The sequence below is a fragment of the Xenorhabdus sp. SGI 60 genome (genome assembly GCF_056632175.1).
Genome location: NZ_CP196860.1, coordinates 3,029,953 through 3,952,698 on the forward strand (window position 1 = coordinate 3,029,953; position 922,746 = coordinate 3,952,698).

General features: G+C 43.9%; 804 protein-coding genes, 14 tRNA genes, 1 other RNA gene, 85 pseudogenes, 1 CRISPR repeat array, 2 riboswitches and 1 other annotated feature (2 of these 908 cut by a window edge). Of the genes and pseudogenes, 388 read left to right on the forward strand and 516 right to left on the reverse strand.

Annotated features, from left to right (window positions below; genetic code table 11):
• The 13 genes from ACSJJG_RS14135 to ACSJJG_RS14195 form a co-directional block, all read right to left on the reverse strand.
• A protein-coding gene (locus tag ACSJJG_RS14135) for an autotransporter outer membrane beta-barrel domain-containing protein (protein WP_282885613.1) crosses the window boundary here: on the reverse strand, positions 1-1,641 show its 5' portion. It extends 900 nt beyond the left edge of the window; only the first 1,641 of its 2,541 coding nucleotides appear in the window; the start codon lies at positions 1,639-1,641; the stop codon falls past the left edge of the window.
• A 248-nt stretch (positions 1,642-1,889) separates the two neighbouring features.
• A complete protein-coding gene (locus ACSJJG_RS14140) occupies positions 1,890-2,285 on the reverse strand; it encodes an acetyltransferase (protein ID WP_189757985.1) in 396 nt (131 codons plus the stop codon).
• Positions 2,279-5,089 carry a conjugative transfer ATPase gene (locus tag ACSJJG_RS14145; protein ID WP_189757984.1) on the reverse strand — a complete coding sequence of 937 codons (2,811 nt, stop codon included), beginning with the start codon at positions 5,087-5,089 and terminating at the stop codon, positions 2,279-2,281. Before ACSJJG_RS14145 ends, ACSJJG_RS14140 begins: the two co-directional genes overlap by 7 nt.
• Complete coding sequence (locus tag ACSJJG_RS14150) at positions 5,086-5,502, reverse strand: TIGR03751 family conjugal transfer lipoprotein (protein WP_189757983.1); 417 nt, start codon at positions 5,500-5,502, stop codon at positions 5,086-5,088. The genes ACSJJG_RS14145 and ACSJJG_RS14150 overlap by 4 nt, the downstream gene beginning before the upstream one ends.
• Positions 5,503-5,513: 11 nt before the next feature.
• Positions 5,514-6,968, reverse strand: a complete 1,455-nt coding sequence (locus tag ACSJJG_RS14155) for a TIGR03752 family integrating conjugative element protein (protein ID WP_189757982.1) — start codon at positions 6,966-6,968, stop codon at positions 5,514-5,516.
• Positions 6,958-7,857 carry a TIGR03749 family integrating conjugative element protein gene (locus tag ACSJJG_RS14160; protein WP_189757981.1) on the reverse strand — a complete coding sequence of 300 codons (900 nt, stop codon included), beginning with the start codon at positions 7,855-7,857 and terminating at the stop codon, positions 6,958-6,960. Before ACSJJG_RS14160 ends, ACSJJG_RS14155 begins: the two co-directional genes overlap by 11 nt.
• Positions 7,858-8,508 (reverse strand): PFL_4703 family integrating conjugative element protein, encoded by a 651-nt coding sequence (locus ACSJJG_RS14165; RefSeq protein ID WP_189757980.1) that lies wholly within the window; start codon positions 8,506-8,508, stop codon positions 7,858-7,860.
• A gap of 14 nt (positions 8,509-8,522) precedes the next feature.
• On the reverse strand, positions 8,523-8,873 hold the full coding sequence (locus tag ACSJJG_RS14170; RefSeq protein WP_189757979.1) for a TIGR03750 family conjugal transfer protein: 351 nt from the start codon (positions 8,871-8,873) through the stop codon (positions 8,523-8,525).
• Positions 8,874-8,889: 16 nt separating this feature from the next.
• Positions 8,890-9,261: a TIGR03745 family integrating conjugative element membrane protein gene (locus tag ACSJJG_RS14175; protein WP_189757978.1), complete on the reverse strand. Its 372-nt coding sequence runs from the start codon at positions 9,259-9,261 to the stop codon at positions 8,890-8,892.
• A gap of 14 nt (positions 9,262-9,275) precedes the next feature.
• Complete coding sequence (locus ACSJJG_RS14180) at positions 9,276-9,521, reverse strand: TIGR03758 family integrating conjugative element protein (protein WP_189757977.1); 246 nt, start codon at positions 9,519-9,521, stop codon at positions 9,276-9,278.
• Positions 9,521-9,847, reverse strand: coding sequence for an integrative conjugative element protein, RAQPRD family (locus tag ACSJJG_RS14185; RefSeq protein ID WP_189758074.1), 327 nt, complete (start codon positions 9,845-9,847; stop codon positions 9,521-9,523). The genes ACSJJG_RS14180 and ACSJJG_RS14185 overlap by 1 nt, the downstream gene beginning before the upstream one ends.
• A 247-nt stretch (positions 9,848-10,094) precedes the next feature.
• Complete coding sequence (locus tag ACSJJG_RS14190) at positions 10,095-10,388, reverse strand: hypothetical protein (RefSeq protein ID WP_189757976.1); 294 nt, start codon at positions 10,386-10,388, stop codon at positions 10,095-10,097.
• Positions 10,389-10,438: 50 nt separating this feature from the next.
• Positions 10,439-11,014 carry a recombinase family protein gene (locus ACSJJG_RS14195; protein WP_189757975.1) on the reverse strand — a complete coding sequence of 192 codons (576 nt, stop codon included), beginning with the start codon at positions 11,012-11,014 and terminating at the stop codon, positions 10,439-10,441.
• A gap of 315 nt (positions 11,015-11,329) precedes the next feature.
• Here ACSJJG_RS14195 and ACSJJG_RS14200 point away from each other — a divergent pair, with 315 nt between their 5' ends.
• The 6 genes from ACSJJG_RS14200 (at position 11,330) to ACSJJG_RS14225 (ending at position 13,487) form a co-directional block, all read left to right on the forward strand.
• Complete coding sequence (locus tag ACSJJG_RS14200) at positions 11,330-11,521, forward strand: hypothetical protein (RefSeq protein WP_189757974.1); 192 nt, start codon at positions 11,330-11,332, stop codon at positions 11,519-11,521.
• 132 nt (positions 11,522-11,653) lie between these two features.
• Complete coding sequence (locus ACSJJG_RS14205; protein WP_189757973.1) at positions 11,654-11,953, forward strand: fimbrial protein; 300 nt, start codon at positions 11,654-11,656, stop codon at positions 11,951-11,953.
• Between the two features lie 52 nt (positions 11,954-12,005).
• Entirely contained in the window at positions 12,006-12,248 is a 243-nt protein-coding gene (locus ACSJJG_RS14210; protein WP_189757972.1) for a hypothetical protein, read from the forward strand.
• Between the two features lie 101 nt (positions 12,249-12,349).
• The gene (locus tag ACSJJG_RS14215; protein WP_189757971.1) at positions 12,350-12,607 is read left to right on the forward strand and encodes a hypothetical protein; all 258 of its coding nucleotides are present in this window, start codon (positions 12,350-12,352) and stop codon (positions 12,605-12,607) included.
• Between the two features lie 217 nt (positions 12,608-12,824).
• Positions 12,825-13,175, forward strand: coding sequence for a hypothetical protein (locus ACSJJG_RS14220; protein WP_189757970.1), 351 nt, complete (start codon positions 12,825-12,827; stop codon positions 13,173-13,175).
• A gap of 72 nt (positions 13,176-13,247) precedes the next feature.
• Positions 13,248-13,487, forward strand: coding sequence for a hypothetical protein (locus tag ACSJJG_RS14225; protein ID WP_189757969.1), 240 nt, complete (start codon positions 13,248-13,250; stop codon positions 13,485-13,487).
• Between the two features lie 91 nt (positions 13,488-13,578).
• Here the strand turns inward: ACSJJG_RS14225 and ACSJJG_RS14230 are convergent, their stop codons facing one another.
• Genes ACSJJG_RS14230 through pilL2 (ACSJJG_RS14265) form a run of 8 tightly spaced genes read right to left on the reverse strand, consistent with a single transcriptional unit; the run spans position 13,579 to position 20,127 of the window.
• On the reverse strand, positions 13,579-14,346 hold the full coding sequence (locus ACSJJG_RS14230; protein WP_189757968.1) for a TIGR03747 family integrating conjugative element membrane protein: 768 nt from the start codon (positions 14,344-14,346) through the stop codon (positions 13,579-13,581).
• Complete coding sequence (gene traD, locus ACSJJG_RS14235) at positions 14,318-16,471, reverse strand: type IV conjugative transfer system coupling protein TraD (protein WP_189757967.1); 2,154 nt, start codon at positions 16,469-16,471, stop codon at positions 14,318-14,320. Before traD ends, ACSJJG_RS14230 begins: the two co-directional genes overlap by 29 nt.
• Positions 16,468-17,034 carry a restriction endonuclease gene (locus ACSJJG_RS14240; RefSeq protein WP_189757966.1) on the reverse strand — a complete coding sequence of 189 codons (567 nt, stop codon included), beginning with the start codon at positions 17,032-17,034 and terminating at the stop codon, positions 16,468-16,470. The genes traD and ACSJJG_RS14240 overlap by 4 nt, the downstream gene beginning before the upstream one ends.
• Positions 17,034-17,552 (reverse strand): integrating conjugative element protein, encoded by a 519-nt coding sequence (locus ACSJJG_RS14245; RefSeq protein WP_189757965.1) that lies wholly within the window; start codon positions 17,550-17,552, stop codon positions 17,034-17,036. The genes ACSJJG_RS14240 and ACSJJG_RS14245 overlap by 1 nt, the downstream gene beginning before the upstream one ends.
• Positions 17,549-18,115 (reverse strand): transglycosylase SLT domain-containing protein, encoded by a 567-nt coding sequence (locus ACSJJG_RS14250; RefSeq protein WP_189757964.1) that lies wholly within the window; start codon positions 18,113-18,115, stop codon positions 17,549-17,551. Before ACSJJG_RS14250 ends, ACSJJG_RS14245 begins: the two co-directional genes overlap by 4 nt.
• 12 nt (positions 18,116-18,127) lie before the next feature.
• Positions 18,128-18,850: a TIGR03759 family integrating conjugative element protein gene (locus ACSJJG_RS14255; RefSeq protein WP_189757963.1), complete on the reverse strand. Its 723-nt coding sequence runs from the start codon at positions 18,848-18,850 to the stop codon at positions 18,128-18,130.
• A gap of 9 nt (positions 18,851-18,859) precedes the next feature.
• Positions 18,860-19,543 (reverse strand): hypothetical protein, encoded by a 684-nt coding sequence (locus tag ACSJJG_RS14260; RefSeq protein WP_189757962.1) that lies wholly within the window; start codon positions 19,541-19,543, stop codon positions 18,860-18,862.
• Positions 19,540-20,127, reverse strand: coding sequence for a PFGI-1 class ICE element type IV pilus protein PilL2 (gene pilL2, locus ACSJJG_RS14265; protein WP_189757961.1), 588 nt, complete (start codon positions 20,125-20,127; stop codon positions 19,540-19,542). Before pilL2 (ACSJJG_RS14265) ends, ACSJJG_RS14260 begins: the two co-directional genes overlap by 4 nt.
• Before the next feature lie 465 nt (positions 20,128-20,592).
• Here pilL2 (ACSJJG_RS14265) and ACSJJG_RS14270 point away from each other — a divergent pair, with 465 nt between their 5' ends.
• On the forward strand, positions 20,593-20,865 hold the full coding sequence (locus ACSJJG_RS14270; protein WP_399477578.1) for a hypothetical protein: 273 nt from the start codon (positions 20,593-20,595) through the stop codon (positions 20,863-20,865).
• A 102-nt stretch (positions 20,866-20,967) separates the two neighbouring features.
• Here ACSJJG_RS14270 and ACSJJG_RS14275 read toward each other — a convergent pair whose 3' ends face one another.
• From ACSJJG_RS14275 to ACSJJG_RS14370, 20 genes and pseudogenes are all read right to left on the reverse strand, one after another.
• Positions 20,968-21,258: a hypothetical protein gene (locus ACSJJG_RS14275; protein WP_189757960.1), complete on the reverse strand. Its 291-nt coding sequence runs from the start codon at positions 21,256-21,258 to the stop codon at positions 20,968-20,970.
• 14 nt (positions 21,259-21,272) lie between these two features.
• The gene (locus tag ACSJJG_RS14280) at positions 21,273-21,599 is read right to left on the reverse strand and encodes a hypothetical protein (RefSeq protein ID WP_189757959.1); all 327 of its coding nucleotides are present in this window, start codon (positions 21,597-21,599) and stop codon (positions 21,273-21,275) included.
• Positions 21,596-22,060: a hypothetical protein gene (locus ACSJJG_RS14285; RefSeq protein WP_189757958.1), complete on the reverse strand. Its 465-nt coding sequence runs from the start codon at positions 22,058-22,060 to the stop codon at positions 21,596-21,598. The genes ACSJJG_RS14280 and ACSJJG_RS14285 overlap by 4 nt, the downstream gene beginning before the upstream one ends.
• 96 nt (positions 22,061-22,156) lie before the next feature.
• Positions 22,157-23,227: a DGQHR domain-containing protein gene (locus tag ACSJJG_RS14290; protein ID WP_189757957.1), complete on the reverse strand. Its 1,071-nt coding sequence runs from the start codon at positions 23,225-23,227 to the stop codon at positions 22,157-22,159.
• 71 nt (positions 23,228-23,298) lie between these two features.
• Positions 23,299-23,589, reverse strand: coding sequence for a hypothetical protein (locus tag ACSJJG_RS14295; protein WP_189757956.1), 291 nt, complete (start codon positions 23,587-23,589; stop codon positions 23,299-23,301).
• A 191-nt stretch (positions 23,590-23,780) separates the two neighbouring features.
• A complete protein-coding gene (locus ACSJJG_RS14300; RefSeq protein ID WP_189757955.1) occupies positions 23,781-24,269 on the reverse strand; it encodes a single-stranded DNA-binding protein in 489 nt (162 codons plus the stop codon).
• Positions 24,270-24,280: 11 nt separating this feature from the next.
• Positions 24,281-24,484 (reverse strand): hypothetical protein, encoded by a 204-nt coding sequence (locus ACSJJG_RS14305; protein ID WP_399477574.1) that lies wholly within the window; start codon positions 24,482-24,484, stop codon positions 24,281-24,283.
• A gap of 81 nt (positions 24,485-24,565) precedes the next feature.
• Positions 24,566-25,021 (reverse strand): STY4534 family ICE replication protein, encoded by a 456-nt coding sequence (locus ACSJJG_RS14310; RefSeq protein ID WP_189758072.1) that lies wholly within the window; start codon positions 25,019-25,021, stop codon positions 24,566-24,568.
• Positions 25,022-25,518: 497 nt separating this feature from the next.
• Positions 25,519-25,845 carry a hypothetical protein gene (locus tag ACSJJG_RS14315; protein ID WP_189757954.1) on the reverse strand — a complete coding sequence of 109 codons (327 nt, stop codon included), beginning with the start codon at positions 25,843-25,845 and terminating at the stop codon, positions 25,519-25,521.
• Positions 25,846-25,932: 87 nt separating this feature from the next.
• Positions 25,933-26,259, reverse strand: a complete 327-nt coding sequence (locus tag ACSJJG_RS14320; protein WP_189757953.1) for a hypothetical protein — start codon at positions 26,257-26,259, stop codon at positions 25,933-25,935.
• Between the two features lie 592 nt (positions 26,260-26,851).
• Positions 26,852-28,885: a DNA topoisomerase III gene (locus ACSJJG_RS14325; RefSeq protein WP_189758071.1), complete on the reverse strand. Its 2,034-nt coding sequence runs from the start codon at positions 28,883-28,885 to the stop codon at positions 26,852-26,854.
• Positions 28,886-28,907: 22 nt separating this feature from the next.
• Positions 28,908-29,459 (reverse strand): hypothetical protein, encoded by a 552-nt coding sequence (locus tag ACSJJG_RS14330; RefSeq protein WP_189757952.1) that lies wholly within the window; start codon positions 29,457-29,459, stop codon positions 28,908-28,910.
• A gap of 37 nt (positions 29,460-29,496) precedes the next feature.
• Positions 29,497-30,192: a PFL_4669 family integrating conjugative element protein gene (locus ACSJJG_RS14335; protein ID WP_189757951.1), complete on the reverse strand. Its 696-nt coding sequence runs from the start codon at positions 30,190-30,192 to the stop codon at positions 29,497-29,499.
• Positions 30,193-30,291: 99 nt separating this feature from the next.
• Positions 30,292-31,545, reverse strand: a complete 1,254-nt coding sequence (locus ACSJJG_RS14340) for an STY4528 family pathogenicity island replication protein (protein WP_189757950.1) — start codon at positions 31,543-31,545, stop codon at positions 30,292-30,294.
• A gap of 88 nt (positions 31,546-31,633) precedes the next feature.
• Complete coding sequence (locus ACSJJG_RS14345; protein ID WP_189758070.1) at positions 31,634-31,879, reverse strand: ParE family toxin-like protein; 246 nt, start codon at positions 31,877-31,879, stop codon at positions 31,634-31,636.
• A 2-nt stretch (positions 31,880-31,881) separates the two neighbouring features.
• On the reverse strand, positions 31,882-32,484 hold the full coding sequence (locus ACSJJG_RS14350; RefSeq protein ID WP_189757949.1) for a DUF2857 domain-containing protein: 603 nt from the start codon (positions 32,482-32,484) through the stop codon (positions 31,882-31,884).
• On the reverse strand, positions 32,456-33,094 hold the full coding sequence (locus tag ACSJJG_RS14355) for a DUF7168 domain-containing protein (RefSeq protein WP_189757948.1): 639 nt from the start codon (positions 33,092-33,094) through the stop codon (positions 32,456-32,458). The genes ACSJJG_RS14350 and ACSJJG_RS14355 overlap by 29 nt, the downstream gene beginning before the upstream one ends.
• A complete protein-coding gene (locus tag ACSJJG_RS14360; RefSeq protein WP_189757947.1) occupies positions 33,084-34,754 on the reverse strand; it encodes a ParB family protein in 1,671 nt (556 codons plus the stop codon). The genes ACSJJG_RS14355 and ACSJJG_RS14360 overlap by 11 nt, the downstream gene beginning before the upstream one ends.
• A gap of 3 nt (positions 34,755-34,757) precedes the next feature.
• Positions 34,758-36,137, reverse strand: coding sequence for an SPI-7-type island replicative DNA helicase (gene dnaB-PI, locus ACSJJG_RS14365; protein ID WP_189757946.1), 1,380 nt, complete (start codon positions 36,135-36,137; stop codon positions 34,758-34,760).
• Positions 36,134-37,017, reverse strand: a pseudogene (locus ACSJJG_RS14370) (ParA family protein). The gene dnaB-PI and the pseudogene ACSJJG_RS14370 overlap by 4 nt, the downstream one beginning before the upstream one ends.
• Here ACSJJG_RS14370 and ACSJJG_RS14375 point away from each other — a divergent pair.
• From ACSJJG_RS14375 to ACSJJG_RS14395, 5 genes and pseudogenes are all read left to right on the forward strand, one after another.
• On the forward strand, positions 36,900-37,166 hold the full coding sequence (locus ACSJJG_RS14375) for a hypothetical protein (protein WP_481090488.1): 267 nt from the start codon (positions 36,900-36,902) through the stop codon (positions 37,164-37,166). The pseudogene ACSJJG_RS14370 and the gene ACSJJG_RS14375 sit on opposite strands and share 118 nt — an antisense overlap.
• Before the next feature lie 142 nt (positions 37,167-37,308).
• Positions 37,309-38,579, forward strand: a pseudogene (locus ACSJJG_RS14380) (tyrosine-type recombinase/integrase).
• Positions 38,580-38,720: 141 nt separating this feature from the next.
• Entirely contained in the window at positions 38,721-38,927 is a 207-nt protein-coding gene (locus tag ACSJJG_RS14385) for a helix-turn-helix transcriptional regulator (protein WP_481089746.1), read from the forward strand.
• A gap of 111 nt (positions 38,928-39,038) precedes the next feature.
• The gene (locus tag ACSJJG_RS14390) at positions 39,039-39,698 is read left to right on the forward strand and encodes a primase-helicase zinc-binding domain-containing protein (protein WP_481089747.1); all 660 of its coding nucleotides are present in this window, start codon (positions 39,039-39,041) and stop codon (positions 39,696-39,698) included.
• On the forward strand, positions 39,665-41,143 hold the full coding sequence (locus ACSJJG_RS14395; RefSeq protein ID WP_481089748.1) for a helicase RepA family protein: 1,479 nt from the start codon (positions 39,665-39,667) through the stop codon (positions 41,141-41,143). Before ACSJJG_RS14390 ends, ACSJJG_RS14395 begins: the two co-directional genes overlap by 34 nt.
• Before the next feature lie 331 nt (positions 41,144-41,474).
• Here ACSJJG_RS14395 and ACSJJG_RS14400 read toward each other — a convergent pair whose 3' ends face one another.
• From ACSJJG_RS14400 to ACSJJG_RS14450, 11 genes are read right to left on the reverse strand one after another with little or no spacing between them, the layout of a single operon-like run.
• Positions 41,475-41,738: a PAAR domain-containing protein gene (locus ACSJJG_RS14400; RefSeq protein ID WP_481089749.1), complete on the reverse strand. Its 264-nt coding sequence runs from the start codon at positions 41,736-41,738 to the stop codon at positions 41,475-41,477.
• Positions 41,739-41,740: 2 nt separating this feature from the next.
• Complete coding sequence (locus ACSJJG_RS14405) at positions 41,741-42,481, reverse strand: Imm52 family immunity protein (protein WP_189757941.1); 741 nt, start codon at positions 42,479-42,481, stop codon at positions 41,741-41,743.
• Between the two features lie 26 nt (positions 42,482-42,507).
• Positions 42,508-42,867 (reverse strand): restriction endonuclease fold toxin 5 domain-containing protein, encoded by a 360-nt coding sequence (locus ACSJJG_RS14410; protein ID WP_223281533.1) that lies wholly within the window; start codon positions 42,865-42,867, stop codon positions 42,508-42,510.
• Positions 42,868-42,874: 7 nt separating this feature from the next.
• Positions 42,875-43,906 carry an IS630 family transposase gene (locus ACSJJG_RS14415; RefSeq protein ID WP_282885471.1) on the reverse strand — a complete coding sequence of 344 codons (1,032 nt, stop codon included), beginning with the start codon at positions 43,904-43,906 and terminating at the stop codon, positions 42,875-42,877.
• A 42-nt stretch (positions 43,907-43,948) separates the two neighbouring features.
• Complete coding sequence (locus ACSJJG_RS14420; RefSeq protein ID WP_189760587.1) at positions 43,949-44,266, reverse strand: hypothetical protein; 318 nt, start codon at positions 44,264-44,266, stop codon at positions 43,949-43,951.
• A 1-nt stretch (position 44,267) separates the two neighbouring features.
• Positions 44,268-44,615 (reverse strand): hypothetical protein, encoded by a 348-nt coding sequence (locus tag ACSJJG_RS14425; protein ID WP_228011602.1) that lies wholly within the window; start codon positions 44,613-44,615, stop codon positions 44,268-44,270.
• Positions 44,612-45,106 (reverse strand): DUF4123 domain-containing protein, encoded by a 495-nt coding sequence (locus ACSJJG_RS14430; RefSeq protein WP_189760588.1) that lies wholly within the window; start codon positions 45,104-45,106, stop codon positions 44,612-44,614. Before ACSJJG_RS14430 ends, ACSJJG_RS14425 begins: the two co-directional genes overlap by 4 nt.
• Entirely contained in the window at positions 45,103-45,882 is a 780-nt protein-coding gene (locus ACSJJG_RS14435) for a type VI secretion system Vgr family protein (protein ID WP_481089750.1), read from the reverse strand. The genes ACSJJG_RS14430 and ACSJJG_RS14435 overlap by 4 nt, the downstream gene beginning before the upstream one ends.
• 22 nt (positions 45,883-45,904) lie before the next feature.
• Positions 45,905-46,069 carry a hypothetical protein gene (locus ACSJJG_RS14440; protein WP_481089751.1) on the reverse strand — a complete coding sequence of 55 codons (165 nt, stop codon included), beginning with the start codon at positions 46,067-46,069 and terminating at the stop codon, positions 45,905-45,907.
• Entirely contained in the window at positions 46,053-46,937 is an 885-nt protein-coding gene (locus ACSJJG_RS14445; protein ID WP_481089752.1) for a type VI secretion system Vgr family protein, read from the reverse strand. The genes ACSJJG_RS14440 and ACSJJG_RS14445 overlap by 17 nt, the downstream gene beginning before the upstream one ends.
• Positions 46,938-46,948: 11 nt before the next feature.
• Positions 46,949-47,122, reverse strand: coding sequence for a hypothetical protein (locus ACSJJG_RS14450; RefSeq protein WP_481089753.1), 174 nt, complete (start codon positions 47,120-47,122; stop codon positions 46,949-46,951).
• Between the two features lie 1,052 nt (positions 47,123-48,174).
• Between ACSJJG_RS14450 and ACSJJG_RS14455 the strand changes: the two genes are divergently transcribed.
• Positions 48,175-49,044 carry an integrase domain-containing protein gene (locus ACSJJG_RS14455; protein ID WP_481089754.1) on the forward strand — a complete coding sequence of 290 codons (870 nt, stop codon included), beginning with the start codon at positions 48,175-48,177 and terminating at the stop codon, positions 49,042-49,044.
• A gap of 260 nt (positions 49,045-49,304) precedes the next feature.
• Positions 49,305-49,571 (forward strand): helix-turn-helix domain-containing protein, encoded by a 267-nt coding sequence (locus tag ACSJJG_RS14460; RefSeq protein WP_481089755.1) that lies wholly within the window; start codon positions 49,305-49,307, stop codon positions 49,569-49,571.
• Positions 49,572-50,202: 631 nt separating this feature from the next.
• Here the strand turns inward: ACSJJG_RS14460 and ACSJJG_RS14465 are convergent.
• From ACSJJG_RS14465 to ACSJJG_RS14500, 8 genes and pseudogenes are all read right to left on the reverse strand, one after another.
• Positions 50,203-51,221: pseudogene (locus ACSJJG_RS14465) on the reverse strand (tyrosine-type recombinase/integrase).
• Positions 51,222-51,532: 311 nt separating this feature from the next.
• The gene (locus tag ACSJJG_RS14470) at positions 51,533-52,360 is read right to left on the reverse strand and encodes a TraI domain-containing protein (RefSeq protein WP_481089756.1); all 828 of its coding nucleotides are present in this window, start codon (positions 52,358-52,360) and stop codon (positions 51,533-51,535) included.
• Between the two features lie 225 nt (positions 52,361-52,585).
• Positions 52,586-53,253 (reverse strand): annotated as a pseudogene (locus ACSJJG_RS14475) (N-6 DNA methylase).
• Between the two features lie 116 nt (positions 53,254-53,369).
• A complete protein-coding gene (locus ACSJJG_RS14480) occupies positions 53,370-54,293 on the reverse strand; it encodes a DUF1281 domain-containing protein (RefSeq protein ID WP_481089757.1) in 924 nt (307 codons plus the stop codon).
• Between the two features lie 90 nt (positions 54,294-54,383).
• Positions 54,384-54,689 carry a TA system toxin CbtA family protein gene (locus ACSJJG_RS14485; RefSeq protein WP_481089758.1) on the reverse strand — a complete coding sequence of 102 codons (306 nt, stop codon included), beginning with the start codon at positions 54,687-54,689 and terminating at the stop codon, positions 54,384-54,386.
• Between the two features lie 16 nt (positions 54,690-54,705).
• Complete coding sequence (locus tag ACSJJG_RS14490; protein WP_481089759.1) at positions 54,706-55,182, reverse strand: hypothetical protein; 477 nt, start codon at positions 55,180-55,182, stop codon at positions 54,706-54,708.
• Between the two features lie 186 nt (positions 55,183-55,368).
• Positions 55,369-55,833 carry an antirestriction protein gene (locus ACSJJG_RS14495; protein WP_481089760.1) on the reverse strand — a complete coding sequence of 155 codons (465 nt, stop codon included), beginning with the start codon at positions 55,831-55,833 and terminating at the stop codon, positions 55,369-55,371.
• 154 nt (positions 55,834-55,987) lie between these two features.
• Positions 55,988-56,371, reverse strand: a complete 384-nt coding sequence (locus tag ACSJJG_RS14500) for an antirestriction protein (RefSeq protein WP_481089761.1) — start codon at positions 56,369-56,371, stop codon at positions 55,988-55,990.
• Positions 56,372-57,007: 636 nt separating this feature from the next.
• Here ACSJJG_RS14500 and ACSJJG_RS14505 point away from each other — a divergent pair.
• A complete protein-coding gene (locus tag ACSJJG_RS14505) occupies positions 57,008-58,012 on the forward strand; it encodes a hypothetical protein (protein ID WP_189760599.1) in 1,005 nt (334 codons plus the stop codon).
• A 156-nt stretch (positions 58,013-58,168) separates the two neighbouring features.
• On the opposite strand, the pseudogene ACSJJG_RS14510 reads toward ACSJJG_RS14505, so the two are convergent.
• The 5 genes and pseudogenes from ACSJJG_RS14510 to ACSJJG_RS14530 form a co-directional block, all read right to left on the reverse strand.
• A pseudogene (locus ACSJJG_RS14510) lies at positions 58,169-58,252 on the reverse strand (integrase domain-containing protein); the annotation flags it as partial.
• A 700-nt stretch (positions 58,253-58,952) separates the two neighbouring features.
• Positions 58,953-59,357 carry a DUF2251 domain-containing protein gene (locus tag ACSJJG_RS14515; RefSeq protein WP_189760600.1) on the reverse strand — a complete coding sequence of 135 codons (405 nt, stop codon included), beginning with the start codon at positions 59,355-59,357 and terminating at the stop codon, positions 58,953-58,955.
• 257 nt (positions 59,358-59,614) lie between these two features.
• Positions 59,615-60,409 (reverse strand): annotated as a pseudogene (locus ACSJJG_RS14520) (integrase domain-containing protein); the annotation flags it as partial.
• Between the two features lie 13 nt (positions 60,410-60,422).
• Positions 60,423-61,319 (reverse strand): annotated as a pseudogene (locus ACSJJG_RS14525) (IS982 family transposase).
• 244 nt (positions 61,320-61,563) lie between these two features.
• Positions 61,564-62,211 carry a thiamine pyrophosphate-binding protein gene (locus tag ACSJJG_RS14530; protein ID WP_223281911.1) on the reverse strand — a complete coding sequence of 216 codons (648 nt, stop codon included), beginning with the start codon at positions 62,209-62,211 and terminating at the stop codon, positions 61,564-61,566.
• Between the two features lie 274 nt (positions 62,212-62,485).
• On the opposite strand from ACSJJG_RS14530, the gene ACSJJG_RS14535 reads away from it, so the two are divergent.
• Positions 62,486-63,520, forward strand: coding sequence for an IS630 family transposase (locus tag ACSJJG_RS14535; RefSeq protein ID WP_282885470.1), 1,035 nt, complete (start codon positions 62,486-62,488; stop codon positions 63,518-63,520).
• 12 nt (positions 63,521-63,532) lie between these two features.
• Positions 63,533-63,817, forward strand: a pseudogene (locus tag ACSJJG_RS14540) (STY4528 family pathogenicity island replication protein); the annotation flags it as partial.
• A 60-nt stretch (positions 63,818-63,877) separates the two neighbouring features.
• Here the strand turns inward: ACSJJG_RS14540 and ACSJJG_RS14545 are convergent.
• Complete coding sequence (locus ACSJJG_RS14545; RefSeq protein ID WP_189761352.1) at positions 63,878-64,510, reverse strand: hypothetical protein; 633 nt, start codon at positions 64,508-64,510, stop codon at positions 63,878-63,880.
• Positions 64,511-64,573: 63 nt separating this feature from the next.
• Between ACSJJG_RS14545 and ACSJJG_RS14550 the strand changes: the two are divergent.
• Positions 64,574-64,954: pseudogene (locus tag ACSJJG_RS14550) on the forward strand (DUF3577 domain-containing protein).
• Here ACSJJG_RS14550 and ACSJJG_RS14555 read toward each other — a convergent pair.
• Positions 64,935-65,362, reverse strand: a pseudogene (locus ACSJJG_RS14555) (type VI secretion system tip protein VgrG); the annotation flags it as partial. The pseudogenes ACSJJG_RS14550 and ACSJJG_RS14555 sit on opposite strands and share 20 nt — an antisense overlap.
• 871 nt (positions 65,363-66,233) lie before the next feature.
• Positions 66,234-66,428 (reverse strand): annotated as a pseudogene (locus tag ACSJJG_RS14560) (IS1 family transposase); the annotation flags it as partial.
• A gap of 298 nt (positions 66,429-66,726) precedes the next feature.
• On the opposite strand from ACSJJG_RS14560, the pseudogene ACSJJG_RS14565 reads away from it, so the two are divergent.
• Together ACSJJG_RS14565 and ACSJJG_RS14570 are read left to right on the forward strand one after the other, a co-directional pair.
• Positions 66,727-67,251 (forward strand): annotated as a pseudogene (locus tag ACSJJG_RS14565) (conjugative transfer ATPase); the annotation flags it as partial.
• 619 nt (positions 67,252-67,870) lie between these two features.
• Positions 67,871-68,778, forward strand: a pseudogene (locus tag ACSJJG_RS14570) (IS982 family transposase).
• On the opposite strand, the gene ACSJJG_RS14575 reads toward ACSJJG_RS14570, so the two are convergent.
• The 3 genes and pseudogenes from ACSJJG_RS14575 to ACSJJG_RS14585 all read right to left on the reverse strand — a co-directional run.
• Positions 68,765-69,115 carry a hypothetical protein gene (locus ACSJJG_RS14575; protein ID WP_481089762.1) on the reverse strand — a complete coding sequence of 117 codons (351 nt, stop codon included), beginning with the start codon at positions 69,113-69,115 and terminating at the stop codon, positions 68,765-68,767. The pseudogene ACSJJG_RS14570 and the gene ACSJJG_RS14575 overlap by 14 nt on opposite strands.
• A 14-nt stretch (positions 69,116-69,129) precedes the next feature.
• On the reverse strand, positions 69,130-69,786 hold the full coding sequence (locus tag ACSJJG_RS14580) for an IS110 family RNA-guided transposase (RefSeq protein ID WP_481089763.1): 657 nt from the start codon (positions 69,784-69,786) through the stop codon (positions 69,130-69,132).
• 65 nt (positions 69,787-69,851) lie between these two features.
• Positions 69,852-70,261, reverse strand: a pseudogene (locus ACSJJG_RS14585) (transposase); the annotation flags it as partial.
• A 493-nt stretch (positions 70,262-70,754) separates the two neighbouring features.
• Here ACSJJG_RS14585 and ACSJJG_RS14590 point away from each other — a divergent pair.
• The 5 genes from ACSJJG_RS14590 (at position 70,755) to ACSJJG_RS14610 (ending at position 84,821) form a co-directional block, all read left to right on the forward strand.
• Positions 70,755-75,203 (forward strand): C-type lectin-like domain-containing protein, encoded by a 4,449-nt coding sequence (locus ACSJJG_RS14590; protein WP_189760105.1) that lies wholly within the window; start codon positions 70,755-70,757, stop codon positions 75,201-75,203.
• On the forward strand, positions 75,196-76,479 hold the full coding sequence (locus ACSJJG_RS14595) for a hypothetical protein (RefSeq protein ID WP_189760106.1): 1,284 nt from the start codon (positions 75,196-75,198) through the stop codon (positions 76,477-76,479). Before ACSJJG_RS14590 ends, ACSJJG_RS14595 begins: the two co-directional genes overlap by 8 nt.
• 15 nt (positions 76,480-76,494) lie before the next feature.
• On the forward strand, positions 76,495-77,151 hold the full coding sequence (locus tag ACSJJG_RS14600) for a hypothetical protein (protein WP_189760107.1): 657 nt from the start codon (positions 76,495-76,497) through the stop codon (positions 77,149-77,151).
• 4 nt (positions 77,152-77,155) lie between these two features.
• Positions 77,156-79,630: a pentapeptide repeat-containing protein gene (locus tag ACSJJG_RS14605; protein WP_189760108.1), complete on the forward strand. Its 2,475-nt coding sequence runs from the start codon at positions 77,156-77,158 to the stop codon at positions 79,628-79,630.
• 64 nt (positions 79,631-79,694) lie between these two features.
• A complete protein-coding gene (locus ACSJJG_RS14610) occupies positions 79,695-84,821 on the forward strand; it encodes a type I polyketide synthase (protein ID WP_189760109.1) in 5,127 nt (1,708 codons plus the stop codon).
• A 93-nt stretch (positions 84,822-84,914) separates the two neighbouring features.
• Here ACSJJG_RS14610 and ACSJJG_RS14615 read toward each other — a convergent pair whose 3' ends face one another.
• The gene (locus ACSJJG_RS14615) at positions 84,915-85,460 is read right to left on the reverse strand and encodes a recombinase family protein (RefSeq protein ID WP_189760110.1); all 546 of its coding nucleotides are present in this window, start codon (positions 85,458-85,460) and stop codon (positions 84,915-84,917) included.
• Positions 85,461-85,464: 4 nt separating this feature from the next.
• Positions 85,465-85,746: a hypothetical protein gene (locus ACSJJG_RS14620; protein ID WP_189760111.1), complete on the reverse strand. Its 282-nt coding sequence runs from the start codon at positions 85,744-85,746 to the stop codon at positions 85,465-85,467.
• A 26-nt stretch (positions 85,747-85,772) separates the two neighbouring features.
• Between ACSJJG_RS14620 and tssI (ACSJJG_RS14625) the strand changes: the two are divergent.
• The 10 genes and pseudogenes from tssI (ACSJJG_RS14625) to ACSJJG_RS14670 all read left to right on the forward strand — a co-directional run.
• Positions 85,773-86,706, forward strand: a pseudogene (gene tssI, locus ACSJJG_RS14625) (type VI secretion system tip protein TssI/VgrG); the annotation flags it as partial.
• A 180-nt stretch (positions 86,707-86,886) separates the two neighbouring features.
• Complete coding sequence (locus ACSJJG_RS14630; RefSeq protein WP_481090448.1) at positions 86,887-87,240, forward strand: DUF4123 domain-containing protein; 354 nt, start codon at positions 86,887-86,889, stop codon at positions 87,238-87,240.
• Positions 87,185-88,533 (forward strand): annotated as a pseudogene (locus ACSJJG_RS14635) (DNA topoisomerase); the annotation flags it as partial. The gene ACSJJG_RS14630 and the pseudogene ACSJJG_RS14635, both read left to right, overlap by 56 nt.
• Before the next feature lie 314 nt (positions 88,534-88,847).
• Positions 88,848-89,312 carry an STY4534 family ICE replication protein gene (locus ACSJJG_RS14640; protein ID WP_189760113.1) on the forward strand — a complete coding sequence of 155 codons (465 nt, stop codon included), beginning with the start codon at positions 88,848-88,850 and terminating at the stop codon, positions 89,310-89,312.
• 210 nt (positions 89,313-89,522) lie between these two features.
• Positions 89,523-90,035, forward strand: coding sequence for a single-stranded DNA-binding protein (ssb, locus tag ACSJJG_RS14645; RefSeq protein WP_481089764.1), 513 nt, complete (start codon positions 89,523-89,525; stop codon positions 90,033-90,035).
• A gap of 282 nt (positions 90,036-90,317) precedes the next feature.
• Positions 90,318-91,706 carry an Abi family protein gene (locus ACSJJG_RS14650; RefSeq protein ID WP_481089765.1) on the forward strand — a complete coding sequence of 463 codons (1,389 nt, stop codon included), beginning with the start codon at positions 90,318-90,320 and terminating at the stop codon, positions 91,704-91,706.
• Positions 91,624-91,881: a helix-turn-helix domain-containing protein gene (locus ACSJJG_RS14655; RefSeq protein ID WP_481089766.1), complete on the forward strand. Its 258-nt coding sequence runs from the start codon at positions 91,624-91,626 to the stop codon at positions 91,879-91,881. Before ACSJJG_RS14650 ends, ACSJJG_RS14655 begins: the two co-directional genes overlap by 83 nt.
• Before the next feature lie 177 nt (positions 91,882-92,058).
• Positions 92,059-92,601: a PFGI-1 class ICE element type IV pilus protein PilL2 gene (pilL2, locus tag ACSJJG_RS14660; RefSeq protein ID WP_481089767.1), complete on the forward strand. Its 543-nt coding sequence runs from the start codon at positions 92,059-92,061 to the stop codon at positions 92,599-92,601.
• A pseudogene (locus ACSJJG_RS14665) lies at positions 92,601-92,891 on the forward strand (TIGR03759 family integrating conjugative element protein); the annotation flags it as partial. The gene pilL2 (ACSJJG_RS14660) and the pseudogene ACSJJG_RS14665, both read left to right, overlap by 1 nt.
• Before the next feature lie 124 nt (positions 92,892-93,015).
• A pseudogene (locus tag ACSJJG_RS14670) lies at positions 93,016-93,775 on the forward strand (TIGR03747 family integrating conjugative element membrane protein).
• Here the strand turns inward: ACSJJG_RS14670 and ACSJJG_RS14675 are convergent.
• Positions 93,772-94,092: a hypothetical protein gene (locus tag ACSJJG_RS14675; RefSeq protein WP_481089768.1), complete on the reverse strand. Its 321-nt coding sequence runs from the start codon at positions 94,090-94,092 to the stop codon at positions 93,772-93,774. The pseudogene ACSJJG_RS14670 and the gene ACSJJG_RS14675 sit on opposite strands and share 4 nt — an antisense overlap.
• Positions 94,093-94,801: 709 nt before the next feature.
• Here ACSJJG_RS14675 and ACSJJG_RS14680 point away from each other — a divergent pair.
• The 11 genes and pseudogenes from ACSJJG_RS14680 to ACSJJG_RS14730 all read left to right on the forward strand — a co-directional run bounded on the left by ACSJJG_RS14680 (position 94,802) and on the right by ACSJJG_RS14730 (position 101,569).
• Positions 94,802-95,130: pseudogene (locus ACSJJG_RS14680) on the forward strand (integrative conjugative element protein, RAQPRD family).
• Positions 95,127-95,363: a TIGR03758 family integrating conjugative element protein gene (locus tag ACSJJG_RS14685; protein ID WP_047684760.1), complete on the forward strand. Its 237-nt coding sequence runs from the start codon at positions 95,127-95,129 to the stop codon at positions 95,361-95,363. The pseudogene ACSJJG_RS14680 and the gene ACSJJG_RS14685 overlap by 4 nt, the downstream one beginning before the upstream one ends.
• A 125-nt stretch (positions 95,364-95,488) precedes the next feature.
• Positions 95,489-95,773, forward strand: a pseudogene (locus ACSJJG_RS14690) (TIGR03745 family integrating conjugative element membrane protein); the annotation flags it as partial.
• 10 nt (positions 95,774-95,783) lie between these two features.
• On the forward strand, positions 95,784-96,140 hold the full coding sequence (locus ACSJJG_RS14695) for a TIGR03750 family conjugal transfer protein (protein WP_481089769.1): 357 nt from the start codon (positions 95,784-95,786) through the stop codon (positions 96,138-96,140).
• On the forward strand, positions 96,137-96,793 hold the full coding sequence (locus ACSJJG_RS14700; RefSeq protein WP_481089770.1) for a PFL_4703 family integrating conjugative element protein: 657 nt from the start codon (positions 96,137-96,139) through the stop codon (positions 96,791-96,793). The genes ACSJJG_RS14695 and ACSJJG_RS14700 overlap by 4 nt, the downstream gene beginning before the upstream one ends.
• 46 nt (positions 96,794-96,839) lie before the next feature.
• Positions 96,840-97,617: pseudogene (locus tag ACSJJG_RS14705) on the forward strand (TIGR03749 family integrating conjugative element protein).
• Complete coding sequence (locus tag ACSJJG_RS14710) at positions 97,607-99,361, forward strand: TIGR03752 family integrating conjugative element protein (RefSeq protein ID WP_481089771.1); 1,755 nt, start codon at positions 97,607-97,609, stop codon at positions 99,359-99,361. Before ACSJJG_RS14705 ends, ACSJJG_RS14710 begins: the two are co-directional and overlap by 11 nt.
• Before the next feature lie 32 nt (positions 99,362-99,393).
• A complete protein-coding gene (locus ACSJJG_RS14715) occupies positions 99,394-99,750 on the forward strand; it encodes a TIGR03751 family conjugal transfer lipoprotein (RefSeq protein ID WP_481090449.1) in 357 nt (118 codons plus the stop codon).
• Positions 99,750-100,751, forward strand: a pseudogene (locus ACSJJG_RS14720) (TraC family protein); the annotation flags it as partial. The gene ACSJJG_RS14715 and the pseudogene ACSJJG_RS14720, both read left to right, overlap by 1 nt.
• A gap of 51 nt (positions 100,752-100,802) precedes the next feature.
• Positions 100,803-101,144, forward strand: coding sequence for a hypothetical protein (locus tag ACSJJG_RS14725; protein ID WP_481090450.1), 342 nt, complete (start codon positions 100,803-100,805; stop codon positions 101,142-101,144).
• Between the two features lie 44 nt (positions 101,145-101,188).
• On the forward strand, positions 101,189-101,569 hold the full coding sequence (locus tag ACSJJG_RS14730) for a hypothetical protein (RefSeq protein ID WP_481089772.1): 381 nt from the start codon (positions 101,189-101,191) through the stop codon (positions 101,567-101,569).
• Positions 101,570-101,690: 121 nt separating this feature from the next.
• On the opposite strand, the gene ACSJJG_RS14735 is transcribed toward ACSJJG_RS14730, so the two are convergent.
• The 7 genes and pseudogenes from ACSJJG_RS14735 to tssI (ACSJJG_RS14765) all read right to left on the reverse strand — a co-directional run.
• Positions 101,691-102,122, reverse strand: coding sequence for a T6SS immunity protein Tdi1 domain-containing protein (locus tag ACSJJG_RS14735; protein ID WP_189760692.1), 432 nt, complete (start codon positions 102,120-102,122; stop codon positions 101,691-101,693).
• Positions 102,123-102,216: 94 nt separating this feature from the next.
• Complete coding sequence (locus ACSJJG_RS14740; RefSeq protein ID WP_189760693.1) at positions 102,217-102,426, reverse strand: GAD-like domain-containing protein; 210 nt, start codon at positions 102,424-102,426, stop codon at positions 102,217-102,219.
• 62 nt (positions 102,427-102,488) lie between these two features.
• On the reverse strand, positions 102,489-103,124 hold the full coding sequence (locus ACSJJG_RS14745) for a GAD-like domain-containing protein (RefSeq protein WP_189760694.1): 636 nt from the start codon (positions 103,122-103,124) through the stop codon (positions 102,489-102,491).
• On the reverse strand, positions 103,117-104,388 hold the full coding sequence (locus tag ACSJJG_RS14750; protein ID WP_189760695.1) for a polymorphic toxin type 15 domain-containing protein: 1,272 nt from the start codon (positions 104,386-104,388) through the stop codon (positions 103,117-103,119). Before ACSJJG_RS14750 ends, ACSJJG_RS14745 begins: the two co-directional genes overlap by 8 nt.
• A 4-nt stretch (positions 104,389-104,392) precedes the next feature.
• Complete coding sequence (locus tag ACSJJG_RS14755; RefSeq protein ID WP_047962748.1) at positions 104,393-104,755, reverse strand: DUF4150 domain-containing protein; 363 nt, start codon at positions 104,753-104,755, stop codon at positions 104,393-104,395.
• Complete coding sequence (locus ACSJJG_RS14760; protein ID WP_189760696.1) at positions 104,748-105,983, reverse strand: DUF2169 family type VI secretion system accessory protein; 1,236 nt, start codon at positions 105,981-105,983, stop codon at positions 104,748-104,750. Before ACSJJG_RS14760 ends, ACSJJG_RS14755 begins: the two co-directional genes overlap by 8 nt.
• 11 nt (positions 105,984-105,994) lie before the next feature.
• Positions 105,995-106,951, reverse strand: a pseudogene (gene tssI, locus ACSJJG_RS14765) (type VI secretion system tip protein TssI/VgrG); the annotation flags it as partial.
• A gap of 172 nt (positions 106,952-107,123) precedes the next feature.
• On the opposite strand from tssI (ACSJJG_RS14765), the gene ACSJJG_RS14770 reads away from it, so the two are divergent.
• On the forward strand, positions 107,124-107,444 hold the full coding sequence (locus ACSJJG_RS14770; RefSeq protein WP_189761345.1) for a hypothetical protein: 321 nt from the start codon (positions 107,124-107,126) through the stop codon (positions 107,442-107,444).
• A 9-nt stretch (positions 107,445-107,453) separates the two neighbouring features.
• Here ACSJJG_RS14770 and ACSJJG_RS14775 read toward each other — a convergent pair whose 3' ends face one another.
• The 3 genes from ACSJJG_RS14775 to ACSJJG_RS14785 all read right to left on the reverse strand — a co-directional run bounded on the left by ACSJJG_RS14775 (position 107,454) and on the right by ACSJJG_RS14785 (position 109,548).
• Positions 107,454-108,305 (reverse strand): DUF4225 domain-containing protein, encoded by an 852-nt coding sequence (locus ACSJJG_RS14775; RefSeq protein ID WP_282885609.1) that lies wholly within the window; start codon positions 108,303-108,305, stop codon positions 107,454-107,456.
• The gene (locus tag ACSJJG_RS14780; RefSeq protein ID WP_189761346.1) at positions 108,271-108,750 is read right to left on the reverse strand and encodes an Hcp family type VI secretion system effector; all 480 of its coding nucleotides are present in this window, start codon (positions 108,748-108,750) and stop codon (positions 108,271-108,273) included. Before ACSJJG_RS14780 ends, ACSJJG_RS14775 begins: the two co-directional genes overlap by 35 nt.
• 276 nt (positions 108,751-109,026) lie before the next feature.
• On the reverse strand, positions 109,027-109,548 hold the full coding sequence (locus ACSJJG_RS14785; RefSeq protein WP_189760724.1) for a type VI secretion system baseplate subunit TssF: 522 nt from the start codon (positions 109,546-109,548) through the stop codon (positions 109,027-109,029).
• Between the two features lie 268 nt (positions 109,549-109,816).
• On the opposite strand from ACSJJG_RS14785, the gene ACSJJG_RS14790 reads away from it, so the two are divergent.
• The 5 genes and pseudogenes from ACSJJG_RS14790 to ACSJJG_RS14810 all read left to right on the forward strand — a co-directional run bounded on the left by ACSJJG_RS14790 (position 109,817) and on the right by ACSJJG_RS14810 (position 114,502).
• Complete coding sequence (locus ACSJJG_RS14790) at positions 109,817-110,218, forward strand: TIGR03757 family integrating conjugative element protein (protein ID WP_481089773.1); 402 nt, start codon at positions 109,817-109,819, stop codon at positions 110,216-110,218.
• A complete protein-coding gene (locus ACSJJG_RS14795; RefSeq protein ID WP_481089774.1) occupies positions 110,215-111,183 on the forward strand; it encodes a TIGR03756 family integrating conjugative element protein in 969 nt (322 codons plus the stop codon). The genes ACSJJG_RS14790 and ACSJJG_RS14795 overlap by 4 nt, the downstream gene beginning before the upstream one ends.
• A gap of 39 nt (positions 111,184-111,222) precedes the next feature.
• Positions 111,223-112,617 (forward strand): annotated as a pseudogene (locus ACSJJG_RS14800) (integrating conjugative element protein); the annotation flags it as partial.
• Between the two features lie 172 nt (positions 112,618-112,789).
• The gene (locus ACSJJG_RS14805) at positions 112,790-112,954 is read left to right on the forward strand and encodes a hypothetical protein (protein ID WP_481089775.1); all 165 of its coding nucleotides are present in this window, start codon (positions 112,790-112,792) and stop codon (positions 112,952-112,954) included.
• 33 nt (positions 112,955-112,987) lie between these two features.
• Positions 112,988-114,502 (forward strand): annotated as a pseudogene (locus ACSJJG_RS14810) (conjugal transfer protein TraG N-terminal domain-containing protein).
• A gap of 334 nt (positions 114,503-114,836) precedes the next feature.
• Here the strand turns inward: ACSJJG_RS14810 and ACSJJG_RS14815 are convergent.
• From ACSJJG_RS14815 to ACSJJG_RS14865, 11 genes and pseudogenes are all read right to left on the reverse strand, one after another.
• Positions 114,837-115,307, reverse strand: coding sequence for a GNAT family N-acetyltransferase (locus ACSJJG_RS14815; protein ID WP_189760730.1), 471 nt, complete (start codon positions 115,305-115,307; stop codon positions 114,837-114,839).
• Positions 115,308-115,397: 90 nt separating this feature from the next.
• The gene (locus ACSJJG_RS14820) at positions 115,398-116,681 is read right to left on the reverse strand and encodes a hypothetical protein (protein WP_189760731.1); all 1,284 of its coding nucleotides are present in this window, start codon (positions 116,679-116,681) and stop codon (positions 115,398-115,400) included.
• A 169-nt stretch (positions 116,682-116,850) separates the two neighbouring features.
• Positions 116,851-117,678 carry a nitroreductase family protein gene (locus ACSJJG_RS14825; protein WP_189760732.1) on the reverse strand — a complete coding sequence of 276 codons (828 nt, stop codon included), beginning with the start codon at positions 117,676-117,678 and terminating at the stop codon, positions 116,851-116,853.
• Positions 117,657-118,847 carry a YcaO-like family protein gene (locus ACSJJG_RS14830; RefSeq protein WP_189760733.1) on the reverse strand — a complete coding sequence of 397 codons (1,191 nt, stop codon included), beginning with the start codon at positions 118,845-118,847 and terminating at the stop codon, positions 117,657-117,659. The genes ACSJJG_RS14825 and ACSJJG_RS14830 overlap by 22 nt, the downstream gene beginning before the upstream one ends.
• Positions 118,848-118,850: 3 nt before the next feature.
• Entirely contained in the window at positions 118,851-119,624 is a 774-nt protein-coding gene (locus ACSJJG_RS14835; RefSeq protein WP_189760734.1) for a SagB/ThcOx family dehydrogenase, read from the reverse strand.
• Positions 119,605-120,699 carry a SagB/ThcOx family dehydrogenase gene (locus ACSJJG_RS14840; protein ID WP_189760735.1) on the reverse strand — a complete coding sequence of 365 codons (1,095 nt, stop codon included), beginning with the start codon at positions 120,697-120,699 and terminating at the stop codon, positions 119,605-119,607. Before ACSJJG_RS14840 ends, ACSJJG_RS14835 begins: the two co-directional genes overlap by 20 nt.
• 10 nt (positions 120,700-120,709) lie before the next feature.
• Positions 120,710-121,810 carry a SagB/ThcOx family dehydrogenase gene (locus ACSJJG_RS14845; protein ID WP_193836407.1) on the reverse strand — a complete coding sequence of 367 codons (1,101 nt, stop codon included), beginning with the start codon at positions 121,808-121,810 and terminating at the stop codon, positions 120,710-120,712.
• The gene (locus tag ACSJJG_RS14850) at positions 121,797-122,729 is read right to left on the reverse strand and encodes a hypothetical protein (protein WP_189760737.1); all 933 of its coding nucleotides are present in this window, start codon (positions 122,727-122,729) and stop codon (positions 121,797-121,799) included. The genes ACSJJG_RS14845 and ACSJJG_RS14850 overlap by 14 nt, the downstream gene beginning before the upstream one ends.
• Before the next feature lie 185 nt (positions 122,730-122,914).
• Complete coding sequence (locus ACSJJG_RS14855; protein ID WP_399478402.1) at positions 122,915-123,187, reverse strand: MBL fold metallo-hydrolase; 273 nt, start codon at positions 123,185-123,187, stop codon at positions 122,915-122,917.
• 199 nt (positions 123,188-123,386) lie between these two features.
• Positions 123,387-123,572, reverse strand: coding sequence for a hypothetical protein (locus ACSJJG_RS14860; protein WP_189760739.1), 186 nt, complete (start codon positions 123,570-123,572; stop codon positions 123,387-123,389).
• Between the two features lie 138 nt (positions 123,573-123,710).
• Positions 123,711-124,585, reverse strand: a pseudogene (locus tag ACSJJG_RS14865) (IS982 family transposase).
• 81 nt (positions 124,586-124,666) lie between these two features.
• Here ACSJJG_RS14865 and ACSJJG_RS14870 point away from each other — a divergent pair.
• On the forward strand, positions 124,667-125,851 hold the full coding sequence (locus ACSJJG_RS14870) for an MFS transporter (protein WP_481089776.1): 1,185 nt from the start codon (positions 124,667-124,669) through the stop codon (positions 125,849-125,851).
• 1,620 nt (positions 125,852-127,471) lie between these two features.
• On the opposite strand, the gene ACSJJG_RS14875 is transcribed toward ACSJJG_RS14870, so the two are convergent.
• Positions 127,472-128,169, reverse strand: a protein-coding gene (locus ACSJJG_RS14875) for an IS1 family transposase (RefSeq protein ID WP_223281913.1) whose coding sequence is annotated in 2 segments (ribosomal slippage) — positions 127,472-127,920 and positions 127,920-128,169 — 699 coding nt in all. Because the reading frame shifts where the segments join, the coding sequence is not laid out codon by codon here.
• Positions 128,170-128,491: 322 nt separating this feature from the next.
• Here ACSJJG_RS14875 and ACSJJG_RS14880 point away from each other — a divergent pair.
• Positions 128,492-128,953 (forward strand): hypothetical protein, encoded by a 462-nt coding sequence (locus ACSJJG_RS14880; protein WP_481089777.1) that lies wholly within the window; start codon positions 128,492-128,494, stop codon positions 128,951-128,953.
• 20 nt (positions 128,954-128,973) lie between these two features.
• Here the strand turns inward: ACSJJG_RS14880 and ACSJJG_RS14885 are convergent.
• The 12 genes and pseudogenes from ACSJJG_RS14885 to ACSJJG_RS14940 all read right to left on the reverse strand — a co-directional run.
• Positions 128,974-129,119: pseudogene (locus ACSJJG_RS14885) on the reverse strand (IncC plasmid conjugative DNA transfer DtrJ family protein); the annotation flags it as partial.
• Positions 129,120-129,240: 121 nt separating this feature from the next.
• On the reverse strand, positions 129,241-129,738 hold the full coding sequence (locus tag ACSJJG_RS14890) for a hypothetical protein (protein WP_223281597.1): 498 nt from the start codon (positions 129,736-129,738) through the stop codon (positions 129,241-129,243).
• Positions 129,739-129,751: 13 nt separating this feature from the next.
• Complete coding sequence (locus tag ACSJJG_RS14895; protein ID WP_189758629.1) at positions 129,752-130,456, reverse strand: coiled-coil domain-containing protein; 705 nt, start codon at positions 130,454-130,456, stop codon at positions 129,752-129,754.
• A gap of 33 nt (positions 130,457-130,489) precedes the next feature.
• Complete coding sequence (locus tag ACSJJG_RS14900) at positions 130,490-132,025, reverse strand: SUMF1/EgtB/PvdO family nonheme iron enzyme (protein WP_189758633.1); 1,536 nt, start codon at positions 132,023-132,025, stop codon at positions 130,490-130,492.
• A 28-nt stretch (positions 132,026-132,053) separates the two neighbouring features.
• Positions 132,054-133,301 (reverse strand): ABC transporter permease, encoded by a 1,248-nt coding sequence (locus tag ACSJJG_RS14905; RefSeq protein WP_282892749.1) that lies wholly within the window; start codon positions 133,299-133,301, stop codon positions 132,054-132,056.
• Positions 133,282-133,980: an ABC transporter ATP-binding protein gene (locus tag ACSJJG_RS14910; protein ID WP_223281596.1), complete on the reverse strand. Its 699-nt coding sequence runs from the start codon at positions 133,978-133,980 to the stop codon at positions 133,282-133,284. The genes ACSJJG_RS14905 and ACSJJG_RS14910 overlap by 20 nt, the downstream gene beginning before the upstream one ends.
• Entirely contained in the window at positions 133,977-135,968 is a 1,992-nt protein-coding gene (locus ACSJJG_RS14915) for a vWA domain-containing protein (RefSeq protein WP_189758628.1), read from the reverse strand. The genes ACSJJG_RS14910 and ACSJJG_RS14915 overlap by 4 nt, the downstream gene beginning before the upstream one ends.
• Before the next feature lie 23 nt (positions 135,969-135,991).
• Positions 135,992-137,005 (reverse strand): hypothetical protein, encoded by a 1,014-nt coding sequence (locus ACSJJG_RS14920; RefSeq protein WP_189758627.1) that lies wholly within the window; start codon positions 137,003-137,005, stop codon positions 135,992-135,994.
• Between the two features lie 6 nt (positions 137,006-137,011).
• Positions 137,012-139,699 (reverse strand): putative virulence factor, encoded by a 2,688-nt coding sequence (locus ACSJJG_RS14925; RefSeq protein WP_189758626.1) that lies wholly within the window; start codon positions 139,697-139,699, stop codon positions 137,012-137,014.
• On the reverse strand, positions 139,699-142,722 hold the full coding sequence (locus tag ACSJJG_RS14930) for a virulence factor SrfB (RefSeq protein WP_189758625.1): 3,024 nt from the start codon (positions 142,720-142,722) through the stop codon (positions 139,699-139,701). Before ACSJJG_RS14930 ends, ACSJJG_RS14925 begins: the two co-directional genes overlap by 1 nt.
• Before the next feature lie 4 nt (positions 142,723-142,726).
• Complete coding sequence (locus ACSJJG_RS14935) at positions 142,727-144,634, reverse strand: SrfA family protein (protein WP_189758624.1); 1,908 nt, start codon at positions 144,632-144,634, stop codon at positions 142,727-142,729.
• Between the two features lie 269 nt (positions 144,635-144,903).
• Positions 144,904-146,310 (reverse strand): VWA domain-containing protein, encoded by a 1,407-nt coding sequence (locus tag ACSJJG_RS14940; RefSeq protein WP_189758623.1) that lies wholly within the window; start codon positions 146,308-146,310, stop codon positions 144,904-144,906.
• A 207-nt stretch (positions 146,311-146,517) separates the two neighbouring features.
• Between ACSJJG_RS14940 and ACSJJG_RS14945 the strand changes: the two genes are divergently transcribed.
• Positions 146,518-146,664, forward strand: a complete 147-nt coding sequence (locus tag ACSJJG_RS14945; RefSeq protein ID WP_282885607.1) for a hypothetical protein — start codon at positions 146,518-146,520, stop codon at positions 146,662-146,664.
• 47 nt (positions 146,665-146,711) lie between these two features.
• On the opposite strand, the gene ACSJJG_RS14950 is transcribed toward ACSJJG_RS14945, so the two are convergent.
• The 4 genes from ACSJJG_RS14950 to ACSJJG_RS14965 are packed head-to-tail and all read right to left on the reverse strand — an operon-like array spanning position 146,712 to position 158,727.
• Positions 146,712-153,011 carry a TcdA/TcdB pore-forming domain-containing protein gene (locus ACSJJG_RS14950; protein ID WP_481089778.1) on the reverse strand — a complete coding sequence of 2,100 codons (6,300 nt, stop codon included), beginning with the start codon at positions 153,009-153,011 and terminating at the stop codon, positions 146,712-146,714.
• 36 nt (positions 153,012-153,047) lie between these two features.
• Positions 153,048-155,213: a type I secretion system permease/ATPase gene (locus ACSJJG_RS14955; RefSeq protein ID WP_481089779.1), complete on the reverse strand. Its 2,166-nt coding sequence runs from the start codon at positions 155,211-155,213 to the stop codon at positions 153,048-153,050.
• Positions 155,213-156,598, reverse strand: coding sequence for an HlyD family type I secretion periplasmic adaptor subunit (locus ACSJJG_RS14960; RefSeq protein WP_481089780.1), 1,386 nt, complete (start codon positions 156,596-156,598; stop codon positions 155,213-155,215). The genes ACSJJG_RS14955 and ACSJJG_RS14960 overlap by 1 nt, the downstream gene beginning before the upstream one ends.
• Positions 156,598-158,727, reverse strand: a complete 2,130-nt coding sequence (locus tag ACSJJG_RS14965) for a type I secretion system permease/ATPase (protein WP_481089781.1) — start codon at positions 158,725-158,727, stop codon at positions 156,598-156,600. The genes ACSJJG_RS14960 and ACSJJG_RS14965 overlap by 1 nt, the downstream gene beginning before the upstream one ends.
• 404 nt (positions 158,728-159,131) lie before the next feature.
• Here ACSJJG_RS14965 and ACSJJG_RS14970 point away from each other — a divergent pair, with 404 nt between their 5' ends.
• The 4 genes and pseudogenes from ACSJJG_RS14970 to ACSJJG_RS14985 all read left to right on the forward strand — a co-directional run.
• The gene (locus ACSJJG_RS14970; RefSeq protein ID WP_481089782.1) at positions 159,132-159,998 is read left to right on the forward strand and encodes an AraC family transcriptional regulator; all 867 of its coding nucleotides are present in this window, start codon (positions 159,132-159,134) and stop codon (positions 159,996-159,998) included.
• Positions 159,999-160,138: 140 nt separating this feature from the next.
• Positions 160,139-160,552, forward strand: a complete 414-nt coding sequence (locus tag ACSJJG_RS14975) for a GNAT family N-acetyltransferase (RefSeq protein WP_481089783.1) — start codon at positions 160,139-160,141, stop codon at positions 160,550-160,552.
• Between the two features lie 4 nt (positions 160,553-160,556).
• Positions 160,557-161,246, forward strand: coding sequence for a helix-turn-helix transcriptional regulator (locus ACSJJG_RS14980; protein WP_481089784.1), 690 nt, complete (start codon positions 160,557-160,559; stop codon positions 161,244-161,246).
• Between the two features lie 24 nt (positions 161,247-161,270).
• Positions 161,271-161,429 (forward strand): annotated as a pseudogene (locus ACSJJG_RS14985) (cytosine permease); the annotation flags it as partial.
• Positions 161,430-161,605: 176 nt separating this feature from the next.
• Here the strand turns inward: ACSJJG_RS14985 and iolB are convergent.
• The 7 genes from iolB to ACSJJG_RS15020 all read right to left on the reverse strand — a co-directional run bounded on the left by iolB (position 161,606) and on the right by ACSJJG_RS15020 (position 171,998).
• The gene (iolB, locus tag ACSJJG_RS14990) at positions 161,606-162,436 is read right to left on the reverse strand and encodes a 5-deoxy-glucuronate isomerase (RefSeq protein ID WP_481089785.1); all 831 of its coding nucleotides are present in this window, start codon (positions 162,434-162,436) and stop codon (positions 161,606-161,608) included.
• Between the two features lie 23 nt (positions 162,437-162,459).
• Positions 162,460-163,350, reverse strand: a complete 891-nt coding sequence (gene iolE, locus ACSJJG_RS14995) for a myo-inosose-2 dehydratase (protein ID WP_481089786.1) — start codon at positions 163,348-163,350, stop codon at positions 162,460-162,462.
• Between the two features lie 53 nt (positions 163,351-163,403).
• Entirely contained in the window at positions 163,404-165,308 is a 1,905-nt protein-coding gene (locus tag ACSJJG_RS15000) for a bifunctional 5-dehydro-2-deoxygluconokinase/5-dehydro-2-deoxyphosphogluconate aldolase (RefSeq protein ID WP_481089787.1), read from the reverse strand.
• A gap of 59 nt (positions 165,309-165,367) precedes the next feature.
• Positions 165,368-167,080 carry a solute:sodium symporter family transporter gene (locus ACSJJG_RS15005; RefSeq protein WP_481089788.1) on the reverse strand — a complete coding sequence of 571 codons (1,713 nt, stop codon included), beginning with the start codon at positions 167,078-167,080 and terminating at the stop codon, positions 165,368-165,370.
• Between the two features lie 122 nt (positions 167,081-167,202).
• On the reverse strand, positions 167,203-168,189 hold the full coding sequence (iolG, locus tag ACSJJG_RS15010; RefSeq protein ID WP_481089789.1) for an inositol 2-dehydrogenase: 987 nt from the start codon (positions 168,187-168,189) through the stop codon (positions 167,203-167,205).
• Between the two features lie 340 nt (positions 168,190-168,529).
• Positions 168,530-170,464 carry a 3D-(3,5/4)-trihydroxycyclohexane-1,2-dione acylhydrolase (decyclizing) gene (gene iolD / locus ACSJJG_RS15015; protein ID WP_481090451.1) on the reverse strand — a complete coding sequence of 645 codons (1,935 nt, stop codon included), beginning with the start codon at positions 170,462-170,464 and terminating at the stop codon, positions 168,530-168,532.
• Between the two features lie 22 nt (positions 170,465-170,486).
• Positions 170,487-171,998 (reverse strand): CoA-acylating methylmalonate-semialdehyde dehydrogenase, encoded by a 1,512-nt coding sequence (locus ACSJJG_RS15020; RefSeq protein WP_481089790.1) that lies wholly within the window; start codon positions 171,996-171,998, stop codon positions 170,487-170,489.
• 171 nt (positions 171,999-172,169) lie between these two features.
• Here ACSJJG_RS15020 and ACSJJG_RS15025 point away from each other — a divergent pair, with 171 nt between their 5' ends.
• Positions 172,170-173,009 (forward strand): MurR/RpiR family transcriptional regulator, encoded by an 840-nt coding sequence (locus ACSJJG_RS15025; RefSeq protein ID WP_481089791.1) that lies wholly within the window; start codon positions 172,170-172,172, stop codon positions 173,007-173,009.
• A gap of 480 nt (positions 173,010-173,489) precedes the next feature.
• Positions 173,490-175,163 carry a condensation domain-containing protein gene (locus tag ACSJJG_RS15030; protein ID WP_481089792.1) on the forward strand — a complete coding sequence of 558 codons (1,674 nt, stop codon included), beginning with the start codon at positions 173,490-173,492 and terminating at the stop codon, positions 175,161-175,163.
• A 91-nt stretch (positions 175,164-175,254) separates the two neighbouring features.
• On the opposite strand, the gene ACSJJG_RS15035 is transcribed toward ACSJJG_RS15030, so the two are convergent.
• Positions 175,255-175,989 carry an SDR family oxidoreductase gene (locus ACSJJG_RS15035; RefSeq protein ID WP_481089793.1) on the reverse strand — a complete coding sequence of 245 codons (735 nt, stop codon included), beginning with the start codon at positions 175,987-175,989 and terminating at the stop codon, positions 175,255-175,257.
• 415 nt (positions 175,990-176,404) lie between these two features.
• Here ACSJJG_RS15035 and ACSJJG_RS15040 point away from each other — a divergent pair, with 415 nt between their 5' ends.
• Positions 176,405-177,442, forward strand: a complete 1,038-nt coding sequence (locus tag ACSJJG_RS15040) for a zinc-dependent alcohol dehydrogenase family protein (protein WP_481089794.1) — start codon at positions 176,405-176,407, stop codon at positions 177,440-177,442.
• 180 nt (positions 177,443-177,622) lie between these two features.
• On the opposite strand, the gene hpaR is transcribed toward ACSJJG_RS15040, so the two are convergent.
• A complete protein-coding gene (hpaR, locus tag ACSJJG_RS15045; protein ID WP_047768160.1) occupies positions 177,623-178,072 on the reverse strand; it encodes a homoprotocatechuate degradation operon regulator HpaR in 450 nt (149 codons plus the stop codon).
• Positions 178,073-178,459: 387 nt separating this feature from the next.
• Here hpaR and ACSJJG_RS15050 point away from each other — a divergent pair, with 387 nt between their 5' ends.
• The 13 genes and pseudogenes from ACSJJG_RS15050 to dtpB all read left to right on the forward strand — a co-directional run bounded on the left by ACSJJG_RS15050 (position 178,460) and on the right by dtpB (position 192,600).
• Complete coding sequence (locus ACSJJG_RS15050) at positions 178,460-179,092, forward strand: fumarylacetoacetate hydrolase family protein (protein ID WP_481089795.1); 633 nt, start codon at positions 178,460-178,462, stop codon at positions 179,090-179,092.
• A pseudogene (locus ACSJJG_RS15055) lies at positions 179,089-179,852 on the forward strand (fumarylacetoacetate hydrolase family protein). Before ACSJJG_RS15050 ends, ACSJJG_RS15055 begins: the two are co-directional and overlap by 4 nt.
• Complete coding sequence (hpaE, locus tag ACSJJG_RS15060; protein ID WP_481089796.1) at positions 179,849-181,315, forward strand: 5-carboxymethyl-2-hydroxymuconate semialdehyde dehydrogenase; 1,467 nt, start codon at positions 179,849-179,851, stop codon at positions 181,313-181,315. The pseudogene ACSJJG_RS15055 and the gene hpaE overlap by 4 nt, the downstream one beginning before the upstream one ends.
• 32 nt (positions 181,316-181,347) lie before the next feature.
• Complete coding sequence (gene hpaD / locus ACSJJG_RS15065; RefSeq protein WP_481089797.1) at positions 181,348-182,211, forward strand: 3,4-dihydroxyphenylacetate 2,3-dioxygenase; 864 nt, start codon at positions 181,348-181,350, stop codon at positions 182,209-182,211.
• Between the two features lie 30 nt (positions 182,212-182,241).
• The gene (locus tag ACSJJG_RS15070; protein WP_481089798.1) at positions 182,242-182,631 is read left to right on the forward strand and encodes a 5-carboxymethyl-2-hydroxymuconate Delta-isomerase; all 390 of its coding nucleotides are present in this window, start codon (positions 182,242-182,244) and stop codon (positions 182,629-182,631) included.
• A 21-nt stretch (positions 182,632-182,652) separates the two neighbouring features.
• Positions 182,653-184,125 (forward strand): NAD-dependent succinate-semialdehyde dehydrogenase, encoded by a 1,473-nt coding sequence (locus ACSJJG_RS15075; RefSeq protein ID WP_481089799.1) that lies wholly within the window; start codon positions 182,653-182,655, stop codon positions 184,123-184,125.
• A gap of 5 nt (positions 184,126-184,130) precedes the next feature.
• Positions 184,131-184,934: a 2-oxo-hept-4-ene-1,7-dioate hydratase gene (gene hpaH / locus ACSJJG_RS15080; RefSeq protein WP_481089800.1), complete on the forward strand. Its 804-nt coding sequence runs from the start codon at positions 184,131-184,133 to the stop codon at positions 184,932-184,934.
• Positions 184,935-184,952: 18 nt separating this feature from the next.
• Complete coding sequence (gene hpaI / locus ACSJJG_RS15085) at positions 184,953-185,720, forward strand: 4-hydroxy-2-oxoheptanedioate aldolase (protein ID WP_481089801.1); 768 nt, start codon at positions 184,953-184,955, stop codon at positions 185,718-185,720.
• A gap of 170 nt (positions 185,721-185,890) precedes the next feature.
• Positions 185,891-187,258: a 4-hydroxyphenylacetate permease gene (hpaX, locus tag ACSJJG_RS15090; RefSeq protein WP_481089802.1), complete on the forward strand. Its 1,368-nt coding sequence runs from the start codon at positions 185,891-185,893 to the stop codon at positions 187,256-187,258.
• A 53-nt stretch (positions 187,259-187,311) separates the two neighbouring features.
• On the forward strand, positions 187,312-188,229 hold the full coding sequence (gene hpaA, locus ACSJJG_RS15095) for a 4-hydroxyphenylacetate catabolism regulatory protein HpaA (protein ID WP_481089803.1): 918 nt from the start codon (positions 187,312-187,314) through the stop codon (positions 188,227-188,229).
• Positions 188,230-188,466: 237 nt separating this feature from the next.
• Positions 188,467-190,029, forward strand: a complete 1,563-nt coding sequence (gene hpaB / locus ACSJJG_RS15100) for a 4-hydroxyphenylacetate 3-monooxygenase, oxygenase component (RefSeq protein ID WP_481089804.1) — start codon at positions 188,467-188,469, stop codon at positions 190,027-190,029.
• A gap of 20 nt (positions 190,030-190,049) precedes the next feature.
• On the forward strand, positions 190,050-190,568 hold the full coding sequence (hpaC, locus tag ACSJJG_RS15105) for a 4-hydroxyphenylacetate 3-monooxygenase, reductase component (protein ID WP_481089805.1): 519 nt from the start codon (positions 190,050-190,052) through the stop codon (positions 190,566-190,568).
• Positions 190,569-191,148: 580 nt separating this feature from the next.
• Positions 191,149-192,600, forward strand: coding sequence for a dipeptide/tripeptide permease DtpB (gene dtpB, locus ACSJJG_RS15110; protein WP_481089806.1), 1,452 nt, complete (start codon positions 191,149-191,151; stop codon positions 192,598-192,600).
• A 163-nt stretch (positions 192,601-192,763) separates the two neighbouring features.
• Here the strand turns inward: dtpB and fbaA are convergent, their stop codons facing one another.
• The 5 genes and pseudogenes from fbaA to ACSJJG_RS15135 form a co-directional block, all read right to left on the reverse strand.
• Positions 192,764-193,840: a class II fructose-bisphosphate aldolase gene (gene fbaA, locus ACSJJG_RS15115; RefSeq protein WP_481089807.1), complete on the reverse strand. Its 1,077-nt coding sequence runs from the start codon at positions 193,838-193,840 to the stop codon at positions 192,764-192,766.
• A gap of 57 nt (positions 193,841-193,897) precedes the next feature.
• A complete protein-coding gene (pgk, locus tag ACSJJG_RS15120) occupies positions 193,898-195,064 on the reverse strand; it encodes a phosphoglycerate kinase (protein ID WP_481089808.1) in 1,167 nt (388 codons plus the stop codon).
• A gap of 74 nt (positions 195,065-195,138) precedes the next feature.
• Positions 195,139-196,158 carry an erythrose-4-phosphate dehydrogenase gene (epd, locus tag ACSJJG_RS15125; RefSeq protein ID WP_481089809.1) on the reverse strand — a complete coding sequence of 340 codons (1,020 nt, stop codon included), beginning with the start codon at positions 196,156-196,158 and terminating at the stop codon, positions 195,139-195,141.
• A gap of 289 nt (positions 196,159-196,447) precedes the next feature.
• The gene (tkt, locus tag ACSJJG_RS15130) at positions 196,448-198,442 is read right to left on the reverse strand and encodes a transketolase (protein ID WP_481089810.1); all 1,995 of its coding nucleotides are present in this window, start codon (positions 198,440-198,442) and stop codon (positions 196,448-196,450) included.
• Positions 198,443-198,983: 541 nt separating this feature from the next.
• Positions 198,984-200,136, reverse strand: a pseudogene (locus ACSJJG_RS15135) (IS3 family transposase).
• Positions 200,137-200,851: 715 nt separating this feature from the next.
• On the opposite strand from ACSJJG_RS15135, the gene ACSJJG_RS15140 reads away from it, so the two are divergent.
• The 6 genes from ACSJJG_RS15140 to ACSJJG_RS15165 all read left to right on the forward strand — a co-directional run bounded on the left by ACSJJG_RS15140 (position 200,852) and on the right by ACSJJG_RS15165 (position 206,021).
• Positions 200,852-201,709 carry an SPASM domain-containing protein gene (locus ACSJJG_RS15140; RefSeq protein WP_481089811.1) on the forward strand — a complete coding sequence of 286 codons (858 nt, stop codon included), beginning with the start codon at positions 200,852-200,854 and terminating at the stop codon, positions 201,707-201,709.
• A 19-nt stretch (positions 201,710-201,728) separates the two neighbouring features.
• The gene (gene dynB / locus ACSJJG_RS15145) at positions 201,729-201,896 is read left to right on the forward strand and encodes a dynobactin A family peptide antibiotic (protein ID WP_189761225.1); all 168 of its coding nucleotides are present in this window, start codon (positions 201,729-201,731) and stop codon (positions 201,894-201,896) included.
• A 243-nt stretch (positions 201,897-202,139) separates the two neighbouring features.
• The gene (locus ACSJJG_RS15150) at positions 202,140-202,607 is read left to right on the forward strand and encodes a hypothetical protein (protein WP_481089812.1); all 468 of its coding nucleotides are present in this window, start codon (positions 202,140-202,142) and stop codon (positions 202,605-202,607) included.
• The gene (locus tag ACSJJG_RS15155; protein ID WP_481089813.1) at positions 202,600-202,971 is read left to right on the forward strand and encodes a hypothetical protein; all 372 of its coding nucleotides are present in this window, start codon (positions 202,600-202,602) and stop codon (positions 202,969-202,971) included. Before ACSJJG_RS15150 ends, ACSJJG_RS15155 begins: the two co-directional genes overlap by 8 nt.
• 90 nt (positions 202,972-203,061) lie before the next feature.
• Positions 203,062-203,904 carry an HlyD family secretion protein gene (locus ACSJJG_RS15160; protein ID WP_481089814.1) on the forward strand — a complete coding sequence of 281 codons (843 nt, stop codon included), beginning with the start codon at positions 203,062-203,064 and terminating at the stop codon, positions 203,902-203,904.
• 2 nt (positions 203,905-203,906) lie between these two features.
• Positions 203,907-206,021 (forward strand): peptidase domain-containing ABC transporter, encoded by a 2,115-nt coding sequence (locus ACSJJG_RS15165; protein ID WP_481089815.1) that lies wholly within the window; start codon positions 203,907-203,909, stop codon positions 206,019-206,021.
• Between the two features lie 120 nt (positions 206,022-206,141).
• Here the strand turns inward: ACSJJG_RS15165 and ACSJJG_RS15170 are convergent.
• Together ACSJJG_RS15170 and dnaQ are read right to left on the reverse strand one after the other, a co-directional pair.
• Positions 206,142-206,218, reverse strand: a tRNA-Asp gene (locus ACSJJG_RS15170).
• Positions 206,219-206,355: 137 nt separating this feature from the next.
• A complete protein-coding gene (dnaQ, locus tag ACSJJG_RS15175; RefSeq protein WP_481089816.1) occupies positions 206,356-207,105 on the reverse strand; it encodes a DNA polymerase III subunit epsilon in 750 nt (249 codons plus the stop codon).
• Position 207,106: 1 nt separating this feature from the next.
• Between dnaQ and rnhA the strand changes: the two are divergent.
• Positions 207,107-207,639: pseudogene (gene rnhA, locus ACSJJG_RS15180) on the forward strand (ribonuclease HI).
• Positions 207,640-207,647: 8 nt separating this feature from the next.
• Here rnhA and ACSJJG_RS15185 read toward each other — a convergent pair.
• Positions 207,648-208,364 carry a class I SAM-dependent methyltransferase gene (locus tag ACSJJG_RS15185; protein ID WP_481089817.1) on the reverse strand — a complete coding sequence of 239 codons (717 nt, stop codon included), beginning with the start codon at positions 208,362-208,364 and terminating at the stop codon, positions 207,648-207,650.
• A 52-nt stretch (positions 208,365-208,416) separates the two neighbouring features.
• On the opposite strand from ACSJJG_RS15185, the gene gloB reads away from it, so the two are divergent.
• The 4 genes from gloB to ACSJJG_RS15205 all read left to right on the forward strand — a co-directional run bounded on the left by gloB (position 208,417) and on the right by ACSJJG_RS15205 (position 212,643).
• On the forward strand, positions 208,417-209,172 hold the full coding sequence (gene gloB / locus ACSJJG_RS15190; protein ID WP_481089818.1) for a hydroxyacylglutathione hydrolase: 756 nt from the start codon (positions 208,417-208,419) through the stop codon (positions 209,170-209,172).
• Positions 209,173-209,244: 72 nt separating this feature from the next.
• Positions 209,245-210,576 carry a murein transglycosylase D gene (mltD, locus tag ACSJJG_RS15195; RefSeq protein ID WP_481089819.1) on the forward strand — a complete coding sequence of 444 codons (1,332 nt, stop codon included), beginning with the start codon at positions 209,245-209,247 and terminating at the stop codon, positions 210,574-210,576.
• A 58-nt stretch (positions 210,577-210,634) separates the two neighbouring features.
• Positions 210,635-211,099, forward strand: a complete 465-nt coding sequence (locus tag ACSJJG_RS15200) for a MepB family protein (protein ID WP_481090452.1) — start codon at positions 210,635-210,637, stop codon at positions 211,097-211,099.
• 446 nt (positions 211,100-211,545) lie between these two features.
• Positions 211,546-212,643, forward strand: a complete 1,098-nt coding sequence (locus ACSJJG_RS15205; protein ID WP_193836458.1) for an ISAs1 family transposase — start codon at positions 211,546-211,548, stop codon at positions 212,641-212,643.
• 141 nt (positions 212,644-212,784) lie between these two features.
• Here ACSJJG_RS15205 and ACSJJG_RS15210 read toward each other — a convergent pair whose 3' ends face one another.
• Positions 212,785-213,144, reverse strand: coding sequence for a winged helix-turn-helix transcriptional regulator (locus tag ACSJJG_RS15210; RefSeq protein ID WP_189761389.1), 360 nt, complete (start codon positions 213,142-213,144; stop codon positions 212,785-212,787).
• A 118-nt stretch (positions 213,145-213,262) separates the two neighbouring features.
• Here ACSJJG_RS15210 and ACSJJG_RS15215 point away from each other — a divergent pair, with 118 nt between their 5' ends.
• Positions 213,263-213,817, forward strand: coding sequence for an NAD(P)H-dependent oxidoreductase (locus tag ACSJJG_RS15215; protein WP_189761388.1), 555 nt, complete (start codon positions 213,263-213,265; stop codon positions 213,815-213,817).
• Between the two features lie 848 nt (positions 213,818-214,665).
• On the opposite strand, the gene ACSJJG_RS15220 is transcribed toward ACSJJG_RS15215, so the two are convergent.
• Positions 214,666-215,360 (reverse strand): IS1 family transposase gene (locus tag ACSJJG_RS15220; RefSeq protein ID WP_282885603.1). Its coding sequence is split into 2 segments (ribosomal slippage): positions 214,666-215,111 and positions 215,111-215,360, totalling 696 coding nucleotides; the frame shifts between segments, so codons are not numbered across the junction.
• Positions 215,361-215,748: 388 nt separating this feature from the next.
• Positions 215,749-215,920 (reverse strand): annotated as a pseudogene (locus ACSJJG_RS15225) (IS5/IS1182 family transposase); the annotation flags it as partial.
• A 602-nt stretch (positions 215,921-216,522) separates the two neighbouring features.
• Between ACSJJG_RS15225 and ACSJJG_RS15230 the strand changes: the two are divergent.
• On the forward strand, positions 216,523-217,473 hold the full coding sequence (locus tag ACSJJG_RS15230; RefSeq protein ID WP_189761257.1) for a hypothetical protein: 951 nt from the start codon (positions 216,523-216,525) through the stop codon (positions 217,471-217,473).
• A gap of 440 nt (positions 217,474-217,913) precedes the next feature.
• Here the strand turns inward: ACSJJG_RS15230 and ACSJJG_RS15235 are convergent.
• Positions 217,914-218,882: pseudogene (locus ACSJJG_RS15235) on the reverse strand (IS30 family transposase).
• Between the two features lie 54 nt (positions 218,883-218,936).
• Complete coding sequence (locus ACSJJG_RS15240) at positions 218,937-219,566, reverse strand: radical SAM protein (RefSeq protein ID WP_282885604.1); 630 nt, start codon at positions 219,564-219,566, stop codon at positions 218,937-218,939.
• A gap of 6 nt (positions 219,567-219,572) precedes the next feature.
• On the opposite strand from ACSJJG_RS15240, the gene ACSJJG_RS15245 reads away from it, so the two are divergent.
• Both ACSJJG_RS15245 and ACSJJG_RS15250 read left to right on the forward strand, forming a co-directional pair.
• On the forward strand, positions 219,573-219,737 hold the full coding sequence (locus ACSJJG_RS15245; protein ID WP_193836450.1) for a hypothetical protein: 165 nt from the start codon (positions 219,573-219,575) through the stop codon (positions 219,735-219,737).
• 75 nt (positions 219,738-219,812) lie between these two features.
• A protein-coding gene (locus ACSJJG_RS15250; protein WP_282885603.1) for an IS1 family transposase occupies positions 219,813-220,507 on the forward strand; the annotation gives its coding sequence in 2 pieces (ribosomal slippage) (positions 219,813-220,062 and positions 220,062-220,507; 696 coding nt in all).
• 54 nt (positions 220,508-220,561) lie between these two features.
• Here the strand turns inward: ACSJJG_RS15250 and ACSJJG_RS15255 are convergent.
• The 8 genes and pseudogenes from ACSJJG_RS15255 to ACSJJG_RS15290 form a co-directional block, all read right to left on the reverse strand.
• The gene (locus ACSJJG_RS15255; RefSeq protein ID WP_189761202.1) at positions 220,562-220,858 is read right to left on the reverse strand and encodes a type II toxin-antitoxin system RelE/ParE family toxin; all 297 of its coding nucleotides are present in this window, start codon (positions 220,856-220,858) and stop codon (positions 220,562-220,564) included.
• 162 nt (positions 220,859-221,020) lie between these two features.
• Positions 221,021-221,368, reverse strand: a pseudogene (locus tag ACSJJG_RS15260) (phage portal protein); the annotation flags it as partial.
• Positions 221,358-221,519, reverse strand: coding sequence for a hypothetical protein (locus ACSJJG_RS15265; protein ID WP_189761201.1), 162 nt, complete (start codon positions 221,517-221,519; stop codon positions 221,358-221,360). The gene ACSJJG_RS15265 and the pseudogene ACSJJG_RS15260, both read right to left, overlap by 11 nt.
• Complete coding sequence (locus ACSJJG_RS15270) at positions 221,516-223,252, reverse strand: terminase large subunit (RefSeq protein ID WP_189761200.1); 1,737 nt, start codon at positions 223,250-223,252, stop codon at positions 221,516-221,518. The genes ACSJJG_RS15265 and ACSJJG_RS15270 overlap by 4 nt, the downstream gene beginning before the upstream one ends.
• A 3-nt stretch (positions 223,253-223,255) precedes the next feature.
• The gene (locus tag ACSJJG_RS15275) at positions 223,256-223,726 is read right to left on the reverse strand and encodes a phage terminase small subunit P27 family (RefSeq protein ID WP_189761199.1); all 471 of its coding nucleotides are present in this window, start codon (positions 223,724-223,726) and stop codon (positions 223,256-223,258) included.
• Positions 223,727-223,917: 191 nt separating this feature from the next.
• A pseudogene (locus ACSJJG_RS15280) lies at positions 223,918-224,264 on the reverse strand (HNH endonuclease).
• 92 nt (positions 224,265-224,356) lie between these two features.
• Complete coding sequence (locus ACSJJG_RS15285; protein WP_282885602.1) at positions 224,357-225,076, reverse strand: PP2C family protein-serine/threonine phosphatase; 720 nt, start codon at positions 225,074-225,076, stop codon at positions 224,357-224,359.
• Positions 225,073-225,852: a serine/threonine protein kinase gene (locus tag ACSJJG_RS15290; protein ID WP_189761198.1), complete on the reverse strand. Its 780-nt coding sequence runs from the start codon at positions 225,850-225,852 to the stop codon at positions 225,073-225,075. Before ACSJJG_RS15290 ends, ACSJJG_RS15285 begins: the two co-directional genes overlap by 4 nt.
• A gap of 285 nt (positions 225,853-226,137) precedes the next feature.
• Between ACSJJG_RS15290 and ACSJJG_RS15295 the strand changes: the two genes are divergently transcribed.
• Positions 226,138-227,172 (forward strand): IS630 family transposase, encoded by a 1,035-nt coding sequence (locus ACSJJG_RS15295; protein ID WP_282885601.1) that lies wholly within the window; start codon positions 226,138-226,140, stop codon positions 227,170-227,172.
• Positions 227,173-227,236: 64 nt separating this feature from the next.
• Here ACSJJG_RS15295 and ACSJJG_RS15300 read toward each other — a convergent pair.
• The 4 genes and pseudogenes from ACSJJG_RS15300 to ACSJJG_RS15315 form a co-directional block, all read right to left on the reverse strand.
• A protein-coding gene (locus tag ACSJJG_RS15300; RefSeq protein ID WP_223281913.1) for an IS1 family transposase occupies positions 227,237-227,934 on the reverse strand; the annotation gives its coding sequence in 2 pieces (ribosomal slippage) (positions 227,237-227,685 and positions 227,685-227,934; 699 coding nt in all).
• Between the two features lie 24 nt (positions 227,935-227,958).
• The gene (locus ACSJJG_RS15305) at positions 227,959-228,255 is read right to left on the reverse strand and encodes a lysis system i-spanin subunit Rz (protein ID WP_189761108.1); all 297 of its coding nucleotides are present in this window, start codon (positions 228,253-228,255) and stop codon (positions 227,959-227,961) included.
• A pseudogene (locus tag ACSJJG_RS15310) lies at positions 228,230-228,439 on the reverse strand (helix-turn-helix domain-containing protein); the annotation flags it as partial. The gene ACSJJG_RS15305 and the pseudogene ACSJJG_RS15310, both read right to left, overlap by 26 nt.
• 76 nt (positions 228,440-228,515) lie before the next feature.
• Positions 228,516-228,752, reverse strand: coding sequence for a YdaS family helix-turn-helix protein (locus ACSJJG_RS15315; RefSeq protein ID WP_189761107.1), 237 nt, complete (start codon positions 228,750-228,752; stop codon positions 228,516-228,518).
• Between the two features lie 193 nt (positions 228,753-228,945).
• On the opposite strand from ACSJJG_RS15315, the gene ACSJJG_RS15320 reads away from it, so the two are divergent.
• The 3 genes from ACSJJG_RS15320 to ACSJJG_RS15330 all read left to right on the forward strand — a co-directional run bounded on the left by ACSJJG_RS15320 (position 228,946) and on the right by ACSJJG_RS15330 (position 230,866).
• The gene (locus ACSJJG_RS15320; protein ID WP_189761106.1) at positions 228,946-229,557 is read left to right on the forward strand and encodes a helix-turn-helix domain-containing protein; all 612 of its coding nucleotides are present in this window, start codon (positions 228,946-228,948) and stop codon (positions 229,555-229,557) included.
• A gap of 277 nt (positions 229,558-229,834) precedes the next feature.
• A complete protein-coding gene (locus ACSJJG_RS15325) occupies positions 229,835-230,185 on the forward strand; it encodes a hypothetical protein (protein WP_223281860.1) in 351 nt (116 codons plus the stop codon).
• Between the two features lie 495 nt (positions 230,186-230,680).
• The gene (locus ACSJJG_RS15330; protein WP_189761110.1) at positions 230,681-230,866 is read left to right on the forward strand and encodes a helix-turn-helix transcriptional regulator; all 186 of its coding nucleotides are present in this window, start codon (positions 230,681-230,683) and stop codon (positions 230,864-230,866) included.
• A gap of 402 nt (positions 230,867-231,268) precedes the next feature.
• Here the strand turns inward: ACSJJG_RS15330 and ACSJJG_RS15335 are convergent, their stop codons facing one another.
• The 3 genes from ACSJJG_RS15335 to ACSJJG_RS15345 all read right to left on the reverse strand — a co-directional run bounded on the left by ACSJJG_RS15335 (position 231,269) and on the right by ACSJJG_RS15345 (position 233,267).
• Positions 231,269-231,652 (reverse strand): hypothetical protein, encoded by a 384-nt coding sequence (locus ACSJJG_RS15335; protein ID WP_481089820.1) that lies wholly within the window; start codon positions 231,650-231,652, stop codon positions 231,269-231,271.
• A gap of 228 nt (positions 231,653-231,880) precedes the next feature.
• On the reverse strand, positions 231,881-232,147 hold the full coding sequence (locus ACSJJG_RS15340) for a helix-turn-helix domain-containing protein (protein WP_481089821.1): 267 nt from the start codon (positions 232,145-232,147) through the stop codon (positions 231,881-231,883).
• 244 nt (positions 232,148-232,391) lie between these two features.
• On the reverse strand, positions 232,392-233,267 hold the full coding sequence (locus ACSJJG_RS15345; RefSeq protein ID WP_481089822.1) for an integrase domain-containing protein: 876 nt from the start codon (positions 233,265-233,267) through the stop codon (positions 232,392-232,394).
• Positions 233,268-234,015: 748 nt separating this feature from the next.
• On the opposite strand from ACSJJG_RS15345, the gene ACSJJG_RS15350 reads away from it, so the two are divergent.
• The gene (locus tag ACSJJG_RS15350) at positions 234,016-234,180 is read left to right on the forward strand and encodes a DUF7706 family protein (RefSeq protein WP_481089823.1); all 165 of its coding nucleotides are present in this window, start codon (positions 234,016-234,018) and stop codon (positions 234,178-234,180) included.
• A gap of 325 nt (positions 234,181-234,505) precedes the next feature.
• On the opposite strand, the gene ACSJJG_RS15355 is transcribed toward ACSJJG_RS15350, so the two are convergent.
• Positions 234,506-234,949, reverse strand: a complete 444-nt coding sequence (locus tag ACSJJG_RS15355; RefSeq protein WP_223281859.1) for a YwqG family protein — start codon at positions 234,947-234,949, stop codon at positions 234,506-234,508.
• Between the two features lie 178 nt (positions 234,950-235,127).
• Complete coding sequence (locus tag ACSJJG_RS15360) at positions 235,128-235,346, reverse strand: DUF7716 domain-containing protein (RefSeq protein WP_189761102.1); 219 nt, start codon at positions 235,344-235,346, stop codon at positions 235,128-235,130.
• 46 nt (positions 235,347-235,392) lie between these two features.
• Here ACSJJG_RS15360 and ACSJJG_RS15365 point away from each other — a divergent pair.
• Positions 235,393-236,090 (forward strand): IS1 family transposase gene (locus ACSJJG_RS15365; RefSeq protein ID WP_223281913.1). Its coding sequence is split into 2 segments (ribosomal slippage): positions 235,393-235,642 and positions 235,642-236,090, totalling 699 coding nucleotides; the frame shifts between segments, so codons are not numbered across the junction.
• A 130-nt stretch (positions 236,091-236,220) separates the two neighbouring features.
• Here the strand turns inward: ACSJJG_RS15365 and ACSJJG_RS15370 are convergent.
• Entirely contained in the window at positions 236,221-236,601 is a 381-nt protein-coding gene (locus tag ACSJJG_RS15370; protein WP_189760843.1) for an HNH endonuclease, read from the reverse strand.
• Between the two features lie 131 nt (positions 236,602-236,732).
• On the opposite strand from ACSJJG_RS15370, the gene ACSJJG_RS15375 reads away from it, so the two are divergent.
• On the forward strand, positions 236,733-237,038 hold the full coding sequence (locus tag ACSJJG_RS15375; RefSeq protein ID WP_481089824.1) for a SymE family type I addiction module toxin: 306 nt from the start codon (positions 236,733-236,735) through the stop codon (positions 237,036-237,038).
• A gap of 69 nt (positions 237,039-237,107) precedes the next feature.
• Here the strand turns inward: ACSJJG_RS15375 and ACSJJG_RS15380 are convergent, their stop codons facing one another.
• From ACSJJG_RS15380 to ACSJJG_RS15405, 6 genes and pseudogenes are all read right to left on the reverse strand, one after another.
• Positions 237,108-237,431, reverse strand: a complete 324-nt coding sequence (locus ACSJJG_RS15380) for a hypothetical protein (protein WP_189760844.1) — start codon at positions 237,429-237,431, stop codon at positions 237,108-237,110.
• A 1-nt stretch (position 237,432) separates the two neighbouring features.
• The gene (locus tag ACSJJG_RS15385) at positions 237,433-241,626 is read right to left on the reverse strand and encodes an RHS repeat-associated core domain-containing protein (RefSeq protein WP_223281828.1); all 4,194 of its coding nucleotides are present in this window, start codon (positions 241,624-241,626) and stop codon (positions 237,433-237,435) included.
• 12 nt (positions 241,627-241,638) lie between these two features.
• Positions 241,639-242,064, reverse strand: a complete 426-nt coding sequence (locus ACSJJG_RS15390; RefSeq protein WP_189760845.1) for a DcrB-related protein — start codon at positions 242,062-242,064, stop codon at positions 241,639-241,641.
• A 597-nt stretch (positions 242,065-242,661) separates the two neighbouring features.
• On the reverse strand, positions 242,662-245,085 hold the full coding sequence (locus tag ACSJJG_RS15395) for a DUF5906 domain-containing protein (RefSeq protein WP_481089825.1): 2,424 nt from the start codon (positions 245,083-245,085) through the stop codon (positions 242,662-242,664).
• Positions 245,086-245,214: 129 nt separating this feature from the next.
• Entirely contained in the window at positions 245,215-245,394 is a 180-nt protein-coding gene (locus ACSJJG_RS15400; RefSeq protein WP_481089826.1) for a helix-turn-helix transcriptional regulator, read from the reverse strand.
• Positions 245,395-245,609: 215 nt separating this feature from the next.
• Positions 245,610-246,823 (reverse strand): annotated as a pseudogene (locus ACSJJG_RS15405) (tyrosine-type recombinase/integrase).
• 367 nt (positions 246,824-247,190) lie between these two features.
• On the opposite strand from ACSJJG_RS15405, the gene ACSJJG_RS15410 reads away from it, so the two are divergent.
• Positions 247,191-248,408 carry a tyrosine-type recombinase/integrase gene (locus ACSJJG_RS15410; protein ID WP_189760848.1) on the forward strand — a complete coding sequence of 406 codons (1,218 nt, stop codon included), beginning with the start codon at positions 247,191-247,193 and terminating at the stop codon, positions 248,406-248,408.
• A gap of 766 nt (positions 248,409-249,174) precedes the next feature.
• Here the strand turns inward: ACSJJG_RS15410 and ACSJJG_RS15415 are convergent.
• The gene (locus tag ACSJJG_RS15415) at positions 249,175-249,960 is read right to left on the reverse strand and encodes a DUF2829 domain-containing protein (protein WP_282885493.1); all 786 of its coding nucleotides are present in this window, start codon (positions 249,958-249,960) and stop codon (positions 249,175-249,177) included.
• Positions 249,961-250,513: 553 nt separating this feature from the next.
• On the opposite strand from ACSJJG_RS15415, the gene ACSJJG_RS15420 reads away from it, so the two are divergent.
• The gene (locus ACSJJG_RS15420; RefSeq protein WP_189761386.1) at positions 250,514-250,858 is read left to right on the forward strand and encodes a hypothetical protein; all 345 of its coding nucleotides are present in this window, start codon (positions 250,514-250,516) and stop codon (positions 250,856-250,858) included.
• A 25-nt stretch (positions 250,859-250,883) separates the two neighbouring features.
• Positions 250,884-251,006, forward strand: coding sequence for a hypothetical protein (locus ACSJJG_RS15425; protein WP_262985625.1), 123 nt, complete (start codon positions 250,884-250,886; stop codon positions 251,004-251,006).
• Between the two features lie 51 nt (positions 251,007-251,057).
• Here ACSJJG_RS15425 and ACSJJG_RS15430 read toward each other — a convergent pair whose 3' ends face one another.
• From ACSJJG_RS15430 to ACSJJG_RS15555, 26 genes are all read right to left on the reverse strand, one after another.
• The gene (locus tag ACSJJG_RS15430) at positions 251,058-252,317 is read right to left on the reverse strand and encodes a phage tail fiber protein (protein WP_282885600.1); all 1,260 of its coding nucleotides are present in this window, start codon (positions 252,315-252,317) and stop codon (positions 251,058-251,060) included.
• A 17-nt stretch (positions 252,318-252,334) separates the two neighbouring features.
• Complete coding sequence (locus ACSJJG_RS15435; protein WP_189761369.1) at positions 252,335-253,387, reverse strand: hypothetical protein; 1,053 nt, start codon at positions 253,385-253,387, stop codon at positions 252,335-252,337.
• Complete coding sequence (locus ACSJJG_RS15440; protein WP_282885599.1) at positions 253,384-256,185, reverse strand: phage tail tip protein J-related protein; 2,802 nt, start codon at positions 256,183-256,185, stop codon at positions 253,384-253,386. Before ACSJJG_RS15440 ends, ACSJJG_RS15435 begins: the two co-directional genes overlap by 4 nt.
• A complete protein-coding gene (locus tag ACSJJG_RS15445; RefSeq protein WP_189761217.1) occupies positions 256,185-256,583 on the reverse strand; it encodes a DUF6950 family protein in 399 nt (132 codons plus the stop codon). The genes ACSJJG_RS15440 and ACSJJG_RS15445 overlap by 1 nt, the downstream gene beginning before the upstream one ends.
• 154 nt (positions 256,584-256,737) lie before the next feature.
• Positions 256,738-257,175, reverse strand: a complete 438-nt coding sequence (locus ACSJJG_RS15450) for a hypothetical protein (protein WP_189761216.1) — start codon at positions 257,173-257,175, stop codon at positions 256,738-256,740.
• Between the two features lie 104 nt (positions 257,176-257,279).
• The gene (locus ACSJJG_RS15455; RefSeq protein ID WP_189761215.1) at positions 257,280-257,861 is read right to left on the reverse strand and encodes a hypothetical protein; all 582 of its coding nucleotides are present in this window, start codon (positions 257,859-257,861) and stop codon (positions 257,280-257,282) included.
• Positions 257,861-258,463 carry a hypothetical protein gene (locus ACSJJG_RS15460; RefSeq protein WP_223281877.1) on the reverse strand — a complete coding sequence of 201 codons (603 nt, stop codon included), beginning with the start codon at positions 258,461-258,463 and terminating at the stop codon, positions 257,861-257,863. Before ACSJJG_RS15460 ends, ACSJJG_RS15455 begins: the two co-directional genes overlap by 1 nt.
• A complete protein-coding gene (locus tag ACSJJG_RS15465) occupies positions 258,464-261,844 on the reverse strand; it encodes a tape measure protein (RefSeq protein ID WP_282885598.1) in 3,381 nt (1,126 codons plus the stop codon).
• Between the two features lie 10 nt (positions 261,845-261,854).
• Positions 261,855-262,127 (reverse strand): phage tail assembly protein T, encoded by a 273-nt coding sequence (locus ACSJJG_RS15470; protein ID WP_189760966.1) that lies wholly within the window; start codon positions 262,125-262,127, stop codon positions 261,855-261,857.
• Positions 262,127-262,534, reverse strand: coding sequence for a phage tail assembly chaperone (locus ACSJJG_RS15475; RefSeq protein WP_189760963.1), 408 nt, complete (start codon positions 262,532-262,534; stop codon positions 262,127-262,129). The genes ACSJJG_RS15470 and ACSJJG_RS15475 overlap by 1 nt, the downstream gene beginning before the upstream one ends.
• A 3-nt stretch (positions 262,535-262,537) precedes the next feature.
• Entirely contained in the window at positions 262,538-263,011 is a 474-nt protein-coding gene (locus ACSJJG_RS15480; RefSeq protein WP_189760962.1) for a phage tail tube protein, read from the reverse strand.
• Between the two features lie 59 nt (positions 263,012-263,070).
• Positions 263,071-263,406, reverse strand: a complete 336-nt coding sequence (gene gp17 / locus ACSJJG_RS15485; protein ID WP_189760961.1) for a tail completion protein gp17 — start codon at positions 263,404-263,406, stop codon at positions 263,071-263,073.
• Positions 263,403-263,852, reverse strand: a complete 450-nt coding sequence (locus ACSJJG_RS15490) for an HK97-gp10 family putative phage morphogenesis protein (RefSeq protein ID WP_282885597.1) — start codon at positions 263,850-263,852, stop codon at positions 263,403-263,405. The genes gp17 and ACSJJG_RS15490 overlap by 4 nt, the downstream gene beginning before the upstream one ends.
• Positions 263,849-264,169 (reverse strand): phage head closure protein, encoded by a 321-nt coding sequence (locus tag ACSJJG_RS15495; protein ID WP_189760960.1) that lies wholly within the window; start codon positions 264,167-264,169, stop codon positions 263,849-263,851. The genes ACSJJG_RS15490 and ACSJJG_RS15495 overlap by 4 nt, the downstream gene beginning before the upstream one ends.
• A gap of 9 nt (positions 264,170-264,178) precedes the next feature.
• Positions 264,179-264,481, reverse strand: a complete 303-nt coding sequence (locus ACSJJG_RS15500) for a head-tail connector protein (protein ID WP_189760959.1) — start codon at positions 264,479-264,481, stop codon at positions 264,179-264,181.
• An 84-nt stretch (positions 264,482-264,565) separates the two neighbouring features.
• A complete protein-coding gene (locus tag ACSJJG_RS15505) occupies positions 264,566-265,789 on the reverse strand; it encodes a phage major capsid protein (protein WP_189760958.1) in 1,224 nt (407 codons plus the stop codon).
• Positions 265,790-265,798: 9 nt separating this feature from the next.
• Positions 265,799-266,398 (reverse strand): HK97 family phage prohead protease, encoded by a 600-nt coding sequence (locus ACSJJG_RS15510; protein ID WP_189760957.1) that lies wholly within the window; start codon positions 266,396-266,398, stop codon positions 265,799-265,801.
• Positions 266,391-267,611 carry a phage portal protein gene (locus ACSJJG_RS15515; RefSeq protein WP_189760956.1) on the reverse strand — a complete coding sequence of 407 codons (1,221 nt, stop codon included), beginning with the start codon at positions 267,609-267,611 and terminating at the stop codon, positions 266,391-266,393. Before ACSJJG_RS15515 ends, ACSJJG_RS15510 begins: the two co-directional genes overlap by 8 nt.
• Positions 267,601-267,762, reverse strand: coding sequence for a hypothetical protein (locus tag ACSJJG_RS15520; protein ID WP_189760955.1), 162 nt, complete (start codon positions 267,760-267,762; stop codon positions 267,601-267,603). Before ACSJJG_RS15520 ends, ACSJJG_RS15515 begins: the two co-directional genes overlap by 11 nt.
• Positions 267,759-269,489 (reverse strand): terminase large subunit, encoded by a 1,731-nt coding sequence (locus tag ACSJJG_RS15525; protein WP_189760954.1) that lies wholly within the window; start codon positions 269,487-269,489, stop codon positions 267,759-267,761. The genes ACSJJG_RS15520 and ACSJJG_RS15525 overlap by 4 nt, the downstream gene beginning before the upstream one ends.
• Positions 269,486-269,980 (reverse strand): phage terminase small subunit P27 family, encoded by a 495-nt coding sequence (locus ACSJJG_RS15530; protein ID WP_189760953.1) that lies wholly within the window; start codon positions 269,978-269,980, stop codon positions 269,486-269,488. The genes ACSJJG_RS15525 and ACSJJG_RS15530 overlap by 4 nt, the downstream gene beginning before the upstream one ends.
• 184 nt (positions 269,981-270,164) lie before the next feature.
• Positions 270,165-270,368, reverse strand: a complete 204-nt coding sequence (locus ACSJJG_RS15535) for a hypothetical protein (RefSeq protein WP_189761339.1) — start codon at positions 270,366-270,368, stop codon at positions 270,165-270,167.
• Complete coding sequence (locus ACSJJG_RS15540; protein ID WP_189761340.1) at positions 270,365-270,715, reverse strand: HNH endonuclease; 351 nt, start codon at positions 270,713-270,715, stop codon at positions 270,365-270,367. Before ACSJJG_RS15540 ends, ACSJJG_RS15535 begins: the two co-directional genes overlap by 4 nt.
• A gap of 3 nt (positions 270,716-270,718) precedes the next feature.
• Positions 270,719-271,084, reverse strand: a complete 366-nt coding sequence (locus ACSJJG_RS15545; RefSeq protein WP_189761341.1) for a hypothetical protein — start codon at positions 271,082-271,084, stop codon at positions 270,719-270,721.
• Between the two features lie 140 nt (positions 271,085-271,224).
• A complete protein-coding gene (locus ACSJJG_RS15550) occupies positions 271,225-271,425 on the reverse strand; it encodes a hypothetical protein (RefSeq protein WP_189761342.1) in 201 nt (66 codons plus the stop codon).
• The gene (locus tag ACSJJG_RS15555) at positions 271,422-272,009 is read right to left on the reverse strand and encodes a BRO-N domain-containing protein (protein WP_282885596.1); all 588 of its coding nucleotides are present in this window, start codon (positions 272,007-272,009) and stop codon (positions 271,422-271,424) included. Before ACSJJG_RS15555 ends, ACSJJG_RS15550 begins: the two co-directional genes overlap by 4 nt.
• Before the next feature lie 131 nt (positions 272,010-272,140).
• On the opposite strand from ACSJJG_RS15555, the gene ACSJJG_RS15560 reads away from it, so the two are divergent.
• Positions 272,141-272,278, forward strand: coding sequence for a hypothetical protein (locus ACSJJG_RS15560; RefSeq protein WP_481089827.1), 138 nt, complete (start codon positions 272,141-272,143; stop codon positions 272,276-272,278).
• A gap of 77 nt (positions 272,279-272,355) precedes the next feature.
• On the forward strand, positions 272,356-272,805 hold the full coding sequence (locus ACSJJG_RS15565) for a hypothetical protein (RefSeq protein ID WP_189761325.1): 450 nt from the start codon (positions 272,356-272,358) through the stop codon (positions 272,803-272,805).
• 53 nt (positions 272,806-272,858) lie between these two features.
• Here the strand turns inward: ACSJJG_RS15565 and ACSJJG_RS15570 are convergent, their stop codons facing one another.
• The 14 genes and pseudogenes from ACSJJG_RS15570 to ACSJJG_RS15635 form a co-directional block, all read right to left on the reverse strand.
• Positions 272,859-273,239 carry a hypothetical protein gene (locus ACSJJG_RS15570; protein ID WP_189761326.1) on the reverse strand — a complete coding sequence of 127 codons (381 nt, stop codon included), beginning with the start codon at positions 273,237-273,239 and terminating at the stop codon, positions 272,859-272,861.
• The gene (locus tag ACSJJG_RS15575) at positions 273,205-273,672 is read right to left on the reverse strand and encodes a lysis protein (RefSeq protein ID WP_189761328.1); all 468 of its coding nucleotides are present in this window, start codon (positions 273,670-273,672) and stop codon (positions 273,205-273,207) included. The genes ACSJJG_RS15570 and ACSJJG_RS15575 overlap by 35 nt, the downstream gene beginning before the upstream one ends.
• 10 nt (positions 273,673-273,682) lie before the next feature.
• Positions 273,683-274,252: a phage antirepressor N-terminal domain-containing protein gene (locus tag ACSJJG_RS15580; RefSeq protein WP_189761327.1), complete on the reverse strand. Its 570-nt coding sequence runs from the start codon at positions 274,250-274,252 to the stop codon at positions 273,683-273,685.
• Between the two features lie 167 nt (positions 274,253-274,419).
• Positions 274,420-274,820 (reverse strand): annotated as a pseudogene (locus tag ACSJJG_RS15585) (structural protein).
• A pseudogene (locus ACSJJG_RS15590) lies at positions 274,817-275,138 on the reverse strand (phage holin, lambda family). The pseudogenes ACSJJG_RS15585 and ACSJJG_RS15590 overlap by 4 nt, the downstream one beginning before the upstream one ends.
• 646 nt (positions 275,139-275,784) lie before the next feature.
• On the reverse strand, positions 275,785-276,564 hold the full coding sequence (locus tag ACSJJG_RS15595) for an antitermination protein Q (RefSeq protein WP_189759593.1): 780 nt from the start codon (positions 276,562-276,564) through the stop codon (positions 275,785-275,787).
• The gene (locus ACSJJG_RS15600; RefSeq protein WP_189759594.1) at positions 276,509-277,054 is read right to left on the reverse strand and encodes an HNH endonuclease signature motif containing protein; all 546 of its coding nucleotides are present in this window, start codon (positions 277,052-277,054) and stop codon (positions 276,509-276,511) included. Before ACSJJG_RS15600 ends, ACSJJG_RS15595 begins: the two co-directional genes overlap by 56 nt.
• Complete coding sequence (locus tag ACSJJG_RS15605) at positions 277,051-277,542, reverse strand: toprim domain-containing protein (RefSeq protein ID WP_481089828.1); 492 nt, start codon at positions 277,540-277,542, stop codon at positions 277,051-277,053. The genes ACSJJG_RS15600 and ACSJJG_RS15605 overlap by 4 nt, the downstream gene beginning before the upstream one ends.
• 140 nt (positions 277,543-277,682) lie before the next feature.
• A complete protein-coding gene (locus tag ACSJJG_RS15610; RefSeq protein ID WP_481089829.1) occupies positions 277,683-278,015 on the reverse strand; it encodes a primase-helicase zinc-binding domain-containing protein in 333 nt (110 codons plus the stop codon).
• A gap of 49 nt (positions 278,016-278,064) precedes the next feature.
• Positions 278,065-279,635: pseudogene (locus ACSJJG_RS15615) on the reverse strand (DEAD/DEAH box helicase family protein).
• The gene (locus ACSJJG_RS15620) at positions 279,629-280,156 is read right to left on the reverse strand and encodes an NUMOD4 domain-containing protein (RefSeq protein ID WP_189759597.1); all 528 of its coding nucleotides are present in this window, start codon (positions 280,154-280,156) and stop codon (positions 279,629-279,631) included. The pseudogene ACSJJG_RS15615 and the gene ACSJJG_RS15620 overlap by 7 nt, the downstream one beginning before the upstream one ends.
• Positions 280,149-280,976 carry a hypothetical protein gene (locus ACSJJG_RS15625; RefSeq protein ID WP_189759598.1) on the reverse strand — a complete coding sequence of 276 codons (828 nt, stop codon included), beginning with the start codon at positions 280,974-280,976 and terminating at the stop codon, positions 280,149-280,151. Before ACSJJG_RS15625 ends, ACSJJG_RS15620 begins: the two co-directional genes overlap by 8 nt.
• A 173-nt stretch (positions 280,977-281,149) precedes the next feature.
• Positions 281,150-281,494 carry a hypothetical protein gene (locus tag ACSJJG_RS15630; RefSeq protein WP_189759599.1) on the reverse strand — a complete coding sequence of 115 codons (345 nt, stop codon included), beginning with the start codon at positions 281,492-281,494 and terminating at the stop codon, positions 281,150-281,152.
• 173 nt (positions 281,495-281,667) lie between these two features.
• Complete coding sequence (locus ACSJJG_RS15635) at positions 281,668-281,868, reverse strand: helix-turn-helix domain-containing protein (protein WP_189759600.1); 201 nt, start codon at positions 281,866-281,868, stop codon at positions 281,668-281,670.
• Positions 281,869-281,976: 108 nt separating this feature from the next.
• Here ACSJJG_RS15635 and ACSJJG_RS15640 point away from each other — a divergent pair, with 108 nt between their 5' ends.
• The 15 genes from ACSJJG_RS15640 (at position 281,977) to ACSJJG_RS15710 (ending at position 289,544) form a co-directional block, all read left to right on the forward strand.
• The gene (locus ACSJJG_RS15640) at positions 281,977-282,606 is read left to right on the forward strand and encodes a helix-turn-helix domain-containing protein (protein ID WP_189759601.1); all 630 of its coding nucleotides are present in this window, start codon (positions 281,977-281,979) and stop codon (positions 282,604-282,606) included.
• A gap of 358 nt (positions 282,607-282,964) precedes the next feature.
• A complete protein-coding gene (locus tag ACSJJG_RS15645) occupies positions 282,965-283,294 on the forward strand; it encodes a transcriptional antitermination N peptide (RefSeq protein ID WP_189759602.1) in 330 nt (109 codons plus the stop codon).
• Positions 283,295-283,442: 148 nt separating this feature from the next.
• Positions 283,443-284,213, forward strand: coding sequence for a 3'-5' exonuclease (locus tag ACSJJG_RS15650; protein ID WP_189759603.1), 771 nt, complete (start codon positions 283,443-283,445; stop codon positions 284,211-284,213).
• 175 nt (positions 284,214-284,388) lie between these two features.
• Positions 284,389-284,796 (forward strand): hypothetical protein, encoded by a 408-nt coding sequence (locus ACSJJG_RS15655; RefSeq protein WP_189759604.1) that lies wholly within the window; start codon positions 284,389-284,391, stop codon positions 284,794-284,796.
• A gap of 270 nt (positions 284,797-285,066) precedes the next feature.
• A complete protein-coding gene (locus ACSJJG_RS15660; RefSeq protein WP_223281691.1) occupies positions 285,067-285,483 on the forward strand; it encodes a hypothetical protein in 417 nt (138 codons plus the stop codon).
• A gap of 72 nt (positions 285,484-285,555) precedes the next feature.
• The gene (locus ACSJJG_RS15665; protein WP_189759605.1) at positions 285,556-285,891 is read left to right on the forward strand and encodes a hypothetical protein; all 336 of its coding nucleotides are present in this window, start codon (positions 285,556-285,558) and stop codon (positions 285,889-285,891) included.
• On the forward strand, positions 285,888-286,166 hold the full coding sequence (locus tag ACSJJG_RS15670) for an ANR family transcriptional regulator (protein ID WP_189759606.1): 279 nt from the start codon (positions 285,888-285,890) through the stop codon (positions 286,164-286,166). The genes ACSJJG_RS15665 and ACSJJG_RS15670 overlap by 4 nt, the downstream gene beginning before the upstream one ends.
• Positions 286,153-286,341 (forward strand): PerC family transcriptional regulator, encoded by a 189-nt coding sequence (locus tag ACSJJG_RS15675; protein WP_189759607.1) that lies wholly within the window; start codon positions 286,153-286,155, stop codon positions 286,339-286,341. Before ACSJJG_RS15670 ends, ACSJJG_RS15675 begins: the two co-directional genes overlap by 14 nt.
• Positions 286,341-286,832: a hypothetical protein gene (locus tag ACSJJG_RS15680; RefSeq protein ID WP_189759608.1), complete on the forward strand. Its 492-nt coding sequence runs from the start codon at positions 286,341-286,343 to the stop codon at positions 286,830-286,832. Before ACSJJG_RS15675 ends, ACSJJG_RS15680 begins: the two co-directional genes overlap by 1 nt.
• A 10-nt stretch (positions 286,833-286,842) precedes the next feature.
• A complete protein-coding gene (locus ACSJJG_RS15685) occupies positions 286,843-287,631 on the forward strand; it encodes an ORF6N domain-containing protein (protein ID WP_189759609.1) in 789 nt (262 codons plus the stop codon).
• Between the two features lie 10 nt (positions 287,632-287,641).
• Positions 287,642-287,884, forward strand: coding sequence for a hypothetical protein (locus tag ACSJJG_RS15690; protein WP_481089830.1), 243 nt, complete (start codon positions 287,642-287,644; stop codon positions 287,882-287,884).
• Between the two features lie 82 nt (positions 287,885-287,966).
• Positions 287,967-288,494, forward strand: coding sequence for a hypothetical protein (locus tag ACSJJG_RS15695; RefSeq protein WP_481089831.1), 528 nt, complete (start codon positions 287,967-287,969; stop codon positions 288,492-288,494).
• 207 nt (positions 288,495-288,701) lie between these two features.
• Positions 288,702-289,058: a hypothetical protein gene (locus ACSJJG_RS15700; protein WP_481089832.1), complete on the forward strand. Its 357-nt coding sequence runs from the start codon at positions 288,702-288,704 to the stop codon at positions 289,056-289,058.
• Complete coding sequence (locus tag ACSJJG_RS15705; RefSeq protein WP_189759613.1) at positions 289,048-289,362, forward strand: hypothetical protein; 315 nt, start codon at positions 289,048-289,050, stop codon at positions 289,360-289,362. Before ACSJJG_RS15700 ends, ACSJJG_RS15705 begins: the two co-directional genes overlap by 11 nt.
• Positions 289,362-289,544, forward strand: a complete 183-nt coding sequence (locus ACSJJG_RS15710; RefSeq protein WP_189759614.1) for a helix-turn-helix transcriptional regulator — start codon at positions 289,362-289,364, stop codon at positions 289,542-289,544. The genes ACSJJG_RS15705 and ACSJJG_RS15710 overlap by 1 nt, the downstream gene beginning before the upstream one ends.
• A 71-nt stretch (positions 289,545-289,615) precedes the next feature.
• Here the strand turns inward: ACSJJG_RS15710 and ACSJJG_RS15715 are convergent.
• Positions 289,616-289,692 (reverse strand) — tRNA-Arg (locus ACSJJG_RS15715).
• Between the two features lie 190 nt (positions 289,693-289,882).
• Here ACSJJG_RS15715 and folD point away from each other — a divergent pair.
• From folD to sra, 3 genes are all read left to right on the forward strand, one after another.
• Positions 289,883-290,758: a bifunctional methylenetetrahydrofolate dehydrogenase/methenyltetrahydrofolate cyclohydrolase FolD gene (folD, locus tag ACSJJG_RS15720; protein WP_481089833.1), complete on the forward strand. Its 876-nt coding sequence runs from the start codon at positions 289,883-289,885 to the stop codon at positions 290,756-290,758.
• The gene (gene ybcJ, locus ACSJJG_RS15725) at positions 290,758-290,970 is read left to right on the forward strand and encodes a ribosome-associated protein YbcJ (protein ID WP_481089834.1); all 213 of its coding nucleotides are present in this window, start codon (positions 290,758-290,760) and stop codon (positions 290,968-290,970) included. Before folD ends, ybcJ begins: the two co-directional genes overlap by 1 nt.
• 324 nt (positions 290,971-291,294) lie before the next feature.
• Entirely contained in the window at positions 291,295-291,531 is a 237-nt protein-coding gene (gene sra, locus ACSJJG_RS15730) for a stationary-phase-induced ribosome-associated protein (RefSeq protein WP_481089835.1), read from the forward strand.
• 150 nt (positions 291,532-291,681) lie between these two features.
• On the opposite strand, the gene cysS is transcribed toward sra, so the two are convergent.
• A complete protein-coding gene (gene cysS, locus ACSJJG_RS15735; RefSeq protein WP_481089836.1) occupies positions 291,682-293,064 on the reverse strand; it encodes a cysteine--tRNA ligase in 1,383 nt (460 codons plus the stop codon).
• A 270-nt stretch (positions 293,065-293,334) separates the two neighbouring features.
• Here cysS and ppiB point away from each other — a divergent pair, with 270 nt between their 5' ends.
• From ppiB to ACSJJG_RS15765, 6 genes are all read left to right on the forward strand, one after another.
• On the forward strand, positions 293,335-293,829 hold the full coding sequence (ppiB, locus tag ACSJJG_RS15740; protein WP_348987240.1) for a peptidylprolyl isomerase B: 495 nt from the start codon (positions 293,335-293,337) through the stop codon (positions 293,827-293,829).
• 24 nt (positions 293,830-293,853) lie between these two features.
• Complete coding sequence (locus ACSJJG_RS15745) at positions 293,854-294,576, forward strand: UDP-2,3-diacylglucosamine diphosphatase (protein WP_481089837.1); 723 nt, start codon at positions 293,854-293,856, stop codon at positions 294,574-294,576.
• Between the two features lie 135 nt (positions 294,577-294,711).
• Positions 294,712-295,278: a 5-(carboxyamino)imidazole ribonucleotide mutase gene (gene purE / locus ACSJJG_RS15750; protein WP_481089838.1), complete on the forward strand. Its 567-nt coding sequence runs from the start codon at positions 294,712-294,714 to the stop codon at positions 295,276-295,278.
• Complete coding sequence (gene purK / locus ACSJJG_RS15755; RefSeq protein ID WP_481089839.1) at positions 295,275-296,345, forward strand: 5-(carboxyamino)imidazole ribonucleotide synthase; 1,071 nt, start codon at positions 295,275-295,277, stop codon at positions 296,343-296,345. The genes purE and purK overlap by 4 nt, the downstream gene beginning before the upstream one ends.
• Positions 296,346-296,815: 470 nt before the next feature.
• Positions 296,816-297,604, forward strand: a complete 789-nt coding sequence (locus tag ACSJJG_RS15760; protein WP_481089840.1) for an outer membrane protein OmpK — start codon at positions 296,816-296,818, stop codon at positions 297,602-297,604.
• Between the two features lie 54 nt (positions 297,605-297,658).
• Complete coding sequence (locus ACSJJG_RS15765; RefSeq protein WP_481089841.1) at positions 297,659-298,936, forward strand: MFS transporter; 1,278 nt, start codon at positions 297,659-297,661, stop codon at positions 298,934-298,936.
• Between the two features lie 125 nt (positions 298,937-299,061).
• Here ACSJJG_RS15765 and ybbP read toward each other — a convergent pair whose 3' ends face one another.
• Positions 299,062-301,494, reverse strand: a complete 2,433-nt coding sequence (ybbP, locus tag ACSJJG_RS15770; RefSeq protein WP_481089842.1) for a putative ABC transporter permease subunit YbbP — start codon at positions 301,492-301,494, stop codon at positions 299,062-299,064.
• Positions 301,491-302,177: a putative ABC transporter ATP-binding protein YbbA gene (ybbA, locus tag ACSJJG_RS15775; protein ID WP_481089843.1), complete on the reverse strand. Its 687-nt coding sequence runs from the start codon at positions 302,175-302,177 to the stop codon at positions 301,491-301,493. The genes ybbP and ybbA overlap by 4 nt, the downstream gene beginning before the upstream one ends.
• On the opposite strand from ybbA, the gene tesA reads away from it, so the two are divergent.
• The 5 genes from tesA (at position 302,148) to ACSJJG_RS15800 (ending at position 306,035) form a co-directional block, all read left to right on the forward strand.
• Positions 302,148-302,780, forward strand: coding sequence for a multifunctional acyl-CoA thioesterase I/protease I/lysophospholipase L1 (gene tesA / locus ACSJJG_RS15780; RefSeq protein ID WP_481090453.1), 633 nt, complete (start codon positions 302,148-302,150; stop codon positions 302,778-302,780). The genes ybbA and tesA overlap by 30 nt on opposite strands.
• 67 nt (positions 302,781-302,847) lie before the next feature.
• Positions 302,848-303,627, forward strand: coding sequence for an SDR family oxidoreductase (locus tag ACSJJG_RS15785; protein WP_481089844.1), 780 nt, complete (start codon positions 302,848-302,850; stop codon positions 303,625-303,627).
• A 71-nt stretch (positions 303,628-303,698) separates the two neighbouring features.
• Entirely contained in the window at positions 303,699-304,577 is an 879-nt protein-coding gene (locus ACSJJG_RS15790) for a tetratricopeptide repeat protein (protein WP_481089845.1), read from the forward strand.
• A gap of 48 nt (positions 304,578-304,625) precedes the next feature.
• Positions 304,626-305,555 (forward strand): SPFH domain-containing protein, encoded by a 930-nt coding sequence (locus ACSJJG_RS15795; protein ID WP_481089846.1) that lies wholly within the window; start codon positions 304,626-304,628, stop codon positions 305,553-305,555.
• A gap of 18 nt (positions 305,556-305,573) precedes the next feature.
• Positions 305,574-306,035, forward strand: coding sequence for an NfeD family protein (locus tag ACSJJG_RS15800; protein WP_481089847.1), 462 nt, complete (start codon positions 305,574-305,576; stop codon positions 306,033-306,035).
• Here ACSJJG_RS15800 and cueR read toward each other — a convergent pair.
• Positions 306,026-306,430 (reverse strand): Cu(I)-responsive transcriptional regulator, encoded by a 405-nt coding sequence (gene cueR, locus ACSJJG_RS15805; RefSeq protein ID WP_481089848.1) that lies wholly within the window; start codon positions 306,428-306,430, stop codon positions 306,026-306,028. The two genes, ACSJJG_RS15800 and cueR, sit on opposite strands and share 10 nt — an antisense overlap.
• Before the next feature lie 79 nt (positions 306,431-306,509).
• On the opposite strand from cueR, the gene copA reads away from it, so the two are divergent.
• From copA to ybaK, 3 genes are all read left to right on the forward strand, one after another.
• Positions 306,510-309,278, forward strand: coding sequence for a copper-exporting P-type ATPase CopA (gene copA / locus ACSJJG_RS15810; RefSeq protein ID WP_481089849.1), 2,769 nt, complete (start codon positions 306,510-306,512; stop codon positions 309,276-309,278).
• Between the two features lie 141 nt (positions 309,279-309,419).
• Positions 309,420-310,232, forward strand: coding sequence for a TraB/GumN family protein (locus ACSJJG_RS15815; RefSeq protein WP_481089850.1), 813 nt, complete (start codon positions 309,420-309,422; stop codon positions 310,230-310,232).
• A 75-nt stretch (positions 310,233-310,307) separates the two neighbouring features.
• On the forward strand, positions 310,308-310,784 hold the full coding sequence (gene ybaK, locus ACSJJG_RS15820; protein ID WP_481089851.1) for a Cys-tRNA(Pro)/Cys-tRNA(Cys) deacylase YbaK: 477 nt from the start codon (positions 310,308-310,310) through the stop codon (positions 310,782-310,784).
• A 270-nt stretch (positions 310,785-311,054) separates the two neighbouring features.
• On the opposite strand, the gene ushA is transcribed toward ybaK, so the two are convergent.
• The gene (gene ushA, locus ACSJJG_RS15825; protein WP_481089852.1) at positions 311,055-312,716 is read right to left on the reverse strand and encodes a bifunctional UDP-sugar hydrolase/5'-nucleotidase UshA; all 1,662 of its coding nucleotides are present in this window, start codon (positions 312,714-312,716) and stop codon (positions 311,055-311,057) included.
• A 240-nt stretch (positions 312,717-312,956) separates the two neighbouring features.
• Between ushA and ACSJJG_RS15830 the strand changes: the two genes are divergently transcribed.
• Complete coding sequence (locus ACSJJG_RS15830; RefSeq protein ID WP_481089853.1) at positions 312,957-314,177, forward strand: MFS transporter; 1,221 nt, start codon at positions 312,957-312,959, stop codon at positions 314,175-314,177.
• 233 nt (positions 314,178-314,410) lie between these two features.
• A complete protein-coding gene (gene ybaL, locus ACSJJG_RS15835) occupies positions 314,411-316,123 on the forward strand; it encodes a YbaL family putative K(+) efflux transporter (protein WP_481089854.1) in 1,713 nt (570 codons plus the stop codon).
• Positions 316,124-316,207: 84 nt separating this feature from the next.
• On the opposite strand, the gene ACSJJG_RS15840 is transcribed toward ybaL, so the two are convergent.
• From ACSJJG_RS15840 to apt, 9 genes are all read right to left on the reverse strand, one after another.
• Positions 316,208-317,518: an inosine/guanosine kinase gene (locus ACSJJG_RS15840; RefSeq protein ID WP_481089855.1), complete on the reverse strand. Its 1,311-nt coding sequence runs from the start codon at positions 317,516-317,518 to the stop codon at positions 316,208-316,210.
• A 171-nt stretch (positions 317,519-317,689) separates the two neighbouring features.
• Complete coding sequence (gene wzz(fepE) / locus ACSJJG_RS15845) at positions 317,690-318,802, reverse strand: LPS O-antigen length regulator Wzz(fepE) (protein ID WP_481089856.1); 1,113 nt, start codon at positions 318,800-318,802, stop codon at positions 317,690-317,692.
• A gap of 164 nt (positions 318,803-318,966) precedes the next feature.
• On the reverse strand, positions 318,967-319,932 hold the full coding sequence (gene hemH / locus ACSJJG_RS15850) for a ferrochelatase (protein WP_481089857.1): 966 nt from the start codon (positions 319,930-319,932) through the stop codon (positions 318,967-318,969).
• 159 nt (positions 319,933-320,091) lie between these two features.
• On the reverse strand, positions 320,092-320,739 hold the full coding sequence (gene adk / locus ACSJJG_RS15855) for an adenylate kinase (protein WP_481089858.1): 648 nt from the start codon (positions 320,737-320,739) through the stop codon (positions 320,092-320,094).
• Positions 320,740-320,909: 170 nt separating this feature from the next.
• Positions 320,910-322,799 (reverse strand): molecular chaperone HtpG, encoded by a 1,890-nt coding sequence (htpG, locus tag ACSJJG_RS15860; protein ID WP_481090454.1) that lies wholly within the window; start codon positions 322,797-322,799, stop codon positions 320,910-320,912.
• Between the two features lie 201 nt (positions 322,800-323,000).
• The gene (recR, locus tag ACSJJG_RS15865; RefSeq protein ID WP_481089859.1) at positions 323,001-323,609 is read right to left on the reverse strand and encodes a recombination mediator RecR; all 609 of its coding nucleotides are present in this window, start codon (positions 323,607-323,609) and stop codon (positions 323,001-323,003) included.
• Positions 323,609-323,938, reverse strand: coding sequence for a YbaB/EbfC family nucleoid-associated protein (locus ACSJJG_RS15870; protein WP_481089860.1), 330 nt, complete (start codon positions 323,936-323,938; stop codon positions 323,609-323,611). Before ACSJJG_RS15870 ends, recR begins: the two co-directional genes overlap by 1 nt.
• Positions 323,939-323,985: 47 nt before the next feature.
• Positions 323,986-325,959: a DNA polymerase III subunit gamma/tau gene (gene dnaX, locus ACSJJG_RS15875; RefSeq protein WP_481089861.1), complete on the reverse strand. Its 1,974-nt coding sequence runs from the start codon at positions 325,957-325,959 to the stop codon at positions 323,986-323,988.
• A gap of 97 nt (positions 325,960-326,056) precedes the next feature.
• Positions 326,057-326,608: an adenine phosphoribosyltransferase gene (gene apt / locus ACSJJG_RS15880; RefSeq protein WP_481089862.1), complete on the reverse strand. Its 552-nt coding sequence runs from the start codon at positions 326,606-326,608 to the stop codon at positions 326,057-326,059.
• A gap of 158 nt (positions 326,609-326,766) precedes the next feature.
• Here apt and priC point away from each other — a divergent pair, with 158 nt between their 5' ends.
• Entirely contained in the window at positions 326,767-327,312 is a 546-nt protein-coding gene (priC, locus tag ACSJJG_RS15885; protein WP_481089863.1) for a primosomal replication protein PriC, read from the forward strand.
• A gap of 20 nt (positions 327,313-327,332) precedes the next feature.
• Positions 327,333-327,497: a pleiotropic regulatory protein RsmS gene (rsmS, locus tag ACSJJG_RS15890; protein ID WP_072059730.1), complete on the forward strand. Its 165-nt coding sequence runs from the start codon at positions 327,333-327,335 to the stop codon at positions 327,495-327,497.
• Between the two features lie 32 nt (positions 327,498-327,529).
• Here the strand turns inward: rsmS and ACSJJG_RS15895 are convergent, their stop codons facing one another.
• Complete coding sequence (locus ACSJJG_RS15895; RefSeq protein ID WP_481089864.1) at positions 327,530-327,778, reverse strand: hypothetical protein; 249 nt, start codon at positions 327,776-327,778, stop codon at positions 327,530-327,532.
• Entirely contained in the window at positions 327,775-328,425 is a 651-nt protein-coding gene (gene acrR, locus ACSJJG_RS15900; protein ID WP_481090455.1) for a multidrug efflux transporter transcriptional repressor AcrR, read from the reverse strand. Before acrR ends, ACSJJG_RS15895 begins: the two co-directional genes overlap by 4 nt.
• A 142-nt stretch (positions 328,426-328,567) precedes the next feature.
• On the opposite strand from acrR, the gene ACSJJG_RS15905 reads away from it, so the two are divergent.
• The 4 genes from ACSJJG_RS15905 (at position 328,568) to ACSJJG_RS15920 (ending at position 334,188) form a co-directional block, all read left to right on the forward strand.
• A complete protein-coding gene (locus ACSJJG_RS15905; RefSeq protein ID WP_481089865.1) occupies positions 328,568-329,767 on the forward strand; it encodes an efflux RND transporter periplasmic adaptor subunit in 1,200 nt (399 codons plus the stop codon).
• A gap of 14 nt (positions 329,768-329,781) precedes the next feature.
• The gene (locus ACSJJG_RS15910; protein WP_481089866.1) at positions 329,782-332,931 is read left to right on the forward strand and encodes an efflux RND transporter permease subunit; all 3,150 of its coding nucleotides are present in this window, start codon (positions 329,782-329,784) and stop codon (positions 332,929-332,931) included.
• A 637-nt stretch (positions 332,932-333,568) separates the two neighbouring features.
• Entirely contained in the window at positions 333,569-333,937 is a 369-nt protein-coding gene (gene tomB / locus ACSJJG_RS15915) for an Hha toxicity modulator TomB (RefSeq protein WP_047766792.1), read from the forward strand.
• Positions 333,938-333,984: 47 nt separating this feature from the next.
• Positions 333,985-334,188, forward strand: a complete 204-nt coding sequence (locus ACSJJG_RS15920; protein WP_047766794.1) for an HHA domain-containing protein — start codon at positions 333,985-333,987, stop codon at positions 334,186-334,188.
• Between the two features lie 89 nt (positions 334,189-334,277).
• Here the strand turns inward: ACSJJG_RS15920 and ffs are convergent.
• An RNA gene (gene ffs, locus ACSJJG_RS15925) (signal recognition particle sRNA small type) lies at positions 334,278-334,374 on the reverse strand.
• Positions 334,375-334,917: 543 nt separating this feature from the next.
• Here ffs and tesB point away from each other — a divergent pair.
• Positions 334,918-335,775, forward strand: coding sequence for an acyl-CoA thioesterase II (tesB, locus tag ACSJJG_RS15930; protein ID WP_481089867.1), 858 nt, complete (start codon positions 334,918-334,920; stop codon positions 335,773-335,775).
• A gap of 72 nt (positions 335,776-335,847) precedes the next feature.
• Here the strand turns inward: tesB and amtB are convergent, their stop codons facing one another.
• The 5 genes and pseudogenes from amtB to ACSJJG_RS15955 form a co-directional block, all read right to left on the reverse strand.
• Positions 335,848-337,128, reverse strand: a complete 1,281-nt coding sequence (amtB, locus tag ACSJJG_RS15935) for an ammonium transporter AmtB (protein WP_481089868.1) — start codon at positions 337,126-337,128, stop codon at positions 335,848-335,850.
• 14 nt (positions 337,129-337,142) lie between these two features.
• The gene (gene glnK / locus ACSJJG_RS15940; protein ID WP_047766799.1) at positions 337,143-337,481 is read right to left on the reverse strand and encodes a P-II family nitrogen regulator; all 339 of its coding nucleotides are present in this window, start codon (positions 337,479-337,481) and stop codon (positions 337,143-337,145) included.
• Positions 337,482-337,648: 167 nt separating this feature from the next.
• On the reverse strand, positions 337,649-339,418 hold the full coding sequence (locus ACSJJG_RS15945) for a SmdB family multidrug efflux ABC transporter permease/ATP-binding protein (protein ID WP_481089869.1): 1,770 nt from the start codon (positions 339,416-339,418) through the stop codon (positions 337,649-337,651).
• A pseudogene (locus ACSJJG_RS15950) lies at positions 339,411-341,158 on the reverse strand (SmdA family multidrug ABC transporter permease/ATP-binding protein). The gene ACSJJG_RS15945 and the pseudogene ACSJJG_RS15950 overlap by 8 nt, the downstream one beginning before the upstream one ends.
• A gap of 58 nt (positions 341,159-341,216) precedes the next feature.
• Positions 341,217-341,690 (reverse strand): Lrp/AsnC family transcriptional regulator, encoded by a 474-nt coding sequence (locus ACSJJG_RS15955; RefSeq protein ID WP_481089870.1) that lies wholly within the window; start codon positions 341,688-341,690, stop codon positions 341,217-341,219.
• 122 nt (positions 341,691-341,812) lie between these two features.
• On the opposite strand from ACSJJG_RS15955, the gene ACSJJG_RS15960 reads away from it, so the two are divergent.
• Positions 341,813-342,865, forward strand: a complete 1,053-nt coding sequence (locus ACSJJG_RS15960; RefSeq protein WP_481089871.1) for a PLP-dependent cysteine synthase family protein — start codon at positions 341,813-341,815, stop codon at positions 342,863-342,865.
• Positions 342,866-342,897: 32 nt separating this feature from the next.
• On the forward strand, positions 342,898-343,596 hold the full coding sequence (gene queC / locus ACSJJG_RS15965; RefSeq protein ID WP_481089872.1) for a 7-cyano-7-deazaguanine synthase QueC: 699 nt from the start codon (positions 342,898-342,900) through the stop codon (positions 343,594-343,596).
• Positions 343,597-343,669: 73 nt separating this feature from the next.
• Here the strand turns inward: queC and ACSJJG_RS15970 are convergent, their stop codons facing one another.
• From ACSJJG_RS15970 to bolA, 9 genes are all read right to left on the reverse strand, one after another.
• The gene (locus ACSJJG_RS15970; RefSeq protein WP_481089873.1) at positions 343,670-344,077 is read right to left on the reverse strand and encodes an acyl-CoA thioesterase; all 408 of its coding nucleotides are present in this window, start codon (positions 344,075-344,077) and stop codon (positions 343,670-343,672) included.
• 149 nt (positions 344,078-344,226) lie between these two features.
• Positions 344,227-344,619 (reverse strand): ComEA family DNA-binding protein, encoded by a 393-nt coding sequence (locus tag ACSJJG_RS15975; RefSeq protein WP_481090456.1) that lies wholly within the window; start codon positions 344,617-344,619, stop codon positions 344,227-344,229.
• A 148-nt stretch (positions 344,620-344,767) separates the two neighbouring features.
• On the reverse strand, positions 344,768-346,648 hold the full coding sequence (gene ppiD / locus ACSJJG_RS15980) for a peptidylprolyl isomerase (protein ID WP_481089874.1): 1,881 nt from the start codon (positions 346,646-346,648) through the stop codon (positions 344,768-344,770).
• A 174-nt stretch (positions 346,649-346,822) separates the two neighbouring features.
• Positions 346,823-347,098 carry a nucleoid-associated protein HU-beta gene (gene hupB / locus ACSJJG_RS15985; protein WP_167400581.1) on the reverse strand — a complete coding sequence of 92 codons (276 nt, stop codon included), beginning with the start codon at positions 347,096-347,098 and terminating at the stop codon, positions 346,823-346,825.
• Between the two features lie 243 nt (positions 347,099-347,341).
• Positions 347,342-349,696 carry an endopeptidase La gene (lon, locus tag ACSJJG_RS15990; protein ID WP_047766816.1) on the reverse strand — a complete coding sequence of 785 codons (2,355 nt, stop codon included), beginning with the start codon at positions 349,694-349,696 and terminating at the stop codon, positions 347,342-347,344.
• Positions 349,697-349,903: 207 nt separating this feature from the next.
• Complete coding sequence (clpX, locus tag ACSJJG_RS15995) at positions 349,904-351,175, reverse strand: ATP-dependent protease ATP-binding subunit ClpX (RefSeq protein ID WP_481089875.1); 1,272 nt, start codon at positions 351,173-351,175, stop codon at positions 349,904-349,906.
• Between the two features lie 140 nt (positions 351,176-351,315).
• On the reverse strand, positions 351,316-351,939 hold the full coding sequence (clpP, locus tag ACSJJG_RS16000; protein WP_481089876.1) for an ATP-dependent Clp endopeptidase proteolytic subunit ClpP: 624 nt from the start codon (positions 351,937-351,939) through the stop codon (positions 351,316-351,318).
• 271 nt (positions 351,940-352,210) lie between these two features.
• On the reverse strand, positions 352,211-353,515 hold the full coding sequence (tig, locus tag ACSJJG_RS16005; RefSeq protein ID WP_481089877.1) for a trigger factor: 1,305 nt from the start codon (positions 353,513-353,515) through the stop codon (positions 352,211-352,213).
• Positions 353,516-353,908: 393 nt separating this feature from the next.
• Complete coding sequence (gene bolA, locus ACSJJG_RS16010) at positions 353,909-354,232, reverse strand: transcriptional regulator BolA (RefSeq protein WP_481089878.1); 324 nt, start codon at positions 354,230-354,232, stop codon at positions 353,909-353,911.
• 261 nt (positions 354,233-354,493) lie between these two features.
• On the opposite strand from bolA, the gene ACSJJG_RS16015 reads away from it, so the two are divergent.
• Both ACSJJG_RS16015 and ampG read left to right on the forward strand, forming a co-directional pair.
• Complete coding sequence (locus ACSJJG_RS16015) at positions 354,494-355,072, forward strand: lipoprotein (RefSeq protein WP_481089879.1); 579 nt, start codon at positions 354,494-354,496, stop codon at positions 355,070-355,072.
• Between the two features lie 71 nt (positions 355,073-355,143).
• A complete protein-coding gene (gene ampG / locus ACSJJG_RS16020; RefSeq protein WP_481089880.1) occupies positions 355,144-356,673 on the forward strand; it encodes a muropeptide MFS transporter AmpG in 1,530 nt (509 codons plus the stop codon).
• A 72-nt stretch (positions 356,674-356,745) separates the two neighbouring features.
• Here the strand turns inward: ampG and ACSJJG_RS16025 are convergent, their stop codons facing one another.
• From ACSJJG_RS16025 to ACSJJG_RS16040, 4 genes and pseudogenes are all read right to left on the reverse strand, one after another.
• Positions 356,746-357,162 (reverse strand): hypothetical protein, encoded by a 417-nt coding sequence (locus tag ACSJJG_RS16025; protein ID WP_189759811.1) that lies wholly within the window; start codon positions 357,160-357,162, stop codon positions 356,746-356,748.
• Positions 357,159-357,481: pseudogene (gene tnpB, locus ACSJJG_RS16030) on the reverse strand (IS66 family insertion sequence element accessory protein TnpB). The gene ACSJJG_RS16025 and the pseudogene tnpB overlap by 4 nt, the downstream one beginning before the upstream one ends.
• A gap of 260 nt (positions 357,482-357,741) precedes the next feature.
• Positions 357,742-357,978 (reverse strand): hypothetical protein, encoded by a 237-nt coding sequence (locus ACSJJG_RS16035; protein ID WP_189759812.1) that lies wholly within the window; start codon positions 357,976-357,978, stop codon positions 357,742-357,744.
• 17 nt (positions 357,979-357,995) lie between these two features.
• Positions 357,996-358,223, reverse strand: coding sequence for a TNT domain-containing protein (locus tag ACSJJG_RS16040; RefSeq protein ID WP_189759813.1), 228 nt, complete (start codon positions 358,221-358,223; stop codon positions 357,996-357,998).
• Between ACSJJG_RS16040 and ACSJJG_RS16045 the strand changes: the two genes are divergently transcribed.
• On the forward strand, positions 358,215-358,457 hold the full coding sequence (locus ACSJJG_RS16045) for a SymE family type I addiction module toxin (RefSeq protein ID WP_282885594.1): 243 nt from the start codon (positions 358,215-358,217) through the stop codon (positions 358,455-358,457). The two genes, ACSJJG_RS16040 and ACSJJG_RS16045, sit on opposite strands and share 9 nt — an antisense overlap.
• A gap of 264 nt (positions 358,458-358,721) precedes the next feature.
• On the opposite strand, the pseudogene ACSJJG_RS16050 reads toward ACSJJG_RS16045, so the two are convergent.
• Positions 358,722-358,935: pseudogene (locus ACSJJG_RS16050) on the reverse strand (RHS repeat-associated core domain-containing protein); the annotation flags it as partial.
• A gap of 24 nt (positions 358,936-358,959) precedes the next feature.
• Between ACSJJG_RS16050 and ACSJJG_RS16055 the strand changes: the two are divergent.
• Positions 358,960-359,082, forward strand: a complete 123-nt coding sequence (locus ACSJJG_RS16055; RefSeq protein ID WP_262985604.1) for a hypothetical protein — start codon at positions 358,960-358,962, stop codon at positions 359,080-359,082.
• A 159-nt stretch (positions 359,083-359,241) separates the two neighbouring features.
• Positions 359,242-359,670, forward strand: coding sequence for an IS200/IS605 family transposase (tnpA, locus tag ACSJJG_RS16060; RefSeq protein ID WP_189761458.1), 429 nt, complete (start codon positions 359,242-359,244; stop codon positions 359,668-359,670).
• Positions 359,671-359,749: 79 nt separating this feature from the next.
• Here the strand turns inward: tnpA (ACSJJG_RS16060) and ACSJJG_RS16065 are convergent, their stop codons facing one another.
• The 6 genes and pseudogenes from ACSJJG_RS16065 to ACSJJG_RS16090 all read right to left on the reverse strand — a co-directional run bounded on the left by ACSJJG_RS16065 (position 359,750) and on the right by ACSJJG_RS16090 (position 363,617).
• Positions 359,750-360,169 (reverse strand): hypothetical protein, encoded by a 420-nt coding sequence (locus tag ACSJJG_RS16065; protein WP_189761459.1) that lies wholly within the window; start codon positions 360,167-360,169, stop codon positions 359,750-359,752.
• Positions 360,170-360,299: 130 nt separating this feature from the next.
• The gene (locus tag ACSJJG_RS16070) at positions 360,300-361,565 is read right to left on the reverse strand and encodes an IS4 family transposase (RefSeq protein ID WP_282885521.1); all 1,266 of its coding nucleotides are present in this window, start codon (positions 361,563-361,565) and stop codon (positions 360,300-360,302) included.
• 455 nt (positions 361,566-362,020) lie between these two features.
• Positions 362,021-362,104 (reverse strand): annotated as a pseudogene (locus ACSJJG_RS16075) (RHS repeat-associated core domain-containing protein); the annotation flags it as partial.
• Between the two features lie 518 nt (positions 362,105-362,622).
• Positions 362,623-362,838 carry a hypothetical protein gene (locus ACSJJG_RS16080; RefSeq protein WP_481089881.1) on the reverse strand — a complete coding sequence of 72 codons (216 nt, stop codon included), beginning with the start codon at positions 362,836-362,838 and terminating at the stop codon, positions 362,623-362,625.
• A gap of 19 nt (positions 362,839-362,857) precedes the next feature.
• Positions 362,858-363,445, reverse strand: a complete 588-nt coding sequence (locus ACSJJG_RS16085; protein ID WP_481089882.1) for a tyrosine-type recombinase/integrase — start codon at positions 363,443-363,445, stop codon at positions 362,858-362,860.
• Positions 363,378-363,617, reverse strand: a complete 240-nt coding sequence (locus ACSJJG_RS16090) for a tyrosine-type recombinase/integrase (protein WP_481089883.1) — start codon at positions 363,615-363,617, stop codon at positions 363,378-363,380. The genes ACSJJG_RS16085 and ACSJJG_RS16090 overlap by 68 nt, the downstream gene beginning before the upstream one ends.
• Between ACSJJG_RS16090 and ACSJJG_RS16095 the strand changes: the two genes are divergently transcribed.
• Complete coding sequence (locus ACSJJG_RS16095) at positions 363,550-363,840, forward strand: hypothetical protein (RefSeq protein ID WP_481090489.1); 291 nt, start codon at positions 363,550-363,552, stop codon at positions 363,838-363,840. The genes ACSJJG_RS16090 and ACSJJG_RS16095 overlap by 68 nt on opposite strands.
• A 448-nt stretch (positions 363,841-364,288) precedes the next feature.
• On the opposite strand, the pseudogene ACSJJG_RS16100 reads toward ACSJJG_RS16095, so the two are convergent.
• Positions 364,289-366,940: pseudogene (locus tag ACSJJG_RS16100) on the reverse strand (CHC2 zinc finger domain-containing protein).
• Positions 366,941-367,475: 535 nt separating this feature from the next.
• Here ACSJJG_RS16100 and ACSJJG_RS16105 point away from each other — a divergent pair.
• Positions 367,476-367,796, forward strand: coding sequence for a SymE family type I addiction module toxin (locus ACSJJG_RS16105; RefSeq protein WP_481090457.1), 321 nt, complete (start codon positions 367,476-367,478; stop codon positions 367,794-367,796).
• A gap of 325 nt (positions 367,797-368,121) precedes the next feature.
• On the opposite strand, the gene ACSJJG_RS16110 is transcribed toward ACSJJG_RS16105, so the two are convergent.
• Positions 368,122-368,505: a hypothetical protein gene (locus ACSJJG_RS16110; protein ID WP_481089884.1), complete on the reverse strand. Its 384-nt coding sequence runs from the start codon at positions 368,503-368,505 to the stop codon at positions 368,122-368,124.
• A 131-nt stretch (positions 368,506-368,636) separates the two neighbouring features.
• Here ACSJJG_RS16110 and ACSJJG_RS16115 point away from each other — a divergent pair, with 131 nt between their 5' ends.
• Entirely contained in the window at positions 368,637-368,831 is a 195-nt protein-coding gene (locus ACSJJG_RS16115) for a hypothetical protein (protein WP_481089885.1), read from the forward strand.
• Positions 368,832-368,991: 160 nt separating this feature from the next.
• Here the strand turns inward: ACSJJG_RS16115 and ACSJJG_RS16120 are convergent, their stop codons facing one another.
• The 4 genes and pseudogenes from ACSJJG_RS16120 to ACSJJG_RS16135 form a co-directional block, all read right to left on the reverse strand.
• Complete coding sequence (locus ACSJJG_RS16120) at positions 368,992-369,291, reverse strand: tyrosine-type recombinase/integrase (protein WP_481089886.1); 300 nt, start codon at positions 369,289-369,291, stop codon at positions 368,992-368,994.
• A complete protein-coding gene (locus ACSJJG_RS16125; protein ID WP_481090458.1) occupies positions 369,213-369,503 on the reverse strand; it encodes a tyrosine-type recombinase/integrase in 291 nt (96 codons plus the stop codon). Before ACSJJG_RS16125 ends, ACSJJG_RS16120 begins: the two co-directional genes overlap by 79 nt.
• 1 nt (position 369,504) lies before the next feature.
• The gene (locus tag ACSJJG_RS16130; protein WP_481089887.1) at positions 369,505-369,900 is read right to left on the reverse strand and encodes a hypothetical protein; all 396 of its coding nucleotides are present in this window, start codon (positions 369,898-369,900) and stop codon (positions 369,505-369,507) included.
• A 237-nt stretch (positions 369,901-370,137) separates the two neighbouring features.
• Positions 370,138-372,878, reverse strand: a pseudogene (locus ACSJJG_RS16135) (CHC2 zinc finger domain-containing protein).
• Positions 372,879-372,979: 101 nt separating this feature from the next.
• Here ACSJJG_RS16135 and ACSJJG_RS16140 point away from each other — a divergent pair.
• Positions 372,980-373,144: a hypothetical protein gene (locus tag ACSJJG_RS16140; RefSeq protein WP_481089888.1), complete on the forward strand. Its 165-nt coding sequence runs from the start codon at positions 372,980-372,982 to the stop codon at positions 373,142-373,144.
• A 282-nt stretch (positions 373,145-373,426) separates the two neighbouring features.
• Positions 373,427-373,747, forward strand: coding sequence for a SymE family type I addiction module toxin (locus ACSJJG_RS16145; protein WP_481090457.1), 321 nt, complete (start codon positions 373,427-373,429; stop codon positions 373,745-373,747).
• A gap of 512 nt (positions 373,748-374,259) precedes the next feature.
• Here the strand turns inward: ACSJJG_RS16145 and ACSJJG_RS16150 are convergent.
• The 5 genes and pseudogenes from ACSJJG_RS16150 to ACSJJG_RS16170 form a co-directional block, all read right to left on the reverse strand.
• Entirely contained in the window at positions 374,260-374,658 is a 399-nt protein-coding gene (locus tag ACSJJG_RS16150; protein ID WP_481089889.1) for a hypothetical protein, read from the reverse strand.
• Between the two features lie 29 nt (positions 374,659-374,687).
• Positions 374,688-375,041, reverse strand: a complete 354-nt coding sequence (locus ACSJJG_RS16155; RefSeq protein WP_481089890.1) for a tyrosine-type recombinase/integrase — start codon at positions 375,039-375,041, stop codon at positions 374,688-374,690.
• Complete coding sequence (locus ACSJJG_RS16160; protein ID WP_481089891.1) at positions 375,025-375,264, reverse strand: tyrosine-type recombinase/integrase; 240 nt, start codon at positions 375,262-375,264, stop codon at positions 375,025-375,027. The genes ACSJJG_RS16155 and ACSJJG_RS16160 overlap by 17 nt, the downstream gene beginning before the upstream one ends.
• A gap of 177 nt (positions 375,265-375,441) precedes the next feature.
• Positions 375,442-375,591: a hypothetical protein gene (locus ACSJJG_RS16165; protein WP_481089892.1), complete on the reverse strand. Its 150-nt coding sequence runs from the start codon at positions 375,589-375,591 to the stop codon at positions 375,442-375,444.
• Positions 375,592-375,916: 325 nt separating this feature from the next.
• Positions 375,917-378,603 (reverse strand): annotated as a pseudogene (locus ACSJJG_RS16170) (CHC2 zinc finger domain-containing protein).
• Positions 378,604-378,725: 122 nt separating this feature from the next.
• Between ACSJJG_RS16170 and ACSJJG_RS16175 the strand changes: the two are divergent.
• Positions 378,726-379,136 carry a helix-turn-helix domain-containing protein gene (locus ACSJJG_RS16175; RefSeq protein WP_285810511.1) on the forward strand — a complete coding sequence of 137 codons (411 nt, stop codon included), beginning with the start codon at positions 378,726-378,728 and terminating at the stop codon, positions 379,134-379,136.
• An 84-nt stretch (positions 379,137-379,220) separates the two neighbouring features.
• On the forward strand, positions 379,221-379,541 hold the full coding sequence (locus tag ACSJJG_RS16180) for a SymE family type I addiction module toxin (protein WP_481090371.1): 321 nt from the start codon (positions 379,221-379,223) through the stop codon (positions 379,539-379,541).
• A gap of 85 nt (positions 379,542-379,626) precedes the next feature.
• On the opposite strand, the gene ACSJJG_RS16185 is transcribed toward ACSJJG_RS16180, so the two are convergent.
• The 12 genes and pseudogenes from ACSJJG_RS16185 to ACSJJG_RS16240 all read right to left on the reverse strand — a co-directional run bounded on the left by ACSJJG_RS16185 (position 379,627) and on the right by ACSJJG_RS16240 (position 388,543).
• Complete coding sequence (locus ACSJJG_RS16185; RefSeq protein WP_189758919.1) at positions 379,627-379,998, reverse strand: hypothetical protein; 372 nt, start codon at positions 379,996-379,998, stop codon at positions 379,627-379,629.
• A 2-nt stretch (positions 379,999-380,000) separates the two neighbouring features.
• Positions 380,001-380,432, reverse strand: coding sequence for a hypothetical protein (locus ACSJJG_RS16190; RefSeq protein WP_481089893.1), 432 nt, complete (start codon positions 380,430-380,432; stop codon positions 380,001-380,003).
• Complete coding sequence (locus tag ACSJJG_RS16195; protein WP_481089894.1) at positions 380,417-380,917, reverse strand: RHS repeat domain-containing protein; 501 nt, start codon at positions 380,915-380,917, stop codon at positions 380,417-380,419. The genes ACSJJG_RS16190 and ACSJJG_RS16195 overlap by 16 nt, the downstream gene beginning before the upstream one ends.
• Before the next feature lie 105 nt (positions 380,918-381,022).
• Entirely contained in the window at positions 381,023-381,358 is a 336-nt protein-coding gene (locus tag ACSJJG_RS16200) for a hypothetical protein (protein ID WP_481090459.1), read from the reverse strand.
• Entirely contained in the window at positions 381,292-381,543 is a 252-nt protein-coding gene (locus ACSJJG_RS16205; RefSeq protein WP_481089895.1) for a hypothetical protein, read from the reverse strand. The genes ACSJJG_RS16200 and ACSJJG_RS16205 overlap by 67 nt, the downstream gene beginning before the upstream one ends.
• 32 nt (positions 381,544-381,575) lie before the next feature.
• Entirely contained in the window at positions 381,576-381,890 is a 315-nt protein-coding gene (locus ACSJJG_RS16210; protein WP_481089896.1) for a hypothetical protein, read from the reverse strand.
• Positions 381,839-384,574, reverse strand: coding sequence for a DUF6531 domain-containing protein (locus tag ACSJJG_RS16215; protein WP_481089897.1), 2,736 nt, complete (start codon positions 384,572-384,574; stop codon positions 381,839-381,841). Before ACSJJG_RS16215 ends, ACSJJG_RS16210 begins: the two co-directional genes overlap by 52 nt.
• A gap of 33 nt (positions 384,575-384,607) precedes the next feature.
• A complete protein-coding gene (locus ACSJJG_RS16220; protein WP_481089898.1) occupies positions 384,608-384,943 on the reverse strand; it encodes a DUF4150 domain-containing protein in 336 nt (111 codons plus the stop codon).
• Positions 384,936-385,379, reverse strand: a complete 444-nt coding sequence (locus ACSJJG_RS16225; RefSeq protein WP_481090460.1) for a DUF2169 domain-containing protein — start codon at positions 385,377-385,379, stop codon at positions 384,936-384,938. The genes ACSJJG_RS16220 and ACSJJG_RS16225 overlap by 8 nt, the downstream gene beginning before the upstream one ends.
• Complete coding sequence (locus ACSJJG_RS16230) at positions 385,324-385,764, reverse strand: DUF2169 domain-containing protein (RefSeq protein ID WP_481090461.1); 441 nt, start codon at positions 385,762-385,764, stop codon at positions 385,324-385,326. Before ACSJJG_RS16230 ends, ACSJJG_RS16225 begins: the two co-directional genes overlap by 56 nt.
• Before the next feature lie 19 nt (positions 385,765-385,783).
• On the reverse strand, positions 385,784-386,140 hold the full coding sequence (locus tag ACSJJG_RS16235) for a DUF2169 domain-containing protein (RefSeq protein ID WP_481089899.1): 357 nt from the start codon (positions 386,138-386,140) through the stop codon (positions 385,784-385,786).
• 15 nt (positions 386,141-386,155) lie between these two features.
• Positions 386,156-388,543: pseudogene (locus ACSJJG_RS16240) on the reverse strand (type VI secretion system Vgr family protein).
• 1,077 nt (positions 388,544-389,620) lie between these two features.
• On the opposite strand from ACSJJG_RS16240, the gene ACSJJG_RS16245 reads away from it, so the two are divergent.
• From ACSJJG_RS16245 to ACSJJG_RS16275, 7 genes are all read left to right on the forward strand, one after another.
• On the forward strand, positions 389,621-390,388 hold the full coding sequence (locus ACSJJG_RS16245) for a nucleoside-specific channel-forming Tsx family protein (protein WP_481089900.1): 768 nt from the start codon (positions 389,621-389,623) through the stop codon (positions 390,386-390,388).
• Positions 390,389-390,738: 350 nt separating this feature from the next.
• Positions 390,739-391,704 (forward strand): cytochrome o ubiquinol oxidase subunit II, encoded by a 966-nt coding sequence (gene cyoA, locus ACSJJG_RS16250; RefSeq protein WP_481089901.1) that lies wholly within the window; start codon positions 390,739-390,741, stop codon positions 391,702-391,704.
• Between the two features lie 4 nt (positions 391,705-391,708).
• On the forward strand, positions 391,709-393,691 hold the full coding sequence (gene cyoB / locus ACSJJG_RS16255) for a cytochrome o ubiquinol oxidase subunit I (RefSeq protein WP_481089902.1): 1,983 nt from the start codon (positions 391,709-391,711) through the stop codon (positions 393,689-393,691).
• Positions 393,691-394,302 (forward strand): cytochrome o ubiquinol oxidase subunit III, encoded by a 612-nt coding sequence (locus ACSJJG_RS16260; protein ID WP_481089903.1) that lies wholly within the window; start codon positions 393,691-393,693, stop codon positions 394,300-394,302. Before cyoB ends, ACSJJG_RS16260 begins: the two co-directional genes overlap by 1 nt.
• On the forward strand, positions 394,302-394,634 hold the full coding sequence (locus ACSJJG_RS16265) for a cytochrome o ubiquinol oxidase subunit IV (protein ID WP_481089904.1): 333 nt from the start codon (positions 394,302-394,304) through the stop codon (positions 394,632-394,634). The genes ACSJJG_RS16260 and ACSJJG_RS16265 overlap by 1 nt, the downstream gene beginning before the upstream one ends.
• A gap of 12 nt (positions 394,635-394,646) precedes the next feature.
• On the forward strand, positions 394,647-395,531 hold the full coding sequence (gene cyoE, locus ACSJJG_RS16270; protein WP_340613439.1) for a heme o synthase: 885 nt from the start codon (positions 394,647-394,649) through the stop codon (positions 395,529-395,531).
• A 140-nt stretch (positions 395,532-395,671) separates the two neighbouring features.
• Positions 395,672-397,039 carry an MFS transporter gene (locus tag ACSJJG_RS16275; protein WP_481089905.1) on the forward strand — a complete coding sequence of 456 codons (1,368 nt, stop codon included), beginning with the start codon at positions 395,672-395,674 and terminating at the stop codon, positions 397,037-397,039.
• An 80-nt stretch (positions 397,040-397,119) separates the two neighbouring features.
• On the opposite strand, the gene ACSJJG_RS16280 is transcribed toward ACSJJG_RS16275, so the two are convergent.
• Entirely contained in the window at positions 397,120-397,611 is a 492-nt protein-coding gene (locus ACSJJG_RS16280) for a YajQ family cyclic di-GMP-binding protein (protein ID WP_481089906.1), read from the reverse strand.
• A 126-nt stretch (positions 397,612-397,737) separates the two neighbouring features.
• Between ACSJJG_RS16280 and panE the strand changes: the two genes are divergently transcribed.
• On the forward strand, positions 397,738-398,679 hold the full coding sequence (panE, locus tag ACSJJG_RS16285; RefSeq protein ID WP_481089907.1) for a 2-dehydropantoate 2-reductase: 942 nt from the start codon (positions 397,738-397,740) through the stop codon (positions 398,677-398,679).
• Positions 398,612-399,208: a protein deglycase YajL gene (gene yajL, locus ACSJJG_RS16290; protein WP_481089908.1), complete on the forward strand. Its 597-nt coding sequence runs from the start codon at positions 398,612-398,614 to the stop codon at positions 399,206-399,208. The genes panE and yajL overlap by 68 nt, the downstream gene beginning before the upstream one ends.
• A gap of 87 nt (positions 399,209-399,295) precedes the next feature.
• On the opposite strand, the gene thiI is transcribed toward yajL, so the two are convergent.
• A complete protein-coding gene (thiI, locus tag ACSJJG_RS16295; RefSeq protein ID WP_481089909.1) occupies positions 399,296-400,744 on the reverse strand; it encodes a tRNA uracil 4-sulfurtransferase ThiI in 1,449 nt (482 codons plus the stop codon).
• Positions 400,745-400,996: 252 nt separating this feature from the next.
• Between thiI and xseB the strand changes: the two genes are divergently transcribed.
• From xseB to pcp, 9 genes are all read left to right on the forward strand, one after another.
• Complete coding sequence (xseB, locus tag ACSJJG_RS16300; RefSeq protein WP_273583256.1) at positions 400,997-401,254, forward strand: exodeoxyribonuclease VII small subunit; 258 nt, start codon at positions 400,997-400,999, stop codon at positions 401,252-401,254.
• Positions 401,255-401,258: 4 nt separating this feature from the next.
• On the forward strand, positions 401,259-402,176 hold the full coding sequence (ispA, locus tag ACSJJG_RS16305; protein WP_481089910.1) for a (2E,6E)-farnesyl diphosphate synthase: 918 nt from the start codon (positions 401,259-401,261) through the stop codon (positions 402,174-402,176).
• Positions 402,177-402,285: 109 nt separating this feature from the next.
• The gene (gene dxs / locus ACSJJG_RS16310) at positions 402,286-404,151 is read left to right on the forward strand and encodes a 1-deoxy-D-xylulose-5-phosphate synthase (RefSeq protein WP_481089911.1); all 1,866 of its coding nucleotides are present in this window, start codon (positions 402,286-402,288) and stop codon (positions 404,149-404,151) included.
• Between the two features lie 479 nt (positions 404,152-404,630).
• Positions 404,631-405,803: a KamA family radical SAM protein gene (locus ACSJJG_RS16315; RefSeq protein WP_282885589.1), complete on the forward strand. Its 1,173-nt coding sequence runs from the start codon at positions 404,631-404,633 to the stop codon at positions 405,801-405,803.
• A gap of 53 nt (positions 405,804-405,856) precedes the next feature.
• Positions 405,857-407,944, forward strand: a complete 2,088-nt coding sequence (locus tag ACSJJG_RS16320) for a 2OG-Fe dioxygenase family protein (protein WP_223281627.1) — start codon at positions 405,857-405,859, stop codon at positions 407,942-407,944.
• Between the two features lie 17 nt (positions 407,945-407,961).
• Positions 407,962-409,179, forward strand: coding sequence for an MFS transporter (locus tag ACSJJG_RS16325; protein ID WP_481089912.1), 1,218 nt, complete (start codon positions 407,962-407,964; stop codon positions 409,177-409,179).
• Between the two features lie 437 nt (positions 409,180-409,616).
• A complete protein-coding gene (locus ACSJJG_RS16330; RefSeq protein ID WP_481089913.1) occupies positions 409,617-410,345 on the forward strand; it encodes a DUF969 domain-containing protein in 729 nt (242 codons plus the stop codon).
• Positions 410,342-411,361: a DUF979 domain-containing protein gene (locus ACSJJG_RS16335; protein ID WP_481090462.1), complete on the forward strand. Its 1,020-nt coding sequence runs from the start codon at positions 410,342-410,344 to the stop codon at positions 411,359-411,361. The genes ACSJJG_RS16330 and ACSJJG_RS16335 overlap by 4 nt, the downstream gene beginning before the upstream one ends.
• Before the next feature lie 20 nt (positions 411,362-411,381).
• On the forward strand, positions 411,382-412,044 hold the full coding sequence (gene pcp, locus ACSJJG_RS16340) for a pyroglutamyl-peptidase I (RefSeq protein WP_481089914.1): 663 nt from the start codon (positions 411,382-411,384) through the stop codon (positions 412,042-412,044).
• A 41-nt stretch (positions 412,045-412,085) separates the two neighbouring features.
• Here pcp and pgpA read toward each other — a convergent pair whose 3' ends face one another.
• The 11 genes and pseudogenes from pgpA to queA all read right to left on the reverse strand — a co-directional run bounded on the left by pgpA (position 412,086) and on the right by queA (position 422,115).
• A complete protein-coding gene (pgpA, locus tag ACSJJG_RS16345) occupies positions 412,086-412,577 on the reverse strand; it encodes a phosphatidylglycerophosphatase A (protein ID WP_481089915.1) in 492 nt (163 codons plus the stop codon).
• On the reverse strand, positions 412,570-413,616 hold the full coding sequence (gene thiL / locus ACSJJG_RS16350) for a thiamine-phosphate kinase (RefSeq protein ID WP_481089916.1): 1,047 nt from the start codon (positions 413,614-413,616) through the stop codon (positions 412,570-412,572). The genes pgpA and thiL overlap by 8 nt, the downstream gene beginning before the upstream one ends.
• Positions 413,617-413,717: 101 nt before the next feature.
• Positions 413,718-414,134 (reverse strand): transcription antitermination factor NusB, encoded by a 417-nt coding sequence (gene nusB, locus ACSJJG_RS16355; RefSeq protein WP_047766861.1) that lies wholly within the window; start codon positions 414,132-414,134, stop codon positions 413,718-413,720.
• Between the two features lie 29 nt (positions 414,135-414,163).
• A complete protein-coding gene (gene ribH / locus ACSJJG_RS16360) occupies positions 414,164-414,634 on the reverse strand; it encodes a 6,7-dimethyl-8-ribityllumazine synthase (RefSeq protein WP_348987191.1) in 471 nt (156 codons plus the stop codon).
• Between the two features lie 101 nt (positions 414,635-414,735).
• Positions 414,736-415,842, reverse strand: coding sequence for a bifunctional diaminohydroxyphosphoribosylaminopyrimidine deaminase/5-amino-6-(5-phosphoribosylamino)uracil reductase RibD (gene ribD / locus ACSJJG_RS16365; protein ID WP_481089917.1), 1,107 nt, complete (start codon positions 415,840-415,842; stop codon positions 414,736-414,738).
• A gap of 43 nt (positions 415,843-415,885) precedes the next feature.
• Entirely contained in the window at positions 415,886-416,335 is a 450-nt protein-coding gene (gene nrdR, locus ACSJJG_RS16370) for a transcriptional regulator NrdR (protein ID WP_092510219.1), read from the reverse strand.
• A 123-nt stretch (positions 416,336-416,458) separates the two neighbouring features.
• On the reverse strand, positions 416,459-417,427 hold the full coding sequence (gene secF / locus ACSJJG_RS16375) for a protein translocase subunit SecF (protein ID WP_481089918.1): 969 nt from the start codon (positions 417,425-417,427) through the stop codon (positions 416,459-416,461).
• Between the two features lie 10 nt (positions 417,428-417,437).
• Complete coding sequence (gene secD, locus ACSJJG_RS16380) at positions 417,438-419,285, reverse strand: protein translocase subunit SecD (RefSeq protein WP_481089919.1); 1,848 nt, start codon at positions 419,283-419,285, stop codon at positions 417,438-417,440.
• Between the two features lie 28 nt (positions 419,286-419,313).
• Positions 419,314-419,646 (reverse strand): annotated as a pseudogene (gene yajC / locus ACSJJG_RS16385) (preprotein translocase subunit YajC); the annotation flags it as partial.
• A 128-nt stretch (positions 419,647-419,774) separates the two neighbouring features.
• Positions 419,775-420,899, reverse strand: a complete 1,125-nt coding sequence (gene tgt / locus ACSJJG_RS16390) for a tRNA guanosine(34) transglycosylase Tgt (RefSeq protein WP_481089920.1) — start codon at positions 420,897-420,899, stop codon at positions 419,775-419,777.
• Positions 420,900-421,041: 142 nt separating this feature from the next.
• On the reverse strand, positions 421,042-422,115 hold the full coding sequence (gene queA, locus ACSJJG_RS16395) for a tRNA preQ1(34) S-adenosylmethionine ribosyltransferase-isomerase QueA (RefSeq protein WP_481089921.1): 1,074 nt from the start codon (positions 422,113-422,115) through the stop codon (positions 421,042-421,044).
• Positions 422,116-422,219: 104 nt separating this feature from the next.
• Between queA and ACSJJG_RS16400 the strand changes: the two genes are divergently transcribed.
• The 3 genes from ACSJJG_RS16400 to ggt all read left to right on the forward strand — a co-directional run bounded on the left by ACSJJG_RS16400 (position 422,220) and on the right by ggt (position 425,538).
• On the forward strand, positions 422,220-422,807 hold the full coding sequence (locus ACSJJG_RS16400) for an acyl carrier protein phosphodiesterase (protein WP_481089922.1): 588 nt from the start codon (positions 422,220-422,222) through the stop codon (positions 422,805-422,807).
• A 182-nt stretch (positions 422,808-422,989) separates the two neighbouring features.
• Entirely contained in the window at positions 422,990-423,592 is a 603-nt protein-coding gene (locus ACSJJG_RS16405) for a peroxiredoxin C (RefSeq protein WP_481089923.1), read from the forward strand.
• A gap of 185 nt (positions 423,593-423,777) precedes the next feature.
• A complete protein-coding gene (gene ggt, locus ACSJJG_RS16410) occupies positions 423,778-425,538 on the forward strand; it encodes a gamma-glutamyltransferase (protein WP_481089924.1) in 1,761 nt (586 codons plus the stop codon).
• A gap of 100 nt (positions 425,539-425,638) precedes the next feature.
• Here the strand turns inward: ggt and brnQ are convergent, their stop codons facing one another.
• The 3 genes from brnQ to phoB form a co-directional block, all read right to left on the reverse strand.
• On the reverse strand, positions 425,639-426,979 hold the full coding sequence (gene brnQ / locus ACSJJG_RS16415) for a branched-chain amino acid transport system II carrier protein (RefSeq protein ID WP_481089925.1): 1,341 nt from the start codon (positions 426,977-426,979) through the stop codon (positions 425,639-425,641).
• Between the two features lie 355 nt (positions 426,980-427,334).
• Positions 427,335-428,660: a phosphate regulon sensor histidine kinase PhoR gene (gene phoR, locus ACSJJG_RS16420; RefSeq protein WP_481089926.1), complete on the reverse strand. Its 1,326-nt coding sequence runs from the start codon at positions 428,658-428,660 to the stop codon at positions 427,335-427,337.
• A gap of 19 nt (positions 428,661-428,679) precedes the next feature.
• Positions 428,680-429,369 carry a phosphate regulon transcriptional regulator PhoB gene (gene phoB / locus ACSJJG_RS16425; RefSeq protein ID WP_481089927.1) on the reverse strand — a complete coding sequence of 230 codons (690 nt, stop codon included), beginning with the start codon at positions 429,367-429,369 and terminating at the stop codon, positions 428,680-428,682.
• Positions 429,370-429,638: 269 nt separating this feature from the next.
• Between phoB and sbcD the strand changes: the two genes are divergently transcribed.
• The 5 genes and pseudogenes from sbcD to ACSJJG_RS16450 form a co-directional block, all read left to right on the forward strand.
• Positions 429,639-430,856: an exonuclease subunit SbcD gene (gene sbcD, locus ACSJJG_RS16430; protein ID WP_481089928.1), complete on the forward strand. Its 1,218-nt coding sequence runs from the start codon at positions 429,639-429,641 to the stop codon at positions 430,854-430,856.
• 17 nt (positions 430,857-430,873) lie between these two features.
• Complete coding sequence (locus tag ACSJJG_RS16435; RefSeq protein ID WP_481089929.1) at positions 430,874-434,554, forward strand: AAA family ATPase; 3,681 nt, start codon at positions 430,874-430,876, stop codon at positions 434,552-434,554.
• Positions 434,555-434,683: 129 nt separating this feature from the next.
• Positions 434,684-434,920, forward strand: coding sequence for a hypothetical protein (locus ACSJJG_RS16440; RefSeq protein WP_481089930.1), 237 nt, complete (start codon positions 434,684-434,686; stop codon positions 434,918-434,920).
• 112 nt (positions 434,921-435,032) lie between these two features.
• A pseudogene (locus ACSJJG_RS16445) lies at positions 435,033-435,175 on the forward strand (transposase); the annotation flags it as partial.
• A gap of 125 nt (positions 435,176-435,300) precedes the next feature.
• Positions 435,301-435,524 (forward strand): annotated as a pseudogene (locus tag ACSJJG_RS16450) (IS5/IS1182 family transposase); the annotation flags it as partial.
• Here the strand turns inward: ACSJJG_RS16450 and ACSJJG_RS16455 are convergent.
• From ACSJJG_RS16455 to ACSJJG_RS16470, 4 genes and pseudogenes are all read right to left on the reverse strand, one after another.
• Positions 435,517-435,627: pseudogene (locus ACSJJG_RS16455) on the reverse strand (ABC transporter substrate-binding protein); the annotation flags it as partial. The pseudogenes ACSJJG_RS16450 and ACSJJG_RS16455 overlap by 8 nt on opposite strands.
• 129 nt (positions 435,628-435,756) lie before the next feature.
• Positions 435,757-437,391, reverse strand: a complete 1,635-nt coding sequence (locus ACSJJG_RS16460) for an ABC transporter substrate-binding protein (RefSeq protein WP_481089931.1) — start codon at positions 437,389-437,391, stop codon at positions 435,757-435,759.
• A gap of 125 nt (positions 437,392-437,516) precedes the next feature.
• The gene (locus ACSJJG_RS16465) at positions 437,517-439,151 is read right to left on the reverse strand and encodes an ABC transporter substrate-binding protein (protein ID WP_481089932.1); all 1,635 of its coding nucleotides are present in this window, start codon (positions 439,149-439,151) and stop codon (positions 437,517-437,519) included.
• Positions 439,152-439,580: 429 nt separating this feature from the next.
• The gene (locus ACSJJG_RS16470; protein ID WP_481089933.1) at positions 439,581-441,524 is read right to left on the reverse strand and encodes a bifunctional 2',3'-cyclic-nucleotide 2'-phosphodiesterase/3'-nucleotidase; all 1,944 of its coding nucleotides are present in this window, start codon (positions 441,522-441,524) and stop codon (positions 439,581-439,583) included.
• Positions 441,525-441,892: 368 nt separating this feature from the next.
• Here ACSJJG_RS16470 and rdgC point away from each other — a divergent pair, with 368 nt between their 5' ends.
• Positions 441,893-442,804 carry a recombination-associated protein RdgC gene (gene rdgC, locus ACSJJG_RS16475; protein WP_481089934.1) on the forward strand — a complete coding sequence of 304 codons (912 nt, stop codon included), beginning with the start codon at positions 441,893-441,895 and terminating at the stop codon, positions 442,802-442,804.
• A gap of 45 nt (positions 442,805-442,849) precedes the next feature.
• Here rdgC and ACSJJG_RS16480 read toward each other — a convergent pair whose 3' ends face one another.
• Positions 442,850-443,998: a porin gene (locus tag ACSJJG_RS16480; protein ID WP_481089935.1), complete on the reverse strand. Its 1,149-nt coding sequence runs from the start codon at positions 443,996-443,998 to the stop codon at positions 442,850-442,852.
• 679 nt (positions 443,999-444,677) lie between these two features.
• Between ACSJJG_RS16480 and ACSJJG_RS16485 the strand changes: the two genes are divergently transcribed.
• From ACSJJG_RS16485 to ACSJJG_RS16505, 5 genes and pseudogenes are all read left to right on the forward strand, one after another.
• Positions 444,678-445,304, forward strand: coding sequence for a TetR/AcrR family transcriptional regulator (locus ACSJJG_RS16485; RefSeq protein WP_481089936.1), 627 nt, complete (start codon positions 444,678-444,680; stop codon positions 445,302-445,304).
• A gap of 382 nt (positions 445,305-445,686) precedes the next feature.
• Positions 445,687-446,253, forward strand: coding sequence for a tail fiber protein (locus ACSJJG_RS16490; RefSeq protein ID WP_481089937.1), 567 nt, complete (start codon positions 445,687-445,689; stop codon positions 446,251-446,253).
• A 345-nt stretch (positions 446,254-446,598) separates the two neighbouring features.
• Positions 446,599-446,894 (forward strand): annotated as a pseudogene (locus ACSJJG_RS16495) (Thoeris anti-defense Tad2 family protein); the annotation flags it as partial.
• 277 nt (positions 446,895-447,171) lie between these two features.
• Complete coding sequence (locus ACSJJG_RS16500; protein ID WP_481089938.1) at positions 447,172-447,399, forward strand: hypothetical protein; 228 nt, start codon at positions 447,172-447,174, stop codon at positions 447,397-447,399.
• A gap of 448 nt (positions 447,400-447,847) precedes the next feature.
• Positions 447,848-448,399, forward strand: coding sequence for a Thoeris anti-defense Tad2 family protein (locus tag ACSJJG_RS16505; RefSeq protein WP_481089939.1), 552 nt, complete (start codon positions 447,848-447,850; stop codon positions 448,397-448,399).
• Positions 448,400-448,757: 358 nt separating this feature from the next.
• Here ACSJJG_RS16505 and ACSJJG_RS16510 read toward each other — a convergent pair whose 3' ends face one another.
• From ACSJJG_RS16510 to ACSJJG_RS16525, 4 genes are all read right to left on the reverse strand, one after another.
• Positions 448,758-449,801 (reverse strand): acyltransferase, encoded by a 1,044-nt coding sequence (locus ACSJJG_RS16510; RefSeq protein ID WP_481089940.1) that lies wholly within the window; start codon positions 449,799-449,801, stop codon positions 448,758-448,760.
• 12 nt (positions 449,802-449,813) lie between these two features.
• The gene (locus ACSJJG_RS16515) at positions 449,814-450,470 is read right to left on the reverse strand and encodes an SGNH/GDSL hydrolase family protein (protein ID WP_481089941.1); all 657 of its coding nucleotides are present in this window, start codon (positions 450,468-450,470) and stop codon (positions 449,814-449,816) included.
• 384 nt (positions 450,471-450,854) lie between these two features.
• Positions 450,855-451,907 (reverse strand): alpha-xenorhabdolysin family binary toxin subunit B, encoded by a 1,053-nt coding sequence (locus ACSJJG_RS16520; RefSeq protein WP_189760332.1) that lies wholly within the window; start codon positions 451,905-451,907, stop codon positions 450,855-450,857.
• Between the two features lie 42 nt (positions 451,908-451,949).
• Positions 451,950-453,164, reverse strand: coding sequence for an alpha-xenorhabdolysin family binary toxin subunit A (locus tag ACSJJG_RS16525; protein ID WP_276529791.1), 1,215 nt, complete (start codon positions 453,162-453,164; stop codon positions 451,950-451,952).
• A 259-nt stretch (positions 453,165-453,423) separates the two neighbouring features.
• Between ACSJJG_RS16525 and tnpA (ACSJJG_RS16530) the strand changes: the two genes are divergently transcribed.
• On the forward strand, positions 453,424-453,852 hold the full coding sequence (tnpA, locus tag ACSJJG_RS16530; RefSeq protein WP_189761458.1) for an IS200/IS605 family transposase: 429 nt from the start codon (positions 453,424-453,426) through the stop codon (positions 453,850-453,852).
• 434 nt (positions 453,853-454,286) lie between these two features.
• Here tnpA (ACSJJG_RS16530) and ACSJJG_RS16535 read toward each other — a convergent pair.
• A protein-coding gene (locus tag ACSJJG_RS16535) for an IS1 family transposase (protein ID WP_223281913.1) occupies positions 454,287-454,984 on the reverse strand; the annotation gives its coding sequence in 2 pieces (ribosomal slippage) (positions 454,287-454,735 and positions 454,735-454,984; 699 coding nt in all).
• 201 nt (positions 454,985-455,185) lie between these two features.
• Here ACSJJG_RS16535 and ACSJJG_RS16540 point away from each other — a divergent pair.
• Complete coding sequence (locus ACSJJG_RS16540) at positions 455,186-455,386, forward strand: antitoxin (RefSeq protein WP_311062224.1); 201 nt, start codon at positions 455,186-455,188, stop codon at positions 455,384-455,386.
• A complete protein-coding gene (locus tag ACSJJG_RS16545) occupies positions 455,386-455,760 on the forward strand; it encodes a type II toxin-antitoxin system PemK/MazF family toxin (protein WP_189761259.1) in 375 nt (124 codons plus the stop codon). The genes ACSJJG_RS16540 and ACSJJG_RS16545 overlap by 1 nt, the downstream gene beginning before the upstream one ends.
• A 146-nt stretch (positions 455,761-455,906) precedes the next feature.
• Here the strand turns inward: ACSJJG_RS16545 and ACSJJG_RS16550 are convergent, their stop codons facing one another.
• The gene (locus tag ACSJJG_RS16550; protein WP_481089942.1) at positions 455,907-457,820 is read right to left on the reverse strand and encodes a BglG family transcription antiterminator; all 1,914 of its coding nucleotides are present in this window, start codon (positions 457,818-457,820) and stop codon (positions 455,907-455,909) included.
• Positions 457,821-458,000: 180 nt separating this feature from the next.
• Here ACSJJG_RS16550 and ACSJJG_RS16555 point away from each other — a divergent pair, with 180 nt between their 5' ends.
• The 6 genes from ACSJJG_RS16555 to ACSJJG_RS16580 all read left to right on the forward strand — a co-directional run bounded on the left by ACSJJG_RS16555 (position 458,001) and on the right by ACSJJG_RS16580 (position 462,230).
• On the forward strand, positions 458,001-458,315 hold the full coding sequence (locus ACSJJG_RS16555; RefSeq protein ID WP_193852365.1) for a PTS sugar transporter subunit IIB: 315 nt from the start codon (positions 458,001-458,003) through the stop codon (positions 458,313-458,315).
• A 75-nt stretch (positions 458,316-458,390) separates the two neighbouring features.
• Entirely contained in the window at positions 458,391-459,623 is a 1,233-nt protein-coding gene (locus ACSJJG_RS16560; RefSeq protein ID WP_481089943.1) for a PTS transporter subunit EIIC, read from the forward strand.
• A 29-nt stretch (positions 459,624-459,652) separates the two neighbouring features.
• Complete coding sequence (locus ACSJJG_RS16565) at positions 459,653-459,994, forward strand: PTS sugar transporter subunit IIA (protein ID WP_481089944.1); 342 nt, start codon at positions 459,653-459,655, stop codon at positions 459,992-459,994.
• Positions 459,995-460,005: 11 nt separating this feature from the next.
• Positions 460,006-461,445 (forward strand): glycoside hydrolase family 1 protein, encoded by a 1,440-nt coding sequence (locus ACSJJG_RS16570; protein ID WP_481089945.1) that lies wholly within the window; start codon positions 460,006-460,008, stop codon positions 461,443-461,445.
• A gap of 71 nt (positions 461,446-461,516) precedes the next feature.
• Positions 461,517-461,777, forward strand: a complete 261-nt coding sequence (locus ACSJJG_RS16575) for an HPr family phosphocarrier protein (protein WP_481089946.1) — start codon at positions 461,517-461,519, stop codon at positions 461,775-461,777.
• Positions 461,778-461,840: 63 nt separating this feature from the next.
• Positions 461,841-462,230 carry a cytidine deaminase family protein gene (locus ACSJJG_RS16580; RefSeq protein ID WP_481089947.1) on the forward strand — a complete coding sequence of 130 codons (390 nt, stop codon included), beginning with the start codon at positions 461,841-461,843 and terminating at the stop codon, positions 462,228-462,230.
• Between the two features lie 43 nt (positions 462,231-462,273).
• Here ACSJJG_RS16580 and ACSJJG_RS16585 read toward each other — a convergent pair whose 3' ends face one another.
• The 3 genes from ACSJJG_RS16585 to exbB form a co-directional block, all read right to left on the reverse strand.
• A complete protein-coding gene (locus tag ACSJJG_RS16585) occupies positions 462,274-462,519 on the reverse strand; it encodes a type II toxin-antitoxin system RelB/DinJ family antitoxin (RefSeq protein ID WP_481089948.1) in 246 nt (81 codons plus the stop codon).
• Between the two features lie 187 nt (positions 462,520-462,706).
• Entirely contained in the window at positions 462,707-463,132 is a 426-nt protein-coding gene (exbD, locus tag ACSJJG_RS16590; protein ID WP_481089949.1) for a TonB system transport protein ExbD, read from the reverse strand.
• 6 nt (positions 463,133-463,138) lie between these two features.
• Positions 463,139-464,116 (reverse strand): tonB-system energizer ExbB, encoded by a 978-nt coding sequence (exbB, locus tag ACSJJG_RS16595; RefSeq protein WP_481089950.1) that lies wholly within the window; start codon positions 464,114-464,116, stop codon positions 463,139-463,141.
• A gap of 464 nt (positions 464,117-464,580) precedes the next feature.
• Between exbB and metC the strand changes: the two genes are divergently transcribed.
• The 4 genes from metC to ACSJJG_RS16615 all read left to right on the forward strand — a co-directional run bounded on the left by metC (position 464,581) and on the right by ACSJJG_RS16615 (position 468,310).
• Positions 464,581-465,774, forward strand: a complete 1,194-nt coding sequence (metC, locus tag ACSJJG_RS16600) for a cystathionine beta-lyase (RefSeq protein ID WP_481089951.1) — start codon at positions 464,581-464,583, stop codon at positions 465,772-465,774.
• A 161-nt stretch (positions 465,775-465,935) separates the two neighbouring features.
• Positions 465,936-466,607 (forward strand): DedA family protein, encoded by a 672-nt coding sequence (locus tag ACSJJG_RS16605; protein WP_481089952.1) that lies wholly within the window; start codon positions 465,936-465,938, stop codon positions 466,605-466,607.
• Positions 466,608-466,850: 243 nt separating this feature from the next.
• Positions 466,851-467,681: a 2,5-didehydrogluconate reductase DkgA gene (gene dkgA / locus ACSJJG_RS16610; protein ID WP_481089953.1), complete on the forward strand. Its 831-nt coding sequence runs from the start codon at positions 466,851-466,853 to the stop codon at positions 467,679-467,681.
• A gap of 311 nt (positions 467,682-467,992) precedes the next feature.
• A complete protein-coding gene (locus ACSJJG_RS16615) occupies positions 467,993-468,310 on the forward strand; it encodes a hypothetical protein (protein WP_481089954.1) in 318 nt (105 codons plus the stop codon).
• 7 nt (positions 468,311-468,317) lie between these two features.
• Here ACSJJG_RS16615 and ACSJJG_RS16620 read toward each other — a convergent pair whose 3' ends face one another.
• On the reverse strand, positions 468,318-468,983 hold the full coding sequence (locus ACSJJG_RS16620; protein ID WP_481089955.1) for a YtjB family periplasmic protein: 666 nt from the start codon (positions 468,981-468,983) through the stop codon (positions 468,318-468,320).
• Between the two features lie 116 nt (positions 468,984-469,099).
• Between ACSJJG_RS16620 and serB the strand changes: the two genes are divergently transcribed.
• From serB to ACSJJG_RS16640, 4 genes are all read left to right on the forward strand, one after another.
• On the forward strand, positions 469,100-470,077 hold the full coding sequence (gene serB / locus ACSJJG_RS16625) for a phosphoserine phosphatase (RefSeq protein WP_481089956.1): 978 nt from the start codon (positions 469,100-469,102) through the stop codon (positions 470,075-470,077).
• A 39-nt stretch (positions 470,078-470,116) separates the two neighbouring features.
• On the forward strand, positions 470,117-471,499 hold the full coding sequence (gene radA, locus ACSJJG_RS16630) for a DNA repair protein RadA (protein ID WP_481089957.1): 1,383 nt from the start codon (positions 470,117-470,119) through the stop codon (positions 471,497-471,499).
• 611 nt (positions 471,500-472,110) lie between these two features.
• Complete coding sequence (gene nadR, locus ACSJJG_RS16635) at positions 472,111-473,337, forward strand: multifunctional transcriptional regulator/nicotinamide-nucleotide adenylyltransferase/ribosylnicotinamide kinase NadR (RefSeq protein WP_481089958.1); 1,227 nt, start codon at positions 472,111-472,113, stop codon at positions 473,335-473,337.
• Between the two features lie 675 nt (positions 473,338-474,012).
• The gene (locus ACSJJG_RS16640; protein WP_481089959.1) at positions 474,013-474,741 is read left to right on the forward strand and encodes an ATP-binding cassette domain-containing protein; all 729 of its coding nucleotides are present in this window, start codon (positions 474,013-474,015) and stop codon (positions 474,739-474,741) included.
• 76 nt (positions 474,742-474,817) lie between these two features.
• Here the strand turns inward: ACSJJG_RS16640 and ettA are convergent, their stop codons facing one another.
• Positions 474,818-476,485 carry an energy-dependent translational throttle protein EttA gene (ettA, locus tag ACSJJG_RS16645; protein WP_481089960.1) on the reverse strand — a complete coding sequence of 556 codons (1,668 nt, stop codon included), beginning with the start codon at positions 476,483-476,485 and terminating at the stop codon, positions 474,818-474,820.
• A gap of 264 nt (positions 476,486-476,749) precedes the next feature.
• Here ettA and sltY point away from each other — a divergent pair, with 264 nt between their 5' ends.
• Positions 476,750-478,669, forward strand: coding sequence for a murein transglycosylase (sltY, locus tag ACSJJG_RS16650; protein ID WP_481089961.1), 1,920 nt, complete (start codon positions 476,750-476,752; stop codon positions 478,667-478,669).
• Positions 478,670-478,723: 54 nt separating this feature from the next.
• The gene (trpR, locus tag ACSJJG_RS16655) at positions 478,724-479,047 is read left to right on the forward strand and encodes a trp operon repressor (protein WP_481089962.1); all 324 of its coding nucleotides are present in this window, start codon (positions 478,724-478,726) and stop codon (positions 479,045-479,047) included.
• Between the two features lie 83 nt (positions 479,048-479,130).
• Here the strand turns inward: trpR and yjjX are convergent, their stop codons facing one another.
• Complete coding sequence (gene yjjX, locus ACSJJG_RS16660; protein WP_481089963.1) at positions 479,131-479,658, reverse strand: inosine/xanthosine triphosphatase; 528 nt, start codon at positions 479,656-479,658, stop codon at positions 479,131-479,133.
• 54 nt (positions 479,659-479,712) lie between these two features.
• Between yjjX and gpmB the strand changes: the two genes are divergently transcribed.
• Positions 479,713-480,360: a 2,3-diphosphoglycerate-dependent phosphoglycerate mutase GpmB gene (gpmB, locus tag ACSJJG_RS16665; RefSeq protein WP_481089964.1), complete on the forward strand. Its 648-nt coding sequence runs from the start codon at positions 479,713-479,715 to the stop codon at positions 480,358-480,360.
• Here gpmB and robA read toward each other — a convergent pair.
• The gene (gene robA / locus ACSJJG_RS16670; RefSeq protein WP_047766740.1) at positions 480,357-481,238 is read right to left on the reverse strand and encodes an MDR efflux pump AcrAB transcriptional activator RobA; all 882 of its coding nucleotides are present in this window, start codon (positions 481,236-481,238) and stop codon (positions 480,357-480,359) included. The two genes, gpmB and robA, sit on opposite strands and share 4 nt — an antisense overlap.
• Before the next feature lie 637 nt (positions 481,239-481,875).
• Here robA and creA point away from each other — a divergent pair.
• Entirely contained in the window at positions 481,876-482,352 is a 477-nt protein-coding gene (gene creA / locus ACSJJG_RS16675) for a protein CreA (protein WP_481090463.1), read from the forward strand.
• 114 nt (positions 482,353-482,466) lie between these two features.
• Here the strand turns inward: creA and arcA are convergent, their stop codons facing one another.
• Positions 482,467-483,183: a two-component system response regulator ArcA gene (gene arcA, locus ACSJJG_RS16680; RefSeq protein ID WP_481089965.1), complete on the reverse strand. Its 717-nt coding sequence runs from the start codon at positions 483,181-483,183 to the stop codon at positions 482,467-482,469.
• A 706-nt stretch (positions 483,184-483,889) separates the two neighbouring features.
• Positions 483,890-484,008: a sequence feature (Thr leader region), on the forward strand.
• Positions 484,009-484,033: 25 nt separating this feature from the next.
• Between arcA and thrA the strand changes: the two genes are divergently transcribed.
• Genes thrA through thrC form a run of 3 tightly spaced genes read left to right on the forward strand, consistent with a single transcriptional unit; the run spans position 484,034 to position 488,735 of the window.
• Positions 484,034-486,508, forward strand: coding sequence for a bifunctional aspartate kinase/homoserine dehydrogenase I (thrA, locus tag ACSJJG_RS16685; protein ID WP_481089966.1), 2,475 nt, complete (start codon positions 484,034-484,036; stop codon positions 486,506-486,508).
• Positions 486,490-487,440 carry a homoserine kinase gene (gene thrB / locus ACSJJG_RS16690; RefSeq protein WP_481089967.1) on the forward strand — a complete coding sequence of 317 codons (951 nt, stop codon included), beginning with the start codon at positions 486,490-486,492 and terminating at the stop codon, positions 487,438-487,440. Before thrA ends, thrB begins: the two co-directional genes overlap by 19 nt.
• Before the next feature lie 2 nt (positions 487,441-487,442).
• Positions 487,443-488,735 carry a threonine synthase gene (thrC, locus tag ACSJJG_RS16695; protein ID WP_481089968.1) on the forward strand — a complete coding sequence of 431 codons (1,293 nt, stop codon included), beginning with the start codon at positions 487,443-487,445 and terminating at the stop codon, positions 488,733-488,735.
• Positions 488,736-488,806: 71 nt separating this feature from the next.
• Here the strand turns inward: thrC and yaaA are convergent, their stop codons facing one another.
• Positions 488,807-489,583, reverse strand: a complete 777-nt coding sequence (gene yaaA, locus ACSJJG_RS16700; protein ID WP_481089969.1) for a peroxide stress protein YaaA — start codon at positions 489,581-489,583, stop codon at positions 488,807-488,809.
• 170 nt (positions 489,584-489,753) lie between these two features.
• Here yaaA and tal point away from each other — a divergent pair, with 170 nt between their 5' ends.
• Entirely contained in the window at positions 489,754-490,707 is a 954-nt protein-coding gene (gene tal / locus ACSJJG_RS16705; RefSeq protein ID WP_481089970.1) for a transaldolase, read from the forward strand.
• A gap of 122 nt (positions 490,708-490,829) precedes the next feature.
• On the forward strand, positions 490,830-491,405 hold the full coding sequence (mog, locus tag ACSJJG_RS16710; RefSeq protein WP_481089971.1) for a molybdopterin adenylyltransferase: 576 nt from the start codon (positions 490,830-490,832) through the stop codon (positions 491,403-491,405).
• 58 nt (positions 491,406-491,463) lie between these two features.
• Here mog and ACSJJG_RS16715 read toward each other — a convergent pair whose 3' ends face one another.
• Together ACSJJG_RS16715 and ACSJJG_RS16720 are read right to left on the reverse strand one after the other, a co-directional pair.
• Positions 491,464-492,864: a glycoside hydrolase family 1 protein gene (locus tag ACSJJG_RS16715; RefSeq protein WP_189758321.1), complete on the reverse strand. Its 1,401-nt coding sequence runs from the start codon at positions 492,862-492,864 to the stop codon at positions 491,464-491,466.
• Positions 492,865-492,935: 71 nt separating this feature from the next.
• Positions 492,936-494,321, reverse strand: a pseudogene (locus tag ACSJJG_RS16720) (PTS transporter subunit EIIC); the annotation flags it as partial.
• Between the two features lie 227 nt (positions 494,322-494,548).
• On the opposite strand from ACSJJG_RS16720, the gene ACSJJG_RS16725 reads away from it, so the two are divergent.
• Positions 494,549-495,820 (forward strand): MFS transporter, encoded by a 1,272-nt coding sequence (locus ACSJJG_RS16725; RefSeq protein ID WP_481089972.1) that lies wholly within the window; start codon positions 494,549-494,551, stop codon positions 495,818-495,820.
• 72 nt (positions 495,821-495,892) lie between these two features.
• Here ACSJJG_RS16725 and satP read toward each other — a convergent pair whose 3' ends face one another.
• A complete protein-coding gene (gene satP / locus ACSJJG_RS16730; protein ID WP_481089973.1) occupies positions 495,893-496,465 on the reverse strand; it encodes an acetate uptake transporter in 573 nt (190 codons plus the stop codon).
• Positions 496,466-496,813: 348 nt separating this feature from the next.
• On the opposite strand from satP, the gene dnaK reads away from it, so the two are divergent.
• Both dnaK and dnaJ read left to right on the forward strand, forming a co-directional pair.
• On the forward strand, positions 496,814-498,724 hold the full coding sequence (dnaK, locus tag ACSJJG_RS16735) for a molecular chaperone DnaK (protein ID WP_481089974.1): 1,911 nt from the start codon (positions 496,814-496,816) through the stop codon (positions 498,722-498,724).
• A 104-nt stretch (positions 498,725-498,828) separates the two neighbouring features.
• The gene (gene dnaJ, locus ACSJJG_RS16740) at positions 498,829-499,965 is read left to right on the forward strand and encodes a molecular chaperone DnaJ (RefSeq protein ID WP_481089975.1); all 1,137 of its coding nucleotides are present in this window, start codon (positions 498,829-498,831) and stop codon (positions 499,963-499,965) included.
• Between the two features lie 99 nt (positions 499,966-500,064).
• On the opposite strand, the gene ACSJJG_RS16745 is transcribed toward dnaJ, so the two are convergent.
• Positions 500,065-500,910, reverse strand: a complete 846-nt coding sequence (locus ACSJJG_RS16745; protein WP_481089976.1) for an EamA family transporter — start codon at positions 500,908-500,910, stop codon at positions 500,065-500,067.
• Between the two features lie 207 nt (positions 500,911-501,117).
• Between ACSJJG_RS16745 and nhaA the strand changes: the two genes are divergently transcribed.
• Positions 501,118-502,302: a Na+/H+ antiporter NhaA gene (nhaA, locus tag ACSJJG_RS16750; protein ID WP_481089977.1), complete on the forward strand. Its 1,185-nt coding sequence runs from the start codon at positions 501,118-501,120 to the stop codon at positions 502,300-502,302.
• A gap of 213 nt (positions 502,303-502,515) precedes the next feature.
• Positions 502,516-503,442, forward strand: a complete 927-nt coding sequence (nhaR, locus tag ACSJJG_RS16755) for a transcriptional activator NhaR (RefSeq protein ID WP_481089978.1) — start codon at positions 502,516-502,518, stop codon at positions 503,440-503,442.
• Positions 503,443-503,518: 76 nt separating this feature from the next.
• Here the strand turns inward: nhaR and rpsT are convergent, their stop codons facing one another.
• Positions 503,519-503,779 carry a 30S ribosomal protein S20 gene (rpsT, locus tag ACSJJG_RS16760; RefSeq protein WP_237385345.1) on the reverse strand — a complete coding sequence of 87 codons (261 nt, stop codon included), beginning with the start codon at positions 503,777-503,779 and terminating at the stop codon, positions 503,519-503,521.
• Positions 503,780-504,127: 348 nt separating this feature from the next.
• Here rpsT and ribF point away from each other — a divergent pair, with 348 nt between their 5' ends.
• The 5 genes and pseudogenes from ribF (at position 504,128) to ispH (ending at position 509,945) form a co-directional block, all read left to right on the forward strand.
• Positions 504,128-505,072, forward strand: coding sequence for a bifunctional riboflavin kinase/FAD synthetase (gene ribF / locus ACSJJG_RS16765; RefSeq protein ID WP_481089979.1), 945 nt, complete (start codon positions 504,128-504,130; stop codon positions 505,070-505,072).
• Between the two features lie 26 nt (positions 505,073-505,098).
• Complete coding sequence (gene ileS / locus ACSJJG_RS16770; RefSeq protein WP_481089980.1) at positions 505,099-507,912, forward strand: isoleucine--tRNA ligase; 2,814 nt, start codon at positions 505,099-505,101, stop codon at positions 507,910-507,912.
• On the forward strand, positions 507,912-508,424 hold the full coding sequence (gene lspA, locus ACSJJG_RS16775; protein WP_481089981.1) for a signal peptidase II: 513 nt from the start codon (positions 507,912-507,914) through the stop codon (positions 508,422-508,424). Before ileS ends, lspA begins: the two co-directional genes overlap by 1 nt.
• A 117-nt stretch (positions 508,425-508,541) precedes the next feature.
• Positions 508,542-509,012, forward strand: a complete 471-nt coding sequence (fkpB, locus tag ACSJJG_RS16780) for an FKBP-type peptidyl-prolyl cis-trans isomerase (RefSeq protein WP_481089982.1) — start codon at positions 508,542-508,544, stop codon at positions 509,010-509,012.
• Positions 508,993-509,945 (forward strand): annotated as a pseudogene (gene ispH / locus ACSJJG_RS16785) (4-hydroxy-3-methylbut-2-enyl diphosphate reductase). Before fkpB ends, ispH begins: the two are co-directional and overlap by 20 nt.
• 119 nt (positions 509,946-510,064) lie before the next feature.
• On the opposite strand, the gene ACSJJG_RS16790 reads toward ispH, so the two are convergent.
• Together ACSJJG_RS16790 and ACSJJG_RS16795 are read right to left on the reverse strand one after the other, a co-directional pair.
• On the reverse strand, positions 510,065-510,715 hold the full coding sequence (locus ACSJJG_RS16790; RefSeq protein WP_193836328.1) for a GNAT family N-acetyltransferase: 651 nt from the start codon (positions 510,713-510,715) through the stop codon (positions 510,065-510,067).
• A gap of 131 nt (positions 510,716-510,846) precedes the next feature.
• The gene (locus ACSJJG_RS16795; protein WP_189758306.1) at positions 510,847-511,524 is read right to left on the reverse strand and encodes a GNAT family N-acetyltransferase; all 678 of its coding nucleotides are present in this window, start codon (positions 511,522-511,524) and stop codon (positions 510,847-510,849) included.
• A 539-nt stretch (positions 511,525-512,063) separates the two neighbouring features.
• On the opposite strand from ACSJJG_RS16795, the gene dapB reads away from it, so the two are divergent.
• The 3 genes from dapB (at position 512,064) to carB (ending at position 517,725) form a co-directional block, all read left to right on the forward strand.
• Positions 512,064-512,885 carry a 4-hydroxy-tetrahydrodipicolinate reductase gene (dapB, locus tag ACSJJG_RS16800; protein ID WP_481089983.1) on the forward strand — a complete coding sequence of 274 codons (822 nt, stop codon included), beginning with the start codon at positions 512,064-512,066 and terminating at the stop codon, positions 512,883-512,885.
• Positions 512,886-513,322: 437 nt separating this feature from the next.
• Complete coding sequence (gene carA, locus ACSJJG_RS16805; protein ID WP_481089984.1) at positions 513,323-514,483, forward strand: glutamine-hydrolyzing carbamoyl-phosphate synthase small subunit; 1,161 nt, start codon at positions 513,323-513,325, stop codon at positions 514,481-514,483.
• Between the two features lie 17 nt (positions 514,484-514,500).
• The gene (carB, locus tag ACSJJG_RS16810) at positions 514,501-517,725 is read left to right on the forward strand and encodes a carbamoyl-phosphate synthase large subunit (RefSeq protein ID WP_481089985.1); all 3,225 of its coding nucleotides are present in this window, start codon (positions 514,501-514,503) and stop codon (positions 517,723-517,725) included.
• A gap of 83 nt (positions 517,726-517,808) precedes the next feature.
• On the opposite strand, the gene ACSJJG_RS16815 is transcribed toward carB, so the two are convergent.
• From ACSJJG_RS16815 to ACSJJG_RS16895, 17 genes and pseudogenes are all read right to left on the reverse strand, one after another.
• Positions 517,809-518,084: a helix-turn-helix domain-containing protein gene (locus tag ACSJJG_RS16815; RefSeq protein ID WP_047766705.1), complete on the reverse strand. Its 276-nt coding sequence runs from the start codon at positions 518,082-518,084 to the stop codon at positions 517,809-517,811.
• Positions 518,085-518,102: 18 nt separating this feature from the next.
• The gene (locus ACSJJG_RS16820; RefSeq protein ID WP_481089986.1) at positions 518,103-518,939 is read right to left on the reverse strand and encodes an MrpH family fimbial adhesin; all 837 of its coding nucleotides are present in this window, start codon (positions 518,937-518,939) and stop codon (positions 518,103-518,105) included.
• 64 nt (positions 518,940-519,003) lie between these two features.
• On the reverse strand, positions 519,004-519,564 hold the full coding sequence (locus ACSJJG_RS16825; RefSeq protein ID WP_481089987.1) for a fimbrial protein: 561 nt from the start codon (positions 519,562-519,564) through the stop codon (positions 519,004-519,006).
• Between the two features lie 114 nt (positions 519,565-519,678).
• Positions 519,679-520,431, reverse strand: coding sequence for a fimbria/pilus periplasmic chaperone (locus ACSJJG_RS16830; RefSeq protein ID WP_481089988.1), 753 nt, complete (start codon positions 520,429-520,431; stop codon positions 519,679-519,681).
• 123 nt (positions 520,432-520,554) lie between these two features.
• Complete coding sequence (locus tag ACSJJG_RS16835; protein WP_481090464.1) at positions 520,555-523,215, reverse strand: outer membrane usher protein; 2,661 nt, start codon at positions 523,213-523,215, stop codon at positions 520,555-520,557.
• 494 nt (positions 523,216-523,709) lie between these two features.
• Positions 523,710-524,255: a fimbrial protein gene (locus ACSJJG_RS16840; protein WP_481089989.1), complete on the reverse strand. Its 546-nt coding sequence runs from the start codon at positions 524,253-524,255 to the stop codon at positions 523,710-523,712.
• 724 nt (positions 524,256-524,979) lie between these two features.
• Positions 524,980-525,696 (reverse strand): purine-nucleoside phosphorylase, encoded by a 717-nt coding sequence (gene deoD / locus ACSJJG_RS16845; RefSeq protein ID WP_047766699.1) that lies wholly within the window; start codon positions 525,694-525,696, stop codon positions 524,980-524,982.
• A gap of 74 nt (positions 525,697-525,770) precedes the next feature.
• Positions 525,771-526,994 carry a phosphopentomutase gene (deoB, locus tag ACSJJG_RS16850; protein ID WP_481089990.1) on the reverse strand — a complete coding sequence of 408 codons (1,224 nt, stop codon included), beginning with the start codon at positions 526,992-526,994 and terminating at the stop codon, positions 525,771-525,773.
• Positions 526,995-527,071: 77 nt separating this feature from the next.
• A pseudogene (deoA, locus tag ACSJJG_RS16855) lies at positions 527,072-528,455 on the reverse strand (thymidine phosphorylase).
• Positions 528,456-528,539: 84 nt separating this feature from the next.
• Positions 528,540-529,319 (reverse strand): deoxyribose-phosphate aldolase, encoded by a 780-nt coding sequence (deoC, locus tag ACSJJG_RS16860; protein WP_481089991.1) that lies wholly within the window; start codon positions 529,317-529,319, stop codon positions 528,540-528,542.
• Positions 529,320-529,427: 108 nt separating this feature from the next.
• On the reverse strand, positions 529,428-530,693 hold the full coding sequence (locus tag ACSJJG_RS16865; RefSeq protein WP_481090465.1) for a NupC/NupG family nucleoside CNT transporter: 1,266 nt from the start codon (positions 530,691-530,693) through the stop codon (positions 529,428-529,430).
• A gap of 297 nt (positions 530,694-530,990) precedes the next feature.
• The gene (locus ACSJJG_RS16870; protein WP_481089992.1) at positions 530,991-531,761 is read right to left on the reverse strand and encodes a TatD family hydrolase; all 771 of its coding nucleotides are present in this window, start codon (positions 531,759-531,761) and stop codon (positions 530,991-530,993) included.
• Positions 531,762-532,874, reverse strand: coding sequence for a patatin-like phospholipase family protein (locus tag ACSJJG_RS16875; protein WP_481089993.1), 1,113 nt, complete (start codon positions 532,872-532,874; stop codon positions 531,762-531,764).
• Between the two features lie 252 nt (positions 532,875-533,126).
• Entirely contained in the window at positions 533,127-533,534 is a 408-nt protein-coding gene (locus tag ACSJJG_RS16880; protein WP_481089994.1) for a BON domain-containing protein, read from the reverse strand.
• Between the two features lie 205 nt (positions 533,535-533,739).
• The gene (prfC, locus tag ACSJJG_RS16885; RefSeq protein ID WP_481089995.1) at positions 533,740-535,329 is read right to left on the reverse strand and encodes a peptide chain release factor 3; all 1,590 of its coding nucleotides are present in this window, start codon (positions 535,327-535,329) and stop codon (positions 533,740-533,742) included.
• Between the two features lie 672 nt (positions 535,330-536,001).
• Complete coding sequence (gene rimI / locus ACSJJG_RS16890) at positions 536,002-536,451, reverse strand: ribosomal protein S18-alanine N-acetyltransferase (RefSeq protein WP_481089996.1); 450 nt, start codon at positions 536,449-536,451, stop codon at positions 536,002-536,004.
• A complete protein-coding gene (locus ACSJJG_RS16895) occupies positions 536,420-536,830 on the reverse strand; it encodes a DNA polymerase III subunit psi (RefSeq protein WP_481089997.1) in 411 nt (136 codons plus the stop codon). Before ACSJJG_RS16895 ends, rimI begins: the two co-directional genes overlap by 32 nt.
• A 129-nt stretch (positions 536,831-536,959) precedes the next feature.
• Here ACSJJG_RS16895 and rsmC point away from each other — a divergent pair, with 129 nt between their 5' ends.
• The 3 genes from rsmC (at position 536,960) to ACSJJG_RS16910 (ending at position 538,411) form a co-directional block, all read left to right on the forward strand.
• Positions 536,960-537,973 (forward strand): 16S rRNA (guanine(1207)-N(2))-methyltransferase RsmC, encoded by a 1,014-nt coding sequence (gene rsmC, locus ACSJJG_RS16900; protein WP_481089998.1) that lies wholly within the window; start codon positions 536,960-536,962, stop codon positions 537,971-537,973.
• Between the two features lie 218 nt (positions 537,974-538,191).
• A tRNA-Leu gene (locus ACSJJG_RS16905) sits at positions 538,192-538,278 on the forward strand.
• 46 nt (positions 538,279-538,324) lie between these two features.
• Positions 538,325-538,411: transfer RNA gene (locus ACSJJG_RS16910), tRNA-Leu, on the forward strand.
• 471 nt (positions 538,412-538,882) lie between these two features.
• Here the strand turns inward: ACSJJG_RS16910 and ACSJJG_RS16915 are convergent.
• The 3 genes from ACSJJG_RS16915 to ACSJJG_RS16925 are packed head-to-tail and all read right to left on the reverse strand — an operon-like array spanning position 538,883 to position 542,120.
• Positions 538,883-540,376, reverse strand: a complete 1,494-nt coding sequence (locus tag ACSJJG_RS16915) for an aldehyde dehydrogenase family protein (protein WP_481089999.1) — start codon at positions 540,374-540,376, stop codon at positions 538,883-538,885.
• A gap of 14 nt (positions 540,377-540,390) precedes the next feature.
• Positions 540,391-540,771 (reverse strand): cupin domain-containing protein, encoded by a 381-nt coding sequence (locus tag ACSJJG_RS16920; protein WP_481090000.1) that lies wholly within the window; start codon positions 540,769-540,771, stop codon positions 540,391-540,393.
• A 47-nt stretch (positions 540,772-540,818) separates the two neighbouring features.
• The gene (locus ACSJJG_RS16925; protein WP_481090001.1) at positions 540,819-542,120 is read right to left on the reverse strand and encodes an NAD(P)/FAD-dependent oxidoreductase; all 1,302 of its coding nucleotides are present in this window, start codon (positions 542,118-542,120) and stop codon (positions 540,819-540,821) included.
• Between the two features lie 434 nt (positions 542,121-542,554).
• Between ACSJJG_RS16925 and uriH the strand changes: the two genes are divergently transcribed.
• Positions 542,555-543,505, forward strand: a complete 951-nt coding sequence (uriH, locus tag ACSJJG_RS16930; protein WP_481090002.1) for a uridine-preferring nucleoside hydrolase UriH — start codon at positions 542,555-542,557, stop codon at positions 543,503-543,505.
• Between the two features lie 65 nt (positions 543,506-543,570).
• Here the strand turns inward: uriH and ACSJJG_RS16935 are convergent, their stop codons facing one another.
• On the reverse strand, positions 543,571-544,356 hold the full coding sequence (locus ACSJJG_RS16935) for a sulfite exporter TauE/SafE family protein (RefSeq protein WP_481090466.1): 786 nt from the start codon (positions 544,354-544,356) through the stop codon (positions 543,571-543,573).
• 276 nt (positions 544,357-544,632) lie between these two features.
• The gene (locus ACSJJG_RS16940; protein ID WP_481090003.1) at positions 544,633-544,803 is read right to left on the reverse strand and encodes a helix-turn-helix domain-containing protein; all 171 of its coding nucleotides are present in this window, start codon (positions 544,801-544,803) and stop codon (positions 544,633-544,635) included.
• Positions 544,804-545,021: 218 nt separating this feature from the next.
• Here ACSJJG_RS16940 and ACSJJG_RS16945 point away from each other — a divergent pair, with 218 nt between their 5' ends.
• Positions 545,022-545,234, forward strand: a complete 213-nt coding sequence (locus ACSJJG_RS16945) for a helix-turn-helix domain-containing protein (RefSeq protein ID WP_374052541.1) — start codon at positions 545,022-545,024, stop codon at positions 545,232-545,234.
• Between the two features lie 39 nt (positions 545,235-545,273).
• Here the strand turns inward: ACSJJG_RS16945 and sugE are convergent, their stop codons facing one another.
• Both sugE and efp read right to left on the reverse strand, forming a co-directional pair.
• A complete protein-coding gene (sugE, locus tag ACSJJG_RS16950; RefSeq protein WP_099133150.1) occupies positions 545,274-545,588 on the reverse strand; it encodes a quaternary ammonium compound efflux SMR transporter SugE in 315 nt (104 codons plus the stop codon).
• Between the two features lie 202 nt (positions 545,589-545,790).
• On the reverse strand, positions 545,791-546,357 hold the full coding sequence (gene efp / locus ACSJJG_RS16955; protein ID WP_481090004.1) for an elongation factor P: 567 nt from the start codon (positions 546,355-546,357) through the stop codon (positions 545,791-545,793).
• 40 nt (positions 546,358-546,397) lie between these two features.
• Here efp and epmB point away from each other — a divergent pair, with 40 nt between their 5' ends.
• A complete protein-coding gene (gene epmB, locus ACSJJG_RS16960) occupies positions 546,398-547,429 on the forward strand; it encodes an EF-P beta-lysylation protein EpmB (RefSeq protein WP_481090005.1) in 1,032 nt (343 codons plus the stop codon).
• A 137-nt stretch (positions 547,430-547,566) separates the two neighbouring features.
• Here epmB and ACSJJG_RS16965 read toward each other — a convergent pair whose 3' ends face one another.
• The 4 genes from ACSJJG_RS16965 to ACSJJG_RS16980 all read right to left on the reverse strand — a co-directional run bounded on the left by ACSJJG_RS16965 (position 547,567) and on the right by ACSJJG_RS16980 (position 550,724).
• Positions 547,567-547,908 carry a DUF4156 domain-containing protein gene (locus ACSJJG_RS16965; RefSeq protein ID WP_481090006.1) on the reverse strand — a complete coding sequence of 114 codons (342 nt, stop codon included), beginning with the start codon at positions 547,906-547,908 and terminating at the stop codon, positions 547,567-547,569.
• Positions 547,909-548,004: 96 nt separating this feature from the next.
• Complete coding sequence (gene groL / locus ACSJJG_RS16970; RefSeq protein ID WP_481090007.1) at positions 548,005-549,651, reverse strand: chaperonin GroEL; 1,647 nt, start codon at positions 549,649-549,651, stop codon at positions 548,005-548,007.
• Positions 549,652-549,712: 61 nt separating this feature from the next.
• Positions 549,713-550,006 carry a co-chaperone GroES gene (locus ACSJJG_RS16975; RefSeq protein WP_481090008.1) on the reverse strand — a complete coding sequence of 98 codons (294 nt, stop codon included), beginning with the start codon at positions 550,004-550,006 and terminating at the stop codon, positions 549,713-549,715.
• Between the two features lie 175 nt (positions 550,007-550,181).
• Positions 550,182-550,724 (reverse strand): FxsA family protein, encoded by a 543-nt coding sequence (locus ACSJJG_RS16980; RefSeq protein WP_481090009.1) that lies wholly within the window; start codon positions 550,722-550,724, stop codon positions 550,182-550,184.
• Between the two features lie 379 nt (positions 550,725-551,103).
• On the opposite strand from ACSJJG_RS16980, the gene aspA reads away from it, so the two are divergent.
• The 6 genes from aspA to ACSJJG_RS17010 all read left to right on the forward strand — a co-directional run bounded on the left by aspA (position 551,104) and on the right by ACSJJG_RS17010 (position 557,225).
• On the forward strand, positions 551,104-552,528 hold the full coding sequence (gene aspA, locus ACSJJG_RS16985) for an aspartate ammonia-lyase (RefSeq protein WP_047766674.1): 1,425 nt from the start codon (positions 551,104-551,106) through the stop codon (positions 552,526-552,528).
• 140 nt (positions 552,529-552,668) lie between these two features.
• A complete protein-coding gene (locus ACSJJG_RS16990; protein ID WP_481090010.1) occupies positions 552,669-553,970 on the forward strand; it encodes an anaerobic C4-dicarboxylate transporter in 1,302 nt (433 codons plus the stop codon).
• Positions 553,971-554,117: 147 nt separating this feature from the next.
• Entirely contained in the window at positions 554,118-555,890 is a 1,773-nt protein-coding gene (locus tag ACSJJG_RS16995; RefSeq protein WP_481090011.1) for a protein-disulfide reductase DsbD, read from the forward strand.
• A 24-nt stretch (positions 555,891-555,914) separates the two neighbouring features.
• On the forward strand, positions 555,915-556,487 hold the full coding sequence (gene dicD / locus ACSJJG_RS17000; RefSeq protein ID WP_481090012.1) for a division control transcriptional repressor DicD: 573 nt from the start codon (positions 555,915-555,917) through the stop codon (positions 556,485-556,487).
• Positions 556,488-556,616: 129 nt separating this feature from the next.
• Positions 556,617-556,692, forward strand: a tRNA-Phe gene (locus ACSJJG_RS17005).
• Positions 556,693-557,000: 308 nt separating this feature from the next.
• Positions 557,001-557,225: a helix-turn-helix domain-containing protein gene (locus tag ACSJJG_RS17010; RefSeq protein ID WP_223281563.1), complete on the forward strand. Its 225-nt coding sequence runs from the start codon at positions 557,001-557,003 to the stop codon at positions 557,223-557,225.
• Here ACSJJG_RS17010 and ACSJJG_RS17015 read toward each other — a convergent pair.
• On the reverse strand, positions 557,162-557,770 hold the full coding sequence (locus ACSJJG_RS17015) for an NAD(P)H-dependent oxidoreductase (protein WP_189758267.1): 609 nt from the start codon (positions 557,768-557,770) through the stop codon (positions 557,162-557,164). The genes ACSJJG_RS17010 and ACSJJG_RS17015 overlap by 64 nt on opposite strands.
• A 92-nt stretch (positions 557,771-557,862) precedes the next feature.
• On the opposite strand from ACSJJG_RS17015, the gene ACSJJG_RS17020 reads away from it, so the two are divergent.
• A complete protein-coding gene (locus ACSJJG_RS17020; protein WP_189758266.1) occupies positions 557,863-558,480 on the forward strand; it encodes a TetR/AcrR family transcriptional regulator in 618 nt (205 codons plus the stop codon).
• A 55-nt stretch (positions 558,481-558,535) separates the two neighbouring features.
• On the opposite strand, the pseudogene ACSJJG_RS17025 reads toward ACSJJG_RS17020, so the two are convergent.
• Positions 558,536-558,649: pseudogene (locus ACSJJG_RS17025) on the reverse strand (IncC plasmid conjugative DNA transfer DtrJ family protein); the annotation flags it as partial.
• Between the two features lie 88 nt (positions 558,650-558,737).
• On the opposite strand from ACSJJG_RS17025, the pseudogene ACSJJG_RS17030 reads away from it, so the two are divergent.
• The 8 genes and pseudogenes from ACSJJG_RS17030 to ACSJJG_RS17065 form a co-directional block, all read left to right on the forward strand.
• Positions 558,738-559,157 (forward strand): annotated as a pseudogene (locus ACSJJG_RS17030) (transposase); the annotation flags it as partial.
• Positions 559,158-559,223: 66 nt separating this feature from the next.
• A pseudogene (locus ACSJJG_RS17035) lies at positions 559,224-559,990 on the forward strand (IS5 family transposase).
• 24 nt (positions 559,991-560,014) lie between these two features.
• Positions 560,015-560,479: pseudogene (locus tag ACSJJG_RS17040) on the forward strand (IS110 family RNA-guided transposase); the annotation flags it as partial.
• 349 nt (positions 560,480-560,828) lie between these two features.
• On the forward strand, positions 560,829-561,143 hold the full coding sequence (locus ACSJJG_RS17045) for a transposase (RefSeq protein ID WP_481090013.1): 315 nt from the start codon (positions 560,829-560,831) through the stop codon (positions 561,141-561,143).
• 43 nt (positions 561,144-561,186) lie between these two features.
• Positions 561,187-561,435 (forward strand): hypothetical protein, encoded by a 249-nt coding sequence (locus ACSJJG_RS17050; protein WP_481090014.1) that lies wholly within the window; start codon positions 561,187-561,189, stop codon positions 561,433-561,435.
• A gap of 25 nt (positions 561,436-561,460) precedes the next feature.
• The gene (locus tag ACSJJG_RS17055) at positions 561,461-561,844 is read left to right on the forward strand and encodes a DDE-type integrase/transposase/recombinase (RefSeq protein ID WP_399478485.1); all 384 of its coding nucleotides are present in this window, start codon (positions 561,461-561,463) and stop codon (positions 561,842-561,844) included.
• Positions 561,845-562,099: 255 nt separating this feature from the next.
• Positions 562,100-566,797, forward strand: coding sequence for a hypothetical protein (locus ACSJJG_RS17060; RefSeq protein ID WP_189761012.1), 4,698 nt, complete (start codon positions 562,100-562,102; stop codon positions 566,795-566,797).
• Positions 566,794-569,025, forward strand: a complete 2,232-nt coding sequence (locus ACSJJG_RS17065) for a hypothetical protein (protein WP_189761013.1) — start codon at positions 566,794-566,796, stop codon at positions 569,023-569,025. The genes ACSJJG_RS17060 and ACSJJG_RS17065 overlap by 4 nt, the downstream gene beginning before the upstream one ends.
• A gap of 449 nt (positions 569,026-569,474) precedes the next feature.
• On the opposite strand, the gene ACSJJG_RS17070 is transcribed toward ACSJJG_RS17065, so the two are convergent.
• A complete protein-coding gene (locus ACSJJG_RS17070; RefSeq protein WP_223281845.1) occupies positions 569,475-569,630 on the reverse strand; it encodes a hypothetical protein in 156 nt (51 codons plus the stop codon).
• A 476-nt stretch (positions 569,631-570,106) separates the two neighbouring features.
• On the opposite strand from ACSJJG_RS17070, the gene ACSJJG_RS17075 reads away from it, so the two are divergent.
• From ACSJJG_RS17075 to ACSJJG_RS17090, 4 genes and pseudogenes are all read left to right on the forward strand, one after another.
• Positions 570,107-570,340: a hypothetical protein gene (locus ACSJJG_RS17075; RefSeq protein ID WP_189761014.1), complete on the forward strand. Its 234-nt coding sequence runs from the start codon at positions 570,107-570,109 to the stop codon at positions 570,338-570,340.
• Between the two features lie 350 nt (positions 570,341-570,690).
• Positions 570,691-571,385, forward strand: a protein-coding gene (locus tag ACSJJG_RS17080; protein WP_189761441.1) for an IS1 family transposase whose coding sequence is annotated in 2 segments (ribosomal slippage) — positions 570,691-570,940 and positions 570,940-571,385 — 696 coding nt in all. Because the reading frame shifts where the segments join, the coding sequence is not laid out codon by codon here.
• Positions 571,386-571,480: 95 nt separating this feature from the next.
• A pseudogene (locus tag ACSJJG_RS17085) lies at positions 571,481-572,381 on the forward strand (IS982 family transposase).
• Positions 572,382-572,462: 81 nt separating this feature from the next.
• Positions 572,463-573,233, forward strand: a complete 771-nt coding sequence (locus ACSJJG_RS17090) for a hypothetical protein (RefSeq protein ID WP_189759885.1) — start codon at positions 572,463-572,465, stop codon at positions 573,231-573,233.
• A gap of 366 nt (positions 573,234-573,599) precedes the next feature.
• Here the strand turns inward: ACSJJG_RS17090 and ACSJJG_RS17095 are convergent, their stop codons facing one another.
• The 7 genes and pseudogenes from ACSJJG_RS17095 to fes all read right to left on the reverse strand — a co-directional run bounded on the left by ACSJJG_RS17095 (position 573,600) and on the right by fes (position 590,758).
• On the reverse strand, positions 573,600-574,913 hold the full coding sequence (locus tag ACSJJG_RS17095) for a sodium-dependent transporter (RefSeq protein WP_481090015.1): 1,314 nt from the start codon (positions 574,911-574,913) through the stop codon (positions 573,600-573,602).
• A 38-nt stretch (positions 574,914-574,951) separates the two neighbouring features.
• Positions 574,952-575,113 (reverse strand): annotated as a pseudogene (locus tag ACSJJG_RS17100) (branched-chain amino acid transport system II carrier protein); the annotation flags it as partial.
• Between the two features lie 425 nt (positions 575,114-575,538).
• Positions 575,539-578,660 (reverse strand): annotated as a pseudogene (locus tag ACSJJG_RS17105) (autotransporter outer membrane beta-barrel domain-containing protein).
• Between the two features lie 530 nt (positions 578,661-579,190).
• Positions 579,191-580,465: an enterobactin transporter EntS gene (gene entS / locus ACSJJG_RS17110; RefSeq protein WP_189759888.1), complete on the reverse strand. Its 1,275-nt coding sequence runs from the start codon at positions 580,463-580,465 to the stop codon at positions 579,191-579,193.
• A gap of 48 nt (positions 580,466-580,513) precedes the next feature.
• Positions 580,514-589,108 (reverse strand): amino acid adenylation domain-containing protein, encoded by an 8,595-nt coding sequence (locus tag ACSJJG_RS17115; protein ID WP_282885584.1) that lies wholly within the window; start codon positions 589,106-589,108, stop codon positions 580,514-580,516.
• Between the two features lie 44 nt (positions 589,109-589,152).
• Positions 589,153-589,407, reverse strand: coding sequence for an MbtH family protein (locus tag ACSJJG_RS17120; RefSeq protein ID WP_189759889.1), 255 nt, complete (start codon positions 589,405-589,407; stop codon positions 589,153-589,155).
• 46 nt (positions 589,408-589,453) lie between these two features.
• Complete coding sequence (gene fes / locus ACSJJG_RS17125; protein WP_189759890.1) at positions 589,454-590,758, reverse strand: enterochelin esterase; 1,305 nt, start codon at positions 590,756-590,758, stop codon at positions 589,454-589,456.
• A 308-nt stretch (positions 590,759-591,066) separates the two neighbouring features.
• Between fes and ACSJJG_RS17130 the strand changes: the two genes are divergently transcribed.
• The 8 genes from ACSJJG_RS17130 (at position 591,067) to xni (ending at position 601,306) form a co-directional block, all read left to right on the forward strand.
• Positions 591,067-593,253, forward strand: a complete 2,187-nt coding sequence (locus ACSJJG_RS17130) for a TonB-dependent siderophore receptor (RefSeq protein WP_189759891.1) — start codon at positions 591,067-591,069, stop codon at positions 593,251-593,253.
• Between the two features lie 116 nt (positions 593,254-593,369).
• Positions 593,370-594,560 (forward strand): isochorismate synthase, encoded by a 1,191-nt coding sequence (locus ACSJJG_RS17135; RefSeq protein WP_282885583.1) that lies wholly within the window; start codon positions 593,370-593,372, stop codon positions 594,558-594,560.
• Positions 594,557-596,179 carry a (2,3-dihydroxybenzoyl)adenylate synthase gene (locus tag ACSJJG_RS17140; protein ID WP_189759892.1) on the forward strand — a complete coding sequence of 541 codons (1,623 nt, stop codon included), beginning with the start codon at positions 594,557-594,559 and terminating at the stop codon, positions 596,177-596,179. The genes ACSJJG_RS17135 and ACSJJG_RS17140 overlap by 4 nt, the downstream gene beginning before the upstream one ends.
• Positions 596,180-596,199: 20 nt before the next feature.
• Positions 596,200-597,078: an isochorismatase family protein gene (locus tag ACSJJG_RS17145; RefSeq protein ID WP_189759893.1), complete on the forward strand. Its 879-nt coding sequence runs from the start codon at positions 596,200-596,202 to the stop codon at positions 597,076-597,078.
• The gene (gene dhbA / locus ACSJJG_RS17150; protein WP_189759894.1) at positions 597,075-597,839 is read left to right on the forward strand and encodes a 2,3-dihydro-2,3-dihydroxybenzoate dehydrogenase; all 765 of its coding nucleotides are present in this window, start codon (positions 597,075-597,077) and stop codon (positions 597,837-597,839) included. The genes ACSJJG_RS17145 and dhbA overlap by 4 nt, the downstream gene beginning before the upstream one ends.
• A 371-nt stretch (positions 597,840-598,210) precedes the next feature.
• Positions 598,211-599,056 carry an NADPH-dependent 7-cyano-7-deazaguanine reductase QueF gene (queF, locus tag ACSJJG_RS17155; protein ID WP_481090016.1) on the forward strand — a complete coding sequence of 282 codons (846 nt, stop codon included), beginning with the start codon at positions 598,211-598,213 and terminating at the stop codon, positions 599,054-599,056.
• A gap of 104 nt (positions 599,057-599,160) precedes the next feature.
• The gene (gene ppnN, locus ACSJJG_RS17160) at positions 599,161-600,528 is read left to right on the forward strand and encodes a nucleotide 5'-monophosphate nucleosidase PpnN (RefSeq protein WP_481090017.1); all 1,368 of its coding nucleotides are present in this window, start codon (positions 599,161-599,163) and stop codon (positions 600,526-600,528) included.
• A gap of 22 nt (positions 600,529-600,550) precedes the next feature.
• Positions 600,551-601,306: a flap endonuclease Xni gene (gene xni, locus ACSJJG_RS17165; protein ID WP_481090018.1), complete on the forward strand. Its 756-nt coding sequence runs from the start codon at positions 600,551-600,553 to the stop codon at positions 601,304-601,306.
• 105 nt (positions 601,307-601,411) lie between these two features.
• Here the strand turns inward: xni and ACSJJG_RS17170 are convergent, their stop codons facing one another.
• From ACSJJG_RS17170 to ACSJJG_RS17210, 9 genes are all read right to left on the reverse strand, one after another.
• The gene (locus ACSJJG_RS17170) at positions 601,412-602,539 is read right to left on the reverse strand and encodes a TolC family outer membrane protein (RefSeq protein WP_481090019.1); all 1,128 of its coding nucleotides are present in this window, start codon (positions 602,537-602,539) and stop codon (positions 601,412-601,414) included.
• The gene (locus tag ACSJJG_RS17175) at positions 602,521-602,808 is read right to left on the reverse strand and encodes a hypothetical protein (RefSeq protein WP_481090020.1); all 288 of its coding nucleotides are present in this window, start codon (positions 602,806-602,808) and stop codon (positions 602,521-602,523) included. Before ACSJJG_RS17175 ends, ACSJJG_RS17170 begins: the two co-directional genes overlap by 19 nt.
• Before the next feature lie 11 nt (positions 602,809-602,819).
• Positions 602,820-604,157 carry an HlyD family type I secretion periplasmic adaptor subunit gene (locus tag ACSJJG_RS17180; protein WP_481090021.1) on the reverse strand — a complete coding sequence of 446 codons (1,338 nt, stop codon included), beginning with the start codon at positions 604,155-604,157 and terminating at the stop codon, positions 602,820-602,822.
• A 51-nt stretch (positions 604,158-604,208) separates the two neighbouring features.
• Positions 604,209-605,969 carry a type I secretion system permease/ATPase gene (locus ACSJJG_RS17185; protein WP_481090022.1) on the reverse strand — a complete coding sequence of 587 codons (1,761 nt, stop codon included), beginning with the start codon at positions 605,967-605,969 and terminating at the stop codon, positions 604,209-604,211.
• A gap of 1,130 nt (positions 605,970-607,099) precedes the next feature.
• Positions 607,100-607,420, reverse strand: coding sequence for an AprI/Inh family metalloprotease inhibitor (locus ACSJJG_RS17190; protein ID WP_481090023.1), 321 nt, complete (start codon positions 607,418-607,420; stop codon positions 607,100-607,102).
• Between the two features lie 170 nt (positions 607,421-607,590).
• The gene (locus ACSJJG_RS17195) at positions 607,591-609,024 is read right to left on the reverse strand and encodes a serralysin family metalloprotease (protein ID WP_481090024.1); all 1,434 of its coding nucleotides are present in this window, start codon (positions 609,022-609,024) and stop codon (positions 607,591-607,593) included.
• 527 nt (positions 609,025-609,551) lie between these two features.
• Positions 609,552-610,649, reverse strand: a complete 1,098-nt coding sequence (gene rlmM / locus ACSJJG_RS17200; RefSeq protein ID WP_481090025.1) for a 23S rRNA (cytidine(2498)-2'-O)-methyltransferase RlmM — start codon at positions 610,647-610,649, stop codon at positions 609,552-609,554.
• A complete protein-coding gene (locus ACSJJG_RS17205; RefSeq protein ID WP_481090026.1) occupies positions 610,642-611,037 on the reverse strand; it encodes a DUF423 domain-containing protein in 396 nt (131 codons plus the stop codon). The genes rlmM and ACSJJG_RS17205 overlap by 8 nt, the downstream gene beginning before the upstream one ends.
• Before the next feature lie 30 nt (positions 611,038-611,067).
• Complete coding sequence (locus ACSJJG_RS17210; protein WP_481090027.1) at positions 611,068-611,991, reverse strand: transcriptional regulator GcvA; 924 nt, start codon at positions 611,989-611,991, stop codon at positions 611,068-611,070.
• Positions 611,992-612,411: 420 nt separating this feature from the next.
• Between ACSJJG_RS17210 and csdA the strand changes: the two genes are divergently transcribed.
• Both csdA and csdE read left to right on the forward strand, forming a co-directional pair.
• Complete coding sequence (gene csdA, locus ACSJJG_RS17215) at positions 612,412-613,620, forward strand: cysteine desulfurase CsdA (protein WP_481090028.1); 1,209 nt, start codon at positions 612,412-612,414, stop codon at positions 613,618-613,620.
• A gap of 367 nt (positions 613,621-613,987) precedes the next feature.
• Positions 613,988-614,446: a cysteine desulfurase sulfur acceptor subunit CsdE gene (gene csdE, locus ACSJJG_RS17220; protein WP_481090029.1), complete on the forward strand. Its 459-nt coding sequence runs from the start codon at positions 613,988-613,990 to the stop codon at positions 614,444-614,446.
• A 6-nt stretch (positions 614,447-614,452) separates the two neighbouring features.
• On the opposite strand, the gene tcdA is transcribed toward csdE, so the two are convergent.
• Positions 614,453-615,265, reverse strand: a complete 813-nt coding sequence (tcdA, locus tag ACSJJG_RS17225; RefSeq protein ID WP_481090030.1) for a tRNA cyclic N6-threonylcarbamoyladenosine(37) synthase TcdA — start codon at positions 615,263-615,265, stop codon at positions 614,453-614,455.
• Between the two features lie 75 nt (positions 615,266-615,340).
• Positions 615,341-616,438, reverse strand: a complete 1,098-nt coding sequence (gene mltA, locus ACSJJG_RS17230) for a murein transglycosylase A (RefSeq protein ID WP_481090031.1) — start codon at positions 616,436-616,438, stop codon at positions 615,341-615,343.
• 225 nt (positions 616,439-616,663) lie between these two features.
• On the opposite strand from mltA, the gene ACSJJG_RS17235 reads away from it, so the two are divergent.
• The 3 genes from ACSJJG_RS17235 (at position 616,664) to ACSJJG_RS17245 (ending at position 617,081) form a co-directional block, all read left to right on the forward strand.
• Positions 616,664-616,740: transfer RNA gene (locus ACSJJG_RS17235), tRNA-Met, on the forward strand.
• Positions 616,741-616,861: 121 nt separating this feature from the next.
• Positions 616,862-616,938, forward strand: a tRNA-Met gene (locus ACSJJG_RS17240).
• A gap of 66 nt (positions 616,939-617,004) precedes the next feature.
• A tRNA-Met gene (locus ACSJJG_RS17245) sits at positions 617,005-617,081 on the forward strand.
• A 205-nt stretch (positions 617,082-617,286) separates the two neighbouring features.
• Here the strand turns inward: ACSJJG_RS17245 and amiC are convergent.
• Complete coding sequence (gene amiC, locus ACSJJG_RS17250; RefSeq protein ID WP_481090467.1) at positions 617,287-618,534, reverse strand: N-acetylmuramoyl-L-alanine amidase AmiC; 1,248 nt, start codon at positions 618,532-618,534, stop codon at positions 617,287-617,289.
• Between the two features lie 239 nt (positions 618,535-618,773).
• Between amiC and argA the strand changes: the two genes are divergently transcribed.
• Positions 618,774-620,105 (forward strand): amino-acid N-acetyltransferase, encoded by a 1,332-nt coding sequence (gene argA / locus ACSJJG_RS17255; protein WP_481090032.1) that lies wholly within the window; start codon positions 618,774-618,776, stop codon positions 620,103-620,105.
• 66 nt (positions 620,106-620,171) lie between these two features.
• On the opposite strand, the gene recD is transcribed toward argA, so the two are convergent.
• The 4 genes and pseudogenes from recD to recC all read right to left on the reverse strand — a co-directional run bounded on the left by recD (position 620,172) and on the right by recC (position 632,058).
• Positions 620,172-622,079: an exodeoxyribonuclease V subunit alpha gene (gene recD, locus ACSJJG_RS17260; RefSeq protein ID WP_481090468.1), complete on the reverse strand. Its 1,908-nt coding sequence runs from the start codon at positions 622,077-622,079 to the stop codon at positions 620,172-620,174.
• A 5-nt stretch (positions 622,080-622,084) separates the two neighbouring features.
• Positions 622,085-625,734 (reverse strand): annotated as a pseudogene (recB, locus tag ACSJJG_RS17265) (exodeoxyribonuclease V subunit beta).
• Entirely contained in the window at positions 625,731-628,616 is a 2,886-nt protein-coding gene (ptrA, locus tag ACSJJG_RS17270) for a pitrilysin (protein WP_481090033.1), read from the reverse strand. The pseudogene recB and the gene ptrA overlap by 4 nt, the downstream one beginning before the upstream one ends.
• Before the next feature lie 19 nt (positions 628,617-628,635).
• A complete protein-coding gene (gene recC / locus ACSJJG_RS17275; RefSeq protein ID WP_481090469.1) occupies positions 628,636-632,058 on the reverse strand; it encodes an exodeoxyribonuclease V subunit gamma in 3,423 nt (1,140 codons plus the stop codon).
• A 724-nt stretch (positions 632,059-632,782) separates the two neighbouring features.
• On the opposite strand from recC, the gene ACSJJG_RS17280 reads away from it, so the two are divergent.
• Positions 632,783-633,541, forward strand: coding sequence for a glycoside hydrolase family 19 protein (locus tag ACSJJG_RS17280; RefSeq protein ID WP_189760580.1), 759 nt, complete (start codon positions 632,783-632,785; stop codon positions 633,539-633,541).
• 1 nt (position 633,542) lies between these two features.
• Positions 633,543-633,965, forward strand: coding sequence for a hypothetical protein (locus ACSJJG_RS17285; protein WP_189760579.1), 423 nt, complete (start codon positions 633,543-633,545; stop codon positions 633,963-633,965).
• Positions 633,966-633,989: 24 nt separating this feature from the next.
• Here the strand turns inward: ACSJJG_RS17285 and ACSJJG_RS17290 are convergent, their stop codons facing one another.
• Entirely contained in the window at positions 633,990-635,024 is a 1,035-nt protein-coding gene (locus tag ACSJJG_RS17290; protein ID WP_282885582.1) for an IS630 family transposase, read from the reverse strand.
• Positions 635,025-635,232: 208 nt separating this feature from the next.
• On the opposite strand from ACSJJG_RS17290, the pseudogene ACSJJG_RS17295 reads away from it, so the two are divergent.
• The 3 genes and pseudogenes from ACSJJG_RS17295 to ACSJJG_RS17305 all read left to right on the forward strand — a co-directional run.
• Positions 635,233-635,502: pseudogene (locus tag ACSJJG_RS17295) on the forward strand (type VI secretion system tip protein VgrG); the annotation flags it as partial.
• Between the two features lie 2 nt (positions 635,503-635,504).
• Complete coding sequence (locus tag ACSJJG_RS17300) at positions 635,505-635,954, forward strand: DUF4123 domain-containing protein (protein WP_481090034.1); 450 nt, start codon at positions 635,505-635,507, stop codon at positions 635,952-635,954.
• Position 635,955: 1 nt separating this feature from the next.
• Positions 635,956-636,384, forward strand: a complete 429-nt coding sequence (locus ACSJJG_RS17305; RefSeq protein ID WP_481090035.1) for a hypothetical protein — start codon at positions 635,956-635,958, stop codon at positions 636,382-636,384.
• A 71-nt stretch (positions 636,385-636,455) separates the two neighbouring features.
• Here ACSJJG_RS17305 and ACSJJG_RS17310 read toward each other — a convergent pair.
• Both ACSJJG_RS17310 and ACSJJG_RS17315 read right to left on the reverse strand, forming a co-directional pair.
• Positions 636,456-636,926 (reverse strand): annotated as a pseudogene (locus tag ACSJJG_RS17310) (transposase); the annotation flags it as partial.
• Positions 636,833-637,096, reverse strand: coding sequence for a hypothetical protein (locus tag ACSJJG_RS17315; protein ID WP_399478465.1), 264 nt, complete (start codon positions 637,094-637,096; stop codon positions 636,833-636,835). The gene ACSJJG_RS17315 and the pseudogene ACSJJG_RS17310, both read right to left, overlap by 94 nt.
• Positions 637,097-637,208: 112 nt before the next feature.
• On the opposite strand from ACSJJG_RS17315, the gene ACSJJG_RS17320 reads away from it, so the two are divergent.
• The 7 genes and pseudogenes from ACSJJG_RS17320 (at position 637,209) to ACSJJG_RS17350 (ending at position 642,469) form a co-directional block, all read left to right on the forward strand.
• The gene (locus ACSJJG_RS17320; RefSeq protein WP_189760923.1) at positions 637,209-637,481 is read left to right on the forward strand and encodes a hypothetical protein; all 273 of its coding nucleotides are present in this window, start codon (positions 637,209-637,211) and stop codon (positions 637,479-637,481) included.
• Entirely contained in the window at positions 637,462-638,244 is a 783-nt protein-coding gene (locus ACSJJG_RS17325) for a hypothetical protein (protein ID WP_189760924.1), read from the forward strand. Before ACSJJG_RS17320 ends, ACSJJG_RS17325 begins: the two co-directional genes overlap by 20 nt.
• A gap of 169 nt (positions 638,245-638,413) precedes the next feature.
• Entirely contained in the window at positions 638,414-639,190 is a 777-nt protein-coding gene (locus ACSJJG_RS17330) for a hypothetical protein (protein WP_189760925.1), read from the forward strand.
• Between the two features lie 169 nt (positions 639,191-639,359).
• A complete protein-coding gene (locus ACSJJG_RS17335; RefSeq protein ID WP_189760926.1) occupies positions 639,360-640,142 on the forward strand; it encodes a hypothetical protein in 783 nt (260 codons plus the stop codon).
• Positions 640,143-640,311: 169 nt separating this feature from the next.
• Entirely contained in the window at positions 640,312-641,082 is a 771-nt protein-coding gene (locus tag ACSJJG_RS17340; RefSeq protein WP_189760927.1) for a hypothetical protein, read from the forward strand.
• Between the two features lie 527 nt (positions 641,083-641,609).
• Positions 641,610-641,870, forward strand: a pseudogene (locus tag ACSJJG_RS17345) (helix-turn-helix domain-containing protein); the annotation flags it as partial.
• A 173-nt stretch (positions 641,871-642,043) separates the two neighbouring features.
• Entirely contained in the window at positions 642,044-642,469 is a 426-nt protein-coding gene (locus tag ACSJJG_RS17350; RefSeq protein WP_189760928.1) for a hypothetical protein, read from the forward strand.
• Between the two features lie 239 nt (positions 642,470-642,708).
• Here the strand turns inward: ACSJJG_RS17350 and ACSJJG_RS17355 are convergent, their stop codons facing one another.
• From ACSJJG_RS17355 to ACSJJG_RS17405, 11 genes are all read right to left on the reverse strand, one after another.
• Entirely contained in the window at positions 642,709-642,840 is a 132-nt protein-coding gene (locus tag ACSJJG_RS17355; RefSeq protein ID WP_481090036.1) for a prepilin-type N-terminal cleavage/methylation domain-containing protein, read from the reverse strand.
• The gene (locus ACSJJG_RS17360; protein ID WP_481090470.1) at positions 642,788-643,060 is read right to left on the reverse strand and encodes a type IV pilus modification PilV family protein; all 273 of its coding nucleotides are present in this window, start codon (positions 643,058-643,060) and stop codon (positions 642,788-642,790) included. The genes ACSJJG_RS17355 and ACSJJG_RS17360 overlap by 53 nt, the downstream gene beginning before the upstream one ends.
• A 20-nt stretch (positions 643,061-643,080) precedes the next feature.
• Positions 643,081-643,539, reverse strand: a complete 459-nt coding sequence (locus ACSJJG_RS17365) for a YgdB family protein (protein WP_481090037.1) — start codon at positions 643,537-643,539, stop codon at positions 643,081-643,083.
• A 23-nt stretch (positions 643,540-643,562) separates the two neighbouring features.
• Entirely contained in the window at positions 643,563-644,174 is a 612-nt protein-coding gene (locus tag ACSJJG_RS17370) for a prepilin peptidase-dependent protein (protein ID WP_481090038.1), read from the reverse strand.
• Entirely contained in the window at positions 644,171-644,677 is a 507-nt protein-coding gene (locus ACSJJG_RS17375; protein WP_481090039.1) for a prepilin peptidase-dependent protein, read from the reverse strand. The genes ACSJJG_RS17370 and ACSJJG_RS17375 overlap by 4 nt, the downstream gene beginning before the upstream one ends.
• Before the next feature lie 757 nt (positions 644,678-645,434).
• Complete coding sequence (gene thyA / locus ACSJJG_RS17380; protein WP_481090040.1) at positions 645,435-646,229, reverse strand: thymidylate synthase; 795 nt, start codon at positions 646,227-646,229, stop codon at positions 645,435-645,437.
• Positions 646,226-647,116, reverse strand: a complete 891-nt coding sequence (gene lgt / locus ACSJJG_RS17385) for a prolipoprotein diacylglyceryl transferase (RefSeq protein WP_481090041.1) — start codon at positions 647,114-647,116, stop codon at positions 646,226-646,228. Before lgt ends, thyA begins: the two co-directional genes overlap by 4 nt.
• Positions 647,117-647,642: 526 nt before the next feature.
• Positions 647,643-648,038: a DUF1240 domain-containing protein gene (locus ACSJJG_RS17390; RefSeq protein ID WP_282885579.1), complete on the reverse strand. Its 396-nt coding sequence runs from the start codon at positions 648,036-648,038 to the stop codon at positions 647,643-647,645.
• Positions 648,035-648,373 (reverse strand): hypothetical protein, encoded by a 339-nt coding sequence (locus ACSJJG_RS17395; RefSeq protein WP_282885578.1) that lies wholly within the window; start codon positions 648,371-648,373, stop codon positions 648,035-648,037. Before ACSJJG_RS17395 ends, ACSJJG_RS17390 begins: the two co-directional genes overlap by 4 nt.
• A gap of 504 nt (positions 648,374-648,877) precedes the next feature.
• A complete protein-coding gene (locus tag ACSJJG_RS17400) occupies positions 648,878-649,273 on the reverse strand; it encodes a DUF1240 domain-containing protein (protein ID WP_189761455.1) in 396 nt (131 codons plus the stop codon).
• A 243-nt stretch (positions 649,274-649,516) separates the two neighbouring features.
• Positions 649,517-650,214, reverse strand: a protein-coding gene (locus tag ACSJJG_RS17405; protein ID WP_223281913.1) for an IS1 family transposase whose coding sequence is annotated in 2 segments (ribosomal slippage) — positions 649,517-649,965 and positions 649,965-650,214 — 699 coding nt in all. Because the reading frame shifts where the segments join, the coding sequence is not laid out codon by codon here.
• A gap of 66 nt (positions 650,215-650,280) precedes the next feature.
• On the opposite strand from ACSJJG_RS17405, the gene ACSJJG_RS17410 reads away from it, so the two are divergent.
• Positions 650,281-650,370 (forward strand): hypothetical protein, encoded by a 90-nt coding sequence (locus ACSJJG_RS17410; protein ID WP_399478120.1) that lies wholly within the window; start codon positions 650,281-650,283, stop codon positions 650,368-650,370.
• A gap of 17 nt (positions 650,371-650,387) precedes the next feature.
• Entirely contained in the window at positions 650,388-651,290 is a 903-nt protein-coding gene (locus tag ACSJJG_RS17415) for a hypothetical protein (protein WP_481090042.1), read from the forward strand.
• Positions 651,291-651,527: 237 nt separating this feature from the next.
• Here ACSJJG_RS17415 and ACSJJG_RS17420 read toward each other — a convergent pair.
• From ACSJJG_RS17420 to ACSJJG_RS17435, 4 genes and pseudogenes are all read right to left on the reverse strand, one after another.
• Positions 651,528-651,701 (reverse strand): annotated as a pseudogene (locus tag ACSJJG_RS17420) (hypothetical protein); the annotation flags it as partial.
• A 194-nt stretch (positions 651,702-651,895) separates the two neighbouring features.
• Positions 651,896-652,609, reverse strand: coding sequence for an acid phosphatase AphA (gene aphA, locus ACSJJG_RS17425; protein ID WP_189759758.1), 714 nt, complete (start codon positions 652,607-652,609; stop codon positions 651,896-651,898).
• A 149-nt stretch (positions 652,610-652,758) separates the two neighbouring features.
• The gene (locus ACSJJG_RS17430) at positions 652,759-653,295 is read right to left on the reverse strand and encodes a type 2 periplasmic-binding domain-containing protein (RefSeq protein WP_189759759.1); all 537 of its coding nucleotides are present in this window, start codon (positions 653,293-653,295) and stop codon (positions 652,759-652,761) included.
• A gap of 40 nt (positions 653,296-653,335) precedes the next feature.
• On the reverse strand, positions 653,336-653,611 hold the full coding sequence (locus tag ACSJJG_RS17435; RefSeq protein WP_282885577.1) for a LysR family transcriptional regulator: 276 nt from the start codon (positions 653,609-653,611) through the stop codon (positions 653,336-653,338).
• 501 nt (positions 653,612-654,112) lie between these two features.
• Between ACSJJG_RS17435 and ACSJJG_RS17440 the strand changes: the two genes are divergently transcribed.
• The 10 genes from ACSJJG_RS17440 (at position 654,113) to ACSJJG_RS17485 (ending at position 664,235) form a co-directional block, all read left to right on the forward strand.
• Positions 654,113-655,276: a serine/threonine protein kinase gene (locus ACSJJG_RS17440; RefSeq protein ID WP_223281708.1), complete on the forward strand. Its 1,164-nt coding sequence runs from the start codon at positions 654,113-654,115 to the stop codon at positions 655,274-655,276.
• 90 nt (positions 655,277-655,366) lie between these two features.
• Positions 655,367-656,461 (forward strand): tRNA pseudouridine(13) synthase TruD, encoded by a 1,095-nt coding sequence (gene truD / locus ACSJJG_RS17445; RefSeq protein WP_189759762.1) that lies wholly within the window; start codon positions 655,367-655,369, stop codon positions 656,459-656,461.
• A gap of 11 nt (positions 656,462-656,472) precedes the next feature.
• Positions 656,473-657,816 (forward strand): B12-binding domain-containing radical SAM protein, encoded by a 1,344-nt coding sequence (locus ACSJJG_RS17450; RefSeq protein ID WP_189759763.1) that lies wholly within the window; start codon positions 656,473-656,475, stop codon positions 657,814-657,816.
• On the forward strand, positions 657,813-658,442 hold the full coding sequence (locus ACSJJG_RS17455; protein ID WP_189759764.1) for a 2OG-Fe(II) oxygenase: 630 nt from the start codon (positions 657,813-657,815) through the stop codon (positions 658,440-658,442). Before ACSJJG_RS17450 ends, ACSJJG_RS17455 begins: the two co-directional genes overlap by 4 nt.
• A 21-nt stretch (positions 658,443-658,463) precedes the next feature.
• Positions 658,464-659,075: a 2OG-Fe(II) oxygenase family protein gene (locus ACSJJG_RS17460; protein WP_189759765.1), complete on the forward strand. Its 612-nt coding sequence runs from the start codon at positions 658,464-658,466 to the stop codon at positions 659,073-659,075.
• Between the two features lie 16 nt (positions 659,076-659,091).
• Positions 659,092-660,402 (forward strand): hypothetical protein, encoded by a 1,311-nt coding sequence (locus tag ACSJJG_RS17465; RefSeq protein WP_189759766.1) that lies wholly within the window; start codon positions 659,092-659,094, stop codon positions 660,400-660,402.
• A 24-nt stretch (positions 660,403-660,426) separates the two neighbouring features.
• Complete coding sequence (locus ACSJJG_RS17470; RefSeq protein WP_189759767.1) at positions 660,427-661,578, forward strand: pyridoxal phosphate-dependent aminotransferase; 1,152 nt, start codon at positions 660,427-660,429, stop codon at positions 661,576-661,578.
• Positions 661,556-662,230: a tyrosine-protein phosphatase gene (locus ACSJJG_RS17475; RefSeq protein ID WP_189759768.1), complete on the forward strand. Its 675-nt coding sequence runs from the start codon at positions 661,556-661,558 to the stop codon at positions 662,228-662,230. The genes ACSJJG_RS17470 and ACSJJG_RS17475 overlap by 23 nt, the downstream gene beginning before the upstream one ends.
• Positions 662,231-662,367: 137 nt before the next feature.
• Entirely contained in the window at positions 662,368-662,901 is a 534-nt protein-coding gene (locus tag ACSJJG_RS17480) for a P-loop NTPase family protein (protein WP_189759769.1), read from the forward strand.
• 95 nt (positions 662,902-662,996) lie between these two features.
• On the forward strand, positions 662,997-664,235 hold the full coding sequence (locus ACSJJG_RS17485; protein ID WP_223281710.1) for an MFS transporter: 1,239 nt from the start codon (positions 662,997-662,999) through the stop codon (positions 664,233-664,235).
• Positions 664,236-664,338: 103 nt separating this feature from the next.
• Here ACSJJG_RS17485 and ACSJJG_RS17490 read toward each other — a convergent pair whose 3' ends face one another.
• The 10 genes and pseudogenes from ACSJJG_RS17490 to pepA all read right to left on the reverse strand — a co-directional run bounded on the left by ACSJJG_RS17490 (position 664,339) and on the right by pepA (position 678,168).
• The gene (locus tag ACSJJG_RS17490; RefSeq protein ID WP_189759770.1) at positions 664,339-665,673 is read right to left on the reverse strand and encodes a hypothetical protein; all 1,335 of its coding nucleotides are present in this window, start codon (positions 665,671-665,673) and stop codon (positions 664,339-664,341) included.
• Between the two features lie 102 nt (positions 665,674-665,775).
• Positions 665,776-667,020, reverse strand: a complete 1,245-nt coding sequence (locus ACSJJG_RS17495) for an ATP-grasp domain-containing protein (protein WP_189759771.1) — start codon at positions 667,018-667,020, stop codon at positions 665,776-665,778.
• Between the two features lie 40 nt (positions 667,021-667,060).
• Positions 667,061-668,950 (reverse strand): hypothetical protein, encoded by a 1,890-nt coding sequence (locus tag ACSJJG_RS17500; RefSeq protein ID WP_189759772.1) that lies wholly within the window; start codon positions 668,948-668,950, stop codon positions 667,061-667,063.
• A gap of 83 nt (positions 668,951-669,033) precedes the next feature.
• Positions 669,034-669,699, reverse strand: a complete 666-nt coding sequence (locus ACSJJG_RS17505; RefSeq protein ID WP_189759773.1) for a 2OG-Fe(II) oxygenase — start codon at positions 669,697-669,699, stop codon at positions 669,034-669,036.
• Between the two features lie 44 nt (positions 669,700-669,743).
• A complete protein-coding gene (locus ACSJJG_RS17510) occupies positions 669,744-670,679 on the reverse strand; it encodes an aldo/keto reductase (protein ID WP_189759774.1) in 936 nt (311 codons plus the stop codon).
• Positions 670,679-670,894 (reverse strand): hypothetical protein, encoded by a 216-nt coding sequence (locus tag ACSJJG_RS17515; protein ID WP_189759775.1) that lies wholly within the window; start codon positions 670,892-670,894, stop codon positions 670,679-670,681. The genes ACSJJG_RS17510 and ACSJJG_RS17515 overlap by 1 nt, the downstream gene beginning before the upstream one ends.
• Before the next feature lie 603 nt (positions 670,895-671,497).
• Complete coding sequence (locus ACSJJG_RS17520) at positions 671,498-672,085, reverse strand: GrpB family protein (RefSeq protein ID WP_189759776.1); 588 nt, start codon at positions 672,083-672,085, stop codon at positions 671,498-671,500.
• Positions 672,086-673,193: 1,108 nt separating this feature from the next.
• Positions 673,194-676,090, reverse strand: a pseudogene (locus ACSJJG_RS17525) (valine--tRNA ligase).
• A gap of 13 nt (positions 676,091-676,103) precedes the next feature.
• The gene (locus ACSJJG_RS17530; RefSeq protein ID WP_481090043.1) at positions 676,104-676,580 is read right to left on the reverse strand and encodes a DNA polymerase III subunit chi; all 477 of its coding nucleotides are present in this window, start codon (positions 676,578-676,580) and stop codon (positions 676,104-676,106) included.
• A gap of 79 nt (positions 676,581-676,659) precedes the next feature.
• Positions 676,660-678,168, reverse strand: coding sequence for a leucyl aminopeptidase (gene pepA, locus ACSJJG_RS17535; protein ID WP_481090044.1), 1,509 nt, complete (start codon positions 678,166-678,168; stop codon positions 676,660-676,662).
• A 280-nt stretch (positions 678,169-678,448) separates the two neighbouring features.
• Between pepA and lptF the strand changes: the two genes are divergently transcribed.
• Positions 678,449-679,546: an LPS export ABC transporter permease LptF gene (lptF, locus tag ACSJJG_RS17540; RefSeq protein WP_481090045.1), complete on the forward strand. Its 1,098-nt coding sequence runs from the start codon at positions 678,449-678,451 to the stop codon at positions 679,544-679,546.
• On the forward strand, positions 679,546-680,622 hold the full coding sequence (gene lptG / locus ACSJJG_RS17545; protein WP_481090471.1) for an LPS export ABC transporter permease LptG: 1,077 nt from the start codon (positions 679,546-679,548) through the stop codon (positions 680,620-680,622). The genes lptF and lptG overlap by 1 nt, the downstream gene beginning before the upstream one ends.
• Positions 680,623-680,694: 72 nt before the next feature.
• On the opposite strand, the gene ampH is transcribed toward lptG, so the two are convergent.
• Positions 680,695-681,900, reverse strand: a complete 1,206-nt coding sequence (ampH, locus tag ACSJJG_RS17550; RefSeq protein WP_481090046.1) for a D-alanyl-D-alanine-carboxypeptidase/endopeptidase AmpH — start codon at positions 681,898-681,900, stop codon at positions 680,695-680,697.
• Between the two features lie 403 nt (positions 681,901-682,303).
• Here ampH and ACSJJG_RS17555 point away from each other — a divergent pair.
• The 5 genes and pseudogenes from ACSJJG_RS17555 (at position 682,304) to ACSJJG_RS17575 (ending at position 686,432) form a co-directional block, all read left to right on the forward strand.
• Positions 682,304-682,388: transfer RNA gene (locus tag ACSJJG_RS17555), tRNA-Leu, on the forward strand.
• Positions 682,389-682,552: 164 nt separating this feature from the next.
• Positions 682,553-682,756, forward strand: a pseudogene (locus ACSJJG_RS17560) (Arm DNA-binding domain-containing protein); the annotation flags it as partial.
• Positions 682,757-682,758: 2 nt separating this feature from the next.
• A pseudogene (locus ACSJJG_RS17565) lies at positions 682,759-683,115 on the forward strand (primase-like DNA-binding domain-containing protein); the annotation flags it as partial.
• 536 nt (positions 683,116-683,651) lie between these two features.
• A protein-coding gene (locus ACSJJG_RS17570) for an IS1 family transposase (RefSeq protein WP_282885575.1) occupies positions 683,652-684,349 on the forward strand; the annotation gives its coding sequence in 2 pieces (ribosomal slippage) (positions 683,652-683,901 and positions 683,901-684,349; 699 coding nt in all).
• A gap of 52 nt (positions 684,350-684,401) precedes the next feature.
• Positions 684,402-686,432 carry a hypothetical protein gene (locus tag ACSJJG_RS17575; protein WP_189760893.1) on the forward strand — a complete coding sequence of 677 codons (2,031 nt, stop codon included), beginning with the start codon at positions 684,402-684,404 and terminating at the stop codon, positions 686,430-686,432.
• Positions 686,433-687,124: 692 nt separating this feature from the next.
• Here ACSJJG_RS17575 and ACSJJG_RS17580 read toward each other — a convergent pair.
• On the reverse strand, positions 687,125-687,406 hold the full coding sequence (locus tag ACSJJG_RS17580) for a hypothetical protein (protein WP_189760892.1): 282 nt from the start codon (positions 687,404-687,406) through the stop codon (positions 687,125-687,127).
• Between the two features lie 519 nt (positions 687,407-687,925).
• Between ACSJJG_RS17580 and ACSJJG_RS17585 the strand changes: the two genes are divergently transcribed.
• Both ACSJJG_RS17585 and ACSJJG_RS17590 read left to right on the forward strand, forming a co-directional pair.
• The gene (locus ACSJJG_RS17585; RefSeq protein ID WP_189760891.1) at positions 687,926-688,465 is read left to right on the forward strand and encodes a YopT-type cysteine protease domain-containing protein; all 540 of its coding nucleotides are present in this window, start codon (positions 687,926-687,928) and stop codon (positions 688,463-688,465) included.
• Positions 688,466-689,220: 755 nt separating this feature from the next.
• Positions 689,221-689,466: pseudogene (locus ACSJJG_RS17590) on the forward strand (hypothetical protein); the annotation flags it as partial.
• Positions 689,467-689,864: 398 nt separating this feature from the next.
• Here ACSJJG_RS17590 and ACSJJG_RS17595 read toward each other — a convergent pair.
• The 7 genes from ACSJJG_RS17595 to ACSJJG_RS17625 form a co-directional block, all read right to left on the reverse strand.
• A complete protein-coding gene (locus ACSJJG_RS17595) occupies positions 689,865-691,010 on the reverse strand; it encodes a Wadjet anti-phage system protein JetD domain-containing protein (protein ID WP_189760890.1) in 1,146 nt (381 codons plus the stop codon).
• Positions 691,011-691,014: 4 nt separating this feature from the next.
• Positions 691,015-692,409 (reverse strand): SbcC/MukB-like Walker B domain-containing protein, encoded by a 1,395-nt coding sequence (locus tag ACSJJG_RS17600; RefSeq protein ID WP_399478451.1) that lies wholly within the window; start codon positions 692,407-692,409, stop codon positions 691,015-691,017.
• A gap of 1,702 nt (positions 692,410-694,111) precedes the next feature.
• Positions 694,112-694,294, reverse strand: a complete 183-nt coding sequence (locus ACSJJG_RS17605; RefSeq protein WP_223281830.1) for an ATP-binding protein — start codon at positions 694,292-694,294, stop codon at positions 694,112-694,114.
• A complete protein-coding gene (locus ACSJJG_RS17610) occupies positions 694,291-695,055 on the reverse strand; it encodes a DUF4194 domain-containing protein (protein WP_189760889.1) in 765 nt (254 codons plus the stop codon). Before ACSJJG_RS17610 ends, ACSJJG_RS17605 begins: the two co-directional genes overlap by 4 nt.
• A gap of 5 nt (positions 695,056-695,060) precedes the next feature.
• Positions 695,061-695,993 carry a DUF3375 family protein gene (locus tag ACSJJG_RS17615; protein WP_228011605.1) on the reverse strand — a complete coding sequence of 311 codons (933 nt, stop codon included), beginning with the start codon at positions 695,991-695,993 and terminating at the stop codon, positions 695,061-695,063.
• Positions 695,990-696,756 (reverse strand): IS5 family transposase gene (locus tag ACSJJG_RS17620; protein WP_282885508.1). Its coding sequence is split into 2 segments (ribosomal slippage): positions 695,990-696,381 and positions 696,381-696,756, totalling 768 coding nucleotides; the frame shifts between segments, so codons are not numbered across the junction. The genes ACSJJG_RS17615 and ACSJJG_RS17620 overlap by 4 nt, the downstream gene beginning before the upstream one ends.
• Positions 696,698-697,402 carry a DUF3375 family protein gene (locus ACSJJG_RS17625; protein ID WP_282885574.1) on the reverse strand — a complete coding sequence of 235 codons (705 nt, stop codon included), beginning with the start codon at positions 697,400-697,402 and terminating at the stop codon, positions 696,698-696,700. Before ACSJJG_RS17625 ends, ACSJJG_RS17620 begins: the two co-directional genes overlap by 59 nt.
• Before the next feature lie 126 nt (positions 697,403-697,528).
• Between ACSJJG_RS17625 and ACSJJG_RS17630 the strand changes: the two genes are divergently transcribed.
• The 3 genes from ACSJJG_RS17630 to ACSJJG_RS17640 all read left to right on the forward strand — a co-directional run bounded on the left by ACSJJG_RS17630 (position 697,529) and on the right by ACSJJG_RS17640 (position 700,216).
• Positions 697,529-698,223 (forward strand): IS1 family transposase gene (locus ACSJJG_RS17630; protein WP_282885557.1). Its coding sequence is split into 2 segments (ribosomal slippage): positions 697,529-697,778 and positions 697,778-698,223, totalling 696 coding nucleotides; the frame shifts between segments, so codons are not numbered across the junction.
• A gap of 381 nt (positions 698,224-698,604) precedes the next feature.
• Positions 698,605-699,501 carry a BrxR family helix-turn-helix transcriptional regulator gene (locus ACSJJG_RS17635; protein WP_189760354.1) on the forward strand — a complete coding sequence of 299 codons (897 nt, stop codon included), beginning with the start codon at positions 698,605-698,607 and terminating at the stop codon, positions 699,499-699,501.
• A gap of 187 nt (positions 699,502-699,688) precedes the next feature.
• The gene (locus ACSJJG_RS17640) at positions 699,689-700,216 is read left to right on the forward strand and encodes a GTPase (RefSeq protein WP_189760355.1); all 528 of its coding nucleotides are present in this window, start codon (positions 699,689-699,691) and stop codon (positions 700,214-700,216) included.
• Between the two features lie 128 nt (positions 700,217-700,344).
• Here the strand turns inward: ACSJJG_RS17640 and ACSJJG_RS17645 are convergent.
• The 3 genes and pseudogenes from ACSJJG_RS17645 to ACSJJG_RS17655 all read right to left on the reverse strand — a co-directional run.
• Positions 700,345-700,488 (reverse strand): annotated as a pseudogene (locus tag ACSJJG_RS17645) (IS1 family transposase); the annotation flags it as partial.
• Between the two features lie 213 nt (positions 700,489-700,701).
• Complete coding sequence (locus ACSJJG_RS17650) at positions 700,702-701,451, reverse strand: FCD domain-containing protein (protein ID WP_481090047.1); 750 nt, start codon at positions 701,449-701,451, stop codon at positions 700,702-700,704.
• 120 nt (positions 701,452-701,571) lie between these two features.
• The gene (locus ACSJJG_RS17655) at positions 701,572-702,564 is read right to left on the reverse strand and encodes a TRAP transporter substrate-binding protein (RefSeq protein ID WP_481090048.1); all 993 of its coding nucleotides are present in this window, start codon (positions 702,562-702,564) and stop codon (positions 701,572-701,574) included.
• Positions 702,565-702,825: 261 nt separating this feature from the next.
• Here ACSJJG_RS17655 and ACSJJG_RS17660 point away from each other — a divergent pair, with 261 nt between their 5' ends.
• The 9 genes and pseudogenes from ACSJJG_RS17660 to ACSJJG_RS17700 all read left to right on the forward strand — a co-directional run bounded on the left by ACSJJG_RS17660 (position 702,826) and on the right by ACSJJG_RS17700 (position 712,002).
• Positions 702,826-703,332, forward strand: coding sequence for a TRAP transporter small permease (locus ACSJJG_RS17660; protein WP_481090049.1), 507 nt, complete (start codon positions 702,826-702,828; stop codon positions 703,330-703,332).
• A gap of 24 nt (positions 703,333-703,356) precedes the next feature.
• A complete protein-coding gene (locus ACSJJG_RS17665) occupies positions 703,357-704,655 on the forward strand; it encodes a TRAP transporter large permease (protein WP_481090050.1) in 1,299 nt (432 codons plus the stop codon).
• A 14-nt stretch (positions 704,656-704,669) separates the two neighbouring features.
• Entirely contained in the window at positions 704,670-705,854 is a 1,185-nt protein-coding gene (gene uxuA / locus ACSJJG_RS17670; RefSeq protein WP_481090051.1) for a mannonate dehydratase, read from the forward strand.
• 66 nt (positions 705,855-705,920) lie between these two features.
• Positions 705,921-707,384 (forward strand): fructuronate reductase, encoded by a 1,464-nt coding sequence (locus ACSJJG_RS17675; protein ID WP_481090052.1) that lies wholly within the window; start codon positions 705,921-705,923, stop codon positions 707,382-707,384.
• 17 nt (positions 707,385-707,401) lie between these two features.
• Positions 707,402-708,834: pseudogene (gene uxaC, locus ACSJJG_RS17680) on the forward strand (glucuronate isomerase).
• A 3-nt stretch (positions 708,835-708,837) separates the two neighbouring features.
• A complete protein-coding gene (locus tag ACSJJG_RS17685) occupies positions 708,838-709,791 on the forward strand; it encodes a sugar kinase (RefSeq protein ID WP_481090053.1) in 954 nt (317 codons plus the stop codon).
• Between the two features lie 21 nt (positions 709,792-709,812).
• Entirely contained in the window at positions 709,813-710,445 is a 633-nt protein-coding gene (locus ACSJJG_RS17690) for a bifunctional 4-hydroxy-2-oxoglutarate aldolase/2-dehydro-3-deoxy-phosphogluconate aldolase (RefSeq protein WP_481090472.1), read from the forward strand.
• A 154-nt stretch (positions 710,446-710,599) separates the two neighbouring features.
• Positions 710,600-711,117: direct repeats of the CRISPR family, unit length 29 nt; unit sequence CTGTTCCCCATATGTATGGGGATGAACCG.
• A 2-nt stretch (positions 711,118-711,119) separates the two neighbouring features.
• A pseudogene (locus ACSJJG_RS17695) lies at positions 711,120-711,359 on the forward strand (IS110 family transposase); the annotation flags it as partial.
• Positions 711,360-711,615: 256 nt separating this feature from the next.
• A complete protein-coding gene (locus ACSJJG_RS17700; protein WP_481090054.1) occupies positions 711,616-712,002 on the forward strand; it encodes a cupin domain-containing protein in 387 nt (128 codons plus the stop codon).
• Here the strand turns inward: ACSJJG_RS17700 and ACSJJG_RS17705 are convergent, their stop codons facing one another.
• Positions 712,003-712,692, reverse strand: coding sequence for a helix-turn-helix transcriptional regulator (locus ACSJJG_RS17705; RefSeq protein WP_481090055.1), 690 nt, complete (start codon positions 712,690-712,692; stop codon positions 712,003-712,005).
• 567 nt (positions 712,693-713,259) lie between these two features.
• On the opposite strand from ACSJJG_RS17705, the gene ACSJJG_RS17710 reads away from it, so the two are divergent.
• From ACSJJG_RS17710 to ACSJJG_RS17735, 6 genes are read left to right on the forward strand one after another with little or no spacing between them, the layout of a single operon-like run.
• Positions 713,260-714,048 (forward strand): SDR family oxidoreductase, encoded by a 789-nt coding sequence (locus ACSJJG_RS17710; protein ID WP_189760366.1) that lies wholly within the window; start codon positions 713,260-713,262, stop codon positions 714,046-714,048.
• Positions 714,049-714,086: 38 nt separating this feature from the next.
• The gene (locus tag ACSJJG_RS17715; protein WP_481090056.1) at positions 714,087-715,331 is read left to right on the forward strand and encodes a styrene monooxygenase/indole monooxygenase family protein; all 1,245 of its coding nucleotides are present in this window, start codon (positions 714,087-714,089) and stop codon (positions 715,329-715,331) included.
• A 41-nt stretch (positions 715,332-715,372) separates the two neighbouring features.
• The gene (locus ACSJJG_RS17720; RefSeq protein ID WP_481090057.1) at positions 715,373-715,894 is read left to right on the forward strand and encodes a flavin reductase family protein; all 522 of its coding nucleotides are present in this window, start codon (positions 715,373-715,375) and stop codon (positions 715,892-715,894) included.
• A gap of 40 nt (positions 715,895-715,934) precedes the next feature.
• Positions 715,935-716,735, forward strand: a complete 801-nt coding sequence (locus ACSJJG_RS17725; protein WP_189760369.1) for a cyclase family protein — start codon at positions 715,935-715,937, stop codon at positions 716,733-716,735.
• Positions 716,732-718,333 (forward strand): phytoene desaturase family protein, encoded by a 1,602-nt coding sequence (locus ACSJJG_RS17730; protein ID WP_189760370.1) that lies wholly within the window; start codon positions 716,732-716,734, stop codon positions 718,331-718,333. Before ACSJJG_RS17725 ends, ACSJJG_RS17730 begins: the two co-directional genes overlap by 4 nt.
• Before the next feature lie 59 nt (positions 718,334-718,392).
• A complete protein-coding gene (locus ACSJJG_RS17735; protein ID WP_189760371.1) occupies positions 718,393-719,298 on the forward strand; it encodes a SphA family protein in 906 nt (301 codons plus the stop codon).
• Between the two features lie 215 nt (positions 719,299-719,513).
• On the opposite strand, the gene ACSJJG_RS17740 is transcribed toward ACSJJG_RS17735, so the two are convergent.
• Positions 719,514-719,909, reverse strand: a complete 396-nt coding sequence (locus tag ACSJJG_RS17740) for a DUF1240 domain-containing protein (protein WP_254851503.1) — start codon at positions 719,907-719,909, stop codon at positions 719,514-719,516.
• Entirely contained in the window at positions 719,906-720,829 is a 924-nt protein-coding gene (locus ACSJJG_RS17745; protein WP_481090058.1) for a hypothetical protein, read from the reverse strand. The genes ACSJJG_RS17740 and ACSJJG_RS17745 overlap by 4 nt, the downstream gene beginning before the upstream one ends.
• Before the next feature lie 311 nt (positions 720,830-721,140).
• On the opposite strand from ACSJJG_RS17745, the pseudogene ACSJJG_RS17750 reads away from it, so the two are divergent.
• A pseudogene (locus ACSJJG_RS17750) lies at positions 721,141-721,320 on the forward strand (IS1 family transposase); the annotation flags it as partial.
• A 29-nt stretch (positions 721,321-721,349) separates the two neighbouring features.
• Here ACSJJG_RS17750 and ACSJJG_RS17755 read toward each other — a convergent pair.
• Both ACSJJG_RS17755 and plsY read right to left on the reverse strand, forming a co-directional pair.
• A protein-coding gene (locus ACSJJG_RS17755; RefSeq protein WP_189761441.1) for an IS1 family transposase occupies positions 721,350-722,044 on the reverse strand; the annotation gives its coding sequence in 2 pieces (ribosomal slippage) (positions 721,350-721,795 and positions 721,795-722,044; 696 coding nt in all).
• A gap of 111 nt (positions 722,045-722,155) precedes the next feature.
• Entirely contained in the window at positions 722,156-722,815 is a 660-nt protein-coding gene (gene plsY / locus ACSJJG_RS17760) for a glycerol-3-phosphate 1-O-acyltransferase PlsY (protein WP_481090059.1), read from the reverse strand.
• Between the two features lie 109 nt (positions 722,816-722,924).
• Between plsY and folB the strand changes: the two genes are divergently transcribed.
• Entirely contained in the window at positions 722,925-723,278 is a 354-nt protein-coding gene (folB, locus tag ACSJJG_RS17765) for a bifunctional dihydroneopterin aldolase/7,8-dihydroneopterin epimerase (protein WP_481090473.1), read from the forward strand.
• Positions 723,279-723,334: 56 nt separating this feature from the next.
• Here the strand turns inward: folB and ACSJJG_RS17770 are convergent, their stop codons facing one another.
• Both ACSJJG_RS17770 and ACSJJG_RS17775 read right to left on the reverse strand, forming a co-directional pair.
• Positions 723,335-724,492, reverse strand: coding sequence for a multifunctional CCA addition/repair protein (locus ACSJJG_RS17770; RefSeq protein WP_481090060.1), 1,158 nt, complete (start codon positions 724,490-724,492; stop codon positions 723,335-723,337).
• 16 nt (positions 724,493-724,508) lie between these two features.
• The gene (locus ACSJJG_RS17775; protein WP_481090061.1) at positions 724,509-725,129 is read right to left on the reverse strand and encodes a TIGR04211 family SH3 domain-containing protein; all 621 of its coding nucleotides are present in this window, start codon (positions 725,127-725,129) and stop codon (positions 724,509-724,511) included.
• Positions 725,130-725,417: 288 nt separating this feature from the next.
• Here ACSJJG_RS17775 and ACSJJG_RS17780 point away from each other — a divergent pair, with 288 nt between their 5' ends.
• The 3 genes from ACSJJG_RS17780 to hldE all read left to right on the forward strand — a co-directional run bounded on the left by ACSJJG_RS17780 (position 725,418) and on the right by hldE (position 730,786).
• Positions 725,418-726,386 carry a CYTH domain-containing protein gene (locus ACSJJG_RS17780; protein ID WP_481090062.1) on the forward strand — a complete coding sequence of 323 codons (969 nt, stop codon included), beginning with the start codon at positions 725,418-725,420 and terminating at the stop codon, positions 726,384-726,386.
• Positions 726,387-726,429: 43 nt separating this feature from the next.
• Complete coding sequence (gene glnE, locus ACSJJG_RS17785) at positions 726,430-729,276, forward strand: bifunctional [glutamate--ammonia ligase]-adenylyl-L-tyrosine phosphorylase/[glutamate--ammonia-ligase] adenylyltransferase (RefSeq protein ID WP_481090063.1); 2,847 nt, start codon at positions 726,430-726,432, stop codon at positions 729,274-729,276.
• Positions 729,277-729,361: 85 nt separating this feature from the next.
• Positions 729,362-730,786, forward strand: coding sequence for a bifunctional D-glycero-beta-D-manno-heptose-7-phosphate kinase/D-glycero-beta-D-manno-heptose 1-phosphate adenylyltransferase HldE (gene hldE, locus ACSJJG_RS17790; RefSeq protein WP_481090064.1), 1,425 nt, complete (start codon positions 729,362-729,364; stop codon positions 730,784-730,786).
• Positions 730,787-730,873: 87 nt separating this feature from the next.
• On the opposite strand, the gene ubiK is transcribed toward hldE, so the two are convergent.
• Positions 730,874-731,149 carry a ubiquinone biosynthesis accessory factor UbiK gene (ubiK, locus tag ACSJJG_RS17795; RefSeq protein ID WP_481090065.1) on the reverse strand — a complete coding sequence of 92 codons (276 nt, stop codon included), beginning with the start codon at positions 731,147-731,149 and terminating at the stop codon, positions 730,874-730,876.
• Between the two features lie 155 nt (positions 731,150-731,304).
• A riboswitch (FMN riboswitch) is annotated at positions 731,305-731,491 on the forward strand.
• A 117-nt stretch (positions 731,492-731,608) separates the two neighbouring features.
• Here ubiK and ribB point away from each other — a divergent pair.
• Both ribB and ygiD read left to right on the forward strand, forming a co-directional pair.
• The gene (gene ribB / locus ACSJJG_RS17800) at positions 731,609-732,262 is read left to right on the forward strand and encodes a 3,4-dihydroxy-2-butanone-4-phosphate synthase (RefSeq protein WP_481090066.1); all 654 of its coding nucleotides are present in this window, start codon (positions 731,609-731,611) and stop codon (positions 732,260-732,262) included.
• Between the two features lie 210 nt (positions 732,263-732,472).
• On the forward strand, positions 732,473-733,249 hold the full coding sequence (gene ygiD, locus ACSJJG_RS17805) for a 4,5-DOPA-extradiol-dioxygenase (RefSeq protein WP_481090067.1): 777 nt from the start codon (positions 732,473-732,475) through the stop codon (positions 733,247-733,249).
• Positions 733,250-733,254: 5 nt separating this feature from the next.
• Here ygiD and ACSJJG_RS17810 read toward each other — a convergent pair whose 3' ends face one another.
• The 3 genes and pseudogenes from ACSJJG_RS17810 to tolC all read right to left on the reverse strand — a co-directional run bounded on the left by ACSJJG_RS17810 (position 733,255) and on the right by tolC (position 736,639).
• Complete coding sequence (locus tag ACSJJG_RS17810; RefSeq protein ID WP_481090068.1) at positions 733,255-734,415, reverse strand: glutathionylspermidine synthase family protein; 1,161 nt, start codon at positions 734,413-734,415, stop codon at positions 733,255-733,257.
• 6 nt (positions 734,416-734,421) lie between these two features.
• Positions 734,422-735,085: pseudogene (locus ACSJJG_RS17815) on the reverse strand (DUF1190 family protein).
• Positions 735,086-735,271: 186 nt separating this feature from the next.
• Positions 735,272-736,639, reverse strand: a complete 1,368-nt coding sequence (tolC, locus tag ACSJJG_RS17820) for an outer membrane channel protein TolC (RefSeq protein ID WP_481090474.1) — start codon at positions 736,637-736,639, stop codon at positions 735,272-735,274.
• Between the two features lie 208 nt (positions 736,640-736,847).
• On the opposite strand from tolC, the gene nudF reads away from it, so the two are divergent.
• The 8 genes from nudF (at position 736,848) to folA (ending at position 746,528) form a co-directional block, all read left to right on the forward strand.
• Complete coding sequence (nudF, locus tag ACSJJG_RS17825; RefSeq protein WP_481090069.1) at positions 736,848-737,489, forward strand: ADP-ribose diphosphatase; 642 nt, start codon at positions 736,848-736,850, stop codon at positions 737,487-737,489.
• Between the two features lie 97 nt (positions 737,490-737,586).
• Positions 737,587-738,429, forward strand: coding sequence for a 3',5'-cyclic-AMP phosphodiesterase (cpdA, locus tag ACSJJG_RS17830; protein ID WP_481090070.1), 843 nt, complete (start codon positions 737,587-737,589; stop codon positions 738,427-738,429).
• Entirely contained in the window at positions 738,429-739,037 is a 609-nt protein-coding gene (gene yqiA, locus ACSJJG_RS17835) for an esterase YqiA (protein ID WP_481090071.1), read from the forward strand. Before cpdA ends, yqiA begins: the two co-directional genes overlap by 1 nt.
• A gap of 73 nt (positions 739,038-739,110) precedes the next feature.
• A complete protein-coding gene (gene parE / locus ACSJJG_RS17840; protein WP_481090072.1) occupies positions 739,111-741,006 on the forward strand; it encodes a DNA topoisomerase IV subunit B in 1,896 nt (631 codons plus the stop codon).
• A 39-nt stretch (positions 741,007-741,045) separates the two neighbouring features.
• Complete coding sequence (gene parC / locus ACSJJG_RS17845; protein WP_481090073.1) at positions 741,046-743,301, forward strand: DNA topoisomerase IV subunit A; 2,256 nt, start codon at positions 741,046-741,048, stop codon at positions 743,299-743,301.
• An 83-nt stretch (positions 743,302-743,384) separates the two neighbouring features.
• Complete coding sequence (locus ACSJJG_RS17850) at positions 743,385-744,116, forward strand: 1-acylglycerol-3-phosphate O-acyltransferase (RefSeq protein ID WP_481090074.1); 732 nt, start codon at positions 743,385-743,387, stop codon at positions 744,114-744,116.
• A gap of 260 nt (positions 744,117-744,376) precedes the next feature.
• Positions 744,377-745,798 carry a cell division protein FtsP gene (gene ftsP / locus ACSJJG_RS17855; RefSeq protein WP_481090075.1) on the forward strand — a complete coding sequence of 474 codons (1,422 nt, stop codon included), beginning with the start codon at positions 744,377-744,379 and terminating at the stop codon, positions 745,796-745,798.
• A gap of 244 nt (positions 745,799-746,042) precedes the next feature.
• Positions 746,043-746,528 carry a type 3 dihydrofolate reductase gene (gene folA, locus ACSJJG_RS17860; RefSeq protein ID WP_481090076.1) on the forward strand — a complete coding sequence of 162 codons (486 nt, stop codon included), beginning with the start codon at positions 746,043-746,045 and terminating at the stop codon, positions 746,526-746,528.
• A 67-nt stretch (positions 746,529-746,595) separates the two neighbouring features.
• Here folA and apaH read toward each other — a convergent pair whose 3' ends face one another.
• The 6 genes from apaH to lptD all read right to left on the reverse strand — a co-directional run bounded on the left by apaH (position 746,596) and on the right by lptD (position 753,365).
• On the reverse strand, positions 746,596-747,414 hold the full coding sequence (gene apaH, locus ACSJJG_RS17865; protein ID WP_481090077.1) for a bis(5'-nucleosyl)-tetraphosphatase (symmetrical) ApaH: 819 nt from the start codon (positions 747,412-747,414) through the stop codon (positions 746,596-746,598).
• 2 nt (positions 747,415-747,416) lie between these two features.
• Positions 747,417-747,794 (reverse strand): Co2+/Mg2+ efflux protein ApaG, encoded by a 378-nt coding sequence (gene apaG, locus ACSJJG_RS17870; RefSeq protein ID WP_481090078.1) that lies wholly within the window; start codon positions 747,792-747,794, stop codon positions 747,417-747,419.
• Between the two features lie 36 nt (positions 747,795-747,830).
• A complete protein-coding gene (rsmA, locus tag ACSJJG_RS17875) occupies positions 747,831-748,646 on the reverse strand; it encodes a 16S rRNA (adenine(1518)-N(6)/adenine(1519)-N(6))-dimethyltransferase RsmA (RefSeq protein WP_481090079.1) in 816 nt (271 codons plus the stop codon).
• Positions 748,639-749,631, reverse strand: coding sequence for a 4-hydroxythreonine-4-phosphate dehydrogenase PdxA (gene pdxA, locus ACSJJG_RS17880; protein ID WP_481090475.1), 993 nt, complete (start codon positions 749,629-749,631; stop codon positions 748,639-748,641). The genes rsmA and pdxA overlap by 8 nt, the downstream gene beginning before the upstream one ends.
• Complete coding sequence (gene surA, locus ACSJJG_RS17885; RefSeq protein WP_481090080.1) at positions 749,621-750,934, reverse strand: peptidylprolyl isomerase SurA; 1,314 nt, start codon at positions 750,932-750,934, stop codon at positions 749,621-749,623. The genes pdxA and surA overlap by 11 nt, the downstream gene beginning before the upstream one ends.
• Positions 750,935-750,998: 64 nt before the next feature.
• Entirely contained in the window at positions 750,999-753,365 is a 2,367-nt protein-coding gene (gene lptD / locus ACSJJG_RS17890; RefSeq protein ID WP_481090081.1) for an LPS assembly protein LptD, read from the reverse strand.
• A gap of 182 nt (positions 753,366-753,547) precedes the next feature.
• On the opposite strand from lptD, the gene djlA reads away from it, so the two are divergent.
• Positions 753,548-754,357: a co-chaperone DjlA gene (gene djlA / locus ACSJJG_RS17895; protein WP_481090476.1), complete on the forward strand. Its 810-nt coding sequence runs from the start codon at positions 753,548-753,550 to the stop codon at positions 754,355-754,357.
• 6 nt (positions 754,358-754,363) lie between these two features.
• Here djlA and rluA read toward each other — a convergent pair whose 3' ends face one another.
• From rluA to ACSJJG_RS17910, 3 genes are all read right to left on the reverse strand, one after another.
• Complete coding sequence (rluA, locus tag ACSJJG_RS17900; RefSeq protein WP_481090082.1) at positions 754,364-755,017, reverse strand: bifunctional tRNA pseudouridine(32) synthase/23S rRNA pseudouridine(746) synthase RluA; 654 nt, start codon at positions 755,015-755,017, stop codon at positions 754,364-754,366.
• A 116-nt stretch (positions 755,018-755,133) separates the two neighbouring features.
• Entirely contained in the window at positions 755,134-758,043 is a 2,910-nt protein-coding gene (gene rapA / locus ACSJJG_RS17905; RefSeq protein WP_481090083.1) for an RNA polymerase-associated protein RapA, read from the reverse strand.
• A 220-nt stretch (positions 758,044-758,263) separates the two neighbouring features.
• Positions 758,264-758,518: a hypothetical protein gene (locus ACSJJG_RS17910; protein ID WP_481090490.1), complete on the reverse strand. Its 255-nt coding sequence runs from the start codon at positions 758,516-758,518 to the stop codon at positions 758,264-758,266.
• Between the two features lie 138 nt (positions 758,519-758,656).
• On the opposite strand from ACSJJG_RS17910, the gene ACSJJG_RS17915 reads away from it, so the two are divergent.
• On the forward strand, positions 758,657-759,850 hold the full coding sequence (locus ACSJJG_RS17915; RefSeq protein ID WP_189761394.1) for an IS4 family transposase: 1,194 nt from the start codon (positions 758,657-758,659) through the stop codon (positions 759,848-759,850).
• A 74-nt stretch (positions 759,851-759,924) separates the two neighbouring features.
• On the opposite strand, the gene ACSJJG_RS17920 is transcribed toward ACSJJG_RS17915, so the two are convergent.
• The 3 genes from ACSJJG_RS17920 to ACSJJG_RS17930 form a co-directional block, all read right to left on the reverse strand.
• On the reverse strand, positions 759,925-760,359 hold the full coding sequence (locus ACSJJG_RS17920; RefSeq protein WP_189761451.1) for a DUF1240 domain-containing protein: 435 nt from the start codon (positions 760,357-760,359) through the stop codon (positions 759,925-759,927).
• A 70-nt stretch (positions 760,360-760,429) separates the two neighbouring features.
• Positions 760,430-761,464, reverse strand: coding sequence for an IS630 family transposase (locus tag ACSJJG_RS17925; protein ID WP_282885470.1), 1,035 nt, complete (start codon positions 761,462-761,464; stop codon positions 760,430-760,432).
• A 98-nt stretch (positions 761,465-761,562) separates the two neighbouring features.
• Positions 761,563-761,766: a hypothetical protein gene (locus tag ACSJJG_RS17930; protein ID WP_189761009.1), complete on the reverse strand. Its 204-nt coding sequence runs from the start codon at positions 761,764-761,766 to the stop codon at positions 761,563-761,565.
• A 97-nt stretch (positions 761,767-761,863) separates the two neighbouring features.
• On the opposite strand from ACSJJG_RS17930, the gene ACSJJG_RS17935 reads away from it, so the two are divergent.
• Both ACSJJG_RS17935 and ACSJJG_RS17940 read left to right on the forward strand, forming a co-directional pair.
• Positions 761,864-762,319 carry a GNAT family N-acetyltransferase gene (locus tag ACSJJG_RS17935; protein ID WP_189761008.1) on the forward strand — a complete coding sequence of 152 codons (456 nt, stop codon included), beginning with the start codon at positions 761,864-761,866 and terminating at the stop codon, positions 762,317-762,319.
• 351 nt (positions 762,320-762,670) lie between these two features.
• Positions 762,671-764,374: an ArnT family glycosyltransferase gene (locus ACSJJG_RS17940; RefSeq protein WP_481090084.1), complete on the forward strand. Its 1,704-nt coding sequence runs from the start codon at positions 762,671-762,673 to the stop codon at positions 764,372-764,374.
• A 158-nt stretch (positions 764,375-764,532) separates the two neighbouring features.
• On the opposite strand, the gene thiQ is transcribed toward ACSJJG_RS17940, so the two are convergent.
• From thiQ to thiB, 3 genes are read right to left on the reverse strand one after another with little or no spacing between them, the layout of a single operon-like run.
• A complete protein-coding gene (thiQ, locus tag ACSJJG_RS17945; RefSeq protein WP_481090085.1) occupies positions 764,533-765,243 on the reverse strand; it encodes a thiamine ABC transporter ATP-binding protein ThiQ in 711 nt (236 codons plus the stop codon).
• Positions 765,236-766,840 carry a thiamine/thiamine pyrophosphate ABC transporter permease ThiP gene (gene thiP, locus ACSJJG_RS17950; RefSeq protein ID WP_481090086.1) on the reverse strand — a complete coding sequence of 535 codons (1,605 nt, stop codon included), beginning with the start codon at positions 766,838-766,840 and terminating at the stop codon, positions 765,236-765,238. Before thiP ends, thiQ begins: the two co-directional genes overlap by 8 nt.
• A complete protein-coding gene (thiB, locus tag ACSJJG_RS17955; protein WP_481090477.1) occupies positions 766,816-767,802 on the reverse strand; it encodes a thiamine ABC transporter substrate binding subunit in 987 nt (328 codons plus the stop codon). The genes thiP and thiB overlap by 25 nt, the downstream gene beginning before the upstream one ends.
• Positions 767,803-767,963: 161 nt before the next feature.
• A riboswitch (TPP riboswitch) is annotated at positions 767,964-768,068 on the reverse strand.
• A 116-nt stretch (positions 768,069-768,184) separates the two neighbouring features.
• Between thiB and rppH the strand changes: the two genes are divergently transcribed.
• The 3 genes from rppH (at position 768,185) to ACSJJG_RS17970 (ending at position 771,861) form a co-directional block, all read left to right on the forward strand.
• A complete protein-coding gene (rppH, locus tag ACSJJG_RS17960) occupies positions 768,185-768,715 on the forward strand; it encodes an RNA pyrophosphohydrolase (protein ID WP_481090087.1) in 531 nt (176 codons plus the stop codon).
• 9 nt (positions 768,716-768,724) lie between these two features.
• Positions 768,725-770,977, forward strand: coding sequence for a phosphoenolpyruvate--protein phosphotransferase (gene ptsP / locus ACSJJG_RS17965; protein WP_481090088.1), 2,253 nt, complete (start codon positions 768,725-768,727; stop codon positions 770,975-770,977).
• Positions 770,978-771,163: 186 nt separating this feature from the next.
• A protein-coding gene (locus ACSJJG_RS17970) for an IS1 family transposase (RefSeq protein WP_223281913.1) occupies positions 771,164-771,861 on the forward strand; the annotation gives its coding sequence in 2 pieces (ribosomal slippage) (positions 771,164-771,413 and positions 771,413-771,861; 699 coding nt in all).
• A 313-nt stretch (positions 771,862-772,174) separates the two neighbouring features.
• Here the strand turns inward: ACSJJG_RS17970 and ACSJJG_RS17975 are convergent.
• Positions 772,175-772,510 (reverse strand): AzlD domain-containing protein, encoded by a 336-nt coding sequence (locus ACSJJG_RS17975; protein ID WP_481090089.1) that lies wholly within the window; start codon positions 772,508-772,510, stop codon positions 772,175-772,177.
• The gene (locus tag ACSJJG_RS17980; RefSeq protein WP_481090090.1) at positions 772,507-773,187 is read right to left on the reverse strand and encodes an AzlC family ABC transporter permease; all 681 of its coding nucleotides are present in this window, start codon (positions 773,185-773,187) and stop codon (positions 772,507-772,509) included. The genes ACSJJG_RS17975 and ACSJJG_RS17980 overlap by 4 nt, the downstream gene beginning before the upstream one ends.
• Before the next feature lie 245 nt (positions 773,188-773,432).
• Here ACSJJG_RS17980 and ACSJJG_RS17985 point away from each other — a divergent pair, with 245 nt between their 5' ends.
• The 5 genes from ACSJJG_RS17985 (at position 773,433) to ACSJJG_RS18005 (ending at position 777,818) form a co-directional block, all read left to right on the forward strand.
• The gene (locus ACSJJG_RS17985; protein WP_481090091.1) at positions 773,433-774,200 is read left to right on the forward strand and encodes an amino acid ABC transporter substrate-binding protein; all 768 of its coding nucleotides are present in this window, start codon (positions 773,433-773,435) and stop codon (positions 774,198-774,200) included.
• A gap of 163 nt (positions 774,201-774,363) precedes the next feature.
• The gene (locus ACSJJG_RS17990) at positions 774,364-775,071 is read left to right on the forward strand and encodes an amino acid ABC transporter permease (RefSeq protein WP_481090092.1); all 708 of its coding nucleotides are present in this window, start codon (positions 774,364-774,366) and stop codon (positions 775,069-775,071) included.
• Entirely contained in the window at positions 775,049-775,813 is a 765-nt protein-coding gene (locus tag ACSJJG_RS17995) for an amino acid ABC transporter ATP-binding protein (protein ID WP_481090093.1), read from the forward strand. The genes ACSJJG_RS17990 and ACSJJG_RS17995 overlap by 23 nt, the downstream gene beginning before the upstream one ends.
• Before the next feature lie 38 nt (positions 775,814-775,851).
• Positions 775,852-776,625, forward strand: a complete 774-nt coding sequence (locus ACSJJG_RS18000) for an amino acid ABC transporter substrate-binding protein (RefSeq protein ID WP_481090094.1) — start codon at positions 775,852-775,854, stop codon at positions 776,623-776,625.
• Between the two features lie 218 nt (positions 776,626-776,843).
• Complete coding sequence (locus ACSJJG_RS18005; RefSeq protein WP_481090095.1) at positions 776,844-777,818, forward strand: methyltransferase; 975 nt, start codon at positions 776,844-776,846, stop codon at positions 777,816-777,818.
• Positions 777,819-778,695: 877 nt separating this feature from the next.
• Here the strand turns inward: ACSJJG_RS18005 and rraB are convergent.
• Positions 778,696-779,121, reverse strand: a complete 426-nt coding sequence (gene rraB, locus ACSJJG_RS18010) for a ribonuclease E inhibitor RraB (protein WP_481090096.1) — start codon at positions 779,119-779,121, stop codon at positions 778,696-778,698.
• 233 nt (positions 779,122-779,354) lie between these two features.
• Here rraB and argF point away from each other — a divergent pair, with 233 nt between their 5' ends.
• Positions 779,355-780,368 carry an ornithine carbamoyltransferase gene (gene argF / locus ACSJJG_RS18015; RefSeq protein WP_481090097.1) on the forward strand — a complete coding sequence of 338 codons (1,014 nt, stop codon included), beginning with the start codon at positions 779,355-779,357 and terminating at the stop codon, positions 780,366-780,368.
• Positions 780,369-780,894: 526 nt separating this feature from the next.
• Positions 780,895-782,175, forward strand: coding sequence for a bifunctional O-acetylhomoserine aminocarboxypropyltransferase/cysteine synthase (locus ACSJJG_RS18020; protein ID WP_481090098.1), 1,281 nt, complete (start codon positions 780,895-780,897; stop codon positions 782,173-782,175).
• Positions 782,176-782,289: 114 nt separating this feature from the next.
• On the opposite strand, the gene ACSJJG_RS18025 is transcribed toward ACSJJG_RS18020, so the two are convergent.
• The 11 genes from ACSJJG_RS18025 to ACSJJG_RS18075 all read right to left on the reverse strand — a co-directional run bounded on the left by ACSJJG_RS18025 (position 782,290) and on the right by ACSJJG_RS18075 (position 794,993).
• Positions 782,290-782,640, reverse strand: coding sequence for a hypothetical protein (locus ACSJJG_RS18025; protein WP_481090099.1), 351 nt, complete (start codon positions 782,638-782,640; stop codon positions 782,290-782,292).
• Positions 782,641-782,649: 9 nt separating this feature from the next.
• A complete protein-coding gene (locus tag ACSJJG_RS18030) occupies positions 782,650-785,346 on the reverse strand; it encodes an inverse autotransporter beta domain-containing protein (RefSeq protein ID WP_481090100.1) in 2,697 nt (898 codons plus the stop codon).
• Between the two features lie 577 nt (positions 785,347-785,923).
• Positions 785,924-787,201, reverse strand: a complete 1,278-nt coding sequence (locus tag ACSJJG_RS18035) for a F390 synthetase-related protein (protein ID WP_481090101.1) — start codon at positions 787,199-787,201, stop codon at positions 785,924-785,926.
• A complete protein-coding gene (locus ACSJJG_RS18040) occupies positions 787,198-788,004 on the reverse strand; it encodes an MBL fold metallo-hydrolase (RefSeq protein WP_481090102.1) in 807 nt (268 codons plus the stop codon). Before ACSJJG_RS18040 ends, ACSJJG_RS18035 begins: the two co-directional genes overlap by 4 nt.
• Positions 787,997-789,016: an NAD-dependent epimerase/dehydratase family protein gene (locus tag ACSJJG_RS18045; protein ID WP_481090103.1), complete on the reverse strand. Its 1,020-nt coding sequence runs from the start codon at positions 789,014-789,016 to the stop codon at positions 787,997-787,999. Before ACSJJG_RS18045 ends, ACSJJG_RS18040 begins: the two co-directional genes overlap by 8 nt.
• Positions 789,013-790,011 (reverse strand): 3-oxoacyl-[acyl-carrier-protein] synthase III C-terminal domain-containing protein, encoded by a 999-nt coding sequence (locus ACSJJG_RS18050; protein ID WP_481090104.1) that lies wholly within the window; start codon positions 790,009-790,011, stop codon positions 789,013-789,015. Before ACSJJG_RS18050 ends, ACSJJG_RS18045 begins: the two co-directional genes overlap by 4 nt.
• A 564-nt stretch (positions 790,012-790,575) precedes the next feature.
• Entirely contained in the window at positions 790,576-791,628 is a 1,053-nt protein-coding gene (potD, locus tag ACSJJG_RS18055; protein WP_481090105.1) for a spermidine/putrescine ABC transporter substrate-binding protein PotD, read from the reverse strand.
• Positions 791,629-791,815: 187 nt separating this feature from the next.
• Positions 791,816-792,595, reverse strand: a complete 780-nt coding sequence (gene potC, locus ACSJJG_RS18060; protein WP_481090106.1) for a spermidine/putrescine ABC transporter permease PotC — start codon at positions 792,593-792,595, stop codon at positions 791,816-791,818.
• A complete protein-coding gene (gene potB, locus ACSJJG_RS18065; RefSeq protein WP_481090107.1) occupies positions 792,592-793,452 on the reverse strand; it encodes a spermidine/putrescine ABC transporter permease PotB in 861 nt (286 codons plus the stop codon). The genes potC and potB overlap by 4 nt, the downstream gene beginning before the upstream one ends.
• Positions 793,436-794,551 (reverse strand): spermidine/putrescine ABC transporter ATP-binding protein PotA, encoded by a 1,116-nt coding sequence (potA, locus tag ACSJJG_RS18070; RefSeq protein WP_481090108.1) that lies wholly within the window; start codon positions 794,549-794,551, stop codon positions 793,436-793,438. Before potA ends, potB begins: the two co-directional genes overlap by 17 nt.
• Before the next feature lie 88 nt (positions 794,552-794,639).
• Positions 794,640-794,993: a hypothetical protein gene (locus ACSJJG_RS18075; protein ID WP_481090109.1), complete on the reverse strand. Its 354-nt coding sequence runs from the start codon at positions 794,991-794,993 to the stop codon at positions 794,640-794,642.
• A gap of 37 nt (positions 794,994-795,030) precedes the next feature.
• Here ACSJJG_RS18075 and ACSJJG_RS18080 point away from each other — a divergent pair, with 37 nt between their 5' ends.
• The 3 genes and pseudogenes from ACSJJG_RS18080 to ACSJJG_RS18090 form a co-directional block, all read left to right on the forward strand.
• Positions 795,031-795,180 carry a PLP-dependent transferase gene (locus tag ACSJJG_RS18080; RefSeq protein ID WP_481090110.1) on the forward strand — a complete coding sequence of 50 codons (150 nt, stop codon included), beginning with the start codon at positions 795,031-795,033 and terminating at the stop codon, positions 795,178-795,180.
• 45 nt (positions 795,181-795,225) lie between these two features.
• A pseudogene (locus ACSJJG_RS18085) lies at positions 795,226-796,660 on the forward strand (Na+/H+ antiporter NhaC family protein).
• Between the two features lie 145 nt (positions 796,661-796,805).
• Positions 796,806-797,021, forward strand: a pseudogene (locus ACSJJG_RS18090) (pyridoxal-phosphate dependent enzyme); the annotation flags it as partial.
• A gap of 317 nt (positions 797,022-797,338) precedes the next feature.
• Here the strand turns inward: ACSJJG_RS18090 and ACSJJG_RS18095 are convergent.
• Positions 797,339-797,491 (reverse strand): hypothetical protein, encoded by a 153-nt coding sequence (locus ACSJJG_RS18095; protein ID WP_481090111.1) that lies wholly within the window; start codon positions 797,489-797,491, stop codon positions 797,339-797,341.
• A 144-nt stretch (positions 797,492-797,635) separates the two neighbouring features.
• Between ACSJJG_RS18095 and ACSJJG_RS18100 the strand changes: the two genes are divergently transcribed.
• The 8 genes and pseudogenes from ACSJJG_RS18100 (at position 797,636) to ACSJJG_RS18135 (ending at position 805,956) form a co-directional block, all read left to right on the forward strand.
• Positions 797,636-797,845, forward strand: coding sequence for a hypothetical protein (locus ACSJJG_RS18100; protein WP_481090112.1), 210 nt, complete (start codon positions 797,636-797,638; stop codon positions 797,843-797,845).
• 23 nt (positions 797,846-797,868) lie between these two features.
• Positions 797,869-798,192 carry a hypothetical protein gene (locus ACSJJG_RS18105; RefSeq protein WP_481090113.1) on the forward strand — a complete coding sequence of 108 codons (324 nt, stop codon included), beginning with the start codon at positions 797,869-797,871 and terminating at the stop codon, positions 798,190-798,192.
• A 222-nt stretch (positions 798,193-798,414) separates the two neighbouring features.
• Positions 798,415-798,897, forward strand: a pseudogene (locus ACSJJG_RS18110) (ribonuclease Z); the annotation flags it as partial.
• A 33-nt stretch (positions 798,898-798,930) separates the two neighbouring features.
• Positions 798,931-799,359 carry a carboxymuconolactone decarboxylase family protein gene (locus tag ACSJJG_RS18115; protein ID WP_481090114.1) on the forward strand — a complete coding sequence of 143 codons (429 nt, stop codon included), beginning with the start codon at positions 798,931-798,933 and terminating at the stop codon, positions 799,357-799,359.
• A 299-nt stretch (positions 799,360-799,658) separates the two neighbouring features.
• Positions 799,659-800,600, forward strand: a complete 942-nt coding sequence (gene pyrB / locus ACSJJG_RS18120; protein ID WP_481090115.1) for an aspartate carbamoyltransferase — start codon at positions 799,659-799,661, stop codon at positions 800,598-800,600.
• Between the two features lie 688 nt (positions 800,601-801,288).
• Positions 801,289-804,129 carry a toxin VasX gene (locus ACSJJG_RS18125; RefSeq protein WP_282885573.1) on the forward strand — a complete coding sequence of 947 codons (2,841 nt, stop codon included), beginning with the start codon at positions 801,289-801,291 and terminating at the stop codon, positions 804,127-804,129.
• A protein-coding gene (locus tag ACSJJG_RS18130) for an IS1 family transposase (protein WP_189761441.1) occupies positions 804,053-804,747 on the forward strand; the annotation gives its coding sequence in 2 pieces (ribosomal slippage) (positions 804,053-804,302 and positions 804,302-804,747; 696 coding nt in all). The genes ACSJJG_RS18125 and ACSJJG_RS18130 overlap by 77 nt, the downstream gene beginning before the upstream one ends.
• Positions 804,748-805,203: 456 nt before the next feature.
• Positions 805,204-805,956 (forward strand): hypothetical protein, encoded by a 753-nt coding sequence (locus tag ACSJJG_RS18135; protein WP_189761395.1) that lies wholly within the window; start codon positions 805,204-805,206, stop codon positions 805,954-805,956.
• Here the strand turns inward: ACSJJG_RS18135 and ACSJJG_RS18140 are convergent.
• A protein-coding gene (locus ACSJJG_RS18140; protein ID WP_223281913.1) for an IS1 family transposase occupies positions 805,950-806,647 on the reverse strand; the annotation gives its coding sequence in 2 pieces (ribosomal slippage) (positions 805,950-806,398 and positions 806,398-806,647; 699 coding nt in all). The genes ACSJJG_RS18135 and ACSJJG_RS18140 overlap by 7 nt on opposite strands.
• Before the next feature lie 123 nt (positions 806,648-806,770).
• On the opposite strand from ACSJJG_RS18140, the gene ACSJJG_RS18145 reads away from it, so the two are divergent.
• From ACSJJG_RS18145 to ACSJJG_RS18155, 3 genes are all read left to right on the forward strand, one after another.
• Positions 806,771-806,971, forward strand: a complete 201-nt coding sequence (locus ACSJJG_RS18145) for a hypothetical protein (protein WP_189760529.1) — start codon at positions 806,771-806,773, stop codon at positions 806,969-806,971.
• A gap of 460 nt (positions 806,972-807,431) precedes the next feature.
• Positions 807,432-807,806: a hypothetical protein gene (locus ACSJJG_RS18150; protein WP_189760528.1), complete on the forward strand. Its 375-nt coding sequence runs from the start codon at positions 807,432-807,434 to the stop codon at positions 807,804-807,806.
• A gap of 137 nt (positions 807,807-807,943) precedes the next feature.
• Positions 807,944-808,786, forward strand: a complete 843-nt coding sequence (locus tag ACSJJG_RS18155) for a hypothetical protein (RefSeq protein WP_481090116.1) — start codon at positions 807,944-807,946, stop codon at positions 808,784-808,786.
• 139 nt (positions 808,787-808,925) lie between these two features.
• Here the strand turns inward: ACSJJG_RS18155 and ACSJJG_RS18160 are convergent, their stop codons facing one another.
• From ACSJJG_RS18160 to ACSJJG_RS18170, 3 genes are all read right to left on the reverse strand, one after another.
• The gene (locus ACSJJG_RS18160) at positions 808,926-811,244 is read right to left on the reverse strand and encodes an FdhF/YdeP family oxidoreductase (RefSeq protein WP_481090117.1); all 2,319 of its coding nucleotides are present in this window, start codon (positions 811,242-811,244) and stop codon (positions 808,926-808,928) included.
• Between the two features lie 494 nt (positions 811,245-811,738).
• Positions 811,739-813,004 (reverse strand): DUF819 family protein, encoded by a 1,266-nt coding sequence (locus tag ACSJJG_RS18165; RefSeq protein WP_481090118.1) that lies wholly within the window; start codon positions 813,002-813,004, stop codon positions 811,739-811,741.
• Positions 813,005-813,073: 69 nt separating this feature from the next.
• On the reverse strand, positions 813,074-813,820 hold the full coding sequence (locus ACSJJG_RS18170) for a M15 family metallopeptidase (protein ID WP_481090119.1): 747 nt from the start codon (positions 813,818-813,820) through the stop codon (positions 813,074-813,076).
• 226 nt (positions 813,821-814,046) lie between these two features.
• Between ACSJJG_RS18170 and pyrI the strand changes: the two genes are divergently transcribed.
• From pyrI to nrdG, 4 genes are all read left to right on the forward strand, one after another.
• Entirely contained in the window at positions 814,047-814,511 is a 465-nt protein-coding gene (gene pyrI, locus ACSJJG_RS18175) for an aspartate carbamoyltransferase regulatory subunit (RefSeq protein WP_481090120.1), read from the forward strand.
• Positions 814,512-814,637: 126 nt separating this feature from the next.
• Positions 814,638-815,024: a 2-iminobutanoate/2-iminopropanoate deaminase gene (gene ridA / locus ACSJJG_RS18180; protein ID WP_189760521.1), complete on the forward strand. Its 387-nt coding sequence runs from the start codon at positions 814,638-814,640 to the stop codon at positions 815,022-815,024.
• A gap of 249 nt (positions 815,025-815,273) precedes the next feature.
• Positions 815,274-817,196, forward strand: coding sequence for an anaerobic ribonucleoside-triphosphate reductase (gene nrdD / locus ACSJJG_RS18185; protein WP_481090478.1), 1,923 nt, complete (start codon positions 815,274-815,276; stop codon positions 817,194-817,196).
• Positions 817,197-817,200: 4 nt separating this feature from the next.
• Positions 817,201-817,662 carry an anaerobic ribonucleoside-triphosphate reductase-activating protein gene (gene nrdG, locus ACSJJG_RS18190; RefSeq protein WP_481090121.1) on the forward strand — a complete coding sequence of 154 codons (462 nt, stop codon included), beginning with the start codon at positions 817,201-817,203 and terminating at the stop codon, positions 817,660-817,662.
• Here the strand turns inward: nrdG and ACSJJG_RS18195 are convergent.
• Entirely contained in the window at positions 817,659-818,090 is a 432-nt protein-coding gene (locus ACSJJG_RS18195) for a YhbP family protein (protein ID WP_481090122.1), read from the reverse strand. The genes nrdG and ACSJJG_RS18195 overlap by 4 nt on opposite strands.
• 117 nt (positions 818,091-818,207) lie before the next feature.
• Entirely contained in the window at positions 818,208-818,459 is a 252-nt protein-coding gene (gene bhsA / locus ACSJJG_RS18200; RefSeq protein ID WP_481090123.1) for a multiple stress resistance protein BhsA, read from the reverse strand.
• Positions 818,460-818,739: 280 nt separating this feature from the next.
• On the opposite strand from bhsA, the gene ACSJJG_RS18205 reads away from it, so the two are divergent.
• Positions 818,740-819,096 (forward strand): GIY-YIG nuclease family protein, encoded by a 357-nt coding sequence (locus ACSJJG_RS18205; RefSeq protein WP_481090124.1) that lies wholly within the window; start codon positions 818,740-818,742, stop codon positions 819,094-819,096.
• Here ACSJJG_RS18205 and ACSJJG_RS18210 read toward each other — a convergent pair.
• The 5 genes and pseudogenes from ACSJJG_RS18210 to ACSJJG_RS18230 form a co-directional block, all read right to left on the reverse strand.
• The gene (locus tag ACSJJG_RS18210) at positions 819,059-819,568 is read right to left on the reverse strand and encodes a GNAT family N-acetyltransferase (RefSeq protein WP_285808700.1); all 510 of its coding nucleotides are present in this window, start codon (positions 819,566-819,568) and stop codon (positions 819,059-819,061) included. The two genes, ACSJJG_RS18205 and ACSJJG_RS18210, sit on opposite strands and share 38 nt — an antisense overlap.
• A pseudogene (locus ACSJJG_RS18215) lies at positions 819,562-819,750 on the reverse strand (ubiquinone anaerobic biosynthesis accessory factor UbiT); the annotation flags it as partial. The pseudogene ACSJJG_RS18215 and the gene ACSJJG_RS18210, both read right to left, overlap by 7 nt.
• A gap of 121 nt (positions 819,751-819,871) precedes the next feature.
• Positions 819,872-821,125 (reverse strand): ABC transporter permease, encoded by a 1,254-nt coding sequence (locus ACSJJG_RS18220; RefSeq protein WP_481090125.1) that lies wholly within the window; start codon positions 821,123-821,125, stop codon positions 819,872-819,874.
• Complete coding sequence (locus ACSJJG_RS18225; protein WP_481090126.1) at positions 821,125-822,270, reverse strand: ABC transporter permease; 1,146 nt, start codon at positions 822,268-822,270, stop codon at positions 821,125-821,127. The genes ACSJJG_RS18220 and ACSJJG_RS18225 overlap by 1 nt, the downstream gene beginning before the upstream one ends.
• A gap of 17 nt (positions 822,271-822,287) precedes the next feature.
• Positions 822,288-823,259 (reverse strand): HlyD family secretion protein, encoded by a 972-nt coding sequence (locus ACSJJG_RS18230; protein ID WP_481090127.1) that lies wholly within the window; start codon positions 823,257-823,259, stop codon positions 822,288-822,290.
• 1,045 nt (positions 823,260-824,304) lie between these two features.
• On the opposite strand from ACSJJG_RS18230, the gene ACSJJG_RS18235 reads away from it, so the two are divergent.
• The 3 genes from ACSJJG_RS18235 to btsR all read left to right on the forward strand — a co-directional run bounded on the left by ACSJJG_RS18235 (position 824,305) and on the right by btsR (position 829,995).
• Positions 824,305-827,382, forward strand: a complete 3,078-nt coding sequence (locus ACSJJG_RS18235; protein ID WP_481090128.1) for an inverse autotransporter beta domain-containing protein — start codon at positions 824,305-824,307, stop codon at positions 827,380-827,382.
• A 187-nt stretch (positions 827,383-827,569) separates the two neighbouring features.
• Entirely contained in the window at positions 827,570-829,279 is a 1,710-nt protein-coding gene (locus ACSJJG_RS18240; protein ID WP_481090129.1) for a LytS/YhcK type 5TM receptor domain-containing protein, read from the forward strand.
• Entirely contained in the window at positions 829,276-829,995 is a 720-nt protein-coding gene (gene btsR / locus ACSJJG_RS18245; protein WP_481090130.1) for a two-component system response regulator BtsR, read from the forward strand. The genes ACSJJG_RS18240 and btsR overlap by 4 nt, the downstream gene beginning before the upstream one ends.
• A 199-nt stretch (positions 829,996-830,194) precedes the next feature.
• Here btsR and ACSJJG_RS18250 read toward each other — a convergent pair.
• The 16 genes and pseudogenes from ACSJJG_RS18250 to rlmE form a co-directional block, all read right to left on the reverse strand.
• A pseudogene (locus ACSJJG_RS18250) lies at positions 830,195-832,110 on the reverse strand (DEAD/DEAH family ATP-dependent RNA helicase).
• A 170-nt stretch (positions 832,111-832,280) separates the two neighbouring features.
• Positions 832,281-833,165, reverse strand: coding sequence for a lipoprotein NlpI (gene nlpI / locus ACSJJG_RS18255; RefSeq protein WP_348988131.1), 885 nt, complete (start codon positions 833,163-833,165; stop codon positions 832,281-832,283).
• 207 nt (positions 833,166-833,372) lie between these two features.
• Positions 833,373-835,511, reverse strand: a complete 2,139-nt coding sequence (pnp, locus tag ACSJJG_RS18260; RefSeq protein WP_481090131.1) for a polyribonucleotide nucleotidyltransferase — start codon at positions 835,509-835,511, stop codon at positions 833,373-833,375.
• A gap of 263 nt (positions 835,512-835,774) precedes the next feature.
• A complete protein-coding gene (gene rpsO / locus ACSJJG_RS18265; protein ID WP_481090132.1) occupies positions 835,775-836,044 on the reverse strand; it encodes a 30S ribosomal protein S15 in 270 nt (89 codons plus the stop codon).
• A 183-nt stretch (positions 836,045-836,227) separates the two neighbouring features.
• Positions 836,228-837,169: a tRNA pseudouridine(55) synthase TruB gene (gene truB, locus ACSJJG_RS18270; RefSeq protein WP_481090479.1), complete on the reverse strand. Its 942-nt coding sequence runs from the start codon at positions 837,167-837,169 to the stop codon at positions 836,228-836,230.
• Positions 837,169-837,579: a 30S ribosome-binding factor RbfA gene (gene rbfA, locus ACSJJG_RS18275; protein WP_481090133.1), complete on the reverse strand. Its 411-nt coding sequence runs from the start codon at positions 837,577-837,579 to the stop codon at positions 837,169-837,171. The genes truB and rbfA overlap by 1 nt, the downstream gene beginning before the upstream one ends.
• A 74-nt stretch (positions 837,580-837,653) precedes the next feature.
• On the reverse strand, positions 837,654-840,431 hold the full coding sequence (gene infB, locus ACSJJG_RS18280) for a translation initiation factor IF-2 (protein ID WP_481090134.1): 2,778 nt from the start codon (positions 840,429-840,431) through the stop codon (positions 837,654-837,656).
• 25 nt (positions 840,432-840,456) lie between these two features.
• Positions 840,457-841,965 (reverse strand): transcription termination factor NusA, encoded by a 1,509-nt coding sequence (gene nusA / locus ACSJJG_RS18285; RefSeq protein WP_481090135.1) that lies wholly within the window; start codon positions 841,963-841,965, stop codon positions 840,457-840,459.
• A 21-nt stretch (positions 841,966-841,986) separates the two neighbouring features.
• Positions 841,987-842,439, reverse strand: a complete 453-nt coding sequence (rimP, locus tag ACSJJG_RS18290; protein ID WP_481090136.1) for a ribosome maturation factor RimP — start codon at positions 842,437-842,439, stop codon at positions 841,987-841,989.
• A 226-nt stretch (positions 842,440-842,665) separates the two neighbouring features.
• Positions 842,666-842,742, reverse strand: a tRNA-Met gene (locus ACSJJG_RS18295).
• A 59-nt stretch (positions 842,743-842,801) separates the two neighbouring features.
• Positions 842,802-842,891: transfer RNA gene (locus tag ACSJJG_RS18300), tRNA-Leu, on the reverse strand.
• An 85-nt stretch (positions 842,892-842,976) separates the two neighbouring features.
• Positions 842,977-843,315 (reverse strand): preprotein translocase subunit SecG, encoded by a 339-nt coding sequence (gene secG, locus ACSJJG_RS18305; RefSeq protein WP_481090137.1) that lies wholly within the window; start codon positions 843,313-843,315, stop codon positions 842,977-842,979.
• 179 nt (positions 843,316-843,494) lie between these two features.
• The gene (glmM, locus tag ACSJJG_RS18310; protein WP_481090138.1) at positions 843,495-844,832 is read right to left on the reverse strand and encodes a phosphoglucosamine mutase; all 1,338 of its coding nucleotides are present in this window, start codon (positions 844,830-844,832) and stop codon (positions 843,495-843,497) included.
• Between the two features lie 129 nt (positions 844,833-844,961).
• Entirely contained in the window at positions 844,962-845,822 is an 861-nt protein-coding gene (gene folP, locus ACSJJG_RS18315) for a dihydropteroate synthase (protein WP_481090139.1), read from the reverse strand.
• Between the two features lie 66 nt (positions 845,823-845,888).
• Entirely contained in the window at positions 845,889-847,808 is a 1,920-nt protein-coding gene (gene ftsH / locus ACSJJG_RS18320) for an ATP-dependent zinc metalloprotease FtsH (RefSeq protein WP_481090140.1), read from the reverse strand.
• 48 nt (positions 847,809-847,856) lie between these two features.
• Positions 847,857-848,486: a 23S rRNA (uridine(2552)-2'-O)-methyltransferase RlmE gene (gene rlmE / locus ACSJJG_RS18325; RefSeq protein ID WP_481090141.1), complete on the reverse strand. Its 630-nt coding sequence runs from the start codon at positions 848,484-848,486 to the stop codon at positions 847,857-847,859.
• A 134-nt stretch (positions 848,487-848,620) separates the two neighbouring features.
• On the opposite strand from rlmE, the gene yhbY reads away from it, so the two are divergent.
• On the forward strand, positions 848,621-848,914 hold the full coding sequence (gene yhbY / locus ACSJJG_RS18330) for a ribosome assembly RNA-binding protein YhbY (protein WP_481090142.1): 294 nt from the start codon (positions 848,621-848,623) through the stop codon (positions 848,912-848,914).
• 91 nt (positions 848,915-849,005) lie between these two features.
• On the opposite strand, the gene greA is transcribed toward yhbY, so the two are convergent.
• Positions 849,006-849,482 carry a transcription elongation factor GreA gene (gene greA / locus ACSJJG_RS18335; RefSeq protein WP_193850831.1) on the reverse strand — a complete coding sequence of 159 codons (477 nt, stop codon included), beginning with the start codon at positions 849,480-849,482 and terminating at the stop codon, positions 849,006-849,008.
• 293 nt (positions 849,483-849,775) lie between these two features.
• Between greA and dacB the strand changes: the two are divergent.
• Positions 849,776-851,235 (forward strand): annotated as a pseudogene (dacB, locus tag ACSJJG_RS18340) (serine-type D-Ala-D-Ala carboxypeptidase).
• An 89-nt stretch (positions 851,236-851,324) separates the two neighbouring features.
• Here dacB and cgtA read toward each other — a convergent pair.
• From cgtA to rplU, 3 genes are all read right to left on the reverse strand, one after another.
• Positions 851,325-852,494, reverse strand: a complete 1,170-nt coding sequence (gene cgtA, locus ACSJJG_RS18345; RefSeq protein WP_481090143.1) for an Obg family GTPase CgtA — start codon at positions 852,492-852,494, stop codon at positions 851,325-851,327.
• Between the two features lie 130 nt (positions 852,495-852,624).
• Positions 852,625-852,882 carry a 50S ribosomal protein L27 gene (rpmA, locus tag ACSJJG_RS18350; protein ID WP_011148617.1) on the reverse strand — a complete coding sequence of 86 codons (258 nt, stop codon included), beginning with the start codon at positions 852,880-852,882 and terminating at the stop codon, positions 852,625-852,627.
• Positions 852,883-852,902: 20 nt separating this feature from the next.
• Complete coding sequence (gene rplU / locus ACSJJG_RS18355) at positions 852,903-853,211, reverse strand: 50S ribosomal protein L21 (protein ID WP_010845219.1); 309 nt, start codon at positions 853,209-853,211, stop codon at positions 852,903-852,905.
• Positions 853,212-853,460: 249 nt separating this feature from the next.
• Between rplU and ispB the strand changes: the two genes are divergently transcribed.
• The gene (gene ispB / locus ACSJJG_RS18360) at positions 853,461-854,432 is read left to right on the forward strand and encodes an octaprenyl diphosphate synthase (RefSeq protein ID WP_481090144.1); all 972 of its coding nucleotides are present in this window, start codon (positions 853,461-853,463) and stop codon (positions 854,430-854,432) included.
• Between the two features lie 27 nt (positions 854,433-854,459).
• Here the strand turns inward: ispB and ACSJJG_RS18365 are convergent, their stop codons facing one another.
• Together ACSJJG_RS18365 and ACSJJG_RS18370 are read right to left on the reverse strand one after the other, a co-directional pair.
• Positions 854,460-854,840 carry a DNA-binding protein gene (locus ACSJJG_RS18365; RefSeq protein ID WP_047766256.1) on the reverse strand — a complete coding sequence of 127 codons (381 nt, stop codon included), beginning with the start codon at positions 854,838-854,840 and terminating at the stop codon, positions 854,460-854,462.
• Between the two features lie 75 nt (positions 854,841-854,915).
• A complete protein-coding gene (locus tag ACSJJG_RS18370; RefSeq protein WP_047766257.1) occupies positions 854,916-855,263 on the reverse strand; it encodes a DNA-binding protein in 348 nt (115 codons plus the stop codon).
• A 187-nt stretch (positions 855,264-855,450) separates the two neighbouring features.
• Here ACSJJG_RS18370 and ACSJJG_RS18375 point away from each other — a divergent pair, with 187 nt between their 5' ends.
• Positions 855,451-855,717 carry a helix-turn-helix domain-containing protein gene (locus ACSJJG_RS18375; protein ID WP_099132640.1) on the forward strand — a complete coding sequence of 89 codons (267 nt, stop codon included), beginning with the start codon at positions 855,451-855,453 and terminating at the stop codon, positions 855,715-855,717.
• 110 nt (positions 855,718-855,827) lie between these two features.
• Here the strand turns inward: ACSJJG_RS18375 and mdh are convergent, their stop codons facing one another.
• The gene (gene mdh, locus ACSJJG_RS18380; protein ID WP_481090145.1) at positions 855,828-856,766 is read right to left on the reverse strand and encodes a malate dehydrogenase; all 939 of its coding nucleotides are present in this window, start codon (positions 856,764-856,766) and stop codon (positions 855,828-855,830) included.
• Positions 856,767-857,175: 409 nt separating this feature from the next.
• Between mdh and argR the strand changes: the two genes are divergently transcribed.
• Positions 857,176-857,646 (forward strand): transcriptional regulator ArgR, encoded by a 471-nt coding sequence (gene argR / locus ACSJJG_RS18385; protein ID WP_047766260.1) that lies wholly within the window; start codon positions 857,176-857,178, stop codon positions 857,644-857,646.
• Positions 857,647-857,719: 73 nt separating this feature from the next.
• On the opposite strand, the gene mpl is transcribed toward argR, so the two are convergent.
• A complete protein-coding gene (gene mpl / locus ACSJJG_RS18390) occupies positions 857,720-859,090 on the reverse strand; it encodes a UDP-N-acetylmuramate:L-alanyl-gamma-D-glutamyl-meso-diaminopimelate ligase (protein WP_481090146.1) in 1,371 nt (456 codons plus the stop codon).
• Between the two features lie 184 nt (positions 859,091-859,274).
• Here mpl and fbp point away from each other — a divergent pair, with 184 nt between their 5' ends.
• The 3 genes from fbp to ppa all read left to right on the forward strand — a co-directional run bounded on the left by fbp (position 859,275) and on the right by ppa (position 864,542).
• Positions 859,275-860,279, forward strand: a complete 1,005-nt coding sequence (gene fbp / locus ACSJJG_RS18395) for a class 1 fructose-bisphosphatase (RefSeq protein ID WP_481090147.1) — start codon at positions 859,275-859,277, stop codon at positions 860,277-860,279.
• Positions 860,280-860,772: 493 nt separating this feature from the next.
• A complete protein-coding gene (locus ACSJJG_RS18400; RefSeq protein ID WP_481090148.1) occupies positions 860,773-863,298 on the forward strand; it encodes an inverse autotransporter beta domain-containing protein in 2,526 nt (841 codons plus the stop codon).
• Between the two features lie 713 nt (positions 863,299-864,011).
• Complete coding sequence (ppa, locus tag ACSJJG_RS18405; protein ID WP_285808774.1) at positions 864,012-864,542, forward strand: inorganic diphosphatase; 531 nt, start codon at positions 864,012-864,014, stop codon at positions 864,540-864,542.
• Between the two features lie 88 nt (positions 864,543-864,630).
• Here ppa and ACSJJG_RS18410 read toward each other — a convergent pair whose 3' ends face one another.
• Genes ACSJJG_RS18410 through tamA form a run of 3 tightly spaced genes read right to left on the reverse strand, consistent with a single transcriptional unit; the run spans position 864,631 to position 870,505 of the window.
• Positions 864,631-864,978, reverse strand: coding sequence for a gamma-glutamylcyclotransferase family protein (locus tag ACSJJG_RS18410; protein WP_481090149.1), 348 nt, complete (start codon positions 864,976-864,978; stop codon positions 864,631-864,633).
• Positions 864,979-864,980: 2 nt separating this feature from the next.
• Positions 864,981-868,766 carry an autotransporter assembly complex protein TamB gene (gene tamB, locus ACSJJG_RS18415; protein ID WP_481090150.1) on the reverse strand — a complete coding sequence of 1,262 codons (3,786 nt, stop codon included), beginning with the start codon at positions 868,764-868,766 and terminating at the stop codon, positions 864,981-864,983.
• The gene (tamA, locus tag ACSJJG_RS18420) at positions 868,763-870,505 is read right to left on the reverse strand and encodes an autotransporter assembly complex protein TamA (protein WP_481090151.1); all 1,743 of its coding nucleotides are present in this window, start codon (positions 870,503-870,505) and stop codon (positions 868,763-868,765) included. The genes tamB and tamA overlap by 4 nt, the downstream gene beginning before the upstream one ends.
• 138 nt (positions 870,506-870,643) lie before the next feature.
• Here tamA and msrA point away from each other — a divergent pair, with 138 nt between their 5' ends.
• Positions 870,644-871,291 (forward strand): peptide-methionine (S)-S-oxide reductase MsrA, encoded by a 648-nt coding sequence (gene msrA, locus ACSJJG_RS18425; RefSeq protein WP_481090152.1) that lies wholly within the window; start codon positions 870,644-870,646, stop codon positions 871,289-871,291.
• A 104-nt stretch (positions 871,292-871,395) separates the two neighbouring features.
• On the opposite strand, the gene ACSJJG_RS18430 is transcribed toward msrA, so the two are convergent.
• On the reverse strand, positions 871,396-871,602 hold the full coding sequence (locus tag ACSJJG_RS18430) for a DUF1107 domain-containing protein (RefSeq protein ID WP_481090153.1): 207 nt from the start codon (positions 871,600-871,602) through the stop codon (positions 871,396-871,398).
• Between the two features lie 324 nt (positions 871,603-871,926).
• On the opposite strand from ACSJJG_RS18430, the gene ACSJJG_RS18435 reads away from it, so the two are divergent.
• Positions 871,927-872,499, forward strand: coding sequence for a YtfJ family protein (locus tag ACSJJG_RS18435; protein ID WP_481090154.1), 573 nt, complete (start codon positions 871,927-871,929; stop codon positions 872,497-872,499).
• A gap of 726 nt (positions 872,500-873,225) precedes the next feature.
• Here ACSJJG_RS18435 and cysQ read toward each other — a convergent pair.
• The 18 genes from cysQ to tsaE form a co-directional block, all read right to left on the reverse strand.
• On the reverse strand, positions 873,226-873,969 hold the full coding sequence (gene cysQ / locus ACSJJG_RS18440; RefSeq protein WP_481090480.1) for a 3'(2'),5'-bisphosphate nucleotidase CysQ: 744 nt from the start codon (positions 873,967-873,969) through the stop codon (positions 873,226-873,228).
• A gap of 143 nt (positions 873,970-874,112) precedes the next feature.
• Complete coding sequence (bamJ, locus tag ACSJJG_RS18445) at positions 874,113-874,733, reverse strand: BamJ family beta-barrel-assembly machinery protein (protein ID WP_481090155.1); 621 nt, start codon at positions 874,731-874,733, stop codon at positions 874,113-874,115.
• Between the two features lie 214 nt (positions 874,734-874,947).
• On the reverse strand, positions 874,948-875,400 hold the full coding sequence (rplI, locus tag ACSJJG_RS18450) for a 50S ribosomal protein L9 (RefSeq protein ID WP_189758653.1): 453 nt from the start codon (positions 875,398-875,400) through the stop codon (positions 874,948-874,950).
• A gap of 38 nt (positions 875,401-875,438) precedes the next feature.
• On the reverse strand, positions 875,439-875,666 hold the full coding sequence (gene rpsR / locus ACSJJG_RS18455) for a 30S ribosomal protein S18 (RefSeq protein ID WP_000135199.1): 228 nt from the start codon (positions 875,664-875,666) through the stop codon (positions 875,439-875,441).
• A 4-nt stretch (positions 875,667-875,670) separates the two neighbouring features.
• Entirely contained in the window at positions 875,671-875,988 is a 318-nt protein-coding gene (priB, locus tag ACSJJG_RS18460; protein WP_481090156.1) for a primosomal replication protein N, read from the reverse strand.
• Between the two features lie 5 nt (positions 875,989-875,993).
• Positions 875,994-876,392: a 30S ribosomal protein S6 gene (gene rpsF / locus ACSJJG_RS18465; protein WP_481090157.1), complete on the reverse strand. Its 399-nt coding sequence runs from the start codon at positions 876,390-876,392 to the stop codon at positions 875,994-875,996.
• Positions 876,393-876,524: 132 nt separating this feature from the next.
• On the reverse strand, positions 876,525-877,262 hold the full coding sequence (rlmB, locus tag ACSJJG_RS18470; RefSeq protein WP_481090158.1) for a 23S rRNA (guanosine(2251)-2'-O)-methyltransferase RlmB: 738 nt from the start codon (positions 877,260-877,262) through the stop codon (positions 876,525-876,527).
• Between the two features lie 107 nt (positions 877,263-877,369).
• Positions 877,370-879,817, reverse strand: a complete 2,448-nt coding sequence (gene rnr, locus ACSJJG_RS18475) for a ribonuclease R (RefSeq protein WP_481090159.1) — start codon at positions 879,815-879,817, stop codon at positions 877,370-877,372.
• A 44-nt stretch (positions 879,818-879,861) separates the two neighbouring features.
• A complete protein-coding gene (nsrR, locus tag ACSJJG_RS18480; RefSeq protein ID WP_481090160.1) occupies positions 879,862-880,281 on the reverse strand; it encodes a nitric oxide-sensing transcriptional repressor NsrR in 420 nt (139 codons plus the stop codon).
• Positions 880,282-880,458: 177 nt separating this feature from the next.
• Positions 880,459-881,757: an adenylosuccinate synthase gene (locus ACSJJG_RS18485; protein WP_481090161.1), complete on the reverse strand. Its 1,299-nt coding sequence runs from the start codon at positions 881,755-881,757 to the stop codon at positions 880,459-880,461.
• 190 nt (positions 881,758-881,947) lie between these two features.
• Positions 881,948-882,937 (reverse strand): protease modulator HflC, encoded by a 990-nt coding sequence (gene hflC, locus ACSJJG_RS18490; RefSeq protein ID WP_481090162.1) that lies wholly within the window; start codon positions 882,935-882,937, stop codon positions 881,948-881,950.
• Between the two features lie 2 nt (positions 882,938-882,939).
• The gene (hflK, locus tag ACSJJG_RS18495; RefSeq protein ID WP_481090163.1) at positions 882,940-884,151 is read right to left on the reverse strand and encodes an FtsH protease activity modulator HflK; all 1,212 of its coding nucleotides are present in this window, start codon (positions 884,149-884,151) and stop codon (positions 882,940-882,942) included.
• Positions 884,152-884,473: 322 nt separating this feature from the next.
• Entirely contained in the window at positions 884,474-885,754 is a 1,281-nt protein-coding gene (gene hflX, locus ACSJJG_RS18500) for a ribosome rescue GTPase HflX (RefSeq protein WP_481090164.1), read from the reverse strand.
• A gap of 95 nt (positions 885,755-885,849) precedes the next feature.
• Positions 885,850-886,152, reverse strand: a complete 303-nt coding sequence (hfq, locus tag ACSJJG_RS18505; protein WP_047766282.1) for an RNA chaperone Hfq — start codon at positions 886,150-886,152, stop codon at positions 885,850-885,852.
• A 122-nt stretch (positions 886,153-886,274) separates the two neighbouring features.
• Positions 886,275-887,216: a tRNA (adenosine(37)-N6)-dimethylallyltransferase MiaA gene (gene miaA, locus ACSJJG_RS18510; protein WP_481090165.1), complete on the reverse strand. Its 942-nt coding sequence runs from the start codon at positions 887,214-887,216 to the stop codon at positions 886,275-886,277.
• Positions 887,209-889,074, reverse strand: a complete 1,866-nt coding sequence (mutL, locus tag ACSJJG_RS18515; protein ID WP_481090166.1) for a DNA mismatch repair endonuclease MutL — start codon at positions 889,072-889,074, stop codon at positions 887,209-887,211. Before mutL ends, miaA begins: the two co-directional genes overlap by 8 nt.
• A 60-nt stretch (positions 889,075-889,134) precedes the next feature.
• Entirely contained in the window at positions 889,135-890,448 is a 1,314-nt protein-coding gene (gene amiB / locus ACSJJG_RS18520; RefSeq protein ID WP_481090167.1) for an N-acetylmuramoyl-L-alanine amidase AmiB, read from the reverse strand.
• A gap of 14 nt (positions 890,449-890,462) precedes the next feature.
• Complete coding sequence (gene tsaE / locus ACSJJG_RS18525; RefSeq protein ID WP_481090168.1) at positions 890,463-890,927, reverse strand: tRNA (adenosine(37)-N6)-threonylcarbamoyltransferase complex ATPase subunit type 1 TsaE; 465 nt, start codon at positions 890,925-890,927, stop codon at positions 890,463-890,465.
• Positions 890,928-891,133: 206 nt separating this feature from the next.
• Between tsaE and queG the strand changes: the two genes are divergently transcribed.
• The gene (gene queG, locus ACSJJG_RS18530; protein WP_481090169.1) at positions 891,134-892,291 is read left to right on the forward strand and encodes a tRNA epoxyqueuosine(34) reductase QueG; all 1,158 of its coding nucleotides are present in this window, start codon (positions 891,134-891,136) and stop codon (positions 892,289-892,291) included.
• Positions 892,292-892,969: 678 nt separating this feature from the next.
• Here the strand turns inward: queG and ACSJJG_RS18535 are convergent.
• Positions 892,970-893,045, reverse strand: a tRNA-Gly gene (locus ACSJJG_RS18535).
• A 384-nt stretch (positions 893,046-893,429) separates the two neighbouring features.
• Between ACSJJG_RS18535 and ACSJJG_RS18540 the strand changes: the two genes are divergently transcribed.
• On the forward strand, positions 893,430-896,810 hold the full coding sequence (locus ACSJJG_RS18540; protein ID WP_481090170.1) for an indolepyruvate ferredoxin oxidoreductase family protein: 3,381 nt from the start codon (positions 893,430-893,432) through the stop codon (positions 896,808-896,810).
• 345 nt (positions 896,811-897,155) lie between these two features.
• Here ACSJJG_RS18540 and ACSJJG_RS18545 read toward each other — a convergent pair.
• The 3 genes from ACSJJG_RS18545 to orn form a co-directional block, all read right to left on the reverse strand.
• A tRNA-Gly gene (locus ACSJJG_RS18545) sits at positions 897,156-897,231 on the reverse strand.
• A gap of 54 nt (positions 897,232-897,285) precedes the next feature.
• Positions 897,286-897,361 (reverse strand) — tRNA-Gly (locus ACSJJG_RS18550).
• A gap of 217 nt (positions 897,362-897,578) precedes the next feature.
• Positions 897,579-898,124: an oligoribonuclease gene (gene orn, locus ACSJJG_RS18555; RefSeq protein WP_481090171.1), complete on the reverse strand. Its 546-nt coding sequence runs from the start codon at positions 898,122-898,124 to the stop codon at positions 897,579-897,581.
• Between the two features lie 123 nt (positions 898,125-898,247).
• On the opposite strand from orn, the gene rsgA reads away from it, so the two are divergent.
• From rsgA to ACSJJG_RS18575, 4 genes are all read left to right on the forward strand, one after another.
• Positions 898,248-899,306 carry a small ribosomal subunit biogenesis GTPase RsgA gene (gene rsgA / locus ACSJJG_RS18560; protein ID WP_481090172.1) on the forward strand — a complete coding sequence of 353 codons (1,059 nt, stop codon included), beginning with the start codon at positions 898,248-898,250 and terminating at the stop codon, positions 899,304-899,306.
• Positions 899,307-899,401: 95 nt separating this feature from the next.
• Positions 899,402-900,307, forward strand: a complete 906-nt coding sequence (asd, locus tag ACSJJG_RS18565) for an archaetidylserine decarboxylase (RefSeq protein ID WP_481090173.1) — start codon at positions 899,402-899,404, stop codon at positions 900,305-900,307.
• A gap of 40 nt (positions 900,308-900,347) precedes the next feature.
• Positions 900,348-903,692 carry a miniconductance mechanosensitive channel MscM gene (mscM, locus tag ACSJJG_RS18570; protein ID WP_481090174.1) on the forward strand — a complete coding sequence of 1,115 codons (3,345 nt, stop codon included), beginning with the start codon at positions 900,348-900,350 and terminating at the stop codon, positions 903,690-903,692.
• Positions 903,693-903,694: 2 nt separating this feature from the next.
• Positions 903,695-904,090: a hypothetical protein gene (locus ACSJJG_RS18575; RefSeq protein ID WP_189759856.1), complete on the forward strand. Its 396-nt coding sequence runs from the start codon at positions 903,695-903,697 to the stop codon at positions 904,088-904,090.
• Between the two features lie 95 nt (positions 904,091-904,185).
• Here the strand turns inward: ACSJJG_RS18575 and ACSJJG_RS18580 are convergent.
• The 9 genes and pseudogenes from ACSJJG_RS18580 to recQ all read right to left on the reverse strand — a co-directional run.
• Positions 904,186-904,335 (reverse strand): annotated as a pseudogene (locus tag ACSJJG_RS18580) (IS1 family transposase); the annotation flags it as partial.
• A 381-nt stretch (positions 904,336-904,716) separates the two neighbouring features.
• Positions 904,717-905,148 (reverse strand): carboxymuconolactone decarboxylase family protein, encoded by a 432-nt coding sequence (locus ACSJJG_RS18585; RefSeq protein WP_481090175.1) that lies wholly within the window; start codon positions 905,146-905,148, stop codon positions 904,717-904,719.
• 426 nt (positions 905,149-905,574) lie between these two features.
• On the reverse strand, positions 905,575-905,928 hold the full coding sequence (locus tag ACSJJG_RS18590; protein WP_189759854.1) for a DUF805 domain-containing protein: 354 nt from the start codon (positions 905,926-905,928) through the stop codon (positions 905,575-905,577).
• A gap of 473 nt (positions 905,929-906,401) precedes the next feature.
• A complete protein-coding gene (locus ACSJJG_RS18595; protein WP_189759853.1) occupies positions 906,402-907,376 on the reverse strand; it encodes a nucleoside hydrolase in 975 nt (324 codons plus the stop codon).
• Between the two features lie 2 nt (positions 907,377-907,378).
• On the reverse strand, positions 907,379-908,395 hold the full coding sequence (locus ACSJJG_RS18600; RefSeq protein ID WP_189759852.1) for a LacI family DNA-binding transcriptional regulator: 1,017 nt from the start codon (positions 908,393-908,395) through the stop codon (positions 907,379-907,381).
• 153 nt (positions 908,396-908,548) lie between these two features.
• Entirely contained in the window at positions 908,549-909,946 is a 1,398-nt protein-coding gene (locus tag ACSJJG_RS18605; RefSeq protein WP_189759851.1) for an MFS transporter, read from the reverse strand.
• Between the two features lie 770 nt (positions 909,947-910,716).
• Positions 910,717-911,517: a sugar/pyridoxal phosphate phosphatase YigL gene (gene yigL, locus ACSJJG_RS18610; protein WP_481090176.1), complete on the reverse strand. Its 801-nt coding sequence runs from the start codon at positions 911,515-911,517 to the stop codon at positions 910,717-910,719.
• A gap of 21 nt (positions 911,518-911,538) precedes the next feature.
• Positions 911,539-912,510, reverse strand: a complete 972-nt coding sequence (gene pldB, locus ACSJJG_RS18615; protein WP_481090177.1) for a lysophospholipase L2 — start codon at positions 912,508-912,510, stop codon at positions 911,539-911,541.
• A gap of 45 nt (positions 912,511-912,555) precedes the next feature.
• Complete coding sequence (gene recQ / locus ACSJJG_RS18620) at positions 912,556-914,382, reverse strand: ATP-dependent DNA helicase RecQ (RefSeq protein WP_481090178.1); 1,827 nt, start codon at positions 914,380-914,382, stop codon at positions 912,556-912,558.
• A gap of 284 nt (positions 914,383-914,666) precedes the next feature.
• Between recQ and ACSJJG_RS18625 the strand changes: the two genes are divergently transcribed.
• The 3 genes and pseudogenes from ACSJJG_RS18625 to rarD all read left to right on the forward strand — a co-directional run bounded on the left by ACSJJG_RS18625 (position 914,667) and on the right by rarD (position 918,792).
• Positions 914,667-915,152 (forward strand): thioesterase family protein, encoded by a 486-nt coding sequence (locus ACSJJG_RS18625; protein ID WP_481090179.1) that lies wholly within the window; start codon positions 914,667-914,669, stop codon positions 915,150-915,152.
• Between the two features lie 148 nt (positions 915,153-915,300).
• Positions 915,301-917,496, forward strand: a pseudogene (locus ACSJJG_RS18630) (toprim domain-containing protein); the annotation flags it as partial.
• A 405-nt stretch (positions 917,497-917,901) separates the two neighbouring features.
• Positions 917,902-918,792, forward strand: a complete 891-nt coding sequence (gene rarD, locus ACSJJG_RS18635) for an EamA family transporter RarD (RefSeq protein ID WP_481090180.1) — start codon at positions 917,902-917,904, stop codon at positions 918,790-918,792.
• A gap of 209 nt (positions 918,793-919,001) precedes the next feature.
• On the opposite strand, the gene corA is transcribed toward rarD, so the two are convergent.
• From corA to yigB, 3 genes are all read right to left on the reverse strand, one after another.
• Positions 919,002-919,952 (reverse strand): magnesium/cobalt transporter CorA, encoded by a 951-nt coding sequence (gene corA / locus ACSJJG_RS18640; protein ID WP_481090181.1) that lies wholly within the window; start codon positions 919,950-919,952, stop codon positions 919,002-919,004.
• An 88-nt stretch (positions 919,953-920,040) separates the two neighbouring features.
• Entirely contained in the window at positions 920,041-922,206 is a 2,166-nt protein-coding gene (gene uvrD, locus ACSJJG_RS18645) for a DNA helicase II (protein ID WP_481090182.1), read from the reverse strand.
• A 46-nt stretch (positions 922,207-922,252) separates the two neighbouring features.
• Positions 922,253-922,746, reverse strand: partial view of a 5-amino-6-(5-phospho-D-ribitylamino)uracil phosphatase YigB gene (gene yigB, locus ACSJJG_RS18650; RefSeq protein WP_481090183.1) — the 3' portion only. 223 nt of this gene lie beyond the right edge of the window; 494 of the gene's 717 nt are visible here — the last part of the coding sequence; its start codon lies off the right edge, out of view — the gene reads right to left on this strand; the stop codon is at positions 922,253-922,255.

The following is a 922,746-nucleotide window of genomic DNA, read 5'->3' on the forward strand; positions in this document are numbered from 1 at the left end:
ATTTAACCCTAATTTTGATTCAGGTTTTTGCTCCGGCTCAGGCTGTGGTTCTAGCTCCGGCTCAGGTTGTGGTTCTGGCTCCGGCTCAGGCTGTGGTTCTGGCTCCGGCTCAGGTTGTGGTTCTGGCTCCGGCTCAGGTTGTGGTTCTGGCTCAGGCTGTGGTTCTGGCTCCGGTTCAGGTTGTGGTTCTGGCTTCGGCTCAGGTTGTGGTTCTGGCTCCGGTTCAGGTTGTGGTTCTGGCTTCGGCTCAGGTTGTGGTTCTGGCTCCGGCTTAAGTGGAATCACGTTAACAATGATAGATTCTTTGCCATTTTCTTTTTTTTGTTTTTCTAACCCAAATGTTAATAAAGTCGCTGTACCTAATGTTGTCTCTGAATTAACGAGTTTTACATCTCCTATTATATTACTCATTAGCGTAACTATACCGCCACCATTTACTAGCTTTGAGCCTTTATGAATACCGTCAACTGTTACTGTTGATTTATTCATATCGATAGTATCAATTGTGTTGAGTAAAACATCTTCATCTTTTACATTTTCATTTAGAAAAAATTTATAAACTTCAAATCCTGATACAGATTTCAACTTCAGTGGGTCTGCTCTAAAATTAAACACATTTCCTGTCAACCTATCTCTATCACCGAAGTTTCGACCAGCTAAAATTGTTGAACGCTCTGGAACATTAAACTCAATATGACCATCCACGGTTACGTTCACGCCATTTATGTCCTGAGAGTGAGATGTTTTGATACCTAAGATGTTTACGCTGGAGTTAAAAATGACATCTTTTAGATGCACGAAAACTGAGGTATAAGTAGGAGTTATGCTTGAAATTAAACCTGTAATATCTACTAAATTGTTAAAAATTGATTTTTCAATGCTTACTAAATTATTTTCATTATTACCTTTACTGGCTAAATTCATTGCCCCATAAATTCTGGCGTAACCATTAAAAATAGAATTTTTGATATTAATTTTATTATCAATTAAACTTGCACCACTTATGTTAGCAGCATAACCACCCAGAAATAGAGCATATTTATCAAATTGTGATTGATCAATATCAATCAAATTATTCCTCAAAAAGGCATTGTCTCTAGAACTTTCTCCACCATATGCCCCCCGTATCTCAACCTCGTTCATTAGATGGGAGTTTTTAACCGAAACAACAGAATTTTCTATTGTAGAATTAGCGCTTCCTTTAGTAAATGTTCCCGTTAAATCAGCGTTACCTCTAATTTTCACTCCATCTAAGAACACATTATTCTCTTTAGCGTACAGGCTGTTTCCAGAATGGATATAAGCCCCCGCTGAAGTTAGCTCTCCAATTTCGCCATTAGATATAAACACATTATTATTTCCAATGACATTATCACCATGCATTGCCACAGTATTTCCACCATACAATATGAAGTTTTTATCTGACACGACCTCCTGCATCATTAAATTATTATTACTCATGCCTTTTAGTTTAGTTTTTCGGGAGTAACCCGCCATAAATGTTCCATCCAAATCTTTTTCAACCACACAATTATTATTGTGCGTTCTTTCTATTTCAGAACCACACTCTACAGCTAATATCTCACCACTAAAAATAGCAGAGCTGATCAAAATAGAAAGCAATGTCCTTCTATTTTTCATAGAACAAGTTCACCTTACTGTTTAATTTAAAATATATAATTCCATGATGAACTGTATGGGGGTACGATTCACCATAGCCATTTTTGTAGACCTCTGAAACTCCTATAATTAACAAAAACACTCGATCACAGTCATAAAAACTGCTAATTTAAATAGCGTAGTTTTCATAGAATTAGTTCACCTTACTGTTTAATTTAATGATATGAAGCTACATGGTGAGTCGTATGGGGGTACGACTCACCGCTTTGCTATTCTTTCATCCGTTGATAGATCAACAGGATCAAATAGATTGCATCTGTTGTATCTGCTACATGAATAAACCATCTAGGATGCTTGTATTCTTCTGGCTTGGGCCAATAATGTTCGCCGGACACAGTTATCAAAAGGTTAACATCGTGCCCTTTTCCATCTTCTAAGTTAATTGAAATACAATTACTTTTTCCTATACGATGCGGGTGACAAGTCATCAAATATACATTTTTCAATCTCCGCCGTATTTCCGTTAATAAACGCCCCAAAGAGCGAACGTTTTCCTCAGATATAGAAGGGCATGACTGTGGTTGACAATCAAAGACAGAAAATAAATTGATATCAGAATCAGCTTTACACCTAGTCATGGGAACACGATATTTCAGAGTTAACATTCAGATATTACCTCACCAACACTACATTCACGAGATGGCAAACCGCGAGCTTTATCCAACTTTGCAGCAACTAAAAAAGCGGCTTCCAGTTCACTGCAATTGTGTTTCTTCATTAATTCCCTACGTTCTGCCTTTTCTTCTTTTTCTGTCATTCCCAGAGCCAAAAATAAGCTTGGCGGCACAACCCTAAATAGTGCTTCGACTTTTTTCGACAATACCACTCCTTCAGTATAACAACGTGGGAGTTTACTGGCGGAACGTAAGACAGCTTTTTGATCCTCACTCAATGTCTTAAATCGAGCGATATTCTCTATTTCTTTTTGTGGCATGGTGAGACAGACCCACCATTCCGCCATATTGAGCATCTTAGCGGCAATACTAGGGTAGTCTTCTAGGTTTTGAGTAGATAACCATAACCAAGCCCCTAATTTTCTCCACATTTTTACAACCTTAGTCATATATGGGGATAACAAAGGATTGGTAGTAAGAATATGGGCTTCATCAACGACGAAATTAATATCGCGTTCTAAATATTGATCTCGTTCTGCAATATTATTAATAGTATTAATTAACGATACCATTGTTAACGCCATCGCAGCTTCATACCCTTCACGAGCTAAATGAGCAAGGTCAATCAAGGTAATGTCAGCTTCTGGCCAAGCAACACCAGGCTGATTAAAAAGTTCGCCTTCAAATCCTTGGGTAAACAGGCTCATTGCTTCCGCCATCTCAGCAGCACGGGCACGACGGCGGTTATCACGGTTAACATCACTAGAAATTTCATTAAGAGCACTTTGCAAATCTTCAGCAAGCATTTGCCTTTTTTGCTCAAAGGTATTTTTCGCAGCCAATAAAATGGCTTCGCGGATCATTCCCCTGTCCGCTCTGGTTAACCGTTTTTCTTCGTCGGGTTCACCTCCTGTGATCATCATGCGGGCGGCAATCTCCATCTCCCCTAGAATATCGCGTTCTTCATTTTCTTCATCAGCATTAATATCTGGTAAATCTTCGAGTTCCAAAGAAGCAATATCTGCTTGTAGCAATTTATGCGCATCAGCAAATGGAGGTAAGCTCACTTTAGAGCCAGGCTTAACACTAATTTTATGAACACTAAGTCCCAGACTTTCAAAGTAGTCAGCCAGCAAACCGAAGCTATTTCCAGCTTCAGCAATAAATAATCTGGGGCGATGCACAGCTACCAACTGTGATAACACAGAACATAATGTTGCAGACTTTCCTGCACCTGTTGGGCCAAATAACAACAAATGAGCGTTTTGCGAACGATCATTTTTATTCTGCGGATCAAATGTCAGAACATCACCACCACGGTTAAAGAAGGAAAACCCAGGGTTTCCTGTGCCAGTTGAACGCCCTGTAATGGGTAACAACCCAGATAAATGTTGAACCCACGATAGACGGGTATACCAATGCTTTTTATCGAGTTGTGGATTAAAACACATCGGCAAGGCTCTTAAATACCCATTAAGCGGTGCAACATCATATTCTGGTTTAACCGGTTCTAATCCAGCCGTTAGTAAGGTGGATGTAATTTCAATACGTTTACGATTCAACTCCTCAATATTATTTGCCCGTAATAAAAAAGACAAAGAAGCTCTGTATAGTTTATGGCGCCTTCCTAAATATTCTTTGACTGTCTTTACATCTTCCCGGACACGCCCTGATTCAGTATTCTCACCAACTGCATTTTTTGCTAGTTTTGTAAATTTTTCTTCCAATGTATCTTGCGGTTGCACAACTATAGTAATAGAAACAACCGTTCCTTCTGGAAATAGATCCATTAATGTATTAATGTTTCTATCTCCACGCCGCTGTTCTCCAGTTAAAAGCCCAGGATTTGGTGCTTTCCTCAGGCGTTCGACGTTAACTACTCCATGTGCTTTATTATCAAACCACCAGACTCCGTTCGTAGTATCTGAACGGGGCGGGGTAAACCACAATGTTTCAGCGAAATCATTATGTACTTCTAGGTTGTTTGGTTTTTCATCCTGCTTACCCCAATATGCTCCCTCCCGATACAGTACCTGTTTATCTATCCAGTCAGGTTCTGGGTTAAAAAGACGCAGCAACCAATCATGAATTTGATAACCATTCTGACGAACACAAACAATACCTGCATTTCCCAAGGCGCTGCTTAAACGATCACATGTTTGGTTCAACATGCCTATTGGTGGCATCGGGTCGCGGGGATTTTTTCCTAACCAACGATAAATTACCATACGAGTACGGCGTTGCTGTCCGCGCCATGGTTGCCCTGTTACTAACGTATCATCGAAAAGCCCCTCTGGACGTGCAATACCCTGTAAGTGGTTTTCAGTTTCACACAACCACGCTTCAGTAAATTTCGTACCTTGAGCCGCAGGGCGAACATAATTGCGTAGCCTATTCAAATAGGCTGTTACATTACTTTCATCTTGGCAAAAAAACTGAACAATCCAAGGATTTTCATCATACTCTTCAAGGCTATCCTGCAACGCGTCTTCAACAGTATCCCTTATTTCTTCCAGACGACTTTCTGGTCGCCCTTCTGTTGGTGCTGGCTCTATTGCATATACGGCTCCTACTGAAATACCGTCATCCAATAACAAACATTGCTCATCATCTAGATATTCAGCCCATGGCAAGTAATCAATAATTGATGGATTGGCGTGATAAAGTTTTTTCTCATCTGGTAACGTCATTTTTTTTGGTCGTTTTAATGGCTGGCGTTCTTCAATATTAGAATCATCTTGAACTGGCTGTATTTTTATTGATGGCTTTTCTTTTTTACTGAAAAATTTCATCATAGCGTTTCTACCCTTTCACCTGGCATTGCATACTGCACTTGTTGGTAAAACGAAAATACAGTGCTATACCCTGGTACGGGTAAATTCCCTTGAGATAGGTGAGGGAAAACATACATAACCATATCTGGATTAGGTAAGCGGGGGAATTGCTGACTGATTTCAGTTTCCTGTGTACGAGAATAAGTGTCAGGCAGCATCATTTTATTTTCTTGTCCATACATCTCCAAAGGCCGTAGCTGAGTATTTCGAGCTTGTTGTATCAGTTGTCCACTCGATGCCTTTATACCAGCTTTACCCTGCCAGATTTCTATCATGTTATGTTCGCCAGCAGGCATCAATTTCTCTTTAGAAGTAACGCACCCCATTAGAAGTGTTGAGGCAAAGAAAAGAACAGTAAATGTTTTTAATTTCATGTGTTTTCTCCTTAATCCAATTCACTTTCCATATCACCAGCTAAGCTGAATTCATAATTTACCTTGCGCCCTTTGCCTTCATAATCAATCGGGATTTGACGGGTAATATGCACAGCAACTGTTTTACCTGGCGGAACGTAAACGGCATCAAACGTTTGCCCATAACGAGATTTCACCCAGTCAGCGACATCCTTAAAACCTCCGCCAATCGCTTTTCCTAAAGCTGCTTGTCCTGCGTCTCCTGTAAGCGCTGACGTTATTCCGCCACTACTATTAGTTTGATTTGTAAATTGGTTCTGCGAAAAAGCATCTCCGGCAGAGGCTGCTGCTGTTAAAGCAAACAGCGTCGGTAAATATGTACCCGCGTTAGTCTTGCGCTCACCGCTGATACACGGAATACCGCTCTCATCAGAAAGCCAACCAATCGCACCACCATTATTGCGCCCACTGTTATTACTGCCATCAGTGCGGTTGCTGGGCTGTGGAACAGTGCGAACAGTTCCATCAGCAAAAACAAACGTAATTGATGTAATATCTCCACGAACACAGGAAAGTGTCCAATCTCCGGTAGCTGTCCCACTTATCACAGCACCTTCTACATCTGGTAAATCAATTCCATTAGCAGTTAAATTATCTTTACCAACGACCACCTTGAATGGATATGGATCAGTTACTTTTCCATCTATTGGAACCCTGCCGAGTAATGCAGTCATTGCTTGGCTTCCGACTAGTGTAGAATTTTCTGGTAATGTATAAGCAGGTTCAACACCCTCATCAATAGTTCTTTGATTTTTAGCTGTCCTATCTAATTCAGCTTTTTGACGAGTAATTTCATTGTCTTCTAAAAATGACATAGGATAAGTGGGTTTGGCTGGATAACCACTTGTATTATTACTTGGGTCTACTGGTTGAGCGTCCTGGGGGTCTACCCAAAGAACACCTCCTTTATAAGACACAGAAGACTCTCTTTGTTGGTCTAATCCCAAACCAATTGGAATATCACTTGATGAATTTGTAGATTTATTGCCTAAATTGAATGAGTCCCCTAAATTTTCCAATCGTGCCATTAAAGTTTGCTGTTCTGTCTGTAATGCTCGCTGCTTTCTATCAGCTTCTTCACGAACTTCAATAACCGCAGCATTAATTTGGCCTGATATATCTTGGCTCTTTGTCCGTAAATGTTCATTTTCTGCGACTAATTTTTGATTCTGTTCATCTAAAATATTTTGCTTATCACGGACTTTTTTCAACGTGCCAACCAACGTACGTAAAGTATCTTCTGGAGTATCACCTTCAATACCCAATGCTTTCAGTTCATCAGCATCTAAATTTTTCAGCGACTGATCTATATTCTCTGTAGATGATGTTGGCTTATCTGCCCCACAGCTCTTAATGCCGATGAGGATAGCAACCACCAAAACAGATGGAACTAGCACTTTTACTAAAGTATTAGATTTAACTTTCATCGCTGGCTCCTTTTGTTTTATTTTTAGATACTTTTTTCGACAAAACAGGTTCAGCAATGAAGGAATTCTCTGGCTTTCCTTTCATCACCAGATACAAAGCTGTTGTATCTTCAGGTGTACCAGTTGGCCCTAACCATTGATGCTGAAATGTAGCTGTCAGAAATTGACCTTGTAACATACGAGGATCAAGCACGACTTTTTCGGTAGTCAGGTTAGTGAGTTTCAATGCAACGACAGTTACACCATTAGCACGCCACCCAGCTAATGGTATTACTTGAATACGAGCACTTGGGTACAATGTCGTAATACATTTAGACAACGATAACGGTATAGATTGGACACCAGGGACAGCTTCAACGGTCCGTAATGGTGCATATAAATTCTGTGCCGCATAGCGTGTTAGTAGCGCTGGGAGTGGAGCACTATAGGAAGCCTTCTGTTTTTTCTTATTTTGGGCATTGGTATTACTCGGACTCTGATTGTTATCTCTTGAAGAACGCTGCTGTGTTACTTCTCCTGAATAAACAAGCCTAATTGGTTCCAGTGTTCCTTTATTAGGTTTAGTAGTTACATCTAATAGAATAATTTCACCGTTTTGCACATCTTGTAATTGCAAACGAGTCGTTTGAAATTCTCCCTCTGCTTTCAAATACACAGTTCCGCCAGTACTTTGAACACGCAATTTACCATTCAGCTCAGGTGGAAAACCGACACGAACATTTTTTTCGACAAAAATAATTCGTTCCACTCCAACGTTAAGGTGAACTGGTAACGGAATACGCTCCCACTTCACAAGCTCTACCGCATTCGCTGTAGTAGACACCACTAATGAAATTGCAGGTAAAATTAATGATAAAATCAGAAGTGCCGATGAAGAGTAACATTTCATTTATTTATTCCTCTTAGCGTCTTGGGCTTCAGAAATAGCTTCTAAACGCTGCGGTATTCCATCATAACAATCTAAAGCCAATCCAAATGGGTTCGACTCTTGATCTCCTTCCCAACGAGTTACTTTAATCGGGTAACGTACAACTGCACGTTTAACTGGCTCTGCATGATAATATTCATCAACAACAACATCTAATTGAACTATCCAATTATCTCTATTTACAATAGAGACTTTATTTTCACTATATCCACGACCAGGAATTTCATATATAACCCTAACTCTATCTCTTAACTCTCCAATATCAGTACGATATTGTGCTTCTTTTTGAAAGAAAGCCTTACATGATGGAGTTAAATAAGGTGATAGCATTTCAATTTTTTTAGGGAAATCCGTCTCCCCATCCTTAGCCCAGGCATTAATTTGTTGGAAAATATAAAAAGTAAAAGCATATACTGTTGAATCAGGAATTTCCCACCATGCGCGAGTACTCCCCGCCCGTAAATCTGGAGGGTTATGAATAGTCAAGTTACGAGGGGCACTGAACCACCCTCCAAATGCCACGAAAAGGAGTAAAATCAACACACAACAAATAACACGTAAAGTTAAAATATGTTGATCACGATTTAATAAGGCATGACGAAACTGACTCATAATTTACATTCCTTTTATTTTGTTCGACGTAATGACCATGCCTGATCATGGACAATTAAGTTAGTAGCATCTCCCATTCCCCATTTCCTTTTAATCAAAGCTAATTGACGATAAATATAGTTTTCTGGTTTTCCTCTTTTAAGGCGAGTTAGATATCTTCCACCAAAAAAAACCACTAATAAAGGTATAATTAAAATGAAGGTTGGGATAATTACCCAACCTACTAAAGGAACGAAAAATAAACTAATTACAAAACCCACAACTGAGCCAAACAATGCAGCCAAGCCCAATTCAGGCATAGTAAGACCCCGATAAACAACTGGTTCAGAATTTAATCTATCCGGCATAAATTGTATGGTCTGCATTTCGATCTTTTCTCTATTAAAAAATAACGCTTGCTGATTTTGTAATAAGCCAGATAACAAGCACAAGCAAAATAACACCAACTACCAAAATACCTGCAAATTTACCCCATCCAGCTTTTTCATCACGAACTTCCTGAAATGTCTTTAATGCTGCGCCAGCAACAACAACAAATGCACTTGCCGTTACAACTAACCCTAATAAAACGATCCCATCATTAAAGTATCCAGTTAAATCTCCCAAAAAGCCACCTTTACTACCTGATGTTGGAGGCTCAACTTTTGGCAAAGCTGCTAAACCAGGCGTAGTAACGCCCATTGCTCCCCAAAATATCAATGCCCACGTTACAGAACGTTGTTTAACCCGGTTAAGTACCTTTTTTATTTCCATAAAGTTTTCTCTCACTAATTAATAAACATCCAAATACAAATCAATATAAGAAAAACTGCCCTGATACAAAATTGAGTTAGAACAACCTCACGAACTTTCTCATTAGCCCAACCTTTATATACATCCACCATTCCCCATGCAGCCCATATAAACAGAAGCGCAATTAAAAGACCGATACAAAAAATTTCAAGTGAAAATGGCTCTATACCTCCCCCGCTTCCCGCTTTAAAAGCTTGTTCCTGGACGCTATCCATCGCCATTAACGTTGTTCCTTACGGTAGTCACCGCTAATTTGATATTGCGATTGAATAGGAATGATAGGTTGTGCTCTTGACGGTTCTAAATACCTACTAATTCCTTGGCGAATAATTTCAATGTCTTTAGAGGCTTTTAAATAATCAAAATAAAAACGACGACTGACGTCTTGATTTGCTAAAGTTCTAGCACGCTCAAGACTCGCTTGGATTTGTTTAAGTTGTTTCATCGTTAATGCCAACTCATCTTTTTCTGCCGCCCATGCAGAATTAGCAAAAAAAGAACTTAGAGTTAATATTAACGTAATTGGTGCTGGAGAAAACAAACGCATATTCATAACCTCTTAGCGAATTACCTTTGCGTTTAGGATAAATTTTTTAAAAATAAATTCAGCAATAAACTCTTATTAGAAAAAATAAAAAATTGAATTTTTCTATCATAGAATAAACGTAGCCTGGTAGTAGGCTACGTTTACTCAATATGGGTCGGTGATTGTTATAAGCGGAGGTAGTTATAGTGGGAAAATCGCCAAATTCACCAAGGTAACGTAATTGATTTTCTTATTTTTTATAAAGTTATCAACGAGTATAAAATCCATCACAGGTACGGAAGAAATCTATAATCAGGTTTTTCAGATCAATCCGATGTGTAAGCATAAGCCTTCCACTTCCCAATTTATCCAATAACGTACATGCCTCAATTAAGTCAGCAATTTTTCGTGCTATTTCTGCGCTACCTTCTGCGGAATCACAAAAATGCCGATTATCAATGAACTGTTCCATTTCTTGGATATCCAGAATTTCATACCAAACACCGTTTGGTAGTCCTATTGTTAATTGGTTGGTTTTTTTATCTACTAATGATACGGCCACAATAATCCTCCCGCCGCAAGAGCTATAGCGTAAATGTAATTCATTTGTACTTATTTAGTAGCTAACTTTTTATGCCTATTGTATATAGTCTGCCTACTCACATCGTACCGCCTAGCTATGTCACCTATCGTAAATACTTCTGATGCAACTAATACATCGATTTCTTTGATTTGATCCGCTGACAAGGAAGGTGGTCTTCCTCCAATTCTTCCTCTTGCTCGCGCAGCGGCTAAACCTGATAGAGTCCGTTCTCTGTTACGATTGTGCTCAAAATTAGAAAAAATAGCTATCAATTGTAAATATAACTCGCCAGCAAATGAACTGGTATCAATGTTCTCTTTCAGGCTTTCAAAATTAATTTCACGTAATTGCAAATCTTCCATTAAGTTGACTAAATCGCGTAAGCTTCCCCCTAACCGATCTAATGCCCAAACTACCAGTGTATCACCAGTGCGTAATGCTCTTAGGCAGTTATCTAGTTCAGGGGTTCCCGATTTTCGCCTACGTTCACCACCTCGCGAAACCTGTTCTTGATATACTTGTTCACAGCCTGCTTCATATAACGCATCAATTTGATGCGCCAAATCCTGTTCTACTGTTGACTTCCGAGCGTACCCTATACGCATACTTTCCTCTTAGTTATACACCTTTATTAGACATAGATAATTTTACAGGTTTTTTGACATTTTTCCTGAAGAAGAAGTCCCAAACTAAAAAAGTTTGAAGCATGTCAAAAAAATCATGGTTTTTTTGACATTTTAGAATAAAGCATTTTGCTTTATCATGTTTTTTACTTTATCATGTGTTTTGCATGATAAAGAAAACTAACTATAGGAGATAGCAACAGGTACAAAAATGCAGTCTATTCATTGAATATTTTGATATTATGTAGACTGTATTATAAATTAGCTGAACTAAAATGTTCATCAAAAGAGTACATTATGGAAGTTTATAGCCTAGAAGATTATATAAAAGTTTATTACCAAGGAGTAAAAGCAGAGTTCGCACGTAAACAGGGGGTATCACCCCAACAAGTTAGCCAATGGATTAAACAAGGTTTTATAGTAACAAAAGATCATAAATTGTATTCTTGGCGCAGGGATTTAATAAAGCCACTAAACAATAACAATTAAAAATAAATTACTTTAGGGAGTTTTTATAGAAAAAAAACAAGTAGTGAAATGATGAGTTGTACCCCCATACGGCTCATCGTGTAGTTTCATGTTATTAAATAAAAAACCGAACAACAGTAAGGTGAATAACTTATGAAAACTAGGCTATTTAAATTAGCAGCTTTTAAGGCTGCACTCATTTCATCTTTATTAGTAAATTCAGTATTAGCTAATTCTGGCACTGTTCAATTTTCAGGTGAAATTGTGTCCCCTCCTTGTGTAGTGCATACCAAAGATGAAAAAGCTGAAGTGCGTTGCTTTATTGAGAATAAAGAAACAATAAAAGCAGTAAACCCTCAAACATTAAAAGGAGTATTGAAAACTAATCAAAGCAATATTTCCGTTAACCGCCTAAGTAAAAATGTAGCAATTTTAATTATTACGCATCATTAGATGGCTGCATAATACGGAGGTTTTTTATTACCTGAATATAGGAAAAACAATAATGAGTGAGAAAATAAAAGTAGTAATTTCAGCGGAAGCTCGCGTTCATTTTAGAAAAATCGTCGAAATGGATGTAACTGACTACGATAAATATTGGGAGCTATTGGATTCTAATAAGCGGAACAGTGAAATTGATAGTGAGTTAGCTGGAATAGTATATAAATATGGTTTTGATACGCACGCTGACCGCATTGAGGACAATGACGAATTAGGAGAAATTCAATTCGATGCTGTGGATGAATAACAGGAGGGCTTATGGAGTTGGTTAAATGTTTCGATAGGTTGCCTGCCTGACTGATTTAGATACACCAGCTTTTGGCGGGCAAAGGGACGTCATGTCCGTGGGTGACTGACGAAGAGCAAATGATTTTAAAAACCGTGAATAAAATGAAAATAAAAGGAAATTTAAAAAATTGTCCTAAGTGTGAAAGTACAGCGGGTTTTTATGTGTTAGTAAAAATAGTTCGACACTCATCAGACCATTTTAATTTTGATGGGGAATATTTAGATAACACTAAGATTTGGGACACCATTAAAACAACACAAGAAAAAATAGCATATTGTAATCAATGTAACTGCAAAATAGGTATAGCTAGATCTTAATAGGGGGGTAAAATAAGTATCGAGAAATTAGCTGAGTTCCAAAAAACCAAACCTGTAGCCTACATGGTATTTGATGAAAAATATAGCGAAGTTCTTGCATATAGAACATGTGAACAATTGGCAAATAAAGCGGCTGAAACTTATAACTTATCACCAGGATATTGCTGCAAAGTTATCCCACTGTACAGCTATCCAGGAAAATAAATAGGACAGAAAAATGATGAATACCACATTTAATATAAATAAAAAAGAAGCTGAAAAATACCTTAAAGTAAAACCAGAATTTTTTAATATTGAACAGTTAAGAGATTGGGTGACAGATATCGTTGCATTAAATCTTCAAAAAATAAAGTTTCCAGAATCCGGGATTACAGTGAACATCACTGAGCTGTATCTAAATCAAAATCAAATTGATGTAACCAGAGAGGAAGCCGAAAAATACCTTGAAATAAGACCTAATTTTTTTAGCGTTGAACAACTAAAGGATTGGATAACAGATAGCATCGTACTAGTCCTTCAAAAGGTAAAATTTCCAGAATCAGAAATTACAGTAAACATCATTGAGTGACATAATAAAAGAGACGGCGGGGATGCACCCCCGCCGTAATGATAAAACCATATTTTATTATGGAGACTAAAAATGCCACATAGTTATTGTATCAGTAAAAAAGCATATCACCAACAACCCACTAATCTAGATAACCCACGACTATCTGATTTACCATTATTAAGTGTTGAACAGTACGAGGAAATCATCTTTAAAAGACCGATGATGATTGATGGTATAGCCAACATGATGAATTTAGCTATGGTATACCAAAAATGCAACAAACGTTTTATCACTAATGACAATTTTGTTTCGGGGGGAAACACGGTATAAAAGAGTAAAAGAACTGACGCGCCTAACGGCTTGTCTGCTGACTCAGGCAGGCAAAAACAAGTTTTACCTGCCTGAGTCCAGCTCGATCTAACTACAAATACTTTTTAAATGATGCCGTCATCACTGTAACCGCCGTCCCTAACAAAATTGCGGCTGGTAACAGCAATAAATTGGGATATACCGCAGAAGGCCAGGACAGATAAGTCATACATGGCACATAAAAAGCAGGTTTCACAAAACGCTTAGCGTGATGATAAACAAAACTCGATTCATACCCCGCCCCGTAACGCCGTAGATCCCGCCGACCCAGCCCTTCAACCATAGCAACTAAAAGTACCAGAATAAACAAAGGAATGGACAAAACTAAGATGGTGACTCTAATCAGGAAAGTGACGGTAACAAAAACTGATGCCAGAAGATAAGATTTAAGTATTTCAAATGCCTTTTGGCTCCAACCGGTTAACTCCCTAACGATTCCATTATTGCTTGTTGCTTGTTCCTGGTAAACGCTTTGGAACCAAGCCATAATTCCACTATCTACAAATAGCCATGTATAAACAGACTCAATACCGTAGCTAAGAGTTTGTGAGGGGGAAGACATGAATAAGCTACGAGTAAACTCTGATGATAAATACCCACCTTCAGTTAGCATAACTTGCCGACTATGTTCAGCGCCTTGTTCTGACCAAAAAAAAGCGATTCCTATCCACTCAATAATGCAGCTAAAGAGTAATGATGCTAGCAGCATGCCAATCAGATTCAGAGGAAAGTGCCATAGCACTTTAGCAAATACACCTGGTTCCTTTACTGGGCGGGAAGATTCTGAAACACTAGGCTTTACCTGTTGATGCTGAGCCATTTCCCTCTCCTTCATCATCTTCTGATAACTGAATGGTTACTTCTTCCTGCATATCATTAGATATTCCACTTGCAGACCACCAAGAATCACCTGTGCGATAATTCTTACGCATATACTCTTCTATCTTTTTCAGGTTCTCCGGCATTAATACATCATCTTTACCATCAGGAAGAGGCATTCTAATTTTCCATAATTTTCCCCCCTCCAATAATGCGAACGCTTGCCCTTTCGGTAACCTGATGATATCGGCTGGAGTTAATACGGGTTTAGCCACCATACTCACCCTATCTTGTGTATTAGATGTAAAATCGCTTCCTTGCCCTGGATTAGAAATATCAGTAATACCTGATACCAATGTCTTAGTGTATACATCAACTTCTGGCAACTGCTCAGTAAGCAATTCAGCCGTGGCCTTTTCCCTGACTCGCAACATGATTAGTGTATTGAAGTTCCCAGTTACCTGAGCTGATTTTGCCGCGTTCCCAAGGCGGGCTTCTATATCAGACCATGTTTGTGTATATGCTGTAACCTCAATACCAGCACCACCGCTTTTATTCAATAATGGAATAAACTCATCGCCCATTAATTCGTTGAATTCGTCACAATGTAAGCTAATAGGTAATTTTTTTATCTTATCGCCGTCGGGTAAACCGTCATGTACTCCAAATTTATATATGTGCCCAGCATATGAGACAAGATCCGCAAACATTGAATTGCCTACTGCCGCCGCCACTTCAGCATCAGACAAAGCATCAAGCCCGATATAAACGATGCCTTGTTTTCTGATAACCTGTTGCCAATCAAACATTGGACGAGGATCACTCATATCATCATAATCTGGTGATAAAAGTGCAGCAGTTTTTCCCGTTGTTAGCTTTTCTAGCAAAGGCAGAAGAGAAGCTACGATCTTATCAAAATAAGTACGGTCATAGCGTATAGCACTGCGTAAACCGTCCAGAATGGGATCATATAATTTTTTTCCCTCTTCTGAAGTTAAGGCCAATTCAATAGCCCAGATAGCTACACCAGTTGGATCACTCTGCATGTGGCGAGGAATATCATTTTCTGTCAATACATTCTTCGCATTTTCTATTTGCGCAAACAAAGCAGGCAATCTTTCTTCAATGATTTTTAATGAATAAGTTTGATAAAGTTCGCCAATGTTAGTGACATAACGCAAAATCAATCCGTAATCAGGGCGTTGTCCTAGTGCAACCAGTGCCCTAGCAACAATATTCACAAATCTCCATGCAAATGCACGAAACGCCGCACTGTTACCTTCCCCTGATAACTGCCCCGCAACCCTACTTGCTACCTCTGAAACACGTCCAAATCGCCCTACGGCATTGTAACGGGCGCTAATATCAGGCCAACCCAAATGAAAAATATAAAGTTCTTCACTGCGCCCAGCACGGTGAGCTTCAGCCCATACACGTTTTAAAAGATCCGCGTCTCCTTTTGGATCGAATACAATAGTAACATTGCCACGTCTAATATCTTGTGTAATCAACAACTCTGCTAGTCTTGTTTTACCAACACGAGTCGTCCCCAATATCAAAGCATGGCCTACACGTTCGCGTAAATCCATAGAAACATTAGTTTCATCTGGTTCTATACCGTGTAAAACCGGATTACCACCGACTGGCGGTAATGGGCGAACCGGGTTAAGTATGCTATCCGACTGTAATAAGCGACAAATACGCGGGTAACGAAATTCGAAACGTTGTTCAAATTTTCGTGCTAATTGGTAATGTTTCGGCGGTTGAATGTAATGTTCAACTTCAGGGCGCTGTGTCTCTAATAACCTCTGTGTGTGTTTTTGTAGCCATATAAAGCCCTTACCTAAAAACAGTCTTTGATTACTAATTGGGATTTGGTTTGATGACATAATATATAGCGGTAACCTGCGTAAGTTACACCTATAGCGTAAAACTCGCCATCCTTGATGGGCACGGATAGTAGCAAAACAGGCAAATGCTCCTGCTGTTACATAACTAACTGACGGAGCCAGCGCCACAGCCCAGGGAGCAACTACACAAACATAAGCAGCCCCCATCGCTGCAATAGCTGAATTAAATTCGACGGCCGGACGTAATAGTGCCTCAATAACATAACGATCACTCATAAAATGAAATCCCCAGACAGTAAATTTAACAACCGCTTTCCACTGATAATATAGATTGGGTAATTAATGCTGTAATAAATACTTTTTCCCCCAGTTCTCCCTGCATGAATAAATAAGCCTCCACAGTTCATTTGTTGCAAAATTTCGCCGAATTCTTCAATGTGTTTAGGATTAATCGCCTGACTATATCTTTTAGCTTGAATAAGAAAGCACTTGCCTTTTATCCAAACTTTCCCATCTATTTCTCCACCTCCGCTATAGCTTTTATTACGCTTAACTTTAAAACCCTGCTTCTTAAATGCCAGTAATAACAACTCTTCAAATACATAAGGATTAATTTGTCGTAAATACTTTAATCGACTTCCGTCATTTCTAAGACTTGGTAGCTTTTTCAAAACCTTCTCTGCTGTTTTATAATAGCTACGATGTCTGGTTGATTTTTTAGAAAAAAAATGTTCAGTAACATGGTTAATAATCAAAACAACACAAATAAATAAAATACCCAGCAATAAGAAAAACAACGAGTTTTCAACCACCGCCGCATGTAAAGGAGTCGGAATCATTATGGAACCTGCTGAGTTAGCCCCGTTTCAGTGATCAATACAGGGTAATGTGTTAGTTGCAATCGAATGGCTAAATCACTACCGGATATAGGGGAAATTACACCTTCTTTATAAAGGTGTTTTAACTTATAAAAAGAATCAGCGTTATCAACGTTGACTACCATCCCCACCGCATTTAATGCCTGTAATTTATCAGCATTCTGGCTCAACCAAGTTAGAGATAGTTCATCATCACCAACCAGAAATAATGCTCCTATTCCTGGTAAATTTAAAAGCCGATTTTGTACTATCCCAGGAACCATTTCAGGTGTTTTTATTGGCAAAACCATCTCAAATGACGGTAATTCTGGAACAGCCTTATTAAGGGGTGACTCGCTCCATTCATTTAGTTCATTATTTATCGCATCAAAATAATAGGAAGTACTGTCCCCTCCAAAATCAGCAACTACTTCCAACTCTGATAAGGCTGTGAAACTTATTGCATACAGTAATAAAGCAGAAATTAATTTAAGTTTCATTGTGTTACCTTTGGTTCGATCCATACCACTTCGGCCATTACCGGAGCTAATGAAGATAATTTTTTCTTCACCCCAGACTTATACCTATCAGCTGGGGCGCCACCTTTAGGATGGTGATAACAACCAGCCGCTTCTACCCAGCTTCCTGGATTAAGTTCATAACAAAAACGTAATATACGGGCTGCTACATGGAGGTTGGTATAAGGATCAAATGCTTCCCATGTAGAAGAAAAATGGTGTCCATTCCAACCCCAATTAACTTGTGCAATTCCAATATCAATTCTTTTCATAGAGTGTGTTTTAGAAAAAGTTTTTAATGCTTGCCATGCTGCTAAACGGGTTTCATAGCGATACCCCTTACCTGCTACATTAATCGTCCATGGCCATGGCCTCACTCCTTGAGGTAATTTGTAAGAAGACTCAGCTAAAGCCAGTGAATACAACATTTCGGGTGGTACTCCTTCAGTCTGAGCTACTTGGCGATAGCCTAGGGGTACTTCCTGCTGATTTGCCGTGCAGCACGAGGATATAAACAACACCCCATAGAACCATAGGTGTTTCATAATATTCCCTCATTAAAATGCTGCGACTTGCCAGCCACCATTAGAATTTTGCTGTAAAACAATTGGCATTCGCATTTCGCCGTATTTCATCCAACGCCCTTCATCATGATTTAATGTAATTTCTTTTGCTTTCACTCGTTCAATAGGAATTTTTTTTGCATTCGCCCATTCTCGAATACGGCTATCGTCACCTCTGCTATCAACAACATAAATATCAACAGGGCGCCTCTCTGCTAGAATAGCAGCTAACCGAGCATCACATTGTGTACAATCATCTATACGAACAAATAGCGCTAATCTTCCTTGTGTATCATTCGCAATACCCGCAGGGCTTCCTAAATTAACAGGCAAAATGCTAGGGTATAAACGTTTCCAAGCAGCATCCACTTCACGTTGAAAGCGCAGTTCTTTTTCAACACGCAGATATTCTTGCTGAACCCATAGCTCAGCCAAACGCTTACGTTCTGCATCGCTTTGTGCTTCAATGCCTAAAACAGTTATCGGATCTAACCCTGGTGATTGAATTCCCCTACGACCTTTCATTATTCCCTGATAACGAGTGTAATCTTCTGTATTGAGTCCCCAATCTTTTCCGACGTTCTGTGATTTTAATTGGCTCAACACTTCTTTCAGGACGTTCTCCGTAGACGTTGATACAGAATCATTTTTCTCTGCCACTGCACAAGGAACAATCCCTAATAGGAAAACCGTTAGTGCAATATTTTTCATTTTCATGTGGTTACCTTATTTAGCAGGTAGTATTAGTGAACGTCCTTTCGAAGTAAATTTAGCACTTTCACCAGACATATGAATCAATTTCCAGCCTTGAACTTCTTCACCAATATCAATTAACTGGAGCTGTGACAGGGACGTAACATTATTAGGAACAACAACAGCAAATGCGTTTCCACCTCTGTACTCGATGCCAGAAAAAGTAAAGGGCACCTGTGACTGAGATAATTGGCGAGGTTTATCACTGGTACTTTTATAAACAGGTCTTATTGTTTTTTTGGCCTCTGAAATACCAGATAACTTCTCTTTCAAAACTTCTAATTGTTTTTCATATTTTTTCTGACTACTCTCCAATAAAGACAACAAACTTTCCATTTCCTGAAAACGGACCTCCCAATTTTTGGAACGAGAATTAACCTCTTCTATTTTTTCGCTTAAAAATGAGAGTGTTTTGCTTTGTTTATTAATACGCTCTTCCAAAGCCAAAAGTTGATTCTCCCACTGTTTCTTAAACTGAGAAAATTCACCTTCATTGATCAATTTCTGCTGATTTAACTCTAAAGATTTAAGGCGGACATCAACCTCAGACATTTTTCCATTCATATTTGAATCTTTTTTAACAAACATCAACACAATAAAAACAACAAATAAAACTAATACCAAGCATAAAATGGTTTTCTTTATTGGAATACTCATTTTTCTAACCATCCCCCTTTATTTTCTCTTTTTTCAAAAGTCTGTTTAATATCAACTAAAGGAGTAGAATTAGATGGTGCAGTATCGGCTACTTGCCATTGATATTTGGGTCTTAAACTGTGACATACAACACGCTGAACATCATCTACGTCTAATTTCCAAGCAGCTCCAGCCAACAGTTGCAATGCAACATTCAATTGCACTGGTCCTAATTGATAATGGGGAGCTGGCAAAGATTGTTGATAAAGCGTGTTAACTTGCCCACTTACACTACACAAGCGATACCCTGATTGTCGTAAAGCATAACGCATTGCCTCACCAACAGTAACAGTCGGTTTTAGTGAGTTTGGCATCCTCAATTGAACCACTTGTTTTAGCGGATAACGTTGTGCTATTTCTGGGGAGGTATCAACTAACAAATAACGATCATAGCGAACTACTTCGGGAGAGGATTGGTAAATATCAGGAAATTCAGAGGATACGTTATCTAAGGAAGTAGCCGGAGGTGCCACGGTAGCAGTTTGTTGCTTTACACAAGCCGTCAGAGTAAACGGAATTAATAACATTAGGGATAGTTTTTTCATGATCCTTTATCCTGTTCCTATATAAAATATGCCTAACTTTGCTTAGGAATGGGATTAAATTCAACAAACAACTCTATCTGAAAAAAATAAAAAAAATCACACAAAAAAATTAATTTCAAATTGTTCGCCATAACCTTCCAATAAAATATTTAGCTCATACTCCATTTTTGCTAGCATCATTGTTAATCTATTTCTTTGTGAATATTGCTACCATAACAGGACATAATAGAAATATTTGGTACTGATTGCTCACTTTTAAAGTTTTGCCATGTGTCCAGATCCTCGTTTTTGTCCGTTCTAACCAGTACAACGGAAGCTGTTTTTTGTTGTAACATGACAGCAGCTATTTGAACCAAAAACAATAATCATTGCTTAATTTATTTTTAATAGGGTCATAGTTCATGAGCAAAGTACCAGGATATTTTTATGGATATCGAAGATTTGCCGTAGACAGAGACTGGTTGCGTGAGCAGGAAGAACTGCGTTATCAGAAACGAACAGTTTGAAGCATGGTCAAAAAAATGGATCACTATCACCCGACTTAAACAAGATCGTTTGTGGACTGACGGCGCGATTAAGCGTTGGCTGGGTCAGCCCCAAAAACAGGGTAAATACAAGGTGTTCTCGGTTGAGGCGGTGATAGCAGCAGAGAAATTAAAAGAATTTCAGGAATGGCGACAGCCTCGGATTGAAAAAATGATCGCCCGTTTCAACCACTACATGCTCCCGTTTGTGTAAGATTCGGCGCACCTCAATGCTACTGGAGACATCATTGTCAATCCGCCGATCCCCCTTCACCCTGCCAAGCCGTCTTTTAGCAGGCTGTCTTCTATTTTTTTACTATTCTGTTTTGTCACCTCTATAAACAAAATAAAGAAATTCTTGCAAAATATCACAAAGCTTACTATGGTCATCAAAATGTGTTTGTGTTTGTGTTTGTGAGCATAGTTTAAACGCAATTTTATTCCATAGAGTAAATATTCCTGTAGCTATGAGATAATGCTCTTCGGCAAATCTTTTATTAGCTTTAGCATTAGCATTAGCTTTAGCTTTAGCTTTAGCTTTTGTAAATTGTTCCATTAACAATTGCTCAGTGATTATTGTAAAATTAGTATAATCAGATTCTTTCATATTCATTCACCTATTCAATATCTTCTAAACAAAAGGAGAACATCTTCCGATAATTGATAATTTGATTTGGTATTTAAACGGCTTTTTCTCTCATGATATATAGTTCCATCCGGCGTTATATGCTTAGTCATTAAAATACCAACTTTACTTAAACGACTACATAAACTTGACAAATTTTCCTTTGTAGCTTTAGTTACATTGGCTAATTCATCAATGCTAACCAAGTTCACACTACCATCATCATCACATTTATCAAGCATATAAAAAAGTACCGCTATAGCAGTTCCCTTTCTGCCCGTGTGGGAAAAAATTTCACCAATCTCTGAAAAGCTAAATCTCATGCAAACTTACCTAATTTCTTCTCATACCATTTGACAACGTTAAAACGTTCCATTTCCTCAATTGCAGCACATAACCACCCTGTAACCGCAACATGAGAAGCAAGACGCTGAGGCAGCAGCATAAGTAAGTCTGCTAGCTGTGTTGATTTATTCATTGTTAAAAATAGAGTTGCGAAACCTGCCCACTCTTCATCGTTTGAAGGCATCCATTCGGACTCAAGTAACATTGACAATGCTGCTTTAGCCGCCCATAATGGAGTTTCGACTTTTCCTATATTCCATGATGTTAGAGTTGTACCCAATACTGATTTATCACGTCTGATAAAACCATTTGTAACAGCAACTTCAGTTAATCGCATAGCTCCCTGGGCAGCAGATAAGTCCGTCCCCATAATCCAAATTTTAACAACCTTAGCCCGAAACGATCTGGACATTGTAATTAGTGGAGTTTGATTTATCATAATTCAACCTTGTTTTTTAACTGTCGACTAGTCTTCTTACCAGGTTCTGACTGGTAGGCACATTTACGTTCCTGCCAGTCATATGAACTTAGTTAATCAGCAACCAATATTGCAATTGATAAAACTTAATAAATGACTCCCCGCTGCACGTTGCGACTTTAGATCAGCTCTGATTGTTCCACGCTCAGGGTCAACACAAATACCTTTCCAATTTTCAATACGAAAAAATGCATCACGTTTAGTCTCATTCATTATACATGCGACCCCATTGATTTTAACAATAACATCTTCAATACACTTCTCCTCCTTCAACAGCTCACATACAGCAAAGGAAAACGCATTAACTAATACACCATGAAATGTTATGTGTCCTTTTCGGTAATCTAAGCTGTGAACTTTACTATGTCCCTCAGTCAAACCAGTCAGGTAGGCCCAAGAACTCCATATTGCAACAGCTTGAGTTTTAATAGTTTCTGATAAAATGTCTTCAGTAGGTACACAAAATATACGTTTAGTAGCATCATATAATGCTTTGAAGCTAATTAGCATATTGCTTTTGCTAGGAATAACGTTATGTTCATAATCAACCCACTCAGAAACAGCTTTAATTTCTTTTATCCAATATCGGGTTAAATGGCTGTAATCCTCACGATTATTATACGCAAGATTAATTGCAGCTGAAGGTTTTGACGCATTACTATTAATATCTGAAAAAAATTGTTGTCGTGTTTCAAGATCTAAATTTTCAGTAAGTGTTATTGAAATATAATCATTAACATCTCTCTGTTTGCAAAATTCAATAATTCCATACGCCCTATGTTGCCCATCAAATAGAGTAATATCGGCATCCATTGGAATTTTTAAAATTCCAATACGTGTATCATTTCCCACTTCGTCAAATTCAATATCACTGTCAATATTACCAACAAGAGGAGGAAGAATATAAGGGATTTTATTATCAAAAGATTTAATCAAATACTGAGATATTTTTTTAGCTCGATTTTTATTTAATTCTCTTTGAGAACGTGACATTACGTGCTGACTATTATCAAAAGCAAGCAAACGTTTTAGTTGCCTCATAGGAATAACTAATGAATATTGTATTTCACTAGCCTGAAATGAACGAATGGCAGGAATATTCCAAGTATATTTTTTATTTTCCAACATAATATGTTTCTCCTGTGAGAAGTGCTGCCGCGAAATATGTTGCAGTGGCCTTCCACTGCAACAAGACGTTATCAAAAATTATATACTACTTTGAAATCTATACAGTTTGGCATTAATTGCAAAATCTGCTGAACACTAACAACATTATGGCAGCAATAGTTTGCACTCATAATATCCTCAATGGCCCTAAAAAGATCACAGTGACCAACCGCCCTAAACAGATCCATAGGATTAGCGCTATAACTACCTACAGGAACCCATAAGTCGCTATTAGCTCCACTTAACACAGAATGATTACAGAAATGGATTGAAGGTATCTCATTTTGTACAGCCAAATTAACTATAATAGATTTACGGGACATAATTTACTCCTATGAGAATGGCTTTTGCCAGGTGATCAAAAACGGCCTTCCGTTCTTGATAGTTTAAGTATACAACAACACGAATTAATAAATCAATATTGATTATATAAAATAATAATAAAAAATGCATAAAAATTTCCCCCGAACTAACAGGGGAAATTACTATTCTATCGTGAGTCCGCAAGTCACCGTCAAAATGGAATATCATCATCGAAATCCATTGGCGGCTCATTGTTCTGTGGCATAGGTGATTGAGCCGAACAAGATGGAGCACTACCACTGAATTGCTGAGAGACTTGTGGCTGCCCCCAATTCTCCTGTGCCCCACTACGATTGCCCAACATCTGCATTTTACCACCAGTACTTACCACAATTTCGGTAGTGTAACGATCTTGACTGCTCTGATCTTGCCATTTTCGAGTTTGCAAAGATCCTTCTATATAAACTTGTGAACCTTTTCTGAGATACTCACCTGCAACTTCAGCCAGCTTTCCGAAGATCACCACACGATGCCATTCCGTTTTCTCTCTTATTTCACCAGATTGTTTATCTCGCCAACTCTCAGATGTCGCCAGAGTAATGTTTGCCACTACCCCGTTATTATTTGGCATATAACGGATTTCTGGATCTGCTCCCAGGTTTCCTATCAAAATAACTTTGTTAACGCCTCTTGAAGCCATAATATTTCTCCTCAGATGTATTCGCGTTGCGTCCAATTTCCTTGTTTTAGAGCCTTAGATGCAATTTTATCCGATTTGAAATATTCGACGGACTCCCGAGACACAGGTCCTTCTTCATTCACCGTTCCAATATAATAACCAACACGGCTATATAAAACCTGTAACGGTAAATTTTGCCCTGCAAGTTTTGCAGCAAGCATACCAGTTTTCATCATAGCATGTTCCTTTATTGATAAGGCAGAAACATACTTCCCTGAAAGAAATATATTTTTCCCAGGGAAGTAAAATTATGTGATTTAGAATGAGTCTTCCGCGTACTGTTTTGCAGGAACCTTTTCTTCACTAGGTGGTGCTGATTGAGATTTTTCGGCCTTATATACCATCTCTTTTCCAACTTTGATCCAGTCAATATTAATTAACCGAGCACGCAGGCTAACACGCTGTTCTCCGGCATGTTCCCCACTATTGAGTGTAAAAATCTCAGTAGACGGGTTACTTAAAACGAATCCAATCAACACTTTTTTATCTTCATCCACGGCTTTCTGACAGCGGTTTATAAGCTTAATGGCGTTTTCTCCAGCAACAGTAGTATCAAAACGAACGTATGCCGGACTATCAGTAGGACCACTTAAAGCGTTAATCACAACCGACAAGAAACGCCCATTAGATCCGTTTATATGGCGAATATTGCTTAAATACCCGATGCCATTGATATGAAGATTGAAGTATTTGTTTTCATTTTTGCTATTCATCATGATGTTTCTCCTAGGAAATAAGGTAAAAAAATGAGAAACATCACCCACAATGGGATAATTGTTTCCCATTGGGAAGTCAGTCTGATGGCTAACTTGATATCGCGATATGATATATGTGAAGAGTTTCTTAATCGCTTTAGCGATCCCCGTTTTCAAAGAATAAACGGGTTTACCCAGAGTATTTACTGTCTGCCTTTTCAGGTATGGCAGATGGCGTAGTCACCCGAAGGCGTTCCTCTCAGACTACCGAAACATTGTTAATACAGCCACTCGAAAGCGCTCCTTTCAGGCTGCTGAAGCATTAATAGGTTACATAGAGCAACATAAAACAATGTATATAATTAAACCAAAGTGCAACAATGTCAATAATTTAATACTAACTTTTAACAGATTATATTGCGGTCAGGGCAAGAGCGTTATTAGTAAATAAGCATTCGTACTCTCACCCTGATACCAGGTTTAAAACGAAACATAAAAATAATGTCGAAACTTCGTTATTTTAAACGAGATTTTTTTATCCACTCACCATCATATTCGGCAGCATAATATGTTGGACCACCACCAGGTAAATCATCCGCTAGTTGGCATTCCGCAACTTTTCCGGTGAAATACCATTTTCTATAGCCATCTTTATCTTCAAATGATTTCGCAAAAACTCTCGCTGAATGAACAACCCACATCGTAAGCCCTTTACCTGAAACCTGATCCCAAATCGTACCATATCCAGGACAGTAGTATTTTGTTCCTGCTGCCGATGCAATCCCAATTCCTCCGATTAATGCTACTACTAATGTCCCAATTGTTAATAATTTTCTGAACATGAGCATTCCTCTATAATGTATTACATATAAAATTGAGTTTTATAGTTCATGTTAAATATAAATTAGAAATTTATAAGCTAATTTATTTCAGCGAGGCTTATTTACCCACTCACCACCATATTTTGCAGCATAATATTTTGGACCTCTGTCTTTATGTTCATAACCACGATCTAAATAACATTCCCAAATTGTTCCTGTGAAATTCCACTTTCTACCAAAATCTTCAAATGAATTCGAAAAAACCCTAGTCGAGTGAACAACCCACATCGTAAGTTCTTTACCTGGAGCCTGATCATAAATACGCCCTCCCATGCTTTCTGGACAATAGTATGCCGTCCCCAGTGCAGATGCAGTCCCAACTCCTCCGATTAATGTTGCTACTAGTGCTCCAGTTGTTAATAATTTCTTGAACATAAATATTCTCCTGAAATAATTTCATAATTTTCATGCTAAATAAATCACATATAAAATTTAATTTTATAAGGCATATAAAATATAAATCATCATGAGATGATGTAACAATTTTAAATTTTATAAGTAATATGTAAATTTAATTACAAATCAAAAAACTTTTCTATATTATTATTTATTAAATCATTTTATTGATATGAAATTTATTTTAATTACAGCCTAACGTCATAAAATAACCATGTTATTATAAAAAACGTCTGAAAATGAAAATGTAGATAAGAGTCTCAAATTTTTCGTTAAATAATACTTTCCTTACTCGCCCGATTATCGGAATAAATTAAAGGCGTTACCAGAGGTAACGCCTTTAGCAGTTGTACCAGTTCTGCGAAGTTAAGAATGAAACTCCGAGGCCATTCAACAAACCCGGCGTGCTTTTCACGGAGTTGGATACGCCTTGAAAATCTACTGTGTCGAAGCAGTAATTTTCTGAACTGTTAGGGTTAGGACGCTTTTCAACGTTTCCCCTCCGCAGCTACGGGGTACTATTTCCTAACTGGAAAACATTACCAATAACGTAGGTAACTGTAAACCTAAGTTACGAAAAAAGTGTTTTCAATGTATTACTTTTTTTCTTCTTACCAAGTTGGAGTTTAGCACCTTTCGCCTTATTCAGTGTATCCAAAGCAACAATACCATTACATTCAGGATAACGCTGACAGCTCCAAAAACGCCCTTTTTTGCCTTCACGTAATACCATTCTCCCCTGGCATTTTGGGCAAGAGGGCATAGTAGGTAGGTTCAGCTTTAATGGTATATTTTGCGCTTTCTCCAACAAATGGCGAACCCAAGCTTCTTGCTTTTGCATGAACGAAGCCAAGGACATTTTACCCTCAGCAACTTCTTCCAGAGCCTGTTCCCATAATGCTGTCATGCCTGGGTCAGTTACCACAAATGGTAGTGCATCAATAAGCTGAGAGCCAATATCCGTAGCTAACAGAAACTTCTTCTGACGAGACAAAAAGTTTCTTTCCTCCAATTTAGCAATAATTCCAGCTCGTGTAGCCTCCGTTCCTAACCCTGCATTATCTTTTAAGACTTTCTTTAAAGCTGGATCAGTGATAAATGCAGACGCATTTTTCATGGCAGCAATTAATGTACCATCAGTGTAGTGTTGGGGAGGTTTAGTTTCCAATTGCTTAAGCTCCCCGCTTTTAACTTCGCACACTTCACCTTGAGATAAAGCGGGGAGCTTTTCTGTGGGTTCTGTATCATCTTCATTCTCTTCTTCTGAGTTTGAGAATAGCAGTTTCCACCCTTTAATAACTTCAACGTTGCCTTTAGAAATAAACAACTGGCCCCCTATGTCAAAAGAAAGAGTCGTTACATCAATTTCTTGTGCAGGTAAAAATTGAGCCAAATAGTGAGTACGAATCAATTCATACAACTTTCTTTCTACTGCATTCATATCTGACAACACTGGAGGATGTTTAGTTGGGATAATCCCGTGGTGCGCCGTTATTTTCTTATCATTCCAAACACGTGAAACTAATTTGATATCCAGTTTATTTAATAATGGAGATATCGAGGGATCACTTACTGCTAGTGCCTTTAAGACTTCAGGAATTTCCGATTGCATGGAGGTAGGCAAATAGCCACAATCAGTTCTTGGATAAGTGGTAGCTTTGTGTTTTTCATATAAGCTCTGAGCTATTTCTAGTACCTGGTTAGCACTGAACCCCCAACGTTTTGATGCAACTTGCTGTAACGTCCCTAAATCAAAAGTAAGAGGTGGTGAATGTTTTGCACGCTGTTGTTGAGCCTCACATACTCGCGCCTGCTTATTTTGATTACATAACTGAGTTGCAGCTTTCGCTATTGGTAATTGATTACAACGTTTTTCATCATCACAGTATTGCTCAGCCGCTACCCACCTAGCCGTAAAGAGTATCCCTTGGTGTTGTAATAACGCATTCACTTGCCAATATGGTTTAGGTGTAAATTGGGCTATCTCACGATCTCTTTTTACTAGCAACGCTAATGTAGGTGTCTGAACCCGCCCAATTGAGAACAAGCCCCCATACCCGTGTTCTCGTGCCGATACTGTAAAAAAACGAGTCATATTCATACCAATCAACCAATCTGCGCGGGAGCGTCCTAGTCCCGCCTGATAAAGCGGTTCTGTTTTTTTACCTGGCAACATTGAACGAAGCGCTTGCCTAATGCTCGCATCATCCAGTGCCGATAACCAAAGCCGCTGAATGGGGCCTGTATAGCGGCACATATCCAATATTTCTCTCGCAATGACTTCCCCTTCTCTATCGGCATCAGTGGCAATGATTACTTCAGAAGCATGTTTCAGCAATCGTGAAATAGTCTTAAACATTGATGATGCGTCTTTTTTTACAACCATTTTCCATTGAGATGGAATGATAGGTAAGGCGTCCTTACACCAGGGGATACCAAACTGCTCACCATAAGCATCAGGGGACGCATTTTCTAACAAATGCCCCCTAGCCCATGTAACAACTAGATCACTCCCCTCATAAAAACCATCTTTTTTAGTGTTTGCTCCTAAAATCTTTGCAATATCTTTACCTTGAGATGGCTTTTCACATAAAAAAAGACGCATAGTCATTCCTTGTTGATTAAAGTTATTGGACTTTACCCACTGATACGTCATTAATTTGTTTAAATAAACGTTTCAGATAGTTATCAGTTAGATGTGCCGGGTTAGCTGAACTATAAGTAATAAACATCAGCGTACCTTTACCTTTTTTCTGCAATTTAATATTCAAATGATCGTTATCGTTCCAATTTTTTCCCATACTATAATAACTGCCTGGGCTGGCTCCCCATGTGTATCCGGCAGCTTTTATAGCACTTACTGTCCATTCATCTTGTTTATTACCACTATTCTTCAATGAATCTATTTCATCTTTAGATACAAACTCATAGAAACGTCTGACTCTTGCTGCTGCTGTATCTACATCAACCGAAACAGTTACTTCCTGCTGGCGACTATTGCGCTTTTTTCCTACATCAGCATTTAATCTAGGCATTCCATCATCAGCGTCAGAAACCGGACCTTTTGTTATAGATAACCCAAAATCACTAATTTTTTTATTAATTTCAGAAAGTTCTGTTCCAACACAACCCTGAAGCAGCACAAAAAAGAAAGGAACAGTAAATTTATAAAAAGACATAAGTACTCCTCATATAGTTAACAACTGTTAAGTGCTACTACTTTAAGGAAGCCAGTGGCGGAGAAAAAGACGAACGCTTCTTTCCAGTTAAAATATCGTGATCCAAATCACCCATTAGTTTTACGGCAGCTTGATACTCTTCACTTTCTTTAACCAAATTTGCTCGTGAAATGGGCAGCCTACGGTAAAGATTCACGATCCCAAAGGCCCTACGAACTTGATGACCAGCAATAGCAAGTACATCGGTCTTTTTTTTTCTGGAAATTAACCCATAGTGATATGCTTGATATGTACGCATAGCTAATTGGTCAACTCCCACCAATAACCAAACACATTTATAACCCAAAGGGGTTCGACTAAAGACTCCCAGATCTAGCGGTTCAGAAGATGCAACTTCGGATATATATATTTGTGCAGGAATTTGCGTTAACCACTTCCCAGCTTTATCTAACTCAGATTGCAACAGCTCAATACTTTCATCCAATGATTTTTCTATACGATACAAAAACATATCAGCAAATGGATTATTCTCCAGTGCGTCATAATGAATCCGTGTCACTCTTCCGATGAAAACGGGCATACTAATGATGTCCCACCTTTCTTTCTTATTAACATCATTTCTATGCCGACCTTCCCATATTTTCATAGCAAAATGTGTATGAAGTTCAAATGAAAATTCAGATCTCAATGCTCCCGCTGTTTTCTTTTCAGCACTTACATCTTTAGCAGTCATAAAAAATCACTCCATTATTTAGCATATTTAAAAAATAGTAACTAAATGCATTTCTCATCAATGAAAAACTCTTATTTAGGAAAAAGTAATTTCTAAAAACTAATTATGTTTCGGGGGGAAACACAATTTTTTTCGAATGTCAGAAATATGTTCTTTAATTTGCTTGGTGTTGGCAGCTGGGTGCTTTTTCCTTTCGACTTTTTTTCTTTCTTCTATTGTTTGTTTTTTATTTCCTTCCAAGTTTTCTCTTTCTGTTACTTTATTGTTCTTATAATTAGCGTTATGTGAATAACGCCCCTCTCTAGCTGATTTCAACAGCGCCAGAGCATATCCTACTGGATTCCTAACAGAACCAGATTCAAAACCAGACTCTAGCTGATTTAAGATTAACTTAGCTTGTTCAGTAGGTAAATCACACAACTGTTCTAACAGCATATTACTGTCCTGTTTACCCAACCGTTCTTTCAGTTTATCCGAAAAAATTAATACTGATGTTTCAGATACGTACGTTTCTTTTACACCATGTGTAAAATTACGTACGTAGTGGTTCGAATTTCGAACTCCATTGTAACCATTTGATTTTACGCTTAGTTCGATTTTCGAATTTGGTTCCAATGTAGGCTGTGATTGACTTAGTTCGATTTCCGAACTAAGTGATTTTGACTGTTTTGACTGAGTTCGATTTTTATTTTTTGGTGAAATATTACTACCTGACAGTATAGCCTCTTGCTCCGCTGCCACTTGTTGTGGTGTCTGTGCTGTTCCTAAACGATTTTCTATTATTTTTATTCGAGAATGTTGATGTTTCATAAGAGGATCGTCTTTTACTTCCTGTAAAATAGCCCTAGCTGTAAAACGGACACTCTTATTTTCATGGGAACAGCTTTTTTCTAATATATCTAACCAACGAGGATCTAATATTTCAGCATCCAATGCGCTAATCGGCTCGTCATGTTGCATATAAATATTGCCACGTATACACCCAGAATTATCCCGAACCCGTCTACACAAACTTAACCATCCGGTAATTCGTAACACTAATAACGCCCTGCTTATTGTTTCTCTTGATGCTTTTTTATTGTTAGGAGCCGCTAATTGTAATTGCAATTCATCATACGTAGGAAAAGTCGCACCATCATTTTGTTGTGCATATAAACGTATCATCATCCATGTTAGTTTATCGAAAGGCGAGAGACGGTTATCCAGTATTAGCTGGCGAGGTATAGAGTCATGGATATTTCCAGCATAAATTAAACCACTACGTATCGTTCCCGTGGGTTCTGATATGCACGTTAATTTTTGCTGCATTTTTTCTAGTGTAAAATTAATTAGACTCTCTTTTGAAATAGCCATATGTCATCCATACTACTTTATGATTCATAAATTAAATCGTTTTTTTACTGCGCCCAGTGAGCAGGCGCAGAGAAAAACGACTCACTCACTATTTGAATATTTCCTTGTTATAACGTTCGTGCGTCATTAGTTCCCAGTTTCTTCCGTTGTCTCGACTTAACAAACGCCAAAATGTACCTACATTAATTTTCAATACCCCTCCCTGTTTTCCCGCACATTTCATTTTTATAGAAATTCGCTCCCCCTGCTTAAAACGAATTAGTTGTTTTGTAGCTTTATTGATAATTTTTTCAGGAATCCTGGCTCGATACATTAATCTGTAGTGTTCACTCATCTTCACACTAGGTTCCTTATTTTACGTTTAAGACTCCTTTTTTTAGTATTTACAGGTGAAACTTCTAGCAAATCTTGAAGATTATTCCAAACAGCCGTTAGTGATAATGCTAATTCTTCTGCCAGTAACATCATCATTTCAAATCCTTCTGCACTGTTTATATTTTGAATGTCGGATTTTTTCCAACGACTCCAAAGAGCTTCTCTATCTTGCTCACTCAAATTAGAAGAACGTCCAACAGATACTCTTAAATTCGCTAATCGTCTGCGAGTGCTGACGTCTACAGGAGAAAGTCCAAAGTAGTGATGCATCATTTCTATAGATGCACCTAATGCTAATGCCCTATCAATACACTCGTTTCTTTTTTGTTCTAACCGCGATTGTTCTAAAATTAAGTATAGGTTTTCATGATGTATATGGTATGTAATAACAGATACTTGACTTTTGGAAAGATAATATAAATCCTCAAGTGTCAGATTATTCAACATCCGAATTTCGTCTGGACTTAGTCCTAATGAATCACAACGCCTTAAGTTGCCAGACTTAATTTCCATAATAAGATCAGTCAATAAATTATTACCTGACATTGATAATTGCTTTGTCATTGTTTTGATCCCCAATATAAAAACCAACAACAGAATGACCATAAAATTCAACTTTCCAATCATTCATATGATGGATTTCATTGCAATGTAGCTTTAAAGGTGACATTTCAATCCACAATTGCCCAACCCACTGCACACAAAACTTATGCTTCATTTGTTTCCTAAGCAGAGAAAAAGGCGTTGATTGACAACGTTCAACTTCTAAATTTTTTCTTAAATGACGATATGTTGCCAACCTCAGCCTATCTTTCAACTCAATAAACAATATCTTAGCTATTTCAGAACGGTGACCTAATCCATAAAAAATAACATCAAATGACCGTTCAGATAATTCACTTTTTTGAAGCAAAACACCCGAACCTGTAACTTCTGAGCAGAGCATTAACAAAAGATTCCAATCTATTTCATGTTTAGCCAATTCCACTAATTGAGTTGAAAACATTTCTTTTTGTGTATTTTTCATAGCAACAGCCTGAAATTCACGTATCAAAAAGATAAGTTTTTTCAACTCTTTTTCATCATGATCTTTTTTATGCCGCCCTGTATTGAAAAAGGGAGGCATAGTATTAATTAGACGTTTGAGATATTGTAAATTATCTTCACACATCATTAAGATTCGTGACTCCATCATATTGATATATTGATTGCAATTCACGTAACCTTCTTAGCAAACGCACGATTTTTATGAACTGTAAGATCGCTTCATCATCAAAATCTGGGCTTTTTATTTTATCAGCAGTACATGAACCAACTAACACTTCACAAAGATAACCATGATTAAGTACCTCTCCATCATGACCAGATAACAATTTCAATAAAGTTAGAACAGGTGCATCACCTTCATTAACTCTAAACCCAGAGGATCTCATTTCAGAATTATCTTGGCTAATAAACTCAGACATATCTAATCCATCAACAAGAGAAAAAACAGAGCGGAATATTTCTACTTGTAGATGTTCAATATCGTCCTGTAATGGCGAAATAGGGTATAATGCACTTAACGTTACCGGTTGACTTTCTTTACCTTGACTTGGCAAACTTTCAAAATATGGTGATATGAATGTCTCTATTGGTTCGTTTTCTGATTCACTATTAGGAGTATTATTTTTTTTCGTGCTATAAAAATCGTTTTCTTTTACTAAAGCTTTTTCGGTATTTTCCTCCTCATTTGAGTTATTAACGTCAACAAAATCAACTTGCTCATCTTCAATTGTTTCTTTTATCTGTTTTACGTTTTCCGCAATTTTTGTTTCTGGTGCTTCATTGTCTGGAAAAGATATATCGTCATGATGTTCTTTGGTTATAGATTTACCTTTTACTTCACCTTCAGCATTATTTTTCGTTTGGTTTATATCTACATTATCAAAAATTCCTTTAGATTGCGTTTTAGGATCTAATTCAAATAACCATCTATCATAATTTAACAATGAATGAGGGCAATTTTTAATTAATTCTCCGATTAGCTCATCTCGAAATACATCTAATGAAAATAATTCTGGGGAATCAAGCTGAGCGCAAACATTAGAAAAAACGTCAACAGGTAAGTTTTTGTCATCGCTATCTGAAAGAAATTCTTTTCCCACACGTTTAGCATTAGAACGCAGTAAAAGTAGTGATTCAATTTGACCTCTACCCATACCGTTTTCTAATAAGGTCGGCATATATGGGTACAAATAATTTAATGCATCTTCCATTTTACTGATACTGGAATAATGGACAGGAAATCCTTCTTTATCTAATAAATTAGAAAGTTCACGTAATGTTACTTTTTTACTCAATTTATCTTCAAACAATGCCCTGGCTTTATGAACTCCTTGCGCTTTTTCTATGAAGGTTAAATCGCCACGCATATCATTTTCTGCCAAATGGCCTATTACACAATGTAAACGACCAGGCCACGGTTTGAATAAACAGTGAATTCGAAAAAAACGCTCATCACCTGTTTCTTGCCATAGTTCTGAAAGAATTTGATAGCGGGTATTACCACCATCACTAAATATATATGTATCGTCACCATCAGGATCACGAGTCACTTTAGGTACTGTATCTAAGCCACGTGCTTTAATAGACGCCTTAATATCATCGTAACGGGGATTCCTCACCTTTCTAGGGTTATCTGGGTTTGGGTTAAGCTGATCTAGCGTTAATACCATAGGCATTTCACTCACTGGTATAACTGGATTTTCAGGAACATTAGAAATATTCGCATTCGGTGAAAAGCTTCCAAGTAATAAAGCATCACCTAATTTTTTATTTTTTTGCTTTTTCATATATTACCCCCTCATCCCAAAATCATATCCTTGTGGAAAATCAGAAAAACGAGTGTATCTTCCATCAAACTGAACTTTAATTACCCCTAGCGGCCCTTGTCGTTGCTTACTAATAATAATTTCTGCTATTCCTTTATCTAAGGAATTGGGGTCGTAAACCTCATCACGATACAAAAACAATATAAGATCCGCGTCTTGCTCAAGGGAACCAGAATCACGAAGATCACCATTGACAGGATGTTTATCTTTACGTTGTTCTAGTTGACGATTTAATTGAGATAAAGCAAGCACAGGGCAACGTAATTCTTTTGCTAATGCCTTTAAACTACGGGAAATTTCACCAATTTCTAGCGTACGATTTTCTTGATCTGGACTACGCATAAGTTGCAAGTAGTCAATGACAATAAGCTTAGGTTTACCAAATTTACGCGCATTACGACGAGCGCGAGCACGTAGTAGAGCAGGTGTCATATTACTACTATCATCAATGACTAATCTGTCTTTCCAATCTGATATAACCTTTAAGGCTTCGGTGATTTTATCCCAATCTCTATCATCTAAATTTCCACTACGTATTTCCTCAAGTGGCACTGAAGCTAATTCACTAACCAATCTCTGAATTAACTGTTCCGCTGGCATTTCGATGCTATAAAACTGCACAACCCCTTCTGTACCATTAAGGGCACCTTGAGATATTGCCATTGCTAGCGCGGTTTTTCCCATAGATGGGCGCGCACCCAATAAGATTAAATCCCCAGGCTGAAACCCACAGGTTTTTTTATCGAGATCAGCAAACCCTGTTGGAGTTCCTGTTATTCCATTGCTCTGAATAGCGTTTTCAAGATAATCGATAACATTCGATACGACATCCATTAGTGAGTGTTGTTCAGCAACTGCCCCTTTTTCCGATAAAAGGAATAGTTGCTTTTCAGCCTGTTCGCAAAGCTGAAGTGCATCTGTCCTAAGATCTGCGCTCTGAATTACCAGTGTTTTTCCAAGGTCCATCAGTCCTTTTGCACGACTTCGTTTAGAAACTATTTCAGCGTAATGAACTATATTAGCTGCACTTGGTGTATATTTTGATATCGTAGCTAAATATGCAAATCCCCCTACGTGCTCAAGCTGACCAGATTTTTCCAGCGCATCTTGTAGTGTTATTAAATCAATAGGAAGATTGGCATGGCACAACTCAGCCATTTTTTGCCAGATAATACGGTGCGCACGTGAGAAAAAATCTTGAGGTTGCAATAGTGGAGCCACTTCGTCCCAGCGATCATTTTCTAACATTAAACCGCCTAATACAGATTGCTCCGCTTCTTCAGCATAAAACGCCAATGGGTCTATATTTTTAGGTATTCCTAATATTTCTAAATTATCCATCATTCGTCTCCAATTCCATCTGGTTGTTCAATCAACACGGCATCAAATTTCTCCTGCCATTCGGGAAACAGTTCACAGGCCAGACTGTGCATGGTCTGGGCGGCGGCGGGACTTTTGCGGGGAGTTTTATATTCCAGGCGATGAACAGGCTGGGCGCGAACGTGACCCAGTTTGTAGATATCCAGTAGATCTATCCGGGTGTTCAGCAACTGATAAACCTTTCTGCCACCCAATGCTGACGTATCGTAGCGCTGCTGGTCGATAATATCGGTCAGTTCATTGAGCGTGTCCCTGTCCAGATTGGTGCCTTCAATGCCATTGGCCAGTATCTGGATCAGCGGCAGCTGAATACCGTAATTTTCAAAGGATTGCAGTCGGGTCAGCATCCGCAACGTGCCCCGCAAAAACTCACGGACATCCGGCAGGATAGGTTTAATTATCCCCAGCACAAACTGAGTTGCAGTCAGTACCACCAGTTCCGTCATCACCCCGGTCGCGCCTTTGGAGTCAATAATAATGACATCGTATTGATGAAACAGTGGATGTTGCAGAATATTGCGCAGGCGAAGGCGCCCGTCAGGGGCGTGCAGCATCGCTGTCGACAGCAGTTCATCGGGATCGTTGGAAACAAGGATATCAAGGTGTCTGATCGTCGAACGGGAAATAAACTGTCTGGCTGACTCAGATCCACCGTCTGCATCAGCAATTCATACAGCCCGGCGGGCGCTTCATAGTCCAGATTAAAAATACTGCTGGATGTGGGTTGTGAGTAATCGGCGTCAATCAGGAGAGTCTGTAGACCGGCATCGGCAAAAAAGCCGGCCAGATTTGCAGCATGGGTGGATTTACCTTCGCCGCCTTTGGGAGAAATTATCGGAAGAATTATCATTTTGTACACTCATTAGAGTTAAGCGTACAAATCGTCAGATTAGGAAATTTTACATTGAATTAACTTACGATGGGATTGAAAATCCCCGTGTCGGTGGTTCGATTCCGCCTCCGGGCACCACTTCAACTTCCCGTGAAGTCTAGCTCAGTCAAATAAATTTTGTCAACTCCAGCAAAATCAACATCCTTTCTTATTTTTACGTCTCGTTTAGTCTGTTGCAATCAAGATGCAGCGAGGGGCATAATTCGGGGCACTTACCGTTCGATTACAGGGATGCCCTTAATAATGAAACTCACCGCACGACAGGTCGAAACCGCAAAACCCAAAGAAAAAACCTACAAACTCGCCGATGGCGGTGGTCTCTATCTGGAAGTCTCGTCACGCGGCTCTAAATACTGGCGCATGAAGTACTATCGCCCCACCGATAAAAAAGAAGACCGGCTGGCGTTTGGTGTCTATCCGGCCGTGTCCTTAGCCGAAGCCCGTGCCAGACGCGATGAAGCTAAAAAGCTGATGGCGCAAGGCATCGACCCTAAAGCCGAGAAAAAAGGCACGCCTACGCCCGCCAAAGTCAACACCTTTGAACAGGTCGCCCGTGTTTGGCATGCCAGTAACAAACGCTGGAATGACAGCCACCGCCAGATAATACTACGCAGCCTTGAGCAGTATATTTTCCCCCATATCGGCTCTCGTGATATTACCACATTACGCACCAGCCAACTGTTAGCGCCAGTCAAAGCCATTGATGAACAGGGCAAGCATGATATTGCCCAACGTCTGCGCCAACGTATCACTGCCATCATGCGCTACGCTGTCCAGAATGATATTCTGGAATCCAATCCCGCTAACGACATGGCCGGCGCACTCACCACCACAAAATGCCGCCACCGCCCGGCGCTGCCCCATGAAGATTTACCTGACTTCCTGAGCCGCTTATCGGCCTATCGTGGACGCTTACTGACCAAAATCGCCGTAGAGCTGACGTTGCTGACCTTTGTTCGCTCCAGTGAGCTGCGATTCGCCCGCTGGCAGGAAATCGACCTTGAAAATGCCGTCTGGAAAATTCCTGCCACACGAAAAGCTATCGAAGGCGTTCGCTTCTCTGAACGCGACATGAAAATGAAAACTGAGCACCTCGTGCCCCTGAGCCATCAGGCGGTGTCGCTGTTACTGCCCTGCACAAACTGAGCGGTAACTGTGACGTGATGTTCCCCAGTGCTCATGGTACTGCGAAAGTCATGAGTGAAAACACCGTCAACAGAGCGTTACGCGCCATGGGCTACGACACTCAAACCGACGTCTGTGGACACGGCTTCCGCACAATGGCGCGCGGAGCAATGGGCGAATCCGGCTTGTGGAGCGATGACGCCATCGAGCGCCAGCTCAGCCATATCGAACGCAACAACGTCCGGGCGGCCTATATGCACACCTCTAAACATCTGGACGAACGGCGGCTGATGGTGCAGTGGTGGGCGGATTATCTGGACGCCAACCGGGAAAAATCCATCACGCCCTATGACTTCGCCAAACCACTGTGCGACCGAAAAAACCGTTAGTACAATCTGCAACCTATTAATTCTCATCGGGAGAAAAACAATTAACGCTGTTCATTATGTCTTGTCTTTTTCAATAATCCGCCTGTCATCCAACAACGTCCACGATGAGCGCTCAGGGACTCGGTAACAGGAGAATATAACATGACAATGGCAGCATTGAAAACCAGTCTGATCCGTCTGCCGGAAGTGCAGCGCAGAACGGGTTACAGCAAAGCGTGGATCTACAAACTGATTAGCGACGGCGCATTCCCACAGCAAGTTAAAATTGGCCCGCGCTCAGTCGCTTTTATTGAAACAGAAATTGATCACTGGATCGCCCAGCGTATCGCCGAATCACGGGCGGCATAACGCATAAGAGAACATGACATAAAAGAAACGCACTATAAAACACAACGCCCCGAAGTGCGTCAGACACATGTGAGGCGTCTGACCAACAACCATTAAGCAAGGTAAAAAATTATGGCTGATACACAGCATACCCAAACTCGCCCTAAATTTACAGTCCAAAAAACAACGGGCAACCAAAAACCGCTTGATCTGATCCAGACCGTGAAAACCTCCGCCATGTATTCCTGGTCAAACCTGCTACCTGCGTGTGGTATTGATATCCCTGCAAAGGGAAAACATGGCGCTTGCCCGGTCTGCGGCGGCACCGACCGTTTTCACTTTATTGACGATCATCATCATGGCAACTGGCATTGCCGCCAGTGTGACGTCCCGAACTATGGTGATGGACTGGATTTAGTGGCAAGAACCAAAGGGATCTCTGTTACTGAGGCGGCAAAAGTTGTCGCTAATGTACTGGCGCTACCTTTGCCAGAACCCAAGCCAGCCAAAGAAACCCATTATCCCACACAGCCGATTGCTGAAAGGGTGGCGGCACTGATGGCGCAAACTGTCGCCGGGCAATCGCCCTATCTGGCGGCAAAAGGTCTGCAACACCTTGACCAGCGACTACTGTTCGATAATTCGATAATGCTGGCACTGACAGCACTGGATAAAAAAGTCACAGGTGCGCAGATCATCAAACCCAATGGTGAGAAAAAACACTCTCTGGCAGCCAGAAGAAAGGCGCATTTATTGCCGTGTCAGAACTGGAAGCGTATCCCGATACGGTAGTCATTACCGAAGGTTACGCCACAGCACTCACGGTTAACCAGCTCTATGAAGGCACAGTTCTGGCGGCGCTGGATGAGGGCAATTTGTATTCTGTTGCCAAAGCCGTTCGGGAGCGGTGGCCGGACACCAAAATTATTCTGGCTGCGGATAATGACTGGCATCACCCTGGCGAGCTGGATAAGCACGGTAAACCCAAAGTGAATATCGGCAAGCTCTCGGCAGAAAAAGCGGCTATTGCGGTGAATGGTTGGATCACGTTACCACCGGATGCTGTCAAAGCCGATTGGGATGATTATCGCCAGCATTATGGTATTGAGGCAGCAAAGCAGGCATTCAGTAAGGGTTTGTATCAAGTGGGGAAATCAATGAACAGTCACGCAACAGAAAACCACAATTATCACAATGTAGAAACGCTTTATCCAAAGCGTAAGACAAAATTACCCCTATCCGTTGGCTCAGAAGGCTTTGATGCTCAATTGGATTATATTGTTAAAGGCATTATTCCGGCACATTCCCTGTGCAGCATTTATGGGGCGAGCGGGTCATATAAGAGTTTTCTGGCAGGCGCATGGGGCTGTCATATTGCCACGGGTAAAGCATGGGCAGGGAAAGCCGTTGCTCAGGGTTCCGTGCTGTACGTTGTCGGTGAAGGCGGGATCGGCGTACCACGGCGCATCAAAGCATGGGAAATCGTCAATGATCAGACGGTTGAAAATATGTATCTGATCAATACCCCGGTATTTCCGGCCTCACCAGCCGAAGTACATGAACTGGTGATTGCCGCCCAGCAGGTTGAGTCTGAAACAGGCGAACCGGTACACCTGATTATTCTGGACACTCTCGCCCGTTGTTTTGGTGGTGCTGATGAGAATGATTCAAAAGATATGGGCGCTTTTGTCCGGGGTTGTGACGAGCTGAAAGCTAAAACAGGCGCAAGCATTCTCGTGGTTCACCATTCTGGCAAGGATGAAAGCAAGGGTGCAAGGGGTTCCAGTGCCTTTCGTGCCGCGCTGGATGTTGAATATCGGATCAGCCGGGAAGGGAAAAAAGGCGGCGCGCTGGTTATCACCTGTACCAAAATGAAAGATGCCGAAGAACCGGAAACCAAAGCCTATGACATGCGTGTGGTTGAACTTTTTACTGATAAAGACGGTGAGGATATTACGTCACTGGCTCTGGTTGACAGGCCACGTGATCCGGTTGAAGAGGAGGACATCGGGCATGTCTCCAATAAAACCGATAACCATACAGCATTATGGCAGTGTATTCGGTCACGTACCGCCCTGAAAGAGCCTTGCAGCATTGCCCTTGTCCGTGATGATTTAAAGGCGATGGGGGTGAATGTGAAGAATTTCAGCCGTTGGTTAACCAAGTTAGAGCAAGACGGACTGATTACCCGCAACGGGCAGGAACTTACCATCATTAACCAAAACAATGAAGACTAAAAAGTGAGTAAAAAAGTGAGGAGCGGTGAGGCGAGGGATTTTACGGCTCACCTTTTCCTCACTTTTTTCACATATATACAGAAAAAGTGAGGAGTAAAAAAGATATTGATTTTTAAGGATAAATAAATCTCCATTCCTCACCTGTTTTTATCGTGAGGAAAACAAAAAGTGAGGAGAAAAATGAGGAATGGGTGAGGAGGTAAGTTTTTTTCTGGTAGGTTGTTTTCAGCTCTCCACGTTACCGGGTTAATGTATTAGCCCGGTAACGTGGAGAAGACAAGCGCAGCGCGTCAGTGTTGCACCAAATAAACCAAAATGATTTGTCATCCCATTAAGCGAGAAACTCTTTCTGACTGGCAATCAGTTTAGCACCACACGCTGTGTGCATCCCCTCTACTGCAATAGCTTTCCCATTATTCTTTAAATTCTCACTGCCCTCAACAATAGGAAAAATCCCCTCACATTTGGGACACTCGACTAAATTCGTTTCTCCAGCAACGGGAACACCTTTATATGTGTAACCACTCATAGCAGTAATTACTTTTCCACCATGATCGGTGGTATCGTTTAATAAAATAACGGCTTTACCAGCCATATTTATACCTCAGAGTATAATGGTAATAATCCTAAGTCCCGTAGACAGATTTCAATATCATTAGCTTTATTGATATGGTTTTGGTTTCCGATGTCAAAAATCTCTTTTGTCGTAATAAGTAACGAGCCTTTTTCACCATCTTTATCGGTAATGGGTATTATTTCTTCTGCCATTGGAACTAAGGAATAATCTATTTCTATTGGTAAATAAAGCATCCAGCCTGCATGTATTCTATCTGGAAAAACTTGCTTTTGTTTTAAAGAATAACCTTTGATATCCGTCATGATGAATGGAGAGCATCTCTGCGAAATCAAATTTTTTATAAAGTCAATAAATCTTGATAAATTGAATTTTTCTTTTTCAAGAGTAAGGTTAATAGATATATTGGTTTTTCCTAATCTATTCGGATTTGAATAAACATCATCTCGACACATATACATGATAGTATTTTTTTGCTTCACATCCCCAGGGGCATCAAATAACGTTTTTATTATGGACTTCATATTTTTATCAAAATCTTTTTTATACCATTCAATGGCATAATCAGTTAATCCATTTTCATTAAACACATTATTTTCTTGAATTTCTTTTAAAGTATACCCCGGCAAATGCCAACCACTTGAACTATTACTAAGTTTATTGATTTCTTTCATTATCTGATACGTATCAGATAATACTAATTCAGGTGTTATTCCCTCTCTAAGATCATAAAATAGTTTCATTCTTGGATGTATAAATGACATGTTTAAAACCCTTTTAAATTTTATTATCAAGACATTAGTGTGTTAAATGTTATAATATTAGTGAATCCGAAAGAAGAAAAAGCCCCAGTAAAATATATATAAGAAATTGGCTGTAAAAAATGCCAATGGGACTTTGGGATACTATTTAATGAAGTGCATACTTCATTTTGTCTACTAGCTTGCGAAATCATACTTTCAAGTCCAGTCATATCTGTCGGTTTTTTTCTAAAGTGTTCATAAAACCACTTAGGTTCACCATCTTCGAAGAATTGATCATATTTAGCCTTAGCCTCAAGAAATAAACATTTACCCGGTTTCCAACCATCAAAATTTACACTTTGGCATAGCCATGTTTCAATTAAGTTTAATTCAGGATTATATACCAATCTCACTTCAAGATGATGGTTTTAAAATCTGGAAATTATCAGTCAGTCGAGTCGTCAATTCTTTTGCTTTTTCTGGCAAAGTGACATGAAAAAAGTGACGAAGGGTTTCACGAAATGTTTTCGTATCCGGAAAATAAACATTGTTACGCACTTGCTCATTCATATACTTCCACAATCGCTCTATCGGATTGAGGTTTGGGCTATAAGGCGGGAGGTAATGCAACTCAATATTTAGGACATACGCCATCTCTTTCACCAACTCGGCGCGGTGGTAACCCGCACCATCCAGAATAAGATGGATTTTTTGCGAAAGCGGGTAAGTTTCCCTGAGCACCCCGAAAAAATACGCGATGTTTTCAGCATTGATACTCGGATATTCACGGATCACCGTGTCTTCAATGCGTTGTAAATTGAGGGCACCCAGAATATTGAGACGAGTACGACTACCAGTGGTTTCGACGACTTTTACCTGATTTTCTCCGGCTTTCATCCAGCCATAACTGAGCGTTGTGGACTGGGAAGGATGCACCGCATCAATAAATAAGATCGGCTCATTCTGACCCGCTCTACTTTTCAGCGATTGGTAGTCATCAATAAATTGTTGCTGTTTATCTGCATCGAATTTATGCGGCACGCCCTTGGGTTTTTTGTAGCTGAAACCCTGGCGGTGAAGCCATTTCGTCATGCCAGCCACACTGAAAGAAACCTGCCAACGCACTTGGACATAGGCCACAATTTGGGTGGTCGTATGCATCAAATTTGTCGTCAAATAATCAATCAGAGCGGCAGTTTGTTCGGCAGAGAGATGGCTTTCCGAGCCACCATTTTCCGGCGTGAGCTTTTCCTGTGCGATAAAATCTTTTAGGTGACGGCTTACCGTACTCTCATGAATACGTAGAGCCTGTGCAATCATCTGAGCTGTCCAGCCCTCTGAAGCCAAAAGCACGGCCTTGATGCGATCACAGACTCGACTGTCTCGAGTGGTGTCATGCATCAATTCAAGGGCGCGTTTTTGTTCTGGTGTCAGATGAATTTTCATGGTCGCAAGCATGATCGGATTAGGATAAAAAATCAAGCATCTTCAATGACGATTGGTATACATCGTACCGGCAATTTTTGTCTGATAAGCAATAGTAATTTCAGAATATGATTTCGTAGTTTCCCAAACCATCGCAACTTGGCCTATGGCTGGACACTTATCGCACTTTTCTCTTGTCGTACTAATAGCATCAGTCTGAGCTTCCGCCTTGTCTTTTTCGTCTGTTTTTTCTTTATCTTTTGTAGCTTCATTGATACCTACTCCCACACCAACACCAATCGCTATCCCAGCAAGTGCAGTTAAGGTATATTCAGCCGCTGCCAGAATAGCAGGGCCAGCAAGAACTAAAGGTAATGGCATATTAATGTTTCCTTTTCATTAAATTATCCAGCGCTAGCAGATAGTCACGATATTGTTGTTCTGGGTTATCACCCGCTTTCAGCATATTTTTAATTTCAGGCGAATCATGAAAATTGCGGTTAAATGCAGCGAAATGGAGGTAAGAGCGGATCAATTTTTCCTCTTTAAACTCCATTGAAATCAAATCCAAATACGCAGCTTTGAGCCGTTTATGCAGGCTGTGCTCACTTTCATCCCCGATTAATTCAGCATGTTCCGACTGAACCTGTTTCCGAACTTTGGTGATATAAACCTCATCTTCGGCATCAATAAATTTACCCACCTGTTCCTGGCTGAGTTTTATCATCATTGTGCTCCTTTTACCGAATAAAACTGACCATCCAGCCAGTAATTCCATTCATCAATAGGTTGTGTGAATTCGGTTAATTGTTCCTGACTGAAAATATCCCGAATTTGATGCAGAATGCGGGGATCATAAAAACGTAACAGCGCCGTTTCACCGCTTTCCAGTTGAACATTCAAATAGGGTTCGAAATGACGGGTCAGCGCATCCAATGAGAGTGTGGTGTATGACCATGAAACGGCAGGAAAAGTTTTTTCCAGTTTTAAAAATTTCTCCACGAATACGATGTTATGGGTTATGTCAAACAACCACGGCCCGGCAAAGGCGATTTCTGCATCCGGGTATCGCCTAAACAGCGGGTTATTCAGTCCCGCAATGTAAGTCAACTCCGCGTCAAAGAGGCGTTCATACTGTAACCCATCAATCAGTGCATACCTGTTCATATCGGGATGTGTTTTTTGGTATTCCTGCCATGTTTCCTGTGATATCGAGATCATGATTGCCCCCTGATGACCATTGCAGAACCGCTTAACGCGGCTTTCATTAAGCAACTGAGACAAATTTTCTCCGGTGGCGATGTTAAGATTGCCTCCGTAGCCTGTGCTGCGTTGATTTGTTTTAGCTTATCCAGCATATCCGGCAACTTGCCGCCCCAGCCGGAGCCATTGCCCGGCGCACCACTGCCAAAGTTAACCACAGCGCTGCTGGTGATCCCGCCTGCATCAATTTTCAAGAAATGCCCTGCGGCCTGAATGGTCAGTTCAGAACCCGCATCAATCACAACTTTAGCGCCAGAACTCAGATGAATTTCATTGCCACTTTGTGTCAGCAAGGCATCGTCCGCCTTGATATGGAGCTTTTGCCCGGTTGACAGCGAAATGTCATTGTTTGCCTGGACACGGTATTCATTATCCACGCGTAAATGCGCATCATTTTTAATGTGGTGTGTGCGGTTATGACCAATATTGCTGGTTTCGTCATTGAGTACCTGGCTTTTCATATCCTTCTGGGCATGGATATAAACTTCTTCACTGCCTTTGGCATCTTCAAAACGCAGCTCGTTAAAGCCTTCACCTTTGTGCGTTTTGGTCTTGAACGTGGTACGGGTTTTTTGGGCCGGTAAATCCAGCGGCGGGCTGTTGACGGCGTTGTAGACGCACCCCGTGACCATGGGTCGGTCAATATCGCCATTGAGGTAAGAGACAATGACTTCTTGTCCGATGCGCGGTATCGCCATAAAACCAAAACCGTTGCCGTTCCAGCCCTGTGCCACACGTACCCAGCAGGACGCGCTGTCATCCGGCTTTGTCGTAGCGGTTCCAGTGAAAATGCACTTTTATCGCGCCTTCTTTATTAACGAAGATTTCTTCCCCTTCCGGCCCCACCACCGTGGCGCTCTCATCACCGTCAGCCAGCGGTTTGTAGTGAAAAGGTGGGCGCCAGTCAGCCAGGCCATCCATAAAGCCGAATTGGCTTGCTCAGCGTCGTGCCTCCGCCGCCATTGTCTCCCAGTACCTGCGGGCAGCGTCCGTGGTGGCTGATTGTGATAATCTGCCAGCGCGCATTCAATGGTGTGTGCGGGTGATTGTCGATTTCGAAGATTTTGCCCGGCATCAGTTTGATGCAGTTGCTGCTGCCGCTGCCGTTTTGACGCTGAGCATCAAACGCCTCATGGCGATATTTAACAAACGGAAGCGCCGCCGCATCGCGTTGAAAACGGCCATAGCTTTCATAGATGGTATACGGGCTGGTTGCACCAAATTCCCGCAGCGCCGGGCTGCTTTCCATGTGGGACAGGGCGTAAAACGGGTGGGCCGGTGTGTAATCTTTATGGATACTGCGCAGCGGTGCCATGCCGACCCCCAGACGCACCTGATAAAGTGTGTCGATACCGTGGGCTGTTTCCGGCTGCGGTTTGTATTGTAGCGGCAGGTTGGCTGTCATCCCCAGATGGCTGTCACTGAAAAACAACTTTTCATCCTCAAACCAGAAACTAATACCTTCTTCCGCGGCCAGCCGACAGAAAAACGCATAATCGGATTCCCGTTTCTGGGTCGTGTATTCCCGGCTCTGATGCGCGTCTTCCAGTTGCGAATCTGCCCGGACATGGTGCTTTTTCAGCAACAATTTCATGATATCCGGGACACTCTGCTGATGGTAAATATGGCTGTCCTGATTGAGGGTCAGCCGCCAAAGAAACGGACGCACGGTAAAGGTGTACAGGGTCTTGTTGCCATCGGTGCCGCACCAGTCAGCATGGGCAATAATCCCGGTGATTTTGCGTTGTTCCGTCTCACCGTGGAAGATTTGCAGCACCGCTTCCTGCATCAACAGCGAGGTTAAATCGATTTCCGGCCTGGGCTTAAAGGGATTGGCGGGTGAGACTGAACCAACGTCAGGTTCAGGGTAAAGAGGTCAGAAAGCCCTTCCCGCAGGGTAAACTCCGCCACGGCAAAAATATTTTCGGGTAAATTCCCTATCCGGCAAACAAAGCGTAATCCACTTTTTGGCATGGTTATCTCCTATTTTTGTTTTTATTTCACTTTTCTTGCACAAATATTGTGATGAATAATCTATCGGCATTTAATTGAAAACCTTTATGAATAACAAAGAAATCAGGATTGAATAGGCTATTATAGGGGGATTAACGTTAATTAAATTAATAAATTTTGATTTTTGTCTCACATAACAAAATTTTTAAAAAAACAGGCTAAATACCCCTTTGACCTTACCCGGTTAAACCGTTAACATCTTTCATGTAACCTAATGATCCATCGCCTGCAAAGATCGCCTTCGGGTGGCGAACGAAAACTCCCGTAGCCTGAAAGGGAGAGCAAGATTGTGGTACATCTGCCCACCTTTGGAAGCAGATATTGTCAGACATAAACCCCTTGTCTGGTGATGAAGGTTTCTTAAACTGAAAAATACACCCAAAAGGTGTTTTTATCCTGTCTCTGAAGTGTGTTGGATGTTGGTTCATGCACTTACTTTTCATATCAGTACCAGATCACATTTCATTTATCTTCAATAAACAACCGGATGTCTTTCACGCATCCCTTTCATGTTTCTGACTATTCCTGTTTGAAATATTCAGCAGACTACTTTCTACACCTAAACGATTAACTCATTGCTTCCGTTTGAACCCTAACCTTACGGCGTTTTGCAGTGCCTACTGGCATTTTAACGCTTGTACGACTTTTGCTGACTGTTTGCGGATTTAAGGCGTCACTTTTTGCCGGTTTACCGCTGAAAGTGACGCCGCAGCCAAAGAACAACCGAATCCTGACAGGCTCACGCCTGCTTCACCACGCAGTGAATCTGACACTGCATTTTTAGATTGAAAAAGGAGAACTTGACGATATCGAGGCTGGCTTTTAGCCGGTGGGGATGACCTGTTAACACAGGCGGCAGTACTGAGTACTCAACCGATACCCCGCAATACCTCAACCTTGCGTTCACTCTGGTGCACAGATATCGATCAAGGGCAAGGCAGGTATCTTCTGTTTTGCCAGAACGGTCGCGCGCCAGAGATCGCATGTTGTCAGGTATCAGTGGAGAGAAGCTAATGAGCAAATTTATTAAGGAATTAAAATTTTTTGCCCGGCAGGGTGGCGGCAGCCATAAGGCCTGCCATGATCGCATTCGGATTGCGGAACGTTTGGGAGCTTTGTTATTGAGCTTGAATATTCAGATTAAAAGTCTCACCCATGTGAAAACCAAGCATGTGGAACAATACGTTGACACCCGTTTATCTCAAGGGATTGCCAAGCGAACAGTACAAAATAAAATGTCCGCGCTGCGTAATATTTTTCGCATGGCTGGCAGGAAAAAACTGGAAACCTCGCCACGTTTAAGCAATCAGGCACTGGGATTAAGCGGAACCAGCCGAGCCGGAACGAAACAGGCAATTCCTGATACTACATTTCAGGTTGTTTATCAGAAGGCACTTGAACGTGATGCCGGATTTGCTGTCACACTGAAACTTGCCCGATTACTGGGATTACGTTCTCAAGAAGCGGTGCAATGCAGTGCTTCACTGAAAAGCTGGCGTAAACAATTAGAACAACCAGAACCGAAACTGCATGTTGTTTTCGGTACAAAAGGCGGCCGACCAAGGCAAACCCGTGTATTGGATATTGCTGCGGTCAAAGTTGCTGTCGAGCAAGCGATTACTATCGCAGAACAACGTAACGGCAGATTGATTGATAAACTCGATCTCAAACAGGCCATGAACTACTGGAGAACGCATACCACAAAAATCGGTTTAACCGGTTGCTATTCTTCCCACAGTTTACGCTATGCGTGGGCGCAGGATGCACTGAGATTTTATCAACAAAATGGGTTTAATCGTCAGGAAGCACGGGCGCTGGTTTCGATGGATTTAGGGCATGGTGATGGTCGCGGGCGTTATGTTGAGCGTGTTTATAGCCGTTAAACTTAGCTGTTCAGTTATTGTGTCCGATAAGACAATCAGTTAAAGTATTCCCGCCATTAGGCAAATACTGATGGTCAGGGATTTGCAGCCTTGAAGAGATACCCCACTGGTAGGATGCTTCTACCAGTGTGCCTGCTTACGCCCTTTCAATGGCGGTTCAGACGGGGGAGGCTTCGGCCTCGCCGGTCGGTAGTTCCCGGTACTGCGAACCCTGTCTGAATCGCCACCATCAATATTAATTAATGGAAGGGGTAGCAGGAATGAATGACAACATTAAAAATGACTGGCATCAGGCCGATATTATCGCTGCATTACGTAAACGTGGTACAACCTTAGCCGCTCTCTCGCGTGAGACGGGACTCAGTTCATCCACCCTCGCAAATGCACTCAGCAGACAGTGGCCTAAAGGCGAATGGATTATCGCGAACTATCTCGGTGTCCATCCTTCAGAAATCTGGCCTAGCCGCTATTTTGATAAGCACGCCCGATTAATTGAGCGTAACGTTCGCAATAATCCACAGAAATAACCCGCTCAATTTTTTAGCCATGTCGTGAAAATGAAAATTTTTTATCTTAAGCCGTGAGCTTTAAATGACAGCCTGATTCGACCATTTTTAACCCTCACGGCTTTTTTGCTTTAAGATGATTGAAAAGCACACAATTAGTGATATAAATAATAAAAATCAGTCAGATATAGAAGAAAAAGCAAGAAAAATAACCTAGGGGCATTAAAAGGGGCATAAAAGAAAAGCAAGGTTATAGACTTTTTATATTCAACCAGTTACAATGTTTTTCGATTCCGCCTCCGGCACCAAATTTCCAGGCTGATTTGTCTTAGGTTGTCATAGATTTCTTGACAAGTAAGCGTAAAAAAGAATCAATCGTTAATAAAATGTTAAACCTCAATCAGTCCTAATTTGTACTGTTACGTTGATAAGAACATTTAAGACAAGATGACAGGGTAGCTGTTTTCACAGTTGCCCTTTTCTCGTGCAAGGTAATGATTTCAGTAATTGATTCTGATGTCAAGTCAGGTGTAAACTTCACGGGTGATGCCAGTTCGGTATCAATGATCTTTTCATACCATCAATTGTTGATGCAGGGCAGTTCAATCCATGCCATCCTCCTAAACCCTGATTGAAACCCGCCCTGTTTTTTTTAACTCATTTTACTCTTTTCACCGACACTTTCGTCAGAACGATCGGTATACATCGCCAGCTCGCTCTCCAGCGTTTTACCTGCCATGTCCATATCGATATCAATGTACTCCATCGTGGTCGCCAGACTACGATGCCCCAGCAGGCTTCTGACCAGTGGCATGTTACGGTCGGGCGCTTTCATCAGCGTCGTTGCCAGGGTATGACGAAAACGGTGGGGAGAGACAGCAAAACCACACTCTTTCGACAGCCAGCGATAAGAAAGAACGGAGCTGCTGTTTTTCCGTGTCGATATCGTACTTGTAACTGGTCAGCCGCCCGTGATGAGGCACACCCAGACGGCTTAGATCAAACAGCGGATCGTCAGCTTTGGCACCCGCAGGCCTTCGCTCTCTCCACTAGTTGCGCCAGCCGGGGCTTGAGCTGCGGGATCATCGGTACCCCCCACTCACTGTGATTTTTACTGCCTTCCGGACGCAATTCAATATGGTTGCCTTCCAGATTGATATCCCGCAGCCGCAGGTGCAACAACTGGTTTTGGCGCATGCCGGTTAACCGGAACGTCGCCAGCACGGCCGACCAATACCAGGTCGGATATAGCGCACAACGCCCTCCCCGGGGTTTCACGCCGGTTCTTTCTTCCTGCGCATACTGCTGCATCACCAGATACATTCGGGTCAGCTGCGGTTTACTCAGAATCTTCTTCTTTTTCTTCTCTTTTTTGACCACGGCATCCAGAAACGGGTTTTCTGTCTGCGGTAGTAGCTTTTGCGCTATGCCGAAGTTAAAAATTGCCCGCAGATGGGTCACCTTATTATTCCAGGTATGGCTCGACTGCTTTTTCTCCTTCAGTAGACGACGCCGCCACCGGAGCACATCCCGGTGAATCGCCTGCGCCGGTGTAGGCCTCTTCCCCCATAAACTGGGTAAATCCCTTAGTCACTTTCTTATAACTCCACTCTGATCCGGGCTCAACATATGCGAAAAAAAGTACTCCTCCAGTAATGCTTCCCAGCCCATTTTTTCTTCTTCCGTACATCATCTTTTTCCTGTTATCAACAACATAACAAGACTGCTTATCGCTCTAGTAAGCCGTTAATCATTCCGTAAAAACCCATCACACATCGAAATTATTTCATTGTTAATATCATGACGACTGACTCCCGGTAGGAGCAATATTTTCTGACACCGGCCTGTGCGTTTATGTAATTTCAAATCGTTATCGTTCTCATTTGCATTAGTTGACAATAAAACTTCATCATTTGATTGAAATAATGACAATAATGTCTGTGTATCATCAGCTGTCGGTTGAGACGGATGATACATTTCTCTTATGGGAGCAGCCGATGGGGTTTCCGACCTTGTATCAGCTTGGGAGCCAGGGCCGTTCGGCTGCCGGTGGCAAAGACCGCCTGTTTCACCAATGGGGACTGCACCTGTGTGGCGGCCTCCTGAAGCAGTGCATCAATCAGGGGCACGGCGGAGGGATGACCATTGAGCTGTAACGCCAGGCAGTGCCAGGCTTCCGGCACAGGAATAACCAGCTCACATATCGCCTCTTCCGGCAGCAAGCGGGCAGCCATCATGGCTTCCTGTGGCACAGGCAGCGCATTTTCAGGCTGTACGAAACCGGAAACGAAAACGAGCTGCGGGCATCCGAGACCCGGCTGCCAGTGATGTCCGTCTTCCAGCTCCCCGTCCAGTTGCCGCAACAACGGCAGGTGGTAAAACAACGCCGCCCAGAACACGACGGTCTGCCATAACACACTCTGGGCGGCCTGCGTTTCCGGTGCGGCCCCCGGCGGTAACAGATGCCCTTTAGCCAGCCGCACGGCACAGGCGGTAAATTGCAGCGTCAGGTCAGCAAATCCGCCTGCCTCTGACCAGTCGCCTTCCGGTGTGGCGGGCACCTGCTGCACACTGCCCAGCAATTGCTTCACCGGCGCGAGATAAAAACGCTGATACAGCCCTTCCGGCAAGGCACTGTTCTGCCATAATTGTTGCAGGTACTGACGGCGCAGCGGGGTGGCCAGTAACTTATCCACCGATTGCGGCCGGAAATAGCCCCGATTGTCACGAATGGCTTCCGGTTGTTGTTCGGATGATGTTTGTGGTGTGGCAGACTGGCGGGCAAAATGGGATTTAAAACGCTGAAACATAGTTTTTCTCCTTCGGTTCAAATTGGACCCAGTGTCGGTGAATCCCAGTCTGAAACAAGGAAAAACTCTTTTTGCTGAAATGAAAATTAATCTGACTCGATCCATCCATTGAACCCTTACTCAATCACCTTAATTTTCATCGTAAATTCAATAAATTAATGTGATTTGAAAATAAAAAAGCGCCCCGAAAGGCGCAGATGAGAGTGAAAAAATTCAGGCTGCTTGTTAATACTCCTGCAAACGTTGAGACCAGTTACCCAGATAATGGGCGGGTGTGTAGCGTGTCCGTTTGCTACCGGGATCATTCAGTACATCCCCAATAGTCACCGCAGCTGGAATGCCCGTCAGGGCAAGCTGGATGTAAGCCATCACTGCGGCCAACGGGTCAATATCAATGGCAGAGACCCACAGGCTTGATAACGGATCATGCCCCTGCTCTCTTAATACCTCAGCAGCAGCTAAAGTCATACAGCCCGCACCACAGCAAGGCTCATGGAAGGTGACAAAGGGTTTTCAATAAAGTCAGACACATCCTGCAACTGCATCTCTGCCATCATTCTGGCCACGCTCCAGGGCGTAAAAAACTGATTGAGGGCTTTATCCCCCAATCCCAGCTGCATAAACACACTGCCCAGAAAATCACAGGGTTCCTGCGCCAGCCCCAGCACCACATGGGAAAACAGCTGCACAATCCGGTCAACATCTTCCCGTTCGTACTTCTTGATGGTTTTCAGGTAATACTGCTCCAGCTCCTCGCTGTAACAGTATTTATTGTGAATGGCGGCCATCGCACAATTACAAAAATCCTGAAAGACCTGATAACGACGGTGATAACGCGCCGTCTGGTTAAACAGTGCGATAAATGCTTTCTGGTGATCCGGTTGTGATGACATCACGTGTTTTCCTTGCAAAAAATAAGGGGAAAACACGTTCCGAAAAGGGAACCTGTTTTCCCCTTTCGGTTGAAGTGAAGATAAAACAATCAATTAATGATGAGTCAGCCAACGCGCTATTGCCCGACGGCGATGACCGGCACGGGCAGGTTCACCGCCCGCTTTTCCTCGTTGACCAGATAAAGCGCCGGCCGGTTTTCCCGTCCTGACTGCCCGTTGCCGCTGTCCACATGCTCGCCCTGGTCATAGCAATCGTAGCCTTTGAGCTGGCCTGACGATGCGCTGTACCCGTGGCGGATTTCACAGTCAAACACCGATGACAGCTCGCCCATCAGCTCGGCCGACGGCGGTGCCCAGGGGGAGTCAAAACGCACGGTCAAGCTGCTGACATTCCGGCGCTCCCAGCGGACATGGTGACCCAACGGCCATTCCATACCGTATTGCCCGTCGTAAAACTGCGCCGTCGTCGCAATGCCTTTCAGCAACCCACTGTTACCGTTAATCTCAGTCGCCAGCCGGGTCGGCATTATCATCAGCATATCGCAGGGCTGCGCCGACTCCGGATAAGTGTTCAGCTTATCCCAGCATGCCCCGATATCGGGCGTCTCAGACCAGCCCACCATCCCAAACCAGTCGGTATACTGGCGGGTCAGGAGACGGGCGATACTGTCACGCGCCGGCGCCGGGATGTTTTCCCAGCGCACCAGGCTGAGACCGGACTGGCGGTACAGGTTATCTGTCCGTTTAATGTTGTCGCTGTTTAACGGCACATTATCCTGCAACAGTTTCAGCCACTGCTCAAACGCCAGGCTCTGCGCTGTCGGCGCCGCCGTGCCACGCACTAAATCGGGGTAAGGCGCATAAGTTTGCGGTTTGGCCGGTTTCAGTATCCCCGCACAGCCGGCCAGAAATAACCGCAGGCTTTGCAGCACGGCCTGGCGGTAACGGGGAATTTCTTCACCGCAGACCCATTGTTGCATGACGTCAATACACACCGATTTGCCGGTGATGTCCAGTTGATTGGTGACCCATTCTGCCATGGTCAGGTTCCTCATTGGATTGATAAGCATAAACCGGAGGAACCGCGCCATCAGGGCACCGTTCCCCCGAGGGGTGATTAAAAAAAGGGGTTACCCAGATGGTGACCCGTTGTCCTGACTGAGCAGCGTCTCGGTAATACCGCTGTCGAAAATCACCCTCAGCTCATCATGAATACCCAGATACGGTGTACTGCTCATACTCTGCGCATTCAGCCGGGTTAAATCGTATTTATCCACTAACGCGTTAATGGCTTCAAAGGGCTGGACGCCATGGGCCATCAGTTCAGCCACCGTGTCCGCTTCACACAGGGCCGTATCATCCAGGTTCAGGCCAAAATGCCGCTTCAGCAACGCACCGGCAATCACCTGCCAGACGGTTAAACGTAAAGGTGCCATAGTCATACCTCACGCGTTAAATGCTGACGGTCGTGCCGTGCCGGAGAATCTCCTGCACGTCACGGCACTGTTGATAACCGGGCGAAACCACATGCAGAGACAGTAAGTGCGCCTCATGCCACAATGCCCGGGCCGCCTGCGTATTCTGCCAGCCCTGCTCAAGCACGGCTGACTGACACAACTGCTGCTGTTGCTTTTCCAGTGACAGGCGTTCTGATGCCCGTGTCACCGGCTGCGCCCAGACAATCTCGTCATAGCATCGGCCGCCGAGCACTTTTTCATCCCGGGCGTCATAAATCATGACAGTCAGCGGGAAAAAAACGCACTTCGACTGGTCAGATGACGTCTCCGGCACCGGCCAGTCGCCCAGCAGATGGATAACCTTCAGCCGCTGCACCGCTTCGGTGACCGAAGCCGCTTCACACACGGTCAGGGTTTCTTCCCGCAGCGACTGTGGCATTTGCGGGTGCTGCATCAGGCCGGTGACCTGCACGGTAAAAATGTCTTCATGCTATGCCGGACCGGTGTCATCCGGTACCGGTAAAAAAATCGGGTTCATCGGTATTTCCTTGATTGGAGGTCAAATAAAGAAAACACCCGCCCGAGGACCGGGAAGGTGTTTTCGGCTCCCGGGTCAGGCGCTTAAGAAAAGGGTTAACAGCATCATGGGCTGATAACGTCAGTGAGAATGATTATTTTGATTTTCGATTAATGACGGACTGATAAAGTCCTCGTGGGGTCCCAATGTCATGACTGACCTTATCAGACCGTTTTCCGGATGCTGATCCACATATTCCCGCAATTCGCGAAACCGGCTGGCATCCACATTCGGCTCATTCAGCGCGGCAATACGGGCAAGCACGATTGACGTCACCGCCAGCCCGAACGCATCGGCAGACAGCGTGACCGTTAACGCACTGTCCGGCAGACAGACAGAATAGGTGGCGGCGGATGTCGGCACCAGATAGGTCAGCTGTTCAGAAACATCCCGCCTGTCCCAGTATTCATACTGAGATTCACCACATAACTGTGCGGCGGTATTGGCAATCAGAAACCCCAGAAACAACCGTTCCAGCGGTTTTTTGCCGGGAAATGCCGCAGACAGCGCGGGACTGTCCAGCATGATAAGTTCACTTTTTTGCATGATGTTCTCCTGTAAATAAAAAAGACGGAGAACACCCTGCCCGACGGGAAGCATGTTCCCCGTCCGGGTGACTGGCGTGTGGCCAGGGTGGATTAAATTATTGTCATGACCCCGCTAAACCTAAAGCCGCCCGAATACACGGGGCCTGGGGATGTTACAGCGCGTATGCCCGCAAATCACACAACCGTTCAGCAATTTCATCGTGCTTTATCAGTGCCGTCAGATAGCCCAATACGGTCAACGTGACCATCAGCCCGAACGTATCCGCTGACACCTCGCCGTGAAAGTCAGTGGTCTCGATTTTAACAACATACGTGTCAGCACGTGTCGGCACGGCATACGCAATGTTGTCCGACACTTTCCGCCACTGCCATTTATCACACCGGTAATCCTCACACAGCGTGACCGCCGCTTTAATCACCGTGTGTTCCAGCAGCATCAATTCCAGTGGGTTGGTTCGCGGAAAAACGTCCTCAAAAGGGGACAATTCAGGCGCCGGTACAGAATGCACCGTTGTCCTGGTTTCGTTTTGTTGCATTGTGGACTCCCTGAAAACAACGGAGAACACATTGCCCGACGGGAAACGTATTCCCCGTTAGGTGGCTGGCGTATTGGCCAGGGTGGATTAAATAACCTTCATCATCAACAACGATGATATCTGCTTCCAAAGGTGGGCAGATGTACCACACAGTGTGTACTCCCTTGCAGGCTACGGGAGTGTGGGTGTCGCTGCCCGAAGGTGATCCTTACAAGCGACTGGATCATCGATAAGTCTTACCACGCTAATGAACGGAAATCATAAGGTCAATGGGTAATTCATTTTCCGAGACAAAAAATAATGCCAGAAGGGTGATGGCCTCAGTCACTATCACTATTTTGATAATACACCTATTTAATATAGTGACCTCACCCATCTCCGTGCTTGGTCTTTTCTCCGCTGCTATGTTTCTTTAGCGCCCCACTAAATAACTAGTAAAATGGTTGCCATTCTTAAAATCCTTTGTATTCAGGAACAGACTTTCTCACAATAGTAATAGTACATACGCCAAACAATACCCATTCAACGGAATGTTCTAGGATTTTAGCGTACAACCCCTCTTGCCTACCTGGACTTTAAACTGTATATTTAACAAACGGTTAATGTTAAACCAGAATCACTATATCAGGAGCTTAAATGTCAGAAAAATCGGAGTTTTTTTCAAGTTTTATTGAAATTGAAAACCGCCCTGCATTTTCAAATGAACAAGAAATTAGTCCGGAAAACTTCAAAGAGTTAATTGGCCAGTATAAATTTGATGAAGATGTGGCTTGTCAGGTTAAGGGGCATAAAGGAATTTGTCATCAAAATCATAAAAGTGGATGGCTCGGTATCACTACAGATGGTAAAGAAGCTTTAATTGGTGGTCATTGTGCACGAAATTATTTTAAGGCGGATAAAAATTTTATCCTTGAAAGAAAGCGTGTCAAAAAAGAAATTGAAAGGAAAAAAACGCTAGATAAAATACAAGAATATCGTGATCAAGTTTTAATTTGGAATGAAGAGCTTTCAAAGCTAAGATCTAATCTTATTCAAACGCGAGAAAAAGCAGATCTATTTTATAAAATTTTTCCTAATGTAGTACTACAATTTATTCACAGCGCACAAAAAAACAAAAACTGGGAAATAAAGATAGATATATTAAAAAAATCACATTCCGATATTGAAAAAAACAAATCCCAGTGGGTTGTTGGTACCTTATGTAATTTAAGACCAATACCAACAATGCAAAAAATAATTAGCCTTATGAATAATATAAAGTACCTAATTGATACTTACCATGAAGTGTGCAGTATTAAACCTGAAGAAATAAAAACACCTAAGCTAAAAAAAATGCATGAAATATTATCTGAAAAAGAAAACTATGAAAATGAATGTAATTTATATAAAAACGAAATAAAAAATTTTTTAGAACCCAAAAATCTAGATGCACTAATCTATGTATGTAATGATTCTGAAGAAGAATTTTTAACAACAAAATCCATCCTATCCATATCAAATGCTAAGGTTTCATCTGATGCACACATAAATTTACGAATTAAGCGTATAAAGGAAAGAACCGAAAAACAATTTGATGGTTATAAAATAAGAAAGAATCAAATAATCGAAAAATATCAAAAAAGAAATGCATTTTCTATTTGATTTTTCAGTGTCATGTAGGGGCTGTATACACAATCCCTACAATCCGAATAGGAGACAGACAGTGAATTTATATAATTTTCGAATAGCTACAGTGGCGATTTGAATAATTAACAACCTGTCAGTACAGTAATAATATCTTTGGCAGGAAAAAACGCATTATTCAACCTCGCCGTTCTGATAATACACCTGCCTGATATAGCGTCCCCGTCCATCACCGTGCCCTAAATCCATTGATGCCAATGTGACCAAATCAGACAACTTGCTCCAACTCACTTCTGGACAAAAGCGAGTGAGTTGTACCAACTAAGACTCGATCTGACACTATTAATGATCTGATCGAAATCCAATCAGAAAGTCGGCTTTGTGCCAGGAACGGACATTGGCAGATAACCTTGTATTACCGCCACCTTTTTGTCTGTCGATTTCAGCCTGGACAGGGCGGGATACTATCAAACAAACTTCATCATATTCTTTCCATTTTAACCAGTTGAGTTCATGGGGGTGTCCATTTCATTATGACCCATGGAGTGGCTTGCATTAGATAAATATGTTTGTATCTGGAAACTGATAGATTTTTGAGTTCAAAATTTCATTCCATCTTATGTGTTTTTAATTACCAAGGAACTATGGGATTCTCCCTATCTATCGCATGCCGTTAACTCTGGATCACCCAGTACTTTCAGTATCTTACTCGCTGTCATTTTGTACAGTGTAACCTTCAAATTTGTACAAACCAAGCTCGGTACGAAAATCAGAATAGCAATTTTACGTATCTTTCTGGTTTTAGGACTGGACCTTGCCGAGTGCGCAAGCCTGTTTACGCCATTGAAAGCGGTGTGAATGACTATACCTCGCTCATTACCGACATTGCCAGAAGCGGATATTTGAAACACCACAGCGTGCTAGCCAATGGGGAGTTTAGCAATAGCCTATTCATAAGTCATCTGAAAAAATTATCAACGGCATCATTCCACTCGTGCCCCGAAATAGACCACTCCCGATTAATTGGGGGTGGAAAGCCGCTCCGACAGTATCCATTTTTAGTATCGAAATTAAACACACCGTGCGGATAACCATTAATCAAAAGCACACATTTCCTGCTGTCTTCTGACCAGCCAATCTTTACGTCAGATGGAATTTGCCCGTCTGAAACTTCTTCTGCATTGTAAATATGCAGAGCATCCTGAATGGGGTTACCATCAACAGTTTCATCAAGAGCATAGAAATACCCAGTTTCTCCATCGTCTTCAAACACTGCAGCAAATGAACTTTCCGGAGCCAGACTTTCTATCACCTGCGCTTCACCGACAATGAGTTGAGCCTGAACCGTAACCAGTATTGCCATTTTGAATCTCCTTATAATCTATACCTGTGTACTCTCCAATATTGCAGGTTTCAGTGTAAATAACTAGGACCTACTCCCCATTGATTAACGCAATTTATTGGTATTGATGTTCTCATTTAATCTCACATCCATTGCTTACCCTGAATCACCTAACAGTGTAATTCTTAGGGTGTGAATGACAATACCTCGCTCATAGCTGACGGTCAGGCAGGGTAGCGATTAATCTAGATAATTACCTTTATCGGAGGAAAATAACGCTATTCCGTTTCCCCGTTCTGGTAATACACCTGCCTGATATAGCGCCCCCGCCCATCGCCATGCCCCAAATCCATCGAGACCAGTGCCTGTGCTTCCTGCTCGCTGAAACCCTGCGCTTTGTAATGTTCACCGGATTGCCGGGCAAAATGGTAGCGCATACTGTGCGGGGCTTTCTTGCCCGTCAGCCCTGCACTTCTGACAATATAGCGGTAACGATCGATGGCCTGCATGACCGTCGGTTTATCAATCAGTTTGCCGCTGCGCCCTGTCAGCTCGCATTCGGCGTAGGCAATGGCGTGTTGTAGGGCTGCCCGATCCCGTATCAGCGTCTGTCTGGGCTGCCCGCCTTTGGTGCCAAACACCACCCGCACAGACGTATGCCCGTTTTCCAGCGCTTTTTTCCAGGTGGCTAGGGATTTATAGGCTTCCACCGCTTCTTTGGTACGTAACCCCAGCACATAGGCCAGTTGCATGACCGCCGCCACGCGCCGGTCTTTTTGCTCAACCTGCTGGAAGACCGCCTGAAATTCCGCAGGCATTAATGCTGTTTTAGTGCCTGTGCGACTCGTCTCGGCAATACCCAGTGCCCGGTTACTCAGGCGGGCATTATCCGGTGCGGCCAGTTTATGCTTGCCCGCCTGCCTTAAAATCGTCCGCAGGGCTGACATCTCATTTTGCAGGGTTCGGTGGCTGATATTGCTGGCCTTACGCTCAGCAATATAGCGCTCAATGTATTTGGTTTTCAGGCTGTCCATTTGTCTGAGCCTAATGCCGTTATCTTTCAGAAAATTAACGCGATGCTCGACTTTAACATCCTATAACGTTGGCTTGTTGAAGCCAGTCGCGTTGACTTTTACCTTGTTTAAAATTGGCAAAAATACCCAACGTGTGAGAAAGCAGTTTTCTGGCAATTCGATTACCCAAATGCCACAAATCCCGCGCCCAGCACTTCTCGATAGCAAATTGCCCGGCGAGTTGACCAATCACGGTTTCAATTAAACGGCGTTTGTCATTAATACGCTTTCTGATTTCCCTGGGGATCGGATTATCCATATTGGCACGCACCGGCGTAATCATCTCAATGCCCTGCTTTTTCATTTCCTGTTAAACTCAACGCCTATATAATCATTGCCCAGCAAATAGCCTTTTTCCATCGGGACGGACAAATCCCAGGCCGCTTCACGCTCACTGACGCTCGCAGGTGTTAACGTGAGCCCCGTGACTACGCCGGTTTCATCTATCATCAGATGCCCCTTAAAGCCGTAGTATGTTTCGTCTGGCTGGCACAATATCCATAATCCGCTTGCCCTTTAAAGGGTTGGCGCTGCCTTTCGCTCTTTGTACTGACAGACGGGCAGGGGATTTGTCGATAATATGCACCGGTCCGTCGAGCGCGCCCAATAACGTCGCCAGCTGCTCTTGCAGCTTTTGTTTGACAACCCAAAGATTTGCCGCCTGTTTAGCAAAATTGGCGCGTGAGCCCAGTCCCGGAAACCACTCGCGCCAGTGGTCAAAAAAGTATTTCCAAATCCCTTTATCTGTTGAAAACCCTAAGAATTCACCAATCACTTCCATCGTGATCGACTCGCATCGCTCATCTTAGGTGGGTGCCCCCGGCTTCGTAATCGTGTGCCTTGCTGTAACGCCGTTAAATTATCGTCTACCTGAACAAAACACCCAAATGATAAAATCTTGCTGTGACATAGCCTTTTGTTCCTTTATTTCTCTATTTTTGGCGATTTAAAGTTATAAAAGGAGCGGCGATGCCATTTCAACTCATCATAAAAGTCGAGCATCTCGTTAAAATCTATAGAAAATAATCCCAATACCAGTATAACGCACGAATTGATGATAATGAGTTTTGACTTCATGCCTTTTCACCTTTCATACGAGTGGGAACGCTTTTATGCGTTTGTTATATTCTTTATTTGGCGTTGTGTGTTAGTTGTCACATTTGAGCTTCAGGTCTGCGGACGATCCAATGATGACCAAAAAATGATCGGCGCTCACCGGAATCAACACTGACTATTCCATTTTCCGGAAAATGTTTCTGGAGGATATTGATATAGGATGCTGGGTGTTTTGTTGCATCGCCTGTTGCGCTAAAATCAATAGGGAAATACTTGGGAATGATACTGAGATACTGTAACCATTTCTCCCGTTTGGAGCAGCCTTGAATGATAATATTAGGGTAATGTTCATCAAGAGCTTTCAAGAATGCACTACTGTTTGCTGTGATCCCACAAGTGATATCAAGACCCGCGAGAATGATGCAATTATGGGTTTTACTCATGAAATTTTTAAATTCGGGTGAACGTATTTTATTGATATCGACCGGACGATTTTTCCAAGAATCAGAAATGCTTGAACTAATGTCGGGGCGATTTTCATCATATTCATTTAAAATTTCCTTACTGACGCCCAGATACACAGGACCCCTTTCAATTCCTTTCATTGCTCGGAGTGATTCTCTCAGAAATCGGCTAATTGATTGACCCGCTTTAACTTCAAATTTTGCGCGAGTCACCGGAGAAAAAATGGCTTGTTGGTTAATTCCAGATTGGGTACTGTCCTGTAATACATTGTGCATTTCCATTCAATCAACTTATTTTTATTTATCATGTAAATCATAATCATTCTACTTTGAAGATACTAAACAGCTTATATACAAATTTAAAATTTAATTAATTCAATTTTATTTGATTTATTTATCATTTTATAATTAAAGATTATAAAAACAAAAATATAAAATATTAATTTCTTTAATTATAAATAACTTTTCAAAATGGTAGGAGTGTCGAAGAAACTCAGTCCAATTTTTGCGAATTTTGATTTTCCACAAACAAAAAAGCAAAAGAGAGGACTGAGTCATGCTTATCTTACCACCAACTTTCCGTATTGAACGCCGTTTGATGAAAAAAATTGCCCAAAAAACGCAAGATAAAGCCTATGCTATCCGGGTTATGGCCGTGCTTGCACTTTACCGAGGTGAATCAGTTTCTGTCGTAGCTAAAGAATTTTGTATCGCTCAATCTTCTGTATGGCGTTGGATTAAGCGTTTTAGAACATATGGTTGGATAGGATTGAAAAGTAAGCCAGCGGGCCGCCATCGCCAATGGGATCTGGCCCCACTTTTACCTTTTATTCTTCATTTACTGGAAATTTCGCCACAACAACTCGATTATGTCCGTTCTCGCTGGAGTCTGGAGCTTTTTATTATTCAGATCAACAAAATAATAAACATGAAATTTTCAATCAGTACACTTTATCGATTTCTCCATAAAAATAAAATCGTTTGGCGACGGGTAGCCCCTACCGTACATAAACCAGACCCTAACTATGAGGAGAAAATGGCACGTATTAATCAGGCATTATCACAGGCATCAGAAGAAAATCCCGTCTTTTATGAGGATGAAGTGGATATTAATTTCAATCCCAAAATAGGTTCAGACTGGTATTTCAAAGGGCAGCAAAAAAGGCTCATTACACCGGGAAAAAATCAAAAATACTACTTTGCTGGTTGTTTTAATATTCAAACCAGAGAAATTGTCTATACGGGTTATAATAGAAAGAACTCTCAATTATTTATCAAAATGTTAGAGAAATTAAAGCACCATTACCGTCATGCAAAAACGCTAACCGTCATTTTAGATAATTACAGCATTCATACCAGCAAACAAGTCAAAGCCTGGTTGGAGCTAAATCCGACAGTAACACTGTTATTTCTTCCTATTTACTCTCCATGGTTGAATAAAATAGAACGGTTATGGCAATCATTGCATGAAACGGTGACACGAAATCATTATTGCCAATATATGTGGCAGCTAATCAAAAAAGTTAAGATTTTTTTGAATGCCGCTTCAGCAACCACATGGAAAGGAATAGGAAATATGAAACTCTCATGATTATGAAAAGTTATATATAATTCACATAATAACTATATGATGGCTTCACCCTATAAAGGTAAGGCGTCCCGTGAAACCGTCAGCCGGGTATTACTGATGCTGCGAATAACTGGCTGGCTGAGTTTATGCAAGCGCATCCGCGATGAACACGGGCGGGTGCGGGGCAATATCTATGCTCAACACGATGAGCCGCTGACCTGCCGTGATGCCGAAATTCTCGATCCCCACTGGTTGGATACCTTGTCGGAAGCCTGTCGCAGTAAAAACCGCACCATCAGCCAGACGGCCTGGGACGTCTGACCGCGTTTTCGGGCAGATATCAGCGGATGGAGATCAATCACATATATAATAAACATGTCAGAGAATATGATGTGGTACATAATTCCGCCATAACACAGCCCCGTTTCCTGTCCAGGGTGGGGGTGTCAGTTCTCTGTTCAACCAGAATAATATTTTTCGTTGTACCTGTGGGTGGTCTTTGTTTCTGTAGATCCACCTTAACTCTCTGGCTGTCACGTTTGTTTCAAGATCCGGATTCCCCGGATAGGGTTTTTTATTCACGACATATTCCATATTGATACCATCGAGGAGGAAATGAATATGCATATTTTCAGTCAACGCATTATTACCCAAGGTAACCCATGATAATGCGCCTTTACACTTTCTGCCTGAGATTCGGGAGTTGTTTTCATTCGGGTATGTGAGCGCAGTATGATATTTAGGATGGTCTGCTAAATAAGAAATAAAATTCTGAAAATACAGTATATTTTTTGGTAACGTCATATTATAAAATCGACATCTCCCTGTTGTTGATAGTTCCACTTCCCGTGGAACGACATATTGATCAATGGTTACTGCCTGAACATCAAATGCATCCAGATTTATTTTAAGGTGTAAAAAATCGGCGTATCTGGCTATTTCACGACGTAAGCCATAAATTAAATCACCGGGAGCAAACTCTTGATTGAAATAAACAGTGGGAGGTAACATTTTTCTTTCCTCATAGTTCTGATTAATTCAGATAGTGTACTCCTTTGCTTTATGCTCGTGTAAATAAATATCCGCCATGTCGGCACTGCTAATGGCACATTCCTGAGCTGCGCGATCAATGCGTTAAATGGTCCGAGTGATAATCCGGTCTATGTGCATTTTTGATATTACCGTGGTCGGCAAGGAGACTACCAGTCTGGTTAGTCGTTGCCAGAAGGCTGTTGACGAGGAAAAAAAGTGTTGCTGGGGTTTACCTTAAGCAACCCGTCAACCGATATTTTTACCCTGAAACGGAGGGATCGCTATTCAACGGAAGTGGTGGTGAGTGTCAATGGCACAATGCAGATGCTGGGAAGCCGTGGCGAGGCAAAACAGGCGGTGGCTCAGCAGACTGGGTATAAGCAGCATCGAAGCTACAGTCTTCTTTGTGGGTTTTGGTTTTAAACGTGGTGCGGGTCTTCGGGTCTTCGCGGCGGGTAAATATAGCGGCGGACGGTTGACGGCGTTATAGACACTGCCGGTCACTATCGGTCGGTCAATATCGCCGTTAAGGTAAGAAACAATCACTTCCGGCCCGACCACTGTGGCACTCTCATCCCCATCCGCCAGGGGCTTGTCATGAAATGGCGGTCGCCAGTCGGCATAGCCATCGATAAAGCTGAAGTCATTGCTGAGTGTGGTGCCCTCGCCGCCATTGTCACCCAGTGCCTGCGGGCAGCGACTCTGATGGTTGATCCCGACAATCTGCCAGCAGGTATTGAGCGGGGCATGAGGATGGGCGGCAATGTTGAAAATTTGCCCCGGCATCAGTTTGATGCAGTTACTTTGCCCGTTGCCGGTCTGCATCTGGTTTTTTTCAAATCAGAAGATAATGCTTTCTTCACGTATGGTTATAATACGTGTAGCATGTAGGCATAGAAAAATAAGTGCGCGGGATTATAATTTTCATCGTCAACCTGACATAATATTCAATTTCCATGTCAGCGTTTTGCATATATGACAAAATTATTAAAGGTGAGTGAAAATGGAAAAAAATATAGTGTCATTAATGATTGAACATGGTTTTACTTCAAAGGATATTAGCTTGATAAAAGCTGCTTCAGAACGATCCGGTTATTAAATCATGCAGGGAATATATATTTTAAAAAGAAAATATTATGGTGTTGTTGTTGTTGTTGTTGTTTTATTACTCTTTCTTTTTTTATTTGCATGTTATTATTCGCTCATGATATCGATGATTATATTAATACTGCGCTTACATTTTTTATTGCAATGCCAATAGTGTTATATTTTTCATCTGTTCTGTATATATCAAGAGTACAGTCCAACTCTTAATTATTTGATGTTGCGACTCCTAATAATGGAGTTGATTTATATTTTCGAAATTATATAAGTGTAAACTATATACTCTATTTATAATAATGAAATTATCAGTAGTTATTTTCCTTATTCCGCGTATCAAGTGGGGAAAGAAATACTCATCTCATTTTGAAAATCTATTGAGATAGTTGTACCAGCAATTATCATTTAATGAATTGAGATTGCAGAAATCTGACCTGCTAGTGATCAGTAACCGCGCCCGTTTGGCGCAATGTCACAATGATCTTGCTGTATTCCCGTGTCCTGTGTTTTTTGGATCTACTTATCCAGGACAATGAAAGGCTCAATATGTAGGGGACGACAGGTGCGGAACCGTAAGGTGTATTTCCCCTCAGCGGTGGTTACCCCCATTATTTATCACCATATCAACGATCTGTGCTTTTACTCCGGGGTTGCAGGCTTGATAGGTGTAATTTAATTGAAAGGTTTTATGGCAGGCATAGCAGTGATAACGATGATGACTACTGCTGCCTTTTCCATGTCTTTTGACATTTTCTGTTTTCTGACAATAACGACAAACCACATCAACTTTCGCCATATCTTACCTACCATAAAAAACGAGGATCTGACCACAACATCTAATTATTGGGTGCATGACCCGAAAAACATCGCATCCTCAGCATTCTGAAATCATAACGAGGTGAATGTTTATGTGGGATAATGTTTCAAATGCCGGTTCGGTCTGTCTACTCAGTCTGGCTGTCTTATGTACTCCTCAGGTACAAGCGGCGGAGAAAGATGAACTGGCGAGTGCCAAACGCCTGATTGAGCAGGTACAGATTGTGCTAGAGCGCGCCCGTATTGCTGAGCAATCTGCTGACAACACCCAATCACCCCGTTATACCTTTGATTATCAGGATCGGGAACTGCAACTGGTGATCGACGAAGGGCATATCACCACCACTAACCCGCTGCTCTCCCCCTATATGACCAAGGTTGTGAAGATGTGGCGTAAACTGGGCGCCTGGCTGTGGCTGGCCACGCAGAACCTCGCCGATTACCCGGATACCGCTGAGAAAATGCTGAATATGGCCGAATGGTGGTTGTGTCTGACCATGCCGCCCGATGAAGTCGAACAAATCGCCCGTTTCAAAAAACTGAATGAAGAGCAGAAAGCCGTTTTGCTCTCCGCCAGTAAACTCCCCCGCTGTTATACCGAAGGGGTGGTGCTGGCGAAAAAAATCGAAGCCTTGTTTCGGGTGGTGCCACCGAGTCTCTATCTGGCGCTGGGGATGACGGAAAAAGAAGAAAAGGCCGAACGGCGGGCGTTAATGCGCGAGCACCAGTGCAGTGAACTGGAAGCGGCGATTTTGGTGGCAAGAAGGATGGATAGTGCACGGGGGATTGAAAGCAGGTTTTGAATATTCTTAATAAAAATTCCTAATGGAGACAGAAACTCTTATTCTCTTGTAATAAGTAGATAAAGGATAAGAGTTTTTTCTCATAAAACTTTTCAATTCTATAAATCTATTCTTCTGCATTTATTCTTTATGACTCATCGTGGAATGAACGAGCTTATACTCCAAAGGTAGAAAGTACTGCTTTGGTGCAAAAAATTACTCTTTATCAAAATCGTTAAAAAATGCCCTGCAATGTATAAAAGCGCAAAAAAGGTACTAATTACCACGATCATGTAGGTATTTTCGTGAAAAATCCCTATAGTTGGAGCGGATTGACGGTTATATAATTTTGTCTTTTAATAAAACCATTTTTGAAAACTACGCAGTAATAGTTAGAACCACCATTGGTATGTACCCGATTTCTTCCCGTTTGTTTAAGGTATTGTTCGACAAAAGCTCTGTTACTTCCATTATTAAGATAACGCTGATAAATATCGTTATGTCTAAAATTTATGTAAACTGAACCTACATATCCTTTAACTTCACGCGATGCTCGACTTTCGAGGTGAGTTGAAATGACATAGCCGCTCCTTTATAACTTTAATTGCTAAAAAAATAGAAAATAAAGGAACAAAAGGCTATGTCACAACAAGTATTTACTATTTGGGTGTTTTGTTGGGTAGACCATAATTTAACGGCGTTATAGCAAAGCACACGATTCCCCAAGCCGGGGGCACCCACCTAAAATGAGCGATGCCGAAGTCATCACGATGGAAGTGATTGGTGAATTCCTTAGGGTTTTCAACAGATAAAAGGGATTTGGAAATACTTTTTTTACCACTGGCGCGAGTGGTTTCCGGGACTGGGCTCACGCGCCAATTTTGCCTAAACAGGCTGCAAATCTTTGGGTTGTCACACAAAAAGCTGCAAGAGCAGCTGGCGACGTTATTGGGCGCGTCCGACCGACCGCTGCATATTATCGACGGATTTCCCCTGCCCGTCTGTGGATTCAAAAGAGCGAAAGGCAGCGCCAACTTTAAAGGGCAAGCGGATTATGGATTTTGTGCCGCCAAGAATGAAACATACTACGGCTTTAAAGGGCATCTGATGAAAAGATTAAACCGGCGTAGTCACGCGGTTTATATTAACACCTGCGAGCGTCAGTAGCGTGAACCTATCCCCGATTTTGTTCCTCCCTATAAAAGGCTATTTGCTGGGCGATAAAGGGTATTTAGGCGTTGAGTTTAAACAGGAACTAAAAAAAGCAGGGCATTGAGATGATTACGCCGGTGCGTGCCCAGACTCATGATCCAATTCCCCAGGGAAATCAGAAAGCGTATTAATGACAAACGCCGTTTAATTGAAACCGTGATTGGTCAACTCGCCGGGCAATTTGCGATCCAGAAGTGCTGGGCGCAGGATTTGTGGCATTTGGGTAATCCAATTGCCAGAAAACTGCTTTCTCACACGTTGGGTATTTTTGCCAATTTTAAACAAGGTAAAAGTCAACGCGACTGGCTTCAACAAGCCAACGTTATAGGATGTTAAAGTCGAGCATCGCGTTAACTTCAGTATCTTGTATTATTCTTGATACTTTTGCAGCCAGAGAAGCGATATCATAATTCGCTGAATTGCAGGCAAGAATATGGATTTTATGCAATCGACTTACTATTGTTTGTGACTGAATGTATCTGGCTACTACATCGTAAGTCCAGAGTTGACCATCTATAGCAAGACTTTCCGGCCTTCCATTAAAAACTGCCAGTCCGTGGCAAGCAATTGTAAATTCGTTTATTACATACCCATCATGAAAAGTTGATGTAATGTACGTGTGGGCATCTGGATAGATATCTATAAGATGAACTCGTTGTGTCCAGTCGTTCATACGATATTTCCTCTTTAGAAGCTGAATGAGTAGCGATAAATTTTCATATTTGGAAACAAATTAAATGTAGCACTTGAATAGATTCTTTGTATATTACCTTTCCGTAGGTCTTCCCCCAAAGTATGAAGCAAACGTCGTAGTACAGAGGACAGGTCATCGCTCTCCTCTTCCAGGATCTCAGGCAGGTGCTGTTTCAGTTTCTGAATACCGGTGGGAACAATCACTCCCTGCTCAGCGAGGAAAGCCCGAATCTGATTGGCGAGTGCGGTACGTTGTTCTACGATGAGTTGCTGGGCATTGCGCAGTGCCTTAATATCTTGCTGTTCCACCGTCTTGACCGGAACAAAATGGATACCGGGTCGGTAGGCGGTTTCGCAGATAGCCTGTGCATCCTTGGCATCATTTTTTTGATGATGACTGAAAGCTTTGACATGCTGGGTCGGCACAAGCCTGATGACAAATCCCATCGCCTGAAGGGTTCTGCCCCAATAGTGAGAAGTTGCACAGGCTTCCATAGCAATGAGGGTTCCTGGCGAAAAAGTGCGTACAGTATCAAGCAATTTTTGCCGTGAGATTTTTCGGTTCGAGGCGACTGAACCGTCTTCCATCCAGACACAGACTTGAAAAACGTTTTTGGCGAGGTCAATGCCAACGACTTTGATCGTATTCATGAGATGTTCTCCCGAAATTCAGTGCATCGGAAAAAAAGATGGCACTGTTTGCTGCTGAAAAAGGGGACGTCCATCACATCACTACAAGTTAAAGCTGGCCTGCGATATCGTCCGGTGGCAGTAAGGGTATGCGCGATATCAACTTTTTTGCCTTGGCAATCTCCAGCGCTTCTTTCAGGATTTCCGTTTCCATCGTTTTACGGCCGAGCAATTGCTCAAGCTGCTTGGCCTTTTTCTGCAGCGCTTTGTATTCAGCTACACTGACGACTTCATCACGGGATTGAATCGCTGACATACCTCCCTCTTGCATCAGTTTTTTCCACTTAAACAGTAAACTCGGCGTAATGCCGTGTTGTCTCGCCACTCGTGATACTGAAACGCCTGGTTGCTGAGCCATGGCAACAAACCGGGCTTTCTCTTCGGCAGAATAACGACGACGGTGCTGTGCACCAGTAACAATTTCAATACGTTCTATGGACACTCCTTCAGAATAGGTTTGAGCCTATCGCTTAATTTAATTATAGGGTGTCTGTTTTAATTAGGGGGTATTACATAAAGATTTTTTTATTATTGAATATAGGTTTTATAATTTTAGAGGGTTATTTTTACTCTTAATTTAACTCATACTAATAACATCGGATAATAAAAATTGAAACCATTAATTAGCTAAAATTGAAAGTTAGCTATGCGTCACATAAATATCTTCTTTAACTATGAAAAAAGTTTTAAATCGCATTAATGTTATTAATTGCGTAGCTTAAATGTCACATTCAATTGATTTTTGTAAAGTAGACAAATCTTTTTCTACTTAGTTTTAGATGGTTATCATTTAAAAAAAATAAGTTTATAGGAGGATGTATTCATTCTCATGGGGATTGTTTTTTCGGGATTTTCCGCCGAATTATTTATACGGTTATTGAGTATTTATTGTGATAACGAAAATAGTCATTTAGAGAGATAAAATCCAAATGAAAACGCATATTCTACATTTTGACCTAGCTCAAAGCCATTTACGTACCCAAGCCAGTCAATTAAACCTTTGGGTTGGTGAATATAATATACCGTTGCAAGAACATGATGAGTCAAGTTTAGCCAGAGCAGCTGGAGAAAATCCTGCAATAGATATGGTTCTGCGTTACGGTTCACACAATATCAGCCATTTCGCCGAGGTACCTGAACACTATTTTTTACCTCATCACGTTACGCTAATTAAAGTGGTTGGTGATAAATCCGGGCCTTATCGTTCTTCATTACCGGTTCTTTATCATCTTTCTTATCATATTCCCAATGCTCATTTACATCGTTATGTCAAACGTAATAGAGAAAAACTGGCAGTAAATAATGTAGAGATGGCTTTGCCGGGTAAACTTAGTGCTCTCGGTGTTAATAGCCAACATTTAGCGCGAAATTCTATTCATTGCGGCGATTTGTGGGTTGCGACTAATGAAATGAAAACACCGTGGGATGTTGCTTGCTCTATTGTGTTTTCCCATCCGGAATTGTCTAACAGTCAGGCTTATGCAGCATCAATTGTCATGAATGCACATATTGCCCCACCGGAGGCAATAGACCCACTGCAATATAACCGAGTTTATGAACTGGCTATATCAATATCGAGTCAGGGACCTGCGACAGATACAGGCGGTTTTGCCACTTATGGCCAATTGGTTGACCCTGATGGCAACGCAATGTTTTACGAATTTGACTGGGTAGGTCAAGACGGACAGGTGATTTTCGCTGAAGGTGATCCGGTGATGCAATATAACCTATCGGATGAAACGGAGAATTATTCTGGTTCGCCAGCATCTAATGCGCTGAAAACTTCGCATAATGATGGTCGCCTGCAAAATCACAATTGGAGTGTCAGCCAAAGTGCGTCTTTGGACGTTGCCGAATTCAAAGATCAGGCTGCAGCATTGGCTGTTAAGCGGGACACCAACCAAATTTGGACTGCCACCAACCGTACTCCTAATCACGGTATGGATGTGTATGCCGACAGCATCCGTTACGATAGCAGCCAAAGCCATTTTTCCATTGATTTTAAGAACAATTACTTACGTCAGCTAGGTGTCTATATTCAGTTCTTTAAAGACACTAAGATGGAACAGCCGATCGATAATCCAAAGGTTGACGGTGATTGGCCGTTTTATTTCCCTCAAGAGCTGGCTGCGTTATTCGAAACGCCATCACAAAAGGCCCTGGGTGTATTGGCTAATGTCAATACGATCATGGGGATCCCGATGCCCACGGATCCCACTAACTTTGGCTTGCCCTGGCCGGCTGAAGCTCAGGCAGCTAAATTCTTGTTTGGTGGCCTGGGAACCTCCCGTTGGGAGAACCCGATTGTTTGGCCAGGTGTGATTTTGACCGGTATGTTCCAATACGGTATTCCGGCCCTGATGATGTTAGCTGGAGCCATGGTAACTAACAGCCAGTGGTATAAAGATTTTATTTCTAATAAGGATAACGTTGCCATACTGGCCGGTATTGCTTTCCCATTGATTGGCGGTGGCGCCGCTGTCGGTTCAGCGTTATTCAATACTAAAAAGGTGCTAACCAGTTTAGCCAGTATTGCCATTGGTATTCTGGCTAAAAAAGGGATGGAAGCGTTAGCGACTTATGTTACAGCCCAGGTAGCAGCCAGTGCGGCTGCGCAGGCGGTTCCGGTGGTTGGTTGGGCGTTCCGGCTAGCTGCGATTACGCTGGATGTGGCACAGATCGCTGTAACCACGGGTGAATTACTTTCCTCGCCCGCCACATTGGAAGTGGATATCAAGCGTCAGATGACACTTGCTTTTACTCTGCATCCTGATCCTGCTCATGGTGAAGCGGGCCGTCCGGAAACCGCAATCTGGCCACCGGTGGCAGTGCAGTGCCAGGTGACCGTTGAATATACCAACGGCACCTACTATACCCAGACTATTCCATTACCCGCGACAGGTTCCAATACACCACTATCCTTTAATTTCAATTTGGTTGGCTGGGGTGGAACACTCAAAATCAAGGCTAATGTCTATTCAGCCACTGGCTGGTTAGCGGGGAGCTACACCAGTGATCTGCTGAATGCGCAGCCAGACGACCCTAATGAAGGCATCATGCGCGTCAGCGGTAATATAAAAGAGATGTTGGTGCCGCTGACTCAGGTGACTCAATACGAATATTGGGAACAGTTGTCTTACGATAGCGGTAAAAAAGAGTACCAGTGGATTGAAGGCAGCGTGCCGTTGGAAACCCAGTCTTCAACCAATTGTAGCAATGTAGGCAATAACATCTGCAAGCTGGTCAATATGACAATCCTGAATTCAGATTATCAGGTTGGTTATTGCTATCAGGCTTCTGGTCAGGATATTCCACTGGAAGATCCATTAAGTCCACCAAATAGCGGCCAGATGTACGTGTTGCAAAACATTTCCACTTTGAGCAACGACTCGTTGAATGAGCGTCTGAAATTATCTGCGGTAGGTTTCAAAGTACAACCACTGATCAGTTATAACAGTTTTGGCGAAGGACCGGACGAAAAAACCATCACGCCTTATAACTTTATTATTGATTCACGGTTTGGTGAATATCACTTACGTCGGGTGGACTTGCGTGATGGCAGCCATAATTTTGGTTTGACGGATAATCCGCTTTCGTGGGGAACTTTCACCATTCCACATCTTGATGCGATGGTGGTTCATCCGAGCGGTTATGTCATTGCAGTCAGTTGGCAATATAGCAAGATGCAGATCCTCGCGTTGGGTGATCAGGGCTATCCGGATGCTCAGGCTCCAGCGGCACAGATTGTCTCTGGAGAAGGGGTTCGGCAAGGGCTAACCCATGGACCAATTGCCCTGACCGTAACGCCAGATGGCCGCATACTATTATTGGAGACAATCAATACCCGTATTCAGGCGTTTGATACTAAAGGAAACCCATTCCCGAGTTTTGCGGGTGCAACACTGTTTCAACTTACTACCGCTGATTATCGGGCAACACTGGATGCGCAGGAGTTTTCCCCGGCATTACAGCAAGCATTTCGTGAGCAGGGGTTGACATTCCTGTTCAGTAACAGTGATCCGAACTTTATACGTTCGCTGAATGCTGGAGTACTGGACGAGCAGATTATTGCCGCCTTTGCTGAAGATGGGATCTACCTGAGTTATAACCAGACGGCGGACGGTAACATTGATCCAGTCGGTAGTACCGTTGTTAACGTAATACAGCAAGGGCAGAGCTGGTCAGTATATGATCCGCAAAAACCCGCTACTTACACGCTGACAGCCAAGGGACAAACGGTATCTGTATATAACGATTTGAGTAATGTGCGGGTTATCGCTATCGGTCAAGGCGTCAAATGGCAAATTGATGATCTCAGCGGCGCTCGATCCTGGCTGTTAACCCTTAATGTAACGAATCCTGCTCAGATTACGGTAGCGGATTATCTATCCTATATGCCGCTGAATAAGCCAGCCGGGATAACTTATCTGGATGTTGCGGTTGAGTCGAAGGGATATATTTATGTCTTGTCATATCGTAACGAAGGACGGGATCCAACGGATTATGTCCTTGATATATATAATCCTGACGGTACTTTCCTGGTAACTGTCCCTGATTCGACATTAGTGCCTGATCCAGCTAAACGCCAGCATATTGTCGCTGCGCATCTAGCGATAGATTCGTTCCGTACTCTGGTGGCGATGAATTACGGCAAGTTCTTGGGTGAGAATCAACGTACCCAACCACAGATCAGCCAGTGGAAGCCAACTACACCAATATTCGATCTGGGTATCGATCAATTAACGATATTCCAGCAACACGATATGGATAAAATTCACGCAGTTTTTGCTGGCAACAAACACCCTCTTAGTAACAAAGCAACTATCGAAACTATCAATGAAAATGGTTATTTCATCATTACTGATGTTAATACCCGTTACCCAGTCATTTGCACCGTGGATGGCGATAATCAGCAGATTATTTCTGTTTACAGTTTCTCGGAAACAACTATGCCATTAAAAAACTATAGCTCAGGATTTAAAGAGGTCTTGCAATTATTAGGTATCCCAGAGAGCGATGTAACGGAGAAAGTTGTTGTTGCATCTTCGTCGCAAGGCTCTTTACGGCCTGACGATCCACAGTCGCTGGCTCCTTCTTATACGGCAGAAGTGTCGTCAGCAGCGGAGCTGTTGACCCTTTCTGGTATCCCCCCGGTTGAAGCGCCGATATCTTTTCCGGCAACTGTTGATGTTTTTGCGATTGCTGAATTGGAGATTGCTGATGACGGGGTTCTGAACATTAGCAATCCGACTTCAAGACCGATAGTGGTGGTGGTTGACACGTTGGCCCTTAAGCAAGGTGGGCAACTGATATGTGACGCCGCTGTGATTCTAAACGTACAAACTTATACCAAAACTCAGGAGAATTCCCATGAATAAAATGAAAACGGTTAACGAAACTTTGGCTGAATTGCGTGAGCATTATCATTTGACCGGTACCGAGCGGCAGCCAAAGCAATTGAACACTTCGGACTTTGACGGGCCAGTCATATTTTCTAACGATCCGAAAATAGCCACTGTGCCGCCTGCGTTTTTTATCGTACAAACCATACAAGAGCTGAAGGAGCTTGGGGGAGTGCCTGACAGTGAATATGGACCAGGCGGAATGGAACCACACCATCCATTACCTGAACCCTATTCTGCTGAACGGTTGGCGAATGTCACCGGTAATCATGCTGATATATGTAAAGCTTTCCGCGCTTATATCTATGGTTATTCTCCTTTGGTTAAAGATTATGAAGATATTCTGAACGCTAAACGTTTCCCGATGAAAGTCGCGTTATACAGTGGTGAAGATATCGTTGTCACTGCCAGTAATCCATTGATTGTTGGAAGTAAAGAGAGTCACGGAGAACCTGTTAACTTGAGTTTTAATAAGATAACGATTGAACCTGGCGGTAAGATTATTTATTTGACCAATGGCACGGTTGAAGCGAACGAAGTTGTCGTAGTTAATTCTCCAAATCCATATCTATCCCCAGGTGATAATGATGGCCCGAACTTCGAAAATATTGGCAGTAACGGAGGCGATGGCGGGAGTGGAAACAATGGGGCCAATGGAAGAGACGGCAGTAATGGTAGTGCTGGTAAAGATAATAAAAACTCCTGTGCAACGTCGGCTACCAACGGTACCGCTGGTGGCAATGGTACTGATGGCGCCAGAGGAAGTGATGGCGAGAAAGGTGGGAATGCAAATGATATTAATTTTAAAACAGATACCCTTAGCGGCTTTGTGAATATGCTGACGCAAGGTGGAAATGGCGGTAACGGTGGTAACGGTGGGAATGGCGGTAGTGGTGGAAAAGGAGGGAATGGCGGCGGCTCTACTGACAACTGTAATGCTGGATATGGTGGTAATGGGGGGAATGGCGGCAACGGTGGTAGCAGTGGAAATGGCGGTAATGCGGGTGACGGCGGCAACATCTATTTTACTTACCAGGAAGGCGGAAGTGCGACGTTCCAGGCCAAGGCAGTTGGTGGTAACGGTGGTAAAGGCGGCAATGGTGGTTCTGGGGGCGCTGGTGGTGCCGGTGGTTCTGGTGGTAAGGGTAGTAGTGGGGGTAGCCCAGGTAAGGGGGGGGCATCGGGGACCACAGGTGCAGCCGGAAAAGCCGGATCTATCGGTGCAATTTATATCAACGGCAAAAAACAATAACTGCAAGGGGAAGTTATGGTCGCAGATATTCAAATTTTGGGTATTAACGGTGTAAATGGTGCCGATGGGGCTAATGGCGCTGATGGTCAACGGGGTGCTGATGGTCAGAATGCTTCTCGTCGTAAGCCACCCACTGCCGGTAGCCCTGGTGGCGATGGTCAGTCAGGCCAGAATGGCCTAGATGGTCAATCCGGTTCTAGCTGGTGGTTTGCCCTGCGTTGTACCCGTTTTGACTTACAGAATATCGTACGGATTAGCAATAATGGCGGTAATGGCGGTGATGGTGGCATAGCGGGTTATGGTGGCAATGGGGGTGATGGCGGCAATGGTGGCCGTGGTAATTCGTCATCGTCGGGCAAGCCGGGGGGTATCGGCGGTAACGGGGGTAATGGTGGCAATGGCGGCAATGGGGGTGATGGCGGCGATGGGGGGCATGTTTGGGTCAGATATAACCAAACTAGCTTACCAAAACCGGTATCTGCCACTTCTAATGGCGGGAACGGAGGACTTGGTCAGCCCGGTGGTGCAGGAGGGATCGCCGGGCGCGGTGGGGTAAATGGTGACGGCTCACATGCACCCGATGGAGAATATGGTATTGGAGGGATTAGTGCCAGCGGTGGTCAGGCTGGGAGAGCTGGGAAGGTTTCTGTAAATCACTTGCTGCGAGGATAATGGCATGAGCGAATCTAGATCTTTTGCTGGCAAATGGCAATTTGCAGCGGCTTCTGGCCAACTGATTACTGTTCAGGAGGATGGTACGCTTAGCCTGTCAGCCAAGCAATCAGGGGCGATAAATCAAATGATTAATGCTTATGGCATGACTAGCTTTTGGTTACAGGCGGGCAATGGTCGATATTTGGTTGCGAGCGGTAATACTCCTCAAGCTAATCAACCGCGTGATGGGACGGTTGCCGAGATCCGGTTGGAAGAAGTAGGAGGATCTGGATTTCGCCTGCGTCGTATTAGTAGCAGTGGTGACAGCTATTTGGTGGTGCAACAATCTGGGCTGATTTGGCAAGCAGTCACTAGCAGTCCGCCTCTGTCAGCCCAATTTACTCGTACCGTCGTGACAAAAAGCCTGGAATATCTCAAAGATTGGGGAGCCATGGGCGCCGATCTACGTTTTGCCTATCTCGCCGAAGAGAATTTGAATGAAATGGTGATGATGGCCGTCGATTTGTCCAATGCTGACCTGCGTGGCTCCACATTGCTTGGCGCTGATTTAACTAATGTCAAAGTTGATAATTGCAATTTTAGCAGTTGTGATTTAAGTAAGACTGATCTAACGCATGTTCATGGTAAAAATGCACTTTTTGAAAAGTGTATCGTGGGTAGTGATACCAATATGCCTGATGCTGAGCTACCGAACGCCATTTTCCGTGGCTGTAAGAGCAGTGGGGGTCAGCCAGTATTAAATCGTCTAAAAGCGCCCGGGGCGAATTTCTCTGGTGCGTTGTTACCTTCGGTGATCATGGAGAATGCTGATTTATCGCAGGCGAATCTGGTTAATGTTGATCTCAGCGGCGCCAGTCTGGCTTCCTGCAATTTTACTGGGGCGATTATGACGTTGGTGAATTTGCAAAATACTACCTTGCAGACCTCGAATTTTAGTCAAGCCACGTTAGTAGGGACGGATTTTACTGAGGCGAATATCAATCATGTTAATTTCAGTGGCGCTAATCTGACCAACGCCCGGTTATCGTTAACCACCGGTTATAGTCAGCTTAACCTTAGCGACAGTACCTTATTAGCCACGGTGCTGACAGGGATGGATCTGGTCGATGCCACGATTACCGCTAAAACCAATTTTACTCAAGCACAGATGGATGGGGTCAATCTGAGTAAGCAGAAGTTGGATCAAGTCGTATTCCTGATGGCGTCAATGAAGAAGGTAAATTTGGATTATACATCACTCAATGGCGCCGTTCTGGTAGGCGCCAATCTGGCTGGTGCTACTGTCTTGGGTAATGTCTCCTTAGTGGGTGCGAATTTGTCCAATGCGAGTTTGGAGAATATTAATCTGACCGGTGCTCAATTTGGGGCCTTATCCACAGTGGCATATCTGGATGAAGCTGAGGTTCAAGCGCTGGATAATCAGCAGCTGCCTGAACAGTTACATCAAATGCTGTATCAGGGAAAGATGTTAATCAACGGTCAAGCAGAGGTGTTGGTTCGTCAGCCGGGCCAGAACTGGCTGGTGGAACATGATGGTAAACCGTTATTTATTCACTATCAGGATGGGCAATTAAACGTTGCGCAAGATAATGGCGGTAATGCGGCAATTCTTGCCAACACATTTATGCCTAATGCTATCCTGACTGGCGCTAATCTGTACGCGGTTGATATGTCTGGCGCTCATTGGTACGGCAGTAACGCCAGAGCCGATAACGCCAATTTGGAACAGGTCAATTTGTCGAATGCCAACTTAGCGACAATGAATTTCACTCAGGCTCGATTGTTTGGTGCGAATTTGTCCTATGCTAGTCTTGTGAATACTGATTTCAGCAAGGCAATGTTAGAACCCACCGAAGGTCTTAAGCCGGCATCTCTGGCCTTTGCTTCAATTCAAGGCACTATCTTTACGGAAGCTAAATTGACCGGCGCTAATCTGACCAATGGCGCGGTGGCTTTACCGTTTGAGGAAACAGGCAATAAGTTAACAGGTGTGCCTTTATTCAGTGCGGCGCTTGAGCTGATGAGTTCATTAAATAGTGGCACAGTCTCAAAAGAGTTGCGTCAGGTATTCACTGATAACGGCTACAGCCTGTTATCTAATGCCAAACTCATTGAAAAGCAAAGTGATCAATATTGGATTATTTCCAACCAGCCGCCAGACACCGATCTGAATTATCGAGGATACTGTAACTTTATGGTGATTCGGGTGAGTGAGGTCGGTAATAACCATCTGCAAGTTTGTGGTGGATCGCCATTACGTATCATCCGTACTGCGGCTGACAATACATTGCAACCGGTTAATGTCGCTTTTGGGGTGACAATTGATATCACTCAGGCAATGGATGAAGACACCACCTGCCCAAGTGGTTTGCGTTATCAGTTACTCAATACGGGTATCAGCTATCAGTCATTGATGATGCCGGGATTACCACCTCATCCGCCAAAATGTATTCCCAGTCCGGCGACTTGGTGTTGATAAGTAAGCACGATGATCTGGCAAACAACTAATCGGAGTAAAGAATACCACTATGGATATTAATATGATGAGAAGCGATAATATGCCGATTGCCATTATCGGTATGAGTTGCCGTTTCCCGGGGGGTGTTAGCTCTCCAGAGGAATTCTGGCAGCTGTTGTGTGGTTCAAGTGACGCAATTACCCCAGTCCCCCCTGAACGCTGGTCAACTCAGGCTTATAGTTCCCGAGATCGCAATTTGCCGGGGAAAATGGTGGCGCGAGAAGGCGGATTTATCGCTGATGTTACCGGCTTCGATGCGGCTGTGTTTGATATCAGTAATACAGAAGCGCCTTTTATCGATCCACAGCATCGTTTAATGTTGCAGGTGACTTGGGAAACACTGGAACGGGCGAGAATAGCGCCAAAATCGTTGGCGGGTCAGGCGGTTGGTGTCTATATCGGTGCTTTCACTCATGATTATATGCACCTGCAATTTACTGATTTGCGTCAAACTACCGGTTATACCTCAACCGGTGCAATGGGAACCATGTTGTCAAACCGGATATCCCATGCGTTTGATTTTCAAGGGCCATCCTTGACTATTGATAGCGCCTGTTCATCGTCCCTGTTAGCGGTCCATTTGGCTTGTGAAAGTTTGCGGCGCGGAGAATCACAACTGGCGCTAGCGGGTGGCAGCCAGTTAATGTTGATGCCTGATTTTTCGGTAGTAGAAAGCCGTACTGGTTTTCTATCATTGACCAACCGCTGTCATAGCTTTTCAGCTAATGCTGATGGTTATGTGCGTAGTGAAGGAGTCGGTGCTGTTTTGCTGAAACCTTTGAATGCGGCTTTACAGGATGGCGATCCCGTTTTGGCGGTGATCCACGGTTCAGCTGCCAATCAAGACGGCCGCACTCCCACGATTACTCAGCCAAGTGGCATCGCACAACAACGAGTGATTCGGATGGCCTGTGCTCAGGCGGGGATTTCCCCGGAAGAGATTGATTATATTGAGGCCCATGGTACTGGGACTGGGGTAGGTGATCCGATAGAAGCAGAAGCACTGGGGCTGGTCTGTCGGCCCGAACCGACAGACCGCCCATTGTTGATTGGTGCTTGTAAATCCGTAATTGGTCATACGGAAGCTGCGGCGGGCATTGCTGGATTAATTAAAGCGGTATTGTGTTTACAACGAGGACAGGTACCGGGCAATTTACATGTCGAGCCGCCTAACCGTTACATTCGTTTTACTGAGTTGGGATTGCAAGTTCCACAGCAGTTAACTCCATTGTCTGAAGGAAAAGTGATAGCTGGGGTGAATTCCTTTGGTTTTGGCGGAACGAATGTCCATGTGGTGTTAAGTAATAATGCAGAATCTTCCGTACAACTTCGGACGACGCAAGGACAAGCTTTCATGCTGCCATTGTCTGCGCAGTCTGAGTTTTCTCTGAAGCAACAAGCGCAGAGCATTGCTGATTTGCTGCAACAGCAGCCAGATATTGCCCTTGATGATTTGTGCTATAGCTTGGCGACGACTCGTCACTGCTTTCCGTTACGTAAGGGGATCGCATTCAGTAACCGAGAACAGTTGCGACAGCGGTTGACTAATCTGAATGTGTCGTCGGAGCATAACAATAAAAAAGTTGATCGTCTGGCTTGGATATTTGCGGGTATTGGCAGTGAAGATTGGCAAGACTCTATCGTTTGGTTTCAGCAATTTCCCGAATTTACTGAACAATTCGAGCGTTGTGAGGCAATTTGGACGGGATTTTCTGCACCTTCCTTATATGCGGCATTGATCTCTGCCGATGAACTGATGGAGCCGCCAATGCAGTTTGCTGTACAAATATCAATGGCTGCGCAGTTGCAGAAGTGGGGGTTCAAACCAGCGGCGTTACTTGGTCATAGTTCCGGTGAAATGGCGGCTTGTTATCTGGCGGGAATTTATGATCTGACGCAGGCACTGACACTGTTACATCAGCGTTATCATTATCTGGAACGTGTGTTGAATAAAGGCGGCGGATTATTAATTGTGGCGGCGACAGTTGAGCAGATATTGCCTCATTTGTCTGCCCCCGGTGCCGAGCCTGCCGTGGTGATAGCAGGGCGTAATAGTATCAATCGTTGTTTACTGTCTGGGCCTATAAGTGAATTAACCGCTGTTGCTGAGCGCTTAAAGCAGCAGCGTATCGCCAGTAGTGGGCTCAATTATAGAATTGCTTCTCATTCCTATTATATAGAGTCAATCAGGGCTGGGTTGACTGCGGATGCGGCAACCGTTCCCGCGGCAGAACCTTTGTTGCCAGTGTTTTCATCAGTCACCGGGGAGTTGATTAATGGAAAGTTGAGTCCCGATCATTGGGCTGACAATGTCGTCTCGTCACTCCGTTTTGACGATGCGGTAGAAAACATGCTCAAAGCGGGTTTCCACCATTTTCTGGAAGTTTCACCTAAATCCCTACTGAGTGCAGGATTAAAGGATTGGAGCCAGCCTTATCGAGGACAGGTGTTTGCTTGTCGCTCAGGGCAGAACTGGCCACAACTGTTAGGACAGCTGTTTGAAGCTGGGGTTGAACCGGACTGGCGGACTCTGATGCCTACCGCTTGCCCAATCGATCTACCCACTTACTCCTGGCATCAGCAATCTTATTGGTATGAACCAGAGATTAGCCGTCGCCGCCGATTACGTATATTGAGAGGTGTATTATTGGGCGAAGCTCAGCCGGGCAGCGATAGTTGGCAAGCTGAGTTGGCTGTAGAACAAGTGCCTTGGTTACTCGATCATGTTGTCATGGGAAATGCAATGTTTCCGGCTGCGGGCTATATTGAAATCATGTTGGCGGCGGCTCGTATCTGTTTTCCTGACGTTGGATTAGCGCTTGATAATATTGTGTTGCAATCGGCTTTACTGCTAGAGCCAGGCATAGAATTCAGGTTAAAGACACAGCTAGATCGCCAGCGAATGGAAGTGCAAGTACACATTACCCGTAATCTGGATGAGAGTGTACATTACCAACTTGCAGCCAGTGCACAGGTGAACATCGTTGTACCGGGTGCTACTGCTTGTGCTATTCCTCCATTAGCGGTAAATGATCGCTATCCTTGCATGTGGAACCAAGAGATGTTGTATCAGGCATTTCAACATCTACATTTCAGTTATAGTGGTGTTTTTTGTAATCTGCGCCATGCGTTTGTTGGTAAAGAAGAAACAATCTGTGAGATTGAATTACCACCTGCTCCGGAGGGAATGAATTTTCACCCAGCGGCTTTGGATGGTATCTTCCAATCATTGTTGGCGATTCAGTCTGCTGATGTTCACGCGCCAATTCCTGCTAGCGAGTTCCGTATCCCGGTCAGTATTCAGCATTTGCGTATCAATGGTAAATTGTCAGGTCGGGTTCATGCCCATGCCCGAAATACTAAGCAGACGCAACAACAATGGATTGGTGATATTGACGTCTATACTGATAGCGGTATGTTGCTTTGTCAGATCAGCGGGTTTTGTGTTCAGCGTGTTGGTAATAGAAAAAACAGCTTGTCTGCCAAACTGCACAATCTGGTTGTCGGCCAACCACAGTGGCGTAAACTGCCCGCTCAGCCATCAACAGAGTCTGTGACGCAATGGGCTATCCTTGGGGGTGAAAACGCTCTGGCAGAAGAGTTAGTTGATGAGTTGCAACGCCGTGGTGGGTGTGCCTCGTTGTATTCTGGTCTGCCTGACAGTTATCAGAAAATTCAAGAATTAGTTGATACTCTTCCTGTTGAAACCGAAAGGATCCTGATCCTCTGGCCGTTGCAGGCTCCGCGGATGGCTTATCATTCGTTGATCCATTTGTGTGCGGCGCTGGCCGAACGGTCGATAAAACCACGTTTGTGGATAGTGACTCAATGTGCTCATCAAATCACTGAGCAGGATCAGCCAGATCCATTTGCCGCCGCATTATGGGGAATGATGCGCGTTATTGGTCAACAAGAGGCAACTGCATTATGGGGTGGATTACTGGATATTGACAGTATCACGGCTCCAGCCAAATGGTGGGACGCGCTATTGATAGGTGATGGCGAGGATCAATTAGCTCTGCGCCATGATCAGCGTTATGTGCTACGCCTTGTGCCATTACCTGAAATACCCGCACTACCACCAGTGCGTTTTCGTCCAGATGGCTGCTATCTGCTGACTGGTGCTTTTGGTGATATGGGGCGTAAATTGATCCCCTGGATGGTACAGCATGGTGCTCAACATTTGTTATTGGTCGGGCGTCGTTTTGCCCTTGATACGGCTGATCAAAAGTTATTGGAAATGCTACATCAACAAGGGATCGAAGCTAATTATCTGCCGGTTGATCTCGGTGATGTGGAAAGGACCCACATTTGTTTGGCTGAGTATCGACAACAAGCCAGCCAGCCGCTGCGTGGGGTGATTCATTGCGCTGCGCATGTTGAAGATCAGGGATATCGTGAACTCAGCCCCGAGGCGTTTGATAGAGTATTTGCCACTAAAGCATTAGCAGCCTGGACATTGCATCAAGCGTTGGCTGATGCACCTTTAGAGCATTTTGTTATGTTTTCCTCGTTGGGGGCATTATTGGCTTTACCGGGTATGGCATCTTACGCAGCGGCTAACGCTATGTTGGATAGTCTGGCCTGTTTACGGCGTCAGCAAGGTTTACCTGCGTTAAGCCTTAATTGGGGGCCATGGGAAGCGGGGATCGCTTTGCGGGATAGTCGAACGCTGCCAATATTGGAAAATAGTGGCTTACAGCCATTTGGTTCAGAGGAGGGATTAGCTGTTTTAGACCGCTTGTTTGCTCGGATTGAGCCGCAACTGGTGCCATTCTTGACGAATTGGTCAAATTTGCTGTCCAGCCAGATGCGTCACCTACCGCTATTGCGTGATATTCAGCAAGAAAATGTGGTTCAGACTTTACCCATAGAAGCGGCGCTTGCAGTGAGTGATCTGGACGATGTCGTTAGCTTGCTACAAACCTTTTGTGGTGAGATTGTTGGGACGTCAACAGAAGTATTCCATCCCGACCTACCTTTGACTAACAACGGTATTGATTCATTGAATGGTTTAATGTTGGTACAAAAAATCAACAAACAATTACGTTTGGATATTCCGCTGGAATTGTTGTTAAGTGATAAGCCGCTGGCTGAACTTGCATCATTGATTACATATCGATTGCAAGTTAAGGCAATTACGAAGTAGGACTAGAGGGAGCATTTGAACAGAAACTTACGGTTTCACCACTGATAATGATGCCCAAACCGTAAGTTTCTTCACGCAGATGACAGAAAAATATTATGACTGCTTTGACGCTGACAACCAGCGGTACAGCGTGGGGATTGACACTCCAAGGTTATTGGCGACGTTTTTTGGAGGAACACCGCCTGCCAGCAGTTTTTTAGCGGATTCCAGCTTGCTGTTGGTCATTTTGGGCTTCCGCCCAAGTTGCCGGGCCGCGTCCAGCCCAGCACGAGTGCGTTCTATAATCAGTTCACGTTCCATTTCAGACAGACTGGCCATCACATGAAAGAAAAACCGTCCTGATGGTGTGCCCGTGTCAATTGCATCAGTGAGACTTTTAAAATGAATCCCTCTTTTGTGAAGTTCACTAACCATATCAATAAGCTGTTTTACGTTACAGCCCAGCCGGTCGAGTTTCCAAACAACCAACGTATCGTCTTCGCGAAGTATTTCCATTGCCATCGCTAAGCCTGGGCGCTCAGTACGAACGTCGCTTACTTTATCTTCATAAATTTTTTTACATCCAGCTTGGGTTAACGCTTCAATCTGTAAATCAAGGTTCTGATCTCGCGTTGACACTCTTGCGTAACCTATCAGCATAAAATCACCATCCGAGTAGTTGTATCCACGGCCAGAACTCTTGCCCATGTCTGTCTTTAATTTTTTTAACTATCTCAGTGGAAAGACGATTGTCGATCCCATTCAACAAGCTCTGTTGGCGGTTTGAAATACGTTTCCGAACCTCATAATCGTTTTCACTAAACAGTGCTTCTTGGCATTTCATCAGTGATGCCCGCTCAGCTATCACACTGGAATGATTGAATAGCCAACGCACGAAAGCAAAACTATCCGGGTGATGAAACCACAGGTTGCCGCACATTTTCATATAATCGGTGGCGGTAACGTAATTTGCGATTGGTCCAGATAGCCGATGGGGATGAAACCGCCATCGTGGTCGGGCCGGAAGGGGAGGAAATTTTCGTCAATCAAGACGGTGCGATTAAAGTGCATTTTCACTGGAACCGCTATGACCAGCCGGATGATGGCGCTTCGTGCCGGGTACGTGTAGCACAGGGCTGGAACGGTAACGACTTTGGTTTTATGGCCATCCTCCGTATCGGGCAGGAAGTGATTATCTCTTACCTCAACGGGGATATCGACCGACCGATAGTCATTGGCTGCGTTTATAACGGTCTGAACCGCCCGCCGCTGGATTTACCGGCAGAAAAAACCCGCACCACCTTTAAAACCAAAACCCACAAGGGCAAAGGCTTTAACGAACTGCGTTTTGAGGATGCAAAGGGCAGTGAAGAAGTGTTTATTCATGCGCAAAAGGACATGAAAAGCCAGGTACTCAATGACGAAACCAGCAATATTGGCCATAACCGCACACACCACATTAAAAATGATGCGCATTTACGCGTGGATAATGAATACCGTGTCCAGGCAAACAATGATATTTCTCTGTCAACTGGGCAAAAGCTCCATATCAAGGCAGACGATGCCTTGCTGACACAAAGTGGCAATGAAATTCACCTCAGCTCAGGTGCAAAAGTGGTGATTGATGCGGGTTCTGAACTGGACCATTCAGGCCGCAGGGCATTTCTTGAAAATTGATGCAGGTGGGATCACCAGCAGCGCTGCGGTTAACTTTGGCAGTGGTGCCCCAGGTAATGGTTCAGGCTGGGGCGGAAAATTGCCGGATATGCTGGATAAGCTAAAACAAATCAACGCAGCACAGGCTACGGAGGCTATCTTAACATCGCCACCGGAGAAAATTTGTCTCAGTTGCTTAATGAAAGCCGCATTAGGCGGTTCTGCAATGGTCATCAGGGGGCAGTCATGATCTCGATATCACAGGAAACATGGCAGGACTATCAAAAAACACATCCTGATATGAAAAGGTATGCACTGATTGATGGGCTACAGTATGAACGCCTTTTTGATGCGGAGTTGACTTAACATTGCGGGACTGAATAACCCGCTGTTTAGGCGTTACCCTGATGCAGAAATCGCCTTTGCCGGGCTGTGGTTATTTGATATAACCCATAACATCGTATCCGTGGAGAAATTTTTAAAACTGGAAAAAACTTTCCCTGCTGTTTCATGGTGGTACACCACACTTTCATTGGATGCGCTGACCCGCCACTTCGAACCTTATTTGAATGTTCAACTGGAAAGCGGTGAAACGGCGCTGTTACGTTTTTATGATCCCCGCATTCTGCATCAAATTCGGGATATTTTCAGTCAGGAACAATTAACCGAATTCACACAACCTATTGATGAATGGAATTACTGGCTGGATGGTCAGTTTTATTCGGTAACCGTACTGGCAGGTCACGGCAAAGCTGGAAAAAGATACTATCTGCTTTCCAGCTAAATGGCTGCCCACAGCGGATGACTGCGATGAAGAAAAACGCTGTATCCGACAGGCCGTGGCGCAGGCTGTGCAGCAACGTTGCCAGCAGGCAGCGCACGCCACTGTGATGGACGTCAGCAAAAAGCGGGAGAAAACCCCGCCGCCGCTGTGTTTTGATTTAGGCACACTCCAGCAGACTGCTTCCCGTCTGTGGGCTATGGGCGCGAGTCAGGTACTGACGATTGCCCAGTCCCTGTATGAAACCCATAAAGCCACGACTTACCCGCGCACGGATTGCGGCTATCTGCCTGCGTCGATGCAGGCAGATATTCCTGTCGTGTTGACAGCGCTGGCGCGAACCGACCCTGCCATGACCACCATTATCAGCCAACTGGATAAACAATGTGTCTCCCGAATCTGGAATGACACAAAAATCACGGCACACCCTGCCATTATTCCCACGCGTCATGTTTTTGACATCACCCGGTTAACGACTGATGAGCTAAAGGTTTATCAGCTTATCCGCCAGTACTATCTGGCGCAGTTTCTGCCTAATCAGGAAACCGATGTGACGCTGGATATCGGCGGGCAATATTTCCGGGTAAAAGGTCGGGTGAATGTGATCACGGGCTGGAAAGCGCTGTTTATGGAGAATGGCGGAAGAGGAGGAAAAAAAAGAAGACGATTTACCGCTACCGGCACTTAATCAGGGCGATCGCTGTCAGGTGATTGAGGCAAAAATTCAGTCACTGCACACCAAACCGCCGGCACCGTTTACTGAAGGTACGCTGATCGCCGCGATGAAAAATGCCGCCAGTCTGGTCAGTGATCCGCAATTAAAGCAGGGTCTTGCGCGAGAGTGCCGGGTTGGGTACGGAAGCGACCCGGGCCGGGATTCTGGACACCTTGTTTAAACGCCAGCTGATTGAGCGGAAAAAGAAAGCGATCCACGCGACGCCTTTGGCGCAGGAACTGATTGCCGGGCTGCCTGAGGTACTGACCAGTCCGGGCATGACCGCGTTATGGGAGCAGTCGCTGGAGGATATTGCGCAGGGCAAAGCGTCGCTGACGGTTTTTATGCAAAAACAGGCGCAGTGGCTTCAGCATTTAGTCGAGCGGGGTAAGACACAACCCCTTCATCTGACATTGCCGAAAACCCCGGCCTGCCCGAACTGTGGCGGCCGGATGCGGCAACGGCAGGGAAAAACCTCGCCGTTCTGGGGCTGTGTGAACTATCCGGCCTGTAAAGGCATGCTGAATGATAAAGCGGTCACGCAATCGCGTAAAGCCAGGCGGGCAAATCAACGGACATGAAGATCTGGTTGTTGATTGACGTGCTGATGGGATGCTTTAAGAATCAACCTGTTTCTTAAATGATCGGTGAGCCTGTAACGATCGCCTCCGGGTGGCTGTAAAACTCCCGTAGCCTGAAAGGGAGTGCCTCAACGCGGTACATCTGCCCACCTTTGGAAGCAGATATTGCCAACCCAACGGCAATGAAGGTTCATTATTCTTTATCAGAACGTCAGCAACGTACATGTCTGACACCCGGCGGGGAAAATCATTCCCGTCAGGGGAGGGGATTTTCTCCGTTACACCTTATTCTTGACCTCCATGGAGAAAATCGTATGTCTGAGAACACAACATCGTTAACCAAAAATGACTATTTCAACCTGAATATTAAAGGACTCGGCTATTTGAATAATATCCGCCATGTCAGTACGGCCAATGGCACGTTCCTGAGCTGCGTGATCAATGCGTTAAATGGTCCCGGTGATAATCCGGTCTATGTGCGTTTTGATATTACTGTTGTCGGCAAGGAGGCGACCAGTCTGATTGCCCGTTGCCAGAAATCGGTGGATGAGGACAAAAAAGTGTTGCTGGGTTTCACCTTAAGCAACCCGTCCACCGATATTTTTACCCTGAAACGCGGGGATCATGCCGGTGAACAGCGCGTCAGCCTGAAAGCCCGTTTGATCAAGGTGGACTGGATTAAAATCGGTCAGGACAAGGTCTATCAGGCCGAACAGTCCGACTCGACGCCACCACAGAACGGTGTCGCACAAACCGAATATGCAGAAAACTCTTTCTGATATTTGTTATCCCCCTGACTTGCTCTGAATCGTCGTATTCAGGGCAGGTTCCTTTATCAAATAACAGGATACAGTCATGAAATTGCACCGATTGTGTGCCCTGCTCCCGTGAGTCTATGGAATATTTTGCCAGCCGTGAACAGGCGGAATTTGCCCTGAAACAAGGGCGCTGGACACAACGTCAGTCATCGTAACAGAGAGGAAATGGGTATGTCTTCACGTGGAGTAAACAAGGTTATTTTAGTCGGGCATCTGGGGCAAGATCCGGAAATCCGTTACCTGCCCACGGGCGGCACTGTGGCAACGCTGTCACTGGCCACCTCAGAAAGCTGGCGGGATAAACAAACGGGCGAAATTCGGGAGAAAACCGAATGGCACCGGGTGGTGATCTTCGGCAAGTTAGCGGAAATTGCGGCGGAATACCTGCAAAAAGGCGCTCAGGTCTATATTGAAGGCCAGTTGCAAACGCGTAAGTGGCAGGACCAACAGGGGCAGGATCGCTATTCAACCGAAGTGGTGGTGAGTGTCAATGGCACGATGCAGATGCTGGGCAGTCGTGGCGATGCAAAACAGGCGGCTGCTCAGCAGGTTGGGCATAAGCCAGCACCGAAGCCACAGCCTTCTAAACCCGTCAATAAGGAGAGAAAGACGACTCGGGCGGTACAACCTGCTGCTTTACCGGAACAGGAAGAAATGGATTGGGATGATGAGATCCCGTTTTGACGTGGTTTTTATCATCAACAGATTTGCCCTGTTGCAACAGGGCTTCTTCATAAAATCGGTCAAAAAAATGAATAAAAATCAAACTCTCAGAGTTTCTTGGTATTATGTGTTATACTAATGAATTAAAAGCATTTTTAAATTTAAATAGCATTTTTTGTTAAAAAAACATGCGGTACATATGTATACTTAAACACAAGTACACCTGCCACGCTGAGTCCCTTATCAGGGAATGCGCAAATTGGCGGGTTTTTTTTTACCTGAATTTTACTTTCCAGACACTTTATGACTACCCCTACGCAAAAGAAGATTTATCAAAAGCGTCCTGAAAATATTTCTTTTCTTATAAATAAGCTCCAGGAACGTGGCCTGCTTATAAAAGATCGCAAAGTGGCAGAAAATGCCCTGACATTTATCGGTTATTACAGATTGCGGGGTTATTTTTATCCTTTTTACATTATGGATGATCAGCGTATACCACAACCGATTGAACCCAAGAATTTTGTCGAAGGAACTACGCTGGAAGATGTTATTCAGCTTTATGAATTTGATCGCAAACTACGTTTAATTATACTCGAGCAAATACAAAAAGTTGAAATAGGGTTGCGAACCTGTTTGTCTGAGCATATGAGTGGAAAATATGGAGTCCATTGGTTCATGAACTTATCTGTTCTGAGCAATGACTACCACTATGAAAACTTTTTTGGTCAAATTAATGAAGCCAAAGAAACGTTTATTGAACATTATAAGAAAAAATATCACACCCCAAAATATCCGCCTTCCTGGATGATTACAGAAACATTGAGTTTTGGTTCATGGTCGAAAATGTATAAGTCGTTATTACCTGTTGACCAGAAAGCGATCGCACACAAGTTTAATGTTAAAAATTATGAAGTCATGGCATCCTGGTTTCACACATTAAGCCATATTCGTAATCTCTGTGCACATCATAACCGTATCTGGAACCGATCTTTTCGTGCATTTCCGCCTAAAAAAGGCAGTGAATTAGAGCAACATATTATTAATCCATCCACGCTTTACAGTAGACTGGTTGTGTTGAAATATCTTTCAGATCAAGTGTCTTACAATGATGGACTTAAAACACAATTAACAGAATTGATGAAGGATAAACCCTGTTGTGTGAAATGGGAAAAGATGGGATTTATTGATAATTGGGCTGGGACTCCACTTTGGCAGCAAGAGATGATATCGGCCCTTTTCGGGAGAAAGAATAAGTTAATGAGGATGCCGCCAGTGTTATGTGCAGTGATAAATGTATCCCATGTTGTGGAATGGTTTATTCAATTTAAATGCGCTAATAACTTAATTTACTTGTTAAACTTACCTGTTCGATTATTGAATTCGATAACACAATCAGTTAAAGTAAAAAAGCTATCGGCTAATCTGATAGTCAGGGATTTGCAACCTCGTTATGAGTTATCCACTGGTAGGATGTTTCTACCAGTGTGCCTGCTATCATCCTTTCAATGGTGGTTCAGGCAGGGGAGACTCACGTCTCGCCGGCTGATAACTCCGGTATCGCAAACCCTGTCTGAACCACCACCAATAATCAACAGAAGGGGAAGCAGGTATGACTCAACAAGACTGGCACCCAGCCGAAATTATTTGTGCATTACGCAAACGTGGTACGACACTCGCCGCTTTATCCCGTGAATCGGGACTCAGCTCTTCTACACTGGCAAATACCTTATCCCGCCCATGGCCTAAAGGGGAGTTTATCATCGCTGCCCGTTTGGAGATGGAGCCTGCTCAAATCTGGCCCAGCCGCTACTTTGATCATAATGGCAATTTGATTGAGCGGAGAAGACATAAATCGGTTGCTGAATAATGCTTCGTTATCACCCATGACACTGAATACGATAATATTTGTTCAGGGTTTATCCGTTATTTTCTATACTACAGCATGTTTATTTTCAGCAAACACAGTTGAGTTGTTCATTGAATACATCACAGGGTTCCTTGCATAGTCAGGATTATTTTACGACTGAGCAGGAACCTATTTGGCATGAAAATAAACGCGTTAATGGGCCTGATAGCGGTCATAGTGACCGGATGCACGGCTCCCGTAAAACAACCATCCTCTGCTTCCTCAAAAGATACCTTTCCTTCCGTCACACTGACACGCAACGTTCAGCCGGTTTCACCGGATATTTATGGGCAAAAACCTGAAGTGGTTCGTTATGGCCGCTATTTGCTGGTCAGTACCGACCCGACAGCGGCACAGCGTGACCCGCTTTCCCAATTAATGGATATCCACATCCCTGTCTCGCTAAAACCCACCGTGGCTGATGCCATGCGTTACGTATTACGTCAATCGGGTTACTCGTTATGTGCGCCTGAAAAAACCAATGACATCTTATATCGTCAGCCGCTGCCGTCTGTGCACACGCAGTTAGGCCCTGTCCGGTTGCGTACCGCGTTGCAGGTGATGGCAGGCCCGGCCTGGCAACTGGACGTCGATGAGGTGCAGCGTGTGGTGTGTCACCATTTGCGGCAGGGCTATCAGTTACCGACTTCGGTTCAACCATCTCAGCAGGGAGGACGTTGATGAAATGGCATCGTTTCGGTTTATGGGCATGGTTGCTGAGCAGTTCAGTCTGGGCAGCCACACTGATACCCTTAACCTCGCAGCAGACGCAATTGAGGGAAAACCAACCGCAGTCCCTGAAAAGTCAGGCTGAACAGTGGACGTTAAGTGCGGCTGAATACCGGCGTTATCAGCAACTGATGCATGGACCACGGGGTATCCAGTCGCCGGGGCTTGATCCGCTGACCGCATTAGGCATTGAAGCTGACAGTGATGCTGAACGTCGCCGTTATGCTGAACAGTGGGTTAAATTCGGATGCCTTTACCTACCGGGGATGACGACGATGCCCTGATGCCGGCGAGTTTGCAGAAAATCGCTGAACAGATGCGACGGCACTACCGTACCCGTGAAGCCTGGTGGGAAGAGAAAGCATAATGGCACAGTCAGAAAAGGCTTCCCGTCAATCCACCCAACCACCGCGCAAGCATGGCCTGCTGTATCGTGTGTTATGGGAATGGCCGTGGCAAATCGTTGGGTTTATTGTGATGTCCTGGCTATTCAGCCTGTTACTGGAATATCTCGGGATGACCTTTCTCTGGCAGGATGAAGGAGCTTCTCACAGCCAGAAGATGATGAACACCGAACTGCAATTTTTATCCACGGAATTTACCCAGAGCCTGCTGTTGTCAGAACCTTCACAAACGGTCTCTGACTGGCTGCTACAGGCGTATCAATGGCTGTTTGTGGACAGTGGTTTTCTGCACTGGATACAGGGGCAGCGGCAATATCCACTCAATCACAGCCCATGATTTTATGCGTGAATTCAATGCCGTATTACAGGGGGTATCGGGCTATTTGCAGGAATATGGGCTGGCTACGGTGTTTATCACGATGGTGACGCTGATCCGGATAGCGATCCTGCTGTTATCCGTTCCGCTGTTTGTGATGGTGGTTTTAGTCGCAGGGGTTGACGGGCTGGGACGGCGGGATTTACGGCGTTATGGTGCGGGGTATGAGTCGAGTTTTGTCTATCATCATGCCAAGAGGGGCATTAAACCGGCCTGCACTATTCCCTGTGTGTCGTATTTATCCTGGCCGGATGAGGTGTATCCGACGGTGATATTGTTGCCGGCGGCGATAGTGTTGGGTATGGCGGTGGTGATCACAACCTCGATGTTTAAAAAATACCTTTAATGCGCTGGACGATGGAATGCAAAACGGTTTTTTTTGTTTTGTATTCCATCGTCAGCAGACAAGCCGCACAGCGGCGCGTCAGTTTCTTCCCGGTTAATGCAATACTTTGTACTGAACATTAAAAGATGATCTGTTATCCGTTCAAACCGATACGCACTGTCGGCACCTTCTTCAAAAAAAACGCTCGCCGTTTTCCATAAGATGAAACGGCGGGGATTATCCCTGACAATAGCCCATAAAAAAAGGCTCGTCGATGCGATGAGAGAAAGCTGAATGGCGGCGGCTTCTTTACGGAGGAAGGAAAAAACGCGCCGCACACACAACTTTTCCGCAAGAAAACATATTCGGCATCATCCTGAGCTGAGCGCCACAGTGTTCGCAGTGATATTATCCAGTGCGTTCGGCGCAGTATTACGTCGAGGCCCACTGTTTTGCGCAAAGTATGATGAAAAGAAAGCCACAGATAATACGTTGCGCACGGTGGTGGGAATATCGCGGAAACATAAAAGAGAAATGCCGGACTGCGCCTGCTTCTTCGTAGTTCAGAAATTTAAAACAGCGTGGGTTTCTTCGTCATCCTCATACTTCATCACCTCCGCTTTCCAACATTTTATGCCCGGCAGGCAGCATAAAAACGCCGTGACGGTAGTGTGTTCATGGCAGTGCGGGTACGGTGTCCGGGTTTGAGGAGAGATCCACGAGATTCAGCATGGACATTGTAGAAACGGTAACCAGTTCAATAAACGAGGATCAATGAAAACTGTTGTCGATATACCAGGTTTGGCGGCCGCATCCCCAGCGCGCACCAATTTGCGTAGCCTTCTCGTATTCATAGTAGAGAAAGAGAGACATGTAAAAATCAATCCGCAGCATTTGTCTTGCCCTTCATTATTAAACCAGTTAAATCGAATAAATTAGTCCAACTATTTAGCTAATTTTCACCAAAGCATAAAGAGTTTATTGCTGACCTGATATCAAAAACGCCGCATCCTCGGCATTTTGGAACCCATCATAAGGTGAGTGTTTATGCGCGGTGGCTTTTCGATATCCTGTTCTGCCTGCCTGTTGGGGCTGGCTGTGTTGTGTATGCCGTTGGCCCATGCGGCCGAAAAAGACGAACTGGCGAGTGCAAAGCGTCTGATTGAGCAGGTGCAAATGGCACTGGAACGTGCAAGCATCGCAGAAAAGCAATCTGATACCTCAAAACTCCCTCGTTATGACTTTGATTATCAGCGTATCCAGGCTGATCTCAACACCATCAAAGCCGGTATCGATCACTATCTCACGCCTTCCCGCGACCAGCCCCATGATCCGGCGCGTTATCCGGCCATGACCGTCAGGAAAACCCGCAATGACTGACGCCCAACGCAATGCGTTTGAAGTGGCCTCCGGGCATTTTGATATCACTTTTCTGTATCTGGTGTGCGTCGGGTTTTTCCTGGCCACCTTGTTTTTCTGGGCGGCCTGGGCTGCAGTGGATGTCTGGCATGGCTGGGCGAATGAAAAAGTGCGTAATCAGACCCTCAGCCAGTTTGCCCTTCGAACCGCGGTATTGCTGGTCGTGGCTGTCTGGATGTTTGCCAGTTAATGCAGCGAGCATAATGAAAAGGAACAGAGTCAATATGAAGCAAATTTTTACCGTCTGCCGGCGTATCAGTACAAGCCTGATGACCAGAATAAGCGCTTTCTCTTTTATTCTGCCTTTCCTGTGGATCCGCCTGGGCCGATTTACCCGCTATCGAACCGCCGAAAAGTGGTGGCGGGGGCGGATTGCTGGGACAGGCGAAAGGGTACGCGCAGGATGGCATTGTGATTGGCGGGCTGATCCTGTCGGCGGTGGCCTTCTTTAAAGTCGCCTCGGCCGCCGTCGAAACCTTCTCCGAAGTACGGGATGGCAAATCGACCTGGACCCAGTTTGGCGCCATCGTCGTGGTCGGCGTGGTGTTGTTGGTGGCCGTGATTTGGCTGCTGTCGAAATCGGCCAGTATTATCTTTTAAGGCCGCCACCATGCAAACGATCGCTTTCTTACCTGACCGTTTAAACGCCGAACCGGTGGTGTTTCGCGGGTTCACCACGCCGGAGATGGGACTGGCCGCACTGGCCGGGATCGCGCTCGGACTGGCCGTCAGTCTTCCCCTGATCCCATTAGCCGGTTGGGTCATGCTCCCGACCGGCATGTTGGTGATGCCCTTGTTACTGATGAGCTTTGGCGGGCGCTGGCTTGCGCAGGTTAAACGTGGCAAGCCGGAGAATTATATCTGGCTGAAACTGGAAGAGAAAAAGCGCCGGTTGGGTCTCGGTGATCCGGCATTGATTATTGCCGCTCAGGGCTGGTCGTTGCGCCGAAGCAGGAGAGCGCGATGAGCCGGTTTCGTCATGCAGTGAAAAACCGGGACCAGCATATTCTGACCCTGCGAGTGGCGTGCGGCATTCTGGTGCTGGTATTGCTGCTGAGCCTGACGGGCTGGATGGCGTCACCACGCAATCTCACCATCCATAACCCGCCAGATTTACGCACCGGCAGTACGCGCCCGTGGTGGGAAGTGCCGACACCCAGCGTCTATAGCTTTGCCTTTTATATTTTTCAGCAACTGAATGCCTGGCCGAAAAACGGGGCACAGGACTATCCGGCTAAAATTTATGCCCTGTCGCCTTATCTGACGCCGGCGTGTCAGGATTTTCTGCGTGAAGATGCCAAAACCCGTGCCGACAGTGGTGAACTGCTTGACCGGGTACGGGTGGTGTATGAAATTCCCGGCCGCGGCTATGAGACGCGCAGTGTGACGGTGCGTGACCGGGATAACTGGGTAGTCCGGCTGGATTTGGTGGCGGATGAATATTATCACGCTGAACCGGTCAAACGGGCCCTGGTGCGTTATCCGCTGAAAGTGGTGCGCTGGGAGGGCGATGCCGAGCGTAATCCCTTCGGGCTGGCGCTGGATTGTTACGACGGCATGCCACAGCGGCTGGAAGCGATGCCACAATTGGCAGAAGAGAAAAAGGGCGTGTTTCAATGAACAGAGGTGTCATTTGGCCGCCGTATTTTGGTTAGGACTGGTCAGCATGTTGCTGTTCAACGTCAGCGCAAAAGCTGATGAACTGATGACATGGGAACGCATTCCGTTATCCATTGCGCTCAAGGTCGGTCAGGAGCGGATTATTTTTGCTGACCGGAATGTCCGTATCGGTTTTCCGCCAGCGCTTCGCGATACATTGCGGGTACAGAGCGCGGGCGGGGCGATTTACCTGAAAGCCAACAGTACCTTCCCGCCAACCCGTCTGCAATTGCAGGACAGCGAAAACGGCGAAATCATTTTACTGGACATCACGGCGACCAAAGCGGGCCCAACGGAGCCCGTACGTATTATTTACCCGGATGAAAAACCTACTGCCTCAAAATCACAACTCCCAGAGCAACGTCAAATTATCGGCGCCCGTTCCGGTCGCCTTAACCCGTTATGCCGCGCAGCAACTCTATGCCCCGTTGCGTACCGTCGAGCCGGTGGCAGGCATCCAGCCCGTGAATCTGCATTTGCCTCCGTCTATCACCACACTCTACCCGTCAGAGCCGATTGCGATTACGCCGCTGGCAGGCTGGCGATTACACCATCACACCGTCATCGCGCTGAAACTGCGCAATACGGCCAAACGCACTATCACCCTCGACCCGCGAGGATTACAGGGGCAGTTTGTGGCCGCTACGTTCCAGCATCGTTGGCTGGGTGAAACGGGGTCACCGGAGGATACAACGGTATTGTACCTCGTCACCAAAGTACCGCTGGATAATGCTTTTATCCCTGAGCCGGCATCGGTGAAACCGGGAGGCCGTCATGGAGGTTAAGTCCAATGCGTTGGTGAAAATACTGGTGCCGACAGTGCTGGTTATTGGCGGATTTATCGGCATCAAAAGTTGCAGTTCAACGGAAGGTGCCGCGCCCAGCACGACGTCGAATAATGTATTGGCCACGCTGTCACCGGAGGAGTTGCAGGCGCTGGGGGTGGGTGGCGATACGCCGGAAGATACCCTGCGTACCCTGATAGGGGCACTGAATAAAGTGCGGGCAGAGCAGAAACGCCTAAGCCAGCAGAATACCGATATCCTGAAAGAAAATGACCAGTTAAAGCACCAGCACCTTGATGTTGCCGGCCAAATCGATGCGGCGGTTGCCACCATCCGCCAGGAAGATGAACAGCGTCAGCGCACGTTGCAGGATGAGCAGCAAAGTTTGCTGGCACAAATTGATTTGCTCACTGAGCGGTTAAATTCAACCCCTTTGTCTGTACCGGAAAGCCAAAGCGCATTGAGCAGTCCGTATGCGGCCCATCCAGTCAGTGGGCAGGATGAATTTATCTGGGTCAATCCGGCGGATGAAAAACGCCGCAGCGTTGCAAGCGATGGGTCATGGTCAATCGACACCGCAATATCCCACTTCTTTTTTAAGCGAACAACCGACAGCGGGGCAAAATGCAGAGCGAAGGCCGCGCTGAAGGAAAAGAACGAAACCCCGGTCTATACCCTGCCGGAAAATGCCACGCTGGTCGGCAGTCAGGCGATGACCGCGTTATTAGGCCGGGTGCCTGTCAATGGCACCGTGACCGACCCTTACCCGTTCAAAATTCTGATTGGCAAAGACAACCTGACCGCCAACGGTATCGAACTGCCGGAAGTGGAAGGGGCGGTGGTTTCCGGTTCAGCCAGTGGTGACTGGACCCTCTCCTGTGTGCGCGGGCAGGTCAATTCCATCACCTTTGTGTTTCAGGATGGCACCGTGCGTACTTTGCCGGGCAAAGGGCAGAATCAGCAGGGTATCGGCTGGTTGTCCGATGAAAACGGCATTCCCTGTATCAGTGGTGAGCGTAAATCCAACGCCACGACCTATCTGCCGACGCTGTTTGCCCTGTCGGCCATGAATTCGGCCGGGGACGCCTTGAACGAGAGTCAGCGAACCGCCCAAACCAACGGCGCTGGCGGCATCACGTCTGCGTTAACGGGCAACGCCGGACAGGCGGCATTAGGAAAAGCCCTGGCCGGAGGCATGAATGACATCACCGACTGGCTCAAACAACGTTACAGCCAGACGTTTGATGCGGTCTACGTGCCGCCCGGCGCCGGTGTTGTGGTGCATATCACCCAAAGTCTGGCGATGGATTACGAAACGAAAGGCCGTAAGGTGCGCTACGACTTTAGTGAACCCGTTCAACATGAATACTCAGGAAGCCTTAGATTAATGGAAACGCCTGTCTTTCGATGGCTGTTCAGTGCCAGCCAGCCTTATTGCCTACAAGTCAACAGCTCCCCACACGCTGAACCTGTACCGGTTCAGCTCTACTGGCGGCCTGTCCATCAAAAAGCGTCCCGACTGTATCTTGCCATCGGCAATGCGTGTCAACAACTGGGTGACGGTGATTTTACGGTCTGGCGCCTGTCAGACACACAGTGGCAATCCATGATGGCAGGCAACAACGAGGCTGAGCCTGAACAGTGGGAGCGCCTGCCGTTTACGGTATCGGAGCTGGCCGTCCATCCTGAGTTTGCCACCTTTACCGCTATTGGCACTCCGGAGGTTCAATTGTGCGAAAAATAAACGCTCTTGTCGTGCTGTGTCTGTCAGGGCTGATGGCCGGCTGTTCAACCTCGAAAGACACGTTGCTGCCTGCCGGCGAGCAGACGGTGCTGGCGATGTGGCAGGGCAATAAAGCCGGTCATACTACCGTGCAGGCGAGAACCGCATTGCGTAGAACGTTGACCGAAACCGAACGGCATCGGGCACTGGAAGAGCCTGACCATTACAGCCGTTCGGCTGCGCAGGAAATCAGCCAGCAATTTCCCCGTCTCCCCAATCCCGATATGGTGATGTATGTCTTCCCGCATCTGGCCGCCGGCAATACACCGATACCGGGCTACAGTACCGTGTTCCCGTTTTATCAGCAGGTGCAGTACGCCCTGCCGGGTGAACGCACGGAGGCACGGTAATGGAAAATCCCAAAGCCCTGCATCGCCCCGGCAAGCTACGTGAAGCCGATGAAGCCGCGATTTACCGGGCCAATCCCTCCATCATCGACTACCTGCCCTGGGTGGAATATCTGGAAGACGGGCAATGCCTGTTGCTGGATGACGGGGTTTCTGTCGGTGCGGTCTATCGCATCGAACCGGTTGCCACCGAAGGGCGTCCGATGGAACGGCTGATTGAAATCCGGGATCAGCTGGAGGATGCGATCCAGGACAGTCTGGAGGAAGACGATATTTCACCGTGGGTGGTGCAGTTTTTTTGTCAGGATGAGGATGATTCAGCCAGTTACCTCAGCACGTTACGGGACTATGTAAAACCGTGGGCGCAAGGTACCGCGTTTACGGATGCCTTTCTGGCCGAGTCCGAACGCCATCTGAACAGCATTGCTCAGCCTGAGGGGATATTTCACGACAGCTTAATTACCGGGCAACCGTGGCGGGGACAACAACGCCAGACGCGTATGGTCGTCTACCGCTGGCTGCCGGCTCACAAATCGCAGACACACAACTCAACCGTATCCTCGGTGGCGGCACTTAATCAGGTCTGCGAGCGGCTGGTGTCGTCACTGGCGGCGGCGGGTATTGTGGCCGTCCGGCAGAATGGCGAGCAGATCCACAGCTGGTTGTTACGTCATTTTAACCCATCCCCGGACTGGGGCATGGCAAAAGCCGATTTTTACCACACGGTGAGTTATGAAACGCCCATGCAGCTCGATCTCCCGCTCCATAATGACTTTGCCGAAAGCCTGTGGTTTACCCCACCGGTGTCTGATCCCGAAAACGGACTCTGGTGGTTTGATGGCCTGCCGCATAAAGCGGTGCCGGTTGAACGCCTGCGCCGCCCGCCTGAGCCGGGCACGCTGACGGGCGAAGTGAAACGGGGGGATAATATCAATGCGCTGATGGATATGATGCCGGCAGGCACCGTGGTTTCTTTGACCATTGTGGCGCAGGCACAGGATAAAACCCACGCAACCGCCGATGGCACCGAGCAGGTGACGTTCACCGTCATGGTGATGGACAGCCGTGGCTGGGGGCTTTCGGATCAGATGGTTGAGTGGTCAGGGGACTTCAGCGAGATGATGTCTGCGGAAACCCGGACAGACCACTGGGGAAATGTAACTGCGACTGTTGTCAGCCACCATCAGGGAAAGGGGGTGGTTAGTGCACGGATCGGTGATCAGCAACAAATATCGCCGGTGATCGAATTTGTTTCGCCGTTGCGCCTGGTTGATACCGTTGCCGTTGACCGCCAGGGCGGCAATGCCAACCAGAAATCGTTTGGCCCCGGGGACCCTCCGTACTCTGGCGTGGCGCGAAATTCCGTCTTATCACGACAGGCAATACAGGCCGGGTGAACTGGCAGAGTAACTCGCCCTCGGTGACGGTATCGGGGGATGTGGTGACGGTACAGCAAAATCCTGACGGAGTCAGGCTCACGGGTACTGATGAGACCGGGCAGCAGGTCGAGCTGACCTTGACGGTTCACACCTGGTTTGAGCGCTCCGGCCTGACGAAAGATTTTTATTCAAATGCGAAACAGCTTTGCAAATCACTCGGCAGCCGGATTGCCTCCAAATATGCGCTGGAACAGCTCTATGAGGAATGGGGGAACTTTTATCTTTATGATGGCTGGACGCGGGAATTTTATGTGACCTCGACGGATTATCTGGCCGCCAGCTCAGGTTTTGCAGAGCATCAGGCAAAATGGGCGTTTTGGGCAGAAACCGACCGGTGGATGCGAAATGGCTGGGCGATGACCGGATTTGCGTGTAGTCGTTAATTGTATTGGCCTACCCGAATTCTTCAATAAAGCTATCGAAATATTTATCACGCATTATTTATACTCATAATAAATATATAAAGTGACTGTTAAAACAGTCACTTTAGCAATGGGGAAATAATCAAATCTCTTGAATATCTGGATCTGCAAATTGACGAAGAATATCTAGATGAATATGCATATCCAGTTTTCTGATATTTTCTAGTTTAATCTCACCGCCTAATACAATGGCAGGTTCGAAACCAAAAATTTCATTTTCATTTAATGGGCCATGTTTTTTTACGGCTTGGGCAAAAATACCTGTTTTTTTGCCACCTTTTAAGTCAAAATGGCTAATTGATTTGCTTGAGAAGAAACTGACGATATCAAGTTCTAAATCTTTTTCATTTTTATTAAAGTTGTTGTCTTTATCGTATGTGATTTTATTAAAAATACAAGATATTGATAAATTTATCCCCGTTTTTTCACCACAAAGATAGATTTTACCAAATCCACTTCTAGCAATAACATGATAAGCATCCATTGACTCAAATGGTGTATCTTCTAACCACATAAATAGGTTTTCATAATACTGAGAGTATCAGATGTTGGGGTTCCTTACCCCGCGCGGCGCGCAGGGTAAGGAATACTCCTATTATTTTGAAACGCTATTTATCAACAATGTCTTCATAATCATCGGGATTGACAATGCTAAATAATCCATCCTGATAGCTATTCCAGCCTTCTGTTTTCCAATAATGTAATAGTTGGTTGGGTAACTTTCCTCGCCATTTTTCTATCGATTCAGAAGGTACGGCTATATGCTGAGTAGCTTCCCCGAATTCTTCAATAAAACTATCGAAATATTTATCACGCATTATTTATATTCATAATAAATAAAGTGACTGTTAAAAACAGTCACTTTAGCAATAGGGAATAATCAAATCTCTTGAATATCTGGATCTGCAAATTGACGAAGAATATCCAAATGGATATGCATATCTAATTTTCTGACATTTTCTAGTTTAATTTCACCGCCTAATACAATGGCAGGTTCGAAACCAAAGATTTCATTTTCATTTAATGGGCCATATTTTTTTACGGCTTGGGCGAAAATCCCTTTTTTTGTACCACCTTTAAGATCATTTGACTCTGGTGTTTCAGCTGAGAAACAACCTGAAATATCTAGAGAAAATTGGTTATCATCTTTTTTATAAAAGTTATCTTTATCAAATGTAATGGTATTGAATAAACATGATATAGATAGATTTGTTCCTGTTTCTTCCCCACAGAGATATAGTTTACCAAAACCACTTCTAGCAATAACATGATAAGAATCCATTGATTCAAATGGAGTATCTTCTAACCACATATCAACAATGTCTTCATAATCTTCGGGGTTTACTATGCTAAATAGTCCATCATGGTAATTATTCCAACCTTCAGTTTCCCAATAGTACAATAGTTTTTTTGGCAGTTTGTCTTGCCATTTATGTATGGAACTCATAGCAACACTTCTATGTTGAGTTGCTTCGCCCATTTTTTTAATAAAATATTCAAAGTATTTATCACGCATTACTTTTCCCCCTTCCCCTGCATAGTTCTAATTGAACGTTCATCTTAGCGTCACCCAATCCACTGTCAACAGCCTCTTTCGCTGCATTATCAAGAGCTTTTATTCTTCCACCTTTCCAGCTACCGCCTATAGCACTGTTAATTCCAGAATCACCCATTTTTTTAGGTGCATATTGCCCATAACCTCCTGCTACCATATCGGGTTCATGTAATGCAGCTAATCCTTGAAGTGCCTCTTTAGCATTTTTTTCTGCTATTATATCAGCCTTATCAGGATCCATCCCTTTTGAAACTAACTTTTTATGTATACTTTTTCTTATATCAGATTCTGTTTGGTCTCTAAAATCTCCTTGAGCATTTGCTGCTTTGCCATTCCGCTTATGTTTCTTATAAGCATCCCTGGCAATTTTGAATTCTTCAGGTGACATACTATTAATAGCATCCTGCTGTCTTCTTAATTGCTCGGAATACTCATCTAAAAATGCTTTTCGCTCTTTATCCGTTTTTAACTTCTTATATCGCTTGCTGTCATAAGGATTAAAACACGGCACCTTAGTCTTCTTAACCCCTTTGACTTTACCCCCTTTATTTTGCTGTTTTTCTTTCAGTTCCTTTTTAAGCTCGTCTGGGTCTTTGGAAGGTGTTGTTTTATCTCTTTCAGCCGCCCGGGTCTCTTGTCGTTTAGCTCTGGAGTTTCTTCGCGCAACTCCCTTTTCCTTGCCAGCGATGATCGACATGGCCTTTGACCCGCCTTGAGCGATACCTTTCACCGCTTGCTTGAATACCCCTTTGGGGTTTAAGTCAGCGAGGGTATCCCCCAATTCTTCTGCCGCGCCTTCTGGCTTAAATCGGTATTCGTCCAGATTCGCGTTTTCCATGAGCGCATCAGCCTTATTCGTTAATCTATTGGCTTCTGCTTCATTCCCCGCGGCTTTATGTGCTAATGCTTCCAGTTGCATATCCACCGCAGCATTAGCCTGATGGCCTTTATATACCACTTCAGCAATATCAATGGCCGTATTTCCCAGATTTTTCAGGATACCGGTTCCCACATCGCCGACTTTTCCCCAAAATCCTTCCTCACTCTGGGTAGTCGGCTTGATAACGGGATTCGCTTCTTTAGGCACCTCAGTCGATTTCGGCGGTTGCCCGGTAATTTCCCCTAACGTATTACCCTCACCGGTCGGGGCATCGTCATGCGCCCGTTTTTTCCATAATGCCTCATTACTCGCCGGTTTCGGCGGGATTTTTTTGATTTTTGCCATGTCCTTATGCTCCGTTCATCCAGAATTTGTCACCGTGGCGCAACAGCAATTTATTGCCGACCCGCACACTTTTTGAATGCTCCTGCGCTTTGGGGTGGCATTTCCCCCCCACTGTGCCGCTTTTGACGCCATTCGCCACACCGGGTTCATCGCCCAGCGTTTGGGGAACAAACGACTGTGCAAAAACCACAACAGGTTTGCCATTGGCGCGCACGGATTTTACCGGCACGGAACTGTCTGCCAGTTTGGCCATCACGGGGTAAGGGATTGGGGGCGTGGAAGAGCCCATCGGGGTTTTGCAGACATCCGGTAAAATGCCGATGACCATCCACTGGGTGCCTGTCCGGGCAAGGTAATTATCAGCCATAAATATGTATCTCCGTCTCGTCTTTGTCATCCGGTGAGGCAATTCTTATCAGCGGTGCTGCCGGGTCCATTTCAAAACGGGCTTCCATCACCCGAAGGGGCGATGTTGCCTCAATGTGGTAACGGTAAGTCATGGTGAGCGTGAGCGCTTCGCTGTCGATAATGAGGGTATCGGCGTACATCCGTTCCGGGAGCATTTCACCACTGAGCATTCTCAACAGGATCAGCGGCCGGTGCCCCGGCAACTGGACATGCAGTTCACCATCTGGAGTCAGGTTGAACAGGCTGATACGGATATCAGGAGCAGGAAAGTCAATTTGCTGGTCGTCCGGCGCGTTATTCCAGTAACGAAAACTGAAATCATCGGGGAGATAAGGATGGCGTTCTGTCAGCCACTGCTCATCATAGGTGCCTGCCAGTGTGCGGCGGGGCAGCCAGGCACGCCCGATAATTCCCAGTCCCGCAGGCTGACAGACCTTTTCCGTGATGGACGGCGGCGAATTCAGCCACTGCGCAAAGTGGGCTGCCGTTATCGGCGCATCAGGGTGTTCAATGCGCGGTGCCGGGTAGCGGGAGAGGTCTTTTGCCTTCGCATACCACGGGGTGATAAAGCCCGTCCCCAGCGGATTGTATTCCCATGTGGCATGGGCAATGGGGGCATTGTCTTTTTCCGGATGCTGTTCCCGCTGGGTGTCGGTCAGACGGGCCTCTTCGGGCACGGAAGCAGCCGCATCATCCTTTTCATATACTTTGCATTCCCCGCCAAAGGCATCGCAGTAATCCACCGGTAACGTCGTGAATTTTTGGGGCGGCGTCAGTTGCCATTCGCCTTGTGAAGCACGCTGAAACTCCCGCTCTCCCCAGACATGCAGGGTTTTATCGATCAGCGCTTGCCCGTCACGCGTGGTGACCTGTAACCGGACAGGCACTTTTTCACAGGCTTCACCCCCTGGGGCGTAGGCGACACCATTGACTATCACGTCACATTTAAATTTCAGCGGCGCTAAATCACTTTCCTGCAAAACCGATGACCGGTTCATTTCGCCGGAAAAGGTATCCTGTACCGTCAGTTCGCCATAAGGGGCGGCCAGTACAGGCTGGTAATGCCCCGCACCCACCGGCTGGAGCTGGTAGACGATTTTCATGGCAACAACATGATATTCCTCGTCTTCAGTATCCAGCATTTTGTAATTAATGACAGAAAACGGGGTCAGGTTTCTGAATTCCATTGTTTGGCTCCTTAGTTCAGGTCAATGTCTTGCGCACTGATTTGGATGGCATCCGCGGCGTCAAACAGGAATTTGGTGCTCTGGATCGTGACATTGCCGAACTTGTCCATCCGCAGACAGCTGCTGCCGCAACGTAGTTCAATCACATCGCCGACCGTAATGGCTAACGATTCGCCCACCGTGTGCGTATGGGTGATCCCGACGTCCTCTTCCTTGTGCTCGAAGACATTGATGGTCTGGTTTTTTTCGACGGTTTCACTGTGGTTAGCCAGCACATGGGTTTCGCGGTTATTGAGTACGGTGGTTTTCATGTCTTTTTGCGCATGAATAAACACTTCCTCACTGCCTTTCGCATCCTCAAAGCGCAGTTCGTTGAAGCCTTCCCCTTTGTGGGTTTTGGTTTTAAATGTGGTACGGGTTTTCGCGGCGGGTAAATCCAGTGGCGGGCGGTTGACGGCGTTATAGACACTGCCGGTCACTATCGGCCGGTCAATATCGCCGTTAAGGTAAGAAACAATCACTTCCTGCCCGATACGCGGGATAGCCATAAAGCCAAAGCCATTGCCACTCCAGCCCTGAGCCACCCGAACTCAACAAGATGCGATGTCATCGGCTTTGTCGTAGCGGTTCCAATGAAAATGGACTTTAATCGCACCGTCTTTGTTGACGAAGATTTCTTCGCCTTCTGGCCCGACCACGGTGGCACTCTCATCCCCATCCGCCAGGGGCTTATAATGAAAGGGCGGGCGCCAGTCGGCATAGCCATCGATAAAGCTGAACTCATTGCTGAGTGTGGTGCCCTCGCCACCATGGTCACCCAGTGCCTGCGGACAACGTCCTTGATGGCTAATCCCGACAATCTGCCAGCAGGTATTGAGCGGGGCATGGGGATGGGCGGCAATGTTGAAAATTTGCCCCGGCATCAGTTTGATGCAGTTATTTTGCCCGTTGCCGGTCTGCATCTGGTTTTTTTCAAATCAGAAGATAATGTTTTCTTCACGTATGGTTATAATACGTGTAGCATGTAGGCATAGAAAAATAAGTGCGCGGGATTATAATTTTCATCGTCAACCTGACATAATATTCAATTTCCATGTCAGCGTTTTGCATATATGACAAAATTATTAAAGGTGAGTGAAAATGGAAAAAAATATAGTGTCATTAATGATTGAACATGGTTTTACTTCAAAGGATATTAGCTTGATAAAAGCTGCTTCAGAACGATCCGGTTATGAAATAATGCAAGAAATATATATTTTGAAAAGAAAATTTCATGGTTTTGTTTTTGTTTTTTTTATTACTCTTTCTTTTTTTATTTGCATGCTATTACTCGCTCATGATATCGATGATTATATTAATACTGCGCTTACATTTTTTATTTCAATGCCAATAGTGTTATATTTTTCATCTGTAAGACTAACATATAAATCCTTTATGTTTATAAAAAAACATAAAGGATAGATTAAATTATTACTTGTTGTAGTTTGGATTGTTGTATATATCATAGGCCGATTTTATCGTAAGACCATCGGCCGTTATTTCGAAGCCTAGTGCGTATCCACTCATAAGTTTGTAACCATGTACATAATCTTCATTAATGTGATGAAATAATCGCCATGCATCAGGTTTTAAGGTACGCGATAATAATGCATGAGTAGACAGTGATAAATCTACTCCTGCATAAACTAGGCTTCCTGTTGTTTTACTAGAGCCCAAATATTCAAAGGTATTTTCATATCCTAATCTGACCAATCCTTTGTAGTTTGGATCATCTTTAATTAGAGCCATAGTATTCTCTTGAATGGCACCAAAACCATGAACTACTAATCCTGCTCCTGCCACATAACCAACAGGTATCCCAAATACAGTAATAGTTGCTCCTGATATCAGGCCTATTCCTGCAACTATTTGTGATAAACCTACGACTATGCCAACTCCTTTTAACACATAATCAATATTATCCATTCCCCGATTATTTGTCTCAATGAGGGCATATTGTTGATAAAGTTTATATCTGCACAAATGCTCTTGATATTCTAAGTGCTTTATTTCATTTCCCATCATTTGAAGAATGGATTCCCTTTCTTCAGCGTTGTCTGAACTAAATATATGACGCTCATATAAATCAGTTAAATAATTTAACTCGTCAATATATTTTTTTCTTAATATATTACTGTTAATGAATATTGATGTAGAGAGTACCAATTGCCGCATTCTTGTTTTTTTATGCAATGCTTGTGTTCTAAAGTAAGACTCTCTACCAGAGCGACCGTATAAACCATACATTTTAGTAAATCCTATCTTCCCAGAAGCTATATCCACTAGTTCCCGCTAATCGATGTTGCCATGTAATACTTTTATATTTCAATGAAATTATTTCTTGAGGTTGGGAATCATTATGTGTTAATGAATTAGGACAAATAATATCAATATTACTTATTGTTGCACCTGTTATTTTTATTGTGAAATAATGAGATAATCCACCATTTTCATCTGTTCTGTATATATCAAGAGTACAGTCCAATTCTTCATTATTTGATATTGCGACTCCTAATAATGGAGTTGATTTATCTATTGGTTTTTTTATAGTTATAGGAAGATGGTTTACATTCTGATCTCTAGATAGTGAATGGTTTAGTTCATAAACATATATTTGATCTTCTCGCCCAATTTGATAGATATTTCCTATAGAGTCTTTTGATGAGCACCCAGAAGATATCAAACCTTGTTTTTTGCCATTTACTGTTAAGTAAATTATATTTGCCATTTTAAAAATCCTTATGTTATTTTAAGTTAAATTATAAGATCATGATTTTATTGTCAATGAATATTAAAAATAAATATCATTTCAAATTGAAATAATAACAATTATAAATTTTATTTCAATAATATATATTTTCGAAACTATGTCAGTGTAAGCTATATGCCCTATTTATAATAATGAGATTATCAGTAATTATCTTTCCTTATTCCGCGTATAAAATTGGGAAAGAAATACTCATCTCATTTTGAAAATCTATTGAGATAGTTGTACCAGCAATTATCATTTAATGAATTGAGATTGCAGAAATCCGACCTGCCAGTGATCGGCAACCGCGCCCGTCTGGCGCAATGTCACAATGATCTCGCTGTATTTCCGTGTTTTTTGGATCTGCTTATCCAGGACAATGAAAGGCTCAATATGCAGGGGCCGACAGGTGTGAAACCGTAAAGTGTATTCCCCCTCAGCGGTGGTTATCGGTACGCCCTGGGGGATATCGACGGCACCCTGATGAACGCCCTGATGGGGGGTGAATTGGATGACAGTTGTCGGTGGCACAGGGCGCAGGGTATGTGGCCAGATGCGACCCAACATTTCATGGGTTATTTGCGGAAAGTCGTCTTCAACGGTGCTGCGCACATTTGAAGACAGCAGTGCAGTCCCTTCCAGCAAACGCTGGATATCCGGGTCATTGGGATGATCCAGAAACGGGGCTAAATGCGGATTTTCGGCGGCGGTTAACTTAATCTTTTCGCGCAGATAAGCCAGTTCTTGCAGGTACAATGATTCCTTGTTGTTTTTCATTGATTGCTATCCCTTATGTTACGACGAATAATTGATCGGCATTTTTTTGAGGAAGTTTATATTAAATGAAAGTATTAAAAGGAAAGGTTGCCTGCCACACAGATTGATTAATTAAAAATGTTAATTTCATTATTTTTTATAATATGGGGGGATTTGATGGGCGGTGTCGGTTCTTTTTTGCCATCGGCAAAAAAGAATTGTTTGCTGACTTATCCGGATTTTTTCCGCACGCTTTCCGTCTGTGTTCAGAGACGACGGGCAGGTGGGAATGAGAAAGCGCTATACCTTATTGCTCTGGGTGGGAGTGCTCGCCGCATCATCGGCCAATGCCAAAACGGTGATTTATACTGACAGCCAGCATCCTCCCGTCAACTTTTCCCCGGACACACACATTGTCTGGCTGGAGGCGGCTGAACAACATCAGAGACAAATCTTCGCCCACCTGTCTGCCGACCCGCAACAGGCTTTGATACAGACACAGGCGATACTGCAATCTCCCCAATGGCATCAGCAGGAACCGCAACTGATTCAGTCTTATCGTGCCGTGGTTGAAGCCTGGCAATCCGGTGTGCGCAAGTACCCTGCCGTGGTATTTGATGACCGGGATGTCGTGTATGGTACGGCGGATGTGGCAAAGGCGAGCGCCCTCAGGGAGCAAAATCAACGATGAAGACACCCCGCCTTGCTTTTCCTGTTGTCATCACGCTGATAGCGGCGTTTGTTCCCTTTGCGCAGGCTGCCCTCAACACGGCCCAGATTGTGGCCAGCAGTCTCTCACCCGCCTGTATTCAGTGGCGGGTCAGCGGCATTTGTTACTGGCTGTTTTGTTCCTGGCATGGCTGCACGGTAAAAACCTCGGTCAAAGTCACCCATTATCTCCCCGAAGCGGTCGTATCCACCTATCATGCGCCCGGCGGCAATCCGTGGTCAGAAATGGCCCAGGTCAGCCGATTATCCGGCGGACTGGAAAATGCCGTCACCGGGGCGTTATCCCACCTGACTGCCGGTGGCGGCAACCATAATAGCCAGATGTCAGGCCAGCGTCGTACCAGTCTGCGTTTCAAATATGCGGATGCCATCGGGCATCCCGCCACCAGTCTGATTGGCGGACAAATCCCCGGTTATTCCTGCCGCAGTGCGGCCACCCCGTTGATGCCTTATTTTCTCAGCACACTGGATACCGTGGCGTGGCGCACCGGTTTGCCGGAATCGTTCTATCCGGAAGCGCTTATTCCCGGTCAGCGGGAGCTGGGCAGCCAGATGGCCGCCAATCTGTGGGGCACTATTTACCCGCGCTCAGGCTTTGTCAATCAGACCGATGATGACAAGGCATCTGCCGTGGTGGCGCAGCGGGTGGCGGATATTATCACCCGTGCCGGGCAGCCGCATGTTTATCAGGCACTAAAAGGTCAACGCGCTGACGGTTATTGGCCACCCGAACCGGTGACAGAAAATACCGGCAAGAAAAATCACCACTGGCAGCGGTTATCACCGCAGTTAAGCCAGTCCTGCGCGGTGTTTCCTGACGGAGAACATACGGCTGCGGTCAATGGCAATCAGGCGTATGCCCTGTGGCAACCCTACAGCTGTTGTCAGCGCCGGGGGCAGCGTTTTTTCGGCAGTACCGATATTTAAAAAGGAGGTTCTATGCCGAAAAGAAAAGCCTTATGGCTGATGGTCAGCTTACTGGCCAGTGGAGTATCGCAAACGGGATGGGCTGAAAACGGGTTGACGGTTTCCCTGCCCCAGGTCAATCGCGGTGCTCTGGGCTATGGTGCTGAGGTCAGTGGCGCTGTCTCCGATACCCTGTTTTATACCCTTGGTGGGGGTTCGGTGATTTCACAGCCGGCCACCCGCAGTTCCCTGACCCAACTGGGCGGGCTGGAACTTGGCTGGAGTTCGGATTTGATGTGCGGCAATTTTGATTTGAAAACCACGGTCGGTAACCAGCTAAACGGTATTACGGCCGGGTTTAAGAACCTGATGAGTGAGGTGATCCAGGGGGCCACCGGCGCGGTGGCGAGTTTACCTGCCATGGTCATTCAGCGTGCCAATCCGGGTCTCTATGACATGCTGACCAATGGAGTTTTGCAGGCCAATGTGGCGTTCGATAAGGCCCAGTTTAATTGCCAGAACATGGCCAAACGGATGATGGATTTTGCGCAAAACAGTAAATGGACACAATCGGCCGCGATGCAGGAATACAAAACGCAGGTGAACAGCGGGGATGCGGATGCGGTGAGGGTGAATAATGCCGGCAGCAAATCGACCGGCACAGGCGGGCATCAATGGATTGGTGGGAAGAAGCAGGGGGGTAAGGGGCAGAGTGCTATCCGGCCCACCCGTGATTTAGCCAGCGCGGGGTTTAATATGATGAATCATCTGCCGGTGCTGAGCCAGTCTTCAGTCAGCCCAACAGTGTGATGGCGGTGCCTGCACCAATTCCAGAATGCCACCGAAGCGGCGGAGGCCGTGGTGAAAGTGCTGGGCGACAGCGCTATCCGTACCTGTGCCAATGCGGCGGAATGCACCAGCGGCGGGGAGTCCCAGCAACCGGGTGCGACGGTGGCCGGCACCGGCTTTGCACCGATGCTGGAAGAAAACACCAAAGCCAATATTGAACAGCTGGTGAAACTGGTCAATGGCACGGAAAAACCGACCGCCGCCAATCTGGCCAAACTGAAAACCGGCAGTCTGGCCGTGACCAAAGGGGTCATTCAGGCCTTGCAGCGAGACCCGGACAGTGCCGCATTGACAGCGCGTCTGGCGGGAGAACTGGCGATGGCCGAGACCACCGAGACGGCCTTGCTGATGCGGCGAATGCTAATCACCGGCATGTCAGAACCCAATGCCGCCGCCCAGCCGGAAGCCCTGGCAGAAGGGGAGCGGCGGATTGATGCGCTGGATAGGGAAATCAATGCGCTGAAAAATGAAATGGTGCTGAAACGGGAACTGTCGCGCAACGCTATCCTGACCATTATTGAACGGGAAAACCGCCGCATTGAAGCCCATCCACAAAAGCAGGTGCCGGACAGTACCGATGCGCGTTTTTATCAGCTGGAATGCCCCACAGTGAGCGGCGGTAAGGTGATCATGGCAGAAATCCCAAATGACATTCATTCAGATATTAAGAAAAAGTTTCAGGGTATTACTGATTATCGCTTTGGTGATGGTTATCACACTAGTGATAGGCTGGCCAGGCCTGCCGCATCCAGAGAAAGTGTCAGAGCTTCACCAGTGGATGAAGAAACACCGGTATTGTCTGGTTAATCTGGCGGTTATGCCTGTATGCCGTGCTGGGCTGGGGCGGCTGGAAAATCTGGCAGAGGACACCACACCAGACGGAATATCGTGCTACTTTAATTCGAATGATGGTCGTCAGTCTGTTGTTCATCCTGCTGTGTGAATATGCCCTGTCAGGCTCGATTGAGGGAACACCATGACCACCAACAGCTATCTGGAATACTTTCTGACCCTGCTCGGCTGGGTGGTCAATAACGGGTTATGGCAAATTCTGATTGCGACCGGGCTGTTTACGGCGCCTTTAGTGATAAAGGTCATCGCCGTCTGGCTGAAAGTGAGAGAGTGTGGTGAAGAGGACGGCCAGTGGTGGGTTACAGTCACTTGCCCGGATTGAAAATACCTTGTACTGCGCCTTTTTCGTGATGGTGGTGTGCTGTGTTCCACTGGTGAATGTCAGCCTGACCACCCTCCAGTATGACCCGTCCCGCGCCAAAAGCTGTGGCACCTGGACGCCGCAAGCACCGGACAAAAGTGGTTATGCGCCGGTGATCTCCAGCCTGAATAACCAGACGGCTGCCGTGCCGCTCTGGTGGGCCGTGGTACACCGGCTGTCAAAAGGCTTCACGCAGGCAGCAGTTGCCTCCATTCCCTGCCGGCCGGATCTACGGCAACTGCGTTTTGAAGTGCAGCACACCCGTATCAGTCATCCGGCACTGGCGGCGGAGTTGCAGGATTTCACCCATGACTGTTATGCGCTGGCATTGTATCAGTGGAAACAACGGGATCAGGGACAAACCACCGATGCGGCCAGGCTGAATGATATCGACTGGCTGGGCAGTCGCACCTTCTTAGCCGGTGATTACCGTACGCTGCAATCCCGAACGCCCAGGTACCATTTCCGTGGAATGAAAGCCGGGACAGTGGGCGGCCCTATACCGGGCAGGGCGGTTATCCCACTTGCCAGGCCTGGTGGTCAACCCCCAAAACCGGACTGGAGGCCCGGGTACTGGCGCAGGCCGATCCGGGATTATGGCTGCGTCTGTCGGCCACCCTCAAAATGCTGGGCAAAGAATCACAGGAATATAAAGAAGCGGTGCTCCGCCGTCTGGTCAGCCCGGTAAATCTGACGGTTTCTCAGGAAGGCTATGTTTACGCAGGCTATGGCGGCAACGCTGATCTTACCCTGTTGGATGCGGGCAATCGGGTCGGTGCGTCGGCGGGGACGATATTGGGGGGATTGATCAGTACCCCGATGTTTGATGCGGTGCGTCAGGCTCTGCCCATGATGCAGGCGGTGATCCTGATGGCGTTGTATATCCTCATCCCGTTGATCCTGCTGTTTGCCGCCTATGAATTTAAGACGGTACTCACACTGACGTTCGCCCTATTCGCATTGAATTTTCTGACCTTCTGGTGGGAAACCGCTCGCTGGCTGGACAGCTATTTACTGGACGCCCTGTATGGCTCAGACACCCATAGCCTGTTGAATCTGGCAGGGTTTCAGAATACCTCGGACGATTTGATTATGGGGTTGGTGATGGGCACGTTGTTTATTGTGCTGCCGATGGTCTGGCTGGGGGCATTGGCCTGGGCCGGTGTACGGATGGGTGATATGGCAGGCATGATGAGTCAGGGCGTGGGACAGGTCAGGCAGTCCGCCGGCATGTTCGGGCAAATGGTGATGCAGAAGATGTTGTCGAAAGGAAAGTAGTGAGACATGTTTTTTGTCATAAAAGGGGGATCGTTGCCCCGTCAGAATACTCTGAAAAACGTGTCACTTATTACTCTTCCTCATCATATTTGTCGTGCTTTTGTTTTTTAAGCAGACTAAATGCAGATGAATATAGAGCTGCAATCTACCGTCGATGTCAGCGTGATTTTGGTCTTGCAAACGGGATGTGTTCATATAGTCGTATCATGCATCAATTCGAGGGCTTCTTTTTAGGCATTTGTCAGATTAATGTTCATGGGCGCGATTCTGATCTGATACGAATGAAAAATCAAGTATCTTCAATTATGATGAGGATATTGAGATAGGCTATAAGTTATATTTTCTTAATTAAGCATATCTCACGAATTTTGCAACCAAGAATATTAACATTTTTATATTTTCCAGAGGGAGTGAAGCCAATTTTTTCATAGAATTTTAAAGCTCTAAAATTATCTTTTATAACCCATAGTGTAACAAATTTGAAACCTGATAATTTCAATTCTCCAAGGGCAGCATATATTAATTTTTGGGAATAACCCATTCCCCAATACTTCTGATAAAAATAAATGGCAAAAATTGATCCAGTATTAGGGTCATCTCTTGAAACACCAAATGAACAAAATCCAAACATTTCATCATCATATTCAGCAATAAGAGTTTTAGGAAAACCAGTGTCAGAACGATTTAATCTTTTATACCAAGATTCTGCTTTCTCATAGACAGACAGCTTCCCAAGTTTCTTTTCTGGAATAACATGTTTATAAGCAGCTTGCCATGATTTAACATGTAATAATGCAATTTTCATTACATCATATACACATGCTTTTCTGATTTTACATATCATAATAATAAAACACTCTGGTATTCTCTGTGAGAATAAAATTGTTAGAAAAAATCAAAAAATAGTATTCAAGTCTAAATGAGTTGGATACAGAGATAGGATACTGTTAAAATAAGACTGATGTTCAGTATAACCGAACTTATCTTCCATGAAATGGAAATAACGCATGCGAAGGCGTTTTGCAAGTTTTAATAAAATTTCTTGTCCACCATCTGTTTGTGCAGCATTATTTTCTGAGTTATAAATTTCATCAAGGATTTTGAATAAAACACTGCTAATTTTATTAATATCAACGTTGATAGAGATATTATCAATCTCAGCAACGTTATTCTGGATAAGACAACTGAACCAAAAAAGACCATTCTCAGCATCAGAACTAGCTAAGATGCCGCCAGATGATGAATTTTTCCAATATCTACCTCGAAAAGAACGAAGTAGGCGTTCAGCTAAAATTAATTCTTGAGTGATAGGTACTAATTCACCGAATAAATCCTTACATGATTCCAGTAAGAGCCAGACAGACATATCAACGCGAAACTCTTCAATACCGGCATACTCCAAACCCAAGGGTATTTTTTTTACAGCTGCACCGAATAAAGGGATAGGTCCAGAACCATGTAGTAATTCATGAAGAGTCAACCACAAAACAAAAGCTTGGTCTAATTTTTCTTCGGAAACATTAACCAAAATACTGGGGGCACCATTAACTATAAAATGATCGTTAAGTAATGGAGCAGTTAGATGATTAAATCGAATTTTGATAATGTTATGAAAAAGAATTGAGCGACGATAGTTAATTTGTCGTGTAGAATCGCTCCAACCAGAAAAATAAAACGGGCTAAATAGAGCTATATATTGCCCAAGGCCACGCCTGAACGCTCCTTCGATTAATCCAATATCATAAAACTCAATATGACGCCCATGAAAATCGAGCGAGGTTCCAAAAATACGGCTACCCAGTATATCAAGATTATTTTCAATAATATCAACTAAGTATCTGATTTTAGCTGTACGACATGCTGCTAGCAAGCCCTGTTCAGCAGGTTGACCTTCCATTGCTCTCATTAATCCCAGAAACACAAAACATTGAGCATCTTGAAGCTGCCCGAATTCGGCAACAGCGTCATCCCAAAAGCCACAGTTCAGTCCATTGAGGATACATTGATTAAGTTCAGTTTGAACCTGTAATACAGGAGAAGGCAGAACAGCCTGAAACAAATTTGCTACGTTAACATAATCGCCTTCGCGGACTGCAAGACAAAGTTCATGCCAAGGAAGAGAAAAATTTAAATCTAATCCTACAGGTAATTCGATAATTGCATTAGTTAAATTTTTCATTTTGTGTCTCCAACGATAAACACCAAGTAGTAGCCGTTTCGTCAATAAGAAGGTTAGGGTCTTGAGCATCGATTAAGTAGTCAATAGATAAGTTTAATCCCAATGTTTTTGCAACAAAGCGAGCTTGCTCATTAAGATGGCCTAAGTCTAAAAAAAGGTCTTTCCAGGTCTAGGAATGACGATAACGCCATTGATATTGTTCAAAATTCCATTTAACCCGAATGAAGGCAAAGAAATTTTGACCATCACATTTTTCCGAAGAAACTAAAATTAATGAATGATATCGCATATTATATTCATAAATTTCAACGTAATTATTATTGCTAGTGGTTACGTTTATCCTGAAAGGATGACGGCATCCCTTTGACGGCACAGCTTTAAGAACTACATCTAAAACATCTAGAAAACGTGCTACCCGAAGTTTCCCAAATGTCCAAAAAAGTAAAAAACCAAGCTTCTCAAATTTTGCTATCGGTTTATAACTTGATGGATAAAATGCTGGATGAGGAAGGCGACCTGTTTTAATATGAGAGTTCAGTAAATAAGTGGGTGGTGGAGGCGATATATTTAAATATTTTTCCATTTGATGTCGATCTTGATTATATACATCTGGTTCTGAGTAGTTTGCATGGTAAAGAATAGATTTACCACAAATATAACCAGCAACATCAGTTCCAGATAATGGAAAGGAAAACGTATCTGTCCAAACTGATTCTCTATCAGAAAGGTCAAATAACCCGAGTTGTGCTAACTGGTCAATAATAGGCCACCATAACTCTTCATTCCAATTGAGATCAACCCTAATTGATTCTAAGTTTATTAAATTATCAGTCTGGCATAATTTATTTATAAGCCGAAAGATTTCATCATTTGGCTCCGATATCTTAGCTTTCCTTAATTGGGCTGGATTACAAGTATACCATTCACCAGATATACTAATCATAGTGAAAAACTTACTAATTTTAATATAGTTACTTATGAAAAAGGGTGAAGGCATTTTATTCCTCCTTTCCAACAAAAAGGAAGATTGGCAGGAAGGAAGCATTGTACTGACTGAAGCCCCAATAATTCAGATAATGGTGTTGAACGATCTATAATAAAACAATCATTTATATTTTTCTTATTTACATTAGAAGAAATAAATGAACCAATATTATTCTTGCACGCATCATGAAATTTTAGTTGCTTAAGTGTTTCCTGAGCAACTTCCTTCATCATATTAGCTTCAAAGCCCGAAGATATTTTGTATTTATCTTCGTGGACTAATTTTGGCCATATTTCAAAGGAATGTACAAGTTGTCCATACAATTCGTTGATAGCATGCAATCTTGCTTGCTGGTCAGAAGTATCAACACCACAGCCTGTGATTAAAGCAGGGCTGTTGATACCATCTCCCAAAAATAATGCCAGATAAAAATTGCAAGCGTTTTCTAGATTGATGTGAGAAAGCCAGATAGAACCACCAAGCTTCTCAATGTATGAAGCCAGTTCGTTTCCTATAATATCAACATTTGCCATATGTACAGAAGGTAAACCGCTTCGCCAAATATCTTTCAAAATAGCTCGTTCCAAAGCTTCATGGAATCCGTTCTGTACTGCATTTTCATATAAAGAATGTACGGCCATTCCAGTAGAGTCGGGGAAAACCAAAGGTTCTTTGACAGTAGCCAAAGATTCGATCTGTACATATTCGAGAGGTAAGAAACTTTGGCGATCATCTATTTTATTTTTGCATGTTATCCACCAACGTGGATTATCAGTTTCATGGCGAAGCTCTAAAAGATTAGCTACTGAAGAATGTATATGTCCTTTTAATTCTCTTGATGATGCAAAATGAATTTCTTCAGCAGGCCGACAAAAAGCGCCTACCCGTTCTATCGCCTCTGCACGAGCTTTTAAAAGAGCACAATCAGGGTTGGAATCTATACCTCTGCCAACCAATAAACGCGCAGTGCCATCAAAACATGAGACATTCAATATAGCTATAGCTATATGTAATAATACTGTATTTGAGATATTTGATTTTAACCACATCCTGGCATAATCACTGGGCAAGGTTCCATCAGGCCAAGAATATCCATATTCACGGTAAACTGTGGGAAGTTGACATAATGGATTATCAAACCATGCTGATAAAAAGGCACGGGTTTTATTATCATTAGACATAGATCACCCTTCTATTTTCTTGCCTAAAACCATGGCATAGAGCACACACTCCCATGGGAAATCAAGACGTAATGTTGAAGCGCAGAATTCATCGTCAAAGCCACCAATAACAATGTGTGGGACACTCATCTTAGTCGCGGCTAAACAAGCATTTTGGGCTATATGTCCTGTTTCTAATAGTATGTAGCGGTAGCCACGATCACCATATTTGGGACAAATTTTCAACAATTTTCCTACCCACATGATAATTGCTGATGCAGATGAATAATCAATATGGTGTGTATGAAAAAGTAGAGAAAAATCGGATGGTAAGCTTATTTCTTTATTTTCAATTAGCTGAGTAGTGAGTGGATCGTAAGTAAAAGCTGCCATTGGCAAATCCTCTACTTCCCGGCAAAGTACTAAAGATGAAACAGGAAATAACCCCCCAGCTGAGGGAGCAGTGCGACATAGCCCTACAGGACTATCGTGTATAATACCATTAGCACACCATAAAATATCTAACAAATCATGAAGTGTGAGTGGTATTTGACCAAATCTGCGTGCGGACTGTCGAGAACGCAAAGTCTTTGAAAAATCAGATAATCGAGCATCATAGGGTGAATAATCTGTTTTTACATTGTTTCTTTTCGACTCAAAAATTAAGTCCTCGAATGGAGAAGATGGCTCATACAAATGACCGAAACTTGATATAAAGTGAAAAGCCAAGCTTGCTTTCGAATGTTTTGGAAAGCGATCATCAGAAACATCATTCCTATCAACCGATTGCGACGACATATAGAGGTGCCTCCTCATAGCCATTCATACCCATGATACGGTTAGCATAGTCATCCTCAAAAGCTGGAGTCAAAAAAGTACTGAAATGAAAAGCCGTTCCAAGGAGTATATATTTTTGAGCTAATTCAGCTGTATTTATCATTAGAGTTCGATATGCTCTAGGGTGACGATACCTATACATATAGCGCAACCAAATTGCAGATATCACAAAAGCACAAGCACAACCCCGTATACGTTCTTGTCCAATACACATTTGGATTAATTCGTCACATAGATCGCCATGACGTATGAGTGCTACGCGATGATCTAATGGGTCATAGTGATAGATACCTGGTTCTAAACCAGATACATTGAATGCGAAGAAATAGCTTTCTAATGCTGAGAATGATGAATTAAACAGCCTTTCAGGCTGATTTTCGAGATACTGTTCTGCTTCTTTCCTTAATCTGCGCGTTTCAATATTGGCGAAATGCAGGATTGTGCTTAACTCATTTTGATCAATTTGTTTTTTTTTCCAGGGTTGGTTAGATCGCCGCCGTAGAAGTAATTGCTCCATGGGTTCTTCAGGAAGAACGTTGGGAGAAGGAAGTGCAATATATTTCTTATCACTGTAAATTTTCCAAAAATCCGGTATAGGTTCTTTTTTGATTAAATCAGACAGCATCTCACGTTGTTGTTTTATTGGATCTTCCGATTCTCTATCTAAATAAGGCAAGTTTCTTGTGCATAAGTGCATCACAAGTGCTTCCAGCCAACCACGATCGATCCAGTGCGCAACTGCTTTTTCTTGAGGGTTGGCTATTGATGCATCTTGAAAAATATTAGATTCATAGAGATTTAAAATGACATCCAATGCAGTATCTACATCAACTTCAAGAATATTCGCGAACGTTTCTCTGATAGCAGAAATTGATTGAGTATTGGAAATACTGGCTAACGCACTTAATATTCTTACATCTGGCATGACATATGTTTCTCCCTGTAACAGGAGATCTATGTGAATTTTTTTACCAAATCGAATACGGAAAAATGGATTTAGCTTAAGTTCATTCGGCATTTCTATTACATTTGTCATATCTTTCACCCTAACCAATGAATGCAAATGAGGAGGCAGCTTCATTGAGTCCATCAATTCCCAAGAAAGCTTCAACTTCCTTCTCTGAAAGGGAATATCCACGAAAAGAACGACGTTCAAGTGATGAAGCCAGGTATGCTAATGTTTGCATGACATGGCCAAGGTCATGTTGCATAACACGATACGAGCGACCTTCTCGATAACGGAACATGCTTCTTTCAAATATTGTACTAAAGAGAAAGACCAGGATAGGTTCGAAGCTGAGCCGCGATCGGTGGCCTAGTACTTTTTCGAATAGTAGTTCGCTGTGATCCCCCGGAATGAGCAAAGATAATCCATGGTGCTTGACGCTATAATGGTAAAGGCCTTTGGCTATGTTTTGGCAGTGTAAAATTACAATGTAAGCCTCAGTTGGATGCCGACTACCACCAGAAGGTGAGGTTTTTGCCACATGGACTCCAGTGAGAGGTAGGCGTCTTGTTGCAGTTTGACCGACGCTTAACTTCAGCAGATAAGCTAGTTCATTAATACTAAATTCTCCTGTTCTATTACCTCTTGAAACTTCTGCTGAAAAAATTTCATTTAGTCCGATTATTTTTTTTTCATTTATTTCATTAAGTTCAGGCAGTTTGATGAATGGTAAATTTTCATAGAGCTTATAATTAGATGGTAGCGACTCTTTTTCCAAATATTCGCGCATTTCGGCTTTATCTTCGAGTCCCTTTGGATCTGCAAGGTAATCCATTCTAATCAATCTAGTTGTATAGAAATGATATTGAATCGCTTCTTCCCATCCGTGTTCTCTCCAAGTTCCTCTAAACTTATCAATATATTTATGAAGCGGATCATCTTGCTTAATTACCATCTTTATTTCTATAAGTTGATTAAAAGAAGCCTCAATTGTTTTCTTGGGAAAATCAAATTTCATACTAATTTGGTTTACAGCATCATCTAAATAAACCCAATCAGACAATATACTTTGCATAACTAAAAACAAGGGTTGTGTGAGAAGGTTACTAAAGTAAGTATCTAAATTTGATATATTTCTAATGAAAAACCCTTTTGGTGTATTAATTCCATTAACACCCATAGCCATTCTAATTTTCATCATATTTAACCTTCATTAATCGATTAGCTTCTCTTTTCACCCATCGGTTAAAGTGAGTTTCTGGATCGTTATTGAAATATGAAAAAATAGGATCTCTTACATCGTATCTCTGTGTTTTAAATACACCATCATTCGATTGAAAAATACGATGTAATGTTGAATAGACTCTTGAATGAAAGTATAAGACAAAATAAGGTATTTCAGCCGATTCGCAGGCCAATAAAGCAGAGGCGCTAACTCTAATATGCAATGAAACATATGGAATAAATAATTTGTCTAACTTTATTCCTGACGGAGAAAATTCTACAACATACTCTCTTATTGTATTTGAAGGAAGTATAATTTCTATTCCATATCTAACTTGTTGTTTGCACAATATTGCAATAGAACTATCAATACGTTCTTTTTGCTTTTCTAGCCATGGAACAAACTTATTTTGCAACCAAATAGAAACTGCTTTTTCTAGCCTGTCAATTCCAAGACATTTAGGGTCATCATCTTGGAGCGGAGATAGACTCTTTGTCGGGTCTACTCTTGGGCGGTCAAAATTACCCGTACTTTTGACTATTTGAGAACCCTGTATATCTAGCTTAGGTATTCCATTGACCACTGAAATTATATCACCAGGTAGTAATGTAACCATTTCTATCCCTGGTAGATAAGGCTTGATCTCTTCTATAAAATCCTTTGGGTGCATGGGGAAACTATAATAATTTGCCCAATCATATTTCCCAACGTATTTCATCCCAGAACAACTTGGAGCAAAAAATAATGGTTCAAGTGCTTTTATTCCTGTTAAGATATTCTCAATGTCAGTACTAGGGAATTCTATGTCCCAATATGTTAAAAACCGATGTTGTACATCTGGATAAGCACCTATCAGTACAGGATTATTACTGCAAAATGTTTTTATATACTGCACTTCATTAATATCTAAATAATGATCGCCGGAATATACAACCGCATCTTTTCCATCTTTAATGGTAAACCTAAATTGGAAATCCTCAAGGATTTTCTCACCAGTAAATAGAATTTTTAGTGAGTTTATTTCTATTGTTTCACCTGTTTTTGCAATTTGAAAGTTACTAAAACCGAGAATACTGAGACCTAAAATTTGATGCTCTGCGATGGGGGGTAAATGACTAATGCATCGCGATTTATCATCGATAAACTTTCTAGCTCGAAATGCCCTGGATGTTGATGAGTAATAATTATTACATCTATTTTTGGTAGTTTATCAATATTTATAGTTCGGTTTGGACAGACTTGTGCAGTTCCAGCTTGAAACACAGATTTAAGCAACGGTTCTACCAATATCGTTAGATTGGTTGTTTCAATAAAATAACAAGTGTGACCCAAATATGTCCATTTCATAGGCATAACCTATTTATTAATGGTGGAATTCCTGATTATAAGAATTAGCCACCTTGTGTTAGTAATTTTCTTTTTTGTCTTAGAAATATGCCCTTAAGATACCTTTCTTTTCTAAAGAGCATATTTCCAGAATAATTTCAGACAATATTTAGCACAATCCATATTTATGAATATAGATTAGTTGAATATGTAAGCTGAATAAATTTCAGCGAATACAGCACTGTTCCATTAATTTTGCGTCTAAAGGATCAGTTTTCGATTTGATAACAAACAAACCTTTTGGTTGGTCTGTTCCACTTGGCTTGATCATCTGTGTTGTTCTACTGAGGCTTACCGAAATTTTTTCAAGATCACTACTCGATACTTTGTTTAGTGCGTCAGAATCTTTCATTTTTCATTCCTCATGTTTTTGAATGAAACCATCAAGTTATTCGTTTCTGCATTGTTAACAGAGTTAATATAATTATTTTTTAACAATTTATTTACTCTCAGATAACAACTGTATATAAATCTAACGCGATGCTCGACTTTAACATCCTATAACGTTGGCTTGTTGAAGCCAGTCGCGTTGACTTTTACCTTGTTTAAAATTGGCAAAAATACCCAACGTGTGAGAAAGCAGTTTTCTGGCAATTCGATTACCCAAATGCCACAAATCCCGCGCCCAGCACTTCTCGATAGCAAATTGCCCGGCGAGTTGACCAATCACGGTTTCAATTAAACGGCGTTTGTCATTAATACGCTTTCTGATTTCCCTGGGGATCGGATCATCCATATTGGCACGCACCGGCGTAATCATCTCAATGCCCTGCTTTTTCATTTCCTGTTTAAACTCAACGCCTAAATACCCTTTATCGCCCAGCAAATAGCCTTTTATCGGGACGGACAAATCCCAGGCCGCTTCACGCTCACTGACGCTCGCAGGTGTTAACGTGAGCCCCGTGACTACGCCGGTTTCATCTATCATCAGATGCCCCTTAAAGCCGTAGTATGTTTCGTTCTTGGCGGCACAATATCCATAATCCGCTTGCCCTTTAAAGTTGGCGCTGCCTTTCGCTCTTTTGAATCCACAGACGGGCAGGGGAAATCCGTCGATAATATGCACCGGTCTGTCGAGCGCGCCCAATAACGTCGCCAGCTGCTCTTGCAGCTTTTGTTTGACAACCCAAAGATTTGCCGCCTGTTTAGCAAAATTGGCGCGTGAGCCCAGTCCCGGAAACCACTCGCGCCAGTGGTCAAAAAAGTATTTCCAAATCCCTTTATCTGTTGAAAACCCTAAGAATTCACCAATCACTTCCATCGTGATGACTTCGGCATCGCTCATCTTAGGTGGTTCCCCCGGCTTCGTAATCGTGTGCCTTGCTGTAACGCCGTTAAATTATCGTCTACCCAACAAAAACCCAAATGATAAAATCTTGCTGTGACATAGCCTTTTGTTCCTTTATTTCTCTATTTTTGGCGATTTAAAGTTATAAAGGAGCGGCTATGTCATTTCAACTCATCATAAAAAGTCGAGCATCTCGTGATCTTTATAATCCGGCACTGCCTATAATAAAAACCGCACTCGCAATTACTGACAATCAGGCACAAAGCCTTGTTGTTTATTATCTCGTTGGTTTCGCTGTATCCCAACTTTTTTATGGGCCTCTCTCCGATAAACACGGGCGTATTCCTGTCATTGTATTTTCCTTATTATTTTCCGCTATCGGCAATTATCTGACTTCTACGGCTGGATCATTTCACACATTATCTCTATTCCGGCTTCTGACCGGTATTGGTGCAGGCGGATGTCCGGTTATTAGCAGAGCTATACTCAGTGATACTTTCCGGGATAAGACGGAATTATCTAAATCTCTGGCTATTTTTTCGATGGCATCACAAGTTTCACCTGCTTTTGCACCTGTCATTGGGGGGTATATTACGGAATATCTGCCGTGGAAGTTTAATTTTATCGCTCTTACCATAATGATGCTGATAGGTGCATTTTTTGTAAAAATGACGTTGCCGGAAACATCACCGATGAAATCAACAGACAATGGTCGGATAACAGGTTTTCGAATTCTATTGTCTGACATTAATTTTGTTGTATATAGTGTTGTCTCTGCCGTTTTGTTCGCTATTACCATTGGTTATTTTACTGCCAGCCCTTTCATATTCCAGACACAATTTGAATTATCTTCATCACAGAATGGATATCTGTTTATGGTTTATTCTGCCGGGATCGTAATAGGTTCGTTGCTGACAAAAAAATGGTTGTCACATTCCACACCAGAAAGAATTCTGAAATTTTCACTCCCATTATTAGTGTTGTTTACAGCAATGGCGCTCATTTTTATTTATTTTACTCGGATATTGTCGATTGAATTTATCATTATTTATAGTTTTGCGGTAGGGCTAGGATGTGGGCTGTCTTCTCCATTATTACTTGGGATAAGTTTGCATGAGCATCCAGAATTGTCCGGAACAGGCAGTGCCTTACAAGGAGCACTAAAAATGGCCGGAGCAGCCGTTGTATTATGGTTTTTCTCGAGTGGGCATACAACAACTGCGGCTGGTTTAATGTGGGGACTTTTTATTCTTGCCTTGATTTGTTTTGTTTTCATTACCTTTACTCAGTATAGGGTATCCGAGCAACCAAAATTGATAATGTTATCTTCACTGTCATATTAACGGAGAGAATATGGATCTTGGAATCGCGGGTCGCTGGGCTGTCATATGTGCAGCCAGCGAAACGAGAACAAACAACAAAGATTGATTTAACCGTCCATATTTTCCTCTGAGTTTGTGCTCTCTTGAGAGGAATTATAGCCATTAAACTTAGTCGTTTAATTATCAAACAATTAGTTAAAATATTCCCGCCATTAGCACAATCTAATGGTCAAGGCTACTAAACCTGTCTGAATCGCCACCATCAATATTAATTAATGGAAGAGGTAGCAGAAATGAATAACAACAATGTTCAAAACGACTGGCATCAAGCTGATTAATTGCTGCACTACGCAAACGTGGTACAACCTTAGCGGCTCTCTCCCCCGTGAGATGGGACTCAGTTCATCAAAATTAGCCAATGTACTCAGCAGGCAGTGACCTAGAGGTGGGTGGATTATCTCGGAATCCATCCCGCTGTAATTTGTGATCGATGTCGTAAAAATGAATATTTTTATTTCAAGCCCTGAACGTAAAATGGCAGCCAGATTTGACCATTTTTAACCCTCACGGCTTTTTTGCTTTACGATGATTGGAAAACACGCAATAAGCAATATAAATAATTTAAATCAGTCAGATAGGAAAGCAGAAAAACAATCAATAGTTAATTAAATGTTAAAGCCTAATCAGTCCAATTTGCACTGCTATGATGTTTAGGAACATTTAAAACAAGAAAAGGGTGACTGTTTTTCAGTCACCCTTTTCTTGTTTAAGGTAATGATTTCAGTAATTGATTCTGATGTCAAGTGAGGTGTAAACTTCGCGGGATGCCGATGCCAGTTCGGTATCAATTATCTTTTCGTACCATCTACTGTTGATGCAGGGCAGTTCAGTCAAACTCCATCCTCCTAAGTGACTGAAACCCGCCCTGTTCTTTTTAATCCGTTTTATTCCTTATCATCAGAACAATCGGTGTATAGCTCCAGTAGTCTTTTCACCAACGGCAGATTCCGCTACGACGCTTTCAGCCGGCTAAGGTCAAAAATCGGATCGTCGGTTTCGGCACCTGCCACTCACAGTGATTCTTACTACCTTCAAGACCAGTTCAATATAATGCCTTCCAGATTGATATCCCACATCCGCAGGTGCAACAACTGGTTCTGGCGTATCCCCGTAAAACGTAATGTCGCCAATAGCCACATCAAATCTGAATGGTAATGATAAAGATCGCCACTAAGTTAATAATATATTCAAATAATTACTGACATAATCACTATCAACCACAAGCCCAATGAATCTTGTTCGTTAACAAATCTATTTGAGCCACACCATCCCCGCCTATATTGGGATCACCCAGAGTTTCATCAAATTCAAAATAAAACTCACTCAATTCATCTGGAATAGATTGTGCTGGATGTGCGGATCCTCAAAATGGTGATTATAAAAATACTTATCTAAATTAAGATTCAGTTTTTCACTGACTTCATGAAATATCGGTATATAACCCTGAATATCTCCTACTTTCAAGCTATCAATGGCTTAGTATCTTCAATAGCCTCCAACCAATCTGGATATTCTTCTGGCTTAATTCCTACATTCATCTTGAAGTTAGATTGGTATATAAGATTTGGTCATGATTCCAATTTATTGATAGTGACGAATGTTCAAATAATACCCAATGACTCTGTCATGCATTTCTATGGATTTTGAAAAAGATAAGGTCTTGCGAGTCAGTCTTGCCAAATGCTGACGAAGATTCAGGTTATGCCTCTCTATGCGTTGTGTATAACGCTTGCTGACCACATGCAGTTTACCGGCCAGTATTTTTTCATAACTTCTCCAACCATCTGTCATATAGACCACTATGTTAAAAGGCGCCAGCAAAGCCATCAGACGCCCCAAGGTCCTCTTTGTTCTCGGGCCAAAAACATGGGCGATCACTTTTCGTCTTATCCTGTCGTAGGCATAAAAGAGCCAGCGGGGCTGATTCTTTGACTTCACGTACGACCACTGCTCATCCATTTCACAGCAGACAATCACTTCAGTGCCAGGAGCAATGGTTTCGGTTACCGATTTGGGTTTGAGCTTTTTAAATGGCGAAGAACGGTATTCAGGCCAATTCCCATCACTCGTGCTGTCGCCCGACATCCCATGCCATTCATGGCCATATCGACGATTTGTTTATGTGTACCGGGACGACAAGCGGCATAAGTGAATTCGAGTTGCCAGGAGTGACGGCAGGATTGGCAAAGATAACGTTGCTGACCAGAACGTGAGCGCCCATTACGGTGGATCCCTTTAACTGCACAACAAGAGGGACAGGTCACATCAATCTTTGCCATCTGAATGTTCTCCAAATAGGCATACTATACATGATTCAATAAATTGATGTCACGACCCTATACATGATTCAATAAATTGATGTCACGACCTAAGATTTAAATCTTTTTTCATTTTTGCTGATAGCCTCTTTATCACAAAAACTAATATCTGTTGCAAACTGACGCGCCGCAATGCGGCTTGTCTGCTGACATGAAAGGCAAAACAAAAACCTTTTGCCTTTCATCGTCCAGCGTATCAATTGAACTGAGATAATCATTACTATCACTAATAAATTCTTTGAGCTAACTTTATGACTAAGGCAACAAAATGAAGGTAATTGTTATGCGTAGACCTCTATTAAAAACAGTAGCTTTGTTATCATTATTTAGCCTGGCCTCTTCAGCGATAGCCGCATCGCACATAGTGACCGTGTTTCAATGCGCTAACAAGAACCATAAAATGGTCAATGTGAGCCTGTATAATGGAAAATACACATATCGATTTGGTAAAACTAACCAAAAACCCGATATCGAATTACAGAAAACGCCAGAACAGTTATCTCATCGATTTCATAATGTCAGTGCAGCCGATACTGACACAGGGAAAGCACAAATTCATGAGCTAGATTTTAAGAATGGCGAATTCACTTATACTGTAACTTCATCATATCTTGGGAGTAAGTATGTTGCTGGTGTCGATGTTTATAAAAAAGATAATTTATTAACAAGTATAAAATGTCTACCTGATACCATAATCGATCACCTGGCTGACCACATTTTTGACTTACCGGAAAGTGACGCTTAAACGTGCTATCACACTTACAACTATTTCTTAAACATTGACGTTGCAATCACCACCGCTATACCCAACATTATCGCTGCCGGCAACAATATTACCGTCGGATACAACAAGGGATCGTGCTGGCCGGTTTAATACTCCGTTTGGCATGATGATGGACAAAACTGGACTCTTACCCCGCCCGGATAACCGGACAGAATAATCCCTAAAATAACTTCAGCCCATTTATAGTGATCGAATTGTCAACAATAAATGAGCTGAGTATTAATCCAACTTACTGGTAATTAGTCTGATTATTGTAACAACAGGCTGTTTTGAAGTTCATTAAGTTGACTCTGTAACTGTTGTAATTCCAATTGCTTTTGCATTTCAGATGGTGATGGTTGGTTTTGCAAATTATGCAAGCGTTGCTCTAATTCAGCGATCTGTTTTTCCATTTTCACTTTGCCCGCAGATTTGGTTTTCAATTGACCCAACAAGCTGTTTATAGATTTCTGCAATGCGGTGTGAGAACGCTTTTTGCTTTCCAGACTCTCCTTACCCGATTTTTTCTCACGTTCAATCGCTTCATAAATTGCCTTAAACTCTTTATTCAAAGCCTGTTCGTGTTGTAGTTCTTGCTCCTTTTCCACTACACGTTGATCCCAAGTTCCTGAGTAATTACAGTTAAACTTCGCAATAATACTCATATCGCCCAATGTCGGATCACAGTCTTTTGTCTTCGTTACACAACCAGCCAATGCGACACCAGCTGCTAACATAACTAATCCACGCATCATTAATACACGCATAAGAACTCCCTTATCAGCTCACTTTAATTGCGGTACGTTGTTCATAAAGGCTGTCGAGCTCTTGTTGTAACGTGCCAATGTTTTTTCGCATCTGGACAATTTGATTATCCAAATCTTTCGTACGAATTTTATCTTTTACCATCAAAGAAGAGACTTCATTCCACTGCTTTTCATGCGCTTTCATTTCCTTAATAGTATTGCGCAGATAAGCAATATTGGCGTCAAGGCCTGCCAGCTCTTTTTGCATCTGGTCTCTTTTCACTGTCTTCGCAACGATATTTTTTTTGAGATTTGCTAAAGTACGCTTATCCGCCGCAATAACTTCCCTAGCTGTAGCCGTTACGTTCTGGATACGTTTGTTTTCTGCTTTAACATCGTTAATTGAAGCAACCAGTAACTGCTCTTTAGTTGCATATTGTTTACGCTGGTTATCCAGATAAGCATTGGCTCCCACACCAACACCGCAACCCAAAATAGCAGCGGCAGCAATACATATTGCTTTATGGTCACTGGCGAGCGCACAAGCCAATGCTCCTGTCGCAGCACCAGCTATACATGCCTGCCATCCCGATTTATTAAAAAATTCAACATCTTTATTCTGGGTTAAACGAGAATCCACTCCCCCACTCTGGGCAAAAGGGCTTTGCAAGGTTTGGCAGCCCGCCAGAAAAAAAATCATGCAGATAGAAACCATAGAACGAATAGATTTCAAAACCATTCCTTATTATCCTTTTTTTAATCTGATTGATTATTAATTATTTTTCTTACATGCATCTAACCAACTGTCTCGTGCAACTTTCCCGTTGTTCCAATACCCTTTAAGGTTGTCCCAATAAGTGTTGAGGTAACGGTTCAAATTCGTCTTTCCGCGTGCTGACATTTGCTGTTGAACAATACGAAGTTGCGGGGCAATAAGCTCAACATTATAAGTTATTCCCATATCCACCAAGGTATCAGCATAATAATTAACAATAAAACTCAGCGCTTTTTTATGCTGTTCTAGCTGTGTTTGGCGACGCGAGCAATTAGCATCTAGCTCACTGCCCGCTTTACAGGTTTTTTCATATAAACTAACCAAGCGATCATAAAATTCTCCGTCATCTTTTAATTTGGTACATAAGAATGCCCCAAGCTGCAAAGAAGTGCGTATTGCCTGATCGCGCTGTTCATCACGCAGCTGTGCATTTGCCCGCAGATCAGCTCGCAATTGTTCCAACTGCTTTTTTACCGTCGTATCCTGAACCTGGGCTGAGATATTACTCAAGTTATCAATAGAATCAGCTGCTTTTTTCTCCTTGGCTTGTATATTATCTGTACCTAATGCTTTCCACTCTTTGGCAATCTCTTTGATACGTTCTCGGGAAGTCAATGTCGGAGAAACCAGCACCAAACGAAAGCCAATGGTTTTATTTTTATTATCACCTTGTCCCGAATAATAAGGTTCTTCACCACGCAATGCGCTACGTATGTCGTTTTGTGGTGTCAGAAAGTTTCCGCCCCTAACGATATATCCCCCTGCTTTACCATGCTGGCGATCTAATTTATTTAAGCGGAAAGGTTCAAACATCATCTCAGATGCATTGCCTAACATATCATGCAGCCCCAGCGGGTTAGGTTTAAGTAAGCCGGTAAGTTGAAGTTTGCCATTGGAGGATTGGGAGCCTGCAAACCAGACATAATTGGTTATCCCTTCTGGCATTGGGAAACGTTGATCGCGGAATTCAGCCGTGGAAACAGCCAAACCACCACGGGCAGCAAACTCCCATTCAGTTTCTATCGGCAAGCGTAAGAAACCGGGTTTACCATCTTCTACGGGTAAGGCCTTAGGCTGATTATTCAATAACCAAAGGTTATATTGGTTCGCCAGATTCATGGCATCTATCCAACCAATATTCACTTTAGGCAGACGCAGTTTCATATTTGGTGTCGGACAGTTGCCCATAATGGCCTGATATTGTAAATCTGTTATCTCGTACTTCGCCATCAAGAAGTAGCGCCCCTTGACAGACCGGCCTTCTGCGAAACTTCCCGCAATATGTTCAGCTCGCGCTTGCTCCAGATATCCCCATTCATCGTTACCTTCCCCGCCCAATATAATGCTGTAATCCTGCAATGGTTGGCTAAGGGGAATGGAGATCTTGCGAAATACCATCGCACCACTACAAGGCATAGGTAATATCACATCATCCGCCAATGGCTTGGGATTATAATATTTTTCTTCCCAACTCACATTGGCTGCATTGGCAGAAAGTGAAAATGTTCCAAGCAAGAATCCTGACAAGACCATACCCACATAAGCCCCCCTCACACAATGATTAAATCTCACGTAAACTCTCCGCAGGTTCAATTTTCAATGCGCGTAATGCCCCTATTGCAGCAACCCCCAACGCTACGGCTAAAATCACCAATAATGCGATCAATAGATGCGAGGGTTCCAAATGGCACACAAATGCCGTTTCAGGTAGTGAAGCCCCCAGTACACTGTCAAATAACTGGCTGGCGCCAAAATAGAGAAATAAGCCTATTCCCCAAGCACTGCCGGTAAGAAACAAAGCCTGGATCAGGATAAACAACACAACAGCCCGACGACGGAAACCCAATAATCTAAGCACAGCCATATCTTTTCTCTTACGATCGATATTTGCCATAAAGGCCCCCACCAGCGACGCGACACAACCTGAAGCAGATATCCAAGCGATAACGCTAAAAATCAAGCCAAGTACATAATCGATGGCACGTACAGATTCAATCTGTGCCTGCTGGGTCACCGTTTCAATATTTTGCTGCTGTAGCCAGTCAGCTAATTCTTCTACCGTATCAATGCTACTAGCATATAACCGAGCTTTGGCAAAAGATGTACGTCCATGGACTTGCTTCCCATCGTGGGTATTGAATAGCTCTACCTGATAACCATCACGGTAGTCTTCCATCGCAACCAAAAGAGGCAGCGTGACGAAAGCGGCAGGGCGGGAAAATTTCGCTCCATCAATTACATCAATGACAGTTAATGTATGTTGTGCGCGTTCGTTCAGCCCATCTCGTTTACGGGTAATCACTAAACGTAAGCTATCCCCTATTTTTACCTGCAACTGCCCTGCGGCACTAGCACTAAGCACGACTTGTTGAGGACCCTGCGGTATCCGCGCGTTAACCAACAAGGGATCATGTGGGGCTGTGGGGATCACTTCAGCATTACTGACAAAATGCCGATTATCTTTAACCAGATCAGCCTGCGTGTTCAATGAACGCGTTAATGGCATAACAAAACTGACATCGGGACGCTCCGCAAGCTGCATCAGCCAAGTACGGTCATAGTTACCATTTCCCAACATACGAACTTCGAGTGTACGTGGATCATCCAATAGGATATGGCGAAGCTGGCTGACTATGCCATTTTTCAAACCAAACAGCAGTAAAAGAGGCGTGATTACAGCAATCAACGAAAAGATGATACAGAACGCGACCTTGCGATCATGAACCAAATCTGCCAACGCCATACGGGGCAGAAGCCAACGAGACGGTCGCATGGTAGAGCCATTACTATTAATAGATTGTGAAGACACTTTGTTTTTCATCCACTTTCGCAGCATAACGTTTAAGGCTCAAATCTGTGACCCGCTGCCAATCATGACTCACAATAATCGCAACTAAACCCAGTGAGTTTACCATTTCAATTATCAGGCCAAAAAGTGCCTCCGCATTATGGGGATCCAGCGCTGCTGTAGGTTCATCTGCCAATAATAGTTGAGGTTGATGAGCAATGGCACGAACAAAGGCGACACGCTGGCGTTCCCCAATTGAAAGTTGGGAAGGCATTTTTTTCATCAATCCCCCAATTTTCAGGCGCGAAATAGCGGTATCCAGCCAATCGGAGTGAACCACTAACCCTGCTATTTTGCGAGGCAATTGAATATTTTGCTCCACTGAAAGCCAAGGAAGCAGGCCACCATGTTGCAAAACAAAACCGATATCTTTCGCCCGTATCCCAGCAAGTTGGCGCTCTTCCCCTGCCAAAATCGGCGTGGCAATATCACGTGGTGGCATTCCTAATCGGTAACACATGAGATGATCAGGTTGCAATATCCCCCCAATCATCTCCAGTAAAGTGCTTTTACCACATCCACTGGGACCTGTTAATGCGGCCACTTCTCCCGCATCCAGCGACAACGACGGCAAACTAACGGTAAGACCTTGCTCTTCCTGCCCACGCTGTATCTGCATCGACTCAATGTGCAACATCATGGAAGATTTTCCAATGGTACAGGGTAGACGTTATCACGCGGATCGCTGTCTGGTGCCAATGAAATCCAGCGATCGACATCTTCGTTATAACGCTGGTAATACTTAAGTTTGGTATTCAAACGACGAATAAAACGCTCTTGCTCCAATCCATCCCAACTTTTCCACGTCTCTTCATCCAGGCTCAGCACTTCGCTCAAATAAGGCAATCCTTCGATATATTCACCCAGCAGCCCCATTTCACCAAGTTTGGTTGCTTGCTTATTTTTTGCCTGTTTTGGATCATTCCCCATAGTCGCAGCTAGTGAACGCAAACTGGCAAACATATCATCCGGAGAAATCAGGCCTTCATTGGCTGCATCCACGATCTTCTTCATGATTTCACTCAGATCACTTAACTCGCTCTTGGTCAACAGTACCTTGACCTCTGTCGCTGGAATATTTTGTTTCACCAAATCTCGGTCACTAATCCAAGATTTAAATACCGGCGGTGCTTGGATTCCCTGTTTCTCGCCAAGGTATGCCAATTGCATGGCGTGCCCTAACAAAGCAGCATCACGCAGTAAAGGTCCCTGTAATAACGCCTCTTTTTCTCCCGCATCAGAAGAATAGGATTCATCAGCGCCAAGTGCGCTACCAACCGTCTCTTTTCCACTCCATGCTGTTTTAATCTGCCCTGTGATCGCATTGGCCAAGCTGTCAACTATCGTACCAAAACTGTTCACATCGCCTGAGTCAATCGGGTAATACAGCGGTTTATGTAAGAAGGCATTGAGCGTTAACTCACGGTACTGGCTCTCTGCGGAAGCATGGTTTTTACGCCCTGCTGGTGTTTTCAAATGAAGTGCATACAATGCCACACCGCGATAAGTAGCCTCCAAACGCACCTGTGTAGCATCCAATTTAGTGGTGGATAATTTATCATCACCTTCCAATGCACCTGCATCCGTCACGAGGATCACATAACGCGCACCAAATTTCGTCCAGTCCACTTTATCCAATGCCGTCATTACGCCTGCATAAGCGTCTTCATTGACTTTGCTACTGGAAACTTTGGCTTGTTTGAGGTCACGAACTTTTGCCAGAAAATCTTTTCCATCTTTGACCGTATTGGGATCGACATACAGTTTGCTGTCATATTCCAAGCCTGGAACCGCCGTAACATTGGAGCGATAAGCGATAAGGCCAAATTTCACCTGCCCAAGCAAATTCTCTTTTTCAATTTGCTGGTAAATTTTCTCAATGGCTTGTTTAGTACGATCAATATAAGGCCCCATCGATATAGTGGAATCAATCACGAATACCACCGATGCCGAGAACCCTTTCATCATATTTTTTTCTTTATCGGGAGAGATGTTACTTCCCTTATCTTGCTCTGAATTAGGCGTTTCACTTACGGAAGCAACATTAAGTATTCGTACTTGATAACCTGTGTTGGTAAAAATATCATCCGAATCCAACACGGGCAGCAGATAAAAATTCTGGTGCTGATTGATCATATAATCAGGTTCACGCGCCAACACAGAAGAAACGGATTTCCCCTCTTTCAGCCCACTCAATAATGGCTGCAATTGCGCAGCCGGATTCGGTTTGTTCAAAATATCTTCTACATCCGTTTTATCACGGAAGAACAACATTGGGCTACGCCCAGAAGGGTTGGTAAAAGCCAAAGTCAACTGCATTTTCCAATCTACGGTACAGCCGGATTTCATCCAGCCACGAGGATAACCGTAACTATCAGGACCTACATGTAACCATTCTTCGTTTCCTTGCTGCTGGCGCTGGTAGACGTAAAAACGACTAAAGGCAGGTTGTTCTTTGCCTTTTTCACCGATCTTCGCCGATAATTCACAACCAGGATAAGTTAGCACCCGCTGATAGAGCGTTTGTTTCCCTTCCTGCAATAACGGTGTTTGTGCTGACGCCCCAGTCGATACCACCAATGCCAGAGCGGGGAAACCCGCCACCAGCCAGCCAAGATATTTCATCATGCCATTCCTATTCCTTCAGCACGCTATTTTTTCAGTTCTTCTAAACGAGCTTTCGCTTTACGATTTTGTGGATCTTGATTAACCAGTATTTCGTACCAATAAATGGCCGTTTGAGCATCCGCAACAAAACACCCTTTTTTCGTTGCTGTTTTCGGATCATATTCTTGGGCATAACGTAAAGCGATGTTTGTATCACCCGATTGTGCCTTATAGGCATAAAGGCGCTGGGCAATATCACACTGTTTTGCCTCTTTTGCCTGATTAATGATTTCCAACACTTGCTGGCTGGAAGGCTGGCTACGTAAACAACTTTTAACAAAATCCAGCCCACTGCCTTTAGTCATATTTTCACCTGCACAAGGCGCTGTTTCCGACGCGCTGGCAATCACTGGTTCTGGCTTAGCTTGTGGTTTCAACCACCACCAAAATGCACCAGCAACGACTACAATCAACAATACCGCCAGAGCTATCAATAAATTTTTGTTTGATCTTTTTGCCGATACTGGTGGCACAGGTGATGGGATATTATCCTTTTCATTGAACGACAATGACTGCGCCTCTGATTTCGGCAATACAGTATTTTGTGTTTCAACAGGCGATGTTTCGTCAGGAAGCACGGCTGTTTCCTGCGTTGAAGATACATTGTCACTAAGCTCACGTTCTTTATCTGTAGGGACATAGTCTCCTTTTGCCAAGGAACTTAGCACCCCATCGGCAATTTTCAGCACCCCGATATTTTGCAGACCATCACAGTCTTTTGCTGTGACACGATATGCCACCTGACGCTCAGCCAACAAAGCATCAACCAATGCAGGGCCTATTTGCGCTTCCACCGCGCCATCCACTTCCTGCAATTCAGGAAGCATTAACCACACTTCATTGCTGATCCATTGCCCTCGCTCATCTACAAAACAGCGATCCTGATTGCGCTGGACTGATACCTTGATGCCCTCAGTGGCTCCCTGCCAATCTTCAATGCGCAATATGGCATATCCCGGCTCAACCGGTTCATGAGGTCTCAGTTCTGGTTTAATCACAACTCGTTACTCCGACGACAATTGAATACGTTGAATAATGGCGCCCAGCTGTTCATTTTGGATGGCAGTAATTTCACGCCCAGCAGAGTGACCGGCATTTTCTTTAATCACGTCCTTCAGGCCGATCAGCCAATCAAAAACAAACATGGCGCTATAGTTCAGCGTCTCGTTTGTTAATCGATAAAGCCGTTCATCACCTCTCCACAATGCTGGATCTTTTTTATCTGGGCGGGAAAAAATAGGTTGGCCTTTGTTAAAACGGCTATCAGGACGTTTTTCATTCGGTATGTTCTGATAACCCAACCAAGTGACAAAATCATTCATAACGTGCATCACACGGGAAACCTGACGCTCCATCATTTTTTCCCGTCGGACACCTGCTTGCTCCGTGTTTTCCAGCACTTTCAGCAGATCCCTCTCGACGTTCATTCTCTGAATAGCCGTAATTAATTCATCCACCAACATTTCAACAATAGGGCGAGGTAGACCGATAACATTCGCCACATCCAGCTGTTCCGGGACGGTTCGCAGGTAATTGATCCATAATTTAATCACGCGATGGGCAAACTCTTGTTCATGGCTGTGAACAGATACCGTTTCGTCTGGTGTATCACCGAACAGATCAAAATCACTACCAATGCCGAAGTTGGCTATCGATTCATCCGCTTTATTATCTTCAACAGACAACTCCACTTCCGTTTCCTGCATATACAGTTCTTGCAGTGCCTTGCGCGAAGGGATAAAACTTACCAACAGTTCACCGTGCATCTCCATACGGGTTTGCAATACCTTAAGAATATCATCAGCAATCAGTTCTTTTCTCGCCACGTCTTCAGCCCCATTTGGCTGATACCAAGCATGTAAGTTCCCTTCCACCAGTTCATGACGAGTTTCATCTAGCTGTTCCGCTATACGCATCAACTTAATTTCATGTTGTGAGGCGCTCCCCAAATAGTCGGCCAATCGACGCATACCACCATCGTCAAGTTGAAGCATGGCATCCCATGCCTCCTCAGGTGAAGCAATGTGACGCTGAATCGCAGTATCCTCAAGGAACGTTTTTTTCATCAAGGTCAACTTAGGTGCAGTTTGTTGATTGAATCCTACTTCACTGTCTGCTTGCATCATGATAAATGGTGTAGCCTGACGCGGTTTACGCACCAAGAAGGTATTGTTAAAAGCTCGCCCTGGTTGCCATTCCTGCATCCACGGAAAATGACCAAAACGTTCTGTCATAGTGATTTTAATCATGCCACCCTTGCCCCAGGCTTCGCGCAGCATGTCTTCTGACTTGGTTAACTCTTGTGTGATACGTAAGTCCAGCTTAGTGATCGCCCAAACTAATCCCGATGGACGACGAGCACGGCTACTAGCATCAGCGCCTTGGGTATAACGAATCCACTCATCCAATACACTACCAACATCTTTCACGTTGGATTGTTCATTTGAAGGTGTGCAAACCACCAATACGTTCATTTCTTGGTTGAGCGTATAACGTTCAAACAAATAAGCTACCTTGCCCCGCAGGATTAATTGCGCCAGCGGGTTACTGTCTTCATTTTCTGTTTCTGCCGCGTTTTGGAAATAATCCAGTGACTCTACGCCAAGGCGACCGCGGTAACCGGGAAAATCTAGCAAGTCGACATTTTCAAACAACCTTTCCCGTGTAGAAGAAAGCAATGGTACATGCAGTTCGACTGTTAGTGCGGTAAGTTCTGCCAAGGAGAGGGAAACAGGGGCAGACAGTCCATTTTCCAGCTCAGGACAAACTTCAACCTGCAAGTCATTGCTCTTGTTCAGGCGCTCCAGCATATCAACATTCATTATGCTGCTGGTTTGTACCAATCGATTATTCTGCTCAGTGACCAAAACACTCAGTGGTGCCCTGACCAAACTGGCACCTCCCAAACGCTGTAACGTATAGGCAAAACGTCGATAGGTATCGCTGAACTCACGAATATTGCCCCATAGTTCGCCAAATAACTGGGCACGATCATCAATTGATAGCCAAGGTGCCAGCTCTACTGCCGTTGGCCAGTATTGCAATGCCATTTTGCTTTGGCTTTTTTCCGCATGACGAACTAAATAATCCCATAGTGCAACAACATCCTCTTCCGTCATGCCCGGCTCTTTATGAGGCTGGCGTCGTCCATTTAGCGTGGTAAGCAGCGCATTAATGCGTTTTTCATCATAACCCCAATCAATCCTTTCCTGATTGAAGTCATGAATAAACGTATTAGCAAGAATTTTGGCGATTTCCGCTTCATTAAATAGTTGTAATTCAATCGGCCAATCTGGATTGACTGGGAGTGTATGACGACTAAAACGAGTAACAAGGCCGGTAGCCTCTTTGCCTCCACCACGAGGGTTAATATGTTCGATAAAATCAAGTTTATGGTGACCCATTTGGGTTTCTAAACGCCCATTTTCCCCCGCAGCCAGCGAGGAGATAAGATAGGACTTTCCCGCTTGGGACAAACCGAAGAAACCAATAGTCATCGGACGCATGGCCGCCGTCGCCAAACGGTGCGCTGTATTACGGCTCCGACGCAATTTCAGTTTTAACCGATCGGCTTCTGTATTCAGGCGAGGGGCATTGCCACGCACATCCTCTATCCATTCAATCGCTTGGCCCGCTCCTTTTGCTACATCAAGCCACGCTTGTTTTAATTGTTCGGGAGTAAGGTTATTCATTAGATTTTTATGCTCCCACTGTCGAGCCAATAATAAGTTTCACCCAAGCCACTTCCAATCAGGGTATTAAGTTTGAAGCTAACGTCGTTAGGGCGCGTGTTTTGCTCAGATCCGACAATTTCCATCTCATTAATGCGGAATTTTTCTGGGCTACCGTTAGATTCTGCTTCGCGCCCCTGCCCTTCTTCCACTTCCAATTTCAGGCGTAATATCGCATCACCAGCTAATGCTGCCGCTACCCGAGCGCCCTGAATTTTCAGGGTATACAACGGGGTTGCTGGCCAACGTTCATTATCGAGTTGACGGAAACCTAGCCGCATTTCCCCACGTGATTCAAAATATTGCTCGCGATCCAGTTGGAACCCTGGTTTATCCAGATCTATGTCTCGATAAAATATATTGCTATTTTTCAACAAGTTATTACTGTCAAGCATGCCAAAATAACGAATGGTTGAATAAGGTTTGAAATTGGCAGTACGGAAGTAGAAATTACTCAGCCGTGATTTCTCCGCCAACAAGCACAGCATCGCCCCAACCGCAGCAGTAGATTTAGGATCTTCAATCAACCCGTTCTTATTGAATGGATACCAACCTCCGGTTTCATATCCATGCAGCGGGAGAATACGTGCAGGCGGCACTGGTTGTAATTTGCACAGCAATGCCTGAATTCCTGGCAAGCGGGAAGGACGTCCAGTTAACAGCAAGATATCGCAGCTATAGTGCCAAAGGACTTCACTCAATGAACGCAGGCTTTGGCAGATATTAATGCGGTTATTGCGGAGATCAATAAACTCATTATGCAGTTTCATCAAGCTAATGTTTACTGGGACATTTAGAATAGAGAATTCATTTTTTATTCCGGCTGGCAGATTACGTTTAACTTCTTCATCCACGTATTCAAGCAATTTATTCGTTGGTGGAGAGGGAAGCAGATCACTGAACGTAGCGCTAATTACCTGCTCACCTGTTGCGAGATTAAATTTTTCATAATGATGCAAAATGGCAAGCGCTATCGGAGCAAATATTTGCAATGTCAATTGTTGACGCAGCACTTGCTTACCCGCTTCCAGTGCCTCACTACCAAACAATCGAGACATGATTGCTTCTGCATCTAAATCTTGATAACCGATGTCCAACAAGGCAGCCTTGAATGCCGGCTGTAAGTAAAGCTGGATCACGTCCAACAAAATATCATCACCGGCGACTTTAAAACCCTCGCGGAATAATTGCGTTGGAACAATACGCACATTACTGCCACTACCTTCATCCAAGGTATAGCGCGTGATAACCAGATCCGTCGTCCCACCACCAATGTCGATGGATGCGATTTTCAATGTGCGTTTATCACCAGTTTCCAGCTTGTTGTCAGGCCGCACAGTGGCAGCAAAAAACTCTTCACTACGACCACAAAAATAGTTTTGTGTCTCGTTATAGAGGTAAACTAATTGGCCACAAGTCGCCTCATCCCATTTCACATGCACTTCTGGCAATATGCGCTTGCGTTCGACGTTCTTATCTTCCCGCCCACTTTCATCAATACCTTGATCTCGATCTTCCCAGCTCAGTGCTTTCCACACCAATCTGATGGCTTGTGTCATTGCCTGTTGGAAAATAGCACGCTCAGGCTTTGGCATAGCTGGCGGAACAGTAAGAATGATATTTTTTAACTGGCGTGGTGTACTGGCATGGGTCATCTTCAAGCGTTGGGCTGGGCTATTAATCTGCATTAACGCTTGTGCCAATACCTCTGACAACATCATAGTCATCAAAGAGCGACGACTATAGTTCGGTGTAAACACTGGCATACGTTCAGAAGGCTTGAGTGCATAAAGCGCTTCACCCTTGTCATTGATCATGTAGGTCATCGGTGCCGCTGTTGCCTGTGGTTCACGATCCGATTTAACAAATGCACGACTAAACCGCCAGCCGGGGGAATATGTTGCTTCATCCCATAAATAACGTTTTGGACTGGAAAGCCCGGTTGATCCTTCCGTTCCTAAACGCTGTGATGCCATGCGGAAGGCTTCTTCTCCCAAGCGGCCAATAGTTGGCCAAGTAAAGGCATCACTACGTCCACTCTTCGCGGAAAAATCCTGCTTGCCAAATTCAGCCTGGGCAAATTCCAATCGGCTTTCAAAAGGTTCTGTATAGACATATTGAGGTTCACTCAAGTCACGTAGCTGCAACTGATAATGATGAGATAAGCCTTGGTTATCATCTTTGTGGTCTTCAATCAAAATCCCACAACTGCGTGAGTTACCTATATCTAGCACCAAGTCAACGTCAATAATCGGGTTATCATTTAACCTGACATCATTAAGCTGAATTTCAGGAACGCCCAGCGAAACGTTCAGTGCATTAACCAAATTAAGATAATGCGCCTGATGTTCCTTTTGGTTCAGGCTATTATCGATATCTTCATGATAATGGCGCCATAATCCAGTAGCCCGCTCGGTATAGGTTTCCCGCAACCAATCGTCCACCCATTTCAGCAACAAAAAATCACCCATTTCATGATGGTTTTCTGCCAGCGCAAAACCGACACCAGAACGTACATCGTCATCCCCCGGTGCCAAATATTGGGTATTCGTTCTGTCTGGAAAAACTTTGGTATCAAAAGCCAGCGTCACACGCCAGGTGTTTCCCTGTTCATCCGGTGTATCAAGTGCATGAAACTTCACCCGCGACCAGTTGGTCGGTCCTTGTGCAAAACTCCCGGGTGAATTAAAACGGAAAAATGGTAACGGTAGCCAAATGTCGTTATAAAGCTCAAGGGATTTTTCCAATGACAATGAGTAATCTGATTCCGCTGCAAACGCAGAAACTCCCGACGGTGAGGGCACCAGGAAATTGTTATCTCGCTCGTTATATACCAAGCGGATCACTGGATTATCTTCTCCAGCCAGTAGAAATTCACCGTACACTTTGTGCTTAGGTAACGCAAAAGCAAAATCCAGAAACTGAATACCACTGTCACGGATCAGTGTGACTTTCTCTTTGAAATCAGTAATAGTTGCCAGCATGTGGTTAATTTGCCTCTCGCTTCATCGACATAGGAAATAAAGTTTTTTCGTCATAGCGTCCTTTGCACTCTGCCATATTCTGTGTGCCCTGCTGACAAACAACATCAGGCATAGTGTAATTTGAACCATCAGTACATTTTGCTTCACCACTGTTATTTAACTGCAACATTTCAGTGTTCATGGCCGCCCTGACTGGAGCTTGACAACGAATTCCATCACCTCGCACTACTTCAACTTGCCCTTTGCCATTATGGATCTGATAAGTCAGCCTCAATGGCTTACCAGTACGGCTATCCTGGATCCCCGCCCCCGCATGCCAACGACCATTGAGAAAATCAATGTTGTTTTGTTGCAAAGCGCTAGCAGGAATTGTCATCTCTTCAGAAGAAGATGTTGGTGTCCCAGATAATGATGAGTTATTGGATAGATCAGTACTGGTTGATGGTATCGATTTACCAGAATCAATTGATTCAGAAACACTTTTTTCCAACAAAGAATCTTTTGCCGATGGCATTCCATCAGCCGCAGAATTTCCTGCTTCCAGCTTAAGGGGGGGATTCAGTAGCTGGGAATTACCCATATTATTGCTATTTATCGTGTCACTACGTTCTAATATACCGCCACTGCTTGTAACACCATGAAATGAAATCACTTCATCTTGATGTGAAGGCGTAGTGTGAGTTGACGATACTATTCCCCAAACAGGCATTTCGGGCATACAACCACGCAATAACAAAAGGGAAAGTAAAATCAGTAACAAAGGTAATAACAACCATAACCAACGACGTAATCGCCGACGTTGTGTACGCTTAGCCATTGACGCAGAGGCAGAAGAAGATAGCGATGCAACAGAAGCTACCGGCTCAATTGCAAGTTTTGATGCATTGCCTGAAGTAATTGGTGATTCTGAAACAATTGCTGATTTAGCAGGCCGCATTGGGCGCAAGCCATCAAGGGTATTGGCGTTTTTCTGCTGCGTTTTTATTTTTCCTAAATTCGCACTCGCTTTTCCTAAAAGCGTTAATATAGGCTTACCATTAACCAAATAAATACAATCCTGAGCTGGAGATTGGATGGTATTATTCAGCAAGCCTGCAAGCTGGCGCATTTCATGTGCTTTTTGCTCAGGCAGTTGCGCACTGAGTTGTTCAACAGCAGATTGATTTTCCTTTAACTGTTGCAGTGCAGACTGACGCTCATCAGCTGTTGCCGCCGCCCAAGGAACAGCCTTACCGGAAAATCCCGCATACCAATCAATACGCTCCCCCTGTCTATTGACCTTTGGAATTGCCAGTGAATCAGCAACCCCAGGAAGCTGATGTGAGCGTAAGCTTTCGCGTAATCTCAATGGAAAAAGGTGAGCTACTTGCCCACTTTCTTCCATGGGCAGAGGGCCTTCGAGTTTATCACTACGTAAAAAAGTCTCCTGATGCGATTGACGTAAACAATCGAGAGGTTTTGGGCGTGCTTGCTGCTTCGCATTCACAAATCCCCAAAAGGTTATTACAGGTTTGCCGTCAACCAAATAGATATGATCTTGGTCGGGAAATTGGATAGTTTTACTCAGTAAGGCACCAAACAAGCGCATTTCATGTGCCTTTTGGTTAACCATTTGCGTACTAAGTTGTTCAATGGCGGCTTGGTTTGCCTCCAGTTGTCGCAATGCAGATTGACGCTCGTCATCTGTTGCCGCCGCCCAAGGAACAACATGACCGGCAAATCCCGCATACCAATCAATACGATCCCCCTGTTCATTGCCCTGTGGAATAGCCAGTGAATTAGCAACCTCAGAGAGCTGGCGTAGACGTAGGGTTTCTCGTAATTGCAGGGCAGAATGGTGAACAGCTTGACCATTCTCTCCCATGGGTAAATAACTTTCGAGTTTGTCACCACGTAAAAAAGTTTCTTTCACAATAAGCCATTCCTTGCTATCAAAAAATACAACACTAATGTATTTATTTCGCTAATTGGGCCAAGAGAGCAAATATACCTTTTCCAAAAAGATAAAATAATGCTACGGAATAATCTGCGCTGCGCATTAAAACGGAAGATGGTTCCCAAGAGTCTATTGTAACTATTACATAATAAGCAGTAAAACCTCGTGCCCTTATTACGCTACCACATCCACTAAAAACAGATAAAAATGCAAAAATACATTAAATTTATTGCATTTTATTTCTACTAATTACAATTGTCAGGGATATATTCTTGTATCGCTTGGTTTATTACTTGGGTAAACTGGCTGGCATTATTAGCGGCAAATACCTTTCCACCTGTTTGTTTAGCAATGCAATTTCCTGCTCCAGTATGCATGATATCCACGACATTGACTTGTAAACGGGGTTTCTGTTTTTTAAGCGCATTAGCCACAGCGCAAGGATCGCCACCGCACGTTTCATCCCCATCGGAAATTAACAAAATGATCGCGTCACGATCCACACCATCTACCAAAGAACCCGCTGTTTCTAATGCCAATGCCAGCGGCGTTTTTCCATACGGTTCAATACGGTCAATCGTTCGTTTTAACGCCAGCCGCTGCCCAGATGTCAATGACGATGAAGTCGAAATACGCTGGCAATCAGAAGCTGCCACAAGGCTAATTGCCATATCGGAAGGCAGTTTATCGATAATTTTCTTGGCAGACTGTTTTGCTACCGTGATACGCCTTGGCTCCCTCTGGACGTTTTCGAACGATAGACCTTGTAGCCAAAGTTGTACTTCACGTGGTGTAACATCTATGCCAAGAAACATGGATTCTGAGGCATCAAAAATCAGCACAACTTCAGGGGCCTGATTTTTACTGCGTTGAGCAGGGCAAAGCTTTTTCACATCCATTGAGGGTAATTTTGCTGTGACGCTCGATTTTACTTTTGACTCCACCTGCTCTGGTTCTACAACAGCAAATGCTTCCAATGGTTCTGGTATTGCCTCCCCTATAGATTCACCAGCGATCGTTTCAACAACAGGTTGCTGTATCGGCAATGTTTCCACAGGAAAATTGGCTGATTTCACTGGAGAAAGCTTCGGCGATATACAACCTCTCAATAACCATAGTAATAATAATGCGAACAGTAATAATAGTAGCCACCACATCCAGCGAAATTTTCGTTTCTGCTCTGGTAAAGGCGCATCAGGAGACATCGTGTTACCCGTTACAATATCTTGATATTGCGAGGCAGGTGAAATAGTTTGCCCCCAGAGGATAACCGGTTGATTATCTATGCTCCAGATATTTTCTTCCGCAGGAAAATGGCTAATTTTCTCCAATAGCGTAAAGATTTCTGTATTTACTTCCCCTTTTTCACTCAATCGTTCACGTAATCGGGCAATAACGGCGAGTTGGCGGGTAATTTGTGCATGAATTTTTTCGCGCCCAATATCTGATAACTGGGAAAAAGGTTGAGGCTGGCCTTGCAAATCACTATACCATTCAATGGCATCATCACTGCTTTTGATCGGCCTGGCAAACAATAAAGAAAAATTTATAGGTAGATGTTGAACCAATACTGACTGCAGCAAATCATAGTGGCGCAATGCATATTCGTACTGCTCATATTTATTGGCTAAACTACGCGTTATTCTTATCATGCATGATACCCATTTGCAGGACTGTATTCCTTTTTATTCCCATAAAAACACTTATTTTCTTAAAAGCACAAAATATTTTTTAATCCTGAACATTACTTTTGCAACAATAGGTTAAGATCATACATAACAATTTCATGTGTTGGTTTGACCTGTCTGATATTAATCAAGTACAAAATAAATAATGTCATTAAGAATGATCCTACAATAATGGCGGCAAGGTTCAATAGCTTCCTGTCAGGGTTTTCAACTCTGGCTAAAGATGGAATTCCTCTGGTGGTTCTCGCGTCATCCATTACGCAAATAATGAAAGTTTGGGTATTAGAACTGAACATCATGAGCAGTTTTGTTGAGTAAGCACAGAAACAGGAGAGACATTTAGCCTCTCCTGTTATTTCTCGTTCTTACCCTATGGTAGAGTTGGCGTTAGGCAACAAAAGCGGCTGTTCGGCCTTAGCCGGTTGTATCGTTTGCCGTAGGTGTTCGTAAACACCTCCCATATCAGGGAATGAAGCCATAGCCTCGCTCAATTTCACCAGACTCGGGCTTTCCGCCTCTGAAACAGTAGTGACGGTATGAGCAGCAATATTTGGATTTGGTTGCCTGCTGGCCCAAGATAAATCCATCAACATATCTCCTTGCTGACTCATGTTCTCGACTAAATGTGTCACATTAATCGCCGACGAAGCCCTTTCCAAATTGATATGTAAATGCTGATGAGATTTGGCCTGGTTACCAAATACCTGACGCACCACCAATGCTGTTCCATTACTGGAGTCGGTCAACATCAGGTCATCATCGCGTCGGTTAACGAGAATACTTTTCGGATTAGCTATCGGTAAGATCAGACGATCTAAAGACTGTTTAGGATCGTCATTGTCGATGATCACCGTACGGTAGTGAGTCCACATCTCTTTGCTGAATCGATAGGTATCGTGATTGGCTCCACCATACAGCACCAGACTATCGATACCATCAATGATCGGTAACGTTAGATTATCTCTGGCCTCACCGCCTTGAAGTAATAGGGATGACTTGATTCTCCCTATTCCAATGGCTTTATTGAGCACTTTTACCCCACTGCTATCGCTCTGGTATAACTCCTGAGTCATCTGGTTATACACATATGCCGCCTTATTTTTGGCGTCGATTCCCAAGAAGTGCAGATTACCTGAGACGGGAATTCCCTTGCCTGAAAATACCTGACCGCTATCAACATTAAACCAGTCTTGCATATTGTTATTTTGTAAGGTCAGTACCCCTTTGGCATGCCACCGAGCGGCAAGTTCAGTGAGTGCCAGTGACAAATTAGCCGCATTGTTCTGATGCCAATCTTTATCAACGCCAACTAACCGCAATTCACCATTATTAGCTCGTACCAATATCTCACCCTTGACTGTGATCAGACGTATTCCAGCATCGACCTGTTGTGCCGCCTTAAGAGACAACTCAGGTGTTAACTCACTGGCAACGGGAAGTTGTGCCGAAGCATTAAGTACAAGGCCAGAACCAAAGGCAGTAGCCAATGCGTTCGTAGTCATAGCGGGTTGGTGATATAACTTACCACTTTCAGGTTCAAAGAGCCGCGCAACGGTGCCATCCGCTTCGAATCCCAGGAATTGTAGCGATTTATCCTGTAGTGTTGCTGAAGCGACTACCACTTGTCCATTGTGATACCACACGGGCAACACGCTTTTGCCATCGGTGCCCTTGACTCCAAATACCGCCAGAGTGGCCCCTCCATTTGTGACACTAGCCAGATCCTGCCACCAGTGAGTACGCCCCTTGAGCCAATGCTCGTTAACCGCTTCGTAGTTGAGCTGCCCCAATGCATCAAGTTGCGCTACACGCCCATCCTCAGTGATGGCAAGCAGGTTACCATTCAGGTTGACTACGTTGGCTAACGGTGGTGTGTTGACACGCAAGGCAGTGGGTTGATTAGCGTCAAGAACCGCCTGACCTGGGCCTTCCTGACGGAACAAAGCATTCTGCTCTCTACTGTAGAAGAAGAACACTTCCGTGCCTACGGGACGGGAAATAGTGCCCGCTAACACAAGGTCAGCCGGGATCTGCCAGGCACTGCGGATCTGTTCGTGCTCTTTAACGTACAAGGTCTGTTCCTGCGGCGGTGCCAGATTTGGTTTGATCAGCGTACCATCACTGGTACGTATCCAATAACGGTGTGCCACACCAGCCGCATCCGTACCGAATAGGGTGACCAACTCGGCACTGGTCGGTTGGATCAGCCGAGCGCCCAGTGTATATACCGAAGTCTCACGTTGAGTGCTATTGCTCTCGTAACCTCGGAGTATAGTCTTAAGCTCGTCACCATGCCGATCTCTGTTTGCCGAAAGCTGGAGTAACTCATCATCACCCACCGCACTAACTAACTCCATGCGGTCACCGATGATCCGGTAGCTTAACTCAGCTTCTCTCTCCTTCAACTGATAACGGCGCGCCAGATAGACTGCATCACCTTCTTGCCATAACCGACTAATCTTGCCTGCATTCTGGTTGAACCATGGCTCAAACTGCGCGTTAACTTGTCCAGTGGCAATGTCTACCCGCCACGCGACCGCGTTATCGGCGTCGTAGAAATAAGCATAGTCACCCATCACCGCCCCCAGTTGGGCATGTTTAGCTTGTTCGTGAGGAGTATCGGTGAATAGCATCCGCTTCCTGGAGACGTCATAGAAAGCCCGACCAACATCATGCCCGTTGTGATTGTAGTTCTCCACTACCACATACTGCCCGTGCAACTGATGCGCCTTGGCCAGATCATTTAGGTGTTGCTCAATTTGTTGGCCAGGCACTTGCCACTTGCTTGCATCTTCGCTTATCACCTGAGTTGTCAGATTGGAAAAATCGATTTCACGAACTTCATTCTTGCTGTTGACCACCAGCACTTGCCCGTTCTGAGAGGGATCGAGTTCGACCACTACACCACCGACTACCAATCGGTTTTTCGAGACGCTGATAGTATCACTGGTGAGTTGGCTGCTATCGATGATCCAGCGCGACGGTACATGACTGCTGCCATCTGGGTTGGAAACGTCACTCATGAGCTTCACGCTGGTGCCTTTATTCAACCCGATCAGGTACTCACCACCGGCACCTTTGATCTCGTAATGCAGATAGCCATACAGTTCCCTAGGGAGTCTGGGTACGACCAGTTTTCTGTTGCACCGATCGAGTACTACTTCGATCGGTGTTGCCACATACTCCTGATGGATCCGTCGGATCGTCGCCTCCCCCGGGAAGATGTAAAAATCGTAATCGAAGCGCTTATCCTCTTCGAGTCTGCGAATAACATCAAAACCCGTATCATGACGCGTTGTTGCCCCAGGAAGTTGCATATATTCGTACTTGATGAAGGACTTAGGTGTCCCTGGCAGGATTAACACGTTACTGTCACTGTGCTCGAGTTTATGAGAGACATCCTTGTAGCCGATTCCGCTACGTACTTCAATCGCCTGGCTGCGATCATGAACCATCTTCGGAAAATCGCCGATCCAGAAGAAATAATTGATTTTTCCTGAACCAGTAGAGCCTGAATGGGTGCGATAAATGTACTGGCTGTCAAAATCAATCTGATTATTGCGCAGATCCAAAGTCTTAATCACAGCCCCAGCTAATGGTATCAGCACCTTTTTCTCGCTGTCATACCGGTAGCCATTGCCCTTGTAGGCTTTGTCGAGCATATCGAAGTAACGGCCCACCGCTTTTGCATCCTCAGCAACGGCACCAAACGCTTGCGCCAGCGCGGTAAAGCCCACGGCTAGCCCGCCAAGGATCACGCCTGCACCACCAAGTACAGCAGAGGCCGTCGAGGCACCAACCAGCCCGGCACCAGCCCCGGCAGCACCTGTAACGAAACTGGCCGAATCGAATGCTAGCTGGGTTCCGAACACGGCCTTCTGTGTATCCGTTTCGGCATGGGCTAGCTCATAAGCATCCAACCCAACCAAGGCGCCACCAAGAAGCACACCTATGCCTTCATTGGCAGTATGAGCCAGGGTTGAAGAAAACTGATTGAGCGAGGTTTCAGCAACTATCACTTCACCGCGTAATGCCGTGCGCACCAACTTGATTACGTTAGTGACATCGTTCACGCCTGCGTGAATCATCTGGGCGTAGTTAAGGTAACTATGGATCCTGAGTGCGGTGGCCAGATCAGGCGAAGCGTTCCCGTGTGCCGCGTCATTGCGCTTCTTGTCGGCAAACCACTGGATTAGCGTCTGTACTGCAAATCCAGCATTCAGTCCATCAACCGGAGCTGCTTCACCGCCAACTCCATTGGATCGTAACTGGCCGTGTTCAAGGTTAAAATGCTTGCCCAGAGTGAGTATATGTCCATCGACGAAATGGCGGAATTCGAAAAAAGTGGCATCGTTACTGCTCACCAAACGCGTCTCTTCCAAGTGATCGCGATTGATGAATTGGACACTGTAACGACCTTCCCCCTGTTCCTCAATACTGCCAATTACTGGCATCCAACGCGGGTCAAGCTTATTTTCCTGAACAAGCGCTGTAATGGCCTTATCGAATTTTGCTCCCCACTGTTCAGTATCAAGGATGGCCAATGCGGTGCGTAACTGAGTATCCTCGGCAATTTTCACTTGGGCATTGACTGCTTGCTTGACCCACTGCCGTTGTTCTATCACAGTGGCAAGTTCGTCAGGACGGGTCAAATCAGCAACATCTAAGCCATTGTCTACGGGTACTCTTGCCATCTTGACAGGATCGATCTCCACCAGATTGAAGGTAGGAGCAGACTTACTACCAAACGCACTATAGTGAACAGCCAGGCCACGCTTCACTAAATGTTTTTCCATAGCACGTAAAAAATTGGCTGAGTTATCGAATGCAAAAATCCCGAAATTTGGATCATAGAAATAGTAACGATGTCCTTTCGCGCCGACAGTACTCCCCACCATCATGGCATGGTTTTGGGTATTGAGAGCGAACGTCGACGTTCCAGTCGCTTCCTGTAACAAAGAAACAACCTTAGACAAGGTAACCTTCTCTTCCAGAGCTTTTGACGCTTGACTGGCCTCAACATTAGAGTGCAGTCTTGCCAGACTGTTTTTGAGCAGCGTGGAACTGCCAGCCTGAGGGGAAGCCGCGGCAAAGAAGAGTTTTTCTACCAGACTATTGATACTTGCTTCACCACCGCTGGCTAGTGCTACCGCCATGGCTCTGACCAGGGGATAACAGCGACCACCAGATGCGTCTCCAACCAATGACAGATAAAAATCTTGGGGTATCAGACGACTGAAGCTGCTACCGGCACGCTGAAAGTCCTCGCTGAACACCGCTGTCTGTTTCAATACTTTGTCGATATATTCAGCCCGGCTAACTTCAGTGATGCGACCGCTCAACGCCCCTCGTTGTTTAGGGGTAAGCGGGCTGTCAAGAAACAGTTTTTTCATCTCCAGGATTGACATTCCATCGTTAAAACCTGGAATGGGAGTATCCTGAATGTTCTGCAAGCCATCGGAAAATTCAGTACTTCTTGGCCCACTTCGCTGGTAAGCTTCGGCAATAGCATAACGCTCGCCCACGTTATAATCGCGTTTCTGCCCGCCGCCTTGGATAGAGGTATCATCAATCCGCACTACCGCATCTATACCGTTTTTGGACTTGATCTGCTGCCATAACCAGCTTTGTTCCACGGAAAACACTTCACGCAAAACTGAGTCGTATTGCTGCTTGTAGTATTCCAGCGTGATATTGATATACCTTATCTTTTCATCAATCCGAGCAATCTCAGAACGGTCTCTGGTTTTTCTTCGATTTTCATAGAGTTTATTTCGGGTATCCACCAACGGCTGAGTTTCTGTTCCGATCGCAGCCTGGAGCCGGTCACGCAACCCAATCCATCCAACAATTGCCGGATGATGGGGAGAAAATTCTCCCTGTTCATATACCCCATCAGAGATCCCTTCAACTGACACGCCAAACTGTGCAGCAGCCTTTTTCAGTTTTTGATGGATCTGCTCATGATAAGTGGCAAATTGAGCCTTGCTACGCTCAGTCGCTTGACTGTCAGCGTCCTGAATCAATATTGGTTCCTCACCACCACGCAATTTCGGCCAGATATTCAGACCTTCCCGCTGATACTCCTGACGCTGGAACACCAATTGCCATTTACCCTCAACGTATTGCATGTATGCCGCGGCGAGACCTTCAGCGGTGTTTGCTACCTGATAATCCTTAAAGTCCACCGCCATGACCACGTTATCATATAGCAACGAACTGTTGACCCGTCCGTCGTGATAGACTCGGTAAGTATCAGCATCAAGATCGGTCACCACCAGTGAACATCCTGACAACGATCCCGTGAACAGAAAACTTCCCGGAATTGCATGCTTAGGAATATCTACATAAGCTGGCAACGTATTAGCCTGGTTTGCACCGTTGTAGCCAAGGAAATAGGCTGGCACGCTGTTAGCATCACTCCCGGCTATCTCATTCGGGCTTCGATCAGCGTATTCAATCTCATATAAGCCTGACTTAACTTTCACCAATTTGGCATTTCCCTCTGCCGGAAGCCGCCCTGCTCTAACCAGTGTCTCGGCACTGATGGTGTTGGATTTTGCAAATAATTCAGGATCGATAGCAAACTGCTGGATATCAGCGCTACCTTGACGGGGTATCGCCTGAGCGGAAACAAGCAGCAATTGGTCGCTGTTATTGGGCATGACAATTTTCCTTATAAAAAATCCTACTGATGATCTTTACGGGGTTACTTTTTCTTTCATCTGCAAGGCCCACAGCCGGGCATATAGCCCGTCTAAGGCGAGCAACTGCTCGTGGCTACCCTGCTCAACGACTTGCCCCTGATCGAGTACCAAAATCCGATCAGCATGGCGCAAGGTATTGAGGCGATGAGCAACACTGATCACAGTGCGACCTTGAGCAATGTGCTGCAAGTTAGCTATCACCGCCGCTTCCGATTCATAATCCAAGGCACTTGTGGCCTCATCCAGCAGCAGAATGCCTGGATTAGTTAGCAAGGCCCTGGCCAGAGCAATGCGCTGACGCTGTCCACCAGACAAGAGCACTCCCTTCTCACCAACCTGGGTGTTGTATCCTTGTGGCAGACTGCGAATAAATTCGTCTGCTCCAGCCAAAGTTGCTACCTGAATCACTTCAGCATCACTGGCTTGCGGCCGACATTGGCGGATGTTTTCTGCGACTGAACCTGAAAACAGTAAACTCTCTTGTGGTACAACACTCATGTTGCGCCGCAGCTCCGCCGGATCTGCAATCGCCAGGTCGATCCCATCCACTAATACTTGTCCGTGCTGGGGAATATAAAGGCGCTGTAACAACCGCGTCAGGGTGGATTTACCCGAACCTGATGGCCCTGTAATACCAACAAATTCACCGGGACTCATTTCGATATTGAGGTTACGTAATACTTCCTGACCTTCCTCATTGTAGCGAAAGCGCACACCTCTGAAGCTCACTCCACCTTGTAATCTGGGGATTGAAGCCAGACTTCCGCTACCGCTTTCTCCCTCCTCATCAAGGATGTCTCCAAGCCGATTTAGCGAGATTAAAGTGTGTTGAAAGTCCTGCCAGACCTGAGCTAACCGCAGGATCGGTTGAGTAACATGCTCCGAAAGCATATTAAAGGCTATCAATTCCCCCAGACTGAGTTTTCCCTCCATCACCATAATGGCCCCCCACCACAGTAGCAGGGCGGAGGTCAGTTTCTGGATCAGCCCTATCCCCTGCCCGGCGAGGAGTCCTACTACTTTGGCGCGAAATGAGGCACGGACAAACGCAGATAGCTGGCGCTCCCAACGGCGCGAGAAACCCGCCTCAGTAGCGCTGGTCTTAATCGTTTCAATGCCGGTAACTGATTCGATCAGGAAAGCCGTGTTGTCAGCCCTTAATTCATATTCCCGTAATACCCTGGTACGCAGCACAGGTCCAACTACCATCCAGAATAGGAAATAGAGCACCAGAGAGCCGAGCACCAGCCATGTTAGCTCAGGGGCATAGAAGAACATCACTGCCACAAACAAGCCGACAAAGACCAAATCCAGTACCATCGTCAGTGCCGAACCGGTAAGAAACTGTTGTATCTGGCTCATTTCGCGCACTCTGGCGATGATTTCTCCCGTTTGACGCTGCCGGAAATAATCCATTGGCAGGGTGATTAAATGCTGATAGAGACGACTGGAAAGCTCAGAATTGACTTTACTGGCAAGGTTAGCGAACAGCCAGGAGCGGAGAAAACTATAAACAGGCTCGCACACGGCCAGGATAAGCATGGCAAATCCTAGCACCTGTAAACTTGACAGGCTGCGACTGACCAGAACCCTATCGATCACATTCTCGAACAACATGGGGGTGACTAAGGCAATCAACTGTAACATCAAAGACACGAGGAGCACGTTTCTAAACTGGGCGGCATGTTTACGAATGGAAGGTATAAACCAGCTAAAGCCGAATTTCTGTCGTTTCGGTTGCTCGACCGCCTCCGCCAGTAACACAACCCTGCCTTGCCAATGGTCGACGAGAATAGTCCGGGGATAATGTTTCTCTTTACCCAGGTTTGGCTGATACAAGACAACAAACTCACCTTCAACCCTTTCCAGTACTAACCAACCCTGTTCTGTATCCAATAAGACAGGCAGGGGAAGATGTTCAAGACGGCTCATATCTGTGGTGATATAGCGTGCCCTCAACCCGATCCACTGGGCGCAACGGCAAAGGTCTTGGTAGTCTGTGCTCCCTTGGGTACGTCCGAGACGGTGACTCAATAACTTTGGCTCCACTGCCACATTGAAATGGCGGACGGCGTAGGCCAGAGCCAAAAGACCACTGTCTACAATTGTAGACTCGTCTCCGCTAAATGGCTCTAATAGGGTAGATTCGATAGTTGGCATTATCGTTCCTTCAATGCTTCGGACTGGTACTGTTGCAGCGGACTGATCAGGTAGTCGATCACCCGTCTATCCCCGGTACGGATTTCGACGGTAACACTCATACCTGCTTGTAATGGGACTTCACGCTCATCTACTGCAATAGCGGTTCGTTCCATTCGAACCCGTGCCGGGAATACCAGCCCCAGTTGCTCATCCTTAACTGCATCCTTAGAGATATGAGCCACCTTGCCCCGTACAGTGCCATAACGGGTATAAGGGAAAGCATCGACCTTAATTTCCACCGGCTGACCTGCGTGCACAAACCCCACATCCTTGTTCAACACCATCACTTCGGCTTCAAAGAGAGTATCATCAGGTACGATCACCATCAGTTGTTGGGCCGATTGCACTACGCCCCCCAGCGTGTGGATCGTCAATTGCTGCACCACTCCATCAACCGGCGCCCGCAGGGTATACAATCGCAGCCTCTCACGGGTTTTAATTAACTGCTGTGCCATAACAGCAATTGCAGCCTGCGCTTCATTCAACTGGTCATAATATTCACGGTTTATCTTCGCCAAGTAGCGTTTGCGGCTTTCCTGCAATCCCTGATATTGCTCTTCAAGGACAGCCAATTCGGCATGTTGTTGAGAAAGGGAACGTTCTACTTCCAGTCTTTCTCTCTCTTGCCCCAATAGTTCAACTTTTGATAGCAGCTTTTTGGTGGCCAGAATCCGGTGCGCTTCAAGGCGTACCTTGATATTGGCTGCAAGATGCTCCAACGCGGAGATGTCGGCACGACGGGCGTACTGGTTCGCTTGGTTAACCTTCATTTCGCCATCCAGACTATTTAGATTGGCAACCACTTCTTTCCAGGTACTGGCCAGATGCTCTCTCGCTTGCATTGCCTGTGCTGGCGGGGTATTTTGCGGAACCACAAAATTTTCGATAGGGGCATCGGTCAGCAGGGCCTGTAACCTCGCCTGCTCCAACTGTTTGAAGTTAAGTTGCTCCTGCAACTCCTTCAATTCAGCTTCAACGCCTATGGTGTTGAGTTTAATAAGTACATCTCCCGCTTTTACTTTCTGGCCGTCGCGGACCAATATCTCTGCAATTTCACCGACCTCAAGGGGCTGAATTACCTTCGAATTGCTGGACACAAGTAATTTTCCCATAGCATTAGCATGGATATCCAGACGACCCACAATTGACCAGATCAAGGCTATCAGAAGTAACAGCGTCAGGGCCGCCGCAGTGAACCTTGCCCAAGGTGCTGGAGGGCGTTCGACGATCTCCAGATAACCGGGTTGAAACTCATACTCGTCACGGGTACGCTTCGGTGCCTTGGGTACACAACGTTCTTGACGCCAGGCCAAAAATGCGGTTTTCAGGTGCCTGAATGACATCACACCACCTCCTTGCGTAATTCCTGTTGCAACTGCCACAGTCTGGCGTAGCAACCTCCCTTAGCCAGCAACTGGTGATGGCTGCCTGATTCAGTGATCTGGCCCTGTTCTAAAGTGATTATGCGGTCACAATCACGCACCGTAGACAAGCGGTGAGCAATGGTGATAACGGTGCGTCCCTGGGAAATCTCAGCCATATTGGCCTGGATTAAGGCTTGAGACTCATCATCAAGGGCGCTTGTCGCCTCGTCGAAAATCAGGATACTGGGGTTAGCCATCAACGCCCGAGCGATAGCAATGCGTTGGCGCTGCCCCCCGGACAGAGAGCTACCCGCTTCAGCCAGCACGGTGTCATAACCCAGAGGCAACTGGAGGACAAAATCATGAGCACCTGCTAATTTGGCCGCAGCTATCACTTCCTCCAACGAAGCGGTGGGATCCTTGAGTGCAATGTTATGGCGTACACTACGGTTGAACAGGTAATTCTCCTGCAACACAACCCCGATCTGGCTACGCAGGCAGGTGGGATTGAGTTGATGTAGAGGAATGCCATCGAGCAAGATCTCTCCTCCATCTGGAGCATAAAGTCTTTGTAGCAAGCGGGCCAGAGTACTTTTTCCTGAGCCGGAAGGACCGACTATTCCCAAAGACTCGCCAGCCCTGATATGCAGAGTTATCCTTTTCAGTACAGGCTCTTGATCGGGTTGATAACGGAACACCAAATTACGCAGCTGTAAATCACCGTTGAGCGGCTTCTGAGGATAAATATCTCCCTGTACCTGTTCAACAGGCAGGTTGAGTATGTCGCCAAGTTTGTCAACAGCGACTCTGGTCAGGACAAACTGCTGCCACAGGTCGATCAACTTAGCGATAGGTTGGCTGATGTGTGACACCATCATATTGAACGCGATTAGCTGACCAATGGTGAGTTCCAGAGCAATAACCATATTCGCCCCTAACCAGATAATCCCGACACTCGTTACCTTCTGTAGCAACATCACTCCGTGGCTGACGAAGCTATTAAGAACCTGAGTACGAAAACTGGCTTCAACCATATTTGCGGTCTGGGATTCCCAACGCCGCTGCATATTGGGATCCACCGCCAGACTTTTGATGGTTTCGACACCGCTAACGGATTCGTTCAAAAAGGAGGTATTGCAGGCCGCAGTCTGGAACTGCTGTTCAATCCGTTGTTGCAGCGGTTTTGAACTCAACCAGGCCAACAAGAAATAGAGAGGTAATAACGCCAACACTACGCAAGTCAGAGGCAATGACAGCCAGGCCATTACCCCGAAGAAGACAAAGGTGAATGCAACATCCACACACAAGGTCAGCATAAAGCCAGTCAAAAAGTCACGAATACTGTCAAGCTCTTGCACCCGAGTGATGATAGATCCTACCTGGCGGTGCTTAAAGTAGAGCAGAGGCAAACCCAGCAAATGCCGGAATAGTTTAACGCCCAAGGCAATATCGATGCGGTTAGCGGTATGAGCGAACAAGTATTCACGTAATCCTCGAAGTATCACCTCGAACACTCCTACCACTATTAGCACTATCACCAGCACATCCAGGGTGGACAATGCCCTGTGTACCAACACTTTGTCCATCACTACCTGGAAAAGCAAAGGCACCACAAGAGCAAGTAGTTGCAGCATCAGGGAGAAAATCAGTACTTCACCGAGGAGGTGGCGGTGATGAATAAAGGCAGGAATAAACCAGGAAACATCGAACCTGTGGCAACCTTCCCGCAGCTGGATCACTTCGCAACTCCATCTGGCTTCAAGCTCATCAATAGGAAGTACTTCAGGTGAAGCGGAATAAGGAGACTGGATCAAAGCCTGATCAGGAGAGAGGCGTACTAATACAACAAATCCTCCCTGTTTGTCTCGAAAGGCCAAAGGTAACTGCTTTGGTGTTAGCTTATGGAATTTTAAACGGCATAATGCCATATCAACATTATGTATTTTACCGTAGTCTTTGACTGCAAATTTCAGCTTGCGATCAGAAGATAAAGCAGGCGTTTCTTGAGCTTCACCTTTAATCAACTGCAACAATAATCGACAACAGTCAAGGGCAGAAGACAACGTATCGGCAGATATATTGTCCTTATCAATCGTAGCACCCATCATGTGATTCCATTCTCATTTTATTGGAAAAAACATATTAGTAAGATGGTTAATCCAAATTGATTAACGATATCTATATGGCTGTGGAAAAAAATTTCTCATAGTCAAGATAACCAAAAAATATGATAACCACTGGTAATAATTATCAATACTATAGTCATTATTAATTTCAATCCAGAAAAATAATTCACCTTTAAATCAATAAGTTAATTTAAAATGGTCATGTTTGTTATTGGATTGTTTTCTATTTTTTCCTGTTTTGTATCTAAATATGGTGCAATAAATAAATCTCGAAGAGAGACCATTTATTGGCAGGAACATCCATGAAAAATATAAGTCAGCAATAATCATCATGTCCTGCTACAGGAGACTATATAACATCTCCTTGTCCCAAATAGGTTGGATATATGACGATGATTAAACAACGATTGAATGCTCTCCTTCATTACATTGATGAACATATCGATACACATATGGATGGAGAAAGTTTGAGTAACATTGCAGCTTGTTCTAAATATCACTTTCACAGATTATTTTCTGCAACTTATGGTATCGGCGTTGCTGCATATATCAGGCAAATTCGATTGAAAAGAGCGAGTTATAAGTTGGCGTATAACGATGATTCAGTAATAGATATTGCTCTTGCATGTGGATATGAAAGTCCTGAAGCATTCTCCAGGGCGTTCAAAAGTTCAGTTGGTCAAAGTCCTATTGAGTTCAGAAAAAAACCTGATTGGTCTGTCTGGCACAGGCACTACCAAATCATAAATAATATTAGGACTAAAATGATGAATGAGAAATTATCCCATGTTGAAGTAAAAATCGTCAATTTTCCAGAAACCACCGTGGCAGTTATGGAACACAAAGGTTCATCATCAAATATTGGCAATACAATTAGAGAGTTCAAAGAGTGGAGAATAACTAATAAGTTATCCCCAGAGCGTCACCGAACTTTTAATTTTGTTTATGCAGATCCCGCAAGCATTGACCCGCAAGAGTATCAGTTTGATTTGTGTGTAGAGATCTCGCCAAAGTTTGAGGTTAAGAACGAAAAAATTACATTAAAAACAATCCCATCAGGAAAATGTGCTTATATTAGCTACACGGGTTCAGATGATGGAATCACCTCCATAGTCAATTATTTGTATACAAATTGGTTATCGGAACACAATCAGGAAGTTCGGGATTTCCCGCTCTTTTTTGAACGAGTAAAGTTGTTCCCTACTGTGACTGAAGCCGAAGCTGTCACTGATATTTACCTGCCTCTGGCGTAAGACACCTTGCAAGTTATCGTTACATTAGCTTGTCGTATATTGGCTCGATAATAGTTCCAGTTTCTTAATCAGACATCTTCGATTAAGAGACTGGCCACTATAGCTCAAAAAACGATCCATCTATATGCCTTTTCATAATTATGAAAAGGCATATAGATGAAACATGTGTAATTCAAAATCTCTGGGCGCATAACCAACAATATAGTGATGTTGATATCCGATCTCTATTTCTCACTATCACTGATGATAATAACCAAATTATTGCCGGTCTCGTTGCTAAAACCTGGTGGGGAGGCCTTGAAATTCAATATCTTTGGGTGGATGAGAAACACCGTAAAAAAGGTTTTGGAAGACAACTCATGTTACAAGCTGAAAAGGAAGCATTAAAAAGACACTGCCATATGGCTTATGTTGATACTTTTAGCTTTCAAGCCAGAGGTTTTTATGAAAAGTTAGGATACAAAGTCTATGGAGAGCTTGGAGGATACGCCCGCAAGTACACTCGCTTTTATCTCGCGAAAAAATTCAGTGTGTCCAACCATAATATGAAATAAAAAAATGAAGTTGCCTTACAACAATAATGATTCCTATCTAAAGGGATTAATCGCCATGATGGAACATCTGAGCGAACCTTGGGGAATTAAAGATTTGAACTCTCGTCATATCTACATGAACAAAGCGGCATACTTCTACACTAATACCCCCAAAAATTCTGATATAGAGGGAAAGTTTGATAATGAGTTTCCGGCTGACTGGGCTGAATTGGCCGAAGATCTAATAAACCATGATAAAATGACTGAAGAATCTCAAGATAAAGTTTCTATTATAGAAACACATTATTGGTATGGTAAAGACCGTTTAACACCATGCATTAGTGAAAAGTACCCAATATACAACAACGAAAAAAAATGTATTTGGATCGTATGGAATGCTAATCCTCTAAATACATTGTCCCCTTTACAATATATCAATCCACATAAACCCAGCGTTTTGACTACAGAAATTGATACCAAACTGTTTACCAGAGCCGAGATGGATATCATTTTTTTTATGCTTCACCGATTTTCAAATAAGGAAATAGCCAAAATATACAAGGTGAGTAACAAAACCATAGAAAACAGAATATATAACATTTACCAAAAAGCCAATGTCCATTCTCTTCAACAAGTTGAGGCATTTTGCAGGCATTTACATCTGGATAACTACATCCCTGAACGCCTCATTGAGAAAGGTATTCTCTTTATCTGAACGCCAAAGGAATCACGAAATATAATGGTCAAAATTGAAAATTATCCATTGAGTCGAATACCACAAACACAACGTGTATCACTGTTAAGCGTGGCTATTGTGCATATGGGCATGTTGACGGCATTAGATCAATTTATGCTTGGGGCTGTGCTCGGTAACTCTATGGCTTTGATCGATGCATTTTGCTGCCATTATTGCCAGTGTTATCGGCAGCGTGATTGGTCTGGAGGCAGAATAGGGTGTTCCAGCAATTAATTCATTATTGCTAGCAAGTTTAGCCTATGGGTTATTCAAGTCAGTTTGTAAACGCGTTTAGCATAATGCATCTATGATATTGCTCCCCAAATGGGGAGCAATACCTAACGGCTAGCATGTTTCTCCGCATATTCTTTGCCATTAACCCATTGATGATCTTTTTCCCAGGTAAATAACCACTTGCGTGTCGGGCCAGCCATAACATTTAAGTAATAACTGTCATAACCCGCGATGGTCGCCACGGGATGATACCCTTTTGGCACCATCACCACATCCTTGTTATAAACCGCTATTGTTTCATCCAACGAGCGGTCATCAGTATAGACTCGCTGGACACAAAAACCCTGTGGTGGATTCAGGCGATGGTAGTATGTCTCTTCCAAATAAGTTTCTTGCGGCTCGTTGTCAGTATCGTGCTTGTGGCTAGGGTAAGAACTGGTGCATCCTTCATCGGTATAGACTTCAACAACCAGTAGGCTATCCGCCGGTTGATCATCTGGCAGGATATTATGAACATAGCGTCGATTATGACCATTGCCACGCTGTTCAGCCCCAATATCTTGTGGGGCGATTAAGCGGGTGGAATAACTGCCTTTTCCTTTCGCCTGACATACAGCCAGTTCAAGTTGAGTCTCGGCAACGATTTCCATCGTTTCATGAGGTGCGACATAGACGGCATAAGGCTTTTTGCGCTCAAATGGTTCCATGCGCTCCCCAATTTTTTCAAACCGTTGCTGAGGCGTCACTACCGTGGCTTTTCCTGCCACCAGCACCAAACACGTTTCATTTTCCGAAGCAGGTAAGGTGATAGTTTCCCCTACATTCAGTTCATAAACTGCAAAATGAACATATCCCCAATTTGCTGTTTCCGGCGTAATATGTTGCGTCCGTTTGCTCTGATTTGGTGCGTGGTATTTTGACAATAGTTTAGACATTTAACCTCCCCCAATCTCCGCATTTAAATTAATCCCGCTTCTTTGGCAAATTTATGCAAATTGCGATATCCCAGCGTGGCATAAGTCAGTGGATGGGCAACAGCGGGATCTTGTTCTGCTTCAACCACCAGCCAACCGCGATAGTTATTCGCTTTCAAGATCGCAAAAATGGCTGGATAATCGACACAACCATCTCCTGGTACGGTAAAAACACCACTTAATACCGCATCAAGAAAACTGGTTTTACGGTTTTTGACATCTTTTAACACGTCAGGACGAATGTCTTTGCAATGCACATGATTAATACGTGAGTACCAACGTCTTGCCACTGCTAACGGATCATCCCCCGCAAAGGTCAAATGCCCGGTATCCAATAACAACCCCACTTCTTCACCTGTATTTTCCATCAGGCTATCGATGTCTTCTGCACTTTCAATCACCGTTCCCATGTGATGATGATACGCAACCTGTACGCCTTGTGACTGAGTATAACGGGCAAATTCTGTTAGTTTTTCACCGTATTCCTGCCAAAGCTCTGCCGGAAACAGTGGTCGAAGATGCACTGGCTTATCCTGATTGCCATGCACGCAATAGGTCACTTCGGCAAACACCATCACAGTAGCCCCCAATTCCCGCAACAGGGTCAAATGCGGCTGAACTGCGGCAATCTCTTCTTCAACACTACGTGTTAGTAGTTCGCCGGAATACCAGCCAGACACGAGTTTCAAATCATGAGCGGCCAGAATGGGGCCTAAAATCTGTGCCTGGCGAGGGAATTTATTGCCCAGCTCAAAACCTGCAAACCCTGCTTGTCGCCCTTCTGTCAGGCAAGCTTCCAACGGTGTTTCTGCCCCCAAGGATGGCAAGTCATCATTGGTCCAGGTCAAGGGGTTGATGCCAAGTTGAACAACCATGAGGCTCCTCCTGTAAGATGAAAAAAGTGATGTTCTTTAGCTTTGTTATTCAGCTATCCACGCTGACGCCAGTCGTTAATCAGGTTGTGATAGTTAATTTTTATTTTCTGGATAAGCGTTTCATCATCTATTTCTCCCGCCAGCCATTGCAGTGACGGCTGCCCGAACAGCGTTCTGCCAACGGCAAAACCTTTGACGATAGATTTACCCGCCACTGCATTGAAACTGGCCTTTAAGATCGTTTCCGGTGCATCAAGGCCAAGGATCACAACCCCACGGCAATAAGGATCACGCTGTTCAACTAATGCAGCGATTTGGTCCCAGGTTGCAGATTGCATCGGTGGCAATTTCCACCAGTCCGGTTTAATACCAAGATTGTAAAAACGCTGGAGCGCTCGCAGATAAAGCTCATCAGAATGGGGCATATCGACTGGTAAGATAACTTCCAGCAACAATTCATGACCAGACTGACAACAAGCGGCATAAACTTCTTGTATCGTTTTTTCCTGTTCCAGACGCAATGGGTGACTATCTTCTGGATGAAAGAACACTAAACATTTCACAATATGTTCCCGCGGCCAACTAACCAGCTGGGAACCAATATCACCGTGTTCGAGGCAAAGTGGTCGGGAGCCGGGCAGTTCAATCGGACGACCAATCCATAACCCTTTCCCTGTTGCAGCATTCAGTACATCTTGACCGAAACTGCTGTCACATAATATCCCCGCTTTTCCTGCCAAATGGGCTTCTGTGCTGACTTCCTGACTGGCACGGAACAATAGTTTTTTCAACTGCGGAATTCGCTCGAGACCAGCATTCATCTTGCGTGCTATTTCGACAAACTGGATACGATGGTCAAATGCCATGACACATAGTTCATCCCATTGTTTATGACGATGGCTAACCCGATGCAGGTGATTGAGATGTGGATCTAAATCTGGGCATCGTACTTCCGTTGCTCGCATTAAATAGTTATCCAACTCCGTTTTATCTGGCATGGCGGGCGCACACCCATGACGGGAAACAACCAAAGCGCCGCAAGCATTGGCATAAGTGCAAGCCTGTTCCCAACTTTCGTTATTGAGATAGCCACGCAATAAACCGGACATAAAGGCATCACCAGCCCCCAAAACGTTCAAGACGTCTACCCTGACGCCCCGTACAGTGACCCCCTTGTCTAAGATATCGGGAATATTGGCAGTGAATACCGAACACCCTAATGCTCCACGTTTGCAAACCAATGTTGCAGCCGTCAGTGTCCGTATTCGACGCAAAGCTTCGACAGTATTCGTAGAGCCACCAGCAATATGAAATTCCTCTTCGGTTCCCACAATTAAGTCAAATAGGGAGAGCACTTCCTGCAATTGTGCTGTCACTTGCTTTGAAGCGATATAGCGAGTTTCACCGTCACCCAATGAAGTCAATCCCCACAATACCGGACGATAATCGATATCAATAACCGTCTTGACACCATTGCGGCGGGCGTAAGTCAGTGCAGTCAAAACAGCATCACGAGTTTGTGGATGAGAAAGGTGAGTTCCGGTGATCGCCAGACAACGGGCAGATGCAATATAGTCTTCACTGAAATCATCTCGGGTGATCGCCATATCAGCACAATTATCACGGTAAAAGATCAGCGGAAAAGTTTCGTTATCTTTAATGCCGAGTAAAACCAAAGCCGTCAGCCGCTCTTTGTCGGTGATCAGGTGGCTGGTATCACAACCCACCCGCCCCAATTCTTCACGTAAAAAGCGCCCCATGTGTTCATCACCAACCCTTGCCAGCATTGAGGATTTTAATCCCTGACGCGCTGTTCCATAGGCGACATTCCCCGAAGAACCCCCTAAGTATTTTGCAAAGCTTGCCATGTCTTCCAGACGGGAACCAATTTGTTGACCGTACAGATCAACCGCGATACGTCCCATGCAAATCACATCCAACTTTCTATGCTGTTCCATTGATTCACCTCTTACCGGATACGCTATTTTGCTGAACGCGTTATAGGGAAAATCAGTTTTTATTTCTCCGATGCGCCTGTTTTGTCTGATGTACTTGCCACTACTGGATGTTTAAATAACTCCCTGCCTATCTGGTAGAAAACATAACCCAATATGCTGGCGGCAAATACATAGTAGAGCGCCATCACATAAGCTGGTACGTTCTCAGCAAGGAAAACATACATGGAAACAACAATCAGTGTAATAAGACAACCTGCCGGTTTAACCATCGACCAAGGGGTAATATCCACCTGTTCTGTATACACTTCTTGATAAGATTCGGCAGGGAAAAAATACCCAATCGTCAACATGAAAATGATATTCAGGACAAACAGAATGCCAACCAGGTGGAAGAAGTGAATATTGAAGTCCAGGATAAAGTGACAAATGATGTAAGCCGACATACCAAACAACAACCCCAGTTTTGCTGCAATCGGGGGAACCCGTTTTGTCATCAACCCAACCAGAACGACACTGAGGATCGGGGCATCGAAGATCCCTTGTAGCTGCTGAATCAAGTAGAACAAGCCATCAGGTGCGCTAGCGACAAGTGGGGCAATGAGCATCGTTGCCAGTGCAAGCCCGATGCCTAAATATTTACCGACTGTCACAGCCTGTACTTCAGTGGCATTCGGGTTGATCCGTGGCTTGTAAATATTGACGGTAAATAATGTTACGGAAGAGTTAAGTCCGCCGCTGAATGTCGAAAATACGGCTCCCACAACCACTGCTGCAAAGAAACCAACCAGCACTTTGGGCAATACCAGTTGCACTAACGCAGGATAGGCATTATCTGGATTATCTATTTGGCCATTGAAAATATGGAATGCAATTATCCCTGGTAAGATAATAATGGAAGGAATAATGAGCTTAAATAAAGCACATAACATTACGCCTTTTTGCCCTTCCGCCAGATTCTTCGCGCCCAATGATTTCTGCACAATGGATTGGTTAGTACACCAAAAGAACATGTTGGAGATAAGTAGTCCTGTGAACAGGGTCGAGAATGGAACAAGTGAATCTTCACTGCCGATGGAATTAAATTTCTCTGGGTGAGTCTGATAGACATCAGTTAACCCTTTCCATACACTGCCATCCCCCACATACAACAGGGCAAACACCGTTACCATCAAGCCGCCCACAATCAAGCCTACGCCATTAATGGTATCGGCAACTGCAATTGCTTTGATCCCACCAAAGATTGCGTAAATTGCCCCCAACCCTCCCACGCCCCAAACCATAATCCAGAGTGCTGTGGTTTTATCAACCTGAAAAACTTGGGAAACCTGAAACAGATTGTCCAAGGCAATAGCGCCTGTATACAGCACAATCGGTAATAATGAGATCACATACATCGCCAAAAATAGGATGGATGTGATCAGCAATGTGTTTTTATCAAACCGGCGCTCAAGATATTCTGGGATAGTCGAAATGCCTAATTTCAGATATTTCGGCAAAAAATAAATAGCAAATAGAACAATAGATAAAGCCGCAATCACTTCCCAGGCCATAACAATAAATCCGGTTCTGAACGCCAGCCCATTCAAACCGACCAAGTGTTCTGTAGACAGATTCATGAGTAGCATGGAGCTGCCGATATATATTCCGGTCAAGGAACGTCCGCCAAGAAAATAGCCTTCGGTGGAATCACTTAAGTTTTTGTTTCGCGTTTTGTAATAAGCCAATCCGGCGACCAGTAAGGTAAAACCAATAAAAGAAAGAAAAGCTGACATATACCTTCCCCCCTGAAATCTATTGGGTACAAAACGGTCTGCCACAGTTATGGCTGCTGGAACAGACAGGATGATTTTTATGAAATAAATATTCCAACAATGTTTGTTGTTGAAATTTATCGTTATAGTCTGATTTCTTTACCGGATTGCAGGGATTCGAGCGCCTTGTCTGCGAGGTATAAAGCCCGCTCTCCATCAATACCACTCGTCTCAGGTATTGCCCTGCCAGCCATGACATCAACAAAATGGTCCCATTCCGCGATATAGGCCTCCCGATAACGTTGCAAGAAGAAATGCTCAGGCTTGGCGGTGGTACAACCGTTTTCTCCCCAGAACTCCACACTGTTTTCCTTGATATTTCCGGCGGTCAGAAGCCCCTTCTCACCATGCAGTTCCAATCGTTGATCATAACCATATCCAGAACGACGGCTGTTAGTGATGGTCGCCATTGCCCCCGATGGAAATTTCATAACAATAAATGCGGTATCAATATCGCCCACCGTACCTATAGCAGGATCGACAAGATTGCTCCCCTGAGCATAAATAGCACATGGTTCTTCACCAATGATAAAACGAGTCATATCTAAGTCATGAATGGTCATGTCCCTGAACATACCACCAGATACACGCACATATTCAGCGGGTGGAGGAGAAGGATCACGGGAGATAATAAGCAGAGATTCTGCCTTGCCAACGGTTCCGGCATCAAACAGGTTTTTCAGCCGACGGAACTGCGGATCGTAGCGGCGATTAAACCCGACTATCAGAGGAACCTGACACGCTTTTACCGTCGCCAGGCATTGACGAACCCGAGCCAGATCAAGATGAACCGGTTTTTCGCAGAAAATCATTTTATTGTGTCGGGCAGCCAGTTCTATCAAATCGGCATGGGTATCCGTTGCTGATGCAATCAGGACACCATGAACAGCAGGATCTGACATCGCTTCTTCGGTGGTCTGTACGTTAGCCTGATAGTGGTGTGCCAATGCCTTAGCACTTGTCAGATGTGGATCTATCACAGAATAGAGGCAAGTTTCTTTATGGTTAGCAATGTTAACCGCGTGAACCTGCCCAATTCGTCCAGCGCCAAATAATGCAATATTGAACATGAATGCTCCTTGATACCTCGGTATCTGCTTTTTGGTGTGGATAAAACATATCAAATAAAACATTTATTTCAATTTAGTTTTATTTGAAAATTTTATTTTTTAGAGCTGGCTCATAACTTTCATCTGGGGGGTATTTTGCCGACAATTTTTACCCTGCTTAACCGTCTTCCGTGTCTTATGAGCAAAATCGAGGGACAATCTGCCCATTATTGAGATAAGCATATTTGGGCCACCTTAAAACTTCAACACGGACTGAGCATAGAAACCGCAGCGCATGCATAGTACATCAGGATTTTGCGCCCAGCCCCAAATACTCTGATCAATAAATCCCGTATCGCAGCTAATACTGACGCACTTTTTTCTCCACATATTCCCTGATTTTTTCCGCTGATGCTGCAATGTCTGGATTATCAGCAACCTGCGCGGTTCCTATTCTCCACCATGATTCATAATCATGCGTCATGGTTTTAGGTAATACTTTAATGTCGATTAATGTCGCACAGGGCTGCTTCTGCGCATCCTGCAAAGCAGCTATTAATTGTTGTTCATCATGCACTCGATAACTTTTGCAGCCGTAACTTTCCGCATTCTTGGCAAAATCCACCGGTATCAAACTACCGTCCAACCTGCCATTTTGCGGATTGCGATAACGATTTTCCGTGGCAAAACTTCCCATACCTTGGCTCATCTGTAAGTTATTGATGCAACCAAATCCCGCATTATCAAACAGCAGCACAGTGATTTTAATACTTTCCTGAATAGCCGTTTGTAATTCACTGTGCAACATCAAATAGGAACCATCACCAACCATTGCGTAAACCGGTTGTTCAGGACACGCGAGTTTTACCCCCAATGATGCAGCAATTTCATATCCCATACAGGAATAGCCATATTCAAGGTGATAAGTATCAGGCACTTTCGGTTGCCAAACGCGCTGTAAATCGCCCGGCAGAGAACCCGCAGCCCCCACAATGATGGCATTGGGTTCCAAATACTGATCCATCAAGCCAAGTACACGGGTTTGAGTCAGATTGGTTTGCAATGTTTCACTGTACTCTTCCAATTTTTCATCCCAATGCCCCGCAATCTCTGGCTTGAATCCAGCCTGATATTGAATGGAAAACAATCGTTCTAATTCCTGCTGCCAGGCTGCCTTCACCTGAACAATTTCTTGCTGCCACTCCGAACGCCATGCTGTTGTTGACAGGGCCTGTGCAATGGCATTGAGTCCTTCTCTGGCATCCGCCAGAACGCCTACGGCATCCAATTTGCTGGCGTCAAATTCTGCGACATTGATGGTAAGAAATTCCACGTCTGGGTGTTGAAACAGCGATTTTGAAGCCGTCGTAAAATCAGTAAAACGAGTGCCAACACCGATAATCAAATCGGCTTCCTTAGCTAGCTGATTCGCCGCCAAACAACCTGTCGTGCCAATGCCGCCACAATTCAGTGGATGGGCAGCCACAATCGCACTTTTCCCCGCCTGCGTTTCAGCAAATGGGAGATGGAAAGTTTCAGCAAAATGGCGGAAAGCTTCATGAGCTTCGGAATAACGCACGCCACCACCACAAATTAACAGCGGCTTTCTCTTGCGCTGAATCAGTGCCATTGCCTCTTGAATACGCACCTGAGAAGCTGGACGACGTTCAATTTGGTGAACCCGTTTCTGGAAGAAGTAATCTGGATAATCCCATATTTCTCCCTGAACATCTTGCGGAAGACAGATCGTGACAGCCCCCGTATCAGCCGGATCCGTCAATACTCGCATGGCGTGGAGCATGGCTGTCATCAACTGCTCCGGTCGCGAAATGCGATCCCAATAGCGGGACACTGGACGGAAGCAATCATTGGTACTCATGGTGCCATCACCATATTGTTCAATCTGTTGTAAAACGGGATCAGGCTGGCGGCAAGCAAAGATATCTCCCGGCAACAATAGTAATGGGATACGATTCGCGGTTGCCGTTGCGGCTGCCGTCACCATATTGGCCGCACCTGGCCCAACAGAAGAGGTGACGGCAAAAATCTGCCGACGTTTTTTCTGTTTGGCAAATCCCGTTGCAATATGTGCCATCCCCTGTTCATTACAACCTTGATAAACGCGAAGATGCCCAGGCTCCTGCTCCAATGCCTGCCCTAATCCCACCACATTACCGTGACCAAATATTGTGAACACACCTCGAATAAGGGGAACTTCTTCCCCATCAACATTGATATATTGCTGGTTAAGAAATTTGACCAAGGCTTGAGCCATCGTCATTTTCTTCGTATTTATTGCTCTGTTTTTCATTGCATAGCTACTCCATCGTCGGCATCACAAAATGGCTATCGTGCTGTTCTAAACGCACACTGGCGGGCCAACGGCTGGTGACGGTTTTCATGCGGGTATAGAAGCGCACCCCGTCATGACCATGTATATTCAGTGGCCCAAAAATGGAACGCTTCCAGCCACCGAAGCTATGAAATGCCATCGGTACTGGGATGGGGATATTCACACCGACCATACCAGATTGAACGTCTTCATTGAACTGACGAGCCGTTTCACCATCGCGGGTAAAAATTGCCGCCCCGTTGCCATATTCATGCTGATTAACCAACTTTAATGCCGTGTCATAATCTGGTACGCGCACAATGGCAAGCACAGGGCCGAAGATCTCTTCTTTATAAATTTTCATGTCTGGCGTGACATAATCAAACAGGGTCGGTCCCACGAAATAGCCATTTTCATAGCCTGCAACCTGATACCTTCGCCCATCAACCAACAATTTTGCACCTTGCTCTACCCCACTACAAATGTAGTCAAAGATTTTTGCTTTGTGTTGCTGTGATATCACGGGTCCCATGTCGTTTTCTTTTCCATCGGTAATACCAGGGCCAACCGACATTTGACCTATTTGCTGCCGGAGTTTTTTTACCAATGTATCGGCAATTTCATCCCCGACCGCCACGACAACCGACAATGCCATACAACGTTCCCCCGCCGCCCCAAAGGCCGCCCCCATGATGGCATTTACGGCCATGTCCATCTCTGCATCTGGCATCAAGACACTATGATTTTTTGCACCACCCAATGCCTGACAGCGTTTGCCGTGCGCTGAGGCAGTGGTATAAACATACTCTGCGATCGGGGTTGAACCGACAAAACTCACCGCCTGAATGCGGGGATCGGTCAGCAGTACATCAACCGCTTCTTTATCCCCTTGCACAACATTAAACACGCCATCCGGCAATCCGGCTTGTTGCAATAATTTCGCCAGTTCAATCGAAAGAGAGGGATCTTTTTCAGAAGGTTTCAGGACAAAGGTATTTCCCGCCGCCAATGCGATAGGAAACATCCACATTGGCACCATAGCAGGAAAGTTAAATGGCGTGATACCCGCACAGGCACCTAATGGTTGCATCAGGGAGTGACTGTCAACTCCCGTTCCCACGTTGGCAGAGTGTTCCCCTTTTTGCAGATGAGGGATACCACAAGCAAACTCGACCACTTCGAGGCCGCGAGTTAATTCCCCCACAGCATCGGAATAAATTTTTCCATGCTCTTCAGAAATCAGCCTTGCCAGTCTGTCCTGATTTTCTTCAAGCAATGATTTGAATTTGAACAAAATCCGGGCGCGTTTCAATGGTGAGTTTTTTGACCATTCCTTAAAGGCCAGATGGGCAGATTCAATGGCATGTTCAGTCTCATGAACTGTGCTTAAGGCAATTTTCCGAATCTCCTGCCCTGTGGCTGGATTGAAAATGAGTGCAATGCGATCACTTTGGCTATCAACAAGTTGCCCGCTAATAAAGTTTTTAATCTGTTCCATTCTGAGCCTCTCTAAATTCAATTAAGATTGAACTAACAAGTTGCTATTGAACTATAAGCATTTAATCACGATGCTACAGATATATGAAATATATATTTCGTTTTCAATTGAATTTGAAATGCGTTTTAATTAATGTGATCAACACGCTATTTTTACGCATATGGGGGCATGATGTCTGCTGCGTCTAATCTGAATGAACTTCAAGAACAAGTACGATCCCGTTATGGTGAGTTAAGTAAACGGTTACAACAAGTTGCAAGATATGTACTGGATAATACTAATAGTGTCGCATTTGATACTGTTGCTGTTATTGCCAAAGAGGCCAATGTTCCGCCTTCCACCTTGATCCGCTTTGCTAATGCTTTTCATTTCAGTGGATTCAATGAAATGAAACAATTGTTTCGCCTGAATCTGGTGGAAGAAACCGCCAGCTATACTGATCGGGCACGGCTGTATAAAGAGCTGGATAGCGATCATCAGATACCGGAAGATCCTCAGCATATTTTGCAGGCGTTTGCCCATTCCAACGCTCAAGCCATGCAGCAACTCGCAGCCCGCACTCCCGCAGAAGATTTGAATAAGGCAGTGAGTTTACTGGCGAATGCCCACAATATTTACATTATCGGCCTGCGTCGCTCTTTCAGTGTCGCCTCATATTTTGCCTATGCCCTCAGTCATCTGGAATGCCGTCCCCTGCTCATCAATGGCTTAGGTGGCATGTTCCACGAGCAGATGAGTATGATTGGCTCTCAAGATGTCGTGGTATCTATCAGTTTTACGCCGTATGCTGAAGAAACGGTGATGGTCAGTGAAAAAGCGGTACAGGCAGGTGCAAAGCAAATTGTCATTACTGATAGCCAAATTAGCCCGCTCGCAAGTTTTAGCGATATTTGCTTTGTGGTAAAGGAAGCCCAGGTTGATGCCTTTCGTTCTCAATCTGCCACCTTGTGTTTGGTGCAATCCTTAACGGTAGCGCTGGCGTATCGGCAGGGACAATACGGATCGAGGTAACATGTTGCCATAAAATCAGCAATAAGTGTAAGCGTGATCATAAGGTATTAAGGCATATTGATCACGCCTATCATGATCAACACAGCTATTAAATAACCGCCACTAAAATTATAGTTCTTAATATTTTATGGATATTGATTTACTTAAAATAATCTTTAATTGTTTTCAATCTATAGGTATCCTTTCCAAACAAATAGCTAATAATGGCACAACTGCATCAATGAATAAGTTTATTACAAATCAATGCACTGACAAAAAATTCCCTCCTTTGCCAGACAAAATAATCAAATTATTAGAATGTCATGAAACAATGACATTTAATGTCAATAAATGACTTCCTGCAATAATGATTAACTTCATTATTGGAATGGATTTAACTAGCTGTTTTTTTTATCTAACAAAAATACAGGCTGAGTATGCTCAATAAGCAGATGTCAAGCTTGTATTGAATATAATTTAGAATCATAGCGGAGTATTCACATGGATAAGATTCTAGCCTCTCCATTTATTCATTTTTTTTGGAAGTCATGGGTTCTCGAACCTCACTCACCTAAATATAATCTCGTTATAGAACAGAGTATTAAAGGAGATTTAGATGAAAGTAGATTAAAATGGACTCTGCAAGAATTTATTAATATTTATCCTTTATTCAAATATCGGATTGAAGAAAAAAATGATGAGTTATATTGGATATTAGGCTCAGATAATATTGAGTTTACCTACCTTTCTAATAATGAAGAACAATTGAATCAGTTTGCTCTGCGGCCATTTGACCTCAGAAAAGGACCAGTAGTTCGTTTTGGTTTACTCAAAGAGGCAAAACAGCAATTTCACTTATTCATTGTACTGCACCATATCATCGGTGACGGGCAGGGTATAGAAGAGTTTTTTCATAATATCGCTGATCTGTACAACCAACGTCCTCTGCGCCATTCCCCCATGACGCTGCAACAAGCGTCAGAAAAATTTGAACAAGATCGTCAACTTTTACAATTATTGGGCAAATATAACCCCGAACAATATTGGAAAAAGTGTCTGTCAGGCATGACTACCCATAATCCATTACCCTATTTGCCTCAACAAGCGATAGGTGAGCCTGAATTGCCTAATGAATTTCGTTTCAACTTGCCATTGGAAGATTGGGAGAACCTCTCAAAATCTTTATCCCCTTGTAAACCGTTCCTCGTATTTAAAACGTTATGGGCAACATTAGTGGCCCAGTATACTGGAACGGGTGGCGCTCACCTTATCTATCCCGTTGCAGTCGCTGGTGGGGAGTCTGTTTCGCTTGGTGCACAAATCAATGCCGTTGTTTTTCCTCTGTGTTTTAATGAGATGGATAGTTTTAATTCTCTCTATCAGGCCACGTTAAACTATAGTACATCATTAAAAGTGCAGCCTGATCTGCGTTTTTCAAGTTTGCCTATATTCCAGGCTGTACCCACCCATCTTATCAATAAGCTCAATGTCGGTATCAATCAGGCCAGTTTTAAGGATCTCAATCTGGAATTAGACGGATGTGAGGTCCATTACGGCAGTCGTTTCAATAACGATTTAGCCGTTACAGAATGGATACTGGAATATCATCTGGAAGAGGGTCATTGGGCTTTTCGTATCCGCTACCATCCTAACCTTTTCCATGCAAAACAAATCAAAGCGTTAGGTGAACAATTCCAGCAATTGTTGGTTAATGCCCTGTCTCATCCCGAAACGCCAATATCGCAGTTTTCTTTGCTAACCCCTGATCAGGCGCAGACCTTACTGGAATACGGTAGTTCACAACAACCAGGCGACACAAGGTCAGCACGACACAATCCTCTGGTGATCGATTTGATACGGAAACATTATCAACAGGCAATCGGACAATCACAATCTGCTGAAATATCAGGTATCCAAGTCTATGTGTTGAATGAACGATTACAGATGGTGCCAATGGGGTTAAAGGGCGAACTTTATCTCTCTGGGCCAGAATTGGATAATAAATATTTGGAGCAATCAGCATTAGCAGAAAAACAGCTTATTACCAATCCATTTGTTCAATATACCAAGGATAAGTGGCTCTATCGCACTGGCGAGCAAGTACGCTGGTTGCCGAATGGAGAGCTGGAATATCTGGGGACAGAGAACTATGATTTTCTGAAAGAGGCGAGTTAATCTAACCGTTAGGTGAAACAACGGCGTGATCGTTATGCTAACCAGACCTATGAATCACGCCAAATTATTACTCCTGTTTATTTACCACCACTTATTCAAAATCCTGAAAAGTCGGTCCCTGGAAATAAATAGCTTTAATGTGACAACTACGGGGTTGGGTGATAACAAACCGGATGGTTTCCCATACTGAACGGCCATTAAGCAATTGCTCCCCCATTTTTTTCTGGTTATCCAGAACTTCATCAAAACCATTAAGTTCAAAGTCAGGCGGATAAAGCCCGGTCACACGAATATTTTCTTTGCTTAAATAATGGGCTAAATTCTGGCTAAAGCCACTCATGGCATGTTTGGCGGCGAAGAATGCCGGATGAGCGACGGATTCGTTAAATTGGGGAATACCACAAACCGATACCATAGCAACAATATCGGCACCCTGTGATTGACGCAAGCTCGGCAATAGCGCTTTGGTCAGCAAGATAGAACCTGTTATACCTGAATTCACCGTACTGACAATATCGGCGTCATTGTCACCTTCCCCTAAACGCCCTTCCAGCCATTGAGCTGCACTTAAGATCAAAATATCAATGGGGTGATTGTCTTGTAGTAACTGAATAGCAAAATCGCTAACGGATTGAGCATTACTCATATCGCATTGATAACCTCTAACGATGCCACCTTCACGGCGAATAATCTCACATGTTGCTTCTGCACTGGCTAATTGGCGGGCACAGAGATCAACATGTGCACCTTCTCGTGCCAGCCAAACAGAAACCGCTTGTCCAAAATCGCGTCCTCCGCCTGTTACCACCACTCGTTTACCCTGCAAAGCACTCGATCTCGTTCACTTCATTAAACATCATGTTGGCTTTCCTTATATCAGTTATCAAAGCTGGATGAGGAACCGTCACTTTGTCGGTCAGATTTATTGATAATTTACTGTTTAGAAAGACAATCTTACTTGGGAGTTTCCACCCTGGTTTTATCATTTGGTGCTCACTGCGCTTATTGCAGAAGATAACATTCAAGAAAGAAAAAAATAAAGAGCCAATCAGCATCTATTGGGCCCAGCCAGCCCGGCCATCCCATATTCTACTTCACGACTGACTCTGGAAAGCACTCTGAAAATCGAAAATGTTTACATCTGCTAAACTTTAGGCAACAGATAACGTCAATCGTGTGCTCTGGGTTACTGTCATTCTTAACACCATAAAATCACAACCATTACCTGTGAAGGGGGTTATATGAAAGCACTTGTTTATCATGGAGCCGGAAAAAAACGCTGGGAAGAAAAAGCACCACCCCAACTCATTGAACCAACAGATGCTATCGTCCGCATCGTCAAAACCACCATCTGTGGTACAGATCTGCATATCCTTAAGGGAGATGTTCCTACTGTCGAGCAAGGCCGAACATTGGGTCATGAAGGTATTGGGATCGTTGAATCAATTGGGGAATCGGTCCGCAATATCAAAGTTGGTGATAAGGTGATTATTTCCTGTATCACCGTCTGCGGCAGTTGCAGCTATTGTAAACGCCAGCTTTATGCGCACTGTAAAGATGGTGGCTGGATCCTGGGGCATAAAATTGATGGTACACAGGCAGAAAAAGTGCGTATTCCTCATGCTGATAATAGCCTGCATCGTCTGCCAGAAGGTGTCGATGAAGACGCGGCATTAATGCTCAGTGACATCCTGCCAACAGGTCTTGAAATTGGTGTTATCAATGGCAAGGTCCAGCCGGGCCAGACTATCGCCCTAATTGGTGCGGGACCCGTCGGGCTATCAGCATTACTGGCATCACAATTTTACTCCCCGGCACATATCATCATGATCGATACTGATGATAACCGCCTTAGTGTTGCCCGGCAGTTTGGGGCTAACACGGTTATCAACCCGGCAAAACAAAACGTCGTAGAAACTATCAACAAACTGACTGACGGTATTGGTGTCGACGTCGCCATTGAGTGTGTGGGTATTCCCGCAACTTTCAAAATATGTCAGGACATCATTGCAGCAGGTGGTTTCATTGCTAATGTTGGTGTCCACGGCAAATCTGTTGACCTGCATCTGGAAAGCCTCTGGATAAAAAACATTACCATTACTACTGGACTGGTAAACACAAGCAGTACTCCCATGCTGCTGAAAAGCGTTCAATCAGGCAAAATTGCACCTGAAAAGCTGGTCACTCACCATTATTCATTGAGTGAAATAGAGACCGCTTATGAAATATTTGGTCATGCAGCTCAAGAGAAAGCACTGAAAATTGTTTTGTCGGCATAGTGGGTATAGCAGGAGACAATTTTTCCAGCTAAATGATGAAATTGCCATTCGACAGATACAGAAAAGCCGCCGCAATATACTGCATCAATGCGCTTATGCAATTCATTACGGCGGCCTTTATACTGTACTTGGTACTACGCTTGATTTCTTGGTTTGTTAACTAATTAATAAACCTTCAACCTACAGTTTGCATTCTTCATCCAAATCTGCCTGAGAGAGGTTCCCGATAGTAATAAATTCATCCAATAGCCCTAAAAGTTGGGCCAATTTTTCTGGAGAAAAAGCGTTCTCAATCGCCTTATATCCCTCAGCAATCTGCCCTTTTGCTTGCTCGTAGAGTTCCTGGCCTGCCGGAGTCAAAGAAACATACAGCTTACGCTGATCATTCATAGGCTTCATGCGGAAGATAAGTCCATCACGCTCCATACGTGTCAAAATGCCTGTCAGGCTTGGACGCAAGATACAAGTAAGACAAGCTAAGTCATGAAAATCAATAGAACGGCTACTCGCAAGTACACGAATAATACGCCATTGCTGTTCAGTTAAATTATAGCTCTTCAAAATAGGCCGAAAAAAACCCATAGCAGTTTCTCTCGCTTGAAGCAATGCAATTGTCAAGGATTCATGCATAAGTAAAAGTGACTCTTTAGTTAATCGCTAGTCATTCTTTATAAGTTTAACGCCCATGCTATTTATTATAGACAACATGAACACCAAAAAGCCTAACATGCTCAAAATCATCCACAAAGAGGAAAGATTTCAACATTAACAAATAAATAAAATCATCCCACCCACAAAAAGTTAATTAAAAGTTAAATCCAATCTCAAATGACCTTGATTAAAAATATAACAGGCTGATCTTTATGTAGTAAAAATGATCAACAATAAAGTGTTGTTACATAGATCACAATTAAAATTAACAATCCACTTAACATATTGAAGATTGCCAACACATGGTTTATTAATATATTAATAAGTGATCTTGCAACACGTCATTCAGGTTTCAAGGAGCTGTCCATGAAAGGCACTGTCTTTGCCGTTGCCCTCAATCATAGTAGCCAGATCAGTTTCTGGCATGAGGCATTTAACAAAGAACCCTATAAAACACCCCCCAAAACGCCTATTTGGTTTATCAAACCCCGCAATACCGTGATTAATTCAGGGGATGTTATTCCGCATCCTGTCGGGGAAACGGTACAAAGCGGCGCAACTCTGGCGCTGTTGATTGGAAAAACAGCACGCAAAGTTTCAGTTCAGGATGCCGAACAGTATATTGCTGGTTACGCATTGGCAAACGAAGTCAGCCTGCCTGAAACGTCATTCTACCGTCCTGCCATTAAAGCAAAATGTCGGGACGGTTTTTGTCCGATAGGTCAAATGACCAAGACCAACTCGGTTGAATCACTCGATATTGTGACTGAAATCAACGGCCAGGAAGTTGATCGTTGGTCTACTCAAGATCTCGTCCGTTCAGCAGCTGAATTATTGGCAGCATTAAGCGAATTCGCCACTTTAAACGAGGGTGATGCAATTCTATTGGGAACGCCCCATCAGCGCGTTACTCTTCATCCTGCCGATAAAGTCACAGTCAAGGCCAAAGGCTTCCCTAACTTAGAAAATACGGTTGTATTGGCAGGAGATCAGGCATGAAATACGCCAAAATTCATTATCAGGGCCAGGATCTCACTGTTACTGTTGACGCACAGGAAAATGTCTTCTTGCCAGATGGAAATACGATCAGCGGTGAAGAGGTTGTCTGGCTTCCCCCACCCGCGGCACACTGTTTGCATTGGGGCTAAATTATGCTGATCACGCAACAGAGCTGGAATTTAAGCCACCAGAAGAGCCACTGGTATTTATCAAAGCAGCCAATAGCTTAACCGGACACCGTCAGGTTTCTGTCCGCCCTGATAATGTGGAATATATGCATTATGAAGCAGAATTGGTTGTCGTGATGGGTAAACCTGCTCATAAAGTTTCCAGAGAAGAGGCCATGAACTACGTTGCGGGTTATACCGTTTGTAACGATTACGCTATTCGTGATTATCTGGAAAATTACTATCGTCCTAACCTGCGGGTAAAAAGCCGCGATACGCTCACCCCAATCGGTCCGTGGATCATCGATAAGCAGCATATCGCGGATCCGCATAATCTAACCTTGAAAACATGGGTGAACGGTGAACTCCGTCAACAAGGTACAACCGCCGCTTTGATCTTCGACATTCCTTTTTTAATTACCTACCTCAGCGATTTTATGACATTGCAACCCGGCGACATGATCGCCACCGGAACCCCCAAAGGGTTGTCTAATGTTGTTCCCGGGGATGAAGTTATCGTGGAAGTCGAAGGGGTTGGGCGCTTGGTCAATCGTATTGTCAGCCAGCAAGAATATGAGGAGAGTTTGTCATGACCATGATTAACCATTGGATCAACGGCAAGAATGTCGGCAGTAAAACCTATTTCACAACGACCAACCCTGCAACAGGCGAGGTGCTGGCTGAGGTTGCATCAGGCGGGCAGGAAGAGATTACCCAAGCCGTGGCAGCGGCCAAACAAGCTTTTCCCAAATGGGCAAATACTCCAATGAAAGAACGCGCCCGTTTGATGCGCCGTTTGGGTGAATTAATCGACCAAAATGTTCCCAATATTTCTGCGCTGGAAACCAAGGATACGGGTCTTCCCATCCATCAGACACAAAATGTCTTGATCCCACGGGCTTCGCAAAATTTCAATTTTTTCGCTGAAATTTGTCAGCAGATGAACGGGCGTACTTATCCCGTCGATGACACCATGCTCAACTATACATTAATCCAGCCTGTTGGCGTTTGCGCACTGATTTCCCCGTGGAACGTGCCTTTTATGACGGCGACGTGGAAAGTCGCACCCTGTCTGGCGCTGGGTAATACGGCGGTTTTGAAGATGTCCGAACTTTCCCCGTTGACAGCCAACCGTCTGGGCGAATTGGCGTTGGAAGCCGGCATTCCGGCTGGGGTATTAAATGTGGTACAGGGCTACGGTAACACCGCAGGCGATGCGCTGGTAAAACATCATGATGTGCGCGCAGTCTCTTTCACCGGTGGAACCGCAACGGGTCGCCTGATCATGCAAAATGCCGGACTGAAAAAATACTCTATGGAATTAGGCGGAAAATCCCCTGTCCTTATTTTTGAAGATGCAGATATTGAACGCGCACTGGATGCCGCCCTGTTCACCATTTTCTCTCTCAATGGCGAACGCTGTACGGCTGGTTCCCGCATTTTTATCCAGGAAAGTATCTACCCCGAATTCGTCAAACGCTTTGCTGAACGCGCTAATCGGTTACGTGTCGGTGATCCCCAAGATCCGCAAACCCAGGTTGGCAGCCTGATAAGTCAGCCACACTGGGAAAAAGTCTCCAGTTATATCCGCTTGGGGATCAAAGAAGGCGCCACACTGCTGGCCGGAGGCCCCGATAAACCTGCCGATTTACCTGCCCATCTAAAAAATGGCAACTTCTTGCGCCCTACAGTATTGGCGGATGTGGATAACCGTATGCGTGTGGCACAGGAAGAGATTTTCGGTCCTGTCGCTTGTCTGCTGCCGTTTAAGAGCGAAGAAGACGGGCTGCGTCTGGCCAATGATGTGGAATATGGCCTTGCCTCCTATCTCTGGACACAAGATGTCAGCAAAGTCTTGCGTCTGGCACGTGGCATTGAAGCTGGCATGGTGTTTGTCAACGCCCAGAATGTTCGCGATCTGCGCCAGCCATTTGGTGGCATAAAAGCTTCCGGTGTCGGGCGTGAAGGAGGGGAATACAGTTTAGACGTGTTTGCCGAAGTGAAGAACGTTTGTATCTCAATGGGAGAGCACCCTATTCCTCGTTGGGGTGTTTGAATAACTGCCATCCTGATACCAAGTGAGGGTTTATGGGAAAGTTAGCGTTAGCAGCGAAAATTACACATGTCCCTTCTATGTACCTGTCTGAATTGCCAGGCAAGCATCACGGTTGCCGACAAAGCGCTATTGACGGACACAAAGAGATCAGCCGGCGCTGCCGTGAGATGGGCGTTGATACGATTATTATTTTCGATACGCATTGGCTGGTTAACAGCGCCTATCATATTAACTGTTCCGACCATTTTTCCGGCATCTATACCAGTAATGAGTTGCCACATTTTATCCGCGATATGACCTATGAGTATGACGGCAACCCGGAGTTAGGCAGGATGATTGCAGAAGAAGCGCGTCAGATGGGCGTTCGTGCTCAGTCACACGAGATCCCAAGCCTGAAACTGGAATATGGCACGCTGGTGCCCATGCGTTATATGAACAGCGACCGCCATTTCAAAGTAATTTCAATTTCTGCCTTTTGTACTGTCCATGCGTTTGAAGACAGCCGTAAACTGGGAGAAGCGATTTTACGGGCGATTGAGAAATACAATGGCACGGTTGCGGTACTGGCAAGTGGTTCGCTGTCACACAGTTTCATTGACGATCAACGGGCCGAAGGGGGCATGAACAGCTATACCCGTGAGTTCGATGAGCAGATGGATCGCCGTGTCGTGCAGCTTTGGAAAGAAGGCAAATTCGAGGAATTTTGCAAAATGTTACCGGAATATGCGCAATATTGTCGGGGAGAAGGCAACATGCATGATACCGTGATGTTGCTGGGTCTGCTCGGATGGGACAAGTATGATGGCAAGGTGGAATTTTTGACGGAATTGTTCGCCAGTTCAGGGACCGGACAGGTTAACGCGGTTTTCCCGCTGCCAAATTATTTTGTTAACTAAAATAAAACAGATGCCTGACAGGAGAAAACCGTGCCACATTTTTACGCTGAGTGTACTGAAAATATCCGTGAAGAAGCCAGGTTGCCGGAATTATTTGCCAAAGTGAACCAGGCACTGGCAGAGACGGGCATTTTTCCGCCGGGCGGTATCCGCAGCCGTGCCATTTGGTTAGACACCTGGCAAATGGCGGAGGGTAAGCAAGATTACGCCTTCGTTCATATGACACTGAAAATTGGTGCCGGACGCAGCCTTGAAGATCGGCAAAAAGTCGGAGAAATGTTGTTTGACTTAATCAAGGCGCATTTTAGTGAATTGATGGCACGGCGTTATCTGGGCCTCTCTTTCACGATGGAAGAACTTGATCCGGTGCTGAATTATAAATCGAATAATGTTCATAGCCTGTTTAAAGCAAAAAAGTAACGATTTGAGTGAGAAGAAACTATGACAAATCATCTGGATATACCATTGCTGCGTCAACAGGCCTATATCAACGGTCAATGGGTTGACGCAGAAAATAAAGCGACTTTTGAAGTCATTAACCCTGCCAGTGATAAGATCATTGCCAATGTCAGTGATTTGGGCGCCAAAGAGACACAGTCTGCCATTGAAGCCGCCCAGAATGCCCTGTCTGCATGGCGGTCGTTGACAGCAAAACAGCGTAGCCAAAAGCTCAAGCAATGGTTCCATCTGGTGATGGAAAACCAAACCGCCTTAGCAGAAATACTGAGCATGGAACAAGGCAAATCCCACACCGAGGCAATGGGAGAAATTGCTTACGGTGCCAGTTTTATCGAATGGTTCGCGGAAGAAGGCAAACGCATATATGGCGAAACATTGCCTTCTCCAATGCCGGGCCGCCGTCTCGCCACCATCAAACAACCGATTGGTGTCGTTGCGGCTATTACACCGTGGAATTTCCCCAATGCGATGATCACCCGTAAAGTTGCACCTGCGCTGGCGGCGGGATGTACGGTGGTTCTGAAACCTGCTGCTGAAACTCCCCTTTCTGCGCTGGCTTTAGTCGTCCTGGCGGAACAGGCGGGCATTCCGGCTGGCGTCTTCAATATCGTCACGGGAATGGATGCCAAAGCGATTGGTGAAGTGCTGACCTCAAGCCCTATCGTACGCAAACTTTCGTTCACCGGCTCTACGCGGGTTGGCAAGTTATTAATGGCACAAAGCGCCGATACTGTGAAAAAACTCTCCCTCGAACTGGGTGGCAATGCGCCTTTTATCGTGTTTGATGATGCCGATCTTGATACGGCGGTAGAGGGCGCAATGGCTGCGAAATTCCGTAACAGCGGGCAAACCTGTGTGTGTGCCAACCGTATTTTGGTACAGGAAGGTATTTATGAGGCTTTTGCCGAACGTCTGACTCATGCAGTGAAACAGCTTCGGGTTGGGCCAGCCACTGATAGCTCATCACAGCAAGGCCCGCTGATTAATCAAGCGGCTGTAGAAAAAGTACGGGCGCATATCAGTGATGCAGTTTCCAACGGCGCACGCATCCTGACGGGAGGAAAATCTCACACTCTGGGGGGGTTGTTCTTTGAGCCAACGGTACTGACAGATGTTACTGAATTCATGTTAGTTGCTCACGAAGAAACCTTCGGTCCTCTGGCGCCACTGTTCAAATTCCGTGATGAAGACGAGGCCATCCGTATTGCTAACAGTACTGAATTTGGCTTGGCTGCTTATTTCTATTCCCGTGACATTGGCCGAATTTACCGTGTAGCGGAAGCATTGGAAAGTGGCATGGTAGGTATCAATGAAGGTTTAATTTCTAACGAAATCGCGCCATTTGGCGGTATCAAGCAATCGGGGCTGGGACGTGAAGGTTCACGCTACGGTATTGAGGATTATCTGGAAGTGAAATACCTCTGTTTTGGCGGGTTGGAAGCGAAAGGAGCTTAACCCCTATGCTACAGCAAGAAATCGTATCACGAGTTGCCCGCCGTTTACATCAGGCAGAGCAAAGCTGTGAGCAAATCCGACAAATCTCACTGGACTATCCAGCGATAACTATTGAGGATGCTTACGCCATTCAACGTGAATGGGTGGATTTAAAAATCAAAGAAGGCCGAATTCTCAAGGGACATAAGATTGGTCTGACATCCAAGGCCATGCAAGCCAGTTCACAGATTAATGAACCGGATTATGGTGCCCTGCTGGATGATATGTTTTTTCAAGACGGCGGTGATATTCCTTGTGAACGCTTTATTGTGCCCCGTATTGAGGTCGAATTGGCTTTTGTGCTGGCAAAACCCTTGCGAGGTCCGAACTGTACGCTGTTTGATGTGTATAACGCAACAGATTACGTCATTCCCGCTCTGGAACTGATTGATGCCCGTTGTCACAACATCGATCCCGAAACGCAGCGTCCACGCAAGGTATTCGATACGATTTCTGACAATGCCGCCAATGGTGGGGTGATTCTTGGGGGGCGGCCAATCAAGCCAGATGAACTGGATCTGCGCTGGGTTAGCGCCCTGCTCTACCGCAATGGTGTGATTGAAGAATCCGGCGTGGCAGCCGCAGTTCTCAATCATCCCGCCAATGGTGTGGCATGGCTTGCCAATAAACTGGCACCACATGGTGTTCAACTTGAAGCAGGCCAGATCATTCTGGCTGGATCTTTTACCCGTCCAGTCCCTGCACGTAAAGGTGATACCTTTCATGTGGATTATGGCGTGTTAGGTTCAATTAGCTGTCACTTTGTTTAAATATGTCGAGGTAACACCATGGATCAGCTAACAAATAAATTTAAACATGCCCTGAAATCAGGGAAACCACAAATCGGATTATGGCTTGGGTTATGCAGCGGGTATAGCGCGGAAATACTGGCAGGAACAGGATTTGATTGGTTGTTGATTGATGGTGAACATGCTCCCAATGATATTTCCACCATTCTTGCCCAATTACAAGGCATGGCCCCTTACCCAAGTCAGCCGGTTGTTCGTCCGGCATGGAATGATCCGGTGATCGTCAAACAGTTGCTGGATATTGGTGCACAAACGTTATTGTTCCCGATGATTCAAAATGCGACGCAAGCGCGTGAAGCGGTCAGGGCGACTCGCTACCCCCCCGCAGGTATTCGTGGCGTAGGCAGTGCTCTGGCACGCGCTTCTCGTTGGAACCGCATTCCTGACTATCTGTCTCGTGCCAATGACGAAATTTGTGTATTAGTACAGGTAGAAACCCGTGAGGCCCTGCAAAACCTACCGGAGATAGCGGCTGTCGAAGGCGTTGATGGCGTGTTTATCGGCCCGGCCGATCTCAGTGCGGATATGGGCCACATCGGTAACCTGCAACATCCTGAAGTTCAGGTTGCCATCGAACAAGCCATTGTTCAGATCCAGTCTTCCGGCAAGGCTGCTGGCATTTTGATGACCCATGTCGATGCAGCTAAACATTATCTTAATTTGGGTGCGCTGTTCGTTGCCGTAGGGGTTGATACCATCCTATTAACCGGAACAGCCAATGCTTTGGCAAAGCATTTCGGCAAATAATCAGTCAATCATCGACAAAAAACAATGCCCCAGAATGGCTGATGTTTATCGCGACACCAGCCATAGTAATTGAAGTTCCTAATCTCTGAGCAAACAAGTACATATAACTAATAGATTTCAAATCCCCGCCCAAAGGAAAATCAAGCCACTAACAAAACAAGGAAACAGCGATGAGCATTTCACCTGACACTATACCAAAATCCGAAAATCCTCCCCGTCAACCTAAAAAACTGACCGCCCAACAGCAAAGTGTCATCAATAAATTATTCCGACGCCTGATCCTCTTTCTCTTTGTCCTGTTTGTTTTCTCTTTTCTGGATCGTATCAATATTGGATTTGCTGGTTTGACGATGGGAAAAGATCTCGGTTTAACATCCACCATGTTCGGCTTGGCTGCTACGCTGTTTTACGCCACTTACGTTATTTTCGGCATTCCCAGTAATGTGATGTTGAGTATTGTGGGGGCTAGTCGCTGGATCGCTACCATTATGGTGTTATGGGGGATCGCTTCCACCGCTACAATGTTTGCCACTGGTCCCACGAGTCTGTATATCTTGCGTATGCTGGTGGGTATTGCGGAAGCTGGCTTTTTGCCGGGTATTTTGGTTTATCTGACTTATTGGTTTCCAGCCTATTATCGCGCGCGTGCCAATGCGCTGTTTATGATTGCCATGCCCGTAACAATGGCGTTTGGTTCACTCATCTCCGGTTATATTCTGGCAATGGATGGCATCTGGGATCTGCGTGGTTGGCAGTGGTTGTTTTTGCTGGAAGGCTTCCCTTCCGTTTTACTGGGTTTTGCTGTCTGGTTTTATCTGGATGATTCACCAGAAAAGGCCAAATGGTTAACTCGTGAAGATAAGCAATGCCTTCAAGAAATGATAGAAAACGATAAGCTTTCTATCATCCAGTCCAATGAACAGATTCAACAACAAAAAACCCGCTTGTGGCGCGAGGTTTTTACCCCAATGGTATTGATGTACACCTTCGCTTATTTCTGCCTGACCAACACCTTAAGTGCCATTAATATCTGGACACCACAAATTATGCAGAGTTTCAATCAGGACAGCAGCCATGTAACCATTGGCATTTTGACCGCCATTCCACAATTCTGCACGATTTTGGGCATGGTTTACTGGAGCCGCCGTTCAGACCGCCTGCAAGAACGCAAAATGCACACGGCCTTGCCCTACCTGTTTGCTGCCGCTGGCTGGGTTTTAACTTCACTGACGGATAACAGCATGGTGCAACTGTTGGGGATCATTATGGCTTCCACCGGATCGTTTACAGCTATGGCGGTATTCTGGACAACGCCGGATCAATCGATTAGCTTGCGTGCCCGCGCAGTGGGGATTGCCGTGATCAATGCTACTGGTAATGTGGGATCTGCCGTCAGTCCTCTGCTGATCGGCTGGTTAAAAGATCAAACAGGTCATTTTAACGCTGGGCTTTATTTCGTAGCAGGATTACTAATCATCGGTGCGTTAATCGTTTTTCTAATCCCAATGAAACATTCACGGCCACAGGCAAGCTCATAAATAACGATCAACTATTGATACCTTAGCCAACAATAAGATACAGGAGGAAACCGATGACTGTATCCAATGCACTCAAAGCCAATAAATCCATCATCACCAATATCGATATCAGCAAGGACTATGATGAAACTCAAGGATCGGATGATGTTCACTATCAAAATTTTGGTCGCATGGCGGCATTTTTCGGGCGTGATATGCAGGCACATCGCCATGACGGTTTTTTCCAACTGCATTATCTGGTGACAGGGCGGATCGAACTGCAATTAGACGAGCAGCATTATTCCGTACAAGCCCCTCTGTTTATCCTGACCCCACCTTCTGTTCCCCACGCCTTTTTTACGCAGGAAGATACTGACGGTTATGTACTGACCGTCCGTCAGGAGCTGATCACACCATTGCTCGGTTCACTTTATCCCACCCATCGAGAACTGGTTGATATTCCGGCGATTTGTCTTTCTGTCGCGGATAAATACGATGAATTGGAAACATTTAACCATTATTGGGCATTGATTGGGCGTGAGTCTGCCAACCAATTCACCGGACGAGAACAATCGCTGACTTTCCTGGCTCAATCTCTGTTTACCTTTTTGCTGCGTAGTATTCCCCTTGACGATCATCATTCCGGTGGTGTCAAAGGAGAATTGAAACTGTTTCAGCGTTTTAACCAATTGATTGATCAACACTATCACCAGCATCTTGTCGTGCCAGAATATGCAGAAAAATTGGGAATTACAGAATCACGCCTAAAAGATATGTGCCGACGTTTTGCCAATCGGCCACCCAAAAAGCTGATCTTTGACCGACTACTGCGGGAAGCAAAACGGTTATTGCTGTTTAGTGATAGCCCCGTATTTGAGATAGCATATCAGCTTGGGTTTAAAGATCCTGCTTACTTTACCCGATTTTTTAATCGGTTAGTGGAATGCCCACCGAGTGTTTGGCGGGAAAGGAGTTTAGATGGACATATTTAAGTTTTTCAGGCCCACGTAATAATGCAGAAAAATCATTATTACCAAAACACAAAGCCGGTCACATTTACGCAACAAACTCTCTGCTTTTATCGAAAAGTACCAGTAAATCCTCCGAAAGTCTCTTCAAAAAGAGCCGTTTAATCGCTTCAATCAAACAGTGAAAGAAACATAAAATTAACAACCACCCCATATGGATAACAAATCAAAATAAGGGGTTTTTTGGAGCATGAGGTTGCTATGAGACTAGAAAATTTGCGTGCTGATCATAAACGCCCATTTACCAGTAAAGAGTACCTGAATTCACTTCAGGATAGCCGTGAAATTTATATCTATGGTGAACGGGTCAAAGATGTCACAACACACCCGGCTTTCCGCAATGCGGCTGCTTCAATTGGTCAACTGTATGATGCCCTTCATGCCCCGGAAACCCACGACGCACTCTGTTGGGATACCGATACCGGCAGTGGTGGCTACACGCACAAATTCTTCCGTTTCGCCACCAGCGCTGATGATATCCGTCAGCAGCGCGATGCCATTGCCGAATGGTCACGCCTGACTTACGGCTGGATGGGACGTTCACCCGATTATAAAGCAGCATTCTGCTGCTCATTGGGTGCTTATCCTGAATATTATGGACAATTCGCTGACAATGCCCGTATCTGGTATAAGCGCATTCAGGAAAGCTGTGTCTATTTCAATCATGCGATTGTTAATCCACCGATTGATCGCCATAAACCAGCTGATCAGGTCAAAGATGTTTTTATCCAGATAGAAAAAGAGACAGATGCCGGGATTATTGTCAGTGGCGCCAAAGTCGTCGCCACCAATTCAGCCCTGACTCACTATAATTTCATCGGCTTTGGCTCTGCGCAGGTTATTGGGGATAATTCTGATTTTGCCCTTATGTTTGTTGCACCAATGGATGCCGATGGCGTGAAATTAATCTCCCGCGCCTCTTATGAATTGGTGGCCGGTGCTACTGGTTCCCCCTTCGATTATCCCCTTTCCAGTCGGTTTGATGAAAATGACGCCATTCTGGTCATGGATAAGGTATTAATTCCGTGGGAAAACGTGTTAATTTATCGCGATTTTGATCGCGCCCGCAATTGGGCGGTGCAAAGTGGTTTTGCGCGGCTGTTCCCCATGCAAGCCTGTGTACGCCTTGCCGTTAAGCTCGATTTCATTACGGCATTGTTGCAAAAAAGCCTTGAATGCACTGGCGTGGTGGAATTCCGCGGTGTTCAGGCCGATTTGGGAGAAGTCGTTGCATGGCGCAATCTGTTCTGGTCACTGACAGATGCGATGTGGGCAGAAGCCAAGCCGTGGGAAAATGGCGCTTACCTGCCTGATACTCAAGCGATTCAGACTTATCGCGTGATGGCTCCCATGGCTTACACAAAAATCAAGAATATTATTGCAAGCAATGTTACCAGCGGCTTGATTTATTTGCCATCCAGTGTGCGTGACATGAATAATCCTGATATCAACAAGTATCTTGAAAAATATGTCCGTGGCTCTAATGGTATTGATCATGTGGAACGAATCAAAATCTTGAAATTAATGTGGGATGCCATTGGCAGTGAGTTCGGTGGTCGCCATGAATTATACGAAATTAATTATGCCGGCAGTCAGGACGAAGTTCGCCTGCAATGTCTGCGTCACGCCTATGGCTCCGGCAATATGAAGAAAATGATGGAATTGGTCGATCGCTGTCTTTCTGACTATGATGTGAATGGTTGGACCAGTCCCCACTTACACAATAACTGTGATATTAACCTGTTAGATAAGCTGCTGAAATAAATCAGGAGCAGGAGCTTAGTATGTCTGTAGAAAATAAACATCGCTTGCGTTTCAGGGATGCGATGGCAAGCCTTTCCGCTGCGGTGAATATCATCACCACGGATGGTCCAGCAGGACGTTGCGGTATGACTGCAACGGCGGTGTGCTCTGTGACAGATACGCCTCCGACTCTGATGGTATGTATTAATCGCAATAGCGCCATGAATCCGGTATTTCAGGAAAATGGCCATCTGTGTGTCAATATCCTGAATCATGAACAGGAATTGATAGCACGCCATTTCGCTGGCATGACGGGTATCAGCATGGAAGAGCGCTTTAATTGGGATATCTGGAAAACTGGCATACTGGGACAACCCTTGCTACAAGGGACACTCGCCAATTTAGAAGGATGTATTACGCAAGTACAGGAAGTCGGTACTCACTATGTCTATCTGGTAGAAATAAAACAGAGTATTGTTCGTGAAGAAGGTCATGGCCTTATTTACTTTAAGCGTAATTTTCATCCAGTGATGGATGAAAATATGGTAACCGTTGTTTAAAAACAGCGCATTAAAACAGAAGTATTCTTAATACAACCTCCTAACATGAAGGCTCCTTAACAAAGAGCCTTCATCTCTAAATTCTTATCAATATCTTTTTAATTAATATCTAATAGACTTAGCACTGAATATTGGCCAAAAATTTCAGTCTGAAAATTCTCAATCTCATTTCAAAATACATAATGAAAATTTCATATATAGATAAAAGAGATTCAATTTCATAGCCACTTTGATTTTATCTACCTCCTTTAAACAAATAACAAACAACAGAGATTAAATGACAATCAAATTGATTTGTTTGCGAGCACAAAACCCCCTTATTAATAATTTTTGATATTAATTTGGTGAATATTCTGTCAGATCTGGTATTACTTTTTTTCGTTCGTGTGATCAATCGTTGAGAAGATGTCATACCAGTATATTAATCTCCCTCGCTTGACAATCACCTTGAATAAATAAACAAAATCACAACCTACGCGATACATTCAAGTTATAAATATGTTAACAACAGTATAATTATCTGAATATATTTTTATCTGAGTGTATTGCCCATCTAATGATAGCAAACAGAGGCGTCACTATGAGTAAAGCTCCGATCGGTTTATGGGATCAACCCAAACCTTTCTTCATGATATTTTTTGTAGAACTGTGGGAACGATTTGGCTACTACGGTGTTCAAGGCATTCTGGCTGTTTACTTTGTTCAACAGCTCGGTTTTTCAGAAGCACAATCATTTATCACTTTTGGTGCATTTACTGCGCTGGTCTACGGCCTGATTTCCATCGGTGGTTATGTTGGTGATCACTTACTGGGGACAAAACGAACCATTGTTCTGGGCGCCATTGTACTGGCAATAGGCTATTTTATGATTGGCCTTTCTATCCTAAATCCTGAGCTGATTTTTTATGCCCTGGGAACCGTCGCTGTCGGTAATGGCCTTTTCAAAGCCAATCCTGCCAGTCTGCTGGCAAAATGTTACCAGCCGCAAGACCCACGTTTGGATGGTGCATTCACGCTATTCTATATGTCCATCAATCTTGGCTCTCTGGTTTCCCTCTCTTTTGCCCCCGTTATTGCCGAAAAATATGGTTATGCAGTCACCTATAATATCTGTGGTATCGGTCTGATTATTGCCCTGCTGGTTTATATCGCCTGCCGTCGTATGGTACATAACATCGGTTCAGAGCCAGACCATGCCCCTTTGCGCTATACCACCTTGTTTTTGGTCTTGATTGGTACAGTAACTATGATTGGCATCTGTACATGGTTATTGCACAACATCAAAATTGCCAATATTGCCCTCATGGCAATCTCAACCATTGTTGTGGTGATTTTCTTCTGGCAGGCATTCAAACAAGACAGAGTCGGCCGCAATAAAATGTTTGTGGCATTTATTCTGATGCTTCAGGCTATCGTGTTCTTTATCCTGTATAACCAGATGCCAACTTCCCTCAACTTCTTCGCCATCAATAATGTTCACCACCAGATTCTGGGTTTTAATGTCAATCCCATCAGTTTTCAAGCACTGAACCCATTCTGGATCATCATCGTCAGCCCTATCTTGGCCGTGGTTTACACTAAACTGGGTAACAAAGGTAAAGATTTTTCCATGCCAACAAAATTCACCTTCGGCATGTTCTTATGCTCCCTGGGCTTCCTGACCGCCGCCGCCTCTGGTTTATTTGCCGATGAGAATGGTATTACATCCCCATGGATTATCGTACTGGTGTATCTGTTCCAGAGCATCGGGGAGTTAATGATCAGTGCATTGGGATTGGCAATGGTGGCAACGTTTGTTCCTAGCTACCTGACGGGTTTTATCCTGGGCATGTGGTTCCTGTCACAAGCCACGGCATCAGTATTGGGTAGTTATGTAGCAACCTTTACTGCCGCACCAGAAGGCGTGACGGATCCACTGCAAACCCTGCCAATTTATACTGGCGTATTTGGCAAAATTGGGATTGTCACACTGATTGTCGCCGTGATTATGGCCTTTATGGTGCCGTGGTTGAACAAGATTATGAAAGCGTAACTTGCCTAACCCTGCTTGATTAAACAAGATTAAACAAATGTTCAGCTTGTTGATAATTCAAATAACGGGTGGGGAGAACACCCAGTTTAGCTGGCTAATTCAAAAAGAACTTAGCCAGCTTTCACATGAACTAAATAATAAATTTCATATAAATAACAATTTATTACAGCACATCAACCGCATTCAGTTCTTTAAAGGCCTGCTCCAGACGAATAACCATAGAAGCCTGAGCAGCACGCAGCCAAACACGTGGGTCGTAGAATTTCTTGTTAGGCTTATCTGCGCCTTCTGGGTTACCCAACTGGCTTTGTAGGTAACCTTCGTTCTTTTTGTAGTAGTTCAGAATACCTTCCCAAGTTGCCCACTGGGTATCGGTATCAATATTCATTTTCACTACACCGTAGCTCACGGCTTCCTCAATCTCTTCTGCGGTAGAGCCAGAACCACCGTGGAAGACAAAGTCCAGGCTGTTGTGTGGCAGGTTGAATTTTTCAGAAACGTAATCCTGTGAGTTGCGCAGAATTTTTGGCGTCAGTTTAACGTTGCCTGGTTTGTATACACCGTGAACATTACCGAAAGAAGCCGCGATGGTGAAACGTGGGCTGATAGCGTTCAGTTTCTCATACGCATAAGCCACATCTTCCGGCTGAGTGTACAGGGAAGAGCTGTCCAGATGGGAGTTATCAACACCATCTTCTTCACCACCAGTACAACCCAGTTCGATTTCCAGTGTCATGTCGATTTTCGCCATACGTGCCAGATATTGGCGGCAAATCTCGATATTTTCTTCCAGAGATTCTTCTGACAGGTCGATCATGTGAGAGGAGAACAGCGGCTTGCCAGTTTGTGCATAATGTTTCTCACCCGCATCCAGCAGACCGTCGATCCATGGCAGCAGTTTACGTGCACAATGGTCGGTATGCAGGATAACCGGCACACCATAATGTTCTGCCATCTGGTGAACGTGGTGAGCACCCGAAATAGCACCAATAATTGCAGCTTGTTGACCTTCTGCTTTCAGACCCTTACCGGCAATGAAAGAGGCACCACCGTTGGAAAACTGGATAATGACCGGAGCACGTACTTTTGCCGCCGTTTCCAACACTGCGTTGATGGAATCAGTACCAACGCAGTTAACCGCTGGCAACGCGAAATTGTTTTCTTTAGCGATGGCAAAGACTTTTTGAACATCATCACCAGTGATGACACCCGGTTTTACGAAATCAAAAATTTTAGACATGTTACGTGGTCCTGTATTGACATTAAACAGGCAGCCAATGCTGCCTGTTATCACAACTTAATTACTTTTAGCGCGTTCTTCCAGCATCACAACGGCTGGCAGCTTTTTGCCTTCAACGAACTCAAGGAAAGCACCACCACCAGTAGAGATGTAAGAGATCTTGTCAGCAATTTCGAACAGATCGATTGCCGCCAAGGTATCACCGCCACCTGCGATTGAGAAAGCATCACTTTCGGCAATTGCACGGGCAATAATTTCGGTTCCTTTACGGAAGTTAGGGAATTCAAACACACCGACCGGGCCATTCCACAAAATGGTCTTGGCGCTTTTCAGGATTTCAGCCAGACGTTCGGCAGAAGCATCACCCAGGTCAAGGATCTGCTCTTCATCTTTAATTTCGCTGGTGGATTTCAGCGTCGCTTGCGCAGTCTCAGAGAATTCTGTCGCAACACGAACATCTGTAGGGACTGGGATGTCACAACTTTCCATCAGTTTTTTCGCTTCTGAGATCAAATCATCTTCGTACAGCGAACGGCCCACGTTGTGCCCTTCTGCGGCAACAAACGTATTAGCAATCCCACCACCTACGATTAGCTGATCGGCAATTTTGGACAGAGAATCAAGGACTGTCAGTTTGGTTGAAACCTTAGACCCCCCCACAATCGCCACCATTGGGCGGGCAGGGCTGTGCAGTGCTTTACCCAGAGCTTCCAATTCACCAGACAGCAACGGACCAGCACAAGCAATTGGGGCAAACTTAGCAACGCCGTGAGTGGATGCCTGAGCACGATGTGCAGTACCAAAAGCATCCATTACATACACATCACACAGTGCAGCATATTGCTTCGACAACATTTCATCGTCTTTTTTCTCACCTTTGTTGAAGCGAACGTTTTCCAGAACAACGAGTTCGCCTTCCGCCACGTCAACACCATCCAGATAGTTTTTTTCCAGACGAACAGGAGAAGAAAGTGCTTCTTTCAAATATTCAACGACAGGTTGCAGTGAGAACGCTTCGTTGTATTCTCCCTCAGTTGGACGTCCCAGGTGAGAAGTAACCATGACCTTGGCTCCCTGACTCAACGCAGCCTCAATCGTCGGCAAAGATGCACGGATACGTGCATCAGAGGTAACTTTGCCATCTTTTACAGGCACATTCAGATCAGCACGGATCAAGACACGTTTACCCGCCAGATCTAAATCAGTCATCTTAATTACAGACATGGTGAATCCTCTCATTGATTCTTTATAAAATTACTCAATCTTCTGCTGTGTGCCGTTTGTGACACAACAAATGATTATTTGAAACCGGTTGCGGCCATTGTCAACGTCGTATCAATCATACGATTGGCAAAGCCCCACTCATTGTCACACCACACAAGGGTTTTAATCAGGTGTTTCCCGCTCACCCTCGTTTGTGTGCCATCCACAATAGCACTGTGGGGATCGTGGTTAAAATCCGTTGAAACCAACGGCAGATCCGTGTAATTCACTATACCACGAAACTCCCTGACCGCTGATTTTTGCAGGATCTGGTTCACATCTTCAACATTCACTGCCGAGCGGACTGTGACACTTAAATCAATGGCCGTCACATTGATAGTGGGCACCCGAACAGAAATCGCCTCAAACCGATCATTGAATTTAGGAAAAACACGTGTGATCCCCGCAGCCAGTTTTGTATCAACAGGAATAATGGATTGACTGGCCGCCCGGGTTCGACGTAAATCACAGTGATAAGCATCAATCACGGGTTGATCATTCATTGATGCGTGGATGGTTGTCACCGTACCTGATTCAATATTGAACGCATCATCCAACACTTTGATGATTGGAATAATGCAGTTTGTTGTACAGGATGCATTAGAAACAATACGATCTTCGGCAACCAATGAATGGTGATTGACACCATATACCACGGTCGCATCCAGATTATTTCCCCCTGGATGTGAAAACAGGACCTTTTTAGCCCCACTAGCGATATGAGACTCTCCGTCTGCCCGCTCACCATATTTACCCGTGCAGTCAAGTACAATATCAATATCCAGCGCTTTCCACGGCAGGGCTGAGATATTCGGTTGATGAAACAACCGAATACTGTTTTCTCCTACTTGCAGTAAATCATTATTCAGGCGTACATCCCATGCAAAACGCCCATGACTGGAATCGTATTTCAATAAGTGAGCAATGCCTTGTGCATCGGCCAACTCATTGATAGCGATCACTGAAATTTCAGCTTGACGCCCGGATTCGTAAAGAGCACGCAACACGCTACGCCCAACTCTCCCGAAACCGTTAATCGCTACCCTGATAGTCATGTTACTCCCTGAATTTCTCTGTAGTTACGCAACCGCTTAGGATAACTGAGCAATGTCTGCTTGTACTGATAATTCATCACAAAATTAACCAGATTGTGACATACAAGACATTTTATAAACTAAATCACACACCTAACTGAAACGGTTCAGCCACTATGAAAGCAGATTACGAGAAAACAAGAGTGATGGCAAGCGCCATTCGTCACATGATAGAGGAAAAATTGAACAAAAAAAGAGCGCATTCGCTCTAAAATTGATACGAATGCGCTTAATATGGATTATTTGCCGGTTATTTCAACAAATCCGTTGCCTTGGCTACTACATTTTCAACCGTGAAGCCAAACTCTTTGAACAGAAGATCAGCAGGTGCAGATTCACCGAAAGTATTCATACCGACGATAGCACCATTGATACCAACATATTTGAACCAGTAATCAGAGATACCCGCTTCGATGGCAACACGGGCAGAAACTGCCGCTGGTAATACGGCTTCACGATATGCAGCCTCTTGCTTATCGAAAGCATCGGTAGATGGCATAGAAACCACGCGAACCTGACGACCTTCAGCGGTCAGTTGCTCGGCCGCCTTCACCGCCAATTCCACTTCGGAACCCGTTGCAATCAGAATCAACTCAGGCTGGCCTGCACAATCTTTCAGGATGTAAGCCCCTTTCTCGATATTCGCTAATTGCTCAGTAGTACGATCCTGTTGTGCCAGGTTTTGACGGGAGAAAATCAATGCAGTTGGACCATCTTTGCGCTCAATGGCATATTTCCACGCCACCGCAGATTCAACCTGGTCACATGGACGCCATGTGCTCATATTTGGCGTTACGCGCAGGCTGGCAATTTGTTCGACGGGTTGGTGAGTTGGGCCATCTTCACCCAGTCCGATGGAATCGTGGGTATAAACGAAGATGCTACGCACTTTCATCAAAGCCGCCATGCGTACAGCGTTACGGGCATATTCCACGAACATCAGGAATGTTGCGCCATAAGGCACAAAACCACCATGTAATGCGATACCGTTCATGATGGCAGACATACCGAATTCACGCACACCATAGTGAATGTAATTACCGTCCTGAACGTCGTTCAAAGGCTTAGAACCAGACCACATGGTCAGGTTACTTGGTGCTAAGTCAGCAGAGCCACCCATGAATTCTGGCAGAACTTTACCGAAGGCTTCCAGTGCATTTTGTGATGCCTTACGGCTCGCAATAGAAGCTGGGTTCTGTTGCAGCTTTTCAATGAATGCCTTGGACTCAGCTTCCCAGTTTGCTGGCAACTCACCGCGGGTACGCCGGTTAAATTCAGCAGCCAGTTCTGGGTAAGCTTGCGCATAGGCAGCAAATTTTTCTTCCCAAGTGGCTTCTTTGACTTTGCCTGCTTCCTGGGCGTTCCAGCCAGCGTAAATGTCCTGAGGAATTTCAAACGCAGGATATTCCCACCCCAGTGCCTTACGGGTTGCTTCAATTTCAGCATCACCTAGCGGGGCACCGTGACATTCTTCTTTGCCTGCTTTGTTTGGTGAACCAAAGCCGATGATGGTTTTGCACATCAACAGGGATGGCTTACCTGTCTCTTTGCGGGCTGCTTCAATAGCCGCCGCAATCGCATCAGAATCATGACCATCTACACCACGGATAACATGCCAGCCATAGGCTTCAAAACGTGTTGCGGTATCATCAGTGAACCAGCCTTCTACCTCACCATCGATAGAAATACCGTTGTCATCATAGAATGCGATCAATTTGCCCAGTTTCAGTGTACCCGCCAAAGAACAAACTTCATGGGAGATACCTTCCATCATACAGCCGTCACCCATGAATACATAAGTATAGTGATCGACGATATCATGGCCTGGACGGTTGAACTGCGCTGCCAGTGTGCGTTCTGCAATCGCAAAACCGACTGCATTGGCAATACCCTGTCCCAATGGGCCAGTCGTAGTTTCTACGCCCGGAGTATAGCCATATTCTGGGTGGCCTGGAGTTTTAGAGTGTAGTTGACGGAAATTCTTCAAATCGTCAATAGAAACATCATAACCCGTCAGGTGCAGAAGGCTGTATATCAGCATGGAGCCGTGGCCATTGGATAACACGAAACGGTCACGATCAACCCAGCCAGGATGAGAAGGGTTATGGTTTAAATAATCACGCCACAGCACTTCGGCAATATCAGCCATTCCCATTGGTGCGCCAGGATGCCCTGATTTTGCTTTCTGCACAGCGTCCATGCTCAAGAAGCGGATAGCATTAGCAAGGGTTTTACGAGTGGTCATTCTTTACTCCAAGTCGGATAAAAGCGTTAGTGAACTAAGAACTAATTTTCGCAGCGCAGCATACAAACCGCAATCATTAATACCAGAAATTAATGCCAGATGATAAGGAGAACTATCTTAATTTCTCCTTGACAATAATTCTTTGATTTACCTCGTTGTTTTGGTGCCCTATCGAGATCGAGTGGACAACTGAAGGTGTTATTGCGCAAATAGGGAATAATTTCCCAGCGTGACTTGCGCAATAAAAAACTACGTATTAGACACGATACCCAATAGGTTAATCAAGGCCAAAAAGGCGAGTTTTTCAGCCAAATTAGGATTAGGATCAAGATTTAATAAAAAACATCCCGAAGCTCTTTGCTACTGCCCAACAGTGGATAGAAAATGGAAGCGATGAAGAGAGTCAGTGTGGTTTTGATGTGAGCATTAAACCAGGGGAAAATAATGCCGATTATACAGATAGATCTTCCTGTCGATTATAGTCAAAACGCAACTTTTACTTATAATCAAGAGGATCAAATCATTATAAAAAATGTAGTGGTCAAGAAATACTGGACACATTTTTAGCCTCTTCCCACTGCTTTTCATATTCAACCGGTGAAGTCCCACCATTAAAACTATGCGGACTATGGTGGTTGTAATAGCCGCCCAAATATGGCGTGATATCCCGTATGGCATCATGGATATCCAGATACCCTTCCGGCGGAACCCATTCACTCTTCAGGCTGCGAAAGACTCTTTCCATCGGGGAATGATCCCAGCAATTTCCCCGTCGGCTCATACTCTGGATGATTTTGTTTCTCCATAATAAACGCCGGAACTTATTGCTGCTGTATTGGCTTCCCTGGACGTCCCTCAATATGACGGGTTTCGAGTGCATTACTCAAGGCTCTGCACACCAACTCGGCATCCGGTGAAGCCGATATCGCCATGCCGACAACACGGCGGGAGAATAAATCTATCACGGTCGCCAGATAACACCAGCCGTCACGAATTTCGAATATACGTCATGTCACCGCACCACCGAATATTCGGTGCGTCGGGCGAAAACTGTGGCTTTAACAGATTGGGGGAGCGGGGGCCTTTCCCGGCTAGGCGATAGCGATGAGCCCCCGGTTGGCGACTTTGTAATCCACATTCCTGCATCAGACGCCGGGCCAGCCAACGTCCAACCGGTTTCCCTTCATGGGTCAGCAAATGACTCAATGTCCGGCTGCCTATCGCTCCGCGACTTTGGTTATACAGTTCACGAACCCGGATGCGCAACTGCATACGTTCCGTGTCGACAGGCCGTTGTCGCCAGTCATAATAGGCACTGCGTGACACTTGAAGCATCTGACATAATTCCGTGATTGCCCATCGAGGGCTCAGCCGTGTGATCAACGCATAGCGCCACGACGCATCTCGCTCATCAGCACGGCTGCCTGCTTTAGGATTTCTTTTTCCATTTCCAGACGTTTCACCTGTTTTTCTAATGCCTGTCTCTGGCGTTGTTCAGGCGTCAGGGCCTTGCCTACAGGCGTAATTCCCTGCATTTCGGCTCTGTATTGGCGAACCCATTTTCCCAGGGTGCTGGCATCAATCCCCAGTGAACGGGCGACTTTAACAACCCGCTGCTGATGGAGAACAACCTGTTGAACCGCTTCCAGCTTAAATTCAGCGGAATATTGATGTTTGGTGGGTTTCAATTTCATCGTCACACCTCATTGTCATGTTAATAACATTAGCAGGCCTTTGACGTGTCCGAAAATAGAGTTAAAAAAGAATAACAATTAATTTAAAATTTAAATTAAATTTATAGAAATAAGAAAATATTATTTATTTCATGATGCCTTGTTATTATTTAATATTGGAAATATATATGATTATAACTTATGGTTTCATCAATGAAATTAAATTTCAAGTAAATTTTAAAAAAATAAACATTAAGTTTATTTGATTTGAATCAATATTCACATCTTTATTAATTTGTTGTTAATATGCTATATTTCAACTCAACGAATTATGAGAACCCTAAATTAAACTGAATATTTTTCTTACGTCAGTAATGGGATGTGCAATGAAAATTAATATGCAACTTGTAAATATAATAAAACCAACCCATAGATGTAATTTAGCATGCAAATATTGTTATAACGAAGACATAAGACATCCTGTTATGACACTGGAAATTCTTGAAAAAACAATTAAAGATACGTTCGACTATGCCAATGATAAGAAAATATTTGCTTATGTTCATTTCATATGACATTGTGGTGAACCAATGTTACCCGGTATTAGTTTCTATGAAAATGCTGTCGCTTTTCAGGAAAAGTACAGCAATGGTATAAGGTACTTAAATGCCCTTCAAACAAATGGAACATTTATAACTCAAAGATGGTGTGATTTTATTAAAAAAATAAATTTTTCATGTCTATATCTATTGATGGACCTAAAGATCTAAATGATAAAAATAGAGTTACACATAAGGATACTGGGAGTTTCAATAAGATTATTGAAGGAATCAATAAACTAAGGAAAAATGATATTGATGTTGGTTGTGCTTTAGTAATGAGCAAGACAAACATTAATCATACGGATGAAATATATGATTTCATGTTTGAAAATAAATTACCATTTAACGTGATTCCATTAAATAAATCAGGAAATGCCGTAGATAATTATCAAGATCTCGGATTAGACCCTGATGAATATTATCTACCATGGAGTAAATTATATGATAAATGGTTTTATGCAGAACCTGAAAATTACATTTTTGTTTCTGATTTTGTAAGGAAAACTCAGGAAATTCTAGCAGGAAGAGCGGCTGATTGTATAGGAATGGCCCAATGTGGAAATACCTCCTTTTCTGTTGATCCTGTTGGAGATTTATATCCATGCGCAAGTCTCTCTGCCCAACCTGATATGAAATACGGTAACTTACAGAATAATTCTATTTTAGAATTAATGAGTAGTACAAGGGCAACAATATATAGAACAAGAGAAGGCACTGATTCGTGTAAAAAATGCAAGTGGCAACATGTCTGTCATGGTGGTTGTCCTGCAAGGGCATATAAATATCATGATAATGATATATCTCATAAAGACTATTATTGCCCAAGCTTGTATAAAATGTATGAACATATAGAAAAAAGATTAAATGGAAGAGGGCTAACTGCAAGTAAGCCATATAGTAAACATATGAGTGATGGTCTGCTTGGAACTAGTGCTTTTTTAGAGATAGAAAAGCATAAATCCAAGTTAATAGAAGTAGTAAATATTAAATAAACATGATAAGGAACTTACTATGAAAGACTTAAAAAAAAGTAATTTATGGAATAAAGCGCTATTAGATTGCGTAGGTGGAGCAGGAAAAGATGTTGGTCAGTCTGTAGAACCTAAGCAGGTAAACAAACTTGTAAAACGAGCAGCTAGTCCTGGTTGGGATGGTAATATATATAAATATAGTTTTTAATTAGTTATAGGGAGAGAGAGTATCCTCTCCCACTCATATTTTTATTGCGCATTTAAACATTCATAATAAAAAACCTTCCTATTGACCCGTTAAGTTTACGTAATTCTTTGGCTTTAATCACAGATGGAGTTGTTTTCAGATGGATCGAAGATCTTTATTAAATATATAAAAATTAATTTTTGAAATTTTTAACAAAATGATTAAACTATATAATTATTATGATCATAAATTTTAGAGGCTTATGTGATGGGTAACGAAAAAAAAGTAGTGTTTTTTATTATTTTAATTGTATCTATATTTACTGCGCTTATTGGATTTATAGTTCATGTTATTAACGTTGAATGGTTAATACCATACATTAGAAGTGAAGTAAATAACGTATCTGTTTTACCCTCTTGGGATGTTAGGTACTTGGCTGCATTCACAAGTATAGAAACAGGTTTTGGTATAACAATATTGTATATACTCATAAAAAGGAGCATGCCTACATATAACTCTTTCACAAGAGGAATTATTATGTGGTTACTTGAATTGGCGATCATGGGTAGACTAGTTCGGCAACCATTAATGGATTTTGCTATAGGAAACCCTTTCTTGATATCTATATTGCAAAACTCAATATCATGGGTTAATTGGTTTCTCATTTGCTTTATAACTACATTTTTATATGATTATTTAATTAAATCATGGTGTAAAAATAATAATGAATGAAGGAATTTTCAGGAATATAAATCAAGAAAATAATGAGAGGAAATGGGTTCCTAATACGATAATTAGGATTTACCCACCCTCAGTTATTTTGTATGTAATAACAGTTTTTTTGATGAACTTTCTTCTTATTTTAATTTTTGTATTAAAGATAAGTAATAGAATTGAAATAGAGGGTGAAGTTAATTCATTTCCTTCAACAGTAATAGTAAGATCGCCGATAACAGGATATATTGAATTCTCAAATGTTAGTATATTGGAATCTTATAAATTACTTAAAGGTGATGTTGTTTTAAAAGTAAAAAACATTGATGAAGATATCAACGGAGATTTAAAAACTCAAAAACTTAAAAACTTAAAAACTTAAAAACTAAAACTATAAAAACTTAAAAACTTACATTCAATAATAGATAAATTAAATAAAAATATAAATGATAAAAAGGAATTAAAAATAAAAGTGGATGAGTTTTATGAAAAAAACATAACCTTTACTGACCAAGAAATAGAAAGCCTAAGAAACGAATTAAATGAATCAAATAAAATTATCCAAGAGCATAATGATACTAGAAAAAAATATGAACTTTTCTTGAAGAAAGGATATGTAACTATAGAACAACTAAATTCAATAAGTAATAATTATGCTCAGAATAAAATTAGTTATATAAATATACATCAGCAATTAAATTCCTTATTGGAGAAAAAGTCTCAATTTTTTATAGATAGAGATAGCAAAACAAATGAAATAGATAATAAAATTTCATTATTGCAAGAGCAACTCAATGAAATTGAACTAAAAAAAATTGATATAAACTCTGATACTAACAGGATTATAACATCTCCTATTGATGGAGTTTTGGATTATCAATATAAGACATTAGGACAGGAAGTAATTAAAAATGATCCGCTACTTAAAATATCACCCCAAAAAGTAGAATCATACTTTATTGTTTTTAGTATAAAGAGTGAGCATTATCCTTATGTGAAGATAGGTGAAAAAATCAATATAAGATTTCAGTCATACCCGTTTCAAAAGTATGGCTCCTTTAATGGAGTAATAGATAAAATTTCTCAATCTATTGTAAATAATGAGAATATTACTTCACAGCAATTAAAAAATGATACTAAAAATACTGGTGATAATCTTTATTCTATACAAATTAAAATAACTGACAAAAACATAGATAAATTAAAGTTAGTTGCAGGAATGAAAGCAGAAACATCTTTAATAATTGAAAATAAAACCATTTATAATTTTATGGTAGATAAAGCTAAATATAATTTTAAAAAACACATGGAGTAATTATGACAAATAAAGATTCATTGTTTGACTTTGTTCCCAATATCTTTTTTAACAGAAAAATTAACATTATCTATCAAGAAAATATTGCAGATTGTGGAATTGCATGTATTGCCATGATATTGTGCTATTATGGACATGATACGACTCTAAAAGAGTTAAAAGAAAATAATAGCCTTTACTCAAGAGGGTTACGCTTAAAAGATATGTTAAGTATATCAGAAAACAATAAATTAAATACTAATGTATATTCTTTAGATGTTGATGAAATAAATCTTTTAAAAAAACCATGTATACTGCATTGGGATATGAACCATTTTGTAGTTTTAGAGAAAGTAACTAAAAATAAATTCTTTATATTTAATCCTGAAAAAGGAGAGGAAGTATTATCTATCCATGAGATTTCAAAGCATTTTACGGGAGTAGCAATAGAATTAACACCAGCCCCAGAATTTAAAAAGAAATCAGACAATTATAAAAAAACAATTAAATTAATAGACCTTTTCAAGAGTTCCAAAGGCTTGGCAAGTGCTCTTTTTAAGATATTTGCAATTTCTATTCTTATAGAAAGTATCGCGCTTACTATTCCAATTGGAATCCAGTTAATAATGGATCATGTTATAGTGACAAAAGATACACTATTGTTGTCATCAATCTGCATATTCTTGATCTTTTTTACTCTAGTTAAAACTTTTTCTGATGTAATAAGATCTTATATGTCCCTTTCTATAAACGTCCTTTTGGATATGCAATGGAAAAATAGTCTGTTTGGACATTTGTTGAAAATTCCTCTTGATTATTTTTCAAATAGAAAATTAGGGGATATTCAATCTAGATTTAATTCAATAGAAGATATTAGAGAAACATTTTGTAATAATATAGTGAATTTAATCATTGATTTTTTGATGATACTAGGTTTGTTGAGTATGATGATTATTTATGGTGGAGGTCTAACTTCTGTAGTGATATTATTCTCAACTTTATATTTTATGGTTAAATTAATTGTATATGGAATATATAAAAAATCATCAGATAAAAAAATCAGAAATGAGGCTGCTATAAATTCTTTCTTTATGGAAAGTCTTTACAGTATGCCAACAATTAAATCCCTTGGTTTGCTTAATAATAGATTAAGAAATTATGGTGATAAAGTTAAGAGTTTAAATAAATCTGAAATAAAAAAGAAAAAAATAGAAATTATTACTAATGCGTTAAGCTCTATAATTATCTCTCTAGATCAAATCATCATTCTTTGGGTTGGTTCATATTTAGTAATAAATAATTCTATAACTATAGGAATGTTTATAGCTTTCAATACTTATAGAGGGCAATTTTCAGATCGTGTTACTAATGTCATTAATAAATCCGTAGAATTGAAGTTACTCTCATTACATAATGAGAGATTATCTGAAATTGCTTTGCAAGAGAAAGAAGTTTTCAAAAATGATATTGATGTTGAGAATAATCATATGGCATCTTTAGAGCTATCAAATATTTCTTATTCGTATGATGGTGCAACTTATCCAGTAATATCAGATTTTTCAATAAAAATTAATGAAGGAGAATCTGTAGCAATAATAGGTCCATCCGGCACAGGAAAATCCACTCTTATTAAAATAATGTGTGGGCTTATTCAGCCTCAATCAGGAGAAATATTATTCAATAATAATGATATATATTTTTTGGGAATTAATAACTACAGAAAAAATATCTCTTGTATTTTACAGGAAGATAAGCTTTTTTCCGGATCAATTGCAGAAAATATTTCAGGATTCGATGATAATATAGATATGAATTATGTTATTGAATGTGCAATTAAGGCCAATATACATAGTGAAATAGCTAATTTTCCAATGGGATATTATACACAATTAAGTGAACTAGGAGGAAGTATCTCAGGTGGTCAAAAACAAAGAATAATGATAGCTAGAGCACTCTATAAAAAACCTAAAATTATTTTCATGGATGAAGCAACAAGTCATTTAGATACAAATAATGAGTCATTTATTAATAAATCAATTGCAAATTTAAATATGACTAGAATAATAGTGGCACACAGAGAATCTACCATTAAAAGTGCGGACAGAATTATTCATTTAAATGCTGAGCTAGAACAATGAAATGCGCATTTTTTCAATAATGGCTAGAGTTTTATAAAAATTAGCGAGCCTTGCTTTTACGTATATTCAGATTTTCAACAAAAAAAAGCCCCGAGTCAAAAACTCAGGGCTTATAAATTCTGGCGGTGCGGACGGGACTCGAACCCGCGACCCCCGGCGTGACAGGCCGGTATTCTAACCAACTGAACTACCGCACCGCGTGGTGTTCTGGTTAAGAACGGGGTGGATAATACGAGCTACGATAAAATCCGTCAATCTCTTTTTATAACAAAATAGTTTCCTTGCACAGTTTTTCGCCTCAATTATGCATTTACCACCATTTTGTCGCTGTTTCTCAATGTGTCTGTTCAGGTTTTATACGCCAAAGACAGCTTCCCCCCTTCTTTTTCACCAAATCCAAACGAGATTCATGCTGAATTAATTCTTCATCGGAAGCATAAACAATTTTCAGCCCTGCCTGTGGGCGAGTAATCTTCTGGATTTCTACAACCTGCGTACTGCCTAACGTTTCTCCTTCCATCGAAAAAGCCAATGATGTCTGACCACCTGTCATTGACAGATAGACATCTGCCAGAATCTCAGCATCGAGCAACGCCCCGTGGAGAGTACGTTTTGAGTTATCGATATGGTAACGGTCACATAACGCATCAAGATTATTACGTTTGCCAGGGAAAAGTTTCCTCGCCAATACCAAACTATCTGTAATGGTACAAAACTCAGCAGTTGGTGGAATATCTCGATTCAGTTTACGGAATTCATAATCCATAAAACCGATATCAAACGTTGCGTTATGAATAATCAACTCAGCACCACGGATAAATTCAATGAATTCATCAGCAATATCAGCAAATTTCGGTTTATCCTGCAAAAATTCATCACTAATACCGTGAACTTCAAACGCTTCGGGATCAACTAAACGTTCTGGCTTGATATAAATATGAAAATGGCGCCCTGTCAGACGACGATTGATAACCTCCACGGCACCAATTTCAATGATGTTGTGCCCCTCATAGTGAACACCTAACTTGTTCATACCGGTTGTTTCGGTATCGAGGACTATTTGGCGGGTAATAGCAGTGCTCATAATGTTTTTTTGTGTCAGACTTAGATTTTTGATTAAAGACAATATAGGAAGAGTCTACCAAAAATGAACAAACAGGTAGAAATTTTCACCGATGGTTCTTGCCTCGGTAATCCTGGTCCTGGCGGATATGGCGTTTTACTCCGCTACCAACAGCAAGAAAAAACGTTGAGTGGCGGTTATTTTCACACAACCAATAACCGCATGGAATTAATGGCAGCCATAATAGGATTGGAAGCGCTCAAACGTCCCTGTACCGTAATCTTAACGACAGACAGCCAGTATGTGCGTCAAGGGATCACCCAATGGATCCATAACTGGAAAAAACGCGGCTGGAAAAAAGCAGACAAATCGCCCGTCGTCAATGTCGATCTCTGGCAGCGGCTCGATAAAACTATCGCGCGGCATGACATTGATTGGCGCTGGGTCAAAGGCCACGCCGGACATCGGGAGAATGAACGGTGTGATGAGCTGGCTCGCACAGCCGCGAATAACCCTACTCAAACGGATGATGGCTATATCGAAAGCGAAAATTAACCCACCAACTAATCGTGTCGGTGAATATTTTTCGCCGCCCCCAGTGCATTACTGAATCTTGGTTTCATCAATGTTGCCCGCATAGGGTTTAATGTCAACGGTATTGTCCGTTTGCGGGCAATAATCACATTCAGACAACCCAATATTGACATGCAGGAGTTATCAAAACGCGTTCCGCTTTGCCACGGTAAAACCTGGAAGTTGGCATGATGGATAACTTCATAATTAAGAAGACGCAGCCAATCCAATTGACGCAGCATTGAAAACATTTGAGCTTTGCAAGATTGCCGACGATATACCGGAGCAATCATTTTCTTGAAACCTAATATACTCATTGGATTAAAACCACTGAAAACCAACCAACCATCATCTATCATGATCCTATCGACTTCTCTCAAAAGCCAATGTGGATCAATACTATAAGTCAACATATGCGCCAACAAACAAGCATCAACAGATTTAGTTGCAAAAGGGAGGTAATTGGGATCAGTAATGACATCCATATTTTGCCCTTGTAACCCTATATTAACTTGATGGCTGACCAAACAGGAACGAGTATCAATTTCGGCACTTAAGTTACCGATTTTCACTAAATGAAAACCAAAGATTTTGGGCCACCACGGTTCCAATTGACGTTCCAGGGCGACGCGGTAATATTCTCCCCACGGTAACGCGGCCCAAGAAGAAGGGAGGGTTATTTGCTTAATTGAACGTGCTGATCGCATGTCATCTTCCTTTCAACCTACTTATAAACCTACTATAAAAATGAGGCATATCATGGAGCTTATCAGGATACCAGCCCTTTCAGATAACTACATTTGGTTACTTTGTGATGAAAACAAACATTGCACCATTATCGATCCTGCTGAATCACGACCTGTAATTGATATTCTAGCAGTAAATCAACTTATTCCGGCTGCGATTCTACTAACACACCACCATTATGATCACGTTGGCGGTGTTCCCGGGCTACTCAAACAATACCCTGAATTACCTGTATATGGCCCTGAAGAGACACAAAACAAAGGAACTACTCATATTGTCCATGAAGATAACACCGTTGAAATAGGACATTTTTCTTTCCGGGTCATAGCACTACCAGGACATACACTTGGCCACATTGCATTCTATCAGGCTCCCTATCTGTTTTGTGGAGATACGCTGTTTTCTGGCGGTTGTGGACGACTATTTGAAGGTACAGCCGAACAAATGTTTTCCTCTCTGGAGAAAATTTCATCATTACCCGATGATACGTTGATCTGCTGTGCTCACGAATACACGGTGGCAAATATGAAATTTGCAAAAACAGTATTACCTGACAATCAGATTATTCACGATTATTATCAAGAAATTCTTAAATTACGTGAAAATAACCAAGCAACAATCCCAACAGATTTACAAACAGAGAAAAAAATCAATGTTTTCTTAAATTGCCACGATATTGATTTACAAAAAAATATCGGTATCAAACCTAATTCAACGCCACTTTCCTCTATTTTTCAGCGATTAAGAACTTATAAAGATCGATTTTAATTTTATTGGGTTGTCTTCCACGTAATAGGCCAGTATCATTGCTCACCTTTTAGACAGGCATTAGAAAAGAACATGAAGACAAAAACGATCTTGTTCACCTCTGTTCTTCTTGCTGGGTGTCAATCGAGTCTGCAAACAGAGGCTCCTTCCCAGCAACAAGCACAGAAGATGTCTTCAACGAATCAGAAAGCAAACGGTATTGCAGAATCAGATGATCCTGCAAACTGGAAGGTGAGTCCGACAGCCCAACAAGATTTGTGGGGACATATTCGCGATGAGTTGAAGATGGAAACTCCTGATAATAGCAGGGTGAGCGAACAACAAAGTTACTATTTGAAACACAAGGGCCATATTCAAAATGTCATATTGCGTGCAGAACCGTACATTTATTGGATAGTTGAGCAGCTTGATAATCGACATATGCCAATGGAGCTGGTATTGCTGCCCATCGTGGAGAGTGCCTTTGACCCCCATGCGACTTCCTATGCCAAGGCGGCAGGATTATGGCAGATTATCCCAAGTACTGGCCGTCATTATGGACTGAAACAAGATAAATGGTACGATGCCCGTCGTGACATTGCGGCATCAACAACCGTTGCTCTTGATATGCTTGAATATCTTAACACACGATTCAATGGGGATTGGCTTCTGACCATTGCCGCTTACAACAGTGGCGAAGGCAGAGTTATACGTGCAATCAAAGACAATAAAGCCCAAGGGAAACCAACAGATTTCTGGTCGCTGTCACTGCCACGGGAAACAATGCACTATGTTCCCAAGATATTGGCACTGAGTAATATCATTCGCCATAACAAACAGTTTGGTTTCAAACTTCCTGAGCCTGACAACCAACACGCTTTGGCAAAGGTTGAAGTAGGGCAACAGATCATGTTGTCACAAGCGGCTGAACTAGCTGGGCTATCATTGACATCAATCAGGGCATATAACCCGGGCTATAAACAAGGTATGACGTCTCCTTATGGACCGCATTACATCATGCTACCAAGGAAGAACGTTAATCAATTTAAGGCGTCCCTGGCAAATAAAAACGTCTTGAATGACATCCGCCTGGCGGTTAAACACAATACCTACAAATTACAGCAACAAAGTCACTATATTGTTCGTGCCGGAGATACATTGTCAGCGATTGCAAAGCGCTTCAAGACCACTCACCGAGAGCTACAAAGACTGAACAGCTTAAAAACGGCTGATCGGCTTAAGATCGGGCAAGTGCTGAAAATCGATAACAGCGGCCCAGTCACCTATCAAGTGCGCAAAGGTGATTCATTTTTCAGCATCGCCAAACGTCATGGTGTAAATCTTAATGATTTGATCAATTGGAATAAAAACATTAAGGTCAAAGAGATAAAACCAGGTATGGCTTTGACACTTTATCTTGAGTAAATAATTTTATTCTCGCCAATACATGACTCCCTGTCCTTTTGGATAGGGAGTTTATTTTATAACGTCCACTCCCTACCTCGAAACAGAAAGCCGTGATTATAATGCTATGCGTTTTCAACTGGATGGTAAATCTATAGTTTTTCGTCAAGCTAAAACAACGCCGAATAAACAAGGGCAATTTGTCACTCTTTGGAAAAGGCCGACTCCAGATGCAGAAATAATGCCTTTTGAAAAAAGTGATGACATTGATTTTTGTCTAATAGCGACTTTTTCGGAGCATCGAAAAGGTCTTTTTCTGTTTGACTCACATATTTTGATAAAACAAGGGATTTTCTCAAGTCAAACTAAAGCAGGTAAAAGAGGTATTCGGGTCTATCCTGAATGGGTATTCCCTGCATCAAAACAGGCAATGCAAACACAAAAATGGCAATCTTCATATTTTATAAGTTTCGATAACCAAGATTCTGCCATTGAGCAATTTAAGAAAATTTTCTTAAATTATAATAACAAAAAAAATAATTAAATTGAGTTATTACCGCCTATTTAATTATTATAGAGCTTGGCGTTTTGTCGATTGAACGTAAGGATGCTACGCAGGGAGCCATGCTGCGTACGTGGCTGGAGCAACACGTTTTGCCGGAGTTTTCCGGGCGAATGTTGCCGTCGATACCACTGTAGCGCAACGCTGCGCCCGGTTACACGTCTCAGGCTAGTGCAGCGAGCGGTATGCGCCATTTAAGCACCTACAGGATTCGATAAAATTAGTTATTTTGTTGTTTTTAAATTATTTTATTTAGTTCAACTATCTACCATACTCCCGTATTATTTTGCCTCTGTTTACCCAGGGCTAGATCTCACAATTTCCATAGGGTTATTTAGATTAAATAAAAGTCAGTCCCTAATTTTTTTAGGTACTTTTCTCATTAACACGTTAAGATCTTGCCATTCTAAATAATCACGATCCCAATAATGAGTATTTTTAATTTTATCAGCAAGATAGATGACCACCGCTCTGACATTAATAAAAAACATGAACTTATCGAGGTGATTTTTTTAGCTTTTTCTGCTGTATTGTGCGGTGCGTCGGGCTGGAAAGCCATTCAGGAATTTGGTGAGTTACAAATTGAATGGCTGAGAAAATACACGCACTTTACCCATGGTATTCCTCGCCGTCATTGTATTGCGAATATTATCAAACTGATAGATCAAGATGTGCTCGTCGAAGCCTTTTATAGCTGGATTAACCAACGCCGGGTTAATGCCGGAAAAAGTGTTATTGCCATTGATGGAAAAACGATGCGGGGAACCTGCAAAGGCACGCTGTTTGAAGCGTTACATATCGTGAGTGCGTACGATATCGAATCGGGTGTTGCGCTGTATCATCGGGCGGCGGAAAGCAAGGGAAAAGAAGGCCCTGTTGCCCGAGAACTGATTGAATTATTGGCGCTTGATGGCGCTATCATTACGATGGATGCCCTGCATTGCCAAAAAGAAACACTCGCATTAATCACCCAACGCGGCGGTGATTTTATTGTCGGTCTGAAAAGCAATCAAAAAAATCTCTATGAATTTGTTAAATCTCATTTTTCTTCAAATTACGAGAAGGATGAACTGGCTGAATTTACCGAAAAAAGTCGGGGTCATGGCCGGGAAGAACTGCGCCATGTGATGCAGCTCAGCGCGACATTACCGGAACCCCTTCAGCAACAATGGCCGTCAATAAAGAGTGTGATTGAAGTTGTGAGCGAACGAACAGTCAAAGGCAAATCTTGCCACCGCGATTCTCGCTGGTACGTGAGTTCGTTGCCACTGGATGCAGAAACTGCGGCCAGAGCCATCAGAAGACATTGGTCGGTGGAAAATGAGCTACATTGGGTTTTGGATGTCACGTTCAGGGAAGATGCTATCTCACTTAAAGATCCCGATGGTGCGGCACAGATGGCGCTTTTTAACCGAATTGCGTTAAATGTGATTAAACAAGATACCAGTATTAAGGACAGTCAAAAAGCTAAGCGCCGAATGGCAACATGGTCAGGGAAATTCCGCAGTCAGCTTATCTTTGGTTAAATTAAGAGCAAAGTGGAATCCCGCCCTGTCTGTTTACCCGATTGCCTTCTGGCCGGTACTATTGAAAACAGCTTTTGTATTGCAAAAATATCCTCAATAAAATAAATTTTGTTAAAAATGCAATGAAAATCTCAGGGTAACCTATACACCTCCAGATATTTCATGCGACCATGCCGATATAGCTTCCAAAACGGGTTTAAGTGACTCCCCAAAGTCCGTCAAAGAGTAAATAACCTTAATGGGTGGTTTATTTCCATATACTTCCCTTAAAACTAATCCATCTTTCTCTAATTTCTTGAGTTGTATGCTTAAAGTCATCTCAGTAATATGAGGGATATCCTTTTTTAACTCACTGAATCTTTTACTTTTATCTTTCAGGTAATACAAAATGACTCCTTTCCATTTACCACCAATCAAATCCATAGCCATACTGACAGGACAAGGGTAACTCTTCCCATTCAATGAAACTTGGCAGCCCCCGCCTTTCGTAACTTCAACCATAAACTCCTCCCTACTATCTAACTGGATAGTTATTGTCATAGAAAAAAATCATCATAAACTAATTATAGTAACTATCAAATTGATAGCCTTTAAAAAATATAACTTAAGGAAATTTAATATGTCTTTAATGATATTGGCCCACCCAAATTTTGAACAATCAATTGCGAACAAAACGATTGTTGAAGAATTAAAAAATAGTAGCATTGATCTTGAGATCCGTAATATTCATCAATTAAACCCAAATTACAACATTGATATTAATTCTGAACAAGAAGCATTATTAAGACATGATTTAATCATTTTACAGTATCCGATGTACTGGTTTAATATGCCCGCAATTCTTAAAGCTTGGTTTGATCAAGTTTTCACATATCAATTCGCTTATGGTTCAAAAGGGAATAAATTAAAAAACAAAAAACTCCTGCCCAGTCTTACAATAGGGCAATCAGAGAAAAACTTCAAACAAGATAACAGCCAATTTCTTATAGATAGCTTTCTTAAATCCATCAAAAAATCAGCAGAATATTCACAAATGAAATATATAGATCCAGTTATTCTTTATGATATAGCTACTGTTAACGGACATACTGAGCACGAAATAAAAGAAAAAGCTAAAGCTCATAGTGAAAAAATAAAGAGAGTAATTCAAAGAAATATTAATGCAAATTACTGAAACAATAATTTATGGTTAACATTTAAATAAATCTAAAATTATAAGAAATAGCCAAGATCATCAAAGAATAGATATCAATATTCCTTTGCTTCATGGCTATTTCATAAGCATGAACCGCAGAGGCAACTGCTATGATAATTCACCGATGGAACGGGTACTCCGGAGTTTGAAAAGTGAATGGCTCCCGCCGGAAGGCTATCGTGTAAAACCTTACAGGTTAATTGAGCGCTTACGTCCATCCAGACACAGACTTGAAAAACGTTTTTGGCGAGGTCAATGCCAACGACTTTGATCGTATTCATGAGATGTTCTCCCGAAATTCAATGCATCGAAAAGTCGGAAAGAAAGATGACACTGTTTGCCGCTGAAAAAGGGGACGTCCATCTGCTCTGGACGTTGACGCTTGGCGGCGTCACTTGGTAATCGCTCCGCTTTAACGCAAGTGACGCCGCGAAGTTTTCAGGACGTTTATCGTGATGAATACAAAACGTAATTAAATGTTGTACCGGTTAAAACAGTATTGTTCAGCGTGAGACAGGAATATTCTGCTCTATTGAGTGGTCAGCCGGTTTTACTTTGAGACCGGGAAACTTTCATCGTCGGACATGGGTTATGGGTCTGATAATATCTGCTTCCAAAAGTGCGCAGATGTACCGCATGGCATGCACTCCCTTTCAGGCTACGGGAGTTTTTTTTCGCCACTCGTAAGCTGATCCTTGCAGGCAATGGATCATGAGTATTGACAATTGAATATTGTATCGGTTGGGTCGAGCAAGGTCAATTTTTTTTCAGCAATTCTCAATGAACAACTGCAAACTGAGGTCACGTATTCAAAATGTTGATTGGTCTTAAATATAATATTCTCTTTCGATAAAAGTCCCGATGACTTTGTCATGCATTTCCGGTGATTTTGAATAGCCTAATGTTTTACGATTCAGCCGCTTAATTCGGTTTCTAAGGGTGAGGTTTTCACGTTCAATACGCTGCGTAAAACTTTTTCCGATGAGGTGTTTATCCGTGGGCAACAAGGTGTAAGCCTTGAATTTATCGGTACACCAAAAAGCGACGTTAAAGTGCGATAATTTTTTGAGCAGTTTCTTCAACGTCTTTTTGCTTCGTCGGCCGAAAGTATGGGCAATAATACGCTTCAGACGAGGCTCCCAAGCATACCATAACCAACGTTGTTGCTTTTTATTCCCAACAAATGACCACATCTCATCGACTTCACAGATGAGCTCAATTTCCACCTGTTCCAGCGGTAATGTGGTTACACATCGTGGGGACAATTTTTTAAAGTGCGAACGACAGCATTAATACTGATATGTAGTGCCCGTGCAGTGTCACGGATACCGGCATTATTCATGGCAAGATCCACAACTTGTTCTTTTATGCCCGTCCGGCAAGCACGATAAGCATATTCAAGCTGAAAAGTACGGCGACAAGACAGGCAACGATAACGCTGACGTTCACCTTGACCCGTGCCATGTTTTCTTACCGATTCGGTTTGTTGACAACATCGACATTTCACTTCTACCGTTGCCATCTGATTTCCTGAAAAAGTGAGGAGTATACATGAGAAACAACAAATTGAATACGTGACCGAAATAACCCTTAGTATTCCAATGAAATTTTACATTAAAATATTTTCTCTTCTTCAACGAGATGGAGTGGTTCGGAAAACCTCAGCAAGATTAAAGATTATTACAAAATAGACTTTTTATTAAAAAATAAGGATGTAGTTTCTTTTATTCATAAGCTAACCGAAATGGAAAATAGAATCACAGATGGAAAAGACGGATTGAATAAAATAATAGAAAGGTTAAAAAATGCACAAACCAGTTCTATTGGGGTTAGTAGTGACTGATTTATAAATCAAAAGCCGGAAAGATCCTATGATCTTCCGGTTTTTTTAGAGACTCTGCAGTATCTTTTCTACGAAATAGCAAAACAAGGAATGCCAAATTGACAAATTGGAAACTGGTATACAAATACATTTCACAATTGTCAGCACTTTTCATACCAACCAAACGAACGCTCAACCACCTAGCCTTTAGGTGTGACCGTAAAGGTGTGCAGTTCATTACGCTTGGCTATTTGCACACTGGCACCACACAATAACTTGATCGATAATGTAAATTTATCTCATGTGTAGCCATCGCCTGCAAGAAAACATTTTCAGAAGGTAAAAAAATAAGGAATTAATATGACAAATAAAGCCGTTATTTTACTAAACGACACTACCTATCACGGTAGAAAAGTGATTATCCCCCTGTAATACTCATATTATTTTTCCTCTGTTTATCTAATTTATGCTTGGCTGGCGCTGTGTTAGAACAGAACTTTTATTGCAAAAATATCATCAATTAGATTAATGAAGAAAAAAATGCAATAATAATTCCAAGATAGGCAATACAAGGCACAATATTCATGTATCCATATCAATTACAATTTTCAAGGTAGCTTATATGTATAAAATATAATAATATCAATCAATAATAGATCTAACGATGTTATACCTAAACTCCATCTCATATTTTTCTTTACTGAAATTAATATCAGTAGGAGAATACTTCTGAACTAAATAGCATTTCAAAATGATAGGAGACTTTCTTACCCCGCGCAGGGTAAGGAACCCCAACATCTGATACTCTCAGTATTATGAAAACCTATTTAGGATACCCTTCAATTATTAATGAGGCTTTATTATGATCGAATCCATTTTAAATAACGCAGTAAGACATTCCAGAGAATTGCTAAAGGCGAAAGCAGGGAATAAATATTATTTTGATGATAATATTGTTAAGGAAAAAGGAACATATAAAGAATCATTATATAGTGACGAAATGAATTTTCATAAATGTAACGAGTTTTATAAAGCAAGAGAATTTGTAGATACATTAAAAATAAAAAATGAATCTATCATTAAAAAGAACAACACAATCAAAGACAAAATTTATAAAGATTTTTATGAAAATATTATGTATGAAAGAGGAATAAGCAAACAAAACATAAAAAAAACAAATGAAATAAGAGCTGGTTTTCGTGAACAAGAAGAATATAGAAAATCATATAAAATCCATGAAGCAGAGCGAGAGGCTAATATTTATAAAGAATTATATAATTATACATTGAGTAATAAAGAAAACTTCTTAACCGGAAATTGTCCTGATTACTGTAACTGTGCCTTTTATTATTTAATAAATCACTGTATTTCTGATATTCTAAAATTTTTTAATGCTGATTCGGTAATTTCTAATCATATCTATATTCAAGTAGTTGGCACGTTAGGAATATATGATCATGTATTTATAACAATAGGTGATTTTAATCACGATGTGTTTAAACCTGTATTGGGTAGACTATATCATAATCTACCAAAGGAATTATGGATATGTGATCCTTGGGCAAATATTGTTTGTCCTGCTGAAAAATATAATGATCTGTGGAAAAATAAAATGAATAAATGGCATTACATGGGTAAATGCCTTACATTAGCAGAAACTCCCATTCCTAATGGGCAGGTAATTCCTCCTTCTGCTAACTGTTACTCTCCTTTAAAGAAAAGTACATATCTTACGATTCAAAATAGTGTAAAAAAAGTATTTAATCTAGCAATTATATCACCTGACAAAAACGTAAGAATCACAGCCCTATGACGATACGAAGAATTTCTAATTAGATAAATGTTTTATATAATTAGAAATATTTAATAAAACCATTTTTACTAAGCAACCTTATATCGCTATTATTATATTTTAAATTTTTGATCTAGCTACCTCACAATAAAAATAAGCCCCACATGGTAACTATTTTGCCGGTAGCTATAGAGATGATAGCAATCACAAGCATTCTTACCGGGAGAGAAGATATCCATTATGGTTAGAGTTCATTTTGATTGAAAAAAATGAACTCTAACCATTTTTATAATTTATTGCGAATCTTACGTTCAATAAGCTGACAATTCATATCAAAATACCGACTATATGACTTTTCAAAATGGGATTGAATTTCTTTGACACTCCTACCATTTTGAAAAGTCATATAGGATTTCCTGAGTTTTTCTTACAAAATCAGAAACAAAACTCGAATTCACATATTAAGCGCAACACTGTAATGAACGAAGTAAATGAGTCGATGTCCCTTTAAATAATTCATTCGGTGTTTTGTAACCTCGCGTTTTACGGGGGTGATTATTTAATCGGTTTGCCACAAGGTTAACCTCCAACTCTGATACCTTATTAAAATCGGTTCCTTTTGGGAAATAATCTCTGATTAATCCATTCGTGTTCTCATTTATTCCTCTTTCCCAGAGGGGATACGGGTGAGCAAAATAAATTTTTGCTGAAAAGTTCATGTTCGGTAAATTAGAGGCCATTGTCAAAGGTAATTGTTTTAACTTTATGTTTTATCAGTGATAAATGTCTTGTTACCGCTTTTGCGACACCTTTTGCTGTTTTATCTTCAAGTTTAATGATGACAGTAAATAACGACTTTTGCTCAACTAATGTCAATAATGCACTTTTATGATCTTTGCCTACTATGGTATCTCCTTCCCAATCACCAATACGTTGCTTTTTATCAACAAGTTCTGGGCGATTATCAATACTGACTCTATTTTTAATTTTTCCTCTTCGCTCATAACTTCCATAGCATTTAAGATACGGTTTTCTCGCAATCCTAAGATGTTGCCATAAATCACCGCTATTTTTTTATCTTTATAAATCAATCGATAAATCGTCTCATGATGTAAAGATATTTTCGCTTCCCGCTTGAGATAACTCACAATTTATTCAGGACTTAAATCTTGCCAAATTAACTATTTGACCCAAATTTCTATTTCTGATGTTATTTTTGCCGCTTTTATCGCAAAATGTCGGCAAGCTGCAGCCTTAATCTGAGCCTGCTTAGGATCATATTTCTTGGCCTCCCCATTTCGTCTCAATTCTCGGCTAATTGTTGATGGGGCTCGATCAAGCGACTTTGCCATAAAATGTTGTGTAAAGCCGGCTTCTTTTAAACTGAAAATCTGATATCTTTTTATTTCGGTCAGTTGCTTATAGGCCATAGTGCATTTCCCTTTGGCGAGAAAGATGCCTACTATAGCAACTGACCGCCTTTTTCAGAAATTGCACTTATCATGCGAATCCAAGAAAATGTAATTTTCAGGTTCTGCATAAAACCATTTATCATATAATTTACTCCATGGTAAATAATATTCATCAGGACCTAATCCGAGATCTTGATAATTATCTACAGAATTTCCTGATTTATTTAATGAAATTACGTTAAATGTTAATTTATTTTCAAGCATGAAATCATATATTCCATCCGTATGATTTATATTTGTTTTGCTCATTACTAAAGCACAACCCACATCAATATCATTTTTTCTTAGTTTATTGATTCCTTCAACAATCTTATTATAACTCCTAGTACCCTTATGTGTAACTCTATTTTTATCATTTAGATCTTTAGGTCCATCAATAGATATCGACATGAAAAATTTATTTTTATTAATAAAGTCACACCATCTTTGAGTTATTAATGTTCCATTTGTTTGAAGAGCATTTAAGTACCTTATACCATTGCTATATTTTTCCTGAAAAGCGACAATATTTTCATAGAAATTAATACCGGGTAGCATTGGTTCACCACCATGCCATATGAAATGTACATAAGTAAATACTTTCTTATCATTGGCATAGTCGAACGTATCTTTAATTGTTTTCTCAAGAACTTCCAGTGTCATAACGGGATGTCTTATGAATACAGTGGTCGTTCATATGACCCAACTAAAGCAGGTAGCCCTATTCAGGACTTAGATTGGAGAAATGCTGAAATTACTCAAGAAGGTATTGGTAAAGTTAAATTGCATACCAGTAGATTTGAAAAATCTATTGAAAATAAAATCATAATCTAACGCTTAGAGAAAATTCTGGTCACGTATTCAATTTGTTGTTTCTCATGTATACTCCTCACTTTTTCAGGAAATCAGATGGCAACGGTAGAAGTGAAATGTCGATGTTGTCAACAAACCGAATCGGTAAGAAAACATGGCACGGGTCAAGGTGAACGTCAGCGTTATCGTTGCCTGTCTTGTCGCCGTACTTTTCAGCTTGAATATGCTTATCGTGCTTGCCGGACGGGCATAAAAGAACAAGTTGTGGATCTTGCCATGAATAATGCCGGTATCCGTGACACTGCACGGGCACTACATATCAGTATTAATGCTGTCGTTCGCACTTTAAAAAATTGTCCCCACGATGTGTAACCACATTACCGCTGGAACAGGTGGAAATTGAGCTCATCTGTGAAGTCGATGAGATGTGGTCATTTGTTGGGAATAAAAAGCAACAACGTTGGTTATGGTATGCTTGGGAGCCTCGTCTGAAGCGTATTATTGCCCATACTTTCGGCCGACGAAGCAAAAAGACGTTGAAGAAACTGCTCAAAAAATTATCGCACTTTAACGTCGCTTTTTGGTGTACCGATAAATTCAAGGCTTACACCTTGTTGCCCACGGATAAACACCTCATCGGAAAAAGTTTTACGCAGCGTATTGAACGTGAAAACCTCACCCTTAGAAACCGAATTAAGCGGCTGAATCGTAAAACATTAGGCTATTCAAAATCACCGGAAATGCATGACAAAGTCATCGGGACTTTTATCGAAAGAGAATATTATATTTAAGACCAATCAACATTTTGAATACGTGACCCAAATTTTTTTGGTTCTGTTTTCATGTTAAAATCCCCATTCTATCGCGAGTTGTTTAGCTTTCTTTATATCGGCCTGCTGGCTGCTTTTATCTCCGCCACAGAGTAATAGTATTATTTCGTTATTTTTATGAGCAAAGTAGACACGATAGCCCTGCTCGTAATGTATTCTGAGTTCCGAAACGCCGTTTTCCACCGGTTCAACATCACCAAAATTTCCTTCTTCCATTCTCTCAATTCTGATTAAGATCTTGGCTTTTGCTATCCTGCCTTTTAAGGATTTTAACCATTTTTCAAAATCTTGAGTCCTTTCAATGGTTATCATGCTCATTCCTCATTATTGTATATAAATAACGCAGTTCGTCAACTACAGTTAACACTCCAACACCATCAGCAATAAAAAAGGACAACATGATTCAGACGAGTATCAGGTCAGATCCCGTCATCAGCATAATCTTGCCATAGCCGAGGGCAATTTGAACGGGATTACCCACGAGTAACCATTCCCCCAGCCGAGAATATGGCGCTGTTTCAGCTCCCGCCATTTATAGCTGGTCTGCCAGAGTTTCGGCTCATCATGCACCAGGTAAAACACCGGATGGTCACGAGCCATTTCCACCGATTGCCCCGCCTTGCGCATCACATGCAACGGCATCTGAGCGACCGACGAGGACAATACATAGATACAGGCATACACGGCGGCCAGTTTCATGGCGGTTTCGGGACTGACATACACATCCGCATTGAACAGGCCGTCATGATCCGCCGCTTCGGTCGTCAGCGGGGTTTTGGGGTTTTCCAGCGGTTCACTGCGAAACAGGGCATCAAGCAGCATGTTTCCCCCTTCTGGCGACCGCCAGCGCATAGGTAATCAACAGACCGCCACCAATAATTAAGGTATTTGCCAGCCCGTATTTCAGGTAACAACCCGCCAGTACCGCCCCGACACCCGTCAGGGCAGTGATATCAATCAGTAACTTTTTCATAGGAATAGAATTTCTTCGTCAGGGTCCAGAGAGGAAAGAAAGTCGGAACCACCGCCGCCATTCACCATCTGGCGTGATTTGACAGTAAACAGGGCGAACGGACCGTCAATTTTGTTTTCCGGTGTCGATTTGTTCGGGAAGATATTGTCATTCCTGTCCGGTTTTACCGTCACGTTTGACATCATCCAAGCCATCATCGGATTGTGATCGTGGTGAAATTTGCCGGAATACACATCGGCCTGTACTGTTTTCATGGATTCAGACATGTTTTTCACCGTCTGCGCCGCTTCCACCAGCGGGATACCCTCTTCCGCCAGGCGGCGGGAGAACTGAACGGCACTCCACGGGTCAAAACCAAGTTCACGCAAATCCTCACCTTCACACCACTCCAGAATGTCAGCTTTGATAATGTCGTGATCGATAACCTCACCGTCCGTCAGTTCCAGATAACCGGCAGCGCCCCATTTACGGTACAGCTCTGCAATGTGCTTAGGTGCAGTTTCTATCCGGCCTTCCGGTAACCAGAATTTGCACTTAATATGAGTCTGCCCGCGATTATCTTCGTACACTTTGATCGCGGCAGTCACATCGATTTTGTTTGACAGATCCACGCCGACCCAGACCGGATATTCCTTCAGTTCATCATCCGGTGCGTTCTCAGGGCAACTATCCCACTTCCCAGAATCCATCCAGACGGACTCCGCATTAACCCACATATTGAGGTGTTTGGTCAGAAAGTTAGGTCGGGCGGCAATCTGCTCTTTTGCCTTCTTCGCCAGGCGGCGCATATCATCAAAGCGCTTACAGGCACCCAGCCCCGGATTGGCTTTTATCCAGATACTTTCATCGAACGGGTCATCACCTTCATCCGGCGTGTAAATCGCCGCGAAAAAGGTGTCATCATCCACCACGCCCCGCACCACCTTGATAGCGTAATCCCGCAGTTCGTAACAAATTCCCTCACGGTTAAACCCCGACGTGGTGATCGCAAACAGCAGTGACTGTAGGCGGGCACCGGTCGCGGTTTCCAGCACATCCCATACATCACGGGTTTTGTGCGCGTGGAGTTCATCGACAATACCGCAGTGAATATTGAGACCATCCAGATTGTTGGCATCACTGGACAGTGGTTCAAACTTGGATGCGGATTGTTCCTGATAAATCGCGAGCTTATTAAATTCAAGCAACCGGCCCAGTGTCGATTTCGCCTTTTTGAGCATGTTTTTCGCATCCTCAAACACGATACGCGCCTGATCGCGGGTTGTGGCCGCCGAGTAAACCTCTGCACCACCCTCACCGTCAGCGCCGGTCATATACAGACCGATACCGGATGACAGTGTGGATTTAGCGTTTTTGCGCGCTACCTCGTTATATGCTGTCCGGAACCGGCGAACCAGCACCGGCTCACCATCATCATCGTACTGAACCTCTCCGCTCAGTTCATCAACCAGCGGAACCACAAAACCAAAAATGTTAATCAGAATAAAGGTATGCCACGGCATCAGCTCAATAGGCTTACCTGCCAGCGCTCCTTTGACATGCGGGATAAACTGGTAAAAATCCAGAATATGCTGGGCGCGTTCTTCAATGAAAAAGATGTCGCGCTCAGGCCCACGATCCAAATCATCAAGAAACCGCTGACACGCCAGGCGTATCAGTTCGCCCGTAACTATTTCTCCGGCGACCACCTGTTCGGCGTACCGGATCCCATCTGCTACTGCTACGGTTGCCATTCATCATTTGCTTTTTTTCAGAAATGCCTCGAAAGGGTCTTCTTCGGCTGGTGTGTTAATCGTTACCTTCGAGCGGGCTGCCGGTGTCATACCAAATTCACCGAGCATCGCCCGGATCCGTTTCCAGGCATCCGCTTTCATTGCCGCTGCTGGGTGCGCTTTTATCAGCGGTCCGCCTTCACTCTGTGTTGTGTAGGTGTAACCTTCTTCATCCAATGTGTCGCAATGCTGTCTGTATTCGGTGTATGCCTCGATCAGCAATTCCAGCGCTTTGGCATCCATCGAGCTCATGACGCCCAGTGCGTCGAGTTCCTCCCCGATCCGTTTGAACCAGTATTTCCTCTGCTTGGTAAAATGCTTCGGCGTTGGGGGCACCCCTGAAGGTGGTTTCGGTTCTTTTTTATTAATCGGCCGTTTTGATGGGTTCCCCCTGACCAAACGCAGGTGTGACGGGGTTTTCGGTGGTCCCGACATAATCGTTTTCTCCTATTGATACCCATCCGGGGATCCCGGAAAAAAGTTTTCTAACCTGCGACGATGTGAAAAGAGGCAAGGCGGCGGTCCTTAAGGGTGAGAGTGGCAGGGATTTGACCCGCCCTCCCTATGAGTGGCTATGACTCACGCGATGATTGCATTGAGAAAATAATATTCTCTTTACTTATACCTCATCGTAGTCTCTCCGTGGCTGTCTTACGTTTATGGCAAGACCAGCTAATTGCAGATTAGGTAGTTCATCCGTGCCACCCTGTGCCTTGGGTGTGATATGGTCAACGGTCACACCTGTTGTCGCTCGCCCCTCACGTAAGCATTGCTGGCACAACTGTTTATCCCGTTGCTTAACACTGGCGCGTAACCTGTCCCACTTGCTGCCATAGCCGCGTTCATGTCGGTTCTTGCCTTGCTGGTGAGTCTGCCAGCCTGTGTGCAGATGGTCAGCACAGTAACCTGAGCGGTCGGTGGTGGTCTTGGGGCAGCCACGTTTGCGGCAGGCTCTGGGGATGCGAGGTGGCATGTTCTGACCTCCATAAAACAGAAAACCACCAGCTATTAACTGATGGCTATTAAGAATATTGTAATCGAGTTGTCATTAATTTTTGATTAATACTATATTTTTAGCTTAATACCCAAAAAGGTATAATCGTCAATTATATCTTTCTCTATTCGACGCCTCAAGCTTGCAGAAAATGCCGATGGTAACGCCATTGTTCTTTCTGAAAATCTAGGTCTTAACTCCCAGTGTTTGTATGCACCATCCGACATTAATGTCAGAATGACATCATTTCCATTACTGATATCTTTGATGTCTTTAACTAAGATATCAAAATGTAATTCAATATCATTAGATAAGGCTGATGTAAGGATAGTAGAAAGTCTCTCTTTATGATTCTTTAAGTTCCGCATGCTATGCTCACCAGAATCCAAGAGTTCTTGAAATTTTGTATGATCTTTAGTTAATTGAACTAACTTATTCCCATTTTTAAAGTAAAGCCGACAATCTCCTACATGCCCTATATAAACCTTGGTATTAACTACATGCACGATAGTGAGTGTAGTTGCAACGCTAAAATCAAAGTTATCTATAGCCTGCTTAGCCTGTGAAAACGCCTTTTCTATACTAAAATTCGGCTCTGTTAATGCGTTTTGAATTGCTTGTATTGCATACTTTGATGCCAAATTCGCTTGTTCAGTCGAACCAACTCCATCGGCTACTGCAAATACAATATTTGAATCACTATCACAAGTAGGAGGCAAGAAATAATCTTCATTTATAGCTTTGCCTTTTGCAGCAGCGCTAAAGCAGGACATGTCAACTATTCTATTCACGGTGTTACCCCCATAGCTCTACAAAAATCAAGTAATAACTCATTAGCGTCTGCATATCTATTTTCAGGCCAATGCGCCCTACATTTTGATATGACGTCTTTTAACTTCTGGGGAAGGTTTTTTGAGTACACGTCGTTAATGACCTGACCTATAGCAAAAATATCAGACTGATTTGAAAACAACCCGCTCTCTGTTATTTCTGGGGCTCTATAACCGTCAGTTCCTATCCCATTTGGTTGAAATTTTGTTTTTACCTCAGCTCTGACATGATTTAAATCTTTCACTAATCCAAAATCACTGATTTTGTATCTTCCATCACTGTATTTTAGAATATTAGCTGGCTTCAAATCGCGATGAACATAACTATTGTCGTGTATTGTTTTAACACCCTTAATTATTTGTCGCACCGCCATAATTTTTTCTTCCGCGGACATCCCGATCTTAATGGCTTCCAATAAGTTAGCTTCGGCCTTCTCCATAATAAAGTAAGGCTTGTCTCCTGCGGTGTTAAAAAGCACTATAGGTGCTATAGAGTCATAATCAATTATGTTCAATGTATATTGAGTTTTAATTTCAACCAGAAATCTCTCTCTTAAGTCAGCAATTTCTTTTATAGCTGTTTTATCATTTTCAGGAGAAGGTGAGAAATATTTTCTAGCATACCTTCGCGAGTGAGTCATTCTTAAATTGTGTACATTAACTTCATACACTTCACCGAAACCACCACGTCCGAGCCTGTCTAAATCCTCAATAAAGTAATTACCACATCGATCCACACTAAATCCTCAGATAAGAAGCTACGGAATTATGAGCGCTATAACTAATCAGAAAAATCAATATTTATAAGTTGTAGCTTCATAATACTAGGCTTAGTGAGCATAGAGAATAATTAATTTAATAATATGCTGAATTTTGACTATCTTCAGAGTTTATACTTCCTCTTTTTCTCTGATGAAACTCTATATGCCTTTTCAAAATGATAGGAGTATCAAAGAAACTCAGTCCAATTTTTGCGAGTTTTGATTTTCCAGAAACAAAAAAGCAAAAAGAAGGACTGAGTTATGCCTATCCTACCACCAATCCCCCGTAATGAGCGGCGCCAGATGAAAAAAATGGCACAAAAAACACGCGATAAAAAGTACGCCATCCGGCTCCTGTCCATTCTTATGGCTCTTCAGGGAAAGCCGGTCTATCAAATCGCTGAGGTACTTTGTACTGCACAATCTTCAGTATGGCGCTGGATAAAACGCTTTAAAACTTACGGCTGGATAGGCTTACAAAGTCGACCGGCGGGACGCCCTCGCCGATGGCACTTAACCTGTCTTTTGCCCTTAATTACCCATTTACTGACGCTTTCTCCCCAGCAGTTCAACTATGTCCGTTCTCGTTGGAGTCTTGAACTTTTTGTATTACAAATCCAAAAAATAGCCAATGGGAAAATATCAATCAGCACACTCTACCGGTTCTTCTGTAAAAATAAGATAGTTTGGCGGCGAGCCGCCCCGACATTAAATCAGCCTGATCCGGAGTATGAAGAAAAAATGGCGCGTATCAATCAGGCATTATTGCAGGCATCAACAGAAAATCCGGTGTTTTATGAAGATGAAGTGGATATCGATTTTAATCCCAGGCTCGGTTCAGACTGGTGCTTCAAAGGCCAGCAAAAAAGGCTTATTACACCGGGCAAAAATCAAAAATATTACCTTGCCGGTTGTTATAATGCCCAAACCCGAGAAATCGTTTATACGGGGCATGGGAGAAAAAATTCTGAGTTGTTTATCAAAATGTTAGAGGAATTAAAAAAGCGTTATTGTCACGCAAAAACACTGACTCTTATTTTAGACAACTACAAAATTCACACCAGCCGGTTGACTGAAAATTGGCTGGCACAAAATCCAACGATAAAGCTGTTATTTCTTCCCGTGTATTCCCCTTGGCTGAATAAAATAGAACGGTTATGGCAATCATTGCATGAAACAGTCACACGGAATCATTGTTGCCAGTACATGTGGCAACTCATTAAAAAAGTGAGAGTTTTTTTGAATTCAGCATCAGAAAACAGTTGGAAAGGAATAGGAAATATGGAAGTCTCATAATTATGAAAAGGCATATAGATATGTCATCTTTACCGCAAACACTCCGTTCGGTCATGATTCCAATTTATTGATAGTGACGAATGTTCAAATAATACCCAATGACTCTGTCATGCATTTCTATGGATTTTGAAAAAGATAAGGTCTTGCGAGTCAGTCTTGCCAAATGCTGACGAAGATTCAGGTTATGCCTCTCTATGCGTTGTGTATAACGCTTGCTGACCACATGCAGTTTACCGGCCAGTATTTTTTCATAACTTCTCCAACCATCTGTCATATAGACCACTATGTTAAAAGGCGCCAGCAAAGCCATCAGACGCCCCAAGGTCCTCTTTGTTCTCGGGCCAAAAACATGGGCGATCACTTTTCGTCTTATCCTGTCGTAGGCATAAAAGAGCCAGCGGGGCTGATTCTTTGACTTCACGTACGACCACTGCTCATCCATTTCACAGCAGACAATCACTTCAGTGCCAGGAGCAATGGTTTCGGTTACCGATTTGGGTTTGAGCTTTTTAAATGGCGAAGAACGGTATTCAGGCCAATTCCCATCACTCGTGCTGTCGCCCGACATCCCATGCCATTCATGGCCATATCGACGATTTGTTTATGTGTACCGGGACGACAAGCGGCATAAGTGAATTCGAGTTGCCAGGAGTGACGGCAGGATTGGCAAAGATAACGTTGCTGACCAGAACGTGAGCGCCCATTACGGTGGATCCCTTTAACTGCACAACAAGAGGGACAGGTCACATCAATCTTTGCCATCTGAATGTTCTCCAAATAGGCATACTATACATGATTCAATAAATTGATGTCACGACCCTCCGTTCTAACATATTCCTGAAAATATCTCAGTTTTGCCCGGTCGTTGGTAATACCTTCTCGGATATCGAGAACAGTTGATCCAGCTTCTCCAGTGAGTTCGACGGAGGCTGCATCACTCATGCTGCCGGAGGAAGAGGTTTCTGGCACGGGACAGATGGCCTGGATGCGCAGCTTGCGACGACCAACGGCAATATCAGCCCGAAGAGTGTCGATTTCAGTCCTGGCATGAGTGAGTTTCCTTGATAAGCAGCCCCATCTCAATCAGGGCATCAATGTGACTTCGCACTGCGCTTTTGCTACATTCGCAATGATCCACAATATGCTGATACGAGGGCCAGCACTCCCCTTTGTCGTTTGCATTGTCCGCTAATTTAATAAGCACCAGTTTTCTCAGAGGGTTCCCTACTCTGATACTCATGGCCTTAGCCATCAGACTCATACTCATGCCGTTTCCTCCCTGCTACCGTACGCTAAACAACATCCACATGTTCATATCGGGTTCATCCAAAACGCCATGCATATTATTCATGGATCTTGGTTTCAGGCGGTGGGAAAACTTTAGGCAGGTCAGGACGCAGTTCATGGGCCTGGACTGTGCCGTTTGAAAAAACCACAATATCGGGTACCAACGACACTGAAACCCGTTTTTTTCCGTATAGCCATGCGCTGATAAGCGATTGCGCACACCCCAGTACCTGAGCCAGCTTGGCCTGGCTACCTGCGATCTCTATCACTTTTTTTATCACACTGTTTTTCATTAGTTCCTTTCTCCAACACCACGGCAATAACAATATCACCAGAAGTCAATATAAATCACTATTGGAGTATTTGTAAAGGTATCACTTTAGAGATAGAATAAGAAAAAAATGTTCCAAGACAGCGGTTCTTGGGCTTATCCCCGGTATTTCACGTAAATGCGGGAACCACTTATGAGGCATTTATGAGGCACTTATGACACTTGCTGATAGATTAAAAGAAGCCATGGCAGATAAGGGGCTGACCCAATCTGCGCTGGCAAAAAAAGCCGGCATGGCACAATCCATGATATGGAAATTACTTTCCGGGAACGCCGTCAAAACAGGCAGACTCGTTGATTTGGCCAAGGCGCTTGACGTGCGCCCAGAATGGCTCAGTGATGGCAGTGGTCATAAATCGCAGTCGGGTGATACTGAATTTGCTGTCAGGCATGACAACCGTTATGTACCGGTAAAAATTTATGAAGCAGAACAAGAAACCCCGGAGTCCTTCATGGTGCCGGCCTTTTCTGAACAGCAGCCCCCTATGGAATCCTGCCGGGCTTATCGCATCCCCCAAAATACCGGCTGCGCTGAAGCGCCGGAAGGAACGGTGATCGTGGTGGATACACAGGAAGATATCGCCAATGATGATTTAGTCTATGCACGCATCGGAGAACATTATTCGGTTTATCGTTATAAACAAGGGGGGGCTGTCAGTTTTTTATCTGTTGATGACTCGCGTATCCCCTTGATAACCCTTTCTCCTGACATGGAAATCGTCGGTGTGATTGTTTATTTATTTCGAAACATGAAGCGAAAACGATAACATTCTCATCCCTACTTGAAACACCGCCAAATCCTGCCTATCTTTACGACAAGATACTGTTTTTTAGTGCAGTATCTTCAATACCGTTGAAATTGTTATCACCCTCAAGACTCAAAATCATTCAGATGATATCAAATTAAAATTACTTTATATCAATAAGATAATTAAAAAAATTGATTTATATCACTATAGGTATGGATTTAATGGAATTTAAGTGATAATGTTAGCGACATCAAAGTGATAGGAATAATCACTAAAATAGTCAGCGAGAGGATTTATGAGTACCTTTACTTCTGCCACCATCAAGGAACCGGCAACAAAACAAAAAAAGGCTATCAACATTAAAGGCATTGTTGCCAATATCGCACAAGCGAACAGCCAGCATATAGGCACAACACCGATTACCTTTTTGGCAGGCCAGTGCCCAAAATACAATAATCGAAATAACAGCATGGGCACAAAAAATAAAGATGAATTTAAACATCATCTACTAACGAGCTATCGGGTCAGCCCAAAACATACAGAGCCTGTTCCTTACTATAATCTAGAACCCATTGTCGATTACGGTTATGCGCTCTATAAGAGAAAAGGACGATATATGTATTTAGTTGATATTATCCCTCATTAAGATAGAAACGAAAATGCTGTCGGTCATCGAAAATCGTCATACCACAGACTAATAAAACAAAAAAACAAAAGCCCTAAATTTTTATAAGTATAAAAACTTAATTACAGCGCCTGCGCTGGGGAATGTTTCATTCTAAATTTAGAACGGTTACACAGAGAATACGAAAGAAGCCTATTATATGGAAACTGCGAATAAAGTGGTTCAAATGGAGACAGAAGAAAAATATCATCTTGCATCTTTATATTGGGACAAGTAAAACACTGAGCAATTCATATCAGTAATCAGCTATGGCCTGAATACCACCTGAAACATAATGAAGTAAGGTGGTTATACAAAAAATCATCAAATGAACAGACGAAAAAATTATGCGGTGCCTTATCCAAGTCATCAAAACAACCAGGAACACGCCCTGCTGATACTACAGATGTAGTAAGGCAAGCCTGATACGCAGGCAAGGGGGTTTTGAAAAATGGTTATCAGAAAGGGAGGCAAGTAGTGGCGATAAGATACATTAAGCGTGAAGAGATGCAACAACTAACAGGAAAAAGCAAAACAACCCTTTGGAGAATGTACGCAAAAAGAAATGAGTTTCCTAAACCCGACAGGACTGCTGGTGGAACATTTCTTGGATGGCCTGAAGAGGTCTATGAGGCTTGGGTGAGAGAGAAGAAGCAGAGATAACTTGACCCATTACCTGACCCGTTGTTATGACGGGCTTTAATTTTTTTATCGTAACCCATTGATTTTAAATGGTCCCTACAGGATTCGATAAAATTGATTATTTTATTGTTTTTAAATAAGTTTTATTAGTTCAATTATATACCATACCCCCTGTAATACCCCCATATTATTTTTCCTAATTTTTGTTCGGTTGTTGCTGTTGAGAACAGTCTTTTTATTGCAAAAATATCATCAATGAAATAAATGTTGCCAAAAATGCAATGATATGCCAATCAAGCTCCACATCGCCGTTTATAGAACAATGTGCGATGAGATATAGGAGCATCTTGAAGAGCGATTGATATAACTTCAAGATAGTCTGTCCATTTTTTTCACATATATAACACATCCATTAATTTTCTATCACACACCTTCAATTTTGTTTAGTATGAAAAGATTAACTATATAATCAAAGTTTTTATTAAATAAAATCTGATAGATAAATGAACCTGCAAGAAAAGTATATCCAGATATAAATTTCCAATTTCGTTTAATTACATACCAAGAATTCCAAATACTTCTAAATTTTTCAACGTTATTTAATTTTTTAAATAAAATGCTTCTTTCATCATCAGATATATATGAACTTATTATTTTTCTTTTTATGCTCTTCTTATTTTTTGTGAAGTTAGAATTAGAGTCAATCAAAAAAAGTTTATTAAAAAAGAATATCATGCTAAGTGTAAAAGCGATTATTTGAGCTACTTTATTAGGAATACCCCAGCATCCTATACCTATAATGCCCACTCTGCAATTGATGCACCCTGTAAATCATCCCACCATTTATTAATATCTCTAGCATGCTTTTTTATATCTCGTTTTATTTCTGAAAAATCTGGGGATCTTTGACAACGTTTCAAAATGTATTCCTTTATATTGATAAAATAACCTAATAAAAACATATGGCCATGAATATAAATTTAATAATTACAGATATTATTTTATAGTTTCATGGCTTATTTCATTGAAATCAGTCTATTCAACAGACACTTTGCGAACCTTACGCTCAATCAATTGGCCTCGTTTATCAAAATATCGGCTCGGCCAGATTTCAGAGGGATGGATTTCAAGATAGTTAGCAATTATCCACTCGCCTTTAGGCCACTGTCTGCTGAGTGCATTTGCCAATGTTGATGAACTGAGTCCCGCTTCACGAGAGAGAGCGGCTAAGGTTGTACCGCGTTTGCGGAGTGCTGCAATAACATCAGCTTGGTGCCAATCATTTTTAACGTTGCTATTCATTCCTGTTACCCCTTCCATTAATTAATATTGATGGTGGCGATTCAGACAGGGTTCGCGGACCGGCACTCTAACCAGCAAGGCTATGCCTTCCCTGCCTGAACCACCATTGAAAAGGCGATAACAGGCACACTGGTAGAAATTTCCTACCAGTGTTTCATCAAGGCCGCGACGCCTTGACCATTAGATTTTGCTAGTGGCGGGGTTACTTTAACTGATTGTTTTATCTAACTCAATAACTGGGCGACTAAGTTGAACGACTATAAACCCGTTCAACATAACGCCCACGTCCATCACCATGCCCCAAATCCATTGAAACCAGTACTCTTGCTTCCTGACGGCTAAAACCATTTTGTTGATAAAACGCCAGAGCTTCCTGCGCCCAAGCATAGCGCAAACTATGGGGAGAATGTTGGCCTGTTAAACCAATCTTTGTGGTATGTGTTCGCCAATAGTTCATGGCTTGTTTGAGGTCTGGTTTATCAATCAATCTGCCACCACGTTGTTCTGCGATAGCCATTGCCTGTTCGACAGCGGCTTTTACCGCTGCAGCATTCAATACACGGGTTTGCCTTGGCCTTCTGCCTTTTGTACCGAAAACAACATGTAGTTTCGGCTCTGGTTGGTCTAACTGTTTCCGCCAACTTTGCAGTGATGCACTGCATTGCACCGCTTCCTGAGAACGTAACCCTAGCAATCGGGCAAGTTTCAGTATGACGGCAAATCCGGTATCACGGTCAAGGGCTTTTTGATAAACAACCTGAAAGGTAGCATCAGGGATCGCCTGTTTCGTTCCGGCTCGGCTGGTTCCGCTTAATCCCAGTGCCTGATTGCTTAAACGTGGCGAGGTTTCCAGTTTTTTCCTGCCAGCCATGCGAAAAATATTACGCAGCGCGGACATTTCATTTTGTACTGTTCGCTTGGCAATCCCTTGAGATAAACGGGTGTCAACGTATTGTTCCACATGCTTGGTTTTCACATGGGCGAGACTTTTAATCTGAATATTCAAGCTCAATAACAAAGCTCCCAAACGTTCCGCAATCCGAATGCGATCATGGCAGGTCTTATGGCAGCCGCCACCCTGCCGGGCAAAAAATTTTAATTCCTTAATAAATTTGCTCATTAGCTTCTCTCCACTGATACCTGACAACATGCGATCTCTGGCGCGCGACCATTCTGGCAAAGCAGAAAAGACCTGCCTTGCCCTTGATCGATATCTGTGCGCCAGAGTGAACGCAGGTTGAGGTATTGCGGGGTATCGGTTGAGTACGCGGTACTGCCGCCTGTATGAACAGGTCATCCCCACCGGCTAAAAGCCAGCCTCGATATCGTCAAGTTCTCCTTTTTTAATCTAAAAATGCAGTGTCAGATTCACTGAGAGGTGAAGCAGGCGAGAGCCTGTCAGAATTGTGTGGTTCTTTGGCTACGGCGTCACTTTCAGCGGTAAACCTGCCAAAAGTGACGCCTTGAGTTCCGCGAGCGGTCAACGAGAATGATGCAAGAGTTGAAATGCTCGTAGGCACAGCAAAACGCCGCAAAGTTCAGTGTCAAACGGTTGAAATGAGTCAATAGTTTGGTTATGGGAAGTTTATCCGCTGAATATTTAAAACAGAAATAGTGAGCAATATGAATGTGATGGGTGAAAGTAAGTCTATGATTAATTAAGTGAACCAACCAACGTTCAGTACACTTTGGTGACAATATAAAAACACCTTTTGGGTGTATTTTTCAGTTTAAGAAACCTTCACTGCCAGACGAGGGTTTAGGTATCTGACAATATCTGCTTCCAAAGGTGGGCAGATGTACCGCAATCTTGCTCTCCCTTTCAGGCTACAGGAGTTTTTATAGCCATTACAGCTATGTGACCATCTATGATGGTGTGTAAGTCGGTTCAGATTAGCGAATTTTCTGAGTTGTGGCAAGAGGAACATCTGAACTATGAACAGACGATGGCATTGACGCAACTGTTCAAAAGGCTGAATTGGTCAGATATTCGGGCGTGTGCAGTGAATAATGAAGAAGAGTGGCAGAGGTAATAGGGCAGCTTCTGTCAGCGTTGACGTGGCACAGGTATTCCACAGTAAAAAAACAATCAAGCTAGGAAGTATGTGTGATCTTCCGGCTTGATTGTTTTATAGGTACTGAGTGAATTATTTTCACTCATTTGTTCCAGATGATTATTTCAAAAAAATCATGCTGTTTGTACAAAAAAGATACCTTCTATTTCATTATCTTTATTTTTGATGAACAAGTAACCAATAGCATCAGATAAACCCAATGCATCTTGAAATGGTTCAGGGAAATCTGCTGAGTATATCTGACATACAAAATGATAATCTTCCCCAATATCACCAATATCGTCTAAACATTTGGAGTTTTTTTTGAAAAAAGCGAAATCATTGGATATTCATCATCTTCCATTTCCATATCTAAAAGACTAACACTTCTTTCTGGTATAAATTTATCGTTGTTTTCCAAGGTATCTTTAGTCAAAGAATATGGAACAAACGTAAATCCAGACTTAATGAGGTTAAGCTCTTGTTCATCACCAAAATAAGTAATGTTATCAAGAAAGTAGTCAACATCAGAATAAGTTGAAAACACAGATAAATATCCTGATGTTGGCAACATTCTTTCAGGTATTTTAGGAGATAACTTTTCACAATCTATAGAAAAAAGATGAAGTAATTTTTCGCCATCTGGATTTACAGGCCACTGTGAAACATATCCTCTTTTTCCACCAAGAATAAAACCGGAGTCATTATTCGAGGTTTCCTCTACAACAATTCGTGTAAGACTATACATGCAACATTTCTCCTATTTATTACAAGTGCCAGCATTTTTAGCCTTGTTTGCTAATCCTTTTAAGAATTTTCTAGCTTGATTTCTCAACTGTTTTACTCTGCTGGCAGGAACACCAGATTTTCTTAACCCACCAGAGGTTATATCTAGTTCTCTCTTCGGTGTTGATGCAAGATCATTTTTAATCTAAGAAATCATCTTCTTCAAGATAATAGATAACGGCTTCTAACAGATCATAGCGGGTTGCATTGGGGTGATGTTTGAATTTATTGTCGATAATATCTAAGAATGTTGCATATTCCAGCCAACCTTTATATTTATCATCCATGTCTTCTTCTCTGGTTTCAGGAAGATAATAAGTTGCATTGTTAATACAGTTGATTTCATTCGGTCGTGACATCAATTTATTGAATCATGTATAGTATGCCTATTTGGAGAACATTCAGATGGCAAAGATTGATGTGACCTGTCCCTCTTGTTGTGCAGTTAAAGGGATCCACCGTAATGGGCGCTCACGTTCTGGTCAGCAACGTTATCTTTGCCAATCCTGCCGTCACTCCTGGCAACTCGAATTCACTTATGCCGCTTGTCGTCCCGGTACACATAAACAAATCGTCGATATGGCCATGAATGGCATGGGATGTCGGGCGACAGCACGAGTGATGGGAATTGGCCTGAATACCGTTCTTCGCCATTTAAAAAGCTCAAACCCAAATCGGTAACCGAAACCATTGCTCCTGGCACTGAAGTGATTGTCTGCTGTGAAATGGATGAGCAGTGGTCGTACGTGAAGTCAAAGAATCAGCCCCGCTGGCTCTTTTATGCCTACGACAGGATAAGACGAAAAGTGATCGCCCATGTTTTTGGCCCGAGAACAAAGAGGACCTTGGGGCGTCTGATGGCTTTGCTGGCGCCTTTTAACATAGTGGTCTATATGACAGATGGTTGGAGAAGTTATGAAAAAATACTGGCCGGTAAACTGCATGTGGTCAGCAAGCGTTATACACAACGCATAGAGAGGCATAACCTGAATCTTCGTCAGCATTTGGCAAGACTGACTCGCAAGACCTTATCTTTTTCAAAATCCATAGAAATGCATGACAGAGTCATTGGGTATTATTTGAACATTCGTCACTATCAATAAATTGGAATCATGACCAGTTGATTTCATTCTTAAAATCAGAATCAGCGAAAAAATATCATGCTTCTGGACGTTCTTTATAAATGGATAGCAATCCATCAAAGCCTTTGATTGTTCTAATTACTTTTTCCTTTTAACGACAACCATTACCACCGCCCCATTTCTTGCGGCCACCGGAGCCATCGGGGTGATAAACTTTGTGATAAGAATTATGATCTTTACGGTCAACCAGACTCAACTTATCTGATTCATTTTCATGATGCCAAGTCATACCTGGAGGCGCATCACCTTTAAAGTTACCATGTTTGCTTGGCTGGACATGCTCAACCGTTCCCGGATATTTGGTTTGCATTTCACGCTTGAACTCAGGATCACGCTGCATACGTTCATAGACAGATTGATTGCCACGTTTAAAATGGGTTCTGTCAGATAACTCATATTCAAACGGCTTCAACGTATATTGATGGAAGATATGATATTTCCCTAAACCGCGCTCACCTTTGTATAACCCCAACGGATCTATCCAAGATAACGGATTGGGCGCATACGTATAAACATTCAACCCACCGTTTAGACCGATCGGATCTTAGGGACTATCCCGACACGACCATACTTTTTGACCTGGACTTTTTCTTTAATAACAACATGTTAAATATCCACTTTATCCCTTTGCACTCACCGCCGCGAACCCAAAACCCCCGACGGACACTTTGCCGATATGACAAGGAAGCTGCACCACCTGTCATTCATCTGAAAGGCCAGTGGCTTAAGGCCGCCGGGTTTGATAAGGGTTGTACCCTGACCGTCAAGATTATGGATGGCTGTCTGGTGCTTATTCCTGACAGTGACGACACCCGCAGCATTAAGCAACAGTACCAGCGCCAGCAAGACCAGCTCAGTGAGATTAAGCTCAGAATGCGGGAACTGCTTGGCGACTACAACAGCAACTAAGGGCAGGGACTGAGCCGCTCTAAAATAAGAAAGCCGGAAGATTACAGGGATTATCTTCCGGCTTTTCACTTACTCTTTTAGAGCAAACATATTTATATCATCCAGAGCATCTTCTACACGACCAGCGAAGCATGGATCTGTTGCTTTTTGTTGTAATGCTGGAATAACTTTGGACTCATTAATTTTGGAATAAATACGTGCTATATGTCCCAAACATGTAATTGCCAAACTAGCGATATCTTCATCGCTATTATTAAGTAGCTGCAAACATTTTTCTTGAATCCATTCGTAATCATCAATATTGAATGTTGAATACAAAATGGCATCCGTTACTATTTGAGTATCATCAGAGTTAAATAATAACTCTAATTCAGGTTTAGAGTATTTTTTCATATCAGCACGTTATCTTCCCTTTCTTGTTAACTTTTCCAGCTTTTCTCAATGCGGCTTGTTGATCAGTATGTAACGCATCCCAATCTCTAACATGACCGTGGAATAATTCATCACCATTGGATAATGTTCGCGTCTTATCCATCACTACAATTTCATTGTTTTTTGCATCTACACCAACTCTACGAGGTGAAGTAGGCTTCACTTGAACTGAGTTATCTAGTGCCGTCTGACCATGCACCGGAGCCTTGCTTTTTACTGCATTATCAGTTTTACCGTGATAAGGAGCATCTTCATAAATCCGCTTCGCTAAGCCCAGTGGGTCGATCCAAGACAACGGATTGGGCGCATACGTATAAACATTCAACCCACCGTTTAGACCGATAGGGTCAGGCGTAATAAACCGCCCAATTTCCGGTGCATAAAACCGATAAGTATTAAAGTGCAGCCCCGTCTCTTTGTCAAAATATTGCCCGGCGAAACGCAGGTTTTGGTCAAAGTTTTTTGGTGAACGCTCCGGTTCGCTAAAGAATGCGGCGGTGATACTGTTGACCGCACCAAAAGCATCATATTTGCCTGACCACGCAATCTTGCCTGTCTCATCCGTGACTTCCAGTGGTGCCCCATTGATATCGGTGTGATACCAGAAATAATCACGTACCGTACCCTTAGCCACAATGCAGGCTAACGGCGTATAGCTGTCATGGGATTCATAACAATAAGTCTGGATTTTGCCCGTATTGATATTGCGTTCCTGCAACAGTTTCAGACCGTGCCAGACAAAATCCGTTTGTGCCTGCTGCGGTGTACCTGTCGGCCGAGTGGTGACGACTTTGCGAATACGTCGGCCAAGGGCATCATAATGATAGCGGGCTTGCATACTGCACCCTTCAGCGCTGATCAGGCGGTTATCCCCATCATAACGGTAAGTTTGTTTATCGCCAGAACGGGTTCCCCGCGTGATGACATTGCCGTGTGCGTCATATTCATAACGCCACTGATTCCACTGTATCAATCTGTCACCTTGTGGCGTCAGGAGCTGAGGCGTTTTCGCCTCTTGTTCCATCATGGATTGCGGGCGTTCGAGCAGGTTATCGGCACGGTCGTACCACAGCATTTCTTCAAAGCTGTCCACGCTAGTGACTTTTTTCAGCCGACTTTCCGAGTCATACAGATATTCCACCCAGCCACGGTAGTGGTCTTCCATCAGGCACAGATCATCCTGTTGGTCATAATGCCATGCCCGCCACGGTTTGCCCTGCCCGATGGCGGCGGATTTATCCCTGCCACTGTATTGGCTGATGCGGCGCCCTAGTGGGTCATAGTCACGAAACTGGAACAGGTTGCCTTGTGTGCGGCTGGTTTCACGGTGCAGGTTATCGCGCTCAAATTCGGTGATTATCTGCTGGTTATGGCGAATGGCGCTGAGATGGCCTGAGCCGTAATAAAGCCAGTGCATGCTATCCCCCTGTGGCAGAGTCAGTTCTGCCAGATTATCCATTTCATCATAGCTGAACTGGAGTACTTCTTCGCCGTTCTGCTCCCGAACCACCCGTCCTAATGCATCGTAGGCAAAACTGACCGTATTCGGCAGCAAGCCAAGCTGTTTTCCGGCAGCATTAGGTTCACGATGCGCTTCCAGCAACCGCCCCATGTTATCCCATTGATACTGGTAGCTATCCGTTCGGGTTTCCCGTTGAGTCAGGTTGCCCGCAGGATCGTAATACAAGTGAACCGAATGAACAGGTTGCTGGAATACCCGGTCACCCATGCGTTTTTCCACACTCAACAAACCGGCGGCGTTATATTCGTATCGGATCAAGGTATCATCAGGAGGGATTTCTTCAATCAGACGCCCTTCAGCATCGCGGTTCAGCAAATAACGCCCACCGTTTGCGTTCTCAATCTGGAGCAGATGCCCTTCGGGGCTGTACTGATAATGTACCTGTCGTTGCCGGCGGTCGGTTGTGCAAACGATTTGTCCCAGCGGATTGTATTCCCAGGCACGAGGGGAATTTTCATTACGCTGGTGATAAATCAACTGGTCAGCACTGTCCCAGGCCATGTGTTCTGTCGAACCGTCAGGATAGGTGACGAGCACTAACTGACCGTTTTCATCATAGCTATAGCGGACGGATTCCATCAGCGCATTGGTAAAATGGCTCAACCGATTTTCATCGTCATACTGCCAGCCACTGCTCAGGCCGGAACAATCGGTATGGCGGATCAATTGCCCCTGACCGTTCCACATAAAACGGCTCTCTCCACCTTTGGCATCAATGCGCTGATAAGGCCTCAGGGTATTTGGGCTGTAGTGATAACGGGTAGTTTGTTTGAGTGGTGAGGTTTCACTGACTAAACGCCCGAATTCATCATAATCCAGCACGGTTTCTGTACCATCCGGCCAGAAAATAAAGGTCAGTCTGTCAGTGTCATTCTGGTATTGCCATTGGGTCTTATCACCGTTGCCATCGGTCAGGCTCAGGAGACGCCCCAGCTTATCCCATTCACTCAGACGGGTATGGCCTTCGGCGTCTTTGTACCCGTTTGGCAGGCCGAATTCATCCCATAAAATATGGTGTTCAGTGCCGTTACGGTCAACACAGTGAATAATTTGATGTTCATCGTTAAGCGTCCAGACGGTGCGGGAACCATCATGCCAGTGCGCGGTACGGGTCAGGTTTTTATCATCATAATCCAGCCGATAACCTGCACCCTCACTGGTTTTTTGGCTAATCACCCGCCACAATCCGTCTTCTGTCTGTTCCCATCCATAGTCGCAGCGCAGGCCGCGTTTATCCTGATGCCAGGCCATGATGCCGTGCTCTGTCCAGCCAAATTGACGCTGGAAGTGATCACTACGGTGATTGACGCCCGTCAGCCGGGCGTTTTCATCGTAATGATAGCGGCAAAGACGAAGGCGCTGGCCGTTATACAGTTCGCGCCAGACTGTGGTTAAGCGGAAAACTGTGTTGCCGTCAATTTCCATAAGGCCATAATCACAGTGCAGGTTTAATCCACCGTTGCCGGTGATATTCACCATCTGTTGCTGGTCGTTATAATGGAATCGCTGTTCGTTGCCGATATTATCGCGAATATGGCTTAATCGACTGGTACCAGCATGATCAAAATCTGTATAGTGATAAACCAGCTCCCCCGTATCACGGATTTCCCACTCACCGTCTTCGGTGTGTATCAGCCAGCTTTGTGCCTCCGGGCAGAAACAGCGATGGCCTTCCGGTACATCCGGAAACGGAACGATATCACCGGATAAATCACGCCAGAGTATGCCCTCTTCCACACGGGTTAACCGGCTTTCCCAGAACAAATTCCAGCCCTGCCCCAGCACGCTGTCATACTGATAGCGGCTCAGATAACTGCGTTGCCAGTAGAGCGGGAACTCAGCTTCAAAAATAAAATCCAGTTCATCGTCATCGTTCAGGAATTTCTGGCCGGCAATGACTTCCACCGGCCTTGACATGATACCGACAAGCGAGGCACCAATGGCTAATTTACCCAATCGGCAAAGGGTCTTGCCAATTTTGGCGGCATTCGGAATTTTACTGAACAGTTTTGGCAATGCCCCTGATGCCTTGTATGCCGCCCCACCAAAACTGGTCAGCCCGGCCAAAAACATGGTGGCGTCTGAGATGTTATAAGCCGATTGGGGAATTTCCGGCGTGATTTTAGCTTCGGTTCGCGTTCCGCCGCCAATGATGACATTGGAAGAGCCTGTCATGACTGCTGCGTCACAGGTGGTTTTATCTCCCACCCGTGAGGCGGGTAAACCATTAATAAAAACGGAGTCAGAGCCTTGCGCCATCTGGCGAACGCCGTCTTCCTTACTGCATACGACGGTACTCTGTTTTGCGATAGCCGCCGGTTTACCATTGATAAAAACATTGGCGGAACCACGGGTAATGGTTCCGCTGGGACTTCGTGATGAAGCCCCCGCCGAAACACAGCCATCACGCGCCATATCGCCCAGTTTGCTTGCCAGCATCCCGACCGCAATGGCAGCGCCGATTAATAAAACACCGACGCCAATACAGGAGGCAGCCAAGCCGACGGCAAAAAGCGCGCCGGCTGCAATACCTCCTGCGGCTGAAATCAATGAACCAATGATCGTACCTGCAACTAATCCGGCCATTGCACTGGAATGGCCTATCGTATCCCCCAGCCTTGCCGCTTCTGGCATGATGTCCTCTCCCTAGAACTGGAAACTGTTCAGGCAGTCATTCAGCCACTGCCGTTGGGTTTCCGTAAATGCCTGCGGTGATGACATCGTGAAAATCAGCACCTTGCTCTCATCCCGCAAAAAGACGGCCTGATATTGATAGACTTGCTGGCCTTTTTTCGGGCGGTAACGGGAAAGCAGTAAAGCGCCCTGCAACAGGTTGTCACCTAATTGAGCGTCTTGCTCTTCAAGTAATTGCCAGTCACGCAGGCTTTTTTCCAGTAACCCCTTCTGGCGGGTAAGATAGCGGGTGAGATCTTCCCCTTCATGCAATTGATCGCGGCTAATATTCAACGCAGGGGCATCCGGGGCTATGATGATATTAACAGTCTGCTCCTGATAACCATCCGGTAGGGTGATACTGCCTTCTGTGAACTGACAACGTGGGCGTATATCCATTTTCCTTGCCTCATTAATGACAGGTTTGTTTTTAGCATGTTAATAAAACAGGGTATAACGGGGCAGCTTAGTGATTCTAGGGTAAATAACATAAGATGAAGGAAATTGTGATTAATTTATCTTCTTAAATAAAATCAGAACATTAATTCATTTTAATTTTCTATAACACAACATATTCAAACCACACTGACGCGCTGCGCTTGTCTTCTCCGAGTGACCGGGCTAATACATTAACCCGATCACTCGGAGAGCTGAAAACCACCGGCCGGAGAAAAAAGATGCTTATTTAACCCACCCTATTAAACAATTAGTGATAAAACTGTTCACCTATTCACTTTTAAATATTTTTGTTTAAATTCATATCATTAAAGGATGATGACTTGAAATAAAACTCATCATCACTCTTCACCCAACCATTCACCTTAGATCTGAAAAAGGTGAACAGGGTTGAATAGTTGTGAACAGTTTAAAAATAACTATTCACCTTATAATGCATTGATATATCCGATTTAAATTACAAGGTGAACAGTGGTGAACACTTTTTATATTTCTTTGAAAATTATCACCAATAAAGAAAAAAATTATTCTTCTGGCAGGTTATCTTGTCAGTTTTGGCATCCACTCAATGGCGGTGTCGATATTCAGGCTCAGATTGCTACGAATGCCGTATTTGCTTTTCTTGCGCAGGTAATGCTGGCTGTACTCAGCCAGTGCGCCCGGCATATCCATGCCAAAACGAGTTACGGAAACGGGTTTATTCAGGTTATTGCCTTTCATATAAGCAAGATAGGCGTGATAAAGGTACTTACGGGGATTGAACGGCATAATTTCCGCATTACCGATTAACAATCCATCAGCTTCATCGGATGCAATCAGGTGGCCGCAGAAATCGACCAGTGGATCGGTGCCACGTTTGATATCCAGTGCTTCCTCAGATTTCTGTTGCTCTGCCAGTAAGCGTCTTGCGGCTTGAGGATCAGCGAACCGATGCAGCAGGTGCCGTATAATGACAGGCAATTCTGCCGCAATTTTATCCCGCAAAAGTGGATCACGTTCATTTTCTGGTACAACTTCGGAAAAGTTGAAAATGACCCGACGTCGTGACACGCCACCACTGCGATCACTGAAACTCATGGCGTTATTGTTCAGTGCCATCACCACCGCAGAAATACGGGTTGAATAGGGTTGTTTGTGCTTCGGGTCAATGGCAACTTCATCACCACCTGTAATGGCCTTGATACCGGAACCATCGCCCGCATAACGGGTCTGGTCTGGCAAAATAATCAACGAATAGCCCACAATCAGCGCCCGTTCCCGTGGGTTTTCCAGTGCCGCCATACTGGCAGAAACGGTATTGCCTTTACCTGCCAGCATAGCGCAAATTTCAGCAAAGATGCTTTTTCCACTGCCTCCGGCACCGGTGACTTCCAGAAAAAGCTGCCAGTCATAACGGTTCGCCAGCACCATAAACAGTGCCGCCAATACGCGACTAAACTTGCTTTCACAGTTGGCTGTTGCCCGATTCAGCCAGTGCCAGAACTGTGGCGCATGGTTTTTCAGGGTTTCCCCCGAAATGGGGGAATTGAATTCAACATCATTAGCAAGTAGCAGCCAGTCACTTTTACGATGCGACCGGAACTGGCAGGTTTTCAGGTCAAACACGCCATTATTGAACCCGATTAAGTGGCGCTTTGGCGGTTGCATCATGGGAAGCTGTAATTTCAGGGCATCCACAGCAGAACTAATACCATGCGGTGAGTACGGCAGTTTTTCTTCCATAAAGGCCGCGACCATTTCCCGTTTTAAATCACGGTCACTGACCGGACGCCAGACAATACCGTCATAGTGATGAACGTTTTCCGAAGTGCCATCCAGTGCCAAATTACCGTCATAACGTGCCAGTAGCACTTCCCCGCGCTGGCTGGCTCCCATCTGGCATAATGTCAACTTTGGTGGCTCGGCATCATTGGGCTGAGTGGTTGCTTTCTTCTTGGTTGATATCGGTTGATAAAGTGCCTGAAAAAAGGCCAGCTTTGCCATTTCCACACCGTGTTGCTGGCGATAATCGTCCCAATCAGCTTTATACTCTGTAGGTGGCAATGTGACCCAACCATTAACCACAAGGGCAGCTTTTTCTGCCGAGATCTTGCCGATATTCACTTTTGGTTTACCGTTCTTATCCAGTTCGCCGGGGCTGTGCCAGTCATTATCAGCAGCAAAGATGATTTTCGTGTCAAACCATCGTTCCCGAACTGATTGAGCGACAGAGAGCAAATTACCTGCATCCAGTGCCGCCAGAACAGTACCTTTATAGAGTTGGTTAACTGTGAGCGCAGTGGCATAACCTTCGGTAATGATTACTGTATCGGAATACTCTTCTAGCTTTGCTAAGGCAATAAATGATCCTTTCTTCTGGCTGCCAGAGAGTAATTTTTTCTCGCCATTGGGCTTAATGATCTGTGCGCCTGTGACTTTCTTATCCAATGTTGTCAATGTCAACACTATCGAATTATCGAACCGCAGCCGCTGACTAGGGCAATGCAGCCCTTTTGCGGTCAGGTAGGGAGATTGCCCGTCGATAGTTTGCACCATCAATGCTGCTACTTTTTCAGCAATCAATTGTGTTGTTTGAATAGTTTTACTGGCTGTCTTGGGGTCGGGCAAAGGTAATGCCAATGCGTTTGCAACCATTTTAGCGGCTTCAAAAATTGTGATCCCATTGGTTTTCGCTACTAAATCCAAACCATCACCATAGTTTGGCCCATCACACTGGCGGCAGTGCCAATTGCCATGATGGTGATCATCAATAAAGTGAAAACGGTCAGTGCCACCGCAGACAGGACAAGCACCATGTTTTCCCTTTGTGGGAATATCAATGCCACAGGCAAACAATAGGTTTTCCCAATGATACATAGCGGATTTTTTCACGGTCTGGATCAGGTCAAGCGGTTTTTGGTTGCCTGTGATATCTGAAGATGTAAATTTAGGGCGAGTTTGGTTATGCTGTATATCAGCCATCATCGTTACTCCGTATAACGGTTTGGTTAGACGCCTCAGATGTGTTCGCGCACACTGGGGCGTTGTTTTTTATATTACATTTCTTATGTCATGTTCTTTTCTGTGTTATGCCGCTCGTGATTCAGCGATCCGCTAGGCAATCCAGTTATCAATTTCTGATTCAATAAAAGCGATGGAGCGGGAGCCGAGTTTGACTTGTTTCGGAAACTCCCGCGGCCTAATCAGTTTGTAGATCCACGCTTTGCTATAACCTGTTCTGCGTTGAACTTCCGGCAAACGAATAAGGTTTTCCTTCGGTGCTGTCATTGTCATATTTTTTCTCCTGTTACCGAGTCCTTGAGCGCTCATCGTGGACGTTGTTTGATGACAGGCGGATTATTAAAAAGCAAGATTAAATGAACAGCGTTAATTGTTTTTCCGATTTGTTGAATTTATTTTTTTAGGAACTTCTACCTTTTTATCGGTATTCTGTATGAAAAGCATACTTTGCTGGCACTGCCAATAAAGTATGAAAAATCACCACTTCTTTACGCCCTTTTTCCGAATTTTCCGATCAGGACATTTTCGCCCCGTTCCAGCATCTCCAGATGATCCGCATACCATTGCAGCATTTCCCTACGACCATCCAGATATTGGGCGTGGTTGTAAGTGCCACGGATGCTGTTCTTGTCAACATGAGCAAGCTGGGTTTCAATCCAAGCGGTGTTATAGCCTTGTTCATGCAGGATTGTACTCATGGTATGGCGGAAGCCGTGGCCTGTTGCCCTGCCATCATAGCCAATACGCTTAATAACCTGATTGATGGCGGCCTCGCTCATCGGCTTACCCTCATCATTCCGACCGGGGAAAACGTATTTCCCGCGTCCTGTAATCTCATGTAGTTTAATCAGAATGGCTTTAACCTGATTTGATAGCGGCACGATGTGCGGGCGGCGCATTTTCATTCGCTCGGCGGGGATTTGCCAGAGATTGTTATCGAAATCGAATTCCGTCCACTTCGATTCTCTCAGCTCGATGGTGCGTACTCCGGTCAGCATCAGCATACGTGTCGCTGATTGAGTGACCAGACTTCCACTATAACCACTCAAGGCGATGAGGAAATCACTCATCTGGTCGGCTAAAAGATGGGGGAAGTGTTTTTGCTTGGCGCCTTAAGTGCGCTGGCAAGATCGGTAACAGGGTTGAACTCTGCCCGTCCGGTAATAACGGCATAGGTGAAAATTTGCCGACAAGCCTGTCTGGTTTTCTTTAGTTTATCCAAAACGCCGCGTTGCTCCATTTTTCGCAGCACAGCCAGCATTTCAGCAGGTTTTATCTCGGTAACGGCACGTTTACCAATATACGGGAAGATGTCTTTTTTCAGATATTCCAGAATGTCTTCGGCATAGCCTTTTGACCAATTAGGGCGTTTATACTCGTGCCACTCAATAGCGATGGATTCAAAACTATTGCTGACCGCAAACACCTTAGCAGCCTTTTCAGCTCTCTTTTCCTCTATCGGGTCATTACCATCCGATAACATCCGTCGTGCTTCATTTCTCTTGGTTCTTGCTTCAGCAAAGGAGATTTCAGGATATACCCCCAATGCGAGCAATTTTTCTTTGCCTGCGATCCGATACTTTAACCGCCAATAGCGAGAGCCATTAGGGTTAACCAATAGATATAGGCCGCCACCATCGGCAAGTTTATAGGGTTTTTCTTTCGGCTTTGCAGTGTCCACCTGTCGGGCTGTTAGCTTCACTTAGGGGTATCTCACTTCATTGAACCTGAACGTACCCCTAAATATACCCCTATAAGATCATCGATTTCAACATACCTGACTGGACTACAGGAGAATGGAAAAAGGCTAATATGGTATATTTACTGGGATTTTGTAGACTTAGGAAGACGTTGAGATATGAAAGGATGGTACGCCCTACAGGATTCGAACCTGTGACCTACGGCTTAGAAGGGCAAAAACTATAGATTTCAGGTGGTTTCCTCTGGTTTCAATCAGTTTCATCATCATGATTTAAAATGATTTTTATACCTTGCGCGGTTTCATATAGTTTCATATCATTTCATCATAACTTGACCCGTTACTTGACCTGTTGTGAGGAGTGTTTCCAATGGCTAGCACCTTATTGACTGATAGCAAAATCCGTGGCCTGAAACCCAAAAAGTCAGCTTATTATACATGGCAAGCATCAGCAACACGAGGGACTGGTAGATTAGGAGTCAAGATATATCCATCAGGAAGAAAAGTTTTTATCTACCGTTATTTCAATAATGGGAAAGAGAAATTTATTAACTTAGGTGATTTCCCCGCCCTTTCCTTGGCAAAGGCATTATCTAAATCACAAGATGCTGCTGCTAATATTTCGGCTACTGAAAAAGTTATTATAAATCACGCTACAATCGAGCAACTATTTAAAGATTATATCTCTGATCAAAAACGTCGAGGTAAACGATCATACGACAAAACCGAATACAGGCTGAATCAAGTATTGGATAGTCAGCATATTGATAGAAATGCTCCAGCAAAAGATATAACCCCAGACCACATTAAAAGAGTATTAGCTGAGTTTATTTCACGTGGTGCTGTTGCTGGTTCAAATAAAGTACGTTCAAATCTTCATGCCGTATTTAATTTTGGTCTATTTGCTGATAACGATCCAGCTAAGCTGAACGAGAAGGTTATTTATGGGCTTGACAGAAATCCTGTAACTGTCGTTCCGCGGCAAGAGGGAGTAGATAAGGCACTGGATAGATTCCTTTCATGGGATGAAATCAAGTCGATTCTAAAGCTGTTTAGAGTTTCAGCGTCAATATTTCCAATCCATCCAGATTACGGTCGATTGTTATTACTCTGTATCTTCACGGGTGGTCAGCGTCCTTGGGAGATAATGACCAATACAAGAGATAACTGGGATAAAAATAATAATACGCTGACAGTACCGCCCCATATTTCAAAAAATAGTGACTACCACGTGATCCCGTTATGTAAATCCGCCACCGAAATATTAGAGCACCAAGCCAAACAATATCCAGACTCGGGATTTTTATTCCCCGGAGAAACAAAAGAAGGTCACTTACTAACTGCTGAGTATGCCAAGCAGATACGCAAATTTTGTACTCGCTATGACTTTGAGAAATTTACGCCAAGGGATATCAGACGGACATTTAAGACACTTGCAGGAGAGATGGGGGTCAGTTCGGAGATGAGGGATAAAGTGCAGAACCATAAGAGGCCCGGTGTTTCATCTAAGCATTACGACCGCTATAGCTACCTAAAAGAAAAACGGGAAATTATAGGGCAATGGGAACGGAAGCTGCTATCACTATAGAACAGAAATCTGCCCTTTAGCATATGGGAATCAGACAAACATTTGTCCGATTTGAAATCGGGAAAATACCCCAGAGGAGGGCTTGAATCTGAGTTGTCCAGTAAAAGCACTGGAAAAAAGGATATATTCTTTCTTTTTCAATGTGTTGCTTGGACATAACGGGCTGGACAAAACGACTTAACCCATTGTTTTTAGGCTGTTATTTTGTGCGCACCTCTTAATGAGGTATGCAAATTCTGTGAGTAAATATCATTTACGCTCAATAGTCTGATAATGGGGCATTGGATTTTGCATCGACGAATTTCGTCGGTAGTGAGTTAATGGGCTTTTAAATCCCATTAGCTAAAATTTCAGCCGATGATTGGAAAACCAAAGTGACGGCCTCGGAAGAATCAAAGGGTTATCGCCAAAGTGGGAATTCCCGCTTAGAGGAACTTTTAACCAACCCTAAACTAAAGTAATTCCTATAGTTAATTCCATACCTCCGTTTGAAACGGAAGAATCAATGGCCTTTATTTATCGTGACACGTCACGAATAACGCGATCGGTGAGTAACGGGTTAAAGGTGAGGAATCCCACCTTTATCTAAGTCGTTGATTTTGCTTAATTCCTGCTCAGGAACGGAATTCAATTAAATCAAGGGGTTAAAATAGGATAATTATCCTATTTAACGTAACATTTTGATTTTACTTATTTCTGTCAGAAAAACGGAAATTAAGGAGATCAAGGGGTTGGGGAAGTCCACGCGGTGCGCAGCCTAAAAAGATTAATCATGCCAGTTGAGATGGAAACGGAATTTTTTATTTTCTTGTTTTAGCAGGTTAGAAATTTTTTCCACATCGCTACCTTTATACCATGGAATATAAATAGGTTGAGGCCAATCTGTTTTTTCAATAGGATACCCGAGTTCATATTTTGTTCCATCCACAGTAATTGTTAGTAGCTTCGCTCTTATATTATTTAATGTTTCCATATCGTTTGCTAGATTTAAATGTGAAAAATTTACAGTGATTGCGTTATAGTTTTTTTCAAAATAAAAAGCAAAAATTGGATCATTACCTATATTATCTTCAATCCTAACTAAGTTACCATTTGCTACATCACCTCCATATGCGTTTGTATATTTCTGGGAGGTAGTCAAATCAAAGACTAAATTATATTCTGATGTCTCTGGTTTAATCTCAGACTTCGCCGCCTCTTCTTCCACAAACTCCCAATCACACGCCATCATATCTTCCTGTGTCGGTTGCCACGGTACGAAGTTACCGTGTTCATTGCGCAGATCAATGTGTGTCAGATAATCGTACTGAGTTCCAACCGCTACACCATCAACCGCGTAAGCACTGCCTTCTTCTACGATTAAGTTACTCACACGTGGTGTAATCGCCAGATACATTCCTTTGTCACCCCAGACAGAACGGGTAACACGTTTGCGAAGTTTTAATTGAATCAACGCCCAAGAGAAAGAACCTACTGGGGCAATAAAGCAATCACACTGATATTGTTTTGGATCGAATGGACATTCACATTCGGGCTTAATAACGTCAGACATACTATTTCCTTGTTTAATTATTAATTGCTGGACAGCCCGAATATATTAACGAATGGGGATAGTTGAATAAATTGATGGGGATTGTGTGGGGAGTGGGACAAGTGGGTACAAGGCAATAATATAACTAGTGATACAGTTTTGAGTTGAAATAATATTTTTTATTTAGTTCTGTGTGAATTAATTATGGCAGTTATCTCAAAAATCAGACAATCTCCTATCAAATATCAATAAAAGTAATGTAGTGTATGATGCCCTGCACAGGCGCGAAGTGATGCTTAGTAGCATTATTTAGTAGGATGATAGTAGTGTTTCTGAACGCTTGAGCATAAAGAGGTAAGCTACAAACATAATATTAGTTAATAATCTGTTAAGTAACTGACAAATATAAGTTTGCAGAATTTAAATTCATTAGAAGTTAAATTAAACAAAATCAGTTGATTGAAATTCATTGGTGTTGTTTCACCTCTTTCATTATTGGATGCGTAGTTAATGATTATTTACCAGACATACCTTGCAAAATACATTGTCAAGTATTATATATGGAGTATAATTTGTGACCCATCAATTTCATAATGCAGTACTTAAGGATGATGCTCAGGCGTCTGTTCAGGAAAGACAGCTATATGGCATAAAGAAAGCTGTAGCTGGTTTAGTTGAGTTTGTGACTGTAAGTCTTGCTGAGCTAGGGATTGATAAATTACATGAAATAACTGACCCATCCTTAGATGATTTGGCTGATATCGTCTCGCAACTGAGCCATGAAGCTAAACAGCATGACGATCTTAATCTTCAGCAAATCCTGTTAATTGCACAAATGCTAATAAACGATATCAAAATTAAAAATCCAGAAATGTGTGCTAATAGTGCAATGATGTTGAAAAAATCACCGCTATACTAATATAAATATACCTAGGAGACTATCAATGACCAAACAACAGAGCATTAATAAAATGCTAGCACTTTCAAGGCGATTAGATAAAATTGTAACAGAATTATATGCTCGCAAAGAAGAAGTACTAGCACGAACTTATCATAAAGTTGCCTGAATTAAATACCCTTGCAGAAAGCCATCTTATGGTGGCTTTTTGCTTATTCATCTACCATGTCACCTGTTCACCATCCTCTGTCACCTTCCCCTGCCTCAAATTCCACACCGAATCCTCCGGCATCTGGACACGAACATCTAATCGACAGCCTTCGGGAATATCACAAGGTTCAGCATCGGCATAGTAGACCTTTTCACCATCGACAATGTCTTTTATCCGCTTGTTCTGGAACTGCTTAGGTAAATGAGTGTGCTGACGGTGGAATGTCTTGATGGTGATGCAACCGTCCTTTTGCACCTGGTCATCAATATAGATGAGTTCCAGTCCGTTATTGTTCTTAGGCGACGAGATGCCGCCGTGAACACCCCATGCCCCGTCAGCGTTATAGCCCAGCACACCAGATATTTGATAATGACCGATGCCGAGTTTAGTGACGGTAGCCCCCTCGGATTCGTCGTTGGTGGTGAACTTGCCATCGGGGTAGATTTGGATGAGAGGGGAGGATGCTCTCAGGTAGCCGTTACTATCTTTCCATGCATTTTTATTAGTCCACAAATAACTCACTTTTGTAGAACCACCATCATCACTACCATGGACGACTGCAACACCCCGATTATAGTGTGCAACGAATCCAGCCCATGTATCCCCCGCTCGTGTTACATAACCACATGACCATTTGTAACCTATTTCCCCGTCATGCGCTCCAAAACGGAATGCATGTCCACCATTCGGTAACGATTTAATCCACGACGTGAACTCGGTAAGGGCGGTCGGAGCAATTGGTTTATATTGGATAAACCCAGAACCATTATCTATTACCCATTGCTGAGTTACCAAACCAAGGTTTTTTACAAATTCCGATTTGTTCGGGATGTCTGCCCCGTTTTTATTCTTATCCAGCATCGCCGCCTGTAATGCCCGTATAGACTGCAATGACACGGTCTGTCCATTCGGTAAGGTCACATCAACCACACCATTCTGTGACATCCATTTGTCCATGTTCTGGAGAAATTGAGTGACGTAGGTGGTGTTGGCCACAATATGCCGGACGGCATCGGAGGCGGAATCAGGAACGGTCACCTGAATCTGGTATTTCACATTATTCAGGGTGACAGCAACATTATCAGCCAGTACCAGTTCGGTATCCGAGTTCACCGCCTGTATCATGTGGATTAAATTACCGTTGCCGGACTGGATCAATATAATCTGTCCGGGTGCAACGCCGTTGATGTTCGAGATAAATTTGGTGCCCGTGCCGCGGACAATAGCCGAGCCGGACACGGTGGAAATCGTGCCTTGTTTATAGAGCATAGTGTGTTCCTGAGAAATTAAAAATTGAAATAACTGGCAGCGTCCAAGATAAGAATGGGTTGTTTTGTGGTATAGTTGGTCGTTCCCCACTGGCTCGCCTTATGGTATGCGCTCCTTCCTGAACCAACAAATAACGCCCCCTCCCCATTGCAGGTCAGTGACAAATCTCGGCTGTAGGCGGTACTCCCGTCCATCCACAGATGATGTCCTATCCAGGCAGGCACCAACATCGGGCGTTGTATCCCCGCTGTGGGGATGATGTCACCCAGCTTTCTGTTGCTGACATCCAGACTTACGGGTTTGGTCAGCACACCAACGCCGGAGTTAAAGGTAATAACCCCGTCCTTGTTTCTAAGTTTAAGGCCATATCCCTTACCTTCGAGCCGCTCCTTAACGCCGATGTCAGAAAAAACCACAACCCGATACCACCCCGCCCTGTCACCGCCATCGTACCTGTTACAGCTGTAATAACCTTCTCGGTGAACCAACATGCACGCCGGGTCTTCATTGTAAAAAAACATCAGACAATTTCCGTAATTGAGTCTGGGATCTATTGACGCCGGGTTAAATCGCCCCTGTATATACACACGCGCTTTATGGGAAACATAACCAAATCCGGCAGGCGGAACGCTGGTATTAAAATTACTGTTGTTTAATATTTTTAATCCCGCCCTGCCACCCAACATCAGCGGGTACGCGATAATTTTTATCAGCTCCGTGAGCCAATTATCAAAAACATTCTGTAAACTCAGGCCATCGACGATGACGTTTTCCCCATTCTGAGAGAACCGAATTCGCTCAGAAAACCCCGTTAATCTGAATCCATTTCCTGAGCGATCTTGATGAAATTCTGTGAACCCAACGGGATAGACATGTGCCTGATAGCCCACCGGGATTTTGATTTGACACTCCCATTCATAATGCCGCCAGTCAGTCGGGCTTTGATGAATCCCCTGTGTATTTTTGGCGACATAATCAGTCCATACCAGGCTGGCAGGTGTTGTTTTCTCATTAAAAATAAAGCTGGTCCCATCGTGTGGATTGACAATTTTTAGCCCGTAACCACTCATAAGAATTCCCCCAGTTCAATGATTGCCCTGCCGTTGTTGTCAAACATATACCAGCCTGAATCTTTGATCTGCACCCGGTAACCATTTCCTGAACCGTTTATCTCAATGTATCCAGTTTTAGCGTCAATCCGAAAGCCCCGCTGATTGGGAATGTAATTCGTGGATTTAATATCCAGTCCAACCAATAGTTGCCTGATATTCGCCATATCAATAAACGCCTCTCTGACAAACAACTGTCCATTTTTAACCACCATAAATGGCTCCATCCTGCCATTAACGGGGTTATAGAACGCAAAGTTATTGGCAGAAAATCCGATATACGACTCCAGATTACCGTTCTTCACTTCACCACTGATCACCATGCCCGCCGCGTTGTAATTCCGGCCATTGTGCTTGATGGTGATATTCACACTATGGATGGCATAACCGTTACCGGACTGGTTAAATTCCGCCTGCATTTTGCTGTTGATGATGGCCTGCTGGTTCTTAAACTGCGCCTGAAACTGCTGTGTTGATTCAGCCACGGCTTTCTGTGTATTGGATACTGCCTGCTTATTGTCTATTACATCCGCTGCAATCCGGTTGACGTTGTCGTCAGTGTTCCCGATATTGGTACGCAATTCCGTGAGTTTCTGCGCCCACGCCTCATTGTCCGTCACTCTGACCTGCCATAGCTCGCTGATTTTGGCTTTATTCTCCCCGTCGCGCACCATCAGCTCTCGGGATAGTTTCTGCTGGGCGCCAGCCAGAATAAGGTCGGTTTCATTGCTCCAATTCATGTCGGATTGCAGGCGTTTTCCGGCTTCGGCGGTCATGAATTTGTTGCCTAATTCACCCAAAAGCTCCCTGGTGTTGTCATTGGGTTGGCCGGAACCTTCAATAAATGGTGACTTGCCATAGGTATTGATGGTTCTGACGTAGAACCAGTAAGTTGTCCCTGCCTTTAATTGATCTTTTATCCAGAAGTTACCCTGCCCCAGTCGATCGGCATGGTTAATAACCATTGATTCATGAGTAAAATCCAGTTGTTTCTCGCTGAACCAGAATTCAAACGTGTGACCGAAAGAGGCAACATCCCCCTGACGGGGAACAATAGTCAAAGAAAAGAAGCCAGGGGTGATCTCTACATTCACAGGCGGAGGTGGTGCTTGAATGGAAAACTCAAAAACAGCAGGGGCTGACATAGCACCGGCTGCATTCACCGCCCTGACCTCGGCACGATAGTTACCCCGCACCAGCCCTGAAATATTGACCGATTCGCCAGGGACCTGAATAGTCTGAATAATGCGATCATCCTGATAGATAGTGACACGATTAAAAGCCACCTCACTGACATTGCGCCATGACAGTATACCCTGTATCACATCCCCCAACGTTTGCGGGATAAAACTCAGTGACATAGGTGCACCTACGCCCCCGACAGGCAGTCGTGTAAAAGGCGGGCGTTCGAAGGGTTTACCAATGACGTCCTCATACACATAGGCGCCGTCTTCCTCCAGCGTCAACTCCGCACCGTCCAGTGCACTAAATCGCCAATCAATCACCCTGAATTCTAAATCAGTGATCCCCAATGTCGGCAAATTAAGCCTGACCACCTGACCAGGGCGATAAGCGTAGCCGTCCAGATTCATTTTCAACTGTACCCGCCGCGCTAACCGCTTACGGCGTAAATATTGATGAGCCAGTCGCTGCGCCTGGTAAGGGGACGTAACAAATCGAAAATCAATGTTTTCCTTAATTTCCAGCCCGTCTTCTGCAACCCATTCGCTCCTGATAATCGGGGGAAAATCGGTTTTGGTGTAGATTTGCTCCGCATCAACAAACGTGCCATAAATAGCATTGGTGGCGTCTCTTAGGCCCACTTCCGGTGTTAGAGTGACAGTGTCAATGATTTGGGATTCATGGATATCCAGCACCGCAGGACCATTGTATGCTCCTACTAAAATCCCGTGTTTACCTGCCATATAGGTTGGATCTGCCGATAAGCAACGATGCATAGCATCCAAAATAGCCGATGGGCTTTCTTCCAGTTCATAAGCCCCGTTGAGGGCATACCGTGGTTCACGTCCACCATCCGGTGTATCTACGCCCTCACTACAGATATCTGCCGCCCGTTTGAATGCCTCCCAGTCGATATCAGAATCAGGCACCTGTAAATAACTGCGGTAGTAATCCAGAATGACCAAGGCCCCATTATTACTCCACCGCGTCTCACCGGTTCGGGGGTCATGCAGCTTCTTCCCCCAGACCTCACATTTAATATTAGGCAGCCCATAGGGAAATTTCTCCGCATCAAATTTAAGAGTGACGCGCAACCACGCCATATTGCGACCTATCATATCCGGCTTCCATGACGGGCAGTTTTCCAACATAAAGGGATCAGCTTCCGCCCTGCCGTTATGCAGTTCCCACTCGACATAGCCACCAAACGACTCTATCGGGTCATCACCCAGCCAGATACGGCCAATTTTTTCAATCGGGTGGCCCGCCAGAGCTAGAGTCAATGTGATCCGCTCGTTTTCATCCTGCTCACCCGGTTCCTCCTCGGCAAAAAACAGTAATCCAGATGCAACCGTATGACCTATAACTACCGTCTCTGAGGCTGTGGAAGAGCGTAACATCTGTTTTCGCTCGCTTTGGTCTCGCCCCATCATTGGCAGTTTAGGCTTATACATCTGACTAGCGGCAAACTGGACGGCCATCCCAGCTGCAATGAGTGCCGCGCCGAATGGTCCCGTAACAACCGCACCCACTATCATTAATCCAGCAGAGACCACATTGGCAACAGTTTTCCCCATTACTCCACCCTCCAAGCAGTCAATGGACTGACATCGACCGGACGCACACCAACACGAGTGACCGCCCAAATCTTCCCTGCCCACAATACCCCCAGCGTTTTTCCTTCTTCCGCCTCAAACATCACGATATCCCCGCGCCCTGCGGCTGTGACCGGAGTGCGGTCAAACAACCGATCCAGTGCCTGCTCCAGTGTTCCAAACTCTGATTTCAACACTTCGGCTGCACCTGTATGTGTGCTATAACGCCCACGCACGGTTTCGCATGGGTCAAAATCACATACCGCCTGAACACAGTCAGCAGCAAACAAGCAGCAGTCATGTTCGCCCCATAAAAAAGGGCGACTCATGGCCGCCCTGAGAGTTTCGGGTAATCGTAATGTCCATTGTCGGTGTCTCATTTCGGGATCTCCGTGAAATAAAAAACCCAGCGCGAAGCTGGGCTTGGATTGGTTCAGGCTGGATTAATGTTTACATCTGCGTACGCGGAGGTGCATATTATCCTAATAATCTGTATTTATTGAGCTTTATAACAAATAATCAAAAATAAAAATGCTAGCAAGTTATATCATGTCCAATAAAAATTTTCCTGTATGGAAATTTAGTTGTATCCTGAACTCTCATAACTGAATTATTTTTTGTAAATATCCAATACAAATGATTTCCCGTGTACCCACCATAGGAATTTTTAGCGTTTATATTGACACATAACGAGTAACCAAATACCGGCAAATGGTCTTTGATCATTACCTCTTGTTTTGGCTCAGTCCACCCTGAAAACTTCGCTGATTCTGGATCTACTAATACCGTTTCAAAATAGTCTTTAACAACTCTTTCATAATTACTTGGTCTTACCCCGTAATCTGCCCTGCTAAAATCAATAGTTGATATTAACGAAGGTTCTGATTGCTTAACGGCAGTGTTCATGGAACAACCCACCAAAGAAATACTAGAAAAAACTACTCCCCAAAAAAATAGTAAAGTATTTTTCATATCCTATTCTCCCAGTGAAAGCTAAAAAATTCTAGTCTGTAAGATGCCGCATTAAAAGAGTAATGCTATTTTCTTGTGCAACGCATCATGTTATGACATCAATTTTATTTATAAACAAATGCAGGCGCATCTTTTTTACTCCCCCAATAAATGGCTCGTTCTGCCATCTGTGCAACATACCGAAATATCCGGTCCCCCTGCCGTCTGGCTGACCATGATTCATCGGTAAATCGGTCAGGCAACCCCATTGACCAGCGTTCAAAACGATTGGAAATTGTGACGCTGACTGCATTTTCATTTCCGGCCACCACATTAATGGTTGAAATTTGTCCAGCAAATAACACCTCTGCTAATATTGGGCGGCCGTCATCACCGATAGTTACCATCATGACACGGGCGTCCCTGCCGCGTCCGCGCTCATTTAACACCGTTCCGACCAGTCCGCGATCAAACCCTGTCAGTTTTAAGACTAGTTGCGTTGGGCTGGTTGTCATATTTTCCGAAACTGCCTCAATCTCACCCAAGTTTCCTACACCCAAGTAATTTTCGCCAGCAATCACCAAGTTCCCAACACCTGTATGAGCGCAGACCACGCCAGACACCAGATCCAGACGAGCAGCCAGCACAATATGTGCACCTTCGTTAATGGCGCGTACCATGTCATCAGAAAATGGATGATAAAACATCAGAATAATGCCTCCTCAAAAGACAGGGTGGCATTGGTAAATATACCCGGCTTACGTTGAAAATTTCCCTGATCACCGCCTGTCTGTTTAAAAATCCCAAAGGGACGCTCTGTTTCGATTTTGTCATGTCGTCTTGGTGAATAACGCAGCATAGGTGAAATAGGAATAGTCGCTGCTCCTGCACTATCGCTGTCCACATTCTCCGTCACCATCTTTAACTCATTCCCTACCGTTAGGTAATCACCTCGCCTGATAACTCGCGTATTTTTACGCCAGCCCTCCGTTTTCAGATAATATCCCAGCTGGTTGGGTTCACTGATTTTAGGATTACCCATACCTACAAGTCCCGGTCTCGCCCAGTCAAACAGGCGCACCCTGCCTGATTCCCCGTCTAATTGCGCGACCAATACTTCCAGAATGCGCGCCTTTTCATCATCCAGGTTATTAAACATTAACGTACAGCGCCAACGACTGCCGGGGAACCGTGCCGTTTGAGTGCTACCATTGAAGACGGATGTGAATGTCTTGCTGTTACTAATTAATTGCCAGTTAAGCGCACTGGGGATAATTTCTTCCGGCCAGTCTAAAATCCTAATCGTCATCTACACCCCCAATGTTTTTCTCACCTGTCCGTTTGACTGAAAATCCCGAATCAAATCAGCTTTAGCCATCGCTGCTCCCTGCGCAGCCCCGCGTCTGGCGGCCTCTTCCATCGCAGCCAGTAATGCCTGATCGCCGTTGCCTGACACTTGAATGGTTTGATGGATGTGAATTTCTCCTGACGCTGGCGTGGGCGGAATAATAGCCCGTACACCCAAAGAACCATCAGGACCGCGCTTAAGCGGCATAATTGCCTCGGGACCTGCCTCACCCATTAGCCCTGCGCCTTTAGCGAAGGCAAACAGTGTCGGACTACTGACAACGTGATTACTGTACGCGCTGAGACTGGGTGAGTTATAGACACCCCCTTTCGCGTTAGGGATAAAATCACGCCAGCTGGTAGATAACCCCATCACTCCCGTATTGCTACCTGCCGAAGCTAAAGAGCTGGTGCCTACGTTTGACATTCCTCCACCAATTCCACCAAAGAATCCAGAAATTGCCTTGGTAATCATAGATTGCATGGCAATACGAACCAAATCTTGAATGATGGATTGCGCCAATGACGCGGACAGCTCTTTCATGGATTCAGAGAATGACTTAGTACCCATCAACATCCCTGTTAGGGCGTTCCCCGTCCGCTGTTCGACAACATCCAACAGGTTCATTTGCATTTTCTGAAAATCACCCTGGCTAGCATACAATTCTTTAGCCGCTGCGAATTGCGAATCTCTAGAACGAATACCAGCTGCGGCGATCAACTGCTCGTAACGTTCTTTTTTGATAATGCCGTTTTGATAATAAGAATCATACAGCGCGGTTTGCTCTGTTAGCTGGTTTTGCAGGTCTTGCAGGGGATCAACATTGCCCACCAATTTCGCTGTAGAGGATACCGCATAACGCTGATTGGCTTCCGCAACGCTGCTCAGGTATCTGGCCTCAATCTCCTGTTTGCGTCGCACAACCTCTTCGGCACTTTGAATGGCGTTGGCCGCAATCTGGCGCTGCAATTGCTCTTCGGCTTTCAGGCGGGCATGGAGCGCCTGTCGATAGGGATCGGCGGCGATAGCATCCTGCAAATCTTGGGTGCGTTGTTTTGCCAGAATACTGGCCTGACTGAGTTCAATCAGCTCCTCACGCTGCTTTCCGGTGTATTTTGCGCTGATTTCCATTGAGGCGGCAAAGAGCGAAGCGGCAACTTCCCCCTCTTTCATACGCACCTGCTCTATCTGAATTTCCCGATTTAAATCAGCGACTTTGTTTCGGTAGCTTTCCTGTGCGCTGGCAGCCTCCCTTGCCGCCTTTGCTGCATCACTGGCCGCTTTTGATGCCGCCGCCTGCGCCGCTTTGGCTTTTTCACCATTTTGATAGATGGCTATCGCATTATTGATATATTTTTGATAATTATCATGATGCTGTGGCTTATTTAGCCCCTGATCGGCGGCGGCAAATTCCGCCTGCTTTCGGATTCTGGCCTCACCCTGCAACGTTGACAGTTCAAGATCACGGGCCGATCTCTTCAAAAAATCCTGTTGCTTATCGTCCAGTGGGGCTTGAGGCAGCGCAAAGGGAACCTGAGCATATTGCTGACGTTCTTCAAGCAAGCGGTTACCCGCAGCTAACACCCGGTTGAAATCCGAGCCTGCCAGCGTCAGCATCGGCAAAATATCGCTCGTTCTGAGCATTTCCACATAATTATCACGCAACAGACCTGACTGGCTGGCCTGTAACATATTGAGTTCTTTCTGTTTGCTACTTAACCCCTCCTGCATAATAGCAAGGTTATTCACTTCGTTGTTATAAACCCGGATAGCCTCCGTGAGCTGCTCAGTCGGTGAGGCGGAATACAGGGTTTTGACCCCTTTTTCAGCCACAATCCGCGCCCGCTCCATATCCATTTTTCGGGTTTCGACTAACTTTTTTTGCGCCTCTACGGCTTTGTTCTGATCGGTTATCTGGTCTTGGGTGTCAAAAATTCGCTTTTTAACCTCCAGCGAATTCATGGTCTTCAACGACTCAATCAACAGATCGGTATTTTTCCCCAATTCCAGGGCGGATTGCTTGGCCTGCTCCTGACTCTGGTGAAGGTAATAGATAGCAGCGCCTGCCAGCATCGCGGCACCAAAAGGCCCACCAATCAGTCCCAGCGCACCGCCCATCACGCGCGATCCCAGTGAGGTGACTTTATTCAGCCTGTCCTGTGCCGCTGTCCGGGCATCAATATTACGCGACAGAGTTGCCTGCGTTCGGGACAGGCGCTCTTCCGCCTGCGTTTGCCTGTCGGTGCCTTTTGCGGCTGCTAATGCCTGCTGTGCCCGATAGACCGCAGCCCGTGCTCTGGCAGTCGATATCTGGGTTCCCCTGACCTGCTCATTCGCCAAATTCACTTCCGCGCGGTAGGTTTTCCAAATGTTGCCTGTCGCCGTCACAGCCCCAGAAGCCATATTGCCGAAGAAACGGGCTGCGCCGACAGCGACCAGTGCCCCGCCTGCCACGGCAACGGTATCAATATTTTTCGCGACCCCATCCAGTACCCCGGATAAGGTGGCGGTGACCGAGGTGGTCCGGTTGGTTTCGCCGACCCACTGTTGAAAGGCGTTCGTCACCCGTGTTGACGCCGCACTCACGCTGTTCGGCATCGAATCAAACTCTTTGCGCAAGGTTGCCAGCTGACTGACCAGGGCGGGCACAATCTTAGGTGTGGTCAGCTCACCCGCATCCGCCAGTTCTTTCAGGTCCTTCTGTGCTACCCCTAACCCATCTGACAGCGCTTTCATGATCCGCTGCCCGGACTGCGCGACGGAGTTAAAATCCTGCCCCCTGAGTACGCCGCGTCCAAGTGCCTGGGATAACTGGACAATCAGGGACGAAGTTTCAGCCGCCGTTGCCCCCGAGACTTGTAATCCGGTCGCTAACGCATCCGTCAGGGACAGGATATCCTGAGTCGTATAGCCATATTCACGCAGTGAACTGGATACACGGGAAAAGAGAGCGGCATTGGACTCAAAGGTGGAGCCGGTATACTGGCTGATTTGCAGCAATCCCTGCTTGGCGTGGGTAAAATCTTCCACTGAGGTTGTCGCCAGCTTGATACGGGCATTTAATGAGTCGTAACTGTCCGCCAGGTTGATAAGCTGTCCGGTAGCAAACATCCCCGCAAAGGCGCCCGTCATGCCGACCGCTGACGCCTTGACCGAAGCCAGCTGGCTATTGAGTTCCCGCAACGCCTGCTGACTGTCACGGCTGGCCGCCGCTGCCCCGCGCCCGCCCTTTTCCATTGTTCGGTAGTAATCCGCCCCCATCCGTGAGGCACGGGCAATCTCAGCCTGAAATGAAGATGAATTGGCTGAGATTTTAATAATCAGTTCACGCAGTTTTGCCATAGAAAATCACTCAAGACAGGTTAGACAGGAAAGCTTCCAAACCGGAGTTATCGTTATCGCTGTCTTCTTCGGGTTCACCCCATTGCAGCAGGATATCAGGCAGGGCGACTTTGCCGCCTTGCGATTGGTACACGGCGGTCGCAATCTGGGCGGCCTGAATATCACTGCGCCGATCCCCTATTGGGCTGATGGTGTCATACGCCAGCCAGTACAGTAGCTCACTGGCGCTCATCTCCCGTTGCAGCTCATGCAGGGTCTTACCGAGCCGCAATGCCAGTGTCATCATGAAGAAGGTGGCGGGGTCTTTGACTTTTTTTCTGCATCCGCCTGTGAGACCATGAGTTCCAGGGCCTGCTGTAACAAGCGGCTGTGAACCGGTCCATAAATCCCCGCCACGGTATCGATATCTTCATTCGTGAATACGGGATCGCCGTTCTTATCCCGCAGCACATCAATAAACAACACGACATCACCGCGGATATTACGGTGGGTTTTCTCAGCAATGGACAGGGTGCCGTCTTCCTCCCCCTCTTTGGGGGATATGATGTCCTGCCAGAGTCCCCATGCCCCCGCAGAGGGTTCGCGCAACGTGACTGTCACATCATCCCATTCCGGTACGGTGATCAGTTTGCTGCGAAAGCCGGCATTGGGAGCCAGTGCCAGTGCTCTGAGGTTCATTTTTTTAGCCATAATTTATTCTCCCTGGGGGGTATTTTTGGTTAACGGGACGGGTTTCAGGGGAAGTGGCTTGCCTTTTAGCCGCAAGGTAAATGACGCGGTCACTACCCCACTGGTGGCGACACTCCATGAGTTTTGGCGTACCTCGGCGAGAAAGGCGTAACCGTTCCCGGTCGGAAATTCCACCTTAAAGGCATGCAGCTCATCGGTATCGTAGGCATGACGCAGGGTATTTTGCCCCACCTCATTCGCTGACCAGTTGCCGGACAGGGTAATTTCCCCCGGTGCGGCAAGGCCGTTCGTCATTTCCTGTTCCGTGGAGCACAGGGTAGTGACCTCAATGTCCGACTTTTGTCCGCCGGTGTAGCTGATCTCCTTGGTGGTACAGTCAATCGCCTGCCAGACGGCATTGGCGGGATTCGCCTCAGTGGCAGGATGGGCCGAAATACTCACTTTCGTGCCCTGGGTTTTTTCGTATTTGCTTGACATAGCTATTCTCCAGAAATAAAAAACCATCCATGATGGATGGCCAGGTAAAACGGTGGGGGTTATTGCCAGAGCTGGCATTCCAGTGTGGTGCGGTACAGGGCCGTATCGGACTCGTAGCTGTTGGTTTCACTCAGTTCCGTGGGGTGCAGTCCGGCAAGGGCGACCCGCGCCTTATCCCGTATCGCCCGCGCCTCATCAATGGTGTTAGCATAAACATCAATTTGCAGGGTGGTGAGGTTTTCCGCCTGCCCGCTCAGGACATCCTGATCGAGGCTGTAGAACGAAAAGACACACCACGGCGGCATAACAGGCGGCTCCCGTTGCGGTGCTACGTAAGGAAAAACCTTATCCGGCAGTACCGGGTCCAGCAGCGGGAAAATGTCAGCCTCGGTCATTTCGACAGCACCTCATCAATCGCCTGATTCATCCGTTGTATCGCGGCGTCAGTGGCAGCCTCCGATTTCGCATCAAACGCCGGGCGGATAAATGGCTGCGGTGCCATTTTTGATGTCCCGTTCTCCAGAAAACGCCAGTAATAGGCATTACGGGGATCGTTTTTCTTCATGGTGGTGTCGCTGTTGGTGCCGGATGGGTTTGAACCCCGCACATACACCCCCGCGGACGCGGTGCCGTTTTGCGTTCGCCGATTGGCCGCCACGATATTACGCGTCAGCTTGCCTGTCCGTTTGGGGGCCTTAACCCGCGCTTCATCGCGTAAAACACCCGCCGCTGCATAGGTAGCTTTTCGCAGGACCTGATTATTTTCGGCTTTGCTGAGCAGCTCTAAATCTTTCGCGATGGCCTGCAAGCCGGAAAAGTCCAGATCCGTATGAATACTCACGGTTTCACCCCCTGTTTACATAACAGTTCAAGCTGAGTGCGTTTGGGGTCAGGAATGACAGCCTGAATATCGTAAACCTGTCCCCTAAACACCATACGAAATGCACTGGTCACATCGGCACGGTAACGCAGCCAGACACGGACCGTGGTTTCTGACAGATTGGCGCCAGACGCCAGTAATTCCCGCCCGCTAATATGCCTGACCTCCGCCCAAACCGTCGCCACATCCTGCCATTCCTGCCTGCGCTGGCCTGACGGTAATTTGATCTGGGTAAAATTCTGTAGCGTGATGCGGTGACGCAGTCGTCCTGCTTGCATATTAATCTCCTAGAGTGGAATGAAACGATACGGTTCTAATAGTGCCTTGAATCCGGTAGGTAGGGACTGGGCTTCACGGTTTTCGTACCAGTACCCCACAGTCAGCATAATCGCCAGTTCAATATCATCAGAAATCATTAAGCCATCCGGATCGATTTCTGGTATTTCATCTTCATACAATGTCCGGTTGAGGTAGTTTTCTGCCCGCTTCTTTGCTGCCCCCCGATAGGTCAGCAGCAAATCATCGTCAAGGTCATTACCCCCATCAATCCGGCACTGTTTCCTGAGTTTTTCCAATGTCGGTAACGGCATAAAATCTCCTGAGTACCCGCAACCCTTGCAGATTGCAGGCACAAAAAAAACCGCTATGAAGCGGCCTAAGTTCCTCACTGAGAATTAACCCGCAGAAGCGGTGCCCTTGCCGATCAGCGCCTTGATGGCAGCGGTATCTTCCAGAATGCAGTCAAAACGGTGGAAGGCTAGGAAGGCGGTCTGATCGTACTCAGCATAACGCTCAACCAGCCGCTTCAACGTCATGTAGGCCACGCGGCGCACGATAAAGCGGTTAAAATCCCCGCAGTAGATGAATTTCTTACCCGCGCCCATATCCGCAATCGCTTGATCAATCACATACGGCACACCCAGCACGGTAGACGGCACCACGCCCGCGATTTCAGGTAACCACAGCGGACGCCCCTGTGCATCTTCCATCTCGGTGATGAGTTTCAGCGTGCTGTCATTGAACGCCCAGCGGAAGGTCCCGACATTGCGGTACGCGGGGTCAAGGGCGTGCTTCAGGGCATTCATGTCTTTCCAGCTAAATTTGGCGGCGGCATCCACCGTCCCCGTCACCGAGGTTTCCAGCCCCTTGGGTTGTTGCGGACTGCCCGTGCCGGTGCCTTTGACCAGATACCGGGCTTCACCGCGCCCGATACGTTGGGCGATGCGTTTCGCCAGATAGGCTTCCATATCAATACCGGAATCCTGCAACAGCTCATTGGAGACCCGAATAATTTTGGAGGACAGTTTTTTCGCCCCCAGAGAATCAGTACCGAACGTGGTGTCTTCTTCACTGGCTGCGGTGTTTTCACCCAACAATTCACCTTCTTCTGTCGTGCCATCGGCGGTCGCCCATTCGATAGTTTGCCCGGTAGACGTACTGAGGATTTGCGCCACACTGGCGATCCCCCCGTAGGCTTTCATGGCCTCAACCACCTTGTTCAACATCTGGGTGGGGACGGTGTAGCCGCCTTTTTCATCGGGGGAAACACCCTGTGCGCGCAACTCTCGCAGCGCCTGACGCTCTTCGGCGGTCATTTCCCCCAGACCGTGACGCAGGAACTTGTCAAAGGCGGCTGCGCGTCGCTCCTGCTGCTCCGTTTCGGGGTGAGTCGGCTGCTTGCGCTGTTCCGGTTCGGTGTTGTCCACCAATTGTTGATCCAGACTGCGCAACGATTCTTCGCGCTGGATTTGCTCGTTGAGAGTATCCAGCTCCGTTTTAGCTTTGTTCCATTCGGTGCGTTGCTCTTCCGTCCAGGCGTTATCCCCGATTTTCTCATGCAGGGCACGCATTTCAGTAGCGATGGTGTTACGGCGTTGTTTCAGTTCATGTAATTTCATGATCCCATCCTAAATATTGAGTAAAGTTAGCAGGCGTTCACGGGCCTGTTTTTGATTGATAGCTTTGGTTAAATCGCCACTGGCGCGAGCTTCTTGCCATGCGGTCAGCGAGCGCACAGCAGAATCCGCCTCCTGATACGCCGGATAGGTGACCGGACTCACGTCATACAAACGAGAGAAGCGGCTAATTTCCCGGATAACGATCCCTTCTTCATCCTCGTACCAGTGATCGCCGTCACGGGCGACCCGAAAGGCAAAGGACGACTGGGTAATGTCACCCCGTTGCATAGGGGCCAAGACCAGATCGCGGATAGTCTGGGTGTCCGGAGCCTGAATGGTGTATTGCAGCCCGCGCTCATCCACAGAGAGCGACAAGGTGCCAGCGGTGCTGCGCCCCAGAATAAAGTTGGGGTCATGGTTAAACAGCCCGCGCACATCGTCATTCAGTACCTCATCAAAGGCACCGGGTTTGATGATTTCACGAAAGCCCCAGAGCGGCTCAGAGCGACTGTTAAACACCGAACCGTAACCGACAATGCGCGTCGGCTGGTTTTCCTGTGTTTCTGTGCGCACCTCACCGGGGTAACAGCGCATTTCCCTGTCACACATCAGTTTTATCCTCCTGTTTGGGTGGAGTCGGGTTAGTAGGGTGAGCCGCATTGACACTGACCAACATCTCGTCCAGTCCCTCAACTGGGTTCATGTCTTCAAAGGCACGGGCCTCATTGCGGCTCATCCAGCCATCGGTGATAGCAAAATGGTAGAACTGAGCGCGCTCCTGGGGGGTACCCCGCAAGAGTCCCGCCAGATTGAACCGCACATAAAATCCGGCCAACCGCTCCTGACGGGTAAACAGACGGCGGTTCAGCTCCTGTTCCCAGTTTGTCACCCACGGCATCACCGTATAGCGGACAAACTGAATGGCCTGTTGACTGATATTGGAAAAAGTTGCCTTCTCCAAGTCGTTGATCATATGAGCGGGCACATTGAAGATACCGGCTATCATGGAACGGTTCAGTTTCATCATGTCGATAAGCTGAGCATCGACTGGGGAAACCGTCAGGGCTTTGTAATCCAGTTCCGCCGGGATCAGCAAGGTCTTATTTTCCTCACTACGCAGGGCGGCAGCGGCTTTTTTCCACAGTTGCTTGAGCCGTTCCCAGCCCTCCGGCTTCATCTCTCCCTTAACGGAAACAATCCCCGCCGGACGGGCATTGCCGCCAAAAAAGGCACTGGTGTATTTCTGCCCGCTCATCCCCATACCGATAGTTTCCGCATGTTGCAGGATGGGGCTTAAGCCCATTTTTCGGTTATTACCCAGGGCGCGAATGTGGATCATGTCATCAGGGCTAATCGCAAAGCTGCCGTCTTCGTTATACACGCCATAGGTATAGCGCCCGCCCGTGTTGAGCAAGGTGGTTTCCCACGGCATACAGGCCTCAATCGTGGTCACCTCCCCGCGGCGGTTACGTTTTACCCATGAGTAACCATTCCCCCAGCCGAGAATATGGCGTTGTTTCAGCTCCCGCCATTTATAGCTGGTCTGCCAGAGGTTCGGCTCATCATGCACCAGGTAAAACACCGGATGGTCACGGGCCATTTCCACCGATTGCCCCGTCTTGCGCATCACATGCAACGGCATCTGAGCGACCGACGAGGACAATACATAGATACAGGCATACACGGCGGCCAGTTTCATGGCGGTTTCGGGACTGACATACACATCAGCATTAAACAGGCCGTCATAATCCGCCGCTTCGGTCGTCAGCGGGGTTTTCGGGTTTTCCAGCGGTTCACTGCGAAACAGGGCATCAAGCAGCATGTTTCCCCCTTCTGGCGACCGCCAGCGCATAGGCAATCAACAGACCGCCACCAATAATCAAGGTATTTGCCAACCCGTATTTCAGGTAACAGCCTGCCAGCACCGCCCCGACGCCCGTCAGTGCAGTGATATCAATCAGTAAATTTTTCATAACATTAACAGGTCATCCGGGTCGAGGTTAGAAAGAAAGTCGGGTTCTTCGTGTAAAATGGCACGCCCCATCGCCATAATCAGGGCGACGGCGCCATCAATTTTGCTGTCCTTTTGTTCCTTGATAGGGCGCACAATGTCATCATTGCCGCCCAGGGTTTTTCCCACCACATTACCGATACACCAGGACAGTATCGAATTGCCGTCATGATGGAAGCGACCGGACTGGATAGCCGCCTCCAGCTCCTTCATCGGATCACTCATATGGGTAAAGTTCTGGGTCACGATAATGGGGTTAATCCCCTCATCCGCCAGGGCATGGGATAATCCTGTCGCCCCATAGGGATCAATCGGGGCTTCATTAACCGGGTTCAGATGGCAGGCAAGTTTGGCTTCTTCCAGGATATAACGGTAATCCACTTCGGCGCCTTCCGTGACGGTCAGTAACCCCATTTCCACCCACTTCTGGAATCGTTCAGCACTGCGACGATTCTCATTCTGCTCTACACTGTAAACGGTGTCATACGGCACCCAGAACCGCGGGGCAATACTGTAGAAATGCCGCTTGCCGTCAATCTCACGCACAAAGAGCCGTGCCATGCTGTTCATATCCAGCTTACGGGCGAGGTCAAAGGCCAGAAAACAGGGCTGCCCCTCGAACTGCTCCAGCGTCAGTGAGGTATCTTCGCACTGTTTCCAGCTCACCATATTGAAGTAAGCCTCCCGCGCAGAGACCCAGATATTCAAGTGCTTGGTCTTGAACACGCTGGCTAAACGCGGGTTATTCAGGGCGCGTTGCTGCTGACTCAGTAAAAAATCAGCATAAACCGATACGCCCATATTCGGGTTGGCCTTACGCAACACCGCCGGTGAGGTCCAGTCGTCCCCCTCATCTACGGTGTAAATCACCCCGAACAGTTCCTCATTGGGGACATTGCCGGACAGCATTTCAATGACCTCACGGCGCTTGTCATAACAGGGGCCTTCAATGTTGTAACCTGCCGTCGTAATGGCCCACATCAGGGGCTGACGCCGCGCCCCCATCCCCGTGAGCATGGTGGTATAGAGATCATCGGTATCATGTTCATGGTATTCGTCCACAATGGCGCAACTGGGGGACTGGCCGTCACCGGGATTACCAATTAACGGCTCAAATCGGGCATCGTCTGCCGGACGGTTCAGGTTCGACGCATTCACCTCAATGCCGAATGCCTCAACCAACATTGGAGTACGTTTACACATCAGCCGGGCAGGCCGGAAGACTTCCCATGCCTGTTTCTCCGTCGTGGCGCCGGAATAAACCTCCGCCCCGAACTCGTCATCACAGGTAAAACAGTAAAGTGCCACCCCCGCCGAAATCGCAGATTTGCCATTTTTACGGGGAATTTCGGTATAGACTTCACGAAAGCGGCGTAACCGACTGCCTTTATGCACCCAGCCAAACGCCGAGCAGACAATAAATAACTGCCACGGCTCCAGCGTAATAGGCATCCGCTTAAACGCCCATTCTCCCTTAGTGTGGGGTAATAACTGAATAAACTTGGCGGCCCGTTCCGCCAGGTCTTTATCGAACCGGTACTTAAATACCCTGGTCTTTTCCTGATTCAGGTTATCCAGGTGGCGCTGACAGGCTTCCCTGACATAGCGGCCTGCCTCAATTTTGCCTCGTACCACATCGCGGGCGTACTGGTTGGCCGCATTGACATTCGGGTAGGCTTTACGGCTCATGATGAAATCATCCTCATAAACGGGTTGTCGTTTTTGGCCTGACCCGCCGCCCCGATCAAACGCTGGCGACTGCTGGGATCTAACCCCAGCATCGAACCGGTGGTATCCATCTCAGACTGTTGCTCTTTTTTGGCGGTCAGTTCTGGGTTTTTGATGGGACCCCCTGTCGCTCCGGTCACGGAGTTACCCTGCCGGGCGATATTGGCAACCGCCCGGCGCCAAAACTCATAGGCCACGCACCAGCGTTCCAGTACCGCCAGATCGGTGACACACAATAACCCCTGCGCGCACAATTCCTGACTGGTCAGCTCCCACATCACCACCGCCAGCGGTAAGTCGTTTTCCACAAACCAATCAGGGGGTGACACGCCGGTCAACGGTGTGAAGGTCGGCTCATCGCGGTTCAGTTTTCGTTTGCCTGGATTGCCTGCCAGTTCTTTTCGTGCCGTCGGCTTGGGGCGACGGCCTGACTTACCCGCCGTACCGGCCATACTCAGAACCTCCTGTATTCAGGAAACAGTGAAAAAGGGATACAAAAACACCCGATTTAAATTTCATTTTTCGCGGGTATAAAAAAAGACCTAAGGCGGCGGTCCTTAAGGGTGAGAGTGGCAGGGATTTGACCTCCCCCTACCGCTTCATGACCATTCCTGTTGATACGGTTTTATCGTGAAACTAAATATAAATATCAGTTGCCTCATCTGCCATTTCATTGGTCACCGCAAAGGTCACCGTCAGTATGGGATGAATATCTTTCGCCTTAGTCTCAACAGTTACGTTCTGCTGGTTGGATAACAATAGGCCATCGACACTCAAGGCATAGCCCATAAAGCTACCGCCTTTGAATATCCGTGATAGTTTTACTTGTCTCTCACTCATCGTAGTCTCTCCGTGGCGGTCTTACGTTTATGGCAAGCCCAGCATAATAATTGCAAATTGGATAGTTCATCCGTGCCACCGTGTGCCTTGGGGATGATATGGTCAACCGTCACACCTGTTACTGCGCGCCCCTCACGTAAGCATTGCTGACACAACTGTTTGTCCCGTTGCTTGATGGTCGCTCTTAACTTGTCCCACTTGCTGCCATAACCGCGTTCATGCCGGTTCTTGCCCTGTTGGTGAGATTGCCAGCCTGTGTGCAGATGGTCAGGGCAGTAGCCGCTGCGGTCGGTAGTGGTCTTAGGGCAGCCACGTTTGCGACAGGCTCTGGGGATACGCGGGGGCATACATCACCACCGCGAAAACAACCCGCCGCGCTCGCTCTCACGGGTAACGAACTGGCGTATCTCTTCGCGCACTATCTGGCGGAGGTGTTCATCACGGGCTTGATTTATCTTCGCAGAGTCAATAGTGGCTGATTTAATGTAAGGCCCACTCGCGGCGTGGAAGACCTTGAAGCTATCGCAAGCCATAGTTGCCTGTTCCTTTTCTGCCTTCGGTTCGAATGCATTGTGAATGACAAGTGTTTCGGGGATTTCAGAAATAGCTTTAAAACAGCCTCTGGCTAGTTTGAGCTTCCCATTCTTACCGTAAGACGCCGTGCATCTATTCGTCCTGACTGTGATGCTACCGTCTTCATTAATACGAATTTTCATAATAGTTTTTGCCTCATTCAGAATAATCAACTACCTCAATTTATATAATCCCGTAGGATCTTGAGACCACACCAGACCAAAACTTACACAAAACTCTATCAACGCCACTCCTAGAATGACGTTTGCAGAATTTTATAAAATCACCGTCTTGTGTACTTGCTCGCCCATGCCTTAGCGATACTTAAACAATCATCAAACAGCTTACCTTTCCCGCTGGGTGAACTAGAGCAGCGATAATGTTCAACTGCTCGGTCACTTGCCATCCCCGCGATAGATGAAGAAAAGCCGAGCTTAATTAACTCGGCCTGTATATTTTTCTCGATAAACTGTTCGTGGTTCATGCGGGACCTCCCTCTTCATCAGGGAAGTCACCCAGATCAGGGATGGAAAACTGTGTAAGCTCTAAAGCTAGCTTTGTGGCTTCCTTGATTTTTTTGATATCCCGCTTACGTTGTGCCATTAGGCCGCTTCCTTTCTGTCCACGATGTTTTAAAGAAGCCTTATTAAAGACATCTATTAAATCGTGCATCTTTTGCCCTGCAAGTTGAGTCATGGCAGCAATATCAAGCGTACCGATATCAATATTTGATTCCTTCTCCGCGAGATCCAGTAACCAAATGCGAAGTTCTTTGGCTACCTTGGTTCGGGAAAACATGCCGATAAGATATGCACCACGAAGAGAGTACAGTCTAATGTCAGACATAAGATGTTCGTAACCTATTGATTCTTCCGAGGTCCTCACTTTGGCAATGGTACTCATGCTCTCAGTAAATTCATCTTTATGCCTGCTATAAAGATTCGCCACTTTCTTACTATCTTTGTAGCCCAGTAATTCAGCCAAGTGCTCACCCGTAAACCAAATCTTCCCGTCCTTATTGTCAAATGGAACGATTTCATGTTCTTTGAAAGTTAATGCTGTACTCACGATGCTTATCCTTACTTAGGTAATGAACCTTTGCCGCAATAGGAGATCAGCCCATCGAGTAGCATCAGTTTTAGCTGATTCCTCAAAGGCTCATTCCTAAATAAAGGCTCGATGTTTAGATTGGCGCTGCGGTGCGCGTTAGATACAAAAATGCCACCATCCCGTATGCGTTGGGTACGCGATGGGAACGGGTGGCAGCATGGGTTATTTCTGTAGCCACTCAGGGAATGGATAGAGAAATATTGGGTTTAGTTTCAGTGAGTAACTAATTGTTAAGCATTATTCGCTTGTTGTTGGGTGAAGATGGGTTTATGTGTTGCTGTACCTAATCTTTGAGGGAATTATTATGTCTCAGTTTCACCAAGCAGCTTATAACACACTCAGACAATCTATTCGCATGTTTGAACGTGCTGGTGTCTCGTCATTATGTGTACCGATTGCAATCAGTAACTTACGGGCTCAATATCCCCATGTTTTTGGTGGTACCTACCATCGAACAAATACATTGCTCAACGAATTAGGATTTGTTTCCAGAAATGTAGACTCGTTGATTGCAGATGGTGCATCTTTACAACTTCGTACTATTGCCGGCCGTAGCCAACGAATATTAACCTTACTTCCCCACCGCTGCGATATAAGTCAGAGAATTTACGAGCAAGCAATACTTCCCTATATAGTCAATGGTCTCAATGGGGTCAGTGTGGATTTTGCTACGATTGTCCAGCTCCAATACAGCGATATTGTAGCGGCAGGAGTGATGACTTATTTGAGGCGTTCAGGAAATTATAACTTCTGATAGTTCAAGATATTCACCACCTCAGAACAAATGATACTGAGGTGGTGGCGTGCCTATTTGATAAGCGCAGCCGCATACTCAATTAACCAGACTTTGGGTGCTACAACTATCTGAATGACAGTAAACGCACAACGTAGGGAGGTAAAACCAAGCGCACAAACAACAGCAAAAAGAACTATATACACGCCACCTTCATTGTAAACATAGCTCTCTGTCGCTCTCTTCCATATGTAGCCAGCCAATAACGCCAGTGCCAGAAACAAGATAAACAACAAACCATTTACCCATAGCTGCCAAAGCATCAATTGTTCTATAACCACAGGCAGCTGATCTTTGCCAAACCCTATCATGCCGTCGATGCCAGACAGTGTCTTGTTAATTAGTTCGGCTAATGCCTTGTCAGTGTTTTCCATCTTTTCCTCTGCATTCAGCATTCACATACTCCTGCAAATATCTCAGTTTTGCTCGGTCGTTGATAATGCCTTCTCGGACATCGAGAACAGCTTGTCCAGCTTCTCTACTGAGTTCGACGGTGGTGTCATTGACCACGCTGCTGGAGGAAGCGGTTTCAGACACGGGACAGACGGCTTTGATGCGCAGCTTGCGACGGCCAGCGGCAACATCAGCGCGCAAAGTATCGATTTCAGTCTGGGCATTGGCGAGTTCCTGAGTGTGTTTGGTGTCCAGCTCGTGGAGTTGCTGAATTCGTGCTTGCTGGTTGGTGTTGATGGCGAGTTGTTCGTCATACTGTAGCTCTAACCTACGGTATTCTTCGGCCTTGTTCTGATACTCACTGTAGTAGAACCAGAGCAGGCCAGCGACAATCACCATTGCACCCAGAGTGAAGTACTGGCTATTGAGTTTCATATCACCCACCTTATTCAGTGCGTGTTGTTTTACCCTTACCTATTTCAGTCAGAACGAGATCCAACACTAAGTCAGTGGCTTGCCCGACCAATCCCCTTATCTTGCTTTCATGTTCAGGCCTGACAGACTTCCATGCATTAAGGCCCGTACCAAACACACTAGCGAGCTGCTTGTCTCTTTTTAACTCAGCACAGGCCTGATTTAGTTCTTCCATCACGTTACGTTTACGGGGATTAATCACTACACCCTTTGTCCAGTATTCATAAAGCACATCGTCGCATTCATCCTGATAGCGGATCACCTTATCCCTAATTTCAGGCTTAACTTTATTGGGGCTAATCGTGGCTAACCAGCCAGCCAACTTACGAAGGGCAAGGCAGGTCATTAATTGTAAGCCACCTTTTGTAGGTATTGAGATTTCCTCAACACCTTTACTAAATCTTTGTTTTAACTTGGTATATTGACCTGCCCAGTCCATCCCCATACCTTCGACAATAGGTCTCATTGGCACGTAGGGTTCATTGTTGTATTCCACTACATAAAGTTCATCATCATAAAAAGGGACTGTAATTGTATGCATCTTGCGTATTCCTATAGAAATAAGAGCCTGCTGACGTAGAAATATCGCCCATGAGAGGTCGCCACCTGGCGATAATTCTCAGGCTCTATTTCTATAAGCTCATGATTGGGTTTCGCGCACGTCAGTACGCAGATAAAAAGAAGCCCCGCAGATACGAGGCTCAGGATTCAGATTAAGCTGTAGGCTTTTTTGAATGTTTCTTCGGGGTAAGGCTGCTTGCCATTCTCCATCTGGATCATCGCCTTGACTAATGCTGTCATGACACGCTGATTGTTAACATCAATCACCGCATCGCGAGAGATATCCACCATATCGCTGACATAAGCGATATAACTCTCGGTATTATTTTCATTCGGTGGTGCCCAGCGGGAAATAAACTGGCGAATAGTATTGTCCCCGTATTTGCGTTCGTAGTTGCGCAGAATTTTTAGCATCGCCCGTATGCCATATTCCGGTGCCACAAATTGACAAAATGATTTGTCTGTCTGCGAGATATCACGCAGAAGCCCTGCCATTTGTCTCTATGACGGATATTGCCGGGATTGTGGTTACGAATTCCTCTGCTCACTGTTTATCTCCCAGCCGTTTAGTGATGGCACGAACAGCAAACTCGCGTATTTTCTCAACGCCCATAAAACCAACAGCACCGCCGATAGCGGGTGCAAAACTGGCAGGAATGCCAAACATATCTAGACCACTGGATACGCTCCATGACAACGCGCCACAGAGTAAAGCCTCTACCCAGCGGTTCTTCCGTTCCACACCGTCGTAAATCAGGCGACCGTAACAAATGGCGATTGCCAAAACTGAGCCGGATATTTGCGGCCATGAGTTTTAAGCCATTTAACATGTCAGCCCATAAATCAGGATTTTCTTTCATCTTCATATTCCACCCCATTTGAACAATGGGCGTCCGTGGGGTGAGCTATGATCGCCCCTGTGATTGGTTAATAGGTTGCCAGCCGCAATAGCGATACTGACGTTCTGTGAGTGATTGCGGTGGCGAATGTGAAAAAGGCCGCCTCAGTGACCTCCTGAATTGATGCAGGTGTTGTTTATCTCGTCGTTATCACGAGGTGGCAGAATCCTGCAAACTGCGCCTCTGGAAAAGGCCACGCCACGCGCAGCCTTGAATTTATAACCGATTGAATTTATTCCGTTATGGGATTTCCCATATCGGGATTTTGAACTACCTGAAAATCCTCGGTAGTTGAATAAAACCATCGAATTCATCTTGCATGAGAGTGATCTCTTTTTCGCTGAAAATCAGGTTAACCATATGATTTATATAGCATGTTAGAGTGTTCTCTATACCAATCCGAGGTGTTGCTCGAAATGGTTAAAATCGCACCTAATATATTGATTTAACTATGATGTAAGGTGCTGCCTCTGATCGAGCTGTCAACTCTGAGTTGACTACTGGTAGATACAAAAAAGCCCGCGAGTGCGAGGCTTGAAAAGTCGTAGTGAGTATAGCTACAAGTTCCCACTATTTGAAGATGTTAGACCAAGGCCGGACAAAATGCAACGGTTTATTTTGTCACCGCTTCAAATGCCGCTTCTGCCTGTTTTTCTTCCGTGTAACACTTCTCCACCAATTTTTGATAAAAGGGCTTCCAGTTCCGCCGCCACGTTCTTTCATTCAGTTCAGGTAAGTATGCCCTGATTGCGGTATAAGCGACTGACGAGGGCACCTTGCTGTAGCCCCGTCCTGAACATCGCGGACAAATTTTATGCACTGGTACACCTTGCAATGCCGTCTGCTCCTCATCAACGACCATACCCCGCCCCTTGCAGCGACAACGATTTGACAAAGTACCTTTGCCGTTGCATTTCTGGCAGAGTTCGTCAACCCGCTCTTTTTCAATCCACGGTTCAAGAACTACCGTTCCATCTGTGCGGATAATGCCAGGGTGTTTTACTACTTCCTTCTTGGAGTAAATCAGTCCTTTCCCCTGACATTCTTGGCACTGGCAGGTAGACGCGGCTGAACGGGAATAATCCTCAAAGGCCATTCTGGCTAAAATCACCAGACATTGCCCTAACTTATTTCCTGCCGCTTTCGAGATCAGTTTCGGTACAGTTCGCCTTGCGTAACGTGTCAATTCTTCCACGGTGCTGAACTTGTCTTCATTACTGACCTCGTTCTTGGCAAAAAAGGCCGTCATGCCAAATTTAGCCTGTGATTCAGTCATGCCTAAAGCCGCGGCGGTATCCATGCCCTTCATTCTGCCCGGTGCGGTACTGGATGACGAGTCACTGAAATTGGGCGACTTCGGATGAAAGTGTTTTAATGCTGATTCCAGTTTCATTATTATGCTGTCTCCGCTGTTTGATGACGATGTCTTTTGCTCTTTTGTATGCTTGCGCCGCTTCTTCAATATGGTGATATCTTCCAAGGTGGTGGTATTTATCGCCAACTTGTATCTTTGCTCTCCATTTCTTGGTGTCATGACACCATGAGACACCTCTATAACCTGATTTCGATGATGACTTTTCCCTTGTGTTGAGACCGTTTATGCTGTGCGAGACATCACGTAAATTAGAGATTCTGTTGTCATCCCTCACTCCGTTAATATGATCTATTACCTCACGAGGCCATTCTCCATACACATATAGCCACGCTAATCTGTGCGCCCTCATAAGACGCCCGTGTACTCTGATATCTATGTACCCTTGATCATTAACAGAGCCTGCGATATCGCCAATTTTCACTCTATTGCTATTTCTTTTTATCCATGTAAATAAGCCTGTTTCAGGGTCATAGCTCAGCACGCTTTTTAACTCTGATTGAGTGATCATTTTTTTCTCCATAGCTTGTGTTGATAAACTTCAGCCCCGTCTACTAAAAGATCATTAAAATCACACTCCCCCTCAGGCCATCGGATACTGACAACCTCAACATCATTGCTACTGAGAATATTTCTGTTTCCGCATTTAAAAGCCGCTGCTAATCCAGTACCGTTACTATCGTTATCAGCAAAGACGATGAGGTGTTTAACGCCTCTTGGTGCAATAAATTTCGCCATGTGTCCGGCATTCATGGTTGACCACGTATTCACCCCGTAAATTTGTTTACAGGACAGCGCTGTCTCAATGCCTTCGGCGATGCCCAGCGTGGAGGCCACCGGAAACATCCGAATCGCCACCGATTCAGCGTGCGCCAGATAGTTGTCTTCCTGTAGTGACATCATTTTCTTTGTAACGTCCAGCGGCTTTCTTATCCCCGTCCAGATAGGTTCGGTGCAGGTAACATAATTGCCGCGTGAGTCTGTTGCCAGTGCCCACATCGCCTGATAATCCCCCTGGTATCAGGCTGCTTCAGGTGCATTTGTTCACGTTATCTGTGTGCTGTACATGATTCCCCGGCTTTGAAGGTATTTTTCTGCCGGGGTGCCTTTCAGGCATACGTGAGTAAAGGGTGATTATATTAGGCTGTTACTCTGTTTCTGACCGTGCTGACCCTGGGCTTCGTTATGACCTTATCGCGATGAAGACCCAGTAGCTGATCAATTTCATCGGCCAGCACTTTGAATTCTTTGCCCTGCGTCAATCTCAGTAGTTCCCAGCCATCCCCAGCATTGCAGGTACAGATGAAGGTTCCCCGCCCGTCACGATCATCAATACGGAACTTGCCTTTCCGCTCGCATATCGGGCACTTGCCTTTAAAGTGGTTTTTTCCTGTCACGGGGGGCAATTTGTAGTAAGCGAAGATTTCAGGCCAGTGACCTATAACGGCATCAGCCGTTTTTATTCTGTTCACAATGCGTCTCCCTGATATGATGGTGCACCTAATTTTTCACGTATTTCACTCACCTTCTGGCGGCCATTTCAAGGTTTAACCCTTGCTGTTCATGGCCGGATGGCTGACCTGCTTTCTTGCGGCTTTTCGCCCACGCAATTTGCTTATGTTTGATGAAGTTATTCACTTCGGGCGTCAGTTCCTGTGGGGTATCGTGGAACCCGCGAGGCCAGATGCCGAACTTATCTTTAAAGGTATTGGATACCCAGCCATCACTGATGGTCTTACCTTGTGTGGCGCGTTGGTTCTGGTAATACTTCAACTGGGAGTAGAAGCTCTGCTTTTCAGCCTGAGTGTAGACGCGCGCTTTCTTGCTGAGCTTCTGGATATTGCGGCTGGTATCCACCTCAACATCCTCGCCCGTCAGTGGCTTGAAGCCACATTTTGGGCAAACGTAAACTCCTGCTGGCTTCATGTAATGGCAGGACGAGCATTCTTTCGGCAACTTCTCTCGCTTTTCCTGCTCCCGGTAACTGGCACTGGACTTCATGCCATCATTTTTATTGGGCAGCTCGTCGTATTCGATATCGTCAGGGTAACCGAGGCGGTGGACAGAGCCGGAGTGATCCAGAATGATGCACCGATCTTTACCTTTGGCGGTACGTAGGCCTCTGCCGATTGACTGGAGCCAGCGGATTTCAGATTTAGTTGGTCTGGCGTAAATAATGCACCGGACATCACTATCAAAACCGGCCACCAGCACGCCCACATTGACGATAATTTTCGTTGCACCTTGCTCAAAACGATGAATAATCACATCACGCTCATCATGAGGGGTGCTGGCGGTCATCACCTCAGCATTCACGCCAGCACGGTTAAACTCCATCGTGACATAATTGGCATGACTCACATTCACGCAAAAACACACGGTTGGCAGGTTTTCACCCAACTTAAGCCAACTGCTGACCACATCGCCGACCAAATCAGCCCCACACATGATCTCGGCGATGTCATCTTCTTTATAGTCACTGCCGTACTCCTTGCTGGTGGATGATTTCACCCCTGACAGATCGGGCTTGGCTGGAGCATAAAACTCATAAGCACTCAGGTCACCTCGCTGGATTAACTCTTTTATCGTGGTTGGCTTTATCAGCCTTTGGTAGTAGTGACCCAAGAACGGTGAAAAAGGCGTGCCCGACAACCCAATCACCTTACAATTCGTTTCGGTGGTCAGCCGGGTGATTTCTTCCAGTATCTTTTTACGTTTCAGGTGTGCTTCATCAATCACCAGCAGATTAATATCTTCGGGAAAGTCACGGCGGATCAGCGTGTCAGCCGACGCAATCTGAATCAGTTTTTTCGGGTCTTGATTGGGGTGATCACGCCAGCTAAAGCAAAATCATCCCCGGGCAGGCCATATTCGGCAAACTTTTTTGCGGTTTGGTCTACGAGGATCGTATACGGCACACAGAACATGACACGCATCCCACGAGAGACATAACCGTCAGTGATAAAGGCCGCCAGTCCGGTTTTACCTGAACCGGTCGGGCTGTACACCATGAAAGTACGGTGCTGTTTCCAGTGCTGTCGCAACAGGCTTAAGCCACGTTCCTGTGCAAAGTTAGGGGTAATTTCTAGCATGATTTACCCTCCAACGAGATGCGCTCAAAACGATAACCTTTATGGGTTTTGGCTCGCCCATTAAGACAGGCATAAACCGTTGAGGAATCAAAACCAGCAGCAAGTAGTTCACTCTTGCCTACGAAAACCAAATGACTGTCGGTTTCTATATCTATGGCTAATATCGCACTCCTGAGAACACCATTAGATGCAGAAGTCCAAATCAAGTTGGATGCCTGATTATTTAAGATGTTACCGTCCCAATGCCTTACACCCGGTAAAGCCATAGGATTAGGCACAAAAACCATAGCAACCAAACGGTGAACAGAAAAATCAGCCCATATTCCATTTAGAGAAAGTTTTACTGAGTGATATCCGTCGTGGTGGATTTTACCTTTCAATACTCGATTACTGTGCAGGCTATGAATGCGGCCTAAATTACTTACCCGATAAAAATCGGAATAACTTGCAATCGGTACGGGCTGCCATTCCTCCGAAGAGGAATTAGTGTCATAATCGGCTATGGAAATTTGGTTATTCATAGTTTCCCTCCGCAAGAACCGGATCAGTTGTGCTCGCCAAAGTTTCGCTGCCCGGTTTCTTGCCTCCTTTAATTTTCAATTCTTTTTTCCATTCATTGATAATTCGCTTACTGTCCTCAGAGTGCTCATGCGCAGGCATTTCACTGTACTCGCGCGCATAATCAATTTCGTGGAAATAAGGATTAACTATTGCCGGTGCGACGATACCCACGGTACGTTTGACATCTTCATCAGTCGGCACACGATCAAGGTATTTCTTGAGAGGCAGTGCGCCAGATTCCGCCAGACCATCAGTGATTTTTTTCAGTTGCTTAACTGCACGAAAAACATCTTTCACGCGGTCGTTATCTGCTGAGGGCATCTCTTCACCGTCGATCATCTTCCCGTCAATAAACAGCGGAATACTGCCAATGAACGCGCCACGGTTGAGGAACTTATTCACCTCAGCTGTGGTGATGATTGGGTATGCTTTGACTAATCCGAATAGAGTTACTGCCATTGACTCATCATGTCGTGAGCATTTTCCTTTGCCGTTTCGAATGGCGGCGATCAGTGCATCTTGATGATTGAGGCTCAGCAAATCGTAGTCCCCAACCACGATGTAGTGAGCACTCAGTGCTTCCAGATTCACCGGCTTTGCATGGCTATTGTGCGGTTTGTGTGCTTTCCGTTCCGGTGCGTTTGCTTTGGTCATTGCTGCTGCTTCGGCTTCTGACATCCCCGCCGCAACCAGTTCAGTCACGATGCGTGCTGGTTTCCAGCTCACGAGAGCGCGGTGTTTTTGGATAATCTTTTCTGCTTTTCCGTTGTTGATAATCATTCTTATTTGTCCAAAAAAATAGGGGGGTTCTTATTTAGTACTCTTCCGTAATGACCCGCTTTTTTAGCTTCCCCCATTTTGATAATCATTCTCACTTAGCTGCTTTTCATGCTCAGCCTTAGTGATCCCTTAGGAATCGTTCCCACAGCCAGAAGACACAGCCATTTTCGGTGTTACCTGTCAGTTCTCTGCTCTAACGCGTTCCCCGAATAGGGCTTGTCCTTTGGCTGTGCTTTCGGGGCTAACGGTGGCGCTTCTGTATAACCTTTCATCGATCTATGATTCTTTTTGAAAAACAATCTGAGCCACGTATTGGCGGCTCTGGCACCTGTGTTATCCCGCCGATATGGGATGGGATCTTCATCTCGCCGAAGTTTGTAGACGCGTGCGTATTTATCCCTTGCATACTCCCGCATAGTTGGGTTGGTCATGGCGGAAAGAATCTTCTGAATAAATTCCGCATCACCCGGCTGATAAACTTCGGGCATTATTACGTTATGGATTGGATATATATTCACGGTTGAAATTTGCCTTTCTGCGCATTGGATAGGTGCGTTCTATGTGCAAAATTACTGAGGTTAGATTTTGATTAAGTTTTGTTTGACAAAAATACAGAATTGTCATCTATCCTAAGATAGGTGATGTTGTGGACGTGCTTTTTCAGCACAGAGATGTTAAAGAGCAATAACGATTATTTTGAACCGTATTGAAGCCATAATGGATCGCAATCTAAGGCTTTAGAAATTTCTAAAATAAATCTAGGGCGTTTAGTGATCCCAGCTTCAATTCGCTGAATTGATTGTTGTCTTGTTCCAGATAGTTCAGCTAATTGAGCTTGAGTCATATTCATCTCATGTCGTCTGGTTTTTAATCGCTTGGATATAGTTTCCATCCTTGCAAATCTCCTTTATACAAATTAGATTGTATTTAATAACACATTATACTGTTTGTCAAATACAGTTTTTATTGTAAGAATCCTACTTTAATTAAAGGAGGGGTTATGAGTCTTGCAGACAGAGTCAAGAACAGAAGGCTTGAGTTAAAGTTAACTCAAACGGAGGCGGCTATGATTGCTGGCATTAGTCAGCAATCTTGGGCTGTCATTGAAGATGGGAAAACTCTGAGGCCACGGAATATAATAAGCATAGCTAAGGCTTTGAAATGCGATGCTGAGTGGCTAATTACAGGTGGCGATTTCCAGCCCCTTTGTGATGTAAACATTCGAAAAGTGCCGTTAATAAGTTACGTACAGGCAGGGAAGATAGCGAGAGGCTTTCCTATACGCGGCTACGATGACTTAGAACACATTACAACCGAGATGAATTGGTCAGAACGTGCATTTGCATTGCGTATAGACGGGGACTCAATGGAACCCGATTTTAAGGCTGGTGATATTGTTGTTATCGATCCAGAAGTTACTCCCAATCCCGGAGAATTCGTAGTAGCAGTAAGCTATGAACGGGAGGCGACATTTAAAAAATATAGGCCAACAGTTATAAATACTGGTGGAGTACAGCACTTTGAACTCATCCCGCTAAATAATGATTATCCAATTTTGGATAGCCAGCGGATGGAAATCATCATTATAGGAACAATGGTTGAACACCGAATCTACCGCAGAAAACGATAATTTTTATTAGCTCCCCCCCCTTTTTTCTGCAACCCGCCCCGCGCGGGTTTTTTTATTAAAAATTCTTATAAATACAACAAAGTGCAAAAAAATAACAATAAATACAACTTTGACTGTTGTCATCAAACAATTTTAATTGTATATTCTAATCATCGAACAGGCAGGATGCCCACGAAGTAGCCGCCAGTGGCATATGAAGAACTGGATGATTCGATAATCAACTATACCAAATGCACAAATAAGTTTTTAGCTATGCCGATCTTTAACAGACAGCGCTGAAAAAGCGCACCATTCTTACCAGTTGGTTACTGACTGAGATGTAAAGACTACTCAATCACAAATCAACTAAGGGGAATATATGCACAATTTTCATGGCTACAATAATGCAAGAAAAAGAAGGCATGAGCGCAGAAAAGAACTGCAAGAAGCGCATAACATCAACACTCAATTACAAAAAGCATTCAGTAATATTGATAGTATTAAATCAGAAATAGCAGTAAAACCAGCGCGCCCAATATTATCACTAAACAGAAAAGCAATGGATCGGGTAGAGAAGGCAATATCAATTAAAAATACTCCGATGCATGATAATTTAAGTAATTGCTGCTTACCTAACACAGCAATTTATTCAACTAAAACAAAATTCCGCCGCAGTTCTAAAGCTGGGGAGATTACAGCGAGAGCGTAAGCATGGAAGCCGAAAGCTAGTATACTGGCTATTTTTGCGATCGATAAATTTCTCTATGTGACAAAAGTCTCTTTAATCAATAACAATAATACGAACAAAACGACGCATATGTACAATAACCTATTATTTCATTATATAGGTTATAAATATGCCAAATCGTAAACAGGTAAAATTATTTACAGAGACATTATTAGAGGAAGATACTATTGTATTGGATACAGAAACAACGGGCTTAAAAAACGATGATGAAATCATTGAAATTAGTATTATAAATTCTCATGGTGATATTTTATTAGACACGCTAATTAAACCACAAAAAATCATTCCTTCTGATGCTATAAAAATACATGGCATCACAAATGAAGATGTTAAACATGCGCCAACATGGAGTGATATTTATAAAAAATACAGAGAAATAGTTAAAGGAAAAACAGTTATTATTTACAATAAATCCTATGACACAAGGATTATTAGGCAAACATGTAAAAAATATGAATTACCTACACCAAGAATAAAATCAGAATGTGCAATGCTATTATACGCAGAATATTACGGTGAAATAAATAAAAGAACGGGTGATTACAAATGGCATAAACTTACTGACGCAATTTATGACAATGATATATTAGTTTTTGGTGAAGCTCATAGAGCGCTTACAGACGCTCGAATGACACTAGAGCTAATAAAGTTTATGGCCTACAAAGATTGCAAGATTCCCGACAATACATTGCGTTCAATATATCCCCCCATTGATCATGAATCTTATAAACATGAACGTGAAATTAAGGAGATAGAGCGACAAACGCGTGAAATTAAAGAAAAATTGAGAAAAGAAGAAAACGACAAATCGTTTTCAAAGCTCTTTAATATGATATTTGTTTTTTTATTTATATTGTTTTCAATTTGGCTCTTTGCTTAAAGGCAAAAAAGACCAGATTATCTATATAAGTGCCGTAATGTTTTCAATTAAATCCCACCGATGATTGTTAATCAACTCCAGCTCATTTCAAGGTAAGCTGGAGTGAGTTAATAATTGATACAAAACAGAATAAATTAATTTTAATTTATAAAGAAAATAAAAAAGGATAAATGACATGAATAGATTAGTTGGAGCTAAATCTTATTTGCAGAGCGCACTTGAAATTAATGAAGAAATGCAGGCTGTATTACTTCCGTTATTAAAAACGGTTGAAAATGAAGCCAGCGATGATACTCATGCAATGTTACGCGCTGTACGCACATTATCAATGAATCAGTATCGGGATATTAATGAATTAGATTGTATTCTTGATTCAGTTATCGAAACAAAAAAAACAACCCCTGATTTAAAGATAGAATTAGAACCAGCTTGTAACGCAATAAAGAAACTAATGGCATTATTGAATACAATGATTGATTCTGGAGGTGAAGATAGAGACTTGGACTTACTTTCTATTGCGACAGATTTAACTCAGCAAGCTGGCAAAGAAATAGCGCGAGTCAGAGGAGTGGAATATCAATGATGAATAATATCCACCGCCTAAATCTTAGAATAAAAGTAATTTGTGAGGCAACATGCAAGCCCCCCCCCCCTAAATACATAGAAGAGTTTTATCAAACTTGTAATGGCTGGGAATGCAGATTATCTAAACATAATAATAAGACTGGTAGCTATGACTTAGTTGACTCATTCTACAGTTATGAAGATGCTTCAAATGAAGCAAAAGAAATTATTATTAACAACCAGATAATAAAAGAAAGAATTATCGCAGCGTTAACCTTAAGGAATAACCATGAAAACATTAAAACCCATCGAAGTAGCAACTGCTTTAGAAATATTGATCGAACCGCGCGAGGTCTATGTCGTCCGCGGTGCTAACAAGGCGTATCTGAGTGAGGGCGGCGCACTGAATAAATTAGCTTACGTTCGTGCACAGGAGCAATTTAATGAGGAGGGCAAGGAAAGTAACTTTCCCGCCAAAAAAGTTAAACAAGAAGACGGTACAACTAAAGTTATTCTTGGCTCTATGCGCCCTGAATTTATAGCACGCCATGCTCAGGTACTGGAAGAACTGAAAGACAGTGTTAAGCGAGAAAGAGATTTAATTAGAACTAAAAAGGAGCATCTAAAGGCAATAGAAAAACACAGGAAAGCACAGGATGAATTAATAGCCATAGAAAGAAAAATTCATCAATTACAATCAAAATAAAAATTAACAAAACAAATTTAATTACAGCGCCATCGCTGGGGAATCGCTCACGCTGAAAACAGGAAATAGAAAATGACATCATCAACGTTGCTTGAAAGAAAACGAAAGGCATTTATTAACGTTAAATTGAATGCATTACAAAAAAAACATGGTTGTCATTCTGTTGTTGTAAAGGTAGGAAAATTTAATTACCAACTGGATTTAGACGAAGAGATATTGAATATCGCTTTAATTCGCTTCTTTGAGTTAGATGTGTTTGCACTTAAAAGAAAACAGGAAGCAGAGGAACTTATCGTAAGAACATACAACAGCTTTTATACCAAGTTCGGCAATTTAACCGAAGAAGGTAATGAATTCATGAATGAGATATTAAAACTGATTGCTAAGAAAACGGAGCCAATAACATGATAAATAAATCCTATTTAGACTTTGCTAATGCAGCTATCCAGAAAGAGAAAGAAGAAAAGTACGACCTTGCAGCCGAATATTGGGGAAAGGCTAAAAATTTAGCCACCACGCTTAATACGCAACTATGGGCTGAATATCGCCAGTTACATAATGAAAAAAGACACTCATTACATAACAGTTACAGCAAGGTATTAAGAACCAATGAAAATAAGCGCACGGCTTCTGAATTAAAAAAGCATATGAAAAAGCAGGCGGTGAATAATGACTGCATATGAACAAGTAAAGGAATTAGCACGATTCTTAGAATATAGAAGTTTATTTCGTCGTGCCGCTGAGAAGTGGGGTGAGGCTCTTTCATTATCTCACGATAAAAAACAAGAACAGGAATGTATCAAAAATAATTTGCGTTGCGTCCGAAAAGCGAAAATCAAAATACAGGAGAGGTGGTAATGAGTAATACAGGAATGACAATAAAAGAAGTAATTGCCATTTTGAGAAAAAGTAAATTCGGATGCCCTGATTTCCTTTTAGATGAAGAAAGGGCGAGAACTAACTACCCGCCATTAACCGATGCGGAAAAAATGGAATGGGCTGAATTATCAGTAAAACAACAAAGAGCCATTGTTGCTAGAGAATATCTAGTTTCATGCGGTGAGCGATTTGGAAAACTTGAAAACGGCAATGTCATATTTACCCACGAAAATTGCGTAGTCGAGCTGGATGCTGACGTAATTGAAACACTACTTATTCACCAAATCGAAAATACGATTCTGGAAATTAATCCAGTCGAAAAATATATCGCCTTGTGGCGCTTCTATCTCGGTAATGAAGTGAACGAGAAAGAAAACAACTCCACATGGATGCGGGATTTTATCGATGACGTATTTATCGGTGGATTCAAATTATTTACCGCTGAACCAGCATCACCAACCACACATTGAGAATCAAAATATGAGTAAGAAAGACGAATTAGTAACTATCGACTCAAGCCACTTACCAGTGATCGAGTGGCAAGGCGTCCGTGTTGTTACCACAGAAACATTAGCGGCTGGGTATGGTACAGAACCGACAAATATTCGCTCCAATATCGCTAACCATCGTAGTCGTTTTATTGAAGGTGTTCATGTATTCACCCTTAAAGGTGATGATTTTCGAGCATTTAAGAACCAAGGCAATAATATTGACTTGGTTAATAAACACGCAAATCAAGTCGCTCTTTTCACAGAGAAAGGTGCTGCCCGTATGTCGAAAATCATTGATACCGACGAAGCGTGGAGTTTCTTTGAGAAGATGGAGTTCGCTTATTTTCACCAGAAAAAGCCGACAACAAATCCTTCCGCCTTACCCGGTAATTACATCGAAGCTCTAGAAGCACTACTGACAACGGAAAAAGAAAAGCTAGCCATTGTTCAAGAGCGTGACGAAGCTCGTCGCACCAAATCACAGATTAGTCGCCGTCGTGAAGCTCAGGCACTTGGTAAGCTCGGCGCTGTCACCCGTAAGTGTCGGGAACTGGAAGAACGTCTGGGGGAAAGCACCAAGCACTCAACAATCACCAGTGTGCAAAAAGCCACGGAGAAAGAATACAAATTCGCTCCACTCCGCAAATGGTGCCGTGAGAACAACATGGAAGCCACAGACGTTCCTGACCCCAGATACGGAAGCGTGAAGTCATGGCCTGCCGAAGCATGGCTGGCTGTATACGGCGTAGATCTCAAAAAATTGTTTGGCAAAAAGTGAGGTGATGGAAATGAAAAAGACAAAATATGTTGTGACTTATCTGGCTGATTATCCCTGTGGGCATCGCCACACACTGAGAGTTGCTATGGAGGCTCATGATGCAATAGACGCTATCGAAAAATCGCAGGCAGCATTCACCGATGATCGACTGACATCAACTAACCACACCCTCTTTTCTGTCATGCCGGAAGAGTTCAACGAAAGCACGGTTGCTAGCATGGATTTGTGCCCAAGTGCGGAGGTGAAGTCATGATCATTGATACCAATTTATTACGTGCGGCTTTGGTTTGTGTAGCCAAAGGAGAGCAGGCGGAAAAACACCCCGGGTTAACTGGGTGCATTTCACCCGGCAACATCTCGAAGCCACTAACGGGCATGTACTGGTACGCATGGAACTTACAGAGAATAGTGGCACTTTCTTTGATGATGGAGATCCTACCAACATCAACCTGATTGTCCGGTTCTGCGGTGATATTCCAGAACAGGCTTGTTTCACTGAAATCCAATTCGATGATGCAACAAGAGCCTTTCATTTGGATGAAGACAATAAGACTTTTAGCCTCACTCGACTGGAAATAATCAAGGGGCGTTTCCCGGATTTGGATAAAGCTATCCCGACAGAGAAACAAAATGGGACGCCGCTCTTCCGCCTTGAATATCTGGCTTACCCATATTTGATGTTTCGCAACGGCGTTGTATTTATGGAGCCATCCGGCATGGAAGCACCCTGCCGATTCCGGTTTAGCCCTTTTACAAACAGACTGTACGGCAACCCTATTTTTGTGGTTCAGCCACTTTACGAAAACGCCTTCGAGCTTGCCGAGCAGAAAATAAAAGAAGTGGAGGCAGAAAGTGACCAATGAGCACCGCCAGAGGGTGGACATCAACGACGAACTGGTCAGAACGGTAGTCCACATCGACGATGGCAGGGATCACACACAGCGGCATATCCACCACATGAGACGTATTCAACATATTCAAGAGGGCGTCTGCCCTCCCCTGCCACCCGCCCCCAAAGTGGCAAGCGTGAAGATAACACCATTGAAGAACGGCAAGAGGGGTAGAAAATAATGATCAGCATCGATAACGCACAGAATGACATTGGTTTAATCGGACACATTGACGATGGGCGCGAGTGGGCAGATTGGTTATTGAGGAAGGCGAATGAAAGTAAGAAATCTCAAAGAATTCCTATGAGATTCGAGGCTGACGACACTGAGGATTTTGATAATTACTCCATGTCAGCATTAATGAAGCTCAGTAAAGAGAAGTTAACCGAGTTCTACGCTATCGGGAAATCATTACCTGCTAACGAATATTATCAAATAACAGGCATAGACGTAGCTCGTATGGCATTTGAACTGTTAGAGGCACGGGAAAAGCTCGCTGAATATGAAATAGGAACAAGGGAAAAAGATGATCAATAACTCATTCCACCTCACACAAATCATCGCCTCAGTCTGGGGCGATCCAGCTGATATCACCGATGTGGTATGGAAAGCCGGATACCGTAAGCCAGAGCGGGGAGAAAGGGAAATCGTCGCATTGGTTATTGATGTAATGAATGGGGTGCCCGATGAGGTGCCCTACTCTGAAAGGCCAAGAAATTTGGACGATATTCTGACTACGGAGCTGTATAACATTATTTTTGAGGCAACACTCAGTGACCTGGCAGCACCTGAAATGGTGGCAAAAATGGTTTTGTGGAACGGGTACGGGAGGAAGGAATAGTGGCTACAAGATACATTGACTACAAAGAAATGCAAAAACTAACAGGGAAAAGCAAATCAACCCTTTGGAGAATGTACGCAAAAAGGAATGAATTTCCTAAACCAGACAGAACAAAAAGTGGAGTTTTCCTTGGGTGGTCAGAAGAAGTTTATGAGGCTTGGGTAAAAGAAAAGAAGGAGTAGTTACTTGACCCGTTACTTGACCCGTTGTTATGACGGGTTTTTCATTTTCTTGATGTAACTCTTTGATTTTATGGTACGCCCTACAGGATTCGAACCTGTGACCTACGGCTTAGAAGGCCGTTGCTCTATCCAGCTGAGCTAAGGGCGCATTATGGTATGTAGAATAAGAAACATTATTAATGCCTTAACGCAGCACCGGATTATACGGGCATAATGGAATGAGTCAATGCCCTTTTCGCTCATATGTTCATTTTATGATTATTAATAAAACTGACAGGCGGTTCATGTTCTGACAAAATAGCCCCCATTCCTATACTTGATAATGGAATCTTAAATACATGTCAGCAAAAATTATTGATGGGAAAACGATTGCGCAGACAATCAGAAACGAAGTTACAGAAAAAGTTAAACAGCGCGTTGCCGCCGGAAAACGAGCACCAGGTCTTGCCGTCGTTTTAGTGGGAGAAAATCCTGCTTCTCAAATTTATGTCACCAGTAAACGCCGCGCCTGTGAAGAAGTCGGGTTTATGTCCCGCTCTTATGACCTACCTGATACTACCAGCGAAGCTGAATTGCTCTCCCTGATAGATGATCTGAACGCCGATGCGCAAATCGATGGTATTTTGGTTCAACTCCCCTTACCTGCCGGCATTGATAATGTCAAAGTACTGGAACGCATTCATCCCGATAAGGATGTGGATGGTTTCCACCCTTATAATATCGGTCGTCTATGTCAGCGCGCTCCGAGACTGCGCCCTTGTACTCCCCGCGGAATTGTAACCTTGCTTGAACGCTGCAATATCAATACCTATGGGCTAAATGCCGTTATTATCGGCGCTTCTAATATCGTTGGGCGCCCAATGAGCCTTGAATTACTGTTGGCAGGCTGTACAACTACAGTAACGCATCGCTTTACCAAAAACTTGCGCCAGCATGTTGAACAGGCGGATTTACTGGTCGTTGCTGTTGGTAAACCCAACTTTATTCCTGGTGAATGGATTAAGCCAGACGCGATTGTGATTGATGTTGGTATCAATCGGCTGGAAAATGGCAAAGTCATTGGTGATGTGGATTTCAATAAGGCGTCTGAACGCGCAAGTTGGATTTCCCCTGTCCCCGGCGGGGTCGGACCGATGACCGTTGCAACATTGATTCAAAATACCTTGCAAGCTTGCGAGGAATATCATGATATAGATACAACTGAAGGTTATTGATGGAAATTTTTTATTTAGATGACCACCCTTATGTTGAGTTATGTGATTTGCTGAAATTTCAAGGATGGTGTGAAAGTGGTGCTGCGGCAAAAGCCGTGATTGCAGAAGGTTTGGTACAGGTTGATAACCAACTCGAAACTCGCAAACGCTGCAAAATTACTGCCGGTAAGGTTGTTGCCTTTAATGGCGAATCTGTTCGCGTTGAAGAGTAACTCAGTAAGTAAACATTATCACTAATACTTTTCAGAAAGACAGTACCTTTTATATAAGTTATATTAAGGTATTGTCTTTTTATTTTATAAATAGAAATTAATTATTTTATATAAACCAGTATAAGGTGATATATAAATATTAAATAATATGATGTCAATAATAACACCAACATTATTGGTAGATATCTTTTTTCCTGATTACAGATTTATCTGTTTTTATTCAAAAAATATGTGACATTGACGATATATTGACAAACAATCATATCAATTTTCTAATAAGTCGCTATACTGAGAAGCTTATGTACAACTGAAACGGAGTTAATTATGTTAAGTAATAGAGCTGCAAGAAGGTTGTTAGGTTTGCCTTATAAATTAAGTAATTCTAAACGTAGAGTAAAAATTTCTCTTCTTAATCCTGCTTCCAGTGATAACACCCATCAAATACCAGAACATCTGAGTCATTCTTCTTTCGTTGCCATGAAATGGGATGCGGTTTCTGGAGAAATCACGTATCACGCTGGAAATGCTTTCTATCCTGAGCACTTAAGTAGTCACCAATAAATCGGTCGGTTTTTATTCCGCTCATTTATACCACTAAGTACGACAACTAAGTACGACAACTAAAAAAATCTCGCTATAAAAGCGCAAAGACATTAAAGACTGAACCGCCCATCTAAGGGGCGGTTCTGGTGTTCAACAAAGCAAAATCGATTATTTACGACGCCATGTTGTTCCTTGTGGGCCATCTTCCAGCTCAATTCCCATTTCATTTAACTGGTTGCGCGCCGCATCAGCCAATGCCCACTCTTTATTTTTACGGGCATCGTTACGCTGTTTGATGAGTGCTTCGATTCGGGCAACATCGTCGTCCGCCTGTGTTCCACCTTGCAAAAAGTGTTCTGGATCTTGTTCCAAAAGACCAAGAATCCCTGCCAATTTACGTAGCCTTGCCGCCAGACCATTAGCCGCAACCATGTCTTCTGTCTTCAGACGATTAAGCTCACGCGCCATATCAAACAAGGCTGAATACGCTTCTGGTGTATTGAAATCATCGTCCATTGCTTCAACGAAACGGACTTCAAATGTTTCTCCACCAGCAGGCTGAACGGATTTATCTGTACCACGCAGGGAAGTATACAAACGTTCAAGGGAAGTGCGCGCCTGTTTCAGGTTCTCTTCCGTATAATTCAACTGGCTGCGATAATGACCGGATAATAAGAAATAACGCACGGTTTCAGCATCGTAATAGGCCAATACATCACGGATGGTAAAGAAGTTATTCAACGACTTGGACATCTTCTCTTTATCCACCATGACCATGCCGGAATGCATCCAATAATTGACGTAAGGACCATCATGGGCACAAGTTGATTGGGCAATTTCATTTTCATGGTGCGGGAACATCAAATCAGAACCGCCACCGTGGACATCAAAGTGATGACCCAGCGTCTTGCCGTTCATGGCGGAACATTCAATATGCCAACCTGGACGGCCTGCTCCCCACGGAGATTCCCAACTCGGCTCACCCGGTTTGGACATTTTCCATAATACAAAATCCATTGGGTTACGTTTTACATCTGCCACTTCAACACGGGCGCCAGCCTGCAATTGTTCCAAATCCTGGCGGGAAAGCAGGCCATAATTAGGGTTGGTGCCGATGGAGAACATAACGTCACCATTAGCGGCAACATAAGCGTGCCCGCGCTTAATCAACTCTTCCGTGATTGCAATGATCTCTGGGATATGTTGCGTTGCACGAGGCTCTAAATCCGGGCGCAGAATATTCAGTGCATCAAAATCGCTGTGCATTTCTGCCAACATACGTGCGGTCAAATCGTCACAACTTTCATTGTTTTCGATGGCGCGTTTAATAATTTTATCATCCACGTCAGTGACGTTACGGACATAGGTCAGATCATATCCCAGATAACGCAGGTAACGAGAAATCACATCAAATGCCACAAATGTTCGGCCATGACCAATATGACACAAGTCATAAATGGTAATGCCACACACGTACATGCCCACTTTCCCTTCGTGAATCGGCCTAAATTCTTCTTTTTGACGGCTGAGAGTATTGAAAATTTTTAGCATCAGTGGGTTTCCGTAAAAATTATGTACGTGTAATAAAATCAAATAAATTGACTGATTATAGGCTTCTTTATCAGCAAGATAAATAAATGAGAATATAGAGAAGCCAGATCAGATATTTCACCTTGATATGCAATGCTTTGCAAGTGCCATAAACCACCTTGTTCTGATACTTTCCCTGAGTACTGACTCAAAATCTGAGATATGATATAACAGCGGTTGTTCAAAACCCCCTATACAGGGTCAATCAAAACTATTACTAGGATTTTTATTATGGTGACTTTCCACACCAATTTTGGCGATATCGTAATCAAAACATTCGCTGATAAAGCACCTGTAACCGTTGAAAACTTCTTGAGTTATTGCTCGGAAGGTTTTTATGATAACACTATTTTTCACCGTGTTATCAATGGCTTCATGATTCAAGGTGGTGGCTTTGAACCTGGCATGACGCAGAAAACAGCTAAAGCGCCTGTCAAGAACGAAGCCAACAATGGCCTGAAAAACAGCCGTGGCACTCTCGCTATGGCACGCACCAATGATCCACACTCAGCAACTGCCCAGTTTTTCATTAACGTTGTCGATAACGATTTCCTGAACTTCCGTTCAGAGCGCCCGGATGGATGGGGTTATTGCGTATTTGCCGAAGTCGTCGAAGGCATGGATGTAGTTGATAAGATCAAAGGTGTTTCTACTGGCCGCAGCGGTATGCACCAAGATGTACCACATGAAGATGTGATCATTGAACGTGTCACTGTTAGCGAATAATTACCGTTAGAGAATCATCGCTGCATGAGTACACTGTTTATTGCAGACTTGCATCTCAGTGAACAAGAACCGGCAATTACTGCCGGTTTTCTGCGTTTTTTACGTGAAGATGCAATCCACGCTGAAAGTCTTTATATTCTCGGTGATTTTTTTGATTACTGGATTGGTGATGATGATCCCAACCCATTGCATACTAAAATTGCCCGGGCACTTAATGAGCTGAAACAACAAGGTATTCCCTGTTATTTCATTCATGGCAATCGTGATTTCTTGCTCGGCTCCCGTTTTGCCAAAGAGAGCGGTTTGATTCTGCTTCCACAGGAAAAAGTACTGGAGTTGCATGGTAAACGTATTTTGATTTTGCATGGCGATACGCTATGCACCGATGATATCAACTATCAACAGTATCGTAAGCGAGTGCATACTCCGTGGATACAACGGCTATTCCTGTTTCTTCCTTTATTTATCCGTTTGAAAATTGCCGCCAAAATGCGAGCAGGTAGCCAATATGCCAACAGCCAAAAATCTTCATCTATTATGGATGTCAATCAAGAGGCTGTTACCGAACATTTTAAAAAATATCAAACAGATTGGATAATTCACGGCCATACTCACCGCCCAGCAATACACGATATTCAGATTGGCGATAAGACCATGCATCGCGGTGTATTAGGGGCATGGCATGAGCAAGGTTCGATGTTCAAAGTTACAGAAACGGCTATTGAGTTAATATCCTTCTCCTTCTAAGCTCCTTGCTTATTTTGTAAAAATCGATAAATCAAACGACGCAAACGTTTTCCTCGTGCTATTAGCATGATATGATCCGCCGTCTGAAATTTCATCTTTGTTCTGGTAGACACCCAATACAGGAGCATCTGATTTATGACGTCCAGCTCTGATCCCATAATAGCTATTACCCCTACAATAACTTCTCCAACAGAAATAGAACCCCAAAACCACGCCAAAATCGCCATTGTCATGGGTTCTAAAAGTGACTGGGCAACCATGCAACATGCAGCCGATATCCTGACCGAACTCGCTATTCCTTTTCATGTTGAAATTGTTTCGGCACACCGAACGCCAGATAAGCTTTTTCGTTTCGCAGAACAAGCGAAAGAAAAGGGTTTTGATGTGATTATCGCTGGTGCAGGTGGAGCAGCACATTTACCGGGGATGTTGGCAGCTAAAACCTTAGTGCCTGTGTTCGGGGTTCCTGTACAAAGCGCGGCGCTTAACGGTGTTGATAGTCTGTATTCTATCGTCCAAATGCCAAAGGGCATTCCCGTTGGTACATTGGCTATCGGCAAGGCAGGAGCAGCAAATGCCGCATTGTTGGCGGCTCAGGTGCTGGCGTTGCATGACAGTGCGCTGTTTCAACGTTTATCAGATTGGCGCAGTGAACAAACTCAGGCTGTTCTGGATAACCCAGATCCACGGGAGGATGCATGAAGCCCGTTTGTGTATTGGGAAATGGTCAGTTAGGCAGAATGCTACGTCAAGCCGGTGAACCGTTGGGGATCGCTGTTTATCCTGTTGGGTTGGATGCTGAACCGGAAGCAGTGCCCTACCAAAGCAGCGTGATCACCGCAGAAATTGAGCGTTGGCCCGAGACCGCATTAACTCGCGAACTGGCTCATCATAAGGCATTTATCAATCGTGATATTTTTCCACGACTGGCAGATCGCTTGCCACAAAAACAGCTCATGGATACGTTGGGTCTGGCAACCGCGCCGTGGCAACTGCTTTCCTCTCCCGAACAATGGCCACAGCTATTTGCAGAGTTAGGCGATTTTATCATTGTCAAGCGACGGACAGGGGGCTATGACGGGCGCGGTCAATGGCGTATTCGGCCGGGTGATGAAACCACGCTTCCACCTGAAATTTATGGTGAATGTATTGTAGAACAGGGTATTCCGTTTTCGGGAGAAGTCTCGCTGGTTGGAGCCCGTAATGCCAAAGGTGAATCAGTATTCTATACCCTGACTCACAATTTGCATCAGGAAGGTATCTTACGTACTAGTGTTGCTTTACCTGATAGTGCCGATAAGCCATTTCAACAGCAAGCAGAGCAGATGCTGTCTGCCATCATGAATCACCTGAACTATGTTGGTGTTATGGCGATGGAGTGTTTTATTGTTGGCGATAATTTGCTGATCAATGAATTGGCTCCACGAGTTCACAATAGCGGTCACTGGACACAAAACGGCGCTTCTATCAGCCAGTTTGAACTTCACCTACGGGCGATTTTGAATCTTCCTATGCCACAACCCGAAATCTTTGCACCATCCGTCATGATCAATCTGATCGGCACAGAGGTGAATCACGCATGGCTGAGTTTGCCGCTGGTTCGTTTACATTGGTATGAAAAAGAAGTTCGTCCTGCACGTAAAGTAGGCCACTTAAATGTGACCCATGCTGATAAGGGAACATTAAAAACGACGTTGCAAACATTAGCCTCCCTATTGCCAACAGAATACCGAAGCAGCCTTAAATGGGCACAAGATAAATTAAGTTAACCGGTTATTTTAGGAAGTGGTAATGATTAAAATAAGCTACCACTTCCCAGTCCAATCCAGTTGGAAATTATCACATTCTTGATAGCGTCCGGGATAGTGTATCCACAATTGCAAACGATAATACCTTTTCCTTGTACAATACTGTATACTGTCCCTTGACTGTACAATACCTTTAATACCTATTTTTTCTAAAAATAAAGTTATTGCAATCTCAATATTTTTATCACTATTGAAACATATTATTTAATTACAATTAAATAATTGTGACGCACGCCTGAATAATAATATGTGTAATAACACCTTGGAAAATTTAAAAAACTATACTCTAAAAACAATTTATTTTACTGGTGATATGAAAAATATTTTTAATTTATTTCCGTTTTCTAAGGAGAATCTTTTTTGACAAAATTACCTTGTTAAGAGGATGCTACTATCCATAGCCAAGTCATAAATGTGAAAGGAGAAATCACTTGCGATTTACCAACAACCCCAAAAACTATACAGCCAGGATGGTTTTATCTCCTGTCTTATTGTTATCCATCGTCAAGTACGCCCAGGCAAGTGACTTCGTCAATTTTCAATCCATTGACACCAGCCTTTACTTCCAATTTGAGAATAAGGTTGCTCCTCAAAAAACCCTTTCTCCGATTGTGGAAGCGTTTGGTGATTACAAAATTGGCGATATGTATGTTTACAGTATTTGGCAAAATTCGCTGCAACACGACTACCAAGGTGATAAAAGCACCTATTACTATAAATTTGTGCCAAGGCTCAGTGCTAGCAAAATCACAGGGTATGATCTTTCCTATGGCCCATTAAAAGATGTCCTGTTTACCCAATGGATAGCCAAAACCAAAAACGTAAAATACGACTATTTCCCCGGTATCAGCTTTGATTGGCAAATAGGCGGGTTCAGTTGGCTGCGCACTATCTTTTATTTTGAAAATAATGCTAAGGGAAGCTGGAACGATCAGCGTATCCATATCGATTATGGCATTCCTTTCAGGAATCGATTGGGAGATTTCCGTATCGTGGGAACGTTCGATTATACACTAGGGTTAGGTGATAACCCTGAAATGATCGATTTTAAGCCCGAATTGCATTATGACTTAGGCAAAAAATTAGGCTATCAAACCGGTCATCTGTGGACTGGGGTTGTCGTGAATCCTGTCAAAAATAAGTACAAAATAAAAGATACGTCTGGCTTTCGCACGGATCAATTTAGTTATGGCGTGTTTATTCGATACAGCTTTTTCTAATAAACACATAAAATAGTGCCGCTTTTAATCGTTTACATCCTTGATGGAGTCACAATGTCCATTCAACACGACAAATTCGGACGTACTTATCAGTGGTTTTTGCTGATACTTTTAGGCATGGTCTATTTTCTATCCACAGCAACAACCTTTACGTCATTGGGTGTTGTCCTGCCAAGTATGATTAATGAACTGGGCTGGAGTTGGACAAATGCAGGGTTAGGGTTCACACTGCTTGGCCTGACTTGCGGGCTGTCCAGTTTTCTGCCAACGGTATTTATTCGTAAAATTGGCGTTCGTTTTACCCTGTTTATCGGCCTGCTGATTTTTCTGGCGGGTTTCTACAACCTTTATCATACATACGCTATTTCATCCTATTTTATCGGTACGGCTTTAATGGGTATCGGTTTTACTTTTCTGGCAACCGTGCCGGGTACTTATGTGATTTCACGGCTATATGAGAAACAATCCCTTGCTTTTGGTTTCTATTTCACGATAGGGGGACTAGGTGGGGTAATTGGCCCGTGGATCTACTTTCTGGCGACCCGTATTTGGGGAACCTGGCGAATGCATTGGATGATTTCCGCTATTATCCTCTCCATTTTCGTTATCCTGACGATTATTATTCTTCAGGAAGGTAAACGGGAAATCGCCCACGCCAAGGCCGTAAACCAGAAACATAACAATCAGGATACTCCCAGCATTTATCGTACCAAGCAACGTTGGACTGCACATCAAGCACTGCGGACATGGCAGTTCTATATGATTGCTGCAACTTACACCGCATTTTTATGGTGTGGCATTACCGTCAACAGTTTTGCGGTTGCTCATATTATCGAAAATGGTTTCAGCGAAGCTATCGCCGCAGGGTTACTGAGTACAATGGCTTTTATCAATGCATTTTCCCGATTAGCTGGCGGTGCAGTTGGGGAATGGGTAGAACCGAAAAAGTTACTGATTATCAGTCTGTCCATTATTATACTTGGTTTGATTGCACTGAGTATCGCCTCATCATGGCCGTTCTTGATTGCGTTCACACTGTGTGTCGGAATGGGATATGGCATGACCTTCCTTGCATCCAGTGTATTGCTGGCTAACTACTTTGGCCGCAAGCCTTATCTGGAACTGTTTTCTATCATGAACCTGATATCCACTCTGGCTTGTCTGGCACCTTTTTTTGCCGGTGCCATCAAAGATTATTCAGGCAGTTTTACCGCTGCATTCTTGATTATTGCCATTCCCGTATTTGTTGTTCTTGTCGTAACATTAATGATGAAACCACCTGCTCATAAAATGAGAAAACACGCGGTTGAAAGCACCAAATTTACTGAATAAGGTAAAAATGAATTGAAATAACGTACAAACAAGGAAATTAAGAGAAGAATTTGTCTGATAATATCCGGTCAGATTGCTGATAAACCTCGTTTGAATTCCAACGAGGTTTATCAAAGAGATGGGAATTATTCAGTCAAACGTCGATATTGCCCTTGCCTCCGTAATAATCTAACGCCCAACCAGCCACCGCATAGTGAAAGCAGTAAGCTACTGATGATGGGAAGCAGAAACCACATCTGCCATTGTGGCTGCCACGGGAAATCAAAGACCTGAGTCTGTAACAACCAAAGTGCAACTTCTGCACCAAATGCTGCCGCTAAACCCGCCATAAAACCTAGCAGGGCAAATTCACTCCATAATGTATGACGCAAAAGTTTTTTGCTCGCCCCTAACGTGCGATATACCACCAATTCAAGTTGTCGTTGGCTCATACCGACCTGAATTTGTGCCAATAACAGCAAACCGCCACAAATCATCACCAAAACAACCATTATTTCCAATGCCTTGCTAACTTGCTGCAAGATGCCTTGTACTTGTTTGAGTATCGAACCAATATCCAACATACTGATGGTTGGGAAATGGCGGTTAATTTCCGTTAACAGTTTTCCATCTCCTTCATAATGAAAGCTGGTTAACCACATTCCGGGCTGATTTTCCAATGTCTCTTTGGCGAAAATAAAAATGAAGTTCGGGTTTATGCTCTCCCAATCCACCTTACGAATACTGCTGACCGTGGCATGAAACGTTCGGGTATCTCCGGTGAATGTGAGTCTATCTCCCAGATTTATTTGTAACCGTTCAGCGACGCTTTGCTCCATAGAAACTTCGTTCAGTTTTGGCGGCCACGTTCCCGCAATCAGGGTATTAAACGGCGGCAGTTCTGCTTTCCATGTTAAGTTCAGTTCGCGACGCACGGTAGTACTATTAGGCTGTTTTTTATCCGCCCATTCCAGCGCAGATTGCCCGTTCACTTCCGTCAAACGTGCCAATACCACTGGATAAAAATCGGTCGGTTTCACCTGATATTTATCCAATAAGTCATTGACTTGAGCAGTTTGTGGTTGGGTCATGTTAATCAGGAAATAATTAGGGCTATCCGGCGGTAATTGCTGTTGCCATTGGTTCAATAAATCTCCCCTTGCCATAATCAGCAAAGCCAACAACATAAATGACAGGGAAAATGCCGCTAATTGGGTCATGGTCTGAAATGGCCGACACAGTAACCGATTGACCGCCAGACGCAGGCTTAACTGACGGAACGTCACACGGCGCAGTAGCCATAATCCGCCCCATCCCAATAACGCCAAAAACAACGCAACAATCGGCACTCCCGCTAACAGCGACCATAACAACGGCTTAGTGCCTGCCAGTAATACCAGTCCTCCCGTTATCATTAATGCCACCGCCGGTAAATAATAACGTAATGGCCAGATGGATGCCGTCACATCACTTCTCAATACCCGTGAAGGCTGGGTAGCCATAAGTTGACGATAAGGGCGAATACCTACCAACACGGCAATACCAAACAGAGCGGCTATCGCCCATACCCACGGCCACATGCCCGCCGCCGGTAACATCTTAGGTAACATTTCTGCCAGGATCCGAATCAATGCAGATTCAAAAGCCAACCCTAAAATGGAGCCGACTACTATGGCGGCAAGTAATATCACCAGCCATTGTCCAATGATCCATTGACGCAAGGCCCAACGCCCTGCTCCCAGTGTTTTCAGGATAGCTATCAGGTTATGCCGGCTGCGGCAATAATGCGCCATCGAAACTGCCATCGCAGCAACAGCGAGGAGTAATGTCAACAAAGCTGACAGCAGTAAAAATTGCTGGGCACGTTCGATGGATTGAGCCATGACGCCATTATCCTGTTTCAATGTCAGCCAGCGTTGATCCGCTTTTAGTTGCGGCTCAACAAATTGCTGGAATGATTGGATGGCGGCAGGAGAACCCGCAAACATATAACGGTAAGTCAGGCGGCTACCGGGTTGAATCGCCCCTGTTAACTGAGCATCATCAATATTGATTAAAATTCGGGGAGAAATCTGGAAGGGATTGAAACCGCTGTCAGGCTCTTGCAGCAATTCGCCGCTAATCTTCAATGTGGTATCTCCCACATCAATATTATCCCCGACTTTAACGCCCAATAGTGCCAACAATCGTGGGACTACCAGCACTGAACCTTTTTCTGGTGTTAACCCATGTGGATGGGTTTCCAGTTCGCCATACAGAGGATAACGCTCATCTGCGGCTTTCACCTGAGCCAGTTGCGGAATATCTCCCGCATACGTCATCGTCGAAAATGAAATTTGCCGACTCAAGGTCAAACCCTGCGCCTGTGCCCTTTGCAACCAGGTTTCATCAACGGGATACGAAGCCCTTAAAACCAGATCACCCGCCAGAAAATCACGACTTTGATAATGCACACTTTGATCAATACGATCACTGATACGCCCTAATGCCAGTACACAAGCCACTGCCAACGTCAGAGATAACCAAACAATCAAGAGAGAAGGTGTGCGCCATTCACGCCAAAACCAGCGCCAGATCATGCTTCCTCCCGTAATTTTCCGTCCACCAGACGTAAGCGACGTTGGCAACGCGCTGCAAGCTGGCTGTCGTGCGTCACTAATATCAAAGTAGTGGCGTAATCATGATTAAGAGAAAACAGCAGGTCGACGATGCGATCACCTGTCTGGCGATCAAGATTACCGGTTGGCTCATCAGCAAACAGAATTTTGGGGCGGGTACAAAATGCCCGTGCCAAAGCCACTCGCTGCTGTTCTCCTCCAGAAAGCTGGGCAGGCATGTGTTTCAGGCGTTTTCCTAACCCTAACTGTTCGAGTAGTTCAATAGCTTGTTCACGGCTTTGGTTTTCCGATTCGCCACGCAATAGTGCCGGAAGCTGGACATTCTCCAATGCATTCAGGGTGGGGATCAACATAAATGACTGAAAAACAAAACCTACATTTTCTGCCCTTAACTGCGCGCGCTGCTCTTCATTCATGCGACTGATATTTTGCCCCAATAGATGAACTTCGCCTCCACTACCATCATCCAATCCGGCAATAATGCCCAGAAGTGTTGATTTACCTGATCCTGATTCGCCAATTAATGCAATTGTCTGTGCTGGCTCGACAACCAACTCAATACCTTGCAATATATTAATTACCTGTTCCCCTTGACCGACATGTTTAGTGAGATGATGAACTTCAAGAATACTTTCTACAGCCATGTATTTTTCCTTTTATTGTTGGTGCTATGCAGTGCCAGAGCAGCGGCGGCAGATACCCTGCTTATATTAGGTGATAGCCTTAGTGCGGGATATCGTTTACCAGTTGAGCAATCATGGCCCGCACTGATGGTAAAACAGTGGCAACAAACGGGCAAAAAAACCGTCATTATTAACGGCAGTATTAGTGGCAATACTGTTGCGCAAGGGCTTGAACGTTTGCCTGAGTTATTGAAACAGCACAATCCAAAATGGGTTTTGATAGAGCTTGGTGCTAATGATGGACTGCGTGGTTTTCCCATTCAAAACATAGAACAGGATTTGCAACAGAGCATTCATTTGATCAAACAAACCGGCGCACAACCGTTATTAATGCAAATCCGCATTTCACCTAATTATGGAAAGCGATATACCGAATCCTTTGCCAAAATTTATCCCACACTTGCTGAACGCAATCAAATTCCTCTGCTGCCATTTTTCATGGAGCACGTTGCTATCAAACCAGAATGGATGCAAGATGACGGGCTACACCCCAATCAAGCTGCACAACCCTTTATTGCTGATTGGATGTCCAACACATTGTCGACATATATCAACTCTCCTTAAGTAAAAAATATTTCTTAATAGTAAATCATTTATTTCCATAAATTGATGCAGGTAAACAGGTAAAGTTATGCAAAAAGCCATTTTTATTACTGGGTGTTCTAGCGGGATTGGGTTAATCGCGGCCAAAACCCTCCACCAACGTGGTTACCGCGTACTCGCAGCTTGCCGCAAACCCTCTGATTTGGCCCATATGCATGAGTTGGGGTTCGAACCCATCGAATTGGATTTAGATGATAAAGAGAGCGTAGAGCGCGCCGCCAAAGAAGTGATCGAATTAACCAACGGTCGTCTGTTCGGGCTATTCAATAACGGGGGATTTGGTGTTTACGGTCCATTGGAAAGTATCTCCCGCGAACAGATGGAAAAACAGTTTTCCACCAATTTCTTTGGCACCCACCAACTGACGTGCCTGTTATTGCCCGCTATACGCGCTTATGGCGCAGGGCGGATTGTTCAGACCAGTTCTGTGATGGGATTGATTTCGACACCTGGCCGTGGCGCATATGCTGCCAGTAAATATGCTCTTGAAGCCTGGTCGGATGCCTTACGTGGCGAATTGGCTAAAACCGATATTAAAGTCAGCCTGATAGAGCCTGGCCCAATCCATTCCCGTTTTACGCACAATATCAACCAAACACAGCAGGATCATCCGGTTGAGAATCCAGGCCTTGCTCGTCGTTTTACGTTGATGCCTGAGGATGTCGTCTCTAAACTGATTCATGCGCTGGAAAGCGCCAACCCGAAATTACGCTATTCGGTTACGTTATTGACTCATGCAGTAAAAGTAATGCGCCGTCTACTCCCTGAGCGATGGCTCGATAGAATCTTGCGCTGGCAAAGTAAATAGACATTGAAAAACGGACAAACAAGTCTTATTTATTCATGTAATCACCTTACAACGACTCAGAGAAAAATCCCATGGAACCAACCGTGAATACAAACAACAATACTGCCCATATCATTAATATTGATGAATCGAATATTACCCAGGTTGTTCAGCACTCTCTCACCCAGCTTGTCGTATTCTACTTCTGGTCTTCACAGGACCTGCATTGCCATGAATTAGAAACCACGCTTGATAAAATAGCCCATGAATATGCCGGGCAATTTGCCCTGGCTAAAGTCAATTGTGACCAACTTTCACACATCGCTGCACAATTTGGTGTGCGTAGCTTGCCTACCGTACTGTTCGTAAAAGAAGCTCGCCCTGTTCAGGGTTTTGAGGGTATCCAGACAGATGAAGCCATCAGAAAGATTTTTGCCACTTTCCTCCCCCAAATGGCAAAATCACCCTTAGAGCAAGTTGACGAACTACTTGCAGAAGGTAAAGAGCAGGAGGCACTGCTTTTACTAAAAGAAATCCATCAAGAAAATCCGCAAGATACAGAGATTACCTTATTGCTAGCCCAAGTGAATCTTTCACTCAATCATCTTGAAGAGGCCCAAAAAATACTGGATTCCGTGTCATCAGAAGCACAAGATGAACACTATAATGAGTTACTTGAATACCTTAAGTCCCAACAAGAGGCGGCTGATTCCCCTGAGATTCGACAACTACAACAAGAGTTGGCAATTCAATCAGAGAATGCAGAATTAGCCGTACAACTGGCTGCCAAATTACACGAAGTTGGCCGTAATGAAGAAGCTCTGGAATTGCTATTTAGTTTTCTGAAAAAGGATCTTTCTGCTGCCGAGGGTGCAGTGAAAAAGACGATGATGGATATTCTTTCTGCACTGGGCACCGGAGATACTCTGGCATCTAAATACCGTCGTCATGTATACTCTTTACTCTATTAAGTAAAGAAATTTTATATATTCCATAATTAGCTAAGTAAGGGAATTGTTATGGATTTACTCTCTTTTGGTGCTGTACCGATTTTAATCGTTATTGCGGTTGCTATCGTCTTTACCTGTGTCAAAACCGTTCCACAAGGCTATCAATGGACTGTTGAGCGCTTTGGACGTTATACCCGTACATTAACACCAGGCCTGCACATTATCATGCCATTTGTTGATCGTATCGGCCGTAAAATCAATATGATGGAACAGGTTCTGGATATCCCATCGCAGGAAATTATTTCTCGTGATAATGCCAATGTCACTATTGATGCCGTCTGCTTTATTCAGGTCGTCGATCCCGTACGGGCTGCCTATGAAGTCAGCAATCTGGAACTGTCCATCATCAACCTGACCATGACTAACTTCCGTACCGTGCTGGGTTCAATGGAACTGGATGAAATGCTGTCCCAACGCGATTCCATCAACAGCCGATTGCTGGCAATCGTCGATGAAGCGACTAACCCGTGGGGTGTCAAAATCACGCGGATTGAGATCCGCGATGTGCGTCCACCTAAGGAGTTGATCTCCGCGATGAACGCCCAAATGAAAGCAGAACGTACCAAACGTGCAGATATTCTTGAGGCGGAAGGTATTCGTCAGGCAGCCATTTTGAAAGCGGAAGGGGAAAAACAGTCGCAAATCCTGAAAGCAGAGGGTGAACGCCAGTCAGCCTTCCTGCAAGCGGAAGCTCGTGAACGTGCCGCCGAAGCAGAAGCGCGTGCAACCAAAATGGTTTCTGACGCGATTGCTAATGGTGATATGCAGGCAATTAACTACTTTGTTGCCCAAAAATATACCGATGCCCTCACCAACATTGGTGCCTCAAATAACAGCAAAGTGATTATGATGCCACTGGAAGCCAGTAATTTGATGGGAGCCATTGGTGGTATTGCTGAATTAATTTCCGAAAGCAAGAAGAGCAAACAGGATAAATAGCCATACAGGATAATTGTTATGATTGAACAGATCGCCGCTCAACCAGCTTGGTTCTGGCTCTGTTTTGGTGGCCTGCTTCTGATTGCAGAATTGCTGGGAACGGGAGGATATCTGTTGTGGACAGGAACCGCAGCCGTTGTTGTTGCCCTGATCACATGGATTTTCCCTAATATGGGCTGGGAATTGCAAGGTACTCTGTTTGCTGTCTTGACCTTGCTTTCTGTTATTGCATGGCGTAGCTGGCTACGCCATCGCCCACGCCAGGCTAGTGATAAGACGCTCAATCAGAAAAACCACCAATTGATTGGCATGCGGACCCGTTTAACCACGGATACCGAAAATGGTTTTGGGCGAGTCAAACTGGCCGATGGCAGTTGGCGCGTTCATTGTGACCGAGAACTTCCGGCCAATACCGAAATTGAAGTCATCGCCGTTGACGGAATCACATTAAAGGTGAGACCGGTTCCCCATCAACCGTGATGCTGACAGCAGCCAGATAAATGCTCAATGATGGGACAATCAGCCCCATCATTTCCCGGGCATTCAGCCACCAATACCAGTAATTTTTCCTTTATCTTTTGCAATTCCAACACCGTTTTTTCTATTTCCGCCACTTTTTGCAGGGTCGCCATTTTTACATCGGCACTGTGACGGTGAGGATTGCGAAATAATCGCAGCAATTCGCGACACTCCTCCAACGTAAATCCGACCTCTTTCGCCTGACGCAAAAGCATCAGTTCGTCAATGTGCCTTTTCTGGTAATGACGATAGCCATTATCTCCCCGCTCCGGTGCAGTAATGAGATCTTTTTCTTCATAAAACCGAATCGCTTTGCGGGTTAAACCGGTCTTACGGGCAATTTCACTGATATTCATTATTTCCCCTTGACCTTCCCCTTGCAGGAAGGTTTAGCCTTAATGATAAGTATATCACTCTGTATCAGGAGATATTGTTATGTCCACAACCACCATTCTCGCACTTCAAGGCCTGACTTGTATGCATTGTGTCGGCCGGGTCAAAAAAGCGTTGGAAAAAATACCCGGCGTTGAGCTGACGGATGTGAACCTCAATTATGCCAAAATTATCAGTAACGTTTCATCTGATGAATTGATTGCCGCTATTGTTGCCGAAGATTATCAAGCCACTGTTGCCACCCGGCCCGATGTTGTATTGCGCCTGTCAGGTTTAAGCTGCATGAAATGTGCAAATAAGACACAAAAGGCATTGGAAACAGTAGAAGGTGTTATCGCCACAGAAGTTGATACCCAAACAGCAAAAATCTACGGTAAAGCAGAGAACAGTGCTTTAATTCATGCAGTCGAACAAGCCGGATATAACGCTAAATTAGCCACGGAAGCCGATTGCCCAAAAACTGAGCCGCTGGCAATACATATTCCACAGATTTCGGAGTCTTTGGCAGCGGCAATATCTTCGACTCCGGTAGAAACAGTTTCGGTTGAGTACAACAACAAAAATAATGCGAGTGCTAAGAGTGCTAAAAATAGTAATAGCGACAGTATTCAGCTCCTGCTGGATGGCATGAGCTGTGCAAGCTGTGTCAGCAAAGTACAAAAAGCCCTGCAATCCGTTAATGGCGTGGAACATGCCAGAGTCAATCTCGCGGAAAGAAGCGCATTGGTCACAGGCCATGCATCACCAAATGCCTTAGTTGAAGCAGTCATCAAGGCCGGTTATGGGGCGGAAATCATTCAGGATGAAACAGAACGCCGTGAACGCCAGCAACAAGTAACGCAAGCTAATATGCGCCGCTTTCGCTGGCAATCGGCCCTTGCGTTAGTAGTTGGGGTGCCTGTCATGGTATGGGGTATGATAGGCGACAATATGATACTCACACCAGCAAACCACGCCATTTGGCTAACTATTGGTTTGATGACGCTGGTTGTAATGATATTTGCAGGCGGGCATTTTTATCGTAACGCGTGGCAAAGTCTAAAAAATGGCAGTGCGACAATGGATACCCTCGTAGCTTTGGGTACTGGCGTAGCGTGGCTCTATTCAATGAGCGTCAATTTGTGGCCAGAAATTTTTCCACCCCAAGCCCGCCATCTTTATTATGAAGCCAGTGCCATGATCATTGGTTTGATCAATCTTGGCCATGCCTTGGAACAACGTGCCCGTCAACGTTCTTCCAAGGCACTTGAGCGATTATTAGATCTAACACCACCAACAGCGCGGGTAGTTACCTGTGGAGGTGAAAAAACAGTGTCACTGGCCGATGTTATGCCCAATATGGTACTGCGCCTGACAACAGGAGATCGTGTTCCGGTTGATGGTGAAATTACTCAGGGTACAGTTTGGCTGGATGAAGCCATGCTGACAGGTGAACCTATCCCTCAGCAGAAAACAACTGGCGATACCGTCCATGCCGGCACTGTAGTTCAAGATGGTACGGTACTGTTTAAAGCCAATGCGGTTGGTAGCCAAACAACCTTAGCACGCATTATCAAATTAGTTCGTCAGGCACAAAGCAGCAAACCTGAAATCGGCCAATTGGCAGATAAAATATCTTCAATATTCGTGCCTGTTGTTGTTGCTATCGCCCTGATTGCCAGCGCGATTTGGTTTTTTATCGGCCCTGCCCCACAAATCATGTACGCTCTGGTCATCATGACAACCGTTTTGATTATCGCCTGTCCTTGCGCGCTTGGGCTGGCAACCCCCATGTCCATCATCTCAGGGGTCGGACGGGCAGCCGAATTAGGTGTATTGGTGCGTGATGCTGATGCCCTGCAACATGCCAGCCAACTGGATACGATTGTCTTCGACAAAACGGGCACCTTAACTGAAGGTATGCCGCAAGTCACAGAGATCCACACCTTTAATGGTTTCACCGAAGAGCAAGTGTTACTATGGGCCAGTGCATTGGAAAATGGCTCTAATCACCCTTTGGCAAAAGCTATTTTACTGAAGGTTGAGAGACAAAAATTACCCGAAGTACAAGCATTCCGTACCTTAGCGGGATTGGGTGTTAAAGGGGAAGTCGGCGATATTACTCTGCTATTGGGTAACCAAAAATTACTTGAACAGCATCAGATTGAAACCACAGAATTAAAGCCATTAGTGGCAGCACAAGCAGAAAAAGGCATCACGCCTGTTATTCTGTCAGTCAATGGCAAAATCGCTGCCTTGTTTTCTATTCGTGATCCCTTGCGGCAGGACACTGTTTTTGCCCTGCAACGCTTACATCACCAAGGCTATCGTTTGGTCATGCTGACGGGGGATAATCCCACCACAGCGAATGCTATCGCCCAAGAAGCGGGTATTGATCAGGTGATTGCCGGTGTTTTACCTGATGGCAAAGCCGCAGCCATTCAGTCGTTGCAATCCGAAGGCAGAAAAGTAGCAATGGTCGGCGATGGCATAAATGACGCCCCTGCATTAGCGCAAGCGGATGTCGGCATCGCAATGGGAAGCGGTAGTGATATCGCCATAGAAACCGCAACAATGACCCTGATGCGCCATAGCCTGCACGGGGTTGCTGATGCAGTTGAATTATCCCGTGGTACATTGCGCAATATGAAACAAAACCTATTTGGTGCCTTTGTCTACAATACATTGGGTATTCCAATCGCCGCCGGTATTTTATTCCCTTTCACTGGCACCTTACTAAACCCTGTCGTTGCAGGTGCGGCCATGGCATTGTCTTCTATTACTGTTGTTAGTAATGCCAATCGCTTATTGCGCTTCAAGCCTAAATCCTGACCTAATATTCAGGAAATTTTATTTTTCCCATGAAAAGCTAAACATATTTCGTTTAGCTTTTCATCCCGCACTTTTCCCTCTTTCTTGTTGGCGATTAACAGGTTAGCATACCGCCCAATGCCAGCTATTGGAGTATGCAATATGGGAAAATTAATGACATATTTCAGTAAAATATTGGGATTCAATTCCCAACGGCATTACCCTTATCCTGCTTTTGACATCAATTTAAATAATAACAAACAATTACATATTGTTGGCAGCATTCATATGGGTACTAAAAACATGTATCCACTTTCTGAAGTATTGTTGGAACAGCTAGAGCAAGCGGATGCGCTGATTGTCGAGGCAGATATCACTCAGGTCAATTCCCCTTTCAAGGAAAAGTTTCCTGAACAGCCCAAACTATCACAACGTTTATCACCCGAACATTTTGCCTGTTTACAACACTATTGCCGAGAAATCCAACATCCTGTCACGTTGCTGGATCCATTGCCATCGTGGCAAGTCGCATTGATATTACAGGCTGCCCAAGCCCAATATTTGGGGTTACAACCTCAATATGGTATCGATTGTCAATTACTGAACTGTGCAAAAGCTACCAATAAACCCATCATTGAGTTGGAAGGCACTGATGCACAAGTTAACCTTCTCACCAATTTGCCAAATGGTGGGATCTCTCTACTGGAAGATACCATCACCCATTGGCATACCAATGCCCGTGCTTTACAGACTATGATTAGCTGGTGGATGAATTACAAACCTGAGAAACAAAATCAGGTAATACCAATGACATTCTGCGAAGAGATTTATCAAACCCTAATGGCTGAACGCAACCATCAGTGGAGTGAGCAATTACATGGTTTACCAGCAGGAAAATATTTGGTTGCAGTAGGCGCCTTACACCTCCACGGCGAGAACAACTTACGACATATGCTGGCAAAACCACAAACATAGCAACTTCATCTGTTTCATTCTGAAAACTAATCATTACGGATAAGCAGTTATAAATTGATCGTTATAGGAAAAAATATGACCCCCGCTGTTATCTTGCTGGAAAAACAAAAAATTAATTTCAAACTTCATTCTTATGACCACGATGTCAATGAACATAATTTTGGTGATGAAGTGGTGAAAAAACTCGGTTTAGATGCTAATCAGGTTTTTAAGACACTGTTGGTCTCATTGAATGGTGATCCTAAAAATCTCGCTGTCGCCGTTACGCCGGTCTCTGGACAACTCGATTTGAAAAAAGTGGCTAAAGTTTTCAAGGCCAAAAAGGCAGATATGGCCGATCCCCAACTGGCACAAAAAGTAACGGGTTATTTAGTAGGTGGCATTAGCCCGTTGGGACAGAAAAAACGTCTACCTACCGTGATTGACAGCCAGGCGCAAACCTTGCCAACCCTGTTTATCTCTGGTGGTAAACGTGGCTTAGATATTGAATTGTCCCCCATAGACTTATGCCAATTACTTAATTGTTCATTTGCTGATATTGCTAAAATTTGAAAATTTATTGCAATTCTCGCTGAATTTTTTCGAGCTGGCTCTGTTTTCTCTAAAACAGGGCCTTGTGATAAACAATAATGTCGATATACTTTCCTCACAGTGCAAAAATCATTAATTACCCTGTTAGTTAATAATTAAATTATTATTCAGCTTCAAGCGTTCCTATGATAGATTATGCATAACATTCCTTATTGATAATAAGTAAAAGACCATCTGTCCTGCTGATGGTCTTTTTATGCAAATAACTAACAACAATCTATTGATCAGTTGTTAGTTATTTATATCAATTTCACCTTTCGGTTCATAATCAGAAGCTTTTAATGGAGAATGTTTTTCAATATATCCTTTCAATACTTCAGCATCGACAAACCCTGTATCAACATAACCAGGCAAATTATCAATCCGTGGATAACCATCTCCGCCAATCGCATTAAAGTTCAAAGTTGCCATGCGGTAAGTTTTGTTTGGATCCAACGGCTTACCACCGATTTTTACCTCACTGATATTCTTACCATTCTTCACGAAGTTCACATTATAGAACTGACCATAAGCGCCAGAATCCTTTTCCATATTGGCAACAGCCGTCAAATAGGACAAAACTTCGCTACCTTTGAAGTCCACATAAACCAGTTGGTTAGCAAATGGATGAACTTTCATAACATCCTTGTAAGTAATATCCCCTGCTTCAATAGAGTCACGAATTCCACCACCGCTCATCACTGCAAAATCAGCGTTTGTCCGTTCCATTTGGGCAGCCAATACAAGGTGTGCCATATTCGTTTGCACGAAACGTACCTTGCTGCGATCACCTTCTAATTTGTTATCTACTGAGCCTATTTTCACATTAAGTATCTGGCTGCCCTTGTCTTCATAAGGTGTCAGCAACTTAAGCATTTCAGGATTTTGCTTAATTTCATGGGTATAGTAAACACGTTCCGTACTGCCATCTTCTTTTGTCACTTTTTTCTTTAGGTTAATAGGGATCAATTGATAATGAACCAACTTGAATTCACCATTGCGGAATTGAAAATCCGCCCGGCCTACATATTTCCCCCATTCGTGAGCTTGGACAATCCATGTGCCATTTTGTCTATCGGGAGAACAAGGTGTACCCGGAACATAATCCACTTGTTTATAGTTTTTATTCTCCGCAGACATACACACCGGATCTTGTGAATGACCACCCACAATCATATTCAAATAACCCGCAGGCAAACTACGTGCCATTTCAACATCTCCCGGCGCATTCGTGCCATGGTGACCATCGTCATAGTGCCCCATGTGGGTTGCCGCAATAATCACGTCCGGCTTCTCATTCTTTTTCAGCTCTTCAATAACTTTTTTAGCTTCTTCGGCCGGAACGCGGAATTCAACATCTGGAAAATTAGCCGGATTACCTATTTTCGCTGTATCATCGGTTGTCAGGCCAAGAACCGCTATTTTCACGCCTTGCTTATCAAAAATAACATATGGCTTGAACAAGCGCTTGCCTGTACTGGTTTGGTAAATATTGGCAGAGAGGAATGGGAAGTTTGCCCATTTTTGTTGCTGGAATAACACATTCAAAGGCTTATCAAATTCATGATTCCCCAATGCCATTGCATCGTATCCTACCAGATTCATGCCCTTAAAATCTGGTTCAGCATCTTGCATATCTGATTCCGGTACACCGGTGTTAATGTCACCACCTGACAATAACAATACGCTACCTCCTTTCTTGGCAACCTCCTGACGAATGGAATCTACCACCGTTTTTTGAGCCGCTAAACCATACTCACCATAATCGTTATGCCAGAAGTGACCATGGTGATCGTTAGTATGCAAGATGGTAATGTCATAGGTTTTATCTTTTTCCCAAGCGTTTGCAATTAACGGTGCCAGTGACAGCGAAACTGCAAGGGCGCAAATTGACGCTTTAAACGATAATTTCATGGGGTATCTCCATGTATTTTAAAATTTTATTAGTTATATGATGGTGGTGGTTTATCCCTTTCAAGCCGCTGCTTAAAAGATTTCACCTTTTTGAGATTGCGGTCAAATTATATAGGTACAAATAAAAAGTTTGTTAATTATCTAAGATGTATTATGGTGTAAAAATTAGACAACAGCTCAACAAACCTAAAAATTTACCCAACAAATTTTGTTGATAATGATATCGATAAGCGAATAAATATGAGTGAAAAAAATCAAACAGCCCCTTTTCCAACTTCACCAACAAAAACACATCGGACAGTTTTTTCAATTCTCGGTGCCATCAGCTTATCCCATATGCTGAATGATATGATTCAATCGTTGATTCTGGCTATTTATCCACTGCTGCAATCTGAATTTACTCTCAGTTTTATTCAGGTTGGAATGATAACTCTGACCTATCAGGTAACAGCATCCCTATTGCAGCCTCTTATCGGTTTGTATACTGATAAACATCCGCAACCCTATTCACTGCCTATCGGTATGGGATTTACCCTATCTGGTTTGCTTCTATTAGCTTATGCTGAAAGTTTCCCAATTATATTAATGGCTGCCGCATTAGTCGGTACGGGGTCATCCGTTTTTCATCCAGAATCGTCACGAGTCGCACGCATGGCTTCAGGTGGACGTCATGGTCTGGCTCAATCTTTATTTCAAGTAGGGGGAAATTTAGGCAGTTCATTGGGTCCACTGTTAGCGGCTATTTTCATTGCGCCTTACGGCAAGGGAAACATCGGTTGGTTTTCTCTGGCAGCACTGCTGGCTATCGTGATCCTCTTGCAAATCAGCCAGTGGTATAAGATGCAGCATCGGGTCACCACTCCCCTGTCTTCCAGAACCCCTTCTCTGCCAAGCCTACCTAAAAAGACCGTCATAAATTCTTTTGCCATTCTTCTGCTACTTGTTTTTTCTAAGTACTTTTATCTAACCAGTATCAGTAGCTACTATACCTTTTACCTGATGCAAAAATTTAGTGTGTCAGTGCAAAACGCCCAGATTCACCTGTTTATCTTTTTATTTGCCGTAGCGGCAGGCACCCTGATTGGAGGGCCGATTGGAGATAAGATAGGTCGGAAATATGTCATTTGGGGTTCAATTCTTGGCGTTGCACCTTTTACTCTGCTGTTACCTTATTCCTCCTCCTTATTCTGGACAAGCATACTAACGGTTATTATTGGTATAATATTGGCCTCTGCGTTCTCTGCTATTTTAGTCTATGCCCAAGAACTAATTCCCGGCAAAACAGGCATGATCGCAGGTTTGTTCTTTGGCCTGGCCTTCGGTATGGGTGGCATTGGGGCTGCCGTACTTGGTTATGTCGCAGATAAAACCAGTATAGAATTGGTTTACAAAATTTGTGCTTTTCTGCCACTTCTTGGTATTTTTACGCTGTTTTTGCCAAATATAGAAAAGAACGCTTGAAAAAGACAAGAAAAACCCTAGATAAACCCCATAATTATTAGACTATTTCTCTTTGTAAACTAGCGTAAACAATGGCAAGATCTACATAAAATTACATTAAAATAGTATTTAAGTAGATCATTATTGTTTTTACCACTCAATATATTTTTTTGTAATCTTTAACTATTTATAAAACATATTATTACCTCACCTAACTACACAATTTATATACTCGCTACCCAGAAGGAGCCTTGATGGAGCACTCGACACCTCTTATCACGACCATTGTTGGCGGTTTTGTTCTTGCTTATCTGCTTGGCATGCTTGCACAGCGCCTGAAAATTTCACCTCTGGTAGGATACCTCGTAGCAGGTGTACTAGCGGGTCCCTTCACGCCTGGTTTTGTTGCCGATACCTCTTTAGCTCCAGAACTTTCAGAAATTGGCGTGATCTTACTGATGTTTGGTGTCGGTCTACATTTTTCACTTAAAGATTTGTTAGCCGTCAAATCAATTGCCATTCCTGGCGCTATCGCCCAAATTGCAGTTGCAACCTTATTAGGTGCCGGATTATCAATGTTGCTCGGTTGGGGATTACTCAGCGGCATTGTATTTGGTCTTTGTCTGTCCACCGCCAGCACAGTAGTATTGCTCAGGGCATTAGAAGAACGACAGCTCATTGATAGTCAGAGAGGGCAAATTGCCATCGGTTGGTTAATTGTTGAAGATCTGGCGATGGTACTGACATTGGTATTACTTCCTGCGGCAGCAGGAATTATGGACAGCCACAACGCCAATATGGGCCAATTGTTATTGAAGATATTCCTTACCGTTGGCAAGGTCATTGCCTTTATTTTGTTGATGATTTTCGTCGGCCGCCGTGTCATTCCTTGGTTACTGGCAAAAACGGCGGCTACAGGCTCGCGTGAACTGTTCACGCTGGCTGTACTTGCCATTGCATTAGGTGTTGCTTACGGTGCGGTAACACTATTTGATGCTTCATTTGCCCTCGGTGCATTCTTCGCTGGCATGGTATTGAATGAGTCAGAATTGAGTCACCGGGCTGCGCAGGATACTTTACCGTTACGGGATGCTTTCGCGGTTCTTTTCTTTGTTTCTGTTGGCATGCTGTTTGACCCTATGGTTCTGCTCCAACAACCTCTGGCGATTATAGGAACCCTTGCCATTATTATCATTGGCAAGTCATTGGCTGCTTTGCTACTGGTCAGAATGTTTGGGCACTCACGACGTACAGCCCTAACCATCTCTGCCAGTCTCGCCCAAATTGGTGAATTTGCCTTTATTCTCGCCGGACTGGGTGTCACGCTGGGATTCTTGGATGGGGAAGCCCGTAACCTTGTACTGGCTGGCGCCATCATTTCAATCATGCTGAATCCTGTTCTATTCAGTTTACTGGATCGTTATCTGGAAAAAACAGAAACCATTGAAGAACAATTACTCGAAGAAACACTGGAAGAAGAAATCCAGATCCCTGTCGATATTTGTGGTCATGCTATTGTGGTGGGTTATGGCCGAGTGGGGCATCAGCTTTGTCAGCGTTTACAAGAAAAAAACTGCCCAGTTGTGATCATTGAAGATACACGTACCCGATTTGAAGAGTTAGGCGAAATGGGTATCAGTGCCATAATGGGTAACGCCGCCAATAAAGAGATAATGGAACTGGCAAGGCTCGATTGCGCTTGTATTTTATTCCTGACAATCCCTAATGGTTATGAAGCAGGTGAGATCGTTGCAAATGCCAGAGAAATCAGGCCAGATATCAATATTATTGTTCGAGCCCATTATGATGATGAAGTCACTTACATTACAGAGCGTGGCACTAATCACATTATCATTGGTGAACATGAAATAGCACGGGCAATGGCTGATGCATTACCTGAATATGAAGAGGGTTGCCCAGTAGAGTCACCATCATTACATTCACCAGCGACTTCATCTCCAACATAACTTACGAGCCAAGGATATCCCCATAACGTGGGGATATTCCCATAAAAACAGTGAAAACAATATCTGGGGCTCAGGCTAGCAGAATCAACGTTCCCAGTAAGACTCTTCCAGACTATCTTCTTTCTCCGGCAACCCTCGGGTTAGACGCGGAGAATGCTGACTCAATACCTGATAACTCACTCTATTAGCGTACTTACATACCTGAGCCAAAGAAGAATAGGTTAAATAAGAGCGCGCATGTTTACTGGAATTCGGTACATTCATGCGATGGTAGCTGTTGGCCGTGATATCATGCAGTAATGCAGATAATGCGCCATCCCCAGCACCATTGGTATTCATGATTTTTTCAGGTCCCCCCATATATGGCTCAATATGGGAATAAACTCGCATTGGGTTTTGGCAATCCACCTTATGCATCACCCGGCTGAATTCATAACGGTTAAATTCTGCAATCGCACCAGGTAGCAAAGGATGCAATGTTTGGCGTTTGTGTTCTTCCTCAGTGTAACCCGCCATATATAATCCAGCAGGTCCTGCGGTACATAACACCAAATCCACCCAATTTAGCGCCATGTCAGCCGCTAATAAAGGATCACTGAAACCTGTTAATTCACAAGCTTCATCTTCATTCATTGCAACAACAGAAACATTTTCAGCCAGAAAATCGCGCCACCATTGTGGATCATCCGCAATGACGTATTTTGTTCCTAACGTCAATACAACAGGTACGTTATGCTTCTTCGCATATTCAATAGCTTTCATTGTGGCTTCTGGCATTGGCTCACCCGATTTACAACGCACCAAATATGCAGTGATCACCAAAGCTGACGCTTCTGCAATAATATGTTCAGGAATACTTTCAGGACGAAGCTGATTCATTAACCCCGGACTGATGGCAAATGTTCTCTCACCATTTTCCGTCACTAAGGTAAAACAGCGGCCAATTGGGCCATCAACCCCCTGGAGGTGATTCAAATCCATACGGCTGGATGTATTACAAAGATAACAATACGCATAACTTCCTATTTGGATGTTATTACACATCGCACCAAGCAGGACGGATTTATCATCAGCCAGCACAGAATAGTTATGCAAAGTATTACCGATGGTGCCGCCTGCAAATTCGTGGCTGATAAGATTCTTATCCGTCAGTTCCTTGTAGAGAGCCTCTGCTACACCATCTTCAATGACTAACGAATGTCCCTGGCTCAGGTTATAACGCTGGATAAAATCCTCATCAACTTTGGCTTCAATATCAACCAGTGTCTGGTCAATACCAACAATATAGGCTTGATTATTTTCGGTATCCATCATCTCTTTGATGGGTTGGAGCAGAGGATCTCTTAAACTGACAGGAAAATAGTGTTTAGATTTACGTTTACCGGGGAATTTCATAATTAATTGTTGCGGTAGAGCTAAAATATGCGGCATGTTAGCATAATACGGTGTGCCACAATACCAGAGCAAAACAAAAAAATATGGAGACAACAAATGAAAACAGCCAATGCTATTACAACATTGGCTGTCGAAACGTTAGCTATCAGAGCATTATCTATAATAGATAATTTAAGCCTCTTGTTTCTGGCGACTACGTACCATGTGGCGCAACAGAACATACATGGTGGATAAAATAAATCCGATAAAGCCAGCGCCAATCAAAATCAGCAAACGCTTAGGTGAATCTTTTGAAGTTGGCTCATAAGGTTCCTGCATAAACCTGAATGGCACAAAATCAACGGTATTCACATTCACTTTTTCCAGATTTTTGATATACAACTGACGGTTACGCAGGTCTGCATCAATTTTAGTTGGGTCAGTAATTTCTTCAGTAATCTGTAATTTACGTTGCAGTGCATCAGAACCCAGCGCAATCGAATAATCTGGATCATCCTTGATCATAGCTCCGCCATTCGATACTGGTTTTTTAATTCCAGCAGAATTAGCAAGAGAAATCGCATACTTCAATCGCTCAATATCTACGCTGCGCATATTGGCGATACGCTCCAAATCGATAGCATAAAGCTTTTGCGAATATTCCAGTTTCCCATGAACCATATCACTCAGTTCCTCCTTCACTTGGTCACGAACCACCGAAGAGACAAATTTGATATAGCCATTTAATAGATTGTAAGCATCTTTCGCATTGCCAGCACTGAAAGAGAGTTTAGCTTCATCGACAACGTCATCGTCTTTTTCTTTCTTAGGTAAAGATATCACAATGTTTTTATTGACAACTTTCTCGATAAGCTTTCTTTTTTCCTGCTCAGAACTATCTTGATGCTTAGCCAGCAACGTTTTGAAGTAATCGGTATTAACCAAATATTCTTCACGTAATACACGTGAGTTATAATTTTCAATAAACCGCTTATACAGTGACCCTTCTGTCACTTTGGGATCTATGCTCAGAACATGTAAATCCGTTAACGCATTTTTCAATGGCTGAAATTCCTCCAGCCCCGGTTTCACTACAGCCGCTGTACTGGTCCATTTTTGTGGTAAAAATAATGCGATACTGAAACCAATAATTGCAAAGACGAAAGATACTGCAATGATCAAGTATTTTGATTGGAAGAGTACAGAGAATAGTTCAAGCAAATCAATTTCATCCTCCCGCGCGGGAGGATAATAGTTTGCATGTTCTTGATAAAAATCAGGGTGTTTAATAGGTTTATTACTCATTATCTATATGTCCAATCCAAATAATTTTGCTTTTCATTGATATGCAAGCCCTTTCTCTCGCTTATCGTATTCATTGGTTAAAAAACCATATCCTTAAAATCATACGACGATCAATGTCTGCTATTCATCATGTGTGATAATGTCCCATAACCAGCAATTGCAAGTTATTTCATGACATTATTTACCAACTGTTCAAGCAAAGAAATGTGGGCGTTATTATCATTAAGTGCAGAGATATATTCAAACTTTTTCCCACCAGCCTCTAAAAAGATAACTTTATTCTGTTGCTTAATCTCTTCCAACGTTTCCAGACAATCTGCCGCAAATCCCGGACATATCACTTGAACATGTTCTACTCCTTGGCTGGGTAATGATGCCATGGTTTTATCTGTATAAGGAGATAACCACGGTAAGCAACCAAAACGCGACTGATATGTCATCATAATTTTATCTGCGGGATAATCCAGTGCCTGACTCAACAGTTCAGTTGTCGCCTGACAATCTTGCGGATAAATATCTCCCATCTTTACCAAACGTTCAGGAATACCATGATAGGAAATAATTAACCGATCAGGCTGACCATGTTTTTCAAAGCTTTGCTCAATGGTTTCCTTTAGTGCCGTAATATAAGCAGGATGGATGGCATAACTACGAACAAAATGCAGGGTAGGAATTGTCCGATACTCCCGCAATATTTTACTGATCCTGTCAAAAACTGCTGCCGAAGTTGTACTGGAATATTGAGGATAAAGTGGCAGTATAATGAGAGTCTCAATGCCCTGCTGTAACAAACTTTCTACGGCCTGAGATAAAGAAGGGGAGCCGTAAGTCATTCCCAAAGCAACAGGGATATCCGCCAACTTTTCATCCAGCAATTTCTGCTGACGATGACTATAAACTAATAAAGGAGAACCTTCTTCCATCCAAATTTCTTGGTAAAGTTTAGCAATTCGAGAAGCACGAAAAGGAAGAATAAGACCATTCAAGATAGGTTTCCAAATAAATGGAGGGATATCAACTACCCTTCTGTCACTCAGAAACTTTGCCAGATAACATCTTATTGCTGCTGGTGTTGGCGCATCAGGTGTACCAAGGTTCACTAACAGGACACCATACTTCTTGCTACTCATTCCTCAGAGTTCCATTAAAATGACTGACAATCTAGTATAAAACATGAATGATAGTTACATGTAACATTTCATGGAGTAAATTTCTCTAGGGTAACGTGAACTACAAAAAATTCAGGCGGTATAAAAGCCGCCTGTTATAACAACTCAAGAGAACACGAATCATTCACCCAGAATATTAGCCAGTTCTGCACTAACTTCCGCTACTTGGCGAGTACCATCAAGTTTGAAGTATTCTGTGTTACCGGCCTGTGCTTCTTGCTGATAGTAAGAAACCAGAGGTGCTGTTTGTGCGTGGTACTCAACCAGACGTTGACGGACAGTATCTTCCTGATCATCTTTACGGATAGTCAGCTCTTCACCTGTAGCATCATCTTTATTCTCCACTTTTGGTGGATTGAATTTGATGTGGTAAACACGGCCGGACGGCGCATGAACACGACGACCAATAATACGTTCAACGATGATTTCATCAGGAACATCAAATTCCAGCACATAATCAACCTTGATACCGACTGCTTTCATGGCATCTGCCTGAGGAATAGTGCGTGGGAACCCATCCAACAAGAAGCCATTATGACAATCATCTTGTTTGATGCGCTCTTTAACCAATGCAATGACCAGCTCATCAGTTACCAGCTTGCCATTATCCATCAGTTCTTTTGCTTGCAAACCCAATTCGGTGCCAGCTTTTACCGCAGCACGTAACATGTCACCTGTCGAAATTTGGGGGACCCCATATTTCTCCATGATAAATTGTGCCTGAGTCCCCTTACCGGCGCCTGGCGCGCCCAGTAGAATAATACGCATTGCGTAAATCCCCTTGCTATCTGCTTTTCATATTTTTAAGAAAACGTACTACCATACCATTTGAATAGGGGATGGCTCAAGAAAACAGGTAAACGTTTCCGCATTAACTAAAAAATAAACCACGCCCCATTTTTCGTTGAAGCGTGGTTTTTATCATTATCTCAATAAGTTTAAGCTTTTTCAGCTAATAATAATTGATTCATACGACGAATAAACTGGTTTGGATCATCCAATGTGCCACGTTCAGCAAATAATGCTTGATCCAACAGCAACTCTATCCAATCAGCAAATTGAGTATCATCATCAATATCAGCCGCTTTCTTAACCAGAAGGTGTTCAGGATTCAGCTCAAAGTTATAACTGACTTCTGGCACAGACTGGCCCGCTGCCGCAAATAGCTTCGCCATTTGGGTGCTCATCGCATTAGCATCAGTTGTTACAATAGCTGGAGTATCTGTCAGACGGTGAGTTAGCTTCACTTCTTTCACGCGTTCACCCAACAGAGCTTTCACGCGCTCAACAAATGGCTCCAGTTTTTTGTCTGCTTCTTCTTGCTCAGCCTTGTTTTCATCCGCCAGTTTGTCGAGGGATTCATCAGCCTTGCTGACAGATTGGCATGATTTACCATCGAATTCAGTCAGGTAGCTCATCATCCATTCATCAATGCGGTCAGACAGTAACAGAACCTCAATGCCTTTCTTACGGAACAGTTCCAGGTGTGGGCTATTCTTCGCCGCAGCATAACTATCCGCAGTAATGTAATAAATCTTCTCCTGCCCTTCTGCCATGCGGCCAACGTAATCTTCCAGAGAAACTGTTTGAGCGGAGCTATCATTATGAGTCGTAGCAAAGCGCAGTAACTTAGCAATAGCCTCTTTGTTTGCGCCATCTTCGGCTGGACCTTCTTTCATCACCAGGCCGAACTGCTGCCAGAAAGTCTGATATTTTTCTGCGTCGTCTTTTGCCAGTTTATCCAACATTTGCAATACACGTTTAGTCAGCGCGCTGCGCAGATTACGTGTGATTGAACTATCTTGCAAAATTTCACGGGAAACATTCAATGGCAGGTCGTTGGAATCGATCAGACCACGAACAAAACGCAGGTAATTTGGCATGAACTGTTCAGCTTCATCCATGATGAAGACACGCTGTACGTATAGTTTCAGTCCATGTTTATGTTCGCGGTTCCCCATATCCCACGGTGCCTGGGAAGGGATATAGAGCAGGCTGGTGTATTCCTGCTTACCTTCAACGCGGTTATGGCTCCAAATCAGAGAGTCAGTAAAGTCATGGGAGATGTGCTTATAAAACGCTTGGTACTCTTCATCACTGATTTCAGCTTTATTACGCGTCCACAAGGCCTGGGCTTTGTTGATTTTTTCCCATGTAACGGTAACCGAGTCGTCTTCTTCGTTTTTAGTTTGGGTTTCAATTTCAACTGGCAAAGCAATATGATCAGAATATTTGCCAATGATAGAACGCAGACGCCAGTCATTGAGGAATTCGCTTTCCCCATCCCGCAGATGCAGGGTAATTTCTGTACCACGACTTGCTTTTTCAATATCAGCAACAGTGTAGTCACCTTCTCCCGTTGACTCCCAGAATACACCTTGTTCAGCAGGTGCCCCTGCTGCACGGGTACGTACGGTGACTTTATCAGCGACGATAAAGGCAGAGTAGAAGCCTACACCGAATTGACCAATCAATTGGCTGTCTTTTGCTTGATCAGAACCAATGGATTCAAGAAATGCTTTAGTACCAGATTTTGCAATCGTTCCCAGATTATCGATCACCTCATCACGGGACATACCGATACCATTATCGCTTATGGTGATAGTTTTCTGTTCTTTATCAAGAGCCAGACGAACACGCAATTCACCATCATTTTCATACAGCTCAGGGGCAGACAATGCACGGAAACGTAATTTGTCAGCCGCATCAGATGCATTTGAAATCAGTTCACGGAGAAAGATTTCTTTATTGGAATAGAGAGAATGGATCATCAACTGCAACAGTTGTTTGACTTCAGACTGAAATCCACGGGTTTCCTGATCTTTCATACTCATTTATTACCTCAATCTAAATCCAGTTCAGATATGTACAATAGGACGATGTTCATCAAATGGGGATAGATACGGAGAGTTTCAAGTTAAGACAACAATAAGAATGTAAAATTAGTTTGATAAGCGGGTAAATCAGCTATGGATGGCGGCATAATCAGCAGCACCATCCATAAAATCACCCATTAATCGGGAACAAAATCACAAGTTCGTGATTTTTTGACGGCCAGCCAGCGAATGAGACAGTGTTGTACCATCCACCATTTCAAGCTCTCCGCCCACAGGGACGCCGTGAGCAATTCGGCTGGCTGTCACACCATATTGAGAGCACATTTCTGCAATATAGTTTGCCGTTGCCTCTCCTTCGACCGTTGGATTAGTCGCCAGAATGATTTCTGACAAGGTTTCAGAAGATAAACGTTCTTCTAAACGATCTAAACCAATATCCATTGGCCCGATACCATCCAGTGGCGATAAATGCCCCATCAGGACAAAATAACGTCCCGCAAACTGACCCGTTTGTTCGATGGCATGGATATCTGCGGGGCTTTCCACTACACAAACCTGGCCATTCTGCTGGCGACGGGAATTAGCGCAAATCGTGCACTGTTTCTGTTCCGTGAATGTCCGACAATCCTGACAGTGACCAATTTCAGACATCGCTCGTATCAGTGCCTGTGCCAATCGCATCCCACCACTGCGATCTCTCTGCAAGAGATGAAATGCCATCCGTTGTGCAGATTTTGGGCCTACGCCGGGCAAACAGCGCAAGGCTTCCATCAGAGATTCAAGAAGAGGACTGGTTTGCATTAGAATGGCATCTTAAACCCAGGTGGTAATTGCATTCCACTGGAAACACTGGCCATTTTTTCTTTCTGAGTTTCTTCAATACGGCGAGCGGCATCATTGAATGCCGCTGCGATCAGATCTTCCAGCATATCTTTGTCATCGTCCATTAAACTTGGATCGATTTCAACCCGACGGCAGTTATGTGCACCATTAATCGTGATTTTTACCAGGCCCGCGCCAGATTCGCCTGTCACTTCCAGCTTTGCAATTTCTTCCTGCATCTGCTGCATTTTTTCTTGCATCTGCTGGGCCTGTTTCATCAAATTGCCCAAACCACCTTTACCAAACATAATTCTCTCTCTTCGCTATAGCCACAGCATAAAATACACTACGGCAGTTAAACAGGCCGGATACTGTCTTCATCCAATTCTGCATCGAATAGCTGCTGAAGTGTTTGAATCGTTTTATCCGAAATAATGGATTGACGCGCTTGTGCCAATTTTTCTTCATAAATGGCTTGTCGCCATTCCAGAGGCGTTTTTACCGCAGGATTATCATCTTCAATGATATTGAGTTCAATAGGTTTTCCATGTAATTCACTTAATGCTTCGGTCAACACTTTCTGAGCCGATGCTGAATTAAGATGGCGCTGCTTTGAACGTAAATGCAGACAAAGACGATTTTCATCAATCTGTTCTTTAAATGCATTCAGCGCTACCTGCTGAACCAATTTTGGAATATGCAGTTTATCAATTTCCGCAGCCCATGGGTCCCTTTGTTTCGATTCAATAGCCAGCTTTTCTACCAATTCTGCTGTTTTCTCGTGTTCCAGCGCCGCTTTGATCGTTTTTGGTGTCGCTGTCGGGCGCGGCTTCTCCTCTTCTCCAGTATTGGTTGCTCGCCAGCGATAAGCTTCTTTTTTTACCGGATTAGCCGACTTAGACTCCCGTGTTTTAGAGATATGAGATTGAGACCGTTGTTCGGCCACCGCCACCAGTCTCTCCAACGCCGAACTTGCCGGCTTCGCCTTCGCAGACTCTGCCGGCTCAGGCTTTTTTGGTGGCGTATTTCCTTGACGAGTCAGCGAACTTCTCGCTTGCAATAGTTTCGCTGTTGGAGTGTTTGCAACGAAAGACTCACCGCCCGTTGATTGTGGTATTGTCTGCCCAAGACGCTCATTTTCTTCATTATTTGAAGTAAATTGATTTGAAGATAACTGGGGGGCTATTCCAATTGGCGCTACAGGGTCTTCCACAGTAGATGGTAATATTTCCTCAATGACTGTTTTGGGATGAAAAGCCAGGGCGCGCAATAACGCCATCTCCACACCCATCCGTCGCTCTGGTGCATAAGGAAGCTCCTTGCGCCCCACCAGTAGCGCTTGATAATAAAGCTGCAAATCAGTCGGGGAAACTGATCTTGCCAGCAAACGCAACCGCCCTTCCGTTGAAGAAGGCTCGCTTTCAGGTTGCTGAGGCAATAGCTGGAGCATGGCAATCCGATGCAGCAGCGACAATGTTTCAACCAGCAGATTTTCCCAATCTACACCACGAGTTGCCACTTGTTCCACCAGTGCCATCATTTGTTGACCATCTGCCCGCACCAACGATTCAATCATCGCTAATGGTTGGTCATCATCCAGCGTTCCCAACATCTGGCTGACGATATCCGATGTCAGCTTCCCTCCACCAAGAGCAATGGCTTGATCCGTTAAACTCAAGGCATCACGCATACTGCCATCTGCTGCACGGGCAAGTAGCTGACGGGCACGAGCATCGCTTTCTATTTGCTCTGCATTGAGGACATGTTCCAACTGGCTACTAATTTGATCCACGTCGAGTGTTTTCAAATGGAATTGTAGACAGCGTGAAAGAATAGTTACTGGCAATTTCTGTGGATCGGTTGTTGCCAAAAGGAATTTCACATGTTTTGGTGGCTCTTCCAATGTCTTCAACAATGCATTGAAACTATGGCGAGAAAGCATGTGTACTTCATCAATAAGGTAAACTTTGAAACGACCTCTGGCAGGCGCATACTGGACGTTGTCCAACAACTCACGGGTATCTTCTACTTTTGTTCGGGATGCAGCGTCGATCTCAATCAGATCCACAAACCGCCCCTGCTCAATCTCAAGACAATTGGTACACTGACCACACGGAGTCTTGGTTATACCCGTTTCGCAATTCAGCCCCTTTGCCAACAGACGTGCAATAGTGGTCTTTCCCACGCCACGAGTGCCGGAAAAAAGATAAGCGTGATGAAGGCGTTGGTGTTCGAGACCATTCGCCAATGCAGTCAGCACATGTTGCTGACCAATCACATTAGAAAATATTTGTGGGCGCCACTTACGGGCAAGTACCTGATAGCTCATGAATACCGAGGAAATTGAACATGACTGTCTAACATGCTAGCACAGCCTCACCATTAACGGCGAGGCTGATGTATCAATAATGCAAAAAACAGAATAATCAGTGGCCGGGGAATTCAACGAGGGTATAGCTGTCAACACCTTGTTTTTTCAAGCGTTCGGCGCCACCTAAATCCGGTAATCCAATAATGAAAGCCGCTTCAGAAACTTGACCACCTAAACGACGAATCAAACGTACCGTCGCTTCAATGGTTCCTCCCGTTGCCAGCAAATCATCAATAACCAGAACTTTATCCTCTTCCTGAATGCTGCTTTTATGGATTTCTAATGTATCTGTACCATATTCCAGATCGTAAGTTTCGCTCAATGTTTCACGCGGTAATTTACCTTTTTTACGAACAGGAACAAAACCAACCCCCAGACGCAGTGCAACAGGTGCTCCGAATAAGAAGCCTCGTGCTTCAGTACCAACAATTTTCGTGATACCTGTATTCTGATAACGAGCTGCCAATAAATCTATCGTAGCTTGATAGGCCGCTGGATTATCGAGTAATGTGGTAATGTCACGAAAAAGTATTCCCTTCTTTGGATAGTCAGGGATTGTTTCGATACTATCTTTAATTAATTGCAGTTGTTGTGCGTTAGCGGTCATAATCAATGCCAGCCAGGTTATAAAAAGAAAACGGTAAAATCTATTCAAACTACCGAAAAAAAGCAACTGCCAGGTAAGCTACTGCTTATATTTTTTACTTAATCAAGCTCCATACCTGAGTACTTTAACAGACAGATTATTAATGATAATGAGTGCTAATGGGCATACAAAATTTATTAAGTGCACTAGAAAAACAAGTCAGTACTCTGGAAAAAGAACTCGCTTTACTGCCTGATACCCCTTTTTCCACTGCCCGTTTTGATCAAGTGTTATTTCACCACCACCGCAGCAATAAACTCAGTGGATACATGCAAGAGATCAGGCAAAATCTGGAACAATTGAAAGCCTGTATAAGCGATTATCGGATTGAACAAGTGAAATTCCTTGCCGAGCGTTTAGTAACACAAATCGAGGCACTTAAGCGCGAGATATCCACCCAAACGCTGCGAAAACAGGAAGATAAATTTGAGCGCCGATCACAAAACCAGGATCTTTATCAACGTCTGGCAGAACATCAAGATTATGAACGTCGTTTAATGGCAATGATTGATGACAGGGAATTACAGTTAAATAAACAAACTACACTTGCTGATAAGCACAAACTGCAAAAAGAAATTGCCGCCTTGGCGGGTAGGCTCGCCCGCTGCCGTCAAGCATTAATGCGAATCGAGAAGTCGATAGAAAAGCAAGAGCATTCAGATTAATCACAAAGGAAGCAGTAGCTATGGCTCTGGAACAAGCACCACCTGAAATACAACTCGCAGTAGATCTTATTTATCTGCTTGAATGTAACGAAATTTCTCCTGCTATCGCACTGGCAGCACTAGAAATCGTCAAACACGATCTTCAAGGGAAATTGAAAAAACAGGCCCGGCAATCTGAAGAATAAGCCTAACTAATGCTTGCCCCTCATTTGTCTGGCTATTGGCTCCCATCATTCAATGGCTTCTGTATTTCCTGCAATCTCTGCATGTTACGGAACAGCACATTTTTCCTGAGTAGATCACAATCCAGTTTCAGTGGATCTATTTTGTCAAAGAAAGAGAGCGCCTTTTCCAAATCAGCTATCGATACCTTTTCTTCAACTGTATGCTCCTTACGTTCCGTCAGGATTTTAAGCTGATTTTGAATAGCATTACGGGTTGGAACATCGCTGCGGACTTCCTTCAAGATTCGTTTTCTTCAATGTTCCGCAAATGGCGGCTGTATTTAAGTGTATCAATGAAACTATCCACCAAATGAACAGATTGCTCTTGAATATTAAAACTGCCCGGTGAGAATGACCAGTTCTCAAATATTCCTGTCATCAATGCTCTCAACATGATAGCAGAACGTCTGAAATCAAGATCATAGGGCAGCTCTCCAGATTGAATACAAGAAAATAACATTTTTTCAATCTTCTTGTAATCAGAAATGCACATTTCCCTAATATCCTCTATTAGTGGAGATATTTCCCCAACGAATTCACATTTATGGAAAAAAATTTCCATTAATTGTCGAATCTGAGCATCATCAATCATCATTTTTAACATGGAAATTAATAAATATCTCAACGCAATAAGTGGATTATCAGGATATTTTGATTGATACTCTTTCTCTAGTTCGTCTATTTTATGCTCTGGCATTCTACAAACAACAGAAAGTAGATCTGTTTTATTTTTAAAGTGCCAGTAAATTGCTCCGCGCGTTACACCAGCGGCAGTTGCGATATCGGATAGCGAGGTAGCAGAAACACCACGCTCAGAAAAGATCTTTATCGCAGCATCTATGATTTGCTGACGAGTTTGGTTTGCTTGCTGTTTAGTTTTTCGTGCCATTTTAGTGCCATAAACTTTGTTTTTGACGGAGGCTGATTTACATACATTCATGTATGTTTGTACTATAGCACCCATTAACCAACGAAGTAATGATTTCACTTGTTAGATTAGCGAATCAACATTGAAAAATTGAGGTTTACTTATGCGAAAGAACAGGGGAGTTTTGCCTCTGGCCACATTACTGGTAATTTCAGGCAGTTTCATTCTTTCAGGATGTAATGACAATAAAAATACACAGCAAGGGGCTGCTGGCCAGCATGTTCCTGAAGTGGATATCGTAACGCTGAAGGCAGAACCTCTAACGGTCATCACAGAATTACCCGGCCGTACCTCGGCTTATCGTGTTGCCGAGGTTCGTCCCCAAGTCGGCGGCATCATACTGAAACGTAACTATAAAGAAGGAAGTGATGTGGTTGCTGGTGAGTCGTTATACCAAATAGATCCCGCAACTTATCAAGCAGAATACAGTAAAGCCAAAGCAAACTTAGCCAGAGCGCAAGCCAATGAGAATGTTTCCCACTTAACCGTTGAACGTTATCAATCCTTGCTAGGCACACAATACGTGAGTAAGCAGGAATTTGATAAAGCAAATTCAGAATATGCTCAGGCAAAAGCAGATGTTCAGTCCTCTCAGGCTGCGTTGGAAAATGCCAGAATCAACCTGGCATACACCAAGGTAACCTCCCCTATTTCTGGGCGTGCGGGTAAGTCCACCGTCACAGAAGGAGCACTGGTTTCTGCGGGTCAGCCAACAGCCCTAACGATTGTTCAGCAGTTAGATCCTATCTATGTTGATATTACTCAATCCAGTGACGACTATCTGCGGTTCAAAAATGAAATTGCAAAAGGAACCGTTCAAAAAGAGAGTAAAAAGACCAAAATCCGTCTAATAACTGACACCGGACAAGAATACCGTCAAGAAGGTTACCTTGAGTTTTCTGACGTGACGGTTGACGAAACAACAGGCTCTATCACTATGCGTGCTGTGTTCCCAAACCCGGATGAAGAATTACTGCCAGGTATGTTTGTTCGCACTAAGTTAGAAGAAGGTGTGCGCAAAAATGCGATTTTGGTTCCTCAGCAAGCTGTTACCAGAACACCTCGTGGTCAAGCAACCACACTGATTGTTGATAAAGATAACAAAGTAGAATTGCGCAATATCAATGCTACTCAGGCAATTGGTAACAAGTGGTTGGTGACAGAAGGTCTGAAAGCTGAAGATAGAGTAATCGTCACGGGATTGCAGAAAATAGCGCCGGGAATAACGGTCAAGCCAACGGAAACAGATTTGAATGCTAATCCTACGGCTAATCAAACTGAGTCTGCAAAAAAGCCTCAATAAGGAGTCGGTGATTCATGCCTAAGTTTTTTATCGAACGGCCAATATTTGCATGGGTAATCGCGATTATCACCATGCTATCTGGCTTGCTGGCAATCATGAAATTACCCGTGGAGCAATATCCCGCCATTGCCCCACCTGCTATTTCCATTTCAGCGGTTTATCCAGGAGCTGACGCGACAACAGTACAAAATACTGTAACACAGGTTATTGAACAGAACATGAACGGTATCGATAATCTCGTGTATATGTCTTCCAGCAGCGATTCTGCGGGACACATGAATATCATGCTGACCTTTGAAGCAGGCACAGATCCAGATATCGCGCAAGTTCAGGTTCAAAATAAATTGCAATTGGCAATGCCGCTATTGCCTCAAGAAGTTCAGCAACAAGGTGTTAATGTTGATAAAACCACCAGTTCTTTTTTGATGGTAGCGGGTTTCATCTCTCAAGATGGTTCCATGACCCAAGATGATATCGCTGACTATATCGGGGGCAGAGTCAAAGATAACTTGAGCCGTGTTACTGGTGTGGGCGAAACAATGCTCTTCGGTACGCAGTATGCCATGCGTATCTGGCTCAACCCTGACAAATTGCTCAACTATAAAATCACCACTCAAGATGTTATCAGTGCAATCGAGGCTCAGAATAATCAGGTTGCGGCCGGGCAATTAGGAGGAACACCACCGGTTCCAGGTCAGCGTTTAAATGCTTCGATCATCGCCCAAACTCGCCTGAATTCGGCAGAAGAATTTGGCAACATTTTGCTGCGCATGAATCCCGATGGTTCACAAATTCGTTTGCATGATGTCTCTATTATTCAATTAGGCGCGGAAAATTACAGTATCATTGGTCGCTTTAATGGCAAACCGGCAGCAGGAATTGGTATCAAACTGGCAACTGATGCCAACGCCTTAAATACTTCCAAAGCCGTTAAAGAAGCACTGGCTGAGATGCAACCTTTCTTCCCACACGGGTTAACTATTGTCTATCCGTATGACACCACGCCATTCGTTAAAATTTCTATTTTCGAAGTGGTGAAAACATTGGCAGAAGCCATTCTGTTAGTGTTTATCGTCATGTACCTGTTCCTGCAAAACTTCCGAGCTACCTTTATCCCAACGATTGCGGTTCCGGTTGTACTGCTTGGTACATTTGCCATTCTTGCTGCGTTTGGTTATTCCATCAATACATTGACCATGTTCGCTATGGTACTTGCCATAGGCCTGCTCGTGGATGATGCCATTGTTGTAGTGGAAAACGTCGAACGAATCATGCAGGAAGAAGGGCTATCACCGAAAGAAGCCACCAAAAAATCAATGGGGCAAATCCAAGGCGCTCTGGTCGGTATCGCACTGGTGCTTTCCGCTGTATTTGTACCAATGGCATTCTTCGGAGGTTCAACAGGAGCGATTTACCGCCAGTTCTCAATCACGATCGTTTCAGCAATGATACTGTCTGTGCTGGTGGCCTTAATCCTGACTCCGGCATTGTGTGCCACGATGCTCAAGCCTGTTACCAAAGGCAGCCATGGAACTCACACAGGATTCTTTAGTTGGTTTAACCGTCTGTTTGAAAAGAGTACACATCATTATACTGATAGTATCGGTCGGATGTTACGTGGCACTGGGCGCTATTTGGTGATTTATGTCATGTTGATCGCTGGTATGGCCTGGATATTTAAGAGTCTGCCATCCTCCTTCTTGCCTGAAGAGGATCAGGGGGTTTTACTGGCAATGGTCCAATTACCACCTGGCTCTACTCAGGAACAGACACAAAAGGTATTGAATGAGATCAATGACTACTTCTATACCAAAGAGAAAGACGTTGTTAAATCTGTATTTACAGTTAATGGCTTTGGTTTTAGTGGTCAAGGGCAAAATACTGGCCTGGCATTTATCAGCTTAAAAGATTGGGAACTACGCAAGGATTCGAAAGATAAGGTTCCGGCCATTGTTGCCAGAGCAAATGCGAATTTTGCTCAAATCAAGGAAGGTCTTGTCTTTGCGTTCAATATTCCTTCAATTGTAGAGTTAGGTTCTGCCAGTGGATTTGACTTCCAATTGATTGATAAAGGAAATCTGGGGCATGCAGCACTGACAGAAGCACGCAACCAATTGCTTGGTATGGTTGCACAACACCCAGATATGCTGACAAGTGTCCGCCCCAATGGGCAAGATGACACACAACAGTATCGCCTTTATATCGATAAGGAAAAAGCAGAAGCCTTGGCTGTATCCACAACAAATATCAACTCAACCCTGAGCACGATGTTTGGCGGTGTTTACGTCAATGACTTTATCGACCGCGGTCGAGTCAAAAAAGTCTATATTCAAGCTGATTCTCCTTATCGTATGTTACCAAGCGATATCAGCAAGTTGTATGTTCGTAACTACCATGGAGAAATGGTGCCGTTTTCTGCGTTCATAGATGCATCAAAAGAGCCTTGGATTTATGGTTCACCACGTCTGGAACGCTACAATGGTCTTCCTTCTATGGAAATTGTGGGCGAAGCAGCGCCTGGCCAAAGTACTGGTGACGCAATGGCGCTTATGGAGCAACTGGCAGCACAATTACCGCCAGGAATTGGCTATGACTGGACCGGAATGTCTTATCAAGAACGTTTATCCGGTAACCAGGCTCCTGCTCTGTATGCGCTGTCATTGATTGTCGTATTCCTTTGCCTGGCAGCATTATATGAAAGTTGGTCTGTTCCGTTCTCGGTCATGCTAGTCGTCCCTCTGGGGGTTATTGGTGCATTACTGGCAACATCAATGCGTGGACTGGATAACGACGTTTACTTTAAGGTTGGCTTATTGACGACCATCGGGTTGTCTGCGAAAAACGCCATCCTTATCGTCGAGTTCGCCAAGGATTTGATAGAAAAAGAGGGCAAGGGATTAATAGAAGCAACTCTTGAAGCAGCCAGAATGCGCTTACGCCCAATCCTGATGACTTCTTTAGCCTTTATGCTTGGTGTTATGCCTCTGGTATTGAGCAATGGCGCAGGTTCAGGTGCACAAAATGCTGTAGGAACGGGAGTATTGGGTGGAATGATCGCAGCTACATCGTTAGCAATTTATTTCGTCCCTGTATTTTTCGTTGTCATTAAGCGGCGGTTTACGAAGAAAAATGAGGAGCTTGAACACATTTCACCCCCTCACTAAATTCAGTTATGTTAAAAAGGCCACTTATGTGGCCTTTTTAACGAATAAAAACGCCTTCAAACAGCAAATTACAGGATGACAATATCAGCGTTAAAATTCATTCATAGTCTAATTAAAATAAATACTTATGAATGAAAAAGTGGGTTTAAAAGACAGCATCTTCTGTTTTTTATAAAAAACAGAAGATAAGTTGGTAACTTTCCTTGTTTTTTTCTTGATTACACCTTTAATGGTAAAAAGTGTTCCATCTCGATGGTGACATATGTAATAATGACGCAATATTGGTTTTGAAAGTCTCAATACAATCGCCTATAATGATTGTTGTGCTATTGCTGCAGCATCTACTGTATTAGTATAATTTAATATATTTCACAACATATGTGGATATGATTATCCTTCATAGCAGAATGCTAGTGCTTGCCAGAAACGGGACTTTGCCAGAATTTAGTGTTTTTGTCATAACTAAACGTAAATGAGCTATTGTTAAAAAAACAGTTGGCAGATAGGTAAAATAGAGCATTAACATTAATAAATAATAATCATGTTTTGATAAGCTCTATTCTAAAAGAATGACTATAATAATTAGTATGTATAAGCCTTAGTTCAAATAAGCTGTGCATCGTTTACGGAGGTGATTATGGATGAATATTCACCAAGAAGACATGATATTGCTGAATTAAAATACTTATGCGAAAATTTAATTCATGAGGCTTTTTCCGTCCTGAATCGCACTGATAATCATTGGATTCACGACCTGACCTCCGAGAAAAGTTTAAAACTAAACGAATTGATTGAACACATTGCAGCTTTTGTTTGGAGCTTTAAAATTAAATACTCAGACAACCACACTCTGAGCACCTTAATTGATGACTATCTAGATGAAACATATAATTTATTTGGAAGTGATAAGATAAGCTTTCTTGAACTTACAAAATGGCAAAAAACAAACGAACACTTAACTAACGTTTTGTTACATGATTTGAACGCTTCTTTAAGTAGAATCTGATAAATATATTACTAACTATTTTTTATACCAAATAAGATAAGGCGATTATGACTAAAACTGACTATCTGATGCGTTTAAGAAAATGCACTTCTATTGAAACACTGGAACGTGTAATTGAAAAAAATAAATACGAGCTTTCGGAAGATGAACTTGAATTGTTCTACTCCGCGGCTGATCACCGTTTGGCTGAACTTACCATGAATAAACTCTACGATAAAATCCCATCATCTGTTTGGAAATTTGTCCGCTAAACTGTAATGTTCAGATAGAAAGTGACTTGAGCCGGTAGCTATTATCGGCTGACAGTATAATTTTATGATGAGCTTGGAATTGGTGAGGGCTCTGCCAGCTACATCCCGGCACACGCATCCCTTGCTATGGCTGCTTCTTTCCAGACCTGACCAAGTTAACAAGTTAGCGTTGCGGGAGAACCAACAGAGCCCCCATTGAAGTTAGCTTCAAATTTCGAAGCGGTGGTCATTATCTTTCAAACATGATGAAATAGCAAGGCAACTTCATTTGAATGCTGCTTTATTACTCATAACGTTGTAAAAAACATCAAAAAATTAATAATCTTACTAAACAGAATACCTTTAGCATTTTTTCAAGCTATAACTCACAGTAGACGAACAGCAAACAGGTGCAACAATAGATATATTTAATAACACTGATGAATCATTGCCATGTCATATAAAAACCACATAATTTCACAACTTTAACCTAAGTTAAATAACAATTCCCCTATCCTTAGCATTTAAAATAAAAATAATCATACAAATCAAAAGATAAACCTACAAAACAATACATTCGCATTATTTGATAAGCATTAATGAAATTAACAGTGATAATTCACATCTAAAATAAAAACTCAAGGATAATTTTATTTACAACTTAATTCATTTATTTTCAAATAAATAAAAACTTATTATCCATAATCTTTCATTTATACTTTTCAAATGCGCTAAAAGTAAAGGCATGTTATGAGTCAAGCATTACAAAACTTAATTAACTTGATACATTTAGAAAAAATAGAAGAAGGGATTTACCGAGGACAAAGTGAAGACTTAGGATTTCCTCAAGTTTTCGGCGGGCAAGTAATAGGCCAGGCGCTATATGCAGCAAAACAAACCGTCGTGGATGATAGAATGATCCACTCCTTTCATAGCTATTTTTTACGTCCGGGTGATAGCCATAAGCCCATTGTTTATGATATTGAAATATTGCGCGATGGAAAAAGTTTCAGTGCCCGCCGCGTCAGCGCAATACAAAATGGTCATCCTATCTTCTACATGACCGCGTCCTTTCAAGGACATGAAGCAAGTTTTGAACATCAAAATACTATGCCCCTGGTCCCTTTTCCCGAAGAGTTAGATTCCCAAGAAGAAATTGTAAAAAAAATGGCTAACTCACTCCCGACAAAATTAAAAAAAGTTTTTTCCATGCCCCCCTTGGAGATGAAATTCGTTCCTCTTCAAAATCTACCTAATCATTCATCCCAAGTCCCTGTGCGTTATGTTTGGTTCCGTAGCAATGGAAAAATGCCAGAAGATCCATTCATTCACCATTGTTTGCTGGGCTATGCCTCAGATTTCAATTTTCTGCCCACAGCACTACAGCACCATGGCGTAAAATTTATGGCGGAAAATATGCAAATAGCCACGATTGATCACTCAATGTGGTATCACCGCCCTTTCAATATGGATGACTGGTTACTCTATTCAATCGAAAGCCCATCAGCATCAGGGGCGCGTGGTTTTGTCCGTGGGCATATCTATAACCGTACAGGGGTGCTTATCGCTTCTGCGGTTCAGGAGGGAGTAATCCGTAAGCTACGATGAATTGAATCAATAGCCGTATGCCGTAATCAACTTTTCTGTTACTACGGCATACCTATTTGCAAATAAACGTGCTCAGTTATAAGCGCTTTCACCATGTGAAGTAATATCAAGTCCTTCTCTTTCTGACTCAATGCTAATACGTAATCCAACCAATTTATCAGCGATCTTAAATGAAATATAAGCCGCTATTGATGACCAAACTATACAGACCAATATGCTAATAACCTGAATACCGAGCTGCCTTAGCATTGTCATTCCTTCAGCAAACCCTGTTCCACCTAAAGCCGAGGCAGTAAAAACAGCAGTCAATACACAACCAACAATGCCACATACTCCATGTACCCCAAACACATCACAAACATCATCAACACGTAACCACTTCTTCAGTATGACTACCCCCCACAAACCTGCAATTCCTGCAATCAATCCCATCACCAATGCACCACCGATACCCACTGTTGCAGCAGCAGGCGTAATGACCACTAACCCCGAAATACATCCAGAACATGCCCCCAGAAGCGAAGGTTTCTGGCGAAATAACCACTCACAGAAAACCCATGACAACACGGCTCCCGCTGTTGCCGCCACCGTATTCACTAGAGCCAGTGCCGAAATAGCATTGACTTCACCGGTCGATCCCACATTAAAGCCAAACCATCCAATATAAAGGATCGCTGTTCCAATAAAAGCCATTGGTAGGTTATGAGGTTTAAATGCTTCCCGCCCAAAGCCTGAGCGCTTCCCAAGTAAGTAAGCACCAACCAAGCCTGCTGCTGCCGCATTAATATGAACGACAGTCCCGCCAGCAAAATCCAAGGCGCCATCCTGAGCAAGCCAGCCTCCACCCCACACCATATGCGCCATAGGGATATAAGATGCTGTCAGCCATAACACACTAAAAATCAGCAATGCTGAAAACCGAATTCTTTCACATAACGCTCCCACCACCAAAGCAACAGTAATACATGCAAATGCACCTTGGAAAACAACATGAATTAACTGATAAAAATTACCAGTTAGATCAGTTATGAATATATTTTTTAACATAACCTGACCAAAACCACCCCAAAAAGCGTTGCCTGTCTCAAAGGTCATGCTGTATCCATAAATAATCCAAAGCACACAAACCAATGAAAAACTGACAATCACCTGTGACATGAGTGACAACACATTTTTGCTGCGTAGTAATCCCCCATAAAATAGGGCAATGCCAGGTATTGTCATAAAAAGTACCAGTATCGTATTTATTAACATAAATACAGTGTCTGCTTTATTAAAATTACTTTCCGCAGCAAGCGCAAACGAAGGAAAACTGGCCGCAATACACGCTATAGATAAAAATTTATTCTTCATTTTTCCCTCCTCATTTACAGTGCTGCATCATTCGTTTCACCCGTCCTGATCCTGACGGCATGCTGCAATTCAAAGAGAAAAATTTTTCCATCCCCCATTTTTCCGGTGAAAGCAGTCTGTTGAACAACATGGATAATTTCTTCAACTCGTTCGTCATTGGTAGCAATATCAATCTTAACTTTGGGCAAAAAATTAACGTTGTATTCAGCACCTCGATAAAGTTCGGAATGACCTTTTTGACGCCCAAATCCCTTTACTTCTGTTATAGTCATACCTTGTATACCTATATCAGCAAGTGCTTCCCGCACTTCCTCCAGCTTAAATGGCTTTATGATGATGGTGATAAGTTTCATATTTCCCCCGTTTTTCGCTACGTTTGTACAAGGGAATATCTGCAAGGGATATGCCAAAAGTTAAAAATGATGTGTAATCAGTTTGTTATCGAAAAGCATCGCTAAAGAACGGATAAAAAAGGGAACAGAAAATACATCTGTTCCCTATACGCAGCCAAATATGCACACTAAACGTGCACTGATTCATTCAACGTCTCGCCAACTTGCTGGAGTTGGTACATTTGATAATAGCGTCCACGCTTTTCCAGTAGCGGTTGATGCTGACCTTGCTCAACAATTGCACCACAATGCAGCACTAATATGGAATCAGCCTCAGTAATGGTTGAAAGACGATGAGCAATTACCACCAATGTCGTCTGTTTGCGGATCATGCTCAGAGCTTTCTGTACTGATTGTTCTGTCCCAGAGTCAATATTCGCGGTTGCCTCATCCAAAATAAGGATCTGTGGCGTTTGCACTAAAACTCTAGCCATGGCTAAAAGCTGCTTTTGGCCTGCTGAAAGTGTATTCCCTTGTTCTCCCAAAACGAAATTCAAACCATCTGGTAAATTACGAACAAAGTCAGCTAATTGAACTAATTCTAGTACTTCCCATATTTTCTCTTCGCTGATATCCCGCCCTAGCGTGATATTGTTGAGGAATGAAGCTGCCAAAACAACAGGATCTTGCTGCACCATTGCCACCCCATTACGTAACACGGCGTGAGAAAGCGAAGATATGGAGCGCCTGTCAAGATAGATCTCACCGTCTTGCCACGGATAGTACCCCATAATCAAATTAGCCAGGGTGCTTTTTCCACTCCCTGTATGCCCAACCAAGGCCACAAACCCATGTGGAGGAACATGCAGGTTAATATCGCTTAAAACTAGTTTGTCACCACGATAAGCAAAGTTTAAGTTTTCAATATCAATTCTGCCACTTTCTAACGCCCGCAAATCATTGCCATATTGCTGTTGTGGACTATCCATCAATTCGAAAACACGTTCTCCTGAAACCACCGCTTGCTGCAATACCGATTGCTGTGAAGTCAACTCAATCAGAGGTTCATTTAATCGCCCAAGATAGTTAATGAAGGCATACAGTACACCAACGCCGATAATCTCAGTGCCTTTGATACCAAACACTAAGAGCAAACCACATAATATTGCGGCAGAAAAGAAACTCAATAATGGCCTTAATAAGATGCCATCTAACCGTAAAGCCTGCATACGAGCCTGATAATGTGCTCGGTTGGTCGCTAACATTTTCTCGCCAAAACGAGCTTGCTGACGAAACTGCTGAATTACAGTCATTCCATTAATAACTTCATTGAAACCATCATTAATATCAGCCAGATAACCGCGAACTCGCCTGACGATTGGGGCGCTAAGCCGCTGGTAGATTACCATTACAAGTAATACCGCTGGAAATATCACAATCGCAACACATGCCATACGCCAATTCAAAATAAACATAGCTATCAACATGGCACCAATTAGAGCCACACAGCGAAACACCGTTGGGATCACATTAACAAACAGATCTTTAATGACCTCAGTATCATTTGTTACGCGAGATATCAGTTGTCCAACGGGTTGAGTATCAAAAGCACTTAATGGCTGACGTAATGCTGAATTCATCACATCAGTACGAAGTTTCTGCACCACTCCCACAGATGCCTGATTAAAAAATAATGTTTGATAATAGTGTAAAGCCGCAGAAAGAAGCTGCAAAATCAAGAATATTGCGGCAAGCCCACCGACAATATCGAGCGGTAAATTTCCCGTTGCCACCATATTGTCGATAAAATAACTCACAAGCAGAGGTCCGCTTACCTCTGCCAATGCAGCAATCCACAGCATCAATACAGCAATCAGCATCGGTTTACGGTAATTTTTGCCGTAAGAAAGCAAGCGCTTTAATGACGGCCATAGCTTACCTATATGAGTTTTAGTCATTTTCTCCACCCAATGCAGCTTCTAGTTGTTGGTAACGGTACATATCGGAATACCAACCTGATTGGGTGATAAGCTGTTTATGCTGGCCGTGTTGTATAACCAAGCCATGTTGCATAACCAAAATGTTATCTGCTTCCGTTAATGCCGACAACCGATGCGCACTGATAATAACAGTGCGCTGTTGCCGCCATTGGCTAAGATTTTTCATAATCTGGTGTTCCGTTTGACCATCAACGGCTGACAGGGCATCATCAAGGATTAAAATCTCCGCCTCTAACAGCAAAGCCCTGGCAATGGATATACGCTGTTTTTGCCCCCCTGAAAGCATGACACCGCGTTCTCCCACTTCCGTTTGATAACCTTGAGGCAATCTCAAAATATCATCATGTACACTTGCTAAACGAGCGACTTCTTCTATTTGCTCTTGGGTTGCATCGGGTCGTCCCAATGCAATATTACCTGCAACCGTATCCGAAAACAGGAAAGGAGTTTGGTTGACAATAGCCAATCGTGAACGCCACTCTTCCATTCGAAGCGCGGAGATATTTTTTGATTGGAAAAGAATAGCTCCATCGGTTACATCAAACTGCCGTTGTAACAAAGCCAATAAAGTACTCTTCCCTGCACCAGTTGATCCACAAATCCCCAATAACTGACCAGACTCTAGTTGAAAATGGATATTTTCCAAAACAGGTTTGTCACTTTGAGGATAGGTAAATTTGTTGATATTTGCCCGCAAACCCCCCGCTCTGAAGACAAAGACAACACGCCATCTTCGGTTACCAGTGGTTCCTGCAACAAACTGCGGATACGTGTATAAGCAGCACTTCCTCTCTCAACAATGTTGAACATCCATGCCAATGCCAACATAGGCCAGATCATCAATCCCAGATACATGACAAAACTGGTCAATTCACCAAGAGTCATGGAACCATTCACCACCATCCAACTCCCTCCACCAACTGCTAAGAGGTTTGCAACAGTAATAGCAATGAAAATGGTGGGGTCAAAACGTGCATCTACACGCGCAACATGCATATTCTTACGCCCAGCATCAATAGCAACTTCTTCAAACTGGTTAGATTGAAGTTTTTCCAATCCAAACGCTTTTATCATACGGATACTCGTCAAACTTTCCTGCGCATGGTTATTCAGTACAGAAAATGCGCCTTGCGCAGATTTAAAACGATGATGAAGCTGATTACCATAATGCTTAATCGCCACGGCCATAATGGGCATCGGCGCTAGTGATAACAATGTTAATTGCCAACTGATCTCCACGCTCATTACAATTAGGACAGAACACCCCATAACTAAAGCATCAACCAAAGTAAGGACTCCCTCACCTGCGGCAAAAACAACTCTGTCAACATCATTGGTTGCGTGCGCCATGAGATCGCCTGTTCTATGACGCAAATAAAATTCAGGATTCTGACTACTCAGACGCTTGTAGAAATCACTACGCAGCTTAACAGCCAACCGATAAGAAGCACCGAACAACCATACACGCCAAACATATCGCAGACCATAGATTGCCAAAGCAATGAACAGCATTAACCCCAGCAACATTAATAGCTGACGGAAGGTCATTGTTTTTGTGCTAATGCCATCAACGATAACTCCAACCAAGCGGGGAGAAATGAGTTGCAGTACTGCGATCAAAAAGAGGAAAATGACAGCCCCCAAATAACGCCGCCATTCGCTAATAAAATACCAGCTCAATTGTGAAAATAATCTCACACACCTATTCCTAAGGTAAAGAAATGAAAGAGTTAGCACCTACCGACCAAAAGGATCTTTATGATGTTACTGAATCTGGTATTGGCAGTACCGTTGTATATTTGATCTTTTCCATGGCAAAGTTAGAGGTAACATCAATCAAACCAGAAACCCCATTTACCATGCGTTTGTAGAAATGATCATAACTCTTCATATCAACAACTTCTATATGCATCAGGTAATCATATTCACCAGCCATGCGATAAAATGTTAAGACTTCTGGCATCTCTTTTATAAAGGAGACAAACTGTTCATACCACTCACTACTATGTTGCTGAGTTTTAATCATCACTATCACTGTCAAACCCAGACCAAGTTTTTCTCCATTTAACAAGGCAACCCTGCCAACAATATAACCTTCATCTTCAAGTCGTTTAAGGCGCTTCCAGCAAGGTGTCGAAGTCAAATTAACGGCTTCAGCCAGTGCATTCAAGGATAGACTACAATCCTGTTGGAGCAGTTCCAGTAGCTTACGGTCTATTTTATCTAACATATCTAAATCCTATAGAAATATTTCCCAAATATAACGGATATTCTCAGAAAAATAATAATCTATTTCTCCAAATGTAAGGGTAATCTATATACCACTACGGTATTATTATTTAGGGTCAATTTATGTCGTCTTTATGGGCTACAAATGCCATAAAAGCTATCCAAGCTGATTATCAACGCAGCGCTGATACACACCTTATTCGTCTTAACTTCCCAATATTTCCGGGTATTTACCTCTATCTCAAAGATGAAAGCACTCATCCCACTGGTAGCCTCAAACATCGACTTGCACGTTCCCTATTCCTATACGCACTTACTAATGGTTGGATCCAGGAAGGAACGCCTATTATTGAAGCTTCATCTGGAAGTACTGCTGTTTCGGAAGCTTATTTTGCCCGCTTACTTGGTTTACCATTTATTGCTGTTATGCCTTTCTGTACTGCTAAACGCAAAATTCAGGAGATTGAGTTCTATGGCGGTAAATGCCATTTTGTAGAGCATTCCGCCTTGATTTATCAAGAATCAGAGCGCCTGGCAAAAGAGCTTAATGGCCATTACATGGATCAGTTTACCTATGCCGAGCGAGCAACTGACTGGCGAGGAAACAATAATATTGCAGAAAGTATTTTCCGCCAGATGCAACTAGAGCCTTTTCCTGAACCAACTTACATCGTTATGAGTGCAGGAACGGGTGGCACATCTGCGACACTTGGTCGTTATATACGCTATCAGGGATATAACACTAAACTCATTGTTGTCGATCCAGAGAACTCCGTCTTCTACGATTGCTACCATCAGAACCGCCGTGATATTTGCGGAAGTACTGGCAGTAAAATAGAAGGAATTGGCCGCCCACGCGCAGAACCTTCTTTTATTCCTACGGTTATCGATGACATGATCCAAGTTCCCGATCTTGCCACAATTGCTACCATTTATTGGCTTGAAAAACTAATTGGTAGAAAAACGGGAGCATCAACAGGAACTAACGTCTGGGGAGCTTTACAACTCGCCAAGCAAATGCACGATAACAACCAACAAGGGGCAATTGTGACATTACTCTGTGATAGTGGAGAGCGCTACCTTGATACTTATTACAACCCAGAGTGGGTTCGAAATAATATCGGTGATATCACACAGTATCTAACACAACTACCCAAGTTAGACGGTTATAAGTAACATATCTCCTTCAATTTACAGAGGTAGGTATCATGAAACGAGCCGTTGTTGTATTCAGTGGTGGACAGGATTCCAGCACTTGTTTAATTCAGGCACTCCACCAATATGACGAAGTTCACTGTGTCACCTTTGATTACGGACAGCGTCATCATGCTGAAATTGATGTCGCTTGTCGTATAAGCAAAGAATTGGGCGCTGCTGCCCACAAAGTACTTGATGTGACTTTATTGAACGAACTCGCCATCAGTAGCCTGACAAGAGACAATATTCCCGTACCCGATTTCAGTGAAAGTGAAAAAAGTGGCCTCCCAAGTACTTTTGTGCCTGGCCGTAATATATTATTTTTAACTCTGGCGGCAATTTATGCTTATCAGGTTGAAGCTGAAATCGTTATTACTGGCGTTTGTGAAACCGATTTTTCGGGCTACCCAGATTGCCGTGATGAATTTGTCAAGGCACTTAATAAAGCAGTCAGCCTTGGTATCGCTCGTGATATTCGTTTCGAAACCCCTCTAATGTGGTTAAACAAAGCGGAAACCTGGGCATTGGCAGATTATTATCAAAAATTGGATTTTGTTCGCAATAAAACCCTTACGTGCTATAACGGTATTCAGGGTGATGGATGCGGTGAATGCGCTGCCTGCCATCTCAGGGCTCAGGGATTAAAGCATTATTTAAGCAATGCCCAAGCCACGATGTTAGATATGAAATCCAAAACCCATCTCAGTTAATCAAAACGATTTCTCATTAACGTGATCTGTGAGAGGTTCGTGGAACCTCTCATTCCACATTTTTATTTTGTCGTTATTCGGCATTGTTTTTATAGGCTTCCATCCTTTCTCGTAATTCACCTTCTAAAACTAACGCTTTTTGCGTTTTCAAATCAATACAAGCAAATGTAGTTAAAGCATCTGCAATAATTTGATTATCACCCCGGCGTATAATTTCCTGAAAAAATGTACCGCTTTTGTTACGTAACTCTCGCAGCGAAGATTTCACTTCCAGCTCATCTGTAATCACGGATGGATGGCGATAATTAATATTGATATTCACCACAACAAAACCAATATTCTTACGATTTAACCATTCCAGCGTGTCATCTTCAGTAAGTAAATCCCAGCGAGCTGCTTCCATAAATTCCAAATAACGAGCATTGTTTACATGCTGGAAAAGATCGATATGGTAACCCCTGACTTTGATAATCGTGCTCATTGCTATTTTCCCCTCACACTCATCCGACCAGACAAAATGTAACAATAGCAAAACAATTTAATTACAATAGCATTTAATCAATTATTCTTGATCGGTATCACAACCCTCTTGAACAAATTACTGATGAATGCACAAGAGGGCCTTAATACTTAGTAAGTTAATTTATCTCGATTTTTATCTATGAAAATCGGACCAATACCTTGTACTTCTTGCAATTGTTCTATTGCTGTAAAAGGGCCATATTTTTCACGATATTCAACAATTGCCTGTGCTTTTTTAGCGCCTACCCCATTGAGTTCTTTCGCTAACTCTTCAGCATTCGCAGTATTAATATTAACAACTCCTTTTTCTTGTATCTGCTGGCCTGGGACTTGCTCTTCCCCCTCTTTCACCTTACTGTTTTCAATGGTAGTTTTATGTTGGCCAACAGGTTGTTTCACCATCTTATCAGTAGGTTCATTAACGGTAGCTGCATGAGATAACGGCATACTGATACACAATGCCATCATGAGTGAGTTAAATACTATCCTTAAATATTTCATATAAATCTCTCCATGTTTTATTGGTGAAAGAAAGATTGCCACAACAATATTTCCGGGCAACAGGCAAGGTTCATATATGCGAAAGGCCACGAAAGTGGCCTTTTTCAATTACTATTTTGCAAAAGAAGATGCGAGTAACTTCGCAATTTTATTCCAGTTGACCGATCTTAATATCCGCACCATCACGTAAGTTCATGATTAGTGACTCGAGCGTGATATTACCGGTCTGATACTGATAACCCACCATATACTGTTTAAGCAGATCATCAGTGACAGATCCCGGAACAACTTTATCCAACTGGATAAGTACAGCGTTACCCAGTTCATCTTGAGCTAATCCATATACAGGCTTACCCGCTTTAGGATGAGGTAAAGTGAATGCCACATCGGTAGCCTGATTGGTTTGTGGCAGATGTTTTATCACGGTAGGTTGCTCAAACTGAATTCCCGCAGTTTTCAATGCTTGCTCACCTTTACCTTCTTTCAGGGCAGCCAGTAGTTTTTCACTTTCAATCTGAAGTTGTTTTTCTGCTTTCTGACGTTTTACCAATTCAGTAACTTCAGGTTTGGCCTGTTCAAACGATTGGACTGTCTCAGGCCTAACATTGTCAACACGCAGAATAAAAGCTTTATCGCCTTCAACCGAAATAACATCAGAGTTAATTCCTGTCGCACCTTTATCATCAATCAAATTACCAGAGAAAATAGCCTGAACAACTTGGTTGAAATTAATCTCAGTGGGAACATGATCGCGATCAAACCAGTCCGTGGTCAGGGCTTGATAACCCGCCGCTTTCTCTGCTGCTACCAAAGACTCATTATCATTCGCTGCGGCATCACTCACTTTCCGCTGTAATGCATAAAAAGCATCAACTGCTTTTTCCTGCTTAACAATTTTTTCTATTTCCGAACGCACATCCGTCAACGGCTTGACTTCCTGAGATTTAATATCATCTAAACGGAAAATGGCATATCCATTAGATAATTTGACCACATCTGAAAGCTGCCCTTTCTGTGTCAAATTCGCTGACTTAATCTCATTAGGCAGAGAGCTTTCTGCCATCCAGCCTAAATCACCACCTTTTTGAGCAGAAAATTTGTCAGTCGATTTTTCTGACGCCAATTGACTAAAATCAGCCCCTTTTTTTAACTCATCCAAAACTGATTTAGCCACAGAGTCTGAATCCAGTTGAATAAAGCTATACTTCTTCTGTTCAGGTTTTGTGTATTTTACCAGGTTGTTTTTATAAAATTTTTCGATATCAGCATCAGATACAGTGACATCTTTTAGTTCATTGGCAGCATCCATTTTGATATAACTGACTTTCACTTTTTCTGGCACAGTGAAATGCTTACTATTGGCGTCATAGTATTTTTTCAGTTCTTCATCGGTAACTGTTTGTTTCTCTTCAATTGATTTTAATTCAAGAGTCGCAAAACGTACTGTCCTTTCTTGCAAAAGTAATGCTGCTTCCTGTTTTACTTCGGTCGGTAACGCAATTTCCGCGCCTATAACAGCTTGCTTCAATTGACGATTAATCAATTCTTGACGAACCTGTTCCGCGAAATTGTCAGGGCTGATGTTTGAATGAGCGAGCCAGTTTAAATACTCCTGATATTTGTTGTTATCAAATTGGCCGTCAGTCTGGAGAAACGGTAGGTTACGTATCTCCTGTGCAACCTGATTGTCGCTTGCTGATAAACCCAGCTTACGGGCATATTGTTCAATCAAAGTGGCATTGATAAGTCTCTCCAATGATTGGCGCCGAAGCTGCTGTAGCATCTGTTCATCGCTTAATAAAGTTGAGAATTCATCTCCCAGCTTCTCCTGCTGAACATTTTTTTCTTGCAAAAATGCCTGCTCTAGCTGAGCACGACTAATGGTTTGGCCATTAACTTTGGCTGCATAATTACCGCTTTCACTTGATAGGTAACCAGTTACCCCCGTTACCAGGAAAGTCAGGATAATTAGAGCCAACACAATTTTGAGCACAGGACCGTTCGCCGCCGTGCGTAGGTTGTCCATCATAAAGACGTAAAACTCCGCTTTAGTGAAAAAGAAACTGTCATATTACGACAATTCAAACGCTAAGAGAAAAAAAGCGCACCAATCAATTGATGCGCTTATATTCTAGCCTATCAACACGACCTAGTCAGTTGAAGTTTATTGCAATAATAAAAACCAGAGTCTGTTTCCTACTCATTAGCCATTAACAGCGTCTTTTAACCCCTTTCCAGCTCGGAAAGCAGGTACTTTTGCTGCTGCGATCTTGATTTCCTTGCCTGTCTGAGGGTTACGTCCTGTACGCGCAGCACGCTCACGTACAATAAACGTACCGAACCCCACTAAAGCGACATCATCACCGTTTTTCAATGCACCAGATACGGAAGAAATGAATGCATCTACTACACGTCCAGCTGCTGCCTTAGAAATATTGGCATCAGCAGCAATTTTGTCGATCAGTTGTGACTTATTCACTCTTATCATCCCCATTTTAGTATTACTCTCGTAACGGAAACCGATTTACAACAGATAACACGACAGTTATACCGTCATATCAATCCTTTTCCAGTATTAGCAAGAAATCATGGAACAGCAAAATTTTTAATCAGATAATTAGACTAATCTAACTTAATGACACAAAAAAAGGCTGGCAAGCCTGAATGTGCTCACCAACCTGAATCTTATACACAGTTCTTGAGTTAGCCCACTATTTTTGTACTATTTTAGTGATACAACTTCTGCGCCAAATGTGGGTTCCTGCAAAGCGATAGATAAAACATCTTCTATACGTTTAACGGGATGGATCTCCAGATCTTGGATCACATTCTGTGGGATCTCTTCCAGATCTCGTTTATTGTCATCTGGGATCAAAACCGTTTTAATTCCCCCACGATGTGCTGCCAGCAGTTTCTCTTTCAAGCCACCGATTGGCAGTACTAAACCACGCAGAGTAATTTCCCCTGTCATGGCTACGTCAGCACGAACTGGATTACCCGTCAGGCAAGAGACCAACGCTGTGCACATTGCTATCCCCGCACTTGGGCCATCTTTTGGGGTCGCTCCTTCCGGTACATGAACATGAATATCACGTTTCTCATGAAAATCAGAGCTGATACCCAACTTATCAGCACGAGCACGAACGACTGTCAATGCCGCCTGGATGGATTCCTGCATCACTTCACCCAATGAACCGGTATAAGTCAATTTACCTTTACCTGGTACACTGGCTGTTTCAATCGTCAGCAAATCACCACCAACTTCTGTCCATGCCAGGCCAGTTACCTGACCAACTCGATTTTCTGTATCAGCACGACCATAATCCACTTTTTGCACACCCAGATAATCTTTCAAGTTATCCGCATTAATTTCGATGTGCTTAAGTTTCTTATCCATCAGTAATGCTTTAACCGCCTTACGACACAATTTAGAGATTTCACGTTCTAAACTACGAACGCCAGCCTCACGAGTGTAGTAACGGATAATGCCAATAATGGCACCATCATCGATAGTCAATTCGTCTTTCTTCAGAGCATTACGCTCGATCTGTTTTGGCAGCAGATGACGTTTGGCAATATTCAGTTTTTCATCTTCGGTATAGCCCGATAGACGAATGACCTCCATACGATCCAGTAATGGAGCAGGAATATTCATGGAGTTAGATGTTGCCACGAACATAACATCGGAGAGATCGTAATCAACTTCAAGGTAGTGATCGTTAAATGCTACGTTTTGTTCAGGATCAAGCACTTCTAACAATGCTGAAGCGGGGTCTCCACGCATGTCGGATGACATTTTATCGATTTCATCTAGCAAGAACAGTGGATTTTTAACCCCTACCTTGGACATTTTCTGGATTAATTTGCCCGGCATTGAGCCAATATAAGTACGACGATGTCCCCGGATCTCCGCTTCATCGCGTACACCACCCAATGCCATACGCACATATTTACGCCCAGTTGCGCGTGCGATAGAACGGCCCAATGAGGTTTTTCCCACACCAGGAGGTCCTACTAAACAAAGTATTGGCCCCTTAAGCTTGCTAACGCGGCTCTGTACCGCAAGATATTCAAGAATACGCTCTTTGACACGCTCCAAACCATAATGGTCTGTATCCAGTACTTCCTGAGCTTTTATTAAATCTTTTTTTACCTTGCTACGTGAAACCCAAGGAACTTGCACCATCCAGTCAATGTAACTACGAACAACCGTGGCTTCAGCCGACATCGGAGACATCATTTTTAATTTCTGCAATTCAGCTTCGGCTTTTTCGCGAGCCTCTTTCGGCATTTTCGCGTCTTCGATCTTACGTTTCAGCGTCTCATATTCATCAGGTGCATCATCCATCTCACCCAACTCTTTCTGGATCGCTTTCATTTGCTCATTCAGGTAGTACTCGCGCTGGCTTTTTTCCATCTGTTTTTTAACGCGATTACGGATACGTTTTTCTACCTGTAACAGATCGATTTCTGATTCCATCATTGCTATCAGATATTCAATGCGCTCAACAACATTAGACATTTCTAAAACTGTCTGCTTATCGTTGATTTTTAAAGGCATATGTGCAGCGATGGTATCTGCTAATTTTGCCGCATCTTCAATACTGTGCAACGAAGTCAATACTTCTGGTGGGATCTTTTTATTCAGTTTGACGTAACCTTCAAACTGGTTAATAACCGTTCTTACCAGAACTTCTTGCTCACGTTCATCAACGTCAGGGGATTCAGAGTATTCAACTTGTGCATAGAAATATTCGCCATTATCCGTCAACGTGGTAATGCGAGCACGCTGCAAGCCTTCAACCAGAACTTTTACTGTGCCATCTGGCAACTTTAACATCTGTAAAACAGAAGCCACTGTACCTACGGAGAAAAGATCATTGACTCCTGGCTCATCAGTAGATGCTTCTTTTTGCGCGACCAACATGACTTGTTTGTCATGCTCCATTGCTGCTTCCAGGCAATGAATCGACTTCTCACGCCCAACAAACAGAGGGATCACCATATGTGGATAAACCACGACATCGCGCAAAGGCAATACAGGGATTTCTATGCGTTCAGAACGCTCAGGATTCATAGAGCTCTCTCTTCGTTTAGCTTTCGCCAGTTTTAGGAATCTCGTGAAACACGGTTTTCACGAGTTTCACTTCAAAGAATATAAAATATATGGGGACAGGAATCTGACATTCAATAGCCTATATCGGCAAAAAACAAAATGAGGGAGAATCCCTCATTTGTTTTTTCAATGCGTATTGATAATCGGTGCTTCCTATACCCCATTTCTTCACTCACCAGAAACTTGGGCATCCGGCTTGCTATATATCAATAATGGTGCGGAGTTATCTTCAACAACCGTTTCATCAACGACGACTTTCTCTACATGTTCCATTGATGGCAGATCGTACATTGTATCCAGTAAAACATCCTCAACAATTGAACGAAGACCACGAGCACCCGTTTTACGTGCCATTGCTTTTTTCGCTATGGCAGTCAATGCTTCTTTTCTGAACTCCAGTTCAACACCCTCAAGGTTAAACAGGGCCTGATACTGTTTGGTCAGCGCGTTTTTCGGTTCCTGTAGGATCTGGATCAGTGCTTCTTCATTAAGTTCGGTCAGCGTTGCCACGACGGGCAGACGACCAATGAATTCAGGAATTAACCCAAATTTAATCAAATCTTCCGGTTCAACCTCAGACAGCAATTCACCTTCTGTCGCTTTCTCTGATTCACCCCTAACTGTAGCACTAAAACCAATACCTGAACTGACATTCAAACGCTGGCTGACAACTTTATCCAAGCCGGCAAACGCACCGCCGCAGATAAACAGAATTTTGGACGTATCAACTTGCAAGAATTCCTGCTGTGGATGCTTACGACCACCTTGAGGAGGAACCGCTGCCACAGTGCCTTCAATCAGTTTCAACAGGGCCTGCTGAACCCCTTCTCCTGACACATCGCGAGTAATTGATGGGTTATCAGATTTACGGGAAATTTTATCAATTTCATCAATATACACGATACCACGTTGTGCTTTCTGCACATCGTAATCACATTTTTGCAGCAGTTTCTGGATAATATTTTCTACATCTTCCCCGACATAACCCGCTTCGGTTAATGTCGTGGCGTCAGCCATAGTAAACGGAACGTCTAAATAGCGAGCTAATGTCTCTGCCAACAACGTCTTACCGCTACCTGTCGGGCCAATTAACAGAATATTACTTTTGCCGAGTTCCACACCGTTCGTGGAGTCACCATTACGCAATCTTTTGTAATGGTTATAGACCGCAACTGCTAACACTTTTTTCGCTGTTTCTTGGCCGATAACATAATCATCCAGATGTTGGCGAATTTCATGAGGAGTCGGCAATGCGCTACGCTCACGATGTGGTATTAGCTCTTTAATTTCTTCGCGAATGATATCGTTACATAAATCGACACATTCATCGCAGATATACACTGACGGGCCGGCTATTAATTTCCGTACTTCATGTTGGCTTTTCCCGCAGAAAGAGCAATACAGCAGCTTTCCTGAACCGTCTTTGCGCTTATCTGTCATCAGTCAACCTCACTTTATGAACTGTTATCCCAGTTTGTCTGGCATAACAGAAAAAACGCTATTACTCCGCCTAGTTTGGCGTCAACATCAAGAAACGCTTAGAGAAAAGGCTAGCATCGGAGTAATAAATTAATTAATAATTAGCTGCGCTGGGTGAATATACTATCAACCAACCCGTATTCTACGGATTCTTCGGCTGACAAGAAACGATCGCGTTCTGTATCCTTAACGATCTTCTCAAGTGGCTGTCCGGTATGTTTCGCCATCAATTCGTTCATACGCGTTTTCACCTTGAGGATTTCCTGCGCATGGATCTCAATATCAGTCGCCTGTCCCTGGAAACCACCTAATGGCTGGTGAATCATAACTCTGGAATTTGGCAGACAGAAACGCTTCCCTTCTGCTCCAGCGGTCAGCAGGAATGCTCCCATTGAACAGGCCTGCCCCATACAAATAGTACTCACATCGGGTTTGATAAACTGCATCGTGTCATAAATAGACATGCCTGCCGTAATAACCCCACCTGGTGAGTTAATATATAAATGAATATCTTTTTCTGGGTTTTCTGCTTCCAAGAATAGCATTTGGGCAACGATCAAGTTCGCCATATGATCTTCAACAGGCCCAGTCAGAAAAATAATACGATCCTTTAATAAACGGGAGAAGATATCAAATGCACGCTCGCCACGTGCTGTTTGTTCAACCACCATCGGCACCAAAGACATGTTAGGTGCATATTGATCTTGCTTGCCACTGTATGACATTTCCGTCTCCTAATAGAACTCACGCTGGTGCCACTCATAACTGATTCTACTTGAGATAAGTGATGATGACCATGATCCAAAGTTAACTAACAAGGGGCTTTTCCCCTTCTAAAAAGTAGTAAGCCCTTACATAATAGTAAGAAAGGATATGAGGTTAAATCTGTTTTTTTCAAGAACAATAAAAAAACCCGCAAGCATAGCCTGCGGGTTTACTTCGATTCACTTCATTGAGAGTGAGGTTTCATCATCTCAGGCAATCAATAAATGAAACTTATGCCAATTGATTTTGATTCATCAGTTCATTGAAGCCAGTTTCTTTTTCAGAAACTTTCGCTTTGCTCAGAACAAGTTCAACAGCCTGCTCTTCCAGAGCAATGTTGCGAATGTTGTTCATCATTTCGTTATTTTTGCTGTAGTATTCTACAACTTCTTTTGGATCTTCATAAGCGGCTGCCATCTCTTCGATCAACGCAGTAACGCGATCTTCTTCGACTTTCAGCTCATTACTACTGATAACTTCGCCTAACAGCAAGCCAACAATAACACGGCGTTTAGCCTGCTCTTCGAACAGTTCACGTGGCAGTTCCAGAGCTTGTGTTTCGCTACCGCCAAAACGTTGAGCAGCCTGACGACGCAGTACATCAATTTCACCATCAACAACAGCCGCAGGAACTTCAATTTCGTTAGCCTTAACCAGACCGTCCAGAATCTGAGTTTTGATGTTGTTGCGAACAGCATTTTTCAGTTCACGTTCCATGTTCTTGCGAACTTCGGCACGCAAACCGTCAACAGTACTATCAGCAATACCAAAACGCTTGATGAACTCTTCAGTCAGCTCTGGCAGTTCACGCTGTTCAACTTTTTTCAAGTTGATCACGAACTTTGCAGCTTTACCTTTCAGATTTTCTGCATGGTAATCTTCTGGGAAAGTCACATCGATAGTAAATTCTTCGCCTGCTTTGTGACCAACGATACCATCTTCAAAACCTGGGATCATACGGCCCTGGCCCATTGCCAGAACGAAATCAGTTGATTTACCGCCTTCGAATTCTTCACCCTCAATGGAGCCAGTGAAATCAACAGTGACACGATCTTCCGCAGCCGCTGCTTCATCGGTTTCTTTCCAATCTGCCTGCTGTTTACGCAGCGTGTCCAGCATGTTGTCAACGTCTGCATCTTTTACTTCAACAACAGGTTTTTCAACTTCAATTTCTTCTAAACCTTTCAGTTCAATTTCTGGATAAACTTCAAATTCAACTGCGTAAGTGAAATCTTCACCTTCTTTAAACTGTTCAGGTTTGTAGCTTGGTGCACCTGCTGGAGTGATTTTCTGCTCAATGATCGCATTGATGAAATTGCGCTGCATCAGATCACCCAGAACATCCTGAAGAACAGAAGCGCCATAACGCTGCTTAACGATCTTCATTGGCACTTTGCCCTTACGAAAGCCATCAATACGGACTTTCTTTGCTACATTAACCAGTTCACTGTCAACTGCTTTTTCGATATCGGCAGCAGGAACGGTGATTGACACACGACGCCCAAGGCCTTGAGTGGTTTCAACAGAAACTTGCATCTTGTTACCTCAAAAAAATCATAGTGCTCGGTCAACTTCAGAATGGCTGCAAAGCTTAAAACAAGCGGATTGCAGTACTCTTTAAGAACCGGGGCGGTCGCATTTAAAAACCGAGAATCCCTGTGATCAGAAGCGTCCCGAAACCATTCTAAAAATTTAGACGCAGCATTATAGCGGCGCAGACAGTATGAGTCGAGAATTGCAGACAAAAGCATGCATGATTCGTTAATTTATGTGATAAACGTTGCTCAATGACTACGTCATGATATTGTTTATGATGATACTTTTATGCAATATGCATATAAACAAAAATACAGCCCGAAGGCTGCTAGCTAAAATTAAATCGAGATTAATAAAATAGAGACAAACAAGCTATGAGATTAACTCGAAAAATCACAAGTTTGATGTCGTCGTACTTCCACCGCGACATGCCGGAGAAGCCAGAACAGTGTCTGCTAGTTCTGCCCACTCCTTTTCCGTATAAGTATGCAGTGCCAAAGCATGTACACCTTCCTCTAATTCTTTAGCCAAGACGCTATATACTGAGCGGTGGCGACTAAGCATTCTTTGTTCAACAAATTCATTGCTTATGATAATAATTTTAAAATGGCTTTCAGAACCCGCTGGCACATTGTGACGATAACTTTCATCGGTCACTTCCAGATGAGAAGGCTGAAATGCCGCCTGTAACTTTGTTTCTATTTCTTGACGAACCATCCCATTCTCCTAAAACACCAAAGGTTATTTATCAACCACATTATTGATTTTAGATTATTTCCCGTGATTTATAACATCAGGGTAATCAAATCTCCTTAACAGAATTTACGTCAGGTATTTCTCTCGATATTTCAAACCATGTTTCAATCATCAGGGATATGCCGTTACCCATGGCGATGCTATGATTACGGCGGTTTAAACTACGGTTTAAATTATCAGTATTAATATTGAATATCCGAATCTTGAATTGAGAAAACCTACATGCTAAAGAAAATATTTATTCCATTGATTACGCTTTTCTTTTTATCTGGCTGTGCAGACTCAGGCAACACATTAGCTATTCAACCTAAAATTGCTCTGCCACCAGCAGATCCAACCATGAAAGCGATTACCGTCAGTATTAGTGGGGTCGACCATCGTCAATCTCAAGCCCTGGCCCAAATTAATCGTAATGCGCGATTAGTTACCTTGGTTCCTTCCCGTGATTTACGCTTCTTACTACAAGAAGCGCTGGAAAAACAAATGGTAGCTCGCGGCTATATGATTGGCTCTCCCGCCAATGCCAATTTGCAGGTCGTTGTCAATCAACTCTACGCCAATGTGAAAGAAGGCAGTCTTCGTCATGATATTTCAGCCAAAGCTGAAATCTCTATCATTGCTTATGCTCAAGACGGTAGTAAACAAATCAAAAATTATCGTACCAACTACAATGCTCAGGGACCATTGGCAGCAACAAACACAAAAATTGCTGATGCAGTCAATACTGTCTTATCTGATGTGATTGCAGACATGGCTCAGGATGCGTCAATCAGCACCTTTATCAAACAAAACGTCCACTAACAGGATAATGAACAAACTTTCTGCCTAATTCTGACAAAATTAGAGAGTATGCGGAAAGTTTTGGGAGGCCCATGACTAACCACCGTTATTTAAACCTATCTGCATTACGCAACTATCGAACCCTTCTGTTACTGGGCTTTGCCTCAGGTCTACCTCTTGCGCTCACGGCTGGCACGTTACAAGCATGGATGACTGTCGAAAATGTCGATATCCGAACTATCGGTTTTTTCACTTTGGTTGGTCAAGCCTATGTTTTTAAGTTTCTCTGGGCGCCCGCAATGGATCGGTATACCCCGTCCTTTTTAGGGCGCCGACGGGGATGGATGCTCACAACTCAACTTTTATTGATAGTCAGTATTGCCGCAATGGGGTTTCTTCAACCTTCTCAACATTTATGGTGGCTTGCTGCATTGGCTGTTGCTGTTGCATTCTTCTCCGCTTCCCAAGATACTATTTTTGATGCCTATAAAACCGACTTACTGTCACAAGAAGAACGCGGATCAGGTGCCGCCGTTTCCGTACTGGGTTATCGGTTGGCTATGCTGGTTTCTGGTGGGCTTGCCTTGCTGCTTGCCACCTATATCGGCTGGCAAAATATGTATTGGGTTATGGCAGGCCTGATGCTGATTGGTGTTTATGCCACGTTTACCGCCAAAGAACCAGAAATTAATACAGCACCGCCAAAAACATTACGTCAAGCGGTACTCGAACCATTGTCTGACTTTTTCGGCCGCAACAATGCCTGGCTTATTCTGCTACTGATTGTACTGTACAAACTGACAGATGCTTTTGCTCTCTCACTCAGCACCCCTTTCCTGATTCGGGGTGTTGGTTTCAATCCAGCCGAAGTCGGTATGATCAATAAAACCCTCGGACTCGCCGCAACCATTATCGGCGCATTGTACGGTGGTTATTTGATGCATAGGATGAGTCTGTTCCGTGCCCTGATGATATTTGGCATTCTTCAAACCATTTCAAACTTGGGTTATTGGATACTTGCTGTTACGCCTAAAGACATCTATGTCATGGGAGCTGCGATTTTTCTGGAAAATATCTGTGGTGGCATGGGAACAGCCGCTTTTGTTGCCCTTCTCATGACCTTGTGTAACAAATCATTTTCGGCAACACAGTTCGCGTTACTTTCTGCATTATCAGCAGTTGGCCGCGTTTATGTTGGCCCTGTAGCGGGATGGTTTGCCGAAGCCTATGGCTGGTCAACGTTCTACTTATTTTCTGTTGTTATCGGGTTACCGGGGCTTGTGTTGTTGTTCGCTTGTCGTAAGACACTGGCTTATTCTGAAAAAAATGATAGCTTTATTCCCCGAACACTATTCAAGAATACTTATAAATTTACTTTTATTATCATGGCATTAGCTGCTCTGATGTTTGTAACTTGGTTAATTATCAGCAGCATACTGTTTATCATCATTCATTTAGTATCTCTGATATACACTATATCGCCGGAATATATTCTATATCTGCATAAAATCAGTGAGTGGATATCCCCACTGTTATCCTGGAGCATAATCATAGGAATTTTAGGCCTTCTTTCAGGAGGAATATTGGATTATTTGGCATTAAAGAAAAGTAAGCTCACTTAATCTACTGAGCAGCTCTAAAAAAGAAAGCCGGAAGAGCACGGGGATCTTTCCGGCTTAATCTACACTAATGAATCAGTTTTTGTGTCGGAATGATTCAATCCATTGATAGTGAAATCCTCTTTGTTCTTCTGGAGTAACATCAACATCTTTATCTTCGAAATCAAATATATGAACTGTATCTTCAGATTTGGCTCGCTGACCTAATGTATTTTCATAGGCTACTTTACCTAAGCCCATATCTATCATCATGCCAGATGGGTATACATTTATTTTTGCACCCTTGCAAAGAAAAATTATATCTTTTAATTGGTTTCTTAAATCAACAAAACATGAAAAATAATCAGCATTATTTGATTCCGCCAACTGATTATTATTATGAAATATTCTTAAGCAACAATGCCTATCAGGAGAAGTGATCAAATGCAATTCAGCTTCTTCTGTTTTTCCGTTTACGATTATTTTGATTTTTCTTTTATCAATGTCCGTCATTTTCCATACCTCTTTGGATTTAAAATAGTATAGTCCCACATTTCCCCATCGGCATTGACTGGTCTTGCACCTAATATGTTTTCAGGTTTAAGCCAGTCAAACTGAGCGGGCGTCATCACCCAGCTGCGTTCCCCCTGTTTTGGCCAGACAAAATAGGCCCGGTGCAAACGGCGGGTGCACAACCAGACCCCATGGCGATCCCAGCGCAACACCTTGAGGCGGGAGCGGGCCTTGTTGCAAAAAACAAACGCCGCTTCTTCCTGCCAGCGCAGGTTTAACCGTTCAATAGCTGGGTCAGGGCATCAATTCCCCGGCGCATATCGACGGGTTTAGGCGATTTATGTGCTACTCCTGAAGTACCTATATTTAAGGCTTTAGATGTCTGGTGCTCATTCCTGACAGCGACGACACCCGCGCCATCAAGCAACAGTACCGATGCCAGCAAGACCAGCTCAGCGATATTAAACTGAGAATGCGGGAACTATTGGCGACTACAACAGCAACTAAGGGTAGGGACTGAGTCGCTCTTAAAAAAGAAGAAAGCCGGAAGATCACGAGGATCTCTTCCGGCTTTGTGTTTTATCCATACATTTTTTTTGTATCAGACACATATTCCCAAAAACGTTGGCATGCATCTTCTTCTTTTTCAAATGATTCTACCCAACTACGCGCCCCTCTTTCTGCATGATAGACTAGCCAGTATCCATCTTCATAAGTAAGGCAAATTCTATTATCAGGAGCTCCTCCCTCAAGTGAGTAGTAAGATGATGAGATTTTATTTTCTTTTAAACGTGTTCTCAGTTCTTCTTTATTCATTGATATGCCTAATTAATTTAAAATGGAATGGGTTTACCTGTCACTGAGATTTTTTCTAATGAACCATCAGCTATTAATTCATTAACTTTTTTAGGTAAATCGTACTGTATTCCTCGTCCCGGATAACCAAACCAAGGAGTGATCTCTCCTGCATCAACAGTTATAGGCTTTTTAACTACAAAAACCGCGCGGTAAATAAGGCCGCCAAAACCGAACGTTATTACACCGTGGGATACGTGCCGCAAAACGGCAGGCCGAACCCCAGACCCGCGATAAATTTAGCGGGAAGATGGCTTAAACAGGCTGGATTCGATATTGGCGGCACACTGACCGTTAAAATTATGGACGGCTGTCTGGTGCTCATTCCTGACAGCGACGACACTCGCACCATTAAGCAACAGTACCAGCGCCAGCAAGACCAGCTCAGTGAAATTAAGCTGCGAATGCGAGAACTGCTTGGCGACTACACAAGCCGCTAAGGGCAGGGAGTGAGCGGCTCTTAACAAAGAAAGCCGGAAGGATCTTCAAGATCTTCCGGCTTTAATCAATAAATAGCGTTTCAAAATAATAGGAGTATTCCTTACCCCGCGCGCCGTAAGGAACTCCAACATCTGATACTCTCAGTATTATGAAAACCTATTTAGATATCCACCAATCCTCTTTTCTATATTTTGAAAATCAAAAGATCCATTAAGCATATCTCTTTTTATGCCGTCTATTTGTTGTGGATTCCTAAATCCAGTTTGAGTGCCTCTTATTTCTGGAGGAGGACAACTTTTTATTAATCCCAGTGGATCTACATACTTAACCGGGTTATCAACATAGCCATACTGGTTAAATCCGCCTGCCAGCCCCAAGGGGTCCGGCGAAATATACTGCCCCGTCTCCGGCGAGTAATATCGAAACCGGTTATAGTATAACCCCCGATTCCGTATCTTCGCACTGCCCCATAAACCGGAAGTGATACTGGATCGCTGTTTAGTGCTCATTCCTGACAGCGACGACCAACGCACCATCAAGCAACAGTACCGGCGCCAGCAAGACCAGCTCAGTGACATTAAGCTACGGATGCGGGAACTGATTGGGGAATACAAAAGCTGCTAAGGGTAAGGACTGGGCAGCTCTAAAAATGAAGAAAGCCGGAAGATCACGGGGATCTTTCCGGCGTTATTTCATAGTTTATTCTTCCATATGAAAGGTTAAAACCACCGACTTTAGTCGGTCAGCTTTAGCTGCAATACTGTGTTGTACTGGAGGTGCAACATGGATTACAGATACGGCAGTCACACAGTATTCCAGATTGAATATCATTTTGTGTGGGTAACAAAATACAGGTACAAAGTGCTGACAGGTGAAGTGGCTATACGGGTACGGGAATTAGTCCGTCAGACATGTGAAACGTTTGAAATCAGGATATTAAAGGGCGTAGTAAGCAAAGACCATATTCACATACTGGTGAGTAGTCCTCCGACATTAGCGCCCTCAGAAATCATGAGGAGACTGAAGGGAAGGACAGCGAGTAAGTTGTTTGAAGAATTTTCGCATCTGAAAAAGCGATACTGGGGTCAACATTTTTGGGGTAGAGGCTATTTTTGTGCCACGGTGGGTCAATTAACGGATGAGATGATAAGGGCCTATCTGGAGCATCATTTTGAACCGAACCCGGATGATAATTTCAGAATGGACGATTGACGCGTCGTTTAGCCGACGCGTATCCGGACTTTCAGTCCGTTAATCACTAACCCACCGACTTTAGTCGGTGGTTGTTCAGTTATCTTGGGTTAAATTCAAAATATTCACCCATAAAAGCAACAACTTTAGATAGATTTAAGCCTAAAAACCCTAGAACCTCAAGGAACCATGATAGATGCTCACCTATTTCTGGAATATCTTTTTCTTTTATTGATAAAAAGCAGATAGCTAATCGCGCCATTACAAGCGGTTTATCTTTAAAATTTCTAATTCCATCATTGCTATCAATATAATTCCACCAAAATGATAGCACAGCTTCTCTCTCATCTTCGGTTTTACTATCTTTTAAGTATTCACGTGTAATTTGAATAGGATCATTCTCACAACCCTCAAAATTTATATTTAACATATCAGTTACTTTTAGTAAGAAATTCAAATATAACTGAACACATGACTTACTATCTTCAGGCCATTTAATTAAACCAATACTTACTGTCATTCAAATTTTACCCCAAAATATTTCAACACATAACTACAACTTGCACACGCGGGTTTAGGCGATTTATGTGCTACTCCTGAAGTACCTATATTTAAGGCTTTAGATGTAGCCGTTGTTCATATACCGGATCTTAAGAATTAAGCCTTTCAAAACACGCCTCCAATGTTTTGTTTTTACATGATTTTCTTTGCGGTGTTTTGAAAGCATTCCGGCATAAATATTCCCTCGCCTTTTCCAGTAAAAAACCGGTTTCCGACCACGCTCGTTGGATCAAATTTTCTATTATTGGCCGTAACCACATATCCGTATTTTTTGCTGCTTTTAGCAAAGAAGCGTCTGGAAATAGTCGTCTTGCCATTGTCCGCCTGACCAGCAACGCGAGCAAACTTGACCAGACAAGCCCAGTGACTAACGACGCTTTTCGGGTGGTAAATCCGTGCCAGTTTGTGTGTGATTTCAATTCCTTGAATAACAACTCGACCTGCCAGCGGCAACGATAAATGTCCATAATGTCATTCGCGGTAAATTCCTCTGGTGGTAAGTTTGTCAGCCAAATACAGAACCGCTTCTTTTCTGCAAACCAGCGACGGATGATCCGGAATTCATAGCCCTTTCTCCGACAGCACAGATCCAAGACTTCTGAACGGTTGGTTCTGCGGGTGACTTCTTTTAAGGTTTTTCCGGCCAGTTTCCGCAGCGGTTTCCCTTGTCCAGTGTGCGCGGTGATAATCTGAGAATTCAGCGATTGGCTTCCCCTGACAATAAATGCCGCGCCAAAATGGGAGAGTTGTTCAAAATAATCAAAAGCCGGATATCCTGCATCCGCAAGCAAGAGTTGCCCGCGTAATGTGGCCGGTGCAGGCAAATGAGCGCGTTCAGACGCGGTATCGGCCGTCACCGCCATTCCTGTTGGTGTCTGGCTCAATAACGACATCGTCATATGGCATTCAATGGCGGCAGAGGTTGTTTTGAATCGAGAGGGGAAAACTTCCGCGAGCGCAGGATGCACTTTAAATGAACTCCCATCTTGTAAAATAACATTTTGAAATTGAGCTAATTTTTTCGGTATCGCGACGTGTTTTTCAACCCACTGTGCCATGACAAACCTGACAATAATTTTCACAAATTCCTCAAAGGCCGGTTTACGTAATTGATTGTAAAAGGGTCGGTAACTGACTTGTTGCCGAATCTCAGGGCACAAGCCATTAAACTTCTGATGTAATTGGGCAATGGAGGTGATTTTATCTGTGCTGAGCGCCGTAATCAGGCTAAGCAGCAATGTGCGGGGTTCAATATTTCTAATGCGTTGAGTAAATCCGCAGCCAAACGCTATCTTTTGCAAAGAAACATCACTAAAAAATTGCATTAACTGGTGTTTTATAGCAATAATCGTCACAGGCTTCATCCGTGGTTTTGGTATTAGTTTGGCGACGATTATCAGATCATAAATGAAGCCTTTTTTCTATCTAAAATATACAGTTAATGCTTAAGATCCTGTATATGAGCCGTTGTTAGATCTTCAACTTTAACTCCAGCATTAAGCGCCTGATCAAGACAGGATATTTCAGCACATCCACCATGCCAAGGTGCTCGGTGGGTAGGTGGTGTTCCCATTAAGACACCTGTAACTTTTGAATTTTGGGGAACTGTTTCCCCACTAATACCAGTAAAGACTCGGTTTCCTATTCTTAGTTCAGCCGATGCACCAGACACTTTTCCTGCTGCCAGAGCACGATCGGCTGCTTCTTCTGCTGATCGCGGTGCTCTAGGGAAATGAGAAGACTCTCTGGCAGTCTTACTTGCTGCAATATTATCAAGAACATTCTGTTTGATATTGCCACAATTGTCGCCTGCTAATCCAAATGGATCAATAAAATTGGTAGGGTTGTGAACATATCCGTAAGGATTTAAGCCTCCCATCAACCCTATCGGGTCTTAGGAACGATTCCGGTGCGGTCATACTGTTTTAAGCGATTTTTTCTTTGACTATCAGCTTGTTAAAGAACCATTTTTACCTGTTCCGTCCATCCCCGCGAACCTAAAACGCCGATGTGCACTTTTGGCCTGTTTTGCGATGTTGCCCCGGTGCGCTTTTTGCCCTGCTACCGCCGCAAGCTGTGGTGCAGTATAGCGCCCCTTTTCCCTTGTGATTGACTGAACAGCCGGTTTTTGTGCGGTTTTTCATCGGCAACGGGCGAACGCGGCCCGGCTTGCTGGGCGGTGGGCGCTCGTTCTGCGGGTGCGGGTGGCATAGAGCCTGCAAGCGGCGCCCTGCGACGCTCTGATGCACGATAGCCTAAGAAGGTATCGGTTTTGCATGACCGCGCCGGGTTGCTAAGGGAAGCCCCCTGCGGGGGCTGCACGGGGCGGCGATGGCGAGCACGGTAACGAGCAAGGCGCCTGCGACTGCGAGCCGCGCGCAGTCAGTCGCAGCGGGGTCGGGGCGGGGGAGGTCAACGCGGAGGCCGCAGGCCGACTTGCCTACCGGGTTGTTGGCCTGAGCAAGGCAAGGCCGCTAAAGAAGAGGTGTTTTTGCTATCGTCTGGCTCGGTGCTCAGGGTCGGCGCGGTTTTTGGCAGGCATGGGTTCCGGCGGTTAGAGCAGAAGGCGTAGCCTTGTGCGCCACACCCTCCGATGCCGATCAGCGGGGGCGCCAGACATAATGTCAATTATACGCTGCGAGCCGCTCTACGATGCCGCTGGCTGGCGGCGGCGCTGCCCGGTGAGTGGCGTATAATCCCCCCACATTATGTTGAGTGGGCTTTGGGCGGCCTGCACTGACTGAATGGCAACGGGGACACTACCGCCCATGGCCCATTTACCCCCGCTGGCACCGTGCATGCCGGTACGGTCTGCCCCGCCACGCGACTCACGGGGACGGCCGGGCTGTCCGGTGTTCTGTGGCGTCGGTTCGGCATCCGGCTCACTGCTGGCACGGGCAGAGCGGCTCTCTGGCGTCCGCTCTGCCGGGTGGGTCTGCTTATGCACTTCTTTTAAGTGTCCGACGGCAACATGGGTATAAATTTGCGTCGATTCCAGACTGGCATGACCCAGTATCGCCTGAATGTGCCGTGTATCTGCCCCGTTTTCTAACATCTGGGTCGCCATGCCATGCCGGAACAGGTGACACGCGCCCGGTTTATCGATCCGCCCGGCACGATGCAACGCATTGCGCACTATCTGGGTCAGGGTGCCATCGGCCAGCGCATTACCTTGTTGTGACACAAACAGATAGCCGCGGTCTTTTTTCCCAGACCAGACGCGGGCGCACCTCATTCAGGTAACGTTGCAGCCAGTGGCGCGCCGACTCGCCGAAGGGAACAACCCGGTCTTTGCTCCCCTTGCCCTGCCGGACAAACAGCGCGCCGGCGGCAAAGTCAATGTCACTGACCTGTAACCGCTGGACTTCTGAGCGCCGCATGCCTGTACTCCATAACGTTTCCATCATGGCGCATTCCGCACCCTCAGCGGGTGATTGTCCTCAGTCAGGGCTAAAACCTGCCGGGTTTCCTGCTCATTCAGCACTGCCCCATGGCAGACGCCGCTCCTGCCGGGCAGCTCCAGCCCTTGCGCCGGGTTGTACAGCAGGTGTTGCCGCTTCGCCAGCCAACCGAACAGATTACGCAGGTGGGTCAGCTTTTTCGCTGATGGTGCTTCCCGTGAGCGGCTGAGCCCGTTTTTTCGGGGCAGACAGTCCCCGCTGCCAGCTTTCCAGCCGGGAAAGCTCACCTGCTGAGCTTTGCAGGGTTATTCCCCGTTCGTTTTCACACCAGCCGCAACTGCATCAGATTGCTTTCAGTTGGTTTCCCGAGTGCGTGCCGGGTTTGCCAGTGTGTAGCGCAGGGCGTCAAGGTGTTTCCAAGTAGTCCTCGGGGTTGTCGTGTGATGTTGTCGATGCCGAGAAGCTCCTTTCTGTGTGAGCAGGAATACGGTTACGATGGGGTAAATGAAGGTGCCGGGAACAGTGTTTTTTGAAGTTGTCCGACCGCTTTTCGATAAAGCCTTACTGTGCCTACCGTTGTGATAATTTTGCTATTCCGACCGACTGCCGACTGAACCCCGACCAGAGGGCGACTGCTTAGCTATTTAACCCGACCAGAGCACGTCATACCTGCCCTGTCAGGGTTCAATCAGGCCGCACAGGTGCGCGGTGTCGCTGTCGTCGCCGTCAAACAGCAGTTCATAGACGAACGTCAGGCCGCGACGGTGCAGCAACAGGTATTCCATTTCAACCAGTCGTGAGAGATGCACTTTGAGCTGGGTATCGCCCCACTGTACCGCTCCCGTAATCCTGGTTGCGGGTAAACCGCATTTCATGGTGGAGCTGGCCGCTGTTCCTGACCCACGCCTGGATCAGCAATAACAGCTTGCGCGTCTGCGGCGGCATTTCGTCCAGTGTCCGGCCTAAGATTTCATGCGCCAACTGATTGGCAAGCCGGATATCGTCTTGGGTCACTTCGATGTATTCTAGCTTCTTGCCGCGATGCTCAGCCGTTTTGATGTCCCGCTGGTGCTGGTGCAGCAGGGCAATGCTCTGAATGAGCGTCAGGTATTTCATATGGTCGCGGCGGGTACGGGTTTTGTCAGACATAAAGGTCAGTCGGGCGGCATAGGGGTTGACCACATTCAGCGGTTTCAGCAGCCGCTGGGCGTTCTGGTGAAGTTGTGTCAGATAGTCGCGCTCGTTCTCAGCCAGCAAGCCGGCGAGTGTCTGCTTCTGGCGCTGTACCGCATGGATAGCTTCGGTTTGTTCGCGGGATTCGTTGACCGTCAGCACCAGACAACGATTGAGCAGCTCTTCATCCACATCAATGGCGGTGGTGGTGAGCATCAGCATCACCGGACCTTTGACGGTGTAGCTTTTCGTCACCAGATTGCCCGTCGCTTCGTCTTTACCCGTGCTTGCCATCGTTAGTTCGCCGTCACTCTGCAACAGCTTGAGCGCATACGCTGCCTGCCGCACACCTTCTTCTTCCGCGATAGCTAAAATCTTGTGCTGGAGAGGGGTTTCACCGAGATAAAACAGGCTCTGGCCGGTCATGGCGCTGTACTGGATGCGTTCTTCTTCCCGGATCAAATTGAGCACCGCATCCATCAGGCTGCTCTTGCCGGCGGCGCTGCTGCTCTGGATCAGGACGGCTAAGGGTTTGGGCAACTTTCGGCTCACCGCCGCCAGATAAGCGGCCAACAGGTTGGTCGATTCACCCACCACGCCACAGGCGGCTAAATCAGTGGTAATACGGCTGACCAACGCCGGATCTTGCAACAACATCAAAGCGACTGCTGCTCACCGACACTCAAATTGGCGGCCTGCGCCGGCTGCCGCGCCGCCATCTGCTGCCATTGCTCCAGCACCAGTAACACCCGCCCCAGTGACCGCTTGATCAGCGTAGCCAGTGCCAGCTCCTGACTTGCCTGCCGCACGAAACCCCAACGCGCCCGGGCGCTCAGGATATCGAGACTATCGACGAACAGCGCGCCGCTTTTTTTGTCTAATAACTGCACATTGATTTTCATTACCGCCCCGATTTTCGGCGTCACCCCGCGCAACCGCCACTCCTGTCGTCCTGCCGGATAACGATATCGCCGTTGGCCTCCAGCGTTGTCACCACGCCCGGCTCCGGCACTAATGGGGCTGGCGCAGTCTGACGCAGCGGATCTGGCGTCTGGCGCCCGGGCCGTCTTTCTGCCGCATCGTGCCATTGTGCGGACGCCAACACCTGACCGAAGGCCGTTTCCGGGTTCGCCACCTCGCAGCTAAAACGATTGGCATCGCGGCCTTCGGGGAACACCACGCCAGACATTATGCCCGGCCAGTTGCAGCTCTGACGCCAGCCGCACCGCCGCGTCATTGCCCGCGTTATCATTGTCATAGGCAATGTAGACCTGTTGCACCCATGTTGCTCGGAGGGCTTCCCGATGGGCGTCGGTAAAGCCGTGAACGCCATAGGAACAGGTGACATTGCGGAAGCCCGCACACCAGAAGGACATGGCATCGATCAGCGATTCACACAAGATAACGGACGCCGAACCGATCAGCCCCGCTTCATTCCAGACGCCGCCATGCTCACCCGGTAAATACAGATGCAGCGGTGTGCCTGCCCGCAAGCGATCGGAGATTTTACGCCCGTACATCTCCAGCACCTGCCCCTCCAGACCGATCACCGGCACAACCAGCGAGCCGCTGAAGTGTTCGTGCCCGCTGTCCCGCAATAGGCCAATGGTCTGCAACTGCGCGCGGATCTCCGCTCCGGCCTTGGTTTTTTTATCCGGCAAGCGATAACCCAGAGTGCGGTTGGCAAAGCCCAGTTTAAACTGGCTGACCAGCTCAGGATGATCAAGGCGGCGTTTTTTCAGGTAGGCCAGCGCTTCCGGCGCATTCAGCAGTGTCTGGTGATAAAAGGTGATCACCCGCTGCAACAGCGCCTGCCGCCCGTTCCCCTCCGCCACCGACGGCACCGCTGCCAGCGGCTCCACCGCCGGATTGTGTCCCAGCACGGCCTTTAAGCGTTCGGCGGCATGGCGCAGGCTTAAATTCTCCGTTTTCATCACCCAGTCGAGCACCGACCCGCCCGCATCGCAGCCAAAGCAGTGATAGAGATTTTTCGACGGGGTAATGACCATCGAGGGCGTTTTCTCTTCATGGAACGGGCACAGCACGGTCATGTCTTTGCCGCGCTTAAACAACTGCCGTCCCTGCTGCTCAATAACGGCAACTAAGGAGACAGCGGATTTCAGGTGCTGTAATTCTGCGTCGGGAATGCGAGCCATTTCATAGTCCTTTAAAAACCTGTCAATAGACATTGAAGTGGCATTATTAAAGTACTATTATGTATACATCGTCAAGGGTTTTTTAGAGGCAGGGTTACCATGACCGTATCATTTCAAAATTGGTTAAGTGAGAACGGTATGGTACAGTCTCATCTTGCCTCCGTGAAGCAAAAAGGTTACGCAAGATGACTCAGGCACGACTGGCGGCATTTATTTTGGCAGTAAAACGCTATGAAGGCGGGATTTCAGTACCATAGCTTGATACGGTGGTATAAGATTGCTCAGATACTCCAGATGAGAGTTGATGCTCTGGTTATTTGAAGTCATGACCCAAAGCCTAGATAGCGATTTAACCCTAAGTTTCAGGCTTTGAGCAACATTCAGCTAGAACAGCTGCTGGTGTTTAATGGAGAGCTTGGTAACAAGGAGCAAAAATGGAAAAACTGGCAAGTAGGACAATGAGATAATTTCGCGGCGATTGTGCTGGTAACACACCAACGCCGCTCACCACAACCAACTAATTAGGAGTTGAATGATGGCTAAGGCGCATTCTAAGCAAAACCGTGCAGTAAATAAAGCGACAAAAACAGAACGTTATTACACCGTGGGATACGTGCCGCAAAATAACAAGGCCACCGCTCCGCCTGCGATACACCTGAAAGGCCAGTGGCTTAAGGCGGCTGGGTTTGATAAAGGTTGTACCCTCACCGTCAAGATTATGGACGGCTGTTTGGTGCTTATTCCTGACAGTGACGACACCCGCACCATCAAGCAACAGTACCAGCGCCAGCAAGACCAGCTCAGTGAGATTAAGCTCAGAATGCGGGAACTGCTTGGCGACTACAACAGCAACTAAGGGCAGGGAGTGAGCTGCTCTTAAAAAGATTTGTTTCTGGTTTTTATTTTTCTTTATTTTTCGAAAGATTTTTTGTTTTTTTAACATTAAAATTAATTTCTTGTTTTTGTTTATTTTAATCAATATTCTCTTTTTTATATCATTTTAAGCGCACTCATTGCTATGTCCTCTTTTTTTTGTTTTTTTTTTTTTTTTTTTTATTTTCTAAGGGTCAATTCATCTCGGAGGTCAGTACATACCCGCCGGGCTTCACCCCAGCCCGCAGCAGGGGTCTGAAGGCTTCCGAAGTGGTCAGACGGTTTTGACCCGATTTATTCTTTGCCTATCATCTTTGAATCATTTTTATTCCGACCCCGCGGCTACGCCGGTGTACATTTGGCCTATTTTGGGATGTTTGGCGCGTTTGCCCTGCTACCGCCGCAAGCTGTGGTGCAGTATAGCGCCCTGTTTCTTGTGATTGACTGAACAGCCGGTTTTTGTGCGGTTTTTCACTTTCGGCAACGGGCGAACGCGGCCCGGCTTGTTGGGCGGTGGGCGGACGTTCTGCGGGTGCGGGTGGCAAAGAGCCTGCCAGCGGCGCATTGCGACGCTCTGAGGCACGAAAGCCTAAGAATGTGATCGGTTTTGTTGAGCGCACTTTACTAAGGGAAGCCCCCTGCGGGGGCTGCACGGGGCGAAGATGGCGAGCACGGTAACGAGCAAGGAGCATAGCGACTGCGAGCCGCGCGCAGTCAGTCGCAGCGGGGTCGGGGCGGGGGAGGTCAACGCGGAGGCCGCAGGCCGACTTGCCTACCGGGTTGTTGGCCTGAGCAAGGCAAGGCAGCTAAAGAAGAGGTGTTTTTGCCTATCGTCTGGCTCGGTGCTCAGGGTCGGCGCGGTGTTTGGCAGGCATGGGTTCCGGCGGTTAGAGCAGAAGGCGTAGCCTTGTGCGGCTACACCTCTGCGATGCTGATAAGCGGGGGCGCCAGACATAATGCAATTATACGTTGCGAGCCGCTTTACGAGCCGCTGGCTGGCGGCGGCGCTGCCCGGTGAGTGGCGTATAATCTCCCTACATTATGTTGAGTGGGCTTTGGGCGGCCTGCACTGACTGATGGGGAACTGGGGACAATACTGCCCATGGCCCATGTACCCCCGCGGGCACCGGGGCTTACGGGCAGTCCGGCCACGGTCTGCCCCGCGCCGAACCCAGCGACTAACGGGGACGGCCGGGCTGTCCGGTGTTCTGTGGCGTCGGTTCGGCATCCGGCTCACTGCTGGCACGGGCTGAGCGGCTCTCTGGCGTCCGCTCTGCCGGGTGGGTCTGCTTATGCACTTCTTTTAAGTGTCCGACGGCAACATGGGTATAAATTTGCGTCGATTCCAGACTGGCATGACCCAGTATCGCCTGAATGTGCCGTGTATCTGCCCCATTTTCTAACATCTGGGTCGCCATGCCATGCCGGAACAGGTGACACGCGCCCGGTTTATCCGATCCCGGCACGATGCAACGCATTGCGCACTATCTGGGTCAGGGTGCCATCGGCCAGCGGAATTACGTTGTTGTGACACGAACAGATAGCCCGGATCTTTTTCCCAGACCAGACGCGGGCGCACCTCATTCAGGTAACGTTGCAGCCAGTGGCGCGCCGACTCGCCGAAGGGAACAACCCGGTCTTTGCGCCCCTTGCCCTGCCGGACAAACAGCGCGCCGGCGGCAAAGTCAATGTCACTGACCTGTAACCGCTGGTTTTTGGCGCCGCAGGCCTGTACTCCATAACGTTTCCATCATGGCGCGATCGCGCAACCCCAGCTGACTCTCATCAGTCAGGGCTAAAACCTGCCGGGTTTCCTGCTCATTCAGCATGCCCCATGGCAGACGCCGCTCCTGCCGGGCAGCTCCAGCCCTTGCGCCGGGTTGTACAGCAGTTTGGTGTTGCCCGCTTCGCCAGCTCAACCGACAGTACGCAGGTGGGTCAGTTTTTTCGCTGATGGTGCTGCCCGTGAGCGGCTGACCCCGGTTTTTCGGGCAGACAGTCCCCGCTGCCAGCTTTCCAGCGGAAATCACCTGTGACCTGTGCAGGGTTATTCCCCGTTCGTTCTCACACCAGCGGGCGAACTGCATCAGATCGCTTCTATCAGTGCTGCCGGGTTGTGCCGTGTGTAGCGCAGGGCGTCAAGGTGTTTCCAGTGTCCTCAGGTTGTTGTCTGATGTTGTCGATGCCATGAGAAGCTCCTTTCTGTGTGAGCAGGAATACGGTTACGATGGGGGTTAAATGAAGGTGCCGGGAACAGTGTTTTTTGAAGTTGTCCGACCGCTTTTCGATAAAGCCTTACTGTGCCTACCGTTGTGATAATTTTGCTATTCCGACCGACTGCCGACTGAACCCCGACCAGAGGGCGACTGCTTAGTTTTTAACCCGACCTGAGCACGTCATACTGTTGGGTTCAATCAGGCCGCACAGGTGCGCGGTGTCGCTGTCGTCGCCGTCAAACAGCAGTTCATATGGCGAAGATGCACGTCGCCCACGGTGCAGCAACAGGTATTCCATTTCAACCAGTCGTGAGAGATGCACTTTGAGCTGGGTATCGCCCCACTGTACCGCATCCCGTAACTGCTTGCGGGTAAACCGCATTTCATGGTCTTGGAGCTGGCCGCTGTTCCTGACCCACGCCTGGATCAGCAATAACAGCTTGCGCGTCTGCGGCGGCATTTCGTCCAGTGTCCGGCCTAAGATTTCATGCGCCAACTGATTGGCAAGCCGGATATCGTCTTGGGTCACTTCGATGTATTCTAGCTTCTTGCCGCGATGCTCAGCCGTTTTGATGTCCCGCTGGTGCTGGTGCAGCAGGGCAATACTCTGAATGAGCGTCAGGTATTTCATATGGTCGCGGCGGGTACGGGTTTTGTCAGACATAAAGGTGAGTCGGCTGGCATAGGGGTTGACCACATTCAGCGGTTTCAGCAGCCGCTGGGCGTTCTGGTGAAGTTGTGTCAGATAGTCGCGCTCGTTCTCAGCCAGCAAGCCGGCGAGTGTCTGCTTCTGGCGCTGTACCGCATGGATAGCTTCGGTTTGTTCGCGGGATTCGTTGACCGTCAGCACCAGACAACGATTGAGCAGCTCTTCATCCACATCAATGGCGGTGGTGGTGAGCATCAGCATCACCGGACCTTTGACGGTGTAGCTTTTCGTCACCAGATTGCCCGTCGCTTCGTCTTTACCCGTGCTTGCCATCGTTAGTTCGCCGTCACTCTGCAACAGCTTGAGCGCATACGCTGCCTGCCGCACACCTTCTTCTTCCGCGATAGCTAAAATCTTGTGCTGGAGAGGGGTTTCACCGAGATAAAACAGGCTCTGGCCGGTCATGGCGCTGTACTGGATGCGTTCTTCTTCCGGGATCAAATTGAGCACCGCATCCATCAGGCTGCTCTTGCCGGCGGCGCTGCTGCTCTGGATCAGGACGGCTAAGGGTTTGGGCAACTTTCGGCTCACCGCCGCCAGATAAGCGGCCAACAGGTTGGTCGATTCACCCACCACGCCACAGGCGGCTAAATCAGTGGTAATACGGCTGACCAACGCGGATCTTGCAACAACATCAAAGCAGACTGCTGCTCACCGACACTCAACGAGTTGGCGGCCTGCGCCGTCTCTGCCTGCCATCCACGAACGTTGCTCCAGCACCAGTAACACCCGCCCCAGTGCCCGCTTGATCAGCGTATCCGGCAGTGCCAGCTCCTGACTTGCCTGCCGCACGAACCCCGAACGCGCCCGGGCGCTCAGGATATCGAGACTATCGACGAACAGCGCGCCGCTTTTTTTGTCTAATAACTGCACATTGATTTTCATTACCGCCCCGATTTTCGGCGGCACCCCGCGCAACCGCCACTCCTGTGTCCTGCCGGATAACGATATCGCCGTTGGCCTCCAGCGTTGTCACCACGCCCGGCTCCGGCACTAATGCGGCGCTGGCGCAGTCTACCCGCGGATTGGCGTCTGCCCGCTGGGTCTTCGTTTCTGCCGAGCATTGTGCTGGCACGGACCAACACCTGACCGAAGGCCGTTTCCGGGTTAGCCACCTCGCAGCTAAAACGATTGGCATCGCGGCCTTTGGGGAACACCACCTGCCAGACATCCATGCCCGGCCAGTTGCAGCTCTGACGCCAGCCGCACCGCCGCGTCATTGCCCGCGTTATCATTGTCATAGGCAATGTAGACCTGTTGCACCTCATGTTGCCGGAGGGCTTCCCGATGGGCGTCGGTAAAGCCGTGAACGCCATAGGAACAGGTGACATTGCGGAAGCCCGCACACCAGAAGGACATGGCATCGATCAGCGATTCACACAAGATAACGGACGCCGAACCGATCAGCCCCGCTTCATTCCAGACGCCGCCATGCTCACCCGGTAAATACAGATGCAGCGGTGTGCCTGCCCGCAAGCGATCGGAGATTTTACGCCCGTACATCTCCAGCACCTGCCCCTCCAGACCGATCACCGGCACAACCAGCGAGCCGCTGAAGTGTTCGTGCCCGCTGTCCCGCAATAGGCCAATGGTCTGCAACTGCGCGCGGATCTCCGCTCCGGCCTTGGTTTTTTTATCCGGCAAGCGATAACCCAGAGTGCGGTTGGCAAAGCCCAGTTTAAACTGGCTGACCAGCTCAGGATGATCAAGGCGGCGTTTTTTCAGGTAGGCCAGCGCTTCCGGCGCATTCAGCAGTGTCTGGTGATAAAAGGTGATCACCCGCTGCAACAGCGCCTGCCGCCCGTTCCCCTCCGGCCACCGACGGCACCGCTGCCAGCGGCTCCACCGCCGGATTGTGTCCCAGCACGGCCTTTAAGCGTTCGGCGGCATGGCGCAGGCTTAAATTCTCCGTTTTCATCACCCAGTCGAGCACCGACCCGCCCGCATCGCAGCCAAAGCAGTGATAGAGATTTTTCGACGGGGTAATGACCATCGAGGGCGTTTTCTCTTCATGGAACGGGCACAGCACGGTCATGTCTTTGCCGCGCTTAAACAACTGCCGTCCCTGCTGCTCAATAACGGCAACTAAGGAGACAGCGGATTTCAGGTGCTGTAATTCTGCGTCGGGAATGCGAGCCATTTCATAGTCCTTTAAAAACCTGTCAATAGATCATTGAAGTGGCATTATTAAAGTATCTATTATGTATACATCGTCAAGGGTTTTTTAGAGGCAGGGTTACCATGACCGTATCATTTCAAAATTGGTTAAGTGAGAACGGTATGGCTACAGTCTCAACTCGCCTCCGTGAAGCAAGAGAAGCTACGCAAGATGATCAGGCACGACTGGCGGATTTATTGGCAGTAAAAGGCTTTTATGAAGAGTGGGATTTCAGTGCCACAGCTTGATACGGTGGTAAAAGATTGCTCAGGTACTCCAGATGAGTGTTGATTCTTTGGTTATTTGAAGACATTGAGCCACAGCCTAAGATAGCATTTAACCCTAGAGTTTCAGGCTTTGAGCAACATTAAGCCAGAACAAGCGCTGGTTGTTTAATGGAGAGCTTGGTAACAATGCTTAGCAAAAATGGAAAAACTGGCAAGTAGGTACAATGAGATAATTTCGCGGCGATGGTGTGCTGGTAACACACCAACGCCGCTCACCACAACCAACTAATTAGGAGTTGAATGATGGCTAAGGCGCATTCTAAGCAAAACCGTGCAGTAAATAAAGCGACAAAAACAGAACGTTATTACACCGTGGGATACGTGCCGCAAAATAACAAGGCCACCGCTCCGCCTGCGATACACCTGAAAGGCCAGTGGCTTAAGGCGGCTGGGTTTGATAAAGGTTGTACCCTCACCGTCAAGATTATGGACGGCTGTTTGGTGCTTATTCCTGACAGTGACGACACCCGCACCATCAAGCAACAGTACCAGCGCCAGCAAGACCAGCTCAGTGAGATTAAGCTCAGAATGCGGGAACTGCTTGGCGACTACAACAGCAACTAAGGGCAGGGAGTGAGCTGCTCTTAAAAAGAGGGCATCATCTCGGAGGCAGTCATACCCGCCGGGCTTCACCAGCCCGCACAGGGCAAGGCTTCCGAAGTGGCAGATTTTGAGCCGATTTTTCTTTGCCCCGATTATTAATCTTTTTACCCCGACTGCCCTTTTTGGGATTGTTTGGCGCGTTTGCCCTGCTACCGCCGCAAGCCGTTATGCAGTATAGCTTCCTGTTTTCCTTGTGATGAGCTGAACAACCTGATTTTGTGCGGTTTTTCACTTTCGGCAACGGGCGAACGCGGCCCAACTTGTTTGGGCGGCGGGCGCACGTTCTGCGGGTGCGGGTGGCAAAGAACCCGCCAGCGGCGCATTGCGACGCTCTCAGGCACGGAAGCCGAAGATTGTGATCGGTTTTGTTGAGGGCACTTTACTCAAGGGAAGCCCCCTGCGGGGGCTGCATGGGGCAAAGATGGCGAGCACAGTAACGAGCGAGGAGCACAGCGACTGCGAGCCGGGCGCAGTCAGTCGCAGCGGGGTTGGGGCGGGGGAGGTAAACGCGGAGGCCGCAGGCCGACCTGCCTACCGGGAAGTTTGCCGGAACAACGCAAGGCAGCTAAAGAAGAACGGGTTTTTGCTGAGGACTGGCTCAGAAGCTGACAGCAGAAGGCGCAGCCTTGTGCGGTGCACCTTGCGATGCTGATAAGCGGGGGCGCCAGACATAATGCAGATTGTGCGTTGCGAGCCGCTCCCCAAGGGGGTTCGGGACAGTGTGGCCCCCCGGCGAGTTGCGCACAATCTCCCTGCATTATGTTGAGTGGGCTTTGGGCGGCCTGCACTGACTGAACGGGGACACTACAGCCCACGCTGCCCATTGCCCACGTACCCCCGCGAGCGCCGGGGCTGACGGGCAGTCCGGCCACGGTCTGCCCCCGCGCCGATCCCAGCGAACTCAACGGGGACGGCCGGGCTGTCCGGTGTTCTGTGGCGTCGGTTCGGCATCCGGCTCACTGCTGGCACGGGCTGAGCGGCTCTCTGGCGTCCGCTCTGCCGGGTGGGTCTGCTTATGCACTTCTTTTAAGTGTCCGACGGCAACATGGGTATAAATTTGCGTCGATTCCAGACTGGCATGACCCAGTATCGCCTGAATGTGCCGTGTATCTGCCCCATTTTCTAACATCTGGGTCGCCATGCCATGCCGGAACAGGTGACACGCGCCCGGTTTATCGATCCCGGCACGATGCAACGCATTGCGCACTATCTGGGTCAGGGTGCCATCGGCCAGCGCATTACCGTGTTGTGACACGAACAGATAGCCCGGATCTTTTTTCCCAGACCAGACGCGGGCGCACCTCATTCAGGTAACGTTGCAGCCAGTGGCGCGCCGACTCGCCGAAGGGAACAACCCGGTCTTTGCGCCCCTTGCCCTGCCGGACAAACAGCGCGCCGGCGGCAAAGTCAATGTCACTGACCTGTAACCGCTGGGCTTCTGAGCGCCGCAGGCCTGTGCTCCATACCGTTTCCATCATGGCGCGATCGCGCAACCCCAGCGTGACTCTGCTCAGTCAGGGCTAAAACCTGCCGGGTTTCCTGCTCATTCAGCATGCCCCATGGCAGACGCCGCTCCTGCCGGCAACACCATTGCGCCGGGTTGTACAGCAGGTGTTGCCGTTCGCCAGCCCAACTGAACAGATTACGCAGGTGGGTCAGCTTTTTCGCTGATGGTGCTGCCCGTGAGGGCTGACCACCGGCTTTTCGGAAGTACGCAGACCGTCCCGCTGCCAGCTTTCCAGAACACCGGTGATACCTTCAGGGTTATTTCCCGTTCGCTCTTCACACCAGCGGGCGAACTGCATCAGATCGCTTCAGTAGGTTTGCCGTGTGCGTAGCCGGGGCTTGTGCCGCAGTGTGTAGAGCAGGTCTTCAAGGTGTTTCTCAGTGTCCTCAGGGGTTGTTGTGTGATGTTGTCATGCGAGAAGCTCCTTTCTGTGTGGGAGCAGGAATACGGTTACGATGGGGTAAATGAAGGTGCCGGGAACAGTGTTTTTTGAAGTTGTCCGACCGCTTTTCGATAAAGCCTTACTGTGACTACCGTTGTGATAATTTTGCTATTCCGACCGACTGCCGACTGAACCCGACCAGAGGGCGACCGCTTAGCTATTTTAACTCAGACCTGCCTTATCACGGCACGATAAGGCCGCACAGGTGCGCGGTGTCGCTGTCGTCGCCGTCAAACAGCAGTTCATAGGCGAACGTCAGCCCGCGCTTGTGCAGCAACAGGTATTCCATTTCGACCAGCCGTGAGAGATGCACTTTGAGCTGGGTATCGCCCCACTGTACCGCATCCCGTAACTGCTTGCGGGTAAACCGCATTTCATGGCGGAGCTGACCGCTGTTCCTGACCCACGCCTGGATCAGTAATAACAGCTTGCGCGTCTGTGGCGGCATTTCGTCCAGTGTCCGGCCTAAGATTTCATGCGCCAACTGATTGGCCAGCCGGATATCGTCTTTGGTCACTTCGATGTATTCAAGCACCTTGCCACGATGATCGGCGGTTTTGATGTCCCGCTGGTGTTGGTGCAGCAGGGCGATACTCTGAATGAGCGTCAGGTATTTCATATGGTCGCGGCGGGTACGGGTTTTGTCACTCATGAAGGTGAGCTGGCTGGCATAGGGGTTGACCACATTTAACGGTTTCAGCAACCGTTGGGCGTTCTGGTGAAGTTGTGTCAGATAGTCCCGCTCGCTCTCAGCCAGCAAGCCCGCGAGTGTCTGCTTCTGGCGCTGCAACGCATGGATCGCTTCGGTTTGCTCGCGGGATTCGTTGACCGTCAGCACCAGACAGCGATTTAATAATTCTTCATCCACATCAATGGCGGTCGTGGTGAGCATCAGCATCACCGGGCCTTTGACGGTATAGCTTTTGGTGACCAGGTTGCCGGTTGCCTCATCCTTGCCCGTGCTCGCCATGGTCAGCTCGCCATCCGACTGCAACAGCTTGAGCGCATAGGCCGCCTGCCGCACGCCTTCTTCTTCCGCGATGGCTAAAATCTTGTGCTGGAGAGGGGTTTCACCGAGATAAAACAGGCTCTGGCCGGTCATGGCGCTGTACTGGATACGCTCTTCTTCGGGGATCAGATTCAGGACGGCATCCATCAGGCTGCTCTTGCCTGCGGCGCTGCTGCTCTGGATCAGGACAGCTAAGGGTTTGGGTAACTTTCGGCTCACCGCCGCCAGATAAGCCGCCAACAGGTTGGTCGATTCACCCACCACACCACAGGCAGCTAAATCAGCGGTGATACGGCTGACCAACGCCGGATCTTGCAACAACATCAAAGCAGTACTGCTGCGCATACTCGACCCTCAATGATTGGCGGCCTGCGCCGTTCTGCTGCCATCCATGAACGTTGCTCCAGCACCAGTAACACCCGCCCCAGTGCCCGCTTTATCAGCGGCTTATCCGGCAGTGCCAGCTCCTGCGAAGCCTGCCGGACGCCCAGAACGCCCGGCGCGGGCGCTGATGATATCGAGACTATCGACGAACAGCGCGCCCCTGTTTTTGTCTAATAACTGCACATTGATTTTCATTACCGCGCCGCCTTTATTGCACCCACCCCGCGCAACCGCCACTCCTGTGCATCCTGCCGGATAACGATATCGCCGTTGCTCAAGCGTTTGTCTTACCACGCCCGGTGTCGCGCTAAGGCTGCGGGCACAGGCGCTAAAGAACCTGCGGATTTTGGTCTGCCGAGTGGCCATTTTTGCCGCTCATCCCAGCCATTGCGCGGATTCCAGCATCGCCATCCCCTCCAGCAACGACCGAAGGCCGTTTCCGGGTTCGCCACCTCGCAGCTAAAACGATTGGCATCGCGGCCTTCGTCGGGAACACCACCCGCCAGACATCCAGCCCGGCCAGTTGCAGCTCTGACGCCAGCCGCACCGCCGCGTCATTGCCCGCGTTATCATTGTCATAGGCAATGTAGACCTGCTTGCACCTCATGTTGCCGGAGGGCTTCCCGATGGGCGTCGGTAAAGCCGTGAACGCCATAGGAACAGGTGACGTTGCGAAAGCCGGCACACCAGAACGACAGCGCATCAATCAGCGATTCACACAGGATAACGGACGCCGAACCACAGCCCCGCTTCATTCCAGACGCCGCCATGCTCACCCGGTAAATACAGATGCCGCGGTGTGCCTGCCCGCAAGCGTCGGAGATTTTACGCCCGTACATCTCCAGCACCTGACCCTCCAGACCGATCACCGGCACAACCAGCGAGCCGCTGAAGTGCTCATGCCCGCTGTCGCGCAACAAGCCAACGGCCTGCAACTGCGCGCGGATCTCCGCTCCGGCCTTGGTTTTTTTATCCGGCAAGCGATAACCCAGAGTGCGGTTGGCAAAGCCCAGTTTAAAATGGCTGACCAGCTCAGGATGATCGAGACGGCGTTTTTTCAGGTAGGCCAGCGCTTCCGGCGCATTCAGCAGTGTCTGGTGATAAAAGGTGATCACCCGCTGCAACAGCGCCTGCCGCCCGTTCCCCTCCGCCACCGACGGCACCGCTGCCAGCGGCTCCACCGCCGGATTGTGCCCCAGCACGGCCTTTAAGCGTTCGGCGGCATGGCGCAGGCTTAAATTCTCCGTTTTCATCACCCAGTCGAGCACCGATCCGCCCGCATCGCAGCCAAAGCAGTGATAGAGATTTTTCGACGGGGTAATGACCATTGAGGGCGTTTTCTCCTGATGGAACGGGCACAGCACGATCATGTCTTTGCCGCGCTTAAAGAGCTGCCGCCCTTGCTGCTCAATAACGGCAACTAAAGAGACAGCGGATTTCAGGTGCTGTAATTCTGCGTCGGGAATGCGAGCCATATCGTTATTCCTTTAAAAACCTGTCAAGATTTATTTTGATTCGCTATGCGATATATTATATAATCGCAACACGATAGTAAAGCAAGTCGTTTTAATAACACACCTTATACTCGGAGCACTTTATGGCTGATATGACAGAAGAGATTATGCAGACCGAAGAACAGCGCCGGGCATTTGGTCAACGGCTAAAAGCATTGCGTAACCAACAACGGCGGACACAGAAAGAAGTCGCTGGCCTGATTGGGTTGCAACTTTCGCAGTACAACAAGTACGAATCCGGGATGCACATTCCGCCTGCGGATAAACTGATACAACTGGCTGAGTTATTTACGACGTCGATTGATTATTTGTTATTAGGTTCGTCTGACGAGCAATTACCGCTGAGTAACACGCGGTTAATCGAGCGACTTAAAGCCCTTGAGGAGTGCCAGCCGGAAGAACAAGAAACGGTGATTAAACTGATTGATGCCGTGATTATGAAGAGCCGGGTTGAATCAGCGATGCGCCCGGTTGAGCAGGAGAAAGGCAGCTAAAGAGAAAGCATTTTTAACGCAGCTCCGGCGCGCTTGCAACACGCCGAAGTTGCTCACCACAAGCAACTAGATAGGAGTTGAATGATGGCTAAGGCGCATTCTAAGCAAAACCGTGCAGTAAATAAAGCTACAAAAACAGAACGTTATTACACCGTGGGATACGTGCCGCAAAATAACAAGGCCACCGCCCCGCCTGCAATACACCTGAAAGGCCAGTGGCTTAAGGCCGCCGGGTTTGATAAGGGTTGTACCCTGACCGTCAAGATTATGGATGGCTGTCTGGTGCTTATTCCTGACAGTGACGACACCCGCAGCATTAAGCAACAGTACCAGCGCCAGCAAGACCAGCTCAGTGAGATTAAGCTCAGAATGCGGGAACTGCTTGGCGACTACAACAGCAACTAAGGGCAGGGACTGAGCCGCTCTAAAAAAGAAGAAAGCCGGAAGATTACAGGGATCTTTCCGGCTTTTGAAGAGAAAAAAGAGCTAATTAAAGGAAAGAAACAGTAATTCTATCTGGATAAATTTTGACATATTCATTTTCTAAATATGAATATTCATACAATAATTCATCTTGAAATACTAAATTAGATAAAAATAGTTTGTCTTCTACCAAATAACCATTCATTTCATAAGAGAATGTATTTCCTTGCTGTTTTAATGACGTATTTTTGTCCTTGGATGGTTCAATTTTTACATCATCTAAAAACATCAATCCAAGCTCAACTAAGTGAGCATCACCAACTTGTAAAGATTTTGGAAAGTCATTGATAAAACAGCATATTTCATGCTCTCCAAATGATAAAGTAACTTCTTCTTCAATATTTTCATTCAAAGAAATAATTTTCGCATAATATTTCATGATTATAAGCCGTTGATATCCCTTGGAACTAAATTAATAACTTTGTTATTTTTATCACCGTTAAGTAATTTCCAAATATCTTTGCCACTCTTAGTATGGATTGTCGCTATTTGACCTTGAGGATTAACGCCAACGAATGCCATTTGAGTATCCCCTTTTTTAGTATTTCTCATATACATAACATACCCAATACGATGTTGATCTAACGGCTTATAATAATATTCAATTTTGTGGCCATTCTTCATTACATCTCGGCCAATTTGTAAGTATTCAGCCTCAGAAGTAGCTCTAAATTCATGACCATGCTTTTCAAAATGTTGAGTTAACCTTTGTTGATCAGGGAAGTTAGCATTATCAAAAGGATTTGGTTTTATATCTGGGCAATCCTTTCCTGCTAATCCTAATGGATCAACTGAACCTACGGGGTTATGCACATACCCGTAAGGATTACCCCACCCAATAATCCAATGGGATCACTCGAGATGTACTGCCCGGTCTCCGGCGAGTAATAGCGGTGCCGATTGTAGAATAACCCCGACTCCTCATCAAAATACTGGCCTAAAAACCGGAAGTTGCACTGAACATGGTGATCCGGGTGATGGGACGGCACACCGCCCCGGTTTTCGGCTTTGCCCCAGGTGCTCAGCCGCTGGCTCCAGATCAGTTCGCCTTGCTCATCTAAAATCTCCCGTACCGTACCTTGATGGTCACTGATGGCGTAGTGCAGTTTGCCCCGCTCAAAACGCGCCGATGGTGTTAATGAACCGGGTTCATATAACCAGCGGACGCGTTTGTCTTCCCGCCTCGTACCGTCAAGCTGATACGGCACTTCCTCAATCAACTGATCACCGCTCCACAGGTAATCATAGCCGCCCAGCGCCTTCGGGTTGTCGGGTAAATCAGGCTTACCCGAAGCCACAACTGTAAATTATCTGCGACCCGTTTTCCATCGTGGGTTTTTTGTTTCTGGATACGCCGCCCAAAGGATCGTATTTGTACTGCCAGCGCGAGCCGTCCGGGGTTTCTAAATCGGTGAGCTGGTTTTGCGTATCCCAGCGGTAACGCCAGACCTGGGACGAAAACCGTCACACTGCTCGATTTTTTCGATGAGTCTGCCGTTATCATCATAGTGATAATGCGAATCACCCCGCTGCACGACCCGACCGGCCTGCTGGCGTTGGGTGAACTGTTCCATCGCGCCCTGCGCATCGGTGGGCAAATGTTGGCGCAGGTTGCCGTTGGCATCGTAACTGAATTGCTCTTCATTTGAGCGGAACCCACTGAATTGGGTGTTCAGGATCTGGTCGTTGGTATTGTAACGATAACGGGTTTGCCCCCAGCGACTGTCGTCAATGACCAGGACGTTACGGGCACGGTCATATTGCCAGCTCCGGTTGACGGCAGTGGCCTGTGGCGGGAAGTGCGGGTCGTTTTGAGCCAGTGCTTCCCGGAAAAAGGCCTGTCCCGCCCGGCTGACTGATGGGCCAGCAAGCCGGTTGCGGTGTAGCGGCTGGCGAGGATAAACCCGTTGGCACTTTCGCGCACCGTTTCCTGCCCCAGCGCATCATGCCGGAGCGTCAGCGGCGCATGCTGGCTGAACTGGAAATGATTGAGTGCCCCCGACAGAGGGTGATAGCCGAAGTGCAGGGTGTGACCATCCAGGCTTTCACTGACAGCGCCCCGTCAGGCTGTCCCATTCGCCGGGTGATTGCTCGCCCGTTGATACGCTCACAGGTCGGCAGGCCGTAGTCTTGTCCATATTGATATTCCACCACCGCATCGGCATTGGTGGCTTTCACCAGTTGATGCCGTTGGTTGTATTCGTAAGTGGTGGTCGCTTTCAGTACCCACTGATGCTCTTCCGGCTGCCAGCTTTCCTGTCTGACCAGCAAGCCGGCAGCGGAATAGTGCCAGCGGAGTTGCTGACCATCGGGGTACTGCACTTGCGTGCGACGCCCCAGTTTATCGTACTGATAATCAAGGATACGTCCGGTAAAATCGATTTCGCGGGTAATCTGCCGGCAGCATCCCGCTCATAACGGTAAGTTTCGCCGGTGGAGGCCCGTGACTGAATTAAGCGGGTCAGGCGGTCATAGCCAAAGCGCAGCGTGGTGCCATCCGGCCGGGTCACCTGGGTCAGCAGGTCAAATGCGCCGTAAGTGTAGCGTGTGGTGCGCCCTTCGCCGTCAGTTGCCGCCACCACACGCCGTTCACTGTCATAGGCCAGTTGCTGCGTGGTGCCATCCGGCAGGGTGATTTCGGTCAGGCTGCCATTGAGACCGGCATGGTCGTCGCTGTAGCGGTAGCGGGTCTGTTGTTTGAGGGCATCGGTGACGCCGCGCAGCCGCCCCAGTGTATCCAGCTCCAGCCCGGTATTTTCACCATCCGGGGCCATGATGTTGGCCAGGCGTAGTTGCCTGTCGTAGGTATAGTGCCACTCGCAGCCATCGGGGAGGAGGCGCCGGCGCAGTTCACCGTGGGCGCCGTAGTGGTACGCCTCCTTGTGCCCCAGCGGGTTGGTCAGCTCGGTGAGGTTACCTTGCTCATCATAGTGATACCGCCAGCGCTCTCCCCCGGGCAGCACGCTTTCAATCAACTGGCCGCGGGCATCATAGCCATAGTAAAAGGCGTCGCCGGTAGGCAGGACGATTTCGGTCAGGGCGCCGTCGGGATTGTAAGCAAAGGTAGTGACATGGCCGGCGGGATCTTCTTCCCATATTTTCTGGCTGTTTTGCCACTGGCGGCGGGTGACGCGTCCCAGCGGGTCAATCTCCCGGATAACCTGCCCGTCCGGGTTATAGATGAACCGGCTTTCGCCGCCTTCCGCATCCAGATAGATGGTGGTGCGGGTGCCCTCTTCATAGCGAAAACGGTCACACCAGTAACCACTGGACGAGGTAGTGCTGAGCACGCGTCCACGCTCATCGTAGGTCACCGACAGGTCGGTCTGGTCGGTGTCGTGCCAGCGGGTCATCCAGCCCTGTGCGTTGTATTCATGCCACAGGTGGTTGTGCTGGAAGGCATTGCACTCTGCCAGATAGCCGTGTGCATCATAGCCGCAGGTGACCCAGCGCTGTTGGTGGTCACCATCAATCAGATCAATCGCTTGCAGTTGCCCGTCCTGATAGTCCAGTACCAGCCGGATGCCGTCATTGCGCACAATTTCCGCCAGATGACCCTGTTTGTTGTAATGAAAATGAATCGTGTTCTGACGACGATCTGTTATGGCAGACAAACGGCGGATATTGCCCGTCATGGCGTTGAAATGATGGGTGAGCTGGGTTTGGTTGTCGGTCAGGCTCAGTGCGCCGTCCCGTTCGCCGGTCAGCAGGCAGTGGGGCAGGTGCTTGTTTCGGGACGAGACGGTGTTGTCCGGCGTGGGGTAGTCGTAGACCACGCCGGCGGCATCCGTGTAAAGTACCTTGCCACCACTCAGCACCAGTTGGCGCGACCAGTCATCGGCCCATTTGGGGCCGAATAGCCCCTGAGGATTGGCGGTAGAGCGGTAGGTACGGGTCAGGGTGAGGGGCAACAAGCCGGGGATAGCCATGACCGGCCAGACCTGCAGGAAGTCACCGGTGGCCATATCAACCGGGTCACCGCCCCCCGTGGTTTTTTCCGGGTTATTGCCTTGTTTGTCGCTGGACGTATTTTTGGCCTGATCCGGGGCGTGGTTTTCCGGTTTATCGATAGTTTTAGCGTCTGTTTTCGACTCCCTCTTAATGCGAGCCCCGCTCCCATCTTTAGTTTTTCCTGCTGCCTGAGTTTTCGCTTTCGCGACTCCTTTGACTTCTTGTTTGGCAACCTCCTTAGCGGCCGTTTTGCCGAGGGTAAAAAAGGAGCTAATGCTTTTAAGTATATTGGGTATTTCGCCTGCTAAAGATACCGTCATACCGGTATCTACTGCCATTGCTCCGCCTTCCTGCATCGGATTATCAAAACGCTTTCGTTTGGCATCCAGATTAAATTCTTGAGTATTTTGGGCGATGGCAACACTCGTGTTACGTAAACCTTCGGTCGCGCGTTTTTGTCCCAGAGCTTCCAGTTCAGCCGCACGAGCCTGTGCTTCCAGTGCAGAGGCATTCCCCTGGAGTTTTGTTACCGCTTCTGCGGCATCGACAGCCATGTTATTGACACGTTTCGCTGCGCCAATAGCCATATCCGTCGCACGAAATTTATCAGCATTCTGCCGGGCGTTCTCTGTCACAGCCTGTAAGTTTTCTGCGGCTTTTGTCTGACCGGTCATAGCTAATATAGCGGCGCGTTCTTCTGCATCGGCATTCACAGAATTTATCATACCCGTGTCAAAGTAATCTCTTATCTGCGACCAAAGCCCTTTTTCTTCTTTGGTTTCCGGTAGTATTACCGCATTAGCTTCATGCGGCGGATTGCCTGCCTGTGGTGCCTGACCGACAATTTTACCGATGGTATTGCCTTCCCCTGTCGGGCTGTCATCCCGTACCTTTTGTGGTAACGGGGAGTTTGGTTTGAGCGGTTCAATAGGGATATCAGGCGCTTTCGGGCTGGTCGATTCTTCTGCCTGAGTATCTGCACTGGCTCCGTTGTTTTCTGCCATCGTTTTTTTCCTTATGCCCCGTTCATCCAAAACTCATCCCCGTGGCGCAGCATCAGTTTGTTGCCGGCGCGTACGGTCTGGGGTGTGTCCTTTCGGGTGGCATTTGCCGCCCACGGTGCCGCTTTTGACGCCATTGGCTACGCCCGGTTGATCACCGATTGTGGCAGGTACAAAACTGTGGGCAAACACCACCACTGGCTGGCCGTTGGCGCGCACGGTTTTCTCCGGGGCTGAGCTGTCCGCCAGTTTCGCCACGACCGGGTAGGGGATCGGCGGCGTAGAAGAACCCATCGGGGTTTTGCAGACATCCGGCAGCATGCCGACAATCATCCAGTCACCTGCGGTACGGGCGGTGTAGTTATCAGCCATCTTTTTTCTCCCCTTCCAGTGGCGCCAGTTTGAGTAATGGAGCATCCGGGTTAATTTCAAATCGCGCTTCCGCGACCCGTACCGGCAAGTCAGCCCTGAAATTGAGCCGGCAGGTCAGGTGCAGTGTTTTGGCATCGCTGTCGATAATGAGCGTGTCCGTGCGCATCGGCACGGGCAGCAACAGGCCGTTGTGCATCTGCAGCAGGATAAACGGACGATGCCCCGGCAGATGCAGTGTCCCATCCGGTGTCAGGCCGTTCAGGGTGATGGAAATATCCGTGGCTGGCCAGCCAATTTGTTGATCCGCCGGCGCGCCGTTCCAGTAGCCGAAATCAAAATCGTTCGGCAGGTAAGGATGGCGATGTGCCAGCCAGTCAGCATCATAAGTGCCGGCCAATGTGCGACGGGGCAGCCATGGGCGACCAATAAACCCCATGCCCTGTGGCTGGCAGGCTGGTGTATTGGAGGGCAATGTGCCATTCAGTTGGGCGGTAAAATTGCACTGTAAACGGCGCATCCGGTCGGGTGATACGCGGTGCCGGATAGCCGGTAAGCTGTTTAGCTTCGGCATACCACGGGGTGATAAAACCGGTTCCCAGCGGATTGGTTTCGCAGGTGGCGTGAGCGATGGGGGCTTTTTCCCCGTCCGGGTGCTGTTGGCGTTGCTCCGGGGTCAGGCGATCCCTCGTGATACGCTGGCTCGCTTCATCATGGGCCCAGATTTTGCATTCACCGCCAAAGGCGTAACGGTAATCCAGCGGCAGGGAAATAAAAGGTTTTGGCTCACTCAGTTGCCAGTTTCCGTCACCATGCGAATAAATTCCCGCTCGCCGGTCACGGTCAGGGTTTTGTCGAGCAAGGTTTGTCCCTTTTGCTTTGTATCAGCAACCGCACCGGCAATTCAGTACAGGGTTTATTTTCCGGCGCATACGCCGTGCCGTTGACAATCACGTCACAGCGCGGTTTGAACGGGGCGAGGTCGCTTTCCTGCAACACCTGTGAGGTATTCATCGTGCCGCGATATTCATCCTGCAAACACAATGGTGGTACCGGCAGTAATTCGGCGCTGTATTCCCCCTGCCCGGCAGACAGAAGCTGGTAGCCGATTTTCATCACCGCGACATGGTGTTCAGCATCCTCCACATCGAGCATCGAATAATTCATGACCGCAAACGGGGTCAGGTTACGAAATTCCATCTCAGGGTGTCCTTATCAGTTCAGGTCGATATCTTTACCGGTGATTTGTACCGCACCGCTGGCCTCAAATTTGAACTCACTGCCCTGTACCGTGATTTTGCCCGCACTGTCCATACGCAGGACACTCGCGCCACAGCGCAGCTCAATCACATCCCCGGCCGTGATGGAAAGGGTATTGCTGACGTTGACCTGCTTGTGCGTCCCGACCGTGATAATGTAGTCCTTGCCCGTGGTGAGTTTGCGCACCTCCTGCACCGTTTCCGTGCTGTTCAGGGTGACGGTCTCCGCTTTGTTCTCATGGATCTCGATGGTCTGGTTTTTCTCCACCGTCTCGGTGTGGTTGGCAAGCACATGGGTATTGCGGTTGTTGAGCACCTTGGTGTCCATGTCTTTTTGCGCATGCAGCGCCAGCCGCTCGCTGCCTTTGGCATCCTCAAACAGCAGTTCGTTATACCCTTGTCCCTTGTGGGTTTTGGAGCGGAACGCCATCTGGGTTTTGCTGCCCGGCAGCCCGCCCGGTGGGAGGTTGCTGGCATGGTAGGTGCGACCGGTGACGATGGGCTGGTCGGGGTCGCCGTGCAGGAAATCCACCACCACTTCCTGCCCGATACGCGGGATGGCGAGCATCCCCCAGCCTTGCCCGGCCCACGGTTGGGTGACGCGGATCCAACAGGAGCTTTGGTCATCGCTCTTGCCATAGCGATCCCACGGAAATTGCAGGCGGATACGGCCGTACTGGTCACAGAAAATCTCTTCGCCAGCCGGTCCAACCACTTTGGCGATTTGCGGGCCATCAATCACCGGTTTGGGTAACGGCGCCGGGCGCCAGTGCTGGTTCTGGCGGATAAAGTAGAAGTGGCTGTTCAGGGTGGTGCCGGAGCCGGAGCTGGCCGTTTCCAGTGCCTGCGGCTGGCTGCCGCTGTGACTGGTCGCAACGGTCTGCCATGACTGATTCAGGTCTTATCGGGGATGGTTATCGAGAATGAACAGTTTGCCCGGTTGCAGGGCTATCGCATTGCCGCTGCCCTCTCCGGTCACAGCGTCGCTGCGCAGCGCCTCCAGCCGGTAGCGGGTGAAGGCCTTGCCGTGCGCCTCATCCTTGAAGCGCCCCGGATAATCGTAGTGTTCGTAGTATAGCTGTTGCAGGTTTTCGTCCCGTATCTGCTGGTGAAATTCGGCCGGCCAGGCTTGGGTTCTTGAAGGTGTAATCCTTCAGTTGCACCTGAGCCGGACGCACCTGGGCGCTGTGGGTCAGGCTGCTGACCGCCGGTTCGCCCAGCGTGCTGCCCTCGCCCGGTTGATAAGGCAGGCGGATGCCCGGAGGCACCGAGCCGCAGTCATCGGCAAACACCAGCGTGTTACGCCCGTTGCTGCATTCGAAGAAGTAGAAAATCCCCTCTTCGGCGGTCAGCCGTTGCAGGAAATTGAAGTCACTTTCCTGGTACTGTACGCAGAATTCGCGCTCTGGATGCGGGTGGCGCAGGTTGAACACCACATCGCGGATACTGTGCTCTTTGAGGATTTTGGTGATGATGCCGGCGATATTGAGTTGCTGGAAGATACGCGAGTTCTGCCGCAGGGTGGTACGCCACAGGTCGGGGCGGATACTCATCCGGTAGGTGGTCTGGTGCAACCCGGTGTTGCCCTGCTCAAAGCGGGTGACGATGCCCGTGACGCTACGTTGTTCAACACCATTGTGCAGGACAGTGAGTGTTGCCGTGCGGTCAAGCACCAGCGGAAAGTCAATGGCGGAGTCGGCACTGGCCAGCCCCACTTCCAGCAGGAATGGACGCGAGAAATGTTCGTCCAGACTGAAATCAGTGACGACAAAGGTTTGCGCCGGTAATCCGCCCGCCGTCAGGGTGAACAGCAGGCCGCTGGGCGCTGGCCCGTCACCGCCCAACCCCAGTTTTTGGCCCAGTAGTTGCAGGATTTTTCCTGCCCCCAGATTACCCGCTGCGGCTTTGGCGGCCAGCCCCGGCGCGCCGAGTGCCTTGCTGGCCCCGCCAGCAAAACCCCCACCGGGAAGCAGGCTGTCGGCACTGAGACCCCCAGGGCTTTGCCTGCCCCGCCGGCAAAGCCCCCACCGGGGAGCAGGCTGCCAGTACTGAGACTGCCAAGGGCTTTGCCCGTTCCGCCCGTCAATCCGACTTTGCCGGCAATTCCGCTCACAGAATCGAGCATAGCGGCGGCTTTGCCCGCCCCATCCGGTAATCCGACTTTACCGGCTATTCCTGTTACGGAACGGAGGAGGTCACTGGCGTTACCGCTTGTATCCGCTAACAGTTCTTTAGCCTGTTTTGTTATTGCTTCCTGTCCCTGTTCTAACAGCGCTTTTCCTGCCTGCGATGTTGTGAGGGGCTTTTTCTCTTTCTCTGACACGGTCTGTCTCCCTGAAGTCATGCCGATGGAATATAAAATGGCAATGGGCTTAACGGGGACATCGTCATATTCGGCAGGAAGGGAAAACCTCTTTTGCACACCTGCTTTTCCCGTCTGACAATAAGCTGAAAATAGGGGAGCTTCCTGTACTGAATAAGGCAGACATGTCCGGTTAAGCCAGAATGATTGGTTCCGTTCGTGATAAAAAATTCTGCCGGAAATAATAAGGAGTGGACAATTAAAAACCAAATAAAATCAAGTGGAAAAAAAAGGCGCGTTGTACAATCACAGTGTAAAAAGTTAAAAACATTGCCGTTGTAAAATAAATTTTCGCAAGATTCACTCTGGTGAGTGCATTATACTGAGTGATTTTGTGCCAAAATCGAGGGGGGTTTTATAACATAATGAATTACAAATAAAAAAATAGGTCTGGTTTTTAGAATAACCCTGATCATTTCTATTTTGTGAACTTATTCACAAAATAGGTTATTTTGAAAAAAAAATTTTTGGCGAATTCAACGCCAAAGTGCAACCCAATCCCGAATGTCAAAAGGCCGGTTTCTGTTGTGCTTTAATAAATTCAGGCACTTTAATAAAGGAATAAAATGACTTTAATTACATAGGTTTTCATAATACTGAGAGTATCAGATGCTGGCGTTCCTTACCCCGCGCTCCGCGCGGGGTAAGGAATACTCCTATCATTTTGAAACGCTATTTAAAGTTGTCTTTATGAAACGAGAATCGCCCCCAAAATTTACCGATAGCTTTAAGAAACGCCGTCAATCTGGTTGTTGAACAGGGTCATACCGTCCCGCAGGCGGCTGATGCCTACTCGACAGAGATGATTTCCCCCATAGAATATGAAATGGCCTTCGTAAAAATGTCCGATTCTTCTTGAGCAGAACAGGTTATGTTGATTTTGCTATAGTGACAAACTTCACAAGAAGAGTAAAAACTCACAATTATGTGGCCTGAACAACATCTTTTTCAAGGTGAAATTATTTATATTTGAACTAACAAATATTATTATTTGGGCGCATATTATTTCGAACTATTCGAAATATCGTTCACCATCTTAAAACCATATAAAGGGAATTTATGAAAAGACGTATTTTGACACTCACCGCAATTGCCGCAGCCCTAGTTTCTGCTTCAGCCTGCGCGGAATACCAGGGGGGGTTTGGCAATGTCAGCATGAACTACCTTGACTGGAGCAAACATACTACTCATAAAACCGGACAAACCTCACATAAGGATGATTTTGCTTATTTAGAACTGGAAGGTGGAGCAGGATTTAGCTGGGGCGAACTATATGGTTTCGCTGATTTAGAAAATCCTTTCAACAGTAAAACAGCTCAACCAGGTGATAACCAACGTTATACTTTCAAGACAACGGGTCGTTTCTATCTAGGCGATACGGGTTTCAACCTTTATGGTCATGTTTATGGAACCTATTCATTACCAGGCAAAGCGAACGGTGGAAACTTCCATGAAGTTAATACCCTCTATGGATTAGGCTATAATGCTAATATTGCTGGCCTGTGGTTCAAACCTTTTGTCGCACTGCACTATGTTGACCAAACTTTCTATTCAGGCAATAACGGTTATGTCGTGGGCTGGGTTGCAGGATACGATTTCAACCTTTGGGAACAAAAATTCAGCGTGACAAACTGGAATGAAATTGAATTGAACCGCAATGAACGCTACGGTAACGGCGGACGCGAAGGTGTCAATGGCGCTGTTGCGTTATGGTGGACTCCACATCCTTCTTTTACAACCGGAGTTCAATACCGTTATGCGGATAACAAACTGGGAGAAGATTTCTTGCAGGATGGTATTGTTTATAGTGTAAAATATAACTTCTAATAATTAGTTTAATCGATGAGCAGCTTGGTGTTGCTCATCGAAATCAATAAATAATAGTTATCTCTCCGATAACAAAGCATATTTTCGGATTTTTTCTTTGGTTTTTATCAAGACTTTTCCTTTTAAAATAGAGGGTTATTTGAAATTAATTGTCTATTTTGATTTCTTAGCTAAGATAACTAACCGAAATTAACGTTTTGTTAAATTTAGAATCACATGTGATCCCTCTAACATAAAAAGCCTACAAGCCAACCTGCTTCTATTACAATTGTTTACACTCCGGTAACCTTACCGTAGAATGCCCGCACTGATGAAACGACAATAAAGCTTTTGTTATCTGGGGTCGCTCAATGAGACTTATGAAATACAAAAAAACTATTGGGTTATCGTCATTACTCGCAGCCACCTTAATGCTAAGTGGTTGTGATATGGTATTGATGAATCCCAAAGGGGCGATCGGCGTCGAACAAAAAACGCTGATACTAACAGCGTTTGGTTTGATGCTGATCGTTGTTATACCGGCTATTGTAATGGCAGTTATTTTTGCCTTACGTTACCGGGAAGCCAATAAATCTGCAACTTATCGTCCAAACTGGGCACACTCAAATAAAATTGAGCTTGTCGTTTGGACTGTGCCTATCCTGATTATCATCACCTTGGCGACGATTACATGGAAAACAACGCATGAACTCGATCCCTATAAGCCATTGGACAGTGATGTCAAACCGGTGACGATTGAAGTTATTTCCCTTGACTGGAAATGGCTGTTTATCTATCCAGATCAGGGTATCGCAACTGTAAACGAAATCGTATTCCCTAAAGATGTTCCAATTAACTTCAAAATCACCTCAGACTCTGTGATGAATTCTTTCTTCATCCCACAGTTGGGTGGTCAGATTTATGCAATGGCGGGCATGCAGACAAAATTGCACCTGATTGCTAACTCAGCGGGTAAATACGATGGGTTCTCAGCAAGTTACAGTGGTCATGGCTTCTCAGGCATGAAATTCACTGCAACCGCGACTGATGATCGTGCAGGTTTTGAAGAGTGGGTGCAGAAAGTGAAAACATCACCGAAAACCCTGGATACCGTACAAGCATTCAATGTGTTGGCTAAACCTAGCCAAAACAATCCCGTTGAATACTTCTCAAGCGTGAAACCAAAACTGTTCCAAGAGACTATCGCCAAATTCATGGGTGACATGGGCCATGGTGGCATGCATGGTATGGCTGCTCACGGCAAAACAGAACATGGTGAAGCTGCGGGTCATAATATGAATATGAGTCAGCCGGCTCATTCAGGTGTTGAGGAATAAAAGCATGTGGGGAAAATTAACACTGGATGCGGTCCCATTACATGAACCCATTATTGTGGTGACATTACTTGGGATCTTGCTTGGGGGACTGGTAGTTGTTGGTTCCTTGACTTATTTCCGTAAATGGAAATGGCTTTGGAGTGAATGGTTAACCAGCGTTGACCATAAAAAAATTGGTGTCATGTACATCGTCGTTGCCATGGTGATGATGCTCCGTGGTTTCGCTGACGCCATCATGATGCGTGGACAGCAAGCCTTAGCTTCCACTGGTGAAGCCGGTTTCCTGCCCCCGCACCATTATGATCAGATCTTCACCGCTCACGGCGTTATCATGATCTTTTTTATGGCGATGCCTTTCGTTGTCGGTCTGATGAACATTGTTGTTCCTCTGCAAATCGGCGCGCGCGACGTTGCATTCCCATTCTTGAACTCTTTGAGCTTCTGGTTATTTGTTGTCGGTGTCGCATTGATCAACCTCTCTCTGGGAGTCGGTGAGTTTGCACAAACTGGTTGGTTGGCATACCCGCCGCTATCTGGTCTGGAGTACAACCCGGGAGTCGGTGTTGACTACTGGATATGGAGCCTTCAGCTCTCTGGTGTCGGTACATTGCTGACCGGTGTCAACTTCTTTGTGACCATCCTGCGTATGCGTGCACCAGGTATGTCCATGATGAAAATGCCAGTCTTCACCTGGGCTTCACTGTGCACCAACATCCTTATTATTGCTGCGTTCCCAATCCTGACAGTAACCATCGCGTTGCTAACCCTGGATCGTTATCTGGGCACCCATTTCTTTACCAACGATATGGGCGGCAACATGATGATGTACATCAACCTGATCTGGGCTTGGGGCCATCCTGAAGTTTACATACTGGTTCTACCTGTCTTCGGTATTTTCTCCGAAGTCACTGCAACCTTCTCGAAAAAACGCCTGTTTGGTTATACCTCACTGGTGTGGGCGACAATCGTTATTACCATCCTGTCGTTCATCGTATGGTTGCACCACTTCTTTACCATGGGTTCCGGCGCGAACGTTAACGCCTTCTTTGGTATCGCCACGATGATTATCTCCATCCCAACCGGGGTTAAGATCTTCAACTGGCTGTTCACTATGTACCGTGGTCGTATTGAATTCAAAACCCCAATGCTGTGGACTGTTGGCTTCCTGGTCACCTTCTCTATTGGTGGTATGACAGGTGTTCTGCTGGCCGTACCTGGTGCAAACTTCGTACTGCATAACAGCCTGTTCCTGATCGCTCACTTCCATAACGTTATCATCGGTGGTGTAGTATTCGGCTGCTTCGCCGGTACAACTTACTGGTTCCCGAAAGCATTTGGTTTCACGCTAAATGAAAAATGGGGTATCCGTGCATTCTGGTTCTGGATCACAGGTTTCTTCGTTGCCTTTATGCCTCTGTATGCACTGGGCTTTATGGGCATGACCCGTCGCCTGAGCCAAGATATCAACCCAGAATTCCATCCTTTGCTGGTGGTTGCAGCAGGCGGTGTTGTTCTTATCGCTCTTGGTATTTTGTGTCAGGTTATCCAGTTCTACGTCAGTATCCGTGACCGTGAGCAGAACCGTGATCTGACCGGTGATCCATGGGGTGGTCGTACTCTGGAATGGTCAACTTCATCTCCACCGCCGTTCTATAACTTTGCGGAAGTTCCACACATCCAGACTCGTGATGCGTGGTGGGATATGAAAGAAAAAGGGACTGAATATAAGCGTCCTGCTAAATATGAAGAAATTCATATGCCTAAAAATACCGGCGCAGGTGTGATCATCAGTGCTTTCTGTCTGACCTTAGGCTTTGCTTTGATCTGGCATATCTGGTGGATGGCTATTGCAAGTTTCGCTGGCATCATCATCAGTTGCATCGTGAAAAGCTTTGACGAAGACGTTGATTATTACGTTCCTGTAGCTGAAATCGAAAAAGTTGAAAATCAGCGTTATGAAGATCTGAGAAAGGCAGGTGTGAAATAATGTCGACTCAAACCCTTAACAACACAGCCGCCCATGATACTCATGGGCACCACGATACAGGAGCCAACAAAATATTTGGCTTCTGGGTCTACCTGATGAGTGACTTGATTCTGTTTGCAAGTCTGTTCGCTACCTATGCCGTGTTAGTTAACGGCACTGCGGGTGGTCCGTCTGGTAAAGATATTTTTGAACTGCCATTTGTACTGGTAGAAACCTTCTTGCTGCTATTTAGTAGTATCACTTATGGTTTCGCCATGCTGGGCGTGAACAAGGGTAAAGCGGGTCAGGCTAATTTTTGGCTATTCATTACCTTCCTGTTTGGCCTTGGCTTCGTTTCAATGGAAATTTATGAATTCCATAAACTGATCTCAGAAGGCTTTGGTCCTGACCATAGTGCATTCCTGTCTGCCTTCTTCACACTGGTTGCAACTCACGGTCTGCACGTGACCATCGGTCTGATTTGGATCGTTATCATGATGGTTCAAGTTTCACGCCGCGGCCTGACTGATGTGAACCGTATGCGCCTGAACTGCCTGAGCCTGTTCTGGCACTTCCTTGACGTTGTCTGGATTTGTGTATTTACTGTCGTTTATCTGATGGGAGCTATGTAATGAGTCATCCAAATACTTCTCATTCCGGCGCAAGCCACGGTAGCTTCAAAACCTATCTAATGGGTTTTGTTCTGTCAGTCATACTGACCGTGATCCCATTCTGGATGGTAATGGATGGCACTGCTTCACACAGCACAATTCTGGTGACAGTAGTCGCTATGGCTGTTATTCAGATTTTTGTTCATTTCATCTGCTTCCTGCACATGAATACATCATCTGAAGAGCGTTGGAACCTCGTTGCCTTAATATTCACATTACTGGTCATCGCTATCGTTGTTGTTGGCTCCCTGTGGATCATGTACAACCTGAACATCAATATGATGGTTGATTAAGGGTTGATTTGAATGATTAAGCAATACCTGCAAGTGACCAAACCAGGAATTATTTTCGGAAATCTAATTTCTGCGATTGGTGGTTTTCTACTCGCTTCCAAGGGCGTAATAGATTACCCCTTGTTCTTTGCAACGATGGTCGGGGTATCGCTGGTGGTAGCATCAGGTTGTGTATTCAACAACTATATCGACCGCGATATTGACCGTATCATGGAAAGAACGAAAGAAAGAGTCCTTGTGAAAGGACTTATCGATCCGAAAATCAGCCTGATTTACGCCTCAGTGTTAGGTATTGTTGGCATAGTGCTGCTTTATGTAGCAGCCAATGTCTTAGCAATGCAGTTAGCTCTCATCGGGTTTATCGTTTATGTTGGGGTTTATAGCCTCTACATGAAAAGAAAATCTGTTTATGGCACGCTGGTTGGTAGCTTGTCAGGCGCAGCCCCTCCCGTGATTGGTTACTGTGCAGTAACAGGGCATTTTGATACAGGCGCGTTGATCTTATTGCTGATCTTCAGCCTGTGGCAAATGCCCCACTCTTATGCCATTGCTATTTTTCGGTTCAAAGATTATCAAGCGGCCAATATTCCAGTATTACCCGTGATTAAAGGGATTTCCGTCGCGAAAAACCACATCACTCTGTATATTCTGGCCTTTATGGTTGCCACTTTGATGCTGACCATCAGTGGTTATGCGGGTTATAAATACCTTATCGTCGCTGCCGCAGTGAGCATCTGGTGGTTGGGTATGGCATTATCAGGTTATAAAACCTCTAATGACCGTATTTGGGCCCGTAAGTTATTTCTGTTTTCTATCGTCGCTATCATGTCATTAAGCGTCATGATGTCTGTAGATTCAACAGCATCTCCAGAAAACCTACTGACTTACGTCTGGTAATATTTAAGATGGCAGGGTAAGTCCTGCCATCTTTTTCCTTTCTTTTATCTCTATTCAATGACAACTTATTCGGTGACAAACGCTTTTTTTCGTTTGCTCTCACCTAATTGAAATGTCATACCAGATTTTTTGAGGTATCCATGAACGATAATAAAATGACTCCGCTTGAACTTCGGGCAACATGGGGCTTAGGTTCTGTTTTCTCCCTGCGCATGTTAGGCATGTTCATGGTTCTGCCTGTTCTGACAACCTATGGTTTAGCGTTACGTGATGCGACTGAAGCGCCTATTGGAATTGCCATTGGCATCTACGGCTTAACACAGGCAATATTCCAGATCCCATACGGGCTTCTTTCAGACAAAATTGGTAGAAAACCTTTAATCATCGGTGGACTTCTTATCTTTGCATTAGGCAGTGTTATTGCCGCTTTAAGCGACTCTATTTGGGGAATTATTATCGGGCGAGCCTTGCAAGGTACGGGAGCAATCTCTGCTGCTATCATGGCATTACTTTCAGACCTGACTCGTGAGCAGAATCGAACAAAAGCAATGGCATTTATCGGCATTAGCTTTGGCATTACATTCGCTTTTGCAATTGTCGTCGGCCCTATTATCACCCACCAAATCGGTTTAAATGGCCTATTTGGAGCAATTGCAATCCTTGCTGGCTGCGGGATACTTATCACACTGTTTGCTGTACCAAATACAGATAAGCATTTATTAAATCGTGAGTCAGGTATCGCACGCGGCAGCTTCAAACGTGTACTTTTCGATCCCCAACTCATCAAACTCAATTTTGGTATTCTCTGCCTGCATACCTTATTGATGTCGAGCTTTGTTGCCCTTCCCCTTATTATGGAAAAAGTAGGTTTTCCGCCACAACAACACTGGAAAGTCTATTTAATTACTACACTTATCTCTTTTGTCGCCGTTTTACCTTTCATTATTTACGCAGAAACAAAACGTCGCATGAAGCAGGTATTTTTGCTGTGTATCGCTATGCTATTCATCGCTGAAGCTGTTTTATGGTTTCAGGGATCGCATCTTTGGGGGATCTTTGCAGGCATTCAAATTTTCTTCCTTGCATTTAATATCATGGAAGCTATCTTGCCTTCACTCATCAGCAAAGAAGCCCCTGCGGGTTACAAAGGCACGGCCATGGGCGTTTACTCGACCAGTCAATTCCTTGGCGTGGCTTTGGGCGGTTTCCTTGGGGGAATACTTTACGAATGGCAAGGTGCATCACTCGTCTTTATGGGAGGCGTCGCGCTGACCGCACTCTGGTTTATTATCAGCCTGACCTTACAGCAACCCCCCTATGTCAGCAGCATCAGGCTCATTTTGCCAGAACAACTCAACAACCCTGAGGTTTTGGAGAAAAAGATATTGGCGCAAACTGGTGTAAAAGAGATTGTCATCGCACCAGAAGAACACAGTGCGTATATCAAAGTCGATACTAAACTCACCAATCGCAAACAGTTAGAACAACTTGTATTATCCCATCAATAGCTGGGGTATTTATAACAAGTACGGTGTTGCCAAACACCGTACTATGATTAATTATTCACTATTAGTGATAATGACGGAAATTAATCGCGGAAATTAGTAAACTGGAAAGGCTGCCCAAATTCTGCACCACGAACCAATGCCATGACACTTTGCAAATCATCGCGAGCCTTACCTGTTACCCGCACTTGCTCACCCTGAATCTGGACCTGTACCTTCAGCTTACTGTCTTTAATCAGCTTCACAATCTTTTTCGCTAACGGCGTATCAATACCTTGCAATAAGGTCGCTTCTACACTGTACGTTTTACCGCTATGAACCATATTTTCAGGAATATTGATGACAGAACCATCAATTCCGCGTTTAGAAAATTTTTCACGCAAAATATCAACGAGTTGGTTCACCTGAAAATCAGACTCACTGGCAATTTTGATCGATTCATTCTTTTCGTTTAATTCAAAACTCGCGGGGACGTTACGAAAATCCCAACGATTGCTTAACTCACGCTGTGCATTTTCTACTGCATTACGCACTTCTTGTATATCAACTTCAGAAACAATATCAAATGATGGCATTACCCGTCACCTCCAGCTAATCAATAAATCGGCATGATAACCGCTTTCCATTATTGGCAAAAGCTCTATACTCGGGAAACTCAACGAGCTTTTTGCAATTATCCTATTTTCAGATCAGGAAGAAATATGAAAATAACCGTTCTTGGCTGTGGTGCTATAGGCAAACTTTGGCTTGCTGCCTTATCCCTACAGAATCATAGTGTTCAGGGATGGCTAAGGGTTCCACAGCCTGTTATTTCCGTCCAGATCGAAAACTTTAATGGTCAGGCTTTTAATCAACAGTTTCCTGCCAATGACGAGAAACACCTTGCTGAAAGCAAACTACTTCTCGTTTGTTTAAAAGCGTGGCAAGTCTCTGACGCAGTCAATCACCTTGCTGACAAACTGTCTCCCCATTGTCCAATCCTGTTATTGCATAATGGTATGGGAACCCAGGAAGAATTTGCGCCTCTGCCCAACCCCATTTTACTTGGCGTAACGACACATGGAGCCTATCGAAAAAATAACATTGTGCACTATAAGTCACATGGGATGACTCATATTGGCGCCATCACAGCCAATACCACCAAACTTAACGCTCTGGCCGATGTTTTACACTGCGCCTTGCCCGATGTAGCATGGCACAATGAAATACAGGCTATCAGTTGGATGAAACTTGCCGTCAACTGTGTCATTAATCCTCTCACCGTCATCTATAACTGCAAAAATGGTGACTTACAGCATCACCTGGTACAAATACAAGCATTATGTGACGAAATTTATCAGGTTATGAAACATGACAATATTCATACCACCAAACAAACCCTGGTTGATTACGTCATGAACGTGATCGAGCAAACCGCTGAGAATTATTCATCCATGCTGCAAGATATACGGGCACAGCGACATACAGAAATAGACTACATCACCGGTTATTTAATACGTCGGGCCCGTACTCACGGTTTGTCTGTCACCGAAAATACCACTGTTTATCATTATATTAAGCGCAAGGAGGAAGAATATGAGCACCTCAGCCCTTATTTGTCTCGCTCACGGCAGCGAAGAGATCGAAGCTGTTACGACGATTGATTTACTCGTTCGGGCGGGAATTCATGTTACCGTAGCCAGTGCAGAAACCGAGGGTTCTCTCATATTAACCTGCTCACGCGGCGTCAAAATCGTTGCCGATGTCCCTTTGGTTAATGTCGTTAACGAAGATTTTGACGCCATTATTCTGCCGGGAGGCATAAAAGGTGCAGAATGTTTTCGTGACAGCTTACTGGTAGTAGAAAAAATTCGGACCGTACAACGTCAGGGAAAAATCATTGCGGCAATCTGTGCTTCTCCGGCGATCGTATTGGAATATCATCAACTTTTTCCTGTCGGAAATATGACTGGCTATCCGAGTATGCAGGATAAGATTGCGCCAGAAAAATGGATTGATAAACGGGTTTATTTTGACGAGAGGGTTAATTTACTGACCAGCCAAGGGCCTGCCACTGCCTTTGACTTTGCCTTGAAACTGATTGAATTGTTGAAAGGAAAAGAAAAAGCCGCAGAAGTTGCTGCGCAACTCGTTTTACCTCCCGGTATTAATCATTACCAAAACATCCAATAATCGTCTCACCCTATAAAGGGGAAGAAGATACAACATAGGCTGCTTATCGGATCGATTCCGTAAGCAATCTTATGCCTTAAGAGCAAATTAAGGTCGATACACCTTAACATTGCCGAAGCCTTGTTCACGCAGATAAAGTGCCTGTAAACGGCTCATCACACCACGCTCACAATACAGCAGATAAGTTTTTTCTTTCGGCAAATCACCAAACTGGGTGCCCAGTTTATAGAAAGGCAATGACTGAATTTCAATACCTTCTATATTTAACGGACGATTATCCTGTTCATCGGGAGAACGGATATCCAATAACACATCATTAGGGGAAAGTGCAGAGACCATTTCCACTTCCACCACTTGCTCACTGGATTGCTCTGCAATTTGGCGGATATCCAGATTCTGGGCTTCACTCACCACGCGTTCTAAGATGTCAAAGTCAAAATTGTTTTCTTCTGCTTCAATTTTGGCTTTAACGGCTTTCACTGTCGGGCTTTTTGAGATAACCCCACAAAATTCCGGCATGGTACGGGCAAAATCTTCGGTGCCAATCTCACGGGCCAGCTTAATAATGTGCTCTTTATCATGGGAAATCAGGGGACGGAGGATCAACGTATCTGAAACATTGTCAATCAACCTTAAGTTCGTCAAAGTCTGGCTGGATACCTGCCCCAGGGCTTCACCGGTTACAATCGCCTGCACACCGTAGCGTTCTGCAACTCTGGAAGCCGCTCTGACCATCATTCTTTTCAGCACAACCCCCATCTGCCCGTCATCAACTTTTTCCAGAATTTCAGCCACGACAGGTTCAAAATTCACAGCAACGAAACGGACTTTATGCGAGCTGCCAAACCGGTTCCACAAATAATGGGCAACCTGCTTTACGCCAATTTCATGGGCTGCGCCACCAAGATTAAAGAAACAGTAATGCACACGGCAGCCACGACGCATCAACATATAGCTGGAAACACCGGAATCAAATCCACCGGAAATCAATGACAGTACATCTTCCTGCGTACCGATAGGAAACCCGCCAATCCCTTCATGACGGGCTTTAACCAGAATCAGCTTATCCTGATCAATTTCCAGATTCACGGTGACATCAGGCTTGGTCAGTTTCACCTTGGCTGATTCAATATGCTGGTTCAAGCCGCCACCAACATAGCGTTCAACTTCATTGGAAGTAAAACTGTGTTTACCACGGCGCTTTACGCGAACACAAAATGTTTTACCATGCAGCAAATGACCGTAAGTTTCGTAGGTTTGTTCAAAGATATGATGCAGATCACGAAAATCCCGCTCTTCTACTTGCAGGATATGGTGAATACCTGGAATACGTGTCAGTGCGTCACAAATTTCCGCACCGAGGTTATCATCCTTAACCCGAACTTCGATATTATCCCAATGGCGAACCACAGCAATGCCTTCTCCGAAGGCCTTCAACACATTGCGGATATTACTGGCAAGAATTTTAATAAAGCGCAACCGGACGGTCTGGCTCTTAATCGTAATTTCTGGGAATAATTTAATGATAAACTTCATAGTAAGATATAGTAGTCATTCAATGTTGAACTATCATCAACAATAGCAATGATTGTTCTTAAGTGTTCAGTTGGATAGGGCGCAGAGTATAACACCATCTGGCTTATCACCTGTAAAAAATCGACTGCAAAAACCGACTATAAAAAAATAGTGGTAACACATGATTTATTTTTCTTGGTGTAGTAGGGTACTCTGCAATTCTGTAACGAACTTGCTTTGCTAATTCGTTAAATAACCATATGTTAAGTCATTATGTCTAAAGCAAATCAAACATCAGCAACCGAACAAATGCCAACATTCGAGACCTCTCTTAAAGAGCTGGAAGAAATTGTTATTCGGCTGGAATCCGGGGAACTCCCATTAGAAGATGCGTTGAATGAATTTGAACGTGGTATTCAACTTGCAAGACAAGGACAGAAAACGCTTCAACAGGCAGAACAACGAGTGCAAATTTTACTGAACCATGATGCACAATCGCCTCTTGATGAATTTTCGTCCGATGCTGAGTAAATTTATGTCTGAACAATATAATGTTCCTTTTGAAGAAAGACTGCGCACTTGTCAGCAACATATTAATGACAAACTGATGGCAATATTTTCTTCATTGCCCTTTTTAAACAGCCCACTAGGTACAGCAATGCAATATGGTGCAGTACTGGGTGGAAAACGGCTACGGCCATTTTTAGTTTACAGCGTGGGAGAAATGTTTGGCCTCCCTAAAAAGAGTCTGGATGCCGCAGCCATCTCGATAGAGTGCATTCATGCCTATTCATTGATCCATGATGATTTACCCGCCATGGATAACGACGATTTACGTCGTGGGCAACCCACCTGTCATATCAAATTTGGTGAAAGTCAAGCTATTTTAGCTGGTGATGCACTACAATCACTGGCCTTTGAAATTCTGGCAAAACAGGATATGCCCAATGTGGCCCTATCCGATCGCCTTGCGATGATCGCTGAACTGGCAAGTGCCAGTGGCTTTGCCGGCATGTGTGGTGGGCAGTCGCTGGATTTGGCGGCAGAAGGTAAACAGATCGACCTTGCTTCACTAGAACAGATCCACCAACATAAAACCGGTGCATTAATACGTTCAGCCGTCCGATTAGGCGCTTATAGTGCAGGACAACGTGGCCATGAAGTGCTGCCGTTGCTGGAGCAATATGCCCAAGCCATCGGTCTGGCATTTCAGGTACATGACGATATTTTGGATGTCATTGGCAATACTGAAATTATTGGCAAGCGTCAGGGCAACGATCAGCAACTCGGCAAAAATACTTACCCTGCATTATTGGGTTTAGCACAAGCCCAACAAAAAGCCAGAGATCTGTATGAAGAAGCGCGCGCCGCCCTTACAGAACTGGAAAAACGGTCATATGACACCGCAACCTTAAAGAAATTGGCTGGTTTTATCATTGAGAGAAACAGCTAAAGAAACCGGTAAAGCGCCTTACGGGGTGAACCTAGAAATTACACACTGATAATAACAGGGTTCTTACTATTTAACTTTTAACGGATATAGCATTTTACACAGGCATAGTATGAGCATTGATATAGCGAAATATCCAACATTGGCATTGGCTGAGACTCCAGAAGAGCTTCGCCTGCTACCCAAAGAAACCTTGCCAAAGTTATGCGATGAACTGCGTCAATTTTTGCTGAACAGTGTCAGCCGCTCCAGTGGTCACTTTGCTTCCGGCCTTGGCGCTATCGAATTAACCGTCGCACTCCACTATGTTTATAAAACCCCCTTTGACAATTTAGTCTGGGATGTTGGTCACCAAGCCTACCCACACAAAATTTTGACTGGACGCCGTGATCGCATTGATACCATTCGGCAAAAAAATGGCCTTCATCCCTTCCCATGGCGGGAAGAAAGCGAATATGACACCTTGTGCGTCGGTCACTCATCCACCTCAATCAGTGCTGGCTTAGGTATGGCGACTGCTGCCAAACACGAGGGCAAAGGCCGCAAGACGGTATGTGTTATTGGGGATGGCGCCATTACTGCGGGCATGGCTTTCGAAGCGATGAACCATGCTGGCGATATCGATCCCGACATGCTGGTTATTCTCAATGACAATGAAATGTCTATCTCTGAAAACGTGGGAGCATTGAATAACCATCTGGCACAGATTCTGTCAGGCAAACTGTATACCACCCTGCGTGAAGGTGGTAAAAAAGTGTTTTCCAACCTACCTCCTATCAAAGAGTTATTGAAAAAAACGGAAGAACATCTGAAAGGCATGGTGGTTCCCGGAACGCTGTTTGAAGAACTTGGGTTCAACTATATCGGGCCGGTTGATGGTCATGACGTACTGGCGCTAACCCAGACTTTGAAAAACATGCGCGAACTGAAAGGGCCACAATTCCTGCATATCATGACAAAAAAAGGTCGTGGTTATGCCCCAGCGGAAAAAGATCCTATCAGTTGGCATGCCGTCCCAAAATTTGATCCCTCAACGGGTTCTTTGCCCAAAAGCGCAGAGACTCGCCCGACATTTTCCAAGATCTTCGGTGACTGGCTGTGTGAACAAGCCGCTCATGATAAAAAACTGATGGCGATCACCCCAGCCATGCGCGAAGGTTCCGGTATGGTGCGCTTCTCCCGCGAATATCCTGAACAATATTTTGATGTCGCGATTGCCGAGCAGCATTCTGTCACCTTTGCCGCAGGTTTGGCTATTGGCGGCTACAAACCTATCGTCGCCATTTATTCCACCTTCCTGCAACGCGCTTATGATCAGGTGATCCACGACGTCGCCATCCAAAATCTGCCTGTCTTATTTGCCATCGACCGTGGCGGCATTGTCGGTGCAGATGGTCAAACCCATCAAGGGGCTTTTGATCTTTCTTTCCTGCGCTGTATCCCGAATATGGTGATTATGGCTCCCAGCGATGAAAACGAATGCCGCCAGATGCTGCATACCGGATATCATTATCAAGCAGGTCCTGCTGCTGTTCGTTATCCTCGCGGTACAGGGACAGGCGCTGAACTCCAACCGCTGGAAACATTGCCAATCGGCAAGGGCGTAATCCGCCGTCAGGGAGAGCGCATTGCGATCCTTAACTTTGGCACATTATTAACCTATGCGCTGCAAGCGGCTGAAGCCCTGAATGCAACCGTTGTGGATATGCGTTTTATCAAACCGCTGGACAAAGAGCTGGTGCTGGAAATGGCAGCCAGCCACGAGCTGCTGGTGACTTTGGAAGAAAACGCCATCATGGGTGGTGCAGGCAGTGGTGTTAACGAATTGCTGATGCAAGAAAAGTTATCAGTTTCCGTATTGAATCTGGGTTTACCTGATGACTTTATCCCGCAAGGAACACAACAAGAGCTGCATACTGATTTAGGGCTGGATGCGGCGGGTATTCAAAATAATATCGAGAAATATCTGGCTAAATAACCTCTCATAAAGGATGGATGGGTGTTTAAAATAAAAACACGCATCCATTTTACTTCCTATACGAATTAAACTTCAAGTTGCAATTTACAACGTTATATGAAACGTGATTTCTCCCCGCTTCGCGGGAAAAATCACATGTATCTTGAAATTAGATTGGTATATTTCAATTCTTATCTCCCTTAATATTCCCCATTACCAATATATTATTTTTTATCAACTCATCTTTTATAATTTCAGAAAGCGACCATTAATATTTGATATAAATAGTGTTTCAAAATGATATTCTCAGTATTATGAAAACCTATTTATCAATAGCCAAAGATTATTTCCTATATCTCAAATTAAGCATATCAATTTGACTCAATACAAATACTGTGATACCCATGCTATTTAAATGGTTATTTTCTTTGCTTACGATAGCAATAAAAAATAAAAAGTAATAAAAAACATCAAATAAGACTAATAAATATTAAGGAATAATGATGGATAATATCAATACCATATCTAATTCACAACAACGCCTTTATGACTTTAATGAAAACTGGACTGATTGGCGTTGGCAACAAAAAAACGCATTACGTGATGAAAAATCTTTACGTATCGCCTGTGGTGGATGGAGTGAGGAAATAACTCAACGTATTCAGCAAAATTTGCAAGGCCAAAAAATACAAATAACTCCCTATTATCTCCGCCGGATATTAGCCACCAACCAATCAGGCGATATCACGACAAACCCACTTTGGCGACAAGTGGTTCCATTTTGGCGTGAAGAGCAGTCCAATGGCTATGATGGGGAATCTGAAAATTGGGAACTTAATAATGAAATGAAAACTCCCATCTGCCAGCATAAATATGACAATCGGGTGATCTTGCGCATGGTTAATGCCTGTAACTCCTACTGTCAATTTTGCTTTGAAGCTCTAAGAACATTGAAAGTTGATTCAGGTAAATCAAACGCTGGCCGAACTTCCTTCCAACAATCCCTTGAATACATCAAAAATACCCCCTCTGTGGAAGAGGTCATTCTGAGCGGTGGCGATCCCTTGATGCTGACAGATAACAAATTGGATGAATCGCTGTCTGCTATCAGAGAAATCAGAGAAGACCTGTTAATCCGCGTTCATTCCAGGGCTCTGACATTCAATCCCTACCGTATTACCAATGCGTTAATCGAAACACTGAAAAAACACCGTGTTAACGCCTTTGGTGTCCATATCTGTCATCCACTTGAGTTAAGTGAAGAATTTCAGTCTGCCGTGCGCCGCATCCAGAGTGTCGTACCGATTGTTTTTTCCAATATGCCCTTCCTACGCGGCATCAATGACAAAGAAGAAATCCTCCATAAACTGTTTATCGATTTATATCGCATAGGGATTAAACCTTACTATCTCTACCATTTTATGCCTTTCTCTCCCGGCTCCTCAGAATACAAAGCCTCAATCCATGATGCCATTGCTATCATGAGTAAACTCAAGCGTCGAGTTTCCAATATCGCTTTACCGGAATATGTTCTGCCACATATGAAAGGCAAATTCACCGTGCCTTTATTCACTAATCCGGAAGAAATACCTTATTTTGAATCCATAAACGGCAAACGTTATTACCGATTTATCAACTGGCAACAAGAACAATGTGAATGGCTAGATAATTAATTTACTTATTATTTTCAGCGAATGATAAAACCTATTTATTTCAAGGATGCCAAATGAAACCAAATGCGATTTTGTTTGTTGATATCGATGATGCCCAAATTCCGCGCTATAAATATCGTGAAGCCCATTTCACTGCAGCAAAAAAAATGGGAATGAGTTGCCTAACGGCAGCGCTGAAAGGACGCCAGCACACAGAGCGTCTTTATATAGATAGCGATGATGTTTTTTACTTAGAGTCACTGACACAAGATGCCTTACAGGATCTTGTCGCCATTTTGCAACAAACCTATAGATTACGAGGTATTTTGTGTTATGCAGGCCATGCGTCTACTTACGGCCAAGTTGGCTGCATTGTTGCAGAAGTTTGTCGCAATATTGGCTTGCCAAATACGTCTGCTTCTGCGATTGCAACCTGTAACAACAAGTTCTTAATGCGCCAGGCACTACAAAAATATGGCGTCAGATCAATACACCATGCCTTGTGCCATACCGAAGAGGAACTCTATTCACAAGCTAAAATAATTGGTTATCCCTTAATTGCAAAACCTCCATTTGGGGCAGCTTCAGTCTTCATCAAAAAATGCCGTGATTGGTCTGAACTTAAAGCACATTATCACGCATTTACAACCCACTATGACCACTCGATTTATATCGATTTTATGGGAAATAAACAGGAGTGTTTCACTTTAGCGGGTGAGAAACATATCAACATACCGGGCAAAAGCCTGCTATTGGAAGAGTACCTTGATGGCGTGGAAGGCACTGTCGAATGTGTTATCAGCCAGAACAAAATACATCCGGTGCTGATCAATGAAAAATTGATCCTGACAGAAAAAGAAAACACCGTACTGGAAAACTTGCTGATTTGTCCCCCTGTATCATTTTCTCCTGTTGAGCAGGAACAGATTAGGGACTATGCCAGAGCCTGCATACAAGCCGTTGGATTGAACTATGCCATTGCTCATCTTGAATTTCGTATGACCAAAGATGGCCCGATAGTGATTGAAATTAATCCACGCCTTGGTGGACTCTTTGTAAATTCATCCTTCCGTGATATCGCAGGGCTCGATCCATACCAGCTATATCTCTCCATTCTCTTGCAGGGACAAGACATTGATACACAGATAAGCCTCGCCCAACAACGGGCTACAGCGGCTAAACAGCATTATTCGATGTTAGCTATGTACCCAGACAAGAGCGGGCACTTTCGGGGTATTAAAAACATCGAACACATGAAAAACCATCCAAACGTGATCGAGTGTATTTCCCAACCCACTGATTACTATATCAACGCAGAAACTGAAGAACATTACTTGCTCAGGTGCTGGGCAAAAGTAGACGATGCGTCCGATGCCTACTCATTACACCAGGAAATGTTAGAACACGTTTATCCCATTATTAACCCAACACCAAAAAGTAGTCAGGATATGCAAATTGCAAATATATCGGCACGTTTGATGAATGAGCACTATTGCCATATTCCACATTTCAGTGAACTTATTTCCCGTGATTCAGAAGAAATAAAAACCTTTAAAGATTATTGGAATGAATTGGTTTTAGATCAAAATTTTAAAGACTATACCCATAGGGAAAGACGTATCCTGCGCTATTATTACCACCCTGATGAAGAGAATCCACTTCAACTAAATCGGGACAATGAATATCATTCATCCGTTACCTATGACATTGAGTACAAAAAAGGTTCCAATCAACTCAGCTATGTTAAAGAAACCTTTATTACTCATCCCATCATGCAGCATATCCTTGCAACAGATATAGCGATTTTAGGTGACCAATTAACGAAAAAGCATCACTATGCGATTGATATTCACCAATTTCGGGTAAAAGCGCAAGCCGGTAAAGACAGTCCGACAACCTCCGGGATTCATCAGGATGGTCAGCATTGGATTTTTATGCACTTTATCCAAAGCCACAATACAGAGCCGGTGATTTCCGAAGTTCACGCAACCGCCCATGAAGCTCCGCCCTTGCTACACACCGCAATGGAGCATTTTCTTGAAACACTCGCAATAAATGATAAACGACTTTATCATCGGGCAAGCAGTGTTCGACAAGTATCTTCTACAAATGCAGCATTTCGAGATCTATTGCTGGTAACTTTCCGACAATTGCCTAAATAATAAGTGAGCGAATAATCATGCCAAGCCAGGAAAATAGTTTGGGTTTGCGTTGTTCTAGCCTTAATGCCTTATTGATCGTCAGTGCTCGGTTCGTCTCCGATTTTGGTGCATTCCTGAATATGGTGGCCCTCTCCACTTATGTTTATCTGCTCAGTAATAGCGTCATGCACGTCAGTATTTTTCTTGCCTGTCGTGTTGCTGGCGGTATCATTGCCAGCTTGATCGGAACCCCTTTTTTCAGACGATTTACAGGCAGATGGCCGCTGGTTTTTTTTGATCTGGTACGTGTCATTTTACTGTCCCTATTATTGTTGATCCCCGCATCACAGCAGCTACTGATCTTACCGGTGATCGCCTTCGGCATTGGCTTAGGTAATTCAATGTTTGCTATCGGATTAAACAGTCAACTGCCATATTGGGTTCATGCTTCCCAACGTATATCAACTAATTCCTGGCTTACCTCTGTCGCTGCCACAGGAGCCGTATTTGGCAGCCTTGTATCGGGACTTTTGGTCGCAAGTAGTGGTTATGAAATAGTATTTACCGTCAATATCATGACTTATCTGCTGGCGGCGATCCTGATTATGCCCCTTCGTTTTCTCTCCTTGCCAGAGCTGAAAATATCAAGAGAACTGGGTAACGAGTGGCGTGAATTGCGCCACGGGTTGCGCGGTGCGCCCATGCTGGCAGGTATGCTATTTCTCAGTCTGGCAGATACATTGGGTAGCGCTGCCCATAACGTCGGTTTTCCCATCATTTCAAAACTGCTTACCCCCGATAACGCCAGTACCACGATGGGATTACTGCTGGCAACATGGGCGATAGGAAAGTTCGGAGGCGCGCGATTGGCTAGTTACCGGCTGCGTAGCCGCAATCTGTTGAAGATGGAGAAACTATTCTTTATCGGTGTCGCTCTGATGTCGACTGGGTTTATCCTCACTTTCCAACAAAGCAGTGTATTCTGGCTACTGCTATTCGCAATCTGGGCAGGAATAGGTGACGGGATCGCGGAAGTGAGCCTAATATCACGGGCACAAAGTGAACCGGAAAATTTACGTTTGCCAATTTTCAGTTTACTGACTCTGTTACAAATGACGGGCTTTGGGATAGGAATGTTGCTGGTCGCCCCGTTCTATCCACCTCCCATTGTCATTCTAATATTCCACGGCTTGCCACTGACAGTATTAGTACTGGTCTTGTTGTGGGTAAAGCGTTTTACTGCAAACGAAGTGTAATTATTGCAAATTAAATAATCAGTATTTTTTAAAAGCACAATAGTTATATACGCATTAAACTTCAAGTTGCAATTTACAACACGCTATGAAACTTGATGTCTCCCCGCTCCGCGGGGGAGACATCACACGTATCTTGAAGTCAGATTGGTATAGTAACCACGTTAGTGCCGATATTTAATGCCCGTATGGTATCACAGATATCGGTTTTATCCCTTTTGGTTTCCAATCCGTTTAGCAAAACCTTCTCATCCAATAAACGCTTTTTCATCCAAGAAGTGATCTACATTCCACTTTTACAATCCATTGCGAATTTTATTTGCTTATTTGTTAATCGAAGTTTATTTATTGTTCAACAACATGAAAACAATGCATTAACAATAAATACAGTCTAAACCCACAATAAAACAACAATACATTTATTCATGGGGAAATAAAATATGCAGCAAACCATCAACTTTTGGCCCCTCATCGGGATCGCCGTCATCATCATCGGTTTTGTCATCAGATTTAATCCGGTTCTGGTCGTCACCATTGCTGGTCTTGTCACGGGATTGGCTGCTCACATGCCGATAACCGATATTTTGGAGAAACTAGGTTCTGGGTTTGTTAATACCCTAAATTTGACACTGACCATCCTGTTTCCTTTAGTCATCATTGGCCTATTGGAAAGACACGGTTTAAAAGAACGGGCCCAGAAATCCATTGCTCATATCAAAATGGCGACAACCGGGCGTCTATTGATTGTCTATCTGTTTATACGAGAAATCTCTGCCGCATTAGGTTTAACCAGTTTAGGCGGGCATCCGCAAATGGTTCGCCCCCTGTTAGCTCCTATGGCAGAAGGGGCGGCTGAAAATCAATATGGAGAGTTGCCGGATTCAGTTCGTCATCGCATTCGCGCTATGTCCGCAGCAACGGATAATACCGGTCTGTTCTTTGGGGAGGATATTTTTGTCGCCTTCGGGGCAATTATCTTTATGCACAATTTCATGCTGGAATCAGGGGGTATTCACACCGAACCACTGCATATCGCCCTTTGGGGGATCCCTACCGCCATTTGTGCTTTTCTCATCCATTCAGTTCGGTTATATCGCCTTGATTACCGGATTGCCAACGAATTGAATGCCTTGAATCACATCAAACTGCACAGCAAGGAGGAGAAATAATGTTTCAATTACAGTATCTCTACGTGCTGGCTGGAGTGCTCTTGCTGGCTGTCGCTATCATGTCATGGCGGGATATTGCTAACCCTCGCCGTTTAACGACCGGTCTATTCTGGGCACTTTACGGTTTGATCTTCCTGATGGGGAAATGGAGTCATCATATAATAGCTATCTGGATTAGCGATGAAGCCCATGCCCAAAGAATTGCCCATATTAGTATCGGTGTGCTGGTCGTCCTTATGGCGCTATTGGCAGGGTTTGGTGGGGTTCAGCTGGGAAATTATCATCAACGCCCCCCAGAACAACGGCTGGAAGGCGCTGATCGTCTTGGCAATCAACTATTTTTTCCCGTCTTGCTGATCCCCGTTGTCACAATGATTGGCGTATTGATGTTTAACCACATTCCAGGCTTACAACAAGCAGTCTTTGGTGAGGGAAATCATGCAACGCTGGTGACTCTCTTTTCAATTACTCTCGGCTGTCTGATAGGATTAATTATGGCATTACGCATAAGCCGTGATGCCATAACACAGCCAATACAGGAGACCCGCCGCCTGCTGGACTCCATTGGTTGCGTATTCATCCTGCCACAACTTCTGGCTACGCTCGGATTGCTGTTTACGACTGCCGGTGTCGGCACAGTGATTGCCCACCTGACCGAAAGTTATATCGCTGTCGATAGTCGCTTTATCGCCGTGGCAGCTTACGTATTAGGTATGGCTCTGCTGACCATGGTTATGGGTAATGCTTTCGCGGCTTTTCCCATCGTGACTGCCGGTATTGGCATTCCCATTTTGATCTTACAGCACGGTGGCAATCCTGCCGTTATGGCTGCCATTGGTATGTTCTCCGGCTATTGTGGTACGTTGATGACACCCATGGCGGCAAATTTTAATCTCGTCCCTGCTGCCCTGTTAGAGTTGCCTGACCGCAATGCTGTCATCAAGGCACAAATCCCCACAGGATGTGTCTTATTACTTACCAATGTATTCCTGCTCTATTTTCTACTCTTCTTATAAAACAACAATAAGGAACCGTCATGAAAGCTATCGCCACAAAAACCATTCTCGTCACTGCTTTTGAGTCTTTCGCTGGTGAAACCGTCAATCCATCATGGGAAGCTGTCAGACCATTGCAGGGATGTCAAATCGCGGATGCAAATATTGACGTTCGCCAACTGCCTTGTGTTTTCGATACTTCTCTGGAACAGCTTTATGCGGCGATTGAACACATTAAACCAGAAGTAGTAATTTCAGTCGGAGAAGCTGGAAACAGATCAAATATCAGCGTAGAACGTGTCGCAATCAATGTTAACGATGCCCGTATTCCAGATAATGCAGGCCAACAACCCATTGATACCCCTGTCATTGTCGACAGCCCTACAGCTTATTTTTCTACCCTACCCATCAAGGCGATAGTCAATGAATTAAATAATGCAGGAATTCCTGCAACAGTATCCCAAACTGCGGGAACCTTCGTTTGCAATCATGTTATGTACGGTTTGCTGCATTATTTAAACCAACGTACTCCTGCTGTGCGTGGTGGCTTTATCCATGTTCCTTATTTACCTGAGCAGGCAATAAAACATTCTGGTGCGCCAAGTATGCCTGTAGAGATGATGACAACAGCCTTGAAAATCGCTATTGAGTCAACATTGAAGCATGAAAAAGACATGACCATCTCTGGCGGAACAACAAGCTGAAAAACGAAAAATAGCCACCTGAATCCCAGTGGCTATTTAACTTAGAAAGGTAACAGTTGGTAGAAATTCAGTAACCAGATGACTATAACCGCAAAGATTGCCGCGATAATGTCATCCAGCATGATGCCAATACCACCTTTCACATAACGGTCAAACCAGCGAATCGGCCACGGTTTCCACATATCAAAAATACGGAATACCACAAAGCCAACCAAAACCCATTGCCAATTGAGCACAGGGATCGCCATCAGCGTGATCCACATTCCGATGAATTCATCCCAAACGACACAACCGGGATCTTCCACCTTCATGGCATCGGCCGCTTTCTGGCAAATCACACAACCAATGACAGTTCCCAACACAATAACCAACCAAATTCCCCATGTCGGTAGCTGCACCAACAGCAACCAGAAAGGGATCGCCGCCACTGAACCCATGGTGCCGGGTATAATCGGCGATAAACCACTACCGAATCCCGTAGCCAATAAATGCCAAGGATTACTCATTTTTAAGTGGCGTTTTGCGTCATCCATGCGTTCCCTCCGTTTGATCGTTTTCTTCCTTGTGTGCAGCAGGACAAGGTACTATCAGTTTTTTATCCGTTTTAAAGTGGTCAAAGCCGTTCAGATCCAACTCAATTTCTTCGTTATTGTTAAAATAGCGGATGCCTTCTGATTCTGGCCTGATTTGCCCAATACAGCAAAAACTTGCCCCCGAATGGGCCAATGCCATATTTAACGCGCCACGGTTAAGCTCAGGTACAGTAAAGCACAACTCATAATCTTCCCCACCACTCAGCGCCCATTTCAATGCCTGTTCCGCAGGAACATATTGTTGCGTCGCTTCTGAATAAGGCAGCGTATCCAGATTAATACGCGCACCGCATTGGCTAGCTGTCAGAATATGGTTGAGATCAGAAATCAATCCATCGGACAGATCAATTGCGGAAGAAGCAAGATCACGCAGCGCCTGCCCTTGTAAAACACGGGGTTGGGGACGGAGATGGCGCTTAACCAGCCAATTGTAGATCGCAGGATCTTCCACAATCAGACGCTCTTGCAACAAAGCAAGCCCTGCTGCGCTGTCACCCAATGTTCCGGTGACATAAATCCAATCACCGTTCTTTGCCCCCGCACGACGTAACGCCCTGCCAGACGGCACCAATCCATGTACGGTCAGCGTTAAACTCATAGGGCCTTTTGTCGTATCCCCACCAATCAACTGCATACCGTAATAGTTCAATTGTTCAAACAAACTATCACTAAAGTGTTTTAACCAATCCTCATTAACTTCAGGCAACGTTAACGCTAATGATGCCCAAGCAGGATCTGCCCCAACGGCAGCCAGGTCACTGATATTGACAGCCAGTGCCTTATAAGCCAAATCTTCCGGTGAGATATCAGGAAGGAAATGGACATCAGCGACCAACGTATCCGTTGTTACTGCTAATTCTTGCTTATCTGCAACGGTCATCAGTGCACAGTCATCACCAATCCCTAGACTTACATCACGTCGGCGGCTGAGAGGGCGATTGAAGTAACGTGCAATGAGGTCAAATTCACCACATGCCATAATAGAATTCCAAAAAGTGACCAACGATGAGTACATGAGGCCGGAAATCCGGCCTCATGTGTAAAATCATCGAGTTAAAATGGGGAACTCCTGGCAAGCAATCACTTTTTCTTACGTGCTGCCGGGCCAGCTTTATCCAACACCCCATTCACGAATTTATGACTATCTTCAGCACCAAATGTTTTTGCCAGTTCAATGCCTTCATTAATAGCCACTTTGTAGGGAACATCATCACGAAAGCTTAGTTCAAACATCGCAACGCGCAAGATGGCTTTTTCTACCTGACCTAACTCTTCGAGCTGGCGGGAAAGATAAGGCGCCATCAAGGCATCCAATTTTGTAGCATTGACTGCTACCCCGGACAGCAATTCACGAAAATAGGTGACATCAACACCGGTTACATCCTGCTCTGACAAAAACTGCAATTCAACATCAGCAATGCTGTTTTTGGATAATTGCCACGAATAAATTGCCTGAACAGCACACTCACGAGCACGACGACGAGCAGCAGGTTTCACAAAATTCCCCTTAATTAAAACTAAAAAATTCAGCCTTTAATGGCTTTGATTACATTGATCATTTCCAACGCGGTCAAGGCGGCTTCCGCCCCTTTATTGCCCGCTTTAGTCCCGGCGCGTTCAATCGCCTGTTCAATATTTTCTGTTGTCAGAACACCCAATGTAACAGGAATGTTGCTAGACATTGCCACGCTGGACAGGCCTGAACTACATTCGCCGGCAACATATTCGAAATGGGCTGTTCCGCCACGGATAACCGTACCCAAAGCGATAACCGCATCATATTTCTGGGACTCCGCCAGCACCTTGACCGTCAATGGCAGTTCATAAGCACCCGGCACCCATACTACGGTGATATTGTCTGAAGAAACCTGGCCGATGCGTTCCAACGCATCAACGGCCCCTTCCAGCAGGCTGTCATTAATGAAGTTGTTAAAGCGAGCAACTGCAATAGCAATGCGGGCTTCAGGAGCTGCAACAACACCTTTGATTACGTTCATAGCCTTCCTTATACTTTATTCATATCCGCAGGGGCGCGGATCTTATCACATTATTTTTGATTTAGGATTTTTGATTTAGGGCGATCCCAAAATCAAAACACTTAACACGGCCGTAAGCGAAGACGCACATCAGGACCAATCTGTTGAACATCAAACAGAGTAAATCCAGGCGCATCCGATAATTTTTGCAATTCAGGGATATCGAACAATCCACGGGCACAATTTCCCAATACTTTCGGTGCGATATAAAGGATCAATTCATCCACCAACCCTAGCGATAATAAAGCCCCGGCCAAAGCAGGGCCGCATTCTGCCCACACAGAATTTATCTGACGCTTTCCAAGTTGCATCATCAGCAACACTAAATCAACACCGACACCATGTTCTGGCAATAAAATCTGTTCGGTATTATCAGGCCATTTTTGCTGATCTTGCTTAGTACGTGCTAACCAACATTCCCCTGGTTGCCGGACAACTTGGTGCTGTGGCGTCACTCGATTTTGGCTATCCATAATGATACGGATGGGTTGGCGGAGCAATGCTTGCGGATAAACCGCTTGTGTTTCCGCATCCAGTTCATTCCAACGGACAGTCAGGGAAGGATCATCCGCCAATACCGTTGCGCTGGAACTCAAAATGGCGCTGCACTGCGCCCGTAATTTCTGCACATCCTGACGGGCTTCCGGTGAGGTAATCCACTTACTTTCCCCCGATGCCAGCGCAGTTCGGCCATCCAATGATGCGCCCAGTTTCAATTGCAGGTACGGGAACCCTGTACGCATACGTTTAAGAAAACCCTTATTCAAGGATTCCGCCTGTTCCATCATCAAACCATGTTCAACGGTAATTCCGGCCTGCTGCAATTTATACAAACCACGCCCGGCAACTTGAGGATTGGGATCTTGCATCGCTACCACAACACGGCTTAAGCCTGCGGTAATTAAAGCATCAGCACAAGGGGGAGTTTTACCGTGATGGCTGCATGGTTCAAGGGTAACGTAAGCTGTAGCGCCTTTAGCTTTTTCACCAGCCATACGCAAGGCATGGACTTCTGCGTGAGACTCGCCTGCCCGTGCATGAAAACCTTCCCCGATTATCTGCCCATCTTTAACGATAACGCAACCTACATTCGGATTTGGGGATGTTGTAAAACGTCCCTGATACGCCAGCTCCAGCGCTCTGGACATATATATTTCATCAAGTGTCATAGCGTTTAATCCGTGTTATGGTTTTTAGTAAGAGTTACAACGTTTAATCTTGTAGTCTGGCAATCTCTTCACCGAATTCGCGAATATCTTCAAAGCTGCGATAAACAGAAGCAAAACGGATATAGGCCACTTTATCCAGTTTTTTCAGCGCATCCATGACAAAGTTTCCGATCATTTTGGACGGAATTTCACGCTCTCCTGTTGCCCGTACCTGTGACTTAATGTGACTAATTGCGGTTTCCACATCATCAGAGCTGACAGGGCGCTTTTCCAGTGCTTTCTGCATTCCACGACGCAATTTTTCTTCGTCGAAAGGCTCTCGAATGTCATCACTTTTAATCACTCGCGGCATCACCAGTTCCGCAACTTCAAATGTAGTGAAACGTTCATGACATTCCAGGCACTGACGGCGACGGCGCACTTGTGAGCCATCCCCTACCAGACGGGAATCAATAACTTTAGTATCAACGGCTGCGCAAAATGGGCAATGCATATCGTTTCCTGACAGAGTTAAGCGAAGGGATAACAGTGTACCTTGAAGTGATGACGAAAAACACCCTGTCAGTAAGTACTCACAGGGTGTTTAAGCAATACCAGTGCTCGATCATGCAAATAATTAAGGAAGAATAGAGGGCTGATCTGCCCCTTCTTTCTCAACTTTTTGCTGGATCAAATGCTCACGCTTCATACCCAATTTCAAAGCCAGTGCAGAAGCAACATAGATAGAAGAGATTGTACCGATAGAAACACCGATTAACATGACAAGTGAGAAACCTTTCAGCATTTCACCACCGAAAATGTACAGCATCAATACAACCAACAAGGTGGTTGCAGAAGTCATGATGGTACGGCTCAAGGTCTGAGTCAGGGAAATGTTGGTGATTTCATACGACGTACCACGGCGTATCTTACGGAAGTTCTCACGAATACGATCTGACACCACGATACTATCGTTCAATGAATAGCCGATAACGGACATCAACGATGCAACAATAGTCAGGTCAATTTCGATGTGGAACAACGACAGAATACCCAATGTAATAATCACGTCATGCGCCAGTGCAATAACTGCCCCCAATGCCAGACGCCACTCAAAGCGGAAACCGACATAAATCAGGATACAGATCAGTGCAATCAATAACGCCATCGCTCCGGTTTGTGCCAGTTCGTTCCCGACACTTGGGCCAACGAATTCGACACGTTTAACCTTGGCATCTTTATCAATATCCTGGTTAATCACCGAGATAATCTTATTGCCAAGCTCTTGCCCTGCATTACCTTCCACAGGTGGCATACGAACCATCACATCACGGCTGCTGCCAAAATTTTGCAAAAGTGGATCAGCGAAACCATTCTGGCTCAGGCTCTCACGCATCTTGTCCAGATCCGCTGGTTGACTCAGCTTCACCTCAATGACCGTACCACCGGTAAAATCAAGCCCCCAGTTAAACCCACGAGTCCCCATCATAATGATGGAAGTGATCAACAGCAGGAACGAAATCCCAAAGGCAACGTTGTCCCAGCGCATAAAGTCGATAACTTTACGCCCATAGTTTAATTGTTCAACACTATAATCCTGTGCCACAACGTGCTCCTTAAATTGACAACTTATTGATACGCTTGCCACCGTACAGCAAGTTCACGATTGCACGTGTTCCCACAATAGCAGTGAACATTGAAGTCGCCACACCAATACTGGTGGTGATCGCGAAGCCCTTGATAGAGCCAGTACCTACTGCATACAAAATAATAGCCGTAATCAGCGTAGTCAGGTTTGCATCGATGATACTGGAGAACGCCCCTTTATAGCCTTCGTAAATTGCCTGCTGCACCGTACGGCCATTGCGCAATTCTTCTTTGATACGTTCGTTGATCAATACGTTCGCGTCCACGGCGACGGCAAGCGTCAAGACGATACCCGCAATCCCCGGCATGGTCAGGGTCGCCCCCGGCAGCAGGGACATAATACCAACGATCAGCACCAAGTTAGCCAGCAGCGCAGAACTCGCAATCAGACCAAACTTGCGGTAGTAAATCACCATAAATACGACAGAAGCAATCAGGCCCCACAAACACGCTTCAAGGCCCTGCTCAATATTCTGCAAGCCCAGAGTTGGCCCAATCGTACGCTCTTCCACAATCTGGATTGGTGCAATCAACGCTCCTGCCCGCAGTAACAGAGATAATTGACGAGCTTCTGCCGGATTGTTAATACCGGTAATGCGGAAACTGTTACCTAAGCGTGACTGAATCGTGGCAATGTTGATAACTTCTTCTTGCTTAACCAAAATCGCACGACCATTGGCATCTTTCTTGCCACTGTCCTTATATTCCACAAACAGCGTTGCCATTGGCTTTTGCAGATTATCTTTGGTGAAATTAGACATTGCTGTGCCGCCAGCGCTATCCAGGGAAATATTCACCTGTGGATAACCGTTCTCATCAGTACTGGAGGTCGAATCGGTGATATGGTCGCCCGTCAGAATAACGCGCTTGTAGAGTACAACAGGGTTACCATCACGAGTATCTTTCACTTCTGAATCAGCCGGAATGCGGCCATATTGCACGACATTTTGATCAACACTGGTATTGACCAGACGGAATTCCAGAGTTGCGGTTGCCCCCAGGATTTCTTTCGCGCGGGCAGTATCCTGAATACCAGGCAGTTCAACCACAATGCGGTCTGCACCTTGGCGTTGAACCAGAGGTTCTGCAACCCCCAATTGGTTGACACGATTACGCAAAATAGTGATGTTCTGCTGTACTGCATAAGAACGAGCTTCACGCAGACGTTCATCACTCATCACCACTTTCAGCGTGCTGTTGGCTTCATTAGAGAACACCAAATCACGGTGACGAGGTTCAAGATAGCTTTCTGCTTTAGAACGTGCATCGTTATCACGGAAACGAACTTCGACGCCATAATTATCCGTTTTGCGGATAGTCGAATAAGGGATGCCTTGATCACGCAGTTCAGAGCGCAGACCATCAATATTCTGTTCCTGCAATTTACCCAGCGCGGTTTCCATATCCACTTCCATCAAGAAATGAACACCACCACGCAGGTCAAGACCCAGTTTCATCGGTTCAGCACCGACTGCCCTTAACCAGACAGGTGTTGCAGGCGCGAGGTTCAATGCGACAACATACTGTTCACCCAGTGCAGAAACTAACGCTTCACGCGCACGAAGCTGCACATCAGTGTTATTGAAACGAGCAAGAATTGCGCCATTTTCCAATGCAATGGACTTGCTCTTGATTTGATCTTTTTCTAAAACATTACGGACTTGGTCCAGCGTTTTTTCACTGGCGGCGATGCCTCGCGCGCCAGTGATTTGTACAGCCGGATCCTCACCATAAAGGTTGGGAAGTGCATAAAGCAAACCGATGAGGATCGCAGCGATCAGCATCAGATACTTCCACAAAGGATAACGGTTCAACACGGCAGTTCCCTTCGGGAAAATCGGAAAATTAAATAGCCTTCATTGTACCTTTCGGCAAAATGGCAGCAACGAAGTCACGTTTGACAGTTATTTCTGTGGTGTCATTCAAGGCAATAACCACATAGCCGGTGTCAGACACTTTAGAGACACGACCCACCAAACCACCAGAAGTCAGCACTTCATCCCCTTTGGAGATGGAATCCATCAGTTTTTTATGTTCTTTGGTGCGTTTTTGTTGTGGACGCAGGATCATGAAATAGAAAATCAAACCGAAAACAACCAGCATGATAATCAGAGAATATGGGCTTCCCTGAGCTTGCGTTGATGCGCCAGCAGCTGCCGCAGCTTCAGAATAAAAAAACTCATCAAATTTCCCTCATTGTTATCGAAAATGTGACTGTCGAGAACATTGCTATTAAAATCGACAGTGGCTCGATCAAAAACCAGCCCAATATGCTACACATATTGAGACTGATTAGTCACGATAAATTATATATTTAACGGCGGAACGGGTTTACCGATCTGCTGATAAAACGCTTCAACAAACTGTTCCAGTTTGCCTTCTTCAATGGCCTGACGAATTCCAGCCATCAAGCGCTGATAATACCTTAAATTATGTATCGTATTCAGCCTTGCACCAAGAATTTCGTTACAACGATCAAGGTGATGGAGGTATGCCCGGCTATAATTGCGGCAAGTATAGCAGTCACAATGCTCATCCAGGGGAGATGTATCTTCTTTATGTTTGGCATTGCGGATTTTGATAACCCCTTCGGTCACAAACAGGTGACCATTGCGGGCATTACGAGTTGGCATCACACAGTCAAACATATCGATACCACGACGAACACCTTCAACCAAATCCTCTGGCTTGCCGACTCCCATCAAATAGCGAGGCTTATCCTGTGGGATCTGAGGGCAAACATGTTCCAGAATACGGTGCATATCTTCTTTCGGTTCACCGACGGCCAATCCCCCTACAGCGTAGCCATCAAAGCCGATTTCCACCAGCCCTTTTATGGAGACATCACGCAAATCTTCGTAAACACTGCCCTGAATAATACCAAACAAGGCATTTTTATTATCCAGCTCATCAAAACGTTGACGACTGCGCGCAGCCCAGCGCAATGACATTTCCATAGAACGCTTCGCATAATCCCAATCAGCGGGGTATGGCGTACATTCATCAAAAATCATGACAATATCAGAACCCAAGTCATACTGGATTTCCATGGATTTTTCCGGGCTGAGGAAAACAGGCGTTCCATTGATTGGGTTACGGAAGTGAACCCCTTCTTCCTTGATTTTGCGCATAGCGCCGAGACTAAAAACCTGAAAACCACCAGAATCAGTCAGAATAGGGCCTTGCCACTGCATAAAATCATGCAGGTCACCATGCAATTTCATGATTTCCTGCCCCGGACGCAACCAGAGGTGGAAAGTATTCCCTAATAGGATCTGCGCTCCCGTTTCTTTCACCTCTTCCGGTGTCATACCTTTTACCGTGCCGTAAGTTCCCACTGGCATAAATGCCGGTGTTTCCACAACGCCACGATCAAAAATCAAACGACCACGACGGGCATTGCCATCCGTCTTTTGTAACTCAAATTTCACTTAACCTCCAGACATCAGAAAAACAGTCTGATGCTTGTTTAGATATTATTCAAATCAGCGGGGCTGAAATGAAGAATATTTTGATTTTAAACTCTTTTATTACAAAATATTTAATTGATTTCAGCACCGTTTCTTCTGGTACTCACTCTTTTAATACTCGTTCTTTTGCCGCCATTGTATTGCGATTAATAAACATTGCATCACCATAACTAAAAAAGCGATATTCTTTTGCTACCGCTTCTTTGTAGGCATTCATGGTGTTTTTATAACCGGCAAACGCAGAAACCAGCATGATAAGGGTGGATTCCGGCAGATGGAAATTGGTAATCAGTGTATCTACGACCTGATATTCAAATCCGGGATAGATAAAGATTTGGGTATCATCAAAAAATGGCGCGATAATCCCATCCTGACAAGCTCTCGCAGCACTTTCCAGCGAACGGACCGATGTTGTCCCTACCGCAATAACCCGATTACCACGCGCCTTACATGCCAGCACCGCATCCACGACATCCTGTGGCACTTCCGCATATTCGGCATGCATCACATGATCTTCAATGGTTTCCACTCGCACAGGCTGAAAAGTACCGGCACCAACGTGCAAGGTGACAAAGGCCATCTCAATGCCTTTTGCACGCAAGGCAGCCAAAAAGGGTTCATCAAAATGCAATCCGGCCGTCGGTGCAGCCACTGCGCCCGGACGCTCACTATAGACAGTTTGGTACAACTCACGATCCGCATCTTCATCAGGACGAGCGATATAAGGCGGCAGAGGCATATGACCAATTTGATCCAAAATGGTCAATACATCACGCTCATCATCAAAACGGATTTCAAACAACGTATCATGACGCGCCAGCATCGTTGCCTTAATGCTCTCCGCTTCACCAAGGATAAGTTCAGCGCCTTCTTTCGGTGCTTTGGAAGCACGAACGTGAGCAAGCACTCGCTTATTATCCAGCATCCTTTCGACTAAAACTTCCAACTTTCCCCCCGTCGCTTTGCGGCCAAACAGGCGCGCAGGGATAACGCGGGTGTTATTGAAAACCAATAAATCTCCGGCTTCCAGCTTCTCCAGCACATCAGTAAAAACACCGTGTGCCAGCTTGCCTGTTTCACCATCAAGGGAAAGCAGGCGGCAAGCACTTCGCTGTGGCTGGGGATAGTGAGCAATCAGCTCTTCTGGCAGTTCAAATGTAAAATCAGCGACACGCATTTTATCTGTATCATTCAAAAAAACAGGCGGACTAGTCTAGTGCTGCAAGCGCAAGTGTGCAACAAAGAAGCACCTGGTTTAACTATTTACGGTATACTCTCGCTATGAATTTTCTCGCACACCTTCATTTAGCTGCATTAGCGGAAAGTTCCTTACTGGGGAATTTGATGGCAGATTTCGTCCGCGGCTCTCCAGAAGGCGCATTCTGTTCTGATATTGTAGCCGGTATCCGTATGCACCGTCGGGTAGACAGCCTGACGGACAAGCATCCACTTGTCCTGGAAGCTCGCAAATTATTTCGCCCCGAATATCGGCGCGTCGCCCCCATTACCCTTGATATCATCTGGGATCACTTTCTTTCTCGGCATTGGGACAAATTTGAAAAAAATTACTCCTTGCTCGAATTTGTCAATCTTGCCCGCCACAATATAGAACCTCATCTCGCTTCAACCCCTGAAAAATTTCGGGAATTGAACAACTACCTCTGGTCACAAAACTTATTCATCCGTTATGCCGATATGTCATGCATCGCCAATGTCTTGCAGAGCATGGCACGCAGGCGCCCAAAATTATCTGCATTGGCAGGATCGTATCAGGATATTGAAAATCATTACCTTGATTTTGAAACCCTATTTTGCCAGTTCTATCCAGAAATGATGTCACTAGCAGCAAATAAGCATCTGTTTGAGTAGCAACTATCTTGAACTTTTCACAAATAGCTTTATCTTATGTAGTCTAAAAGGAATTAAAAACAGTTTATTGATAGGTAAAAACTATTATAACGATTGGTATTTTATTCTTTATTGCTATAACCTAATTCCTTATGCTGTAACCCGTTTTTACATAACACCTTTTAAAATCACAGGAGTCAATTATGGTTTTAGTCACCCGCCAAGCCCCTGACTTTACAGCTGCCGCCGTTCTCGGTAACGGTGAAATTGTTAATAACTTCAATCTGAAAAAACACCTGAATGGCCGTGCTGCTGTTATTTTCTTCTGGCCAATGGATTTCACTTTCGTTTGTCCTTCTGAGCTGATTGCTTTTGATCATCGCTATGAAGAATTCCAGAAACGTGGTGTTGAAGTTGTAGGTGTCTCCTTCGACTCTGAATTCGTTCACAACGCATGGCGTAAAACTTCAATCAACGAAGGTGGCATCGGCGAAGTCAAATATCCAATGGTTGCTGACATCAGACGTGACATCATGAAAGCTTACGGTATTGAGCACCCAGAAGCGGGCGTTGCTCTGCGTGGTTCTTTCTTGATTGACAAAAATGGTGTTGTTCGCCATCAGGTGGTTAATGATCTGCCACTGGGCCGTAACATTGATGAAATGCTGCGTATGGTTGACGCTCTGCAATTCCATGAAGAACACGGCGAAGTTTGTCCGGCACAATGGGAGAAAGGCCAGGAAGGTATGGGCGCTTCACCTGAAGGCGTAGCAAAATACCTGACCAAAAACGCTGATAAGCTGTAATCCCATTAGGATTCAATCAGTTCATAACATTATGTTATGAAACATTCCAAACCAGCCGCCCAACCGGCTGGTTTTTTACTTTTAAAAATCCTGAGCATTAGATAAGGTGAACCACTCATTCGCAACAAAAACACCACAAACACCTAAACTAATTAACAGTTGACCTATTCTCAGGAGAACAACACATGTTCAAGGCATGGAAAATAACACTTGTCGCTATATCCCTACTTATTTCCACCCCACTTTATGCAGCCACTGAGCTGGCTGTTGAAGCTAAACAAGGTATGGTTGTCAGCTCACAACGCCTTGCTTCACAAGCTGGCATCGATATTCTAAAAATGGGCGGGAACGCCATTGATGCGGCGGTTGCCGTTGGATATGCCCAGGCAGTGGTTAATCCCTGCTGTGGCAATATTGGTGGTGGTGGCTTTATGACCATCCATCTTGCCAATGGAAAAGATACTTTCATTAATTTCCGTGAAACAGCCCCTGCCGCAGCCAGCGCTGATATGTATCAGGATAAAAATGGAAACGTTATCAAAGGTGCCAGCCTGTACGGTTATAAAGCAATTGCTGTACCGGGTACAGTGATGGGATTTGAAGAAGCATTGAAAAAGTACGGCACATTAACTCGCGAACAAGTCATGGCTCCGGCCATCAAACTGGCACGCGAAGGCTATATACTGACCCGTGGCGATACCGATATTCTGGACACCACAGTTAAGCGTTTCGCTCAAGATCCAGAAGCTGCCCGTATTTTCCTGCGCAAGGATGGCACACCATTCGAACCCGGGGACAGACTTATTCAAACCGATTTAGCCAACACGCTGGAAATGGTTGCCAAACATGGACCTGATGCTTTTTATCACGGCAAAATTCCCCAATTAGTTGCAGAAGCATCAAAAAAATCAGGCGGAATTATTACCGCAGCGGATTTCGCCAATTATCACATCACAGAAACCGCTCCTGTCACCTGTAGTTACCGAGGCTATAAATTCATCTCTTCTCCGCCGCCCAGCTCTGGTGGTGTTACGTTATGTGAGATATTAAACGTCATTGAAGGCTACGATCTTAAATCCATGGGATTCAACTCTGCTGCTTATATTCACACATTGACAGAAGCCATGCGCCACGCCTATATGGATAGAAATACCTATCTGGGCGATCCAGTTTTTATCAATAATCCGCTTGATCGACTGTTGAGTAAAAGCTACGCCGAATCAATCAGAAAAGAGATTCAACCCAATAAAGCCACCCCATCAGTGAATATTCAGCCAGGCATTGGTCCTCATGAAAAACCAGAGACTACCCACTATTCCGTGGTAGATAAAGAAGGGAACGCAGTATCAACAACTTACACCATCAACGGACGTTTTGGTGCTGTCGTGATTGCCCCAGGAACTGGTTTCTTCCTCAACGATGAAATGGACGACTTCACCACTAAAGTCGGTGAGAAGAACCTGTATGGGCTAGTACAAGGTGCAACCAACTCAATCGCCCCGGGTAAGCGCCCACTATCATCAATGAGTCCAACACTCGTGACCAAGGGTAATAAAATCTTTCTGGTCTTAGGTTCTCCGGGAGGCTCACGCATTATCTCCATCACACTACAAACTGCCCTGAATATCATCGAATTCAACATGCCGCCACAAGAAGCCGTCAATAGCCCACGGATCCACCATCAATGGCTACCTGACGAAGTCTATTATGAACAACGTGGCCTGTCGAAAGACACACTGAATTTACTGGAAAAAATGGGTTACAAAATGGTGGAACAGACACCTTGGGGAGCAGCAGAATTAATCATGATTGGATTGCCAGGTGCCGCTGGGGTGACTCCACAATCGTCAGGCAATGATTCAGTCGTATCAGGTATTGTCCGTGAAGGCTATATCTACGGTGCTAACGATGCACGGCGACCTGCCGGTGCCGCCATTGGTTATTAATCCAGCACAAATCAGCAAAAAAGGTGGGCTGCTTTCAACAGCTCACCTTTATCATCTTATAACATCACTTATCCATGTTTATCATGAATAGACTTCATTCCTACTTCTCTTCAGGCTGCACTTCATACTTTGGGAGCTTTACGCCTCCTACGATGCGGTCATAAATAGCGCACACAACAATCGTCAGTAAAGTAGGCAGTAACCAAGCCAAACCTTGATCCGCTAATAGCAGATGCTTCGCCCACTCAGGCAGTAAATGGGTGAGGTACCCAGAAACTTTTATGACATCCAAAACCCCAAACAGCAAACTGACAGACATGGCAGGAGCCAAAATACGGGTGCAGTTATTCCACCAACGGATTGTAAAGCTCAGTAATATCAGCACGATACAGGGAGGATAAATGGCCGTCAGTACGGGAAGTGAGAACTTAATCAAGTGGCTTAAGCCCATGTTAGAAACCAACATGGAGAATGTGCCTAAAATCAGTACCAGAGTACGATAGGATAATGGCAAATAGCGGCTGAAAAATTCAGAACAAGCACACGTCAAGCCAACAGCAGTTACCATACAAGCAACGAAAATCAGTACCGCGAGGAAGAAACTGCCGTAGTTACCAAAAATGCTTTGGACATAGGCGTGCAAAATCGCAGCCCCATTATCCGCGGTAGGCACTAATGTGCCACTGCCTTCCCCAAGTTTGAACAAAGAGAGGTATACCAGCGTCAAGCCAAGACCGGCAATCACGCCAGCCCACATAGCATAGCGCGTCAACAGGGAAGAAGCCGCAATTCCTCTGGAACGAACTGCGTTAACAATAACAATACCGAATACCATTGCAGCCAGTGTGTCCATGGTCAAATAGCCATTGACAAAGCCATTTGAGAACGGAATTTCCCGATAAGTTTCAATAGCAGGAACAGGGCCACCTGCCGGCCACAACACAGCCGCAATTCCTAAAATGGCTAACGCTACGATTTTGATTGGAGCCAATATATGGCCAACACTATCCAGTAGTTTGCCCGGATACAATGAAATCAGTACCACGAGTGCAAAATAGATCACACTATAAATAAATAGGGGAAGATCACCTGTTCCGGTAAGTGGTGCAATACCCACTTCAAAAGAAACCGTTGCAGTCCTGGGGGTTGCAAACAAGGGGCCGACAGCTAAATAGCAGACAGTTGCCAGAATCAGACCTGCCGTTTTTCCAATCGGTGCACTGAGTGCTTCAATGCCCCCCCCCACTTTTGCCAACGCAATGACAGTAATGACTGGCAAGCCAACAGCGGTTAGCAAAAAGCCTGCGGCTGAGATCCAAACGTTCTCTCCTGCCTGCAAGCCAACCATAGGCGGAAAAATAATATTTCCCGCACCAACAAACAAGGCAAAGGTCATAAAACCTAATGCCCAAATATCCTTAGATGATAAACGGTATGCCATAATGATTGCTAATGTATTATTGCCAAAAGAAATGCATCTGCGACAGTAACTATCGCAAGTACTTGAATTTTCACTGGCGAGACCGAATTCTGATTTAACAGTCAGTGATCAACATAATATTCACTGATAATCGCAAGATACAGAATGATAGTAGTAATAACAGCTAGAATCGCCAACAACTGCCCCCAAGTAAAACTTTTATAGCGCTAAAAGGCAAGCAGTAAACCAAAAACCAGAATAATGTACTGAACTGGTTTTTAAAATCAGTTATTATTGTTATCTATCATTGAATACACACTATATGATTTGTTCATTTTCCGCTCGCGCGCATTTTTTGTTCATGCTAACTCATAAATCATTTTGTCATAAAACGGTTTTTGGCAGAGGCAATAAGCCGAGATGCCAATAAAAAGCTAAAAACGGAGCCTTTCCCTAAAGTACTCGCAATATCAAGATGGGTATTGTAGTGATGCAAAGCATGTTTCACTATCGACAAACCTAACCCATTCCCCCCAGTTTGACGTGAGCGGGCCAGATCGACGCGATAAAAACGTTCTGTCAGACGTGGTAAATGTTCCGCGCTAATTCCACCGCCATTGTCTTTCACTTTGAACTGTGCGCCTTGGGAAACATCTCGCCAGCTCACCTCAATCCTTGTGCCCGGAGGGGTATGTCTAATGGCGTTATAAACAAGGTTGGACATTGCACTGCGCAGCTGCTCTTCATTACCAAACACTTTCAGCTTTTCATCAATATCAAACACAATATCGTACTGCTCATTTCCCAAAACCAATACTTCCCGTTGCAATACTTCCCGTTGCAATACTTTCAATATGTTGGGAACATCCACAACTTCATTCACGTTCACTTGTGGCCCCCCTTCAATTTTGGAAAGATGCAGCAGTTGTTGCACCAAACCATCCATTCTTCGTATTTGTTCCCGCATCGTACCGATGACTTTCTGGTTTACGTTATTGTCGAACGCCTGATCCTCCATCATTTCCAGATAACCTTGCAGTACAGTGAGGGGGGTTTTGAGTTCATGACTTACATTGGTAAAAAAATCCCGTCTGGCATTTTCCAACTGTCGTTTTTGGGTGATGTCGCGCGCGACCATCAATAATTGCTTCTCAGAATAAGGCATAATGCGGAACTCTATCATATTGCCATTATTCAATTCGATGGACAGAGGGTGGGAAAAATCATTCTCGGTAATATAACGGCTAAAATCAGGATAGCGAAGCAGGTTGAAAATATGCTGACCATTATCCTCAGGCCAGCGGAACCCAAGTAAATGCTGTGCCAAACGATTACACCAAAAAATATTGCCCTCCGTGGTCATTATCACAATGGCATCCGGCAATGATTCAGCACCACTGCGAAAGCGTTTGATGAGTAACGCGAGTTCACGACGTCGTTTGCGATTGCGTTGCTGCAACTGATAAATACCATAAAAGATAGGTTCCCAGCCGCCACGACCGGCGGGCGGTAACATATTGCGATCCAGCCATAACCAATCGGATAATTTCAGCAAATTATAGCCATGCCATATCAGGGCCAAAAATAGCGCAATAACCAGCAACCATGCTAACTGACCGATAAAAAGAGACAAAATGACAGCGGGCAAGCAAAAAAGCACAAGCCCCCATACCAACTTTTTCCAAGATAAACGCTCAAGCACGTGACCTTACTCCAAACAATCAATAGCGGGTAGAAAAGCGATAACCCGTACCACGCACTGTTTGTACCATCTTAGCGTGATCCCCTATCTCCAACGCCCTACGCAAGCGTCGAATATGTACATCAACCGTACGATCTTCCACATAAACATTTGTTCCCCACACATAGTTGAGTAACTGTTCACGACTATAAACACGCTCAGGATGAGTCATAAAAAAGTGGAGAAGTTTGAATTCAGTTGGCCCCATTTCCACATCTTGTCCATGACTGGAAACGCGGTGGGATGATGGGTCTAGCACCAATCCATCCATATCAATAATCTCTTCCGACTCTATAGGTGAAAGGCGGCGCAAAACAGCCTTAACCCGGGCAATCAATTCCTTCGGTGAAAAAGGCTTCGTTATATAGTCATCCGCACCGACATCTAAACCACGCACTCGATCTTCTTCTTCCACCCGAGCCGTAACCATAATGACAGGGATCGCCTTAACGTTATTATCCCGCTTCATTTGCCGGATAAGTTGTATCCCAGAGCCTCCTGGCAGCATCCAGTCCAATAATACCAAATCAGGATAAGGTTCAGACAAACGTCTTATTGCCGTATCGTAATCTTCCGCTTCAATGGTCTGATAACCGTTTTGTTCCAGTGCAAAACAGACCATTTCACGAATCGGCACTTCATCTTCAACTACCAAAATGCGTTTAACCATGGTTAATTCCGTTAATGTCATTAAGGCTAGTGACTTTCGCTGCAAATATTATGAGTCAATTTTATGACACTTTTATGAAACCTCTTACTCCTCAATTAGCAAGAGACAAACTGGCTCCCAAAGAAAATTTTGCAACTTTGTCATATTTCATTGTGGATGCGAAGTAGCTCGAAAATTCAGTAAAGAATGTCGAATTGCACAGGACATCCCTCAAACTGCCATTATAATTAACCCCTGCAACAAGCAAGGAAGTAACGGGCGGGAAAATCATGCGAATTATTCACACATCTGACTGGCATCTTGGCCAATATTTCTTTACTAAAAGCCGCGCTGCTGAACATAAGCATTTTTTGCAGTGGCTGATTGAAAAAATAGTGCAATATCAAGTTGATGCACTAATTATTGCCGGCGATATTTTTGATACCGGTTCGCCACCCAGCTACGCACGTGAACTTTATAACAAATTCATTGTGGCATTACAGCCTACAGGCTGCCAGCTTGTCATTCTTGGTGGAAACCACGATTCTGTTGCCACACTTAACGAATCAAAATCCCTTCTCTCTTACCTGAATACCATTGTGATTGCCAATGCTGAAACTGAAGATATCACACAGCAGATAAAGCTTCTGAATAACAGAGATGGCAATGCAGGGGCAATTCTCTGTGCCATTCCCTATCTGCGGCCACGGGATATCATGACCAGTCAGGCGGGGCAATCTGGCGTACAAAAACAGCAGGCACTACAGGATGCCATCTCCGGGCATTATCACAAGCTCTACCAACAAGCCTGTGCATTACGAGAACAGCTCAGCCAGCCATTACCGATTATCGCCACTGGTCACCTCACTACGGTGGGCGCTTCCACTACGGATTCCGTTCGCGATATTTACATCGGCACATTAGAGGCCTTCCCCGCACAGTCATTTCCTCCTGCTGACTATATTGCACTAGGGCATATCCATCGCCCGCAAGTCATCGGTAAATCAACGCATATCCGCTACAGCGGTTCTCCTATTCCACTCAGTTTTGATGAAGTGGGGCAGGAAAAAAGTGTCTGCTTAGTGGACTTTAAATCAGGCAAACTCGATAACATCACACTGTTACCAATCCCACATTATCAGCCTATGCAGCTTATTCGTGGTAATTTGAAACAAATCGAAGAGCAATTACACGTTTTCAAGGAACATCAGGGAGAGCGCCCGGTTTGGCTGGATATTGAAGTCGCAACCCAGGATTATCTGCACGACATCCAAAAACGCATTCAGGCTCTCAGTGAAGGGTTGCCTGTTGAGATCATCCTGCTACGCCGCAGCAAAAGCGCTCGCCAACGGTCACTGTCAGAACAAAATAAAGAAACGCTTACCGAGCTAAGTGTAAATGAAGTCTTTGAGCGGCGTTTGGCGCTGGCAGAAATCGATGATCTTGCCCAAAAACAACGCCTGACCACTCTATTTAAACAGACGCTGGATGATATTTCTCAGCAATAACCTGAAGAGAACATGCCATGAAAATTCTTAGCTTACGGCTGAAAAATATCAATTCCCTGCAAGGTGAATGGAAAATTGACTTTACGGCAGAACCCTTTGCCAGCAATGGATTGTTTGCCATTATCGGCCCTACAGGTGCAGGAAAAACATCTTTATTGGATGCCATTTGCCTCGCCCTTTATCATGAAACACCAAGGCTCAACACTATTTCTGCCTCGCAAAATGAACTCATGACCCGTCATACCGCAGAGTGCCTTGCTGAAGTAGAATTTGAAGTCAAAGGCGTCGCTTATCGGGCATTTTGGAGTCAGCGTCGTGCTCGTAACCAGGCAAATGGCAAACTCCAGCCCCCAAAAGGAGAATTAGCCCTCAAAAAAGAGGGAAAAATCCTGGCTGATAAAATTCCAGAGAAAAAAGAAAAAATAGCCGAAATAACTGGGCTGGATTTTAGCCGTTTTACCAAATCAATGCTTTTGTCACAGGGGAATTTTGCCGCATTTTTAAATGCACAAGATAAAGACAGAGCCGATCTACTGGAAGAGCTAACCGGTACAGAAATTTACGGCATCCTGTCCCAGGAAATTTATCAACGCCATAAAGAGGCACAATCTGAGCTGAATATCCAACAAGCCAAAGCCTCTTCCATTGAGTTACTCACGCCAGAACAACAACAGACATACCAAAACCAACAACAACAGCTTATTGCAGAAGAAACCCAACTCAGCCAACAAATGAAAGCATTGCAAACAGCCGAACAGTGGCTTTTGCGACAGAATGAGCTACAGCAATCACTGGTCAGCAGTGCTTCACTTTTACAACAAACTGAGCAAGCAATTCAAGAAGCACAACCTCAATTGCAGCAACTTGCTGCCGGCGAACCAGCAGAGAAAATCCGTCCATTATGGGATGCACAAAACCGAGCCATCCATGAAAAACAGAGGATCACAGAACAACGCACAAAAATAGAGCATGAACGCCAACAACAGCTGGCAATGCTGCAACCTGCCGAACAGCACCTGGCACAACTGGAAAAAAAGCGGGAAGAACATCTACAGCATCAAAACCAGCAAGAAACGCTCATCTCAGAGCAAATTGCGCCGCTCGATCATAAAATTGACACTCAATCCAAGGATTTGCTGAAACTTGAACAAGAGATTGCAGGACAAAACCGTGACCTCACAGACATCTTATCCCAACACCAAGCGACACAGGATCGAACAGCTGCTTTAAATAGCGAACAAAAGGAGTTGGAATCCTATGATGAGCAGCACCCTTATTACCGCAGTTTGGACAGCAAACTGCCTGAATGGAAGCAACTATTCACCCGCCAGAAAGAGCGACAAGAAAAAATAAATCAGCTTACCCAAAGCACCCAACAAATTGCCTCAGAGCTTGCCCACACAACCGATTATTTACATACCTTGAATGCAGAGTTAGCCAAACACCAAGAACAGAGCCAAATGCTGCGCAACAGCCTTGCCGCTGCTGCAAGCCAACTCACAACTTTGCAGCAAAAGCATCCATTAGAACAATTACAAAAAAATTTAGAAAATTATCAGAAACAATGGGTATCACAAAACCAACTGGAGATCTTACTTCCCCAGATCCAGCAGTTACATACCACGATCTCAGCTGATAAAAACCAATTGATCCAATCTCAAGCATTGGTAAAAGACTTACCTGATCAAACCGCAATCCTCAATCAACAGTTGGCAGACAAGCAGCAACATTATGACGATCTCACCAATCGAATTCGTTTAGAACAACAAATAGTTAGTCTGGAAAAAGAACGGGCACAATTAAAAGCAGGTGAATCTTGCCCGCTGTGTGGTTCAACTCATCATCCTTTAATCAACGAATACCAGAATATTGCCCTACCACATTCAGAAGAGCGTTTGAAAAGTCTGCGCCAACAGATTGAACAATTGCAAGAAAATCGTGCGACCCTACAGCAAAAACAACAGATTCAACAGCAGCACTGCGAGCAATTGCAGCAAAATATTGCACAATGCACTATTAAATTAGCAGCATTGGTTAAACAGTGGGAACACCATTGCCAGCAGTTACAAGCTACAGAATTACCGATGGAAGCAGACACGGTTAATCACTTTATCAGTCAGCGACAATCTACTTATCACCAATACCAAGCACAACAAGAAGCACTTTCACAGGCAGAGAAAAACTATCAAGCAGCCGAAAAAGCACTTGCTGGCAATCGGGAGCAATACCAAGCTTGTGAAAAGAATATTGAATTGGAAAAGTTCAAACAGGATTCAGCCCAAAAGCAATTGGCAGAAAAGGCGGGAGAAGTTCAACAAATAGAAGCTAACTACGCAGCGACAGCACAACAGTTAAACACGGAATTACAGCTAACACCTTTCACACTCCCAGCCCCCGATGAAACAGAAAACTGGCTGCAACAGCGTGAACAGGAATTAAAAAATTACCACAATTCACGAGAAAAGTGGCAGCTGCTACAAAAAGAACAAGCAGCCTTGCAAAGCAAACTGGGTGAACTAGACAAACAAAAAAATAAGCTCTCCACTCATCTTCATGCTTTGAATGAACAGCAGAAACAACAAATACAGTTATTGGAACAAACACGCCAGGAACGTCATCGTTTATTTGGCGAACAATCCATCATTGCCGTTCGTCAGGCTTTGCAACAAAAAACCAATGAACTGGAAACAAGCCACAAACAAGCAACTTTCCATCTGCAAACCCTGCAAAATAAAATGAGTCAATTAATCGGTGCTGCCAGTGAAATAGAAAAAAGCCACATCGCCGCCGAAGCAAACTACAAACTTGCTGCCAGCCATTTCCAAACAAGCTTAGAACGGCAAGGCTTTCCTGATCAATCATCCTTTGAACGTGCTTTATTGGAACCGGAACAGCGGGAAAAATTACAACAATTACAAGAAAAACTTGAACAGCAACAATTGCAAGCCAAAACACGCCATCATGAATCAGAAGTGGCCTTACAGCGACATACAAAAACACAGCCGCAGTTACTTAACCAGTATGAACCTCAACAATTAGCCGCCCTATTGACCGACGTTACGGCTCAGTTGAAACACAACAACCAACAACAAGGCGAAGTCAGAACCCTATTGAACAGTGATGCAACTCGCCGCCAACACCAACAGGAATTACTGGCACAGATCGCACTTTTACAACAAACATATGATGACTGGAACTATCTCAATAATCTTATTGGCTCCGCCGATGGCGCTAAATTCCGCCGTTTTGCTCAAGGCCTGACATTGGATCATCTCGTGCATCTGGCCAATATTCGATTGGAAAAATTACATGGACGCTACTACTTGCAACGCAAGGATGACGGTGGGCTGGAATTACAAGTCGTTGACACCTGGCAAGCGGAAGCCATGAGAGATACCAAAACACTTTCTGGAGGTGAAAGTTTCCTTGTCAGCCTGGCTCTTGCACTTGCCTTGTCTGATCTCGTGAGTAACAAGACACAAATAGAATCCCTGTTCCTTGATGAAGGGTTTGGCACGCTTGATCCTGAAACCCTGGATATCGCTTTGGATGCACTGGACCACCTTAATGCATCAGGAAAAACTATCGGGATAATTAGCCATGTAGAAGCATTAAAAGAGCGGCTCCCTGTTCAAATAAAAGTGGAAAAAAAGAATGGATTAGGTTTCAGTCAATTGGCAGCAGAATTTCGAGTTTAAACATGGAAATCAAATAGTAACACCCGCTTGAGCAATGTGTATGGTGTGTATGTAATATTAGGCTGTGCCCCTTAATATAAATTGATAGTATTATTTTATCCAGTTGATTTTAATAGCTGGGACAAAAAGATGGCACGCTACGACATTTCTGGGCATGACGCCTGGAGAGTGATAGAACCTTGTTTACCGCCTGTCCGTTCAGCGCAGGCAGGACGTCCACATGTTGAACACCGTCGTGGGATACAAAAATGGGCAATGGTTTCTGGTTTATGTTCAGGTGCGCCTGTGCGCTGCTTCCGCCTCGCACGCAGGCACAGAACGGGGGGGGAGGGCGGAAAGGTAAACGATACCGGGAAAAATGAGTGAATGATGAAGATGTTCTGGTTTAAGTGTCACATGCGGAGAGGGAAGAGGCTATTGTTGGAGGAGCAAAGAGAAGACGCGCGGGGCGAAAAACATCCGGGGGGGGGGGGGGGAGGCGCCCTGGCGCGATTTGCCTGACTGCGCTACGACGGTCCCTGGAAAACGGTTTATAACCGATTTAACCGTTGGTCAAAATCAGGCATTATCAACAAGGTCTTTATTACCACCGATTACTGTCCATTGCTTGACAGAATGGTTCTTTAAAGGGTGGGATGCAGCAATGTGTGAAGCATTGGATGAAAGAGACTGGTCTTAAATTTGTCTGGATGGCAGCAACGTGCGAGGTCAGTAAAGAATTAACGCCGCCGGGGCCAAAAAAGGGTTAACATCCTGATATCGCTGACGATAATGGCGTTGGGTCGCTCACGCGGTGGTTATGGCGCCAAAATCCCACTTCTACTCGGAAAAGGGTTCCCACTCAACCTGATGTTGACGGCGGGCCAAGCCCATGAAAGCCAAACCGCAGATCCCCTTGCTCGACGGCATTGGCGTACAACGCAAAAATGGCTTTATGAAACGGCGTGGCAAAGCCGTATTACTACGGAAGCATCAGCAAAATAGCGGCCATATGGAGAAAGCGTTTTAGGGTTTGTTAACCATCGCCAGCTAAATACCACATCATGCGCGGTAATTGGCGTACCATCAGACCATATTTATAGCTATGTATTTATACACAATAGTTTTCAAATTTCATCACAGAGGCAAAAGTTACCCTAAAGGAAAAGCAATTCTTGCTTTTCCTTTGAATAGATATCACGAACCACTATGGTTATCAATGTTCAATGTTCAATAACATAGAGATCTTTTGTAGAAATATAATCCATTGGGGTAACGTAAAATCCACCAATATAAGGTTTAACCAAGCGATTACTGACATAATAATAAACAGGGATAACTGGCGTATCATGATTAAAAATGGCTATCGCTTTTTGGTAATAAACAATGTCATTGGTTTCACCTGCTTTAATAACTGCCTGATCAAAATCATTATTGCCATATTGTGGTATATTATGACTGCTTCCCGTCAGGAAAGTATCCAAAAAAGACATTGGACTGTTGTAATCCGCTGTCCATGCGTATCTGACGACATCGAACTTGCTCTGGTGCATATTATCCAGCATCACTTTCCATTCCTGATTTTGCAAACTTGCCTGAACACCAAGATTCTGTTTCCACATTGAAGTGACAGCAATGGCAAGTTTTTTATGGGATTCTCTCGTGTTATAAAGTAAGTTGAATTTGAGCGGATTTTTCTCATTAAAACCTGCTTCGTTCAATAATTCTCTGGCTTTTTTAACCCGCTGCTTCTGTGTCCAAGAGGCATATTCTGGTGGGGTTAAGGTGATACCGCCGATATTAGGAGGCAAAATATCGTAAGCGGGCAGTTGTCCCATTCCCAATATCTTATGAGCAATTACATCTCTATCTATAGCTAAACTTAATGCTTTCCGAACCCTAACATCATTAAACGGCGATTTTTGCGTATTAAACACGTAATAGTAAGTACTGAGCATAGAACTCACATGAATTTGATCACCCAATGTTTTCTTTAATGATGCAAAGGAATCCAGAGGAATAGTCATGGTAATATCAATTTCACCGGCAAGATAACGGTTTAAATCTGACTTGTCTGATGTAATGGCAAGATAAGTCACTTTATTAATGACGGTATTTTTATCATCCCAATAATGAGGATTTCTGACCCCAATAACATTTTCGTTCACTTTCCATTCAGAGAGTTTAAATGCACCACTGCCAACAAAAACATCGGGATGTGTCCATTTATTACCATATTTTTTAACCGCTTTTTCACTCACCGGAACCAAAATTGGATGGGTCAGCATCTGCAAGAAATAAGCCACGGGTTTATCAAGTTTCACTTCCAATGTGAAATCATCCAGCGCTTTCACACCGAGTTCTTCCAATTTTTTCTTACCTAGCAGTATATCGTTTGCATTAATTATGTGGGCGGTTCCAAGGTAGCTGCCATAAGGAGAACCCATTTCTGGATCAAGCAGACGTCGCCAGCTAAATACCACATCATGGGCGGTAATCGGCGAGCCATCAGACCATTTAGCGCCTTTTCTTAAATGAAATAGCCAGGTTTGGTTATCATTCGTCTCCCAACGTTCAGCCAATCGAGGCTCAATATGACTTTTTCTGTCGGTATAAACCAAACCATCAAAAAAATCATGGATAATATTCAACTCAACATTACTCTCTACTTTATGTACATCTAAAGAGGCGGGGAAAGCGCCATTATTACGTACAATTTCCTGATTTTCAGCTAATTGTGTTCCTGGAGGAACAACGGCAGCGTAAGAAAATGTGATGTTTGTTAATAATACTCCCAGAGAACAGGTAAGAATTTGAGTAAGCTTCTTTTTCATTAAACCCGCTATGAGTTTTTTCATGTTTTGAGTCTCCATTAATTGCTGCTTTTATCATTACATTACGCTGCCATTTTATTTACTTGATAATTTCAATTAACTTATCAAGTAATAGAAGCCTGTTTAAACAGGCTTCTATTATCAAAAAATCAGTGTTTAATAATATAGAGATCTTTTGTCGGGATATTTCCCATTGAGTCAACGTGGAATCCACCAACATAGGGCTTGACTAGTTTTACACGGACATAATAATAAACGGGGATGGCAGGTATTTCTTGATTGAGAATATCAATGGCTTGTTGATAATCGGCGGGATCATTAGTTTCATCTGCTGTTAAAACCCATTGATCGAATTCCTTATTTTGATATCTCATATGGTTATTGGTATTCCCTGATGTGAAAATATCTAAAAAGCTGGTCGGGCTACTATAATCCGCATTCCATGCGTATCTTGTCAGCTCAAAATTGCCTTGCGTCATACTGTCATTTTGTGTTTTGGTTTCCTGATTTTGTAAGATAACTTCCACACCTAGATTCTTTTTCCACGCCGAGCTGACAGCAATGGCAATTTTTTTATGGGAATCGGAGGTGTTATATAACAAGGTAAACTTGAGTGGATTCTGTTCGTTAAAGCCAGCCTCATTCAGTAACATTTTGGCTTTGGTAACGCGCTGTGCTTGTGTCCATAAGGCATAGTCAGGTTGTTTTAAATAAATACCTCCGGCCCCAGGAAATACCACATCATAAGCAGGTTTTTGACCATTGCCTAATACCTTATCAGTGATAATGTTTCTATCCAGTGCTAAAGCCAGCGCTTGCCTGACCCGAATATCATTAAATGGCGGCTTTTGTGTATTAAAGAGATAGTAATAAACACTCATTATGGGTTTAACATGCAATTGATCACCAAATTTCTTCTTAACGGTTGGCAAAAACTCCGACGGCCCTCCGTTAGATATATCAATTTCTCCTGTCATATAGCGGTTTAGATCCGCTTTATAATCTGATAATGGCAAGTAAGTGACTTTATTAATTAGGGTATTTTTATCATCCCAATAATAAGGATTTCTGACACCAACAATTTTTTCATTCACTACCCATTCAGAGAGCTTAAAAGGCCCATTGCTGACAAAATTCTTTGGCTGGGTCCATTTGTTGCCATATTTCTTAATAACCCGTTCACTGACAGGAGACACTGCGGGATGCGCCAACATTTGCAGAAAACCTGCTTTTGGCCTTTCCAAGGCGATTTCTACCGTTACATCGTTCAGCGCCCTAACGCCGAGTTCTTCCGGTTTTTTCTTACCAGACAGTACATTATGAGCATTCACGACATTGGCTTGAATCAGGTAGCTACCATAAGGAGAAACGGTGTCAGGAGTCACCAATCGCCGAAAAGAAAAAACCACATCATGGGCAGTAATCGGTGTATCGTCCGACCATTTCACACCTTTTCTTAAATGGAAGATCCACGTTTTATTATCTTTGGTTTCCCAGCGTTCAGCCAGAGCAGGGATAATATTTTCTTCTTTATCTGTATCCACCAAACGCTCAAAAAAATCCCGCAAAATATCAAATTCACTGCTCCCCTCAGACTTATGCGGATCTAAAGAACTCGGTTCGGAAAAATTATTGCGGGTAATTTCTTGCTTATCCGCCAATTGTACATTGGGAGGAACAATCGCAGCATATGAGAAAGTGATATTTCCCAGCATCAGACTGACAGAACAGATAAATATTTTAGCTATTTTATTTTTTATTATTCTTACCAGCATTTTCTGCATATTAACGGTCTCCATAATTGTTTTCATTGCTAAATAATCAATACATATACCACTATTACCTTATGACTATTACCTTATGACTATTACCTTATGACTATTACCGATATGAGAATGACTATATTGAGTAATATATTCGAGTAAATTGAAATTTATGCTAATGCAGAAGTACAACGCATGATAATTAGCGTTGCATTTCTGATCTGGATCAAACAACCGTTACAATATCTTTGATCTATAGGTTTTATCTACGCTGATCTGCGGTATCTTTTATCTCTGTCACACTATCTCTTAGATATCTGGCCAACTGGCATCCTAAACAACCAATCATTGCAAAATTCTTGCTATCACAGATAAATGCTATCACAATAACTTGCCTGCCCTTTAGCCAGGCAGAAGAGCAGGCATTAATACAATTACGTTCAGTCAGTTTTATTTTTTCTCTGTCAAATTAATTTGATAGATAGCAAAACCAGTATCATCATTTTTTAAGTACTTCATCGGGTATTGGGCGTGTTCCTTAACGAATTTCGCTGCTTTTTCTGTTGGGGAAGTTTCGAAACGGATATCTAATTTTTTATCTGTTTTGATTGGCAAGAATGACCAATTGTTTTCCGCTTGGGTTAATACTACCCCCTTCTCTTTGGTGATTCTGGCAATGTAAGAAGCTAAAATAGTACGGTTTTCATCCGGTGAAGCAAATGCAATGTGATCTTCTCCGGTTCCGGCAAATTTGCCACCGTAACCACGGTAGTTATTGGTGGCGATCAAGAAAGTGGTGTTTGGATCAATTGGCTTACCCTGATAGGTAACATCTTTGATGCGGTTCGCACCTTTATTGATAAGCTGGCAATCAGTGTCATATTTGGCGGGTTGAGTCAGGTCTATCTTATAGTTAACCCCTGTGATGGTATCGAAGTTATAAGTGCGGAAACCCTCCCAGTTCAGCAATTCTTGCGGTTTGGTGGAGTTTGCATCAATCTGGTTAAACATGCCCGCCGAGCATTCCAGCCACTCAACCACATCCGCCCCCGTTGCTTTTACCACCACCAGCGTATTTGGGTAGAGGTATAAATCAGCGGCGTTACGGAAAGTCAGATCCCCTTTTTCCACTTCCACAAAGTCAGCCGGTGAATTTTTACGCCCGCCTGCTTTGAAAGGTGCCGCCGCCGCTAAAACAGGCAGTCCATCCAAGTTTGGATCACCCTGAATAAAGCGTTTGGTGTAATCTACCTGCGCATCATTGACGATCTGAACGGTGGGATCGCTCTGGATCAGCGCCAGATAGCTGTACATGTTGTCAGAGGCTTTACCAATGAATTTACTCACGAATTTGCGCGTTCCCAGATGATCTTTTTCGATGATGGAAGCCAGTTTATTATCGCGTTCAACCAATGCTTTTTTATGGACTTTGTCATAGATAGGGCGGGCTTGCGCTTTGCCAGATTCGACTTTCCATTCACCACTGTCGTTATTGATCACCATATCAACAACACCCAAATGATCCCCCCACTGCCCCGGCATGACGGCAGGAATGCCATTAATCGTGCCATTAGCGACATTAACGCCCTTGATACCTGTATATTCCTTGCCTGGGAATACACCGTGAGCATGACCAAACATAATGGCATTAATACCGGGAACTTCACTCAGATAGTAAACCGAGTTTTCTGCCATCGCTTTATAAGGATCTTGAGAAAAACCGGAATGGGGAATGGCGATAATCAGCTCTGCCCCCTCTTTCTTCATTTGCGGGACGAATTTTTTTGCGGTTTCAGTGATGTCATTAACAACCACTTTGCCATTGAGATTGGCTTTATCCCAAATTGTGATTTGTGGTGGCACAAAACCGATATAACCGATCTTAATCGTATGCTCGTTACCTTCGCGATCTTTCACTGGAGTATCAACGATAATATAAGGCGTAAAGTAGTTTTTGCCGGTTTTGGCATTGATGATATTCGCATTGATATAAGGGAATTTAGCACCGGCGAGAGCCTGTTTCAGATAATCCAAGCCAAAATTGAATTCATGGTTACCCAAGTTACCAACGGTATAACCCATAGTATTCATCAGCTTATAGGCCGGATGAACCTCCCCTTGTTTCAATCCTTTTGCCACCATGTAATCCGCAAGCGGACTGCCTTGAATCAAGTCACCGTTATCTACCAAGATCGCATTGGTTGCTTCCGCTTTGGCCGCCTTAATTAAGTTCACAGTACGAACCAGACCAAATTGCTCTGTGGATTTATCTTTAAAGTAATCGAAATCCATCAGATTGCCGTGAATATCCGAGGTTTCCATCACCCGTAAATCAACGGTTGCCGCGTTCACATTGAATGCCACCAGCATTGCCAAGGTTGATATTTTCAACATGTTTTATTTTCAACATGTTCTTCATCATGCTATTCCCCTTTATAGAATAATACGGGAGAACTCAAACAAGCTCCTCCCTAAATTACAAGCTCCGGCAATTTACTTAAAAAAGACAAACGTGCTCCGGTTAGGGCGGTAAGTCGCCACATAGCTGCACTTTTAACATTGCCTTGCTATCGTTGGCGATAGCGGATACGCATAGCTGATTTTTCCTATTTAGCCGGATGACGCTTTTTATTATATGAAAATGAGAGAGTGATTATATGGGACTCATGAAGTTCTAGGGCTTCGTCACATGATTCGTTATCATGCACCCTTATATTTTAAGATGACCTTTATCACGATGCGCAACAATATGGGGTAACTGCATGTTATGGTTCAAAAATTTAATGATTTACCGTTTAAACCGAGAGATCTCCCTTTCGGCGGATGAACTGGAAAAACAATTAAGCCCATTGGCATTCACCCCATGCGGCAGCCAGGATATGATGAAAACTGGCTGGGTTTCGCCAATGGGTTCCCACGGTGAAGCATTAACCCATGCTTCCGGCAATCAAATTCTGATCTGCGCGCGCAAAGAAGAAAAAATGCTACCTTCTCCGGTGATTAAACAGGAATTACAGGACAAAATAGCCCGTCTGGAAGGTGAACAACACCGCAAGCTGAAAAAGACAGAGAAAGATTCACTGAAAGATGAAGTGATCCATACATTGCTGCCACGCGCATTCAGCCGTTTCAGCCAAACCTATATTTGGATCGATACCGTCAACCATTTGATCATCGTTGATGCCGCCAGCGCAAAACGGGCTGAAGATAATCTGGCCCTGCTGAGAAAGACATTGGGATCACTGCCTGTTGTTCCTCTTACTTTCACCAATCCCATTGAATTGACGCTAACCGAATGGGTACGTTCAGGTGATCTTCCTACCGGTTATGCCCTGATGGATGAAGCCGAGCTAAAAGCCATTCTGGAAGAAGGTGGGGTGATCCGCTGTAAGAAACAGGATTTGGTCTCAGACGAAATTGCGGCGCATATTGAATCCGGCAAATATGTCACTAAGTTGGCCTTGGACTGGGAAGAGCGTATTCAGTTTATGCTGTCAGACGATGGCACTTTCAAACGGATTAAATTCAGCGAAACTTTACGTGATCAAAATGATGATATCGATCGTGAAGATGTTGCCCAACGATTCGATGCTGATTTTACCTTAATGACAGGGGAACTCGCTGCGCTCATCAAAAACACGATTGATGCACTAGGCGGTGAAGCCGAAAGGTAATCACAAGAGAACTGCCTCAATGGGTTTGAGGCAGTTCGATAACTATTAGAAGCGATAAACCAAACCAACACCAAAGACATCGTCAGTACTGATCTTCGCTTTCTTAGTGAAATCATTATCTTTCAATAAGTTAAATTGATATTCAGCATACGTACCCATGTTTTTGTTGAAATTATAGAAGGCACCGACTGAAACATATTTCACCAAATCTTCAGATCCCTTGTCTGTCAATATACTCTTATCAGCCAGGTCATTACCCAGATCTTTACCTTTGGAATAAACAAAAGCGACAGAGGGGCGTAAACCAAAATCAAACTGATACTGAGCCGTCAGCTCAATATTTTGGGTTTTATTGGCAAACATCGTGTAGTTATTCACAGAGCTGCCAAATCTGGTCATATTACGGGTTTCACCATACATGGCGGCCAGATAGACGTTATCTTTGTCATACTTGGCAGAAACGATCCACGCTTCGGCTTTATTCCCTTTTGCCAGAACATTAGCGGCATCAGAACCCAGTTTCTGTACCGAAGTACGGTTAGAGTTGCCGTATGACGCCCCAATATTTAAACCATTACCAAAATCATAAGTGCTGGAAAGGCCAAAACCATCACCATTCTGTCTTGCAACATCTTTACGGCTATTTTTAGTACCGCTATCATTTTTAGCCTGATACTGCAAGGCAAAATTCAGGCCATTCACCAGACCAAAAAAGTCAGTGTTGCGGTAGGTTAATAACCCTGTTGAGCGCCCCATCAGGAAATTATCGGTTGCGGCCATAGAATCGCCACCAAAGACCGGCAATGCATCTGTCCATGCGTTGGCATCATAAACCACACCATAATTACGCCCATAATCCAGCGAACCGTATTCACCAAATTTCAACCCAGCGAAAGCTAAACGTGTTCTGGTATTGGCTCCACTTTCCACTTCTGTACCATTGGCGCCCATATTGAATTCCCAGCGCCCGAAGCCAGTTAGTGTATCCGTAATTTGGGTTGAACCTTTAATACCGATACGACCGACAGAACCATCACCAGTCTGGCTATCTGATTTGGAGAAAGTTCTTTGCACATCGGCTTTTCCGTATAAATCTATTTTATTGCCATCTTTATTATAAATTTCAGCGGCATTTGCGCCCCCCGTAATGAGAAGTACCGGAATTGCCATTGCGAGTGCGTTGCGTTTTATCATTATCATAATCCTCATTAGTCTTGTTATTATTTAGCCACCGCCAAAAGATTCATATCCCAAGAACAATTTGCTCTGGAATAGTCAATAATCAGGTGGGCGGAGTATTTTACTTGTTTTAGTTAATTTAATGTTAAATTTGTAACAAGCAATGACGATACTAAGATCTAAACAAACCTTTTGCTAACAAAAATTAGCAAAAAATGCCATCTTGTGATGAACGTCACATCATAGAAATATTCCCTATAACTCAGCAATATCAATTATGACAATAACTTAATAAAAACAGTAAGTTATAAATAATGGCGGGGTAATAAAAAATGCCATGATTCGAGCATGGCAAACAGGCAAAACACAACAAGATTCCGCTCATCACGAGTGATAGCAAGCTAATAGATTTTGTCAGCGATCACATTACCGTAATCCCTAATAGATGACGCTGCTCTCCAAGTGGGACCGTGGTCCCACTCTATTCTGCTATTTTTCGTCAACATCCGGCATTGACGTCATAATTTCATGAACGGGTAATCACGCTTTAATCGGGTTGACAAGCCTCTGCGAATTCTGTACTTGGTGAAATGTGATTTAATTCTTCCATTTAAACTTAAATCAAGTTGTTCTGTTTATTAATGGGATCACGCCGGCGTAATACAAATATTAATAACTTATTAAGGTACTAAAAATGGCAGAAAATCATCCACGTCCACGAGGCCGCCCCACTATTCCAGAGCAAGAAATACGCCAAAAAATTCACGACGTCACCTTTTTACTTCTTATTCATCAAGGTTATAACAAAACAACCATGGATGAGGTTGCCAAAAAAGCCGGTATTGCCAAAAAAACGCTCTACCGTTTTGTCAAAAATCGGGAAGACTTGCTCGAAAAAATGGTCACACGTTGGGAAGATTATTTTATTCCCTCTTTTAAAAAAGAGGCTAATAATTTTCAGCAGTTGATGACGTTATTTAAACTATTTTTAATTAAAATAGCAGAAAAACTTTTATCTATGGAAGCGGTGGGATTATTTAAATTATTACAAACCGATTTTCCTTATCGTCAAGCAATGTTAGATAAATATCAGCAAGCTGGAATTGAAAGAGGCCGGAATATATTGGCTAACTGGCTTGAACGCCAATATCAACAAGGATTACTGAAAAAAATGGATTTTCCCATTATCAGTGAATTTGTCATTTCGATGGTAATTGCAGAACCACTCAGGAAAATGGCACTGGGTATTCTTCCACCATTGCCAGAAACAGATATTACACCTCGGATTAACGCAGCAATGACTTTGCTTAAGTATGAGTAATATTTATTATTAAGGCTGAGAAAAAGATTCTCAGCCTTTTATTTATCAGAATATTAATCTTTTACACAACCTTATTATCATTCTATATTACAACTGTATGTAACCAACGCCATAAGGTTGAAATAAATCAACTCGCACAAACTCTCTATCTACTGAGGTGGAAAATCTCACTTTTTTCGTAATTAGTTTTATCAGTCAATTGATACATTTTATTATTTACCAGCCTAATATTTTATCTCATCCTGCTATCCAAATATGTAACTTACCAAACATTAATCAACTGAATTTAATTAAACTGTACTATCAAATATTAATGAACAGATTTTATTAATTTTCACAGTCGAAGAAATATCCCATCATTTAATATTAATCAGGAAATAATATGAATAATCAAGATAAAAAGTCTGAAATAAAAACCTTAGAATTAGAAAATGATGACCTTGTTGTCGTTACAACACCGGAATATGTCAAAAATTCGATCAAAGAAGCAATAGAAGAACACGCTCAAAGCCGCAATCACCCTTACGCAACATTGGAAGATAGAGGCTTTGTTACCCTCAGTAATGACGTTGATAGTGATAGTGAGACTCATGCGGCAACATCTAAAGCAGTTAAGGCGGCATACGATCTCGCCAATATTGCCAACCAAAATGCCCTCAAAGAGAATATAATCGGTGTTGGACAAAATTGGCAAAATGTCACCAATGCCAGAACACCCGGCACAATATACGTAAATGAAACAAGTTCGCCTATTCAGGTTGTCATTTCTGCTTACCCAGGAAGTCAGTATTCTAGAATTTTTGTTAATGGAGTACATATTGCCACACTAGCAACATTAGACAGTAGCCCACACACGTTTAGCAATATCACGTTTATTGTTCCGGTCGGCATGACATACATGATTGAAAAAACGAGACTCATCATCGAAAACTGGAGTGAATTACGATAATATGACAAAGAACAATATGGTTTAGGCCTGTGAATTTAACAAAATAATCAATATCCAAATCCTGAATCCAAGGCTATGCTTCCGGCATAGCCTTTTTGTTTTTCTGTAATAAGGTGAATAAGTTATAATAAAAAATATCAGCAGCAAATATTTAATTCACCCTCCAGAAGATTATTTACTCGTCGAATAAACGAATTCCATAATACAACGCCAGATATTAATGCGAATTAATGGCGGTGTGACTGCATCCTATTGAGATTAAATTTAACTTAAGTAATATCAACGGGTGGTTTAGCAATAGAATGAAATAACCTTTTACTCTAATGATAAATAAGTGAGGAAATTATGTCTGAAACTAAACAATGCCCATTTGATCCTGAGCAATATAAGGTTAAAGTCACGACTAGTATTGACAATGATGTCGCTGCACCCGTTGGCTCTTCTCCGTGGGCACTGATTCAGGTGTATTTAGAAAAACAGTACATCGTAGTGGCTGGAATGCTCCTATAGAACATATGCGCCTTGCCTATGAATCAGAAGTGGGCACTGATAAAGGAAATCCGTATATTGAGAAGAGTGATCAAAATGGCATGTGGGCACCCTGGAAGCCAACGTTGGAAGATTTAATGGCTTGTGACTGGACGAAACGTTAAACCTGAAAAGTTAACTGAATGTTTCGCTGTCTTTTGATCTCAAATTTGGTTTTAATTCTTTTTTTGCATCTATGCGATATTGGGGCCTTATACGACTATTGGGTTATGCAAGTTGTGACAAGCTTTTGGTTCTTTAACCGGACTGCAAACCACTGACAAGGGAATTGAAAATGTTATAGAGTTTAGATGATTTAAGTCTCCTCCGATGGCTATGACAGGTTAATACTAACTATATCCTGTAAAGATGCTGCCGAGCTGTGACGAAGTGATCGGCATTGCATCACTGCAAAGATTGTATATCACTGTTGATGGCAATACCTATAACCTTGGTAAATTTGACCTTGTTTTTATAATAATGGCAGTCAAAATGATGTCTCTGAGATCAGGAGTTGTTTCTGACGCCGAGTTTTTTGAGATATTAAAAAAAAAAAACCAACCAAACATTTTAGCCTCAAGTGGAGTGCACAATAACTTCCCTAAATTTATTTTCTGAATCCAAGGCTATGCTTCCGGCATAGCCTTTTTGTTTTTCTATAATAAGGTTGGAAATTTATAAGAAATTGATCGTGAATACTTCGAATTTAAATAAAAACAATATTATTAAAAAATCATAATAGCACTTTGTTAGAGTTTAATTTTTATATTACTATTAATGTATATTAATCCACATATTATAATTGTTAGTCATTCATTTAATAAAAAATATCAGCAGCAAATATTTAATTCACCCTCCAGAAGATTATTTACTCGTCGAATAAACGAATTCCATAATACAACGCCAGATATTAATGCGAATTAATGGCGGTGTGACTGCATCCTATTGAGATTAAATTTAACTTAAGTAATATCAACGGGTGGTTTAGCAATAGAATGAAATAACCTTTTACTCTAATGATAAATAAGTGAGGAAATTATGTCTGATCAAAACAATCCCGAGGCTAATGCAACTAAACAATGCCCATTTGATCCTGAGCAATATAAGGTTCACGACTAGTATTGACAATGATGTCGCTGCACCCGTTGGCTCTTCTCCGTGGGCACTGATTCAGGTGTATTTAGAAAAACAGGTACATCGTAGTGGCTGGAATGCTCCTATAGAACATATGCGCCTTGCCTATGAATCAGAAGTGGGCACTGATAAAGGAAATCCGTATATTGAGAAAAGTGATCAAAATGGCATGTGGGCACCCTGGAAGCCAACGTTGGAAGATTTAATGGCTTGTGACTGGACGACGTTACCTGGTTCTGATGTTTCGCTGTCTTTTGATCTCACATTTGGGTCTGTTAGTCTTGTTTTCAAGCAAGCTTATACGCTATTGGGTTATTCAAGTGGCAAGTTTGGTTCTTTAACCGGACTGCAAACCACTGACAAGGGAATTGAAAATGTTATAGAGTTTTATATAGACCATACCCCAGATGATTTAGGAGTGTACTCCTCCGATGGCTATGACAGGTTAATACTAACTATATCCTGTAAAGATGCTCCGCTGTGACGGAAGTAATGGCACCACTGCAAAGAACTCTGTATATCACTGTTGATGGCAATACCTATAACCTTGGTATACTGAGCCTTCTTCATATTATTCATATAGTTAAATGTGCCACTTAAATGTTTTCTGTGGTTCTAGTAGCCGATCTGATTCTGGCCGAGTTTTTTGAGTATATTACAACAAAAAGACCAAACCAAACATTTTAGCCTCAAGTGGAGTGCACAATAACTTCCCTAAATCTATATTCTGAATCCAAGGCTATGCTTCCGGCATAGCCTTTTAGTCTTAATATCTTAGCGCCGTTCCGGACTGAATACGGCGCTTTTTTAAGCCTGTCATATATGCCCTTCAATTTATCACATTAAATAGTGATGATTGATGAGGTTATCTTAAATTTCCGCAATAAAACACACAATATATATGAGAGGATAAAAGCCAGTAATGAATACACTATTATATAAATATATATATTTACGTTATGAAATACCCTTAACAAAAACTCATGGATAAAATCATTATGTATCTCAACAACAAAAATATTGTGAACGAGATATATCCCCAGTATATTCTTGCTTATGCCTGCTGTTACTCCTGATATTTTACTGATATTTAAATTAATCATAAATAAAAATAAGCATACGGAAGAGACTTGAAGGAATATATTATAAAACTTCCCATAAAAGAAGGTCATTCCTGTTCTGACAGATATCAGTGACAGCACTATCAATGAGATAATGGATAATACCAACAGCGTTATGTGTTTCAAGGAAAAGGATTTTATTTTAGGGTTTGTCAGCCCGATATACCCGCCTATCAGAAAACTAAGTAACCCTTCAACCTGAAATGGGAGCAAAATATCAAAGGGTACAATGGAAAGGTTATACTTATACTCGGTCAATGCATTCAGCAATGTAAAATTAGAAATAATAAACATGATGAATATTATCTTTGTAAGCCCCTTGGCATTCCCTGAATTAAATGAATTGCGTATTAACGGGGATAATATATAAAGAGAAATGATCGCAAATATAAACCATAAATGAGTGGCATCTGATATAACCCGGCTAACGTTAACATAATTTAAAAAATTAACACTAGAAACCGTTGTGAATTGACTAATAAAGAAATTATCATAGATATAATAAAAGACCAACCAAAACAACAATACCATTAAAACTTTCTTTACTTTATTAATTGCATAAGTTGTTTGGTTTTCATATTTATTATTCAGCAAAAAATAACCACTGCACATAAAAAATAACGAAACACCCAACTGGCCTGCCTGCCGATACAAATACAAAATTACGTCATTATCATGACGTAACAAGAAGAACAATGTAACGTGGGATACGACAACAAAAAAGATAGACATTATCTTTAATAAATCTATAGACAGAACTCTCATTCAAAATCCCTCTTAAATTGACAACATAAAGTTTGATATTTTAGGAGCCAGTTTTTCCATGCCTATTTTTGACGGATGTAACCCATCGGATTCCGTACCTGCGCTATTGCTCGTCATGATATCCATATTTTCTTCATTAAAACCGGAATTTTTCAATAAATCCAGATACGGAATGGAATAGCTTTCGCAGACTTCCCGGCAAACATGGCAATAATCCGATAAATAGTATCCTTTCAGATTTTTCTGGTTCATTCCTCTTTTTATTGAGACAGGCGTTGTTATGATGAACCCTATCCTTGATAAGGGGTATTGCTTTGTGACTCCTGCCAGCAATAAATTCATCGCGCCAATAAATGTTAATGGCGTTTTTTCTTTACTGTCACCTATTTCTATTCCTCCATAAGAGCCAAAATCATAGCCAAAATCGTTAACCCCTCCCCATATGGTAATGATGTCTGGGTTGTTGCCCATTTCTTTATACCTTAAACAAATAGCAGAACTATCATCTTTATTTTTTTGAGCTATACAGGTTCCTCCAATGCCGTAATTAACAAATTTTCTTAAGCCTGACATTTCAGTCACGATGGGTTGATACCACCCTCTTTCTGTTATGCTGTCTCCGAGTGAGAACCAAACTTGCCCCGCTAAATGAGATTGAATATAAGACATTTCCTTTCCTCTGCTTTTTCTGGAATGATCATCTGGTCGTTTCTGGAGGTATCCTTCTCAGGAAAAAACACCAGAACCATTAAAAAATTAACAGTTAAATCCGTAAAATATTGTGTGCAACTTATCATTCTGTAATTATTTATATCCCAATTTAACTTCATGATGCGTGTGATGTCTCCCCGCGAAGCGAGAAGACATGGCACAGATTGCCGATAAAGCAGTCGTGTCACGTGAGGCGCTATATCGAACACGGTCACCTAAAGGTCAAAGACTTTACGCAATATCAGTTTTCTCATATTGCGGCAATGATTTAATCTGGTCAGATACAATTTATCAAAACGAAGGCTGAGAATATTTATTCCCAACCTTTCTTTATCAGAATGCTTATTTCAACATATTATATTGTGAGGTTAAATTAGCTAAAAAATCCAATTGGTCATTTATCAAACTGGTTAAATATTTCTGATCAACTTTATTACCTGATAAACGATGTAATTGAGTCGCGAATGTGTTCCACGCTTGTTCCAGTTTAACCGCCTCAGCAAGCATAATGGTGCGTTCTGCTTCGATTTGCATTACATCTTTTAAGCCAGAAAGCCGTTGTTCCGTCTCGTGTAATGTCACTTTCAGGGCATCAGTTTCTTTTATCACTTGATCGATTTGATCACTCAGTTTCATTCTGGCATCGGCCAGATCGATATATTTCAATCCTTCAGAAACTTTACCTAATATTTTTCTGGCTATCTCAACACCTTGTTTTATAGCCTGTTTAATAGCCTCTTTTTTAGGTTGAGTAAAATCCAGGCCATCAATATCACTGGCACTAGGGATAAAATATTTAAACATATCCGCAATATTATTTTCACGGATCACATCCTGACTTTCGATAATTTTAGCCCGTTCAGCATCCAATTTATTTCTTTTTTCGGCTTTACTTTCAATATCACTCAGCAATTTTGCTTTCTGTGATTCCGTTTGTGTCAAAAGCTCCCCCAAACGCTCCGCAATCACCATATTGCGAATATCGTTGATTTTTCCATCCAATTGCTTAGTGCTGTTACTGAAATTAACAATCACATGGTCAATATCTTGCGATAACTTTTGGATCAATTGATCACGTTCTGCCAACAAAGCTTGACGATCATCGTCACTCAAATCAGGAACTGCCAAAGCCTCATCGATTTGGTTGATTGTTTGGAAAGTCTCTCCCGCTGCAAGCTGGCTAAGTATCGGCGTTAATTGCGACAACGAACGACGCACCAGTTCATCAAGGTCACGGCTATAAAGCCTGATTCGTTCAACTTTTTCCCCGATAATTGCAATACCGGATGTTTGTCGTTGTGCCAAAAGCCAAATAGCATTTACCGCCTGATTCATGGCTTTGATATTAATTTCTGGATACAAAATTTCTTTTTGTAAGATACTATCTTCAAACATTTTAATATTCCTTTTTATTTTATAAAATTTTCTCAGAAAAAATTAGTTGTAGAGTTTCTTATATTCAGCCAATGCTTCATCAAAAGTCTTCACTAATTGCACAGCAGAGCCTTGAACTTCTTTCCAGGGGCTAATAACTTGCTTAAATGTTGCCACAAAAGAGGTCAGCTTCAATGCATCATTAATTTCAGCAAATTTATCTTTTGAAGACGTAATTTGCGTTAGCATTGTATTCCACATAAAATCTAAGTGATTTAAGGCAGATTCCGCATCCAGCATACAAATATGGATATTGTTAAAATTAAGGGAAAGATTTTGAATGGCTGTTTGCAATGCACTTTTATTTTTCACTTGATCTTGCAATCCCTTAACTTCCTCGATCAGTTCATTTTTTCGTTTACGGGCTTTTTCTGCTTTATCACCAAAAATACCCCCCGTAATCGCCCAACCAATTATACCTCCGGCCATGCCAGAAAATGCCAGGCCAACGTATTTATCATAGTCTTTTTGGAGTTGTTCAATCTCTTTATTCTTCTCATCAATCTTATCTTGCAGATCTTTAATGGTTGCAGAAAGATTATTATCATCCATCAGTTTTTTCTTACTATTCACCTGTGGCTCTAATCCTTGTGCAATTTCGCCATTTGTTAATTTCCCACCAATTAAAGTGATCTTAAAATCGGTTACCGCATTTTTAACTTTCTGAGTATTTTCCTGTTGTTTTTTAATATCTTTCTTCATGCTCTCAAGGATATTACCCAATTCAACAGCGATTTCTTTATCATCATTGGTATAAGTTATTTCCGCTAATTGCTCATCAGTTAAATCACCTAATTCTGTTTTTACTCGTTCAATAATCGGCATTTGTTCAATGACACTGATTATTTCTCCTCCAGTTTCGGTAATTTGCCGGCCGGCATTTTCCAGATCGATACTTTGCTGTTGGACGTTACTTTCTACATCACTCCAACTAAGTGCATGATCGTGAATTTCTTTAAACAGAGCGGTAATATTCGCGGGTTTCAAACCATCAATATCAATATCGTTATAACCGATATATTCCTTGACGCCCTGTAAAGTAAATGGAAGTTCCAAACTATGTTTAACATATAATTTGATATTAATGAGATCTTCTTTAGTAAAGATACCGCCTGGACGAGCAACTCCTTCTATCTGGCTGGTTAACATTTTTAAGGTCACTGCGGGAACTTCTGTAACAGGTATCTTATTTTCTGCTAAGCGTTGATTTAATGACATATCGTTCTCCATTCGTGTTGCAGGTTTAATTTAAAATTAATTTAACTTCTCATTTCCCCATCTGAAAACCCTTTTATTTCGATATAATTTGAATTCGAACACTTACATTAACCTTAATGTGAAAAGTTGATATTTTTATCGGTAAATTTACTTTAATTCATCCTTTTTATTTTATTTATTCTTCCATATGAAAGGTTAAAACCACCGACTTTAGTCGGTCAGCTTTAGCTGCAATACTGTGTTGTACTGGAGGTGCAACATGGATTACAGATACGGCAGTCACACAGTATTCCAGATTGAATATCATTTTGTGTGGGTAACAAAATACAGGTACAAAGTGCTGACAGGTGAAGTGGCTATACGGGTACGGGAATTAGTCCGTCAGACATGTGAAACGTTTGAAATCAGGATATTAAAGGGCGTAGTAAGCAAAGACCATATTCACATACTGGTGAGTAGTCCTCCGACATTAGCGCCCTCAGAAATCATGAGGAGACTGAAGGGAAGGACAGCGAGTAAGTTGTTTGAAGAATTTTCGCATCTGAAAAAGCGATACTGGGGTCAACATTTTTGGGGTAGAGGCTATTTTTGTGCCACGGTGGGTCAATTAACGGATGAGATGATAAGGGCCTATCTGGAGCATCATTTTGAACCGAACCCGGATGATAATTTCAGAATGGACGATTGACGCGTCGTTTAGCCGACGCGTATCCGGACTTTCAGTCCGTTAATCACTAACCCACCGACTTTAGTCGGTGGTTGTTCAGTCTTATTACACAAGCATCATAACAAAATCAAAATTTTATTTATTTATGATTAAATTAACTAAAATAATTGAATTAATGATTCATTATTAATATTTGTTTTAGTATACTATATAATATGTTGTTATTTTTCCTCCGCTTCCATGTCATAATATATATTCGTTATAAATAAAAACAACAGAAAAATATCCTAACCCAAAGCTAAACAGAAGCATTTCAATATAAAGCAACATAGTAAAAACAATCTATATTTTACTTTTTTTAATACAGAGGAATAAACCAAACATCCCTAAATAAAACAAAAAATATAATATCAGCACAAATAACATTATCTAAGAATATTGGTCATGATTCCAATTTATTGATAGTGACGAATGTTCAAATAATACCCAATGACTCTGTCATGCATTTCTATGGATTTTGAAAAAGATAAGGTCTTGCGAGTCAGTCTTGCCAAATGCTGACGAAGATTCAGGTTATGCCTCTCTATGCGTTGTGTATAACGCTTGCTGACCACATGCAGTTTACCGGCCAGTATTTTTTCATAACTTCTCCAACCATCTGTCATATAGACCACTATGTTAAAAGGCGCCAGCAAAGCCATCAGACGCCCCAAGGTCCTCTTTGTTCTCGGGCCAAAAACATGGGCGATCACTTTTCGTCTTATCCTGTCGTAGGCATAAAAGAGCCAGCGGGGCTGATTCTTTGACTTCACGTACGACCACTGCTCATCCATTTCACAGCAGACAATCACTTCAGTGCCAGGAGCAATGGTTTCGGTTACCGATTTGGGTTTGAGCTTTTTAAATGGCGAAGAACGGTATTCAGGCCAATTCCCATCACTCGTGCTGTCGCCCGACATCCCATGCCATTCATGGCCATATCGACGATTTGTTTATGTGTACCGGGACGACAAGCGGCATAAGTGAATTCGAGTTGCCAGGAGTGACGGCAGGATTGGCAAAGATAACGTTGCTGACCAGAACGTGAGCGCCCATTACGGTGGATCCCTTTAACTGCACAACAAGAGGGACAGGTCACATCAATCTTTGCCATCTGAATGTTCTCCAAATAGGCATACTATACATGATTCAATAAATTGATGTCACGACCCGAATATTTCAATTCAGGAAGCTAAACTAAAGATACAGTTTTGTATTCTATAATCGGTTATGAGGCATGATCTAAACTCAACGGAATATGATTAATGATGTATATGTTATATACACAATTCTTTATAATGATGTTGCAACAGTAATGGGATGGTCTGTAGGCATGACATTGGATATAACACCATCAGGCGACACAATAAGCATCAAACCAACGGGTAGAATTGCCAGAGGCCGGAAGTCTCTTTCTGAACTGTTGCAGGGCATCGATGAAACAGAAATACAGACTTTCAACGAAGCAACAGCCGACGACATAAATTCTCATCCTGTTGGTAATGAGGTGATTTAATGGTACGTAGAAGGAACTTCCCAAGTAAAGGCGAAATCTGGCACGCTAATGGCGATCCCGTTAGCGACAGAGAGTTTAAAGGGGCGCATTACTACCTGGTTATCTCTGAATTTGCACTAAATCAAAAGCTAGGTACTGCACTTTGCGTTCCAATTACCAGTAGAGGAGGAATAGCACGTTCTGAAGCTGTCACCGTATATCTTGATGGCTCAAGTACCGATACTGGAAAAATTACCGGTGTTGTGCTTTGTTACCAAATCCGCTCACTTGATTTGAATGAACTCAAAGCTACCTATTCAGCGCAGGCTACGCCTGGCATTGTTGATGAAATACTCACTAAAGTAATAGATATTTTAGATCCTCAATTAAACTAACTGCGAAAAACTTTGTCCCACAATCTGAGCAGTTATCGAAGAAAATCTATGATCAGCTCTTTTGTCCATCGAAAAAACCACTTTGGTAGGTGGTTTTTTATTTTATATCAACCAAATAGCCATTATACTTCTGGGAATTCATTTCTTTAATGATGTTTATATTCAATTAAAATATTTCGGAATTTTTCGAAGTCAGTAATTTTACCCAGTGCACCAATAACACCATCGCGATTGAAGATATCCAACAACGCATCATAACTCTCCGCAAAACATGTTCTATCTATCCGATTTATTGCACTCAAAAACACCACATGTACCCGTCCATCGCTTCCCCAGCGTATCCCTTTCGGGCTGATAACAACGGCGATACAGGTTTTCACCGCATCCGGTTTTACCGAGTGAGGTAACGCTAAGATACCAAAAGCCGTCGAAGATGCATGTTCACGCTCATACACATAGTCGATGAAATCAGCTTCAACATATCCCTTCGTTAACATTTTCCGGCAAACACTTTCGATAAGTTCATCCCGATTGCGAAAATCAGGGTTAAAGAGAAAAAGTTCAGGATCAAAAAATAAGTCAATATTTCGTATTAACGTCGCCCATTTCCGATTTGCCTTGGCTATATCAATTTTGTCCATCAATTCAGAATGTTTATCTCTTAAATGGAACGGTGAAATATAAATAGTTTCATAATATCGTTGTGGAGAAAAAGTTATCGTCGTAATCAATAATTCAAACTCTATGCCCTCCAATTGAGCAGGTTGAGAAATGACCTTAATAAGGTTAATCTCATCACCAAAATCACGTAATAACTGATGGTAAATTTTATTTTCAATTCCACGATAGCTTGGACACAAAAGCACGGATCTCACTTTAGTAATATTCCTTTTTTGCCGTTCAAATTCTGCTCCAACATGTAATGCAATGAAAGAAATTTCATCTTCATTCAATTTACTGTTGAAAAACGCATTGAGTTGCAAAGAGATAAATATAGCAATATCAAAGATAATTCTGCATTCCTTTTTGATTATCTCCAGCATGGGGTTTTTAGTCCATATTTTATGTTTTAGTCTGGTTTGTAATCCCGATAAATGTAATGACAATAAAGAAATAAAATCATCGGAAGACACATTAATCAGATAATTTTCTTGTACGGACTCAGCAAGTTGCCGAGTAAATTGATAGAGTTTAGCACCAACGGAATCAATGACTTCATTATCTGCCTTATTAGAATTTATGTTGGTTTTCAGAAAAAGATAGCAAGATCTTCTTTCACTTTCAGGAACAACAATCCCAAAACAGCATTGAAGCTTGTCGCATAATTCATCTGAGATCAATTTTAGGGTGCTATTTTCTATAGGTAATCTATGATTACCCAGATATCTGCCTTTCTTCAATCGTTTAATCAATATCAGGAAATGCAAAATAAGGTTGGTAGATGAAAAATCACTAAGATACAGTTCCCACTTATCAAAAACGCTTGTCATTATTTCAATAACAACTTTAATTTGGTTACTTTCAAATATTTTTTCCAATGCTTTTGTATCAATGAAATGATAATTGGTTTGTTCAAAGATTGCATAAGAAACTAATTTTCTTAGATCATGTTCTGCGCCTAATATTTCAACATGACTGTTTTTACATACAAACTTCACATTAAAACGTTGAAATGATGCATTCATTTTATAAATCAATGCTTTTAATGTAGAATCACTTATACATAAATCACTACTGAGGTCATATATGTTACTGCTTTTCTTAAATAACAAGATCGCTTTGATAACAAAGTGTGCTCTTTCCTGATACGTTTTAGGCAGATTGTTTTTCTGATAATGTAATTTATTGACGATATCGTGTGATAATAAATTGTGTGATAACAAATAGCCTTTCCGACTGGAAATGATAATTTTTTGTTCATGGAACTCATTAATCTCTGCAACATAATTTTTTACAGTTCTTATTGATACCGCTAATATTTGAGATAATTTTAATGCTGAGACAGGTGTATTTTTAGTTAATAGATAGTCTAATAACTCTTTCTGTTTAATTCTTAGCATAATAATACCTATAAAATTTAAAACAATGGCTTAATATTACTTTTAATGTTGTCATTTAAAAATAAAAACCTGCCCTCTATGAGTGCAAATATTAATTTGAATATACAAGAAAAAGAGTGGAAATTGTATCTTCATCGAAGAATAGAAATCAATAAACGACTGAATAAGTAAGAGGGTGACATGAAGAAGATATTTATTATGTTATGCTGTGGAGCCGGTATTTCCAGCGGAATGCTGGCAACCAGAACCCGCAATGCAGCAAAAGACAAGGCTATCCCTGTCACGGTTGAAGCCAGAAGTGAAAGTGAGGTTGCAGAATATTTTTCTGTAATCGATATTTTATTCCTTGGGCCACACTATGCTTCCCAGCAAAAAGAGTTTCAGAAACATGCCGACCGTTATCATATTCCTGTCATGGTTGTTCCACAAGAAATCTATGGAAGATTAGATGGTAAAGCATTACTTGAGTTAGCCATCAATACCCTGAAAAACTAACTTACTCATTGAATTTAAATTTCACCAGGGAATTTTAGAAGAAAAAACAGAGAGAGATAAAAAATGCAAGCTTTTATGTCTTGGTTATCTGACTCATTTGCACCTGCTATGCAAAATTTTACCAAACGACCTTGGGTGGCCGCCATTTCCGGTGCGATGCAAAAAAATATTCCTTTTATCTTAGCCGGTTCACTTATCTTTTTTTATAACGTATTTCGTTCTTATTTTTTATTCCTGCCTGATCTTGGCAAGATTGCCAATTATTCCTTCGGCATGCTCGGCTTAATTACGGCTTTTATGATTGCCAACCAAATGATGGAGAAGCTATATCATTTTCGTTATACGCTGATTGCCGGACTCACTTCGATTTGTGTTTATATGATGTTCATTAAACCAGAATTTATCGATGGCAATATGCTCGTCAGTTTTGATCGCTTTGGCCCGGCGGGAATATTATTAGGTATTATCACCGGGCTGTTTGTTTCTTATCTCTTTCATTTATATACCAAATTAGGATTATTGCAAGAGAGTGCTTTACCTGATTTCGTTGTCGGCTGGATACATGCGATTATTCCTATCTTGATTTCCATCGGCTGCGGCACATTGCTGGTCTTTACTTTTGATATTGATGTTTTTTCTAAACTGCTGTCGCTCTTTTCTCCTATCGCTGCATTCGGGCAAACCCTGCCCGGCTTTATCCTCATGGCGCTAATTCCTGCCATAGCCATGTCTATGGGGATTTCCGTCTGGACGTTTACAGGCCTGCAAATGCCCATCTTCATGCTTGGGATTACGGCCAATATAGCGCAGGTGGCTGCCGGTCAACCGCCGACGAATATCGTGACTTACGAAACCTTATTCACCGCGGCTTTAATTACCATGGGCGGAACAGGTGCAACACTTGCCCTGAATCTTTTAATGCTGTTTTCAAAATCCAGAGAACTGAAAACAACCGGCTATATCTGTATCGGCCCTTCTTTTTTCAATATTAACGAACCGTTGGTATTTGGTGCGCCCATTGTCCTTAACCCGCTCTTAATGCTGCCAATGTGGATCAATGCAATTACCAGCCCAATTATTGTATGGATTTTCATGCGCTCAGATTGGCTAAATATCCCCGCGAAAATGATCCAAGTCGGACAGATACCGGCTCCGTTTTCCAGTGTCATTATTACGGAAGACTGGCGGGCAATTATCTGCTATGGCGTGCTTATGGCGGTTTTCCTTATCACTTGGTATCCCTTTTTTAAGGTTTATGAAAAAAAACGTATTGAGGAAGAATATGCCAATACAAGTCAACATAATTAATGTGTTTAATTTCATCAGGAAGTTTAAAAATGAACCGTGAGGACAATCTCTTAACTCCCGTTGCTCTGGAAATTATTCTCAATGCAGGTAATGCAAGAGAAAAAAGTGAAGAAGCCATTAAATATGCGCATGTTGGTGATTTTAAAAATGCCCACTTATATCTGGATAAAGCCAGAAAAATGATGTTATCTGCTCATCATGCACAAACTGAGATTATTCAGAAAGAGACTCAAGGGGAAAATTTTTGTTTAGATCTGTTATTTATCCATGCTCAGGATACATTAATGACCATCCGCAGTGAGCTTAATTTGAGAAAAGAAATAATTAGTCTTTATGAATTTATTCATAAAATAACCAATGAAAACAAGTAAAGGAAAATGCCATGATAAAAAATAGTGATTTATTTCCAGAGAATTTTCTTTGGGGGGCATCAAGTAGTGCTTATCAGGTTGAAGGCGCCGCAGAAGAATACGGTAAAAAACTGTCACAACAAGATGTTATTAATAATAATCCAGGTTTTGCCGATACCCATATAACCAGTGATCATTACCATCGCTATAAAGAAGATATTGTGTTAATGAAAGAACTTGGTTTGAAATCTTACCGTTTTTCTGTTGCCTGGTCGCGTGTTTTTCCAGATGGCATCGGGAAAGTGAATGATAAGGGAGTCGAATTTTATCATAATCTTATCGACGAATTGTTGAAAAATGGAATAACGCCAATTCTGACGCTATACCATTATGATATGCCTATGGCGCTGGTCGAAAAATATCATGGTTGGATTAATCGGCAAAGCGTAGAAGATTTTGCCTATTATGCCGAATTTGTCATTAAAGAATTTAGTCAGAAAGTACAATATTGGCTAACCATCAATGAACAAAGTATTATTGTGCAATTCTGGACGAAAAAGTGTTTAATTCCAGAGAACTATCTGCATGATGAACAAATCAAATATCAGATCAACCATCATATGAATCTTGCCCACGCTATCGCCTGCAAATTAGTTCATCAGTGGGTTCCCAACGGGTTGGTCGGCGCTGCCTTGGGCTATTCCGCCATTTATCCACTCACCAGTAAACCAGAAGATAATTTAGCGGCTCAAAATGCTAATGACCTGCGTAATTACTACTTCACCGATATCTACCTGAAAGGGCACTATAATCAGTCAGCACTCATCTATCTAAAAAATCAGGGGCTAGCACCACATATCGAAGCGGGTGATATGGAGTTGATTAAAGAAGGTTATTCTGATTTTCTGGCAATTAATTATTATTGCAGCCATGCCGCTGCCGCCGCACCAAAAGATGCTCAACGGAGAATGGATGGCTTTAACCCAACCGGTGTTAAAGGGCAAATTGATGGGCATGAAATTCAGCCTGATTTCTATCAAATCCATAAAAACCCACATCTTGATACAACCGACTGGGATTGGGCAATTGACCCCATTGGATTGGAATATCTTTTGCGTGATTTGTATACCCGTTATCAGAAGCCATTGATGATCACAGAAAATGGTTTTGGTGCCGATGATAAGTTGGAATCTGATGGCTCGATTCATGATGATTATCGCATCAACTATATTCAACAACATATTAATGCCATTAAGCGAGCAATGGATTATGGCGTTAAGGTGATTTCCTATAACCCGTGGAGTTTTATGGATCTACTTTCTACCAGCAATGGATATAAGAAAAGATATGGTTTTGTTTATGTTAATCGAACAGATGATGACATTAAAGATCTTTCCCGTTATAAAAAAGATTCGTTTTATTGGTATCAGAATGTTATTCAAACTCAGGGCAGTTCATTAAAAAAATCCTGATCTTATTTTTATACCGAATAAATTTCGAGCGATAGCTTTAAAGATAAAAGATATATAAGCAGGTAAATTTTATGGTTGAATATTCGGTGGTTGTTACCGCTCCTTCAGGTCTGCATACGCGGCCTTGCGCCCAACTCTGTAATTTCGTTAAAAATTACAGTGGCAAAATTGAAATGATTAAAGGAGATAAACGTGCCAATCTAAAAAGCATGTTTAAAGTGATGTCGATGGGAATCAAAAGTGGTATGGAGGTGATTATTCGGGTTGAAGGCGATAATGAGCAGGAAATGGCAAAATCGGTCGTGGAATTCATCCGTAATATAAAAGACTGAGTCATTTAATTTATTAATCCATTTAAATTATTCCATTTAATCATAAATAAGGAGTATTATTTTGTGATTTCTTTTGACGAAATGGAGTATATTGCACATTGCTTAATATCCCCGACACAATTAAATAAATATATTAAATACGGTCATGTCAGCGCCGTGATTCAAAGTAAATCTGGACATATTTATACTGGTATTAATATCGATACGGCTTGCTCTATGGGGTTTTGTGCAGAGCACGGTGCAATTTCTGAGATGATAAAGCAGGGTGAAACACAGATAATCAGGATTATTGCTGTCAATCGGCATGGCAATATCATTCCTCCCTGTGGCCGTTGTCGGGAATTTATCAGCCAAATAAATCCAGAAAATATCCATGCAGAAGTAAAAGTCACACAGGAAAAAGTTTTGTTTCTTAGTGAGCTATTGCCTTTTGACTGGAAGAATCAATCTTAGTGCTTTCCCAAAACTGCCCGATTAACGATTCGGGCAGTTCCAATTAAAATAGATCGTCAACATCTTTCGCTTTATGGATATTTATACCGTTTTCACTATCAGCAATGGTTTTTGCCGTCAGTGCGTTAGGAATACGCATATCGAACGGTAACGCCTTCTCTTTGGCGACTTTGGTCAAAGTCATTCTGATTAAGTCAGATACAGTTAAACCCATGCTAGCCAGCACTTCAGCAGCTTCATTTTTTAGTGTTTCATCTATACGAGCACGAACAAACGCATTTGCAGCCATGCTAAACCCCCTGTGTTGGTCAATAAATATACTGTAGCTCAATTGAGATACACAATCAAATATGAATACATTAATCGAAATATGCAGATGCAGCCATTAGGGTTGAAAGAGACAATATGGGAGTGATGACTTAAAACTGCCCGATTAACGATTCGGGCAGTTCATATTTCTGGTCATCAAAGAAAAGTTATTGCGCGGAAACTGATTCCATCCCCACTAATCCCACTTTGAGATAACCCGCTTTACGTAGAGAATCCATGACGCTCATCAGGGTTTCATAATCCACGGTTTTATCAGCCTGGAAGAAAATTGTCGTGTCTTTGTTGGATTGCGTGGTTTGATCCAATACCAAAGACAAGTTATCACGATCAATCGCCTGCTCTCCCACATACAACTGCTTATCTGCTTTCACAGTCAAAAATACCGGTTTTTCTGGTCGTGGTTGCGGTTTAGCGGTTGATGCCGGCAAATCAACTTTGATATCTACCGTTGCCAATGGTGCTGCCACCATGAAAATAATCAACAGGACTAACATCACGTCAATAAACGGCGTGACGTTAATTTCATGCAGTTCGCCGTTATCGTCCAAATCTTCATTAAGACGTATTGCCATAATTTATTACCTTGCTTCTGCTTTTTCTGCTTTGCTTTCAGCCAGATCAAGATCACGCCCCAGCAATAGGATTGCTTTAGCGGCCATGTCACCCACCTGACCGCGGTATGACGAAATAACGCGGGCAAAGACGTTATAAATCACTACCGCAGGGATCGCTGCCACCAGTCCCAATGCTGTCGCTAACAGGGCTTCCGCAATGCCTGGTGCAACCACAGCCAGGTTAGTCGTTTGTGAATGAGCGATGCCGATAAAACTGTTCATGATCCCCCAAACAGTACCAAACAGCCCCACAAATGGAGAAATTGCACCAATGGTCGCCAGATAACCGTTACCACGCCCCATATGGCGACTAATTGCTGCGACGGCACGTTCCATACGGAACGACGTTCGCTCTTTAATTCCAACCTTGTCAATGCTGTCAGCAGACAGGGCGCGCTCTGACTGTGCTTCACTCAACAACAGGCGACTGACGCTGCGATTGCCAAAATCTGCGGCAATTTTCACTGCCACATCCAGATTGGCAACTTTAACCAAAGCCAATTGCTCCTTGCACAAACGACGGCGGGCCATTAAAAGTTCAGCCCCTTTGGAGAACAGCAGCGACCATGTGATAACAGAAGCAATCACCAGTCCCACCATGACGGTTTTTACTACCGCATCTGCATTTTGGTACATGCCCCAAACAGATAAATCCGTTGCAAAGCCGCCGGATGGGTTGCCAGAAACGTCTTCACCAAGCGCCACGGTTTCTGTCACGGTTACATTTTCCGCTGTATCCGCTGCCACAATTGGCGCATCTGCGGTTGTTGGTGCATCAGTTGTTGGTTCAGCCGCTTGTGGCGCTGCGGAAGATGTTGGTGCTGCCGGAGAAGCGGCTACCTGAGCAGCAGCCTGATTTTCTGGTGTGGCTGGCGTGGTCTCAGCCCATGCTGAACTTGTTAATCCGAGTGCCAATAGAATAGAAGCTGTCAAATTACGCATCAGTTAGCCTTACTCTCTTTCTTATAGATTCTGTTACTTAGCAGTGAATCGCGTTTACTCATCTTGCTAATCCTAATATGTCCTGCGTCATGGCTCACCTTTTAACCTTGTATCTTCGCCCTCTTACAGCTTGATAACGGCACTGCAAGGTAAATTCAGGAAGATGCTGGTTTCGTTTGAACCCTGATCTATGCCTCTTACCTCGAAAGAGGAAAAAGTCCGCTACAAATGATATCAGACATTTGGCGATTTGATAGTAATTATCATTACTATTTAATAAAAAAGTACCACTTAATGATGTTCTTTCATTAATCGATCCTGGTTTACCATCACCCGCTCACCGTGAATTTTCGTCAAGTTGCTCGAATCTCTTTGGTAAAACGCCCCAAATCTTTTAACTTGCTAATCATTATTTGAACGATTCTATTTAGATACAGGCAAGAAATAACTTGGGGAATAATGCCATGACAGAAAAAAAACTAGAAACCTTATTAGTTAGTGCCGGGAGACAAAAAAGATATACGCAAAGTGCCGTTAATCCCCTGATTCAACGCACTTCATCTGTCATTTTCGATACTGTTGAAGATTTAAAACACGCCTTGAAGAACCGTGCTAAGGGTGAATTATTTTATGGACGTCGTGGCACACTGACCCATTTTTCTTTCCAGGCAGCGATGGCTGAACTGGAAGGTGGCGCCGGTTGTGCACTCTATCCTTCCGGTACGGCCGCTATTACCCATTCAATTCTGGCATTTGTGGCAACCGGTGATCATGTTTTAATGACAGGTACTGCCTATGAACCTACCCAAGAATTTTGCCACCATGTTCTGAAAAAAATGGGGGTTTCCACCGATTATTTTGACCCCATGATCGGAGAGAACATTGCTTCGCTGATTCAACCTAATACCAAAGTTATCTTTCTTGAATCACCCGGCTCCCTGACGATGGAAGTGCAGGATATTCCTGCCATCGTGCGTGCTATTCGGCAAGTCAATTCTGAGATTGTAATTATCATTGATAATACATGGGCGGCTGGCGTACTGTTTAAGGCTCTGGATTTTGGCATCGATATTTCCATCCAATCCGCCACCAAATATATTATTGGTCATTCAGACGGGATACTGGGTACAGCAGTCGCCAACGCACGATGTTGGGATCAGCTCAGAGAAGGATCATATCTGTTCGGGCAAATTGCCGATCCTGATACGGTATATATGGCAAGCCGAGGGCTACGAACGTTAGCGGTTCGTTTAAAACAACACGAAGAAAACAGTATCAAAATTGCCAAATGGCTTGCACAGCGGCCGGAAGTTGCCGAAGTTTATCACCCTGCCCTGCCTTCTTGCCCGGGGCATCCGTTCTTTCAGCGCGATTTCACTGGCTCCTGTGGGCTATTTTCTTTTCTCCTGAATATCCAGCTGACACCTCAACAAATTGCAGATTATCTCGATAACCTGAATCATTTTAAGATGGCCTTTTCGTGGGGAGGTTTTGAGTCATTAATTTTGGGCATTCAACCAGAAATGCTGCAACGACTGCGTCAATACCCTTCGCCGCAAAAAACGGGCACCTTATTCCGTCTCCATATCGGGCTGGAAAATCCACAAGACTTGATTGATGATCTGGAAGCAGGTTTTGCTCGTTTGGCAATTCGTTAACTTTCATTTTTAAATTGTGGCTATCTCTTTACTGCGTATTTGCAGATAGCCACGGTTTTCCTGATGCTGAATCAAATCACCCTCTATCTCATCATTTTGCGGTACACTGAGGCAGATCTGTTCGTTAATTATTTTTACTCGCAAAAGTCACAGGATAAACAATGGAAACGTTAAGCGAGATCGTGCATGCACTCTGGCATCATGATTTTAACCAACTTGCCAATCCAGATGTCATCTGGGTTATTTATGGCGTCCTCTTTGTCACGCTAGTGTTGGAAAACGGGCTACTGCCAGCCGCCTTTTTGCCCGGCGATACTCTTCTGGTGCTTTCCGGTGCCTTAATTGCCAAAGGTGTCATGAGTTTCATCCCCACAGTCGTTCTGCTAACCATCGCGGCAAGCCTGGGTTGTTGGCTGGGTTATTTACAGGGGCGCTGGCTCGGCCATACCCGTATTGTCAAAAACTGGCTGGCTCAACTTCCCTTGCAATATCGCCAACGTGCCAATGTATTATTCTCTAAACACGGTCTGTCTGCCCTGCTTATCGGACGCTTTTTAGCATTTGTTCGCACTCTCCTGCCAACTTTTGCCGGGATTTCTGGCCTAAATAATAAACGCTTTCAATTTTTTAACTGGTTAAGTGGCTTCTTATGGGTCATTATTATCGTGGGTTTTGGCTATATCTTGAACCAGATCCCTTTCGTTAAAGCACATCAAGATATGGTCATGAATATTTTGGTGATTTTGCCTGTCATTTTGTTAATCAGTGGGTTATCTGCTTCTCTATTGATGTACTGGCGTCATAAGAAAGCAGCAGCAAAGAAAAAAAAATAACACGCTTATCGTACTTACAATTGCAAAAACCACGATTTTACCTATTTACTTGATTATCAACTTACTGGATTATCAACTAGGAATTGCACAATCAGCGTCCATTCCAACAGGCACTGTGACTACCAACTGTTTGAATTCCGCCCAAATTTAATCACTTGCCTTGAGTGGAATGGACAACCTTATCTTTCTGATTTTTTTATTCAAGCCATGATCAAAAAATTCCAAACCTAAAGGAGAGTAAGAATGGGTCAGCAGACAATGATTAAACTCGCTGATGGAAATCACATGCCACAACTGGGGCTTGGGGTTTGGAAAGCGAGTAATGAACAGGTTGTTAAGTCTATCCATACCGCATTAGAAGTCGGTTATCGCTCCATTGATACAGCAGCAATTTTTCATAATGAAGAAGGGGTGGGAAAAGCCTTGCAGGAAACTGATATTCCACGCGAAGAAATTTTCATCACCACCAAACTTTGGAATGATCGCCACCTGGATGCTCGTGCAGCATTACAAGAAAGCCTGGACAAACTCCAGTTAGATTATGTTGATCTCTATCTCATTCAGTGGCCAGTGCCCGAACAGGATCATTATGTTGATGCATGGGAGCAACTGATTGAACTGAAAGAAGCTGGCCTGACTCACAGTATCGGTGTATGTAATTTTCATATCGAGTACTTACAAAAAATAATACAGGAAACGGGGGTGGTTCCCGTCATCAACCAAATTGAATTGCACCCCTTACTACAACAGCGACAACTTCACTCATGGAATGCCACCCATTATATTACAACCGAGTCTTGGAGTCCGTTATCACGGGGTGGAAAAGGCGTTTTTAATTCTTCATTGGTTGAACGTCTGGCGCTTAAATACGGCAAAACGCCAGCGCAGATTGTGATTCGTTGGCATCTTGAATGCGGTATGATTGCCATTCCTAAATCGGTTACACCTTCCCGTATTAAAGAAAATTTTGATGTATTTGATTTCAGACTGGAAAAAGAAGATTTAACCGCTTTGGCTGTACTGGATATTGGGAAGCGAATAGGCCCAAACCCCGATAGTTACAATCAGTTATAATTAGAAAACGCACACCATAAATTTTTCATTCATTCTATTCCAACAGGCCTGGATTCTGTTTTCAATAGGGTTCAGGTCATGTAGGTATCGGAACAGATGCCTTTTTTAAAACACTATAACTTATTAACAAAATCAAAAACATTAATAATAACTATGTTTACTATTTATGTATAAACCATGTTATAGACTTACTTCACATTGCTAAATAACAGGCATATTAAATAGATAATTGAAACACGCTACTTGTTTATGACAGCGTTCAATCTATCTACTTACATCAACATTCCAAACAAAAACTTAAGGAAATGATAATGGTTTACGTGGTTATTTCTTTATTAATGCTTATTCCTTTTTTCTTCGCCTTAAAATGGTTACTGCTGTCACATCGGATCCACCACAACGCAGCGGGGATCTTATTGGCAATCGCAGCGATGGCCTTTCATATGTATATCTTTCGTTTTAACAATATTCCGATTGTGCATATTAGTGTTGCCCATCAGCCGATTGTGTTTTACGGCGCAGTCATGATTGCACTTCTACACGGCGTACTCTATTCCATTTGTTTCAATCGGTATTATGGAAAGAACATTGATAATGAGGAGAGTTATCCGCACAATAACCAACGGTAATGTGACATTACCGTTGGTTATCATCATGTTGTGCTTTACTTTCTGCTTCATCAGAAGATTTAGTATTGGCCGTCAGCAGATAAGGGGATTGTTGCCAGCGACTAGGAGACAGTTTCAGCAAGTTATGAGCCAGAATAAACCCAATCGCCAAAGAGAGCAGGAGCATTATCCTAAGTAAGTTCGTTGTGTTATCGACCTGTTTAGCCTCGGTCGCCAATCGATGCGTATCCAGTGTCAGGCGAAGAAAACCTTTTGGATGATTTTCTCCTGGTATCGGCACAACAATTTGTTGGTTGAAATAACTACTGGATTTTTTGCCTTCCAACGATAATCGTTCACGAACAGAAATCGGTTCACCACTTCGTGCTATCTGTGTGCCATTTTCCAGATAGACACTGGCATCCAAAATGCGGCTATTATTCGTCAAGTAATCTAAGTTAGCGACAATCTTTTTATTATTAAGATCTTTGCTACCATTATCCATATAATCAGACACGCTGAATGCGACCTGTTTTGCCAATGTTTTCGCCAGATCTTCAAATTGATCCATATGCGCCTGTTGTTGAGAACGGCTGAAATAGGAAACTCCCTGCATCAGCAGTACTAGCAGTGCTATACATATTAATATAATCGCCGTCTTGTGCAGTCTGATTTTTAGCTTGGCTTTTATCATCGTTATCTCGTCCTATGTTCAGAAAGCACATGTTGCCAGATGCGGTAATGATAGGATAGTTTGAAAAGCGTTTTTTGCCTGCACCAAATTATATGGAATTACAGGAGTCAATGTTCATGTCTAATAATCTGGCCTATCGCTACTTACCGGATGAGATCCATAAATGGCCCGGATTACCCCTATCCCTCAGTGGTGATGAAGTCATGCCTCTGGATTACCGGGCAGGAGATAGCGGCTGGTTGCTGTATGGACGTGGTTTGGATAAACAGCGTATCAGCGAGTTCCAGCACCGATTGGGAGCCGCCATTGTGGTGGTCTCTTCATGGCGGATCGATGATTATCAGGTTGTCCGTATTGCCGGTAGCCTTTCGCCTCGCATTAAACGGCAGGCAGATGAGTGTCGTTTGGATGTTGTTCCCTTAGGGCAGATCCCTCGCCTCCGCTCACCCGGCCTATTGGTGATGGATATGGATTCCACCGCTATCCAGATTGAGTGTATTGATGAAATTGCCCGTCTGGCCGGAGTCGGTGATAAAGTGGCAGAAATCACGGAGCGGGCGATGCAAGGTGAACTGGATTTTTCAGAAAGTCTGCGCGGGCGAGTGGCCCAGTTAGCAGGCGCCGATGCCTCAATCTTACAGCAAGTGATGGAAACACTTCCGCTCATGCCAGGGCTAACCAGCCTTGTTCGCAAGTTACAATCATTAGATTGGCACGTTGCGATTGCCTCCGGCGGCTTCACTTTCTTTGCTGATAATCTTCGCCAACAGCTACGTCTTTTTGACGCAGTCGCCAATCAACTGGAGATAAAAAATGGCAAGCTGACCGGTAAAGTCAAAGGGCCGATTGTTGATGCAAAATACAAGGCAACCACTCTGATCAGATTGGCAAAAGCACTGAATATTCCGCTGAGTCAAACCGTCGCTATTGGGGATGGTGCCAATGATCTGAAAATGATCCGCAAGGCAGGATTGGGGATCGCCTATCATGCTAAGCCAAAAGTTTACGCTCAGGCCAAAGTTGCTATCCGCCATGCAGACTTAATGGGCGTCCTGTGTGTATTGAGCGGTGGTTTGAAACACGAAGAACGCTAATGCTCACAGGCAAAAGTCATTATATTGAGGGAGTACAAAGTGGCAAAAGCAGCAAAACGGGCATTTGTCTGTAACGAGTGTGGCGCAGATTATCCCCGTTGGCAGGGGCAATGTACCGCATGTCACGCATGGAATACCATTACGGAAGTGCGTTTAGCCGCAGCTGCATCATCCCGTACTGAGCGTCTCAGTGGCTATGCCGGGAGTGCCGGGATCAGTAAAGTACAGAAACTGTCTGATATCAGCCTGGAAGAGCTGCCCCGTTTTTCAACCGGATTTAAAGAATTTGACCGTGTTCTCGGTGGTGGTGTGGTTCCCGGCAGCGCCATTTTGATTGGCGGTAACCCGGGAGCGGGGAAAAGTACTTTGCTTTTACAAACCATGTGCCAACTATCAACCCAGATGAAAACCTTGTATGTGACAGGGGAAGAATCTTTGCAACAAGTGGCGATGCGAGCACATCGGCTGGGGTTGCCGGCAGATCAACTGAATATGCTATCAGAAACCAGCATTGAGCAGATTTGTCTGATTGCAGAGCAGGAACAACCCAGACTCATGGTGATCGATTCAATTCAGGTCATGCATATCGCAGATATTCAATCATCACCAGGCAGTGTTGCACAAGTCAGGGAAACTGCGGCCTACCTGACACGGTTTGCCAAAACCCGTGGTGTTGCCATTATCATGGTCGGGCATGTGACAAAAGATGGTACTTTGGCCGGCCCTAAAGTACTCGAACACTGTATAGACTGTTCCGTCATGTTGGATGGTGAAACCGATTCCCGTTTCCGCACCCTGCGCAGCCACAAAAACCGCTTCGGCGCCGTGAATGAACTCGGTGTATTTGCGATGACGGAACAAGGATTACGGGAGGTAAGTAATCCTTCCGCCATTTTCCTGAGTCGTGGGGATGAAATTACCTCCGGCAGTTCGGTCATGATTGTCTGGGAAGGCACGCGCCCGTTGCTTGTTGAAATTCAGGCATTGGTAGATCACTCCATGATGGCAAACCCGCGTCGTGTAGCAGTAGGGCTTGAACAAAACAGGCTGGCTATTCTACTTGCAGTTCTGCACCGACATGGCGGTTTGCAAATGTCTGATCAAGATGTATTTGTGAACGTTGTCGGTGGGGTAAAAGTCACGGAGACAAGTGCTGATCTGGCGTTATTGCTCTCTTTGGTTTCCAGTTTCCGCGATAGACCTCTGCCCCGTGATCTGGTGGTATTTGGAGAAGTGGGATTGGCAGGAGAAATTCGTCCCGTTCCCAGTGGACAAGAACGCATTTCAGAAGCCGCTAAACACGGTTTTAAACGCGCTATTGTTCCTTATGCTAACATGCCGAAAAAATCACTGCCTGACATGAAAGTATTTGGTGTCAAAAAGCTGGCCGATGCGTTATCTGTTCTGGATGATCTGGATTAAAAAAGAATCTTTTATTCCCGTTATACCCTATGGATGTACAAGTTGCCGCTGACAAAGCGGCAACTTGACATCTCCGCTGCAAAGCGGTGACATTAAACAATAATCTAAGTGTTTTTCCTAAATTAGCGAGAAATTTCTGCCGACCATCACATATCAAATGAAGCAGATAATAAAAACAATTTTTTTATACCTGTTTAAATTTCAAAAAATTGCATACTAAAAGAAAAATTCAGATTTTTCTGAAATAAGGTAAAATTAAAGGGAACTATTTTTACTTATTCTACTTAAATAAAAAATTTAAATATAAATAGTTAATCACCTTATTATTTAAATTTTTTCTATTCCTACTATACGTATAATCATTATAAATTAAATAATTGTTATTTATTGATTACAATTATTGGTTAAATTTAAACCACAAATAGATATGTAAATATTTATACAACGAATAAAACCAAACAACCTGCTCAATAACCACCCAATTTTAAACAATTATGGTTTACAAACTAACAATATTTAACCCCAAAGAATCAATAAACGCTCAATTTTGTTTTTACCTTTCACGACTATCATGCTATTTTGTTTAGTATACTAAACATATAGGAGGTCTTATGGGACAATTTGACTATTTGAAAGAAACGATCAAACAGGCAGGTTACACGTTGCAGCAAGTTGCTGATGCCAGCGGAATGACCAAAGGCTATCTCAGCCAACTAATTAATGACAAAATAAAAAGTCCCAGTGCACAGAAACTGGCATCTCTTCATCAATATCTAGGATTAGCATATCCCATGGAAAAGAAAACTGTCGGCGTTGTGTTTGGTAAATTTTACCCATTACATACCGGACACATTTATTTGATCCAACGGGCATCCAGTCAGGTTGATGAGTTACATGTGGTTCTTTGTTACGATGAAGTGCGTGATCGTGAGTTATTCATCAACAGTTCGATGTCTCAGCAACCAACGGTAAGTGATCGTCTGAGATGGTTGCTGCAAACATTCAAATACCAAAAAAATATTCATATTCATGCATTTGATGAACAGGGAATGGAGCCTTACCCGAATGGCTGGGAATCCTGGAGCAACGGCGTTAAGTCGTTTCTGGCAGCAAAAAGCATCAACCCTAATTATATCTATTCCAGCGAAACACAGGATGCTCCTCGTTATCAAGAATATTTCGGCGTTGAAACTGTGCTTATCGACCCACAACGCTCCTTCATGAATATTAGCGGTAGCCAAATCCGTCAGGCTCCTTTCCGTTACTGGGAATATATCCCTACAGAAGTAAAGCCATTTTTTGTACGTACAGTGGCCATTCTTGGCGGAGAATCGAGCGGAAAATCGACATTAGTGAATAAACTGGCCAACATGTTTAACACGACCAGCGCATGGGAATATGGGCGCGAATACGTATTTTCCCATCTGGGAGGCGATGAAATGGCTTTACAATACTCAGATTACGATAAAATTGCATTAGGCCATGCTCAATACATTGATTTTTCTGTTAAATATGCCAATAAGGTTGTATTTATCGATACTGATTTTGTCACAACACAGGCATTTTGCAAACGCTACGAAGGAAAAGAACATCCTTTTGTTCAGGCAATGATTGATGAATATCGCTTTGATTTAATTATTCTTTTAGAAAACAACACACCGTGGATTGCAGATGGTTTAAGAAGTTTGGGTAGCGAGCGAGATCGCAAAGAATTTCAACATTTGCTTGAAAGTTTGTTGAAAAAAAATAATATCGGTTATATCTGTGTCAATTCACCGGATTATGATCAACGTTTTCTACGTTGCGTTGAGTTAGTTCAACAGATGTTAATGGAATAACTAACCTTTATATATAAAATAGATTACACTTATATTATTATCACGGTTAATTGATAGTAATTTATTATTCAGTGTAATCTTTACCTTATTATAATTACCCTGTCTTAACAATGAGTTAAATGTTTACTTTGGTTATTTTAACAAGTGTAATAAAATAAATTGTGATAATAATATTTTTTGATACTTTAATTTTACTGTTTTGACTTGAATTACAGGGGAATAAGTCATTTAATGAACAGGCCTATTGATTTATTTATATAAAATTTATTAGTTACTAATAAACCCACAAATATTCTAGGTGTTTTTATCAATAACGGAGGTAATAACAAGTAACATTAAAATATTAACGAAATATGAAATGACTTTTTCCCTTATTATAAAAGTGGAATAAAAATAGAAGAATTTATGCTATTTTTATTTTTTCATTGTTACCTTAGCATAATTCATTAATATTATTGATTTTTTATTCCAAGACTAAGAAACATCTCATTTATTAGATAGTCATAGTAAATAATAATTGACATAAGATGAGTATATTCTTGATGAAGATGTTTCACATATATACTATTTTTATTCGTACAATACCATAAGGATATCAGTGTCGCTACGAATGAATTTAGACAGCATATGTTTAAGGAAAAAGCTTTAATCTTTTAACCTAATTGTGTTGAGAATATGAACTTGAATCAATTTAAATCGATTGAGGTTATCAATATTTCATATGGTTTAACTGACGCTACAGTTAATCATGAAATGATTTCAAATATCACATTTTCTATTATACCAGGTGAAATTACTTTGATAACAGGGCCGAAGGCATCGACTAACCGTATAGTGTTGTCGATTGCATCGGGTATGTTACAACCAGATCAAGGAGATGTATTAATTAATAATAACAAGTTGAAACTAATGAATGATGTGGAATTAGGAAAGTTTCATCATGAAAATAGTGGGTTTATTTTCCAAGATTTCAACTTATTTAGTGAACTCACTCTTTTAGATAACTTATTATTATCAACGTCTTATGAATTGTCACTTGCTCGCGAGCAAGCCGAAAAAATCGCGCAAAAATCGCTGGATATTGTAAAATTAGGCGATAAAACCCGTTATTATCCAGGGGAACTGTCTGAAAACGAGAAACAATTGGCAGCAATGGCGAAAGCCATAGTCAGAAGACCTGAGTATTTATTTGCAGATGACCCAACACGCAATTTAGATCATCAGGCATTTCAGACGTTCATTAATATCTTTAAATTTATTGCCCATGAACAGAAAGGTACGGTTGTCATTGCCTCCCAAGACAGACGCCTGATGCAACATGCAGATAGCGTTATCACTTTAGCAAGTGGAAAGGCAACTAAGACTTATGAATCCATACAGGAACAACGAGTTTTAGTCTCGTAACAGCATAGTAATGACAATGAGTTAGTTATTATCAAATAAAAAACGGCCTGATATCAGGCCGTTTTTTCTGGCAGGCTTACTTGCTGATCTTTTTATATTTAATGCGGTGAGGTTGCAGTGCTTCCGCCCCCATAGTCCGCTTCTTGTAATCTTCGTATTCGCTAAAGTTTCCTTCAAAGAAGGTGACTTTACCTTCATCCTGATAATCAATAATGTGTGTTGCGATACGGTCAAGGAACCAACGGTCATGGGAAATAACCATCGCACAGCCAGAGAATTCCAACAGAGCATTTTCCAATGCGCGCAACGTTTCGACGTCTAAATCGTTGGTTGGTTCGTCAAGCAGTAACATGTTGCCGCCAACTTGCAACAGCTTAGCTAAATGCAGACGACCACGCTCACCACCAGACAATTCACCAACACGCTTGCCTTGATCGACGCCTTTGAAGTTAAAGCGACCAACATAGGCACGGCTCGGAATTTCAAAGTTGCCGATACGCATAATGTCTTGACCACCAGAAACCTCTTCCCAAACGGTTTTGCTGTCATCCATACTATCGCGGAACTGCTCAACAGAAGCCAATTTAACCGTCTCACCCAGTGTCATTGAGCCAGAATCGGGCTGCTCTTGTCCTGACAACATACGGAACAGCGTTGATTTACCCGCACCGTTCGGGCCGATGATCCCAACAATCGCCCCTTTCGGCAAAGAGAAATTCAAATTGTCGATCAGAACGCGATCACCGTAAGATTTGGTCAGATTGGTGACTTCCAGCACCTTGTCCCCCAAACGAGGGCCTGGCGGAATGAACAATTCGCTGGTTTCATTACGCTTCTGGTAGTCAACGCTACTCAGTTCTTCAAAGCGAGCTAAACGTGCCTTACCTTTTGCCTGACGTCCTTTGGGATTTTGGCGGATCCACTCAAGCTCTTTCTCAATGGATTTACGGCGAGCCGCTTCTGACGCAGCTTCCTGTGCCAGACGTGCATCTTTTTGTTCCAGCCATGAAGAGTAGTTGCCTTCCCATGGAATACCTTCACCACGGTCAAGCTCCAAAATCCAACCAGCAACGTTATCAAGGAAGTAACGGTCGTGGGTGATCGCAACCACTGTGCCTTCGTAATCGTGCAGGAAGCGTTCCAGCCATGCAACAGACTCAGCATCAAGGTGGTTTGTGGGTTCGTCAAGCAGCAGCATGTCTGGTTTTTCCAATAACAGACGGCAAATTGCCACACGACGGCGTTCACCACCGGACAAATGTTCAATCTTCGCCTCCCATGCCGGCAGACGCAAAGCATCAGCCGCTCGTTCAAGCTGATTGTCCAGATTGTGCCCATCATGAGATTGGATAATCGCTTCCAGCTCACCTTGCTCTTTTGCCAGCTTATCGAAATCCGCATCTGGATCAGCATAAGCCGCATAAACTTCATCAAGACGAGTCAGCGCATTTTTAACTTCGCTAACAGCTTCTTCCACAGCTTCACGAACAGTATGTTCAAGATTAAGCTTAGGTTCTTGCGGCAGATAGCCGATTTTAATACCCGGTTGTGGACGCGCTTCTCCCTCAATATCTTTATCAATACCCGCCATGATGCGCAGTAAAGTCGATTTACCGGCACCATTGAGTCCGAGAACACCTATTTTTGCTCCAGGGAAAAAACTCAGAGAAATATTTTTCAGAATATGCCTTTTAGGGGGAACAACTTTTCCCACCCGATGCATACTATAAACATATTGAGCCAATGTAGTTTACCTTTTGATTAATCAAGAAATTTTAAAAATCGTTTGTGTTTATCTAGTTTGGATGGCGTATTTTACCTATCCTCTTATCAAATAGCACTTTTTCAGCGTTTTCCATTTGGTATGACAATTGTAATAACTCATATCAATAATATGATTATAATTACATAACATCTTAACAATTCACTTGGACTACGCACCTGAGCAAAGCATTTAGACACAGGGCATTTGGACACCGATAGTAGTCTTCCGAAGGGGTATGTGGCAATGAGTAAGTGGCAGCATTTCGTCATGGCTGTGAGTATGGTTTCTGTTATTGCTGGAGCGGCACATGCTGATTCTCTGGATGCCCAACGTCAACGATATCAAGCAATAAAGCAGGCATGGGATGCCCAAAATAGGGAGGAAGTGGCGCGTCTGATGCCAACGCTGAAAAATTATCCCCTGTATCCCTATCTCGAATATCGTCAATTATCTCAGGATCTGGCAACTACCACTCCTCAGCAAGTTCAGCACTTTATTCACACTCACCCTACCTTGCCGCCAGCACGTTCGCTGGCATCTCGATTTATCCGTGTACTGGCAAATAATGGTGACTGGAGCGGCATCCTGACATTCAGTCTCAACCCGCCAAATACAGTTGCAGAACGCTGTGATTATTACTTTGCGCAATGGGCCACGGGACACCAACAAGTCGCCTGGCAAGGCGCCCAAGAAATTTGGCTCCATGGCAACTCATTACCTGATAGTTGCGATAAACTACTCACCGCCTGGGATCAGGCTGGATACCTGTCTGCAAATTTAATTTTACAGCGTATCGAATTGGCGATGAAAACCAATAACACCACACTTGTTACCTATCTTGTCAAACGCTTGCCATTGCGTTATCAAAGCTTGAGTACGAACTTACTGAAGCTACAACATGATCCTGTATTCATTGAACAATTTGCCACAACTGCCACACCAACCGACTTCACCCGCTCGGTTATCATAACGAACTTTTCCCGATTTGCCCGCACAAATGCTGAATTTGCCAGAGTAAGCATCCCTACCCTTGTCCGCTCACAAAAGATGAATGATGCCGAACGACAGCAATTAAAAGATATCGTCGCATGGCAATTGATGGGAGACATTACACCAGAGCAAGCAAAATGGCGGGATGAGACCATTCGCGATTCACACTCTATCAAATTAATTGAAAGGCGTGCCCGCTTGGCATTGAGGGATGGCGATCTTTCCGGGCTTGAAAGATGGATTTCGTTGCTGCCGCAAAAAACGTTGCAACAAGATGAGTGGCAATATTGGCATGCTATTATTCTGCTCAATCAAAGGAAAAGCGCAGAAGGTAATGCGATATTACGTAAACTGACCGAACATCGTGGTTTTTATCCCATGGTGGCAGCCCAGAAATTACATATTTCTTATCCCCTGACCATCAATAAATCAGAAAGACCCGATCGTTCCATTGCCAATATGCCAGCAATTAAACGTATCCGGGAGTTGCTGTATTGGAATATGGATAATTTGGCACGCTCAGAATGGCTTCTCCTGGTTTCTTCGCAAGATCGCGTGAAACAAGAACAGTTGGCCCGTTATGCATTTGAGCAGCACTGGCCCGCATTCAGTGTACAAGCGACTATTGCGGGAAAAATGTGGGACCACCTTGAAGAGCGTTTCCCGATGGCGTGGCAAAACGAATTTGCAAACTTCACGTCAGATAAAAATATTTCACAAAGTTATGCCATGGCAATTGCCCGTCAGGAAAGTGCCTGGGACCCACAGGCCCGTTCTTCCAAAGGAGCCAGTGGATTAATGCAGATCATGCCAAAAACCGCCGAACATACCGTGAAGAGTGAGAAAATTCAGGGTTATGCCAGCAGCAATCAATTAATGAATCCGATGACGAATATTAAAATTGGCACCGCTTATCTGGAATCCGTCTATCAGCGTTTTGACTATAACCGTATTCTTGCCAGTGCCGCTTATAATGCCGGCCCTGCAAATGTTGAGCGTTGGTTAGCTAACACCGCTGGGAACATCGATCCCATCGCCTTTATTGAGAGCATTCCTTTTGCAGAAACGCGCTCTTATGTCAAAAATGTTCTTGCCTACGACATGTTCTACCATAATTTTATGGGGAAGATGCCAAATGTGCTGACAAATGCGGAATGGCAAAGACGTTATTAATTTAAGATTAATATGGTATGCTACTGTACTAGTTAAATAGTATGGTAGTTAATTATGGCACAAAATCATTTGATTGATCCGGCGCTTTCCCCGGAAGATGGTGATGACTGGCTCACTTTTGTTGAGTTGTTAAAAATAGCATTTGAACAAAATTTGCAACATTCTATTTTGCAGCTATTATTGACTCCCGATGAACGTACCGCTTTATCAACTCGGGTTCGGATTATTCAGGAATTGATGCGTGGGCAAATGAACCAGCGCGAACTGAAAAATGAGCTGGGCGTTGGTATTGCGACAATTACACGTGGTTCCAATAGCTTAAAGAACGCACCGGTTCATGTTAAGAAATGGCTGGAAAATCAGTTACTAACTGATTGACAATAACCACGATAAAATAACAAACTAAATAATGCAGCGGGGGCCGTCTAATCACGCCCCCAAACAGCTACGTACCGTTAAGATTAAGTATTCGACTCTTTGTAAATTTCATGATGGATAGGCACCAGAGCCAATATCAGAGCTTGATGATAAACGCTGGTACGCGTCAGTATACCATGGGTAAAAAAGCCAATCGCACCACCTTTCTGCTTGATATTATTGACGCCAGTGACATCCGCCATTTCATGGCCAAGTTCTCGTCCTTTACGAATGCCTTCCAAGACTTTTTCTGGCAACATCAGGCTAGCAGAACGCGATTCTCCCCGAGTTTGTTTATGCTCAACGACCATCCAGGCAAACGTCATATCATCTTCAATTCCTGCTTCAACGCCAACCCAGAAATCCGCTTCTGGCCGGACCTGACGAGCAGCCATAACTCGATGACGAGCACCTGTACGAGTCTCAGTATTACCAATGGGTTGTTGAGGTACGCTACTGTCTACATTAACATCTTCTATATGGTAAGTGCCTGGGCCAAAAACATCATCGAATGCAAGGCTAATCGCTTTTATCTTCGCAGGGTTAGTTGTTGCTGCAATAACGTGGTACATATAAATAAATTATCCTTTGAATTATTTCATGATGCAGTATAACGGAAAATAACTATGTTACAGGTCTATCTTGTTCGTCATGGCGAAACCGAATGGAATGTGGCTCGTCGTATTCAGGGGCAATCTGACAGTCCTTTGACTGAAACGGGTCGGCGCCAAGCTCACTTGGTCGCGCAGAGAGTTAAATCAGAAAACATTACCCATGTTATCACCAGTGACCTTGGTCGGACACGCCAAACAGCAGAAATCATCGCGAGAGCCTGTGCTTGCGACGTCATACTGGAACCACGCCTGAGAGAGTTAAATATGGGCGTTCTGGAAAATCGCGAACTAACTTCCCTCACACCAAAAGAAGAATCCTGGCGTAAAAGTCTTGTTGATGGTACACCAAATGGACGGATCCCAGAAGGTGAATCGATGCATGAAGTGTCTACCCGTATGCGGGCCGCACTGGAAAATTGCCTTAACCTGCCTGCGGGTAGTCGTCCATTGTTGGTCAGTCATGGAATAGCTCTCGTCAGTTTGATCTGCTCTATTCTGGGTCTTCCCGCTAACTCAGAACGCCGTCTACGGTTGAGAAACTGTTCCATCTCACGGGTGGATTATCAGGATAGCCCGTGGCTGGCCCCTGGTTGGATAGTTGAAACAACGGGCGATATCACTCATCTGGATATGCCCGCCCTGGATGAATTACAAGGTTAACGTTCAATTGGGATGAGATACTCAAATTCCACAACATGATTTTGTGTCTCATCCCCAAGATTTTTCCATTCAAGATTGGTGAGGTAATATCGCTCGACATCGTATCCCTTTCTGCGAGTTATGTTTAGTGTAGGCAAACAGACGCCATAAACTGTAAAGAGAAACTCTTGTAGCTGCTCTTTATCACCGAAATAACTGAATGAAATGTAATCCCCACTCGGCAAGACGACGGGATGGCTATCTTTGGTATCAAAGGTAGCATATTCTGGTTCTATGGCTGTGGTATAGAACACTGTCTGTTCATCTTCACTCTCCATACAAGGGGTCGTATGGTGTAATCCATAAAGCCTCGGTGGTAATACTTCCGCATCTTGTAGATAGTTAATCCAAAACTCATGGCGCATATTCTTGCAATCTTCTGACCATTGCTCAAGTGTGTAACTGCAAGTGTGCTCAGTGCCGATAAGTGATTTCTCTTCCAATGTGACAAATTTGTGCTCTGGCAGAGGTTTGTTATCCAGCAGGATAGGAGGACATATTCCTTTTGCGCACCACTCTTCGCTTCGACGATAGGCTGCTGGCGTTCGGTCAAACTGTTTTTTGAAAGCTCTTGTGAAAGTTTGTTGAGAATCAAAGCGATATTGCAAGGCAATGTCCAGGATAGGACGGCTGGTTAAACGTAATGCAACGGCAGCCCTGGATAATCTTCTCGCACGGATATAAGAACCTATTGCCTGGCCTGTTATCTCCTTGAACATGCGCTGTAAGTGCCATTTGGAGTAACCTGCTTTTGCTGCAACGTTATCAAGAGACAATGGACGATCCAGATTATTATCCACCCAATGCAGCAAGTCTCGAATGATGTTGGTTTGATCCATACATCTCCCTCAGTCATTAAGACAAAAAGAAAATCATATAAATGTAAAACAACTTATTAGTCTGAAAACTAAAAGTTTTTTCCTAAAAACAGATATTGTGTAGTTTGATCAATAATCAACACCTATACTTTTCCCAAAATAAACCTAGATTACAATTTCCCTGAGTGTTGTTGCCGTACACCTATCCCGGCAAATTGATTACCAATGTTTACTATAACTATTGGTTAGTTATTCTTTAGGTACAATATGCCAAGATGATTTCATTAGGCATATTGATTGTTACATTGAGATAATCAACAAACTCTCAATGAATTAAACAAGTTTTTGCTTGGAATAAATTAATAGCAGAATCGGTAATATGTCAAGCATTGTCTTGATAAATAAGTCAATGATATGAATTATAATAGAAAATACATTGATTACTGACGTGCTGGATGTTGACCTAACTCCAATGGCATAACGTTTTAAAGACCATTACTTACTCGTCTTGGATGCGTATTCAGCTATAATGTCCTGATTTTCCATCACAGATACATTCACATTGGAAATAATTTAATTAAATTTATTGCGTTACATTATATGTGAATGATAGATATTTTCACTGTATTTATTTAATTCAATTGGACTATATATGGATATGGCAACAATGAAGAAAATAGTGATAGCGGCTACCTTACTCTTTTCTCCTGCGGCTTTGCATGCTGAAGAGATCGGTTCTGTTGACACAGTGTTCAAACTTTTTGGTCCCGATAACAAGATAGTGATAGAAGCCTTTGATGATCCTGACGTTAAAAATGTCACCTGTTATCTGAGCAGAGCCAAAACTGGAGGGCTTAAGGGAGGGTTGGGATTGGCAGAAGATACATCTGATGCCGCCATATCCTGCCAGCAAATTGGCCCGATTGCATTGGCAGATAAGATAAAGAAATCCCCTAAGAAAGGACAAGTTGTTTTCCAGAAACGCACTTCTTTGGTATTTAAAAAATTGCAGGTTGTACGCTTCTACGATCCAAATCGTAATTCGCTAATTTATTTAACTTATTCTGACAAAGTGATCGATGGTTCCCCTAAAAATGCAATCAGTGCTGTACCGATTATGCCGTGGAAAGAGTGAATAACTCATCACTGAGGCAAGCACCAACTAAAAGAAAAGCCCTGATGCCATAAGACATACGGGGCTTTTTGACAGAGACGCCATGTCGAATATATACCTATAAAAAGGTATCAATTAGTCTTCTAAATCACCACAGAAACGGTAACCTTCACCGTGGATGGTCGCAATGATTTCCGACGTATCGGGTATCGATTCGAAATGTTTACGAATACGGCGAATCGTCACATCAACAGTGCGATCGTGAGGTTTCAGTTCGCGGCCCGTCATTTTTTTCAACAATTCTGCACGAGTCTGGATTTTTCCTGGATTCTCACAGAAATGAAGCATCGCACGGAATTCGCTACGTGGCAGTTTGTAATGATCTCCCATCGGGCTAACCAAAGAGCGGCTATTAATATCCAGCTCCCATCCATTGAACTTATAACTTTCAACCTGGCGGCGCTCTTCTCCTGGAGGACTCAGGTTCATTGTCCGAGAAAGTAAGTTACGCGCACGGATGGTTAATTCACGTGGGTTAAATGGCTTAGTTATATAATCATCAGCACCGATTTCGAGACCAAGAATTTTGTCCACTTCATTATCACGGCCTGTCAGGAACATCAACGCAACATTTGCCTGCTCACGTAATTCACGGGCAAGCAGTAAGCCATTTTTACCTGGCAGATTGATATCCATAATGACTAAATTGACATCATTATCTGACAGAATGTTGTGCATTTCTGAACCGTCATTGGCTTCATAAACAACATACCCTTCGGCTTCAAAAATGCTCTTAAGGGTATTGCGTGTGACAATTTCGTCTTCAACAATCAAAATGTGCGGGGTTTGCATGGTTGCTACCTAAAATCGCTAAAAAACAGAATCTGTATGACACAAGCTGTTATTATTAAAAGAAAATACGCTGATCTTGTTCTGAGTGACAGAAAATCAGCTTATGCCCGAAATAAACGTTTTGATATGTTTTACACTAAAAGCTGGCGTCGCTTTCCTGGAGGGTACATACCCGAAAAAACCCGATTTAAACGAGGCTTCTATATTAGTCTATTAACAGCAATATAACAGCCAGTAATGCATTTGCCTTCTAAAAAAACTAACTTTTGTTGATACATATCAAAATCAATTGTAGCACGTTAACATTAATTGTAATTGTTAATTTTAATCCAGGCCATTTGTTATTAAATTGAATAAATTATGTTAATGGATGTTAAAATATCGTGAATACTTGAAGAGATTCGCTCGACACTGAAATTATCCAGATGACACGTTTTTATCATAAAGACAAAATAATTACAAAATATGTTTTTTGTAAAATTAAATGCTATTAAATAAGCTAACTAACCAAATAATGATTTGTCATTTGGGTTATATTTTGAATAATTTCGATACGGATAATGATGTTTTTTTCTTCTTTTGCTATAAAAAATATTTGACATTGACCACAATTTAATTTAACCAATAGGGAGTCAAACGAATTAAAAAAGACAGACAGAAAACGATGCAGCACATCAGCTCGAAAAAAGGGTTCTTACAAGCATGATTATAACCGTCATTACTACAACCACGATTACCACCGGAACCATGAGTTGCGGTGCGGGCTGACGCATACACATAAAACAACAATAAGCCCGTATCCCACAAGATACGGGCTTTTTTTTGGACAGAAATCAGGAGAAGAACGTTAATGCGCGTATTGAAATTTGGCGGAACCTCAGTTGCAAATCACCAACGTGTACTGAGTGTTGCAGATATTGCCGAGAATGAGTTATCCCTTGGGCAAGTTGCCTTAGTACTCTCTGCACCGGCAAAAATCACCAACCATCTGGTGGCGATGATCGAAAAAACGGTTGCAGGGCAAGATATTGTTTCTAATATGAGCGATGCTACCCAAATCTTTGCTGATTTGCTGTCAGGATTGAAAGAACAACAACCCGGGTTTGATTATGCACGTCTGAAAGGGCTAGTAGAACGTGAGCTAGCCAGCCTTAAACAGACTCTGCACGGCATATCCTTGTTAAAACAATGCCCAGATAACATTAATGCATCCCTGATCTGTCGTGGCGAAAAACTGTCGATTGCCATCATGGAATCCGTGCTACAGGCTCGTGGTCATAAAGTGACAGTCATTGATCCGGTCAAAAACCTTTTGGCGCATGGGCATTGTCTCGAATCCACCGTCGATATCCATGAATCCTCCAAACGCATTGCGGCACTCAACATTCCTGCTGACCACCTCATCCTGATGGCTGGTTTCACTGCGGGCAATGAAAATGGCGAATTGGTCGTATTGGGACGCAACGGCTCTGACTATTCAGCCGCAGTATTGGCGGCATGTCTGCGTGCAGATTGTTGTGAAATCTGGACAGATGTAGACGGTGTTTATACTTGTGATCCAAGGGCAGTGAAAGATGCACGCTTGCTGAAAAGCCTGTCATACCAAGAAGCGATGGAATTGTCTTATTTCGGTGCGAAAGTCCTTCATCCTCGTACTATCGCCCCTATTGCCCAGTTTCAAATTCCTTGTCTGATAAAAAATACGGCCAATCCCGATGCACCGGGTACTTTTATTGGTGATGCACCCATTGATCATGGGCAAAAAGATCAGGACATGCCAATTAAGGGCATTACCAATCTAAATCATATGACGATGTTCAACGTCTCCGGCCCTGGCATGAAAGGTATGGTCGGGATGGCGGCACGGATCTTTTCCGTCATGTCACGCAAAGGTATTTCCGTTGTATTAATCACACAGTCTTCGTCAGAATACAGCATCAGCTTCTGTGTACCGCAAAAAGAGTTGATAAAAGCACAAAAGGCACTGACAGAAGAATTTTATCTGGAGCTGAAAGATGGTGTGCTTGATCCCATCGACGTGATCGATAATCTTGCCATTATTTCTGTCGTTGGCGATGGTATGCGTACTCAGCCAGGGACTTCTGCCCGCTTTTTCTCCGCATTGACACGCGCCAACATCAACATCATTGCCATTGCGCAAGGTTCTTCTGAACGTTCCATTTCCGCCGTCATTGAAAATGATGCCGCGACTACGGCTGTTCGTCTCTGCCATCAAATGCTGTTTAACACCGCTCAGGTTGTTGAGGTCTTTGTTGTCGGTGTAGGTGGTGTAGGCAGTGCGTTGATCGAGCAAATACGTCGTCAGCAAACCTGGCTCAAACAGAAACACATCGATTTGCGCGTCTGTGGTATTGCCAATTCCCGCGCTTTATTGACTGATGTGCAAGGCATCTGTCTGGATAACTGGCAGCAGGCACTGTCAGAAGCCACTGAGCCTTTTAGCTTGAGTCGTCTTATCCGTCTTGAAAAAGAGTACTATCTCCTGAATCCAGTCATTGTGGACTGTACCTCCAATCAGTCGATTGCGGAACAGTATGCGAGTTTCCTCAGCAATGGCTTTAACGTTGTCACGCCTAATAAAAAAGCCAATACCTTATCGATGGCTTATTACCGCCAAATCCGTCAGGCCGCAGAGAAATCGAAACGTAAGTTCCTGTATGACACTAACGTAGGTGCTGGATTGCCAGTTATCGAAAACTTACAAAATCTGCTTAATGCCGGTGATGAATTAGTGCAGTTCAGTGGCATCCTGTCGGGTTCTTTATCCTCTATTTTCGGCATGCTGGATGAAGGAATGACGCTGTCACAAGCGACAATGCTCGCCAAAGAGAAAGGCTTTACAGAACCCGATCCACGCGATGATCTCTCTGGCATGGATGTTGCCCGAAAGCTGCTGATCTTAGCGCGCGAGGCGGGTTATGAACTGGAACTGGAAGATATTCATGTCGAACCCGTTTTACCTATATCGTTCGATGCCAGTGGCGATGTTGACCATTTCCTGCAACGTTTACCACAACTGGATCAGGCATTTAGCCAACGTGCGGAACAAGCCGCAGAACAAGGAAAAGTCTTGCGTTATGTTGGCTTGATTGAGCAAGGCCGTTGTACAGTGAAAATTGTCTCTGTTGATGGCAACGATCCACTTTATAAAGTCAAGAATGGCGAAAACGCGCTGGCTTTCTACACCCGTTATTATCAGCCCATTCCACTGGTATTGCGTGGTTATGGCGCAGGAAATGATGTAACGGCAGCCGGCGTTTTTGCTGATATATTACGCACTCTGTCATGGAAATTGGGGGTTTAATGGTTATCAGGGTTTATGCGCCTGCCTCTATCGGGAACGTTGGCGTCGGATTTGATGTGCTTGGCGCAGCAGTTTCTCCCATTGATGGCTCGTTACTTGGAGATTGTGTCTCCGTCAGTGAAGCTGAAAGTTTCAGCCTGAATAATAAAGGGCGATTTGTTAGCAAGTTACCTGCCGATCCCAAACAAAATATTGTCTATCAATGCTGGCAGCTTTTTTGTCAACGACTGGGAAAAAAACTGCCCGTTGCCATAACATTAGAGAAAAATATGCCGATCGGTTCAGGATTAGGCTCCAGTGCCTGCTCTGTCGTCGCCGGTTTAGTGGCATTGAATGAATATGCTGGCCGCCCATTTAACCAACACCAGTTACTGGAGATGATGGGAGAATTAGAAGGGCGCATTTCCGGTGGTGTTCATTATGATAATGTCGCTCCCTGCTATTTGGGAGGATTGCAATTGATATTATCTCAAGAAGATACCACCTGCCTGCCTGTTCCCACATTTGATAATTGGCTATGGGTAATGGCTTATCCCGGCATCAAAGTATCGACAGCAGAAGCCCGTGCAATCCTGCCCAGTCACTATACCCGTAAGGACATCATTGAGCATGGCCGTCACTTTGCGGGTTTTATCCATGCCTGCCATACCCAGCAATCAGGACTGGCGGCCAAATTAATGCAAGATGTTGTAGCGGAACCTTATCGCACCCAACTCTTACCCGGCTTTGCCAATGCACGTGAAGCTGTCAAAAAATTAGGGGCGCTGGCGTGCGGCATTTCCGGCTCCGGCCCAACACTGTTTGCCATTTGTCATGAAATGGCTGTAGCAGAAGAAGTTACACACTGGCTGCAACAACATTACGTACAGAATGATGAAGGCTTTGTACACATTTGCCGTCTGGATCTCGCAGGCGCACGACAGGTAAAGTAACCATGAAATTATATAACTTAAAAGATAACAGCGAGCAGGTCAGTTTTTCACAGGCGGTAAAGCAAGGGTTAGGTAAACAGCAAGGCCTCTTTTTTCCACAGGATTTGCCAGAATTCAGCCGTAATGAAATTGACGATTTATTGAAATTGGATTTTGTCAGCCGCAGCCAGCGCATTCTCTCTGCCTTTATTGGCGATGAAATTCCCGCAGAACAATTGACAACCCGCGTGAAAAACGCGTTTGCCTTCCCTGCCCCTGTAGCGATTGTCGAAGATGACATCGCTTCACTGGAGCTTTATCACGGCCCGACACTGGCTTTCAAAGACTTTGGTGGCCGTTTCATGGCACAAATTCTTGCCCAGATTGCAGGAGAACAGCCCGTCACTATTTTGACTGCAACATCCGGTGATACCGGCGCCGCAGTGGCCCATGCTTTCTATGGCTTAAATAACGTACAGGTTGTGATCCTTTATCCCGAAGGCAAGATCAGCCCATTGCAGGAAAAACTCTTTTGCACTCTGGGTGGCAATATCCATACGGTTGCTATCAAGGGGGATTTCGATGCTTGCCAGGCATTGGTCAAACAGGCTTTTGATGATGAAGAACTGAAACAGGCTTTACATCTTAACTCAGCCAACTCTATTAATATCAGCCGCCTGCTGGCACAAATCTGTTATTACTTTGAAGCGGTTGCGCAGATCCCCGCAGAAAAACGTGAACAATTGGTGATTTCCGTGCCAAGCGGCAATTTCGGTAACTTAACCGCAGGGCTACTGGCAAAATCGCTGGGACTGCCGGTAAAACGTTTTATCGCGGCAACCAATGTCAATGACACCGTTCCTCGTTATTTAGCAAAAGGCAAGTGGCTGCCACATCAGACCATTCCGACGCTGTCCAATGCCATGGATGTCAGCCAGCCCAATAACTGGCCACGCATTGAAGAATTGTTCAAATGCAAAGACTGGGTACTGAGTGATCTGGCAAACGGCGTTGTGGATGACGCAACCACTCAAAGCACCCTGCGCGAACTGGCGGCAAAAGACTATATTTCCGAACCACATGCTGCTGTCGCTTATCGTGTTTTACGTGATCAATTACAAGAAGGGGAATATGGCTTGTTCCTGGGTACTGCTCATCCAGCTAAATTTAAGGAAAGCGTCGAAGCCACTCTCGGTCAACCATTGCCTTTGCCACAAGCGTTGGCTGAGCGCGCAGATCTGGACTTGTTATCCCACTTTATGCCTGCTGATTTCTCAACATTGCGTGAATTTTTGCTGAAAAAACAATCGAAATAATATGGCACTTATCACTCCGCCTATTATAGGTGGAGTGATATCATTTTGAACTCTATATATTGAAAATTAAATTAATTCTGCTCAGAACGCGTAAACACCAACTCATCTCCCCTGGAGAGAGATTCATCAAAAACGTATCCTTCCAGATTGAACTCTACCAGCCGTGCCGGATCGGTCAGTTGGTTCTGAATAATAAAACGGCTCATCAGGCCTCGGGCTTTTTTAGCATAGAAGCTAATGACCTTGTATTTGCCATTTTTTTCATCCAGAAAAACAGGTTTGATAATCCTGGCTGCCAGCTTTTTGCTATTTACTGATTTGAAATACTCATCTGATGCCAGATTGACCAGAACATCATCACCTTGCTGTTCCAGTGCTGCATTTAAATTTTCAGTAATGCAATCGCCCCAAAACTGATACAGATCTTTACCGCGTGGATTTTCCAGCTTAATCCCCATTTCCAAACGATAAGGCTGCATCAAATCAAGAGGACGCAAGACCCCATACAGGCCAGATAGAATTCTTAAATGTGTTTGGGCAAAATCAAAATCGTCAGCAGAGAAAGTTTCAGCCTGCATACCGGTATAAACATCGCCTTTAAATGCCAACATCGCCTGACGGGCATTTTCTGGCGTGAAATTGGGCTGCCATTCTGCAAAACGAGCAGCATTCAATCCCGCCAGTTTATCACTAATACGCATCAAACTGCCGATTTGCGCAGGCGTTAAAGTCCGGCAAATCTCGATCAGTTGCTGGGATTCCGCCAATAACAGCGGTTGGCTAAACTTTTTTGTTGCCAGTGGACTTTCATAATCGAGTGTTTTCGCTGGTGAAATGGTAATAAGCATTATTTTTTCCTAATAATCCAGACTTCTCCCACTTTAGCAAAAAAGACAAAAAGAGGAGAATCTCAACGAGAGAATTTTCCTACCTTACAGCCGCGCTTGACCATGTTATTATCACAAGATGGCGAGGCAATGTTGCCAAAGATTTTACGTATAACGATGAGATATTAAACATGACCGATAAACTGACTTCCCTGCGTAAACTGACAACAGTAGTAGCAGATACCGGGGATATCGAGGCGATGAAACTGTACCAGCCGCAAGATGCGACCACCAACCCTTCCCTGATTTTGAATGCAGCTCAAATTCCAGAATATCGCCCACTGATCGATGAAGCTATTGAATGGGCGCGCGGTCAAAGCGATTCCCGTGAACAGCAAATTATTGATGCCGGCGATAAATTGGCTGTCAACATTGGTCTGGAAATTCTGAAACTGATCCCTGGCCGTATCTCCACGGAAGTTGATGCACGCCTGTCTTATGACACCGAAGCGAGCGTAGCGAAAGCAAAACGTTTGATCAAACTGTACAACGAAGCAGGTATCAGCAACGATCGCATTCTGATCAAGCTGGCTTCCACCTGGCAAGGTATCCGTGCTGCGGAACAACTGGAAAAAGAAGGCATCAATTGTAACCTGACTCTGCTGTTCTCCTTTGCCCAGGCTCGTGCTTGTGCAGAAGCAGGGGTCTATCTGATTTCTCCATTTGTTGGCCGTATCCTTGACTGGTACAAAGCCAATGGCGACAAGAAAGAGTTCGCACCGCATGAAGATCCAGGTGTGGTTTCTGTTTCTGAAATTTATCAGTACTACAAAGAACACGGTTACAACACGGTTGTTATGGGTGCAAGTTTCCGTAACTCTGGTGAAATTCTGGAACTGGCAGGCTGTGACCGCCTGACAATCTCTCCATCACTGCTGAAAGAGCTGTCAGAAACAGCTGGTGAAGTTGAGCGAAAATTGGGTTATGAAGGCGAAATCAAAGAGCGCCCAACGCCAATGACTGAAGCTGAGTTCTACTGGAACCACCACCAGGATGCAATGGCGACTGAAAAACTGGCGGAAGGTATCCGTAAGTTTGCCGTAGACCAAGGCAAACTTGAAAGCATGATCGCTGATTTGCTGTAATCTCAGGCGATACGCTATTTTCTCTTGCACTAAAGGCGACATAATGGGTCGCCTTTTGTTTATTTCACGTTGCAGCCAACAAATTTTTATTTTTCCTTTTATTATAATTAATTGAGGTTTGTATGAATGTATTGCGCATTGGCCTCGTGTCTGTTTCTGATCGCGCTTCAAACGGCGTTTATCAGGATAAAGGGCTGCCCGCACTGGAAACATGGCTGAAAAAAGCGATTATCACACCTTTTAGCGTAGAAACCCGGCTGATCCCTGATGAGCAAATCCTGATTGAACAAACATTGTGTGAATTGGTCGATGAACTGGGATGCCATTTGGTACTAACCACTGGAGGGACAGGGCCTGCTCGTCGCGATGTCACGCCGGATGCAACACTGGCAATTGCGGATCGGGAAATGCCCGGATTTGGGGAACAGATGCGTCAAATCAGCCTTCAATTTGTGCCAACAGCCATTCTGTCCCGACAAGTCGGCGTGATCCGCAATCAAGCGCTGATTCTCAACCTTCCCGGACAACCGAAAGCCATCGCAGAAACACTGGAAGGATTAAAAGACGAAAATGGCAACGTGTTGGTAGCGGGAATTTTTGCCAGTGTTCCTTACTGCATCCAATTGCTGGATGGCCCTTATGTGGAAACGGATGAAAGCGTTGTCACCGCATTCAGGCCGAAAAGTGCACGTCGTTAAAAGCCCATACCATAAAGGTTCTGAACAGGCTCAGAACCTTATGGATAAAAAAATAGAATTACTCACCCAAACTACTACCATTGGTTTCAATCACCCGCTTATACCAATAAAAACTCTTCTTACGACGCCGCTCCAATGAACCGGTTCCCTGTTCATTCTGGTCAACATAGATATAACCGTAGCGTTTGCTTATCTCACCTTTTGAAGCACTGACCAAATCAATAGGCCCCCAACTGGTATATCCCATAATATCCACACCATCTTCAATCGCTTCTCTGACCTGGATAAGATGATCGCTAAGGTATTGAATACGATAATCATCCCGAATACTGCTATCCGCTTCCGGTGTATCTTTCGCACCCAAGCCATTCTCAACGATAAACAAAGGTTTCTGATAGCGATCCCATAACAAATTCAATATCGTGCGTAACCCAAGGGGATCTATCTGCCAACCCCATTCTGAACTGGGTAAATAAGGATTAGCCACCATATGCAGAATATTACCCTGCTGTTTCTGGTATTCCGCTTCATCTGCGGTCATACAGCCGCTCATGTAATAACTAAATGAGATAAAATCGACCGTATTTTTCAGATCATGCTTATCTTGCTCTGTAATTGTCAGTTCAATGCCATTCTCGCGAAAATAACGCAACATATAGCCAGGATAATTCCCACGGCTTTGGACATCGCCAAAAAATAACCACTTTTGATTTTTCTGAAGCGTTGCCAATACATCTTCGGGTTTACAGGTTAATGGATACATCAAACCACCCAGCAACATATTACCAATCTGGGCATCAGGAATGATCTCTCGGCACAATTTCACTGCTCTGGCGCTGGCAACCAATTGATGGTGAATAGCTTGATAGATCTCTGATTGAGTGCTGTTTCTCGATAATCCAACACCTGTCAGCGGTTCATGCAGCGACATATTGATTTCATTAAATGTCAGCCATAACTTCACCTTACTCTGGTAGCGATTAAATACCGTGCGCGCATAGTGTTCAAAAAAGGCGATCAATCTGCGATCTCCCCACCCGCCATATTTTTTGACTAGCGTCCACGGCATTTCATAGTGAGATAATGTGATCAAAGGTTGGATGCCATATTTGGCCATTTCGTCGAACAACTGGTCATAAAATGCCAGGCCCGCTTCATTGGGTTGCTTTTCATCGCCATGAGGAAAAACCCGGCTCCAGGCAATCGAGGTACGTAAGCATTTAAATCCCATTTCTGCAAACAGGGCGATATCTTCGGGGTAACGGTGATAGAAATCGATAGCAATATCTTTGAGATATCGCGTTTCATCCGCAGGATCACGTTCAACAACGGGGCCAGTAATCCCTTGTGGCAAAACATCTGAAGTGGAAAAACCTTTTCCATCCGTCAAATAAGCACCTTCAACTTGATTGGCAGCAATCGCGCCTCCCCATAAAAAATGCGTTGGAAACTGTTTCATGCAAACCCTCCTCTCATGGATATTTAAGGCTTATGTAGGAATTCAGATTGGTTTTTATCGGTGTTGTTTTCTGTAGGTGAACTGGTAACAGCAGGCAGGCCAAATAACCACGTCAAAATGGTCGCGATAATAAACGCTAGCAATGTGCCAATTATTGCGCCCCATACGGTATTATCGATTCCTGATGGCGGGATCATTTGAGTAAAAGTAAAAATATTGCTTAGTCCTATTGAATAAACAGCACTTTGGTAATAACCAACCACAGAGCCACCAATCGCACCAGCAATACAACCAAAGATAAACGGCCGACGGTAAGGCAGGGTAACCCCATAAACCGCAGGCTCAGTGATACCAAAGATACCAGCGGTAACAGCAGAGCCAGACAACATTTTTAATTTAGCATCGCGGGTACGCAAGAAAACGCCCAATGCAGCCCCCGTTTGCCCTATTACGGCCGGTAACAACAAGGGGGTTAACGTATCATGCCCCAAAACCGTTAAGTTGTTGAACATGATTGGTACTAATCCCCAATGCAGCCCAAAAATGACACAAACTTGCCAGATTGCTCCCATAATTGCCCCTGCCAGAGCCGGTGCAAACTCATATACTGCCTGATAACCATAAGCCAATGAATAGCTTAGCGATGTCGCCACTGGCCCAATGACAATAAAGACGAGTGGAACAATCAATATCAGGCAGACAAGGGGAGTAATGAAGGTTTTAATGGTGACGGGCAGGCGTGAATCCAATTTTTTCTCTATTTTACAGCTTATCCAGGAGGCAAAAATAATTGGGATCACAGAAGAGCTATAATTCAAAAATGAGAGTGGGATACCCATAAAGTATTCAGTTGTGCTGCCAGCAACTATAGATGCCTCGAAAGCAGAGATAATCATGGGATGTACCAAGGCTCCGCCAATTCCCATTGTAATAAATGGATTGCCCCCAAACTTTTTACCTGCGGTATAGCCAAGTAATAAAGGGAAAAAATAAAACAGCGAGTCACTGGCAGCATACCAGATACGATAAGTACCGCTGTCAGGTGTTAGCCAATGAAATGCAATGGTAACGGCAAGCAAGCCTTTTAAGATCCCGGAAGCTGCCATTACCCCCAAAAATGGGGTAAAGATACCCGAAATAATATCGATAAAATGGTTAAATAAGTTATCGTGCTTGCCAGTTGGATTTGGCATTGCAGGTGTTTCATCAGAAGGTGCTAACACTTGTTGGATAACCTGATATACCTCTTTGACTTGATTACCAATCACAACCTGAAATTGTCCACCACTTTCGACAACCGTAATGATATCAGGATGGGCTTTTAGTTTATTGATATCGGCGAGTGAGCGATCCCATAGTTTAAAACGCAGCCGAGTCGCACAATGAACGAGACTGACAATATTTGCTTTACCACCAACACCCACAATGATTTCCTGGGCCAGTATCTGGTATTTCATGCCACTTCCCTCATTTTCCGCACTGCCTGTGCTTTAAAAAAGATAGTATGCGTGTGATTTTATTCGACATGGAAGTGACATAACATGTGGGTTGGGTTCTTTTTAAAAGTTGTAGAATAAATATCTTTTAATATAGCATAAGTTTTATTTTCATCTATTTTGAGTCTGACCAGAACATTGAAAATAAACACCTTAGAACCCATTTTATAACTATAAATCGGTAACTTATGTCACAATATCACAATCGTCCATTAAATAAACAAGATTATAAAACGCTGTCCTTAGCGGCTTTAGGTGGCGCTCTGGAATTTTACGACTTTATTATCTTTATCTTTTTTGCTGTTGCGCTTGGGGAACTCTTTTTCCCTGCGGATATACCTGAATGGCTCAGACAACTACAGACATTCGGTATTTTTGCAGCGGGTTATCTGGTTCGGCCTTTAGGTGGGATCGTCATGGCCCATTTTGGCGATCTCATTGGGCGTAAGAAAATGTTTTCACTCAGCATATTGTTGATGGCTGTACCCACTCTGGCCATCGGCCTGTTGCCCACCTATGACGCCATAGGTATTGCTGCTCCTATCCTGCTGCTACTAATGCGGATTATGCAGGGAGCCGCAATTGGGGGGGAAGTACCCGGAGCCTGGGTTTTTGTGGCAGAGCATGTTCCTCATAAACGCATCGGATTTGCCTGTGGTGTTTTAACGGCAGGATTGAGTTTGGGGATTTTATTTGGTTCTCTCGTCGCAACCATTATTACTTCGATTTATTCCAGGCAAGAAGTCTTGGATTGGGCATGGCGTCTGCCATTTTTCTTAGGCGGTATTTTCGGTTTATGTGCCATGTATCTGCGCCGCTGGCTGCATGAAACTCCTGTCTTCAAAGAAATGCAGGAACGCAAAACGTTGGCAGAAGAGCTGCCACTAAAAACTGTCGTGTTTAATCACAAACGCGCCATCGCTATTTCCATGCTGCTGACATGGCTCCTTTCTGCTGGCATTGTCGTCGTTATCTTGATAACACCAACCTATATGCAGACAGTATTTAATCTGGAACAATCACTGACTTTGCAAGCAAACAGCCTGGCAATCATCTCATTGGCAATTGGCTGTATCTCTGTCGGATATTTATGCGACAAATGGGGAGCCGGTATCGTGCTGATTATCGGTTGCATTCTATTGGCTGCCACAACATGGTTTTTCTATCACAATATCAGCCATGAACCGCTCAAACTATTTAGCGCTTATTCCTTCGCTGGTCTGACTGTTGGTGTGATTAGCGCTACGCCTTTTGTTATGGTGAAAAGCTATCCGCCAGAAGTCAGGTTTAGTGGCATTTCATTTGCCTATAATTTGGCTTATGCCATTTTCGGTGGACTGACACCGATCTTCGTCACCATACTGTTGGTATATACTCCTCTGGCACCTGCCTACTATATGCTGACCTTATCGGCGGTTGGTCTGTTATTGGGGGTTTACTTGCGGAAGAAATCTATCTGAAAAAGTGGGCAGGAAATTAGAGGATTAATAAAACACAGGATGAGCATAAATCACCCATCCTGTTAAAAACGGTTAAGCGTGTTTCACTTCACCAATTGGCAGAACAGTACGGCCATATTGTTCATTCAGAACTTCGGCCATTGCCAGATAGAAAGCACTCGCACCACAGATAACGCCTTCATAACCCGCAAAGGTCAGGATGCGGGCATCACCGGTGATATTGCCAATTGCCAGCAATGCAAACAGCAGCGTCAGGCTGCCAAATACAAATTGCAGGACACGGTTAGCTTTCAACGTACCAAAGAACATAAACAGCGTGAAAATTCCCCACAGGGCGAGATAAACACCAAGGAACTCTTGGCTGGTTGCTTCAGCCAGCCCCATCTTCGGCAGGAAAAGCAACGCGATCAGGCTCAACCAGAACAAACCGTAAGAGGTAAATGCGGTTGCAGCAAACGTATTTCCTTTTTTGTACTCAAAGATGCCGGCCAGCACCTGAGCCAAACCACCGTAAAAAATTCCCATACTCAAAATTGCGGATGCCAATGGGAAAAAACCTGCATTGTGCAGATTCAACAAAATGGTTGTCATGCCAAAACCCATTAAACCCAATGGGCCTGGGTTCGCCAACTGATTAGAATGCATACTTCCCCTAGAAAATACAAATAAAACAAAATATTAAAAAGCTTTCATGGCACTTTACCGCGCCAGGAAATCATAAAAGGCGGCGAATCATAATGTGATGGCATCAACTACACAATGGTCTGCGAAAAATTTTTTTGTTAAATCTCAATTTTTTTTCAATTCTCCCCTTGATGATGAGATGAATGACCCCATCTAAGTCTCAACTACAGTTACTACTGAATATTTCGGCATTAGCTGGAAAATAAAATGAGGAATTTCTGGCGAACAACGCCATTGAAAAGCAAACATTCGTCCTCATATAGCTTAGTAACTTGACCGAATATATGAATTCTTTGTGGAGGCGTTTAGATGGGTAAAATCATTGGTATCGACTTGGGAACTACCAATTCTTGTGTAGCAATTATGGACGGCACAACCACTCGTGTGCTTGAAAACAGCGAAGGTGACCGTACCACACCTTCTATCATCGCATATACTCAGGATGGTGAAACTCTGGTTGGTCAACCAGCTAAACGTCAGGCTGTTACTAACCCCCAAAACACGTTGTTCGCCATTAAGCGTTTGATTGGCCGTCGTTTTCAGGACGAAGAAGTACAGCGTGACGTCTCTATCATGCCATACAAAATCATGGCTGCGGATAACGGTGATGCATGGCTGGAAGTGAAAGGCCAGAAAATGGCACCACCTCAGGTTTCTGCTGAAGTTCTGAAAAAAATGAAGAAAACAGCGGAAGACTATCTGGGTGAACCCGTAACCGAAGCGGTTATCACTGTTCCTGCATACTTCAACGATGCACAACGTCAGGCAACTAAAGATGCTGGCCGTATCGCTGGTCTGGAAGTTAAGCGTATCATCAACGAACCAACTGCGGCTGCGTTGGCTTACGGTCTGGACAAAGAAGTGGGTAACCGCACCATCGCGGTTTATGACTTGGGTGGTGGTACTTTCGATATCTCTATCATTGAAATTGATGAAGTTGATGGCGAAAAAACGTATGAAGTTCTGGCGACCAATGGTGATACCCACTTGGGTGGTGAAGACTTCGACAGCCGCATGATCAACTATCTGGTTGACGAGTTTAAGAAAGAACAAGGCATCGACCTGCGTAATGACCCACTGGCAATGCAGCGTCTGAAAGAAGCAGCAGAAAAAGCGAAAATCGAACTTTCTTCTGCACAGCAGACTGACGTAAATCTGCCATACATCACAGCAGATGCGACCGGTCCTAAGCACATGAACATTAAAGTTACCCGTGCAAAATTGGAATCTCTGGTTGAAGACCTGGTTAAACGTTCTATCGAGCCATTGAAAGTTGCACTGAATGACGCCGGCCTGTCTGTAACTGACGTTCAGGATGTGATTCTGGTTGGTGGTCAGACTCGTATGCCACTGGTACAGAAAGCAGTTGCAGATTTCTTCGGCAAAGAGCCACGTAAAGACGTGAACCCAGATGAAGCGGTTGCAATGGGTGCAGCGGTTCAGGGCGGTGTACTGGCAGGTGACGTGAAAGATGTTCTGCTGTTGGACGTAACTCCACTGTCTCTGGGTATCGAAACCATGGGCGGCGTAATGACTTCCCTGATTTCTAAGAACACCACTATTCCAACTAAACATAGTCAAGTGTTCTCTACAGCGGAAGACAACCAGTCTGCGGTAACGATCCACGTACTGCAAGGTGAACGTAAGCGTGCCGGCGATAACAAATCTCTGGGTCAGTTCAATCTGGATGGTATTCAGCCAGCAATGCGCGGTACTCCGCAGATCGAAGTTACTTTCGATATTGATGCTGACGGCATCCTGCACGTTTCGGCGAAAGACAAAAACTCAGGTCGTGAGCAAAACATCACCATCAAGGCATCTTCTGGTCTGAATGAAGAGGAAATCCAGCAGATGGTACGTGATGCAGAAGCAAACGCAGAAGCTGACCGTAAGTTTGAAGAGCTGGTTCAGATTCGTAACCAGGCTGACCAACTGATCCACGGCACCCGCAAGCAAATTGAAGAAGCAGGTGACAAGCTGACAGCAGACGATAAAGCAGCAATCGAGAAAGCAACTTCTGAACTGGAAACGGCGGCGAAAGGCGAAGACAAAGCTGAAATCGAAGCGAAGATCCAAGCTCTGGTTGAAGCCTCTCAGAAACTGCTGGAAATTGCCCAACAGCAAGCCCAGGCTGGTGCTGCCGATGCAGGCGCAAGCAACGCAAAGAAAGATGACGACGTTGTAGACGCTGAGTTCGAAGAAGTTAAAGACAAAAAATAATAGCCCTTAGCGGGCAAAGTAACAGGGCGCCTGTTACTTGTTAACTGGCACGGGCGTTGAGGTAACTCCACGCCCGTGCGTGCGTGTTAAGGGTAGACAATACGATGGCAAAAAAAGATTATTACGAAGTTTTGGGAGTTTCCAAAACCGCAGACGAAAAAGAAATCAAAAAAGCCTATAAACGGCTGGCAATGAAACATCACCCTGACCGTAATCAGGGGGATAAAGAATCAGAAAGTAAATTCAAAGAAATTAAAGAAGCGTATGAGATCCTGACAGATCCTCAGAAACGTGCCGCTTATGACCAATATGGTCACGCTGCCTTTGAACAGGGTGGCATGGGCGGTGGCGCTGGTGGTTTCGGGGGCGGAGCTGACTTTAGCGATATCTTTGGTGACGTTTTCGGAGATATTTTCGGTGGTGGCCGTCGTCAACAGCGTCCTAGCCGTGGTTCAGACCTGCGTTACAGCATGGAATTAACTCTGGAAGAAGCTGTCCGTGGTGTGACCAAAGAGATCCGCATTCCAACACTGGAGTCCTGTGATACCTGCCACGGCAACGGAACCAAATCGGGCGCTTCCCCAGAAACCTGTCCAACCTGTCACGGTGCCGGCCAGGTACAAATGCGCCAAGGGTTCTTCGCAGTCCAGCAGCCTTGTCCTCAATGTCACGGACGCGGAAAAATCATCAAAGAGCCTTGCGGTAAATGTCATGGACATGGTCGCATTGAAAAATACAAAACACTGTCCGTTAAAATTCCAGCTGGCGTCGACACCGGTGATCGCATTCGCTTAAGCGGTGAAGGTGAAGCAGGTGAACACGGTGCACCATCCGGCGATTTGTACGTTCAGGTTCAGGTCAAATCTCACCATATCTTCGAGCGTGATGGCAGCAATCTCTATTGTGAAGTGCCGATCAACTTCGCAACGGCGGCATTGGGTGGCGAAATTGAAGTCCCAACTCTTGATGGTCGTGTCAGCCTGAAAATCCCTGCGGAAACCCAGACGGGCAAGCTATTCCGTATGAAAGGCAAAGGGGTTAAATCCGTTCGCGGCGGCGTTCAGGGCGATTTGCTGTGCCGTGTCGTAGTAGAAACACCGGTTAAACTGAATGAAGAACAAAAAGAATTAATGCGTCAATTAGGCGAATCCTTTGGCGGGAAAAGCGGTGAAACCAATAGCCCTCGCTCCAAGAGTTTCCTTGATGGCGTGAAAAAATTTTTTGATGATCTGACCAAGTAATTTAGATCTCTGATAAATCCCGCCTGATTATCTTGCTCATATATTGATAATCAGGCGGGATTCCTAATCTGTTAATCCACCCTCAATTTTAGAGGGAAGTTACCCTAGCTTCGTAGTAATAACCCCAGCCACAATCACAATACAAGCCAATAATCGCATTTTGCTAAACGGCTCTCGCAAGATAACCACAGACAATAACATCGCAAATAACACGCTAGTTTCGCGCAATGCAGCAACCAGCACGATAGATGCATGGCTCATAGCCCAAATCACGATGCCATAACTGAGTAATTGCATTAGCCCACCCAATAGCCCCTGTTTCCAATATTGGTGAAGCTTCCTTCCGGCGGTACTCCAATATTTGCAATACATCATCGCCCCCATGACCCAACCATTAATAGCAAACAGCCATAAGATATAGGCCAAAGTATTATCGCCAGCTCTGGAGCCAGCGCCATCGGACAAGGTATAACCGGCGGTAAATGCCGATGTTGTGATTGCCGCAAGTAACGTTTTACGATCCAGATGAAGAGCATTTTTCCCATGTGGAAAAGCAATTAGCAGAATTCCCACGATAATGAACCCGACTCCCAGCATGGCAAGGGGCGGTAACATTTCCTGCAAAATTATCCAACTCAATAAAGCGGTAATGAGTGGCGCACAACCTCTGGCAATGGGATATACCTGCCCCAAATCTCCCGTCGCATAAGAGCGGCTTAAAAACAGGCAATAAGCCGTATGTAAAATAACAGATAAGATTAACCACGGCACAGAAGATAATGACGGTAATCCAACCCAAAACAATCCCAATGTAGCAATAATTCCGGCAAAAAAAGCAATAATTGAAATGCCTAAAAACCGATCAGCGCTAATCTTAACTAAGGCATTCCAACTGGCATGTAACAAAGCCGCGCCAAGGACAAACAGGAAAAGTAATGTTGTCATGGAGTATCTTACTCATCTCGTTATCACAAATAATGATTAAAACTTCTTCTGTTATGCAGTGTAATTTATCAATATGTCGAAAAATATTATTTCGTTATGTTATAATTCGAATAAAACGATTAATATAGCATAAATAATCTACTTTTTCCGATATCATGACTAGCATAACATGCATGACCTTGATCAATTTCATAAGTTAATTTATCCATGACTGCAATCATTCGCCAATTTTTAAAATTAGAAGCCGCAGGAGGGATCTTTCTCATTATAGCGGCCATTATTGCGCTGGTTATGGCGAATACGCCATTACAGGGTATTTATCATCAATTTCTCAACCTTCCTGTTGCAGTGCAATTCGCCGCGCTGGAAATCAATAAGCCATTATTACTATGGATAAATGATGGATTAATGGCGGTGTTTTTTCTCATTGTCGGGCTGGAAGTAAAACGGGAACTCATGGAAGGCTCACTTGCGGGTCGCGATAAAGCTATTTTCCCAGCCATTGCTGCGCTTGGGGGAATGTTGGCGCCAGCATTGATCTATCTGCTGTTTAATGGCAGTGACGAGATCACCCAACAAGGTTGGGCAATTCCCTGCGCAACAGATATTGCTTTTGCACTAGGGATCATGGCGTTGTTGGGGAAGCGTGTTCCCACCGCATTAAAAGTATTTTTGCTGGCGTTAGCGATTATTGATGATTTAGGTGTCATCTTCATTATCGCTTTGTTCTATACCAAAACTGTATCTTTGACAGCATTAGGCTTGGCTACCGCCATGATTGGGTTACTGGTTTGGATGAATTGGAAAGGAATAGCTAAAACATCCGCTTATCTGATTGTTGGTACTGCTTTATGGGTGTGTATCTTGAAATCGGGCATTCATGCCACACTGGCTGGCGTTATTGTCGGGTTCTTGATCCCCCTTCGAGATAAAAAAGGTGAGTCACCTTCTGAAACGTTGGAGCATGAACTGCATTCATGGGTTGCTTATTTAATTCTGCCACTGTTTGCTTTTGCCAATGCCGGTGTTTCATTACAGGGCGTCACATTAGATGGCTTAACCAGTATATTGCCTATAGGCATTGCCATTGGCCTGTTTATTGGCAAGCCATTGGGTATTTTCCTGTTTAGCTGGATTTCGGTAAAACTGGGAATTGCTAAATTGCCGGAAAAAATTGGCATGAAACAAATTTTCGCTGTTTCCGTACTGTGTGGGATCGGTTTTACCATGTCTATCTTTATCTCAGGTCTGGCATTTGAAGGTCTCAATGACACCTTCAGTACTTATTCCCGCTTAGGAATATTGATAGGTTCTACAACCGCGGCTGTTGTCGGTTATGGACTGCTAACCATACTATTACCGAAGAAAAAAACCGTAGTCAAAAACAGATGAATAGACTAATTTAAGCACAGATATAGAAAGAATTTCCGAGGTAACTCATTCTATTAATATTCGTGGCAAAACGTTTATAACTGCGATGCTGCGAATATTTTCATAGTCATAGAAAATAGCAATAGAAAAATAGGAAAACGCCATAATCTGGCGACCTGAAATGTATGGTCACGACTGTTATACAGATGTGAGGCGATACACAAGGATAAATATATGCGGGTTTCACATTTAAATTTTAACCACCTCTATTATTTTTGGCACGTTTGCAAGGAAGGTTCTGTTGTGGGGGCAGCAGAAACGCTCTACCTGACACCACAAACCATTACAGGGCAGATAAAAGCGTTGGAAGAGCGTCTGGGTGGAAAGTTATTCAAGCGTCAAGGAAGAGGTCTAGTCCCCTCAGAACTGGGGCAACTCATTTTCCGCTATGCGGATAAGATGTTTACACTCAGCCAGGAAATGATGGATATCGTGACTTACAGCCGAGAATCAAATCTGTTGTTTGATGTAGGGGTCGCTGATGCGCTGTCTAAACGTTTAGTGAGTAAAGTGCTGGAAACAACCGTTGTGGAGCACGAAAAAATCCACTTGCGTTGTTTTGAATCGACACATGAAATGCTGCTTGAACAGCTCAGCCAGCATAAGCTGGATATGATCCTATCCGATTGTCCAGTGGATTCTTCTCAACAGGAAGGATTGTTTTCAGTGAAATTGGGGGAATGCAATATCAGTTTTTATTGCCGCCAGCCGATCCCAGAAAAGCCCTTTCCAGCATGCTTGGAAGAGCGCCGTTTATTAATCCCCGGCCGCCGTTCTATGTTAGGCAGAAAGCTCCTGACGTGGATACGCAATAAAAATCTTGAAGTTGAAGTGCTGGGCGAATTTGATGATGCCGCTTTGATGAAAGCGTTTGGTCTGTATCACAACGCCATTTTCATTGCGCCTTCTTTCTACGCCAATGATATTTTTGCTGATAGTGATATTGTTGAGATAGGTCGATTGGATACGGTACAGGAAGAATATTACGTTATCTTTGCCGAGCGCATGATCCAGCATCCGGCAGTCCAGCGCGTGTGTAACAAAGACTTTTCTGCATTATTCAGCTCGCCCCCCAAAAGTCGCCCTGAAAAATCAGGTTAAAATCAGCATATTAAAATCAACAGATACAAAAAAACCGGCTTAGAGCCGGTTTTTTTAGCATCATCAAAACCAATGATTACATTGCTTTGATTTGTGCTGCCAGTGCAGATTTATGACGTGCTGCTTTATTTTTGTGGATCAGACCTTTGCAGGCGTGACGATCAACAATTGGTTGCATGTCATTGAAGGCTTTCTGTGCAGTTTCTTTATCGCCAGCAGCGATAGCCGCGTAGACTTTCTTGATAAAAGTGCGCACCATAGAACGACGGCTCGCATTGTGCTGACGGCGTTTCTCAGACTGTACGGCGCGTTTCTTAGCTGATTTGATATTAGCCAAGGTCCAACTCCCAAATATATTCTATCGAGGACAATTCAAAGGCCGAGGAATATGCCTGTTCAGCCTTCTTTTGTCAATGGATTTGTGCAAATAAGCGTCGTTGTACAGCGACGCCGATTACGTTGTGATGGGGCGGGATTTTATCAGCTTACTCAGAGGGAATACAGTCTTTCGCAATAAAAAACTGAATGAATCACAGAGAAATGCGATAAATTAAATATTTTTCGGGCATCTAGCCTATTTTTATTGTATGAATCAGTTTATTAATTAAAACCCTTTGTGATCGTGGGTTAACCTTGAGCTTTGTACAAGGTATAATCCGGCAATTTCCACGGTATTGAGCCAGCTATGGAGCTAATTCGCGGTATACACAATATCCGGGCGCGTCACCATGGTTGCGTGCTGACGATTGGTAATTTTGATGGTGTCCATCGCGGGCATCAGGCTTTACTAAAACACTTGAAGCAAGAAGGGCAGCGTTTCGGATTACCGACGATGGTCATGATTTTCGAACCGCAGCCTCTGGAAGTTTTTGTGGCAGATAAAGCACCAGCTCGCCTGACCAGGCTGAGAGATAAAATAAAGTATCTAGCTCAAAATGGCGTTGATTATCTGTTATGCGTGAAATTTGACAAACATTTTGCAGCTAACTCACCTGAAGCTTTTGTGTCACAGTTGCTCATTGAAAAACTGGGTGTTAAGTTTCTGGCAGTAGGTGATGATTTCCGTTTTGGCAAAAATCGCCGCGGGGATTTTCACTATTTGCAGCGAGCAGGTAAGCAATATGGTTTTGATATTACCAGCACAGACAGTTTTTGTGACAGCGGTCTTAGGATCAGCAGTACAGCCATTCGTCAGGCACTGCAAAGTGATGATCTGGCTTTGGCTGAAATATTATTGGGGCATCCTTACAGTATAAGTGGCAGAGTTGTTCACGGTAAGCAATTGGGACGCACTATCGGTTTTCCTACTGCTAACTTACCGTTGAAACGTCTGGTTGCGCCTGTTCAGGGCGTTTATGCTGTTGAAGTCCATGGATTGGGTGATAACCCCCTACCAGGTGTTGCAAACATCGGCAATCGCCCTACCGTTGCGGGTCAAGGCCAACAACTTGAAGTGCATTTGATTGATACCCAAATGGATCTGTATGGGCGTCATATTGATGTAGTATTACGTAAAAAATTGCGTAATGAGCAGCGATTTGCTTCTCTTGATGCGCTTAAACAGCAAATCGCAAATGATGTGGTTGCTGCGAGAAACTATCTCTTGCAGCGATCCAAGTCATGTATCTAGCGGAAAATTGGAACTGAGAATCTATAATGAGTGACTATAAAGATACCCTGAATTTACCGGAAACAGGGTTCCCTATGCGCGGGGATTTAGCTAAGCGCGAACCAGATATGTTGAAACGTTGGTACAAAGAAGGTTTGTATCAGGCAATTAGAAAAGCAAAATCTGGCAAGAAAACGTTTATTTTGCATGATGGTCCTCCTTATGCAAACGGCGATATTCATATTGGTCACTCAGTTAATAAAATTCTCAAAGATATTGTTATTAAGTCCAAGGGGCTATCAGGCTTCGACTCGCCTTATATTCCAGGTTGGGACTGCCACGGTTTGCCTATTGAGCTTAAGGTTGAGCAAATTATCGGCAAGCCAGGGGAAAAATTTTCCGCCGCTGAATTCCGTGCTGAGTGCCGTAAATATGCCATGACTCAGGTCGAAGCACAGAAAGTGGGCTTCAAACGTCTGGGTGTCCTGGGTGATTGGGATAAACCTTACCTGACCATGGACTTCAAAACGGAAGCCGACATCATTCGTGCTCTCGGCCGCATTATCAAAAATGGGCACTTGCTGAAAGGCGTAAAACCCGTTCACTGGTGTACTGATTGTGGTTCCTCCCTCGCCGAAGCGGAAGTGGAATACTACGATAAAACGTCCCCTTCCATCGACGTGCGCTTCGCGGCCGTTGATGCTGATGCCGTGTATGCCAAATTTGCTGTACAACCACAAGGTCTGCCTGTTTCTTTAATCATCTGGACAACCACCCCGTGGACATTACCAGCAAACCGTGCGATTGCCTTGGGTGCAGAAATCACCTACCAATTGGTCAAAATCAATGACGAATGTATCATTCTGGCGGCTGAACTTGTCGAAAACGTTATGCAGCGCGCGGGTATCACTGCATGGGAAGTTTTAGGCGATTGCTCAGGTGCGGTTCTGGAACTGTTGCGCTTCAACCATCCATTCATGAGCTACGATGTTCCCGCCATCCTCGGTGATCACGTAACGCTTGAAGCCGGTACAGGTGCAGTCCATACTGCGGGTGGTCACGGTCCAGAGGATTACGCTATCAGCTTAAAATATGGCCTTGAAATCGCCAACCCGGTTGGCCCGAATGGCTGCTATATCTCTGGTACTTATCCTTCTCTGGATGGACAATTTGTCTTCAAAGCTAACGATATCATTGTTGAATTGTTGCAAGAGAAAGGCGCATTGCTGAATCTGGCAAAAATTCAACACAGTTACCCGTGCTGCTGGCGCCACAAAAAACCGATTATCTTCCGTGCAACACCACAATGGTTCATCAGCATGGACAAAAATGGTTTGCGCGAACAATCGCTGCAAGAGATCAAAGATGTTCAGTGGATACCTGGCTGGGGACAGGCACGTATCGAATCAATGGTAGAAAACCGTCCAGACTGGTGTATTTCCCGCCAGCGTACATGGGGCGTGCCAATGTCTCTGTTCATTCATAAAGAGACCCAAGAGCCACATCCTCGCACCGTTGAATTGATTGAAGAAGTCGCCAAGCGCGTTGAAGTCGATGGCATTCAAGCATGGTGGGATCTGGATGCAGCAGACCTGCTGGGTGATGAGGCCGCAGATTACACCAAGGCGTCAGACACACTGGATGTTTGGTTTGATTCAGGAAGTACCCATTCTTCGGTTGTAGATGCACGTCCAGAATTCAACGGCAATTCAGCCGATCTGTATCTGGAAGGTTCTGACCAGCACCGTGGCTGGTTTATGTCTTCACTGATGTTGTCTACGGCGATTAAAGGCAAAGCCCCTTATCGTCAGGTTCTGACTCATGGTTTTACCGTTGATGAACAAGGGCGTAAGATGTCCAAATCCATCGGTAATACCATCAGCCCACAAGATGTGATGAATAAACTGGGCGCAGATATCCTGCGTTTATGGGTGGCAGCAACTGACTATACTGGCGAAATCGCGGTTTCTGACGAGATCCTGAAGCGTTCTGCTGATGCTTACCGTCGTATCCGTAACACCGCCCGCTTCCTGCTGGCAAACCTGAACGGTTTCAACCCGGAAGAGCACATGGTAAAAGCAGAAGATATGGTTGTTCTGGATCGCTGGGCAGTTGGCCGTGCTCAGGCAGCACAGACAGATATCCTCAAATACTATGAAGAGTATGATTTCCACTCAGTAGTTCAACGCTTGATGCAGTTCTGTTCTGTGGAAATGGGTTCGTTCTATCTGGATATCATCAAAGATCGCCAATACACCGCGAAAAGTGACGGTCTTGCTCGTCGTAGCTGCCAGACTGCCTTGTTCCATATTGCAGAAGCCCTGGTTCGCTGGATGATGCCGATCCTGTCGTTTACTGCCGATGAAATCTGGCATGAATTGCCCGGTAAACGTACTCAATACGTCTTTACCGAAGAGTGGTACAACGGACTGTTTGGTCTGGCAGATGGCGAAGATATGAACGATACTTTCTGGGCTGATCTGCTGGCAGTACGTAGCGAAGTGAACAAAGTTCTGGAACAGGCTCGTAATGACAAACATATCCGCAGTTCATTGGAAGCAGCCGTCACACTCTATGCAGATGAAGCACTGGCAGAAAAACTCAACAAACTGTCTGATGAACTACGCTTTGTCCTGCTGACATCTCAGGTTGACGTTGCTGCTTATGCAACCGCCGGTGAGGATGCGCAGCAAAGTGAAATTACGGGCCTGAAAGTGGCCTTGCGCAAAGCAGACGGAGAAAAATGTCCACGTTGCTGGCACTATGCTAAAAACGTGGGCCAGGTGGCGGAACATGCAGAACTTTGCGGCCGCTGTGTGACTAACGTTGCCGGTAACGGTGAAGAGCGTAAATTTGCCTGATGAGTAAACCCATTTGTTCCACCGGACTTCGCTGGCTTTGGCTGGTTGTTGTGGTATTAATACTGGATTTGGGCAGTAAGCACCTAGTGTTGCAGCATTTCACACTGTATGAATCCGTTCCATTGATACCTTATTTCAATCTGACCTATGCCCAGAATTTAGGGGCGGCTTTCAGTTTTCTGGCCGATAAGGGCGGCTGGCAGCGTTGGTTCTTTGCATTGGTGGCAACTGCCATCACGGTTGTACTGCTGGTCATGATGTATCGTTCCCATGCCAGGCAGAAACTGAGCAATATTGCCTACGCCTTAGTGATTGGTGGGGCTTTGGGAAATTTGTTCGACAGGCTGGTACATGGCTTTGTTGTCGATTTTATCGACTTTTATGTCGGAGAATGGCACTGGCCTACCTTTAATATTGCCGATTCTGCAATTTGCATCGGGGCAGCTCTCATTATCATTGAGAGCTTTATCAGCCCTGATGACAAGGACAAGCAAGCGGTCTCGAAAACTTAGTCATTGAAAGAATGATAATAAAACCAGCTCCGGCTTAGTTAACTGGGGCTGGTAACTCCGTCTATACCCAATAGTGGTATATTTGCAATCATTTTTTAAGTAAAAGGCTTGAGCAATATGTCAATGCAGGTGCAAACGCACAGTGCAGTTTTATTACATTTCACATTAAAGCTGGATGATGGCTCTACAGCGGATTCGACTTACAACCAAGGTAAACCCGCATTATTCCGCCTCGGTAATGGTAGTCTCTCTGCCCCATTAGAAGAGCAACTTCTTGGTTTGAAAGTCGGTGATAAGCATCAATTTACTCTGGCTGGAGAAACCATTTTTGGCAAACACAACCCTGATTTAGTCCAATATTTCATTCCTCGTGATTTTTCCGATGCCGGTATCCCAGAAGTAGGCACCATCATGTTATTTACAGCCATGAACGGCAGTGAAATGCCGGGGTTTATCAAAGACGTGGCTGAAGGTTCCATTACTGTTGATTTTAACCATCCGCTGGCTGAACAAAACATCACTTTTGAGATTGAAGTGCTGGAAATTGACCCTCAGTTGGAGGAAAACCATGCAAATATTGCTGGCTAACCCTCGTGGTTTCTGTGCCGGTGTTGATCGTGCTATCAGCATCGTGGAACGGGCGCTGGAATTGTACGGCGCTCCCATTTATGTTCGCCATGAAGTGGTACATAACCGCTATGTGGTTGACAATCTCAGAAATCTTGGCGCTATTTTCATTGAAGAAATTTCAGAAGTGCCCGATGGCGCCATTCTGATCTTTTCTGCTCATGGCGTATCTCAAGCCATCCGTGCGGAAGCCCGCTCCCGTGATTTAACCATGCTGTTTGATGCTACCTGCCCATTGGTCACCAAAGTTCATATGGAAGTCGCAAGAGCCAGTCGAAAAGGTAAAGAAGCGATTTTAATCGGACATGCTGGTCATCCTGAAGTAGAAGGCACCATGGGGCAATACAATAACCCCAAAGGGGGCATGTATCTGGTGGAATCACCGGAAGAGTGTGGAAACTGCAAGTTAAGGATGAAAATAACCTCTGTTTTATGACACAAACGACACTTTCGGTTGATGACACCTCCGAAGTAATTGATGCGCTTAATGCAAGGTTTCCCAATATTGTCGGCCCACGCAAAGACGATATCTGCTATGCCACAACTAACCGTCAGGAAGCCGTGCGTGATTTGGCATCAGGGGCTGATGTCGTGTTGGTTGTTGGTTCTAAAAACTCATCAAATTCGAACCGCCTGGCCGAACTTGCACAACGCGTAGGCAAGCCTGCCTATTTGATTGATTCAGCTAAGGATATCCAGGCAGAGTGGATCACAGGTGTGAACGCAGTAGGTGTCACAGCGGGGGCATCGGCACCGGATATTTTGGTACAACAAGTGATTGAACGCCTGAAAACGTTTGGCGCAGAAACAGTTATCGAGCTGCATGGCAGAGAAGAAAATATCGTTTTTGAAGTACCAAAAGAGTTACGGGTTGAAGTGAAAGAGGTTAATTAACTCAGATAAGCTTTTTTAAGTTATAAAGATGGGTTGGGAAGGATAAGAAATAAATCCCGACCCGATCTCCCACAAAAAATCCGAATACATGACGATGTCTTGAGTGCTCTGATTGAAATTTAGATAAACTTATATCGATAAGTATTAGTTATCCCATCATATTTCCATTTGTCATTGCACTCAATCGGGTGTAATTCCATGTAAGATTCTGTCACAACAAATCCCATCTTCATATATGCCGGTACAGCGTCAATTACTGCTCGAAGTTTTAGATTACCGTTCTTCCCCAATTGTTGCGATTTATTTACTGCCTGTTCAATCAGTAAAACCCCACAATCTCGAATACCGCAATGAGTCGCTAAATAATTAACTTTAGGAAAATCAGTGGAGGTATTATCACTTGAAGACATCTGTAATCCCCCTATGGGAGTCCCCCTAAAATAAGCAACAAAAAATGATGAATTCTCTCCTGGTATAGGTTGTCCTGCATTTATTCCTATGCCACCCAATATACTATGTGCTTTAGCAAACCGACTATTCCATTTTTTCTGCTCACTATCACCATTACCACATTTCCAACCATTACTCGCCATTTCTTCTCTTATCTGACGCACTGCAGCTAACGCTTCTTGTGGATTAACCTCCTTAATAACGATGGATGCTCTTACATTGACTGAGCTTGGCCATTTCTCTGAAAAGGATTGTGTTCGGGTTAAAGAGCCAGATGCTAAAGGTTGATGAGTATTAAAAGATTTTGATCTAAACATCATTTTCTCCTAATAATTCCGTATGCACTTGATAAACTTCAAGTTGCAATTTACAACATTATATGAAACCTGATTTTTCCCCCGCTTCGCGGAGAGAAATTACACGCATCTTGAAGTTAGATTGGTATATTAAGTCAACATGTTATATATCTATAGCCCTTATTTCTAAGGTTAAAACGCCATTTATGACTGTTAGCAGGATCTAACACCCAGTATCCTAAATCACCACGAGAAAATCCCATGTTAATGTATGCCGGCGTAGCTTCACTTAATGGAAAAAGTTTTATCTTACCATTGTTTCCTAATTGCTGTGATTTATTCACTGCATGTTCCATTAGTAAAACACCACAATTTCTAATACCACAATGTGTTGCCAAATACTCAACCGTAGGCAGCTCAGAAGTTATGTCATTTGCAGGAGTAAATGCTAAAATTCCAACAGGAACACCTTTAAAATAGGCAGCAAAAAATAATGAATCCATTCTTGATAATTTTTTTCTCCTAATAAAACGCTCGATGTTGTTATGTACAAGCTCAAACATAGAATATGCAGAATCATATCTCATGTTCCATTTTTCTTGTTCATTATCACCAGGCAAGTATTCGGAGCTACTACATTTCCATTCAGTGTTCATGGTGGTTGTCATTATTATATTAGTTACATTTAATGCTTCATGTGGGCTAACTTCCCTGATTGTTATAAAAATGCTGACATCAATCACTGCTGAGGAGATATCTGAAACAGACTTAGCATGAGTTAAGGAATCCAATGTTGCAGGCCGAAGAATATTAAAAGATTTTGATCTGAACATGATGCTATCCTATGCAATAATTTAATTAATTGGATTTTTATTATTCCAATATCATGATATACAACCAACTCTACTTTATTAAAAAAACTTATGGCTCATATTAACATAAAAATAAATTAACTTTGTCAGGCCATGGTATAAGACGGAATAACTTACTGTTTTTATAAAATACCACCAAGATATTTTATTGTAAAAAAACATATAAGCTCGTCAGAATATCAATTAAATTTAAACATAAACTAAAAGTGTTTATTATAATAAGTGAATCACAGTGGAAATACTACATTATATACCAATATAACTTCAATATGCGTCTTATATCTCCTCCAGCCTCAACATACGTATTTGGTTAATCAGTATAATATGGTTTTTCATTAGACGCTGACGAACCCTGAATAGATAAATTTTATAATTTCCAACATGATCCCTGTTTTTCTTATGAACAAGCTATAAATCTGGCGCTGCCAGTCCTTGCCAGTTAAGCTGTAGAACAGTTTCCTTTGTCACCTCAATTAAAAATGATTTACAGAGAGGGCCTTATGGCTGATACAGATATTCGCGTCGCTATCGTCGGTGCTGGCGGGCGCATGGGACGCAATCTTATTCAGGCCGTCCAGCAGTTGGATGGTGTTATACTTGGTGCAGCATTAGAGCGTTCCGGCTCTTCATTGGTAGGCACCGATGCTGGAGAGCTGGCAGGCATGGGTAAAAACGGCGTGATGATTAATGATGACCTGCACCGGGTTATTGAACACTTTGATGTACTGGTCGATTTTACCCGTCCAGAAGGCACACTGGCGTACCTCTCCATTTGTCGGCAATATCGTAAATCAATGGTCATTGGCACAACAGGTTTTGATGATGCCGGTAAACAAGCGATTACAGAAGCCTCCCGTGAAATCCCCATTGTTTTTGCTGCAAATTTTAGTGTCGGTGTCAATCTGGTACTAAAACTGCTGGAAAAAGCCGCCGCAGTGATGGGGGAATATACTGATATCGAGATTATTGAAGCCCACCACCGCCATAAAGTGGATGCTCCGTCGGGAACCGCACTGGCAATGGGAGAGTCTATCGCTAATGCATTAGGCCGTGATCTCAACACCTGCGCCGTTTATACCCGTGAAGGCCATACGGGAGAACGCGATCCTAAAAGCATTGGATTTGCCACCATCCGAGCAGGGGATATCGTTGGAGAACATACCGCGATCTTTGCCGATATCGGTGAACGTGTAGAAATAAGCCACAAGGCCTCAAGCCGCATGACTTTTGCTAACGGTGCAATTAAAGCAGCAATGTGGTTAACAGGGAAAAACAGTGGCCTTTACAACATGAAAGACGTCCTAAACCTTGACAATATCTGATTTAAAAAAATAAATAACACTATGTAATTACGCAATTATTTTTAAAATAGTTGCGTAATAATGACATACAAATATCTTATAACAAAAAATCTAAATTAATGACCGTTTTTATAATAATGCTTAGCCTTTTTGTTATCTTTTTCCTATGAACACGAGAGAAGCCATACTTTTTTTCTGTTTTCAAGTTATCTCTCACCGTAATCGATTATCTATCCCACTTTTCTTATATTTTTCAGCTATGTTTACTCAATATAAGACCGAGAGTTATAAAAAAGCCAATAAAAATGCCATTTTTTCTAGACAACCCCCACTCTCATCATTAGAATGCGCGCAATTTGCCAAAATTTTGTCAAAAATCAGGATTGGCATTGATTTTAAGGACTAACCCTGAATTAATATGCATTGGATGCAACTAATTATTCATTTTGGAGGGCGTTTTGATTAAGTCAGCTATATTGGTTCTGGAAGATGGAACCCAATTTCACGGTCGCGCTATTGGTGCAGAAGGTGTGGCTGTTGGAGAAGTGGTCTTCAATACCTCAATGACCGGATATCAAGAAATACTTACCGACCCTTCCTATTCCCGCCAAATTGTTACTCTTACTTATCCCCATATTGGTAATGTCGGCATCAATGCCGCTGATGAAGAATCCCCCGCCATTCAAGCCCAAGGCTTAGTTATTCGTGATTTACCCTTAGTGACCAGCAATTTCCGCAGTGAAGAAAACCTGTCTGATTACCTGAAACGTCACAATATTGTCGCTATCGCAGATATCGATACACGCAAGCTAACCCGCCTGTTAAGAGAAAAAGGGGCACAGAACGGCTGTATTATTGCAGGTAATGAGGCTGATGCCGATGTTGCACGGGAAAAAGCACATGCATTCCCTGGCCTGAAAGGCATGGATTTGGCAAAAGAAGTCACGACAGCACAATCTTATCAATGGGTACAAGGAAGCTGGACATTAGCGGATGGGCTACCCGAAGCACGTAAAGAGCAAGAATTGCCTTACCACATTGTGGCCTATGATTTTGGGGTGAAGCGCAACATCCTGCGTATGCTGGTCGATCGCGGCTGCCGCGTTACCGTAGTACCGGCAAAAACGCCCGCCGATGAAGTACTGAAAATGGCACCGGATGGCATTTTCCTGTCTAATGGACCTGGTGACCCAGAGCCATGCGACTATGCTATCGAAGCAATCAAATCCTTCCTGAATACTGAAATTCCTGTATTTGGTATCTGTCTGGGACATCAATTGCTGGCACTGGCCAGTGGGGCAAAAACCGTGAAAATGAAGTTTGGTCACCATGGCGGCAACCATCCCGTCAAAGATCTGGATCGCAATGTTGTTATGATCACCGCCCAGAACCACGGTTTTGCTGTTGATGAAAGCTCACTGCCAGCCAATCTGCGTGTAACGCATAAGTCACTCTTTGATGGCACCTTGCAAGGCATTCATCGTACTGACAAACCAGCATTCAGTTTTCAGGGACACCCTGAAGCCAGCCCTGGTCCACATGAGGCCGCTTCACTATTCGATCACTTTATCGAGTTAATTGAGCAATATCGTCAGGCAAACGTTCAGAACACCAAATAATCAGGAGAAGAAGAAAAATGGCAAAACGTACTGATATTAAAAGTATCCTGATCTTAGGGGCTGGTCCCATTGTTATCGGCCAGGCTTGTGAATTTGACTACTCTGGCGCACAGGCTTGTAAGGCGCTGCGGGAAGAAGGTTATCGTGTCATTCTGGTAAACTCGAACCCGGCAACGATAATGACCGATCCTGAAATGGCTGATGCGACTTATATCGAGCCGATCCATTGGGAAGTGGTACGCAAAATCATTGAAAAAGAGCGCCCGGATGCCATTCTGCCAACAATGGGCGGGCAAACGGCACTCAACTGTGCATTGGAACTGGAGCGCCAAGGCGTACTGAAAGAATTTGACGTTACCATGATTGGTGCTACCGCTGATGCCATTGATAAGGCAGAAGATCGCCAGCGTTTTGACAAGGCGATGAAAAAAATCGGCCTGGACACAGCACGTTCTGGTATTGCCCACACGATGGAAGAAGCGCTGGCGGTAGCCGAAGAAGTCGGTTTCCCTTGTATTATCCGCCCCTCTTTTACCATGGGTGGAAGCGGTGGTGGTATCGCTTACAACCGGGAAGAGTTCGAAGAAATCTGCGAACGCGGCTTAGACCTCTCTCCAACCAATGAATTGCTGATCGATGAATCCCTGATTGGCTGGAAAGAGTATGAGATGGAAGTAGTGCGGGATAAAAACGATAACTGCATTATCATCTGCGCCATTGAAAACTTCGATCCCATGGGTATCCATACCGGTGACTCCATCACCGTAGCGCCAGCACAGACACTGACCGACAAAGAATACCAAATCATGCGTAACGCTTCGATGGCGGTATTGCGTGAAATTGGCGTAGAAACCGGGGGTTCAAACGTTCAGTTTGCAGTGAATCCGAAAAATGGCCGCCTGATCGTCATTGAAATGAACCCACGTGTCTCCCGTTCATCAGCATTGGCTTCCAAGGCAACAGGTTTCCCAATCGCAAAAATCGCCGCAAAACTGGCGGTCGGTTATACCCTTGATGAATTGATGAACGACATCACGGGCGGACGTACTCCAGCCTCTTTCGAGCCTTCCATCGATTATGTTGTGACGAAAATTCCTCGCTTCAACTTTGAGAAATTTGCCGGTAGTAATGACCGCCTGACCACCCAGATGAAATCTGTTGGTGAAGTGATGGCGATTGGCCGTACTTTCCAGGAGTCCATGCAGAAAGCTCTGCGCGGTCTGGAAGTCGGCGCGACCGGATTTGATCCCAAAGTCAATCTGGATGATCCACAATCCCTGACCAAAATCCGCAGTGAATTGAAAGATGCTGGCGCTGAACGCATTTGGTATATCGCCGATGCTTTCCGCGCTGGCATGTCTGTTGATGGACTCTTCAACCTGACCAATATCGACCGCTGGTTCCTGGTGCAAATTGAAGAGTTGATTCGTCTGGAAGAACAAGTTGCAGAGCAAGGTATTAACGGACTGACCTCTGATTTCTTGCGTCATCTGAAACGCAAAGGTTTTGCTGATGCGCGGCTGGCGAAACTGGTAGGTGTCTCCGATAAAGAGATCCGTAAGCTACGCTATGACTACAACTTATATCCAGTCTACAAGCGGGTTGATACCTGTGCGGCAGAGTTCTCTACTGATACTGCTTACATGTACTCCACATACGAAGACGAATGTGAAGCCAACCCGAACAGTGACAAGCCAAAAATCATGGTATTGGGCGGAGGTCCGAACCGCATCGGACAAGGTATTGAGTTCGATTACTGCTGTGTACATGCTTCGCTGGCCCTGCGTGAAGACGGTTTTGAGACCATCATGGTGAACTGTAACCCTGAAACGGTTTCTACCGATTACGACACTTCCGATCGTCTTTACTTTGAACCTGTTACACTGGAAGACGTGCTGGAAATTGTGCGGGTTGAACAACCCAAAGGGGTTATCGTGCAATATGGCGGCCAGACACCACTGAAACTGGCTCGTGAGCTGGAAGCGGCGGGGGTCCCTATTATCGGCACCAGCCCTGATGCCATTGATCGTGCAGAAGACCGCGAACGTTTCCAGCAAGCGGTTAATCGCCTTGGCCTGAAACAACCCGCCAATGCCACAGTATCCACTATCGAGCTGGCGGTTGAAAAAGGGAATGAGATTGGTTATCCGCTGGTCGTTCGTCCATCGTATGTGCTGGGTGGGCGTGCAATGGAAATCGTATACGACGAGTCAGACTTGCGCCGTTACTTCCAGACTGCGGTTAGCGTATCCAACGATGCGCCAGTCCTGCTGGATCGCTTCCTTGATGATGCGGTTGAAGTCGATGTAGATGCCATCTGTGATGGTGAACGTGTCCTGATTGGCGGCATTATGGAACATATCGAGCAAGCGGGTGTTCACTCCGGTGACTCAGCCTGTTCTTTGCCGGCTTATACCTTGAGCAAAGAAATTCAGGATGTCATGCGCCAGCAAGTTGAAAAACTGGCCTTTGAACTGCGTGTCCGCGGCCTGATGAACGTCCAGTTTGCGGTGAAAGACAACGAAGTTTATCTGATTGAAGTGAACCCACGCGCAGCACGTACCGTCCCCTTTGTTTCGAAGGCAACGGGTATGCCGCTGGCAAAAATAGCGGCACGTGTGATGGCTGGTCAGTCTCTGCTTGAGCAAGGGACAATTGAAGAGATTATTCCACCTTACTACTCCGTAAAGGAAGTGGTACTGCCATTCAATAAATTCCCAGGCGTTGACCCAATTCTGGGACCCGAAATGCGTTCTACCGGTGAAGTCATGGGGGTTGGCCGGACTTTTGCCGAAGCTTTTTCAAAAGCAATGTTAGGCAGTAATTCTACCCTGCGCAAAAAAGGCCGGGCGCTACTGTCTGTGCGCGAAGGTGATAAAGAGCGTATTGTCGATTTGGCTGCTAAATTACTTAAACACGGCTTTGAGCTGGACGCAACGCACGGTACAGCAATTGTGCTGGGTGAAGCCGGGATCAACCCACGTTTGGTGAATAAAGTTCATGAAGGGCGTCCGCATATTCAGGACAGAATCAAAAATGGTGAATATGACTATATCGTTAATACCACCGCAGGTCGCCAAGCGATTGAGGATTCAAAACTGCTGCGTCGCAGCGCACTGCAATATAAAGTGCACTATGACACAACGTTGAATGGCGGCTTTGCAACCACGATGGCTCTTAGCGCTGATCCTACTGAACAGGTTATTTCTGTACAAGAAATGCATGCTAAGATGACTAAATAATCAAATAAGATACCGCCATTTTTGGCGGTAAAAAAGCAAAGCCATTCCTGAATTGGAATGGCTGCTATCAATATAAGATCGTGTTACAAACCCAATATTGTTTCTGCTACACAGGTATATTGATTATTCATATGAACCTTAGGGGGCATAAAACAATCCTCTAAAAACCAGTTTGCGGGCGTTTCCAGGGCAATAGAAATAGCGACCAAATGCTCCAGACTGATTTTATTGGTTCCGCGTTCATAACGTGACAATTGCTGATGACTCACTCCTATTTTGTCTGCCAGCTCTGCTGCTGTCACTCCAATTTCTTTTCTTTTCATTTGGATTCTTTTTCCTACCAGCATACTGACTTGCATAATATCTTTACTCTCAATTTATAAATAAGTTAAATAAACTATTGCTGTACCTTCATATTTTCCGGCTTTCGGTGGATTTCGTGCGTGCAATACTGACGTCAGTGTGAAAGGCGTGACAACATTCCTCCCATCCGTAGTAACATTCACTCCATTTGCTGCATTTTTTTTATTAATCTGTAACGTCGAATATATTTCCTTATCGGAATCGAGATAAACGTTTGCTTCATTATTAGTTGATCTGGCATGCAACATAATTTTGTTGCTACCAACAGCGCATTCAAATGTACCATTAATTGTGCGGGTGGCATTATTGACTTCTGCCGCAGTTAATTCCCCATAAGCAATTTCAGAAGGTAATTCAATGCGACAATTTTGATTTGGTGGCGGCATTTTATTGCAAGTGGAATTGGGAAATTGTTGTGCAATACCAAATCCCGATTCTATCCGAGTTGTATAAAATAAACCGATACAATCTGCCATTGTGTTCATGATGGTAAATGTTACCCGTTTAGGAATACCAAATTTGCGTTTATAAGCTCGCATAACGTCAGCGGTTGTCCGATAATTATGTGCATCCAAACATACCCTTGCATCCACGCAAGAGCCGTACATTCCCGGCCGATGCCCATTCTTATACATCACATCTGGGCCAACATAGCATGTGGTATTGCCATAGCAAGGATTCGGTATCCCTTCTTCCTCTGTCCATGCAATGATTTCCATGGTCGTAATAGCTTGATTATATGAGGGAAGCGTATTCACCGGCATAACATAAGCTCCACCATAAACATGCGTGGCACTGGCTAAAAACAACAGGGCTGCTAGCTTCAACAACGATTTTTTAATATGGCGCATAACTTATTTTCCAATAACATCAAACTCTGACTAAAGATCGTGGATGAAAAACCAGTCAGCATGACTAGTCGTAATTAACTTCAAAAGTCGCGACAGCAGTAAATGGACCAAAACCAATCTTTTTCTCTTGAATAGCATGGGGGGTGGCTTGTATATATGCCTGAAATGGAATCACATTATTTTGACTATCGGCTAATAACGGGAATTCACTGGTTTTATTAAACGGTATCGGCGTACCGTCAATTTTTTCCATACCGATGGCAACACCGCGAATACGGCCATCAGATCGAATTGCCAACAGCCCCGGCAGCCCTTCGCTTTCCTCTCCTAAGAATTTGACTTTAATACGTTTTATACGAGGATCACAATCCTCTAAATACAGTTTAAATTGCTTGCCTTTTGTCCGATGTTGCAGATAAAGATCACGGTTAAGAACATTGCCAAAATCCACTTCTATATTTTTATTTTCTGTCTTAATCGAACAAGTAGGAGCAAATACAGTTAACGTAATTCTGACATCCTGACGCAAATTATCCCGTGCATACGCACTTTGCTGACTACCAAAGCCGAAAAAAAACAGCATCGGCAATACATATCTGGATAATCTGATACTTAACGGATTCATTATTATTTACCCTACATTTATCCAACTCATTACCGAAAAAACGTATCGTATTTCGGCTAATTCTGTGTTGATGCCCCGTCAACACCTTGATTGATGAAACACCATCTGTACAACTTAATCAGTAACAACTTTTGTCACTGCGCAGGTATTGCCACTACAGTTGAATGTTAACTGTGGACGTCCACCATAATCATTGACATACGTCAGTACTGGCGTATTACCTAATGAGTTAGCGCTTCCTCCCAGTTTTTCACTGCTTCTGGGTGCCAACATAAGAGGCTCAAACCCCTCGACACTTTTACCGTTCACCTTATTCGATGCTTCTGAAATCGTGACGTAATAAGGTGTTGGGTTATTCACTACATATTGATTGCCTTCGCGGGTTAAGGTGAGTTTTTCCTGCCAGGGATTATCAAGATCGATACGGCGTGCCATCACTGTTTCCGGGCGATAGAACAGCTTGACGCGTGTCTGCAAGGCGATTTGCAGCACATTGGATTTTTCACTGCGTGGTGGAATTTCACGTAAGTTGAAATAGAACAAGCTTTCCCGATCTTGTGGCAATTGGGCTATCGCTGGCAGTGTTTGAATTTTGACCTGGCTCTTCGCTCCAGCTTCAACACGCTGTACTGGTGGAACAACGACAATCGGACCATTGATCTTATTTCCCTTATCATCTTCAATCCATGCCTGTGCCAGATAAGGCAAATCAAGATGCTGATTTTCAATGTTCAGGCTGACGGATTTTGTATTTCCATTAAAAATCACGCGAGTGCGATCTAGCGCTATCGCTGCCGTTGCCTGATGAATTGGCATCAAGCAACTTACCGTCACAGCGGTTATCATTAGAATATTTTTCAGTTTCATAGTGTCATTTGCTCAAGCTCAAAAAAGACTCATGTTTATATTTGCTGTACCAGCCGCATTTTTCAAATCAAACAAACATAATACTCTATTAAATAAAGATTTTTCAGATCGTTTCATTACAATTTATTTACCATCACCTGTTAAAAACTGGCAAGGTAGTAAAAGTGAAGTTAAAGATTCTGATGTTATTTCATCTGGCACCGTAATTTCACACTGAGCACCACCATCCCAATGGACTTGCAGTTTTTCACCCTGATTTATTCCACTCAGATAAGCATATCCGTCATCGCTGACAATCCCGATTTCACGTTGGGTACTATTCATGACTGATGCACCAAACGGCGGGGATGAACCATCAGATAACCTGATAATTGTCATCGCTTTAATACCTGATATCACCTGGAATTTACGATAACCAATCGCGCCTTCTGTTAATGTTGCCTGCTGAACAGAACGCAATGCCTCTACATCATCGGGCAAGTTATCTAAGTCAATATTTGCTCTGTTGCGATAGTAGTTGTTCACATCGGACAGCACCGCTTTACCAAAGTAGTTGGTATGCACCGCTGAACCAAATCCCCGGACAGGCACATTGCTAACCCCTTCTGTATCTACCATCAAGCGCGTCGCGCCAGGCATATTAGTACGGTGCAGTGCAGCCCCTTTTGCCGTTACAGTCACCCCACCTTGCAGGCCAAGGGCTGCCGTCGTATTGCCACCATCCCGATAACTGGCACTGGCAGTGAGCAACGTCTGGTCGCCATAATGGTTGTAATAACCGTCAACTGATGCCCTGCCATCAATACTTGTCCCCATTGAAACACGATAGTTATTGCGATCATCAATACGGTCAAAATAACCCACTGTATGCGCATTGCCCTGACGATTAACCAACCCGTTATAGCTGACAGTGCCACTTTCTCCCCACGGAATGGAAAGATTCAGATACATGCCGTCATCTTTTTTATTGTCAAAATTGTTACGATAGGCTGACAGATTGACGCTGATATTTTTATAACGCCCAATATCAATATACTTAGATAAGGAAATGTTATAGCGATCGTTTGTTGGCCGATTCCAATAAGTTTGATGGCTATAGTTGAGATAGGTACTTAAGCCAATATCAGTAAATTGTTTGTTGAAAGTAATGGTATACATCTCTTTACCGCTATTGGAAGAAACGCTGCGATAGCGGCGATCGATATACTGCCCCATATTCATGAAATTGCGCTCAGAAAAACGATATCCGGCAAACGTCACCTGACTGTTATATTGATCAAAACGTTTCGAATAACTGAGACGATAAGATCCACCGGTAAGGTTTTTATTTTCCCCCGGTAATCTTGCCCTTGATTCCGTTACATCAAACGACAGTGCACCAAACATCATCAAGTCGCGACCGATCCCCAGTGACAAAGCGTTATAATCTCCCGCGGCTAAGAGACCGCCATACAGCGACCAACCGTTGTTAATTCCCCACGAGAATTCACCCAGGCCGAACGCAGGCCCTTCACGACGGTGCTTATCATTCGTGGATTGACCACCAACAAATTTATACTGTATTCGTCCGGGGCGGGTCAGATAAGGGATCGTCGCAGTATTAACCTGAAACTCTTGCACACCACCGTCTTGCTCTTCGACCCTGACATCCAGCGTTCCTACCACCGCATCACTAAGATCCTGAATACGGAATGGGCCAGAAGCGACCTGAGTTTCATACAGTACTCTCCCCTGCTGTCTAACCGTTACCTTGGCATTAGTCCGTGCTACCCCTGTGACTTCAGGCGCATATCCACGTAAATTCGGGGGCAACATATTTTCATCAGTCACTAAACTGACCCCCGTATAGCGGAAACTATCGAAAATGCTGGAATTGAGGTAATCCTCACCCAATGTCAATTTCGCCTCCAGACGAGGGATCGCACGATACATGTAGTAACGGCTCCAATCCCAATCACGTTCTCTTCCACCAGAAGAGCCTGATTTATCGCCACCCTGGTTTTTGAAACGATTATATCTGGCCTGCCAATCAGCCCGAAAACGCCACTCCCCTGCATTAATGCCCGCTGTTCCGATAGCACTTATTTGTTGGCTACTACTCCCGTGAACAGGTTTAGAGGTTTGTGCGTTAACGTTATAATCAAACAGTAATCCGGGGATCCCATGATCCCAACGAGCAGGGGGGTCCCAATCCGGTAAGTCATATTCCAGATAAATTTTAGGTATGATTAAATAAAGCGTATAAGTAGCGAGATCACCTCTGGCTGACGTACCTGGCAACGTATTGAGATCAAGACATTTACCTTCATTCTGCCACCCTAATTTTTCTACCCACTGTTGTTTCAGTGCGATTTGTTTCACCAATTCAGGGGAGATACAGGCTTCACTGTCTGTTGGTTCATCAGGCGGTGCAATGAAATCGATAGAATAGGTATCCGGGAGTTCATGCTGATTCATCCGAACACTCATCATATAGTTACCCGGCATGATGTAACCTGCACGTGCAAATTTATCCAAATCAATATTGGCACGTTCATTGACATCCAGTGCACCAATATTGAATTCAATTGATGGCCTGGAATGAGTAACCTGAATACCAGACAATGCAAACAGTATAAGAGCAAAAAGAGGATTAATTCCGAATAGTAAGTGCTCTGTTTTTATTTTATTAGCTGTTCTTTTTTGATTAATCACATTATTTCTATTAAAGATATTTTTCCTATTACTGTTTGTCTTTTTATTACTGATTATTTTTCTATAATCAGATAAAAAATTATGATTCATAGCATCTGAAAACAAAGCCATAGCATCCTCTGAACAATGAATCGTTAATCATCCAGTTTGAATTTAGCCGCTACCTGACGCGACCAAGTCTGTAAGCGCACAGGCGTTCTTACCTCATACATGGCGTCATTAAAGTTCATCGATCTAAATTGAGGACCCTGACCGATACTGAGGTTGCAGAGATAGCCACATGTCCTGCCTAACCGTAATATATTAAGTTCTCTGTTTGTGCTTCACTTATTAAATAAAAAAAGGGTATTTCAATTTACCACTACAGGGATCACTTTGTTAATGACACAATCTGCTTATTCAATCATGAATAATATTGACCTGCATCAATAAAACAGTTCTTGTTACAGAATATTGTAGTCATATCTTACTTACACGCGCTATCCCAGAAATACCCTAAATATATTATCAGGAAAATCGAGGTTAACAATTAAAGTGAATTTCCTGATATTCAAGCATTAAAAATTATCAGATAGCTTGCAATATTACTGGTAGCTTAAAGTAAAGTTTGCGATCGCAGTGAAATCACCTGCTACGACTTTCACCGGCGTTACACCTTCTTCTCCAGCCTGACTTGTCAGACCTTTCAGGTGTGCTGCGAAATTCAGATCGTTGTTGCCATCATGGATAGACATGCTGTCTGACGCTTCACCCAAAGGAATGACTTTGTTGCCATGGTTAGTGATTGCGATTGCTGCACCTTGTGCTGTGCCTTCAATAGCCAGCAGACCTGCCTCAGAAGCTGGCGCACCAGTAAAGGCAGTTTTCACACCTGATTTAGTCCCAAGAGTACAACCTTCTAATTCAATTTTGAAAGGCTTAGACGCTGAACGGCCACCATCTTTCAGAACATGACTGGAAACGGCGCCCATATCAACTTCAACATTGGTGTTTTTAATTGAGCAAGGTGCATCAATGATAGAGCCTCTGAATTTAACTGTACCGTTACCTTCAGTGGGTGCTGCACTTGCAGCGCCAGCAGTCAAAGCTACACCAAAACCTAAAACCATCGCCAATTTGTTAAGTTTCATAATTTAACTTATTCCTTTAATAATAAAGTAGATATTCATAACCAAAGGGAAGCCGCAGCACAGAAATTAATTTCTGACACTTAGGCTAATGATTATTTAGTTTTTTGACAAAAATCATAACCTGTCAAAATAAACCAAACCGGCAATATCATTCTACATAATAAACCCTAAGTCAAATTTCAGCCGATAAAACCACCTATGCACCTTAACATCATATGAAATATGAATTTTTGCAAAAATTTGCGGATTATGAGTAGTATATTTTACTAATAATTTTTCAATTTTGGGTTATTCCCCTGAGTTATATCGAACAATGTTTAGTAATTTAGTATCTTAATTGGCGTTGTTTTATTGCTCTGTTTTATCTTCCTGAAAGACAGGCGCATTTTATTATCCCGTCATAACCATAACAATTGGTTTTTATTATCATGATTATCGTTAATGTCAATATAAAATAATGGTATTTATCTAAACAACATAATTACCAAGCTAATTGTTAATTGGGAATATCACTTAAAAAAACCGTTCAAATATTGTTAAGTTTATTATTTTTCATTCGTTTTCCAGTCAAATTAAGCAGAAAGGAAATACCGATTAAATAAATAGATAAAAGTTGCTCTTAATAATAGATATCAATTGGCATGTAATTTATAAAAAAAGCCCTTTCCAATAATGGAAAGGGCCTGTAATTTTTTAATGAAAGACTAAAACTATTTACACTTTTTTAATTGTCACCCATCAGGATGGATTCAAGCGCAATCTCGATCATGTCATTAAATGTATTTTGGCGCTCTTCAGCCGTGGTTTGCTCACCAGTACGGATATGGTCAGACACAGTACAAATCGCTAACGCTTTTGCGCCAAATTCAGCAGCGACACCGTAGATACCCGCCGCTTCCATTTCAACACCCAGAATGCCGTATTTTTCCATTACGTCGAACATTTGAGGATCTGGCGTATAAAACAGATCGGCAGAGAAGATATTACCGACACGCACGTTGACATCCTTTGCCTTCGCCGCATCAACTGCATGACGAACCAGATCAAAGTCAGCAATAGCAGCGAAGTCGTGATCTTTAAAACGCAGGCGGTTTACTTTGGAATCGGTACATGCCCCCATGCCAATCACTACATCACGGATTTTAACATCTTTGCTGACCGCACCGCAGGAACCGATACGGATGATTTTTTTAACACCAAATTCCGTGATCAGCTCTTTGGCATAGATAGAGCAGGATGGGATACCCATTCCATGACCCATAACAGAGATGCGGCGGCCTTTGTAAGTACCGGTAAAACCCAGCATACCGCGAACATTGTTAACCTGACGAGCATCTTCCAGAAAAGTTTCCGCAATGTATTTTGCACGCAGTGGGTCACCAGGCATCAAAACAACATCAGCAAAATCGCCCATCTCAGCATTAATATGTGGGGTGGCCATAAATTATTTCCTTGTTTTTATTACGTATCAAAATGGATGGGAAATTGGGGAGACCCATTGGTCTCCACCAAAAATTAAAACATCGCTTTACCGTAATCCATTGGCGTCAGATCAAAGTATTTCGCTACTGTCTGACCAATGTCAGCGAACGTTGCACGATGCCCTAATGAGCCTGGTTTCACTTTAGACCCGTAAACCAAAACGGGGATATGCTCACGAGTATGATCAGATCCCGCCCACGTTGGGTCACAACCATGGTCAGCCGTGAAGATAAGAATGTCGTCTTCTTTAACCAATTTCAGCATTTCTGGCAAACGGCGGTCAAACAACTCCAGTGCGGCTGCGTAACCGGCGACATCACGGCGGTGGCCGTAGGAAGAGTCAAAATCAACAAAGTTGGTAAATACGATGGTGTTATCCCCTGCCTGCTCCATCTCAATCAGCGAAGCATCAAACAGGGCATCGATTCCCGTCGCCTTGACTTTTTTGGTGATCCCGACATTCGCGTAAATATCTGCAATTTTGCCAATGGAAATCACTTCTCCCTGCTTTTCATCAACCAATTTTTTCAGGACAGTTGGCGCGGGTGGTTCAACGGCCAAGTCATGACGGTTGCCTGTACGCTGGAAATTCCCGGCTTTATCACCAACAAATGGACGGGCAATCACGCGGCCAATGTTATAGTCACCAATATTTAACTCTTCACGAGCGATTTCGCACAGTTCATACAGACGATCCAGGCCAAATGTCTCTTCATGGCAAGCAATCTGGAAAACAGAATCCGCAGAGGTATAGAAAATCGGCTTACCGGTTTTCATGTGCTCTTCACCCAATGAGTCCAGAATAACCGTACCGGAAGAGTGACAGTTTCCCAGATAACCCGGCAGATTTGCGCGTTCGACGAGTTTATCTAACAACGCTTGTGGGAAACTATTTTCTTGATCACTGAAATAACCCCAGTCAAACAGAACCGGAACGCCCGCAATTTCCCAGTGACCTGACGGCGTGTCTTTACCAGAAGAAAGTTCACTCGCGTAACCATAAGCGCCAATAATTTCGGCATCTTTATCCAGACCTATCGGGAACGTTCCGCAAGACTCTTCCGTTGCCTTGCCCAATCCCAGACGACTCAGGTTTGGCAAGTGCAGTGGTCCCTTACGGCCGATATCAGCCTCACCACGGGCACAGTGTTCTGCAATATGACCCAAAGTGTTAGATCCTTTGTCGCCAAACTTTTCAGCATCAGCACTTGCACCGATACCAAAGGAATCCAATACCATGATGAATGTACGTTTCATTATTTTCTCCTGCGTCAATTCACGCTATCAATGCGGAAACTGCCAGCTATTAAAATCAATTCCAATGTTTGTATGATTTATCCACGGATATAACGATAAACCATCGGTATGGTGGCTTGTGTCTCGCTTTCCTTAAAAACGGTTTCCTTATCCTTCAAAACAAGAGCCTTACGTACTGCCTCTGCGGCTTCATGCCAGGTATGCTCACTATTGGCATGAATCATTGCCAAGGGAGTATCCGCATTCACGTTTGTGCCTAGCGCAACGATATCACTTAGACCCACACTGTAATTAATAGGATCTGTCGCTTTACGACGTCCTCCGCCCAATGCAACAACTGACATTCCTAAGACACGGGTATCCATTTCTGCAACAATGCAATTTTTTCCCGCTAACATCTGTTCAGCTAACACTTCTCCAGCCAATACTGGCTTGACAAATTCCGCAGTCGGGAGGTAGCGGGAGTAATTTTCAACAAAATCAGTCGGCCCTTTCTGCGCTGCCACCATGCGACCAAATGTTTCCGCTGCCCTGCCACTGTCCAGTGCGACTTGTAATTTATGGTATGCATCGTCACGATCAATAGCCAAATTACCTGACACCAGCATTTCAGCAGATAATGCCATGGTAACTTCTAACTTCAAATAACCGAGGATTACGGTATTCCCCCGTCAGGAATTGGACAGCTTCACGCACTTCCAAAGCATTACCCGCGCTGGATGCCAAAACTTGATTCATATCCGTCAAGAGTGCCGTCGTCTTACATCCCGCACCATTGGCGACTTCAACGATAGCTTCGGCCAGCCGTTCCGATTGTTCGTAGGTCGGCATAAATGCCCCAGAACCCACTTTCACATCCATGACTAAAGCATCCAGCCCTTCGGCTAATTTTTTACCCAAAATAGAGGCGGTAATCAAAGGGATAGAATCAACGGTCGCCGTAATATCACGCGTCGCATAAAAGCGTTTATCCGCAGGGGCCAGCGAATTTGTCTGTCCGATAATGGCAATACCGACATTGCGAATAATATCGCGGAAACGGTACTCATCAGGGAAAATGTCAAAACCGGGAATGGATTCTAATTTATCCAGCGTTCCTCCGGTATGCCCCAAGCCACGTCCCGATATCATCGGTACATATCCCCCGCAAGCCGCCACCATTGGACCCAACATCAGGGAAGTGACATCCCCCACACCGCCCGTCGAGTGTTTATCGACAATCGGGCCGGGTAAATTCAATGTCTTCCAGTCTAAAACCGTACCAGAATCACGCATCGCTAATGTCAGTGCGACGCGTTCTTCCATCGTCATGTCATGGAAGTAGATAGTCATTGCCAGTGCAGCAATCTGCCCTTCGGAAACCGTATTATCGCGGACGCCGTTAATAAAGAAGCGGATCTCTTCTTCATTCAATGGATGACCATCACGTTTTTTGCGGATAATTTCCTGTGCCAGAAACAAAGCTACCTCCCAATCATTAATACCTGAAAAGAATGGCAGTCATGCACACTATCTTAGCGTGTGTGCAGTGAGTTATTATTGATCTCAATAACCACTACTCTGCTTTTGACTCTGGTGTCCAAGAGTAGTCAACAAACTGTCCAACAAACTGGAAGCACCAAAACGGAAATGACGGGAATCAACCCATTTGTTTCCCATAATACGTTCTGCCAACGCCAAATATTGTGCCGCTTCTTCGCTAGTACGCACACCGCCCGCCGGTTTAAAACCAACGCTATCACCTGCGCCCATATCACGGATCACACTCAGCATAATTTCGGCACTTTCCAGCGTCGCATTAACGGAAACCTTACCGGTTGAAGTTTTGATGAAATCCGCTCCAGCCTTAATGGAAATTTCAGATGCTTTGCGAATCAAAGCCGCTTCTTTTAATTCCCCCGTTTCAATGATGACTTTTAGCCAGACGCCTGATTCAGTACAGGCCGTTTTACAGGCTGTTACCAAATCAAAACCAGTCTGCTCATTACCGGCCATCAATGTACGATAAGGAAAAACAACATCCACTTCATCAGCACCGTAAGCTATGGCAGCACGCGTTTCAGCCAGTGCAATGTCGATATCATCATTGCCATGTGGGAAATTAGTCACCGTGGCAATGCGAATATCAGGAGTTCCCTGTTCGCGTAATACTTTACGTGCCACGGGAATAAAACGTGGATAGATACAGATAGCTGCCGTCTTTCCGGCAGAGCTGTTTGCCTGACGACAAAGTGCTGCCACTTTCTCATCGGTATCATCATCATTAAGTGTAGTTAAATCCATCAAACTCAGCGCCTGTTGAGCGGCGGCAGTTAAATCGGTCATAAAACTCTCCAACGGTATTATTATCGTCACTGAATCAGACAACAGACTTAAAACAAATACAGGTGAGAAATCTCACCTGCATTCAACTTGATACAGACTTCCTGTGTCTTACAACGAGAGGAAGAATCCGGCAATTGTTGCACTCATCAAGTTAGAGAGTGAACCCGCCAATACAGCTTTCAAACCGAAACGGGCAATATCACCGCGACGGCTTGGTGCCATCCCCCCTAAGCCGCCCAGAAGGATCGCAACAGAAGACAAGTTAGCGAAACCACACAGAGCAAAAGAGATAATGGCTTTAGTATGGTCAGAAAGTACTTGCAGACCCGCAGCCTGGACAACATCATTTGCTTGCAGGTATTCACTAAAGTTCATGAATGCCACGAATTCATTAACAACTAATTTCTGCCCGATGAAAGAACCCGCAACTGTTGCCTCATTCCACGGAATACCGATCAGGTAGGCGATTGGTGCAAAAACCCAACCCAAAACCAATTCCATCGATAATTGAGGATAATCAAACCAGCCACCGATACCGCCTAAGATACCGTTCAGCAAAGCAATCAATGCGGTGAATGCCAACAACATGGCACCAACATTCAGGGCTAACTGCATACCGGATGCTGCGCCCGATGCCGCAGCATCAATAATATTCGCAGGACGATCTTCTGCCGCAACCAACGACATCGCATCAGCCGTATCGTGAGTTTTTTCTGTTTCCGGCACCAGCAATTTTGCAAACAGCAAACCCCCTGGTGCAGCCATAAATGAAGCCGCAATCAGGTATTCCAATGGAACCCCCATAGATGCATAGCCCGCCAGTACAGAGCCGGCAACAGAAGCCAGGCCACCACACATCACAGCGAACAACTCAGACTGGGTCATAGTTGCAATGTACGGACGAACAACCAGAGGGGCTTCAGTTTGGCCTACGAAAATATTTGCAGTCGCAGACAAAGATTCAGTCCGTGAGGTTCCCAATATTTTCTGCAATCCGCCACCCAATATTTTGATGACGAACTGCATAATGCCCATGTAATACAACACTGCAATGAGTGATGAGAAGAAAACAATCACTGGCAGGACACGCAGGGCAAAAACAAAACCGCCGCCACCGAATAATTCAAACATTTTGTCGGACACCAGACCGCCAAAAATAAAATCTGTTCCTTTTTGTCCGTATCCAATTACATTGGAAACGCCTTTTGACATTCCCCCCAGAATGTCTTTGCCGGCGGGGACATAAAGTACAAATGCCCCAACGGCAACCTGCATCAGAAAGGCGCCCAAGACGGTGCGGATTTTAATGGCTCGATAATTACTGGAGAAGAGTACTGCGATAAAAACCAGCACTACCATTCCGATCAGGCTCATAAGGAGTTGCATTGGAAGGATCCCTGTTCACTGAATAAATAATAAGAAAATATGTCAGTTATCCTATAAATTCCTACTGACATTGTGTGTGAGCCGATTATACCTAGGACTAAAAAGGAACAAGCAACTAACATCACAAATTAATACCGCAAAAAGTAATATAAAAATACAAAATGAGACATACATCACATAAAACCACCTGATTCCGGTGGGATTAGATGATTTAACGGAGAAAAAGGTAAAAGGCAGGATAAATAGGCAAAGAATATAAGTTAAACATTATTAATATGTTATAAGTCAACTCAATGCAAATAGGATAGTGCTATTTTGGTAAAGCTGATTGGCAATTTCATCTGACGACTCCCGACGCAATTCACATAATACAGAAAAAACCTGTGCAACCCTTTCTGGTCGGTTTGGCTGCCCTTGAAAGCCCGATAACGGCATATCAGGCGCATCCGTTTCCAACACCAAAGATGACAAAGGCAATTGTGAAATAGTGTTCCGGGTCTTTTGCGCCCTATCGTAGGTAATTGTTCCCCCGACACCAATGTAAAACCCCAGACGAATAAAGGCTTGGGCTTGAGATAAACTCCCCGCAAAACCATGAATAACCCCTGTTCGCGATAATTTGTGCTTTCTCAAGATTGCCGCCAACGGGTCATGGCTTTTTCTGGAATGGAGTATCACCGGTAGATCGTATTGTTTGGCGAGTTTTAGCTGTACTTCTAACATGCTTTTCTGCTTTTCAAACTGCGGAGCTGGCATATAAAGGTCAAGACCGATTTCGCCTACCGCCACGCATTTGGCCTCTTTTTCTTGTAGTTTTTGCTCCAATTCATCCAGATGAACCGCTTGGTGTTCAGCAATATAAAGTGGATGTAAACCAAATGCGGCATAAATCGGAGAATAAGCCTCAGCCAACGCAGAAACTCTCTGGAAGTTTGTTTGACTTATTGTGGGAACGATAATTTTTTCCACGCCCATTTGTCTGGCTTGTTGCAGGCTCGCTATTTCATCACCAGCAAAAGGAGGGAAATCAAAATGGCAATGTGTATCAATAAGCATCTAATCCAACTTATCTATCATGAGAGTTCTCGTTTGCACATGCTCCACCATCTCAGGCGCCGGGGACTCCACTGGCAGGCAATGATTACCACTGTTCAGGAAATGGTTGCGCCGAAAACAGTTGCGATCAGAACTTAACCCTGTACGGCATACCCCATAACTTTTACGTTCTGTATGCCCAAATTTGCCTTCAACAAAAGTATGTCCAATCGTTGCCAGAAAATATCGTCCGCAACGCCGCCCCAAATGATAATCCTGATTTAACGCACTGAGTCGACTGCCCAGAGCCATTGTTGCCAAGGGTGCGGGTGGATAAATTTCGAAGATTTGCACATCATCCGGTGGATTTTCGATAAATTTCTGGGTTCGACGGTAACTTTGTGCATGGAGATTGAGCATCTTGACCATTTTTTGCAAACTACTAACTTCTAACCAGCGCTCCATGCGCCTGAACCACTGAGGCGTATAGTAAAGCTGTGAAGGCACTGTGCGAATCACAACGATAGTATCAGCTCCTCGGCGATAGGCCTCCTGCACTGGGATCGCATCACAAATACCACCATCTTGATAAACCACATCACCAAGGGTAACGCCGTTACGATAAAACCCCGGAATGGCGCTTGAGGCCTTGAGAATATCCATCCAATTTTTGTCATCTGGATGCAGGTAACTCGGCTCAAAATTATCCGAGCGGCAAGCACACATGTAAAATTCACGTCCAACATCAAACTGACGCATTGCGACAGGAATATTGAGTGGCAACTGCTCAGATAGGGTATCAATATACCAATCTAGATCGATCAAATGCCCACCGCGCACAAAGCGTAATGGATTAAAAAAAGCGGGGTCGGTGGTATAACGGTTGATTACCTTGCGTGCATACCCCCTCTGACCACAAATATAGGCAGAAAGGTTTTGCGCTCCCGCCGATGTCCCAAGGAACAGTTCAAACGGATTAAAACCAAGACGGAGAAATTCATCCAAAACACCGGCGGTAAAAATACCTCGCTGACCACCACCTTCACAAACGAGAGCAATTTTCCCAAGTTTAATCTGTGAGTTATAAGCTAAAGGTTCGATATTACCTAATGTTATTGAAATATGTTTCCCCACTCTTCTCTCCCTCTGAAAGCCGCCGAATACCTATCAGTATATCGTTGCTCAGACAACTTGCTTGTAACATTTTTATAAAAAGTGAAGAAATAAAGCATCAATAGTTAAATTGATATGAGAATAGCAAGTGACCAGAATGCCGCCAGCGAATGAATAATCTTGTCACTTAACAAGATATTATTTGAGGAAAAGAAACAGAAAGAGCGGCTATTATCAGCCACTCTATTCACAATATCTGTTATTTTTTTCAGATTAAGATTGTTTTTTAATCTCTATCGTGCTTTTTACTGATTTGACACCTTTTATTCCATGAGCAATCTTAACTATCTTCGCCGCTTGATGTTTGTTTTTGACAAAACCGGAAAGATGGACAACGCCTTTTTCCGTTTTCACCGAAATGTCATGACTATTTATACCCTTATGTTCCAGCAATTTTTCCTTCACTTTTGCTGTAATGGCACTGTCGTCTAAATAAGCATCTGCTTTTTGCAAGGAGTTATCAATTTTGTTCCCTGCACTGTCTAGAGATTTATCGATTTTTTGTCCTGTACTCTCCAATGTCTTTCCCACAGAAAGATCTGCTGCCAGAGCACTACTACTGGCCAATACCGAGCCTAGAACAACAGCCAGTAGTGAATGTGTAAACTTAATATTTTTCATCCTACCACCTTTTTTAATTTCAGCCTGAACCGCCACCAAAACAGTATGCAGTATGTCAATTAGGCAATGGTGATAAAATGAGATTTACAAAAAATAACGTACATTTTCATTAACAGAGAGAGTTATTCTTTTATTGGCAAAAAAACAGAATATACAGATAGAATAAATCATAAGGGCCAACAGAATAGCTGGCCCGGAAAAGGGATTAATGTTCCCGTGTCTTGCGGAAGGAAACATCAGGATAGCGTTCACTGGTCAAGTTTAAATTGACCATGGTTGGTGCAATGTAAGTTAAATTATCACCACCATCAAGAGCCAGATTCAGCTCATTTTTACGCTTGAATTCTTCCAATTTCTTCACATCGCTGCATTCTACCCAGCGAGCGGTGGACACGTTAACCGGTTCATACAGTGCTTCAACGTTATATTCACTCTTCAAGCGGGCAACAACCACGTCAAACTGAAGCACACCTACCGCTCCAACAATTAGATCGTTATTGGACAACGGACGGAATACCTGTACAGCACCTTCTTCTGATAATTGCACCAGACCTTTCAGCAACTGTTTCTGCTTCAACGGATCACGCAGACGAATACGACGGAACAATTCAGGTGCAAAGTTAGGGATGCCGGTAAACTTCAACTCTTCACCTTGAGTGAAGGTATCGCCAATCTGAATAGTGCCATGATTGTGCAGACCGATAATGTCCCCCGGATAAGCGTGCTCAACATGAGAACGATCTCCCGCCATAAAGGTCAGCGCATCAGAAATGACAACGTCTTTCTTAATGCGAACCTGGCGCAGTTTCATGCCTTTTTCATATTTACCGGAGACAACGCGCAAAAAGGCAACGCGGTCACGGTGTTTCGGGTCCATATTAGCCTGAATTTTAAACACAAAACCGGTGAATTTCTCTTCACCCGCAGCCACTTCACGTGCATCAGCCTGACGGGGCATTGGGGTTGGAGCCCATTTAACCAGGCCATCCAGCATATGATCAACACCAAAGTTACCCAATGCAGTACCGAAGAAAACCGGTGTTAATTCTCCCTGTAAAAAGGCTTCCTGATCAAATTCATGGGATGCACCTTTGACGAGTTCCAGCTCTTCACGCAATTGATTCGCCAGCTCTTCACCCACTGCCGCATCCAATTCAGGGTTGTCCAATCCTTTGATAGCGCGAACTTCCTGAATAGTATGCCCCTGACCTGATTGGTACAGGTAAGTTTCATCAAGGTAGAGGTGATAAACGCCTTTAAAGGACTTACCACAACCGATTGGCCATGTAATCGGGCTACAGGCAATACTCAGTTCATTTTCCACTTCATCCATTAGCTCCATCGGATCACGAATATCACGGTCGAGCTTGTTCATGAATGTCAGGATCGGCGTATCACGCAGGCGAGTCACTTCCATCAGCTTGCGGGTACGATCCTCAACCCCTTTCGCGGCGTCAATAACCATCAAACAGCAGTCAACGGCAGTCAAGGTGCGGTAAGTATCTTCCGAGAAGTCTTCATGTCCTGGGGTATCCAGTAAGTTAACCAAACAGTCAGCATAGGGAAACTGCATCACGGAAGTGGTAATGGAAATACCACGCTGTTTTTCCATCTCCATCCAGTCTGATTTGGCATGTTGGTTGGAACCCCGACCTTTTACTGTGCCCGCTTTCTGGATCGCCTGTCCGAACAGTAATACTTTTTCGGTGATGGTTGTTTTACCCGCATCAGGGTGTGAAATGATTGCAAAAGTGCGCCGTGTCGCGACTTCTTGCTGAAATGAGGAATTTGACATCAATGGTAATCTTCTGGTTGTACGGGTTGATATCACTTGGAAAACACCTTCTGATAGCGCTCCACTTTCAAATCCGTCGAGTTAATCGTGATTGGCGCTTATTTTGGCTGAACTTGGATTTATAAACAACCAATGATGTTCGAGATACAATAATAATCAGCCCAACATTCTTTATATCTGGTTGAATTAAGAATCTCTTGTTCTGGGAAATCATATCGCCCTTCCTCTACACGTTTCTTTCACTGTCAATAAATCCATTAATTTTTTCATTCATTACTTTTCTCATTTCGAGATCTAACGCTCAAACACCATATCCCTTTTTCAACAGGCTCATCATGCGAAACACGGTACAGTCGGGGACAAATCAACTTTGGCCCCTGAATTCACGCCAGGAATTTCCCGTTACATATTCTGTTTTAGCAATAACTTTTCGTATGATATTGAAGTTTACGTTGGCTCCAAGTATGGATGTTTTACTTTACCATTTACAATCCTTATCTCTTGTAACCATTCACCATCTTTCCTCCCTTAGCCGAGGATTTTTCATTTCATCACTTTACAACTCACCTTACAACCACTTTTCTTTCATTTTAACGACATCACTATCTTTTTCTAAATTTTCCTGTCGCTTCTTGCAAGAATTTTTATACGATTTTTTTCTCATCCCCGTTCTTACCTACCAAACAACGGCAATGCCATAATAATGGCATCTTCCTTACCTGCCGCAGTCGGGTAATAATTCTTGCGGATGGAAACTTCATTAAAGCCCATATCTTCGTATAAACGAATGGCGGCTTGGTTAGAGCGTCGGACTTCAAGCCACAATGTATTGATCTGTTTTTCAGGCAATATGTTGATAAGATGCGCCAGCAATGCCCTGCCATAGCCCCGTGATTGATATTCAGGATGAATAGCGATATTAAATAGTGTTGCTTCATCCATGACATACTGTGTTATCGCAAAACCGATAATCTGGTCATTCTGCGTTATCTTATAGTTGAGATAACGCTCTCCCTGATTGGAGTAAAAGGTTTTTTCACTCCACGGAAACGCATGGCTGGCCTGTTCTATTTGAAATGCTGCGGGAAGATCAACGGGAGTTAATAGAGAAATATTCTTCATAATGGTAAATTTGTTGCCAAAGAGCACGTTTTGCATGCCCATCAAGAGATAAGTCATTTAATGCTGGGCTTCTCAAAGAAATCCCTTGTACTGGTAAGGTAATATCAACCCCCAACAGCCAGCTTGGGCAGTGGATTGATTCCGAAAGTAGCTCAACATCTTTGGTCGTGATGCAATATACCGATGAGGCATCGATCCCCATGGCTGTGAAAATATCAGCAAACAATGAATGACTTAAGTCAATGTGATCATGACTAATGATCAATAGACGGGTTGAATCAGGGATGAGGACAGATAATTCACCTTGCAAAGCCATTGGGCTACGCAAAACCCATTGGGTGATCCCCAACCGGGAGAGTAATCTGTCACGCTTTGTCATCGTGTTTTATTCCATCTGCCATAAAAAAATAACAGGTAATATATTATCAGAGGGTTTAACTCTGCGCCAATCGGCCTGTCAGTACCGCCCACTGATATTCAGATAAAGTTTATAAGGAGCTATACATAGATGTCAGTATTAACCCCGGCCAGCGAAGTTATCCTGCGCCATCATGAGCAATTTCGCTCCCATCATCTGCTTTTTGCCGGTGATCTTCAGGATAACCTGGCAACGGAAATCGAAGCGGCAAGTGTGCGTGTGCATACTAACCAATATCACCACTGGCAATCCTTGATCCGCCAGCTTGGTGATAATGCCTGGTTTGGCCTTGTAGCAGACAGCGAATTTATCAGAGAATGTGATACGTTGATTTATTACTGGCCAAAAAGCAAACAGGAAGCTCGTTTTCAACTCCGCAATCTGTTTTCCATCCTGTCCCCCGATACTGATATTTTTATTGTGGGTGAAAACCGTAGTGGTGTGCGCAGTGTTGATAAGCTAATGGAAGGCATCGCTACTTTCCGAAAAATCGATACAGCACGCCGTTGCAGCCTGTTTTACGGTCAATTGAAAAACCAGGTGCAATTCGACCAAAACAATTGGTGGAACAGCTATCAAGTGGAAGATGTCGCCGTCAATACGCTGCCCGGCGTATTTAGCCAAGATAATTTGGATATCGGCAGTCGTCTGCTGCTTTCTACTTTCGATGCCCCTATTTCTGGCAGTCTGTTGGATATGGCTTGTGGTGCTGGGGTATTGGCAGCCGTGTTGGGTAAAAAGAACCCTGATTTGTCCCTGACACTGAGCGATGTCAATGCCGCTGCTATCATATCCAGTAAGGCGACACTGCAAGCTAATAAACTGAAAGGCAATGTAATCACAAGTAATGTGTATTCTGCCATTGAAGAAAAATTCGACTGGATTATTTCTAATCCCCCCTTCCATGATGGCCTGAAAACCAACCTGGCGGCGGCTGAAGATATGATCCGCATGGCACCCAATCATCTGAAATCCGGCGGTAAATTGCGGATCGTTGCGAACGCTTTCTTGCCTTATCCTAATCTGCTGGATAATGCCTTTGGCAGCCATGAAGTTATTGCTCAAACAGGTAAATTCAAAGTATATCAAGCAACTAAGAAATAATTTGGGTAGCAAACGCAATCCTGTGTTGCCTGCCTCAATTTAACGGGCAGGCAATTTCTATTTTCCGGCATTTCATTTCTGCCCTTGCCAACCATATCAATATGCTGATTTTTACACCAATTACACGTTTTCTCCCTAAATAATGATTGACGCCAGCTATAAAATCTCTAGAATGCGCCTCCATGCTATGGATCGTTTAAGTGATAGTGTCTGAGTATGCGAGGGTGGCGGAATTGGTAGACGCGCTAGCTTCAGGTGTTAGTGTTCTTACGGACGTGGGGGTTCAAGTCCCCCCCTTCGCACCAAATCAGATAACTATCGATTAAACAAACCAGATAAATGGCAGTACCTGCGAGGGTGGCGGAATTGGTAGACGCGCTAGCTTCAGGTGTTAGTGTCCTTACGGACGTGGGGGTTCAAGTCCCCCCCTTCGCACCACTGTTACATTTTTCTTCTCGTCCCTAATCTTGCTTACTGTTGTCATCCTCTTAAAGATGTCCCAGATAGTGCGAACAAACTGCATATCACAGCAATACCAGCAGGGATCAATGAAAATGACGTGCATTACGATGCAGTAGCAGAGCAAGTGTCAGCAGCAAGGCGCCTGGAAAAAAAGACGCCCCACGATCTTTTATATCAAATATATCAAAGCATTGCGGCGTCAGTATTAATTTATCTTGTTACTGGATATATAAATTTTCAATCAATTCAGTGCGATCAATATTCCAGACATCAGGGATTTCCTGACGGGATAACTGACGGATATACCTCATTTGTCACCATGCTTATTTTAGGTTCATTGCATCACGTAGCTGCATACCGGTATGTTTCTGTCTATCCCCTTGCGAATCAGTCATGACTGCGCCATCTTTTGAATAAAATAAAAAAAGCCAATTATTAACGCATCCATCAATAACGCATCATGACCGATTTCAGCTCTGTATAATGCTCAATGAATGCACTGCCAAACTCACGACCAACCCCTGAAGATTTAATCCCACCAAATGGAACCGCAGGATCCAGAAACGTATGCATATTAATCCATAGCATTCCCGCTTTAATGCAGGGGATCATACGCATCGCCTTGCTCATATCGTTCGTCCATAGGCTGGCAGACAACCCAAATGGTGTCGCATTCATCATGGTAATTAATTCCTCCTCATTCTCATAACTGAGGAAAGTCCCAATCGGCCCGAATGTCTCTTCGTTCATTAATGTGTCTTCAACACTCTTGGCTTTAATCACTGTTGGTACGACAAAAAATCCCGCTCCCTCCAAAGCATAGCCTCCGTAGACGATTTCATTGCCCTCCTGACGTGCTTTTTCAAACATAGACAGAATTTTTTCGTAATGTTCTTTGTTTGCCAAAGGTCCCATGTCCGTTGATTCATCAAGGGGAGAGCCAATTTTCATCGCCGATAAGCGTTCAGACAGTAACACCAAAACAGCATCCATATGAACGGATGGAATATAAAAACGTTCCGCAGCCGCACAAATCTGCCCTTGATATACATATCCCGCTTCCAATATGCCATCAACGATCTTTTCAACTGTCATATCAGACAGAAAAGCCGCTGCATTTTTACCACCAAGCTCCAATGTTGTGCGTTTCAGCCCTTGCTCCAGGGCCAATTTTCCCACGCTTATTCCTGTTGGAACAGAGCCTGTCAAAGTGACTTTGGCACATTGAGGATGATTAATGAGAGAAGTGCCAACGCGAGCACCTGAACCATTGACGATATTGATGATCCCATCCGGGACCCCTGCTTCTTTTGCCAGTTCAACCACACGCAGCATGGTTAAGGGAGTATATTCACTGGGTTTAAGCACAATCGTACAACCACACGCCAGTGCCGCCCCCAATTTCCAAATCGCAATCATGATGGAGAAATTCCACGGAATAATGCCAACCACGACGCCAACAGGCTCACGGCGCGTGAACGCGGAATATTTTTCCCCTTTAAGCGATGGCAATGAAACATTCAGTGTTTCACCCGTGATTTTGGTCGACCATCCGGCAAAATAGCGTAAATAATCAGCTGATGCTCCCACATCCAACATACGGGATAATTGAATCGGTTTGCCGGAGCATAAACTTTCCAGTTGTGCTAACTCCTCACTATTTTTTTGTAATAGATCAGCCAACCGATTCAGGCAATTCCCCCGTTCCATAGGAGAAGTCTGTGCCCACACGCCGAGAAAAGCCTCTGATGCCGCCTGCATTGCCTGATTAACTTCGTGCTCTCCTCCTTGATTAACCGTCGCTATCACTTCACCAGAGGCCGGGTTAATAACAGAGAAAGCTTCATTTTCCTGACCAAGAACAGAGACTCCATTAATATAATGACCATGAGGGCGCTGCAAAAAGGTTGTAACGGACTCCAGCAAATTAACTTCACTCATCACTTTTCCCCTGTTTAGTCAGGCAATTGCCCATTTATACAAGCCATATAATGTTTGACGAAACGTTCGCTGGTGATTTCCCACAATACTTCACTCCCTTTTACCGCAAACCACGAATCGCCTTTATGATATTCAACCATCACCCCTGTTTTGACATCAGTCAGCATCACTGAACCTTCATGCACTATTGCCATTTCATCAAAGGGATAGATCATTTTAAATTTACCCTTGGTACAGGCAAAAATGCCACATGTCAGGTTATCTGATGGTTCCCCGTAGATCATGGCTACACTTGCCTGCGGATCGCCTTCCACCACAACAGAACCAAGATTGGTGACACTGCCCATTGGCATTAATTCAGGAAGCGCTTTATCTAATAATAATGGCTTTATCATGACTTTTACCTTTAACTGTGACCGTTCCAAAAATGTAAAAAGAAAAACTAACAACGCCCTTTCCAGTAACCTGAAGCCTGGTGCCAGGTTTTACCGACAGAGAGCAATACATTTCTCAGTTTATCTTTCCCGATAATATCGAGGTGTGGAATTGAACTCAGTAGCGAATAACGCTCCGAGCCTTCGCTCATCCCCTCAGCCAAAATTTTGCAAATGATGTGGCTTGGCGTTACACCAAAACCCGAATAGCCTTGAACATAGAACACATTTTTATGCTTAGGCAGAGAACCCATTTGCGGAAACAGGTTAGCGCTACAACATAATGGCCCACCCCATGCCAGCTCTATCTCCACATCTTTCAAGTACGGGAAAGTCTTGAGCATGAGATTGCGATTCCATGCTTTTAAATCGGAAGGGATATATTCAATAAAGCGTGTCGCGCTGCCATATAACAGGCGATTTTCTTTGGTAACACGGTAGTAATCAATGACCGGACTAATATCACTGTATGCCCCACGAATTGGGCTGATCCTTTCAATCAAATCGTCCGACAATTCTTCTGTCATCAATTGAAAAGCATAAGTATTGATTGTTTTTCTATAAATAGTCGGTTCGAGTCCATCTAAAAAGGCATTACATGCCCACAGCATCTTATTGGCACGAACCGATCCTGTTACTGTACGTACTGTGACCCTGGGGCCATACTCTACGCTCACAACCTGACTGTTTTCGAAAATTTTGACGCCATATTCAGTGACAGCTTTGGCTTCTCCCAGCAGCAAATTGAGTGAGTGCACATGCCCACCCCCCATATGTTTTAGTGCACTGGTATAACGGTCTGAGCCAATGACTTTTTTAACATCTGCCCCCGTATAAAGCTCAATTTCTTTCTCAGGGGAAGCCGAACGAAATTCCTGTAACCAACTATGCAGGGTTTTATCATGCCGAGAATTCCAACCAAGATAGGCATACCCCTGGCAAAAATCGGCCTGAATATCATACCTGGCAATTCGATCATGAATAATTCCTGCCCCCAAGCTGCTGATTTTAAAAATGGTTTCCAGACCTTTTTTACCCACATGGCGTTTGATCTTATCCAAATCATGACCAATACCCGTCATCACCTGTCCACCATTACGGCCTGTACCGCCATATCCCAAAGTCCGGCCTTCCAAAATAGCAATATTAGTGATGCCTTTTTCTGCCAGCTCTAATGCGGTATTGATACCAGAAAAACCGCCGCCAATGATAACGACATCAACATCCAGATCTTCTGTCAGCATTGGAAAACGAAGATCATATTTTTTCGTCGCCGTATAATATGTTAATGAATCAAGTTTATTATTCATGTTATACCCCATGAGCATCTGCTTATTCCCTGATGGTGTAACCTTGCTACTCCTTTCATCAGAGGTGTTTATTACATTTTTTGAACATTAGTTGTTCAGGTGTATTAACAAAACAATAAATAACAAAATATTAATAAATTAATAAAAATAGACATCTATGCATTTAATGTCTCGGTATATATATGAATCATATGTACTTGAAATGCTCAAACCCTTTGTTGTTTTCATGTTAATTAAATCACAATTATTAAGATATTTATTAACAAATTGTCATTTTTACCTTTTCATTTTGTGATGGAGTTGGAAGGAATTTTTTCTGTTAGTAAATTATTCTGAACGTAAATATTTACATATGTACTTAATAGGTTTCGAGTTGTGGCCGACAAAACAACAACTTGAGAAATGAAGGTCATAATCACTGGAAAGGAATAAATATGCTACCCAAGAAAATTATCCTTGACTGCGATCCCGGGCATGATGATGCCATTGCTCTCCTGCTTGCCCACGGAAACCCCAATATTGAATTGTTGGCTGTAACGACAGTTGTTGGTAATCAAACCCTGAATAAAGTAACCCGCAATGCGCTTTGCGTTGCACGCATCGCTAATATTCATAACGTTCCTTTCGCAGCAGGTTGCCACCGTCCACTTGTTCGGGAGATCAATACAGCCCCAGACATTCATGGTGAAACGGGTCTGGATGGCCCTATTCTTCCTGAACCTAACATGAAACTGGATGCGCGCCACGCAGTTGATCTCATTATTGATGTGATTATGGAAAATCCCCCCAAAAGTGTCACTTTGGTGCCAACTGCGGGTTTGACGAATATCGCTATGGCTGCACGCAAAGCACCGCAAATTGTTGAGCGGGTAAAAGAAGTGGTATTAATGGGAGGGGGTTATCATAAAGGAAACAGAAGCGCAGTTGCAGAATTCAATATCGTGATCGATCCAGAAGCCGCACACATTGTTTTTAATGAAAAATGGCCGCTGACGATGGTCGGTTTAGATCTCACTCACCAAGCGCAAGCAACACCTGAAATTATCGAAGCTATCGCTAAGATTAAAACACAGGCCGCCCAGTTCGTTTTGGATGCACTGAAATTTTATGGTGACAGGTATCGTGAGCATCAAGGATTTGGCTATCCTCCTGTGCATGATCCCTGTGCTGTAGCCTATGTGATCGATCCTGATGTTATGACGACCCAAAAAGTCCCCGTTAATATCGAACTGATGGGAAGCTTAACCACAGGAATGACAGTTGCAGATTTCCGTTTTCCACCACCTGAAGATTGCCATACGCAAGTTGCTGTCAAATTGGATCATGCCAAATTTTGGCAATTAGTGATTGATGCTCTGAAAAATATTGGTGAAACAACTTGCTGATATTATTAATTTATTCTTTGACTATTGAGGTTATCTCTCTGCCTCAATAGTCAAAAGAATTTCTATCAAACTAACCGGATGCCCATCAACACAGCACTACATAAGATCAGGAATAATGTGGCGTATTGTAGTGTTTTGTCAGACAAATGCTTTATCAAATAACTGGCAAAAGGGATAGCCAGCAAAGAGCCAACAAACAATACCAACGCCAATTTCCAATCCGTATGCCCTCCATAGGCATAAGCAAAAGCAGATGAACCGGATAACATCATCGTGATAAAAAGGGAAACACCAACCGCTTGTTTAATACTCATTTGCCCATAGCGTAATAATAGTGGCAATACCACTATGCCACCAACTCCTGTCGCCCCAAGCACCAATCCAGCCCCCGTACCAGGCAGCAAGAAAGGCTTAATCAACCCAGATTGTAATCGTGGTTGCGTTTGATTCCTGTGTAACTGTGGCTGACGTATTCGGCGGTAAAAAAGATAAAGGGAAAACAAGATAGCCAACAAAACCAGTAAATTAATTCCCCATTCAAGTTGTACCCGATTATGGCTTAAATGACTCAGCATTGTGACGCCATAACTGGCGAATATCGTACCGGGTATCATGATCAGCAGAATAGCCAAAGATTGGCGTAATGGAATATTTCCCATGCGAAAGTGCATATAAGAAGAGGATATTTTCATCAACATGGAAAGAAAATTAGCCGTCGCGACAGAAGCTAATGCATCTAATCCAAAAAAATAGGTCAGGATCGGCAAAACTATCACTCCACCACCAACACCGGTAGTACTGATAATCAAACCAACAATCGCCCCAATCACAAGTTCAGGGATCACTAACATCATTTTGTTCCCAGCTGATATCTAATCAAAGATTATTTTCTTACCAAATTTCAGCAAGCCTTGCTTATAATATGACAAAAATAAATATCATATTCAAAAATAGAATATATCTCTCAGTTTGGTACTAAGGCCAAACGACAAGGAAACATGATTCTTTCAAGTCGCAGCTTTATTGGCTGCAACTTTGCAATTGAAAGTAAAGAAGATGAAAATATAGGAGATTAGTTGCTGAAATTTATATTTCTAACGATCTGTATTTTATCTTGATCATTGGTTTTAATGGGGAGGGTGTATTGTCCCAAAATCGAACAATTCACTGAGTTCAATCTGTAATCCATTTGCTATCACATAAATAATTTCCAAAGTAGGGTTCCTGACACCACGCTCGATGCCACTGACATAAGTGCGATCCAGTCCACACTTATCGGCAAAAGCCTCTTGTGACATCCCAGCTTCTCTCCTGAGATACCTAATTCTTTGACCAAAAAGGGATCTGATGTTGTTCGATTTTTTCATCCGATAAGTATCGATTCATGTTACTTATCCGACCACGGACTATAAGTCACGTTTCAGCTAAAGTTATGCTATGATGTGTGACTTATAGTCTACTGAACACTCACTTACTTTTTAATCAAAAAGATTATTGATAACTGGAGAGTTTAAGGATGGAAAAAAAAGACTGGCATTCTGCTGATATTATCGCCGAATTGAAAAAACGCGGGACAACACTGTCAGAAGTATCGCGAGCAGCAGGGCTGGCGTCATCAACTCTTGCCAATGCATTGCAACGACATTGGCCAAAAGGCGAGCGTCTTATTGCAGCAGCGCTGGGACGCACGCCAGAAGAAATATGGCCTTCGCGTTATGAAAAGAAATAACCATAAGCCCAGCACTATGCTGGGTTTATTTATAAGTAATCAGCTCGCCAACTTTAAGCCAATAATGCCAATCACAATCAAGCCAAGGCTTAATATCCGCGTGAAATTTGCAGATTCTCCCAGCACCATGATGCCGAAAATCGCCGTACCTACCGCGCCAATACCTGTCCACACTGCATAGGCAGTTCCTGCCGGTAGATTTTTCATGGCATAGGCTAGTAACCCCATACTGACCACCATCGCGCTGATCGTAATTAAACTCGGCACCAAGCGTGAAAAACCATGGGTATATTTTAGGCCTACTGCCCACACTACTTCCAACAAACCAGCAATAAGAAGGATCAACCAAGACATGTCTTTCCCTTTATATGATGACAAGTGGGGCCGTCCCCGATGAGATGACGTTTATCCAGGTCGTCCGGGATAACGATAAGAAATGAAATTGGATTATAGCTACCCGATCTGATAGTCGCAATGATAATAACCAATGAGTTATAACAAAAAAGCCGCAGCCTCTGGACAAAGAGGCTGCGGCTTTTTAGAATAACAAACGCGATTATTTCACGCGAGAAACGTATTCGCCAGAACGAGTATCAACTTTGATCACTTCGCCGATCTGTACAAACAAAGGGACTTTAACGACAGCGCCGGTGCTCAAGGTTGCAGGTTTACCGCCAGTACCAGCAGTATCACCTTTCAGACCTGGATCCGTATCAACGATTTCCAGTTCAACAAAGTTTGGTGGAGTTACAGCGATAGGACGGCCATCCCACAGAGTCAGAATACATTCTGCCTGATCGATCAGCCATTTTGCATTGTCACCAACGGCTTTCGCATCCGCAGCCAACTGCTCGAAAGTTTCGTTGTTCATGAAATGCCAGAATTCACCGTCGTTGTATAAATAAGTCAGGTTGATATCCATGACATCCGCACTTTCAGCAGAATCTGTTGATTTAAAAGTTTTTTCCAGCAGTTTACCAGAAATCAGTTTACGAATACGGACGCGGGCAAATGCCTGTCCTTTACCTGGTTTAACAAATTCACTGTCAAGAATAGCGCACGGCTCGCCATCTAACATGATTTTAAGACCTGAACGGAATTCATTGGTACTATAAGTAGCCATGGAGATCCTCTAATTTTTAACAAAATGGCTTAGCCAAAAAATGGCACATATTATAACTCATATCCACCCTGTCAGAGAAGCCTGGCTGCAACAACTTGCGGATGTTATTACTGATCCCAATGAGTTATTGCAATTATTATCCTTAAACACACATTCGATATTGCAAGAAGGCAATGAAGCAAAACGCTTGTTTCCTCTGCGCGTACCAAGAGCATTTGTAACACGAATGAAAAAAGGCGATCCCCGTGATCCTCTTCTATTACAAGTCCTGACTTCACGGAAAGAGTTTGCAATATCCCCTGGTTTCTCCAATGATCCTTTAGGTGAACAACGTAGCGTTGTTCCTGGTCTATTGCACAAATATCGCAATCGGGCTTTACTTTTGGTCAAAGGAGGCTGTGCGGTTAATTGTCGCTATTGCTTCCGTCGTCATTTCCCTTACGAAGATAATAAAGGCAATAAAAACAACTGGCAGCTTGCCCTGAATTACATTGAGCAACACACTGAGCTTGACGAAATTATCTTCTCTGGTGGTGATCCGCTCATGGCCAAAGATCATGAGCTGGATTGGTTAATCAATCACATTGAATCCATTCCACACATTAAGCGGTTACGTATCCATACGCGTTTACCCGTTGTGATCCCCGAGAGAATTACGCTTTCGCTGTGCAATCGTTTAGCACAAACTCATTTACAGGTGATTATGGTGACCCATATCAACCATGCAAATGAAATTGATGAAGCGTTTCGTACAAGCATGATGCGGCTAAAACAAGCTGGAGTGACACTTCTGAATCAAAGCGTAATGTTACGTGATGTCAATAATAATGCAGATACTTTGGCTGACTTAAGTCATGCACTCTTTGACGCAGGCATATTACCTTACTACATTCACGTTCTGGATAAAGTCCAAGGTGCCGCACATTTTCTCGTGGACGATGAAGAGGCAAAAGCTATTATGCGAGAATTATTGACTAAAGTATCCGGTTATCTGGTTCCGAGCCTGACCAGAGAAATTGGTGGAGAGCCAAGCAAAACCCCGCTGGATTTAGGCCTAACACATAACTCGTGATAGTTCCTATGCCAATCGATCACTGATTAGGTTAATTCCATCATTATTAAGCTATTCTAAATGGGCAGCGCACAGAAACTGAAATTCTTTCTGGGCATTGCCCAAACCACTTTCCCACTAACCCCATCTATTAATACCTAAGGGCACTTATAGACCTGACCAACCATTTTGCTATCAAGGGGGACAAAACTAGCCAGCAATCCCTCTGAGGGACTATTTATCCCATAAATAACATTGCCGCCCATTTCAGCCGCTTTATTACGTAAATCATTGGCTGCACTACGCATAGAACTGCTTTCATTGCTAACGCCATTGAGCCAGTTGCTTTGAGTGCCAGTAACTTCACCTAACCGCTGGCATTCACTACCTGGTTGAGTGTCCGCAAAACGCACATTAGCACCAGCGGAGGTTAATTGATGAGTTGTTGTGCACCCTGCCAACAGCAATATTGACGCACCCAATAAAATTTTAATTCGCATAACTTCCCTCATTAGTTATAGGAACAATAAAAAGGCGAGCAAGTTTTCCCTGCTCGCCTTTAAAGACTTTATCCTAACGGATGGGCAATGCCAGCATTACATCATGCCGCCCATTCCACCCATACCGCCCATGCCACCAGCAGCACCTAAGTCAGCTTTGTCATCTTTAGGCAGTTCAGTTACCATTGCTTCGGTAGTGATCATCAAGGCAGCGATGGAAGCTGCGAATTGCAATGCAGAACGGGTTACTTTAGTTGGATCCAAGATACCCATTTCGATCATATCGCCGTACTGTTCAGTTGCAGCATTATAACCGTAGTTGTCTTTACCCGCTTTCACGTTGTTTACAACAACAGAGGGTTCTTCACCTGCGTTGTCTACGATCTGACGCATTGGCGCTTCCATTGCACGCAGTGCAACACGGATACCGACGTTCTGATCTTCGTTGTCACCAGTCAGGTTAGAGATCGCGCTGGCAACACGAACCAGAGCAACACCGCCACCAGCAACAACACCTTCTTCTACAGCCGCACGAGTTGCGTGCAGTGCATCGTCAACGCGAGCGCGTTTTTCTTTCATTTCAACTTCAGTTGCTGCACCTACTTTGATGACAGCAACACCGCCTGCCAGTTTAGCGACACGCTCTTGCAGTTTTTCACGGTCATAATCAGAAGTCGATTCTTCGATTTGCTGACGGATCTGAGTAACACGTGCAGCAATTGCGCTTTCTTCACCTACACCATCAATGATAGTTGTGGTGTCTTTGTTGATAACAATGCGTTTTGCCTGACCCAGATCTTCCAGAGTCGCTTTTTCCAGCTCCAGACCAATCTCTTCAGAGATAACAGTACCGTTAGTCAGAGTAGCAATATCTTGCAGCATCGCTTTACGGCGATCACCGAAGCCTGGTGCTTTAACCGCAGCAACTTTCACGATACCACGCATATTGTTAACAACCAGCGTTGCCAACGCTTCACCTTCAACATCTTCAGCAATGATAACCAGAGGTTTGCTTGCCTTGGCTACACCTTCCAAAACTGGCAGCAGTTCACGGATGTTAGAGATTTTCTTGTCAACCAGCAGGATGTATGGGTTTTCCAGCTCAACAGCACCTGATTCAGGTTTGTTGATGAAATAAGGAGACAGGTAACCACGGTCGAACTGCATACCTTCAACAACATCCAGCTCGTCTTCCAGACCAGTACCTTCTTCAACGGTGATTACACCTTCTTTACCGACTTTGTCCATCGCTTCTGCGATCAGTTTACCTACGGTTTCGTCGGCGTTTGCAGAGATTGTACCAACCTGCGCAATGGCAGTGGAATCAGAGCAAGGTACGGACAGTTTTTTCAGTTCCTCAACGGCAGAAACAACAGCTTTATCGATGCCGCGTTTCAGATCCATTGGGTTCATGCCAGCAGCAACAGCTTTCAGACCTTCGGTGACAATAGCTTGAGCCAGTACGGTTGCAGTAGTAGTACCATCGCCCGCCGCATCATTGGCTTTAGAAGCGACTTCTTTAACCATCTGCGCACCCATGTTCTCGAATTTGTCTTCCAATTCGATTTCACGTGCTACAGACACACCATCTTTAGTGATAACAGGTGCACCGAAAGATTTATCCAAAATTACGTTACGGCCTTTAGGCCCCAGAGTGACTTTAACTGCGTCAGCCAGTACATTCACACCGCGTAACATTTTGCTGCGAGCATCATTACCAAATTTTACGTCTTTAGCTGCCATTGTGTCTTTCCTTTAAATTCGTTCAATTAAGAAGATCTAAGCGTAATAAGATTTTCAATGATTACGCTTCAACAATTGCCAGAATGTCGCTTTCAGACATGATCAATACTTCTTCATTATCGATCTTTTCTGTTTTAACGCCGTAACCTTCATTAAAAATGACGGTATCACCCACTTTTACATCCAGCTCCTTCACTTCCCCATTTTCAAGGATGCGACCATTGCCGACGGCCAAAATTTCGCCACGGGTAGATTTGCCCGCAGCAGAACCAGTCAGAACAATCCCGCCAGCGGATTTTGATTCAACTTCTGTACGCTTGATGATAACGCGGTCATGTAATGGACGAATTTTCATCGATAGATCTCCTATAAATAAAGTCCATATCAGGTAAGAGGATTGATACCAGAACCCAACAGAACCAGTATCATGAAGCTACAAATTGGGGCTTGAGATCATGACTTCAAGGGTGAGTAACAAAAATATTTTACTTTTTTCTTACTCACTGAAATCTCAGCCAACACAGTGGCAATCATTTTTTATTGCGCTCACTGCCAGACTCACCATAATGCTTTTGCTCTGCGGATTTTTGGTCATTCGATATACGGGAGTCGCCGTCTTGCCTACGCTCATATTCTCCCTCAAAAGTCTCTCCGTTCTGCCCAGAACCGCCATTATAATGACTATAATTACCGGAACCATAAAAAGTATTCGGACGGTAAAACTTAATATGAGGCAATAACTTCGCGGTCAGAAGTTTCTGTACGGGAGACAATAACAACAGTAATCCGAGAAAATCGGTGAAGAAACCGGGCAATATCAGCAAAAATCCAGCCATGACTAGAGAAACACTTTTAACAGCTTCTCCCGCAGGACTCTCACCGGCGGCGAGTTTTTGCTGCATAGAGATAAAATTCTTGATGCCTTGATTACGCACGAGGGATACACCAAGACAAGATGTAAGAATAACCAATAACAGAGTCAACAAGACCCCAACTTCAGAGGCAATCCGAACAAACAAGACAGACTCGATGTAAACCAGAAGGCATATAAGGATAAGCGGGAGCCAACGCACGTGGTTCTCCTTTCATTATTATTGAAGGTTCACACTATTCGATCATTCACACTCTGTGTGACACCTAATATCGGGTTAGATCACATAATATGGTGTTAGATAACACATGTGGGGGTAATCGTGACCGTTTTCAATACTTCAAACTCTTAACTTTCTTTTTCCATAATCGTGACCTTAGTCACACATATGTTATTTCATCAATAAAATAGCGCTATAAAGTGATCTAGGTTCAAGGCATTTCTCACAAATCCACATATGATCGCGCCAGCAATTTCATGATAAGTGTCTAATATCAGGGAAATTGTTTTCGGCAACATTATTTTTCAACAAACACGTAATAGAACAGTCAAAAAACGTATCCAATTTTAAGAAGGTTCTCATGTCAAACAACATTCGTATCGAAGAAGACCTGTTAGGTAAACGAGAAGTTCCTGCTGAAGCCTACTACGGTATTCACACTCTACGTGCGATTGAAAACTTTTATATCAGTGACCGTACCATAAACAGTGTGCCTGAATTCATCCGCGGCATGGTGATGGTAAAGAAAGCTGCGGCACTGGCAAACAAAGAACTCCATACTATTTCTGGAAAAGTGGCAGATATCATTGTCAAAGCATGTGATGAAGTTCTCATTAAAAGCAAATGTATGGATCAATTCCCTGTTGATGTCTTTCAGGGTGGTGCCGGTACTTCACTCAACATGAACACGAATGAGGTGCTGGCAAATATCGGCCTGGAGTTGATGGGACATCAAAAAGGTGAATATGAGTACCTGAACCCAAATGATCACCTAAACAGAAGCCAGTCAACCAATGATGCTTATCCTACAGGTTTCCGCATTGCTGTTTATAACTCCCTGATGCACTTAATTGATTCCATTGAATTGCTGAAAGAGGGCTTCGACAAAAAAGGCGTTGAATTCGATGACATCCTGAAAATGGGCCGTACCCAGCTGCAAGACGCTGTCCCCATGACACTGGGCCAAGAATTCCGGGCTTTTTCTGTGCTGTTGAAAGAAGAGATCAAAAACATCATCCGCACGGCAGAACTGCTGCTGGAAGTGAATCTTGGCGCTACCGCTATCGGTACTGGCTTAAATACTGCACCAGGTTACCAAAAACTGGTTGTTGAAAAATTGGCCGAAGTCACAGGTTTGCCTTGCCAACCAGCAGAAGATTTGATAGAAGCCACCTCTGACTGTGGCGCTTACGTCATGGTTCACAGCGCGTTGAAGCGTCTGGCCGTTAAGCTGTCCAAGATTTGTAACGACTTGCGTCTGCTCTCTTCCGGCCCTCGTGCTGGCCTGAATGAAATTAATCTGCCAGAATTGCAGGCGGGTTCTTCCATCATGCCAGCGAAAGTTAATCCTGTGGTGCCAGAAGTTGTTAACCAGGTTTGCTTCAAAGTCATCGGTAACGATATCTGTGTCACTATGGCAGCAGAAGCCGGTCAGTTACAGCTTAACGTAATGGAACCTGCGATTGGTCAGGCTATGTTTGAATCTATGTCTATCCTGAACAACGCATGCCGTAATTTAGTTGAAAAATGCGTCAGCGGCATTACTGCCAATAAAGAAGTTTGTGAAAACTTCGTATTCAACTCTATCGGGATCGTGACTTATCTGAACCCATTTATTGGTCACCACAATGGCGATATTGTGGGTAAGATCTGTGCTGAAACAGGCAAGAGCGTCCGTGAAGTCGTGCTTGAGCGCGGTTTACTGACCGAAGCTGAATTAGATGATATTTTCTCTGTTGAGAACCTAAAACATCCAACTTATAAAGCAAAACGTTTTGATGACTAATTAAATGATTATAATAACGAGTTCGTCTTAATTATTAAGGCACGCTATTCCAACCGGAAGCGTGCCTTTTTAATTTTCCGCAAACACAAATTATTAACTATAGATTTTCATAAAACTAAATAAATGAAGGAGTATTTAACATGTTAGCCGTAGAATTGGTTATTGTTCTGCTGACCATTTTTTTAGGGGCACGGCTAGGGGGAATAGGTATTGGCTTTGCTGGTGGGATTGGTGTTCTCGTCCTCGCCGCCATTGGTGTTAAACCAGGCAGTATTCCATTTGACGTTATTTCAATTATCATGGCCGTTATTGCTGCGATATCAGCTATGCAAGTGGCTGGGGGACTAGATTATCTCGTTCAACAAACTGAAAAATTACTGCGCAAGAATCCCAAATACATCACAGTTCTTGCACCTATCGTCACGTATTTTCTGACGTTATTTGCAGGTACGGGGAACATCTCACTGGCAACATTGCCTGTTATTGCAGAAGTTGCCAAAGAGCAAGGCATAAAACCATGTCGTCCACTCTCTACTGCCGTTGTCGCTGCCCAGATCGGGATCACTGCTTCACCTATTTCTGCGGCGGTTGTTTATATGGCATCGACTATGGAAGGGCAAGGCATCAGCTATATCCACCTGTTAATGGTATTACTGCCTTCAACATTTTGCGCCATCATCCTCATGTCATTCATTATTTCATGGTTTTTTGATGCCAAACTGTCGAATGATCCTGTTTATCAAAAACGCCTTGAAGAGGGCTTGATAAAAATGCGTGGTGCCAGCCAGATTCAAATCAAACCCAAAGCAAAATGCTCTGTTCTGTTGTTCCTGCTAGGTGTTGTTGGTGTTGTCATTTATGCGATTATTAATAGTCCAAGTGTCGGCCTGGTTGAAAAACCTCTGATGAATACCACAAATGCGATTTTGATCATCATGCTCAGTGTCGCTACGCTCACCACCATTATTTGCTCAGTCGATACCGATGCCATCCTGAACTCAAGCACTTTCAAAGCAGGCATGAGTGCATGTATCTGTATCTTAGGGGTTGCATGGCTGGGGGATACTTTCGTACAGGCCAATCTTGATTGGATCAAAGAAACCGCAGGTAGTTTAATTCACGCCCAACCGTGGCTGCTGGCAGTCATCTTCTTCTTCTGTTCAGCCTTGCTCTATTCACAAGCCGCAACAGCGAAGGCATTGATGCCAATGGCTCTGGCACTGAATGTCACGCCATTAACCGCGATCGCTTCTTTCGCTGCGGTCTCAGGCCTGTTTATCCTGCCAACCTACCCGACACTGGTTGCAGCCGTACAGATGGACGATACCGGAACCACCCGTATCGGGCGTTTTGTCTTCAACCATCCATTCTTTATTCCGGGTACTCTTGCCGTTGTATTGGCGGTCACATTCGGTTTTCTGTTTGGTGGAATGATCTTATAACTTCACAATTTCGATTATTTGACATCATTATTTCAGGGGCGTGCCAGTCCCTGAAATCTTCCAGCCACATCTTTTCCTGTAAAAAACTCTGTATTGTCTTAATATTAGGGATCAAATCCACGATACAGGCAGGCTAAAGATTATCTTATGATGAAACGTATTCTTATGTTGCTTCTGCTGTTCAGCGGTATCGCTCTGTCGCCTAACAAAGCTAGCGCACTGTTTGAGCAACCCGGGAAAAATCTCTACCTTCCTGCTGATCAGGCATTCATGTTTAATTTTCAGCAAAAAGGAAATAAACTCACGCTAAACTGGGATATCAAACCCGGTTATTACCTTTATCGAAAACAGTTCAATATCATTCCCAATCAAGAAGCATCATTGGGTAAAATTACGTACGCCAAAGGCGTAGATCATGAAGATGAGTTTTTTGGTAAGACAGAAGTCTATTTTCAATCGACACGGATTGATGTTCCCATTCTGTCTGCCACCAACGCCAGCTCTCTCCAGGTCACATATCAAGGATGCGCAGAAGCGGGTTATTGTTATCCACCTGAAACCTTAAGCGTACCATTGCAAGCCGTTGCTGCCTCGACCCTATCAGGCAATGAAACCGCGACACCAACCAATATAGCGACAAATAAAGAAGACGGCTCCTTACAAGCACCTTTGCAACAGGGAGATAGCCCATCTGAATCCCATGATGTGCCCTTTTCGCCACTCTGGGCGTTGTTAATTGGCATTGGTATTGCTTTTACTCCCTGCATACTGCCCATGTATCCGCTGATTTCCAGCATTATTTTGGGTCAAAAACGTCCTGAAAGCCTGAAACGGATCTTTTGGCTCGCCATGAGTTACGTTCAGGGAATGGCGCTCACTTACACAATACTTGGTTTGGTCGTCGCAGCGGCTGGCTTGCAATTTCAAGCTGCCCTGCAAAATCCTTACATTCTCGTCGGGCTGTCAGTGCTGTTTATTTTGCTCGCCTTATCCATGTTCGGGCTATATACCTTACAGCTTCCTTCTTCACTCCAAACTCGCCTCGCGGATTGGAGCAACCAACAACAAAGTGGCTCTTACATTGGCGTATTCGTGATGGGAGCCTTAGCCGGGTTAATCGCCTCTCCCTGCACTACCGCACCGCTCAGTGCTATTTTGCTTTATATCGCCCAAAGCGGTAATACATTGGTCGGTGGCTTAACTTTGTACCTCTACGCTTTGGGAATGGGCTTACCGCTTATCGCTGTCACACTATTTGGTCACAAACTCCTGCCACGCAGTGGCCCGTGGATGCAATACGTCAAGGAAGCCTTCGGATTCATTATCTTGGCTCTGCCCGTTTTCCTGCTGGAACGCGTACTTGGTGACACATGGGGCATAAGATTATGGAGCCTATTGGCCGTTTCTTTCCTTGGTTGGGCGTTCGCATTAACCTTAAACAGCAAAAACGGCTGGGTACGAACTTTACAAGTTATCTTACTGGCTCTGGCACTTATCGCTTCACGTCCTTTGCAAAATTGGGTATGGGGAAGCCCTGCGGCAGAACAGCAAAAAGCCACTTTAAAATTTCAACAAATCTCTGATTGGCAAGAGTTAAGGCAAATTCTGACTAAAAATCATCATCAACCAACTATGTTGGATCTCTATGCTGACTGGTGTGTAGCCTGCAAGGAGTTTGACAAATATACTTTTAGTGATCCAAAAGTACAGGCACAATTAAGTCAATTCCTCTTGTTACAGGCAAATGTCACGGATAACGCCCCAAAACAAAAAGAATTGTTGCAAAAACTGCAAGTGCTGGGACTCCCCACTATCTTGTTTTTCGATAAAGGAAAAGAGCTAACCGGTGAGCGAATCAATGGATTCATGGATGCTCAACGTTTTAACCAGCATGTAAAACAATTACAACATCGACAATAAAAATAATCTGGAAGGAGAACCACTGTGCAACGTGAATATGTACTGAGCCATGTCCTGAGTTTATTGGAAAAACATGGCCTGTCAGCGACACTGGAGACACTTTTAACGCCTTTCGATATTGATACCGGCCATATAAAACATTTTTGGCCTGATCGTGAAGCCTTACTCTACGACTGCCTGCGCTACCACAGTCAGCAAATTGAAATCTGGCAGCGTCAAACTCTATTGGATGAATCCTTAAATCCTGAGCAAAAATTACTGGCACGCTACGACGCTCTCAAGGAAAAAGTACAAGAACAACGTTATCCAGGCTGTCTGTTTATCGCTGCTTGCAGCGCTTTTCCTGACGTTGACCATCCAATCCATCAATTAGCAGAATTACAAAAACAAAACTCTTTCCATTACACGGAAGAATTATTACAACAACTTGATATTGACGACAGTAAGCAAGTTGCCCAACAGATGGAACTTATCCTTGAGGGATGTCTCAGTAAGCTATTAGTGAAAAGAGACCTTGAAGATGTGATCATTGCGAAAATTTTGGCTCAAGATATTCTAACCATCGCAAAATGCCGAAAAAATGGGGCGTTAAGTTAATAAAAAACGACATTAGCTGAATTACCACACCAGATTGGTATAAAAATACACCAATCAATCATCTTTCGTGGTTTTTTCGCAGAAAGTGTTTGACGGATTTGGCTGAATACGGTTTAATGCGCCCCGTTAGCCCGGATAGCTCAGTCGGTAGAGCAGGGGATTGAAAATCCCCGTGTCCTTGGTTCGATTCCGAGTCCGGGCACCACTTCAACTTCCAGTGAAGTCCAGCCCAGTCAAACAATTCCTGCTAAATCCAGCAAAATCAACATCCATTCTTATTTTTACGTCTAGTTTCGTCTGTTGCAATCAAGATGCAGCGAAGGGCATAATTCGGGGCACCTACCATTCGATTACCCAAACACTGGTAGGATATTTCTGCCAGTGCGCTTGCTATCACCCTTTCAATGGTGATTCAGGTGGGGGAGGCTTCGGCCTCGCCGGTGGGTACTCCGGTCTGCTAACCCTGTCTGAATCGCCACCATCAATATTAATTAATGGAAAGGGGTAGCAGGAATGAATAATAACAATGTTCAAAACGACTGGCATCAGGCCGATATCATCGCCGCATTGCGCAAACGCGGGACAACCTTAGCAGCGGTTTCTCATGAGGCAGGACTCAGTTCATCAACACTCGCATGGCAGAAAGTTGGCTTTGATTCTGAGTTAACCGGACATTATGCTTCTGGAGCGTCAGCCATGATGAAAATACGACGACCAATTCTGTATGCAGCTTCTTGATACGCATTTGTCTCTTTTAATTCAGGATGAAGCAGTAATTCTGAAGTGATGACAGGGGCACCACAATAATCAAAAATGCCATGATCAACCTGTGTTCTCATAGCTTCCCAAAAACCATGTTTTAAATAAGTCTCTCTACCAGCCGCTCCAATAGCAACCAAATGTACCGGAAGATGCTGGAGTTTTTTTTCGAGTCTTCCATCAGGATGTTCGTTATAAGCCCAACCATGACAAAACACACGATCGATCCACCCCTTAAGTAAAGCAGGCATTGTCCACCAATAGACGGGATAGACCAAGACAAGCGCATCAGCCAGCGCAATTCGTGACTGCTCAGCAATGACATCAGCTGGAGGTAAACTTTCTCTGTAAAAAGCCGCAATATCCGATTCAGTAAAGCTTGGATCAAATCCTTCTTTTGCAAGATCGGCAATCTCGGCACTATTTTCGGAGTTTGACTGCGTGATTCCATCGGCAATATATTGAGCCACATGACCACTGAGAGAGTCAGAGATAGGGTGTGAGATAACGATAAGTGCGTGCACCAAATGCCTCCTTCTTGATTATGAGAAAAGACAAGCGTAATCTATATACCAAAAGTAGGTTACCATCAGTAAGTTACCTTTGGTATATAAATATGTCAAGCAACAAAGCCTATCCAAAACTGGCTAATTCGCAAACACGTGTTCGCCTCACAAGAGAAGAACGCTATCAGCAGCTAATCGCCATTGCCTGGCAGATCATTAGGGACGAAGGAACAGAGGCGCTAACTCTGGGCAGGCTGGCTAAAAAAGCGAGTGTGACAAAACCGGTTGTTTATGACCATTTTGGTACACGTTCTGGTCTATTGGCAGCACTGTACATTGCATTTGATAGCAACCAAACTGAGATCATGGACATTGCTATTCAACAAAGTGAACCCACTTTGGAAAAAAAAGCCGCGGTTATTGCATCCACTTACATCAATTGTGTGCTTGTTCAGGGGCGTGAAATACCCAGTGTTATTGCCGCCTTAGCCGGCTCACCTGAACTCGAAAAGATCAAACGCGAATATGCACGGCTTTTCGTAGAAAAATGCAGAATAACACTGATGCCATACACCAAAGGCGGAAAAATTACCGCAGCACGTCTCTGGGCAATGCTGGGAGCGGCTGAAGCTTTATCTTATGCAGCCGCTAACGGAGATATTACTGCAACTGAGGCAGAAACCGAACTTTTTTCAGTCATTATTGCGATGGTTGAAAGAAGTCTTTAATGACCAGACTGACGCGCCGCGATGCGGCTTGTCTGCCATCGTCCAGCGCCGACTCTCATAGATACTTTTTAAACATCGAGGTGGTGATCACGACCACCATCCCCAAAAGTAATGCTGCCGGCAACAATATTACCGCCAGATACACTACATCCGGCCAGGATAAATACAACTTGTAGTGATGTGATGGACGTCCCCTTTTTCAGCAGCAAATAGTGCCATCTTTTTTTCCGATGCACTGAATTTCGGGAGAACATCTCATGAATACGATTAAAGTCATTGGCATTGACCTCGCCAAAAACGTTTTTCAAGTCTGTGTCTGGATGGAGGACGGTTCTGTCGCCTCGAACCGAAAAATTTCACGGCAAAAATTGCTTGATACTGTGCGCACTTTTTCGTCAGGAACCCTCATTGCTATGGAGGCCTGTGCAACTTCTCACTATTGGGGCAGAACCCTTCAGGCGATGGGATTTATCATCAGACTTGTGCCGACCCGGTATCCATTTTGTTCCGGTCAAGACGGTGGAACAGCAAGATATCAAGGCACTGCGCAGTGCCCGACACTCATGGTGGAACAACGTACCGCACTCGCCAACCAGATTCGGGCTTTCCTCGCTGAGGAGGGGGTGATCGTTCCTGCTGGTATTCAGAAACTGCAACAGTACCTGCCTGAGATTCTATATAGTGTCGTCATAAATAAATTCATGTAATAATAACTCTATATTACATGAATGGATGACTTAACCATGAGCACACCCGTACACCGCCGTCACGATATTTCCGATCATATTTGGAGTTTGCTTGAACCTCACCTACCGGGGCGTAAGGGGGCCTGGGGGCGTGTTGCTTATGATAATCGATTATTTATTAATGCCGTGTTCTGGATTTTACGGACAGGCGCACCCTAGCGAGATTTACCGCCCGATTATGGCGACTGGAAAAATACGCATCGCCGTTTTTGTCGGTGGCGGGACAAAGGCGTATGGGAAGGACTGCTTGAAGAACTCATCTTTGAACCCGATTTCGAATGGCTGATGATTGATGCCAGCCATATTAAGGTTCATCCCCATGCCGCAGGGGCGGCTGGAGGCAATCAGGATATGGGGCGCACAAAAGGGGGCTCAATACAAAGATACATCTGGCCGTGGATGCGCATGGTATGCCGATCAGAGCGCTTATTACAAGCGGTCCCACAGCGGATTGCTCACAAGCTGCGGCCTTGATTGACGGAATAGATGCAGAACATTTATTAGCGGATCGGGGTTATGACAGTAATACCGTGGTTGAACAAGCAAAAAAACAAGGCATGGCAGCGCAAATTCCCGACCGAAAAAATCGCAAAGTAAAACGAGAATATGATCGGGACCTCTATCGACTCAGGCATTTAGTTGAAAATGCGTTTCTTCATCTTAAACGCTGGCGGGGTATAGCGACCCGTTATGCCAAAAATAGTGCCTCATTTCTTGCTGCTGTTCAGATCCGCTGTCTTGTTCTTTGGTTAAATATCTTATGACGACATTATCTAGAAGAGGAGAGCCATGAGCTGTCCTCTGCACTACGACGTTTGCTTCATACTTTGGGGGAAGACCTACGGAATCTGAACATTCGCATTCATGAAATGGATAATGAAATAGCGGCACTTTCCCGTCAGCAAAGCGGTTATCACTATCTGCTCACAATCCCCGGAGTCGGTCCCCTTATTGCGGCAGCCTTCGTGAGTGAAGTCAGTGCGCCTCAATTTGCCAATGGCCGGCAACTTTCTGCCTGGTGTGGCCTGGTTCCCCGACAACACAGTTCAGGTGGAAAAAACCGGCTGTCTTCCCTGAACAAAAATGGAAACCGTCATCTCCGAACGTTAATTATCCACGGTGCTCGTGCAGTGATGCGCTGTGTCCAAAATCGTGATGACTGTCTAGGAGAATGGTTGAGAAAACTGATTGCCCGATGCGGGTTTATGAAAGCCACGATCGCTTTAGCCAACAAACTGACCCGGATTATCTGACGTGTTCTGCGGGATGAAGTGGATTTTAATATGGAAAAAGCTTTTACTATTAATTAATTGAGCAACAAAAATAGACGCATTATCGAGTTTGCAAACACTGATGAGAAAACGGCTACCGTCCCTGTAATAGCCTGTTCTTATACAAGGTAGTGATATACCGATGTAGTGAGAAGGAAACAGGGTGCGGATGACATCATGGCGCGGATAATTTTTCCATTATGACGCCGGATATATGGTCGCAAACCGTATAACTTAGTGCTTGCACAACTGGGGCGTCCATATATGGTATAATAATCCCAGACACTTTATAATCCTGCTAATGTTATTAACATGACAATGAGGTGTGACGATGAAATTGAAACCCACCAAACATCAATATTCCGCTGAATTTAAGCTGGAAGCGGTTCAACAGGTTGTTCTCCATCAGCAGCGGGTTGTTAAAGTCGCCCGTTCACTGGGGATTGATGCCAGCACCCTGGGAAAATGGGTTCGCCAATACAGAGCCGAAATGCAGGGAATTACGCCTGTAGGCAAGGCCCTGACGCCTGAACAACGCCAGAGACAGGCATTAGAAAAACAGGTGAAACGTCTGGAAATGGAAAAAGAAATCCTAAAGCAGGCAGCCGTGCTGATGAGCGAGATGCGTCGTGGCGCTATGCGTTGATCACACGGCTGAGCCCTCATGGGCAATCAAGGAATTATGTCAGATGCTCAAGTGTCACGCAGTGCCTATTATGACTGGCGACAACGGCCTGTCGACACGAGCTATGCAGTTGCGCATCCGGGTTCGTGAACTGTATAACCAAAGATGCGGAGCGATAGGCAGCCGGACATTGAGTCATTTGCTGACCCATGAAGGGAAACCGGTTGGACGTTGGCTGGCCCGGCGTCTGATGCAGGGAATGTGGTCTCAAAAGTTGTCAACCGGGGGCTCACCGTTATCGTCCGGCCGGTGAAGGCCATCCCGCTTCGCCGAATCTCTTGCGGCAACAGTTTGCCCCACTATGCCCAAATACCTCTTGGTGCGGAGACATCACGTATATTCGTACAACAGAGGGATGGTGCTATCTGACCGTGGTAATAGATTTATTTTCCCGCTGGGTTGTGAGATATCCATTCATGATGTCGTCCGCCAGGAAATGCTCACCATTTATCGAGAAGGCGACTACCGCATCATCGTTGGCGATCGCAAGGCCGATTTTGCCAACTCCGCTACAAGAGGCCTGCTTGATGAGGGGCTGCACTGTTTTCGCAACAATAATCTGGTTTCGGAATGTTTTATTTAGCAGGGGCAGCATGTCTACATTCTCCCCAATCTGGGCGAGTAAACACGTTGTCGGCATTACTTATCCAGCGCGGTCTTAAAGCGAGATCATTTGCCAGTGTGATTGAAGTTGAAAAAAACCACGGTCGCGGAGGTTAAACAGGCGTTATCCAACGCACTTCAAGAAGGTTTGCCATTAGAATCCTGTTTGCCGTAAGCATCGCTGAAAAGTGCCTCGAAAAATATGATGAGTTCTTACCAGAGGCATTGCTGACACAGGAGTATGGATTACGCGCTTTTGATGTTGAACAAGTGACAGAGTGGTTGCGGGAATATTTATATTAAGGGGTAGAAAAATGAGAAAAAGTTGGACTATTGAGGAAGATTGTAAGCTGTTAACCTTAGTGCGCCAGCACTTTTCCACACTGGCCAGGCATGAACGGCTGAATGCCACGATGCCATTTAGCCAGCAACTCCACACTGCATTTGCCTCACCTGACCGCGATGCCCCAGCGCTGTTATTTCGCCTAAAAGATGCCGGTATTCTGGGCTTTGCCGGGCAAACTGGCGTTGGCCCAGAAAAACAACCCTTCCGCTGCCTGATAAACAATGATTTGGTGCTCTATGATTACAGCCTCACCTTTCCAACGCTCAGGAAAGCATTGCATCCAGATACCGTTGCAGCAGCGCTAAACCACTTTACTGTTAGCAATCCGCACGAGCCGCTATCCGATACTATAAGTGAAATCGCGACTGATTTGCACCTTGCCCCAATGCAAGTGGAAAAGGTTCTGATCGAAAGCGGCCAAATAACCATCAATAGTTACCGTAAATATGAACGTACTGGAGAGAAAACTATCGATAATAATCTGAAAGACCTTATATCCAGCCAAACTCCTGACGCAAAGCTGATTGAAGATATTAACACTTGTCGCGCCCGGGCTTCCCAACTTTATCACGTGCATGAACGTGATGGCGCTGAGGTCATCTTCAGTTCCGACGGCACGGGATTCGGCAAAAGCTATGGTGTGATTCAGGGGTATGTCGAATATCTGGAGCGCTTTGCTAAAACCCAGAAGCCAGGTTATCTGTTTCCCGAAGGTGGCTTTACCAACCTGCTGTTCATATCGCCGCAAAAATCACAAATCGACCTGGACAGCAGCCAGAAAAACAGAATTCAGGCAGTTGGAGGAGAGTTCATTTGCGTTCTTGCCCGTAAGGATATTGCCGACCTCGACTTTATGGATTGGGCATCCGGTCTAAAAAACCGCGACCGCTATATTCAGTGGTACGAAGGGGCGAAAGGCAGCGCCCTTATCAAGGTTGCTATGCGTTCGCTCAATTATCTTGTCTCACAAGTCGATCGTTGTGAAGAGCAACTGGAAAAGCTGGCGACATACAGTTCCCAGGATACCAACTACGACAGGGAAATGCTCGAAGAGCAGCTAAAAAACTGCCGCCACAGCATCCGCAATACGATTGAGTCAGCCTGTAAATCACTATTTGGTTCGGATAGTGAAAAAACTTCCATTAAAGAATACATTCATCGCGGACTTCTTGCTCGTAGAAAGCGAGAGCTTAACGCTATGCAGGGAAAACCTTCGTCAAAAATGAGCGTACACGAAGTCTACTTCGAGCTTATCAAGCAGGTGTTACCTTTCGAAGTTTGCCAGTACCGCCCGTCTGTGCTGTTAATGACCACTAACAAGTTCGACACATCAACTTATCGCCTGGCACCTCGCCAACGAGGTGAAGGCGTGCGTTTTGAGTCTGTGGGTTTTGACTTGTTGGTTGGCGGCAAGCTGAAGCCAGAAGATCCGCAGATCAGCACCGTTGCGGCTACTGGTCATGCTAGGCAAGTAGCCTATCTTCGCGACGAACACTTCAGACGCAATCCAGGCTGCCCTTTCCGCCGAAATAATATCCGCTTTACAGTGATAATTGATGAACTTCATGAAGCCTACACTCGCCTTGAAGAAACATGCCATGTAAAACTGGTTAAACAGGAAAACAACCTGGCGCACGTTATCTCAGTAACAGGACGTATTCACAACGCGGTATGTAGTCTGGAGCACCGAAACAAGCCCAAAGAAGCTCAAACCACCTTTGAGCAAGAAATGGTCAAATTCATCGCCACCCTGCGCGAGTTACTGGAAGAAAAATGCGAACTTTCATCCGGTGTGACGCTGGGAGCGATACTGGAAATGTTTCGGGACCAGTTAGGAGCATTTGAAGTCAACGGCGACGCCGCCGAACGTATTATCTCAATTACCCGCAACGTCTTCAGCTTCAACGCTAAAATGTACGTCAATGAAGAGGGGCTTAAACGAATTCGTATGCGCAACAGCGAAGGAGACATAACGCGTACCGAGCTGTATTACGAAGTCGAAAATGATACCAGTGATACTAACCCCACCTTACACGATCTGTTCCAGTTGGTATCCGTCATCCTTGTCGCATGCGCCCAAATCACCAACCGCCACTTTAAGCGCTGGGTGAAAAATGGCGGCCAGGATAATTCCAGCAGTCAGAACACGCCGTTAGGTCAGTTTGTTGACGCAGCCAATAATGTAGCTGGTGTTGTACGCCATATCTTTGATCGCACCACCGATGAAAATTTGTTGATTGATCACTTCTACACTTATCTGCAACCTAAAACCGTGTTCACGATGACACCGGTAGCCGAACTAAATTACGTCAATGCGGGGGCAGAGCGCACAATAATTCTGGCGTTCGAGATGGATCTGGTACAAGAGTTGCCCGAAGCCATGCTACTGCGTTTGCTCACTGGCACTCACAATAAAGTAGTAGGACTTAGTGCAACCAGCGGTTTTAGCCACACCAAAAACGGTAACTTCAGTCGTCACTTCCTGGAACGCTATAGCCACGACCTTGGCTACCGGGTTGTTGAACGCGAAATGGCAGATATCGATATGCTCAAGGAACTGCGCAAACTACGGGCCCGTATTCGCGACGTCAAGTTCAAGGTGTTTGATGATGAGTTACCGGCATTGACCGATATCCACCAAAACTGCGAGATCTTCCGTAAGGTGTATAACGACTTTTTTAAAGCACTGAAGGAACCGCTGGAAAACACTCTGAAAAATCCCTATAAGCAGCGTCAGTACCACCGAGAACTGGAAGCTTTATTGCTTGCTGCCTACGAGGGTAGAAACAGCCTGATTCTGTCACTTTCAGGAGGTTTTAAGCGAGCCTTTATTCGTGCCTGGAGCACTCATCGTACAGCGTGGCGTCAGCTGTACGGGATGAAATCCCAGTGCGATGAAAAAACGGATAACAGTAAGAAGCATGACCAGATCCTGACCTTTACTCCCTTTCCAGAACGTCACACTATCCGTCTGGTGTTCTTCGACTCACCGTTGGCTAATATCGAAGATATTAAGAGTCAAACCTATATTGATGACAGCAACACCGTGCTGGTATTTATGAGTACCTATAACAGCGCGGGCACCGGTCTCAACTACTTCGTTAAGTACCACGACGGCAATATTAATGATACGAATGCGCCGCGTCTGGATGTCGATTTTCAACGCTTAGTGTTAATCAATTCATCGTATTATAGCGAGGTGAAGGGCAATGGCGCAAATTTCAATACATTGCCTAACTATGTTACCGTTCTTAAACATTACGCCGATGATGATATTGCCGTCCACAAGCTGGCAGATTTCAGCGTTAATTTCGCCCAAGGTGAAAATTATCGCCTGTTGATGGCCGAACATGATATGAGTCTGTTCAAAGTCGCCGTACAAGCCGTAGGTCGAGTCGAGCGCCGCGACACTCTATTGAAAACAGAAATCTTTTTACCCCGCGACGTGTTCCGTAATGTTGCATTTCAGTTCGCCGCTCTCAGTGAAGATAGCGGCAACGAGGTGGTATCAGAAAGCATGTCCTTGCTTAACCACCGCCTCATGGAGGAATGCGAAAAACTTATTCAGAGTCAATCATTTAGTGATAAAGGACAGCGACATACTTTTGAGCAGGCTGTCATAGCAAATGGTCGTCGCATAGATACTGTTCACAAGCGAGTCCTGAAAACTGGCTGGATAAATCAGGTACGCGCAGGTAATCTCGAATATCTCGAATTATGTAATTTGTTCCGCGCGCCTGAATCCTTTACTAATCCAGAGCGCTGGCTGGCAAAACTTCAAGCCAATCCTCTGTATGCTGCCAATCGGCAAATGCAGTCTATCCACAACGTCCTGTTTATTCATCGCCAGCAGGACAATCAAACCATCTTACTTTGTCACAAGCGCGGGCCGGATGGACTTGCCCACAGCGATTACTCCGCCCTGTCGGACTTCGTTGGAGGTGCCAGGGAATACCGACCAGAGCTAACCATCTTCCCGCAGTATAGAAACGATGTCTATTCCGGCAATCTGGTCGGTGAGTTGATTCGTGAATGCGCAAGGCTCCAGGAAACAGCATTCGAAAAATGGGTGCCCAACCCCATGCTAGTTCCGTTGCTCAAAGGTAACGTCGGAGAATATCTTTTTGATAAGGTACTGAAAAATTATGGTGTTGCCCCACTCTCCGACCAGCAAGTATTTGAGCGCCTTGAACCGTTGGTATATGAGTTCTTTGACCGCTTTATTGAAGTGGGTGATGACCTGATATGTGTCGATGTCAAGCGCTGGGCGACTCATCTGGACGATTTGACGCGGGCAGAGGAAGCGCTTGAGAAAAGTAGCAATAAGATTCGCCAGATCCGAAATATCGCTAGCCAAAAGGCTGATACAGAGGGGCAGAAACAGCTACAGGCCGCGTTAGCTGGTCGTTACGAGTGCATTCGGTTTGTTTATCTGAATGTCGCCTACAGCCAGAATCCCAATAATTTGATGTGGCAGGATAACGCTGATCACACGATCCACTACCTCAATCTGTTTCAAACTGACTATCAGTATTATCAACCCAAAAATCGAGAGAGTGGACGTCCTCTGGAAAAATCGAAACTAGGCACCACTCTGGACATTAATCCGATGTTACAAGCCCTTCTAGGTATAGAAAAGTTGCCGACTAAAGGAAAATTTTCATGATCCCTAATCTGAATAAACTGACAGATACCCCGATTGCCCGCACCAATTTGATCAAGCTTGAAGAAGATCAGTTGACAACAGTTCAACGTTTATTAGCCCCAATATCTAATTTATATACGATAGACTTTATGGTTCAACGCTTCATTAAAGAAAGAAAAGAAAAATCCGCTGATTACTATGCACGTATTCATCAGGAGGTTAAATCTTGTGTGCGGCAGAAGCTTGGGCTAGAGGCCAATCAGGACGTAAAATATGAGCTACATCGCTTACCCAATTACCAGCATGTCTTTTTTTTCTTAGCTCCTGCATCTGCACTAAACAGTTCGGCTTATCTCTCGCTGACAGAACGCATTAAAAAGCTTTGCCAGCAACTCATCGCCGAAAACCACGACTTGTCTCGCCTGATTCAGGGCTTGTTCAGCTTGCATCTGAAAATGGTGATGCTGGAACAAGCCCGTGAGCGTTTTTCAGTATCGCCAACCTATTTTAATTCGACGCTCTATCTCAATGCTCGCCTGAGTCAGCCCATCACGCAGAAAAGCGGCACCGGCGTGATGGAGGCATTCGAACTCGGCGTTTATGCTTCGGAACATAAAGAGCTCGCATTTACCTTGCACAAACAAAAATTCCTGGTTGAGCCAGCTGATGAATTGTACCTCTCTCTGGATGATACCAGCGTGTGGTTTAATATCGATAATCGTCGGCTCAAAGCCAAGCGCAAACTCGATGCTCGAGATAGCAAACTGGACTTTTTCCGTGAACGCAGCGGCTATGGTGAATGCCAGGCCTACACCTATAATGTGGTAATGAATGCAGCCTGCGAGCGCCTTACAGAGCTGGAAATTTCACACTACCCCATCCCGTTTCAGGCCACCCACGAAGTCAATCAGTTCATTACCGACCTCGATCGAAATCTGGCTAACACTTTGTTGGTGGTTAACAACGGCGTCGAATTCAGCGCCACGCAAGAAGCTTATTTCTTTGACGCGTTAGCCTCCCAATTTCTTGGATATCAACTATGGCCGCTAGAATCGCTTAAACATTCTCAGCAAACCGGTTTTTCTGAGTTGCCGGCCAATACTTCCATTCTGGTACTCAACACAGTAGATGAAGAACGGAGCAACAGCATCCGTCAGCAAGATGATGAATCTGCTGAGTACAGTGATTTTTATGCTGTATTTGATGCTGCCCGGAAACAACCTGAACTCGACTGGGATACCTACACCCAGCTTAAACTAGCTCGCTTGCAAGGATGGTTACATCAGAGGCCTCTGCCCGTAGTCTTGCAAGGTATGAACATTGATTGCAAATTACTGGATGCAATCGACCTTATTAATGAACTGTCAGTAAATAATCCTAACCAATACAAAGCTGATCTTGCAAAGCCTCGTAGCCGCCTCAAATCGGCAGTTAACTTGCTAAGTAGCAAGATTCGTCGGACAAAAACCGAGCTGTGGTTCAAAGAGAGCTTACTCAATGAACACCACATCTCACTACCAGACCTGACGGATGGCCACTATACTGCCTATGCGGTACGTAATACGAAAAACAATTTCCCCTTGCTTGGGCATGTTGAACTGAAAGTAGAAGGCGGCCATCTTAAGGTGGTAAATACAGGTATCACTGAAGGTAAACTAGACTGGCTATCGGTTGAACATCCCCCACTGGAACGATTAAAAAAAGTATTCGACAAAAGCTTTTATCTTTACGACCACGCTGCAGATGTTCTACTTACCACCTACAACAGCGTGCGCGTGCCGCGCCTGATTGGTCCAGCTCAACTTAATGTCGTCGATTTGTACGCTTATCAGGAGCGAGAAAAAGAGCTGGCGGAACGTAAAGGGGATAATTTTGATAAGTACACCATTACTCGCTCGGCAAAATCTGATCAAAACATATTGCCTTATCTGATATCACCAGGCCGTTCGAAGCACGACCCGCTGACCAAATCGCAAAAAATGAAGCATCACCATACCTACCTGCAGCCACATGAGAATGGAGTATTTATCCTGGTGAGCGACGCTCAACCTACAAATCCTTCAATTGCGCGGCCTAAGCTAGTGGAAAATCTACTGATATGGGATGCCCAGGGCAATGCCGTGGATGTATTTAACCACCCGTTAGCTGGCGTTTACCTCAATAGCTTTACCCTGGATATGCTCAAGAGCGGCGAGAGCAGTAAGAGTTCGATTTTTGCAAAGCTTGCCCGGTTGGTGCTGGAAAATTAGAGGAAAGTGGAGCGGAACGGTGACTGCCAGAACAGATCTGAGCCGATACAAAACCGAGAAAAGCTATCTTACCGTTCGACTATGCAAAAGCAAATAACCCCATGCAGCAACAAATAATTACAACGACTGAGCAGCATTCGTAATCTTTACCACTACATTAGGCAACTATATCGAATTGCTAGTAACCATTAAAACAAGGAATCCGGAGTTACCGGATTCCTTGTTTCAACGCAGTTGTTTATTTGTAAGCATATACATTTATGTTTCACGCACTTTTTGAGATTTCCGATTTTCGGTCATCAACCTGACCTGCTCCTAATAAACTTTACTTTCCATTTAAGCTTCGCTCCTCTTGAAAAAAGGAGCGTGAGAGTTGGAGACAGTACAATCCCACTAGATTGTTCATTAGTTCAATTAATGCACGATTTCCTGCGACCAACTGTTTTCCATTAGCATTCGGAATGACATACCACCAGATGCTCTTCCAAAGTGGGTTCTCCCGCATCCACTGCTGTTTTAACGTGTTCGGTCAACAGTTCAAACAAGCGACGTTTGTACTCAGTGTCATCATTCCCTTTCAAATGCTCGCCCTTGGTCTCCAACACTGAGTTACGGTACCCTCTATAGAGGCAGCTTTCCTTGCATGATAGAGTCATAGGGCATTATCTGAACATTCATCATGATCAATAAATTGAGGGCATGATCAATTTTTATTATATAAATTCTATTGTTCTAACTGTGATTATTTATCATGAAAAATCGAATTCAATTTGACCGTTGACGATTTCCCATTTGAAATGAAAGAGTGTTATTATAATATTAATTAAAACAAAATTTAGAATGTTATTCTATTTATCATATACACATTAAACTTCAAGTTGCAATTTACAACACTCTATGAAACCTGATTTATTCCCGCTTCGCGGGAATAAATCACACGCATCTTGAAGTTAGATTGGTATATGTTTTATTTTTGTTGAGTGACTATTTATTTTTTTATGATCATTTGGCTCTAACATAAATGCGCAATATTCCGATGAATGTAAGCTGGAAGCAATTCAGCAGGTTAATTGCTTCCATTATGAAAAGTACTAATCTGGATAAATCAGTTTCCATGACACACTTTGGTATGGATATACCAGTGCACTATGTTTTGCGCAAGAAAAGCAAACAGGACATTTGCAGCAATCTGAATATTGATACCACCATCAAGTGGATGCCGAAACTGACAAGGGAGGGGTTAGTTAAAAATGACTTTCCTGACGAGAGCTTTTCCAACTCGCCGTGTTATCAGGTTAATGTATTAGCCCAATAACACAGAGAAAACGAGCATAACACGTTAATGTGATTTTAATCCGTTGTGATCCGTGAAATTTAAATGACGCAATTAATTGATTTTATTTAACAGTAGATATCAATCACAATTTTCCTGATGTATTTTTATCCGCGGTTGTATTTATAAATAGTTCTATTATATTCTGCTCCGTAATGTACCCAAAATATGCAATAGTAATTTTATTACTAAATTATTTTCACCAATATTAACTAAGGATTGATTCACCCAAATATTATGGAGCGTACAAATGAGCAGGGTAATGGATAAAATCGGTCACGTATTCAATTTGTTGTTTCTCATGTATACTCCTCACTTTTTCAGGAAATCAGATGGCAACGGTAGAAGTGAAATGTCGATTTTGTCAACAAACCGAATCGGTAAGAAAACATGGCACGGGTCAAGGTGAACGTCAGCGTTATCGTTGCCTGTCTTGTCGCCGTACTTTTCAGCTTGAATATGCTTATCGTGCTTGCCGGACGGGCATAAAAGAACAAGTTGTGGATCTTGCCATGAATAATGCCGGTATCCGTGACACTGCACGGGCACTACATATCAGTATTAATGCTGTCGTTCGCACTTTAAAAAATTGTCCCCACGATGTGTAACCACATTACCGCTGGAACAGGTGGAAATTGAGCTCATCTGTGAAGTCGATGAGATGTGGTCATTTGTTGGGAATAAAAAGCAACAACGTTGGTTATGGTATGCTTGGGAGCCTCGTCTGAAGCGTATTATTGCCCATACTTTCGGCCGACGAAGCAAAAAGACGTTGAAGAAACTGCTCAAAAAATTATCGCACTTTAACGTCGCTTTTTGGTGTACCGATAAATTCAAGGCTTACACCTTGTTGCCCACGGATAAACACCTCATCGGAAAAAGTTTTACGCAGCGTATTGAACGTGAAAACCTCACCCTTAGAAACCGAATTAAGCGGCTGAATCGTAAAACATTAGGCTATTCAAAATCACCGGAAATGCATGACAAAGTCATCGGGACTTTTATCGAAAGAGAATATTATATTTAACGAGATGCTCGACTTTCATGATGAGTTGAAATGACATAGCCGCTCCTTTATAACTTTAAATCGCCAAAAATAGAGAAATAAAGGAACAAAAGGCTATGTCACAGCAAGATTTTATCATTTGGGTGTTTTGTTGGGTAGACGATAATTTAACGGCGTTACAGCAAGGCACACGATTAAGAAGCCGGGGGGAACCCACCTAAGATGAGCGATGCCGAAGTCATCACGATGGAAGTGATTGGTGAATTCTTAGGGTTTTCAACAGATAAAGGGATTTGGAAATACTTTTTTGACCACTGGCGCGAGTGGTTTCCGGGACTGGGCTCACGCGCCAATTTTGCTAAACAGGCTGCAAATCTTTGGGTTGTCAAACAAAAGCTGCAAGAGCAGCTGGCGACGTTATTGGGCGCGCTCGACAGACCGGTGCATATTATCGACGGATTTCCCCTGCCCGTCTGTGGATTCAAAAGAGCGAAAGGCAGCGCCAACTTTAAAGGGCAAGCGGATTATGGATATTGTGCCGCCAAGAACGAAACATACTACGGCTTTAAAGGGCATCTGATGATAGATGAAACCGGCGTAGTCACGGGGCTCACGTTAACACCTGCGAGCGTCAGTGAGCGTGAAGCGGCCTGGGATTTGTGCGTCCCGATAAAAGGCTATTTGCTGGGCGATAAAGGGTATTTAGGCGTTGAGTTTAAACAGGAAATGAAAAAGCAGGGCATTGAGATGATTACGCCGGTGCGTGCCAATATGGATGATCCGATTCCCAGGGAAATCAGAAAGCGTATTAATGACAAACGCCGTTTAATTGAAACCGTGATTGGTCAACTCGCCGGGCAATTTGCTATCGAGAAGTGCTGGGCGCGGGATTTGTGGCATTTGGGTAATCGAATTGCCAGAAAACTGCTTTCTCACACGTTGGGTATTTTTGCCAATTTTAAACAAGGTAAAAGTCAACGCGACTGGCTTCAACAAGCCAACGTTATAGGATGTTAAAGTCGAGCATCGCGTTAGATTTAAGACCAATCAACATTTTGAATACGTGACCGCGTAGTACGTATTAATGGCATGACAGCTATGGATAATTTAGATGCTCCCCATGGAATTCAATCCAGCGGTATAAATTCAACCGCTTTTTTAGAAAATGGATCTAATACCATAGAGTTACTATTTGGCAGTCGCTCTTTTGAAGAAGAACTTATGCCTGAATCTCGATGTGAAGCAACATTAAAAAAAGTGTCAGCTTATGGAGAAAATGATGACGTCATTAGTCGCATTAAATTAGTCGCTGATAAAGATGGCAATCCAGTCACTGAAGAATCACTCAAGAATATACCTAATGAGAAGGCGGGCTTTGATTTTACTGGTATGTCCACAATACCAGCAGAAGAAGGTTTATTTTCTGCGAAAAAAACATATTCAATTGATGGATTGCCTGAGTGGATGTGGACAAAAGCCCAACCGGTGACAGAAAAAGATTTGCCAATTATAAAATCTTTCTATCAGGAAATAATTCATTCATTTGCTCAAAAGGATTTGGATAAAATATGGCGCATGAGTAAACCTGCCTGGGAGGAATGGGCTATTGCAGATAACAGTAACGCTAAGTTTTTTTTCCATTCTATGGTGTTTGAAGATAAAATCGATAGTGATAAATATATAGTCAGAGTAGATCCAGAATGGAAAAAATTCAAATTAGTCAGTTATAGAAATGGGCGTCTATTCCGTCTGGAAGCTGGTGCTCATGGTCGTTCACCTATACTGTTCGACAATAAAATCACCGGTGATACTGCAACTTATAGCCCTTATTTATCCATTATTAATGGTAAGATTGTGATAGCAAGGTAATGAATTTAATTTGGCTAATCAGTTATTATCTTGATTAGCCAAATATTCAATATAAATCTATACCAATCTAACTTCAAGATGCGTGTGATTTATCCCCGATTTGCGGGGGAGAAATCACGTTTCATATGGTGTTGTAAATTGCAACTTGAAGTTTAATGCATATAAACTCCATATGAAATTTCCCATCAAACATTTGAGTGCGTTAAAGGATTAAAATTGATTCAAGGCATTTTGATGACAGCTAACGGGCGGTTTTGGTGGATAAACTCGCCCGTTTAAATTTTTACCTAAAATGCAACAGTGTCGCAAAATTGCAGTATCATTCTCTATCAAATAAAAATGGATGAAAGATGATGCTTAACACAATCAAACAAGTCCGTGTACCAAAATCACCCCGATACATAACGGTCCGACATATCGCCATATAAAGCGTAAACACTGACGCTTCCGCAATGACAGATTATCCGGTATTAGTGCATTGACCTTACGTGACCAACCAAATACAAGGCAGATGATAATCCCGAATAATGGCATGAGAACATTGGAAGTAATAAAGTCCAGCATGTCGAAGATGGATTTTCCACCTAATGTGACGTGACTTAGAGGACCAAAAGATAAGGAAACAGGTATCCCCATTAACATAATCGATGCCGTGACTATTAAGCTTGTTTTACGGCGCGTCCATTGAAAACGCGTCTGAACATAAGCAACGATATGCTCAAGTAATGAAATTGCTGAGGTCAGTGCGGCCATTAATAATAATAAAAAGAAAGTGACTGCTAAGATTGAGCCACCAGGAAGACTGGCGAAATAAATTGGCATCGTCATAAACGTTAAACCAGGTCCCGCATTGGGTTTTAAACCAGCAGCAGCCAAAGCAGGAAAAATCATCAGACCAGCCAATATACAAACCAAGCAGGAGAGACTTACAACCCAAATACTCGATTTACCAATGCCTTTGTTATTAGGCAAATAGGAGCTGTACGTAATGTGGATCCCTAAACCAATAGACAGTGAAAAAAATGCCAACCCTAATGCATCTAAAACACCTTTTCCGGTCAAGCTACTAAAGTCTGGGTATAAGAATAATTTTAACCCTTCTGCTGAGCCTGGTAAACGGATGCCAACAATAATTAACACTATCATGATCAAAAATAACATTGGCATCATGACTTTAACTGATTTTTCCAAACCTTTTTGCACACCTGATAATACAACGAAACAGGTTAGCCCTGAAAATGCCAGATGTGCGATTATCGGCCACCATGGATTGCTGATGAAATTGGTGAAAATAGATGTCAGTTGAGAAACATCTGTAATATTCAATTTTCCTGTACTTGCCATCACTGTGTAGCCTATGGTCCAACCACCGACAACACTGTAGAAGCTATAGATACACCATGAACTGAATACACCTATAAGGCCAACCCATCCCCAGTGTTTACCAAGTAATTTTTTAAACGCATTAACGGCCACTTCACCCGTACTGCTTCCCAGCATGTTTTCAGCTAACAGAACCGCTAATCCAATCACAAAGCTAAACAATAAAAATACAACCAGAAATGCACCGCCGCCATTTGTTGCTGAAACATACGAGAATTTCCAAATAGCGCCAATGCCAACGGCAGATCCGGTTGCTGCTAATATGTGCCCCAGACGGGATGTCCATTGTTGACTCATGCTAACCCCCGAATAAATACAGTGTTAGCACATGTACCCAGCCCCATAGCCGTGAGCAAAAAACCAGCCGCAGCGCTCCAAACATGCTCACCGGTTTGCAGGTTAACCATAGGCAGGATGATATTTCTTGTCCCGACGAACAGGGCAGAGGTTATAAAGCCCAATGCCCAAATATCTTTTGATGATAAACGGTATGTCATAATAATCGTTAACTTATTGTTGTAAAAATAATTGCAAATGTAATAGTAACTATCACAACCTCTTGAATTTCCATTGGCGAAACTGGATTCTGATTTAACAGTCAGTGATAAACATCCTATTCACTGATATTCGCAAGATACAGAATGATAGTGGTAACATCAAAGAGATTATCTTGAAGCATTAACGGAGAAGAGTTCGCTGAACATATTTAACGCCCCATCGCCAGACGCCAATTTTGGAAAAGTTCACATGCAAGCCTTGGATTAAAGTGAAAATGAGACTCTTCAATTATGCAAGAGGATAAAAATTAAAGGGCATTAATAGAAATGGCATTTAATACACTACAATAAAACTATAAAAAATATTGTGAAGCCAGCATCACTGACTCCACATATTTTATCGAATATTTACATCCCGCCCATCATCAGAATTGCCATCTAAAACCGATATTCATACTATTGTCCTGATGACTGCTGGAGAGCAATCCACTATAGCCAAGCGTGAATGAAACGTTATTACTTGCACTCATCTCCGCATTAGCTTTTAGCACCACGCCATCACGAGAAGCAGGCACGCTGTGAGTCACAAACGTCGTGTTACTGCCACGGAACGATAAACCTGTTGCTCGTTCACGTTCACCGTATTGGTGCTGCCAGCCTAATTCTCCATTTAGGGTAATTGAAGAACCCCATGCAGCCTGCCAGCTATGATTGGCACGTAATCCCAATATGGAAAGAGTTGCTTCCGTATGTTGGCTGTTACCACGAAGTGCGGCAGCGGCACCGTCTTCGTTAATGCCTTCATTACGGAAATTGACGTAAGCCAAGTTAACGAATGGCTCCAAATTCACAACCCCTGTCGGCAGAGGGTAAGCAAGTTCAGCGGATAATTGTGTTGTTCGTCCACTGTACTTGGCATTCTCACTATCACGCTGACTGCCATAGCTGATAAAGCGTTTGGTATCAATACGGTGCCACGTGAATCCGCTATTGGCTCGCAAAACGAAGTCACCAAATTGACGGTCACCATAAAGAGCGAGGTGATAGTTATTACTGTCAGCAGTAGCACTGTTACCACCATCAAGGGAAGTACGAGTGTAACCAGTTGCGATACCAAGACGGCTGTATTCATCAATAAGAGCATCCGCGCCAAGGAATAAACCATAGTTGGAAGCCTGATAGCCCGTCGCATTCGTTGTACCAGAAGCGTGGCTCCATGCACCAAGCAGTCGAACCCATGCACCGTTCTTGTCTCCATGAATATCAGACGAAGGTGAATAGCCTTCAATCTGACTCAAACGAGAATTCAAGGTATCACGCAAATAACGGCTGTCATTAACCAACTGGGACGCAATATCAGCATGGATTTGTCCATCAAGCTGACGGAATGCAAAGCGGGCTTGTTCCGCAGAACGACTGGCTAAGATACTTTCGTAAACCGGATTACCCATGCCAAGGGTATCAGCGGCAGCAGCCACTGCACGTTCATTCTGTGTCTTAGCAAAATCGACAAAAGCAGTCTCATTACGCCCAACATGGAGAGTGACTTCACCAGGCTGATAAGACAATCCAGCACCAAGGAAGAGGTAATTCGGAACGACATCATCAAAACGACCATTGATATTCTGCTTCGCACTAAGAATAGTGTATTGCTGACCCGTCAGGCTTCGCACCTCTTCAAAAGAAAGCAAGTTAGCCGTATTCTCAAGGGAAATGGTAACTTTTCCGCCATCGATCTGTGCCCTTTTTTCAACCTGAATGTTGTCACTGCGCCCATCGGAAGCAATTTCCACAGCGTAATGAGAACCGGGTTCAAAGGTAATTTTTTCGGCAATCTTAAGCGTACCCATAGAGTTACCCGGTGCTACCGTACCGCCACGCAGCACATTGAGCGTCCCCACCGTACCATTCCCACCAAGAATGCCACTTTCCATTACTGAAACGCCAGAAGAGACACTACCGCTAACGTTCAGTAATCCCTGTTTGACCAGTGTTGGACCAGAATAGGCATTCTGGCCACTGAGAGTCAGCGCACCTCGACCTTGTTTGGTTAATCCACCATGACCACTGATATCATTGCTCCACTGATCCTGAGCACACTGACCAGCATCACAGATGCGTTCAGTCGGTTTACCCTTATCGAGTACGGCACCAACCCCCGGAATATCAGCGATAAACTGCCCCTTGCCGTAGGCGACTCCGTCAGGATCGGGTATACGGAGTTTTTCAGGAATATCCTCTGCGGTATAGAACATGCCAGGGCCATTTACTGCTTTACCGAGGTTGATCAATCCCCAGCCGTAAAGCTCATCAATACCCTTTTCCCCCATATCAGTAGCCGTAGTACGAAGCACGGAGGCGACTTGCTCGCCGCTCATATAGGGAAAACGCTCCATCAATACCGCAATACTACCACCAGCGTGTGGCGCAGCCATTGAGGTCCCTCTATAACTGTCATAGCCGGTAGTAATATCATCTATTCCAGTTCCCTTAATAACTGAGCTATAGATCCCACTACCAGGTGCACTGACACAAAGACTGGCCGTATAGCCACAGCGGGAGGAAAAATCGCTGATGGTATAAGGCTCGCTATTGGTACTATTTGGATCTTTTTGCAAGCTCGCGACTGTCAACCAGTTTGGTGCAATCTCTGGCACAAACCAAGCCAGACCCGCAATAGCATCTGGATTACTGTAGTTATTACTATTGCCAGCAGCAAAAATTGTCACAATACCGCTACGGGCAGCATCAATCGCCCCCTGATATGCACCTCCCGGTTTTGTCCCCAAAATCGGTTTGATTTCATCAAACTGCTGCTGAGCCTCTGCTAAGGTAAAATGGGCTGCGTTCGGATCTTCCCGCCCCTCTCAAGTTCTCTATCAATACCAATCCCCCAGCTGTTGTTAATGATACGGGCGCCACTGTCTATCAGTGCATTCCAACCAGCCTGATAAACACCACCATCATTGCCTAAGATAATGCCATCTTCAGGGCCGGGATCGCCGTTATCCGCAGTGAGTATTTGGGCGTTATAAGCCACGCCATGCATCTCTCTGCCATCCCTGTTAGCTGCCGCTATGCCTGCAACATGGACACCATGTGTTCCTAGTCTCCCGTACCTATCCACGGACGGCGTACCATCATAAGTGAATGAATCACCTTTCTTCACCGGAATATAGGGATCGGTATACTCACGTATCCCAGAAGTTTTTAAGTTGATGACCTTATCTTTTCCCATAAACTCAGGATGTTTGGCATAAACTGCCTGATCAAATATGCCTAATTTGATCCCTTTACCGGTATAGCCTCTGGCATACGCTTCATCAGCGTGAATAGCACCAAGCCCCCATTGGCCCGAAAACTCACCGGAACGCCAACTGGCAGGATCACCCATCCGTCCTTTCTCAACATAATTTTCCGCATAGGTGCCTGCGCTGGCCGCGACCAAACAGCAAGCTATAGCGTGATAAAGTACTCGTGGTTGGGTTTTGACTGATAGACGTGTGGAAACCAGAGTGTTCAAAGGTATTCTGTATCTCTTATTCATTTTAGTCACCATCCATTGTTGATTTGCAAAAATACCAGCTCTTATGTTTTTTATTGTGTAGGCAGCTTGAAACCATCAAGGTGATAGTTGTCTAAAAAGCAGGGACAGACTAAAAAGGCGTGCTGATTTTTAGATTGTTATCAAAAGAAAGCGGGTTTAATCAAAGCCATCACCTACCCTATTTACACCACCAACACACATTATAAAATGCCACATTTAATTAACCTTTATTTTAATAAATTTTAACCCAATCATAACAATTCATGTCATAGTGTTATTTTGAAACATTGGAATAGTTCTTTATTTCCGTTAACCAATCTAACTTCAAGATGCGTGTGACATCTCCCCGCGGAGCGGGGAGATGTCAGGTTTCATATCGTGTTGTAAATTGCAGTTTGAAGTTTAATGCGTATATACCCAATGAATTTCAAGTTGCAGCTTGTAAGTCAATGTAATTGTTTATATCTCCCCGCATAGCGGGGAGATATAAGACGCATCTTGAAAGACGATTGGTATAACCCTGGTTTCAATTAATTATCATCTTGCTGCAACCTTTGCTCTAAGGTGCTTGTTTCTCTGTCACGCAGGGTAGAATGACGTAAAGGTTTTACTACTGTTGCAAGCAACAAGCAGGTAAGTGCAGCAAAAGTTCCAAACGAAAAAACAGTGATTACCGGAGATAACAAACGGCCCATAAAACCTAATCCCAATGCTCCCAAAGAATCGCCAGTAACATCTTGAGCAGTGACAAAACTGTTCACTCGCCCCAGTAAATGATCCGGTGTATGACTCTGAACAAGGGTAAATTGCAGTAAGGATGCAAATGCATTCAAATATCCATAACAAACCAACACAAGTAATGCCAGAATGATATTGGTCACGATCCCTAGCAGGGATAACGTGATAAAGGAGCACAGGGCACATATAACAAGCAGAACACCAGGTCGGGTACTGCGTCCTATCCAGCCGCTGGTAAAGGCGCCGAGCATGGCTCCCAAGGGAACAGCGGAATACATCAACCCCGTTGCTGACGGCCCTTGGTGGTAGACTTCCTGAGATAAGGCAGGAAACAGGATACGCACGGCTCCCGCGATACTAATCATCATCCCTACCAATATGACACTGCCCACAATTTTATGCTGACAAACAAATTTCACTCCGCTTATCAATGCACTGATTGGATGCTCCTGCTTACTTGGTTGGGGCTTCATTTCAGGGAGCCTCATCAGGGGTAACAACGTGGCTAATGTACCGATGGCTGCCACGGCAAAGTTCCATCCTGGTCCACCAACAACAATAATAATCCCTGCCAATGCCGGTGAAATAATGGCACCGATGCGAACAGTAATCATACTCAAGGCCCCTGCCGCCGCCAGATTCTCCCGCCCGACTAAATTGGGGATGGCTGCCATTAATGCCGTCATCCCCAACGCACCAAAAAAACCATCCCAAACAGAAAGAAAATAGAGCATATACAGGGACGGAGAGTCTAGAAATGCGTTAACACTCAGAGCGACAAAACCGAGACCACAGGTGCCACGGGCAAACAAAATAAGTTTACGTCTATCATAACGATCAGCCAGTATTCCACCCAAGATTAACCCGATGAACATACCAACGCCATCCAGTGCCACCACAATCCCGACCTGTAAGGTAGATCCTGTCAGAAACTGCATTTGGACAGGCACACCAACCGTCAGCATCCCTAATGCAAAGACAGATAACATACGGGCAATAAAGATAGCGCGAAAATGGGCATTATTTTTAAGTAAACTAAAATCCAAAAAAATTGATGAAGTAGCCATAATGTTCCATACGGTGCGTTAAATACGATAAAATCAATTGCTGCAAGCTTAATTACGGCGTTTTTTCAACAAGTTATTGAGCAGTGGCCCCCACTGTTTCAATGAATCTGGAGAAAGAATATCGGCATGTTCACAATCTTGCCGATAAACCCGTAAATGGCGAATCCAAGGTGCCCATGTCTCCTCGACATCCAATTCAGGCGGCAATGTTCGGGTAGCCACAAACAACGTAGCTTCGCCATCATATTTCTGGTTAACAGCGGATAATAAACTGCGGACAGCATCTCGATAGTTAGCCACGATATCCTCAAACATAGTCTGCTTTTCCTTACGCAGTTGCGGATCATGCTCATCTTCTGTGGCCGCCATAAACTCTGCCTGTTCACGGGCAATTTCCTGTTTGGCCTCTTCTTCGCTTAACCCTCCCCAATCCTGACCTTCTGGAGGATAAGCGTCCAATAATCCCAAGAAAGCAACTTCCTCACCTTCTTGCTGTAAACGGATAGCCATTCCTTGAGCCAACATTCCTCCCAGAGAATAACCCAGCAAGTAATAAGGCCCATGAGGTTGGATATTTCGTAAGGTCGCCAAATGGCGTGTACACATTGCGTCGAGACTGTCGCAGTCAGCAATGACACCATGAGGACGAGGAGATTGTAAGCCGATAATCGGCCAGTCGCCCTCCAGATAACGCAAAAGCCCACTGTATTGCCAGGCAAAACCTGACGCTGGATGCACACAGAAGAGTGCTGGCCCCGTTCCTTCCCTCAACGGTAAGACTTCACCTATTCCGCCGTTTTCGGCCGAATTTTTCTTCTGTTCATCTACCAGTAGTGCACTCAATTTTTCTACACTTCGCGCGACCATAATATGACCGACTGAAACACGGAGATTAAGGCGTCGATGTATTTCGGCTGCCAAACGCATTGCCAGCAACGAATGCCCGCCCAAAGCAAAGAAATCATCATCAGCCCAAACAATGTCGCACGCTAAAATCTCTGCAAACAACTTAGCTAGCTGACTTTCCAAACCCGCCTGCGGTAACCTGCCTGTTGTTAATTTCTCTGGCATCGGAAGTGCCTTGCGATTCAATTTTCCATTAGCACTCAGTGGGAATTTTTCCTGTATTACATAGCTGACCGGCAACATATAAGCAGGCAATCGTTTCATCATTGTTTGTTGCAGCGCTTGAATATCCAATGTCACATCTGCTTGCGGGATCACCCAGGCAATTAGCTGACGCGCATCAACATTCTCAATTGCCTGACTTGGCTTACCTAACTCACGTGCAGCAACCGCAGCCTGGGCGATTTCTGGCTGTTCTAGTAACACTTGTTCAATTTCACCCAGTTCAATACGCTGACCACGTATTTTTAATTGATCGTCACTGCGGCCAAGGTATTCAACCTCACCGTTTTCTGACCAGCAGGCAATATCCCCCGTTCGGTACATCCGCTCACCCGATGCAAACGGATCGGCCACAAAACGGCTGGCTGTCAAATCAGCTCGGTTCAGGTAGTTTGTGGCTAACTGGATCCCACTGAGATAAAGATCACCCGCCACCCCAATGGGAACAGGGCGCAACCAAGGATCTAAAATACGCAATTGGGTATTCCATACCGGCCGACCGATAGGGACACCAGAGCTACTGCAACGCTGCAATGCCTCACCAAACGCAGGTTGCCATGTCACATCCACCGCCGCCTCTGTTGGCCCATAAAGATTATGCAAAGGTGCAGTAATCAGCATTTGATAGCGATGCGCCAGTTCACAGGACAAGGCTTCTCCACTACAGAAAACACGTCTCAAGCTACGGCAGAAAGGTGCTTCTTGTTCTTGTAACGCGAAAGAATCAATGAAAGTTGCCAGCATTGATGGCACAAAATGCAATGTCGTGACGTGATAATCATCAATCAGTTGCCGAAGGAGTGTGGGATCACGATGCGCTTCCGGTGGTGCCATCATTAACTGAGCACCGGTCATCAATGGCCAGAAAAACTCCCATACAGAAACATCAAAACTACAGGGCGTTTTCTGCAATACCACATCATCTGTCGTCAATGAATAAGCATCCTGCATCCACAATAAACGGTTAACAATGGCTTGGTGGCTCACCACCACTCCTTTTGGCCGCCCTGTAGAGCCAGAGGTATAAATAATGTATGCAGCCTGTTCAGGCGTCACATTGGCGGCTGGATGGATAGGCTGTTGTGTTTCATCTGCCAGTGTATCCAGCAACAACAACGGTGCCTGATTGGCAAAACGTGCCTGATACTCATTTTCTGTAATCACTACTCGAGGTTGCGCATCTTCCAGCATGATGGTTAAGCGTTCGTCAGGATAGCCGATATCAAGAGGCAACCACGTCGCCCCTGCTTCCAAAATCGCCTGTAACGCCAGACTTAGCCGAACTGAACGCGATAATGCAACCCCAACAATGTCCCCTGCCTGTACACCCGCATCAATTAGACGATCAACCAATAACCGAGTTTGAAGACGCATTTGCTGGTAAGTCAGACGATGATGACAATCCAACAACGCCAAAGCGTCAGGCGTTTTGCTTGCCTGCTCAATCACAGTCTGATGAAGTGTTTTGGAAGGAATATCATGATAAGTGTTATTAACTTCCTCAATTAGTGCGGCTTCATCGGCGAATTGTAACCCCCACTCCCGCAGTGCAACTTCTGGCCGTTCGATTAATTGTTGGAACAAGAACAGTATGCGTTGAGCCAAATACTCAGGCTGTTTAACGCTTTCACGATATTCCATTAATAAACGCAGACGCTTACCCGGCAATACCAGTAATGTCAAAGGGTAATGGGTATAACCACGGTTATTGATGCTTTGGCAGATGATGCCTGCAATATTTTCTTTATTCCCTTTGTCCTGTTCCACATCAGGATAATTTTCAACCACCAATAAAGTATCAAAAAGTGTACCCGTACCTGCAATTCGCTGGATCTCGCCCAGACCAATATTGTCATGCTCAATCAATTGGATCTGCTGTACCTGTAGCTGTTTTAGTTGAGGTAATAGCGGTTGTTCCATATCCAAAATAACGCGAACGGGTAAGGTGTTACTGAACAATCCGATATGCTGATCCAACCCGTCAATCTGCCCAAACCGCCCCGATACCGGAGAGCCGAAAACAACATCAGATGAGCCACTTTGTATACTCAATAGCAGCGCCCAAATGCCTTGCATCAAAGTATTGAGCGTTAAACCACGTTGCTGACACAAGTCAGTCAATGCTTGCTCCATCTCTGGTGCGAGTAATATCTCAAGCTCTTTAACCTCACCAGTACGGTGTTGTTCGCCGAATAAACACGTTGGTTGAACATCTTTCAATACCTGTTGCCAACATTGACGAGAAGGCTCCGTCTCACGCGCCAATAATTGCTGAACTACGTCTTGATAACGTATCTCAGGTTTATGCAAGGCTTGCTCTCCTTGATTCAACAAGGTCAAAAGGTTTTGAACCAGAATAGGTGTTGACCAGCCATCAACGATCAGATGATGAACATTTAGCAATAGCGTATGGCGTAAGCTTTTACCGTGGCGTACCAGTAATGCATGTAACATCGCTGCTGGCTGCTGAAAGAGGTTTCGCGTGAGTTCTGCTTTTTCCAGTTCCCGTAATGCAGCCTCTTCCTCTTCCGCTGTCAACTCAGGCAGTTGATGGAAATCAAGTGTCCAATAATCTTTGTCATCAGAAATAATGGGGATCAATTGCAGTGGAGAGAGGGATTGTTCAGTATCAAATTTCGCAACTATCTGCGGATGATGCCGAACTAAAACTGACAGTGCCCGTCGTAATTCAGCCACAGGCAATGCCCCAAACAGGGAAAGACGTGTCAACGAGTTATAGCTCCCCTGTTCGGTCGCTGTCTGTGCATGGAATAATAACCCTTGTTGCAGTGGCAGTAACGGTAATACGGCAGATAGTGGACCGTAACGCTCAGTCAACTGAGTGAGATCGTTCTCTTCAATATCTGATAGCCCAGTTTCTGCGGCGACTAAAGTCGCCATGGCCCGTAAAGGCTGCTGTCTGGCGAATTGGATTAAGCAATCAGCCGCCCATGCCATACCGCGATGTAACTCCGCAATATCTTGCTGGCTAAAAATACCATCAACCCATTGCCAATTAATCACCAACTGTGGTGTATTGCCCTGCTCATCCACAAACAAATTGATTTCTAAGCTATGGCTTAGGGACATTTCGGGATCTTGATAAACCGCAAAAGCATCCTGGAAAAGATGTTTAGTTCGTCGTGGTGACCATAAGTGATCTGTCTCGACAAAACGCCCCAGATAATTAAATAAGATCTCTGGTGTCTCTTGCGTTGCCAGTATTTCCCGCCCTGTTTGATCAAGGTAGCGCAGCAAGCCATAACCGACGCCACGATCCGGCACTGCACGTAGAACGCTTTTCACCGCTCTGACGATGTCAGAAATAGCGCTATCAGAACTCATGATCGCAGCAGGTTGGTGTTCTCCTGTCAGCGGTAAATTGACCACTATTGGATATTCAGCGGTTAACCAGCCAACAGTCCGGGCTAAATCGCCGGTTTGATCGAATTCAATACGGCCATGAGACTCTAACTGGAAACGTAACTTATTGACGTTAAAACGACGATAACAAGCCATTGCCAACATTGTTAATAAAATTTCTTCAATATTCGCGTGGTATTGCTTTGGCAAGCTCCCTAATAATGCGGCCGTTTGTTCGCCACTCAATAATGTTCGCTGGTTGCAGGAAATTATTTGGCGATCCCGCTGGATATCCAGCGGAAGCTGCCCTAAAAGGGGCGTTTTTTCATTTAACATTTGTTGCCAAAAAGGCAATTCAGCTGCACGTTGTGGCAGATTTTGGCGTAGATAGTCATTCCAATCGTACAACGTGTACTCTTCTGCCGGCAAAACTACGGGCTGACCGGCGATTGCTGCTTCTACTCCTTGACGTAACTCATCCAATACTATTCGCCACGAAACACCATCTGTTGCCAGATGGTGAATAACAAGCACTAATCCTTTAGACACACCGTTATGTTGTAATAAACAAGCATGGAATAATTGACCATTCGCAGGTTCCAAACGCATAACGGCATCGTGGAAAGCTTGCTCAGCACAAGCTTCAATATCTTCGCAATCTTGCCATAGGCTGTAATGAGCGGTTTTGGATAACGGAATAGACTCACCTACAATCAGCCGACCATCACGAGTCAATGCGCGCAGTACAGGGTGCGCTTGCTCTAAGGCAACCAATGCTTGTGATAAGTGTTGCGGCTGCAATTCTGCCGGAACATGTATAAATACACCGTGGACAAAACGGGTATTAATGCCATGAGTCTCAGCAAACCACTGTAAAATAGGCAGGCTATCGATCGCCCCTTCCTGAAGGCGTGTAGGAGCAGGTTTAACAATGGCAATAGGCGTCATCTTCAATGCCATACGCACAGGTGTACGTTCACTGAAAATATCCCGCGGACGTAACTGCCAACCAAGGCGACGCAATTGCGTTCCCAGCGCCATCGCAGAAATACTGTCTCCTCCCAGCGCAAAAAAGTCATCATCGGCACTGACTTCTTGCACACCTAACAAGCTGGAGAAAGCTTCACAAATGGATTTTTCCTGCTCACTTTCCGCTTTTCTGCCTACTGGCAATGGAAGTTGTTGTGGTTTAGGTAATGAATGACGGTCTATTTTGCCATTGATCGAAATAGGCAAGGTTGCCAATACCATCAAGAGGGAAGGAACCATGTAATCAGGCAGTTTCTTTGCCAATGCCGCCAGCAGCAGAGCAGAGATATTAGGTAAAGCACGTTGTTGCTCATCAGGTACAGCACAATACCCCACCAACCGATATGTTGCGCCGATAGGTTCAGCAATCACAACCGCAGAACTGACTTCCGGCAAATCAACCAGAGCATTTTCTACTTCGCCTAATTCAACGCGAAAACCTCGTACTTTAACCTGATGATCCACGCGGCCAATAAATTCAAGTAATCCATCAGGGCGCCAACGCATAAGATCACCACTGCGATACATTACTTCGCCATGACGGAATGGATTAGCGACAAAACGTGTTGCCGTCATCCCTGGGCGATGCAAATACCCACGGGCGATACCCGCGCCAGAGAGATACAATTCTCCCGCTGCACCTATTGGCACAGGTTGTAAGTAACGGTCTAAAAGCCAGATATCGGTATTAGCAACTGGACGTCCAATCACCGGTTGATCGGCCAGCCGAATACTGCTTCCCAGCGTATCAATCGTATATTCTGAGGGGCCATAATAGTTGTGGACATCCATTTGCGGCTGCTGTTTGAGTAATTCCCACAACCGCGGTGTCGCCGCCTCACCACCAATCATAATAAACGCAGGTTGGTGATTACCTTTTTCCAACAACCCACTATCGATAAGTTGGATCAAGAAGGAAGGCGTAATATCCATGATATCAATCGGTAGCAGATTCATCTGCTGTACCACACCCCACGCATCCCGCCTCAGTTCCTCATCAAAAATATAGAGTTCACTGCCTAAGATCATACAAAACAGTGGCTCCCAAGAGGAATCAAAGGAGAAAGAGGCAGTATGTCCTGCACGCGCTCGTCGGCCATATTGCCGGTAAAAATTCTCAATGGCAGGCCCAAATAAATGCGTTGCATGGGAGATTAATAAATTCAGCAATCCGCCATGTGTACTCATCACCCCTTTTGGCTTACCGGTAGATCCCGAAGTGTAGATCATGTAAGCCAAGTGTTCACCGCGCAGTTTTTCGCGGCGTTCTTCGTCTGTGACGGGTAACGGGGATAAACGGGAACACTGCGTCGCTATCTGTGGATCATCCAGACAGATGGCTTTGAACGTTGCAGGCATTTGTCCCAGTGTAGTCAAGTGAGTGATCAGCAAGGCTGGCTGAACATCGTCACACATTAACTGCAAACGTTCCTGCGGATAATCGAGATCAAGGGGAATATAAGCTGCACCGCTGGCCAAGACGCCTAAAATAGCAATAATTGAATCCACTGAACGAGGAATGCCAATGGCAACCACATCTTCAGCCCCCATTCCCTGTAATAGCAAGAAACGTGCAAGTTGCATCACTTTTACCATCAATTGATGGTAAGTCAGCTGTTCATTATGACAACGTATCGCGATAGCATCAGGCTGCTGTTCGACCTGTTGCAAAAAGAGATCCAGTACAGAAACACTATCTACAGGCAATTGAGTTTTCGGCCCGCATGACCAGCTATCAAGCCGTTGTTGTTCTTGTGGCGGAATCAAAGGGATGAACGCAATGGATTGCTGCGGCTGCATAAGCAATTGATTCAACAAATAGCTGATCCGTTCACTGTGCCACTGTAGCGTTTGTTCACTGTACTTGTTTCGATTCGCAATCAGTGTCAGATGAAGCTGATCATCATAACAACATAATTCAAACTCTAAATCATCCACTGGTCCCATCGCGAGTGTATGCGTCTTGATGGGTTTTCCGTCTAGTTTCAATGCCTCATTATAGATTTTGTAATTGAAAACAGGCCCATAAAGCGCATTGTTGCTACCGGATAATCCCAGATCACAACGCAGTTGTTCGGCTTCATATCGCTGGTAACGACGCACTTGCTTCATTTCATCCACAAACGCCTTTGCTACTTCTGCCAGGGACATCCTGTCTTGCAATTTTATTTGCAGCGGTAAGAGATTGACCACGGGGCCGAGCGCACAAAGCGCTTGTGATCCCAAACGCCGCATAAAAGGAAAACCGATCGACAGATGTTTTTCTCCACTCATGCGATAGAAATAGATGCAGAGTGTAGCCATCACAATTTCAGCTGGCTGGAATGGCCGCAGTAAATCATCGTTCTTTACTGAAACAAACTGGGTAAGCGGAAAATGACAATGATGATTAAGAGGTAATGCATTGTTATTATTATCAATATTCTCAGTAGAAAGTGAAACAGCAACACCTCGTTCACGGGTATGCTTTTGCCAGAACGTAGCTGACTCTGCTTTCGCAGCAGATTGCTCCCAACTCAGGTACTCTTTGACGACTAATTCAAAGGAACAGAAAGGATTTTCAGTTGGCTGGCGACCTGCTCTGAATGCATTATAGATATCAATAATGCGTCGAGTCAGAGCATCAAAACTGAAGCCATCCAACATTAGATGGTGAAAACGCTGATACCAGTACCAGCGCTCTGGTTGAGCATCAACCTGCATGATCACTTGTCGATATAGAGGACGTTCTCCATCGGCAGGTAACTCAGCAGCCAGATCTGTCCGCATTAATTCCTGTGATAGACGTTCTCCCTTTCCGCTTTGTCCATGAGAAAAATCAAACCACTCAGGAGCAATTACTTGCTGTGCATTACAGAAGGCTGGAATTTGCTGTACAGGCTCTCCCTCTTCATTAACAAAATATCGCGCGTGAATGGTATCGGCTTCAGCCAATCCCTGACGAATAGCGGCGTCAAATAGGGTGCGATCCAGTCTCCCATTAATTTCAATATAATGCGCAATGGTGAACACATTACGGCGGTTGGCAAGCTGATCAGCCACCCAAATTCCAGGCTGAGCAGCAACGAGTGGCAACGTTAAATCGACTGACTTAATTTCAGTACATGGCAATACATTGGGCACGTTTAAATTTCCTTTCTTATCGACAGGTTAAACCATCAGCATTATCAGTTTGATTTATCTGTGGTTCGCGCAGATGGTTGACGCAGATCGAAATTGCGCAGACTAGCCGGACGCATATCCACCCAATGCTCTTCTATGTATGCGATACAAGCGGCCCGTGAATCTGGGCCAATAACCCGCTCCCAGCCGGCGGGTTGTGCGGCAAAAGTCGGCCAAAGGCTATATTGTTGTTGATTATTTATCAGTACATAAAAAGTGGCTTCGTCATCATCAAAAGGATTCTTTTGTTCCAAATTCATTTTTAATTCTCATCAATTCTTGGATTACAATAATCGGTTTTTCATATCATTTTTTAGCCAGTAACCAACCAAGGCCATCAAATAACCCACCACGCCAGCACAACACATCGTGTCCACCATTAAACACGCGATAATTCACGTTGTGCCCAGCCCCTTGCAACGCGGCATACATTTGATCATTAACAAAATGGATATCTGCTTCACGGGAACCTGCTTCCTGAAAAATTTTTAACGACGAAGGAATAACTTTTTGCCCAAGAACCTGCTGTGTCAGCCAACCTGGTTTATGGTCAGAAGATGGCATAAACTGCCGAACAATTTTGCTATCAGGCCACCAGAAAGATCCTGACTGTGTGAGAACACAACCAAAACGTTGTGGCCAATGGAGCGCGGCATACAATGCCGCCAGCCCACCGTAACTCTGCCCTGCTATCACTGTTTGTGCAGGATCATCGCTAAAAGCTACATACTGTGCGACAAGCGGCAGCAATTCATCCTGAATCGCTTGCCAAAAATCGGGATTGCAAGGAAGTTCCCGCTCTCGATGCGGCATATCAATAACATCAATCAACAGCCAAACCGCCTCTGGTATCTGCTGTTTTTCAGTTGCTACCTCAATCACCGGAAAAACTGGAGTTCTTTCCGCCCAAGTCAACCCATCCAGCAGAATGATAAGAGGACGGGAGGGTGCGGTTTCTTCCCCCGTGGAATAAAGCCAAACACGCCTTTGATTGTTAAGCCGATCACTGTGCCAGTGCAAAAGCAAAGGCTCACGTTTATCCGGCTGCGCAGTATGATGTGGACGGCTCCCATCAATTAATGACCATGCGGTCTGTGCAGGTGCATGGGGCATATGGATCGCTGATAAAGGCAAACCAAGCCCATTACGATGACATTCCTGTAGATTCAAAGGATCTGAAATAGATAATGGAAAGAGTGAAATCCACCATTCACGTTGCTGTTGATTACGCTGCTTGATTTCGTCTGAAAATTGAGGGGGCAAATGTGCGTCAGTCACGGGTATAAATCGATAACTTCCTCTCCAGTTATCTTCAAGATTCACTGACCAATACCAGATATCCGTTTCAGGCAATCGTTGTAGACTCTGAGGTTGCGGACAGTGATGATCAGTGATGCCATTGATATCGATGTAGACTTGGCGAAAAGGTGAATTTTGTTCGTCCCCATTAGGATCTCGCCAAAAGAAGGTTGTTTTAACTTGATGATTATTCGTAATTTCTATAATGGGCGTTCCCAAAATAGCAATATTTTTCCACCACAACTCACTGCCAACATGACGCGCAGCTAATAAATGAGCTGCCGTACCTGGTGGCTGAAAAACTAATGTCATCCCTTTATCCCCTTCAAAAAAATCCGCTCACAAATGACATATCCATTTGATACACCACACCAGCAATGATCCTAGAAAATAAAAACGATTATCATTCACCAATGATATTGATAATGATTTTTGTTTGCAATATTATCCAATTTATTTTATTAATCTTAATCACTGGCTAACAGAGTTAATGAAGCATTATCAGGAGTAACGAGGCAGGAGGCCCTCACTATTCAGCTTAGCCATAGTGGCGTCGCCTTAATTATAACTTTGATTTTTATCAATTATTTTAAAAGTATCTATATTGAGAGATGAAATCCATGGTATTGCCTAGCAAGAATAAGATATTGAAAACCGCAAAAAGAACAAATAGAAACTATAACTATAATAAATTATTCTTATCGCTTACTTCTGTCTTACTGTTATCTCCCTATGCCTCAGCCAATAATGGGACTTCCAATAACAGCGAAGATACCTTAATCGTCACAAGCAAGACGGAAGGGTATTCTGGAAAAAACATTGTAGAATCAGACAGTGCCGCAGGCACCAAAAGCCTCACTCCGCTTATCAAGACTCCCCAGTCAATCAGTGTCATCAATCGCGCACAAATAGAAGCACAAGGCGCAACGAGCGTTGCCGACGCCCTGAATTATTCAAGTGGCGTTGTGACTAACTACCGCGGCTCTTCTAACCGTAATGACGAAGTGATTACCCGTGGTTTTCGTTACGCGCCTAAATTCCTTGATGGCTTGAGTTATGGTAATCAGCTCGATCCTTGGTTATTGGAACGTGTAGAGTTAGTGCATGGGCCGGCATCTGTGCTATACGGTCAGGTCAGCCCTGGCGGTTTGATTAATATGACCAGCAAAAGGCCCACAGCAGAGGCCATTCGTAAAGTCCAGATGAAAGCAGGTAACCAGAGCCTGGGTGAATTAGCCTTTGATTTTGGTGGGGCATTGGGTGATGACATTCCCGTTCTTTATCGTTTAAATGGTATCGTCAGCACCCAAAAACAATTTGTCAAAGATTATAAAAAAGAGCGAATTGCCATTGCTCCAGCTCTGACATGGATACCAAACGACAATACAACTTTCACGTTGCTGAGCAGTTATCAGTACGATCCCAAAGCGGGATTCCGTAATTTCTATCCTAAAAAAGGCACCGTAACAGCTGTTCCCAATGCAGGCTATATTCCCTACAAGATGAATCTCAGTGAACCTTCTTTTAATCAGTCCAGACGGGAACAATCCTCTATCGGCTATATTTTTGAGCATGACATTAATGATGTTTTCTCTTTCCAACAAAACCTGCGTTATTCAAGAGCAAATGAGCGTTTTAAGCTTTTCGTTTATGTATCGGATGTAAAAGACCTACCAACCAGTATCCAACGCCGTCCACAGAGGGAATACAACAAAACGCAATCATTTAATGTGGATAATCAGCTGAAGGCACTATTCTCAACCAGTAACATTGATCATAACGTTATTAGTGGAATCGATTACAAATGGGCGGATAGCCTTAGCAGAAGATGGTATAAAAGCGGTAGTCAATACGACTTTGATTGGTCAAATCCAGTTTGGGGTATCCCCGTCAATGAAAATGAGTTATCTCTTTCTTTAAATGACAAAAAGAAACTTTACCAGTTAGGTGCTTACGTACAAGATCAACTCAGTTGGGAAAACTGGAATTTAGTTCTGTCCGGCCGTTATGACTGGACTGAAACCAAGCAACAAAACCTGCTCAAAAACACCTCAACAACACAAAAAGACCGTGCATTCACAGGACGTGCGGGTTTGTTGTATGCCTTTGATAACGGCATTTCGCCTTATATCAGTTACAGCACCTCCTTTGAACCTAACTTGTCTCAAGGAGCACCTGGTACACCGGCATTCAAACCTACAACAGGTGAACAAACTGAAATCGGGATTAAATTCCAACCCAAAGATAGTGATACGCTGTTAACACTTTCTCTGTTCGATATCACCCAGAAAAACGTAACCACCAGTAACCCAGTTACCCGCTTTAGCGAGCAAATTGGCAAAATTGGTTCAAAAGGAGCAGAGGCTGAAATTCATTCCCAAATCACACCAGAAATTAACCTGATAGCAAGTTATACCTATACAGACACTAAAACTAAAGACGATGGCAATACTTCACGTATTGGCAAAAGAATCCCTTCAGTGCCTGAACATGCAGCTTCTGCCTGGGGGAGTTATAGCTTCACGCAAACTGCTCTGAAAGGATTCACTCTGGGAGCCGGTATACGCTATACCGGATCGACTTCCGGTGATTATGCCGAAACATTCCACGTCAAGCCCTATACCCTCTATGACTTGATGGCGAAATACGATCTTGGCGAAGCTTCCCCACAGTTAAAAGGCGCGAATGTACAACTAAACGTGAATAACCTGACCAATAAACGTTATGTTGCTTCATGCTCAAATGTAGAAGCCTGCTTCTACGGTAGCGGGCGCAGCATCGTTGCCACAGTGGAATATACTTGGTAAGACAAAATCTTTACTCCAGTGGCATAAAGCAAACGCTTTTGCCACTGTGAATTGCGTCTATCAACATTAATGCGTATTAAATGACTTTTTTTATTAAATAGTAACAGGGAAATATCGTGCTTAAGTTAATGACTGAATATCACACATCCGAATTATCGGATTTTAGTTGTGATGATTTTGTGTTCCTATCTTCAAATAAAAGCCTACATGCACGAGGACGTTTTGCCAAAGTAACCACTCCCGCCAATCATTATGATGATATTGATAATCTATTAAGTGACCATCTATCTCAATTATTCCTTCAAGCTCAACAAGCGGGAATTAAAAATCCTATTGCAGTCGGGGCAATCCCTTTTGATAAACGCCAACCTTCCGCCCTCTATATACCTTATGAATACCGTTGGCTGGAACAGGAAACCGCGCATTTTTCCACTCGATCCTCTATGCCACCGTTAAAAATGCAACAGTGGTATTTATGGCCAGAAAAAGAAGAATTTTGCCAGATGGTTTCTCAAGCTGTTGACGCCATCCATCATGGCTTGCTTGATAAGGTCGTCCTTTCGCGTCTACTGGATATTGAATTTGCTCGAAAACCTAACTCTATTCAGCTTTTTACGCAGCTTAATGCCCAAAATCCTTATAGCTACAACTTTCATATTCCACTAGAAAACAGCACGTTAATTGGTGCTAGCCCAGAACTTCTACTACGTAAACAGGGTAATACCCTTATTTCTCAACCACTGGCAGGCTCGTCACGCAGAAGCCACAATATTCTGGAAGACAGTGCGTTGCGTCAATCACTACTCCATTCAGCTAAAGATCACCATGAACATCAATTCGTGATTGATGCAATCCGAACCGCGCTCACTAAACACTGTACTGAATTGATGATCCCAGACTCTCCGTCAATATTCAGCACGCCTTTACTTTGGCACCTCGCGACAGAAATACGCAGTGAATTGCGCAATAAACACACTAATGTCCTCTCCGTTGCTGGCTTACTTCATCCAACTCCAGCACTTTGTGGAACACCGAGAGAACGAGCCTACGAACTCATCGCTCAGCTCGAACCCTTCGAGCGCAACTATTTTGGCGGTATTGTCGGTTGGTGTGATGCTAAGGGCAATGGTGAATGGGTTGTTACCATTCGCTGTGGTGAATTATTCGAAAACCATATTCGACTTTTTGCCGGAGCCGGCATCGTTGCTGACTCACAACCCCATGCTGAATGGCAAGAAACAGGGGTGAAATTGGGCACCATGCTACAAGCTCTAGGATTATCTGACAGTAAGGAACGTGTGTTATGAGTATTGAGTTTAATCGCTGGCCTGAAACCTTATCACAACGCTATCGCCAGCGCGGTTATTGGCTTGATCTTCCCCTTTGCGACATACTTAGGCGTCATGCTGACAACGAAAATATTGCTCTGATTTGCTCATCTCAACAATATACTTATCGCCAACTCAATCAACTCGCGGATAATCTGGCCGCTTCCCTCAAGCGCCGCGGTGTTCAGCATGGACAAACCGCATTAGTGCAATTAGGGAATATTGCAGAATTTTATATCACCTTTTTTGCTTTGCTGCGTTTAGGCGTGGTTCCCGTCAATGCCCTATTCAGCCACCAACGGAGTGAACTATTCGCTTATGCCGAGCAAATTAAACCATCACTATTGATCGCAGACCGTAGCCATTCACTCTTTTCTGACAATACCTTTATTCACGAACTGCATAGACATTACTCTTCACTGACACACATATTCCTGCGGGGAGATAGCGACCGTTCGATAGATTTAACGACATTGATTAATGAAAAAGAAAACACTTTTATCGCGACGCCCACTCCAGCCGATGAAGTCGCTTTTTTCCAATTATCGGGCGGGAGTACAGGTATGCCAAAACTGATCCCCCGAACTCACAATGATTACTACTACAGCATTCGAGCCAGCGTTGATATCTGCCATTTCAATCCTCAAACATGCTACTTATGTGCTCTTCCTGCCGCACATAATTATCCGATGAGTTCACCAGGCGCATTAGGGGTTTTTTATGCTGGAGGCCAAGTGATTATGGCCAATGATCCCAGTGCATCAAGTTGCTTCCCGTTGATTGAACAATATCGGATTAACGTTGCTGCTTTAGTTCCTCCTGCGGTAAGCCTGTGGCTGGAAGCTATTGCTCTGACAGGGGATAAATCACCTCTGGACAGTCTGGCGTTATTGCAAGTAGGAGGTGCCCGCCTGAGTGAATCGCTGGCACGAAGGATACCTTCAGAATTAGGTTGTCAACTGCAACAGGTATTTGGCATGGCCGAAGGATTAGTTAACTACACACGTTTGGATGATGACCAACAAACTATTTTCACTACTCAAGGTCGCCCGATAAGTGATGATGATGAAGTGTGGATCTCCGACAGCCTGGGTAATCCACTACCTCTCGGTGTTCCTGGTTTACTGATGACTCGTGGACCTTATACGTTCCGTGGATACTACCAAAGCCCTCAATATAATAATCAAGTGTTTGATGAAAATGGTTTTTACTGTTCGGGTGATTTAGTCATTCAAACAGAGAAAGGTTATCTAAAAGTTGTAGGCAGGGAAAAAGATCAAATTAACCGTGGTGGCGAAAAGATTGCGGCAGAAGAAATAGAGAATTTACTGTTACGCCATCCACTGGTGATCCATGCAGCACTGATCGCCATCCCTGATTCAATCATGGGAGAAAAGAGCTGTGCCTATGTCGTCACCCGCAAAGAGGTAAAATCAGCCGTATTACGTCGCTTTTTACGCGAGCAAGGTATCGCGGATTACAAACTTCCCGACCGCTTTGAAAATATGCCTTCCCTTCCCATGACGCCAGTCGGAAAAATCGATAAACAAAAATTACGTCACATCGCACATAGCACGTTAATTCATACAGCACCTTAAACGTATCACAGAGGGACAAAATGAGTATTCCAACACTAAATGATTACCTTCTTCCCACTTCTCAAGAATTACCAACCAATAAAGTGAATTGGCCATTTGATAGCAAGCGTGCCGCCCTACTCATTCATGATATGCAAAATTATTTCCTCAATTTCTGGCAAGCTGACAGTCTGCTCGTCAAGCAGGTTGTTAATAACATTGTGCATCTAAAAGCAATGTGCAAAAAACAGGGAATACCGGTTTTTTACACCGCCCAACCTAAACATCAGGACGATGCAGAACGTGGTTTGCTGAATGATATATGGGGTGCGGGGATAAATCGGTATCCTGAGCAGCAAAGCATTACTCCTGTGTTGACGCCCGAAAGCGATGACACTGTATTAATAAAATGGCGTTACAGTGCCTTTCAACGTTCAGATTTGGAACAACAGCTGAAAGACATGGGGCGTGATCAATTAATTATTTGCGGTATTTATGCTCATATTGGTTGCATGATAACGGCGACAGATGCTTTTATGCGTGATATCCAGCCTTTTTTTGTCGCTGATGCACTGGCTGATTTCAGTTACGATGAACACATCATGGCATTAGATTATATTGCCGGCCGCTGTGGTCGTGTACTAACGACAGAAACATTACTCAATGAAATATCTCCGCAACCTGAATGGACTCGCGAACGTCTCCGCGCTGAAATTTTACCGCTGTTGGATGATGACTGTGGTGATATTGATGATCATGAAAACATGCTGGATTACGGTCTTGACTCAGTAAACATAATGTCACTGGCAGCACGCTGGCGCTATGAAAACCATAATATTGATTTTATCTCACTAATGAAAACCCCAACGCTGGCAAATTGGCTCAGTTTGTTGACGACTAACTCAGAATCAAAACTATGAATATAGCTTTTGATTTCAGCAATAAACATGTTTGGGTGACAGGCGCCGGCAGTGGTATTGGTTATCACATTGCCAGCCGATTTAGTCAGGCCGGAGCGAAAGTCATCGGATTAGATCTGGCATTTCCCGATTCTGCACTTCCTTTTATTGCTTATAAGTTAGATATCAGTGATCCTATCGCCGTCAGTCAGCTTTGCCGCAAATTACTCGTAGCAGAACCTCACCTGGATGTATTAATCAATGGTGCTGGCATTTTGCGAACAGGACGAACAGAAAACCTGAGTTGGGAAGATTGGCAACAATGTTTCAATGTCAATGCTGGTGGCGCTTTTAACCTCTTTCAAGCCGTAATTCCACAATTTCAACAACAACGCAGTGGAAACATCGTTTCTGTTTGCTCTAACGCTGCTCATGTTCCACGAGTTGAAATGTCGGCTTATGGTGCTTCTAAAGCGGCAATGCGTAGCCTGTGCCAAAGCGTTGGGCTTGAATTGGCCCCCTACGGTGTGCGTTGTAATCTGGTTTCTCCTGGTTCAACGGATACGCCTATGCTACGCAATATGTGGCAAGGCGCTGCAACTACAGCCAGGCAAAATATCATTAATGGTTTTCCTGACCAATTTAAGTTAGGTATTCCTTTGAAAAAAATTGCCCTACCGGAAGAAATTGCAGATACAGTTCTTTTTCTTGCCTCAGATCTCGCCAGCCATATTACCTTGCAGGATATAGTTGTTGATGGTGGAGCAACGTTGGGTTGTTAATAAATAGCAAGATATATACCAATCTAACTTCAAGATGCGTGTGATTTCTCCCCGCAAAGCGAGGGAGAAATCAGGTTTCATATCAAGAAACAATAAGTTATGTTGTCTTACTAATGAGCAACTTGAAAGGTAACGCGTATATACCTGCTATTTAAGTTCAATAACATTGATGCCCTTACTTCACCCATTACGCCAATAAAAGCGACAATGATATTTGTTCAGTAAACTGGTGGGGGGAATCAGGTGTAATAAAAATAAAAATACGAACCATCAGGATTCCTTGATACACTACAGATGCTTTTAGTCATCAAGACGCTTTTTGTCATAAAGACTAGCTCAATGATAAGCTTTTTTAGCCTTAAGGAATCCTAATGTCTTTATACCAAGATAATCATGCGCTTTCCCAACTCACATTGGGTAAACCAACGCCCTACCGCGATAACTATGATCCTACTTTATTGCAAGCAGTTCCACGCAGTATGAACCGTGAACCGCTTGAGCTGTTTCCTGATAATCTTCCTTTTCATGGTGCAGATATCTGGACAATGTACGAACTCTCTTGGCTCAACGCACGCGGCGTTCCTCAAGTTGCCATCGGTCACGTCAGCTTAGATGCGGCCAGTGAAAACCTTATCGAATCAAAAAGCTTTAAACTTTATCTCAACAGCTTTAACCAAACTCGTTTTGCGGATTGGGAAACAGTACAAAAAACGTTGCAACAGGATTTATCTGCTTGCGCCAATGGCAATATTGAAGTTGTTCTGCATCCCCTCCACACTTTCAGCCAACAGCCAATTGCCGAATTTGAGGGAAAATGCATCGATAATCAGGATATTGACATTGATGATTATCAGTTCAGTCGCGATTATCTTAACCAGGCAGCAACGGGTCCTGTCATTGAGGAAACTTTGGTTAGCCATTTGCTAAAATCGAATTGCCTGATCACCCACCAACCCGATTGGGGATCAGTGATGATCCGCTATCAAGGTCCTAAAATCGATCAGGAAAAACTATTGCGCTACTTAGTTTCTTTCCGCCATCACAATGAATTTCATGAACAATGTGTTGAGCGCATTTTCAATGACGTAATGACGTTATGCGCGCCTGAAAAGCTGACGGTTTATGCACGTTATACCCGTCGGGGAGGATTGGATATCAACCCGTGGCGCAGTAACGAAGCGTTTACTCCGGCAACCGGAAGATTAGCTCGCCAGTAATCATCGTCTGTACCCTAACCGAACTGCCGGATGAAGTCAGTTATACCCAACAGGGGTATAAATCATTATTGAGAAATCCCCATAAGAGGTAAAAGGAGTCGTTTTTGATTACGCATGTCAATCCATTAGGATCAATGAATTTACTCTCTCAGCTTGAAGTAGATATGCTTAAGCGTACCGCAAGCAGTGATTTATACCGCCTTTTCCGTAACTGTTCACTGGCGGTTCTTAATTCAGGCAGTCAAACAGATAACAGTAAGGAATTACTATCAAAGTATCAAAATTTTGATATCAACGTACTGCGCAGAGAGCGTGGGGTAAAACTGAAACTGATTAATCCCCCCGAAGAAGCCTTCGTCGATGGTAAAATCATCCGTTCCCTGCAAGCCAATCTTTTTGCAGTACTGCGCGATATTTTATTTGTCCACGCACAAATTACCGATGCACAGAAGGCAAATAATTTGGATATGGGAAATGGTATGCACATTACCAATACCATTTTCTCCATCCTGCGCAACGCCAAGGCACTGCATATCTCAGAAGATCCTAATATGATTGTTTGTTGGGGCGGCCATTCCATCAATGAGAAAGAGTACTTGTATGGGCGCAAGGTAGGCAATGAGCTGGGACTACGTGAACTGAATATCTGTACGGGATGCGGCCCCGGTGCAATGGAAGCACCGATGAAAGGCGCCGCAGTGGGACATGCCCAGCAGAATTACAAAAAGAGTCGTTTTATCGGCATCACAGAACCTTCAATAATTGCAGCAGAGCCACCTAATCCGCTGGTGAATGAGCTAATCATCATGCCTGATATTGAAAAACGCCTGGAAGCCTTTGTCCGTATCGCCCATGGCATCATTATCTTCCCCGGCGGAGTGGGAACGGCAGAAGAATTGCTGTATTTGTTGTCTATCCTGATGCATCCTGAAAACAAAGATCAAGTTCTGCCTCTGGTCTTGACGGGTCCCAAAGAGAGCGCCAATTACTTCCAGGTGTTGGATGAATTTATCGTTAATACTCTGGGGGAACAGGCACGCCAGCACTATCGCATTATTGTGGATACCCCCTCAGAAGTCGCCCGTATTATGAAAAAAGCCATGCCGAAGGTCAAAGAAAAGCGCCGCGCAACCGGAGATGCCTATAGCTTCAACTGGTCACTGAAAATCAGCCCGGATCTACAGTCGCCATTTATTCCAACCCACGCAAACATGGCTGACTTGAATTTATACCCAAACCAGCCAGCAGAAAAACTGGCCTCAGCGCTACGACGTGCCTTTTCTGGTATTGTGGCAGGCAATGTCAAAGAAGCGGGTATTTACGCCATAGAAAAACAAGGGGCATTCAAGATCCACGGTGATGCAGATATCATGCATCGCATGGATGACCTGTTGAAAGATTTTGTCGAGCAGGATCGCATGAAACTCCCCGGAGGCACTGCTTATGAACCCTGTTATGAGATAATCACATAAAGCGCGGATACCTTTTCTCACCATGATACATCTTCTGATTGTAGACGCCTTAAACCTGATTCGGCGCATCCATGCAGTACAGGGCAGCCCTTGCATTCCTGCCTGTGAACATGCGTTAAAGCAGTTAATCACCCATGCATCACCGACTCACGCGGTAGCGGTATTTGATGAAGCTGATCGCAGCCATAGTTGGCGCCATCAGCTGTTCCCGGATTACAAAGCGGGCCGCTCTGCCATGCCGGACAACTTACAGCAAGAAATGCCCTTAATTAAGCAGGCATTCAACGCGCTGGGGGTTGCTTGCTGGCACGCTCAAGGGCATGAAGCGGATGATTTAGCCGCAACACTGGCAACAAAAGTCGCCAATAGCGGGCATCATGTCACCATCGTTTCAACAGATAAGGGCTATTGCCAGCTCCTTTCCCCTAATATCCAAATTCGTGATTACTTCCAAAAACGCTGGCTGGATCTGCCTTTTATTCAGCAGGAGTTTGGTGTTGAACCTCACCAACTTCCCGATTATTGGGGGCTTGCCGGTATCAGTAGCAGTAAGATCCCAGGTATTCAGGGAATTGGTCCCAAAACGGCCGCCCTCCTGCTGCAACAAGCGGGTTCGTTGGATAATTTATTCCAAAATCTGGACGCCCAACCGGATAAATGGCGAAAGAAATTAGCGTCTCACAAAGAAATGGCTTATCTCAGCCGTGAAATTGCTTCACTAAGAACCGATCTGTCACTACAGGGTAATTTGCAGCAATTGCGACTCATCAATAGATAAGAGAAATACCGCCTACGGGCGAAATAAACGGTGTTCACTGTGCGTACTTATCATCTCAAGCGAATAAATTATATTGTTCTTCTGTGTGACCCGTTCTCCCATATTTCAACCAAAATAATCAGCAATTAACTTAATATGTTCAGCTTGTAGTTGACCGGATTCATTTAATAACCCAATCCACGCTTTCATATAGTCATATTTTGCCTGAGAGAGTTCACGATGGGCGGTATAAAGCTGTTGCTCGGCATTCAAGATATCGATATTCACCCTCTGCCCCAATGCCACACTTTTTTGCGTCGCCTTCACTTGTAATGCAGCCGCTTCCACCGCCGTTTCATAGGCGCGTATCCGCTTTTCACCATTCACACAAGCGTTATAATTGCGCCGCAGTGCATTCAGGATTTCCCCCGTCTGTGCATCCATTTCGAATTTAGTCTTGCCATAATTTGCGGCTGATTGGCGCACCGCTGCCGCAGTGCCTCCACCATTATAGAGATTCATGGAGAGTCGCAATCCAATGGAATCCGTCCGGTATTTTTGGTCAATACTGTTATCGCTACTGGATTTATTTTCGCTATGGGAAGCGTATAGCTCCAGTTTCGGCAGATATCCCGCCCGGTTACGCTCGATATCGTGATATGCGACATCCACTTTTTGGCGGGCAGCAGCCAGCTGTGGATTCTGACGTAATGCCCGTTGTTCCCAATCGGCGTAGTGTTCTAAATCCAGTTTGATGGTTTTGAACTGCGGTGAGTCGGATAAACGATTAACCGGCACATCTACTGGCAACGGTATGCCGACTAATAACTGCAAGTCACGGATAGCGGCATCCAGCTCATCTTGCACCGCTAACTCATCAGCCAATACCTGACTGTAACGCGCCTGAGTTTCCGCCACATCGGTGCGGGTGCCTTCACCGGAAAAAAACAATTTCTGGTTATGTTCCAGTTGCTCTTCATAGGCAATCCGCTGTTGAGCAACCTGTGCCAACCGATCCTGCGCATAAGCGACCGCCACATAACTGTTCACTACCCTGACCGCCAATTGCTGACTATCAGCCCGAAAACGGCTATCACTCATCAAGGTATAAGCCTGACGGGTTCGGTAACGCGCCCATGCCTCAAAATCGATCACCGGCTGGGTCAAAATAATCGCACCACTATAGCTATCATACTGCCGGTCACGGCTCTCCTTGACGACCCTTCCCCGCTGGTCTAAAGATTGTGAGTCCATCTTTTGCCAATTCTTGGGACATTCTGGTAACTAAAAGATAGCTTGGGCAACAATTCCGCCAGCCCAAGGTTTTTCTCCTCCTGCCCCGCTTCCTGTTCTTTGATCGCAGCCTGAAACGTTGGATCGTGCTGCAAGGCCAGCGCATAAGCCTCCGTTAAGGAAAGCGCACTGGCAAAACGGGGAAATAACACCAGCAGCCATAATAATATCGATACTGGCAATACCTGCTTAAAAAATAGGGTCCGGCTATTGGCAATATTGTGATACATCAACATCCCCATTACTCCTCAATCAGCGAGGTAGACGCCCTGTCCATTAATGGCTTGAACAGATAACTCAACAACGAACGCGAACCTGTTTTGATGAATACCTCAACCGGCATCCCCGGTTTGATATTTAATCCTGCCAGTTTCTCCATGCCTTCAGGACTGACTTTCAATCGCATCTGATAATATGGCTCTCTTGTACGCTCATCCACCAAACGGTCAGCCGAAACCACCATCACCTTGCCCGTGACTTTCGGTGTCCGGTTCTGGTTAAACGCCGTAAACATCAAATCGACATCTTGCCCTACGGTAACTTTATCAATCAGGTTCACCATCAAACGCGCCTCAACTTCCAGCGCACGCTGAGTTGGCAGGATCTCCATTAGTTTCTCACCAGCAGCCACGACACCACCTTGGGTAAATACGGTTAATCCAACCACTGAGCCATCCACTGGCGCAATAATAGAAGTGTGTGACAAATCAAATTGTGCCGTTTCCAGCTTATTTCTAAGCTCATTCGCCAGAACCTGTACATCGGCCAACTGGCTGCGCACTTCACGTTGGTAATCTGCCTGACGCTGGATAATCCGCTGCTGCGTTTCCTGCCGCTGCTTTTCAAGCTGGCCAATTCTCCCTGTCATCTCCGCCATGCTGCCACTTAATTCACTTTGGCTACGCAGTAATTCCAGATAACGGTTACGGGGAAAATAGCCCTCTTCAGTCAAAGGCCGCAAATTTGTCACCTGTTCTTTAAGCGAAACTTGTTGCTGCTGTTTACTTACCAGCGCTTCCCGCAATCCCCTGATTTGAAAATTCAGTCCCTCTTCGGCCTGCTGCATTCCCGCCAGATCACTACGCAGCATCTCACGACGTGATAAAAAGAGCTGTTTCTGCAAGGCCAGAATTTCATTGATGCGTGGCTCCGACTGCTGATTCAGTAGCGTAGGCGGAAAAACAACCGCATCCTGACCTCGCTGTTCTGCCAAAAGCCGGGCTTCTGTAGCCAAAGTGGTATAAAGCTGCTGTTTCAGGGAATCAATTTGCGCATTAACCTGTACCTGACTGAGCTGAACCAAAACCTGCCCGGCCTTGACGTGATCCCCTTCTTTCACCTGGATTTGTCTGATAATGCCATTAACAGGGGATTGTACCGTTTTGCGATTGCCATCAACCACGACAGCACCAGAAGAAGCCACCCCTTTATCGAGTGGCGCAAATGCTGCCCAGATGAAAAACCCGACAATGCCGATCCCTATAATCAGCCAACCTATTCGCAGGTAACGATTTGCATCCAGCGGCAATAATTCCGACACCTCGTTTTGGGCATCCTTTGCGTTAGTCTGATAAGACATCTTTACTCCCAGATCGAAATATCCCAAGGATTGAAATATGGCTGAATCATGTTACGAGGCACGTTCGACCGCTTTTAACTGTGACTGTGACGAAGATTGAGACAGCGCTGCCATCACTTGCTGGGAAGGGCCAAACATTTTCATTTTCCCCTGCACCAATAGCAAAATTTTGCTTGTTTGCGAAAGCAATGAAGGCCGGTGAGTGATAACGACCACGGTTTTCCCCTGCTCCCGCAATTGTGCGATTGCATGACTGAGGGCTTTTTCACCCACATCATCCAGATTCGAGTTAGGTTCATCCAACACCACCAGCGATGGGTTGCCATACAAGGCACGGGCCAAACCTATACGCTGTTTTTGTCCACCGGATAAACCCATCCCTCCCGCGCCGATTACCGTGTCATAACCCCGCTCAAGATTGAGCACCAATTCATGGACACCGGCTTTTTTCGCCGCCTCAATAACTTTTTCAGGTTCAACAGCATTAAAACGGGCGATATTCTCCGCGATCGTACCGCCAAACAGTTCAATATCCTGTGGAAGATAACCAATGGATGCCCCTAACTCATCTTTATTCCATTGGTAGATATCCGCATCATCAAGCCGGACAACGCCTTCTTGCGCGGGCCATATCCCCACCAGCAAGCGAGCCAACGTCGATTTCCCCGATGCACTGGGACCAATCACGCCCAGCACCTCACCGGCATTCAAGGTAAAGCTGATATCCTGCAAGACATATTGGCTATTGGGTGATGAGCCATTTTGCGAGGCTTGAGCCGCCCGTGTTTTACCCGGCGGCATTGCGGATACTTTTTCCAGCAACAACACGCCTTTAGGCGCGGGCAATGACATGCCACTTTTGCGTTCTGGTTGAGTTTTCAGTAGCTTGTCCAGCCGTTGCCAGGATAAGCGGGCAGCACTCCAGCTCTTCCATGCCTGTATCAACTGTTCAATCGGCGACAGCGCTCTTCCCATCAAAATGGAACCTGCAATCATCATCCCAGGTGTAATACTCCCTTCAATCGCTAACCAGCCACCTAAGCCAAGAATCAACGACTGCAAAGCCATACGTATCGTTTTGGTCAACGCCGTGATAGCGGCCGAACGTTCACTGGCAATACGCTGAAAATTGAGAAAACGCTGATGCAAACCAAACCAGCGGTGACGCAATGCCGGCAACATGCCTAGCGCTTCAATCACTTCGGCATTGCGTAAGTTGGTACTGGCTAAATTGGCTGAGCGTAAAGAAAGATGGCTGGCTTCCGCCAAAGGCGCTTGGGATAACCACTGGTTCAATACTGCCAATGTGATCAAAATGATCGCCCCAACCAATGCCAACAACCCCAAATACGGGCTGAACAGGAAGATGACGCAAAGATAAACCGGAAACCAAGGGGCATCAAAAAAGGCAAACAGGGCATTGCCGGTCAGAAACTGGCGGATAGTTGCCAAATCATTGAGCATCTGCCCGGCATCGGTGGAACCGTTTCTCAAGTTGGATTCATACGACGCGGTATAAACCCGCTGGTTCAGGCACATATCAAACTGGCTACCAATGCGGATCACCACCTGACTTCGGATATATTCCAGCCCGCCCATCATGGCGAACATCCCCAGTGTGATCAACGTCAGCATCAGCAAGGTTATTTCATTACTGGATGGCAGTACGCGATCATAGACTTGCAGCATATAAATAGTGGGAACCAGCATCAGCAAGTTGATGCATGCCGTAAATAATCCAATAGTCCAGAAGACCTTACTGCGTGCACGGATAACATCCGTGATTTCATCCTTCGGAAAGTGTAGTTTCACTATAATCCCTTCGACATCACTAAAGGACTTGCAAAAATATCATTCAAGCGAATATGAGTTAATTAAGCCTAGTACTTTTCCCCCTTTTTTTTTACAACGCATTAACTGGCTACTTGATATGTTTACCCACAATACTATTTTTCTTTTTAAAAACAACAAGATATATTAACAACAAAAAAAACAATAATTAAATTTTTAAAACACGTTTTTTTTTTCATTAGGGGGGGGATAACCTTCACCTCTGTAAACAGTAATGATTTATAAGAATTTCAAAAACCCAATATACTATATTTCTTAAATTACTAAATTTATTTTCCTGATTTTTTTAATTTAACGACATGATTCCAAGTGTTAATAAAATACGTGCACCCAATACAACCAAGTATACTTGCATTCTCCTATACTGAATCATGGTTTTATAAAATTGTTTTACACGTCAAACAGAGAAAAATAAAATTGCAGTAAAGTTCTGAAAAATTCAAAATACCTATTTTACAGAGGGGGTAGAAAAAAGGGAGGATTACTTAAATTATATATATTCTTCAAGAAAAAATCCTAAACTAAGGCTAAAAACAATCCTATATGTATCTATAAATGTTATATATATAGTAAATCTATTACTCATAGCCTGACGTATACCGACATACTGTAGGTTTTCATTTAGCATCGAACTATACTTGTTATGCAAAGCGAACGCCTTAATTATTTACTAACATTATTTATATATGTACTTTGTAATGCTAATAAAAAAGTAATATAAAAATTAAATTAATTGGATAATATAATATACGTGATGTTATGTTAGACTCTGTTATAAATAAGCTCAATAAAATATAAAATAAATATAATATTTATTATATTCTTTTTTTAATTCAAAAAAAATATAGCGTATTAAAGAGTATTTAAAAAGATATAACATTTATGCTACTAGGAACTTAAGTAAGTAAACTAATTTAGTTATTTTAATTTTATTCATTGACAATATAAGTTAAAGTTCCTTTATCAAACAAACTTACTAATGAGAAAACATATCCAGAACATACAATAGTTTTAAATTCTTCCATCCCCCCATACTGCACCTCTCACCAGTTTTTTTTTTTTCTTTTTCCCCACCCTACCATAAAAAATGGTTACTTATATGCGCCGCTAAATGTCATAACCAGTTCCCTGCCATCAACAAAGTAAGCAATCCACTGTTCTGATTCATGGCTAAAAAAGGCCAAGCTATTACCCTCATTATCGGTCAATGTGATGCCATCTGGAGATGGATACCATCCCTCAACAGGTTGCCCAACCAACTCAGTTACACACGCATTACCTTTCAAAGCCCAAAGCGAACCTTCGGGTAAACGGATATCGGTCAGTTCAATACTGCACTGCTTATTTCCATCGGAGAGTTGCCATAATCCTTTCAACTCACCCGCGCTTGGAAGCCTTAAACTACTCGCCATACATCCTCCGACAAAAAAGAGAGCTAAAATTATTGATAAGAGCGATTTTGATCGATAAAACCGACAGCCACAAAGCAAGAAGTCCACCTTTTCCCCCTTTCCATCATCTCCATAATACTGCCGTATCCTGAGCGGAATACGGCGGTATTCTATTAACGTGATGACATCAATTAGACGATGAAATCTGCCTCAGTCAACGGTTGACCGATAACTTTCACCAGAAAATCGTTGCCAGCCAGATCACCACCAAGACTGATTTCCAGATCGGTTACCTCATTCACTTCATCATAAGTGAACAGCACTTCGCCCGCCTTACCTGAGAAGGAATCGACAAATTTAATATCGCTATTACCCCCGAAATTGAACTCAGACAGATCGATCTTGTCTTCACCAGAGACGAAATCGTGGATCCAGTCTGGATTGTCTTTCAGTGATTCTTTGCCATCCAGGTAAACAAAGGTATCGTTACCTTCACCCCCCCACAGATGATCACCGCCCAGCCCCCCATAAATGATGTCATTGCCTGCGCCACCTTTCAGGATGTTGTCTGCACTGTTACCTACCAGAATATCATCGCCGCTGCCGCCAATCGCGTTCTCAATAACAACACCACGGGCGATAGAAACGTTGCCTTTCAGACCGCCAACATCAGAGAAAGCACCTTCATTCAGGTTGATACGCTGATTTTGAGTAAAACCAGAGAAATCAAAGGTATCTTCACCACCCGCATCCCAGACACTGAATACCAGTTTGCTGTCAGCGTCAGTAGCGGTCATAAAGTCGCGGTCAGTATTGGAATTGAAACCATATATGGTATCTCCCTTACGGGTTTCCATATTCGCACCATACAATTCCTGAATGGCAGAGATATCATTCACCAGGGGCGCCGATGAATATTCATATTTAAAATCTTGGCCGGTATATTTTTCACTGAAATAACTCATGACCGTATAAGCACGAGTATCTTCGAAATATTCTGCTTTAGTGATATAGCCTGGACGCACTTTATCAGAAGCATCATAATCGGCAGGATGTTCCAGTCCTAATGCATGACCAATTTCATGAGTGAAAGTCTGACGGGCATAACCATTCACATCAATATCATTGTCTACAAAAGTATGGCTTTTAGCGTGATACCATGTAAAAGCGTTTTTTTGTCCTTGTGGCAAAATTGCAAAGGCATAATCATCGTTGTCACTATGATCAAAGAAACCAAAAGTGATATTCGCTTTTTTAGCACTACTTACTTCGGTAAATTTAATATTGGCAACATCAGACCAGGATTGTAAAGAAAGTTTCGCTGTTTCTTTTTGTTCTTCATTAAAAGCACTGAAGCCAGAAATTTCAAACAGCGGCATTATAGCCGGTGTCGATTCCATGAAATGATACGATAATTCCAAAGTGCCAGAAGAATCAACATACTTATTGGACCACTTATAATGACCCCGCAGAAGCTCATCAGGCGCATTATCTCCTAATGGATCATGAGCAACCCGAATAGAGGTGTCGTAATTTGGAACATAGGCTTTAAGAAATGAATTAACTTCCTGAACGGAATTGGAATCAGATAACTCCGTATAGGTATGCTTTTTCTTTGAGGCCATATAAATCTCCTGTAAAAACAAGATAAACATCCTAAAAACCCGAAATTTTGATAATAACGGAGGTAAGAGTTTTAAATTCTTTCTAAGGCCCGCCTAGAAATAAAACTCCAGAATAAAATAGCGTTAGTTACTGTCTATGTAAAAATAATTAATATACTTTTTTAGAATACATATTGAACAAATTTAATTTATGTAATTAATTATTAATTTCTCAATGAAATTTTTTTGATAATAAAAAAACAACATGATTTAGTAATAAATAATGTTGTCTTTATCTGCTAGAAATTGATCTTAAGAAAGAATTATCTCTTTACCTGTTTTTTCCCTACTTTTTTAAAGATGGGTTATTTTTTATTCAACCTGAAATTAATTCCACATCTCTGGGTTTCACATTGTGTATCTGGGATAAGGGTAACTGAAATAGTTGAATTAAGTGGTATGACAACAGATAAATAGGATAATAAGACGATAGATAGAATAAATAAGTGCTGCCAATAAGGCAGCATACTTAACAATAAAGGATTGCATCAATAATCCCGACTGGTTGCATACACAGACCAGATACGACGGACATGTACCGTGATCTCTTCACGATCGTGATACAGATGTTTCGCCTGAATCTGTGCATTCACACCATTTTCTTGCAATTGCTGTTCTATTTCCCGCAATATATGCGCCACTTCCTCATAACGCTTCTTCATCGGCAATTTAAGATTAAAGATCGCCTCACGACACCAACTGTTTACCAGCCAATCCGTCATAAGTTGGGCAACTTTGGCCGGTTTCTCAACCATGTCACAAACCAGCCAGTAAATGTTTTTCACTGCCGGCTCAAACTTAAAGCCATCGACACGATGATGCTTCACTTGGCCTGTTTCCATCAGGCTATCCGCCATCGGGCCATTATCTACCGCATGAACCATCATACTGCGTTTTACGAGCTGGTAAGTCCATCCTCCCGGACAAGCACCGAGATCCACTGCGTGAAGGCCGCTACCCAGACGCTCTTCCCATTCATCATAAGGAATGAATATATGAAAGGCTTCCTCCAGTTTCAGCGTTGAACGGCTTGGTGCATCTGAAGGGAATTTCAGGCGAGGAATGCCCATATAAAAACGGGAGTTATTATTGCTGTAGGAATACCCGGCATAGCAGCAGCCTGGAGCGATGAAAAAGACATGGATCACAGGGCGATTATAATTTTCCTTTGCCAGCAGAAGTTTTTCCTGACGCATCGCATTACGTAACGGAACAGTAAACTTCCGGCAAAACTTCATCAACTCCTTGCTTTCATTGGTATCCGGCACCTCGACACGCAGCTCACCCGCCTTCTCAATGACACCGATCAACATGGCAACAATCGGGGTAATGCGATCTTCCTGCGGCAAATCTTTCAGCAATTCGCCCACAACCAACATTTGACGAGCAAAAACCAATTCACCAAACGGTATTTCGCGGATCAGACGATCCGCATCATCGGGCTGATAACATTCAAACAGCACATATCCACTGTTCTCTTTCACACGGGCGAAACCGTAAATTTCTTTTTTACCCGCTTTATCGGTAATCTCTGCCGCACACTCTTTTTCAAAACCCGGGCGGCAATATAAAGCAACTTTATTCATGGCTAAGCGCCGATTTCCTTAGACGCAGAGCGCCAATTAATACACATAACCAACCAATGAGAAAACTGAACCCACCAATTGGTGTCAAATAAACCAGAAATTTTAGCGGTAAAAAGGCCAGACAATAAAGACTGCCACTAAACAGCACAATTCCCACCGTGAAAAAAATCCCACTCCAACTAAACGGCGCTACAGGCTGGCGCATTGACAAAGCTGCCAGAGCCATCATGGCGAGTGTATGTAGCCCTTGATATTGCAGGCCGGTATGAATCCATTCCATCTGACGTGGTGTCAGGATAGGTGCCAACATATGCGCCCCCATCGCGCCTAATGCCACGTAGAAAAAACCACTGATCCCAACAAAAATAAGCATAGTTCGACTGCTCATCACACTGCTCCTGTTTCTATTTGTCAGCTATTAGGTGTGTTGAGTAATAAATCCTAACCTTTCTTGCTCAGTTGCAGCCTGGGTTAGTATCCATTTGCGAAACGCCGCAATCTTGCCCAATTCTGCCTGATTATCGTGACAAACCAAATAAAATGCATTCTTGCTGACCAAAACATCATTAAATGGGCAGACAAGACGCCCTGCATCAATTTCATTTTGTGCCATAACATTATTGGCTAGCGCAACACCTTGACCATGCACAGCTGCCTGAATCACCATCGCACTATGGCTGAATATTGGTCCCTGCTGAACATTAATCTGTTGCTGCATATCAAGCTGGCGAACATAGGCTTGCCAATCCCGGCGAGATGAATCATGCAACAAAGTATGCTTGCCAAGATCTGCGGGAGTTTTCAATGGGCGATCCCCCGTCAGCAGCGCAGGAGAACAGACAGGCAGCAGATATTCGGGATAAAGGCGATCGGTGCGCAACCCCGGCCAGTTGCCTCTGCCATAAAAAATCGCGACATCAACATCATCAGCCAGTTTATCTTCTTCCCGATCCACTGCCTGAATGCGAACATCAATCCCCGGAAAACTCTGATTAAAACCTGAAAGCCGGGGTACTAACCACTGAATCGCAAAACTGGGGGATAAACTGACCGTTAACGCGCCTTTGGCACTGCGAGCCTGAAGTTTACGGGTTGCGTCATTGATAGCAGTAAAAATTTCCTTGATATCGAGATAGTAACTCTGTCCATCTTCCGTCAACAATAACGAACGGTTACGACGACGAAAAAGCTTTAATCCCAGAAAATCTTCCAGACTTTTCATTTGATGACTAACAGCAGCCTGAGTCACAAATAATTCTTCTGCCGCTTTAGTAAAACTTAAATGACGGGCCGCGGCATCAAAAACGCGTAACGCATTGAGTGGAGGTAAACGTTTAGACATATTCGTTTCTTATATGTTCTTTTCCTATATAGTAGTGACGATACCGGTAACTCTTTTCATTTAATTATTAGTTTTTGTAATCCGAAGCATTATAATTTGTCCATTGATGATATACCAGCAAATCCCTATAGTGTGCGCACTTCCTATAGCCGGAACGAAAAGTCTCTTTGTAACGATACATTGAAGCTTTTGGCTTTGTGGTTGTGATGTTGTGTTTGCAAGTTGTCTGGGAAACCAGGCTTTGTAGCATAAGCTACTGTTTTTTCACTTCCTGTACATTTACCCTGTCTGTCCATAGTGATTTTTTATTGCACCGCTATTGCGGTGCTTTTTTTCCCTGCTTTCTCCTGTAGAATTCCTTATCTCTTGATTAAAGAAAAACTTATTCTTTATCACACAACGATTAAATTAGCAGCGTTTATGAAAGCTTTTGACTCAGAAAAATTCCGCCAGCAATTTCCTGCCTTGCAACAATCCACCACATTTCTGGACAGTGCAGCCACAGCATTAAAACCGGCATGCATGATTGAGGCGAGCGGGCACTATTACCAAAACCACAGTGCAACAGTACACCGCAGTCAACATGCCACGGCGCAGGCCATGACTGCTCGTTATGAGCAAGCTCGTTCACTGGTGGCGGAATTGATCAATGCGTCATTACCTGAAGATATCATCTGGACAAAAGGGACTACTGAGTCCATCAATCTGGTTGCCCAAAGTTACTTTCGCCCTCGTCTGAACGTTGGTGATGAAATCATCGTCAGCGAACAGGAACACCACGCTAACCTGTTACCGTGGCTGATTCTGGCGGAACAAACCGGCGCCAAAATCGTTAAATGGCCGATTGGCAATCGACGCCAACCAGAAATCGATACTCTGGCAGAACTATTGAATGAAAAAAGCCGCTTGGTTGCCATCAGCCAGATGTCTAACGTTACCGGTGCCGCAGTAGATTTGGCAAAAGTCACCGCTCTCGCCCATCAATATGATTGCCGTGTTCTGGCCGATGGTGCTCAGGGTATCGTTCACGCGCCTGTCAATGTGCAACAACTGGATATCGACTTTTATGCCTTCTCTGCCCATAAACTGTATGGCCCAAATGGATTGGGTTTGTTGTATGGCAAAAGTGAATTGCTGAATGCGATGTCACCGTGGCATGGCGGCGGAAAAATGCTGACTCAAGTCTCGTTCGATGGTTTCACACCGGAAGCCGTACCTTACCGTTTTGAAGCGGGAACACCCAATATTGCTGGCGTGATTGGCTTTGCAGCGACCCTGGAATGGTTGAAAACGATTGATATCCAGCACGCTGAATCCCACGCGATTGCGCTGACAGATTACACCGAACAACAACTTAGCACTCTGGCGGGCTTTAACAGTTACCGTGTGGCGGGTTCCAGTTTGCTGGCTTTCAATATCGCCGGAATACACCATAGTGATTTAGCGACGCTGATTGCCGAACAAAATATCTCCCTGCGTTCAGGCCAACACTGTGCCCAGCCATTGTTGGATGCACTTGGGATCAGCGGCTGTCTGCGCGCTTCATTCATGCCTTATAATAACCAGCAAGATGCGGATAGATTGATCAGTGCCGTAAAGTTTGCACTATCACTGCTGATGGATGATTGATATTGTCCTGTTATCAATTACCTCATTATAAAAGCCTATCAAATATATTTTGATAGGCTTTTAACTTAATGGCGGATAACTATCGAACTTTAACGTTCTCTTTTGCTGATCAATATTTAATTAAATTATTTTAAGTGATTAATTAAACCAATATAATAAATACAGCATCATATAATGGGGCCACCTGGTTAACCCTATGGTTTACTACAAAAGTTTAAAGAATTGTTTATGTGATTATATTTTAATCGATGCAAGCACTATAAAATTTCATTTTTAAAGAATAATCATCTTAAAAAGATAACTGCTATGATCCTGAAACCTCATCCACAGGAAATCAGCACCAAGCCCACTGTAAGATAAATAACCCATGACACAACACTCAGACACTATCCTGGCTCCGCATCCATTTGGAACCGAAATCACGGAACAGCAACTTATTGAAAACTTTCAGCAATGCAAATTGTGGGAAGATCGTTATCGGCAGCTAATCAGTCTCGCCAAAAAGCTGCCTCCTCTAGCGGAGGAACTAAAACAACAAAATATCGAAAGATCAGGCTGTGAAAATCGCGTCTGGTTGGGATATCAACGTATTGCAGACGGCCGATTGCATTTTTATGGCGATAGTGAAGGCCGTATCGTCAAAGGATTATTGGCAATCCTGCTGACTGCCGTAGAAGGCAAAACCCCAGAGCAGGTTGTGCAAACGCCTTTGGCCGAGCTATTCCAACAACTCGGCCTGGAACAACAACTCAGTGGCTCAAGGCTCAATGGTGTGAAAGCCCTGATAAATACCATTCAGGAAATAGCGAACACTTACATTCATTAGGTTCGCTTAAAGCGTATTTTCCCGTTCAGCTTTCGCCACCATCTTTTTCAATGCGTGGGATACAGCAACAAAACCAAAAGTCGCCGTAACCATCGTTGCGGCACCAAAACCAGAAGCACAATCCATTCGCCTGGAACCCTCCGCAGTGCTTTTGGCCGCGCAAACTGTGCCGTCAGATTGTGGATAAACTAACTGTTCCGTTGAAAAAACGCAGTCAATGCCTAACTTACCTTTGCCGTTTTTCACTACGCGGTAATCCGACTTCAAGCGCTCCTTCAATTTTGCCGCCAATGGATCTTGCACCGTTTTTGCTAAATCCACCACCTGGATCTGGGTAGGATCAAGTTGCCCGCCCGCGCCGCCAGTTGTCACAAGCGGGATCTTATAACGGCGGCAATAAGCCAATAACGCCGCTTTTGGTCGCACGCTATCAATGGCATCAATAACATAACTAAACCCTGTGGACATCAATTCAGCCACATTATCAGGGGTAACAAAATCATCAATGCAAGTGACCTGACACTCAGGATTGATCGCTCGTATCCGTTCGGCTATGACTCCCGTCTTTGGTAAGCCCACATTCTGTATCAAGGTGTGCAACTGGCGATTGGTATTGGTGATGCAAACATCATCCATATCAATCAACGTAATAGCACCAATACCGGTACGCGCCAGCGCTTCTGCCGCCCATGAACCCACGCCGCCAATGCCTACAACACAGACATGGGAACGGGCAAATAATGAAAGCGCTTTCTGGCCATATAACCGCGCCGTACCAGCAAAACGCTGAAGATAAGCATCAGAGAGAGAAACTTGCATTGCTAAATAAATCCTGCCTAAAACCTACCTCTATTGAGATAGGTTATCGATTGATGGTTTAAACTGGAGGGGATCTTACTGGTTTGCCGCCAAAAAACCAGATGATGCTTTCTTCAATACCCAAACACGACCATAGTGATTATAAAAACCGGCCATTTCACCCGCGTTCTCTCCAACACCGTGATAAATATCAAAATGGTTCCCTTTGATGGCACCACCAACATCCAGTGCCACCATCAGATGCATCCGATACTGACCGGTAAATTTACCCTTTTCATCCAGTACCGGCACTTCCGCCAACAATGCCGTTCCGGGCGGGATCAATGACTTGTCAGACGCTACCGAGGCTTTTGCAACAAGAGGCACAGCGCTGGCTCCCCTCACGAGGGTATAGGATTCAGGTTTAAAGAAAACAAATGAAGGATTCTGCTCAAGCAACTCTCTCACTTCGGCTTCGCTGTGCTGTTCTCCCCACTGACGGATAGCTTTCATCGACATTTTTTCGCCCGGGACTTCTCCACGGTCAATCAGCACCTTGCCAATACTACGATAGGCATGTCCATTTTTCCCCCCATAACCAAAAAAGGTCAATGGACGTCCATCCCCAAAATCGACATAGCCACTCCCTTGTACTTCCATCATAAAGTTATCCATCAGGGAGTTACTGTACCCGATAATAAATTTCTTGCTCAGGGCGCCTCTATATATCTCTGCACGACTCGGCAAGCGGGAACGTAAATGAGTTGGCATACGATACAGTGGATATTTAAACTCTCCTTGCCGGGTATGTCGTGCTTGCAAAACAGGTGTGTAATAACCGGTAAACTTCACGTTGCCGTATTTATCTTCACCTTCCATCTGATAAGCCAGTAAACCAAATTCATTTAAATCACAGGTATCACCACCAGACAGCATCCAGTGCTCAATTGCATTAAATAATTCACGGTTATTGTCATAAAGACGAGGAGAAGCTTTGCTGATATATTCAACTTGGGTGGCAAAGTCTCTGGCATTAACGGGAGTGCCTTCGGCATTAGGGGTATTAACCAACTGGAGGTTTTGGCTAATTCGCCCATCCTTATACTGCTGAGCCTGATCAGTGGGTCGAAAATGGCATCCCGCTAATATCGAAATGACAAATCCAACTAAAAGATATTTACCCCAAACTCTCATATTAATGCCTTATCTCTAGCCATCACTTACTCGGATCACGAACAATATCAAACACTAATAAATAATGATATGTAGTTAAAAAAATAGCTTGCTGTTTCAACCCAGTCTATAGCACAAAAATAAAACGATAAGTCCACTTTTAAACCAAAAGACAAAAAAATTAGTCACTTTCAATAAAAAAACTTGCAACCTCTCCGTTCCAGAGTATAGTGTGCCGACATCGAACGCGGGGTGGAGCAGCCTGGTAGCTCGTCGGGCTCATAACCCGAAGGTCGTCGGTTCAAATCCGGCCCCCGCAACCAATTCGATTAGGTGTTGTTGTCGATATGATGTAGCATCGACGCACTCTAGAAAGGCAGTAAATAGTGTCATCATTGAGTATTTGCATTCACGATTAATTATCAGGATATGTAGATAAACGGACGCGGGGTGGAGCAGCTTGGTAGCTCGTCGGGCTCATAACCCGAAGGCCGTCGGTTCAAATCCGGCCCCCGCAACCAACCTTTATGATATTATTGCTCAATATTTGCATTCATCGATTAGATCAAAATATGCAAATAGACGGACGCGGGGTGGAGCAGCCTGGTAGCTCGTCGGGCTCATAACCCGAAGGTCGTCGGTTCAAATCCGGCCCCCGCAACCAATTTTTATTTTTCATTTTACCTCCGCAATTTTACCTCATTTTTATTCCAGCGTTTGCTATTACCTTATTTCCACTGATTTTAAAATCTATGTTTAAACATTATTTCATTCCGATTTAAATATAAATATAAAGCCAACAACCAACATTACATCATAAGCAATAAATTCTTACTGGTATTACTCAATAGTTTATCAAGACGAATATTTCACCGCCTCGCCAATTCAGCGCCATTTTTGAAATACGCCTTTATGCCCGCAAAAATGGATTCCGCCACTTGTTGCTGGAATTTTGCGGTCTTAAGTTTGCGCTCTTCTTCCAGATTACTGATAAATGCAGTTTCTACCAAAATGGAAGGGATATCTGGCGCTTTCAATACCGCAAATCCCGCCTGATCGACGCTATTTTTATGCAGTTTATTGATTTTCCCCACCCGCTTGAGCACTTCTTTACCAAATTTCAGACTATCATTAATCGTTGCGGTTTGAACCAAATCCAACATGGTATGATCCAAATATTTATCTCCGCTTTTACTGACTCCACCAATTAAGTCTGCCTCGTTCTGAGTTTGGGCGAGAAAACGGGCCGTATTGCTGGTAGCCCCCTTAGTGGAAAGCGCAAACACGGATGACCCCCGTGCAGAGCGATTTGTAAAGGCATCCGCATGAATAGAAACAAAAAGATCAGCGCGCATCTTACGCGCTTTTGCCACTCTCACCGTCAAGGGAATAAACACATCTTCATTTCGCGTCATGTAAACTTTCATGCCCGGCTCACGTTTGATGAGTGCCTGTAAACGACGGGCAATCTGCAACACGACATCTTTTTCACGAGTTTTATATTTCCCAATCGCCCCAGAGTCTTCACCACCATGACCGGGATCGAGCATAATCACAATCGGTCTGTCTTTACCTGCCTTACCGGGTTTGCGTGTCTGTGCAGGCAAATGCTGTTCTAAATTCCCACTGTTATACTCTTCAAGCAGAGCCAATAAAGGATCATTAGCCACATCAACAGCTTTTTGGGGATACAGATCGAGCACCAGACGATGTTTAAACTTTGCAATTGGTGGCAATGTGAAAATATGCGGGGAGACGGGCTGTTTAATTTCAAAGACTAAACGCACCGTTTTAGGGTTAAATTGCCCTGCCCGCACTAATTTTAAGTAAGGATCACGCCGCTGAACCTGTGCCCCCATACTGCTCAAAATGCGATTAAGCTGCATACCCTGCAAATCAATGACAATACGATCAGGGTTTGCAAGCGAAAACTGGCGATATTTAAGTGGAATATTAGACTCCAGCGTCACTCTGGTATAACTTGATGCAGGCCAAATACGAACAGCAATAACTTGTGAAGTCGCTGCATAACCTATTGGGCTGATGCTTAATAACCATACAGCGGCTGCGCCTTTCAGCAGGCGACGACGTGAAATATTATGGCCTGAGTGACTCATCATTTATTCCATTTAAAAACAACCAAACGCAGTAATCTTTATCAAACATAATAGTCAGGCAGGAACTCTAATTAATTAGCAAACTTCTGTCATCAAAAAATGTATTTTTTGATGACCTGATTTATTTATACCAATATAAATAATAACGTTATTTTTATCCATGTTTCCTCTTGCCATTTCCCTTCAAAAAGAATAAAAATACAAAAAATACGAATAAAAATTCAATTAGAGAGGATTTCATGAAAGAACGCAATACCGAATTGGTTGAAGTCTTACGCCACTCGGTGCCGTATATCAATGCACATCGAGGTAAAACCTTTGTCATTATGCTGGGAGGTGAAGCCATCGCCCATGAGAATTTTTCTAATATCGTCAACGATATTGGATTACTGCATAACCTGGGCATTCGTTTAATCGTTGTTTATGGTGCCCGTCCACAAATTGAACAGAATATCGCCAAACACCATTGCCAATCGATTTACCACAAACACACCAGAGTAACCGATGCCAAAACACTGGATTTGGTCAAACAGGCGGCTGGCTTATTACAGCTAGAAATTACAGCACGCCTTTCTATGGGTTTAAATAATACCCCATTACAAGGCGCTAATATTAGTGTTGTCAGCGGAAACTTCGTTATCGCCCAACCTTTGGGAATCGATGACGGCGTCGATTATTGCCACAGTGGCAGAGTCCGCCGTATTGATGAGAAAGCAATCAACCAACAACTGGATAATGGTGCTATTGTGCTGATCGGGCCAGTTGCGGTTTCCGTTACAGGAGAAAGTTTCAACCTCACTTCCGAAGAAATTGCAACACAACTGGCAATCAAATTAAAAGCAGAAAAATTAATTGGATTTTGCTCATCTCAGGGCGTACTCGACGCCGAAGGTGACACTTTATCAGAAATGTTTCTTAATGAAGGAGAAGCTCACCTGCACAAATTGGAAAACTCGGGTGATTTTCATTCAGGAACCGTGCGTTTCTTAAGGGGAGCGATTAAGGCCTGCCGCCATGGCGTTCGCCGCAGCCATTTGATCAGTTATCAAAAAAATGGTTCGTTGGTTCAGGAACTCTTTTCCCGCGAAGGTATCGGCACTCAAATAGTGATGGAACGTTCCGAGCAGATACGCCGCGCCAATATTAATGATATTGGTGGCATTCTTGAACTTATTCGCCCATTGGAGCAACAAGGTATTTTGGTACGCCGTTCACGTGAACAACTGGAAATGGAAATTGATAACTTCACCCTGATTGAACTCGATAATATCACTATCGCCTGCGCTGCCCTATATTCCTATCCCAATGAAAAAATTGGAGAAATGGCCTGCGTTGCGGTACATCCAGACTACAGAAACTCTTCCAGAGGTGAAATTCTGCTAGATTCAATTTCTAATCAGGCGAAACAAAGAGGGTTGGAAAAACTTTTCGTACTCACAACCCGCAGTATTCACTGGTTTCAGGAGAAAGGTTTTAAGCCCGCAGGAATAGATATGTTGCCCGTGGAAAAACAAGCGCTGTATAACTATCAGCGCTGTTCCAAAATTTTGATGCTGGATTTACAGGCTTGATGAAGTTTGCTTACGTCAAGCTAACTATAGACATTCCAGCCATATAATCCTTGGCCACATTGCTTTTTATTGCGGGTTGAACCAATCTGCCAACCCGCTCCGCCGCTGTGTTGCTGTAGCCACAGCTTTATCCCAAACTGGCTTATTGGCATAAATTGTCAATTTTTCCCTCGCCCGCGTCAGTGCGGTATACACCAATTCCCGACTGACTATTGGTGAGTGTTGGGTCGGTAACACCAAGGCCGTATGCTCAAATTCAGACCCTTGAGATTTATGCACTGTCATCACATAAGCCGTTTCATGTTGAGGCAACCGGCTTGGCTGAAATCCTTTAATCTGTCCATCAGACAACTGGAAATAGGCTTTCAGTTCATTATCCTGATTTTTGAGCATAATCCCGATATCTCCGTTAAACAGTCCAAGGGTGCTGTCATTACGCAATATCATAATAGGGCGCCCGACATAACCACGGTTCTCTACGTTTTTGGGCAGGGTAATGACGCCTTTCCTGTGCAGCAATTGTTCCATTCGTTGGTTCAGTCCCGTAACACCAAAGGGGCCTTCCCTTAACGCGCACAACAATCGAAAACGATTAAACGCCGCCAAAATGGCTTCTTCCGCCATCCGTTCATTTGCCATGGTTAAATACTGAGAGTAACCCGCAGCGGTTTCTGTCAACAGACGCTGATAATCTTCATCCGCTGCAAGTGGGTAAAAATCAACATCGGGAAAAGACTGATTCAGCACTGCCGCGACGCCTCCGCGATCTCCTTGATTCACAGCCGATGCCAATCGCCCAATGCCGGAAGCCGAGTTGAAGCGATAACTTTTGCGCAGCAGACACAGGCTATCCCGCACGGCAGGCGTATTTTTATCGGAATGTAAGGTGGAATAAGATGTTAGCTGACATCCAGTTAAGCGCTCCAATTGTTCAGCCCGCTTGGCGCTATAACCTTGTTCAGCAAAACGGCAAATATCGCCCAATACCGCTCCGGCTTCAACCGATGCAAGCTGGTCTTTATCCCCCAAGAAAATCACTTTCGCCCGTGGCGGCAAAGCATCAACCAAATGCGCCATCATCGGTAAATCCACCATCGAGGCTTCATCAATGATCAAAATATCAAGGGACAGCGGATTATCACGCCCATAACGCAGTTTCTGGCTATCGGGTTGCGCCCCCAGTAAACGATGGATAGTTTGCGCCTGCTCTGGAATGCTATGCCACTGTTCTGGCGTCAAATCGAGTTTCTTGACCGCTTCCCTCAGCGATTCAGTTAATCTGGCCGCTGCCTTACCGGTTGGCGCAGCTAATTGAATACTTAATTTTTTCCCTTCATGCAACTTGATCAAGGCAGCCAACAACTTAGCTACTGTCGTGGTTTTGCCGGTTCCTGGCCCACCAGAGATCACCGAAATACGGCTCGTTACAGCCACTGCTGCCGCAACTTTTTGCCAATCAATTTCTCCTTTAACAGTGACACCAAAAAGTTCATCCAAAATGCGACGTAACTGGATTTCATCAACAACCGTTTGATCATGGGAAGATTGAGCAAAAGTATCGGTTAACTCCACAGCGGCAAAAAAATCCGCCACCCTCTGTTCACTTTGCCACATGCGTTGTAAATACAGGCGGTAATCACTCTCCCTTTGATGGAAAAGGATCACCGGTGCCGGAGTTTCCCCCATACTTACCGCCGGACATGCCTGTAAAACAGCCAGAATTTGCTGTTGATCGGGTTCTCCGGCCAAAGACCAAAGCGTTGCAGCTAACTCCGGCTGCCTGCCTTCAAAAAAATATTTTGGCGAAACCCGCTCCAATGGCAAACAGACATGCCCCGCGCCCGATTCAGCGCTTAATAAGGCCGTAATCAACAGTAACAGCGGATTTTCATCCTCAATCATCGCATAAGCAAACTGTACATCCAAAGGGCGCAGCAGCTTCTGGTTCACCGCCTGTTGCAATAATGACATCATGGAATTCATACGCTTTTTTCCTCACCAACAGCACTGAAAAGCGTATCCAGTTCGTCAATAAATTCAAAGGGAGGCAAGTAAGAGTAAATGCCATGCCCTGGGTTATCTTTATCAATACCCCGCAGGAACAGATAGATCACGCCACCAAAATGGCGGCGATAATCATAATGAGCTAACCGATGACGCAAATAACGGTGCAGCGCTAAAGTATAAAGCTGATACTGGAAATCGTAACGATGCTCTATCATGGCTCTTGCCATCGCCTCTTGCGTATATGACTGGCTGTTTTCACCTAACCAGTTTGATTTGTAATCCACGACGTAAAACTTATCTTGCCAGCAAAAAACCAAATCAATAAAACCTCTTAACATGCCTTTGACTTGATGAAAGGATAACGGAGCACATTGCGCAGACAGTGGATCATAACGACGGGCTAGTGCATCCATTTCCTTTGCATGTAATAACTTATCTACTGGCAGGTAAAACTGCATTTCACTTTGCTGACGATGACGAGGCACACCGACAAGTTTCATTCCTTGCTCATTCAGCTCTGCGCCCAGAATATCCTCTATCCACTGCGCCAATATGGGTGCCCAGTTTTCATCAAATCCTGACGCTGTCAGTTTTTCCACCAGCCACAACCGATCCGGGGGATTGCCGAAATCCAGATCTTCTAAAATACTGTGCAGGAATGTACCCGCAGACGCCCCTCGCGGAAAAGTATGCGGAGTCATCTGTAACGATTGTTCTTCCTGCTTTTCACCACTAGCTTCAATATCCAGCTTCGGAGCAATGGATTGCACGATCACATCAACTGATTCCCCAAATGTACCAGCATAAGTGGAGGAAGTGGCGTGGGAAGCGGAATATTGTAACCCCGAATAACTCGTCACCCGCCAGTCATCCCGAACGGAACGTTGCAATTTTCTGGCTTCCAGCGACAGTGTATTTTCACTTTGTGGACACCATTGCAAGTCAGTGGTATCTCCCACTTGCCTTATTTCTATGCTGTCATTACAAAGCTCATTCAAGCTGTTAACCAGTAATTCTGCATCACCTTTTTGCCCCTTTTGTAGCAGGTATCCAAGGGCAGATAAGTGCAAATCAGTATCACCTGCTTTTCCTCTATTCCCTTTAATAAGCGGGCTACCCCGACGCTACAGTGATAAACCGAACGTGTTAATGCAACGTAGAGCAAGCGTAAATCCTCGGCCAGGCGTTCTTCATCAGCCAGCGCCAAAGCTTCTTTCAACGCTTCATCATCATGAGAAATATTAAGATAAGCCTCAAAGTTATGGCGATCATGATACACCGCCAGTTTCTGCTTCCTGTAACCACAAACAAAAGGCAAGCAGACCAACGGATACTCCAATCCCTTAGATTTATGAATGGTACAGATCTGCACCAGATGTCGATCACTCTCCAGCCTCAGTTGCTGGCTTTCTGATTGCGGATTCGGGCGTGAAATCTGTTGTGCCAGCCAACGGGCAACAGCATGTTCGCTATCTAGTTGTTGAGATTCCTCCTGCAACAACTCACCAATGTGCATAACATCGGTAAGCCGACGTTCACCGTCATCACCTGCCAGTAGATTTTCTGCTATCCGGTATTTCACCATGACTGCCCGCAACATGGGTAATACGCCACGAGTACGCCATAAACGGGCATAGCCATCAAATTCATCAACCAGACGATCCCACGCCCTTTCGTCGTTATTCAACTGGTCAATTTGTTGTGCACTTAAGCCAAATAGACTGCTGGCTAATGCACTGCGCAATTCGCGTGCTTTTTCCGGTGCCAATACTGCCTGTAACAACCACAGCAAATCTTTCGCTTCCGGGGTATCAAACACACTTTCTCTGTTGGAAAGATAAACCGATGGTATTCTCAGTGCGTTCAATTCGTTACGGATCAATGCGGCTTCCCGCCTATCACGCACCAACACCGTAATATCTGCCGCCACCACCGGTCGGCTTGCTTCTGTCGGTTTATTTTTTGCCTGATGTAAAAGTGCCTTTCCTTCTTGCCCTGCCTGCAACCAATCCCGTATTTGGGCAGCACATTGTCGGGCCATAGTTTGCTCATATTCCCCTTTGGAAACACCATCACCAGACTGTAACCAAAATCGTAAGGCAACTTGATCCTCACCATGTAAGGAGAATCTCAGCTCACGATTTTTCTCTGCGGCATCAACGTCAAGAAATGGGATTTGTGCAAACAAAAACGGGAATTCCGGGCGAGAAAACAGTTTATTGACAGACTGCACCATTGACGCAGAAGAACGCCAGTTTGTTTCCAACGTGTAATGGGCTTTAACGTTAGAACGAGCACGAATGTAAGTAAAAATATCTGCCCCCCGAAACGCATAAATCGCTTGTTTGGGGTCGCCAATAAATAATAAGCCCGTTTCGTTTTCAGCCCGTTCATTTTCTGATTGATGGCAATATATGGCCTGAAAAATGCGATATTGTTGTGGATCGGTATCCTGAAACTCATCAATCATTGCGACGGGATAGCGCTGCCGAATAGTTGCTGCAAGCTGCTCTCCTCCTGCACGCCGCAAGGCACTGTCCAGACGAGTCAGCAAATCATCAAACCCCATGTAACCACGGATCAGCTTCTCCTGATTAACCGATTGGCGAACTTCAACAATTGCTTTGGACAGGATGATATCTTTCAATGTCAATGGGTGCTGATATAAACCCTCAATTGCTGCAAACAGCGCGTGCTGCGGAGCTTCCCCTTTTTTAGTCTTTTCTAATAAGCGCGATTGACAAAATTTATCCAATTCTTTGGGTAACAGGTAATCTTTGGTTGGTGATTTAGCCCATTCAGAAACACTATGCAGCCAGTTAGGTAAATGCTTTTTGCTGTAGCTGCGCTTATCAACACCTGAATGAGTAATCAATTCTTCTAACCCAAAAACAGCATCATTCCACTGGCGTTTTATCGCTTCAATCTGCTCAATGATTTTCTGATGGCGGCTAAACAGCGTTTCATCACCATCAGGGGCATTAAGGATATACGGCATATCTCCGTGTAAATAGTCTGAAATATCTTTCAATAATGCTTCCGGCCCACTCCATATCCGGCTGACTTCCGCAGCAATTGGCAATGGCAGGGGATAACAGTGACGGCGCCAAAAATCAGCACAGCCTTGTTTACGTAACTGGTTTTCATCCTGAATTAAGGTCTGATCAAACAGGACACCTGACTCAAATGCATTGTGGATTAACATGCGCTGGCAAAAGCCGTGAATGGTATAAATCGCCGCCTCATCCATCTGGCGTTCAGCGGCTAATAACCAACTGGCCGCACTTTCTTTATCAGGAATTTCATCCAGTAATTGCTGATAGATCGGATCGCCAGCCGCGGTTTCTTCCCGTATACAAGCCAAGCGGAGTTGGTGGATGTTTTCACGGATACGTCCACGCAATTCATCTGTTGCAGCTTGTGTAAAAGTCACAACCAGAATCTCTTCGATACTCAGCGGGCGGGAAAAGGCGGCAGAACCGCCCAATCCCAGTAATAGCCGGAGATACAACAAGCCTATCGTATAAGTCTTCCCCGTCCCTGCGGAAGCTTCGATCAGCCGCTGACCATACAGCGGCAGAGTTAACGGGTTAAGCTTATGAGAGGGTATTTCTTTGCTCACTGAGCATTCACCTTAACCGGTAAGTGTTTCTGGAAATCTGACACATAGTCGTAAGTTTTCCAGCCTTTCAGCTCGGCATATTGATGAGCCGTCCCTTTTTTCCCTGTAATTTGGGAAACCAGCGCCAATCCCTGACGTTTAAGAACGGCTTTTTCATAAAACGCAATAATCTGCGCTTTGGTGGCTTTTTCCATCGCTGCGATGATTTTCTCACGGGTATCAAATTTGAAATTATTACGCCCAAAATCTGCATCAAAGCGAGCCACTTCTGAATAGAAAGTCTGTGGCGGCTCACGCATTTCTATTAACAATGATTTTTTATACTGTTCAAACTCAGCATCAGACATCGCTTTCAGTTCTTTATCAGCCTGTTGATAGAAGCTCTGGTAACGTTGATGCAGGTAATCCGGTTGCTTGTTGTTACTTTGCAACAAGAAACCCAATCCCCACTGTTTACCGATATTTTGGTTGAAAGCAAAAACCGCATAACCAAGTTGTTCTGTCGTCCTCAATTGATCATAGAACCACGGCGATAAAATGCTACTCAGCAAATTGGAATAAACCGATCCCTGGATACGGTCATACCCCGTTGGAATAAAGATTTCTTCCAGAGCATTATCCGTGCTATTCGCCGTGCCATTGAAATTAACCGCATAATTCCGATCAATGACAAGATGCTCGCCAGTCCACCATACCGTTCCTTGGTTAGCGAGCTGCTTCTGTGCTGATTGAACGATATTAATACTCTGCTGTTCAGTGAAATTACCGAAGACCAAGGCCTGTAGTGCCGAGTGTTGGATCATGCTTTGACGGTAGTTGACAATATCGTCAACAGTGATGGTATCCAGCACCTTTAATTTTTCTGCCTGTTCAAAGTAAGGCACACCAGAGAGGCGGGAAATGGGTTGCATCGCCATTTGAAAGGCTTTGCCATTATTGGCGACTTCCATTTGTTCCCGATACCACGATTTCGCCTGATCCAGTTCTTCCTGAGTCGGTGTAAACGAAATATATTGATCAATTGCTGAAGTTAACAACTCTGGTAAGTGCTGTGTATAACCATTGACGCCGATTTTCAAACCATCAACATAACCTGTATAAACGCCCATTCCCCCAACCGATGCCTGATAACTCAGTTGATCAAGTACAAGTCCAGACAAATAGCTCAATAAAGTATCTGAAACCTGATCTTTGATTTTTTTCAATCCATTCGGGTTGCGCATCTCCAGTGCAATACTGCCTTTAGGTTCATCCGCAAAATATTGGCTCGGCATATACAGCAAGCGAACATTTGGCTTTTCCAAAATCATTTTAGGGTGTGTTTGGCTGCCAGATGTTTTAACCAAGGATAAATCATCAGGAATATAAGGATTCAACTCAGGTAAAGAAAATAAGTCTCCTTGTTCGAGTTTTTTCCATTCCTCCAGCTGTCTTGGCGTAATTTTATTGACTTGGTACGGCGCCTGCACAAAGTAAGCTTCTTTGTTATGTGGCTCTGTTGGGCTGATAAACCAGATACGTGCATTTTCAGGCGTTAATTCGTCCAGACGGCTAGCTATCGCCTTTGGGTTAAACTCATTTGCAACATAACCCGCATCCAGCACATGGGATATAGGTAATACCAACATGGCATCAGACAGCCCTTCAATGTAGTTCATATTGCGTACGATTGATGCATACTGGAACGACAAATTCAGGACCTTATCCATTTCATCGAAATAACTCTTGTTGATACCCTGTTGTTTCAGCAGGTTAATGTAAGAAAAAACGGCGGCGATAACTTGATCACGCTGTTCAAGACCCTTATCCGTTAACGAAACATAAATATCAAACGTCCCAGAATTACCATCAGTTTTGGGATTAGCCCCAGCACTGATACTTTCGATTAATCCCTGTTTTTGTAACCAATCAGACAAGGTATTTTGGCTGCGATTGCCAAGCAAATACCCGACATAGGCATCCGTCTTACTGCGAAAATCTGCACTGTTGTCAGCAATGCTAAACTCCAGTCGCAACGCTTTGTAAGGCTGTGCTGGCACATAATGGATAATGGTGCCTTTTTCTTTATCTGTGATTGCCGGCACGGTAATGGCAGGCACCGTTGCATGTCGGTTCGGAATACGGCCAAAGGTTTCTGCTGCAATCTGAGCCAATTTATTGATGGATTGATTGCCATACACAACCCCTTTCATCAGATTAGCGGAGTAATAGCGTTGGTAAAAATCAATCAGGGCTGTCTGTAAATTGCTGTCGGGTTTATCTTTGAGCGTCTCTAAATTTCCGCCGGCAAAGCGGGCATTAGGGTGAGCCGGATTGATGGTCTCGGAACGAATTTGCCATAAACGATGCGCTTCCCCCGCACGAGCGATGGTCATTTCATTATCAACGGCATGACGTTCACGATCAGCATTGACTGGCTCCAGCAAAGGTTCAGCAAGCGCATCCGCAAGGCGATCAACCGCTTCTGCTAAGGCGTCATTTTCAACTTCCAGATAGAATGCCGTACGATTGGCGGTAGTACTGGCGTTACGGCTTCCCCCATGTTTTTGCAAGAATTCAGCAAATCCTCCGGGTTGCGGGTAACGCCTGGACCCCATCAATACCATGTGTTCAAGATAGTGGGCCAGACCAAGCTGATTATCTGGATTTTCCATATGGCCAACCGGAAGAGACACGGCAGCCAATGATTTAATCGCTTTTTCATCAGAAACCAGCAGAACTGTCATGCCATTTTGCAATTGAATCGCTTTATATTGACGAGGATCGCGATCACTTTTGTGGATCGTATCTGCCAATGGCTGCCAGGGCGATTGTGCATATGCAGTAACCCCAAGAAATAGCAAAAAGAGCACCGTCATGATGCGGATAAGACATTTAGGCATAACCTAATATTCTCCCTAATTATTTAAATAATGATCCATTGGAATAGCGTGCTATCGGCAGTAAATAACGCTGAGTTTCACGCTTCATTCGCTCCAAAAGTGATTGATCAACTTGCCGGAAAGCTCGTTGTACGTAATGATCAGCGCTTTCCCCTTTCCTGTCATGTGTTCCTAACCAGTGTTCCATTAATTTATTTTCAGCACTTTGTTGAACCTCTTCACAAAAATCGATTTCACGAGTTTCCTTATCAAAACAGTCAACTAACCATGCCCAGCCGCTTCGGCAAAATAAGGGAAGAGGTTCAGACATTCCTTGAAAATAGCCCTCTACCATCTGGTTCAAATAGTGTTTCGCCTCCTCCGGTTTTAACGGTAAGAAACGATATTCTGACACTTTTTTATCTTCCTTCTCTTTTTTTCCCTTTTTACCTGTTCCATACATGCGGCTTTCACTACTTCCACCTGAAAGACAATAGGCAAGGTGTTCAATCCATAATTGGATACCATCATTGGCCGTTAAGTTCGCTGGCCGCCAACGTAAAATGCCATCAGACTGTACCTGACTGATTCTGCCAGCCAACATCACCGTGTCTAATGGCTCATATAAGTCAATAGAAGAAGAGGCTGTTCTCTCTTCACGCACCCTGGAGGCCAAAGGCTGCATGGACTCCAGTTGCTCCATCCAATAAACTTCACCAAAGGAACCATATGGCAGCCCTCCCGACGCACGGAGGTGGTAAAACAGAGATTCAGGCGCTCCCTGTTCAATCAGAATACTTAACAACAGTTGGTTAAATTGGTAACGTTGCAGGTTATCCAGCACAAAAGGTTCTTCTTCAGGTAACTCCATCTCTTCAATGACAAAATGCACCTTCAGCCTTTGCTGAAAAAACGCCCGGACAGGGTGTCGATAAAAGCGGATCAGTTCATCTAATACAACTTCTTTTACCTCACCGCGATCAAACGCAATCGGCTGACAAAAATCAGTTGCTGAAACACCTTGTTGTGTCGCAGCTGGCAACCATTCTGCGGCATAACTTTGTAAGTGATGGTCAGGTAAGAAATTTTCTTTCGCAAAAGGCACACGAGTATGCTGTGACAGCAGATGTTTTCTGACATTTTTGGCACTGTCATCAACATTCAACATTTCATCGCCGGATAAGCAAAAACTCTGGCAAATATAATCCAGTAACTCGTTGACCAATACAGAGGGATTGCACTCAGTATCATCGCGGATCGATTTGCCGATATAGCTAATATAAAGAAATTGTTCAGCCGAAACCAACGCTTCCAGAAAGAGATAACGGTCATCGTCACGCCGTTTTCTATCCCCTCGCTGAGTTTTTTCTGCCATCAGATCAAACCCAAGTGGCGGGATAGTACGTGGATAAACTCCATCATTCATTCCCAACAGGCAAACAACCTTAAAAGGAATAGAACGCATAGGCATCAGAGTGCAAAAATTGAGGGCGCCGGCCAAAAAGCGCTGGCTGATCTTTTCATCATCCAAACGAAGCGCCAGCTCATCGCGCAGCAGCACCAAAGGGATGCTTTCGTCATAATGTGCATTCAGTCCATTCTCAACTACTTTTTGCCATTGCTGCGTAATAAGCGCCAGAACCAGTTCAACTTCGTCATCCGCTACAAAAAAAGTTTCCAGCAGTTGCGGACATACAGCCAACCAATCCGTCAATCGCTGTTCTTTACCCAAAATTTTACGCCAGCGATTCAGTGCCATTAAAAACTCAGCTAATTGCCCTGCCAGTTCAGCTGCAAGACCACTGGATTCATCATAAGGCAAAACATCATTCCACGGCCCGGCATGGCTATCCATCGCATAACCCAATAGCATACGCGTCAGGCCAAAGCGCCAGGTATTCTGCCCTGTAGCGGGCAACGATAATGCTTCAATATTGTCATCATCCAGCCCCCAGCAAATTCCCGATTCTTTTACCCAACGCCGTAATAAACGCAACCCTTCTTCCTGAATCGCGAATTTGTTAGCTAAAGCAGGGACTTCCAATAATGCCAACACCTGTTCTGCCGTAAACCGACTCTGCGGCAAATCCAGCAAGGTAATAAACGCCTGCAAGACAGGATGCGCCTGACTAACTTTACGGTCAGAGATGGCAAAGGGGATATAACGATCATCGGGCGCATTACCAAAAACAGCCTGAATATAGGGGGCATAACTATCGATATCCGCCATCATCACAATGATATCCCTCGGTGTCAGTGAAGGATCATCATCCAATAAATGCAGAATTTGATCCTGCAATACTTCGATCTCCCTCTGCGGGCTATGGCATGAATGAAAAGACAGCGAGCGATCTGCCCCATCAAATGGGTGCTTTTTCAGGCTGTTTTTGAAGGAATTGTCGGTAGAACCAATCTGGGCATGATCTTCAAGGTTAAGGATATCTCGCTGGATTTGGTGCAAGACAGAATCAGGTTCTAATTCAACAAAAGCATGAATATCGGAATCTGGCTCCAATTGTGACAGCAGGTAGAGGTTATCCCTTCCCAATTTTCCCCAAGATGCCAGCAATGGATTGTTCAGATCCTGTTCTCCTTCTGCATTAAACAGCGATGGCACCTCTTCGGGTTTTTTGAATCTTTCCAGCAATTGTTTGCTTTTATAATGTCTAGGCTTACGGCTATTTAACTTAGCAAGAAAGGCATAACTCTGGATATCGCCCCAATAATATTGGCATGGATTTGTGAACATAAGATGAATATCAATATGTTTACCTAATGTCTTCAATACTTGCAGATAAGCGGGAGGCAATACAGATATGCCACAGATGAAAATACGCGAGGGAAGAGCCGCCAATGGAAAACTCCCTTCTTCCAACTTCGATATAAATCGTTGGTATAAATTGGCGCGGTGCCACAAAGGTTGTTGTAACTGGCGGGTATATGCTGTCAGTTCAAACCATAGCTTTTTTTGCCATAACTGGTTACTGCCCAAGCCATCAATTAATTGACCATTTTCCCAGCTTTCCAACCAGTGGGGGCGATAAACCAGATATTGGTCAAACAGATCGGCAATTCGGCCAGCTAACTGGTGAATTTTGCGTTTATCAATATCTTGATCAAGATAATGCCTGAGTGCGGAAAACTCCGGTTCCGTCAACAAATCGGGCAGTAAGGTCATCAGCTTCCACTTCATGGCATCCTTACTGAAAGCACTGTCTTTGGGAACATCAGGCAACACTTGGGTAAACATCTGCCAGATAAAGGTTGCCGGCAGTGGGAACTCCATGTTCGCAGCAATACCCAATTTTTCTGCCAACTGAATTTGCAACCACTGTGACATCCCTGGGCTTTGAACCAAAATCACTTCTTTGCCAAATGGGTCCGAAAGGGGATCTTCTCCAATCAATGTCGCCATCAACTCCTTGAGAATATCGAGCTGATTTGAATGATAAACTCTAAACATCAATGCCCCACTGGAATAGAAACCACCAATTAAAACATCCAAGAATAACCCCCTCTGTAAATTATCCTCTATTTTGTCACGCCTCCGTTTCAAACAATATCGTGATTTTTCACTACTGCGATTTGAAATATCAGTAAGTGGTTAATCAGCTCGCTTCAAACGTAATAATAGCAACCGGAAAATATTTTTCATCTGACAAACGGCCTAAACAGCCTTTTAAAGAGGGTTAGTGTATCCACTCACCTGAATTTGCCTGCGTATTCCGTTCATTGCCTCATATTTCACCAAAAAACGATAAAATAGGATTTAATTCATTAATTAATTTGATGAGTTTATGCGTAAAATAACCGTATTTTGCTGACTGAAAATCCGTTTATTGCACAGCGATTCCCTTACGGATTGAAAGTATTAAATAGCGCATTGCATGACGATTTATAGGAAACCACGGTGCAATGGCAAAACAACCAGATCAGCCAGTAGGAAGACTGGAGCAACAAACATAACACTGGCTATGGCAAAACTCGAAACCGAACAGCAAATTGAAAACATCTCTGGGGAACAAGAAAAGAACAGGAACAAAATTTATGAGTAATGAAAATTCAGTGTATTGTCACGATTGTCAGAAGATACTGAAGAACTGGATTGAATTTCAATTAGTGGATGAACAGGGAAAACCGTTGGCTGGGATAACTGTGCCTGTAATCGGGATATTACGTTGGAGGAATTGAAAAAAATAGCACCTAAAGCACCATCAAAAATATTAGAAGATAACTTAGGGGCATTTAATCAAGGGCTTAGGCGATTTGGTATTACAACATGTCGGGAAAAAGCCCACTTTTTTGCTCAGATTTATCATGAAACCGGTGGAATGCGGCTTATGAAAGAAAATGGAGGTGAAACAATGTGGTATAACCCATGGTATGGACGGGAATTTATACAATTATCACGGATAGAGAATTATCAAGCTTATGAGAAATTTATTAAAGAAGATGTAACATCTTCTCCTCAGGCTAGGGATAAACTATTGTCTCCACCACATAGTGTCTTGTCTGTATTTTGGTTCTATAGATTATGTATTAACTCAGGAAAAAATGATGATTTTAACAAGGTGACAGCAATTATTAATGGAGGATTCACAGGTTATGATGATAGGTTAAAACATTTAAAAAGAATTATTGATATATTAAGGGCAGAACATCTTAATCAGTTATTAGGTGATGGGAAATTCGAGTTTACTCATAGCTCTATTTACGATAACAGGGTTAATTCTCTCGCATGGGGACTTTGGCATGATCCTACCACAAAGAAAAAAGGAACAGTAAAAGATAAAAATGAGGCTTTGAAAGGCTATGAGAGAACACAACAACTAATAATGGAGAAACCTTACAAGACTAGTCAGAAAGATAATAAAATATACGGCATTAAATATTCTGATGTTCTTACTTATGTAAATAAAAAAATAATTCTTTTAAAAGGTAATTAAGATGATTAAAAATATTGTTTTTCTGTCATTACTTTCATTTTCAGTAAATTCTTTCGCGTTTGATATATATTCTGAAATAATATGCCTGAGTTCACATGGTGAAAAACCAATCAATATAAAATATGTCAATGTATATTCCCAAAAATATAATGCCAGACTTGGGTATATTAAATATGAGAAATCAGCTACCGCTATACCTATTGTTCTCGTTGATGAATACTATGAAACATTTGAAGATGAACCCTATGTTACTACAACAGTATGGAATGAAATAATTCAAGGAAAATTTAATGGCACTTATACAGTTGTTATTCATGGGCCACTATTTAGCTTTAATTATATGAATAAAAATGGGAAACAAATCGAGTTTGAAGAAAGAATGGACTCTTATGCTGAAGGAATGAAAAAATGTGCTTGGGAATAAATAGTTCTATATAACTTTTCATAATCATGAGAGTTTCATATTTCCTATTCCTTTCCATGTGGTTGCTGAAGCGGCATTCAAAAAAATCTTAACTTTTTTGATTAGCTGCCACATATATTGGCAATAATGATTTCGTGTCACCGTTTCATGCAATGATTGCCATAACCGTTCTATTTTATTCAACCATGGAGAGTAAATAGGAAGAAATAACAGTGTTACTGTCGGATTTAGCTCCAACCAGGCTTTGACTTGTTTGCTGGTATGAATGCTGTAATTATCTAAAATGACGGTTAGCGTTTTTGCATGACGGTAATGGTGCTTTAATTTCTCTAACATTTTGATAAATAATTGAGAGTTCTTTCTATTATAACCCGTATAGACAATTTCTCTGGTTTGAATATTAAAACAACCAGCAAAGTAGTATTTTTGATTTTTTCCCGGTGTAATGAGCCTTTTTTGCTGCCCTTTGAAATACCAGTCTGAACCTATTTTGGGATTGAAATTAATATCCACTTCATCCTCATAAAAGACGGGATTTTCTTCTGATGCCTGTGATAATGCCTGATTAATACGTGCCATTTTCTCCTCATAGTTAGGGTCTGGTTTATGTACGGTAGGGGCTACCCGTCGCCAAACGATTTTATTTTTATGGAGAAATCGATAAAGTGTACTGATTGAAAATTTCATGTTTATTATTTTGTTGATCTGAATAATAAAAAGCTCCAGACTCCAGCGAGAACGGACATAATCGAGCTGTTGTGGCGAAATTTCCAGTAAATGAAGAATAAAAGGTAAAAGTGGGGCCAGATCCCATTGGCGATGGCGGCCCGCTGGCTGACTTTTCAATCCTATCCAACCATATGTTCTAAAACGCTTAATCCAACGCCATACAGAAGATTGAGCGATACAAAATTCTTTAGCTACGACAGAAACTGATTCACCTCGGTAAAGTGCAAGCACGGCCATAACCCGGATAGCATAGGCTTTATCTTGCGTTTTTTGGGCAATTTTTTTCATCAAACGGCGTTCAATACGGAAAGTTGGTGGTAAGATAAGCATGACTCAGTCCTCTCTTTTGCTTTTTTGTTTGTGGAAAATCAAAATTCGCAAAAATTGGACTGAGTTTCTTCGACACTCCTACCATTTTGAAAAGTTATTTAGGTTAAGACACCAATTTATTGATGATGAATAAATTGGCGTTATACCAATCTAACTTCAAGATGCGTGTTGTAAATTGCAGCTTGAAGTTTAATACGTATATAATCGAATCCACCTGAAAAGCGGCGGCAAAGTGGTACTGGAAGCGGCAGCCGAAATTACGCTGAAAGTGGGCGGCAGTTTTCTTAAAGTCACACCAGCGGGCATTTTGTCTTCAATGATTAATGTCGGGCAGGGTTCAGCAGGCAGCGGACACGGGCTGGCACTACAATTACCGGAAGGTGTGGAGCCATTGCCGATGGTAGAGTTTCCGGCTAAACCGCCTTGCGCCATTCTTGCGCAGCAAGAAGAAAACTGGATTATCACTGGAGCAGAATAAGCATGATGGAACCAACTGATTGGAAAACCTGGCTATCACATCAGGACAGAGGGGATTGTTATTTTTTGGTCAACAGCCTGGCGGAACCGAACCCTGTCCAGACTTTTTACCTCAACGGCTGGGCAGAGCAGGCATTTCCGCTCTACAGCGGCACCCCGATGAATGCCATGCTGGAACAAAGCCCGTGGCTGATCCAACCCAAAGCCAAGAGCCTGCCAGAACTGGCTCTGCTGCTCGATAAACACGAACTCAGCGATGCCAGTTGGGGCTGGGGTTATCGCAGCACACTGCCGTGGTCATTTCAGCTAGAGCATTGGCGGTTACATCAACAGGTGTTGCTGCGTGGTCAGATTGTGGTACTGCGGCTGATGGATGTCCCAGCCTACATAAACAGAAGAATCGCTGCCCTGAGAGAGGAAGAAAGAAGGGAAGAAGGAAGGGGAAGAAATTAAAATGTGTAAAAAAATCATTTTGTTGCTGTTGGTTATACTATCTTCTAATGCTTTTGCTTCTGAATTATCTATTTCAGTTGCTTGTTATACTAATGGTGATGATAAACCGATAAATATAAAATATGTCACTCTGTATTCAAAAAAAGATAATGCTGAAATTGGTTATGTTAAGTATGAAAAGTCTGATACAGCTATACCGATTGTTTTCGTTAAGGACGATATAATATTAAGTGAGATTAGGCCATCTATCGATACAACAATATGGAATGAAATGATTAAAGGGGAAGTCAATGGAACCTATATGGTTCTTTCACAAGGAACATACTACTCTGGTTTAATATATAAAAATAAAAAAGGTAAGCGGGTTGACTTTGTAGAAATTGAAGATGCTTATGATGAAAAAATAGGTGATTGTGTCTGGAAAAAATAGGATCTTGTTTCCGAAGAATTTGAGACATACCGACCCTGTTCCCGATTTTGTGTAATCACCATTTTTCATTTTTAAATGTGACCGTCTAAACGGTCACCGAATTCAATAATAAACCGGCTCATTGCACGAAGCCAATCCTAGATCGGCATTGTCCACTTTTTCGATGCCGCTTGGATCGCCAGCCAGACGACTTTTTTCACTGAATTATCTGATGAGAATATTTTTCGCCGTTTGATGGCATGGCGGATCACACTGTTCAGTGATTCGATAGCATTTGTCGTGTAGATAACCTTCCTGATTTCAGGCGGATAAACAAAAAAAGTGGATAAATGAAGCCAACTTTCCCGCCAACTCTTACTGATTTGGGGATAACGTTCATCCCATTGTTGGGAAAACGTCTCCAGTGCTTGCTGAGCGAACTCTTCTGTCTGTGCCTGATAAATCTGTTTCAGGTCTTTAACCACGGCTTTCGCGTCTTTCCAGGACACATAGCGCAGATTATTGCGGATACATAGCTGAACTTTAGCATGAGGATATTCGAGCCAGATTTGAGCTGGTGCTTTTCATGACCCAAATGCGTGGTCAACTCTGCTTTCAATGCTGCTTCAACGGTCAATTTTTTGAGGAAACGAGAAAGCTGGCTTAAATCTTCAGGGATCTTTAGATTTTTAGCCAGCTCAGTGACCAGCACCTGTAATTGTTTTTCGTCCATTTTGTCACCTGTTTGAGTTGATTAATTAAAAATAATCGAAACAGGCAATTACACAAATTTATGGACAGGGTCTGATTTAGATACGATTATAACGACAGCAACAGACCACTTTATGGGCAGTAAATATCAAGCCATCATAAATAATCAATTGCTCAGTTTCTTAGAGCCAACGAAAACGCCTAAGCTAATAGCTTCAAAAGAAAAATTTGATAAATTAATACATCATCAAGATGCCGCTCCACTGAGTGCAAAACGTAACACTACTTTTATGGCACTCGAAAATAAACTGCACGATGTTTTTGAACAAGATGTTAACCAAGATGAATTATTGAAATGCGCTCTTGAGCGATATAAGGAAAACACCCATGAAATCTCTATGCAATAAAAGCGTATTATCCTCCCTACTTGCTGTGTTTTTCATACAAGGGTGCACCCAAAGCGAATCATTATCTCCACCGATTAATGGAGAGAATATTCATTTTATGGCAACTCTTCCTGATGAGTTGGATGCCTTACCCCTTTCAGCCATGTATCGTTCTGAAATTTGCCGCAAAGAACGCCGAACCGCGAATATGAAGTCGTATTCTGTTCCGGGTTTTCATCGTGCCACCTACCCTCTATCAATCGGTCAGTCAAATCAAGTTGAGGTCAGTGTCCCTAAGGAGGGGGGAGGGAAGTGTGGTTGGAAACTGAGTAATATTACTTTTGAAGTCAAGCTGAAAGATACGTCAACAATTGCATCTCTTATTAAAAATAATTTTGGATTTAGAACGACATTTGTTATTGATGGTAATGCACCCCAAGAATTCGATGGTGGGTATATAAAAAAAACAGGTAATTTAAATGAAGAGATTACTCTATTTCCTTTACTAAGAGAAAGGTTCTTAGGGGGGGGAAGTAAATCATTTTATTTGGTAGGAAAATATGATGTTATGACATATAAAATGGATAATGGTAGAAAAATTCATCTTAATGTCTTATATGAAAAAAACTTTTTAACTCATTGGCAGGGAAGAAAAAATCAGGGTGCAGATACATCAATGACTTACCCTGACGGAACAATAATATACAATGGTGATGTAACACCAGACTTTGATAAATTAATGCGTATTCTTGAATCAAGAAACAGCAAACAAACTAAGATGTAGTCATTCAGACTTAATCTGGCAGTCACCCACTTTGATTTAGTGCCTGTCAGATTAAATTCGGAATGCCTAAGCTAATAGCTTCAATAGGGTCATTTGATGAAATAATGCATCCTAACGATGTCTATCTGAATTATTGAATACGCTCTTGAGCGATATAAGGAAGGTGCCAATGAAATCTCTATGCAATAAAAGCGTATTATCCTCCCTACTTGCTGTGTTTTTCATACAAGGGTGCGCGCAAAGTGAATCATTTTCTCCACCGATTAATGGAGAGAATATTCATTTTATGGCAACGATTCCTGATGAGTTAGATGCTTTACCCATTTCAGCCATGTATCGTTCTGAAATTTGCCGCAAAGAACGCCGAACCGCGAATATGAAGTCGTATTCTGTTCCGGGTTTTCATCGTGCCACCTACCCGCTCTCAATCGGTCAGTCAAATCAAGTTGAGGTCAGTGTCCCTAAGGAGGGAGGAGGGAAATGTGATTGGAAACTGAGTAATATTACTTTTGAAGTCAAGCTGAAAGATACGTCAACAATTGCGCCTTTTATTAACAAAAATTTTGGATTTAAAACAACATTTGTTATTGATGGTAATGCACCACAAGAATTTGATGGAGGTTATTTAAAAATAAATGGGGATGTACATGAAAAAATAATTTTATTTCCCCTTATAACAAAAAGCTTTTTAAATGGCAATGAGAATACATTTTATCTTATAGGGAAAGGAAGTCCGTTAACGTATAAAATAGGAACGGCTAAAAACATTAATCTAAATTACATATATATAAAACAAATGCTTTCAGTTTGGACTGGTAGAAAGAACAATGACATGCCATTTATGACATATCCTAATGGTGATATTGTTTCTGGCGAGGTTAGACCTGAATATAAAAAGTTAATGGGCATTCTTGAATCCAGAGACAGCAAACAGACTAAGATGTAGTCATTCAGACTTAATCTGGCAGTCGCCCACTTTGATTTAGTGCCTGTCAGATTAAATTCGGAACGCCTAAGCTAATAGCTTCAATAGGGTCATTTGATGAAATAATGAATCTTAACGATGTCTATCTGAATTATTGAATACGCTCTCGAGCGATATAAGGAAAACACCCATGAAATCTCTATGCAATAAAGGCGTATTATCCTCCCTACTTGCTGTGTTTTTCATACAAGGATGCGCGCAAAGCGAATCATTTTCTCCCTCAGTTAATGGAGAGAATATTCATTTTATGGCAACGATTCCTGATGAGTTGGATGCCTTACCCCTTTCAGCCATGTATCGTTCTGAAATTTGCCGCAAAGAACGCCGAACCGCGAATATGAAGTCGTATTCTGTTCCGGGTTTTCATCGTGCCACCTACCCTCTATCAATCGGTCAGCCAAATCAAGTTGAGGTCAGTGTCCCTAAGGAGGGAGGAGGGAAGTGTGATTGGAAACTGAGTAATATCACTTTCGAAGTCAAGCTGAAAGATACGTCAACAATTGCGCCTCTTATTGACGATAATTTTGGATTTAAAACGACATTTGTTATTGATAGTAATGCACCCCAAGAGTTCGATGGTGGATATATAAAAAAAACAGGTAATTTAAATGAAGAAATTATTTTATTTCCTTTACTAAGAGAAAGGTTTTTTGGGGATCATAGTAAATCATTTTATTTGGTAGGAAAATATGATGTTATGACATATAAAATGAATAATGGTAGAAAAATTCATCTTAATGTCTTATATGAAAAAAACTTTTTGACTTATTGGCAGGGAGGGAAAAATAAGGATAGAGAAACATCAATGACTTACCCTGACGGAACAATAATATACAATGGTGATGTAACACCAGACTTTGATAAATTAATGCGTATTCTTGAATCCAGAAACAGCAAACAAACTAAGATGTAGTCATTCAGACTTAATCTGGCAGTCGCCCACTTTGATTTAGTGCCTGTCAGATTAAATTCGGAACGCCTAAGCTAATAGCTTCAATAGGGTCATTTGATGAAATAATACATCATAACGATGTCTATCTGAATTATTGAATACGTTCTTGAGCGATACAAGGAAAACACCAATGAAATCTCTATGCAATAAAAGCGTATTATCCTCCCTACTTGCTGTGTTTTTCATACAAGGGTGCGCGCAAAGTGAATCATTTTCTCCACCGATTAATGGAGAGAATGTTCATTTTATGGCAACTCTTCCTGATGAGTTGGATGCCTTACCCCTTTCAGCCATGTATCGTTCTGAAATCTGCCGCAAAGAACGCCGAACCGCGAATATGAAGTCGTATTCTGTTCCGGGCTTTCATCGTGCCACCTACCCGCTCTCAATCGGTCAGCCAAATCAAGTTAAGGTCAGTGTCCCTAAGGAAGGAGGAGGGAAGTGTGATTGGAAACTGAGTAATATTACTTTTGAAGTCAAGCTGAAAGATACGTCAAAAATTGATCCTCTTATTAACAAAAACTTTGGATTTAAAACGACATTTGTTATTGATGGTAATGCACCACAAGAATTTGATGGCGGTTATTTAAAAATAAACGGGGATGTACATGAAAAAATAATTTTATTTCCCCTTATAACAAAACTCTTTTTAAATGGCAAGGAGTTTTCATTTGACCTTATAGGGAAACACGATCCGTTAACGTATAAAACAGGAACAGCTAAAAACATTAACCTAAATTACATATATATAAAACAAATGCTTTCAGTTTGGACTGATAGAAAGAATAATGACAGGCCATTTATGACATATCCTAATGGCGATATTGTTTATGGCGAGGTTAGACCTGAATATAAAAAGTTAATGGGTATTCTTGAATCCAGAGACAGCAAATATCACTGACGCGCTGCGCTTGTCTTCTCCATGTTACCGGGCTAATACATTAACTCGGTAACATGGAGAGCCGAAAAAAATACCTGCCAGAAAAATATTTCCTCACTGCAAAAACAGATGAGGAATTGAGATTTTTAAATGGTAAGTGCCCCAAATTATGCCCCGCACTGCATATTGATTGCAACAGACTAAACTAAATAGGTTTTCATAATACTGAGAGTATCAGATGTTGGGGTTCCTTACCCCGCGCGGCGCGCAGGGTAAGGAATACTCCTATTATTTTGAAACGCTATTTAGATGTAAAAATAATAGTTCACACTGATTTTATTGTATTTTATAAAAATTATTTTACTTAGCTAGACTTCACTGGAAGTTGAAATGGCTCCAGTATCAGAACTAAATAAGCTTTCAAAATAGTAGATCACTTGGAGGGAACTCAGTCCAATTTTTGCGATCTGATTAATCGCCAAATCAAAAAAATCCCAAAATGGACTGAGTCATGCGAATCATAGCACCAATCCCCCAAAGTGAACGACGCCAGAATCCTTCATTGTTCACGTTCTTCCGTTCATCGTTGGATAAATGGGTTAACATTATATGGGCTGGAAGGATTAAAAAGCTTGCCGAGAGGCAGACCTGCTCGATGGAATTTAGCCCCGATTTTTAGCTTGCTGTCGTTCTTGTTATCACACTCCCCGCAGAATTTTAACTGTTTGCGTTCACGCTGGAGTATTGAACTTATCACTCAGATAATCAATGAATTATTAGGATTGTCACTGGCGAAAAGTACGCTTTATATGGAATATACTATTCTGATGTTCTTTCCTATATATACGCATTAAACTTCAAGTTGCAGTTTACAACACGATATGAAACCTGATTTCTCCCCCGCTTCGCGGGGAGAAATTATACGCATCTTGAAGTTAGATTGGTATAAACAAGAGAATTATTAATCTAAAAGGAAATGGAAGTGATTAAAAAAAACACTCTTTTTTTGTTGGTACTATTATCTTTTAAGGCGTTGGCTTTTGAAGAGTCTACTGAGATTATGTGTTTTACTTCATATGGTGAAAAACCAATAAATATAAAATATGTCACTTTGTATTCAGAAAAAGATAAAGCCTATCTTGGCTATGTTAAGTATGAAAAATCTGATACAGCCATACCTATTAATTTTGTTAAAGATAATGAAATACCAATAGAAACAAGGCCATCTATTTATACTATAGTATGGAATGAAATAATTAAAGGAGAAATTAATGGAACATATACAGTTATTTCACAGGGAGCAAGATTCTCAGGTTTCACATATAAAAATAAAGAAGGTAAAGAAATTGAGTTTAATGAAAATTGGCATGCTTATGATGAAAAAACAGGTGATTGCATCTGGAAATAGGAGCTTGTATCCGAATTTGTGTGATCCTGTTTCTCATTTTTGACCTATTCAGATTGACACTGACGCGCTGCGCTTGCCTTCTCCGATTGATCGTTCTAATACATTAACCCGATCAATCGGAAAGCTAAAAAACACCTGCCAGAAAAAACCTTTTTGATTACCCTTCTATTAAAGAATTAGGAATAAAACTGTTCACCTTTAAGTATTTTTATTTAATTAATATCCTTTAGTAGACTATATTAGACGTCGGTTTTATGTCTCCCACTTGCACAAAACCAGCGTTCTAATTTACTTGGCTTATTGTAATGTACTGTCAGCTTAATCGTTACCTGATAGCACCCCCAAGAACGAAATTCTCGCTGAATTTCCATTTTCCATCCCCGCTGTATAGCTGTCTCTTCTCTCTTTCTGCAAATCAATCTGGCCTGCCAAACGTTCATACTGTTCCAACTGATTATGGACATATCGTACTGCCTTAAGCTGCCCCCAATATTGTTGAAAATTAGCTGACAGTGCTTGGTGGTAACGCATTAAACCCAATAAAGAGATCGCAAATACGGCAGACGCAATCATGACCTCAGGTAAACTCATCCCCTCTTGTCTTCTGGTTTTCATAAACAAAATTCAGCCTGAGCAACCGGGCAAAAATCCAGCCAACCGCTTTCAATAGGAATCAGTTCAATAGGAATAAGTGTATCTTGATTTAAAGGTTTCATCTGTTTCATCCATTGATAAAGTTCAAGCTTTTCCCCTGATGCAAATTGAGCAATACCTTTTAATAAAAAAAGATTGTCTGAATAGTGCTTTAGGCAACTTTTCAAATTAAATTCAGTATGTTGCAGGCAAATCCAAGCCCCTATTTCTTGCTGATTGATCTGCCACGACTGCGCCTTGCCCCATATCAATGATGATTCAGCCCGCCAAAAAGCCTGCAAATAATTTTGTTCATCCATCATCATAAGCATCGCACTTTCCTGTTGGTAATGGAGCGCTTTCAACATCATCAAACTCAGCGCCAATAGCATCATTATCGATATCAGCAGAATATTCCCCTGTTGTTTATCTGCCATCTATTTTTCTTTCCTTGATATATTTATCCCCTGATATTACGCAGCCGAATTGTAGCTTGATGGCGGTACACAATTGATGGGGATTTCAACCAATGGGCATCAATGGACAAAGTGACAAAAATCACCCCATCTTTTGCTTGTGATTTCTCAAGATGAAAGGTATCAATGACAATCTCTTTTGGATCAAATAGCCTTTCCCAACCACTTTCCTGACAATCGCCTGCCCCTCTTCCCCACTCAAGTGCTCGGTTATTTAAACGATAACCAAAAAACTCAGATTCAATGTGTCCCGGTTTTTCCCATTGATTATTTAAATTAAGATCAAAAGCAACAATAAAACAGGAGTTGGCCATTTCTGTATTTTTATTGTTAATTACCAATGGATCACCCTTGCACTGTTCTCTATCCCGACAATAACCTGCCCGCCGAATATCTTTCTCTATCAAATAAGCCGTTCTGTTCACCAAATAATGCAATCTATATTTACGATAGAGATCGAGAATTTGGACTGATAAAACCGGATACGTTTTTGTCATAGCAACAAAAATCACGCTACTGATTAGCAGAGCTACCATTATTTCCAGCAATGAGAATCCTGCCTGTTTTTGTTTAAAATAAAAGTTAGTCAGAATCATGGGGTTTTTATTCCCTCACAATTAGGAAACGAGTTAATTGTATTACTGCATGTCCTGATTCGCCCACGTCCAGAAACGATGATACTCATTTCACCTGCCGAGTTTGCCAGCATAAAACTGGCTGGCATTGCCGTATTTCTGATCCCGTAAAAATCAATGCGATCAGTCGTAGAAAATGACAAAAATACATCTTCATGAGGAGAATCAACGCGTTCTCCATCACCTTCATCACAAGCAACAATTTTGGTGACAGACGATATTAAACACCAGGGCTGTCCTGTCACTAACCATAAGGTACGATCCTGATTTAAATAATTTGCTAAAGCCTGCTGTCTTTCCATAAAAGACAACACATTATGTACCGCTGATTGCAAACGCAGGCGGCTTTGATATTTCTCCCAATGATACAATCCCCAGGACAAGCTAATCGAAATGATAAGCATCGCTATCATTAATTCTAATAAGCTAAACCCATCATTATTGTTAATGTATCTATATTTCATTGTTTTCTGGCTTCGATATCCTGCTCAATTTTGTCAAAGGGAATATCTACTATTAGAAATTCAATGAACAGTACCACTATTTAATTATGCGAAGAGTTTTGAAAATTAAGTCGCTATTTTATTTTTTTTACATTTTAACTGCGTGATAGTTCACAAAATTAATCAATACTTTCACCACACAAGTAAAAATCCGCCTTCATAGAAGGCGGATTTTTTATTAGCCCCCTTTTTAAAAGCAAAGACATAAAGTGAGACATACTATTTGGTGCACCCATTTTATGGTTGGCTTCAATAATAACGGACAATTTAACTTTTTTACCAACCAAAAAATAAAAATCCAAGCCATTTAAGGACCTTAAAAAATGGTGGGGAAAAAGGTTTTTCTTCTATTTATATTTTGTGGGGTTTATATGGTTAAAAATAAATTTTTCTACGAGGAGGACCGCCTAAGAAGTGATAATATATAATATAGAGGTTTTTAAGGGGAGGAAAACAAAAAAACTTTTTTTTTGGGCCGACTATAGTTTTTTGGGTGGAAAAGAGGTAACTATTATTAGTAAGAACGATCCATCAATAATTTTGGAGGATTGCATGGATATTAGTTCCGACCAAAATTAGCCCCCCATAAAAAAAAAGAATAAATAAAAAAAAAGGTAAGAATGTGTAGGATGTAATGATCTAGCAAAGTGTGTTAAAGGAATAATTAATTCAGGCAAATAAGCTTTCCATCCCCAGATTTGAGGATGGAAAAAGAGCATTAAATGGCAACAGGTGCTTTAATACCGGGATGCGGATCGTAATCCACAATTTCAAAGTCTTCGAATCGATAATCAAACAATGAGTCGGGCTTACGCTTAATCACTAACTTAGGTAACGCACGCGGCTCACGACTTAATTGCAGTTTGGTCTGTTCCAAATGGTTGCTGTAAAGGTGAGTATCGCCGCCAGTCCAGACAAAATCACCCACTTCAAGATCACATTGTTGAGCCATCATATGCACCAATAAAGCATAGCTGGCGATGTTGAATGGCAACCCTAAAAACACATCACAAGAACGCTGGTAAAGCTGGCAGGAAAGTTTACCGTCGGCCACGTAGAACTGGAAAAAAGCATGGCACGGCGCCAAGGCCATTTTATCCAACTCCCCTACGTTCCATGCAGAAACAATGATCCGACGTGAATCAGGATCACTTTTCAATTGCCCAATAACTTGAGTTAATTGATCGATTTGACGACCATCCGCAGTACCCCAGGCACGCCATTGTTTACCATAAACAGGCCCCAAATCGCCATTTTCGTCAGCCCATTCATCCCAGATAGATACGCCATTGTCGTGCAAGTATTTGATATTGGTGTCGCCATTCAAGAACCAAAGCAATTCATGGATAATGGAACGAATATGACAACGCTTGGTTGTTACCAGTGGGAAACCTTTTTGCAAATTGAAACGCATCTGATGACCAAAGATAGAACGTGTTCCCGTTCCCGTACGGTCATCTTTTGCTGTGCCCTCTTCCAGCACTTTTTTCATTAAATCCAGATACTGTTTCATTTTGCCTCTTGTACTTTGTTATTGCGAGTTTTGTTACCAGAGCATTTATATGCCCATATCATCATGATTATTCCCAATAAAATCATTGGGACAGAAAGGATTTGCCCCATACTTATCCCGTCAAACAACCCGAGCTGCGCGTCAGGCTGGCGGAAAAATTCGACTATTATGCGGAATGCGCCGTAACCAATCAGGAATAAACCTGAAACGCTCCCCATCGGACGCGGTTTACGGATAAATAAATTGAGGATGATAAATAATACGATACCTTCAAGCACCATCTCATATAACTGTGATGGATGGCGGGGCAGGACACCATATTTTTCCAGAATAGGCCATAACGAAGAATGGGTTGTGGCCAGTGCAATATCTTCACTGCGGGAACCCGGGAATAACATTGCCCACGGCGTATCAAGCGTAACACGCCCCCACAATTCTCCATTAATAAAGTTACCGATACGCCCCATTCCCAAACCAAAGGGAACTAATGGCGCTACGAAATCCGCGACCTGTAAGAAGTGACGCTTAGTACGGCGCGAAAACCACCACATGGCGCAGATAACCCCTACCAGCCCGCCGTGGAAAGACATTCCTCCATCCCAAACTTTAAACAGATAAAGAGGATTATCAAGGAACATTGGGAGATTATAGAACAAAACATAACCGAGGCGTCCACCGACGAAAACCCCGACAAACCCTGCATACAGCAAGTTCTCAACTTCGGTTTTGTTCCAGCCACTGTTTGGTTTTGCCGCTCGACGATTTGCCAGCCACATGGCAAAAACAAAACCAACCAGATACATAAAACCGTACCAGTGGAGGGATAACGGCCCGATTGAAAATATGACTGGGTCAATATTAGGAAATGCCAGATAGCTAGTACTCATCGTTCCCCACTAAAAATAATGTTGTGTGAATGAATGATCTTATGCGAGTAAATTATATGACTTGAATGGCTTAAGACAAATAATCGCAGATAATAACACAGGCAAGTGACGTGCTCCCACCACTAAACCGCAAGTGACTGTCGTGGCACTTCTTATGAACCTTGGTAGAGACTACAAACTCGGTTAAGGGTCATGCTCCCAATGATTAGATGTTGTGGTAATCCGAAGAGATGCACGATAAAGTGATAGGAACGTTTATTGAGCGTGAATTCTATCTCAGGTAATAAATCTAACTATTGGGAGCATGACCTGGTTTTTATATGCTTTATACCAATCTAACTTCAAGATGCGTGTGATATCTCCCCGCGAAGCGGGGAGATATCAGGTTTCATATTGTGTTGCAAATTACAACTTGAAGTTGCATGGGTATAAACACTATTTAGCATTATGAAAAACAATAAAAAAGCCCCTGACATTCAGAGGCTAAACTTGCGAAAACACGAGGACAGAATATTTACAAACTTTTTCATTTACACAGTGATAAATCTTTTACATAGGTGGTTGGTGACATCCACGATAATTTATCGCATGTCAGATAACCATCACTTTTTAACTTATAATCAACATAAAAAGAGATAGGAAAACCAATTATAAATGATGCAATCATCAACCTACTAAGATATTTAACAACTATCTTGTTAAATTTAGGTAGTCTATCAAAGATAAAGAAAAAAACAGAGCCTGATAACGAATATAATAATAGAGGTGAAGACATAACAACCATGACAACAGTGGCAGAAAATCTTATTTCATCTTTCATTAATATTAATGAAATAGCATCGTCAATAATGAAAGCAACTATAAATGTCATTAACAATAATAATATCAGCACACCTAATGCTTTAAGGTATTTACTATTCACCTAAACCTTCCTAATTCATTAAAAAAGCTCTTAAATTCTCTAACAACATCATGGAATCCACGTGAATCATAGATATTTCCTGCGTCCATACCTCTTGCAAATGCTTCTCCATGATTTGGACTTTGTGGACGGCGGGGACTGATATCCTCAATAATGCTTTGAGCTTCTGATAATGTGAGAACAAAGTGATACTGGGTATTATCCCTCAATACTTTTTCTAGACCAATAGCATCAAAAAATTCATGTTGAGGCTTTAGCTGATTAATTCCCACATTCCCCCTTAAAACATCCCCCATATAGCCATCCCAAGTGGGATTATATTTCTTATGTATCATTCCTCAATTCTCCATAATATTCGTCATGAATAATTTCATTAATTACTATTAAGACATGTAACAATCAAGTGATTTGTGTCACGATTTCCATATAGCATCAATTAAACAGGATATAACAGTAAGCCTTATCTATTCCAGCATGAATAAAAGATCACCAGAAAAATTGTAATTAACCTCTCTTCTTAAATAAAACTCCAAATCCGAAGAGATGCACGATAAAGTGATAGGAACGTTTATTGAGCGTGAATTCTATCTCAGGTAATAAATCTAACTATTGGGAGCATGACCTGGTTTTTATATGCTTTATACCAATCTAACTTCAAGATGCGTGTGATATCTCCCCGCGAAGCGGGGAGATATCAGGTTTCATATTGTGTTGCAAATTACAACTTGAAGTTGCATGGGTATAAACACTATTTAGCATTATGAAAAACAATAAAAAAGCCCCTGACATTCAGAGGCTAAACTTGCGAAAACATGAGGACAGAATATTTACAAACTTTTTCATTTACACAGTGATAAATCTTTTACATAGGTAGTTGGTGACATCCACGATATTTTATCACATGTCAGATAACCATCATTTTTTAACTTATAGCTAACATAAAAAGAGACAGGTAAGCTGATGATGAATGATAAAATTGCCAACCAAACCATAAAGTTCACAATCACTTTATTAAATTTAGGTTGCCTATTAAAAATAAAGAAAAAAATAGAGCATAATAACGCGTAAAATAATAGAGGTGAAGTCATGATACCAATAACAACAGTGGCAGAAAATGTTATTTCATCTTTCATTAATATTAATGAAACAGCATCGCCAATAACGAAAATAACCGTAAATATTACTAACAATAATAATATTATCACACCTAATGCTTTGAAGTATTTACTATTCACCTAAACCTTCCTAATTCATTAAAAAAGCTCTTAAATTCTCGAACAACATCATGGAATCCACGTGAATCATAGATATTTCCTGCGTCCATACCTCTTGCAAATGCTTCTCCATGATTTGGACTTTGTGGACGGCGGGGACTGATATCCTCAATAATGCTTTGAGCTTCTGATAATGTGAGAACAAAGTGATACTGGGTATTATCCCTCAATATTTTTTCTAGACCAATAGGTCATGATTCCAATTTATTGATAGTGACGAATGTTCAAATAATACCCAATGACTCTGTCATGCATTTCTATGGATTTTGAAAAAGATAAGGTCTTGCGAGTCAGTCTTGCCAAATGCTGACGAAGATTCAGGTTATGCCTCTCTATGCGTTGTGTATAACGCTTGCTGACCACATGCAGTTTACCGGCCAGTATTTTTTCATAACTTCTCCAACCATCTGTCATATAGACCACTATGTTAAAAGGCGCCAGCAAAGCCATCAGACGCCCCAAGGTCCTCTTTGTTCTCGGGCCAAAAACATGGGCGATCACTTTTCGTCTTATCCTGTCGTAGGCATAAAAGAGCCAGCGGGGCTGATTCTTTGACTTCACGTACGACCACTGCTCATCCATTTCACAGCAGACAATCACTTCAGTGCCAGGAGCAATGGTTTCGGTTACCGATTTGGGTTTGAGCTTTTTAAATGGCGAAGAACGGTATTCAGGCCAATTCCCATCACTCGTGCTGTCGCCCGACATCCCATGCCATTCATGGCCATATCGACGATTTGTTTATGTGTACCGGGACGACAAGCGGCATAAGTGAATTCGAGTTGCCAGGAGTGACGGCAGGATTGGCAAAGATAACGTTGCTGACCAGAACGTGAGCGCCCATTACGGTGGATCCCTTTAACTGCACAACAAGAGGGACAGGTCACATCAATCTTTGCCATCTGAATGTTCTCCAAATAGGCATACTATACATGATTCAATAAATTGATGTCACGACCCAACGTGAAATAGTAGAAAACAAAACCCAAGTAACTAATTCAGATAAGAATAAAGCACAGCGCAAAGAACTTGTCGATAGTCTGCTTATCCGAAAATAAAAAAGTGAGCTGCGACAATGGTAAAATTTAATTATTGGTTAGCAATGCTTTCATTTTTTGTTTTTGCCACATTTTCAGAAAGTTCCCTTGCTAATATAAAAAGATCCGTAACACTAAAACTGAATTTTGATGAATATTCTGTTCCTTATACAACATTTGTAATTGATGGTCAGCCAGTCTATGCAATGGTTGATACAGGCTCTTCTATGGGCTTTCACCTTTATAAATCTCAGATAAATAAAATAAAAGAACTTAAAAAAGAAAGTGCTTATCACAGTATAGATTTAACTGGAAAAGTTCAGAAAAATATAAAGTATCTGGCACGCTATCTGGACGTAAATAATATGATCTTTAAAGATGTGATCGTAACTCCATTTAAGCAATGGGGGCTGTTGGTTTATAACAAAGGAAAGTTACCAAATACACCTGTTGTCGGTCTCGGCGCTTTTAAAGATAAACAGATAACACTGGATTATATATCTAATACATTAACTATAGCGGATAGTCTTACAGGTAAAAAGAAGAAGGCTCCAAAAGGTTTTACAGAATTTCCTTTCCAAATATCCTATGAAGGAATGACATTTTATGTCGAGCAATCTGGTCATAAATACCGCGTGATTCTGGATACGGGTGCGACGGTATCTATAATATGGCGTGAGAGACTTAAAGCCTACACACCTATAAACTGTCTCTCGGTTAATCCGCAAATGGATAACAAAGGATGTGAAGCTACAATGCTCACAATGAAATCGACAACTGGAAAACCGGAGCAGTTTAGCGCAGTCATTGTTGAGGGACATTTTCAACATATGGGAAAAATTGACGGCATTATAGGAAACAGCTTCCTTAAAAACCGAAAAATAATTATAGATTTTAAGAATAAGAAGGTTTTTGTTTCTGATGAGTACAGAAAAGAATGAAAATTTAATCTATCGTGACGAAGCCCTGCAATACAAAAGAGAAGGATGGCTTGGTGCATCTTTCTAATCAAACCTTTCATATATAACCTAAAAAAAACCTTTACAAATTTGAAAGAAAGTCTGGAGCAAACACGTAAGACAAGGTGATTTTGAAGAAAAATTAAAAAGATTACGAAAAAAAACCACTGCAAATTAAATTACAGTGGCTTTACATGAATAAATTTCAACTAAGAAAAATTACAGTGCAGCGATAGTCACTTTCTGCGCCAGTAACTTTTCTTTTGCGGCATTGTTAGTCGCCAGACGTTCACGCTCTTTCGCAACAACGGCTTCTGGTGCACGGCTGACAAAACCTTCGTTAGCCAGTTTGCCTTCAATGCTGCTGATCTCTTTATCCAGACGAGCCAGTTCTGTATTGTCATCTCTAAATAGCGTTTCAAAATGATAGGAGTATTCCTTACCCCGCGCTCCGCGCGGGGTAAGGAACGCCAACATCTGATACTCTCAGTATTATGAAAACCTATTTAGATACCAGTTACAGAATTGGTTCCGTGTGAATTTGTAAAGAATGTTCGCGGCGATGTCGAATATAAAATGCCATCAAGTTAATAATCAGATTTAATAATTACCTCTTCTCCAAATTTTCCAGCTTTGGGCAAGGGTTGATAAGATGAATTTGATGCCCTCAAGATACGAATGCCGCGAATATTTGATTCATGAGCTGCTATAATATCTTCATCAGCATCTCCATAATATATTTCCAATTTGTATTTTTTTATCCAACTTGCTTTGTCATTCTTATTTTTATCATCACCTGCAAAAATGACGGAATGCATTTTACTATCAGAAATATGCATCATCTTTTGTATCTGTTTAGTAATGGATTCTATTTTCGTTTCTGTACGACCAGTGATGAAATAAATATCATCACCTCGTTTTTTATGCATCTTAATTAGTTCAATGCCTATTTTTTTAGGCATACTGAATTTATTCCATTCATTGTTCATTTTTTCCCAAAACTGTTGATTTTTTAGATAACTTTCATCATTGGGTGAATACTCTATCTTTCCTCGATAAAAACCTGGGCTAGAAAATATTACCGTATCATCAATATCAAATCCAACAGCTATTGGGGGTTTTCCTTCCAGGCTTTTTTCTATTTGCCTAACTGAAACCCAATGTACAGTATGGCATAGGGGCAAATCAGTTGAATTTACTCCAGATTCAACTTGATCAAGAGTAAAGACTTTTGCTTGCAATACATCATTGAAACCCAAAATGAGTATAATTGAGGTGAGTGCCGCTGTTAATTTATTCATGATTGTTCCTTATTTATATATCCCATTATGGTATATACGCATTAAACTTCAGGTTGCAATTTATAACACGATATGAAATCTGATTTCTCCCCGCTTCGCGCGGAGAAATCACACGCATCTTGAAGTTAGATTGGTATATACTCAATAAATTAGATCATTAAATTACAAAACTCTAACTCTCTTCTCTTTAAATAATAAAGATAGCTAGATGATTTAGACTGGAAAATATTATTAGGGATAAGTTTTACATCAGTATTTTTTAGACATCTAAAGTTCAATTTTGAACTATTTATTATAGAATATCCAACATCAGAGCAAATGAAATCTATAATGTTGTTAATTTCTGGAATAATTAATATTTGAGTGTTGATCTTATGTTTTTTCCTATATTCCAATAAGTCGAAAAATAATGGAATGTTTTTTGATTCAGAATGGATAATCATCTTTTCGTTACGAATTATATTACTCAATGAGTTATTTTTATCGAAAATTTTCTTTGAAGAAATAAAAAAATTAGTTTCATGGTCATACTTTTTAAAAGAAATTCTCTCTAGTCCATCTTCTATTGGTGGATGAGTTGAGACAAAAACATCTAATTCTCCTGAAAGGAGTTTACTACAATGTTCCCCAAATTGATATCTTTCACTTATAAAATCAATTTTTCCGTTCTCAATTATTTGGTTCATCAATCTTTCAAATAATTTATTGTAACCATCTGTTCCTACTTTAAGTTCTTTTTTTTTTACTTTGTAAAAAACGTGATCTTATGCTCTCTACATTATCACGTATAGGTAATAAATATTTGTATAAGTTTTCTCCTTGTGCCGTTAAAGTTGCTCCTTTATTAGAACGATTGAATAGTTTAACCTCCAATATTTCTTCTATGTCAGAAATACTTTTGCAAAGCGCTGGGGGGCTTATATGAATTCTTTTAGAGGCATTTTTGAAAGATCCACATTCTACAACACTAAAAAAATGATTTATTTTTTTTGATAAAATCATAACAACTCCATTTATATGTGACAACATAAAATTAACAATCTTGAGGCTATATTGATTATATTGGAATGTCAAGATTACCTTTTGGTTTAAAATTATATTATAAATTGGTTTTTTAGTTTAATTAACTATTTTTATCGTTTGAAGTGGATTATTATACTATATATAAATAAAGTTTAATTATTAAATATCGGCAAATTAAAAATAAAGAACAAGTAATTTAATTTTTAATAACTCAATAATAAAATCAAGAACTCAATGAGTAGTTAATGATTCAATTTTAGGAAATAACACCTCTACATAGTTCTTAAAACTCATCGTTAACTTTTAATTAACAAGAAATAATTTTTTTGAATTGACTTTAGGCTCAATAAGCATCAATTTAAATAACAATAACATTTAATTTTACGAAGTAATTATCTTATTGGAAAGTAAATTTTAATTCTTTATTTAATTCATGACAATGTTACTCTTCATTATATGAATGCGAGAAAGGAAAATATTGTGACTAATTCTGTTAACGCCAATAATAGCTCAAAATCAGACAATTTTCCTATTCATGTTGAATGTCATACAGAATGGGGAAAATTACGGCATGTCATTGTCGGTCGTGCAGATAATGCTTGTATTCCTCCACCAGAACCTGCATTTATGGCCCGCATCCCAGAAAATTCAGATATGCGAGGTCGTTATGGCCCAAGAAGCCAAGAATCCGTTGATGCTGCCAATGAACAATTGGATGGTTTATCTTCGATACTGATTTCACGTGGCATTCGTGTTGATCGGCCAACCCCATTAGATTTTAACTCTCCTGTACAAACCCCGGATTTTATCCAAGGCACCATGTTCGGTTGCCAGCCACCGAGAGACGTCCTCATCACTATTGGCAGGGAAATTCTTGAAGCAACAATGAGTTTCAGATCCCGTTTCTTTGAGTATTTATGTTATCGCCCTTTGATTGCTGCTTATATGCAAGAAGATACAACTATGCGGCATGAATCAGCCCCTCGTCCTCGGCTTTCGGATAGGAGTTACCGGAATGGTTATTTATCTGAAGAGATCAGCATGGAAATCCGAAAAGAGTGGGTAATGAAAAAAGAATTCGTCACGACAGAAGAAGAACCCATTTTTGAAGCTGCGGATATTTTCCGATGTGGGAAAGATCTTTTCGTACAGCATGGCTTTACTACAAACATGAAAGGCATTGATTGGTTACGGCGTCATTTTCCTAATTATCGTATTCATACTGTCAATTTTCCCGGTGATCCTTTCCCAAGCCATATAGATTGTACTCTGCTACCTTTGCGTCCCGGCTTAGTTTTAAATAATCCTGACAGGCCGTTACTGCCTGAATCCAGAGAATTATTTATTCGTAATGACTGGCAGATTATCGAAGCAGCTCCTCCTGCACATCATCACTCTCCCCCGTTATGTTATTCAAGTACATGGCTGTCAATGAATATATTGTCACTTGATGAGAAAACAGTATGTGTAGAAGAAAGTGAAATTTATCAAATAGAACAATTGGATAAGTTAGGATTTGAAGTCATCCCTGTGCCTTTCCGCAATGCGTATCCTTTTGGTGGTGGTTTGCATTGTGCCACGACGGATATTTGGCGAGAAGGAAACTGTGATGATTATTTCGCTATAGAAAGTTCACCGTATTAACATATAACGTGTTGGTACATTGAGCATACAAAAACAATTAGTCTTATTTTGACCATTGAAAATCATGGTCTGAAAATTAGAGATCTTTCAATGAATAATATAGAGCTCAATACAGACTTTTCCAAATATTTACCGAACACCTTTCTCTGCAAGGATGTTCAATATTGCCTTAAAAAAGTACCTGCTGATTTTCTCGTTGAAGAAGTTTCAAACTTCTATCAACCCTCGATAGAAAAACAGATCTGGCATTTCCAATTACGTAAAGAAGGAATGACAACCTCTGAAGCAGTTACAAATATTGCCAATATATTAGACATACCAGAAAGCTATATTGGATATGCGGGATTAAAAGATGAAGACGGAATAACAAGTCAGAGAATATCTATTCAATCTTTATCACGGAATATAGATACCCGTGCCATCAATGCTCATTTGGATATGACTTCGGGAAAATGGTTATCATTGCATGAAGTTGGTTGTTTTGAAGAAAATATCAAGATTGGCCAACTCGTAGGTAACAGCTTTCGAATTGTCATACGTAATTTAGATAAGCCTATTGCACAAGCCTTGGCAAAACAGACATCTCATAACCACGCTTTCATTAACTACTATGATACGCAAAGATTCGGTGTACCTGGTGGCCCGTCTACAACTCATCTTATTGGGCAAGCCTTTCACCACGGCAAATGGGAAAAAGCCTTGTCATTGATATGCCAATCGGCATCACCAGAAGCACAAGCAGCCCAAAAATGGCTAGGTAAAGCCGAACACTTTTTTCATCAGTTAGATCCCAGGCGACTCTCTTTTTATTATGCTTCCTACAGTTCTTATCAATGGAACAATCTCGTCGCCCAAGAGTTCCAACAATATCACCAAGGTCTACAAGTGATGCGATCATCAATACCCTATGTTTTACCCACAGCTTATTCTGATGTCATGACATTTGCCGCTACGACGCCTTGGTATCCCTTTATTCGATTTAATATCGTTGATGGAAAAAAAGTAGAAAAACAAAGTCTTCGCCCAACCATTGTGCATACCTTTATAAAAGTTACTGATCTCAATGAAGATCATGAATTCCCTGATCGTTCCTGTTTAACAATCGAATTTTTTCTTCCATCTGGCTGTTACGCAACGATGGCCGTTTGTCAATTTATTTACTTGGCAAATGCATATTTAACTTAGGAGGTTTGCATATGCGTATACTATTACTTATTCCTCCCTATATTCCCTCTTATTTTAATGCCGGTCATCACTTGCCTTTATTTCAAGTTGCAACCTATATCAGGGAAAGAAACTCATTATGGCAAGTTACTGCGTTAGACGGTGGAGCATTAAATCTCACTTGGCATGATTTAGCTCAGGAATTGGCAAAAGGCTATGACTTTATTGGTTTATTTAATGATTTTGATGCTGTGGATAGTTTCAGCCGCACAGCAATGTATTGTCGAGAGATTTTACCCCAAGTGAAAATATTTACTTTCGGACGATTATCAAAGCAAGTTCCTGGTTGGTTTAAGCAATTTAATTTTGAAGGTATTGTTTTCAGCGGTGATTATGAAAGTGGTGTTGAGTCTTTCCTACTAAATTATGAGTCCGACACAAAGAGTATTCCCGGTCTTATTGTGAAAACCCCCCTTGGTTATTTGCAGGGGGATGTCGGTCAGATGCTGAGTCCAGAAGAGTGGATACTTCCCGATACATTGGAGATCCCTTACGCTGCATATGATCGTATGTATAAGAATGACTTAAACAAATTTTGTGGTATTCCTGATCGACGCGAACTCGTTATTCCTGTCGCACGAGGATGCCCGGTGGGTTGCGAATTTTGTGATGTCCCTCCCATGCAAGGTAAAAGCGAACGACGGCTTTCAGTTGATCGTGTCATCGAATATATCACGGAACAACAGCGCATCCAGCCATTTGATTATGTCTCTTTTTATGCTCCTACCTTTACCTTGAATCGTCGGTGGGTAAAAGAATTGTGTCATAAATTCATCGAATTAAAACTGCCCATTCGATGGAAATGCGTGACGACAATTTATCATTTGAATAAAGAATTGATTGAATTGATGGCACAAGCTGGTTGCATTCGGATCAGTCTGGGAGTAGAAACCATTTCCGTCTCACCAAATCTGCACTTACCCAAAATAAAGCTAAATACTGAGGCTAAGGTTGAAGAATTACTCGCTATTTCCAAGAAAAACGGCATAGAAATCAACGCATTCATTATTCTTGGCTTACCCGGAGATACAATAGAAGCATCAATTAAGACAATCGACTGGTTGATCGCTGAAGGTGCCAGAATTCGTCCCACTGTTTATACCCCTTACAACGAATTACACGAAAATTCCTCAATAACAGAGATGGGTAAATATAATCGCCAACTTTTTCACACATTGCCTCAATTCCTAGAAGAACGACAAAGAGGCTACTCATTGCTATTTGCTAATCAAAAAGATCGTGCCACTGAAGTCATGAAGAAAATTACACCGCAAGCGGGATATGAGCAAAACCTCACATCAGGAGATCACATATGAATATCCGATGGCATTCACCTGATTTCAAAAAGAAAAAAGAGCCGTTTAAATGGTTTTGTTCAGATCATTTTTTATCTCCGAACGTATTCAAACGATTACAAGCAGAATTTCCACATACAGGTTACTGTAAATCTCACCGTGAAGAAGGTGATGGAAAACACTATAGTACTTGGGATCTACTGGCTATTGATAATGGCATTCCCGTGCCGGAAACATGGAATACCCTGAGCGCTGCATGGAAAGCAATGCTGAAAGTTATATTAAGTGATGATTATCGCCATTACTTTTCAACATTGGTGGAACGCGATCTCTCAAAAACTCTCTTACACGTGCGTTTTACTATTTACCATGAAAATTGCTGGCTGGCTCCCCATTGTGACCGTCCCGATAAGATCCTGACTCAAACCCTTTATTTTCCGACGGGTAGCATAGAAGGGGGAGAGTTACTTATTCTCGGTTCATCTGATCCTGATGATATCAAGGAAACCGTTTCACCTTCTCCCAATCGTTCAGTGATCCTCCTGCCTTCTCCCTGCTCCTGGCACAGTGTTCGTAAGGTAGCGTCTGGTTCACAACATGCACGGCGTACCCTACTCCTGCATTACGTATGTCCTGATAGCCTTTAAATAATAAGGATAATGAAATCCATGTTTAATTTATTACTACCCCAAGCATTAACAAACACCCCTTACCGCTGGGGAATGGTATCTCCTTTTATTGACGAGGAAATAGCCAATAGATTGATGGAAACATTTCCTCATGAAGGCTTTATCATTGCAGAAAAAATGGCAGAAGAGGCCGATGATAAAAAAACCTACAGCCTGGAAGCATTACGCATTGAAAAGGATACTTATCTTTCTCCTGTATGGAACGAATTTTGCGAATATTTAAGAAGTGATCAATATCGGGATCGAATGGGAAAATTGATCGGCAAAGATCTCAGCTCGGCTCGTTTGAATTTAACGCTATGGCGATATCATTCTTCGCAATGGTTAGGGCCACATACAGATAAAACCGAAAAAATTGTGACTCAAATCTTTAACTTCAGCCGAAACTGGTCTCCTGATTGGGGAGGTTGTCTGCGTATTTTATACTCTGATGATTCACAAGATATTTATCGTGAGATCCCGCCTGAACTGAACACGTCAGTGATACTACAACGTTCAGATCAATCATGGCATATGGTAACGCCTATTTCTGCTTTTGCGCCTGAAGGGACTTACCGACGTGTACTCACTGCTGTTTTTATTTCGGAATAAGCACTGGAGAAATAATATGCAACAGATTGAAGTGACGGGCGGCAATCAATTATCAGGGCGTGTGCACATTTCAGGTTTCAAGCATGCTTTTCCACCGTTGTTTAGCCTAGCATTGTCAGCAAAACAACCTTCTTTAATCAAAAATGTTCCTGATATTGCAGACATCAGGATATTGGGCGAAATAGGTCAATTACTGGGCGCCAGCATATTGTATGAGCCAGAAAAACGCACCATGCACATTGACCCCCGTGGCTTAAGTAATCCCAAAATCCCCGAACATTTAAGTACGTTGATCCATGGTGCGTGGTATCTTGCCCCTGGGATACTGGCCCATGTGGGCCAGGTCATATTAGGTGAAACCGGTGGCTGTAAGATTGGAGTAGGTCAAGGAGGAGAGCGCCCCATTGAACAACTATGTACCGTTTTACAACGATTCGGTGCTAAAGTCGAAACCATAGGAAATATGATCCAAGCCACTGTATCCCGCTTTTCCTCCACTCAAATCGATATGGCTGACTTTGCCGTCGTTGAAAAAAGTACTGGCAAATTGACTGGCCCGCTTTATTCTGGCGCAACAAAAGCTGCATTGTTATGCGCCGCAAGGGCTGAAGGTATTAGTGAAATTATCAATCCTTATTCTAAGCCTGACGTTGCGGCATTAGTTGAAGCCATCAAATGTCAGCAGGTTGATATAGCGTGGGAAAAAGATCGAATCATAATTGCGGGGAAACCTGATGCGGATGGTTTTAAAACGACCCTTGGCCCTGATCTGATCGAAGTCATGACGTATTTGACCCTCTCCGCTTATTGCAACGCTCCAATTTCTATTACTGGCGTTTCGCAAGATGCTATCGAAACCGGGCTATCGGCTGAAATAATTTGTCTGGAAAAATTGGGTTATCAGCTTCAATGGGAAGAAAATACTCTCACTATCACCCAGGTGTCTCCTGCATCCCGATTGAATATTCAAGTTACCTCGCACGGAATATTCAGTGACAGTCAACCCTTTATGGCTCTTTTACTGATGGCATCCCAATTAGGTGGAAGTATTACAGAGCAAGTTTGGGTCAAGCGTTTTCAATATATTGAAGAATTGGAAAAGATGGGAGCCAAAATTATTCGCAATGCCAGATCAGTAGACATTATGCCCCATATTCCCCGCAAAAGTGGGAGAACCGTTCAAGCCGCTGATTTACGCGGAGCCGCAGCCCTAGTTATTGCAGCATTAAAAATATCAGGAACAACACAAATAAGTGGTATTAATCACCTTGAGCGCGGTTACCCAGATTTATTAGGGCAACTTCGTATATTGGGAGCCGAAATTTAAAAAAATCTGCTATGGAGTGTATTAATGGCGAATACAACATCTGTTAATAATAATTACCCGCTACCTTTGGCCCCCGAGCGTCCTTCTCGTCAGCGAGAATTTTTATCTGGTGGAATAAACTTACGTAGTGGTGAATTACACCATAAAGCATTAACAAAAATACTTCAGGAGATTATTGTTCCACCACAAAGATATCAATTTTACCCTTATCCTCAAGTTGAACATGAACATGCCGCCAAAATATTAGGAATTAACTCGTCTTCTATTTATTTCACCCCAGGATCAGATATCGCCATTGGTCTACTATTACGTTTGATTGCATGTACAACAAAAAGATTAATTATTCCTATACCTAACTATTTCGGCTGGATTGATCACGCCAATCTTAATCAAATTGATATATTACCCATTTATTTTGATGATCAATGTGCGGAAAATTTTTGTATAAAAACATTATTGGAGATAATCCAAGCAACTCCACCTTCTATTGTTGCAATATCAAATCCCAATAGCCCAACCGGGATAGAATTTGATAATAATACGTTATTAGAAATTTCTCATTATTGTGCCAAGCATGGTCACTTATTGGTTATTGATGAATGTTTTATAGCATTTGGTAGCATTAACCATTTAGAGCTTTTAGGCCAACCTGAACACATTATTTATGTTCGCTCATTTTCTAAAGGTTACGGTTTAGCAGGCGCTCGTATTGCCGCCATAATAGCCTCTTCTGCAATTATAGATATCTTGTCCCAGGAGAGGACTGAATCAGCTATCTCAGGTAGTACTTGGACATTACTTCAGAGAATTCTGGCGAAAAAAGAACATTTTCAAAAAATTTGTCAATCCATTATTCAAACACGAGAATATGTTATTGAAATCATCATGAAATTACGTCCGAATTGGCAAATTCTTCCTTCAGGTGCCAATTTCATCAATGTTAAAACTATTGGTGATCATCCCGCCAAATTAGTAGAAACCGCTGCTTTAGGTGGGTTTTACATCCGTGATATGAGTTCACAAGAAAGAATGAATGGGTATACCAGAATTGGTATTGGAGAGTTAGATCTCATGGTAAAATTTCTCAAGCAAATTTTCCCATCAGAATATTATTTTGACGAACAAATATACAGTAAATCAATTACAGTGAATAATGATGAAAAAACAGTTAAATAATATCAGGAAACTAAAGATTTACCCGATACATCACTCTGATATTCTGAATGGGAGAATATTAAAAATAAAACATACAACTAAAATAAACTGTGGAACGCTCATTCGTTGTGGTATACAGAGAGGGAAAGAAAAAGCAACATACAATAAATTATCAGAAATGTTACCCATCAATATCTTGGTAGATTTACGCACACCTGAAGAATATGGTCAGAAATTTAATCATCATATTCACACATCAACCAAGTACCTCAGTCGTCCCATTAGATTTAAACCACCAGAGAATAATCAGACACGTATTGTCACAGAATCTGATTATATTAATCTTTATTTCACTATGAGCCATACGGTATGGAAAATTGCTCAGGAAATCACAGGATTACTTGGTACAGGAAATGTGATGCTTCATTGCAGCTTAGGAAAAGATCGCACAGGACTTGTTACGGCTGCCATTCTTCACCAGCTCCAATTTTCCACTTTAGAAATTGCCCATGATTTTGCGCTGTCTGCTAGATTTCTCCGCCGCCAATATCAACTGATCGAAGATAAAGCCAGAAAAAATGGTGTTCCTAATCACCTGCAAGCACGCCGTTATGAACTATCGGAGAAAACAATCATCCCTATATTGAATGAATGGAAAAAAATAATCTTATAGGTGGATATATATTCAATAGATTTCGACTTGCATCTCGGTGGAAAGGGAATGAATCCTAGGGAGCATAAATAACTATATGACAGGGCAGAAAGAGCGCAACCAAAAAAGAGGCAACTTGAAAGATGAAGGATATAAATATGATTGATAATATGCAACGTATCTTAATAATAGGCTCTCCTGGAGCAGGAAAATCAACCTTCTCCAGGCAACTAAATCAAATTTGTTCGATTCCCTTATTTCATCTTGATAAAGAATATTGGCAAGAAGGATGGATAGCCCCTTCATCAGAAGAATGGCAGCAAAAATTATGCTCCTTAACGAATCAATCATCATGGATTATTGATGGTAATTATGGTTCAAGTCTGCCACAACGTTTAGAAAAAGCAGATACTGTCATTCATCTCTACATACCAACTTATATTTGTTTATTCCAGGCCATAAAGCGTATAGCTAAATGGCATGGAAAACAACGGCCTGATATGGCTCTTGGTTGCTATGAAAAAATAAACTTAGATTTTTTACGACAAATCATAAAATATAGAAAATATCAATTTAAAAAAGATAAGTTATTATTGGATGATTTTGATGGGAATTATATTCAATTGACATCAAGAGCAGAAATGAAAGCGTTTTTACAAAAAATAGCTCGGGGTTACAAACATAATCATTGACCTAATGTTTTGAATCTGTCTAGGTGAGTGCAGCCAACAAAGAGGAAACTTGAAAGAAGAAGGGTATAGTTCATTAATTGAATGAGAAAAAAATTATGGTTTTAAATCGTCAAGAACAACTGTTTTTGCTGGCTATGGCAATTGGCAGTATGGGCGGAGGAATCTGGCGCCCTATGGCAATCTTTTATTTAGTGTTAGTGCAAGGGTTAAATATCGTCGATGTTGGGCTGGCAATGACGATAGGTGCGATGATAGCATTACTTATTGCTGGTTACCCAGCAGGACTATTGGCTGATAAACTAGGGCCAGCTAACTCTACACTGGTAGGTAGTTTACTGCGATTTAGTGCATTTCCTTGGATGCTGGTTGTTTCAACACCCTGGCAAGTCACTATCATCGTTATATGTGTTTCCATCGGTGAACGTATTTACTGGTGTGCTAACCCTGCTGCAATAAGGGTTCTATTTCCTATTAAAAATACTCAGATGAGTATTTTTGCTATTATAAATAGTTGTAGAAATATTGGCTTAGGTTTTGGAGCTTTATTCTCTCTACTCTTCATTGATAAAGATGGGATATCTAACATCATAGTTAAATTGATTATTTGGGGAAATGCTTTTGGTTATTTTATATCAGGAATTATTATTTTTATAATAACGCGAAATGTTATCATACAATCTAATAAGATTATTCTAAACCCAATACAAACTGAGCAAGATCACATCTCCTCTTTTTCTATACTCCAGGATAGAAAATATCTTATTTTCGTTTTTTTGATAGGTATACTCCTATTGGCAGGAAAAAGTATTGAGCTTGTATTACCTTACTACTTTCTGATTGAACGTACTTTACCATCTTGGTTTGCCGCTTTTGTGTTTACTGGTCTTTGTTTTGGTATTCCTTGCTTTCAGCAAGTTGCGTTGAGATTAGGCAATAAACTTGGATGTCTGAGATCTTTAGCTTGCTCTGGCTTCTTACAAACGATCGCCTATAGCATCATTTTATTTCTTCATGGTGATTTTGCATTACAATTTATCTTAATTTTGATTGTAACCTTACTGCTTAGCCTTGCTGAAGCCATTCTCGGAGCACAAATAGGAATCGCTATTTTAATTTTTTCTCATTCAGGTTATGAAGGGCGTTATTATGCTGTTCTTCAATTTGCTTTCGGAGGGGCCTCTGTAATATCTCCTTGGTTATTCACCCAACTTCTCAGTTTTTCCAGCACTATATTATGGGGGAGTATTATATTATACGTTACCTTAACAGGCGTTGGGTTTATTATTCTAAATCGATATCACAATACAAGTGAAGAGTTGATGAAGAAAAGATAAAATAAGCTTAAAGAATATTTCACCTTTAAGCTATTAATATATTCTACACTTCTTATATTTAGTATATTTAAGATTACAAAATAGAGCTTGGAACATTAAAAAATTAGTCATTTTTTATATTATGATCGACGAAACTTACATAATGGCGATTGGAGACTCGACTAACCAGTTCGGCTACAATATTCCCAAGTAATTTTTCCTGCCCCAGTGGACGATAAATAAGAGCCTCAATACCTTCAGAAGGAACTCCCAATGCAATCATCTGATCATTCACTTCGATTTCAATCACCTTTTGATGTTTTTCATCTCTATCCAATACAGTGATATCTTGGCCTGAATAATTTCGGATCATATCACGCCAGATTGTTTCAACCTGAAAAGGGTCAAGCTCCGCAATAAAAGCACTATTTTCCTGAATAGCCCGATTAAATAGATAATCAGGAAACAGAGGAACTGCGCGATTGAGTCCCAATCCAGACGCATGGCGAGGATTAATTTCTGTCGCAAAAAACTCACTGCCCGTCCATATTCCATCAAGGCTGAAGAGTCCTCGATAACCGACTTCTTCTGCCAGTTTTTCTCCCGCTAATCGGGTATAATCACGCATAATTTCTGCATTTTTTCCCGGTCGCCAACGATTCGATGAACCACAAAACAAAAGCTGACTAGTTGATTTTTCAAAAACCGTTAATATTTCTATCGGATCGAAGACAGCAACACCATTGGGCAAAACCATCGCCAAGATACTGCATGGAATTCCTTGTATAAATTCAGCCATACGAAGTTTTTCAGTTTGATCGTGAAATTTATCCAACGCCTTAGCAAGTTTATGGTGATCTTTAATCCAAGACAGACCTTCTGAACCTGCCTTAAATGACTTTGAACTATCGGCAGCCAATATAACACCTTTACCTTTATTAAGAAGGTGAAATGTGGCTACCGCATCGTTAAAGTCAGGTGCAATGATTTTATAAGGAGGTGTATTAATTCCCCATCGGTGAAAATTTTCATCAATATAAGTCTTATCTTCAAATTTTGCCCATTCAGGTCTTTGCCAACCATAAACAGAACGGCCTGCTAATGGAGAAAGTGCTAATCTCACTCCCCCTAAGAAAGTGATATTTTTCTCTGGATCAATTTTATCCAACCAATGTTTTATACAAACAAATTCTTTTTTTAATAACTCTGATAGAGGACATTTTTCAATATTAACTATATGCCAACACAATACCCCCTTAGGCCGCCACACTTTATCCGATACGGATATTAACGCTTTTATTTTAGCACCACATATTTGTAGTTCGAACATCAAACTTTTCAACGCATCCAGACTATCTGAACAATCAATTAAAAACCCAACTTCACGATCTTTCCAATACTCCTTCAAATGTTTTTTTATTTCCGTAAACCAATTATTTGATCCCCGTTGTATCGCCATTGACTTCCCATCCATAAAGCATGAAAAAAAATATACCTTTTATCTTTCAAGCTACTATTTTATTGGCTACACCATATCACTTGAAATCTATCAGGCTTTCCTCTAATGATTTGGTTTATTCGCTTCATTGCACCAAATTACATTAGTTTTCCACCAGGTATCAATTTCAGTAATAACCTCAGCGGGATCACAATCAATCGGCTGTAAAGCAAATGCCTTGGCAATGTGATCTGAAATCGAGCGAGGAGCTTGATAGTATCTGCCAGTGCGCGCTATTAATTGATAATCAACAATACCAGAAACAGGACAACTGTTTGGTGCATAATGAAATACTCCCTTTTTGGGGGGAAACCAGGCAAACCCTGCCATCGCATGAGGATAAATATGTCGATAATTTTCTTGAGTGCGAAGCCCTGCCTGACCAAGCAGAGTTTCCTGATACAAGTTCAGGCCAAATGCCATTTCGTACACAGGTACATGCCCTGCTCCCCCAGGGCGACATGCAATCTCACACAGCACAAGACAATGTGTTTTTTCACAAAAAAAAGCTTCTGCATGAAATGCTGTAGTATCTGGCGTTGGTGGAAGGCTCATAATCACCCACGACATGAATGCGGATATTTCCGTTGTCAAAGGGTTATCTGGTAATAACATCCAGCTAAGCAACGCAGAATTCCCATTAACTGCCGAAAAATTAGCTGTTGTGCGTGATGGCCAACAATGTAGCATTTCACCGTTTCTCATTAACCCATCAATCGTGAAAAACTCCCCTTCAATCCATTCCTCAACAAGATAACCTGATTTTAATAATTCAAAATTAATATCCTGTAATTGTGCGGCATGGTGAATAATCTGCACACCTACCGAGCCACCTCCATCAACCGGTTTAATAACGACAGGAAAACCACACTCATCAGCAAATTTCTCTACTGACTGTCTATCAGTGACTTGCAGCATTCTAGCAACTGGGATACCATTCTTTTTTAAAAGGGATTTCATTATCCATTTGTTGCGATAGGTCAGTGCTGATATTTCGTTTTGGCCCATTAAACCCATTTTTTCACGCACTTTCGCAGCCCGTAAGACATCAATCTCTGTTGCTGAAATAATACGATCAATTTGATTTTCTTCGACTAATCTAAGAATTAATTCATTAACTGAAGGTGAATCATAATTATCAACAGGATAAATTTTATTAATATATTGATGTGCCTTATTAGATAGCTGTGTCGATGGATATAACAATGCCTTTGGTGTTACAAGAAAAACGTCAATTTCAGCTTCATAAAACCATAATGCAATCTTTTCTACAATAGGACGACGATTAAGAATTAATACCTTCATCATATATTCCTGCCGTAATTTGATGACATGAAAAATATTATCCCTATGGCTGTTTAGGTAAACAAGCCAGACGAATACGGAGAAAAGCAATATCAAAACCAGATACAGCGATAATTCGAATACTATGTAAATCGCATCCCTGATTTTCATCCAATTTAAATTCAAATTTTATGACATTATTATGTTTCAATTCCGTTGTTTTTACTTCAGAGGCAAAACACTGCCCTGTGGATTTATCATATCCACGAAGTTCTAAATGTACTCGCTGAGAAATGGGATGAACAGAACGAGGAATATGGAGTCGAATTTTTACTGTGGCTTTTTCTCCTTGCCGGGCAATCCATGTTTCTGTCAAATCTTCTAGGCGGATACCACCACAGCGGTAGGCAGCAAGTGGGCCACAAACCCGACACATATAAGTTTCACTACATTCCGTTATTCCGCCAGCATGACCAAATGAAGATACTTCCATTAATGTCCCACATCGCCGACAAGGTTCAACGGATTTTATGGTATTCATCAATTGATCATAATGCAGTAAATCAAAAGTATCAAAATTTTCACGCCCCTCATGTAACAGCGATACCAAGATTTTTTCCCATTGAACAATCAATAGTTGGATAAGCGCGTTATTTCGCAAGAGCGTTTTTGTATCTTCCTGGAAATAAGAAACTTCATGCTTTTTCAGAGAGAAAAGAGCTAGTTGCTCAATATTTATCAGCTTTTCACGCAAGCTGGATAATTTATCTGCCACCGTCTCACCCAACCACGCATCAATTGAACGTAGTAACCGATGACCATAAATTCCTTCTTCCAATACTGTTTTGATCCCTATCATGATTTGATGGGTTGATTCTGATTCAGTATTATCATGCAGGCCTTCTGGCAGAGACGGACTTTCATCTTGCAATGACAATTGCAATGTTGGATCACCAATTAATGCAAACGTAAAAGGTTGCCCAAGCACTGCACAAGCATCATTCAGTGTTGCCACAATTTGCCCAAGCGGTATTTCTTCTTTCGCCATATTTCTGAGTAATGTCAGAAGGTAATCTGGAGCAATCAATGGACGAATTGGTGCTAAAACAGCCGCTGGCCACCCTTCTGTCAATGCCAAAATCATTGATACTGGTGAAGGATAAAGTTCTTCAGCCATATTAAAGCCATTGCAACATATATAATTAATGGCATAAGCACGAATATCTAACCCATAAAATACTTGTGTTTTTCCATGTGCTCGTTTACATCGCTGAGCTAGTCGCGAACACCCGCATTCAGGCGTCAGAGGGAATTCTGTTTCTTCAAGTAACCCACAAACAGTTAATGAAGGCAGTTTCGCATGACTTCCTTCACCATGGCTTCTGATCGTTTTAAACATAGCCGGTTGTGCAAGTAACTTTGCTAATTTTTCTGGCTGATTTTCATCACTTGTATATTTATGTTTTGGTGCATCGATAAGAAATTCATTCTGTTCTAGCACAGCTGGTTTTAATAATGACTTAACAATTAAATAACTCAGACCAGAAAAAGTTCTTCCACACAAAAAACCGATATTTTTGCCAATCTTATAAGCTATTTCAAGAGTATTAGCAACAAAGCCAACTTTCAATTTGTGTGCCATGGTTATGAGCAGAATGTTTTTTTCTCTGACTTCTGATAATAACAAAGTGATATTATCAATATTGTTAACTGAAATAACTCGATATTCCATCACTTTTGCATATAACAAAGCCATCGAATACGTATTTTCTCCTATATTCAATATTGCAACGTCCTTGTTGTCACTGGTACGCAGTTCTTCCGTATACATTTCTTCTATGACTTGACGCCAGAGGATTTCCTGCACGGTATTTTCTGGTCGAATAATAGGTATCCCTAAGCCAGAAGCAACCACATCATTATATTCAGAAAGTGTATTCAACCAATTTATCATGTGACTATTCCTGGCTGATTAACAACATGATTAACCAACAGTTAAATGTTTATTTATTCCTGAGCAACACTCTTCGGTTGATTTCAGGTTGCAGGTGTATCCCAAAACCATACTTGCAAAACTTTTCTTACTGTCTGCATGTCTTTAGGTATAGGTGTAACTGCATGCCAGGCTGAATCTGTTCTACGAATCAGTGCTGACGTATTTTTTCTCGGCGCAATTTCCACCACAACATCCTTCAGATCAGCAGAGCGCAACAATTGCAAACAGCCTCCCATCTCAGGCACCCAATTATCTGTTAGATACATTAAGTGAGTTACCATCTTGTGCGGTTTATCTACATGAGGCTGAAAGAATGAACCAGGGCCGAATTCCCAAAAATGTGCCTGAAATTGCAATGTCCTGACATTATATTCACTGACATCACTAATACATTCAATATAGTCATCTGATAAAAGATCGCTTGCAACTGACAACCAAATATCAGCGAGTTCATCTGGCATGTAAGGTTCTTTTACTCCCAATTCCAGTAAGGGCCGGGTTTTTACATTATGCTGATACCATTCTTGTGATCCTTTCTTGCCAAGCGCTTCAGCAAGTTTGCGCTGCGAATGATAAGTCCAGTGACTGACCGGAAAATCATCATCAGAAATTATTTGCTTGAACGTATTCTCGCAAGTTGCCCACGGTGAAGGGTCATAATTAAGTTTCATATTTTTCAATGCATCTAAATTCAGAATATTAGCCATTTAATATACCTCCAATATAGTGATGTATTAATTTTTTTACGTATTCAATCCAGAGCTAAACGTCGCCCAAGAATATAATCAATCGTTTTTTTCTGGAGTAATGACGAATTAAGATCAGCCAAGGAAAGTAATTGTTCAGAATGACTCATGCCAACCAGAACAGAAGTAATATCCCTATTTGCTAATATGACTTCCAGCGCTAATAAAGATGGGGGACGATTTAATTCTTGTGCAGCATATATCAATCGATCAATGGCCTTTTTTGTGCGCACATTACGATAACCAAGCCCTTTATAACCTGACAAAGGGTGTGTTCGAGGAACATCCAGCACAGAACGGTAACGCCCACCCAATAACCCACGAGCCAGAGGAAGTGATGCCAGCAAACCAAGCTGGAATGTGTTGAGGGAAAACTGTATCTCTTCATAATTTTGGTAATTCAATATATTGACGGGGTTTTGCACGCTAGTAGGTAACATTCCCCCCATTGCTTGGGCTGTATTACAATAATGTTCTATTTCTGAAGGCTTAACGTTACAGATGCCGTAACATCGTATTTTCCCTTCTTTTACCCATAATTGAAGGGTGGAGATAGTTTCTTCGACCGGCGTTGACGGATCAGGTGCATGTAGCTGATATAGATCGATATAATCTGTTTTCAAGCGCTTAAGACTATTGTGTAAACATTGAGTCATCGCTGTCCGACTCGCTCCTTTTACCGCTTCATTATGACCAAATTTTGTTGCAATAACAACATGATGCCGGCGCCCATATACTGCATCACCTAATGCACTTTCACTTTCACCTTTGCCATAAATATCAGCGGTATCAAAAAAATTCACCCCCAAATCTAACGCTGTAGAAACAATACTCATGACATCTTTTCTACAGGTACTCACACCAAAATGGCTCCCGCCAACAGCCAGACGAGATACCCGCAAGCCGATGCTTTCCAAGAAATGGGTGCTGAAATCAATCATTACCAGCTAACTCTCATTTGTTGGACATGTCTATCCGCTAACCCTTCATTTATTAAAGCATCTATATTACCTTCAGAAAGTGCGCGGTATTGCGCTGGTGTCAGTTGATATTCTTGCATTACCTGTTCAGGTTCATTTTCCCAACGTGCCTGTATTTCAGGTTTAGAAATTAAATCATCGAGCAATTCATTCACATCTTTCATTTTATTTTGCATAATTAATTTTCTCACTGATTCATATAAAAGTGTTGTATGGTATGTAAGAACACTTTTAATATATGAGGTAAACTATAAAGGTTTCTTAAATTAACCACTTAAAAAACATATTTATCGGCTATATTAAAATTCTATTTATTAACAATGACGCTTAAATTTATAAAAAGCAATTAGATTTTTTTTATGGTCATTAACCAAGAGTTAATTAAAGTAAACATCTATACGCGTTATCTTTCAAGTTGCTCATTATAAGATAACGTAACTCATTGTTTCTCCCCGCTTCGCGGGGAGAAACAATATTAATCTTGAAGTGAGATGGGTATATATCGGTTTCAAAAAGTGATGATGAACATCTACATTACTCTGTCTTCATAGTTTCAACAACCTTAACCAACTAAGTTATTAATTCTGAATTAGGTGTGGAATATCGGTTAGAATAAAATTGGCGAAATGGGAGGTGATTTTCAGCTATCACAGGCCACACAGTGACTTGAAAGGTAACCACTTATAAGGGCCTGTAAAAAAATGAGAACGTAAAAGTGTCCTGTCAGTCGACATCAAAACAGATTTATTTTTTATCCGCACAATGATTATCAAACATTATTACAATAATCCCTTATTTTGAAATATACGTTGATAAATTTCATGTACTACTTGTTCTTTTCTCTTATTATAGTCCATTACCTGTTTAACATTATTTTTTGCAGTTATCTTCGCAGCAATATATCGCTCACAATCTTCAGGATGTTCTCTAAGCCAATCACGAAACCAAATATGTCGGATGTGTTCAGGGCAATCAGGGCCAAAAACATGGAGATTAACTCTAGGTTTTGCCAAGCGAAGACATCGATGTTGATAAAAACTCGGTTCACGAACCGTTAAATCATAACCAAGCCGCTCCAATGCTGGTACATATTTTTCTTCTTGAGTTGGATCTTCCACAATAAGATCAATATCAATAACAGGTTTGGCAACCATCCCTGGAACAGCCGTTGATCCAACGTGCTCAATATTCAAGATAACGTTGCCAAGTGTTTCTTTGATAATCGAAGAAAGTTGTTGCCATGTAGCCAACCATTCAGGACTATATTCTACAACGTCAATCACCTCTTCAGTAGGTTTACCATATACCCAGGGATTTTCATCAGGATCAGGCTCAGGGAAGAAGATAATATCTTTAGTATTTATCACTAACTCACTCCTTATTTTTTTCTTAAGATGGAAAAATAAGTAATAATCTGATTTAACATAAATATATTGTGATATACCAATCTCACTTCAAGATGCGTGTGATTTCTCCCCGTGAAGCGGAGAGAAATCACGTTTCATATTGCGTTGTAAATTGCAACTTGAAGTTTAATGTGTATGAATGTAATTCATTGTAATAAAAATAACAATGTTTATTTAGTCTATTAATCTATATACCATTTTTGCGAATTTTGATTTTTGACAAACTTGCACTTAATCACCTATTTATTGGTACTTTATTCCCCAACAGTTCAAGTATGTCCCTCTCGTTGGACTCTTGACCTTTTCGTGTTATAAATCAAAAAATAGCTCATGTAAAAATTTCAATTAGTACCCTTTACCTCTTCTTTTGTAAAAATAAGATAGTCTGGCGTCGAGCTGCCCCCGACACTAAATCAGCCTGATCCTGAGTATGAAGAAAAAATAGTGCATATTAACCAGGCGTTATTGCAGGCATCAACAGAAAACTAAGTGTCTTATGAAGATGAAGTGGATATTCGCTTTAACCCTAAGATCGGCCCAGATTGGTACTTCAAGGGCCAGCAAAAACGGATTGTCACACTAGGTCAAAACCAAAAATTTTATCTTACCGGTTGTTATAATGCCTAAAATCGAGAAATCGTCTACACGGGATATGGAAGGAATAACTCTCAATTATTTATCAATATATTATAAGAGTTAAGACGGCATTATCGTTAGGTAAAAGCACTCACGTTAATTTTAGACGATTACAAAATCCATAACATCCGGTTAGTTGAAGTGTGGTTGGTACAAAATTTGACAGTCAGCTTATTATTTTTCCCAGTGTATTCATTATTACTGAATAAAATAGAACGGTTGGTAGTTATTGTACGAAACAGTGACCCGAAATCATTGTTAATTTATAACCTAAAAGATAAAACCTTTACGAAATTTGAAAGAAAGTCTGGAGCAGAACACGTAAGACAAGGTGATTTTGAATATGACGAAAATTAAAAAATAGATTACGAAAAAAAACCACTGCAAATTAAATTACAGTGGCTTTACATGAATAAATTTCAACTAAGAAAAATTACAGTGCAGCGATAGTCACTTTCTGCGCCAGTAACTTTTCTTTTGCGGCATTGTTAGTCGCCAGACGTTCACGCTCTTTCGCAACAACGGCTTCTGGTGCACGGCTGACAAAACCTTCGTTAGCCAGTTTGCCTTCAATGCTGCTGATCTCTTTATCCAGCTTCCCGATTTCTTTATCCAGACGTGCCAGTTCTGCATCTTTATTAATCAAACCGGCCATTGGGATCAGCACTTCTGCCCCATTGATCAGTTTGGTGACAGAAACAGGTGCTGCTTCTCCTGCCGCCAATACGGTAACAGAAGAAAGACGCCCCATTGCCTGAAGGAAATTGAGGTTTTCAGCGACACGGCGTTGTGCATCATCATTCGCGTCACGCAGCAGCACTTCCAGCGGCTTGCTGGGTGCGATGTTCATTTCTGCACGAATGTTACGGACTGCAATGATCGCTTCCTTGATCCACTCCAGATCGTTCAATGCCAATTCATCTGCTTTCGCCTGATCGAATTCAGGGAACGGTTGCAGCATGATGGTATCCGCATCAATGCCTTTGACGACTTTCACACGCTGCCAGATGGTTTCGGTGATGAATGGAATGATTGGGTGTGCCAGACGCAGCAGGCCTTCCAAAACTTCAATCAGGGTATGGCGAGCCGCGCGGACTTCGGCTTCTGAACCTTTGTTGATTGCCGGTTTAGACAGCTCCAGATACCAGTCACAGAATTGGTTCCAGGTGAATTCGTAAAGAATGTTAGCGGCGATGTCGAAGCGGTGAGTATCCAGCGCTTCACGATAGGCTTTAACGGTCTGGTTGAACTCTGCCAGGATCCAGCGATCAGCCAGTGACAGCGACATTTCACCGCCGTTTTGGCCACAATCCTGTCCCTCTGTGTTCATCAGGACAAAACGGCTGGCGTTCCATAGTTTGTTACAGAAGTTACGATAACCTTGCAGGCGCTTCATATCCCAGTTGATATCACGACCGGTAGAAGCCAGTGCCGCCAGAGTGAAACGCAGGGCGTCAGTACCGTGGGCTTCAATGCCTTCCGGGAACTGTTTTTCGGTACGCTTGCGAATTTTCTCGGCCATTTGTGGCTGCATCATATTGCCGGTACGTTTTTCCAGCAGGTTTTCCAGCGGAATACCGTCGATCATATCCAGAGGGTCGATCACGTTCCCTTTGGATTTCGACATTTTTTGGCCTTCTTCATCGCGGATCAGGCCAGTCATGTAGACCGTCTTGAATGGCACTTGTGGCTTGCCACTTTCATCTTTAATGAAGTGCATGGTCAGCATGATCATGCGCGCAATCCAGAAGAAGATAATGTCAAAGCCACTGACCAGCACATCAGTCGGATGGAAGGTTTTCAGTGCTTCGGTCTGCTCAGGCCAGCCGAGAGTAGAGAATGTCCACAGGCCAGAGGAGAACCAAGTATCCAGTACGTCTTCGTCTTGGGTCAGGATGATATCGGCGCCCAGATTGTTCTCGCGGCGAACTTCTTCTTCATCGCGACCCACATAGACATTGCCTTGTGCGTCATACCACGCCGGAATACGGTGTCCCCACCACAATTGACGGGAAATACACCAATCCTGAATATCACGCATCCACGAGTAGTACATGTTTTCGTACTGTTTGGGTACGAACTGGATATCACCATTTTCAACCGCTTCAATCGCCACTTTTGCCAATGGTGCCGTGCGAACATACCATTGGTCGGTCAGCATTGGCTCAATAACCACGCCGCCACGGTCGCCGTAAGGAACAGTCAGGTCATGGGGTTTGATCTCAACCAGCAGGCCCTGTTTTTCGAATTCGGCCACCACCGCTTTACGGGCAGCAAAACGCTCCATGCCACGGTATTCGGCAGGAATATCGGTCGGGTAGAGATCGGAAACTTCGCCGTTGCTGTTGAACACTTCTGCCGCTTCACGAATATTACCGTCGAAGGTCAGGATGTTGATCATTGGCAGGTTGTGGCGCTTACCGACTTCATAGTCATTGAAATCGTGGGCTGGGGTGATTTTCACGCAGCCGGTGCCTTTTTCCATGTCCGCGTGCTCGTCGCCAACAACAGGAATACGGCGGTTCACCAGTGGCAGGAGGATCTCTTTGCCGATCAGATCCTTATAGCGTGGATCTTCCGGGTTCACAGCAACACCGGTATCTCCCAGCATGGTTTCTGGACGGGTTGTGGCAACGATCAGATAGTCTTTGCCTTCTGCGGTCTTAACACCATCCGCCAGCGGATAGCGCAGGTGCCACATGGAACCTTTTACTTCACGGTTTTCGACTTCCAGATCAGAAATCGCAGTGCGTAATTTCGGGTCCCAGTTAACCAGGCGTTTGCCACGGTAAATCAGATCGTCTTGATACAGACGAACAAAGGCTTCTTTCACTGCTTTGGATAAACCTTCATCCATAGTGAAGCGCTCACGCTCCCAATCGACGGAGTTACCCAAACGGCGCATCTGGTTGGAGATATTGCCACCCGATTCTGCTTTCCATTGCCAAATTTTGTCGATAAAAGCTTCACGACCATAATCGTGGCGGGTTTTGCCTTCTTCTGCCGCGATCTTGCGCTCAACAACCATTTGGGTCGCGATACCCGCGTGGTCAGTTCCTGCTTGCCACAGGGTATTTTTACCCTGCATACGTTGGTAACGCACCATGGTATCCATGATAGTCTGCTGGAAGGCGTGTCCCATATGCAGGCTGCCGGTGACGTTTGGGGGGGAATGACGATGCAGAAACTTTCACGGCTGGTATCGCCATTCGGCTTGAAGTAACCACTCTGTTCCCAGTGGTTGTAAAGGGGTTGCTCTATCTCTGTCGGGTTGTATGTTTTATCGAGAGATGGCTCAGATTGCGTTTGAGTAGCGGGTGTCTTTTCCATTGTGTCTTGATATTCAATAGGTTGGCGGGGTTGCCATGGTCAAATTAAAGCCGACGCTACGATAAGATTTATATCGTTCGCGCGCTAACTGTTTCAGATTTTCATCAATAGGAACGAAGTCTATCACTTCATGGAAAGCTGTGGCAAAGTCTGCAAAATGAGGAAGCAGTGTCACTAATACATCGCGGGGTACATTGCCTCTTTTTTGCGGCCAGCATAACTCCACGGGTGCGCCGTATCGAGGGCCTTCGCCGGCAAGATTGTGCGGTACAAATTGATTCGGCTCCCGTTGCCATAATGCTTCGTCCAATTTTTCGGCCTGTTGCTGGCTTTCACAAGCAATCAGAACCCGCTTCCCTGCACGCCATTGATCAGCAGCAAGCTGACATGCCAGCCATTCATGTGGCTGTAGTTCCTCCGACGAGGATTGTTCCGATAACCGCTTTTCCGGTGACAGCTTTTCTAATAAATAGAAGGTGGCGTTTTTCATAGTTTCTTGGTTGCAAGGTTACTGAAACAGTAAGGGTATTGCAGTTGCAATACCCTAATTCCATTAAACGGTAGGAGCACTAATCATCAGAATTCAAACCTGAACGATTTAACAGGAATTGTGACAGGAGTGCAACCGGACGACCTGTTGCTCCTTTTGCTTTACCTGAACGCCATGCTGTACCCGCGATATCCAGATGCGCCCAGTGATATTTGGCGGTAAAGCGGGACAGAAAAGCGCCTGCGGTAATTGCACCACCGGAGCGCCCGCACGCGTTGACCATATCCGCAAAGTTGGATTCTAACTGTTCGGTATATTCATCCGCTAACGGCAGACGCCATGCACGATCTCCTGCCTGCTCTGAAGCATTCAGCAGTTCATGCGCCAATGGATTATGGTTAGACAGCAGGCCGGTGTAGTGACCGCCCAGCGCGACAACACAAGCGCCGGTCAAGGTGGCGACATCAATGACTGATTCCGGCTCAAAACGTTCAACATAAGTCAGCGCATCACACAGTACCAGACGGCCTTCCGCATCCGTGTTTGTCACTTCAACAGTCTGGCCGGACAGGGTCGTCAGAATGTCTCCAGGGCGATAGGCGCGTCCGCCTGGCATATTTTCACAGCCTGCCAGAACACCGATGACATTGATTGGCAATTGCAGTTCGGCAACAACGCGCATAGCACCATAGACAGAAGCGGCACCACACATATCATATTTCATCTCATCCATGCCTTCGGAGGGTTTGATGGAGATACCGCCGGAATCAAACGTCAGCCCTTTGCCCACCAGTACGATCGGTTTCGCATTGGCGTCTGCGCTGCCTTTATACTCCATAACAGCCATCAAGGATTCATTCTGTGAACCCTGTCCAACCGCCAGATAAGAATTCATACCCAGCTCTTTCATCTGTTCTTCACCAATGACTTTGGTGGTCAGATTGGTCACATTGTCAGCAAGCTGACGCGCCTGTGATGCCAAATACGCCGCATTACAGATATTGGGTGGCATATTGGCGAGATCTTTCGCCGCTTTGATACCCGATGCAATGGCAAGACCGTGCTGAATGGCGCGTTCACCGCTGGTCAATTCGCGGCGGGTCGGTACATTAAACACCATTTTACGCAGCGGGCGGCGCAATTCATTTTTGCTGCTCTTGAGTTGATCAAAAACATACAGTGACTCTTTGGCGGTTTCGACCGCCTGACGTACTTTCCAGTAATTATTGCGCGCCTTCACGTGCAGTTCTGTCAAGAAACAAACTGCTTCCATTGAACCGGTTTCATTGAGGGTACTGATTGTTTTCTGGATAATTTGCTTATACTGGCGTTCATCCAGCTCACGCTCTTTTCCACATCCAACCAGCAAAATACGCTCAGACAGTACATTCGGAACATGATGCAGCAACAAGGTTTGACCTACCTTGCCTTCAAGTTCACCACGGCGTAATAAGGCACTGATATAGCCGTTACTTATTTTGTCAAGCTGCTCTGCGATAGGGGAAAGACGGCGGGGTTCAAACACGCCGACAATAATACAGGCACTGCGCTGTTTCTCCGGGCTACCGCTCTTTACACTAAACTCCATGCGTTCTCCTGAATCTTAAAGACAAAGACGGATACAATCGCTAAAATACCGCGTTCCGCATTCATTCATCCCAAAGAAAAGTAACGGTTATGTTAAACTAAGCATATTATTTTTTGATACTTAGATAACGATAACTATGTTCTAATTGGGAACCAATATATGGAATGCTTTGGTATCATTTTAGCGATGGGGAAGCCAAACTGATTCATATAAATGGTAGATATACGACGAAGTTAGCGACTTTCCTGCAAAAAGACAAGTTTTCACAGGCGTAATAAGCGTGATCATCATTAGATATCTAGTACGGGAAACCCTGAAAAGCCAAATCGCAATACTGTTCATCTTATCGCTGATCTTTTTCAGCCAGAAATTAGTTGACGTATTGAGTACGGCGGTGGAAGGAAATATTCCCGCAAATTTGGTTTTATCGTTGTTAGGTTTAGGTGTGCCAGAGATGGCGCAGCTTATTTTGCCCCTGAGTTTATTTCTTGGGGTATTAATGACGTTCAGCAAACTCTATACCGAAAGTGAAATCACCGTTATGCATGCCTGCGGGTTGGGCAAAAGTGTATTGGTGAAATCAGCCCTTATTCTGGCTCTATTCACATCAGCGTTGGCGGCGGCTAACGTTATCTGGGTCACGCCGTGGTCTGCCAAATATAAAGCGCAAGTACTGGCGGATGCAAAAGCCAACCCAAGCCTTGCGGTAATTATGGAAGGGCAATTCAAACCTTCTCGTGATGGCAACATGGTGCTGTATATCGGTAACGTGAAGGGGAACACTTTTGAGAATGTTTTCCTGGCCCAGCTCCGTCCGGCGAATGACCAGCGCCCTTCTGTGGTCATTGCAGATGGCGGGCATATGGAAGAACGCCCGAATGGTAATCAGGTGGCGGTACTTCATCAAGGAATGCGTTATGAAGGTACGGCACTATTGCGTGACTTCCGCATTACTGAGTTCACTAATTATCAGGCCATAATTGGGCACCAAAAAGCAGATATCGATAACAAAGTTGAACAAAAATCGATTGAACAGCTTTGGCATGATACCGATAACGACTCTCGTGCAGAATTCCACTGGCGCCTGACATTGGTTGCTTCGGTGTTAATCATGGCGTTGATGGTGGTGCCGTTAAGTGTCGTGAACCCGCGTCAGGGGCGGATACTCAGTATGCTACCCGCCATGTTGCTCTACCTGATTTTCTTCCTGCTGCAAAGCTCCCTGCATTCCAATGGCAGTAAAGGCAAACTTGATCCTCTGTTCTGCATGTGGTTGGTCAACGGCGTGTACTTTGCGTTGGCTGTGACGCTTAATCTGTGGGATACCGTTCCCATGCGCAAACTGTGTTCGCGCTTTAAGACTCAAGGAGCGTCATGATGTTTGGGGTATTGGATAGATATATCGGCCGCACCATCCTGCAAACCATCCTGATGACTTTATTTATGCTGGTATCGCTTTCCGGCATCATTAAGTTTGTCGATCAGCTACGCAAAGTCGGGCAGGGGGAATATACCGCATTTTCCGCAGGCATTTATACCCTGTTGAGCATTCCCAAAGATATTCAGATCTTCTTCCCTATGGCTGCTCTGCTTGGGGCGTTATTAGGTCTGGGAGCATTGGCGACGCGTAGTGAGTTGGTGGTCATGCAGGCTTCTGGCTTTACCCGCCTGCAAGTGGCGGGAGCAGTCATGAAAACGGCAATCCCGCTGGTCTTGCTGACGATGGTCATTGGTGAATGGGTTGCCCCACAAGGAGAACAGATTGCCCGCAATTACCGTTCCCAAAAAATGTATGGTGGTTCACTGATGTCCACTACCAAAGGGCTTTGGGCGAAAGACGGCCAAGATTTTGTCTATATCCAGAGTGTTGGGAAGGATAATGCCCTAAACGGCGTCAACATCTATCATGTTGATGACAACCAAAAACTGTTATCCATAAGATATGCGGCTTCAGCGGTGTATGACCAAGATAACCATCAATGGAAGTTATCTCAGGTTGAAGAATCCGATTTAACCCAAGATGGGCGGATCACGGGGTCACAACGTCTTTCTGCGGACTGGAAAAGTCGGCTGACACCAGAAAAATTGGGCGTCGTTTCCCTTGATCCTGAAGCGCTTTCCATACGCGGCCTGCATCAATATATTACCTACCTGCAACAGGGCCAACAGGATGCCGGACGTTACCAGCTTAATATGTGGAAGAAAATCTTCGCACCTTTATCGGTTGCGGTGATGATGCTGATGGCACTCTCCTTTATCTTCGGGCCACTGCGTAGCGTGCCGATGGGATTCAGAGTTGTGGTGGGGATCAGTATGGGCTTTGTGTTCTATGTCTTGAATGAGATATTCGGTCCGCTCAGTTTGGTTTATAGTATGCCGCCGATATTAGGGGCGCTGTTGCCAAGTTTGTTGTTTTTTGCAGTGAGTGTTTACTTACTCTTATATAGAAAATAACAAACTGATATCTCAGCTAACTTATCTGTCGCCGCCTCCACCTTCAACCGTGGAGGCGATTTTTCAACAAAACTAAATTTGCTTATGATTGCGCGCCAATGCGGCAACTAATTCATTAACTCCATTCGTCACACGACTAAATTTACTTTGCTCCTTGCGGGTCATCACCACAAATACGCCGATATTGCTTTCAGGGATCATTGCCATATAGGTATTGAATCCACCGCCGCCGCCAGTTTTCTGGTAAATACCGTTGGTATCCATATATACCCAGCCAAGCCCAATTCCGTCTGCCAGTCCCGCAACATCCATCCCTGTGATTGATTTCAGATCGGCACGTTTAAAGTAGATACCTTGTTCACGGCTGGCTGTCTGCTTCCTTAACTGATTATGGGAAGATAAAAATTGTTGCATCCAGCGCTGCATATCTGCGGGAGTAGAATAAATTCCGCCACTACCTGCGGCAGCAATCGTATTGACGCAAGGGCTGGATTTAACCCCCTCCATTAAACGGTCGCATTGGGATAGCGTGGGCGTCAGTGTCGTATCTTTCATGCGATAAGGATGAGTAATCTCCTCTTGCAGCAGCCGGGAATAGGGTTTTCTCGTGGCTTTAGCAAGAGCATCAGCCAATAAATCATAGGCCAGATTGGAATACGAAGCCGTCGTGCCGGGCGCGGCATCTATTCCTGCGGTTTTCAGCCAAGTCCAGCGGTTCGATTGGGTCGGCCAAATAAATACAGGGCGTCCCCATTTTCCACCTGGCTGTTCCCGAGGCAATCCGCTGGTATGACTTGCCAGATGATACAGTCGGATTGGCTGACCTGCGCCGTAATTTGGTATATGGACACCGTAATACGTGTATTTCTGCAACGGATCGGTAATCTTGAGATGTTTCTTCTGTGCCAACTTAACCATGATCTCGCTGGTCATCAATTTAGTAATAGAAGCTATACGAATTAAAGAATCCTGCCGTGGCCGAACGCCGTTCCCTGGATAAGTTTCCCCGAAACTGCGATGTATAACCTGATTATTATCGATCACCACTATCGCCATTCCCAAAGGATTGCCCTCTTCAAAGATGGATTGGGAATACTGATCGACCAATGCAGCAGCTATTTTCTTAATATTGTCGTTACTCTCGAACACTTCCCATTTTGCCGGTTGCGCATTAGATTGCTGAAATTTTTTCTGGTGTGAATAACCAGAATCTGCACAAGCTGAAATCGCCCATGTCATGACGGAAACTGCACACAGTTTATATAGCCGTTTTTTCATTTTTGGATTAACCAATCAGGGAGCATTCAAGTAAAGGAATAAAGCTGCTATTTGTTTTTCTTAAATATCGCCATTATGGCACCAATCACGATACCCAACAGGATACCTGTAAAAATCCAACTGATAATAGTCATGATAATTTACCTCATAGCAGTGTATTGTTTTGAATTATATAAGGAGTTTATAGGTTGTCTATTGTCTGAAAGGAATTGTGTGAGGAGGGATTTACGGGATAGGGTGGAAAAAGCGGTTTGGTTTTTAAGCGTTGTTGGTAAAAATCTGGTGAAAAAATAGAATAAGCGATTCTTTTTTCGGCAGTTGAGCAAAATCGAAAGGATAAGTATTGCGAATGTGCTTCTGACAGGTATAATGGCCCCCGTTCTCCGAATCATTTCATTTCAGTGCCGAAGTGGCGAAATCGGTAGACGCAGTTGATTCAAAATCAACCGCCTTCGGGTGTGCCGGTTCGAGTCCGGCCTTCGGCACCATTCGTTAGTTTACTAACGTCTACCTAAGTCTACAAGCTCCCTAAAAACCCCTATAAATCAAGACACTTCGTTATTTTGCTGTCTACTGTGGTCTGTTGCAATCAACAAGCAGCAAAGGGCATAATTTGGGGCACCTACACTTCGATTTTAAATGTGCCCTAAAAATGAAACTAAACGCCCGACAAATCGAAACTGCGAAGCCGAAAGAGAAATCCTATAAATTAGCGGATGGCTCTGGCCTATATCTCGAAATCACGCCGCGCGGTTCTAAATACTGGCGTATGAAGTATCACCGCCCTACCGATAGAAAAGAAGATCGGCTGGCCTTTGGTGTTTATCCTGCTGTGTCATTAGCTGATGCTCGCGCTAATCTGCGGAGGCGCTGGATATCAAACGCGGTACAGATCCACTGGTCGATTTTTGCGGTTATCTTATTGCTTCCCATGAAGCTGACGGTTTGTTAATCGGCAATGCGGAAATTATGCCGTTCAATCCTCATAAGTACCTTTATCACGCTTATCTTGCTTATATGAAAGGCAATAACCTGAATAAACCTGTTTCTGTAACTCGTTTTGGCATGGATATGCTGGGCGCGCTGGCAGAGTATGGTCAGCATTACCTGCGCAAGAAAAGCAAACAAGGTATTTGTAGCAACCTGAGCCTGAATATTGATACTGCTATCGAATGGATGCCAAAACTGGCAAGAGATAGCCTGCCAGAAGAATAACTTTTTTGATTACAGTAGTTTTCAAAGAAATATAAAAAAGTGTTCACTACTATTCACCTTATTTTCCGGTTCAGGGTGAAGAGTGGTGATGAGTTTAATTTCAAGTTATCACCCATTAACGATATGAATTTAAATAAAAATATTCAAAGGTGAACAGTTTTATTACTAATTCTTCAATAGGGGGGTAGATAAAAGTTGTTTTTTTGGCAGGTAATCTTTCAGCCCTCCGTGTTACTGGGTTAATTTATTAGCCCGGTAACTCGGAGAAGACAAGAGTAGCGCGTCAGTGTGGTTTTAATCTGTTGTCTTAAACAAAATGTAACACAGGTAACCATATCTATTTGTTTAATATACGATATTAATCACGATTTTTCTGCTTTATTGTCACCTATACTAGAATATATAAATAATTCTGGTATATCCTGTCCTGCGGTGTATCAAAAACATGCAATTATCATAGGCAAGATAAAGAATTTTTCGGTCGTGACATCAATTTATTGAATCATGTATAGTATGCCTATTTGGAGAACATTCAGATGGCAAAGATTGATGTGACCTGTCCCTCTTGTTGTGCAGTTAAAGGGATCCACCGTAATGGGCGCTCACGTTCTGGTCAGCAACGTTATCTTTGCCAATCCTGCCGTCACTCCTGGCAACTCGAATTCACTTATGCCGCTTGTCGTCCCGGTACACATAAACAAATCGTCGATATGGCCATGAATGGCATGGGATGTCGGGCGACAGCACGAGTGATGGGAATTGGCCTGAATACCGTTCTTCGCCATTTAAAAAGCTCAAACCCAAATCGGTAACCGAAACCATTGCTCCTGGCACTGAAGTGATTGTCTGCTGTGAAATGGATGAGCAGTGGTCGTACGTGAAGTCAAAGAATCAGCCCCGCTGGCTCTTTTATGCCTACGACAGGATAAGACGAAAAGTGATCGCCCATGTTTTTGGCCCGAGAACAAAGAGGACCTTGGGGCGTCTGATGGCTTTGCTGGCGCCTTTTAACATAGTGGTCTATATGACAGATGGTTGGAAAAGTTATGAAAAAATACTGGCCGGTAAACTGCATGTGGTCAGCAAGCGTTATACACAACGCATAGAGAGGCATAACCTGAATCTTCGTCAGCATTTGGCAAGACTGACTCGCAAGACCTTATCTTTTTCAAAATCCATAGAAATGCATGACAGAGTCATTGGGTATTATTTGAACATTCGTCACTATCAATAAATTGGAATCATGACCTGACATAGCAATATGTTATTATTAAGGATGTAACAAAATGGTTTATTATGATGCACGAGAGATAACAAATTTGGTGAAGGATGCTGAAAAATTTGTAGTATTCTATCGGAGTTGGATTGACAAAGTTGAAATTGAACCTGCTCTGAGTGTACTTAAAATTTCAGCGCTTTACTACCACCGTTTCTCCGAACAGTCTGAAGAGGATTATACGCATTATTTTGGTCGATGCATTTATCAACTTTTACTACGTTTTCCTTCCCATCGTGATAGGATTTTAAAGACAGAAAATGACTGTCGGACTATTCATCTAGCGTATAATAACTTTTTCCGACGTATAAGGGTTATGGACAAGCGTTATCATAGCTCTACAGATAAAGAACATAAGCTAAATGCATTTTTAATATTATCTGAAATAAGCTTGAGTATTATGTGTTCACTACTTGAAAATATCCCAAGTGACCGGGTTGAATCTATTTTTCCTGTGGTATTGAGAATGCATGGCCTGCCACTATCGGAAGACGTTACTCCTCAGAATATAAAATCAATCAGTATGGTCTTTGACCAAGTGTGTAGTTATACTGGTAATATATTTAGAGAGTTACGACATGTAAATTCGCTGAATCTTGAGTATCATTGTTCCGAGCAGGCTGTAAAAAATACAGGAAGTTGGCTGAAAGAGTGGGATGATTTTGACTCACTTAATCGTATCAGCGATCTTTTTCGTTTTTGCAATGCAGAAATTAGCCATTCTGATTTAAATAATATTTCTATAGAGGTAGACGAATGCTGTGCTTATAAAGCTTATGAGGTAGCACGCTCTCGCTTTACTATGCGAGGTACTGCTCTCTATTATGAAATTCAGCAACTTCTGGAAGAAAATCCTAATTTCGTTGAACAGTTGAAGCAGGTAGTTCCCGAGTGGATTAATGAAAGAGATTTTTTCTCTATCGCTTATTTTAGTGAAATGGAAAATATGTCACTAGAGGATTTATATTTCGAGTATGGAGGTGTAACTATTTATGCCTGGATTCATGCATATGAAATGTTAGTGGCGCTAGCGAAACAGGAGATGGATAATCGCTTCCAAAGGTTAATTCCTGGAAACCTTCAACTTAAAGATTGGGTTATTTATCATACTCGTGATGAATGGATACATTTTTTTGCCGAGGGTGGGCTTTCTTGGACTACAGCAGCATTAGTCACCGATTACTTTACATTTGACGACAAAGCACTGGATATGAATGATTGTCCGTTACTTCCTTGCAGTGATGGTCTTTGTTTGATGCCTTCCATCGTTTCAATGAGTAGTGCGACGCGTTCCCTACTGTCACTGTTTAGCGCAAAAAATATGTCACTTGATGATAAAGGTAAAAGCCACGAACGACAGTTTATTAAGAGGGTTAGAAAAGCTCGAATTTGCGCAGCTCAGCTTTCAGTGCGAAAAAATTATGACTGCGACTGTGCAATGGTGATTGACGATCATTTATTTTTTATTGAGTTGAAATCCAATGGCCATCCGGTACGCTTCAATCGTTACTACCAGACGCTGGTAAATATCAATGGCGATAATGCTGCAGTGAGAACTAAATCTTCCTGGATCAAGCAAGTGACACGTTATGCTGATTATTATGCGGCTCAATTAGATTTGGTCCGTGATGCCCTGAATTTACCATCAAAATGGAAGCCAAAGGGCTTACATAAAATGATTATCACCACCTCGATGTTTGGGGATATTTATCATCAGGACGGTTGCTATGTTGTCGATAAAACAGCGTTTTACAGCTTTATTGATCGCCTCGCGAGTACAACTACCGAGTTAAAAAACGGCATGCGTACACTGATAAAGCCTGAAAGTGATCATTTTTATCATGGTGAGATCACTATCGATAAAATGCTGGGTTTTTTGGAAGTGTTACCTTCTATTACTGCGAAGCGTCGAAGAGTACAACAGCTTACATATAACGTGCAGTGTGGCAAATTAAACTTCACTTATCCTTTTTTTGATATATGGCCTGCACTTGAAACAGTATTAAAGGAAGATGGTAGCGAAACCGTTGCAATGTTATAAGCTGCTAGTGCCTCAATATATACTGAGCGAGACACAGGGCCAACTAAGTTCTAGAAATGGGGAGCAGCTTAGGCCTTCTGTAATTTTTATATCATGGCAACATCTAGGGATAGAAATCATCCTGCGCTGATGCTAAAAAACTAAATTTACGCTTTGCCTGTAATCCTGCGAACTATTTGTCCATAACAGCCCCTCAAAGGTCATGTATTTCTTGAGAACCATTTACGGGCTGTTGAAATGGGTAAACTTTAGGCATCTTCGAAGAAGGTTCTTTTGCCTGCATTATCCTTGCTTAATGGTCATATCAGTTGTACGGATTTTGATGTGTGGGTACAAGTGCGGGTATAACTATTTATATCGACTAATAAAATACATTGATATCAGTATGTTGGGTGTTAAATTCGAGTTCGGCCTTCGCACCATATACACTTCCGTAGTTGTCTCCTGTTGTCTACGAACTCCAAAAAATCCAATAAAATCAATAATAGCACTTCTAACAATGTCTCGTAGTGTCCCTCGCAACCTATGTTATTTGGGGGAATATTCGGTTAGGTCAATTGAGGTGTTCCCCAAATAGACAAGTAGAGACTACGAAACCCAAAGACAAAAAATACAGACTTGCCGACAGTGATCCTTGCAGAAGCTCGCGCTAAACGCGATGAAGCCAAAAAAGCACTGGCTAAACCCTAATATCACATCCGTAATCGTTCTGTAATCATAAGATTTTTTCGCTGACGATAATGGTATTGTTGTACGCGGTATTGATGTCGTCGTCGCCAGCTTGACCAATATAAAATTTGTTCTACAGTTTCCTTGGTCTTTACCATCAGTTTTGGCAGCAGCTTACGCAGTTTCGTTACACTCAGGGATATCAATTCTTCTGGCGTTTTTTTCTCCTGTATCCGCAAAACAGACAGTACCGCATGCGCCAATAATGACAACATAATATGTGTACCACTGCCGCACTTCGTCATGATCAAAATCCTTTAATCATGCGTTCTCTTACTTCTTGGGATTTAAGGGGGGCATCAAACCAATATTCATCCAACAAAGGCCCGATCTCTGTATCGATTAAGCCTTACCAGTGAACGACTCCACCAGCCCATAGGGTACAAAGCTCAGGTACCACGGACAATGCAAAGCCCTTTAGCGGACTTAACTCACAAAATCGCGTAAAACTTTCACCTGACCTTATAATCCATTGATAAAGCTCAAATACCCTGAAGCGCAGAGTTTTGAGCGATATGTAAAGCTGCATATCGTTCGGCTTCCTTCGTTGGAGGATTTTAGGAATATCAATGAGTTGGGTTTAATTCCGGCATTTTAGTGGAATCGACTTAATTTACTGGCATATAAAGCTTGTTCAGAATCTTTACTAAAATGCTTTTTAAAAACCCTTTACATTAGGCAAAACCCATATATCCTGTTTTTAACATATTTTTGCCCTTAATCTTTTTCGTAAACCAACTTATAGTGAATGGGGGTATTTAAAAATGTCGTTATTAGATGCTAATGAATTTGAAGGAAATTGGGTATTTCGCTTCAATCAAACTCTGCATTTTCCCCTTAATTTCTCTTCGACTATGCAAAATGGAGCCTGTAGTAGTTTAGTAATGGCTTGGGTAAAGATGCACAAATCAGGAAAGTCTCACCTATTTCCAGGAAATATAAAATTTCCTAGTTACATCAAAATAGTTGAAAATCTTAAAGCTAAAAGTCTGGATGGCATGAAATTTCTTAATGAAAATGGATTATCATATATGCATGTAAGCTGTTATGGTGAAAACAATGTTGTAGAAAACTTAGCAACTATCAATGAAGGTTATGAAGCTTTGGCTTATGGAGATCATGCTATTGGGTTAGCAGTAACTTTCTATGGTGTCGACTTTTTTGATCCTAATTTTGGTTGCGTTCATTTCCCGACACGTCGTCATCTTAGAGCATGGTTTAAGGAAAGATATTGGCCTAACCGTGATGGAATAGGGGCGATTGCAAGGCCATGTAATGATATTCTTGTGCACTCAATTGTATAAATCTACAAGCCATGATCGCACATCGCCGCCAAGCTGCATATTTACACCTTGCCCGTAGATCCACCAGCAAAGTAATTCCAGCAACCTAACAGAATTAAACAAATTCAACGAGTTAGATACTTTCTGTCTGGCTAATTTCCCCCAATGGTGGAAGTTAATAACAATCAATAAATTACATCTATATCTATCCATAACTCTTTGATTAGGCTTAATTGCTCTATTTCGGAGTAAGCAGGGTTGGGTGAAAAATCACCAAGTATAGCACAATGGTAGTTAGATGAGGTTATCCCGACGGGGGAGAAAAACGGTACGCCTTACCGTCGCCTCATCTTAAGGCATAACGTTATAAGGCGGACGTAATGAAATCCTTTATATTTCCTTTCAAGTAATTGAAGTAAGAAAAAGCAATAGAAAAATTAAATGAGCTAGACCCATCTCTTCAGATTGATAAAGAGTGCCTGTTCCAGTAGTGGAATGAAGTTAAGCCATTTAAGTACCGAGTTCTCATTCAAATCCTGTGCTTGCAGAGATGAATCGAACGCTAAATGATACTTATCGTCGAGAGAAGGGATTCTTCCAGCACGATATTTGAATGAGCACAAAGTCTCTGTTTTCTTATCGTTACCTTAGATAGAAAATTATAAATAAAAACAAAATGATAATATGGTTTTATCAGTACGCATCTCTATCAAAAAATAGCCAGTTCCTTCTGTCATCCATGAATTCCTATATGGCTGCTATTGACGATTTTCAAAATTGTCTTTGGTGATATGGATTTGTTTGAGATCCAGCCAGCGTCTTCACCCAGATGATTACTGGCTAAATACCTTTTCGCCTCTGAATTTAATGCCTTGCAGTTTGAATATAAGGAACGCAAAGATTTAAGCGCCGAGCGAGAAGAGAAGTATCAACGGTACGATACGTCGATGGTATATCGTGGAGAAAGTTTAAAAGATGAAATCAAAACGATTTATTCCAGCCTGGAGCAGCGCCAGTTATAAGTCTGTAACGGCAGAACCTTTAGGTTCTGCCGTTTGTTTTTGCTTTCTTTTTCAGAAAAATAATAATGAAAAATCCTGATGGCCTGCAGCCTTTTCAGCACTCACTATCTGGCCTGCCATAATGAGTTATAGTGGTATAAGGCTCTCGGACACTTCATAAGCCTGCTAATCTGATGAATAGTGAAAGTGGGTATGACATCAATTTATTGAATCGTACATAGTATTCCTATTTGAAGTACACTTTCCGTCATCCTTGGCAACTGAAATTTATTTATACCGCATGTTATCCCGGCACACATAAGCAATGACCATTAATGGGATGTCGGGCAACAGTGCGTGTTATAAGGATTGGCCCAAATATCATTCTTCGCCACTTAATTTTTCGGCTTTTATATGTACTAATCCGTTCCCCAGCTCATTAATGCCGAAGTTACTACATCTATCGGGAGGAATTCTTGTTCAAGGCGTCCGCATTGTAGATTAGCTAAATAGTAATAAAAATTAGCTTCTTCATTCAGCAAACCATCAGGAATGGTGTCTTGTGCTTTTACCGGCTCAGGAACAGCTCTATGACTGGCATGTTCATCAAACAACTCTCGATGCATTAGTAATGCAGAAAGAGTTGGGTGATATTTTCTGGCTCTTGCTAACATCAAAAGTCCCCAGGTATCCATATCTCCCCAGTAGGCAACGGATTTTTCTTTCAGAGCAGGGTTAGATAACCATTGCAAATCAAGTCCTGTGCCTAAGATGGCGATAGTGTCAGGTAAAGTTGGTAGTTGATGCTGGCATTGTTCATTTTCAATGATGAGCAAGCGTGCAGCAGGCAGTTTAATTTCAGCCAGTTCTGCCGTGGTGACTTTACTTTTTTTAAAGGGTAATAATTCTGGTGATAGCGGTATTACTAGTACCCAATGGTTGTTTTCATCAAGAGCATCCAGAAAATCTGTTAAACCTTGTTTACTGGCTTCTCCCATAAAACGTTCGTCCAAGAGTCTGGTTAGTAATGATGTATTATTTTCAATAAATTTTGTATCCACCCCTAGCCCTGACAATAATCTCAATGGTAGTCCATTTGCGTATCCCGGTGTTAAGCGGTTGGCCAACTTGGCTGCCGTAATGACCTCTTGAGGATTTCGATATATCCAAAGTGAACGATTCTTGATCAATAGTGGATGGAAAACTGTGTTGACATGTTCGATAATTTCCTCAAGTAATCTGAACTCACAGCTGACCACTGGATCCTTGGTGGCATTAATCCATTCTGAAGGCTTCTGTAAAACCCAACGCAATGGCATGGATATTGGCATATTACTTGCCCGATAACTCACTAACTCCCATTCGACTCGTCCGATCTTCACATTCCTCCATGCCTGAACATGTTCCAAAACTTGTTGAGTATTTTTAGTAAATTCCCTTGAGGTGGGTTTACCAATGGGGAGACTCAATGGCCAGTTACCTGGGGGGAGTAGGCGTTCAGCACGGAGCTTTGAGTTGTACCATTGGTTGGAAAGTTTCTTAGCGATTTCGTCAGGGGAGTTCATGTTGCTAGTGTGTTCTCCGTTGATCGTGTTTTTCAAGCTCTTCCCAACTCAGGGAAACCATATTTGAATTCTGGCCGCGTCGATGAACGACGATAGCCGAGCGAGTATGATGGCGCAACAGCCGCATTTCCTTGTTAGGTGTGATAAATATTGCATGCAGACCAAACTCTTTGAGTGCGGCAATGATCCTGCCTGCAACCGTATGAGAACTACGGGAAAAAGCTTCATCAAGAATAATAGTGCCGAAAAGCGGATGGCTACTACCTTTGGGGCAAAGTGCATAACTGAGCGATGCGGTAAGCACGTAGGAAGCAATAATCTCCTTTTCTCCACCGCTACCGCCTTGTGAGCCAGTGCGTGATTCAATCACATTACCAGTATGGCGGTTCATCACCGACACGGCGAACTCCAGACGAAAACGTGGATCCAGCAACGCTTTTGCACCTAGAGTTCGATTTCTCTCGCAGGCATCCCGAAGCAATGCAACCAATTCTTGTAAGGCTTTATAATGGCTTTCACCGTTATCATCAACAAACCGTGCGGCATTTAACTGACGCTGAGCTTTTTCAAACGTGCGTAGGCTTTCATGGTTTACTTTCTTTGTTACCAGCCGTAGGTAGCGGTCTGGCTGAAAATCAACCCTGAACATTGTGGCGTTTAGTTCGCTTAGACGCTCTTCGATCATTAGCACTTCATGTTCAATATGGCTGAGCAATTGTGTTACGCCATCATCGGACGAGCGGTTCAAATAGTCCAAAAAACGGTGGAGTTTTTCTGGTAAGGCTTCTTCGGTCAGTTTCTGCAAGCGCTGCAAATAAGCTGGAATATCGTCCAGAACTGTGTCTATTTCAGCAAGTGCCCCAGTATCTACCCGTTTGGCTTCGGACATGCGCCGAGTCAGTTCCATGTTCAAGTCGTGCAGTTTTTCTTGAAGCTTTTCGATTTCATCCTGGAGTTTGCGCATATGTTGGCGTTCCAGCTCATGAATATCAGACAGTTGTTCTATTGTTATTATTGGGAAGTGTAGGGCGCTTAATTGCCGCTCTTCCGCCGATATTCCTTGTTGTGCAACCCGCTGTGCCTGTTGCTCTGTAGCTAAAGCCGTTTCGAGGCTTTTTTCCAGTCTGCCGGAGTCTTTATTGGCTTTCTGAAGCTGCTTTTCTAGTTCATTTTCAACTTGTTGTGCCTGGGTCATCAGTAACTTGGCAGCACTTGCATCAGAATCTGGGTGGGTTAAGTTTTCCAGTCTTTCCTTTAGTTCAGCTAGCCGTCTTATGGCGTCCTGAACATCGATATTATTGAAGTCAATTTGCTGAATTTTTTGGAGTAAAATAACCTGATGCTGGAGCTGGCTTGCCTCACCTTTTACCGACTCTAGTTCTTGATCTGCGATTGCCATCTGTTTCTGAAGCCTGGAAATTTCCTTCGCAAGGAAGGTCATACGATCCCGATTATCAAACCCTGTCAACCAGTCTTCATCAAGGCGTTTCTGGTCCTGTTTGTCGTAAAAGTGTTGCTTGCCAGACATTAGTCCTTGAACAGTCATAGCATGGGGGATATTGCGCAGCTGTTCGGGGCTGTCAATACAATGGCGATCAATATTTGCTAGTAGCACTTTTACTGCCTCTATCCAGGGATGGTCCTTCCACAGCAGTTTGTGGGTGAAACCATCGTCAAAAAATCTGGCGGGAGAATGCGGTAATTTTACTTCCAGTAATCTCACATGCAGACGATTATGGCGTTGGTTTACCCAACGTAACGCTACTGGTGCAGATTCCGGTGAGACAAGGATACGCAGCCGATGGCTACCGATAGCGCGTTCAATGGCACCACGCCATGGAGCTTCTTTCGGCTTAACCTGAATCAGTTCTGCCACGAAAGGAAGGTTGGTTTCATCAATATTTAGTGCTTTTGCCAGCTCACTGCGGAATGCCTGATAATGAACAGGGAGGTTAGAGTCAGGACGTCGTGAAATCTCGGTGCTTTCCAACTCCAGCTGACGAAGTTGCTCGGCCACGTTGTGCCTGAGAGCGCCTTTTTGATACACCTCATCTTGTTTAAGCTTTATCTCGTGGGTGAGTTGCTCGAATCTGGCTTCAGCTTCATGCTGGTTCTCCTCCAGCTGTGGTTGAGTCAGTACAGATGAAAATCCGAGATTATGTGTCAGTTGCTGGTACTGGTGCGCTAGTGTTTCTCGTTGGGTGAGGGTGCTCTGCCAGTCGTTAATACGGTCGTTCAGTTCATCAATATTTGCACCGCCAACCTGTAGATAACGCTGCATGCAGTCGGTAATGACTTTTTTCTGAGATTCAAGCTGCACCCGAAGATGAGCTTCTTTGGTTTCTGCCTTATCAAGCGCCGTCTCAAGATGACGGATTTCTTGTTGCCAGAGATGGCTTGCCTGTTCTGCAAACCAGATGGGCAACAACGATTCCAGTACCAGCTTGTCAGCAAGCTGTATTTGCTGTTCTTGATGTTTAGCCCAGTTTAGGGCAATAGGTTGTAAGGATTGTTGTTGCTTGCGAGCGGTTTCCAGCTCCTGATGGATTTCGGTCAGGTCATCAAAGCTGTTGGCGACTTCCTTTGCTCGCTCAAAAGCGGAATGGTCGTCAAGTACCAGATCGCGGAAAATTTCATCGATACTGTTTAGCTGCTTTAATCCTGCAGCACGGTTGAGCAGAGTAAAGGCGTTCTCTCCCACATCGAAGTAGTCCCTCAGACGGGCCAGGTATTGTTTTTTATTCGACCATGTCCAGAGTCCGGTCGTCTCTTTTTCCATTTGCTTTAGCAACCGTGTGCCGCCGTCATGATAGACGTTCAGCCAGCGTTCAAGTGTCTGTTCTGGACTATCGCTGAATAACCAAAGCCTTTTCATATCCGTTGCACTGAAGCTGGTTGTGTCAAACCACAGCAGCGCCCCCAGGCGTACCAGTTGCCCCTCACGCTCCAGTGTTGCGGCAATACCTGTCACAGTTTTCCCTAATCTGGCGATATGTGATTGTCCTTCTCCTCCATCACCGGGGCCAGACACTCCCCGTACGTAGGAGATTAAATCCCGGTCACTTTCATGCCCACCCGTTGAGGCCAGATTATAGCGAGGATTAGCGCAAAGTAGTGTCATCAGTGCGTCTACTAGAGTCACCACTCCCGGTTGGGCCAATCACTGCCGTACCTGCCTGATTGATGGCCGCCTGATGCAATCCTTGAAATCCCCCCCAGTTAAATAGTTCGATATTGGTGAGAATAAAAGAGTCATTTTTCATCAGGAGAGTCTCTTGCTTCATGCTTCCTCCTCGCTGTTATCTTTTTTAGATGTGTCATCCAAGGGAGTCTGGTGTGCGACCTGTTCCCGTAGCCATGTTAGTAATGCTTGAAGGTTTGCCGGATCAGCGAGATGGGCAATGATTGGACGAATAGTGATTCGTTCATGGTCATCTGGCGACGTCACTAATCCATGGACTTTCAGTTGATCCAATAGATTAATCAACCGTGTTCGCTCTTTTGACTCGCTTCCCGGATCGCCAAGGTAGACCTGTAATTGTGGAAGAAGATCGTCTATGGCTATCTGCACCTGGTTAGCTCCGATTCCACTCTCTTGCTCCCAGGCGATAAAATGCTGGCGCAAAATAGCTACCAACAACGATTGTTCTAGATTTAACCTCTGCCGCCGCACCAGTGGATGTGACCATTCATTTTGCTCCTGAACCTCATCAAGCTTGACTTTGACATACAGCACACCGCGAATTTCATCTATACCAATATCTAGATCGAGTGGTTCTAAAATTCGGATAATTTCTTCAGGGTGGGTCAACACAGTGCGGTACAGTTTGGGTTTATTTGCCTCTTCCAGCAGACCATACTTAAGCAGTTCTTGGGCTGCCTCTCGTATTTTTTTCACGGTTCGCGTTTCGCTGCCAGCGATGTTTTCCACTATATGCCCGGTTACATCGTTATGCTCGGTTACATCATTGCCTTGCTGAGCCGAATTATTGTCAGAATCTATTGCATTATGCTGATTGATAAATTTGTCAAAAAATACCGCCATGCTTGTCACTCCCAGTCAATATCTTCCAGTGCCTGGCTTTCCAGCCTAGTGGTAGGTAGATTGAATCGCCAGAGGTGATCTTCGTCCTCACTAAGTTCAACATACTCACGTTGATCGTCTCTCACGTCGATGCCTGCTTCTCTTGCCATTCCAATCCAGAAGGCAAAAGTTTCGAGATCGTGAACAGGCGGCAGCAATGTCGCCAGTTCAGCAAGGCCAATGGGTCTATTTTCCTCCTTCAATAGCTGTAGTGTCTGATAGAATAACGTTTCACGATCTAACCCATGAAAAGCATCCCAGAAATCATCACCGATTTGTGCTAGATCGGCGACATGATGACTAAGATCGAGCGTTTGCTCTGCTTCATCATCGACTTCTTTGAAACGAAGGCGTTCAATGACAGGGATCCCCCCTACGGCTACTCCAACAGCGGGAAATGGCACTTCCTTTTTGCGTACAGCTTGGCGCTGCCAATTAAGTTTTAATGCTAAGTTAAAGAATTCATTAAGCAAATGTCCGACACGATGATGTTCCGCTGCGAGGCCGGTTTTCATAAAGCTTCGAACATCTTGTTCGCTGCGGGCTCGCGCCTGAAGTACCGTTTGCGATTCATCTACAAGGCGTTTTACTAGCCAACGCAGTTCATGACGTTGTATACGACTTAATGCATTAGCAGCGGCAGGATGACTAAGAATTACGCTTAATCGTTTACTCATTGTGGTCAGTTCAGCAGACTGGCGAAGTTGTTGTTGAAAACTGTCGAACACCCTTCCTTCAGGAGTATTGAGTAGCGCTTCCTGATCGTTAAGCAGACGATCAACGATTTCTCCTCGATGATATTGCTCACCAATAATCGATTGTCGGAGAACACGATAGGCTTCACGCCAGGAATCTTCAACACGCCGAAAATCGGCTCTCAGACTAGATTCTGTCGTCATGAAACATTCAACCAAAGAACAAGACAACGAATTTGTACTGCGGCAAGAAAAGATGCGCGATTTTTTGCATAGCGCGTCGCGATACCCCGCCAGCGCTTAAGATGAAGAAACGCATTTTCAACTAAATGACGGAGTCGATAAAGTTCACGGTCGTATTCTCTGGCAACCTTTCGATTTTTCCGACTGGGGATCTGAACTTGCATGCCTTGTTGTGCCGCTTTTTCTACTATTGCGTTGCTATCATAGCCTCTATCTGCCAAGAGGTGCTCGGCATCAAATCCGTCAATCAAGGCCTCAGCTTGTGAACAATCCGCTGTGGTACCGCTTGTAATAACAACTCTGACCGGCATACCATGCGCATCCACGGCCAAATGTATCTTTGTATTGAGCCCCCTTTTGTGAGTCCCATCGCCTGATTACCGCCTTTTGCTCCCGCGGCATCGGGATGCACTTTAATATGGCTAGCATCAATCATTAACCACTCGAAATCAGGGGCATTCACTAACTGTTCGAGCAGTTTTTCCCATATCCCTTTATCTCTCCAGCGGCAAAACCGACGATGGGTATTTTTCCAGTCACCATAATCAGGGGGCAAATCCCGCCAGGGAGCGCCTGTCCGTAAAATCCAAAATACCCCATTGATAAAACGGCGATTATCTTCAGCAACACGTCCCCAAGCGCCCTGACGTCCAGGTAGATGAGGTTCAAGCAGAGCCCAAATATGATCTGAAATATCGTGACGGCGGTGTGCAGGTATACTCATGGTTAATCAGCTCTTTTGATGGAAGAAGAAATATTATCGCACAATTTACCTCATGACGACACCATCTAGTGGCCAGATTGAAGACTTCGCGAATATGTTCAATTGCCTGATGTGTTTCTAGTATTTCAATATGTCCGGCTTCTGCCTTTTGTAACTCGCGTTCAAGCTCGGCTATTCGGCGGCGTAACACAGAAATTCGGTTAGCTGGATTAGGATTAAGACTGGTTTCCAGGTTTTCGATTTCTCTTTGTACAATGGATAAGCGAGAAGCGGTGGAAGTCATAAAGCGGTTATCAAGCGTTTCAACAAAAGTGATGGAAATCTCAAGTGCATCGGTTGCAAATATACGTCCATCACGCTCGACAATTAGGCGACGTTTAATCCATTCCCGTAGTTCACGGCTTGCCTGAATATGGGGGTTATCCTGTTTAATTTCATATTGTTCGTGGTTTACGTGATCCATAAGAATGTTGGCAAGATGCTGAATAGCATGTTCAAGAGGAATACCGTCGTTCGATTCCTCAAACAAGGTTTTCAGGCAACTTAATACGAGTGGGGCGCGTCGAGTGGCAAGGAGTAACCAAGCTGGATGTTGATTTCTTGCTGAAATATAACTGTCTGTGCGTTGCTTGATATTTTCTTTCATATCGCAGATCTTCATCTATTTCGGTTTTAAGGTAACAAAACAAATTTGAAGTATGGCTTGCGCTTACGGGTCACGTATTCAATTTGTTGTTTCTCATGTATACTCCTCACTTTTTCAGGAAATCAGATGGCAACGGTAGAAGTGAAATGTCGATTTTGTCAACAAACCGAATCGGTAAGAAAACATGGCACGGGTCAAGGTGAACGTCAGCGTTATCGTTGCCTGTCTTGTCGCCGTACTTTTCAGCTTGAATATGCTTATCGTGCTTGCCGGACGGGCATAAAAGAACAAGTTGTGGATCTTGCCATGAATAATGCCGGTATCCGTGACACTGCACGGGCACTACATATCAGTATTAATGCTGTCGTTCGCACTTTAAAAAATTGTCCCCACGATGTGTAACCACATTACCGCTGGAACAGGTGGAAATTGAGCTCATCTGTGAAGTCGATGAGATGTGGTCATTTGTTGGGAATAAAAAGCAACAACGTTGGTTATGGTATGCTTGGGAGCCTCGTCTGAAGCGTATTATTGCCCATACTTTCGGCCGACGAAGCAAAAAGACGTTGAAGAAACTGCTCAAAAAATTATCGCACTTTAACGTCGCTTTTTGGTGTACCGATAAATTCAAGGCTTACACCTTGTTGACCACGGATAAACACCTCATCGGAAAAAGTTTTACGCAGCGTATTGAACGTGAAAACCTCACCCTTAGAAACCGAATTAAGCGGCTGAATCGTAAAACATTAGGCTATTCAAAATCACCGGAAATGCATGACAAAGTCATCGGGACTTTTATCGAAAGAGAATATTATATTTAAGACCAATCAACATTTTGAATACGTGACCCGCTTACGAAGATACTTCGGTTTATCCGCTTCCTCTGCTGTGATGTCTTTTCCTATATTCTAGACTACGCGCCTGCTTCAGTTTCATTATGCCTCCCGTTTAAATATCGCCCCTTTTTCTTTTGAAAAGATTCATTCTTAAAACACAGAATAATTTCCACTGTCCTGTTCGATTTTGGTATTTTATTTTTTATTTAAAATCATATGGGGTAAAGTGAACAAATAGTGGTGGAAAGTCACGGGCAATTGATTTCTCTTATCTACATGTGATGAATGAGTTCAGTATATTCGGCAGGGAATAATATTCCGATACTGGTTACATGAACATGTCGCATTTTGGAGCACATAAAGGCAATGGGTAAGCTAACCTGGGATCAAACTTTACGCTTTCGTTTACTTGAAATAGTGTTGCAGTGGGAAGGGCGTCTGACGACAAACCACCTTTGCTCTGCTTTTAATATTGGTCGTCAGCAGGCATCTAAAGACATCAATCGCTACATCAAGAAATATTCTCCTAATGGGTTAGAATACGATAGTAAACTCAGGGGTTATAAACCCACCGCTTTTTTTGTTCCCCGTTTTAGTGAAGGTAAGGTTGATGAGTATCTGACACTCCTGCATCAGGAAAAACAGCAGGTGCGTCAGCATCTAGAACGGGGAATGGCTCTCCCTTTAATGGATTTACGTTACGGTCATATTGAGATTTTAAATGTGCCAGCCCGCCATATCGATCCAGAGATCGTTCGGGGTTTGGTGCAAGCGGCTCGTTATCAGTTGAGGGTAGATGTTGACTATGTATCCTTAAGCTCGGAAGAACAAAGTGGACGCAATATCGTACCTCATACGTTGGTCTATGATGGGATCCGCTGGCATGTACGTGCATATTGTGAGAAGAAAAAAGATTACTTGGACTTTGTAATGAGTCGATTTCGTGGTGTGCCTGATTTGCTGGATGCTTCCGAAAATGGAAGAGAGCAAGATGTTGAGTGGAATACTCTGGTGACTGCTATAGTAGTGCCTAACCCCAAGCTCAGCACTACTCAGCAAAAAATTATCGCCAGTGATTACGCGATGAATGATGGAAAATTGCTGATCACTCAGCGTATCCCTTTACTCCATTATGCTCTTGGGCTTTTACAAGTGAATTTTGACGGGGAATATAATGAGAAGCCTCTACTACATCCACTGGTATTAGCCAACCGATCCGATTTAGTTAATCTAGGATGCCACTTCAAGCTGACAAGTGGTTGATTTGTCCATGGTGTAATAAATAAAAATTCAATATCGTAGGACACTTCTTTTACTTCTCGCAGCGCGAGAAGTAAGTGATATTCATAAATATCAGTGTCTCACTATGATGAAAAGGTATATATTTGAACTTAAAGTATTATGAAATTTTTCTCAGAACTTTGACCAGCTATACCATTATAAGGATGTCATGAAACTTTCAGATTTAGGAAATAGAATTTGCATTATGGGGCCATCAAATAGCGGTAAGTCCACACTTGCTAATGCAATTTCAAGGAAGTGTAACTTGAAGGTAATTCATCTGGATCAACTTTTTCATTTACCCAATACAAACTGGCAGGAACGTTCCGTAGATGAATTCATCTCATTACATGATATGGCAATAAAGGAAGATAACTGGGTTATAGATGGGAATTATAGAAAATGTCTATCACAACGCCTATTCAGGGCAACTGGAGTGATCTTATTAGATGTTTCAACGTCATCAAGCCTGCTACGTTATGTAAACAGAACATTATTTCAACGCAAGCGCTATGGTGGTCTGGAAGGTAGTAGAGATAGTATCAAATGGAAAATGATCCATCATATTTCTGTTGTTACCCCCAACAGCAGAAAATGCTATGCGGGTTTGTTTGAACAATTAACCATACCCAAAATCAAACTGACATCTATTAAAGAAATTAAGGATCAATTTGATAAATGGGAACTTACTAGGTAGTTACTTGTGTAAATTATTTTCATAATATATCAATATCATAAAAGAATATATTTTCGGATTCACATATTAAGCGCAACACTATAATTATTCATAGCAAGATCAACAAATTGTTCTTTTATGTCCGCCTAGCATGCTCTGTAGGCGTACTCAAGTTGAAACGTGCGTTTGCAGGATAAGCAGCGGTAACGTTAGTGACCCGCATCGCCTTTGCCGTGTTTTTTAATAAATTCCGTTTGCTGACAAAATCGACACTTTACTTCAACCGTTGCCATTTTATTCCCCCCGAAAAAATAACGACTATACATAATCAGCAACGGATTGAATACGTGGCCGGATAAGTTTTTTCCTTCCTTATAATACTGAAAGTCATTAGCCAGTGTTTTTATTTATTCTTGGTTTTTGTTTATGTCATGAAAAGCGAGATCAGCCTGATGAGTGAGTTTTTGGGAGCTGCAAATAGCCGCAACTCCCCAATCCCCAAAAACTCACTTCCCAATACCCACCGGATACGACTCAAACAAATACCCATCAAAATTCGGATCATCCACATCTGACAATTCCAGCAAACTCTGTTTCACGTTTTCTAAGTGTTGCCACATCGTTTGCTTCGCTGCCGCGGGATCTTTTTTGATCATCGCTGCCAAAATAGCCTGATGATCATTCAACCACGCTTTGCGATAGTCGGTATTGGTAATTCGGCTATGCAGTTTCACCCACATGGGATTATTTTCACGCCATGCCCAGGACTGTTTAAGCAATTCAACTAACATACTGTTATGCGTTGCCTGCGCAATGGCTAAATGAAACTCCCTGTCACCGGATTCACTGTCTCCCGATATCAGATCATGTTTCTCTTTTTCCAACGCCTTGCGCATATTGGCAATATCGGCTGGAGTCACCTGGAGCGCGGCAAACTCAGCGATATTACTTTCCAATAATTGGCGCGCTTGTAACAGTTCAAAAGGCCCTGCGGCATTGATAGTCGTATCGTTTGAATAGGCGCGTGGCAGTCGGAGGAGATAAATACCTGAGCTTTTGCGTACTTCAATAAGATTTTCCAATTCCAGTACAATTAACGCTTCACGAACAAGTGTGCGCGAAACGCTGAATTTTTCTGCAATTTCACGCTCTGTCGGTAGACGATCACCGGGAGAATAGTCCATCTCTATCATCATCTGACGTAATGATTGGGCTACTTCGTGATAGGGACGTCTGGAGTCTGCAAGATTCATCATTTAATGCCGCCGTAAGGTCATATACTTAAATGGATCGACTAAAAATGATGTTATTCTAAGACATCAATGTCAGAAATATAACCACCTATTCTTGTTACAATAGGTGGTTTTGAGAGAAAATTATTCTACTTTACGCACTCGATTGACCATTTCGAATAATTCCGGTTGGGTCTTAGCAATATCGTCATACATGGGTTTGACCGCATCTTGAAAGAGGGTTTTATCCACAGCAATAAATTCAACCCCTTGTTTTTCTGCTTTAGCCTGCTCTTCCCTTTCTGATTTTTCCCACAGTTGAATCATGTATTTTGAGGAGTTCAGCGCTGCTTTTTTCACAATCTTTTGCTGTTCAGTGGTTAATTTATTCAATGAATTGTTCGATATTAACAGGACATCTGGGATCATCGCATGTTCATCCAGTGAAAAGAATTTTGCTACTTCATTATGGCGGCTTAACGTAAAAGAAGTAATGTTGTTCTCCGCGGCATCCACAACCCCTTGTTGCAATGCGGTATAAAGTTCACCGTAAGCGAGTGGCGTTGGATTTCCTCCCAACCCTTTTACCATCGCAATGGCTGTTGGGCTGGGTTGTACGCGAATTTTCAAACCCTTTAGATCTCCAGGTGTTCTAATCGGTTTTTTCGCATAAAAACTGCGTGCACCCGCATCATAGTAAGTAAGACCAATAAATCCTATATTTTGGCTTGAATCGAGGATTTCTTTGCCGATGTCGCTATTGATGACTTGTTGATAGTGCTTTTTATCGCGGAATAAATAGGGCAGGTTAAAAATAGAATAAGCTGGTGAGAAGGCTTCTAATTCTGCCGCATTGGATTTAGCAATATCCAGAGCGCCGTTTTGCATCAATTCGATGGATTCACGTTGGTTGCCCAATTGAGAATCAGAATAGATGCGAATACGAACTTCCCCGTTAGTTTTTTCTTTCACTTCGTTAGCGAACTCGGTCATGGCCTTATGGACAGCATGGTTTCGGTTCTGGTTATGGCTGAGTTTCAGTGTTGTCGCAGCGAAAGCCTGGGATGTTCCCAGTATAAACATGATACCAGCCGCTATGCTTGCTATACCTAAAACCTGTCGTTTGTTGTTCTGCATGTTTGGTTCTCCAGAGGTGAAGGTCGATTGTTGTTATTTTCTGTGGACAAACAATAATCAGAACTGACTTACTGGGCAAAGGGTAAAATGCAATTGGTCGATCTGACTCGCAAAAAATGGCGTCATTGGTTGACCTTTTGGGTTTGTGATCTATCTCACCCTCTTTTAGGGCATTATTTCACGGTTTTTAGTGCAATCAGTATAGATTCTCATTCCTGTGTGGGCTTTAATTGGTAAACCAAAATGACGGGGATCAGATAAATGAAAAACCTTGTAGCGATGACCAATAAAAGTTTGGCATTTTTTACCGTCTGCCTGCTGGCCTTCTTGGTTTTATGTGTGTCGTGGCAGGTCATTTCACGCTATGTCTTAGAGGCACCGAGTACCGAGACAGATGAATTAGCACGTTATCTGTTTATGTGGGTCGCAATGATTGGCGCTGCCTATACCACCGGCCAGCATCGCCATCTTGCTATCGATTTGCTGATGATGAAATTAACCGGAGTCAAGAAAAGTACTATCGGCCTAATTATTCAGGCAGCCATTATTTTATTTTCTTCCATTGTGCTGCTTTATGGTGGCAGCCTGCTTGTTGCATCGACACTGGAAAATGGTCAAATCACACCTGTATTAGGCTGGAAGATGGGATACATCTATTTATGTTTGCCGATTAGCGGAATATTGATGATTTTCTACGCGCTCGTTGATGTGATCGCGATTGTTCAGCATTTTTCTGGTCAACCCCCCGTTGTGTCTAAGAACCATTAACTTGTGGAAATAAGAGGTCAGAGTATGGATTGGTATATCATTGCCGCACTCTTTGGCACATTTGCAATATTACTGGCATTGAGTGTCCCCGTTTCTTTTGCTATCGGCTTATCTTCGTTAGTCGCTATTACGATGACATTGCCGCTGGAGTCTGCGATCACGGTTGTTGCACAACGTATGGCGGCGGGAGTCGATAACTTCTCTCTATTGGCGATCCCGTTCTTTATCCTGGCCGGAAATATTATGAACCAGGGTGGGATTGCGGCGCGATTGATCAATCTGGCTAAGATGATAGGCGGCCGTTTGCCGGGATCATTAATGCACGTCAATATCATGGCGAACATGCTGTTCGGGGCAATTTCAGGCTCGGCAGTGGCATCTGCGGCGGCGGTCGGGGGAACAATAGCACCGATGCAGCGAAAAGAAGGATACGATCCTCATCTGTCTGCTGCTGTGAACATCGCTTCTTGCCCTTCTGGTTTGCTCATCCCGCCCAGCAATACCTTGATTGTGTACTCGTTAGTTTCAGGGGGGACATCTATTGCTGCCTTGTTTTTAGCGGGTTATATCCCTGGCATTATTATGGGAGTTTCACTCATGATGGTGTCTGCCATTATTGCCAAGAGGAAGCGCTATCCTGTCACACCCCGACCAACGTGGAGCGAATTTTTTGCTACAGCGTGGAAAGCGATACCGTCATTAATGTTGGTTGTGGTGATTATGGGCGGAATTATTGCGGGGATCTTCACGGCGACAGAAGCCTCAGCCATTGCCGTTCTCTACAGTTTTATTCTCGCGGTGGTGATTTATCGTGAAGTGAGTCTCAAACAACTGCCCAAAATTATTCTTGATTCAGCCGTTACCACATCTATTGTTTTGCTGTTGATTGGTGTATCAATGGGCATGTCTTGGGCGATGGCCAATGCTGATCTGCCCTATCTGATTGCCGATACGTTGATGGCGGTTTCTGATAATCCGCTGACCATTCTGCTAGTCATTAATATCATCCTACTGATTGTGGGGATCTTTATGGATATGACACCTGCCATTTTGATCTTCACGCCGATTTTTTTACCCGTTGCGATGAGCATGGGTATTGATCCTGTGCATTTTGGCATCATCATGACGTTTAATTTGGCCATTGGGATTTGTACTCCGCCCGTAGGCAGCGCGTTATTTGTGGGTTGCTCTGTAGGAGAAGTGAGTATTGATAAGGTACTGAAGCCACTATTGCCGATGTATATTGCGCTGATCTCGGCGTTAGCGCTGGTGACATACCTGCCGCAATTAAGTTTATGGTTACCTGAATTAGTCTTGAATTAGTTATAGGGGGAGTTATGAAACAAACCTGGCGTTGGTATGGGCCGGAAGATCCTGTTTCATTAGCGGATATCCGTCAGGCAGGAGCAACAGGGGTAGTAACGGCGTTGCACCATATTCCTAACGGCGAAGTCTGGCCTATTGAGGAGATAGAACAACGTAAGGCATTGATTGAGTGCAATCAACTTGAGTGGACGGTGGTCGAAAGTGTTCCCGTTCATGAAGATATCAAGACGCTTACCGGAGAGTACGACCGATGGCTCGAAAACTATCAACAAACCTTGCGTAACCTCGCTGCCAGCGGGATCAAAACAGTATGCTACAACTTTATGCCGATTCTGGATTGGACACGTACTGATCTCGAATATGAATTACCTGATGGCTCAAAAGCGTTGCGCTTTGATCAAATCGAATTTGCTGTTTTTGATATCCACATTTTGCAACGTTGTGGCGCAGAAAAAGATTATTCCGAAGATGAAATTGTGCAAGCACAATCACGCTTCGCTGCAATGACAGCAGAAGAAAAACAAAAACTGACAAATACGATCATTGCTGGTCTCCCTGGTGCAGAGGAAGGCTATACCTTAGAACAGTTTCGCCAACACTTAAAACGTTATACCGGAATGGATAAGGCCAAATTGCGTGAACACTTTGCTTATTTCCTGCAAAAGATCATTCCGGTGGCGGAAGAACTCGGTATCAAAATGGCGGTTCATCCTGATGATCCACCGCGTGAAATCTTGGGCCTGCCACGCATTGTTTCTACGATAGAGGATATGCGTTGGATAGCTGAAACGGTAGACAGCAATGCCAATGGCTACACAATGTGCACCGGATCTTACGGCGTGCGGGCGGATAATGATTTGGTGAAGATGATCAAATCATTGGGTTCCCGTATCTATTTTCTCCACTTGCGTTCAACCATACGTGAAGAAAACCCATCCACGTTCCATGAAGCGGCACATCTTGCGGGGGATGTGGATATGTATGAAGTGGTCAAAGCGGTTGCGGAAGAAGAACATCGTCGGTTGGCAGCGGGTGAAAATCACCTGATTCCCATGCGGCCTGATCATGGTCATCAAATACTCGATGATTTGAAAAAGAAAACGAACCCCGGCTATTCGGCAATTGGCCGCCTGAAAGGACTGGCTGAAATTCGTGGCCTGGAGTTGGGTATTCATCGCGCATTTTACCCAAAATAGTTGCTGAGTTAACCCTACATAGTAGTGAATGAATGTCACTCACTACCGCTTATTGGTGAATCCATTATGGAAAAAAATCTAACCGTTGTCCCATACCCTGACTGGACAACTGAGCGCCTGACTTCCCGCATGGTGCATTTAGGCTGTGGTGCATTTCATCGGGCGCATCAGGCGCTTTATACACATCATGTATTAGAACAGACAGACAGTGATTGGGGTTTTTGTGAAGTAAACCTGATGCTAAATGATGCTTCACTGATTAAAAATCTTAAAAAACAGTCCATGCGCTATACCGTTGCCGAGAAAGGGCCGGATGGAATGACATTAAAAATGATTGGTTCGATGAAAGAGGGGATGCACCCATTACTTGATGGCGTTCAAGCGATTATTGAAAAAATGGCCGATCCTGATGTCGCTATCATCTCTTTGACAATAACTGAAAAAGGATATTGTACCGATGCTACGACAAGACGTTTAGATCTAAATAATGCATTAATTATTAAAGATATTGCTAATCCTGCGGTGCCAAGATCGGCTATCGGGTATATCACGGCGGCATTAAAATTGCGTTTTGAACGAAGCCTTCCGGCAGTGACGATTTTGTCGTGCGATAACGTGCGGGAAAATGGGCATGTTGCCCGTGAGGCCGTATTAGGTCTGGCGCGTTTGCAGGACGAAAATTTGGCACAATGGATAGAAAATCAGGTGACATTTCCCTGCACGATGGTGGATCGCATTGTACCGGCTGCCACACCAGAAACGTTAACTGAAATTGCTCAACGGCTGGGCGTTGAAGATCCTTGTGCTATTGCCTGTGAACCTTTCCGTCAATGGGTGATTGAAGATAATTTTGTCAATGGTCGCCCGGATTGGGATCGGGCCGGGGCGCAATTTGTGGATGATGTGGTGCCCTTTGAAATGATGAAATTGCGCATGTTAAATGGCGCTCATTCATTTCTGGCTTATCTGGGCTATTTGGGCGGTTATGCGCATATCTCCGATACCATGACAAGTGCCGATTATCGTCGGGCAGTGTATGCATTAATGCTGAATGAACAAGCCCCGACACTGTCGATGCCAGAAGACATCGACTTAGTGACCTATGCGGATAAATTGCTCGAACGGTTCACTAATCCAGCGTTAAAACATCAGACCTGGCAAATTGCGATGGATGGCAGTCAGAAATTGCCCCAGCGCATGGTCGATTCCATTGAATGGCACCTTTTGCAGGGAAGTGATTATCGTCATTTAGCGCTCGGTGTGGCAGGTTGGATGCGTTATGTCAGTGGCGTGGGTGAACAAGGTCAACCAATTGATGTGCGTGATCCATTAAAAGAGACCTTTGCGGCGATTTTTGCCCAATATGGTCAGTCTGTTGCTGTGGTGGAAGATGTGGTGAAAGCGCTATTAGCAATTGAATCGATCTTCGGCAAGCAACTGGTAAAAAACCGTGATTTTATCGATAACGTCACCAAAGCCTACCAGAGCTTACTCAATGTTGGCGCACGCCAGGCGGTTGCGGCCCTTTGACCATAGAGGAAAACGTAATGAAAACCTTTATGTGTGAAGATTTTTTGTTAAATAATGATGTTGCCCGTCGCCTTTATCATGATTACGCGGCGTTGATGCCTGTTTATGACTATCACTGTCATCTCAATCCCAAAGAGATTGCACAAAACCGCAGTTTCCACAACCTTGGGCAAATCTGGTTGGAGGGCGATCATTATAAATGGCGTGCGATGCGGGCGGCCGGGATAGAAGAGGCGCTGATTACCGGTACTGAAAGCAGTGAGTATGAAAAATATCTCGCATGGGCGAAAACGGTTCCGCTGACAATCGGCAATCCACTTTATCACTGGACCCATCTGGAATTGCGACGTCCCTTTGGCATTAGCGGAAAATTATTTGGGCCTGATACCGCAGAGGCTATCTGGTATGAGGCGAACGAGAAACTCTCTCAAGATGAATTTTCTGCCCGTGGCATTATGCAGCAAATGCAGGTACGCATGGCAGGAACAACGGATGATCCTATTGATTCTCTCGAATACCATCAACAGATCGCCAAAGATAAAGACTTTACCATCAAAGTATTACCAAGCTGGCGTCCAGACAAAGTCTTCAAAATTGAGTTGCCGGGTTTTTGTGACTATCTCGAACAATTAGGAGAAGCCGCCGATATCGCTATCGGGTGTTTTACCGATTTATTGCAGGCATTAGAGTGCCGTCTCGAACACTTTCAGGAGCACGGTTGTGTGGCATCAGATCATGGTATTGAACAGTTGCGTTATGCGCAGATACCTGACGAAAAAGTGTTAGATGGCATTTTGCAAAAGCGCAGACAGGGGCAATTACTCAGCGAATTGGAAATAGCACAATTTATGACAGCGGTACTGGTTTGGCTAGGTAAGCAGTACGCAAAACGCGGCTGGGTAATGCAACTGCATATTGGCGCCTTGCGCAATAACAACACGCGTATGTTTAATCTGTTAGGGCCAGACAGCGGCTTTGATTCCATTGGGGATAATTCTATCGCTTATCCATTATCTCGCTTGCTGGATGAGATGGATAAAACAGACCAATTACCAAAGACTATTCTCTATTGCTTAAACCCCCGCGATAACGAAGTGATCGCAACTATGACGGGCAATTTTCAGGGCGGGAATCAGGGAGAGAAAAGTATTAGGGCCAGATCCAATTTGGATCAGGCTGGTGGTTTAACGATCAAAAAGACGGTATGCAGCGCCAATTAGAGCAACTCTCCCAGTTAGGCTTGTTAAGCCAGTTTGTCGGTATGCTGACAGATTCACGCAGTTTCTTATCCTATACCCGCCATGAATATTTTCGGCGGATTCTCTGCAATATGCTGGGGAACTGGGTGGAAAATGGTGAAATTCCCTATGATGAAAAAATGCTGGGGCAGATAGTTCAGGATATCTGCTTCAATAATGCTGAACGTTATTTTCAAGCCGTGAAGGATTAAAGCATGCAGATGCGGAAAATTGCCCTGATTGGCGAATGTATGATTGAGCTAAATGGCATCCCATTTGGGGCCATGACACAAAGTTATGGCGGTGATGTGCTAAATAGTGCAGTTTATCTGGCTCGCGCTGGCGGCGGTACACTTGATGTCCATTTCGTCACGGCGATGGGTACGGACCCTTTGAGCGAAGGCATGATCTCACACTGGCAGCAAGAGGGCATTAATACTTCGCTCGTGTTGCGTGATAACGCTCATCAGCCCGGTCGATACCTGATCCAGCTCGATGAAAAAGGGGAACGCACGTTTCTTTACTGGCGCAATAACTCGGCGGCGCGTTATCTCTTGCGCCATCCTGATTATCCCCTGTTGCGCCAGCAATTGCGGAATATGGATGTGCTCTACCTCAGTGGGATCAGCCTGGCTATTTTGCCCGAAAATGATCGCCAATTGCTGTTAATTGATTTGAAACAGTTAGCTTCTGAAGGGAAATTGATTTTCTTTGACAGTAATTACCGTCCCGCTTTATGGGGAAATGAAACGCAAGTCCGTGAGTGTTATCAGCAAATGTACGCTATCACTGATATTGCGTTAGTTACTGACGATGATGAAGCACGTCTCTGGGGAGATACATCAACTGAGGAGAGCTTTAACCGCCTGAAAAGAATCGGGGTTAAACAAGCTATTATCAAAGCGGGTGAACGGGGCTGTTTTTATCGTGACTTAAGCGGCTGCAATGCCACACAACATATTAAGACGCAACCTGTCACTTCTGTCGTTGATACCACTTCGGCAGGCGACGCGTTTAATGCGGGTTTTATCGCGGGGCGGTTAAGTGGGAAATCCATTCATGATTCAGCATTAATGGGGCATCAGCTCGCTGGGGTTGTGATCCAGCATAAAGGTGCGATTGTGCCACAGGCGGCGACACAAGAAGTTATCGCGCGTTTTTTAATTTGAACGAAATCGGAGAGAATGATAATGCAAGAGATGATGGCACGTCTGCGTCAGATTAAAATTGTGCCTGTGATAGCTATTGAAGAGGCCAGAGATATCATTCCCCTTGGTCACGCATTAGCAGACAACGGCCTGCCTGTGGCTGAAATCACGTTTCGTACCGAGAGTGCCGCCGAAGCGATTAGCCTGCTAAAAGCGGAGCGGCCAGATATGCTGATCGGTGCGGGAACCGTGCTTCATCGTGAACACGTACGTCAGGCAAAAGCAGCAGGGGCAGAGTTTGTTGTTTCACCTGGGTTTAATCCAAATACCGTTCAGGCGTGCCAGCAAATCGGTATTCCTATCATTCCCGGCGTGAATAACGCCAGCACGATTGAACAAGCGCTGGAAGCAGGCATCGATTTTGTCAAATTCTTCCCGGCTGAACCCTCGGGTGGCATTGCGATGATTAAAGCGCTACTCGCACCGTACTCCCAGTTACAAGTCATGCCAACCGGTGGGATCAGTGTTAAGAACATTCGAGATTACCTTGCTATCCCACAAATTGTGGCATGTGGTGGTTCCTGGATGGTCAGCCCACAGTTGATCCGAGATAAAGAGTGGAGAACGATGGGTAAATTAGCAAGGGAGGCGGTGGAGTTGGTTAACGCTTGCTGAGGGAATATCCATTTCACAATAGATAACTTTTTATGACTTAACATCATGAAACATCAGTGTTTTTATATTTGATAAAATGAAGTTTTTAAGTAAAAAACGTGGTGGGATTTTTTCTATTAAAAAAGTTCTTTAAAAACATAATAATAGAGTTGGACTGTTCCCCATATGTATGGGGATGAACCCACAATCGTGCCATCACTGACCGCTGCATGTGTCTGTTCCCCATATGTATGGGGATGAACCGTAATTTTTAATAAAAAAGGACTTTTTCACTGGTCTGTTCCCCATATGTATGGGGATGAACCTGTCAGTAGAAATTTCTTTTTAGTACCTAAAGACAGTTCCCCATATGTATGGGGATGAACCGGGCAGTCTGCCCGCGTTGCTCTGGCAACACCGCTGTTCCCCATATGTATGGGGATGAACCGATAATGGCGACCGGGTGCCAACGTCAGTTGAACTGTTCCCCATATGTATGGGGATGAACCGTGATCCATTCTTCGGGTGATGGTTGAACCAGCCTGTTCCCCATATGTATGGGGATGAACCGATCTGGCGTTAGCCTCAGACGATTTTGCGCTACCGTTCCCCATGTGTATGGGGATGAACCGAGGGCGCCATTGCGCATTGGTTTGATGAAAGACCGTTCCCCATGTGTATGGGGATAAAACCGTACGGGTGGCAAATCCACCTTGCTGGGTATTAGCAAACGAAGCGATAAAAATTTGCGTAGGTTACCCTGATCCCGTTCGCCCGCGCGTTCATGATGCGGCTTGAATATCCAGAAGAGCAAACTTGCTGAGTGGGTTCGTAAACAACTGGGTAAAAAGCATGCGAATGTGGTTGCCTGTGCTTTATCAGGCGCGGAACTCATCGTGGCACAGGCATCCTTACACATAGAGACGCCGGATTGAAGCAAGCCCATCATAGGGCAAAAATCAGTGTTACAAAAATAGGGATGACCATAGATTCCATTGTACTTTATTTTCAGTTTTCTGAGGCGTTCCCAATGAATGAGTTTTCCCTAGTGTAAGCAAAAAGAGTAATATTTGAGACAAGATTATGATAATTGTAAAAATTTATTTTTTTGCAGATGTATTAATGTTAAATTTAAATACTTAACCTAACAAAGAGTAAAAATTACTCATATTAAAATATAAGGATGTAATTGTGATAGAGTTCGCTAGTTTCTCTACAGAAGAGGCGATCAAAGATGATGCTGTTGGTATTTCAGTCAGACAGATGATAAAAAAAGAAGGACTAAACGCTTATGCGACAGTTATTAATACAGGAAAGAGAGTAGGGTGTCATAATCACAGTATCGGAGATGAATGGTATATAATACTTTCTGGTGAAGGGGAAATTTGGACAGGTGAAGTATTAGATAATGATGTTCATGACGTCCAAAAAAGGCGATTTTCTCAAGGGGATATTTTTTGTATTTATCCAAATACAGCACATCAACTTGTCGCTTATGAAAATGTAAAATTAATATTTCTATGCCCTGAGTCCCATCTATCCCATGATAGGACCTGTTTTTCAGATATATGTGGATAATTATTCTGCAAAAGTGATAGACCGTGATTCCCTGAAAAAATTTTCAGGGATATAATTGGCTATGTTATTTTCATAACAATATACAATCAAATCTTTCTTACATTTTACCCCTGTTTTTTGATACAATTTTTGGATGTAATTGTCGATTGTTCTGTTGGACAGAAATAACCTTTCAGCTATATCTTTAGTGGAAAACCCTTGCAGAATATAAAACACTATTTCCCATTCTCTTTTACTAAAAAATTCTGATGGGGGTGTAAAAACTAATGATGTTTGTATATTGATTTTGTTTAGCTTTTCTAGTGTTAGAGTATCTACCGGTCTTCCATGGAAAATGGTGCCTCTGCATGTCCCATTTTCATCAATTAATGGAAATTTATCGAAATACCAGGGTTGAAGGTAGGAGCGATTTTGAAAAGGATGAATTTCAATAGAGGTCACCCGATCTAATAATGTTTCAACTTTCCTATCGTGTTTCTGAAATTCATCTTGAAAATTTGCAGTTGATGCCGGAAGTTCACCATCAAAATGGCCTTCTACATCATATCCTTTAGGAAGGGAGAGTAATTTATGATATTTTTTATTAGCATATATAAATTTTGAGGTGTGATCTTTCGCACCCCATGGATCATTACTAATTTCCCAAAATTTTATTAGCGGCCTAATCAAATTTTCTACTGAACAATTCATACGCTACCTTCTGAAAATCATCCTTATTAATTATTCTTTCTCATATTTATAATTTTAAATATGGAATAATATTACTCTAGCTTCATTGTTTAGCGTTTTCAGATTAACGGCTTAAGTAAAAATATTCAATAATAAAATCAATTATAGGTGACATGTTAATTATGTTAATTTTTTTCAGCGGTTTTATAAACAGGCTTTAAAAAAGCTATGGATTCACCGTATTTTGAACAAGTTATCCAATAATTGATTGAACAGACAGATAGTCGTCAGAAAGTGATTATGACTGCTGCTCAACGATTATATGAAAAAGGCCGGAAAGAAGGCATTCGACAAGTTAGAAAAAAACTCCTTCAAGCCGTGAAGAATTACTCTCCTTGCAATAATCCCTCATCTTTAATCTCCCTTTTCGTGTTCTCTTACCCGTGTTTTTGAAGCAGATAAGATGTCAAATCTGCACTGAATGGATCTTTTTTGCATATAGCGGCTACTTGTATCTCCCTGTTTCACGTAATGATAACCCTCCATGATTAATTACTCTGGTGAGCATATGACAAAAGGGGAACCTGTATGCAGGACTTAAACAATAAAGTCGCTATTGTCACTGGTGGGGCTACCAAAATTGGGGCAACCGTTGCCAGGGTATTGAGTGAATATGGGGTTAAGGTTGCGATTTTTGATATTGATCAGGCAGGCGGGGAAAAAGCGGCTAGCCTGCAACCGGAATCCATCCGTTTCTGGCATGTTGATATTACTGACGATAATCAACTTTCTCAGGGAATACATGAGGTCGTTGCTTATTATCACCGTCTGGACTATCTCATCAACCTTGCAGCGACTTATCTGGATGAGGGAGCCGACTCCAGCCGTGAAACATGGCTGACCGCCTTGAATATCAATGTGATCAGTGCCATCAGAGCAGCCCAATTTGTCCGGCCTTACCTCACTGCGGCGGGAGGCGGCGCTATTGTTAACTTCACCAGCATTTCTTCCTCAATTGCCCAGACAGGCCGCTGGTTATACCCCGCTTCAAAAGCCGCGTTACTGCAAATCACCCGTAGTATGGCAATGGATTATGCCGCTGACCACATCCGCGTTAATTCTGTTTCACCAGGGTGGACTTGGTCACGGGTTATGGATGAGTTAACCCAGGGGAAGCGACAGAAAGCCGATAACGTTGCCGCAGATTATCACCTGCTTGGTCGTGTCGGTGATCCCGAAGAAATTGCGCAGGTCGTGGCATTTCTCCTATCAGATTTAGCGAGTTTTGTAACCGGTGCGGATTATGCCGTTGATGGTGGTTATTCAGTCATGGGACCAGAACAGGCGAAACCCGCTATTCCACGGTTGGCGGAATAGGTTCAGTTCCGGCATCCAAAACAAAAGAGGAAAATCCTATGCGTCGTATCGCTATCGTCGAAGGTGGCCAGGCTGGACTGCCTCTGGCCCTTGGTCTGCTTGACAAGGGCTATCAAGTTACTGTAGTCACCAACCGCACGCCTGATGATGTTCGCAATGGCCGGGTTCTGTCGAGTCAGTGCATGTTTGATTCTTCTTTGCAGTTTGAACGTGATTTGGGATTGAATCAGTGGGAAACGCAATGCCCGCCCGTTGAAGGTATCGGTTTCACCGTGCCACATCCTGAAATTCCCAATGACAAGGTTATTGAATGGAGTGCCCGGCTCGACAAATATGCACAAGCTGTCGATCAACGCATCAAGATACCATTTTGGCTGGCGTTATTTGCTTCTCGTGGCGGTAATCTGGAAATTAGCGATGTGGGGGGGGCTGAACTGGAACGCCTGGCTGCCAGCCATGAACTGGTCATTCTGGCGGGAGGAGAAGGGGAGATTGTAAAATTGCTGGAACGCGATGCATCACGTTCGCCATATGATACACCGCGGCGCGCACTCGCATTGACCTATGTGAATGGTATGTTGCCAACGCCTGAATATTCCCGTGTTTCTTTTAACCTGATCCCGGGTGTAGGGGAATATTTCGTTTTTCCTGCCCTGACACTGAATGGTCCCTGCGACATCATGGTTTTTGAAGGCATTCCGGGTGGCGCAATGGATGGCTGGCAAGAGGCCAGAACACCGCAGGAACATCTGGCCTATAACAAGCAGATCCTCAAAACTTTTCTGCCGTGGGAGTCTGAACGTTGTGAGCATATAGAGCTGACCGATGAAAATGGCATTCTGGCGAAACGTTTTGCCCCAGTAGTGCGTAAACCCGTGTTGACGTTGCCTTCTGGTCGTCAGATTTTTGGACTGGGGGATGCCGTGGTCACGAATGATCCGCTGACTGGACAAGGCTCAAATAACGCAACAAAAGCCTGCAAAGTCTATTACGAAGCCATTCTTGCCCGTGGCGATAAACCTTTTACGGCTGAATGGATGAACGATACGTTTGAACAATTCTGGCAATATGGTCATTACGTTGTGGAATGGACAAACAGCCTTCTTATCCCACCAAAGCCACATGTTCTGGAATTATTAGGAGCCGCCCAGCGTTTGCCGTCACTCGCCAGCACGATTGCTAATGCGTTCAACCATCCTCCGGTACTGTTCCCGTGGTGGAAAGATGCTCGTGTTTGTGAAGAATACATCCATTCACAACTGATTGAAGAAATTCGGGCATAAACGGGGGAAATAAACATGAGCGTAACGCTCTGAATAACCAAATGCCGCTATTTGATAGTGAATGGGGTGCAACGGAATTTGAAACGAGAGATTTGCGCACGCTTTTTGGGAAGTATCCGACAGGGGTTGCCATTGTTGCGACTCGCACTGCTGAGGGACGTAATGTGGGATTGACCATCAATTCATTTGCTTCACTTTCACTGGAGCCGCCTTTGGTGCTCTGGAGTTTGGTCAATCATTCACCTAATCTGTCCGTGTTCCGTGATTGCGAATATTTCACCATCAGTATCCTGAGTTGTGATCATCAGGAACTGGCTCTGCGTTTTGCCAGTTCGCGGGTAGAAAATAAATTTCAGGGTATTTCAGTGCAGGAAACACCCGAAGGTATCCCTTCGATTGGAGGAGCGATAGTGACACTGGTGTGCGCCAATCACCAGCAAACGCATCTTGGTGATCACTTGCTGGTAATCGGAGAGGTCAAACGCATTGCCAGTATCGAAGGTAAGCCATTGGTTTTTCACGGCGGTATGTTTACCGGTCTGCATGATATTCACGGAATATAAAAAATGATTCTGTTGGAAAACATTCAGGAGAGCATGATTAATGAATAGTCCGTTAAATGCGTTTGTCATGGCGTTAAATCAAGGCAGTGTGAAAATCATCGACCTTACACAAACATTGACGCCGGATTTTCCGGCCTTGCAGTTGCCTGAACAATTTGGACAAGTTTGGGCCTTCAATGTGGAACGCATTTCTCACTATGACGAGAATGGCCCAGGTTGGTACTGGAACAATTTTAGTTGTGGTGAGCATACCGGCACGCATTTTGATGCGCCAATACATTGGATCAGCGGTAAAGATCAGCCGGATAACAGTGTTGATACTATTCCCTTGCATAATTTTGTTGCGCCTGCTGTGGTGGTGGATGCCAGTCAGCAGGTGGCACAAGATCCAGACTGGATATTGACGGTTGAGTTTTTACAGTCCTGGGAAGAGCAGCATGGTCATATTCCCGCCGGAGCATGGTTGCTGTTCAGGACAGATTGGTCGAAATGGGCAGACGATCCGGTACGTTTTCTCAACCTGCATGATGATGGTGCCCATACACCAGGTCCTAGTCAGGAAGCGGTGGAATGGTTGATCCACGAGCGGGATATTCGAGGGTTCGGGGTAGAAACCATTAATACGGATGCGGGGCAATCGTATGCCTGGCCAGTGGCATATCCCTGCCACACGTTAATGCACGGGGCGAATAAATATGGCTTGCAGTGCCTGAAAAACCTCGATTTGTTGCCTCCCACGGGGGGGGTCATTATTGCTGCTCCTCTCAAAATTGGTGGTGGTTCGGGAAGTCCCCTGCGTGTTCTGGCATTGGTTGAATCTTTCTCTGGAGCGATACCATGACAGATTCCAGGCCACAAGTGATCGTTGTCGGCAGTGGCATCAACTCGTTGGTATGTGCCGCTTTGTTGGCAAAATGGGGTAAATCGGTCTTGGTACTGGAACGCAACGCAGTACTTGGCGGTTGTATTCGCACGGAAGAACTTTTTTCCGGTTATACCCATGATGTGCTCTCTTGCTGGTATCCATTGTTTTTAGGCAGCCCAGCCTATCAGGAACTCAAGCCTGCGTTGGAAAAGGCAGGCTTGGTGTTTTTGCAAAGCGATTATTCAACGGGGTTGGTACAACCTAATGGCAAGGGAATTGCCTTAAAGCACGATATTCTGGCCTCAGCTTTGCGGCTTGATGAAATCGCGGCAGGTGATGGAGAGACATTGCGTCGCATAGCACAGCAAATCTTCCATGATGATGCGGCGCTGATCTTTGGTTTATTAGGGCAAAATCCCTATGGTTGCGGGATACTCAAATTATTGTTCTCTGAATGGCGCAAACGTGGCCTGGATGGATTGGCTAGGTTTGCCGGCAGTTCGCTGGAAACTTTCCGGCGCTGGGCTGAACGTGAGTTACAGTCTGATTTCGGCCGTGCTTTGCTGGCACCGTGGGTATTGCATACGGGGTTAGGGCCGGATGATGCCAGCTCCGCTCTGATCGGTAAGCTCACCTTTACTGCTGTAGTTGCCGGCGGGATGCCGGTGGTAAAAGGTGGCAGTATGCGTATGGTAGAAGCCCTAACAGGGATCATTGAGCAACACGGCGGTCAGCTTATCACCCATGCTCAAGTTGACCGTATCATCACCCAAGGGCAGGGCAAAAAGCGTCGTGCTTCTGGTGTGATGGTTGCGGGGCAGGTTTATCACGCCAGCGAAGCGATAGTCTGCAATGTACCCCCCCAACAGCTTTATGGTCACTTGCTGGATAGGGTTCCCGATACTCTTTTGCAACAAGCACGGAACTATCGCTATGGGCGCGGGGGAATGCAGATTCATTTTGCCTTGAACGCCCCACCGCCGTGGTGTGAGCCTGAATTGTGCCATGTGCCACTGGTTCATTTAACGGAGAGTATGGAACAAGTCTGTTTATCCGTGACACAGGCTAATAATGGTTATCTACCCAGTCATCCGACACTGGCGATAGGACAGCCAACAGCCCTTGATCCTTCCCGTGCGCCAAAAGGCGGTTGGATTTTATGGATTCAAATGCAGGAATTACCCACGCAGCTAAAAGGCGATGCTTTGGGAGAAATTCCCATTCCTGTCGATGGCAATTGGAATGAGGCAATTCGCGAAGCGGTTGCGGATCGGGTGCAGGCTCGTTTGGAAACAGTGATGCCAGGTTTTTCATCTTCGATTGTTGGCCGCAAAGCTTATTCTCCGGCGGACTTACAGGCATTGAACTGTAACTTGTCAGGGGGAGATCCCTATTCAGGCATTTGCTCACCTGATCAATTTTTCTGGTTACGCCCGTTTGCCCCTGCGCAAGGTGCCAAGGCGCATCAAACTCCAGTCCGTAACGTGTTTCACATTGGGGCTTCAACTCACCCAGGCCCCGGATTAAGTGGGACTTCTGGCTATCTTGTCGCTCGTCGACTTGCGCGACGCTGATCAAAGTAGCCAATCATTTCATTTTTTATCAATTCATCTCTTACAGAGAGGAGGGTTATATGACGTCCAAATTCAGACGGCTCTTTTATGCAGCGGTTTTATCACTGCCAGGTTTCTTGGCTATGGTAAGTCATTCCGCGATGGCAACAGAAGGTGGTGTCGGCGCCTATCCTGATGGTCTGGATAATTACTTATCCGGTGCTTTACCGCCTGCGGGCCTTCATACCCTGTTTTATGGTGGCAATATTCACTATACCAAGCTTAAGGACAATCATGGCAATTTGATTCCTGTTCCTGGTTTTAAAGTCAACGTGAATGTCCTTGCCCCGCGATTGGTTTGGGTGACCGAGGCGCAAGTCTTTGGCGGCCAGCTGGCTTATCATGCTATCGTGCCATTATTGGATGTCACCGCTGATACTGCTGACAAACATGATAACAGCAAAGGGATAGGGGATATCACCTTTGGCCCTGCTTTGGGTTATCATCCCGCGCCTGATTTGGCTTATGTTATTGGCTTGAATGTCAATGCACCGACAGGCCACTATGACCGCAACGATCTTTCCAGCCTGGGGAAAAACTATTGGACAGCGCAACCCGTCTGGGCAATCAGCTATTTCCCTGCTGACGGCATCAATGCGGATTTAAAAGTGATGTATGATGTCAACTTCCGCAACAAGGACACTAAAACAACCTCCGGCCAGGCACTACATGCGGATTATGCGTTGGGTTGGGGATTTGGCAACGGTTTGGTCGCAGGCGTTGGCGGTTATGTTTTTCAGCAGATCACGAATGATAGTGGCTCAAACTCCGCACAGGGTAAAGCGAGGGCGGTGGGTTTCGGTCCTTCCATTCGCTATGCCAATGATAAAGGCTGGCTGCTGACTTTGAAGTGGCAAAAAGATTTTGTTGTCAGTAATCGCCCATCAGGTTCTCAAATTTTCTTAAAAGCGGCCATTCCATTTTGAGGACGTATTTTTTTATATACCAATCTAACTTCAAGATGCGTGTGATATCTCCCCGCGAAGCGGGGAGATATCAGGTTTCATATTGTGTTGCAAATTACAACTTGAAGTTGCATGGGTATAAACACTATTTAACATTATGATAAACAATAAAAAAGCCCCTGACATTCAGAGGCTAAACTTGCGAAAACATGAGGACAGAATATTTACAAAAGTTTTCAATTACACAGTGATAAATCTTTCACATATGTTGTTGGTGACATCCACGATATTTTATCACATGTCAGATAACCATCATTTTTTAACTTATAGCTAACATAAAAAGAGACAGGTAAGCTGATGATGAATGATAAAATTGCCAACCAAACCATAAAGTTAACAATCACTTTATTAAATTTAGGTTGCCTATTAAAAATAAAGAAAAAAATAGAGCATAATAACGCGTAAAATAATAGAGGTGAAGTCATGACACCAATAACAACAGTGGCAGAAAATGTTATTTCATCTTTCATTAATATTAATGAAACAGCATCGCCAATAACGAAAATAACCGTAAATATTACTAACAATAATAATATTAGCACACCTAATGCTTGGAAGTATTTACTATTCACCTAAACCTTCCTAATTCATTAAAAAAATGCTGTAAATCCGCTTCCGGTGTTCTTGGTTTTCTTTTCATTTCTTCTTTCAAAAGTGCTATTAATTTTTCACTTATCCCATATTGCTTATCAAGAGTATCTAAAATATAAGCCGCTATAACTCCAACAGCTAAAACTATCAGAGCAACGGCAATAATACTTCCACCTAAAAATGCAGTGGCAGTTAAAAGTGATCCTACAACCCAGGAGGAAGCAGCAATAATAGCAGTTTTAGCCATATCCATGGTTACATTTCCAAGAAAATCGGCTAGCGTATATTCATCCTTAAAAATACTTTCTATTACTCGATATCCAATAGAAAAAATGATGGAGAATCTAACTCCTTGAACAACGCTTGCATTAAGACCCTGCTGCCCAATTCCCATTCCAAGCATTTGGGGATTTTGGGCACGATATCGTGTCCCCATGATACGATTCCGAAGACCTGCATGCCCTGATATGTGAATATACCTTTCCCCATTTTTTCCTACATGTTCTGCCGCTTTAATGCCTAAGCTCTTAAATTCTCGAACAACATCATGGAATCCACGTGAATCATAGATATTTCCTGCGTAGGTAGATATGGGATCAGTGACAGAAAATACACGCGCCATAGGATTTTTTTTCTTGTTTCCTGGTCCGTCCATACCTCTTGCAAATGCTTCTCCATGATTTGGACTTTGTGGACGGCGGGGACTGATATCCTCAATAATGCTTTGAGCTTCTGATAATGTGAGAACAAAGTGATACTGGGTATTATCCCTCAATACTTTTTCTAGACCAATAGCATCAAAAAATTCATGTTGAGGCTTTAGCTGATTAATTCCCACATTCCCCCTTAAAACATCCCCCATATAGCCATCCCAAGTGGGATTATATTTCTTATGTGTCATTCCTCAATTCTCCGTAGCACTCAATATCAAATTAATAATTGATTGAATTGTGTCAAGATTTCCGATGTAGCATCAATTAAGCAGGATATAACAACAATGCTTACCCATTCCAGCATAGAAAAGATCCACCTTTAAATTTGTGATGAATCTCTATTCTTAAGCAAAATCAGACAATTACTTAATTTTAATTTCAGTCATACCATAATAAAAAAATTATGCACTAAATTTATTATCCCAGACTCATCCGGCTTTTATTTGCCTGCCAGAGATACCCCCCTATAAATCTTTTTTCTCCTCTCAGTTACGATTGCCTGCCTGAGGAAAAACACCTCACAGGAAAGAAATTTACCCAACGCATCGAGAGAACTAATCTTACCCTACGTATTCGCATTAAGAGACTGAATCGAAAAACGATAGGTGACTCCAAATCCGAAGAGATGCACGATAAAGTGATGGGAACGTTTATTGAGCGTGAATTCTATCTCAGGTAATGGTCACGTATTCAAAATGTTGATTGGTCTTAAATATAATATTCTCTTTCGATAAAAGTCCCGATGACTTTGTCATGCATTTCCGGTGATTTTGAATAGCCTAATGTTTTACGATTCAGCCGCTTAATTCGGTTTCTAAGGGTGAGGTTTTCACGTTCAATACGCTGCGTAAAACTTTTTCCGATGAGGTGTTTATCCGTGGGCAACAAGGTGTAAGCCTTGAATTTATCGGTACACCAAAAAGCGACGTTAAAGTGCGATAATTTTTTGAGCAGTTTCTTCAACGTCTTTTTGCTTCGTCGGCCGAAAGTATGGGCAATAATACGCTTCAGACGAGGCTCCCAAGCATACCATAACCAACGTTGTTGCTTTTTATTCCCAACAAATGACCACATCTCATCGACTTCACAGATGAGCTCAATTTCCACCTGTTCCAGCGGTAATGTGGTTACACATCGTGGGGACAATTTTTTAAAGTGCGAACGACAGCATTAATACTGATATGTAGTGCCCGTGCAGTGTCACGGATACCGGCATTATTCATGGCAAGATCCACAACTTGTTCTTTTATGCCCGTCCGGCAAGCACGATAAGCATATTCAAGCTGAAAAGTACGGCGACAAGACAGGCAACGATAACGCTGACGTTCACCTTGACCCGTGCCATGTTTTCTTACCGATTCGGTTTGTTGACAAAATCGACATTTCACTTCTACCGTTGCCATCTGATTTCCTGAAAAAGTGAGGAGTATACATGAGAAACAACAAATTGAATACGTGACCGAAAATTTTGCCGACGCCATGATAAAAAAGTGCTTTCATAGGCTTTCTCCACGTCAGTCTTCTTGCTGCTCTTGCTCTTTAGTTGCCTGAATTTTCTCTTTATTGGTCATGTCCTGTCTCTTTTTCAGTTTCTGCCAGATGCGGCTTTCCTGCCCTCGCCACAGGCGTTGAATATTATCGTGATGACGCACAAGCACCAGACATGACAGCATGGCAACGGGGAAAGTGAATTCAGGTTTGAACCACCAGACGTAGAAAGGTGCAATTAATGCACTGATGATGGCACCCAATGAGGAATAGCCGCTTAACAGCACTGTTAGCATCCATGTCCCCGCGATCAATCCCATCAGATCCCAACCGATAGCAGCAATGGCACCGAAAGCGGTTGCAACGCCTTTTCCTCCCTTGAAATGGAAGAAGATGGGATAAATATGCCCCAGACAGGCAGCAATGGCGGTAATACCTAAATAAAATGGGGAAACGTTGAGTTTGTATGCCAGCCAAACCGGTATTAGCCCTTTTAGAACATCACAAATCAGCACTGCCAATGCAGCCCATTTACCACCAATGCGCAGTACATTTGTTGCTCCAGGGTTGCCGGAACCCTGCTGACGGGGATCGGAAAGCCCTGCCAAACGGCAGATCAATATCGCGCTGGATATAGAGCCACATAAGTACGCGAAGATGATCATGCCAAGCGCGATTGCACTCATAAGATATCTCCAATGAATAAGGGTCGTTTTCTTAAGTCTAACAATGGATAATACGCACATTTCGTCGGAAGTGGTATCTGGCGAACCGAAAAATGGGGAAAAGGTCGTGATGGATATCGTATTTATTGAAGAATTAACCGTGATTACCACTATTGGTATTTATGACTGGGAACAAACAATTAAACAGAAATTAGTGCTCGATATCGAAATGGGATGGGATAACAAACGAGCCTCTTCCAGTGATAATGTTGAGCACTGTCTGGATTATGCCAAGGTGAGTGAGGCGATTATTAATCATGTGGCAAGCCAACGTTTTGCTCTGGTCGAACGGGTTGCAGAAGAAGTGGCAGGTATCTTGCTGAATCAATTTCATTCGCCTTGGGTCAAGGTTAAAGTCAGTAAACCAAGTGCAGTTGCACATGCAAAAAATGTCGGCGTAGTGATTGAGCGGAGTGCGGGCTAATTGAAAAAGCGTCCCAATTTAATTAATGGCTTGGGACGCTAAATTGATGGGTGAACTTAATCAATCGATTGTTGTTTCCAGTCTGCGATGGCAATGTGCCGTTGACGTTCCAATTCTGTGCGGATCCCGGCCCCCTGAAATCCACGGGCAATCACTTCCTGGACGCTGACTTGGCTGGCAATGGCAAACATTTTACGTAAATAATCAGCTTGTGGATAAGATGCAGTTTCTGCTCCTGGGTATCCACGACTGTCTGCTTCACTACAGGTAATTAGTTGTTCAATGCGTTGCGGCTTGCGCCAGGCATCCACGGCATTAAACAAGCTCAGTAAGGTTTCTGGCGGTAATTGTTCTACGGTATGTACCCAATTGTGATATAGCGTCACAATCGTGGCTAGGTCGCGTGCCGAGTTGGGAATGCACAGTCGTTCACACATTTGTTTCAGTGGCATTCTTTCGATATGGCTACATAGTGAGGCGAAACGAATGTCTGTCTCTTCGCTCAATTGGGTGGATATTTGCAAAACTCGCAATGAATGAAGTCCGGTATCATATTCAAGCAGAGGAACGCCAAACAGATTATCTATTTCAGGAAAGAGTACAGCCAATGCTCCGCAATCACGCAGAATCTGAAAATAAACTTGTGGTGATTGTGAAGTGAGCGCTTTTTCAGTTTCCCGCCAAACGCGTTCAGGGGTCAATGAGGATAATTCACCACTTGCGACCATTTCTGTAATGAGCGTTTGGGTCTCTGGTGCGATTGAAAAGCCTAGATGGGCAAAACGGGCAGCAAAACGAGCCAAACGCAGCACACGTAATGGATCCTCTGCGAACGCAAGAGAGACATGGCGCAAGATACGATTTTTGAGATCATTGGCACCCTGATAGGGATCGATTAATGCACCTTCACGAGTTTGTGCAATAGCGTTAATCGTTAAATCACGGCGCCGCAGATCTTCTTCCAGCGTCACATCGGGAGCGGCATAACAGCTAAAACCGGTATATCCCTGACCTGATTTCCTTTCCGTACGTGCCAGCGCATACTCTTCATGAGTTTTGGGATGCAAGAAGACAGGAAAATCCTTGCCAACTTGTTGATACCCCTGAGACAGTAGTTCCTTTGGGGTGCTGCCAACGACAACCCAGTCCCGTTCGGTGACGGGCAAACCCAATAATTGATCGCGAACTGCGCCGCCAACCAAATAGACTTTCACGCTTATTTTCCTTAAATCAGCTCATCCAACGATCTTTCTTTTTTCGGCGAGGGATAATGTGCGGCAATATAAGCCCCAAAATCAGGCCAATGCCTGCAACTCCACCGCCATAGGTAAACCACTGCAAGATGATCTCTCTTTGTTTATCATCCAACTGCAAATTGGCAACTTCTACCTTTTTCTCAGCCACAGTTAATTTGCTCTGGAGTTGGGCATTCTCTTTTTTCAGATCACTGATGATCTTATCGCTGTTTGCCACTTTGTTCTGCAACTCAGCGGTACGCTTATTCCACTTATCGTCAATGGTGGCCAGATTTTCAGTGAGTGTTTTGATCTCTTGTTCCATTGCAGGAAGGCGTTCATGCAAGCTTGGAATGGCGCTGAGTTCATTGGCGAGTATCCAGCTTGTACGCCCTTTGCTGTCTTGAATTTGCAAGAAACCATTATCTGATTTAGGGCTGATTAATATGACTTCTTCGCCGGCATTCAATGAGCCAATGATACGGTTTTTAATGCTCGGGCCGCTACGAATGTAAGCTGATAACTCATCGGAAACATAGCGTTTTTCTTCAGCGTGTACGGATAATGGAAGAGTGAAACTCAGTAACAAAATAAATAATTGATGTAGTTTTTGCATTCTGTGCTCAGCTGTTCTCTGTGTATGGATCAAATCGTAATTTAAACTACTCAAGGGATAGTAAAGAGTTAAGTTTGTGGGTGCAATCAGTAAACCAGAATGAATGTGATATCAACTGGCCGAATACACGCCTTTTGAGGTTTTTTTGGTGAAATAAAAGTGATGTTTGTTGAGATAATACCCTATTGTGGTTTATTTTTCTCTTCTGTGAAAAGTTTTTCTTCTGTGAAAGAAAGTGTGAACAGGATTAAGAAAAAATTCTGTAATATCCATTGAGGAATAAAAAATATGAGTTCTGTAGAAATAGAATTGAAACTGTCCGTGAAGCCTGATGCGATATCGGCCGTTTGCCAGCAGTTATTTCAGTTTCCTCATGATTACACTTCACCACAACACCTGACTAATATTTATTTTGAGACGCCTGATAATCAATTGCGGCGTTGGGATATGGGGTTGCGTATCCGTGGTTTTGATGGGCACTATGAGATGACCATCAAAACCGCCGGTAAAGTGATAGGTGGGTTACACCAACGCCCTGAATTCAATATCCCTTTGTACCAACCTAAATTAGATCTGACACGGTTTCCCGACCATATCTGGCCTGAAAATACCGATCTCGCTTATCTACAGGCACAATTGACGGAATTATTCAGCACCGACTTTAACCGTGAAAAATGGCTTGTGACCTATGGAGAAAGTGAAATTGAAGTCGTGCTGGATCAGGGGACCATTTTTTCTGGCAATAAAGATTCAGGAGATCAAACTTCGCCCATTTGTGAGTTTGAACTGGAACTAAAAAATGGAAATATCATCGATATTCTGTCATTGGCAAACAGACTGGCATCACAGAATGGCCTGCGTTTAGCCAATAAAAGCAAGGCGGCACGGGGTTATGCGCTTGTTCATGGTTTGCCCCATAAGATATTGCCAAAAGTACCGAACGAGTTGGAATGGCAGCAGCCATTGTCTGTGCTTCTGCCTGAAATTTTGGCGCAATGGCAGGAGCAAGAAGAAGGATGGCTGGCGGGGTTGTCAGAAGGTAAAACGGGATTGGCGCAGGTTCTGCAATGGTTGATAAAACTGACCGAAAGACAGACAGTCGGTTTGCCGCTCTTGGGTGTATTAGCCGATTTATTGCCGGAATTAAAAGTTGTTTTATCTATGAACTATTCACAGGCAGAAACGTTGTGTTATAGCGCTTCTTGGTTGCAATGTAAGCTGGCATTAATGCAGTGGTTGCTGGCTCAATCCCAATAATTCCCTTTTTTTATTAAAAAACGGTCATAAGGAAAAACCAGTTATGCGGCCACTTTCATCACTTTTAACCGAACAATTACAGCATATTGTTGCGGATCTTCCGTCATTAGGGGAAACAATAACGCCTTTTACACCTGATGAACAGGCTGTGCTGTCATTGAGTGAATTTGTAGCAGAAAACGTGTTATCACATCCTGCATGGCTAGTGGATATTCGCCAAAATTCTCCCCAACCGGAAGAGTGGCAACATTATTCCCATTGGCTGGGACAAGCGCTGCTGGCGGTAAATGATGAAAATGGTTTGATGCGGTGTTTACGTCTTTTCCGCCATCGGATATTGGTCAGGATTGCCTGGTCGCAGGCATTGCAAAGCAGTACGACAGAACAGACATTGCAGCAATTAAGCATGTTGGCCGAAACCTTGATTATAGCCGCCCGTGATTGGCTTTATCTGCGTTGTTGTCAGGATTGGGGAACGCCTGCCAATAGTGATGGAGTAGCACAGCCGCTACTGATTTTGGGAATGGGAAAATTGGGCGGCGGGGAACTTAATTTTTCCTCTGATATTGACCTCATTTTTGTGTATCCAGAAAACGGAGTTACGCAAGGTGGGCGTCGGGAAATGGATAATTCCCAGTTCTTTACCCGATTAGGACAAAAATTAATTAAGGCACTGGATCAACAAACCGCAGACGGATTTGTTTATCGTGTCGATATGAGATTACGTCCATTTGGTGACAGTGGCCCTTTGGTGTTCAGTTTTCCGGCATTGGAAGATTATTATCAGGAACAAGGGCGTGACTGGGAGCGTTATGCTTTGGTGAAAGCACGCATTTTGGGCAATGATGATCAGGTTTATTGTCAGGAACTGCGCCAGATGTTGCGACCGTTTGTCTTCCGCCGTTATATCGATTTTAGTGCAATTCAATCCTTGCGCAATATGAAAGGCATGATTGAACGGGAGGTCCGTCGTCGGGGATTAAAAGACAATATTAAATTAGGCGCAGGCGGAATTCGTGAAATTGAGTTTATCACCCAGGTTTTTCAGCTTATCCGTGGAGGCAGGGAGCCAAGCCTGCAATCTCGTTCATTGTTGCCAACATTGAAGGCTATCGACGATTTGGCTTTATTGCCACCGGAACAGTTAAAGCAGCTTAAAGAAAGTTACCTGTTTTTACGTCGGCTTGAAAACCTGCTGCAATCTATTCATGACCAACAAACGCAAACTTTACCGGATAATGCGTTGGATCGTGCCCGTCTCTCTTGGGGCATGAATTTTGCTCATTGGGCTGAATTGATGGCAGAAACCGAGCGCAAAATGAGTGCGGTGCGAAGTATTTTCCAACAGTTGATTGGTGACGAAATAGAAGAGCCTAGTGAAGAATCCGGCCATATCCCCTTCAAAAGCTTATGGCAGGAAGCTTTGCACACAGATGAACTTATCGCATTGATTCCTCATCTTGATAAAGAAAAAGCCCGGAAAATGCTTGATGTCATGGTGCTTTTCCGTCAGGACGTCAGTAAGCGCACCATCGGCCCACGGGGAAGGGATGTGCTTGACCAGTTGATACCACGTTTGTTGGCAAAAATTGCAGCCAGGGAAGATACCGAGATCGTTTTGGCGCGGATTACTTCTTTGTTGCTCAGTGTCGTCAGTCGCACGACTTATCTGGAGCTGATACTGGAATCAGAACAGGTCATGATTCATGTTATCCGGCTCTGTGCTGCTTCTCCGATGATCGCCCGCCAGCTTGCTCGTCACCCCGTGTTGCTGGATGAGCTACTTGATCCTAAATCGCTGTATCAACCGTTACCGATAGACGCGTATCGCGATGAACTTTATCAATATCTGCTACGCATTCCAGAAGATGATGAAGAGCAATTGTTGGAGGCTTTGCGCCAATTTAAGCAGGCGCAGTTATTGCGGATCGCGGCAGAAGATATTGCGGGCGTTTTGCCTGTGATGAAGGTGAGTGATCACCTGACTTATCTGGCGGAAGCCATTATTGAGGCTGTTGTACGGCTGGCGTGGAACCAAATGGTAAAGCGCTATGGTGCACCTGCTCATTTATCCCAACAGCAGGGATTGGGCTTTGCCATTATTGGTTATGGCAAATTGGGGGGTTGGGAACTCGGTTATGGCTCTGATTTGGATCTGGTATTTTTGCTGGATTGCCCGATGGGAGTAATGACAGACGGCGCCCGCTCCATTGAGGCCCGTCAATTTTATTTGCGTCTTGCCCAACGTATCCTGCATTTGTTCAGCACCCGAACGGCGTCGGGGGTATTGTATGATGTTGATGCTCGTTTGCGGCCATCCGGTGAGTCAGGGATGTTGGTCAGTACCCTTGAAGCCTTTGATGATTACCAAAAAAATGAGGCGTGGACCTGGGAACACCAAGCACTGGTTCGTGCACGCATGGTTTTCGGTGATGAGAAAATGCGCCATGATTTTGAACGCATTCGCCGTGAAACTTTATGCCTTCCCCGTGATCCCGATCTTTTGCGCCAACAGGTGCGTGAGATGCGAGAAAAAATGCATCGGCACTTGGGCAGCCATCAACACGATCAATTTGATATCAAAGCTGACCCAGGAGGGATCACGGATATTGAATTTATTGCTCAGTATCAGGTGCTGCGTTATGCACCAGAAAAAGCCAGGCTGACCCGTTGGTCTGATAATGTACGAATTTTCGAATTAATGGCGCAGCATAATATTATGGATGAGCAGGAGGCGATGGCGCTGACACAGGCTTACATTACCATGCGTGATGAATTGCATCATTTAGCGTTACAAGCGTTATCCAGCCGGGTTTCCGTTGGACATTTCAGCCAGCAGCGAGCATTGATACGTGATAGCTGGCAAAAATGGTTAGAATATCGCTGCTGACGCAGTCGCTTTTCCTGAGTTTGCTGGCACTAAGTCTGGTTATGGTAATATCCGCAACAGTTTATTTTGATATTTGGAGCATGGGATGAAAGTAACACTCCCGGATTTTCACCGCGCAGGTGTTTTGGTTGTTGGCGATGTTATGTTAGATCGCTATTGGTATGGTCCAACTAGCCGCATTTCACCGGAAGCGCCCGTCCCGGTGGTTAAGGTTGAAACCATAGAAGAGCGTCCTGGTGGTGCGGCTAATGTCGCCATGAATATTGCTTCCTTGGGGGCGAATTCACGTCTGGTCGGCTTGACGGGCATTGATGATGCGGCACGAGCATTGAGTGAGAAACTCAGTAGTGTGAAAGTCCGTTGTGATTTTGTTTCTGTCCCAACGCATCCAACTATCACGAAACTGCGTGTCTTATCGCGTAATCAGCAATTGCTGCGTCTGGATTTTGAAGAGGGTTTCCAGAATATAGATGCCCAGCCGATGCTGGAAAAAATTCAGCAATCCTTACCGCATATTGGCGCGTTGGTACTGTCGGATTACGCTAAAGGAGCGCTAAACCAGATTCAGGCGATGATTAAGCTCGCCAATGAAGCTAATGTTCCTGTGCTTATTGATCCAAAAGGCAGTGATTTCAGCCGCTATCGTGGTGCAACATTGCTGACGCCAAATATGTCAGAGTTCGAAGCTGTTGTAGGGAGCTGCAAGGATGAAGATGAGTTAGTGCAGAAAGGCACGAAACTGGTGCAGGATTTGGCGCTGAAAGCACTGCTGATCACACGTTCTGAGCGAGGTATGAGTTTATTGCAGGTTGGGCAGGCGCCCCTGCATTTGCCGACTCAGGCACAGGAAGTCTTTGATGTCACTGGCGCAGGAGATACGGTGATAGGTGTATTGGCGACGGCATTAGCTGCGGGCAAGCCGTTAAACGAAGCCTGTTACCTTGCCAACGCGGCAGCAGGTGTGGTGGTTGGCAAATTGGGAACGTCCACTGTGTCACCGGTTGAGCTGGAAAATGCGGTGCGTGGACGCGCAGAAACCGGATTTGGCGTGATGAGTGAAGCCAAACTGAAGGAAGCTATTACGCAGGCGCGTCAGCGTGGTGAACGGATTGTCATGACGAATGGCTGTTTTGATATCCTTCATGCAGGACACGTTTCATATCTGTCTAATGCGCGTAAATTGGGGGATCGTTTGATCGTTGCCGTCAATAGTGATGCATCCACTAAGCGCCTGAAAGGGGAAACCCGCCCGGTGAATCCGCTGGAACAACGTATGATAGTGTTATCAGCGCTGGAATCTGTGGACTGGGTTGTGGCATTTGAGGAAGATACACCGCAGCGCTTAATCGCGGGTATCCTGCCAGATATTTTGGTCAAGGGTGGTGATTATAAGCCTAAAGAGATTGCCGGTAGTGAAGAAGTTTGGGCGGCAGGTGGCGAAGTTAAGGTATTAAACTTCGAAGATGGTATTTCCACAACCAATATCATCAAAACCATTAAGAGCCAGTAAGTTTGGCATTATGTGCCGTTATGCTTTTTGGCGCATAGCGGCATATTACCTCACGCAATTGTCTTCATGGCATTCTCTCTTGCCGCATTATTCAGCTTGCTGAGTTTTCTTGCCTGCTTCTTCGAGGCGAGTTTCCAATTCATTCAAGCGTTGTTCCATTGTGGCCAGTTTTTCACGGGTGCGCAACAAGACTTGTGTCTGAACATCAAATTCTTCGCGGTTAACAAGATCTAACTTGCTCAACTGGGATTGCAGAACAGCACGCAATTTTTTTTCCACATCATCGCCAAATTCTTTGACACCTTTCGGCATGGCATTGTGGAGCTGGCGAGCAATTTGTTCAATTTTCTTTGGATCGAGCATGATGATCATCCTTTGTATGATGTAATGGTGTTTCATAGCGTAACGATATTAGCAATATTTTAATACCCTATGGCGAAAGCATAAATGATTGAGAGTCAGGTTTCATATTTGATTTTGCTGATTGCTCCTGCCGATTATTAGCGCTATAGTGAAATTGTTTATCTCAGGGCAGGGTGAAAGTCCCTACCGGCGGTAACATGAAATATCGAATGATCATTTTATGCAGCCCGCGAGCGCTCTGTTTGTCATTATCCCTTTGTTGTTTTCGGGATAAAATAGAGGTCAGCAGATCCAGTGTGATTCTGGAGCCGACGGTGATAGTCCGGATGGGAGAGAATAACAGCATCAATCGAGTCTCGCGCTCGTCTGTTGTTTTTGTTGCCGTATTTTTGTGCAGCACGAACTCCTCAAAATTGCCCTGATTCTGGTAATCCATACATTTAAAGAGGTTTCTTTACCATGAATCAGACGCTACTTTCCTCATATGGAACGCCATTTGAACGTGTTGAACGTGCGCTTGCTGCTTTGCGTGCGGGTCAGGGCGTGATGGTACTGGATGACGAAAATCGTGAAAATGAAGGTGATATGATTTTCGCTGCTGAAACAATGACGGTAGAGCAAATGGCATTAACTATCCGCCACGGTAGTGGAATTGTTTGCCTGTGCTTGACCGAAGAACGCCGTCAGCAGTTAAAACTGCCCATGATGGTGGAAAATAATTCCAGCCAATATCAAACCGCTTTCACCGTCTCAATTGAAGCGGCACAAGGCGTGACAACCGGTGTGTCTGCGGCAGATCGCATCACTACGATCCAGGCTGCTATTGCAGATGACGCACAACCCAGTGATCTGAGCCGACCTGGACACGTTTTTCCTTTGCGCGCGCAATCGGGAGGGGTTTTAACCCGCCGTGGTCATACCGAAGCGACCATTGATTTGGTCAAAATGGCGGGGTTCAAACCAGCAGGCGTGTTATGTGAATTGACGAATGACGATGGTTCAATGGCTCGCGCCCCTGAAGTGATTGAATTTGCAAAACAGCATAATATGCCGGTAGTCACGATTGAAGATTTGGTGGATTACCGCTTAAAAATGGCAAAGGCAGCCAGCTAACGGGTTTTAAAAGGAATACTGGGAAGAGACACGCGCATGTACTTTGAAAGGCTACAGTCCACACCCTGTAGCCTTTCAGTATTTCTAAGACACTTCATCATTTTTGATTGACGATATTCAAGGAAGGAATGTCTTAATCCTGTCATAATTTTTTTATCATAATCCGAATTCATTATTCGAATGTTTAATTTGTTGTATAAGGGGCGGAAAATGAGTCTCCTGAGAATGCCTGCTCTATTCATTGGTCATGGTAGCCCAATGAATGCCATTGAAGATAACTGTTACTCACGCGCTTGGTTTGAACTGGGGAAGAAATTACCCAGACCAAGGGCGATTCTGGTGATTTCTGCGCACTGGTACACGAATGGTACAGCCGTTACAGCGATGTCACAGCCCAGAACTATCCACGATTTTGGTAACTTTCCCAGGGAATTACATGAAAAACAGTATCCGGCTAAAGGTTTTCCTGAACTGGCTGTATTGGTACAGGATATTCTTGAACCGATTGAGGTCGAGACTGATTTTGAAGAATGGGGATTGGATCATGGATCTTGGGGAATATTAGCAAAAATGTATCCTGATGCTGATATTTCAGTTATCCAACTGAGCATGGATCGCAATCAACCTGCTTCTTTTCATTATGAAATAGGGAAAAAATTAGCTTTACTGCGAGATGAAGGTGTCTTAATCATGGGCAGTGGGAATATTGTACATAACCTGCCGGCCGCAAAATTGGGAGCAGAACCTTTTCCCTGGGCACTCTCTTTTGAGCAGTATGTGCGTGAAAGTTTAACCAGTCTGGAAGAGCCTCATCCTCTGTTTAATGCTTTGGACAGGAAAGATGGTCAATTGTCTAACCCAACACCAGAACACTTTCTGCCATTGCTGTATGTGATGGGGACATGGGATAAAAAAGAGCCAATTTCAACGCCAGTTGAAGGGATTGAAGATGGCTCTTTAAGTATGTTATCGATTCAGATTGGTTGATTGAATCAATCCAAAATAATATGCGGGTAGAAGCGTGATAAATCTTGAGTAATCAACTCGCGGTCTTCACGGATACAGACACCCGCAGATTGATCATCCACTAACCAGCTACCGATCAGCGTATAGTTACCATCAAATTTCGGTAATGCGTGGAACTGTTGGATGATCATCCCTTCTTCTCCATAAGGACCATCCGCACTGGCGATTTCACGGCCGTTTTCAATGATGCGAATATTAGCTCCTTCGCGGGAGAACAGTGGCTTAATAACATAGCTGTTCATGTCTGAAGGACGTTCATCCGCAAAATAGGCAGGCAGTAGGTTAGGATGATTTGGGAACATTTTCCACAGCATTGGTAGCAGTGCTTTGTTGGAGATAATGCTTTTCCATGCTGGCTCCAGCCAACGGACACCAGCATCAGCCAGCTTGGTGGAAAACATCTCACGCAGCATAAATTCCCACGGATACAGCTTAAACAAGTTACTGATCACTTGATCCTGCAAGTCAGTAAACTGCCCTTTCTCACCTAACCCGATATCCTCAATAAACAGGAACTCGGTAGGAATATCGGCTTCCGCAGCACAATCCTGCAAATATTGGATGGTGCCACGATCTTCTTCAGTATCCTGACAGCAGGCCATGTGCAGCAGGCCAAACCCATGTTTTTCACGTAACTGTGCAAAACGCTCAATCAGCTTTTCTTGCAGGCTGTTGAACTGATCGGCATTTGACGGCAGATTGCCAGCATTAGTCTGGTCTTCCAGCCAGATCCACTGAAAGAAGGCCGATTCATACAGAGAGGTCGGGGTATCGGCGTTGTTTTCCAGCAATTTGGGTGGATTTTTGCCATCATAGGCTAAATCCAGACGGGAATAGAGCGAAGGCTGACTGGTTACCCATGAAGAGCGGATAAATTCCCAACAGTGTTTTGGGATCTGGAATTTGGTCAGCCACTCTTCACTATCGACCACTTTTTCCACGACCTGCAAACACATTTGGTGCAGTTCTGCCGTTACATCTTCAATTTCTTCAATTTGGTTCAGAGTGAACTGGTAATAAGCGTCTTCACTCCAGTAAGGCTGATCATACATAGTGTGAAAATTAAAACCAAACTCGGCTGCTTTTTCGCGCCAATCCGGGCGTTCGGTAATACTAATGCGTTTCATCTTTGATTAACCACCCATAGAACGGGAAAGAGCTGGCAGACGAACGCTGCATGGCAGATTGTTTCGCCACGGATTCACCGAAACCACCACGGGTAATCGTAGTTGTGGTTGCCGGTTTTGGTGCCATCGCTGTCTTTGGCACGGTCATGCTGCGACCACCTGCGGAGGCAGGGCCATAGCTTTTACCTGTTGCATCAACAAATTTGCCATTCGCTGGGCTGGAAGCCGATTGTGATGTGAACAGCGGTTGTGATGGTGCAGAGCTGCCGCCCATTAAGCGCCCCATCATATAACCTGCCATCAAAGGCATCCAGAAACTGCTGCTACTGCTTTGTGCCTGAGCTTGCTGGCCGACACCTGCCTGAGCCGGGGGTTGCGTACATTGTTGTTCACCGAATTCAGCCACACACTCTTCGCGAGTCGCATATTTTGGTGCGGTTTTTTCCGCTTCTTTCAGGGCGTTGTTGTAGGCAGTCTTGCATTGTTCGCTTTGAGAAGGATTTGCCTGGGAACACTCATCGGCATTCGTATAGAGTGATACCGTTTCATCGTTTTGTTCACAGGCAGAAAGCATAAAAACAGCACTGACAGCAAGCGCTACAGGTGTCAGGCGATAGCTTCGCCACGTTTTACGGAAAGAATCGCGGTTTATCTCTTTTGTCCGTTTCATTGTCATAGGGGCATCCATCTTGAAGGTCTTTGATTAAGATTAAGAGCCTTACCCCATTTTATTGTGCTCAATGGGAGCGGCTCTCAGGGATGTGCTAAAAAGCAACCCACGCAATCGCGGGCTGCTTTCTATTAGTATAGCGTTTTTAATATAACGTTTTTCAATTGAGAACGATAGTGCATTAATTCAGCGAACTGATGGCGTTTTCATCTCTTTAATGATACTGCTGGCAGAGGTTGAGATTTGTGTACCTAGCATCTTATTCAACTCTAGCAAATCATTTTCATTCAAAACGCCGCGCGCCTGTTTATTCTGTAACAGGGAAAGCAAGTAGTCGTAACGTGCTTTAGAGAGATTCTGTTTGGCTTGGTAAAGCTTGGTTGTCGCTTGCAATACGTCAACGATAGTTCGGGTTCCTACCTGATAGCCAGCTTCCATTGAATCCAATGAACTTTGTGTCGAGAGCACCGTCTGTTTGTTGGCTGCAACACTACTGATGGCAGCCGCAATGTTATTGGTAGAGGAATGTACTTCTTGTGTCACTTTACGATACGTATTTTCCAAATCCTGACTGGCGCTGACGAAATTATATTTCGCTTGCTCTACTTGAGAATAGGTAGCTCCACCATTGAATAGTGGTAGAGTTAAGGATAACCCAACAGAATTACCTCCTCTGTATATATCCCTCGGATTGCTCGCGCCCGCGATTATGGGTATTACTGATGTCTGTGCTAGAGACAAATCAATCGTTGGCATATAGCCTGTTTGTGATTCCTTGATCTGTTCACGACTTAAATCTTGTTTTAAACGCGCCGACAACAGGCTCAGGTTGCGGGTTTCAGCTTCTTTTAGCACTTGATCAGCAGGTTCCGGCTGTTTAGTCTTAAATTGATCAATATTTAATGCTGCCAGTTGTGGGTAGTAAGTGCCCGTAATCAGACGCAGTTTTTCCAAAGTATTGTCCAGATCGTTACGGTCAGAAACCTCTTTAGCCAGAATTGAATCATATTCGGCGCGGGCATTTTGTACGTCGGTAATGGCAACCAGTCCTACATTAAAACGCTGAGTTGTTTGATCTAATTGACGGTATAGTGAGGCTTTTTGGGCTTCACTGTATGTCAGGGCATCAATTTTATTCAGAACGTCAAAATAGGCTTGTGCAGTATCCAGAATTAATTTTTGTTGGGCTGCTTGGTAATTGATATCCGCGATGCCCGCCGTTTTCTCAGATTGATTCAGTTGGTTCCATTTCCCCATATCAAAAATAGTTTGAGTCAACTTTAGAGCAGCATTTGTGCCGTGATTTTCATCGTTTCTTGAATCGCGAAAACCTTTGTCATAAGTAAGCCCTGCACTCAGCCCCAATTGAGGCAATAAAGTGCTACGAGCTTGATTAATCTTTTCAACCACTGAATTGCGGTCAGCTTGTGCCTTAAGCAATTCAGGGTTTGTTTCTTTTGCCTGCTGATAAATCTGGAGTAAATCCGCAGCATGGCTTGAAGTACTAAAACCTACCAGATTCATAGCGATAAAAAGAGAGAGCAATTGTTTCATTTGCGTTCCTTGTTGTGCAGCTATTTGCCTCTGTATAAAAACTAATACCACAGATTCTAGCAGAGAATGCCAGCAGGGCAGGGTGGCTGTTTGTGCCATATTGCCTCATTTTTCTGCTTGTTTGTATCATCAAAACGAATTTATTTAGATCAATATGAAAAAATACCTTTTAATAATAGGAAATTTTAAAAACTAATCAGGAAGTTTTATGAGTAAAAATCTTGCCTCGCCATATACTTTTACTAAACAAGACGTCGAAGTTATTTCTCAAAAAACGCTTTATCGCGGTTTTTTTAAAATGACTGAATATCAATTCAAGCACCGCCTATTTCGCGATGGTTGGAGTGAAATCATTAAACGTGAAGTTTTTGAACGAGGTCATGCTGGCGTATTGTTGCCTTATGATCCGGTGCGTGATGAAGTTGTTTTGATTGAACAAATCCGTATTCCGGCGATTGAAACCAGTCATACGCCGTGGCTGTTGGAAGTGATTGCCGGCATGATCGAAGAGGGAGAAGGCGCTGAACAGGTCGTCCGTCGTGAAGCCGTGGAAGAAGCAGGAATTGAGGTTAAACGCTGCCAGCCTGCATTAAGTTATCTTTCCAGCCCAGGTGGTACGACAGAGCGCATGCATATCTTTGTCGGTGAAGTTGATGCCGCCACCGCGTCAGGGATTCATGGTCTGGAAGGTGAACATGAAGATATTCGCGTTCTGGTTGTGAGTCGCGATCAAGCCTATCAGTGGGTAGAAGAGGGCATTATTGATAATGCGGCTTCAGTTATTGCAATACAGTGGCTGGCATTGCACCATGAAAAACTTAGGAAAAAGTGGTTGGATCATCATTCCTAATTTATGTTGGAAAATGGGAAGTGTGCCCCAGCCAGCAGATCTTTTGCATCAAGACACGTTAAAATAATCCTTATGATCGACAGGAAAAGGAAACCCTTTGGAAAGCCTGCTTGAAGTACCTGTGGCAGAAGGCGCCACAGCCAGAATACTGCAAATTACCGACACGCACCTTTTTGCTAATAAGGGAGACTCATTGCTGGGAGTCAATACCTATCGCAGTTATCATGCTGTATTAGATAGGATTTTGCAGCAAAATCTCGATGTTGATTTGATCGTGGCGACAGGTGACCTGGTACAGGATCAGACCATCAATGCTTACCAGCATTTTGCTGAGGGCATTGCCCGTTTATCTGCACCTTGTGTTTGGTTACCCGGTAATCATGATTATCAACCTGCGATGGTTGACACGTTGGCAGCAGCAGGTATTTCACCTTCCAAGCAGATAGTTATCGGACAGCATTGGCAGTTGATTATGCTGGACAGTCAAGTGCAAGGTGTTCCTCATGGTGAATTGACGGATTATCAGCTTGAGTGGATGAAAAAATGCCTGGATGAGCACAGTGATCGCCATGCAATTATTATGCTTCACCATCACCCGATTCCGTCTGGATGCACATGGCTGGATCAGCACAGTTTGCGTAATGCTCCTGAATTATCAGAATGTTTGAAAGGAAAAACTCAGGTGAAAGCCATGCTGTGTGGGCACATCCACCAAGAAGTTGATGAAATATGGAACGGCATTCGAGTTATGGCAACACCATCAACCTGTGTGCAATTTAAGCCACATTGTACTAATTTTATGCTTGATACAGTGGCTCCGGGATGGCGTTATCTCGAACTGTCTGTGGCTGGCAATAATAAAGAAGCGAAATTGCAGACACAGGTTCACAGGCTTAAGAATAACGAGTTTTGCCCGGATTTAGATTCGGACGGGTATTAATGTCGACGTTACTCTACTTACATGGTTTCAATAGTTCCCCTCAATCAGCGAAAGCGAATGCGTTGAAAACGTGGTTACACCAACAGCACCCTGAAATTGACATGTTGGTGCCGCAATTACCCCCTTATCCTGAAGATGTGGCCATCTTACTGGAAGAACTGGTGATGGAGCACGCCGGCGAAAATATCGGGCTGGTGGGTTCTTCCCTGGGCGGTTATCTGGCTATCTGGCTTTCCCAGTGCTTTGGTTTGCCCGCTGTGGTTGTCAATCCTGCGGTACGTCCTTTCGACTTGTTTCAGAATTATCTTGGGGAAAACGTGAATCCCTATACCGAAGAGCGCTATACTCTCGAACCAAGCCATATACATGATCTCAAAGTGATGCACATTGACCCGCTGGAATCACCTGATCTTATTTGGTTATTGCAACAAACAGGGGATGAGGTGCTCGATTACCGTCAAGCCGTTGCTTACCTGATGCAGTGTCGGCAGACGGTTGAATCTGGTGGGAATCATGCTTTTATTGGCTTCGAATATTATTTCCCTCAAATCATTGACTTCTTAGGGCTAACCAGTGGCAATAGTAAAAAAATTGCCAAAAATAGGTAAACGACTGTTATTATCAACAGTATATCAATACTGATTGGCCCTCTAATAACGAAGCAACCGACAGAATTACAACATGACTCAATCTAGTTACAACGCAGAGGCCATTGAAGTCCTCAGTGGCCTGGAGCCAGTTCGCCGTCGTCCCGGAATGTATACTGATACAGCCCGCCCGAACCATTTGGCACAGGAAGTGATCGATAACAGTGTGGACGAAGCTCTGGCTGGTCACGCGAAGCATATTGAAGTAATCCTTCACAGCGATCAGTCTCTGGAAGTGATAGATGATGGCCGTGGCATGCCGGTTGATATCCATCCTGAAGAAAAAGTTTCTGCTGTTGAATTGATTTTGACCCGCCTGCATGCGGGCGGAAAGTTTTCCAATAAAAATTACCAATTCTCTGGTGGCTTGCATGGGGTTGGGATCTCAGTAGTCAACGCCCTGTCCAGACGCGTGGAAGTGACAGTTCGTCGTAACAGTCAGGTACACCAAATCGCCTTTGAAAATGGTGAGAAAGTACAAGAATTGGAAGTCATCGGCAGCTGTGGCAAACGCAATACCGGAACGAGTGTCCATTTCTGGCCAGATGAAAGCTATTTCGACATCCCCCGTTTTTCTGCCACCCGTTTGACTCATTTACTAAAAGCCAAGGCGGTACTGTGTCCGGGGGTTGAGATTGTTTTTAAGGACAAACTGAACGAGACCGAACAGAAATGGTGTTATGCCGACGGGTTGACAGATTATCTGCTAGAAGCCGTCAACGGGCTGACAACATTGCCACAAGCGCCTTTTGTCGGCACATTAAATGGAGATACTGAAGCGGTTGACTGGGCAGTGCTCTGGCTACCGGAAGGCGGGGATTTATTGACGGAAAGTTACGTCAACTTGATCCCAACGGTACAAGGCGGCACCCATGTGAACGGCTTGCGTCAAGGTTTGTTGGATGCCATGCGTGAATTCTGCGAGTTCCGCAATATATTGCCACGTGGGGTTAAACTCTCTGCCGATGATATCTGGGATCGTTGTGCTTATGTGCTATCCCTTAAAATGCAAGATCCGCAATTTGCTGGCCAAACCAAAGAGCGTCTCTCTTCCCGCCAGTCTGCGGCTTTCGTTTCCGGTGTGGTAAAAGATGCATTCAGCTTGTGGTTGAACCTGCATATTCAAGATGCAGAGCAACTCGCTGAAATGGCGATTGCCAGTGCGCAGCGTAGAATGCGGGCGGCGAAGAAAGTGGTACGCAAAAAGCTGACTAATGGCCCTGCTTTGCCGGGTAAATTGGCAGACTGTACTGCGCAAGATCTCAATATTACTGAACTGTTTTTGGTGGAAGGGGATTCCGCGGGCGGCTCGGCGAAGCAAGCTCGTGATCGTGAATTTCAGGCGATCATGCCACTGCGCGGAAAGATCCTGAACACATGGGAAGTCTCTTCGGATGAAGTGCTGGCTTCGCAGGAAGTTCATGATATCTCGGTTGCAATGGGTATCGATCCAGACAGCGAAGATCTAAGCCAACTACGCTACGGTAAAGTTTGCATACTGGCGGATGCAGACTCTGATGGATTGCACATTGCTACATTGCTGTGCGCCCTGTTTGTCCGCCACTTTCCGACATTGGTGAAACGTGGGCATGTCTACATGGCAATGCCGCCGCTGTATCGCATTGACCTCGGTAAAGAAGTACATTATGCGTTGGATGAAGGGGAAAAAAGCGCCATTCTGGATCGTTTGAGCCGCAAGCGGGGCAAGCCGAACGTTCAGCGCTTTAAAGGGTTGGGTGAAATGAACCCAATGCAGTTGCGTGAAACCACGTTAGATCCTAACACTCGCCGTCTGGTGCAATTGACTATCGACGATGAAAATTATCAAGAAACCCTCTCTGTCATGGACATGCTTCTGGCGAAGAAACGTTCAGAAGATCGCCGTAATTGGCTGCAAGAGAAGGGCGATTCCATCGATATCGAAGTTTAGCGCAAAGATAGTCAATACAGATCCTGAGGAAATTATTACATGAGTGAGATAACTCACGACGGTGTGGAGCGTCAGCCGCTCCACACGTTCACTGAAAATGCCTATTTGAATTACTCCATGTACGTCATCATGGACAGGGCATTGCCTTTTATTGGTGATGGCTTAAAGCCTGTTCAGCGTCGTATTGTCTATGCGATGTCAGAACTTGGGTTGAGCAGCAGCGCCAAATTTAAAAAATCTGCCCGTACCGTCGGTGATGTTCTTGGTAAATATCATCCACATGGCGATGGGGCTTGTTATGAAGCCATGGTTTTGATGGCACAGCCTTTCTCATACCGCTATCCGTTAGTCGATGGACAAGGTAACTGGGGCGCACCGGATGATCCAAAATCTTTTGCGGCAATGCGTTATACCGAATCCCGCTTGTCCAAATATGCCGAATTGTTGTTGAGTGAGTTGGGGCAAGGAACTGTGGATTGGGTACCAAACTTTGATGGTACATTGCAGGAGCCTAAGTGTTTGCCTGCCCGTTTGCCCAATATTTTGCTCAATGGCACCACCGGCATTGCCGTTGGTATGGCGACTGACATCCCGCCACACAATGCCCGTGAGGTAGTGAACGCACTGGTTACCATGTTGGATAAGCCTGATCTCTCGCTTGATGAGGTCATGGAATATGTCAAAGGACCGGACTACCCGACAGAAGCTGAAATCATCACGCCAAAAGAAGATATCCGCAAAATTTACAAAAGTGGTCGTGGTTCGGTGCGGATGCGGGCAATTTGGTCGAAAGAAGACGGTAACGTCGTGATCACCGCTTTGCCTCATCAGGTATCTGGCGCGAAGGTATTGGAACAAATTGCCAACCAAATGCGGGCGAAAAAGCTGCCGATGGTGGATGATCTGCGTGACGAATCTGATCACGAGAACCCAACCCGTCTGGTGATTGTTCCCCGTACTAACCGCGTGGATGTCGAGCAGGTAATGAACCACCTGTTTGTAACCACCGATCTTGAAAAAAGCTACCGCATTAATCTCAATATGATCGGTCTGGATAACCGTCCTGCTGTTAAGGGGCTGGTTGAAATCCTTAGTGAATGGCTGGTTTTCCGGCGCGAAACCGTGCGTAAACGCTTGAATCATCGTCTGGAAAGAGTGCTTAAGCGTTTGCATATCCTGGAAGGTTTGCTGGCGGCCTATCTTAATATTGATGAAGTCATCCATATTATTCGTCATGAAGATGAGCCTAAGTCAGTATTGATGCAGCGTTTTCAATTAACCGAAACGCAGGCAGAAGCTATTCTTGAACTGAAATTACGTCACCTGGCGAAACTGGAAGAAGTCAAAATCCGTGGCGAACAGGATGAATTGGCGAAAGAACGTGACAAACTTCAGGCGATTTTGGGTTCTGAACGTAAGTTAAATACGTTACTGAAAAAAGAAATTATTGCCGATGCAGAAAACTACGGTGATGACCGCCGCTCCCCACTCAAAGAGCGCTCGGAAGCGAAGGCCATGAGTGATCACGACATCCTGCCGTCTGAGCCGATTACTGTCATCATGTCAGAGATGGGCTGGGTACGTAGTGCGAAAGGGCATGAGATTGATCCGACAGGCTTGAATTACAAATCGGGTGACAGCTTCCGCAGTGCGGTACGTGGCAAGAGTAACCAGCCAGTGGTCTTTATTGATACCACAGGACGTAGTTATTCCCTTGATCCGTTGGATTTACCATCAGCCAGAGGGCAGGGAGAACCATTAACGGGCAAACTGGCATTGCCGGTAGGGGCATCGGTTGAGCATATTTTGATGGCGAAAGAAGATCAGAAATTCTTGATGGCATCTGATGCAGGGTATGGTTTTATCTGTACTTTCAATGAATTGATCGCCAAGAACCGTGCGGGCAAGGCCATGATTACTTTGCCTGAAAATGCCAGGGTGATGCAGCCATTGGAGATTAACAACGAACAGGATGATATGCTACTGGCGCTTACCAAAGCGGGTCGTATGTTGATGTTCCCGGTGTCTGACCTGCCACAGCTTTCAAAGGGTAAGGGCAATAAGATTGTTTCCATCCCGGCGGCACAAGCTGCATCAGGCGAAGATAGGTTGACTTGGTTACTGGTATTGCCCCCACAATCTTCAATCACGCTTTACTTTGGCAAACGCAAGTTACTGCTTCGCTCTGAGGATTTACAGAAATTCAGGGCAGAGAGAGGGCGCAAGGGAGCGTCTCTGCCTCGTGGGTTACAGCGTGTTGAACGCATTGACGTGGTTTGTAATACAAGCAATTAAGCTGCAAATTGCAGGATAAAAGGTATAAATCGTAATTTTAGGCCAGTGTAATGAATGCACTGGCCTTTCAACAAGAGGCCGCTATGTTAGCAATTATTCGGGGAATTATTGTTATTCTGTTTGGAATACTGCTCTTTATTTTTGGAAGTATCTACTGTTTATTCAGCCCACGTAACCCAAGTCATGTTATGACTTTTGGGCGTGCGTTTGGCAAATTACATAAAGTGCTTGGCATTAAGCTGCGGGAACGTATTCCAGAGGAAGCACGGGAATATGGACCTAGCATTTATATTGGTAATCACCAAAATAATTACGACATGGTTACGATGTCGAATGCCGTGCAGCCACGTGCAGTCACCGTGGGCAAAAAAAGCCTGATCTTTATTCCTTTCTTTGGCCAGCTTTATTGGCTGACAGGTAATATTTTGATCGACAGGGATAATCGGACAAAAGCCCATGGCACGATTTCCCAGGTTGTCGATCAGATAAAAAAAAATCGGGTTTCGGTTTGGATGTTTCCGGAAGGAACGCGCAGTCGTGGCCGTGGATTACTGCCCTTTAAAACAGGTGCCTTTCATGCTGCCATTGCAGCAGGTGTGCCTATTGTGCCGGTCTGTGTTTCGACAACCCACGATAAAATAAAGCTAAATCGTTGGGACAATGGCACTGTTATTGTTGAAATGTTGCCCCCGATTGACACCACGAAATATAGCAAAGATCAGGTGCGTGAATTGGCAGAACACTGCCGACAAATGATGAAAACGAAAATTGAAGAATTGGATAAAGAAGTCGAGGTACTTAATCAGCGTAGATAGCTAGTTGGACTGATTATCACTATAATTTTTCGATAATTTTAGAAATTTTCTCCCATTCGCGATATGATTGCGTTTAATAAATTAACGTTTTTATTAAACGCAATCGATAGAATAATAAATCCTGATAGCCACAATATCAGGGTATTCATCCCTGCAATTATTTGAATTAGGCAATCATTGGGAATTGCTATTCGGGTTGTGAAAATTATTTTTATTGTAGAGAGACTATTCCTTCTGTGGAGACCTTCTGTGGAGAAAGTATGTCACTGAGTCGGCGCCAATTTATTCAGGCTTCTGGTTTGGCAATGTGTTTAGGGGCGCTTCCTTTTGTCGTTCGGGCCAACAAAAATCAACAAACCAAATTGCCGCTCCCTCCCTTACTGGAATCCCGCAGAGGGCAACCCCTGTTTTTAGCCATACAAAAAGCCACCTGGTCATTTAATGGTCATAATAAAGCGCAAGTCTGGGGCATCAACGGACATTATTTGGGGCCAACCATTCGGGTTCACCGAGGGGATGATGTCAAACTGATCTATAGCAATCGATTATCTGAACCGGTTTCAATGACCGTCGGGGGATTACTGGTGCCTGGAACCTTGATGGGAGGTTCAGCTCGTTTGATGGCGCCGGGGGAAAGCTGGTCGCCGGTTATCCCGATAGATCAAGTTGCAACGACCTGTTGGTATCATGCCAATACCCCAAATCGCATGGCACGGCATGTTTATGCCGGACTTGCGGGTATGTGGCTGGTGGAAGATGAAAGTAGCCGCAGCCTGCCTTTGCCCAGACATTATGGTGTCGATGATTTTCCTGTTATCTTGCAAGATAAGCGATTGGATAATTTTGGTGTACCGCAATATAACCCGTCAGCTAATCAAGGCTTTCTTGGCGATACCCTGGTGGTTAATGGTGTCGAAAATCCTTTTGTGGAGGTTGCCAGAGGTTGGGTCAGGTTACGTTTCCTGAATGCATCTAATGCCCGGCGATATCAATTGCAACTCAGTGATGGGCGTCCTTTCTACATGATTGCCACTGATCAAGGCTTGCTGCCTGCTCCCGTGACGGTACAGTTATTGTCACTTGCACCGGGAGAACGGCGAGAAGTCTTGATTGATATGTCGAAAGTAGAGAGTGTTACCGTTACGGCGGGAGAGTCCGCTGGTGTCATCGATCGTTTGAAAGGCTTGTTTGAGTCTTCGACCAAACTGTTGTCAACGACGGTATTAACTTTAAAAGCCAGCGGATTACTTCCTTTGGTGACAGATCAACTACCGAACCAGCTTATCGTTGATAATCCCCAGATCAACTCTACCATTCAAAGTCGTCAGATTGATTTGGGCGATTATTCTCAAGGGATTAATGGCTCACGGCTGAATGAGCATCGAATCGATATCACAAGCCAACAAGGCGCATGGGAACGTTGGATAGTCACAACGTCAGTGCCCCAGCCTTTCCATATTGAAGGGGTAAGATTTAAGGTCATCAGCCTGAATGGTAACCGTCCAGAGCCACAGGATTATGGTTGGAAAGATACCGTTTGGATTGAGAGTCGTGCTGAGTTGCTGGTTAATATGATGCAGCCGTCTTATGATCATTTTCCTTTCATGTATTACAGCCAGATATTGGAGATGGCAGATCGTGGGGTTGCCGGACAGTTAATTGTCAATCCTGCTGGTTTTTAAATGAAATCTTTGCTCTGACTTTACTCGTTTCTGGCTCTGTTTTAGATCGATATTCTGTCAAATTGAATTAAGTTGTTATTTTCTGCCTGCTTGTTAAGTAATAATCTGTTAAACAACGGATTGTTTGACAATTCGCGGGCAAACTCACTATTTGTTTGGATAAATAGCTAATTTTATCGACTGCGAGTAACCCTTTCCGTATAGTGTCCCAAATTTTCATACTACTTGGCTGTAAGGTGATTTAATGATTATCAGCTTGATTGCTGCGATGGCTATGGATCGAGTTATCGGTATGGAAAATACCATGCCGTGGACTTTGCCGGGTGATTTAGCCTGGTTTAAACGCAATACACTCGGAAAGCCAGTTGTAATGGGGCGAGTGACTTATGAATCGATTGGCCGTCCTTTGCCAGGGCGCCTGAATATCGTGATTAGCAGTCAACCTGTAAATGATGATCGGGTGACTTGGGTTAACTCTATCGAAGCTGCTTTATCAGCTGCTGGCGATGTTAACGAAGTTATGGTGATGGGAGGAGGGCAAATTTATGAGCAGTTTATTCCTCTGGCTAATCGTATGTATCTGACTCACATTGATGCAGAAGTGATTGGTGATACGCATTTCCCTGATTATGAACCTGATGAATGGAATTCAACATTTACCGAATACCACGATGCAGATGAAAACAATTCTCATAGCTATTGTTTTGAAATTCTGGAACGCCGAGAGTGAGTTAATCTTACGTGCGGAGTGCCTTGGGGCACTCCAGTGTCACAGGCAGGTTTATTATTTATCAGCCTTATGATTTGGGTAATGAATCCTGGCTGAAATACTGCTTATCTTCCCAACGAAGCAGGGTCAATTTACCTCCCCAACAACACCCCGTATCCAGAGCGTAGATGCCAGCGGGAGTGCCTTGACCTTCCAGGGCTGCCCAGTGACCAAAGGCGATGGAATAGCCATCAGGAATGCTGCGCGGTAATGCGAACCAGGGTTTTAGTGGAGCAGGGGCATTTTCCGGTTTGGATTTGCAGCTCATATCCAATTGTCCATGTGGAAAACAATAACGCATTCGGGTCAAAACATTAGTACTGTAACGTAACCGAGCAAGTCCGCTTAACTCTGGCGTCCAATTGTTCGGCATATCCCCATACATTTCATTGAGAAACAAGGGATAACTGTCACTGCGAAGAATGGCTTCCACTTCACGGGCACATATTTTGGCTGTTTCCAGATCCCATTGTGGAGTGAGTCCGGCATGTGCCATGATGAGTTTCAGTTCTTCATCAATTTGCAGCATTGGCTGTTTTCTCAACCAATTTATTAATTCATCGACATCCGGCGCCGCGAGTAATTCATCCAGCAAATCTTTCGGTTTATTGCGGCTGATCTTAGCGTAAACCGCCAACAGATGCAGATCGTGATTGCCCAATACCAGTTTAACTGCGGAGCCGAGTTGCTTAATGTAGCGAAGTACTGCCAATGAATCAGGGCCACGAGCGACCAGATCGCCGGTTAACCATAAAGTGTCTTCACTGGAATTAAAATCGACTTGTTCTAACAAGGCGCGAAATTCACGATAACAGCCGTGAATATCGCCAATAAGGTATGTAGCCATAATTAATTTATCAGTGTTGAAATAGCCAGCCGGAACACGGGAATGGCGACACGGAATGGACGACCATCGTGATCGATCATGTTATAGTGACCTTCCATTGTCCCCAGAGGTGTTTCCAAAATAGCGCCACTACTGTAGCGATATTCTGTTCCCGGTGGGATCAAAGGTTGTTTTCCCACAACCCCTTCACCCTGAACTTCGGTTTGGTGACCATCACTGTTGGTAATGCGCCAGTAACGGCTGATAAGTTGCACAGGGGAATGCCCAAGATTGCGAATTGATACGGTATAAGCAAACACAAAACGTTGTTGTTCCGGCTGTGATTGACTTTCTACGTAAGTACTTTGTACTTGAATATGAATTCTTGGTTCATTGAGCATAGATACCTCCTGTTGCTGCAACGCCTGTTTATGTGTTTAGGCAATTTCAGGTTGAGATGATAACCAGTTCGCCATCTTACAGTATTGTTCGACAGAGATGTTTTCAGCCCGCGTGTTTGGATCAACACCTAATTCAGTTAACTGTTCAACAGAAAAAATGTTCCCAAGGCTATTGCGGATCGTTTTTCTCCGTTGGTTAAATGCCTGCGTTGTGATCCGGGTTAACATACGAATATCCTGAACAGGATAAGGCATACTCTTGTGTGGGATCAAACGCACAATAGCAGAATCCACTTTTGGCGCGGGTGTAAATGCCGTTGGCGGTACTTCAAGAACAGGTATTACCTGACAGTAGTATTGTGCCATCACACTTAAGCGTCCATAGGCTTTACTGTCAGGCCCTGCGACAAGACGATTCACAACTTCTTTCTGCAACATAAAGTTCATATCAGCGATAGCATCAGTATAGCTGAAAAGATGGAACATTAACGGCGTAGAGATGTTATAAGGCAAGTTACCAAATACACGCAGGGATTGCCCATGTTCTTTGGCAATCTGACCAAAATCAACGGTCATTGCATCTTGTTGAATGATTGTCAGTTTATCTTTCAGTTTGGGGTGGACGTGCAAACGAGCCGCTAAATCACGGTCAAGCTCGACGACAGTCATCTTATCCATGCGTTCACCCACTGGCTCTGTTAGTGCCCCCAGACCTGGGCCGATTTCCACGATGGATTGGCCGGCCTGTGGGTTCATCGCATTGACAATACTATCAATGATAAATTGATCGGTTAAAAAGTTTTGCCCGAAACGTTTACGGGCATGGTGCCCTTGATGGACTTTGTTATTCATTACTGTTTTGTATCATTTTAATTGCTAGATTCAATGCGGTGATAAAACTACCCACATCAGCTTGACCTGTCCCCGCCAGCTCCAGTGCTGTGCCATGATCGACAGAAGTTCGGATAAATGGCAGTCCCAACGTAATATTCACGGCCCTGCCAAAACCCTGGTATTTTAACACGGGTAACCCTTGATCGTGATACATCGAAAGCACGGCATCAGCATGATCTAAATATTTGGGTTGGAACAGGGTATCCGCAGGTAATGGACCTTCCAACCATATCCCTTCTGCCCTCAGACTGTCTAAAGCAGGAATGATGATATCTATTTCTTCATGTCCCATATGCCCACCTTCACCGGCATGAGGATTCAGACCGCAAACATAGATATGGGGACGGGGGATACCGAATTTGGTTTTTAGATCATGATTAAGAATGGTGATCACTTCCCGCAGGGAATCAAACGTAATTGCGTTGGGGACATCCAGAATCGGCAGGTGCGTGGTTGCCAACGCTACCCGTAGCTCTTCCGTTGCTAACATCATGACCACCCTTGAGCATTGGCTGTGGTCAGCAAAAAACTCAGTATGTCCGATAAAAGGCACGCCTGCATCATTAATGACACCTTTATGTACAGGTCCTGTCACCAATGCTGAAAATTCTCCATTCAGGCAACCATCGCAGGCTCTTGCTAAGGTTTCCGTGACGTAAATACCATTTTTCCGGTTTAACTCCCCTGCAATCGTCGGGGAGTGAAGATTAACGGGCAGGATGGTTAAGGTTCCGGCTGCTTGTGATAACGAAATGTGTTCTGGAGAATAAGTTTGCAGTTGCAGAGGTAAATTCAATTGCTTAGCCCGGGAGAGCATCAGCTCTGGATCGGCACAGACAACCAGTTGGCTAGGCCATTCTTTTTGCGCCAAGGCAATGACTAAGTCAGGGCCAACCCCGGCAGGTTCGCCGGGGGTAATGACGATGGGTTTATTATTGAGCATCGTTGCCATCTAAAATTTTCACATAAGCAGAGGCGCGTAATTCCTGCACCCAGTTTTGTGCTTCTTCATTAAATTTACGGTTGAACAGCAGGCGGTAAGCACGATCTTTCTGTGTTGAATCAGTTCTGTCAACTTTGCGGCTGTCCAGCAGCTGGATTAAGTGCCAGCCGAAAGAGGAGTGAACAGGCTGGCTGATCTCACCTTTTTGCAGCTTCATCAACGCATCACGGAAAGCAGGATCGTAAGCACTCGGCAAATTCCAACCCAGTTCTCCACCACGCATGGCTGAACCTGGATCTTCTGAATGCGCTTTTGCTGCTTCTTCGAATGAAGTTTTGCCACTTAAGATCTCTTCTCTGAGTTTCATCAACTCGTTGCGTGCCTGCTCGTCATTCATAATCGGTGATGTTTTCAGCAGAATATGGCGAGCATTCACTTCGGTGACGGCAATTGGCATCTGACCACCACGGATATCGTTCACTTTCAGAATGTGAAAACCAGCACCGGAACGAATTGGGCCAATAATCTGCCCCTTATGGGCAGACTTGAGCTGTGCAGCGTACAGGGATGACAATTCTTGCGGTTTGTTCCAACCCATATTTCCCCCTTTCAGGGCTTGGGTATCACCGGAATAGGAGAGGGCTAATTTGCCGAAATCCACGCCATTCTGGAGTTCAGACAAGATTTTTTTGATCGTGGTTTCCGCTTTTTCTACCTGCTCCTGGCTTGGGTTTTCTGGCAGAGGGATCAGAATCTGGCTGAGATTTACCTCATAGCCCTGACTGTCTTGGTTGCTGATTTGGTTAGCCAGTGAATCAACTTCCTGTGGCAGGATAGTAATGCGGCGGCGTACCTCATTGTTACGTACTTCTGCAATCATCATCTCCTTGCGGATCTGATTACGGTAGGTATCAAAACTCATCCCTTCTGCGGTCAGATTTTGTTTTAACTGAGCAAGGCTCAAGTGGTTTTGAGCCGCAATATTCGCGAGTGCAGAATCTAAGGCTTGATCCGGGATAGTTAGCTGCATCCGGTTTGCTATTTGCAGAACAATATCATCCATAATCAGGCGCTCAAGGATTTGGTGACGCAATGTTTTCTCATCCGGTAATTGCTGGCCTGCATGTTTTGCATTGAGTTTAACGGATTGTAAAAGGCTGTTAACGTCACTTTCCAGTACGACATCGTTGTTAACAATGGCAGCGACCTTATTCAGCTCTTGATTCAGCTCTTGTGGAGCAGCCATTGCGACAGAGTTTACTGAAAACATCAATCCGAAAATGAGCGATCTCCAGTTCTTCATACATTTCCCATCATATCAATCCCGCCTTGGCAGGGTTATTTTGTTTACATTGCGTTTATCGGTATCAGAATGCATGTTGGTATGGAAGAATACCTTGCTGCAACATTTTCTGACTACCTAAACTATGATTGTTACTTAAGCCACGAAGTTCAATATTGAATGACCATTTGTTGTCATATTGACTGCTTTCGAAGCGCCAGTTGGTGATCTTGCGTTCATAACCTACACTGACTGCCCAGCAGCAGGTGTTGTATTGCAAACCGACCATCTGGTTTGCCGGCTGTTTCTCTTTGGTATCGTAGTAATAAGCCCCGACAAATGCCCAACGATCTGACAATGGCCAGCTTGCTACCATACCAATCTGAGAAATTCCTTGCTGATAAGCGGGGGCGCCTCCCTTGAGTGTGGCATGAATATAATCGCGGTCAACAAAACGGTAGCTTAACTGCAACATGCGATCAGCATCACGGCGGTATTCCATTACGGCATTACCCATAGTGAAGCTGTCCAGACGATTATCATATTGCAGCCCGCCTTTGATGCCCCAGGAATCATTGATTCTCCAGTGTACATCTCCAGCCCAGGTTGTCGCCCCCGTTCCTTTTTTGTTTCCTATGATATCCTTACTACCTGAAACAGACTGAGTATCTTCGGTACGTGGACGTTCAAAGTAGTAGATTTGACCTACGGACAGGCTAAAACGTTCAACCAAATCTTCATCATAAATACGGGTAGTCACGCCAGTGGTAAATTGATTGGCAGACGAGATGCGATCCAAGCCGCTGTAAAAGCGATCGCGGAACAGCCCGGTATAGTCCGATTGCAGCAGGGAAGAATCAAAGTTATTGATGTTGTTTTGATTCTTATAAGGCACATAGAGATATTGAACGCGTGGCTCCAGCGTCTGGGTATAATCCTGGTTAAAATACATGGCGCGTTCAAACACCATCTTCGCATCTGATTTAAATACCGGCAGGAGACGGTTTACCGATCTTTCCAATGACGCCGTATCAGACTTGTTTTTGGTCGTTTCTGAAATATCTTGCTCATAGTGCGTCGCCATCAATTTAAATTCATTATTGATGCTCGCCCAGCCATTAGAGAGTGGTAAGTTAATGGCGGGTTCCAAATGCCAGCGTGTTGCATCTGGCCACTGATTGCCGACACTGGTAAATTTCGCTACTTGGGCATAAGTATGAAAATCAAAGGGTCCCAGATTATTCTTATAGTAATTAAAGTCTAACTGAGGGGCAGCCCGATAAGCTTTTTTGCTATCACTGAGGGTAAAGATTTGGAACTGTTTGGTTGTCAGTGTGGTATTCCAGCTTTGTTGAGCATAGCCAATACTGAATTTCTGAGTGGCATAGCCATCGGTGCTGGAACCGTATTGTGAGTTGAAGTCACTGAAATAGTTCGGATCACTAACTTTGGTATAATCAGCACTGAAACGCCAAACCTGATTCATGACGCCACTGTGATTCCAGTAGAACAACCAGCGGCTGTTGCTATCCCGCTCAGGTCTGACATTGAGTCTTTTATCCTCTTCATACAGACGATCACGCCCAATCCAATCCAGCGCAACTGTACCTGCCCCCGCTTGGGTTAAATAACGGAATTCATTATCCAGCTTCAAACCCCGCATCGTGATGAGATGCGGAGTAATCGTGGCATCATAGTTGGGCGCAATGTTCCAATAATATGGCAGCAGGAATTGGAAGCCATCTTTGTTGGAAAAACTGGCATTCGGAATTAAGAAACCAGAACGGCGTTTATCCCCGATGGGTAATTGCAAATAGGGCGTATAAAACACCGGCACATTGGCAACGCGAAAACGGGCATTCCAGATTTCGGCGACTTCTTCTTCACGGTCAAGGATGACCTCAGAACCCACGACACTCCAGCTATCATTACCGGGCAGACAGGAAGTAAATATCCCATTATTCATGATGGTATAGCGGTTTTCATCACGCAGCATCATCTTATCTGCGCTACCACGTCCCTGACGACCAACCATCTGATACTTGCCTTGTTCAACGTCGGTATCTTTATTGTTCAGATTCGCCCAGGCGCGTGGTCCCTTCAAAATGATCTGCGGGTCATCATAGCTGACATTACCTACTGCGGTAACAGTGCGCACAGGTTCTTTATCCTGCTCTTGTGTCTGTTCGAGCCGAACCTTATCGGCTATCAGTGTTTTATTTCCCTGTTGGATATTCACATTGCCAATGAACTCAGCCGCATTGGGATATTCACCGTGAGAATCATCGGACTGAATATAAACGGGCAGTTTATTAGGGTCGCCTGTGATAATCGGCTTATCGTAGACAGGTACACCCAGCATACATTGTGCTGCGAGGTCAGCATGGGCTTGCTGACTATAAAGTGCTGCCCATACCATTGTGGCCAGCAGGGTAGGATAACATTTATTCATAGATGTTTATGCGGTTCCGTCATCAGTGGCATCGTGCCGGCAAACGCTCAGAGACTAACGTAGTTGAGAGATATGCGCCAGAGTAAAGTTTAACTTTGCTAATCTTGTTGTTAGGCACAGAGCTTAATGGATAGTATGATAATGCAAAATTGCGCTCAGGGCATTGGGGAATTGAAGACTATATGCAGTATTGGGGAAAATTATTCGGATTGATATTTGGGATTGCATCTGGTGCGGGTTTTTGGGGGATAGTGATTGGCTTAGTGCTTGGTCACATCCTTGACAAAATCAGGATGCAAAAATTGGGGAGAACAACGAAAGGCCCAACCCGACAGGCGCTGTTTTTCCGCAGTACTTTTCAAGTATTGGGGCATTTAACCAAAGCAAAAGGTCGGGTAACAGAAACGGATATCCAGCTCGCCACCCAATTGATGAACAGAATGCAACTGCATGGTGAGGCACGACTTTCCGCGCAGCAGGCGTTTCGTGAAGGCAAACAGTCTCAATTTCCTTTGCGTGAAACATTGCGACAATTACGCCGTGCTTGCTTCGGCCGTTCTGATTTGATCCGCATGTTTCTGGAAATTCAGCTACAAGCAGCATTTGCTGATGGCGAACTGCATCCCAATGAAAGAAAGGTTCTGTTTGTCATTGCCGAAGAGTTAGGTATCTCCCGTATTCAATTTGAACAATTCCTTGCCATGATGGAAGGCGGCCGCCATTTCAGTGGACAGTACCAGCAATATGGGCACCATCAAGGCCATGAGCAGCAGCGTGCGACATTGGAAGATGCTTGTAAGGTATTGGGCGTCAATAAACAGGATGATGCGACCACCATTAAGCGGGCTTATCGAAAATTGATGAGTGAGCACCATCCCGATAAACTGGTGGCAAAAGGTTTACCACCAGAAATGATGGAACTGGCGAAACAAAAGACGCAGTCCATTCAGTCAGCTTACGATTTGATTAAAAAGGAGCGGGGCTTTAAATAGCGCTCGTTAGAATTCGGCTTTACACTCAAAATGCATTGGTGTGCCATAAGCCGGATGAGTAATAAACAGTTCTTGAGCATGTAATTGTAGGCGAGGCGCCATTTCCCTTGCCTGCGTATGGGCATAGAACTTATCTCCCAGAATGGGATGACTAAGTGCCAACATATGTACCCGAAGCTGATGAGAGCGCCCTGTGATGGGGACGAGCCTGACCCGTGTAGCCTGGGCTTCATATTCCAGTACCTGATACTCAGTTTGTGCGGATTTGCCCGTATCAAAACAGACTTTTTGTTTTGGGCGATTCGGCCAGTCGCAGATTAAGGGCAGATCCACCAAGCCTTTTTCCTGCTCCAGCTTTCCCCATACCCGCGCGATATAGATTTTTTTCGGTTCACGTTCACGGAACTGGCGTTTCAACTCACGCTCGGCGGCTTTAGTCAGCGCCACAACCATGATACCGCTGGTCGCCATATCCAATCGATGGACTGATTCAGCGGTAGGAAATTCAGCTTGTATCCGCGTCATGATACTGTCCTTGTGCTCTTCTGCTTTACCCGGCACAGAAAGCAATCCACTGGGTTTGTTGACAACCATAATGTGCTCGTCCTGATACAGCACATATAACCAAGGATCTGTCGGGGGATTATAAGACTCCAGCATAGTGGCTCCAATGGGTCGGAAAAAATTGGATTCCCCAGGGGCATCTTGCGGAAAACGCCCCTGAGTTTACCGAATGACAGGTTATTGCTGTCTATTTATTTGTGAGAAACAACGACTTATTGATGAGAAATAACCACCAAACGAATCGCATCCAGACGCCAGTTGGCCTGATCAAGATTGAGCAGCAGATGCTTATGCTCGGCGCTAATCGCTTCCAGTTCATCATCACGGATATTTGGGTTAACCGCTTTCAGGGCTTCCAGACGTGACAATTCAGCCGACAGCGCTTCATCAGCTTCTTTCTTTGCTTTCTCAATCAACGCACGCGCTTGCGCTTCAATCAGCGACTCAGATTGTTGCAAGATAGCATGAATCTCTTTCTGTACCGCATTAACCAGCTTGCTGGCGTTATGGCGGTTGATAGCGTTTAGCTGGCGGTTGAAACTTTCAAATTCCACCTGAGGAGCCAGATTGGTGCCTTTCAGATCCAACAACAGGCGCACTGGCGTTGGTGGCAAGAAACGGGTCAATTGCAGGTGCTTCGGTGCCTGAGCTTCAACAACGTAAATCAACTCAACCAACAGCGTCCCGACTGGCAGCGCTTTGTTTTTCAGGATGGAAACGGCACAGCTTCCCGTATCTCCCGACAGGATTAAATCCAGGCCATTGCGAATGATGGGGTGTTCCCAGCTCAGAAACTGAGTATCTTCGCGGGAGAGTGCTTTTTCACGGTCAAACGTAATCGAGCAGCCATCTTTGGGTAACCCCGGGAAATCAGGCACCAGCATATGATCGGATGGATGCAGAGCAATAATATTGTCGCAGCGATCTTCCTGATTAATGCCAATAATATCGAACAGATTCAGGGCAAAATTCACCAAATCGGTATCGTTATCTTGTGCAGCAATCTTTTCTGCCAGCTTCTGGCCTTGCTCGCCACCGTTGGAGTTCATCTCCAGCAGACGGTCACGTCCTTGTTCCAATTGCTGCTTAAGCTTGTCATGATGCCCGCGACATTCGGCAATAAACTCACTGAAACCCGTTTGCTCATTAGGTTTGGCAAGGAAATTGAGCAGGGTTTCATAATACTTGTCATAGATAGAGCGGCCTGTGGGACAAGTATGCTCAAAGGCATCCAGCCCTTCGTGATACCAGCGCAGGAGAATAGATTGCGCAGTATTTTCCAGATAAGGCACACTGATTTTGATATTACGGTTTTGACCGATACGATCCAGACGACCGATACGTTGTTCCAGCAAATCAGGATTGAATGGCAAATCAAACATGACAAGCTGGTTGGCAAACTGGAAGTTACGCCCTTCTGAACCAATTTCAGAGCAGAGTAGCACTTGCGCGCCTTCTTCCGCAGACGCAAAGTATGCGGCGGCACGATCACGCTCCAGCAAGGACAAACCTTCGTGGAACACTGCACTGCGGATGCCTTCGCTTTCACGCAAAATTTGCTCCAGTTGCAGCGCAGTTTCTGCTTTAGCACAGATCACCAGCACTTTCTCATCGCGGTTTGCCATCAAGAAACCCATCAGCCATTCTACGCGAGGATCGAAATTCCACCATGTGGCATTTTCCCCTTCGAATTCCTGATAGATCCGCTCAGGATAGAGCATATCTTTGGCGCGAGACTCCACCGTCTTTTTAACCCCCATGATTTCAGAAACCTTGATTGCCGTCTGATATTGGGCTGGCAATGGTAACTTGATCTCGTGCAATTCACGATGCGGGAAACCTTTCACACCGCCACGGGTGTTACGGAAAAGCAGGCGGCTGGTGCCGTGACGATCCATCAACATAGTGATCAGTTCGCGACGCGCATCTTCGCTCTCTCCATCCTGATTGCTGTTTGCTGCTTTCAGCAGAGGCTCAATATCCTGTTCGCTGATCAGTTCAACGATGGCATTTTGCTGGTCATTGTTCAGAGTTTCACCGGACAACAACAACGTTACGGCATCCGCAACAGGGCGGTATTTTTGTTGTTCATCAATGAAAGCCTGATAATCGTGGAAACGATTTGGGTCCAGCAGGCGCAGGCGGGCAAAGTGACTTTCTTGCCCTAACTGCTCTGGTGTCGCCGTTAACAATAAGACAGACGGGATTTGTTCTGCCAATTGTTCGATAACTTGATATTCGCGGCTTGGGGATTTTTCGCTCCATGCCAGATGGTGCGCTTCATCCACTACCATCAAATCCCAGCTTGCCTCCAGCAGAAGTTCAAAACGTTGCTTATTGCGGCGAACAAAATCTAAGGAACAGATAATCAACTGTTCTGTTTCGAATGGATTATCGCTGTCATGCAGTGCTTCGCTATATCGGTCATCATCAAACAGCGAAAAACGCAGGTTGAAACGACGCAGCATTTCTACCAGCCATTGGTGCTGCAAACTTTCCGGCACAATGATTAATACACGTTCAGCCCGCCCGGCCATTAATTGCTGATGGATAATCATCCCAGCTTCAATGGTCTTACCTAATCCGACTTCATCCGCCAGTAATACCCGTGGCGCGTGTCGCTTGCCTACTTCATTGGCAATGTGTAATTGGTGAGGGATCAAGCTGGCACGAATACCTCGTAGCCCGCTTTCTGCCAACCGGAACTGTTCGCTTTGGTGCTTACGGGCGCGAAAACGCAGAGCAAAGCGATCCATGCGGTCAATTTGACCTGCAAACAGGCGATCTTGTGGCTTGTTAAACGTCAGCTTGCTATCCAGAAAAACTTCCCGCAAGCAGGTATTTTCTTCTTCCGTATCCAGACGCGTACCAACATAGATCAGCAGGCCATTATCTTGTTGGACATCATTAATCTTGAGTTTCCAGCCTTCGTGACTGGTCACGGTATCGTCCACATTAAACATAACACGGGTGATGGGGGAGTCATTGCGTGCGTAAAGGCGGTTTTCTCCGCTGGCAGGGAAGAGTAACGTTACCATGCGCGCATCAAGCGCCACGACTGTTCCTAATCCAAGTTCGCTTTCTGTATCGCTTATCCAGCGTTGACCAAGAGTAAATGGCATAAATTTTGGCTCAGTTTTCTGTTAGACAATATTATTTTATGGTTGCAGGATGGCTGCTTTTGTTGGACATCGATCGTTATTGGTTATCGATAGGGATAGTTTTCAATTGCACTTTACAACGCCTGTTTTTTGATAAGAGGGATCACAAAAGTACAATGGCCCATTAGAGGGGCGATATGTTAATTGAAGCTGAGCAAGCCGTCACCTGCAAAAATATCCATTATTCGAAAGAGATGCTCATTTGCCCTGTCAGCAGAGGCATAAAATCATCTTGAATAAATGGCGGCATCGATTGTGCGAACCAGATGATTTTGTGGCGCGAGGTCATCGAGTGAGCGTGTTTCAGAGGGAAAACGTCTGGAGAGGGGGTATTCTTACTATGGCGGCAAGCTCCATTGGGTGAACGGGATCTGATTAAATCAAAGTGCCGGAAAAAAATCAGCACCTTGTCAGTAATCTGAGCATATATACGCATTAAACTTCAAGTTGCCATTGACAACACGCTATGAAACCTGATTTCTCCCCGCTTTGCGCTGAGGAATCCCCAGAAAATAGACAAGCATAGCGTTGTGTGATCTACTGATTGTTCCACCAAGTCAATAGGGTCACTGCTATGCCTGCACGTCAAGTATGCCATAACTTCTTCAAAGATGCCTTAGCGCCGTTTCATCAATATCGTCAGAACGCATTAATCGATGCCACTACCGCTTTAATTAATGGGGCTTCTCTGACGTTAACCAGTATAGGACGTTTTTTGCCCGGAAAGGCTCACGTCAAACATAAAATTAAACGCGTTGACCGATTACTCGGTAATGAAGCACTCCATAGAGATATTCCTGATATTTTTCGTCACATTATCGCCATGCTGACTGAACCGCTATCACTGTGTGTGATTGCTGTTGATTGGAGTGGATATCCATCACAAGAACATCATGTACTGCGCGCGAGTTTGATTTGTGATGGACGCTCAATCCCTTTGTTAAGTCAAATAGTTCCGTCATGCGAGCAACAAAATTCAAAGATACAGAAGGTGTTTCTTGACAGTTTAGCGCAAGCCGTTAACCCTAAAGCCAGAGTCCTTATTATCACCGATGCCGGTTTTCAAAATGCCTGGTTTAAGCATATAAAAACACTCGGTTGGGATTTTGTCGGACGCATTCGGGGAAATACGCAATTAAGGCTTGAGAAATACGGTGAGCTTTGGTTTAAACGACAAGCGTTAAAAGCCACGGAAACCCCCCAATTTTTGGGCATGGGGACATTATCAAAAGCAAAATATGCACGTTGTGATGGTTTCTTCTATCTCCATAAGAGACCCAATAAAGGTAGAAAATTTAAAAAGTCACGCTACCGAATGGAACGAATGTCGCAGGTGAAAGATGGACGTTCGTCAGCCAAAGAACCCTGGCTAATTTTTACCAGCATGGATGATTTTAAACCTCGGCAGGTCATGAAATTATACAGCCGAAGAATGCAAATAGAGCAAAATTTTAGAGATGAAAAGAGCGAGCGTTTTGGATTTGGACTCAGGGCGAGTTATAGCCAAGGCGCTGGTCGTTTATCCGTATTGAGCCTGCTTGCTACACTCAGCTCAATTGTCCTTTGGCTGATTGGATTTTATGCTGAAAACCAAGGGTTACACCTCCATTATCAGGCAAATAGTCTCAAATCAAGAAGGGTCATCTCTTACCTGACATTAGCGGAGAATGTATTACGCCATTCCCCGCTAATATTATTTGAAATAGTTCTTAATCAACTCCTCAAATACCTCGCCAAAATCTACCAAAATATGGTTTTGATTTATTAGCACCGTTTTGTGGGGATCCCTCAGCGCGAAGCGGGGAGAAATCACACGCATCTTGAAGTTAGATTGGTATATGTTTAGCGACACAAATTTATATCTTTAACATACTTATTTGGAGCAACAAACGACGTTCTATAACATTTAACATACCCGGTATTTTTTAACTTAGAATCAACATACATAGACACAGGAAAACTCAACACAAAAGAAAATAAAAAAATCAACACAAACAAATTTACCAAAAAACCACTAAATGGAGATGGCGTATTTATCAAACAATTTTTGATTGCTAAAATAAACATATGATAAACTATTGGCAAACCAAAACATGCAACAAATACCCGCCAAGAAAAGTATATTGTTTCCTTCATGTTAATTAATGACAACATATCATTCCAGGAAAAATATAAAAACAATGTCGTAATAAACAAGAAAAAAACTGACATGACAACGCAAAAAACTTTATTCCATAAAGTTACATGCATTTTGTTTTCTTTTTTTCGCTCCCTCATCTCTTAAGGCCTCTATAAGCTTCGAACTTAATTGATATTTATCGTCAAGATAGTATATAACTTTTCATAATCATGAGAGTTTCATATTTCCTATTCCTTTCCATGTGGTTGCTGAAGCGGCATTCAAAAAAATCTTAACTTTTTTGATTAGCTGCCACATATATTGGCAATAATGATTTCGTGTCACCGTTTCATGCAATGATTGCCATAACCGTTCTATTTTATTCAACCATGGAGAGTAAATAGGAAGAAATAACAGTGTTACTGTCGGATTTAGCTCCAACCAGGCTTTGACTTGTTTGCTGGTATGAATGCTGTAATTATCTAAAATGACGGTTAGCGTTTTTGCATGACGGTAATGGTGCTTTAATTTCTCTAACATTTTGATAAATAATTGAGAGTTCTTTCTATTATAACCCGTATAGACAATTTCTCTGGTTTGAATATTAAAACAACCAGCAAAGTAGTATTTTTGATTTTTTCCCGGTGTAATGAGCCTTTTTTGCTGCCCTTTGAAATACCAGTCTGAACCTATTTTGGGATTGAAATTAATATCCACTTCATCCTCATAAAAGACGGGATTTTCTTCTGATGCCTGTGATAATGCCTGATTAATACGTGCCATTTTCTCCTCATAGTTAGGGTCTGGTTTATGTACGGTAGGGGCTACCCGTCGCCAAACGATTTTATTTTTATGGAGAAATCGATAAAGTGTACTGATTGAAAATTTCATGTTTATTATTTTGTTGATCTGAATAATAAAAAGCTCCAGACTCCAGCGAGAACGGACATAATCGAGTTGTTGTGGCGAAATTTCCAGTAAATGAAGAATAAAAGGTAAAAGTGGGGCCAGATCCCATTGGCGATGGCGGCCCGCTGGCTTACTTTTCAATCCTATCCAACCATATGTTCTAAAACGCTTAATCCAACGCCATACAGAAGATTGAGCGATACAAAATTCTTTAGCTACGACAGAAACTGATTCACCTCGGTAAAGTGCAAGCACGGCCATAACCCGGATAGCATAGGCTTTATCTTGCGTTTTTTGGGCAATTTTTTTCATCAAACGGCGTTCAATACGGAAAGTTGGTGGTAAGATAAGCATGACTCAGTCCTCTCTTTTGCTTTTTTGTTTGTGGAAAATCAAAATTCGCAAAAATTGGACTGAGTTTCTTCGACACTCCTACCATTTTGAAAAGTTATTTACAAAACTCCTGCAACAACAAAACCAAAAGCAAATAATCCTATCGCAACACCGATGACACTAACACCTGTAATTACATAAGCAGTAGATATAATTTTTCCTACTAATAAAGCCGCAGAGATAGAAACAATAGCTTTCGCCATATTCAGCCAGGCCAATGGAATACAGATTTCCATTTTGGGTATAGCTTCTCCGTTCAGCATTAATAGCTTATTATGTCAGATAATTATCGGAAAACATCCGATTTGTGATAAAAAACGGCTTGCAAATCCAATATTGTGCATCACCAAGGAGCGATGTATGTTGATTACCTTAACTGACGTCAATAAGAACAATTATGACGCTGTCTGCGAACTATCAGTTGCTGATGACCAACTTGACTATATTGCAGAAAATGCGTACTCCATTGTCCAATCCAAATTTTTTCCTTCATACCAAACACGGGCTATTTGTCTGGATGGAGAACCTGTTGGTTTTTTCATGTGGGTGCCCGATGATGACCAAAGAATAACAATTTGGCGGTTTATGGTGGATAAAAATCATCAAAATAAGGGGATTGGGCGTAAAGCACTATCGCTGGCAATTGATGAAATTAGATGCTCAGATCCGTTGAAAGCAATAGCAATCAGTTATAATCCAAATAATCTCGTTGCGAAAAATCTTTATGCTAGCTTGGGTTTCGTTGAAGTAGGTATGGATGAGGAAGTTGAAGAGATGCTGGCTGTTATCGGGGGATTAAGCTCAGAATCATGTTAGGCATAAAAACTGTCAGTCGATGGTGTGATTTCTCCCCGCGAAGCAGGGAGAAATCAGGTTTCATAGCGTGTTGTCAATGACAACTTGAAGTTTAATACGTATAAACCATAGTATTGGCGAAAAAGATGTTTACTATAGCAATTGACTGCCTTTCTTAGAAATTGCATTTATTTGTCTAACCCAAATATAATAAATGAATTCTTACCAGAGAAATATTAACCATTTCAAATTATCAGAAAGATTGATTGTTTTTTCGTATGTCAGTCACTTTTGTTGTTATTATTAATTGGGTAATATTCTATCGATTTTTTACTGAGAAAATGAAACATTAATTGAATCTGGTAAATATTGATGAATAATCCCAATAAATTGACTCAAACAGATATCAAAGCATTACTGTTATTTACTGCTTTTACTCTGCTGTATTTGTTGCCAGGCGTTTATGGACATACCCCTTGGAAACAAGATGAAAATTACAGTTTTGGTATTATTCATACCATGTATGAAACAGGGAATTGGTTGGTCACAATGAATGCGGGGCAACCTTTTATGGAAAAGCCTCCCTTGTATTATTGGACAGCGACTTCATTTATTCATTTGTTATCCCATTGGCTTCCGATGCACGATGCAGCCAGAACCGCTTCTTTATTCTTTTCAATGATCAATTTTTCCTTTTTTATTCTGTTGGCACGTCGCGTATTTGATGTCAAAAACTTTACTGACAGTCGAATATGGATAGCTTTTGCTTTGTATGCCAGTGCACCTGGATTAGTTCGCCACAGCCACGATATGTTTACTGATACCGCATTGATAACAGGTACAACTGTCGGATTATATGGTTTACTGGGATTAATCAAAAACGAAAAAACAGGCTACTCCTGTTTATGGTTGATCATCGGTACGGCTGCAACACTCTTATCAAAAGGGGTCTTTATTCCAGGATTATTATGGATTTGTCTTGTTTTGGCGCCCGTTTTCCTTAAACATTGCCGAACCAAACAATATTGGCTAAGGGCTTTATTGTCGGGCATTATTGCGCTGGTTTTAATCCTGCCGTGGCCTGTCATGTTACTTATTGAACATCCTGATTTATTTAAAATCTGGATTTGGGATAACAATATCGGTCGCTTTTTAGGTTTTTCTGTTGAAGATCTGGGGGCAAGGGGGAATTTGACCATGATCCCTGAGGCGGTGTTGTTGTTTGCCTTGCCATCAGGAATATTGGCTTTTCTCTTTATATTGACAAATCCAATTAAAATTCTGTCGGATAAACATTATTTCTTGTGTGCAGCCTTTGTTATTTTAGGGGTTATTCTATTGCAAATGTCGGCTTCTGGCCGTGCATTATATTTACTGCCCTTTATTGCACCTATGGCGATCTTGGCGACAGGAACATTCATTAAAATACCGCAAATAATCTATAAATATTTAACCCTATTTTCTTCCTTATTTTGGTCTGTCCTGATTATATTTTTATGGGCTTGTTATTTTTTGTCCTTTTCCACTGATTATAAACATTGGTTAACCCCATTTAGTCGATGGTTGCCAATGGATTATCAAATGTATTTTTCGGGATTTATCGTTATTGCCGCTGCCTTGATCACTGCGATATGGATAGCTAAAAACAGGTTCCTCTCTAAATCACCAGACTTGCGTACTGCCCAAAATTGGGTTTTGGGTATTGCTACTGTTTGGGGATTAGTATTCACGCTATTTGTTGGCTGGATTGATTATACCAAGGGATATAAAGAGGCGTTTCTTGATTTAAAACAGAAGTTGACTGGAGTATATAAAGATAATGACTGTATGGCGTCATATTATATTGGGGAATCTGAAGCGCCAATGCTTTATTATTTTGCCCGTGTTTTGCATCAACAACAGCGTAAATTTGAAGCACCTGAAAAATGTGATTGGCTGATTGTATTATCCGAAGAAATAGCGCCCGCTCCCGAAGGCATGGCGCTATTTTGGCATGGACATAGGCCAACTCGCGATCGTGAGAATTTGATTGTTTATAAGAAGGTGGGGTTGGGTGATGTAAAAAATATTCAATAGGATATATATGAGTTATGCGGCCACTTCTGGTACTGGCAAAGTCATAAAGTCATAAAGTCATAAAGTCATAATATATAAATAACTGTATAATTACTCATATTTAATTCTCATAAATACTTTTAAGGACAGTGAGATTGAATACAAAAATATTAATACATTTAGTTATATAATAAAATTATTATTCCCAAAACCACCGCCTCCGCCGCCTCTCCACTTACCAACTTCTCTGTTGCACCATCATAATAAATTTTTCCATCCACAATCAGCAAAGAGCGCGGTGCGATCTTGGCGGCATCATCAAGATTATGGGACACCATGAGTAAAGTCATTTGTCGTTCGCTGCATACTTGATCCAGTAATTCCAGCATCTCATTGCGTAAAGCCGGATCAAGTGCCGAAAAGGGTTCATCCAGCAATAAAATCGGCTGGTGGCGGACTAAACAACGTGCCAACGCCGCCCGCTGGCGTTGTCCACCTGAAAGTTGGGCAGGCAGGCGTGATAAACACTCTTCCAGTGACACTTGAGAGGCAATCTGTTGCAGCGTTTTCTCTTGCTCAGCACTTAACCGCAAGCCGGGATGCAATCCCAAGCCAATATTTTGTGCGATGGTTAAATGGGAAAACAGGTTATTTTCCTGAAACAGCATCGAAACAGGCCGCTTGGAAGGTGGGGTATGCGTATGGTTTTCGCCATCCAGCCAAATATCACCTTGTGCTGGAAACTGGAAACCCGCCATTAAACTTAACAAGGTACTTTTACCTGCCCCGCTAGGGCCGAGAATTGCAATGCGCTCTCCGGTTTTGACGCTCAGATTAAAATGCATGGCAAAGTGTTCATAAGTATAAATGACATTTTCAAGTTTAATCATGGCGTCGGCTCGGTAAGCGTTCAATCACAGTGAATAAAACAAAACACAGCAGGAGCAACAGAAATGCGGTCACGGCACCATCCTGACTGCGATATGCCCCAATTTGTTGGGAAAGATAATAAGGCAAAGTGCGGAAATCTTCATTGCCAAATAAGGCGATCACACCAAAATCGCCAATGGATAATACACAGGCGAAAGCCAACGCTTGTGCCAATGGCATTTTTAATGCTTTAAGCTCGATCCAATACAGGCGGTGTATTCCCTGTATATTGAGGGAGCGGCATAGGGGGTTATAACGCTGTGCCAGATCGCGCATGGGGTTTTCCAATACTTTTAATGCGTAGGGGATCGCCATCAATGCGTTGGTCAGGATAACCAGCCCGTAAGGTGATTGGGGTATACCAATGGTTGTGTTTAGCAGGAGAAAAAAACCTGTGGCAAGGACGATCCCCGGCATGGCCAGGATCAACAATCCGCTACTTTCCATTGCCTGTCCCCAGCGCGGGGAATGGCGTAAGCGTAATTCGCGGCTACTCCATAGCAACATCATGGTGAAAATAACACACAGCAATCCTGCACCTACTGCAATAATGATGGACGTGGTAAGGGCTTGCCATAAAGCGGGTTGGCTTAAGACACCTAAAATATCACGATTCAGGCCATCCACGATGACCGCCAATAAAGGGGGAAGTAACAGCAATAACGCGATGCCAATCAGTAAACCATCAGATAATTTTTGCAGCCATGAATCCTGTGGATTACGCCATTGTTGTTGATGCCCATAACCAACAGAAAGCGCGCCTTTAAGTTTTTGGCTCAGCAGCACCAAGCCAAGGCAACAAAAAAGTTGTATCAAGGCAAGCAGGGCAGCATGACCAAGATCGTAGTCGTAACTCAGCGCCTGATAAATGGCAAGTTCAATGGTCGTTGCGGCGGGGCCACCGCCGAGGGCCAGAACCGTCGCGAAACTGGCAAAGCACAGCATAAAAATCAGCGCACCCGTCGGTAAAATTTGACGGCGCAAATAAGGCCACTCGATAAAACGAAAATGTTGCCATTCACTCATACCAAGCTGGGCGGCAAGTTGGCGCTGCTCAATAGCAATACTCTCCAGAGATTGCAGCAATAACCGTGTTGCCATTGGCATATTAAAGAAAATATGTGCCAACAAAATGCCTTGTAGCCCATAAGGTGTAAAACGATATTCAACGCCTATCCATTGGCAAAGATTCGCCAGCCAGCCGGTCTGACCATAAACGGTGAGAATGCCAAACAGGGCAACCAAAACAGGGAGAATCAATGTCATGGCGCATAAGCGCAGAAAGAGAGTCTTTCCTGGAAAACAACGACGGTACAGTGCCCGAGCCAGAAAAATGGCCGGTGTTACCGATAAAACGGCAGAGAGAAATGCCTGCCAGAAGGTGAATAGAATGACATGCCAGAGATAACTGTCATGCAAAAATGTCTGCCAATGGCTTTCAGGTGCATTGAACCACAGCGCCCCGAACGCCGACAGGGCAACCATCATTAACAGGCCGGAGGCAAGAACCCCCGGCAATAACCAACCCGCGATTAACGGCTGACAGCACTTTGCCATGTACGTATCCATTTTGTACGGTGTTTTGCCACATCATCTGCGTTGAATTGCAGGGATTTCTCAGGAACCGGAAGTTGTTTGAAAACGTCGGGTAAAGGGATATCAATGACAGGATACATCCATTGGGTTGTTGGAATGACTTGCTGAAATGCCGGAGAAAGCATGAAATTCAAAAAATTCTGTGCCAGTTCTGGCTGTTTGCTTGAGGTTACCTGAGCGGCCACTTCAATTTGCAAGTAATGTCCTTCCTTGAAAATAGCGGCGGCGTAGTTATCTTTTTTCTCTGACATAATGTGGTAGCCAGGTGATGTGGTATAGCTCAACACCATATCCCCTTCACCTTTCAGAAACAGGCCATAGGCTTCACTCCAGCCTTTAGTAACAGTGAGTGTCTTTGGAGCCACTTTTTGCCACTCCTGAGCGGCTTTGTTGCCATAGAGTTTTTGTATCCAGAGCAATAGCCCTAAACCCGGCGTGCTGGTACGTGGGTCTTGGTAAATAATCTTCCAATTCTGGTGGTTATTGATTAATTCATCCATACTTTTGGGGGGATGAAGCAGGGTATTTTTGTTGTAAATAAAGGCAAAATAACCGTAATCGTAAGGAATAAACGTCGTGTTGTGCCATGCAATGGGTAATTTCAGTTTTGAGGTATCGACGTGACTTGGTGTGAATAATCCGGTTTGTTGAGCGGCTTGAATCAGGTTGTTATCTAACCCCAGTATAATATCTGCGGGTGTTTTTTTGCCTTCCATTCTCAAACGGTTCAGCAAGGAGACGCCATCTTCCAACGCAACTAGTTTCAGTTCACAGCCACATTCTGCCTCAAAGGCTTTTTTGATGGCAGGCCCTGGTCCCCATTCAGAGGCAAATGAATCATAAGTATAAACTGTCAGGGTAGGTTTTGCCTGGCCTGTCTGAGCAAAAACACTGGTAGCAATAGACAGCAGGCTGATAGCCATAAAGCGGGAAAATAATTTCGTAAACACTTTGCTCTCCTATAGTTGCATATATCAATAGTTAGCAATATTGATAATTATATACATCAATCACTTAATGTTTGTTATTAGCAGATAGCAAAGGATCTGAGAAGGTGCTAAATGAAAATGACATCTATTATATCAATGAGTAGCGCCTCAAATCCCTACGACGGTACTAACCGGTTCAGGTTCGACGGGTTTGTTCTCAGCAGTACTGTTTTGCGACAGCCGTACCCCGTTGAGATAGCAGTATTGTAGAGACTTCGGCTACGTCTGCAAAGTCTAATCATAGAGGTTTACCGCTCGAGATGAGTGTGAAACAATTGGCTATCTTTTTAAATTTGTTATACCGAGAGGTAGTCTGGTGATCGATGATGATGGCTACCGCCCGAATGTAGGAATTGTAATTTGTAATCGCCAAGGGCAAGTTCTGTGGGCCCGCCGTTATGGGCAGCATTCCTGGCAGTTTCCTCAAGGGGGTATCAATCCTGGGGAATCACCAGAGCAAGCAATGTATCGCGAGTTGTTCGAAGAAGTTGGTTTAAATCGCAAAGATGTACGGGTTCTTGCCTCAACCCGGAGTTGGTTGCGTTACAAATTACCCAAGCGTTTGGTGCGTTGGGATACAAAGCCTGTTTGTATTGGGCAAAAGCAACGTTGGTTTTTATTACAGTTATTGTGTAATGAAGCGGATATTAATGTGCAGCGCAGTAAGACACCGGAATTTGATGGTTGGCGTTGGGTCAGTTATTGGTATCCTGTCCGGCAGGTCGTTTCTTTTAAACGCGATGTCTATCGCCGCGTGATGAAAGAATTCTCTTTTATTGTGATGTCAACGCAGGAGTCGGCTTCATTATTCCATTCACCTTATTTACATCGTCGTAGAAAAAGTTAGGTTATTGCTATGCTCATGCGCTTACGGGAAATTGTTGAAAAGGTTGCGATGGCAGCTAATTTATCTGAAGCGCTTGAGTTATTGGTTAATGAAACGTGCCGGGCAATGAACACGGATGTCTGCTCTATTTATTTGGCGGATCATCAGCGGCAATGTTATTACCTGATGGCAACCAAGGGGTTGAGAAAACCCAGGGGGCAAGCAATTAGTCTCGCCTTTGATGAAGGCGTAGTGGGGCAAGTTGGGCGTTTGTCTGAATTAATTAATCTCGCTGATGTCCGTGATCATCCCAGTTTTAAATATATTCCCCAAGTAAGAGAAGGAAGTCTGCGGGCTTTTTTAGGTGTACCGATTATTTATCGTCGCCAATTGCAGGGAATACTCGTTGTCCAGCAATATGAGCGACGGTTATTTGATGAAAGTGAAGAATCTTTCATGGTGACACTGGCGATGCAACTTGCTGCTGTTCTCGCTCAGGCGCAAACCAAAGGGTTGTTCGGCCAGTATCGCCAGACCCGCATTAAGGCGTTTGCTATTTCTAATGGCATTGTTATGGCACAGGGATGGCAAGATCGCTCCCAACCGTTGTTGGAGCAAGTGACTGAAGCATTGACGCTGGATTATCAGGCTGAACGCTCCAGACTGACTTTGGCGCTTGAAGAAGCAACCGCGGAATGCCGTCGTATTAGCAAGCGCTTTACTGCCAGTTCACAGAAAGAAAGCGCCGCCATTTTCGATCTCTATTCCCATCTATTAAATGATCCTCAACTCAAGCGGGATCTGTTTTGTACCGTTGATAACGGTTTTGTAGCGGAATGGGCGATTAAAACTGTGATTGAAAAATATGCTGAACAGTTTGCCAGCTTGCAAGATCTTTATATGCGCGAGAGGGCATCGGATCTGCGGACGCTCGGTCAGCGAGTGTTGTTTCATCTGAGTGGTTCCGCTACGGGAATCAGGCAGTGGCCGGGGCGTTTTATACTGGTTGCTGATGAACTCAGTGCTAACTTGTTGGCTGAGTTGCCACAAGATCAATTGGTTGGTGTGATTGTACGAGATGGCGCGACTCATTCTCATTCTGCAATATTGGTTCGTGCGATGGGAATTCCGGCTATCATGGGAGCGGATATCCAGCCTGAGCTATTACACAATCGGACACTTATTCTGGATGGTTATCGCGCAGAGGTTTTTATTGAACCGGCGCCTCTGATTGCTAAAGAATACCAACAAATCATTGAGGAGGAACAGGTCCTCAGTAAGCTGGCGGAATGTGAACAGCAGAAGCAAGCACGGCTAAAAAGCGGAGAACGGGTTCTGGTGCAGCTCAACGCGGGCTTGAGTTTGAAACATGAACGACAGATAGAAGACAATATTGATGGCATTGGGCTGTACCGCACAGAAATTCCTTTTATGTTGCATAGCGGTTTTCCATCAGAAGATGAGCAAAAAAATCGCTATCAAGAGATACTGGAACTTTTTCCTGAAAAGCCAGTGGTATTGAGGACCCTGGATATTGGCGCTGATAAACAACTTCCTTATATGCCTATCAATGAAGAAAACCCTTGTCTGGGATGGCGAGGCATTCGCATCACGCTGGATCAACCGGAAATATTCCTGATTCAGCTGCGGGCGATGCTAAAAGCCAGTGCACAAACGGGCAATTTAAAAATACTGTTGCCGATGGTGACCAGTATTGAAGAAATTGATGAAGCCCGAAAACTGATTGAGAGAGCAAAAATTGAAGTAGAGCAAACGCTGGCTGAAACAATCACAATGCCCCAGGTTGGTATTATGCTTGAAGTTCCCTCTGCCATTTTTTTGCTGCCTCAATTAAAGAAGCGGATTGATTTTGTTTCTATTGGCACGAATGATTTAACCCAATACTTGCTTGCGGTGGATCGCAATAATACCCACGTCTCTTCGCTGTATGATAATTTGCATCCTGCGGTGATTAGGGCCTTGAAATTCGCCTTTGATGAATGCCAGCGTCTTGATCTCCCGATTAGCATATGCGGAGAAATGGCAGGTTTACCTATGGAGACACTCATATTGCTTGGCTTAGGTTACCGTAGCCTGAGCATGAGTGGTCACAGTATTCCGCGTATTAAGTATTTATTGCGTCACTTGGATGCCAAAGAACTTGAGCATCTTATTGAGTTGATTTTGAAAGCTGAAACCAGCCATGAAGTAAAAGTATTGTCAGCCGAATTTATGGAATCACAGGGTTTGGGAGGCTTGATTCGAGGGTCATGCTCCCAATAGTTAGATTTATTACCTGAGATAGAATTCACGCTCAATAAACGTTCCCATCACTTTATCGTGCATCTCTAAGGGGGAATGTGGGAATTAATCAGCTAAAGCCTCAACATGAATTTTTTGATGCTATTGGTCGGTCGTGACATCAATTTATTGAATCATGTATAGTATGCCTATTTGGAGAACATTCAGATGGCAAAGATTGATGTGACCTGTCCCTCTTGTTGTGCAGTTAAAGGGATCCACCGTAATGGGCGCTCACGTTCTGGTCAGCAACGTTATCTTTGCCAATCCTGCCGTCACTCCTGGCAACTCGAATTCACTTATGCCGCTTGTCGTCCCGGTACACATAAACAAATCGTCGATATGGCCATGAATGGCATGGGATGTCGGGCGACAGCACGAGTGATGGGAATTGGCCTGAATACCGTTCTTCGCCATTTAAAAAGCTCAAACCCAAATCGGTAACCGAAACCATTGCTCCTGGCACTGAAGTGATTGTCTGCTGTGAAATGGATGAGCAGTGGTCGTACGTGAAGTCAAAGAATCAGCCCCGCTGGCTCTTTTATGCCTACGACAGGATAAGACGAAAAGTGATCGCCCATGTTTTTGGCCCGAGAACAAAGAGGACCTTGGGGCGTCTGATGGCTTTGCTGGCGCCTTTTAACATAGTGGTCTATATGACAGATGGTTGGAGAAGTTATGAAAAAATACTGGCCGGTAAACTGCATGTGGTCAGCAAGCGTTATACACAACGCATAGAGAGGCATAACCTGAATCTTCGTCAGCATTTGGCAAGACTGACTCGCAAGACCTTATCTTTTTCAAAATCCATAGAAATGCATGACAGAGTCATTGGGTATTATTTGAACATTCGTCACTATCAATAAATTGGAATCATGACCTCACGTTGTAATTTGCTCATGATATCTCCTTATTTTTAAATTAGATGTCATGCCGTAACTCGCGATGACGCCTAGAGTATAGGGGCAACAATGTATACAATAATTAAACAAAAAATCAATGATTGATATACTATTTGGTTGCAAAAATAACCATCCAATAACATAACAGCATTAGGTTTCACGATGATGCGCAATTTTGTCATTTTTTATTGCTTTAAAAAGAATAAACTGTCACTAAATATTACCAACTTAGAAATGAATATCTTGGTGACAGTTTAATCAAAACTCAGATACCATCTCAGGAATAAAATAACCACTGCATCAATATAAAAAATCCCAATGAAAATATTAAACTCTTTAAGATTGAATGCGTATATTTACTGATAAAATAAGCCAACACTACCGTAATCAATGCGAACACATATCTAATATTAAACTGTTCAATTAATTCACTAAGCGATAAATTATTCAGTGAAATATTGACGATAATCGTCCCAAGAATAAAACAGATGGCATAATCCAGAGCAGTAACCAGCAAACTCTTTCCTTTGAACAAGCGATTATTATTCATCAAAAAAGGGGCCGCCCTTAATATGAAACTTATCAATCCCATCAATACAATCAGCAGCATCATGATGTTCTATCCTTTCTGATTTTCCGCTCAATTAGTGCAATCACGATCCCACATAAAACAGGGACTGCCAGATCCATTAATTTCATATCCACTTCATTCAATAACGGTGCGCACAACCCGCCCATGACCGTTGCCAGAACAGACATATCCTTGCCCGAACGCCTGGCAGTCAGAGACGCAAAATGAATCGGAACCAACATCACGAGGAACAGCGAAAGGGATTCATAATTTAGATGCTCTGCCGAAACATATCCTAACAACGTGGCACAGAAAGTAATCACAAAACAGGGTACAGCAACGCCCAGATAAAAATGAAACTGGGATTTCCCATCCGTGATATTTTCCGCAGAGAGATGTGAATGGGTCACCGTATAAGTACTGGCACTAAATCCCAGCATTGACAACAAAACATGTTGTTTAGGCACGCCACGAAAATATTGTGACATCACCATCGCCATTAAGAAAAAGCGAAAGTTAATCAGCAATGCCAGAACGATAACAGAAAGTATCGCCCCATCAGCCAGATAACCTACCGCCGCCACTTGTAACGGTGCAGCATATATCAACAATGAGCCAACCAACGTTTCCATTAATGGAACACCATGACTCTGATAAAGCGCACCCATCGAGGTAAAAATAAAGAAAAATGAGATACAAACAGGCAAAGAATCAACCATGCCTTTCCTAAAGAGTGAATTCAACACTTGGCACCTATAGTTAGCGTTATATTTAGGGTAACGGAGAAGTTAATGTATTTTATGATAAATATCATTAAATAATAATCAATAGAAAACCAAGATAACCCCAATTTATTATCCATGACATCAGGATATGATATAACTTTATTTTATATATAAGGCCAATGATATTACCGCTATAGTGGAAATAATTTAAAAAAATAATTCCCTCTCGGAGAAATAGCATGAAAGCCATATTGAATATATTATTAGCGGGTATTATCCAGTTAGGGGGCATCTCTCTTTCCTATGCACAATCCACCCTGGATAACATTCAATCCACGGGGATATTCAGGATCGGAACCGAAGGTGCCTATTCTCCATTCAGTTATCATGATGCCTCTGGGAAACTGACCGGATTTGATGTGGAAATCGGCCGCGAAATTGCATTACACATGAAAGTGAAACCTGAATTTATTGAAAGTAAATGGGATGGTTTGATTGGTGGACTTGATGCCGGACGTTTCGATGCCGTGATGAACCAGATTGCCATTACACCGGAGCGCGAGAAGAAATACCGTTTCTCCCTGCCCTACGTTATTTCAAAAGCCGTACTGATTACCCGCAAAGATAACAACGATATTAAGACGTTCAGCGATTTAAAAGGGAAAAAATCGGCGCATACCCTGACTAATAACTTTGCCCAAATCGCCAGACATTATGGCGCCGACATTATCGGCACTAATGGTTTCAATCAGGAAATAGAACTGGTGAGCACAGGCCGCGCAGATGCGACAATTAACGATAAACTTTCTTACCTCGATTACAAAAAACATCGTCCGGCGGCACCGGTAAAAATTGTTGCCGCAGATACCCAGGCAGCACAAACCGCCGTGCTATTGCGTAAAAACGATACTGAATTAAAAACTGCAATAGATAAAGCGATTACTGAGATAAAAGCGGATGGGACTTATCAACGTATTTGGGATAAATATTTCGCTGAAAGCGACTAACCAGTAATGAAAATAGGAGCCTAACGGAATAGGCTTTTAAAATAAATCTTAGGTTCTAAGCTATAACTTTATTGTATATAACGTTCATCTTTTCTTGCCATATCATCATTAAAACAACCCTATAAAAAATAAATATATTTTTAATCTCTATCAGGAAGGTTTTATGACCCCATCATGGCTCAATTTAGCGTTTGATTCCCTATGGCCGATGATTTACGCCGGCCTGACGTTCACTATTCCCCTCACTCTGATAACATTCGTACTGGGGATCTCATTGGGGTTTTTCGTTGCACTCATCAGGTTGTATGGCCCTAAGCCACTGGTTGCTGTCGTTCGGTTTTACGTCTGGTTGATTCGTGGTACGCCTCTGCTGGTACAGCTATTCCTGATCTTCTACGCCCTGCCCAGCGTAGGTATTACGTTGGAAGCGTTCACCTCCGCCGTTATCGGCTTTACCCTGAATGTGGGGGCCTATACCTCAGAAGTGATCCGTGCCGCACTGACTTCTGTTCCCAAAGGGCAATGGGAAGCCTCTCACTCTATCGGCATGAGTTGGTGGCAATCACTGCGTCGGATCGTCCTGCCACAGGCGGCACGGGTTTCAATTCCGCCCTTGTCCAATACCTTTATTTCACTGGTAAAAGACACTTCGCTGGCTTCCGTCATTACCGTGCCAGAAATGTTTCTGGCGGCACAGCGCATCGCCGCCGTCACCTACCAGCCGCTGATCCTGTATACCGAAGCCGCCATTCTCTACCTCCTTTTAAGTTCGGTGTTATCCGCACTGCAAGTCCGGTTAGAAAAGAAATTCACTCAGCAAAACAGCAGTAAAAATAAGGAAGGCAAAGATGATTCAGCTTACCAACATTGAAAAAAGTTTCGACGGACAGACGGTGCTGAAAAATATTAGCCTGACCATTAAAGAAGGCAGCCTGACGGCACTGATTGGCCCTTCCGGTAGCGGCAAAAGTACTTTACTACGTTGTATTAATCTGTTGGAGATCCCACAGGCCGGCAAGCTGGAAATCGGCAAAGAACAGATTACCTTTACCGGTAAGGAACGACTGCCACATCGGGAAATCCAGCGTTTTAACCTGCAAACCGGCATGGTATTCCAGAACTTTCAGCTTTTTCCGCATCTGACGGTGATTGAGAACATTATGGAAGGGCTGATTTGGGTCCAGAAATGGTCCCGTGAACGCGCCAGAGAACGGGCGCTGGCGTTGCTGGATAAAGTCGGCTTATCCCACAAGGCGGATGTTTGGCCCGCCACACTGTCGGGCGGTCAGCAGCAACGTGTGGCAATCGCCAGAGCAATGGCGCCTTCCCCCAAGGTGCTGCTATGCGATGAACCGACATCGGCGCTTGATCCTGAGTTATCCAAAGAAGTCGTCTCAGTTTTGAAACAACTCGCCGGAGAAGGCACCACCATGTTAATGGCAACGCACGATCTGCGTCTGGCGGCCAACCTTGCCCATAATGTCGTATTTCTGGAATCGGGTGAAATTATCGAATCGGGCACGGCAAGAACCATTTTCACTCATCCCAGCAAGGTTCGAACAGTCGAGTTTATCTCAACTCTGACAGAAACCTTACCGGATTGGGAAATATAGCGAGCAGTCACGGTACATTATTTATTCGGAGAAACACGATGAAAAAAGTTTTGAATTTATTACTGGCGAGTGCGACTGCTCTTGCTATTTCTGCTCCTGGCTATGCCGGCAAAGATTTTGATGCCATCAAAGCCGCTGGCGTCTTTAAAATCGGCACGGAAGGCACTTATCCTCCTTTTACCTACCACGATACCAGCAATCAATTAATCGGCTTTGACGTCGATATCGCGCGGGAAATCGCCCGACGTTTGAACGTCAAACCTGAATTTATGGAAGTCAAATGGGATGGTTTGATTGCCGGATTGGATGCTAAACGTTTTGATGCGGTTATCAATCAGGTCGGCGTTACCCCAGAACGGGCAGCGAAATACAGTTTTTCTATTCCTTACACGGCTTCTCAGGTTGTGTTGATCACCCGTAACGATAACGGTGATATTAAAACCTTCGCGGATATTAAAAACAAACGTTCAGCCCAATCATTGACCAGCAATTACGGGCAACTGGCAACCACTTACGGCGCGAGTCTGGTCAGTACAGATGGTTTTAATCAGGCCATTGATCTGGTCGCTACCGGACGCGCTGATGCCACACTCAATGATCGTCTGTCATTCCTTGACTTCAAAAAACAGCGCCCTAATGCGCCGGTAAAAATTGTCGCCCAGCAAACTGATGCGAGCAAATCAGCCGTCTTGCTGCGTAAAGGGGATGCTGAGTTACTGGAAGCAGTGAATAAGGCCCTGCAAGAGATAAAGGATGACGGTACGTATGCCCGTATCTCTGAGAAATATTTTGGCGTGGATATTTCTAAATAAATTTTTATTTGCTTGAGAATATGGCGGGCATTTTTATTATATTAGGCCGCCTTATTTATATTAAAAAATAACACACTTCACAAATCACCATTATTTATTAACGTCCATTAATATATTTAAATACACTAAATCATTTAACTAAACACTATAAAAATTTATAATTCAATTTATTTAACTGAAAACAAAATAACCTACAAATGAGTTAAGGAAAATAAATAATGATATCGGAAATGATCACGGCTTATCGTAAATCTAACGCACTGTTTGCTTTTGTAGAAAGCAAAGCGCCACTATATTTAAGCCCCCGGGATGGCAAAACGGTGGAACAACTGGCTCAACTATGCAACGTTTCTCAAGATAGATTCCATCGGCTATTAAATTATATGCTATCACTTAATGTATTAACAAAAAAAGAGGATAAATTTTACCTTACTGAGCAATGTTCATCACTCTCCGATCCAGACAGCCTTGAAACATTACATATCAAACTTGAATTGAGTCCAACCTGCTGGAACGCTTGGTCAAAATACAGTGAATCCTTAAGTAACATAAACAAAAAATCTGCTTTTGAACTTAGCCATCAGGCAAAATTTTTTGACTATTTAAATCATGAAAATAATAAATTACTCAAAACAAATTTTGATGATTTAATGACAAAAATTACCGATACAATGAATAAATATATTATTGAGCATATCCCTCTAACTGGCATTTCTTCACTCCTTGATATAGGGGGAGGCTCAGGCGCTTTAGCCAAAAATATAAAAATGCATTATCCACATATCCAATGCCACGTTATGGATCAGTATGATTTTACTAAACAAGAATCGGAAGAGGTTACTTTCATCGATGGCAATTTCTTTTCCACTATTCCATCAGGGTATGACGCTTATTGCATAAAAAATGTTTTGCACAATTGGCCAGATAATCAAGCTATTGATATTCTCAAGAATTGCCAGAAAGCAATGGGTGAAGATTCCGTTTTATATGTTATCGATATGCTTAAAGATCAAGATGATGCAGAGGCAGAGTCATTTGATTTACATATGGATATCCTTTTGTCAGGTAAAGAACGGTATCAATCAGAATTTGAAGTTATAGCAAAACAGGCTGGACTCTCTATCACAAATACCTACAACCTGAATTTTTCCCTGACGGGAGGAAGCCAATACATTATTGAAATGAAAAAATAAATTCTCAATAACCTGAATTTTGGATAAGAAATTAAATAATTGCCTGTCGCAAAAGACTAAGGTGACTTTTGCGACAACCTTTAAAGAACGGGAGCAGTCACTGACATGATGAGGAGAACCCGAAATATAGACTCCCTTGCTAAATAGCAATATTGTAATCGATAATACCTCTGTCTGGAGAACGTATTCAAGAAAGAATTAGTATTATTATTTTCAATATTCTTTTATCATGATGGACCTCATGGAATCGTGGAGTTGTAATTAAATAATATAGTATTTTTCCAAGTTTAATTGGGAACTTAATTTTAGAATGATGAAAGATAGCAATAATAAAACTAATAATAGAGTGGAGTAAATTGATAACCTCTATCGATACACCTAACAGTCCTTTCATTATAAAATTTAAAAAAGTATGGAAAACCGATTCCATAAAATGTATTCTCAACCCTGTTGTCGCATCCAAAACTTCATAAATCAAAAACATAAAATAAAAATACGATCAAGATGATGAATCTCATGAAACTCATCATCCACAATAAATTTATTTTTGTGGCTGATACGATCGAAAATAAAATATATTTATTAGATTAGGATCATAATACTTAATTACTATAGGCATAACCACTCCCGCGGGATAATATATGTTTAAAGATAGAAAAAATATATTGCATTAATGATAAACAGAAGATAAACAATAGCTATATTTATTAGACCGTGTCCCTGAATATAAATTGAATTTTAGTATTATCATCCAGTTGATTTTGATGCTGGGATAAAATGATGGCATGGCGAATGATGCATTATGCGTTTATAGTTATAAATCAGCCCCACGGTTTAAGTGGGGCATTTGGGTTTAACGCTATCTTTTTCGAAGATCTTAATGGAGTCTGGGTTCATCGTCTTCAGGGGGAAAGAGATCACCACCATCATCTTCATCATCAGGCGCGTTAGGATCTTCAAAATACGTTCCCCAACCGTCGTAATTGACACCGATCTTTTCTGCCAGATCGATGAGTTGCCCAACCTGTACGTTGATCAATTCAGCCTCTAAACGACTTTCACTGATCACATCACAACACATCAAAACGACACCCTCTTCGGTTTCCAGCTCTTCCGCATCCGTGACTTCATAGCCTAACCTGAATGCTTCAAGGGCCGCTTTTTCCAGTTGATCGAAGTTTTCTGCCGAAAAATGGTGTTCAATAATATAGAGTGCATCAGGATCACTGCCATCTTCCAATAATTCTTCGATGATCAAGCGAGTTTCTTCACACTGTTCTTCTAAAGCATGTGGGTCTGCCATGCCAATCCCCTCTGTCAGTTGGCTGTCTTGTTTTGCATTCTCCCATCTTTTATGTACAAAGGATATATCTATCCAATTCTGTTCAAAAAGAAATGCATAACATAAGCGGCTGATCTATAACCTGTCTTGATATCTTCACTCCTATAAACTCTGCACACAGGGCTTGTAATTACATTTTTTATCGATATATAGTGAATATAAATTCAATATGACCCTAATGGAGATAATGCATAATGAACCCTTTTTTCAAGCGTTCTTTCCTAAGATTACTTGATATTTCCTCCACAGAAATTGATACCCTTTTAACTTTTTCCCATGCATTAAAAGCGAATAAAAAATCAGGTTCGGAATCACCCTTGCTTACAGGGAAAAATATTGCCCTGATTTTCGAAAAAGACTCCACTCGTACGCGCTGCGCATTTGAAGTCGCGGCTCATGACCAAGGTGCCAATGTTACCTATTTAGGCTCAAGCGGCAGTCAGATCGGGCACAAAGAATCCATCAAGGACACCGCGCGGGTACTTGGGCGTTTGTATGATGGTATTCAATACCGTGGATATAGTCAGAAAATTGTTGAATCGTTGGCACAGTATGCAGGAGTTCCGGTTTGGAATGGCCTGACTGATGAATTCCATCCAACCCAACTTTTGGCTGATTTAATGACGATGCAAGAACACAGCCAAAAACCACTATCTGAGATCAAATTTGCCTATTTGGGCGATGCCCGCAATAACATGGGCAATACCCTGCTGGAAGCTGCTGCACTGACGGGTATCGATCTCCGTTTGGTTGCACCAAGAACATGCTGGCCGGAAAAAAATTTGGTTGCGGAATGCCAAAAACAGGCAGAGAAAACGGGCGGCCAGATCACGCTGGTAGAAGGTATTGCGCAAGGGGTAAAAGGGGTCGATTTTCTGTATACCGATGTTTGGGTATCAATGGGAGAACCGAAATCAGTCTGGCAAGAACGCATTGCATTACTGAAACCCTATCAGATCAATATGGCGGTGGTGAAACTCACAGGGAACCCAGACGTTAAATTCCTGCATTGCCTGCCTGCTTTCCATGATGAAGAAACAACATTCGGTAAGCAACTGGCAGAGGAATTCAATTTATATGGTGGCCTGGAAGTCACAAATGAAGTATTTGAATCAAAACACAGCATTGTATTTGATCAGGCTGAAAACCGAATGCATACCATTAAGGCCGTGATGGTAGCAACACTGGTGGAAAACCTCATGTTGTAATAATTGATTTATATTTTGCGTCCGCTCATATTACATTTTCAATTTCAAGAAGATAATTAAATAAAAATAGTGAGTTAACTCACTATTTTTATTTGTATCAACTAATATCACTAACAAAAAAATCAAGCCTGTTTTTTGATTTTGTTCCTACTTAAATTGAGTTGATAATCAACAAACTTAAAAGCGCTCCCCACATAAACCCCATTAATGCCATGATCTTTATCACTCTATTTTACGAGTACTCCTTCATAATCCGCATAAAAACTGAGGTTTTAGATAGGATTAAACTTCAAGTTGCAATTTATAACACTAAATGAAATCACACGCATCTTGAAGTTAGATTGGTATATGTTTATTAAACGTTTTAACCGCTTAAAGTATATATTTTTCTATATTGCCTCATTGTATTGCCATTTTTAATTCAGGATTATTTTTTGATATCAACCAAAACAGAAAAAACACGTTACTCTTTTTAATTGTTAGTCTTAAATGTCAGTACCACTTTACCTAACGAAAGGAAATAACAATGAAATTAGAAACTTTATCCATCCACGCAGGTTATTCACCCGATCCAACAACCAAAGCCGTTGCTGTCCCGATTTACCAAACCACTTCCTACGCTTTTGATGATTCCCAACATGGCGCTGATCTGTTTGATTTAAAAGTAGAAGGTAATATTTATTCCCGCATCATGAACCCAACCAATGATGTATTGGAAAAACGTATCGCCGCTTTGGAAGGGGGTATCGGTGCGCTGGCGGTTGCTTCTGGCATGGCGGCCATCACCTACGCCATACAAACCATTGCGACTGTCGGAGATAATATTGTCTCTGTCGCAAAATTGTATGGAGGAACTTATAACCTGATGGCGCACAGTTTCCCAAGCGTAGGGATTGAAACACGTTTTGTTGATCATAACGATCTCGCGGCCATTGACGCATTGATCGACAAGAAAACCAAAGCCGTTTATTGCGAATCCATCACCAACCCAAGTGGGAATATTGTTGATATCCAGACACTGGCAGATATTGCCCATCGGCACGGCATTCCTCTTATCGTCGATAATACCGTCGCAACCCCCTATTTATGCCGCCCGTTTGAACATGGCGCCGATATTATTATTCATTCTCTGACCAAATATATTGGTGGGCATGGCACCTCCATCGGTGGGATGATTGTCGATTCAGGCAAATTCCCCTGGGCTGCGCATCAGGAACGCTTTGCGATTTTAGGCACCCCGGATCCTTCGTATCACGGCATAATCTATACCGAACATTTTGGTGCCGCAGCCTTTATCGCACGCTGCCGTGTCGGGCCACTGCGTAGCACAGGAGCCGCTTTATCACCGTTCAATGCTTTCCTGATTTTACAAGGGCTGGAAACTCTGGCGCTGCGTATGGAGCGCCATACTGAAAATGCTCTGAAGATCGCTCAATATCTGGAAAGACATCCTCAGGTATCCTGGGTTAAATATGCAGGATTGCCTGCACATCCTGAATATGATTTGGCTGTCCGTTATATGGGGGGCAAGCCAGCCTCTATTTTGTCTTTTGGCATTAAAGGCGGTGAAAAAGCCGGTATACGCTTTATTGATGCCCTGCAACTTATTGTGCGTTTGGTCAATATTGGTGATGCCAAATCGCTGGCATGCCATCCAGCATCAACCACCCATCGTCAGCTAAATGATGAAGAAATGGTAAAAGCGGGGGTTTCACGCGATTTAATTCGTCTTTCTATCGGTATCGAACATAGCGATGATATTATTGACGACCTCGCGCAAGCGCTGGAAGCAGCAAAGACGCAGTAAAATTGTTGTTAAATGCTATAGCATCAGTATGTTTTGTTCAGAATACCTTATTCAATAATAAAACAGGCTCAATAACGCTGAGCCTGTTTATTATTTATCCTGATTTTATTAACTCTAATTTCCTGGAGAATAATCGCTTTGGATTGATGTATGCAGACAAAGTAAATAATTAGGATCAGCTTTGTCTTTATCAACAACTTTCAGATTTTGAACATCAAACCCGGCAAAACCGTATGTACCAACCACGTTATTATATGCCACCGTAATAGTTTTAGGAGCATAAGAAGGCTTATTACCATCATCCCAACCTATAAGGTCCCAATTCATTATATTGGGAAAATCTTCAAGCAGAGACGTGCCATCTTTCACAATGTTAACAGCTGATTCAGAATCGCTTAGTGGCCACAAATCGGTCACCTTCACTGGATATACTTCCGTCACCTTGTCTTTTGTTACCTTCATCAAACGATTCACTTAGGTACATTTGTGTCTACATGATGTGTCTTTAATAAAGCGTGTTGGCTTCATTGTATAAGTGTAAGTCTTTATTGCTCCTGTCTGTTTGTTAGTAATAGCGGCCCTGAACTTTGTAGGTATCATTGCTGTATTTTCTCTAAAATCAAATTCGATAGTCCCATTAATACCATCTATTACTGGCTTAAAGTTTCGAATTAGTATAATTCGAGCTGCTAACCCTGATACTATCTCATAGTCGCCGGTTTCAACATCAGCATTAGTAATAAGAGGTGTATCTGGATTAATTCTTAACTCTGCGTATAACGAGTCGAAAACGTTATAAGGCCCATTTTCATGACTCTGGTAGAATCGATTGACATCTGTGTTATTGTTATTGTAAACATACAACCCTACAGGTTTATCTACCGGTATAAATGTCACGTCAGTGTTAGCCATCGATTCCAGTTTTTTCTCTTTCGTCACAACTTCCAGCTTGGCTTTGACATTTTTGACACCGACAGAACTGGTCAACGTTGCAGTTAAGTATCCCTGATCATCCGTGGTTAACTTTTTATTACCGAAAACCAGATTTCCTTCCTCTATCAGCTTGTTGTGGTCAAAAGTTTGGGGATTAACAACGCTCCAAATCACCTTATCGTGACCAAAGGTCAGATGGGGTATGACAGCACCGGAAGGATCAGTCACTTTTGCCTGATAGGTATAAGCCTCTTTTCCGTCACCATTGAGTGTCTTATCAGCAGGTGAGATTGCCAGCTCGCCAATATTAATGTCACCGATGAAAGTCACTGGATTTTCAGCGTATGTCTTTGTTTTACCACCATCAATTGATGCACCTACTTTAATACCTTTGACAGGTTTGGTACTGGTTAAGGTAGCAAACAAGCGTCCATTAATATCCGTAGTTTCTTGTATTGACGACCATTTCATGCCATCCGGCAATTGTTCAGGATACCACTTAACCTCCACTTTCTGATTTTTCAGCGGGATACCATTCTTATCTTTCACATCTGCCGTAAAGGTATAGCCATTATCTCCGGCGAGAAGTGTCCCTGATGCCAACGGCTTGACAGATTGAACCGTAAAGTCAGAGATAAGGCCACTAAAGCCAATATCACCAATATGGGTTTTTGGCATGCCAGGCATTTCCAGGAAAACTTTCACATCTTTCAGCGGCTGGGAAGTTGTTACAGTGGCCTGCAATTGCCCCAGGGAATTGGTTTTGCTGGGGTTCTCCCAATTCAGGCTCACATCCTTATTTTGTGGCTCAATAGACCAGCTGACATTCTGGATCACGCCATCGCGGATAATGTCTTTATCGGTTGTACCATGGGCGACAGTTGCCAGTAAATTATAACCTCTCTGAGTACCCGCAGAGGATGTTAATTGCTCTGTCTTAAATTGTCTGACCACAAAAGGCTGTACTGTCACATTCAAAATAGCTGGCTTGCTGAACTTACCGTTATTTTCTTCCGCAACGATATTGATCGTATGCGTATTTTGTCCTTCAGGAACATATTTAGGTAATACAAGCGCAATCAGCTCATGACCACCGCCAATATTGGAAATAGTGCCGCCATTTTTTATAAATGCATTATCTGCCTGAAACAGGATGTTCTTGACGCGGGATTTTATATTAGCCGTTACAGGTATTGGTGTTGGCCATGCTTGTTGGCTATAACCAACAATAGCATTTTGCGATAATGCCAGTTGCAATTCGTCTGGTTTCTTCCTGTGATCAAGCACAATATGATTGTTTCTTTCCACTAAGTCATAGCGGCTACCTACCAGTGTACGCATGGAAGCAACACTATCAGGTGAGAACTGCACACCAAGCGGTACACCAAAGCGATAATTCAGGTTGGCCTGGAACAGCGTTTCACTGTGCCCGCTGCCGCCATATTTATAATCTACCCCCATTGTCACCAACGGAATCGGCGTATAATTCAGGCCCACTCTCCCCAGACTGGGGTTTTTCTGTTTACTATCACGATTGAACAACGCAACGTTATCACCAAAGTATTGTTCAAAGGCCAACTTACCACCAAGATTTGGGTAAGCAGGTAAATAGAATTCTCCATTGAGATCAAAGCCATTAGCAGGACGCTCTTCCCAATCCTGCTCCTTCAATGACTGACGCCAGTCAGTCAGACGCAAGTAAGTATTCGCAGAGAGTTTGACATAATTTGTCCAGGCTTCTGCACCTACACCAATACGCTGATTTTTACCGGTGACATCATGGTCAAAGAAAGTGTTCAATCCATACATCCAATGAGGCGTAAAATAACGCCCGCCCAAGCCGACGTTCAGGGTATGGCGGCTGTCTTTATGACGATAACCAAATTGGGAGAAAACCAACCAATCGGCTTTATTGTCGTAAAGTGGAAGCAGCATATCCAGAGAGCCATTATCCAGTTTGCCTTTTCTGTCTAAGCCAAAGTTAATTTTGGCTGTACCAAACTGCGATAACCATTTCTGTGTCTCGCCGGATATTGTCCCATTAATTCTGCCTAATGCGTAGGATTTCGCTTGTTCAGTAAGTTCGGAAGGTGAAGACGATAGCATCCTGCTGACCATCTGAATATTTTGCGCAATTAAATTTCCTGTTTCATCTCCCCTATTCTTTGAATGATTTTCATTTGCTACTTTCTGGATTTTCTGTTCCGTGTTTTTTTCACCTATCGCGAATGTATTCATTGATATAAATGGTAAAAACAAAGAACCTATATATAGAAAAAATCTAATGAACTTATTACTCATATATGAGTCCATATATAGTACCTCATGGAATATTTGATGCCCCAACACTCAATAAGAATAAAAATTAATATTTTTGTGCACTTAAGATACATTAGGTGACTTATTGCCAATCTGCTTAATGAAAATTTTTTATGAGTTGATAATAAAAAGTTATCACTTTCTGTTTTGAATATCAGGTGATTACATGAGATGTGAATTAGAGTAAAAAGCCAGTCTTGCTATTCAATAAAATGGGGGTAATGGTGTGTTTTTTATATTTATTTTTCGAGAAAAATTTATTTGGCGATAAATTTCAAGTTACAGACAATAACACTGTAACTTGAAAAGTGATGGTTGTAGATTTAATTCAATGTCAGGCTTTAAACATCAAAATTCTTCCCTAAGTTGTTCACTTGGCTGCTGATGATCTATCAGACCATGGGGTAAACCGCCTATTTGTGGCAAGTCCCAAAATATGTAGCTCACTTAAAGTCCCCAAAATGTAGTCACTTATTAATCATAGCTCTCCCCCAGATTATCCCTTCTTCCTAATAATCCGGCGGCGCTTATTAAACAGATCCGGCAGTATCGTCTGCGATACGCACTGCCACTCAATTTTATCGATATCAACCCTCTGTTTGGCAAAATAGTCTGACAACGCTGACTGGCATTGACCGAGCACTTCAATGGCACAATCCCCTTCCAATTTCAGCAACAAATAAGCCTGGGTTAGCCGATAATCACTCGTCAGTGGCAGGGTATTAGCGATGATCCGCGAACAGGGATCAGCGAAAATACTCACCGTTCCCCCTTTAAGCGCAGGTAAAATCAACTGATCATCATTGCGCCCTTCTATACGCTCTATCGCCAATGCCGGATTGCCACAAGCACACGGGGTTTTCTTCACGACCAAAATATCATCAAGCTGGTAACGCACAATAGGCTGAGTTTCTCGGGTAAAATCGGTAATAATCGGATTAAAACGCGATTCATCTATCCATTTTGGCTCAATATGCAAAAACGCTTCATTAAGATGCAGCGTCCCATGAGAGCAAGTACACGCCAGAAAACCTTCCGTTGCCTGATAAATTTCTCCCACGTCCCTGAATACGGCCTGCAATAGTTGGCGATCTTGCGGCTCCAGCACTTCTGCCACCGAGATCACTTTAACCGGCGACAACGAGGCTTCACCTTGTTGGATCTTCAATGCCAGCGCCCGCAATATTTGAGCCGGTGCCACAATAATCGTCGGCCTATATTCTACTAACGCTTGCACCTGCTGATTAAAGTCAGCGAACAAGTCAAAAAAACGGAAGGAGATCCAACGATTCTGGACACTATCGTAGAGCGTGTTCCCAGCCCGTAAAAACAGCGCAACTCGCTCACCGTGAAATAAGCCATTTGGCAGCATCTTAGCAAGCATCGTTCCTGCCCAAATGCTCCGCTCTTTCGGGTTGGCAACAAAAATACCTCGCTGCCCTGATGTCCCTGATGACATGCCAACGCTGAATTTGCCGACTGTTGGCTTGAAATCTCGTGACTGTTCGCTCAACCGAGCACATGCCAAAAGTTCGTCACGCCTGAGACCTGCTGTATTCATCTGGTCGAAATTTTCCATCATGATGGCTTTATTCATCAGTGGATATTTCACTAACGGTAAATCACCGTATGAGGAAAAATAGGGACTTTTCGCCAGAACCCTACGCTTAAATTTCGCCAGTTCTCTCAATTGATGCTGCTCGAGCTGCTGTCGGTTGGCAAATTTCCACCGTTTTTTGGCTCGCCAATAGTAGCAAAGCGTTTTGAATATCATTCCAAATCTCCCTCATGGCATAGCTGGATAGGGATTTGCTTCTGATCAATTTGATGCAGCTTATTCAATGTTTCGTAATAAGCCCGGCTGTCATCCATAATGAGATTCGCCAACTTTGCAGGTCCGCGCAGTTCACGGTAATTCGTCGGCGACCAGGCGGCATCTCCCGCCAATAATACCCAACCCTGTTCAGTCAACACACAAAGGCCAAGATGCCCAGCCGCATGGCCGGGCAACGGAACAATCAGGATCTGTTTCTGGCTCTCAGGTACGACATAGCCATCCCCCAACACCGCTAATGCCTCTGGCAACGGGCTGGTTTCAAGCCCTTCATAAAAAAGGGTTCTGGATTCGAAATCTTCTGGCATTAAGCCTCGCACAAAAGCTTTTTGTAGCGCAGCGATCCCACGTAAATTACGGGTCTGCCGCCAACCTTTCCCTGAACAGATGAATTTGGTCTGCGGGAAATCCCGTAATCCAGCAATATGATCACCATGAAAGTGAGAAATGATGATGCCATCAATATCACGCGCCTGAATCCCTTCTTCTTTTAGTTGCATTACCAATGAGTCTTTGCTGTCAAAATAAACCGGTGTCACCGTGCGATATAACCGAATAATCCCACTGCGGGTATGATCGTAAAAATGGTTAGCGTATCCGGTATCAAGTAGCCAACGCTTATCATGACACTCCAGCAACCACGCACGGGCTGGAAATTTGCACACACGAAGACTGGCACCTTTCAGTACCATGCAGCCGGGATGAGTGCAGTATCCCACTTCAAAAACACGTACCTTAACCATGTGAACCCGCCTGCTGATCTACCTGTTTTAGCCACTTGGCCGTTAAATGAATGCCTTCCTTTATGGTATAAATCGGCGAATAGCCCAGTTCTTTCTGCGCCTTTGAGTTATCCAGTGTCATGGAATAATAAGCCGCACCAATACCGTAACGCGTCAGCAACGGCTCTTTTCGAGTGAACATGGCAATGCCTTCCAGAATTGCCGCAATGCCATACAAAAGCGGATAAGGCAATGATTTAATCCGGTAGCCAAATTGCATCTCATCAAATAACTGCCCCAGCGTTTTTGCCAATGGTTGTGGCTGCTGATTGGTAATGTTATATATCGCCCCGCTTTGTACTCCTCCGCACCGGGTCGCCAACGACATGGCATGGACAACATTCATGACGTAAGTGAGATCCAGCGCATTCCTTCCCCCGGCCGGTAAAGCCACCACACCTTTGCTGGCCTTAACCTGAGACATCAGCCGCGGCAACAATACCCTGTCATGCGGACCAAATAATCCACGGGGACGCAGGATAATGTAAGTTGTGTCAGGATAGCGGGGGAACAATTGGCGTATGCACTCTTCCGCCAGAAACTTGGTGCGAGCGTAATCATTGGCGAAACGCTGGCTGCGCTGATTTTCGGTAATCTGCTGTTGATGTGAAAAATTAAAATACACGGCTGGAGTAGAAATATGAACAAAGCGCTGGATACCACATATTCCTGCCGCCTGTGCTAACGTATAGGTCGCAGCCACGTTGATACGTTCAAACTCGTCAGGATTGCCCCAGGGGGAGGATTTGGCGGCACAATGCCAGACGGCATCACAATCTGACATCAATGCAATGGCGTCATCCTCCGTTAACGTCGCCAGTTCAGCACGACGAAACTCCGCGCCCAATTGAGTCAATAACTCTCCCGCCTGCGGGTCACGCCCGGTTGCCACCACCGTTTCTCCACGGGATAACAGGTAATCAACGGCATTACGACCTAAACCACTGGTTGCGCCAGTTACAAGAATTTTCATGGTATTAGGATCATCTCACTTAATGAAAGCCCGGCCGCTGTACCAAGCAACATCACATAATCACGACCATAATAGCGATCGGTAATGACGGCTTCATGCAAAGCACTGGGAATTGAGGCCGCAACCTGATTACCGCGATAACGATAGATATTCACAAATCTCTCATTTTTGATATTTAGTCGTTTGAGAATATGCTTCAATCCCAAATGGCTCGCTTGATGAGGTATCACGGTATCAATATCGGACATTGCAAGATTGGCACTGTCTAATACACGTGCTGTAAATTCTTCAATCAATGAGGCAGTCAGTTTAAACAGTGGCTTACCTTGCATCTGGAACAGAAAATCGCTATCTTCCATGCCGGTACGCAGATTTTTACGGGTTCCACCCGCCCGAATCTCACATAATTCAAGGCCTTCCGGGTAAGTTTCATGTTTGTAGGTAACAATCCCGCTTTGCCCATCTCCTCTTTCGACAATCATACACGCCGCCCCATCACCAAAAATCAGCGAGGATTCCTGATGTGACCAGTCAATGCCACGGGAAGCCATTTCTGAGCAGACAATGGCAATCCGCCGATACTGCCGGGTTGACAATAATCCACCCGCCACACTCAGCGCAGAGATAAAACTCACACAGCTTGCATTAATATCAAAACAGGCCGTTCCTGCCTTTAATCGACTCTCTTTTAAAATATGTGCGGCGGAATAAGGTAAGGCTTGAATCGGGATGGCAGAAGCTGAAATCAGCAGATCAATTGAATTTGGCGATATTTGATGTGTTTCTAACGTACTATGCAATGCATCTGCGGCTAATTTAGCCGGAGATGCTTCATAATCAGAATGATAGCGATACTCTATTCCAGAATGTTTTTCAACAAAACCCTTCGGTTTATTGAGTTTCAAATCTAAGTCGGATGAATACACTTTTTTTTCTGGTAAAGCAATACCAGACGCAATGATCTTTAATGGAATCAATTCATTTGAACTTTTCATTTTTTTATTACTTCCAGATGTTAATTTTTTGTTTAATTTTATTGTCAGAATATGAAGTTAATTCTGATTAGGGAGAGAATAAATGAATATTTATCAGATAGCTGATTAAACAGGAAGTATATATTTATGATACATCATATTATTAAATTGAAATATTCAATGCAGCCATATGAAAAATAGAAATTTTTTTCAGTTTATCATTTCAATATTATGAATTTTTTTTAATGAAGAAAGCATGTCATGAGATTTAATGATGATATTTGTTGCTTCTATGTAAAACAAAGGTCAATGTTAATTGACAAATAAATCAACTTTATTTAGTTAATATCAAATAGTCACTTTTAGTTTTTGTTTCATCAATTAATTAAAAAAATATAGTCATCCTAAAATTTTGAACAAGCATTAGTCCAATATTTTTATTGTTTTTAAATAAAAGTAAAATATCAAATAACCAATATATATATCTTTTAAAAGTAAAAAAATAGTTTTAAGTAAAAAAATAGCCTTCAAGTAGATTAAAAAGGGGAGTCTAAGCTCCCCCCAATAATTCAAGGTGATGTCAGCTCACTGGCTGGCTTTCAGTTTTTGGAAATACTCTTCGTACAGGATATTGGCATTACCAACATCACTCTGCCATTCGCCTTTTTTGATCACGACTGCATCTGGATACAGAGATTTATCTTCTGTCATCGATTTCGGCAGTAATTTTCTCGCTTCCAGATTCGGCGTTGGATAACCAATTTTTTGGGCGACCTGCGCAGCAATTTCCGGGCGTAGTAAGAAATTGATCAACTTCATCGCGCCATCGACATTCTTGGCATTTGCCGGAATAGCCAAACTATCCATCCAGAAAATTCCGCCTTCTTTCGGCCAAATAATCTCAACCGGAGTACCCGCCTGACGCGCAACATAAGCTGAGCCGTTCCACATCATACCGATATCCGCTTCGCCTTCCATAAATGGGTTGGCTGGATTATCAGAGTTAAATGCCAATACATTTGGCATCAGTTTTCTCAACTCCTGATAAGCGGCCTCAATCTCTTTTGGATTAGTCGTATTGCCGGAATAACCCAATTTCTGCAACGCCATCTGGAACACTTCACGCGCATCATCAGTCAGTACTAAACTGCTTTTGTACTCTGGTTTCCAAAGATCGGCCCATGAAGAGAGAGACTTGGGATCAATATTATCGCTATTAACACCAATCGCTGTTGCGCCCCAAATATAAGGAACAGAATAATCGTTATTCGGGTCAAAAGGCTTATGGAGCAGATTAGGATCAAGATTATGGAAATTGCTCAATTTACTGGTATCAATTTTTTGCAACATCCCTTCTTTACTCATCTTTGAGATAAAATAAGTGGATGGAACCACTAAATCATAAGCGCCGTCTTTATAGGTTTTCAGCTTGGTGTACATACTCTCATTGGATTCATAGGTGGAATAAATCACCTTAATCCCAGTCTCTTTAGTGAACTGGTTGAGCAAACCAGGCGGAACGTATTCAGTCCAGTTGTAGAAATACAGCGTTTTGCCATCATCAGCGGCAGCGGCATTCACCGAACCAATGCTTAATGCCATCATCCCAGCGGCTAACAGACAGAACCACTTTTTCATGTCGTGTTTCCCCTCGCAGTTGGTGCGTTAATATCATATATAGGTTCGGCGTGAACCTATCCCCGAAAGGGGGCTATTATAAAAGTCGCATTTTATAGGGTAAAGCCACTTGTTAGGTTGTCGGTTTATCATATTCACAAAAGGGGGGGAACAGCGTGGTCAACTTGCAACCACGCTTAAAAGAAGTTTAAGACTTCCCTGTGCGATCACGCATCACAAATTGGCTAATCAGCACCAAAACTAACGACATAAGTAACAAAATCGTTGCCAATGCATTCACTTCCGGCGAAATCCCTACTTTGACCATTGAATAGATTTTAAGTGGCAATATTTCATAGCTTGGCCCCGTCACGAACGAGGAAACAACCACATCATCCATTGATAGAGTAAAGCTCAATAGCCAACTCGCCATAACCGCCGGCATCGCCAGCGGCAGGATGATTTTTCGCAGGATAGTCAATTCCCCCGCGCCCAAATCACGCGCTGCTTCCAGCATTTTGACGTCGAAGTCTTTCAGGCGGGAGTAAACCGTTATCACCACAAACGGCAAGCAGAAGGTGATATGCGAAAACAGCAGTGACCAGAATCCCAATGAGATGCCGAGCAGCATAAACAGCACCAGCAATGAGATTGCCATCACAATATCCGGCGACATCATCACGACAAACAGCATACCGCCAACAAACTTCTTACCACGGAATGAGTAACGATACAACGCTACTGCCGTCAGGGAGCCAATCAGGGTGGCGAACGTGGCGGATGTTACCGCCATCGTCAGAGAATGGCCTGCCGCTTGAACCAGACTGTCATTGGTGAACAGCAAGCTATACCATTCAGTGGTAAAACCCTGCCAACTAATACCAAAGCGCGACTGGTTAAACGAGCTTATCAGCAGGATAATAATCGGGATATACAGGTAAGCATAAACGATGGTCATGAAGCCACCGCGCAACAGGCGTCCGATCATTCCAGTTCCACCTTCTTGTTCAGCAGTTTAGCCGCACGATAATAAACCAATAACATCAATCCCATTACCAGCGTCAAACAGATACTGGTCGCCGACCCAAACGGCCAGTCGCGGATATTGAGAAACTGGCTCTTAATCACGTTCCCGATCAGCAGGTTCTTCGCCCCGCCCATCAAGTCAGCCACGTAGAACAGCCCCATCGCTGGCAGCAATACCAGCAAACAACCGGCGATAATACCCGGCATGGTCAATGGCACAATGATGCGGATAAAGGTCTGCAATTTCCCCGCGCCTAAATCGCGTGCCGCTTCCAGACAAGATTTGTCCAGCTTTTCAATGCTGGAATAGAGCGGCATCACCATAAACGGCAGCAAGATGTAAACCAGCCCCAGCACAACGGCTTCGGGGGTATACATGATGCGAAAGGGTTTATCGATAATCCCCATCCACATCAGAAAATCATTCAAATACCCGCGGGTACTGAGGAACATCTTCAAGCCATAAATACGGATTAACGAGTTCGTCCAAAACGGTACGATCAACAGGAATAGCATCAGAGGACGCAGTTTCTTTGGCATACGAGCCAGGAAAAAAGCGAACGGATAGCCAATCACCAGACAGCACAGCGTTGCTACAATCGCCATATTCAGTGAATGCAGCAGCACCTCGGCATACAGCGGATCGAACAATCGGCTATAGTTATCCAGCGAGAATACCATCTGCACTAAATTGGCATCATCACGGGTCAGGAAGCTGGTTCCGATGATCATCAGGTTCGGCAAAAAGACGAACAGCATCAACCAGGATACGATGCCCGTAATGACGATATTCTGGAATAGTTTACGCGTCTTCTTCATCGACCAGCACAACCTCCCAGCTTTCTACCCAAGTGACGGCAATCTTCTGGTTCAGGGAATGGTCAACGTCTGGATCATCTTCGTTGAAGAATTCGCTCACCATAACCATCTTGCCATTTTCCATTTCAACCACGGAATCCAGCGTCATGCCCTTGTAGTTACGCTCACGGACATAACCAATCAGCCCAGATACCTGCTCACCGTTGTTGATCTCTTCCACGCGCAGGTCTTCCGGGCGCAGCAATACTTTCAACGTTTGCCCAACCGTCACTGGCAGCGAGGTGAAAATATCACACTCATGGCCTTCAACATTGGCACGTATCCGTTGATCATCAATACGATGCTGTACTTCAGCATCAAAGATATTGATTTCGCCGATAAAGCGGGCAACAAACAGGTTTTTCGGCTCTTCATAAATCTCACGTGGAGAGCCATCCTGTTCAATGCGTCCGTTACGCATAACCACGATACGGTCTGACATGACCAGTGCTTCTTCCTGATCGTGGGTCACGAAGATAAAGGTGATGCCGAGCTTACGCTGGAGCGCCTTTAGCTCATTTTGCATCTGCTTGCGCAACTTGTAATCGAGCGCGGATAGTGATTCATCCAGCAGCAAGACTTTCGGTTTATTGACAACCGCACGGGCAATCGCCACACGTTGCTGTTGGCCGCCGGAAAGCTGGGCAGGTTTACGCTGGGCAAACTCTTCAAGCTGCACCATGCGCAGTGCTTCCTCAACACGCGGAGCAATCTCTTTTTCCGGTGTTTTCTGCATCCGAAGCCCAAAAGCGACATTTTCAAATACGGTCATGTGGGGGAACAGGGCATAACTTTGGAAAACCGTATTAACGTGACGGTGCTCAGCGGGAATATCAGTAATATCCTGCCCTTCCAGTAAAATTTTGCCGCTGTCTGCATCTTCCAGCCCGGCAATCAGGCGGAGTACTGTAGTTTTGCCACAACCGGATGGTCCAAGAATGGTCAGAAACTCGCCATCATTGATTGTCAGATCGAGCTGTGAAATAACTTGTTTACCGTCGAAGCCCTTACTCAAGGCTTTCAGTTCAACGAGTGGAGTCAGAGAGGTGTTCTCAGTCATTTATGCTATCATCTATCCCTTGGAATAATGCAGATAGAACCGCCACGGGAAAAGACTGTGTTAGCTAGCAGAAGGCATCATTTCTCCGCTAAAGCTCAAAGCCAGTGGCACCGGTTGAAATTACGAAGCGCGCATCATAAACGCAGTACGCCCAAATTGAAAGCTGAAACAATAACAATATGTCATTTTTTATTACTATTTTATGAATAGTCATCGCGTGTCTTATTTTGCGCCAAATTGTACCAGATGGAAATAGTTTCATATCGGATATTTTTGAAACAAAAAAATACTTTTGTTTTCCAATGAATTCAGGCAGGTATCCACCCGATTCATCGCATCTCCCTTTGATGCCTAAATTGCCAATTTTCTGCAATCCCATCTCAAAATTGAACAGTCTATTATCCCGGTTTACCCACTCACCCGCACTATTCCATTTGTCCATTTGCCAGCAGCAAGTGCGCGCAGGTGGCGAGGAAAGTATGGTTAACTGTTCTGCAACTCTGTCACATGGCTCAATGACAAAAGAAGAGCGTGAAGAGATCGGTATTTATGCTACTGTATTACGCTTATCAGTAGGGATTGAAGATATTCGCGATTTATTAGCTGGCCTTGAAAAAGCATTAGAATAAATTTACTTAATATAAAAAATAACAAGAAAATAAGGTGAGTAAAAAATGAATGATTACGGTATTTGGACCATCATTACCCCTGTTGTCACAATTATTTTAGCTATATTTACACGCCAGGTTATTTTATCACTACTACTCGGTATATTAGTGGGTTTTACTGTCATTAATGACCATAATATTATTTTAGGTATACAAGGAACTATTGAAGGTATTATTGATACCTTTTCCTCCTCAGGCAATACAAAAACCATCATTTTTATGTTGATGATTGGTGGCATAATGCGGCTTGTGGTTGTTACAGGGGGCGTGCGATCTTTAGTTCGTTTACTTACAAATAAAACACAACTTATTGAAAATAAAAAAGCTGTTCAGTTTTTGGCAATGATCATTACATCATTAATTTTTATTGAAAGTTCAATTAACCAATTAATTGCTGGAGCATCAACCAAGAAATTAGCTAAAAACTACGGTATCCCACCAGAAAAAATGTCTTACATTATCCAGACATCCTGTGTTTCTGTTTGTTCTTCTGCCATGATTAATGGTTGGGGTGCCGCAATGATGGGCGTCATCGGTGTACAGATTTCCAGGGGGTTAATCCGTGGTGAGCCATTCGATATATTGGCTGGATCTATGGTGTATAATATTATGGCTTGGTTATCTCTGGCTTCTGTCTTATTTTATATTTTCTCTAATGTTTCTTGGGGGCCAATGAAAACCGCAGAAATGCGGGCCTTACATGACCACTTAAATAGTGATATTGAAGATAAATACAATGAAGATAGTGATGATGTTATTGAACACCCCAACTGCCATACTCCATTAAACTTTTTTATTCCTATTTTATCGACGGTATTAATGCTCCCTATTGCTCTCTATATCACAGGTGATGGTGATTTTAGTAAGGGGAGCGGTTCAACCTCTATCTATTGGAGTGTTATATTTGGAACCACGATCTCTTTTTTCTGGTTCTTATTACGCCGCGTTTTAACCATCGAAGCCTTTTTTACAGAGCTTTATATTGGTTATTCCAGCATGATAAAAATAAGCTCTGTCATGGTATTGGCATTCTTAATGGGTAACGTTTCCGCTGATTTAAATACCGGTGCGTATATTGCACAAATGACTTCTGGCATCATTCCGGCGGGTTTTTCCATCGGTTTTATTTTCCTGATTAGTTCCATCATGTCATTAGCAACAGGCACCTCATGGGGCCTCATGGGGGACATTCGCAATTATGATCCCCATTGGGGTACAGCTAGGTATTTCAGTGGGTATGCCTCCTGAATATATGATCGGTGCCGCAATTGCGGGTTCCATTTTTGGTGATATGACATCGCCAATTTCCAGCGATGCTATCGTTGCATCAATGGCAACAGATTGTGACCATATTGAACATATTCGGACTCAAATGCCATACGCGTTGGTTACTGCAAGTTTCACCCTCGCTATCTATTTCTATTTAGGCCTTACTTATTAATTTACCATCCGCTGAGGATAATATGTCTTTAACAGAAAATTTAGGGAAGTAGCAAATGCTAAATGACTAAATCGATGAAGATTGAAATTTATCCCACTACTGACGAGCAAAATTTGCCCGTATTGATTTACTTAAAACGGCAACTATGATGGATAAATTGGAAAATTTATCCCACTACTTAGGACGCGATATTTATATTAAGAGAGATGATTTAACCCCCCTGGCAATGGGTGGGAATAAATTACGTAAATTGGAGTATCTTATTGCTGACGCATTACAAAAAAAGGCTAAAGTTATTGTTACCGCTGGCGCAATTCAATCAAATCACGTCCGGCAAACAGCCGCTATGGCGGCGAATGTATGGAAATGCGCAAAATTTGCCCGTTTGATTAACAAAACGGCAACTATGAAAATGGAGAGTATTATCCCACTACTTAGGACGCATATTTATATTAAGAGAGATGAATTATGGATACGGGTAAAATGCGGAGCGTATTTGCAAAATCCCATTCAAAACGAGGACGAATTCTGGCGGGCGCTTTATTAGAAAATCCCATTCAAAACCAGGACAGTAATTTTCTCAATAATGGCAATAAATACTGACCGAATTATTCAGTACCCCAGAATATGCGTCATGTGTGATGAATTGAACGCTGGATTCCAAACAGGCAAAAAGGACTACAAGTATGAGTGTGTATTGGCGGTCGGGGGCGGCAGCAGGGCGGTATGGCGCGTGCCAGTATGGAAAAATTGGTTGTTATTAGCCAACGGATCAATTAATTGCTGCTCAATGCTCAGAAAAAACTGACGATTGTTACCAGTGATGCGCATTGTGAATGATCTCGAAATGCCTATATTGCCGGTGGGAGCCCTTGGTTCATAGGTTATCGTCAGAAATAGCCGAGCATGCCTTGGCGGTGGCGTTAGGGTAATGAATGCCGGCACGCCCGAAAGAGGTGGAGTTTGCTGCCGTGATTGTTTGCGCCTCGAAGCGCGGGTACACATGCAGGGTTGGCTATCGGGTTACATTCTGTACTACCGCAAACACCGGTTATTGGCGTTACCGTCTCGCGTGTTACCGCCGAGCAAAACGCCAAAAGTGAGTCAATTGCAGCAAGAGATCATGCGCTAGCACGCTCTTCAGGAAAAACAACCTACCCAAACGATGTTCTTGTTTGTGGATAATTATTTCGCTAAACCGAGGGATTGTGCGTCACCTTCCATTCGTCCTCGTACCGATGTATGGCATGCCAAATAAACCAGGATTAGACGCCATTACGCTACTGGCACAAAAAGAGGGTATTTTATTAGATCCCGTCTATACCGGGCAAATGGTCAATAGCAGAATGACACAGGCAAAAATGGTGATTGATTTGAAGTTATGGAAAACAGCGATGGCGGGATTAATTGATAATGTACTGAATAACACCATCGAAAGTCAGCAACCATTGCTTTTTGGATTACAGAAGAAAGAGCCACGCAACGATTCATACAGGTGGAGCCACCTGCATTGTTTTCTTATTCTTCGATAAGCGCAATCTGTTACAAGGTTGAAGAAAACAGCTATCTATGCCGGTAACCGGTTGGCTTGGGTATACCGCCGCAAACGCCAAAAGTGAGTCAATGAGCAGAATAGCGCGCCTTAGGCCAACAACCTACGCAAGTTCTTTTTAAAATTTTAGCTGTTTTTTCCAGTTAGCAAACGAAGATACCGTACACGCGGATGATGCGAAGCCAGCAGCGCTTAGTGAGATGGCTACCGTATTGAAGAGCACGATAAACCCGGCGCACTTGATGCGGAGAAATTAAATCAGGATGGCATTCCCCGTGGCCCGTGGATGCAAGCTTTAAAACAAGGTGGTACGGTTATGCTGGCAAATGGCCGCACAATTTGCGGCAGAGATTATTTAGGTAAACCGATTCGTGGCAGGTCATTGGCTATTTTCGGGGATACTGAACCGACACCCGAAGCATTGAAACTGGCTGCCAATGTTGATGTGATGGTGCATGAAATCACGCTGGAAGATGCATTTGCCGCGAAAGCCAATGCGCGTGGGCATTCCACCACCAAACAAGCCGCAACATTGGCGCGTGATGCCAAAGTCAAACACTTTATCGCTACACATATTAGCGGACGCTATGGAGTTGAAGATTGCCCGCGATTATTGGCGGAATGTCGGGAAATATTTCCAAATACTGATTTGGCCGCAGATTTCGCCTCATTTATTGTTAAATGAAAATGTAGCAAACAAAATATCTGAGAGATAAGAATGAATTACGCAAAAGTCTCACCCAGGATCATTAACCCGTTATATAAAAGCTATGAAGAGATCCATGCCTCTGAACTGGATCAAGCACTTATTCTTCTGGTGGAAACACGAGTATCTCAAATTAATGGTTGTGCCTATTGTTGCCATCTCCATGCCGAAGCCATCCGCAAAGATCATGGTATAGAACAAGTAAAATTGGATAAGTTACCTGCGTGGTTCAATTCCAATATCTACAGCCCGAAAGAAAAACTGGCATTGGAATGGTGCGAAGCCTTAACGACAAATCCCAAACTAAGTATCTTGGATAAGATTAAAGAACGCCTGGATGCTGTTTTCACCGAAAAAGAGATTGTTGACCTGACAGCAACGATCTCCTTAATGAATGCCCTTAACAGAATAGCGGTCAGTTTAGGTGATCGAAACGAATAATCACATCATTATGCAGGCGATTTAACCTGACCATTAATTGAAACAAAATTTTCTTCCGGCGATCCTTGCGATGAATGCTATCGTGAGTATAATGCGCGACGATTTGCTGGGAGAAAACATGAAAGATTGCGCTGTAAAGGCTGTAACAAAACACCAAGCTAACGAAACACTGTCTGCTGGCAGCGTAAGCGCGTTGTTTTTCCCATTGCTTAACCGAACATTTAAAAAGCCCCTCAATTGAGGGGCTTTTTTTTGCCTGACCAGTCCAAGTCTAGAAGTCATAAAAGAGGAACGTAAACATGGCTAATCCGTTATATCGCAAGCATATCATTTCAATTAATGATCTGAGCCGCGCAGATCTGGAACTGGTATTGCAGACGGCCGCTGCATTAAAAGCCAATCCACAGACTGATTTACTGAAACACAAAGTGATAGCGAGTTGCTTCTTTGAAGCTTCCACACGTACCCGTCTCTCTTTTGAGACCGCTATTCAGCGACTCGGCGCTTCCGTCGTGGGTTTTGCTGACAGCAGCAATACTTCATTGGGTAAAAAGGGAGAAACGTTGGCTGATACCATTTCCATTATCAGTCAATATGCCGATGCAATCGTCATGCGTCACCCACAGGAAGGAGCGGCACGACTGGCTTCTGAGTTTTCCGGCCATATCCCTGTTATCAACGCTGGCGATGGTGCAAACCAGCATCCGACCCAGACGTTGCTCGACCTGTTCACCATTCAGGAAACTCAGGGCAGGCTGGAAAACCTGAAAATTGCTATGGTCGGTGATTTGAAATATGGTCGTACCGTTCATTCACTGACACAAGCTCTGGCGAAATTTAACGGCAACCATTTCTGTTTTATTGCGCCAGATGCACTTGCAATGCCAAGCTATATCCTGCATATGCTGGAAGAAAAACAGGTGAGTTACAGCCTCCACAATAACTTTGAAGATGTGTTGCCTGAACTGGATATTCTGTATATGACCCGTGTCCAGAAAGAGCGTCTTGACCCTTCAGAATATGCCAATATCAAGGCTCAGTTTGTCCTGCGCGCAGCGGATCTGGTGAATGTTAAAGAAAACCTGAAAGTACTGCACCCGCTGCCACGTATTGATGAAATTACGGGAGATGTCGATAAAACGCCATATGCTTACTACTTCCAGCAAGCAGGAAATGGCATTTTTGCCCGTCAGGCATTATTGTCGCTGGTATTGAATGAAGAAGTTGTTATAGCTCGTTAAGAAAAATATATAGCCATTAATATTATGATTAAGGAAATTACTCCTTGGTCATAATATTGTTTTTTAAGAACACCTTTTATACCAATCTAACTTCAAGATGCGTGTGATTTCTCTCCACGAAGCGGGGAAAAATCAGGTTTAATATCGTGTTGTAAATGGCAACTTGAAGTTTAAGGCGTATATATCCAATAAATTTCAAGTTGCAGCTTACAAATCAATGTGATTGTTTATATCTCCCATTATTACCTAACGCAATTTTCTGTCACACCAATAAATATAACAAAGAGTGACAATTTAAACTCCAATAATTAACTTCAAATACGAACATGTTTTAAAGCTCTTTTCTTATTTTAACCTGTTATGAAATTAGGTTATTATCGTACTTTTCGATAAATTCGTTTTGTATTTTCTCCGCCAGTTTCAAATATTAAAGGGATGTTCATTATTCTGTGTCTATTACGACGAATCACTAACACGATGCATGAACTTAGAAACAATCACAGGTGCAAGGAAGTATGGGCTATAGCTGGTTATGAATATTGTTTTATACGCGTTACCTTTCAAGTTACTCATTATAAGACAGCATAACTCATTGTTTCTCCCCGCTTCGCGGGGAGAAACAATATGCATCTTGAAGTTAGATTGGTATAAAAACGGGATATTAAGTTAACACAAAGAAATAAGATAAATGGAAAAATCGATATTAACGAACGCAAATGATGCGCTTGAGATTGCCGCGAAAAAAGTGGAAAAAACATTTGAAGAACTTGTCGATATGGCGAGGGAATATATACCCCATGATTTGGATATGGATACCGTTGTCAGGCCCTGTGACGTCAATATCCGGCCTGTTTATCCTGTCAGATATGCTTATATGAATTTTTTTGGCGACAAACAGATAAATGCACAATTACCGCCACCCATCAGCACCTTTCTTGATCCTTATGATAATTCATTAAATGCAAGCGTCTTGGGGGGTTATAGCATTCGCATGCCAAGAGCGGGTTGGATCTATGTCAAAGAAGAAGGACCGATTAAAACCAGAGGCTCCCAACACGAGGGAAAATTATTAATTTTCAAATTCAGCCCTGAAATTGTCACATTAGAGGGCAAAAGAGGGATGGTCACAAAATACACCAAGTATGAGCAAAGAGCCGGAAGCTCATCATGGGAAGAAATCCAGCCTGCCAGTGGTACAGCGGGATTAGGCTATCCTTTTCTGGCTCTTAATAAAGACGTATCCAAAATAAGTATTGTTTATAGTGAGGTTCCTTTTTCCGAACGAATCCTAGACAAGATAGATAAGGATGAATCTTTTCGCAGAAATGCAATGCAATTTGTGGAGTTAGATCGTGAGGACTCAGAGTATACCATAGAAGCCAAACAAGAACATTTCGATGGCTTAGTGGAAGATTTCAAAGATCCTGAAAAACGATTTCAAGCATACAAAAATCAATTATCTGATCCACTTTTACAATCTGCTGATTTGGGAGATATTTCAACAGAAGGCAGTTTTTTCATGGATGCCGATATGGAAATGCGTTACATAGACAGTTTGCTATGCCCTTATTACAAAGATAAAGCGAATATTGTGGTATTGCATGATCCAGTGGGATATCAGCGTGATATTTTAATGGCTTATATGTTACTTAATCTTTGGGAGTTAAGCTATAGTGCGACCAATATGTATCCTCTTACTATAGGAAATTTTGTTGAAATATTAGCTGCATCAAAAAATGAAGAAGTCAAAAAATGTGTTAAGGAGTGTATTCACCAAGAAAATTGGAAAACCTGGTGGCCTAAATTAACTACGCCGATTAAGCATGTAAAAGACAAAAAGAAAGAGACTCTTGAATTATATAAAGCATTTTTTGAAAGTGAAATGATTGCAGGGAAATTAGGTGGACTTACACATTATTTTAAAAACTTTTTCTCTGTCTCTGATAAAAAGGATTTTTATACCGAAGATGATGCAAAAGAATTTGAACGATTCTGTATTTTACACGCTGAATTAATGGAACCGCTCAAACATTCAGAAGAAGGATTGTTGGCGATGGAAAGTATTATTGCTGGTCCATTGGCTATAGAAGGAAATAGCGCATGGGATGTTGCTCTTAATGGAATAGTGAATTCATTAGGTCATGATGGTGTTGATAAGGTATCCATTGCAAGGATCCTCAATCGGGGAGTAGATATAATACTCAGTGTCGTTGGCAATTTACTGGCGAGACTTTATGTATTTACAACAGAATTATCATATAAAGGAATATTACACTTGCACGTGTTGAGTGTAAAACAGGTAACACATAAACTGATTCCTAAAATATTAGATTATTTAGGGCTTGAAATAAAACAAGGACAATATCTCGAATTAACCGAGAAAGAATATTATAAATTTCTAAAAAAAATTGAAGAATATGAAAATCAAGGTGTATCAGGAAAAATTAAGAAGGGCCTGGCTCAAGCTGAATCTGGTTTAAACAAATTTATAGGTAAAAAAGTATTTGATTGGTCCAACAGATTGGATAATTACAATAATAATATAAAGATAAAAATACCGTTGGTTAAATTAAAAAGACCTGAATTAAATATTCAGTTTAAATTTTTCCATAATACAAATAAGTCTGCTGGCTACTTATTGAGTTCTGGCTTAAGTGGCTTGGATTTATTTATGAAGAGTTATGTATTATATAAATTGACATCAATGTCTCGTTTCGACAAAACTGCCCCATTTAACGCAAATAGACTTCCTTATTATTATGTTTCAAGCTATTCGAATACTATATTAGGTGGGTTAATTGCTGCAAAAGGTGTTTCCGCTATTGGTGGAGATACTCTTAAATTTGCAGCGAGATTAGCAAATAAACTAAATAGCCCCGCAGCAAAAGCGTTATTGGATTCTGCATCACGCAGTCTTCTGTTAGAAAGTGCTGCCATAACAAAATGGGTAAATGGTGGACTCATTGCCACAGGTTTTGTGAGTGGCGCACTTTCTTATTATGATGCCTATAACTCTTTTAGTTTTGGAAATAACAAAGAAGCTTATTCTCATATTGCAATAGGTACAAGCTCAATAATAATGGCTGTAGGATGGTCTATAGCGGTAGCAACAGCGGAAGTGACTTTTGGCGTCAGTCTTCTGGTTGCACTAGGCGCTTCACTCATGCTTGGTGGAACATTCGCAGCGATATATTTCAATTGGGTAGATTTGGAAACATTGTTAAAGAACTGCTTTTGGGGCAATGGAGAGAAATATGCTTTTTGGAGTACGAGTGAAAAACGTTTAAGTTTAGAAAATCAATTTAAAAGAATGAAAATTATAGATAAGGAAATTAAAAATTCGTATTTAATTGAATTTCAAGAATTTTTAAATTTTTTTATCAAGCCAAATTTAGGTCACGTATTCAATTTGTTGTTTCTCATGTATACTCCTCACTTTTTCAGGAAATCAGATGGCAACGGTAGAAGTGAAATGTCGATTTTGTCAACAAACCGAATCGGTAAGAAAACATGGCACGGGTCAAGGTGAACGTCAGCGTTATCGTTGCCTGTCTTGTCGCCGTACTTTTCAGCTTGAATATGCTTATCGTGCTTGCCGGACGGGCATAAAAGAACAAGTTGTGGATCTTGCCATGAATAATGCCGGTATCCGTGACACTGCACGGGCACTACATATCAGTATTAATGCTGTCGTTCGCACTTTAAAAAATTGTCCCCACGATGTGTAACCACATTACCGCTGGAACAGGTGGAAATTGAGCTCATCTGTGAAGTCGATGAGATGTGGTCATTTGTTGGGAATAAAAAGCAACAACGTTGGTTATGGTATGCTTGGGAGCCTCGTCTGAAGCGTATTATTGCCCATACTTTCGGCCGACGAAGCAAAAAGACGTTGAAGAAACTGCTCAAAAAATTATCGCATTTTAACGTCGCTTTTTGGTGTACCGATAAATTCAAGGCTTACACCTTGTTGCCCACGGATAAACACCTCATCGGAAAAAGTTTTACGCAGCGTATTGAACGTGAAAACCTCACCCTTAGAAACCGAATTAAGCGGCTGAATCGTAAAACATTAGGCTATTCAAAATCACCGGAAATGCATGACAAAGTCATCGGGACTTTTATCGAAAGAGAATATTATATTTAAGACCAATCAACATTTTGAATACGTGACCCAAATTTAAAAGTTGAAAACAATAAACAAGGAAAGATAATTTATAAATTTATACTACCTAATTTCAAATGGGGAGAATCAGAGATATATCATGAAGTTATTCCATCTGGTTTATCAGATGGCTATAGCGATCCTGATTCATCAATAACTGAGCGTAGTTATGGTAGATATCTTTATTCTGTAGCAAAAGATAAGTTTGATAAAGCGATAAATATTACTCGTAAAAATCGTGAAAATCTCATTTTTGATGAAGAGAGCGGTTTAACTACACTAACCGTAGAAGTAGATGAGCAATATACTGCGTATATGAAAGTCTATTGGTATTACAAACCAACAAGAGATACGATTTCTCCACTTCGCTATAAATGGGGAAAAGAACCCACATTAGAAAATGCGGTCTATGGATATGAAGATGAGGTACTACGTTAAATGAATGATTTAATAAAAAAATTGCTCAAAAAAATTTTTAGGGTGAAAACGCCGCCAACAGAGCCTTTATCTACATTTGCTGATCCTGTTCTGGCGGAAAAGTTAATTCTGCTGGATAATAAAACTGTAAAACGTGCAGGATTTTTGGATGCTATCAATAGCAAAGAGTGTCATTTTCGACATAATCTTATCAGAGCAAGAAAAGAAATAATAATACCTGTACTTGTTGGGTGTATATTAGGTTTTTCTTTTTTCATTAATGATAACATAAAGACATGGAAAGCTTCAGAAAAAACCATCCTTCTGCTTTTAAAAAGTGAAAAGGAAAATCATGTATCACAGTTTGATTTAAACTATGAATCATCTGAATCTACTAATTTATTGAAGATAGTTTCAAATGAAAATAAGGTATCACTAATGGAATATTTATATATTATGTATTCTAAGGATAGTATTTATGGCGAGGAAAGAGCCAAGCGCTCTCTTATTTTAGATGCAAGTTTCGGATTGTTTTTCCTGAGCGCCAATATTCTTGCTATTACCATATTTTTAAGATTACGTAAACCTGCTAATTTCATCATTGATCATGAAAGGCAACTTTTTTACACCTGGAAAAAAGGGAAAGTGTATGTAGCTCGCTATAAAGAGTTAAGCGTGGCATTTACTAATAATATTCTGCACTTTAAATGTTATGGCTTAAACGAAAAGCATGAACTGACATACCAATTTTTGGTCATGATTCCAATTTATTGATAGTGACGAATGTTCAAATAATACCCAATGACTCTGTCATGCATTTCTATGGATTTTGAAAAAGATAAGGTCTTGCGAGTCAGTCTTGCCAAATGCTGACGAAGATTCAGGTTATGCCTCTCTATGCGTTGTGTATAACGCTTGCTGACCACATGCAGTTTACCGGCCAGTATTTTTTCATAACTTCTCCAACCATCTGTCATATAGACCACTATGTTAAAAGGCGCCAGCAAAGCCATCAGACGCCCCAAGGTCCTCTTTGTTCTCGGGCCAAAAACATGGGCGATCACTTTTCGTCTTATCCTGTCGTAGGCATAAAAGAGCCAGCGGGGCTGATTCTTTGACTTCACGTACGACCACTGCTCATCCATTTCACAGCAGACAATCACTTCAGTGCCAGGAGCAATGGTTTCGGTTACCGATTTGGGTTTGAGCTTTTTAAATGGCGAAGAACGGTATTCAGGCCAATTCCCATCACTCGTGCTGTCGCCCGACATCCCATGCCATTCATGGCCATATCGACGATTTGTTTATGTGTACCGGGACGACAAGCGGCATAAGTGAATTCGAGTTGCCAGGAGTGACGGCAGGATTGGCAAAGATAACGTTGCTGACCAGAACGTGAGCGCCCATTACGGTGGATCCCTTTAACTGCACAACAAGAGGGACAGGTCACATCAATCTTTGCCATCTGAATGTTCTCCAAATAGGCATACTATACATGATTCAATAAATTGATGTCACGACCCAATTTTTTACCCCTTATCTTAGTCTTTTCAATTCAGAAGAAGATAAAGCTTATATTTTAGCCTTTATGTCAAAATATTTATTACAGGGAAAAGATGCTGTCAGCTCAGTGGATTTTAAACGTCGAGATCGATTACCGTGGCTTCGCAAGCAAGTAAAACCAACAGATTGGGAACAACAAATTTCAGCTATTTTAGCTGAATTAGATCGCTCAGGAGTACCTGATATTACGTTATCTGAAAAAATAACCAAAAATATGCCATCATAAAAATGGCAGTAATAATGTCTTATTATTTATACCCAGAGCGCTTATTGACGCTCTGGTTGAATAAATTAAACTTCAAGTTGCAATTTACAACACTCTATGAAACCTGATTTCTCCCCCCGAAGCAGGGAGAAATCACACGCATCTTGAAGTTAGATTGGTATATAACAATGAGTGACAATTGAAATTACAATAATTAATTTCAAATATGAGTGTATTTGAAAGCGCTTTTCCTATTTTAACTTGTTATGAAATTAGGCTGTTATCGTGCATTTCAATAACATTTTTTATCACGTTATCTTGATAGTGAATATTTTTATGGAGCCATATTGACGGATATTTTATCCAATATTTTAGTTTATTCTCAGACAACTCATAGCTAGCACGATGAATGAACGTAGAAACAATCCATTAAACTCCCGAATATTCTGGCTGAAAATAGATAAATTGACGATATTATATCATGCAAAGAGAAAAGAATTACCATCAGCATTATACACATATTTGGGTAGCCGAATTTTCATATGGTTATCACGCTTCTGAACAGCAAAAACCTTGCCGCTACCGTGCACAGGCATTAATTCAGGCCAACAACCAGCATCAGGCGTTAGTTCAGTTATCTGATCATATATTGTATTCATTGCTGGCAGACGAAGGCCAATATGAGAAAATTTTACCCCTCTTGCAGTATCTGGATACCTGTAATCACCTTGAAAAACATTTGATCCTTAATCTTGGAAAAATGAGTGAGGAGCAATCAATCCTCGTCCTAAATTCCCAAGATAGTGTCAGTATGGCAGCAAGTACTGCTGCCGGTATTGAAATGGCGGCACCATAGGTCTGATATTTAGCAATCGCTCTGATATAAAAAATCTGATCTATAACTGCTTTTGGCGGAATTGGATAGGCGAGATAGCGAAAAAATAAGTAAAACAGAGGGGCAAGAAAGCAAATGAGCTTATCAAAAAAATCACTGTGACCCTACATGATGTGATCCCAACTCTACTGATTGACCAGCAGGAAACCCTGCTGGCTATGACTTTGGAGAAAAAAAGCTACGAAGCACTGCAAAGCTATCTCCCACTTAACAGCATCGACGATAAGCAATGCACACTGCGCAATACACAACGACTTGCGCGAACAATTGTGTTTTTCCCTCTCCTTATTGGTATATTACTCACTTTTCATTATTGCATCGTCGATTTTATCGAGCAGAAGAAAATAGGAGAAGCTAATCTCTTAAAATGGGTAGAATTGGTTCGCAAGAAATACGGTGATGAATTTTACCTACGTAGCGATCTCCCTCAACATATGGAAGATGCTCGCTTAGTTGGCAACGATGAAGTCATTCCTTTCTGGAAGCTGCAAGCCCCCATATTTATTGACCGAAAGCGCCAACTGTTTTTTAGCTGGTATAAAGGCAAGGTTTATGCTGCCCGTTATTCGCAGGTAGGCGTTTCCAATCAAACTGATCCAATGAAAATCGTCCACTTGATGGGATTGGCTATGTATACGTTGGATGATAATAACGCACTAACTCGCCGCGCTTTCCAGATGTGCCTCTCTTACGGCTCCTTATGGGGATTAAATACCAAGCTACGGCAAGATGAAGCCCATGCCTTTATCGTCAAATACCTGTTACAAGGAAAAGAAGCCGTTGCCACCACTGACTATAAGCGCTTTCCTGCCCTGTTCTTGTTCTTGTTCAAGGATAAGAAACCGGCTGATTTTGATCAGCAACTTGAACGTATTTTGGCGGAATTGGATAGGCGAGATAGTAAAAAGATAAGTAAAACAGGTAAGCTAGAGAGCAAATGAGTTAGAACGAAAATGATAACGCCTCCTGATTGGAGGCGTCTTTCTTAAGATGATGAATACAAATCTCAATGAATTTTCAAAAACCGAACCTGGACCGACATATTTGTGATTACTATTAAACAAAAGAACCATAAACACCTTATACAATGCGCTGAGGCTCAAATCCATTCAGTTCAGTAAGGGATAATATCACCGGTACAGATTTTGAAGTTGGCGTGCCTGTACCATCACCAACACTGTCCATTGGGACTAATGGGTTGGTTTCCGGGTAGTAAGCAGCAAGGTTACCGCGCGGAATGGCATAAGGCACTAACTTAAAGCCGGAAACTTTACGCTCAATACCGTCATGCCATACTGTTTCGATATCGACCAAATCACCGGCCTGATAGCCCAATTGGGCAATATCTTCCTCATTCATAAACAACACTTCCCGCTGACCATAAACCCCGCGATAACGATCATCCAACCCATAAATCGTGGTGTTATATTGATCGTGCGAACGCAAGGTTTGCAAAGTGAAAGGAACATCAGCGCCTTCAATTTGTGGGAACAGCGTTTTTGGTAGCGGTGCATGACTGAATTCAGCTTTTTTGCTTGGTGTTGCAAAACGTAATTCGGCCGCAGCATTGCCAAGATAGAAGCCACCAGCGTGTTCACATTTTTTATTAAAATCATCAAACCCTGGAATCGTCGCTGCAATATGATCGCGGATTTTATTGTAATCTCCCGCTAATTCCAGCCAGTTAATGGTTGTGGTATTGCCGACGGTCGCATTAGCAATACCGGCAATAATCGCTGTTTCAGAACGCTGGCTATCAAATAATGGCTTATTTACGCCCTCTGAGGCATGGACCATGCTGAACGAATCTTCTACCGTAACAAACTGTGCGCCGGTAGCCTGAATATCTCGTTCAGTGCGCCCTAATGTCGGCAGAATCAAGGCACCTTTTTTACCGGTAATAAGATGACTACGGTTTAACTTTGTGCTGATGTGTACCGTCAAATCACAATGCCTAAGCGCTTCTTCTGTTCGTGAACTATCGGGAGCTGCTGCCGCAAGGTTCCCACCCAGTGTGATCAGAACCTTAACTTCATCACGCAACATGGCACTCAACGCTTCCACAACATGATGACCATGAGCGCGAGGTGGCTCGAAACCAAAATGAGCAGCCATGTTATCCAAAAAAAGTTTGCCCGGTTTCTCATTAATTCCCATCGTCCGGTTACCCTGTACATTACTGTGTCCACGTACCGGACAAAGCCCTGCGCCCGATTTCCCCAATTGTCCAAAAAGCAATTGCAGGTTGACGATTTCACGCACCGTAACCAAAGAGTGTTTATGTTGGGTTATCCCCATTGCCCAGGTACAGATGACTCGTTCAGCATTCTGGTAAATGGCTGCCGCCTCGCGCAGTTGTGCTTCGGTCAATCCCGATTGTTCTTCAATAAATGACCACTCGGTTGCAACCACTTCTTGCAAATAAGCCTCCACGCCTTTGGTGTAAGTGGCAATGAATGCCAGATCAAAAATACCTGATTTGCCTTCATCCAGCAGGGCGTTATGGGTTTCCAAAAGTGCTTTGACTATTCCTCGTACCGCAGCCATATCGCCACCAAGTTTCGGTTGATAGTAACGATGGCTAATTTCACCCGCCATTGGGGTGATCACTTCAAGCGGTTTTTGTGGATCAGCGAAACGTTCCAAACCGCGCTCATGCAGGGTATTAAAAGTGACGATGCGCGCGCCGCGTTCAGCCGCATGTCGTAAGCTATGCAGCATTCGTGGGTGATTTGTTCCGGGGTTTTGACCAAATATAAAGATGGCATCGGCATGATCAAAATCTTGCAGCCGAATGGTGCCTTTCCCAACGCCTAAGCTTGCCAACATACCGGAACCGCTGGCTTCATGACACATATTGGAGCAATCCGGGAAGTTATTGGTTCCCATTACGCGGCCAAACAACTGATACAGCCACGAAGCCTCATTACTGGCACGCCCCGAAGTGTATAGTTCAAGCTGATTGGGGTTATCCATCGCCTTAATGTGGTTGGCTATCAGGGCAAAAGCCTCATCCCAACGGATCGGCTCGTAATGATCCGTCTGCGGATTATAGCTCATCGGCTCAACCACTCTTCCCTGGTATTCAAGGAAATAATCGCTTTGTTGGTAGAGTTGATTAACGCTATGGGTTGCGAAAAATTGCCGATCAACATACCGACGAGTCGCTTCCCAAGTGACTGCCTTGGCACCGTTTTCACAAAAGCTAAACAGGCTTTTGTTGTCATCTCCCCATGCGCATCCAGGGCAATCAAAGCCTCTGGGCTTGTTCATGCGCATCAGGTTAACCATATTTTTCAGTGCTTGTTTACTATCAAAGACAAAACGGGTTGTTGCCTCCAGAGAACCCCAACCACCAGCCGCCGCATGGTAAGGTTTTATTTTTGATTTGAATTTCATAAAAATCTCTATTTTTTATGTCGTAGCCTGCATCGGGCCACATATTTACAGGTGAACCAGTAACGTCGATTTCATTCATTGGCGGTTTACCGCCGATGTGATCATACTCCTACCTGCCTATTATGATAATTATTCCGTGGTTATATCACGAAAAAACCGAAGTTATCAGAGTTATCGGCTTTGACGTTTTTACCTAACACATAAACTTCAAGCTTTGACGTTTTTACCTAACACCCTAATTAACTTAACAAAATTTTTCGAAAAGATTATATTTTATTTCAAACACAATAGCAACAAGAGGCGTGATAACAATAGTGTGATGGATGTTAAAGATACAATTTCAATAAATTGGTCATGATAATTGCGACAACATGTGTCTCCCCCACGGTTGTATTCCAATGGCTACCAGGTATAGATACCGTCAAAATATCAACGGGTTTTGGTTTCAACATCATAGATTTTTCATCTGACTTATCTATAACTTCCTGTATTTATTAATACCTATACCCGTCGCCTTTCAAGTTGCAGTGTTGTTGGCTGCACTTGTTCATTCCCACCACAAAATAAACAAACGTCCCCACATAATTACCAATTACGTAACCGAATGTACCAATGACCAAAATCGGGCCGACCAGATTGAACCAACCACGGCTGATTGCCATTGCTGCTGCGGTAGTTGGTCCACCGATATTGGCATTACACGCCAAAATGTTTTCCTCTAGGCTGAACTTAAACGCTTTCCCCACGGCAAAAGTCAGTATCAAGTTGAGCATGGCAATGACAAAAACGAAAGCAAACAGCAGGGGCGCATGGCTGATTATGACTTGAACGGATGCCGGTATGCCAATGACAACAAAGAACATATAAATGGCATAAGTCCCCAACTCCTGAGTGCCATTCAGTTTGCTGAATGTCTCTTTAAATATTGAGACGATAATAAAGGTGACTGTCGTCAGAAGCAGATATTTATCAGAAATCAGGCTGAAAATTAGCTCTTGGTAAATGTTGTTTGGCTGCCCAAGTAAGGTTTTTAACCATGATGAAAGATGGAATGATAGCGCAACAATAAAAATCGACCATGCCAGCGATAAGGCGATGTCTTTCAGGGCAATATTTTTCGGTTCCCAATAAGTCGTCACTAAAGGTTGGGTTTTATCTGAATTAGGTGTATTTTCCATCTGATCGGTATATGGACTGCCCCAGAATTTCCTCGCCACGCTCCAACCGGATAAAAGTATCAGAATAATAAAATAGGCGGCCATCATAAAATTATCAGCCACGATAGTCGCAGCGACCATGCTCTGGGAAGAACCCAGTTTGGCGGCCATTGCCGCAAAATTAACCGCGCCTCCCGTGTAAGAAGCAGAGATCATGCCACTGATTTTATCTAATTCTGGTATGTACGCGTTGAAAAGCCAGAAGGCGGCAATCGTACCAATCATGGTCGAGACAGAGGAAATCAGAAAAAGTATCAGTAACCTCCCACTTTCTTTAAAGAGGCTATGCAGGTTGGTTTTAAATAATAATAAAGGGATCGCCAATGGCAGAATATATTGCCAAACAACATCGTAAGCCGGCGCTTCGACTGGAATAATATTTAAATTGGAGGCAATGATAGCAATGATTAATGCAATCACTGCGCCTGGTATTTTAGATGCCCATTTGAAACGCTGTTCCACCATTATGGCGGCAGCAACAGCAATCATGATAAAAGCCCAAAGTAGTAATGAATTGTCAGATGCAATAAGTGTATTTTTCATTATTTCCCCTGATGTTTCTCAAATAAAAAAGAAAATAGTTACGCACTGACTTATTAAATGATTTAATTATTAAAAACATGGAGTTGTATCTATGGCACCATAAATGGCAGTCTGATTTTTATAAAATGCCCACATAGAATTCCCATAATCATAATGCCACCATTCAGTGGGTAAATTGGTAAACCCTACTTGCGTCATGGCTTGATAGAGTAATCGGCGATATAAAGTAGCGGGCATATTTTTTTCCGGCGCTTTTTCTAATGCGGCAGTGTAGGAAAGTTCGCTCACTTCATCGAACTCAGTGCCCAAAAACAGTGGATGACCAGATGCGATATCGAAGAGTGTGACATCCACAGCTCCCCCCGTCAGATGCGGGCTGATCTGATTTTCTTCTACAGGTGCCGGAGCGACAAACTGCTGCAATAGTTTTCGTTGTTCTTCTGCCGATAAGTCAGTATATTGCTCTGCGATCTTTGCCTGTGTTATCTCTTGCAATGCCTGCTGAGTTTCCCGAGAACGCCAGCCATCCAATACCAAAATCCCTAAATGGGCAGGAAGCTGTTGTGCTGCCAATCTTAATTTTTCCGCCACACTTTTTCTTACCATACCATATTTAATGGCGCCTTTTATTCCCGCCAGATAATAAACAGATTTTTGCTTTAATTTATTTAAGTCAGTAATAATTTCTAAATATTCATCACATTCATAAATAGGAATTTTATTAATTATTTTCCAATTAAAATCTCTTGTTTGCGGGATCTTTTCTGTGGAATATTTTCCCAAATCGACATTTCCAGAAGAAGCAGATAACAACATATTCGACCTCGCACTGTCATATTGGAACAGGCATCATTTGAATAACAATACAATTACAGATTGACAACAGGGATGCAAGCCATCAAATTTTATTTACTTTATGAAATTGAATCATCTTTTATATTCAAAAGCTAATCAGATGAAATGCCAAATCGTCTGTGACAAAATAAGCCAAGTTCCCCTAATACCTGGAGGAGGAATACCGAGACGGTATTCATGACACAACATGACTCAAGACCATCAACTACAAGTAGAAGCCATTAAATGCGGCACGGTTATCGATCACATTCCCGCCCATGTCGGCTTTAAATTATTGTCGCTGTTCAAACTCACCGAAACAGACCAGCGCATTACTATTGGCCTGAACCTGCCTTCCAACCATTTGGGTAAAAAGGATCTGATCAAGATTGAAAACACCTTTCTGACAGAGCAACAGGCAAACCAACTCGCCGTGTATGCTCCACATGCCACCATCAATAACATTGAGAATTACGTTGTGGTTAAAAAGATGCCAATTAATCTGCCAGACCAGATCAACAGTGTTCTTGTCTGCCCAAACGGCAATTGCATCAGCCATAATGAACCTGTCAGCAGCAGCTTCCATGTGATGTCAGAAAAAGACGATGTGGTATTGCGCTGTAAGTACTGCGAGAAAGAGTTTGATCGCCAGGCCGTTATTAATAACGATTAACCGCCGATCAACCGCCCCGTTCAAGCAATCTGTAAGAATGTCCTGTATCAATTGATGTGGGACAGAGGATCACTATAATGGCGATCCAGTAAATTTTTCCATTTAGATGTCAAACAGGAGTTTCTAATGTCACGTTCTATCCATACCGAGAATGCACCCGCCGCAATCGGCCCTTATGTTCAGGGTGTTGATCTGGGCAGCATGGTTATCACTTCCGGCCAGATCCCTGTTGATCCCAAAACGGGTGCCATCCCTGAAGAGGTGACGGCTCAAGCCCGTCAATCTTTGGAAAACGTTAAAGCGATTATTGAACAATCTGGCTTGAAAGTCGCTGATATCGTAAAAACCACGGTGTTCGTTAAGGATCTGAATGATTTTGCTGCCGTGAACGCAACTTACGAAGCGTTCTTCGCTGAACATAATGCGCCGTTCCCTGCCCGTTCATGCGTTGAAGTTGCCCGTCTACCAAAAGATGTGAAAATCGAAATCGAAGCCATCGCCGTTCGTCGCTAATTTGCCGTTTTCCCAGCCCTGATAACTCTGGTATCAGGGTTGATATTCCCGTCTGGTTTTCCTCTTTTTCTTTGTCTGAGATCAACTTTTTAGGTTGTATATTGACTTATAAAATCTACATATTGTGCTTTAATATAATAAAACCACTATATATAGTATTTATACACAAAGTTATCCACATCAAAACAGAAAGCGAATCTTCCTCTTATTTTTGCTGTGGATAACATATTGAGGTGCCATATTGTGAAAATGGTTGTGACGCAACAGGATGACGTGAGTAAAGGCAATACCTGTGAACAGGCCTCCCATGCATGGCATGATCGATTGGATCAAGAAATTCGGGGCCTGCTCGAGCAAAGTAATTTCTCACTTCTCAATGAAAATGCCAATAAAGATAGTAAGGTTATTCCAACCCAGCGTGATCTATTGGCGGGGATTGTCGCCCGACAATATGCCAAGCAGCATATGCTGCCGCATGATGTGGTGCAGGCACACGATAGAGGCGAAATTCACTATCATGATCTGGATTACGCCCCGTTTTTTCCTATGTTCAACTGTATGCTGATCGATTTGCAGGGCATGCTGACTAACGGCTTTAAAATGGGCAATGCGGAAATTGAACCGCCTAAATCTATTTCTACCGCCACAGCAGTCACCGCCCAGATCATCGCACAAGTTGCCAGCCACATTTATGGTGGCACGACCATTAATCGCATTGATGAAGTCCTCGCACCTTTTGTAAAAGCCAGTTATGACAAGCATCTGACAATCGCCAAAGAGTGGAATATTGCGGATCAGGCTGCCTATGCAGAAGCCCGCACAGAAAAAGAGTGTTATGACGCTTTTCAGTCCCTGGAATATGAAGTCAATACGCTGCATACCGCTAATGGGCAAACGCCGTTTGTCACTTTCGGTTTCGGCTTGGGAACAACCAAAGCAGCCCGCCTGATTCAAATCTCAATTCTGCGCAACCGCATTGCGGGTTTGGGAAAAAACCGCAAGACCGCTATCTTCCCTAAACTGGTTTTTACTATTCGTGATGGATTGAATCACCGGTTTGGTGATCCGCACTATGACATTAAATTATTGGCCCTGGAATGTGCCAGTAAACGCATGTATCCCGATATTCTCAATTATGATCAAGTGATCAAGGTAACGGGATCATTTAAAACGCCAATGGGCTGCCGCAGTTTTCTCAGTGTTTATGAGGAAAACGGCCAGCAAATTCACGAAGGGCGTAACAATTTAGGCGTTATCAGCCTGAATCTTCCCCGCATTGCGCTTGAAGCCAAGGGGAATGATACTGATTTTTGGCAAATTTTAGATCAACGCTTGTTACTCGCCAAAAAAGCGCTGATGACGCGAATCTCTCGCCTCGAAAAGACTAAAGCTCGCGTGGCCCCGATCCTCTATATGGAAGGTGCCTGTGGTGTACGCCTGAGAGCAGATGACAATATTGCCGATATTTTCAAACAGGGTCGTGCTTCTATATCGTTGGGCTATATCGGCATTCATGAAACGATAAATGCGTTATATGACAATCACATTCATCTGTTTGATGATCAACAGCGCCAGCAAAAAGCCATCGCGATTGTTAAACACTTACGTAAGGCCGTCGATCAGTGGAAGCAGGAGACGGGATATGGTTTTAGTTTGTACAGTACACCCAGCGAGAATTTATGTGACCGTTTCTGCCGTTTGGATATCGCTAAGTTTGGCGTAATCCAGGGGGTCACTGATAAGGGTTATTACACCAACAGCTTCCACCTGGATGTAGAAAAGAAGGTCAATCCCTACGATAAACTGGACTTTGAAGCGCCCTATCCGCCATTGGCAAACGGTGGTTTTATTTGCTACGGCGAGTATCCCAATCTGCAACATAATTTGAAAGCATTAGAAGATGTCTGGGATTACAGTTACTCACGTGTGCCTTACTATGGCACCAATACGCAAATTGATGAGTGTTACCAATGTGGTTTTACCGGAGAATTTGCCTGTACCAGCAAAGGATTCACCTGCCCCCTATGTGGCAACCATGATCCCGCCCATGTTTCAGTTATTCGCCGTGTTTGTGGTTACCTTGGCAGCCCGGATGCCCGCCCATTTAATGCAGGTAAGCAGGAAGAAGTGAAACGCCGCGTGAAACATCTCGGCAATGGGCAGATAGGTTAATAGCATGAATTATCATCGATATTATCCGGTTGATGTGGTGAATGGTCCCGGAACCCGCTGTACGCTGTTCGTGTCAGGTTGTTTGCATCAATGTCGTGGCTGCTACAACCAAAGTACATGGCGAGTCGATTCAGGTCAGCCTTTTACGCAAGCCATCGAAGATCAGATCATCGCCGACCTGAAAGATCACCGGATTAAACGGCAAGGTCTGTCACTGTCTGGCGGCGATCCGCTGCATCCTCATAATGTTCCCCGCATACTGCAACTGGTTAAACGTGTACGGGAAGAATGCCCAGATAAGGATATCTGGCTGTGGACAGGTTATGTCCTCAATGAATTAAGTGAAATTCAGCAGGAAGTTATCCGTCATACCCATGTGGTAGTGGATGGGAAATTTGAACAAGCGCTGTATGATCCCACGTTAATTTGGCGAGGCAGCCATAATCAGGTTATCCACTATTTTTAACGCTGCCAATGCAATTTTTTGCCAAAACCAAGTGTGTTATTGACCATTTTGATTTCATTGATATTAAGTTGCCAGATGGGGGATTTGGCTGCTAAAGCGATGGGAAAACGGCGGCAATAATGCGCTCTGGCGATGGATTCGGCTTCATCTGCCAATCGCACGACTTCACCACGAAATTGGACCCCTTTGATTTGTGCAATATTGCGGGATTGACCGGCAACCGTGCCTGCAACGATGGGATTGTTTTGCATCATCTGACCGTGACGGGTATCGGACTCCGTCATAAACCAGAATGCCATGCTATCCGCATCAAAGACATAAAAGCAGTTCGCACACCATAAATCCTGGCTTGAAGAAGTGCAAAGCGTGATTACATGTTGCCTGGCAAGATATTGACGAATTATTGAAATTTCTTTATTTAAATCCATATATTTCCATACCGTTATTTTATTCAAATCATAACAGAACACGATAGGCGCCTTATCCAGTTACGTGTTATGTATTTGACTCAATAAACTCTGAGATTTATATAGAAATACTATAAATTATTTATAAATTTCAGCAAATCCAGCGAGTTGATTCTGACCATTTGCTGAAACAATACGGAAATAGGTTGCGCCAGCTTCATCAGCTTTTTTGGACAACTCTGTGGTCAGGCTATCGAGTGTCTCTGCACCGCTCACAGAAATAACACCTACTTTTTCTCCCTTAGCAACCTGAACTTCGGTAGCGGCAAAAGAACCGAAAGAAACTGCACATAATGCTAAGACAGCGACAATATTTTTGACATTTTTCATGTTTTTCTCCTCTAATCATTTTTAAAATAGAGTTAATCTCTTGTAACTGTGAGCATGTTATACACTTGTTCAAATTATTATAATTAACAATTATTGCTATATTCTTTCAATTTTTTTGAAAAAAATACCAACATGGGTTAATAAAAGACATATAATTTAAATAAATTCATTTTGTTATATTTAAAAACCATCAAAAAATCAGCTTATAATCACATTTATCACTAAAATATGAATTAATTTTCCATATAAATTAACTTGTTAAAATTATTAAAAATAAATAATGACTATTAACGTATCTCACTGGTATATCTATCTGATCAGAACACGAAACGGAAGCTTATATACCGGAATAACGACCAATATATCTCGTCGATTTACGCAACATGCAGCCGGAAAAGGCGCAAAATGCCTAAGAGGGAAAGATCCCTTAATGTTGGTCTATCAAAGTCAGGTAGGGGATAAAGGCGTGGCATTGAAAATGGAATATCGCGTGAAGAAACTGAGTAAACAGCAAAAAGAAAGGCTAGTTATCGACCAGCCTCTCTGCATAACGACTTATTTAACCAAAATCGGTTCATCTGAGAAATCTTTCACTCAGGTTATGCCCACAGGTGATCAAAATGGGCAGGATAAGTAACCAGACCATGACAGTCTCCCTGCGAAATATCAGCCAGGGGATAGATCAAGAAGTCATTCTCGCAATCGGGCCATTGGCAATATACCTGATATTCAGTCGCAAGCTTAAAACCAAAACGGCTGTAGTATTCTGGCTCTCCCAGTACCACTACCGCGCCATAGCCAAACTCGTTCAGACTATCCAATCCTTCATAAACCAATTTTTCACCAAGCCCATGACTACGATACTGTTCCGCCACTGCCAATGGCGCTAAACCTACCCATTGATGATCTTCACCATTGATATCAACAGGCGCGAAACCGGCATAACCAATCACATGGCCTTCATCGTCGGTCGCAACAATACCTAGTGTCAATAAACCATCTTCTCTTAGTTGATGAATTAACTCAGCTTCTGCCGATGTTTCAAAAGATTGCCGCAACAAACGATCAATCCCCATAGCATCGACAGGAATTTCGACCCTGATTAACATGACGATAACGCGCGATCATTCTGATCAGCGCCCTCTTTCTGTCCCGCTTTGATCAATTTAGCCAGACGCAATAGACCAAAGCGAAGGATGGATGGAGTAAATCCCAATTCAATAAAATCCATCAGATTTTTCACATATAGTCCCAACTCTGTATTCCCTTCACCCCGTAAACGATGCTGAAAAGCTATGTTTCAGGATACCGCTTAAACATGAAGTTAAGGCCTTGCTTACAATGTGACATTCGATGAAACAGCCCCTATTAATAAACGTCTACAGAACGGATCACAACAGACCTGCAATCATTTAATATTTAAATTTCAGAAGGTATCTGTCGTATTGATTCTTTATAGCTGTGATTTTATTAGTATTATCATGAACATAATCGTTTAATATACTGGGAAATATTCCGCATTTTAATTCTCCCTTACGCAGCATACCAACCAAAATACCCAGAACCATGTACATCACGCCAAGCAACAGCATCATGCCGATATCTTTGAACACATTGTGCAATGGCAACCCCATCTGGTTAACCCCGGCTATCGCTTTTGTTGCCCATGTCGATGGCAAGGCCAATGAAATCACTCTGACCCATTCAGGCATCGCCTGAGGTGGCCAGATTGTGCCTGAAATATAGAAGATCGGTGTGGTAATAAAAGCCAGCGTTAAATAAATCATTTCTACGCTACGCAGGCATTCTGTCACCAATTTTCCCAATCCTAATACAGCTAACAGGAACGGGAATGTCAGCAAAAGCACGAGGTGAATCGGTGCATCTTGCCGATACCCCAATATCCACGGCCACAGAATAAAAAAGATCACTGACAGAAATAGCCAGATAGGGATCAAAGCGGATAATGTGCCCAAATAGATCGGGAGCGGCGGATTACCTTTTGGGGTATCCCGTAGGGTAATACTGACGCGAACACAAGCGACTAATAAGGAGTGTTGCAGCAGCATGACCAACAAACCCGGAAATACGATTGCAGCATAACTGACACCCGGATTAAATAATCCAATGGTTTCACCCCGAATCGGTTGTAGCAAGGTTTTCACCTGCTCAAGACTAAAGCCCGATTGCAAAAGTAATTTGCCGTTGTATTCTGATAAAAGTTGTTGATAAGCCAGCATCAAATCTTTTTGAATCTGTCCATTAGCGAGACGATTGGTCGCATCACCATAAACCGGCACAGTGACATTTTGTCCACTTAACAGGCGTTTTTCAAAATCCATCGGTACGATGATAATGGCAAAGATGGTGCGCTGTAGCATGTCATGGCGGGCATTGTCGAGGTTACTGTAGCTTTTGGGGGCCACTTTTGCCATGGCATCAATATTACGGATCAACGTGCGGCTCGCATAACTGTTATCCTTATCGATCACGGCAATCGGTAAATCCCACAAAGAAGGACGAGCGTAAACCAGGCTCATCACACATAACGAAACAATCAATAGTAACCACATGGGTTTTTCCAGCATCACCAAAAATACATCGCGCAGTGTCTGCCAGTACAATGCCCAATTCGATGACCCATTTGTTTGCCCATTATCTGACATTATGGAGTTCCTTCTGATTGATTAAGCCGTTTCCACAAGCGATTGCGAATCAAAAGGCTGCAAACCGCAGGATAAATCATCAATATCAGGCAAACGTACAAAATAATTTGTAGTGAGACTTCCCGCAGGAAGATGTCAAACATGGCATTCAAAGCATAGGTTAATGGCTCAAGCGTAGAGATAACCCTTGCAGGCCATATCATGGCGAGTTGTGGCACAATCATGCCAGAAAATGTCATCGCAATACTGACCAGCATCCCTATCAAAGTGTAGGCAGTTATTGCCGTGTTGGTGAAGGTAAACAATAACAGCCCAACGCTTTGCGCCGCAATTACATAGAAAAATCCGACAATCGGCATGTACAGCGGATTACCCGCGACTCTGGCCCCCGAAGACATAACCAGTATGGTAATTTCTACCATCAATAGCAGGGTGAATATCAAGGTATAAGGCGCCAATTTTCCTAACAATGCCCCAACGAAATATTTCGCCTCCAGGAGCCGCTTCCCTCTGGCCATGGTGTAGATAGTACATGTGACAACAAAAAGCTGTAATAGATGGATGGTTGCCGCAAATTGCTGGAAATAAATATAACTGCCGCTGGCGTTAAACAAGCTGTCATAGGACATGGTCGCTTTCGCTAATGGCGGTAACGGCCGGCCTATTTCGGAAGCAATAATTGCACGGTATTTTGCATTGGTTTCCGCTATCAGGCCGCTGAAATCCAGTGTTGAGTAGCGACCTGCCCCATAAAATAGAGCGTTGAAATACATAATGACCATCGGCTGTTTTCCACTTAAAGCCTCTTTTTCAAGATTTTCAGGGAGATAAAGCAGAGAGTAATCCTGCGCCGCGCGCAAACGTTCTATGGATTCTGGTAAGCCATTGTTATAAGACTTGATATTCGCATGAGGTGCCGCATTCAGGTTACGGATAAGAGTGCGTGATAGCGTGCTTTGGTCATTATCCACCACCGAAACCGGCAGGTTAAACAGTGTCCCCTTTGAAAAATTCGCACTGATTAAGATAAACAGCAGTAAAGGAAATAACCACCCCAGCCAATGAAAAACCGGACTGTGCAGTGCAGTACTCAGTTCTCGCATAAATTCTTGTTTAAAACTGCACCACACCGCTTTTGTGTTCATCAGGCCGCACCTTATACCTACTTATTCCAGAGCCATAAAGCACTCATGCCCGGACGTAAGCCGTCAACGGGTTGTAATGGATATAACCGAACCTCAAACGTTTTTAGATCAAAATCCCCCGTCGCACGAGTGGCCCGTTTTGTCGCATAATCCCCCATTGGCGCGATATAACGAATTTCAGCTTCAATCTGCTTATTTCCCAGTGCCGGGACAGACAATTTAATTTTGTCGCCTTTACGAACGCCCGCCAAAATATCTTCACGCAGATTATAGACGAAATAAGCCTGTGAAATGCGTACCAATGTCGCTAATGGACTATTAGCATTAAAAAGTTGACCAACTTCTGCTGGCAATGGCCCGACTTCACCCTCAACAGGCGCTTTGACTTGCAGATCATCATCCTGTATTTTCAGTTCACGCAGATTTTCTTCCGCTTCATTTAATGCTGCCTGGAGTTGCTGGCGTAACTCTATACGATCGCCATTTTTGCCTTCATCAAACTGCGCCTTAGCCCCCAGCATTTTCTGATAGGCAATATCCCGTGCGTTACGCGCATTATCCAGATCGGTAGCAGACACATAGCCTTTGATCGACATATTTTTAAGGCGATCAAATTCACGTTGTGCATTTATGTACTCTGATTGGGCCTGTGCAAACGTGGCGGCTAAATTCCGAATGTTCTCTTCACGAGTCCCATGCAGGGACAATTCAAGTTTTGCCCTGGCTTGATCGCGCGCTGCCTGTGCCGCAGCAACTTTAGCTGCCAGTTCAGGGCTATCAAGACTTACCATCAGTTGTCCGGTTTTGACACTATCTCCTCGCACAACATGAACGTTAACGACTCGCCCCATCGCCTTAGATGCAATGATCACTTCCGGCGCATCAACTTCTCCCTGCAATAACAGCTCCTGGCTGTGGGAACGGAAAAGCACTGCCATTGCGATCAGGAAAATAATCAGTAAGATTGTGAAAAGTGTTCTTTTTTTCATTATGTTCTGTCAGCCCCAAACGTACAATCAGGTAAAATAATCTATAAATCAACAGCCTAACCCGAAGTTGGTTACAGTATCAGTCAAGATTGAATGATGATAATCCAGCCTCAACATTCTCCACTGCCTAAATTTTAGCACCTCTGGGAAAAACGCCTCTAACTAGTTATAAATAGCGCCATAAATGATATTGAAGTCATAAACAAGGAAAGTCTCAGATAAAACACCCTATAATAGTATTATGTCTTTTAACAAAAACAAAACATTTAGCACATCACCCTATAAAACTGAATAGTCATCGCAAAATAATTAGTTAAGTTAAATTTATATTAATCAAACTGATAAAGAGGATGAATTAATCTCTATCATCCTTTTTCCTCATGATAAATATTGGTAATGAAAAAAAGATAATCAAAAAACAGTGGAAAACAGAAATTAATTAAGTAATAAGACTACACATTGTAATTAAAATTATAAATTCTCATATATTAATAAGAAAAATAAAAAAATGCTATTTTCTCCCATCAGAGACTATCGACAGATATTCATTTTAATAATAGTCCATTAATTTAATTTTATGGCGAAAGATAAAAACGAACAGTTAACCCATCAAATTATCTTATACTTTATTCTTACCTTATTTTTAATCTGAAAAAAATATTAAGATAATATAAAACAAAATAATAACCATTTATTTTTACTTAATTATTTAAATAAAAAGGGGTTAAATATCAGAATAATCGATAATAAAAGTTATATTGATCAAAAAATGATTTTATGCTGGAATAAAAATCCGTACAAAGAAAAAACAACAGATCAATAATCTGATTGTTAACCTTTACGTAGTGTTTATTAACTATTTTAACGATATTTCAAATCAGGCTATGCCGTGTTGTTACCCCTTTATTGTGTACTATATGGCGTTTTTCTCCCTTGATTACATGACTCATGGTAGACAGTAAATAGAAGATAATATCCTGAAATGGATAGGATTACTGCTGGCTACTACATGCATGGTATTTTTTATTGTTACAGGTCTATAGATATGAACAAAAAATCCGAGCAGCCGTGGTTACAAGATCAGCAAAATTTGATGAAACGTGTAACCTGGATAAATATTGTCACTCAACTTGCATTTCCAGTTGCTGTTGCATTCACCCCCGCTATCGTCGCCGCCCAAACCCACCCAATTTTTCAAAATGAAAAATGGCGTTTACCAACAGAGCCTTATGTCCTGAAACCAGGGGAAACTGTCAGTATCATCGCTAAACGTTATGGTTTAACAATCTCTGATTTAAAAAAAATCAACCAATTGCGTACTTTTGATAAGCCTTTCACCGCTCTCGGTGTTAATAGTCAAATTGATGTTCCAAAACCCAGAAAAAATAAATTTCTTCCTTTTAATTACGCTTCATTAGAGCGGCCTTTATTAAAACTATCTTCATCAGAACACGCCTCATTAGAAAAACCCTCACCAGGCAAAGCCCTTATCACAGAAGACCAGACGGCGATTACAGACAAAAATGTCAGCCATCTGGCTGAGATTTCTTCTCGCATTGGCCAGTTACTGGCGAGTGACAACATGAAGAATAATGCAACAAGCCAATTAAGCAGTCTGGCAATGGGAGAAGCCAGTCAGAAAATTCAAAACTGGTTGGGACACTACGGCACAACTCGTTTGCAGCTTAATATGGATAATCATGGCCGTTTGAGTGACAGCCAATTTGATATGTTATTGCCGCTGTATGATACCTACCACCGGATGGCCTTTACCCAATTCGGCCTGCGCCATATCGATAGTCGCAACACGGCCAATATTGGATTTGGACAACGCCATTTTTTTGATGATTGGATGCTGGGCTACAATGCCTTCTTTGACCACGATATCACGGGCGATAATAGCCGATTCGGCCTTGGTGCAGAATATGCCCGCAATTATCTGACATTGGCGGCTAACGGCTATATTCGGTTAAGTAACTGGAAAGAATCCCGCCTGTTGACCGATTATGATGAACGTCCAGCCAATGGCTTCGACCTGAAAATACAAGGCTATTTGCCTTCTCTACCACAACTCGGTGGTAAGTTGATGTATGAGCAATACTTCGGGGATGAAGTTGGACTCATCAGTAAAGACAATCGCAAGAAAGATCCCGCCGCCTTCACTGCCGGGATTAATTATACGCCTGTCCCATTGCTGACTTTCGGTATTGACCGCAAACAAGATATGTCCGGTGGTGGGGAAACCCAGTTCAATATCGAACTGAATTATGAAATTGGTACACCGTGGGCTAAACAGATTGACTCAGATGCGGTGGCGTTTAAGCGTTCTCTGCAAGGCAGCCGCTATGATTTGGTTGATCGCAACAATCAGATCGTTTTGGAATATCGCAAACGTGAAGTGATCTCTCTGGCAATAGATAACCTGATTATTGGCCATGCTAGGGATACCAAACCTCTCCATATTACGGTTGACAGCAAATATGGGTTTAAAGATATCGAGTGGAATGCAGCCGACTTTTTTGCCAATGGTGGTAAGATCCAACATCAAAGTGGGACACACTATCTGTTAACTTTACCAAAATATCGAACCCAAGGTAGTAATACCTACACGGTGGGAGCCATTGCTTATGATGAGCACGGCAATACATCCAAACGAGCCGAAATGAAGGTACAAGTGCTTCCCGCTGTCGTAAATGCCAATAAATCCACCTTCTCGGCAAAAGATAAAGAGCTATTGGCTGACGGTCATTCCACCACCCTCCTGACATTAACCCTGAAAAATAAGGATGACAAACCTATCCGCGGTGTTGCCTCAGAGATCAAATTGGTTTTAAGAGGATTAAGTGGGAATGACAGTGATCCTAAGATCGATCAGATGAAAGAAGTTCAGCCAGGTGTCTATGAGTCCCGGCTGACGGCCGGTGAAAAGGTTGGAGTACTGAAAATTACGCCAGAAGTGGATGGTATTACGATCAAACCTGTCGAGATTATGTTCGTACATCCTGATGCGCCAATCGTCAGAAATTTAACCCTCTTTGGCAAGTTAGAGATAGGGCAGACATTAAGCGCAACCTATACCTTTAATCCTAATCATGGTGACCCAACAGATAAATCGCGCTATGTGTGGGGCAATAAGGGCAATATTGACATCACCAAAGGTCAGATAATCACAGAATCGGGCAAAGTTCCTGACTATACATTGACCCCGGCAGATGCAGGTACAGTGAAAGAGGTTATTGTACAGGCACAAAATGCGATGCAGCTTATCGGAAATACCCAGAGTGTTGATACCAGCATGAGTGCCGAGCAAGGAAACCATGCTCATGATGGTGGAAAAGAAGGTACTGTCAGAGGGCTGGCCGATAATATGGTGATCACTGTCAATGCTGATAAGGTTAAAAAACAAGAACCCATCATACTGAAAATCCAAACACTCAATCAGGGAAAGCCAGCCCGAAATGTCGCCGTCAGAATTAACGCCATTAAGGCACTGAATCGCCAGAATGTTAGTGAAAAAATCACGGCCTTACTGAGTGGCAAATCAAGTGTGTATCAAGGTGTCACGGATGATCAAGGTATTTTGTCTCTTGCCGTAACCGATCCAAACGGGCTTGGTGTAAAGACAACGCTGTCTATCTCCGTAGACGGTACTGCTGCCCCGCAAACTAAGGATGTCATTTTTACTGTGGTTACCAGCCCGGACGTTCCCGTAGCGAATTTTTGGGGGCATATGCCTGATACCGTCGTGGCCGAAAATGGTATTGTCTTTAAACGCCCTCTATTGAAAGCGGAGCTAGCAGCACAGCATTTATTAGCAGGGGAGGAATATTCCGAAGGTGGTGAAGTCTGGCCGCGCCGTCGGGCAGTAGGAGCCACATGGTATTGCAACAAAACACACAGTAAGTTGCCAACAAAAGACGATTTAATGGCCCTGTACCGAGCCCATCCAAACAATGCCATGTATGAACAATTCGGTTGGCCCGAACATCGCTCCTATCGTTCTGCCACGCCAGGAAAAGATGATGAAGGGAAAGATGAACATTACGCCGTAAATATAGACGACGGATTTGCACATATTATCGATGATAATAAAGTCTATGATTACGTCATCTGTGAGGAATAATCCGATTTATCACTCATTTTTATTGCTGGTCCCAAAATCCGCCCCACGTGGGCGGATAGTGCTTTTCTATCCTTAAATACGTTATCCTGCCAATATCTATTGACGGTGTTAAATTTATCCTTTGATAATAGCGAATTAAATTTTTATCGTTATTAATCACACGTTATTAATCGCAAAATGAAAATATATGTACGAATTTAACCTGGTGTTGTTATTACTTCAGCAGATGTGTGTCTATCTGGTGATCGCTTGGCTCCTGAGTAAAACCCCTCTGTTTATTCCCTTGTTGCAAGTGACGGTCCGTTTACCTCATAAGCTGATGTGTTACGTAATTTTTTCCATCTTTTGCATTATGGGAACCTATTTTGGACTGCACGTTAACGATTCGATTGCCAATACCCGTGCGATTGGCGCCGTATTGGGAGGCTTTCTCGGCGGGCCAACCGTAGGGGCGATGGTCGGGTTCACTGGCGGCCTGCACCGTTATTCTCTTGGCGGAATGACCGCATTTAGCTGTATGGTATCCACCATTGTAGAAGGCATACTGGGTGGCCTTGTACATATTTATCTGATGAGAAAAGGACAGATCAATAAATTATTGAACCCCTGGACGGCGGCCATCGTTACTTTCCTTGCTGAATGCACTCAAATGGGAATTATCCTGCTGCTTGCCACTCCTTTCAGTGAGGCCCTGAGTTTGGTGAAAGATATCGCCGCTCCCATGATCATCGCTAATAGTATCGGGGCGGCCATGTTTATCCGCATCTTATTGGACCGGCGCGCCATTTTCGAAAAATACACCAGCGCTTTTTCTGCCCAAGCGCTAAAGATTGCGGTCTGTACCGAAGGAATTTTGCGTAAGGGATTTAATGAAGATAACAGTATGCGAGTGGCGAAAGTGATCTATCAGGAGTTGGAGATCGGGGCTGTCGCGATTACGGATAGAGAGAAGTTACTGGCGTTTATCGGTATCGGTTCGGATCATCATTTAGCCGGTACTCCCATCGCTTCCAAACAATCTCGTCGCGCTATCGAGAATAATGAGGTTGTGTATGCCGATGGCAATGAAACACCTTATTGCTGTTCCCTTAACCCAACCTGCAAACTTGGCTCCGCGCTGGTGATCCCGTTACGGGGAGAGAACCAACAAGTTATTGGTACGATCAAACTCTACGAAGCCAAGAATCGTCTGTTCAGTTCCATTAATCGTACATTAGGCGAGGGAATTGCCAGCCTGCTCTCTGCCCAAATTCTTGCCGGACAGTATGAACGGAATAAGCAATCTTTGCTGCAATCAGAAGTAAAGCTCCTTCACGCACAAGTGAATCCTCACTTTTTATTTAATGCCTTAAATACACTGCAAGCGGTTATCCGTCGGGATAGCCAGCAGGCAGGCCAGCTTGTGCAGTATCTTTCAACATTTTTCCGTAAGAATTTAAAGCGACCTAAAGATATTGCCACGCTGGAAAATGAGATAGAGCATGTAAACGCTTACTTACAAATTGAGAAGGCCCGTTTCCGTGAGCGCCTCCAAATTGCTATCGAAATCCCTGAATCCCTGCGTGATGCACGGTTACCGGCTTTTTCCCTCCAACCAATGGTAGAAAATGCGATTAAACATGGCACATCACAGTTACTGGATACAGGAAGAATTACGATTAGCGCCTATCAAGAAGAGCAGTTGCTATTGGTAGAGATTGAAGATAATGCCGGGCTATATTGCCCCAAAAAAGTGGGAGATGATGGCCTTGGGATGAGTTTAGTAGATAAACGGCTACGGCTTAATTATGGTAAACAGTATGGGGTGAGAGTTGATTGTCAGCCAGAAGAATTTACCCGTGTCATTTTGTGTTTACCATTAGAAAAAAAACAGGCTAAAAAAGCGACGCAAATATGAATATATTGATTGTTGATGATGAGCCATTGGCGCGTGAAAATCTACGTTGTCTGCTGGAAGAGGAAACGGATATCCAAATTATTGGTGAATGTGCCAATGCAGTAGAAGCGATTGGTGCCATCCATCGCCTGAAACCCGATGTGGTTTTTCTTGATATTCAAATGCCCCGTATTACCGGGCTGGAAATGGCTGGTATGCTTGATCCTGAGCATCGCCCTTACATTGTTTTTCTGACTGCGTTTGATGAATATGCAGTGCAAGCCTTTGAAGAACATGCTTTCGATTATTTATTGAAGCCGCTGGAAAAAGGGCGCCTGGGTAAGACGCTGCAACGACTGCGTACTGGCTATCAAAAGCAAAATCTGGCTGATCTTCAACGTGAAGATGAACAGCTGAAATATATTCCCTGTGCCGGACATAGCCGAATCTGGCTGATGCCATTGGATGATGTTCTGTATGTCACTTCCCGACTAAGTGGTGTATATGTCATGAGTGCGAACGGGCAGGAAGGATTTACCGAGTTGACCCTGCGGACGCTGGAAACCCGCACTGCACTCACTCGCTGCCATCGCCAGTATTTAGTCAACATGACCCAATTACGGGAAATTGTTTTTGGCGAAAATGGGCAGGCAGAGCTGGTACTGAGCAACGAAGAGCGTATTCCCGTTAGTCGTCGTTATTTGAAACCCCTTAAAGAAGAATTAGGGTTAAATTGATCATTGCTTAGTTATTGCTTAGGACATAATTCATGCAACGTATATTGACATAATTTCATGCAACGTATATTATTTAATAAAATCAGAGAGATAAATAGCAAAAGCCCTTTCTCCATTAAGAGAAAGGGCTTTATTTAATTCATCATTGCGATATTTTCAACGCAACGATAAATCAAGCACGTCAATGAGAGATTAGTGCTTATACATTACCATTGCTTTGACGACGGCGTGGTGCACCACCATTGAAATCATCGTTGCCGCGACCGCGGAAAGAACCACGCTCACCACCACCACGACGTTCGTTGTTAAAACGACGGCCACCGTTATTACCGGAACCATCACGATCACGGCGTGGGCCATTGCCAGCATTGCCGCCGTTACCATTGCGGCCACCACGACGCTCACGACGTTCAAAGGGTTGCGCATCACCCATCAACTGCATATTCAGTGGCTTGTTCAAAATACGAGTACGAGTGAAGTGAGACAGCAACTCCCCTGGCATGCCTTTTGGCAGCTCAATCGTAGAGTGGGTAGCAAACAGTTTGATATTACCGATATAACGGCTGCTGATATCACCTTCGTTTGCAATTGCGCCCACAATATGGCGAACTTCAACACCATCATCACGGCCAACTTCAATGCGATACAGTTCCATATCACCCACGTCGCGACGCTCACGACGAGGACGATCACCTCTGTCACGCTCACCGTCACGCCACTAAAGCCAGTACCATTACCATTACGACGACGGTCATCACGCTCGTTGAATTCACGGCGAGGACGACGCACTGGATCGGGTGGCAGAATAAGTGAGCGCTCACCTTGTGCCATTTTCAGCAGGGCTGCTGCCAGTGTTTCCATATCCAGATCATCGCCAGTACCCAGCTTAGACAACAATGCGCGATATTGTTCCAAATCGCTGCTTTCCAGTTGATTCTGAACATTGGCCGCAAATTTCTCCAGACGACGCTGGCTCAGAAGTTCTGCGTTTGGCAGTTCAACTTCCGGGATGGTCAGTTTCATGGTGCGTTCAACGTTACGCAGCAAACGACGTTCGCGGTTTTCAACAAACAACAGGGCACGACCCGCACGGCCAGCACGACCAGTACGACCGATACGGTGTACATAAGATTCTGCATCCATTGGGATGTCGTAGTTAACCACCAGGCTAATGCGCTCAACATCCAGACCACGAGCAGCGACATCGGTCGCAATCAGAATGTCCAAACGGCCATCTTTCAGGCGCTCAAGTGTCTGTTCACGCAGAGCCTGGTTCATGTCACCATTCAGTGCCGCAGAGTTGTAGCCGTTACGCTCCAGCGTTTCTGCAACTTCCAGCGTTGCATTCTTGGTACGCACGAAAATAATCGCAGCATCAAAATCTTCCGCTTCAAGAAAACGCACCAACGCTTCATTTTTGCGCACACCGTAAACAGACCAGTAGCTTTGGCTAATGTCAGGACGGTTTGTGACACTGCTCTGAATACGAACTTCCTGTGGATCATTCATGAAACGGCGAGTGATGCGGCGGATCGCTTCTGGCATTGTCGCGGAGAACAGCGCGGTCTGATGTTCAGCAGGGATCTGGCTCATGATGTTTTCAACATCTTCGATAAAGCCCATACGCAACATTTCGTCAGCTTCATCTAATACCAAACCTTTCAGGTTGGACAGATCCAATGTTCCACGTTTCAGATGGTCGAGCAAACGTCCCGGTGTTCCCACCACAACTTGTGGCCCCTGACGCAAGGCGCGTAACTGAACGTCATAACGCTGCCCACCGTAAAGTGCAACAACATTCACGTTGCGCATATGTTTGGAAAAATCTGAACACGCTTCAGCAACCTGCACCGCCAGTTCACGGGTTGGCGCTAACACAAGAATTTGTGGCGCTTTAAGTTCAGCATCAATGTTATTCAATAAAGGCAAGCTGAAAGCAGCGGTCTTACCACTGCCTGTCTGTGCCATGCCAAGCACATCACGGCCGCTCAACAGGTGAGGGATACATTGTTGTTGAATAGGAGAAGGCTTCTCATAGCCCAGGTCTCCCAACGCAGAAAGAATAGGTGCTGATAAACCTAAATCAGCAAAAGAGATTTCAGTCTCAGTGGTCATGTAATGGTGCCTCATTAATCGTGGCGGCCAGTCTACATAACACAGTGAAAAGAATTTCTGTCATTTTCATTTAAAATGTGAACTGGCTCAAATTATGTTATTAAACGAACAAACAAGCCCCCATCTCCAGAGATGTGGACTTTAAAATCTGTCGTGAAAATGTTCGTCAGCTATTGTTGGTTCGATTCCGATAAATCATCTTGTTTTTGGCCCAATAGCGCCAATTCCAACAATGCGTAGCGGTGCTCAACAAAGTTATGCACATTGTTAGCCACCGTCAGCTTGAATAACGCAGTTGCGCTATCCTCATCCCCCAGACTTAGGTAATGTTTACCTAAATAGAAGTCAGTTTCACTGAGATGCTCAGCGAGCGAAGTGTTATCTGTTGAACCCTGTTTTAAGCGTTCCATCAATGTTTTTTCACCGATTTTGCCTAAATAGAATTCAACAATATTCCAGCCCCATCTCCCCCGCTTCGCTTTGTCAAAATGGTACGACAAATTCGTCATTGCAACCTTAGGATCAATTTTATCTTCCACAAGGTACAACCACAACGAACGGAAGGGGTCATTTGGATCGTCTTGATAAAACGCCTGCAGATCATCCTGCGCCAATCGATAGCGGCCACCGTAATACAGTGAAATGCCGCGATTCATTCGCGCGTAGTTGTAAGTTGGATCAAGCTCTAAAACAGAATCAAACGCTTCATAGGCAGAATCAAAATTGCCTGCCTGCGTAAAATAAATTCCCAGATAATTAAAAATTTCAGGAATATCAGGGCGGATAGACAAAGCCACTGAAAAATCATTCTGCGCCAGTGCCCTCAACCCAAGGCTATCATACAGCACACCTCGTTCATATAAAAGCTGTGCATATTCATCTTCCGTCAGTGACCGACTCGCCAGTATTTGCTCCATGCGAGCCAGAATAACCTCTTGTTGCAATGTCGGTTGTAATGGAATAGCAATAACTTCATTTTTACGCCACCCAGTGCCGCTACATCCCACCAGGAGAAAAATAGCTGCAACATAACACCAGCGCAGAAAAGAATTCATTTCCCACTCCCGAAGCCAGACATCAATCAAAATGCCCTATTACTCCACCCACATTGTATATTTCAGGCTTCCTGCCCAAAATTGACTTCTTCTCATCACCTTTCAAACTATTGCCAGGCTACTGTGAACATATACTACGGACAATAACTCGAAATTTATTGAGATAAACGGCGCCCTTTTTACAGGACGCCGCTCTTTACGTCAAATTTATTCTACTGATGATTCTGATGATTGCAGTTCCGCATCAGTTGTAATCACGGCTTCTTTCATGCTCAGGCGGATACGTCCCTGACGGTCAATTTCCAGCACTTTCACCGGCACTTCTTGCCCAATTTGCAGATAATCAGTGACTTTCTCAACACGTTTTTCGGCAATCTGAGAAATGTGTACCAGCCCTTCTTTACCACCGCCGATAGCAACAAATGCACCAAAATCAACAATGCGGGTCACTTTACCAGCATAAATGCGACCCACTTCAACTTCCGCAGTGATTTCTTCGATACGTCTGATAGCATGACGTGCTTTGTCACCGTCAGTCGCCGCAATCTTCACTGTGCCATCGTCTTCAATCTCAATGGTAGTCCCTGTTTCTTCCGTCAATGCGCGGATCACGGAACCCCCTTTACCAATCACATCTTTGATCTTGTCTGGATTGATCTTGATAGTGTGGATACGTGGTGCAAATTCAGAAATATCATTGCGTGGGCTGTGAATTGCCTGTTCCATCACACTCAGAATGTGCAAGCGGGCGCCTTTAGCCTGATTCAGAGCAATCTGCATGATTTCACGGGTAATGCCTTCGATTTTGATGTCCATTTGCAAGGCGCTGATACCATCTCGGCTACCCGCAACTTTAAAGTCCATGTCGCCCAGATGATCTTCATCACCCAAAATGTCAGACAGAACAACAAAGTTTTCCCCTTCTTTCACCAGACCCATTGCGATACCCGCAACGGCGGCCTTAACGGGTACACCCGCATCCATCAATGCCAGTGATGCACCACAGACAGAAGCCATAGAGGAAGAACCGTTGGATTCAGTGATTTCAGAGACCACGCGAACGGTATATGGGAATTCGTTGTTGCTTGGCATCACAGCCAATACGCCACGTTTCGCCAGACGACCATGACCAATTTCACGGCGTTTTGGTGAACCGACCATGCCAGTTTCACCAACAGAATACGGAGGGAAGTTATAGTGGAACAGGAAGCGATCTGTACGCTCACCCATCAGCTCATCGATAACTTGGGCATCACGCTCTGTACCCAGTGTTGCAGTCACCAGTGCCTGCGTTTCACCACGGGTAAACAGGGATGAACCATGAGTACGTGGCAGTACACCTGTACGAACGTCCAGAGCACGAACCATGTCTTTTTCACGACCATCAATACGCGGTTCACCACGCAGAACACGGCCACGAACAACATTTTTCTCCAGAGCAGCGAGAACGTCAAAAACTTCGGTTTCATCCAGTTCAACGCCTTTTTCTGCAAATTCTGCCAGGATAACCGCAGTGACTTCTTCTTTGATGCTATCAACCTGAGCATAACGCTCCTGCTTCTCAGTAATGCGATAAGCATCACCTAGACGGGTTTCAGCCAATTCTGCAACCCGATCGTGCAGAGGCTGATTAATCAGCTCTGGTGCCCAATCCCATTTCTCTTTGCCTGCTTCAGCAACCAGTGCATTGATGTTATCAATCACAATCTGTTGTTGCTCGTGACCAAACACAACTGCACCCAACATTTGCTCTTCAGTCAGCAGCTCGGCTTCGGATTCAACCATCAGCACCGCGTTATTTGTACCTGCAACGACCAGATCCAAACGGCTGTGTTTCAGCTCATCACTGGTTGGGTTCAGTACGTACTGATCGTTAATGTAACCCACACGCGCAGCACCAATTGGGCCATTGAATGGGATGCCAGACAATGCCAGTGCAGCAGAAGAGCCGATCATGGCAACGATATCAGGGTTTACTTGTGGGTTAACAGAAACGACTGTCGCGATGATTTGAACTTCATTCAAGAAACCTTCTGGAAACAGAGGGCGTAGAGGGCGGTCGATAAGACGGGCAACTAATGTTTCACCTTCACCCGGACGGCCTTCGCGACGAAAGAAACTTCCCGGAATACGGCCAGCAGCGTAAGTGCGCTCCTGATAGTTAACGGTCAGAGGGAAGAAATCCTGACCTGTTTTGACTTTCTTTTGACCGACAACGGTGACAAATACCGCTGTGTCATCCATATTGACCATAACGGCTGCTGTCGCCTGACGAGCCATCATGCCAGTTTCGATGGTCACAGTGTGTTGACCATACTGGAATTTACGAACAATCGGATTAAGCAAAATAATTTTCCTTTGTTAGTGTCACCGCTCAAAAAATCGGCAACAATAGATTTTCTCTTCTTGCTACACCCTCACGACTAATGACAGTGCTCACTGCTTTGAGGACTCTCATTAGCCGCGCGAGTCACTGTAGCGGAAGAGGTTTAATTTTTAGAAACGGCACAAAAAACAGTAGATTAAATTTTCCGATTCAGTTTCCTGGCAATTCCGTTTCCTAGAAGAAAAGGGGCCTAATTTGGCCCCTTTCCACTGAAACTCATCAATTAGCGACGCAGTCCCAGACGCTCAATCAGAGCAGTATAGCGTGCCAAATCTTTACGCTTCAGGTAGTCCAGTTGCTTACGACGCTGTGCAACCTTTCTCAGCAGACCACGACGGCTGTGGTGATCTTTTTTGTGCTCTGAAAAGTGACCTTGCAGGTGGTTGATGTCAGCAGTCAGCAGTGCGATCTGAACTTCGCTGGAACCACTGTCGTTAGCGCCGCGACCAAATTCAGCAATAATCTGCGCTTTTGCAGCAGTACTTAGAGACATAGTATAACTCCAAATATGTAATTTAAAATAACGAGTGCCGATCTCTAATTCAGCCACTCATGTACAGACGCGGTATTCTACGCTGCAAATAGGTGAAGCGCAAGACAGCACAATCACCGTCATTCTGTGCCTCAACTCAATTTACCTGCTGAAAATTCCTTGTCTGTCTATCTATTGCTATCATTATTCCGTTTCAACAACCAGACGGCGTGGAGCCACTAATCCATCATCATCAATCATTGCAATGCCGATGAATTTATTTTCATCTCCTTCGGTCACCCTCACCCATTCATCTGAAGCTAAATTATGGTTGCTGCGAACTGGCTGGCCTTGTTTGAAGTACGACGCAACGACAGAGGTTAAGTGAATGGCAGGAAAATGAACCACGGCGGTATCCATGGGTAGCAACAATGGATCAAGCAATTCCCAAGCCTCAACTTCTTGAGCTTCAGCCTGTTGTTTTAACTCATATAACTGTTCCAACGTTACCATTCTTTGATTGGGATAGTCGGCAACCTGCAAACGACGCAGATAAATGACATGCGCGCCACTGCCCAAAAGTTCCCCTAAATCATCAATGATGGTACGAATGTAAGTTCCCTTAGAACAGTGTATTTCCAATTCCAGCTCATTCCCTTCCCAGCGAATGAATTGCAATTCATAAACAGTAATAGGACGCGCTTCCCGCTCCACTTCAATCCCCTGACGGGCATATTCGTATAGCGGTTTTCCCTGATGTTTCAATGCAGAGTACATGGAAGGGACCTGCATGGTATCACCACGGAATTGATCCAATGCAGCATTGAGCTGAAATTCGGTGATTTTTACGTCGCGCTCACTGATGATTGTTCCATGTGAATCCGACGTATCCGTACGCTGCCCCAAACGGGCAATCACACGATAGCGTTTGTCAGAATCCAGCAAGAATTGGGAAAATTTGGTCGCTTCACCCAGGCAAATCGGCAACATGCCTGTCGCCAATGGATCCAGCGCACCAGTATGACCTGCCTTACTGGCATTAAAAATCCGCCTGACTTTCTGTAACGCATCATTGGAGGAAATATCCTGCGGCTTATCCAGCAGCAGTACACCGTGTATAGCACGGCCTTTACGACGGCGCCCCATCATTTTTCCTCATTGTGATCCACAGATGCGCGACGTTTCTCATCATTTTTAACGACGTTGCTAACCAAATTCGACATACGCATCCCTTCCACCAAAGAACTGTCATAAGAGAATGTCAGTTCAGGAATGATACGCAGGCGCATCGCTTTACCCAGCAGGGAACGAATAAAACCAGAGGCTTCGTTCAATGCTTTGATACCTTCTTTAACCATATCTGAATCATGCCCGTCCACAAGCACATTCAGAAAGGTGACAAATACTTTGGCATAAGCCAGATCGCGGGAAACCTCAACACCAGAGACTGTCGCCATTCCGATACGGGGATCTTTGATTTCACGCTGTAAAATGATGGCAATTTCTTTTTGCATTTCCTGTGCAACGCGCTGAGTACGACTAAATTCTCTTGCCATTGTTATATCTCCTGACATTTTGGGGGGCATAAAGCCCCCCAAGAATGGAATGAATGTATTAATAAATAATGGTATTAATCGATGGAGCGTTTAATTTCAATCACTTCAAAGACTTCAATCATATCGCCAACGCGAACATCATTGTAGTTCTTCACACCGATACCACATTCCATACCATTACGGACTTCGTTAACGTCATCCTTAAAGCGACGCAAGGATTCCAATTCACCTTCGTAAATGACAACGTTATCGCGCAATACGCGGATCGGGTTATTACGCTTGATGGAACCTTCTGTCACCATACAACCCGCAATGGCACCAAATTTCGGTGATTTAAACACATCACGAACTTCGGCAAGACCCATGATCTGCTGTTTGTATTCTGGTGCCAGCATACCGCTCATAGCCTGTTTGATCTCATCAATCAGGTTATAGATAACGGAGTAGTAACGCAGATCCAAACTTTCGTTTTCAATGACACGACGTGCAGAAGCATCAGCACGAACGTTGAAGCCCAGAATAATTGCTTCAGATGCCGCTGCCAGTGTCGCATCGGTTTCAGTGATACCACCCACACCAGAACCGATGATTTTCACTTTAACTTCATCAGTAGACAATTTCAGCAGTGAATCACTAATGGCTTCACAAGTCCCTTGAACATCCGTTTTCAGAACAATGTTCAGTTCAGAGACCTTGCCTTCTTCTAAGTTAGCGAAGATGTTTTCCAACTTAGCTTTATGCTGACGGGCCAATTTCACTTCGCGGAATTTACCCTGACGATACAAGGCCACTTCACGCGCTTTTTTCTCATCACGAACAACCGTTGCTTCATCACCCGCAGATGGCACATTGGACAGACCCAAAATTTCCACTGGGATAGAGGGGCCAGCCGAAGTCACTTCGCGGCCAAGTTCGTTACGCATTGCACGGATACGGCCATACTCGAAGCCACACAGAACGATATCGCCTTTGTTCAGCGTACCAGACTGAACCAGAATGGTTGCAACTGGGCCGCGGCCTTTATCCAGGAAGGATTCAATGACCACACCATTCGCCATACCCGTGCGTACCGCTTTCAGTTCAAGGACTTCAGACTGAAGCAAAATGGCTTCCAGCAATTCATCAATACCAATACCAGCTTTGGCAGACACATTGATGAACTGGTTTTCACCGCCCCACTCTTCTGAAATGATACCGTATTGCGACAATTCATTCTTCACGCGATCCGGATCAGCTTCTGGCTTATCGATCTTGTTCACCGCAACAACAACGGGTACGTTGGCTGCTTTAGCGTGCTGGATAGCTTCTATGGTCTGTGGCATCACACCATCATCCGCGGCTACAACCAGAACAACGATATCTGTTGCTTTCGCACCACGTGCACGCATGGAGGTAAACGCAGCATGGCCTGGGGTATCCAGGAAGGTGATCATGCCTTTTTCAGTTTTCACATGATACGCACCAATGTGCTGGGTAATACCACCCGCCTCTCCAGAAGCCACTTTAGTGGAACGGATATAGTCCAGCAGAGAAGTTTTACCGTGGTCAACGTGCCCCATGATAGTCACAACTGGCGCACGAGCTTCTGCCTGTGTTTCACCCGTATCACGATCGCTCATCAGCGCTTCTTCCAGTTCGTTTTCACGACGCAGGATAACTTTGTGCCCCATTTCTTCGGCAACCAGTTGCGCTGTTTCCTGATCAATCACTTGGTTGATGGTGACCATTGCTCCCATGTTCATCATGGTCTTAATGACCTGGGCACCTTTGACGGCCATTTTGTTAGCCAATTCAGCAACAGTAATTGTCTCACCAATCACAACATCACGGTTAACCGCAGCTACCGGTTTCGTGAAACTTTGTTGTAAAGTACTAGGCTTACGTTGTTTACCTTTGGTACGACCTACAGCCCGCGCTTCTTCGCGATCAGCTTTCGATTCAGAATGTTTATTATTCTTCTTCTGGCGGGATTTGCCACCACGGGAGCGGGAACGACGCTCGCCTTCTACTTTGGCGTCATTTTCATCTTCCGCATCACGAGCATAGCGGGAAGTGGTTATATGGTAGTCACTACTGGTATCACTATTATTGTTCTCAGAGTCATAAGACCATTTGTCTTTGTTCTCTTCTGCCATTCGACGCGCTTCTTCTGCAACACGTTTAGCCTCCTCTTCCACCTTACGGCGCATTTCTTCTTCAGCTTTACGTTTTAAATTTGCAGCTTCAGCTTCACGTCGCGCTTTTTCACTTTGCGCCGCAGAGTGATTCTGAACTGATTTTTGCTTGATTTCGGTATGTTGCTTAGTCACTTTTTCTTTTTCCGCCGCCTCACGCTGAGACAGTTTAGCCTCTTCACGTTTGGCTTTTTCTTCTGCTTCACGTCGAGCGCTCTCTACAGCTTCACGTTTAGCCTTTTCTTCAGCTTCACGTTTAGCTTGATCTTCCGCGAATTTTTTCGCTTCAGCCTCAAGCCGCGCCTTCTCTTCTGCCTCGCGCCGAGCCTGCTCTTCCGCTTCACGCTTTTCCTGCTCTTCCGCATTAACCTGTTCAGTGGTATCGCGGTTTACATATGTGCGTTTTTTGCGGACTTCAATCGCTACCGATTTACTTTTGCCACCGGTGCCAGGAACGTTTAGTGTACTGCGCGTTTTGCGCTGTAATGTCATTTTACCTGGCTGACCGCCAGAACCGCCTTGTTCGCGATTCAGATGGGCCAGCAAAGCTTCTTTTTCTTTCTGGGAAACAGAGTCAGTTGCGGTTTTCTGAATGCCAGCATCAGCAAATTGCTGGATTAGACGTTCCACCGATGTCTGGATCTCTTCTGCCAGTATTTTTACGGTTACCTCTGTCATTCTGTTCCTTCCTGCTACAGTTTATTTATGCATCATCGCCAAACCAACAGATATTTCGGGCTGCCATAATGAGTTCTCCTGCTTTCTCATCATTCAGTCCTTCGATATCAGATAAGTCGTCGATACCCTGCTCGGCAAGATCTTCCAGAGTGCAGATGCCACAGGCAGCCAGGTTAAACGCCAAAGTACGCTCCATGCCAGACAAATTTAATAAATCTTCGGCAGGTTGCTGATCACTAAGACTCTCTTTCTGAGCCAGTTCCAGCGTCGTCAAGGCCGCTTTAGCGCGTTCACGAAGAACTTCAACGGTTTCTTCATCAAGGCCCTCTACTGCCAGAAGTTCATTAATTGGCACATATGCCAGTTCTTCCAGTGTAGAGAAACCTTCCTCGACCAATACAGTGGCGAAATCTTCATCAATGTCGAGATGCTTAGTAAATGTATCAATAGAAGCGTGTGCTTCTGCCTGATGTTTTGCTTGTAGCTCTTCCGCAGTCATGACATTGAGTTCCCATTTGTCATCACCACGATGTTTTTTCAACAGTTGTGCCGCCAGACGAACGTTCTGACCATTACGTCCAATCGCCTGAGCAAGATTACTGTTTTCTACGGCAACATCCATAGTGCAATTGTCTTCGTCAACCACAATAGATGCAACATCCGCCGGAGCCATTGCATTAATGACAAACTGCGCAGGGTTATCGTCCCACAGCACGATGTCAATTCTTTCACCGCCCAGTTCACTGGAAACGGCTTGTACCCTTGCACCACGCATACCGACACAAGCGCCAACAGGATCAATACGCTTGTCGTTGGTTTTCACTGCGATCTTTGCACGGGAACCCGGATCACGAGCAGCCGCTTTGATCTCAATGATCTCTTCACCAATCTCAGGCACTTCGATGCGGAACAATTCAACCAACATCTCAGGACGAGAACGAGTGATGAAAAGTTGTGCACCACGCGCTTCAGGACGAACATCATACAGAACACCGCGCACGCGGTCACCTGGACGGAAGTTTTCCCGTGGCAACATGTCTTCACGTAAAATGACCGCTTCAGCATTACTACCTAAATCCAAAGTAATATTTTCGCGGTTCATTTTTTTGACCTGACCGGTCACAATTTCGCCCTGCTGTTCACGGAATTGATCAACAACCATCGCACGCTCAGCTTCACGTACTTTCTGTACGATAACCTGTTTTGCCGTCTGAGTCGTAATGCGGTCAAAGGTCACTGATTCAATTTGATCTTCAATATAACCACCCAGTTCAATCTCTGGGTTGTCAAATTTTGCCGCTTCCAGAGTAATTTCACGCGTTGGCTGCGTCACTTCGTCAACAACTAACCAGCGACGGAAGGTATCAAAATCACCTGATTTACGATCGATACAGACGCGGACGTCGATTTCCTGCTCATACTTTTTCTTGGTGGCTGTCGCCAGTGCAATCTCTAATGCTTCGAAGATTTTTTCGCGAGGGAGTGATTTTTCATTAGAAACCGCTTCCACAACAGCCAGAATTTCTTTATTCATCCTAGTTGCCTCATCCGAACTTTAAAAGTGGGGTACCAGGTTCGCTTTCTGGATGTTGCTCAGTGCGAACACTTCGTCTTTTCCATCCACCGTAACCGTAATCATTTCACCATCAACTGCCTTGATGATACCTTGCCATTTGCGACGGTTCTGCATTGCCATGCGTAAAACCAAACTGACTTTTTCACCAATAAAACGCTGGTAATGTTCAGCCTTAAACAGTGGACGCTCAAGCCCTGGTGAAGATATTTCCAAGTTATAAAGTCCTGGAATCGGATCTTCAACATCAAGCACTGCACTGACCTGGTGGCTAACATCAGCACAATTATCAACAGTGATACCCTCCTCACTATCAATATAGACTCGCAACGTCGATACACGAGCACGAATAAACTCCAGGCCAACTAATTCAAAACCCAAAGCTTCAACGGGTGCTGAAATTATCTCTGTTAATTTTTGCTCTAATGTGGACAAGCCCACCCCCAAGACATAAAAAAAGGGCTATATTAGCCCAGTAATTCTGCTGTCAAATAACAAAAAACCCCGACACTCGGGGCTTTATGCAACTGGACCCTATTTACTGCCAGCGGTCTCAACCTACTTCTTTTTTTATACCTTTCAAAGCAACCTGTCAAATCAGGGATCGATATCTCAATGGCTCTGAATTATTACTGTTGAAAAGATACAGGCTGTTAAGAAGTGGTTGCGGGAGCCGGATTTGAACCGACGACCTTCGGGTTATGAGCCCGACGAGCTACCATGCTGCTCCATCCCGCGTTCGAAAACGTGGCAAATCTTACGCTGATAATACTAAAAACGCAAGTTTCTAGATTAATTGGTGCCGAGGACGGGACTTGAACCCGTACGCCCGTTGTTTAGGCACTACCACCTCAAGGTAGCGTGTATACCAATTTCACCACCTCGGCACTGATTTTATAGGATTGTTATTTTAATGGTTATCTAAACTCATCGTTAAAATCAACAACCCTATTTCAATTCTGTTACTGAATGTTACTGTGGGATATCACTATTTGGCTTTACTGGTGTTGCCGGAATTTCTGCCTGTTTTTCAACTTTTACAGGTTCGACAAGGTTATCCCATTTACTGCTGGAACCCGTCTTGTTGCTGGTCATGTTACCAAGAATCAGACTGATAACAATGAACAACGTGGCAAAAACAGCCGTCATTCGGGTCATAAAATTACCGGAACCCGATGAACCAAACAGCGTGTTAGATGCACCTGCGCCGAAAGAAGCACCCATATCAGCACCTTTACCCTGCTGTAGCAGAACCAGAGCTATTAGCCCGATACCAACCAGCAAGAATATACCTAAAAGAGCTTCATACATATGTTGTACCCGTTTCCTCGTGGCGTTTACCACAATTTCATAGCGACTTTATGTTGCATCACCCGCTCACAAAATTAGAAAAATTAACTTATTGAGCGGGTGAGAATACTAACCAAAGCGTCTTAGACACGCAAGACTAATTTTAAATACTGGCGTCATTCGGGCAAAAAATCAACAAATCAACCTATTTTTTTCACCGCATCAGCAATACGATGCGCTAATGCCGTGACTTGCTCTTCATCTTCGCCTTCCACCATGACCCGAATCAATGGTTCTGTACCTGATTTACGCAGCAGAACACGACCACGACCATTCAATTCAGTCTCAACTGATTTTACGGTTTCAAGCACTGATTCTGATTTCAGGGGATCGACATCACCTGCAAAGCGAACGTTAACCAAAATTTGCGGCAGAAGTTTCATGCCACTGCACAGATCATGCAGGCTCATATTATTGCGTACCATTGCACTCAGAACTTGCAATCCAGCAACAATGCCATCTCCTGTTGTGGTTTTGTCCAGCAAAATCACATGGCCTGAATTTTCTGCCCCCAAACGCCAGCCTTTTTCCTGCAATTTCTCCAGCACATAGCGGTCGCCAACTTTCGCACGTTCAAATGGAATACCAAGCTGTTTCAGTGCCAACTCCAGCCCCATATTGCTCATCAACGTACCCACTGCACCACCACGTAGCTGACCTTGTCTCAACGCTTCACGGGCAATGATATAAAGGATCTGATCGCCATCAACTTTTTGCCCCAGATGATCAACCATGATGATACGGTCACCATCACCATCAAATGCCAGACCAACGTGAGCCTGTTCTTCCAGTACACACTGTTGCAATAGACGAACATCCGTTGCACCACATTCTTCATTGATATTGATGCCATTAGGCTCACAACCAAGGGTAATTACCTCCGCTCCCAGCTCCCTGAGCACATTCGGGGCGATATGGTAAGTCGCACCATTGGCGCAATCCAAAACAATTTTCAACCCATTTAAACTTTGTTCACTGGGGAATGTCCCTTTACAAAATTCAATGTAACGACCCGCTGCATCAACTATCCGATTTGCACGCCCTAACTCAGCAGATTCCACACAAGTCAGAGGTTTTTCCATTTCCGCTTCAATCGCTTCTTCAACATCATCCGGTAATTTAGTCCCATCGATGGAGAAGAATTTAATGCCGTTATCATAGTAAGGGTTGTGGGAAGCGGAAATGACAATGCCGGCTTCTGCACGAAAAGTACGTGTCAGATACGCCACAGCTGGTGTTGGCATTGGGCCGGTAAAGGATGCCGATAATCCCGCTGCGGCTAACCCTGCCTCCAGAGCAGATTCCAACATATAACCTGAGATTCGGGTATCTTTACCAATAATGATTTTGCGAGAACCATGACGCGCCAGCACTTTTCCCGCAGCCCAACCAAGTTTCAATACAAAGTCAGGGGTAATTGGGGTATTCCCCACTTTGCCACGGATACCGTCAGTGCCAAAATATTTACGGTTACTCATAAAGTTCTTTCCTTTGCTGAACGAATTTTCTGCTCTCAGCGTTTTTTGCTGACATCATGTTCTTTACAAACGGTGTATTTTACAAACTATATATTTTCTGAATATGTATTTTATGGACATATATTCTTTTCAGATACCGGATTCCATACAGATATTATTGGCAGACGCGGACAGAGTTGCATGAACAACTTGCATTGCCTGAACGGTTTCTTTTACATCATGTACACGGATAATCTGGGCACCTTTCATAGCTGCAATCACAGCACAAGCAACGCTTCCTGCCACACGCTCCTGCGGTGGTACATCAAATAATTGGCCAATCATGGACTTGCGTGACATCCCCGCCAGAATAGGTAACCCCAAATGATGGAATTCTTGCAAGTGAGCCAATAACTGATAATTATGCGATAAGTTCTTACCAAAACCGAAGCCAGGATCAAGAATCAGGTTGTTTTTTGCGATACCCGCCGCAACACAGCGCTCAATTTGCTGTATCAGGAAATTTTTTACTTCCGATACAACATCTTCATAGTGAGGCTCTGTTTGCATTGTGCGAGGTTGCCCCTGCATATGCATCAGGCAGATCGGCAAACCACTTTGTGCTGCCGCATCAAGTGCTCCAGGTTCCTGCAACGCACGGACGTCATTAATAATATGCGCCCCCGCCTTGGCTGATTCCTGCATAACAACCGCTTTTGAGGTATCAACAGAGATCCAGGTATCAAAGCGCTGTGCCAGCGCCTCAATCACTGGAATAACACGATCCAATTCTTCTTGCTCACTTACCTCATTCGCTCCAGGACGAGTCGATTCGCCACCCACATCAATAATGGTTGCCCCCTCTTTGATCATCCAGGCGGCATGCTCTAATGCTGTGTCAAAAGTATTATGGGTTCCACCGTCAAAGAAGGAATCAGGAGTAACGTTCAAAATTCCCATCACTTGTGGGCAGGAAAGATTGAGGACGCTGCCTCTGGCAGTCAGTTTCATCGCTAGGTGCCTTAATGTCAAAACCCCAGGACAAGCCTGGGGTTTAATGTAAGATTGTTAGCCACGTTATGCGGTTGGATTACCATCCGCAGGTTTTGAAGTTTGCTGCGGAGATGGAGTGTTATGACGGTTATTGCTATTACCGTCATTCTTATCACCTTCCCAACCTGCTGGTGGGCGTACTGTTGTACGATTCATCAGATCATCAATCTGAGGAGCATCAATCGTTTCATACTTCATCAATGCATCTTTCATTGAATGAAGAATATCCAGATTATCCATCAGAATCTGACGAGCACGTACATAGTTACGATCGATGATAGCCTTCACTTCCTGATCGATTAAACGCGCGGTGTCTTCAGACATATGTTTTGCCTTGGCAACTGAGCGACCGAGGAAAACTTCGCCTTCTTCTTCCGCATACAGCAATGGCCCCAGTTTTTCTGAGAAGCCCCACTGTGTCACCATGTTACGCGCAATAGATGTCGCCACTTTAATATCGTTGGACGCACCAGTAGAAACATTATCTACACCATAGATAATTTCTTCCGCTAACCGACCACCATATAAAGTTGAAATTTGGCTCTCCAACTTCTGACGGCTTGCACTGATCTGATCACCCTCTGGCAAGAAAAACGTCACACCCAACGCACGGCCACGCGGAATAATCGTCACTTTATGCACAGGATCGTGTTCTGGAACCAAACGACCAATAATGGCATGTCCTGCTTCATGGTATGCCGTGGATTCTTTCTGTTCCTCGGTCATAACCATTGAACGGCGCTCCGCACCCATCATGATCTTATCTTTGGCTTTTTCGAACTCAACCATAGAAACAACGCGTTTGTTACCGCGAGCAGCAAACAAAGCAGCTTCATTCACAAGGTTTGCCAAATCTGCGCCAGAGAAACCTGGCGTACCACGAGCAATGACCGATGCATCAATATCAGTATCCAGCGGAATGCGGCGCATATGAACTTTCAGGATTTGCTCACGGCCACGAACATCCGGCAGGCCAACAACGACCTGACGGTCAAAACGGCCAGGACGTAACAAAGCAGGATCGAGAACATCAGGACGGTTAGTCGCTGCGATAACAATAATGCCTTCGTTACCTTCAAAGCCATCCATCTCAACCAGCATCTGGTTCAGTGTCTGTTCACGTTCATCATGTCCGCCACCCAGACCCGCGCCACGCTGACGACCTACTGCGTCAATTTCATCAATAAAGATGATGCACGGTGCAGCTTTTTTCGCCTGCTCAAACATATCACGCACACGGGAAGCACCAACACCCACGAACATTTCAACGAAATCAGAACCCGAGATGGTGAAGAAAGGGACTTTCGCTTCGCCAGCAATGGCTTTCGCCAGCAATGTCTTACCCGTACCTGGAGGGCCAACCATCAGGATGCCTTTCGGGATTTTACCCCCCAGTTTTTGAAAACGGCCAGGTTCACGCAGATACTCAACCAATTCGCCCACTTCTTCTTTGGCTTCATCACAACCAGCAACATCGGCAAACGTGGTTTTGATCTGATCTTCCGTCAACATCCGGGCTTTGCTTTTACCAAAAGACATCGCCCCCTTACCGCCACCGCCTTGCATTTGGCGCATAAAGAAGATCCAAACGCCAATGAGCAGTAACATTGGGAACCATGAAATAAAGAGGGTCGCCAACAAGCCTTGTTGTTCTGGTGGTTCACCAACAACTTTTACCTGCTTATTAAGTAGGGTATCCAGCAACTTTTCATCCTGAATTGGCATATAAGTGCTGTATTTTCCACTGTTGTCCTTCTTAGTGAAATCAATGTCACGACCCGAAATACGTACTTCGCTTACTTGATTCTGCGATATCTCACTGATGAAATTAGAGTAATCAACCCTTCGACCACTAGAGTCGCCGGGACCAAAACTCTGGAACAATAACATCAAGACAACTGCGATGACTAACCAGAGAATCAGGTTTTTCGCCATGTCACTCAAGGGATTAACCTCATATTACAACTGTGTTAACAAATAGTAGTCAGGGTACTACACTTTCCGCCCTGTCGCTACAATGTATACTTCACGTGATCGTGCCCGCGAAGATTCTGGTTTACGAACTTTTACCTTCGCAAAAAGGGAGCGTATTTCCCTCAGGTATTCATCAAAGCCCTCTCCCTGAAATACTTTGACAATAAAACTACCCCCAGGGGCCAGCACATCACGACACATATCCAACGCTAACTCAACCAGATACATGGATCGGGGAATATCGACCGCGGGAGTTCCACTCATATTAGGAGCCATATCCGACATGACGACCTGGACTTTATTATCACCAACTCTCTCAAGTAATGTTTTCAATACCAGCTCATCACGAAAGTCTCCTTGAAGGAAATCGACCCCAACTATCGGATCCATCGGCAAAAGATCGCAAGCAATGACTCGCCCGCCATTACCAATCTGACTCACTACGTACTGAGACCACCCACCTGGAGCAGCGCCTAAATCAACAACGGTCATGCCCGGTTTAAAGATTTTGTCGCTTTGTTGTATCTCATCAAGTTTAAACCAAGCACGAGAGCGAAGCCCTTTTTTCTGCGCCTGGAGAACATATTTATCACTAAAATGTTCCTGTAACCAGCGACTTGAGCTTGCTGAACGTTTTTTATTGGCCATTGTTCTTTCCAACTCTACTAATAAGGCGCCATATTTTTTGCGCTCTCTTATCAAATCACACCACACTTTTATGGTGATAGATATGAGATGGCGGTAGAATATATCGTTTTCAATCCCAACTAAGCAAAAAAACGATGACTCTTAACAAGAAACAAATCCAATACCTGAAAAGTCTCGCTCATTCATTAAAGCCTGTCGTTATGATCGGCAACAATGGGTTGACCGAAGGTGTGTTGGCTGAAATCGAACAAACTCTTTCGCATCACGAGCTTATCAAAGTCAAAGTTGCTGGCGAAGATCGTGAAATAAAAACTTTGATCGCCGAAGCAATTGTTCGTGAAACAGGTGCACATAACGTGCAAATCATTGGCAAAATATTAGTTCTCTACCGTCCATCGGAAGAACGCAAGATTAGTCTACCTAAATAATCACGGCATATTTATACAAAAGTGCCATATTAATTTATTTACCTTGATAAAAAAGGCCAAAAACTGGCCTTTTTTCTTTGAGCATGGTGTATTAGATATAATCCACGTTCAAAACTTCGAATTCTACTTGACCGCCAGGCGTGGAGATAACAACAACATCATCCACTTCTTTACCAATCAGGCCACGGGCAATCGGTGAATTCACTGAAAGAAGATTTTCTTTAATATTGGCTTCATCATCACCGACGATACGGTAGGTCTGCTCTTCATCGGAATCCAAGTTCAGTACCGTGACCGTTGCTCCAAAAATCACTCGGCCATTGTTGGTCATCTTCATGACATCAATCACCTGTGCATTGGAAAGTTTAGCCTCAATTTCCTGAATACGGCCTTCACAGAAACCCTGCTGCTCACGAGCGGCGTGATATTCCGCGTTTTCTTTCAAATCACCGTGCTCACGCGCCTCAGCGATTGCGGCAATAATTTGAGGCCGACGTACATTTTTCAAATGTTCTAATTCTTCGCGCAATTTATCCGCGCCACGTACCGTCATCGGAATTTGTTTCATTTATTCAACCTTTAAATTAATCCTAAGCCCAAACAACATCTTCCTGATTTTTGTAATAACAGCACATTTTTTAATAACAGCACAATGAGCACACCTTATCAGGCGGGCTTACGATACTTGATAAAAAGAAGTGTAATTCAGCACAATCTGAAGTCCACAGGAATACTTACCTGCCAATCCATCATTCTAACGTAGAGTTGATGATGGATCATCGTTTACTTTTCCTTTGAATTATACCTTAGTATGATTAATACAAATATTCCTGGAATACATCACCTTCATACGCGAGATCTATGGCTCTTTTAAAAATGACCAGCAGAATAGCTTGTATGCTCAGTTTAAGCCTGAGTATTTTCAGTACAAATGCCGCTTCTGATAGCTCTTCTATTGAGAAAAGTGCCCAATATTTGCCTACGGGAACTCATTTTTCATTTATTTCCCAAGCCGTTGGGGCAAAAAATCCCTTAGTTGATTATCACGGGCAACAAATGGCTTTACCTGCCAGTACGCAGAAAATTGTGACGGCATTAGCAGCGCTATTGCAGCTTGGTAAGGATTACCGTTTTATCACAACACTGGAAAGTGATGCTAATCTTTCAAATGGTGTATTAAAAGGTAATCTAACGGCTCGCTTTGTCGGTGATCCCATGCTGACACGTTCACAACTGCATAATATGGTGGAGTCCTTAAAACAATCGGGTATCAAACAGATTGACGGGGACCTCATCATCGATATTTCGATTTTTTCCAGCCATGACAAAGCCCCGGGCTGGGTATGGAACGATATGACCCAGTGTTTCAGCGCCCCCCCATCAGCAGCAATCGTGGATAAGAACTGCTTTTCTGTTTCACTCTACAGCTCAGAACAACCTGGCGAACTGGCATTTGTCCGTGTGCCTTCTTTTTATCCTGTTAATGTACTGAGTGAAGTCAAAACCTTGGCTAAGGGTTCACCAGAAGCGAAGTATTGTGAATTTGATGTTACATCAGGTGATTTGAATCGATATACCCTTACAGGTTGCCTGACACAACGCGATGAACCACTGCCATTGGCTTTTGCTATCCAGAATGGGCCTGGTTATGCTGGCAAGCTCCTGAAGAATGAACTGAATATTGCCGGTATTGAGTTAAAAGGCCATATACGGCTCCAGTCGGCTCCCAAACAACCAGAAAAAATCCTCGCCGTAAATCAATCTGTACCATTAAATAAGATGCTCGAAATCATGTTGAAAAAATCAGATAACATGATTGCGGATACCCTCTTTCGTACCCTTGGCCACCGCTATTTCAACGTTCCAGGGACATGGCGGGCAGGTTCTGATGCTGTCCGTCAGATTCTAAAACAGAAAACGGGTATTGATTTGGGCAATACGGTCATGGTGGATGGTTCCGGCCTTTCACGCCACAATTTAATCGCTGCCACAACTATGATGGAGATATTGCAATTTATTGCTCAACACAATGATGAACTGGACTTCATCTCCATGTTACCCAAAGCGGGATATGATGGCACGTTGGCTTATCGTCCCGGTCTGCATGAAGCGGGTCTTGATGGTAAGGTCTTTGCCAAAACGGGATCATTGCAAGGGGTTTATAACCTCGCTGGGTTTATGACTGCTGTCAGTGGGCAGCAAATTGCTTTTGTCCAGTTTGTCTCTGCATACTCTGTTCCTCCGCAGATCAGCGAACCCGCCGTGTTCCGTTATCGCGTTTTGAACACGATTTATATAAATCGTTATATCAAAGTCACTGAACTGGCTCTGTTATTAAGAAGGGCTTGACCACACAAAAAGGGCGCCAAATACGGTGCCCTTTTGTTATATTCAAGTGGTGACATGAAGATTAGTGTTTATAAATAAACTCGATGCCTTCGTCATCTTCTTCGTCCCAGTCATCATCCAAATCTTCGTCGTCAGATGCTTGCTGTAACTGCTCTTTATGGTAGTCATCCCACATAAATTCAACTTTTTCCGGTTGGGATTCTTCCGACGTTTCCATGCTACGAGGCTGCGTCTTCATGAACTCCATAATATCCCAGCAAAGCTCTTTTACGCCCTGACGATTCACGGCTGAGATCATGTAATAATCGCCTTCCCAACCAAGCTCATCAGCGATAGCTTTTGCCCGCTGTTTAGCTTCTTCTGGATCGGTAAGATCGACTTTGTTAAAGACCAACCAGCGCGGTTTTTCTGCCAGTTTTTCACTGTAATTATGCAGTTCTTTGATGATGATACGGGCGTTTTCAACCGGATCGGATTCATCGATTGGGCAGAGATCAATCAAATGCAGCAATACGCGGCAACGTTCCAAATGCTTCAAGAAACGAATACCCAATCCGGCGCCTTCTGATGCACCTTCAATCAAACCAGGGATATCTGCGACGACAAAACTTTGCTCGTTATCCATACGCACAACGCCAAGGCTTGGCACCAGGGTTGTAAATGGATAATCAGCGACTTTCGGTTTTGCTGCCGATACAGCACGAATAAAGGTAGATTTGCCTGCATTTGGCATACCCAGCATCCCTACATCAGCCAGTAGCATCAGTTCCAACATCAGCTCACGACTTTCTCCGGGAGTTCCCATCGTTCTTTGACGAGGAGCACGATTTACCGAAGATTTAAAACGGGTATTGCCAAGGCCGTGGAAGCCCCCTTTTGCTACCATAAAACGCTGTTCATGGCGCAGCATATCCCCAAGCACTTCGCCCGTGGCAACATCACGAACACGAGTTCCGACCGGAACCTTAATAGTAATGTCCTGACCACGTTTACCCGTACAATCGCGGCTTTGTCCATTCTGACCACGTTCAGCACGGAAGGATTTTTCAAAACGGTAGTCAATCAATGTATTGAGGTTTTCATCTGCCAGCAGGTAGACATCACCACCATCACCACCATCGCCGCCGTCCGGCCCACCTTTTGGAATATATTTCTCACGACGGAAGCTGACGCAACCATTGCCACCATCTCCCGCTACAACCAGAATCCTGGCTTCATCTACAAATTTCATCTTTTTCTCCGTAGGATAGCCACTGTAAAGCTGAATGGCAGCTAGTACCCAGAGATGGCGTAATCCAGAATAATAAAAAGCCCCGCAACACACATTGCAGGGCTTCTGATTCGATCAAGATACAAAAAACTTATTCAGCTTCGATGCTGATAAATTTACGGTTTTTTGGACCTTTAACTTCGAACTTAACTTTCCCGTCAGCTAATGCGAACAGGGTGTGGTCACGGCCACAACCTACGTTGTTGCCTGCGTGGAATTTAGTACCACGTTGACGAACGATGATGCTACCTGCTAAAACAGACTCACCACCAAAACGTTTTACACCCAGACGTTTGCTTTCAGAATCGCGACCGTTACGAGTCGAGCCGCCAGCCTTTTTGTGTGCCATTAATCTGCTCTCCTAAAATCTTAAGCGATGCCAGTGATTTTAACATCGGTGAACCACTGACGGTGGCCCTGTTGCTTACGGCTGTGTTTACGACGACGAAACTTAACAATTTTAATTTTCTCGCCACGACCGTGAGCGACAACTTCAGCTTTAATTTTAACGCCTTCAACTACTGGAGCGCCGATTTTGATATCTTCGCCGTTAGCGACCATCAGCACCTGGTCAAACTCAACAGTTTCACCTGTTGCGATGTCCAGCTTTTCCAAGCGAATTGTTTGGCCTTCGCTTACTCGGTGTTGTTTACCACCACTTTGGAAAACTGCGTACATATAAACTCCGCTTTCCGCGCACCCCCCAAAATGCTTTCCAGAGCGCGCTATAAAATATTCACATAGGGCGCGAATTCTACGCAAAAACCACTGGGAAGACAAGTGCAGAATTAGAACAGATGAGAAAAAAACAGAGTTTTTCAATTGTCATTTATTTGAACGGTTTTTCAAGTACAATCGATATATCTTGATATCTATTGATATGCTAATTAATGAGCACAGCTCTGAATCAGAGTCCAAAGCCAAAACATGAATTTAGAATCGATACTTAAACTCACCGCTGATGATATGGCAGCGGTTAATGAAACCATTCTTAACCAATTAAATTCTGACGTTACGCTGATCAACCAGCTTGGTTACTACATCATCAGCGGGGGTGGCAAACGCATTCGGCCAATGATTGCCGTACTGGCAGGTAAAGCCCTTCATTGCCAGGATGAAAAACATATCAAAGTTGCCGCTTTGATTGAATTTATCCACACGGCAACGCTGCTGCATGATGATGTCGTTGATGAATCTGATATGCGCCGTGGCAAGGCGACAGCCAACGCCATTTATGGCAATGCTGCCAGTGTCCTTGTGGGCGATTTTATCTATACGCGCTCATTTCAGATGATGACCGATCTCGATTCCATGCGTGTATTAAAATTGATGTCTGACGCTACCAATGTCATTGCTGAAGGCGAAGTCATGCAGTTGATGAACTGCAATGATCCTAATATTTCAGAAGATGACTATATGAGGGTCATTTACAGTAAAACCGCTCGCCTGTTTGAAGTTGCTGCGCATTCAGCCGCCATTCTCGCCAACGCCACTCCTGAGCAAGAAATAGCACTACGTGATTATGGCCGTTATCTAGGCACCGCATTTCAATTAATTGATGATCTGTTGGATTATGACTCAGATAACAGCACGCTTGGTAAGAACACAGGAGATGACTTAAACGAAGGCAAACCCACATTGCCTCTTTTACACGCCATGAACCACGGAACACCGGAACAATCCGCTTTGATCCGAAGTACCATTGAGCAAGGTAATGGCCGCCATTTGTTGGATACCGTCCTGGCAACGATGAGACAGTGTGGTTCACTTAAATACACCCGCCAGCGGGCAGAAGAAGAAGCTGATAAGGCCATTTCAGCATTGCAGTCACTGGAAGATTCTCCATACAAGGCGGCCCTTGAGGGATTGGCACATGTCGCTGTACAGCGACTTTCCTAATCTGAATCAAACAGTGCCCCAGATAATTCAATCCAGGGCGCTGTCTTTATTATCACTATCTTGAATACCGACATATTGGACAAGGCTGGCTAGCCCTTTTCTCAAAATAAATTTAACCATTCGTTCTCTTTCGGATTTGCTCAATTGGTAATAAGCTTCTACCCAGATCATAAATGGGTCCTGTCGCTTATTGCGGTAGTATTCGACCGAATTTTCACTGACTGTCAGTACATTCACGACTTCTTCGGGCAAACTGTTGACATTATATTCGAGCGCTTTTCCTTGTACGCCCCGCTTACGGCGTTGTTCCCAGCCCTCGCGTCTTGCCATCAGATTGACGCCTTGGGGAGACGATGGCAGCCCTGCGAGGCCGATGAGTTCTTTTGCAGAATACCACTCTTTTTTCATCTCTTTCTCCTCGCTTGATACTGGAGCAGTGACGAAAAAGCCAAATTTTAAGTACCTGGCTTTTCAAAAGCTGTCTCAAGTAGCTATGATTTTTTCCAAAAAACTTCTTATGCCATCTCGTAATATCACTTCGGTAATGACCTCCTTCTCTTCCTCGGTAAGTAAATTAAATGCACTTACCCAAATGGCTAAAGGATCTTGTTTTTGAACCTGATATTCTGCTGGTGTTTCATGGAGTTCTAAAGCTTCCAACGTTGTTTGAGGAAAACAAGAGTAATGGTATTCAATCGCCCGTCCCTGGACGCCAGCCCGTTTTTGTTTTAACCACTCTTCACGCTTTGCCCTGGCATTAACTCCTTGTGGTGATCTAGGTAACTCACCTACACCGGTCAGCTCCATTGCCGTATACCACTCTTTTTTCATAACGTTTCTCTATTTTTGTAACCAAGTTCAAAAAAGACGTTATTAAGAAAAAATTAGAAACATTTTTAGAAAAAATAATGTTATTTTATTTTCTTAATAACAGGTTCGTGTTCGTTATTAATTTCACATTAACGCTTTAGTTATACCACTAATGTGGCTTCTAATTTAATAGAAAAGGATTAAAAAAATGATTTCTATGAAATCGGATTGGCATCCTGCTGATATTATTGCCGCTTTACGTAAACGAGGAACGACATTAGCTGCCGTTTCTCGTGCGGCGGGATTGAGTTCATCAACTTTGGCGAATACACTTTCTCGCCCATGGCCCAAGGGAGAATGGATAATAGCGAATTATTTAGAACTACATCCGTCTGAAATATGGCCAAGCCGCTATTTCGATCCCCATACAGGAGAACTATTGGAAAGAAAAGTAAGAGAGAAAAAGAATAATTAGCTATCAATATAACTATTGAAAGAAAAACCGCTAGTTATTTCTAACTAGCGGTTTTAGTTATTTAATATATTTAACTTAATTCGTATATTAATAAATTATTAATAAATGAATTATTCGTTAATAAATCTTTCGCCCAACTCAATGTCTTTTTTCAAAACATCCAGCATGTTATCCAGTGACTTCTGTTCAAAATCACTTAATTTGCCAATATCTAAACGTTCTTCGATACCATTTTTACCTAAGCGAACAGGCTGCGCAAAGAAACGGGCATATTTGCCATCACCTTCAACATAGCTGCACTCAACAACATTGCTTTCGCCTTGCAAGCCACGGATCAGCGACAGCCCCAAACGAGCCGCTGCTTGTCCCATAGACAGAGTTGCAGAGCCGCCACCCGCTTTCGCTTCAACAACCTCAGTACCCGCATTCTGGATACGCTGGGTCAATGCCTCAACTTCTTCATCAGTGAAGCTAACACCTGGAATTTGCGACAAAAGAGGCAGGATGGTCACACCAGAGTGCCCACCAATAACAGGAACTTCTATCTCTTCTACTTTCTTGTCTTTTAGTTCAGCAACAAAGGTGTTGGAACGAATGATATCCAGGGTTGTGACACCAAACAGGCGGTTTTTATCGTACACACCTTCTTTTTTCAGTACCTCAGCGGCGATCGCAACAGTGGTATTGACTGGGTTGGTAATAATTCCAATTAATGCTTTTGGACAAGTTTTAGCAACCTGCTGAACCAGATTACGAATGATTCCTGCATTGATATTGAACAAATCGGAACGATCCATACCAGGTTTACGCGCCACACCCGCAGAAATTAATACGACATCTGCACCTGCCAGTGCAGGAGTTGCATCTTCACCAGCAAAACCAGTGACTTTGACTTCCGTTGGGATATGGCTCAGATCGGTTGCCACGCCTGGAGTCACCGGAGCAATGTCATACAAGGAAAGTTCTGAACCTGAAGGAAGCTGGGTCTTGAGTAGAAGGGCTAGTGCCTGACCAATACCACCGGCTGCACCGAGAACTGCAACTTTCATCCTGATACTCCTTAAATTAAGTACTGTAAACACTATGTAATAAAAACACTATGTATTAGAAACACTATGTATTAAAAACAATTTGCATTAAAAACAATTTGTTAACAGCCAGATTATCCACTTAATAGCCTGATGGTGGAACACCAAAGTCGTTTTATTCTAAACAAAATGCTTATCTGTTAATGAGATAATGGACACTTTTTTAAGAATTATTTCAAGCGAACGCTTCAACAATTAGCTTATTACCTTACTCTTCCCTTTCATACCAAACAATCCCATTTAATTAACAATACATTTACTATGCTTAATTCACTATTCTCTGTATATTGGTTTTTTCTTCTCTTTCTTGCATAAAAATTCACTCTTTCGCATAATGTCCGCCTGATAACGGATTCAACGATGGTGAAATATGCGTGTTCCTTCGAAACAGGAAGATTTGGTAAAAGCTTTCAAGGCATTATTGAAAGAAGAAAAATTCAGCTCTCAAGGTGAAATTGTTTCAGCACTTCAAGAGCAGGGATTTGAAAATATCAACCAATCTAAAGTTTCCAGAATGCTGACGAAATTTGGTGCTGTCCGAACCCGTAATGCAAAGATGGAAATGGTTTATTGCTTACCCGCAGAATTGGGCGTTCCCACTGCCACCAGTCCATTAAAAAATCTGGTATTAGATGTCGATTATAATCACAGTATTGTCGTCATACGCACCAGCCCTGGCGCAGCACAGTTAATTGCCCGCCTGTTAGATTCATTGGGGAAAGCAGAAGGGATCCTTGGCAGCATTGCAGGGGATGACACTATTTTTTCCACTCCAGCGCAAAACTTTACGACAAAACAACTTTACGAAGCAATTCTCCACCTGTTTGAACAGGAACTTTAATTTATTCAGGTCTGCCGTATACCAATCTAATCAAAATATGCGTATGGCAGACCGAAATACAAGAAAATATTAACTAATATGCGCTGGATTTTTGCGTCAATGCAGCCAGTAGTTTTTCGTGAATACCGCCAAATCCACCATTACTCATCACCAGAATATGGTCACCGGGCTGTGCCGTTTCTACAATCATTTTCACCAAAGTATCAATATCAGCACTCCAACGCGTGGGTTGAATACACTGTTCAGCAATTTCAATAACCTGCCACGGAATATTGGTGGGTTGATAGAGAAAAACTTCATCAGCACGCCCCAAAGAAGGGGCAATATCATTTTTGCTCATGCCCATTTTCAGGGTATTCGAACGCGGTTCCAGCACGGCAAGAATACGAGCCATGCCGCCCACTTTACTTCTCAACGCCTCCAGTGTGGCTAAGATAGCGGTTGGATGATGAGCAAAATCATCATACACCGAGATGCCATTGACTTCGCCGCGTAATTCAAGGCGACGACGGGCATTAATAAATTGGCCTAGTGCCTGACAGGCATCCGCAGGTTGCACGCCCACATGATGGGCTGCCGCAATTGCGATCAAACCATTATGCATATTGTGTTCACCGACTAATGACCACATCACTTCCCCAACCCGCTCCCCCCGATGGAATACCTGATAGTGACTGCTATCCTGACTGGCTTTCTTCGCCTGCCAATGACCGCTTGCTCCTATCTGTTCCAATTCACTCCAACATCCCATTGAGAGTACTTGCTTCAAATTAATATCATTATCAGGAACAATGATCTTGCCGGTACTCGGCACAACTCTGACGAGATGGTGGAATTGTTTTTGAATCGCGCCCAAATTTTCGAAAATGTCGGCATGATCAAACTCAAGATTATTCATGATCAATGTACGGGGGCTGTAGTGGACAAATTTCGAACGCTTGTCAAAGAAAGCGCAGTCATATTCATCCGCCTCAATCACAAAAAATGGGCTTTCACCAATGTGTGCTGAAACGTCAAAATTCCCTGGCACGCCACCGATCAGGAACCCGGGTTTATAGCCACACTCTTCCAATATCCAGGCCACCATACCCGCCGTTGTTGTTTTGCCATGGGTGCCCGCAACAGCCAATACCCAACGCTCTGGCAATATATGATCATGCAGCCACTGCGGACCAGAAGTGTAAGGAATGCCACGATCTAACACAGCTTCTACGCAGGGATTGCCACGTGTCATAGCATTACCAATGATCACCACATCTGGAGCAGGATCGAGCTGGGCCGGATCGTAACCCTGGATCAACTCAATGCCTTGTTTTTCCAGCAACGTGCTCATTGGGGGATAGACATTAGCATCAGAGCCAGTCACTTCATGCCCCTGTGCGCGAGCGAGGATCGCCAGCCCACCCATGAAAGTACCGCAAATGCCAAGAATATGAATACGCATTTATTTCTACCTGATTCATGAACTGTATTACTATTCTAACTACCAAATCAGAGATTAAAAATGCAATAACCTATGAATCATCAGATTCTTTAGCTAAACTGCCCGCGCCTAAGTGCGGCACATAAGTGCGACACATCAGTGAAGCACGCTTCCGAAAACCACAACCAAATTCAAGGCCTTTGTCATGAAAACATTGGGCGAATTCATCGTCGAAAAGCAGCAAGATTTTCCGCATGCTACAGGTGAACTGACTGCACTGCTGTCTGCCATCAAGTTAGGCGCCAAAATTATCCATAGGGATATCAATAAAGCCGGTCTGGTGGATATTTTAGGCTCAAGTGGCGTATCTAATGTGCAGGGTGAAGTTCAGATGAAGCTGGACTTATATGCCAATGAAAAACTCAAGGCAGCACTGAAAGCACGCGGCGAAGTAGCAGGCATTGCTTCCGAAGAGGAAGACGACATCGTTATTTTTGATGGCGACCGGGCAGAAAATGCAAAATATGTTGTTTTGATGGATCCATTGGATGGTTCTTCGAATATTGATGTAAACGTTTCCGTCGGGACTATTTTCTCAATTTACCATCGAGTTACTCCGATCGGTCAGCCTGTAACCGAAGAAGACTTCCTGCAACCGGGGAATCGTCAGGTGGCAGCAGGTTATGTGGTTTATGGCTCATCCACTATGCTGGTTTACACGACAGGCTGTGGTGTTCATACTTTTACTTATGATCCTTCCCTTGGGGTATTTTGTCTGACCCATGAGAAAGTCCAATTCCCGAAAAAGGGTAATATGTACTCTATCAACGAAGGGAACTACATTAAGTTCCCAATGGGGGTGAAAAAATACATCAAATATTGTCAGGAACAAGACGAAGCAACCCAACGTCCATACACTACCCGCTATATCGGTTCTCTGGTTGCTGATTTCCATCGCAATCTGTTAAAAGGCGGGATCTATATCTATCCAAGTACAGCAAGCCACCCAACGGGCAAACTCCGCTTACTTTATGAATGCAACCCCATCGCATTCCTTGCTGAACAAGCCGGTGGCAAAGCCAGCGATGGGGCAAACCGTATTCTGGATATCGTGCCAAATAAGCTGCACCAACGCGTACCTTTTTTTGTCGGCACCAAGTCTATGGTAGAAAAAGCCGAAAGTTTTATGGCGGAATTTCCTGATCAATAAACAGTATGATTAAACCATAATTTAAAGAGGTGGGTTTCCACCTCTTGTTCCATTTATTTTCCAAACCTCAATTTTTTCTATTTCAATGACGCTCACCTTGCAACCAATTAATCATATATTCCTCTTGATACGCCATAGTCATTCCTGAAAAAATACCTCTTTTACATCAAAAATAAAACCTAATTTTAGCGGAAATAAAGCGATAGCTTTTTATTATCTGCTGATAATAATTTTTCATTACGCATAACAACAAAAGATTTCCTAATGTATGTAGGTATGGGAAATATTATCTTTTTTATATTAATGAGATAGCTATCCCCAATAAAATTAAAGTTTGGAACATCAAAGATGTAATGCTAAAGCGCTGGCGACAGCCCATATTTTATGAGGAATTCATATATGGACTCGTATATAAATCATAAAGTTTTTCGGCTTTCTATTCTCATGTACTCGCTTTTTTTGCCCTTTACTCCTACGAGTGCGCTGTCAGCGGGTGAAAAAGTTCAAGAGAATAGAATACTTACAAAAACCAGCAGATGAAAATGACGCTAATAAGGCGCGGGATAATCAAGCGGCTATTGATCAGAAAGTGGGTGCCATCACACAAAGCATCCATAAGATAGGTAATATCTTATCTTCTTCCCCATCCCAATTAACCGAGCAGGCAAAATCCTACGCGTTGGGGAAAATCAATGGTGCGATAAACACGGAAGCTCAAAAATGGTTGACCCGATTTGGTGCCGGCAGGATTAATTTTTCCGTCGATAAAAAAGGGAAACTGGATGCCAGCTCTCTGGATCTACTAGTACCTATCTATGATAACAAAGCAGATTGGCTATTTTTTTCACAGTTAGGTTATCGCCGTCACGACAGCCGTAATACCCTGAACCTCGGCTTTGGTGGACGTTATTTCACACCTAATTGGATGTATGGTTTAAATACCTTCTTTGACAAAGATTTCACAAGACAACATCAACGGCTGGGTGTTGGAGCCGAAATCTGGACGGATTATGTTAAATTGTCTGCCAACACTTATTGGCGCTTGAGCAAATGGCGTATATCACCCAACGAGCTGGATTATGAAGAACGACCAGCCAACGGCTACGATATCAATGGTGAATTTTTCTTACCCGCTTATCCAAACCTGGGGGGTAAGCTGAGTTATGAACAGTACTTTGGCGATAACGTTGCCCTGTTCAACCGGGAAACCAAACAAAAGAATCCTAACCTTGCCCGAGTTGGCCTGAATTATACCCCTGTTCCGTTGATCGCGATGGGTGTGGATTATAAGTTCGGAAGCAGTGGACACAGCGAAACTCTCTTCCAGGCCAATCTGAATTATCGTTTCGGGATCCCTTTTGGCGATCAGATTTCACCGCGTAGTGTTGCTGCTATACGGACACTGGACGGAAGCCGTTATGAACTCGTAGAAAGAAACAATCATATCGTGTTGGACTACAAGAAAAAACCAGAGTTCAATCTCGCCCTGCCAAATACGTTAAGCGGATACAGTTCCCAGCATGTTCAAATTACCCCTAACATTACTGCTGAACACCGCCTGAAAAAGATATCATGGCAGACTAATGAAGAGTTCCGTAAAAACGGCGGCGCTATCATACCCCATGGCTCGGCTGTTGAACTGGACCTGCCAAAATATTCTGTCAAGGGGATAAACAACTATACCCTGTCTGCTATTTCTGAAATCACAGGTAGCAATAAGCCCATGACAACTCACATGAATGTGGTTGTTGAACCTTTTGCCATTAAAGACCAAAGCATCAAGCCCAGTGGAACAGGCCCTGTTATTCCCAATGGCAAACCCGCTTATGATCTGGCAGCAACAATCACCTATGGTAATAAAAATAACCCGCCAATTAAAAACGAGGTAATACCAAACGTAAAATGGAGCATTGAACCAGAAGATAAACATGCAACACTGAACTGGGAGTCAGCAGGAACGACCAATGATAATGGTCAGTTAACTGCAACGTTGAGCAGTACTCAGCCGCTTGATCCGAAGACAAAGATTTATCTGTCAATGGATGCGCAACCCAAACTGGAGATAAAAGGCGACAAGCCGCTGAATTTCACTAATCTTGGCGATGCAATTCAGGCCAAAGACTTTGTCTTTGACCAAAAAACGCCTTATGAGGCAACGGAACAAAAGCCGGTCGTTGTGACTGCGACCGTATTTGATTTAAATGGCAATCCAATCAATAAAAAAATGGAGATGAACTTACAATGGAGTACAGAGCCTTCTGACCTACCGGGATTATCTGTTACGCCCGCACCTGGCTATGAGAACACCTCTGATGAAGATGGTAAAATCAAGGCGATTGTGACCAGTACCCAGAGAGTAAAAAGGGCTAAGGTTGGGGTATTGATTAATGAAAAACATCAAAGCTTCTCTGAACCATTCGATTTTGTCACTCCAGAAAGCCTGAAGTTTGCATTTGATGCAATATCGCAATCCCCTATGAGGCCACTAATAGCCAACGGAAAAGATCGCTATACCTATAAAGTGCGAGCCATCGATACAGAAAGCAAACTTCCTCTGAGGAATCAGTCTCTTGGTAAAATTAAAGTGGAAAAGATGAATGCGGCGTCTAATCTAACTCCTGTTCCAGACGAAGTTAAGATCACGATTCCTACGAATCCAACCACAGATGCTGAAGGTTATCTAACGCTCTATATGACAAGCCTCGTCGGTATAGATGGTATTTATTTCAACCTATTACCGGATACACCCAGTGAAGATGATGCAAATAGCATACAATCCGAACCGGTAAATTTCGATACTGTTCCAATACCTGTGGGAATTCTGATGAGTACCCAAGGCTCACCTAACACTAAATATATTTCTCAACAGGGAAGGCCCTATAATGTGCATAAAGATCTCATCGTTCAATTGACGCAGGATGGAAAAACGAATTTATTTGATGGCACAGACATTCCCAGATCGAATGGTCGGATTCTGCGGGTCTCGGGATCACCATCAGATCTTCCAATCCTAATTTAGTGAAAGTAGATAGAAATACAGGGAATATCACATTTCTCCTGGATAACTTCTCTATTGAGCAATGGCCGGTAACAGTTACACTAACCAAAACAGTTTCGGATACTGGAATAAAATCTAGTTATTACTATACCTTCAACCCACGAAGATACCTATTAATTCCTGAAACGATCCAACTGTTCCCTTGAACATGGCTACCCAGATATCTGAATGGGAGTACAACTGGTCTCAATCTCAATAACCAGCAAGCGGTGCTCCGACTATGACTGATATGGGAGCCACTCCGCAAACAACTACTCCGACTTCAATTGGTTATGAATATGACAAAGAGCATTTCCCTTATTTCGGATGGAATCTCTTCGCAATAACTCAACAGGGGTTAATATATTGAAAGTGTATGATCCATCCAAAAAAAATACTCAAGTTTTTTATGCATATGACTACATTAAAAGGACAGTCGAACCGGTAAGTCTATATCCTAGCAACAAGCCGTCGTTACTTCTTTGTATAATACGCGTTAATAGTTATGGAGAAGTTTCCCCATATTAAACCACCATTAATATAAAATAAGCGCAGACTCAATGGAGGTTGAGTCTGCGCTTTTTTATTCTGCTTTTAAGCCACCGCCAACAGCCGAAAAACCCGAGGAATTCTGGCCTGTTTTGGCTATAATACCCGGCACCCCATTTTGGTTTAAAATTGAAGGAAACCGTTTTATGAGTCTGAATAATGTACCGGCTGGCAAAGAGCTGCCTGAAGATATTTATGTCATCATTGAGATCCCTGCAAATGCAGACCCCATCAAATATGAAGTAGACAAAGAGTCTGGTGCCCTGTTTGTAGACCGTTTCATGTCAAGTGCGATGTTCTATCCATGTAACTACGGTTATATCAACAATACCCTGTCTCTTGATGGTGATCCGGTTGACGTATTGGTACCGACACCATACCCATTGCAGCCGGGTTCTGTTATCCGCTGTCGTCCGGTTGGCGTCCTGAAAATGACTGACGAATCCGGTGAAGATGCAAAACTGGTAGCTGTTCCTCATACCAAATTGAGTAAAGAATATGATCACATCAAAGATGTGAACGATCTGCCAGAGCTGCTGCGTGCCCAAATCACTCACTTCTTCGAACACTACAAGGATCTGGAAAAAGGCAAATGGGTTAAAGTTGAGGGCTGGGATAATGTTGAAGCTGCTAAGGCTGAGATCCTGTCTTCTTTCGAGCGTGCGGCTAAAAAATAATCCTGACAGGGAATAACAGGTTTTCATCCAAAAACCTCTGCCCCAATCAAGGACAGAGGTTTTTGGTTTGCCTTTCGATTTTCTAATTTCACTCTTTTTCGTGGCGTTTCAGCCAGTCACCGCAGTTTATCCTACACAACCCTTCAACAGACAATTGATAAAGGTAAATCCATGCCTTACCATACGGTGTTTCAATCAGTTCCCTTTGGTACTCCTGAGCGTTTTTTTTCAACTCATCCAATTCTGTCAGGATGGATGGCGTAATACGATAGATTTCACACTCGATTGTTCCTTCTCCACGGATAACCGCCGGATAGTGCCCCAGATCATAAATTTCATAACCTGCTAATCGGTGTTCTCCCAACAATTGGGCATCCGTCATCCAGTGGTGATTGCCTTGTTTTCGCCTCAGGCTACCATAAACAATAACTCGCATCTTTAAAACTCAAACTCATAGAGCAGATCTAAAGCCTGATCAATACCAGATACTGCCTCCAGATACAATCTTGGCATAACACGATAACGTAATGTCAATGTTGCCAAAGAATCAAAAATACCCACACCATACTTCACTTGTAAGTCGTTGGTAATTCTGCCACTGACAACCACCTGGGATTTATCACCCACTCCCTGAGTATCCAGAGCCAAATCAGAGACACCAAAAGTTTCCCCAATCTTACCGACTAATTGACTACTCTGGGCAATCCCTAATCCAATCAGCATAGCCGCCATTTGTGAGTTGTCAGAATCCCCTTTTTCCAACCCTTGACCACGTAACAAATAAGATAAGGCTTCCTGTTGGGATTTTACCGGATCAGAAAAAACTGCTACTTTCGGTTTATCTGCTAATCCGGTGACACGCACACCCGCGATGACTTTGTCGGCTGTCGATTCTGGATTACGGATAGCTTCAATATTCAACAATGGCTGATCTGGCGGGCCAGAGAACATAATGGTTCCCTTACGCACTTGCAAATCTTGTCCATAAGCGTGGAAATTCCCTTCCGGAATATCAATCTGGCCATTCAAGCCTAATCCCTGCTGATCCTGAAGGACTTTCAGGTCGCCTTTAAGCTGCGCCTTCAAACCAAATGCACTCAGGCGCACATCATTACCAATATGAACATTTAAATTACTTTGTATCAAAATAGGTGCTTTTTTCTTCTCAATTGGCTGGAGGTGATTATTCAGCATCACTTCATCAGCAGAAACACCTACCGCTGATTCCGGTAACTCCTGAACCGTAATACGTGCCCATGGAATATCCACATTACCATCGAGTTTCAACAGGTTTGGTTTTGCCTCCAGCACCAAATTTGGACTGACATCCACCTTCACCATCGGCGGAACCGTGACACGTAACTGGTCACCCTTGGCTGTCACTCTGGCATACCAGGCATTCAGGTTGCGCCAATCAGCGTAACCATCCAGGTTTAGTTGCCCCTTGGGCGTTCTAATCATGCCATGCATATCAGAGCTGGCTCCGGCAAAATGAACGGCTAACTGGCCTTGGGTGATATCGAATGGCAGCCAATGACTGCTCATTTGCAGGGCATCAGTGTTAAGTTGGCCAAATAGCAGCGGATTTTTGGCATGACCACCAATACGTAAATTCGCACTTAATCTCCCCTCCGCTTTTTCGCCTTTACCCAAAATCGGTTTAACCAATCCTAAGGAAAGTGCCTGAATATCGACATTCCCCGCTAATTTTCGGCTGCCTTCTAAATCCGCGATCTGAACATCGCCTTTTAACTGCCCGTTGCCAGCCAATTTGAATAACCATGCCAAATTAACCTTGCCATCTGTCAGCCCTGCATTCAAGGTGAGTGTGTCAAAATTAACCGGTAATGTATTACCTTCCACAACCTGGCGAACTTGTACCCCATTCCCTTGAAGAGCCACTTTTGCCTGGGGCAACCCTTGCTCTGCTGTCCATCTGATCTCAGCATTACCATTGAATACGCCCTTAAGTTGGGTACTTTTATCAAGGAATGGCCGGATCATAGCCAGATCAAAGCGTTCAAGTGTCACTTGAGCATGACCGCTCCTTCCCGCCTCAATGGGTTTTGCAATACAAAGCTGCGCATTGGGATTAAGCCAGCAGTGAGTTCCCACTATGGCCTTTTGTTGCAAGTTAAAATAATCAATGGCTATCGCTTTGCTTAAACGCCATTCACCGACAGGCGTATTAAAATCAGTATGGTTGATACTGCCTTGCCAGTGTTCCTTTTGACGATCAAAGCTGCCATTAAGTGCCAATTGGCCTGATACCGGTGTTCCTTCGATTTTCAGTTGTAAATCATGCTTCTTTTCTGTGCCTTTCGCGTTGAATGTCAAGTTCTTGATGGTTAAATCTGCCTGCTGCAATTGCCGCACAACAACCGATAACTGCCCCTGGAGCTGTTCAGCCGAACGTACATCACCTTTGATCGTGGCGCTATCCACCCTTAACTCATTCTGCCAACTCAACCCACGTGCATTCAAATCCGCCATGATTTGTGGGGCCTGCATATTGCCGCGCAATTTGACTTCACCCGTAATAAAGCCAGACAAACCCGGCAGTAAACCAGTTAGTTGCGGTGCATTAATTTCACCATCCAGTTTCCACGCCTGATCCGTAAGTTGCCCCTGTATATTCAGCGTATTATGCCCAACAGCAAGATCGAGTTGGGGAATATCCCACTGGCCTGCTGCGTTACCCGATGCCTTGCCACGGGCTTTGATGACATTCTGCTTCACATGACCATCAAGGGCAATTTCAGGGATCTGGAGCTGCCAGCTTCCGCCATACAGGCTGCCACGCACGGCTAGGTTACCGTCTAGCTTGGCGGGCCATTCCGGCCACTGTTTGGCCGTATTAATACCATCCAAAATTAATTTTGCATTCCAGCTAATGGCTTTACTCCAATCAACCACACCGACAATATCGGCTTTACCCTGCAAGGCCGCTAAACGCAGGCGTGTTAACCTCAGTAATTCTTCATTGCCTTTTGCATCCAACATTAACGATGCCGGCGGAAGATCATTGCCCTTAATATCCAAACGGAGGGAAAGATCGTAGTGACTGGCTTGACCATTCAGGCGCAATTTGACGCCATCAAGTTGATATTCTGGCTTGCCTTGCAGCGGCCATTGCAATTGCTGGCTTTTCAATGTCAGACGTACAGGTAAACCTGCTTGTGCCAATTCAGTCTGGGCGGCCAAACTGGCGGCAACAGGACCTGAAAGGTGCAATGCGAGATCAAGCTGCTGTAACAACGCACCTTTTAGCGTTAAATCAATCTGTTGCCCTGTTAAATCATCCAGATTGATATGATTTAAATTATCGACCTTACCCTTAACCACCAGATTCACTGGCCATTGTTCAGCCAGTTTTGCCGTCCCACGTATCGCCAGGGAGCCTTCCGGTGCCTGTGCGCTTAACGTTTTTATCTCGACTGCCTGCCCCTGATTACTGGCCTGTAGCCACAAATCGTTAATCTTGATATCGGTATCACCGGTTAAATGAAGTTGACTGCCGTGGATGCCTTCCAGCGTGATATCAAGAGGAATGGGAATATTGGGCAACTCCGCTAACAAGGGTTGGGCAAACAGCGCTTTCAACGTTTCACCCAAAGATTTTTCCGGTTCGGCTTGCTGCTCAATTTTTTGTGCCATACCGATTTTTTCAGGTGTGCTTTTTGGCAATGTCACCCGCAATTTATTAATTTCCGTCGGTTTTAATATCAGCCGTTTTTCCTGCCACTGAGCTGCCGTTTTAAACTCACCCAATGCAATGGCAATACCATCCACCTGCACATGAATATTTTTCAAGGAAAGCAAATCCAGTGAGATAGGATACGGTGTTTGCAATTCAGTCAATGGTTCCGATTCAGTCGCAGGCGCCGATGGAGGAAGTTCAGTGGTATTCACCGAAACAGTGACACCTTCAGTAGTCAAGGCATTGACACACACCTGGCTATGTTTCAGGCAGGAGAGCCGGATAGCGAGGTGCAAATTATCCGCATTAACGTTAACACCTGGCATCTGATAGTTGACGCCTTTTAACGTTAAATCGCGCCAAGTTCCGCTGACACTCGCAATATCCAATCCGGGAACCCAACGTGCCGCACTGTTGATCACAAAATGCAAGCCAGTTTGCGTGCCAACCAGTCCGGCAACTGCCACCAATAACAGGCCAACAATCAGCAGGAAAGCAATACTCACCCTTTTTGCCCACTTCATAGTTCGGCCCCTAAACCAATATAAAATTCAACATTATGACTATCTGGATCTCCGATTGGCGTTGCTAAATCAAATTTTATCGGTCCAATCGGTGATGCCCAACGCACACCAGTTCCCGCACCGGTTTTAAAATTATTCTTTCTGATGTCATCCACCGCTTCACCGGAATCGACAAACAATGCACTCCACCAATTACCATAAATATTGTATTGATACTCCAACGAGCCAACCGCCAACTTTGATGCACCGACTAATTTACCTGCACTATCTTTCGGTGAGATTTTCTGGTACTTATAGCCACGAATACTGCGATCCCCCCCGGCAAAGAAACGCAGATCCGGAGGCACTTTGTCGAATGCATTGGTCTCTATCCAGCCCAAATCTGCCCGTACCACAAAACGGTGATTCTCCCGATAAGTTCTTACCCAGACGTGATGTGCCTGTAACACCAAAAAATCGACATTGGACTGCCAGGTTGTATCAGAAATATCAATCGAGTAACGCTGGCTATCCCCCCAATAAGGCATCGTGCCGCCACGCTGGCGAATGCGACTAAGACTGAATCCCGGATAAAGCAGCATGGTGGTATTGGTTATTTTAGCCTGGGTAAAGTGGCTCAGGCTCCAGCGCAGATTAACGCTGTACTGCCAACCCGTAAAACGATCCCAATTACGGGAAAGGTTCAAAGTTGCCGTATCCGAAATAGTATCGTTAATATCTTTACGTCGATAACCCGTTTGTAGCTGATAATATTCTTCCAGTGGGTTGACTTTAAGCGGCATTTTGTAGGATGCGTCAATGATTTGATCGCGTGCAGAAAGGTTAAGGCTGGTACTCAAACTGTGTCCACGCGAATTAAGCCACGGTTTTTTCCATTTAGCCTGAACTCGAGGCCCGACATCCGTTCCATAACCGCCCCCCAATTCAACATAGTTGGCAGAACGAGGCACTAAGGACGCATTTAATGGCAATACCTTGTCTTTACTCTCACGCCCTGTTTTAAAATCGGGCACAACAACCGCAGAATTGAACCATCCGGTATCGACCAAACGACGGTTAAATTCGGCTAATTGTTCTGAGGTATAATATTCGCCTGATTTGAAAGGAATAAGGTTATCCAGGTAAGTTTCACGAATTTGCGAGCCGTGAAATGCCACTGGACCAAAACGATAGCGTTGGCCGCTATCGAAATCAAAATTCCAAATAGATTCGTGCAGATCTTTTGCTACCCCCAACTCACTTTTTTTCATTAAGGCATCAAAATAGCCTTTCTTAACCGCCAGATTCGTCAATGAACTTTTAAAATCTTCATATTCACCGTGGTTGAGTATTGTCCCTTCTTTTGGCCTGTTTTTTTTGATCAGGGCGGCATAATCTTTATCTGTTTTAGCGCCTCCCTCCAAAGCAACATTCACTTTAGCGACCCGTACAGGTTCACCAAGCGTAACCTTTGCAGTTAAAACAGGACGGGCGGGAGGAATATTCTCTTGATAGGTAAATTCGACAATGGGAGCATAATATCCCAATGGACGAAGCCCTTGTCGTATCGCTTTCTCCACACGAGCACGAAAACGTCCATCAGGAGCAACTTCATCGGTACTGATATTTGAAAGTTGCACTCTGGCATTTTTTTCTAATTCGCCAGAAAGACCCTCCAGTTTCAATCGTAAATTTGCGCTATAAGCTGATGGAGTGACGATAGAGAAAAAAAGCGCACATATGAGGGGATATCGTGACACTCGAACTCCTAATATTTATCTATCTGTTGAATAAAATTCAACAACATAAAAATGCCGCAATGAATTAATTCTGGTAAAGTTTTAACAATATACAAGCAACATATAATCATAAAACTTGTGGATATAGAGGAGAGAATTTTGCCAAATTCAACCAATGAAAAACAACATGTTTCTGCACCAGATGCCATACCGGGTAGAACCACTCCATTAACCGTATCACCCTACCATGACATTACACAGCATGCGATAGAGAACATTCCTGAAAAGATGGAAATCGCCTATGTAGGCATGGGATGTTTCTGGGGCGTGGAACGCCTTTTCTGGCAACAGGACGGCGTTTACACGACTTCCGCGGGTTACAGCGGCGGCACTACGCCAAACCCAACTTATGAAGAAGTGTGTACTGGTTTAACGGGTCATGCAGAAGTAGTCAGGATCGTATTTGATCCAACCCAAATTACCTATTCTCAATTACTCACCCTGTTCTGGGAAAATCACGATCCTGCCCAGGGTATGCGTCAACATGGTGATATTGGTACTCAATACCGTTCCGTCCTGTACACAATTTCACCACAACAGTATGAACAGGCCATTGCCAGCCGAGAACAATACCAGCAAGCGCTGACGCAAAATAATGATCAACGCACCATCACGACAGAAATTCGTGCAGCGGGGCCATTCTATTTTGCCGAGGATTATCACCAGCAATACCTCCACAAAAACCCCGAGGGATATTGTGGCTTAGGAGGGACGGGGATCTGCTTCCCGCCCACACTCAGAAACTAGCTGAATACCATCAAAAAACGGCCGCAAGGCCGTTTATTATACTAATGTTATATATCGTATTGATTTTATTACATTACTATTAATCGATGAGCAATTACAAACAATCACCCTATTTCAGTCTGTAAACGCAATACTTGCTGATTAACTTCACTCATCACATGGAAATGGCGTTTATCTTTGATTTTCGGGGGTAAAATCTTTCCATAATTGAATTCAAAAGCGCCCATGTCCTTAATGTATAACCGCCCACGAAATAGGGTTTTTACGTAGAGAGCAATTTTCATTGGGTTATAATGGCGAAAGATTTTCATCTCTGTTTTTTCCTCCCATGCTTCTTACGGTACTATTGCTACGGCATCACATCTAATGACTACATAAATACATCGTTGTTATGCCAACTGTATAGACTACGTATATGGAAATTTGTTCCCCTCAATATTAAGATTCAATCACTATTTTGATATAATATAATGATATTATTGAGTATTATATTTCATCATAATCTTGTTTACTTATACATTATTCTAAATGTTATCAAATTGTTTGTTTTATTGAGGACAGACCAGTTAACAAGCGCTATGCTGAATATGTCATTCCCTGATAACATGCCACACCATGATGAATAAGGAATAAATATGTTAAAAAACAATATCTTAATAAAAATCGCGTTAGCTGCAATATTGAGTATAACGTCAATATTTGCGTTCGCCCATAACATCACCTTAGAGCAACCTGTTCCCGCTGTCAGTGTGACGGATAAGGGCGAGTTGTTGCTAAACGAGGGTAAGTTCAACTACCAAAATTGGAGCAGTATTGAACTTCTGGGAAAAGTCAGGACGATCCAGCATATTGCCGGTCGTAGTTCTGCAAAAGAGATGAATGATCCCTTGATTCAAGCATTGAAGGATGCTGATTTGCCCAAGGATAAATATCAAACCACCAGCATCGTGAATACCGATGATGCTATTTTTGGCACTGGTGTTTTTGTTCGCAATAGTATCGAAGACAGCAAAAAACAGTTCCCGTGGTCACAATTCATTGTCGATAGTAACGGGCTGGTTAAAAAGGCTTGGGGGCTAGAACCCGACAGTTCGGCAATCATTGTGCTGGATAAAAACGGTAAGGTGAAATTTGTCAAAGATGGCAAGTTAAGTAACGAAGACATTACGCACGTTATCAGCCTAATTAAAGAAGAATTGGAAAAATAGCCTATTGCCCATGGGGATGGGTAATTTACCATTATAAATTGTTTTTATTAAATAAATTTAAGATAAATTATCTGTTATATCCCCATATATTTTTGTCACCCTCCCCTCTGCCTCCGGGCAAGGGGATTGGGAACCATCAAAGATAGTGCATTCTGCCTTGGTCGCCGAGATGAATCTTAAAATTCATAGCTAATTAACTATTATTACTTTTCTTACTAAAATAACTATTGAAGTAATTATATTTTGGTACTATTTTCGTAGGAGGTATTATTTTCTATACCTAACAAAGACATGAATGTTTACTTATTTATCAAGCAAAACATAAATTGCCTTTAATATCAGTAAAATGAATTAACCTCATCACTATTATAGAGAAAAATTTTCGCAATAATTGAGGGTCAAGAAAATGAAAAAGCATATCTCTCTCGCATTATGTGCGGCTTATTTTGTCTTTGTTCCTATTCAAGCAAGTGCTTTTGTCTGTAGCCCTTACCAATCAGATCAAGAGTATCTTGCTTGTGTATTAAATTGCGCCCAATAATGGTGGGTTCCTACGCTTATGTGTATTTGACTCTGAAAATTATCTTGGATAACTTAAGGTTATGTAGGCGACTTCGATAATGCGCAAATCTGCACGAGGTCGCCTCATTAGGCATACAATCGATAAAATAAACACTAATACAAACTTTAAAATGGCTCCCTCATAGGGCCATGATCAGCTCAGTATTAAAAAACTCTGACTCTGAACCCTGGGTTCAGGAAAGATTCACGTGGCGTATAATTGAGGTTTTTCCCTTCCCAGTCCGTCACATGTGCCCCAGCAGCAATAGCAATGGCATGACCAGCACCCGTATCCCAGATATTAGTCGGCCCAAAGCGTGGATAAAGTTGAGCTTTTCCCTCTGCAACCATACAAAACTTAAGTGAAGATCCTACCTCAAGTGTATCGTGTACCCCTAGCTGGGAAAGATAGTCTTGCAATTCCTCATCGTCCTTGTGAGAACGACTGACTACCACAACGGGAGGCTTCGCCGGCATAACTTTAATAGGAAGCATCTGACCATTGGTCTCTTTCCATGCCTGACGCCCTTGCCCTAAATATAAGACATTCTGTACCGGGACATAGACAACCCCCATCACAGGTACACCATTTTCTACCAATGCGATATTGACGGTAAATTCACCATTGCGGCGAATAAATTCTTTCGTGCCATCCAATGGATCAACCAGCCAATAGCGCTGCCAATTTTTCCACTCTTCCCATGCAGGTGGATCTTCTTCTGATAACAACGGAATATCCGGTGCAATGCGCAGCAATCCCGCCATAATGATATTATGAGCTGCAATATCCGCAGCAGTAACAGGTGAATCATCCATTTTATGCTTTATTTGCAACGGTTGTTCAGCCTGATAGATTTCCATGATCGCCGCGCCTGCTTCTCGTGCCAATTGGCAGATCTGTTTTAGCATCATACACCTCTGCGTTTGTTGTTTGGCTATACTACTTGAAGCACCATTTTTAACGCATTTTTTACCGGAATGGCGAATATTTTATTCACCCATCATTCCCAAATACACCTAAAAAATAGCCGGTTAACCGGCTATTCAATAAGTTACAGAATTTCCAATAATTCCACTTCAAAGATCAGCGTGCTATAAGGCGGAATGGATGCACCTGCCCCACGCTCACCATAAGCCAGATTGTGAGGAATATAGAGTTCCCATTTGGAACCGACTGGCATCAGGGTCAACGCTTCAATCCACCCCGGGATCACGCCGCTAACAGGGAATTCTGCCGGCGTATCGCGCTGTACTGAACTATCAAATACAGTGCCATCGATCAGGCGTCCGGTATAGTGAACACGAACACGGTCAGTACGGGCAGGGATAGCGCCGTCACCTTGTGTCAGGACAGAAAATTGCAGGCCAGACTCAGTGCTGCTTACGCCTTCACGCTGAATATTGTCTGCCAGGAATTTTTTGCCTTCTTCTGCCATCGCCTGCTGACGTTCACGGCGAACACTATCAGCACGTTCATGTATTTCACGTAGCGCACGATGCAGCTCTTCTACCGGAATAGCAGGGGAACGGCTTTCCAGCGCATCACATAACCCTGCCAACAGGGCTTCTGGTTCTAACCCTTGTAAACCCGATTCCTGTAATTGTTGCCCAACCTGCAAACCAATACCGTAACTTGCCCGCGCTTCAATAGACTCAAAAGAAGGTGTTGTCATGAAAGTACCTGTTATTTAATGAGTGAAAGCTCAAGCATAACAGCACAGTCTGGATGGGTAAACGCGTTAAAGTGGGTAATAATAACGTAAGGCATCCATTCTTGGAATATAACTGCTGCCAGGCCTTATGTTTGGGGCATATTTTTGCGACACAAAACAAAAAACGCCGGCAATGCCGGCGTTTTTTGTCACATGTTCTTCAGCTAATCAACGATTAAGCTTCTGGAACGATGTTAACGTTCAACTGTGCGAATACATCGCTGTGTACCTGGAAGTGAACTTCGTGTTCACCAACAGTACGCAGAACGCCGTTAGACAGGCGAACTTCGCTCTTAGATACTTCAACGCCAGCCGCAGTCACTGCATCAGCGATATCACGAGTACCGATAGAACCGAACAGTTTACCTTCATCACCCGCTTTAGAAGCGATAGTGACAGAACCCAGTGCGCTGATTTTCTCTGCACGAGCTTGTGCTGCTGCCAGAACGTCAGCCAGTTTAGCTTCCAGTTCAGCACGACGAGCTTCGAAGAATTCGATGTTTTTCTTAGTTGCAGGAACAGCTTTGCCCTGTGGAACTAAGAAGTTACGGGCATAACCCGCTTTAACGTTAACTTGGTCACCCAGGCTACCCAGGTTAGCTACTTTATCAAGCAGAATAATTTGCATTACCTTATCCTCTCAAAGTCGTTAATGGACTGAGCCTATTACTGATGACGATCAGTGTAAGGCAACAGAGACAGGTAGCGCGCACGCTTGATAGCACGAGCGAGCTGACGCTGGTATTTTGCACGAGTGCCAGTAATACGGCTTGGTACAATTTTACCGCTTTCGGTAATGTAGTTTTTCAGCGTAGCAATATCTTTATAATCGATCTCTTGTACGCCTTCCGCGGTGAAGCGGCAGAACTTGCGACGACGGAAATAACGTGCCATTTGGCTAGTCTCCAGAATCTATCAATTCAATCTGCTCGGCATGTAGAACCAGTTTGCTAAGACCATTGCGCCCATAGTGGGAATTAATGAATCCTGAAACAGTTATTCGACTGCCGACCGTTATACTGTGAGTATATTCCTGTAACAACTGTCCACTGGCAATAACGGGCATTCTGCACCATGATTGCCTGCTGAATCCGGCTTCCTGTTGCTGTGAACGATGTTCAAGCACAAACTGACAATGTGGAATACCAGATGGACTGACTCTTCGTATCGGCGCCTTGCACACTGTGCCTGTGAGCACCAAACGATTGGTTGTCACGGTAATTACTCTTCAGAATCCCCAGCTTCATCAGCATCATCAACCAAGTCTTCTTCCAAGACCAGATCACGGCCGCGACGTTCGTCTTTAGCCTTAACCATTGGTGATGCTTCAGTTATTGCGTGCTTAACGCGCATAACCATGCTGCGGATAACGGCGTCGTTGAAGCGGAAGTTAGTTTCCAGCTCATCAATCGCTTCTTGTGGCGCTTCAACGTTCATCAGAACGTAGTGAGCCTTGTGCAGTTTGTTGATTGGGTAAGCCAGTTGACGACGACCCCAGTCTTCCAGACGGTGAATCTGACCTTGCGCGTTAGTGATAGTCGCACTGTAACGCTCGATCATGCCCGGAACCTGTTCGCTTTGGTCAGGATGGACCATAAAAACGATTTCGTAATGACGCATTATTGCTCCTTACGGATTATTCAGCCTCCTGTCAGGGTCAGCCGTGGCCCATGGAGGCAAGGAACGTGTTTAGTACGGCTGAAAAATCGACGCGTCACTATACCCGTACAATACAAAAAACTCAATAAAGAATTACCGGGCACTTCTCTGGCGCACAATTTCAAACAAGCATACTCCAGTTGCAACCGATACGTTCAAAGAAGAGACTGAACCCGCCATGGGAATACTGATCAATTCATCACAATGTTCGCGCGTCAACCGGCGCATTCCCTCACCTTCCGCGCCCATCACCAGCGCCATCGGCCCCGTCAACTTGCTTTCGTATAAATCATGCGTGGCTTCACCCGCCGTTCCGACAATCCAGACATTGTGTTCTTGCAGTAAACGCAGGGTTCGGGCAAGGTTAGTCACACGGATCAGCGGTACACTTTCTGCCGCTCCACAGGCCACTTTTTTGGCGGTAGCATTCAATTGTGCAGAACGATCACGGGGAACAATAACGGCATCAACCCCCGCCGCATCCGCAGTACGCAAGCAAGCACCCAGGTTATGGGGATCAGTGACACCATCCAGTACCAGCAGAAATGGGCGCTCCCGCCGAGATAACAAATCCGGCAGATCATTTTCCTGATACTGACGTCCTGGCTTGACTCGAGCAATGATCCCTTGATGGACGGCCCCTTCTGTTTGGGCATCCAACCATTGGCGGTTGGCAATTTGTACCGCGATACCGGTACTTTCTAACTCCTGCAATAATGGGGTTAAACGGCGATCTTCACGCCCTTTCAACACATAAACTTCCATGAAACGTTGTGGATCGCTCTCCAGCAAGGCTTTAACGGCATGGATACCGTAGATAATTTCACTCATGACTAACTGATACCTAACTCACTGATATCTTTAAGATACCGAAAATAGTGGGCGGCAGCCGCCGCCCTGTTTGATGATTGTATGGATTAATTTTTACTGGCTAGTTTTTACTGGCGATCAGTTTGCGTTTTTTTCGCATGCTTCGCTTTCAGTTTTGCCGTAATTTTTTGAGTCTTGCTTGACGGTTTTTTCTTTTTGCCTGGCTTAGATTCTTTAGGCTTTTCCGTACTTTTCTTTTTACGAAAGGCGCTATCTGGCTCAAAATTGGCTGATTTTTTATGATCACGGCCTTTTTTACCATTTTTACGCTCTGGCGTACCTTTTTTCGCCTTATCGCGTGCCGTCTTCCCTTGATTACGCGCTTTACGGGTTGTTGAAAGTAAGGTGAAATCAATATTGCGTTCATCCATATGAACCGCTTCCACCCGAATCTCGACTTCATCACCGAGGCGATAAGTTGTTCCAGAAGACTCACCAATCAAACGCTGGCCGACGTTATCATATCGATAATAATCGTTATCCAACGTCGAAACATGTACCAAACCATCAATAAACAGATCATTTAAGCGGACAAAGAAACCGAAACCTGTCACGCTGGTAATCAATCCGGTAAAAACATTACCCACCTGATCTTGCATGAAATCACATTTCAGCCAGTCGGCAACATCCCTTGTCGCTTCGTCAGCACGGCGCTCGGTCATGGAACAGTGGTCACCCAATTGCAGCATTTGCTCCATATCGTTGTGCCAACCCCCTGTTGGCGTCCCGTTATGCTCAATAACACCATTTTCTTGTGCTAATAAGTACTTAATCGCACGATGCAAAGCCAAATCAGGGTAGCGACGGATTGGCGAAGTGAAATGAGAATAAGAGCGCAATGCTAAACCAAAATGCCCCCGATTCTCCGGCTCATAGATCGCCTGCTTCATAGAGCGCAACAGCATCGTTTGCAGTAACTCGTGATCGGGTCGATCCGCGACTTGTTTCATCAATTGCGCATAATCTTTCGGTTCTGGCGTCAGGCCACCCAACAAACTCAATCCCAACTCATTGAAGACTGAACGCAGGTTCAGGATACTCTCTTCTCTTGGTCGATCATGGATGCGATATAACGCTGGCTCATGGTTTTTTTCAACAAAGCGAGCTGCGGCAATATTCGCCAAGATCATACACTCTTCGATAAGTTTATGCGCATCGTTGCGTACCACGGGTTCTATGCGCTCAATGCGACGCTCTGCATTAAAGATAAACTTGGCTTCTTCCGATTCAAACGAAATAGCGCCACGCTGTTCACGCGCATGTTCCAGTGCCTGATAAAGCTCATGCAGATGTTCAATATGTTGCACCAGCGGCTTATAGTGCTCACGCAACTCTTGATCACCCTGCAAAATCTTCCACACTTTTGTATAAGTCAAACGGGCGTGTGAGTTCATCACCGCTTCATAGAACTTGTAGGAAGAGAGCTTGCCCTGGGCGGAAACCGTCATTTCACACACCATGCATAGGCGATCAACTTCTGGATTGAGGGAGCACAATCCGTTAGACAGTACTTCCGGCAGCATAGGTACAACCTGGGACGGGAAATAGACCGAGTTTCCACGGCTGCGTGCTTCTATATCCAAAGCGGTTTGCGAGCGAACATAGTAGCTGACATCAGCAATCGCTACCCACAATCGCCAACCGCCACCCCGTTTTCTTTCGCAATACACTGCATCATCAAAGTCTCGTGCATCTTCGCCATCAATCGTCACCAACGGCAACGCTCGTAAATCTACACGGCCTTGCTTGGCCGATTCCGGTACATGTTCAACCAAACCCGCAATCTGTTTTTCTACCATCGGTGGCCAGCTATGGGGAATTTCATGGGTACGCAGTGCGATCTCAACCGCCATGTTCGTTCCCATGGTTTCACCCAGCACTTCAACAATTTTACCGATGGCTTTAGTCCGACGAGTCGGGCGATTTGTCAATTCAACCACCACGACATTCCCCATTCTTGCACCGCAAGTTGCTTCTTTTGGGATCAAGATATCGAAACAGAGACGGCTATCATCGGGGACGACAAATCCCATACCCGCATCCATAAAATACCGGCCAACAATCTGGCTATTCTTGGGTTCCAAAACCCGCACGATACGCACTTCAACGCGACCTTTTCTGTCTGGTCGCAAGGGCTGAGCCAGTACCACCTCACCGTGGATCGCCATTTTCATCTGGTCGGCTGGCAGGTAATAGTCTTCTTTATGGCCTTCCACACGCAGAAAACCATAGCCATCGCGGTGTCCAATCACCGTACCTTTCAATAAATCCAACCGCTCTGGTAACGCATAACATTGACGACGGGTAAAAACCAACTGTCCATCGCGTTCCATTGCCCGCAAACGACGACGCAATGCTTCCTGTGCTTCTGGAGTGGTTAACTGAAGTTCTTGTGCTAATTCCTGACGGCCTACCGGAATGGTGTGTTTAGAAATGATATCCAAGATGTATTCACGGCTTGGGATAGGAGATTCGTATTTTTCAGCCTCTCGTTCCTGAAAAGGATCTTTTGACATCGTCATTCCTCTGTTGTCATCAGCAAGCTGTTTATCCCCTTGCGTCACTTAACCAAAAGTAATTGATAAAGGGGACGATTGTCTTTGACCATATCGGCCACAGTATGTTTATCCAACTCTGCCAAAAAATTTTCTACCGCTTGATTCAAGACCGACTTTAAGCGACATGCCGGCGTGATTTGACAGGCACTACAGTTAACCAATGACAGAGGTTCTAATGAGCGAACCACATCACCAATTCTGATCTCACTGGCCGGTTTCCCTAAACTGATGCCGCCATTTTTTCCCCTGACAGCATTCACTAATCCTAAGTGACTCAGTTGATTGATAATTTTTACCATATGGTTACGTGAGACACCATAAACTTCAGTGACTTCTGTAATACTCGTCATTTGGCCTTCTGGTAAAGAGGCCATATAAATCAAAGCACGTAATCCATAATCGGTAAAACTGGTTAACTGCACACTCACCTCTGGGAGACTGAATATAACGGAGCTTATTTGGCACCAAAAAATGTATGTTTATTGGTTTTCGTTAGTTGATCATCATTATGTGGGTATTTTAAAAATTAAGCAAAACGGGAGAAAACAAAAACCGGGCAATAAGCCCGGTCATGTACGCATAAAAGATGAATCTATCGATTAAGCATCAAAGGGATCACGCAGGATCATGGTTTCCGCACGATCTGGACCTGTAGAAATAATATCAACCGGAACGCCTGTCAGCTCTTCTACACGTTTGATGTAGTTCAATGCTGCTTGTGGCAACTGGCTGTGATCTTTCACGCCAAAAGTACTTTCATCCCAGCCAGGCAGGGTTTCATAGACTGCTTCAAGACCTTCCCAGTTTTCTGCGGCCAGTGGCGTCGTGTCAATGACAGTGCCATCAGGCAGGCGATAACCAACACAGATTTTCACTTCTTTCAAACCATCCAACACATCCAGTTTGGTCATGCAGAAGCCAGACAGAGAGTTGATTTGGATCGCGCGACGAATAGCTATGATATCCAACCAGCCAGTACGACGGCTACGACCTGTCGTCGCGCCAAATTCCTGACCTTTCTGACGCAGGTATTCACCTGTTTCATCAAACAGCTCAGTTGGGAATGGGCCAGCCCCTACACGAGTAGAATAAGCCTTGATGATACCCAGTACATAATCAACATAACGTGGACCCAGGCCAGAACCCGTTGCAACGCCACCCGCAGTAGTGTTGGAAGAAGTCACATAAGGATAAGTACCGTGGTCGATATCCAGCAGAGTACCCTGCGCACCTTCAAACATTACCAATTCACCTTTCTGGGTTGCTTTGTACAGCAAGTCAGAAACGTCAACTACCATGCCCGTCAGGATATCGGCAACAGCCAAAATGTCATCTAAGGTTTTCTGGTAATCAACGGCAGGTTCGTTGTAGTAGTTAACTAACTGGAAGTTGTGGTAGTCGATGATTTCTTTCAGTTTGACAGCGAAAGCTTCTTTATCAAACAGATCACCCACCCGCAAACCACGACGTGCGACTTTGTCTTCGTACGCAGGACCAATACCACGACCTGTTGTACCAATTGCCTTGGCACCACGCGCTTTTTCGCGGGCGTTATCCAATGCAACATGGTAAGGCAGGATCAGCGGACAAGCTTCAGAAATAAGCAGGCGCTCACGTACAGGAATCCCACGTGATTCAAGCTCTTTCATCTCTTTCATCAAAGCATCTGGTGCTAAAACGACCCCATTTGCGATAATGCTAATGACATTTTCACGTAAGATCCCGGATGGAATTAAGTGGAGAACGGTTTTTTCACCGTTGATGACTAGTGTATGGCCCGCGTTATGGCCCCCTTGATAACGAACTACGTATTTAGCCCGTTCAGTCAGCAAGTCGACGATTTTACCCTTGCCCTCGTCACCCCATTGGGTGCCCAATACGACAACGTTCTTACCCATTTCAAAAGTTCACTCGGTTGCTTAAAAATGGATTCTACCATCTCATTTAGCACCTTTCAGTATTTTTTATTACTTCTTGTTATTTCGTTTGGTTATATAAATGGGATGATAAATAAACAATTGGTAATTATAGCGGTATATAAAAGCCACTGTCTTTTTTTACAGTGGCTTACAGTAAGTTAAGAAGACATTACTTCGCAGGTGCTTTCATATAACGGAAGAAGTCAGTATCTGGGCTGAGTACCATGACATCATTACCGTCATTCTTGAAGCTCTTCTCGTAAGCACGCAAGCTACGGATAAATGCATAGAATTCGGGGTCCTGATTGAATGCATCCGCAAAGAGTTTTGTGGCTTCCGCATCACCTTCACCACGTAAAACCAATGCCTCACTCTGTGCTTCTGCCCTGATTTCAGTTGCTGTTTTATCAGCAGCAGCCCGGATCTTTTCCGCTTCTTCCGAACCTTCTGAACGCAGGAGACGCGCTTCTGCTTCACGGTCAGCACGCATACGCTGGTAAATCGCTTCTGAAATTTCCTGTGGCAAGTTGATCTGTTTGATACGAACGTCAACAACTTCAATACCTAACGCCGCCATGCTGTTTGGATTGATGGCGGGTTGCTTGCCTTTCGTCTCTTTTTCTACCAAGGCCGCAGCCGATGCAATTACATTATCGACATCTGTTGCATCATTCTCTTCGTGAGTACCCTGGTTCAGAGCATCACGCACATCGGTAGTTAAACGACCACGGGAATCAGTCACAATACCGCGTACATCAAGACGACCAATTTCAGAACGCAAGCGGTCACTGAATTTACGTCTCAGCATTATTTCAGCTCGGCTAATATCTCCGCCACCGGTTGCCAGATAGTAACGGCTGAAATCATTAATACGCCACTTCAAATAAGAATCAACAATCAGGTCCTTATTTTCACGTGTCAAGAAACGGTCAGCCTTGATATCCATCGTCTGGATACGGGCATCAAGGGTTTTAACTGTTTCTACAAACGGAATTTTGAAATGCAGGCCCGGCTCATAAATGAGCGGTTTATTCTCTGCATCACGTACAACCTTACTAAAACGCAGCACAATGCCACGTTCACCTTCTTTTACAGTAAAGATTGATGAATAAAGAACAACCAATACCGCAATAATTGCAACAATGAATGAATTACGCATGATTATGGTCTCCCTATTCTGACCGAATCACCGCGCAGGTTATCGCTACCACCATAAGTGTTAGATTCCCGTTGTGGCGTAGGTTGATTCTGACGAATCATTTTCTGCACTGCTGTGTTACCGGATATATTTTGCTGAACTTTCGCCTGATCTTTCACCGCTTGATCTAATGGCAATAACAGCACGTTGTTACTCTTGTCGCTTGCAATGACTTTACGTGTATTGCTCAACACACGTTCCATCGTCTCGATATACAGACGTTCACGCGTAATTTCTGGAGCCGCCTTATATTCAGGTAAGATTTTGGCAAAACTCGCTACTTCACCCTTCGCATTCAATACCGCGCTAACTCTATAGGCTTTGGCATCCTCAATAATACGCTGCGCTTCACCTTTCGCTTTAGGTAATACTTCGTTCTCGTAAGCTCGAGCTTCACGAATGGTTTGCTGCTTCTGTTCACGTGCTGCGATCACATCATCGAATGCAGCTTTAACCTCTTCTGGCGGACGGGCAGCCTGGAAGTTTACATCAACCACAGTAATACCCATATGGTATGGACGGATCGTCTCTTCCAGCACTTTCTGAGTATCGTTACGGACAACAGTACGTCCTTCCGTCAGATTGGTTTCCATCGAATATTTACCAACAACACCGCGCACGGCACTGTCTGTAGCTTGACGCAAGCTATCATCAGGATTGGTAACACTGAAGAGATAAGCGGATGGATCAGTAACACGGTATTGTACGTTCATTTCAGCCAATACAACGTTTTCATCTGAGGTCAGCATGGCACCGGTCGTTGCCAAATCGCGAACAGACTCAATGTTAACAGGCCTGACTTGATCGATAAACGTCATTTTCCAATTCAAGCCGGGCTGTACAACGTGACTAAACTTACCAAATCGAGTAACGACACCACGGTCCGATTCTTTAATCGTATAAAAACCACTTACAACCCAAACAGCAATTGCAGCGGCAACGGCAAGGCCAATAAGACGCCCGCCAAGTTTAGGGTTCTGCCCAGAACCATTTCCACCTTTGTTTCTACCGAGACCACCGAGTTTTTCACTCAGCTTACGGAACAGATCGTCGAGATCAGTTGCCCCACGGTTACGACCACCTTTATTGTTGCCGCCGGAGTTGCCGCCATTATTATTGCTGCTTCCCCACGGGTCGCGGTCTTGTCCGTTATTACCGGGCTGATTCCACGCCATGTTTTAGCTCCACTTTCTAGTTTTTACTGGTTTTTCAGAGGTGACTGCTCTCCACCCAGATGGGTGAGGCTTCCCACTTCACAGACCGTTGTCTGTCCCTGACAGGTTTGACAACGGCCTCCGTGGGCAGAAACGACGAACTTCATCGTTTTTGTAAGCAACCAATATTATTGGGTGATAACTTTTGACAGTGCTGATCCTGTTACTGCAATTCTGGCACAGTCATTTCATCACCGCCATTTCATCTCTGCCACTCCATAACTATAAGCACCTTGAAATGACGGATAAAATGATACCTTGTTTGTTGTCTTGCGCCAATCAATCAGACAACATAGTCGGGTAATTTTGGTTCTTGTTTGCACAGACGGCGCCAATCAACCATTGGCATCCTGACTTCAACACCAACCTGGCCATTTTCTTCCATCCATTCACGTTCAATGGCCTGAAGCTGATAAAAACGGCTACGTAAACGTCCTGCTTCAGGTGGAAGGTGCAATTTATAGTGCGCAATTTCACCTGAAAGGCGCTCAGTCAATGCCTGCAATAATAAAGGAATACCCGCGCCAGTTTGTGCCGATAACCAAACTCTGATCGGGCGATTTTCTTCATCACGATCAATACGGGGAATAAAATCTTCTAACATATCGATTTTATTCATCACCATCAACGAAGGGATCTCATTGGATTCAATCTCTTCAAGGACACTGTCAACAGCGATAATGTTTTCATCGAAGCGAGGATCAGTTGCATCAACCACATGCAGCAATAATCTCGCCTGCCGAGTTTCCTGCAAAGTCGCCTTGAACGCTGCCACCAAATCATGGGGTAAATGGCGGATAAAACCAACGGTATCAGCCAAAACAACCGTACCAACATCATCCACTTCTATTCGGCGCAGTGTCGGATCCAGGGTGGCAAAAAGCTGGTCAGCCGCATACACGTCGGCAGAAGTGATTTTATTGAATAGACTGGACTTTCCGGCATTGGTGTAACCGACAAGAGAAACGGTTGGGATATCAGCTTTATTACGTGCCTGACGCCCCTGTTCACGCTGCTTTTCAACTTTGTTGAGGCGCCCCAAAATCTGTTTGATTTTGTCACGCAGCATACGGCGGTCACTTTCCAACTGGGTTTCCCCAGGCCCACGCAGCCCGATCCCCCCTTTTTGGCGTTCAAGGTGAGTCCAGCCCCGAACCAGACGGGTGGACAGATGACGCAATTGTGCCAGTTCGACTTGCAACTTGCCTTCGTGCGTCCTTGCCCGCTGGGCAAAAATATCCAGAATCACTCCCGTGCGATCAACGACACGGCATTGGCACAAGCGTTCAAGATTACGTTCCTGAGCAGGACTGAGGGTATGGTTAAACAACACCACATCTGCACCGCTGTTTTTGACAGCTTCAGCAATTTCCTCTGCCTTGCCCTCTCCGACAAAATATTTCGGATGAGGTGCCTTCCGGCTTCCCGTTACAATCTGCACAGGAGAAACACCTGCGGAAGTTACCAATGACTCGAATTCACTGAGATTTTCCGTATCTTTTTCCTGTGAGAAGAAAACATGCACCAGAACGGCTAATTCTCCGCCTTCATAACGATCAAACAACGGTGCAACCCCTCAGGCTGAGTAAAAATCCAATAAGAAAAAACATAGGTAAAGTCTCCCTACCTATGTTTTTATTTTCAGGCACGGCGGCTGATTTATTCAGCGCCATCGCTTTCCTGTTGTACTGCCGAGTTCGTGCCAGCATGATAATTTCCAACGCCAGTTGGCACATTCGGGTTGTTACCATGATGAGACACTGGACGGGAAGGCACAACAGTAGAGATGGCATGCTTATAAACCATCTGGCTCACCGTGTTCTTCAGTAAAATGACAAACTGGTCAAAAGATTCAATCTGACCCTGCAATTTGATGCCGTTAACCAAATAAATAGAAACCGGGACCCTTTCACGTCGTAAAGCGTTCAGGAATGGATCTTGCAAAGATTGCCCCTTAGCCATTCTATATTTTCCTTATTTTGTTGTTTTTCACTAAGAACCTGTTGGTTCGAAAAAATTAACTACTCAAAAATGACACTTTGTATTGATCACTGGTACTGATCAATTGTACACAATCAATGAATTTATGTACTAACAACCTGCATGACTGTGTTTAGGTTTTGTTTAGGTTGATCGCTATCCAACCAAGCCACATTGTCCCAACTCCTGAGCCACGTGATCTGACGCTTCGCCAATTGGCGTGTCGCACAGATACCGCGATAAACCATCTCATCATGAGAGATTTCGCCCGCGAGGTAAGACCACATCTGACGATAACCAACACAACGAATGGAGGGTAAATCTGTATGCAAATCACCACGAGCATAAAGTGCTTTCACCTCATCTTCAAACCCTGATTTGATCATTTGTTCAAAACGGGCTGCGATGCGTTGATGCAAAATTTCACGGCTTGCCGGCGCGATCGCAAATTGATGAACTCGATAAGGCAATATTTCTCCAGACGTTTCAGTCAACTCAGTTAGAGTTTTACCCGAAATTCGAAAAACTTCCAGTGCACGAGTAAGACGTTGTGGATCATTAGGATGAATCCTTGCCGCAGAAACGGGATCAATTTCCTGTAATTGTCGATGTAATACGTCCCATCCCTGCTCTGCGGCCTGTTGTTCAATCTGCGCCCTAACCTCAGGATCCGCAGAAGGTAAAGGTGATAATCCTTCCAACAATGCTTTGAAATATAGCATGGTTCCACCAACCAAGAGTGGAATTCTCCCCGCCGCCGTGATTTCTGCCATTTCTTGCAAGGCATCACGACGAAAATCAGCCGCAGAATAGACTGCCGTCGGATCAAGAATGTCGATCAAACGATGAGGTGCCAATGCTTGCTCTTCTGCGGAAGGTTTTGCTGTCCCAATATCCATTCCGCGATAAATTAACGCAGAATCGACACTGATTAATTCAACCGGAAGATGCTGGCGCAAGGCGATCGATAACGCCGTTTTCCCTGAAGCCGTCGGCCCCATGATAAAAATGGCTGTCGGCAGGTGTTGAGTTTTTAAATCACTCATGATTAAGGAATGCCACCACTGCTTGTAAATCAATTAACTGTAATAACCCATCCGGCGGCGATCCCACCAGTTGAGGGCAAAGGCGTTCGACATCAGCCAAAAGCTGGACAGCTTGCGCGATGTTCCACGTTTCATGCTCACTATCCACGTGACGGGAAAGCCAACTGGCAACTTGCTCAACAGAAGCGGCTGACTGCTCCCCAAGATAGCCCAACAGTTCCGGCAAGAGTTTCGGCAGGTTCTGTTGACGCAGCGGTAACGATACCGCATGAATGGTTACTTTTCCATGTGCGACTGTCGATTCAATACCAAAAGTCTTTAACAAGTCACTATTCTGCTTTAAGGCATGCATTTCTGACTGACTGAGAGCAAGTTTCAGCGGGATCAATAATGGCTGGGATTTCAGCCCCTGTTCTCCGGGGGTCAGTTGCGTCTGTTTCAGCCAGCGTTCAGCGACTGGCAGAGAAAGCAGCCCGATTCCCAATGGAGATTCAAGCAAAGCATAACAACCTGCATAGATACACAATACTTTTCCAAAGCTATGTTTCCCCTGCCCCGATGGCACAGGAGTAGCAGAAACCGATACGCCTTCCCGCGCATCCCGCTCTGGAAATAACGGGCGTTTTTCTTCCGGTGAGAATTGCATCATTTTTTGGTACAACTCCCCCTGTTTTTTCTGGTAGCTTTCCCCATGATGTATTTGTTGCGTACCACGAGCATGATGCTCATGACGTCGTGAAGAGGTCTCATCCGCTTGTTCAACACGCTTACGGGTAAAATGATTTTCTCCCGCAGAAGGGCGATTCTCCGGCACCCAGCTTGTAGCACTCTCCTGACAACCAAGCGTCAATTCATCTCCCGTGCCGCGTTGTTTCAATACCGCAGCCACACCCTGATAAATAAAATCATGTACCAGGCGAGCTTGATGGAAACGCACTTCATGTTTGGCAGGATGTACATTGACATCCACCTGGCGTGGATCGATTTCGAGATACAAAACATAAGCGGGTTGTTGTTCACCCTTAATCAAATCCTGATAAGCTTGACGAATCGCATGATTAATCAGGCGATCCCGCATCATGCGCCCATTGACATAGCAATATTGGATCTCGCTCACAGCCGTATTCACCGGATCTACAACCCAGCCCTTAATAGACAAGAAATCATGCTGCCATGACAACGCCAGCGCCTGTTGCACAAAAGCGGTCCCACAAATGGCTGCCAGACGCCGTTCATGCTGAGATTCCTCTTTAGCGGGACGATACTGGCGCATCAATTTCCCATTGTGATTTAGGTTAATGGCGACATCCAACCGCGCCAAAGCGATACGACGCACGACTTCATCAATATGGCCAAATTCCGTTTTTTCTGTTCTCAGAAATTTTCGGCGGGCAGGCGTGTTATAAAACAGATCCAACACTTCAACCGTGGTCCCCACAGGATGAGCGGCAGGTTTTACCGTGACTTCCATATCACGGCCTTCGGCATAAGATTGCCACGCTTCTGCCTGACTTTCAGGACGTGAAGTTAATGTCAGCCTTGAAACAGAGCTGATACTCGCTAAAGCTTCCCCACGGAATCCCATGCTGACAATCGCTTCCAAATCATCCAATGAAGCAATTTTACTGGTCGCATGGCGCGCCAGTGCCAGCATCAAATCCTGTTTGGCTATCCCACAGCCATTATCGCGGATACGGATAAGCTTTGCGCCACCCCGTTCAATATCAATATCAATACGGGTTGCACCGGCATCAAGGCTATTTTCCACCAACTCTTTCACTACAGAAGAAGGGCGTTCAACCACTTCACCCGCAGCAATCTGGTTTGCCAATTGTGGGGGTAATATCTTGATAGCCATAATTTGACCTTACTTACAGTTCAGAGCCTGTCAAACCTATTCTGATAGGCGTATATTTGGTTACTTTGGTGCAGACTGCAACGGGTTAGCCAGAAAATAGTGACGTAATCCCAAATGAATGGCCTGTGCCAGTTTTTCCTGATACTGATTGGAGCCTAACAAAGCTTCTTCAGACACGTTACTGATAAAGCCTGTTTCCACTAAAATGGACGGAATATCCGGCGAGCGCAAAACACCAAGGCTTGCATGTTCTGGTGTACGTTTATGCAGGGAACCAATTCTGGATAGCTGGCTCAATACCTGCATGGCAACGTCATAGCCTACCCGTTGTGAATGCCCAAATTGCAAATCCAGCACGGCCTTACTCAGATAAGGATCAGTGCCGTTGGCGAGAGCATCTCCCGCACCGCCCAGTAATTCCGATTGTTTTTCATGCTGTTCCAGCCAGTTCCCCAATTCACTGTTTGCACGGCGGTTGGAGAGTACCCAGACAGAAGCACCTCTGGCACCGCGATTAGGAGCGGCATCGGCATGAATGGACACCAGTATATTGGCTTTATGTTTACGGGCGACTTCAGAACGCCCTGCCACAGAGATAAAATAATCGCCATTTCGCGTCAACACCGGCGTAAACATGGGATCATTGCGCAAAAGGGCTTCCAATTTACGAGCAACATTAATAGTGACATTCTTTTCTTTCAGCCCCCGTTGCCCAATCGCTCCAGGATCTTGCCCGCCATGCCCCGCATCAATGGCAACGACAATCGGGTGGAACGCTCTTCCTTGCGCAGATTGAGCCTGTTTCTTCACACCTTGCTCACGGTGATTCGATACTGGCTTAGTTTCTTTTTCCGTCAGGTGAGCATTATTTGTAAGCAAGCGCTTACTTTCATTTCGTAAGGCATGATTATTCGATACCGATGAGTTATTCGCCACTCCATTGGCTTTCAGTGTCATCACCACTTGCGATTGATTGCCGACATTTTTCACCGTAGATGTCACTGTAGCCTTATGTGCCAATTCCAACACTACCCGCTGATGATGTGCATCAGATGGCTGGCTGGAACGTATCTGTTTTACCAGATTCTGGCCGGATAAAATCATCGGTAATCCAACAATCTTACTGACTTGGCGAATATCCACTACCAACCGTTCAGGAGAATGCAAAGGAAAGAACCGATAATCAGGATGCCCGCCAGTGAATTCCAACGTTACTACGGACTCAGCTGGACCATTCTTCACATGAATATTCGACAGCGTAGCCGCCGATGCTGCCGTCATAACCAACTGACTTAACATGAAAAACAAAACACAGGCCATTACCCAATAGGCACGCCATTTTTTTATCACATCCGCGAAAAAGGCATTCATCATGGTCGGGTATTCCTTCATAAGGACTTCAAATTATCCAACAGACTTTCACCATATTGAGATAACGCAACAAAACGAGCCTGGCGCCCTTCACTGTCATAACTTAGGTGCAACTCAATATCGGCATCAGGCAAAACGCCAGTGCCCTGCTGAGGCCACTCCACCAGACAAATAGCGTCCTGATGGAAATAATCCCGGATCCCCATAAATTCCAGCTCCTCAGGATCAGCCAGACGGTAAAGATCGAAATGGTAGACAGGCCGTGGTTGTAAAGCATAAGGCTCGACTAACGTATAAGTCGGACTTTTCACATGCCCCTGATGGCCGAGAGCTTGCAGAAAACCGCGGCTGAATGTGGTTTTTCCTGCACCAAGATCGCCATATAGATAAATAACATAGCCGCGATCGCCAACTGCCGCCACTGCATTACCCAATGCAACTGTGGCATTTTCATTTGGAAGTGATAAAAAGAGTTCTTTCATTGAAAAATATCTGTTTTGATTTATTGAATTAGAAACTAATCAGGTAGACATATCAGTTAAATAGCTTAACCAGTAACCATAACATAATTCAGACATTATCATTTAGTATCTTCTGTGCTACCGTAACAGATATATGCCACATTTTTTGTATTCAATTCCCTCTGTGTTAAGCTAACTCCTCTCTTTCAGCAGTCATTTGATATTTCATGGCAACCCCCCTCGATCTGAATCTTCTGGCAACAAACATCAAGCAATGGGGCCTTTCCCTTGGCTTCCAGCAAGTCGGCATCTGTGACACTGACTTATCGGCAGAAGAGCCGAGATTACAAGAATGGCTTGATAAGCAATATCATGGCGAAATGGACTGGATGGCTCGTCACGGCATGATGCGCGCCCGTCCCCATGAGCTTCTGCCGGGGACTTTGCGGGTTATCAGCGTACGCATGAATTATCTGCCTGCTAAAGCAGCGTTTGCCAGTACGCTTAACAACCCGCAAATGGGTTATATTAGCCGCTATTCGTTGGGCCGAGATTATCATAAACTGCTACGTCAGCGTCTCAAAAAACTGGGCGACAAGATCCAAGAATATTGCAGCACTCATGAATATCAGGGAACGTTGAATTTTCGTCCTTTTGTCGATTCCGCTCCGATTATGGAACGCCCACTGGCCGCAAAAGCGGGGCTTGGTTGGGTTGGTAAACACTCACTTATATTAAATCGTGAATCGGGTTCCTGGTTTTTCCTTGGTGAATTGCTGATTAATCTTCCCCTGCCGATTGATGTTCCACAAGAGGAGCAATGCGGACGCTGTGTAGCCTGCATGACAACTTGTCCAACGGGGGCTATTGTTGCGCCTGACACCATTGATGCCCGACGCTGCATCTCATATCTGACCATTGAATTGGAAGGTGTCATTCCAGAAGAACTGCGCCCACTGATGGGTAACCGGATTTATGGCTGCGATGATTGCCAACTTATTTGCCCCTGGAACCGTTTTTCTCAATTAACAGATGAAGCTGACTTTAGCCCACGTGCCGTACTGCATACTCCTGAGCTATTAGATCTATTCAATTGGAGCGAGGAGAAGTTTCTGCGTATCACGGAAGGATCGGCAATTCGCCGTATTGGATATTTGCGCTGGTTGCGCAACATTTCTGTCGCCTTGGGTAATGCACCGTATCAAGATGACATCGTGTTAGCGTTGGAAAAAAAGTTCGGCTTAAGTGCAATTTTGGATGAACATATCCACTGGGCGATCGCCCAACAAATGACCCGCCGCAATGCGAATGCCATTGAGGTTCAAACCTCACAACAAAAACGATTAATAAGGGCAATAACCAAAGGCTTACCCAGAGACGCCTAATAATTAACCACTCGAATTTCTGGTAAAAAAAACCATTCATTTTCTTGTGAATAAAATAAAAATACTTTGCTGATCAATTAACAAACAGAGAATAAATGTTGATCATGCTATTTTTAAATTAGGTTAATTACTTTAATTAATCAATAAGTTAAGTTTGAACTGTTGTTGTGAATGATAAGTCAAGAAAACCAAACACAAAGAATCCTCCTGTGGATAACTCTGTGTAACAAGTAGAGCATCATCAGGTGACTCAATAGAGTGATAATGTTAAAAACTGTGGATAAAAAAACAAGAATTGAGTTCTAGTCACGAACACCAGAAATCAGCAGCAAGGCAATAGCCCACTCATCCATTCTAGACGCTAGTGGAGAAATTTTCCTCTGCCCATTCAAAAATGAGGCGGCATTATGGACCTGTTGGAGCAGGATAGCAAGCGCTTTATCGACAATTTATTTTTGGTAAAACTTACAATAAGTGCCAACATTCCACGCTAACACTTTTCTTTACTCATTATGCCTTACGGCTACGTCTCCATGCCCCGAATTAAAGTATTCTTATTTTCTCAACCATGCGCTGGACGCTTCCCAAACGTACTGCTTATAAAGGCGCCATAACGTCTGATAATCAACTGTCTTGGACAAGATTTTTATGGAAAGAAGATAACAAAATGAAGGAAATTGGAGCGGGAAACGAGACTCGAACTCGCGACCCCAACCTTGGCAAGGTTGTGCTCTACCAACTGAGCTATTCCCGCGTCGCTGACAGCTAATATTATTAGCTTGAGATGCCTGAATGCTGATTTTGAATACCTGTTAACCTTATGAGTTATAGGTAATTCTTAGATCCTGCATATCAGGAATGGGCGCCATTATGAACGCGTTCAGATAAGATGGCAAGCCCTTTGCTTTTACTTCCGAGTTAAACGCTCAAAAGATATTCACTCCAGTTTGACACAAAAAATCCCTACCATAACCTCAACAGTTATCTGGAATACCAAACAGCATAGAGTTAACATTAAATAAACAATTAACCAACATCTAATAAGATTTATGCTTGTCCTAACGATTTTGTGGAAATAAATTAGCAACAATTTCCGTTGTTACTTAGAGGATTATTCTCTTAAGAGAGGGTCAGGAACATGGCTCGGCATTATCAATCTAAATTTGTCACGGGCACTGAGGCACTGGTAGACCTTCTGCTCGCTCAAGCTGAGTTGGATGAAACCCACAATCTCAACACAGCGGGGTTAGTTTCAGGTTATCGTGGCTCTCCTTTAGCCCGCTTAGATCAAACATTATGGCAACACAGCAAAGAACTTATCCAAGCCAACATTCGCTTTCAACCTGCTGTCAATGAAGATCTCGCAGCCGATGCACTGATAGGCACACAAAAAGTCGAAACAGATCCTGACAGACAGGTTAACGGCGTTTTTGGTATGTGGTACGGCAAAGGGCCAGGCGTCGATCGTTCCGGTGATGCACTTAAACATGGCAATGCTTACGGCTCCTCGCCAAACGGTGGTGTGCTGGTTATCGTCGGAGACGATCACGGTTGTGTCTCTTCTTCCATGTCCCACCAATCTGATCTCGCGATGATGGCATGGAGTATGCCTGTTTTGCACCCGGCATCAGTTGCCGATTATATGAGTGTCGGTTTATGGGGCTGGGCGGCATCACGTGTCAGCGGCGCATGGTTTGGCTTTAAAGCAATCAGTGAAGTTGTGGAAAGCGGTGCCGTCAGAGAAAGCAAGCCATTTCCTGACTATAAAGTTCCCCACGTTGATTCCGGCCCCGATGGGTTGCATTGGCGCTGGCCTGATCTCCCTGGCCCACAAATTGAAAAGCGATTGGCCTATAAACTAAAAGCCGTCGAAGAGTTCGCTAAACTTAACCCCATTGATTACCTGCTCGCCCCCTGCGAACATCCACACGCTTTATTGGTAACGGTGGGTAAGGCTCATAAGGATGTTATGGAAGCCCTGCGAGTCGGGGGCCTTACACCTTCTGAACTGGCCCAACAAGGCGTTGCTTTTCTCCATATCCGTTTGGTTTATCCTTTATCACCGCTTCTCAGCAAGCTTGCTACCCAAGTCAGTCATATTTTTATTATTGAAGAAAAAGCAGCCATCGTTGAGATGCTGCTGGCTCATCAATTGGTTAAATTACAGAAAATGACCAATCTGATAGGTAAGCATAACCATCTTGGTCAGAAATTGTTACCCGCTGACGTTGAACTACGCCCTTCACGGGTTGCCGCCCCACTTTCTGGATGGTTACAACAATTCAATCTATTTCTCTCCGTGCCACCAGAATGGTCAACGACTCCCATTCAGCACGATGCAACTTTACCCAAACGCACACCTTATTTTTGTGCTGGATGCCCCCATAGCACTTCAACTCGCTTACCAGACGATAGCCAAGCTCAACCTGGTATTGGATGCCATATTATGGCGACATGGATGGATCGCAACACCGGAAACGGCCTTTTGCCAATGGGAGGAGAAGGTGTCGACTGGATAGGACATGCCCCATTTGTAAATCGCTCCCATGTCTTTCAAAATCTGGGAGATGGCACCTACTTCCATTCTGGTCACTTAGCCATTCGACAATCAGTCGCCGCAGGAAGCCACATTACTTACAAATTGCTGTTCAATGATGCTGTGGCGATGACAGGTGGACAACCGCTGGATGGGAATATCACCCTCACACAAATTGTTTCTTTAATGCTGGCAGAAGGTGTAAAAGAAGTGGTTGTCGTAACGGATGATCTTGATAAATACAAAGATAAAAATTGCCTTCCTGCCAATGTGAAACTCTATGAACGAGATTATCTGGAGGATGTACAGAAACGTCTTCGAGATATCGTTGGCGTCACAGTGCTCATCTACGATCAAGCCTGTGCCACAGAATTACGTCGTAAAAGAAAACGTGGCCTGGCACCAAAAGTGACGCGGCACGCCGTCATCAATGAATTGGTCTGTGAGGGATGTGGTGACTGTCAAATACAATCAAATTGCCTTGCCGTAATTCCAGTCAAAACGCCTTTAGGCACTAAGCGCAAGATAGACCAACACGTTTGCAATTCAGATCTGTCCTGCCTGAAAGGATTCTGCCCCAGCTTTATCACTGTCGAAAATGCCAACCCACGTGCAGATCTCAGTAAGATCATCACACAGACTGAGTTAGATAAAATTATCCACAAACTCCCTCAGCCAACACTGGCTTCTGCCGAAACACCTTATGAAATCCTGTTAGTCGGTATCGGCGGTACAGGTATCGTCACCGCAGGACATCTACTTGCAAATGCTGCGCAAATAGATGGCTGCTTTGTCAGTCTGCTCAATTTTACCGGATTTGCGCAAAAAGGCGGGGAAGCCATAACCCATATTCGGCTATGCCATGACCAGGATAAACTGCATCAGGTCAGGATTGATCGCGGGCGAGCTAATCTGGTTATCGCCGCCGATTTGGTGGCTGCAACAGGGCAAAATGCACTAGAAGTAATGTCAAGGGGATCAACAAAATGCATACTGAACACCCATGAAACCCAAGTCGGCACTATGCTTCGCTCCCCTATGCTGGATTTGGATCACCCCAAGATGCTGGACACCCTGAATCAACATACACAAGTATTACTCTCCATCAATGCAGAAATCATGGCTGCGCATCTGGTCGGTGACAAAGACCAAACCAATATCATATTAATGGGTTATGCCTGGCAGCTCGGCAAGATTCCAATCACATTAACTGCCATCAACAATGCGATGCAAGAACTGGGAGTCTCAGCAGATAATGCCCGACGAGCTTTCTGTCTAGGCCGCATCGCGGCAGCCCAACCCGATATTCTGCAAAAACACCTCAATATTACGCCGCAAGAAAATATAAAAAGTCTGGACGATCTCATTATGCATCGGTATCAATTTCTGGTTGATTATCAAAATGAAAGATATGCGATGCGTTATCTCAACCGTATTGCCCAGGTTCAAATGGTGGCTCAACAGATCGATACAGAAGAAATCACTCAATCCGTTGCTGAAAACTTATTCAAGTTAATGGCGTATAAAGATGAATATGAAGTCGCCCGACTCTACGTCAAAACCGGTTTTTTCGATAAGCTCCGCTCACAATTTGATAATACAGATACCATCCGCTTTCACCTTAGCCTTCCTCTCTTCAGTCGCAAAGATCCCCATACAGGCCAACGCGGAAAAAAGGAATATAGTTTGTGGATCGTTCCTGTATTCCGCTTTCTTGCCGCATGTAAATCGCTACGAGGCACTGTCTTTGATATTTTTGGCTATCAGGAAGAGCGTAAACAGGAAAGAAATCTGCTAATTGAGTATGAGCGATTAATTGATTTTTTAATCGAAAAAATGGAACGCAATAATTTGGCAATCTGTCAGCAAATTGCGGAGCTTCCCAACCAGGTGCGAGGTTTTGGGCATGTGAAACAAAAAGCGATGAAAAACATGATGGAACGTAAGGAAATATTGCTGAAAGAATTACAAAAAGTGAGGTGATAAAGCGTGTTGACATTATCAATAATAATGTCCAACATTTTGAAAAGAAATAAGCAAAGAGACAATGTTGATGCCCCCCAAAAAACCCCCACCAAAACCACCCCCCCCAAAAAAAAATAAAGGACGCCCTGGTTTTCTCAAAGAGAACAAAGGGGGGGGGCCCCCCCCCCCCCCCCCCCCCCACGCCCCCCACCCCAACCACCCCCCCCACCCACCCCCCCCCCAACCCCGCCCCCCCCCCCCCCCCCCCCCCCCCCCCCCCCCCCCCCCCCCCCCCAAAAAAACGCTCTCAGGCGCTTTTTCTTATGACTTGCAGACTTTGGTAGCAATCTACCGTCTTGGATCTGGAGCGGGAAACGAGACTCGAACTCGCGACCCCAACCTTGGCAAGGTTGTGCTCTACCAACTGAGCTATTCCCGCATTTTGTACGGCTTGCATTAAGCCTGACTTGAAATACCCGAATAAATTTTAATCTGGAGCGGGAAACGAGACTCGAACTCGCGACCCCAACCTTGGCAAGGTTGTGCTCTACCAACTGAGCTATTCCCGCATATATTCTGGCATGTCGTACAGTTGAAATTCTTCATCGGTACGGGGAGCGCATTATACGAGAAATTATGCCTCTGGCAAGTCCCACAACACAAAAAATTGTATTTTTCCTCCGATTGATGATTAAACCAGCAAACAATCCGCTTAATCATCAATACGGAGATTAATTTATGTACAAATTTTATATCAAATACCGCTCTTTATTTTTAGATCACATTTTATTTTTGGATAAAGTGCTCACGGTAATACACCAATTCAGCAATGGATTCCCGAATATCATCCAAGGCCTGATGGGTATTTTTCTTACTGAACCCTGACAACATCTCAGGCTTCCAACGACGGGCCAATTCCTTAAGCGTACTGACATCCAAATAACGGTAGTGAAAATACTTTTCCAACTCTGGCATATAACGAAACAGGAAACGACGATCCTGCCCCACACTATTGCCGCAAATGGGGGATTTTCCTGCCGGCGCCCATTGTTCCAGAAAAGCAATAGTTGCTTTTTCAGCTTGCGCATCATCAAACTGGCTCTGCTTTACACGTTCTACCAATCCACTCGCAGTATGCGTCCGTACATTCCATTCGTCCATCAATGCCAATTGAGCATCCGGCTGATGAACCGCAATCACAGGCCCTTCTGCAAGGATATTCAATTCCGAATCGGTGACAATAGTTGCAATTTCAATTATGCGATCGCGATCGGGATCTAACCCCGTCATCTCTAAATCTATCCAGATAAGATTGTTCTCACTTTTTGACATGATATATCCTAGTTTCCTTCAAAAGAGGTAGTCTGTATCTGTGAGGTATCATAACGGTTTTGATCACTCACAGCGATAATCAGCAAGATAGATGAAATATAAACAAAAAATAAGTGAGGTTCGGTGGCTAAAAGTAAACTCTCCAAAGGGCAACAACGCCGTGTGCAAGCCAATCATCAGCGCAAGCTGAATAAGGCCGATGCTCAAAAGTCAGAAATGGATGACAGCCAGTTTGGTGAGCCACAAGAAGGGCTGGTGATCAGCCGATTCGGGCAACATGCCGATATCGAAGCAGCAGATTCTTCTATACAGCGTTGCAATATCCGTAGAACAATACACTCACTGGTCACTGGTGATCGCGTTGTATGGCGCCCCGCACTGCAACTCCAGTCTGATGTCAAAGTGAATGGTATCGTAGAAGCGGTCCATGAGCGCACTTCCGTTCTTACTCGTCCTGACTACTATGATGGCATCAAACCCATTGCATCAAATATCAACCAAATCGTGATAGTTTCCGCTATCTTGCCTGAACTTTCGCTGAATATTATCGATCGCTATTTAGTCGCATGTGAAACACTCAATATCGAGCCTCTACTCGTACTCAATAAAATCGATCTGTTGGATGCCGAGAGCCGTGAGTGGGTTAACGATGTCATGGATATCTATCGCCATATTGGCTATCGCGTACTGGAAGTTTCTCGCTATACCGGCGAGGGTATCCCTGAACTCACCACGATGCTGGCTAACAAAATCAGTATCTTTGCAGGCCAATCTGGCGTCGGGAAATCCAGCTTACTCAATACCCTGTTGCCCGACATGAAAGAAGATATTCTGGTCAATAATGTCTCCGATAACTCAGGCCTTGGTCAGCATACCACTACCACCGCACGTCTTTACCATTTCCAACTGGGGGGAGATGTGATCGATTCTCCAGGGGTCCGTGAGTTTGGACTGTGGCACCTAACGCCAGAACAGGTTACACAAGGTTTTGTCGAATTTCGCGAATATCTGGGAGGATGCAAGTTCCGTGATTGCAAACATCTAGACGATCCTGGATGTGCCCTAAGAGAAGCATTGGAACAAGGCGCCATTGCTCAGGAACGCTTCGAAAATTACCACCGGATTTTGGAAAGCATGACACAGGTTAAACCACGCCGAAATTTCACAAGCACTCAAAAATAAGGCAATAATTAACGATACCCTGACATTAAAAGATAATGGCAGGTACAATAGCCGACTTTTGTCCAATTTGCCAAGAAAAGATCCAAGAGGTTGACGTGCTGGATAATTTTAAAATCAGTCTACAATATTTACTGCCAAAACAATGCATTACAAAACTGGCAGGTTGGTTTGCCAATAAAAAAGCGGGCTGGCTGACGCAGCTTGCAATCAAGGCGTTCGCTAAGGCCTATAAAGTGGATATGAATGAGGCAAAGGATCCTTCATTCACTGCTTATTCAACATTCAATGAATTTTTTGTCCGCCCTCTTAAGGAAGGCATTCGCCCTATCGCCAATGAAATCCACCAATTGGCTCTGCCAGCAGACGGCACCGTAAGCCAGCTTGGGGCGATCCGCGAAGATCAGATTATTCAGGCTAAAGGCCACTATTACACAATAGAAGCATTGCTGGCAGGGCAGTATCAACTGGCTGAACAGTTCCGTCATGGTCAATTTATCACGACTTACTTATCACCAAGGGATTATCACCGTGTCCACATGCCATGTGATGGCGTGCTCAAGGAGATGATCTATGTCCCTGGTGATCTGTTCTCAGTAAACCCATTGACGGCTGCCAATGTGCCAAACTTATTTGCACGTAATGAACGCGTCATCTGTTTATTTGAGACAGCGTTCGGCCCCATGGTGCAAATTCTGGTTGGTGCGACCATTGTTGGCAGTATTGAAACTGTCTGGAGTGGCTGTGTCACACCTCCGCGTGAAGGCATCATCAAGCGTTGGACCTACCCTACAGAAGGCCAGGAAGGCGTCATCTCCCTCAAAAAAGGCGAGGAAATGGGACGCTTCAAGCTGGGTTCAACAGTGATCAACCTGTTTGCTGCTAATCAGATTAATTTTGCCAACAACTTATACAGTGGTTCACAAACCCGTATGGGAGATATGATGGCGCAAACTGCCACATCAGAAGAACCCACAGTAAATAACGATGAATCAATAAATTAAAGATATCATCAGCTAATTTATAACCAAGGAGCCCCTTATTGTGCGCCTGATTATCAGTTTACTTCTCAGCCTCTTAATTGCGAGCCAGGCTTTTGCTTCTGTGTCCCCGTTGGATGAAACCCAACTAAAACAAGAGCTGAAGCAGGTTGGAGGCAGTAAACGCTCACAAGATTCTGAAATCGCACATGCACTGCAAGGGGCAATAAATTGGGTTAATGATACAAAATCCGCCAATGAGCGTACCCAGAAGTACCGACAAGCAATTGATGAATTTCCTAAAATCATCAAAGAACTGCGCCAAAAAATCCTTGCTGAAAACAATGCTGCTACTTCCATTCCGGCCAATCAACCTATCAGCAAACTAGAACAGCAAATTATCCAGACCAATAATGAATTACAGGAACAAGGACACCAATTACAGCGCGAACAGGATAAACTCCGAGAAATCAGTGATTCCATGAGTCAATTGCCTCAACAGCAGGCTGAGGCAAAGCGTTTGCTGGCTGAGGCAACTTCTCGGTTCCAGTCTCTGGATTCACCTTCCACACCACTGGCCAAAGCGCAACTAGCGTTGGCGCAAGCAGAAGTCAATGCGCGTAGGGCTATGGCTGATGAATTGGAGATTGCTCAACTTTCTGTCAATAATCGTCAGGAGATTGCGCGCATAAGCGCAGAATTATACAAAAAACGCTATCAACGACTGGATCTTAAACTCCAGCAATTACGCAGCCTGTTAAATACCCAACGCCAGCAGAAAACGGAATCTGCACTGGAGTATACAGAAATGCTGGCGGAGCAGAGTGGAGAAAAATTGCCAAAGTTTTTGCAGGATGAACTCCAGCAAAACCGCCAATTATCGCAAATGCTCAATCAACAAGCCCAGAGAATGGAAGCCATTGGCTCAAAACAGCGCAAAGTCAATAGCGAAATCCTGTTTGTTCTCCAAACGCTCAATACTATCCGTGAACAGGCACAATGGCTAAATGATTCCACTGCACTTGGCGAAACGTTGAGGGCCAGAGTCACCCATATTCCTGATATGTCAAAACCCCAGCAAATTGACAGAGATATTGTCGAATTACGGGTCGAAAGGCTGAAATATGAGGAGATGCTGGAAAGCCTGCAACGGCCTATCGAACAAACATTACCCTCATATAACACGCTAACGCCAGAACAGAAAAAGGTTTACGAATCACTGATCCGCACCAAGAAAGAACTATTAAATTCCCTGCTATCAGGATATGACAATGAGATACTGGAACAGACACAATTTAAGGTCATCACCAACAAATTAAATGATGCCCTGAAAGAAGTTCAGGATGCAACCCACCGCTATCTGTTCTGGGTTGCAGATGTCAATCCTATATCGCTCAATTATCCGCTGAAAGTAGTGCAAAATCTGACTCACCTGCTATCTCTGGATACGTTCTCTCAGTTAGGTGCCGCTATCCACAATATGTTGACCAAGCAAGATACCCTGCTCTATCTACTGGGTACTTTACTCCTGGTCATTTTTAGCATTAGCTCACACCGCCAATATCATGCGTTTCTTGAGCGTTCGAGCAATCGCATCGGTAAAGTGACACAAGATCATTTCTCTCTGACTGTGCGCACAGTTTTTTGGTCTGTCGTCGCGGCACTACCACTGCCAATGCTCTGGTCTGCCATTGGTTACGGGCTGCAAAATGCGTGGCAGTATCCGATAGCGACGGCAATAGGCAACGGAGTACGTGAAACAACGCCTGTTCTGTGGGTCTTTATGCTCAGTGCAGCATTTGCTCATCCCAATGGTTTATTTATCGCCCACTTCCGCTGGCCGGAAGAGCGCATCAAGCGAGCGATGCGCTTCTATCGTCTTTCCATTTTCCTGATCGTGCCTTTGATGATGGCATTGATCACTTTTAACCATTACAAAGACCAGGATTTTATCGCCACCCTCGGCAGGCTATGTTTCATCATGCTCTGTATCTCGCTGAGTTTGGTAACCAGCAGCTTAAAACGCGCCGGCATTCCGCTCTATATGGACAAACATGGTTCAGGCGAGAATATTGTCAGCTCTGTTCTATGGTGGATACTGCTTTCGGCTCCGATTTTAGCGGCACTTGCTTCGATCCTGGGTTATCTGCAAACCTCACAAGCACTATTAGGTCGTCTGGAAACCTCTGTTGCTATCTGGTTCTTCCTGCTGGTCATTTACCACATTGTACGTCGATGGATGCTGATCCAGCGCCGTAAGATAGCTTTTGAGCGGGCAAAACAACGTCGTGCGGAGATATTGGCCCAGCGAGCCAAAAGTGAGGAAGATGCTGGCAATATTAATAGCAGTGTAGAAGGTGCAATCGAAGTTGAAGAACCTGTCATCGATTTGGATGCCATCAGTGCCCAATCGTTAGGATTAGTGCGTTCAATCCTGACAATGATAGCACTGGTTTCACTTATCTTATTGTGGTCTGAGTTACATTCAGCCTTCTCTTTTCTTGAAAATATCCGGCTTTGGGACGTAAGTACAACCATCAACGGTGTTGATAGCGTTCAGCCAATTACCCTAGGCTCCGTATTAATTGCAATCTTAGTTATTGTCATTACTACACAGCTTGTCCGTAACTTGCCAGCTCTGCTGGAACTCGCCCTGTTACAGCACTTAGTGCTGACACCGGGAACCGGTTATGCCATTACGACACTGACCAAATATAGCATTACTCTCATTGGTGGTCTGGTTGGTTTTTCTCTGGTGGGTATTGAATGGTCAAAAATACAATGGCTGATTGCTGCAATGGGGGTAGGGCTGGGTTTTGGCTTACAGGAAATTTTCACCAATATTATTTCTGGCCTGATCATCTTATTTGAAAAACCGATCCGCATTGGTGATACCGTGACTATCCGCGGTCTGACAGGCAGTATCACGAAGATCAATACGCGGGCAACAACGCTGTCTGACTGGGACAAAAAAGAGATTATTGTTCCCAACAAGGCCTTTATTACAGAGCAATTCATCAACTGGTCACTGTCTGACACAATCACGCGTATCGTCCTGACAATCCCTGTGCCGGCTGATATTGACTCCGCTAACGCCACCGACATATTAATGTCTGCCGCCAAAAGTTCGCCCTTTATTCTCGATAACCCGATGCCGGAAGTGTATTTAGTGGATTTGCAACAAGGCATTCAAATTTATGAACTACGTGCTTATGCCGCAGAAATGGGGCATCGTATGCCTGCCCGTCATGAAGTGCATCAACATATTTTGCAGGAATTCCGCAAACATGATATCACCTTGCCATTCCCACCATTCCAGGCACGGGTTGATATTTTTGGACAAGAAATCCGCAGTGCTACAACCAATTTCACGGGCCGTAATCCCCCACGCAGGCCGGGAGAACTGTAAGCATGAAAAAAAATATTTTTATCTCAATATTATTCACTTCTAATGTTGCTTTTTCTTCAACGAAAGCCGATTTAGATTACTGCGCCACAGTTGAATCTTGGGCTACTCAACAAGTGATAGAATCAGCATTTGAGAAAAATAAACAACTTGATAAGCTAAAAGCAACTTCGTTTCTAATAGAAAGAACCAAATTAATGGATGGCAGAAAAGAAATTAAGTTTGAAGATTGGGGGCAATTATATACTCAAACAATTAAAGTCATCATTCCATACGTCAATAATCAAAAGAAAAAAGTAACTTTTATTGCATCATCGATTATATCAGCAGAAGAGTGTTCATTAGGAATGCCGTCCTATTTTGACATAACACCTGATAATTATATTTTCAATAAAATATAGAACTATTTGTTAAACAAACGAGTGGCGTCACTTGAATTTTTTACCAAGTGACGCCACCTAAAAAAATGGTCATATATTCAATCCGTTGATTGGTATTAAACATAGTATTCACGTTCAATGAAGGTTCCGATGACTTTATCGTGTATTTCTGATGAATTAGAATAACCCAGCGTCTTGCGATTGCGTCGTTTAATTCGGCGCAAAGTCAAATTCTCCCTCTCAGCATCGCCTTTACCATGCTTTTTGACGAATTCCGTTTGCTGACAAAATCGACATTTTACTTCAACTGTTGCCATTTAATCTCTCCAAAAAATGGCGATTATACACAACCATCAACGGGTTGAATACGTGACCGTATATCTGTTTCGGTACGATGCTGGAATCCAGCCTTGCAAAGCAAACGCCATTAATAATGGCTTTAGTAGTATCGGTAGGATTAATGATTTATTGGTTAATCTGTAAGAAAATTAAATAAAGCCAGGGATATATCAGTCCATTATGCCTAATATCTATGATTTTTGATTTGCATAATATTTTCTTTTAAAAGGAGGACCGTGATCCCAACTTCCAAAAGAAAATATTTCCTTTTAATTAGCTCAAAATAACGACGATGAAATCAAATAGCATTAATGACGCATACCGATTGCCAATCGATTCATCCCATTCATAAGCGCAATCGCAAAAGTCAAATCAGAAATTTCCTGATCCGTGAAGTGATCTTTCAAAGGTAAATAAGCATAATCATCTGCGTGTGTCGTTACAATGTGAGTAAGCGCTTCAGCCCACTCCAACGCCGCTTTTTCACGGAGAGTAAACTGACTACTCACTCGCCATCCAGCTAATTCAGATAATCGACGTTCTGCCTCTTTATTTTCGCGCAAAACTTGAGAGTGTTTGTTTAAACAGAAAGAACAACCATTAATTTGAGATACTCGCAAATAGATCAATTCAATCAATTGCAAACCTAGCTGACTATTTTCCAGACCTTCTTTTACCGCACGAAAACCTTGCAATAGCTCTGGAGATAGGTTGTAGTAAGCGAGACGCAATTTACTCATAAATAATACTCATTATATTAATATTCCAGGAAACTATATTAAAAATGATTATTTTAAGCAAAGGAAGGAATTATTTTTTATAATAACTATTTATTTTAAGTTAAAAAGCATAAAAGAAGAATTGATTCAAACCCATATAATTCACCACATTAATTATATACCAATCTAACTTTAAGATGCGTATGATATCTCCCCCGCAAAGCGGGGGAGATATCAAGATTTCATATAGTGTTGTAAATTGCAATTTGAAGTTTATATGCGCATATATACCAATCTAACTTCAAGATGCGTGTGATTTCTCCCCGCGAAGCGGGGGAGAAATCAAGTTTAATATCGTGTTGTAAATTGCAACTTGAAGTTTAATGCGTATACTAGAAACACAACAACCAATTGATTTATATATAATAAATTAAATATTTTTAGATATTAATACTTTCTTTTTGGATCAGCACCGTACTCATTATCACCCTGAGTACCTTCCAACAGAGTAAATACGAATAAAATAATGCTGGCTACGGGAACGAAAGCTAATAAAAACCACCATCCAGAACAGTTAACATCGTGCAGTCGGCGTACTGTTACAGCAAGATTTGGAATAAAAGTAACAATGATATAAATCACCAACAATGCCAAACCAGCAATATCATTAATTACTGAAGCCAATGCTATAAGGGCCAGGAGTACAATCATGTTAAATAAAGAAAACATCCAATATTCTTTACGACGGGCACGGCCAGAGAATCCAGCATAATTTTTCAAAACACTTAGATACCAATTCATAATATCACTTCATCTAAATCAAATTATATAAAGGAAAAGCAGACAAACTATAAAGGATGATGAATTTTACACTTAATTATCTTTTAATTTCCATAGTCCATTACTAGTTGATAAACATTTCCTTATTTATACTATTATTAGATAGTGATTTAAAAAAACCTTACAAAAGTAAAATTAGAAACAGGAACTATATAAATATCTTTAATTCATATCAAAGTTACGCATAAATTTATCGGAAAAATAAGACACATTATTTTATGATTAACCCTAATTAGATTATCATTTACTTACTCAGCTAATAATCACACAGAAGCACAACTGTTCCAGATCAAATAATAAATCTAGGGGCAGTATCATTTTAGTACAATGAACTGCCATTTTATTGGTTTGATGTAAGATTATTTAAAAACTCACTCAAAAGGCATTAAACCAAATACAAATAACCTACGTTAATAAATACAGCAATAAAAAAATCAGTAATTCCTAATATAGTGGAAAATTATTGATAGAAATCGAGCACTGTCTACTGTTTTCAATATTGTTACCGGTTTTCTGTTTATATTAGGATTTACATTCAGTAATGATAATTCAGGTTCATAAAGAATCGTCATACCACGCTTTGCTCCCTCTAAAACAACATCTACGTAATTTTGTGTACTAGTGACAATAGTTTTATCAATTAACCATGCCACCGTCAGTGCATCATGAATCCAACACCCTGCCAGCCCTCTCGTTCTCATGGAATAATTCATCCATGGGCGAATCGTTTCGACTAAAAATTCACAAAGAGGATTATTAAATGTAGCTAAGTAATCCAAATCAGAATGTAGCATCTGAGTTTGTGTCGTCACGTCCATCGGCACTAAAGTAATATTTGCACCACTTGTCAACACGATATGAGCAGCTTCAGGATCAATGCCAAAGTTGGTATCTTTCTGATAACCAGGGACATCAAATACACCTCCCATGATGACAATTTCAGCTATAGATTCAGTAAATTTGGGATATAATTGCATCACATTAGCAACATTGGTTAAAGGACCAATCGCTACAAGCGTAATCTCACCGGGATTTTGGCATACAAGTTCACCAATTCCATGTACTGCTGATGAAGTAACCAAAGGAAATTGTTCAGGAGGAACAACCTCCTTCCATAAATCACGCAAACCATTTTGGTCAACGCTATGATCAAGTTTTTCACGCCACACTTTCATCGGCTCCAATAATCCTTGGGAAGCGCCACGTAACACAGGGATATTTTCGCCTAATCTCTGTAAAAGCGACTTTGCAACAGAATAACCAATTTCACTAGGCGTATTACCTGATACAGTAGAAATTAATTCAAGAGAAATTTGTGGAGCAGCTATGGCAAGAGCTAATGCAAGGCCATCATCAATATTTGCTCCTGCTATACCATTCCCTGGATCACAATCAATAATTAAACGCATACCTATTCTTTTACGTGAGATGAACAACCACAGGATTCTCCGATCTGTAAATCAAACTCAAATTCACATTCGAGAGCTTCCCCATTCCATGTTTTCAACATTTCAATAGCCGTTTTTGCCATTTTATCAATTGGCTGACATACCGCGGTCAAAGAAGGAAAGTTGAACCGCGATTGCTGCGTAGCATTGAAACAAACCAACGCGATATCATTAGGAACCTTTATTCCATGTTCTGACAACGCGCGAAGACATCCGAACGCCTGTAGCTCATTAGTCGCAAACAAAGCGCGAGGAAGTTTTCCTTTTAACATTTCCAACGTGACCTCATAACCTCCTGTACGAGTATAATCTGTTGAAAAGATCCACTCGTCATGCACAGTCAAGTTCGCCTGCTGTAACGCATCACACCAACCAGCGATACGATCTTGTGTATTTAACATATCACGGGGTCCACAGATGATGGCTATATCACAATATCCATGCTGAGTTAGGTGCTGAGTGGCCTTAAATGCGGCAAGTCTTTCATTTACAATAATTGCGCTGACATTGAGCTTCGCATCAACACGATCTAACATGACACATGGTGTTCCACTTTCTTGAATCAATTCAATATAAGGATGACGATCGACGCTGGTATATAGCAATCCATCAACCTGACGATGCAATAGGTTGTTGATAAGTTCCTTTTCTCGATTTCTGTCATCCCCAGAATCTCCTAATAAAAGAATCTGCCCATGTTTGAATGCTTCTTGCTGCAATGCATGAGCCATTGAGGAAATAAAAGGATTAGATATATTAGGTACAATAAGACCATAAGTTTGCGTCATTCCTGAGACAAGAGCTTTCGCAATACCATTTGGCCTATAACCCGTTTTTTGGATAGCTGCCAATACGCGTTGCCGAGTCGCTTCTGCAACAGGCCTGGGACCATTGTTAACAACATAACTGACTACAGCTACAGATGTGCCTGCTTCTTTGGCAACGTCGGTACGAGTCACTCGTTTAGGATGTAACTTCATGACATTTACTTAATTAATTTGTAGGAGAAGGTTATGACTTAAATAATTTAGAGAATAAAATACCATGCTTTGAGATGTAATAAACATTTGGCACGAATCAAATAATGTTAATTCATGCCAAAGTTATCGATAGTGAGTTAATACTTCGAAGTATTAAATAGCATCATCAGGTAAATTTAGGTCCCTACCTCGTGTCTCTGGGGCAAAAAACGTTGTTATAAAACCAATTCCTGCCATAAATGCAAAATAAAATGCGATGGGCCACCAATGCCCAGTAAAAGACAATAGTGCTGACGCCACCAATGGCGCAGAACCCCCAGATAAAATGGAACCTAATTCTTTTGCAAAGGCCATTTTTGCGTAACGATTTCTCACTCCAAACAGCTCTACTCCCCATGCTGCCTGAACGCCAAATATCCCCAAAGAAGCCAATCCTATACCTACAACAATTGTTGAAATCACAATGATAGGCTCGCGGCTGTCCAGTAAGATAAAAGCAGGCACAGAATATAAGATCAATAATAGACAAAACCAACGATATACAATTCGGCGCCCAAAACGGTCAGATAAATAACCCGATAAAGGAATGATCAAAAAACCTAGTGCTGAAGCAATAAAGACAGCTATTGTTGGTATAGATTTATCTATTACTAATACCTTTGCAACATAACCAATGATAAATCCCTGAGCCAGGTAGGATGGTCCGTTTTCTCCGATGCGCAAACCAACCATGATCCAGAACGCTTTTGTTCGTTTCCAAAAGCTTCGATGCTCTCGTTCGATTTTATTTGCAGGTTTATCACTTAATATCTTTGAATTACGGGATTCCAGAGCCATTTTATAACGCCGAAATACTGGAGACTCATTCATATTCCATCGGATAAATAAGGCAACTACTGTAAGTAATAAACTAGACAGAAATGGAATACGCCATCCCCAATCGAGCAAGCTCTCTTTATCCATTGTCAGCACTAGCAACCAAATCAGTGATGCCAATAATGTTCCACTATTGGAACCAAGAGCAATAATAGAAGAAACCAAACCACGTTTTTTCGGAGGAGCATATTCTCCTAGAATCACTGTACCACCGGAAAGTTCAGCGCCAGCCCCTAACCCTTGCGTAAACCTTAAGATAACGAGACAAATAGGAGCCCACACACCAATTTGAGCATAACTCGGAATAAGCCCAATGAATGTTGTAGAGATCCCCATAAGCATTATGGTTGTCACCATGACAATCTTACGTCCCTTGCGATCTCCCAACCATCCAAACAATAAGGCACCAATAGGCCGTGCGACAAATCCAACTGAATAGGTAGCAAAACTGGAAAGTAAAGCAACCATTGGTGTCATATCAGGAAAAAATACATCACTAAAGATAATTCCCGCAGCTAAACCGTAAAGTGCAAAATCAGCATATTCCATTGCCGTACCCAACCAACAAGAGAAAGCGGCGCGATAAAAATCCTTGTGCCCTTGTCGAGTAACCAAACATACTTCGGATGTATGTCGTTCCCCCGTTAAGGGCACCTTTACATTTGCAAACTGCATAAGATGTTCCCTGAATGTTGGAACAGTAAATTAACAATTTCGATGTTATAAACCGGAAAAAGATTTTTTCATAGTTATATTTATATTATTTTTACTTAACATCTTATCTACTCGAGTAGATTTTGCAAATGTAAAAACATAATAATTTTATTTCAGTCACAAATATTAGATAAAAATGCAGAACCCACAATCCATAAAAAAACAAAAACATGTATCAAAATTTGTTTTACAAAAAAATATTAATGTTACCCTAATCTTTTCAACTGTAAATTATGACTTTAAATTGTTAAACATGAAAAACAATGAAATTGAAATAGCCATAAATAAAACAACCTAACATCATGAAAATAAACAAATTACAATGAAATTAATATATTGAATGTTTAGAAGGGTGTTTTTTTAATTGTTAACATTGAGATAGCTAAGTAGCAAATAATTTTAACTCTTATTCCTCACTGTAACCACTACGACTTCATGATTATATTACGAAAAACATCACCACATATCACAAAACCAGAAAAAATATTTTTTAGATAAAAAACTAAATTAAGTGAAATTTAACCTTATATACGCATTAAACTTCAAGTTGCAATTTACAACACTATACGAAACCTGATTTTCCCCGCTTCGCGGGGAGAAATCACACGCATCTTGAAGTTAGATTGGCATATGATAATTAGAAATAACTCGTACTATTAACCATCGTAATCAACGTTAAATTTACCAAAAACAGCATCCGATGTGATGCTGTTTTCAAACAATTAGCTTCTTTAAACCTGATACATTTTCCGTAAATAACAAGAAACGGCATCTTCTGCGTTGGAACCAATGACTTCCATATCAAGTAAAATATCTTTCAAGCGCTGATGCGCTCCCTGCATGATACAGCCTTTACCGGCCACACTTAACATTTCTCGATCGTTCATACCATCGCCAAAAGCAATGCAGTCATTTAATTGATACCCGATCAATTGACAAACTTGCTCCAATGCATGACCTTTAGAAACACCACCAGCCATCACTTCCAAACAATTCCTCAGTGAAAAACTGACATTAACCCTTTCCCCCCAACGTGCTTTAATCCTCTCTTCCAAATCCACCAAATAATCATGATCTTCACTGGTGTAGTAAACCTTGCATACGCCATCCGTGGGAAAATTATCGCGCTGAAAAAGTTGGTAATGGAAAACTGACTCCTGAAAAAACTCTTTCTGTTCAGGCGCTTCTCTATTTATTAGCCAATCATCATTATTGAAATAATTAGTCAGGACATCGGGATTATCAAACTCTAATAAACACAAATCATGGGCAATATCCGGATCTAAGTTATGGCTAAATACCAATTCATCCTGGGTATTGTGAACCCTTGCACCGTTGGAAGTGATCATATAAGCATCAATGCCCAATCCATCACGGATCTGTCCCACATCAATATGATGCCGCCCTGTTGCAAAAACAAAATGAATCCCTTGTTCCGTCAATAAGTTCAACGTTTCCTTGGTATACGGGGTTAATTTATGGTCGGGAGATAACAAAGTGCCATCTAAATCTGAAGCAACAACATGATACATGGTTATGGTTCCTAAACTAAATCAGTTCTGGTCAAAAAAATCACAAATTGCATTGAGGGCCTGCGCTCGCAATGCATCTTTTTCGAACAGGATTTCGTGGTGAGCCCCCTGGATAATCAGGGGATTTTGGTGCGATGCACAAAAAGCCAATAACTCCCGATGACTGACTATCTTATCTTCACTTGCTTGTAATACGATGAGTGGCGTTTGAATTTTGCCCGCATTTTCAATCAGATTATCGCCTATCAGCATACTTTCACGCATCCAATGGTAAGTTGGCCCCCCAAGGCGCAATTCAGGATAATCAGTATAGTAACGCAAATAACGCTGATAACGCGCATAACTGTGGGTTAATAGATTAATAAAATAGGGTAATGGCCGCCATTGCCCCGTTGACAGGGCATAAGCATTACGTCTTTTGATATTGGGTTCCGCCTGATTAACCAGAAAATTCGCCAACCAGCGCGGCATGGGTAAGTTAATACCAAACATCGGCGCACATAACGCCACAGCACGAAAAATCGGTTCCTGGTAACGCACCAGAAAACGGCTCAAAATCGCGCCCCCCATTGAATGGGCCAGAGCATAACAGCGATGAGACTGACGAGGCGCTACTTCAAGCTCAATAAATTTAGCTAAGTCATCCACATAATGATCGAACTCTTCAACATGGCCTTTCTGTCGATCGTCTAACATTCTCCCTGAACGGCCTTGCCCACGATGATCAATAATGAAAACATCGTAACCCAGATGATAAAAATCATAGGCCACTTCAGGATATTTCACGTAACTTTCACTACGGCCAGGCAAAATGACGAGTGTTTTGTCATGATGGAAGGAACAAAAGGAGACATAATGGATGGAAATATCATCAACTCCTACAAATTGCCGTTCTTCCCTTGTTTGCCAAAAATCCAGTAATAGTCCATTCGTAAAGGCTGAGAACTGAGGTTCACGGTTTAACCAGCTAGCTTTCAATATCTCAGATACCATTCGTTATCCTCAGTTCACTGTCCTTTCGTTATTCAAATCTTTCAGTTACTCGAATTCTTCAAAATGCTCTCGGATTAAGGTCATAAATGCATCACCAAAACGCTCTAATTTCCGCTGACCAACGCCATTAATCAGCAAAAGTTCATCCGGCGTTATTGGGCACTGTTCTGCCATCTCAATTAACGTGACATCATTGAAAACAACAAAGGGTGGAATATTGTTTTCATCAGCAATGGATTTACGCAATTTGCGTAACTTAGAAAATAATTTGCGATCATAATTGCCGCTGTATGATTTGTTTTGCTGATTGCGGCTTTTCAAGTTTTGGATACGTGGTACGGCAAGTTGCAGAGGCACTTCGCCACGTAATATAGGTCGTGCAGCCTCTGTCAATTGCAGCGCAGAATAGTTGGCAATATTTTGGCTGATCAGCCCCAGGTGAATAAGCTGACGCAAAACGCTCATCCAATGTTCCTGACTCTGCTCTTTACCCATGCCATAAACAGGCAGCTTGTCGTGCCCAAAATCTCTAATGCGTTGATTATTCGCACCACGTAGCACTTCTACAATATAGCCAATCCCAAAACGTTGTCCAACGCGATAGATACAGGACAGCGCTTTCTGTGCTTCCACCAGACCGTCGTAACGTTTGGGAGGATCAAGGCAAATATCACAGTTGCCACAAGCTGTTTGGCGGCTTTCCCCGAAATAATTCAACAATACCAAGCGCCGACAAGTCTGCGCCTGTGCAAATGCGCCCATAGCATTGAGTTTATGCCGCTCAATATCCTGTTGTTCACCAGTAGGTTTTTCTTCTAAACAGCGACGCAGCCATACCATATCCGCAGGATCGTAAAACAGCACGGCTTCCGCCGGTAAGCCATCTCGCCCAGCCCGGCCAGTTTCCTGATAATAAGATTCGATATTACGGGGAATATCAAAGTGCACAACAAAGCGCACATTAGGTTTGTTAATTCCCATACCAAATGCAACCGTTGCTACAACGATCTGCAAATCATCTCGCTGGAAGGCATCTTGTACCCATGCCCGTTGACTGTTTTCCAGCCCCGCATGGTAAGGCGCAACACTTAACCCCCGTTTTTGCAGACGCACCGCGGTTTCTTCCACTTTATTACGGCTATTGCAATAGATAATGCCACTTTTTCCCTGCTGACCTCGGACAAATGACCAAAGCTGATCAAGGGGTTTGTATTTTTCAACTAAGGTATAGCGAATATTGGGACGATCAAAGCTGCTGATATGGATAATCGGCTCATGCAACTCCAATAAACGTACGATATCCTGACGGGTCGCTTTATCTGCTGTAGCTGTTAGTGCAATCACTGGAAGCTCGGGGAAACGACGACGAAGTTGCCCTAATGCTCGATATTCTGGGCGAAAATCATGCCCCCATTGAGAAATACAATGAGCTTCATCGACAGCCAATAAAACAGGCTGCCAGTCGCGAAGTTGATCAAGAAAGTTATCCGTTACCAACCGTTCAGGGGCGATATAAAGCAGTTTAATACTTCCCTTACGACAACGTTGAATGATATCAAATTGCTGTTCACGATTTTGAGTTGAGTTCAGGCAATCCGCTTCAACACCATTCGCACGTAGCTGATCAACCTGGTCTTTCATCAATGAAATGAGTGGAGACACAACCAGAGTCAGCCCATTTTTAACCAATGCGGGGATCTGGTAGCACAGTGACTTACCGCCTCCCGTTGGCATAATCACCAGACAGTCGCGTCCGTCAAGAACGGCGTCAATCACTTGCTGCTGCCCCGGACGAAATTGCTGGTATCCGAATGTTTTTCGTAATGCTTGTTCAGCCAGCGATGCCGTGCTGATAAGTTCTGCGGTAGACACGCCTTTCCTCGATCGTTAGAAACTAATCCCTGAAAAAGCCTAAAAACAGGCTATAAAAATACAGTCGCGATCCAATCGCCTGTATATAAAAAATTACCGCTTATTCTACACACTATATGGTTATTTTTTGTAGTCCATTTTTTTTCATGAATTGTTTCTCGAAGCGCTTCACAGACTGGCAAAGTCGATAATGAAAGCATAAACTTAACAAGATATTAACTATATAAATTCATTTAATACCCGTTGATTTTACTTTTCATTATCAGGTTATCAGGAAAATCACCATGGAAAATATTCAGCCAGTAGACACTCTCTTAACGCCAGAAGAAGCCCGTAAATTTATCGGTGAACTCTTTGTTTATCATATGCCATTCAATCAATTGTTAGGTCTCGAACTGCTCCGCTTCGAACAAGACTACGCAGAATTGAAATTTTGCTACCAAGAAAAATTGGTAGGTAATATGATTCATAAAATTCTACACGGTGGCGCGATCGCTTCCATATTAGATGTTGCTGGAGGGCTGGTTTGTGCAGGCAACGCATTGACATCCATTGAAACAATGACCATCGCAGAGATCCAAAAACGTCTAACCACATTGGGCACTATTGATTTGCGCGTGGATTACCTGCGCCCCGGACGAGGCGAAGTATTTACTGCCAGTTGCAATCTTATTCGCGCTGGCAATAAAGTCTCTGTCGCCAGAATTGAATTGCATAATGAAAAACAGATGCATATCGCCAGTGCAATGGGGACTTATTTGGTTGGTTGATGTTTTCAAACCCCAATACCTAAAACTAATACCCAGTTCATGCCCAGAATACAGACTTAAAATAAATGAAGGAATGTGCCAGCAATTATCGAAGCTGGCCGCTTTAAGCCACGGCGATGAAACGGAGAATTAAGTTGCGTCATGCCGTGAACGGTTGCGGGCGCTGCTTGGCAACAATCCGGCGGTCGAGCCGCTGGTGCATCGTCAGAGCTGCTTCGGGATGCGGTCGGGCAGCAGGCGCTGCTGTCACGGGTGGTTGAGTTCTATCACCAGACTTTGCTAAATGCGCCGGAAGCCCATCAGTATCTGAAAAAACGCCGCCTTTACTACCCTGAGCTGGTCAGTCATTTTAAGCTCGGCTTTGCCAACCGGACACTCGGTTATCGCTTACCGGAGAAGAAAATCAAAGCGGGCGCTGAGATCCGTGCCCGGCTTCAGGCGGTCGGGCTAATGCGGGAGAGCGGGCACGAACACTTCAGCGGCTCGCTGGTTGTGCCGGTGATCGGTCTAGACGGGCAAATACAGGAAATGTATGGCCGTAAAATCACGGATTGGCTGCGGGCAGGCACACCGCTGCATCTGTATTTACCGGGTGAACATGGCGGTGTCTGGAATGAAGCCGCGGCTGGTCGGTTCGGCCTCGGTGATCCTGTGTGAATCTCTGATTGATGCGATGTCGTTCTGGTGTGCGGGTTATCGCAATGTCACCTGTTCGTATGGCGTTCACGGCTTTACCGAGAAGCATACGGGAAGCCCACTGGACCAGGAGGTATGAGACAGGTGCATATTGCCTATGACAATGATAAGGCAGACAATGAAGCGGCGGTAGGACTGGCGTCAGAGCTGCAGTTGCCAATGGGCGGATGATGCTGGCAGGTGGCGTTCCTGAAGGGCAGTGATGCCAATCGTTTTAGCTGCGACGTGGCAGACCCCGGAAACGGCTTTCGGTCAGTTACTTGAGAGTCCGAGCCAATGCGGGAAGAATGAAGAAACGCCGCGCTGGAGAGCAGATGCCATTCGCGGGCGACGTCGTCAGTCCGCGGCGGCATTAGTGGCAGAAGCGGGCGTGGTGACAACGCTGGAGGCCAACGGGGATATGCGTTGTTCAGCCGGAAGGAGCACAGGAGTGGCGGCTGCGCGGCGGTGCCGCCGAAAATCGGTGCGGCGGTAATGAAAATCAATGTGCAGTTACTATATAAAAACAGCGGCGCGTTGTTCTTGGATAGTCTCGATATCCTGAGCGCCCGTGCGCGTGACAGGGGGAGTCGTGCCAATGGCAGGAAAGCGGAGCTGGCGACTTACCGGATACGCTGATTAAGCGGACACTGGGGCGGGTATTACTGGAGCTCGAGGATGGCAGCAGAAAGACGGACCGCGGCATCTTGGAATGCGTGAGTGACAGTGAGCAGCAGCTGCGTTGAAGTTGTTGCAAGATCCGGCGTTGGTCAGCCGTATTACGACGGATTTAGCCGCCTGTGGCGTGGTCGGTGAATCACTAATGTGCTGGCAGGGTAATCTGGCGGCGGTGAGCCGAAAGTGACAAACCCTTAGCCGTCCTGATCCAGAGCAGCAGCGCCGCCGGAAAGAGCAGATTAATGGATGCGGTGCTAAACTTGATCCCGGAAGAAGAACGTATCCAGTACAGCGCCATGACCGGGCAGAGCCTGTTTTACCTCGGTGAAACTAATCTCCAGCATAAGATTTTAGCTATCGCGGAAGAAGAAGGTGTGCGGCAGGCAGCGTATGCGCTCAAGCTGTTGCAGACAGACGGCGAACTAACGATGGCAAGCACGGAGGAAAGACGAAGCGACGGGCAATCTGGTGACAAAAAGCTATACCGTCAAAGGTCCGGTGATGCTGATGCTCACCACAACGGCGATTGATATTGACGAAGAGTGCTCAATCGTTGTCTGGTGCTGACGGTCAACGAATCCCGCGAACAGACCGAAGCTATCCATGCGGTACAGCGCCAGAAGCAGACACTCGCCGGCTTGCTGGCTGAGAACGAGCGCGACTATCTGACACAACTTCACCAGAACGCCCAGCGGTTGCTGAAACCGCTAAATGTGGTCAACCCCTATGCCAGGCCCAGCTCACCTTTATGTCTGATAAAACCCGTACCCGCCGCGACCATATGAAATACCTGACACTCATTCAGAGTATCGCCCTGCTGCACCAGCACCAGCGGGACATCAAAACCGCCGATCATCGTGGCAAGGTGCTTGAATACATCGAAGTGACCAAAGACGATATCCGGCTGGCCAATCAGTTGGCGCATGAAATCTTAGGCCGGACACTGGACGAAATGCCGCCACAGACGCGCAAGCTGTTATTACTGATCCAGTGGCCTTGTCATTTTGCGGCACGTGTCCCACGGTGTAATAACGTTCTGTCTTAGCTATTTATAACTTAGCTATTTATAAAAAAATAACCCGAAAAATATCGCAATACACTGTTTTTAATTGGAATTACTGAGAAAAAATTTTAAGTTAAAAAGAAATTAAATTATGAATAACAGATGAAACAAGAATCAGATTGTAGATTGTATAAAAATAGATAACCCTGTTACCTAAACATAATAATTTAGCGTAAAGTGCTATTTGGCTAAGTGGAAAAATTTAATTTATTATTCATGCGATTAACTACTTGTAAATCATTCATCCCAATGACAAATTGTATAGGTCTATGAGCTATCACCTTAACCAGCTCTTCTGATTTTCTGAACATTCTCTAAACATTCAAGGATATTATGAGTAACCAACAGACTGCCAAAGGTATCTTGTATGCCTTGGGGGCTTATCTTATTTGGGGATTTGCGCCTATCTACTTCAAAGCCATACAAAATGTGCCACCCGATGAAATCGTATCACACCGTGTTATATGGTCAGTTTTTTTTATGGTACTGTTGCTGACAATGACTCGTCACTGGCGCCAGGTTTGGGCTGTTATTCACCAGCCGAAGATACTGCTATTACTAGGCATCACTGCCTTCACTATTACCAGTAACTGGCTTACCTATATCTGGGCAGTCAATAATGGGCACTTGCTGGAAGCAAGTCTGGGGTATTTTATTAGCCCACTGGTTAATGTGCTGTTTGGTATGATATTTCTTGGTGAACGTTTTCGCCGTATGCAGTGGGTTGCCGTAGGATTGGCCTTTACCGGAGTATTGATCCAGCTATGGCAGTTTGGTTCTGTACCGGTGATTGGTTTGTACTTAGCGACGACGTTTGCTGTCTATGGGCTGATCCGCAAAAAATTAGGGATTGATGCACAGACGGGGATGTTGATTGAGACAACCTGGGTATTCCCGGTCGCCCTAATTTACCTGCTGTTTTTCACCCATAGCCCAACAAGTAATATGTCGGATAATACGTACTCTTTGAACCTCATGTTGATTGCTGCCGGTATTATTACGACGGTGCCACTGCTGCTCTTCACCGCAGCCGCTGCGCATCTGCGTTTATCTACGCTGGGCTTCTTCCAGTATCTTGGCCCAACATTGATGTTCTTATTGGCAACGCTAGTTTATGGCGAGGAAATTGGTCCCGATCGTCTGATTACTTTTGGCTTTATCTGGGCTGCCCTGATTTTGTTTATACTGGATGCGCTCTATACGCAACGTCGTTTACGGAAGTAGCCAAATTCCTTCAACGAGCACCAGTATCTATAAAATGTCTAAACTGACCCAAGGTATTACAAAATTTGGGTCATTTCTTCATAAATTCGAAATAGATTTCAAATTTCATATAATGTTCCTGAAGCATAGATACTATATATAATTGGAGTTAGTAAAATCAGATTGCAAAGCAACCACTTAGATAATAAGACAGATAGCTGGTGAGATGGTTACAGCCAATTTTTGCGTTTGAAGTAGAGATAAGGGGCCAAACCCGCTGCTATCATCAATCCAATCGCCGCAGGATAGCCGAATGTCCAATGCAGCTCCGGCATAAATTCGAAGTTCATACCGTAGCTGGACGCGACTAATGTTGGAGGCAGGAATACCACCGAAACAACCGAGAAGATCTTGATAATTCGGCTTTGTTCGATGTTGATAAAGCCCATCGCCGCCTGCATCAAGAAGTTCACTTTCTGGAACAGGGATTCATTGTGCGGCAGCAAGGATTCAATATCCCGCAGAATTTCACGAGCCTGTTCCAATTGATTGGCAGGCAAGCGAGCACGGCGCACAAGGAAGTTCAGGGCGCGCTGGCTATCCATCAGACACAAGCGAACTTTCCAGCCAATATCTTCCTGTTCAGCAAGGTTAGACAAAGCAGAATCAAACTCATCGCCCTGTTTGCCTTTCATAATGACCCGACTCAGAGATTCAAGCGCACTATAGATGTTTTCAATGACATCGGCCAATTGCTCGATTTTGGTTTCGAACAAGTCCATCAATAACTCATAGGCATTCCCGTCAACCATCGTCTGGTTACGGGCACGCATACGGTATAATCGGAATGCAGGGAGTTCACGCTCTCGCAATGTGTAGAGACGACCGTCACGGATGGTAAATGCGACTGTCGAGTTGCCAGCATGGTCTTCGGCATCTTCAAAGTAGAAGAATGAATGGACGTGCATACCATCTTCATCTTCAAAAAAACGGGCTGATGCCTCGATGTCATCCAACTCGGTGCGGGTCGCCAGGACTTGTCCCAGCTCATTCTGGACACGGAGGCGATCATCATCCCCCAGACCCACTAAATCTACCCACATGGAATCAGATAACTTATCACCTTCTTCAAGTTCAAGACGGAGCAGGCGATTATTCTCTAATTTAAATGCGTTCAGCATGTACCATAAGTCTCCTTATACTCCCTACGCTTATCGTAAGGCGCGAATGTTACGCTTAGAAGAAAAAGTCTGTCAACATTCAACCGGATTATTGGCCTGTTTCGAGTCGGGCATAAGCGGCCACCAGCCACTTAATGCCTTCACCCTGAAACGCGATTTGCAAGCGGCAATGCTCCCCACTGCCTTCTATATTGATAATCGTCCCTTCACCAAATTTGGGATGGCGTACACGCTGTCCAAGTGCATAACCACTGTCATTGGCACTGACAGGCGTACCCAGTCGTTTGTGGCTGACCGGACGGGATACCGTTGCCCGCAAGCGAACTTCTGTCACGCATTCTGTCGGTAATTCTCCAATAAAACGAGATGGGCGATGATGCACTTCCTTGCCATATAAACGACGGCTTTCCGCATAAGTCAGCGTCAGTTTTGCCATCGCCCTGGTAACGCCTACATAAGCCAGGCGGCGCTCTTCCTCCAGCCGACCACCTTCTTCGATGGACATCTGACTCGGAAACATGCCTTCTTCCATACCCACAATAAAAACTTGCGGGAATTCCAAACCCTTCGCTGAGTGCAAGGTCATCAGTTGCACCGCATCCTGATAGGCATCTGCCTGACCTTCCCCTGATTCAAGTGCGGCATGGGAAAGGAAGGCTTGCAATGGCAGCAGGTTTTCATCTTCATCCTGATAGCTGAATTGGCGGGTTGCCGTGACCAATTCTTCAAGGTTTTCGATACGCGCTTGCGCCTTTTCACCTTTTTCCTGCTGATACATGGCCCACAGGCCAGAATCACGGATAATGCGATCGGTCAGCACATGCAACGGCATCTCCTGCGTTTCCGTTTCCAGCGCATCAATCAATTCGATGAAGCGTTGCAGCGCAGATGCCGCACGGCCAGCCAACACTTTCTCCTGTATCAATACCAAACTACTTTCCCACAAGGTTCTTTGCTGATCCCGCGCAACCTGACGCACAACATCAAGCGTTCTGTCACCAATGCCGCGTGTTGGTGTATTCACCACGCGCTCAAAAGCAGCATCATCGTGACGGTTTGTTACCAGACGCAAGTAGGATAAGGCATCTTTGATTTCCTGACGTTCGAAGAAACGCTGGCCACCATAAATGCGGTAAGGCATGGAAGCCTGCAACAAGGCTTCTTCCAGTACGCGGGATTGGGCATTGCTTCGATACAGGATCGCACACTCTTTCAGTGCACCGCCATTATCCAGCCAATGCTTGATACGGCCGACAACATAACGGGACTCATCCAATTCATTGAAGGCGCAATAAAGTGAAATTGGCTCTCCCTCGCTGCCTTCTGTCCACAAGTTCTTGCCCAAACGATCACTGTTATGAGCAATCAGAGCATTGGCAGCTTTAAGGATATTGCTGGTCGAACGGTAATTCTGTTCCAGACGCAGCGTTTCCGCTCCCTGAAAGTCCTTGAGAAAACGCTGGATATTTTCTACCTGCGCACCACGCCAGCCATAAATGGACTGGTCATCGTCCCCGACAATCATGACCTTACCGCTATCACCAGCCAGAAGGCGAATCCAGGCGTATTGAATGTTGTTGGTATCCTGAAATTCATCCACCAGAATATTAGTGAAGCGTTCACGATAATGTTGCAGGATTTGTGGCTTATTCAGCCAAAGTTCATGGGCGCGTAGCAACAATTCTGCAAAATCCACCAGCCCTGCGCGGTCACACGCTTCCTGATAAGCCTGGTAGATTTTCAGCCAGGTCGCCTCTACCGGATTGCCATATATTTCAATGTGTTGCGGACGCAATCCTTCATCTTTTTTGCCATTGATGTACCACATCCCCTGACGGGCTGACCACTGTTTTTCATCCAGATTCATCGCTTTGATGATACGTTTGATGAGGCGGTGCTGATCTTCGCTGTCAAGGATCTGAAAATCCTGCGGCAGATTTGCATCAAGGTGATGAGCGCGCAGCAAGCGGTGAGCAAGTCCATGGAATGTGCCGATCCACATTCCGCCCTGACTGGTGCCAATCAGGTTTTCGATTCGGTGCCGCATCTCAGCAGCCGCTTTATTGGTAAACGTGACCGCCATAATGGAAAATGGCGCGGCATTTTCAACTGACAGTAACCAGGCAATCCGATGTACCAACACGCGCGTTTTACCACTGCCAGCCCCAGCCAGCACCAGCATGTTACTGCGGTGTGCTGCGACCGCTTCACGTTGTTTATCATTGAGGCTTTCGAGCAGATAAGAAACGTCCATAATTACCGTCAGTTGTGAGTATTTTTATACAGATTTCAATCTGAAATTATATCAGTGCTATCAAAGAAGCCAAATCAGAAATCTCAATATGTGGAACCAAACGTCCTTCAGGCTCCTGCGTCAAATTTTTATTTTCGATGTTAATCCAACAAGCTTGCATACCACTGCAAAGTGCTCCTTCTACATCTGTATTCAGATTATCCCCCACATGCAGGATCTGATTTATAGGCAGATTGAGCCTCTCTGCCGCGAGCTGGTACATATCCGGGTAAGGTTTGGAGCGCCCATCTATGCCCGCTTTCAATACAAATTCAAAATAACGGGCAAGCCCACATGCAGCGGGTTCAGCGTTCCCATTGGTAATTGCCACTAACGGCATTTTTTCCGCCAGTACGAACAACGTCTTATGAGTCGATTCAGAAACAGTAATTTGGTTACGCCAGTACTTAAAGCAGGACATAATTTCATTCGTACCGCGTACCGCTTCTTCATGATTGAAGCCATGGTGAGTAAACATGAGTTCTACGGATTGTCGTCGCC

What these genes read in the sequence shown, in the direction of transcription:
- ACSJJG_RS14140 (WP_189757985.1), bottom strand. Translation starts at nt 2,285, where the DNA reads ATGTTAACTCTGAAATATCGTGTTCCCATGACTAGGTGTAAAGCTGAT.
- ACSJJG_RS14145 (WP_189757984.1), bottom strand. Translation starts at nt 5,089, where the DNA reads ATGATGAAATTTTTCAGTAAAAAAGAAAAGCCATCAATAAAAATACAG.
- ACSJJG_RS14150 (WP_189757983.1), bottom strand. Translation starts at nt 5,502, where the DNA reads ATGAAATTAAAAACATTTACTGTTCTTTTCTTTGCCTCAACACTTCTA.
- ACSJJG_RS14155 (WP_189757982.1), bottom strand. Translation starts at nt 6,968, where the DNA reads ATGAAAGTTAAATCTAATACTTTAGTAAAAGTGCTAGTTCCATCTGTT.
- ACSJJG_RS14160 (WP_189757981.1), bottom strand. Translation starts at nt 7,857, where the DNA reads ATGAAATGTTACTCTTCATCGGCACTTCTGATTTTATCATTAATTTTA.
- ACSJJG_RS14165 (WP_189757980.1), bottom strand. Translation starts at nt 8,508, where the DNA reads ATGAGTCAGTTTCGTCATGCCTTATTAAATCGTGATCAACATATTTTA.
- ACSJJG_RS14170 (WP_189757979.1), bottom strand. Translation starts at nt 8,873, where the DNA reads ATGCAGACCATACAATTTATGCCGGATAGATTAAATTCTGAACCAGTT.
- ACSJJG_RS14175 (WP_189757978.1), bottom strand. Translation starts at nt 9,261, where the DNA reads ATGGAAATAAAAAAGGTACTTAACCGGGTTAAACAACGTTCTGTAACG.
- ACSJJG_RS14180 (WP_189757977.1), bottom strand. Translation starts at nt 9,521, where the DNA reads ATGGCGATGGATAGCGTCCAGGAACAAGCTTTTAAAGCGGGAAGCGGG.
- ACSJJG_RS14185 (WP_189758074.1), bottom strand. Translation starts at nt 9,847, where the DNA reads ATGCGTTTGTTTTCTCCAGCACCAATTACGTTAATATTAACTCTAAGT.
- ACSJJG_RS14195 (WP_189757975.1), bottom strand. Translation starts at nt 11,014, where the DNA reads ATGCGTATAGGGTACGCTCGGAAGTCAACAGTAGAACAGGATTTGGCG.
- ACSJJG_RS14200 (WP_189757974.1), top strand. Translation starts at nt 11,330, where the DNA reads ATGGAAGTTTATAGCCTAGAAGATTATATAAAAGTTTATTACCAAGGA.
- ACSJJG_RS14205 (WP_189757973.1), top strand. Translation starts at nt 11,654, where the DNA reads ATGAAAACTAGGCTATTTAAATTAGCAGCTTTTAAGGCTGCACTCATT.
- ACSJJG_RS14210 (WP_189757972.1), top strand. Translation starts at nt 12,006, where the DNA reads ATGAGTGAGAAAATAAAAGTAGTAATTTCAGCGGAAGCTCGCGTTCAT.
- ACSJJG_RS14220 (WP_189757970.1), top strand. Translation starts at nt 12,825, where the DNA reads ATGATGAATACCACATTTAATATAAATAAAAAAGAAGCTGAAAAATAC.
- ACSJJG_RS14225 (WP_189757969.1), top strand. Translation starts at nt 13,248, where the DNA reads ATGCCACATAGTTATTGTATCAGTAAAAAAGCATATCACCAACAACCC.
- ACSJJG_RS14230 (WP_189757968.1), bottom strand. Translation starts at nt 14,346, where the DNA reads ATGGCTCAGCATCAACAGGTAAAGCCTAGTGTTTCAGAATCTTCCCGC.
- traD (WP_189757967.1), bottom strand. Translation starts at nt 16,471, where the DNA reads ATGAGTGATCGTTATGTTATTGAGGCACTATTACGTCCGGCCGTCGAA.
- ACSJJG_RS14240 (WP_189757966.1), bottom strand. Translation starts at nt 17,034, where the DNA reads ATGATTCCGACTCCTTTACATGCGGCGGTGGTTGAAAACTCGTTGTTT.
- ACSJJG_RS14245 (WP_189757965.1), bottom strand. Translation starts at nt 17,552, where the DNA reads ATGAAACTTAAATTAATTTCTGCTTTATTACTGTATGCAATAAGTTTC.
- ACSJJG_RS14250 (WP_189757964.1), bottom strand. Translation starts at nt 18,115, where the DNA reads ATGAAACACCTATGGTTCTATGGGGTGTTGTTTATATCCTCGTGCTGC.
- ACSJJG_RS14255 (WP_189757963.1), bottom strand. Translation starts at nt 18,850, where the DNA reads ATGAAAATGAAAAATATTGCACTAACGGTTTTCCTATTAGGGATTGTT.
- ACSJJG_RS14260 (WP_189757962.1), bottom strand. Translation starts at nt 19,543, where the DNA reads ATGAGTATTCCAATAAAGAAAACCATTTTATGCTTGGTATTAGTTTTA.
- pilL2 (WP_189757961.1), bottom strand. Translation starts at nt 20,127, where the DNA reads ATGAAAAAACTATCCCTAATGTTATTAATTCCGTTTACTCTGACGGCT.
- ACSJJG_RS14275 (WP_189757960.1), bottom strand. Translation starts at nt 21,258, where the DNA reads ATGAAAGAATCTGATTATACTAATTTTACAATAATCACTGAGCAATTG.
- ACSJJG_RS14280 (WP_189757959.1), bottom strand. Translation starts at nt 21,599, where the DNA reads ATGAGATTTAGCTTTTCAGAGATTGGTGAAATTTTTTCCCACACGGGC.
- ACSJJG_RS14285 (WP_189757958.1), bottom strand. Translation starts at nt 22,060, where the DNA reads ATGATAAATCAAACTCCACTAATTACAATGTCCAGATCGTTTCGGGCT.
- ACSJJG_RS14290 (WP_189757957.1), bottom strand. Translation starts at nt 23,227, where the DNA reads ATGTTGGAAAATAAAAAATATACTTGGAATATTCCTGCCATTCGTTCA.
- ACSJJG_RS14295 (WP_189757956.1), bottom strand. Translation starts at nt 23,589, where the DNA reads ATGTCCCGTAAATCTATTATAGTTAATTTGGCTGTACAAAATGAGATA.
- ACSJJG_RS14300 (WP_189757955.1), bottom strand. Translation starts at nt 24,269, where the DNA reads ATGGCTTCAAGAGGCGTTAACAAAGTTATTTTGATAGGAAACCTGGGA.
- ACSJJG_RS14305 (WP_399477574.1), bottom strand. Translation starts at nt 24,484, where the DNA reads ATGATGAAAACTGGTATGCTTGCTGCAAAACTTGCAGGGCAAAATTTA.
- ACSJJG_RS14310 (WP_189758072.1), bottom strand. Translation starts at nt 25,021, where the DNA reads ATGAATAGCAAAAATGAAAACAAATACTTCAATCTTCATATCAATGGC.
- ACSJJG_RS14315 (WP_189757954.1), bottom strand. Translation starts at nt 25,845, where the DNA reads ATGTTCAGAAAATTATTAACAATTGGGACATTAGTAGTAGCATTAATC.
- ACSJJG_RS14320 (WP_189757953.1), bottom strand. Translation starts at nt 26,259, where the DNA reads ATGTTCAAGAAATTATTAACAACTGGAGCACTAGTAGCAACATTAATC.
- ACSJJG_RS14325 (WP_189758071.1), bottom strand. Translation starts at nt 28,885, where the DNA reads ATGCGTCTTTTTTTATGTGAAAAGCCATCTCAAGGTAAAGATATTGCA.
- ACSJJG_RS14330 (WP_189757952.1), bottom strand. Translation starts at nt 29,459, where the DNA reads ATGTCTTTTTATAAATTTACTGTTCCTTTCTTTTTTGTGCTGCTTCAG.
- ACSJJG_RS14335 (WP_189757951.1), bottom strand. Translation starts at nt 30,192, where the DNA reads ATGACTGCTAAAGATGTAAGTGCTGAAAAGAAAACAGCGGGAGCATTG.
- ACSJJG_RS14340 (WP_189757950.1), bottom strand. Translation starts at nt 31,545, where the DNA reads ATGGCTATTTCAAAAGAGAGTCTAATTAATTTTACACTAGAAAAAATG.
- ACSJJG_RS14345 (WP_189758070.1), bottom strand. Translation starts at nt 31,879, where the DNA reads ATGAGTGAACACTACAGATTAATGTATCGAGCCAGGATTCCTGAAAAA.
- ACSJJG_RS14350 (WP_189757949.1), bottom strand. Translation starts at nt 32,484, where the DNA reads ATGACAAAGCAATTATCAATGTCAGGTAATAATTTATTGACTGATCTT.
- ACSJJG_RS14355 (WP_189757948.1), bottom strand. Translation starts at nt 33,094, where the DNA reads ATGATGTGTGAAGATAATTTACAATATCTCAAACGTCTAATTAATACT.
- ACSJJG_RS14360 (WP_189757947.1), bottom strand. Translation starts at nt 34,754, where the DNA reads ATGAAAAAGCAAAAAAATAAAAAATTAGGTGATGCTTTATTACTTGGA.
- dnaB-PI (WP_189757946.1), bottom strand. Translation starts at nt 36,137, where the DNA reads ATGATGGATAATTTAGAAATATTAGGAATACCTAAAAATATAGACCCA.
- ACSJJG_RS14385 (WP_481089746.1), top strand. Translation starts at nt 38,721, where the DNA reads ATGACAATGGCAGCATTGAAAACCAGTCTGATCCGTCTGCCGGAAGTG.
- ACSJJG_RS14390 (WP_481089747.1), top strand. Translation starts at nt 39,039, where the DNA reads ATGGCTGATACACAGCATACCCAAACTCGCCCTAAATTTACAGTCCAA.
- ACSJJG_RS14400 (WP_481089749.1), bottom strand. Translation starts at nt 41,738, where the DNA reads ATGGCTGGTAAAGCCGTTATTTTATTAAACGATACCACCGATCATGGT.
- ACSJJG_RS14405 (WP_189757941.1), bottom strand. Translation starts at nt 42,481, where the DNA reads ATGTCATTTATACATCCAAGAATGAAACTATTTTATGATCTTAGAGAG.
- ACSJJG_RS14415 (WP_282885471.1), bottom strand. Translation starts at nt 43,906, where the DNA reads ATGAAAATTCATCTGACACCAGAACAAAAACGCGCCCTTGAATTGATG.
- ACSJJG_RS14420 (WP_189760587.1), bottom strand. Translation starts at nt 44,266, where the DNA reads ATGCCATTACCTTTAGTTCTTGCTGGCCCTGCTATTCTGGCAGCGGCT.
- ACSJJG_RS14425 (WP_228011602.1), bottom strand. Translation starts at nt 44,615, where the DNA reads ATGATGATAAAACTCAGCCAGGAACAGGTGGGTAAATTTATTGATGCC.
- ACSJJG_RS14430 (WP_189760588.1), bottom strand. Translation starts at nt 45,106, where the DNA reads ATGATCTCGATATCACAGGAAACATGGCAGGAATACCAAAAAACACAT.
- ACSJJG_RS14440 (WP_481089751.1), bottom strand. Translation starts at nt 46,069, where the DNA reads ATGGATGGCCTGGCTGACTGGCGCCCACCTTTTCACTACAAACCGCTG.
- ACSJJG_RS14445 (WP_481089752.1), bottom strand. Translation starts at nt 46,937, where the DNA reads ATGCAGGAAGCGGTGCTGCAAATCTTCCACGGTGAGACGGAACAACGC.
- ACSJJG_RS14450 (WP_481089753.1), bottom strand. Translation starts at nt 47,122, where the DNA reads ATGCCAAAAAGTGGATTACGCTTTGTTTGCCGGATAGGGAATTTACCC.
- ACSJJG_RS14455 (WP_481089754.1), top strand. Translation starts at nt 48,175, where the DNA reads ATGAGCAAATTTATTAAGGAATTAAAATTTTTTGCCCGGCAGGGTGGC.
- ACSJJG_RS14460 (WP_481089755.1), top strand. Translation starts at nt 49,305, where the DNA reads ATGAATGACAACATTAAAAATGACTGGCATCAGGCCGATATTATCGCT.
- ACSJJG_RS14470 (WP_481089756.1), bottom strand. Translation starts at nt 52,360, where the DNA reads ATGTTTCAGCGTTTTAAATCCCATTTTGCCCGCCAGTCTGCCACACCA.
- ACSJJG_RS14480 (WP_481089757.1), bottom strand. Translation starts at nt 54,293, where the DNA reads ATGGCAGAATGGGTCACCAATCAACTGGACATCACCGGCAAATCGGTG.
- ACSJJG_RS14485 (WP_481089758.1), bottom strand. Translation starts at nt 54,689, where the DNA reads ATGGCACCTTTACGTTTAACCGTCTGGCAGGTGATTGCCGGTGCGTTG.
- ACSJJG_RS14495 (WP_481089760.1), bottom strand. Translation starts at nt 55,833, where the DNA reads ATGCAAAAAAGTGAACTTATCATGCTGGACAGTCCCGCGCTGTCTGCG.
- ACSJJG_RS14500 (WP_481089761.1), bottom strand. Translation starts at nt 56,371, where the DNA reads ATGCAACAAAACGAAACCAGGACAACGGTGCATTCTGTACCGGCGCCT.
- ACSJJG_RS14505 (WP_189760599.1), top strand. Translation starts at nt 57,008, where the DNA reads ATGTCAGAAAAATCGGAGTTTTTTTCAAGTTTTATTGAAATTGAAAAC.
- ACSJJG_RS14515 (WP_189760600.1), bottom strand. Translation starts at nt 59,357, where the DNA reads ATGGCAATACTGGTTACGGTTCAGGCTCAACTCATTGTCGGTGAAGCG.
- ACSJJG_RS14530 (WP_223281911.1), bottom strand. Translation starts at nt 62,211, where the DNA reads ATGGAAATGCACAATGTATTACAGGACAGTACCCAATCTGGAATTAAC.
- ACSJJG_RS14535 (WP_282885470.1), top strand. Translation starts at nt 62,486, where the DNA reads ATGCTTATCTTACCACCAACTTTCCGTATTGAACGCCGTTTGATGAAA.
- ACSJJG_RS14545 (WP_189761352.1), bottom strand. Translation starts at nt 64,510, where the DNA reads ATGTTACCTCCCACTGTTTATTTCAATCAAGAGTTTGCTCCCGGTGAT.
- ACSJJG_RS14575 (WP_481089762.1), bottom strand. Translation starts at nt 69,115, where the DNA reads ATGAACGACTGGACACAACGAGTTCATCTTATAGATATCTATCCAGAT.
- ACSJJG_RS14580 (WP_481089763.1), bottom strand. Translation starts at nt 69,786, where the DNA reads ATGAATACGATCAAAGTCGTTGGCATTGACCTCGCCAAAAACGTTTTT.
- ACSJJG_RS14590 (WP_189760105.1), top strand. Translation starts at nt 70,755, where the DNA reads ATGAAAACGCATATTCTACATTTTGACCTAGCTCAAAGCCATTTACGT.
- ACSJJG_RS14595 (WP_189760106.1), top strand. Translation starts at nt 75,196, where the DNA reads ATGAATAAAATGAAAACGGTTAACGAAACTTTGGCTGAATTGCGTGAG.
- ACSJJG_RS14600 (WP_189760107.1), top strand. Translation starts at nt 76,495, where the DNA reads ATGGTCGCAGATATTCAAATTTTGGGTATTAACGGTGTAAATGGTGCC.
- ACSJJG_RS14605 (WP_189760108.1), top strand. Translation starts at nt 77,156, where the DNA reads ATGAGCGAATCTAGATCTTTTGCTGGCAAATGGCAATTTGCAGCGGCT.
- ACSJJG_RS14610 (WP_189760109.1), top strand. Translation starts at nt 79,695, where the DNA reads ATGATGAGAAGCGATAATATGCCGATTGCCATTATCGGTATGAGTTGC.
- ACSJJG_RS14615 (WP_189760110.1), bottom strand. Translation starts at nt 85,460, where the DNA reads ATGCTGATAGGTTACGCAAGAGTGTCAACGCGAGATCAGAACCTTGAT.
- ACSJJG_RS14620 (WP_189760111.1), bottom strand. Translation starts at nt 85,746, where the DNA reads ATGAAAATGTGCGGCAACCTGTGGTTTCATCACCCGGATAGTTTTGCT.
- ACSJJG_RS14640 (WP_189760113.1), top strand. Translation starts at nt 88,848, where the DNA reads ATGTCTGAGAACACAACATCGTTAACCAAAAATGACTATTTCAACCTG.
- ssb (WP_481089764.1), top strand. Translation starts at nt 89,523, where the DNA reads ATGTCTTCACGTGGAGTAAACAAGGTTATTTTAGTCGGGCATCTGGGG.
- ACSJJG_RS14650 (WP_481089765.1), top strand. Translation starts at nt 90,318, where the DNA reads ATGACTACCCCTACGCAAAAGAAGATTTATCAAAAGCGTCCTGAAAAT.
- ACSJJG_RS14655 (WP_481089766.1), top strand. Translation starts at nt 91,624, where the DNA reads ATGACTCAACAAGACTGGCACCCAGCCGAAATTATTTGTGCATTACGC.
- pilL2 (WP_481089767.1), top strand. Translation starts at nt 92,059, where the DNA reads ATGAAAATAAACGCGTTAATGGGCCTGATAGCGGTCATAGTGACCGGA.
- ACSJJG_RS14685 (WP_047684760.1), top strand. Translation starts at nt 95,127, where the DNA reads ATGACTGACGCCCAACGCAATGCGTTTGAAGTGGCCTCCGGGCATTTT.
- ACSJJG_RS14695 (WP_481089769.1), top strand. Translation starts at nt 95,784, where the DNA reads ATGCAAACGATCGCTTTCTTACCTGACCGTTTAAACGCCGAACCGGTG.
- ACSJJG_RS14700 (WP_481089770.1), top strand. Translation starts at nt 96,137, where the DNA reads ATGAGCCGGTTTCGTCATGCAGTGAAAAACCGGGACCAGCATATTCTG.
- ACSJJG_RS14710 (WP_481089771.1), top strand. Translation starts at nt 97,607, where the DNA reads ATGGAGGTTAAGTCCAATGCGTTGGTGAAAATACTGGTGCCGACAGTG.
- ACSJJG_RS14715 (WP_481090449.1), top strand. Translation starts at nt 99,394, where the DNA reads ATGGCCGGCTGTTCAACCTCGAAAGACACGTTGCTGCCTGCCGGCGAG.
- ACSJJG_RS14725 (WP_481090450.1), top strand. Translation starts at nt 100,803, where the DNA reads ATGGACAGCCGTGGCTGGGGGCTTTCGGATCAGATGGTTGAGTGGTCA.
- ACSJJG_RS14735 (WP_189760692.1), bottom strand. Translation starts at nt 102,122, where the DNA reads ATGTGGTTAGAAGATACACCATTTGAGTCAATGGATGCTTATCATGTT.
- ACSJJG_RS14740 (WP_189760693.1), bottom strand. Translation starts at nt 102,426, where the DNA reads ATGCGTGATAAATATTTCGATAGTTTTATTGAAGAATTCGGGGAAGCT.
- ACSJJG_RS14745 (WP_189760694.1), bottom strand. Translation starts at nt 103,124, where the DNA reads ATGCGTGATAAATACTTTGAATATTTTATTAAAAAAATGGGCGAAGCA.
- ACSJJG_RS14750 (WP_189760695.1), bottom strand. Translation starts at nt 104,388, where the DNA reads ATGGCAAAAATCAAAAAAATCCCGCCGAAACCGGCGAGTAATGAGGCA.
- ACSJJG_RS14755 (WP_047962748.1), bottom strand. Translation starts at nt 104,755, where the DNA reads ATGGCTGATAATTACCTTGCCCGGACAGGCACCCAGTGGATGGTCATC.
- ACSJJG_RS14760 (WP_189760696.1), bottom strand. Translation starts at nt 105,983, where the DNA reads ATGGAATTCAGAAACCTGACCCCGTTTTCTGTCATTAATTACAAAATG.
- ACSJJG_RS14770 (WP_189761345.1), top strand. Translation starts at nt 107,124, where the DNA reads ATGGAAAAAAATATAGTGTCATTAATGATTGAACATGGTTTTACTTCA.
- ACSJJG_RS14780 (WP_189761346.1), bottom strand. Translation starts at nt 108,750, where the DNA reads ATGGCAAATATAATTTACTTAACAGTAAATGGCAAAAAACAAGGTTTG.
- ACSJJG_RS14785 (WP_189760724.1), bottom strand. Translation starts at nt 109,548, where the DNA reads ATGAAAAACAACAAGGAATCATTGTACCTGCAAGAACTGGCTTATCTG.
- ACSJJG_RS14790 (WP_481089773.1), top strand. Translation starts at nt 109,817, where the DNA reads ATGAGAAAGCGCTATACCTTATTGCTCTGGGTGGGAGTGCTCGCCGCA.
- ACSJJG_RS14795 (WP_481089774.1), top strand. Translation starts at nt 110,215, where the DNA reads ATGAAGACACCCCGCCTTGCTTTTCCTGTTGTCATCACGCTGATAGCG.
- ACSJJG_RS14805 (WP_481089775.1), top strand. Translation starts at nt 112,790, where the DNA reads ATGAAGAAACACCGGTATTGTCTGGTTAATCTGGCGGTTATGCCTGTA.
- ACSJJG_RS14815 (WP_189760730.1), bottom strand. Translation starts at nt 115,307, where the DNA reads ATGAAAATTGCATTATTACATGTTAAATCATGGCAAGCTGCTTATAAA.
- ACSJJG_RS14820 (WP_189760731.1), bottom strand. Translation starts at nt 116,681, where the DNA reads ATGAAAAATTTAACTAATGCAATTATCGAATTACCTGTAGGATTAGAT.
- ACSJJG_RS14825 (WP_189760732.1), bottom strand. Translation starts at nt 117,678, where the DNA reads ATGCCTTCACCCTTTTTCATAAGTAACTATATTAAAATTAGTAAGTTT.
- ACSJJG_RS14830 (WP_189760733.1), bottom strand. Translation starts at nt 118,847, where the DNA reads ATGTCTAATGATAATAAAACCCGTGCCTTTTTATCAGCATGGTTTGAT.
- ACSJJG_RS14835 (WP_189760734.1), bottom strand. Translation starts at nt 119,624, where the DNA reads ATGTCGTCGCAATCGGTTGATAGGAATGATGTTTCTGATGATCGCTTT.
- ACSJJG_RS14840 (WP_189760735.1), bottom strand. Translation starts at nt 120,699, where the DNA reads ATGACAAATGTAATAGAAATGCCGAATGAACTTAAGCTAAATCCATTT.
- ACSJJG_RS14845 (WP_193836407.1), bottom strand. Translation starts at nt 121,810, where the DNA reads ATGATGAAAATTAGAATGGCTATGGGTGTTAATGGAATTAATACACCA.
- ACSJJG_RS14855 (WP_399478402.1), bottom strand. Translation starts at nt 123,187, where the DNA reads ATGCCTATGAAATGGACATATTTGGGTCACACTTGTTATTTTATTGAA.
- ACSJJG_RS14860 (WP_189760739.1), bottom strand. Translation starts at nt 123,572, where the DNA reads ATGAAAGATTCTGACGCACTAAACAAAGTATCGAGTAGTGATCTTGAA.
- ACSJJG_RS14870 (WP_481089776.1), top strand. Translation starts at nt 124,667, where the DNA reads ATGTCATTTCAACTCATCATAAAAAGTCGAGCATCTCGTGATCTTTAT.
- ACSJJG_RS14880 (WP_481089777.1), top strand. Translation starts at nt 128,492, where the DNA reads ATGCGTAGACCTCTATTAAAAACAGTAGCTTTGTTATCATTATTTAGC.
- ACSJJG_RS14890 (WP_223281597.1), bottom strand. Translation starts at nt 129,738, where the DNA reads ATGCGTGTATTAATGATGCGTGGATTAGTTATGTTAGCAGCTGGTGTC.
- ACSJJG_RS14895 (WP_189758629.1), bottom strand. Translation starts at nt 130,456, where the DNA reads ATGGTTTTGAAATCTATTCGTTCTATGGTTTCTATCTGCATGATTTTT.
- ACSJJG_RS14900 (WP_189758633.1), bottom strand. Translation starts at nt 132,025, where the DNA reads ATGGTCTTGTCAGGATTCTTGCTTGGAACATTTTCACTTTCTGCCAAT.
- ACSJJG_RS14910 (WP_223281596.1), bottom strand. Translation starts at nt 133,980, where the DNA reads ATGATGTTGCACATTGAGTCGATGCAGATACAGCGTGGGCAGGAAGAG.
- ACSJJG_RS14915 (WP_189758628.1), bottom strand. Translation starts at nt 135,968, where the DNA reads ATGATGAAATATCTTGGCTGGCTGGTGGCGGGTTTCCCCGCTCTGGCA.
- ACSJJG_RS14925 (WP_189758626.1), bottom strand. Translation starts at nt 139,699, where the DNA reads ATGAATAACCTTACTCCCGAACAATTAAAACAAGCGTGGCTTGATGTA.
- ACSJJG_RS14930 (WP_189758625.1), bottom strand. Translation starts at nt 142,722, where the DNA reads ATGCTGGCAACTATTACTGATTTCAAAGAGAAAGTCACACTGATCCGT.
- ACSJJG_RS14940 (WP_189758623.1), bottom strand. Translation starts at nt 146,310, where the DNA reads ATGATAAGAATAACGCGTAGTTTAGCCAATAAATATGAGCAGTACGAA.
- ACSJJG_RS14945 (WP_282885607.1), top strand. Translation starts at nt 146,518, where the DNA reads ATGGCGGCAAGGTTCAATAGCTTCCTGTCAGGGTTTTCAACTCTGGCT.
- ACSJJG_RS14950 (WP_481089778.1), bottom strand. Translation starts at nt 153,011, where the DNA reads ATGCCCAATAACAGCGACCAATTGCTGCTTGTTTCCGCTCAGGCGATA.
- ACSJJG_RS14955 (WP_481089779.1), bottom strand. Translation starts at nt 155,213, where the DNA reads ATGCCAACTATCGAATCTACCCTATTAGAGCCATTTAGCGGAGACGAG.
- ACSJJG_RS14960 (WP_481089780.1), bottom strand. Translation starts at nt 156,598, where the DNA reads ATGTCATTCAGGCACCTGAAAACCGCATTTTTGGCCTGGCGTCAAGAA.
- ACSJJG_RS14965 (WP_481089781.1), bottom strand. Translation starts at nt 158,727, where the DNA reads ATGATGGGTGCTACGATTGATAAGGACAATATATCTGCCGATACGTTG.
- ACSJJG_RS14970 (WP_481089782.1), top strand. Translation starts at nt 159,132, where the DNA reads ATGACGATGATTAAACAACGATTGAATGCTCTCCTTCATTACATTGAT.
- ACSJJG_RS14975 (WP_481089783.1), top strand. Translation starts at nt 160,139, where the DNA reads ATGAAAAGGCATATAGATGAAACATGTGTAATTCAAAATCTCTGGGCG.
- ACSJJG_RS14980 (WP_481089784.1), top strand. Translation starts at nt 160,557, where the DNA reads ATGAAGTTGCCTTACAACAATAATGATTCCTATCTAAAGGGATTAATC.
- iolB (WP_481089785.1), bottom strand. Translation starts at nt 162,436, where the DNA reads ATGTCTAAACTATTGTCAAAATACCACGCACCAAATCAGAGCAAACGG.
- iolE (WP_481089786.1), bottom strand. Translation starts at nt 163,350, where the DNA reads ATGGTTGTTCAACTTGGCATCAACCCCTTGACCTGGACCAATGATGAC.
- ACSJJG_RS15000 (WP_481089787.1), bottom strand. Translation starts at nt 165,308, where the DNA reads ATGGAACAGCATAGAAAGTTGGATGTGATTTGCATGGGACGTATCGCG.
- ACSJJG_RS15005 (WP_481089788.1), bottom strand. Translation starts at nt 167,080, where the DNA reads ATGTCAGCTTTTCTTTCTTTTATTGGTTTTACCTTACTGGTCGCCGGA.
- iolG (WP_481089789.1), bottom strand. Translation starts at nt 168,189, where the DNA reads ATGTTCAATATTGCATTATTTGGCGCTGGACGAATTGGGCAGGTTCAC.
- ACSJJG_RS15020 (WP_481089790.1), bottom strand. Translation starts at nt 171,998, where the DNA reads ATGGAACAGATTAAAAACTTTATTAGCGGGCAACTTGTTGATAGCCAA.
- ACSJJG_RS15025 (WP_481089791.1), top strand. Translation starts at nt 172,170, where the DNA reads ATGTCTGCTGCGTCTAATCTGAATGAACTTCAAGAACAAGTACGATCC.
- ACSJJG_RS15030 (WP_481089792.1), top strand. Translation starts at nt 173,490, where the DNA reads ATGGATAAGATTCTAGCCTCTCCATTTATTCATTTTTTTTGGAAGTCA.
- ACSJJG_RS15040 (WP_481089794.1), top strand. Translation starts at nt 176,405, where the DNA reads ATGAAAGCACTTGTTTATCATGGAGCCGGAAAAAAACGCTGGGAAGAA.
- hpaR (WP_047768160.1), bottom strand. Translation starts at nt 178,072, where the DNA reads ATGCATGAATCCTTGACAATTGCATTGCTTCAAGCGAGAGAAACTGCT.
- ACSJJG_RS15050 (WP_481089795.1), top strand. Translation starts at nt 178,460, where the DNA reads ATGAAAGGCACTGTCTTTGCCGTTGCCCTCAATCATAGTAGCCAGATC.
- hpaE (WP_481089796.1), top strand. Translation starts at nt 179,849, where the DNA reads ATGACCATGATTAACCATTGGATCAACGGCAAGAATGTCGGCAGTAAA.
- hpaD (WP_481089797.1), top strand. Translation starts at nt 181,348, where the DNA reads ATGGGAAAGTTAGCGTTAGCAGCGAAAATTACACATGTCCCTTCTATG.
- ACSJJG_RS15075 (WP_481089799.1), top strand. Translation starts at nt 182,653, where the DNA reads ATGACAAATCATCTGGATATACCATTGCTGCGTCAACAGGCCTATATC.
- hpaH (WP_481089800.1), top strand. Translation starts at nt 184,131, where the DNA reads ATGCTACAGCAAGAAATCGTATCACGAGTTGCCCGCCGTTTACATCAG.
- hpaI (WP_481089801.1), top strand. Translation starts at nt 184,953, where the DNA reads ATGGATCAGCTAACAAATAAATTTAAACATGCCCTGAAATCAGGGAAA.
- hpaX (WP_481089802.1), top strand. Translation starts at nt 185,891, where the DNA reads ATGAGCATTTCACCTGACACTATACCAAAATCCGAAAATCCTCCCCGT.
- hpaA (WP_481089803.1), top strand. Translation starts at nt 187,312, where the DNA reads ATGACTGTATCCAATGCACTCAAAGCCAATAAATCCATCATCACCAAT.
- hpaB (WP_481089804.1), top strand. Translation starts at nt 188,467, where the DNA reads ATGAGACTAGAAAATTTGCGTGCTGATCATAAACGCCCATTTACCAGT.
- hpaC (WP_481089805.1), top strand. Translation starts at nt 190,050, where the DNA reads ATGTCTGTAGAAAATAAACATCGCTTGCGTTTCAGGGATGCGATGGCA.
- dtpB (WP_481089806.1), top strand. Translation starts at nt 191,149, where the DNA reads ATGAGTAAAGCTCCGATCGGTTTATGGGATCAACCCAAACCTTTCTTC.
- fbaA (WP_481089807.1), bottom strand. Translation starts at nt 193,840, where the DNA reads ATGTCTAAAATTTTTGATTTCGTAAAACCGGGTGTCATCACTGGTGAT.
- pgk (WP_481089808.1), bottom strand. Translation starts at nt 195,064, where the DNA reads ATGTCTGTAATTAAGATGACTGATTTAGATCTGGCGGGTAAACGTGTC.
- epd (WP_481089809.1), bottom strand. Translation starts at nt 196,158, where the DNA reads ATGACTATCAGGGTAGCGATTAACGGTTTCGGGAGAGTTGGGCGTAGC.
- tkt (WP_481089810.1), bottom strand. Translation starts at nt 198,442, where the DNA reads ATGACCACTCGTAAAACCCTTGCTAATGCTATCCGCTTCTTGAGCATG.
- ACSJJG_RS15140 (WP_481089811.1), top strand. Translation starts at nt 200,852, where the DNA reads ATGTCTATATCTATTGATGGACCTAAAGATCTAAATGATAAAAATAGA.
- dynB (WP_189761225.1), top strand. Translation starts at nt 201,729, where the DNA reads ATGAAAGACTTAAAAAAAAGTAATTTATGGAATAAAGCGCTATTAGAT.
- ACSJJG_RS15155 (WP_481089813.1), top strand. Translation starts at nt 202,600, where the DNA reads ATGAATGAAGGAATTTTCAGGAATATAAATCAAGAAAATAATGAGAGG.
- ACSJJG_RS15165 (WP_481089815.1), top strand. Translation starts at nt 203,907, where the DNA reads ATGACAAATAAAGATTCATTGTTTGACTTTGTTCCCAATATCTTTTTT.
- dnaQ (WP_481089816.1), bottom strand. Translation starts at nt 207,105, where the DNA reads ATGAGCACTGCTATTACCCGCCAAATAGTCCTCGATACCGAAACAACC.
- ACSJJG_RS15185 (WP_481089817.1), bottom strand. Translation starts at nt 208,364, where the DNA reads ATGCGATCAGCACGTTCAATTAAGCAAATAACCCTCCCTTCTTCTTGG.
- gloB (WP_481089818.1), top strand. Translation starts at nt 208,417, where the DNA reads ATGGAGCTTATCAGGATACCAGCCCTTTCAGATAACTACATTTGGTTA.
- mltD (WP_481089819.1), top strand. Translation starts at nt 209,245, where the DNA reads ATGAAGACAAAAACGATCTTGTTCACCTCTGTTCTTCTTGCTGGGTGT.
- ACSJJG_RS15205 (WP_193836458.1), top strand. Translation starts at nt 211,546, where the DNA reads ATGAGTATTTTTAATTTTATCAGCAAGATAGATGACCACCGCTCTGAC.
- ACSJJG_RS15210 (WP_189761389.1), bottom strand. Translation starts at nt 213,144, where the DNA reads ATGGTTGAAGTTACGAAAGGCGGGGGCTGCCAAGTTTCATTGAATGGG.
- ACSJJG_RS15215 (WP_189761388.1), top strand. Translation starts at nt 213,263, where the DNA reads ATGTCTTTAATGATATTGGCCCACCCAAATTTTGAACAATCAATTGCG.
- ACSJJG_RS15230 (WP_189761257.1), top strand. Translation starts at nt 216,523, where the DNA reads ATGATCGAATCCATTTTAAATAACGCAGTAAGACATTCCAGAGAATTG.
- ACSJJG_RS15240 (WP_282885604.1), bottom strand. Translation starts at nt 219,566, where the DNA reads ATGACACTGGAAGTTCTTGAGAAAACAATTAAAGATACGTTCGACTAT.
- ACSJJG_RS15245 (WP_193836450.1), top strand. Translation starts at nt 219,573, where the DNA reads ATGTCTTATGAATACAGTGGTCGTTCATATGACCCAACTAAAGCAGGT.
- ACSJJG_RS15255 (WP_189761202.1), bottom strand. Translation starts at nt 220,858, where the DNA reads ATGATAACCATTGAAAGGACTCAAGATTTTGAAAAATGGTTAAAATCC.
- ACSJJG_RS15265 (WP_189761201.1), bottom strand. Translation starts at nt 221,519, where the DNA reads ATGAAAAAGTTACTGATTGATATCACTGCCCTGACGGGTGTCGGGGCG.
- ACSJJG_RS15270 (WP_189761200.1), bottom strand. Translation starts at nt 223,252, where the DNA reads ATGGCAACCGTAGCAGTAGCAGATGGGATCCGGTACGCCGAACAGGTG.
- ACSJJG_RS15275 (WP_189761199.1), bottom strand. Translation starts at nt 223,726, where the DNA reads ATGTCGGGACCACCGAAAACCCCGTCACACCTGCGTTTGGTCAGGGGG.
- ACSJJG_RS15295 (WP_282885601.1), top strand. Translation starts at nt 226,138, where the DNA reads ATGCCTATCCTACCACCAATCCCCCGTAATGAGCGGCGCCAGATGAAA.
- ACSJJG_RS15315 (WP_189761107.1), bottom strand. Translation starts at nt 228,752, where the DNA reads ATGAAAAACAGTGTGATAAAAAAAGTGATAGAGATCGCAGGTAGCCAG.
- ACSJJG_RS15320 (WP_189761106.1), top strand. Translation starts at nt 228,946, where the DNA reads ATGACACTTGCTGATAGATTAAAAGAAGCCATGGCAGATAAGGGGCTG.
- ACSJJG_RS15325 (WP_223281860.1), top strand. Translation starts at nt 229,835, where the DNA reads ATGAGTACCTTTACTTCTGCCACCATCAAGGAACCGGCAACAAAACAA.
- ACSJJG_RS15340 (WP_481089821.1), bottom strand. Translation starts at nt 232,147, where the DNA reads ATGAATAGCAACGTTAAAAATGATTGGCACCAAGCTGATGTTATTGCA.
- ACSJJG_RS15345 (WP_481089822.1), bottom strand. Translation starts at nt 233,267, where the DNA reads ATGAGCAAATTTATTAAGGAATTAAAATTTTTTGCCCGGCAGGGTGGC.
- ACSJJG_RS15350 (WP_481089823.1), top strand. Translation starts at nt 234,016, where the DNA reads ATGATGGTGTGTAAGTCGGTTCAGATTAGCGAATTTTCTGAGTTGTGG.
- ACSJJG_RS15355 (WP_223281859.1), bottom strand. Translation starts at nt 234,949, where the DNA reads ATGTATAGTCTTACACGAATTGTTGTAGAGGAAACCTCGAATAATGAC.
- ACSJJG_RS15360 (WP_189761102.1), bottom strand. Translation starts at nt 235,346, where the DNA reads ATGTCACGACCGAATGAAATCAACTGTATTAACAATGCAACTTATTAT.
- ACSJJG_RS15375 (WP_481089824.1), top strand. Translation starts at nt 236,733, where the DNA reads ATGTTAAATATCCACTTTATCCCTTTGCACTCACCGCCGCGAACCCAA.
- ACSJJG_RS15380 (WP_189760844.1), bottom strand. Translation starts at nt 237,431, where the DNA reads ATGAAAAAATACTCTAAACCTGAATTAGAGTTATTATTTAACTCTGAT.
- ACSJJG_RS15385 (WP_223281828.1), bottom strand. Translation starts at nt 241,626, where the DNA reads ATGCCAGAAGCGGCAAGGCTGGGGGATACGATAGGCCATTCCAGTGCA.
- ACSJJG_RS15390 (WP_189760845.1), bottom strand. Translation starts at nt 242,064, where the DNA reads ATGGATATACGCCCACGTTGTCAGTTCACAGAAGGCAGTATCACCCTA.
- ACSJJG_RS15395 (WP_481089825.1), bottom strand. Translation starts at nt 245,085, where the DNA reads ATGATGGCTGATATACAGCATAACCAAACTCGCCCTAAATTTACATCT.
- ACSJJG_RS15400 (WP_481089826.1), bottom strand. Translation starts at nt 245,394, where the DNA reads ATGACAATGACAGCACCGAAGGAAAACCTTATTCGTTTGCCGGAAGTT.
- ACSJJG_RS15410 (WP_189760848.1), top strand. Translation starts at nt 247,191, where the DNA reads ATGGCTAGCACCTTATTGACTGATAGCAAAATCCGTGGCCTGAAACCC.
- ACSJJG_RS15415 (WP_282885493.1), bottom strand. Translation starts at nt 249,960, where the DNA reads ATGTCTGACGTTATTAAGCCCGAATGTGAATGTCCATTCGATCCAAAA.
- ACSJJG_RS15425 (WP_262985625.1), top strand. Translation starts at nt 250,884, where the DNA reads ATGACCAAACAACAGAGCATTAATAAAATGCTAGCACTTTCAAGGCGA.
- ACSJJG_RS15430 (WP_282885600.1), bottom strand. Translation starts at nt 252,317, where the DNA reads ATGCTCTATAAACAAGGCACGATTTCCACCGTGTCCGGCTCGGCTATT.
- ACSJJG_RS15435 (WP_189761369.1), bottom strand. Translation starts at nt 253,387, where the DNA reads ATGAGTGGTTACGGGCTAAAAATTGTCAATCCACACGATGGGACCAGC.
- ACSJJG_RS15440 (WP_282885599.1), bottom strand. Translation starts at nt 256,185, where the DNA reads ATGGGGAAAACTGTTGCCAATGTGGTCTCTGCTGGATTAATGATAGTG.
- ACSJJG_RS15445 (WP_189761217.1), bottom strand. Translation starts at nt 256,583, where the DNA reads ATGAGACACCGACAATGGACATTACGATTACCCGAAACTCTCAGGGCG.
- ACSJJG_RS15450 (WP_189761216.1), bottom strand. Translation starts at nt 257,175, where the DNA reads ATGAAAAATACTTTACTATTTTTTTGGGGAGTAGTTTTTTCTAGTATT.
- ACSJJG_RS15455 (WP_189761215.1), bottom strand. Translation starts at nt 257,861, where the DNA reads ATGTTTTATCATCCATTTTCTGATGACATGGTACGCGCCATTAACGAA.
- ACSJJG_RS15460 (WP_223281877.1), bottom strand. Translation starts at nt 258,463, where the DNA reads ATGACGATTAGGATTTTAGACTGGCCGGAAGAAATTATCCCCAGTGCG.
- ACSJJG_RS15465 (WP_282885598.1), bottom strand. Translation starts at nt 261,844, where the DNA reads ATGGCAAAACTGCGTGAACTGATTATTAAAATCTCAGCCAATTCATCT.
- ACSJJG_RS15470 (WP_189760966.1), bottom strand. Translation starts at nt 262,127, where the DNA reads ATGACACTGGCATTGCGGCTCGGTAAGACCCTGCATGAGCTGCAACGG.
- ACSJJG_RS15475 (WP_189760963.1), bottom strand. Translation starts at nt 262,534, where the DNA reads ATGGCTAAAAAAATGAACCTCAGAGCACTGGCACTGGCTCCCAATGCC.
- ACSJJG_RS15480 (WP_189760962.1), bottom strand. Translation starts at nt 263,011, where the DNA reads ATGTCAAGCAAATACGAAAAAACCCAGGGCACGAAAGTGAGTATTTCG.
- gp17 (WP_189760961.1), bottom strand. Translation starts at nt 263,406, where the DNA reads ATGACCGAGGCTGACATTTTCCCGCTGCTGGACCCGGTACTGCCGGAT.
- ACSJJG_RS15495 (WP_189760960.1), bottom strand. Translation starts at nt 264,169, where the DNA reads ATGCAAGCAGGACGACTGCGTCACCGCATCACGCTACAGAATTTTACC.
- ACSJJG_RS15500 (WP_189760959.1), bottom strand. Translation starts at nt 264,481, where the DNA reads ATGCCGTTACCGACATTGGAAAAACTCAGGAAACAGTGCCGGATTGAT.
- ACSJJG_RS15505 (WP_189760958.1), bottom strand. Translation starts at nt 265,789, where the DNA reads ATGAAATTACATGAACTGAAACAACGCCGTAACACCATCGCTACTGAA.
- ACSJJG_RS15510 (WP_189760957.1), bottom strand. Translation starts at nt 266,398, where the DNA reads ATGTGTGACAGGGAAATGCGCTGTTACCCCGGTGAGGTGCGCACAGAA.
- ACSJJG_RS15515 (WP_189760956.1), bottom strand. Translation starts at nt 267,611, where the DNA reads ATGCTGCTTGATGCCCTGTTTCGCAGTGAACCGCTGGAAAACCCGAAA.
- ACSJJG_RS15520 (WP_189760955.1), bottom strand. Translation starts at nt 267,762, where the DNA reads ATGAAAAATTTACTGATTGATATCACTGCACTGACGGGCGTCGGGGCG.
- ACSJJG_RS15525 (WP_189760954.1), bottom strand. Translation starts at nt 269,489, where the DNA reads ATGAGCCGTAAAGCCTACCCGAATGTCAATGCGGCCAACCAGTACGCC.
- ACSJJG_RS15530 (WP_189760953.1), bottom strand. Translation starts at nt 269,980, where the DNA reads ATGGCCGGTACGGCGGGTAAGTCAGGCCGTCGCCCCAAGCCGACGGCA.
- ACSJJG_RS15535 (WP_189761339.1), bottom strand. Translation starts at nt 270,368, where the DNA reads ATGAGTGAGAGACAAGTAAAACTATCACGGATATTCAAAGGCGGTAGC.
- ACSJJG_RS15540 (WP_189761340.1), bottom strand. Translation starts at nt 270,715, where the DNA reads ATGCCCCCGCGTATCCCCAGAGCCTGTCGCAAACGTGGCTGCCCTAAG.
- ACSJJG_RS15545 (WP_189761341.1), bottom strand. Translation starts at nt 271,084, where the DNA reads ATGAAAATTCGTATTAATGAAGACGGTAGCATCACAGTCAGGACGAAT.
- ACSJJG_RS15550 (WP_189761342.1), bottom strand. Translation starts at nt 271,425, where the DNA reads ATGAACCACGAACAGTTTATCGAGAAAAATATACAGGCCGAGTTAATT.
- ACSJJG_RS15565 (WP_189761325.1), top strand. Translation starts at nt 272,356, where the DNA reads ATGTCTCAGTTTCACCAAGCAGCTTATAACACACTCAGACAATCTATT.
- ACSJJG_RS15570 (WP_189761326.1), bottom strand. Translation starts at nt 273,239, where the DNA reads ATGCTGAATGCAGAGGAAAAGATGGAAAACACTGACAAGGCATTAGCC.
- ACSJJG_RS15575 (WP_189761328.1), bottom strand. Translation starts at nt 273,672, where the DNA reads ATGAAACTCAATAGCCAGTACTTCACTCTGGGTGCAATGGTGATTGTC.
- ACSJJG_RS15580 (WP_189761327.1), bottom strand. Translation starts at nt 274,252, where the DNA reads ATGCATACAATTACAGTCCCTTTTTATGATGATGAACTTTATGTAGTG.
- ACSJJG_RS15595 (WP_189759593.1), bottom strand. Translation starts at nt 276,564, where the DNA reads ATGAAACTGGAATCAGCATTAAAACACTTTCATCCGAAGTCGCCCAAT.
- ACSJJG_RS15600 (WP_189759594.1), bottom strand. Translation starts at nt 277,054, where the DNA reads ATGATCACTCAATCAGAGTTAAAAAGCGTGCTGAGCTATGACCCTGAA.
- ACSJJG_RS15605 (WP_481089828.1), bottom strand. Translation starts at nt 277,542, where the DNA reads ATGTGGGCACTGGCAACAGACTCACGCGGCAATTATGTTACCTGCACC.
- ACSJJG_RS15620 (WP_189759597.1), bottom strand. Translation starts at nt 280,156, where the DNA reads ATGAATAACCAAATTTCCATAGCCGATTATGACACTAATTCCTCTTCG.
- ACSJJG_RS15625 (WP_189759598.1), bottom strand. Translation starts at nt 280,976, where the DNA reads ATGATTATCAACAACGGAAAAGCAGAAAAGATTATCCAAAAACACCGC.
- ACSJJG_RS15635 (WP_189759600.1), bottom strand. Translation starts at nt 281,868, where the DNA reads ATGGAAACTATATCCAAGCGATTAAAAACCAGACGACATGAGATGAAT.
- ACSJJG_RS15640 (WP_189759601.1), top strand. Translation starts at nt 281,977, where the DNA reads ATGAGTCTTGCAGACAGAGTCAAGAACAGAAGGCTTGAGTTAAAGTTA.
- ACSJJG_RS15645 (WP_189759602.1), top strand. Translation starts at nt 282,965, where the DNA reads ATGCACAATTTTCATGGCTACAATAATGCAAGAAAAAGAAGGCATGAG.
- ACSJJG_RS15650 (WP_189759603.1), top strand. Translation starts at nt 283,443, where the DNA reads ATGCCAAATCGTAAACAGGTAAAATTATTTACAGAGACATTATTAGAG.
- ACSJJG_RS15655 (WP_189759604.1), top strand. Translation starts at nt 284,389, where the DNA reads ATGAATAGATTAGTTGGAGCTAAATCTTATTTGCAGAGCGCACTTGAA.
- ACSJJG_RS15660 (WP_223281691.1), top strand. Translation starts at nt 285,067, where the DNA reads ATGAAAACATTAAAACCCATCGAAGTAGCAACTGCTTTAGAAATATTG.
- ACSJJG_RS15665 (WP_189759605.1), top strand. Translation starts at nt 285,556, where the DNA reads ATGACATCATCAACGTTGCTTGAAAGAAAACGAAAGGCATTTATTAAC.
- ACSJJG_RS15670 (WP_189759606.1), top strand. Translation starts at nt 285,888, where the DNA reads ATGATAAATAAATCCTATTTAGACTTTGCTAATGCAGCTATCCAGAAA.
- ACSJJG_RS15675 (WP_189759607.1), top strand. Translation starts at nt 286,153, where the DNA reads ATGACTGCATATGAACAAGTAAAGGAATTAGCACGATTCTTAGAATAT.
- ACSJJG_RS15680 (WP_189759608.1), top strand. Translation starts at nt 286,341, where the DNA reads ATGAGTAATACAGGAATGACAATAAAAGAAGTAATTGCCATTTTGAGA.
- ACSJJG_RS15685 (WP_189759609.1), top strand. Translation starts at nt 286,843, where the DNA reads ATGAGTAAGAAAGACGAATTAGTAACTATCGACTCAAGCCACTTACCA.
- ACSJJG_RS15690 (WP_481089830.1), top strand. Translation starts at nt 287,642, where the DNA reads ATGAAAAAGACAAAATATGTTGTGACTTATCTGGCTGATTATCCCTGT.
- ACSJJG_RS15700 (WP_481089832.1), top strand. Translation starts at nt 288,702, where the DNA reads ATGATCAGCATCGATAACGCACAGAATGACATTGGTTTAATCGGACAC.
- ACSJJG_RS15705 (WP_189759613.1), top strand. Translation starts at nt 289,048, where the DNA reads ATGATCAATAACTCATTCCACCTCACACAAATCATCGCCTCAGTCTGG.
- folD (WP_481089833.1), top strand. Translation starts at nt 289,883, where the DNA reads ATGTCAGCAAAAATTATTGATGGGAAAACGATTGCGCAGACAATCAGA.
- ybcJ (WP_481089834.1), top strand. Translation starts at nt 290,758, where the DNA reads ATGGAAATTTTTTATTTAGATGACCACCCTTATGTTGAGTTATGTGAT.
- sra (WP_481089835.1), top strand. Translation starts at nt 291,295, where the DNA reads ATGTTAAGTAATAGAGCTGCAAGAAGGTTGTTAGGTTTGCCTTATAAA.
- cysS (WP_481089836.1), bottom strand. Translation starts at nt 293,064, where the DNA reads ATGCTAAAAATTTTCAATACTCTCAGCCGTCAAAAAGAAGAATTTAGG.
- ppiB (WP_348987240.1), top strand. Translation starts at nt 293,335, where the DNA reads ATGGTGACTTTCCACACCAATTTTGGCGATATCGTAATCAAAACATTC.
- ACSJJG_RS15745 (WP_481089837.1), top strand. Translation starts at nt 293,854, where the DNA reads ATGAGTACACTGTTTATTGCAGACTTGCATCTCAGTGAACAAGAACCG.
- purE (WP_481089838.1), top strand. Translation starts at nt 294,712, where the DNA reads ATGACGTCCAGCTCTGATCCCATAATAGCTATTACCCCTACAATAACT.
- purK (WP_481089839.1), top strand. Translation starts at nt 295,275, where the DNA reads ATGAAGCCCGTTTGTGTATTGGGAAATGGTCAGTTAGGCAGAATGCTA.
- ACSJJG_RS15765 (WP_481089841.1), top strand. Translation starts at nt 297,659, where the DNA reads ATGTCCATTCAACACGACAAATTCGGACGTACTTATCAGTGGTTTTTG.
- ybbP (WP_481089842.1), bottom strand. Translation starts at nt 301,494, where the DNA reads ATGATCTGGCGCTGGTTTTGGCGTGAATGGCGCACACCTTCTCTCTTG.
- tesA (WP_481090453.1), top strand. Translation starts at nt 302,148, where the DNA reads ATGAACTTCAAGAATACTTTCTACAGCCATGTATTTTTCCTTTTATTG.
- ybbA (WP_481089843.1), bottom strand. Translation starts at nt 302,177, where the DNA reads ATGGCTGTAGAAAGTATTCTTGAAGTTCATCATCTCACTAAACATGTC.
- ACSJJG_RS15785 (WP_481089844.1), top strand. Translation starts at nt 302,848, where the DNA reads ATGCAAAAAGCCATTTTTATTACTGGGTGTTCTAGCGGGATTGGGTTA.
- ACSJJG_RS15790 (WP_481089845.1), top strand. Translation starts at nt 303,699, where the DNA reads ATGGAACCAACCGTGAATACAAACAACAATACTGCCCATATCATTAAT.
- ACSJJG_RS15795 (WP_481089846.1), top strand. Translation starts at nt 304,626, where the DNA reads ATGGATTTACTCTCTTTTGGTGCTGTACCGATTTTAATCGTTATTGCG.
- ACSJJG_RS15800 (WP_481089847.1), top strand. Translation starts at nt 305,574, where the DNA reads ATGATTGAACAGATCGCCGCTCAACCAGCTTGGTTCTGGCTCTGTTTT.
- cueR (WP_481089848.1), bottom strand. Translation starts at nt 306,430, where the DNA reads ATGAATATCAGTGAAATTGCCCGTAAGACCGGTTTAACCCGCAAAGCG.
- copA (WP_481089849.1), top strand. Translation starts at nt 306,510, where the DNA reads ATGTCCACAACCACCATTCTCGCACTTCAAGGCCTGACTTGTATGCAT.
- ACSJJG_RS15815 (WP_481089850.1), top strand. Translation starts at nt 309,420, where the DNA reads ATGGGAAAATTAATGACATATTTCAGTAAAATATTGGGATTCAATTCC.
- ybaK (WP_481089851.1), top strand. Translation starts at nt 310,308, where the DNA reads ATGACCCCCGCTGTTATCTTGCTGGAAAAACAAAAAATTAATTTCAAA.
- ushA (WP_481089852.1), bottom strand. Translation starts at nt 312,716, where the DNA reads ATGAAATTATCGTTTAAAGCGTCAATTTGCGCCCTTGCAGTTTCGCTG.
- ACSJJG_RS15830 (WP_481089853.1), top strand. Translation starts at nt 312,957, where the DNA reads ATGAGTGAAAAAAATCAAACAGCCCCTTTTCCAACTTCACCAACAAAA.
- ybaL (WP_481089854.1), top strand. Translation starts at nt 314,411, where the DNA reads ATGGAGCACTCGACACCTCTTATCACGACCATTGTTGGCGGTTTTGTT.
- ACSJJG_RS15840 (WP_481089855.1), bottom strand. Translation starts at nt 317,518, where the DNA reads ATGAAATTCCCCGGTAAACGTAAATCTAAACACTATTTTCCTGTCAGT.
- hemH (WP_481089857.1), bottom strand. Translation starts at nt 319,932, where the DNA reads ATGAGTAGCAAGAAGTATGGTGTCCTGTTAGTGAACCTTGGTACACCT.
- adk (WP_481089858.1), bottom strand. Translation starts at nt 320,739, where the DNA reads ATGCGTATTATTCTACTGGGCGCGCCAGGCGCCGGTAAGGGGACTCAG.
- htpG (WP_481090454.1), bottom strand. Translation starts at nt 322,799, where the DNA reads ATGAAAGATCAGGAAACCCGTGGATTTCAGTCTGAAGTCAAACAACTG.
- recR (WP_481089859.1), bottom strand. Translation starts at nt 323,609, where the DNA reads ATGCAAACCAGTCCTCTTCTTGAATCTCTGATGGAAGCCTTGCGCTGT.
- ACSJJG_RS15870 (WP_481089860.1), bottom strand. Translation starts at nt 323,938, where the DNA reads ATGTTTGGTAAAGGTGGTTTGGGCAATTTGATGAAACAGGCCCAGCAG.
- dnaX (WP_481089861.1), bottom strand. Translation starts at nt 325,959, where the DNA reads ATGAGCTATCAGGTACTTGCCCGTAAGTGGCGCCCACAAATATTTTCT.
- apt (WP_481089862.1), bottom strand. Translation starts at nt 326,608, where the DNA reads ATGACCGCTAACGCACAACAACTGCAATTAATTAAAGATAGTATCGAA.
- priC (WP_481089863.1), top strand. Translation starts at nt 326,767, where the DNA reads ATGGGCATACAAAATTTATTAAGTGCACTAGAAAAACAAGTCAGTACT.
- rsmS (WP_072059730.1), top strand. Translation starts at nt 327,333, where the DNA reads ATGGCTCTGGAACAAGCACCACCTGAAATACAACTCGCAGTAGATCTT.
- acrR (WP_481090455.1), bottom strand. Translation starts at nt 328,425, where the DNA reads ATGGCACGAAAAACTAAACAGCAAGCAAACCAAACTCGTCAGCAAATC.
- ACSJJG_RS15905 (WP_481089865.1), top strand. Translation starts at nt 328,568, where the DNA reads ATGCGAAAGAACAGGGGAGTTTTGCCTCTGGCCACATTACTGGTAATT.
- ACSJJG_RS15910 (WP_481089866.1), top strand. Translation starts at nt 329,782, where the DNA reads ATGCCTAAGTTTTTTATCGAACGGCCAATATTTGCATGGGTAATCGCG.
- tomB (WP_047766792.1), top strand. Translation starts at nt 333,569, where the DNA reads ATGGATGAATATTCACCAAGAAGACATGATATTGCTGAATTAAAATAC.
- ACSJJG_RS15920 (WP_047766794.1), top strand. Translation starts at nt 333,985, where the DNA reads ATGACTAAAACTGACTATCTGATGCGTTTAAGAAAATGCACTTCTATT.
- tesB (WP_481089867.1), top strand. Translation starts at nt 334,918, where the DNA reads ATGAGTCAAGCATTACAAAACTTAATTAACTTGATACATTTAGAAAAA.
- amtB (WP_481089868.1), bottom strand. Translation starts at nt 337,128, where the DNA reads ATGAAGAATAAATTTTTATCTATAGCGTGTATTGCGGCCAGTTTTCCT.
- glnK (WP_047766799.1), bottom strand. Translation starts at nt 337,481, where the DNA reads ATGAAACTTATCACCATCATCATAAAGCCATTTAAGCTGGAGGAAGTG.
- ACSJJG_RS15945 (WP_481089869.1), bottom strand. Translation starts at nt 339,418, where the DNA reads ATGACTAAAACTCATATAGGTAAGCTATGGCCGTCATTAAAGCGCTTG.
- ACSJJG_RS15955 (WP_481089870.1), bottom strand. Translation starts at nt 341,690, where the DNA reads ATGTTAGATAAAATAGACCGTAAGCTACTGGAACTGCTCCAACAGGAT.
- ACSJJG_RS15960 (WP_481089871.1), top strand. Translation starts at nt 341,813, where the DNA reads ATGTCGTCTTTATGGGCTACAAATGCCATAAAAGCTATCCAAGCTGAT.
- queC (WP_481089872.1), top strand. Translation starts at nt 342,898, where the DNA reads ATGAAACGAGCCGTTGTTGTATTCAGTGGTGGACAGGATTCCAGCACT.
- ACSJJG_RS15970 (WP_481089873.1), bottom strand. Translation starts at nt 344,077, where the DNA reads ATGAGCACGATTATCAAAGTCAGGGGTTACCATATCGATCTTTTCCAG.
- ACSJJG_RS15975 (WP_481090456.1), bottom strand. Translation starts at nt 344,619, where the DNA reads ATGAAATATTTAAGGATAGTATTTAACTCACTCATGATGGCATTGTGT.
- ppiD (WP_481089874.1), bottom strand. Translation starts at nt 346,648, where the DNA reads ATGATGGACAACCTACGCACGGCGGCGAACGGTCCTGTGCTCAAAATT.
- lon (WP_047766816.1), bottom strand. Translation starts at nt 349,696, where the DNA reads ATGAATCCTGAGCGTTCTGAACGCATAGAAATCCCTGTATTGCCTTTG.
- clpX (WP_481089875.1), bottom strand. Translation starts at nt 351,175, where the DNA reads ATGACAGATAAGCGCAAAGACGGTTCAGGAAAGCTGCTGTATTGCTCT.
- clpP (WP_481089876.1), bottom strand. Translation starts at nt 351,939, where the DNA reads ATGTCATACAGTGGCAAGCAAGATCAATATGCACCTAACATGTCTTTG.
- tig (WP_481089877.1), bottom strand. Translation starts at nt 353,515, where the DNA reads ATGCAAGTTTCTGTTGAAACCACTCAAGGCCTTGGGCGTCGTGTGTCA.
- bolA (WP_481089878.1), bottom strand. Translation starts at nt 354,232, where the DNA reads ATGGTTCGTCAAGAAATAGAAACAAAGTTACAGGCGGCATTTCAGCCT.
- ACSJJG_RS16015 (WP_481089879.1), top strand. Translation starts at nt 354,494, where the DNA reads ATGCTAAAGAAAATATTTATTCCATTGATTACGCTTTTCTTTTTATCT.
- ampG (WP_481089880.1), top strand. Translation starts at nt 355,144, where the DNA reads ATGACTAACCACCGTTATTTAAACCTATCTGCATTACGCAACTATCGA.
- ACSJJG_RS16025 (WP_189759811.1), bottom strand. Translation starts at nt 357,162, where the DNA reads ATGACGGACATTGATAAAAGAAAAATCAAAATAATCGTAAACGGAAAA.
- ACSJJG_RS16035 (WP_189759812.1), bottom strand. Translation starts at nt 357,978, where the DNA reads ATGAATAAAGAAGAACTGAGAACACGTTTAAAAGAAAATAAAATCTCA.
- tnpA (WP_189761458.1), top strand. Translation starts at nt 359,242, where the DNA reads ATGGATTACAGATACGGCAGTCACACAGTATTCCAGATTGAATATCAT.
- ACSJJG_RS16065 (WP_189761459.1), bottom strand. Translation starts at nt 360,169, where the DNA reads ATGACAGTAAGTATTGGTTTAATTAAATGGCCTGAAGATAGTAAGTCA.
- ACSJJG_RS16085 (WP_481089882.1), bottom strand. Translation starts at nt 363,445, where the DNA reads ATGAGGTGCGCCCGCGTCTGGTCTGGGAAAAAAGACCGCGGCTATCTG.
- ACSJJG_RS16095 (WP_481090489.1), top strand. Translation starts at nt 363,550, where the DNA reads ATGTCACTGACCTGTAACCGCTGGACTTCTGAGCGCCGCATGCCTGTA.
- ACSJJG_RS16090 (WP_481089883.1), bottom strand. Translation starts at nt 363,617, where the DNA reads ATGATGGAAACGTTATGGAGTACAGGCATGCGGCGCTCAGAAGTCCAG.
- ACSJJG_RS16105 (WP_481090457.1), top strand. Translation starts at nt 367,476, where the DNA reads ATGGCTAAGGCGCATTCTAAGCAAAACCGTGCAGTAAATAAAGCGACA.
- ACSJJG_RS16110 (WP_481089884.1), bottom strand. Translation starts at nt 368,505, where the DNA reads ATGCTCCTTGCTCGTTACCGTGCTCGCCATCTTCGCCCCGTGCAGCCC.
- ACSJJG_RS16120 (WP_481089886.1), bottom strand. Translation starts at nt 369,291, where the DNA reads ATGCGTTGCATCGTGCCGGGATCGGATAAACCGGGCGCGTGTCACCTG.
- ACSJJG_RS16130 (WP_481089887.1), bottom strand. Translation starts at nt 369,900, where the DNA reads ATGCAGTTCGCCCGCTGGTGTGAGAACGAACGGGGAATAACCCTGCAC.
- ACSJJG_RS16140 (WP_481089888.1), top strand. Translation starts at nt 372,980, where the DNA reads ATGACCGTATCATTTCAAAATTGGTTAAGTGAGAACGGTATGGCTACA.
- ACSJJG_RS16145 (WP_481090457.1), top strand. Translation starts at nt 373,427, where the DNA reads ATGGCTAAGGCGCATTCTAAGCAAAACCGTGCAGTAAATAAAGCGACA.
- ACSJJG_RS16160 (WP_481089891.1), bottom strand. Translation starts at nt 375,264, where the DNA reads ATGATGGAAACGGTATGGAGCACAGGCCTGCGGCGCTCAGAAGCCCAG.
- ACSJJG_RS16165 (WP_481089892.1), bottom strand. Translation starts at nt 375,591, where the DNA reads ATGCAGTTCGCCCGCTGGTGTGAAGAGCGAACGGGAAATAACCCTGAA.
- ACSJJG_RS16175 (WP_285810511.1), top strand. Translation starts at nt 378,726, where the DNA reads ATGGCTGATATGACAGAAGAGATTATGCAGACCGAAGAACAGCGCCGG.
- ACSJJG_RS16180 (WP_481090371.1), top strand. Translation starts at nt 379,221, where the DNA reads ATGGCTAAGGCGCATTCTAAGCAAAACCGTGCAGTAAATAAAGCTACA.
- ACSJJG_RS16185 (WP_189758919.1), bottom strand. Translation starts at nt 379,998, where the DNA reads ATGAAATATTATGCGAAAATTATTTCTTTGAATGAAAATATTGAAGAA.
- ACSJJG_RS16215 (WP_481089897.1), bottom strand. Translation starts at nt 384,574, where the DNA reads ATGGCAGAAAACAACGGAGCCAGTGCAGATACTCAGGCAGAAGAATCG.
- ACSJJG_RS16220 (WP_481089898.1), bottom strand. Translation starts at nt 384,943, where the DNA reads ATGGCTGATAACTACACCGCCCGTACCGCAGGTGACTGGATGATTGTC.
- ACSJJG_RS16225 (WP_481090460.1), bottom strand. Translation starts at nt 385,379, where the DNA reads ATGGGGTTTATTGGTCGCCCATGGCTGCCCCGTCGCACATTGGCCGGC.
- ACSJJG_RS16235 (WP_481089899.1), bottom strand. Translation starts at nt 386,140, where the DNA reads ATGGAATTTCGTAACCTGACCCCGTTTGCGGTCATGAATTATTCGATG.
- ACSJJG_RS16245 (WP_481089900.1), top strand. Translation starts at nt 389,621, where the DNA reads ATGAAAAGACGTATTTTGACACTCACCGCAATTGCCGCAGCCCTAGTT.
- cyoA (WP_481089901.1), top strand. Translation starts at nt 390,739, where the DNA reads ATGAGACTTATGAAATACAAAAAAACTATTGGGTTATCGTCATTACTC.
- cyoB (WP_481089902.1), top strand. Translation starts at nt 391,709, where the DNA reads ATGTGGGGAAAATTAACACTGGATGCGGTCCCATTACATGAACCCATT.
- ACSJJG_RS16260 (WP_481089903.1), top strand. Translation starts at nt 393,691, where the DNA reads ATGTCGACTCAAACCCTTAACAACACAGCCGCCCATGATACTCATGGG.
- ACSJJG_RS16265 (WP_481089904.1), top strand. Translation starts at nt 394,302, where the DNA reads ATGAGTCATCCAAATACTTCTCATTCCGGCGCAAGCCACGGTAGCTTC.
- cyoE (WP_340613439.1), top strand. Translation starts at nt 394,647, where the DNA reads ATGATTAAGCAATACCTGCAAGTGACCAAACCAGGAATTATTTTCGGA.
- ACSJJG_RS16275 (WP_481089905.1), top strand. Translation starts at nt 395,672, where the DNA reads ATGAACGATAATAAAATGACTCCGCTTGAACTTCGGGCAACATGGGGC.
- ACSJJG_RS16280 (WP_481089906.1), bottom strand. Translation starts at nt 397,611, where the DNA reads ATGCCATCATTTGATATTGTTTCTGAAGTTGATATACAAGAAGTGCGT.
- panE (WP_481089907.1), top strand. Translation starts at nt 397,738, where the DNA reads ATGAAAATAACCGTTCTTGGCTGTGGTGCTATAGGCAAACTTTGGCTT.
- yajL (WP_481089908.1), top strand. Translation starts at nt 398,612, where the DNA reads ATGAGCACCTCAGCCCTTATTTGTCTCGCTCACGGCAGCGAAGAGATC.
- thiI (WP_481089909.1), bottom strand. Translation starts at nt 400,744, where the DNA reads ATGAAGTTTATCATTAAATTATTCCCAGAAATTACGATTAAGAGCCAG.
- xseB (WP_273583256.1), top strand. Translation starts at nt 400,997, where the DNA reads ATGTCTAAAGCAAATCAAACATCAGCAACCGAACAAATGCCAACATTC.
- ispA (WP_481089910.1), top strand. Translation starts at nt 401,259, where the DNA reads ATGTCTGAACAATATAATGTTCCTTTTGAAGAAAGACTGCGCACTTGT.
- dxs (WP_481089911.1), top strand. Translation starts at nt 402,286, where the DNA reads ATGAGCATTGATATAGCGAAATATCCAACATTGGCATTGGCTGAGACT.
- ACSJJG_RS16315 (WP_282885589.1), top strand. Translation starts at nt 404,631, where the DNA reads ATGATGGATAATATCAATACCATATCTAATTCACAACAACGCCTTTAT.
- ACSJJG_RS16320 (WP_223281627.1), top strand. Translation starts at nt 405,857, where the DNA reads ATGAAACCAAATGCGATTTTGTTTGTTGATATCGATGATGCCCAAATT.
- ACSJJG_RS16325 (WP_481089912.1), top strand. Translation starts at nt 407,962, where the DNA reads ATGCCAAGCCAGGAAAATAGTTTGGGTTTGCGTTGTTCTAGCCTTAAT.
- ACSJJG_RS16330 (WP_481089913.1), top strand. Translation starts at nt 409,617, where the DNA reads ATGCAGCAAACCATCAACTTTTGGCCCCTCATCGGGATCGCCGTCATC.
- pcp (WP_481089914.1), top strand. Translation starts at nt 411,382, where the DNA reads ATGAAAGCTATCGCCACAAAAACCATTCTCGTCACTGCTTTTGAGTCT.
- pgpA (WP_481089915.1), bottom strand. Translation starts at nt 412,577, where the DNA reads ATGGATGACGCAAAACGCCACTTAAAAATGAGTAATCCTTGGCATTTA.
- thiL (WP_481089916.1), bottom strand. Translation starts at nt 413,616, where the DNA reads ATGGCATGTGGTGAATTTGACCTCATTGCACGTTACTTCAATCGCCCT.
- ribH (WP_348987191.1), bottom strand. Translation starts at nt 414,634, where the DNA reads ATGAACGTAATCAAAGGTGTTGTTGCAGCTCCTGAAGCCCGCATTGCT.
- ribD (WP_481089917.1), bottom strand. Translation starts at nt 415,842, where the DNA reads ATGACACTTGATGAAATATATATGTCCAGAGCGCTGGAGCTGGCGTAT.
- nrdR (WP_092510219.1), bottom strand. Translation starts at nt 416,335, where the DNA reads ATGCATTGCCCATTTTGCGCAGCCGTTGATACTAAAGTTATTGATTCC.
- queA (WP_481089921.1), bottom strand. Translation starts at nt 422,115, where the DNA reads ATGCGTGTCGCTGATTTTACATTTGAACTGCCAGAAGAGCTGATTGCT.
- ACSJJG_RS16400 (WP_481089922.1), top strand. Translation starts at nt 422,220, where the DNA reads ATGAATTTTCTCGCACACCTTCATTTAGCTGCATTAGCGGAAAGTTCC.
- ACSJJG_RS16405 (WP_481089923.1), top strand. Translation starts at nt 422,990, where the DNA reads ATGGTTTTAGTCACCCGCCAAGCCCCTGACTTTACAGCTGCCGCCGTT.
- ggt (WP_481089924.1), top strand. Translation starts at nt 423,778, where the DNA reads ATGTTCAAGGCATGGAAAATAACACTTGTCGCTATATCCCTACTTATT.
- brnQ (WP_481089925.1), bottom strand. Translation starts at nt 426,979, where the DNA reads ATGGCATACCGTTTATCATCTAAGGATATTTGGGCATTAGGTTTTATG.
- phoB (WP_481089927.1), bottom strand. Translation starts at nt 429,369, where the DNA reads ATGGTTAAACGCATTTTGGTAGTTGAAGATGAAGTGCCGATTCGTGAA.
- sbcD (WP_481089928.1), top strand. Translation starts at nt 429,639, where the DNA reads ATGCGAATTATTCACACATCTGACTGGCATCTTGGCCAATATTTCTTT.
- ACSJJG_RS16435 (WP_481089929.1), top strand. Translation starts at nt 430,874, where the DNA reads ATGAAAATTCTTAGCTTACGGCTGAAAAATATCAATTCCCTGCAAGGT.
- ACSJJG_RS16440 (WP_481089930.1), top strand. Translation starts at nt 434,684, where the DNA reads ATGGCACGCTACGACATTTCTGGGCATGACGCCTGGAGAGTGATAGAA.
- ACSJJG_RS16460 (WP_481089931.1), bottom strand. Translation starts at nt 437,391, where the DNA reads ATGAAAAAACTCATAGCGGGTTTAATGAAAAAGAAGCTTACTCAAATT.
- ACSJJG_RS16465 (WP_481089932.1), bottom strand. Translation starts at nt 439,151, where the DNA reads ATGCAGAAAATGCTGGTAAGAATAATAAAAAATAAAATAGCTAAAATA.
- ACSJJG_RS16470 (WP_481089933.1), bottom strand. Translation starts at nt 441,524, where the DNA reads ATGTTGAAAATATCAACCTTGGCAATGCTGGTGGCATTCAATGTGAAC.
- rdgC (WP_481089934.1), top strand. Translation starts at nt 441,893, where the DNA reads ATGTTATGGTTCAAAAATTTAATGATTTACCGTTTAAACCGAGAGATC.
- ACSJJG_RS16480 (WP_481089935.1), bottom strand. Translation starts at nt 443,998, where the DNA reads ATGATAAAACGCAACGCACTCGCAATGGCAATTCCGGTACTTCTCATT.
- ACSJJG_RS16485 (WP_481089936.1), top strand. Translation starts at nt 444,678, where the DNA reads ATGGCAGAAAATCATCCACGTCCACGAGGCCGCCCCACTATTCCAGAG.
- ACSJJG_RS16490 (WP_481089937.1), top strand. Translation starts at nt 445,687, where the DNA reads ATGAATAATCAAGATAAAAAGTCTGAAATAAAAACCTTAGAATTAGAA.
- ACSJJG_RS16505 (WP_481089939.1), top strand. Translation starts at nt 447,848, where the DNA reads ATGCAACTAAACAATGCCCATTTGATCCTGAGCAATATAAGGTTCACG.
- ACSJJG_RS16510 (WP_481089940.1), bottom strand. Translation starts at nt 449,801, where the DNA reads ATGAGAGTTCTGTCTATAGATTTATTAAAGATAATGTCTATCTTTTTT.
- ACSJJG_RS16515 (WP_481089941.1), bottom strand. Translation starts at nt 450,470, where the DNA reads ATGTCTTATATTCAATCTCATTTAGCGGGGCAAGTTTGGTTCTCACTC.
- ACSJJG_RS16520 (WP_189760332.1), bottom strand. Translation starts at nt 451,907, where the DNA reads ATGTTTGAAGATAGTATCTTACAAAAAGAAATTTTGTATCCAGAAATT.
- ACSJJG_RS16525 (WP_276529791.1), bottom strand. Translation starts at nt 453,164, where the DNA reads ATGTCATTAAATCAACGCTTAGCAGAAAATAAGATACCTGTTACAGAA.
- tnpA (WP_189761458.1), top strand. Translation starts at nt 453,424, where the DNA reads ATGGATTACAGATACGGCAGTCACACAGTATTCCAGATTGAATATCAT.
- ACSJJG_RS16540 (WP_311062224.1), top strand. Translation starts at nt 455,186, where the DNA reads ATGGGATGGTCTGTAGGCATGACATTGGATATAACACCATCAGGCGAC.
- ACSJJG_RS16545 (WP_189761259.1), top strand. Translation starts at nt 455,386, where the DNA reads ATGGTACGTAGAAGGAACTTCCCAAGTAAAGGCGAAATCTGGCACGCT.
- ACSJJG_RS16550 (WP_481089942.1), bottom strand. Translation starts at nt 457,820, where the DNA reads ATGCTAAGAATTAAACAGAAAGAGTTATTAGACTATCTATTAACTAAA.
- ACSJJG_RS16555 (WP_193852365.1), top strand. Translation starts at nt 458,001, where the DNA reads ATGAAGAAGATATTTATTATGTTATGCTGTGGAGCCGGTATTTCCAGC.
- ACSJJG_RS16560 (WP_481089943.1), top strand. Translation starts at nt 458,391, where the DNA reads ATGTCTTGGTTATCTGACTCATTTGCACCTGCTATGCAAAATTTTACC.
- ACSJJG_RS16565 (WP_481089944.1), top strand. Translation starts at nt 459,653, where the DNA reads ATGAACCGTGAGGACAATCTCTTAACTCCCGTTGCTCTGGAAATTATT.
- ACSJJG_RS16570 (WP_481089945.1), top strand. Translation starts at nt 460,006, where the DNA reads ATGATAAAAAATAGTGATTTATTTCCAGAGAATTTTCTTTGGGGGGCA.
- ACSJJG_RS16575 (WP_481089946.1), top strand. Translation starts at nt 461,517, where the DNA reads ATGGTTGAATATTCGGTGGTTGTTACCGCTCCTTCAGGTCTGCATACG.
- ACSJJG_RS16585 (WP_481089948.1), bottom strand. Translation starts at nt 462,519, where the DNA reads ATGGCTGCAAATGCGTTTGTTCGTGCTCGTATAGATGAAACACTAAAA.
- exbD (WP_481089949.1), bottom strand. Translation starts at nt 463,132, where the DNA reads ATGGCAATACGTCTTAATGAAGATTTGGACGATAACGGCGAACTGCAT.
- exbB (WP_481089950.1), bottom strand. Translation starts at nt 464,116, where the DNA reads ATGCGTAATTTGACAGCTTCTATTCTATTGGCACTCGGATTAACAAGT.
- metC (WP_481089951.1), top strand. Translation starts at nt 464,581, where the DNA reads ATGACAGAAAAAAAACTAGAAACCTTATTAGTTAGTGCCGGGAGACAA.
- ACSJJG_RS16605 (WP_481089952.1), top strand. Translation starts at nt 465,936, where the DNA reads ATGGAAACGTTAAGCGAGATCGTGCATGCACTCTGGCATCATGATTTT.
- dkgA (WP_481089953.1), top strand. Translation starts at nt 466,851, where the DNA reads ATGGGTCAGCAGACAATGATTAAACTCGCTGATGGAAATCACATGCCA.
- ACSJJG_RS16615 (WP_481089954.1), top strand. Translation starts at nt 467,993, where the DNA reads ATGGTTTACGTGGTTATTTCTTTATTAATGCTTATTCCTTTTTTCTTC.
- ACSJJG_RS16620 (WP_481089955.1), bottom strand. Translation starts at nt 468,983, where the DNA reads ATGATAAAAGCCAAGCTAAAAATCAGACTGCACAAGACGGCGATTATA.
- serB (WP_481089956.1), top strand. Translation starts at nt 469,100, where the DNA reads ATGTCTAATAATCTGGCCTATCGCTACTTACCGGATGAGATCCATAAA.
- nadR (WP_481089958.1), top strand. Translation starts at nt 472,111, where the DNA reads ATGGGACAATTTGACTATTTGAAAGAAACGATCAAACAGGCAGGTTAC.
- ACSJJG_RS16640 (WP_481089959.1), top strand. Translation starts at nt 474,013, where the DNA reads ATGAACTTGAATCAATTTAAATCGATTGAGGTTATCAATATTTCATAT.
- sltY (WP_481089961.1), top strand. Translation starts at nt 476,750, where the DNA reads ATGAGTAAGTGGCAGCATTTCGTCATGGCTGTGAGTATGGTTTCTGTT.
- trpR (WP_481089962.1), top strand. Translation starts at nt 478,724, where the DNA reads ATGGCACAAAATCATTTGATTGATCCGGCGCTTTCCCCGGAAGATGGT.
- yjjX (WP_481089963.1), bottom strand. Translation starts at nt 479,658, where the DNA reads ATGTACCACGTTATTGCAGCAACAACTAACCCTGCGAAGATAAAAGCG.
- gpmB (WP_481089964.1), top strand. Translation starts at nt 479,713, where the DNA reads ATGTTACAGGTCTATCTTGTTCGTCATGGCGAAACCGAATGGAATGTG.
- robA (WP_047766740.1), bottom strand. Translation starts at nt 481,238, where the DNA reads ATGGATCAAACCAACATCATTCGAGACTTGCTGCATTGGGTGGATAAT.
- creA (WP_481090463.1), top strand. Translation starts at nt 481,876, where the DNA reads ATGGCAACAATGAAGAAAATAGTGATAGCGGCTACCTTACTCTTTTCT.
- arcA (WP_481089965.1), bottom strand. Translation starts at nt 483,183, where the DNA reads ATGCAAACCCCGCACATTTTGATTGTTGAAGACGAAATTGTCACACGC.
- thrA (WP_481089966.1), top strand. Translation starts at nt 484,034, where the DNA reads ATGCGCGTATTGAAATTTGGCGGAACCTCAGTTGCAAATCACCAACGT.
- thrB (WP_481089967.1), top strand. Translation starts at nt 486,490, where the DNA reads ATGGAAATTGGGGGTTTAATGGTTATCAGGGTTTATGCGCCTGCCTCT.
- thrC (WP_481089968.1), top strand. Translation starts at nt 487,443, where the DNA reads ATGAAATTATATAACTTAAAAGATAACAGCGAGCAGGTCAGTTTTTCA.
- yaaA (WP_481089969.1), bottom strand. Translation starts at nt 489,583, where the DNA reads ATGCTTATTACCATTTCACCAGCGAAAACACTCGATTATGAAAGTCCA.
- tal (WP_481089970.1), top strand. Translation starts at nt 489,754, where the DNA reads ATGACCGATAAACTGACTTCCCTGCGTAAACTGACAACAGTAGTAGCA.
- mog (WP_481089971.1), top strand. Translation starts at nt 490,830, where the DNA reads ATGAATGTATTGCGCATTGGCCTCGTGTCTGTTTCTGATCGCGCTTCA.
- ACSJJG_RS16715 (WP_189758321.1), bottom strand. Translation starts at nt 492,864, where the DNA reads ATGAAACAGTTTCCAACGCATTTTTTATGGGGAGGCGCGATTGCTGCC.
- ACSJJG_RS16725 (WP_481089972.1), top strand. Translation starts at nt 494,549, where the DNA reads ATGTCACAATATCACAATCGTCCATTAAATAAACAAGATTATAAAACG.
- satP (WP_481089973.1), bottom strand. Translation starts at nt 496,465, where the DNA reads ATGCATTCTAATCAGTTGGCGAACCCAGGCCCATTGGGTTTAATGGGT.
- dnaK (WP_481089974.1), top strand. Translation starts at nt 496,814, where the DNA reads ATGGGTAAAATCATTGGTATCGACTTGGGAACTACCAATTCTTGTGTA.
- dnaJ (WP_481089975.1), top strand. Translation starts at nt 498,829, where the DNA reads ATGGCAAAAAAAGATTATTACGAAGTTTTGGGAGTTTCCAAAACCGCA.
- ACSJJG_RS16745 (WP_481089976.1), bottom strand. Translation starts at nt 500,910, where the DNA reads ATGACAACATTACTTTTCCTGTTTGTCCTTGGCGCGGCTTTGTTACAT.
- nhaA (WP_481089977.1), top strand. Translation starts at nt 501,118, where the DNA reads ATGACTGCAATCATTCGCCAATTTTTAAAATTAGAAGCCGCAGGAGGG.
- nhaR (WP_481089978.1), top strand. Translation starts at nt 502,516, where the DNA reads ATGCGGGTTTCACATTTAAATTTTAACCACCTCTATTATTTTTGGCAC.
- ribF (WP_481089979.1), top strand. Translation starts at nt 504,128, where the DNA reads ATGGAGCTAATTCGCGGTATACACAATATCCGGGCGCGTCACCATGGT.
- ileS (WP_481089980.1), top strand. Translation starts at nt 505,099, where the DNA reads ATGAGTGACTATAAAGATACCCTGAATTTACCGGAAACAGGGTTCCCT.
- lspA (WP_481089981.1), top strand. Translation starts at nt 507,912, where the DNA reads ATGAGTAAACCCATTTGTTCCACCGGACTTCGCTGGCTTTGGCTGGTT.
- fkpB (WP_481089982.1), top strand. Translation starts at nt 508,542, where the DNA reads ATGTCAATGCAGGTGCAAACGCACAGTGCAGTTTTATTACATTTCACA.
- ACSJJG_RS16790 (WP_193836328.1), bottom strand. Translation starts at nt 510,715, where the DNA reads ATGATGTTTAGATCAAAATCTTTTAATACTCATCAACCTTTAGCATCT.
- ACSJJG_RS16795 (WP_189758306.1), bottom strand. Translation starts at nt 511,524, where the DNA reads ATGTTCAGATCAAAATCTTTTAATATTCTTCGGCCTGCAACATTGGAT.
- dapB (WP_481089983.1), top strand. Translation starts at nt 512,064, where the DNA reads ATGGCTGATACAGATATTCGCGTCGCTATCGTCGGTGCTGGCGGGCGC.
- carB (WP_481089985.1), top strand. Translation starts at nt 514,501, where the DNA reads ATGGCAAAACGTACTGATATTAAAAGTATCCTGATCTTAGGGGCTGGT.
- ACSJJG_RS16815 (WP_047766705.1), bottom strand. Translation starts at nt 518,084, where the DNA reads ATGCAAGTCAGTATGCTGGTAGGAAAAAGAATCCAAATGAAAAGAAAA.
- ACSJJG_RS16820 (WP_481089986.1), bottom strand. Translation starts at nt 518,939, where the DNA reads ATGCGCCATATTAAAAAATCGTTGTTGAAGCTAGCAGCCCTGTTGTTT.
- ACSJJG_RS16825 (WP_481089987.1), bottom strand. Translation starts at nt 519,564, where the DNA reads ATGAATCCGTTAAGTATCAGATTATCCAGATATGTATTGCCGATGCTG.
- ACSJJG_RS16830 (WP_481089988.1), bottom strand. Translation starts at nt 520,431, where the DNA reads ATGAAACTGAAAAATATTCTAATGATAACCGCTGTGACGGTAAGTTGC.
- ACSJJG_RS16835 (WP_481090464.1), bottom strand. Translation starts at nt 523,215, where the DNA reads ATGAATCATAATTTTTTATCTGATTATAGAAAAATAATCAGTAATAAA.
- ACSJJG_RS16840 (WP_481089989.1), bottom strand. Translation starts at nt 524,255, where the DNA reads ATGAAACTTAACAAATTGGCGATGGTTTTAGGTTTTGGTGTAGCTTTG.
- deoD (WP_047766699.1), bottom strand. Translation starts at nt 525,696, where the DNA reads ATGGCCACCCCACATATTAATGCTGAGATGGGCGATTTTGCTGATGTT.
- deoB (WP_481089990.1), bottom strand. Translation starts at nt 526,994, where the DNA reads ATGAAACGTACATTCATCATGGTATTGGATTCCTTTGGTATCGGTGCA.
- deoC (WP_481089991.1), bottom strand. Translation starts at nt 529,319, where the DNA reads ATGACCGATTTAACTGCCGCCGCTCAACAGGCGCTGAGTTTGATGGAT.
- ACSJJG_RS16865 (WP_481090465.1), bottom strand. Translation starts at nt 530,693, where the DNA reads ATGAGCCTGATCGGAATGGTAGTGCTGGTTTTTATCGCAGTACTCTTC.
- ACSJJG_RS16870 (WP_481089992.1), bottom strand. Translation starts at nt 531,761, where the DNA reads ATGCTTATTGATACACATTGCCATTTTGATTTCCCTCCTTTTGCTGGT.
- ACSJJG_RS16880 (WP_481089994.1), bottom strand. Translation starts at nt 533,534, where the DNA reads ATGAAAAATATTAAGTTTACACATTCACTACTGGCTGTTGTTCTAGGC.
- prfC (WP_481089995.1), bottom strand. Translation starts at nt 535,329, where the DNA reads ATGTCAAATTCCTCATTTCAGCAAGAAGTCGCGACACGGCGCACTTTT.
- rimI (WP_481089996.1), bottom strand. Translation starts at nt 536,451, where the DNA reads ATGAAGAATATTTCTCTATTAACTCCCGTTGATCTTCCCGCAGCATTT.
- ACSJJG_RS16895 (WP_481089997.1), bottom strand. Translation starts at nt 536,830, where the DNA reads ATGACAAAGCGTGACAGATTACTCTCCCGGTTGGGGATCACCCAATGG.
- rsmC (WP_481089998.1), top strand. Translation starts at nt 536,960, where the DNA reads ATGTCAGTATTAACCCCGGCCAGCGAAGTTATCCTGCGCCATCATGAG.
- ACSJJG_RS16915 (WP_481089999.1), bottom strand. Translation starts at nt 540,376, where the DNA reads ATGAGTGAAGTTAATTTGCTGGAGTCCGTTACAACCTTTTTGCAGCGC.
- ACSJJG_RS16920 (WP_481090000.1), bottom strand. Translation starts at nt 540,771, where the DNA reads ATGATAAAGCCATTATTATTAGATAAAGCGCTTCCTGAATTAATGCCA.
- ACSJJG_RS16925 (WP_481090001.1), bottom strand. Translation starts at nt 542,120, where the DNA reads ATGAATAATAAACTTGATTCATTAACATATTATACGGCGACGAAAAAA.
- uriH (WP_481090002.1), top strand. Translation starts at nt 542,555, where the DNA reads ATGCTACCCAAGAAAATTATCCTTGACTGCGATCCCGGGCATGATGAT.
- ACSJJG_RS16935 (WP_481090466.1), bottom strand. Translation starts at nt 544,356, where the DNA reads ATGTTAGTGATCCCTGAACTTGTGATTGGGGCGATTGTTGGTTTGATT.
- ACSJJG_RS16940 (WP_481090003.1), bottom strand. Translation starts at nt 544,803, where the DNA reads ATGTCACAAGAGGCTTTTGCCGATAAGTGTGGACTGGATCGCACTTAT.
- ACSJJG_RS16945 (WP_374052541.1), top strand. Translation starts at nt 545,022, where the DNA reads ATGGAAAAAAAAGACTGGCATTCTGCTGATATTATCGCCGAATTGAAA.
- sugE (WP_099133150.1), bottom strand. Translation starts at nt 545,588, where the DNA reads ATGTCTTGGTTGATCCTTCTTATTGCTGGTTTGTTGGAAGTAGTGTGG.
- efp (WP_481090004.1), bottom strand. Translation starts at nt 546,357, where the DNA reads ATGGCTACTTATAGTACCAATGAATTCCGTTCAGGTCTTAAAATCATG.
- epmB (WP_481090005.1), top strand. Translation starts at nt 546,398, where the DNA reads ATGGCACATATTATAACTCATATCCACCCTGTCAGAGAAGCCTGGCTG.
- ACSJJG_RS16965 (WP_481090006.1), bottom strand. Translation starts at nt 547,908, where the DNA reads ATGCGAATTAAAATTTTATTGGGTGCGTCAATATTGCTGTTGGCAGGG.
- groL (WP_481090007.1), bottom strand. Translation starts at nt 549,651, where the DNA reads ATGGCAGCTAAAGACGTAAAATTTGGTAATGATGCTCGCAGCAAAATG.
- ACSJJG_RS16975 (WP_481090008.1), bottom strand. Translation starts at nt 550,006, where the DNA reads ATGAAAATTCGTCCATTACATGACCGCGTTATCATCAAGCGTACAGAA.
- aspA (WP_047766674.1), top strand. Translation starts at nt 551,104, where the DNA reads ATGTCAAACAACATTCGTATCGAAGAAGACCTGTTAGGTAAACGAGAA.
- ACSJJG_RS16990 (WP_481090010.1), top strand. Translation starts at nt 552,669, where the DNA reads ATGTTAGCCGTAGAATTGGTTATTGTTCTGCTGACCATTTTTTTAGGG.
- ACSJJG_RS16995 (WP_481090011.1), top strand. Translation starts at nt 554,118, where the DNA reads ATGATGAAACGTATTCTTATGTTGCTTCTGCTGTTCAGCGGTATCGCT.
- ACSJJG_RS17010 (WP_223281563.1), top strand. Translation starts at nt 557,001, where the DNA reads ATGAATAATAACAATGTTCAAAACGACTGGCATCAGGCCGATATCATC.
- ACSJJG_RS17020 (WP_189758266.1), top strand. Translation starts at nt 557,863, where the DNA reads ATGTCAAGCAACAAAGCCTATCCAAAACTGGCTAATTCGCAAACACGT.
- ACSJJG_RS17045 (WP_481090013.1), top strand. Translation starts at nt 560,829, where the DNA reads ATGAAATTGAAACCCACCAAACATCAATATTCCGCTGAATTTAAGCTG.
- ACSJJG_RS17050 (WP_481090014.1), top strand. Translation starts at nt 561,187, where the DNA reads ATGCTCAAGTGTCACGCAGTGCCTATTATGACTGGCGACAACGGCCTG.
- ACSJJG_RS17060 (WP_189761012.1), top strand. Translation starts at nt 562,100, where the DNA reads ATGAGAAAAAGTTGGACTATTGAGGAAGATTGTAAGCTGTTAACCTTA.
- ACSJJG_RS17065 (WP_189761013.1), top strand. Translation starts at nt 566,794, where the DNA reads ATGATCCCTAATCTGAATAAACTGACAGATACCCCGATTGCCCGCACC.
- ACSJJG_RS17075 (WP_189761014.1), top strand. Translation starts at nt 570,107, where the DNA reads ATGAAAAGTACTAATCTGGATAAATCAGTTTCCATGACACACTTTGGT.
- ACSJJG_RS17090 (WP_189759885.1), top strand. Translation starts at nt 572,463, where the DNA reads ATGGATAATTTAGATGCTCCCCATGGAATTCAATCCAGCGGTATAAAT.
- ACSJJG_RS17095 (WP_481090015.1), bottom strand. Translation starts at nt 574,913, where the DNA reads ATGAGTCAACAATGGACATCCCGTCTGGGGCACATATTAGCAGCAACC.
- entS (WP_189759888.1), bottom strand. Translation starts at nt 580,465, where the DNA reads ATGGCTACTTCATCAATTTTTTTGGATTTTAGTTTACTTAAAAATAAT.
- ACSJJG_RS17120 (WP_189759889.1), bottom strand. Translation starts at nt 589,407, where the DNA reads ATGAATTTGGAACAAAAGAATCCTTTTGATGATGACGAAGCCACTTTT.
- fes (WP_189759890.1), bottom strand. Translation starts at nt 590,758, where the DNA reads ATGACATTAGTTTTTCAGCCACCAGGTACGGCAGCTCATTTATTAGCT.
- ACSJJG_RS17130 (WP_189759891.1), top strand. Translation starts at nt 591,067, where the DNA reads ATGGTATTGCCTAGCAAGAATAAGATATTGAAAACCGCAAAAAGAACA.
- ACSJJG_RS17140 (WP_189759892.1), top strand. Translation starts at nt 594,557, where the DNA reads ATGAGTATTGAGTTTAATCGCTGGCCTGAAACCTTATCACAACGCTAT.
- ACSJJG_RS17145 (WP_189759893.1), top strand. Translation starts at nt 596,200, where the DNA reads ATGAGTATTCCAACACTAAATGATTACCTTCTTCCCACTTCTCAAGAA.
- dhbA (WP_189759894.1), top strand. Translation starts at nt 597,075, where the DNA reads ATGAATATAGCTTTTGATTTCAGCAATAAACATGTTTGGGTGACAGGC.
- queF (WP_481090016.1), top strand. Translation starts at nt 598,211, where the DNA reads ATGTCTTTATACCAAGATAATCATGCGCTTTCCCAACTCACATTGGGT.
- xni (WP_481090018.1), top strand. Translation starts at nt 600,551, where the DNA reads ATGATACATCTTCTGATTGTAGACGCCTTAAACCTGATTCGGCGCATC.
- ACSJJG_RS17170 (WP_481090019.1), bottom strand. Translation starts at nt 602,539, where the DNA reads ATGGACTCACAATCTTTAGACCAGCGGGGAAGGGTCGTCAAGGAGAGC.
- ACSJJG_RS17175 (WP_481090020.1), bottom strand. Translation starts at nt 602,808, where the DNA reads ATGTATCACAATATTGCCAATAGCCGGACCCTATTTTTTAAGCAGGTA.
- ACSJJG_RS17180 (WP_481090021.1), bottom strand. Translation starts at nt 604,157, where the DNA reads ATGTCTTATCAGACTAACGCAAAGGATGCCCAAAACGAGGTGTCGGAA.
- ACSJJG_RS17190 (WP_481090023.1), bottom strand. Translation starts at nt 607,420, where the DNA reads ATGGCGAGTAGTTTAAGGCTTCCAAGCGCGGGTGAGTTGAAAGGATTA.
- ACSJJG_RS17195 (WP_481090024.1), bottom strand. Translation starts at nt 609,024, where the DNA reads ATGGCCTCAAAGAAAAAGCATACCTATACGGAGTTATCTGATTCCAAT.
- rlmM (WP_481090025.1), bottom strand. Translation starts at nt 610,649, where the DNA reads ATGAATAAAGTTGCTTTATATTGCCGCCCGGGTTTTGAAAAAGAGTGT.
- ACSJJG_RS17205 (WP_481090026.1), bottom strand. Translation starts at nt 611,037, where the DNA reads ATGAGCAGTCGAACTATGCTTATTTTTGTTGGGATCAGTGGTTTTTTC.
- ACSJJG_RS17210 (WP_481090027.1), bottom strand. Translation starts at nt 611,991, where the DNA reads ATGTCTAAACGTTTACCTCCACTCAATGCGTTACGCGTTTTTGATGCC.
- csdA (WP_481090028.1), top strand. Translation starts at nt 612,412, where the DNA reads ATGAAAGCTTTTGACTCAGAAAAATTCCGCCAGCAATTTCCTGCCTTG.
- csdE (WP_481090029.1), top strand. Translation starts at nt 613,988, where the DNA reads ATGACACAACACTCAGACACTATCCTGGCTCCGCATCCATTTGGAACC.
- tcdA (WP_481090030.1), bottom strand. Translation starts at nt 615,265, where the DNA reads ATGCAAGTTTCTCTCTCTGATGCTTATCTTCAGCGTTTTGCTGGTACG.
- mltA (WP_481090031.1), bottom strand. Translation starts at nt 616,438, where the DNA reads ATGAGAGTTTGGGGTAAATATCTTTTAGTTGGATTTGTCATTTCGATA.
- amiC (WP_481090467.1), bottom strand. Translation starts at nt 618,534, where the DNA reads ATGAGTCACTCAGGCCATAATATTTCACGTCGTCGCCTGCTGAAAGGC.
- argA (WP_481090032.1), top strand. Translation starts at nt 618,774, where the DNA reads ATGAAAGAACGCAATACCGAATTGGTTGAAGTCTTACGCCACTCGGTG.
- recD (WP_481090468.1), bottom strand. Translation starts at nt 622,079, where the DNA reads ATGATGTCATTATTGCAACAGGCGGTGAACCAGAAGCTGCTGCGCCCT.
- ptrA (WP_481090033.1), bottom strand. Translation starts at nt 628,616, where the DNA reads ATGCCTAAATGTCTTATCCGCATCATGACGGTGCTCTTTTTGCTATTT.
- recC (WP_481090469.1), bottom strand. Translation starts at nt 632,058, where the DNA reads ATGTTTAGAGTTTATCATTCAAATCAGCTCGATATTCTCAAGGAGTTG.
- ACSJJG_RS17285 (WP_189760579.1), top strand. Translation starts at nt 633,543, where the DNA reads ATGATTAAAAATATTGTTTTTCTGTCATTACTTTCATTTTCAGTAAAT.
- ACSJJG_RS17290 (WP_282885582.1), bottom strand. Translation starts at nt 635,024, where the DNA reads ATGCTTATCTTACCACCAACTTTCCGTATTGAACGCCGTTTGATGAAA.
- ACSJJG_RS17300 (WP_481090034.1), top strand. Translation starts at nt 635,505, where the DNA reads ATGATGGAACCAACTGATTGGAAAACCTGGCTATCACATCAGGACAGA.
- ACSJJG_RS17305 (WP_481090035.1), top strand. Translation starts at nt 635,956, where the DNA reads ATGTGTAAAAAAATCATTTTGTTGCTGTTGGTTATACTATCTTCTAAT.
- ACSJJG_RS17315 (WP_399478465.1), bottom strand. Translation starts at nt 637,096, where the DNA reads ATGGACGAAAAACAATTACAGGTGCTGGTCACTGAGCTGGCTAAAAAT.
- ACSJJG_RS17320 (WP_189760923.1), top strand. Translation starts at nt 637,209, where the DNA reads ATGGGCAGTAAATATCAAGCCATCATAAATAATCAATTGCTCAGTTTC.
- ACSJJG_RS17325 (WP_189760924.1), top strand. Translation starts at nt 637,462, where the DNA reads ATGAAATCTCTATGCAATAAAAGCGTATTATCCTCCCTACTTGCTGTG.
- ACSJJG_RS17330 (WP_189760925.1), top strand. Translation starts at nt 638,414, where the DNA reads ATGAAATCTCTATGCAATAAAAGCGTATTATCCTCCCTACTTGCTGTG.
- ACSJJG_RS17335 (WP_189760926.1), top strand. Translation starts at nt 639,360, where the DNA reads ATGAAATCTCTATGCAATAAAGGCGTATTATCCTCCCTACTTGCTGTG.
- ACSJJG_RS17340 (WP_189760927.1), top strand. Translation starts at nt 640,312, where the DNA reads ATGAAATCTCTATGCAATAAAAGCGTATTATCCTCCCTACTTGCTGTG.
- ACSJJG_RS17355 (WP_481090036.1), bottom strand. Translation starts at nt 642,840, where the DNA reads ATGGAAATTCAGCGAGAATTTCGTTCTTGGGGGTGCTATCAGGTAACG.
- ACSJJG_RS17360 (WP_481090470.1), bottom strand. Translation starts at nt 643,060, where the DNA reads ATGAGTTTACCTGAGGTCATGATTGCGTCTGCCGTATTTGCGATCTCT.
- ACSJJG_RS17365 (WP_481090037.1), bottom strand. Translation starts at nt 643,539, where the DNA reads ATGGCAGATAAACAACAGGGGAATATTCTGCTGATATCGATAATGATG.
- ACSJJG_RS17370 (WP_481090038.1), bottom strand. Translation starts at nt 644,174, where the DNA reads ATGATTCTGACTAACTTTTATTTTAAACAAAAACAGGCAGGATTCTCA.
- ACSJJG_RS17375 (WP_481090039.1), bottom strand. Translation starts at nt 644,677, where the DNA reads ATGAAATATAGATACATTAACAATAATGATGGGTTTAGCTTATTAGAA.
- thyA (WP_481090040.1), bottom strand. Translation starts at nt 646,229, where the DNA reads ATGAAACAGTATCTGGATTTAATGAAAAAAGTGCTGGAAGAGGGCACA.
- lgt (WP_481090041.1), bottom strand. Translation starts at nt 647,116, where the DNA reads ATGAGTACTAGCTATCTGGCATTTCCTAATATTGACCCAGTCATATTT.
- ACSJJG_RS17395 (WP_282885578.1), bottom strand. Translation starts at nt 648,373, where the DNA reads ATGATACATAAGAAATATAATCCCACTTGGGATGGCTATATGGGGGAT.
- ACSJJG_RS17415 (WP_481090042.1), top strand. Translation starts at nt 650,388, where the DNA reads ATGGTAAAATTTAATTATTGGTTAGCAATGCTTTCATTTTTTGTTTTT.
- aphA (WP_189759758.1), bottom strand. Translation starts at nt 652,609, where the DNA reads ATGAATAAATTAACAGCGGCACTCACCTCAATTATACTCATTTTGGGT.
- ACSJJG_RS17430 (WP_189759759.1), bottom strand. Translation starts at nt 653,295, where the DNA reads ATGAACCAAATAATTGAGAACGGAAAAATTGATTTTATAAGTGAAAGA.
- ACSJJG_RS17435 (WP_282885577.1), bottom strand. Translation starts at nt 653,611, where the DNA reads ATGATTTTATCAAAAAAAATAAATCATTTTTTTAGTGTTGTAGAATGT.
- truD (WP_189759762.1), top strand. Translation starts at nt 655,367, where the DNA reads ATGAATAATATAGAGCTCAATACAGACTTTTCCAAATATTTACCGAAC.
- ACSJJG_RS17450 (WP_189759763.1), top strand. Translation starts at nt 656,473, where the DNA reads ATGCGTATACTATTACTTATTCCTCCCTATATTCCCTCTTATTTTAAT.
- ACSJJG_RS17455 (WP_189759764.1), top strand. Translation starts at nt 657,813, where the DNA reads ATGAATATCCGATGGCATTCACCTGATTTCAAAAAGAAAAAAGAGCCG.
- ACSJJG_RS17460 (WP_189759765.1), top strand. Translation starts at nt 658,464, where the DNA reads ATGTTTAATTTATTACTACCCCAAGCATTAACAAACACCCCTTACCGC.
- ACSJJG_RS17465 (WP_189759766.1), top strand. Translation starts at nt 659,092, where the DNA reads ATGCAACAGATTGAAGTGACGGGCGGCAATCAATTATCAGGGCGTGTG.
- ACSJJG_RS17470 (WP_189759767.1), top strand. Translation starts at nt 660,427, where the DNA reads ATGGCGAATACAACATCTGTTAATAATAATTACCCGCTACCTTTGGCC.
- ACSJJG_RS17475 (WP_189759768.1), top strand. Translation starts at nt 661,556, where the DNA reads ATGATGAAAAAACAGTTAAATAATATCAGGAAACTAAAGATTTACCCG.
- ACSJJG_RS17480 (WP_189759769.1), top strand. Translation starts at nt 662,368, where the DNA reads ATGATTGATAATATGCAACGTATCTTAATAATAGGCTCTCCTGGAGCA.
- ACSJJG_RS17485 (WP_223281710.1), top strand. Translation starts at nt 662,997, where the DNA reads ATGGTTTTAAATCGTCAAGAACAACTGTTTTTGCTGGCTATGGCAATT.
- ACSJJG_RS17490 (WP_189759770.1), bottom strand. Translation starts at nt 665,673, where the DNA reads ATGGCGATACAACGGGGATCAAATAATTGGTTTACGGAAATAAAAAAA.
- ACSJJG_RS17495 (WP_189759771.1), bottom strand. Translation starts at nt 667,020, where the DNA reads ATGATGAAGGTATTAATTCTTAATCGTCGTCCTATTGTAGAAAAGATT.
- ACSJJG_RS17500 (WP_189759772.1), bottom strand. Translation starts at nt 668,950, where the DNA reads ATGATAAATTGGTTGAATACACTTTCTGAATATAATGATGTGGTTGCT.
- ACSJJG_RS17505 (WP_189759773.1), bottom strand. Translation starts at nt 669,699, where the DNA reads ATGGCTAATATTCTGAATTTAGATGCATTGAAAAATATGAAACTTAAT.
- ACSJJG_RS17510 (WP_189759774.1), bottom strand. Translation starts at nt 670,679, where the DNA reads ATGATTGATTTCAGCACCCATTTCTTGGAAAGCATCGGCTTGCGGGTA.
- ACSJJG_RS17515 (WP_189759775.1), bottom strand. Translation starts at nt 670,894, where the DNA reads ATGCAAAATAAAATGAAAGATGTGAATGAATTGCTCGATGATTTAATT.
- ACSJJG_RS17530 (WP_481090043.1), bottom strand. Translation starts at nt 676,580, where the DNA reads ATGAAAAACGCCACCTTCTATTTATTAGAAAAGCTGTCACCGGAAAAG.
- pepA (WP_481090044.1), bottom strand. Translation starts at nt 678,168, where the DNA reads ATGGAGTTTAGTGTAAAGAGCGGTAGCCCGGAGAAACAGCGCAGTGCC.
- lptG (WP_481090471.1), top strand. Translation starts at nt 679,546, where the DNA reads ATGTTTGGGGTATTGGATAGATATATCGGCCGCACCATCCTGCAAACC.
- ampH (WP_481090046.1), bottom strand. Translation starts at nt 681,900, where the DNA reads ATGAAAAAACGGCTATATAAACTGTGTGCAGTTTCCGTCATGACATGG.
- ACSJJG_RS17575 (WP_189760893.1), top strand. Translation starts at nt 684,402, where the DNA reads ATGGTTTATTATGATGCACGAGAGATAACAAATTTGGTGAAGGATGCT.
- ACSJJG_RS17580 (WP_189760892.1), bottom strand. Translation starts at nt 687,406, where the DNA reads ATGACGAAGTGCGGCAGTGGTACACATATTATGTTGTCATTATTGGCG.
- ACSJJG_RS17585 (WP_189760891.1), top strand. Translation starts at nt 687,926, where the DNA reads ATGTCGTTATTAGATGCTAATGAATTTGAAGGAAATTGGGTATTTCGC.
- ACSJJG_RS17595 (WP_189760890.1), bottom strand. Translation starts at nt 691,010, where the DNA reads ATGAACTCCCCTGACGAAATCGCTAAGAAACTTTCCAACCAATGGTAC.
- ACSJJG_RS17600 (WP_399478451.1), bottom strand. Translation starts at nt 692,409, where the DNA reads ATGGCAATCGCAGATCAAGAACTAGAGTCGGTAAAAGGTGAGGCAAGC.
- ACSJJG_RS17605 (WP_223281830.1), bottom strand. Translation starts at nt 694,294, where the DNA reads ATGAAGCAAGAGACTCTCCTGATGAAAAATGACTCTTTTATTCTCACC.
- ACSJJG_RS17610 (WP_189760889.1), bottom strand. Translation starts at nt 695,055, where the DNA reads ATGGCGGTATTTTTTGACAAATTTATCAATCAGCATAATGCAATAGAT.
- ACSJJG_RS17615 (WP_228011605.1), bottom strand. Translation starts at nt 695,993, where the DNA reads ATGACGACAGAATCTAGTCTGAGAGCCGATTTTCGGCGTGTTGAAGAT.
- ACSJJG_RS17625 (WP_282885574.1), bottom strand. Translation starts at nt 697,402, where the DNA reads ATGAAAGAAAATATCAAGCAACGCACAGACAGTTATATTTCAGCAAGA.
- ACSJJG_RS17635 (WP_189760354.1), top strand. Translation starts at nt 698,605, where the DNA reads ATGGGTAAGCTAACCTGGGATCAAACTTTACGCTTTCGTTTACTTGAA.
- ACSJJG_RS17640 (WP_189760355.1), top strand. Translation starts at nt 699,689, where the DNA reads ATGAAACTTTCAGATTTAGGAAATAGAATTTGCATTATGGGGCCATCA.
- ACSJJG_RS17650 (WP_481090047.1), bottom strand. Translation starts at nt 701,451, where the DNA reads ATGATGAATCTTGCAGACTCCAGACGTCCCTATCACGAAGTAGCCCAA.
- ACSJJG_RS17655 (WP_481090048.1), bottom strand. Translation starts at nt 702,564, where the DNA reads ATGCAGAACAACAAACGACAGGTTTTAGGTATAGCAAGCATAGCGGCT.
- ACSJJG_RS17660 (WP_481090049.1), top strand. Translation starts at nt 702,826, where the DNA reads ATGAAAAACCTTGTAGCGATGACCAATAAAAGTTTGGCATTTTTTACC.
- ACSJJG_RS17665 (WP_481090050.1), top strand. Translation starts at nt 703,357, where the DNA reads ATGGATTGGTATATCATTGCCGCACTCTTTGGCACATTTGCAATATTA.
- uxuA (WP_481090051.1), top strand. Translation starts at nt 704,670, where the DNA reads ATGAAACAAACCTGGCGTTGGTATGGGCCGGAAGATCCTGTTTCATTA.
- ACSJJG_RS17675 (WP_481090052.1), top strand. Translation starts at nt 705,921, where the DNA reads ATGGAAAAAAATCTAACCGTTGTCCCATACCCTGACTGGACAACTGAG.
- ACSJJG_RS17685 (WP_481090053.1), top strand. Translation starts at nt 708,838, where the DNA reads ATGCAGATGCGGAAAATTGCCCTGATTGGCGAATGTATGATTGAGCTA.
- ACSJJG_RS17690 (WP_481090472.1), top strand. Translation starts at nt 709,813, where the DNA reads ATGCAAGAGATGATGGCACGTCTGCGTCAGATTAAAATTGTGCCTGTG.
- ACSJJG_RS17705 (WP_481090055.1), bottom strand. Translation starts at nt 712,692, where the DNA reads ATGAATTGTTCAGTAGAAAATTTGATTAGGCCGCTAATAAAATTTTGG.
- ACSJJG_RS17710 (WP_189760366.1), top strand. Translation starts at nt 713,260, where the DNA reads ATGCAGGACTTAAACAATAAAGTCGCTATTGTCACTGGTGGGGCTACC.
- ACSJJG_RS17715 (WP_481090056.1), top strand. Translation starts at nt 714,087, where the DNA reads ATGCGTCGTATCGCTATCGTCGAAGGTGGCCAGGCTGGACTGCCTCTG.
- ACSJJG_RS17720 (WP_481090057.1), top strand. Translation starts at nt 715,373, where the DNA reads ATGCCGCTATTTGATAGTGAATGGGGTGCAACGGAATTTGAAACGAGA.
- ACSJJG_RS17725 (WP_189760369.1), top strand. Translation starts at nt 715,935, where the DNA reads ATGAATAGTCCGTTAAATGCGTTTGTCATGGCGTTAAATCAAGGCAGT.
- ACSJJG_RS17730 (WP_189760370.1), top strand. Translation starts at nt 716,732, where the DNA reads ATGACAGATTCCAGGCCACAAGTGATCGTTGTCGGCAGTGGCATCAAC.
- ACSJJG_RS17735 (WP_189760371.1), top strand. Translation starts at nt 718,393, where the DNA reads ATGACGTCCAAATTCAGACGGCTCTTTTATGCAGCGGTTTTATCACTG.
- ACSJJG_RS17745 (WP_481090058.1), bottom strand. Translation starts at nt 720,829, where the DNA reads ATGACACATAAGAAATATAATCCCACTTGGGATGGCTATATGGGGGAT.
- plsY (WP_481090059.1), bottom strand. Translation starts at nt 722,815, where the DNA reads ATGAGTGCAATCGCGCTTGGCATGATCATCTTCGCGTACTTATGTGGC.
- folB (WP_481090473.1), top strand. Translation starts at nt 722,925, where the DNA reads ATGGATATCGTATTTATTGAAGAATTAACCGTGATTACCACTATTGGT.
- ACSJJG_RS17775 (WP_481090061.1), bottom strand. Translation starts at nt 725,129, where the DNA reads ATGCAAAAACTACATCAATTATTTATTTTGTTACTGAGTTTCACTCTT.
- ACSJJG_RS17780 (WP_481090062.1), top strand. Translation starts at nt 725,418, where the DNA reads ATGAGTTCTGTAGAAATAGAATTGAAACTGTCCGTGAAGCCTGATGCG.
- glnE (WP_481090063.1), top strand. Translation starts at nt 726,430, where the DNA reads ATGCGGCCACTTTCATCACTTTTAACCGAACAATTACAGCATATTGTT.
- hldE (WP_481090064.1), top strand. Translation starts at nt 729,362, where the DNA reads ATGAAAGTAACACTCCCGGATTTTCACCGCGCAGGTGTTTTGGTTGTT.
- ubiK (WP_481090065.1), bottom strand. Translation starts at nt 731,149, where the DNA reads ATGCTCGATCCAAAGAAAATTGAACAAATTGCTCGCCAGCTCCACAAT.
- ribB (WP_481090066.1), top strand. Translation starts at nt 731,609, where the DNA reads ATGAATCAGACGCTACTTTCCTCATATGGAACGCCATTTGAACGTGTT.
- ygiD (WP_481090067.1), top strand. Translation starts at nt 732,473, where the DNA reads ATGAGTCTCCTGAGAATGCCTGCTCTATTCATTGGTCATGGTAGCCCA.
- ACSJJG_RS17810 (WP_481090068.1), bottom strand. Translation starts at nt 734,415, where the DNA reads ATGAAACGCATTAGTATTACCGAACGCCCGGATTGGCGCGAAAAAGCA.
- tolC (WP_481090474.1), bottom strand. Translation starts at nt 736,639, where the DNA reads ATGAAACAATTGCTCTCTCTTTTTATCGCTATGAATCTGGTAGGTTTT.
- nudF (WP_481090069.1), top strand. Translation starts at nt 736,848, where the DNA reads ATGAGTAAAAATCTTGCCTCGCCATATACTTTTACTAAACAAGACGTC.
- yqiA (WP_481090071.1), top strand. Translation starts at nt 738,429, where the DNA reads ATGTCGACGTTACTCTACTTACATGGTTTCAATAGTTCCCCTCAATCA.
- parE (WP_481090072.1), top strand. Translation starts at nt 739,111, where the DNA reads ATGACTCAATCTAGTTACAACGCAGAGGCCATTGAAGTCCTCAGTGGC.
- parC (WP_481090073.1), top strand. Translation starts at nt 741,046, where the DNA reads ATGAGTGAGATAACTCACGACGGTGTGGAGCGTCAGCCGCTCCACACG.
- ACSJJG_RS17850 (WP_481090074.1), top strand. Translation starts at nt 743,385, where the DNA reads ATGTTAGCAATTATTCGGGGAATTATTGTTATTCTGTTTGGAATACTG.
- ftsP (WP_481090075.1), top strand. Translation starts at nt 744,377, where the DNA reads ATGTCACTGAGTCGGCGCCAATTTATTCAGGCTTCTGGTTTGGCAATG.
- folA (WP_481090076.1), top strand. Translation starts at nt 746,043, where the DNA reads ATGATTATCAGCTTGATTGCTGCGATGGCTATGGATCGAGTTATCGGT.
- apaH (WP_481090077.1), bottom strand. Translation starts at nt 747,414, where the DNA reads ATGGCTACATACCTTATTGGCGATATTCACGGCTGTTATCGTGAATTT.
- apaG (WP_481090078.1), bottom strand. Translation starts at nt 747,794, where the DNA reads ATGCTCAATGAACCAAGAATTCATATTCAAGTACAAAGTACTTACGTA.
- rsmA (WP_481090079.1), bottom strand. Translation starts at nt 748,646, where the DNA reads ATGAATAACAAAGTCCATCAAGGGCACCATGCCCGTAAACGTTTCGGG.
- pdxA (WP_481090475.1), bottom strand. Translation starts at nt 749,631, where the DNA reads ATGCTCAATAATAAACCCATCGTCATTACCCCCGGCGAACCTGCCGGG.
- surA (WP_481090080.1), bottom strand. Translation starts at nt 750,934, where the DNA reads ATGAAGAACTGGAGATCGCTCATTTTCGGATTGATGTTTTCAGTAAAC.
- lptD (WP_481090081.1), bottom strand. Translation starts at nt 753,365, where the DNA reads ATGAATAAATGTTATCCTACCCTGCTGGCCACAATGGTATGGGCAGCA.
- djlA (WP_481090476.1), top strand. Translation starts at nt 753,548, where the DNA reads ATGCAGTATTGGGGAAAATTATTCGGATTGATATTTGGGATTGCATCT.
- rluA (WP_481090082.1), bottom strand. Translation starts at nt 755,017, where the DNA reads ATGCTGGAGTCTTATAATCCCCCGACAGATCCTTGGTTATATGTGCTG.
- rapA (WP_481090083.1), bottom strand. Translation starts at nt 758,043, where the DNA reads ATGCCATTTACTCTTGGTCAACGCTGGATAAGCGATACAGAAAGCGAA.
- ACSJJG_RS17910 (WP_481090490.1), bottom strand. Translation starts at nt 758,518, where the DNA reads ATGCGTATATATGCTCAGATTACTGACAAGGTGCTGATTTTTTTCCGG.
- ACSJJG_RS17915 (WP_189761394.1), top strand. Translation starts at nt 758,657, where the DNA reads ATGCCTGCACGTCAAGTATGCCATAACTTCTTCAAAGATGCCTTAGCG.
- ACSJJG_RS17920 (WP_189761451.1), bottom strand. Translation starts at nt 760,359, where the DNA reads ATGAGGGAGCGAAAAAAAGAAAACAAAATGCATGTAACTTTATGGAAT.
- ACSJJG_RS17925 (WP_282885470.1), bottom strand. Translation starts at nt 761,464, where the DNA reads ATGCTTATCTTACCACCAACTTTCCGTATTGAACGCCGTTTGATGAAA.
- ACSJJG_RS17930 (WP_189761009.1), bottom strand. Translation starts at nt 761,766, where the DNA reads ATGCTGAACGGAGAAGCTATACCCAAAATGGAAATCTGTATTCCATTG.
- ACSJJG_RS17935 (WP_189761008.1), top strand. Translation starts at nt 761,864, where the DNA reads ATGTTGATTACCTTAACTGACGTCAATAAGAACAATTATGACGCTGTC.
- ACSJJG_RS17940 (WP_481090084.1), top strand. Translation starts at nt 762,671, where the DNA reads ATGAATAATCCCAATAAATTGACTCAAACAGATATCAAAGCATTACTG.
- thiQ (WP_481090085.1), bottom strand. Translation starts at nt 765,243, where the DNA reads ATGATTAAACTTGAAAATGTCATTTATACTTATGAACACTTTGCCATG.
- thiP (WP_481090086.1), bottom strand. Translation starts at nt 766,840, where the DNA reads ATGGCAAAGTGCTGTCAGCCGTTAATCGCGGGTTGGTTATTGCCGGGG.
- thiB (WP_481090477.1), bottom strand. Translation starts at nt 767,802, where the DNA reads ATGGCTATCAGCCTGCTGTCTATTGCTACCAGTGTTTTTGCTCAGACA.
- ptsP (WP_481090088.1), top strand. Translation starts at nt 768,725, where the DNA reads ATGCTCATGCGCTTACGGGAAATTGTTGAAAAGGTTGCGATGGCAGCT.
- ACSJJG_RS17975 (WP_481090089.1), bottom strand. Translation starts at nt 772,510, where the DNA reads ATGATGCTGCTGATTGTATTGATGGGATTGATAAGTTTCATATTAAGG.
- ACSJJG_RS17980 (WP_481090090.1), bottom strand. Translation starts at nt 773,187, where the DNA reads ATGGTTGATTCTTTGCCTGTTTGTATCTCATTTTTCTTTATTTTTACC.
- ACSJJG_RS17985 (WP_481090091.1), top strand. Translation starts at nt 773,433, where the DNA reads ATGAAAGCCATATTGAATATATTATTAGCGGGTATTATCCAGTTAGGG.
- ACSJJG_RS17990 (WP_481090092.1), top strand. Translation starts at nt 774,364, where the DNA reads ATGACCCCATCATGGCTCAATTTAGCGTTTGATTCCCTATGGCCGATG.
- ACSJJG_RS17995 (WP_481090093.1), top strand. Translation starts at nt 775,049, where the DNA reads ATGATTCAGCTTACCAACATTGAAAAAAGTTTCGACGGACAGACGGTG.
- ACSJJG_RS18000 (WP_481090094.1), top strand. Translation starts at nt 775,852, where the DNA reads ATGAAAAAAGTTTTGAATTTATTACTGGCGAGTGCGACTGCTCTTGCT.
- ACSJJG_RS18005 (WP_481090095.1), top strand. Translation starts at nt 776,844, where the DNA reads ATGATATCGGAAATGATCACGGCTTATCGTAAATCTAACGCACTGTTT.
- rraB (WP_481090096.1), bottom strand. Translation starts at nt 779,121, where the DNA reads ATGGCAGACCCACATGCTTTAGAAGAACAGTGTGAAGAAACTCGCTTG.
- argF (WP_481090097.1), top strand. Translation starts at nt 779,355, where the DNA reads ATGAACCCTTTTTTCAAGCGTTCTTTCCTAAGATTACTTGATATTTCC.
- ACSJJG_RS18020 (WP_481090098.1), top strand. Translation starts at nt 780,895, where the DNA reads ATGAAATTAGAAACTTTATCCATCCACGCAGGTTATTCACCCGATCCA.
- ACSJJG_RS18030 (WP_481090100.1), bottom strand. Translation starts at nt 785,346, where the DNA reads ATGAATACATTCGCGATAGGTGAAAAAAACACGGAACAGAAAATCCAG.
- ACSJJG_RS18035 (WP_481090101.1), bottom strand. Translation starts at nt 787,201, where the DNA reads ATGATATTCAAAACGCTTTGCTACTATTGGCGAGCCAAAAAACGGTGG.
- ACSJJG_RS18040 (WP_481090102.1), bottom strand. Translation starts at nt 788,004, where the DNA reads ATGGTTAAGGTACGTGTTTTTGAAGTGGGATACTGCACTCATCCCGGC.
- ACSJJG_RS18045 (WP_481090103.1), bottom strand. Translation starts at nt 789,016, where the DNA reads ATGAAAATTCTTGTAACTGGCGCAACCAGTGGTTTAGGTCGTAATGCC.
- ACSJJG_RS18050 (WP_481090104.1), bottom strand. Translation starts at nt 790,011, where the DNA reads ATGAAAAGTTCAAATGAATTGATTCCATTAAAGATCATTGCGTCTGGT.
- potD (WP_481090105.1), bottom strand. Translation starts at nt 791,628, where the DNA reads ATGAAAAAGTGGTTCTGTCTGTTAGCCGCTGGGATGATGGCATTAAGC.
- potC (WP_481090106.1), bottom strand. Translation starts at nt 792,595, where the DNA reads ATGATCGGACGCCTGTTGCGCGGTGGCTTCATGACCATCGTTTATGCT.
- potB (WP_481090107.1), bottom strand. Translation starts at nt 793,452, where the DNA reads ATGAAGAAGACGCGTAAACTATTCCAGAATATCGTCATTACGGGCATC.
- potA (WP_481090108.1), bottom strand. Translation starts at nt 794,551, where the DNA reads ATGACTGAGAACACCTCTCTGACTCCACTCGTTGAACTGAAAGCCTTG.
- ACSJJG_RS18075 (WP_481090109.1), bottom strand. Translation starts at nt 794,993, where the DNA reads ATGGACAAATGGAATAGTGCGGGTGAGTGGGTAAACCGGGATAATAGA.
- ACSJJG_RS18080 (WP_481090110.1), top strand. Translation starts at nt 795,031, where the DNA reads ATGGTTAACTGTTCTGCAACTCTGTCACATGGCTCAATGACAAAAGAA.
- ACSJJG_RS18095 (WP_481090111.1), bottom strand. Translation starts at nt 797,491, where the DNA reads ATGCGCATCACTGGTAACAATCGTCAGTTTTTTCTGAGCATTGAGCAG.
- ACSJJG_RS18115 (WP_481090114.1), top strand. Translation starts at nt 798,931, where the DNA reads ATGAATTACGCAAAAGTCTCACCCAGGATCATTAACCCGTTATATAAA.
- pyrB (WP_481090115.1), top strand. Translation starts at nt 799,659, where the DNA reads ATGGCTAATCCGTTATATCGCAAGCATATCATTTCAATTAATGATCTG.
- ACSJJG_RS18125 (WP_282885573.1), top strand. Translation starts at nt 801,289, where the DNA reads ATGGAAAAATCGATATTAACGAACGCAAATGATGCGCTTGAGATTGCC.
- ACSJJG_RS18135 (WP_189761395.1), top strand. Translation starts at nt 805,204, where the DNA reads ATGAATGATTTAATAAAAAAATTGCTCAAAAAAATTTTTAGGGTGAAA.
- ACSJJG_RS18145 (WP_189760529.1), top strand. Translation starts at nt 806,771, where the DNA reads ATGTCAAAATATTTATTACAGGGAAAAGATGCTGTCAGCTCAGTGGAT.
- ACSJJG_RS18150 (WP_189760528.1), top strand. Translation starts at nt 807,432, where the DNA reads ATGCAAAGAGAAAAGAATTACCATCAGCATTATACACATATTTGGGTA.
- ACSJJG_RS18160 (WP_481090117.1), bottom strand. Translation starts at nt 811,244, where the DNA reads ATGAAATTCAAATCAAAAATAAAACCTTACCATGCGGCGGCTGGTGGT.
- ACSJJG_RS18165 (WP_481090118.1), bottom strand. Translation starts at nt 813,004, where the DNA reads ATGAAAAATACACTTATTGCATCTGACAATTCATTACTACTTTGGGCT.
- ACSJJG_RS18170 (WP_481090119.1), bottom strand. Translation starts at nt 813,820, where the DNA reads ATGTTGTTATCTGCTTCTTCTGGAAATGTCGATTTGGGAAAATATTCC.
- pyrI (WP_481090120.1), top strand. Translation starts at nt 814,047, where the DNA reads ATGACTCAAGACCATCAACTACAAGTAGAAGCCATTAAATGCGGCACG.
- ridA (WP_189760521.1), top strand. Translation starts at nt 814,638, where the DNA reads ATGTCACGTTCTATCCATACCGAGAATGCACCCGCCGCAATCGGCCCT.
- nrdD (WP_481090478.1), top strand. Translation starts at nt 815,274, where the DNA reads ATGGTTGTGACGCAACAGGATGACGTGAGTAAAGGCAATACCTGTGAA.
- nrdG (WP_481090121.1), top strand. Translation starts at nt 817,201, where the DNA reads ATGAATTATCATCGATATTATCCGGTTGATGTGGTGAATGGTCCCGGA.
- ACSJJG_RS18195 (WP_481090122.1), bottom strand. Translation starts at nt 818,090, where the DNA reads ATGGATTTAAATAAAGAAATTTCAATAATTCGTCAATATCTTGCCAGG.
- bhsA (WP_481090123.1), bottom strand. Translation starts at nt 818,459, where the DNA reads ATGAAAAATGTCAAAAATATTGTCGCTGTCTTAGCATTATGTGCAGTT.
- ACSJJG_RS18205 (WP_481090124.1), top strand. Translation starts at nt 818,740, where the DNA reads ATGACTATTAACGTATCTCACTGGTATATCTATCTGATCAGAACACGA.
- ACSJJG_RS18210 (WP_285808700.1), bottom strand. Translation starts at nt 819,568, where the DNA reads ATGTTAATCAGGGTCGAAATTCCTGTCGATGCTATGGGGATTGATCGT.
- ACSJJG_RS18220 (WP_481090125.1), bottom strand. Translation starts at nt 821,125, where the DNA reads ATGTCAGATAATGGGCAAACAAATGGGTCATCGAATTGGGCATTGTAC.
- ACSJJG_RS18225 (WP_481090126.1), bottom strand. Translation starts at nt 822,270, where the DNA reads ATGAACACAAAAGCGGTGTGGTGCAGTTTTAAACAAGAATTTATGCGA.
- ACSJJG_RS18230 (WP_481090127.1), bottom strand. Translation starts at nt 823,259, where the DNA reads ATGAAAAAAAGAACACTTTTCACAATCTTACTGATTATTTTCCTGATC.
- ACSJJG_RS18235 (WP_481090128.1), top strand. Translation starts at nt 824,305, where the DNA reads ATGAACAAAAAATCCGAGCAGCCGTGGTTACAAGATCAGCAAAATTTG.
- ACSJJG_RS18240 (WP_481090129.1), top strand. Translation starts at nt 827,570, where the DNA reads ATGTACGAATTTAACCTGGTGTTGTTATTACTTCAGCAGATGTGTGTC.
- btsR (WP_481090130.1), top strand. Translation starts at nt 829,276, where the DNA reads ATGAATATATTGATTGTTGATGATGAGCCATTGGCGCGTGAAAATCTA.
- nlpI (WP_348988131.1), bottom strand. Translation starts at nt 833,165, where the DNA reads ATGAATTCTTTTCTGCGCTGGTGTTATGTTGCAGCTATTTTTCTCCTG.
- rpsO (WP_481090132.1), bottom strand. Translation starts at nt 836,044, where the DNA reads ATGTCTCTAAGTACTGCTGCAAAAGCGCAGATTATTGCTGAATTTGGT.
- truB (WP_481090479.1), bottom strand. Translation starts at nt 837,169, where the DNA reads ATGGGGCGCCGTCGTAAAGGCCGTGCTATACACGGTGTACTGCTGCTG.
- rbfA (WP_481090133.1), bottom strand. Translation starts at nt 837,579, where the DNA reads ATGGCAAGAGAATTTAGTCGTACTCAGCGCGTTGCACAGGAAATGCAA.
- infB (WP_481090134.1), bottom strand. Translation starts at nt 840,431, where the DNA reads ATGACAGAGGTAACCGTAAAAATACTGGCAGAAGAGATCCAGACATCG.
- nusA (WP_481090135.1), bottom strand. Translation starts at nt 841,965, where the DNA reads ATGAATAAAGAAATTCTGGCTGTTGTGGAAGCGGTTTCTAATGAAAAA.
- secG (WP_481090137.1), bottom strand. Translation starts at nt 843,315, where the DNA reads ATGTATGAAGCTCTTTTAGGTATATTCTTGCTGGTTGGTATCGGGCTA.
- glmM (WP_481090138.1), bottom strand. Translation starts at nt 844,832, where the DNA reads ATGAGTAACCGTAAATATTTTGGCACTGACGGTATCCGTGGCAAAGTG.
- folP (WP_481090139.1), bottom strand. Translation starts at nt 845,822, where the DNA reads ATGAAACTGACTGCCAGAGGCAGCGTCCTCAATCTTTCCTGCCCACAA.
- rlmE (WP_481090141.1), bottom strand. Translation starts at nt 848,486, where the DNA reads ATGGCCAATAAAAAACGTTCAGCAAGCTCAAGTCGCTGGTTACAGGAA.
- yhbY (WP_481090142.1), top strand. Translation starts at nt 848,621, where the DNA reads ATGACTCTTAACAAGAAACAAATCCAATACCTGAAAAGTCTCGCTCAT.
- greA (WP_193850831.1), bottom strand. Translation starts at nt 849,482, where the DNA reads ATGAAACAAATTCCGATGACGGTACGTGGCGCGGATAAATTGCGCGAA.
- cgtA (WP_481090143.1), bottom strand. Translation starts at nt 852,494, where the DNA reads ATGAAATTTGTAGATGAAGCCAGGATTCTGGTTGTAGCGGGAGATGGT.
- rpmA (WP_011148617.1), bottom strand. Translation starts at nt 852,882, where the DNA reads ATGGCACACAAAAAGGCTGGCGGCTCGACTCGTAACGGTCGCGATTCT.
- rplU (WP_010845219.1), bottom strand. Translation starts at nt 853,211, where the DNA reads ATGTACGCAGTTTTCCAAAGTGGTGGTAAACAACACCGAGTAAGCGAA.
- ispB (WP_481090144.1), top strand. Translation starts at nt 853,461, where the DNA reads ATGAATTTAGAATCGATACTTAAACTCACCGCTGATGATATGGCAGCG.
- ACSJJG_RS18365 (WP_047766256.1), bottom strand. Translation starts at nt 854,840, where the DNA reads ATGAAAAAAGAGTGGTATTCTGCAAAAGAACTCATCGGCCTCGCAGGG.
- ACSJJG_RS18370 (WP_047766257.1), bottom strand. Translation starts at nt 855,263, where the DNA reads ATGAAAAAAGAGTGGTATACGGCAATGGAGCTGACCGGTGTAGGTGAG.
- ACSJJG_RS18375 (WP_099132640.1), top strand. Translation starts at nt 855,451, where the DNA reads ATGATTTCTATGAAATCGGATTGGCATCCTGCTGATATTATTGCCGCT.
- mdh (WP_481090145.1), bottom strand. Translation starts at nt 856,766, where the DNA reads ATGAAAGTTGCAGTTCTCGGTGCAGCCGGTGGTATTGGTCAGGCACTA.
- argR (WP_047766260.1), top strand. Translation starts at nt 857,176, where the DNA reads ATGCGTGTTCCTTCGAAACAGGAAGATTTGGTAAAAGCTTTCAAGGCA.
- mpl (WP_481090146.1), bottom strand. Translation starts at nt 859,090, where the DNA reads ATGCGTATTCATATTCTTGGCATTTGCGGTACTTTCATGGGTGGGCTG.
- fbp (WP_481090147.1), top strand. Translation starts at nt 859,275, where the DNA reads ATGAAAACATTGGGCGAATTCATCGTCGAAAAGCAGCAAGATTTTCCG.
- ppa (WP_285808774.1), top strand. Translation starts at nt 864,012, where the DNA reads ATGAGTCTGAATAATGTACCGGCTGGCAAAGAGCTGCCTGAAGATATT.
- ACSJJG_RS18410 (WP_481090149.1), bottom strand. Translation starts at nt 864,978, where the DNA reads ATGCGAGTTATTGTTTATGGTAGCCTGAGGCGAAAACAAGGCAATCAC.
- tamB (WP_481090150.1), bottom strand. Translation starts at nt 868,766, where the DNA reads ATGAAGTGGGCAAAAAGGGTGAGTATTGCTTTCCTGCTGATTGTTGGC.
- ACSJJG_RS18430 (WP_481090153.1), bottom strand. Translation starts at nt 871,602, where the DNA reads ATGAAAATCTTTCGCCATTATAACCCAATGAAAATTGCTCTCTACGTA.
- ACSJJG_RS18435 (WP_481090154.1), top strand. Translation starts at nt 871,927, where the DNA reads ATGTTAAAAAACAATATCTTAATAAAAATCGCGTTAGCTGCAATATTG.
- cysQ (WP_481090480.1), bottom strand. Translation starts at nt 873,969, where the DNA reads ATGCTAAAACAGATCTGCCAATTGGCACGAGAAGCAGGCGCGGCGATC.
- bamJ (WP_481090155.1), bottom strand. Translation starts at nt 874,733, where the DNA reads ATGACAACACCTTCTTTTGAGTCTATTGAAGCGCGGGCAAGTTACGGT.
- rplI (WP_189758653.1), bottom strand. Translation starts at nt 875,400, where the DNA reads ATGCAAATTATTCTGCTTGATAAAGTAGCTAACCTGGGTAGCCTGGGT.
- rpsR (WP_000135199.1), bottom strand. Translation starts at nt 875,666, where the DNA reads ATGGCACGTTATTTCCGTCGTCGCAAGTTCTGCCGCTTCACCGCGGAA.
- rpsF (WP_481090157.1), bottom strand. Translation starts at nt 876,392, where the DNA reads ATGCGTCATTACGAAATCGTTTTTATGGTCCATCCTGACCAAAGCGAA.
- rlmB (WP_481090158.1), bottom strand. Translation starts at nt 877,262, where the DNA reads ATGAGTGAAATTATCTACGGTATCCATGCCGTTAAAGCCTTGCTGGAG.
- rnr (WP_481090159.1), bottom strand. Translation starts at nt 879,817, where the DNA reads ATGTCAAAAGATCCTTTTCAGGAACGAGAGGCTGAAAAATACGAATCT.
- ACSJJG_RS18485 (WP_481090161.1), bottom strand. Translation starts at nt 881,757, where the DNA reads ATGGGTAAGAACGTTGTCGTATTGGGCACCCAATGGGGTGACGAGGGC.
- hflC (WP_481090162.1), bottom strand. Translation starts at nt 882,937, where the DNA reads ATGCGTAATTCATTCATTGTTGCAATTATTGCGGTATTGGTTGTTCTT.
- hflK (WP_481090163.1), bottom strand. Translation starts at nt 884,151, where the DNA reads ATGGCGTGGAATCAGCCCGGTAATAACGGACAAGACCGCGACCCGTGG.
- hfq (WP_047766282.1), bottom strand. Translation starts at nt 886,152, where the DNA reads ATGGCTAAGGGGCAATCTTTGCAAGATCCATTCCTGAACGCTTTACGA.
- miaA (WP_481090165.1), bottom strand. Translation starts at nt 887,216, where the DNA reads ATGAGTGATTTAAAAACTCAACACCTGCCGACAGCCATTTTTATCATG.
- mutL (WP_481090166.1), bottom strand. Translation starts at nt 889,074, where the DNA reads ATGGCTATCAAGATATTACCCCCACAATTGGCAAACCAGATTGCTGCG.
- amiB (WP_481090167.1), bottom strand. Translation starts at nt 890,448, where the DNA reads ATGATGAATGCCTTTTTCGCGGATGTGATAAAAAAATGGCGTGCCTAT.
- tsaE (WP_481090168.1), bottom strand. Translation starts at nt 890,927, where the DNA reads ATGAAAGAACTCTTTTTATCACTTCCAAATGAAAATGCCACAGTTGCA.
- queG (WP_481090169.1), top strand. Translation starts at nt 891,134, where the DNA reads ATGGCAACCCCCCTCGATCTGAATCTTCTGGCAACAAACATCAAGCAA.
- ACSJJG_RS18540 (WP_481090170.1), top strand. Translation starts at nt 893,430, where the DNA reads ATGGCTCGGCATTATCAATCTAAATTTGTCACGGGCACTGAGGCACTG.
- orn (WP_481090171.1), bottom strand. Translation starts at nt 898,124, where the DNA reads ATGTCAAAAAGTGAGAACAATCTTATCTGGATAGATTTAGAGATGACG.
- ACSJJG_RS18575 (WP_189759856.1), top strand. Translation starts at nt 903,695, where the DNA reads ATGAAAAAAAATATTTTTATCTCAATATTATTCACTTCTAATGTTGCT.
- ACSJJG_RS18585 (WP_481090175.1), bottom strand. Translation starts at nt 905,148, where the DNA reads ATGAGTAAATTGCGTCTCGCTTACTACAACCTATCTCCAGAGCTATTG.
- ACSJJG_RS18590 (WP_189759854.1), bottom strand. Translation starts at nt 905,928, where the DNA reads ATGAATTGGTATCTAAGTGTTTTGAAAAATTATGCTGGATTCTCTGGC.
- ACSJJG_RS18595 (WP_189759853.1), bottom strand. Translation starts at nt 907,376, where the DNA reads ATGCGTTTAATTATTGATTGTGATCCAGGGAATGGTATAGCAGGAGCA.
- ACSJJG_RS18600 (WP_189759852.1), bottom strand. Translation starts at nt 908,395, where the DNA reads ATGAAGTTACATCCTAAACGAGTGACTCGTACCGACGTTGCCAAAGAA.
- ACSJJG_RS18605 (WP_189759851.1), bottom strand. Translation starts at nt 909,946, where the DNA reads ATGCAGTTTGCAAATGTAAAGGTGCCCTTAACGGGGGAACGACATACA.
- yigL (WP_481090176.1), bottom strand. Translation starts at nt 911,517, where the DNA reads ATGTATCATGTTGTTGCTTCAGATTTAGATGGCACTTTGTTATCTCCC.
- pldB (WP_481090177.1), bottom strand. Translation starts at nt 912,510, where the DNA reads ATGGTATCTGAGATATTGAAAGCTAGCTGGTTAAACCGTGAACCTCAG.
- ACSJJG_RS18625 (WP_481090179.1), top strand. Translation starts at nt 914,667, where the DNA reads ATGGAAAATATTCAGCCAGTAGACACTCTCTTAACGCCAGAAGAAGCC.
- rarD (WP_481090180.1), top strand. Translation starts at nt 917,902, where the DNA reads ATGAGTAACCAACAGACTGCCAAAGGTATCTTGTATGCCTTGGGGGCT.
- corA (WP_481090181.1), bottom strand. Translation starts at nt 919,952, where the DNA reads ATGCTGAACGCATTTAAATTAGAGAATAATCGCCTGCTCCGTCTTGAA.
- uvrD (WP_481090182.1), bottom strand. Translation starts at nt 922,206, where the DNA reads ATGGACGTTTCTTATCTGCTCGAAAGCCTCAATGATAAACAACGTGAA.